The organism is Paenibacillus spongiae (genome assembly GCF_024734895.1).
GTDB lineage: Bacteria > Bacillota > Bacilli > Paenibacillales > Paenibacillaceae > Paenibacillus_Z > Paenibacillus_Z spongiae.
The window spans coordinates 5,113,767-6,036,512 of the sequence record NZ_CP091430.1 but is presented as its reverse complement, the minus strand read 5'-3'; the positions used below and the strand labels follow the sequence as shown (position 1 = coordinate 6,036,512).

Sequence of the window (922,746 nt, the reverse complement as noted above, 5' to 3'; positions counted from 1 at the left end):
GAATTACAGGGCGAATGACGTTCAGGTCGGAAACCAGACGGTTCCGGCAATGGATTTCGTCGTGACGGGAGGGGAATAAGGCCATGCTGAAGCTGCTCCGAAAAAGAAGGGAAATGCTGACGGGTTACATGTTCGTTCTCCCGTGGATGATCGGCTTTCTGCTGTTTATGGCGTATCCGATTTATTTCTCCTTGAACATGAGCTTTCATAAAGTCATTATTTCGTCCGAAGGCATCAAGAAGGACTACGTCGGATGGAACAATTTCAAGAACGCGTTTCTGACCGACCCGAAGTATACGGAAGAGCTGGTCGTCTTCATTCAATCGGTCGTTTTCATGATTCCGATTATTATCGTGTTCTCCATGCTGGTTGCGCTGCTGATTAATCAGCCAATCCGGCTGAAAGGATTTTTCCGGGCGATCTTCTTCCTCCCGGTCGTCATCACAAGCGGCCAGGTGGTCAAGGAATTGTTCTCGCAGGGGGCCGCTTCCGTTCCGATCGTGGAGCGTTACGGCATGATCGAATTTATACAAAATAATTTGGACCCCACGTGGTCGGAGCCGATCATCTCCATTATTCAGCAGCTGATCGTCATCCTTTGGTATTCGGGCGTGCAGATCTTGATTTTCCTGGCGGGCCTTCAGAAGGTGAATACCCAGGTCTACGAAGCGGCTTCCATTGACGGGGCTTCGCCTTGGGAGATCTTCTGGAAGATCACGCTGCCCAGCATCAAGCCGTTTATCCTGGTCAACATCATTTACACGACCGTCGACTTGTTCACGAATTCATTGAACGACGTCATCGAGCTCATCAAAGTGCACATGTTCCAAATCGATACGGGCTTCGGGTACGCGACATCGCTGGCATGGATTTATTTTATGGTCATTTTTGTCATTCTGCTGCTCGTCGTGGTCATCTTCGGCAGAAACGATGATTACAACCCAAGAAAGGCAGGAGGGTGATCGGCATGAAGACAGGAATCGCGCCGCTGCGGAAGGCGGTCAAAGCCGCAGACAAAACGATGATGATGAATGGCTTGAACAAGGGGAGAAAAATTCTTCTCGGCAAGCAGGGCAATGACGGCATGATATTCAAAATCGTGGTGTACGCCCTGCTGATCAGCATCGGCTTCGTCTATGTGTATCCGATTCTGTACATGATTTCGCAAAGCTTCAAAAGCTTGGAGGACTTGCTCGATCCGACCGTGATGTGGCTGCCCAAATCGCTGCATTGGGACAACTTTGTTCAGGCATGGAAGGTACTGGAGTTTCCGAAGTCGTTCGCAGCTTCGATTTTGAACTCGGTTCTGCCTGCTCTCGCCCAAACCTTATCCTGTGCCTTGGTCGGATACGGATTCGCGAGATTCAAATTTCCAGGTAAAAGTATTATGCTTGTCTTTATTTTGTTCACGTTTATCATACCGGTGCAGGTCGTGATGATTCCGCTCTTTCTGATGTTCAAAGAATACGGCATGCTCGGCTCGCCGCTTCCGTTCATCGTCCCGGCCCTGTTTGCCGGCGGAATCAAGAGCGCATTGTTCATCCTGATCTACATGCAGTTTTTCAGAACGATACCGAAATCGCTGGAAGAATCGGCCGGACTCGACGGGGCGGGAGCGGTGAAGATTTTCTTCCGCATCATGTTGCCGATTTCCGTTCCGGCGATCGTGGTCGTGTTTCTGTTCTCGCTCGTCTGGCACTGGAACGAAACGTATACGGCCTCCCTCTATCTGGGAGAAAGCATGCGGACGCTTCCGGTTATGCTGCAAACCTTCGATTTGGCTTTCTCTCAAGCCATGTCTTCCAGCAGCGCCGGACAGGAAATGGTAAATATTAATGAATCGATCAAGCTGGCCGGCACCGTTCTGATTATATTACCGCTGCTCTTGTTGTACCTGTTCGCACAGAAGTGGTTCGTCGAGGTCGTCGACAAAACCGGAATTACCGGGGAGTGATATTGCAAAAATCGTGCTAACTGTCTCATAACCGTGTTATAATTTATCAAATGATTTTCTTTATGGAAAACGAGGAGACAAGAATGACGACGATTAAAGATATCGCCAAGATGGCCGGAGTATCGATATCGACAGTGTCATACGCATTGAACAACAACAACAAGGTAAATGTGAAGACAAAAGAAAAGATATTGAAAGCCGCACGCCAATTAAATTATCAGAAGAATGGCATCGCATCCGATTTGAAAAAAAGCAGCACGCGCACGATCGCATTGATCGTAACCGATTTGGCCGGCCCGTATTATGCGGAATTGGTGAAAGGGATTCAGGAGGTTACGCTGTCCAAAGGATACGATCTGCTTGCGTGCAGCTCGGTCGGCGGGGAGACCTCCACCGCAGTCAAATTTCTGACGGAGAAGCGGGTCGACGCCGCCATCGTATTGGCTCACAACGTTAGCGAGGACGTGATTGTCCATTCGGCCCGAAAGCAGTTTCCCATCGCCCTGCTCGACAGAACGATCGACAGCGAGCATGTCGTCAGCATCGAAGTGGACAACGAAGCGGGCTCCCATATGGCTGCGGAATATTTGATCGGGCAGGGCCACCGGGACATTGCGTATATTAGCGGCATGGCCATCAGCGAGCTTATGTACAAGAGACTGAACGGCTTCGAGAAAGCGATGCAGGAGCGCGGGCTCGAAGGCTCGAAGAGGCTGCTTCAATACGGATTGTTCAATCGGGAGAGCGGTTACAGCAATACGAAGATGCTCATTGCGCAGGGCAATTTGCCAAGCGCGATCATGTATGCCAATGATGAAATGGCGATTGGCGGCATCAACGCATTCCGGGAGCACGGCATTAAAGTGCCGTCCGATGTTTCGATCATCGGGTTCGACGATATTGAACTGGCCCAATATGTCCGCCCGGCGCTGACCACGGTGATGCAGCCTAAGTATGAGAGAGGCGCTTTGGCCGCCCATCTGATCTTTCAAATGCTGGAAGGCCAGAGCATCGAACCATTCTACAATCTGCCTACTAAATTGGTGCTGCGGAATTCCGTGACGCAAAAACGCTGATTCGGCATCCGGTTCGGTCAAATCATAGGGTTTGAAAGTTATGGTAAGTTTTATTGGCATGAAGGAACGGCTGATACCGGTTAAGGTGGTGCCAGCCGTTTCTTCATAACTGAAATTCGAAACGTTTCGAAGGGAGAATTTATGCATACGAATAGATTGATAGTGACACTTCTGTTTTCCTCGACCTTTCTTGCGGCGGGCTGTTCGAACGACGCCGGAGGCGGAAGAGGGGTAGCCGCCAGCGTCGATAAAACGGTGGATGCGATGCTGGAGGAAGAAAGCCGCGCGAGCTTCGACTTCTTCTGGCTCGAAGCCAATACCGACGCCGCGAGCGACGGTTACGGCCTCATCGCCGACCGGGCGCCGGGCAACCCCGGTGTGTCGAGCGTTGCCTCGACCGGCTTCGGCTTGACCGCACTGGCCATAGGCGCCGAGCGCGGCTGGGTAGAGAAGGAAGCGGCGAGGGAACGGGCGCTCGGCACGATCGATACGCTCCTGTGGAATGCGGAGAAGGAGCACGGGTTTCTGTACCATTTTCTAAACATGCAGGACGGAACGCGGGCAAGCGGCAGCGAGGTTTCGGTTATCGATACGGCGATCGCCGTGAACGGGGCTCTAACGGCAGGCGTTTATTTCGGCGGGGAAACGATGGAGAAAGCGAAAGCGTTTGCAGATCAGGTGGAATGGCCGTGGTTCAGGGATCCGGCTGTCAATCAGTTCTACATGGGATATTCGCCTGAGAACGGCTTCAGCGGCTATTGGGATTACTACGCGGAGCAGCTAATGATGTATATCTTGGCCGCGGGGTCTAAGACGCATCCCCTAAGCGGTGACATGTTCTATGCTTTCGAGCGAAGCTCCAGAGCCTACGGGGAGGGCGAACCGTTTATCCATTCCTGGTACGGGTCGCTGTTCACGCATCAATTCTCCCACGCCTGGTTCGATTTCCGGGGCTACCAGGACCGCGAAGGCGTGGATTGGTGGGCGAACTCGGTGATCGCATCCGAGGCGAGCCGCCAGCATGCGATCGATTTGTCAGGAACATTCAAGACCTTCGGTCCTCATGCATGGGGCTTGACGGCGAGCGACGGTCCGAATGGCTATAATGGCCGCTACGGATCGCCGCCCTCCGACCGCGACGACCGGGAGCATTTCACGGACGGAACAGTGGCGCCGGCGGCCGCGCTCGGTTCCATCGTATTCACGCCCGAAGCGTCGATTGCGGCATTGAAGCATTATCGCAGCAAACCGGAGCTGTGGAGCGAATACGGCTTGGCCGACGCTTATAATGAAGCCATCACGCCGAAGTGGGTCGGCACGGATGTGATCGGTATCGACAAAGGCATTACGCTTCTGATGATCGAGAACTACCGGAGCGGTTTTGTATGGGACTTATACATGAAGAACGATTACGTGCAGGCGGGAGCAAAGGCCATCGGGCTCGTCCCGCAGACGGAAGACGTGACAGCGAATTAATCGGCAAAGGCGGGTTTGCATATGATTGAGATTATAAACAAAGAAATTCGGATAGACGGCAAGCCGCAGATGATCATGTGCGGCGAAATTCACTATTTCCGGCTGCAGCGCGACGAATGGCAGGATCGGCTGGACAAATTGAAGCTGGCCGGCTGTAACGCGGTCGCCAGCTATGTCCCTTGGCTGTGCCACGAACCGGCCTTCGGCCAGATCGATCTTCACGGGAAGACGCGTCCCGAGCTGGACTTGGCTGGCTTCATCGACCTGTGCCGGGATAACGGGCTGTACTTCTTCCTGCGGCCGGGTCCATTCATTATGGCGGAGATTAAGAACGAAGGGCTGCCGTATTGGGTGTACGAGAAGCATCCCGAAATCGTGCCGTCCGGCTGGGATGGCCAGCCGGCTACGACGCGGACCGTCGACTATCTCGCGCCGGGCTTCCTCGCCGAAGCGCGGCGGTGGTACGAGGCGGTTATGGCTGTGGCCGCGCCTCGACTGCAGCCGAATGGCGGCAATATCATCGCCATTCAGCTCGACAACGAAATCGGCATGCTGTCCTGGGTGAGCAACGTGCCCGATCTAACCGATTTCGTGCTGAATGATTTTGCGAGATGGCTCGGCAGCGCCTACGGTCCGGAAGAGCTCGCGGCCCGATACCCGTTCGCTCTGGAAGATACGGTAAGCAGGAATGCGGGAATCCGTTCGCCAGGCGAAGAATATGCGCCTGCCCTTCACCTGGATTTGGGTCATTATATGCGTAACCGGTTTGCGCGATATGTCGATGAGCTGCGCGGATATGCGGAGGAGTTCGGGGTACGGGACGTGCCGTTTGTCATCAACATTCACGGCACGGGAGGCGGCCGCGGCTTCACGTACCCGATCGGCATCAGCCAGCTGTACGAAACCTACGAGGGGAAGCCGGGGTATATCTCCGGTTCCGACATCTACTTCGGCGATCTCGACATGAACTCGTTTCAAGATTTATACCTGATCAACGGCTTCATGGACGCGATGCACGACGAGCACCAGCCGCTGACTTCCGTAGAATTCAACTGCGGTGACGGCAACTTCGGCTCGACGTTCAGCTCGCGCTACGACCCGTCGGCCGCCGACTTCAAAATGCGGATGTGCGTCGCCCAAGGCAACCGGCTCATCAACTACTATCTGCTCTCAGGCGGCCGCAACTATGTATTGGACGACAAACCGGGCGACGGCAACGACCGGATTGCCTTTACCGGGGAACGGCACGGCTTCGCGGCTCCTATCAGTCCGGAAGGAGAGCTTAATTATACGTTCCCCCGGATGGCGCGGGGCATTCAAGCGGCGATGGCCGTCGCGGACAAGCTGGCCGTCATGCGCGAGGAGCGCGATGACGTCGCATTCGCCTTCATTCCCGATTATTTCATGACGGAATACCGGTATCCGGGCAGCGCGAAGATGAAGGAGATTTATGCGAACATCGAGGCGAACCGCGCCCACGGGGGCTGGGAGACGATGGCGAGAGCGATGCTGCTCGCAGGGTACCGGTTCGGGGCCGCGGATATTCAGAACAAGCCGCTCCGTCCGGACGAAACGCCGGTGCTGGCACTGACTTCGGCGCTGTATATGGATGCGGGCGTGCAGCGGAAGCTCGCGGACTATATCCTTCAGGGCGGCGGTCTGTTTCTTTACGGTGAGCTGCCGCTGTACGATATGGAAGGCGAGTCCTGCACCGCGCTGGCGGATGCGCTCGGCCTCCGGCATATCGGGGATTTCCGCGATGCGCCTCATGTGTATCCTTCCGTCGTGACGGAAGGCTGGCTGGCTCCAAGACCGGAAGTGCGGTCGTATCATGTGCAGACATTCGAACCGAAACCGGGCGTATCTGCGGAGACGATTATGCGCCTGTACGGGAACGGGCAAGCGTGCGGCTTCGACATCCGGGCCGGCCGCGGCCGGGCAGTCGTCATTACCGCACGTTACAACTGCGACATCGGGCTGTTCCGCACCGCGCTCGAGAAGCTCGGCGCAAAGGCCGGTCTTACGCATGACTGTCCGTACCATGGCATCTTCATGACCTCGACGTCGAACGAAGCGGGAGAGAGGTTCATCCATATGTTGAATCTTGACGGGCTGGACAAGTCGTTCCGCGTTTATGAAGATGGCGTACCGCTCTTTGACGGCCGCGAGATTACGCTCGGAAGCAAAGACGGCGTCATGCTGCCTGTCGGCATAACGGCCAGCGGGATATTGATCCGCCATTCCACTTCCGAAATTACAGGAATCGCGGATGACGAAATCTCGTTCCGGCTTACGCAAGCGCAGGATTGGATCGTAGTCGATACCGCTCGCGAGATCCTGCCTTGCGACGATTATACGGTCGAGAATCATGAGGGGCTGAAGCGGATCGTATCCCGCCTGCACGCGAAGGTCGATGACCGGCTGACCGTGCGTTTTGGATCGTAGAAGGCTTGTTCGACCACTGATTGGTAAATGGCCCGCTGGGCAGGAGAATGTTCTTACGGTCGCCGTTGTTTCCGAATTTCCGGTAACAACGGCGACCGCTTGCGCTTCACCAGAATCAATCCTCTTTGCTGAGGGCTGTCTCAAAAGTCATCAACTGTATCAGTATCGGCCGGGCATAGCGTCTCCATTGCGCCCAGCCGGCCGGCGAACAATAGGGATAGCCCCCTTGTACTGCTTAATCAAAAGGAACCGTACGACGGTAAATGGATAGACGGTGTGTTCTTCCATTTACGAAGGTACGGTTTCTTTGTTTGCTCTTCCAGCGCCCGATCAACCGGCCGCCTTATGAAATCTACTTGGTTAAGTCCCAAAAACGGACTTACAGCCGCGCATCATCCTCTTGGCGCAGTCTGTAACGCCGTTTTTCGGTCTTACGGCGCCCTATCGTGTATTCCCAAGACGTGGCGTGCGCGGCTAGACATAAATTCTTGTTTAGAGCTATCTCCTGGTTACCATGGCTCGACTATGTTCATCATTTGCTGTATGCGGCTAATCGTCCAGTGCCACTTTCAGTATCCAACGCGCGATGGGGGAACACGTTATCCATCAACCAATCATTTTGATCAATCATTTTGGATGATTGGCAGGGATTGGCATCTCTATTGAAGAAACCTCTACTAGTTATAGGAAGCGGAGGAATGTACGGATGGCATCCATGGAAGTATCTCTTACCGATCTGGTATCGCTAGAAATCCACTTGGGAACGCTTCATACAATTACTAGAATGTCTAGCGGATTTAGTAATGATAACTATTTGCTTACGGCAAGCCGGGGCAAATATAGAATTCGAGTACCGCAGTATTCCAGTCATTCGGATCATCTGGCGGCGGAGCAAGCGGTTTTGAAATGGGCTTCGGAAAAAAATACGAGAGTCGTGCCTCTTCTTCACCTGGTTCCGCTGCCAAATGGTATATACGCCAGTGTGTTCCCGTTCATTGATGCCGACCCGACGTTCGATCTGCATCAGGAGCAGCTGGTGTATAGTGCCGGCAGGGCCTTAGCTGAGTTCCACAGGGCTGTTGCCGGGTATAGCGGGAAGCATCCTTGGAAGACATTGCCGGAGTCGTTCCATGCCGAGAAGGCAGACATGAATGAATTAAGGAATACGATAAATGAACAATCGGTATCGGAGTACGCGGATTTCTGGGACGCCGTGGAGAACCTATTATTCAGGATGAACAAGATCGGGAAGCAGATGAACGAGCAGCCCTATCTCTCATTGCCGCATCTTTCGTGCCATGGTGACTATGCGCCTGCCAATCTATTGACGCTTCAGGCCCAAGTCGAAGGCATGATCGATTTGGAATGCTGCCGCTGGGCACCGAGAGTGCATGATGTGTCCACCTTTTTGCAAGCTATGCAGGAGGATGAGGGCTATAAGGAGTCTATGTCCGATTGGTTCCTGAACGGGTATCGTTCCTTAATCGAGCTGTCGGAGATTGAACGGGAATGGATTCCTGCCTTTCGGATGATCCGTTCTCTAGAAGCGGCCAAACGTCATCTGAATCGAGTTATTCATGGCGAACAACAAGTACATCCAGGATTGGTGATGTACTGGGACCGTATAACTTCGAAGCTTTGAGGACAGAGGCAGACGCAGACGCAGGCAGGCTCAGATGGAGAGGCAGACATAGATACAGAACTAGCACGTGTTGTAAAAAATGCAACATTTACTCGTGATTCAGCACATAAAAGACCGTATTGTTGTATTTTATGCAACAATACGGCCATGAAAGCTTGTTTTTGCCTCGAATTGTTGTAGAACATACAACAATTCGAGGCAATCGAGGCTTCTGTCCATCCAGTGTTGTATCGCATCGCACGAAACGGTAGCCGCTTCTTGAATTATGACAATCTATATGAATAGGATTGTCTACCAGTGTACTACTGTTACGATCCCAAGAAAAAGAGACACGCATAGAGGTTGCTAGGTGATGACGTGGATGAGCGTTGAGCGTTACCCCGGCTCCACCCTAGAACAGATCGATCTTCCGCTTCAAATCCTCCCGCACCGTTACCCTCGAATCGTGCCGGATATAGTGGCAGACGTAGGATCTGCGGAAACGGTCCTTCGTTTTGTTGCGGGTGGAGGAGTGAACGAGCAGACAGTGGAAGAAGAGAAGATCCCCTTTCTCCATCACAACGGGGATTTCCGCGCTCAAATCGACGCCTTCCGTCTCCGTGGTCCAATCCGCATGCTCCAACAGATCCTTCACCTTCCCATGGCGCAGCGGTCCCAGCTTGTGGCTGCCTGGAATAACGCGAAGGCATCCGTTCTCTTCATCGTTACTCTCCATCGCGAGGGACGTAGCAATCATAGTGTTCGGCTCGTGATGAATATATTCATAGTCTTGATGCGCCGCCTGGCCTTTCGAGCCGGGTTCCTTGAAGAAGTACATGCTCTGCACGCCGACCGCCTCATCTCCCATCAATTGGGCGAGCGCCCCTCTTATAATAGGAAGCTTCAGCATTTGCAAGGAGAAGCTATCCTTCAGATGGGGATTGAAGACCCGGAACGAGAAGGTCGCTTTCTCCGCCGAATCCGGCTGATCCGGGATCTCGTTCTTGGCCATGTTATACATATGCAGATTATAAATATCGAGTAAATCATTGCTGCAAGCCTGCTTTAGAAGAAGATAGCCGTTAGAAGCGAAAAACGAGATTTGCTCTTCGTTCAACGGGGAAATACGGTCCATTGTCTCGATCATTGTGTCACACCCTTTCATAAAAATAGGAGCTTCTGCATCATCCTAGCGCTTCTGAGAGCCGCGATTCCGATCCATCCATGCGAGTAGAAGGATGGCGACGGACAGGAATAGATTGACGCCAAGCGATAAGATCAGAATAACATATTCGGCGGAATCTTTTTCCACAATAAATAGCAGCAAGACGATCAATACAATGAAAAAGACGCAAATCTTAAAGATTACTTTACGGTAGCTATGGTCCATGGCGGTACCTTCTCTACGTGATGACATGACACGATCGTCTTGCCGGAGGGAGCAAGCGACGGTGCGGTTTGCTCGCACGTCTGGCTCGCGTACAAGCATCGCGGATGAAAGGAGCAGCCGGTTGGCGGATTCGCAATACTCGGCATATCCAAGCTTTTGAGCGGCAGTTCCCGCTTCGCTTTCGCGATCCGTGGATTCGGCACCGGCACGGCGGACAGCAGCGCCTGCAGATAAGGATGCTGCGGAGCGGCAAGCACATCATGCACGCTTCCTTGCTCGACGATCTTCCCCAAGTACATGACGGCCATCCGGCCATGCTGCGCAATGTATCGGGCAGTCGCCAAATCATGCGTAATATAGATGAAGGCAATGCCGAGATTTTTATTTAGGGTAGACATTAACCGCAGGATCGCCATCCGCAGCGATACATCGATCATGGATACGGGCTCGTCGGCGACGATGAGCTTCGGCTTTAAGGAGATCGCTCTTGCCAGCAGGACCCGCTGTCTCTGACCCCCGCTCATCTGATGGGGATACTTCTCGATGTATTGCTCGGGCGGCGTCAATCCGACCGTATTCAGAAGCTCGCATACCCGGTCGTGCGCCTCTTTGCGGCTGCGGACTATTTTATGCTGAAGAATGGGATCGGATAGGGACTGAAGGATGGTGCGCATCGGGTTCAAGGCGGCATACGAATCCTGCTGGACAAGCTGCACGCTCTGACGGTACTCGGTAAATTCCGCTTTATTCATATTCCATACGTCCTTGCCTTGAAAAAGAAGCTGACCTTTGGAAGGCTTGTGCAGGCCCGTAACGACCTTGCCAAGCGTTGTCTTGCCGCAGCCGCTTTCCCCTACAAGAGCCAGTATCTCTCCAGGCTCGAAGGATAACTGGACATCGGTCATGGCAGGGATGGGGGTCGGTTTGCCAAGCATTCCTGATTTTTGTTCAAAAATCATGCTTATGTTGCGAAGTTCCAGCAAGCTGCTCAAGCCAGCATCTCTCCCTTCTCATTCAAATGACATGCAGATATACGGCCACTGCCTACTGAAATCGCCCGAGGCTCCTCCTGCTTGCAGAGATCCGTTGCAAACTCGCATCTTGGGTGAAACGCGCAGCCCGGCGGCAAGTTCAACAGATTCGGCGAAGAGCCTTTGATGGATCTATTATCGTTGACATCATCCAATATGGATGGAGCCGCTTGAATGAGTCCCGCCGTGTACGGATGCTTGGCATTCTCGAACATCTCGAACGTTTCCCCGACTTCCACAATCTTGCCGGCATACATGACGCCAATGCGGTCGGCCACTCTGGCAACGACAGAAATATCATGCGACAGAAGAAGCATCGTAATATTCATTTCCTTATGAACCTTTAATAGAATATCAAAGATGTAATCCTGCGTAATGACATCGAGCGCAGTTGTCGGTTCGTCCAGAATGACCAGCTGCGGGTCGAGCAGCAGGCTGAAGGCGATCATGACACGCTGCTTCATGCCTCCGCTCAATTCGTGCGGATATGCTTTTAGTATGCGGTCTGGCTCAAGCCGGACATAATCGAGCAGTTGTGATGCCTTCTTGATGATCTCTTCTTTACTCATTTTCTGATGAGCCAGGACGGTCTCGATCATCTGTTCCCCAATGCGCATAACAGGGTTCAATGCGTTCTGAGCAGCTTGGAATACCATCGATACGTCCGCCCAACGATGCTGGCGCATTCGATTGGCATTGTAGCGCAGCATATCCTGGCCATTGATAAAGATACTTCCGTTCTTGATGATTCCCGGCGCTGACACGATATTGAGAATAGCTGAAGCCAGCGTCGATTTGCCGCTGCCGCTTTCGCCGACCAATGCGGTCACTTTTCCCTTGGGAATATCAAGCGAGACATGATCGACAGCTCGAATTGTTCCCGAGCGAAGTTTGAACTCGATGGATAAGTCTCTAATCTCAATCAGATTGTTCTCGTTCATGGATTCTCCCTTCTACCCTCTAAGCCTAGGATTTAGTGCTTCATCGATGCCATTGGCAAAAAAGATCGAACCCAGTTGAAATAAAGCAAGACAAAGAATCGGCGAGAACAGATAAATAAAGCCCAGAGGATTGAAGATACCCCCTGTTTGAGAAACGGCAAGATTGAGCATTTGCCCCCAATTGGTCGGTGAGTAAGGGGCAAGACCCAGCATCATAATGCCTACGCTTCCTGTAATGGCACCGCGCATCGTCATAATAAAACTGATGGATAAGAAGGAGGTGATGCTCGGCATAAGCTCTTTGAAAATAATATGCGGCTTGCTCATGCCCATAACCTTGCAGATGACGATAAAATCACGTTCCTTCAGCGAAATAATTTGCGAACGGACAGCGCGCGTTAGCCCAGGCCAGCTCCAGGCGCTTAACACAAGGGCGAAGGAAACAGGGTCCCGGATCGAGAATATAGCCGCCATAATAATCAGAATCGGAAAGCTCGGGATCGTAAGAAACAAATTGGTAATCAGCATAATACCCGAATCAAGTCTTCCGCCGACAAGTCCGGAGAGTGTCCCCAGAAGAGCGCCGACAAACAAGGTGAAGAAGGCGGCAAGCAAGCCGACAAGAAGAACTTCCTTGGACCCATGCACCAATTGAATAAACGTATCTCTCCCGGCAAAATCAGTTCCAAGCCAATGCTCTAACGATGGCGATAGGTAACGATTGTTATAATCGACGGTCATATTAAGTTTGAAAATAAAAGGCCCAACCGTCGCCATCAGAATGAATATGATCAGAATGATTAAACCGATTAGTGATCTTTTGTTATGGCAGATGATTCTAAAAAAATCGATCATTCCTCGCATGTTATGATTACCCCTCTACCTTGATTCTCGGATCAAGCTTCGAATAAACCAAATCCGCAATGAGATTGGCAACGATCATCGTGACACTGAGAAACAGCATGATGCCCTGCATAACCGTATAATCTCTCGTTCTCGTCGCTTCTCCCAAAAAGTATCCGATTCCAGGGTACTGGAAAATATTCTCGATTAGCGTCGCTCCGCCAAGCATGCTGCCGAAGGTGATGGCCAGCATCGTGATCATCGGCAGCATCGCATTCTTCATGACGTACCGGTTCATGATAACCGATTCGGAAATACCTCGCGCCTTCGCTGCGATAATATAGTCCTCACCAAGTACGCTTACGGCATTGCCTTTCATCATAAGAGCCCAACCGCCGATATTCGTGATGACGAAGGTCAGGATCGGCATGGCGGCATAGTAGAGCACGCTCACAATAAAGTCGAGGTTGAAGCCAGGGGTCACAAAGGGATCGTAGGCGCCGTTAACGGGAAACCAGTTTAACCCGTATGCGAAAACAACCAACAATAGGATCGCAAAAATGAAATCCGGTATGGCTGAGGTAATAACGGTAAATAAGGAAACCGACGGCTCTAAGATAGAGTTTCTTTTCCAAGCCATTCTCACGCCCAGAAGCATCCCGATCACGAAACTGATGAAAAGAGAAATGGTTGCAACGAAAATGGTCCAAGGCATTGCGTTTGCAATAATGGAGTTTACCGTAATTTGCTGATAAACCATTGAAACGCCAAGGTTTCCTTGCAGGAGACCTGAAATATAACGAACAAACTGTTCATGCAGCGGTTCGTTCGGATTGTAATTAATCATTGCTGCGATGCGCCGGTACGCTTCTTCCAATGTAATCCCGAATTGGGTCGCATAATCGCGGGCCCATGCATCAATAGCGTTGCCCGGTGTTAAACGGAGCAGTACGAAGGTCATCACTGTGGCTAAACATACGGTAACGAAAGCCATCCCAATTCTCTTTAGCACAATAACGGGCGTCACAATCAGATCCTCCTTCAAGAAATGGGGTAGGTTACGGGCTTCACAACGATGGATACGTACACAGGATACGCAGGAACGCTGTGAAGCCCGAGCATGGTTTCATAATGGAGAATGTGCGTTAGTAACTTCGAAATCAGGGCTACTCTCTAGGCGATAATCTTCCTTCCACGAAGTACGTTATTCCCCCGAATCCGAAGTTGATTTCGGAAACAGCATCGATGTCTTCAGGTTCGGTCGGTACCGGCAGGCTGCGATTGTACTTTTCGAATTCATCTTCTCTCGGCCAGCCCTTGATCGTCTTGACATTTTCGAAATATCCGGTCGTATTCTGGAAGAAGCCTACTCCATAGGCATTTTCATTCGTAATCCATGCCAGCTTGTAGATGGCGTCCTTGCGCTCTTCTTCTTTTTGCAGATAAGGCATTCCCTTTAACGTCTTTTCAATGTCAACGACCTGCCCGTCGGGACCCGGCACTTTCATATTCAATTTCCCTTTATCCGGGCCATCCTTGAATTTGGGCAGATGAGCCATATTCCCGATGCCGCCCCAGTAGAAATTACGCAGTGAATTCCACGGGAACATGAAGCCCCAGGAAACGTCTACCCAATCGACAGACATGTGATAAGCGCCTTTGTCTTTGGTAGCATTGTTGTAATACACGCTGCCATCGACGGCTAGCAATTTGGTCGGCAGACCGAATTTGGTCATCTGTTCTGCGGCGATCTGGGCGGAGTTCACCGCTTGCAGCCATCCACCGCTCACCCCGATAATAAATTCAGGCGTCTTGCCGCTAGGGTCGGCCCAGTTGCCGTCAGCGCCCTTCTTCCAGCCCAGCTCGGTTAACAGCTCTCCTGCTTTGTCAGGGTTATACGAGAATTTCGTCATTTTCTCGCGGTTGTCCGGCGTGATCCATTTGGAAAGTTCCGATTGCGGCATCCCGGTCATCGAGACGTCTGCTTCTTGCCCATAGTAGTTGCCGACCTCACGAATCTTCGTACGGTCCAGCGCGTAGACGACGGCCTGACGGAATTTCTGATTATCGAACGGCGGTTTATCCAAATTGAATACCATCCCGATCGTCGCGGGGTCAAACATGCGGTAATGAACGAGATCCTTGTTGGTAGCCAGCATATTTTCGAGAATGTCTTTAGGCGGCGTACCGGGATATGTATCGATCTTGCCCGATTTCAGCAAAGCCAGGCCGGATGAATCGGAGCCCGGATTTTTTATGAAGATGCGATCGAATTTAATGTTTTCGGCTCTCCAATACTTCTCGTTCTTCTCCAGAATCATATCGGAGGCGGTTACTTTCTTCACGATAAAAGGACCTGTACCTACAGGCATCTTAGGTCCTGCCTTCAAGAAATCTTGCCAGTTTTTATCGATATCTTTGCGCAGCTTGTCTGAAATTTCCAAGCCGAACGGACCCTTCTTATCTGGATCGTTTGTAGGATTGGCTTGCTTTAACAATTCATCCACCTTATCGACGTACTTACCATAGAGATGATAAGGAATTGTGGCCTGTTGATCCTGCGCAAGGAACAAATTTTTCATTTCCGTAAACGGAGAGGGTTCCTGCCACTTAAATACCATTGTCGTATCGTCGGTGATCTCAATGCCGGTGAGATGTTTCGCGATTTCGACGCCGTTATTGAGCATGTAATAGCTCCAAACATCCTTACTTGTAAATGGCTTTCCGTCCTGCCAAGTTACACCCGGTCTTATTTTGATGATGGTTTCATTTCCTTTATGCTCTACCGATTCAGCCAGACGGTTATAAATTTTATCCGTTGAGCGAACGATCTGGAATAGTCCCTCGAACGTATACTGCGAAGCCTGTCCTACGCCGCCGGAAGCGAAGGGGTTCCCCTGGAACAACGGTGGTTTCGGCCAACCGCCCAAATCACGGAACACTTTAGAGTTATCCTCCGTACATCCGTTCAAAACGATGGTGAAAACCAATATAAATGGAAGCAATACGAGCTTGAATTTACGGAATCGCATCAACAATCCTCCTTTTTAATGTTCAGATTTTTGTAAAAAAAACTGATTTTGATCGAATATGGGATTGTAAGCGCTTACTTACCATACTATTAATTATATTAAATAACATTATTGGTCGTCTTTGTATATTGAGGCCCTGTTTTTGCATTCTGACGCCATGCTTTTTTCGTTATGGGGCCATGAAGCGGCCCCGATTTGTTCCAGAACTCAAGGCTGCGTGGATATTATCAAGCAATCGCAAGCCAATATCGACGTGTTGTACGAGCGGGGGAGTACAAATTGCGATCATCCGTAATCAATAAACATTTCCGGTTATAAGGGAGATAATCCCAATTGTTATCGCATTATTAAACTCACAACGAAAAAAATCGCCGAATTTGCGATTGTGTTGGCGTATTGGAAGGTAGTAAACGGTTTCATTACATGATCTTAAGTTGTAATTGATTTCGACCTTACAATACAACCTTAAAATGTGTTGTAGAACGGCAAGGCAGTCCGTCACGGGGCGACTTGATACGATTCCAATCATGAAAAAGAAGGAATAGGTGATCTCATGAAACGGCGAATGTTATTCGCAAGTCTTATTCTTGTCCTGCTGCTCACGGCATGCTCGAACGCAGGGAACGGCGGGAATGATTCCAGCGCCAAGAACGGCGGCGGAAAAGGAAAGAACGATGCCAAAGAGACGATTACAATCGCTTGGCAGCCGAATGAATCGAGCGGGGACTTGCAGGAAACGCGCGACGCGATCGGCAAGATGATCGAGGAAGCGACGGGCAAGAAGGTGGAGCACTTCACCACGACGGATTACATTATTTCGATCGAAGCGCTGACCAACGGCAGCGCGGATATTGCATACATGGGCGCGACCTCGTACGTCGAAGCCAAGAAGAAGAACGACAATCTGGTTCCGCTCGTCGTGAACTCCGGCGAATCGGGCACGCTGGACGATGCCAGCTATTATGGATGGTTAGCGGTAAGACAGGAAGACGAAGCGCAGTACAAGGAACAGGATGCGTATTCGATCAACAATATTGCCGGCAAACGGTTCTCGTTTGTTTCGAACAGCTCGACTTCGGGCTTTAAAGTGCCTTCGAATGCTATCGTATCGCATTTCTCCAAGCAAGATGCCTATAAAGACCTGACGGTCGAGGACCTGATGGAAGGCGGAAGCGGACAGTTCTTCAGCGATGTCGTATATGGCGGCTCTCATCAAGGCTCCGCAGTCAATCTGCTGACGAAGAAAGCGGATATTGCCGCATTCTGCGACACCTGCGTCGGCAACTATGTGGAGCTGGCCGAGGGTGAAGCGAATCGTCCGGGGGCGCTGTACAAGGTGATAGAGAAGGCGGAGCAGCCGTTCGACAAGCTGGCCGGCGAACAATTCCGTTTGATTACCGTTACGCCGGTGCTGAACGGACCGTTCATCGCCAATCGCGACACGATCTCGGAGGAAGACTTCAAGGCGATCGTAGACATCATGACATCGGAAGCAACGGCGAAGAACGAAAGCATCTTCCTGCCGGAGGATTCCGAGAAATCCGGCCTGTTCTGGAAGTCGGGTGACGCGAAGTTCCTTCCGGTCGAAGATGCTTGGTATAACCCGATCCGGGAGCTGTCCAACTGATGAGAGAGCATAGCCCCAAGGGGGACGCGCTGCTGCGGGTTGAAGGCAAGGCTTATCCCGTAAGAGCGATTTTATTCGATAAAGATGGGACGCTGCTGGACTTCATCGGTTTGTGGGGCAGCTGGAGCGAGCTGTTGATCCGCAACATCGCGATTCTTCTCCAGGAGCAGTACAACATTCATGCATCACCGGAATCGCTTGCGATGCTGCTCGGCATCAGCTGTGACGAAAGCGGCAAAGTGGTGGATTACGATCGGGCCGGATTGCTGTCTACCGGTACGAACTTCAAGGTAAAGACGCTGTTAGCCGAACATATTCGCGACCTGGGAGTGCCAGCCATGGATGCGGAGCGCTGCATGGAGGAATGCATTCGCCGGACGAACGGAGAGATCGAACGGCTCCGGCCGGTACAGGCCCGCTGCAGTCTTGTCGATTTCCTCGACCAATGCTCGTCCAGCAAGCTGTCGATGGCGGTTGTCACGGCCGACGACACCGAGGATGCCATCAAGCATTTGGAGTGGCTGGGCATCCGGCATTATTTCCGTGAAGTGATCGGCAGCGATGCCGTCCTTCGCGGCAAGCCGCATCCGGATCTGGTGGAATTGGCCTGCAACAGGCTGGGCGTCTCCCCTGCGGAGGCCGCCGTTATGGGCGATACCGAGCATGATATGCGGATGGGCAGGGCGGCAGGAGCCGCCGTGACCATTGCGATTCTGCCCGAGGAAAGCACGGAGGCGGACATTACCCGGGAGCGCGAGTACTACCGGAACGCGGACGCATTCATTACATCGTATGAGCAATGCCGCATTGATAACCATCTTGTCGAGGAAAGCGCAAGCAGCACTCGTTAAACAGCCATTTGGTTCAGGAGGCTTCTCATTCATGCGCGGAATTAGAAAGAAGCCTGGGCGGCGGGACAGATCGATTCGGTCGTCGGGCTTGGACTGATCCAAGGCAATGCCAATGATCAATTCGTTCCGAAAGGGATCGCTACCGCGCGGAAGCATCGCAAGTGATCTTCAATATGGTGAAATAAATTTACAGCTTGGAAGAAGGCTTCAGACCCTGTGCGAGTTGGTATTCCATACAGGGTCTGATTTTCCGCCTTTACCCGGGCAAAGGAGCATCTTATGTCGAAACTACTGGTTTTGGATAACCTTTCCAAACGTTACAATAAAGACGCCATGGCCCTGGAGAATATCAGCTTCTCCATTAAGAACGGCGAATTCGTATCCATCATCGGCCCTTCCGGAGCGGGCAAATCAACTTTGCTCCGGTGCATCAACCGCATGGTCGAGCCAAGCGGCGGCCGGATTGTGTTCGACGGCAAGGATACCTCCCGTTTGAGCCGGGGGGCGCTTCGCCAGTTCCGGTCCAAGATCGGCATGATCTTCCAGCATTACAATCTGGTTGATCGGCTAAGCGTCGCGGAGAATGTCCTGCACGGCCGGCTGGGCTACAAGAGCGCCATAGCGGGCGCATTCGGCATTTATAACGAGCAGGAGAAGCGGCAGTGCCAGCAGATTCTGCAGACGCTCGGCTTGTCGGAGCAGATGTTTAAACGCTGCGACCAGTTGAGCGGCGGACAAAAGCAGCGTGTCGGCATTGCCAGGGCGCTCATCCAGCAGCCGCGGCTGATGCTCTGCGACGAGCCGATCGCATCCCTTGATCCGAGCTCCTCGAAGGTCATTATGGACCACCTGCGGAACATCAACAAGGCAATGGGCATTACCGTTCTCGTCAATCTGCACCAGGTCGATGTGGCGATAAAGTATTCGGATACGATTATCGGGGTCAACAAAGGGAAAATCGTGTTCAATGGAACGCCGGAGGAGCTGACGACGGATCGCATTCATCATATCTACGGGTCCGATAAAGGCGAGCTGATTATGGACGAAGCGCCATCCTTCAAAGCGGGAGGTGCCGTTGTCGTATGAAATTGGATCAATTCTTTTTGCGCAAGCGGAGACGAACGTTCTTCATCGTGCTGGGCGTGCTGATGGTCGCCTGGGCGGCATCCGCCCTAACCGAGTTTAATCTTGCCAAGGGCATTCTATCGTTCCCGGAAGCGATCCAGTGGGCCGCGTCCAACTTCTATCCCGATGCCAAGGCGATGTCCAAGCTTCCGCAAATCATGTCCAAGCTGTGGGAGACGCTTATCATGTCCATCGCCGCCGCTGCCGTCGGCGCTGTCGGCGCCGTCGTGTTTGCCGTATTGGGGTCGAATACGACCAAGGTAAACGGATTTTTCAGTACGGCTGCCCGCTTTATCGCGACCTTGTTTCGGAATGTCGATGTCTCCGCTTGGGCGATGGTGCTTCTCTTTTCGTTCGGACAGAGCGGGCTGACCGGTTTTCTGGCGCTCTTGTTTGCAAGCTTCGGGTTTCTTACGCGCGCGTTCATGGAGACGATTGACGAGGTCAGCGGCAGCTCCGTAGAAGCGTTGAAGGCTTCAGGGGCCGGATATTTGTCGATCGTATGCAGGGCGGTTCTGCCGTCTGGCACGCCTCAGATGATCAGCTGGCTGCTGTACATGGTCGAGACGAACATTCGAAGCGCCACGCTGGTAGGCATCTTGACCGGAACGGGTATCGGGTTCTCGTTCGATCTGTACTATAAGAGCTTGAACTATGCTTCGGCCAGTCTGGTCGTACTCGTCATTGTGATGGCTGTTCTCGTCATCGAATTGATATCCAATGCCATTCGCAGAGTTATCGTGTAGGGGGAAATATTATGTTGCCGAACAACTCGGAAATCGCCGCCGCTCCCGTAGTATTGGAGCCGCTGCGCAGAAAGCCGTTCAATCGGGCGAACTTCGTCGTAAGCGTCACTTTGCTTGCCATCGCGGCCATTACGCTGTACGCCTTGTTCAATCTGGAAAACAAATACATCCCATTCGGCGAAGGCTTGCTCCTCATGCTAGACAACTTCCGGCTGATGTTCTTAGAGCCGCATTTCAAGCATTTCACCTTCGGGAAGGCCGTCTATTCCGCGCTTATAACGCTGGGGCTTGCCGTACTGACGACGATCCTTGGCGCCGTCATCGCCTTCGGGGTCAGCTTGCTTGCGGCCCGCAATCTAAGCGGCAATAGAATGTCCGGCTTCGTCAGGGCCGTTGTCGCGGTCATTCGGGCGGTTCCTACGATCCTGTGGGTGCTCATCTTTGCCGTTTCGTCCGGTCTGGGGAGCGTGGCGGCCGTAATCGGAATGACCTGGCATACGATCAGCTACCTAACGAAAGCTTACTCCGAGGCATTCGAGGAAATCGACAACGGCACGCTCGAAGCGTTGAAGGCAAGCGGAGCGAGCCGGATTCAAATCGTCTTTCAAGCCGTGTTTCCTTCCTCCCTGTCTTATCTGATCTCGTGGACGTTTCTGCGGCTGGAAATGAACTTTTCCAATGCCCTGGCCATGGGGGCTGCGGCGGGCGCCGGGGGTCTCGGCTACGATTTATATATGGCGGGCAGTCTGTATTACGATATCCGGGAAATCGGCGCGCTGACGTTCTTCATTCTTTTCTTTGCCATTGTGCTGGAAATCGGCTCTACTCGATTGAAGAACAGGCTGAGGAAGGGCGCATTAAACAACGGAAAACAAGGATAAGGAGAAGAGGGGGATTTGCATGTCGTTCATTGGAGAGGAACGCAAGAAGATCATTCTCGACATCTTGGAGCTGGAAGGCTTGGTGCGCACGTCCGACTTGTCCGAGAAGCTGCAGGTTTCCGGAGAGATGATCCGCCGGTATCTGGAGGAATTGGAGAAGGAGAAACGGTTGAAACGGATCTACGGCGGCGCGGTCAAGGCAGACGTCACCCGCGAGGAGTCTCCGCATCTCAACCGGGAAGTCGTGCGGGTCGAGGAGAAGAAGAAGATCGGTCTGGCGGCATCCGCCTTGATCGAGGATAATGACGTCATCTTCGTCGATGACGGCTCCACGCCGATGCAGATCGTCTACTACCTGCAGGATAAACAGAACATTACGGTTATCGTCTATTCTTTCGATTTGCTGCGCCTGATCATGGATCTCTATGGCAAGGGGCTGTTTAGCGGCCACATCTATCTGCTCGGGGGCCGGGTGCTGCCGCGGTATTCCAGGGTTGCCGGCGGGCTGGCGGAGACGATGGCCGAAAATTTCCATGTCGATAAGGCGCTCGTATCGGTCGACGGATTTACGATCGACAAGGGCCTCACGGGCTTTGATCTGGAGCGGGGCTACCTGCTGCGCAAAGTGGCGAGTACGGCCAAGCTGACCGTCGTCATGACGGACCACACGAAGTTCGGCAACAGCTGTCCCTACAAAATATTGGATCTGAAGGACATCGACGTTATCGTCACCGATGTTCCTCAGCCTTCGCAATGGATGCCCCATCTGGAGCAGCGGAATATCGCCTGGATCAATGCCATGACGGAAAAGCCGGGGAAAGGCGAGCTGTTCAGGTAGAGCGGCAGCTCATCCCACCGAGCCGTACGTGGCCGGGGCGGGGGAGGCTGCCTTTTTTGGCCTCGGGCTCAATATTCCGGCTGTTCGGCGTATTCGGACGGCGACAGCCCTGTGCTCTTCTTGAACATCCGATAGAAATAAGAGGTGTCGTAATAACCGAGATGCTCGGAAATATCCTTCACGGTCAAACTCGTACTGCGGAGCAGCTCCTTGGCTGCCGTTATACGGAGACGGTGCATATAAGCCAGCGGCGTCTGCCCGGTGGCTTCTTTGAATAGGCTGAGCGTATAGTTGGGGGAGCGCTCGATCAGCCCGGCCAGCTCCTGCAGCGAAATCCTCTCGCGGAAGCGGTCCAGAATATGCTGTTCGATCTTGCGGATGTCGTTCGCCTTACGGAGGGGGAGCGGAGCCGAGTCGAGCTCCCTGCACGCCATGCCGAGCAATTCGAGCATTATTCCGGCGCGGATCGCATCGTAGAACGGTTTCTTCTCGATGGAATGGCGATAGATGAGCATCATCTTTTCTTTGAAATACTCGAAGCTGCGGGGACGGATCAGAACGTGGCCGGGTTGCGCGAACAGCGGGAGTTCGATAAGAGGGCTGCTGGTGAATATAACCGCGTATTTCTGATGCAGCGTCATCTTGTCGTTCATCGCTTCGCGCATCGTGCCGGACGGAATGAACAGCAGGTCTCCCTTGGACGCGATGAACGCCCGGTCGTTCAGCCGGTAGAGCAGCTGTCCTTCCGTGACGAGAACGAGAATGTTGTAGGACACCTGCTGCAGCCGGTTATGCCAATTTGGAATAAAGTCGTCGCGGTGCGTATCGAGAATTTCGATCAATTTGCTCACCTCCGGGCTTCCCCGCCGAACGTCCTCGAGCTTCGGATCCGCTGTTGGACAAGCGCGGCGGGTCATTGCTATTGTACATGAAGCGATAGGGCCATGTCACATGGAATAATAGAGCGAGATCATGAATTCGTCCATCTTGTCGATAGCTGCAGCGGTTTGGAAAGTGAAAGTGATAACCTACTAGAATCGTAATATTGTACATCGCGCAAAAGAAGCCGGACTGTTTATAATGGATCTTGAGGTGATGAGAAATTGAAGCAGCCTAATATATTGTTTATCATGTCCGACGATCATGCGTCGCACGCGATGAGCTGCTACGGCAGCAAAATCAACGCGACGCCGAACATCGACCGTATCGCAACCGAAGGCATGCGGTTCGACAATTGCTTCTGCACCAACTCCATCTGTTCGCCGAGCCGGGCGGCGATATTGACCGGCAAGTACAACCATCTGAACGGCGTCAAATCGATTAACGACCATTTCGACGGCAGGCAGATGAACTATCCGAAGCTGCTGAAGGAAGTCGGCTATCAGACGGCAATCGTCGGCAAGTGGCATCTGGGCCATGGCGGCGATGCGGACCCGACCGGATTCGATTATTGGAACGTCGTGCCGGATCAGGGCGAATACCACGATCCCCAATTTATCGAGATGGGCGAGCTCAAGCGGGTCAAGGGCTATGCGACCGACTTGATTACGGACTACTCCATCGACTGGATGAACAAGCGCGACCGCGACAAGCCGTTCATGCTGATGTGCCATCATAAGGCGCCTCACCGCCCTTGGCAGCCGGCCGAGAAATACAAGGATCTCTACGCGGATATCGATATTCCGGAACCGGATACGTTCTATGACGATTATTCGAACCGTTCGCAGGCGGCCGTCGAGGCCAAGATGCGGATCGACCGGGACATGAACGACAAAGTCGATCTGAAAGGAACCCCGCCCGAAGGATTGAGCGGCCTCGAAGCGAAGAAGTGGCGGTATCAGCGCTATATCAAGGACTATTTGCGCTGCATCGCCTCCATCGACGAGAGCGTCGGCCGGCTGCTCGATTATTTGGACGCCGAGGGCGTCGCGGAGGATACGATCATCATCTATACATCCGACCAAGGCTTCTTCCTGGGCGATCACGGCTGGTTCGACAAGCGCTTCATGTACGAGGAATCGCTGCGGATGCCGTTTATCGTCCGGTACCCGCGGGCGATCAAGCCCGGTTCGCATACCGAAGCGATGACGCTGAACGTTGATTTCCCGTCTACGTTCCTCGATTATGCCGGCGCTGCGATTCCGGCGGAGATGCAGGGAAGAAGCTTGAGGACGATCTTCGGCGGCGAAACGCCAGGCGACTGGAGAACGTCGATGTACTACCGGTATTGGATGCACCTGGACGAGCACCATAACGTGTACTCGCACTACGGCATCCGGACGCACCGGTATAAGCTGATCTACTATTACGCGGAGGCGCTGGGCACCTCCGGCTCGGTCGACGAGAACCGTCCGCCGGAGTGGGAACTGTTCGATCTGGAGCGGGACCCGGCCGAAATGAACAACGTATACGCCGATCCCGGCTATGCGGAGACGATCCGGGAGCTTAAGCAAGAGCTGCGGACGCTGCAGCTGGCCGTGCTGGACGAGCCGGTCAAAGACGAAATCGCATAAGAAACGAAGGAATGACGTAAGGCGGCCCCCTTTGATGGGACCGCCTTTTCTTGCTGCTCATTAAAGAAACAATGAATGATTATTGCTCCGAATGCTCCGAATGCTCCGAATTCCAACCGCTTGAGCCCGCCTTTCGTTACTCGCCACGCACTTTCCTTAGGAGCGGTTGAAGGTTCAGCTCCCGCAGCAGGGCGATCACTTCTTTGGACCTGTTCTTGTTGAATTTTTTCAAAATGACGTTAATCTGCGATTTGATTGTCGATAGCTCGACCTGCCGATGGCGTGCAATCTCCGCTATCTTCAAGTCTTTCAAGAGAAGATCGAGAATTTCCAGTTCCGTCGGCGTCAGCTGCGCCATGATCAGCGTCGCTTGCAGCAAGCTTTCTTCGTTGCGGCGAATCCGGGAAAATTCGTTCTTGATCTTGAACGCGAACTCCGGCCTCATCTGGGCGATGCCCGCATGGGCGAGACGGATGCTGGTGACGATTTCATCGCCGGAGCGGGTCTTAAGCACGTAATCGACCGCTCCGGTCTCGAACGCGTTGAAGACGGTTTCGTCGTCCTCGTGCACGGTCAGGAAGATGATTTTCATCTGCGGCTCCGTCGTCAATATACGCTGTGCCGTAACGATCCCGTCATGCTTCGCATCCATCTCGATGTCCATCAGAATAATATCCGGCTTGACCGGAGCGCCGTCGATAAGCTGAAGAAGCTTCTTCCCGCTGGAAGCTTGGCCGATGACCTCCATGTCGTCCTCGTTCTCGACCAAGCTGCAGAAGTGCTCCCGCAGGATGCCCAGATCTTCGGCGATCATGACCCGGATCGGTTCTTGTAAGACCATCTTTATCTTCCTCCTGCTTACGACTTCAATTGATAAAGCGGAATAATGATTTTGAACGCGCTGCCTTCAGCTCGCTTCTCTACATGAATGCGGCCGTAATGGCCGAGGACGACATGTCTCGCATAGGATAGGCCGATCCCCCAGTTGCGGGTCGTGTTCTTGTTCGTATAGAACGGATCGAAGATCGTCTCCATCAGCTCCGCCGGTATGCCCGGCCCGTTGTCGACGATCTGGATCAGCACCCATTGCTCCTCCTCGTAGGCGGTGATCCGCACCGCTCCGTCCTCCCGGTCGCCCACCGCTTCCACCGCATTGACAATGACGTTGTAAAGCGCTTCCGACAGATGGCCCACGTCCGCCAGCAGCAGGCTTTCTTTCTCCGGCGGGTCGCAGGTCAGGGTCAGATGCTCGGGCACCAGCGGCAACCGTTCCAGCGTCAGCCGCAGCAGCGTTTGCATGGAGACCGGCCTGAGCTGCAGCTGACTCGATTTGAATGAATTGTACAGCTTGTCCAGCCGTTCGAGCGTGTGATTGACGATATCCTCCGCCTTGGCGAGCGATTGTCCGGCATTCCGGGCACCTTCTTCGCTTGTAGCTTGCCCGATCAGCAGTTGAATCATGATCAGCTGATTTTTGATCGCGTGCGTAAAGACGCGCGCTCCCATATTCGCCGTGTTCAGCTTGCGTTCCAGCTGCAGGTCGCTCTTGCCCATCGTTTTCTCGATCTCCGTATAGCGCCAGATGGACAGGATGCTGATCAGCGACAGGACGCCGGTCAGGCTGATGCTGGCATACCAGCCGAACAAGGTGAGAGGCGGGTTGAAGTTGGAGAAATCCGAATACAGCACATAATAGGTGCGGACGTCGAATACTTGCAGCGGCCCGAGAAAGCCCAGATAGAAATAGAACAGCATGAGCGAAAGGACGCCGAGCAGAATGTACTTGCTCTGCTTCTTTACCCACGGAATCGTCACCTTCCGGTACTTCTTGATCATCAGCAGAAGAGCGATGAGAGCGGAAGCGACGAGCCAGCCTCTCGTCAGCCAGCCGACGACATACGTCACGTTGCGGTCAATCATCCCGAGCGCCCATTTATAGATGATCGGGTCGTAGACCAGAATATTGGCCAGCGGAAGAATCGCGTTGAGCGCATAGATTTTCCACAGCTTCTTGAGAGGCCGGTAATAGAGCAGCGACACGGATAGTCCGATCAGGCTGAAAATAAAAACCGACCGGCCGACCGTAATCATGCGGCTGATCCATTCGATGCTGATCGGAAGCTGAAGCAAGAAATTGCGAACGCTGTCATGAAAGAACAGAACGATGTTCACTTTGTAATAGAACCCGCCGTATTTCGCGATAAACAGAATGAGGCCGGCCATGCTGAGAAACCAGCCGACGAGCACGAAGCCCATCCAATACGCGGACGGGTTGCGCGCTTTCGCGATAAACAAGGTGATGGCGGCCAGCATAAGCAGGAATAGCAGTATTGTCATCGGATCACCTTCTAAGGATGTTCAAAAAGCCGTCTTTTGATCACAAAGCCGAGGCAGGAGGGCTGCTTCGGCATCGAATCTTGAACTCAGCCGGGACTAAGCGTATGCTTCCGATGCCGGTTTCCTCCGGAAACCCTTAGCTGCTCACGTAACTCTTCGTTGTCGTAACTTTTTCGACAAAATTCGCCTTTATCTTATCACAGACCAAGAAGAAGGAGCCAGTCGCAATGTTTTCACGAGCATTATAAGCCTGGCGGCGGGAGACGAAAAGGTTTGAATTTAGTTCAACCTTTTGCGGTTTCGGCCCTGCCGCTATAATGAGGTCAACTCGTTAACCTTTGCTGCAGCAGGAGGTCCGCAAGAGACATTCATCTTTCGTAGGAATGAAAGCCTTTACAGCGAGTATCCCTCAAAGCATAACAACTTAGAAAGAGGTGGTCGCATGAAAAAAATGCCGAACGGGCTGCTTACAACGCTTTCCGTCGTCATCGGGATCGCGGCTTGGTATCTGCTCGCCGCCATCCCTTCCATAGGCGCGATATTGACCAATCCGACTCTGGTCGTCAAAGCCTTCATAACGGAAATCGAGAGCGGCCGCATGTGGACGAATGTCTGGGCGAGCCTGCTGAGAGTGCTCGGCGGATTCTCGCTGGGACTGGTCGTCGCCATTCCCGTCGCCTTCCTCATGGGATGGTACTCCGTGGTGCGCTCGGTCGTCGAGCCGTGGATTCAGTTCTTCCGCACGATTCCGCCGATTGCGCTCATCCCGCTCGTCATCGTCGCGCAAGGCGTCGGCGAAGGCGCCAAAATCAGCGTCATTTTCGTCGCAACCTTTCTCGTGATGGTCATTTCGATCTTCCAGGGCGTACGCAACGTCGACCCGACGCTCATCCGCGCTTCCAGAGTGCTCGGTGCGAAGGATAAGGATATTTTTCTCGAAGTCGTCGTACCCGCCTCCTTCCCGTATATTCTGGTCGGCGTGCGATTGGGGCTTGCCGCCGCCTGGACGACGCTTGTCGCAGCCGAATTGACCGGTGCCAACAAGGGGCTCGGGAACATGATTATGGAAGCCAGCTTATACTTCCGCATGGATGTTGTCATTCTCGGCATTATCGTCATCGGCGTCATTGGACTCGCAATGGATAAATTCATTCTGTTTCTGGAGAGGAGGCTGACGGGATGGCAGGAAGTACGCAGCAGCTAGAGAACGTCCCCGTTGCCGCAGGTGCGCCGAAGATCGAAATTAAAGGATTGTCCAAAGTATATAAGGGCCGCAACGGAGATGTGACCGCGCTTCAAAATACCGACCTGACGATCCGGCAGAACGAATTCGTCTGCGTGGTGGGCCCAAGCGGATGCGGCAAGACGACGCTGCTCAATATCATCGCCGGACTGGAGGATGCCACTTCGGGCTCCGTCCGGGTGGACGGCCAAGATGTTCGCGGCCCGGGAAAAGAAAGAGGCGTCGTGTTTCAGCAGTATGCGTTGTTTCCGTGGAAAACCGTGCTGAAAAATGTAGAGTTTGGATTGAAATTGCGGGGAATGGGGAAAACAGAACGCAAAGAAATCGCCGAGAAATATTTGAATCTCGTCGGATTGAAGGACTTTGCCCATGCCTATCCGAAGGAGCTGTCCGGCGGCATGAAGCAGCGCGTCGCCATCGCCAGAGCGTATGCCGTTCAGCCCGAGGTGCTGCTCATGGACGAGCCGTTCGGCGCGCTCGACGCGCAAACGAGGGCCCAGCTGCAGGAAGAATTGCTCAAGACGTGGCAAACGGAGAAGAAGACGTGCTTCTTCATCACGCACGATGTCGATGAGGCGGTCATTCTGGCGCAGAAAGTCATCATCATGAGCGCGCGTCCCGGAAGGATCAAAGAAATCGTCGATGTCGACATTCCGTATCCGAGAGACCAGTCCACCAAGCTGGACGAGCGGTTCGTGCAAATCAAGAATGAAATCTGGTCGAAGGTATACCGCGAATATTTGGAAGTCGCCAAGTAAATCCGGTGCGGCTTACGCTGACTGGCGGAGGGAACGGGCCGGCCTTGCCGACGCCAGTCGTCCCCGGTTCAACCGGATGCCGGTTAGCTTGATCCATATAGACAGAAAGCTTTACACAAAAAAGGAGGAGTCATCCATGTCACACAACTGGAAGCCCATGTTCAAATTATCCGTAATGGCCATCATCCTTAGTCTGGTTCTGGCCGCCTGTTCTTCGGGCGGGAATGATTCGACGACAGCCCCTACGCCGCAGGAGCCGTCAGCCGGCGACGGCAAGCTTTCGAAGATTAATGTCGCTTATATGCCGGATATGAACGGCGCTACCCCGATAATTATCGGCGAGGAGAAAGGGTTCTTCAAGGAAGCCGGCCTCGACGTGAATGCGGTTAAATTTCTGAGCGGCCCGCCCGAATTCCAGGCGATGGCTTCCGGCGATATCGATATTGCGTATATCGGTCCGGGCGCAACGTTCCTTGCAGCGCAAGGCAAGGGTCACATCATCAATATTGTGAGCCTCGGCAAGAGTGACATGGTGCTCGCTACGAAGAAATCCGGCGTGAAGGAATGGAAGGATCTGAAGGGGAAGACGGTCGGCGTGCCGAAAGGAACGTCCGGCGAGATGGTGCTCAATCTGGGGATCGAAAAAGGAGGGCTGAAGCCGGAGGACGTCAATATCGTCAACATGGATGTCGCCGGCGCCGTATCCGCTTATGTTGCCGGCAAAGTCGACGCGGTCGCGATCTGGTCGCCATATACATTGGAGATCGAGAAGCAGGTCGGCAAGGAGAATATCGTGAAGCTGGGTGATAACAGCGATTTCTTCCCTGAGTATGTCTTCCCGGCGAGCTGGGTCGTAAATCCGAAGTTTCTGGAAGAGAAGCCGGAGCTGGTCGAGAAGTTCATGCAGGCGATCTACAAGACGACCGATTATAAGCTGGCCAACAAGGACGAGGCCATCAAATTGACCGCCGAATACACGCAAGTGCCCGAAGAATCATTGAAGCAGCAGCTCGATTCGCTGGAATGGCTGGATAACAAACGGGTCGCCGACGCGTTCCAGGACGGGACGGCCAAGAAGTGGTACGACAATCTGCAGAAGCTGTTCGTGCAGAACGGGAAAATGACCGAAGCGGTGCCGGCCGAACAGTTCCTGAAGACCGAGCCCTTCATCAAAGCCGCAGGCAAATAATGCCTGCGAAGCATTAATAACTGCCACGCGTATCGCCAAGACCGCCGGATGGGAAATCGCCCTCCGGCGGTCTTAAGCTTGCAGCTGTTCCCGCGGGAAGAAACTAACTCCGCTCCCGGGAGACAGGGCGGGCCGTTTCTTCTTGCGCTTGCCGGTATTCGGTGGGCGCGACGCCGTATTTTCTGGAGAACGCCCTGCTGAACGAGTACAGATCGGGGTAACCGGAGGAAAGCGCGATTTCCGTAACGGAGTGCTCCGTTTCCTTGAGCAGGCGGGCCCCTTTCTCCAGCCGAAGCGACTGAATATATTGCCCCGGGGATTGCCCGATATGCCGCTTGACCATCGCCGAGAGATACGATCTGTGCAGATTGAAGCGCTCGGCGATATTGCTCACGCCGATATCTTCGGCGAAGTGTGTCTGCATGTAGCGCAGGCAGTCTTCCAGCCAGCCTTCCCCTCCTTCGGCCGCCTTGCTCAGGCGGCTCTGAAGATTGGCGAACAGGCTGTAGATCAGGCTTAAATGCCGCATCTCCATATCCGGTCCGTTAGGCGGCGCTTCGATCGTCTGCTGCAGCAAATGCAGGCCGTTCCCGTCGAGCAGGCCGCTTCCGTACGGATGTTGGGGCGATATGCCGAGGGATGCGGCCAGATCGGGCGCTTGAGGCCCGTCGAAGGCAAGCCAATGCATGCGCAGCGGACGATCGGAGGGAACGACGCCATATTCGTGAACCGTTCCGGGAAACAGGCAGAAGACGTCGCCTTTCCCCAGCGTGACCGCGCCGTCGGGGTAGCGGTAGCTTACCGAACCATCGACAACAAAATGCATACTGTAGTATTCGATTCTCCGGGGGCCTACTTGATAGTTTGGCTTGGCGCGGTTGGCGCCGGCACGAAGGATCCAGATGCCGCCCTTCTTCAAGAAATCAGAAGGGTTAAAGAGGTAATCTACGGCGTATTCATGCATATATTCTTTCATGCGAACGAAACCTCCTGTCGGCTGCCGCAGCGCCTCAACATGTGATATCACTGTACCTCATACCTAACAAATTGACAAACGAAAGCTAACGAAAGGATATTTACCGGGGCACAGCGCTTGACTATGATGAGGAGGACGAGGTGCTCATGATTGAGAGCGGGGCACGAATGAAGGGAGCCGACATGAAGAAGAGACCGAATATTTTGCTGATTACAAGCGACCAGCAGCATTGGAACACGATTGGCGCGTTCAATCCGGAGCTGCGGACGCCGAATCTGGACCGGCTGGCGCGGGAAGGCAGCACATTCAACCGGGCGTACTGCCCGAACCCGACCTGCACGCCGACGCGCGCCTCCATGATCACCGGCAAATATCCGAGCCAGCACGGGGCATGGACGCTCGGCACGAAGCTGTCGGAGAACGAGCATACGGTAGGCGAGGATTTCAAGGAAGCCGGCTACCGCACGGCGCTGGTCGGCAAGGCGCATTTTCAGCCGCTTAAGAGCACGGAAGAATATCCTTCGCTGGAATCGTATCCGATTATGCAGGATCTTGATTTCTGGCGTACGTTTCACGGTCCGTTCTATGGCTTCGACCGCGTGGAGCTGGCCCGCAACCATGCGAACGAGGCGCATGCCGGGCAGCATTACGCGATCTGGATGGAAGAGAAGGGATGCTTGAACTGGAGGGATTATTTCGTCGCGCCCACCGGCACAATGGATCCGGCGCTTCAGCACAAGTGGCCGATACCGGAGGAATACCATTACAATACTTGGATTGCGGAACGGACGAATGCGCTGATGGAGCAATACGACGCGGATGGCGAGCCGTTCTTCCTCTGGGCGAGCTTCTTCGATCCGCATCCGCCTTACTTGGCGCCCGAGCCTTGGGATACGATGTACGATCCGGACCAGCTGACGATTCCGCAGCTCGTGCCGGGCGAGCACGACCGCAACCCACCGCATTTTCGCATGACGCAGGAGGATGCGCCGGATTTCAGCGCGTATAAGGAGTCGGGATACGGCATTCACGGCTATCATTCGCATACGAATCTGCCGGATGAAGAACGCAAGCGGCTGGTCGCGACCTATTACGGCATGGTCAGCCTGATGGACAAATATATCGGCCGCATCCTCGACAAGCTGGACGAGCTGGGACTGGCCGAGGACACGATCGTCGTCTTCACGACGGACCACGGGCATTTCTTCGGCCAGCACGGCTTGCAGGCCAAGGGCGGCTTCCATTATGAAGACTTGATCAAGCTGCCGTTCATCGTCCGCAGCCCGGGCCGCGTTCCGGCCGGCTCCGTATCGCCGGCGATTCAATCGCTTGTCGATTTGGCGCCTACTTTCTTGTCGCTCTGCGGTATTCCGGTTCCGCATTCGATGACCGGGGTCGATCAAAGCGACGTATGGCAGGGGCGCAAGTCTTCGGCGCGCGATCACGCGATCTGCGAGTTTCATCACGAGCCGACATCAATACATCAAAAGACGTACGTCGACGCCCGCTACAAGATTACCGTCTATTACAATCAAACGTACGGCGAGCTGTTCGATCTGCAGGAGGATCCGCAAGAGATCGACAATCTGTGGGATCATCCGGACCATGCCGGACTGAAGAGCGGGCTGCTGCTGAAGTACATCTGGGCGGAGCTGGGCAAGGAGTCGATGTGGATGCCGCGCATCTGCCACGCTTAGCTTTCCTTCCAAATCGAAACCGATATATTCTGCAGGCATCCGGTCTGGTCGATTGATTCTGAGCCGATGTCCGGTCCGTTCCGACCGACGCGTACCTCGCGCGTGCGTCGAGGACGGAGGGGCTTCGGCTTCTTCGATTGCATAATGCATAATCGCGCAAGCGCGCCGCTTTTTCTATTGAACGGGTTTGCGGCTCCGGCATGAGGTCGACAATAAATAGCAGGGAGGAGGCGCCGCGATGCTCTTCACGGCATTAAAGCCGATGATCGTAGGGATGGGCAAGGAAGCGTTCGATGACGAGGACTGGGTCTTCGAGCCGAAGTACGACGGATGGCGCATTCTGCTGCATAAGCAAGGCGAGCGGCTCGAAGCGTATACCCGGTACGGCAGCGTCGTCACGGACAAGTTTCCCGAGCTGAGAGAGGCCGTATCGTCAATCAGGGCGCAGGAGGCGATTCTGGATTGCGAGGGGATCTGCCTGCGCGGCGGCCGTCCGGTATTCGACGACTTCGCGTTTCGGGGCAGGCTGAGCCATAGCGCTAGCATTGCCCGGGCCGTGAAGACGCATCCCGCTACATTCGTCGTCTTCGACGCGCTATATACGGACCGCGATCTTGCGCATGAACCGCTGACCGAGCGGAAGAAGCGTCTGGACGCGATCGTGGCGGATTCGGCGGCGCTGACCAAAACGATGGTCGTGGACGGGCAGGGCAAGGCGCTGTTCGCACTGACCGGGCAGACCGGGATGGAAGGCATCGTGGCGAAGCGGAAACGATCGCTCTACCGGTTCGGGACCGTTACGGCGGATTGGCTGAAAATCAAGCATTTCAAGACGATCGACGCGATCGTGCTGGGCTATCGGACCGAACCGCATTTCGCGCTGGCGCTCGGCCTTCATTTCCGGACGGTCCGGTACAAGCCTGTCGGCACAGTGGAATTCGGGTTCAAGCCCGAGGAGAAGCAAGCCTTCCTGACGCTTGCGCAGCGGCTGCACCGGGAGCGCGACAAGAAGACGCAATGGATCGAGCCGCGTCTCTGCTGCCGGATCGACTATCTGGAACGGACGGATACGCATCAATTGCGCACGACGGTGTTCCGGGGCTTCCTCCCGGACAAAAATCCGGATGATTGCAATTGGAGCTATGACTGACCGCGGCTGCCGCGGGGAGCCGGGCGGGGGGAGTACAGTCCGCATAGATCGGGCTTCCCGTCAGCTCATGCCGTTTCTATAAGGCGATGTTGACAAACCACTCAACATGTGTAAAATGAGAATTACTGGAAGGTGGTGGCATCCATGAGCGGATTTGGCGAGCTTCTCCGAGATTTGCGCAAGCAGCGTAAGGTTACCCAGCGTCAGCTTGCGGAACGTGTGGGAATTGATTTTACCTATATCAGCAAGATCGAGAGCGGCACGATGGATCCACCGGCAGAAGACAAGATTATCCGAATCGCCGAAGTGCTGCAAGCAGATCCGGAAGCGCTTATACTCGCCGCGAAGAAGGTCCCGAAGAGCTTCCAGAGGCTAATTACGGAGAATAAAGAGATCCCGGTCTTTCTTAGGAAAGCCTCCGAGCTGTCTCCCGCGCAATGGAGAAGGATCAAGGAGATCATCGACGAGGAAGGCGAGGGGGAGCCGCAATGAAAGCCTCCAGATTCATTACACGCGAGCAGATGGAAGCGTTGACGGAACAGATCCTGGAAGAGTACGGTTACGACCCGCGCGGCAAAATCATTCAACCCGTCCCGATCGAAGAGCTGGTCGAATTTCATTTCGACCTGCAGATTTGTTGGGAGACGATCGACCACTTGGATGCGGGCGGCATCGTAATGGCAGCACTTTTGCCGGATCAAAGGCAGATCATCCTGAATGAATCCCGGCGCGACCTCTTTGACAGCAAGCTGGGGACGTATCATTTTACATTGGCTCATGAACTGGGGCATTGGGTGCTTCATTCCGGCGAATCGCCGGCTATTCTGCGATTAAGAGGCGCGGAGCAGAACCGCTCCTCGAAGCCGGCGGAAGAAGTGCAGGCCGATCTGTTTGCGGGCTGTCTGCTGCTGCCTGAACCGATGCTGGTTCGCGCGGTGGATCAGCTGAAGCGAATGGGCCGTATTCATCTGTCGAATCTCTACGCGCTGGCAGATTGTTTTCAGGTGTCGATCTCCGCGCTCTCGGTTCGTTTGACACAGCTGCACCTTCTGCACATCGATTCGGCGGGTTATGTGAGTCAGCCTGCTCCTGCAGACAGGAAGGGCAGGCTCGAGCAGCTGACGCTTGATATTTGATTTTTTTTGCTACAAAAGTTGAGTTGAATATCAACACAACAAATTTTATTCCATACCAATTCGGAGGTTGATGAGAATGCCAAACCAGCAGAATCATGAGGATGACCCAATCCGTATAAGCTGTTACAACGCCGCCAGACAGCGGTACGGCGATGATGTTCCTGAAGCTGTCATTTCCCGCCTGGAGGAGGAACTGCAGCACATCGTCAGGAATGGGTTTTCCGATCCTTATATAGTTGCGGCGCGCATCGTAGACAAGGCGAATGCCGATGGATTCACGATGGCGATCCGGGGCTCGGTCGGCTCCAGCATCGTGGCTTATTTGCTTGGCATAACGGAGGTCAATCCGCTGCCTCCCCATTATCAGTGCCTTGAGTGCAGACATGTGGAGTGGGCGGCGGACGCCGTAGACAGCGGTTTTGATTTGCCGAGCGAGCTCTGCGCCAAGTGTGGGGGGAAGTTCGTAGGCGATGGGCATCGTATTCCGTATCAGACGTTCTTCGGAGCAGATGGCAATACCTCTCCGAACATCGACTTGTATACGGCTTGGGAATATGAAGAGCACGCGAACAATGAGTTGAATTATCAGATGCATAACAGCATTTGGAGGAGCGGCATTCCTGTACCTGATATCATTCCGCACAACGCGGCATCCGTCTTAAAACGAGTGCATACGCTCACGGGGATCGACCCCAGAAGCATCCCGATGAATGACCCCAAAGCATTAAGCTTATTCCGGTCAACCGACGCAATTGGCGTGACTCCGGATCAAATCAAGAGCAAGGTCGCAACATACGGTATTCCGGAAATGGGCATCGGCCCGGTGAGGGACATGCTCCAGATGACGCAGCCGTCCTCGTTCAGCGAGCTGGTCCAGATCAGCGGACTTTCGCATGGAGTCGGGACTTGGGACGGGAACGCGCGAGAGCGGATACAAGAGGGGGCCGGAACGCTCCGGACATCGATTGCCTGCAGGGATCAGCTAATGATGGACCTTATGAAATTTGGGGTTGATATGGAGACAGCCTACTCGATCACAGTGAGCAAGAGAAAAGACCTTCCGATAGCGGAATCGGTTGAAGCGATGCTGGAGAGCAAAGTCCCGGCATGGTATATGGAATCGTATCGGAAGGTTAGATACCTGTTTCCCAAATCCCATGCGGTCTCTTATGTAATCTCGGCCGTACGGTATGCGTTCTATAAGCTGCATTTTCCTATGGAATTTTATGCGGCCTATTTCTCCGTACATGGGATTGATGTAGATATGGAATTGTGCACCCGGGGAGAGAGGGACATCAGGAACAGTCCGGAGGAGGTCCGGCCCGAAGGCTATCATACCCTGCAAGGAATGGCGCCAGAGAAGGCACTGCAAGAGATGGCGCTAGAATTGGCGCTAGAAATGAACGCTAGAGGCATGCGCATCCGGAAGTCCTCGCATGCAGGCGGGAGGTATGTCGTCGAGAGTGAGCTCTACGGCACGCTTGAAATACCATTCATAGCCCGACAACAAAGTCATAGAGTCATATAGCAGGCGAACATGTGCCGGAGATGAGAGAGATGTGGGTGAATTTCGTTGCTTTCTATCATCTCCGATATTCGATTCATTCGCGATTTCTGTCGAAGGAGAGACTCTATAACCCCGAACGAATCATGTCGAAACAATTATTTGACTATTCTTTGCATAATCATGCAACCTTCGCCATTTTTCTGCGTCTAACATTTGGTAACACTATCATTTGGTCGAGGTGGATAATGAAAAGCAAGGTTGCGCTATTATTGTCTCTATTCTTTGTTTTATTCGCTGCTATACCTAGTGTCCAAGCCGCACCGGATGCTGCAATTAAGCTCTATCTCAATGGTCAAGAACTTACATCGCCCCTTCCGCCGCGCGTCATCAAGGAGACGACTATGGTGCCGATTCGGATTATTTCGGAAGGATTAGGCGCACCGGTTACCTGGGACAAGGCCAAGCAGACTGTTACGATAACCCATCTTAATACGGTTCTTGTGCTGGACATGCTCAAATCAGAGGCCTATGTGAATGACCAAGCCGAGAAGCTGGACCAACCGCCTATTGTGGAGAAGGGAACTACGCTGCTGCCCATCCGTTTTGTATCGGAGCGTCTAGGCGTAACCGTTGAATGGGATGCGTCTGCGAATTCGGTACGATTATGGAGAGATGATTCCGGCAGCGATCCGGCAGTCGATCCAGACGGAGAAATTAACCCTAATCCATCTACATATCCGGCACTACAATCCATTCAGCTAGCCAACAATCAACTGGTGATACAAGCGAATGGGAATCTTACGCCTAACGTATTTACCTTAGCGAACCCGGACCGACTGGTGATCGACCTGCCAGGCCTTACCTTTGGTGAACTGATTAGCGATCCGACTGCAGGCACCCAAGGGGAACTCGCGAATTTACCGGCTGAGAATTCTCCCGTGTTCAAGATTCGCTATGCGATGAGCGTTCCTGAGACCTCTACCATCCGTATTGTGGCCGACTTGAAACAGCCGACCAACTATCAAATCGTGAACACAGGTGATCCTAGCAATCTAACGATCAATCTGGAGTCTCATGCACCGGTAGCGCCAGGGAATGGAGCTGTACTTGTCTACCATTCTCACTATCAGGAATCATGGTTACCGGAACTGCCAGGAGTAACGAATCCGAATTTGGCTTGGAGCCCTACCAAGAATATCACCACGCTGGGTGAACGGCTTGCGATGAACCTGCAAGGCATGGGGATGGAAGCTTTTCATGCCAGGGAAGACTACCAGAAGATTTACGGAAAGAACTACAAGAACTCGCAATCCTATCAATATTCCGAGAAGACCGTCAAAGAGTACATGGCGCTACATCCTCAAATCCAATATTTAATCGATATCCATCGTGATTCCAGTTCACGGGGACCAACGACGCTCAATGTTGACGGCGTGAGTTACGCCAAGATATACTTCGTCATCGGTTTAGAGAATCCGGACTGGAAGAAGAACGATGCCTTCGCCAAACAGATTCAGGCTATGATGAATGATAGATATCCCGGCATATCCCGAGGGATCTATTACAAGGACCGGAAATCCGGCAATGGATGGTATAACCAACAGCTATCGCCGACTAGCGCGCTGATCGAAGTCGGCGGAGTAGAGAATACGATTGTCGAATCGAATCGGACGATCGATATTCTAGCCGATGTCTTAAACCAAATTCGTATTGGCAGCGGGCTAAGTGCAGAGAAGTAAATAACGACGGTATGCAAGAAGCCGCGGGTGAACGTTGTTCATTCCGCGGCTTTCTCTATCCTCTCTATCTTAGACGAACCTACCTCTTCCTTGGATATTTAATGCATAGGCAACATTTCCTTTTCTAATTGCGTCATATTAAGGAAATAATTGCAACCGAAGGCGGATGGTATGTGGGCAAACGAATCGATACAGGTCTCCGAAGATAAATAACGTCTAGTTTTCGATTCTGATCCCTGGTCACCGAAATTACCCTATACAGAGGAGATGAATGAACGATGACGGATAATGCAGGCGGCGGCGTGCGTGGTCTGCGCGCACGACCATCAGCAGGGCTGTTCCACGCCGTGCAGCATTCTTATGGAATTGACGGCTTAGAAGGTAGCATCGACCTTGGTGGATCCAATACGCTGAACCTGCTCCTTGCTGATGATCACAGCCGCTATGTAGCCCGGGTATACCGGCCATGCGTTACCGAAGCCAGGCTTAAGGATATCCAGCTCGCTCGTCAAGCGCTCCATGCGGGCGGCGTGCCATCATCGGAAGTACTCTCGGCACGGGATGGGCGGCAATGGACTGAATTCGACGGTCGACTCATTGAGGTAGAGAAATATGTAGAGAGCGATACTTGCATGAATGGATACGATGACCTAATCGCTGCCCTTCCATTACTGGGCCTTATTCATACGATTCTGCAAGGGATCCAATTTAATACGGCAGGAAGAAATCCGATCTTTGCCAACCACATTGAGCCGGACAAAGCGCTAAGCATGACCTTGCAAGGCACTGGGCGTATACGAGGTTGGAATACGTCAGCCGATTTCAGACTCGCAGACGCCGCGGATGAACTGGCTCATTTGGTCTCGGACGGTGAACAAAAGCTGATTTCGATGCTTCCACGACAAGTCGTGCACGGTGATTACTGGCATAACAACGTGTTATTCCGCAATGGCCGCGTAGTGCTCGTCACTGACTTCGACTTCATGGGCGAGCGCGCGCGAATCGATGATCTTGCACTGATCTTGTACTACTTTGGGTGTTCTAACGAACCCGTCTCGGAGAAGCGATTAGACAGATTGCGCAGTCTTACCGATTCTTATGACGAGGGCTTAGCCGAGCACTTGTCGATCACGGAGCGGTTGGCTCTCCCGCTGGCGATCGCACGGCAACCATTGTGGTCAATCGGCGGGTGGATTGCCTTGCTGGATGATGAGAAAGCTGCGCGGAGGCACGCGGCAGGTATGCTCGATGAGGTGGAATTTGCGCTGCGCATAGTACGGGAGTTGGACAAATGGCAAGCAGCGTTCACTTAGGTACTCTTCTTGGAGCATGATCGAAGAATCATTCGATTAGAATTTTTTCATGTAACCCTTCTGTAACAACATCTTCATCTTATACTAATGTTCGGCGGGTATGCTTGTACTACCCCTTTTTATTGATATATGTGTGAAACCCGCAGCTAAGGCTTGCGGGTTTCCGTGCGTTTACAGGCCGTTCATCCTGGCCATATTCGCTGAATGGAAGGTGTTTCATGACGGAAGGTGAGGTGGTATACATCGGGATTGGATAGAGCCGCCCATTCGTCGAAGCCGATTCGGGGATCGTAATAGTTGAGCAGCAGCGAAATCAGGTTTCCATGCGAGACAATGACAACATGATTATCCTCGCTGTGCAGCACTTCATTCATGACAGCAGCAGCGCGGTTCATCGCTGTGCGGCTGGACTCGCCGCCTTCATAACAAAGGTCCAGATCATCATAGGTTCTTCGCAGTCTTTCGCGCCATTCCGGATGACTCTGTCTGGATAGGAGCCGTTCTTGTAAACGATCGTCCAGCCTGACTTCGATTCCAAGCTTGCCGGCGAGCGGCGCAATGGTTTGGGTTGCCCGTTCATAAGGGCTTGAGAGGATGGATTGAATATTCCGATCGATAAGAAATTCCGCAAGCTGATCGGCCTGCTCCAAGCCGGCATCCGTTAAGGGCGCATCGGCTGATTGTCCCTCTGCCTTGCAATGCCGAACGATATACACATTTTTCACAACTCGCGATTGTGGATTCATGCCGGTGACCATTCCTCCCGCAGTTCGATTAAGTCTCTATTATACGAGATAGGAGTCTCTTATAGTTCGCTCCGCAGGAGATTTTTCCATTTGATTATATTGTTGATGGCCTGGTCTTCACCGCCCAAGTAAATATCTTCGATGGTCATGGACCACTTCCGAAGCTGTCGTCTCCTATCCTTATTAGGAATAGGATTGGATATTTTACTTATATTGGCCGTCATCTCGCGGTTCTTCTTTAGAATATAAGCTGGTTCCCAACCATGATCATAGGCCTCCTTAAACAAATGGACCAGCTTCTCATAGCCTTCTTCGGTGAAATTGGAAGGGTGTTGGATCATATAACAGGAAACAAGCCAAAAATGTAAGGCGTATAATTCCGGGTCACGATGCTCCCAAACAAGGGGGAAGCCGAACTGTTCATAGCAGGACAACCCGTCGATCGCCTTTGCTCCGCATTCAATACATCGGCCGGACTCCATAACTGTATTCTGATCGACCACGACTATACAGCCTCCTTTTACAACGAAATGGAATGGAATGCTCGATTAAAAGAAACAAGAAGCGAAGCTGGAAGGATTGATTCTGAAGATTGATTCTGAAGACTATTTCCATCATTGACCAATTCGGGAATGACCGATAAGATAAAACAAAAGCCGCCAATCCGTTAGATTCGGGCGACTTTCCTTCTGAGCTGCCGTTATTGCAGACGATAATCGTCTATTTTCTCGCCGTTTTCCCATATCTCAACGAACAGCGCATCGCAATTGTCGAAATCGGACGGAGTTAGCGAAAGTGCTTTTTCCTCGTCTTCACCTACATACACATTGTCCATTTCATCCTCGTTGAACGAGAGGACGACATACAGCTTCATACGACAGAACCTCCAGCAAGCAGATATTGTGCATTATTATAACATAGCGACAGAGCAGATGCCTCTAACAAATAGCAGCGTTCACGCTTGCAAAGTCAAAGGAGAGACGGAAGATGGGCGAATGGAATGAGCTGAACGATGAATCGCAAACCCGGTGGGATGCCAACGCGGGATATTGGGACGACTATATGGGCGCCCAGAGCAATCAGTTCCATCGCGAATTGATTAGACCCCATACCGAGCAATTGTTGAAGCCGGCAGAAGGCCAGACGATACTCGATATTGCATGCGGCAATGGGAATTTCTCCAGAAGATTAGCCGAATTGGGCGCTAATGTGGTTGCATTCGATTACAGTCCGAATATGATTGAACGGGCAATAGCGAGGTCTGCCGAATATGCGGGCCGGATCGAATATCGAGTAGCAGATGCTTCGAGCACCGCGCAGCTGCATGAGCTTGGGATCGAGCGTTTCGACAGCGCCGTCGCCAATATGGCGTTAATGGACATTGCCGATATCGCCCCATTGGTCCAATCGCTGCTAACTCTGTTGAAACCGGACGGTATCTTTGTATTCTCGATCACTCATCCTTGCTTCCAAAACGCCCGGCATGAAGAAGCTGCATGAAACCGAGGACCGGGACGGTGAGTTGATCGCCAGAAACAGCATTCAGACTTACCGGTATCAAACTCCGGAGCCATACCAGGCGATCGGGGTGAGAGGGCAGCCTGTTCCGCACTATATGTTTCACAGGCCGTTAGCCTATTACATGAGTTTATTCTTCCAATCCAGCTTTGTGCTGGATGGGCTCAAGGAACCCAGCTTCGAACGCGTAACCGAAAGCAAGGCATTCGATTGGTATGAGATTCCTCCTGTCATCATTCTGCGGTTCAGAAAACCTTCGAAAGCTTAGATAGAACCGAAGCGTACCTACGCTTAACATACCTGGCCGTACTAGCTCCTGCTCCTGAGGAAAGCCACTGAAAAGGTCCTTACAAAGAAAACAGGTATAGTCTCTTACTTTGGTGAGGGGACAATACCTGTTTCTGTTGTATATGGGAGGTATTTGGATCCGGGGAATAAGTATTGTAATGTCGCTTAAATATGGAACGAACGCATTGCGCAACGTTATGATTCGCCTGTAAAATTTGGCCTATTTATACGAAAGTTAATGATTTTATGCTGAGTGTAATAAAAATAATTGAGAAGATGTGAATTGGAGGCTGATTAAACGGATGAAGGAACGTTTGTACTATATTGACCGTTTGCGGACAGTTCTCACGATTTTAGTAATTTTTCACCATACGTCCATTACATTTGGGGGTGAAGGGAGTTGGTATTACGTTGAAGTGACCGGAGACGAATTGACGCCGACGAAAGCGATGTTAAGTTTGTTTACCGGCGTGAACCAAGCATTTTTTATGGGGTTTTTCTTTTTGATCTCGGGTTATTTTACGCCTGGCGCATACGTGAGGAAGGGGCCGATGCGATTTTTGGCGAATCGATTCATCCGTCTCGGTATTCCGCTGATCGTTTACTTGGCGGTGATCGGTCCGGGAATGGTTTACGCGCTTAATTTCGCGGATACGACATCGTTATGGTCTTTTTACAAGGAATGGGTACTTACGTTAAAACTGTTGGATTTCGGTCCGTTATGGTTTGGAGAGGCGCTGCTTTATTTTTCCATCATCTATGTTGTTTATGGGTGGATCAGGAAAGAGAGCAAAGAGAAGTCGGAAGTACGCAAGTTCCCGAGTCATACAATGATCCTGATCTCTGCGGTAGTTGTCGGGATGGCCGCATTCGTGATTCGCCTTGTTTTTCCTACGGGAACAGATGTACTCGGTTTGCAGTTTGGTTATTTCGCTTCTTATATTTTATTGTTCGTGGTTGGCATAATCGCTTATCGGAATAAATGGCTGGAGCAGCTTTCCGCCCGTATTGCGCGAAGATGGCTATGGGTGTCGCTCGCTGTTCTGCCCGCCTTGCCGATTGCAGCGATTATCGACGGGGGATCGCTGAGCGGCGGAGCCAATCCGATCGCATTCATTTATGCGTTGTGGGAGCCTTTTGTCGCGTATGGCATCATTATGGTTCTGCTCGTTTGGTTTCGGGAGCGGTTCAACCGGGCGAGCCGGTTGTTCCATTGGCTGTCCGATAACGCATTTACGGTGTACATCATTCACCCGCCGATAGTGGTGGGGATCAGTCTTATGTTGAAACAATTTGCATGGCCTGCGGGGTTGAAGTTTCTTGTGGTCGGGCTACTGGCGACGGTATGCTGTTTTGCGGCATCAGCTTTGATCCGTTTCATACCAGGCACCAGGCGTGTGTTATAAAAGACAAGAAGCAAATTGCGAGGTGCCCGATGTTCCTGCCTGGCTTGGAAGAAGCGTTTCGCGAAATCTATCCAATGGCCAAACGTTATGTTTCATTAAAAATAAGAAAAAAGCTGCCCCTGTGACAGCTCTTTCTATTTAATCATTAGCAAGCAAATCTTGTACTGCTCCGGATGTTCTCGTATCTCAACGGTCAGCTCGAAGAAATCGTCATGCCCATTTTCCCACCACATGTTAGATCATCGCTATTTAGTCGGGTTCTTCTTCCAATCTGCCGCAAATTTTTCGATTCCTTGATCCGTTAGCGGATGCTTGACTAGCTGCTCGATAACGCTAAATGGAATGGTGGCAATATGAGCGCCAGCCATAGCTACGCGGGTTACATGGTCAGGATGCCGAACGGAAGCAGCGATGATCTGGGTATCCATGTTATGAATACGGAACAGTTCCGCTATTTTGGAAACCAATTGCACGCCGTCTTCGGAGATATCGTCCAACCGTCCCAGGAAAGGGGAGACGTAGGTCGCGCCGGCACGAGCAGCCAATAAGGCTTGGTTCACCGTAAAGATTAGCGTGACGTTGGTTTTGACGCCTTTCTTGGCCAGATACCGGCAAGCCTCCAAACCGTCCAGCGTCATCGGCAGCTTGATCGTCACGTTCTTGTCTCCGCCATTGATCTTGATCAATTCTTCTGCTTGCGCGATCATCTCTTCTGCAGTTTCGGCATCGGGCGTTACTTCGGCGGAAACCGATTCAACCTCAGGAACGAGCTGTAAAATTTCCGCAATGCGATCTTCGAATTTCACGCCTTCTTTGGCCACTAGGGAAGGATTCGTTGTTACCCCGGATAAGATCCCGATTTTATAGGCTTTCTTAATATCCTCGACATTGGCTGTATCGATAAAAAATTTCATGTTTCATAACCTCCGTCTATGTTGATGTTAGTTTTTCTCGACTGCATGTCCGCCGAACTCGTTCCGGAGCGCGGCTACCACTTTGCCGGTGAATGTATCGCTTTCTAAAGACCGGTACCGCATCAACAAGGACATCGCGATAACCGGAGTCGCGGTTTGCAGATCCAATGCTTCTTCGACCGTCCATTTCCCTTCACCGGAGGAATGCATAATCCCTTTGATATCCTCCAGATTCGTATCCTTGGAGAAGGCGTGTTCCATCAGCTCCATGAGCCATGAACGGATAACGGAACCGTGATTCCATACGCGTGCCACTTTCTCATAGTCATAATCGAAATCACTCTTCTCCAGCACTTCGAAGCCTTCGCCTATGGCAGCCATCATGCCATACTCTATTCCGTTATGAACCATCTTCAGAAAATGTCCGCTTCCTGCCTTACCTGCATAGAGATAACCATTGTCCACGGCCGTATCCTGGAATATCGGCTCGACGATCTTCCAAGCTTCTGCATCCCCGCCGATCATGTAGCAAGCGCCATTGCGCGCGCCTTCCATTCCGCCGGACGTGCCCACGTCCAGAAAGCTTACGCCGATTTCACGAAGCTCGTTATGTCGGCGAATCGACTCCTTGTAGTGTGAATTGCCGGCTTCGATGACAATATCTCCTTTGGACAGCAGGGGAGAAAGCTCGCCGATAACGGAATCGACCACGTTATGCGGGACCATGATCCAAACGATTCTCGGCGGTTCCAACGCTTGTACGAGCTCCTTCAAGCTTGCTGCGCCTTCGGCGCCTTTGGTTCTCATTTCTTCTACTGCAGAGGCATTCAAATCGAAGGCGACGACCTGATGGCTGGAATCCATGAGATTTTGCCCCAGATTCAAGCCCATTTTCCCTAAACCGACTAATCCGACTTTCATTTGCTTCCCCTCCGTATGATTCAATGATTTGATTTTTTTAATTCAGAATGAACCAGATCTTTCGCCGCTTGAACCACATGTCGAACGGAAAACCCGAAATGCTCCATTACTTCGCTTCCCGGTCCGGAAGCTCCGAAGGTTTCGATCGACAAGACTTTGCCTTGCGCTCCGGCATAACGCTCCCAGCCTAGAGCAATTCCTGTTTCCATTGCGATCCGTTTGGAAACCGCAGCAGGAAGCACGGATTCCTTATATTCATCGGTTTGACGGTCGTAGAGCTCCCAGCTTGGCATGGCGACGACACGTACGGAGAGCTTGTCTTTCTCCAGCTCGGCTTTCGATTGTACGGCCAGGGATACCTCCGAACCGGTAGCGATCAGGATGAGATCCGGCTGCTTGTCCGTTTCGGCGAAAATATAAGCTCCCTTGGAAACTTGATCGATATTAGCCTTTGTATGCTCGTAAACAGGCAAGTTTTGTCGGCTAAGGACAAGTGCCACCGGCCCATCCGTTTGTTGCAAGGCGTATGCCCAAGCACTCGCGGTCTCGTTCGCATCGCTCGGACGAATAACCGTAAGTCCCGGAATGGCCCTTAAAACCGCCAGTTGCTCGATCGGCTCATGAGTAGGGCCGTCTTCGCCAACCGCAATGGAGTCATGCGTGAATAGATAGATGAGAGGCAGTTTTTGCAGAGCCGCCAGACGTATGGATGGCCGCAAGTAATCGCTAAATACGAAGAACGTGCTCACGAATGGTTTTACGCCGCCATGCAGCGCCATCCCGTTACCCGCTGCGCCCATTGCATGCTCGCGTACCCCAAAGTAAACATTCCGTCCGGAATAAGACTCAACGGCAAACTTTCGATCTCCCTTCATATCCGTCATCGTGGAGTGGGACAAATCTGCGCTGCCGCCAAACATGGACGGTACCTTTTGGACAAAATGCTGGATTGCTTCGCCGCTAGCTACCCGGGTCGATACCGCTTTTGACTCGTCAAACGTCAAGATATCCGCCGCTTCAAGCAGCACGCTGCCGTTCATGGCATCTTCGAGCTCTTTGCCCAATTCAGGATAAGCCGCTTTATAGGAGGAGAACAGCCGGTTCCATTCCGATTCATGAGCCGCTCCTTCTTTCTGCAATGCCGCAAAATGGGCTCTTACCTCATCAGGCACGAAGAAATCTTCGCTATAGCTCCAACCATAGGCCGCTTTGGTCGCTTTGGCTTCTTCGACGCCGAGAGGATTTCCATGCGCCTTATTGGTTCCCGCCACCTTCGGGCTTCCGAAACCGATGATGGTCCTGATTTCAATCAGGGTTGGCTGCTGAGAATGCAGCTTTGCCGCTTCAATCGCTTTTGTAATCTCCGAGAGGTCATTCCCGTCTTCAACCCGCAAGTACTGCCAGTTTGCCGACTCGGCTCTTTGCTTCATATTTTCCGAGAAGGAAAGGTTCAAGCCACCGTCAAGCGAGATATCGTTGGAATCATATAAAGCGATCAATTTGCCAAGTTTCATGTGGCCCGCCATGGACATGGCCTCGTAGGATACGCCCTCCATCAAGTCTCCGTCTCCAACCAACGTGTAAGTAAAGTGATCGATGACAGGGAAGCCGTCCCGGTTAAATTTCGAAGCTAGATGAGCTTCTGCCATTGCCATTCCTACCGACATTGCAATCCCTTGCCCAAGCGGACCTGTCGTAGCTTCTACGCCGTCCGTATATCCAAACTCGGGATGTCCGGGTGTGCGGCTGTTCAATTTGCGAAATTGCTTCAAATCATCGATCGTTACGTCATATCCCGTGAGATGAAGCAGGCTATACAACAAGCTGGATCCGTGGCCAGCCGACAGTACAAACCGGTCGCGATTAAACCATCGGGAATGCTTCGGGTTATGCTTCAAATGATTTGCCCACAAGGCGTAAGCCATCGGGGCGGCCCCCATTGGCAATCCCGGATGACCGGAGTTCGCGCTGTTGATGGCATCGATAGATAATGTCCGGATCGTATTAACAGCCAGCTGTTCAATGGAGTTGTTTTTCATATTCTTCTCCTTTAATGGTTTTGTTATGATCGGTCGGTTCAGAGTCCAACCACCATGTATACCCATCCGCTTCTAATAATTGATCGGAGGCTGCCGGGCCATTAGAGCCTGCGGGGTACGCTTGGAGAGGAATCCGATCTTCTTCGAAAGCATCGAGTATCGGCTGCACCCATTTCCACGAAAGCTCAACCTCATCCCAGTGCACAAAGAAAGTGGAGTCTCCACGTATGGCATCGAAAATCAACGTTTCGTAAGCCTCGGGCGCATTTTTTTCGCTATCGGAATAGTGGATGCGTATCGGTTCAAGCTTGCCGTCTTGCAAAGGATCTTTGCGGTTCAGCTGGATGAAAATCCCTTCATTCGGATTGATATCAATCACCAGAAGGTTGCGAGCCTTGGTTTGATCGCTGCTTCCGCCTAACGGCTCTTTAAATTCGACCACGATACGCGTGGACTTTTCCTTCATTCTTTTTCCGGTGCGAATATAGAAGGGAACGTCACTCCAGAAGAAATCATCAATCCACAAGCGGGCGGCAATAAAGGTATCGTTAGTCGAGAATTCGGCAACTCCCGGTTCTTGCGTATAACCCGGGACATGCTTCCCTTCGATCTCTCCCGCCGTATACTGGCCGCGAACGATATGATGCGAAATATCTTCTTTCTGCAGCAGCCGGAGCGATTCCATCACTTTTCTTTTCTTAAACCGAACTTCATGAGCATCGCATTTCTTCGGAAGCTGCATACTGAACATCATCAGGATTTGCAGCATATGATTTTGAAACATATCTCGAATAGCCCCGGCATGATCGTAATATCCGGCTCTTTCTTCTACCCCGACCGTTTCGCTTGCCGTAATTTGGACGTTGGCAATATAGTGGTTTGACCATAAAGCTTTCAGGATGGGGTTGGAGGATTCAAGAATTTCAAGGTTCTGGATCATGGGCTTTCCAAGGTAATGATCGATTCGATAAATCTCATGTTCCTCGAAGCTTGAGCTTAATTGCTCATTCAGGTACCGAGCCGATTCCAAATCGCGGCCGAAGGGCTTCTCGATAATCAGACGTTTCCAGCCGTCCGTAGAGCCCAATCCGCTCTCATTGATGTTGGAAGCAATGACGCCAAAAAACTCCGGAGCTACCGAAAGATAAAACATTCGATTCTCCCGTATATTCAATTCCTTCTCGCGCCGTTGTACAAGCTCCAGCAGCTTCCGGTAATCTTCAACATGATTCACGTCCAACGTACGATAACGAAAAGCTTGCAGGAAAGCATTCAAACGAGATGGATCATTCGCCGATCGTCTGGAAAAAGTAATTAAGGACTGCTCTACATGCTTATGAAACTCTTCATCCGATAACGTTCTTCTTCCTAATCCTATGATGGAGAACGATTCAGGAAGTTTGTGATCGATAAACAGATTGTATAAGGCAGGGTAGATTTTTCGTTTCGCCAGATCCCCTGTCGCGCCAAACAAAACAAATGATGTCGGATCCATATTCGATACCTCCAGTCGGGTTTGCCTGATAAAAGACTACGCAGGCAGCCGATTGCTCTCTAATTAGGTTACATTTAATTACCTGTTAACTTTACATGCCCAATAATAACTGCAATCCATACGTTCGTCAATACTTTTTGTCCAATTTGTGAAAACCCTTATGATATCTCTTTTTTGATAACGTTTTCTATGGTAGTATTAGTAATAAACAGGTTTTTTACGTTGTTTTCTTATTACTTATTCGGATAATAAATTATAATTAGATAACATATAGTAACCATCGTAAGAAGGAGGTCGGCACCAATGATCGAAGAAAAACACCAGCATCTTTTATGCGAGAAAGTAGAATTAGCGTATCAACTGATCGAAAAAAAATGGGTGAATTCCATTATTCATACGTTACTGGAGGAGCCCAAACGATTTAGCGAAATTCATGCGTATATTCCCGATCTCAGCAAGCGCATGCTTAACGAACGAATCAAAGAGCTGGAGGAATGCGGAATTATTATCCGTAATGTCATCACGGAACGTCCTATTCGTACCGAATATTCGTTAACCAGAAAAGGAACGGAGCTAGGGAAGGCGCTTAAAGCGGTGGAGGAGTGGGCTGAAAAGTGGTTGTAAGACGTTCTTCCAACATTAATGAGACGAGTGCAGTCTTTCTCGCATTTTGCTAAAGGATAATCCGAACTAACTACAAGCCCCTGCCCTCTACATTGCGCAGGGGTTTTCGTATTTATGCGATGTGGCCGGTTTTCTACAGCAGGTTGAGATGGTTTCCAACAAAACGAACCGCCTGAACGTTATATGCACAAGGAGGTGAACCATGAACCTGGATGAAGCTCTAGAGGCCGTCGCCGGCGGTGATGCAGGCGCGCTCAAACTGGTATACGAGGAGATGCGCTCCATCGTGTATGCCTTGGCGCTCTCGATCGTCCGGAATAAGCCGGCTGCTGAAGATATCCTGCAGGAAACCTTCGTCCGCGTCTATGAGAAGGCGGGAACCTACCGGGCAGGCTCCAATCCCAAAGCTTGGATCGTCACGATCGCCAGGAACTTGGCTTACGACGTATTAAGGCGAGAAAGCAAATCAAGGTCCGGCGAAATCCAAGAAGTCATGTGTACGGCCGGAGACTCGATCGAGCAGCGATTAGCGCTCACCGATGCTCTGTTCCAGCTCGAAGTGATGGAACGTCAGATTGTCGTCATGCACGTGGTGGCGGGGCTGAAGCATCATGAAATCAGCACGCAGCTGGGGATTCCGGCGGGAACGGTCAGATGGAAATATCGTCAGAGCTTATCGCGGCTGGCAGACATGATGGGAGGCGATCACGATGAGGAAGGAACTGCTCATGTTCGGGCTAAAAGATGAACTTACCCGCAGCGTTCCCGACGTGTGGGATGACATTCACAAGCGAATTGCGCATCATACCGCTGCAGCTCTGCTGCAGGAGCTGGACGGCATTCCTTCTCCTGAGGGAAGACTTTTCGGCGAAATGAGAGAACAAGCGAAGCAAACGATATTGGGACGGGGAGCGTGAAACAGATGCCGCAGGATGAATTTAGACTCTATTGGGAAAAGAATGAGAAGTTCAGATTACTGGAAGAGGTTGAGGCGCAATATGACGAAATAAAATGGCAGCAAGCCGTTCAATTGTATAAAGACGCATTGGAGCAGCAGCCGAATAACCCGGAATATTTGCATTCCTACGGGTATTTATTGGAGATGCGGGCCAACCGAATGCTGCGCGAAGCGGCCGGATGCTACCAGAGCGGACTGGAGAGCCCCTTGATCCAACAGCAGTATGCGTGGATGAGCGGGAAGCTTCACGCACAGCTGATCAGCGTCCGCCGGCAGCTGTCCGAGAATCATCAATCCATTGCTTTCTACAAAAAGCTGTTGACGGAGTCGCCGGACGATCCCGAAGTCTATTGCTTCTTGATCCAGTGCTATCTTAATGCGGATCAGGTGCATGAAGCAGGAAAAGTGGCGGATGCGGGATTGAAGCTGTTCCCTCAATACGGGACATTGATGTACTACCTTGGAGAAGTTGCGGCACGCGGGGGTCAGACCGAAGAAGCGCTGCGCGCTTGGGAGCAATCCGCCTTGCTCGATCAGCAGCTTATAGACGGACGATTCAGCAGAGCGTTCCTATTCGAACGGGAACAACGTCTGGCGGAGGCCGCCGAGGAGTGGAGATGCATTGTCGCGTTCATGGGGAAATACGGCTTCAATGACGATTTTCCAAGCCGCGAGCTGAAGCGGATCGAACAAGCGCTAGGGAAGTAATATGGTCGGTCAGTGATGAAGTGCACCCCTTAGAATGGACATTGGAATAACACTTGGTTAAATCCGATGTAATGAGCTGCGACACTTGCCCTAAATGATTGCCACGGTGGCAATGAATAAAGATAAATTTATGGCAACCTTATACCTCCATGTTGCAGCCTTGCTGTGCTAAACCGGGTAGAAAAAACAATATTGTAGGATCTTATCATCGTCTTAATGTGCTAGACTACCCATATAACATTTGTTAGGGGTCCATAAGAAGATGAAGACATTCACCATCATGTACATTGAGGACGATCAGGAAATTGGTTCCTGGTCCAGAGACTTTTTGATCGGGCAAGGTTATGAGGTGATCTGGAAAACTTCTGGCCATGATGCGGAGGAAGTATTAGAGCGATGCGATTTGGTCATTGTGGACATTATGCTTACGGGTCTGGACGGATTCACGGTTGGTCAACGGCTTAAACGGATCAATCCCGCCATTCCCATCCTGTTGCTTACGGCCAGAACCGCGATCGAAGATAAGCTGACAGGCTTGTCCTTTGCCGATGATTACATGACGAAGCCGTTTCATCCGGATGAGTTGGCTGCCCGAATTCAAGTGCTCCTCAGGCGCTCCGACGTTGCTGCACCGGAGCAACTTCAGATCCGTCATTTAACGATCGACCGGAAAGGACACTGTTTATGGGATTCCGAAACCGGGGAAGAGATTATTCTTACAGGTAAGCAGTTCCATATATTCATGTATTTCCTGGACCATCTGAATCAGGTCTTGACCCAGAAACAGATTTATGAGGCTGTTTGGGGCGAGCCGCATTTGAACGGAGATAAAACGTTGACCGTGCATATTCGGCATCTGCGTGAGAAGATCGAGCGCGATTCCGGTTTCCCCAAAATTATCGAGACAATCCGTGGTGTCGGATACAGGGTGCGATCATGAGAATCCGAGGATCGTTAATGAGCAAGTACCTGATCCTTATTTTGACGGCATTACTGCTGTGGCCGATTATTCCGGCGATGTTTTATTTACCGGGTTATATGCTCAGGGATCATCCGCTGCATCGTCCGGAGGAGATCACTCGTATGTGGCGGCAGGAGGCAGTCAAGCTGGACGGTGCCGGAAGGGATAGGATTCATGAGAGACTGGGTGAGTTGAACGCAGACTATCCGGATGCTGAGATGTTCTGGGTGGATCCGACGGGGAAAACGAATGCTGTCATGAACCGCCCGGAAGATATACCCGAACGGTGGACTTATATGGATGCTCTCACCTTCCGGACTCAAGACTATGTACATGAGATGTTTGCCATAACCTCTCTAATCGGAGACGATCCGAAGCAAGGGTTTATGGTGATGCGGCTCCCTGAATCCCATATCGTTACGGCGGAAATGTCGCTTTCGGGAAACAAGCTGCTTGTCCTTTTGTTTTTCATAATCTGTCTATCCTTCTTCATACTGTCCTGGCTTTTCTTCGTTCGTCTTCGCAGAAGACTGGTCAAGCTTCAATCAGCAATGAAGGTAAACGGTATAAACGAGATTCCAGATGAAGTAGTTATTAGCAAGGATGACGAGATCGGAGAGCTCGAAGGAGCATTTAACCGGATGGTCCGGGAGCTCAAGGACAGCCGCAATCGGGAGCGGGAGGAGGAGGAGCTGCGCAAGCAATTCATTTCCAATATATCTCATGATCTCCGGACGCCGCTGACTGTGATCCGGCAGCATGCCCATACCGTTCGCAAAGACCCGGCTTCTTCCCAGGGACAGGCTTCACTTTCCGTCATCGAGCATAAGCTGGATGAAGTAGGCAAGCTGATGGATAACCTTCTGTCATACACACTGCTTTCGGCGGGGAAGTATTTGCTTCGCTTGCAAACAATCGATATCGCTGAAGAAGTCAGGAACCGGGTTGCCGAGTGGTATCCGGTATTCGAGGACAAGGGCTTTGATGTACATGTCGAGCTGCCTGAGCTTCCGTTAACATGGGTTGCCGACCCGCTGTGGTTTAACCGGATTCTTGACAATGTGTTTCAGAACGTGGTGCGTCATGCTGGTTCGGGCCGGTACATCGGCATTCAAATCGTCGTTCTCAAGGGGCTGACGATGCTTGTCGTGAAAGACAAAGGTCCTGGCACCTCAAGTGATTCACCTGAGAAAGGAGCGGGGATCGGGTTGTCCATCGTATCGATGATGGCCAAGGAGATGGGCATGAACTGGAAATTGGAATCCGGCGCAAACGGAAGCCAATTGTATATATGGACGGAAAAGAAGCTTCAGTTTGAGTCATCTTAGATGAATTGCATGCAGCTTCTTTAACTGTAGATAAGGATCGGTTGATCGTAGATCGGGTTGCGGCCATTGCTGAAAACCCAACTTCCAGTTCGATTACATTATGCACAGGCCAATAGCCTGTGTTTTTTTATATTTGTAAATCAATATAGGAGCCATTCCTGTAATGAATGAATTCGAGGATGAGAGCACCTAGAGCCCTCCCGTGGAAGAATTTAACCTAAAGTTAAACTTAAGGTCACTTTACTTTTCGATAAGGGAGATAGAATGGGATATGAGGCGATGAGAACATTATAGCAGGGTATGTTGCATATGCCTGGGCGGATATGTGCCGGGTTAGCTCCTACTGTACAATTGAGCCGATCACGCCATAAGCAGATAGAGTTATCTAGGAGGTAAGTAACAAACATGCAATCTAACAATATGACAGTTTCGGCAAAGCCGGAGGCTCCGCATTGGATGAAGCTGAGTAGAATTTGTGGCTACAGCGCTGCCATAGCGGTGACTCCGTATCTACTGATTAAAGTCGCTTGGACTTTCGGTCTCTTCTTACCGACCGAGCAGATGGGTGACGCTAGCTGGCGCGCGATCAACGCAGCTACCGTAGTCCTATCTACTATCGGCATTCTGCTGGCGCTGGCTTTCAGCAGGCCGTGGGGTGCACGTCTACCCGCATGGCTGGTTGCCTTTCCCGTGTGGGTGGGCACCGGTCTGCTCGTTCCCATGCTGATCTTGGCACCGGTTCTCGGCCCGGCAGCCATGTCTCGGGATAAGGAGGCGGGCGCCGCCGACGTCTGGGTCTACGAGCAATTCTTCGTCATGGTTTCGCTGGTTGGAGTCGGCATTTGTTTGCCGATCGCCCTAGCCGGGTACGCAAAGGCACGGTGGCCGGAGGCATTCGGCGGTTCACTCGACTATAGGAAGTTGAAGGGAAATACCTGGGAGTTGCAGCATACCTTGGCCAGGCTCGTTGGAGCCGGCTGTATCCTGCTGGGTATCATCAAGGTGTTCTGGGCGGCGGGTGGCACGCTCGGCATTGATCCGGCGAGGCTGGGCGAACGCGATGTGTGGTGGCATCTGCTAACGTTGAGTTCTGGAGCATGGTCCATAGCGGGGGCGTGGGGACTGTTGGCGCTAACTTCCCGCAACGGATCTCGAAGGTTCCTGCCACCTATGGCGTCGGCATGGATTTCGTCGGGAATGCTGTTCTCTTACAATTTCTTTTCCGCCATTCGCGCGGATTCGCAGTTTTCCCCGGAGTACACGCTGCTGCGGGTGCTGACCACGGAGGCTGGTATCGTCCTGAGCGTGATGATGGGGATGATCATTCTGCTCGTGCTGCACGATCGACGACGAGCCTTGGATGAATAAAACATTAGAACTGGGCTGCCACTGGATTGATCGACAGTCTGTCTGCTCATCCGACCGTTCAGTGCTCTTATTCGCTGGCTGATTCTTGCGACCATCCGGCGGCACGCGCTTTAACGTACTGCGAACAACAAGAATCTCTGACAGGCATGGCATCAACGAAAAGTATGCGGTGTTGAAAATGTGTTGGTATGGTGATGGAGACATATTCACTGGAGGTGTATGGGTATGGATTGGCATAGTATTGCATTGACGGCGGGCGGGGCTATCGGCGGCGGCACGGCAGTAGTTCACGGAATACTGATGCAACGGCTGATAATCAGGCAGATCGATGCGGTTTTTGTGGCGGATGGACGGATATCTGCACCGATGCAAAGGCTATTGAAGTTGCTTTTACATTTCACCTCGTTCAACTGGTTACTCAGCGGGCTCGCCTTGATCGTCGCCGCCATCTGGTTCGAGCAGAGTGCAAAGCTCGCGACGGGCCTACTTGCCGGCAGTTCATTTCTTTATGGTACTGTAATATCACTTTGGGTAACTCGCCGTCTTCATCCTAGCTGGATCTTGCTGGCCGTTGCGTTCATACTGATCGTTTTGGGATTAATACCGGGAACCGACGGTTCTGTTTAAAGTAGGCGTGAGCGACCCGCGGGACGAATAAGCAGCTAGTGTTGTGAACGTTATGAGCCAGAGGGCTGATGTATTTTACTCTGAGGAAAATAGGAGTTTAAATGCCGAGATTAAGCCAGTTTCTTCAGCTCTTGGAACGAACTAAAGATAATCGAACATCATCCAAACGGCGCCGGGCTCACGGTTGATGAAGATGTGATAATTATGAGGTGATAACGATGAACGTTAAGAAAAAAAATTGGGCAGGGTATGCGGCGTTCGTATGCGGGTTGTTATATGCTCTTCCGCACTTTTGGTGGGGCCTAGGAGTTTCGTTTGGTTTCCCGGGAGATTTTGCAACGGCACCGGACGAAGCGGAGTCACGAATCATTGGCTATTGGGTTATGGGGGTGCTGGCCGTGTTTGCTTCCCTGTTCGGATTATCATTCGTTTATCAATGGGGGGAGAAACTCCCTAGATGGCTGAAGGTCATTCCTGCATGGGTCGGATGTGCTGGATTATCCGTATGGGGTTTTAGCTTCTTTGTTTTGAAGTTTCAATTTGCAATCGGACGCGTTGTGTCCGCTCCCGCTTTTGCTTTACAAGATGCAAGCCCGATGGCAGCATGGGGATATGTATGGTACTCACTGTTCCTTGGTTGGGGGATCTCGCTAGGCTTAGCTGCATATATCGAGTCAAAAGTTACAAAATCAGCAGTCATTACTAATTGACTGGGGGCATAGATGAATAGAGAACCGCCGGGCAGGCGGAGATAGCCCAGTAATGATATCTAGGTTATTAGGTATGTCCAGGGAAGCCCCCACTTCTATAAGTGGTGGGAGCATGTCACGTTCGTCTCGCTGAACTGCAATCACACCCTATGATAGACCATTACGTGAGCTTTTGCCAGGCGCACATCTCCTACATTCAAAGAGAGCTGGAGGACCTCCGGCAAAGATTCAAAAACAACGAAGGCCAGTTGAATTCCGTTATTTCCGTGATGAATCGCAACATTCAAGTGTGGAAATCCAATCCGATCTTGAAATTGTTCAAACCATGTTGAATGAACAAGGAGGATGAGCGGTGACGCAACTTTCAATGCCACCTTTCAACGTATCAAGGAATGCCGGAATGGCTTCACCGCTCCATATTCTCATTATAGGAGGGGGCATCGGCGGCTTATGTTTGGCCCAGGGGCTGAAGCAAGCCGGCATCAGTGTCGCAGTGTACGAACGCGACCGCACCCCTACAGCGCGCGAGCAGGGTTACCGCATTCACATCGATCCGACTGGCAGCCGATCGCTTCACGAATGTCTACCTCCTGTCTTATGGAACGCTTTCGTCGCTACAGCTGGCAATCCCGGCACAGGTTTCGGTTTTCTCACCGAACGGCTGCGGAAGCTCGTCATTGTTGAAGATGAGATTTTTACCGGTGGAGTGTACGATCCCGCTGAAGGCCACCATGCAGTTAGTCGGCTCACGTTGCGTCAGATTCTGCTGGCCGGCCTCGAAGATATGGTTATCTTTGACAAAGAGTTCGTCCGTTTCGAGCAATCTCCCGACGGGAAGATCACCGCCTTTTTCTCTGACGGTTCGACGGCTATTGGCGACCTTCTAATAGGAGCGGATGGCGCGAACTCCAGGGTGCGTCGTCAGTTCTTGCCTCATGCCGAACGTGTGGATACGGGGGCCGTCGGCATTGGCGGCAAACTTGAGTTGACGGACAGGACTCGAACCTGGTTACCTGACCGAATTAAGCGCGGGATGAACGTTGTACTAGGGCCCCGTCATTTCCTCTTCACCGCCGTTTTCCAACGGCGGCTCAAACAGAGCGACATTTTACTCCATCTAGGCGATGATATTAGGGCAGTTGGTTTGAATCCGGAAGAGCTCCTTCAAAACCTTGAGAACCGTGACTACATTCTCTGGGCCTTCATTACTCGTCGGGATAACCCCTTCTTCGTTTCCGATAATCTGCGCGGAGATGCCTTACAAGGTCTGGTTAACCGGATGATCAATCATTGGCATCCCGACCTGCGCAGAATCGTTACCGAAACCGATCCCTCCACAATCCAAGCGTTCCCTTTCCGAACATCGATTCCGGTAAAACCATGGAAGACGACAAATGTTACGCTGATCGGTGACGCAATTCACAGCATGACTCCGGCTGGAGGGATCGGCGCCAATACCGCACTCCGCGATGCGTGCCTTATCTGCGGGCAATTGATATCCGTCAACCGAGGAGAATCGGCGCTGCTTCCTGCAATCGAAGGCTATGAGACACAAATGCTGAAATATGGCTTTGCCGCCGTGAAGGATTCGCTTCGCAACACCAAACAAGCCATTGCCAACCAAGCAGCGCGATTGGCGGGCAAAAGCTTTTTGAAGCTTTGCGGAGTCTTGCCACCGCTTCGCCGCGCCGTCTTCAATGAAAGGTGGTCCGATCACAGCGACTTGAGTTAACGGAGGCCCGCCAACAGCTACGGAAAAGAAGTCAGCAAAATCGCGATACAGCACAAAGTTGAAAAGGGCTTTTGCCGATTGACCACAGCGGAAATTTTTTAAGGATGATCCATACTCTATTTGCGGATATAGGAAATGATCCTGCACCTATTTTTATATCCGCTATTTTTGAGGCAAGAAGCGAAGATAATAAAGTAAACCTCAATTCAATGTTCATCGAGTAATAGGAAATTATAATTGTTCATTCCACTACAAAATCCAAAGAGCCAAAAAAACAAAGCTAGAATCCCTTGAGATTCAAGGCTTTGTTTATAGTTGGCAAAGTGTTGGATTAAGTTACAAGCTGCGGCATTTTCCCCTGCCCTAAATTTCCATTTGACTGCCCTATTGATTGGATGATAGAATTGAAAAAATTTACCCAAATAAGGGCAGGGGGGATCTTCTTCATGGCAACGTATTACAATGAGCCATCACGGACGTTCAGTGAATATTTGCTCATTCCGAATTTAACGACAAAGGATTGCACACCGGCGAACGTTAGTCTGAAGACACCGTTAGTTAAGTACAAGAAAGGCGAGAAACCGGCGTATTCGCTCAACATTCCGTTCTCCTCGGCGGTCATGCAATCGGTCTCCGACGATAAGATGGCGGCAGCGCTTGCAAGATGCGGCGGCATCTCCTTCATCTTCGGCTCGCAGCCGATCGAAGAGCAGGCGAATATGATCCGCAAGGTCAAAAGCTACAAAGCAGGCTTCGTCGTCAGCCGCTCGAACCTCACCCCCGACCACACCCTCCAGGATATTTTGAACTTGAAGGAAAAGTATGCTCACTCCACCTTCGCCATCACGCACGATGGTACCGCCAATGGCAAGCTGCTGGGCATTGTGGCCAGCCGCGATTACCGGATCAGCCGCGATGCGCGGGATAAGAAAATCAGCACCTTCATGACACCGTTCGATTCGCTCGTTTATGGCAAAACCGGCATTACGCTCTCCGAAGCCAACGATCTGATCTGGGAGCATAAGCTCAACGTTCTGCCTATCGTTAACGAGGATCAATGTCTCGATTATCTCGTCTTCCGCAAAGATTATGACGCTCACAAGGAATATCCGCTTGAGCTGCTGGATGCCAACAAGAGCTACATCGTCGGCGCGGGCATTAACAGCAAGGATTACAAAGAACGCGTGCCTGCGCTCGTGGAAGCGGGCGTAGACGTGCTCGTTATCGATTCGTCGGATGGATATACCGAGTGGCAGCGCGAGACGATCGAATACGTGAAGGCGAACTTCGACGTGAAGATCGGCGCCGGCAACGTGGTCGACCGGGAAGGCTTCCTGTATCTGGTGGAAGCGGGAGCGGACTTCGTGAAGGTCGGCATCGGCGGCGGTTCCATCTGTATTACGCGGGAGCAGAAGGGGATCGGGCGCGGCCAAGCTTCGGCCGTCATCGAGGTTGCCGCGGCGCGGGAGCAATATTTTAACGAAACGGGCATCTATGTGCCGATCTGCTCGGACGGCGGCATCGTGCACGATTACCACATTACGCTCGCGCTCTCCATGGGGGCGGATTTCGTGATGATGGGGCGGTATTTTGCCCGTTTCGACGAGAGCCCGACGCGCAAGCTGAAAGTGGGCAACAACTTCGTGAAGGAATTTTGGGGCGAAGGCTCCAACCGTGCGCGCAACTGGGAGCGGTACGATACGGGCGGCAAGTCCGGCCTGCTGTTTGAAGAAGGCGTCGACTCCTATGTGCCGTATGCGGGCAGTCTGCAGGAAAACTTGGACAAGACGATCAGCAAAATCAAGTCCACCATGTGCAACTGCGGGTCCAAATCCATCGAAGAGATGCAGCGCAATGCGCGCATTACGCTTGTGTCGGCGACCAGCCTCGTCGAAGGCGGCGCCCATGACGTCATCTTGAAGGAAAGCAGCCTGTCGGGCGAATAATCGGTGAAGAAGAGGGCGCGACCGCTGCGCCCTCTTTTTTTGTTGTGGACGTTTGGGTCGCGGTATGGCGGCCGCCGCTCGTCGGACAGCGAGCCGCGGCTGTAAGGCCGAAAAAGGGCGTTCCAGCACGGCGAACCCGTGGCATGAAGAGCTGTAAGACCGTTTTAGGGCGCTAGAACGCCGGAGCGGGGTTCGTCGGCGAGCGAGCCGCAGTTGTTTTTGCTCATATTGCTTAAAGGTGGTAAAGTTTAACCATTAATAGAACTGCGGGGATAGACGCCATCACCCTAAGGGGGGCCAACATGACAAGGTTCATACTGGAGCTGTTGCGAGTTATCGTGATTTTGCTGCTCGGCGGTGCCGTACTCGACGCACTTATCAAGCATGTTTATTCATGGTTTGGAATAACGCTGGATCATAACCCGTATGTGTGGCTCGTATGGCTGGCGATCTACCTTTTCATTTATGTCTTGTATCGAAATAGTCTGCAGTTCTCGGGATGGTATAAAGGAAGCGGGAGAATCAAGCTATCCAAGCCGATGACGCTGTCTCTAGTGGGGTTGTCCGTGTTTCTGCTGATTCTTCCGCCATTATTAAACTAAAACCTGTTTCTCATTAAATATATGGACGGGGTGAAGGAGATCCATATGCAGGCAGTTGTATTAGATCTGAATGGAGTGAATCCATATGCAGGCAGTTGTATTAGATCTGGACGGGACCTTGCTGAACTCGGACAAGGAAGTATCGGATCGAAATCTGCAAGCCGTAATGAGCTGTCATCAAGCGGGGATGAAAATCATCATTGCGACCGCACGTCCTCCACGTTCCGTGAAAGCGATGCTGCCCCTCGAGATACTCGGAGTCGCCTCCTTTGTCTACTATAATGGCGCAATGGTATGCGATACGCTGGCAGGTATCGAAGAACATATTCCAATTCCGCAGCCGTCAGCGGCGAATATCATCGATTTCTGCTACAAGCATATGCCTATGTGCATCATCAGTCTGGAGGTCCGGGATCAGTGGTACTCCAACCAAGAAATCGGCGACGGCACCATCTACAATCCCCAATTTCGCCCCATGATCGTTACCTTGGACGAGCTCAAAACCTATCCTGCGACGAAGATACTTCTGACGGAATTCGAGGAGCCTGGGAAATGCGAACAGCTGCGGCTGCAATTTGGCGAAGAGACCAATATGGTCGTAACCGACCAGGGCAAACTGATTCAATTCATGAATAAATCGGTATCGAAAGCGACCGGTATCTTGAAGCTGTGCGGACATGCTGGAATACGACCCTCGCAAATCATCGTTTTCGGCGACGATCATAATGATATCGAGATGTTCCGGATGGCCGGTTATTCCGCTGCCATGTCCAATGCCGTCCCGGAATTGAAGGCAATAGCCAGCGAGGTAACGGCCTCGAACGATGAGGATGGCGTGGCGATCCTCTTGGAGCGAATACTTCGTGAGCGAATAGCCCTGTAAACGGATCAGTGACATGCTCCCACCACTTATAGAAGTGGGGGCTTCCCAGGACATACCTAATAATCTAGCTATCATTACTGGGCTATCTCCGCCTGCCCGGCGGTTCTCTATTCATCTATGTCATGCCTAGCATTCTAATCCCTTCGGCCCGTATGTTTCCGGCAGCATTTTCATCCCTCTGATGGAGCGTACCACAACCTTCACAGACCCAGACTCGATCCTTAAGTGTCAGTTTCGTGTTGATCGTGCCACACGTTCTGCAAAGTTTGCTCGAAGGATACCATTTATCGATCCGAACAAGCGGCTTACCACGTTCAGCCAGTTTATACCCAAGGAACGCCCTGAACATGCCGTTTCCGTTATCCATCGTTGCTTTTCGAAAGAGATAGGGATTGGGACATTATTTTCATGTTCAGATCTTCCACAACGACTGCATCCCAAGCTTCCGCTAGTTGCCGACTCTCTTTGTGCAGGAAATCTTTCCGCTGATTGGATACTTTCTCATGGAGACGGGCTAACCGAAGTTTTTGTTTCTTCCAGTTCGACCCACCCTTTTCCCTTCTGGAGAGGACTCTCTGTGCTCGCTTCAGCCGAACTTCCATCTGACGCAGATATCTCGGATAGTTTGCGGATGTGCCGGTGTGGTCGATATATAACGTCTTTGAACTATAATCCAGGCCCAGTACTTTTTCACGACGGGGGATCGTATGTTCGATGTCTGCCGCATACTCGGTCAGGATCGAAATGTGGTATTTTCCATTTGAATTGCGGCTGATCGTTGCCGATTTGATGACATGTCCATCCGGAATTTGCCGGTGGAGCTTGATTCGGATCATACCAAGTTTAGGGATACGGACATGCTTCCCGTCTGCTGCGATTCGAACCGTCCCCTTCTGATTATTGGTTGTGTAGCTCTGCACCGGGTTTTTCCGACTCTTGAACTTCGGATACCCCATGTGCTTGTCACGAAAGAAGTTCCGGAAGGCGGTCTTCAGGTTTAGCTCCGCATTGCACAAGGCGAGGCTGTCCACTTCTCGCAGCCAGTCGAACTCCATCTTGAACGATGCCGGTGTCCGATACCTCTGCTGCTTCAGTTGCTGCTTATCTGCTTTATAACATTCATACTTGACTTGACGTTCAGCCAACATCCGATTGTAGAGAAACCGAACACAGCCAAATGTTTTAACAATCATCGTCTCTTGCTCTGTTGTGGGATAGATTCTGAACCGATAAGCCTTATTCACGTGATCACCCCAATTCGTCGATTATACCACAAAAAAGGAATGTACGTTCGTATATTATCGACAAACAGAATACTAAAAGCACCGATTCATTCCCCACCTACACGCTCACTACGTGAGTTAGGAAGTTTAGAGGTAGGGGACTTCTCGGATTTTAGGTTAAAGCATTCACATTGGAAAATAACGCCGCAATCAAGTACACTTTGGGGTAAGGAGTGGATGCGACATGGACAAGAAAACATTTACCTTGGACGAAGCGAATGCGCTGCTGCCCCAGCTGAAGGCGGATCTCATACGGCTGCGCACCCTTGCCAAGCAGTTTGAAGAGCGGTATTTGGAGCTGGAGAAGGGCAAAGCCAGCTATAGCGGGAAATCCTTCAGTCACGCAGATGAGAAGGATCCCTTCTTCGAAGCGGAAGGGCAGCTCGACTTTATGCGGGTCGAAGCGGATCTCCTCGTGGCGAACTTCGAGCGCAAAGGGGTGCTTCTGAAGATGGTCAATCCCGGTTTAATCGACTTTCCTGCCGTGATCGACGGGGAGCATGTGCTCATTTGCTGGAAAGAAGGAGAAGAACGAATCACGCATTATCATGGCTGGCATGACGGGTTTCAAGGACGAAAGCCGCTGCCGGATGCATGAGAATATGACATAACGGGGCAAGGCCGCTGATGTAGTGGTCTTGCTCTTTAATTTTTTATCCCGACGATGACGGGGAAAATGGCTATAGCCGTTATTTCCCGGCTGCGGAAAGGTCTTTCTGCTACACTAAATAGATTGAACGAATGAAGAGCGTTATGCCTGCGCAGCGGTTTATGTTCCATTCATTCGTTTCATCTAACAGATCAGTAGAGGAGGCCTTTCGGTGGAAACGAAGCTCGAAGGCGGATTTGGATTATTGCAAGCGGATCCTGGAGCGTTCGCCGTTCATTATAGTACGTATCGCGAAAATATTTTTTTCAGGCAAAGCTGGGAGCGGCGCTTGGCCATCTTCGGGGATGACGCGCCCTGCTATTGGATTACGTTTCGGACCAAGCGAATAGGCGGCGTCTGCCTGGAGCCCAATGAGCTCTCCTCCTTCTTTCTGGAGCCGCCGTATACAGATGTATATCAGGTACTGACCGTGTTAAAGAAATACCTGGCCGAGATATCCGACAAGGGGAAATCCATTCAAGCGTACGGAATACTTCCTTATCATGCGGAAGCGTTCACGCGGGCTGGCTTTGTATTGACGGAGGCAAGACGCGTGATGATTCGACCAACGGAAATTTGTCCGCCACCGGATTGGGGCACCGCCTTTCATATCATACCCCCCACTCACGAAAAATCGGAAGAAATCGCAGTGCTCTTCCTGGAATCATATTCAGGCGAGGATCACATCGGCTATCCGGCTGATAATACGATGGATCAGCACCGATCGTATTTGACGTCCTATTTTGCCCATAACACGGCAGGAATTTTAACGGATGCTTCGCGTCTGGTGGTAGATAAGCGGAATAACAAGCTGGCGGGCGTCTGCCTGATTTCGATTTGGGAGGACCTGCCGCTCATCTCGAATATCGCGGTTCTGCCGGAATACCGGGGCAAGCAAATCGCCACCAAGCTGATCACGCATGCGCTGACGGTATTGAATCCATCGTACGAGGTGCTTCGCTTGTTCGTAACCATCGGCAATCCTGCGGAATCTCTCTACACTAATCTAGGGTTTTATTCGGGATTGGAGCAGATGACATTCGGTTGGCAGCCCGTAGAATCATAGAATCAGACTTAGTGCGGACTTAGAACGAAATTACCCGACACTCGGAGGTACGAGTGTGAGAATGACGTTGCCGATTCGCGAATCGCTTGATTTATATATGCAGAAAGCAGATCAAGGCATCTTCTCCCGTTATTTCGCAACCTATTACCCGAATATGGTTTAGACCCTCCTGGGACCAGCTGTTCGATATCGCTAGCAGGAGTCATAAGGGGTATTGGATTATGAACGGGAGCAACAGATGGGATTTCGGTCCGAGGGTCATTACTCCATATTAAGATTATCCTAAAATTTTGTCGAATAAGGCTGTCCTTAAAAGCTATAAAAGCTTGCAGGGACAGCCTTTGGCGTTCTTCCGCATGCATCGAACCCAAGCTATTCAACGAAAGAGTGAAGAAGACGTAGCTTTTCGTATGAAAAACTGATCTACAAGAAGAAAGAGGTTTATTAACTAGATACATCCATCTTTTTCGCGTATTTTTTCGGCTTTTTTTGGATTTGTTTATTGTCAGACCGCCTGCTACATTTATGGCTGATACATTTTGTATTAGGGGGGGATACGATACGTTTCTTGCTGCATATTTCATAATTATTGAAGATTGGAGTGGTTATCATCTTACGCAAGTTTCTAGCAACCATCCTCTGTACGGTGCTGCTGCTCGGGGCAAGTCTTCCCGCTGCGGGCGCGAGCGGGCTCGGCCAATGGATCTCGTGGACGGATCAAGGCGATGCCTACAAGACGTTCGGAGCAAATGCCAATATTACGATTCATACCGGCAAGATGCAGATCATCCCTCATTGCCCCGAAGGCATTGCAGATGGCATCAATTCTTGGACCGACCTCTACATCGTAGAGAGCGGAAGTCTTTCGATACTGTCCGACGGCAAGGAGCTTGAAGATGTCGGAGGCGGCGGCCCCAACGCCGTCATGGCATTGTCCAGCGGGATCTTCATCTCGGAGACGATCGGGTATACAGGGCCCGATGGTAAAATCCCCCCTGGAGAGTATGCGATTGTATTCGATGAATGCCAGGACGGCAAGTTCAACTACCTGATCGACGGCGTTATCGACCCGGCCTTCAAGGTGGAATATACGACGGGCGTCGTTCCGCCGCTTGACCTCACGGAGCTGAAGGAAGCCGCAGAGAAAGAAGCAAAGCGTTGGGAAAAGTATAAGAAGTACGCGGAAAAGCTGTTTGCCCTCCAGAAAGCCGCCGATGCCGGCAGGAATCCGAATGAAAAGTTCGTCGATTTCCTCATGAGAAGCGGCCTCCAAGACCCCCGCACAATGGCGACGCTTCAACTAGCCAACCAGGCGAAGCATTACCAAGGTATTGCCGATGATCCTCCGGATCCGGACTTCAAGCATGTCACTCCCCTCGGCGAAAGGCCGATTCTTGATTTTCAAAGCAATCATCCTCTCGATCTAGCCATGCAATCACTAGCAAACGAAGCTGCGAACGAGCAAGCCATCACCCGCCAGCTGTGGACGCTGCTTGAACGTTATCAAGGCGCGCAGGCGGCCGGCGACACGAATTGGGCGTTGACCCACGCGATGGCATTGAATGACAACATCGATCTGCTGCTCAATCAATTGCAGCGCACGAGCCAGCGCGTCTCGCAGTTTAATCAGGCACTATCTGCGGACGGAGAACCGTTGAACGACAAAGCCGCAGGGCTGGAGCAGCTGCGTACGCGAGTAGCCGCCTCCGGGTTTACGGCTGATGAAATCCAATACTTGCGCAATTTGAACATGAGCGATGCCGAGATCGACCAATTCAAGTCACAATTCATCGCCGGGGATTTCGCCTTCACGAAGCAGGAGATGCTGGCTGAAGGTTCGGGTATTGTGAGTGATAATAACGTGCTTGGTGCGACTTTGGTGACGTTCGGCTCTCACATTGTCGATGTCATTAACCAACTGCTCAACGATCCGACGGTTCGCAATGATGATCCGGTCGCGAAAGCAGGAGGGCCCTATACCGCGAATGAAGGAACCGCGGTTGCGCTGAACGGTGCCGCTTCGACCAGCACCGCCGGCATAACGGCATACGAATGGGATTTGAACGGCGACGGCGTATTCGGGGATGCTCAAGGCGCAGCGGTCTCACATACGTTCATGACGTCCTTCCAAGGTTATATCGGATTGAAGGTAACCGATGCAGCCGGCAAGCAAGCGGTTGACTATGCGAAAGCGACGATCGCAGATGTAAACCGTGCGCCTGTCATTACGGCTCAATCACCGGCCAATCGCCAAGTGGAGCAGTACATCGGGAAGGCGGAGACGTTTAGCGTATCGGCCGCGGATCCGGATAACGATCCCATATCGACGGAATGGTTCGTAGACGGCGTCTCTTCGGGCAGCGGGAGCTCGTTTACATACCGGCCGGCAGCTGCGGGAATTCATACGATTGAAGCGGTCGTGACCGACGGAAGCCTGCTGGGCGGAGCGGTACGCGTCGACTGGACAGCGAAAGTGCTCCGGTCGATGCCGGCTGCCTTGACGCTTTCGCCGCAGAGCAAGACCGTGCGGGTCGGCGCGGTACACACGCTTACAGCGGCTGTTCTTGACGATCAAGGCCTTGGCGTGGCGGGAGTGCCGGTGACCATGACGATATCCGGGGCAAATCCGGCCTCATATACGGCAGCGACCGACAACAACGGCGTTGCGGCTTTCAGTTATACCGGCACGAAGACAGGCGACGACCAAGCGATAGCCCGGGCGGCTGGACTTACTTCGCCGGCAGCCGGCGTACGTTGGACGACAGCGGATGAGACGCCGCCGGTTACGACAGCCGCGCTGACTCCTGCCGTCCCTGACGGCGTGAACGGCAATTATAAATCTCCCGTCTCGATCACATTCACGGCAGAGGATGACAGCGGAATCGAGAAAACCGAATATCGCATTGACGGCGGAGAATGGCAGACTTATCAGTCGGCGCCAATCGTCGTATCGGTCGAGGGGGCCCATACGGTTGAATACCGGAGCATCGACCTGATCGGCAACGTTGAAGCGACGAAGCAAGTTTCGTTCACCATTGCCCAGCCGAAGCAGCCGCAGGCGTTATTCTATCCGGCCGGCCCCGGGAAGAACGTCGCTTTGCTGGAAGAGCGCGCGAAGGTGGAAGCCGTATCCAGCAACTACGACAGCGGCCACAGTGCGGAAAACATGCTGAAGTTTACTTACCACAACCCTTGGGCGACACGGGTGAAGGATAATCAGTGGGTGAAAATCAGTTTGGCCGACGGCAACCCGTACCTGATCGACCGAATTCAGATCAGGCCCCGCCCGTCTTTTGCAGACCAGCGGGTAAAAGATTTCGAGGTTGCCGTCTCGACGACGACCTTGGATGATGCGGCGTTTACGACCGTCATCAAATCGGCGACCGCCAACAATGGTGATCTGCAGGAATTCAAGCTGCCAAAGCCGGTGTGGGCCAAATATATTCTATACCGGCCGCTTACCAATCATGGGAACAGCTCCGTGACTTCCACCCAGCAGTTCAAAGTGAAAACCGGTTTAATTGGCGGCCAAACGGTCACGTTCCAGAACTTGTCCACGGATGAGGATAACGACATCGTGTCCTGGAAGTGGGAATTCGGCGACAACAGTCCGATCAGCGCGGAGAAGGAGCCTACGCATACCTTCCCGGGTCCCGGAACGTATCCGGTTAAGCTGACCGTAACCGATTCCCAAGGACATACCAGCAGCTACACGCTGGAGCAGACGGTCGAACCGGCCGACTTCGAATTTATGCCTCAGAACCCGAAGGAAGGGGAAACCGTTACCTTCGTTAATACCACGGCAGGCAGCGACGATGGTTTCATAACGTCCAGCAAGTGGTTGTTCGGAGATTCATCAACGACAACGGGAATGCCTGTAACGCATAGCTACAACGATAACAAAACCTATCCCGTTACGCTGGAGACTGTGACGAAGGATGGGAACGTGCATCGGGTCACGAAGGACATCACGACAACCAACGTGCCGCCTGCCGTTAGGGTCGGGGATGGCGCGACCTTGCTTGGCGGGCAGAACTATAGGACGGGAATCCAGATCTCCGATCCAGGGGGAGCGGATAAGCATACGTGCCATTGGGACTTCGGAGACGGAACCACTTCATCCTTATGCACCTTCGATCATGCCTATCCGGTCATGGAGAAGGATGCGCCGGATAAGCAGTATGAGGCCGTCGTAACGGTGAGGGACGATGACGGCGGCGAGGCGAAAGCCAGCATGACGTTCATCACCCGCGCGGAGCAGACTCCAAGACAGATTGCGTTCTATACGTTTGACGATACGTTCGATGACTTCTCGGGCAACGGCAATCATGGGAAACCCGCGGTAGGGAATCCGACGTTCGCCGAAGGAATCGTCGGGAAAGCCGCCAAATTCGACGGAAGAAGCGGCGTTACGGTCGAAGACAGCGATTCGCTTGATTTGTCTACGAACTTCTCCTTCTCGATGTGGCTTTACAAGGAGGATGCGGGATCTGGAGGCTATGCGCCGATATTGACCAAAGGGAACACGTCCGACTATGGGCCGTATTCCTTCTTGCACGATCCTTCCGGCAAATCGCCGGGCGTGCGGCTGGTCAGCGGCGATCGTCCGGGATACACGCATCTCTTCCCCGATACGCCGGTAGGCTTCAAGGAATGGTACTTATCCACGGTTACATGGGACGGCAAGATCATCAAGTACTATATTAACGGGGAACTGCGGGCCACCAGAGAATGGGCGGGCGTATTCAAGAATACGACCGAGAAGGTGACGATCGGGTTCGATCCCCCGGGAGCAACGGAATATTTCCGCGGGTTGATGGATGATTTCCGGATATTCAACTATCCTCTGACCGAGAAAGAAATCGATGAGCTGTACGACAGGAAAAATCCGGATGTCGTGCCTCCCGTTACGACAGCCGTCTCCACATCGGCCAGCGGCCCAGATCCCGTATCCGGCTGGCATAGGTCCGACATCACGATAACGCTCACCGCCACGGACGACAGCTCCGGGGTGAAATTGACGGAATACCGGATGAACGGCAGCGAATGGAAGGCTTATACGGCGCCTGTGGTGCTGCCGCAGGACGGGGTATATACCTTCGAATACCGCAGCACCGATCAGGCCGGCAATGTCGAGAACCCCCAATCGATGGAGCTGAAGCTCGATAAATCGGCCCCGATCACGCGCTATCACTTCGATCCGATCATGGCCGTCAATAAAGCCGGAAGACCGTACATTAGCGGGTTTACGGTCACCTTGCGGGCAGAGGAGCCGGTCAGCGGGTCCGGTATAAGAGGAACGCTGTATCGGATTAACGGCGGCGCCTGGATGCCGTATACCGGTTCATTCACGGCCATGGCCGGTACTACGCATATCGTGGAATACTACAGTACCGATCAGGCAGGGAATCCGGAAGTCGTTATGAACAAAATGGACTTTGCCAAAGGCATCTTCACAGGTGCGGGATCATTCTAAAACGAAGGGAGGCGGGCAGGTGGATCACGATAAACAAGCTTGGACCAAGCCGGAGCTGCAGACCCTGGATGTCAAGCAGACGGAGTACTGGGCTTATGTATACAACCCCGAAACGAATTTCTGGGAAGAGGTTTGGATCGATGAGAGTTAGTTAAATGAACGGATGATCAAACACAACCCGCTGCGCAGGCAGAATGTTCTTCCGATCGCTGTTGTTCCCGGATTTCTTCTGAATTGACGTGAAGAGGTTGATATCCGGGAACAAAGGCGACCGCTAACGCTTCTCCAGAATCATTCTTCCTGCTCCGCTCGTTGTGACGGTCATTCGTTCATTTGTAAAGGGAGTAAGAGAATGACTACCGTTCCGAACGCATATGATTAATCGTCCGGGAATCTGGGCGCTGCCTTGCAGCAAAACACATGAGCATAACGGTATCGTGAACAGCTTGGCGATCTGTTTGCATGGAAAAGTATATATCGTAACAAATATAGAACTTGTTATATTTTACCTAGTTAATGAATTCGCTTACACGTGTAATTGGATTATGGTAAATGGAAGGGGGATGCACATTTTTTCACCACTGCCTATTGACCATATTGAAAGCGTTTACAACTTTAACAAGGAGGTACAGCTATATGAGACATCAGATGAGATTTACAAGTATGGTTTGCGTTGTAATAATGCTTGTTTCCGTCTTATTTTTCTTTAGTCCGGAAAGGGCACAAGCCGGGTTCACAAATTATATTACGCGTGATGTGGATAAATTCATGGACGGTACGACCGAGTTTCGCTTTATCGGTTCGAACGTGCCGTTTCTTGGTAGGGCATGGATGGATCCGAACGAAATCGAGGACTTGATTCGGGGTGCCAGCATATCGGGCATTAACGTCATTCGCTTGTATCCTTTCGAGGTGAAAATGACCAGCGACCCTGAAGACGCCTATCGTCATGTGATGGCCCCCGGAAACTATAACGAGAGCGCCTTTAAGCTGTTTGACAAGGTTCTTCAATTGGCGAATCAGTACAATGTGCGGCTCATTATTCCTTTCGTGGACAAATACAATTATGTTGGCGGAGTTGCCGATTGGGCGGCATTCCGCAACAAAAGCGCCGATGAATTCTGGAGCGATCCGGAAATCAAGCAGGATTTCAAAGACTTTATCAATTACGTCGTTAACCGTACCAATACTTATACGAACGTGAAGTATAAGGACGATAATGCGATTATGGCCTGGCAGCTCGGCAACGAGCTTCATTCCACCGACAGCTGGACAAGCGAAATGGCCGCTTATTTCAAAAGTCTCGATGCGAATCATCTCGTTGGCGACGGAGGATATGTACGCGCTCAGGGAATAAGACAAAATGCGTTGGATGACCCCAATATTGATTTCATTGATCCGCATATATACAGATATCACAACTACTCCGATCCGATTGCCAAAATCAACGAATGGAGAAATACGACCAAAGGGAAGAAACCGTTGATTATCGGAGAGTTCGGGGATTTCTCACCCGAAGTGACCGAGCAGCTGCTCAGCACCGTACAGAACAACGGAACTTCAGGTGCGATGTTTTGGGCCACAATGCCCCATCACAAGATGGGAGGATGGCACTGGCAGCCGGTCGGAAATTGGGCATATTTGCGTTATCCGGGATTTGCAACTGGCGATTTTGCGAACGAATCGGTTACCATTGGCTTATTGCGAAGATATGCGTATTCAATCAAAGGCTTAACCGTTCCGCCATGGCCCGCCCCGGACACACCGGTTATGTTTCCCGCGAACTCCGTAAACACACTCTCTTGGCTGGGAGCTTCGGGAGCCGCTTCATATGACGTCGAACGCTCATTTAACCGGAAGGGACCTTGGGAAACAGTAGGCGCCGGAGTGACCGACGATATTACTATACCGCGCAATTATAATTTAATCGTACCGATATTCAGCGATTTGTCGGCCAAAAAGGGTAAGATTTATTTCTACCGGGTCAGGGCCAAAAATTCAGAAGGCTTATATTCCCCTTATTCCAACGTGATCGGACCGGTTAAATCGAACGGCGCCGTCATCATCGACAATGGCGGCAGCGGTTATAGCGAGTCGGGGACATGGGGCAACAGTTCTCTTCCCGACAGCTACGGTGGAAGCTCCCGTTACAGCAGCAATGCCGGAAGTACGGCCAAATGGACGCCAGACCTTCCGAAATCGGGATACTATAACGTATATGTCAGTTATCCTGCGAATCTAAACTCGAATAAGAACGCCCTATACACAATTTATCATGGCGGCAAAACAGATACGATTTTCATCGATCAGACGACAATGGGCAGAGGCCGATGGCGTCTGATCGATACGGCCTATTTCGATGCGGGAACGGATGGCTATGTGATGTTGACGGCGAGTTCCGGCTCCAACACAAGAGCTGATGCGGTCATGTTCGAACCGGTTAGCTTCGGGGACCATTTCCAAAGCGGTAGCGCTGCAAATTGGACGGTATTAAGCGGCAATTGGAGCGTAGCGGACGACGGCACCAAAGTATTGAAGCAAACCGGAACCGGCACTGCGGAAACGGTAACAGGGACCGTTTACACCGATGCAGCGATAACTGCGGCTGTCAAAGTGTATGATAAGACCGGCCCCAAGTCTTCTTCCGGCTTGGTCGCCAGAGCAAACGCCGATTTATCCAGCATGTACACGATGCAGATCAATTACGATGCGAACAAAGTCCAGCTTTACAAAAAAGTGAACGGCAGTTGGGTCAATCTTGGAGAAGCTCACATCGAAGCCAGTCCGGGCACGTGGTATTTACTGCGGATGGAGCTGGATGGCAGCTCCATTAAAGGTTTTGTCAACGGAGTGCAAAAAATCGACGCAAACGATTTGAGCTTGACCGACGGTTATATCGGCTTGAGAACCAACGGTCAGACAGCCGTATTCGATAACGTCTTAGTTACTCCGAGATGATATAGTAAAAACCCCTAGAATGCTGAATAACAAGCATTTTAGGGGTTTCTCATAGGGGAGATTCACTCGCAATGAATTATTCTTGTTTGCCCTCGGTGTATATTTCGAAAGTTATGCCGAACTTGTCCGTTACAATACCGTAAGCAGGGCTGAAGAAAGTTTCTTGCAGCGGCATACTCACTTGACCTTTTTCCCATGCAACCTCAAATAGACTTGCATGTTTTGCCTAAATTTGAATGGCGAACAACGAATTGCTAGTCATCCGGTACCAGGCACCATTCTGGTATTGGAACTTCGTACCGCTGGACACACGCACATGTTTATCCGAATGAGTGGAATAAAGGTACGTTTTGGAGTATTTCAACTTCCCGTAGTACACCGTGTATACAACCGAGCCGTCCGCGCCCAACTGATTGATGGAGATGCCGTCTCTTGAGTACCACGACTGTTTCCACGTCTGTGAAGCGGTTTCAAAGATCGGTTTGGTTTCACCTTCCGGCGACCGGACATACAAGGCCCAATTATCTTTTTCTTTATTATACTCCTGATAGGCAATCCAGCCGTTATTGATCTGATAGGATGGTCTCGGGTTGGGAAAAAAGCCATACCAAGGATTTAGGGCTAATGTGGTAATATTGTCATCGGCGTCACGCAATCGGAGCAACCACTTGTCGCTACTGTACCTTTTAACCTGGTAGATCATGTTTTTCCCGTCCATCAAAGGCCCGCTGTAGCTTTGGTAGCCGGCAGGCAGCACATACGTCATCAACGTACCGTCGGGATGCGACTTGTAGAGGTTCGAATTATAAGTTGGATCCGTGTAAACCACGGTTCCGTCAGCCGACAGATCAAAGCGGTTCATATTTGCAAAATGCGAATTCGGTAAGGTACGGGACTGTCCCGTAGCTAAATCCAGCACTCTATTGGTAAATACCGCAAAATTCCCTTTCACATCATAAACATCCGCACGATAATTGCCATTGGCAAGCTTTTGAACGTTTCCGTCGTTCCAATAATAAACTGAATGATAAGTAGGCCATCCGCTAGGGTCTGTAATAGATAAAGTATAGACTACGCCTTCGGTGGATAACTTTGCCGAATAGATCGTATAGTCTGACCCGGTGGCATCGTAAACCTTTACTTGGCTTCCATCCGTACGGTTGTGCAACCAGAGTACCTTATCGCCGGTTTCTTTCCAAATAATTCGGCTTTCGTCAAAGCCGAGGATGGTTCCGTTGAATTCGTTAAGGAGCACCTCGGAACTCCAATCATCAGCGGCCGAGGCCTGCAACGGCGGAAGCAGAATCAGCATCAACAGCGTAAATGCCCAAACAAAAGGGATAAATCGTCGTTTCATTAGTGCACCTCACCTATAAACTTATTTTTGTTGACTATCCATCGGTATTTCGTTTTAAACTTGTTTTGATTAAATAAACACCCCCTTGTGTCGAATTCACAGAAAAACATGTTGTAGTTGAGAAGGCAGGGTCTGAAAAGAATAACATTCAGCAGAATCACCGAAAGATCGTTATCTGAGGCCCTCACGGGAATTCATCTCTTTGTTGTTTCTTTCGGTAAAATGAGTAAGGTTATTCAATTTGAATAATAATATACTACAATATATTCGTATTGAATTTTCCCTTTTGGGGGTAAATTACAAAATTAACCAAACATTTGTAATTCTTGAAAGTTTCAGGCTATGGTTATGCATTTTGTACTATTTATTAAGCTGACACGGTAACGAGTTCTAACGCTAAAAAAAACCGACCTTTCAAGATGCGAACAGGGTCGGTTATATTGTTTGATGGAAATCACTCGAATCAACTTATTATTCAACCCTGGAAAACTCCCTTTTTCCGGAAACAAACCCATCCTCGCGGGAAGGACTTAATGACATATATAAAACAAAAACTTGGACTAGAAAAACTTTTTAGAAATGTGGCAATGATCGGCGATGGAGTCAATGATGTCCCTGCACTCGCGGCTTCAACCGTTGGGATTACCGTGGTCGGAGCCGGTACGGATACGGCCCTTGAAACTGCAGATACTGCGCTGATGGCGGACGATTTTTAACAAACGATCTTTGGAGCTATTTGGCCCCCCAGCTCGTTCAGTCGGGCTGCCAAGCGAACGACCAGCTCTAAGCCGAGCAAGATCGTCCCGTCTAAGACCCGGTAGGTTCCATTGGCCAGCTTTTCCTCCTTCGCGTTCCCGAAGCCTTCAGGGAAGAAGAGATTAGGAACGGCGGCCTTTTTTTGCAACGCCTGCCGCTACGCTTGGACTCTACTACAGCCCTCCGGCAGTTCAAGGGGCTTTCGCGGCATATCCTCTCTACGTTCCGGTATTCCACGACCCCTAGACTTGCCGAGCCATCTACCCCCGCCACATCACTTTGCGCTGCGTGGGGCCTCTAGATGGCGATCGGGGGCAGCGGCATTCACCCCTGCTGCTGCAGTATTCGTTTGCCAAGCGGCAGACTGGTATGGCCGCAAAATCAATCAATGGGGGATTGAAGCAATGATAACCAATAACATTTACACCATAAAACAAGTCAAGGAGAAGGGTGCACGGTATGACCTTGATTCTAAGATAATACGTTCTCCGCGTGATGCCTACCACATCATTCAAACTGTCCTAGACCTTGAACATGAGGCTTGTGAAAAGTTCGGTATCTTGACGCTTAACACAAAAAACGCCGTCGCGGGGGTACATATTATTTCTATCGGAAATCTTAACTCCTCAATCGTGCATCCTAGAGAAATTTTCAAAGCAGCAATCCCTAAATAACGCTGCATCGATTGTATGCTTCTATAACCATCGGAGTGGGAATACGACAGCATGCCAAGAGGATATAAGCATAACTCGGCGCTTGGTCGAAGTCGGAGAACTGATGGGAATCGAAGTACTAGACCACATTATTATCGGTGAAAGCCAATTTGTTAGCTTAAAAGAGCAGGGTGTCGCCTTCTAGTGTAATCGAAGGATGGCCGGGAAACCGGCCTAACTTTCACATAAATGAAGCTTGCTGCGATAGCACTTAAGGGGGCTATTACACTACATGAGTTGAGTGCAACTTAACCGTTTGACAGCGTCGTTGATAGAATTTCTCCTCTTAGCTTGATTAGCAAGATAAGCTGATCCAGGGTATATGAATGCATAAAGAAACCTCTCCTTATTGATGGTTGGTCATGCTTCCATTCTGACAAGGAAAGGTTTCTTTTTTATTTTTGGGGATGATCAGTTAAACCATAACGAAGAAGGTCGAATGATTCTGAAGAAGCGCCAGCGTTCGCCTTTGTTTCCGGATTCCAACCATTGTCCAATTTAATCAAGGAGTCCGGAAACAACAGCGATCGGAAGAACATTCTGCCTACGTAGCGGTTTATCTACACCAAATTCTTGTCCATCGCCTTGCAGATCAGCGCGGCGAACAGGCTGTTGGACCAGGCGAACCATTCGCGGGAGAAATCTGCCGGATCGTCCGGATGGAAGCCTTCATGCATATAGCCGGTATCGGCATCCGTACTGATCAGCATCTCGATCAATGCCTTGATTTCCTCGTCATTATCAGCGGTCAGCGCCTGCATGGACAGCGCCATGTGCCATACATAGCCTCCCGGCGTGTGCGGACTCCCGATCCCCTTGGCCAGCTTGCCCTCGAAGTAGAACGGATTGTCATGACTCAGCGCAAAGCGGCGCGTATTCTGATAAATCGGATCATCTACCCCTACATACCCGATATAAGGGATCGAAATAAGCCCCGGTGTACCCGCATCGTCCATCAGGCAGTAATTGCCGTAGCCATCCGTTTCGTACGCATAAATTTGTCCGTATTTGGGATGATTGACGATTCCGTAAGCACGGATGCCGTAATCGATTTCCCGGCGCAGCTTGTCCGCCCGCTCAGCCAGATTCTTATCCTGGTAAATCGCAGTGGCAATTTCGATGATATGTCCCAGCACGACGACCGCAAACATATTGGCAGGAATGTTGTATCCGAACAGGTTGGCGTCATCGCTCGGGCGGAAGCCCGACCAGGTCATGCCGGTATAGTTGACCGGAAGCCCGCGCCCTTCGTTCTGCAGTGTTTCGGTTTCCTTCTTCGTTTGACGGATAAAATGGTACGTCGACCGCTGCTCATGACGCTGTTCGGTGATCATCACCTGCACAATGGACGTGAGCGCCTGATAGCAAGCATCGGTGAAAATATCGGTCTGCCCGGTTTCTTTCCAGTACGAATAAAGCAGCTGCACGGGAAAGCACAGGGAGTCGAGTTCATATTTGCGCTCCCACATCCATGGGTTCAAGCCGCAATCGTCGGTTTCCAGGTAATGGCGGTCGTTGGCGGTTTCATTAAAGGCGTTGGTGTAGGGATCGATGTTGATATAGAAAATCTGGCGGGCAATCAAGCCGCCGATGATGCGCTGCAAATCTTTGTCGTCCTTGGCAAACGGAATATAGTGACGGACCTGTTCGGTAGAATCGCGCAGCCACATGGCCGGAATGTCGCCCGTGAAGACGAATGTCGTTCCGTCGCCTTGCAGCTTCGTTGTCGTTTCGAGCGTGTTGGGGAAACAGTTCCGGAACAGCTGCTGCAGCTTGGGACGATGGGCAAGGCGCTGATCGGCTTCGTCCATAAATTGTTTGATGGCGTATGGAAGTGTCATGTTGAATGCCTCCTGATTGGGTTTAAACTCTCAAGGGCAGGATTGCACAAGAGCGGCAGATCCAGCAATATGTATCATTTGCAGGTGAATGCCACAGGTCAAAAACAACACATTGCACTATCAAGGCGTGAATAACCGCTCTTGTCATATCCGCCTTCCCTTGGGCGGGGGATTAGCGGGGAAGCCTTGATAATGCTGGGGTTGACGGAGACTTGCCGATGACGGAGCAGAACCTACATATTTACGGTCCCGTCGATTTTTCCTTACAATTCATTCATACCCGGCAGTATCCGGTTGTTGTAAGCGGTGACAACGAGAACGGGAGAGGAAGGAGAGAAGAGATGAAGGGAAAGGGGCAGCAAGCTGTACAGCCTACTCTTCGACCGTCAGGCGGAATCGGCAAGAAAATATGGCAAAACTGGGAACTGTATTTATTTATCGCACCCGCATTTTTGTATTTTGCCATCTTCCATTACGGACCTATGTACGGCATTCAAATCGCATTCAAAAACTTTATTCCATCTAAGGGGATCTTCGGAAGCGATTGGGTAGGCTTTCAGCATTTTGAACGGTTTTTTAACTCGCATTATTTTTGGGACTTGCTATGGAACACCTTGAGCATCAGCTTCCTTGAGCTGGCGATCGGTTTTCCGCTCCCGATCATACTGGCGCTGGCATTCAATGAAATACGGACCGGCTTCTTCAAGAAAACGGTGCAAACGATTACGTACGCGCCGCACTTTATTTCGATGGTCGTGATGGCGGGCATGATTATTACATTCCTGTCGCCGTCCACCGGGATGATCACCAGATTGATTGAGCTGTTTGGGATCGAAGCGCCGCAATTTCTGAATGAGCCGGCTTGGTTCAAAACGATCTATGTCATCTCGGGGGTGTGGCAGAACGCCGGCTGGGGGACCATTATTTATCTGGCCGCGCTGTCGGCCGTCGATCCGCAGCTGCATGAAGCGGCGATCGTGGATGGCGCAAGTCGATTCAAACGCATGCTTCATATTAATTTGCCGACCATTATTCCGACGATTACCATTTTGCTCATCCTGAATACCGGGAATATTCTGGGCGTGGGCTATGAGAAAATTTTGCTTCTGCAAAATTCACTGAATATGGAAGCCTCAGACGTCATATCCACATTCGTTTATCGTACAGGCTTGGTCAGCGCGCAGTATAGCTTCTCTACGGCAGTCGGACTGTTCAATTCGATCGTGAATGCGATTATGCTGATCACGGTGAACCAGATTGCGAAGCGTACGAGCGACAACAGCTTATGGTAAAAGGAGGGGGATGAGGCTATGGTGACGTCAGTCAGGGAGACGAAGTCGGACAAGCTGTTTCTGGCGCTAAACTATATGTTCCTGGCAGTGGCTCTCGTCGTTGTGCTGTATCCGCTGCTGTACATTGTCAGCGCCTCGATCAGCAGTCCGCAGGCTGTCAATTCCGGCGAGATGTGGCTGTTTCCGAAGGGAATTACGCTGGATGGATACAAGCTTGTATTCGACAATCCGAAAATATGGAACGGCTATATGAACACGATTATTTACACGGTGTTAGGCACGCTGCTGAATCTGGCCGTTACGCTGCCTGCAGCTTATGCGTTAAGCCGTTCGGACTTTGTCGGCCGCAATTTCTTCATGGGGATGTTCCTGGTCACGATGTTCTTCAATGGCGGCTTGATACCGACGTATCTGTTAATCAAGAACTTAAACTTGATCAACACCATGGGAGCGCTGATTCTGCCTGTGGCAGCATCTGTCTGGAACATCATTGTGGCGCGTACCTTCTTCCATTCCACGATTCCAAAGGAATTGCAGGAGGCGGCCCATATGGACGGCTGTACCAATTTCAAATTGTTTATCCGCATCGTGCTGCCTTTATCGGCGCCGATTATAGCGGTGATGGCGCTGTTCTATGGAGTAGGCCACTGGAACAGTTACTTCCCTGCTTTGATTTATTTGAACGACGAGGTGAAGTATCCCCTGCAGATGGTGCTTCGTCAAATTCTCGTTCTGCAAGAAATGTCTGCGGAAACGACGGGAGCCGCCATTAGCGGCGACATTGCGCAAGCGATGAATAACAAGGCGGAAATCGCCTCACTGGTCAAATACGCCGTCATTATCGTATCTACGCTGCCGGTCGTTATCTTGTATCCGTTCCTGCAGCGGTATTTTGTCCAGGGGGTCATGATCGGCTCCGTCAAAGGGTAACCGCCTGCGAAGGCGCTTTAGGTTCCATTCAATCGTTCCGCTACCATTAACGGTAATAGATGGAGGCAGCATGCAAGATGCCTTCGTTTGTTATAGCATTAAGATAATCGAAAAGGGAGGATTACGCATGCAACAGAGAAGAAAAGGCTTGGCACTGCTCGTATCGGCGACTATGCTGGTCGGGCTGCTGGCAGGCTGCGGCTCGTCCAACAACAACAAAGAGGGCGAGAATGCGGCGGCCGAGGTAAACAAGGAAGGGTTCCCGATCGTGAATGAGAAGATTTCATTGACGATGATGGCGCCTGACGTTGGTTTGCAAAACTGGAACAACATGGCTGTATTGCAGCAGATGGCGGAAAAATCGAATATTAAGATGGAGTTCCAGAACGCGCCGAAGGATAGCTTCGAAACGAAGAAAAACCTCGTATTTGCCAGCGGCGAATATCCGGATGTGTTCTATGCGGCCGGCCTGACGCCAGCAGAGCAAATGAACTACGGAGAGCAGGGTATCCTGATTCCGCTGGAGGATTTGATCGAGTCGCACGCGCCGAACTTTAAAAAGGTGCTGGATGAAAATCCGAATGTGCGCAAGTCGATCACGGCTCCGGACGGACATATCTACTCGCTGCCGGTTGTGGAGTTCAACCAGCCTTGGTACCGCAACCCGCTGTGGTACAATGGCGATTTTCTGAAGAAGCTGGGCGTAGACAAGCTTCCTGAAACGACGGAAGAGCTGTACGCCTTCCTGAAGAGAGTGAAGGACGAAGACGCGAACGGCAACGGCAAGGCGGATGAAATTCCGCTCTCCTCGGTCAACCTGCGCGATATCCGCACATGGCTGCTGGGCGCATACGGTGTCTATGAGGAAGAGATCTATGTAGACGATAAGGATGTCGTTCACTATACCCCTGTAGAGGAAGGATATAAACAATATCTGACCTTCCTGAACCGACTGTGGAGCGAGAATCTGCTGGATCACGAGACATTCTCCCAAACGGCCGAGCAGAAGAAAGCCAAAGCGCAAAACAATCAAGTGGCCTTATTCTCCGATTGGCATGCTTATATGACCCTTGGCGGAGAGCCAAGCATGGACGATCCGATGTTTGCGCCTGTCAAGAGCGAGATGGTAGACGCTCCCGTCATAGCCAAGAACAGAGGCGTGACGACCGGCGCATTCGCGATTTCGAGCACCAATGAATATCCGGAAGCTTCGATGCGTTGGGTGGATTACCTGTACGGCTATGAAGGCGCGACGCTCTTCAATAAAGGGCCGGAAGGCACGCTGTGGAAGTACACGGACAAAAATACGCTGACCAAGGAATATCTGCCTGTGCCAGGGGGCGGCGATCGCGAGGAATACCGCGCTACATTAACGCCTAACTACGGCATTCCGGCGCCGACGATTTCGATTCCGGAAACGTCTAAGGGGCTTCTGACGGAATTTGATGCGTGGGTCGAAAATGAATCGAAAACGAAGCTGCTGGACAAGGGGGCCAGAATCCCTTATCCGACCCTGTTCCTGACTTCAGAAGAGCAGGCGGAAGTGACGACGTTAAGCTCCGACCTGACGACTTATGTGCGTCAAATGGAAGCGAAGTTCATTACCGGCGCGGAGCCGCTTGCCAACTGGGACGGTTACTTGAATACCATTAATAAAATGGGCGGAAACCGGATGGCCGAGATTTATCAGGCCGCCTACGACCGCTGGAAAGCAAATTAATACGAGCAGACCGCACATGATGTTTGGCCCAGCTCTTACGGCTTGTGGACTCGTCCGCAGCCGAAGAGCTGTTGGTGTGCCCCCTCTGGGATAAGGATCGCTCATAGAGCGGCTGGAGGTACTTAGAAGGGCGCCCCGCGGCATCGCCCTTATGAAATTCACATGCATCTGGAGGAATAACGATGAAAATTACGAGACATCCCGACAATCCCATTGTCGTGCCGGGAGGCTATGATTGGCGCAAAGTGACGGTGTTCAATCCGGCTGTCATTATCGACAATGACAAGTTCTATATGGTTGAACGGACAGCGGAGTCGCTGACGCCCTGCAAAAACTTTCTGGGGCTGCTGGAAAGCGAGGACGGCGTTCACTTTACGCATGTCAAGGACGAGCCGATTTTGACGCCGGACATGCTGGGCTTCCCGTACGGCAGCGTACAGGACCCGCGTCTGGTCAAAATCGACGGCACGTTCTACATGAACTATGCGCTGCGCCCTTGCGCCATGAGCTATTACCCGACTGGAGCGGGCGTGCCCGAGCGGTCGATACCGAAGTATCCGGACGGATGGGGCGAGCAGGAGGGGCACTGGCTGACCCGCTCTTCCATTGTGAAATCCGATAATCTGATTGATTGGGAGTTTGTCGCCGATACGACGCCGCTGGACATTAATGACCGGGATAACATCTTATTCCCCGAGAAGATTAACGGCAAATTTGCCCTGCTGCGCCGTCCTGAGGAATATGTCGGCGAGGCTTACGGTACGGAGAAAGCGGCCATGTGGATCACGTATTCCGAGGATCTGATTCATTGGGAGGAGCCGAAGCTGCTGATTAAAGGGGAGAACCCTGCTTGGGAATCCCGCAAGATCGGCGGGTCGACGCCGCCGGTGAAGACGGATAAGGGGTGGCTGGTGCTGTATCACGGCGTGGACGATCAGGTTGTATACCGGGTAGGCGCCATGCTGCTGGATTTGGAAAATCCGGAGAAGGTCATTGCCCGAACGCATAATTTCATTATGGAGCCGGAAACGTATTACGAAAAATTCGGTTACCAGATCCCGAACGTCATCTTCCCGACCGGCAATGTCGTGAAGGACGGCCTGCTGTACATTTACTACGGTGTTACCGATACAGCCATCGCGCTGGCGACCGTGCCGCTGGACGAACTGGTAGACTATATTCTTAACGAGCCGAAATAAAGCGGCTTAAGAGGGGCAACCGGAAGGAGTACATCTGTCCGCTTGCCCTTCCGGCCGTCCTATAATCTAAGCTTCCGCGAAGCTGCCGCCGCTGCTCTGCTTGCGGTATTGGCCGGGCGTCAGGCCGGTTTCCTTCTTGAATTTGCGGATAAAGTTAGGCGCGTCGAGATAGCCGACGCTTTCAATGATGATCTGCAGCGGATCGTTGGTTGTAACGAGCAGCCGCATCGCTTTATTAACGCGCAGCTGCCAAATGTATTGCGAGAAGTTCACTTGAGTCTTCTCTTTGAAGCTACGGCTCAGATAAGAGGTGGAGACCGAGAACTTCAGCGCAATGTGCTCCAGGCTAAGCGTGTAATCGGCAAAATTCTGCTCGACGTACATGACGATATCGTCAATGAGGGAAGGCTGGCCGGTTTCGGTATTGCGCTGCACCTGTTGGCATATTCGCGAAGCGAGCGAAACCATCTTCAGCTCGAACTCTTCCAGCGTCTCGAAGGAAGTGAAGCTGTTAATGCTGCCGAATTCCTGATTCATTCTCAGATCCGCAGCCGTGCGCAGCAGCGTATTGAGCAAATCGTAGCAGATCAGCCTCAGGACGGGAACCGTCAGCTGCTCCTGCTTGATTTCCTCGATCATGCCGGCAATCATCGGCAGCGCAACCGTCTCATTGCCCTGCTTGAGGCTCTGTTCCAGCTTGAGCACGGACTTACGGGATAACCAGAAGGTTTCCTCGTTCGCCGTCTTCAGCGTATGCAGCTGCTCAAAGAACGTAATGCGCTCTTTGCTGCCGGATACCCGGTTTTCAAGCGCGGTAGACGCTTCGACGAAGGATTGGTTGACACTGGCTATGTTATTGTACAGCGTTCCGACACCGATGTGAGGGAATGCGTGCGAATGATCCATCACCATGACTTTAATCGCGTCTATGACTTGCAGGACCAATCGGTGCAGCGCTTCCGGCGGTTCTGCCGGCAAGGAGATCATAAGCGCAAACCGGTCTCGCACCGAGAACTCCACGCCGTAGACGCGGGCATTCAAGGCAGGAAATTCGACCTGGCTCAGCAGCTCCTGCAGCAGCAGTTGATCCGGGTGCTGCGCATCGTCCCCGGGAGCATCCTCCCAGGCGAGGACTGCGGAGAAGTAAGCAGCTTCGGAATCTGTACGCTCCAGGCCGCTCTCCCTGACCATGCGCTCGATTTCCGGATCATCCGGCTTCCCGTGCTTGAGCAGCAGCATCAGACACTGATTGCGGACAAACGGCTCCTGCCAATTGACTCTCGCATTGTAATCATGGATGGTCTGGCTGATCCATTCCCACTCGTTGCGGATTTTGACCGCTTCGCCGCCGGATTGCAGACTTGCGAATTCCACCAAGCTCTTGATCGGGTGGTATTGCCGCTTAGCCAGAATCATCGCTGCGACGATGCCGGTCACGACGGTGATGGCGAACACCAGCATAATCAGCGTTTGAATGTGGGCGACACGTTCAAAGAATTGATAAGTCGGCATAGTCGTCACGTAGCCCCAGCCGTTCTCGCTGGATTTGACGACAACAACCGAATTCTGTTCGCCATCCAGCTCAATGCTATGTATGCCTGGCTCCAGTCCGGACAGGGACATCAGCGATTCGCCGGACAGGCTCTTGCCGTTCGTGCTTTGGGTCAATATCTCGCCAGCGGGAGAGATCATAAAGCTGCTGCCGGCAAACCGGTTCAGGATCGAATCCATGACGCCCGTAAGCTCGGATTCCCTCAGCATATACATGACCGCTCCGTAGGGGTACGGATCGTTCGGCTTGATGGGGATCAGCAGCGTAAGCAGCCTTTCCTGACGCGAATAGACCGTTACCTCCTCCGCAGGGCGAATGAACGGCTGTTTGGCTTCATTAAGCGCTTTCAGCAGCTCGTTGCTATCCCAATTTTGGTAGCGGTACACGCGGTTGAATAGATAGCCGGCGTCTGTCATTCCCTGATAGGAAAAAATATTGTCGCTGCCGTGATAGAACAGGAACAGGTCTTCGACGATGCCGCTATAGGCGGTATAATTCGCAAGCGACGAGATGGCTTCTCTGCTGTGGTAAGGATGATTGACCATATAGGGCGTCAAATGCTCGTCGTAGGAAATTTTGCTGGCTATATCATACAGATCGGACATCAGGCCGTCGATCGTCATTTTGACCTGATTCAGCTGATTGACATTGGACTGTTCGATTTCGGACCGTAAATTGGATACGGCATTCTCATAGACAAAGATTGTAACGCCTGTAAGCGGAACCAAAAATATGACAATGTAAGATAGGGCGTATTTCAGAAGCAGTCTTGATTTGAAATGGCTCCAGTGCGTTCGGGCTTTCGCTGCAAGCGCTGTCGCCCTGCTGAATGCTGCAGGCACGAGAATCCCCCTTTATGTTGAGTAGTATCGTAATGTTAATGTAGGCATCGGAAGAACCGTATGCGACGATGAATCTATTTTGAAAAGCATCGAGATACTCTATTAAACATTATAACGTTATATTCATTTTATTACTATAATGTGTTAAGCTAATTTTGGAAAGCAATTATTGGGATCATCAGCCAATTGCTAGGTTAGGAAGGGTGAAGCAACGATGGAACTGGTATTGCGCAATGTGAAGCTGCTTGGCGGCCAGCCGGCAGACATTGTCATCAGAGACGGCATCACGGAACGAATCGCTCCCGCCGGGCAGGGGAAGGGCAGCCAATATGTGGACGGTACGGGTCTATATGCTTCAAGCGGCTGGATCGATCTGCATGTTCATGCGGATCCGGAGCTGGAACCCTATGGAGACGAGATCGATGAAATCGGCATCAGGCAAGGGGTTACCACTATTGTGGATGCGGGAAGCTGCGGGGCCGACCGGATTGGCCGGCTCTTCGTCAATGCAGGCCGTGCGCAGACGCGCGTGCTGGCTTTTCTGAATATTTCGCGGATCGGGCTGCTCCGGACTGATGAGCTGTCAAGCCTGGAATGGATTGAGGAAGCCAAGATCGGAGAGGCCGTCAGGCAATACGCGGATTTTATCGTCGGCTTGAAGGCGCGGATCAGCCGCAGCGTTGTCAAGGAGCAGGGTCTGGAGCCGCTGCGGCTGGCTCGCAGGTTCGCAGACACATACGGCCTGCCGCTGATGGTGCATATCGGATCCGGTCCGCCTGCAATCGATGAGGTGCTGCACTTGCTGCAGAAGAAGGACATCGTTACGCATTTTCTCAACGGCAAGGCCAATAATGTATTCGGGGCGGATGGGAAGCCGCTGCAGGCACTGCTCGATGCGATTGACAGAGGCGTTCATCTGGATGTCGGGCACGGGACGGCCAGCTTCTCGTTTCAGGCGGCGGAGCTGGCCAGGCAAGCGGGAATCAAGCCGCATACGATCAGCACGGATATTTACCGGGGCAACCGGCTGAACGGTCCGGTATACGGCATGTCCGACACGCTGACGAAATTTTTGCTCCTGGGGTACCCGCTTGAGGAAGTGATCGCGATGGCGACGTCCAATGCGGCAGCCTGGCTTGGCCGGCCGGAGCTGGGGCGGATTCGTGCAGGAGAGCCTGCCAATCTGACACTGTTCGCGGTAGAGAACGGAGTGAAGAAGCTAACAGATTCGGAGGGTGAGGAGCGCACCGCCGATCGCTATATTGAAGCAAAGGGAGTGGTTGTTAATGGATCATTCATTGCATGCTAAATACGGGCTCAAACGGGTCGTCAATGCAAGCGGACGGATGAGCATTCTGGGCGTATCCGCGCCAACGGACAGTGTCATGGAAGCGATGAAGCAAGGCGGACAGCAGTATGTGGAGATGGCGGAGCTTGTACGGCGTTCCGGCGAATACGTCGCGGACATTCTGGGTGCGGAAGGAGCGGTCGTCGTCAACTCTGCGTCCAGCGGGATCGCGCTTTCCGTTGCTGCCGTCGTGACGGAGGGCAATCCCCGTGTCAGCTTGCGGCTGCACCAGGAGCACGTGCTCAAGAACGAGATCATTATGCTCAAGGGGCATAATGTGCAATATGGCGCGCCCGTCGAAACAATGGTTTACCTCGGAGGAGGCTCCATCGTCGAAGTTGGCTATGCCAACGAGGGGCGCAAAGAGCATATCGAGGAAGCGATCTCCGATCGAACCGCCGCTATTCTATACGTCAAGTCCCACCATTGCGTGCAGAAAAACATGATTAGCGCCGAGGAAGCCTGGGAAGTCGCCCAGCGCCGCGGAGTGCCGCTAATCATAGATGCTGCGGCGGAGGAAGATATCCGCAAGTATGTGAAGTGCTCGGATCTGGCGATATACAGCGGGTCCAAAGCGATTGAAGGCCCTACCTCAGGCATTGTCGGCGGCAAACGCAAATATATCGACTGGCTGAACGTTCAGCTGCACGGCATCGGGCGCAGCATGAAGGTCGGCAAGGAGACGATATTCGGACTGCTGCAGGCGCTGGACGAATATATGAGCAAAGCAGATAAGAGCCAGCAGGAGAAGGCCGCGCTAGAGCCATTGCTTGCCTTGTCCGCCCTGACGGGAGTAAAGGTCAGCATCGTGCAGGACGAAGCGGGCCGTGCCATTTATCGGGGAAGAATCCACATTGACGCGGCTGCGGCGGGCATCGGGGCGCAAGCGGTGAACGATCAGCTTCGCGAAGGTGATATTGCCGTCTATACGCGCGATTACGGCGTTCGTCAAGGGTATTTCGATATTGATCCGCGCTCGCTGCAAGGAGATGACCTGCAGGTCATCGCGGGCAGAATCCAAGAGATCGTAGGAGGGGCAAACCATGTCTAGCATCTATGAACGCATGTATAAGAAGAAGGCGGCCTTAAATGTACTGACGAACTCGATCGATAACGCCAAGCAGATCTACGAGGCGGCGGAAGGCCAGGTGTTGGTAGGGGTATTGTCCAAAAATTATCCGAATGCAGCCGAAGCGGTCGAGGCCATGAAGGCGTACGGCGCCGCAATCGACGATGCGGTGTCCATCGGTTTAGGGGCGGGCGACAACCGCCAGGCGGTAGTAGTATCGGAAATTGCCAAGAGCTATGCAGGCAACCATATCAATCAGATTTTCCCGGCCGTCGGTATGACGCGCGCCAATCTGGGCGCCAAGGACAGCTGGATCAACGCTCTTGTGTCGCCGAGCGGTCAGGTCGGATACGTGAATATATCGACAGGCGTGATCAGCGCAGGCATTGCGGACAAGGCGATCGTCCCGGTCAAGGCGGCTATTGCGCTCGTACGCGATATGGGCGGCAATGCGCTGAAATATTTCCCTATGCAAGGCTTGAAGCTGGAGGAGGAATACAGGGCGGTAGCCAAGGCATGCGGTGAAGAAGGCTTTGCCTTGGAGCCGACGGGCGGCATAGATTTGGACAATTTCAAGCCGATTGTAGAAATTGCATTGCAAGCGGGCGTGCCGCAGATTATCCCGCATGTATATACCTCTATCATTGATCAGGCAACAGGCGCGACGAGGATTAAGGATGTGGAGCTGCTGCACCGCACACTGAATGCGCTAGTGGATCAATATGAGTAAAACAGCCGCATTCGGCGAAGTGATGATGCGTCTGGAAGTCCCCGGATACGGAACGCTGTCGCAGGACAATCAGTTGAAATACTCCTTTTCGGGAAGCGGGGTCAATGTCGTATCGGCATTGGCCCGCTATGGACATGAGAGCTATCTGGTTACGACGCTGCCGGACAACCCGCTCGGCGAAGCCGCGCTTGCCCATTTGCGCAAGCTTGGCATTGCGACCTCGCTGGTGAATCGGGGCGGCAAATATGTCGGCATGTATTTCTTGGAGCATGGCTTCGGCGCTCGTCCGGGCAGGGTGACGTATACGGATCGTCTGGGCAGCAGCTTCAATACGGCAGCATACGACGGTAGTCTGTTCAACAAGGCGGCGCAGCAGGTTGACCTTATGCATTTTTGCGGTATTACGCTTGCCATGAACGACAATGTGCGGGATGCGATGAAGCGGCTTGCTCGGGAAGTCAAGCGCTGCGGGGGCCAGATTGTCTTCGATTGCAATTACCGGCCTTCCTTGTGGGGCGATGATGGCTATGAGAAAGCCCGGCCGCACTACAAGGAGATGCTGGAGCTGGCGGACATCGTCCTCATGAATGAGCGGGATGCGCTTCATATTCTTGGACTGAAGACATCCGCGCAGGGGAGGGCGGATCAGTTAAAGGATGTGATACCGCAGGTGGCGAAGCAGTATCAAATCCGGACCATAGCCGGCACCCATCGGCAAATCAACGGGGACAATACGCATACGCTCACGGGATACGTATATGGGAACGATGATTTTTACTTCGCCAGAGAGCGGACCTTCTCGGTATATGACCGTGTTGGAGCGGGCGATGCCTTTGCCAGCGGCATTATACATGGCGTGCTGCAGGCGATCCCGTATCAGCAGACGGTGGAGTTTGCATCGGCTGCGGCGATACTGGCGCATACCGTGCCTGGCGATACGCCAATGGCGTCCGACGATGACGTGCTTACGGCGATGACGGATCATATAGGCGATGTGGAAAGGTAGCGTGAAAGCCGTGTCCATTACGCGGAAGAAAGGGCCATTATATCTGCAAATCAAGAAGATCATCAAGGACCGGATTATGCATGGCGTATACCCGCTGGGCAGCAATATTCCTGCTGAGCCGCAGCTGGAGCAGGAGTTTCAAGTGAGCAAAATGACGGTCCGAAACGCGATCCGCGAGCTTGCGGAGGAAGGCTACGTCGAGAAGAAGAGCGGAGTCGGGACGATTGTGCTGCGCAACACCTCGTTATCCAAGCTATCCAAGGGCAAGCGGTTTACGGAGCTTCTGGTAGAGGCGGGGCACCGGATGGAGAAGCGGCTGATCGCATCGGGCCATGTTTCATTGGAGAGCGGAACGGAACTGCATGAGCTGTTCGGCGCTTCGTGTCACCGTATGGAGCGGTTATATTTGTTGAATGATCAGCCGTATATTCATTTCATCCACTACATCACGCCGGCCATCAGCTTTCCGGACGAGCTGGCCGCGTCGGGGCAGTTGTTTGCATCGCTATACGACTGGCTGGAAGAGAAGCAAATTGCGCTGGAAAATTTCCGCGACAGCTTCCTGGTCGAAACGGCAGCGCCAGGCAGCGCCCGATTGCTGGGGATCGAGGAAGGAACTTCCGTATTGAAAAGGCTGCGGTATTCCTTCGACGGCGACGGGAATGTGATCGAATGCAGCATCGGCTATTACAACACGGCGCTGCAGCCGTATTTGGTCGATTATGATGCTTGATGGTCTTAAGGTTAAGCTGCAATCAAACAAGCCCGTGAATCCTGGATTTCACGGGCTTGTTCGCATTATAAATGCTGGACTGCCACCGGCAGGTTCTAACGGCCGGTCGGCCGGTTCACGGCATTAGACCGATTCATAAACTTCTACAATAACCGTAGAATCTACATTAGAACCGTAGAACCCACATGAGTTTGTACGGCACTCACCGGTCGAGTTTGCTGAGAAACCGAAGAAAAACGAAGTAAAGGCGATAAAAATAATCGCATTATAATGCGACTGCTCAGAGTTTCTCCGCAGAGTGTCCAATATTCGGGGGCCCGTCCGAGATGTTGTATAAAGTGCAACAATTTCCGGCCAGAAGGCATGAGATGGATCTGATTGCTGTAAAAAATACAACAATTCGGATGATTTCACGCTTCTAGAGGGTGAACTATTGCAGAAAATACAACAATTCGGATGATTTCACGCTTCTAGAGGGAGAACAATTGCAGAAAATACAACAATTCGGATGATTTCACGCTTCTAGAGGGTGAACAATTGCAGAAAATACAACAATTCGGGTGATATCACGCTTCTAGCGGGTGAACTATTGCAGAAAATACAACAATGCGGATGATTTCACGCTTCTAGCGGGTGAACAATTGCAGAAAATACAATAATTCGGATGATTTCACGCTTCTAGAGGGTGAACAATTGCAGAAAATACAACAATTCGGATGATTTCATGCTTCTAGCAGGTGAACAATTGCAAAAAATACAACAATGCGGTCGGTATCACGTTTCTAGAGGGTGAACTATTGCAGAAAATACAACAATGCGGCCATTATATATCGCTTAGCAAAGCTCTGATGTTGTCGCCGCCTGCTTGCGCTGCTTCGGCTGCGACTACTCCATAAGGTGTCCAAGATGATCAGGGGGGCTTTTTAGAATGATCGTTGTTCGGCGCGCTGGTTCACATTGCGGTCTAGTAAGTTAGCGTTCACCATTTACGGCCGTCGAAGCATCCGGTACGCCGGACATGCTAGAACCGTCGAAGCATCTGGTACGCTGGACATGCTACGGCCCCGTCGAAGCATCTGGTACGCCGGAGATGCTACGGCCGTCGAAGTATCCGGTACGCCGGACATGCTACGGCCGTCGAAGCATCCGGTACGCCGGACATGCTACGGCCGTCGAAGCATCCGGTACGCCGGACATGCTACGGCCGTCGAAGCATCCGGTACGCCGGACATGCTACGGCCGTCGAAGCATCCGGTACGCCGGACATGCTAGAACCGTCGAAGCATCCGGTACGCTGGACATGTACCCAAACTGCAAGCTTGACCAAATCGGTCCGATCAACTATCTTCTTATCGCTATGGCACAACTGAGGGGGCAAGCTGTCTATCGCCTGCTTGATTTTCCCTGAATAGCTGCCAATATTCATTCATCTGTTCGATGTTTTCTGTCTTTGCAGCAATGGGCTCTGACAAAGTATCGACTAACTTTCCTTCGATGTATGTACAATGATGATGGTAGGTCAGCTCTTCATTCAAGTGATTCATAATCAATGGGATGCTCGAAGCAATGCCCTGATTCTTAGGATTCATAATCCATTCTATCGATTTCCAGTCCAGAATGCCTTCTTCGGTCTTGATCGGTGTGCTATAGTCGATATGACCCGAAAGCTCGGCCGAATAGAGATACATCCCTCCGAAACGCTCATGATCCACCAGCCAAGAAACAAGCCCTCTATAGGTCAGCTGATACTCGGACTCTGCCAGCCGTGTTTCCTCCATGATTTCACGAACCATGGATCGTCGGGGCGACTCGCCCTGTTCTACTTTTCCGCCAACGCCATTCCAACATCCCATCCAGCTCGGAGACTCTCTGTTGAGCAGCAGGACGTTAAGGCCTTGCTTTATAAAACAAATATTGTACGTTATCATCGTTCCTCCAGAAATTACGAAAGTATAGTATCTTCACAAGCGCCTCAGAAAAACGAACTTAATAGATGGGGGACTGAGAAATAGCTCGGGTGCATCGTTAGTGAAGTATTATAAAATATTCGCAACTTCTTATCGAAACCCTTTCATTCACACGAACGGAGGCATATGCTTTGAAAATATATGCAAAACGAATCTATATTCGCAGGCTTCAGATGGATGACGCAGATCAATTGCTAGAACTGCTCATTCGGAATAAATCGTTTCTGCAGCCGCTTGAACCTCTCCGTCAAGAATCTTACTATACATTGGAATGGCAGAAAGAATCGCTTGAGAAGGTGCAGTACGATTGGGAGCATGACGTTGGATACGGATTCGGGATCTATCTTAATAACGGCAGGTTGATCGGCCGGGTTAACATAAGCAATATTTCTCGCGGGGCGTGGGAGAGCTGCACGATCGGTTATTTGCTGGATGAGCCATTGAATGGACAAGGATTCATGACGGAGGCCGTTGCTTCAGCAGTCCACTATTGCTTCAACGATGCCGGATTACATCGGGTTCAATCAGCCGTAATGCCTCATAATGCCGCTTCCATTCGGGTGCTCGAGAAGGTCGGCTTCCGATATGAAGGATTCGCCGAGTATTATCTGAAAATCAACGGGAACTGGGAGCACCATAATATTTACAGCATGACCCGTGAATACTGGAAGCCGCAGTCCCGGATTTTGAATTGAATAGAGGCTGTTGAATAGCCAACAAAAAAAACCAATAGCCTAGGCACAGCCAGCGGCTATTGGTTCACGATCTTCGATCCTATACCTGCTTCTTCAAATCGGCAATCCACCGCTCCCGCAGCTCGGCTTCCGAGCAGTGGAAGATTCCTTGAAAATCACCGGGATTTCGAATGATCTTGTTAAGCGCATCGACACCGTATTCCTTTACGATGAATTCTACCATTTTATAAGAGAATTGAAATCCTCCCGTTGTTTGCAGCTCCCAGGAGTCATCCTCCAGCTCCTCCAGCGTTGGGATTGTACCCTTGTGCACCGCTTCTCGAATGCTGTCTTTGATATAGGCTTGCGACATCTGACCGGCTTCATATCCCCCCAGCCCTTGCCGAAGCCACCTTGGCGCTTGGGGATTAATATCGGTGACGAGCCACATTGCGAATAAGTGCGTGGTTGACTTCAGTATCGATTGATACGTATGCTCGGGACCCGGATTCAAGGGAGAAACGATCTTGATCGAGTTATCTTCATAGATTCCCATGAACCAATCGGGCGCATCCGCCTCGCCGACGGCCGCGTGGAACGTAGGGAGATCGGGATACAGCTCAATAACCACTTTCTTCGTCGGCTTATGATTCAATTTGGCTATTAGGCGATTGACGCTGTTATTCAGCTCGTTGAATAAATCCTCATACACATTGGCTTGACTGTCATTCTTCACAGCATCGGAATCATTCATATTCACGATAGATACCATTTGTTGAATGGACATGATCTTCAATCCTCTCCAATTCTGCATCTCGCTTCTTAGCTTATCCAGAGAGCGGTATAACCTGTTCTTCACAGCGCTCTCGCGCATGCCGACGATTTCCGCGATTTCGGATAATGTGCAATCCACGAAGAAACGCAGCGTAATAATTTGCTGATCGAGCATGCTCAGCTTCTTGAGCGCCGCGCTTATGTCGATCCGAATTTCCAAGTTCTGCTCGAAGTCCAAGGAGACGAACCGCGAGCTCCAATCGATCCCGTCGTATAATGACTCTTGTGAACGGGACCGTCTGCGATATTCGTTTTTTAGCGTGTTGTGCGCGATGGTGTACAGCCAGGTAAAGACGCTTGAATCGCGGCGGAAGGTATGGAGGTTCTCCATGGCCTTCAAGAATACCTGCTGGGTTAAATCCTCTGCGCTGGCGGAATCCACCTTCATCATGAAATAGTTGCGGATGCGTCCGTAGTATTGCCTGACAATGGGTTCGAATGCTTTGTACTCGCCCTGGTTATCCGGATTAACAGGGGGTGATGCGTCATGAGCTCCTGACATGGATGGTACCTCCTCTTGCCTTGCCTTTTATTAGACACCTCAGGGGTGAAAAAAGCCACATTGCGAGCGCTGCCTATTTTTTATAATCTGACTTGACCAAATGCTGCGCAGTCTATATAATGTTGAGCCATATACCAGCAGGCGATGATCAAAGACATGATTTCTTAACGACGCTGTACAGAGAGAGGGGCCTAGGCTGCAAGCTCCTTCAGCAACCGCTACGGAATTACCCCTTTGTAGCCGTATCTTTGAACCGCGGCCGGCCGCGAAGTAAGGGATGCCGTCTCGTCCTCGTTACGGATGTGAATCAAAATGAGAATCCGTTCGCGTCAGAACGAGAGCGGATTGAATTAGGGTGGAACCACGAGCTAAGCGCACTCGTCCCTTGGGATGAGATGCGTTTTTTTTGTTGCTATATAAACTTTAATCACGAGAGGAATGACGATCATGGCTATGAAACTAACACTACCAGATGGCGCAGTCCGAGAGGTTGAGCATGGTACAACGATGGAGCAGCTTGCTGGATCGATCAGCTCCGGGTTGAAGAAGTCGGCGGTGGCCGGCAAAGTTAACGGTCAATTGGTTGATCTGAACCGGTCGATTGACGAGGACAGCGATGTGGAAATCATCACGGAAGGCAGCAAGGAAGGCTTGGAAGTCTATCGACACAGTACGGCTCATCTTATGGCGCAAGCGATTAAGCGGATTTACGGCGCTAAAGCCGTTAAGCTTGGCATCGGTCCCGTTATCGAAGACGGCTTCTACTATGATATCGATATTGAGAAGCCGTTGTCCACGGACGATCTCAGCGAGATCGAGAAGGAGATGGAGCGGATCGCGCAGGAGAACCTGCCGATCACCCGCCGTGTCGTTAGCCGGGAAGAAGCGATCCGGATCTTCGAAGAGCTGGAGGACCCGCTGAAGCTGGAATTGATTCGCGACTTGCCCGAGCAGTCGGTTATTACGATCTATGACCAAGGCGAGTTCTTCGATCTCTGCCGCGGCCCGCATCTGCCGTCCACAGGCCGGATCAAGGCGTTCAAGCTGCTGTCCGTAGCAGGCGCCTACTGGCGCGGAATTTCGGATAATAAGGTGCTGCAGCGTATCTACGGCACATCGTTCCCGAAGAAATCCCAGCTTGATGAGCATCTGCATCTTCTCGAGGAAGCCAAGAAGCGCGATCACCGCAAGCTGGGCAAAGAGCTCGAATTGTTCATGTTCTCGGAGGAAGCGCCGGGCATGCCGTTCTATCTGCCGAAGGGAATGGCGATCCGCACGGAGCTGGAGAACTTCTCCCGCGAGCAGCAGGCGAAACAGGATTATGATGAGGTCCGTACCCCATTTATGATGAACCAGCGGATGTGGGAGCAGTCCGGGCACTGGGATCAATACCGGGAGAATATGTACTTCACCGAGGTGGATGAAACCAAATTCGCGCTGAAACCGATGAATTGCCCGGGCCATATGCTGATATTCAAGAACAAGCTGCATTCGTACCGCGAGCTGCCGATCCGGTTATCCGAATTCGGCCAGGTGCACCGTCACGAGCTGTCGGGCGCGCTGAACGGGATGATGCGTGTGCGCACCTTCTGCCAGGACGATGCCCACATCTTCGTGCGTCCGGACCAAATCGATGACGAGATCGGCCGCGTCATCCTACTGATTGACCGGATCTATAAGGTATTCGGCTTCGAATATACAATCGAGCTGTCGACCCGTCCCGAGGACCGGATGGGTTCGGAGGAGCTGTGGGACCAAGCGGAGGGCGCGCTCCAGAACGTGCTCGACAGCCGGAATATCGAATACCGGATCAATGAAGGGGATGGCGCGTTCTACGGTCCGAAGATCGACTTCCACATTCTCGACGCGCTGAAGCGGAGCTGGCAGTGCGCAACGATCCAGCTTGACTTCCAGATGCCGGAGAAATTCGAGCTCTCCTATATCGGAGAAGACAACCAGAAGCATCGTCCGGTCGTCATCCACCGGGCGATCTACGGCTCGATCGACCGCTTTATCGGCATTCTGACCGAGCATTACAGCGGCCAATTCCCGCTCTGGCTTGCTCCGGTCCAGGTGAAGCTGCTGCCGGTGTCGGATAATTTTCTTGACTACGCATACGAGGTCAAGAAGGCGCTTGTCCGGGCGGGGATCCGGGTCGAATTGGATGAGCGCAACGAAAAGCTCGGCTACAAAATTCGTGAAGCGCAGCTGGAGAAGGTTCCTTACATGCTGGTGCTCGGCGAGAACGAGCGGACGGAGCAATCGGTCGCGGTCCGCAAGCGGGGCGAAGGCGATATCGGCACCAAGGGACTGGAAGCGTTCATTCAGCAAGTGATCGAAGAAATTCGCGGCAAACAATAAGGAATGCACGCTAATTAACGAAAGAACCGGGTGCTGCTGGCACCCGGTTCTTTCGTTAATAATGAAGCATGCGCTTGTTCGGAAGAAATGCACGCACTCGTTCAAAATAATAACAGCCCTAAACAGCGTTGTTATATTGAGGCGGGCTGAATAGAATAGCCGTCCCTCACAGTACTGCTGCCGTGCAGCGAGGTGTCAGGAACATGCGGCGGAGGAAGCGCGTCTGTCTGCTACCGTCTGCTTCTGCCCTTCGCCAGGATTAATCCCGTAACAAAAGAAATCTGCAGGGAAATTAATATCGTCATAACGATCAATAGGCCGGAATCGCCTTCCGGCTCAAGCAGCCAGGAAAGCAGAAAGAACAGAATTACCGTTATAAAGACGGAACAGCCGAAGTAGGGAACGGTATATTTTTTCATCATAACCTCCTTGGTATCATCGTATTTGCTCCAAATAGACCTTGCCAATCCACGTCAATCAAGCGCCCTTCCGATTTATCTTTCAGCTCAATTTTCACGCCATGGACCTCATACCGTCAATTAGGAAATAACAATATCTTCTATTTTCGCCTATCCTGTCTCCTTCTTGGACGAGACGTTCTCACTTTAACAGGTTGTCATAATTCTATACTTTACTTATTGGGTGGGCGCGCTTACAATAACCGTGTTGTCATTCCTAAGTCCGTTATATTGTCAGGTCTTATGATCCTACTTGAAGGTCAAGAAGGAAGCAACCTAATTATGATTTCATGCAGGAGGTTGGAGGTATGAGCAAGATTCGCATTGGTATGATTGGTACGGGAGGAATCTCGCAGTGGCATGCAAGGCAGCTGCTTGAACTGCCCGAGGTCGAGATCGCGGCGGTAGCCGATACGAGTGCTGCGACCAGAAGTTCGTTCGTCGAGAAATTTGAATTGAAGAACGTCAAGCAATTCTCCGATTATAAGGAGATGCTGGACCAAGTGGAGCTGGATGCGGTCGTTATTTGTTCCCCCCATACCCTCCATTTCCAGCAGGCGACCGATGTTCTGGAGAAAGGCTGCCATGTCTTGATCGAGAAGCCGATGACATGCTCGTCGGCCGAAGCGGAGCTGTTAATCCAGACAGCCAAGCGGGCTGGGAAGATTTTGCAAGTATCGTATCAGCGGCACTTTCAACCTGAGTTTCTATACATCCAGGATGCAATCGCCAGAGGAGAAATCGGCAAGCTGACCTCCATTACGGCTTCGCTGTACCAAGAGTGGAAGCAGGGAACGCCTGGCTCGTGGCGTCAGGACCCGGCGCTCTCCGGAGGCGGCTTCCTGATGGATTCCGGCAGCCATATCATCGACGTGCTGCTGTGGACGACGGGACTTACCCCGGTTGAAGTGAAACCGCAGCTACATATGCACGGATCGCCAGTTGAGATCGACACCTTCACCTCGATCCGATTCGCAGAGGGTGCCGTTGCAGGATTGAATCTTGTCGGTTATGCGCCTTGCTGGCATGAAACTTACGTGTTCTGCGGTGAGGATGGCGCGATATTCTATGATAACGGAAAGATCACGCTGCGCCGTCTCCGTCAAGAACCGGTCGTGCCGGAGCTTCCGAAGTCGACGACCAACCAGGACAAGAGCTTCATCGATGCGATTCTCGGTCGCCATGAGGTGCTCGTATCCGGCGAGTTCGCCTACAAGGTGGTCAAGTTCTCCGAGATGGTCTACCAGGCGGCGGGCTATGTACCGATCGAAGCCGGAAAAGAAGGTGTACAATAACCATGAATTTCAAAATAGGAATGCGCATACCGCCTAAGATGGGGGCGGAAGGGATCGGCAACGTGGCGAAATGGGCTGCGGATAACGGCTTGGACGTTCTGGATGTGCCGCGACTGACGCCTGAAGTGAAGGCGGCATGCGAAGCAGCGGGCATCGGCATCGGTTCGACCGATGTGGATTACACGGCGCAGCTGTTAAGCCGGGACGAGGGGCGCCGCAGCGATGCCATTCAAGGGCTGAAGAAGCAGATGACCGAGGTTTCCCAATTGGGCGGACGCGTATTGTTCATGTGTCTGGTACCGGAGGATCATACGCTTCCGCGCCATGAAGGCTTCGCCATATGGAAGGAGTCGTTCCCGGAGATCGTCCGCCATGCCGAGCAAACCGGCCTGTACATCGCCATTGAAGGCTGGCCGGGGCCTGCGCCGCATTATGCTACGCTGGGCTGTACGCCGGAGATGTGGAGAGCGATGTTCGAAGCGATTCCGTCCAACCATTTCGGCCTGAACTACGATCCGTCCCACTTGGTCCGTCTGGGCATTGATTACTTGCGGGCGCTGGACGAGTTCGGCGAGCGGGTCAACCACTGCCACGGCAAGGATACGGAAATTCTCCACGAAGAGCTGTACGAGAGCGGCGTTCTTTCAGCGACGTTCGGCGCGAAGTACGGATTCTCCGAAGGCTCCTGGCGGTATACGATTCCCGGACACGGCGAAGTGGAATGGGGCAAAGTAGCCGTCCGCCTGGATCGTCTCGGATACAAAGGAGCGATCGGAATCGAGCTGGAGGATCACCGTTTCTGGGGTTCTTTGGAAGCGGAGAGACAAGGAATCTTGAAAGCGACCGAGCATCTGGCGAAATATTTCAGGTAAGCGTTCCAGAAGTTTGATTACGGGTCCATACATCTGAAGCCTCAACGCAAAAATTCGGCTAAAACAGCTAATTTTTGCGTTGAGGAATGAAACAGAAGCGTACGCGGGACAATAGATCCAAATCGCGCTAATTTATTTGATTTTCCTTCATTTTTTGATTGCCAAATGACTGTCGTTTGGGTTTATAATAGATGGAGCAGTAAACAAGCTTTATGTCGAAATTTCATTTCGCAATCTTCATGATATCTATGTGATTAATTTCACTAGATTATGCGGATGCGGAATAAGAAACACCTTAATGCCAATTATCAACTAATTATTATGAACAAAGGAGCAAAGTGCAAATGTCAGAAACAACCGTTCAGAATGTAGAACTGGAAGCTTCCGTACAAGGGAGCGCGAAGTCGGATGTACTGGATCAGCTGTTGAAGCCGGAAGTACAAGAAGCTTTGACAGTATTGGTGGATCAGCTGCCTAAGCTGTCCGAGATGATGGCTCTTCTTACGAAGACCTACGACTTGGCACAGAAAGTAGCGACAGACCGTGTACTGATTCAAGACATGGTAGGCGGTATTCAAGAAGTGTACAAGCCTCTTGAAGAGAAAGTGAAAGGCTACGCATCCGCTGCGATCGAAGCGAATGACCGTGCGGATCAAAGCGATGCTACGATCGGCCTCTTCGGCATGCTGAAGCTTCTGAAGGATCCCGAGCTGCAGAAGATGCTTCGTTTCGGCCAAGCTTACCTCGATATTCTAGGCGAAAGAAAGAAATAATTCTAAAACGAAGAACGGAGGATAAACGTGAGTAAACAAATTTTGATCTTGGGTGGCGGCTACGGCGGTTTGTTGAGCGCCCTTTCGGCACGTGCACATTTTACACCAGAAGAAGCTAGCATTACGGTCATCAACCGCGTGGATTCCCACCAAATTATTACCGAGCTTCACCGCCTCGCTGCAGGCAACGTAGCTGAGAAAGCTGTTGCGTTGCCACTGCAGAAGCTGTTCAAAGGGAAAGACATTAACGTTCAAGTCGGCTCCGTTCAATCGATCGACTTGGAAGGCCGCAAGGTATCGGTTGAAGGCGGTTCGACATTCAGCTATGATTCTCTCGTTCTGGCACTTGGCAGCGAAACGAACTACTTCGGCATTCCAGGGCTTCAAGAGAACAGCTTCACGCTGAAATCCGTAGCGGACGCTAACCGTCTGTTCGCACACGTGGAAGCCCGCATTGCAGAATACAGCAAAACGAAGAACAAAGCGGACGCAACGTTCGTTATCGGCGGCGGCGGTCTTACAGGCGTTGAGCTTGTGGGTGAGCTTGCTGACGAGCTTCCAGGCATCTGCAAGAAGAACGGCGTAGATTTCGCAGACGTTTCCCTGTACCTGGTTGAAGCAATGCCAAGCATTCTGCCAATGTTCTCCCCTGACCTGATTGCTCGTGCACAGGAAAGCCTGGAGAAGCGCGGCGTTGAATTCTTGACAGGATTGCCAATTACGGAAATGAGCAAAACGACCGTCAGCCTGAAGGACGGCAGAACGATCGAAACCAACACTTGCGTTTGGACTGGCGGCGTTCAAGGCAGCTCCATCGTGGCAAACAGCGGCATCGAAGTAAACCGCGGCCGTGCAACGGTGAACGAGTTCCTGCAATCCGTATCGCATCCTGAAGTATTCCTTGCCGGCGACTGCGCTGTCGTATTCGGTCCGGAAGGCCGTCCATACCCGCCAACTGCACAATTGGCATGGCAAATGGGCGAGCTCGTCGGCGGCAACATTGCAGCTTACTTCAACGGTACGACGATGGACAAATTCGCACCGGTCTTCTCGGGTACGCTTGCTAGCTTGGGACGTAAAGACGGAATCGGCGCCATCGGCGAAAGCGGCATCGAGATGAAAGGCACGCCTGCTTCCCTGATGAAGAAAGCAAGTAATGCCCGTTATCTGTCGCACATCAACGGATTGTTCTCGCTGGCTTATTAATTAGCATTCGCAACCTATAAGCCGTACATGCAAGAAGACGCTGTTCACACTGATTCTGTGAGCAGCGTCTTTTTTGTGTTCTTTTCGGGCTTTCTGACTGGCAGCAGAAAGATCGCAGATAAGCCGCCTAAACCCTTCCAGCTTGACAAAGTCGCCCTGCCCGCGCGATAGTGAGGATAGAAGCATATGAAAGAACAGGCATGAGCGGAATTGTTATGTCGGCTATATCGCCTGGATGAGGGGGGAGCTATGTGGAGCTGTATAGTCTATTTGACCCCAAGTGGACGAGAGGCGACTTCCGGCCGAAGATTGATGCTTATTATTATAAGCAGTGGGTCGATTTCCATATGGGCTTCCATGCTCATGGGTCGATCGAAATCATGTATGTGATCGCCGGAACCTGCCGCGTCGAGACGCAGCGGCAGTCGATCCCGATGGGGAAGGGCGAGTTTATATTGCTGGATTCGGGGGTGATCCACCGGCTGGTCGTGGAGAAGGACAGCCCATGCCGTATGCTGAATGTGGAGTTTACCTTCACAGCTTGTGACGGGATCCATCCTTCGCTTGCCCAGACGGCGGCCAATAGTCCGGCGCTTCGAGCTTTGCTTGGGCGTCAGACGGACTACATCGTCATGTCCGATCCGAGCGATGTGTACCATACGCTCAAGAGTCTCGTCATGGAGCTTGATGCGGGTGTCGGCGTCGATAATGGCAGCATGGTTCATCTGCTCATCTCCCAGCTGCTCATCCGCATTGCCCGGCTTGCCGAGGACAAGCGGATCGATCATGCGAGCAGGCAGACCGACCGTTATGTGCGCAAGGCGGTTGAATACATCCATCAGCACTATGACTGCGATATTCAGGCGAAGGACATCTCCGCTGCCGTTAATTTGCATCCTGTCTATCTGCAGCGGATATTCCGGACAGGCATGAACGTCACGATGGCCGATTACTTGGCGAACGTGCGGATCGGCAAGGCGAAGATGCTGCTCGCGCAGACGGATATTCCAATTGCGGAAATCGCCGATTATGTCGGCCTGAATTCCAGGCAATATTTCAGCCTGTTATTCAAGAAGATGACCGGCGATACACCTGCGGCGTACAGAAGATCGGTGGAGACGCTTAAGCAGCGGGAGCCGAATCAAGAAGTTGTAATTGTTGACATGTTGAAATGAAAAGCGTTGCAATGTTGAAAACGCCTTCTTAGCGGGCCTGTTACAATGGGGTTAACGAACCGGCTTAAAGCCGGTCTTGCGAAGGAGGCGTTCTTTGTTATGTCGTTTAAAGTGACGTTCATCGGTGCGGGAAGCATCGGTTTTACGAGAGGGCTGCTGCGGGATCTGCTGTCCGTGCCCGAGTTTCATAACATTCAAGTCGCATTCACGGATATTAACCAGCACAACCTGGATATGGTGACGCAGCTCTGTCAGCGCGATATTAACGAGAATGGGCTGAACATCGAAATCCAGCCGACCGTCAACCGCAGGGAGGCGCTCCGGGATGCCCGCTACGTATTCTGCACCGTACGGATCGGAGGGCTGGAAGCGTTCAAGCATGATGTCGATATTCCGCTGAAGTACGGCGTCGACCAATGTGTGGGCGATACGCTGTGCGCGGGCGGAATCATGTACGGCCAGCGGGGGATTGCCGAGCTGCTGAACATCTGCAAGGACATTCGCGAGATGGCCGATCCGAACGTGCTGCTGCTCAATTATGCGAATCCGATGGCTATGATGACCTGGGCCTGCAATAAATACGGCGGCGTGCGGACGGTTGGCCTGTGCCATGGCGTACAAGGCGGACATTGGCAGATCGCAAACGCGCTCGGACTGGAGAAGAAAGAGGTTGACATCGTCTGCGCGGGCATTAACCATCAGACTTGGTATGTGCAGGTGAAGCACAAGGGCGAGGATATGACCGGCCAAATTCTGGAGGCATTCGAGCGCCATCCGGACTTCAGCAGGACAGAGAAGGTGCGTATCGACATGCTCCGCAGGTTCGGATACTATTCAACCGAATCGAATGGCCATCTGAGCGAATATGTGCCGTGGTACCGGAAGCGTCCGGACGAGATTAAGGATTGGATCGACATGGGTTCATGGATCAACGGCGAGACGGGCGGTTATTTGCGCGTTTCGACGGAAGGCCGCAGCTGGTTCGAGACCGACTTCCCCAACTGGCTGAAGGATAAGCCGATGGAATATAAGGCGGAGAACCGAAGCGAGGAGCATGGCTCCTATATCATCGAGGGCTTAGAGACGGGCCGCGTTTACCGGGGCCACTTCAATGTCGTCAATAACGGCTGCATCACGAATCTGCCGGATGATGCGATTATTGAAGCGCCGGGCTATGTCGACCGCAACGGCATCAACATGCCTCAAGTCGGCGACCTGCCGCTTGGCTGTGCGGCTGTATGCAATGTAAGCATATCGGTGCAGCGCCTGGCTGTGGAAGCGGCGGTTCACGGCGATGACACCCTTCTGCGTCAATCGATGATGATGGATCCGCTCGTCGGGGCGGTCTGCAATCCGAAAGAGATCTGGCAGATGGTCGACGAACTGCTCGTCGCGCAAGCGCCTTGGCTGCCGCAGTACGGCATGGCGATTGAAGCGGCGAAGAAGCGCCTCGAATCCGGCGAGCTGCTCCCCACTCGGGAAGGATATGTGGGCGCGGCAAGGCTGTCCATCAAGTCGGTTGAAGACATGAAGCAGGACCGCGAAGCGGCCAACAGGAACGCTGGCGAAGCAGACAAAGCGAAAGAACGGCCGGCAGCCGCGCAATAAGCATGGGCCCATTGCAGGGGGTTCGGCATGGCTCGAGCCATGTCGTCATGAGCCCTCATCGGGATTGTTTCTGCGGCGGCGGCGGGGCGGTGGAGTCCCGGACAATTAATGCCGGAGGCAGAAACAGCTTGCGCTTCTCCTGCTTCGGATCCATCATGATGGAGAGGAGCAGCCTTGCCGCTTCTTGGCCGAGCTTTAATTCTTCCTGGCTCACGCAAGTAGGCCTCACATAATGGAACTCAGACAGCTCGAAATCATCAAAGAAGATCAGCGACAGGTCTTGAGGAACTCGAATGTTCATCTCCTCGGCGACCTTTAATATTTCAAGCCCGAATCCCGGATTAATGGCGAATATCGCCGTTAATCCGGGATTTCTCGTTAAGAAGGAACGTATTTCTTCCGTCTTGGGCACCTCGATATCCAGATGGACGAGTCGATACCGGTGATCGATCGGAATCTGATGCTCGGCAAGCGATTTCTCATAACCAAGCAAGCGGTCCTCGATACTGCTCGTCCCTGTGACCGTCGTCGATACAAAGCCGATGTTGCGGTGGCCGAGCGAGATGAGGTAATCGACCGCTTCCTGAGCGCCTTTCACATTGTCCGAGCATACGAAATTCGTATCGATGCCGCGCAAATAACGGTCCATGACAACAAGCGGGAACGAATCCAGCGTCAGATGCAGAATTTCCCGGTTGTACGATTCCCCTTCGACCGGATAGATGATCATCCCCGCTACATCCCGATCAACCATATTCCGGATGACCCGTTCTTCCTTCTCCTGCGAATTACCGGTATTGCAGAACAGAAGCGGATAGCCGGCTTCCGAGAGGACACTTTCGACACCGTTTAACAATAAAGCGTTGAACTGATTATTAATAAAGGGAAGAAGCAGCGCGATAGGACGTTTAGCGGGGGAAGGGGCGGGGAGTGCATCGGCGATCATGCTCTTATCCACGGGCGATACATAGGAGCCTTTGCCTTGCAAACGATAGATGACGCCATTCTCGACCAGATCGCTCATCGCTTTCTTGACCGTGATCCGGCTTACCGAAAATTGCCGGGTAAGCTCATGCTCAGAGGGGATTCTGTCATGGGGCTTCCAATGCTGTTGTGCAATTTCCGAGAGTATGTAGGTCTTTATTTGTTCATACAACGAGGGCTGCTTATCTTCTTTTATCATCATCCAGCTCCTGCTCTCTTCGTATTGTCTTGATATATATCATCTTATCGATTGGTATGTCGATTGTAAATATTATCCTAATATACCGAGGATAGTTGAGTAAATTAAACAATTAATAAGATAAGGAGCTGTTTTAGAGTTAAATTCGATGAATAAGCAGATTAATCACTATTTTCAGAACATTAAGAACATGTACATCCGCATTTTCAGGTGATAATATCCATATCAAGTACATTACAATAAGTCATTAAAGTCATTATCGGTATGTCGTTATGTGTCAATAATATTAATCACCATACATTATTGTAATGATTTTTGTCTGAATACGTATATCGGACGCAGTTTGTGTCGGCTATCTATTCATGACCATCATCCTCTTCGGCAATTCTACTCCATGAATGAAACGCGGTTACTCACCTTATCGAATGGATAGTTTCACAATCTACTCTCTCATCCTAAAGCCTAAGGGAAGAAACTAACATCACCATCAAGGGTGGTACAAGCTATTTTTCTTGTTCCTCAACGATAATGAAAGCGGATTCTTAACGGAGATGGATCGCTCCCAGGGAGCTATTCATAGATGGATCGATTTCAAGTTAGGGGGGTTACAGAGTCCAAACGGCATCATTCTCGGTTAGCAAGGATAGAAAACTATTCTAAGGAGGATGAACATGTACAAAGGGATGAAGAGTCGGGTTTGGAAAGGTGGATTATTGTCATTAGTAGCGGTCATGCTGCTTACGGCGGTAATCGGTTGTTCGTCGAACGGCAATAACAAAGGAGGGACAGACGAAGGCGGCACAGGCGATGGAAAAGGCCAATCGGGGCCGTTCAGCTTCAGCTATGTCAGACCGACCTGGGGACCTTCGACGTATACGAAGGGAGGCGCGTACGAGAAGGAATTGTTCAAGCGGGCTAATGTCAATATCAATATCCGGATCATTCCTGTCGTTGATTACGATGCTACGATCAAGACAACGGCCGCTTCCGGCGACATGCCGGATGTCATCTGGGGCTGGGGTCCGGTAGACGCCTTCTGGAAGGAGCTTCAGGACGAGGGCGCCTTCGTCAAGATCAATGATTATCTGGATCAGTATCCGGCTGTGAAGAGTGCGGTTCCAGACGGTATCTGGGACAAGATGGCCGACGATAAAGGCGACATCTATTTCATTCCCAACTTGATCTATCCGGTAGTGCCGTTCTTCATCACCTACCGCGCCGATATATTCGAGAAATTGAATATTGCGGAACCGACGACCATCCGGGAGTTCGAGGATGCGCTGCAGAAGATTAAGGACAGCGGGCTTGGCATCGTGCCGCTGACCCACGGCAACACCGTTCCGTTCTGGGCCGGGAAAGATATCGGAACCTCGTTCGGCACGACGAGCGGATGGGCGCCGTCCAAGGAGGATCCAAGCAAGATCGTTCCGCCGGAAATGCAGGAGGAGCACCTGAACTTTAAATTTTGGCTGCAGGACTTGAAGAAGCGGGGCTTGTTCGACGAGGAAGCGGGCGTCAATCCCGACGCGTCGTTCGGCGAGACCAAATTCAAAGCCGGCCGGGCGGCCGTTATGCTGGGCGGAGGCTTGAATCAAATTACGGAACTGCGGAAGTCCGAGCCGAACGCATCGATCAAGATTATGTCTCCGCTGACCGGCCTTAACGGCGAGAAGGGCGGAACAAGGGTGGTCTTCCCGCAGGATAGAGGCTTCTATATTAATGTCAAGGCAAAGGATAAGGTTGATCAGATCTTCCAATTCCTGAACTGGTCCTTGACCGAGGGAACCGAGTTTAGAAGATACGGTATTGAAGGAAAGACGTTCACCATCGACCCGGAAGGCAGAAAGGTTCCGATTCCCGATGCCGACCGCGAGGCGGATTATAAGGCTGCTCAGATCGAGCCTTTGAGGTTTCTGGATCCGATGAGCGAGAAATTGGATTGGGAAGCCAAGGAACTGGAGTTCATCGGAATCGGTATCGCGGATCAATTCGAATATTATAAGAGCATGTTCGAGAAATATGCGGCCACGCCTTATAACGATTACAAAGATCCGACCGTAACATCGCCGACCAATGCGGAGATCGGGCCGCAAATTTGGGAGGATTATATGGCGAAGGTGGACGGCAGTATTTTGACCGATTTCAAATTGACTAAAGAAGTCTATAAGCAAGCGCGTCAAAAGTGGCTGGATGCCGGCGGACAAAAAATCATCGATGAAGTCAACGAGCTTCAATCCGATAAATCCGAACCCAATTACGTCGAATAACATTGCCGTCCCGGCGGCGGAGCAGGGCAGCTTACGGCATGCTCCGTTCCGCCCCACTGCTTCATGCAGGGGTCAGGAGAAAGGAATGATGGCATGAGTGCAAAGTCCGTCCAAGCTCCGCCCGGTATGTCCGGGCAATCGATCGGCAAGAAGCGAGTAAAGCTTCGCACGCGGATTTGGAAATCGCGATATATCTACATTCTGGTTCTGCCGACGATTATCTATTTCGCGATCTTTACGTATGCCCCTTTCTATGGAATCACGATTGCTTTCAAAGATTTCAAGATTATGTCCGGCATCATGGACAGCCCTTGGGTAGGGTTCAAGCACTTCGAGGCGATGTTTACATCGGAGAAGTTTCCGGATTTGCTGAAGAACACGATCATCATTAGCATGTACCGCCTTATATTCGGCTTCCCGGTACCCATTCTGTTCGCATTGCTCTTGAATGAAGTGAGGAGCTTCTGGTTCAAGCGTTCGATTCAGACGATCACCTATTTCCCTCACTTCCTGTCCTGGGTCGTCTTTGCCGGTATCATCTACAACTTCATCGGCCCGAGCGGCATTATCAACTTGCTGCTGTCCAATGCGGGCTTCGAGAAAATCAACATGACGACCAATGAAGATTTATTCCGGACGATCATCGTGGTGACGGCTATTCTGAAGGAATTCGGCTGGGGGGCCATCATCTATCTGGCCGCCTTGGCGGGCATCGATTCGCAGCTGTACGAAGCGGCGAAGATCGATGGAGCCGGGAAGCTAAGACAGATCTGGCACGTTACGCTGCCGGGCATCCGGCCGATTATCGCGCTTCTCTTCTGCTTGCAGCTGGCTGGCGTGCTGGATGCCGGCTTCGAGCAAATCTTTATGTTCCTGAATCCGGCGGTCTACGATGTCGGCGACATTATCGATACGTATGTCTATCGGCTGGGTATTCTGCAATCCCAGTTCGAGATGGCCACTGCCGTCGGCCTGTTTAAAGGCATCATCGGGATGATCCTCATCATTACGGCGAACACGATCATTCGCAGGATGGGGGAGAAATCGCTATGGTAGAACAGACTGCAAGCGCGGAACAGTTGAACGAGAAAGATGTGCTGACGGGTACGAATAAGCTGGATGCCAACCCGTGGTGGGCGCAAGCGATCATCTATATCATCCTGATCGGCTCCGGCCTCGTCACCTTGCTGCCGATGGTGAATGTATGGGCGATCTCGCTTAGCGAGGCACACGAGGTTTTCAAGGATCCGATGATGCTGTGGCCGAAGTCGTTTACGCTGGAATCGTACAAGTACATTTTTAACACGCAGGTTTTGTTGAAATCGTTCGGCATTACGGTATTCGTTACGGTAGTCGGCACCTTCCTCAATCTGTTGTTTACTTCAACGGGCGCTTACGGATTATCGAAGACGCATGTTCCGGGCCACAAGATCATGCTGTGGTTGATCATTATCCCGATGCTGTTCGGCGCAGGTCTGATTCCGATGTATATCCTGCTGAAGAATCTCGGCTTGCTGAACAACATTTGGGTGCTGATCCTGCCGAAGCTGGTCGCGTCGTTCAATCTGATCTTAATGCGGAACTTCTTCTGGAGCATACCGGAGAGCTTGGAGGAATCGGCGCGGATCGACGGCGCATCCGAATTCCGCGTACTGTGGAGCGTCATTCTTCCCTTGTCCAAGCCCGTTATCGCTACGGTCGGATTGTTCTACGCCGTCGGTCATTGGAATGATTATTTCTCGGGACTGTTCTTTATTAACGATAACAGCAAGTGGCCGCTGCAGATGGTCCTGCGTTCGATCGTGATCGATTTCAATATGTTGAATATGGGCACGCAGAACACGAATACATTGAATGATGCGAGCAAATTAGTCGTTCAGCCCGAGAATATCAAGGCGGCGACCATCATTTTCGCGATCGTGCCCATTCTGATCGTGTATCCGTTTCTTCAGAAATATTTTGTAAAAGGCATCATGCTTGGCTCTGTTAAAGGTTAATACCAACATTCATAGCGGTGAGGTGGGAAACACATGTTGAAGATTACGGAGTATCAAACGGCGAAGGAAGAGATTTTGGAGCATTATAAGGCATTTGGTTATGCCGTCATTCCGGATGCATTATCGCAAGAAGAATTGTCTTATTTGAATCAATTGGTCGAGAGCGAAATGGAATCCGATCCGGAGAGCTGGCATAAGCCGATGGAAGGCGCGACCGGCAACGGGAGCCTGCTCATGAAGCACCCGTTGGAGATTGATAAGTTTATCCGTCATCGCACGATGTTCCCCTTGATTCAGGAGGTGCTTCTTGGAGAAGCGCGCTTCGCCCAATTCGATTTCCGGGATATTACGATGGAGCGGGCCAGCAACAGTCAGATGGGCTTTCATCGCGATATCAGCTGGTACGGCACGGTGGGCGGCAAGATTTGGGATCCGGAAAATCCATACCTCAGCACTTATACATGCGCGATCTATTATTTGAAGGATGTCCACGATTGCTGTCCGGCCTTCTGCCTCGTCCCAAGCAGCCACGAATACGGCTCGCTGGATGAAGCGAAGGAGAAGATGGGCGACGCTTATCAGGAGATCCCGATCCGGGGCAAAGCGGGAACCGCCATTCTGTACAACATTACGACCTTCCATACGCGGAAGGGCGGCGTGGAGGGCTGCTCGCACGGCAGACGCACGATGCATAATTATCATTCGCGGGAGTCGAGCGCGCCATTGACCAACTGGGCGACCGTGCCGGAGGAGCTGGCGCTCAGCGACGACAAGGAAACCCGTCTATTCTATTCGCAATGGACGCCGAATCAGATCAAATTCGCGCGCGACAATTACAAGAAGCCGCTCCCGACCTATTATCCCTACCATATGATCAAATAACCTGGTCCGGGCATTGGCACCGTAAGCATCTACAATGAGACCGCTGAAGAAGCGGTCTCTTCTACAATCGTATAGGAGGCGTGTCTATGACGACCATCAAACGGGTGCGTATCATCCGCACCCGCCAAGATAACAGCTGGACGATCGTTAAGGTGGAGACCGACCAGCCCGGGCTGTACGGAATCGGCTCGGCGAACGACTACTTCAATCCCAGCGCGGTTATTGCCGTTATCGAGGAGCTGCTCGGACCTACGCTGATCGGACGCGACGCGGGCGCGATCGAAGATATTTGGCAGTCGATGTACCAGAGCGGGTATTGGCGCAACGGTTCAGCGCTGATGACGGCCATCGGCGCCATCGACATGGCGCTCTGGGATATTAAGGGCAAGGAAGCGGGAATGCCGGTTTACCGGCTGCTTGGCGGACCTTGCCGCTCGGCCGTGCCATGCTATGCTCACGCAAGCGGCAGGGATATTGCCGAGCTCTCGGAGGAAATCGTACGCTATCAGGAGGAAGGGTATCCCGTCGTCCGCTGCCAGCTGGGCGCATACGGCGGAGGCGGTTTCCTTCCTTCCGAGCGGGCGAAGCGGCCGACGAACGCTTGGCCGGCAGCTGCGGTCTTCGATGAGGAAGCTTACCTGGAAGCCATTCCGAATATGTTCGAGCAGCTGCGCGTCCGCTTTGGGTCGGAAGCGAAATTCACGCATGACGTTCACGAGCATTTGAGCTCGCAAGGGGCGGTTATTCTATCGAAGCGTCTGGAGCCGTACCGGCTGTTCTTTCTTGAAGACGTGCTCCCGCCGGAGCAGATCGCGTGGTTCCGTTCCATCCGCCAGCAGTGTACGACTCCGCAGGCGATGGGGGAATTGTTCACCAGTCCGCATGAATGGCTGCCGCTCATTCAGGAACGGCTGATCGACTTCATCCGCGTCCGGGTTTCCAAGGGCGGAGGCATAACGGCGTGCCGGAAAATTGCCGCTCTTGCCGAGCCTTACGGCGTTCGCACCGCATGGCAGGAGGGAGGCGACAACGACCCGGTTAATCAGGCGGCGGCGATGCATCTGGATATGGCCATCTGGAATTTCGGCATTCAGGAAGAGAATACGTTCCGTCCGGAGGAATTGGAAGCTTTCCCCGGCCATGCGGTCTTATCGGACGGCCATCTCTACGCGAATGAGCGTCCGGGACTGGGCGTCGACATCGACGAGGAGAAAGCGGCAAAGCTCGTGAATCCGGAGCTTCGGACGCGCTTCTATCACAAGCCGTATCCGATTGACCGCAAGGCGGACGGAACGATCGTCCGCCCTTGATCCTAGCAGGCCAGACAGGAATGAGAAGCGTGCTCTCCGATTCCGGTTGGAACGCAGGGCACCGTAGCTTGGAGAGGAGGACGAACAAGGTGGCGGAGCAGGCAATACAATATCATTCGGCGTGGAGCGGCATTATCGCCGACGACGCCGCGGTAAGCAAGCTCGCGAGCGGGTTTCAGTTTATTGAAGGGCCGGTATGGGATTCGCAGCGGGGACTTCTCTTCTTCAGCGATATTCCCGCCAATCGGATCTACTGCTGGAGTCCGCAAGACGGCGTGCAGCCGTTCCGCGAGCCGAGCGGCAATAGCAACGGCTTGACGCTGGACCGACATGGACGCTTGCTTGCATGCGAGCATGGCAACCGCAGAGTATCCGTGACGGAGGAGAGCGGCTCCGTCCGGACGCTCGTCGACCGGTTCGAAGGGAAGCGGCTGAACAGCCCGAACGATATCGTCGTGAAATCGGATGGCCGGGTTTATTTTACGGATCCGCCTTATGGGTTGTCCCACCCGTCCGAACAGGAGCTGCCCTATCAAGGGGTCTATCGATACCTGCCGGAGAGCGGCGCAATCGAGCTTCTCTGCGCGGAGAGGAATCATCCGAACGGACTTTGCTTCTCGCCGGATGAGCGGGTCCTGTATGTGGACGACTCATCGAGTCAGGACGTGTTTGTTTATGATGTGGCCGATGACGGCATCATACGTAATGGAAGGCTGTTTGCCCGGCTGGATTCTTCCGTCGGAGCCGGCGTTCCTGACGGCTTGAAGGTGGATGTCCGCGGCAATGTTTACGTGACAGGGCCTGGAGGCATCTGGGTGTTGGATTCTTCGGGCACCGCACTAGGCGTTATACGTATTCCGGAAGTTGCAGCCAACCTCAGCTGGGGCGGAGAGGATAATCGCACGCTCTTCATAACGGCGACGACCTCGCTATACAAGGTGGAGACGATAAATCCCGGTATCCCGTGCGGGCTGTAAGAATGATGAACATGCTCCAAGCGGAGAAGCCGTATCCGGCTCTTTGGCGTATGCCATGAAAAATCAGAACATGCGGAGGAAGCGGCATGAAGCGTATCGCGGTGACGGGCGGCAGCGGGAAGCTTGGCTTGTACGTCATAGACGAGCTGCTGCGGCACGGTTATGAAGTAACGGTTATTGACAGCAAAGCGCCGGAAGGTCGAAAGTGCAAGTATGTCCATGCACAGCTGACCGATGCCGGGGAAGCTTACGGAGCGCTGAAGGGGACGGATGCCGTAATCCATCTGGCGGCCGTACCCGGGCTCGGTCTTTACACGCATGGGCGAATCTATTTCAATAATGTCATGTCGACTTACAACATTCTGGAAGCGGCCGAAGCGCTCGGCATGCGCAAGACGGTTATCGGTTCGAGCGAATCGTCATATGGATTCTATTGGGCAACGCATCCGTTCGTACCCGATTATTTCCCGGTTGACGAAGCGCATCCGCAGAAGCCGCAGGAAACGTACGGCTTATCAAAGGTTCTCAATGAGTCGACGGCTGCCATGTTCTACCGGAATTCGGGCTTGCAGGTCGTGCCGCTGCGCTTCTCGACGATCATCTCGGAACGAGAATGGCCGGATTTGACCCGCGCCATGAAGTCCAATCCGGCTTTATTCAAGCGAAATTTATACAGCCATGTGGATGTTCGCGATGCGTCTGCTGCTTGCCGGCTGGCGCTCGAAACGGACGGATTGAGTCCTGAGGGGATGAATATCACCTCCAGCGTGACGCTATCCGATGTGGAGACGCCGGAGCTGATTGCGAGCTATTTCCCGGAAGTGACCGACATACGGGAAGAGCTCTCCGGGTTCACAGCACTTGTCAGTAACCGGCGTGCGCGGGAAGCGCTCTGCTGGGAGCCGGTTTACACCTGGCAGAACTATTAACCTAAGGAAGGCGTAACAGCTTTCCCCTCTTAGGGGGAGGAGAACTGTTACGCCCCTTTCATTATTATCACGTACTTTCATTGGATACAGCTCATGCGAGGCATCCGCGTGACTAATTCTGAAGCTGCGCTTCGGAACTCGCCGTCAATTCGTCCGCACAGAGATAAGCCGGTACCTCCAGCCGGTTCCGATTCTTACCCTCCGCTTCTCCTGTGGCTGCGACGCCGGTCGATTCTACCGGTTCCGCCAAACCAAGCTCCGCCAAGAATTCACCCACTACACGGTCATACTCCTCCCGGTTTGTACGCAGCGACTGCGCATGGTCGGCGCCTGGCATGAGATACAGCCGCTTGAAGCCCGGCTTCGCCTCATGGAGCTGAAGCGTCATCTCCATCGGTATATAGTCGTCCGCATCTCCGTGGATAAACAGAATAGGAGTATCGACCCCCGACACATCCCGGATCGGGGAGACCTGCTTGAATTTCATTCCGGTTCGCATCCAGACGAATAATCCGGCAAGCTGCATCAGCGGAACGGGAGGCATGTGAAAATCTTTTTTCAACCGGTATTTGAGCTGGGCGGTTAAGTCGGAATAAGGGCAATCTACAATATAGAAGGCCGCCCGCCGGTCGATGGCCGCATGCTGCAGCGCCGTTGCGGCGCCCATAGATTCCCCGAGCACCCCGATTTTACAGTCCGGACCGTATCGTTCAAGCGCCCAATCGATGCATGCTTTGAGATCATGCTTCTCATAGTAGCCGTATGTTGTCGAAGGGCCGCCGCTGAGACCGTGCCGGCGGTGGTCGTAAGCGAGCACATGGAAGCCTCTGCGGCGGAATATATCCATATATTTCAGCGACCCTACCAGTGAAGAAGTGACGCCGTGCACCAGCACGACGAGCTTGCCTTGATCCTGTTCGGCGGGGAAGAACCAGCCGCGCAGCCGGTATCCGAACGGCGATTCAATGCTCACCTCTTCCTTCGCCATCCGCTCAATGTCTGCTTGAACAATCGTTCCCCCGTTTGTCTCGAATTTGTAGATCTCCTCATCCTTATAGGTTCGAATATGAATGACGAACCCGGACAGCTTGTACCCTATTCCCGCCAACGCCAGCATGGATATCGTGATTGCCGAACCCAGCATGATAGTCCCCCATTTCTTATCGCGTTCTTCTGTATGCGTTAGGATACCCGGGACCGTGTTCCGTTATGAGATGAACATTCGGCAAAACTGAAGGAACGGCTGACGTATAGTAACCGGATATAAACTCCATAATAACGCTGCGGGTTTGCAATCATTCCCAGTTGTTTGGAGGAAACATGATGAAAGGTTTATCCTGGTTAGGTTCGGAGTGGGGCAAGGTCATCCGCACGCCTAAGACTGTTATTGCGCTGCTCGGAATCATGCTGGTTCCGGCTCTATATGGCGGAACGTACCTGTGGGCGTTCTGGGATCCTTATGCCCATATCGAGAAGATTCCTGTCGCCGTTGTCAACGAGGACCAGCCTGTAACTTATAAGGGCGAAACCTTTGCGATCGGCAATGATCTGGTGGAAGAGTTCAAGAAGGATCATTCGTTCGAATGGCATTTTATCGGACGGGAGGAAGCCGACCGGGGGCTGTTGAACAACAATTATTATTTCGGCATCATGATCCCGAAGGACTTCTCCAAGCGGGCGACAACATTAACCGAGAATCAGCCGACACCTCTTGAGCTCATCGTGAAGTCGAATGAAGGGCTGAATTATACGGTAGCCAAAATTGGCGAGAGCGGCGTGGAGAAAATACGCGGGCAGCTATCCGAGCAGCTAACGCGTACCTATACGGAAGCGATATTCAATAGTTTGGAACAATTGAAGGATGGCATGCAGGAGGCGAGCAAGGGAGCGGGAGACCTCCACACGGGGATGACGGAGCTTGCTTCAGGTACCGATAGGCTGCTGAGCGAGGTGAAGGGCAGGCAAGCATCGCTGAAGCAGTTGGATGAAGGGGCTGCTTCGCTTCAGCGTGCCGCCGCGCAATTGGCGAGCGGAGCCGCCAAGCTGGAAGGAGGCGTTTCGCAAGCGGCTGCTGGAATGTCAGCCTTCGGCAAAGGGCTGTCCGATGCCCGGGCCGGCGGCGATCAGCTCGCTCAAGGATTGAAGCAAATTTCTACCGGCTCGGATGGAGTGAACGCGCTGATCGCACAATTAGGCAGCGAGACCCCGGAGCTTGCGGAGAACAAAACCTATGCAGCCCTGACTGCAGCGGGAGAACAAGTTTCGGGCGGCCTTAAGAAGCTGTCGGCCAGCTTGGATAAGCTGAATAAGGGCATGGCGGATTTGACCGGCAGCTTCGGTAAGCTGGAAGCCGGGGTGAAGCAGGCCGACGACAATCTTAAGAAGCTGTCTTCTGGGGCGTCCGAGTTGAGTAAAGGCGCCGCTTCGCTGAAGAACGGCGTTCATCAACTGCGACTAGGCTGGGATACGTTAATTAGCGGCTTGGACAAGCTGGCGGCAGGTGAGAGAAAGCTTGTGGACGGCAGCAGCAAGCTCAGCAGAGCACTTGCGGATGGCGCGGAAGACTTGAAGAGTCTCCATGCGTCGCAACCGCTATATGAGATGATGGCCAATCCCGTCCGCCTCAAGGAGGAGCCGGTCACGACCATCCCCAACTACGGTACCGGGATGGCGCCCTTCTTCATCTCGATCAGCCTCTATGTAGGCGCACTTCTGCTCAGTACGGTGTTTCCGCTGCGCGAAACGGCTTCGCCGCCTCCATCGGGGTGGAGCTGGTTCCTCTCCAAATATGTCATATTGGCGATCGTCTCGCTGTTTCAAGTGATCATCCTGTGTATCGTCTTAATCGGTATTGTAGGCATTGAGCCGCGGAACACGATCGACTTCGGCTGGTTCACGCTCTTTATCAGCCTGGTATTTATGGCGGTTATTCAGCTGCTTGTAACTGTCATGGATAACGTCGGACGGTTCATTGGAATCATCTTGCTCGTGCTGCAGCTAACCGCGACGGAGGGCACCTTTCCTGTGGAACTTATCCCGGAAGGGTTGCAGGCGGTTCACAGCTTCCTGCCCATTACCTATACGGTACAGGGATTGCGGACCATTCTATCGACGGGGGAATATCAATCCCTTCGCATCGATTTAATCGCATTGCTCCTCTTCGGCATTCTATCGATTCTGCTGACGATAATCGCCTTAACGTTCGCCCGCAAGCGGATATTCGGACGCACCTCGAAGGAAGAGCAGCCGAATACCGCGTAAGAGTTGCTGCGAGCAGGGATCTTATCGCAGCTGCACGCCGATTCCAAGTGCGTCCAAGCGTTCCCAATAATCGGGGCATGTCTTGGATACGCAGCCGGGGTCGGCAATCCGGACGCCGGGAATCTTGGCTCCAATCAGGGAGAGCGCCATGGCCATTCGATGATCGTCATGCGGATCGAGAAGAGCAGGGAGCGGCTCCCCGGGGTATACCGTGAGGCCGTCCGGATGCTCATCCGTTCGAATGCCGAGCTTGGCGAGCTCGGAGCAGATTGCCTCAATACGGTCACATTCATGATGGCGGATATGAGCGGCATCCGTCAGCGTAATCGGACCGTCGGCGAACACGGCCAATGCCGCCATCGTCAACGTCTGGTCGGACCATTCTTTCATGCTCACCGTAAACCCTCCCGTAAGCTGCCCCGTACCCCGAACTTCTACGGCATTGTTCTCCACCGCAGTTGTACAGCCCATTTGTTCCAACGCCTTCAAGAGCAGCATATCCGGCTGGCGGGTATTGGCGGGAAGGCCTTCGACACGGATATACCCGTTCGTGAGGGCGGCAAGCGCCCAGAAATAGCCGCAAGTCGATACATCGGGTTCTAATGCAAAGGACCGCGCCTCATAACGGCGGGGGTGGACATAAATCGTCTGTTTATCGATGCCCATCTGGGCATCGGCCCCGAACTGACTCATGGTTGCCAGAGTCATCTCCACATAATCATGCTGCACGATCGGACCGTTAATATGAACTGTCACGGGTTCTTTCGCATAAGGGGCGGCGATCAGCAGGCCGCTGATGAATTGGCTCGATTGGTCGCCTGGCATATCAATCGTTCCGCCCCGAAGCCCTTTCCCTTCGACGGAAACCGGCAGCCGATGTCCGTTCTCCGCATACCGGATATCGGCTCCGAGCGAGGTCAGGGCACCCACAAGCGGCGCAATCGGCCGCTCACTCATTCGTTTGCTTCCTCTTAATGTCCAGTGCCCGCTTGCGGCAGCGAGTGCTCCAGGTAAGAAGCGGGCGACAGTGCCGGCTGCGCCGGCATACAGCTCCCCATGTCGGATAGGCCAAACACCGCCGCCCCCTTCGACGATTGCGCGTTCGCCGTCCATCGTAATCGAGATGCCGAGGCGGCGTAAGCTGTCGATGCACCAATACGAATCGTCGCTCTTCAGAATACCTGCCAATTCGGAGGTACCCGAAGCCAATGCGGCTATGATGAGCGCACGGTTCGTCAGGCTTTTGCTCCCGGGGACGGTTAGTTTGGCATGAACAGGGTTCGAAGCGGGAGATAGAACGGCCTCCTGACAGTCGTTATGACGGGACCACGGAGAGCGAGCCTCGTGATCCGGCTGTTGAACGGATTGAGCAGTCATAGAATCATCATCCTCTCTTATATTATCCTCATGGACGGCTGTGTCTAAATAAATTATAATGGGGATCATATCGATAAAAGAAATACTAATTACAGCTATATGCTATAGAGGTGTTCTATGTCATGCTCAATTTGGAGTGGTACCGTATCTTTCTCCATACGGCCAAGGCCGGCAATTTGACCAAGGCGGCTCAGGAGCTGTATATTACGCAGCCCTCTGTCAGTTATGCGATCAAACAATTAGAAGGCCAGTTAGGCCTTAAGCTGTTTCATCGGTTATCCAAAGGCGTCGAACTGACGGCGGAGGGCCAGGCGCTGCTCGGTTATGTGGAGCGGTCGTTGACGCTGCTTGATGCGGGTGAGCAGCGGATGGATGCCTTGAAGCGTCTCGCTGCCGGAGAGCTGCGGATAGGAGCGAGCGATTCCCTCATGAAGCATCTGCTGCTCGGGCAGCTTGACGAATACCGCACCTTGTATCCAAACGTCCGGATCCGACTCTCCCATGGCAAGACGCCGGATCTGATCGAACGGTTGAAGGATGGCTTAACGGACTGCATCATCGTCCCCATGCCGGTCGACGATCCCATGCTTGAGATTCAGCCATTGTCCGCCATCCAAGATACCTTTGTTGTAGGCGATGCTTACCGCTCATTATCGGATAAGCCGCTGACAGGCGTGGAAATCGCATCCACGCCGCTGCTGCTGCTGTCGCAGGGAAGCGGTACACGCCGGTTTCTCGAGAGGTGGTTAGCGGGACAAGGGGTAGCCGTTGAAGCGGATATCGAGCTGGGCAGCGTCGATCTGCTGGTCGAATTCGCGCGGCGGGGGTTCGGGGCGGCATTCGTCATCCGTTCGTTCGTCGCCTCGGAGCTTGAAGCGGGGGAACTGTTCGAGCTTCGGACGGCCGAGCCGATACCGCCCAGAACGATCGGCATTGCTGTGAGAAGAGGGATGCCGCTTCCGCTGGCATCCTCCCGGTTTATCGACATGCTGTCTCCGAAGCAGCTTATGTCATGACTGCCCTAAGGTCGACCATTCGTTTTTGAGACTTATAATGAAAGCAGACTGGCACCAAATCGTGACAGTCTGCTTATTCATATATACGATTAACGCTTCCGCAACAGAGGATAGGAGACGTTGGTCGGCACCTCGATCAGAATTATTCGCAATGCTGCTTCATCCGTGGCGGTCAAGATGATTTCGAGCGCATCATCGGCTCGTTGAACGATAAAATCTTTATGGTTAAAGCGTGCTGCCAGGCGCTCCTCCGACGCGTAGCCGATCGTTCCGTTGCCGCGGATCGCCAAAGCAGTCAGTGTCTTATCTTCGGCAATCGTGTGGCGGAACGTCCGGCCTGGCTCGATCGTGACGTCCCACATCTGTGCTTCCGCGACCAATTCGATTGGGGAGTCCGGCCCGAGAACGTTCTTGCTGACGTACCCGTCGCCTTGCTCGGAAGGGAATTGGTCATGCTCGAACTGGCTGTAGGTCGGCTGGCGCTGCAGCGCTTCCTTCATGGAAGGCTCGAACCATATTTGGAAGCCTTCCATATCCGGCCCGATAAAACGTTCCTCATGACTGACCCCGGAGCCCGTCTGCATCACTTGCGCACCGCCAGCGCCAATGATACTCTTCGTGCCGAGCGTATCCCCGTGCATCGCTTGACCCTGAACGACGTAGGTCATTATTTCGAAGGCTTGATGGGGGTGAAGCGGAATGTAGCCTTCCTCCTTCGATTCTGCCCATGCCCAGTAGAACAGCGGCCCGACCCGCTTGATCACGGAGCCTTCGCCCGGAAAGCCGATCGGCTTCTGCTCGGTTATCTTCCCGCCGTCAAAGGCGCCCGATGCTTGCAAGGTTGGACCATAAATTAGGGGTTGTGTCATCCTTGTTTCCTCCTCAAATGGATCATGATGGTTTAGTAAGCACATTCAGCCTCACATCTTAAATTAAAATGTCTTAAATTAAAGATAAACGAAATTGATCTTTCTGTCAAGGGATGAACGCGGTCGTCTCTCCATGTGCTCGCCCCCTGCCATGCAACGACATACCGCTCTAGGAGCTTTGCACGGTACAACACTTCCTGCTCTCACTCGCCTTATTCCCGATTCAGCCTCGAAAGGTTTTGGATGCATACGATTGCTGATTTTGATATAATCATGGCAGCTTCATATTCCCGCATGTAACTGGCGAAACGTGGAGAACCACGGTGGAGCATGCGGATGCTGCCGGTTCAAATGCCATGCATTCGGAGCAGCTGATTGCCGCTGCGGACGTTCTTAGCTGGAACGACCCATGGGCAAGCCGTACGCCTGGGCGAAGTATTTGACAAGAGGGACTCAACGTGCCTTCAGATCAAATGCTTTTTTTGTTTTCTTTCTTGCTGTTACCTAACAAAGAGAAACTGGAGGCGAAAGTATGGCTGTCCTATTGAAAGCAAAACCGCTCGCAGATGAAACAAGCGCCCGAATTGCAGCGAAGGTAAAACGGTGGCACGCACAAGGAGTCGAGCCTGCCATCGCAGCGATTCTTGTGGAAGGAGATCCGGCATCTCTATATTATGCCCAGGCTAAGCGCCGGCTGGCCGAGAAGCTGAACGTGAAGTTCGAGCTGTTAACATTCCCGCCTGACGTGCAGGAAGAGCCGCTGATTCAGACAATTGCTTCATTAAATAAGAAGGCGGATGTGCACGGCATTATGCTGGAGCTGCCTTTACCGGGCGGAATCCGGCTCGGCAGGCTGGCGGACGCAATCGATCCGCTCAAAGACGTCGACGGGATCGCTTCCGCCAACAAGCTGGCATGCATGATCGGTTCACCGGGCATTTACCCGGCGACACCGCAGTCCTGTATCCGTCTGCTTCATTATTATCAATATCCGCTGCGCGGCAAACATGTCGTCGTTATCGGCAGAGGAGAAACGGTAGGACGGCCTCTTGTCCAGCTGCTGCTGAGAGAGAACGCGACCGTAACGGTTTGTCATTCCCATACTCCCGACCTGTCGGTTCATATTCGGCAGGCGGATATTATTATAGCGGCAGCCGGGCATGCCGGTCTGATCAAGAAAGCGATGGTTCATCCCGAGCTGGTCGTCATCGATGCGGGCATCAACGCGAAAATAGACGGAAATGGGATAACCGGCGACGTTGATCCGGAAACAGCCAATGCGGTTCGTGCAATATCCCCGGTCCCCGGAGGCGTGGGTACGCTAACTACAGTCCTCTTGTTTGAAAATGTGATGCGTGCCATGGACCTGCAGGAAGCAGAGGGGAGGTTTTCTCGATGAGAATGTACGACCAGTCGATTCGTTCATTCCTGACAGAAGCAAGCTCCAGCTCACCGACGCCGGGAGGAGGAAGCGCCGCCGCTCTCTCAGCAGGCCTTGGAGCATCGATGGGCGCCATGGTCGCCAATTTGACATCAGGCCCGAAATTCGACGCCGTCCGTAATCGAATGCGCGAAATTGCCCGGGAAATGGAAGCGGCAATTGAGAGAAGCGAAGCCGTCTTACGTGCGGATATTGCGGCGTTCAGCCGGTTCATGGACGCATTGGCCCTTCCGAAAGGTACGGTAGGCGAACAAGCGCGGCGGAAGCAGGCTTTGGAGGATGCCGCTGCAGCTGCCGCGGAGGTTCCGTTATCTCTGATGCTGTTATGCCATCCATTATTGATTGTGCTGAACGAGGAAGCGGGGGCGGTGAACCGGAACGTCATATCCGATTGGGGGATTGCCGCGATTATGCTGGAGGCCGCTATGCAGTCGGCTTGGCTGACCGTCGAAATCAATTTGAAATCGATGAAGAACGAGACGGCTGCCACGCAGCTTCGCAGGCGGGGAGAAGAGCTGCTGGAACAAGGCGAAGCTATGAAGCGGGCGGTGCTGGAGCACGTACGTAAGCGGATGTAACCCGGCTGCGCAAATCGGATCCGGACAGCCTTCAATAGGAAGGCATTCGGGTCCGATTTCTGTTCTGCTATACGCTGCCTGGTTCTAGAAGATAGGGAGCGGCTCTGGCTTTAAAGGATAAAATAAAAAAATGTGTATATAATAGAAGGGATTTTTTTGCCATGCCATTCAACGATTCATGCATCCTTTCTCTTCCAAAAAGAAAGACTAAAGGTACCCTGTGACGGTCCTTTAGTCTTTGATGCTTATGGAGTGGTTTTTCCACCGTTCTCTAAACGGGCCTGTCCGCGGCGCTTTTGAATGTGCAATGGCTCAGGCACATAGTCGCCGCCTGCGAATTGATGCTTGACCAGCGTATTGAACGAATCGACCCACGGAGTGAGGGATCGTCCCATACGCGCTTCCTGAGCATACTGGACGAGTTGATTCACAAATTCCATATTGGCCGAAATGTGGACCTCTTGAACTGCAGGCGCCAGCTTGCGGATCTGAACGGCTATGGTTTGCTTCAGTTCGCTTGATATTTCATTGTGATCATTGACCGTCATGTAGGAGTTATAAGGACCGGCGAATCGCTGGTTGTTCCAGTACGGGCTGCCGGTATCAACATTATATACCCCTTCTTTGGCACCCGTATTGTTCTGTTCCTTGGCCTTGCGTCCGCCGGTTTTTCGCGTGCCCGTTGCCGTCCAATCCATCGTCATGCCCACATAAGCGTTCTTGTCAGTCAGGAACACCATTCCTGCGGCTATGCCGTTTATGTTCGATACGACCGTGGAGAGATGCGTGCTGTACTCGATCCACAGATTGTCATGCTGATTGGGATTGCTGCTCATTGCCCCGTACATACGGCCGCCAAGCATCTTGGGATCCCCTTTTTTCTTGGAGCCGTAATCGTATGTGCTGTTCTGAACGCGTTGTTCGTAATTGCAGCCTGCGAGACCGACTACTGCAATCAAAGCGAGAGCAAGCAAGCGGATGCTGGCCTTGCTGTTTATCCACTTGTTCATGATCCGTAACCCCTTCCTCTGGATTATCTATAGGATGAACGGCGGATTCTGAAATATGCATTGAAATTGGATACATAAAGAACCATGGTTTTTGCAAACAATGTAGGATAGTGATGGTGGTAAGAGACATCTTCGCGAGAAGGTCGGACAACCAATGAAATCAAGCATTTTGACAGCTTTGCGAACAATTTGTGAACTCTTCTAGGAACATTGACAAAAACCACCTTCAACTTTATATTTAATAAAGTGATTAGATTGCTTAAGTTTTGTCTTAAACAGCTAAGATTTTACGCATATCGGCCGTTTTTTTTTGTCTAAAAAACGGAAGTTGCGAAAACGTAAACAAAGTGGGGTTGATTGATGATGAATCGGTGGCACATTCTAAAACGGCTCACGCCGCTTCTTGCCGGGATGGTGTTGCTGCTGTCAGCGTGCGGACGAGCTGACCTGTCGGCACTTAGACCGCAAGGGCCGGTTGCCGAAGAACAATTCGGTTTAATGAAGCTGTCCATCACGATTATGGCTTTCGTAGTTATTGTCGTGTTTGTAATCGCGCTCTATGTAATTATTCGTTACAGACGTCGCCCAGGCGACAAATCAATCCCTGTACAGGTGGAAGGCAACCATAAGCTGGAAATCATTTGGACGGTTATTCCGATCGTCTTGCTGGTTATCCTGGGCGTACCGACCATTAAGTCTGTATTCGGGCTGGCAGAGGATTACTCCAAAGATCCTAATGCGATTCAAGTTAAAGTAACGGCACACCAATACTGGTGGGAATTCGAATATCCGAAAGAAGGCGTAAAGACGGCGCAGGAAATGATCATTCCTAATGATGCTGTCATCTCCATCGAAGCGAAGACGGCCGACGTGCTTCACTCGTTCTGGATTCCTTCACTAGCGGGCAAGATTGATACGAACCCCGGCGGGAACGTGAATAAGATGTATTTCAAAGCGCCTAAAGAAGGTGTCTATCTAGGCAAATGTGCCGAGTTATGCGGACCTTCCCATGCTTTGATGGACTTTAAAGTCAAGTCCGTAGATCGTGCTTCGTACGATCGTTGGATAGCGGCTCAGAAAGCGCCAGTGGCATTGCCGGCTGATAAACAGCTTGCCGAAACACTGACGACCAACTGCTTGTCCTGCCATGCAATCGGAGATGGAACAGGATGGGCGCCGAACTTGACAGGCATCGGAAGCCGGGGTACGGTAGCCGGCATGCTCGTGAATACGGACGATGCGAAGTATGAGAATGAAGGTACGGTTCAAGAGAACCTTGAGAGATGGCTTAAAGATCCAAACGAAGTGAAGCCAGGCAACAAAATGGGTAAAATCGAGCTGTCCGATGAAGAGATCAAATCAATCTCGAAATATTTGGCTGATCTGAAGATCGAATATTAATACAGAAAAAGGAGGTACCTACTTTGGGTCATGCACACGAGGTTAAACGGTATCGGGGCCTGATGGATTGGCTGACGACCGTTGACCATAAAAAAATCGGCATCCTATATTTGATTGCGGGCGGCTTCTTCTTCCTTATCGGAGGACTTGAAGCCATCTTGATCCGGATTCAATTATGGAGACCGCTGAATGATTTCGTTAGCGCAAGTACATTCAACGAGCTGCTGACGATGCACGGAACAACCATGATTTTCCTTGCGGCGATGCCGTTGCTCTTCGCTCTGATGAATGCGGTAGTTCCGCTGCAGATCGGCGCGCGTGACGTTGCATTCCCATTCTTGAACTCCCTTGGGTTCTGGACATTCTTCTTCGGCGGTGTGCTTCTTAACGTCAGCTGGTTCGCAGGAGGTGCACCGGATGCGGGCTGGACGTCTTACGTACCGCTTGCAAGCCCGTTGTATAGTGAAGGGAAAGGCGTAGATTATTACGTAATTGGTTTGCAGATCGCCGGCATAGGTACATTAATCGGCGGCATTAACTTCTTGGCAACGATTATCAATATGCGCGCTCCTGGCATGAGCTTCATGCGTATGCCGATGTTTACTTGGACGGTTTTCATTACATCGGCGCTCATCCTGTTCGCTTTCCCGGCACTTGCAGTCGGTCTGGTCGCACTGATGTTCGACCGTCTGTTCGAAGCCAACTTCTTTAATGTTAATAATGGCGGTAATACTGTATTGTGGGAGCATATCTTCTGGATCTTCGGACACCCTGAAGTATATATTCTCATCCTGCCGGCCTTCGGCGTCATATCTGAAGTTATCAGCACGTTCTCGCGTAAGCGGCTATTCGGTTACAGCTCCATGGTATTTGCAACCGTGTTAATCGGATTCCTGGGCTTCATGGTATGGGCGCATCACATGTTCACAGTAGGACTTGGTCCGGTTGCGAACGCGCTGTTCTCTATCGCAACGATGTTGATTGCCGTACCGACGGGTATCAAAATATTTAACTGGTTATTCACGATGTGGGGCGGTTCCATTCGCTTCACGACTGCGAACATGTTCGCAGTCGGTTTCGTGCCAACCTTCGTTATGGGTGGCGTTACCGGGGTTATGCTTGCGTCAGCTCCGGCAGACTATCAGTACCATGATACGTACTTTGTCGTCGCTCACTTCCACTATGTAATCGTGGGCGGTTTGATTCTAGGCATATTCGCAGGCCTGTTCTACTGGTGGCCGAAGATGTTCGGCCGTATGCTGAACGAGACATTAGGTAAAATTTGCTTCTGGTTATTCTTTACCGGGTTCCATCTTACGTTCTTCGTACAGCATTTCCTCGGCTTGATGGGGATGCCGCGCCGGATCTATACGTATCTGGATGGTCTCGGATTCAATAACATGAACTTGATTAGTACCGTAGGCGCTATTCTAATGGGCCTTGGCACAATCGCCTTCTTGATCAACATTGTTATTACATCGATGAAACCTAAGAATGCAGCTTATGATCCATGGGAAGACGGCCGTACGCTGGAATGGACGATTCCTTCTCCGGCTCCAGAGTACAACTTTGCTCAAACTCCGCTTGTTCGTGGTTATGACGCATTCTGGAAAGAAAAGATGGAAGGCAAGAACGCAATGACGCCGGCTGAACCGCTTGGCCCGATTCATATGCCGTCCCCATCCATTCTTCCGTTCATCATGTCAATTGGTTTGTTCATTGCCGGTTTTGGCTTAATGTACCATCAACACATTATTACTATAGCCGGTCTTGTCATTACGTTCGGATGTATGTTCACGCGCTCCGTTAAGGATGACCATGGCTTCCATATCGAGCCGGATGAACTGCATGACAAGGGGGTAAAAGCATGAGCGCACATTCACATGTAGACGGTCAACTGCCGCATGAGCCGGAGAAAGCAACTCTTGAAGGCCGTAATAAAGTGCTCGGCTTCTGGTTGTTCCTTGGCGGTGAAACGGTATTGTTCGGAACGCTGTTCTCTGCGTTTCTTGCGCTTCGCGACCAGGTTGGCGACGGAAATCCGACCTCACAAGAGTTGTTCCAGCTGCCGCTCGTAGCGGCTGCGACATTCATCTTGCTCACGTCAAGCTTAACAAGCGTATTCGCAATTCAGGCGATGCATACGAATAGAGTGAAATCCATGCTCAACTGGTTGATCCTAACCGTATTGTTGGGCGCGGGCTTCCTGGGATTGGAAATTTACGAATTCTACCACTATGTGCATGAGGGACATGGTTTCACTACAAGCGCATTCAGTTCTTCGTTCTACACGCTTGTTGGCTTCCACGGCGCTCACGTCGCGTTCGGTGTTTTCTGGATTACAATGTTAATTGTGCAAACCTTCAGAAAAGGTCTTAATACCACAACGGCGCCGAAGATTTATGTAGCCGGTATGTACTGGCACTTTATTGACGTCGTATGGGTATTCATCTTCACCGTCGTATACTTGATGGGAAAGGTGGGCTAATGGATGGCCAATCAACAATCAACAGCACAGGATCACGGCAGACCGCATAAGCATGAAGGTCCTAAGAAACACATTATCGCGTTTATCTTCTCGATCGTTCTTACCGTCATCGCATTCGCTACGGTAGCAGCAGGTGAAATAAACGTGAAATTCACGTACATGTTGCTTGTGGGAATGGCGTTACTGCAAGTATTCATTCAAATGGCGTTCTGGATGCATATGAAAGACCGTGGACATATGTTTGCCATTATTGGCATTCTATCAGGTGTATTCGTTGCTTTCACATGCGTTATTATGGCCGAGTATTGGGTTTGGTGGTAAGCAGCATGAATTGAAGAGAGGGAGGTCCTTGAGCGACCCCCTCTTTTGTTGTAAACGAATCAGCCCTGGGACAGCTTTACTCAATTAGAAATATCAGAGAAGTGCATGGAACTGCACTTTCTGATCGTTAGGAAAGGGGAGTTCCATGATGCTTGGCTTAGAATATTTCAGCTTTGAAGAGCTATGGAGCCCGTTGTTTTTCTTCTTTATGGCAGCGCTTGTGATTCTTTATTTTTACTTGATCGGCCCATGGAAAGAAAAACACGCGCCAGATGAGCCTCAAGTAACAAAGTTCCGGAAGAGTCTGTTCGTGCTGGGGATGATCTTGTTTTATCTCGCACATGGCGGCCCTCTTGATCTGCTCGGGCATATCATGTTCTCTTTTCACATGACGAATATGTCGCTCTCATACTTGATTGCGCCGCCGCTCATATTGTTAGGCGTCCCGGCGTACCTGTTTCGAGCGGTATTCGGGAAGAAGTTCTGGCGCAAGCTGAGTATTTTCATGCATCCGATCTTTACGCTTGTGGCGTTTAATATGCTCTTCTCGATTTATCATGTACCTCTCGTGCATGATTATGTGATGACGAACTTTACTGTCCACCGGCTCTACTATATTGCCCTGCTGGTTACGTCGTTCATGATGTGGTGGCAGATCGTTGAACCGGTCCGGGAATGGAGCCGGCTGGCGGATGTGAAGAAGATGGCGTACATCTTCGCGAACGGGCTGCTGCTGACACCTGCTTGTGCGCTCATCATCTTCGCGGGCGCACCGCTTTATGCAACTTATAGCGACCCTCAGGTATGGGCGCAAGCAATGGGCTATTGCGTCTCCGGTGATCCAAGCGCGCTGCTCGCAAGCTTCAACGGCCCTTCTTTCTTCAGCATGATGAAGCCGGTTGAGGATCAACAAACAGGCGGAATCATCATGAAGCTGGTACAAGAAGTGATGTATGGGGCTATTCTGGCCTACGTCTTCAAAGCTTGGTACAAACGGGAGCATGCGGACGATGAAATGCCCAATCCCGGAGCGGCAGGTCCTGCTGGAGCAAACAGCTAGTGCAGCAGAGACAAATCCATAAGTGCCAGATGAAGAGGCGGAACCTGGAGGTTCTGCCTCTTTTTCATTCACATGGGTGCGCCAGAATATGGTATTCTTAATTGCGAGTGGAAATACATGTGGCGGCAGCAATGTTTCCTGACGATTACGAATCATTGCGAGCGATTATTGCAGGACGTAAGACAAGTTCCGGGAACTCGACAAACGGTATGGGCGGTACATGTCGCCAATCTGATTACTTATTTATTGAGAGAAGGTTGTCATGTTCATGAACCATCGCATTCATCGTCCGCTCGTCATTAGCATTGGCGGAGGGACGGGCAGCGGAAAGACGACATTGACAGGACGCTTGGAAGCTGATCTTCATATGTACAATGTGAGGGTTCTCCATACGGATCGCTATTACGTTCGCCATCGTCCGAAAGGGACTGCGCCGTTCTCTGGCAAAGAATACGAGGATTTCAATCATCCGGCGGCGGTCGATCTGACCCGAATCATAGCGGATTTAACGCGGATCGCGAACGATGGCGAGACGGAGGTTGTAATGGTTGAAGGCTTCTTGGCGCTTTATTTTCCGGTACTTCGGGAATGGACCGACTTGAAGCTGTATGTGGAATGTCAATCGGATGAGAGGCTTGCGCGGCGCATCCAGCGGTTCTCGCAGGAAGGTTATAATTATGAGGAGATCGTAACGGAATATCTTGACTTTGTCCGGTATCGCCATGACGAGTTTGTGGAGCCGACCAAATGGTATGCCGATTTGATTGTGAATGGATCCGGTTCAATAGCAACAGGTTACCGGTTGCTGTTATCCATGATCCGACAAGAGCTCCGGGAACGAAAGGAACTGCGTTTGTGACAACAGAATATAGCGTTGAACTGTTGTGAGTCCTCCGTGCCAATGTGCGGAGGGCTTTTTTAGATAACCTTTAAGAATATCGGGTTGACTTCAATATCGAGGTGTGATTATACTGTATATAAAGATATACACAGTATAATGACTGGAGGATACAGAAATGACGAGCTGGCAGGGTGCTTGGCGATTGTATCAGCATGAGTTGCGCCATTCGTGGGCTGGCCTTATTTTTTCAATCTTGTTTTATGCTTATATTGCGCTTATCATATCGCCGAGTATGGGAGAGCTCTTCCAGGCAGCGGAGGACTCGGAGCAGATTTGGAAGTGGCTTATCGATTTTTTTTATCTGACGATACTGCCAAACATGGGGTTTATTATGAACCGGGTCATGTTCCGCTATTGGCATAATGATCCCTATACACGCAAGCTCGCCTATTGGCGAACGATGCCGATCGGACTCCTGTCCCTCGTTATCTCCCGGATGATTCTATTGCTAACGACTCTGCTGATCGTCGGTACGATTTTCTTTACGCTCCAATACTTTCTCGTCGGCGGATTGCGAGAGGCTATGAATCCCGGACAGTATCTTCTGTTCGCGGCTTGCTGGTGGGCGTACTCGCTTATTGCGGGCTCCTTGTACATGTTCTTCGAGCAGGCCTACAACGGCAAAGTTTACTTCATCATTTGTTTATGCTCACTGCTGATTTATTTTCCTCTTCTGATGCTATGTTGGTGGATTGGCTTTCACCCGGTGAGCGATTCGATGCAGCTGGCACAGAATAGCAATCCGATTGGAGCCATCGTCATGCTGATCGCCGGAGCAGCGGCATTCATGGCCTCCGGGCATTTCGTCAAGAACAAGCTCGGAACACGAAGCTTATTGAATTAGATTGGCTTGCTGAAGTTAATGATCGGCGTTAAGGATTATCATGTCATGAACGAAGAAGGTGTACGGGCACGGTGTGGATACCGATACAGATTAACGAGCAAAGCGCAGAGCCGCTATATCATCAAATCGAGGTTCAACTCCGTGCACTGATCGTGAGCGGACAGCTGGCAGAAGGTACGCTTCTTCCGTCCATCCGGGAGCTGGCCCAGTCGGTGAAGTGCAGTGTCATAACGATCAGGCGGGTATACCAGGATTTGGAGAATGAAGGTTTGCTGCGCACCAGGCAGGGGACCGGTACATTTGTAGCCAAGGTGGGGGACGAGATGAGAGACCTGCATCGCCGAAGTGCCGTTATTGAGGCGATTGAAGCCGCGGTTGATGCCGGGCTGCGCGTGCAATGCTCGGATGAAGAAATGATGGATATTCTGCGGGATGTTCTGCAGCAGAAACGGGCGGCCGGCAGCAACCCGGGGGGAGGCGTATAACAATATGGAGCCGATGGTTATAGAAGTACGAGGTTTGCTGCAGAAACGAAAGCATTTTCAGCTGGGGCCTGTCGATTTGCAAATTCCGCAGGGCTATGTGACGGCAATCGTCGGTCCGAACGGCTCGGGGAAGAGCTCGCTGTTTCGAATGATGCTCGACCAAGCCAAACCGGATGCAGGTGAAATTGAACTATTCGGACTGCAGGTCGGCGGCGATGATATCGCGATGAAGCAGCGGATCGGTTATGTGCCTGAGCAAGCGATTGATATCGATGATAATCTGAAGGCGGAACAGAAGGCGGCGTTCATCAGCCAATGGTATCCGAGCTGGGACCTTAACCGCTATCAGGAGCTGCTGCGGCGGTTCGAGGTGGATACGTCGCTGAAGCTTAACAAGATGTCCAAGGGAATGCGGAGGAAGTTCGATCTGGCGGTTGCGATGGCGCATAATCCGGATTTGCTGCTGCTCGACGAACCTTCTTCCGGACTCGATCCGATCGCCTGGAAGACGATGATCGACGCCATACACCGGTACATGGAACGCGGCGATCGAGCCGTGCTGATGGCATCGCATATTATCGATGAGGTGAAACGGCTGGCGGACTACATCGTTTTCATCGTCCATGGCCGGGTACTCGGAATGTTCGAGAAGGACTCGCTGCTCGAATCATGGTATTCCTATTACATCGACACGAGCGAGGGCACTGCGAATTGGAAGGCTATGCCGGGTTATCGGAGCGCTGAACCGAATGGCGGCAGCTTGTACAAAGTCATTACCAGCGAAGCGGCGGATGCGGAGAGATGGTGCGGTGAAACCGGCGTGCGGATATCAGGCAGGCAGAAGCTGGAACTGGACGACATTCTAACCGTACTAATCGAGCAGGAGAGATTACGCATTCGTTCTTAAATAGAGGAAGGAGTTCATACGATGAATCCATTGAAGGTCGAGAAAATTTTTAAGCAGTATGGCGACAAGACGGCAGTGAACGGCATCAGCTTTGAAGTGGCGGAGGGCGAAATTTACGGACTGCTCGGCGGCAACGGTGCAGGCAAGACAACAACGATGCGCATGGTGCTAGGCCTGATCTATCCGGACGGCGGTACGATTACTTATCATGGCAAGCCGTACACCGTACAGCAGCTAAAGGGGCTCGGATACCTTCCGGAAGAGCGCGGGCTGTATCCGAAGGTCAAGGTGAGTGATCAGATCCATTACTTGGCTCAGCTTCGTGGGATGTCCCGCAAGGATGCGGACCGCAGCCTGAAGCGCTGGCTGGACCGGTTCGGCGTACCGGAATATTACAACAAGAAGGTTGAAGAGCTGTCCAAGGGCAACCAGCAGAAAATTCAATTCATCGCGGCGGTCATTCATCAGCCGAAGATCATTATTATGGATGAAGCGTTCAGCGGACTCGACCCGGTCAATGTGGAGCTGCTGAAATCGACGGTCAAGGAGCTGCGTGACGGAGGAACAAGCATCTTGTTCTCGACTCACCGCATGGAGCATGTCGAGGAGCTGTGCCGCAACATCACCATTCTGCACAAGTCCAACCCGGTGCTGCAGGGCAATCTGAAGGCAATCAAGAAGCAGTTCCCGCGCGAGCGCGTCATGCTCGGCACAGGCAGTGAAGTGTCCGGTCTGGAGTCCATCCCGGGCGTAACGAAGATCATTCGTCACGAGAACGGCTACGAGTTGTTTATCGATCGCGAGGATGCAGGACGGCCGATTCTCGAGCTGGCTATGGCGCAGACGGAAATTCAGCGGTTTGAAGTGATGGAGCCGACGCTCAATGAAATCTTTATTAAAACGGTAGGTGAGAGCCATGAATAATAATTTTTGGACAGTCGTCGGGTTTACGGTCCGCAACAAATTCAAAGGAAAAGCCTTCCTGATCACGACCTTGATTATTGCAGTTATCATTAGTATCGGTATTAATCTCCCTTATATCATTTCGCAGTTCAGCAGCGGAGAAGATGAGCCGACCTCGATCGGCTATGTGGAAACGAAGGAAGACGTAACAAGCTCTACGATGTTCAATGGCGCTCGTATCGCGGCGATGCTGAACGAACATTACAGCGCGCAGGAGAAAGCGGAGCTGAAGCTCGTGCCGTTCGCGGATACAGGATCTACCGAAGGCAACGAGAAGGAGCTTAAGAAGGCGATTGTAGACGGCAAAATCGATGGCTATATTGAGTTCGAAGAAAATAAAGAAGTGGGCTTCCCGAATGTAGTTTACAAGTCGGAGAAGCTGATGGAAAGCAGTGTCACGCATTCCTTGCAAGCCGGGCTGACAGCCGTGAAGTCGAAGGGCGTATTGCAGGATGCGGGCCTGACCGAAGAGCAGACTAAGCTGTTGATGTCGCCTGTTGATATCGATTCGGTTCAGATTACGACATCCGAAGGCGCCGGCTCGATCGGCCAAGGCAAGACGCCGTCTCAGCAGGCGATGGATATGGGACTGGTCTATGTCATCATCATTCTGCTATTCATGGCCATTATGATCACCGGCCAGCTGATCGCCAGCGAGATTACAGCGGAGAAGAGCTCCCGCGTGATGGAAATTCTGATCACAAGCGTATCGCCGCTCAAGAGCATGTTCGGCAAAATCTTCGGCATGTTCATCGTCGGATTGACCCAGATTATCGCTTACGTTGCGGTTATCGTGATCAACATGATGCTGCCGCATAATGCGGAGCCGCTGGCGGAGCTGAATATCCGGTTAAGCGATATCGATCCGTTCGTGCTCGTATACGCGCTTATCTTCTATCTGGCAGGTTACTTCCTGTTTGCGACGCTGTTCGCGGCGGTTGGCTCGATCGTCAGCCGTACCGAGGATCTCGGTCAAGCGGTCCTTCCGATTACGATGGTCGCTCTCGCCGGCTTCTACATCTGTATGTTCGGCGGCCTGAACAATCCGGACTCGATGCTAATGAAAGTTTCGTCGTTCATCCCGCTCTTCTCGCCTTATGCAATGGTCGTTCGTCTGGGACTATCCGATCCGCCGCTATGGCAAGTGTGGGCATCGATTATTATTCTGCTCGTCACAATCTATGTTGCAGGCTGGATTTCCGCCCGCATCTACCGCGCAGGCGTCTTGATGTACGGCAAGCGCCCGTCCTTCAAGGAGCTGCGTAAGGCGATGAAAGCTTACAAGGCATAGGCTGCAGACTAGGCTACAGACGATTTCATTTGTGAGCAATGGTTATAAGGGATACTGTTCTTAATAATAACGGAGACTTTTTATATCGCCTTGATGAGATTAACAATTAAGCCCGCTCAGATCAAACCCTTGATCTGAGTGGGTTTTTTTTCGATAGTTGGATAATTGTAAGTTTGATCGGTTGAGCTTCGGCAGCGTGCATCACTACTGCAAAGGGGTTTAAGCGAGTATTCTCCCTTAGAATCTAGCAGAAGGCCGCTATAAGCTGAAGCTTGCAGAGGCTAATTGTCGCGTGAGAATCTCGTTTTCTTTTTCTTGAATCGATAAGGAGCTGAAGTTATAATGGGGCTAGCTGTTTACTATATAAAATATAGCATATTATGCAAAACCTAGATAAAAGCGTTGCGATACGAAGCTAGATGCAGTAAGGGGCAAGGGTATGCTTTTGATATGCAACTTTGGGAGGAGAATGCGAACTGGCGAAATAAGAATTTTCGAGTTGGTTAGGATGCTATCCCGATTGAATTGACGAAAGCAATCACTTGCATCGAAGGAGAGTGCATAAAGCATAAGAAAGGAAATCACCCAATCGGGCTGAGAATAGGAGGAGCCTATGACCATTTACCGTCACCAACGTAATTACGGATGCCGCATTCATGATCAATATACCTATTTGGGCATGCGCGTACTTGTTTTGGAGAATGAGAAGGTAAGGATCTCTCTACTTCCGGACAAAGGTACCGAAATATTCGAATTTTTGTATAAGCCAGTCGATCTGGACTTCATGTGGCTAACTGAGAACGGTGTACATAATCCGAATTCTTATTTGCCGACCTCACCCGATCCGATCTCCACGTTTATTGACTATTACGCAGGTGGGTGGCAGGAAGTTTTCCCGAATGGCGGGTCGACTAGCTCTTATTTAGGAGCCCGGTTTGGTCAGCATGGGGAAGTTGCTCATATGCCTTGGGATGTCGAGGTGTTGGAGGATTCAGCGGATCGGATTCGCGTATTGTTCCGAGTTCGGACGAAGAAGGTTCCTTTTGAATTACGCAAAACGCTGACACTGCAATCGGATTCATCGACTCTTCGCATCGAAGAAGAGCTTGAGAATTTAAGCGACCTGCCTCTGCGATTCATGTGGGGTCACCATATTGCGTTCGGCAAACCGTTCTTGGAGCCGGGCTGCAGAATTAATCTTCCAGAGGGCTTAACCGTCTTAACGGAAGAGCGAAGCTTGCAAGCTATAAATCTTGGCAGGGTGAGGCGCGGCGATGTCCATGAATGGCCTGTAGCGGCGGATGAGCAAGGTGCTGCGGTTGATTTGTCCATTCTGCCCGCACGCGATGCACGGTCGGATATTGTTTATGTAACCGGTTTCGAGAAAAGTCGGGCATGGTATGAAGTGGAAAATGGGCGAAGGGGTATGGGCATTCGCGTAGAGTGGGATGCGTCTCGGCTGCCTTACTTATGGTATTGGCAAGAGTTTGGGGAAACAAAAACTTATCCTTGGTACGGTCGGCACTATAACGTCGGGCTGGAGCCGTTTAGCGGGTACCCAACCCATGGTATCGAGAAGGCGCTTGAAAATGAATCGGCCGGCAGCATCGGTCCCAGCCAGACAATCAGCTCTTGGCTAACCGCGGCACCATACCCGCTGAATGAAAAATAAATTCGAATGAGAAAAGCGAGGTATTCAAGATGGACGCTTCCGAATTTGCAGGTAAAGTCGCCGTTGTAACCGGCGGGACCAAAGGCATCGGATTCGGTGCGGCTAGACGATTGGCGCAAGGCGGAGCATCTGTGCTAATGTGCGGCATCGATCAGATGGAATGTGATCAAGCGGCGAACAGCCTGAGAGCGGAAGGGGTTGAAGCTTCGGCATTCTGCGCGGATGTGCGGCATTCCGATCAAGTTCGTCAACTCATGGAGCAAGCTGTGATCTTATACGGCGGCATTGATATTCTGGTGAACAGCGCAGGCGTTCAGCGGTATGGGGATGTCGTGGACACGCCGGAGGAGGTGTGGGATGAGGTCATCGATACCAACCTCAAAGGGATTTTCCTCGCGTGCAAGCACGCGCTGCCCGAGATGCGCAAGCGAAGCGGCGGCAGCGTCGTGAATGTATCGTCCGTTCAAGCATTCGCTTCGCAAAAAGGGGTAGCTGCGTATACCGCCAGCAAAGGTGCGATCAATGCGATGACCCGGGCGATGGCGCTTGATCACGCAGGGGAGAACATCCGCTTTAACGCCGTTTGTCCAGCTTCAGTCGATACGCCGATGCTGCGATGGGCTGCGGATGGATTCAAAGAAGATAAGACGGTCAATCAGATGATCGATAGCTGGGGCCAAATGCATCCTCTTCACCGTGTGGCGAAGATTGAAGAGGTGGCAGAGCTTATCGCTTTTCTAGCAAGCAGCAGGGCGTCGTTCATAACCGGCGGCGAGTACAAAATCGATGGAGGAATGACCGCAGCGCTTGGCGTTCATTTACCAGAATAGAGGTGTTTATAAATGAAAATTACAGACATCAAAGCGACGACCGTCACTGTGCCGCTTGAAGCACCGCTTCGCCATAGCAATGGAGCCCACTGGGGCCGCTTTGTTCGGACGATTATCGAAGTAGAGACCGATGAAGGGATTACGGGTTACGGGGAAATGGGCGGAGGCGGAGAAAGCTCGGAGTTGGCATTCGCCGGATTGAAACGTTATCTGGTTGACCATGATCCGTTTCAACTCGAGGAGCTTCGTTATAAGATATGCAATCCGACGGCAAGCCTGTATAATAACCGGACACAACTCCACGCAGCGATTGAATTCGCTTGTCTGGATATTATGGGCAAGAAGCTGAATCAACCGGTATACAAGCTGCTCGGCGGCAAAGTCCGCGATAAGGTTCCTTTTGCCAGCTACCTCTTCTATCGACTGCCGAACGAGAAGGGGCAAGGGGAAGTGCGGACGATTGAACAGCTAATCGAGCACTGCCAAGATCTGAAAACCAAATACGGTTTTAACGTTCATAAGCTGAAAGGCGGCGTGTTCCATCCTGATTACGAGTTGGAATGTTATAAGGCGCTTGCTGCTGCGTTCCCGAAGGATAAGCTCAGGTATGATCCAAACGCTGCACTAAGTGTAGAGGAATCGATCCAGTTCGGGCAAGCGATCGAGCATCTGAACAACGACTATTACGAAGATCCGACATGGGGCTTAAATGGCATGCGCAGGGTTCGCTCGATGGTCCGTATTCCTACGGCCACGAACACCGTTGTCGTTAACTTCGAGCAGCTAGCGGCGAATATTCTGGATTTGGCGGTAGACGTTATTCTGCTGGATACGACATTCTGGGGCGGCATTCGCGCCTGCATCAAGGCTGCAGGCGTATGCGAGACGTTCCAATTGGGCGTTGCTGTCCATTCTTCGGGCGAGTTGGGAATTCAATTGGCTACGATGCTGCATCTCGGAGCTGTATTGCCTAACCTGTCGCATGCGGCAGACGCGCACTACCATCATCTGCAGGACGATATCATTGTCGGCGGCAAAATGGGTTACGAGAACGGAGCGATCAAAGTGCCGGATGGACCGGGACTTGGCATCGAGATTAACAGGGATAAGCTGGCTCAATATGCGGAGCTGTATCGCGAGCTCGGCGGTTATCCGTATGACCGCGATCCGACGAGGCCGGAATGGTTCCCGCTCGTGCCGAACGACCGTTGGGCGGATCCAAACTAACAGCGCGAGGCTGTGTTAACCACCGTTTAGTTTAAACGGTGGTTTTTTGTTTGCGCATGATTCAACATAATGCTTATAATATCAATTTCAGATATTAAATAGATAGATTGGTGCATTTTGTTCTGAAAGGTAATTAACTACAATGTCATTATTACAACTCTATCATCCAAAAGAGAGGCGGATCGACATTGAAAAACCGACGTACAATGTTTCTCCTAATGCTTGTTCTTATGTTAGCGGCAACCGCGTGTACACCGAATATGGGGGGCGGAACAGGTAGCAACCAAAGCGAAGGCAATAATGAAAGCGATACCAATACTGGCGAAACCGGGAAATCCGACAGCAAGAAGCTGACGATCTGGGTATTTGCCGATCCGCATAAACGATTTCTCGAAGCCGTTAACGAAGAATTCAAGAAGACCCACCCCGATGTCACAGTGGATGTCAACTTGATGGATGCGAATGCGATGACTGATAAGTATATGATTCTCTCCCGCTCCGGAGGAGAGGGAGGGCCCGACTTGTTCGATATGGAACAAGGTCAATTTCCGAACTTTATTCGCGGAGACGTTCCTTTCGAGCCGCTGGATCAGTATTTGGAGGTTGACGGTTTGAAAGAGGCGATGTCAAAAGGCCGGCAGGCGTTATATACAGTGAATGACAAGCAATACGGAATCGAACACGCTGCGACTGCCTCAGCGCTTTATTATCGTAAAGATATTTTCGATGAAGCGGGTATCAATGTGGCGGAACTGAAAACATGGGACGCGTTCACCGAGGCGGCAAAAAAGCTTACCGGTAAAGACAACTATATTTTTCCAGCAGACTCGGAAACGAAAACGGGTGGTGACCGCACGTACTTCGAACTGCTCATTAAGCAGGAGGGCGGTGACGTCGTGACCACTGACGGCGGGATCGGCCTTGACTCTCCGGAAGCGCTTGCGGCTCTAAAACGAATGAATGCCTGGAAGAAGGAAGGAATCATGGATAACCGGTATTTTGAGGGGCCGAGTTATTGGGATCGGTTTAAGAACGGTACATATGTCGCCGCTTTCGGGCCTGACTGGTGGGTGAATCTGCTGGTCGATAACGTGCCTGAGCTTAGCGGCAAATGGGCTGCATTGCCGATGCCGCTCGGCGGTCCGAACTCGGTGCCGACAACGGTGTGGGGCGGAACCGGAATGATGATATCCAAATTTTCCAAAAATAAAGATTTGGCGTGGGAATACCTCAAGACGGCCCAACTAACGCCGGCCATGTCGGTCAAACGATTCGAGATCATTAACTTGTTTCCGGCGCTTCTAACATCCGTCAATGAACCCGGTCTGCATGAGCCCAGCAAATATACGGAATATTTTGCAGGTCAAGACCTCGGCGAGTTGTATGGAACGCTGGTAGAGGACGCTCCGAATCAAAATCAGGCTTGGTGGCGCCCTCTTCTTACGCAAGCATGGGACAAATATCAATTCGATTACACGGAAGGCAAGCTGACGCCTGAACAATTTCTACAAAAAGTCCGGGAAGAGCTTGAACGGTTGATCGAGAAGGAGAAAAAAGCAGCGGGATAACGAAGTAACCTTTAAAAATGAGCTTATAAGGAGAGAGTCTTGCTCTTTCTTCTTCGGCTGGGGGAGTGTTCATGCCTTTTAAATCGTCCACGGGGTTAAAAATCGCGCCTTTCTTATTTATTCTGCCATTCTTTGTCCATCAGGCCGTATTCAATCTGTATCCGACGATATACGGGTTCTGGATCAGCCTCTATTCGGGGGTCTCGAAGCTGACCTTCGTATGGTTCCAAAATTATGCCTACTTGCTGCAGGACGAAAGGTTCTGGAAGTCGATGGGGAACGGCGTGAAGCTTACTTGCGGAAGCCTATTCATCGTCCTGCCCATTGCGCTTGGCGTGGCGCTGTTAATCAATCAGCCTTTTGTCGAGCGGCGGAAGGGCATGTTCGCAACCTTTTTCTTTACGCCCAACATTACGTCCGCCGTTGCCGTAGCCATCGTCTTCAGTTTTATTTATAACCGGGAAATCGGCATCCTGAATTCGTTTCTCGGACTTTTCGGAATGGAATCCATTGCATGGCTGGAGAATCCGAAGTGGACAATTCCGGCACTCATCATTATGGTGACTTGGCGGTACCTAGGCATCAATATCCTCTATTTTCTGGCCGGGCTGCAAAATATACCGTATGAGCTAATCGAAGCGGCGAAGATCGACGGAGCGAATGGCATTCAGCGGTTGTGGCATATCACGCTTCCGCTGCTGCGTCCGATCATGACCTTTATCGTGTTCCAGGCCATCATCGGCTCCTTCAGCATGTTCGCGGAAGCTTATCTGCTTGCGAACAACGGCGGAGGACCCAACGACTCGCTGTTGTTCCCGACGATGTATATGTATGAGCAAGCGTTCCGGTTCCAGAAATTCGGTTATTCGTCGGCTATCGGTTATATATTTACTTTGATTCTGCTGATCGTTGGTCTCATCCAAATCAAACTATTCCAAGAGCAAGAGAGTAGGCGGTAAAGGGGGAACTGCAATCCAATGACAGGAAGAATGTTTCACCGGTTATTCATTTATGCATGTTTGGCTTTGATGAGCTTTTTGTTTTGCGTTCCTTTCCTGTTTATGGTGGGCACCTCCTTCAAGAAGTACGACGATATCGTGAGAGAGCCGCTGAATCCGCTGCCTCTGGCGCCGACACTGGACAATTTTATTCTGTTGTTTCAGAAGCTGCCCTTCTGGACGCAGTTTTTTAACGGAATGTTCATTGCGGCATCTGTCGCCGTGTTAGCCATGGTGCTCAACGCACTAGTGGCCTTCGGGTTCTCGAGGTACGATTTTAAGTTTAAACATGTGCTTTTCACGATTGTTATCGCCACCATCCTGATTCCCGCCCAGATGACACTGGTTCCGGCGTTCGTCATGTTTCGCAATTGGGGTTGGCTGGACACTTTCTATCCGGTCATTCTGCCGGGGGCCGTTTCGGCTATCAATATTTTTCTGATTCGTCAGGTGATGGGTTCCGTTCCCAGGGAGCTGTATGAAAGCGCCCGGGTCGACGGCAGTTCGGAGCTTGGAACGTTTCTGCGCATCGCTGTCCCATTGTCCATGAGCGGAATCGGCATCGTCGGTCTGCTCAGCTTTATGGGTTCTTGGAACGATTACCTCGGACCACTCATCTTCTTGACGTCCGAGCATAAGATGACGCTAGCCGTCGGCATCACGACTATGAATAATCCCTATAAAGAGGATTACGCCTCGCCGATCACAGGCGCGTGCCTGATGGCGATTCCCGTGCTTATTCTGTTAAGCGTCGTCGGGCAAAAGTATTTCGTCAGCGGACTCTCGGCGGGCTCAGTGAAAGGGTAACGGGAATAAGCTGAAAACAAGCAATCCGTACATGCAGCCAGTGCTGATGTACGGATTGCTTGTTTCAGCGCCGCTTTCACCGAGCGGCGTAAAAAGGAAGGGGACTACAGACTGCTCCAGCTCTCTTTGCGGATTTCGCTCGGTGTTTTTCCAGTGTAAAGCTTGATCGTCCGTGAAAAATGGTAGGATGTTTTAAACCCGACCTGGTAGGCAATTTCACCGATGGTTAAACCTGTTCCCCTCAGCAAATCCAAACCCTGGCTTAACCGGTATCGCCATAAATATTGCGTAGGTGTCATGCCCTCATCCCGGCGAAACAATCGAATCAAATGCTCCGGCGTATTGTTCGTCATCGATGAGATCATTTTCAAGTTGATCGATTCGCCGTATCGTTGATGAATTTCCTCTTTAGCGATCATGACGGCGGGATGCTTCCGTCGCTCGCCGCTCATATGGATGCATTCTGTAAGAAACAGCAAAATCGCCGAGCGGCCGAGCGCTTCTTTGACGCTGCCGTATATGTCGGAATCATCCGTTTTTTGTACGGCCAGCATCAGATCGGTAAGCTGATTCATCCTATTCGAAAGGGGGATGAAGGTTGGAAGCCCTTCAAAGTACTGCTGTGCCTCTTCGCTCAGCGGTTCCGTCATAACGTCGATCCAGCGGTGCCATGTTTCCTGCTTCTCGTCGAAAGTAAAATGCTCCAGATGGCCCGGTAAAAGCAGTGCGACATGTCCGGGCGGAACCGTATGTTTGATGTCGTCTATTTTTACAATCATGGATCCGGTATGGAGCATGACCAGCTGTAAGTGCTGTTGAACCCGGGGACCGAACGTACCGCCGGGAGGATAGACGACGGAGCCCGAATCGGCGCCGCTTATAACAAAGGGCGGAATCGCTTCCGCCCTCAACCGAGTGTCCATATCCGTATCCACTTCCCGGAAGTTTCTTTTCATTGATCCTAAGAAATAGTGCTCTTAAATCGTCCCTCCTAAATGCCGCGTAACCGTTATCATTGACTGGAAGATTTGTTCGTCCGATAGCGGATTCTATCGTGGGGTCTGCTGCCGATGCCAATCATAGTACCATTTGCATCAAGATGACATGTATATCATACCATCAGTGTAGTAGATCGAAAATGATATGAAAATGTTTGCACACAATCATTTTGTGTCCGTAGTTGATAAAATCCGATATGGTGTCGTAATGACTTTTGGCAGCTTGAACATGAAAAATTGCTGAGGAAGCTCGTCCTAGTAGAATCATATGAGGGGTTCAAAACGAGGTTTTCCCTGCTTTATAATACAGGATAAGGAATATTTTAGGGGAGAAATTGCGGCATCGGTAAGATTTTGATAAAGGAAAAGGCTATCCTTTGTCGAATCAGTCGGATATGGAAATATTTACTTTATTCTTCCGCATAAGTTGAATCCATGAAAGATACATATTTCTTTCATTGTACAATGCTCACTAATCCGAGAGAGCGAGGTTCAGAGCATGAAACTGGAAAAACCTTTATTGCAGCTTGAATTCGTGCAGCTTCCGGTGCCTAATGTCATCGAAGCCGCGAAGTGGTACATCGAGCATCTTGGATTCTTATGCGACCGGATCCCTGATCCGGGCGTGGATATGTGCTTTATGGGTCTGCCGGAGGGCGGCCTCATTATCCTTAAGGAAGAGCCGGATTTGCAGATGAAGGACTTCGGACGGTTCCGCAACGAATCCGGATTTTATTTCAAAACGCGGCAGATCGAGTCGATTCGGGATTACTTGCAAAGCATTGGGGTGGAAATACATCTGTATGCCGACAACGGATTTAAGTTTCTGACGTTTAGCGATCCGTACGGCAATGTACTCGGCCTGATTGAGGATGTCAACAAATACGACGAAATGGCGGAGCAGTTCAGGCTGGGCCTTGGCCGGGATCTGAATGAGCATGAAGAGTCGCAGCTTCGCCGTTTCGGCCTGATGAAGGAATGGGAGCTGCAGGATACGATCGTCACAATGCTGGCGGAAATCAATAAGAAGAATGCTGCATCCGAATAGTATATTTCGGAATGGAATGGTTTGGGATACATATGCATGGAGCGAGCTCCCATCCAGGATAACAAGAGGTGGCTTTTTGCAGCGCATAGGAGGATTTATCTGCTTATACGAGGAGGATATTAGAATGGAAAAGCATGATCTGATATTCAATCAGCCGATTACAAGGTGGGACGAGGCGCTTCCGCTCGGTAACGGATTGACCGGGTGCTTGCTATGGGGTAACGGAGAGCCGCTCCGCTTCAGCCTCGACCGCGGCGATTTGTGGGATTTGCGCCTGGCGCCCGAGGTGCTCGACGAACGTTTCACTTATGCGGAAATGATCGAATGCGTACGGCGGGCCGATCAGGAAGGGCTGCTTAACCGGTTCGATAGCATTTACGAAAAGTATCCGTATCCAACCAAGCTGCCGGCAGGCCGGTTGGAGCTGCGGTTTGGCCAGCCTGCCGGCAGCGTCAGGAGCCGCCTTGCATTACGTGATGCATGCGCGCATGTAGAGCTTGCGTTTGCCGGCCATTCCCTCCTGGTGTCAAGCTACCTTCATGCAGTTAACGGTCTTGGCTATATCCGAATCGCCGGCGAGACTTCCGCAGAGGGCAGGCTGGACATCGTGCCGCCGGATTATGCGGGGATGCTGGAGGACGCTAGCGCGGATCCGGTGTTTCACACAAGCCTGACCCGGCTCGGTTATCCGGTCGCTGAGCAGCATGAAGAGGGTGAAGTTCGTTGGTTTTACCAGAGAACTAACCATGAGCTCGATTACGCGATTGTTATCGCGGAGCGGCAAATAGCGGATGGGGAACGTCTGGCAGTCTATGCGATTGCGTCCAACCGCGACGGTGAAGAGTGGCTGGATGAGGCAAAACGGAAAGTGACTGCCGAGCTCGACGCCGGCTTCGATGCCGCATTCCGAGATCACCTTGATTGGTGGAAACGCTACTGGGGCAAAAGCGAGGTTGCTTTACCGGACGAGGAAGCAGAGAAGCAGTGGTACTTAAACAACTATTTGTTCGCCTCCTGCTCGCGCAAAGGTGCGCCGCCGATGCCGCTGCAAGGGGTATGGACAGCCGACGAAGGGCTGCTCCCGCCATGGAAGGGCGATTACCATCATGATCTGAATACGCAGTTATGCTATTGGCACTATTTGAAGGCGAATCATCTCGAAGAAGGTGAGAGCTTCATCGATTTCCTGTGGAATTTGCGGCCGGAGGCGAAGCGGTTTGCGCAAAGCTTCTTCGATGCACCGGGCATCAACCTTCCGTCGGTTATGACGCTTAACGGCAAAGCGATGGGCGGCTGGCCGATGTACAGCCTGAGCATTACGAACCACATATGGGTATGTCAGGCGTTCGACCATTACTGGCTGTATACGGGTGACGTCGATTTTCTCCGTGACAAAGCGTATGTGTACTTCCGGGAAACGGCGGAGTGCGTGCAGCGCTGGCTGACAGAGGGGGAGGACGGAAAGCTGGGGCTGCCGGTCTCAAGCTCGCCGGAAATTCACGACAACAGGCTGTCGGCATGGTTGGATCCGGTCAGCAACTACGATTTGTCGCTGCTTATTTATTTGTTCCGCCGTTTGCAGGATATGGCGGGAAGACTTACCCTTGCCGCCGATGCCAATCGATGGGCGGATGTGCTTGCGAAGCTGCCGGAGCTCGCCGTTAACGAGCGGGACGTGCTGATGGTCAATCCGAAGGAATCGCTGACGGAAAGCCATCGGCATATGTCGCATATGATGGCCATTTATCCGCTGCGGGTGCTGGATCGGCGAGGATCGGAGCGGGACCGGAAAATCGCGGATGAGACGATCAATAATTTGGAAGTGCTCGGTAAAGGACAGTGGGTCGGTTATTCGTTCGCATGGGCTGCCGCCATGTACGCGCAACAGGGCAACGGCGAAGCGGCCGTATATCATCTGCAGCAAATGTGGAGGTACACTTGCTCGCAGAATGGGTTCCATCTGAACGGCGACTACAAGAAGGCCGGTATCTGCATGTTCCATTACCGCCCGTTTACGCTGGAGGGTAACTTCGCAGCGGTTTGCGCACTGCAGGAGATGCTGCTGCATACGGACGGCGAAACGCTACGCGCTTTTCCGGCAGTGCCCGCTGACTGGGCCGCAAAGTGCATCGAGTTCCGCGATTTCCGCGGCGAGATGGGCGTGTTCGTCTCTGCGAGAATGAGTGAGAACTTGCTCGACTTTATAGAGCTGCGTGCCGAACGCGGCGGTATCTTCCGCGTACAAAACGACTTTGCGGGAGAGCGTCTGCAGGTCCGGATCGGCGATAAGATAACGGAGCTCGTCTGCGGCTTGAGACGTACGTTCACCATCCCCCTGCAAGCAGGCGAAGCCTGTAGAATCGTTTCCTTGTAAACAAGGAGCATGAACGTCGGCCTGACAGCGCCGTTCATGCTCCTTCATATCGACTCAATGATAGGATGTATACTCATCAAACTGATTCCTAGCTTGGAGGAATTATTATCTGTCTACCTTCAACTCCCGAATGGCATGGATGGCAACGCGGATCAGTAATATGGAGCTGACGAGCACCCCGGCGTAACCGAACATGGACAAGACCGAGAACCCTTCTGCCGGCTGGGCTTCCCCCAAGTACAGCAAGCCGATGGATATGCCCCCGAAGGCCAGACCGACAAAGGCAAGCAGCAGCTGGGCGATCCACTTGGCGATGAACGACGAATTTGTCTTATCCGAGAAGAAGCCAACCTTGACGGAAAGCTCGCCTTTCTCCAGCATCGTGCCCAGATTATCGATGCGCCTTGGCAGCCGTCTAAGTACCGGAAGCAGCTCAATCAGCTCGTTCTCCGCCGTTTTACGTATATCGTCGACACTGCCGACGGGCAGAAACTCCGATAGATATTGCTTGGCGAATCGTTTGATTTCACCCAAGAGGCTGAAATCCGGATTCAATTGCAGCATCGTTCCTTCCAGCGTGATCAAGGAGCGGAATACGCCGGCGACCATCGGATAGAAGGCGAGTCCGAATTCGGAGATGATGCGGAAGAGCCCTTGGATAAACGCATCGGAATTGCCTGTTACGTTGTATGCGATCTGGACAAGCAGCTGGCTGATGGCCTGCTCCAATCCTTCCTTGTCGATCTCCTGTTTGGTCTCGGTCAGCTGCAGAAGCGAATCCATAATGACATAGGCATTCCGCTGCTCGAATCCGATTAGCAGCCTCTTCAGCGCATCCTGCTGCAAGGTACCCAGCCTGCCAACCGAACCGAAGTCCAATAAGGCCGGTGTTCCGTCCTGCATAATATATACGTTGCCAGGGTGCGGATCCGCATGAAAGATGCCCTGAAAGAAGATTTGAGCCATGACGCAATCGAATATCTCCTGTTGGATGAGCCGGCTGTCGATGCCCCGTTCCGACAACAGGGCAGCCCCTTTCTTGACGCTCACACCCTCCATATATTCCAGAACAAGAATCGATGAAGTGCTGATTTCCGGGTAGACCTTAGGCGTTCTCACCTTCGTCTTGCTGTTCTCCATCGCTGCGGATACCTGCGCTAAGTTGCGGGCTTCGATACGGAAGTCCGTCTCTTCTTTCATCGCGGCGGAGAAGCCTTTGGCCAGATCGAGAAAACCGATGCTTCTCGCCCATGCGGATCTGCGCGACGCCCAGGAGGCAAACCGGATGAGAATGTCGAGATCTCTACGCAGCAGGAATATGATATCGGGCCGAAGCAGCTTCACGACCACGTCCTTGCCGTTCTTCCGAAGCGTAGCGCGGTGGACTTGCCCGATCGATGCCGCTGCAAGAGGCTCCATATCAAAGTAGCTGAACAGCTCGTCTTTGGGCTCGGGCAGCTCTTTGGCCAATATGCTCTCGATCTGCTTAGTCGTTAACCGGGCTACGTTTTCCTGCAGATGAGAAAGCTCTTCAATAAAGACAGGGGGAAACAGATCCGAACGCGTGGAGAGCACTTGCCCGAATTTAATGAAGAAGCCGCCGCACTTCTCTAGCATTTTGCGAAGGGAGACGGCAAGCTTGCGGTCCGTGAAGGAGGTACGTCTGACGGCAAGGTTCCGGCCTACGCCATGACGAATGGCGATAAACAATACTTGAGCGTATCGGTGCTGCCTGCGCATCCAGGCCAACAACCTCGCAAGCGGGTTCCTGGATTCGGAGAGCCGGTCGCCCCGCTCGCCGAGCGGAAGGGGATCGAACATTTCAAGCAGTAGATAGAACAGCATGGAGACGATGACGATACTGATCAGCCACCACATTTCGTTTATTCCCGGACTGCTCGATGGATGATCCCGCACGTAGGTGAACCAAAATATGGCCGACGTGACCACGACGCTAAGCAGAGACGCGCCGATTTGCTTGGCATAGCTTAATCTCGTTCCTATCAACCTGCCTATAATAAAGCTCGCCAGTACAGCTAAAATCAGAAACTGATTCATCCCTATCCTCCTGCCTGAAACTCAGCTTTGAATGCTATCATTATATCATATCGCTTGTTTAATGGATTAAATTACCATTTCACGGAGATAGGCTGATATTGACAGATAATCGAAAATGGATACATAAGAACATCGAAATCTTGACTGCTTTTCAGATCACGTACTTCTATAATTTTGATTTTATCGATAAAGGGGTGAATGCGGTCTGGCAAGATATTTTGGGGAAGGAAGACGTGAAAGAGCAAATAGAAGGATTGAAGAGGCGGACGGAAGAGACTTGCTGGAATTGAATGAGAGAAACATTGCGAGAATGTCCTACATAATGAATCAGGAATAGTGATGATAAGATTCGTTAATGGCCACCGATGTTCCCGGATTTCTAGTCAAATCTGAAAAACCGGGAACAACAGCGGTCAAAAGAACCTTATGACCGTGATGCGGACCGAGAGCTGCGGCTTACTTTTTTACAATATACGTTTCATTCAAGATTTCCTTCTGAACATAGGCCTCCGGCGACAGCTCGGCATGAAGATAAGCCTGCAGATCCTCCTGCTTCAGATCGTACATGACCTCGATTTCTTTGGCGAACAGGAGGCCTTCTTGGGCAATAAGCTCGGAGAGGGCGGGCATCGGCTTGGATGTAAGCTCTTCTGTCGCAGCAAGCGTCTGCTTGAGTCCCGTTATATAGTGATCGATTGAACGGGCTCCGACGATCTTGGCTCCTTTATTCTCGGCATTGACCATAATGATGGTGGGAAAACCTCTAACACCGAGCTTCTTGGCAAGCGCGAAGTCCTGCTCCAGAAGCTCCTGGCTGGCGGGAAGAGCGGCCTCCTTCACGATGGTATCCCCATCCAACCCCATCTGATCGACGATGCCGCGAAGCACTTCTTCATCTCCGATGTTCTGATTGAAGGCGAAGACCGCTTCTCTCGCCCTGCGCAGGAAGGTAATGGCCAGCTTCTCATCCTTCCGTTGAAAGACCTTGAAGACGCGGGATGGAATATAGGAGGATTGCACCGGGTTATCCAGCCATAACGAACCGTCAATCGGCATGCGGGAATGCACGCCGACCTCTCTCCAGTGGACCGCTACATCGGCGGGCTGGCTTATGCCGTTCTTCACGTCCGCGAAGCCGTCCCAACTCTTCAACAGTCCGCCCATGACGGTATGCAAGTGAAAGTAATGACCGTATTGTTCGGCAAACTTGCGAAGCACCGGCTCCAGCGCCCAGCAGTGGGAGCAAATAGGGTCCGTGACGTAATACAGATCGATGATCTCTTGGGGGGCGTTGAGATCGATCAGCTCCATAGCCTCTTCTCCGCCAACCCCGCAAACTCCCGTTTCCAAATCGCAAATCATCTTGTTCGTCATGTCTGTCTCCTCGTTTCTGTCCGTGTTGATGTTCGGAATATCTATAACTTTATTATATTAACTATAAAAAATAAATCAAGTATGCGATTCTCCCTATGTTATAGATATTACTGACGATAATTGGTATTATATTAACGATTCTAATGGTGATGACATAATAGATTCGTAAATCGGCAAGAAACAAAGGAGATGCCGCATGAAACCGAATGTTCTATTGATTTCCGTTGACCAGATGAGGGCGGATTGCCTTCACTTCCTGGGCCATCCGGTCATTGAAACGCCGAACCTGGATGATCTGGCCCGAACTGGCGTCGCTTACACAAGCGCTTACACGGCAACGCCGTCCTGTATTCCTGCCAGAGCTGCCATTTTGACCGGTATGAGCCAGCGCAATCACGGCCGAGTCGGATACGAGGACAAGGTGCCTTGGAATTATGAGCATACGCTGCCCGGGGAGTTCGCCAAAGCCGGCTACCATACGCAATGTGTCGGCAAAATGCATGTGTACCCGACCCGCAATCTGTGCGGATTCCACAACATTGTGCTGCATGACGGCTATATGCATTACAACCGCAACCGCGCCCGTTCCACTGCGCTGGAGTGGTGGGATCAATGCGATGATTACCTGGTATGGCTGCGGGAGAAGGCGGGATCGCAGCAGGACATTATGGATCACGGCCTGGACTGCAATGCTTCGACGGTCGCCAGACCTTGGCATCTGGATGAATCGCTGCATCCAACCAACTGGGCTGTAACCCAATCCATCGATTTCTTGCGGCGGAGGGATCCGAGCAAGCCGTTCTTCTTGTGGACCTCCTTCGTCAGGCCGCATGCGCCTCTGGATCCTCCGCAGGCTTTCCTGGATCTGTACGATGGGATCGAATTGCCCGAGCCGCCGGTCGGTGAATGGGCGCGGCGGGACGATCCGGGCCGTGAGGGCCTGAATCCGACGACTGCGGGTGGAATCGTGCATGAGCGGATGCGGAAGAAAGCTCTCGCCGCGTACTATGCGCTCATTACCCATATCGACAACCAAATCGGACGCCTGCGGAACGCGCTGTTCGAATTTGGGGTAAGCCATAATACGATCATTCTGTTCACATCCGATCATGGCGACTTAATGGGCGACCATAATCTGTACAAGAAGATATTAGCCTATGAAGGCAGCGCCAAAGTACCGTTTATTCTGAATGATCCGACAGGCACTTTGGGGCTTGTACCCGGGAAACGGGTGAAGGATGTCGTAGAGCTGCGGGATATTATGCCGACCTTGCTGCAGGCCTCCGGCGTTCCGATTCCAGACTCTGTAGACGGAAGGAGCGTCGTTCCTCTGGGAGGGCGCGAAAGCCAAGCTGATTGGAGGGCGTACATCCATGGCGAGCACGCTTACGGGGGGCTTTCCTCTCATTATGTAACGGACGGTAAGCAGAAGTATATTTGGTATTCCCAGATCGGTAAGGAGCAGTTGTTCGATCTTCAGGCTGACCCTCAAGAGCGGTATAATTTGGCGGGATCGCCAGAACATGAGGAGAGGCTGGCCGACTGGAGGGAGCGGTTGATCCTGGAGCTGACGGGAAGGGAAGAAGGATATACGGACGGCGCCAGCCTGATTGTCGGGAGACCGCCGCAAGCATGTCTCCGGCATATAAGAACAACTAACGCGGACAGTGCTGCTCATTGATGGCGCAGCGTAATTCCAAGAGCGGGCTGATTTTCTGAACATGCAGTAAAAAAATGTACGGGGATTGTGATGAGGATATGGTTAAATCAGTCGATCAAGCCTCCTAAAACGAAGATTCTTAACATTTTAGGAGGTTATGAAAATGATTTTCAATCCAATTAATATGGATAACTGGGGTAGAAGAACCTATTATGAACATTATTTAAACACAGTCAGATGCACCTACAGCATGACGGCAAACATTGATATAACCCGGCTGCTTGCAGAGCTTAAAACGAAGGGGATCAAGTTGTACCCGGCGCTTATTCATATGGTCACTACAGTGGTAAACCGCCACATTGAATTTCGCACATGTCTTGATTCCGAGGGCAGGTTAGGTTATTGGGACAGCATGTCTCCTAGCTTTACGATTTTCCATGATGATGACAAGACATTTTCATCCATTTGGACCTTGTACAGCGAAGATTTTAATGAATTCTACCGTCGTTATCTTGATGATATGGAGAAATATGGAGGTATTAAACAATTTTCCGCTAAAGCCAATGAGCCGCCAAACACCTTTCCGATTTCCAGCATTCCGTGGGTGAGCTTCTCTGGCTTTAATCTGAATATTTATACCGAGGGAACCTATTTGCTGCCCATATTTACGATAGGCAAATATTTTCATCAAGACGGTCAAGTTCTGCTTCCATTGTCGGGTCAATTCCACCACGCTGTTTGCGATGGCTATCATGCCAGCCTATTGTATAACGATCTGCAATTAAGGGCGGATAACTGTAAGGAATGGTGCTGAACCTGACAGGGCAACGATAGTTAAATCATTGCAAAGGCAGGATAAGACTTTCTTTACATGCTTCTTGCTTCATACTGCATTGTCTTCGAGCATACGAACACCAACCGGTCCAATGACGACGATAAATATAAGTCGTTATTGGACTTTTTTCGTTGTAATTAAATGGAATTAGGACGCGAAGCTTCTCTCAACCACGACCGGGTGATACGCCATAGAAAACAATTTTTTTTATTGCTTTTGAGCGCTTTCTTATAAATAATGAGAAGATATGTGTTGTGAAAGCGCATAGCAAACAAGTTTCGAAGCGAGGATGGGGGTGGGATTTATCCGTACAGGGCTTAGTAAAATAAAGAGCTCGCTGTTGTTTCGCTTCGCCTTAACGCTGGCTTTTATGCTGATACCGATCATCTTGATCGGGAACTACTTCTATTCCGGGGGAAGAGAGTCGCTGCGCCGGGAAATATCCAACTCCATGGAGTCCCGGGTTGAAGCGAATATTCGTGCGATGGAGAAGGAAGTCGAACGGATTCAATTGCTGCAGTTTGAAATGATTAATGACGAGTCTCTGAACAAGCTGGCAGTCATGCCTGACTATATGAATAACTATGACAAAAGCCAGGCTCTGCTTCTGCTGCAGGATCGGTTGTTTGCACTGAAGAACAGCAGCATATATATTTCGGATGTGTCGGTTCATATTCCCTCCATCAACCGCACGCTATCCGCTATGCAGGGGACGGGAGTAATGGCAGAGGAACAATTCAATGCAACCCGCGAGCTTGCCAGCAAGAATCCGGGAGAAGCGATTTATTTCCTCGGCAATATCCCGTATATCGTGTTGGTTCATGAGGTGCGCGGTTTGTATGAAGGGGGAAATGCGCTGTATTCCATTATCGTGGAGCTCTCGCCGAATGAGCTGATCAAGTCGTTTGCCGCTCTCGAGAGCAGCGAGAACAGCGGTTCCGTTCTAAGAGATCCTAGCGGCGGGTTCATCATACGCAGCCATCATTACGAGAATCCGTATTTAGATCAGTATATCGATCAATATAAAACGGATGTGCCTCATACATTCGAGAATATCAGCAGCGTAGGAAAAGGAGAAGACCGCGTGCTCGTATCCTCCCGTTTCTCGCAATTGCTCGGTTTCTCGCTTATTCATTACGTTCCCGAGAAGCATCTGTTCAATAACCTGTACCGTTACCAGCAGTTGTTCTGGGTCTTAATAGCTGTGTTCCTCGTCTTTATTGTCGTGCTGTGGCTTTCCTTATACCGAATGATTCATCGGCCGCTGCTGGCGCTGCTGCGGGCATTCCGAAAGATGGAGAAGGGCGAGCTGGACGTGACGGTCGCCGCGAGCAGTCGCAGCGAGTTCGGTTATTTGCTCCAGGGTTTTAATAAGATGTCCCGCAATATGCGGGAATTGATCGAACAGGTCTATACGCATAAAATACTCGTTCAACGGGCGGAGCTCAAACAGCTTCAATCCCAAATCAATCCTCATTTTCTATATAACAGCTACTTTACCCTATCTAATATGATTGCGGTAGAGGATCATGATAACGCCAAGCAGTTCGCTACGCAAATGGGCAGTTATCTGCGGTATATTACCCGGAATTCCTCAGACGAGGCTCCGCTCTATGAGGAGGCCAAGCACGCTACGATTTATGCGGAAATTCAAGGACGGCGGTTCCGACTGCGCATGAAAGCTGAGTGCGGCGAAGTGCCGGTCTCTTACCGGGCGGTCATGGTGCCGCGTCTTATCCTTCAACCGCTTATCGAGAACGCATTCGAGCATGTGTTTGACCAGATGGAGGAAGGCGGGTTCCTGTCGATTACATTCGAGGAGACGGAAGATTGTCTGCTTATCCGGGTGGAAGACAACGGTCCGTTCATGGATCAGGAACGATTGGAGGGGCTGTGGGCTCTGCTAAGTACAGATGAAAGTACGATAGAAACGACGGGCCTTCTGAACATTCATCGGCGGCTGCGCATGAAATACGGAGATAAAGGCGGCATTCATCTGGAACGCAGCCTTCTAGGCGGATTGGAAGTCCGGATCGCGATATGGAAGGAGGACAAGGAATATGCTTCGATTGTTGATCGTGGATGACGAGCCCGATATAGCGGACGGTCTCCAAACGCTTCTCCAGGATCGGTTTCCGTTCGAGCTGGAATTATATAAGGCTTATTCCGGTAAGTCGGCACTCGAATGGTTGAAGCGGGGAAAGTTTGACATTGTCCTGACGGATATCCGAATGCCTGCTTTAAGCGGATTGGAGCTTCATAAGCATATACGCAGCCTGTGGCCCAGGTGCAAGGTTGTCTTTCTGACGGGACATAGCGAGTTCGATTATGTGTACGAGGCGATCCATTATGACAATACCAGCTATTTGCTGAAGACCGAAGGCCATGAGACAATCCTGGAGACGATCGGCAAGCTGATGGAGGATATAGCCGGAGAACAGCAGATTGAAGGACTTGTGGCCAAAGCCATGCAGCAGATGGAACAAACACTGCCGCTGCTGCAGAACGAGCTGTTAAGCGATTTGCTCCATGGCGAAGCATTCGATACGCAAGGCAGATCCGAGCAATTCGAGGAACTGCGTATTTCGCTCGACCCGAAGCGCCCAGTCCTTCTTATGATGGGCAAGCTGATGGGAAGGGATTCCGGGACTCGCCAGACCGGCAAGGCTCAGCTGCATGCAGGGATGCATGCAATCGAGGAGCAGTATGGTTATCCGCACCTGCATATGAAATATATATTTGTCGACAAGGATACTCTGGTCTGGTTCGTACAGCCGGCAGCCAGTCATCCGGATGAGCGATCGGAAGTGCTTGCTCCGTGGAGCGGTATTCTGTTGGCCATTCGCGAATATGCGGAGAATGCGGAGGCCGCTTGCTTGCGTTCCTTCGGTATTTCGCTATTCTGTCTGCTTGACCGGTCGCCATGCGAATGGGAAGACATTGCCGACCGCTGGGCGATGCTGCAGCATGAGTACCAGCGTCAATCCGGCGAGAGAAACGGGGTTGTTCAGGTCGCATTCGACGAGTTAGAGCTCTATCGGACGAAGATGCTCCGCAAATCCGATCTGCTTGGCGAGTATCTCGCCACTGGTCAAGCGGAAGCCTTCAATTCCGTCTGGAAGCACTTCACGGCTGAGCCTATGCGGCTGGACGCGGTTCATTCTGCGATTTCACTCGTATTTCTGCGCCATATCCACCGCTTTAATTTGCAGGATCGACTGTCGGACCGCATGGATTTGTCTGTGATCATGCAGCCTTCGGACGTTCAACTGGAGCCGGCATATTGGTTGGATTATTATGATCGGCTGGCGAGTACGATCTTCGATCTTCAGGTGCAAGATCAGGCGGAACGTTACGATCGCACAATCGATCTGGTGAAGCGTTACATTCACGATCATCTGGGAGAAGACCTCTCTTTAGTGCGATTATCCGAGGTTGTCGAGTGGAATCCCTCATATTTATCCAGAGCATTCAAGAAGGTCACAGGCACGAATGTGCTTGCCTATATCCATGAGACGAAGCTGAAGGAAGCCAAGCGGATGCTTCTTCAGCCGGACCTGAGAATTCATGAAATCAGTGCGGAGCTGGGCTTCATTTCACCGCCCCATTTTACGCGGTTTTTCAAGAAGACGAGCGGTCAAACTCCCCAGGATTACCGGTCGCTCGAAGAACGTTAATGGATTATTGGCCGCAGGGACGACCCTGAACAAAGGTAAAAAATAGATAAGCCGAAGTAAAGAAATGGCCTGTTACGCAGTCGATGGTAACGGGCTTATACTTGATTCATGCAAGTGACAGCGTTTACACACATGGGGGGATTGAACATGCACCACACGAGTCTGAAGCGATATCTTATATTCGCCGCAGCGGCTATGCTCCTCTTTATGACGGCATGCAGCAGTACGGCGAATAACAAAGACGCGACTAACAAGGCAAACAGCTTGAACAGTCAAGGAACTGGAAATACCGGAGAACAGACAGCCGCAGCCGATCCGCTTGGCAAATATGAGACTCCGATTGAAGTGACAACCGTAAGGTATCTGCCACCATCCATCAAATTCGAGAAGGGCGACAGCATTGACAGCAACATCTGGTACCGCTCCTATGAAGAGGAGCTTGGCATTAAGCTGATCAATAAATGGAGCGTTCCACAGACCCAGTGGCAGCAAAAAATGAATGTCACCATCGCATCCGGCGACATTCCGGATATTCTGTCGGTGACGGCCAATGAGCTGAAGCGTCTGGTCGACGCCGATATGGTCGAGGACATGACGGACGTGTTCGAGAAATATGCTTCGGATAAGACAAAGAAGATCATTAACAACGATGGCGGCAATGGGATGAAAGCCTCTACCTTCGAAGGCAAGCTGCTTGCGCTTCCGGGCGTCAGCTTCACGGGTACCGGAGCGCAGATGCTGTGGATCAGGCAGGATTGGCTGAAGAAGCTTAATTTGCCGGAGCCCAAGACGATGGAGGACGTATACAAAATCGCCGAGGCTTTTGCCAATCAAGATCCGGACGGCAACAACCAGAAGGACACGATCGGGCTGGGCGGAATCAACAAGGACATGAACTCCTTAATGGGCTTCTTCGAGAGCTTCCATGCGTATCCGGGCCGCTGGATCAAGGATGATTCCGGCCAGCTCGTCTCCGGTGACATACAGCCGGGACTCAAGCCGGCGCTGCAGAAGCTGCAGGAAATGTTCAAAGCAGGTCTCATCGATCCGGAGTTTGCCGTCAAGGATCAAGCGAAAGCTTACGAGCTGATTGCCTCCAACAAAGCGGGCATGTTCTACTCCGGCGAGGGTGCTGTATGGTGGCCGCTTACAGATCATTACAAGAAGGAAAAATCGGATTGGAAGCCGTATCCGCTGATTTCCTTCGATGACCAGCCAGCAAGCACATCAGGCGGCATTCCGGTCGGGAACTATTATGTCGTCCGCAAGGGCTTCGAGCATCCGGAGGCTCTCGTGAAGCTGCTTAATTTTGCGGTAGAGAAGCAGTATGGCCCGGAAGGACGTCTGGATGCTTATTGGTACGGCGGGGAAAACAAAGAAATTAATGTATCCGCATTCGCGGCCGTCATCATCAGCGATCCGCTGGAGCTGATCAATATTCACCGGGGCGTTCAAGAATCCGTCGATGCCGGGAAGTATATCGATAATCCAATTGCCGATGTTAAGCATCACTATGACCTCTACCAAATGTGGTTGTCGGGCAAGTTTGCAGACAGCAACGAGGAAGGGCAAGCCTGGTCTTCCTATAAATGGGCTGGACCCGGAGGCGGCATGAATGTCGTCAGTGACTATGTGAAGGATAACAGGTACTTGGTTGATGAATATACGGGACCGAGCACGCCGACAATGACGGCCAAGAAAAGCACGCTCGATAAGATGAAGCTGGAAATGTTCACGAAGATTATTATGGGACAGTCGGATATAAGCGCGTTCGATACGTTTATGGCCGATTGGAAGAAATTTGGCGGCGACGCGATTACCGCTGAGGTCAACGAGTGGTATAAGGCGAAGCAATAGACTTGAGAATGGAGAGGAAGCGGGTCTTAGATTTGCTCGCTTCCTTCTTTGCTCCATCCGCATAGAAAGGAATGATGACGGTGCAAGCGGCGACCGTTAAAAGTAGATCTTGGAAGAGGCGTCTCCCTCTGCATCTGATGCTGGTGCCCGGCATCGTATTGTTGATCATGTTCCATTATATCCCGATGGCCGGAATCGTCATTGCCTTCCAGAATTTCATCCCCGCCAAAGGCTTCTTCGATTCCAAGTGGGTAGGATGGGAGAACTTCGAATTGATGCTTCAAATGCCTGGGATTGGCCAGGTGTTATGGAACACGATCTATATTGCTTTTCTGAAAATCATCTTCGGTCAAATTGCACCGATTGCAGCGGCACTGCTGCTGAATGAAGTTCGGAAATCATTCATCAAGCGGTCGGTACAGACCCTAATATATTTGCCGCATTTTCTCTCATGGGTCATTCTCGGCGGGATATTGATCGATATTCTCTCTCCATCGCATGGTTTGCTCAATGAAGTGTTGGGCTGGTTCGGGATGAAGCCGTTATTTTTTCTCGGCAATGATAAGCTGTTTCCTTATGTGCTGGTCGTTACGGACGTGTGGAAGGAATTCGGGTTCGGTACGATCGTTTATCTGGCTGCGCTGACCAGCATCAATCCGACCTTGTATGAAGCAGCCGTAATGGATGGGGCTGGGAGATGGAAGCAGACGGTTCATGTGACACTGCCGGGCATGCTGCCGATCATTGTACTGCTGGCGACTTTGGGACTTGGCGGGGTGCTAAATGCGGGCTTCGACCAAGTGTTCAATTTATATAATCCGCTTGTCTATCGGACTGGGGATATTCTGGACACCTTCGTCTATCGGCTTGGTCTTATCGACGCTCAGTATGCGGTTGCGACAGCTGTCGGCCTGTTCAAATCGGTAGTCTCCTTGATTTTTGTAGGAGCATCGTATTGGCTGGCTTATCGATTAGCCGGTTACCGTATTTTCTAAGGAAAGGAAAGGCCGCAATGGACATCCATATTTCACTTGGACGGAAAATCTTTCTTGTATGCAATAATATAGTTTTGATCGCCTTGGCTGTGGTTTGTTTGCTTCCTCTCATCAACATACTTGCCATATCCTTTAGCTCCAGCTCGGCGGCAACGGCGGGTGCGGTCAAGCTGTGGCCGGTTGATTTCACGCTGAGCTCCTATAAATATGCGCTCTCCAAGCCGGAATTTCTGCAATCGCTTCTCGTCTCGATTGAGCGGGTTGTCCTGGGAACGTTCATCAGTTTGGCAGTGGTCATTATCTCGGCGTATCCGCTGTCGAAGGAGCGGACGGAGTTTCCGATGCGCACCTTCTATGTATGGTTCTTCTTTGTGACGATCCTGTTCAGCGGGGGATTAATTCCGACTTACATGGTTATACGAAACTACCATATGCTCGACACGATCTGGGCGCTCGTGCTTCCAGGCGCCGTAGCGGTGTTCAATATCGTGCTGCTGCTCAATTTCTTTCGCGGTACGCCGAAGGAAATTCAGGAGGCTGCGCTTGTGGACGGCTGTACCCATTGGAAGCTATTGTGGAAAATCATGGTTCCGATATCGATGCCCGCACTGGCGACCATTCTGCTGTTTACCTGCGTAGGTCAGTGGAACTCCTGGTTCGACGGGCTGATCTATATGAACTCGCCGACGAATTATCCGCTGCAGACCTACCTGCAGACGCTTGTAGTCAGTACGGAGCTATTCACCGCAGCTGGAAATCTGACCGCGGAAGATATGAAGGCCTTGGCAGAGGTATCCGACCGTACAACGAAAGCTTCGCAAATTTTCTTGGCCGCGCTGCCTGTGCTCGTGCTTTATCCTTTTCTGCAAAAATATTTCATGAAGGGGATCGTACTGGGCAGCGTGAAAGGCTAGTCAGTCAGACCAGCTGTACGCAAGAAGGATAACACAAACCAGATCGACCAGATCGAGAACAAGAGGTGCAATAGATGAAACTTTCATTGGATCAATATAAGCGCAAATTACGGGGATGTTGGATTGGCAAAAACGTTGGCGGCACACTCGGAGCGCCGTTCGAATGCAAACGAGGCGTGCTTGATGTATCCTACTATACGCATGATCTATCTTTAGGGGTTCTGCCTAATGACGACCTGGATCTGCAATTGGTATGGTTAAATGCGGTGGAGAAATACGGCAAGGCGGTCAACTCCAGAATCCTGGGTGAATATTGGCTGTCTTATATCACGCCGAACTGGGCGGAATACGGCGCAGGCAAAAACAACATGCGAATGGGAATCGTGCCTCCGCTCTCCGGATATGTGAACAATAAATTCCGCGACAGCAACGGAGCGTATATCCGTTCGGAGATATGGGCTTGTCTGGCCCCCGGCCATCCGGATATCGCGGTGAAATATGCTTTCGAGGATGCGGTCGTCGATCATAGCCACGAGGGCGTGTATGCCGAAGTGTTCTTCGCGGCCATCCAAAGCGCTGCTTTCGTGGAGAGCGACACGTTTACTTTAATTGAAATCGGACTCTCGTATCTTCCGGAAGATTGCGGAGCAGCGAAAGCGGTGCGGATGGTCATGGAATGCTACCGTTCAGGGCTGAACTGGCAGGAAGCGCGTATCCGGCTGCTGACAGAATTGCCGGGCAGCTTCGGCATTATCGGGATGGCTCCCGAACAGCTCACGGATGAAGTGCCCGTGGGGGATATGGGCTGGGATGCGCCAAGCAATGTCGGGATTACGATCATAGGCTGGCTGTACGGAGAAGGCGACTTCGGCAAAAGTATTTGCATCGCGAATAATTGCGGCGAAGACACGGATTGTACGGCTGCAACAGTCGGCGCCATTATGGGCATCATCGGCGAGACAGAGAGTATACCCCCGGAATGGCTGGAACCGATCGGAGACGAAATAAAGACATTATGCATCAGCTTGACCGATCAGGGCGTGAGAATTCCGAAGACGGTGACGGAGCTGACGGATCGCATCCTGAAGGTGACGCCGATTTTCCTGGGAAGCGAATATTGTGATTATGTTCATTCGGAGCGCGGGTACACGATAGAGACTAAAGAATATCAGGATCTTTATAATCATCCGGTCCGAGTGAACTGTTGGGTATATCGGGAAAAATCCGATTTGCTCAATCAAAGCCCATTCATGGTCCATTACGACTTTCAGATCTTTTCCGTCTATCTGGATTATCTGAGTGATCCATACGTGTCGGAGGCGCAGCCGAGGCGGTTCCGCCTGATCCTGGACAACCAGCTGTTCATGCAGCAGTGGTTAAACGTCAAGTGGCATTTACCCGAAGGGTGGACGTTGTCTCCCGGACAGAACATCAGCGTACCGCTGGAGCAGTACCATTGCAACGTCGGCTATACCGAGCTTTTCTTCGAGTTGACGCCTCTTGCTTTGAAGGAACCAAGGTATGATTTGATCATCGAGATTACTTCGGCCGGAAGGCCGACGAAAGGGCTTGTTCCCATCGTATTGCTGAATGTGCCGGTGGCTGCCGGAGAAACGATATCCGCTGCTGAGGATCGTTCGAAGGCGCCAGCGGCCCACATGATTCGATCCATTATTTAGGTTCAGGAGTACATGAAATTATAAAGGTTCAATAACGACAGCTTGTTGTCGTTATTGAACCTTTTTCATGATCAGCAATTCCGTCATTTTCGTATCGGATTATGGTGTCGAATAATGATAGATAATGATGAATGATAGAAAATATTATGTTAATTTGTTGAAATTGATCTAATTAAATATACATTAATAGGTAAATAGTAATATAATAACTAGAACTTTGTCGATATACTAAATTTCCAATTTAACTACCTGACTGGAGTAATGGATCAAAGATTCAAGGCAAAGTATATAGCGAGTTTTATCGTAAATATGCCAATCGACACTAGGGAATGAGAGGGATCGGCTTTTATGTGCGGATTCCATGGAAGGATAATGATGTAAAAATAACCGGAAGAATAGAATTAAAATATTGTTTTAATATACCAATTATTATAATATGTATACGTAATGGTGATAGTTTCGTATAAAGGCGGTGATTCATAGTATATTCTGCTTTTCGATGATCTTAATCCCGTTAAAGAATTCTTAAAGAGATCACATGAAGCGGTCAGAATGATGATGCAGGGAAAATGCAGGTAATGGAGGTTATTCAGTATGAAACGACATGTTAAGGTAACATCAGGAGCGCTTGCTCTGGCTCTGCTGCTTCAAATCGTGTTCAGTTCTGTAACCGCTTTCGCGGGGGCTTACGAGCCTGACTTAAAGCAATCCGGCAATGTGTTCAACGCACAGGAATTTTTCCCGAATCTTATCATTAATGATTTCAACACGGCGGCGGATGTTGCGACATGGCAGAAGGGCGCTAATACGAAATCGGTCAACTATGCGACCAGCATTCTGAACGGGCCGGGGGGCCCTTACGAAGGCGATGGTACATTGGAGCAAATACCGGAGAAAGTGAAGGTGTATCAATGGAGAACGATTTATCGCGACTTCTCCGCACCGCTTGATTTATCCGGCCAACGGTACCTCGCATTCGCAGCGAATTCCTGGGGATGGCAGCCTGTAGACTATATGTTTAAGGTGCGTCTATACAGCGGAGAGGACGTATATGAATCGGTCGCGAAGATTTCAAATGACCGTTGGAATCGCGTATTTATCGACATTTCCGGCTGGGCGCAGCGCGGTGCCGTCACGAAGATGGAGCTGTCGTTCATGCAGAACTTCGATCTGGCGGGAATCGCGCCCGGAGCGCCCGGCTATGACAGCTGGGACGGCAGGTTCCAGATCGATTACATTATTGCTACCAACACGCTGGACATGAGATTCTCGCGTGACGGGGATGCGGAAGGCTTCACCGCCAGCCAAGGCTCAGTGAACGCTTCGGGCGGCAAGGCAACCTTCGGCATCGGAGGCGCAGGCGATTACATCGAATCTCCGGTCATTCAGATCGACGCGGGTATCCGGAACGGGATGTCGGTTGCTCTGGACAATATGACTTCCGGCTCCAAGGTGAAGCTGGCCTGGATTACCGAAGAGGACCCGACATGGGACGATGCGAAGACGAAGCTGTTCGACCTTGCGCCGAACGCAAACGCGCAGACGGTCGACTTCAATATGTGGGACAAGGCGAACTGGTCGGGAACGATCAAGCAGTTCCGCATTCTGGCTCCGGCCGATAGCGGCTCGATCGTAATTGACGAAATCCGCTTCAAGAATTTCCCGCCGGCCGAGGTTCCTTATGACGGCGCCATTACAGCACAGATCAACGACAGCGGCAGCATAACAATCAACGGCTCGGTGAAGCCGGAGTATGCAGCGGAGCATAGCGAAGACGATCTTGTGCTCTTCGAGCTGCCTACTTATGCGGATGCCGGCAATCTGACAGGGCTTACGCCGCTTGCGGAGCAGGATATTGCGGCGGAATTCTCCTTTGACGTCAGCCTGAAGGACGGCAGCCATAACCGGCTCTATTCCAAGTTTGCCGTCGCGTCCCGCAACGGGGCGGGCGAGCTTAAGCTGATGGATGCGCCCCAGTATATTACGAATGCCGAGAAGCTGGCGCCAAACCGGGAGCCGTATCCGGAAGCGAAGAGCATTAAGGGGCTTCAGGTACAGATGACGGACGACGCGGAAGAGCTCGGCGTCAGCCATGCGGCTATTAACGTCTCGTACAACGGCATGCTGTATCTGGCCAACACCAATCCGGGCAATACCATTCCGTATGTGGTGGACGGCGAGACCTTCTATTTCAAGAAGGACTATGTCAGCCATCTGGATTCGCAAATCAAGAGCTTGTCCGACAACGATACGATCGTCAATTTGATTCTGCTCATGTATCGGGACTTGTCGGCGAATACGCCCAATTCGCATCTCATTCACCCCGATTCCCAGCCGGGCGGTATCGTATATGCGCTGAATACGCAGAACGAGATGGGCGTCAAATACGTCAAGGCGGTCACGACCTTCCTTGCGGATCGCTATTCGCAGCCGGATGAAGCCTATGGCCGCGCGGTCGGATTCATTGTCGGCAACGAGGTCGGGCAGAACCAGGTCTGGAACAATATGGGGCCGAAGACGGTCAACAAATATGTGCGGGAATACGCACAGACGCTGCGGCTGGTCGACACCATCGTGAAGAGCCGCTATGCGAATGCGCGGTCTTACATTTCCCTCGACCATTTCTGGAATGAAGAACTCCCTTCGGATGCGCTCTGGAAGTACGACAATAAAGTCATTGTCGATATGCTGAACAAGCTGGCGCAAGCAGAGGGCGACTTCTCTTGGAACATGGCCTTCCATCCGTATCCGGAGAATCTGTTCGATGCGAGATTCTGGAATGACCAGACGCCTACGAACGATTTCAACACGGTACGGATCACGTTTAAGAATCTGCAGGTGCTCGTGCAATACTTACAGCAGCAGGATTTTCTGTATGAAGGGAACATGCGCCGGATCATTCTGTCCGAGCAGGGCTTGAACAGCATGACGGACTCCCAGGCGGATCAGCGTATCCAGGCGGCTGCCTATGCGTACGCCTACTATAAAATCAAATTCCTCGACGGCATCGATTCGTTCATCCTGCACCGTCACGTCGACCATGAGCAGGAAGGAGGCTTGAATCTGGGGCTGTGGACAGCCGTCAAGAACAGCATTAGTTCGCCGAATGCGCACAAGCTGGTTTACGATGTGTTCAAATACATCGATACGGACAAATCGCTGGAAACTACCGATTTCGCCAAGTCGGTCATCGGGATCGCGAATTGGGAGGACGTTATCCCTGGATTCGATCCGTCGGCCCTGGCCGATCGGGATTTGCCGTCGCAAAGCGGCGTGTCCTTCATAACGGAGGCCAACAATCCTCTGCTGGTGGAGGGCTTCGAGAATGGAGCAGGCGCATGGCACGCTGCGGATAATGCAAGCTCCATCGCGGTTGCGGATCAGGATGCTTTCAAGGGCACCCGTGCGCTTAAGATCAATTTCAGCGACTACTCCGCCTTGAATTGGAAGGGAGCGGACGTGCGGTTCCCTGAGCCTGTCGACGCGGCTCAATCGCCGAATTTGACGTTCGCCATGAAGCTGCCAGGTGCGGATGCGAGCAAAACCTACTATGGCAAAGTGAAAGTATACAGCGGAAAGAACATAACGGAAGGCACGGTGCTTCTTGATCCGCAGGGCTGGAATCACATTGCATTGAATCTGGCGGATTGGAGCGGAGTAACCTCGATCGACCGGATTAAGGTATGGGTCAGCTCGCCGGTTACGCAGCCGTGGACAGGCTCGTTCCTGCTCGATGAGATCGGCTTCCATGAATCGGTTGTTGTGGACGGCACCAAAGGAAACATCGATATCGTTACGAAGCTGCTGTCGCCGGAATTGAAAGTAGGCGCGCAGGTCGAGGTGACCGTTACGAACCGCGGCAGCCAGACGCTGGATGGTGAGGTAGCCGTCTCGGGCAAAGGTCATCTTGGATTCGATTCCTCCGCTCTTCAAGTAAGCGGCATTCAAGCCGGGGAGAGCCGGAAGTTCGTGCTCACGGTTACTTCCTACACGCCTCCGTCCTCGGGAGCGATCTCGGCTGCCTTCTCCTATGGAGGCTGGACGGTCGAGAAGGTGCTGGGTACCGTCAAAGAAACGGGCGAGGGAAGCATTCCGGAGAACGAGAAGCTGCTCTTCAACTTCGAAGGGTCCACGCAAGGGTGGACGGCGAAGACGAATTTAGTCACCCCGACGGTCGTCGAATCGTTCCCGAACGGGCCGACGAAGCCGATGCTGGGCAGCTATGCGCTGAATGCCAGATCCGTCGTTGTAGCGGCTACGGCCTGGAAGACGTTCGAGGTAGCGCCGGCAACGCCGATTGATCTGAGCGCGGCCGACCAGTTCTTCTATCACATTAACTCGTATGGCGGCGTTCCTAACGCAACCTATGAGACGAAGGTTACGTTGTACAGCGGCAGCGAAAGCATCACAACAACGGTTCCGATGGGTTCGGACAAGTGGAACCGGATCAGCTTGAGCGTTGCGGATTGGGCTCATAACGCTCAGGTAACCCGCATCGAAATCTCCTTCCGGGCAGTCGGCAACAGCTTGGCGTGGAATCCGGAGATCCAGCTGGATTATATCGGATACACCAAGGCGGCTCCGAAGAAGGTCCTAAGCTTGAGGACGGAGCAGAAATATGCCGTACTGAAGCCGAATCAGCCGATCGCGATGAAGGTCTATGCACTCTATGAAGACGGCAAGGAGAAGGAAATCAGCGGCGATGCAGGCACAGTGTATCAGAGCAGCAATACCAATGTCGTAGGCGTTGCGGGGCAAGCTCTCCAGACCGGCAGCGTTGAAGGGACTTCCGTCGTAACGGTTGCCTATGGCGGCCAGCAGGCGAAATTCCTGACCGTGGTGGATAAGAGCGACCTGAAGTCGATCATTCCATCAGCCTTCAATGTGCAGCTGAAGCCGAATGCTTCGGCAACGCTTCAATTGCAGGCGGTGTTTATGGACGGCACCAGACAGGACGTAACCGATTATGCGGACTGGACGTCGAACGTGCCGAAGCTGGCTACGGTTCAAGGAAGCACGATTACGGCCGTAAAAGTAGGCAATGTCATCATCACGGTGAGATTTGCAGATAAAGCAAATTATATTATGGTCAATATCAAGTCCTGAAGCAGGTTCATCAGGAAGCGGTTGAATTATTTGTCTTTAGATAGAACGCAGCTCCTGTAAATAGAAGAAGTGTGCAGCCGAGATCGGCGTGCACACTTCTTTTTTTTCAATCGTGGATCATCGAATTCATCGGGTGGCGGGAAAAAAGGACCGGCTTGATGAGGCTACTTTAAGTTTTCCTCGCAAGGATTGGAAAGATCCTTCTCTTCAATCAGAAGCAGGAATAGATCGAGAAGCTGCTTTCGCTGCTCCGGCGATAGATTCTCAATTAACTTCTCCGCAATCTTGGCTTGCTGTTCAAGAGCCTGATTAATATTGGCTTCCGCCAATTCTGTAAGCTGAAGCAAGGTGGCCCGGCGATCCGTGGGATCGGGAATCCGGACAAGAAGGCGATCCTTCTCTAGGGCATCGACAAAATCGGTGACGGTACGGGCTGCGACTCCTAGTCTTGCCGCCAGTTCGCTCATGCGGATCTGGCCCGCTTCCGATACGATGGACAGCAGGCGAAGGCGGGGGCCCGATAATTGGAAGGGCATGTCGAGAGAAGAGATTTGCGCCGTAAATTCTCTTTGGATATATTGCGTCGCCCGGACCATGACGTGAATCACATCGATCGCTAAAGGATTGTCTGAGGGGGTGATCATAGGTTCTTGGCTCCTTTGTAAATCATGTCGGATGATTTCATTCAACCTCAAACCGGAAAGCTTAATTATCCATTATACCGGGATTGGTTCCTTAAAGCCACTTCAGGCTTCGATATGCACGTCTTTTCAGGCGATTGGCAGCAATATAAAAAAGACCGAAACCTGACTGTTGACACCCGAGAAATTAGTGTGTATCCTCAGTATTATAAATTAGTGAGTAACTTCAATATATGAATACTCATTATATTTATAGGCAGATAAACTCTAGCGGCGCCAAATAGAGTGTTAATTGCGAACGATTGAAAGGGAGGGGGAACAATAGTGAACATTCCTACGATTAAACATCCGGACAAACTGCTGCGCGTACTGGTCTTTGCCTTGATATTCTCGGTGATGAACGGCACGATGTTCAACGTTGCTCTTCCGGTTATCGGCAAGGAGTTCAGCCTCATGCCATCACAGGTGAGCTGGATCATGACCAGCTACATGGTCATCTATGCGGTCGGTTCGGTTGTCTACGGGAAGCTTGCGGATCGCTACCGTCTCAAGGATTTGCTGACCATCGGACTTCTTGTGTTCGCGGTCGGCTCGATTGTGGGTATGCTTGCTTCCGATTATTGGATGATTATTCTCGGGCGGGTGCTGCAGGCAGCGGGTGCCGCGGTTCTTCCCGCAACGGCGATGATTATTCCCGTTCGTTATTTCCCGCCGGAGAAGAGGGGCAGAGCATTGGGTACGTCCGCTGTCGGACTTGCTCTCGGCGGCGCTCTGGGACCGGTCGTTGCGGGGCTGATCGCAAGTTTCGGCAGCTGGAGGTTATTGTTCCTCTTCTCTTTGCTGTCCTTGGTCACACTGCCTTTTTTCCGCAAGTATTTGGATAACGACAGAGGGACAGCCGGACATCTCGATCTTATTGGCGGCCTATTGCTTGCCGGGACGGTCGCGTTCGTGCTGCTTGCCATTACGCAGAGCAATTGGCTGTTATTCGCGGCAGGGCTGGTTGTGCTCGTTCTCTTTATCGCCAGGATCCGCTCGGTATCCAATCCGTTCGTTCAGCCGGGTATATTTCGGAATCGAAGCTATTCGGTCGGGTTATTGATTGCATTCATTACGACGGCGATGAATTTCGGCGTAACGTTCATGACACCGCAATACTTGGCCGCATTGAACGGGTTGTCACCGGGAAGCATCGGACTCGTGCTGTTTCCGGCAGCTATCGCTTCTGCCATTATGGGCCGAAGGGGAGGCAAGCTGGCAGACGATAAGGGCAATTCCTTCCTCTTATTTACGGCGTCGTTCCTGATGCTCCTTTGCTTTGCTCTGATCTCCACCTTGATCGGAGCATCGCCTTACATCATTGCGGTTATCTTGATCGCCGGCAACGTCGGACAAACCTTCATGCAAATCACCATGTCCAACACGCTGTCGCGGACGTTAAGCAAGGACCAGGTCGGAGTCGGGATGGGATTGTTCTCGATGGTGAATTTTATCTCGGGCGCGATTTCCATGAGTTTCATCGGCAAGCTGCTGGATAACGAGCTGACCACTATTCGTCTCAACCCGCTTGTAACCAATGAGGCAGCTTATATTTACAGCAACATATTTTTAGTGATGTGCGTCCTGACGATTGCAATTGCAGGACTGTATCGCCTGCAGTTTGGAGCAGTCCTGTCCAAAGCGGCTGAGCCCAAGGCGGATAAAGGATAAACATTCGAGAGATGGAGGCAATGTCGTGGCCATTCTGACGATTATTCTTCAGAGCTTATTATTGTTCGCTTTTACATTCAGCGGATTAAGCAAGATTGCCGGTGCGAAGATGCAGGTTGAGGTATTCGATCACATCAGGCTGCCGCAATGGTTCAGAGTATTTACCGGCTTCGCTCAATTGGCGGGAGCGGCCGGATTGCTCGCGGGTTATTGGGATAAAGGCTTCCTCGCGCTTGGCGCACTATGGATCGGTTGTATTATGTTCGGCGCCGTATTATCCCATGTACGAGTAGGGGATCCATTGAAGCAGATGTTCGCTCCCTTACTATTGATGATTTTGTCGCTGACGTTAATGTTCATGTATTTATCCGATCTTTTCGAGCTTTTCTAAAAAACATTCATAAGTAATGGGAGCTAATTAACCATGAGTACCGTTCTATTTATTAAAGCTAACAATCGTCCCATTGAACAATCCGTAAGTGTGCAGCTGTATGATGCATTTTATAGAACCTATACAGAAGCGCATCCGCAGGATGCGGTCATCGAAGTGGATTTGTTCAACGAACGGCTTCCTTATTTCGACGCACAGATGTTGAATGGAATCTTCAAATCCGCGCAAGGAATGGAGCTCTCTCCTCAAGAGAGCGAGCTGCTCGGGATTGCGGACAAGCATCTGGACCGGTTCTTGAGCGCCGACAAGATCGTATTCGCGTTTCCGCTGTGGAATCTAACCGTACCTGCCGTCCTGCACACTTATATCGACTATTTGAGCCGCGCAGGAAAAACATTCCGGTATACCCCGCAAGGGCCTGTCGGTTTGGCCGGCGATAAGAAAGTGGCGCTGCTGTGCGCAAGAGGCGGCGATTACTCCCAAGAACCTGCGGCATCCGCCGAAATGGCCGTCAATTACGTCGCCAAGAATTTGCGGCTGTACGGCGTTACCGACATCACGACCGTTGTTATCGAGGGGCATAATCAGTACCCGGACAAGCGGGAGAGCCTCATCGAAGAAGGGCTTCAGAAAGCGGTTCAAGCCGCGGCTATATTCTAAATGAGAAGAGGGCAACCTAAGTGACGAAAACTTAGGCTGCCCTTTTTTTGAATGCTTCTCGATGAATCATTAGAAATCCATATGCCCCATTTTGCCGGATTGAAAATCTTGGAACGCCTCTATAATTTCTTCGCGGCTGTTCATGACGAATGGACCATGCTGGTAGATCGGTTCATCGATTGGTTCTCCGCTTAGAATGAAAACAAGCGTATCGTCGGTTTTTCCTTCAATAACGATATTGCCATCCGTATTCTCGAATAGAACAAAGTCTCCTTCATTAGCCGCCTTCGCGTTGTTGATCAAAGCCGAGCCCCGCAGCACCACGGCCGCCGTGTTGAAGCCCGACGGAAGCTTGAAGTCCGCTTTGCCTTGTGCCTTGAATGCGATGTCGAACATATGAATCGGCGTAAAGGTTTGTGCCGGACCTCGAACACCGTTGTACTCGCCTGCAATAATACGGACGGTACCGCCGTTATCCGGCAGCTCGGCTCTGCCCATCTGCTCGCTCAGCAGCTCCTGGTATTTAGGCGGGTGCATTTTGTCCGCGCGGGGCAAGTTGACCCACAATTGAATCATGTGAAACAGTCCGCCTCGTTTGGAGAATTCCCGCTCATGGTATTCTTTATGCAGCAGTCCTGATCCCGCCGTCATCCATTGCACGTCCCCTGGACCGATAATACCGTGGTTGCCATGGTTGTCGTTATGCTCGATATAGCCGTCGTATGCCAGCGTAACCGTCTCGAACCCCCGGTGCGGATGCGCTCCGACGCCTCTTACCTCCTGGCTTGGAGGGAATTTGTACGGCGCGTTGTAGTCCATTAAGATGAAGGGGCTGAACCGCTGTTGGAAGTTGTTGCCCGAAGGGAAATAGTTGGATACCCGGAACCCGTCTCCTACCATATGAAAAGGAGCGCCTCTGTAGATGCCTTGGATTTTACGTTCAGTTGTCATGTTCATGAACTCCTTTGCCTAATTGTTTTAGCAATGCAATAGCTTCTTGCTTTTGGCTGTTCGTAAGACCGCTCATCGCCTTGTGAATGCTTGCCGAGTGTGTGGGGAATATTCGCTCGAACAGCTCTCTGCCTTCGTTCGTCAATTCCGCATGGACGACCCGGCGATCCTCCGTACACGGTATCCGCCTCAGCAGGCTTTTCTGCTCAAGCTTGTCGACATTATAGGTCATCGTTCCGCTTGTAATCAGAATCTTCCCGCCGATTTGCTGGATCGGGAATTTCCCTTTATTGTACAGCACATCCATAATCCCGAACTCGGAAGCGGATAAGCCATAGCTCTTGATATCCTGGAGCGCCCGGTCGATTACGCTTTTGTACGCTTTCGACAAAACCACCATGAGCTTAAGCGATAGCTGTTCTTCATCCGTTATAGAAAGGGGTGTTTCGAAGTCGTTCTTGTTATCGGTGTCGATGGTCGGTCACCTCCTTGATATAATTCTTGAAATCAATAATCTTAAATTAAAGATAAATGATTATGTGCTGATTGTCAAGCGCTGCTCATATGGCAAGCTGGAATGTGGGCGGTAGCACAAACAAGTTAACGTTCATCTGCCGGTCTATATCGATATTCACACGGTATGTGTCGGAAAGCTAACGGACATAGGTTCCGTTAAATACAGCATTCAAGCGGTAGTGCGAACGTTGCGGACATGAGGTCCATTATGTAAGCAGAAACATCTTCTAATCTATGATTCTGAAACATATAACGGAACTGATGTCCGCAAGCGCAACAAATTTAACCTTTCTCAACGAATAGCGAATCCTATGTCCGTTACCGTAACGATAACGTAGTCGAAGCTTAGCTGGTGAGCCACGCTAAGCTGCTGCCATTACTTTACTTGTGCCAGTCGGAGAAAAGTTCTTTCCTATCCGGAAGCCGCAGGATATAATATGTTTTTGGTTGTCAATATTTTCCTGACGGAGAGGGTGGAATTCGGATGGATAACAATCTGGTGCGTGTGAGAGTGACGGGGATTTATATCGAGAATGGTGCCATTCTGTTGGTGAAGCAGCGCGTCAATTCGGAACGCAGCTGGTCGCTTCCGGGAGGGAAGCTGGAGCGGGGAGAATCGCTGGAGGACGGGATAGCCAGAGAAATGAAGGAAGAAACCGGACTCGACATGAAGGTAAGCAAGCTTCTATATGTATGCGATTTGCCGGAAGCGGATCCTTCCGTCGTTCATATTACCTTTCTGCTAGAACGGATATCAGGCCGGTTAACCATGCCGACGAATGCCCATGAGACGACCCCGATCCATGATCTCAGGATGGTGCCGGTCCGGGATCTGGCCGCTTATGGATTCTCGGATAAATTTATCGAGCTTGCAGACAGCGGCTTCCCCGGGGCGGGAAGCTATCTAGGCCATAAGCGTAATATTGGATTATAAGCGGGTCGCTAACATGTCTTACGGAATGGGATATTTGTCTGGGGTCATTGGGACTGTACTCTTTATATCTTTTTATGTTATATCGTTTTCAACGGGATAAGTTTTCCGCGCCGGAAATGGATGTTCATTAGCGTCTTGAACCCGGACAAATGGGAGGGATGTTCATGCAGGAGCTTGTTGGCCGGTGCAAGCAATGCGGCAAGGACATTTACTGCAACGATGGCTTCATTAACGGCGTTGTGCAGGAAGATCAAACGCTGTTATGCTTCGATTGCTCCGCCGATCATGAAGACGAGGAAGCTCCTTGAGTCATCGATGACTCAAGGAGCTTTTTTATTCTCCTATGGAGCGTTCACTTGGCATAATTTCACTCGTTTTGTGAATGAGACCCCTTCGTTGCTTCGAGGTAAGCGATTCGGAATACCTACATTTTTGAACGTATTCGCCTATGTTCGACACATATCGCTATCCTTTATGGTAGAGATGTGACAAAATAATCCAAGCAGAGTGGAGGGAATTTGTGAAGGAACGCAAGAAATGGATTGACGTTGCCCGCGGACTAAGCATAATTCTGGTGGTCATGGGGCATGCGGGAAACGATGTGATCAACCATTATTTAGGCTGGCTGCGTATCCCGCTGTTCTTCCTGGTTAGCGGGCTGCTGTTCAAGGGTGTGGCTGCAGATGCCTACCTGCCGTGGGCGTGGAAAAGAATCAAATTTTTCATGATTCCGTATTTCGCCTATGGAATCTGCATTGCCGTTCTCGTCGCGGTACGGCTACGGGATCCGATGTCCATTCCGAACGATATGCTGCTGCTCATCTATGGCGGTACTGTATTAGGCGGATGGTACGGAGTATTTTGGTTCATTACGTGCCTGCTGCTGGTGCATCTCCTGATGGGCTTCTTGTCCAGGTATGCGTTCAGCGTACAATGGAAAATCATCGTCGCATGTTACGCGGTGGCCCATCTGGTCAGCATGACACCCGCATCCCAATGGGACATCCCATGGAATGCCGATGTTGCGCTTATGGCCATCGTATTCTTCTTTATCGGGTACACCTACAAATCCGTTCTGCAGAACTGGCTGGAGAAAGCAACGCTATTCGTGCCCGCGGCCGTCATTTGGCTGACCGCGATTGTGCTGAATGTGACGGGTGTATGGTACTTCCGGATCGATATGAAACTCAAAGTGTACACGCAGCCGGTTCTGGATGTTCTTGTGCCGATTGCATGCGTGCTCGTGGTGCTGCAGGTATGCTACTGGATCTCCCGCTCTCCGGCAACGAACGCGTTGGCTTTCCTGGGAACAGTCACCATTACCATTATGTACTTGCACATTCCGGTTAATATCACGCTGACCTACGGACTGGGGTTAGAATATGGAACCGCGGTTTATACCGTGGCGGGTGTGCTGATTCCGCTTGCTATGGCCTGGGTCATGTCCAGATCGGCCATACTAACCCGAATATTCCTGGGACCGCAGGGCTTTGGAAGAAAGGCTCAGACTCCACCGAAACAAGCGAAAGCGGCCTAAGGGCGTAAATATGCGGCGTGTAACTGCTTGACGATGGCCGACCGTATACAGGATAAGGATAGAGCGAACCTTTAAACGTTTCTCTATCCTTCCCGAATCCGTGATCCGCTAAGGGCTGACCGGTGTTATCATCTTATGATGAAACACTGGCAGCTCTTCTTTTTTGTGGTAGGAAAGTCCTTCCCGTTTATTGTACGATAGAACAGTGACTGAAAGCCGCTAACGAACGTCGTCATCGCGTATGAACCAAAACCGGTCGGCAGAAGAGGACAACAGACCCTTCCCGGCGGGCGGTCTATGGCAGGTAAGGATGAAGGAATAACCGGGAAGCTGATCGGAAGGAGACATTCCGCATGATCATAAGAAATATGGAAGCAGCCGACTGCAGGGGAATTCTTGAGCTTGCTTCCGGATGGTGGGGAAGCGAATATTCTAGCGATATGTTCTCGAAATGGTACATCGCCCACTTCCGGGAAACCTGTCTGCTGGCCGAGGAAAACGGCAGGATGATTGGCTTCGTGATGGGATTCTTATCGCAAACGTATCCGGATGAGGCCTACATCCGAATCGTAATGGTAGATCCGGCCTATCGCGGAAAGGGCATAGGGCGGGCGCTGTATCATGCATTCTTCGAACGGGCCCTTGCCATGAAGAGGTCTGTGATTCGATGCGTTACGGCTCCATGGAAAAAAGAATCGATCGCGTTCCATACCCGGCTTGGATTCATTCTCGAGCCGCAGGATCAAGAAGTCGATGGCATTCCCGTATGTATGGATTACGACGGCCGCGGCGGCAGCCGGGTCGTATTCAAGAAGCTGCTTCATGCAGAATAACGAAAGGGCGGCTATCATAGCTCCTGATATGGTATAATAAACAGTCTCTTTCCGGTTCGATGTTCGCTCGAAAGATGCGCGGATCGCGAACCTTCAACAGATGTCGGAGGAAACGATTATGAAGCCTAGGCTGCTTGCTATAGCGGGAATGCTCTTCGCGCTGTTTACCATGGCGGGGTGTGCAAAGGGAACCGCTCATGTCACCATACATCTGGACGGGAGCATCGACGCGGCCGCGAAGATCAGCTTGGATGCGCGTGCGCAGAAGCTGGTCGGAACGAAAGTGGAGGACGCCCTTGAGAACAAGGTAAGAGAGCTGGGGTACGAGTTCAAGAAGAAGGCAACCGCGGAAGCCTTGGAATATCAAATTCAGCGGAGGTTTGCTTCCATCCATGAACTCAGGGAAGCGTTCGGCAATTGGGACGGGAGAGATCTTGTTGTGGAGAAGGAGGCCGGCTTCTTCTATACCCGATATGCGATAACAGGCCAGATCGATACGGGATTAAAGGCGGACGGGCTGTTGAAGTACATCGGGGACTTGAACGTATCGGACGGACTAGCGAGACTGTTCCTTGAGCGGCTCACGTTTGATTTGAAATTAACGCTGCCTCTGAATGTGTTCGGTGAGCATAATGCGGACGAAGCCGATGGGAGAACGCTCACGTGGCATGTTCCCCTAACGGAACCCAAGCCGGTCCAGCTTGAGGTCTACGCACCTAACGTGAAGACGGTCCTCATCGTCGGAGGCTCTGGAATTGCCATCATCGCGGCGGGTGTTTACCTCGTGATTCGAAGAATGAAAAAGAGAAAGACATCGGTCTGATTTAGGGCTGTCAGGATGAAGATCCTGGCAGCCCTATTTCATTTTTATGGATCGAAGCGGATATTTGTGGGTATATATCCATAAGTTAATGGAAGAAATTTTTAAGCGGCCGATGCGCCGCGTGCTTAATATGCTTGCTGCAAACAGGCGGACTTTGCGGGCGGCGATTTTGCAGATTTATGTCAGCTTTTTTTGAAGCGATTCTATAGAAACGGGTGATATAATAATGGCACAGACAAGTATTATTTTGCGCATTGAGCTGGACCATCGGGTCGTCAGCTTCGGCGATGTAGCGGCAACGATCGCCCGTGCGGGCGGAGACATTATTTCGATCGACGTTATACGGCCGGGCAAGGATTCCTCCGTACGCGATATTACAGTCGACGTTGCCGAAACGGCAGAAGCGAGCATTGTAGATTCCATCAAAGCGCAAGCCGGAATCAAGCTCGTGAATGTATCGGACCGGGCCTTCCTGGCTCACCTGGGCGGCAAGATCGAGGTTCAACCGAAGCTCCCGATCAAGAATCGCGATGACTTATCCCGCGTCTATACGCCTGGCGTAGCCAAAGTGTGTACCGCTATCCATGAGAATCCGATGAAAGCCTACTCCCTGACGATCAAACGAAACACGGTCGCGGTCGTAACCGACGGCACTGCCGTGCTCGGCTTGGGCGATGTCGGTCCCTATGCGGCGGCTCCCGTCATGGAAGGGAAGGCGATGCTGTTCAAGCAGCTGGCCGGCGTGGACGCATTCCCGATTTGCTTGGATACGACCGATACCGAGGAGATTATCCGCACGATCAAGGCGATCGGCCCGATCTTCGGAGGAATCAATCTGGAGGATATCAGTGCGCCGCGCTGCTTCGAGATTGAGAGCCGATTAGCGAACGAGATGGACGTTCCGGTCTTCCACGACGATCAGCACGGTACGGCCGTCGTTGTCATAGCAGGGCTGCTCAATGCGCTGAAGGTAACAGGCAAACGGGTCGAGCATGTCCGGGTCGTCGTCAACGGCATCGGCGCTGCAGGTGTTTCCATTTGCAAAATGCTGCTGAATGCCGGCGTAACCCGGCTGGTTCCCGTGGATCGTCACGGCGCGATTGTCAGAGGCGGCCAATACGAGCACCCGATGTGGCAGTGGCTGGCGGATCAGCCGCAGGTGGAGGCAGCGGCCGGCACCTTGCAGGAGGTTATCGCAGGTGCGGATGTCTTTATCGGCGTTTCGCGCGGGAAGCTAATGAAAGCCGACGATATTAAGCGGATGGCCCACGATCCGATCGTATTCGCCATGGCGAATCCCGAGCCCGAGATTTCCCCGGAAGAGGCACTGCCGCATGCCGCTGTATTCGCGACGGGCCGGAGCGATTATGCGAACCAAATCAACAATGTGCTGGTGTTTCCGGGAATATTCAGAGGCGTTCTGGACTGCCGGGCGAGAACAATTAACGAACCGATGAAGCTGGCGGCTTCCCGGGCCATTGCTAATGTGATATCCGAGAAGGAACTGAACAACTATTACATCGTACCGAGCATTTTCAACGAAATGGTGGTCGCCAATGTGCGCAGGGCCGTCATCGAAACGGCCATTCTAACCGGCGTGGCGCGCAGAACTCCGCCTGAGTTCAGCTGACCATTGTCCGGCAGGGGGAAAAGGGGAATTGTAGATGGCTATTGCCGATTCAGTATTGATAAGCGAGTTATTATTTCCGAATATTACGGAATCGCCGCATGATCTGGAGCAGCGATATCCGAAGCGGATGCTGGGGAAGGACGCGTTCGTGACGCGTTTCGCGCCGAGCCCGACAGGCTTCCTCCACATTGGGGGACTGTTCGCGGCTATGATTTCCATGCATCTGGCTAAACAATCCGGCGGTCTGTGCTATTTGCGGATCGAGGATACGGACAAGAAACGGGAGGTTGAGGGCGGGATTTCCGGCATCACGGAATCGCTGCGCGATTTCGGCATCGTCTTCGAGGAAGGCGTAACCGGAGCGGGGGAGGAGCGCGGCGAATACGGGCCGTACCGTCAGAGCCAGCGGGAAGCGATCTATCATGTGTTCGCCAAGGAGCTTGTGCGCAGAGGTCTAGCTTACCCGTGCTTCTGCACGGAATCGGAGCTGGAGGCTGCCCGCCTCCGCCAGGAAGCGCAGAAGCTTAGACCCGGCTGCTACAAGGAATGGGCCTTTCATCGCGATCTGCCATTCGCTGAAGTGAAGGAACGGATCGCATCGGGACAGTCTCATGTTCTGCGCCTGAGATCGGAAGGAAGCCATGAGCGTCATGTAACGTTTGTCGATGGCGTCAAAGGCTTGGTGACTTTATCCGAGAACGATATGGATATCGTTCTTCTGAAGTCGGATGGCATGCCGACCTATCACTTTGCCCATGTTGTCGACGATCACTTGATGCGGACGACTCACGTCATTCGCGGGGATGAGTGGCTGTCATCGGCTCCAATCCATCTGCAATTATTCGAGGCGCTGGGGTTGGAGGCCCCTATTTATTCCCATATTGCTCCGATCCTGAAGCAGGACGGCGCCTCCAAGCGGAAGCTCAGCAAGAGGAAGGATCCTGAAGCGGCCGTCAGCTATTTCAAGGCGCAGGGCTTCCCGGCCGAAGCGATACTCGAATATATGCTGGGCTTGGCGAATTGGACGTATGAAGACTGGCGAAGAGAGCATCCCCAGGAAGAGCGGTCAAGTTTTCGATTGGAATTGGACAAGATGGGGAGCAGCGGAGCGCTCTTCGACAGGGTGAAGATCGAAGATATTAGCAAGCAGGTCATTGCCCGCATGGATGCCGGCGAAGTTTACTCCCATGTCCTGGTCTGGGCCAAGGAATTCGATGCCGGGCTGGCTGGACGCTTGGAGAACGATCCTATCTACGCCAAGGCCATCCTGGCGATCGGGAGAGGGGCGGCCAATGCGCGCAAAGATATTGCGATGTGGTCCGATGTGCCCTCATATATGGAATACTTCTACGAGGAAGACTCTCCTGCCGTGGCGGCTGCGGATGTTCCGGCGTCGATCTCTCCGGAGGATGCCGATCGGCTAATCGCTGGCTATATTGGCCTATACCGTCATGACGCCGACAGAGATGAATGGTTCGCCGCTATTCAACAGCTGTCGGAGCAGCACGGCTATGCCGGCGAGATGAAGCGGTATAAGAAGGAGCCTGCCGCTTATAAAGGGCATGTGGGCGATGTCAGTCTCCTGCTGCGCTTAACGATTACGGGGCGTGCCCGAACGCCGGACTTGTACGATGTTATGCAGGTCATGGGACCTGAGCGGGTTATGTCGAGGTTGAAAGCACGCAAGGATTGGGTATAAGCTTGTCAGGAGACAAATGCAAGCCTGATCCTTAAATAATACGGTCATCGGCGGTAACGCCTATCAGTCCAATTACGAGCAAACACTTGTCGTGATTGGACTTTTTTGCTTGGCCTCATCTTAGGAGCGGACATCTAAAGCAGCGCAAATCTTTCTCGGAAGGCTGGTTTTTCCTTCGTTCTCTCCTGTGCTGCGGCCCTTCCTTCTCTTGACAAGTCCAGAATTGATTTAGACCTAAGTCCAGTAATCGACTGAACCTGAGACCATTCTTACCAACTTGCCTTCCCCGGTATACTGAGACAAAACATGCAGGGAGGCACCATGCAATGAGTGAAGAAGCGGTATTGCAGCTTCGGAATGTAACGAAGAAAATTGGCGGGCGCACGATCGTCGACAATTTGTCGCTGGATGTTCATCGGGGGGAGGTTTACGGATTTCTCGGACCGAACGGGGCTGGAAAAACGACGACGATCCGTATGATCGTCGGCCTGATCTCCATGACGAAGGGCGAAGCGCTCATCAAAGGGGTATCGGTGCGCAAGCACTTTGAGCTTGCGATGACGCATGTCGGGGCGATTGTCGAGAACCCGGAGATGTATAAATTTCTGAGCGGTTATCAGAATCTGGTCCTATGCGCGAGAAGGCATGTCGGCGTTACCAAGGAGCGGATCAACGAAGTCGTGAAGCTTGTCGGGCTGGAGAAACGCATCAATGAGAAGGTAAAACGGTATTCGCTCGGCATGAGGCAGCGGCTTGGCGTGGCGCAGGCGCTGCTTCACAGGCCGTCCGTACTGATCTTCGACGAGCCGACGAACGGGCTTGATCCGGCCGGCATACGCGAACTTCGCGATTATATACGCAATCTGGCGCAGCAGGAAGGGATCGCGGTAATCGTATCCTCGCACCTGCTGTCGGAGATGGAATTGATGTGCGACCGTGTGGCCATCATTCAAGCCGGCAAGCTTATCGATGTGAGGACCATGAGCGAATTGAAGAATGCGGTCGGCAATCAGCAGATCATTGTCGAGGTGGAGAATCCGGAGCAAACGATGGAATACCTGTCAACGGCGCTGCCTGAACTGGCGGTCTCCGTGCGTGACGGGAAACTGGAAGTTGCCGCAGGGCGAGAGCGGATACCGGAGCTGAACCGGACGCTGGTCTATGCCGACATCGACGTATACAGCATCCGGGCGGCGAATCTGTCGCTTGAGGATCAATTCTTGGAAATAACGAGGGGGGAGCAAGTTGTCTAGTCTTAGCATGCTCGTTCGCAACGAGAATACGAAAATCTATCGCCGCCCGCGCACATGGGCCATGGTCGGCATCCTCATCATGGCGCTGGCGCTTATGGCGGGACTTATGAAGTGGGACGAACCCTCCCGGGACTCCTCCGGCAATTGGAAGCAGGAGCTGGCGCAGGCCAATGAGCATACGCGGCAAAGCTTGACGGAGGAGGCTGACAGGCTCAGCCCCGATATGATAGAAGCGATGGAAGAAAACATTCTGCTCAATGAATATGCGATTGAGCATGATATTAATCCGCGCGAGAATACCATGTGGGATATCGTGAATGCATCCTCCTATATGATCATACTCGTCACGCTGCTGACGGTCGTTATCGCGGCCGATATGTTCGCGGCTGAATTCTCCTGGGGAACGATCAAGCTGCTGCTGGTCGGTCCGGCGTCCAGGACGAAGGTTCTAGTAAGTAAATATATTTCGTCGCTGTTGTTCGCTTTGTTCCTCCTTGTGCTGAATTTCATTGTGGCACTCGCACTGGGGGCAGGACTGGAAGGGTTTGACGGATTGTCGAAGCCGCTTCTTACCATCGGAGCGGATGGTGCCGTCCACGAAGGATCGATGTTGATCGACAGCCTGCAGCGTTACGGATATGCCGTCGTCCAGCTGGTCATGTATGTGACCATGGCGTTCATGATATCGGCATCCTTCCGCAGCTCCGCGATGGCAATCGCCTTCTCGCTGCTGTTCATACTGGCGGGCAATACGCTTGTCGGAATTTTGTCGAGATACGAGTGGGTCAAATATCTGATGTTCGCCAATGTCGACTTGAGCCAGTATGCAGGAGGCTCGCCGATCCGGCCGGAGATGACGCTCACATTCTCAATCGGCATCTTGGCCGCTTATTATGCGCTATTCCACTTCATTGCCTGGATCATGTTTACGAAACGGGATGTTGCGGGATAAACGAAGTTTGGATCAAGCCGGAGCATCCACCTAAATGTGGGCGAGCCGGCTTGTTCTATTTTCACCTCTCAACAAGCCAAGAACCCAACCGTTTCCGTCAGTACTGGATGTTGACAATTCAATCCAGGCAGGCGTAGCATACAGTTGATGAAGGATAGATGACGGACCGGGGAGTTCGGCGGAGACGAAGGGGTGGAGTTCTTATGTTAACGGACATACATTGTCACATTCTGGATGGCGTTGACGATGGCGCCAAGGATTTGCAGGAATCATTGGAGATGGCTAGAATCGCCTTGCGGCATGGCACGCATCACATTGTAGCGACGCCGCATTTCTTCGAGAAATGCATCATACCGCGCGACCATCTGCTGGAGAAGGTAAACCTGCTGCAGCAGGAGCTTGACCGTCAGGGGATAGCGGTCCGCATCTCTGCCGGCAATGAGGTTCGGCTGGAGAGTGCCCGTTTTATTGAGGAGCATCTGCAGAAGGAGAGCTTCTGTTACTTGAATGAAGCCGGAAGCTTCATCCTCTTGGAGCAGAGGTGGGACGGATATTGTCCGGATACGGAAGAAGTGGTGGACTGGTTCTTGAAACAAGGGACGACACCGATCATTCCTCATCCGGAGCGGCACTTCTTCTTCCGCGAAGATCCGGAATTGTTATCGCGACTCATTGCACAGGGTGCCTGGACGCAGGTTTCGGTCGATAGCCTGCTCGGTACGAACGGCAAGGAAGCGGAGATATTCGGCCGTCAGCTGGTTGAACGCAATGAGGTTCATACACTGGCTTCCGACGCGCATAATGTCGTCCGAAAGCCGAATTTATCCGAAGGCATTCGGCTTGTAAGCGAATGGGCAGGCCCGGCCCGCGTGCAGGAAATTATCGATCGGATTGACCGTGTGGCCGTTTAACATCCTCGTCATCATCAATCGTATTACAACAATTTGCAGCAACAAACAAACCAACAAACAAACAGCCTCCTCCTGCGAAGCCGCAGGGGGAGGCTGTTTGTTACTATGCTATTCGCGTTTGCGAATCAGAATCGTGAGACTGACGAGCGTGACGAAGATTGTTGCGCCCATGTCCGAGAGGATGGCGATCCATAGCGTAAGCCAGCCCGGGATCGTTAAGAGCAGCGCGATCAGCTTCAATCCAAGGGAGATCGAGATGTTGAAGCGGATGATGCGATTGACTCGCCGTGCAACGGTAACCGCTTCGGGGAGCTTGCCGAGATGATCCTGCATCAGCACGATATCGGCCGTCTCGATCGCGCTATCCGTGCCTTTGCCCATCGCAATGCCAAGCTGGGCGGAAGCGAGTGCCGGCGCATCGTTAATGCCGTCTCCGATCATCGCGACCTGACCGCGCTGGGCAAGCTCCTTGATTTTGTTCACTTTGTCTTCAGGGAGCAGATTGCTGTAGTAGTCGGTTACGCCAATGGCGGCCGCAACCTTCTCGGCAGTCTTCTTATGGTCGCCTGTGAGCATAACCGTATGCTTCATACCGGCGCGATGCAGCTCCGCAATAACGGCTTTGCTTTCTTCACGGATTTCGTCGGCAATGCCGAACATGCCGAGCACGCGTTCCTCGTCCGCAACCAGGACCAGCGTCAATCCTTCTTCCTTCAAAACAGCGATTTGCTTCTGTACGTCGGTTGGCAGGTTAAGATGGGCGACGCTATTCTCATTGCCCAGCCAATACGGAATGCCTTCGACACGGGCACGGATTCCGCTGCCGAGCACCGTTTCGATGTCGGTTGCTTCCGCAGCCTCGATCCCATGACGGCGCAGTTCCTTCATGATGGCTTGCGCAAGCGGATGGGTCGACGATTTCTCGATCGCGCCGGCTACCGTCATGAACCGCTCGTCATCATAGCTGATCGTCTTCTCGACATGAGGCTGTCCCTTAGTCAGCGTTCCCGTCTTGTCGAAGGCGAGCGTATCAATCTTGCCCAGCTGCTCCAGGAACACGCCGCCCTTAATCAATATGCCGTTGCGGGCGTTCCGCGTAATGCCGGATACGATCGCGATCGGAGACGACAGGATTAAGGCGCAAGGGCATCCGACGATGAGTACGGCCAATCCTTGATAGAGCCACTCGCTCCAATCGCCGCCCAAGAACAGAGGAGGCACGACCATAACAAGAGCAGCGATGATCATGACGAGAGGCGTGTAATATCGCGCGAACTTATTAATGAACAGCTCGGTCGGCGTCTTCGTCTCCTGCGCTTCCTCGACAAGATGCAGAATCCGCGCAAGCGAGGAATCCTCGTAAGCTTTGTCGATGCGCACCTGAAGGACGCCTTCGTTGTTCAGGCTTCCGCCGAATACCGCTTCTCCCGCGGCTTTCTCCACCGGCAGCGATTCGCCTGTAATGGCGGCTTCATTAACGGAGCTTGCTCCTTCCAGCACCGTGCCGTCCGAAGGAATCTTCTCGCCGGGTCGGACAATAACCACGTCTCCTGCCAGCAGCGATGCGACCGGCACGACCGTCTCGCGTCCATTCTCCACCTTGACGGCTTCCTTAGGCGCTACCTTCAGAAGCGACTCCATCGAGCGCCTGGCCTTCTCCATCCCCAGGCCTTCCAGAAGCTCATTCAGTCCGAATAGGATGGCGACCAGCGTCGCTTCCTTCCATTCTCTGATGGCGATAGCGCCAATAAGGGCAATGGTCATGAGGGTATCGATGTTGAACCGCAGCGCAAATAAATTTCGAAGTCCGCGCAGAAAGGTCGAGTAGCCGCTAATCGCGGTTGCGACCAAATACATGCCGATTTGAATGTTCGGATCGATAACGCCATCGGATACGATTGCAGCGAAATAAATAACGGCGGAAAGCGCCAGAAGCTTGATCATGAGTGAATTGCCATGCCCATGGCTGTGAGAATGATCATGTCCCGCGTGGTCGTGATGATGACCGTGACCATGATGATGCCCGGAATGATCATGACCGGCATGATCATGCGCATCATGTCCTGTCTGATTGTGCGCATGCGCAGGCTGAGGCCGTTCGATAAAGGCACGCTCCGACTTCAGTATGCGTTCAACTTCCTGCATCGAGACGCGTGAATCGAGCTTCAGCTTCCCGGTCGTATAGATCAGCTGGGCGCTATCGCCATGCTCGAGCTGTTGAATCTGCTTCTCCAGCTTGAGTGTACAGCTGCCGCAGGATAGTCCCTTCACTCTGTATTCGTTCATGACGCATCCTTCTTTCATCACCAATATATGAATACTTGATCATATGATAGTTCAGATGCAGCTGGCTGTCAAACCCATTTTATTTAGCGTGTACAGAGATGGTGACGATCATCCGCTCTCTATTGCTTATTGATGAATGGGTTCTTCCTATGTTACGTTTATAACAGCCACCACGAGCTCCATCACAGCTTCATTCCATTTACGTCTTCTAGGAGGTCTACTGGATGATGCCGCCTCACTATTTAAGATGCTTGTCCGTCGTGTTACTGCTGATTTGCTGCCAATTGTGGTCAGTTCATTGGACAGCGGCAGCGGCAGAAGGAGATCCATTGACGGCGGCGGATGAAGGGCTGCAGGCAGAGCCCAAGCTTCAGGCTGAAGCTGCGATTCTCATGGATGCGCGTACCGGAACGGTATTGTATGCGCATAATGCCGACAAACCATTGTATCCGGCAAGTATTACGAAGATCGTGACGGGTATCATTGCGCTTGAAACCGCCGCCGATCTGAACAGTCTGGTTACCGTCTCGAAGGAAGCCCGTCACGAGGATGGAACGCGGGTCTTTCTTGCCGAAGGCGAGCAGCAGACGCTTGAGAATCTCGTTTATGGCATGTTAGTCAACTCCGGTAATGACGCCGCAACCGCTATCGCCGAGTTTATCGACGGCACGAAGGAGAAATTCGCCGAACGGATGAACACCTTCGTACGCGATAAAGCAGGCGCCGCGCAAACAAACTTTGTCAATCCAAGCGGACTCCCCGACCCGCTGCAGGTAACGACAGCACTGGATATGGCGCATATTGCCCAATATGCGATGAAGAACGAGACCTTCCGAACCATCGTTGGAACCACGAAGCGCCCGTGGAAGGGAGCGGAATGGACATCAGAGCTTATCAACCACAATAAATTGCTTGGAACCTATGAAGGCGCTACCGGAATCAAGAACGGCTTTACCAATGCATCCGGCTTTACGCTGGTCGCTTCAGCGATGCGGGACGAGATGGAGCTGATCGGCGTTATTTTGAAAGCGCCAACAAATAATGGGATTTATGCGGATATGCGTAAACTGCTGGATTACGGCTTTGCGGGCTTCGAGCTTAAGAAGCTGTTCGATGCCGGCGAGTCCTACCCCCAGCCAGCCGAGAAGGGAGCTCCCACATTCGTTGCTTCCGAAGAAATATGGGCGGTTACACCCCGGGGCGAGCAACCGGACATAAGAGTCGAGCCTAGCGGCAGTGTGCAGGTTCAGACCTCCAAGGGGATGATTGCGGCAGGGAAGATGACCGTGATTGAACCCGGTGTTAACGACGAGCCTCTTCAGATGAGCGGCAAGCAAGTTTATGAAGAGACAGGAAACCCGATGAATCTTTGGCTAATCTTCGTTTTTATGGCTTGGCTGGTTATGAATGCATTCCTCGTATTTATTGCCTACCTCCGCTATAGAAAAAAAAGGAAATATCGTTCACCAGAATGGTAAGAACACCTTCGTGCTCCCGTCATTTTCTGTGATATAATAGCTCTCAAATAAGATGCGAGGGATAACGGTGACAATATGACTGAAAAACTGGTACAAGATGCATGCGACGATCCGTGCAGCGGGACGGAAGCCGATGTCCAAGATGTTCGCGAGAAATTAATCGGCGATGAGGCGGCTTCCGAGCTGGCCGATTTGTTCAAGGCTCTGGGCGATCCGACGCGGGTCAAGCTGATTCATGCGCTCCTTCAATCGGAGCTGTGCGTGCATGATCTGACGGTGGTTCTTGGAATGGGGCAGTCTGCCGTGTCCCATCAGCTGCGCTTCCTGCGCAATCTGCGTATCGTCAAGCGCCGCAAAGTAGGCAAGACCGTGTATTACTCCCTTGATGACGATCATGTCGAGCAGATTTTCATGCAGACCCTGCAGCATTTGAAGCATGACTGAATCAAGCAGGAGCGTCATCTTATTATGCGGACGGCGGCCGTGCCCAGTGCATGGCTATTAAGTCTGCAGGCCAAGCGAAAGAAATAAGAATGGGTAGAGGAGAGAGGTAACAGATGGGTGAAGCAAGGAAGGGACAAGCTGCGAAAGGACATGCTCCCAAGAGTTCTTCCAAGAGACCGCCGGTGAAGAAGGGGCCTAAGAATTTAATCATTTTCACGACGATATTGGTTGGATTGTTCGTCCTGCTGGTTGTATTGAACCAAGCGACGAAGGATCCGGTGACGGTGGCGCTCGACAGCACACCGGATATTACGAATCAGCCGGTGGAAGGCAGCCAGGATGCCAAGGTTACGATCGTGGAATTCGGGGATTACATGTGCCCGTCCTGCAAATTATGGGGAGAGCAGATTTATCCGAAGCTCCAGAAGGATTATATCGAGACCGGCAAAGCGAAGTTTGCCTATATAAACGTGCTGTTCCACAATGAGTCGGGAGTGGGAGCACTTGCTAGCGAGTCCGTATTGGCGCAGAATCCGGATGCCTTCTGGCCGTTCCACAAAGCGTTGTTCGACGCCCAGCCTTCAGTCAACCATGATGAACCTTGGCTGACCAAAGAGAAGGTGCTGGAAGTGGCGGGCAAGGTCCAGCCTGCAATCGATACCGATAAGATGAAGGCGGATATGGAAGCCGACGCGGCGAAGACGCAAGTCGATCTGGACGAGAAGCTCGTGAAGGATTTTAAAATCAGCTCAACGCCGACGATCATGATCAATAACGTCAAACTCGATAATCCGTTCGATTACGATGCAATCGTCAAGCTCATCGAGGAACAGCTCTAACCATTTTGAATAGCGGGGGCGCAGGATGAAATTTCGTGAATATACGTTGTACATGGCTTGGATCGTAGCTGTCGTTGCAACGCTCGGCAGTCTCTATTTTAGCGAAATACGCGGATATATTCCGTGCGAATTATGTTGGTACCAGCGCATTCTGATGTACCCTCTGTCGATCATTTTGGGGATCGCAGCGTATAATACGGAGACAAGCATTAAGAAGTATGTGCTGCCATTATCCATCTTCGGGGGTTTCATCTCGCTGTTCCATTACTTGGAGCAGAAGGTGCCGGGGTTTGCTTCGATTAAGCCTTGTACGCAAGGCGTTCCCTGCAATATCGATTATATTAACTGGCTCGGTTTTATCACCATACCGTTCCTGGCCTTGATCGCGTTCACGCTCATTACGGTGCTCATGATTTTGACAAAATCCGAAAAATGAAAGGATTCTAATAAATAATAAAGAGGAAAAACACGGAAATCCTCGAATTACTTTTCTAGAGCATGCAGGATGACACTTATGCCTAATTCTCCGGCAAGGAGAAACGGGGGACCCAATCTGGGTGAATTGATCTTCAATAGGAAGATAATAGGGACCTTCAACCGAACCCCTCAGCTAACCTCGTAGGCAACGAAGGGAGAAAGTCAGTTTGAAAAAAGCTTTCATATCGTTAGTAGCAGGGGTCATGATATTTGCAGGAGGAGGAAGTGTTTTCGCAGCACAGACTCCATTGAACGAATCCATCGATCAGGTGATCGGCACGCCTTACAAGTGGGGCGGAACGACCGAGAAGGGATTTGATTGCTCGGGATTCATCATCTATATCTTCGATCAGTTCAAGGTAGACCTCCCAAGAACGTCCAGCTCGCAAGCAGAGACGGGTACTGAAGTAAGCCAGGACGAGCTCCGCGAAGGCGATCTCGTATTCTTCAATACGAGCGGCAAAGGCGTTTCGCATGCCGGAATCTATGTAGGGGACGGCAAATTCGCCCATTCCTCCAGCAGCAAAGGGGTCGTCATTAGTAAATTGTCCGATTCCTATTACAAGGAACGTTATGTAACGGCTAGACGTGTCGTCTCCTCCGAAACGTATGCATCTGTCATGAAGAGCGAGTAGGAAGAGGATTCAACCCATAGCGACAAGGAAAGACCGGATGGCTATCCGGTCTTTTTGCCATGTCGAATGATGCAAGCAACAAGAAGCGTGAAGCCGGATGAATGATTTTGATTTTGGAGCGGTAGAGAGATATCGCCATAAAAGTAGTTTACGCAGAGCGTTAATGCGACTAGAATGCAAGTGAAGGCGCTTTCTGCAAGCGAATTGATAATTCATTGGGGGAGATTCAATGGCCATTCATTATCCGAATAAGGTGAACGTGAACGCAGCAGACTTAGAGCTTGCCATCCGGCAGGGCTGTCATCCGATGCAGCAGCAGTTCGATCCGCAGCATGACGATCTTCCGTATTTCGGCAATATGATGAGCGGGCCGGAACCGGGGAATACGCATTTTACGAATTACTCCATCTCCCATGTCCCCGGCAGGTGGCTGAACGCATTATTGAATGCGGAGGATGCTCTGGGAATTCCACTGGATGAATCGGTCATAGACAATCTTGCCCGGTGCACGTACAAGGCCTTCAGCCATCCGATGAGCATGCCTCAATTGATCGATCTGCATACCTTCGAGCCCGTGCAGACAAGTGATCTGCATAACCTGCGGGAAGCGGCTCATGCGTTGTATGCACTGATCAAATATCGAAACGATGCGCAGGCGCTCGATATTTCGAAGCGGTTTATCAAGACGGTTTCGAAGTATTTTAATTTTACTACCGGGGAATGGGAGGAAGAACGGTTTCACCTGGACACGGGAGGCAGCACGACGTTCACTTGCGGAGAGGTGCGCACATTCCCGATTTCATTCGGGAGATTTATCGGCCCTCTTGTGAAGCTGTATAAGGCATGCGGCCTGGAGGAAGCGCTGGTGCTTGCGATCCGGCTCAAGGACTATGCATTCGCAAATGTGATCAACGAGCGGGGCGATTACGATGTGCGCGTATTCGGCGACCATACGCACTCCACAACGGCGATGATCTCTTCCTTGGCGCAGCTGGGCGAGGTGTTGGGAGACCGCTCGATTCTGGACCGGGTCTCTGCTTTCATGGAGAATGGGCTGCGGGAGATCGCATTGGAATTCGGTTGGTGCATCGAAAGTTATCATCGCAAGGATCACTGGGGCGAAATCAATAATACGTCGGATATGATGGAAACCTGTCTGATTCTGGGGAAAGCGGGCTACGCAGGCTATTTCCAGCAAGCGGAACGGATTTTACGGTCACACTTTCTGCCCTCCCAGCTGCTGGACACCTGCTTCATTCCCGATTCGGACTGTCCGGATCACGATTACCGCCATAAGCTTGCCTCCCGTTCCAAAGGGGCCTTCGGCTTCCCTTGTCCTTACGGGCATGAATACGAGAAGGATTACGTCATCTCCTTCAACTGGGACATCGTGGGCGGCGGCGTCGGCGGGCTTTGCGAAGCGTATCGGGACAAGGTGACGAAGAAGGACGGATTGATCAGCATTAACTTGCATTTTGACCATAGCGATGCCGATATTGAGGTCCAAAGCCCGTACACCCATCAGGATGTGATGGAGATTCTCGTGAAACGTAAGCATCCGGTCCGGCTGCGGCTCTCGGATTGGATGGAAGCAGGCAGCATGACGATATCAACCGATAATGCGGACGCCGCGTATCTCATCTCCGATGGCTGGCTGTACTTTCATGGATTGGAGGATGGCGACCGTATACGGATCCGATTCCGAATGCCGCTCGAAACGAAGCATTATCCATTCCGGGAGGAAGCTTTCACGTTCCAGTGGCGGGGAGACGCTGTGGCAGCAGCCGATAATAAGGGTCGGAGGCTTTGTTATTTCGACGATCTTGCTGAAATCGCACAACAATAAAGGTAATAGGATGGTGGTTAGACAGATGATAAAGCATGAAGCGATTCATCACGTGAGCCTGATCGTGAGCGACATCGAACGGGCAAGGGCGTTCTATAAGGAAATACTCGGCTTGCGCGAGATACCGAGACCGCCCTTCGACTTTCCCGGCGAGTGGTTTGCCGTCGGCGAGACGGGGCAACAGCTGCACTTGATCGTACACGATGGACAAACGAAGCGAACCGGCGGCATCGACACGCGGGACGGCCATTTTGCCATCCGGGTCGGCGATTTCGACGAAACCGTCGAATGGCTGCGGCAGCATGGCATTGAGCATCGGGCTAATCGCGACAGCATTACCGGATTCGCGCAAATTTTTCTGCTTGATCCCGATCGTAATGTTATTGAACTGAATGCAGCGCGGCGCTAAGCCGCGCTTTGTTGTGCATGCCGAAGTACAAATGTAAAGTTGACGGCAGAGCCCTGCAGATAAGGGCTCTGCCGTTGTTGTTTGATGCGTCCGTTGAGTGCTAATCGGAAAGTATCATTAACATTGGCATTGCAGAACGATACGTAAGTGAGCTATGATCAGCAGGAAACCAAATAATGGCGTACAGGAGAAGTATGCTATGGGAAAAGGGAAGGTGATGCAGGATGAAGCTGCCTATGGTTGCGGCGCATACAGGCTGCGGAACGGCACCGGACAATACATACGCTTCTTTTCTGGAGGGCGTTCAGATGAAGGCGGATATCGTCGAAATCGATATTCGGGTAACTACCGACGGTACCGCAATATTGCTTCATGACGATTCGCCTTACCTAAGGGAGTACACGTTCGAGCAGCTTAACCGGCGAGAAAATCGCGCGAAGCTAGCCGCTGCCTATGAGGAGCACGAGCTTGTCCGGCTGGAAGATGTGCTCCGATACGTCCAGTCTCATACCGCGAAATTGAACCTTGATGTAAAGGATGCGTCCGGCATTGAGCCGACGATCGCTCTCGTTCAGCAGTATCAGGCGCAGGATCGCGTCTTCATCACCGGCTGTTCGGATGGCATAACGAAGCATTATCCGGATATTAAGGTTCTGATGAATACTCCCGACAGCCTGTCGCGGGAGGATGCTGCGGACTACGCTTCCTTCGCGAACCGCATTTGCAAGGAAGCTTCGAACGGCGCTTACTTCGGGCTTAATATGGCATACGGGACCTGTCATGCGGATGTGACGGAGCTGGCACGTGAGCAGAATTTGGCGGTGTGGGTGTATACGGTAAACGAGCAAGAAGAGATGATGCGCCTGATCGAGCTGGGAGTAAATGCGATTACTACGCGGCGGCCGATCCGGCTTCAAGAGGTAATCCGAGGGTGCTCCGTATAGAAATGGATTGACCGGCAGGAACAAATATATTATGATATTCACATTAAGAAAGCGCTTCCCTCTATTTTCGGTCAGCCGTTTGAAAGCGTTAACGCAATCTTCATATTTTTTTTATGGATTTTCTGGTAACGATACCATATGATTTGTGAGAGAGGAGATGAAGAGCGGTTTTGTACAGATCCGCCCCGACGTTTATGCCGATAGTTGAATTCCATCACAAGAAGGTGATCCGTCAATTATGCTAACCGGAAAACTGTGGAAACGCATTTTACTGCACCGCTATTTGTACCTGATGCTGCTGCCTTGTCTTCTGTTCTTCATCATCTTCTCCTACATCCCGATGGGGGGACTGATGCTGGCCTTCAAGGATTACAAATTCAATTTGGGGATCACAGGGAGCCCCTGGATCGGGTTTGTGTACTTCGAACGTTTTTTTAATGACTATCAGAGTATGAATCTTATTAAAAACACCTTGATCATTAGCGGAATGAAATTGTTCTTATACTTACCGTTCCCAATTATACTCGCCTTGATGTTTAATGAAATTCGCGGCAAATTCTTCAGAAATGTTGCCCAAAGCATCTCGTATTTGCCTCATTTCCTATCCTGGGTCGTCGTTGTCGGGTTAGTTCAGCGAGTGTTAGCACCGGATACGGGGCTGCTCAATGAAACCATCGCAAATATGGGCGGAGACGGAAGTACCTATTTCTTAATGGAGCCGGATTACTTCTACCAAATCATGTTTGGCAGCCATGTATGGAAATCGATTGGTTGGGACTCGATTATTTATCTGGCGGCAATATCGGGGATCAATCCCGATATGTACGAGGCGGCGCGAATGGATGGTGCCAGCAAGTGGCGTGAAATCTGGCATATTACGATCCCGTCCATCATGCCTACGATTCTCATTCTATTCATTCTATCGCTTGGAAGCATTCTATCGGCAGGCTTCGATCAGCTGTACTTGCTGCGAACGCCCGGTAACATGCATTTATCGGATATATTGGACACCTACATCATTCGTGTAGGGCTGCAGGGAGGGCAATACGGTTATGCAACCGCTGTCGGCTTGATGCAAGGACTGATCGGCTTTATTCTAGTCGTCCTGGCGAATCGGCTTTCCAGACGTATTTCAGACACCTCAGTATGGTAACGATACCATAAGCATAATGAACAGACCTTAGTGAGAGCGCTTAACTTGGCGTTATTCATAAAAACATTTGCAAAGGGGTATGTACATGGGGAAGAAAGGGTCAATTTATATCTCGGTGTTCCTTATTCTGGCGTTATTGCTTACGGCTTGCTCCAAGAACAATGAGCCGGCAAACGGTGGCAAGAATGAAAACAACGGAACCAAAACCGAGAATGCGGAAAATCCGGCTGATGACGGAAAACCCGCTACCTGGATTGCTGATCGCAAAATCAAAGGTCTCGTATTCATGGGCACCGATGATTACACAGAGGACATGAATGTGGAAATTAAGCAAAAGATCAAAGATATGACCGGCATCGAGCTCGAGCTCGAAATTATGAAAGCGGATCACTCGATCGACGGCTTGATTGCAGGGATTGCCTCGGGCGACCTGCCGGACTTTATCACCTTCTACTTAAACAACAGCGGCCGTCCGGAAATGTCGGTCATTCTGAAAGCAGCGCGTGAAGGCATGTTCACCGATTTGACGCCGCTCATTAAAGAGACGAAGGTGTTCAGCAAATACTTGCAGGACGACTACCTTCCGCTGGATACGAAATATGGCGTTATGTTTCGTCCCGAATTCAACGGTTCCAGCTATTTCATCCATATGAATGTTAATAGAGAAGGCGGAGCTACTACCCGTAAATATGTAGGAGGCCCGTTCATCCGCAAGGATATTGCGGATACGCTCAAAGTCGATCCTCGTACGATCAAGACAAGCGAGCAGCTCTATGAATTGGCGAAAAAGATTAAGGATGGCGGCTTTAAAGACACGAACGGCAACGCGGTGTATCCGATCGGTCCTTCCTACTGGGGCGGGAAAGAAGTCGGAGCCCTGTATCCAGATCTATCGTGGGGAGCCAGCGATCAGCGTATTAAGCCGGATAAAGACGGCAAATGGCTGCACGAAGCACAAACCGAGTTTGCTATGAAACGAATTGAGTTCGTGCAGAAGCTGCTGAAAGAAAAGCTCATTCATCCGGAGTTCTTCACCATTGATGAGAGCCGTGCAACGGAAGCCGCATTGAACGGAACGTCCGCGATTATCGGCGATATGCACAACTATCAAGAATTCAACAACGACATGCATTACCTCCCGATCGGCCCGCTTGATAATGCCGACTCTCCTTACCAAATGCAGGTTGATTTCAAATCCGGCTACTCCGGCTGGGCGATTCCGTCCACGACGAAAAATCCGGAGGAAATCGTGAAGTTTGCCGATTTCTTGGCCAGCCGCGAAGGTAAATTGCTGTGGCAGTATGGTATTGAAGGCCGCGACTACACGCTGGATGAGAAAGGCAATCCGAAGGTGAAGCAGGAAGTGCTGGATCTGAAAGCAAGTGATCCGAACGCAGCGAAGAAGCTTGGCTTTGCCGGTGTCGGCAATTCCTTCGGCGAGCTGCTGGGTGGAACGGATATTGACCGCATGGCCGACTTTGGCGAGATGGAATTTGGTGAATCCGTCCATCCCGAAGTGCTGGCAGGCGCGAACGGTCTCATCGAATATTTTGACTGGGACGGCAAACGCAAGGATGCCAAAATCAATGACGGTTACCCGCCGCTGTCCTTCCTTGGTGAATTTGACCGTGGCACCGAGCTTAAGACCGCTCTCGATAACTACAATGATAGCTTGACTCGCGCTTACTATACGAAGAATCTGGACGAAGCGAAGAAAGTCATGGACTCCGCTCTGAAGCAATTGCAAGCTGCAGGCCTGGACGACTACATGAAGCTTCTGGAACAGAAGAACGCGGATGAGAAAACGAGAGTGAAATATTAATTAGTTTGCGTCCATATCATTCGTTCATCGGTATGGGGAGTTTAAGTGGCCGGTTTTATTCTCATGGGTAAAACCGGCCCCTCATAAGGAGCGGGAGGGGGAGACCGGGTGGGAAATGAATTTTACAAGCTGTCAGTGGGAGAGAAGATTTTCAAGATCGTCATTTATTTGCTGATCATAGGCTTGTGCTTGTCGATTATTCTTCCTTTCATGAACATATTGGCTCTATCCTTCAATGCCGGCAAGGATGCCGAGCGGGGGGGAATCTATTTCTGGCCAAGGGCATGGTCGACGGAGAACTTCAAAGAAGTGTTCATGTCTGCGAATGTAGGAACGGCATTTGGCATTTCGATATTCCGAACCGTCGTTGGTACGGTGGCGAGCGTATTTTTGACGGCAATGGCGGCTTATGCGCTGAAAGGGAAAACATTGCCGGGCGTAAAGTTTTTTACGCTCCTTATTTTCTTCACCATGCTGTTCAGCGGGGGAATCATTCCTTATTATATGCTGCTGAAGTCGCTCAATTTGACCAATACGATATGGGTTTACGTGATCCCAAGCTTGTACAGCGCCTGGAATTTGATCATTATGCGGACGTTCTTCCAGCAGATCCATCCCAGTCTCGAGGAATCGGCTCGAATTGATGGATATAATGATTTCTCCATCTTTATGCGGATCATTATGCCGCTCAGCCGCCCGGTTGTCGCGGTGATCGCCTTATTCAATGCCGTGAGTCATTGGAATGATTGGTTCACGGGTGCATTCTACGTGCGTTCGTCCAACCTGCGGCCATTGTCCACTTTATTGCAAGAAATGCTAATGCAGGCTGAAGCGATGAGGGATACACTATCGCAGGCAGCAGGCGCAAACTATGATGCGCTGGAGAAGATCCAAGTGACAGGCAACTCGCTTAAAATGGCCACCATCGTAATCGTGGTCACCCCGATCATACTTATTTATCCATTTATACAGAAATATTTTGCCAAAGGCGTTATGATTGGATCATTGAAGGAATAATGACGGGAAAGAGGTATGTTGACGATGGAAATCAAGAACCCTTACGACAAAACGGGACAATGGCTAAGAGGGGCGTTTCATAACCATACCTCGAACAGCGACGGTTGGTTTCCGCTTGAAACGGTGTATAAAATGTACGCCGAATATGATTTTCTGGGGATATCCGACCATGATCTGATTACGAAGCACGAAGGGATGCGTCGGATCCCTACCGTTTTTGAAGCGATCGAGGTGAGCAGCAAACAGACGCACATGCTTCTCGTCAATCCGCCGCATTCGATCATGACGGATTATTCGAATGAATTTACGATAGCGAACTATCAGCGTTTGACAGATCGAACCGTGGACAATGGCGGATTTTCGGTACTTGTTCACCCGAATCGATATTTTTCTAATTACTGGAACGTCGAAGATATGCTAAAGTTGGAAAGGTACATCGGTATCGAGGTCTATAACGGAGACGGCAATCCGGAATACGATATCGCTTTCGATAAATGGGATGCTCTCTTATCCGCAGGGCGCAAGGTATGGGGATTCGGCAATGACGACTCCCATGTCTATGGGCAGGAAAAGCGGGTATGGAATATGGTGCTTGCAGCGGACAATTCGAATGAAGCGATCACGGCCGCAATCAAGGACGGCAGCTTTTATGTATCGACTGGCTTCGGGTTCGAAGCGATTCGGACAGAAGGCAGCAAAATCATTGCGGATTTCCGTTCGAATGCACTGCTGGATGGGATGTATAAATACGCTACGTTATTCGGTAAAGATGGAAGAGTGCTTAAGGAAGTTACCGGCCGATTCAAGCAAATCGAGTATGAATGCGCAGGGGATGAGGAATACGTGCGTATTTCGGTATATCTTGAGGGGGGCTTCGGGGCATTTTCCCAGCCGTTATTCATCGGTTGATTTCACTTTTGACCGAATAACAGCGAGACTAAACACGGCGGAAGAGTCGTAGAGAATGAAGGTCAGGTGATAGACATGGCGGTAAAGATCAAGGATGTTGCCAAGAGGGCGGGAGTTTCTGTAACGACCGTTTCACGCGTGCTGAACGGGGAGAAGTATGTCAAGGACGATTTGAAAGAACGAGTCAATCAGGCGATTGCGGACCTGGGCTACTCCCCCAGCCAAATTGCGCGAAGCTTGGTGCGGAAAAAAACGAACCTCATCGGCGTCATCGTACCGGATCTGACCTCCAGCTTTTATTCGACGATCTTAAGCAGCATTGAAGAGACGGCAAGCCTGAATGACTATAATCTTCTGGTGTGCAACATCATTGAAGATATCGATAAAGAATACAAGTATTTGAACGTATTCAAAGAAATGCGCGTGGAAGGCATCGTGATTATGCACGAGAAGATCAACCCTGAAATAAGAAGCTTTATTAACGCGCTGCAAATCCCGGTTATCTTCTCCAGCGTCAAGCCGGCCGACCAGAATTTCATCTCCGTCATTATCGACGATTATAAGGCGGCATATGACGCGACGGCGTATTTGATCCAATTGGGACATGAGAGAATCGGGTTCATAGGCGGCGATATGCGGGATGTTACATCCGGTCAGAACCGTTATACGGGTTACCGCAACGCTCTTTCCGATCACGGGCGCAAGGTTATTTATGAGTTAATCCGTTTCGGCGATTATAAGGTGCAGAGCGGCTATCAGCTGATGAGCGAGCTGCTCGAAGGCTTTAATCCGCCGACCGCGGTCTTTGCGGTGAGCGACGACATGGCGCTGGGCGCGATGAACTGCATTCATGACCGGGGGCTGAAGGTTCCGGATGACATCTCGGTCATCGGGTTCGACGGAAGCCAATTGACGGAGCTGGTCCGTCCGCGCCTGACCTCGATGGAGCAGCCCATTCATGAGATGGGGAAGCTGACGGTGGAGACGATCATGAAGCTGATTGCCGGAACATATCGTCCGGACGGGGATATCATCATGGAACACCGGCTCGTCATCCGCGACAGCTGCAATGCAATAGACGAACAAATAGGCCTTCCAACATAAGTAATGCGGAGAAGAGGAGAATGCTTTGAAAAAATTCGATGCAATTGTCATAGGGGATGTGAATATTGATTTAGTCGTTGTCGGCTATGACCGGCCCCCGCTGCCTGGCCAGGAAATATTCGTAGACAACATCATGACGCATCTCGGCGGGGGAGCAGCCCTGTTCAGCCTGTCCCTCGCCAAGCTCGGCTTGAAGCTTGCGTTCAACGGCATTCTCGGCGACGACTACTATGGTCGCTTCCTGATGAAGCAATTCGAGCAGTATGGTATCGATACCAGTTATATCAATTTGAGCCAGACGGCCAATACGGGAATCTCCATTGCCCTGCATCCCGAGAAGGATCGTTCATTCATTACCTATGCGGGATCGAACGCGCAGCTGAGCCTGCGGCAGCTCGATCGCAGCAGCGTTGCCGAAGGGCGCCATGTCCATCTGACCTGCTACAAGGGGAGCGCGAACCATGCGGATTACATGGAAACGGTCATGGAGCTGAAGAAGCTGGGCGTCACGCTTTCTTTCGATACCGGCTGGGACGATACCGGTGAATGGTACAGAGGTATTCTCGACTTGGCTGCGCAGATCGACGTGTTCTTCATGAATGAGACGGAAGCCATGCACTACACTCGCTGCGCAACCGTGGAGGAGGCCATCACCCATCTGGCCCGGCATGGCAAGCATGTCGTTGTGAAGCTTGGCTCTAAGGGTGCTATGGCCATTGTGGACGGCAAGCGGATTTATCATCCTGGATTCCAGGTAGAGGCGCGGGATACGACGGGAGCGGGAGATTCCTTCAACGCAGGCTATATTTATGGCTATCTGACGGGCAAAGAGCCTGCGGAGTGTCTCGTTTATGGCAATGCATGCGGAGCCTTGTCCGTCAGCGCTTATGGCGGAAGCACCGGAACGTTGGACCATGAGGCCATGCTGCGGTTTATTGCCGGACATACGGATGCTTCGGCGCTTCAAGAGGAGGCTAGAGGATGAAGAAATTAACGTTGATCGGCGGGGGCGGCGTCAGGGCCGTCCTTTTCACGAAGAGCTTGACGCTTAAGGCGGAGGAAGCGGGGATTACGGATCTGGTGCTGCATGATACGGATGAAGAGCAGCTGCACATTATCGGCCAGCTGTGCAAGATCGTTATTGCACAGAGCGGTGTTAATCTGAAGCTCCGTACAACAACCGATATCCGTTATGCGCTGTCTGGCGCGGACTATATCGTCACGACGATCCGCGTCGGCAAGGAGATGTCCCGGTATACCGACGAGCAGATTGCTTTGAACCGCGGGGTGATTGGACAAGAAACGACGGGACCGGCCGGATTCTCCATGGCCATTCGCACCATCCCTGTTCTGATGCATTATTGCGAGCTGGCCAAGGAGCTTGCACCGCAAGCGTGGATCTTCAATTTCTCGAATCCATCGGGACTCGTGACGCAGGCGCTGCGAAGCGCGGGCTACGACCGCGTGATCGGCATCTGCGACACTCCGAGCCATACGAAGCTGCGCATGGCGCAAGCGATGGGTGTTGATCCGAAGGAGTTGTACGTTGAGTTCTTCGGCCTGAACCATCTGTCTTGGGTGAGCAAGGTTATTTACAAAGGCGATAATATACTGGCTCGGCTGAAGAATGACGCGTCATTCGTCGCACAAGTGGAAGAGTTCAAGATGTTCGACATTGATCTGATGCGGACGCTCCCCTATCTTCCTAACGAATATCTCTATTATTATTACCATCGTGAACAGGCCCTCGATAATATTAACAGATCCGGCATGACCCGCGGTCAAATGATCGCACATAACAATAAGGATATGATTGCGGCGTTGAAAGAGACCGACATCGCCGGAAATCCGAATCAAGCGCTGCAAATTTATCTCTATTACACCCAGAAACGCGAAGCCTCGTATATGGCGATCGAGACGAACTCCGGTTCGAAGCAGCTAGCGCAGGAGGGGGAGCTGGAGCTTCCGAATTCGCTCGGCTATGCCGGCGTTATGCTTGATTATGTTGCATCGCTTCAGACCGGCGGGCGCAGCGACATCGTCCTCAACGTGCCCAATGCAGGAAGCATAGACGGACTTGAGGATGACGATGTCGTGGAGGTTTCATGCGTCGTTGACGGGAATGGTGCGAAGCCGGTCAAGATCGGCGAAGTGCCTGAAAATATGTACCTGCTCATGAAGACCGTGAAGCGGTTCGAGCGTCTGACCGTGGAAGCGGTGCGGCATCAATCCCGGGAATTAGCGGTTGAGGCGCTCATGGTTCACCCGCTCGTTAGTTCCTATTCGCTTGCGAAGGTTCTCGTTGACGATTATATGAAAGCATACCGCGAGCTCTTGGGAGAGTGGACATAAAGCCCTTATTGTTTTATAGCTGAATACGCAGCCTAAGTGGAACAACATAAGCCGCGTCGGCGAAGCCGGCGCGATTACCGCTGCCCTGTACTTGCGCACGTTCGTCGATTCGTCCCAGCGCTGGATGCATATCGATATGGCGGGCCTGAAGGAAGCATCCGCCGCGGAAGCGTATCCCGTTCCCGGCGCAGCGGGATATGGCGCAAGGCTGCTTGCCGTCCTGGTGGCGGAACGGGCGATGGGCTAGGGCGTTTGGTAATGAATGTACGGCCGATAGCTGCTGCTTGTGGAATTCGATAACAATCAATAAGAGCCTTCCAGTCTATGCTGGAAAGGCTCTTATATGCGTTCGCGGTTCATGCGGCCGGGCATCTGGCGGAATTCGCTCGGCGTGAGCCCGGTTTCCTTCTTAAAATTATTGCTGAAATAGTGGACGCTTGTATAGCCGAGCTGTTCGGCGACAGCTTCAATCGATTCGCCCTTCAAGAGAGCCAGCTTCGCGAGCTTGATCCGCTCGGAGATGATATATTGCTTGGGCGATATGCCCGTCTGTTCGGCAAACAGCTTGGCAAAATAACTCGGGTGGTACCCGCATAACCGCGCAAGCTCCGCTACGGACCAGTTATTCGTCGGCTGCTCCCTCATGGCCTGCAGCGCATGCTCGATCTTGCTCTCCATCTCCCCGATCGTCTGCTCCGTGACCGTTCTTATGATCGTCAGCAGCAGCTCCATAAGAAGCGCCCGCATGGCGAAGGAGGCCCCCCAGTCGTCCGGCTGCTGATAAGCCTTCACGATTCTGGCCATTATAGGCTCCACGCCGCTGCTGAGCACAAAGTGGTGCGGGATGGCGATGTCGCCGCGGCCTTCGATCGTCACGCTGTAGGGCTCGGGCGGACGATTCATCTCCGATTCCCGTACATCTTTAAGATGATAGGCCGGATGAACCGGATGTGATGAAGACGCATGCCATGCGAAGTGCAGGCTGTAAAACGTAGAATGGCGGACGCTGGTCAGAATATGCGGACTGTTGTGACCGTAGAAGACGCATTCTCCAGGCTGGACGGAATAACGGCCCGGGCCGAGCAGGAGCTGTACTTCCCCGGATAACACGTAGATGAGCTGGCAATCCGGAATAATGCGGGCCCCCCAGTATTCGCCGGGCTCGGAAGTCTGCCTAGTCGCAAAGTTTACCGTCGGCGTCAAGTCGATTAAATTCCCCATATGCATAGGCAGTCCTCCCCCGAAAGCTGCATATCTTGCAAAAGTGTAAATCGAGTTTGCGTTTATCTAAATACGCGACATGCTTTTTCGTTTATTGTGAAAGTGTTACCAAAATCTTATTCCTTCTGGAAAAGGAGTGCAAGCTAATGTTGACGCAAGCGCAGCTGGCAGAATTTGAAAAGAACGGTTTTTTGAAGGGGAGCGTCGTGTTGAACGACGATGAGGTTGAAGAGCTTCGTGAAGAGCTGGCTCTCGTTATGGAAGGCAAGACGGTGAAGAAGCCCGTATTGAATCACAACATGCTGGATGGCGGTTCGCTGTATGACGATATGAAAATGACGGTCACGGAGCGGGTTGTTCAGATTGTAAATATATGGATGGCAAGCGAAAAGTTCTATCAACATGCGGCTCACCCGATCATTACGGAAGAGATCTCGCAGCTCTGCAGCAATACCGATACGCTTCGGATATGGCATGACCAAATTCAATACAAGCCACCGGTCTCGGGCGGTCCGACGGGCTGGCATCAGGATCATCCGCTGTGGCCGATCATTCAGCCGGCCGATCTGGTCAGCGCCTGGGTAGCGCTGGACGATGCCGTCATCGAGAACGGCTGCATGTGGATGGTGCCTGGCAGCCATAAGTGGGGCGACCATCAGAAGCATCTGGCTTCTACGAAAGACTTTAAGCCTTACCACAAAAATCCGGAGCTGCTGCCGGAGGGCGCCGTTGTGGAAGCCGTTCCTTTCGAGATTAAGAAGGGGCAGGTCGGCTACCATCACTCGCTCACCTGGCATGGCAGCCCGCATAACCGTTCGGAGATGCACCGCAGAGCGATTGCCGTCCACTATATGCCGGGCCATACGCGCTATGAGCCTTCAGCGAACCATCCGATGCACCAATTTGTCAATGTAAAGCCTGGAGAACTGATGTCCGGAAGTCACTTCCCGGTCGTGTTCGGGAAGGCAATTTAAGGGCAGATAAGAAATATATCGCAACAAAGCAGCCGTAACAAGCGTCTTAATTGCTGGACATGTTTAACAAACCGGCATTAGGAGGACTTATTACGATGAAATTCGGCAAGTGGTTGGCGCAGCTCATGCTGCTGGCAGTATTCGTCGCAGCGGCAATTCCGGCGGGAGCAGGCAAGGCGGAGGCTGCCGTATCGTCGGGCTCGGCGGATATCGCCATCTATCTGGATGGGGAGAAGCTTAATAGCGACGTATCGCCTTATGTTATTCCTAAACAGTATGTAACTATGGTCCCGCTTCGCGTCATCAGCGAAGGGCTCGGAGCGGGCGTGGATTGGAATCAGCAAACGAAGACGGTGACGATCAGCAATGCCAGCACGACGATAACGATGACGACCGGACGCAGCTATGCCGTCGTTAACGGCAGCAATGTCGCCTTGGACGCATCCGTTCAGGCCAGAGCGGGCCGGACGATGGTTCCGCTGCGTTTCGTCGGAGAGCAGCTTGGCTTATTGGTGAACTGGGAACCGAAAACGAATATCATCACGCTCCTGACGGTGAACAATGTGCCGGTCAACCCGGGTACGGGCGGCGGAAGCGGGAATGGAGAAACGTTGAATGGCGTATGGGTGTCGACGGTCTACAATCTAGACTGGCCGACTGCAGGCTCATATGGCAAATCGGATCAGCAGAGGGAAGAATTTATCACACTGCTGGATGAGCTGCAGGGGATCGGTCTGAATGCCGTCTTCGTACAGGTGCGTCCTGCAGGAGATGCGCTGTATCCATCCGCGCTAGTGCCCTGGTCCAAGTTTCTGACGGGTACGCAGGGGAAGGCGCCGGATTATGATCCGCTGGCCTTCATGATCGAAGAGACGCATAAGCGCGGGATGGAGTTCCATGCATGGTTCAATCCTTTCCGCGCAAGCGTAGATGCCAAGACGGATACGCTTGCGGCCAATCATGTGTCGAAGCTCCATCCGGAGTGGATCGTGAGTTCCGGCGGCAAGCCTTATATTAATCCGGGTATCCCGGAGGCGCGGCAGCATATTATCGATACGATCATGGAGGTCGTTAACGGCTATGACATTGACGGCGTTCATCTCGACGATTATTTCTACCCCTCCAGCGGAGCCTTCCCGGACGAAGCGGCTTTCAATGCGTATAATCCGAACGGGCTGACGATCGGCGACTGGCGCCGGGATAATATCAATTCGTTCGTTCAGCAATTGGGCGAATCGATTCATTCGGTCAATCCGAACATCCGGTTCGGCATTAGCCCTTTCGGGGTGTGGCGCAACCAATCGGTCGATGCGACAGGCTCGGATACCAAGGCAGGCGTCACCGCATATGACAACATGTACGCAGACGTCCGGACATGGATTAAACAAGGCTGGATCGATTACGTGACTCCCCAAATCTATTGGAGCCTGTCATTCTCCGCGGCGCGTTACGATAAGCTGGTAGATTGGTGGGTGCAGGAGGTGCGTGGTACAGGGGTTGACCTGTATATCGGCCATTCCCCGTACAAGCTGGGAACGACGGAAGCCGGCTGGCAGTCCTCCCAGGAAATCATCAATCAGCTGATGTATAACAAGAAGTACCCGGAGATCAAAGGCGATGTATTCTTCAGCGCCAAAGATTTGCGGAGAAACCCGCTCGGCATAATAGAAGCGTTGAGGACATTCTACTTAAGCATCCTATAGAATATTCACAATATAGACAATAAAGAAGCGCGGGACTAGCCCATCAGGGAGTTCCGCGCTCTTTTATATGAATCTGAACGGGGAGAACTTGCAGAGAACGAGACTATTGTCCTTGATTATCCACCGTTAAAAATATATATTATACATAACAAATCTTGCAAGAATATGGTGAGAGAATGAGTTCAACCGATCGTATCCCCCTTTATCAAAAAATTCAAGAATATGTACGCGAGCTGATCAATTCGGAAGGACTAAAGACAGGGGACCGGATTCCTACTGAGAAGGAGCTGATGGATCGCTTCAACGTCAGCAAGATTACAGTGGTCAATGCGCTAACCGGTTTGGCTAACGAAAGGATCATTACCCGCGTTCCGGGACGCGGGAGCTTCGTCAGCGAAACGATTCCCTCGGAAGAAGAAAGCGGCGATACTCATCCGCTTGGGCTTGGCGGGCCGGTTGCAGCAGCGGCTTCTTCCTACCCAGCGGCGGATAAGCCGGAGATGTTGAAGAGCGGGGCTGTCAAGAGCGGATTAATCGGAATCGTGATGCCTTCGATCGATGATTATTTTGCCATCCGCATCATTAAGGGTATTGAGAAAGCGATGGACGAGAAGGGCTACCGGAGCATGATCCTTCTAAGCCGCAGCAAGCTGGAGAAAGAGAAGGAAGCGATCAAGACGCTTATGCGCCTTGGGGTAGAAGGCATGCTGATCTTCCCTGTAGACGAAGAGCGCTACAACGAGGAAATCTTAACCATGAAGTTAAACGGATTTCCGTTCGTGCTGATCGACCGTTACCTGCCCGGCGTCGAGACGAACTATATTGCTTCCGATGGTCGGCTGGGTACGAGCCTTGCCGTCGATCTACTATGGAATTACGGCCATCGCGAGATTGCGCTCTGCTCGGACTCCCCTCTGCAGACCGTTACGGTGCAGGAGCGAACCGAAGGCTATATACAAGCGCTTAAGGAAAAGGGCGAACTGATCAATCCCGCTCATATCATTAACGGTTTTGATTTGAGCGAGATGGATAATAACGAATCCCATCCGTTATACCGGTATATTCGCAACAGGATGGCTACGGCCTATATTGCGCTTAACGGAAGACTCGGCGTCTATATCTACCAAATGGCGGAGAAAGCGGGTCTGCGCATTCCGGAGGATCTGTCGATTGTGACCTTCGACGATCCGACGTCGATTGTAGAGGAATTCAGTATTTTTACCCACATCAAGCAGTATGAACAGGATATGGGCTATCAGGCGGCGAACAAGCTGTTCGGCGTCATCCAAGGCGGGGAAGAAGGCAAGATTAAATTCAGCAAGACGCTGATCCGGCCCGAGCTCATCGAGCGTAAGACGACCGGCCCGATCGTCCGTAAATTGTAGTATAGGAGCACAGAGAAGGGGTTGACTCAAGAGATTTGTTTTGAGCAGCCTCTTTGTTGTTTAGCTGGTTTATAGGTGAATTGTGATTGACTTCTATTTCGCTCATAATAGAACACAGGAAGCTCATCAGGAATAGAAAGGCGATGACAGGTTATGAGCAATCAGCATTTGAATCAACTTAATGGGATAAAAGCAGGCTTCATCTACGCGCATCCGGATGACGAGACGTTTATGAGCGCGGCTGTAATCCGCCGACTGGCGGACTCGGGAGGGGATCCTGTCCTTCTCGTTGCTACGCGCGGAGATGCAGGCTTTAAGAACGGAGATTATGCTCATGCTACGCGCGAGGAGCTTGGGGCAATCCGTGATCATGAGATGGCGGAAGCGGCTCAAGTGCTCGGCTTGTCTGTCGTCGAGCAGCTCGGATATCCGGATGGCAAGCTGGGCGAGGCAGATGACCGGGAGCTGATCTCCCGGATCGAAGCATTCCTGCAGAAGCATGAGGTTGAAGTCGTATTTACGTTTCCGCTGGACGGGGGCAACGGGCATCCCGATCATGTTGCGATCTCGCGCGCCGCGACAGCAGCCGTAACAGGCTTGAAGTGTCCGACCGTACACACGATGTACTACGGTTACTTCAATAAAGCCGAAGGGGGAGGACAAGCCCCTGAGTTGATTGTCGAGACGGCTCCATATTGGGATGCCAAGGCTGCGGCGCTGCGTGCGCATGATTCGCAGAAGTATTCGATCAATCACCACTTTGGCAGCCTGGATCAGCCTCGTGAGGATCGCAAATACGAAATGTTCGTCACAGGCTGGAAGCGCAGCTAGAGGCGCGCAAGGAGAAGCTAAGAGGTGAAACGGATATGCAGGAAATACAAGGGACGTTAATAACGACCGCATCGTTGCAAGAGGATTTCGTTCGGCTAGGGCTGCGACCGGGTATGACGGTGATCGTACACGCTTCGTTCAAGTCGCTTGGGCAGTGGGTGGCAGGCGGCCCGGTTGCGGTTATTCTCGCATTGGAAGAGGTGCTGGGGGAGAGTGGGACGCTCGTCATGCCGGCACATACCGGCGATTTGTCCGACCCGTCCGGATGGGCGAATCCGCCTGTTCGCGAATCGTGGTGGAAGACCATCCGCGAGCAGATGCCTGCCTTTGATCCGGATCTGACGCCGACCTACGGAATGGGAATTATTGCCGAATGCTTCCGCAAGCAGCAGGGCGTCTTCAGAAGCAGCCATCCGCAGGTATCCTTCGCCGCTTGGGGGAAGCATGCCCGCACGATTACGGACAAGCATTCACTCGCTTATTCGCTAGGAGAGCACTCCCCGCTTGCTCGTATTTATGATGTTGACGGCTGGGTGCTTCTCCTCGGCGTAGGGCATGCGAACAATACGTCGCTGCATCTTGCCGAGTATCGGGCCGGCTTCAAGTCGAAGAAGGAGCAGGTTTGCAAGGCACCGGTGCAGCAGGATGGCGTCCGGTCATGGATCGATTTCCAAGACGTGGACTTCGACTCCGACGATTTCGCCGTCCTGGGAAATGCATTCGAGCGGGAAACAGGGCTATTCCTGCGGGGCAAGGTTGCGGGGGCGGACACGCTGCTGGCCAGACAAAGAGATCTCGTAGATTATGCGGTACGGTGGCTGGAGGCTAACCGGTGACAGGTAACAGGGCAGAGCTTGGCTGAACACGGAAGAAGGCGACAGCCCTAAGTGCAAACGCGAAGAAAGCAAATAGCAGAATCGCATGAATATTTAGCATCTTTGTTCATTCAATTTAGCGCCGTAAACTCCTATACTGAGGTTAATTAAGCACGAACTCATCCTTAAATTAATAGGAGGATTCCATATGTCGAATACGTTGCGAACACTTACGGAAGAGCAGAAGCGATTGTTTGATACCGAAGGCTATGTGATTGTGAAGGGGCTGTTCTCGCAGGAGGATCTTGCCGTCATCGAGAGCACCTTCGAGGTCATGAGCGAACAGACGATTCCGGGCTATTTCGAACCGGACCTCAGCCCCTCAGGCGTCGAAGATCCGCTGAAGCGTTATCCCCGTGTTATGCACCCTCACCGCTTCAACGAAGCCGCGATGAAGTATATGCTGCACAAGCCGGTGATGGATATTCTGGAGGATCTGTTTGGCGAAGGCGTGCTGGCTGCCCAGAGCATGTTTTACTATAAGCCGCCAGGCTCACGCGGCCAGGCGCTCCATCAGGACAACTTCTATCTGCAGGTCGAGCCGGGCAACTGTATTGCTGCGTGGACGGCTGTCGATGCGGCGGATGAAGAGAACGGCGGCTTGCTGATCGTGCCGAGGACGAACGAACACGAAATCGCCTGCCCGGATCTGGCGGATGCGAATGAATCGTTCACCACGCATTACGTGAAACCGCCGAAGGACCGTAAAGCCATCCCGGCAATAATGGATAAGGGAGATGTGCTGTTCTTCAACGGCAACCTTATTCACGGCTCTTACCGCAACAAGTCGAAGGACCGGTTCCGCAGAGCCTTCATCTGCCATTATGCCAACGAATCGGCTACCCATATCTCAGGCGGCTACAAGCCTCTCTACCGGGCGGACGGAACGATTGCAGAACGGGAAGACAGCACCGGCGGCGGTCCTTGCGGCATGGAATTCGAAGTCGCATACCCGCATTAACGACGAATCATCTTATGAAGTCCAACAAGCAGCAGCTGCTGCTTGTTGGACTTTTTTTTTGGATCTTCCAGCTGGAATTCCTTCATCCCAAGGCGCCGCGCGTACGTACAAAAGCTGCACAGCTCTGTGGTTCTTCGATGCTGCCATGCAACCTTCTCCTCTTTCAATCGTCTAATGAGGTATAGGAAACGAATGGGTGGGATGGAGCGATGAGAAGTAAGTTTGCTTTTCGTTTACTGCTTGGCTTCCTGCTATTGGCCTTGACCGGTTGCGTGAATAACAATGTGCGTCCGGATGATAAGCCGGCTGCGTTTCCCGCCATCAAGGGTATCGAGTCGATACAGATTTTCGATGACAAAACGTCGGCGCGCATTGCATCTATTGATGATTCTGCCGAGATCGCCGGTATTCTGACGGAGTTAAAGACGGCCAAACCATCCTATTTCGACGATCCTGAATACGTTGGAACGCTGCTGCGTGTCGAGATGAAGGGCGAGAATAGGTCAAAAACCTATTACATCAATGACCTGCGGGAGGCGGCATCCAGCTTAAGCGGTAAGATTTATTCGGAATCCAGCGCTGAGCGGAGCGATGTATGGAGCATCTCCAGCAGCTTAATCCAGCGATTCTACGGCGTATCGCCTGATGCCTCAAGGCAGCAGGCCCCGTACTTATATATCCAACTGCATCAGGAGAGCGGCGCGATCGTCGTGGAATCCAACCGGCAGATTTCTCGTAAATCGGTTCGTGAATCTATGGAGGCTTCCCTTCGTTTGATTGAGATTGATGGCGGGCTGCCGTTCGGCTATGAAATGGATTGGAACGATGACCGCCGCCGTTTCGTGATCCGTACGAACGGGCTGGAAGCGGGCGAATCTGTACGGTTTCGGTTAGACGCCGCGCACACGACTTCAGGCGAATCATATGCAGACGATTCACAGCCGTATCGGAATACGGTTCAGCTGACTGTGCCGCCCAAGCAGAATCAGATACGTTTGATCCATGCATTAGAAGGGACGGAGCAGGTAACTTCAGCGCAGGACACGCCGCTGGTGCAGGCTGTGCAGGTTCAAGAGAAAGCAGGGACGCTGCCATATGTACTTGTCCATGGCAAGCAGGGGAGTCATTCCTTGCTTCCAATAGATGGCGGAAGTCCGTATACGATTCAAGTGAAGGAATGGCCGGACCACGGGAAACCGTATGGCAATGATTATGGCGGGGAGCTTCTGTTCTCCGACCGGTTTCACGCGGATAAGACTTATGCCGTGTATGGCAACCGCACCCTGTATGAAGTGGCCTGGAGAGCGGGCAAGGCGCGTAAGCTGTATGATTCGCCCGAGCCTGTCTACGGTGTTGCTTCATCGCCGGATGGCAAGCGCATCGGGCTTCTCGTGGCATCGGATGAATTCATGGGGCCGATGGCCGACCTCGTCGTTCTCGATACGAACGGCAAGAAGCTGAAGCGATGGCCGGATGCTGGCTTCATGTCCCATAGCGACGGCTTTCTGTTCGGTTACCTATGAGCTGGAACGATAACAGCACGGTAGCGGCTCCGCTTGTCGGCATGGGAGACATGGTCAGGGGGAAGGCGATCATCGATGTGAATAAAGGCACCGTGCGCAAGGTGAAAGACTTTGAACTGCCCGAGGCTGCCGCAGATCTTCTTCGGCGCGAGGTTGGGAATTCGGTAGAAATGATACGTATTCTGCCGCAGCCATCGCTGGAGAAGGTTCGGTACATGGCCGTACAGACGGCGGAGTACGGGATATGGCTGATCGATGCGCAGAATGATTCGGCGGATTGGGTCGGCGTCGGGTTTCTTCTCGGCTGGGCAGATGGACAAAGGCTTGCGGTCTGGGATACCGGCGAGCAGAAAGGACTGGGTGATCAGGAGCAAACCGCGCCTCCGCCTTACTTTCTGGCTCCTTAACCCCATGACGATCATGTTGCGTTGGCAGCAGCTAATGGAAAGGGTCTGGAGAAAAAGGGAAAGGAGGGGCCCCAGGACCCCTCCCTTCTCTCGTTATGCCGGCTTACGGCATGTTGCGTCCGCGCTGGCTCGTGTACAGCTTATACCATTCCTCGCGCGTAAGACGAAGCGTGGCCGCGTCCTTGCAAGCGCGAATCCGTTCCGGATTGACCGTGCCGATGACGGGCTGGATACCGGACGGATGCGTTGTCAGCCAGGCGAGCACAATGGCTTCCGGTGTCGTATCCTTCTGCTTGGCCATCTCATGGACAAGCTTGGCCGTATTCACGGTATTCTCGTCGCGGCCTTCCAAGGAGCCTCCGGAGAATACGCCTTGTGCAAGCGGCCCCCAGGACTGCAGTTGAATGTTCTCCAGCCTGCAGTATTCCAGCGTCCCTTCGGGGAATATGCTGTCGCGGGCGGCATCCTGATTGATGTGGATTCCCTGCTCGATGAAGCCGTTCTTAAGCAGGCTCAGCTCCAGCTGATTGACGATGAACGGCTCGTCGCAATAGGCCTGCAGCAGCTTGATTTGGCCTTGGCCCATATTGGATACGCCGAACCAGCGGACCTTGCCCGAGGCTTTCAAGCGGTGAACGGCACTGGCCACCTCTTCCGGATCGACCAGCGGGTCGGGACGATGCAGCAGGAGGAAATCGATGTATTCCGTGCCCAGCCGCTCCAGAATCCCGTCGACGCTGCGAAGAATGTGCGCTTCCGAGAAATCGAACCGGTGCGGGTGATCGGGACCCTCTTGAAAGCGGATGCCGCACTTGGATTGAATCAGCACCTGCTCGCGAAGCCCCGGCCGCTCCTTCAGCACCTGGCTGAATACCCGCTCCGCTTTGCCGGCGGCATAAATATCGGCATGGTCAAACATATTAATGCCGATTTCGAGGGCGGCATCGACGGCTTCATGCCCTTGTTTATAATGCTCGGCGGTAAGCGGGCTTTGATCCCAGCCGCCGCCAAGCCTCATGCATCCCAGGACGAGCTGGCTTGCGGAGATCCCGCGTTTCTGTAATGGATATGGTTTCATGAGTGCAATAAACCTCCGATAGATAGAATTAGGAAAGCAGTTTTATTATAGACGCTTCCAGCCGCATGCATAAAGTAGTGAAATATTTGATACGTAATGTGTCTATGGATAGCTACTTCCCTCTACTATAGCGGCTTGGCACGATGATAGAAGCGTTAACCGCCTGTCTCTGCGGCATAGACGTATTGTGGAGCAAACTTGACGTAGTTGTGTTACACAGGTAGGATGGAGAATGTTGTATTTTGTAGGTTGTTATTAAATTATTAGGCGGCTGGCGATCTAAAGCTGCGCTTAAGGGGTAACAATGGTAGTAGCAGGTCTATACATAGAAGAAAACATAGGAAGTTTGTTGAGGTGGTTTGATGAGTAATGAACGGCCAACGCTTGGCATTGTCGTGCCGTGCTATAACGAAGAAGCTGTAATCAGGGAGACGATCACCCAATTGAGCGGGGTCTTGAAGGCGTTGATGGAGGAAGGTCTCGTATCGCGAGCAAGCTTCCTCATGTTCGTCAACGACGGAAGCCGGGACCGCACTTGGGAGCTGATCGCGGAGAGCCAGAAATCGAATCCGCTCGTCTCCGGGCTCAAGCTTTCCGGCAATGTCGGGCATCAGAACGCGCTGCTGGCGGGCCTCATGACGGCCAAGGAGCATGCCGATTGTGTCATATCCATCGACGCCGATTTGCAGGATGACGTGAAGGCGATCCGCGAATTCGTCATCAAATATTCGGTCGAAGGCTGCGAAATTGTTTACGGGGTCCGCCAGAGCCGGAAGACGGACACCTTCTTCAAGCGTACGACTGCGCAAGGCTTCTACCGCTTCATGGAGCGGATGGGCGTGAAGGTCACGTACAACCATGCCGATTACCGGCTGATGAGCAAGCGTGCGCTTAACGAGCTGGAGCGGTTCAAGGAAGTCAACCTATTCCTCCGCGGCATCGTTCCGATGATCGGCTTCAAGACGGGAATCGTCTTCTACGACCGGCTGGACCGGTTCGCAGGGGAATCGAAATACCCGCTGCCCAAGATGCTGGCGTTCGCCTTCGAAGGCATCACCTCGCTTAGCGTACGTCCGATCCGGCTCGTGACGATGATGGGATTCGGATTATCGCTGGTCAGTTTAGCTGCGGTCATCTATGCCGTCGCGTCCAAGCTGCTGGGCAACACGGTATCCGGCTGGACATCGCTTATTTTATCCGTCTGGTTCCTCGGAGGCGTGCAGCTGCTGTCGCTGGGATTGATCGGGGAATATGTCGGTAAAATCTACAAGGAAGTCAAGCGCAGACCGCTGTACATCGTCGAGACGCTGCTTATGCCGGATACGCTGAAGCAGGCGGAGGTAGAATCAGGTCCGGCGCGCGTGCGAAGCTTGAACGTTCAGCCATGAAATGGCTCGAGCACAGCTTCGTACGCTTCGTCATCGTTGGCGTAGTGAATACGTTGATCGGCTTGTCGGTAATATTCGCCTGCTTGAATCTGGCGGGTCTGGGCTATTGGCCGTCGACGATTATCGGGAACGCTGTCGGGGCTGTGAACAGCTATGTCATGAACAAACGGTTCACGTTCCAGTCGAAAGCCAGCGTCTCCAGCACGCTTTGGCGGTTTATGCTGGTGACGGTTATTTGTTACGTTGCCGCCTATTGGATTAGCGCCCAGGCCGCACGCTGGCTGATCGCACCAGTATTTCCGCAGGCAAGCGAAGCGGCATTGAACAATGCCGCAGCACTGATTGGCAGCGGCTTGTACACGGTCATGAATTACGCAGGTCAGAAAAAAATGACGTTCGGCAAGAAGAAAGAGCGAACGATAGAGTGGGAGAGCGAGCAATGAGAAGGTTAGTCACGGTTGAATCGGCAGCCGTCGTTGCGGCGGCTTGCATTGCGATATATATATTGTTTATCGGGCCATTCATTGGCGTTGCCGATAACGGAGATTTTCTCCGTATTATGGGTACGGTCGGATTGAATTATTACGATGCGGCGGAATCGTTCGAGGACCGGTTCTTCGGGTACGCCCATGCGAACTTTGCCTATGACTCCTTCTTCCAGGGAGCCTACGTATCCACGCAGATAATTCTCGTCTTTATTGCTCGGTTCGCCGGCATGATCGCGAATAGCGACGCGTTCGATATTCGCGTGCTTGGCGCGATCTATACGTTGCTGCTGCTGGCTGCGGTATATCTGATTATTAGGCACAACAAGACGGAATCGCGCGTGACCGGCATCGTCCTTGCGGCATGCATCGTGTTCGTATTCTGCGATATCGCCTATTTGGCCTACTTCAACTCATTCTTTGGCGAACCGGTCTCCTTCGTCTTCATGCTGTTAACGTTCGGTCTGGGCTTATGGCTGACGCAGCAGGAGCGTCCGTCGAACAAAGTGCTGGTGCTCTTTTTCGTATCGGTCGTGTTTCTGTCTTTCTCCAAAATCCAGAACGCGCCTATCGGCGTCGCCTTCGCTCTGATCGGTCTTCGATATATGAGCCTCAAGCGCGATATGAAGTGGCGCAAGATCGCCATGTGGTTCTCGATCGGGATTTTCCTTACCGCCGTTATTATGTATATAACTGCTCCGAAGGATCTGAAGCATATTAACCTGTATCAGACGGTATTCTTCGGCATTCTGAACGGCTCGCCTGACGTGGAGGGGGATCTCGAGGAGCTTGGGCTGCCGGACCGGCTGTCGGTATTGGCGGGCACGAACTTTTTTCAGACCGATACCGCCATTAAACAGGACGATCCGTCATTGAAGGCGGACTTCTATGATCGCATCTCGCATACGGACGTGCTCCTGTTCTACCTGAAGCATCCCGGACGGCTGATCGATAAGATGGAATACGCGGCTTCCAACGGGATGAGCATCCGGCCGTATTATCTTGGCAATTATGAGAAGGCGGAGGGCAAGCCATCCGGTACGCTATCGATGACATACAGCACATGGAGCGAGTTCAAAAATAAATATTTGCCTAGATCTCTGCTATTTATCGTCATCTTCTACGTCCTGTACTTTGCTGCTGCGCTGTTTGAATATATGCGGCGGCCTTCGGTGCGGGAGCGAATCGCAATCGAGCTGTTCATGCTGATCGGGCTCGTCGGAATATTCGCCTTCCTCGTCCCCATACTCGGAGACGGACAGGCGGATATGGGCAAGCACCTGTTCCTGTTCAACGTAAGCTTCGATATGATGCTCGTAACGGCTGTTGTGTGGGTGGTTTATCAGCTGGCCTCTCTGAAGCGCAGCAGAAGACGGAGCTATTACTACTAAGCTAGGGCGTATCCGCGGTTTTCGCGTCGATCGTACGATTGCGGATGCTGCCGAATTTTCCTGCAAGAACCCTTTCCGCGATGGAAGAGCTCGACACTCTTTCGCCGGGGAGGGTTCTTCGTCTTTCTTTGTCCTTATTTGGGAAGAGGCGTCCGAAATTGTCGTAACATGATACAATAGAGAAACCTAACCGGCTGGCAGGGATAAGGCATAGCCTTGCGTGAATACAATTTAGAGGAAACACCTGAACGTGCGGCTGTGTGGGGCTGCAGCATACACTTGGAAATATAGAAGCAGTCGGGTTAGTAACGTAAAGGGTGCTTCCGGCTTCCAATGGATGCGCGGAACGAGGCACCGTAATGACAAGTTTGGCAGTGGAGGTAGAAGGATGGGACTATTCTCGTTTCTTAAAGGGCAATTTATCGAGGTCATCGAATGGCTGGACGATAGCGGATCGATGGTATACCGTTTTCCTGTTTACGATAATGCGATTAAGATGGGCGCCAAGCTGATCGTGCGCGAATCGCAGGCGGCCATATTCGTGAATGAAGGGCAAATCGCCGACGTATACGGTCCCGGCACCTATACGTTAAGCACTCAGAACATGCCTTTATTGACAGCTTTGAAGTCTTGGCCGCATGCGTTCAATTCGCCGTTCAAAGCGGATGTGTTCTTCGTCAGCACAGCCAACTTCACGAATTTAAAATGGGGAACGACCAATCCGGTCATCATGCGGGACGCCGAGTTCGGCATGGTCCGGCTAAGAGGCTTCGGGAGCTATTCGATACGGGTGACGGATCCCGCAGTCTTCTTAAGAGAACTATTCGGAACGAAAAGCGATTTCACAACCGATCAGATTTCCGGGTTTCTAAAGTCGATTATCGTCACCGGAATCAGCGATCTTATTAGTGAATCCCGGATTCCTGTGGCCGATCTGGCCGCTTCCTACGAAGAGCTGAGCGTTAGCGCGGCCCAGCGGCTGCAGCCTCATCTTCAGGCGATGGGACTGTCGCTCACGCTGCTGAGGATCGAGAACCTGTCGCTGCCGGAGGAAGTCGAGCGGATGATCGACCGCAAGTCGTCGATGAACATTGCCGGCAACCTGGATCAGTATATGAAATATCAAACGGCGGAGGCGATCCGAGAGGCGGCCAATAATCCGGATTCGGGCGCAGCCGGCACGGGCGCAGGTCTTGGTGCAGGAATGGCCATGGGGCAGATGATGAGCCAGATGATGAACCGGATGGCCGAGCCTCAAGCGCCGGCCGGGGATCAGCGCCATGCAGCCGGGAACGGGCAGGCAAGCAGCGGCACGGGAAGCTCGAACTCAAGCTCAGGCCCCGCCACAGGGAAAAAGTTCTGTTCCGAATGCGGCGAGCGCCTGGCGGAGAATGCGAAATTTTGCTCCAGCTGCGGCACCAAGGTGTAGCGTATGACGGTGGAAGCGACGACCAAGTCTAAGACGCCGGTCTCGTTCCCTTGCTCCGGCTGTGGCGGGCCCATGCTATTCGATTCCGGCAGCCAATCGTTGAAATGCGAGTATTGCGGCAAGGAGGATCCGATCGAGAACTCGGATCAGCTGCCCATCGAGCATGACTTCGATCTGCGGGAGACGGACGGCCCGGAGCTGACCGATTGGGGGATGCGAACGCAGACGGTCCGCTGCGAACAGTGCGGCGGGGAAAGTCTTATTCCGCAGATGGAGACCTCCGCGCGATGCGCCTTCTGCGGTTCGCCTAAGGTGCTTGTCGAGGAAGCGGCGGCCAGCATTCGGCCGGAAACGATGATTCCGTTCCAGGTTACCTTGGAACAAGCGACAGCTTCCTTCCATGCCTGGAAGAAGAAGCGCTGGTTTATCCCTAACGAGTTCAAGAGAGGGAAGATTATCTCCCGGCTGACGGGCATCTACGTTCCGTATTGGACGTACGACTCGGAGACAGCCTCCGTCTATTCGGCGGAAAGAGGCGATTACCATTACCGGAACGAAACAAGGACCCGGGTCGTGAACGGCAAAACCGAGACCTACACCGAGCGGGTTCGGTATACGGTCTGGCGAAGAGTAGGCGGGCATTACGACTATTCGTTCGACGATATTCTCATCCCGGCCTCGGTCCGGTACGACGGGGGCTTGCTGGAGGATCTCGGCAACTTCGATCTAAGGAAGCTGACGGGCTATAAACCGGAATATTTGAGCGGTTATACCGCAGAGAGGTATTCCGTTACGCGTCAGCAGGGCTGGCAGAAAGCAAGGAATAGAATCAACGAAACGCTGCGCGCTAACATCCGCGAGGAAATCGGAGGCGACGAAATTAGAAGCCTCAACATTCGCACCCAATACTATGACCGGACTTATAAACATATGCTGCTTCCGGTTTGGAACGCGAATTACACCTATCGCGCCAAGCCTTACCGTTATATGGTGAATGGACAGACTGGCCTCGTATCGGGAACCGTTCCGCGCAGTCCTTGGAAGATTACGTTCTTCGTTCTGCTGTGCGTGATCGCAGCCGCTGCGGCATTCCTCTTCTTCTCGCAGTACAATGGCTAGTTGTTGTGGAGATTAACACCTATCAGAGCTTCCAGCTTCAAAGAAGACCTCCGGTTCCACCGCCTAATGCCGGGCGATGGGACTGGAGGTCTTCCGTTTCAGTTCCGGTTATCTCGGCTCCCCTTGATCGGTCAGGATGATCGGGCCGTCTTCCGAAATCGCAATCGTATGCTCGTACTGCGCCGACCACTTGCCGTCTGCGGTTCTGGCTGTCCAGCCGTCCGCATCGATCGTCATCCTGTACGTGCCGACATTGATCATCGGCTCGATGGTGAATACCATGCCTTCCTTGAGGCGGAAGCCTTTGCCGGGTTTGCCGATATGAGGGAAGTTTGGCTCCTCGTGAAGCGATTGGCCGATTCCGTGGGCGAGCAGATCGCGCACAACGGAGAAGCCGTTCGACTCCGCATGCGTCTGGACGGCATGCATCACATCGCCGATGCGATTGCCGACCGCAGCCTGTTCGATTCCGAGGTACAGGCATTCCTTCGTCACCCGCATCAGCTTCGCGGCTTCCTCGGACAAGGTGCCTACGGCATACGTCCAACCAGAATCCCCGACCCATCCTTCATAATCGATTACAATATCGATGGTAACGAGATCGCCGTCCTGCAGCGGCGCATCGCCCGGAAATCCGTGTGCGATCACGTCATTGACCGATGCGCATGTCGCGTACTTATATCCATTGTATCCGATCGTAGTCGGATTGGCGCCCTGCTTCCGGATCCACGATTCCGTGAAAGCGTCGATCTCTCTTGTCGTTATACCCGGCCGGATCAGCTTGGCGATTTCCCGATGGCAGGCGGCAACCAGCTCTCCGGGCTTTCGCATAAGTTCAATTTCTCGCGGTGATTTTAAAATAACCATCATCAGGCCCCTTCCTTCGGTTGAAATGCTGCGAGCAGCAGGGCTATAGTTCCCTCGACATCCATCGCCATCTGATGACGGTGAATATGGAGGCCGGCGCAGCCAATGAGCGCTCCAAGAACATAATTGGCCTCATGGTCAGCGTCACGGATCGCGCTCGGTTCGTAAGAACCGCGGATCGCGGCAACAAGCGGCTCATAGAGCTCCGCATCGAAACGTTCGCTAAGCTGATCGGGCATTCGGCCGCCTCCGGGGATGGAGAGTCCGTTCTCGGCAACCGATTTATACAAGAAGAAGACAGACGGATCATGAAGCCACAGCTGAAGCAGGCGGATACAATAGCGTTCCAGCTTATCGTTAGTCGCAAGGCCCCGTTTCATACCCGGAGAGAGCTCCTCTTCCACCGCATCCTTCGCAGCTTCGAAAGCATGCCACAGCAAATCGTCGAGCAGCTCATGCTTGTTCTTGTAATAATGATAGACGGTCCCGTATCCGAGCCCGGCTTTGAGCGCAACGTCGCGAATTTCAATGGCGAGGCCGCGTTCCAGCAGCATATCGGCAGCCGCGCGAATGATCTGCAGCTTCCGCTTTTCCCGTAATGCATCGTTCTGTTCCTTGGTGCGTGGGCACATCTTCAGCAACACCTCTTTTTTAGACCTGCTCGCATGTCAATTTAAAAATACAGCATTTCATTCTTGAATGCAAATGTTCTTCGCTCATTTTCAGAAGCGGCGGTAAAAAGAGCCTGCACTTCCGGCACGGCGGAAGCTGCAAGCTCATTGTACATCATCATGGCGGTCCTCATCCTGCTTGAAAAGTTTCAATCCAACTCGTCCGTTTCGTCTTCATGGTCTGCAAGGACGCGCTTTCGGATTGATGCTCGGTTTGCAGCTGATTGACGATCGTTCGAATTCGATGTATAGCATCAAGGACTTTATCATGCGCATCGCGTATTCTTCCTTGGACGATCCAATCGGAAATCAAGCCGTCGAACCAATAATCGGCCATCTTGAGCATCGAGCTGATATCCACCTCGATGGCAATGCTGCGCTTCACATCCGCCAGCTCGTCGCGGAAATTCAAGAGCTGGTGGTTCGCATTATGGATGAACTGCTTCGCATCGTCGACATGATTATGCTTGATATGGGTGCTGACGAGGCCCCCGTTGGCCCACATATCCCATTTGCCCCAATTCTCCGCTTTCTCCAAGCTGGCCGATGCATCCTCTAACGAGCTTAATACGCGGCGTCCTGCCGTCCATGCTTCATGAAGTTCCTTCACGAGGATGGACTGATCGCCGATCTGTTCCTCCATCTCCGTCAGCGCATGGGTCGAAGAGTGGGAACTGCGGAGGAACGCTTCTCTCTCTAACAGCAATTCGTCATATTCGCGCTTGGCATTGCGGTAATGTGACAGATCGTCGCTGAAGCGCCTCAAGTCCGACTGCGTATCGGCGAGCGTTTGCTTCGCTTCCTGCAGCTTGAGCGCCGCGGATAACGCCTGCTGCCGTTCCATCTCCAACTGCTCCGTCTTGCTGCGTAGAATGGTATGAAACAGATTCGTCAATGACATCCGCGTCAGCTTATCGACGTCAGCTTGTTCGTCTTCCAGTTGAATCTCCAGCTGAATGACCTGACGCTCCAGTTCCCGCACCCGCTTCTGCAGATCCTGTATTCTTCGTTCTGCCTTCTGCAAGCGAAACAGCCGCTCCTTGGCATCGCTTAAGCGCAGGTGAAAGGAATTTGGCATTAACGACCCCTCCGTTCGATAATTTGGCTAACGAAGCTTCATTCGCCTGTAATCAAGTACGCTAAAAAGCTGGAAATGGTTGCGGTGGAGGGGGAATTTATTATCATGGCCTGCCCTTGGCGTTATTCATCCGAATGAAACCTTCGTACTTTGAAACAAATCAAAAGACCGGTCATAAGTTATAACCGGTCATGAACGGAATACAAGTTAGTAGCTTCCACGCGGGATGTTTCCCCATTTGCGTTCCCATTGATGGTATTTTTCCACTGAATCCGGGGCGATTGGGCTTCTCGCTACGAAACCCTGTGCTTTGCCGGAAAGGGTTGCATTCGGAGTAGCCTCATAACGAATGTCCATGGACCAGCGAACGGCATCCGAACGATTCGGGAGTGCGCGATGAGGCAGCAGCTGTGTGAAGCAGAGCGCATCTCCCGGATCCATCTCGACGGAGATCGGCCTCAATCTTCCCGCGTCCTCCTTGCTTAAACCGAGAAAACCCGTCTCCTCATCGTCGTGTCCGCTCAGCAATGTGTCGGTGAAGAGATCCGGCCCGACCTGCAGACAGCTGTTGTGCTCCGTTACCTTCTGCAGCGGAATCCAGATGGAGACCACATGCACATTCTCAGCATCTCGATAATACTGTGCGTCCTGATGCCATGGAGTATCCGTCCACTTCTGATCGGGAAGCTTAAGCCGACAATTGAAGATGCCGTGAGCGGACAATTCATCCGTACCCAGCAGGTCAGCTGCCAGATCCAGGAGCCGAGGATTCGCGAGAAACGAATACATATCCGGCCCGACGATATCTCGTCTTGGACTCCGCATGTACTTAGGCCTGCCGGCGGCATTCCACAATGTAACTAACCGGTGTTGAAAATCGAGATCCGGGAGCTTGTCGTCGATCAGACCCTTCTCCGCCCATTCGTTGATTAGCTCGTCTACCCAGCGGGAGATGATTGATCGGCCAAGATCGAGCAAATGCTGCGGTATGACTTGTTTGGCATGCAGATAATGATGGGAACGATAAAAATTGACGTCGGAAATGCTCAGTATACGGTTCATATACATCCCGCTTTCGTTAAGAATGAGTGATTCATATTCCAAAGTATCAAAAGGAAAGAGGGGTGAACATGACGAATAGAACACAATACTTAACCATTTGCACGGAGGATTTGCCATGATTCGAAATTTACTCAGCATCCCTGACCTTGGCGGCACGCTGCTCATTCACGGCTGTCATTATGCCTCCGTTGAAGCCGAGTGGTCCTACCGCAAGCATCATCATGCCTCATTCGAGCTGCTGCATTGCGTGGATGGGGCTGCTGTAGAATGGATCAACGGTCAAGCGGTTAAGCTATCCGCCGGTGATTGGCTGTTTCTGGGCTCGGGAGTTCTGCACAGTACCATCACGGAACCAAGCGCGCCATTTTCATATTTTACTTTACATTTTGATATGGATGATATGACGATTCGGGAGGAGCTAAGCCAGAGGGATTATATATTGATTAACCCGACACAATCCAGGCTGGCAGGGCCGTTGTGGGAAGAACTCGAGCATTTGTTGGCTGCTGGGCCGGAATTATTCGACGATTCTAAGAGGGAGGGGGCTGACCTGTCAGATCGGCTTCCTGCGGCAGCCCGCAAATTGTCTATTCAAGCTGTCATTATTCGTATGATCGTAGAACTGCTTGGAGTGATGGAGAAGTCGCAGCCGAAGCTGCGCAAGCAGGCAGCGACGACGTCAGAGCTTGAACTGGCACATGAAATTGAGAAGCGGCTTCACGCAGCCGTCTTCACATCCGACACGATTGGCAGTATTGCCCGTCAGCTCTTTATTAACCGCAACCGCTGCGGACTCGTCTTCCAGAAGGTTTACGGTATGCCGCCGCATCATTATTTGAGCCTGCTGAAGATGAAAAAGGCTAAGGAGCTCATTCTTCGCACGAATGCTTCGCTGGAGGATATAGGCGATCAATTAGGCTTCTCGTGCGCAAGCAGCTTCAGCCGTCAGTTCAGGCGTTGGACGGGGTATGCGCCTATTCAGCTGCGTAAATCAAAGCAGAATCCCGCGGCGCGGAATGCTTATGGGAGGATAGAATAACAACAATCGTTGGCAGAGATGCCAAGAATCATCTTGATCGTGATTTGAAAAGAAAGCAAACCGATCCTTTTGAAACTCAAATCAGCAATGTGCTGCAATTGTAATAGTGGACCATCCTTCCAGCATGAAATATAGAAACATGTCCGACGTGTTATCGGAAATAAGCTGCAGGTTATTGGAAGCAGCGACCAATCATAATTTGAACTGGCTAGCTCAATTTCGGTTGTATATAATTACCATATAAGAGATCGCAGGAGGAACAACGATGCCTAGAAAAAAAATCCCCCGCTAACCCCGAGGTCCGCCTCATCTCCTTGAAGAATCACACTTACTCAATAAACATTAACGAGGAGATGAAGGCGATGTGGCCCAAAATAGTAGATTGGCAGCGCCTTAAGTTTGGCGTGGAAATCGAGTTTATCGGCGGCAGACCGGAGGGCTTGGAATTGCTGCCTGATTGGATTATGTCACTGGATGAACGCCAGATTGACGAGACGGGAGCAGAGTCGGGAAGCGAGCTAAAGCCGCCTCCGATTCTGTGGGGAGACAGGGCACAGATCCGCGCTATGCTTGCCCGGCTGAGGGAACAAGGGACATCGGCCAATTGGAGCTGCGGAGTCCATGTCCACGTCGGCATGGAGCCATGGGGGGAAGATATCGTGCTTCCGCTGGTAGATGCTGCCTTGCAGTATCAGGACGCCATTCAAGCGCTCATGCAGACCAGCGCGCACCGGCGTATATTTTGTCCTCCGGTGACCCAAGAGATGAGAAGGAACTATCGATTAAATCCCGGCCCGGAAGCGCTTCGCTATCATGGGCGTCCCCAGTCTCACCGGTGCGGGATCAATCTGGCAGCTTGGTACGATATCGGCACGGTCGAGTTTCGTTATGCGAATGGTTCCCTGGACGATGATGAAGTGATCAACACGGTCGAGCTTTATTTGCGTTTTGTTGCCGCAGTCGGGGCGAACCGCAATCTGTCCAGCGACCCGCTCGGCCTGGCGAAGGACCTCGGAGCCCCCGTGAAGGGATATCCGGTGCCTACTCCAATTCCGCGCTGGTTTCAAGAACGAATTTGGCTTGAGGAAGCCATCATTCCGGCATTTGCGCCTCTTGCGGCCGAACTTGTACAGGGCGGCGAGATTCATCATGTGCTTCCGGTATCGGAGGGCATATTGATTGCCGTCGAAGACCCGGACGGGAAGCTGTTCAAATATGTTTTTCAGCCTCCTGCAGCGGATTGGAAGCTTGTTCGTCAAATCCAGTAATATGATTGCATATATTAAAGCATGGACCCTTCTGCCGCTATCGGCGGAAGGGTTCTTAAAGGAGATAACGTATGCGACCGCAACATGCAAGATTGCTTTTCCCAGGCGGAAAAACGAGAGCGTTTACAATGAGCTATGATGATGGAACCGTACAGGACCGCAGATTTGTTGAAATGCTGAATAAATATCAGTTGAAAGCGACGTTCAACCTGAACTCCGGTGCCTTCGGCAATCAGGACCGGCTGCAGATTGGCGACATTAACGTCGATCATTCGCATATCGAATCGGCTGAGGTCAAGACGCTGTTCAGCCGTCATGAGATTGCCATACATACCGTCACGCATCCGGATCTTACGAAAGTGCCGGATGAAGCCATCTTGCACGAGGTGCTTGAGGATAAGAAAGCATTGGAGGCGCTAGCAGGCTATCCGGTACGCGGGATGGCCTATCCGGGCGGAAGTTTCAGCAACCATGTCGTCGAAGCGCTAAGCGGCACCGGAGTGGCTTACTCACGTACTGTCGTTAATCACAGAGCCTTTCACTTGCCTGAGCAATTCTTAACCTGGCACCCGACATGCCATGATAATGACCCGGACCGGCCTGCCCTGACGAAGAAGTTTCTTGACCCTGAGAACCGGGAGGTCATGCTTTATTACGTATGGGGGCATAGCTTCGAGTTCGATATGTATGACAACGCTTGGGAGAAGATCGAGGCGTTCTGCGCCGAAATTAGCCGTAAGCCGGAAGTGTGGTATGCGACCAATATCGAAATCTACGACTATGTGAAAGCTGCCAATGAGCTTCGTTACACGGAACTAGGGACAGTGGTATATAATCCATCCGCACTCGACATTTATTTAGAAGCGGCTGGTGAGATGATTGTCGTAAAAGGCGGGGCAACGGTTGAATGGACTGTTGAAGCGTGACTTTCAGAAAAGCTGGAGTCAAACCGGAATTCATCTTATTGACGATTCCTCGCCTCATAAAGAGTTCTGGATAAATCGACATGTATGGGAGGATTAACCGGATGATAAAACCTGTGAAAGTAATCCTGGATACCGATATCGGACCGGATTGCGACGACGCTGCGGCGCTGTCCATCCTTCATGCCCTGGCGGATCGGGGGGAAGCGGAGATTGTCGGCGTGACCCACTGCACGTCCAGCCCTTGGGGAGCGGGCTGCATTGATGCCATTAACCGGTACCATGGCCGTCCGGATATCCCGGTCGGTACATTGAAGGAAACAGGATTCCTGGATGAAGACATCTACCGCAAATATAACCGGCATCTTGCCGAGAACTATCCGAACCGGTTCGAAGGCGGAATGGACGCGCCTGATGCGGCGGATCTGTTTCGCGAGCTGCTAGCCCAGGAAGCGGATCACAGCGTCGTTATGATCGCTATCGGTCCGCTGCGGAATTTGCTCCATCTGCTGCAGTCCGGACCTGATCGGCATTCCAGCCTCGACGGCATCGAATTGGTCGGACGCAAAGTGGAGCGTCTCGTCGTCATGGGCGGCGCGTTCCCTTCCGGCAAAGAGTGGAACTTCGAGATGTGCCCGGCTTCTGCGCAGTTTGTGGCGGAACACTGGCCGACATCCATTATGTTTAGCGGCTTCGAAATCGGGCGCGACATCCTGACCGGCGGACCGTTGTTTACGCATGCTCCGGCTGACAGTCCGGTGCGCGATGCTTATGAACGTTATCTGGGCGAGCCGGGCAGCCGGAACAGCTGGGATTTGACCGCAGTCCTATACGGTGTGCGCGGTCTCCGCGACTATTGGGAGGCGGTTACGGGCGGTTCTGTTCAAGTTGCTGCGGACGGCGAAACCATCTGGCACGATACAGCGGATAAAGGGCATAGTTATTTAGTGCAGCGAATGGATCCCGAGACAATGCGGGAACTGCTGGACGAGCTTCTGGTGAGCCGTTATGGCGATGGCGATCTTCAGAGGTGGCAGAAGTAAGGCGATTCCATTCGCAGCGCGCAGCACCCCGCGCGCGGAGTGGAGTCGCATGACGGTGGTCAACTACATGCGGCAATGACAAGTTCAGTCATGGGAAGCGTCTTGAATCGTTTCTAAGGATTCGTTCAGGTGTCATCAACCTTTAATTTTGTATGTTATACAACATTGGACGGGCAAAATGAAGATTTTTCGATTATTGTTGTATATACTGCAATAATTCTCCCCGTAAAACGGCTTATCCATGATTTCATGGCCGTATTGTTGCAGTAAGTACAACAATGCGGTCGACAGGTCTGCAGAATGAGAGAAATGTTGCACATTGTACAACACTTTCTGCACATCTTCATAGATCGCACTATTGGAAAGTAGCATGCCATAGATTGCACTAGTAAATAACATGCAAGGGTAGCAGGTATATATTATAGCCGTTGTTTCCCTAATCCCCTTAAAGGCACTCCAAATAGAAGGAACGGCTGGATAGTAAATCATAGTATCAGCGGTGTAATCTTGATAAAGGTTGCGCCGCTTTATTTATGCGGACAGGTTGATTCATTCAAGATGCAAGACGGACTGACGGACCGTAATCCGCTAAGCTTGAAATTGCACTTCATTATTTTTTAAAAAAATAATGATCTTCCGTCAAACCGATTACCGAAGCGCAGCGTTACCTCATATTGAATAGCTATTATTAGGGAGGTAAATGCTGATGAGAAGGTTTACGAGTTTATTGGTGGGAATTGTATTATGCGCTTCACTGCTGATGCCGGCGGCCGGTGTGTTCGCGGAGGAGCAAGCGAGCGGGCAGCCCGTGCAATCGGATGCACAGACGGCGGAGGAGCTGGGCCTCATGATTGGCGAAGGCGATGGCGTTACGGCGGCATACTTGGAGAAGAAATCGACCCGGATGAATGCCGCGCTCCTATCGCTACGTCTTCAAGGCAAACTGGAGGAAGCGATCGCTTACGAAGGAACGGCCAATTTCGCCGACGCGAAGCTCGTGGGCAAGAGCAATCAGGCCGTTCTGGCTTATTTGAAAAAAAATCCGCAATACGGATGGTCCGGAACGGGGAGCAACCGCTTCGATCCGCTGTCGGACATTAGCGCCCAGCAGTTCTACAAGGTGCTGCTTGAAGCGGCCGGCTATAAGTCAGGTACGGACTTTACTTTTGCAGATACGGAGAAATACGCTGCCGGCAAAGGTCTCGGTCAAGTCGCCGGCGTTTCCGTTCTGACGAATGCCCACATCGCAACAGCGATGATCGAGGCGCTGTCGGTAGAAACCGCTCACGGTCACACGTTATTCGCGATGCTGCAGCAAAGCGGCGTCATCCCAGGCTCGGCGGAGATGCCTCAGGGCGAACGGATCGGCCTTCGTACGGACGCCAAGCTGGGCACTTATTTTACCGATGGCAAAGGCCGTACGCTCTATTTCTTCACGAAGGATGCGCAGGACGTTAACGCTTGTCAAGGGGAGTGCGTCAAGAACTGGCCGCTGTTTGCCTCGGAGCAGCTGCAAATTCCGGCACAGTTGAATGCGGCCGATTTTACCATACTGACCCGTACGGACGGAACGAAGCAGTGGATGTATAAAGGATGGCCGCTCTATTATTTCGTCAAAGACAAGGCGGCCGGAGATGTGCTCGGCGAAGCGGTTAACGGCGTGTGGTTCGTTGCCAAATCCGATTATTCCGTCATGCTCGGGACGAACGGCACGCTCGGGAATTACTTGACGGACGACCAAGGAAGGACGTTATACTATTTCGATAAAGATACGCCGCAGAATAGCGCATGCAAAGGCGAATGCATCGCGAACTGGCCGGTCTACGCTCAATCTGGCGGCAGCGTCCCGTCGACGATGAAAAAGGACGATTTCGGCCGCATCACCCGTGAAGACGGCAGTGTCCAGGCGACGTATAAAGGCTATCCGCTCTATTATTTTGTCAAGGACAAAGCGCACGGCGATGTAACGGGTCAGAATGTCAATAAAGTCTGGTTCGTCATCGACCCGGCTAAGTTCACGGGCACAACAGCTGCGCAAGCGGTCAAAACTTATCGGATCGATATCAAGGAATTTTCGTTCGGTACAGAACCGTTGACCGTCGAGGCCGGTTCCGAGATCATCTTCACGAACTATGACGATATGAAGCACAATGCGGTCGCAGCGGATGGAGCTTTCGCCACCCCTCTGCTAGCCAAGGGAGAGTCCTTCACCATCAAGATCGATAAGGCAGGCACCTATGATTATTACTGCGAGCCTCACAAAAGCTTCATGACCGGCCAAATTATCGTGAAGTGAGCGTGATGTCAGGTGAAGCTTCGAGCCATTGCGTATTGGGCCGCGGTTCTGGGCGTGCTGTTCCTGATTACCGCCTGCGGTAATGGGAATGCCGGTTCACCCGCTGCGGGTAACGACCATCAAGCGGCAGGTCATGAACAAACTTCCGAAGCGCCGCCTTCCGACCCGGCAAACCAGGAGCAGAGCACAAGCGGCGAGGAGACCAAGGAATCGGCATCGGCAGAGAACGATCATGCGGATTCTGCTGATAAAGGGGAGAACGCGGATGCACAGCATCCGGTTTCCTCAGGCCATCAGGGAGAGGCGAATAGCGCCGCGGGCGGTAAGAACAACAACAATTCTGCCAAGCCGCAGGATGGCGAAGCGGCCACGAAAGACAACGGCGCCGTAAAATCGGATTCGAAGCCGGGTGCTTCGGGACAAACAGGCGGAAGCGAGGGCGATAGCGGGTCCAAGAACGTCTCCGAATCGTCCGCTACTACATCTAGCAAGGCAGGCAGCTCCGGTGATAAGGGGACTGCTCCCGCACCAAGCAAAACAGGAGGCGCCGGCAAGAAAGATACGGTTCCCGCGCCCGCGCCGAGCAAAACCGAAAGCGCTGGTAATAAAAGCACTGCGCCGAAGCCCGCTGAGCCGAACAACTCCGTCAGCAAATCCGGTACCGCATCCGAGAAGGCAGACGACCGGAAGGCTGCGAAGACGCATGTCGTCGAAATCGTGGATTTCGCCTTTTCGCCGGCGAAGCTGGAGATTGAGGCCGGCGACAGCGTCACGTTCGTGAACAAAGATGCCGTCAGTCATACGGCGACCGCAGACGACGATTCATTCGATACGGACTTATTCGGGAAGGGCGAAGAGAAGACGATTCTTTTCGAACAAAAGGGCGAGTTTGGCTATTATTGTACTCCGCATCCCGGGATGAGAGGGACGATAACGGTCAAAGCGAAGTAAAGTCAAGTCAATCTCAAGAGCAGGGCAGCCTGGACGGCTGCCCTCTCTTCACGTCCCGCAGCAGCCGCAACATTAAGGATTTCTTTTCGAATCCATAGCTGATAGGATGAATAAACGGATATCAATAAGCCGAATCTGGAGGCCACGCAACATGCAGAATCTTTCCGATCTCGAACTGATGCTGCTCGTGAAGCGGAAGCGGCAAGATGCGCTGTCCGTCCTGTACGACCGCTATGCGGCATTGGTCTACTCGTTTGCCATGAAAGCGTTGAAGGACGAGTCGGCCGCCCGGGAGATCGTTCAATCCGTATTCGTCCGGCTATGGACGACGGAAGCGGGGTACGACCCGGAGAAGGGACGGTTTACGAGCTGGTTGATTACGATAACCCGGAACATGACGGCAGACTGGCTCCGCAAGCAGCGCCGGCTTTCTGAAGGGCTCGTGCCATTCGTTCCCGAAGAGCTGGAGCGAATACCGGACGCCCATGCCGTATCTCCGGAAACGAGAGCGGAGCGCGAATCGGTGAAGGAACAAATTCGCGGCGCCTACCGCTATCTATCGAAGCAGCAAATCGAGCTGCTGGAGCATTTCTATTGGCAGGGATACAGCCTGAGCGAGCTGGCGGCCGTCTATGAAGAGCCGCTCGGCACGGTGAAGAACAGGTTACATCAAGCTTTGAAAATATTGCGCAGACATCTGGCGGTGGAAGGGGAGGGTTGGTAATGCCGAATAAGAATGCGGAAACCATATGCGATCTATGCCTGGATGTGATTTCGGGCGTATGCACGGAAGAGCAGCGGCTTGCTTTCGAGCGTCACCTCCCGGGCTGCGAAGCCTGCCAAGCCGAGATGGAGGAGCTGCGCATCGTATGGGAGGCGCTTCCCGCAGACATGGAACGGATCGAACCGCCGGAAGACCTGAAGAAGCAAGTGATGGACGCCGCTCTGGCTGCGGAATTAGCCTTGCCGGACGAGTCGGCTGCAGTCCGCAGGCGAGCAGCGGTTAGGAAGAGAATGTTCAACTCCGCAGCGGTTGTAGTGCTGTTCTTGTTTATAGCGGGCACATCGTGGAATATATGGTTGTATGGGGAAAGAGCCGGTTCTCCGGCTACGGTTGAAGAAGCGCTGAACGTGTCCGCGGCACAAATCAAGGAAGTGCTGCCGCTCAAGGCGCAGCCGGGGGCAAAAGAGGGAGCCTACGGAGTGGCCTGCGTCGTCGATAACGGCCAGACCAGGCAGTTCGTTGTCTATGTGTTCGGAGCTGCTGCCACGACCGGCGATGAAGCCTATCAAGTCTGGCTGATCAAGGATGGCAAGCGCACGAGCGCGGGCACATTCCGCGTCGGAGATGCCGACCGGGGGATCGGCGTGCTCGCGATGCCGATCGGTTCGGACCGGCTGGCATTCGATTCGATCGGGATTACTTTGGAGCCCGACGATCGTGGCGATCAGCCGCGCGGGGAAAAGAAGTTCGGTACTGCATGAGGGAAGTAGGAGGCGACAGCCCCAAGTATAGGCATCAACAAAAACAGCCCGCCGGACAACTCGCGTCCGGCGGGCTTCTTATTAGTCTTCGATTGCCGCGCGCTTCGTGTTGATGGCGCGGATGATCGCCGGATCGAACTTCGGCTTGCGGTCGTACGTGTATAGGCCGTTCACTTCCTGCTCGATATCGTACAGCTGCGTGTAGCAGAAGCCGAACATCTTCGGATGCTCGAGCAGCGCCGTCGTCAAGCCGTCGTAGCGGGCGATGAATTCCTCCTCGCTCGTAGGACGGTTCCCGTAGCCCCATGCTTTGCCATCCGTCTGGCCCGGATTCCACCAGATTCCGCCATATTCGCTGACGAAGTAAGGGAGGCCTTCGGTATACTTCTGGCGGTTCGGGAACGAGGCGTTAACTTCGCCTTCGCCGGTCCGAAGCGATTCATAGCGCGCTTTGAACGTCTCCGGATTCTGATCGTAGTCATGGACGTCGAAGATATCCGTAATGACATGGAAGTTGCCGCTCGTATCGATGACAGGACGGGTCGGATCGATCGCCTTGGTCGTTTCGTATACGATGCGCAGCACCTCGTTATCCTGACGCGAGCCAGTCCTTCCGTCGTCCCATGTCTCATTGAACGGGCACCAGCCGATTAGGCTCGGATGGTTGAAGTCCCGCTCCACCCCTTCGATCCACTCCGGCAGGAACTGCGCCAGTCCCTGGGCGTTCGAAATGTTGAGTCCCCAGTTGGCATGCTCGCCCCATACGATATAACCGAGCTGATCGGCCCAATAGAGGAAGCGCGGCTCAAACATCTTCTCGTGCAGACGCGCGCCGTTAAAGCCCACTTCCAGGGAAAGCTCGATATCCCGCTTCAGCGCTTCGTCGGTCGGTGCCGTATAGATACCGTCCGGATAGAAGCCTTGGTCGAGCACGAGACGCTGGAATACCGACTTGCCGTTAATGCGGAAAGCCATGCCGTCCAATTGAACGGAGCGGAGGCCGAAATAGGACATCGCCGTATCCACCGCTTGACCGCCCTCGGTGCTGACGAGCTGCAGCTTCAGGTCGTACAGCTCCGGAGCGCCTACCTGCCACAGATGAACCTCCGATACAGGGATCGTCACTCTTGCGGACATCGCGCCAAGACGCACAGCCGCGCTGCCTGCCGGACGGCCCTTGTAGCTGGCTTCGCATACGAGCTGCAAGCCTTTCGTCTGGCCATTCAATTTGGCTTCCAGATGAACGCACTCGTTCTCCGGATCGGGAAAGATCTTGAAGGATGAAATATAGGATTGCGGGACGCACTCCAGCCATACCGTCTGCCAGATGCCGGTCGTACGCGTATAATCGCAGCCATGGGAATGATACAGCCCGCTCTGCTTGCCGCGCGGCTGAAGACCCGAGCGCAGATCGTCCTCTGCGTATACGGTTACCGTGTTGCTTCCGGCTTGCAGCGCATCCGTAATATCGAAGGTGAAGGCGGTATATCCGCCGCGGTGCGTGCCGAATGACTTGCCGTTAACCCAAACCTCGGCATGGTAGTCGACGGCCCCGAAATGCAGCAGCACCCGCTCTCCCGCCCAATCGGCCGGGATGTCGATCGTTCTTCTGTACCAGACCGCATCCATGAAATCGGTGTTCCCGATGCCCGATAACGCGCTCTCCGGACAGAAGGGAACGATGATCGACTGACCCATGCTTGCGTCCTCCGTATGCAGTCCGCGATCCTTGCCGCTGCGTCCGTGATCGATTTCGAACTGCCATGCTCCGTTCAGGTTGAGCCACTTATCCCGGACGAACTGAGGTCTTGGATACTCAGGACGCGGGATAGACGTTGTTGTCATCGATAACCCTCCATTTATTAACTATAAAGTTAATTAAACAATCAATATAAGCCCATATTAGACTCGTTTCACATTGCTGTCAATATGGATTCATCAATTAACTTTAAAGTTAAATGAACTTCGTTCCATTCACTGCATTTTCCCGGAATTGAGCGGGCGTTTCGTTCATGAGCGTATGGAACGTCCGGGAGAAATAATGGACGGAACCGAAGCCGGTTTGTTCGGCAATCGCCGCGATCGGCAGGTCCGTCTGCATGAGCAGATCGGCCGCCTGCTGGACGCGGATACGCCGCACATAGTCGGTGAAGGACTCGTGAATGCCGGAGGAGAACATCCGGGACAGGTGACGCTCCGACATGTTGAGATAACCGGCGACTTTGCCCAGCGACAGATCGTTGTCGGATAAATTGTCGGCGATAAACAGCTTGGCCTGCTTGAGCGTGTGCGCAGAATTGCGGCGCGGCGCCGGATGCTGCCGCCGTACGGCTTCTCCGAACAGATCGGGAAACGAGAGCAGCAGCGCGGCGCTTGCCGCCGGGAGTGCGGCCGCAGGTACGGCTCCTTTATAATCCGCCAGCAGGAACAGCGACTTCCACAGCAAGGCGGAAGGCAATTCGTCACCGTCATAGACGCATACTTTCTCCGTCTTCATGAGTTCAAGAAAGGCCTTGCGGTGGTTATCGGCGCTGGCATGCTCGTCGAGCTCGAAGGCGACGAAGACAAGCTCCATGCCGGATTCGGATAGGATCTGATGGGGAATGCCGGGCCTGGAACAGAACAGGGTTCCGCTGTGAAGGGGATTGGACTTGCCGTCATCCACATAAGTGCCCTCTCCATCGAGCACATAACATATTTCGAAGAAGGAGTGCTTGTGAGGCGGATTGGAGTAATGGCATTGATGCATTCCCCAGCCATGTACGGTAAACACCGCATCGGCCGCGGCGGGCCGGAATGCGTGCCGATTGAGCCTTGAAGCGCTTTCCTGCCAGTTCATTGATGAAGACCTCCCTACCCATTTTTAACATTATGGCGTCAAAAGACAAAAAGCTGTCTTGATCGGCTAAAGACGAATAACGCCTCGAATCGCTAGAATTATAAGCAGATTGAAGTAATTCATAGTATCTACTTCCCAAGGAGGAATTAACATGATTAAAGCACAGGATGTCGATTTTTACAATGAGAACGGGTACCTGCTCGTTAAAGGGGTGTTCAACAAAGAAGAAGTCGAAGTGATGCGCACGGCAATCGACTCGATTATCGATCGCGCGGCGAAAGCAAAGATGGACGCGAACGCTCAATGGCAGGGGGACTTTCTCCCGCCGGATCAGCTGAGAAAGCTGATCCTCAAAGGCTTCCACGACGTTCAATACCATGATGCTTCCTTTACGCGCGCCGCGATTCATCCGAATATGGCAGCCGTATTGTCGCAGTTGATCGGTCCGAACGTCCAGCTCCACCACTCCAAGATGCTCGTGAAGCCGCCTGAGAACGGCGCCGCATTCCCAATGCACCAGGACCAGCCTTACTTCCCTCACGAGAAGCACACGATGCTGGCTGCCAGCATGCATCTCGACGATGCGAATGTGGAGAACGGCTGTCTGCACGTCGTTCCAGGCTCGCATAAGGAGGGGCCGATGAAGCATGTCGGCCGCCATTACCTCGATGCCAAAGAGCATCCGCTGTCCAGCGGAATTGCCTGCCCGGCTGAAGCGGGCGACGTTCTGTTCTTCAACTATTTGACGATCCACGGCTCGCCGGCGAATAAGAGCGAGCGCACCCGGCGGAACGTGCTGTTCCAATACCGCAATGCGTCGGACTTCCCAACGCTGAATACCCACATTAACTGGGGACAAGGGCTTATGGTTTGCGGCGAGAATCCGCATTTCGAACGCGCGAATCCAGGCTTTACGGTCAACAGCGTATAGTTGATTCAATCGATTAATTAATTTCCAGGTTATCGATTAGCCGCCGCTTGCTTAGGCAAGCAGCGGCTTTTTTTTTGTCATTTTCCGGCTTCCCAGCTGTCATTCTCATTGATTATTTAACCTTCGGGTTATATAATGAACGAATTAAACCGAGAGACGAGGCGTAACGATGACGTCGATAGAAGTGAATAGCGACAACCTGGCTTTCCTGGAATGTTTTTCTTCATCAACACGAATCAAGATCGTCGAATTGCTGAATATCAAGCCTATGAATATCGGAGAGCTTGCGGAGCTGCTTGGCGTTTCGTCGGCGATCGTGACCAAGCATATTCAGAAGATGGAGCATGCGGGCATCGTCGCAACCGAGAGCGCGACCGGGAAGCGCGGCATGCAGAAGGTGTGCTCGCTGCAGCTGGAGTCCGTTATTCTGCAGTTCAAAACGAATAAGCCGGTGCCGCAGAAGAGCTACATTGCATCGATTCCAATCGGGCAATTCATCGCTTGCGACATCAAGCCGACCTGCGGCATGGTATCGGAGAGCCGGATGATCGGGATGATCGACGATCCGCGGTATTTTGCCGATCCGGAGCATGTGAAGGCCAAGCATTTATGGTTCGGGAGCGGCTGGATCGAATACCGCATCCCGAATTTTCTGCTGAGCAACCAGCAGCTGAAGCGGCTCGAAATCTCGCTTGAAATCGGCTCGGAGGCGCCCGGCTACAATGAGCAATGGCCGTCGGACATTACGTTCGCCGTGAATGGGGTAGAGATCGGCACGTGGACCTGCCCGGGCGATTTTGGAAGCAGGCCGGGTATCTTCACGCCGCAGAGCTTCAATCTTGGCTCCCAGCACGGCCTGCTTAAGACCTTGTCCGTAACGGATAAAGGGACGTTCATGGACGGGGTGCAAATCTCGAATGTGACGATCGATGCCATCGGCATTACCTTCGGCAAAGAAGTTACGCTGCGAATCGTCTCTCCGGAGTCAGCGGAGAACTGCGGGGGCGTCACGCTGTATGGCCGCGGCTTCGGCAATTACGATCAAGATATCGATATCCATATGTATTATTGATCCCGCCGGTATAGGCGCGTTCATCTTCTATTCATCTTCGTGTGGTAAGCTGGCTGCAAACTAGTCATGCTGAAAGGCGAAAGCGCGATGAAACCGATTAAACTGCTGACCATTGACGACGATCCGCATGTTTGCGAGCTCATACGACTATATGCGGAGCGGGAAGGCTTCGAGGTCACCGAAGCGAACGATGGCCTGGAAGGTTTGGAGATGGCCTATGACGCGAGGCCGGATCTTGTTATTCTGGATATTATGCTGCCGGAGATGGACGGGTGGACGGTGTGCGAAGGGATCAGGAAGGACTTTGCGACGCCGATTATTATGCTCTCCGGCAAGGGAGAAAGCTACGACAAGCTGAAGGGCTTCGAGCTGGGCGTCGACGATTATGTCGTGAAGCCATTCGACTCGAAGGAGCTGATGGCCCGGATCCGGGCCGTGCTGCGCAGGACGAATCCTTCGCTGTACCATGACGAGGTCGTCCGGCTGGACGAGCTATTGTTCGACATGCGCCATCTGCAGGTGAAGGTGCAGGGGGAGAATGCCGGCTTCGCGCCGAAGGAAATCGAGCTGCTCTATTTCCTGGCAACCAACCGGAACCGCGTCTTTACCCGCCAGCAGCTGCTGGATCAGGTCTGGGGCTTCGATTACGACCGCGATCCGCGCACGGTGGACGTTCATATCAAACGGATTCGCGAGAAGCTAAGGTTCTATCAGGTGCAAGGCTCGATCGAGACGATCCGCGGCATCGGCTATAAGTTCGGCGAGGCCGAGCCATGAGCACGAAGACGATCTTCGGCAAGCTGTTCCTCAGCTTCCTGCTCATAACGTTCGTGTCGTTCGGCCTGTCGACCCTGCTGTCCTCCACGTTCTTTAAGAGCAATCTGCGTTCCTTCATCCGCGACGGCTCGGAAATGATGCAAGGCCGGGTTGTCGATCATATTAAATTCGGCTACAGCAAAGGCTGGAGCCGGGAGACGGTTATCGATTCCCTGCAATGGGGAGTCGGCGGACCGGAGCGGGCTTACCAGTTCTATGACCGGAACGGGAGACTGCTCTATACCGTCGGCAATCACGGCAAGCCGATTCCCGTGGACGGCAAGCTGGTGGAGGAAGCGCTTGCGGGATACCGCGTGCAGGAAGAGACGGTCGTCAATGACCGTCAAACGCTATTCACGGCGAGGTCGATCAAGGATGCCGGCAATCTGGAGGAAAAGGTGATCATCAGCTTTTCCTTCGAGTTCGACCGGGACGTGAACCGGTTCTTCAGGCCTTTCATGCTAAGCGTGTTTATTACGATTCCGGTTGCCGTCGCCATCTATTTCGTGCTTGGGCGGAGGCTGTCCAGGCCGCTTAAGGAGATGACCCATCGAGCGCTGATGTATGCCAAAGGCGATTTCTCCCGCAAGGTGGAAGTCCGCACGAAGGATGAGATCGGCCAGCTTGGCGAGTCGCTCAATTATATGGCGGCAGAGCTCGCTTCGCTGGAGAGCGCCCGCCGTGAATTCCTGGCGAATGTCTCGCATGATTTGCGCGCGCCGCTCACGTCCATCAATGGTTTTCTGACGGCGTTGATGGACGGTGCGATTCCGCCCGACAGGGAGAAGCATTACTTGGAAATGATGAAGGAATCGTCGGACCGGATGATGAAGCTGGTCGGCGATCTGCTGGATATGGCCCGAATCGAAGCCGGACAATTCAGCTTGGAGAAGGTCAGGTTTAATATGACCGAGCAAATTCGCAAAACCATTGCCAGAATGGAGCCGCAGTTTGTGCAGCACCACATCACGGTCGGTCTGGATGGTCCGGAGGAGGACCTGTATACGGTTGCCGACCCGGATCGAATCGACCAGGTGCTCGCCAATTTGCTGCAGAATGCGGTATTCTACTCCCCTGCGGGCAGCGAGGTGCGCGTATCGGTCAAGCAGCAGGACGGCCGCACCGAGATTTCAGTGTGCGATCACGGGATCGGAATGACGCAGAAGGAGCTGGAGCATATTTGGGACCGCTTCTATAAAGGGGACAAGGCCCGGAGCCGGAAGCTCGGAACCGGCATCGGCCTCTCGATCGTCAAGCATATCCTTGACCGGCATCATGCGTCGATCCGAATTGAGAGCGAGGTTGGCAGAGGCACCTCGTTTACGTTCACGCTTCCGTAACCTTTTCTTAATATTAATGTTAACCATTCTTAAACCCGAGGGGCTATGATAGAGAGAACCACTTTCCCTAAGGAGCACTAAGACACATGGTTAAACGGAGAAATTTTATTCTTATTGCGGGCATTATCATTCTGCTTGTTTATCTTATACAGGAGCTGCCGGACCGGCTCAAGCATGATCGAGTCAAGTACGCCAACCAGGTGAAGGAGCTCCACCCGGTCATTGCGCAGAAGAAAGAAGAGCTTGCGAAGAAGGTCAAGAAGAAAGGGATCGCCATCCTGATCACCGATGATTTCCGCAGCGCTGCGCATCAGGACGAGCTGTACAATCAAGGGCGGACAAGCGGGGGCAAGGTCGTAACGAATGCAAGAGGCGGGGAATCCTACCACAACTACGGGCTCGCAATCGACTTTGCGCTTCGGACGAAGAGCGGAGACGTCGTCTGGGACATGGACTATGACGGCAATAAGAACGGGCGGTCCGACTGGATGGAGGTCGTGGATATCGCCAAGGAGCTGGGGTTCGAGTGGGGCGGCGACTGGCCGGATTTCCCGGATTATCCGCACCTGCAGATGAGCTTCGGCTTGACGATCAGCGATTTGCAAAGAGGAGAGAAGCCTGCCTAGAGGAAGCTGCTTGAAGTAAGAAACACATTTTACCGCCAAGACGGCGTCAGCCGATCTTTCTTGCATAAATCTATCGTACCTATCAAGCCCACCGGTCGGTGGGCTTTTTGACGTACAGGTTTCTGTCGTCTGCACCACATCAGCATACGTTCACTGATCGTTCATATTGGCCTGCTATGCTAGATCCGGATAACGGTATGGAGAGGTGGACCACGAGCGTGAAGGAACGATGGATATGGAAACGCGCAGCGATGGCGGTTGTACTTGCCGCGATGCTCACCGGGTGCGGGAATGCGGGCGAAGATGCGGCGACGGAAACGGGACAAGCATCGGCAGGCGAGCCGATGGATGTAGCACAGCTTCAGCTTCCGGAACGGACGGCCGATCTGATGGGCAAGGTCGTCAGCGTAACGCCGGATTCGATCGTGCTGCAGAAATCGAAGACGCAGCCGGCGGACATGCCCGGCGGTGGAATGGGCTTCGGAGGCAGACAGCGCGGCGATGGCTCCGGCGGACGGGGCGGCTCGAACGGCGCGCCTCAGGGCGAGCGGCCTCAGCCTCCGGCAGAGGGCGTCGACGGGAGCGGCCAGCCGCAGCCTCCGGCAGAAGGCGTCGATGGGAGCGGCCAGCCGCAGCCTCCGGCAGAGGGCGTCGACGGGAGCGGCCAGCCGCAGCCTCCGGCAGAAGGCGTCGATGGGAGCGGCCAGCCGCAGCCTCCGGCAGAGGGCAGCGGCGGAAGAGGCAACCGGGGCCAAGCGGGCGGCTTCGGCGGCCAGATGGAATTTCTCGATGAACAGGTCACGGTTAAGCTGACGGCGGACACTGAACTCTTCGCCATGGCTTTTGGAGAAGGCGGGATGACGAATAACCGTGTTGAGGCTGCCGATCTTCAGAGCGGCGATATTCTGACGCTCTGGCTCGATGAGGATCAATCGACGGTTATTGCGGCATTGAAGAGAACGATACCGGAAGGGTTCAGAAAGGCGGAGAACACGCAATGAGAAAATGGTGGCTGCTTATCGTCGGTGTGCTGCTCGTTGCAGGGGCGGTATACGCGTACTTTTACTTCAAGAAGGATGAACAGCCGGCCGCTCCGCCCGTCAATACGACGCAGGTCCGGAAAGGAACGCTGGAGGTCAGCGTCAGCGGGACGGGGAGCATCCAGGTTGGGGACCGCAAGACGGTCATGGCGGGCAAGCAGGGGACGATTAAGGAGGTCAAGGTGAAGGAGAACAGCGTCGTCAAGAAAGGCGATGTCTTGGTCGTTCTCGAAGGCGAAGACACTTCGGATCAAATCAAGTCCGAAGAGGTGAATCTGGAGAAGAAGCTGCTGGAGCTGACCGACCTTCAGACCCGGTATAAAAGCGAGATCGATACAAACTCGTTATCGAGTCTGGATTTGTCAATGAAGAAGCAGAAACTCGATATCGAGCAGTCGCGGACCACGATTGCCAAGCTGAAGGAGAAGCAGGAGGAAATCACCATTACCGCTCCGATCGGCGGTACGGTCAAATCGCTGGCCGCCGCTGCGGACGACGAGCTTACGCCCCAGACGCAAATCGCGGAAATCGTGGATTACGACAATTTGCAAATCATCGTCAGCATCGATGAGCTCGACATCCCCAAGGTCAAGGCAGGGCAATCGGCGGTCATTTCGGTTGAAGCGCTGACGGGCCAGACCTTCGAAGGGAAAGTGGCGGCAATCGCGGATGAAGGAACGGCAAGCAACGGCGTTGCCACCTTCGATGTGACGATCAGCGTCAAAGCTTCCAAGGAAGTGAAGGCCGGGATGTCGGCCGAGGCGAGCATCTCGATCGAGAAGAAGGAGAATACGCTGATCCTGCCGATCGATGCCGTCCAGTCGCTTGGCAACCGGTATATCGTCCTGCTTCCGTCCAGCGCCCAGGGTGCAGGCGATACAGGCAGCACGGGAAGCGGAACCGGCGGGCAGCCAAGCGGCGGGAACGGCGGCCAAGCCGCCAGCGGCGAAGGTGCTGGCGGCGAAGGTGCGGCCAGTCAGCCGGGCGCAGAGCCTTCCGGCCAGCAAGGCGGCAGAGGCGGGCTACCGGGCGAGCAGAGCGGCGGCCAGACGGGATGGCAGCGGCAGAGGGATCAAGGCTCGGCCTCCAGAGGAGCCGGCCGCTTCGGTTCCGGAACGCCGCAGCAGATCGAGGTCGGCATTCATAATGAAGATTACATTGAAGTGCTGTCCGGATTGAAAGAAGGGGATGCGGTCATTCTGCCGACAATCGCGGCAAGCGCGGGAATGAACCAGCAGCAGGCGGGAATGCCTGGGCTTGGCGGACTCGGAGGCTTGGGCGGCGGAGGAGGATTTCCCGGCGGCGGGGGCGGCGGATTCACGGGCGGCGGACGTCAAGGAACCGCCGGCGGGCCGCCTGCCGGAGGCAGCCAAACCGGTGGCAGCCCAACCGGAGGCGGAGGAGGACGGTAGATGGACGCGAAACAAGCGAATCGTGAACCGTTAATCCGAATCGATCAGTTGTCCAAGCAGTACAAGATGGGAGGCGAGACCGTCCATGCGCTGAGCGATATATCAATCCGCATCGATCATGGCGATTTCGTCGCCATTATCGGCCCTTCGGGTTCGGGAAAGTCGACGCTGATGAATGTCATCGGCTGCCTCGATTCGCCGACGACGGGAAGCTATTGGCTCGATAACGAGGAAGTGAGCCGGCTCAAGGAGAACAAATTAGCGGAGATCCGGAATCGCAAGATCGGCTTTATCTTTCAAGGCTTTAATCTGTTAAGCAAGCTCTCTGCCTATGAGAATGTGGAGCTTCCGCTGATCTACAGAGGCGTAGCGGGCAGGCTCCGCAAGGAACAGGCCATTGAAGCGTTGAGCAAGGTCGGGCTTGCGGACCGGGTTCATCATAAGCCGAGCGAATTATCGGGCGGCCAGCAGCAGCGTGTCGCGATTGCCAGAGCGCTGGCCGGCAATCCTCCGATTCTGCTCGCGGATGAACCGACGGGCGCGCTCGATACGCGTACGGGCGTCGAAGTGATGGGGTTGATGAAGCAACTGAACAAGCAGGGGCATACGATTGTCCTCATTACGCATGATTTGTCGATATCGCAGCAGGCTGGCCGCGTCATCCGCATTCAAGACGGACGCATCAGTGAAGAAGGCGGTGAGACGCGTGAACGTCGGACAAGCCCTTAAGATGGCCGTCAAAAGCATTCTAGGCAACAAAATGAGATCCTTGCTGACCATGCTTGGCATCATTATCGGCGTTACGGCCGTCATCTCGCTTGTTTCTCTCGGACAAGGCGCGACGAAGGCGGTCACGGATCAAGTCGCCAGTCTGGGAACCAATCTGCTGACCGTCAACATTACGGGCCGCGGAGCGACGACGACGATTACCTACCAGGAGGCGGAGGAGCTGACCGATAAGGGAGGCGTGGAATATGCCGCACCTGCCAATACGCAGAACGGCAATGTGAAATTCGGCACCGCCAGCGTTAGCGTCAGCGTAATCGGGACAACGCCGGATTATATCGATGTGCGGGATTATCAGATTGCGGCGGGTCGGTTTGTTTCGCAGATCGACTTGGATTACTATCAGAAGATCGCGCTGCTTGGATCCAGCACCGCGGAGGAATTGTTCGCAGGGCAAAATCCGGTTGGACAATCCGTTCTTATCAACGGCATCCGGTACAAGGTTGTCGGATTGCTGGCGGAGAAAGGCAGCTCGCTGAGCGGCTCGAATGACGATGTGGTCATCATTCCGATTACTTCCTCCGAGCGGCTGTTTAAATCCAAGGGCGTGAGGACGATCTACGTGCAAGTCAAGGAAGCGGACCAGATGAAGACGGTCGTCTCTGAGCTGGAAGCAGGGCTCGCCAAGACCTTCCGCGGGAACACGAACAGCTACCGGGTATTCAATCAGCAGGATGTGCTGGATTCGTTCAGCAGCATATCCGCTACGCTCTCCGTTGCGCTAGGAGGCATAGCGGCCATCTCCTTGCTGGTTGGCGGGATCGGGATTATGAACATAATGCTCGTCTCTGTAACGGAGCGCACGAGGGAGATCGGCATCCGCAAAGCGATCGGAGCGAAGAAGAAGGACATCATGATCCAGTTCCTGATCGAATCCGTTGCGCTTAGCGGACTGGGCGGATTGCTTGGGGTCGGTCTGGGCATCGCGATTGCGCAGTTCGCCTCGAAGGCCTTGAACATGGGCGTGTCCCTGTCGATTCCCGTGATGATGCTCGCCTTCGGCTTCTCCGTCTTCATCGGCGTCGTATTCGGCTTGTTTCCGGCCAACAAGGCATCGAATTTGAAGCCGATCGAAGCGCTGCGGTTCGAATAATAAGGCCGATATCACAACAAATCATTCGGTCAATACAACAAAGCCACCATCTGCTGTACGAGAGCAGATGGTGGCTTTATTTTATCCGCTTGCCTGTGCAACCTTCTTCTGAACGGCCTCCTCCAGCCGCTGTTTCTTCAACAGCATCGCTGCGATGAGCAGCATCGATCCATTAATGATGAATACCCAGCGGATCGGAATCCAGCCGCCGAGCACCCCGCCGATTATCGGTCCGAGCATCGTCGCGAGCTGGGTGCCGGATTGATTCAAGCTGAAAGCGCGGCCGCGGAACGATGGATCCGTCACCTGGACGATCATCGCATTAATCGACGGATAGACGGCTGCGAAGAACAAACCGTACACGAAGCGCAGTATTCCGAATTCGACATAGTGGCCGACGAAGAACTGAAGAATGTTCCCGATCCCGCCGCCGAGCAAGCCGATAAAGAGCACATTGGAGAAGCCGAGCTTGCTGCCGGCTTTGCCCCAGCGCGGCGCGGCAATAAGTGTCGCTATTCCAACCGCCGAGAAGATAATCCCCGATTTCAGCGATGCTTCCCCCTGCTCCACGCCCAGCTTCATGACATATACCGTCAGGAGGGGTTCCAAAATCATAACGGAGAACGTACCCAGCGCCGCAACGCTTAGAATGACGACGAAGGTCCGGTTGGACAAGGCTTGCTTCAAGTCGTCGCGAATCGACGGGCGCACGGCCGAACGATTAAAATTCATCTCTTTGGCAAACAGGGTTGCAATGAGCGCAGCGACGAGCACGACGCCCCCGGAGAACAGAAACGCCTCCCGGTTTCCCCAATAGTGGCTCACCACGCCGCCGACGAGCGGACCGATAATGCCTCCCGTTGCGCCTGCGGTTGCCATAATACCTAGCGCATAGCCTGTCTTCTCCTCCGGCGTATTGGTTGCGACAAGCGCAATCGCTGCAGGCACATACCCGGCAAGCAGCCCTTGAAATATCCGCAGGAGAAGGAACAAATACGGATCATAGATAAAGAAGGTGAGGCAGTAGAGTACGGCAAGACTGAAGCCGGAGCGGATCAGCATCGGCTTCCGGCCGTACTTATCCGCGAGCGATCCCCAGAACGGGGAGATGAGCGCGCTGGCTAGAAACGTGATGCCGAACGCAAAGCCGGACCACAATTCGAGATTGCTGTTAACGCCCAGTTCCGTGTGAAGAAAGATTGGAATGAACGGAATGGAGATGGAGTAAGCGGTACTGCAGAAGAATACGCCTGTCCATAACACGATCAAATTCCGTTTCCATGAAAATCCCATGCGTATCACATCCTTATGTCGGCACAATGACGCCTGTTATAATTCATTCTTGCTGAATCGGTCCTGAACAATCGGTCATTCTATCATACACCTATTCGCTGATATTGGTAATGACCTAAGGGTCCAAGTTTAAGCCGCTTGTCTGTCCGGCATAATGAAGTTTGTAGGATAAGTTCCGCTATAAGGAAAGGATGAAGAATTGCCATGAATGTAGATTGTGCGATCGTCGGCGGAGGTATCGCCGGCCTGCAGGCGGCCATTCAACTGGGCAGATACCGGCGCAATGCGCTGGTAATCGATGCTCATGACGGGCGCTCTGTCTTGTGCCGGAGCTATAACAATTTGTTGGGATGGCCCGAAGGGGTCAGCGGTCAGGAGCTGCGGGAGCTGGGACGGAGCCAGGCGGAGAAGCTGGGCATTAAATTTATGCAGGCCCGGGTGGAGAAGGCGGAACGTTCGGGTGAGCTGTTTCAGCTGACGACGGACAGCGGGACGCGTATCCAGACAAAGCGGCTGCTGCTGGCGACAGGGATCATGGATCGTCTGCCGGAGCTGCCCGGGCTGCTGCCTTGTTTAGGGCGCAGCATCTACGTCTGTCCGGATTGCGACGGCTATGAAATATCCGGCAAGCGAACGGTCGTGCTAGGTTCAGGACAGGTTGGCGCGGAGATGGCGATTACGCTTGCTTATTGGTCGCAAGACCTTATCTATATCAACCATGAGGCCGCCGATATCGACGAGCAGCAGCGGGAGCGGCTGCAGGCGCTGGGTATCGATTATGTCCATGAAGCGGTCGCAAGCTTAATAACGGATGGGGATGAGCTTCGCGGACTCGTGCTGGACAGCGGCAGACGAATCGCGGCGGATAAAGGCTTTGTTGCGATGGGGGGCAATCAGGTCCGGTCGGAGCTGGCGCAGCAGCTGGGCGTTACTCTCCATGATAATCGGCATATATTGGCCAATCCCCGGACGAAAATGACCAACGCGATCCATGTTTGGAGCGCGGGCGACGTCGTGGCGCACTCCGAACAGGTATCCATCGCGATGGGCGACGGGGCTCAGGCGGCGATATGGATGCACAAAAGCTTGCTTGGCATACCGGTGCCAACTGGCGAACAAGAATGAAATCCTTATTTTGGGCCACACTAAGCGCACCGTAATTTACCTCTTGTTCGATGCATGAGAAGGAGAACAAATGAGCACAAAAGCAGACATCACGGATACGGATACGCCCTTGCTTCCACATCTTGACGATAATATTGCCATGATTCAGAATGCGCTCGGCTGCAGTCCGGATCTCATCGTAAAGAACTTCCAATGGGGAGATCATTGGCGGGCGGCGCTGCTCTATATCGACGGGATGGTTGACTCGGCGGTCATGCACGATACGATTATCGCGCCTGTGCTCTCCTTAAGGAATGACGGCGCGAATTTTCAGCCGCAGCCGGGCGTGAGCGCGCTGCTGGCGCTGAAAGACGATGTGCTATCTGCGGGCAATATTAATGAAGTTGAGCAGCTGATGCCGCTATTCAACGCCATGTTCTCCGGCGATGCCATTCTGCTGCTGGACGGATCGGCGACAGCGCTTCGAATCGACGTCTTCGGGATCGAGGAACGCACAGTGAGCGAGCCGATAACGCAGTCGGTCATTCGCGGCCCGATGGAAGCCTTCACGGAGAACTACCGGAAGAACGTCGTGCTGATTCGCCGCAGAATCAAGGATCCGAATTTATGGATCGAATCCAGACAAATCGGACGCGTGACGAAGACGCAGGTCGGCATCGTATATTTGCGCAATGTCGCGGAGGACAAGATCGTTCGGGAAGTGCGACAGCGCCTCGATAAGATTGATATTGACGGAATTCTGGAGAGCGGCTATATCGAAGAATTAATCCAGGATAAGACGCTGACCCCGTTCCCGACGATCAACAATACCGAGAGGCCCGATGCGGTCGCAGCTGCGCTGCTGGAAGGCAGAGTAGCCATCGTGATTGACGGCACGCCCTTCGTTCTGACGGTACCGGGCTTGTTCGTTCATTTCTTTCAATCGGTGGAGGACTACTATCAACGCGCGGATATCAGTACGCTGCTGCGGGTGATTCGGATGATCAGTTTCTTTATCGCTATGCTGGCGCCGTCCTTCTACATTGCCATTACGACGTTTCATCAGGAGATGCTGCCTACAGGGCTGTTAATCAACCTGGCAGCCCAGCGGGAAGGCGTCCCGTTCCCGGCATTCATCGAAGCGCTGATGATGGAAGTGACGTACGAAATTCTGCGCGAGGCAGGGGTCAGAATGCCGCGGACGGTCGGACAAGCCGTATCGATCGTCGGCACGCTTGTAATCGGACAGGCGGCGGTCGAAGCCGGCATCGTGTCGGCGGCCATGGTTATTATCGTGTCCATCACAGCCATCGCAAGCTATGTCATTCCAACGACCAATATGTCGATCACCATCCGGATGATCCGCTTCCTGCTCATGGGATTATCCGCTTCCTTCGGGATGTATGGCATGCTGATCGGTATCATCGCCATGGTTATCCATTTATGCACGCTTCGTTCGTTTGGCGTTCCATATATGCTGCCATTCGGACCTTTCGTGATGAAAGACCAGAAGGATACGATATTCCGGATGCCTTGGTCCAAGATGATTATGCGGCCCAGCCTGATGAATCGAGAAAATCCGCAAAGACAGCGGAAAAAGCCTGCGGTGAACAAGGGAGAGTAGTGTATGATCCGGTTCTGCTTGTCCGCAATAATAGGATTGCTCCTATGCAGCCTTCTGGCCGGGTGCTGGAATCGCCGCGAATTAAACACACTCGGTATTCAGCTGGGTGCGGCGATCGATATGAAGGACGGCGAGTATCGAGTCGCCGTTCAGGTGGTCGATCCGGCGGAGGTCGCTTCCAAATCGAAGGGAGGCTCGAAGCGAGTACCGGTAACGATGTACACCGCGACAGCACCGACGATTCTCGAAGCGTACCGCAAGCTGACGACGATAAGCCCGCGCAAAATATATGCAAGCCATATCCGTGTATTGGTATTGGGTGAGTCGCTGGCCAGAGACGGAATTGCGAATGTAATCGATCTTCTGTGGCGTGATCCGGAGCTGCGGACGGACTACTACATCATGGTCGCCAATGGGCAAGAGGCGAAGAATATCCTTCATATTTTGACCCCCTTAGAGGATATACCGGCTACGAAGCTGTACAAATCGCTGGATACTTCATCCAAAGCATGGGCGGTCACGAATGCCTTCACTATGGATAAGTTAATCGAGCAGTTGGTTTCCGAAGGAGGAAATCCGGTTTTGACCGGCATAAAGGTTATCGGCAATCAAAGGATGGGCGAGAAACAGTCTAATGTTGAGTCCATTGAACCGGCAACTCAGTTGAAGTTTACGAAGCTGGCTGTGTTTCGGAAGGACCGGTTAATCGGCTGGCTTAACGAGGAAGAAAGTAAAGGCTATAACTACATTATGGGCAATGTCAAAAGCACTGTGGGCCATATAACCTGTCCGAAGGGCGGATATCTCGACCTGGAAGGGGTCCATTACGAAACCAAAATAGAGGGGAACGTTATGAACGGAGAGCCCTTTATCAATATTAAGATGAAGACGATGTCTAATATTGCCGATGTGGAATGCAACATCGATATTGAAGATACTCATATCATTCGAAGGCTGGAGGATGAGGAGGAGAGGAGACTGACGGAGATTATGAGAAAGACCATTGTAAAGCTGCAGAAAGACTATAAGGTTGATTCGCTCGGATTTGGACAAGCCATCTATCGTTCAAACCCGAAGGCGTGGAAGAAGCTGAAACGGGATTGGGACGAGCGGTTTACCCGGTTAAAGGTGAATATTTCCGTCGATGCCCGTATTCAAGGAACGGGATCCGTGAACAATTCCATTCTTAGTGAAATCAAGGAATAGAGCGCCATGCCGGAAGTAATTCTCTTCTCCGCCTTTGTTCTGGCTGTAGGTGTTTATGAGGTGCCAAGACTCGCGCGCAAGCGTTTCAGGAGAGAAGCGGTCATCGTCTCATTCCTGCTTCTGGCCGGATTGGTCTTGGGCATCGCTGCGCTAAAACTCGTGAAGATTCCTAGTCCGCTGGGTATCTTGCAATTCATCTATCAGCCCATTAGCAGCTGGTTTTTTCAAAAATAACCGGTAGAGGGATCGTGATGACATGTGCTTGATAATGTGAAAATAAGTATCCGGCAAATGACAGCGCTAGTCATCTTCATGAGTATAGGAGACTCCATTCTCGTCCTGCCGACTATCATCGCGGCAACATCCAAACAGGATGCCTGGATATCGGCGGTGATCGGTATTGCTGCCGGTATGCTTATCGCATCGATCATATTGCTGCAGTACCGGGTTAATCCAAGTGCTAGTCAAATCGAGCTTAATTTGAAGGTGTTCGGCAAATGGATCGGTTGGCCGCTTTCCCTGCTGTTCGTGGTACATTATCTATTGATGACATCCGCAATCATTAGGGAAGTCGGCAGTTTCATGACCACCATGATGATGCCGGAAACGCCGATATGGAGCATTCAGGCGATACTCCTCCTAATCTTGGTGAGTGGTGTGAGGAGCGGCTTAGAGCCGATCGTGCGGACAGGTGAAATCTTCCTTCCGCTCTATCTATTGTTTTTCGCCGCTTTGATCATCCTCATTCTGCCGGAGACGAAGCTGGATCATCTCAAACCCTATCTCGGCGAAGGAATCATTCCCACTGTGCAGGGCTCTATTTATCTGGCCGCTTACTCCTTCTCTGAACTGATCGCTCTGGCGATGGTGCTTCCGAATGTTCGTCCGGGCAAAAACTTGACCAGGGATTTTATGCTGGCTGCGTTATTCGGCGGCTGCTCAATCCTGGCTGTAATCCTCGGAACCATTCTTGTGTTAGGTCCCTATATCACGGCACATCAGAATTACCCGGCGTATGCCCTCGCGAAGAAAATAAGCATCGGTCAGTTTTTGGAACGGGTAGAGGCCATCTTTGCGATCATGTGGATTATCTCGACTTATTTCAAATGCACCATCTATTTCTATGCATTGAATGCAGGCATTACGCAGCTGTTCAAGCTTCGGGATAACCGCTCATTGACGATCCCGCTGGGGATCCTCCTGTTTGGCACCGCCTATGCCCTATCCCCGAACGCGGTTCTTTACAACGAATCGCTCAAATTGTATTGGCCATTCTGGGACTTGACGTTCAGCATGGTTTTTCCTCTGGGGCTTATTGCCGTGTATGGGATTCGAAAACTTGCAAGGGGATAGAAGGGAGGCCGAAGGATAAGAACGGGATGCGTCGGTATAATAAGCGCGATACGAGGAAGAAGCAAGCCGCATCCGCTGCAGCTTGCTTCTTCTTGTCGATTCAGTTCGTGCCGGCTATGTATTGAGAATAACCTTTTGCCCGACTTCCAGCCCTTTGATGATTTCGACCTCGCGGTTCGTCGTCAGGCCCGTCTCGACGTCGATTTCCTTCACGCGGTCATTCTCCATGACCTGAACATAATTCCGGCCCAGATAGTTGCGCAGTCCATTCCGTGGAATGACGATGACATTGTCCCGCTTCTCCATGAAGATTTTGAAATCCGCATATTCGCCAATTTTCAGCGGAATGTTGGGCAGCGACGGGATACCGATGATAAGCGATTTGGCGTTGCGCCTGTTCACGCTTTCCACATCGCTTTTCGGTGCGGTCGTAGGTGTTTGCAATACTTTGCCCGAGTATTTTGTCTTCTTGATCGTCACTTCGACACCCATGTCTACCTTCGCGCCGACCAGCGATTTGGCTTCAGTAGCTTCATAGACCAGATCAACGTCATTCGGATCCGCTATGACCGCGACCGTTCGCAGCGCTTCGACCCCTTCTCCGGTCCGCAAGCTGTCCACATGGGTAACGATACCGTCCATAGGCGCGAACAGCAGCGCCTTGTTGTACTCCTTCTCCAAAGAGTCCAGTACCATGCGCTCGCCCTTCAGGTCGAGTTCCCGGAGCCTGATGTCGTCCGTGCTCAGCTCCGATGTGGTGGCTTCGAATAATTGAATATTCCTCTTCTCCACGTTGAGCTTCTGCAGCTTGATCCGCATCGGCAAATCGCCGGTATCGAGCTCGGCGATCGGCTGGCCGGCTTTGACAAGATCGCCGACATTAACGAATAAATTTTTGAGACGTCCTCCCGTTTCCGGGAATGAGACGGAGATGTTGCGGCCGGATGTCGCCGTTGCCGTGGAGGTAATGAACCGCTCGATATTGCCGCGCTTCACCTCGACGATTTCATACTCCTTCTGAACCTTTTGCAGAACAGGGGGCTGCAGTGAATCTTCTTCTTCGGGCAGCAGCGAACAGCCAGGCAGAAGCGATAGGACGAGTGCAGCCGACGCCACGCGCTTCATTAGCTTTCGCTTGCTTATTCGTTGAATCATCGGTACAATGTTCCTCCTCCGGGGCGGCCTATATATTCTATTAATCCTGTTTTCGGCGAAAGCCGTTTCTTCTTATTCCAAGAATAAAGGGGGACAGGAGCAGTGTCAACGTTTACATTTCCAATTATAGGGGAAATCTCCTCATCAGGCCCCATAAAATTATACTTCTATGAATGATTGTCACCTATACGTATGTATGCTAATCTTGCTTGTAGATTCTACAGCGAAGGGTGTGGGGGCATGGCAGCGGGAGCTACAACAAAGGCAGCTGCGGTTCAAACGGGCACAGTGTATGCCATCTTATTCGCGATCAGCTCGGTACATATGTTGAATGACACCATGCAAGCGATTGTAACGGCGATGTTCCCGGTCGTCCGTACATCGCTTGACCTGTCTCTCGGGCAAATTGGATGGGTGGCGTTCGCCCTGAATATGACTTCATCGGTCATGCAGCCGGTAGTCGGCTTCTTATCAGACAAGCGGCCCGCTCCGTGGATGCTGCCGTTCGGAATGGCTCTAAGCCTGATCGGGGTAGCGGGGCTTGCGTATTCGCCCGGGTTCTGGGCGCTAATGCTGGCGGTTGTATTCGTTGGGCTGGGATCGGCTATCTTTCATCCGGAAGGGTCGCGGGTCGTATATTTCGCGGCGGGCGGGCGGCGCGGCTTGGCGCAATCGATCTATCAGGTGGGAGGTAATGCAGGCAGCTCATTGGCACCGCTAATGACCATCTTCATCTTCGTGCCATTGGGCCAGTCCGGTGCGATATGGGGGACGCTGCTTGCCGCGGCGGCGATCATTATTCTGATCCGCGTCGTTCCTTGGTACCGTTCTCAGCTTGTCACACACGGCAAGCCGGTGAAACGGGCGGCGAAAGCGCCGGAGAGTGGGGATGCCAAGCAGGTGCGCCAGAATGTTGGAGTTGCTCTATTCCTGCTCATCCTGCTCGTATTTGCGAGATCGTGGTATACAACCGGAATCTCGACGTATTATCAAATCTACTTGGAAGATTTCCGGGATTTCTCGCTGCGGGCGGCGCAGGTGCCGATCTTTCTCTTCATGGCAGCAGGCGTGCTCGGCACCTTCTTGGGCGGTATTCTGGCCGACCGGTTCGGCCGGAAGCGGATGATACTGATTTCCATCGGGGGAGCGGCTCCGTTCGCGTTACTACTCCCTTATTTGCCATCATTCTTGATTTATCCCGTTATATTCTTGCTGGGCGTCATCCTGCTCTCCGGATTTTCCGTAAGCGTCGTCTACGCGCAGGAGCTTCTCCCAGGCAAGGTTGGCATGGCTTCAGGGCTCATTACCGGCTTGGCCTTCGGAATGGGGGCGATCGGGGCGGTGATCATTGGAGAAGCGGGCGATATATGGGGACTTGACCGCGTTCTGACCTGGTCGAGCTTTCTGCCGCTCCTCGGACTTCTCGCCTTTGCGCTGCCGCCGGACCGGCGGGAATGAACCTTGAGGCTATGGAGGCGAGCCGCTGCATGCATGCAGGCATTCCGATGAAATGGCTGCTTTAAGCTGTCGAGATTTATCCGACAGCTTTTTTGTGCATTTTTGGATGATATCCCTTCCCGAATGTCCGCCGCTTTTTTTGAAAGGCGCAGAATGAATGCGAATGAGCGAGCAAGACGGATATTTATAGGAATGTAAGCGCTGCTTATGCGCGATAATCGAGCGGAAAAGCCGTATTATCAGCTTCAGGTTCGCTTTACAGAGATTCGAAGCAGGAGTAAGATTCAATTCATCGAATCTTCTTGTTCTTACCATTTTCGGAGGCCTCCGAGCAGGAGAACGATTTGAAACCGATAGCAGTTATGTTTCAGTCATAGCATTAACCGTCTTTATCGCTGAGTCCTTCTGATTTCGAAGAAGGAGCGGGGGAACCAACGGCCAGCAAGCAGTACGATGCGTATTGCTGAAGCCATGGGGTGAATCTTGGAATGGGAGACTGATCCAGGTAGGGCGACTCTCGCGCCCGAATCCGTCAGCTAACCTCGTAAGCGTATAGGGAGAGGCAACATTAACACGTGCAGTCGCAGCTCGGGATGAATTTGTCTAATGGAAGAAACTAACGTCGCCCCCAGGAATGGTGCGAGCCGTTTCTTCTTGTGCCCTCTAAGGGGTACGGCAGAATTCTTCCTTGCTGTGAATCGTTGAAGCCACGGGTCATGTTCCTCATGCCCGCAGGCTTCTTTTTTCATGCTCAGAATGGGTAAAAATTGAATATTAGGGATGAATAGGGAGAATTTAAGCATGAGCGATATAGGGATGCTTGTCATGCTGGCAGCGGGATTCGCGCTAGCAGCCGGTTTTGCCAACTGGTGCGGTAAAGTGATTGAAGATGCGGGAGGGAACGAAGCATGATTGTGACGCTTATCCTTACTTTGCTTGTATTCATGTATTTGGTTTATGCACTGATTCACCCGGAGAAGTTCTAGGAGGCTGTTGATCAATGGATATCTTGCAAATCGTCATCGTCATTATTGTCCTGATGCTGCTGGTAAAGCCGCTGGGCACGTATGTCTATCATGTGTTCTCGAATGAATCGAATTGGACGGACCGCATATTCGGAGGCATGGAACGGGCGATCTATAAGCTGATCGGGCTGAAGAAGCGGGAAGGCATGACGTGGAAGATTTATGCGCTTAGCATCATCGCCACCAATGTCGTGCTTGTCGCGATCGGTTATTTACTGCTGCGGGTACAGGGCGGATTATGGCTTAACCCGAGCGGTAACGGAAATATGGAATCAACGCTTGCTTTCAATACGATTATCAGCTTTGTGACCAACACGAACCTGCAGCATTACAGCGGGGAGTCTGGCGTTACCTACCTCACCCAGATGGCCGTCATCACGATGATGATGTTCACGTCGGCAGCCACGGGATTCGCCGTTGCGGTCGCTTTCGTGCGGGGGATCACGAGCAAAGGGACGACGATCGGCAACTTTTTCGAAGACTTCGTGAAAGGGATCATGCGGATCTTCCTGCCCTTCTCGTTCATCATGACGCTCGTTCTTGTGGCGCTCCAAGTCCCGCAGACGCTAAATCCGACCCTCGTCGTTACTACGCTGCAAGGTGTTACGCAGCATATTCCGCTGGGGCCTGTAGCATCGCTGGAGACGATCAAGCATATCGGTACGAACGGCGGCGGGTTCTTCGGCGTCAACTCGGCGCACCCGTTCGAGAATCCGAATGGCATTACGAATGTGCTTGAGATTCTCATGATGTGGGCGATGCCGGCATCGTTGCCCTATATGTTCGGGCGCTTCGCACGGAATACGAAGCAGGGCTGGGTTATTTTCACCGCCATGATGGCACTCTTCCTTGTCTTCCTCTCGCTCACTTACTTCTCGGAGAAGGCGGGTAGCCCTGCGATGAACGCCATGGGCTTCGATGCATCGCAAGGTAGCATGGAAGGCAAGGAGGTGCGCTTCGGCATCGCTCAATCCGCCTTGTTCACGACGGTGACGACCGCGGCCACTACCGGCAGCGTCAATAACATGCATGATACGCTCACGCCGCTTGGCGGTATAGCCCCGCTTGCCCAGATGATGTTGAACTGCGTATTCGGAGGCAAAGGCGTCGGGCTGATCAATATGCTGATGTACGCCATGCTGGGGGTATTCATCTGCGGGCTTATGGTCGGGCGGACGCCGGAATTTCTAGGCCGCAAGATTGAACCGCGCGAGATGAAGCTTCTCGCCATTGCCATCCTGGTGCATCCGTTGATCATTCTGGCTCCGACGGCGATAGCCTTCTTGACCGACCTGGGCAGCGGCTCGATAACCAATCCGGGCTTCCATGGGATTTCTCAAGTCTTGTACGAGTACACCTCTTCGGCCGCCAATAACGGGTCCGGTTTCGAAGGACTAGCGGATAACACGCCGTTCTGGAACATTACGACCGGATTGGTCATGTTCTTCGGCCGGTACATCTCCATGATGGCTATGCTAGCCGTCGCCGGATCGTTCGTCCGCAAGACGCATGTACCGGAGACGATCGGGACATTCCGTACGGATAATGCGCTATTCACGGGGATTATTATCGGGACGGTGCTGTTGATTGGCGCACTAACATTTCTTCCGGTCATTGCGCTGGGGCCGGTTGCGGAATATTTAACGCTTCGTTAAGTGAGGGGAAGAGAAGATGAAACAACAACTGCAGCAACGTAAAAAGCTGCTGACGGGCGATATCGTCAAGCAGGCTGTAATCGATAGTATCATCAAGCTGAACCCGGCGTCCATGATCCGGAATCCGGTCATGTTCATCGTTGAAATCGGAACGTTCCTCGTGCTGCTTCTAACCCTGTTTCCAAGCTGGTTCAATGCTGAGGAACGGTTCGCGTTCAATCTGACCGTGTTCCTGATTCTGCTGGTAACCGTTCTGTTTGCGAACTTTGCCGAAGCGCTCGCCGAGGGCAGGGGGAAGGCGCAGGCGGACTCGCTGAAGAAGACGAAGCGGGAAGTGGCTGCGAACAAGCTGGTCAATGGTGAGATAACGGTCATACAAGCATCGATGCTTCGCAAAGGAGACACTGTCATCGTAGAGCAGGGAGAGATGATTCCGGGCGACGGCGAAGTGATCGAAGGGCTTGCCTCGGTTGACGAATCGGCGATTACGGGTGAATCCGCACCTGTGATTAAAGAAGCGGGAGGCGATTTCAGCTCGGTCACAGGAGGTACCCGGGTCGTCAGCGACCGTATCGTCGTTCGCATTACGAGCGATCCGGGCGAGTCGTTCATCGACCGGATGATTTCGCTCGTTGAAGGGGCGAAGCGGCAGAAGACTCCGAATGAAATCGCGTTAAATACGCTTCTTATCAGCCTGACGCTCATTTTTCTGATCGTGGTGGTCACATTGGCGCCGATCGCGAAGTATGTCGGCGTGGATTTGGAAATCCCGGTGCTGATCGCGCTGCTCGTCTGCCTGATCCCCACCACAATCGGCGGTCTCCTGTCCGCAATCGGCATTGCGGGGATGGATCGCGTGACGCAGTTCAATGTACTGGCGATGTCGGGCAAAGCGGTTGAAGCTTCCGGGGATATCAACACGATGATTCTCGATAAGACTGGCACGATTACGTACGGAAACCGGATGGCGAGCGAATTCGTGCCGGTCGGCGGCGCAGCGGCTGAAGAGATTGCGGCATGGGCGGCTATCAGCTCCTTGCAGGACGAGACGCCGGAAGGGCGCTCTGTGCTTGAGCTTATGAACAAACAAGGGTTCACGTATGACGCGGCAATCGCGGAAGGAGGCCAGTTCATCGAGTTTAAAGCCGAAACGCGCATGAGCGGCGTTGACCTAACGAGCGGTCTGTCCGTTCGCAAAGGGGCGGTCGATGCCGTGAAGCAGTGGGTCGCAGTGCAAGGCGGCAAGCTTCCAAGCGACTTGGATGCGGTAACGGAACGCATTGCCTCGGCGGGAGGCACGCCTTTGGCGGTTGCGGCGGGTAACCGGATTTATGGGCTTATTTATTTGAAGGATACGGTGAAGCCAGGAATGAAGGAACGCTTCGACGAGCTCCGCAGAATGGGCATCCGTACTATCATGTGTACGGGGGATAACCCGCTAACGGCTGCGACGATTGCCCGTGAAGCGGGCGTGGACGATTTCATCGCGGAGAGCAAGCCCGAAGACAAAATCGCCGTCATACGTAGAGAACAAGCGCAAGGCAAGCTGGTCGCCATGACAGGGGACGGGACGAATGATGCTCCGGCGCTTGCGCAGGCCGATGTGGGACTTGCGATGAACAGCGGCACGGTCGCAGCCAAGGAGGCGGCGAACATGGTCGATCTCGATTCGGATCCATCCAAGATTATCGAGGTCGTGGCCATCGGGAAACAGCTGCTCATGACTCGCGGCGCGCTGACAACGTTCAGTATTGCAAACGATGTGGCCAAATATTTTGCCATTATCCCCGCGATATTCTTGCTCGCGATTCCCGAGATGAACGTGCTGAATGTCATGCGGCTCGGTTCGCCATACTCCGCGATTCTGTCGGCGCTCCTATTCAATGCGATCATCATTCCACTGCTCATCCCGCTTGCAATGAAGGGCGTAGCGTACAAACCGATGAGCTCGGCGAAGCTGCTTAGCCGGAATTTGGTCGTCTATGGGCTCGGCGGTGTTATCGCACCGTTTGTTGGAATCAAACTAATCGACATGATCGTCCATTTGTGGGTATAACAGATAATGGAAGTCGTGCTGCACTGCATAGAGCTTGGCATGCGGTGCGGTACGATTGCCACTAGGAGGAAGGTAACAATGAAGCAAGCTGTGAATATAGAACAAGATAGCGGTGGGGCATGGAGCGGATCGGTCTGGGCGGTTGCTGTTCGGGCGAGCCTGGTGTTTATCGTATTGTGCGGTTTGGTCTATCCGCTCGTGAGTACGGGAGCGGCTCAGCTTCTGTTCCCGGATCAAGCCAATGGCAGCGTGTTGGAGGACCGGGACGGTCTGGTTGTAGGCTCCGAATTGATCGGTCAACCGTTTACCGATCCGGCATATTTTCACGGGCGTATATCGAGTATCGATTACAAGGCGGAAGGATCGGGATCGAACAACTATGGACCATCTAACGCCGATTTGATCGCAAGAGTGGAGACATCGATGGAGGCGTGGCAGAAGGCGAATCCGGACGTACCGATCGACCGCGTGCCGATTGCGCTGCTGACGAACTCCGGTTCCGGACTGGACCCGCACATTACACCGGAATCGGCGAAGGTTCAAATTCCAAGAATCAGCAAGCTGACAGGGTTAACAGCGGAGCAGCTAACCAAGCTTGTAGATGAGCATACCGAAGAACGCGATCTCGGCGTGTTCGGCGATCCGAGAGTAAATGTGCTCAAGCTGAATATGGCGCTAAAAGAATACGTGAAATAGGATGAGATTTCACGCTATGGGATGGTGGGCTGATTGGAACCTCGTGCTCGCCATCCCTAGGATTCTTTTGTCCGGTATCAAGTGGTTCGGAAGGAGGATAGTGTAGGAAAAACCTCGTATAGCAGCTTATCTCCACTATCCCGTTGGCTCAGGAATGGAATGGCGATGATCATAGGATGAAATCTATAGGGTCATTATCTCTGTGGTTCAGGAGCGTTTCGGTGGTGCAGGAGAGGCTGGGTCTGTGGCTATGTTATGTGCACCATCCCGATGGCTCAGAGGACGAAGGAGGCTGAATCTCAGCAAAAAACTTTTTTGGTCACTATCCCTGTGGTTCAGTAGGTGTCGGTGAGGTGAGGCCTCGTCCAGCAGCTTATCACCACCATCTCTTTCGTTCAGGAAGGGTGTTGAAGGAGACGAGGTTCGGTCGACGATCTACTATCGCTATTGATGCCAGGAATTCATGGGATTAGCAATGAAATAGTCATCGGGCGGGTACGCTATTGTTGCAAAAAGTGCAATATTTCTGCGTTGGAGTTGGGAAGGTACGGCTGAAGCTGTATAAAATGCAACAATTCGGATTCAAAGGCCGGCTATGAGGGTGATTCTCTGTTTATTGTTGCAAAAAGTGCAATATTTACTTGTTCTTAGAGCGATACTGATGCAATTGTTGCACAAAATGCAGTAATTCCGCGCTGTAATCGAGAAGGGGCGGGGCTGGACTTGGATCGGACATCAGGTGCGCTAATGTTGAATATCGAACCGAATTGGGGAGGTAGCGGACACCAGAGCCGTTATTCATGCGAATATCGGAGGAAATGTGGTGACTTGGTGCCAATAGCGGATCTGATGTCCGAACGGTGCGTCAATATTAGGGGTTTGTCACAAATAACGGATTCTATGTCTGTGCAATGCAGGGGTAAGTGGACTGAACTTGGAACGGACATCAGGTACGCTAATGTTGAATATCGAGCCGAATTGGGGAGGTAGCGGACACCAGAGCCGTTATTCATGCGAATATCGGAGGAAATGTGGTGACTTGGTGCCAATAGCGGATCTGATGTCCGAACGGTACGTCAATATTAGGGGTTTGTCATTAATAACGGATTCTATGTCTGTGCAATGCAGGGGTAAGTGGGCTGAACTTGGATCGGACATCAGGTGCGCTAATGTTGAATATCGAGCCGAATTGGGGAGGTAGCGGACACCAGAGCCGTTATTCTTGCGAATATCGGAGGAGATGTGGTGACTTGGTGCCAATAGCGGATCTGATGTCCGAACGGTACGTCAATATTAGGGGTTTGTCACAAATAACGGATTCTATGTCTGTGCAATGCAGGGGTAAGTGGGCTGGACTTGGAACGGACATCAGGTACGCTAATGTTGAATATCGAGCCGAATTGGGGAGGTAGCGGACACCAGAGCCGTTATTCATGCGAATATCGGAGGAAATGTGGTGACTTGGTGCCAATAGCGGATCTGATGTCCGAACGGTGCGTCAATATTAGGGGTTTGTCACAAATAACGGATGCTATCTATATAGCCCCCTAATCCACTTGGACACTTCACCCACTTCAGATACACTAATAGATAAGCAGGTGAAGGTTCATGAAGAGACGGTTTCGGTGCCCCGTTCAAGTGAAGAAGGAGTTAGTGGTTGAAGTGTTATCCGGTTATCGAACAGAAGTGGTAGCACGTCAACACGGAATGTCCCCAAAAACGCTTAGTAACTGGGTCCGGCAATACCAGGATGAGGTGGACGAACTGATGGCAAAGAAACGTGACGATGCAGAAAAACTAAAGCAAGATGCAGCCGAACTGGAGGAGCTCCAGCAACGATATGACCAAGCGATCAAGCAGCTGGGTGAGAAGGAATTAGAGCTCAGCATATTAAGAGAGCTGGTAAAAAAAGCACCCCGACTGGAGACAGCGCTAGCATGGATTGAACGAGGTCATCCCGTTCGGACGGTGCTACGAATCTGTGATGTGCCTCGCTCCACGTATTACTACCACTTGCGGCATCCTGAAAGGCGGAAGCCTGTAAGTACGGGACGTTCGATTCCGGGCTATTCGTACGATAAAACAGGAAAAGTTGTCAGCGATATTCGGATAAAGACGTATTTACGACGTCTGTTTCAAGGGCCCAACGCATCTTTTGGCTACCGGAAAATGACCGTCTTGTTGCGTCGGAGATACCGGTTGGTCATCAACAAGAAGAAAGTGTACCGGCTTTGCAAGGAACTTCACCTACTTGCTCCACAGCGAGAAACAAGCCATTCCGTACCCAAAAAGATCGCGAATAACCGGACCGTTACAGGACCAAACCAACTGTGGCAGTTGGATATTAAGTACGGGTATATCGCCGGAGTGCGCCGACACTTCTACCTTGCAAGCATCATCGATGTGTTCGACCGTGCCATTGTGGCGTACCATCGGGGTAAAACATGCAGCACAAGTGATGTCATAAGGACGGTACAAAAAGCCTTACTGAAACGCAACATACATGAGCAAGCTGACAAGCTGGTGATTCGGACGGACAATGGGCCTCAGTTCATTAGCAAAGCCTTCTATGCCTTTTGTGAGCAGGCAGGCGTTGAGCATGAGCGTATCCCGAACCAAACGCCAAATAAGAACGCGTATATTGAATCGTTCCACAGCATTTTGGAGAGGGAATGTTACCTCCGCAATTGCTTTGAACGTTACGAAGAAGCTTTTGCTGAGGTCGATCGATTCATTCGTTATTACAACAATGATCGTATTCACGGCAGTCTTAAAGACTGGCCTCCCAAAGAATACTTACGTTTGGTTACCTCCGGAGCACTAAAACCGAAAGAAATTGCGCTATGATGTAATTTCGGTAGTATGAGCGTGGTTAGTGTCCAATATTAGGGGGTTGAACCGCTATGTCCACTTGCGATGAAGGTATGTGGGCTAGAACACGGAACTGAACGCGTCAACATTCTAGTTTGAATTAGTGTCCATAAGAGTGCGAGACCTGAGTGAAAGTGGACTGATCAAAGGGGATAGTGCCCATAAGAATGTGAGACCTGAGTGAAAGTGGACTGATCCAAGGGGATAGTGTCCATAAGAATGCGAGACCTGAGTGAAAGTGGACTGATCCAAGGGGATAGTGTCCATAAGAACGCGAGACCTGAATGAAAGTGAACTGACCCAAGGGGATAGTGCCGATAAGAATGCGAGACCTTAGTGAAAGTGGACTGATCCAAGGGGATAGTGTCCACAGGAATGTGAGACCTGAGTGATAGTGAACTGACCCAAGGGGATAGTACCGATAAGAATGCGAGACCTGAGTGAAAGTGAACTGATCCAGGGGGATAGTGTCCATAAGAACGAGAAACCTATACTTCGTGAACGGAGAGTATCCTATTAACTACAGCTTTGGGGGAGGGGGATTGAATTGCAATATCGGCGAAAAACGCCCGAGGAATTGCTGTTGTCGGTATCGCGGCTGCATCGGGGGCGGTTTAAAATCTGGATTGGAGCGATGACCGGTACGGGCAAGACCTATCGCATGCTGGGAGAAGGGCAGAGCTTGAAGCAGCAGGGGATCGATGTCGTCCTATGCGCGGTATCGACACTCAGCCGGCCGGAGACGACCGCCCAGCTGGCTGATTTGGAGCGGGTAGCCAGCATTCGTTGGGAGAAGGACGGAACGGTGCAGAAGGATCTCAATTTGGATGCTCTTCTGGAGCGCAATCCCGAGCTTGTTCTTGTCGACGGGCTTGCTCACCGCAATCGCCCGGGAGCCCGGTTTCCAACCCGTCTCGACGACATCAAGCATCTATTGAACAATGGAATCGGCGTTATGGCGACGGTCAACGTATACGAGCTCGAAGGCGTGAATATATTGGCGCAAAGGCTCACGGGCATTGTTGCGGAGGAGGTCCTGCCTGCTGATACGCTGGAGCTTGCGGACGAGGTGCAGCTCGTCGATGTGCCGCCGGAGACCATGCTGCAGCGGCTGGAGGATGGGGTGATCGGGAATGGCAGCGATCGTGCCTTGTTCGCGCGCGGTAATCTTGGCGTGCTGCGCGAGCTGACGCTGCGACTGGTCGCCGAGGATGTGAACGATTCGCTTGAGAAGCATCGTGAACGGATGGGCTTGATCGGACCATCCGGAGCATCGGAGCGGATTTTGGTCTTGACGCAATATCATTGGAACGGTTCGATCCACCTTCGAAGAGGGCAGCAGATTGCCAAACGGCTGAACGGCGATCTACTGACGGTAACCTTCGTGAAGCCGGGCAAAACGTTAACGAAGCTTCAATCGGCATTCCGGAAATCATTAATGAAGCTGGCAAACAAGCTGGGGGCGGATCATGAAGAGCTTCCGCTGCGGTCGAGAAGGCGGCTTCCGGCGGATTTGCTGCGCTACGCTCTCCAGAAAGGGGTAACGCGCATCATTCTTGGACATTCCAAGCAGAACCGCTGGGAGGAACTGCTGTACGGTTCTGTTACCCAAAGGCTGCTCCGCGGCAATGAGCACATCGATTTGTTCTATATCGCGGATCGGGCCGAGTATGAGGGGGAACGGATTATGCCGGCGAGGCGCGAAGTCCGAAGCGCCAGGTCCGGATACCGGAGATTGAGCGAGGAAGAGGTGGAGGAGCAGATTGCGGCGATACGCCGCGGGCGGCTTCGCATCTATATCGGAGCTGCTCCAGGTGTCGGCAAGACCTATCGCATGCTGAAGGAAGGCAATACGCTGCTCGGCAAAGGGATCGATGCCGTCGTCGGCTTGCTCGAAACGCACGGCCGTCTCGAAACGGCACAGCAGCTCGGCAATCTGCCTGTTATTCCACGTCTTCAAACGGAATACCGGGGCGCGATGCTGGAGGAAATGGATACCGATGCCATCATCGCCCGTAATCCGGAGGTAGTTCTTGTCGATGAGCTGGCTCATACGAATGTGCCTGGAAGCAAGAACAAGAAGCGATACGAGGATGTCTTTCGTCTCCTCGATGCAGGCATTACGGTGATGACAACGGTTAACGTGCAGCATTTGGAAAGTTTGAACGATGCCGTACAGCAGCTTACAGGCGTACGCGTGCGGGAGACGGTACCCGACTGGGTTCTGCAGCAGGCCGAAGAGGTGGAGCTGATCGATGTCACGCCGCAAATGCTTCAGCAGCGAATGCGGCAGGGAAAGATCTACGGCAAGGAGAAGGTAGAGCAGGCGCTCGGCGCTTTTTTCAAAATCGGCAACCTGATTGCACTGCGTGAGCTGGCTTTGCGGGAAATCGCAGACAATGTGGACGAACGTCTCGAGGCATGGGACCGCAAGAGCGCCCTTCGGGGACCGCTGCGCCGTCAAGAGGTGATCTTCGTCTGCGTATCGGCCAGTGATCTGGCATTAAGACTCGTACGGCGCGGGTTTCGGATCGCGCACCGGCTTAAGGCGGCCTGGCATGTCGTCCATTCCGACGATGGAGCTCCAGATCCGAACGGATTGAAGGCGAAGAACCTGGAAGCGCTTCGCACACTGACAGAGCGGCTTGGCGGCCGGTTTGAAGTGATTGCGGCTTCGGAAGGAAAGGGCGTGGCGGACACGCTGCTGGCGCATTCGAGAAGCTTGAAAACCACGCAAGTGATCGTTGGTCAGAGCGGCAATCATAGCCGCAGCAGGAGACTGCTGCTGCGAATGCGGCATGATGACGTTGCGCGCCGTCTGCTGCGCAGCGCCAGACATATCGATTTGCTTGTCGTGAGCGAGGATCGTTGAAGCAAGCAAGCAACGAACAAATGGATGAACAAACGAATGACACGGCCTGGAAACCTGCAGCTATCGGATCATTATCTGATAGCCGCAAGCTTCCAGGCTTTTCTTGCTTTCAACCGGAAAATGTATATTGTCGATAAGACATAAGGCGGCTGGAAATTCATCGTTTTAATAATATGTCATATTGTATTATTATATTGACAGGTTAAGGTGGAGTGTGTAAGCTAACCTTAAATCACCTGTATTGTTTAATTAGGAAGTGTGGGCATATTATTTCATTTTTGCAGGATCTATAGCATAAATGTTCTATTGTTTTGAATGACGGGTAAAAAGGTATTGGCTTGTCCTTGGCAGAACCATTTGCAGGGCATCTTTATTACCGGTCCCTTACCGGTTTCGATTACCGCCGTGAAGGGGACGAGAGTCTGTCTTTCACAGTTCACGCGGAGGGTGGAGGGCTTCGGCTGCTTCCCTGGTCTTGAAGCAGTTGTCTGTGCAAATACGGTGGATTATTGGAGGGAGAATCGGTTATGAGTAAAGAAACAAACGGCATCGAAACGATACACGTGGTCTCGCAAACACACTGGGACCGGGAATGGTATCAGGATTTTCAAGGGTTTCGGGCTCGACTCGTGTACATGATCGACGAGTTGATCGATCATATGGAGAAGGATCCGGAATATAAGCATTTTATGATGGACGGACAGACGATCGTACTGGACGATTATTTGGAAATCCGGCCGGAGAACCGCGAGCGGCTGCAGAAGCTGATCCAAGCGGGACGTATCGATATTGGCCCGTGGTATGTCATGCCCGATGAATTTCTCGTCAGCGGGGAATCATTGATCCGCAACATTCAGAAAGGGATGAGCCAATCGCGCTCATGGGGCGTGGAGCCCATGATGTCCGGGTTTGTCGTCGATATCTTCGGCCATAACAGCCAGATGCCGCAAATTCTGCAGGGCTTCGGCATCGATAATGCCGTCTTGTTCCGGGGCTTTCACGGCGATGCCGACCCGTCCGAAATATGGTGGGAAGGCGCCGACGGCAGCCGCGTATTGGGTCTCAAGCTGGATGAGGACCGCAGCTATAGCGATTTTTATTTTGCCTTCCGCTGGCCCTTCTTTGACCGGGACGATGCCTATGAGGCGCATAAGGAAGAGCTGATCGACCGTGCCGTGGCGCATATGGCGTTCAAGAATCGGCGGACGACGACGACGGTGGGGATCGGCATGGATGGCGTCGATCATGTGGAGATTGAACCGCAGCTGCCTCTGCTCATCAAACTGTTGAACGAGACGGACCGCTTGAACGTTACCTTCATACACTCCAGCCTTGAGAAGTACCTGGAGGAGCTGCGCAGTAAGCTCGGCGAGCTGCGGGTGTATAAAGGCGAACAAAAAGCGCTGGCATATAACGGCGTCAACAACTGGGTGCCGGAGAATACATTATCCTCCCGCATTCATCTCAAACAGCACAATTATAGTTGCGAGACGCTCCTGGAAAAGTGGGCTGAGCCGCTTGGCGTCATGACATCGCTGGAGGGCCGCCCTTATTCGGCCGGTTTTCTGAATAAGGCGTGGGAGCATCTGCTGCAGAACCATCCGCATGATTCCATCTGCGGCTGCTCGATTGATCAGGTTCATCAGGATATGATCTATCGTTTCGATCAATCCCGCTTAATCAGTGAACAGATGATCAAGGAGCAAACGAGCTTTATTGTCGACCATTTGAATGAATCGGAACTGGGCGGCAACCAAGCCTTTACGGTCTTCAACAGCTCCTCCTTCGGGATCGAGGGTGTCATTGAAGTGGAGCTTCTGCTTCCTGCGGGATCCGACGCAGCCGTAGCGTTGAAGGGAATGGGCGGCACTTCCTTCCGGCTGTTCGATCATGCCCGCAATGAAGTTTCCTATCAGGTGCTCAGCATCCGTTCGGGCAGCGCCAATAAGTTCAGGCCTTACCGCGAGCTGCCGCGATTGGATATGGTCGATCGTTACCGTATTGCATTCGCCGCCAGCATCCCGGCGATGGGCTATTCCACCTATACGCTGGAAAAATATACGATTGAGCATCCTGCTCCGCTGGCCTACAGCGCTCCGAAGCTCATTGGCCCTGTTCGCCACACAGGCTCGATGCAGACCGATGAGAATACGTGGAACAACGGGCGAATCATTGTTCAAGTAGGCGCGAGCGGAACCATCGATGTGACGGATATCCGATCCGGACATACCTGCAAAGGGCTGCTGGTGTTCGAGGATGAAGGGGATATCGGGGACGGCTGGAGCCATATCGCTCCTGTCGGCAATACGAAGGTACGGTCTTCCGGACTTCAAGCGGTCATATCGACGGTAGCGGACGGCGCCTATCAATCGACAATCCGCGTGCAGCTCACGTTGAAGCTGCCCAAGGGCATAGAAGCGGGCGAGAACGGACGGAGCAGCGAGCTCGTTGACGTGCCGGTAACGACTTATATCGATCTTAAGAAGGATGATCCGGTTATTTACTGCCGCACATCGATTACGAATACAGCAAGGGACCATCGCTTGCGTCTGCTGTTTCCGGCAGGTCTGGATGCAGAGCATTATTATACGAGCACGCCGTTCGATTTCGTAAAGCGGGACGTTCGCGTTCCCGATCAATCCGACTATTTGCGCAAGCCCTTCGAGGTCGTTCCCCATAATGGCATTGTGGCGTTGGATGACGGGGAAAGGGGCTTTGCGCTCTACAGCAAAGGCTTATACGAAGTTTCGGTAAGGGATAACGCCGGGCGCACGATCGCCTTGACGTTATACCGGAGCACGCATAAGGAAGTGCTCAGCGATGGAAGTGACGGCGGTCAACTGCTGGGACAGCTGGACTTTGAGTATGCCATACGCCTATTCGCGGCGAAGAAGGATAGCCGTGCCGGCTTGTGGAAGGAGCATCAGCTTTATTCGGCAGGAATTAAGACCATCAACCGCAAGCAAGGCAAGCAGTACAGGGAGACGCCTCATCGGAGGGAAGCGGATTTACCTTTGCGTAAGTCATACCTGACTCTTGAATCGGAGGAACTTATTCTAAGTGCTTATAAGCAAGCGGATGACGGGAATGGCTATGTCGTGCGAATATTCAATATTGAAGATACAGATGGCGAAGGGGTGCTCGGCTTCGATCGTCCGCTGTTATCCGTGCAGCGGGTTAATTTAGACGACAGGCTTCTGGACGAACTGACCGTCGACGGCAGTACAGTGAAGGTGAACGTCATGTCAAAGCAAATCGTGACGCTGAAAGTGAATTTTGCATAAAGGATAGTTGACTTGGACGTTGAACGGGTAATCCGTGGGTGTGTCCAACGAACAGGATGGGAAGGCGGAAGCTAAGCCGTGGATCAAAGAACAGGTGACCTATACATCAGCCAAAGCGGCGGCGCCTGTTCAAGCCGATGGAACGCTTCAACCCGGAGAGTGGGACGGTGCCGAAGAAATTACGGTCAGCGCCCAATCGGGAGATGTCGAGCGGACCGGATGGCCAGCCGCACATTCTGATCCGGGAGGGGCATAACGGAGGCGCGGCGGAATATCCGCTTACGGAAGCAACCATTGCCTCTTCGGTTAATAACAACCATTATACCGTTGAGATCGCCATTCCTTGGGCTGAGCTGCAGATGATTCCTTTTGCGCCTGAAGAAGGGGGAACGATCGGAATGTCCGTGCTGGCCACGCATGGACCTGCCAATTGGGAGCAAATCATGTGGGTCGGCAATGGCGATGACCAGTCCAATTGGGCGGATCTGCGCTTCGGGGGAACGGGCCGTTAAAGCGATTATGAGTGCGAAATGTTGAAGCCATGCCGGGACTCCCCAGTTCCCGGCATGCTGCATAATGGAAGGGTGGCGCTATGTCGACGAAGAAAACCTATCATTTTATATCGCATACGCATTGGGACCGTGAATGGTATTTGCCGCTTGAACGATTTCGCTACCGGCTGGTCAACCTGATCGACCGGCTGCTTGCGCTGCTGGACCGCGATCCGGAGTTCCGCTATTTTCATTTGGACGGCCAGACGATCGTTCTGGAGGATTATTACGCCCTGCGGCCAAGCAATCGCGAACGCCTTGAGGCTTATATTAAGCAGGGACGGATTCTGATCGGGCCGTGGTATCAGCAGAACGATCTGTTTCTGACCAGCGGCGAATCTACCGTGCGGAACCTGTTAACCGGAATTGCCGACTCGCGCCTATTGGGCGGCGAGATGAAGGTGGGATACCTTCCCGATCACTTCGGATTAATCGGGCAGATGCCGCAGATCTTCCGGGAGGTGGGGCTGGACAACTGCGTGTTCGGCCGGGGCTACGATATCGGGAAGCATCGCCTCCCCTTCTTCCGTTGGCAGGCGCCTGACGGGTCCGCCGTCGACGGCATGCTGCTCTATTATTGGTACAACAGCGCTCAGCGGCTGCCGAGTGGAGAAGAAGAGCTCCGGAGCGTCTTTGCCGGTATGCGCGAGCGGGAGGAGGCGGTCAATCCTTCTCCGCATCATGCGATGATGAACGGCGTGGATCACCTGGAAGCCCAGTACGATCTGACAGAAGTGCTATTCAAGCTGCGCGAACAGTCGGAGGGCGAGATCGACATCGTACACAGCAGACTGACGGATTATGTTCAAGGCGTTCAAGCCTATATGCGGGATCAGCCGGAGGGTGTACTGGAGACGGTTACGGGCGAGTTGCGGGAATGCTTCGAATACAGTATTCTGGCCGGAACCTTATCCAGCCGGATTTACTTAAAGCAGGCGAATGCCCATAGTCACGATCTGGTGGAGAAGTGGATCGAGCCGCTGTCGGTATTCTGCCGGATGGCCGAACTGGATGATTATGAATCGGAGACGATCGATTACTTCTGGAAGCTGTATATGGAGAACCACCCGCACGACAGCATATGCGGCTGCAGCCAAGACATCGTGCATGATCATATGATGGACCGCTACGCGCGGTTGGAGGAATTGGCGGAGGAGATCATCGACCGTAAAATGAAAGCGGTCGCGAAGCAAGTGAGTGCCGATCGATTCGAGTTAGGCGACCAGAAGGCGGTTGTGTTCAATACCTCCCAGCTTCGCTCTTCCGCCGTCATTCGGATGCCGGTTTATTTTCTCGAGGAGGATCAGGTTGCGGATTTCGCCTTGATGGACGATGCAGGGCAAATGATCCCGTATCGCATCATCTCCGAACGACCCAGCCGGATTCAGGTGATCAGCCCCATTAATCTGCCTGGCGTCCTGAGAGTAAAGCGCGTCGACATTGAATGGCAGCCTGACGCACCGGCGCTCGGGTACGCGGCTTATCAAGTACGGCCGAATAAGAAAGGTGCCTTGGTTCGCGAGATGCCCGAGCAGACGACGCCATATCCCGTCCTGGAAAATGACCGGTTGAAAGTGGAGCTGCAGCCGGACGGCTCGTTCCATGTTCATGACAAATCGACAGGTGTCATATACAGCAATCAGGGGCGTCTTCAGGATGCCGGCGATGCCGGAGATCTCTACGTATTCAAGAACGCAGAGGGCGACACCCCCTCCGTCTGGCAAGGACCGGTATCGTTCACCGGTTTGACGCGAAACGAGCTTTACGAGGAATGCAAGTATGAATTCGTATGGGAGCTGCCCGAGAGCCTTGATCATACGAAGCGGAGAAGGTCGGCGGTTATGAAGCCGTCCCGGTTCCGGGTCATACTCCGCTTGGATCGCGGTGCATCGGAATTGAAGATGACCGTGGAGCTGGATAACCAGGTGAAGGATCATCGTCTGCGCCTCTTGTTCGCAGGTGCCGGTCCAGCGAGCGAGGTGCTCGCGGGAGGTCAGTTCGATGCGGTCGCGCGCGCATGGAACGAAGGCAGTGAGTTTCAGCGCGATGCTCACTCCCAGCCGTTCTGGAAGTGGGTTGCGTCGCTCTATGAAGAAGGTGGCATTGCTGTTTATGCCAAAGGTCTGTACGAGTACGAGATGACCGATCAAGGCCGCACGATCGGCATCACGATTCTGCGTGGCGTTGAGACGATCAACATGCGGGAGGAAGTCGGCTTGGAGGAGGATCGTCAGCCGAAGGGGCAATGTCTCGGAGCTTCTACAGTCGAGCTGTCGATTCGTCCGTTCTCGAATGAATCGAAGACACGCCTCTATCAGGAGGCGGAGCGCTTCCACCAAGGCGTCAAGACGAAGCTGCATCCGATCGATCAAGAGCGGTGGACCCGAGGAAGGGCGTGGGTGCAGGATACGGCTCATAAAGGGTTGTTCAAGGAAGAGGATCCGAATGCGAATAAGCCGGCGCTTCCGCTGCGCAGGTCGTTCCTGGAGGTGGACGGCGAGGTTATGCTGTCTGCATTGAAATGGTCCGTGGATGGCAATAACGCCGTACTGCGGATCTATAATGTCGAGAATAAGGCGTCCGTCGTTTCTATAGCAGCCGATGGCTTGGAGAGTGAAGTGATGGCTGCGAATTTGCTTGAGCAGCCGCATGCTGCGATTCCCGTGCAATCCGGCCGCTTCGAGGCGCAGGTTGAAGCGAAGAAAATTAAAACTTATCGCATGTGAACGAGGTTGAAAGTCGATCCTTATACACTGGGACCGTCCGGGAAGTCATCGCAGGATGACGCTTGGGCGGTCCTTTGTTATTCCGGGATGGCTGATTTTTTAAGTAAGGATATTGATAAAAAACAAACAAGATAATATAATGTCTATTATTATGGCAGACGAAATAAGGAGTTGTTTGGTTTTATGATATTCTCGGACTTATTCGATCGTGCTTCGCTGCATGAATTGAAGCAAGGCTTCCTATACGAAGCAGAATCAGAAAGCTATGTTTGTCTCCTATGCGGCGAATCGTTCGAAGAAGGGGTCGTGTTCCCGGCAGACGGCCGTTTTCTGGAGGCTCGTAAATATGCGGTTTATCATATTGGAGCCGTCCATGGCTCGATGCTTGAATATTATTTGTCACTGGATAAGAAGGCGACGGGGCTGACGGATCTGCAGAAGCAGCTGATCGGCGCTTTCGCCTCCGGCATGTCCGATGCAGACACAGTCCGGCTAACGGGCGGCGGCAGCGCCTCGACAATCCGCAATCACCGGTTCGCGCTGAAGGAGAAAGCGAAGCAGGCGAAGCTGTTCCTCGCCATTATCGAGATGATGGACAGCAAGGTGCCGAGCGGAGCAAAGTTCGTGCCGATCCATCGAACAGCCCCGCTGGTGGATGAACGCTATGCCTTGACGCAGGACGAGTATGCGGTGCTGCTGAACAAATATTTGCCGCTGGGACCGGATGGCCCGCTCACCAAGCTGCCGCGCAAGGAGAAGCATAAGGTTGCGCTTCTGAAGCATGTCACGGCTAAATTCAAGAAGGGCATCCGGTATAATGAGAAGGAAGTCAATGAGATTCTGATCCGCTTTCTGGACGAAGAATACGTGACGCTCCGCCGGTATTTGATCGATTACGGATTTCTGGACCGCGAGGATGACGGCAGTGCGTATTGGTTGAATGATTAGAAGACTAATCGAAGAGGAGGATTTGCACGCTATGAACAGACGAAAAGAATTACAGAACGAATTCGGCATGAAGAAACGCGCGATGGGCGTATACCAAATTATAAATCGGAATAACGGCAAGCGGTTTGTGGGCTCGTCTACTACGCTTGATTCCGTATGGAAGCGGGAGGAGTTCATGCTTCAGATGGGCACGCACATGAATAAGGCGCTGCAGGCGGAGTGGACTCAGTCCGGCGGCGTAGGCTTCGAGTTTGAAGTGCTTGCACAGCTGAAGCTGGAGGATGATATTCGTCACGACTACAAAGATATCATCCTTCCGAACGGGGCGGGACTGCGGAGTGACGTGATACAATCATACCGTAACGAGCTTAAAGCGCTGGAGGAACTCTGGCTGGAGGAGCTTCAGCCCTTCGAACCGGCAGGGTATAACCGGCGCCCCAGAGCGCGTTGATTGGAATTGAAGACCATCGCTTATGCTGGGCGGTCGTCTTCAGTCAACTATTTTAGGGAGGTAGTAGAATGTCGTCTGTATCGGCGTCACAAGGCGCGGCAGGCCAACTGCTGCGCAACCGTTTTTTTCAAACGGTTATGTTATCGAATGTATTATTACAGATCGGCATTTGGGTCCGCAACTTTGCGATTCTTATGTTTGTCACGGATAAGACGGGCAACGATCCGGTTGCCGTCTCGCTGATCTCGTTCGTCGAATTTGCTCCGATCTTTATCTTTTCCTTTATCGGAGGAACGTTCGCCGACCGCTGGCGTCCGAAACGAACGATGATCTGGTGCGATATATTGTCTTCTGTATCGGTCTTCGTCGTATTGCTTACCCTCGTATTCCAAGCGTGGGAAGCCATTTATTTCGCCACTTTGGTATCCGCGATTCTCTCCCAGTTCTCCCAGCCCTCAGTGATGAAGCTCTTCAAGCAGCATATTCCGGAGAATCAGCTGCAGACGGCGATGGCCTTCTTTCAAACTCTTGTTGCGATCATGATGGTAGGCGGGCCTGCGCTTGGCATTGCAGCATATCATCAGCTAGGCATTGAATTATCAATCTCCGTTATGGGTATCGCGTTCCTGCTCTCCGCACTCGTTCTGGTTCGTATACCGGCAGATCGGAAAGAGGAGCATGCCGGGGCTGTCAAACGTCGTGTAACGCAGGATCTGAAGGATGGGATCCGCTATGTGATGCGCAGTCAGGTGCTTCGCACATTATGCGGCACGTTCGCGCTTGCCGGCCTTGCAGTCGGTATTGTGCAGACGTTAGGGCTGTTTATCGTGACGGAGCGGCTCGGCAAGCCGAAGGAATTTTTGCAATTTATGATGATGGTTAACGGCGTGGCTATGCTTATCGGAGGGATATCGGTCATGGCCTTGGCGAAGCGGTTATCGCCGCAGAAGATGCTCGCGCTAGGCATGCTAGTGAACACCGTCTGCATGATCGGCATCGGCTTCTCGACGAACGTTACGTTAACGATGGTTCTCCAGTTCACGAACGGGCTGTTCTTCCCGGTCATCCAAGTGGCCATCAGCACGATGATGCTGCAGTGGTCCGAGGAATCCTTCGTGGGCCGGGTGAATGGCGTGGTTAGTCCGATGTTCAGCGGAATGATGGTCACGACGATCGCGACATCCGGTCTGTTAATGAAGGTGATGCCGCTCGTGACGATCTATTCAATCGCCGGATTGCTGATGTTTGCGGGAGCGCTGCTGCTCGTCCCGATCTTCAAGCATAAAGCGCCTGTCCGCGAGATGTCCGGTGCGCCAATCGCAGCAAGCGCGGGGACTCATTAAGCCTCGCGCAATGAATGGATGAAGAGCATGAAGTCGCCCTACAAGCGGGGACACCGCGGACGGCTTCATGCTCTTTTTGCGCTGTAAATAGAAGCGAGGGAACGGCGATAACCGTTTCTTCTTATGCTTTTTGGATTTATTCGGCCGAATTTCTCAACCAAAGCGCGGAGATAACCGTATAATAATAAAAGGAATTGTTTAACAAATCATCGCTTGAATATCGCATACTTAGAGGTGAAGATCGGCAGCGCACCGGCGCTGTCGTTTTAATTTAGGTTAGGAGAGATGCACGCAATGATTGTGGACAACGACATGAATACAAGTTTAATGAATGTCTCGCAGCTGGCTACGGTGATATCGCTCAGCGTGTTCTATGGCCTGCTTCTCCTGCTTTCGGCCATCGTCTACAGAAAGTCGGATAAACAGCCGGAGCCGTATCTATGGCTCAAAGTTGCGGGTTATATGCTGCTGGCTGCATTTACTTTCCGGATGAATGAGTTTCCGCTGCCCGCCGGCCTATTGATTGCCTACATGCTGCAAAGACGGGCGGCTCTTAACCGAAAGGTTAAGCAAACGGCGATCCTGCTGGGCGCGCTGCTGTTCCTTATCGGCCTTTATCCGCTTGATCAACGCATTGACCGGCTCTTCTTCCCCCGCAACGAGATCACGACCTATCTACATAAGGAATTAATCCCGGCGGAGGATGGCTTCAATATGACGGTATCGGATGGCGGGGGACAAACGTTTAATATGGTGACGGAGCGGGACGCGAAAGGCTTGGAGCTCTATGAAGCTTTGCTGGAATCAGAAGGGATTGACGAGATTGATCATGAACCTGGAGAGGCTGTCTTGTATTTGCAGCTTCATCAGGACCATGAGCAGGATAGGTTTCGCCGAATGCAGTTTGAAGTCGATCTGCAGGGGCGTTATTTGATCCTGCAAGCCGCGGGAGAAACGTATTATTTCAAGACGTCGGAGCGCTTTCAGTCGCTGTTCAAGACGGCGTTCCCGTTACCCGTCGAATAGAAGGGAACCATTCTTTTCTTGAATCGTCTACTTGTGAGAGGTGAACGACTTGCAGCAGTTCGACTATTTGAAACATGTGACCGGCGGACTAGACCGCTCTGCGGTTCTCGATGAGCTGATGCGGGAATATGGCAAGGATGTATGGAACTTTGCCTTCTTCTTAACCCGGCAGAGGGAGCTTGCGGATGACATCGCCCAGGATGTGTTCGTCAAGGTATACGAGCGACTCTACGATTTCCGGGGGCAATCGTCCGTCAAGACATGGCTGCTGGCGATCACGCGCAACAAAGCCAGGGATGCTCTTCGCTCCTCCTGGCTGCGCAAGGTGACGCTTCTTCCGGTCTGGTTCGACCGGGAAATGCATCCTTCAGCGGAACGGGAAACGATGGACAAGCTGGATATGGAGGAGGTCTGGTCCATCGTGCTTGAGCTGCCCCGCAAGCTGAGAGAAGCGCTGCTGCTTAACAGCCATTATGGGCTCTCGATGAAGGAAGCGGCAGAGCTGCTAGGGGTGTCCGAAGGCACGGTCAAATCGAGGCTTCACCGCGCGCGCGCAGCGGTGAACCGCAAATGGGCGAAGGAGACGGCTGCATGCGGGGAGGAAGAGTGGGTATGAATGGTCCGGAACAGGATTGGGAAGGGCGGCTCGCCGGCAAGCCACCGCTCACGAATGGGTTCACCTCGAAACTTGAACGTAAAGTGAGGGAACGTATTCGTATGCGATCGAATGAACGCAATGCACGAAAATCTCCGTTCCGAGCAGTGGCAGCAGTTCTGAGCATCACCCTGCTGCTTGGCGGCGGTTGGTGGTTTCGCGATGATTTGAAGCAACTGGCAGGACAAGGGGCTTCCAATGATGCTCTGGCATCGATCTTCGATGACCCTCTAGCCGGTCAAGAGGCTGTGCTGAAGGTCGGGCTTGTGGAGTATGGTGATTTTGACAATATCAAGAAACCATTCATCATTCGGCATCCTTTCGTCCAGATCGAGACGGTCTTTGCATCAGGCGAAATCCTCCAAGATCCGGATAAATATTCGGAATGGTTTGCCAAGGAGAATGCTGACCTGCTCATGCTCCCGATGCACAAGTATAGGGAGCTTGCGGCGGACGGGAAGCTGAAGGCGCTTGATACACTCATCAAGCAAAGCAATTTCGATGTGGAAGCGATTCATAAGCCGTTGATCGACCTGCTCCGCAATGCGGGCGGCGGGGAGCTGTATGGTTTGCCGGTCGAATTCCAGTCGAGCGCGTTGTTTGTCAACAAGACGCTGTTTGCCAAACATAACATCCCCCTGCCGGACGAGTCGGCGACAATGGACGATATCTTGAAGCTGGCCTCCCGGTTTGCCGGGACGGATGCCGCGGGGCTGACCACTTACGAGCGTGGCAACCCCTATGAGATCGCCCGTATCGCCGGACAATCCTCGGGCTTGAAAACGTTGGCCTTCGAGAAAGAACGGGTTACGGCTATGGTACAGACCGATGGCTGGAAACGGGTGTGGGAGCAGGTCGCGGAAGGGATCGAGGCCGGTTGGATCCAATACCCGGAGAAGATGGATATGACTAAGGGAAGCGTCTCCATGAGCGAGATCATGAAGAACGATTTGTTTGCGCAAGGGAAGGCGGCCATGTCGCTGGCAGGCAGCAATTATTACGGCTTCCTTATCGATGAAGAGGCCCGCGGGAAGAAGAAACCGGGTTTCGAATGGATGACCTCGTCCTACCGAATTGATTCCGCCGCAACGAATCAAGGAGAGTATATGGAGCCGATGTTCGTCTATGCCATGTCGTCCAGCACGAATAACGAAGATGCGGCGTGGGAGCTGCTGCAATTTACGGCCGGTCCGGAAATAGCATCGCGATTCGATCAGAGCAGCCGGTATGGAGGCAAGCTGCTTGGCCGCATGTCAGCGATGAAATCGCAGCCGAAGGAGAAATGGGCGGGCTTCTATTCGATGCAGCCGGATCCGTCGAATGCAGCGGCTGAGCTGGCACTTCAAGCCGACGCCCGATACGGCGAAGCGGCATCGCTTCTAGGGAGAGCAAGCAGTAAGCAGTTTCTGGACGTCGTTAACGGAACGAAGACGGTGGATCAAGCGCTCGCGGAGCTCCAGACGGAGCTGAATGCCTCGCTAGGCAAGCTGGGAAAGCGCGGTGAACAGCCATGATGAAGCGGCGGGGTCGCTTGGGAATTCTGCTTGCAGCTGCGGTTATGTTCCTGGTGGCGGTATTATCGGGTTGTACGAATGATGAACAGGGCGGGAACGGCAAGGAAAAGCCGCTCAAGATCGCCATCAGCTCAAAAGACTTCTATGAATTTGCCTACAAGGATTACATCGAAGCGGCATTCCCTGAACTGAAGGTACAGCTTATCGAACTGGAACCGGATTATAAAACGCAGGTTTCAGACGATGATTATATTGCTGCGATTAAGAGAGAGAAGCCGGACTTGATTCTAACTTCCAGCTGGCGATACGATATGCTTGCGGAGAGCGGGATTCTGACGGATTTATCCGTTCGGCTGACGGACAGCGGCATGAAGGAAGATGATTTTTATCCGGGCATGATCGAATGGATGAAGCGGCCGGGCGACGGCAAATTATACGGATTGGCACCTGATTTTCAAAGTGCCGTCCTGTACTATAACGCGGATTTATTTGAGCAATACAAGATCGATCCGCCGCAGGAAGGAATGACGCTGGCGGAGGTATATGAGCTCGGCAGCCGATTCGTCGATCAGGGCGGAGGGAAGGACGGTGTCGTCGGCTTCCATCAGCAATATATCAATCAGCCGCATGATATGTTAGACAGCTTCGCGAGAAGCGAGGGCATCCGGATGGTCGACTATGCGAAGGGCAAGATTACGATGGACACGCCATTATGGCGCGACAAGGTTCAGACCATCATTAAATTGTACCGGAACGGCACACTTTCCTTGAATAGAACGAAAGGCGAAGTGATTGACGACGTCGTTACGTATGGGAAGGAAGCGGCAGAGGCCGGCGATCTGTTCGGCAAAGGCAAAGCAGCCATGACGATCGTGTATTATAACGACGGAAACAGTTATCCGTTCGAGGTTGGCACGGTTACGCCGCCCGTAAGCTCATCCGACCGGGGGCGTACCAGCAGCATCTATGTTTTCGATGCGATGGCAATACCGGCTGATTCAGCCAATGCCGCGGTGGCGTGGGACGTGATCCGATTCATGACCAGCGACCATATGGCCAAAGTCAAGGCGCGTCTTGGTACAGGGATGGAAGGCTTCTCTGTCCGCCGGACTTATGTGGAATACAAGCAGGATCCGCTGATCGGGAAGCTGTTTGAGCTAATGCCTGTACAAACACCCGCGAATTCAACTGGGGACGTGGATACTCAGAAGTTCAATCCGCTCTTCCAGGAGCTAGTTAACCGGGAGGTCGAAGCTGCAGTCAGTGAAGGGAAGTCGACGGAGGATGTGATTCGCACGATTCAGAAGGATGGGCAATTGTTGCTGGATGCGGCGATTTCCATATCAAAAAAATGACGGTTCGCTCTTAACTGTTTCGCTGCCGACCTCTCTTGTGGTATAGTAAGAACAGATGAAGCCAAGCATGCAAAGGGAGCCGGTTGCCGCCGGTCTCCCTGCGCAATAGCCGCTATCAAGGGCGGTTGGCATGAACGAAGCAGCAGCATCGGAAGTAGGCCGCGTTCCTCGTTACAGGGCGGCCTACTTCTTTTTGGTTAAGCACGGTGACGAGGGTTAGGACCAGCGTCACGAGCGCAATTAGCAGCGAACTGGCACCGATCATAAGCGCCAACACGTCTTTAACCTCCACGGGCATCACCTCCCTTCAGGGAGTATTAGCCGGGCCGCCCTTGCAAGCCTTTCTATTACTCTTCCATTATACCGAACTTATGTTCGTATTGAAAGCATTCTTTAGGGACGAATTTCCTTTAGGAAATTCGTCCCTGTTTCTGTCGTTTAATATACGCCGCCTTTGATCTTGGTAAAAAATCGGCTGATGGCTTCATATGCGGCTCCGCGTACGGCAGACTGTTCGTTAAGCTCTGCGAACAGAATCCGCAGCCGTTCTCTGTGGTAGGACAGCGTTCTTGACGCTACCGCGTCCTGCAGGGCGCCGCCGATCCATGGCTTGGCACGGCTCATCCGGTTTCCGACAATAACGACGTCGGGATTGAAGACGTTGACAATATTCGCGATACCCGTGCCGAGTGCCGTCCCGATGCTGGAAAATAATTCGCGTACGCGAGTATCGCCATCCTCGGCAGCCTGGAGCAGCGCATCCAGATCCGTATAGCCAAGCGGTTCGGCCTGCTCCAGCAAGGCGTTCTCCGATGCATATAGCTCCCAACAGCCGTCATTGCCGCAGCGGCAGTGCTTCCCATTCATCTCGATCGATAAGTGTCCCAGCTCGCCGGAGAAGCCGGATGCCCCTTTATAAAGCTCTTTGTTCAGAATAATTCCGGTGCCGATTCCGATGCCGACGCTCACATAGATTTGGTGGGCGATTCCGCGCCCTGCGCCGTACTTCTGTTCGCCTTGGGCACCGGCGTTGGCTTCGTTATCGATACTGATCGGCACATCGTACCGCTGCTCTAAGGCTTGCTGCAGCTTGACCTGCGTCCAGCCGAGATTAGGGGCGAACAGAATCATGCCCTGTTCGTCGACGATGCCGGGAACGCCGACCCCGATACCGACAAGGCCGTACGGGCTGTCGGGGATCTCTTTACGCAGGCTGTCGATGCAAGCGGCAAGCTGCTCGATGACGGCCTGCTGCTCATTCGTCTTCAGAGGCAGCTCGCAGCCGGCGATAACGCCGCCTTCGAGGTCGGTCAAGACGCCGCGGATATAGTTAACCCCCAGATCGATGCCGATCGCATAGCCTGCCCGTGCATGAAAGAGCAGCAGTACGGGCTTTCGGCCGCCGCTTGATGCGCCTTGTCCGATTTCCAGGACAAGCTGGTTGTCGATGAGATCCTGCACGAGGCTGGATACCGTCGCTTTATTGAGGCCGGTTCGTTCGGATATTTGCGCTCGCGACAGAGGCGCATGCTTCAGGATCGCTTCCAGGACGATGGCTGTATTAATTTTCTTGATCATGGCGAGGTCGCCAGTGGGCTTCATTTTCATGGATGTGGATGCTCCTGTAACGTTTATGGTTACTATTGTGCTGCATGCAAGTTTATGGTTTCCAGTATAGCATATTACTTAGTTTGTTTAATAGACAAACTAAGTTAGGTCATGCTATGCTAAACCCATATAGCGTAAGGAGAGCGTTTCCATTCATTGAGGCGGTTGTTCAAGTCCGAATGGAGGACGCACTGCCACTGAACGTTCTTCAATGCGCCTATCGTTACGATAAATAAGGAGGCTATGATCGAGATGACTTATTTTACAAACATCGGCAAGATTCAGTACGAGGGCAAGGGCTCCGACAATCCGCTAGCATTCAAGCATTATAATCCGCAAGAGAAGATTCTTGGCAAGACGATGGAGGAGCATCTGCGCTTCGCCGTTGCTTATTGGCATACTTTCGTCGGCTCCGGGGCGGATCCGTTCGGTGTGGGCACGGCTGTGCGCGGCTGGGACTACGCGGATGCGATGGATCAGGCGAAAGCCCGGGTAGACGCGAATTTCGAGTTTCTCTCGAAAATCGGGATTCCTTATTATTGCTTCCATGATCGCGATATAGCGCCGGAAGGCGAGACGCTTCAAGAAACGAACCGCAATCTCGACGTGATTGCCGACCTGCTCGAGCAGAATATGAAGGCTTCCGGCGCCAAGCTGCTTTGGAATACGGCCAATATGTTCAATAACCCGCGTTTTGTGCACGGGGCAGGCACATCGTGCAACGCCGAAGTCTACGCCTATGCGGGCGCACAGCTCAAGAAATCGCTCGAAATCGGCAAACGTCTCGGTGCGGAGAATTATGTGTTCTGGGGCGGCCGGGAAGGCTACGAAACCTTGCTGAATACGGATATGGGCTTCGAGCTGGACAATTTGGCCCGCATGTTCCATATGGCCGTCGATTATGCGAAGGAAATCGGCTTCGGCGCTCAATTCCTGATCGAGCCCAAGCCGAAGGAGCCTACGAAGCATCAATATGACTTCGATGCGGCGACAACGATTGCGTTCCTTCAGAAATACGGCTTGACGGATTCCTTCAAGCTTAATTTGGAAGCCAACCACGCAACCCTTGCCGGCCATACGTTCGAGCATGAGATTCGCGTCGCGGCCATTAATGGCATGCTGGGCTCGCTGGATGCGAACCAGGGCGATCTGCTGCTGGGTTGGGATACGGACGAGTTCCCAACCGACCTGTACGCAACCACTTTGACCATGTACGAAGTGCTGAAAGCAGGCGGTATCGGCTCCGGCGGTATCAACTTCGACGCGAAGGTGCGCCGCGGATCGTTCGAGGACGAGGATTTGTTCCTCGCTCATATCGCAGGCATGGACAGCTACGCGTGGGGGCTGAAGGCTGCCGCGAAGCTGATCGAAGACAAGGTGCTGGACGGCATCGTCGACAATCGTTACCGCAGCTATAAGGAAGGCATTGGCGCCGATATCGCGGCGGGCAAAGTGACGCTGCATACGCTGGAGCAGTACGCGCTGCAGAACAAGCCGATCAAGAATGAGTCCGGCCGTCAAGAGCGTATCCGGCTGATGCTGAACGAAATCATCTACAGCGTATAGGGAGGTCCTTGAATACGATGTCCTATGTCATTGGGGTCGATCTGGGCACAAGCGCGGTGAAAGTATTGCTTCTGAACCGGGAAGGCGAAGTGCTCGCGGAAGCTTCGCGCAGCTATCCGCTCTTCCATGAGCACTCGGGCTGGAGCGAGCAGCGGCCCGACGATTGGGTTGAAGGCACGATCGAAGCGCTGCATGAATTGACGCAAGTAAGCGGTGCGGCTGCCGAAGCGGTTGAAGGAATTAGCTTCTCGGGTCAAATGCACGGCCTCGTGCTGCTTGACGGCGAAGGCATTCCGGTCCGCAACGCGATTCTGTGGAATGATACGCGGACAACGGCGGAATGCCGCGAGATTGAATCGCTGCTAGGCGATAAGCTGCTGCGTGTAACGCGGAATCCGGCGCTCGAAGGCTTCACCCTTCCCAAGATCCTTTGGGTGAAGAAGCACGAGCCGGAAGCATTCGCCCAAGCGGAGCTGTTTCTGCTGCCGAAGGATTACGTCCGCTATCGGCTGACGGGTCAGCTCCATATGGATTACTCTGACGCGGCAGGCACTCTGATGCTCGATGTGGCGGGCAAAACATGGAGTCATGATGTGCTGGCTGCATTTGGCTTGCCGCATTCATTCTGCCCGCCGCTTGTGGAGTCGCATGCCTGCGTAGGCACGCTTCTGCCGGAACAATCCTCGCGCTGCGGCTTGCCGGCCGGAACGAAAGTATTCGCCGGCGGTGCGGACAATGCTTGCGGAGCCATCGGCGCCGGTATTCTGCAGGACGGGCTGACGATGTGCAGCATCGGTACGTCCGGCGTCATCCTGTCCTATGAGCAGGGCAGCGGCCGCGACTACGAAGGCAAGGTGCACTTCTTCAACCATGGGAAGCAGGACGCGTTCTATTCGATGGGGGTTACGCTTGCGGCAGGTTATTCCTTGAGCTGGTTCAAGAACACATTCGCCAAGGACGAATCGTTCGACGATCTGCTTGCCGGGGTCGACGCTGTGCAGCCCGGCGCGAATGGACTGCTCTTCACGCCATACCTCGTCGGTGAACGAACGCCGCATGCGGATGCCGTGATCCGCGGCAGCTTCATCGGAATCGACGGCTCGCATGAACGGATTCATTTCGCCCGGGCCGTTATGGAAGGCATTACGTTCTCCCTGAATGAATCCGTCGACCTGTTCCGTGCCGCCGGAAAGACGGTAGATACGATTATTTCAATCGGTGGCGGCGCGCAGAACCCGGTTTGGCTGCAGATGCAGGCGGACATATTTAACGCGGACGTTGTCGCGCTGGAGAACGAACAGGGACCCGGACTGGGCGCCGCCATGCTGGCCGCTTACGGGTGCGGATGGTTCGGCAGCCTTGACGAATGCGCGGAGAGCTTCGTGAAGCGCTCGTCGGTCTATAAGCCGCAGTCTTCGGCAGCGGCTGCCTACGCGGGCTTATTCCGAATCTATCAGCAGGTATATACGCAGACTGCAGGCTTGAACGAATCGTTGAAGGCGTATCGGACTTAAGAGATGGAAACATAGCAGTTCATGATTATTGCCGTATACAGCGGGCGTTCTGCCCGCAGTATGCGGCTTTTATTAGTTCGTGCCAGAATTCGGGGATCGGTGCCGCTCCGGATTTCGTTGTATCGGAGTTAACGCGATCGATACGATCTACTCCCATAGTTCTTCCTACCCGTTCAAACTGATGATAAAGATATAGAGAATGTTGTAAAAAGTACATCATTACTTTGTCATTCAGGCGCTACAGGCAGTATTCTTGCAATTTCTGCAGCAATGCGGACATGAAACCGACTGGTGAGCCACTCAACGGGAGGATTTATTGCAGAATATACAACAATATCTCAATAACCAGTGTTTCTGCCCATGTATTGTTGCATTACTTACAAGATTATGAGACGTCTAACAATAACGTCCATGCTGCAGATCGTTTGAAACTAATTCCTGCCCGCAGTAGTATAGAAATAGATAACAGAGACGAAATAGCACATGGAGGGCTTACAATGGACGTACTAACCGTAGATATCCGTAAGGCGGGGTATGAGGAAGGCCGCCCTGTCATCCAGGATGTCGCCTTCAGCGTGGGCGGAGGCGAGCTGGTCGGCTTGATCGGACCGAACGGGGCTGGCAAGAGCACGACTGTAAAAGCGCTTCTTGGCTTGCTGCGTCATGTGGACGGAACGGTTACGTTCGCAGGCGAGGGCAGACGATACGCTTATGTTCCGGAACAACCCGTACTCTATGAATATATGACGTTGTGGGAGCATCTACAGCTTGCGGCCTCGGCGTTCGGTCTGGACGAACAGACCTTCCACGAGCGGGCTAATTTGCTGCTGAAACGATTCCGGATGCTGGGTGACCGCGACCGGCTGCCCACCGGCTTCTCGAAGGGCATGCAGCAGAAGATGATGCTTATTATCGGCTTCATGCTGGAGCCGGATATCTATGTGGTGGATGAGCCTTTCGTCGGTCTCGATCCCCGCGCGACCAGAGATTTTCTCGAGCTGCTGCAATCCGAGAGGCTGCGCGGCGCGGGCGTCCTCATGAGTACGCATGTGCTGGACACCGCCGAGAGAATATGCGATCGCTTCCTGCTCGTTAACGAAGGTTCGGTCGTTGCCCAAGGCTCGCTTGACGATGTGCGGCAGCAGGCTGCCTGCACCCGGGAAGCGACACTGTTCGACTGTTTCTATGCCCTTACATAAACAAATGCATAGGACACTCCACGATACCAATAGGGGGACGGGAATGGAACCAATAACAAAGCGAGCCGGAGGTGCGATCTGGACCGGCGGAAAATTGTTCCGGCGACGTCTGAGCAGGCGCTGGCTAGAGCAGTGGCGCGTATGGCGGACGGTTCTGGATTGGTCGGTGTGGATTTATATTGTCATCCCCGCTCTCTGGATCGGCGGGGGAATGTATGCAGAGCTGTGGACCGACCCTGCACCATGGATGAACCGGGTTCCCTTGTGGGCGACGCAGCTGGCGGCGCTATTAATCGTTAACACAGGTACGCTCCGTACCTTTGCGGAAGAGGCGGACGTGCTCTTCCTGCTGCAGAAACCGGATTGGAGTCGCGGTCTATTTATACGGGGCATGGCGTATACGGCTCTAGGACGCGGGATTGCAGCCGCGCTGTTCTTCGCATTCATACTGCCCATTATGGTCATCGCGCATGACCTTGCTTGGATTACGATACTGGAGATGTTCCTCTTAACGTGGCTGTGGTCCGTCATCGGCAGCCTATGGCATAACCTGTTGGAGGGCCGTTACCGCGGCTGGCGCAGAACAGCATGGAAGCTCGCGGCAATGCTGATGCTGTCCGCGACCTATATCGTTTCGGCATTGCTCTACACGCCGGAAGGCATTCATAGCGTGTGGCAGCCCGCAGCGGGGCTTATCGCGCTCGCGTTCCTGATCGCCAAGAAGCTCCGTGCACGCGATACCTTCGAGTCGGACGTTCAGCAGGAGCACCGCGCCCGGCTCGCCAGTACGGAACTGCTGCTCGGTCCGATCATGGAACGGAAGCCGAGGATCAAGATGAACAAGCCGATCGTTATGCGAAGCTCGAAGCGGATATTCCGGTCCTTCGAGCCCGCAGCGCTGCTGGCGGAGAATACGATCAAAAGCTTTCTTCGGCGCTTCTCCCAAATCCGGATATGGCTCGGCTATTTGAGTGTATCGACAACAGCCATGCTGCTGTCGCCATTATGGGTGAAGATTCTGCTGATGGTTTTGCTTCCGCTGCTCATCGCGCGGTGGGTACAGTCTTTATGCGAGAACTTCATTCAAGAACCGTTTATTGAACAGTTTAATTGGACGGACAGCATGATGAAGCAATCTGCTCAGCAGGTGAGGCTCTGGCTTGTTCTTCCCATCGCAGTCGTACTCGGGCTTGCAGGAGGAGTGCAAATGTTCGGAGTAGGGGGTCTGCTGGGCGGAGCTATAGCCGGATTGTATTGGTGGAAGGCGAATGAAGTCATGTCGGACGTTCTGATGCTGAAGCAGCGAAAGAAGGGCAAGTCGTAATGGGACAGCCCCATATTTTGCGGCGTATGCGAATTGTAGATTAGGGAACCCTAACCATAATGGAAGCATTTTACTGGAAGGGGGATGACTGCATATATGACACAGAATTCCGCACTGCTGTTCCGATTCGCCGATGACGCATCTGCCGCGCTTGCGGCGGAAACGCTGAGGGAACTAGGCTATGATCCCAGCTTTCACGGCAGCCAAGAGCTTCACATCCACTTGGAGGGGAGCGATTTGACAACCGCGCTTGAGATTGCCCAATCGCATGGGGGATCGCTTGCCAACCAGGCCTTGATCGAAGACGGTGTCATGAATGGCACGACGTACAGTCTCGACGCCATTCCAATTCCCGCCCATATGGTCAATGAAGATCTCGTTGCGCAGGAAACGGATTCGGACGCGCTTCGCAACCGTGACGACGATGCATCTGATTCCAGCGGATACCTCCTTGACGGTGGCGCATACAACCATTTCTCCGGCGATGTCAAAGCTTAGTGCCCCATCGTCATACCAAATCCCCGGTACGCTTCTTAGAGCATATCGGGGATTTTTGGCGAGGCTTGTCGATCGTTGCGTGTGTATTTGCCGTCATGATCATATGTTAAAGCTGGCGGGCTGCGCTTTTTCCTGCAAGGTAGCCTGTCGAGAAAGCGGCTGTAATGTTATAACCGCCCGTATAACCATGTATATCGAGAATTTCACCGCAGAAAAATAGACCTTGCATGAGCTTGGATTCCATTGTTTTGGGATCGATCTCCTTCAGATTAACCCCGCCGCCTGTTACGAATGCTTCTCTTAATGAAAGGGTTCCGTACGCCCGGATCGGGAAGGCCTTGATATGTTTGGCCAGCGTCATCCAACCCTGCCGGGGAATATTATCGTAGGTGAGAGCCTCGTCCAGCTCGGCAGCTTGGAGCAAAAGCGGAATAAGACGTTCCGGCACATAGCCCTTCAACACGTTTTTGATGGTCTTCTTCGATTCCGTCTTCGACAAATGCAACGTTTCCGAATAAACTTCATCCACGCTTTTATCGGGCAGGAGATCGACGGTAAGCATAATGTTCCCGGCCTCATACTGCTTTAACGCTTTGACGACGAATTGGCTGCACCGCAGCGCGGCAGGTCCGGATATGCCGAAATGCGTAAACAGCATGTCCCCTTGATGCTCGATGATCTTCTTCCCCTTGGGATTCCATACGGACAGGCCAATATCCCGGAGGGACAGGCCTTGAAGCTCCTTCGATTGAATGAAAGGCTCGTTGGATGTTATGGGAACCTCGGTCGGGAACAGCTCCGTGATCGAATGGCCGGCTTGCTCAGCCCAGACATATCCGTCGCCGGTCGAACCGGTCTGCGGAACCGATTTGCCCCCGGAGGCGATAATGACGTTCTTGCCGCTGAGTATGTCGCCTGATTTCAGACGCACGCCCGTAACGCTGCCGTCGGCGTACAGAACCTTATCGACAGGGGAGTCGACCCTGATCGCGACGCCCTGCTTGCGCACTTGATTGATCAGCGCATCGACGACGGTCTTGGCCTTGTCGGTGACGGGGAACATGCGGCCGTTGTCCTCTTCTTTCAGTGCGATGCCAAGGTTCTCGAAGAACGCGATAATATCCTTGTTGCCAAAATGCGATAGGGCGCTGTATAAAAATCTGCCGTTTCCGGGGATATGCTTGATCAGCTCGTCCAGCTCTTTATTGTTCGTTACATTGCATCTTCCGCCTCCCGAGATGCCCAGCTTGCGTCCGAGCTTATCTCCCTTATCGACAAGAATGACCCTGCCTCCGGTTTCGCTGGCGGCGATGCCGGCCATTAGGCCTGCGGAACCACCGCCGATGATGATGACATCAAATATCATAAGATTTTTACTCCTAGTCGTTCGTAATTTTTGGAAATTTTATCCTGATTATTCGGGCACATAAACGAGCCGAAAGTCTCTGGAATTCTTTGTTTATGCCCGTTTATCTTCACTCAAGGCTATTATTCATACTATCCGTCGAAGTTATGGTCTACTCTGACGAGGAAGTAAAAATATGTATTTATTTGTACCAGTTTTAGTTGTATAGTAGTGGTAAAGACAACCTATGGTGAGCTGCAGGGGGACCCAATGACGACTTTTTTTGTAGATTTTATTGTAAACGTTTTTGAGACGATTGCGCTATTTTGTCTCCTACTATCAATATTTATGTTTCCTATTCGTTCATATGGCACACAGATGCTATTTACATCCATAATTATGGCACAAACCTCTTATATTGTGCGTGAAGTTTTTCATGTGGAAAATTTAACGCCGCTCTTTATGCTCGGATGGATGATTATCCTGATCTGGCTGCTGTTCCGGGTGCATTTATTCTACGCACTGCTAATGGCGGTTACCGGTTATTTCGTTTATGTCTCCGTCCAAATGATCATTATATTTGTCATACAATGGCTGCTGGGCGTCGAGAATCTGACAACGGATTTCTACCATCAGAAGATGCTTCAAGTCATCTGTTCCGTCATTGCCGTACTTGCCTCATACATATTGTCGAAAAAAAGAATCGGTTTCTCGTTCGTGCCCGACCGCAGTTATGCGAAAGTGCCGTTAATCGGCGTGAACCGCGCGCTGCTGCAAGTCCTTATCGTATCCAGCGTTATTATCATTGCGATCGCCTACTCCGGATTCGAGGGGAAATTGAAATTTGCCGTCTCGGCAATTTCCGTCATTACGATTATATTAATCATCATCCAGCTGTCCTTGTGGAAGGAGCGTAAAGAATGATAGACGCGCTATCGGAACGTATCAGCCTCAGAATCTATGAATTGAACGATAAGAAAAACGTCAGCCAGGCCGTCATGAAATATGCGCTGGTCTCCGTTTTCACCAATACGATCACATTCATTCTTTCCTGCGTTATCGGCATTCTTGCCGGCGCTTTTGCAGAGACGTTGATTGCAATGGTATTAATCGCTTTATTGCGCACATTATCCGGCGGCTATCATCTGCAATCCGCTGTTCTCTGTATCGTTGTATCAACAGTCGTTATTACGGTTATTCCCTTTATACCCGTGAATTCTACAATGGTAATTGTGCTGACTTTGATTGCCGCCGTTCTTAATTTCATCTATGCGCCTTCCCGCCTGAGGGGGGTAACCAGATTGTCGGAGAAGGCCCTTCAGTTCAGGAAATGGCTTGCCATTGCCATCATTCTTAGTAATCTCGTAATCTCTTCTGATATAGTATCACTAGCGTGCATTGTACAAGCGATTACGTTGATTAATAAATCCAGAAGGGGGTGAAAATATGAAAACCAAATTCGCACGCGTATTGGCAACTGCACTAGGCGGTTTAGCTGTTGTTTTTGTTTCCACTGCCTGTATCTGGGTTGGACACCGTCCTGAGACTCCGGCTGAGCTATTGCAGAAGTAATCAACAAGGGCTGCCGCCCGCAAGCGGCGGCCCATTCCAACAAGGAAACGCTTTGGAGTGTAGGCTATGAAAATCCCCGTTACCCGAGACAAGAATAACGATACGCCGATCTTCATGCTGGATACGGCGGATATTCTATATATCCAAACCGATGAAGGAACCATCGTGTTTCAAACGGCGAGTGAAAGTTACTATCCTCTGGCGCCCTCTCTATCCACCTATGTGAAACATCTGGAGCAGTACGGCTTTCATAAACTTGACCGAATCAATCTCGTCAATAAGAATAAAATTGTAGCCTACGACCATGATCACGGGAAGGTTTTTTTTGAATCCGTTGACGATAAACAAGGAAAGTCGACAACAGTCGCGTTTATGCACCGAAGCAAGCTGCGACAAGACATCGAAAGATGGATCGACGAAAACATCAATAGATCGGATACATAGGGAGTCGCCGGATTATTTTCCGACGGCTTTTTTCTTCTGATGCCTATCTAATCTCGTTGTAAAAATTAGTTACCTATGTTTTAATCGGATATAATGGGAATTATTTGTCGGATATGATCGGGGGGAGATTCGTATACTTGTGTGGAAGCAGACGCTCTTGCAAGTCATTGTCGCCTTGATGCCCGTGTTCACTTTTCAGCTCTGGTACGAACGTTCAAAGACTCGAAAATATATTCCCTTCGTTTTCGGCTTTCTATGCTTTGTGGCGATGGTAGTCAGCTATGCCGCATGTTCGAATAGCGAGTACTTTCATGTGGATTATTGCTTAGTGCCGCTGCTTGTTGGATCATTGTACGGTGGTTTTTATGTAACCGTAACGCTCGTCCTTACGTATGTAGCCTTACAGCTTGTTACGGGCTATGGTGCATGGACATGGGTGGAGATTGGCGGCGTGCTGCTGATTATGCTGCCGGTTCTGCTTAAGGCAATACGACCGTTCCAACAAGCGGACCGGGAAGGCAGGCAGCGGCTTGCGCTAGGCGCGGCTGCTGTAATGATGCTTATCGAATTCGTGGTATTCTTAAGCTATCAATATGTAGAGCGGCCCGATACGACACCTTTATCTCTATACCTGTTCATGCATTCGGGCTTCTATTTCCTTACGACGTGGGTCATTGTCTTCCTCGTGGAAAATTTTAGAGAAAAACAAACGCTGCATGAGAAGTTAGAGATGATCTCGAACAATTACCGGCTTGAAGTGCAGAAGATGCAGCAATTCATCGATAAGACGCCGCTTGGCGTCCTGTTTACCGATCAACATGGAATGATTACGCATATTAATGAGATGGCCTTCACTACTTTGCAGCATTCATTATCAGGCAAAGAGCGGGATGAATTATTAGGCATGCCATATACGGTATTGAATGAAGGCATGGAGCATTCTCCGCTGAGCAAACAATTGAATCAAGCATTGAACGGGTTTCAAACTTCCTCGGAGATTATTCTGGGGCAGGGAAAGATTTATATGCAAACCGGCATTTGTGTTCGTGACATGCTGAACCAGAACATCATTGGCGCCGCTATCATATCGCATGATATCTCGGAATTGAACCGGCTGCGCGATGAAGTCGGACGTATGGAGAGACTGAGTCTCGTCGGTCAAATGGCTGCCAGCATTACGCATGAAATCCGCAATCCAATGGCTGTCATTCGCGGCTTCATTCAACTGATGCGGGAGCGGAGTCCGGAGCATCAACAGGAATATTTTCGGATTGTCATGGAGGAGCTCGACCGCGCCAATGGGATCATCAACGATTTTCTCTCGCTCGCCCAGAACCGGATCATTGAGAAGGAAAGCTGTTCTCTTCACGATATCATCCATGACCTGATGCCGCTGCTTCTGGCAGATGCGAATATGCGCGGGCAAACAATCGAGCTCAAGCTTGACGAATATATGCCGAGACTGATGTTGAATGCAAAGGAAATGAAGCAGCTTATCTTGAATCTGGCCCGGAACGGCATGGAAGCGATGGACCATACGGGCATATTGAAGATCTGCACGCAAGTTACGAGCGACCATGTTGAGCTACGGGTTATCGACGAAGGATGCGGGATACCGAAGGAACAGCTGGAACGTCTATTCGAGCCGTTCTACACAACGAAGGCGCGCGGGACCGGGCTTGGTTTGCCTTTATGTTTAAGCATCGTGGAACGGCACGGAGGCCAGATTCGGGTCGAATCCGTGGAATCAATCGGTACCGCTTTCATTGTTACATTCAATCGATATGCAGACCTATAAAAGCTAACCGAATGGGGAAGAACCTATGCCAGACATTGTTTCAATCGGGCCGTTCCGTGCGGACGGAACGCTTCTTACTGTCCTTATATCGCTGGCCGTCGGCATGGCAGCGCTGGCCATATGGATCAGGCTGGATCCTGCGTCGAGACAGGGACCTTGGATTGATATATTAATGACCGCTTCCATTATTACGCTGCTTGGTTGGAAGCTGGGATTTCTGCTGAGGGATCCCAGTTTGCTGTGGACCCGCCCATCGGCGATATTGATTATGCGGGGAAATGCCGCGGATGTGATTATCGGTTTGGCAGGGGCTGTTATTTATTTGATCGCGATGCACTTGCGCAAACGAATGTCTTGGAAGGGATTCCTGAACATGCTTCCCTTCGCCCTTCTGCCCGGATGGATCACGTGGAGCGCATTGAATGAATTTCCCTATCAGCTGATCTATGCGATCGTCTACGCCGCGGTTTTCGTATGGCTCATCATGCAGAAGGCATCGGAAGTGCCGGATGACGGAAGTACGATAAGCAGCGCACTTCTTGGTATCGGAATAGGAGGGCTGATCGCAAGCCTGTTCGCCCCGTATCCTCCCGGTTATGTACCGGGTCTGACCTTAGGCTTGACGGTTTCTCAATGGCTGTTGATCGGCACCGGCATCCTTGGCGCGGTCATACCTTATGCTTATTCGGGCAAGAAGCGCGAATGAAACGGGATAGCCTCTCCAACATGGGTACATAATAGGGTTGGAAGGGGGTGCCAGCAATGATGATGGAAGATAACCGGAATGCCGGACGCTCGAAGTCCGTTTCCAGGCCGGATGCATCGGCTGACCGCAATGGAGGCCGGAAGCCGGTAGCACCGGAATCGGCAGCATTCGATAAGAAATTGGACGGCCCGAACCGGCCTTCGACGTGAGGAGGGATTGCTGCCGTGAACTCTAAATCGACGGATGGCTCATCGGAGCAAAGCCGCAACTCGTTTGACCGCGAGCCCTTGGTGAACAAAGACGATCCGGCGCTGGATCCGTACGAAATCAATTTTCTGCCGCAATTCCAGCATGGCCGGGGTCCGCGTTCTCCGTTTGTCAACAGCAGCGGCGTCGTGATCGGGGATCATCAATACGATTCGCCGCAATCGCCGCTTAACCGCTGGACGACCGATACGGATCCGGCGGTCATGTCCGGGGACGAATGGGTCCATCCATTCAAGGATATCGGCTTCCTTCGAGACGAGAATCGGGATTATTTTGAGAAAGGCATCCCGCCGCAGCCGGGTATATTCATGCATCCGGATAAAGATGCGGCTTATGCAGCGGGACTGGATCGTCCCGAGAAGGAGCAGGGCAGCGAGCTAGAATCGTAAGGATTGCAATCGGTGTATGCGCACCGATTGTTTTTTTTGTTATGGGACGCGTACAGATTGCTTTGCTTTCACTTCTGGCGGGGGTTATAATGGGAAATAAACGACTTTACTTTGAGGGAGTGGTAATACATGTCAATGTCTTTCGAACGATATATGCTGGATACTGTACAACCTATGCGCGATGATCTGACGCGTCTGGGCGTTCAAGAGCTCCGTACGGCCGACGAGGTTGAAGCTGCGCTTCCAACGGCTAAAGGCACGGCGCTCGTTGTGATCAATTCGGTTTGCGGCTGTGCAGCCGGTCAATGCCGTCCAGGTGTCGGCAAAGCGCTGGAGCATGACGTAACGCCGGACCACCTGTTCACCGTATTTGCCGGCCAGGACAAAGAGGCGACCGCGAAAGCTCGTGAATATTTTGCTCCGTATCCGCCTTCTTCCCCATCCATTGCACTCATGAAAGATGGAGAACTCGTATACTTTATTGAACGTCATCAAATTGAGAACCGTTCGGCTGAAGCAATTGCGGCAGACCTTGCTGGAGCATTCGACCGGTTCTGCCGATAAGAGGTGATCGTATGAGCTTGCAGCAGGAAATTATTCAGCGGCTTGGCGTCAAGCCGGAGATCGATCCGGCGATAGAATGCCGCAAACGGGTTGATTTTCTTAAGGAACACGTTCGCAACTCGGGAACGACCGGGCTGCTGATCGCCATTAGCGGCGGGCTCGACAGCGCCGTTGCGACAGGCCTCTGCAAGAAAGCGACGGATGAGCTGACGGCGGAGACCGGAAAGCCTTATATGACGCTGGGCGTTTTCCAGCCTTACGGCGAGCAGGGCGATATCGCCCACAGCTACGAGGTTGCCGAGGCATTCAAGCTCGAGCACCGCGTCGAGACGAATATTCAAGAAGCGGTCGACGAGATCGCCCTTGAAGTGGAGCATGCGATGAAGGACATCGGCATCTCGCGTCACATTAGCCGTGGCGGCAAAGGCAATGTGAAGGCTCGCACCCGGATGGTGGTGCAGTATGCGCTGGCATTCGACTTGAACCTGCTTGTTGTCGGCACCGATCATGCTTCGGAGGCCATTACCGGCTTCTATACCAAATGGGGCGACGGGGCGGTCGACATTACGCCTCTGAGCACGCTTAACAAGCGGCAGGTCGGTCAGCTCGGCGCCTACCTTGGCGTGCCGCAGAGCGTGCTTGACAAGGCGCCGACAGCAGGCTTATGGGAAGGGCAGACCGACGAGAATGAGCTGGGCATTACCTATGCCGATAACAGCGATTATCTGGAAGGCAAAGTCATCAACGATGAAGCGCGGGAGAAGCTGGAGAAGCAGTATGTGAAGACACACCATAAACGCGATCCGATTCCTGGCATCTAACCGTCTGTACGGCGGCTTACTGACAACCGAGCCCCGATACAAGCGGATCTAACGGTTGCAGATGTACGTATTCAAATAAAAAATAGTGGCGGAATGCCACTATTTTTGCGTTATGGGGAGAACGACAGAGGAGGCGCTGCAGTATGATACTTGGCATCGGACATGACATAACGTCCATTGAACGAATCGATTCACTGCTTCAAGGCAAAGCGGGAGAGCGATTCAAAGCGCGTATCTTGACGGATACCGAACGGGCGGCGGCATCCGAATTGAGCGGCGGCCGTCTAGCGGAATATGTAGCCGGGCGGTTCGCGTCCAAAGAAGCCGTGTCCAAAGCGTTCGGCTGCGGAATTGGCGGCACATTAAGCTTCCATGATCTGGCCATCGTTCGAAGTTCTCTAGGCAAGCCGGAGTGTCAGCTAAGCGCGGCGGCTTGGGAGAAACTCGGGCTTGCCGAGGAGCAAACGGCTGTGCATGTCACGATTACGCATGACGGACCGCTCGCATCCGCATTCGTTGTCGTAGAGCGGCTGCGAGCCTGACGGTGACTTCGGTCACTTCTTCGAAGCCAGCCACTCCGCGAGCGCGGTTATTTCATCGGCTTCAAGCTTGGAGGCGAATTCGGGCATGGAACCTTCGCCGTCCCGGATTTGCTGGATAATTTCCTCTTCCGTCATCCGGGCGCCGACGTCCTGCAGATTAGAAGAGGCGCCCATCTTCCCCTGCAGCTCGGAACCGTGGCAGGAGACACAGTTCGCTTTATAGATTTTGACTGTCTGGGCAGGACCTTCAAGCGTATTCGATCCTCCTCCCCCGCAGCCGGTCAATAAGATCATGACGGCGCCCAGCATCAGAGGGAGTGCATTTCTTAAAATCCGACTTGGGGTATTGGATGTCATCTTCATCATTCCATATCGTTCCTTTCGTCGTCGTGCTTGCCTGATCCACAGCGGTTTGTACCCAAATAGTGGCATGTCCTTTTTATAACATACCCTTTATAATAGAGAATGGCAAAGCCGTTGAATTGATTTCTATATTGGGAGCTGCTATGAAACCTACATACAAGATGATTTTACAAAATTACTTTCATCGCTTTCAAGCGGCTGTATCTATGGCGGCGTTCTCGGAAAATCTGCCGGATTGGAATCAAGCCGAGATTCCTGATTATCACCGGTATTGGTATATTCGCAGTGGAGAAGGTTGGCTGGTAATGGATGATCAAACTTATGAAATCAAGCCTGGCCGGCTTTATGTGCTGCCTGCGGGGAGCTCACAATCCTTCGGTACGGACAGCAATACAGGAATTGAGATGTACTGGTGTCACTTTCGGGCGGCAATCGGAGACCTGGAGTTTTTACATCAGCTCAAGTTTCCGATCAGTGTTGAAATTGACGACCATAAGAACATCGAATCGATCTTTGAACGTATGATTCAATCCTATCGTTCGCAATCGTTAACGAAGGAGCTGCGATTGCGGTCGGCCATGTTGGATCTGATGGCTGCGTATTTGGATCACTGCAAATTAAACGATATAACGGGCGAAGGGATCGAGCTGGTCGAGAAGATGGACCCGGTTCTTCGCTATATCGAAGAGCATATAAGAGAGAATATCAAGGTCGATAAGCTGGCAAGCATTGCCTATCTACATCCGAACTATTTTATCGGCTTCTTCAAAAATGTGGTGGGTTGTTCGCCCATCCAATACGTGAACGGAAGACGGCTGGAGAACGCGAAGCGGCTGTTAGAGGAAACGACGGCAAGCGTGGCGGATATCGCCAAGCAGGTAGGCATGCAAAATCATTATCTGTCCCGCTTGTTCAAGCAGTACATCGGATTGACTCCAAGCCGCTACCGGCAGCTATACCGCATGTCCGCAGCGTCAAGCGGCATAAAGGAAGGAAGTGAAGAGCTTTCATGACAACAGAGGCGGCCGAATATTTCAGTCGCGAGCTGCTAGGCTGGTACCGTCAGAATAAACGGGTGCTGCCATGGCGGATGAACCGCGATCCGTACCGGATCTGGGTATCGGAGGTCATGCTGCAGCAGACGAGAGTCGATACGGTGATTCCTTATTACGAACGGTTTATGGACAAGTTTCCGACCGCTGAGGCATTGGCGGAAGCGCCGGAGGCAGAGGTGCTGAAGTGTTGGGAAGGGCTTGGCTATTATTCCCGCGCCCGTAATCTTCAAGCAGGAGCGCAGGAGGTCGTAAGCCGTCATGACGGCGTCGTACCCGACGATAAAGCGGCGGTATCTGCGCTAAGAGGCGTTGGTCCGTATACGGCAGGAGCCATCATGAGCATTGCCTTTAACCGTCCCGAGCCTGCAGTGGACGGCAATGTCATGCGCGTCTTGTCCCGTTATTTCTGCTTGGAGGATGACATTGCGAAGCCATCCACCCGCGTAAGCATCGAGAAGCTGGCTGCGTCCTTAATCCCTGAAGGCGCAGCCGGAGATTTCAACCAAGCCTTGATGGAGCTTGGCGCCCTCGTATGCACGCCCAAGTCGCCGGGCTGCCTGACCTGTCCCGTGATGGCTCATTGCGAAGGAAGGATGGCGGGCAAGGAGCATATCCTTCCGATCAAGACGAAGGCGAAGCCGCCGCGTCCGGAATTACGGCTGGCTGCCTTAGTTACCGGCACGGGATCGCATGCCGGCAAGATTCTGATCCGGCAGCGTCCGGACACCGGGCTGCTCGCGCGAATGTGGGAGCTGCCGCATATAGCGGGTCCGTCGATCGCCGCGGCAGAAGACAGTGACATGCCGAAGAAGCGCCGCCGTGCCGGGGCTAAGGCAGAGCCCGTGCCGCAGCGCGTGCGCGAGGAGCAGATGGATATCCTCTGCCGCACCTTGGCCGGCGAAGAACGTGTCCTGATTCGGCCGACAAGCTGGTGGGGCGAAGCGGAGCATGTTTTTAGCCATCTGGTCTGGGATGTTCAAGTCTACATAACGGAGTTCGGCTTTATGCTGGAAGAAGCCGCTGCGGCACAGGAGGCGTCCGCTCTTCTGGCGGATCGGGCGGCTGAAGCGCATGCGGTTTATGCATGGCAGCATGACGCAGGGAATGAACCGGCAGCAGAGGCCGCCGAAGCGGACAACCTAGCGAGCCTACCGGCCAACTACCGTTGGATTGGTCCTGAAGATATGTCAAATTACGCATTTCCTAACGTATTCTTGCGCATTTTACGCGAATATTGGGAGACGGTTGATTGATTCATACCCTTATTCGTTCTACAATAGACAGTGTTAGGTTTATAAATAGGGATGTGTAAGGGAGGATCATACGATGAGTCAGATGCTGGACCGACTGCTGCAGGAAAAGGTAGTTGCTATTTTTCGTTTTATCGAGGATCAATACGCTGACCAGGCAGCGCAAGCTTTGCTGGATGGCGGCATTACATTGATGGAAATTACGATGAATACCGAGGGCGCGACCAATATGATCGCCCGCTGGCGCGAGAAGTTCGGCGAACAGGCTTCAGTCGGAGCGGGGACGGTGCTTGATCTGGATATGGCGAAGGAAGCCGTTGCTGCCGGATCGCAATTCATGATTTCCCCGAACCTGGATGAGTCTGTCGTCGTTTATGGCTATGAGAACGGCGTTCCTGTATGGCCAGGCTGCATGACGCCAACGGAAATCGTCCGGGCCTGGAAAGCGGGAGCGGAAGCGGTGAAGGTGTTCCCGATGGGAACGCTGGGCTGGAAGTACTTGGCGGAAATCCGCGCGCCATTGGACAAAATACCGATGATGGCATCTGGCGGCGTCGATCTGGATAACATCGGCGATTATTTCAAAGCAGGCGCCAGCGCGGTAGGCATGGGCAGCAAGCTGCTCAATATGGATTGGGTGCGCAGCGGACGATTCGATCTGCTGACCGAAAGGGCAAGCAAGTTCGCAGAAGCGGCTAAATCCTTGTAAGTATCGGTTCTTAACGGCAGTACATAGAGAGGGGCGGCATAACTGTGGCAGTTTGGTTGATTTTGACGGGCGCGGCGATTGTCGCGCTTCTTCTATGGGTCATATGGACTATCGGCGCACGGAGCCAGCAGCCCCGCAAGCGGCCGAATGATAATCAACCGGACCGGCCGTTCGAGAACGTGACCTTCGAGAGCGGCGGTTCAACTCTTTGCGGGTGGCTCATTCATCCTCAGGATCGTGAACATAGCCAGCCGAATAGCGGCAATCAAGCCGACAAGCGGCCGCTTGTCGTAATTGCGCATGGCTGGGGATCGAATCGATCCCGGGTACTTCGCTATACCAAGCCGCTGCTGGGTGCCGGCTTCTCCTTATTTATGTACGATGCCCGCAGTCATGGAGAAAGCGACTCCATCTCTGCGCCATCGGCACTCATGTTCCGAGATGATATCGCGTCGGCTGTTGCTTCTGTACGCAAGTTTAAGAACGTGGACGCCGAACGGGTCGCCGTTCTCGGCCATTCGCTTGGCGGATTCGGAGCACTGCTGGCACTCGCGGATGGATTGCCTGTAAGGGCAGTGGTAACCGATTCGACACCGACGCGCTTCGAGACGATGCTAAGGGCAGAGCTAAAGCGCCACAAGCTCCCGTATTTTCCGCTTGGTCTTCTCATTCCGCCGATCTGGCTTCACCGTGCAGGTATAACGCGCAGCGAGTACGCGAAGGCGCAACTACCGGAGGCCTTAGACAGGAATGATAATGGGGCGCATATTCCCGTGCTCATGGTGCATGCTAACGGAGACGATTTCATTCCTGCAGACGATCTAAGAGAGCTGGCTAAGGAGCGTAAACTAAATACGCTGTTCGTGAAAGGCGCCGGGCACAGCTCCTCGGAGGAAGATCCGGCTTTCTGGCAGCGTGTGATTCCTTTCTTGAAGGAACATCTTCAGGTAGCGGATAAGTAAATAGCCGATTATGGATATCGAAATATAAGACCGCCTGCAGAGGCGGTCTTATTTCTTTAGGCATACTGACTGGCCCCAAAAAAGAAGCCTGCGAGAAATCTCGCAGGCTTGTTCAAGAGAGAATATATAATAAGGGGGGTCATGGGTCTATTATAGAACCCGAACATGAAAGGAATATGAAGGAAATATTACAGTTATATTACGAGATTGATAGGGACTCCATCCAAATAAAAGGAAGCCTGCGAAAAATCTCGCAGGCTACAAGAGAGAATATATAATAAAGGGGGGTCATAAGGCTATTATAGTTATTTAATATGAAAGGAATATGAAGGGAATATTACAGTTTCATTACAAAACCCTAATTTTGATTTGTAAGGTAAGAAAAGTGATGAGAGAAAATAAAGTTACATCAAATTATGTTAAGGGTACCCCTGAAGTAGTTCGAGCACGCGTCTCCGCTTACAACATAACCTATTATAATTCAGAGCCAGTGGACATAAAAAAGATGACCCCTGATGAATTCATGGGTCATCTCCTGATAGCTTATCTCGTGGTGGTTTGTTTAAACAAATAGCAATCCGGGTCAGTGTTCAGCTCTGCCGGAAGGTAAAAGAAAAAAATAAATTGAACGCGAATTAACGCTATGATATAATCGTTAGCGTCACTGACAAATTAAAATAAAGGATACGTTCGATTTTATTCCCACTTTAATTGTACATCTGGAACTTTGATTTGTCAATGCTCTTTTTTATACCGTAAATTGGAAAAAGGAGTGTGTTCAGGGAGATGGAAGCGAAGGATTGGCGGCAGGAACAGGAGCGGCAGGAACGGGTCAGGAACAAGCTGCAGGCGAGAATCGCCGAACTGGAGCCGGAGGTTGCCGGGCTGCGCGATCAGGCTACGGACATCCGCAAGCGGTTTTGGGAAGAAGTGACGATCAACACAAGCACGGCCGAGGATTTTGAAGAGACCTTTTACTCGGTTCAACAGCAATCTGCGATGCTGGCCGAACGGGAGCGCGGCCACAAACGGTTGGTGAGGCAATGGGAAGGCATGAAACGGCTGCTTCCGTCACCTTATTTTGGGCGCGTTGACTTTCAGGAGGATGGCTTGAACGCAAGCGAGCAGGTCTATATCGGCGTATCCTCCTTCATCGACAATGACGGATTGAATTTTCTGATCTATGATTGGCGTTCTCCCATCGCGAGCCTATATTACGACTATCCTCCGGGTCGAGCCTCTTATGACACGCCGGCAGGTCGGATCGAAGGGACGATGGAGCTCAAACGGCAGTTTCAGATTCAAAATGGGCGAATCCGCAACATGTTCGACGCGAGCGAAACGATTGGAGACGAATTGCTGCAGCAAGTGCTCGGCAAGGACGCGGACTCGCAAATGAAGAGTATCGTAGCCACGATCCAGAAGGAGCAGAACGCCATCATCCGCAACGACAATAGCCGGATGCTTATCGTACAGGGGGCGGCTGGCAGCGGGAAAACTTCCGCGGCCTTACAGCGTGTGGCGTACTTGCTTTACAAACACCGTCAGACGATCAGGGCCGATCAGATTGTGCTTTTCTCGCCCAATCCGATGTTTTCCAGTTATATCTCCACCGTCCTTCCGGAACTCGGCGAAGAGAATATGCAGCAAACGACGTTTCAGGAATATCTTGACTATTGGCTTGGTTCCTCATTGCGGTCGGAGGATCCCTTCGATCAGATCGAATTCACACTGACAGCACAGGGGGAGCCGGGATATGAGGCTCGCCTCCAGGGGATTGCGTACAAAACCTCCGAAGCTTTTCTGAAAGCCCTGCAGAACTACGGGAAGTGGTTGGGGCGGGAAGGTATGCGATTCAATGATGTTTGGTTTCGAGATCGCGTTCTGATTACTGCAGAGCGTATGAGCGCAAAATTGTACGACTTCGACAGTTCCCTGCCGTTGTTCAGTCGTATCGCTCTCTTGCAGGAATGGCTGTTGGATGAACTGGCTTCGCTGGAACGCGAGGAACGGAACGCGTTCTGGGTTCAGGAGGAGTTAAATTATCTCGATAACGAACAGTACGCGGAGGTTTTCGACATTCTGCACAAAGATAGGGAAGTGCTCGACCTTGCGGAGCAATACGCTGTGGTTCGCGAGCAAATGAACAATAAGCGTCGGGGAGATGAAGGCGACGTTGACTTCTCCCAGCGGGAAGAGGAACTGATCCTTCGAAGAATCGTGAAAGAAAGCTTTAAGCCGCTAAGGAAAAGCGTGAAGAACTTCTCGTTTGTAGATGCCAAAGGTATATATGGCCAATTGTTCGGCGACGAAACCTCTTATCGGGAGCAAACAAATGAGATCGCCATTCCCCCGCTTTGGCCTGAAATCTGCAAACAAACCAAGGATATGCTGAGCCGGAACGAATTGTTTCACGAGGATGCGACTCCTTATTTGTTTGTAAAAGAAATGGTCGAAGGCGTCCGAACGAACACGGAGATCCGGCATGTCTTCGTCGATGAAGGCCAGGATTATTCGGCGTTTCAATATGAATATTTTAAAAAGTTGTTTCCACGCGCCCGGATGACGGTGCTCGGCGATTTCGGGCAAGCGATCTTCATACAGGCCACAAACCTGGAAGCATCCGATTCTCCGCTGATCCGGCTTTTTGGCGAAGCCGATACAAGCCTCGTCCGCCTTGTGCGCAGCTATCGTTCAACCAGAGAGATTGTGGAATTCACGAAATCGCTGCTTCCCGGCGGGGAAGAGATCGTACCGTTCGAAAGAAGAGGCCGCAAGCCCCTTCTGATCCGATCGAACGGCGTAAAGAAGCGCGATGCACAATTACTGGAGGACATTGCCTCGCTCAGGGCCGAGGGCTTCGCTTCCATCGCCGTCATAACAAAGACTGCGGCCGAAAGCAGAGAGGTCTATGAGTCATTACGAATTCAAGGGGAAGAAGGGCTTCAGCTTATTACGAAGGAGACGAGGGACTTTGAAAAAGGAGTGATGGTCATTCCCGTGTATCTCGCCAAGGGTGTCGAGTTCGATGCAGTCCTGGTCTATGATGCTTCGCCCGAAGCTTACGGCCGGGATAACGAACGCAAGCTTCTTTATACGGCGTGTACGCGGGCGATGCACCGGCTTCATCTTTACACGACGGGCGATTGGTCGCCGTTCGTGCAGGCATTGTCTGCGAATTTTTACGAGAAAGCGCCCATATTGACGGATCGGGGGTAACCTTTGATCCTCGACCATTATTTTCATCCATACTCAGCTCGATGAGCAGAAAGCAGGGATCTATGTCAGCTCCTACGCAAACAAAACCGGTGGCCGCCGGCGGGGACGACTTCTCGCTCAAAGCCATTCTGCCGCCGCTCATGGCGATTATTGTCGGCATGATCATGGTTATTCTGGACAGCACCGTTGTTAATAATGCCATTCCGAAACTCGTTGAATACTTCGACACCGATCTGAAGACGATCCAATGGACCGTCACCGGCTATACGCTGGCCTTATCCGCCGTTATCCCGCTTGCAGGCTGGATGACCGATAAATTCGGTTCCAAGCAAATATTCATGATTACGATCGCCCTGTTCACGATCGGCTCCGTGCTATGCGGCATCGCGCAAACGCCGGAACAGCTGATCATTTATCGCATCATTCAAGGCTTGGGCGGCGGCATGATGGCCCCGATCGGGATGGCCATGGTGTTCAAGCTCGCGCCTCCAGAGCGCCGCGGATCCATCATGGGCGTACTCGGCATCCCAATGCTGATGGCGCCGGCATTCGGTCCGGTGCTATCCGGCTGGCTGGTCGATTCTGTCAGCTGGCACTGGATTTTCATCATCAATCTGCCGATCGGCATTATCGCCTTCATCCTCGGGTATAAATATTTGCCGAAATCCGACCGCCATGCGGCGCCGCATCTGGACGTCATCGGCATGTGCCTCGCGCCGATCGCCTTCTCCATGCTGGCGTACGGCGTAAGCGAAGGCGGCACCAGCTGGTCCTCCGCTTCGACGATCACGGGCTTGACCGTCGGCGGCATTGCGCTCATCCTCTTCATCTTCGTGGAACTGGCTCAGAAGCAGCCGCTGCTGGAGCTGAAAGTGTTCAAGTCGTCCGACTTTACACGCAGCATCGTCTTGACGTGGATCGTACAGCTCGCGCTGTTCGGCGCCATGCTGATCGTGCCGCTGTACCTGCAAGGCGTCATGCGCTACACCGCGCTTGAAACGGGCTGGATCCTGATGCCGCAGGCGCTATGCTCGGGAATCGCCATGCCGATCAGCGGCCGGCTGTTCGACAAGATCGGCGCGCGTCCGCTCGCCTTCGCCGGTCTTGCCGCCATATCCGTTTCTCTGTTCATCTTGTCCGGCATATCGGTGGATACTTCGCTGTGGGTTATCATCCTGTGCATCTGCATCATGGGTCTCGGCATGGGCTTCTCCATGATGCCGCTCAACACGCATGTCCTGAACTCTGCGCCTCGCCGACTGGTGAGCCGCGTCACACCGCTGACAACAGCAGCTCAGCAAGTCGTCCTCTCGTTCGCGGTCGCGGGCTTGACGGGTTATCTGACGTCGCAAATCACTTCCCACGCCGCAAGCGCGGGAGCGGACGCGAATCCGCTGAACGCCGTCGTCGCGGGTTACGGCGACACGTTCTTCCTGTCCGCGTGCATCGTGACCGCGGGCGTCGCACTGTCGCTCCTTCTGCGTAAACCGAAGCAGCAGGAAGAAGACGGAACCGCCGGCGGGGACAACCCGGACCCGGCGATGATGGTGGGTCACTGATCGCGAATCGGCTCCGATTCGCTCGTATGCAAGTAGCCTTGGCCGTTAGTCGGCCAAGGCTATTTTTTGCCGATCATGATAGTCTGTACAATACGTCTTTTACAAGGGCATGGGACTGTTTCTCGCAGGCTCGGCGCTGTGTGGCTTATCGCAGGACATGACACAGCTTGTCGTCTTCCGCGCCATCCAGGGGATCGGTGCCGGCGCGCTGATGCCGATCGGTATGACGATCATCGGCGACCTCTTCCCGGCCGAACGCACCGGCAAAATGCAGGGCCTGTTCGGCGCCGTATTCGGCTTGTCATCGGGCCGGCCGTAGTCGGATTTATCGTCGGCAATTTGGCCTGGCAATGGATTTTCTACTTCAACCTGCCGTTCGGCGTTCTCGCCGCCTCTTCATCGCTTCATCGCTGAAGGAATCGAAAGGCGAAGCGACTGGGGCGGTGCGGCCGCGCTGACGGGCGCCATTGTCTCGTTCCTACTGGCGATCGAGACGGGTTGCAGCGGCCCTTCGAAAGGCGGCTTGAAGCATTACGCTTGGGATTCGCCGCTGATTATCGGCTTGTTCGCCATCAGCATTGCGCTCCTTCTTTTGTTCCTTTGGATCGAATTCAGGGTGAGCGAGCGACATTACTTAAACGAGTTTATGACATGCATGAGATCGCGCATGAGCAGCTTGGCGAAATCAGCCTCGATCCCTTTACCTTCTCGCACTTTCGTTTGATGATAGGCAGCTTGCAGGTAGACGAGTTTCTGCCCGTTCTTCTTGCTCTGCGCATCTTCTATAAAGTGCAGCAGCAGCTTCGGCACATTCTTATCCTTGAAAGCGCCGGATGCGGCACCCGCTCGAACAAGCTCGTCCAGGTGCGTAAGATCCATCGTGACCTGAAGCTTCATCGTCTTCTCGGCTTTATTGCCGACTTTGTCCGTCGCTTCCGCCGTTACGACATGATTCCCAAGTGCCAGCTTGAATGCCGGAATAGGCTCCGACGGATTGATGATTTTGCCGTCAAGCTTGACTTCGAATTGCTTCATCCCTATCCCCGCATCCGACGCCGAGATGGCGCTCATATCGAATGCTTCATAGGTGAACCGGCTCAGCAGCTCGGGCGCCGCAATAACCGGAGACACGATATCCGAGCTGATCCGGCCTTCAGCTTCATACATGATCGGATCCGCCGCCTGGCGAATGAACCGCACGGTCGCTTCGATATCCTCCGGTCCCTGGGTTGCGTTTTTGCCGTATTGTCCAAGCAGCTTGTACTTCTCATTCGCTTGGCCGTACATGAAGCTGTTCACCGTCAACGAGTACGTTTGCGCCGGGTCTAGCGCGCTTCCGTCCGGCAGCGTGACGCGAACGACCTTGTTCGTGCTTTCATCCCATGTATACCAAGCGCCGCCAATGAAGGAATCCGGCCCATACTGCGGGCTGATCATGGCGTTCAGGATGTCGATGAACTGCGCCCCCGTCACTTCGATCCGCACCAATGTATTGCCGAATGGCTGGATGTTGAACAGCTCGCCCCATGTGATCGGACCCGCATCCAGGTTATCCCGCACACCGCCGCCGTTCATCAAGGCGAGGTCGCTGTGCATCGACCATTTCATGCCGTCTGCGATCAGATTGCCGAGCGCGATGTCGCCGATGATGCCTTTCGCCGGATAGCCTTTCGGCATCGCCAGCCCATTATTCCCGATGACCTCATTCACTTTCGGCGCCACAATCTCTTGATAATGCGTAATGAGAGCCGTAACCCCGGCATCCGGCATGACGCTGCCGTCCTGCACGACGTCGACGATCTCCGCCGACTTCTCGATAACGTCCATCGTAACCGGATCGATGACGAGATCGACGTCCGAGAAGGCGTTCCCGTATTCCCCCGATTGCACGATCAGCTTATTGTCTACGACTGCATTTACCTGCTGATGATTATGTCCGGCGAAGATAACGTCGACCGCATCGTTCACGGCAAGCGCCAGTTCCTCGATCTCGCCTTTCGCGCCTGCTCCGTCCTGTTCGCCCGGCACGTGCGCCAGCGCGACAATCGCTTCGACGCCTTGCGCTTGCAGCTCGGGTACGAATTTATTGATCGCTTCCGCCTCATCCGTGAAGCGTATATCGGCAATGCCGGTCGGCACGACGATCGATGGCGTCTCCGTCGTGACGACGCCGATGAAGCCGATCTTGACGCCGCCGATTTCCTTGATTGCATATGGCGGCAGAAGCAGCTCGCCGTTCGACTTGTACGCTACATTGGCAAGAATGAGAGGGAAGTTCATGCCGTCATAGCCGGGCGTGCCATTCGGATGCTCGCCGCCGTTCGTAAGACGAAGCAGCTCGGCCGTTCCTTCGTCGAACTCATGATTGCCGGGAGCGCCGACGTCCACGCCGATGGCTTCCAAGACCGCAATGCTCGGCTCGTCCTGCAGCAGCGCGGAAACGGGCGAGCTCGCACCGACCATATCGCCGGCGTGAACGATGAGCGTGTTTGGATTCGTCGCCTCATGCTTCTTCATATAGGCGGCCAGGTAATCTGCGCGTCCGAACTTGACGCCCGGCTGTCCGGAGACGGTGCCGGAAACATCGATTTTACCGTGGAAGTCGTTCATGCCCAGCAGCTGTACGTGAATCGGATCGCCGGGATTGCCCGCCATCGCCGTGTATCCGTTCGAGAGCGCTTCCTGCTCCGATGCGAAGAAGACGCGCGACTCCACCGGCACATCGGCCCATTTGTCCGGAGCTGCGAATCTCTTTGTTGCGAAATGGCCTGCGTAACGAAGCAGCCCTTTGCCCTGCTCGCGCGCACGGAAGACGAACGGCAGCTCCAGGAGCGGATTCGACTCGCTCCAGATGCCAAGCTTTGCCGCTTCGGCAGCCTTGACGGCATCGCCGTATTCCGTAAATTCCGCATCCGGTCCGATCGGCCACAGGAAATACGTAGCCGCATACCCTTTGGCGACCATTTCCAGATTGACGTTCATGTTGTCCGACTTGCGCACAACCTGAGCGAGCAGCCGGCCGTAATCGTCCGTCGCTTCCTTGCCGACCATCAGCTTCACCGTATCGCCAGGCTTCAGCAGCGTATTCAGGTAAGCTTTGGCCGCATTGCCGTGATCAAGCTGGTTCTGGTCCAGGTCGTTCTTGGGCGTATGGTACGTCTCCGCCGTATCGATGTTGACGAAGCGAACCTTCGTCGTGCCCAGCACCGGCGACTGCAGATGAATCGTATCCCCGTCCACAATAGCTGCAACGGTGGACTCGTATTCGCCCGCTGCATCCGGCGCAGGAGGCTGAGGGTCAAGCAGCGTCAGATCCGACGCCTTGCGCGGCAGCAGCTGGTAGCCGTCGTATTGGCTCGCTATGGCTGTGATCCGGTACCATTTGCCGGCCTGAATTGCCCCAATCGGAAGCGCCGACTCCATGACTCGAAGCGTCGTGCCTTGGAACGTCTCGTCAATCAGCGAGACGTTATAGCCGCCGCCGGCCGGGCTGGACGGCACTTGCTGCACGTAGCCGTTCAACTGTACGAGCCGGCCTTCGAGCGGCTCGCCGATGCCGCCAATCGTCGTCTCGACGGGTGCCGGAAGCTCCGCTCCCGATTGCAGCACCTCTACGCCGGCGGCCGAGGCGGGAACAATCTCGGTCAAGCCTTTGTAGGCTTCAATCTTGCCCGTCACCCGTACCCGATCGCCTTCATGCAGCTCGATCGGCGTGAAGCCGAACAAATTGATGCCGCCCGTCTCATCCTGCACGAACGTCGACAGCCTGCCGCCCCCGACCGCGGCATTGTCCGCCGTCACGACGCCTTCGACGATGACCGTCTGTCCGGGGCGCTGCTTGGCATCCGCGATCGATACAAGCTGCGGCTCGCCGGTTCCCGGTCCCGGACCGGAGAGCGTCTCGATCGCTGTCGGACTCTTTAAACCAGGTACGGCGAAGTAGGCGGTTAACGTACCCGTCACTTTGATCTTGCTGCCGATCAACTGAGGGTTGGTCTGCAGACCGTACTGCGCCCGGAATGAAGCCGGGAGCTGTACCGGCAGCAGATAAGCGGCATCTCGCTCGTCCGGCGAGTCAGCCAGTACCAGGTTGAAATCGTTGGCGAACGGAGCTGTGAAGGCATACGCATTCGTTCCCGTCGTATGCGCGACCACATACCCTTCCACAGATGCAATTCCGCTGTTGTTCGCAATCGCTTGTCCTACGGTCCAGCTTGCGCTTTCTGCATATACGCGGGTGAATTGAGGCCCGATGACGCTAGTCATTGCAAGCACGCAGACGAATAGGCATAATGCGGTTTGCTTCAATCTCTTCACTATTCTTCCTCCTTCTATCAAATCAGATTCGATGATAGAATAGGTGATCAATGTAAAGTGATTACCAGATATTTGTAAAGATTTTCTTCAGTTTTTCGCAAACAATGTCGATTGCGGTATCAAGCAGGGCGAACTGATCTGCTTGCCGGATCGGCAAGCAGCGTCTCCTTGAAGCAACATCGATGTCAGTCAAGGAAATCGCGATGGTCAGCGGCTCTTACGATGGAGCGCATCTCTCCAAATCATTCAAAGCGAGCGAAACGATGACGCCGCAGCAATATCGCGAACAAGACGCTTATCTACTAATCCAGCCCGATTGAGATCGGCTTTCGGATTGTATCAGACCGTAAACCTGCATGCCGCTTGGGGGCAGACGGGAGTTACGGTTTGTTTGCTTTTTCGATGGATTCTCGAATGCTCTGCCACCGATACGATGCTGGACGTTCCCTTCGTCGCCAATCACTTTTTATCGTAATTTTACAAAACGTGTGCGATCGTACAATACGGCGAATGGAAAGAGAACTATAATGCATACGTAAGCGATTGCTGGGCGAGTAAGACGCCCGCGACGAGTTGCTTTATTCAACACGAAGACGCCTCGGACGTTAAATAAACCTATGCCGCCCAAGGCGATTAAGGAGATGATTTAAGTGATTCGCGTAACCGTATGGAATGAAAATGTTCATGAAAAAGATAACAAAGCTGTTTTGGCTATTTATCCTGAAGGCATTCACGGACAGCTTGCCAAAGGAATTGCTCAAGAAGGCATCGAGGTGCGAACGGCTACCTTAGATCAGCCTGAACACGGATTGACCCAAGAAGTCCTTGATCATACCGATGTATTGATTTGGTGGGGCCATATAGCGCATGAGAAGGTGGAAGACGAAATTGTAGACCGCGTACACAGCAGAGTTTTACAAGGCATGGGACTCATTGTATTACACTCCGCACATTGTTCCGAAATATTCCAAAAATTGATGGGTACTTCCGGCGATTTGAAATGGAGAGAAGCGGACGAAAAGGAGCGCATCTGGGTTATCGATCCGTCGCATCCGATTGCTGCGGGACTAGGCGAGTACATAGAGCTTCCTAGTGAAGAAATGTACGGCGAGCATTTTGATATCCCTGCGCCGGACGAGCTGGTGTTCGTAAGCTGGTTCGAAGGCGGGGAAGTGTTCCGAAGCGGCTGCGCTTATCATCGCGGCCAAGGCAAAGTTTTCTACTTCCGTCCAGGTCATGAAACCTATCCGACTTACTATAACGAAGAAGTGCTGAAAGTAATCTCCAACGCGGTGAATTGGGCCGCGCAGCCTCGCGGTGCGAGCCCGGTATACGGCAATGCGAAGCCGCTTGAAGAAATCAAGGCGAAATAACGATTGATTGGGGCGAAATACAAATGAGAGAAATTAACATAGGGGTAATCGGACTTGGAGAAATGGCGCGGCATCATATCAGGCAGTTACTTCTAGTGCCGGGTGTACGTATTGCCGCGGTATGCGACATTCATTCAAAGGCGGTGCAGGAGGTGGGAGATCAGCTCGGCATCCCTGCTTCCAAACGGTATGAAGCCTACGAGTCGCTGATAGGCGATACCCAAATTGATGGTGTACTCTCGGTTACGCCGAACGATAAGCACGCAATGATTATCGAAGCGTGCATCCATGCCGGGAAACCGCTCTTTACCGAGAAGCCGTTAACGCGGACGTATGAAGAAGCGGTCCGGGTTCTTGAATTGTATCGACGAAAAAAGCCGATTCCCTGCATGGTCAATTTCTTGTGGCGCAACACCCCTGCTTTTCAATACACTAAAAAAATGATCCAGGAAGGGCGGATCGGACGCATTAACCATTTTTTCGTGCAATATCTCCAAGGATGGGGTTCGTCCGGATATCATACGCCTTTCATATGGCGGTTTGACGAAAAAATTACCGGTACCGGAACGTTAGGGGATTTGGGCTCTCATATGATCGATCTCGCACAGTACATGATCGAGGACGATATTACCGATATTCAGGCGATGCTTACGACGATCGTGCCGGAACGTCTTGACCCGGAGACAGGTGCGCTTAAGCAAGTAACCGTTGACGATTTTGCCTGTTTCAATGCGCGTTTCACCCAAGGCGCAGTCGGTGTATTCCAAACGTCACGCAATGCAATCGGAGCCGACAATCAGCATGAAATATCTTTATATGGCGAAGAAGGTTCACTGCATGTATCCCCTGCCAACAACCAGGTCGTGTGGCATCGCTTGAAGGAGGGCGGGGAAGAAACGGTAACCGAAACCATTGAGGTGCCGGCGGAGGAAGGTCTGAATCCTTGGCAGACGTTCGCCGATCTGATTCGAGGAGATGCGGCAGCAAATTATGCCACGCTGGAGGATGGGTTCACAAATCAACTTCATATGGAGGCTATCGTTCGTTCAGCCCGGAATCGTTCAATGATTGAAGTGGCTTCATTAGAATCCTATAAATAATTTTATATGTTGAAAAGCGGCCTGGAAGAAACTCGGATTCTCGTCTCAATGGGAATTCGGGTTTCTTTGTAAGGAATATCTAAGGTATCCTATTGGAAATGGCTTTGAATAGTGGGGAGGATGATCCGTGGAGGACATCGTCGGGCATGAGGTCAAGCGAACGCGGTTTAACGTTTCGAGGTGGTTGAAGTAAATGGCTGAACACCATATAACCCAAGTTGAAAGCCAAGTCCGCGAGGGAACGAAATATAACCGGAAGGCGCTCCAAGCCTATCTCTCCTTATATCCGGCGAGCGGTATCAGGTTAAACGCAGCGGTATTGGTGCTTTTTTTCCTTAACCTGTTTCTGGTGATCCCTGTGCTCAGCGTGCCGTACGTGCCGCTGTATGCTTATCTTCTGATTCCGGCGCTTATTGTCATGAACGTATGGGCTCTGGCCCTCATTATAGCTCCCCGGAAGCTGCAGCTGAATTACGTCTTGTTCCGGGGTGTGTTTGGCCTTGTCTGCTCGGCGGGATTTATGATCGTAACCCAGAAGCTTGCCTATAGCGGGCTTCGTCTGACGACTCCTTGGTATGCGCTTGTATCGTTCACTGCCTACGGATTTGCCCTTTATCACTATGCGCGGTCACATATCCGGAAGCTGGAATCTCCGCCAAAGCAGCGCCAAGACCGTACGGGCATGCCCATGGTTTCACTAACCGCGCTGACCGGGCTTGGCTATCTCCTGGCCAATCTCTCGTTAATGTTCGTAAGCGAGGAGACGGTAACGATCATTCTGATGTGCGTGTATACCATGTTAGCTTTCATTATGTTTCACTTTATCCTGGAGCTGCATCGTTATTACTGGCTAAAGCGCTCTGCCGGCAAGGCTCCGTCGAGCAGAGCGTGCAGAAAGAAGCCATGAGATCAGGTTATATATGATTCGGTCAGAATGTCAGCAGCCCTTATCGTCATAACGCATATTCAAGTCCCGCTGCAGGCGGGCGAGCGTCTCCTGATAGGCTCGATAATCGTCGCTTAGCAGGCGCATTTGCTCAACGAATCGCTGGAATGCCGAATCGGGGGTACTAACTGTTAAGCTGGATCATGCGCCTTCGGCGCGCTTGTTCGAGGTGCTGCACCGGGCCGATGAAACTGTTATCTTGCGAACTCCCAAAGTCAGGGTGTAAGCTGCTTATAGGACAACGATTCTAAATGAATTCGAGGAGCGAAATCGGAATGACAACTGTGCTTATCCGGAACGCACGTTTGATCAGCGGCCATGAGCTTGCACCGGGGTGCGTAACGGTTCGAAACGGCCGAATTGAATCGGTTCATGACGGGGATTCATGCCCCGATTCGGCCGATTTCGAAATCGATGGTCATGGACACCTCCTTATTCCCGGCATGATTGATGTGCATATTCACGGTGCCGCAGGCCATGACATGATGGATGGTACGATTCAAAGCGTAGAAACCGTTTCAAGAGAGTGCGCCAAGTCGGGCTGCACCTCATTCTTGGCAACATCCGTTTCATCGTCCTTGGATGACCTCCTCCGTATGATTTCAAGTGTCTCCCGTGTCATGGGCCATGAGCCCGGAGCGCAAATCGCAGGCATTCATATCGAAGGCCCATACTTGAACGCGAAACGTAAAGGCATGCAGAACGAACGGTATTTACGTCACCCCGACCTGGATGAAATGGATATGATCTTACAAAAATCGGGATCGCTGATTCGAATGGTCACTTTGGCGCCAGAGCTTCCAGGCGGCACTGAGATGATCGAGTACTTGAAATCCCGCGGAATTATCATATCCATTGCTCATTCAGATGCTACATACGAAGAAGCCAAGCATGCTTTTCGATGCGGCGCGAGTCATGTTACGCATTGCTTTAACGGGATGCGGCCCATCCATCACCGCGACCCCGGCTTAATTGTCGCCGCATTCGAAGAAGAGCACGTCAGCGTCCAAGCTATTGTCGACGACGTACATCTTCATCCGGCCATCGTCCGGTTGATGCATCGGGAGAAGGGAGCCGATAGAATGGTTCTTGTTACAGATGCTCTGCAAGCGATGGGGATGGGGGATGGGTTGTACCTGTTTGGCGGACATGAGGTCAGGGTTTCGCAAGGAGTGGCCACATTAACCGATGGTACGCTTGCATCAAGCACCGTGACGATGAACGAGGCATTGGCGAAGACCGTTCGCTCCGGAATATCGTTGAAAGATGCCGTGACGATGGCAACTCAAACGCCGGCGGACTTGTTGGGCCTGGTCAACAAAGGACGGATCGCTCCGGGCGCTGATGCGGACTTCGTTTTGATGAATGAAGCTTTTGAAGTGTTATTGACGGCCGTGAAAGGCAATGTCGTATACCGTCGCGCCTAATTATTAGTACGGACGAAACACCTATAACATAATGAAAATAATAGAAAGATCCGCCACGGCGGATCTTTCTGCATTATGGCTATACCTGACAGATGTATGTTGAAGCAGCTGCCCGAAGGAAGGGAGCGGCTGCATCGCTGATTGCTTGCTTAGAAGAGCATCGTGACATGCTCCCACCACTTATAGAAGTGGGGGCTTCCCAGGACATATCTAATAACCTAACCGATAAGCCTTATTCACGTGATCACCCCCATTCGTCGATTATACCAAAAAAGAAGGAATGTACGTTCGTATATTTGTCGGCAAACAGAATACTAAAAGCACCGATTCATCCCCCACCTACACGCTCACTACGTGAGTTAGGAAGTTTAGAGGTGGGGACTTCTCGGATTTTAGGTTAAAAAAGACATTACTCGACTGAAAACTGCCTGCGAAGCTGACATTTACCTGCAAAGCAGATGAATATGAGAAGAAAAAAAAGATGGGAGGCCCATGCGATCATGGGCCTCCCATCTTTTTTTGTGTAATAAACTGCACGTCATATGACCAACGAAGAACGGGTTATAGGAAAAATAAGGCTGCCGTTCAGCGGAAGAACGCAATCGAACGGCCATATGGATGATATGGCAAAACCCTCGGACCATATTCATAGCACTGTACTTGAGCATATCACTATAATTGGAAATGCAGCACAGATCTATGTTTGGCTGTAAGATAACCATTTGGCGGAGGTGTATGATGAAATTTAGAAAGTTGGCTTTACTCTTCATTTGCTTTGCAGTATTTGCTAGCGCTTCAACGGTATCGGCGGGTAACGAGTACGATGATGAGGATTACTACTATTATGAAGATGATGGTGACGGCAGTGTGGAAGAGGGCGATGACAATCGTGGAAATCCGACTCAGCTCAAAAATTTGGCGCTCGGCTTGAATTACTCGTTATCGGAGCAGCCTCATGAGATTTACCCGGACAGCGGCAAGGAACTGACGGACGGTCAGTATGGCAGCTTGGAGTTTTGGGACGGGGCTTGGCAGGGGCATCCGAGAGGAATGACGAGGCAGGTCATATTCGATCTTGGCGGACTGAAATCCATCAGCCAAATTAAATCCAATTTCTTGAACGATACGGATCCGGGCATTATGCTGCCTACCGCCGTCTCCTATTACGTATCCTCCAATGGTCAAGACTGGTCGAACTTGGATCATGTCGCCTCTCCCCGCTCGTTCTGGGAGTGGTCGGCGCCTAAATTGGAACAGTATGTATGGGACGGAGAAGTGAATGGGCTGCCGGGTAAAAACGCCAAGAAAAACGCAGATAAGGCGCTGGCCAGATATGTAAAGGTCACCTTCACGATGGAGATGTTCGTCTTTATCGATGAGATTGAAATTTGGGGTTATGACGGCAAAGTTAAGGGAGCGAAGAAGCTGCCGCCGGATCGTCCTGCGTATTTGAAAGCGGGCGAGGCAACGGGCGGCATTCATAACCTGGTGCTTATGCCCAACAGTTACTATTCCGACCAGCTCGGAGACTGGACGAAGGAAGAACTGATTCCGTATATCAGCTACGTCAATAGTGAAGGAGAGCCGCAGGACTGGTTCTATGACGGATTGCTGTTCTGTCCGAACTATGCTCCTTCCTACCGCAAATTTGGAACCGATCCGCCGGCCAACAGCAGCGATTGGATCTGGTATGCGGATAAGACGTTCGCGGCGGATGGGGATTTGCACAATTTGAACGAAGCGGTCAAGGAAGTCGGTGCGAAGCTGGGGCAGCCGGACCATAAAGTTAAAGTGGTGCTGACGATCCCGTATCCGGTGGAATCGCAGACGGACTTTGGCGACATTGACGGCGACGGCATATCCGAAAACTTCAATTCGGCCTCGATCGGCATTGATGCGGCATATAACAACAAGCTGAAAGTCATTAACTGGCATGTGAAGGACCTGCTTCAGAAGTGGGAAGATAGCGAATTTTCTCATTTGACGTTAAGCGGATTGTATTGGTTGAGTGAAAATATCGAGCCCAAAACGCCGCGTGAAAAAGAATTAATCAAGGCGACAAGCGACATCGTGCATGAAGCGGATTTGAAGTTTTTCTGGATTCCGTATTTCCAGGCCAACTCTGTCCATGAATGGAAGGAGCTCGGCTTCGATGCCGCAGCGCTGCAGCCGAACCATTTCTTCTTCTCGCACGGAGAATACCGGATTCAAGATACGGCTCAGCTTGTCCAGCAATATGGCATGGGATTCGAGATGGAGACCGATGAGGACATGAATAAGAGCTATGCCCTTCGGTCCAAGTACACCGAGTATCTGAACGGCGGGGTTAAATACGGCTATATGAAGGACGCATTCAAGGCGCATTATCAAGGGATTACCTCTTTGCTCCGTGCAGCACGCAGTAATGATCCGGAGATTCGCATGAACTATGACTGGATGTATCAATTCGTGAAAGGCACTTATACCGAGCAGCAAGGAGGACCTGCCGACGGTTCGGTCAATCTGGCAGCGGGGCTCGATTATACGACATCTTCTCCTGCCTCTGAGCATTATTCGGATGCCGGCAAGGAGCTGACGGATGGCTTCTACGCAGGAACGGACTTGTTCGATTGGAAGTGGCAAGGACATGCGGGCGGCGATCCGACGAGGGAGTTTGTGTTTGATCTCGGCGCGAAGAAGTCCATCGGCATTGTGCGTGCCGATTTCCTGGAATATGCCGATGCGGCCATCTATTATCCTGAGCGGATCTCCGTATCCGTATCGAATGATGGCGTCACGTGGACCCCGGTTGGCGAAGCGCTTTCTCGTACGGTACCGGGTACGACTCGTACGGTCGAGCCGCAAGTCTTTGCTTGGAAGGGCGACCGGGACGGGGTAATCGGCCATCCGGACGCGACCAAGGTTTACGCTCAGTATGTGAAGGTTACGGTTCCGCTGCAGCGTTTCATATTTATTGACGAGCTTGAAGTGTATGGACTGAACGAACGGACCGAAGGCGCCATAGAGCTGCCATAGACCGATTTGGAGCTGTTCCGCAAGCAGTAGGGAATAACTGCTGCGGGACAGTTTTTTTATTCAGCGACTACGTAACGGATGTGCGAATCAGCGTATCGACGTCGCCCTGCCTGGCCAGCAGAGCCGGGTGGTAGGCGATCTTCTTCATGCTATAATGACATTGCACTTTCTTTTACAAGACTGAAATCGAGGCGGTGGACAAATGTTAAATGTACTGATCGTGGATGATGAAAGGCTGGTGCGCAAAGGACTTATATCCACGATGCCGTGGGAGAAATATGACTTGCACATTGCCGGAGAAGCGGGGAATGGACGGGCTGCGCTCGATTTCATGGAGAAGCATCGGGTCGATCTTCTGTTTGTTGATTTGACCATGCCCGTGATGAGCGGCTTTGAACTCATGAAGGCCGTGCGCATGAAATATCCGATGACATGGCTCGTCGTCCTCACTTGCCATCAGGATTTTGATTATATTCAGGAGGCAATGCGCGCAGGAGCAATCGATTATGTCGTCAAAACCCAGCTGGACAAGGAACACATGGACGGCATTCTGCTTCGTATTATACAGAGGATCGAGTTCGAGCAAATGAATCAAGCGGCCAGAACGACGGTTTCCAATAACGGGACTAACGAAAGCCCCATTATATTGATTGCCGGACGAAGTCCCGCGGCGCCAGATGATGTTTACGCCATATTGCACGATGCGGGTTTTCATTCAGCGACAGCTATGGGAGACAATATATGGTCCGTGCCCTCTGCAATTCATGAAGCGGCGCTTCGGCGGTTCGTTGCCCGGACGGATGAATTCATCCTCTTGAAAGTGCATGGCAATAAACAAACTTCCGTATCGGAAATCCGACATTACATGTTTTATGAATACGAGCAGCATCGGAATGTATACGATCTGCAGCTGCCGCTGCCGGAGGATGTGCAGGCGTGGAATGCCCGCGATTTACTGGATGAATTATGGTTCTCCTACCACTGGCTCCATGACGAGAAAATTTGGGACAATCTGATCGCGTTGATCGAACGTACGAAACCGGACACCGGGCAGCTGCGGGACATGCTGCATCAATCAGTAGAGCTTTGGCGTGAGTTATTCCCTAACCGCGAATTGGACGAACGTGAAGCAGAATGGCTTTCTTCAGGATTCTGGAAGGAATACAAACGATGCGTTGGCGATCTGCGAAACCAGATTCGAAATGGAATGAAGCAGTCCGCGTATTCTGACGAAATCATCATCGCTATTATGAAAGCGCTATATTTTATGAAGAAACTGGAACATACAAGTATCAATCGAGACCTTATCGCGGCAAAAATCAATATGAGCAGCGGTTATTTCAGCGAGTGCTTCAAGGATATAACCGGAAGAACGTTTGGCGACTACATGAAAGATTTGCAAATCGACAAGGCGAAGGCGCTGCTCGAAACAACGCCGCTTCCGATTTACCGGATTGCGGAGCTGTCAGGCTACAAGGACGATAAATACTTCAGCAAAATATTTCGCGAGCGCGTTGGCATCAATCCTGCCGAATACCGGAAGACGCATGAAAGGAGCAGGCTGACTCCATGATCTTTGACTTTGATTGGTCCTCCTTAAAAACGCGGCTGGTGGTTACCCTCTTGATGAGCACATTGATTCCGCTCCTTTTGTTGGGGGCGATTTCCTATTTGGCTTTGCAAAATGTGTTTCAGCAAAAAATCGAAAATGGCATTCAAAATACGCTGTCGCAAACGCGCGTGAACCTCGAAAACACGCTCAGCAATATGGAGTACGCTTCACTGCAGCTTTCGCAGGAAGGAACCGTCGGACAAGCACTGTCCGAGCTGTTCTCGTCCCGAAGAATATTCGAACAGCTGCAGCTGACGACAGAGATTCAGCAAAACATGAATTTGGTCAACTTTACGAATCCGTATTTGGGCGTCATGCTCTATTATTTTTCCGATAAGAAGGAGTTTCGGTTTCAAAACAGGGAAATTCGCAATGATTTTGCGATCGAAAGTCTCCCCTTGTTATCCAAAACGAAGGGGGCTTCGTTTTTCGGTCCCCATCCGACAGGCTACAAATATAGTCAAAATACCGTTTTTTCCATGATCAGACCCATCGAAGTATCCGGAGTAAAGCCGCAATCGGTATATGTGTATCTGGAAACGAACCTGCTCTTATTCGAACAAATAATTAGCAAGAAACAATATGGTATGGCTGCCTCGCATGTTCTGCTAAATCAAAACGGTAAAGTCGCATACAGCGATGACCCGGATCGGTTCCCGCCCGAATCCGATTTTGCATCGCTCAAGACCGTCGGCGACTATCTGTTTAAAGAAAGCAGCGATCAAGGATGGAGCATCGTCGTTGCCATTCAAAAGAATGATTTTGAACAAGAGTTTCGCGCCTGGCTGTTGAAATACGGCAGCATCAGTTTGGCAAGCGTGGCGTTAAGCATAGCGCTTGCTCTACTGGTATGGCGAACGATGTACCGCCCGATCCGCAAAATTATGAAAGAAATCCGCCTTATCTCCGGCAATAAATTTAATTCGCAGCTTAATCTGACGCATATCCGCGAATTCGATACGGTGCTGCATGAGTTCGACCGGATGCGTTCGAGCATCAGGGAACTGTTCGCCGAAATCGAGCAAAAGGAACGCATGAAGGCACGCCTGGAAGTGGAGAAGCTGCTTCATCAGATTAATCCTCATTTCATTCATAATACGTTGAATACGATTCAATGGATTGCCCGCATGAACGGGCAGGATGAAATCGACCGGCTCGTCTCGATATTCACCCGCGTTCTTCATTACAATCTCGGCAAGGAAGGCGCAATCGTCACGCTGAATGAAGAGCTCGCGGCATTGAAGGATTATGTCGCTTTGCAGCGCATTCGATACGATTATCAATTCGATGTCCGTTACGATATCGATGCATCCCTGCTTGATCAACCGATTCCCCGGTTTATTTTGCAGCCGCTTGTTGAAAACGCTTTATATCATGGGCTTGGCGATGAAACCGGGGTCATAGAAGTGAACATTGCCACGTTGAACGGGAGTATGAATATTCAGGTGAAGGATAACGGAGCAGGGATGGCCGAAGAGGAAGTGTCGCGGCTGCTGTCGCATGGAAGCGAAGCCCGGCAAGCCGGTCTTGGCATCGGGCTGAATTATGTGCTGAGAATGATCGATGTCCATTACGGAGATTGCGGCAGCTTTCAGATTGACAGCCAAATCGGACAAGGCACGGCGATGACGCTCCGGCTCCCGATGGCCGCGCTGACAAAATGAAAACAGTAGGAATTCGGTCGGCATTGGTAAGAATGCGGTCGCTGGCGGACATCAGCGGGTGCAACCTCAGGACCGTTTTCACCCTATCTATGACCGGATTCTGTCCTTGCCGGAACAGAATGCATCATATAATCGAGATGCAAGAGAATCTATTCTAATGACAGACGAGGGGGAATCGGCAATGAAGCTGAAATTGGCCGCAATCTGTCTTGTGGTATTCATGCTTATCGCAACGGCGTGCGGCGGGGGCGACAAGGGACAAAACGGGAAAGCAAATCAGTCGGAAGGAACACAAGATACGGACAAGGCGCCGGAATTCGACAAGGATGATATGTTCGGCAAATATGCAGAGCCCATTACGTTAAGTCTGGGAAAAAGCGTCAGTACGAAAGACACCAATCTGCCTAGCGGAGATACCGTCGACAACAACGAGTTTTACCGATTTATTGAGAATAAATTGAATGTCAAAGTGACGCATGCTTGGCAAACCGAAACGGTTGACGCCTATCAGCAGAAGCTGTCCGTATCGATTGCAAGCCGGGATCTGCCGGACGCGTTCATCGTCAATGAAAAGCAGCTTAAGCATTTGGTGGAAGCCGATTTGATTGCCGACCTAACAGACATCTATCATTCTCTAGCAAGCCCGCTTGTAAAAGATTACTATGAGTCCTATGGTGACCTCGTATTGAACAGGGCTACCATTGATGGCAAACTGATGGCCCTGCCGAGTACTACTATTAGCGGACAGCATAACTTGACCTGGATCAGGCAGGATTGGCTGGAAAAACTGGAGCTGAATCCGCCGAAGACGCTCGACGATTTAATTGCTGTGGCTAAATCATTTATCGAGAACGATCCGGATGGCAACAACAAGAAGGATACGTACGGCATGACCGGAATTCCGGAATTGGGCGGAGTTGGCTATAGCACTCCGAACACTTTCGAAACGATATTCGGGGCGATTGATGCTTATAAAAGCCAGTGGTTGAAAGACAAGTCGGGCAACGTGGTCTACAGTTCGATTCTGCCGGAAATGAAAACGGCCCTGGCCAAGCTTCATGAATTATATGCGGCGGGGATCATTGACAAGGAATTCCCGGTTCGCAAAGATCCTAATGAGCTTGCCGCAGGCGGGAAACTAGGCATCGTCTTCGCACCGTGGTGGTTTCCGTACACCAATACGTTTCCCGATTCCATCAAGAATGACCCGAAAGCGGAGTGGAAGCCATATTCTGGTCCTGTAGATGCGGATGGAAAATACAATACATACGATGTGGATCCGGCCGGTTCATACCTGGTTGTCAGGAAGGGGTACAAACATCCCGAAGCGGTTATGAAAGTTCTGAATGTCGAGTACCAGGCTCTGCGTTGGCTGGATCCGGATGCAGTGGACATTTATAAAGGTTTGAACGTCAGCTGGACACTATGGCCGTTTGCCCTCCAACTGGATTACAAGGATGCCGTATATAGGTATCATATGGAATTGAAGAACGCTTGGGAGGCAAAAGATCCATCCCAAATTACGACTCAATTTGTAAAGGGATGGTATGATAATGTGGCGATAAATGCGGAGAATCCGAAAAAAAATCTCGCAGCCTGGTCCGAAGCAATGTCCCGGATGGATGGTTCGGCTGAAGCGAATCCGGCCAATTACAATGAAGTTCAAAACGTCTTTTACGGACGGACGAAAACGATGGAACAGAAATGGGCCATTCTAGAAAAAATGGAGAACGAAACGTTCCTGAAGATTGTTCTCGGTGAAGAACCGTTAGATAAATTCGATGCTTTCGTAAAGGAATGGAAAAAGCTCGGGGGCGATCAAATCACCAAAGAAGTGGAAGAAGAAGCCAAGTAATCGTTGGAAAAGACAAATAAAGATCAGGGTGGGCGCTTAGGTGTCCGCATCATACACTATTCTATTGACAGACAAGGGGAAATCAGCAATGAAGCTGAGATTGGTTGCAATCTGTCTTGTGGCATTCATGCTTCTCGCAACGGCGTGCAGCAATAATGAAAACGGACAAAGCGCGGAAGCAAATCAAACCGAAAAAACGACGGATGCGGGCAAAACGCCGGAAAGCGGCCAGAACGATCCATTCGGCAAGTATGGCGAGCCGATCACGCTGAGCCTGGGGAAGGCTGTCAGCACGAAAGATACCAATCTGCCAAACGGAGATACCGTCGACAACAACGAGTACTACCGGTTTATCGAGAAAAAGCTGAACGTTAAAGTGACGCATGCTTGGCAAACCGAAACGGTTGACGCCTACCAGCAGAAGCTGTCCGTATCGATCGCAAGCCAGGATCTGCCCGATGCTTTCATTGTTAATGAGAAACAGTTGAAGCAGCTTGTCGAAGCGGATCTGATTGCCGATTTGACAGATGTGTATGACAACTATGCATCTCCGCTAATCAAAGGCTATTACGATTCATACGGCGATCGCGTCCTAAAAAGAGCGACCTTCGATGGAAAATTAATGGCCTTCCCCAATACGCAGATTGGCGGACAGCATAATATGACCTGGATCCGGCAGGACTGGCTCGATAAACTGGGGCTGCAGCCGCCAAAAACGCTGGATGAATTGTTCGATGTGGCAAAGGCGTTTACCGAGAACGATCCGGATGACAACGGCAAACAAGATACGTACGGATTTACCGGCATCCCGACGTTGGCAGGGTGGAACTCGGTCAACGGATTCGATCCGATCTTCGGCGCGTACCATGCTTATAAAAGCCAATGGCTGAAAGACGAAGCGGGCAACGCCGTATACAGCTCCATCCTTCCGGAAATGAAAACGGCTTTAACCAAGCTGCGTGAATTGTATGCAGCGGGAATTATCGATAAAGAATTCCCGGTCCGCAAGGATTCGAATGAATTGATTGCCGGCAACAAGGTCGGCATCGTATTCGGCCCGTGGTGGATTCCGTATTCGCCGCTGCCGGATTCGGTCAAGAACGATCCGAAGGCCGAATGGAGACCGTATACCGCTCCGCTCGATGCGGACGGTAACTTCAACACCTATGACCAAAATCCGACCGGTTCGTTTCTTGTTGTGAATAAAGAATACGCTCATCCCGAAGCGGTCGCCAAAGTGCTGAATGTGGAGTACGAGGGCATTCGCAAGCTAGATCCGGAATCCAAAGAGATTTATAAGGACTTGAACGTAAGCTGGGCCATCTGGCCATTCGCGCTGCAGGTCGGCAATGAAGACGACGTCTACAGGACCCACCTGGAGCTGAAGGCGGCGTGGGAAGCGAAGGACCCGTCCAACTTGAACGACGAGCTCAAAATGTGGTACGAAAACGTGAAGAAAAACACCGAAAATCCGAAAAAGGATCTAAACGACTGGTCGAATGCCATGTCGCGCATGGACGGTTCGGCCGAAACCGATCCGGGCAAGCTTACGGTGATCCGCAATGTCTTCTTCGGGCAAACCAAAACGATGGAAATGAAATGGGCGATACTGGAAAAGATGGAGAACGAAACGTTCCTGAAGATCATTCTCGGGGAAGAGCCTGCAGATAAATTCGACTCTTTCGTAACGGAATGGAAGAAGCTTGGAGGCGACCAAATCACCAAAGAAGTGCAAGAGGAAGCCGGCAAATAGAGTCAAACCCGATTATCGGTTCAAGGAGGGCGCAAAGGTGTCTTGCACCTTGCGCCTTCTCTACTTCATGGGAGGAGCGCGGAATATGAAGGATAAGAGGACAATGCTGCAATATCATATCATGTTGTCTCCCGGGATCATATTGCTGTTTATATTCAGCATTATTCCGATGTTCGGCATCGTAATGGCGTTTCAAGATGTCGTGCCGGGAAAAAAAATCTGGAAGCAGGCATGGATCGGCTGGGACAACTTCGCATTCATGCTGCAAATTCCGGACATCAAGCAAGTGGTGATCAATACGGTTCTGATCGCTTCGATGAAAATTATAGCCGGCATCGTCGTACCGGTTGCATTCGCTCTGCTGCTGCATGAAGTGCGGCTGTCCTGGTTCAAGCGCACCGTGCAAACGATCGTATATTTGCCCCACTTTATGTCATGGGTCATATTGGCCGGCATTATGGTCAACATTCTATCGCTTGACGGCATTATCAATCAGATAGCGGGGTTATTCGGGGCAGATCCGGTCATGTTTCTGGCCAGCAATAAATGGTTTCGCCATATCATTATTTGGAGCGACGTATGGAAAGAATTCGGATTCGGCACGATCGTTTATCTGGCCGCGTTGACCGGCATCAATCCATCGTTGTACGAAGCGGCGGAGATCGATGGAGCAAACCGGCTGCATAAGCTCCGATACATCACGATACCCGGCATTATGCCGACGATCGTATTGCTGACGACATTAAGTCTCGGCAATGTGCTGAATGCAGGCTTCGATCAAATCTTCAATCTATACAATCCGCTCGTCTATTCGTCCGGCGACATTATCGACACGTATGTCTATCGCCTCGGTCTTGTCCAGATGCAATACGGCTTGGCCACTGCCGTCGGTTTGCTCAAATCGGTCGTGGCGATCATTCTGATTGCGTTGTCGTACCGATTGGCCTATAAATTCGCAAACTATCGCATTTTTTAGACGCAGGAAAGGAGGTTGGCCATGGTCAGGTCGCAAACATTATCCAGCCGTCTCACCGACGGCATCATCTTACTGGTGCTGACCGTCATTGCACTGACTTCTCTCTATCCGCTGTGGTATACGATCGCACTCTCCTTCAGCGATAAAGCCGCGGCGAACGCAGGCCAAGTAACGATATGGCCAAGCGGATTCAATTTGACGTCCTATCGGATTATTCTAGATGACGAGAAGTTCTTTCGGGCATTCGGGGTCTCGGTCAAACGGGTTGTTATCGGAGGAGCGATAAATTTCTTATTAACCGTCGTGATGGCTTATCCTTTGTCGCGCAATGCCAAACAGTTCCCCGGACGAAACCTGTACATGTGGTTTCTCGTTTTCTGCATGCTGTTTTCCGGAGGCTTGATTCCTCTATATATCACGATCACGACGCTCGGGCTGCAAAATACGATCTGGTCGCTGGTCCTTCCGGGGGCGGTACCGATTTTTAACGTTATTCTGATCATGAATTTTTTCCGCAGCTTGCCGAAGGAATTGGACGAAGCGGCCGTTGTAGACGGCGCAGGGCCGTGGTATTCGCTCTTGCGCATTTATATCCCGCTTTCCGTCCCCGCCATGGCCACCGTTACGCTGTTTAGCATCGTCGGGCATTGGAATTCATTCTTTGACGGCCTTATATATATGAGCAAACCGGAAAACTATCCGCTGCAGACCTACATCCAGCAGCTGGTCGTCAATATAACGCCGGATTTAATGAGTCAGATGTCGACGGAGCAGCTGATCGAATTGATGAAGGCCTCGAACAAAACGCTGAACGCCGCCAAACTGATGGTGGCCATGATCCCGATTCTGCTTATTTATCCGTTTTTGCAGCGTTATTTTGTTTCCGGCATTGTACTGGGATCCGTTAAAGAATAGTATAGAAGCGCGAGCAAATAAGACAATTGGAGGCAAGGTTTCATGACCGATATCAAAAGGGTTCATGTCATATTTAAGACGCATTTGGATATGGGCTTTACCGATTTGGCCAAGCATGTAATCGACCGGTATATGAAGCAATTTATACCGCAGGCGCTGGAGCTGTCCGAAAGGCTGGCTGAGGAAGATGGGAAGGCGAATTTCGTATGGACGACCGGTTCGTGGCTGATACACGAATATTTGCGTACGGCATCCCCGGATTCGCGCAGCCGCATGGAGGAAGCGATACGGCAGGGCCGGATCGCGTGGCATGGACTGCCGTTTACGACGCATTCGGAATTGATGGATGCCCGATTGTTCGAATTCGGCCTGTCCCTTTCCAGGAATCTTGACCGGCAATTCGGCAAAAAGACGATCGCGGCAAAGATGACGGACGTTCCGGGGCATACGATCGGCATCGTGCCGATTTTGGCGAGAAACGGCATTCAATATTTGCATTTGGGGGTTAATCCGGCATCCACGAAACCGAATGTGCCTGAAGTGTTCGTATGGCGCGCCGCCGACGGCTCGGAAATCATCGTGAATTATGCCGCGGATTACGGGAAGCCATTGAAAATCGAAGGGTTAGAGGATGCGCTGTATTTTGCCCATACGGGCGACAACCATGGGCCTTCCGGCATCGAGGCCGTACGAGACCTGTTTGATCGATTGCAGCTTGACTATCCGGGTGCGGAAATTGTCGCTTCCAGCCTCGATGCGTTTGCGGCGAAGCTGTTCGCGCTTAAAGACCGTCTTCCGGTGATCCGCGAGGAAATCGGCGATTCCTGGATTCACGGCGTCGGTTCCGATCCGTGGATGGTGGCGCGGTATCGGGAACTGCTGCGGTTGAGAGACGAATGGACATCATCCGGCGCGCTCCATCCGGACAGCGAGCAATATAAGCTGTTTTGCAACAGATTAATGCTCATTCCGGAGCATACGTGGGGGCTCGACGAGAAAGTATATTTGGGCGATTATAGCGCCTACGCTTCAGGTGATTTCGCGGCTGCCAGAGAAAATGATAGGGTTAATGACGCGATTATAAATAAATTTTCCTATCTGCAGCGCATAGCTAAACCGGATCGCACGTTCCTTTTCTTCGAAAGCTCATGGAAAGAACAACGCGGGTATATCGATCAAGCATTGTCCGCATTGCCTCAGGAGCTGGCGAGCGAAGCGTTGGCAGCTTTTGAACGGATGGTTCCGGATGACGCGATCGATACGGCGCAAGAAGCGGTTCAGCTTGATTGGAATACAAGGTATGAATTAGGATGGTTTCAAGCGAGTTTTAGCCCGGACGGCTCGATTCAGCAATTGGTTGATTCGAATGGAAAAGTGTGGGCGAACGCATCTCACAGGTTAGGAGTCTACCGGTATGAGACGTTCGGCAAAGAAAATTACGACCGGTTCTTCAATGAATATGTAACGGATCTGAGGCTTCATCACGGTTGGGCGGATGCCGACTTCGGCAAACCGGGAATGGAATATGCGATGCCGCGGCCGGAGCAGGCACGGTATTCTGTGACGGGAAGGACGCTGCAGCTGGAGAAGCGGAAGGAGCGCGATGTCGTTCGAATTGAACTGACCGTAGATTCAGAGGCTGTCGAGCGTTATGGAGCCCCCCGGAAGCTGATCATCATGTATGCTTTTCACAAGCGGGAACCGCTAATCGATGTTGAGCTTCATTGGACCGGCAAATCCGCTTGCCGTTTGCCGGAAGCAAGCTGGATCTCGTTTATGCCGCTCGTGGATAACCCGAATATGTGGCGAATGGATAAGCTGGGGGAGCTTATTTCGCCGCTTACCGTCGTTAAAGACGGGAACCGCAGCATGCATGCCGTAAACTCCGGGCTTTACTACGAAGGCGCTGACGGAAGCTGCGCGATCCGAACCTTGGATGCGCCTCTCGTTTGTCCGGGAGAAGGACGGCTGCTTCAGTTCGATAACACGTTTGCTTCGCTGGACGGCGGGTTCCATTTCAATCTGCACAATAACGTTTGGGGCACGAATTTCCGAATGTGGTTCGAAGACGATATGAAGTATCGCTTCCAATTGACATTGCGGTCGTTCGATAGGCAGCAGGGCTGACCGGGCAAAGAGACCCGGACGCCCGGCTTCCAAGCAATATTGAAACCTAGCAAAAATCCGAAATAGCGTCCATGAACGCCGTTTCGGATTTTTTTATTTTTGCCAACTGTTAAAATCGGCGATTGTAGAAATAGCTCCGCTATGATACATTCTGATATTATTCGCATTTTTAAGAAAGGAAGGTTGAGCATGTATAAGATGTTAGTCGTCGACGATGACCGATCCGAAAGGGAAGGAGTCAAATTTTTGACCGGACAATTTGACTGGGAACTTGAGATAGCCGAAGCGGATTCCGGCGAAGCGGCGCTGGAATACATCCGCAACCACGACAATATCGATATTTTGCTTACGGACATACGAATGAGAGAGCTTGACGGGCTGCAGCTCGCGCAACAAGTCAAAGAGCTGCTGCCGCATATCAAAATCATTTTTATGAGCGCTTACGGCGAGTTCGAATACGCTCAGAAAGCGATCGATTTGAACGTAACGCATTACATACTGAAGCCGGTGGAAATCGGCGAATTCATGCGCGTTGTTTCGAATGTCATCCGGCTGTGCGACGAAGAACAGAAAGAGAAATTGAAGAATGAAAGAATCCAAGAGATCTATTGGAAAGGAATCCGCTACGAGAAGCAGCAATTTTTATATGATCTCATTCACGGCAGGGGGATGATTGCGGAAGAGGATAACGAATCCCCGGACACGGCCATCCACTTCAGCGGGTACCGTTATTTGAGAATGGCGATGATTCATACCGGAAGCCGGTTTTTCGATAGAATCGATATCGATGTCGAGCCGGTGTTGGAGGGAATGGCTTGCGTGAAGGCCGATTTCGTAAATTTGAATGAGATGCAGAGCGTTCTATTGTACGAAGGCAGACCTGAAGAAACCAAAGAGGATCTTATTCGGACGGGTTCGTTTCTGGTCGGGTTGTTCAAAGAAAAGCATCGTACGGACGTAAGCATTGTGATCAGCGGATTGATCGAGAGCCTCAAGCAAATAGGCAGTGAGTACAACCTGATGGAAACGATGTTAGCGAATCAGTTTTTTATGGAAAAAGGGGCGGTGCTGTACACGGGAGAGGTCAAATCGGGAGACCGGGACGTTTATTCGCACACTCGCCGTATTTTACTCGATATGACGGAGTGGTTAAAGGAAATCGAGGTGGATAACGATAAAATCGTCCTTCTGATCGAGCTGCTCGAAGGCGGGAAAACAGTCTCGGAAAACTATGTGAAATATGTTTGCACGGAAGTATTGAAGTCGATCGATCGTCCGACCCAACAAAATGTAAACGAATTCATGATGGGTCTGGAAAGGATCCATAATGCTTCTTCACTCATGGAGCTCATGCAGGTTATGCGGTCGATCGCCCAGGATCTGATAGCGAGCGTTGAAAGACCCCGTGAATTGCTTCGCAGCGTGATCGAGGAAGTCGTACTGATTCTCGACCGGGAGTACAGCAGTGAAATTACGTTGGAGAGCATTGCGAAGCAGGTCTATTTGAGTCCGGGTTATTTGAGCCGATTGTTCAAGAAGTATAAGGGCAAAAGCATCGTCAAATATATGACGTCGATCCGGCTGGAAAAGGCGGGCGAGCTTCTCCTGGCGTCGAACAAGAAAATCACGGATATCGGCAAGGAAGTCGGGTATCCCAACTTTGCCTATTTCTCCGCCTTATTCAAAAATAATTACGGGAAAACGCCGTCCCAGTACAGGGAAGAACATGGCCTATGAAAAGATGGATGAACTGGACCTTCATACGTTTTAAATTGAAACAAAAGCTGTATATGTCGTATCTGATCGTGACCATCATTCCGATTATGGTGCTCGGCATTTATTCATACACGCAATCGAGACAATTGCTCAATGAACAAGCGAAGCAAAGCATCGAGAGAAACATTAGTACAGCGGAGAGCAGTATTGCCTATAAGATGGAATTGTACAATAATTTGATCCACTTGATTGTCGCCAATGGTTTGATACAAGACATAGTATCGGTTCAAAGCGGCGAAGCGGTCGAATTATCGACATTGGCCAATCAATTAAGAGAGTATTTGGATCCCTACTTCAATATGATGCTCACGTCCTATCACGGGATCGATAAGTTGACCATATATACCGAAAGCCCGCTTCCGGAATACGGCGATTATTTGCGGTCGGCCAATCGGGTATCCGATCAAAGCTGGTACAGGGATGCTCTGAGAAAATTCGGCATCCGCTGGTATTTTGACGAATCGCAGCAGGCAGCCTATGCGGTAAGCAAATTTCCGGAAACGTTCTTATCAGGCCATCATGTGTTGTATGTTCACGTGAATGTCGAAAGTATATTCATGGATGCGATGAAGCTGCTGAGCGATTACGGCCTCGTCATATCGGACTCGAACGGCGCTGCGGCGGTGACCAATGCACGCGCAGCCAGTTGGTTTTCCGAAGCTCCTGCAGAGGTTCGGGAAGAAGGCGTGACCACGATTAACGGAATCGAGTTTATGGTAATCAACAAGAAAATTCCGAAAACGGACTGGACGATCCACTGCTATGTGCCGATCGACCAGGTATCCGGAAACGCTGCCCCTATCTTGTATGCCACCTTTATCGTTATCGGTATTTGCATCGCGATTCTGCTGATTATCATTTCGCTATTCGCCAACGGGATGCTGAGGCGCATCTACCGGCTGAATCATTGGATGAAACGCGTGGAGAACGGCGGGCTTGAACTGAAGATTCAAAATTCCTCCAAAGACGAAATCGGCGAGCTGACCGACCGTTTCGGCAACATGCTGTTTCGTATTCGAGAACTGATTCAGGAGGTGCGGCAGAAAGAACTGCATAGGCTGCAAGCGCAGATGAATCCTCATTTTTTATATAACACGCTCTCGTCCATCAACTGGAAGGCGCTGCAAACCAAATCCTATGAAATAAGCCGGATCGTAACTTCGTTGTCCAAGTACTATCGCACGGCACTCAACAAAGGGGACCATTTTATATCGGTTACTAATGAACTGGAAAATGTGAAATCGTATTTGGACATTATGCTCATCACCGATAATTATGGCTTCGATGTTATGTACGATATCGACAACGACGTCAATCGGTACGATACGATTAATATGATTTTGCAACCGCTGGTGGAGAATGCGATCAAGCATGGCGTTCACCGGAAGACGGACGGCAGAGGGATGATCACTATTTCGGCTTGCCTTGTGGAAGGCTGCTTGCAATTTGCCATTACGGATAATGGGCCGGGAATGAAAGAAGAACTTGTCCAGAATGTCATGAAACTTCGCTCTGCCGGGTATGGCCTTAGGAATGTGCAAGAACGAATCGAACTGTTCTTCGGTCATGGTTACGGCATAACCGTCCGAGGTCATCGTGAGGGAGAGGAAGGAACAACGATGTTGATTACCGTACCGCTAACGGTAAAGGATGAAAGCAGATCGATCTGATTTGACAAAAAAACGATAAGAAAATCAAATAAGTGATAATGATGCCTTATGACCCCCATGCTATACTTTCCATATGAAATGAATGCGCATTCATGGATTATAGGAAGGAGACGAAAGGGATGAGCAAAACGACAGTGCTGGCCCGGCGGCCCGGATGGAACGGCCAACCGAAAACCGGGGACGCCAAATCCAAACGTCATGCGTTCAAAAAATACAGGGTACTGTTAATCATGATGATTCCTTCCGTATTGTACGTCATCATTTTCAACTATGTACCGATTTACGGGCTATTGATTGCGTTTGAAGATTTTCAAATTACGAAAGGCTTCTTCGGCAGTCCATGGGTCGGATTGGCCCATTTTGAAAAAGCGTTTCGAGATCCGGGTTTCTATCTGGTGCTAAAAAATACGGTATTGATTAGCGTATACCGCATGGTGTTCGGGTTTCCCATTCCCATCATTTTCGCGCTGCTGCTGAGTGAAGTGAAAAACGTCAAATTCAAGAAGACGGTCCAGACGGCTTCCTACCTGCCTCATTTCATTTCATGGATCATCCTGGGCGGGATTTTCATGAGCATCTTTTCACTTGAGGGGCCGGTTAACGCGATCCTTGGAATGTTCGGGGTCGATCCCAAATTATTCATGGCCGATACCAGTTATTTTCGTTCGATTCTAGTCTTCACGTCGATTCTGGCGGGATTCGGCTGGAGCTCGATCATTTATTTTGCCGCAATCACGGGCATTGATCCGCATTTGCATGAGGCTGCGGTCGTTGACGGCGCAGGCCGGATCAAGCGAATGATCTACATTACGATTCCGCTGCTCATGCCGGTCATCAGCATCATGCTCGTCTTGTCCATGTCTGGCATTCTCGATGCCGGATTCGATCAGATTTTCAACATGTACAACCCGCAAGTATATGATGTTGCCGATATTATCGACACTTATGTTTACCGAAAAGGCTTGGTCGAAATGGATTACGGTTATGCGACGGCGGTAGGCTTGTTTAAATCGGTCATCGGTCTCATCTTGATGCTGACGGCGAATGGACTTGCCAGAAGGATCGGAGGCGGTGATTATACATTATGGTAAAGACAGGGAGCAAAATCGCAGACATCTTTCTGTATGCAATCATGACGGTCGTACTGGTCATAACCTTGTATCCGTTTTGGACGCAAGTGGTCATATCGCTAGATGGCGGGGATGCCGCCAACAGTTCATTCATGCTGTTTCCGGAAAAGATCACGTTTGACAGCTACAAGCTCGCATTTGACTTCGATGCCTTATGGGTCGGCTATAAAAATACCATTATAAGGACATGCCTCGGCGTGCTGCTTAGCATATTGGCAACCGCGATCACCGCTTATCCGTTGTCGAAAAAAGATTTACCGTTAAATAAATGGATTACGCGCTTCATGTTGATCCAATTTATCATCGGAGGCGGATTGATTCCAAACTATTTGTTAATCAAGTATCTCGGGATGTACAACACCATATGGGCGCTTGTCATCCCCGGTATGATCAGTACGTTCAACGTCTTGATTATGCGCAACTTTTTCCGTTCGCTGCCGGATAGCCTGGAAGAATCGGCGATGGTGGACGGCGCGGGATATTTGAAAATTTTCTTCCGAATTATTCTTCCGTTATCCATGCCCATTATTGCCACGGAAGCGTTGTGGGTAGGAGTCGGACATTGGAATGCCTGGTTCGACGCGTTGATTTATACGAACGATGCGGATAAAGAGATGCTGCAGCTGGTGCTTAGACGAATCATTATCCAGAACAACCCGACTCAGTTCAGCGAAGTGTTAACGAAATTGCAAGAGAAGAGTCCCTATTCCGGAAGGCAGCTGCAGGCCACCGTCATCATGCTTTCGATCCTTCCGATGCTTATTGTCTATCCTTTTTTGCAGAAATATTTTGTTCAGGGAATCATGGTGGGCGCTGTTAAAGGTTGAGCATGAACGTGAAGCAATGAATAGAACCATACAATGTGAAAGGAAGAGGGATACAACGATGAATAGAAAAAAATATGGGTTATCCGCATTCATCCTCTGCATGCTGCTTGTTCTGCTGCTCAGCGGATGCGGCGGGAATTCAAATTCGGAAGCACCGAAGAATCAGGAAAACGCCCAGTCGAACGACGGGGGAGATTCGGATGGCGCAGCAGAGAAGATGAAGCTGAATTTTTGGACCTATTATCCGGAACAAACCAAAACAGACGGTTATTTCATGAACTTCCTCAAATCCAAATTCGATTTTGAGGCTGAATTCTATGTCGCATCCTCCGATACGGCGAAGGAAAAGCTGAATCTGGCCATCGCTTCCGGCGATATTCCCGATTGGTGGAAAAGTCTTAGCTTCCAGGAATACGATAAGCTGATCAAACAAGATGTCGTTGCCGAGATCAAATTGGAGGATCTGGAACAGTACGCACCCAAGTACATGGCATTTTTGAAAAAGATATTGGGAGACGATCCTTTCAAATATTTGCGCAGGGACGGTAAAATTTACGGATTGCCGGGGATTTGGGACTTGGCTCCGCATGGGAATGTTGTAGGCTTCCGCGAGGATTGGCTGAAAAAAGTCGGGATAACGAAGACGCCGGAGACGCTTGAAGAGATGGAAGAAGCGTTGAAGAGATTCCGCAATGACGATCCGGACGGAAATAACAAACAGGACACTTACGGCATTACGGGAACGGCCGGGGGAATCGGAGATTTATTCAGCTTTGTGTTCGGCGCGTATGGCGTTTATCCGGGTGCGTTTACGGAAGACAACGGCAAGATCGTGCGTGGCGACATATTGCCTGGGGCGAAAGAAGCCTTGACCGTATTAAACCGTTGGTATAGCGAAGGTTTGATCGATCCGGAATTTATCGTACACAAAGCGAACAACGTACAGGATAAATTGGTTCAGGAAAAAGCCGGAGCTGTCGGAACCTATTGGTTTGGGCTTGCTCAGGATGGCGTATTCTGCTGCAACGATATCTATGCGACCCTGCACAAGAAGAATCCGGAAGCCAGCTTTGCCATGATTCCGGGGCCTACAGGACCGGACGGAAACTTTGGCATGCTGCAGGGTAATGCGCTGTTTGGAGTCGACATTATGTTCGGCAAGCAATTGGAGAACGACCGCGATAAAATGATCAAATATCTTCAGGTATTCGAATTCACTTCCTTCGAAGTCGAATCCAAGATCGCGCAAACCTTTGGCGAAGAAGGAAAGACGTTCAAGAAGACGGCGGATGGCGAGTTCGAATATATCAAGCCGTACGATGATCAGAAGGAACGGTGGAAATACGGCTTTGACGGCGCTTATTCCGTTCCGGGGGGATGGAATGACGATTACAGCGAAGAGTTGGCGTCTTTTGCTACAAAGGATAAATCCATGCTTCCGCTGCGAAGCCAGCTGATGGAATTGGGCACGGGAAAATATGATATTCTTGGACCGATCGACAGGCCAATCTACAATGATTACAAGGAAAGACTGGATAAGATGACGATGCAAACGTTCATCGATATGATCACGGGCAAGAAACCGGTCAGCGAGTTTGACAGCTTCGTGGCGGAGTGGAACAAAATAGGCGGCGACAAGGTCATGGCAGAAGCGCAGCAAGCGTATGATCAGTTAAAACAGCAATAGAGCCACGGAAGCAGCATAAGTTGATAGGCTGGCGGCCTTCAAGCGAAGGCCGCATACATACCCTTGCTTTGACGGTTTACATTTTCATAAGCTGAGAGGAGAAGCAGATCATGGGCATATCCATACAAAACAATAAAATAGTTATTCAGAATGATTATATCTATCGGGAAATCGATATTTCGGAAGGCTTGGCGACGACTGAATATAATATTCGTCCTAATGGCAAGCAGAGGGGAGAATACTGGTACCCGGTTTTTTCATTCGAGTCGAACCTGCCTTATGAAGCTGCCATGACCATCGACGGCAAGACATATGAGGCCGGACCATGGAAGCATCGGTTGAATTGGGACAGGGAAGGGGCCTTTTACGTTGCAAACGCCGAGGTGAGCAAGGGCAGCTTCGGAGAGATTCTTCGCCTGACATGTGCGGGGCGCCACGAGGGAATACCGCCGGTCGAACTTGTCATCGAATATGAAATTGCCGACGAACTGCCTTTGTTAACGAAAAGTGTAAGCGTGCACAATGTTTCGTCTTCCCCTCTTACCGTAGATAATGTCACCGTTGACATCGTTCGATTGTTCGAAGGGAAGATCGAGCTGTCGGTATTCAGCGACTATTATTGGAATATCCAGAAGGAAGACGACTATTACGTTCCATTCTCCCGGTTCGAATTTCCGAAGCCGATCGGCATGGAGCTTATGCCGGGGCAGCATTTTGAAACCTTCAAGTGCTACGAGGCGGTTACGTCCGGCAACAAAGACGAGGCTTCGATTATTTTGCACCGGCTTTACAAGAAAATTGCGCCATGGATTACATCGCCGCAAATCAAACAAATCGTGGCCACATGCCGTTCATACGAAGAGCTCCTTGCATTCGCCGATAAAGCAGCCGAGGACGGCGTCGAATCGGTCGAGTTATTCGTAGGTCAGCTGTTTACGAATACGGGCGACTACATCCCGCGTCCGGATCTATTCCCGAATGGGGAAGAAGATTTGAAGAAGCTGGTCGATTACTATCACAGTAAAAACTTAACGGTTCTTCCTTATTGCTCAACGACGATCGCCTGGCATTCTTCCGCGATTTGCAAGCAGCATCCGGAGTGGCAGTATTTAGGCCCCGACGGAATCCGTTATTCCCCGGAAGGCCTGGGCAATATGTGCTACCAGTCGCCATGGGGCGATTATATCAGAGCGAAGCTGCTCCATCTCTTAGATCATATTGGGTTTGACGGCCTTGCCATTGACGGTCCTTATCATGGGCTTCCGTGCCAAGAGGCCGATCACAGTCACGCTAATCCGCAAAGCGTGGAGTTCATGAATTGGATGTGGGAAAAGCGCTTTTTCAAGGAAATAACGGACAGAAACAAGATGATTACCGCGCCGCAAGAAATGCAAGCCATGTTTCTGGGGTTGAGCCAGCGTCCCGGCGGTTACCGCGAGGAAGATCAGAATGTCATGGGCGGCATGCGTCTTGTTACGCAATCGCGTGCATTTGTTTACGACTCGAGGTATAAAGATCCGGCTTGCGCGACATGGACGTCCGCTAACCTGGAAACGTACCATGGTCACAGCATCGAGCCGTCCGAGGAAAACACGGCTACCTACGACCATGCGCTCGGCGGCATGTTCGGATACGGGCATAGCGGTGTATTATACGGAAAAAAGGCTTATATCGGGAATAAGACGAATACAATTTTTCAGAAATGGATTTCGTTCTATAAGAAGTATCGGGCGACGCTGGCTGGCGAAATGGTGCATCTCGCGCGTCCGAATGGTTTCGAACCGGATGCGGTGATGCATGTATCGACGGAAGCGGAAATTCCCGCCGTCCTGGTCGTGTTTAATCCGGTCAATGAAGAAAAAATGATTACGCTGGAGCTGCCGCTAAAATATGCAGGGTTTGCAGGCAGAGAAGAAGCCCTCGTCGAAACAATCGGCGCGGTGAAACTGGACTCGCGCGGTCATGGCGTCGTAACGCTGACGCTTCAACCCCATGAAATCGCTACGATGGAAATCGTCAAAAGGATGGACTGAACAGGCAGCTTGGAAGTGAATAAATGAAATGCTGCCGGTGTTAAGGAGATGAGAGAGATGTTGAGCATTTCTGCAGGAAAGTTGAGCATTCAATTGGATCATCAAGGCAGGGTAACCGGCCTGACCGATACGGCTTCCGGTATTCGATATGAATCTGCCAACCATACTATGCCGCTGCTTCGGGTTGTCGTTGACGGCCGTATCGAGATGCCGGAGCAGGCCGATTATGAAGCGGCATCCGGCATAATAACATTGAAGTTTCCTGAGTGCAGGGCGACGGTGGCGATTTTGGCCGAAGAAAAAGGGCTTTACGCGACATTCGAAGTACAATCCATTGATGGCGATGTCGATGCCGTCATCTGGGGGCCTTACGTTACGACGGTTGCCGGGTCGATCGGAGAGTCGGTCGGCGTCGTGCATAACGGATCATTCGCCCTCGGCCTGCAGGCGTTGAATATAAAAACCGTCGGGGGATGGCCTCTTGAGCTCGATAGGTTGGACTATGTTCAGCAAACGTATTCGAACAGCGGGATGCCGGACCCTGACAGCACGCAGCCTTCGGACAACAAATTCGAATATGATGCTTGCGCGGCGTGGCCGACAAGCGAAGGAAGCATGCTGCAAGCGTATGCCCGGAATCGGGCAGATGCAGCCCGGCGCCCCGCATGGAATTTGCCGGATGTCGATATCGCGCCGATCGCGGGCGGCGACGCTCGAATCGCCGGGACCAAGATCGCCTTGTTCGGCTGCGCGGTCGACCGGGTTCTCCAAACGATCGAAGCGATCGAGATCGGGGAAGGGCTGCCGCATCCGATGATCGAAGGCGAGTGGGGCAAAACGTCGCCGGCGGCGAATCAATCGTATGTCATCACCGATTTCTCCGAAGCGACGATGGCGGATGCGGTGCGGTATACGAAGATGGCCGGCTTGAACTATGTGTACCATCCCGATCCGTTCTCGCAATGGGGACATTTCACGTTGAAGCCGGGCAGCTTCCCTAATGGCGACGCTGGATTGAAAGCTTGCGCGGAGCTGGCCGAACGCGAAGGCGTGAAGGTCGGCGTTCATACGCTCTCTAACTTTACGACGCTGAACGATCCCTATGTGACGCCGGTGCCGGACGAACGGCTGCAGTTCTCAGGATCGGCGCGGGCCGTCGGCAGCGTCGGAGCGGAGGACCGGGAGATCGAGGTAAGCGACCCGCAGCCGTTCGGGGCCGGATTGTTCCGGCGTTCGGCGAAAATCGGCAGCGAGCTGATCGAATACGACGCCGTGACCGAGAGCGCGCCTTGAAGCTGCTGGACGTACGGCGCGGCGTGAATGGCACGGCTGCCGCCAAGCATGAGGCCGGCGCGGAAATCGGCCGGCTGTGGGATCACCCCTATGACGTCTTCTTTCCGAATATCGACCTGCAGGATGAATACAGCAGGCGGATCGCGGAACTGTTCCGAACGACGGGCTTGAAGCAGATTTCATTCGACGGCTTAGAGGGCTTATACGCCACCGGACATGACGGTTACGGCGTCAACCGGTTCGTCAAGATGTGCTACGATGGCTGGGGGATCATGTGATCAACGATGCGAGCATCGTCGTTCCAAACTATCTGTGGCACATATTCACGCGATTCAACTGGGGTGAGCCGTGGGGAGCGGCAACCCGCGAAGGCCAGCTCGAATGGAGGCTGAGCAACCAGCGGTATTTCGCCCGAAACTTTATCCCGCCGATGCTGGGATGGTTTCTCGTCCGGTCCGCTTCCGAACGGTTCGAGGCGACGGCGCCGGACGAAATCGAATGGGTGCTGTCGAAAGCGGCCGGATTCGGGGCGGGCTTCGCATTGGTAGCCGATACGGCGGTGCTGCGGCGAAACGGCAATATCGAGCCGTTGTTGGCGTCGGTGCGCGAATGGGAGAAGGCACGGCGGGCAGGAGCGTTTACGGCCGAGCAGCGCAAGCGGCTGCGCGAGCCGAAGGGAGACTGGCACTTGGAACCGGCCGGCGAAGGCCGTTGGAAGCTGTACCCGGTTCACATCTCGAAGCCGCTTGTCTGCCATCCTGCCGAGCTGCAGCCGGGCCAGCCAGGGGGCGCCGACTGGGTTTATTTCAACTCGTATGCCGAGCAACCGTTGAAATTCACCCTGCGCGTGGTCCCTTCGTACGGGAATGAGGACGCTTCGGTGAAACGGCCGACTTTATACACCAACGGGGTTTACATGACATTCGATACGGAACTGAAGCCGAATCAATATCTCGTGTGCGAAGGCGGTCGGACCGGCAGCATCTACGATCAAAACTGGAATATGCTGCAGACGGTGCAGGCATCGGCGGATGCGCCGATCCTTCGAAGCGGGGGGCAGCCCGTGTCGTTCAGCTGCAAATTCGAGGGGGATCCGAAGCCGTCTGTCAGCGTGAAAATATCGGCGTGGGGCGATCCGGAGACGGTGGAAGCGATGACGGGCAATCTGGAGGACAGCGTTCAATGAGTCATAGATATGCCCGAGCCAAGGAAGCGTCATAACAATTTCCTCGATGTGACATGCTGATTTGGGCTCCAGTCTGTGGCAGCATGTCGTGGCAGGCATGAGACGTGTGCTGACTATACATCTCCAAGACAAGCGGATTGTCATTGCGGCGACCGGTGTGTTACCCTCTCCTTGCCAGACAACATGAATATCGCTGAATAAATAAACGTTTAAGGAGCAAATAAGATGAAACTATTTTTTCATGGGGATGTCGCCGAGGTGGTTGCGGGTATAAGTGAGTTGGCTGCGATCTTGCGCATTGAGTTGTGCGAGTCAGGAATACCCGTAGAAGTTGTTAATAGAAAAGGTCCGCTTAAGATCTCTCTGGAGAATGGTCAGGGACGTATTGAGTTTGCCGAAAGCATTCATTTTTTTCGTGCGCTTGGGTTGTTTGTCGAGTACTCCCGTAGACAAGACCGGTTTCAGTTTAAAGAACAGCCTCGGTTCGATTTTAACGGGCCGATGCTTGATGTTTCGCGAAATGCCGTGCTGAAACGAAGTACGATCAAACAAATGATGCGCTATATGGCGCTCATGGGCCTGAACGGTCTGATGCTGTATACGGAGGATACTTACGAAGTGCCGGACAAACCGTATTTTGGCTATATGAGGGGACGCTATACCGACGGGGAACTCAAGGAGCTGGACGACTATGCGGCGCTGTTCGGCATCGAAATGGTTCCATGCATCCAAACGCTAGCGCATCTGGCTCAAGCGTTGAAGTGGTCGTTTGCCGCGAAAATAAGGGATAGCGGCGATACGCTCCTGGTTGGAGAACCGCAAACGTACGCCTTTATCGAAGAAATGATCGTAGCCGCATCGGCCCCGTTCCGTACCAAGCGGATTCACATCGGGATGGATGAAGCGTATGGCCTCGGACTGGGGCGTTATTTGACGCTTCATGGTTATCGAGAGCGTTTTGACGTTATGAACGAACATTTGGCCAGGGTGCTCGACATTACCCGAAAGCATGGTTTGAAGCCGATGATCTGGAGCGATATGCCATTCCATTTCCTCTCAAACGATCCGAACGCGTTTCATTACCCGTTGAACGTTGATTTTTCACCGGATAAGCTGGCTCAAATTCCGAATGATGTACAGTTCGTTTATTGGGATTACGGGCAGCGGGATCAGCTCGTTTATGAGCGACTGATAGAGAAGCATAAGGAGTTCGGTTCAGTGCCGGTGTTTGCGGGCGGCATTCATATCTGGGGCAGCATGAGCCCGAACAACGGAAAAACGTGGATGATCACCCATCCCGCTTTGCTCGCCTGCAAAGCTCAAGGCGTCCGGGAAGTGCTGGCCACCGCTTGGGGTGACAACGGGCAGGAAACGAACCATTTGGCCATGCTGCCGGGATTGCAGCTTTTTGCCGAGCACGGATACACGGACGAGGTCAATGACGGGAAGCTGAGGAGCCGGTTTGCCGCTTGCACGGGACTAGATCTATTCGACGAGCTCATCGCTTTGAAATACATGGATGAGACGCCCGGCGTGAGCGAAGGCAATCATTACATGGCCAATCCATCAAAGTATCTGCTATGGCAGGACGTGCTGATCGGCTTGTTTGACAAGCATGTGGAAGGAACGCCGGAGAATGAACTGCCTGACCATTACGAGAAGCTGCAAGAGAAATGGCGTGCCTGCAAGGTAAAGGCGGGATCACCGTTTGATGCCCTATTCGAGTTTTACGAGAAACTGAGTGGGGTGCTGGCTGTCAAATCGACGTTAGGTCTTGTTTTGACCCGATTGTATCGGGATGATCGCAAAGAGGAGCTCAAGGATGCCGCCCAGTCATGTTTACCGGATTTGTATCGGCGGATGGACGAGCTTCGGATTGCTCACCGGCGCATTTGGATGCTTACGAACAAACCCTTCGGTTGGGAAGTGCTGGATATTCGCTATGGGGGCATGCTTGCGAGAATTTCGACGGCAATCGATCGGCTTCTCGATTACGCGGAAGGACGCGAGGAGAGCCTTGAAGAGCTGGAAGCGGAACGTCTGTTATTCGAAGCTGAACTGCCGGAAACCCCGATTACGATTAGTGCGCCTGGCTATCTGCGTATCGCAAGCGCTTCACCGTTGTCTTAACGCGTTCATACCTATAGTGATGGCAGAATCTTGGGGAGAATCTGCGGCATCAAAGTAATCAATTATATATGGGTAGACGGGCGCCCTTCAAAAGAACTATACTGGAGAATTTTTTTGATTTCTTATTGACGAACAAATAGCATTAAAGTATGTTTTAATCGAGGCTGATTTTCCAATATGGTTCTTTTTTTGAGTGAAATGTACACGCGTTCAGTATAGGGCTAGCCTCACCGAAAGACGTCTTACTCGACGAAACAAGCGGGAGAGCTCTGCATTACCGAGTCGACAAACCCAAATTATACGAATTCATTTCTGGGAGGTTGTTAACATGAAAAAAATATTGTATGTGTACGGAGGTCCTGAATTTCACCCGACGAGAGCGGCTGGGGAACTGCTAAGCAATTTGATAGGTTCTAAGGAAGGCTATTGTCTCGAGACCACTTCCGACCTCGATATGCTGGCTCGCCTGTCCGAAGGGAAATACGCCGCCGTTGTCGTTTACACGACCGGGTTTGCTGACGAGCTGACGCCGGAGCGCGAGCGTGGGCTGCTTGATTTCATCGAGAGCGGCGGCGGATTTGTCGGCGTTCATTCCGCAGCGGACAGCTTCAGAGGCAGTCGCCGGTATATTGATATGCTGGGCTGCGAGTTTTTGACGCATCCTGACCATCACAGCTTTAAGGTAGAAATCGTGAACACCGATCATCCCATAACGACAAGGATGGAGACGTTTACGATCGCGGACGAAATGTATCATCTGCAAAGCTACGATCCATCCAAAGTGACGGTGCTTGCGGAAACGAACTGGCAGGGCAGGAAGCTGCCACTCGCGTATACCAAATCATACGGTCAAGGCCGGGTCGCCTATTTGGCGAATGGCCATGATTTAAGAGCCTGGATCCATCCGGAGTTTCAGAAAATGCTGCTGCGCGCAATCAGTTGGAGCGCCGGGGAAGAGAAACGGTCCGGAAAGATCCGCTGCGGTTTGCTCGGGTTCGGACCGACATGTAATATGGGTGCCGGGCATGCGAGCTGGATCGGTCAAACCGAAGGCATGGAAGTGGTTGCGGTTTGCGACGCTTCGCCTGACAGATTAGCGGCAGCCAAGGAGCAGCTTCCCGGTATGAAGGGGTATTTTACCAATCTTGATGATATGCTGGCTATGGATGAAGTGGATCTTGTCGTCAACATTTTGCCGCATTATCTGCATGCACCGCTGGCAATGAAATGTCTTGAAGCCGGTAAGCATGTCATCATGGAAAAGCCGTTTTGCTTAACGGTTGCCGAAGGAAAAGATTTGATTCAGAAGGCGCGGGAGCAAGGGGTCATGCTGTCCGTCTTTCATTGCCGGCGCTGGGATGACGACTATATGACGATCCGCGAGCTGCTGAACAAAAGATTAATCGGCGACGTGTTCCACATCGACTACTCGTCCGTAGGCTACCATCAGCCGGGCTTCGAGTGGCGCTCCGACAAAGCCGTCAGCGGCGGTTTGATGTACGATTGGGGCGCGCATATCATTGACTGGATTCTGAATTTGATCCCATCCGAAATGACTCAGCTGATGGGGGATTTCCAGAAAAGAGTGTGGCATGCGGTAACGAACGAAGATCACGGCAAAATCAATATCAAGTTCAAAAACGGAGTGACGGTCGATATCATGATGTCATCGATCGCAGCGGTCAACCGGCCGAAATGGCAAATTCTCGGCACCCAAGGCAGCATCGAGATGAATGCGCAGGACGAGATTTATTTGACCAGCATGGTGAACGGCGTTCGCCAGCACAGCAAGATTGAACGGATGTTCGGAGCGGATTGGAAAAAATATTATTGGAATGTCGCCGACCATTTGCTGATGGACGAGGAACTGATCGTAAAACCCGAACAAGCGCTGCGTGTCATCAGCATCTTGGAAGCCGCCTCGCAGAGCTCGGAGTTAGGCAGAAGCGTTACCCCTGAGGTGCTATAGAACATATAACAAAAATGACCGGGACCTGCGGTAGGTCCGGTCATTTTCTCATGACTTAGGGCTTTCTCAGACCTTCGAGATACCCGCATATCATATCTGAGCGCCGTCCGTCTAGTGCCTCTCCCTGTATTGGGTCGGTGTCATCCCTTCAAGAGCCAGAAACTTTTTGTTGAAATAGTTCGCATTGATATAACCCGACTCGATCGCGATACGTTTGATCGACCAATCCTTGTTCTCGATCAGCAATTGCTTCGCCAATTGCAATCTGCATAAGGTAACGAATTCCAGCGGACTAAGCTGGGTCAATTTGCGAAACAGTCTGCAGAAGTAATATTGGCTAATCTCCGCTTTCTCTGCCCATTCATCAAGTATAAAAGGAAGATGCGCTTGTTGCTGAATTTGCGGAAGCAGCTTGAGCAGCCTGTCCGCTACCTCTGTTCCTTTACTTGTTGTTAACGGGATTGCATTGCTTACAAACTCCGCAATAATTCCATAGGTTAAATAAGACAATCGGCTGTAATGAAGAGCTTCATGTTTCTCAGTTTCCGTGAGCAGAACATGATAGAGCTGTTCAAATGAGCTCATATCTTTTAGCGTCCATAAAGACGAGCGGTGAAAACCCCGATCAATCAGAAATTGCGTTAACTCAGGCCCTCCGTAAAAATGCACCCACCTCAATTCCCACGGATCATCCTTGCTGCTGTAGTACAATTGGCGCTGGTTCGGGAAATAAAGATAACAATCTCCTTTGACCAGCGCGTACTGACGGTCGTCAACATCCACGTATCCTTTCCCGTCAACAACGACATGAATGCTAAATGTATTCCACGTGCCCTTGTCGCGTCCCACAAAATGATCCGGCCACTGACTATACCATCCTACGGATTCAGGCAAGCAAAAGAATGGGTGCTCAGAGAGAACCGGAGCAAATGCATGTCTAAGCAACATCGGCGACACTCCTTAATGGGCAATATCGTTCTATAATAAACAAGATAATACAATTTATCTTTAGTTACTCTTCGAATATACTGACAATATAATTCTAAACCACTTCGAAAAGGAGGCAAATGATCATTAGTTCGATAAGGATAACGTTGTTTTTGACAGCGTTATCATTTCTGCATGATATCACGTTTTGAGCATGTTGTCTTGTGAATGACCAATTTAAACCAGGGGTGTTCCTATGAAAAAGACATTTTCCATTCTTCTGATCATGATGTTCTTAATCCTTACTGCTTGTTCCAGTACAGATGACTCAAAACAACCGTCCAGCAATACAAACGATAAAGAGCAAACAGACGACAAGGATGCCGCAACAGAAAAAGGAAATAAACCGGCCGAAGAAACGAAACCGGTTACACTTACCGTTATGCCAATTTCGGTAGGAATTAGCGAAGAAGATTTCAAGCTTCTGTTCACAGACCCCGTCAAAGCGAAGTATCCGAACATTACCGTAGAATTGTTCAAAGGTCCGGAAGGAGCGGGACTGGAAGAGCTGATCGCAGCGAAAAATACGCCGGACATGATGTTGATCTGGAACGGCGCCATGCCATCTGTGAAGCGATATGAAATGTTCCAGGACATTACTCCGTATATTGAGGTAGAAGGCGTGGATATTAATCGTTTCGAACCGGTCGTGCTGGAAACGATTCGAAACGTGTCGGATAACGGCGAGTTATACGGACTGCCTTTTGCGATGCAATTGAATGCGCTTTATTATAACAAAGAGATTTTCGATAAATTTGGCGTTTCTTATCCGACAGACGGAATGACGTGGGAGCAAGTAACGGATCTTGCCAAAAAAGTTACGGGAAAAATTGACGGTACGCAATTTAGCGGTCTAAGTCCGGAGCATCTGGAGCGGTTATCTTTCCCTCTCAGCATCGTTACGATTGATGCGAAGACGAATAAAGCCAGCATCAATAACGATCTGTGGAAGCAAGCATTCCAAACGGCGTACAATATTTACAAAATTCCGGGCAATGAGAAAGATAAGGCATGGGCATTCTTGGACAAGACAGGCGCGATGGTTGCGGCTATGAACATATTCCCTAATCTAATGCAAATGTCTGCGGAAGGGTTTACGAACTGGGATGTTGTCCAATATCCAAGCTTTCCGGGGCATGAGAATACATACGGCATGGTTGACGCGCACATTCTGACGATCAACAGCACGTCCGAACACCCGGAAGAAGCGATGAAAGCGATCAGCGTCGTCACATCCGATGAAGTTCAGAAGCTCAGCGCATCGAAGACCATGCGCGTAACGGCTCTGACAAGTCCGGAAGTTCAAAATGCTTTTGGCGCCGACAACCCTCATATGAAAGGGAAAAATATCGCCGGCGTTTTCAAAAGCAAACCTGCCCCAGCGCCAGTATTTTCTCCATTCAACGGAGACGGCATGGGAATAGCAAATCAAAAATTCGATGAATATTTGGCTGGAAAAGATCTGAACACGGCGTTGCGAGAAGCAGAAGAGGAAATTAATAAGGTGCTCGCTGAGAAGCAGCAATAAGGAATAAGGGCTGTCCGGCCCCCCGGCAGCCCTTAAAGTCCAAACAATCACAAGAGACGTTCGCATTAAAAACCGGACTGCGGCAACGAATATGCAATCCAAAGCTGTGTCGGAGGTTATCATCATGTTGAAACAATTACTTGGCTTGCTATTCAGAAATCCGCTGTTGTTGATATACCCAATCGTATTGGATGGTCTTTCATTTATCACGGGACTAATGATCGTTGGTTTTATCGGCACACCGTCATTATCCTATCGTCTTATTCTTGAGATGGGGCTTCCATCGGTTAGTTATGTCAGCAATATTCCGCAATTCGTTAATCAGCTGCAGTTTATGGGAGGGACGGTTCCGGCAAGCGCATGGATTGCCGTGCTGTCCATGCTGCTTGCCACGGTCTTTACGCAAGGCGGATATATTGCCTCCCTGCGAAATGCTGTCGAAGGGCAGCCGATTTCATTGCGACAATTTATGAGAGACGGGAAAAGCCACTGGGTCCGCTTCATCTTCATGTTTCTGATTTTTACGGCAGCAAAAACGGCTTTGACGACACTTCTGGTTGCGTTATTTAACGCCATCGGTTTATTCCTTTCCCTCGTTATATTTGTGATTCTTCGGATTAGGTATATTTATGTGGAATATTGTATCGTTATCGATCGGTTGAATGTCGATGCAGCTTTTCGGCAAAGCCGTCGCTATGTTCAAGCTTCAAGCTTCAAGACGTTGGGTCTCGTAGCCGTATTGTTCATTGCGTCGGGTACGATTAGCTTATTGCTGCACTGGGTATGGAATCCAGTTGCCGTCATGGCTGCTATACCGCTATGCGCAGTCGTTATTGGTGCAATTCAACTGGCCTTCATGCAGCAGCTATGTCAAACCAAACAAACATTTTGATTATGGTGCTATATGGGTGTATACAAAAAAGCAAGGGAGGAACATTCATTGTCGAGAATTCATTTTCATCATGTTCATAAACGTTATGGAAAATTTAAAGAATATGCGGTGAAAGATTTCAACCTGGAAGTAGAAGACCGGGAATTTCTCGTCTTTGTTGGTTCTTCAGGCTGCGGGAAGTCGACAACCTTGCGGATGCTCGCAGGATTAGAGGATATTTCGGAAGGCGAGATTTATATCGGCGATACGATCGTGAACGATATGCCGCCCAAAGACCGCGACATTTCGATGGTTTTTCAGAACTATGCGCTGTACCCGAATATGTCTGTCTTCGAAAATATTGCTTTTGGCTTGCAGATGAGAAAGATTCCAAAGCATGAAATTGATCTATCTGTCAAACGTGCAGCACGCGTGCTGGAAATTGAGAATTACCTGGATCGCAAGCCTCGGGAGCTGTCCGGCGGTCAGCGCCAGCGGGTTGCGCTTGGCAGGGCAATCGTCCGCACGCCTCAGGCGTTTCTGATGGACGAGCCCCTCTCCAACCTGGATGCGAAGCTGCGCGTGCAGATGAGGTCGGAAATTATTAGTCTTCATAAAAAAATCGGCGTCACGACGATTTATGTTACGCATGATCAGATTGAGGCGATGACGATGGGAGATCGCATCGTCGTGATGGAGAAAGGGATCGTACAGCAAGTGGATACGCCCGAGAAAGTATATAATCAACCGGCAAATCTGTTCGTTGCGAATTTTATCGGCAATCCTCCGATGAACTTTGTTCATGGAAGATTGGAAGAGCACGGCGGTGGACTCGAATTCCATACGAACCGTTTCGCATTAAAGCTAACCGAGAAACAAGCTTATACATTAAGACGCCTGAATTTGGTCGATAAAGGGATCATATTGGGTATCCGTCCGGAAAATATCAGCTTTGAAGAGATCATGTTGGAAGCGTCCCCGCATTCCATCATTAACGGAACGATGGAATTGAGCGAATTTGTCGGCTCGGACCGCTATTATCATATGAATATTGGTATGGAGAAAAATCTGGTTGCCAGGGCGCACCCCCGTTATCACTTTGATGACGGAATGAAAGCTTCCGTGGCCGTGGATATGAACAAGGCGTTGTTTTTCCATAAAGATACAGGAATATTACTAACAGAGTAATGGAGGGGCGCGAATAATGAAGAGGGGAATTCGTACAGTTCAACGATTGTTACTCCTTATCTTAGCTGTTGCCCTAATAGGTGTCCCGGTGTTATCGGATCATGCGCAAGGTGAGCCCAAAGCTGCCGATCAGGGCAGTGAAAATAGGATCATTCAAGATGTTTCGACTCGCGAGCCCTATTTCTATTCGATGGCGAACAAATGGGAACATGATAACGTTCCGGCAGGAGCCCAAGAAATCCGGATTGAAGCAAGAACTTTCAGTGCGAAGTCGGATGACGCTGAAGTTTCTGTCGGCTCCTATCAAGGTGAAGACAACGTTCTTTTATGGTCTAAGCCTAAGGGTTGGGTGGAGTATGAAGTAAATGCGGAGAAAGAGGGAATTTATGAACTGGAAACCGAATATTTCCCATATATTCCAGATGACGGAGGACACCGGCAATCGGTTATGATGAGTGTCCGGATCAATGGAGACTTCCCGTTTCGTGAAGCGCATTCCATTGCTCTGGAAAGGCAGTTTGCTGAAGCGAGACCGGAGAAATACGATGATGCCGGCAATCAGCTGCGCTCCTTGATCCGTGAGGAGACAAGCTGGAAAACGGCTTCTTTTCGCGATTCGGAAGGAGCTTACAGCCAGCCGTTGCTGTGGCATTTGAATAAAGGGAAGAATACGATTCGTATCGAAGCGATTCGTGAGCCGGTCGCCGTGAAAGCATTCCGTCTACAAGCTCCGAAAGTCTTGCCTGCCTATGATGACGTAAAAAAAACGTATCCTGACGTTTCTGCAAACGGAAACAAAGAAGTCATTGCAATCGAGGGCGAGCAGTTCAGTTATAAAAACTCATCGTCCATTCAAACGCAATACGACCGCAGTCCGCATACGAAGCCGGCATCGCTCGATCTGGTTCGTTACAATACGATTGGCGGCACGGGATGGAATAAGGGCGGTCAAGCGATAACTTGGGAATTCGAAGCGCCGAAAGACGGCGTTTACCATTTGACCTTGCGCGCAAAACAAAGCTTGCGTAAAAATATGTCCGTATTCCGCAATATTTATATCGATGGAAAAATTCCTTTTCAAGAAATGAAAAACGTTCAGTTTCCCTACAGCGGCGATTGGAAAGGGATCACCCTGGAAAATCCGGAAGGGGAGCCTTATGAATTTTATTTCACCAAAGGAAAGCATTCGATCAAGATGGAATCGACATATGAGCCTTACGTGCCGATTATCCTCCAAATCGACCAAATCTCCAAAGAGCTGCGCGATGTTGCCAGAGAGCTGCGCAATGCTACAGGAAACAGCAATGACCCTTACCGGGTGTGGAACATCGATAAAGATATACCGGGTATGAAGGAAAGGCTGGATACGCTGAAGACGCAATTTACACAATTGACGGATCAAATGCTGGCTATTAATAAGGTAACCGACAATGTGTCGCAAGCTTTTAAAACGAGCGCGAAAGATTTGGAAGATTTGCTCAAAGATCCAAACGAAATTCCATATAGTCAATTGACGATCGGTACGCTGCAAGAGAAGATCGAGACGCAGCGCAAAGATTTGATGGATACGCCGTTTCAGATCGATCGGATCTTTGTTTCAGAGCCGAAAGCGAAATTGCCCAGAATGGAATCTAACTTCTTCGAGAAGTCGTGGAATATGGTTACATCGACATTTTATTCGTTTACAAATGAAAACCAGCTCGATAAGCAATCTGACGATGAGCTGAACATCTGGATGTTCAAAGGCCGAGACTACGTTGACGAGCTGCAGCAGCTGGCCAATGAACGATTTACGCCGGAGCATGGCATTAAAGTTCGGATCAACTTGATTCAGTCTGCCGATTTGATCGTTCTTGGCAAGGCGGCGGGCATTCTGCCCGATATCGCGATTGGGGTAAACAGCGGATCGATTTTTGATTATGCATTGCGGGACGCGATTTACGATTTTTCGAAGTTCCCGGACTCCAAGCGGCTCATCGATAAATTCCATCCGGGCATCATGCAGCCTTATCGCTATGACGGAGGGATTTACGGCATTCCGGAAACCAACAACTTTAATATCATGTTCTATCGAAAAGACATCTTGCAGCAGCTTGGCTTGACCGTTCCGCAAACGTGGGATGACGTGTACAAGATGCTGCCAACGCTGCTCCAGAACGAGGCCAACTTCTATGTGCCGCCGGATAACTATTCCTTCTTTTTCTTCCAGAAGGGTGTAGAGCTGTACACGAAGGATGGACTTTCGAGCGCATTAAGCGAGCCGCAAGCATTCGAAGCGTTCAAACAATGGACGGACTTGTACAATGTCTTCGGACTGGAACGTCAAGTCAATAGTTTCTATCAACAATTCAGAGACGGCACATTGCCAATCGGGATCGGCGATTTCAACAGCTATATGCAATTGCTTGTTGCGGCGCCGGAAATTATGAACGAGTGGGCGATTGCGCCGATTCCCGGTACGAAACAATCGGACGGCACGATTGCCAGGTGGGCTGCAGGCGGAGCGCCAACGGCAAACGTTTTGTTCAACGACACGCCCGCAGAAAAACGCGAGCTCGCTTGGGAATTCATGAAATGGTATATGTCCGATGACATCCAAACCGAATTTGGTCTAAACCTGGAGCAATATCGCGGTGAGACGTTCCGCTGGAACTCGGCCAATGTTCAAGCATTCGCAAACATGCCTTGGAAGCAGGAAGATCTCGATGTCATTCTCGAACAATGGCAATGGATTAAAGAATATCCGAACGTTCCCGGCGGATATATGACCACTCGTGAGATTGGATTTGCCTGGAACAAAGTAGCCATTGATCAGCAAAATCCACGGATTGCACTGGAACAGGCGGTTAAAGAAATCAATCGTGAGATGAAACGCAAGCAGCAAGAATTTAATTATATCGATGCGGAAGGGCATGTGCTGAAAAAACTGGATTTAGAAACCATTTCAGAACCGTGGAAAGGAGTGAACCTGAATGACAGGTAATGCAACGGCCCTTTCCGAGAAGCGGAGCAGCGCTCCGGCAGTTGGAACGAAGCCAAGCATTTCGCGGCGAATCCATGGTTTGATGATAGAAATGTGGAAATACCGTCTCTCTTATGCTTTTATATTTCCTTTTATGGCGATGTTCATCATCTTTATTCTGATCCCTGTTGTTGCCGGTGTTCTGCTCAGTTTCACTTATTTTAACGCTTTCGACTTCCCGGCTTGGCGCGGATGGCTTAACTATCAGAACCTGTTCTCGCAAGATGTCGTATTTTTGCAGCATGTGCTGCCGAACTCGTTCAAATTCGCGGTATTCGTAGGTCCGGTTGGTTACCTGCTCGCCTTCTTGCTTGCTTGGCTAATCTCCCAGCTGCCCAGTACGCTGCGTACCTGGTATGCGCTTGCGATGTACGCGCCGTCGTTGTCCGCCGGTGTTGCGATGACCGTCGTATGGACGGTCATGTTTACCGGAGACCGCTCCGGTTATATTAACAGCTTCTTGCTCAAGTGGGGCATTATCGATAAGCCGGTCTATTTATTGCTCGATCAAGATTATTTGCTGAACATTATGATCGTCATCTCGATATGGTCCTCGATGGGGATTGGATTCCTGGCTATTTTGGCCGGTATTCTCAATGTGGACAAACAATTGTACGAAGCGGGTAAAATTGACGGGATATCAAGCCGTCTGCAGGAAGTATGGTATATTACGGTGCCGATGATGAAACCGCAGATGATGTTCGCAGCCATCATGGCGATCGTTCATACGATTAAATCCGGCGGCATTGGCGTTCAATTGTCCGGCAGCAACCCGACGCCGAATTATGCCGGTCAGTTATTGCTCGATCATATCGGCGACTATGGATTTATCCGGTTCGAGCTTGGTTATGCCAGTGCGATATCCATCTTCGTTCTTCTGTTGTGTTACGTGCTCAGTAAATTTTTTGGCTTTTTATTTGCGCCGAAGGAGGATGAATAATGCAGGCATCTCGTTTGATTGTGATGAAGCGAAGATTAACCGTCAAGTGGGAAGATTTCGTGCTTGCGATAAGATTGCTTGAGCGAGCGCAGATCTGGATCGCCATTTTACTGTTGCCGCTTGCAGCATTCATGCTTCTTCCGCTCGTATATCTGTTCAATCATGCGTTCAAGCCGCTGCATGAGCTGTTTCTATTCCCGCCGACTTTTATTGTCAGAGAGCCAACCACTGGCAATTTTGCGGAATTGCTTGCCTTGTCTGAATCAACCATTGTCCCGGTATCCCGGTATATATTTAACAGCATTGTAGTAACATTTCTTTCTACCATTGCAATGGTCGTCACGGGTGCGATGTGCGCTTACCCGCTGTCCAAGCATCCGTTTCCAGGATCGAAATTCGTATTGGGTCTAATCATGCTGGCTTTGCTTTTCGCAACGGAGGCGGTTGCGATCCCACGTTTTATCGTGATCCAAAGCCTTGGCATCATGAATACATACCTCGGCCACGTGCTGCCGTTAGTCGCCTTGCCGGTCGGTGTTTTTCTGTTGAAACAGTTCATGGACCAGATCCCGAACGACTTAATGGAAGCAGCCAAAATTGACGGCGCGCGAGAATTTACCATATTTATGCGTATCGTGATCCCGCTCGTCAATCCGGCAATTGCAACGATTTCCATTCTCGCTTTTCAATCCGCGTGGGGAAATACGGAGACATCAACCCTGTTCATGCAGGAAGACGCGATGAAAACGCTGCCTTTCTATATGAGCACATTAACATCCGGTCTTGCGAACTCTGTAGCCAGACAGGGAGCCGCTGCAGCTGGGGCATTGATCATGTTTATCCCGCCTCTGGTCGTATTTATCATTTCCCAGCGGAAAGTCATCGCGACGATGGCGCATTCGGGGATTAAATAAGCAGAGGAGAACGGAGGTTATGCCATGCATAAGCATCTTGGCAAATGGAAATTTTCGATTTGGCTCGTCTGTCTAATTTCCTTGACGGTATTCCCGATGGAAGCGATCGCCGATGTGCCTTATCGAACGTTTACGAAAAATAGCTACGGACGTACGATCTTGACTCAACCCGCCTATTCTCCGGCAGGCGTTCTGGCGCAGGAGATTCCAATCGCGGGCGATAAGGGCGAGGTCGAGTATACAACGCTGCAGCGGCCGCAGGATCTGTTTATTGCGCCTGGCGATGATATGTATATTGCCGATACGGACAACAATCGAATTGTTCATCTCAATGAGCAAGGCGAGCTCGTCAAGATCATCACCGTGCCTGAAAGTCCGCTGAAGCAGCCGCAAGGCGTATTTGTTGCCGAGAACGGAGATATCTATATCGCCGATACGGGAAACAAGCGGGTTGTCCAATTGAACAGCCATGGCGAATGGATCAGAGAAATCGGCCGTCCGGAATCGCGGTATGTGAATGAAGCGTTTGTTTACGAGCCGACGAATATGGTTGTCGACCAACGCGGATTTATATACGTCGTATCCAAAGGAAGCTATAACGGCATCGTCCAATTCAACCCGGAAGGCAAATTCGATAAATTTTTCGGAACGAATAAAACGGAAGTCACTCCAATGGATATCATTCGCAGACAATTTTATTCGAAGGAACAGTTAAGCCGGCAAGTTCGATTACTGCCCGTTTCGATCCGCAACATCGATATCGATGAGCGAGGCTTCATCTATACGGTTTCCGGTTCCAAAACAGAGCAAATCAAAAAAATGAACATTCGCGGAGAGAATGTATGGAAAGATATCGAGTTCAACAAAAATATGAGATCTTTCTCCGACCTGGACAAAAAGGATGACAAACTGGTTGCGGAGATTACGGACGCTTCCGTGGACAGCAACGGCAACGTGGCGATTATCGATAAATCGCGGAACATCATTTCCCAATATGATGCAAACGGAACGTTGCTGTTCTATTGGAACGGACGTTCCGTCGTTGGAAAATCGCTTGTCGGATTGACGGCGGCTCCGGTTGCGGTAGAAAGCAATTCGAAAGGTCTTCTTTATATTTTGGACGAAGCGCTTGGTCTCATCCAGGTGTATGAACCAACCGAGTTTGGCGCAGCCGTTCATGAAGCGTACAGGCTGATGCAGGAAGGGAAATATTCGGAGGCGGAGAAGCATTGGGACAACGTGCTGAAGTTGAACGCGCACTTCTCTCCAGCCTATGAAGGACTCGCGCAGGCTGCATTTTTCCGAGGCGAATATGAGCGTTCGAGGGATTTGTTTAAGCTTGCAGGCGATGGTGAAGGATACTCCGATTCATTCTGGCAAATTCGTTTGCAATGGTTCCAGGCAAACTTCTCTACATTGGCTAACAGTGTGATTATCGCGGTTATCTTGTTATGGTTCTTCGCTTTCCTGAAGAAAAAATTCAAGTTCCGCGTCATCCCGACAATGAGCAGGCTGAAACGCCAGACATGGTACCAGCAGGCGAAGCATGTGTTTTATACGTTGAAGCATCCGCTGGACGGCTTTGGCGATTTGCGTTTTCTGAGTAAAGGCGGTTATACGAGCGCCATCATCATTTTATTGTTAACGATCGGAACGATTCTTGTGAAATCGTATTATACGAGCTTTACATTCAATCCGGTTCCGGTTTATGCCAAAGGTTCGACGTCTACGCTGACGATCTTCTTGGCAACGTGGCTGTCATGGGTCATTTGCAATTATTTGATCGGTTCCATCCGGCAAGGCGAAGCACGGTTTAAGGACGTGTTCGTTGGAAGCTCCTATTCGTTAGTCCCGGTCGTATTGCTGGGGCTACCGCTGGCAGCCCTCTCGAATATGTTTACGCTTAGCGAAATGTCGATTTACGGCTCAATCGGGACAGGAATGATGTTGTGGTGCGGACTATTATTTTTCTGGAATATCCAGGCGCTGCAAAACTATGGTGTCGGAGAAGCGGTAGTCAATATTCTGCTTACGGTCCTAACGATGATTATCTTATGGGTCGTCATATTCATCTTGATCGGATTGTCGTCTGAATTTTTCAGCTTTGTTTATACCATTTATCAGGAGGTGTCGATGTGATGCGTTTGTTCCGCACCGGAAAACTGCCCATAATCGCTGTGATCGGCATCTTATCCGCATCGATGCTCAGCAGCTTCATCTATGCAAATTCCGACTCTACGGATCGGACCGCAAAGGTAAAGTCCAGCGTTCGTATAGCCTCGGCTTCCAAGCCAAGCGGAAGCTTGCCGGACGAAACCCGGTTCCAGCCCATTGCTGAAAATATGAGGCTGGAGCTTAAAGCCGACCCAACTTCCGGACACTTTACGGTAACAAGCAAACAAACAGGGGAAATATGGCGTTCCTTTCCGAACTCGGAAAATTGGCAGGATAAGCTGAATACGGATGCGTGGAAAGTTCATCTTGGCTCTCCTTTTATGTTCCGTTATTTGGAGTTCAATACACGCAAAGATTTGCTTATCGAATCGAACTTTAATGCGCAAGGTGGAACGGTCACCCAGTTTGAACCAACGGACAGCGGTTTCAAAATCCGTTACGAGATGCCGAATATCGGCTTCATTATTCCGGTAGAAGTAAAGCTCGGCGAAGATTTCGTCGAAACGAAAATATTGGCGGACGGCTTGGTTGATGAAAAGGTGTATCCGAAAGACCAGAAGGATCCGAAGGCCAGACTGGCGTCCATTCGTTTATTCCCGTTTTTGGGCGCGCAGACGTCGGACAATGAGGACGGCTTCTTGTTCATTCCGGACGGTCCGGGTGCGCTGCTCGACTTTAAAAAGCATCGTACGGGTACGCAGAACCTCTATTCGGAACGCATATATGGGGATGACTGGGCATACAGCAACCGCAACACGATGTCCGACCGCAATCCGGTTTCATTGCCGGTTTTCGGGATGAAATCGAATAAACAAGCGGTACTCGGCGTCGTTGCCGAAGGGGAAGAGTATGCAAACATTGTTGCGGCGCCTTCAGGATCGTTCAGCCAATACAACTGGGTGACGCCCGAGTACCAATACCGGTTTAAGTTTTTCCAGCCGACCGATACGAAGAAGCTTAACGGCTACTTGACTTACAGTCCGGAGATTACGAAGTCGGATCGGGCGACTCGTTATTATTTCATCGATGAGCAAAATAACCGTGAGATCGATTACGTTACGCTCGCTGAACGCTATCGTGCGCATTTGATGCAGGAATACGGGATGAAACCGCTGACGAATGCCAAGTTGAAGCTCCAGCTTCATCTGCTTGGCGGCGATACGGAAGACGGATTTTTGTGGGACTCTTATTTGCCGCTGACCACGACGGAAGAGGCCGCCAAGATCGTACAGGATTTGCTCGCGGTTGGCGTGAAGGATATGGACATTTCCTATCTCGGGTGGCAAAACGACGGCTATAGCGAATACGGCGGCGCATTCCCGGTTCCGAAAAAACTTGGCGGCAGCGACGGGATGAAGAAATTTGCCGATTATGCGCATTCAAAAGGCATTTCGGTGTACCTTGACGCATCTTCCTACACTTTTAACAGCGGCAGTAAGGATGGGTTCCGAAAAAACCGGGACGGTCTGCGCGATCTGGGCTCCTCTATTATCGAGACGAGAGATACGGTTGTCAGTCCCCGATTTATGGAGAACGTTTTTCTAGACGATTTGGAGGAAGCGAAGTCGCTTGGGATCGACGGCTACCTCCTCGGTCAAGGAATCGGAAGTGTCTTAAATACCGACTATAACGAAAGTTATGTGTCGAGCAGAGAGCAATCCAAGCAAATTCAGGCCCGGATGTTTGAGCAAACGAAAGAGGCGCTCGGCGATGTGCAAGTTGCAAAAGGCAACGAGTATACCTTGCAATTTATAAGCCATTTGGACAACCTGCCATCCACCTATTCTTATGATTTGTTTGTCGATCGCATCGTCCCTTTTGCGCAAATCGCGCTTCATGGCCTGACGACTTATTCGTTCAATTACGCCAACTTGAGCGATGACTACAGGGAGGCCTTCTTGAAAGGCATCGAATACGGCGCTGTCCCGTCTTTCGTCGTAACCTATGCTCAGTCCGAGGAATTGCTAAAATCATTAAATTTACAACAATTTTACAGCACAAATTATAGAGACTGGATTCAAGAGATGGAATCGCAATATAAGAAATACGAAGAAGCGCTCGGCGATGTGCAGGACAAGTTCATTACGGGGCATCGTGAATTGATGAGCGGGGTTTATGAAACGACATACAGCAACGGCAAACAAATTATTGTGAATTATAACAATAAGAAGGTTACGGCCGGCAGCCATGTTGTCGAGGCGAAAGATTACATCGTCAACCAGGGAGGTGCGTAACATGGCAGGAAAACGAATCCTTTCCGCCAAGACGTCCCGCAAGCTGGAAGGAACGCTGTTTATGGCGCCGTGGTTGATCGGATTTATCGCTTTCTTAGGATTTCCGCTTCTCTTCTCGCTTTATATGAGCTTTCATCAAGTTAAGATTTTGCCGAAAAGAATCGTTTACGATTTTGTCGGGTTGAAATATTATCAGGAAATTTTATTCAACAGCTCGGCTTTATACGATCAATTGATTCCTTATTTCCAAGAAGTCGTTCTCATGGTGCCGGTTATCGTTATTTTCGCCTTAATGATCGCGATCATGCTGAATCAGAAGCTGCCGGGACGATTTATATTCCGTGCGATTTTTTTCTTGCCGGTTATATTCTCTACGGGCGCCGTCTTAATGTCGTTCATGAATCAAGGCGAAGGCAACCTCGGTTTCCTCGAACGGTTTAATGTCGGCGGTTATATCGATATGTTCCTTGGGGATAATTCATGGGCAAAACCGGTGAAGCAAGTCATGAATCATTTTGTTCTGGTCTTATGGTATTCCGGCGTGCAAATTTTATTGTTTATTGCCGGACTTCAGACGATTTCGAGCTCTGCCTACGAATCTGCCCGCATTGATGGTGCAACGCCGTGGGAAGTGTTCTGGAAAATAACGCTTCCGGCGATGTCGCCGTTTATTTTGCTGAACCTGATTTATACGGTAGTGGATATGTTTACGTTCCCGTCCAACCCTGTTATTTCGCTCATCACTACGGGCAATTACGGCTATAACAGCGCGATGGCATGGATTTACTTCTTGATTATTATTGCATTCCTTGGATTCGTCATTTTGCTCTATGGCAGAATAAATCGGAAACATGCCAAAGCAAATCGAGGATAAGGAGGGAGGAAGCGGATGATGAAGGTAAATTTAGCAGCGCGCGCCAAACAAAAATGGACGACGAAACGCAGCTTGAGCAAAATTCGGTATATGGTGCTAGGCAGAGAAATCAATCAAGGTCTTATTTTTAAATTGGCATTGTATTCCGTATTAATCATAACTTCTTACATTTATATGAATCCGATTATTAAAATGCTCGTGAAGATGGTTATGAGCATCAAAGATTTGATCGATCCGACCGTGACGTGGATTCCATCTTCCATCTATTTGGGCCACGTCGCCGAAGCATGGAAGCTGCTTGATTATCCGAGGTCGCTTGCCGTCAGTTTGTTTATCGCGGTAACGGCGGCCGTGCTGCATTGCATCGCGTGCGGACTTGCGGGTTATGCGCTCGCAAGACTTGACGTTCCGTTCAAAAAAACGGTTTTTCTCCTTGTCATATCGGCATTCATCATTCCACCGCAAGTCATCATTTTGCCGACGATTATGGCGTATACGGAGCTTGGATTGAACGGGCATCTGCTGACGCTGATCTTGCCTTCCGTGTTCGGTTTCGGGGTGAAGGGTGCGTTATTTGTCATCATTTTCCGCCAGTTTTTCTTGACGCAGCCGAAGGCATTGGAAGAAGCGGCGCGTATTGACGGCGCCAATGCATTGAAGTTTTATGCCCGTGTCATGTTTCCTTTGGCCAAGCCGGCTATCCTTGTCGTGTTCTTGTTTTCATTCGTATGGACGTGGAATGATACGTATTATCCGCGAATGTTCCTTGGAGCAAGCGAGAATATGCCGTTGGCGCTGAAAATCTCCTATATCGATCGCAACTTGACGGCGTTTATTCAAGAAGGCGGGTTTCCGGAATTTTTGGCCGAACCGATCAAGATGGGCGCAAGCTTCCTTGTTATTTTGCCTCCCCTGCTGATCTACTTGTTCGCGCAGCGCTATTTTGTCGAGAGTGTTGAGCGTACCGGTCTGGTTGAATAGGAAAAGTCGTAGCTGCCACTTAACCGGGGCTTCCTCGAGGCCCCGCCGGGCTACAGACAATCTCCACGTCAGCTTACGATTCGGCAAGAATCGATGGAGCCATGCCACCCCTGCTCATTTTTTTTGGCAGCGGAGCGTTATTTCACCCGATATAGGAGGTGATGTGGTACCAGTAAGAGGGAGGAATAAGTCTGGAAAGATGGTTTGGACGAAAGAATTCATGAGGAGGGTAATCGATCGATGAAAAGAACGACGGTGGTTGCGTTAACGTTCGTTTTGACGGTATTGATTATTGCAGGATGTTCTTCTAATAATGGTTCTAATTCCAATTCCGGCAACCAGAAAGGCTTAAAGCAGGACACAAGCGAGAACGTTAGCACACAAGACGCGGATGGCGATGCAGCGAAGCCGGTACCGGCAGAGCAAGTGACAATCAAATTGTTATCGCCATTTGGGGCGGAGTTATCCGAAAAAAGATACCGGCCGATTGAGAAGATGTTACCGAACATCAAGCTGGAAATAATTGAAGGAAAGCTTGAAGAACTGCATGCTCAAAACATTGTTCCCGATATCGTTGTGACAGGGTGGGGGTTCTCACAATATGAAAAAGAGTCAAGCGAACCTCTGGATGATTTGATTAAAAAACATCAATTCGATCTAGGAGCATTGAATTCTTCATTAGTTGCATCCGAGCGGGCATCCGACAAAGAAAATAGACTGATGAGTCTGCCCAATTCGAACGATGTTGTCGTTATGTACTACAACAAGACGGTGTTTGATAAATTTGGGGTATCGTACCCGACTGATAGTATGACTTGGGACGATATGATCGATGCTGCGAAACAGATGACGGCAGAGCGGGAAGGCGTGAAATATCGCGGATTGGAAATGCGTTCGGAAATTGGTTTTGGACTGCAGCAATTTGGCGTAAACCTGACCGATCCAGCAACCGGGGATGTGTTATTTGCGAAAGATCCGCGTGTGATCAAATATTTCGAGCTATTAAAGAAAATATACAGTATTCCGGGGATGGCAGAGGACGCGGATCCTTTCGGCCCGTTTCTTGAAGGAAAAGTCGGGATGCTGCTCACCTCCGCGCAGTATATGCGTTGGGCAGTGCCGGCGGATTTAGCCGCTCGGATAGATTTTGCAGCCGCTCCCGTATGGGCCGATAATCCTGGAACGACAATGGTAAGCCGCAGCTATTCGCATAATATGATCAATAAGTACAGCGAGCATAAGGATGAGGCATTCCAGGTGCTAGCCGCATATTACTCCCCTGAAATCCAGACGATGTTGACTCGGGGCGCCGAGGAAGTAACGCCGCTCACGGATCAGGACATTCAAGCCCAATTCGGCGCGGATCTTCCGAATTTTCAAGGCAAAAATGTGAAAGCGATTTTTATGTATACGCCTGCCAAACCACCGGAAGTCATTAGCACCTGGGATGCCCACGTGAATTTGGATCAAGGCACTTTCATTACATCGGAAATGAATATACCAGAGTTCCTGCGCGTGAAGACAGAAGAAGCGCAGATCAAAATTAAGGAGGCAAAAGGCCAGCAGTAGCATGGAGAGGAGACATGGATCATGGAAGCACAGGTTCTCGTATCGCTGCTCGCAGGCTGCAGACGAAATCCGAGAATCAAGCTGATGACAAAAACACGTCAGTGCCGTCCGCCAATATAACGGAGGAAGAGCTGACGCAAAAAAGGAACTGATTGTCGATGCAACAACTGAAAGAGGCAAAAGTCATTCGAGTAACCGATTACGGCGCAAAGCCCGATTCCGGGGAGGATACCGTATCGTCCATTCGATTAGCCATTAAAGCGGCTGCCGCAGTGAATGAGCCCGTTGTTATCGAATTTCCTTATGGACGATACGATTTGTACCCGGATCATGCCGATCAGGCTCTGTGCTGCATATCGAATACGACAACGGAAGAAGAAAACCCGGACAATACGAAAACCTTCGGTCTGCTTCTGCAAGGACTGAACCACGTAACGATTGAAGGCAACGGGTCGTTATTGATGTTTCACGGAAAAATGACGTTGCTCGCCGTGATCAGCTGCAGCGACATCGAAATCCGCAACTTGAACACCGACTATGCGCATCCGACGATGGCGGAAATGACGGTTGAGGTTGTCGAAGAGCGAACGATGGACGTTCGCGTTCACCCTGACAGCCGATACGAATTGGAGCGGGATCGCCTGTTTTGGATCGGATTGGGGTGGCGGTTCACAAACGGCCTGGCGCAGCTGTACGATCCGACGAATAATTCGACGTGGCGCGTACCGAATCCGGTTTCGATCGCCATGAAGGTCGAGGAGCTTGCGCCGAACCGGCTTCGCTTACACTTTGACCGGAGGTCCGACGCCTCCGTCGGGCAGACGTTCCAAATGCGGGACGGCATTCGGGATCAGGTCGGCGCATTCGTTGCCCGAAGCAGCAATGTGATCTTCAAGCAAGTTGGCATGCATTATATGCATGGGCTTGGTATCGTCGGTCAATTCAGCGAAAATCTCGTTTTCGACCGGATGACATTGGCGCCTCGTCCCGACTCTGGACGTACGGCAGCGGCATTCGCGGACTTCCTTCATCTCTCCGGCTGCCGTGGGCGAATCACAATTCAAGACAGCTTGTTCGAGGGAGCCCATGACGATCCGATCAATGTTCACGGCACGCATTTGCGAATTATCGGTAAGCCTGCGCCGGCTCAGTTGGTTGTCCGGTTCATGCATGGCCAAACGTTCGGCTTCGAGGCGTTTTTCCCCGGTGACGAGATTGAATTCGTGCGTGAAAACTCATTGCTTGCATATGACAGCAATACCGTCAAGGAGGCCCGGTTATTGAATCCGCGGGAAATGCTGCTGACCCTGGAGCGGCCTGCGCCGGAGCATATCGAGACTAACGATGTCATTGAGAACGTTACATGGACGCCGGAGGTAGAGATTCGCGGCAATCGTTTTGCGCGCATTCCGACACGCGGCATTCTAGTAACGACGCGGAGAAAGGTGACCATTGAAAACAACGTATTCGAGCGTATGCGAATGAGCGGTATTCTTATCGCAAACGATGCGGGAAGCTGGTTCGAATCCGGCAGGGCGCAAGATGTGACGATTCGCGGCAATACGTTTCTCCAATGCGGAAGCGCCGCCGATCCCGTGATCTGGATTCATCCGGAGAACACGGACACGTCCCATGAAACGCCCGTGCATGAGCATATTGTCATTGAAGACAACACGTTCGAGACAATCGGCAATCGTGTAATGGATGCTAAGAGCACCCGCCATGTACGGTTTAGCCGAAACCGCATCGTAGTCGGCGATCAAGATCATGCCCAATCGTTCATCCGCCTTCACGCTTGCAGCGATGCGGAAATCGGCGGAAACCGCTTCGAAGGCAATGACAGCATGCCATGCGTCGAACTGCGCGGTATGCCGCGGGAAGAAGTTTCATTAATAGAAAGTCCGTCAGTAGAACTTATTGTGGTCTGACGGGACAACTTCCGGCCTTTTCTACATTGTCATCAGAGTATTTTGCGGTTAAGGGGGTGATTGCCCGGTGCCGGTATGCCGATCGTGTACGGTTGTTTTGTAAACGCTGCCTTTTTTGCCGTTGGAAGGTCATGATCCCAGCAGGTTCTCTTCAATCCATGTACAAAGGAGTATCGTTAGATGACAACTGTAAAAAGAAAAGGTTATCTAATTATTCTTATTTTTACCGTTCTCGTATCGCTTCTCGCAGGCTGCAGCCAATCCGAGGATAAAGCGGCCGACAACAACCAGGCCGAGCCGACGGTTAATACTGCCGATGAAGATCAGCCGCAAGAGTCGGAAGATCAGCAAAAACCGCAAGAAGCGCAAAAACAGGTCACCTTGACGATGATCAACTGGGCGGACGATGAATCATGGGAGAAAGATTGGAAAAAACCGGTGGAAAGCAAATTTCCGAACATCAAACTGGAACGATACAACATCATGCCAACGGAGAAGGATTTGGAGGAGCTTTTTGCCGCCAAAAAACTGCCTGATTTGTACTTTGCGCATATGGGACATAAAACAGCACTCGAAAAACAGGAAGTTTTGTATGACATGAGCGATTTAATCGAAACGCGCAATTACGACATCGACCGCTTCAATCCCGGACTGATCGATCGAGTCAAAGTCGAGTCGGGCGGGGGAATAGACTTTTTGCCTTTTATCGTTGACCGTTATGCACTGCATTACAATAAAGACATTTTCGATAAATTCGGCGTGCCTTATCCGCAAGACGGCATAACGTACAATGATATCGTCGATCTGGCCAAAAAAGTTACGGGAGAAATTGGCGGGGTCAAATATTACGGACTGCAGTGGGGATGGGACAGTTTCAATACGATGTCGCAGCATATTCCCGTGATCGATCCGGATACGAAAGAGCCGACGTTTCTAACGGATGACCGCTGGAAATCGTTCTTTGAAGTCGTGAAACAAGTGTATGAAATTCCAGGCAATTTGCCTCCTCGCGAGAAATACCGTGAATATATTTATTCCCGCTTTGTCGACGAACGCAATGTTGCGATGCTGCCGCTCTGGTTTAATGGCGGACAGCTCAGTGACGCCAAGATGAATTGGGATATGGTCAATTATCCGACTTGGGATGAGAATCCAGGGAAAGTTCCGGGCGGGCTGGCTTATTTTCTGGGGGTGACTTCGTTCAGCGAACATAAAGACGAGGCATTCCAGGTCATTGATTATTTGCTGTCCGATGAATATACGATTCAAAGATATCAAGGGAAAGATATTTCATCCTTGGTTCTGCAGTCGCCTGAGGTACGGCAGCAAATCAAGCCTGATCCGAAGTTCGAAGGCGTGAACTACGAGGCTTTGTTTAAGATGGATTTCCATCCGAATCGAACTCAGGTCGAAGAGGATCTATTCGGCAAAACCGTTATCGAACACATGGAAGATATGATTTATGACCATGTCGATATCAATACCCATTTAAGAAAATTGGACGAAATGGCTAGAACATTAATCAAGGAATTGGAAAATAGTTAAGCGGGCCGAAACATTCAAAATAGTGAGGGGATACATACTATGAAATCGATAAGAATGCTTTCATTGATCCTGATTTTATTGTTACTCACAGCATCGATTGCGGCATGTTCGGGCAAAAACTCCGAAGGGGAACAATCAACGAATAAAGAGCAAAATTCTGCTGCTGCGGATGATACTCCGAAACAGGAGGATCAAGATAAACCAGCGGCGACAGAACCGGAATCCGAGAATAAAGAGCAGATTACGCTAAAATTTATGGCGCCTTGGGGCGGGGAATTCGATGAGCGGGTGAAGCCGTTTGTCGAAGAGAAGTTCCCAAACATCAAGATCGAGCTCATCAGCAAATGGGTCGGCAAGCAGGAGTTGGAGGAAACGTTTGCCGCGAAGGAAAATCCGGATATTCTGCTGACCACCGGCGGCTTTGAAGTTCTGAAGGACATGGAGCTGCTGTATCCGCTGGATGATCTGGCGAACCAATTTAACGTTGACTTATCGGCATTCCGGCCGGGTGTGCTCGAATCGATGCGGGTGCGGGACCCTGAAGGCGAAAACCGTTTATTGGGATTTCCGATGGAAGATATTCAGGTAGCGCTTTTTTATAACAAATCGATTTTCGATAAATTCGGCGTACCTTATCCGAAGGACGGAATTACCTGGGAAGAAGTTATCGACCTGGCCAAGAAACTGACAGGAGAAAAAGACGGAGTCAAGTACCACGGGATAGCGAAAAATGGCTTATCGATGCCTTTTATGGAGCTTTCGGCAACCGGTACGGATCCGCAGACGGGTGAAGTGCTGTTCACCAAAGAGCCGAGGTTCAAGAAATACTTCGATCTGCTTGATAAGTTTCGCAGTATCTCCGGCAACTGGGATGTAGAAAAGGAAGAAGACTTGTATTTCCAGAACCAAACAACCGCAATGGCGATATTATCCATTACGAATCTAGCCGGTATGCATGGTACCAAAGGGCTCAGCTTCGATATGGTCAGAGTTCCGGGTTGGGCCGACCAGCCGGATATTACGCCAAACTACGCACCTCTTGCAGTGAGCGTTAATCCGAACAGCGAGCATTTGAAAGAGGCGTTTGAGGTGATTGCATTCCTCGCCTCCAAAGAGCATCAAACAAGGCTGCACCGCCATGGTTCGCCTTCTCCGCTTGGCGATCCGGACCTTGCTGTCCAGTTTGGCGAAGATCAAATGGCAGGCGGCAATAAGCAGTACAATTTACAAGGCGTTTATACAGGTTCAAAAGCTGATCCTGCGTACTCCCCTTTCGGTCCGGATTCCCTTTACTACGGCGAGAACTATGTGGCCGAAAAGGCTTCCGAATTCATAACGTCCAAAGAAGATGTCGTTACGTTCTTGAGAAAAATGGACGAAGATTATGCGATTAAATTGAAAGAGAAGATGAATAAAAAATAACGCTGCAGAGCTCCTTGAACACCGACAATTTACAAAGAGCATTCAGAGATAAAGGAGAGATACGCACAATGAATAGAGAGATAAAACAGCCGCTTCGGGAGCGGTTTCTGATGGATTCCGGTTGGAGATTCGCCCTGGGACACGCTTCGGACATCAAGCTCGACTTCGGTTATTGGGAAGGCAAGCCGTTTGCCAAACAAGCCGAAGGGAGAGGCGCGATTCACGTCAAATTTGACGACAGCGATTGGAGAGAAGTCTCGCTGCCGCATGATTGGGCAGTGGAGCTTGATTTTGAATATTCCGACGATAACGACATCAATTATCACGGATACAAGCCGATCGGAAGACCGAACCCGGCGACATCGATCGGGTGGTACCGCAAGCGGTTTGAGGTAGCGAAGGAAGATGAGGGGAAGAGGCTATCCATTGAGTTCGACGGTATATTTCGCGACAGCATGATATGGTTGAACGGCTATTACTTGGGACGTCATGAAAGCGGATATACCAGCTTCCGTCGCGATATTACCGACTGCGTGAAGTTCGACGGGCCGAATGTGCTTGTCGTGCGGGCCGACGCAAGCCAAGTGGAGGGATGGTTTTACGAAGGGGCAGGCATTTACCGGCATGTCTGGCTGGTCAAAACCAACCCGATGCATGTAGCGCATTGGGGAACGTACGTCGTTTCGGAAATTGGCGACGGATTTGCGGATCTGACGCTTCAAACGATGGTTGTCAACGAAGACGATCATGCGAAAGCAGTCACGATCGAATCGGCCATCTATGATGCTGACGGCCGCCGGGTTGCGACCGTTCAGTCGGAGCCAACGCCGATCGGATCGTGGAAGGTGTGCGAGTTCAATCAGCGCATTCGTTTGGAGCAGCCGTGGCTTTGGGATTTGGAGTCGCCCCATCTCTATCGACTCGTTACGACCGTCAAGGACGGCGAAGCCGAAACGGATGTTTATGTAACATCATTTGGCATTCGCAGTATTCGCTTCGATTCGGACCAAGGCTTTTTCCTAAACGGGCGGCATGTCCCGATACGAGGCGTTTGCTGCCATCAGGATCATGCCGGAGTCGGAACGGCGCTGCCCGACCGCTTGCAATTTTACAGGATCGAGAAGCTGAAGGAGCTCGGCGTTAATGCATACCGGACATCGCATCATCCGCCGACGCCGGAACTGCTCGAAGCTTGCGACCGTCTTGGGATGCTGGTCATGGACGAACACCGGCAAGTAGGCTGCGGCGAGGAATTTGAGGGTCAATTGCGCAGCCTGGTCAAACGCGACCGCAACCATCCCAGCATCATTCTTTGGTCGATCGGAAACGAAGAGAGCGGGATTCAGGATACGGAAGCCGGCGCCCGTACCGCAAGAACAATGAAACGGATCGTAAACGAGCTTGATCCGACACGTCTTGTCAGCTATGGCGGGAATAACGGCGGACAAAGCGCGGGGATTAACGGCGTTGTGGATGTGCGTGGCTGGAACTATTGGAAAATCGGCGCCAATTTGGATGAATACCACAACGATCATCCACAGACGCCCATGATCGGCAGCGAAGAAGCGAGCACGCTGTGCACGAGAGGCATCTATGAAAACGATGAAGAACGGGGATATGTCTCGTCGTATGATGAAAACTTCCCCGGCTGGGGATCCGGTGCCGAGGAATGGATGAAGTATTATGCGGAGAGGCCGTATTTGGCCGGCGCCTTCGTATGGACCGGATTCGATTACCGGGGCGAACCGCTTCCTTACCGTTGGCCGTGCATCAGCTCGCAATTCGGCATGATGGATACGTGCGGTTTTCCGAAAGACAACTACTATTATTACCAGTCTTGGTGGACCGACCGGACGGTATTGCATCTATTCCCGCATTGGAACTGGCCGGGTAAGGAAGGGCAGGACATCGACGTGCGCTGCTACAGCAATTGCGAAGAAGTAGAGCTGTTTCTCAACGGCCGCAGCCTTGGCATGAAACCAATGCAGCATCTCGGGCATCTGAGCTGGAAGGTTCCCTATGAGCCTGGCGCTCTTGTTGCCAAAGGATACAGGAATGGACAAGAGATAGCGAGCGCTGCCAGAGAAACAACAGGCGTTCCCGCCGAGCTGCGGTTATTGCCGGATCGCTCTGCCATCGATGCCGACGGCGAAGATGTATCGAGCATTGCCGTGCAAATTGTAGATGCTTTAGGCCGGGTCATCCCCACAGCTGACAATGAAGTTGTATTCACCGTAACCGGACCGGGCGTATTAATCGGTGTCGGCAATGGAAACCCGAGCAGCCATGAGCCGGATAAGTATATCGGCAGCGGCACGGTTTGGAAACGAAGAGCTTTTAACGGACTTTGCATGGCCATCGTCCAATCGACGAAGCAAGCTGGAGATCTGTGCATTACGGCTGAGTCACCCGGATTAACTGCTGCCAAAGTGACGATCCGAACAGAGCCCTGCGTATCGTACCCTTCCGTGTAGCTCGTCAAAGAACAATCATCACGCTGACGCTTCAGCCCAATGAAATCGCTGCGATGGAAATCGGCAAGCGGATGGGCTGAACGCGCAGCTTTGGAACGAATAAACGAAAAGTTGCCGGTGTAAGGAGATGAAAGAGATGTTGAACATTTCTGCGGGAAATTCGAGCATTCTATTGGATCGTCAAGGCAGGGTAACCGGTCTGGCCGATACGGCTTCCGGTAATCGATATGAATCTGCCAAGCATACTATGCCGCTGCTTCGGGTTGTCGTTGACGGCCGTATCGAGATGCCGGAACAGGCCGATTATGAAGCGGCATCCGGCATAATAACATTGAAGTTTCCTGAGTGCAGGGCGACGGTGGCGATTCTGGCCGAAGAAAAAGGGCTTTACGCGACATTCGAAGTACAATCCATTGATGGCGATGTAGATGCCGTCATCTGGGGGCCTTACGTTACGACGGTTGCCGGTTCGATCGGGGAGTCAGTCGGCGTCGTGCATAACGGATCGTTCGCCCTCGGCCTGCAGGCGTTGAATATAAAAACCGTCGGGGGGTGGCCTCTCGAGCTCGATCGAATGGAATATGTTCAGCAAACGTATTCGAACAGCGGGATGCCGGACCCTGACAGCACGCAGCCTTCGGACAACAAATTCGAGTATGATGTTTGCGCGGCGTGGCCAACAAGCGAAGGAAGCATGCTGCAGGCGTATGCCCGGAATCGGGCAGATGCAGCCCGGCGCCCCGCATGGAATTTGCCGGATGTCGATATCGCGCCGATCGCGGGCGGCGACGCTCGAATCGCCGGGACCAAGATCGCCTTGTTCGGCTGCGCGGTCGACCAGGTTCTCCAAACGATCGAAGCGATCGAGATCGGGGAAGGGCTGCCGCATCCGATGATCGAAGGCGAGTGGGGCAAAACGTCGCCGGCGGCGAATCAATCGTATGTCATCACCGATTTCTCCGAAGCGACGATGGCGGATGCGGTGCGGTATACGAAGATGGCCGGCTTGAACTATGTGTATCATCCCGATCCGTTCTCGCAATGGGGACATTTCACGTTGAAGCCTAGCAGCTTCCCTAATGGCGACGCTGGATTGAAAGCTTGCGCGGTGCTGGCCGAACGCGAAGGCGTGAAGGTCGGCGTTCATACGCTCTCTAACTTTACGACGCTGAACGATCCCTATGTGACGCCGGTGCCGGACGAACGGCTGCAGTTCTCAGGATCGGCGCGGGCCGTCGGCAGCGTCGGAGCGGAGGACCGGGAGATCGAGGTAAGCGACCCGCAGCCGTTCGGGGCCGGATTGTTCCGGCGTTCGGCGAAAATCGGCAGCGAGCTGATCGAATACGACGCCGTGACCGAGAGCGCGCCTTGGAAGCTGCTGGACGTACGGCGCGGCGTGAATGGCACGGCTGCCGCCAAGCATGAGGCCGGCGCGGAAATCGGCCGGCTGTGGGATCACCCCTATGACGTCTTCTTTCCGAATATCGACCTGCAGGATGAATACAGCAGGCGGATCGCGGAACTGTTCCGAACGACGGGCTTGAAGCAGATTTCATTCGACGGCTTAGAGGGCTTATACGCCACCGGACATGACGGTTACGGCGTCAACCGGTTCGTCAAGATGTGCTACGATGGCTGGGGCGATGATGTGATCAACGATGCGAGCATCGTCGTTCCAAACTATCTGTGGCACATATTCACGCGATTCAACTGGGGAGAGCCGTGGGGAGCGGCAACGCGCGAAGGCCAGCTCGAATGGAGGCTGAGCAACCAGCGGTATTTCGCCCGAAACTTTATCCCGCCGATGCTGGGATGGTTTCTCGTCCGGTCCGCTTCCGAACGGTTCGAGGCGACGGCGCCGGACGAAATCGAATGGGTGCTGTCGAAAGCGGCCGGATTCGGGGCGGGCTTCGCATTGGTAGCCGATACGGCGGTGCTGCGGCGAAACGGCAATATCGAGCCGTTGTTGGCGTCGGTGCGCGAATGGGAGAAGGCACGGCGGGCCGGAGCGTTTACGCCCGAGCAGCGCAAGCGGCTGCGCGAGCCGAAGGGAGACTGGCACTTGGAACCGGCCGGCGAAGGCCGTTGGAAGCTGTACCCCGTTCACATCTCGAAGCCGCTTGTCTGCCATCCTGCCGAGCTGCAGCCGGGCCAGCCAGGGGGCGCCGACTGGGTTTATTTCAACTCGTATGCCGAGCAACCGTTGAAATTCACCCTGCGGGTGGTCCCTTCGTACGGGAATGAGGACGCTTCGGTGAAACGGCCGACTTTATACACCAACGGGGTTTACATGACATTCGATACGGAACTGAAGCCGAATCAATATCTCGTGTGCGAAGGCGGTCGGACCGGCAGCATCTACGATCAAAACTGGAATCTGCTGCAGACGGTGCAGGCGTCGGCGGATGCGCCGATCCTCCGAAGCGGGGGGCAGCCCGTATCGTTCAGCTGCAAATTCGAGGGGGATCCGAAGCCGTCTGTCAGCATGAAAATATCGGCGTGGGGCGAACCGGAGACGGTGGAGGCGATGACGGGCAATCTGGAGGACAGCGTTCTATGAGTCATGCTTATGCCCGAATGAATGAAACTGGCTGTGGAATGGCGTTCCAGCTGACCCAATACGATGGGGCCAGGCCGATCCGATCGGCCATGGGCGACTGGTCGGAATCAAGCGGTGAACAGCAGCTTGTTCTGGGCGAATCGTTGTGGGATATCCGTTATTCATCGCAACCGGTCGAAGGCAATGAAGAGGCGATGGATTGCCAAGTTACGTTTAAGGTTATCAAGGGAAGCTTGAACGAAGCGAGCGTATCGGTTGGACTCAGGCTGGACCGATGGTCGCAGGAAGACTACCTGTTGATGCCTGCGGCAGCTTACAACGGCAACCGTTTTCGGGTAAGCAGTCAAGCGTATCCGCCAATGCTGACCCTCGAGGATGAGATTGGTGTCGACATTCCGACGACGATTACCGATGTGCCGAGACTCAATCGGAATGAAGGGCCGTCGAAAATCGAATTGCGGACGGGAGACTTGGCTACACCGGCCGTCGGATGCTTCTTGCATCAACAGCAGAAAGGCTTGTTTATGCTGACTTATCAGCGAACGGCGCTAGGCGATTCCGGCTTGACCGTAGAAGAAAATGACGATCGTTCGGAAGCGCTGATCTCGATTGCGGCTCCTGCGGTGAGAAACTTTACATACTCAATGTGCAATGCGGAAGAGCCCTCCGGCGATCGCGGATACGATTTTCAAGAACAGGACGAGGTGACGATCAACTTTAGGCTTTATATGTTCGATTGCCCCGGCATTCCGTCGTTGTTTGATTATTTCACGCGTATCCGGAAAGACTTGACCGGCCCTTCGGAGCATCGGCATGAAATCCCATTCTCGACTTCGTGGGACATTCTAGAGGAGAAGTATAACCGGGACAATTGGCAGGCCGTCCACGAGTTTTACCGGTCGTCGACTTCGCCGGATCCGGTGTTCGGCGAATGGCAGACAGGCTGGGTCGGCGGGGCGATCAACACGTATCCGATGCTCGCCATCGGAAGCGGATTGTCCAAAGCGCGATCGATCAGAACGTTGAATTTCATGTTCGATACGATCCAGGCGCCTTCCGGATTTTTTTACGGTATCTATTGCAAGGGAAATCGATATGGCGACGCTTTCCGCCGCCATGAAGAAACGTCGATCGTTCTGCTGCGCAAAAATGCGGATGTCCTTTACTTTATGACCAAGCAGCTGATGCTGCTGGACCAATTAGGTGAAGAGATGCCGGCCAATTGGAAAGATGGATTGATTCGGGCCTGCGATGCATTCGTTCGCTTATGGAACAAATACGGTCAATTCGGCCAGTTCATTGATCTGGACAAGGAAGAAATCCTCATTGGAGGCAGTGCCGGCGCGGCAATAGCCCCTGCAGGGCTTACATTGGCCGGCCAATATTTCAACCGTCCGGACTATATCGCTATAGCGAAGGAAGCCGGCCAATATTATTACGAGCATTTCATGAAGCAGGGCGTTACGACGGGTGCGCCAGGCGAAATATGCCAATGCCCGGACAGCGAGTCGGCATTCGCGCTGTTGGAGTCTTATGTCGTCTTGTACGAAGCGACTGGCGACCGCAAGTGGCTGGGGATGGCTGAAGAAACGGCAAAACTATGCGCGACATGGGTTGTGTCGTACGATTACGAATATGCCGAAGAAACGGAATTTCGCAAACTTGATTTGCGTTCATCCGGCGCGGTCTGGGCAAGCGTGCAAAATAAGCATGCGTCTCCGGGAATATGTACGTTTTCTGGTGTATCCTTGTTTAAGCTTTATCGTGCAACGGCAAACGAATTCTACCTGGAGCTGCTCCAAGATATCGCGCATAACCTGCCGCAATACATGTCGCGAGAGGACCGGCCGCTTCGTATATCATGGGGCGGCAATCGCAATGGAACCCAATACTCGCGGCCGGGATGGATGGGAGAGCGAGTCAATCTAAGCGATTGGGAAGGCAAGGAGAACATTGGCGAGGTCGCGGGCGGTTCTTGCTGGTGCGAAGTTTCCAACATGCTAACTTATTTGGAAGTGCCCGGCGTGTACATTCAGCCGGATACGGGGAACATTCGCGCGATCGATCATGTTGACGCAGAGGTCGTTGACAATAATAACGCAGCGATGACGGTAAAGCTGACAAACCCTACGCATTTTACGGCAAAGGTCCGAATATTCGTAGAAAATTCGCTAGAGATGAAACGGGTATTAGGCGAGAATGCATTGCTCGATCATCGACTGATAGTCATTGGGCCGTCCTCCGAGTATATATTAACGATCGATAAATAATTGCAGACTGAAAAACATCAGCTTTCCTGATTCGTCTCTGCTTGTTGGAGCGGGACGCGCAGCAGAAGCCCCCATTCGAAATCGAACGGGGGCTTCTGCTGCGATCAGCTTTCCCTATAAGCGGGTATGACGATCTTCACTGTCGTTCCGATCCCTAATCCGCTGTGCAGTGAAACCCCGAAAGCCTCTCCGAACTGCAAGCGGATTCGCTCATCGACATTTCGGATTCCGTAGCCTGCCTCAGCCCTGTCTCCGACCTCTCGCAGACGCTCTTTGCTCATGCCGATCCCGTTATCGATGATTTTGAACACGATATTGCTTCCTTCCTGTTGAGCGAGAATCCGAATATGGAGCTTATCCCCGAACATAGCATGCTCCAACGCATTCTCGACGAAGGGCTGCAGGATCAGCTTCGGCGTATCGTAGTTCAGCAGCGGAAACGGAATGTCACAGCTAACCTCCAGCCTGTCCATTTGTTTGATCTTCTGGATGTCGATATAAGCTTGAACTTGCTCTACTTCTTTGTGAATCGGAATCATCGACTTTCCCTGATTCAATGTCAGCCGATAGAAGGCGGCCAGTCCGTTTACCATCTGGTGCAGCTTCTCCGTTTCTCCGAGACGCGATAACCTGCTGATCGAGGAGAGCGTATTATATAAGAAATGCGGTTTGATTTGTGCTTGAAGCGCTTCAAGCTCGGCTTCCTTTTTGCGAAGATTGCCTACATAGACTTCTTGAATCAGTTCTTCTATGTTCTGTGCCATCTCATTGAACGCAATCGAGATTTGCGCAAATTCGTCACGGCCGGAGTAGGGAATACGTTTGGAAAATCTCCCTTCTTTAAAAGAATGGAGCGAAAACACGATCCGTTTGATATGCTTGGAAAAATAATTCGAGACCGCTGTGCTGATAACCGCTAACAGCCCGAAGCTGGCCAGGCAAATAAAGAACGTAAGATTGCGGACTTTATGGGCGCCTTTCTCCAATTCCTGAAGCGGTACGAGCACCGCCAGATTCCAATTCATTCCCTCCAGAGGCTGCTGCTCGAGCAAATAACGATCGGGATGCGTCTGCCAGTCCTCAGGGATCGGATTTTGGCTGCTTTCATAGATTCGGTTGCCCTCAGAATCGTTGACCACCCAAAATTTAGGCGTATCTTGTTCGTTTCGATTATAATCCAGGTCCCCGAATAAATCGCTCATGCTCACCGCGATGCGCATGATGCCGATCGTCGATACGGTTTGGAAATGCATCAATTTTTGTAGGAGTGAAACATTGCCGTACTTGACGTCACGATCGACCTGCCGCCATAAGGACTGTTCCTTTGCCAGCATAAATTGCAAATACCAGTTCTCGTTCACGATCCGGTCTATGCGATATAGCTCGAAACGTTTTCCGATAATCGGAGAAACGTCGCCGGGCTTCGTATAGTAGATTTCCGGCAAAGTAGAATTAAGGACGAATATGTCTAGAAGCATGTCGTTCGAAGCCAGATTCAAGACGGAGTCCAGCTTCGGTGTCAGGCTCTCTTTAGTAATTTGGTAACTCTCATATGGGCTGTATGTTTTGTGCAGCAGCTGCTGAAGCGACTGGTCGAGGTAAATCTGATTGTCCACCCGCTCAATGACCTTCATTTTCTCCATAACATTATCATGGGCCTGCTTCAGTGTGCCGACAACGTTTTGTCTGGTTTGCTCCTTCACGTACTGTACGGATGACGTATAAGCAAAATATCCGATGGCAATGATCGGGGTAATGACGAGCAGCAAGTATGACAACAACAGCTTATATCGGAATTTCATGTGACCACGCTCAACTTTTTTTTCGATAATTGCCTGGCGTTAACCCATAACTTTGCTTGAAGTGACGGCTGAAAAAGGCAAGGTTCTGATAGCCGGCCTGCGCAGCGACTTCATAGATTTTCAATTTCGGATCCTGCAGCAGCTTTCGTGCCTTTTCCATTCGTTTACTGATCAGGGCCTCGTTGAATGACACATTCATTTCTTCCCGGAACAAGTAGCCCAAATAATTGGTGGAGAATCCGAACAACCGGGCCACTTCCTGCAGCTGCAAGGGCCGATGAAGATTGTCGGTCATATAGGCATCGATTTCTCCGATCAGCTTGCGATTCGGTTTCTTTCGTTTCATATGCAAATGCTCGGATATTTCGTAAATCTTCTTGCGCAGCCATGACTTGATATCGTCTATCGTTTCGAAAATGAACAGCACATCCATATGCTTGCGCTCGATGTTCAGGAGCTCTAGCAAGTTGGTATTCAAGGTCTGCAGATAGGTTTCAATTTTGGAGATGACGTACATCGAGAAATTGTATACCGACAGCTTGTCTCCGAGCTTGCGCACCAGCTCAAACACATCCTCAAGGCAGTCGTGTATTTGTACGAGATCGTATTTTCCGGTTGCCAGAAACAGTCCATCGAACAGCTTCTCCAGATCGGATGTTTGCTGGACAATTTCTCCCTCTGACTGTTCGGCGGTAATGACGCGGCTTTTGCCGACGAACATTTTGGCAGCCAGCAGCCGCTCCGCATTACGGTACGAGAAGGGGATCACGTTGAACCCGGGGACGAGGGTGCCGAGCGCGACTGTAATCGTATGTATACCGTCTTGCTTTACGGCATCGACCAACGCCTGAAGTTCTTCTATGGGCGAGGATGATAAACCGCTCATGAACAGGGCGATTTGGTTGTCTTCGATCCTACAGAAAAGCCCAAGCCGCAATTCCCGTATATGGCTTGTGATGGAAGCGTGGATATGATGAATGACGGAAGTCTGCTGTTCGGACGAAACTTGTTTCAACACCTGCGACAGATCGTCGATCTCAATAAGGGCGATGCATCCTTGGCCTGATTGCCATTCAATGCCGTATTTATTCAGGATAGTATCAATGAACGGGGATTCGAGTGAACCTTTTATCCACGAAAGCACCATTTCATTCTGCAGCAGGGAAAGAGACTCTTCCATATGCGTTTCTTTCACGTAACGCTCCCGTTCGTAATGAAGCTGTTCTTTGACGTTCTTCAGTGCATGGATTAACTCCCGATCGTCGAAAGGCTTCAAGATATAGGAGCTTGCGTTCATTGCAATTGCTTTGCGGGCATATTGAAACTCCTCGTGGCCGCTTATAATAATGATTTTGAGCGAAGGATTCCGGCTTTTTGCCTGTTCGGCAAGCTCGAGACCGGACATAATCGGCATTTGGATATCCGTAATCAGAATATCGACGGTCTGCCGCCGTAATAATTCCAGGGCGGCAAATCCGTTATAGGCGGTTCCGGCGACCTTCATATTCAGTTCATCCCATGGAATAAGAAGCTGCATCGCTTCCAAATCCAGCGGTTCATCGTCGACAAGCAGCACGTCGTACATGGTCGTTTTCCTCCATATATAGCAGGGGAGAGTATACAATGTATACTCTCCTGAATGGCTGCACGGTTATTAACCGCCGTTCATGATTTTAATATTTTCCTGCCATTTCTTCATCCGGAAATCAAGCACTTTTTGATAGCCGGCTTTCATCATGTCATCGTTTGCTTTGTTCAAGACCGAGAGCACATCTTCATCGCTTGCGGCATAGATCATCTGGGAGAAGGCTTGATTGAAAATATCTTTTACCGTCTGCAGAACGATGCCTTCTTCCGAATCAGGCAGGGGATCGAAATTGGCGAATGCGGTGACATCCGCGCTGGTTTTCCAAGCGATGTTCACTTGTTGATTCGTGACCCAATCCTGCTTGTCTTTCGGCAGCTTCTCATTAAGAGCGGATTTGACCGAATCGACGAGCTTCACATTGCCAGCCATCCAGCCTTCGCTAATCTTCATATTCGCGAGCTCGGCTTTATCGATGTTCGTATATTTTTCGTTCAGAATCGGCGAGCCGTTATCGTCCAGCTTATCCCAGAAAAGACCGGGAGGCCCGTAAATGAACATCAAATTAGATTCGCCGGTCAACCAATCCAAGTACGCAAAGATGCTTTCCGGATCTTCCGCGTTCGTGGTAATGACCGTTTTATCAGGCCCCGTTGAATTGTACGAGTTAATTGTGATCTTGTTCTTATCGAGGCCTTCTTTGCGAATCGGCCATATAAATTCGTAGCCGCCGTTTGGATCCTCCCCGCGAAGCTTGGCATTCGGCTTGTTGGCCCAAGTCGACAGGTTCGATTCAAGTGCGATGCCGACCTTGCCGCGGTTCAGCTTCTCCACGAACTGGTCATTCTTCTGCGTGAAGACGTCCTGAGTCATCAGCTTGTCGCGGAATAACCGGCTTGCGAACAGGATAAAGTCCTTGAATGCGGGATCTTCCGTAATCGGCTTCAGTTGGTCACCGTCTTGAAACATCATATTTCTTACGAAGAATGGGGGATTGTTTTCCTTGAAAGCCGAATACAACATATAAATGGCGGCAGGATTGCCGACTTCAAGCGGTACGTAGTCGGGATACTTCTCTTTTACAAGACGCAAGTAAGCTTCGAAATCCGCAACGGTTTCCAGCTTTGGGGATCCCAAATCATTGTATACCTTGCGGTTGATGCCGTAGCCGCCGTTGCCGTTCGCCCAGTTTTCGCCAATGTACCAGACGGGAAACGTATAGATATGGCCATCCCCCGACCGGTTCATATTGAGCGTAGTTTCGCCGGCCCATTTTTTCAGATTGGGATATTTGTCGATATATTCGTCCAGTGCCACGACCTTGCCGGATTCGATCAAGCGCTCCAATTCCGGGCCGGGGCTCATCGTAATAACGTCAGGCAGATCGCCGCTTGCGAACATGGCATTGAATTTCTGCTGGGCGGCTCCATTGCCCGTCACCCATTTGACCGTGACATTCTTGTTCTCTTGAATCCACTTCGTCGTTACGGTTTCTCCCCATGGCGAAGGGTTGAACGTATCGTCGTACTCGAAGTAGGAGAACGTAAGCGGCTTTGCAGCCTCCGACGTATTCTTCGAGTTGCTGTCGCCGCTGTTTGAAGACGGCGTTCCACCGTTCGAATTGTCCCCGCAGCCTGCTGTCAGAACACTCATGCTCAGCATCAGCAAGAGCGCGCAGACTGTCCATTTCTTTTTCTTCATACGATCAAGCATCCCCTCTCAAATCATTATATAGTTTATAGCATATATGTTAAAGCCGTTTCCGGCGTTTAACGCGGCATCATTCCTTGAGCGAGCCGACCAGTACGCCCTTGACGAAATACTTCTGCACGAACGGATATACCATCATGATCGGGATCGTGGCGACCATCATCGTTGCCATCACGACGGATTGATGCGTGACAGCTTGCAAGCTGGCCTGCGCTTGCTGCGCAGTAGCGCTGATTTCTTTGGAAGGGTCTTTCTCAAGCGTTGAATTGATAACCTGGTTCAATACCACCTGAATCGGCTGCAGCTTTTCGTTCGTCAGATAAAGCGTCGCATCGAACCATGCATTCCAATGGCCGACCGCTGTGAACAAAGAAAGGGTTGCAATGACAGGACCGGATACGGGTAGCGCAATCAAGAAGAAAGTTGTCAGATGATTGCAGCCGTCGATTTTCGCCGATTCTTCCAAACCATCGGGAAGGCCTTGAAAAAACGTGCGGAATATAATCATGTTCCAGACGCTGATCATTCCGGGGATGATCATGACCCAGAACGTGTTCATCAGATGCAGGTCGCGGATTAGGAGGTAGCTGGGAATAAGACCTCCGCTGAAATACATGGTAATCACGCAAACGATCATATAAAACTTTTTTCCGATCAATTGGCGTCGCGACAGTCCGTATGCAAACATAGATGTAAACAATATCGATAGGAATGTGCCGGAGACGGTACGCGCTATCGTAATCAGGAATGCGTGCAGCATTTTGCCGTCTCGAAAGACGTAAGCGTAATTATCCCAAGTAAAGACTCGCGGCCACAACGTAATGCCTCCGGATGCCGTATCGTTGCCTTCATTAAAGGAGATTGCAAGCGAATTCAAGAACGGATACAGCGTCACGAATGCCAGCAGTGTCAGGCTGATATAGATGACGGCGTCCAATGCCCAATCCTCGTATGATCGTTTCATGTCGGTTTCACTTCCTCTTTCCAAGGCACTACCATAAGCTTGCCCTGCCAAGTTTGCGCGCGATCCAGTTAGCTGCAACAAGCAAACCGACGCTGATTACGGATTTGAACAGACCTGCTGCCGTTGCATACGAATAGCGGTAATTAATGATCCCCACCCGATAGACATACGTGTCGATAATATCGGATACGGGACGAAGGATGACGTTGATGCCCTGATTGGTCAAAAGCAGGATTTCTTCGAAGCCGGCATTGAGAATCTGACTCACGGCCAGAATCAAAAAGATCATAATAACCGGAGTGATAGAAGGAATCGTGATCGATAGGATCTGCCTGAAGCGTCCGGCGCCGTCGATCGATGCCGCTTCGTATTGATGAGGATCGACACCCGCGATGGCAGCCAAGTAGACGATGGCACCGAATCCGATTTCTTTCCATACCCCCGTAGTAACTAGAATCGCCCAGAAATATTCGGGCATGGACAGCCAACTGACCGGCTCTTGTATCAGATGGAGCTGTTTCAGCAGCATGTTAATGCTGCCATTATCGACCGAGAGCATAGAGATGACGAATCCCGAAATGATGACCCATGAAATAAAGTGCGGCAAGTAGCTAATAGTTTGGACGATCCGTTTATAGACAGCATGCTTCACTTCATTCAGCATAAGGGCGAGAATGATCGGCGCCGGAAACCCGATCAGCAGCTTCAGCAAGCTGATCACGATCGTGTTCCGCATAACCAGCCCAAATTCGGGAGCGTTGAAAAACATCCGGAAATGTTTGAAGCCGACCCAGGGGCTGTGCAGCAACCCTTTTCCCGGGTTATAGTCCTGGAATGCGGTCAGGATTCCCCACATCGGAACGTAGTGAAAAACGAAAACGACCAAAATGGCTGGGATGACCATAATTTGAATATCCCATTGTTTCAGAAACCGCATGAATAGCTTCATGATGATGAATCCTTTCCGAACGAGGGATCGTTCTTAATTATTCGGGCTTATGCAACTAATTGTATTTAGAGCGATGGTATGTTTCTAGTTAACAAATCAACGAAAAGTATCCGATATCAACGTAATTGGTTGCCCGGAGCAGAGGGAACGATTGAACGTGAATCATCATGAATGCGATGATAGTGCGGATATTCTTTCAACAGACGCCGGAGAGGATGGAAGAGGTCCATCCATTCGTTTATTCGTGAAAAACGGCTCTCACGCGATCAAGTTCATGCGATTTACCGCAGACTGATGGACAAGCTCGGGGAACTGCAGGTCAAGCCGTCGGAGCTTTCTCACCAGTTATATGAGACGTGCTGCAAATAGGAAGGAATATGGACTTTCTTGAAATGTAAGTCTAACGATAAGATTTGAATGGATCATGCTTTCGAAGCAGGCTGCCATCGGCAGCCTATTTGCTTTTTTGCACAATATTGTCAAATAAAGAGGAATGGCAAAGAACGTAGTCTTTTTGGTGCAAGTGAAGCACAAATCAAAGTCAAAGATTCTACAGGAACTTTAGTAGGGTTGGGTACGGCGGATAAGCAAGGGGATTTCTCAATAGATGTAGAAAGAGACGAATTTTATGAACTTGAAATAAGTTTTTAGAGATATCCAGCGCGTTCTCAATCTTAGCAGCGCACAGAATAACATTAAAATTCACTTAGGTTATTTGAATGTTGCTAATGGAGAATGGAGCGATCAGGTTAGTTTACAATAGTGCTACGGTAACGTATCCTCTAGGAGATATGTGCATGAATAAGTTTGTTAGACAAATAAATGACAATCGAATAGTGTAGCCGAATAGGCTGCCAAAAAAAAGTGGAAGCACCGCTTCATGCCACTAGAGTGCCTTGGAGCAGTGCTTCCTTTTTCATTCATTTATTACATAAGTCAAGAGGATATTCTTGTTGCAGAGCGAAATGGATAGAAAGTTTTAAATGTCAGTGAGCTAATTGTTGACAAAGAAGATAAGTGAAGAAGTTAAAAAGAGAACCATTTTTTCACATGTGGCCATTTGCGGCGCAACGAGTCATTCGGTTGAGACCTAAAGAAGCCAGCCTTAACCGGCTGGCTTCTTCAATGCGGTAGCCCGCCTGAAGTAACGGGCAAGTCCGAGACTTTTCACTCAAGATGAATCGGCAGAACAGGAGGAACAAATTAACGAAATGCCCGAAGGAAAAATACCATTTTTTGGAGTGGGATCAGGATCCTTTGAAGATGAATAATGGCTCTACACCACACCCTCAATATTTACATTTGTACAAAAACAAAAACCGAATTTTGTGAAGGTGTCTACGAAAAGCCACGTAACGAACTTGCCAGTTCTGTATCCGTCTAGGGCTTTACTTCACTTAAGTACATCACAGAGGAATAAATTTCTTTACAGGAACGATAGCTCAAAATATACAATGGCAACCGAACTGAAGCGCGGCTGCCAGCCGATAGACCAAATATTTCCTTTGCTTAAGTGTAGAGCTTGGCGTATAATCCGTTCAGACATCGGAGCGAGAAGCGGGGAATTGGTTATGAACAACGGGTTGGTCAACGCCATTATCGCGTATATCATGTGGGGGGTTCTCCCGCTATATTGGAAGCTGTTTAACAACGTGCCGGCAGGCGAGATTCTGTCGCATCGGGTCGTCTGGTCGTTCGTCTTCATGGGTATTCTCGTCGCCGTCCAGCGTCGTTGGGGCGACATGAAGCGGATTGCGGCTAGCCGTGCGCTCCTGCTGTCGCTCGCCGCCAGCGGACTGCTGATCGCGGCGAATTGGCTCATCTTCATCTGGGCGGTCAACAACGGCCATGTCGTCGAGACAAGTCTCGGCTATTACTTGAACCCGTTGCTGAACGTGATGCTGGCGGTCGTCTTCCTTCGCGAGAAGCCAAACCGCGGTCAATGGCTCGCGATTGCCATCGCTGGCGCCGCGGTGCTCATCATCGCCTTCGACTACGGGCGGTTCCCGTGGGTCGCGATCTCGCTGGCCACGTCGTTCAGCTTGTACGGCTTCGCGAAGAAGAAGATCGGGCAAGACGCTTCTGTAGGCTTGCTGTCGGAGACGGCTGTCGTCCTGCCCGTCGCGCTCGGTTACTGGATCTACTTGGCCGCCATGGGAAAGACGACGGCATGGACGCTGCCCGCGTTCACGTTCGTCGAGCTGCTTCTGTCCGGCGCGGTAACGGCGCTACCGTTGCTCTTCTTTGCGCGGGCGGCCGCCCGGATGTCGCTGTCCGCGCTCGGCTTCGTACAATACATCGGGCCGACGATCATGCTGTTTCTGAGTGTATTCGTATTCAAGGAATCGGTCTCACCGGTTCTGCTCTTCGGCTTCGCGCTCATCTGGACAGCGCTCGTAGTATACGCAGCGGCATCGGTTCGAGACACGAGACTCGGGAAGGCAATCTGACGGCAAAGGTGCTCCGGCTCCGCCATAACGGCCATTTCCGTTCGACTGGGCGGAAATGGCCGTTTTTCCTTTTGTGGCGTTATCTGGCGTGCCAGAACACACTACGTTGACTCTCAGTGTACAAGCTTTATCCTTCGACCAACTAAATGGACGAAGACTATACTAATACAAAGGAAATATTTTTATATTTATTAATCGTTCCGTCCACATGCCGAATATATTTAGTATAACAGTGGGGACAAGTCATGAGGACTTCATTATCTTTGAAATCGCGGCCACATTCATGGCAGTATACGCCGATGGAGCCGCTGTTATTTTTTGTTCCGTTACAAAAAATAAAGCCCCGCATATGCGAAGCTGTAAAAAAATAATTTATTTCCACGATTGCATCGATATCTTTCTAAGCAGGCCGTTTAATAGGGCTCGACGACCGGGAAGCCGATTTTCTCATTGCGTAACAGTCGTTTAGCTTTATCAGAAAGCTGATCGTACGTCTCTTGCGGAATTTGAATGCTCCCTATATGCGGCGCATTCGCTGCAGATGTATATATTAGCGCAACATTGGGTCTAGGTTGATTGGAGCGGTTCGGCGTGCCCCGATGCCACATACGATCATCCCTGATCAGTATGGATCCGGCAGGCATCAGTACTTTGATAGACTGCATATGTTCAGCAAGTTTAGATTTGCTGAAAGCATTCGGCCCATACCAGTTATCAGGGTGTAAATGCGTCCCGCCCGGCCATATTTCCATAGGTCCATTGTTTTCATTCACATCGACAAGAGGGAAGTTGACAACTAATTTAATGATAGGCAGGTTAACCGTACATCTATCGCCATACCTCGAACCCGTGTCGGCATGTACGTCTTGCGGCTTTTTCCCGCCTTGCACGGATGTATTCGTATGAAAATAGTTTAAAATACAATCATCGCCTAGAATTTGATCCACTACATCTGTAACGAATGGATGAGCAATGATCGCTTCATCATTGAAGGGCAACCTGAAAGGCAAATCGAGGCCTACATGGTTTGTGCCATTATGAAATCCAATCTCAGGATTGAATTGATGCTTTTCCATAGCAGGCTCCAATATTTCTACAAATCTGTCGTACAAGTTGTCTACTTGCGCTCTAGGCAGCACTTCTTCAAATAATACATAACCATTGGCTTTTATCAAATTAACGGCTAACTCAACTGTCTCCGGCAGCAGTTTCCCAGCAGCCATTTCTTCTGCGCTAATTCTCATTGTATTCCCCGCCATTCCTAATAAGTTATTTGTATATAACAACTGCTTCATCTTGATTTGTATATTTCATTGACGATGATGGACTTCTTCGATATAAACGCTTACATTGGAAGTCATAATCAGTGGAAAATTCAGCGCAACCGTTCCGTTCCGCTTATCATGCAGTTGCTGGATCTCCCTGAATCCTCTCCTTTTTCTGGTATGTACACGCTTTATTTTTGTGCTATATTGATCCTATCAGATCAGAAGAGGCGTTAGAATAAACAATATCGTTCGATTTTGTATATTTCATCAATAAAATTCGTAATGGTGGGAGTATATGCTGGATATTACAGGCGTCTATCATGATGTTAATCCAACGTGGAATATCGGGAAAGGCAGCGGCTGCGATACGCTTGTTTACGTCTCCGAAGGGAAGGTCGTCTTCTGGGTGAATAATGACCGCTTCGAATTGGAGAAGGGGGAAGCGCTCTATGTGCCATACGGCGTAGATCGCGCATGGTCCAGCCATCCGGAGGAATTGCATCAGAAATATACCGTTCAGTTCAACTGGGAGGACCGTTCGCGCGACAATCCCCTGCATTTTACAAAGCAAGACGCGATGATACGAATCAAGCCGCGCAATGCGCCTTACTTCGAACAACGCTTTGCAACGCTGTTCTTCCAATGGTCGGGGCAGAGGCCGTACTTCGAACTCATGTCGCAGCATATCTTTTTGGAATTGTTAACCCTAATCGCTCAAGAGCGTAAGGAGCTGCGGGCTTCTCCATCCAAAGAACGAATCGCCCGCAATATTCAGGAATACATTCTGTGCAATTTCCGGAAGAACATCACGATCGAGGAATTGGCTTCATTGGCCGAAATCACGCCGAACTACACGACCGTATTGTTCAAAGAAGTGCTCGGCAGCACCCCGATCCAATATTTGCACCAAATCCGAATCAAAACAGCCGTGAATCTTCTGGAAAATACTCAGATGACGGTGAGGGAGATCGCGGAGTACCTCGGATACTGCGACCAGGCTTATTTTAACCGTATCTTCAAAAAATGGATGGGGGCTGCTCCCAGCCACATCAGATGAGTGTTCGGCAGTCGTGCTCGGCATTGACTCATGCTCTTCGTGCGTTATTGTTTCATGGGGCAGCTGGACGGGGGGCGTGCGGTTAAGGCGGCACGTGGGCGCGTTGACACGGCGGAAACCGGATGCTACGATCTCTCTACATATAAGACGTCCACAGGGGGGGGAAATGGGAATATGAGTACAATCGCAGTCGTTCATTCATTGGAAGAGAAGCTGCTTGCCAGAATTATCGATGCAGCGCCCGGCTGGACCGTCATTGGCGGCCAAGCTTCGATGAAGGATATGGCGATTCTATCGGAGGCCGAAATTATATTCGGATGGAACTCGGCTGTCAAGGAAGCGGCTCTGCTGCCGGATTCGAAGCTGAAGTGGGTGCAGAACTGGGGAGCCGGCGTCGAACGGCTGCCGCTTGCCGAGCTTGACGGCAGAGGAATCCAAGTGACGAATGCGACGGGCGTTCATCCGAATCCGATATCCGAAACGATCTTCGCCATGCTGCTGGCGTTCACCCGCGAGCTTCATCTATCGGTGCGCAATCAGCAAATGCGCCAATGGGCGCGGCATGGAGATATGCGCGAGCTGCACGGCAGCACGATCGGCATCCTGGGCGTCGGGGCGATCGGCATGGAAACGGCCAAGGTTGCCAAGGCGTTCAATATGACGGTGCTCGGTGTCCGCAGGTCCGGCCGGCCCGAGGCGAACGTCGACCGCATGCACGAGATGAAGGAGCTGCCGGAAGTGCTGCGCCAATGCGATTACGTCGTCAACTGTTTGCCGCATACGGCGGAGACGGAGCATCTGATCGGCCGCGAAGCGTTTGACGCGATGAAGCCTTCGGCTTATTACATCAATATCGGCAGGGGAATGACGACCGATACGGAGGCGCTGCTGGACGCGCTGAAGAGCGGCAAGATCGCGGGCGCAGGCCTGGATGTGTTCGAGCAGGAGCCGCTGCCGCCGGAGCATCCGCTGTGGTCGATGGCTAACGTGATCATCACGCCGCACAATGCAGGGAGCACGCCCCAGTATATGAACCGGCTGATCGATATTTTCACCGCGAATCTGAAGCAGTATGTGCAGGGGCAGCCGTTACCTTTGAACATCGTAAAGCCGGAAGCGGGCTATTGATCGATACGTGCCAGAACGAGATGAAAGGGGGACGACCCGGAGGAATTTCATATTCCTTCGCGGGTCGTCCCCCTTTGTTGTTATCCGTTGCTTGTCGCTTTATAGCGTGACGTTCATCTCCCTGATGAACTCCATGTACGTTCAGTATCGGATAAGACAACGAAGAAGATTAGAATGTGCTCGCCTTGTGGGTATCCGGGCACCATCTTGAAGAGCGGTAGAAGCGGATCAACGTATCGACGGCTTCCGGCGTGCGAAGGCATGTCAGCGCCTCGGCGGCGTAAGCCCGGACATAACGGTCGCGGCTGGTCAAGCCTATCTCGAGCGCCCGCAGCATGATGGCAGGGTCGCCCTCCTTGCCGATGCGCAATAGGGACAATGCCGCCGTATATCCGATTTTGTTCGTAATATAATCTTGATTGCGTGAATAACTGTCTGCGCTTGGAGCTTCCCCGGACGTTTCATTGGTTACCGAGTCCTCTAACGCGCGCGCCAGAGCCGGAACGATCCGCTCTGCGGGTTGAACGATCATGCCAAGCGCTTCGATGGCATTGCGCCGAACCCATTCGCTCTCATCGTTCATCGATGCAAGCAGCGCCGGAACGGCGGAGACCGCATCCGATCCGATCATGCCCAGAACGAATGCCGCCAATGCTCTCCGTCTGTCGTTCGGATGATGAAGCGCTTCGATCAGACCTGCCGCAGCGCCGGCACCTGCCCCTTGAAGCCCGTATGCGGCGCGCATTGCGATCGGGTTGGATTCCCCCGATAACTGCGCGAGCAGCTCCTGTACGCCTTCCGGACCCATATGTCCGAGCGCATAGGAAGCATTAAGCGCAGCGGTCTCTACCGGATCGCCAAGCATTCGTCCAAGCTGCGGTACCAGTGCAGCCGCATTGGCGCCGTACCGGCCTGCATCGTCGGCCGCCTGTCCCCGGATATCGGCCGATTCCGCCATGAGCCCGTTCTCCAGCTGCTGCAATCTGGATGAATCCGCCTCTATGCCGGACGGCGCTTCCGCCCGTACGCCGCGCAGCCAATCCCACACATCGGTCCATAAATGATGATGGAGCGCCGGCGTTCCTTGCGGGACGACAAACTCGCCGTCGGTATGATTCCAGCTCGGTCGCTGCGGAGCACGCAGCCGGACAAATTGGAATTTTAACATATAACGATCCAGATCCGTCGTATTTAATGAAGCTTTATGCCACATATCGAAGTGGACCAGCACCATCGTACCCGCTTTGCCGGTCGGAAGCACCGTCTCGCCCCGGTCGCCGATAAATTTCTCGTAATATTGAGTGCCGGGCATAACGGCAGTCGGGCCCAAATCTTCAGTTATATCTTGCGTATAGTAGAAAATCATCGCCCACCACGGCCGGTGGCTGCGCATCGAGGACCAGTATCCGTCCTTATGCCAGTTCCCTCCGCCGGGAGTCTGGTTGCCCGGTTGATTGTAATGGCAGTGCCGGTGCGGATGCATATAGTAATCCGGCCCGAGGACGCTCGTCAGTGCGCCCTTCACGACCGGGGTATCGAAGAACTGTTGAATATCCGGAACGCGCGGCAGGATGTTGTTGCCCGGGTTGCCTTCCTCGTGAAGCACATTATAAATCGAATCCATGACTTGCTGGTGAAGCTGCTGCGGCAGTTCATTTTGCAGTACGACATAACCTTTCGTAATGAACTGTATCATTTGTTCATCCGTCAACAAATAACGGGAATCCACCATGTTCAGAATCGCTCCTCTTCTCTTACCAATGATAAGTAGAATATAACCATTCCGCCATGTATTTGTATTTACAGAGAGTTCATCTTTTTGTACAATCGTCGTATGAAAATTTCAAGCCTGAATCCTTACGTTTATTACGCGACCCGATACCCGTTCTCCAAAGGGCAGTCCAGCGCGCCGAGAATATGCTATGGAAGCTCCCTCTATCTGATTAGCGAGGGACATGGCGTTATTCACACATGCGGGCGAACGCATAAGACCCGGCCTGGATCGCTGGTCTATATACCGCCGGGGCAGATCCATGAATGGATTGCGGACGACCGCGATCCGATGGTTCATATTTGCTGCTATTTCGACTGGCATTTCGTCGACCGGCAGGCGCGGTTCGAGACGCCGTCCTCGATTTGTTACGATTTCCCGCAGCTGCATACCGACATGATCGGTCCTTCATTCTACTACCCGATTCCGGAACATTCGACCGTTGAACGGATCCGCGTCTGGACGGAATTGTTCGAAGGCTTCTATACGGCCAACGAATATGTGAGCGAGCGCACGATGATGCGGAACTTGAAGGTGCAGAGCCGATTCCAAGGGTTTATCGAGCATTTTTTAAGCTTTACGCTGAATGAGGCTCAAATTCCGGATCCGCGTATGGACAAGCTGCTGGAGCGATTGGATCAGGATTTGATGCGGGGCAGACCAGAGCCGTTGGAGCATTATTACGAGGATCTCAAGATATCCCGGGGTTATTTCTTCGAGCTGTTCAAGCATGCGACGGGCATGTCGCCCATTCAATATATGAATCGCTTCCGAATCAACCGGGCGAAGTACGATTTGCGGAATTCCCAGCTCAGCGTTACTGAAATTGCCGAGAAGCATGATTTTTCATCGGTCCATTATTTCTCGAGACTGTTTCATCAAATCACCGGCGCATCGCCCCTGCAATATCGGAGAGGCCAGGAATGAGCGGAGGCTGCGAATGAGTGCGATACGCTGCTTAATGTTGCACTATATGCAGCATTTTCATGGCGCCGGCCCGAAGACGGCACAATTGTTGCAGGAAATGCAACAATCTGCGCCGGAATAGGGTTGGAGGGCGAAATTGTTGCACAAAGTGCAGCAATTCGGCTGCGAAGGCCGCGAATGAGTGCGATACGCTGCTTAATGTTGCACTATATGCAGCATTTTCATGTCGCCGGCCCGAAGACGGCACAATTGTTGCAGGAAATGCAACAATCTGCGCCGGAAAAGGGGTGGAGGGCGAAATTGTTGCACAAAGTGCAGCAATTCGGCTGCGAAGGCCGCGAATGAGTGCGATACGCTGCTTAATGTTGCAAAAAATGCAGCATTTTCTTGTCGCCGGCCCGAAGACGGCACAATTGTTGCAGGAAATGCAACAATCTGCGCTGGAATAGGGCGCGAAACAAAACATCTTCTGCCAATATTCAATCCTATTAAGGAGGTTGATCTAGATGACAGCATATCGAACCATTCATGCCAATGATCCTCTAGCGGTCGCGGTAGTCGAGGCCATCCACAAGGGGGACGTAGAGACGTTGAAACGGCTGCTGCGCGAGAATCCCGAGCTGGCAACAGCATGGCTGGGCGGCGACGACTGCGACGACGGTGGAATGTTACGATCACTATTGCATGTGGTGACCGATTGGCCGGGTCATTTTCCCAACGGTGCCGCAACGGTGGCCGTCTTAGTCGAAGCGGGCGCCGATGTTAATGCCAGGTTTGTCGGTCCGCACAATGAAACTCCCCTCCACTGGGCGGCGAGCAGTGACGATGTTGAGGTGCTCGATGCACTGCTCGACGCCGGTGCCGACATCGAAGCTCTCGGCGGCGTGATCGGCGGGGGGACCCCGCTCGCAGACGCGAGAGCTTTCAGGCAGTTTAAAGCGGCCTACCGGCTCATTGAGCGCGGTGCGCAGGTTATGCTCGATGATGCGGCAACACTCGGGTTGATGGGTCGTGTCGAGAACTTCTTCGCTGAGGGCAATCCTCCAACAAAGGCGGATACCACGCGCGCATTCTGGAATGCATGCCACGGAGGGCAGCAGCGTTGTGCTGAGTATCTTCTCGGTCAAGATGCTGACCTAAACTGGATACCGGATTGGGAAGAGCTGACGCCTCTTGATGCGGCGCGCCGAAGCGAAGCCGAAGAACTGGTTCAATGGCTGCGAAGCCATGGCGCCAATTCAGCGGAAGAGTTAAGAAAGAGCGAGAGCAGCTAGCCATATGAACGCTGATAGAGCGGACAATTGTGGCAGCGGTGATGGCGAATGATGTAGTTCTTCCAGTTGGAATTGTGGAAATAGGCAGGGCGACAAACGAATTCGGCTCGAAATGGCTCACAGTCTTGTGCTGTGGGCTTTTTCTTTTTTATGGAAAGATGCCTATTCGAATTAACGCGGCGCCCGGAATAGTTCGGGGGCTGCCGTGCATACTAACAGCAGTTTCCAAGGGAATGAATGGGGAAAGGGGTGCGGCAAAGCTTGGGCAAGTTGTATAAGCAATTAGTCGAAATTCATTCGAAGTCTGCCGATTTTGTACATGTGGCCTTATCGAATCAGGAACCGCATTATTCCGTTTGCTACTATGAAACAATGGTTAACTCGCAAGTCTTAGTCCAAGATATTTTGCCGTCCATTCTTCAGTCAAAGGGGGCGAGCATAGATGAGATTTACGCTGGCCTGCCATTCGGAGATAAACAAATCGCGACCGATATCGATACGCTGTCGAAGCTGCCGATGGTCGGATGCGTCGTGCTGTCCATCCCCTCGAAGGAAGCCTGCATTGCCATTCAAGCGATGCGAACGGATTCCCGCTCCATCGAGGCTCCGGAAGTGGAATTCAGCGTTATAGGCCCTAAAGATGCTTTGGTCGAGTCGTTGGATACGAATATCTTGTTGGTCCGCAGGAGATTGCCGGTACCGCAGCTGCGGGTGACGGAGATCGAGATCGGTACGTTATCCAAAACCAGATGCGCCGTTCTCCATTTGGAAGGAATCGCGAATCCGTCGAATTTGCAGCGCATGATGAAGCGGTTATCCAGTGTGGACATCGACGTAATTACCGACAGTACGAGCCTCATACAGATGATCGTCGACAACAAGTATTCCTTGTTTCCCCAGTTCATCGAAACGGAACGTCCGGACCGGCTCGTTCACGTGCTATGTTTTGGAGGAATAGCGGTATTGGTCGACGGATCGTCACAGTCATTCACGGGTCCCGCAACGATCGGGCAATTTCTTGTCGCCTATGAAGATTATTATTTGCCATGGCACCTGGGCTCGTTTTTTCGCATCTTACGGATATTGGCGATCCTGTTCTCGATCTTTGCCACGCCTGTATACATTGCCATGCTCACGTACCATTATCACATCATTCCGACCCTTCTCATGGGGCCGATTATATCGTCTCGCATCAACCTTCCATTCCCTCCATACATGGAGGTGATTCTTATGGAACTGACGATCGAATTGCTTCGGGAAGCCGGCGCGAGGCTGCCGTCCAAAATCGGACAGACAATCGGGATCGTGGGCGGTATCGTCATCGGAACAGCCGCTGTATTGGCGGCGTTAACCAGCAATATACTCCTGACCATCGTAGCCCTTTCCGCACTGGCTTCTTTCACAGTGCCCATTTTTCATTTCAGCAACACGATCAGGGTTATTCGCTATCCATTCATTCTGGCTGCGCAAATGCTCGGTTTTGTCGGGGTAGTCGTCTGCGCCAGCTTCTTCCTTGCCCACCTGCTGCGACTAAAATCGCTCGGTACGCCTTATCTGCAGCCGTTCTATCCGATTCGCTTCGCAGATTGGGAGGATGCCGTATACCGCGTTCCTTCGTCCTATTACAGTAAAAGACCTGGCGCCTTCCGCCCTCTGAGGAAGAGCAAGAAAGCGAAAAGCGCATTACCGGACATCGATGAGTAAGGAGGAAGAGAGCTATTGCCGTCACAACACACCATACGACCGGATCAACAGATTCCTCCCTCCTCGGCTCTATATGTCGTATTCGGCACCCAGGTCGGCCTCGATTATTTGACGTTCCAGCGCAAGCTCGCGCAGGCAGTCGGACAGGATGCATGGATAGCGGTTATCCTAGCCGGACTTCTTGTACACGCGGCGATCTTCTGGATGTTCTCGTTGTTGAATCGTCAGCAAGCGGATTTGGCGACAATCAACAAACGATTGTTCGGGAGCTGGGTAGGCGCATGCTTCAACAGCTTGCTGATTGCCTATTTTTTATTGGTTTGCACCGTAAGCTTGAGACTGTATGTTGAAATCGTAAAGATATGGATATTCCCGACGATTGACGTTTGGGTCATGGAACTGATTTTATTGCTGCTGTCCTATTATATTGTCTCTGGCGGACTGCGCGTGATCGTCGGTTTCTTCATGTTCGCCCAGGTGTTTGTCCTGCTGAACGGGATCTTCTACTTCCTAAGATTCTATTATCATTCGTCGAATTTTCTCCCGGTCCTGTCCCATCCGCTCCCGGATATGGTCAAAGCGGTTGCGTTTTTAATCCCGGGCTACATGGGCGTCGAAGCGCTGCTGCTGTACTACCCTTATTTTAGCAATGGAAGGAAGGCCCAAAAGTGGACGCATTGGGCTAACGCAGCCACTCTGACCGTCTATTTGATTATTGTCGGTTTCTCGCTTATGTTCTTTAGTCTGGGGCAATTGAAGGATGAGACGTGGCCGACGCTCACGCTGTTTAAGTTCGTTGAGCTGCCGTTCATGGAGCGGGTCGAATTTATTGGCGCAACGTTCCAATTATCACGGCTAATTCCTATTCTGTCCTTGTATTTATGGACCGCAATCCAGATGACCAGGCAGCAGTTCGGAGTCGCCAAACGAAGAATGCTGCCCGTGTATATGGCTATTGTTTTTATAGGCGGTTTGATGTTCAAAGATGCGGAGCAGACGCTTGAGATTTATTCCATTGTCGGTCAAGGCGGATTTGTTCTCTTGTTCGTATACGTGCCTCTGTTGGCCCTGATGTCGAGGTGGATTCATCCGAAAGGAGCCCGGGTATGAAAGTGCGCATAGGCGTTGTCTCGCTCATGATTTGCGCGATGCTTACCGGCTGCATCGTTAAAACGGAAGTAATCGAGGACATATACATCGCATTGGCTGTAGCCGTTGACTTCGATGATTCGGACCACCGCAATGCCGGCGGCAGCGGGAGCGGACGAGCGATCCAAGTCGCCGTGAGCGTGCCGGAGTATAAAGCTAACAGGAGCGTCGACAACGTGATTTATAAAGGGAAAGGAAATAATCTGAAGGATGCTCAAAACAAAATAAACTATAAGAGCGACCAGTACTTGTCCATCAGAAAGCTGGGAGCTTTTATTATGAGTGAGGACGTTCTGCGCTCCGGCATTAAAGAGTATGTCGAGGCGCTTAGTCAAGATCCGATGCTGAGCGGCAGGCTGATTCTGGCCATGACGGAGGGAAAAGCGGCAGATGTGCTTAAATCAGAGTACCATCCTACGAATCAACCGATTGGGAGATATATCTGCTCTGTTGTAGAGAACAATATCCATACCTTTGGCCTGCCGCTTATGAATCTGCATCAATTTGTATATGAGTGGAAGGGAGCGGGAATGGATCCTGTCATGCCGATCATCAACAAATCGGAGCACATGGCTGAGATTGCGGGAATCGCCTTGATGAAGGACGCCGCGTACGTCGGGAAGCTATCGACGGATGAAATGATCGCTTACAGCTGGATGAAAAAAAATACGAGCAGCTCCTACAACATCTGGCTGCCTGAGCAGAAGCTCTCGATTCAAAACTTGAAGACACGAGTGCGTTATCAATACAAGAGGGAAGATAACCGTATCCATATCCGCATCCATTTGGACGGGGACGTGGCAGACTCCGCCCAAGGGAAGTTCTCCGAAACGGAGATCGATCAGCTGAGCGCGTCGGTAAACCGGCAGTTGGAGAAAAGATGCGAAGCGCTGATTGACAAGCTGCAAAGACTAAATACCGATCCTCTGGGCATCGGGAATTTCGTAAGAAGCCGGTCTAGGGATTGGAACGAGGAGAGCTGGAAACGGATTTATCCGAAATTGAATATGCATGTTGTCGTAGTTTCGAAACTTCGCAGATGAATGAATGCATCCGGCTTCAAAGAGATGCTCATAAAGGGCAAAGATAATATTCCTTGCTTGCTTGTGAAGGAAAGCAAGGGAATATATAGAAAGTAAACATTGCCAATGAATAGAAATTTACCGTTGGAGGTGGTGCAGCCGCAAGGCTCGAACTTATTGCACTAATAGTGAATATGATCGCTCTGCACCCATGAACAGACACGGGGGAATAAAATCACTTCATGCCGAAAGTGAGGTTCATGCAAATGCCAAAGCAGTTAATCGCGACCGCGCCTAGACAGGCCGCGCTTCGCGAGTATTCGGACAGAGAACCGGAGGCTCACGAGGTTAAAGTGCGGGTGGAATACGCTTCCCCCAAGCACGGCTCGGAATTGGCCGAATTTCGTGGAGAGAGCCCGCACATCGCTGATTATTACGACATGGAATGGAGAACATTCTTGCCGCGTGAAGGAGAGCAAACGGGCAGCTTCGGGACATGGAATCTGGGCAATCAATGGGTGGGCGTCATCACGGAGGCCGGGTCCGACGTAACGGGCTATGCGGTAGGCGATCGGGTGTGCGGCTATGGCGGCATCCGCGAGACGCATGTGGTGAATGCAATCGACAACTATTATTTGCTGAAGATGCCGGAAGGAATGAGCTGGAAGAATGCGGTTTGCTTCGATCCCGCGCAATTTGCTTTAGGCGGCATCCGGGACAGTCATCTAAGGGTAGGCGACACGGTCGCCGTTTTCGGTCTCGGCGCGCTCGGCGCGATCACCGCGCAATTGGCCAAATTGGCCGGGGCGAGCTATGTCGCCGTGATCGATCCCATCGACAGCCGCCGGGAAGCTGCCTTGCGGGTGGGAGCGGACGCCGCGTTTCACCCCTTAAGCGATGATATCGGGCTGGAGCTGAAGAAGGCGACAGGCAAACGGGGCGTAGATGTGATCATCGAAACGAGCGGGAGCGAACAAGCGCTGCAAAGCGCTCTGCGCGGGCTGGCCTATGGCGGGACGATCGCTTACATCAGCTGGGCCAGAGCGTTCAAAGGCGGACTCGATCTGGGCCGGGAGGCGCACTTCAACAATGCCAAGATCGTGTTCTCGCGGGCGTGCAGCGAGCCGAACCCGGAACATCCGAGGTGGAGCTGGAGAAGGATCGAGCAGGAATGCTGGGAACTGCTGAAAGCGAATAAAATCAATTGCGAGGAAATCATACATCCGGTCATCCCGTTCGAAGAGTCTGCTTCCGGTTATGAGGTTTACGTGGACCGGGAGCCTGACAAAAGCGTGAAGCTGGGGATAAGTCTTTTGTAAAGGAGTCTTGAGGATGGAAACGTTGAATCACATTCCGGTTGTAAGAGCGGAAATGCTGATCCGCAAGCCGGCTGAAGAGGTCTTTATGGCTTTTGTCGATCCGGCTATTACGACGAAATTCTGGTTTACCAAAAGCAGCGGGAGGCTGGAGGCAGGCAAACGTGTCCGTTGGGAATGGGAGATGTACGGCGTTTCGGATGACGTCTACGTACAGGCAATCGAGCCCAACAAACGTATACGGATTGCATCCTCGGACAATACGCAGGTCGAGTGGAACTTTACTCCCCGTGCCGATAGCGAAACGCTCGTTACGATTACTCATTCGGGGTTTACGGGCAGTGGAGATGAAATCGCAAGACAAGCCATGGACTCGACGGAAGGCTATACGATGGTGCTCTGCGGGTTAAAGGCATATTTGGAGCATAACATCCAATTGAATCTGGTAGCGGACAAAGCTCCGGACGCCCATGTGAAACGTTAAGACATTTATGACTGAGCGGTGCGGGATGTTTTTTCGCACGACAATAAAGCGCACAGGGATCACGAAAAAACCTTGATAACCGGAGTTCTCCGTTAGAATCAAGGTTTTTTTCGCAGCATAACCTAGTGAAAGAACCCATCAATTAACTTCAATGCAATTGGACAAGAATGATATATTGAGATATTGACTAATCAAAGGTTATGATTTAGTATAATAAATAATTCATTTATTTAAATATAATACAAATGAGAAGGGAAGCAGTGGGCAGATGAGAAGAGGAAGCGGATAAATTTTTTTTATTTTGAAATGAATGCGCTTTCTTGTAGTAGCTGGAAGTTGGCCATTGGAGGCAAATGAGGCTGTGAATCTAAAGCGAAGGGGGAACACGATTGAAACAAAGAATTAGCGGTGAAGGCGCACTTATCGGAGAAGCATCTGCACCTTCCAAAGGGATCACGAAATTCATGCGCAATCATAAGGATGCGGTTATAGCGACCATCATATTGGGTCCGATGCTTCTCTGGTGGGCGCTGATTTCAGGCTTTCCGACGCTGTTCGGATTCTTCTTGGGATTCTTCGAATGGGTCGGCGTAGCAAGCACTCCGAAATTTATAGGCTTCGATAATTATGTCCGATTCTTCAATGACCCCGTGTATTATATGGCATTGTGGAGAGCGGTTTGGATCGGCTTGCTCGTAACCGGGCTGACGATTATTATCGGTTTTCTGGTGGCCCTGCTGATGAACCTTCCTTTGTTCGGCAAAGGCATCTATCGGACCATGTGGTATATCCCTGTTGTAACCTCGACTGTCGCAACCACGCAAATCTTCAACATCTTCTTAGATCCTAATAACGGTGTCATTAATAACATTCTGAAGGGATTCGGCAAGGAGCCCATCATATGGCAGTATTCGGTCGGTTGGGGCGTCTTCTGGATCGTCGTGTATTCGATATGGAAAGGCATCGGCGGCTCCGCACTGATATGGCTGGCCGGCCTGCAGTCCGTCGATCCGGTTTTGTATGAGGCGGCGGATATCGACGGCGCCAACCGCTGGCAGAAATTCTGGAACGTCACGCTGCCCGGCGTCAAGCCGATTGCGACCTATATTATCATTACCGGATTGATCGGGGCCGTTCAAATCTACGAGCAGGTCATCTTCATTACAGGCGGAGGCCCTTACGGTCAGACGGAAGTTCTGGTTTACCGGATTTTACGGGATGGCTTCTTCGACTTTAATCTTGGCATGGCGGGCGCTTCTTCCGTCGTTCTGGCTGCTGTCGTGTTTGTCTTTACGGTTGCCTATTTCAGGTATGCAACCGAGAACGAACGGTCCAGCCGCAAGAAAAACGCGAGAGGAGCGCATGGAGGGTGACCAATTCCAAAGGTATAGCCAAACAATTCCGGCCGTTGAATGTTTTCGCGCATACCGTGCTGATGCTCGGCGGGCTGCTGCTGATCTATCCGATTATCTTCATGTTCATGGCGGGAATGATGTCCGCCGAAGAGTATGCCAAGACGGTGATGGGCCTGTTCCCGATTGCGAAAGAGCCGACCTTCAAAAACTTCATGGTGCTGATCGGAGGAGCCAGCGACTCCCAAGTTCAAACCTATTATGTTAACTCGATATTGCGGACGCTCTACGGTTTGTTCTGGGCGATGATCACGTCGTTTCTGGGCGGATACGTATTTGCGCGACTGCGATTCAAAGGAAGAGACACTCTGTTTCTGGTGCTGCTGGCCACGCAGATGATTCCGGGCGTCGTATCCGTCATCCCGACGTTTATCGAATTTGCTAGATGGCCCTTCGCCGGCGGAAACTATATCTTCAATGGCGGCAAGGGAATATTGGACTCCTGGTGGGTGTACTTGATCGGCGGGCCGTCCATCAACATCATGGGGACCTTCCTGGTGAAGCAATCGCTGGAGAAAGTTCCGTATGAGCTGGATGAAGCCGCCAAGATTGACGGAGCGGGAACCTTCCGAATCATTTTTCAAATCTTAATGCCGCTGCAGCTGCCCATTCTGGCCTTTATCGCCATTACGACTTCCCAGGGGATATGGAACGACTGGACGACGCCGTTCTTCTTTACGACAAGCGATAATCTGCAGACGCTCCCTGCGGCAATATCACGCATGTCGCAGCTTGCGCAGAATCCGATGGGGCTGCCGGATTATCCGCTTATGCTAACGCTCGGTTTAGGCGTTACGCTGCCCATGCTGCTTCTATTCTTCTTTTTCCAGCGGTACATCGTGCAGGGATTGGCGAATGCAGGTATAAAAGGATAATTTTATAAAAATTATATTGATCATATCAAATCTCTGAAATATAATAAAAGTAGTAATGCAATAATACATTTATACAGGAGGGGTATTGTAAATGCCAATGAATAAGCGGTTCGTATTGCCTCTGGTATTGATTCTAATCTTCGTCTTATTAACGGCTTGCGGCGGTAATGCAGTAAACACAGGAGAGGCCAAAACGCCCAACAACGCAGCGGTTGGCAGCGATTCGAACGATTCGCCGGATAATAAGGGGCAAGCCGGGAATAGCGCGGAAGTCGTCATCAATGTGAACGGCGCGGATAATGTTGCCGGCACCGGAGACGTCGACGAGCGGATCAAGGCGCGCGAAGATGAGCTTGCGAAGGCGGAAAAGGCTCCGACGAAAGACGCTTTATCCCCGGTGGAAATCGCAAAAGCGGTCAATAAAATCATGGCCGACCAAGGCTTTGATCTCAAGCAGGAGGACTGGGGCTGGTCGGAACCGCTCGTACAGAAACAGACGACGGCCTTCATCGCCAAGACGTCGCCGGACGTCCTGACGGGCGAGACGCAATCTCCGGGCTTTGCGGCGCAAGGGCTGCTTGAGCCGTTTCCGGATTGGCTCGAACAGAAGGTGCGCAACGAAATCGTAGAAGGCGCCTGGAAGCCGATGGAATACGACGGAAAAATATACGGGGTTGCCTTCCAGCCCGGCGTATCCGTCCTGTTCTGGAATAAGGATCTGTTCAAGAAAGCGGGCCTTGATCCGGAGAAGGGGCCGGAGACATGGGATGAAATGCTGGATATGGCCAAGAAAATCAACGATGCGGGCAAGGGGAAGTTCTGGGGGGCGGCGATCTATTCAGGCCCGAATAACGGCGGATACCTCCGTGGCGGCATCTATCCTCTGATCGCAGGCGGCGGATTCGTCGACGAGAGCAACAATCCGATCTTCAATGCCGAAGGGAACGTCAAGGCATTCCAATTCCTGCGCGATCTCAATCAATATGCTCCTCCGGGCGTGATGGCGAATACGGGCGAAGGCGCTTATTGGGATCCGGTTAATAAAGGTCAGGTTGGCATCTGGGCGGAAGGCCCATGGATGGTTTCGTCCTGCACGAATTTGAAGCTCGATTGCGGAATGGGCTCGCTGCCGTTATCCGACGGCGGCCAGCAAGCCAATATTACGATCGGAGCGGCGTTTGCGTCCGTATCGATTTATTCGAAGAACAAGCAGGGCGGATTCAAGTTCATCGAAGCCATGCTGAGCGACGAAGTGCAGCAAATTATAGCGGATGCCGGCGTTCGCCCGCCCGTTCTGAAGAAGATCGGAGAGAGCGATGCGTACAAAGCGGCACAGCCGGGAATCTATAAATTCTATGAAGCGATGGCCGGCAACGTCAAGGGGCTGCCTACCTTCGCCAAAGAGAATACAAGAGTTTGGCAGATTTATGGCGAAGCCTTGTCCAAATCGCTCATGACCAAAACAGATATCAAGACGATTCTGGACGATGCGCAGAAAAAGGCTGAGGCGATTTTGAAATAAGAGAGGAAATTCACCGAAAACTGGCAGTCGAATAGTCGTCATGGATGGATCGCCTGCCAGTTTATTTTTGCATCGTACAGAGCGGTCCGTAATAACAGAAGATCCCGCTAAATAACAAAGACCGAGTCACCTGGAAACAGGGTGTGACTCGGTCTTCGCGCTGTGAAGCAATCCTTATCAGCGGGGAATCGTTCTATGTCGATCTTCCCTCTACCAGCGTGACAGGAATGATAATCTGTTCAATATGCGCAGGATCGCTAATGACCTGCAAGAGCAGATCCACGGCTTTCTCGCCAAGCTGGTATTCTTGCTGTTCGATGCAGCTAAAGTATAGTCCGTTAAAGTCCTGGACGCCCGGCGAATCGAAGGAGAGAATGGCCAGATCCTCGGGAATCTTCTTCCCCAGCTGGACCGCAATATCTGCGACGAAGACGGCGGTTATGCTGGAGAAGGCAAAGACGGCCGTTAGATTCTTCTGCTCGGACAGCCATTCCCGTATAATCTCTTTGGTTGGAATTTCTTCTTTAAACGAGCTTTCGTCAATTCGGGTAAGCCAGTGGGCCGGCTCGATCTTCAGTCCTAAATGCCTTGCGGCTTCCAAGTAACCGGCGAACCGGTCCTCGGCGCTGGCCGTCTTGGATTGGGTCGTGGAGACGATGCCGATCTGACGATGCCCCTTGTTAAACAAATATTCGGTGCCCAGATATCCGCCTTGATGATTGTTCGTATAAACCGAATTCGTCTTGATCCCGGGCAAATACCGGTCGATGAGAACGAAGGGGAAACACTCCGTCTTTAAGTCTAATATCGCCTGGCTGTATGCTTCTCCGTCCACGGGGAAGATGAGCAGCCCGTCGATGCCTTGCGCGCGCAAGATGCGAATGGCTTCCTTCTCCTCTGATTGCGTAAACGAAGTGCGAATCAACAGAATCAAGTTGTGCTCCTTGCATGTTTCTTCGATCCCGCGCAGCATGTTCAATGTGAAGGCATCGCTCGTCATGGGGCCGATCAAGCCGATTTTTTTGAAGGCCGATTCTTGATCGGACGGGGCGAAGAGGGAAGGCTCCTGCGGATCGGCGACGAAGGTTCCTTTTCCTGCCGTACGATAGACAAGCCCTTCATCGACGAGCAATTTGAGCGCGCTTTTTATCGTAATCCGGCTGACGTTAAATTGTTGAACAAGATCGGCCTCCACCGGAATTTGATCGCCCGGCTTCAGCTCGCCGGATTCTATTTTATCTCGAATCATGGTTCGAATTTGCAGATACAGAGGTTGATTGCTGCTGGACATGTGGACCCCCCGACAAAATATTATATGACAATTATAACATTATTGATGCGGTATGGCTATAAAGTCAAAACTACGTCCCCAAAACCTGCAATTTAAAGCGGTGATTTTATTAGGCCAACACTGAAAATATTATTTGACATAACACAAATTAAAAGGTTATGTTATTTCATATTAAATTAAAATAAACTAGGCTAGACACCTCGCTAACTGTAAGGGATGTACGCAATAATACATACAGAACAGGAGACTGATGATGGCGATCAGAGCGCAGGAATTGACCGATTGGGAGGTCAGAGGCTTCTACCCCCATGTTCCGCATCTGGGACAAAGCATGGAAACCGGAGTCGTAATGGGAGGGGTTACCGACTGGATGACAGCAACCGTTCCGGGAGGCGTTCATTACGACTTATGGGCTGCAGGCTGGATCGAGAATCCTTACTATGGCATGAATAGCTTGAACTGCGAATGGGTGGAGAACCGGTGGTGGATGTACAAGACGGCATTTTCCTTTCAGCCGGAGGCTGGGGAGAAGGTCTATCTGAATTTGAAAGGCGTCGATTACAAGGCGCACTTCTACTTGAACAAGGAGAAGCTCGGATTCCATGAAGGCATGTTCGCTGCTGTACGGTTCGATATTACCGGCAAGCTGAAGCCGGAAGGCAACGAACTCATCGTTCTTCTGGAGCATGCGCCGGATGAGATGGGCCAGATCGGTTACACATCGAGAACATGGACCCAGAAAAGCCGCTTTACTTACAAGTGGGACTTTAGCACGCGCATGGTTCCGATCGGCCTGTGGGACGGCGTGTCCGTGGAAACGACGGGCATGGCCAGTCTGGATGAAGTCCGGCTCGAGCCTCTTCTAGAAGAAGAGAACGGACGATTAATCGCATCGGGCCGCATGACGATAGACGGAGACGCCGCAGCGGGCGGGGACCCGGTGGTTGTTGTATCCCTGTTCGATGATGAAGTCCTTGTCGATGAGTCAGAACTGGTCTGTAAACGGGAAGGGACGAATAGCTTGAATTGGAAGCTGCAGTTGAACGTTCCCGCCGTGCGCAGCTGGAATCCGAACGGGATGGGCGAGGCCGGATTATACGGCGTCCGCATTCGGATCGAGTTCGGAGGCAAGGCTTCGGATACATGGCAGGGCTTCACCGGCTTCCGCACGCTGGAATGGATCGCGAACGACGATGCGCCGGATTCCGCGCTGCCCTATACGGTTCGTTTGAATGGCCGGCGTATGTATATTAAAGGCGTTAATCTGACCCCGCTCGATATTCAATACGGGACGGTCACCCGGGATCGTTACGAGAGGATGGTCCGGCTGCTGAAGGAAGCAGGCGTCAATCTTGTGCGGGTGTGGGGCGGCGGAATCATCGAGAAGGAAGACTTCTATGATTGCTGCGACCGTGCGGGCATTCTCGTCTGGCAGGAATTCATTCAATCCAGCTCGGGAATTGATAACGTGCCGTCCAAGGATCCGCATTTTCTTGAGCTGCTCAAGGAAACGGCCGAAGCGGCTCTGCGCGTGAAGCGGAATCATGTCAGCCTTGCCTGCTGGAGCGGAGGGAATGAGCTGATGGATATAGAAGGCATGCCTTCAACCTTCGAGGATGATAATATTGAGATGCTGCGCCGTCTCGTTATGGAGCATGATCCCGGCCGTTATTTTCTTCCGACCTCCGCATCGGGGCCGAATGAATTTCTGATGATCGATCAGCCCGGCCGAAATCATGATGTGCATGGTCCGTGGAAATACGGCGGTCCCGTGGAGCACTACAATCAGTACAACCGTTCCGACAGTCTTCTGCACAGCGAATTCGGGGTGGATGGCTGCTGCAGCACAGAATCGATGGCCTGCTTTCTTCCGGAGTCCGAGCGGAAGGTCGACACGATGGAGAACAATCCGGTTTGGCGCCATCACGGGGAATGGTGGGATACGCTGGAGCGGGATACGGCCTTGTTTGGCGCGCCGGACGATCTGGAGCAGTTCGCCATGATGAGCCAATGGACGCAGGCGGAAGGCATCCGGTACGCGCTGGAGGCGAACCGGAGACGGAAGTTCCGGAACAGCGGCAGCATCGTCTGGCAGTTCAACGAGCCGTTTCCGAATGTGTCGTGCACGAGTCTCGTCGATTATTACGAACGGCCCAAGATGGCCTACTATTGGGCGCGCAAAGCTTATGCCACCAAGCATATCTCGCTGCGCTACGATAAGCTGGCCTATTCAGCCGGCGAACATTTCATGGCGGAAGTGTTCTTGCACAACAGCGGAGAAGCCGAAGCGGGAAGCTGGTCGGCGCAGCTGTTCGACGAGACGGGCCGGATGCACTGGGAGATGAACGAAAACGTACTGATGCCGGATAACGGTTGCCTGAGAATCACGGACATCCGCTGGCCGGTCTTGGATGATTCGCTCGAATGGTTTGCCGTCCGCCTGCAGCTCGGCCAGCAGGACCCGAATGTGTACGTCTTCTCGCTGCACGGGCAGCATCCGTTCGCCTGGCTTCGCCGGCTTCCGCCTGCACAGCTGGAATGGAGCTGCCGGTCGACCCGGACAGAGCGGGGTGTGGATACGCACACCTTCGAAGTGTTGAACAGCGGCAGCTCGGTGGCCTGGTATGTCAGCCCGGCGTCTTCGCATCCCGCCGCCCCGTCCGGAAGGCCGGACTGGTTCTGCCGCAATGCGCATGAAGTGCTCATGCCGTCCGAACGACGTATATTCGAAATCAGTGCCGCCGCTGGAAGCGGTATCGAACCGTCATCTTTTTCATTCATGTCTTGGAATAACAATAAACAATCTGGAGGCCGATGAGATGAGTACAACAGGGCAAGATTTGGGCCAGTTAAAGAAAGCATACGACAAGGACGGATACGCGGTATTCCGCGGCGTGCTGGACGAGGAGCTCATGCGGGAGGCGAAGGCGCATATCGAATGGCTGATCGCCAAGTACCCCGAGAAGCGGCCGGAGCAGATGTCGCATGATCTGGTCGCGAACGACCCGTTCTGGGTCCGATTGATTAGCGACGAGCGGCTGCTCGATATCGCGGAGCAGTTTATCGGACCGGATATCGCCTTGTTCGCTTCTCACTATATCAGCAAGCCTGCCTATGACGGGCAGCCGGTGCTGTGGCATCAGGACGGCAGCTATTGGCCGCTGGAGCCGATGAACGTCGTCACCTTATGGCTCGCCGTCGACGACTCCGTGCCGGAGAACGGCTGCCTGCGGGTTATACCGGGGACGCAGACGATGTCGCTGCAGGAGATGAAAAGGAATACGCAGACGGCCAACGTGCTGGAGTCCGAGGTGGACCCGGCGCTGGTTGAGGAATCCAAGGCGGTCGACCTTATTCTGAAATCCGGCGATGTGTCGGTGCATCACCCGAATATTATCCATGGCTCCGAGCCGAACCATTCGCCCATGCGGCGATGCGGCCTGACGATCCGCTACATTCCAGCCAGCACGAGGATCACCGTTCCCAACTGGTCATGCGCGTTTCTTCTCCGGGGGGAGGCCGTTCCCGGAATCAACACCTATGTGAAGAAGCCGGCATTCAAGGCGGGCGAGCACATGGCGTTCCGCGGCAGTGAGAAATGGATCTAGATCGAAGCGCCGTATTCAGGTCTCGTTATTTTTGAGTGGCATAGTTACATTTCAGTAAAGGACCTCAAGGATTTCATGTCGCGCTGCATGCCCAATGGCATTGCGACATGACTGTCTTTGAGGTTTGTTCTGTTTTCTTAACCTGACCGCTTCCTTGTCGGGCCAGTATGTCTTGTTTAACGAATTCCGCGTGAGACGCATGAATAGGTTGACATCAGGGCGCTGCGCAATACATGCGGATTTGCGAGGAGGCGAATAAACGATACGTCTCGCAGCAATAATGAGAGGATGCCGGGAAATCGGAGCCATGCATGCTCCCTTTTTCAACCTTATAGAATCTATAGGTTTAACGACGTACTCATTTCTATAAGGTCTAAGGGCAGAAACGAATTTCGCTGCCAGAGGACGACGATAGCCGTTTCTTCCTGGGAGTCGACATAAGGAGCGTGCCGGTAACGTGGCAATCAGAGCGGAGAAAATGAAGAAATGGCTTGCTATCGTCGTGATAACGGGGATCCTATTCGGATTGGCAGAAGGGCGGAGCTTTGCGGATGATAGTGAAAGCGGAGCGGGGAAGGCAGATTACGAGGCGGATCGGTATGATTTTTCATTCGTCTGGATGTCGGACACTCAATATTATTCGAAGACGTTTCACCGGTATTTCCGGGATAATGTCGCCTGGATTCGGGATAACCGCGACAAGCTGAAGATCCGATACGTCATGCATACCGGGGACATCGTGGACGAGGGTGACAAGATCGGACAATGGATAGAGGCCGACCGGAACATGAAGGTACTGGATGACACCGGCATTCCTTACGGCGTGCTGGCCGGCAACCACGATGCCGGCCGGATTAGCGGTTACGACCTTTACCGGAGAGGGTTCGGGGAAGACCGGTTTAAGCATCGGCCGACATATGGCGGTTCCTATCAGAACAATAGGGGGCACTTCGATCTCCTTTCCGCGGCCGGCCATGATTTCATTATCGTTTACATGAGCTGGAGCTTTGGAGACGCGGAGATCGCCTGGATGAACCAGGTGTTGAAGCGGTACCCGAACCGGAAGGCGATGCTGTGCTTTCATGAGTATTTGCTCGTCTCCGGCGAACGGTCACCGATCGGAGATCGCGTGTTTGAGAGCGTCGTGCTTCCCAACAAGAACGTGTTCGCCATCTTGTCCGGACACCATCATGACGCGGAGATCAAGATCGATCCGGTCGACGACGACGGCGATGGCAAAGCGGACCGCAGCGTTTATCAAATGATGGCCGATTATCAAAATGCGGTTGACGGCGGACTGGGGTATATAAGGCTCCTGCAATTCGATGCGCGGAGCGGCAAGCTTCACGTCAAGACATATTCCCCGACGCTCAACGATTACAACTATTACGATCCGATTGCATACCCGGGAAAAGATGAATTTACACTCGACCTCAATCCGGATTTGACGCCGACCGCGGCAAGCGTTACAACCGATTGATCCCAAGCGAGGCAGCACTTGGATCGGTCAGATCTTACGGACTCCCTTGAAGGCTCGGAGATCCTATATTAAATTCGAGATGCGAGCCGATGAGGCTGCGCATCTTTTTTGTGATGGGATTTATCAACTGCCAGTGCCGTCAACCTGCTTGATCTGCTTCAAAATATCTCCGCAAATCTCAACGCATTCGGAGCATATCCGCACCCCTGGACCAGCAATAATGCGCCACGCCTGTTCTGGATGCTTACCGCAAAACGAACACTGCTGCCCTGCACTCACCCGATATGTATAAGAAGGAGAAGTCACTTCCAAACCTATTCTTGTCTCGAAGCCATAATATAACGAATCAATGGAACAATTGAACAACTCGGAGAGCTTCGGCAGCAATGTTATGTCGGGTGTCGCAAGTCCAGTTTCCCATTTGGACACGGCTTGTGCTGTAATCCCAAGTAAATCTCCTAACTCCTGCTGGGTAAATCCCCGTTCAAGTCGCAGCGTTCGTATGCGTTCATTCATTTTATATGTATCCCACATAGCACTCACCCGCCTTTGCTTAGGTTCCTTTACAAACATGATCGCATAGAAGCGGATCATCGACAATATAGGCAAAGTTGAGATCTATTCAACCAACGGTTGAAAGGCAGTTATAGGTTCCGTTTCCTTACGTAAGCATGTAGAATGGAGGTAGCTTGGCGAACTTTACGATGTGGAGGTGCAATTGTGCATTTGCTAACGTATGAACAGAAGAAGTCCATGATGGATAACGGGTATATCCATATTCCAGGGGTCGTTCCGAAAATTATGGTGGATCACGCGGTACGTCACATCAATCATTCGCTTGGACAAGGGATGAATGAGAGTGATATCATCAAGTTCCGATCCCAATCCTACTGCCCGGAGCTTCAAGGCAAGCCCGTAATTTCTGACCTGTATAATAAGACGCCGGTCAAGGATCTGGTGGCGTCTCTGATCGGTGAAGGGAAAGCGCTCCCGATTAACGACGGGCAAATTGCACTGCGCTTTCCCACGATGCAGGATCCGCCGCATGCGCCTGTCGCTCACCTGGACGGAATGTATACGCCGACCAATGGCATGACGAAAGGGACCATCGGCAATTTCACGATGCTGGTTGGCGTTCTGTTAAGTCCGGTGCAGCAAGCTTATGCGGGGAATTTCACCGTTTGGCCTGGTACGCACCATCTGTATGAACAATACTTTCGCGAGCATGGGCCGGAAGCGCTCTTGAATGGCATGCCGCCGGTTGCGATGCCGCAGCCGCTCCAGACGACAGGAGAGCCGGGGGATGTGTTCCTCGTCCACTATCAGCTGGGCCATACGGCTGCGCCCAACATAGCGTCATTAACACGCTACGCGATCTTTTTCCGGGTGAAGCATGTGGATGTGCAGAAGGACTGGAAAGCTCCGATGACCGATATATGGCTCCACTGGCCAGGTATCCGCGAGATTATGGCATAATAATCGTATTGGAAGGACAGCGAAGAACCGAACGATTCGCTTTCGTTTATTCGACCTCGTAGGATAAAGAGTACGTGCAGGAACCAGATAAGGAGGAAGCAAGCATGGATCTCGGGTTAAAGGGCAAGACGGCGATTATTACCGGGGGCAGCAAAGGCATCGGTCTTGCTACTGCGCTCGTTCTTGCGTCTGAAGGGGCTCAGGTGGCTATCGTGGCTCGCAGCGTGGAGCCGCTGCAGAAGGCTGCAGAGCTGATCGCAGAGAAGACGGGGGCGGAAGCCCTGATTATCGCGGCTGATGTCACATTGGAGGAGGATGCCCGCCGCGCGGTGACGGAAACCGTAGAACGCTTCGGCGGCGTGGACATACTCGTTAACAACGCCGGGACATCGGCTGCGCGGCCTTTCGAAGAGGTGGGATCCGATGCGTGGGATGCCGATTTGGATTTGAAGCTGTACGGTGCGATTCATTTTTCGCGTTTGGTCGTCCCGCATATGCGCAAGGGCGGATCTGGCGCCATCGTCAACGTGACGGCAATCGGCGGGAAGGCGCCGGGCGCCTCTTCCTTGCCGACCTCCGTCAGCCGTGCCGCAGGATTGGCGCTGACCAAGGCGATGAGCCAAGACTTGGCCTCGGCGAACATTCGCGTGAATGCCGTCTGCATCGGGTTGATCCGGAGCGATCAGATCGAGCGGATGTGGCGGTCTAGCGCCCCCGAGCTGACATGGGAGCAATTCGAAGTCGATCCCCGGTTCGCCATCCCGCTGGGGCGGATCGGCAGGACTGAGGAAGCGGCGAAGGTCATATCGTTCCTCGTCTCGGATGCGGCCTCCTATGTGACAGGCACCTCTGTCAACATTGATGGCGGCAAGTCAACGGTACTGTAGCAGAGTGAAACGAAGAAGGCTTCTCTACTGCGAGCGATGAACGGCGGGGAAGCCTTCTTTGTGCGACAAAATATGGAAGCGCAAGTCTCTGTGAAACTTGGCTTGCTTATATTTCTAAAGGGATGAAACTCGTTCGCCGTCATAGACGGCGTTTGCCGTTTCTTCTTGGTGATTTACTGACGGCTCTCGGCGGAATGGATTACTGCAATAATCGTATGGATGATAGATAGCAATAGGGGGGGACTGGAATGAGACGGGGAATAACGGGATTCCTAGCTTCATTCGTTCTCATTGCCTTGCTGGCAGGCTGCTCTAATAATAGTAACGCGTATGGGAGTCTGGAGGCGGAAGTGGTTGAGGGCGATCTTGGCAGCAAGGCCTATATCGGCGTTCCTTACGAACGCCTTCTTTATTCCAAGACTTCGAAGACCTTTGCATGGGAAGAGGAAGAAACGGATACGGGAATCAGCAGCGATATACGGGATCGGTATGAGAAGCTAAAGAATGCGGCACCTGGCGGATATGTTGTCGGGGAGACTGCTGATGATTATTTCATATGCATTAGCGTCGAAGAGAAGTCATCGCCTAGAGAAGGGTTCGCGATCGAATCCTTATCCATACTTCAAGATCATGATCGGGAAGCTGCAGCTCTTCACGTCAAAGTAAGGCCTACCGAGGATATACATATAGCGTCCTATGAAGGCAACGTGTTTGTCACCTCTCTTGTCAGCATAGCGAAGAAGGATTTGCCCATGGATGCTCGAATGAATGAAATCACGATGACGGGCAGTTAGGTGAAACGGATATCAGGGGGATGGAATTAAAGATGGAACATGAACAATTAACGAGTCGGATCGACGAGAAAGCACTTCGTGCATGGCGCCTATCCGGATGGATTTCAACGGGGATCTATGCCCTCATTGTGCTGGCGCTGTTAATTGTAACGATAAAGTTCGATTGGCCGATATGGATTCCGGCTGCGGCGCTTGCGCTGGCTTGCCTGGGCGCCTACCTGGAAATCAATCTAATTCCGAGATTGAGGTACAAGCAGTGGAGATACGCGGTTACGGAGCATGAGATAGAGCTGCACCATGGCATCTATTTCCGTAAGCGGACGCTTATCCCGATGATACGCATTCAGCATGTCGACTCCAAGCAGGGGCCGATATTGCGGGCCTTCGGGCTGGCTACGGTGACTTTCTCCACCGCGGCGGGCAGCCATCAGATTCCGGCACTGACAGAAATCAGGGCAGACGAGGTACGGCGGCAAATCGCCCGGTTAGCGAGGATATCCGATGAAGAAATCTGAGAACGGAGTCCCAGCAGGACAGTGCCGGTTACATCCCGTTTCGCTGCTGTTCTTTATTGTCAAGACAGGGAAGGATCTGGTCTACCCCTTAATCGTCTTCTTGGTCTCAACCGTGTTCCGGGAAGGAGTCAATTGGCTGTGGGTAACAGGAGGCGCCGTGTTATTCATGCTCCTTCTTTTTTCGCTTGCTTGGTTGAATTGGTATCGCTATGTCTACGCGGTCGACGGAAGCTCCTTGTACGTCGAGCATGGCATCTGGGTGCGGAAGAAAGTATGGATATCGGGCGACCGTGTCCAGTCGGTTGATACGACGGCAGGTCTTCTTCACCGGCCGTTCGGCTTAGTAAAGCTGCAGGTGGAGACCGCGGGCGGCAAGAAGCCGGAAGCGGTTCTAACCGCGATCTCGACGGAGGAGGCGGAGCGTATCCGCGCCGTCCTTAAACTGCGTAAGCCTGGAACGGGTATGGAAGGAGCCGGTGAGGGGGGCGCGAATGAGGCCGGTACCGTCCTAGAGAAGCTTGATGAACAATCTGCGGGGGAATCCATATCGGCTGCAGGCGATGCTGCTGTGTCGAACCCGGGCATTGCTTCCTTGCAACAGCCGGTCACGAAGGCAAAGGCCGTCTTGCCAATGAAGGAATTGCTCATATACAGCTCCACATCGGGACAAATCGGGATTGCGCTGGCCGTGCTGGGAGCGGGGTTCTCCCAGCTGGACAATGTGCTTGAAAATTTCAATGTGTGGGATAAGCTGGAACACTACTTGGGCGCTGTCTGGTATGTATGGGGGACGGTCATCGTGCTCGTGCTTGCTTGGGTGATTGCCTTTATCGGGACGGTGCTGAAGGAATACGGGTTTACGCTAATCTTACAGGACGATAAGCTGATCATAGAACGAGGGCTGCTGGAGCGCAGGCAGGTGACGATCTCGCTTGACCGCATTCAAGCGATCCATCTGGTCGAGAATGTGCTGCGAAGGCCGCTGGGCCTGGTCAGTGTGCGTGTCGTTACCGCAGGATACAGCGGGGGCAAGGAAGGGCAGACCGGGCTGTTGTTCCCGATTGTACGCGCCGCGGAGCTGGACGGGTTTCTGCAGCAGTTCGCGCCGAAGTTCAACGCGCCCGATTCATGGGCGTCTCTTGAGCCGCGTGCGCTGCGCAATTATTTGCTTATCCCGGTATTGATAGCGGCTGCAATTGCCGTGATTGCGATTGTGTGGAGCCCGTATCAGCTGGGCTGGATCGCGCTGGTTCTGCCCGTCGCTGCCGGCTATTGGAGCTGGCTGTGCTTCCGGCAGGCAGGCTGGTCGGTCGCAGAGCGTCAGATTGCGATCCGGTATGGCGGTCTATCCCGGCAGCGTGCGCTTATTCCGAGGCAGCGCATTCAATGGCATGAGGTAAGGCAATCGCCGTTTCAGTCGCGGCGGGAACTGGCTACGCTGCGTGTCGCGCTCACTTCAGGAGCAGCAAGCGCAACGTTCCGCGTACGGCACGCGCCGGCCGGTGCGGCGCGTCAATTATCCGCATGGATCTCTGCGCGCAAGAGAAGCTAGAGAGAGAGATATTCAATAGGAGGCGGGCTGCATGCAAGGCTGCATGCGGTCAGCCTCCTATTTCTTTATGAACGGCCGTATTGGGACAAGGGAAGCTTGCCTAATTCGAAGTGGACTAGGTTTGGCTGCGGCGATAGGCTGCGAGCAGATCTTCGACGGGGATGCCGTCGATCGTCATCCCTTGCAGATTGCATCGCTGAATGGAGAGGCCGCTAAGATTGCTGTCGCGGATCTCGCTTTCTTGAAGATCGCAATTCTCGAACAAGAGCGGCCGCTGCCGGCTGCCTTCCACATATGCGGGATGCCCCTGCGGCGGCATGCCGATATTATGAATGTAGGCTCCGCCCAGTTGAGCGCCGTTAATCTCGAGATCGCTCAGATTGGCATCGCTGATTATGCTTGCGCTGAAGTTGGCATTGTGAATGCGCGTCCGGTGGAGGTCGACGCATTCCATCGACAAGCCGGGGAGAGATACTTCGTGAAATTTGACCTCTTCGGCACGGCAGTTCACGAATACGGAGTAGGCGAAGTTGGTATTTTCCACCCACAGCTTCTGATTGGGGCTGCGCTTATGCTTCCATTCGACCTGCTCCGATCCGGTCTTGGCCTGCTGAGCGGCGGCAGCCAGAGCTGCGTCTCCCCAGCCGTTCTCCGTGTAGAGGGCGATGATCTCCTCATCGGTAAGCGGACGGTCATAGATTCGGATGTCATCGATCGCCCCTCTGAAGAAGAAGTGAGGCTCGTCCGTCGCTTTACGTCCGATATAAAGCGGCTCATCGACATTCGGCTCGAAGCCGCCGGCCTTCTCGGACATCAGAATGCCGTTGCGGTACAGCTTGTGCATGCTGCCGTCAAATACGATAGCGTAGTGTTCCCAATGACCGGGTTTCACGGGCTCTTGGATATAAACATCGGCCGATTGGAAAAAGCGGTGCCAGGTTACCTGATCCTGTTGGGTACTGAGCTGAAACACACGCCGCTGGTGATGCCCGTCCTGCGAAACAATCGCATTGTTCCATCCTCTGAAGCTGGCGTCGCGTCCGTAACGGGCCCAGACGGAGAGCGAGAACCCGTCCCGGTTCAGCTTGGGAGCGGGTTGAATCACGATGTAGTCGTCCATTCCGTCGAATTCATAGGCGCTATCCGGATTGCCGAACCGGTCGGCGGTCGGAACCGCGCCGTGTATCTGCCCCTCGTATATACCGGAGCTGCCGGTGTCTCTGCATCCTTCCTGGAACAAGAACTCGGCGATCAGTCCATTGCGCAAGGAGTCGGTCATAGGTGTCATTACCTCCTCTATAAGGATAATAATAGAAATCTCACTCAATTATAACAAACATATGTTCGTGTGTAAATCAAATTGATGGCTGCCTCCGGCGAAGGCAGCCATCAATTTGTTACGTCGAAACGGGATTGCGTCTAAATTGAAGCACAAGCTGATTGAGCTGTTCCTGCGGCAGGAAAGGTGCCAGTCCCGGCAATATTTCCGGTGAAAGCGAAGCGGCTTCGATTCGTCCGACAGCCTGGACCAAGGCGGCTTTGTCGAGAAACGGCGCAAGTCCGATGATTTGCCAAGGCTCGGGAACGGAATCCATAGCCTGCGCGACCAGCCGGGATAATGACGAACGGTCGACGAAAGGGGCCAAAGCCTGCAGCGTTCCCCAATCCACGCTGTTTTCATCTGCGTGCAGGAGCAGCCGCTCCAGCAGATCCCGGCCAAGAAAGGGGGCGATGCCTGAGAGCTGGCTGACATCGACAGGAGTTTCAACGACTTTGTCCACCAGCTGCTCCATAGCTGATCTTCCTACGAAGGGAGCCAGCGCGTTCAATGCGGGCCAGTCCAGATCGTCTTCGATCTGCCCGATCATCGTCTCCAGCGTTTCTTGGTTTAAGAAAGGGGCCAGACTCATGATATGGTTCCATGTCATAGATTGACGCCCGGTTGAAGTCTCTTCGGCGGCGGCGGAGGATGCCGGGAGCGCGGTTGATAATGGCGAGAGAGGCCCTGCAAGCGAAGCAGCCGCATCTTCTTCAATAGGCGCTTCCGGGCTGAGTTCAAGTTCAAGCTCAAGTTCATTCAAGGGCTCCTCTGCCAGGCCCGACTGCTCGCCGTTCAACAGCTCATCGACGGTAATATCCAGCAGCTTGGCCAAGCCCGGGAGCATGCCGATATCCGGCAGCGACTCGCCGCGCTCCCACTTGGATACGGCCTGGTGGCTGACGTTTAACAGCGCAGCCAGCTCCGCTTGGGTGTAGTCCTTTATTTTTCTTTGTTCCGAAATGAAAGCACCGATTTTCCGTACATCCATAATGGCACTGCCTCCTGGGAATGGTTTTGCAAAACCGCGCGATTTGCTGCATTCAACGTAACATAGGTACAGGCTGAAGCCAATCAGCGGATGGTTGAATCGGGTTTCTCCCGCTTTAATGGATCATTCAACCTGCCGATGAAACCTTGCAGAACCTGATTCAGCTTGAGGTTTCAAGATTCGGATGAAAGATGTGCAAGTTCGGTTCCGCGAATTCAATCAGTGGATAAAATGATTGCCGATCCTGGCTGTGTTAGCCGATTCAACCAACAGTTGAATCGGCGAATGCTCGGTGCGCCAGTTAACGGGCCGGATATTTTCAAGGCAGAAGGATGCAAAAGTGAGCAAGGACTGCTCCATGTCCGGCGATACTGGGAGCAATCCCTATAATCGAGTTGTTTATACGCTAACGTTGGAGGAGGAGGAGCCGGCAAGCTCCTTGATCTTCTTCCATTCCTCCAGATGGTTCTGAAGATTCTGGATAAGCTGATCGACATCATGCTCGAAGCTTACCCGATCGGCTGGCAGAATAGCTTCATGAGTGAGCATAACCTCGGGAGATAAAGGGCTGTGAGCCGGAATAGCAGCCAGCAATCCCTTAAGCGTGCTTTCCAGGGATGAAGCGGCGGATTGCTTCGGCGCCGCCGCGGCTGCCGCCTGCTCTTGCTTCTTCTCTTTGACGGCCGCTGCCTTGGGCGCTGCTGGCTTCGCGCGTTCCGCCCGGTTCTGTTCATATACCGACCAGGTTTCCAGCAGATCGCGCCCTGATTTGTACAGCAGCTTGTCCTTCGTGCCGCTTGAAATGTCTTTATCCTTGAATAAGCGGGAGATCTTCTTCACGTCGCTTACAGGCAGCTCGTCTCTGGCTATAATCATGGCCAGCGGATCCCGGTGCTCCATCGGCAAATCTTTAATAGGGAGGAGCTGCTCCTCCGTCAGCCGGCCCTTCTTGATTTCCGTACCGCCGACAATCAGCTTCTTGACCGCCTGGCCGAACTTCAGCAGCTCGATTTTATTTTTAATATAGGCTTCCGGCTTGCCTAATTTGCTGGAGAGATATTTGGTCGAGCTGGTAAACTTCGGATCGTTCAGCAGCTTGTTGAAGGCTTCCGCCTCCTCGATCGGGGAGAAGCCTTCCCTCGTCAAGTTCTCCGCAATCTGCTCCAAATAGATGTCCAGCTCGTTCGTTACGGTGGATACGATGCATGGAATCTTGCGAAGGCCGAGCGTCTTGCAAGCCTTGTAGCGGCGGTTGCCATAAATGATCTTATATCGGCCGCCATCCATCGTCCGCACTTTGATCGGAGACAGCAAGCCGATTTCCTCAATACTTTGCATTAATTCCTGCAGAGCCTCTTCGTCAAATTGATAACGGGGCTGATCGGTATCTTCATCGATTAAATCAAGGGGTAGTTCTATCATGTCCATATGTATTCTCCTAACGTTCGATATGATCGGCAGATCGAGCGGCCGGTGGGGGACTATTCTATTATATAACACCGGCGCAAGTCATGAATATGGAGACGCCGGGCTTTCGATGGGCCATTCATGCAGTACATGCCAAATCGCAAATAACCGCTCATATGAGCGGCCTCAATTAGCTATGGAAACATCCCTTTGCAGAAAACCCAAACGGCGGTTTGGCGGAAAAATACACGATAGCGCAATCGTTTTTTAGCTTTTTACTACTGTGTAGGCTGCGCGGAAAGATTTTTAATGTCCTTCGAACCAAAGAAGAACAATGTGACAAGGATAACGACGATTATTAATTCCGAAAAATTTTCTCCATCAAAACAGGCTCCATTATTACCCCCCACACCGATCACCCTTCCTTTATTTCTCCGTTTTGCTTTTGAATGCTTGAATAATTTCGTCTATGGTCATGTCCCCGTTATCGTTTAGAAATCGTATCATTTTATCGACATTCGAATTATTCATTTTTGTCAGTGTTGTATATTTGCCAGTCAGGCTGACAATCATAGTGGCTTGTCTAAATAATTGTACAGCGTCGACTCTCAACTTTCCCGTCAAAAGGAGAGCGGCAACGATAATCTCCAAATTGTTGCCTTGAAGCGAATCGAATAGGGATCGATTATTGCTCGGTTTATTATTTTTTCTGTTCGAGGGCGTCTTCGCTTTGTTTTTATCAGATGAGGCCATGATAATCCACTCACCTCTTAGTGGCATCATATGACAGAAGGGGCGATTATGTGCTCTCCTGATAGCGAAAAGGCATCGTTGCGGGATCCGAAGTCCGGACCGGTTCAACGACACATCGAGTCCGGTAGCGGGTGAGGGTATTCAATGTTGCGGACATAGAAGACCTTAATGTTTCAAACAGAATTATTATGCGAACATTTGCGGACATTGGTTCCGTTAGCAGAGCAAAATTCTATGAATCGGAAGCGTTCTGGCACTAATAACGGCCCTCATGTCCGCAACTCTCGCAAAAGCCGCTGAAAATCAAAAATAACGGATCTGATGTCCGATCCCGGATACCTAACCATTAATGATTGGCTAGAAGCGCGGCAGCTCAAGAAAAATGCCCGAAGAAAGGGCCGCCCGTTTAATTTGCAGACGGCCCTGTATAACGGGGCTTTATAATAGAATCGCCGGATCGGTTGATCGGCCGGGGTAGAGATGAAGCTTCAAAGGCTGGACTTCTGAACGGCCGATTTATTGAAGACCAGTATCAACTGGCATCACGCGGAATCTGCGCTTGTCTCACCTGACAAGCTCAGGGGCAGCGACGACGATCCTGTTCCGGCCTTCATGCTTCGCCGTATACAGAGCTGTGTCGGCAAGCTGAAACAGCTTATCGGCATTGTCGGCGTGCAGCGGATATTCTGCGATGCCCAGAGAGACGGTTACCGGCTCGCCGCATGGACTTACGGCCCTTTCCATCGTCCTGCGGATATCCTCGGCGATCTTCAGCGTCGTTTGGCTTGCGGCCTGCGGCAGCAGAATAACGAATTCTTCTCCGCCAAACCGGCAGCAAATATCGCCGAGCCGGACACAATCGCTCATGACGCGGGCAAGATGCTTCAGAACCTCGTCCCCGGTCTGGTGCCCGAAGCGGTCATTTACCGATTTGAAGCGGTCGATGTCGAGCACGATAAGGGAGAAGGGCATACCTTGAACCAGCCACGTCCTCATCGATTCTTCCAGCATTCTGCGATTGTACAGCCCGGTCAATTGATCGGTCGCCGCGGCCAGCGAAAGGCTTGCCTTCTGCCGTTCAACGGATTCGACCGCAAGACTCATGATATGGCTGAGCTGGTTCGCCTCTTTGTTCCAATGCGGGGTGAAGTCGTTCTTCGAAACAGCATCGCCATCCGACAACCGCGCAGCCAGCGCAGACAGCTTCACGAACGGCTTAGCCAGCTTAATGGCGATGAAGATCGCCGCAGCCATCATAAGGAGGACGGGAACAAGCATGTTAAGCAGCTGCTCCCGGACAAGCAGAGTCAATTGCCGGTATACGGTCGATTCCGGCGTCTGCATGATGACGCCCCAGTTATTCTCCGCGACTGCCGAGAATCCGGCCAAATACGAGACGCCGCGGGTGTTCACGACCTGCTCCATGCCGCTTTCGCCGCGGGCCAGCTTCTGTACGACATCATTGCCGCTGACATCCTCGCCCAAGCGGGAACGGTCGGGATGGAAGATCAGGTCCCCTTGAGGGCCGACGATGTAGAAATAGGATCCCGTTTCATTGTCGGTATTCAAGCCGAATATGTCATAGATGACATTCGCTTCCTGAAGATAGATCGTTCCGCCAATGAATCCGCGGTAGCGGCCTTCCGAATCGAATACCGGCTCGGTCATGAGCACGATGAGCCGGTTGGTCGTCCCAATGTAAGGAGCCGATAGATAGGGCTGCTGCAAGGCCAGTGCGATCTTCGAAGCAGGCGTGGACAGCGTTTGCCCGGCTAAGCCGATGGATGAGGGCGATACGGTATGAATCAGCCCCGTCTCATCCGCCCAGAAAAGCGAGTTGAAATAATTGCTGCTGCCGCGGATGAGATCCAGCTCCGCTAGAATGACCGATGCCGATTTATACGTATTGGCCGACATATAAGAAGCGGTCGATTTCAAGCTCTGCTTCATCGCTTTGAATAAGGAGTTTATCGTATCGCTCATTTTTGTCGCATTGACATAATTAAGCTCGAGCGTTGTATTCATTAACGTCTTCTTCTCCGCCTGGTAGGATACGAAGATGAGTATGAAGGTCGAGAACAGGATGGAGAACGTTACCAGCAGAGGCAGCATAACCGTCAGACTGATTTTCTTTTTGTTTCTGATAGACTGGGTGCGCAGCATAAGGTGTACCTGCTTTTCATGAATTTGTCATTTCAAATTTCGACATAAAATTACAAAATCCTCTCGAAATGAACGGCCTTCATCAGAATATAACGTTCATGAAAGCAGGCTGCATGGATGCCCCGGATTCGATATGAATTTGCCTCATAGGCAATAAATTGACACGATGACGCGAAAAAGGGTATAAATGAATCAAATTTTATATCCGATGTGAGGAGTAATTTTCAATGACGAATGAAGCCGTAAACGCAATAAACGCCGATTTGCTGGACGATCTGGAATATCGGGGTCTAATCTATCAAATCACCGACCGCGACGGTCTGCTTAAGAAGCTTTCAGACGAGCGCATTGTTCTATACTGCGGCTTCGATCCGACGGCCGACAGCCTCCATATAGGCAGCCTGCTGCCGATTCTCTGCTTGCGCCGGTTCCAGATGGCCGGACATATTCCGCTTGCTCTTGTCGGCGGAGGCACGGGCCTGATCGGCGATCCGAGCGGACGTTCTACGGAGCGCTCCCTCAATACGACGGATACGGTGGCCCAGTGGACCGACAGCCTGAAGCGTCAGCTGTCCCGCTTTCTCGACTTCGAAGTGGACGAGAACCCAGCCAAGCTGGTCAGCAACTACGATTGGATTGCGCCGCTTGACGTCATTACGTTCCTGCGCGATGTGGGAAAGAACTTTACGGTCAATTACATGCTGGCGAAGGATTCCGTCGATTCGAGACTGTCGCAGGGCATCTCCTTCACCGAGTTCAGCTACATGGTTCTGCAGGCATATGACTTCCATAAGCTGCACGAAGAATACGGCTGCTCGCTGCAGATCGGCGGAAGCGATCAATGGGGCAATATTACGGCCGGTCTGGATTTAATCGGGAAGATGGGCGGAGGCCATGCCATCGGGCTGACGATGCCGCTTGTTACGAAGAGCGACGGGAAGAAGTTCGGCAAATCGGAGAGCGGCGCAATCTGGCTCGACCGCAGCAAGACGTCCGCTTACCAATTCTATCAATTCTGGATCAATACGGACGATAACGATGTCATCAAGTTTCTGAAATATTTCACCTTCTTAACCCGCGAGCAGATCGAGGAGCTGGAATCCGAGCTTAAGAACCAGCCGGAGAAGCGTGCCGCGCAGCGGGAGCTTGCCCGTGAAGTGACCAGGCTTGTCCATGGCGAGGATGCCGTCGTTAGCGCGGAAAAAATTACGCAAGCGCTGTTCTCCGGCGATGTGACGCAGTTAAGCGAAGACGAGCTTGTCGAGGCGCTGCAGGATATGCCGACGACATTGCTGGACGAACAAGAGGAGACCGGCTTGATCGATCTCCTTGTGGCCGCAGGACTTGCGCCTTCCCGCCGCCAAGCGAAGCAGGATATCGAGAGCGGAGCCGTGTATGTCAACGGCGGTAAGCAGAGCGGGATCGACTCGGTCATCAAGGCGGATCAAAGGCTGCACGGCAAGTACGTCGTCTTGCGCCGCGGCAAGAAGAATTATGCCTTGGTGCGTTACGGATCTTAGATCATCATAACGGTGCACCCCCGCGGAAGCGCGCAGGGACGAGAGACAATAGCCAGTTGTTATTCAGAGAGAAGAGCCGGTTTCCCTTCCGTAAGGGAGGCACGGCTCTTTTCTTTTTCATTCCATGCGACGGGGTGGGCGTCACCTTGGAACAAGTAAATAATTTTCCATAAATTTGGTCAAAATAGAAGCACTATCCAACAGGGGGCGAGCCTATGCGACATGTCATGCGGCGGTTCAAACAACGCTCTGAAGCCCGCATCGATCAGAATGGCGGCGGGCAAGCAGACCCACGAGGGCAGCAGGCCAAGAAACAGCCCCTTACGAACAACTTGGACCATAATGTCCGCATGCTTCAAGAATGCTACAGCCAATGTGCCGATGCTGTATTCCGCAGGTTTAAAATAGGCGGGACGTTAAGCGCCGTTCTGTTATATCTGGACGGCTTTGTGGACAAAGAGCAGATCGGCGAGTTCGTGCTCGCCCCGCTTATGCAGAGCAGCTTGTCGATTTCCGATGGCATACCGAGCTTGATCGAAGCGATGCTCCCGGTTACGGAAGTGAAGCTGTTAACGACCCTCGCCGAATGCGACGAGCATATTCTGCAAGGCAAGCCTGTTCTGCTGATCGAGGGCGAGCGGCAGGCGGTTTCCTTGGGCGTAACGAAGCTCGAGAAGCGAAACATCGAGGAGCCTCAAGCAGAGTCTATTGTCCGCGGCCCCCGCGAAGGATTCACCGAAACGCTCTCGGTCAATCTAACCTTGATTCGCCGCAAAATCCGCAGCTCCAAGCTGAAGATGCACGCACTTCACCTTGGAGATTACACAAATACGGAAGTCATTCTTTCCTATATCGAGGGAATCGCGGATCCGAAGCTTGTGGAAGAAGTGAAATCGAGAATCAACAGAATAAAGATCGACAGCGTCCTGGAAACGTCCTATATCGAAGAGCTGATCGAAGACCAGCCGTATTCGCCATTCCCTCAGTCGCTCGCTACGGAGCGGCCGGATGTGGCCGCCGCCTATCTGCTTGAAGGCAGAATTGTTCTCATCGTTGCCGGAACCCCCTTCGTGCTCATTGTTCCGATCACGTTATTCGCATTATTGCAATCACCGGGCGATTATTACGATCGATACCTCTATAGCACGCCGATACGCTGGCTGAGGTATGTGTTTCTTGGCATTTCGATGCTTCTTCCTTCGTTGTATGTGGCGATCCTGTCTTATCACCAGGAGATGCTGCCTGCCGCTCTCTACTTCAGCATCGCTTCCTCGAGAGAGGGGATTCCATTTCCGGCGATTGTCGAGGCGCTTATCATGGAGATTGCCTTCGAAGCATTGCGGGAAGCGGGCGTCAGGCTCCCGAAGCAGGTGGGATCTGCGGTTAGTATCGTCGGGGCACTCGTGATCGGCCAAGCCGCAGTCGCGGCGGGCATCGTATCGTCACCGATGGTGATGGTTGTCGCCCTTACAGGGATTGCATCCTTCATGGTGCCTTATTACGCGATCGGGTTTTCCTTTCGGCTGCTGCGGTTTCCGATCATGCTGCTGGCCGGCATGCTTGGATTGCTAGGCGTAATTATGGGGATTATCGCCATTGCCATCCATCTCTGCTCGCTGCGCTCCTTCGGCGTACCTTATATGGCGCCGCTTGCGCCCGTAGTCTCCAAGGATATGAAGGATGTGCTGGTCCGGGCCCCTTGGTGGAGGATGCTCACACGCCCCCGTATTGCAGGAAGGATGAATGAATATCGAGAAGCGGCGAACTTGAAGCCATCGCGTAAGAAGCCGGAATAGGAGGCGAAGCTAAGTGCTTGAAAAAGGAAGGATCAGTCCGCTGCAAATGGGGATGATCATGTATTCGACCGTTACGGCCACCGCGATTCTGTCGCTTCCGGCCATTACGGCCATGCATGCCGGCAGGGATATGTGGCTGTCTCCGATTTGGGGGCTGCTTAGCGGTGGAATCAGCATCTTTCTTGCGATTATGCTCGGCAAGAGGTATCCGCAAGAAACGGTCATTGAATATAGCAACCACATTCTGGGCCGTATACTCGGAAAGCTTGTCGGTCTGATCTACCTGTTGTTCTACATCCATCTGTCCAGTCTAATCCTGAAGGAATATGGTTATTTTCTTGTGAACAACTTTTACATGCGCACCCCTATCATCGTAATCATAGGCAGCTTCGCGCTGCTCTGCGCATTCAATGCCCGCGGCGGGATCGAGGTGATCGCCAGAACGGCTACTTTATTAACGCCGATTGCGTATCTCCTGCTCTTCGCTACGATCGTTCTCATCACGCCAAAGATTCAACCGCAGCAGATGCTGCCGATGTTTGAGCATGGAGCGGGGCCGTCGCTTAGGGGTTCCATCTCGGTCCAAGCATGGTACAGCGAGTTTTTTTTGCTGTCATTCCTTCTTCCTTATATGCACGACAAGCATTTGAAAGTGAAATCAAGCATGGTCGCCCTGCTAGCCGTCATGGTTACGCTTGTTCTTGTTAATATGGCATCCCTGATGTTCATGGGGAGCGAGGAATCCGGACGCAACGTCTATCCGCTGCTGGGCATAACGCGATCGATAAGCGTCGCCGGTTTTTTTCAGCATCTGGAATCGCTGGTGATGTTCTTCTGGGTGGCAGGAACCTTTATTAAATTTTCCATGTTCAGCTATGTCTCGATTATCGGGACGTCGCAATGGCTGGGGCTTCCGCGTTATCAGCCGCTGGTGATGCCGGTTGTTTTCCTGATTGTGGTGATCAGCCAATGGGGAGACCCGAGGCTTCAAGAGTTAATAAGGTTTATGGATGTGTCGCTTCCCTCTTATTTGCTTGTTCTGCAGATCGCTGTTCCTGCCGCTTTGCTGCTGATTTCGCTCGCAAGGAGGAAGATGGCCGGATGAACGGTGTTTGGCGAATATGGAAAGGAGGAGCGCTGCTGCTTAGTATAAGCCTCCTTGCTTCTCTGCTGTCCGGGTGCTGGGATCGGGTAGAGGTGAACGATTTGGCAACCATTACCGCAGTCGGTATCGATCAGAAATCAGATGATTTGATTGAGCTGTCCGTTCAAATCTTTGCCCCTTCTCAAAGCGGGGGATCCGGTTCCAGCATGGGACAAGGAGGCCAGCCGGGCCAGACTCCGGCTACGATGGTCGTCTCTGCTTCCGGCGTTAATTTTGCGGCCGCAGTGGCGAGCCTTCAAGAGAAGGTGCCCCGGCGATTATTTTGGGGCCAGAGCGAGGTGCTCGTTATCGGACAAGAGGCCGCTCGCAAAGATGTCCGCGGACATCTGGATTATATCTTTCGCGTTCCTCAAATCCGTGCCAGCACCCTTATCTATATCAGCCATAAGAAGGCGAAGGACGTTCTTGCATTAATGCCGCAGATTCGAAGAAGCTCGGCCAAAGCGCTTGAGGATTTTGAAGGGATCAAGGTGGGGCTCGCGCTGGAGCTGGGCAAGTTCATCATCATGCTTGCCCGTTCGAAAGGCAGTTCGGCCGCCCCTGCCATTGATATTCTACCGCCATCCCCAGGCCAGAAGCCAAACCAGACCCATCCGGTTCTTGTCGGCAGCGCCGTGTTCCGGGAGGGCAAGCTGGCCGGATTTGCCGATAATAATATTACCCAGGGCATTCTCTGGCTGCGGAATGAAATCAGATACTCGACCACGACCGTGAAGCCGGACGAGGAGGAAGGTTACATTTCCGTGCGCCTCATTCGAGGGAAATCGAAGATTGCCCCGTCGATTAAGAAGGACAGCTGGGAGATCACGGTCAAGGCCGATGCCGATTATCTCCTCATTCAGAACACATCCAAGCTGGATGTGTTAAGCCGGAAGGAGACCCGGAAATTGGAGGAACAGTTAAAGCGCGAGATTGAGCAGCGAATGAACGAAACGCTGCAGCTGGTTCAGAAGGAGCTGAAGGCCGATATATTCGGCTTCGGGGAGGCCTTTCACCGAAAGTATCCGAAGAGCTGGAACAAAGCGAAAAATCGTTGGAAAGAGCTTTATCCGCAAGTTAAGGTGAACTACGAGATTGCACCCCATATGGTAAGTCCGGGCAAGCGCACGCTGCCTGCCGGATGGAATGAAGACGAGGTGAAACGATGATCATCGTTAAACTGCTGGCGATCACGTGCGCAGCCGCATTCATTACTTTGGCAAACTGGCGGGGGATGAAATATTGGAAGGAGAAGGCTGCGTTCCTCATGATTACGTCGGGAGGCTGGCTGATTGCCATCCTCCTGATCTGCTTCCCGAATATGAAGGGACCGTCGGAGTGGATATCCATGATATTCAAGCCGTTGGACCTGCTGCTGCATAAGTTATAGCACGAGTGATACAGGAAGTGCCCGTGACTACTTGCGGGTACGCCACTGGGTCGGGGTAACCCCCATGAAACGTTTGAATACGGTGGCAAAATGCTGGCTGGACGGGTAGCCGAGACTGTGCGTAATGTTCGTTACGGTATCGCCCGTTTCCGTCAGCCTTCTGCAGGCTTCTTTGATGCGAAGCCGTTCGATGAAGGTAATCGGCGGCTGCCCGGTATATTCCTGGAAGGTGTGGTAGAAGTGGGACTGGCTGACGCCAACGGCATCCGCAAGCTCCTGTACGGAAGGGCGCCATTCCGGCTCACGCTTCATTCTGGCGATCAGGAGATCGAAATTCCGGAGCAGATCTTCGGCGATGGCTGCTCTGGATCCGGTCGGCTGAAATAGGTTCATCAGCAGGTCGTGGATGGCGTGCCGGACCGTCATTGATCGCACGGCCTCATTCTGCTGGTCGAGTCCCCTGCGAATTAACTTAAAGGATTCAACCGGCTTCAATCCGGTGTGGACTATCCGGGGGAGTGCGGCGAGCGATTGCTCAACCCAGCGGCTTTCCGCCGGGGTAAGCTGCAGCCATCCGTTATGATGAGGCGCCTCCAGAATCAGCCACCATAATTTGCACGGCTCGATAATATTGAAGCCGCCCCGGTGCAGCTCGCCGGGCCTCGAATGGAAGACATCCCCCGCTTGAGTCCGGTATACTTTCCCCTCCAGTTCCCAGCTCGCGATTCCGCGCTCGACAAGGACGAACTCGAAGCAGCCGTTATGGACGTGATCGTCGAGCGGAATCGCTTTACGAATGTCGTCGCATCCCATCATTACGAACTCGGGCACGAACGGTATAGGGCCGTTGTCATCGGTCGTATACGTCCAACGGGCGGTCTGTCCGCCGGCAGCCTCCTTCGAAGGGGCATTCATTCCGGGAGCGTCTTGAGCGTCCGGCAAGCTGATCATCTCCAATCGCAATATGTTTCTCTATCTATTGTATGTTTCTAATACTCTTTCGTAAACAGAGACACGTCAAGGAACGGCGTTCTGCGGTATTTTGTATGAGAGAGATGACGACAGAGGTCGTTTAGATAGGATTATTTTATTTATTTTTCGGGAGGAAAAGATCATATGAGCATACCGGCAGAGCGCCAATACAAAATTACGCCGCAGGACAAGGAAATTTTCGAAAGAGACGGCTATTGGATTAGCCCGAAGCTGATCGATGACGATCAGATTGAGCGGCTGCGCCGCGCGCATGACCGCATATGGAGCGGGGATTGGGATGGCGACGGCGAGCCGATGAATTACTTCCGCCTTCATCCGAATCCGGATGCCATACGGAAGTTCGATAACGGCTGGTGGATCAACGACGAAGTCCGCACCGTCGTTACCGATCCGTTCATCGGCGAGCTGGCGGCCGATCTGCTCGATACGAACGAAATCCGGCTTTGGCACGATCAGGTTATCTACAAGCCGGGCGTCGGCGATAAGCCGACAAGAGACGGCAATGTCGGCTGGCATCAGGATTATGGCTATTGGCAGAGCTCGGACAATTCGAACATGGTTACCGTATGGATCGCACTGCAGGATACCGATATTTCGAATGGCGCCATGATGACGATTCTGGGCTCCAACCATTGGGGACTCGTTCCGGAGAGCGACGGATTCTTCAATCAGAACATGGAAGAGTTGAAAGAGAAATATGCCGGTGACCGGGAGTGGATCGAGGAGCCGTGCATCTTGAAAGCGGGCCAGGCGAGCTTTCATCACGGTCTGACGTTCCATGGCTCCGGCGTTAACCGGACGAATGAGCCGCGCCTGTCCGTTGTTGCGCATCTGATGCCGCAGGGAACCGGCTACCGCCCGCGCGTTCAGCGGCATGAAAATGTCAGGCTGCTCGGTCCGCGTCCAGTCAAGGGTCAGCCGTTTGCAAACGAGTATTTCCCTGTTCTGTATAAGAGGTAGTGCCTCTATATGGCTCAATATAGATAGACAACAGGTTTAGCAGCTTTTAACGCCGTTTTCGAGTCAAGCATGCCCAATTCCATATTGGAATCGGGAACTATATTTGTTACTATATCTGAAAGGCCTCCTTCAACCGGAGGCCTCTATTTCTATGGGAGGGATTCACAATGCGATCGTTAAGAAAAGATGTTGGAAGCGTGCAGCGTGTTGGGGGGGAAATCTACTATGAACCATAGTTTAACCGGTTCGAAGACACAGCTGATCAACCAGCTCGTTTACTTTGACGAAGAGAAAGCCAAGTTCCTGGAACAGTATTTCAGCGATCAAAGTAAAGAGAGAGCCGGCATGGAGCGGCTGCTGACGTCCTATTGCAAGGAGCTCGAACACATCGTTTCGGACTTTAACGAAACAACGCTACACTCAACCGTTCTGATCGGAAGTCAGGTGAAGCTCCGTTATGAGGACGACGACTCCTGTGAAAGCTATACGGTCGTCTTTCCGAATGAAGCGCAGCCCGATTTGAACCGGATTTCGTTTCTCTCCCCGATCGGGAGAAAATTACTGCTGTCGAAAGTCATGCAGAGCCATGAACTCGATATTCCTTCGGGCGTCATTAAAATTAATGTTGAAGGTATTAAATATGCCCCGATATATAATGAGAATTAATGGTATTGTTTAATAGGATTGACATTGGTTTCCTGTAATGGTACCATGACTATTCATAGGCATTCCGTCATCTTGCGGGGTGCCTTGATCTATTTTTGCTGGCTTTTTACAATTAATGGATGAACGCAAAAAAGATCGGAGGATGATTGTATGATTCAAGTGAAAGAATTCGTCGACACGGATAACTCCTTTGCTGAGAACAAGGTCAATCAGTTTCTGGCAACGCTGGATGAAAGTCAAGTCGTTAATATTTGTTATGGATCGGTCATGAAGGCGACTTTGAACGGCACGGGGCAGCAGAGGAGTACGATTCTGGTCGTGTACAGAACGAGCAATTAGCTTGCTCCATCACGCAGCATGAAGGGGTGAAACCCATGACAGTCACAAAGACGCCACCGAATCAGGAGAATGAGGCCGCCGCGTCAGAAATCAGGTACAGAAGATTTTTCACGTTCCTGTCTGCCGTATCGACCGCGTTAATCATCGTATTTGTGATTTGTTATTTGTTCTACTGGCTGTTTAGACCGGCATGAATGCTTCTACCCGAAAGGCCATACACCGGAATGCCGCAGGCGCAGCCTGCGGCATTCCTTATTAATATGGATCTGCTTCGCGGCCCATGCGTTTCGATAAATCGACGGCCTGTTCCGGGTCCGTCTGCCCGCTCTTGATCTTACGGTGTCCCCCTTGCACAAGCCCCTTCTCGACCCGCCTTCCGTAATCGGCATCAGCCTCCGAGAAGTGCCGGATCATTCGTTCCTGGATTCCGCTGCTGCATACGCGCAAGGCATCGACCAGATTGGCGATCAATTCGTCCCGCTCCCAATCTTCGAAGGCGCGGTATGTCTCGCCGGCCTGCTGAAAGTCGTTCGTCCGGCCGATTGCCTGTCGGGTCAGGTCGGCATCATAGTGAGGCTTATGCTCGTTCCCCTGCCGCGCTGCCTCCTGCAAGCCTCCCAATGATGAAGGCTCGTAATTCACGTGGGGATTCTGCCCTGGCGCGCGGTCCGGACGGTACAGCATCTGGCCTCCGCTTTGATTCGTTGCGACATTCGCCTTCGGCGCATTGATCGGAAGCTGCAAATAGTTCGTCCCGACACGATATCGCTGGGTGTCCGAGTAGGAGAAGGTTCGTCCCTGCAGCAGCTTGTCGTCCGAGAAATCCAGCCCGTCGACCAGCACCCCGGTTCCGAAGGAGGCCTGCTCCACTTCCGTGAAGTAATCGTCCGGATTGCGGTTCAAGGTCATCTTCCCGACTGGCAGGAAGGGGAACTGCTCTTGCGGCCAGAGCTTGGTCGGATCCAGCGGATCGAAGCTTAGCTCGGGATGCTCGCCATCGCTCATGATTTGCACGCTTAGCTCCCATTCGGGATATTCGCCCCGCTTGATCGCTTCATAGAGGTCCAGCGTGGCATGATTGAAATTAAGTGCCTGTATTTCATTGGCTTCGCGCTGCAGCAAATTTTTGATCCCCTGCTTGATCGGCTCCCAATGATACTTGACCAGTACGGCATCGCCGTTCTGATTTACCCATTTGTATGTATTGACGCCCGACCCCTGCATCTGCCGGTAATTCGCCGGAATGCCCCAAGGGGAGAAGAGGAAGGTGATCATGTGGGTAGATTCCGGACTCATGGATACGAAATCGAAGAAGCGCTCCATATCCTGCACGTTCGTGATGGGATCCGGCTTGAACGCATGGACCATATCGGGGAACTTCAGCGGGTCCCGGATAAAAAAGATTTTGAGATTGTTCCCGACCAAGTCCCAGATGCCGTCCTCGGTATAAAATTTGATCGCGAAGCCGCGCGGATCCCGCAGCGTCTCGGGCGAATGCGTGCCGTGAATAACGGTGGAGAAGCGGGCGAAGACCGGTGTCTGTTTTCCGGCTTCCTGGAAGAGCTTGGCCCGCGTATAGGCAGAGACGGGTTCATTGCCTGCCGTTCCATAAGCCTCAAACACGCCGTGAGCACCCGCGCCGCGCGCATGAACGACGCGTTCGGGTACGCGCTCCCGGTCGAAATGCGTGATCTTCTCGATGAAATGGTAGTTTTCCAGCGTACTAGGGCCGCGGTCCCCGACGGTCCGAATGTTCTGGTTATCCGTGACAGGATGGCCCTGCCGGGTCGTCAGCGTCTGACTTGAATGCTGTTGATCTTCGTTCATCATTTCCTCGCCGCCTTTCCAAACGTTTGCTCCTTCGTATGTTGTCCGATGACCGAAAATCTTACTCTCATTCCATAAACTTGCTCGAAAGAGGATACAATCATGTGAATTCCAGCATTTTGATAAATGGCTTTATTCCGGAAGTCTCATTCGATATAATGAAGTTTAATTAGAAAAAAGTGTTCGGGAGGCAAACCGTGTATAAGTTGTTTGCAAAGTTACTATTGGTGGCTATTGTCCTTACACTGGGGATCGGCTCGGAATTCCGAGTTGTGCAGGTGCAAGCGCGATCGACGGATATGGCTCCGATGGAGCAGTTGAAGATGGATATCGCAGCCCAGCTTGCACAGCAGCAGACCGAAATTAACGTGACCTATAACGGGGATAAGTCGGAGTTGTCCAAAAGCCTTGCCGAGCTGCTCCGCCAAGCGGTATCGGCCGACGACTATATTGCTTATATTGTAGATTCCTATTTTTATACCGTACGCACCTGGGGGTTGTCCGCCAAGATCAAGCTGGCCGTAACTTACCGCGAGACGTTGGAACAATCCCGTCTGGTTGATGAACGGGTCGGTGAGGTATTATCCGGTATAGTGCAGCCGGGAATGACCGTCCGCGATAAGGTGAAGAAGATTCACGATTGGGTCGTGACGAACGTGGAATACGATCAGTCCCTCTCCAGGTATACAGCCTATGAGGCGCTGAACCTTGGGAGCGCCGTCTGCCAGGGCTATACGCTGCTCATGTACCGGATGCTCGAGAAGGCCGGCATCGAGAACCGCATCATCGAAGGCGAGGTCGACACGGGAAGCCATGTCTGGAACCTGGTGAAGCTTGACGGAAAGTGGTATCACCTGGATGCGACATGGGACGATCCCGTGCCGGATCGTGCTGGAACCGTCGGCTACAAGTATTTTTTGAAGAATGATGAACAGATGCGGAAGGATCATACATGGGTAAAAGCTTACCCGGCTTCGTACTAAGATGAGAGAAGCTGCCCTCGAAAGCGATCGGCTTTTGAGCAGCTTCTTTTTTATGCCGGCATGATGGTTGCGGGAATAGAAAACGGCAGCATGCGGCAAGCAAGGTGAGATTCCCTCGGCGCCCGATTTGTGCGAAGATGGTGGGTATGGAACCTATCATATAAGGAGTGTTCGGACAGATGAGCATGCGCATGCTATTATCGGCTGTTTTCTTTCTTACTGTATTTCTCGGCCTCAATGTCCTGATCGGCTGGAACGGTTCTTTATTCTGGGGAACCGTTCTCTCGCCGGCTTTCATGACGATTTATTGGATTGCTTATGGCCTCATCGCTTTATCCTATCTGGCGGCTATGCTGCTGCAGCGCTTCCTTCCTTATCGAATCTACACTTGGCTTAAGCTAATCGGCGCTTACGGAATGGCTCTGCTCTTCTATTCGCTAATTCTTATTCCGGCCGGTGATCTGGCGGCTTGGCTGCTTCGCCAGGCAGGTATGGATGCACGGGCATCCGTCCTGCTGGTCGGATGGTTCGTCGTCGCAATGCTTGTACTGCTTATGCTGTGGGGATCACTCAATGCCTGGCGTCCGATCGTCCGGCGATACGACATTACGATCGACAAGCAGTCCGGTCCTTACCGCGAGCTTCGCATCGCGGCCGCTTCGGACTTGCACTTGGGGACGATTGTCGGCAAGCGTCATCTGAGGCGGCTAGTCAGCGTAATCGACGGACTTCGCCCGGATGTTATTCTTCTTCCAGGAGATGTGCTCGACGACAGCATAGATCCGTTCATCCGCGAGAATATGGCCGATGTAATGAAGGAGCTGCGAGCGCCGCTCGGCGTCTATGCTTCGCTAGGCAACCATGAGTATTACGGCGGTCATATTCCCGAATATATCGAGCGTATGCGTGCGATCGGCATTGAGGTGCTGGTTGACCGCACGGTTCATGTATCCGGCAGCCTCTACATTGCCGGCCGTGCGGACAAAGCGGCCGAAGGGACCAAGGCAGGCAGGCTTCCGATCGCTTCGCTGCTCCATGACCTGGACCGCTCACAACCCGTTATCGTACTCGATCATCAACCGTACGGCTATAAGATGGCGGCCGAGGCTGGCGCCGATCTGGTGCTTTCCGGCCATACCCATCGGGGACAGATGGCTCCCAATCATTGGATTACCCGGCGGCTGTTTGATCTTGATTGGGGATATCTCCGCGTCGGCCGGCTCCATGCCATCGTTTCCTCGGGATTCGGCACATGGGGGCCTCCGGTTCGGATCGGAAGTCGCAGCGAAGTGCTGGATATTCATATTACGTTTCGAACTTCCGGTGAGGGGTAATGGAAACGGCGGTATGAAGTTTCATGGCATTCGGTTGGAACGGAATGAACGGGGCACAATGAATTTTGAAGCTGCAGGCAAATGGGATGCCGCATGACAAATGATAGGAGGAGTATGGCATGACATATCGGATCGAGAAAGATTCCATGGGTGAGATACAGGTGCCGGAGAACCGCCTTTGGGGCGCGCAAACACAGCGGAGCCTGCAAAATTTCAAAATCGGAACGGAGAAAATGCCGATCGAGCTAATCCGCGGATTCGCTTATCTGAAGAAAAGCGCCGCGCTCGCTAACGAATCGCTCGGCAAGCTTGATGCGGCGAAGGCATCCGCGATTGCGGCTGCGGCCGACGAAATATTGGACGGCCGATGGGATGGCGAATTTCCGCTTGCCGTCTGGCAGACCGGCAGCGGGACGCAGTCCAATATGAATGTGAATGAGGTGATCGCGCGGCGTGCGGGACAGCTTATGAAGGAAGCGGGCATCGAAGGCGCCATTCATCCGAATGATGATGTCAACCGTTCGCAAAGCTCGAACGACACCTTCCCCACAGCGATGCATATCGCTGCGCTCAAGAGCGTGGAAGAGCTCGTTCTGCCGGCTGTCGCGCAGCTGAAGAGGACGCTTGCCGGCAAGAGCCAAGCTTTCGCCGGCATCGTGAAGATCGGCCGCACCCATCTTCAGGATGCGACCCCTCTCACATTGGGGCAGGAGATTAGCGGATGGGTTCGCATGCTGGAGAAGGCCGAGCGGAACATCGGCAGCAGCCGCGAGGAGCTGCGCGAGCTTGCGATCGGCGGGACGGCGGTAGGGACGGGGCTCAATGCCCATCCGGAATTCGGCGACAGGGCGGCGGAGGAGATCAGCAAGCTGACGGGAATATCCTTCGTGAGCGCGCCGAACAAGTTCCATGCGCTGACGAGCCATGATGAGCTCGTATTCGTTCATGGCGCATTCAAGGCGCTTGCCGCCGACTTGATGAAGATAGCCAACGATGTGCGCTGGCTGGCCAGCGGCCCGCGCTCGGGCATCGGCGAAATCCGGATTCCGGAGAATGAGCCGGGCAGCTCCATTATGCCGGGCAAAGTGAATCCGACGCAGTCGGAAGCGCTCACGATGGTCGTTTGTCAAGTGATGGGCAACGATGCCGCAATCGGGTTTGCCGCAAGCCAAGGCAATTTCGAGCTGAACGTGTTCAAGCCGGTGATTATTCATAACTTTCTGCAATCCGCCAGGCTGCTCTCGGATGCGATCCGTTCTTTCGACGAGCACTGCGCGGCTGGCATCGAACCTAACCGCGAGACGATTCAGCGGCACCTGAACGATTCCTTAATGCTCGTGACGGCGCTCAATCCGCACATCGGTTACGAGAATGCGGCTACGATCGCGAAGACGGCGCATAAGCTGGGCATTACGCTGCGGGAAGCCGCCGTACAGAGCGGTCTCATTACGCCGGAGAAGTTCGATGAAGTCGTGCGTGCGGAGGATATGATTCACCCGAAGGCATGATTAGAAGAACCGGGCAGCAGTATAAGGAGCAGAAATGGGGAAGACGCGATGAAGAAATCAGCCATGGACATTGTTGTGCGTTCGACGGAGATCGATGTGAACGGCCATGTCAATAATGCGAAGTACCTGGAGTATTTGGAGTGGGGGCGGGAAGCCTGGTATGAGGAAGCGGGATTATACTACGATGTGTTCCTGCAGATGGGCATCCAAACCGTCACCGTCAACATTAATATCAATTACCGGAGGGAATGCCGCCAAGGGGACCGCCTTGCGATTACAACCGAACCGGAGCGGGCTGGCAGAACCAGCTATGTATTGCGGCAAGAGATTGTGAACGACCGTGGAGAACGATGCGCAGACGCGCTCGTGACATGCGTTACAATGGACTCCGAGACACGCCAAAGCACGGAGCTTCCGGACCTTCTGCGCGAGTTATTTCCAGGCAATAGAGAATGAGCGTTAGAGCAGGGAGTCTGAAGAATTGCGACAGCGAGCCAGTATGAGGCCTGCCTTATGAAGGGGCTCGTACTGGCTCGCTTGTGCTGGAGTGGACTTGCGGCGGGTGCATAACAGGATGAGGAACCGGAGGCCTGGACTGCAGCAGCCCCGGCGGTGAAACGGTCTTAGGCTGTTCTGACGAAGGAGGATTCGTTAAGGACTAGGCTGGTGTAATCGCGCAGCACGCCGATATATTCCAATTGCAGCGATTTCGATTGACAGATATCGCCCGGCGTCACGAGACCGGCCGTTTTATCCGCCAAAGCCAGGCCGTTCTTCTCGAAGACGGTGGCGACGAATTGGGAACAGAAGTAGGCATTCGACCGTTCGATTTCTTTATTAAAGACGACGCCGAACAAGCCGAGCAGGTTGTATTTGTACTTTTCCTGGTTGCGCTCATACCATTCCATCTGCTCCTGCATCTGATAATAGACGTTGGCATCGACCATGCAGCTGAAAACGGCGCACTGGGCATTGTCGAACCATTCATCGTACACATTTTCTTTGACGAATCCGCCAATGAGCGGATTGTTCGGGTTTTTGCGTCCAAAGCTGTATACTTGCTTCAAATCGCTGTCGAACGCGATGGATGCGTGATTAAGCGGAAACCGGGTCACCATACGGATCATCCTCGTAAACAGCGTTCCCGTATCGGTTAATAAAACATATATCCTTCTCTCATGTGTCATTGTATGATTCCTCCGGTACATAATATATAAAAGCCGTCCAATAATTGACTATTACCAGCATACGCCAGAGATTGCCTGCCCGACACGTACCAGAGATGGAAGCAAAACTAGACTTAGGGCCGGTCTTTTTTTTAGCGCGAGGAACACCGAATGAGGTCAATTTTTTCTATTGGATGGTTGTACAAGAAAGGAATGGAAAAAATGCTTCTCCTTACATAATAAATGAAATTTGATTCAGCGTCTTCATATTGGAATAAGTTTTTTTATGAAGGGTATGAACCAAATTTGGGTAAAATAAATCTGTTGACATAAACGAGAATATTACTTAGTATCAATAAAGTATAGTAGACAGATTGGAATTAAAGGAGATGGTCATCATGGAGAATAATCTGGTGCATGCGTTTCAGACGAACTGGATCAGCCTGCTTATCTCGATTATAGTAATCGGTTTTCTCTTCTGGCTTGCCCGGAAACGCGTCAATTTTGGTTATCGAGTCCTGCTCGCGCTCGGCATCGGGCTTATAACAGGCATTATTCTCAATGCGACGGGAACGGACGCGACAAGCATTGGCACAATCGGTTCGATTTACGTCAATTTAATCAAAATGCTCGTGATTCCGCTCGTATCCGTCTTAGTCATATCGAGCATTACCTCCATATCCAGCCTGGGGCAGCTTCGCAAGATCGGGATTAAGACGATCTCCCTCTTCCTTGTGACGACGGGGATTGCGGCTTTAATCGGGCTGCTTGTGGCGCTGGCAATCAATCCGGGCACAGGCATCGAACAGGCCGTTCCGGAAGATTTCAAGGCCCGTGAGATTCCGACCTTTTCGCAGGTGATTCTCGATCTGGTGCCTTCCAATCCGGTGAGTGATATGGCCGACGGCAAAGTCGTCCCTGTCCTCATCTTCGCGATCTTCCTGGCGATCGCGATCGTTCATCTCGCAGGGAAGAAGCCGGAGGCGGTCGAGCCGGTCAAGAAGTTCATCGACTCCTTGACGCAGGTTATGCATCAGGTTACCAAATACATCATCCGTTTGACGCCCTACGGCGTCTACGCCTTAATCGGATCCATGGCGGCCAAGTATGGCTGGGAGACGTTAAAGCCGCTCATTGCGCTTATTATAGCAACCTATGTAGCGCTGGCCCTCCATTTCATCATTACCTTCTTCGGGCTGGTGACGTTCGTCGTCAAGATCAACCCGCTGCGCTTCTTGCGCAAAGCTTATCCGACGATTGCCGTCGCATTCACAACGCGCAGCAGCTATGCGACGCTCCCTGTCAATCTGGAGGTCATTACGAAGCGGATGAAGGTATCGCCTCGTATCGCCAGCTTCGTCGCCCCTCTCGGCGCAACGATGAACATGAACGGCTGCGGCGGCGTTTGGCCGGCGGTGGTGGCGATCTTCGTCGCGCAGGTATACGGCATTTCCCTCAATATATCGGATTATATTCTGATCGTAGTCGTCAGTATGATCTCTTCGATCGGGGTAGCCGGCGTTCCTGGCCCGGCTTCGATCTCCACGACCGTCGTGCTGACGGCGCTCGGATTGCCGCTTGAAGGTCTGGGTCTTGTTCTTGCGATCGATGCCATCGTCGATATGGGCCGTACGGCTGTCAATGCTACGGGAACGACCGTTTCCGCTCTGATCGTGGGCAAGTCCGAAGGGGAATTCGACCGGGAGGCGTTCAATCGCGATGACGACGACCAAATGGAGCTCAATGCGATTTAAAGAAAGCACGGTACCGTTCTTCTAATTTGTTGCTTAAATGACACATCTTAGATTACAGGTTCTTGCAGGATCAGATGACCGCCGATTTGGCGGTCTTTTTCTTGATTCCGCCCGGTTTTCAGCAGCTTTTTCGGAGGCGCTTTTCTCCGAAAATCCGACAAGAAAGCTTTGCGTTCGAGCCATATTTCAAGTATGATGGTGAGAAAAAGAAAAATGGTCATTCAGAAGGAGCAATCATTCGCATGAATTCGAAAACTACACATTGCAAGATTGTCGACTGTACGATTCGCGACGGCGGGCTCGTGAACAACTGGGATTTCAGCGTGGAGTTCGTTCAGCATCTCTATAATACCTTGAACGAAGCTGGCGTCGATTATATGGAAATCGGATATAAAAATTCGCCAAAGCTGTTGAAAGGCGCCGAATCGGCAGGTCCATGGCGTTTTCTGGACGATGATTTTCTGCGCACGGTCATCCCTCAGAAGCTGAATACGAAGCTCTCGGCGCTGGTTGATATCGGACGTGTCGACGAGAACGACATTCTGCCCCGCGACCAAAGCATGATCGACCTGATCCGCGTCGCTTGCTATATTCAGGACGTGGAGAAGGCGCTTGAGCTGGTTCAAGTTTTCCATGACCGCGGCTACGAGACGACCATCAACATTATGGCATTGTCCAACGTCATGGACAACCAGCTGCTTGAAGCCTTTAAGCTGATCAGCGATAGCGTCGTTGACGTAGTCTACATCGTTGACTCTTACGGCAGCCTGAATCCGAACGACTTCAATTACCTGGTGGACAAGTTCAAGACGCATCTGCCGAACAAGCGCCTGGGCATCCACGCGCATAACAATATGCAGCTGGCGTTTGCCAATACGCTTCTTGCCGCCGAGAAGGGCGTCGAGCTGCTTGACGCATCCGTATACGGCATGGGACGCGCTGCAGGCAACTGCTGCACGGAGCTTCTTGCCGCTAATCTGAAGGGCACCAAGTATAACGTGCGTCCGGTGCTGGATATGATCGAGAAGTACATGATTCCGCTTCGCGAGAAGGAAGAATGGGGCTACATCATCCCGTACATGATCACGGGAATGCTGGACGAGCATCCGCGCTCGGCGATGGCGCTTCGCAACTCCGCCGACAAGGACAAGTCTGTCGATTTCTACGATAAATTGACGACGCCGGAAGTATCCCACAGCTCCTAGAAGCAGGAAGCGGTTGAACATGAGGCTGTTCCGACCGAGCAGAGCCTTGAAGAAGGCTGCTCCGCCGGGGCAGCTTTTTTTCAAAATGATATTCGTTCCCGTGATATAATACGATCGTGAATGATAACCCGGAAGAAGAGTAGCGGATAACGGGTCTTTAGTGTTTCAAGGAATGGAGGGAAGCTGGTGGCATTCTCGAAAATTACGACGCGCAAAATTTATGAGCAAATCGCGGACCAGATGAAGCAGCACATTATTGAAGGCGGGTGGAAGAGCGGCGACAAGCTTCCCTCGACGAAGGAGCTCTCGGAGCAATTTCAAGTGGGGCGTTCCACCATGCGCGAGGCGCTCAGTGCGTTGAAAGCGATGGGACTGATTGAAATCCGGCACGGTGAAGGCTGCTTTGTGAGGTCGGTCGAATCTTCGGAGATCCGGATGCCGAGCTTCGATACGCTGCTGCTAAGCCGGGAGGCGATCTTCGAGCTGATGGAGGCGCGCATTGCGCTTGAGGCATCCAATGCGGCTATCGCGTCGAATCGCCGGACGGAAGAGGATCTCGCTGCCTTCCGCAAGCTGCTGAAGTCGATGGAGGAGCGGCTTGGAGACGAAGCCTTCGGCGAAGCGTCCGATATCGAGTTTCATCGCTTGCTCGCGAAGGCTACGCATAATTCAATTATGGTCCGTCTTCTCGATACGATCTCCTCGCAGATGGAGGCCGCGATTCGCGAAGCGCGCCGCATTCAGCTGTATGGCAACAAGCAGGTGTCGCTCCAGCTTCTGGAGGAGCATACGGCCATCTACCAAGCGGTGGCGGACCGGGATCCAGCCGGAGCGGATGCAGGCATGCGCTCCCATCTCACGCATGTTGAGCAAGTGCTTCGCGCTTATCTGACCGATTCGCGATAAGAGATAATGATGCGTCTAGAGTGAAAGGCGCAGTCATGTTCATCCGGCAGTCAAAATTCACCGGAGCTTGCGTTTGCTTTCACCGCCATGTCTTAGCCTTGCTAAGAATGGCGGTTTTTTGCGATCTTCAAACCGCGGCCTCATAATAGGAAATACGGGATATCGTCTGCAGCCGCAGGCGTTTTCTCCTATCCGAGCGATGGATTGAATGTTATATCTAATTTCGTGTATTCGCTATACAATGGAGGGCGGTTCGAGTAGACTGGCATTATATAGCGATCAAGAGGTGAATGAAGGATGGATGAACGCATCATGCAAATTGTTGAACGGCTGCGAACGAGAAAGCCGCTTCAATCGTTATCGCCTAACCGGATTTGGGATGAGGCGCTCGATCAAGAAATCGCAGCAATTCGCTTGCCGAATGCCGATACTGCGGAAGCAATCGCTCTCAAGGCAGGCCTTCATCTATGGAACGATAGCCTGGACATCTCGCATTCCTATGCGCAATTAATCGAGCATGATCCAACGGGCGGATACTGGCACGGTCTGATGCACCGGATGGAACGCGACTATTCCAACGCCAAGTATTGGTTCCGCCAGGCCGGCGCGCATCCGGTTATGGACAGACTGCAGCAGCGGGCCAGCTCCTGGCTGCGCGCCGAAGCCAATCTGGAGCAGCTTCCGGAAGGGGAGATTCGGGAGATGCTGGAAGCGGTGACGAAGCAGGGCAGGTGGAATTCGGCGGCATTCACAGATGGCATTGCAAGGCAGGAGCAGAGGCGGGGATCGGATACGTCCAGACAGCTGTTAGAGGAGCTGCAGCATATGGAATTGACCGAGCTGGTTGCGTACACGCTGGATGCGGCAAAGGGCCGGTAAGAATAGGCCAAAAGCAATCTACTATATCATAAAGGCAGCACCGGTCGGCTTATGCCGCTGGAGCTGCCTTTATTCATTGTTGCGATGCGATTACTTGAAACCCGCTAGCTCGCCTTCGCCGCGGATCGCGGCTGCATGATGCTGAACGTTCGGATGCAAATATCCGGTCCCTTCGAAGGCCCGTCCGCCTGCCGTAACGGCCGTCAGCTCGACGCGAATATTCTCGCTTTCGTTAAAAGACCGCAGCAATGAGGTTTGAGTCATTCCGTCGATATCGATATACCATAACCGGGAGCCGGTATCGGTCACGATAACCAGCTGAGCACCCGAGAAAATGAGCTTGGTCGACTCATCGAATTGCCGGATGGTTAATTCCGCAAGCATATAAGTATCCACTGACGTAATGCCCTCCTTCGCTAGCTATATAAATCTGACCGGAAACGGTCTAGGATAAGTTCAGTTTCGATTGTAATAGGGCGCGGCTTGATTTGCAACTTCAGCGAAAGCGTCAGCCGGCCGCGAACGTCTGGGCTAGTGAACGGCAGCGGATGAAGTATGCATCCTCCATCGTGATCGGCTGCTGCACGAACTGTGGAGCAGGCGGAGAGCCGCTGCCCAATATCCGTACCCGGAAGAAGTTGGATTCGTTGCGGATTTGGAGAATGCGGGCGGGGTCGAGCTCGCGATACATATCGGCATCGATTAATCCTTCCCACACCGACAGCGGCAAGCCCTCGATCCATTCCTCCATGGTGCCGTGAAATTGAGGCGTACCGGCATCGAACCAGAGCACGTGATCCGCCCATGCTTCCCATTCGTTCAGCTCATGCGTCGAGACGATGATCGTCCGTCCCCGCGAATGCGAAGCAACGAACCGGGTAAAGTGAAGTCTTTCGAGGGAATCAAGCGCATTAAGCGGTTCATCCAAAAAGATGTAAGCAGGCGAGGCGATCCATGCTTGCGCAAGGGCGATTCGTTGGCGAACCCCCTGCGGAAGCGTCTTGATCTTGGACGAGCGGTAAGCGGTCAGGTGGAAGTCCTCCATGAGCCGGTCAAGCTCCTCGCTTGTGGCGCCTCCTTTAAGCTCGGACAAATAATGAAGCAGCTTGACTGTCTTCATCTGCTCGTAAAGCTCGATCCCAGTCGGCACAAAGCCGATCTGGGATCGAATGATAGGCAAATCGCGTTCCGCAGTTAATCCGTCGTATCGGATTTCCCCCTCAAGGGGGAACTGGGCCGTCGCCAGCAGCTGCAGCAGCGATGATTTCCCTGCCCCATTACGTCCAACGAGCAGGGTAATCCCCGGCTTCAGCGTAAGCCGCGGTACGGAGAGCCGGAAATCGGAACCGCCTCGGCGCCATTGAACCTTATGAAGCTCCAGCATGACTAGTTCTCTCCTTTATTTTGGGCCGCCACCTCGTGATTAAGGCAGCAGACGCGTGCCGTAGCTTCGTTTGTATGCGAGAGCCAGAAGCAGCAAGCCCGCGATGACCGCAGAGCCTTGCAGCTCGGCCAAATATCTGCTGTTCGACAGCTCCAAGGCGGGAAGAATCCGCAGCATGAGCCCGTTCCAACCGATCCAGAATGCCGCGGCGAATGTGAAGGCGAGCTTGAAGCCTTTCCACATTAGGACGTAAGCGGTAATTCCGCTCAGCAGCAGCAGCAGCGAGAGCCACTGGAGCACGAATGCAAGCATCGGGAAGGATTCGACCTTCATATTCATGTAGATCGAACCGATCATGCCGAACACAAGGTTGAGGCTGATGACAATCATCGTCCGGACGATCAGCAGCAGCGCGGGCGGGTAGGGCGTTATCGTTTCGATCATCCGCATTTCCTTATTCCAAGTGCGGAAGCTGTAGGCCAGCGAAGCGAGAAGCAGTGCCGGAAGCACAATGGAGAATATATCCCCCACGGAACGGGCGGAAACCCCTTGGCTGGTCGGCAGCAGGAGCAGCAGCATGCCGAAGATGAGAAGGCTCGCAAGCCAGTACATTCGCGAATAGGATGACAGCTGCGAACGGACTAACCGGATAATCGAAGGGCGTGCTGCCTTAACCGTATTCCGGTTGACGAACCGCTCTTCTTCGCTCGCCTGCTTCAGCTCGTCGAAGGCGGGCTGAAGCGCCCGGATTAACCGCGCCGTGTCGTAAGGCGAAACGGTTCCCGTCAGCAGCTGGGACAGTGGTGTACGCAGCTCATCTTCCAGCATTTGAAGCTCATTATCCTTTGGTACAGTCACTTCCGTCCGCCTCCTTTGGCATCCGCCGCGACGATCGTGTCGGGGTGTAGCCGTGATTTTAACTTTCGCAATCCGTTATACAAATGGGTTTTGACCGAACCGAGCGGCAAGCTGACAATGTCCGCAATATCCTGCAGCTTCAGATCCTGATAGAAGCGAAGCGTAATGATCTCCTTCTGTACATCCGGCAGCGAATCGAGCGATTGCTGCACTTCCTTGCGCGTTTCCTGCCGTTCGGCCAGCTCGACGACCGATGGGGTCGTATCGCGCTGCTCCGGAGGCTCGGCGAAGGAAGTCTGAACATTGCGGTTGTGCGCGCTCTTCCAGTAATCTCTGCACAGGTTAAGCGCGACTCGGTACAGCCAAGCCTGTACATTGTCAGGCGGCTTGCGTTCCTTCAGCTGACGGATCAGCCGAAGGAACGTCTCCTGTACGAAATCCTCGGCTCGCCCGGGATCCTTTAATTGCCTCTGCAGGAACCCATATAGCGGGGCGTTGTACCGGTGTACGAGCGCTTCGAAGCTCGCCTGATCGCCGGCGGCCATTCCTTGAAGAAGCTCCTCATCCGTCATGTTGATGTTCACCTGCCCTTTTCTTCGTTCCATACCTTGAGCCATTGCTTCCAAGTAATGACCGGGAACTTAAACCGGCCGTCATGCTCACTGAATTGAATCGGCTGGAATGGTACCGAGTATGGATCTTTAATATATAGTCCTTGATCGTAGAAGCGGAGCAGCACCCGTCTGACGAGATCCTGCTTTCCTGCCGCATACGCATTATTGATCATTTCATGCATCGTCTTGTGCAGCGGAGAAATATGATGCATGTTCAAGCGTTCATCTGCCGGTAGCGACTCCGCCAGCCAAACATAAGGAACGATGGCCTCCCGTAATTCTTGTACGATCGAATAGGTATCCGCCATCTTCTGATTCTTGTCGTCCCATTCATTGACGGGCATAGTCGTGCTGACCGTATCGCCGAACAGCAGATAGGTCATCACCTGCTGAAGCTTGTAATTGTCCAGATTGTTATGCGTCATTTCGTTAATGAACAGCGTATGGCCTTCGATAAACAAGTTATTGCCGTAGCTCCATCGCATCGTATCGTCCATTGGAAAATATACGATCTGCTTCAAGCGGTTCAGCGGCTCTCCGATCCAATCCTCGTAGAAAATCCGCTGTTCGTTTATTCTTTCCAGAAACAGCTTGCTTTCCTCCACGTTGCCGGGTGTAGTAACGATGCTGATGGGTTCTCCGTCAATGCGGACCGTTTCGAAGCTTCCCCCCAGGATGGTCAGGCCGCCTGCGGATTTCTGCGACCAGTGCCTGGAACCGGGCCCGTCATCCGGAGCAGGGGGAATGGTCGTGAATAAATCTCCGGGAAAGCCGGTCATCCTCACATCGATATCGGCCTGCATATATTGGAGCGTGTCGGTCCGGCTCATCGCGTAGCGGTAGCTCTTGTATAATAAGCTGTCGCCGCCCGGAATCGGAAACCAGCCGTTATAGCCGGGGAGGAAGACTTGGCGCCCGTCAACGAACGCACGGTAATATTGTCTGGTATATTCCCGTTCCCATTCATGCAATGTTCCGGTATAGGTAAAGACGAGCGTTCGGGTACCGCTGCCCGTTCCGAGCAGGTCGCGTTCGAAAGAGACAAGATCGCGCTTCTGCTCGAAGGGAACGGATCTGCCGTCGATGGCGAGCGACTGAACGGTCAATCGCGGGTATAGCAGGAAGGATACAACACCCTCTGCATGTTCCTTGACCTTCTTTATTCCCGGTGCGGCCGGGATGAGCGCTCCATTCTGCAGAGGCAGGTCGACCGTCGCCTTCAGGTCGAGACGATCGTCCTCGTTACGGTGCACCTCCAGTGCCAGCCGGTCGATCCGGAACATGAACGGCTCTTGCGGCTGTGCCTGCTCGGGAGGCGCCGCTGCCGCCTCGACCGCGTTTATCGTCTCGTAGCGGACTCCCCACAATCCGGCATAGGGAACGAGGGAAGCCAGTGCCGTCAGAAGAGCGGTCCACATCACCAGATTCGGAATTTGGGGGCGCAGCACCGGTCTTGAACGGGCAAGCACGGCCGCGGCGGCGGTAAGCATGAATAAGGTGAAGGCCGCGTTAATGGCAAACTTCAGCCGGAATTCCTCCGCCCGGAGCTGAAACGTCCATGCCTCATTCACTGTTCCTCCTGCTAGCTCCAGCGGGTTGAGACTGAACATGTTGGCCGGATGCCAGTTAAACACTTCGACGAGGAACATCGGGACGAACAGCGTACCGAACACCCAGCCGCAGAATGCGATGGGCAGTGAGAACCGCATCGGCATCAGGGCGCCTAGAACCATACCGAGCGCAAGGCATATGGCGAAGGAGCTCTCGTACAAGGATGTATAGATCAGAATCTGCTTTAAGGCGGATTTCCATGGTAGTGCATGCTGCCATGCCGCGATCAAATAAGCGGCTTGAATGCAAAGGGTGAACATGCTGCTGTAGACGAAGCCTGCCATCCATTTGCTGGTGATGAATACCCGGTTCGTGACGGGAAGTGCAAGGCCCCACTCGTAGGCGGTATTCAATGTATCGCGCCGCATCAGATAAACGCCGAGCAGGATAGGAACCATTGGGACGAAGATCATAAGCAAGTCATGGGCGCTCGCCGCATACAGGTTGACATCCATCGAAGCGGGAAGGCCGGTTTCTCTCGTCTCGAGTATCATCCAGGCGCCGGCGGCAAGCGGCAGCAGCAGCGGCCAGCGCAGCCGCAGCAGCAGGCGAAGCTCCATAACGGTTTGCAGCGCTAATGTGCGCATTCGGCAAGCTTGGCTTGGCGCTCGGTAATGAGCGCCAAATAGCCATCCTCCATCGACGGTTCGGCAAGCTGTGCGTAAGGCGTGGGCGGCGCGTCGGCGAGCGTCCTGCACAGTACGCCGTCTGCCGTACGCCGCGCGGCAAGCAGCCGCTCTTGAGCCATGGCGCGCCATTCCAGCTCGGAGGCTTCCCACTGCCACAGCCTTCCCTCGGCATGCCGGGCGAGCCCGCTGAGCGCACCGTTGTACCGGAGCTTACCGTCCGTTAATACAATGACGTCCTTGCAGCTCGTTTCGACATCGCCCAGGATGTGCGTCGACAATAGGATAACGCTTCTTAAAGCCGTCTCGGCGAGCAGGTTGCGAAGACGGATACGCTCCTCGGGATCGAGACCGGTCGTCGGCTCGTCCACGATGATGACGTCCGGACTGCCGACCAGCGCTTGGGCGATCCCTAGCCGCTTGACCATGCCGCTCGAATACGTGCGCGCGGGTCGATCGGCCTTGTCCTCCAGATTGACGGAGTGAAGCAATCGTTCCACTTCCCGCTCCTGCTCGGCGCGGGAGGCGCCGCTTTTCAAGCGGGCTGTATGACGGAGAAGCTCACGGGCCGTAAGCTGCGGATACATCTGGAATGTCTGCGGCACATAGCCGATGCGGCTTCGGGCCTGCAAGCCGCTGCGGACGGAAACCCCCTGGACAGTGGCTTCTCCCGTCGACGGCGCCATTAGTCCGGCCAGCAGGCGCATCAGCGTCGACTTCCCGGCGCCATTGGGCCCAAGCAGGCCGTACATCCCTCTTTCCAACCGGAAGGAGAGAGGCTCGAGCGCCCATTCTTGTTTATATTTTTTTCCTAAATTGTAGGCGGTTAACATCGGTTTTTTTCCTCCTGTGGACTAGACGAAGGGCTGCACGAAAAAGTTTTTGCAAAGCGCTGCCAAGGTGCTGGACAAAAACCGTTCATATGGTACAAACTAGGTAGTAATTAGACTTTCCTGTCATGGCGTTCCAATTCGTTCTTGCCTTATTAGATGAAGCGGAATTATCGGCACTTCTTATTTTACCACCTGACCGGGCGATTAGCGAAGGGGAATTACGGGCAGCGCAGGGGGAGGGAGGCCGCCGTACGGCAGCCGGAGTCCGGCTCTATGAAGGTGCCGGAGCCGCTGCTGCAGCCCGGCAGGAAGAGAATGGAGTGACTTGGGAATGCAGCCGCAAATTGCCATAGCGCCGCTGGGCGACAGGGCGCTGGTCGTCAGGCGCATCGGAGCGCCCGATTCTATGGACGCCCATGCAATGGCCGGCATGGCCGAACGGTTAAGAGCGGCTGAAGCGGCTTGGATAATCGATGTTGTGCCTGCAATCGATACGTTAACGGTCGTCTATGAGCCCCTTGCGGTCATGCGGCTTTCGGATAAGAGGACCCTTCCGGAAGATTCGGGCGCAGCAATTGCGCATGGCCATCGAACAAGGGGAGAACCGCCGGATACAGCGATCCGGTACGAAGTGATAACTCCATTTGCTGCGGCAGAAAGGGAAGTCCGGCAATTACTGGCAGCTGGCGCATACGATCTAGAACGGGCGCCCCGAATCGTAGAGATCCCCGTCCGTTACGGAGGCGTTGACGGTCCTGACCTGGCGGAAGCCGCCATGCGCAGCGGACTAAGCACGGAAGCGTTCATCGTGCTTCACGCTTCGGTTGAATATGAGGTGGCGATGATCGGATTTATGCCTGGCTTTCCATACTTGAAGGGGCTTCCTCCCCGGCTCGCCCAGCCTCGCCTTGCTTCGCCGAGGCGCCTCGTGCCTGCTGGTTCGGTGGGCATCGGGGGAGGCCAGACCGGTATCTATCCGCTGGAAACACCTGGAGGCTGGAGGCTGATCGGCCGAACGCAGGTGAAGCTGTTCGATCCGAATCGTGACGAGCCATCGCTGCTACGTGCCGGTGACAAGCTTCGCTTCGTGCAGACCGGCTCCGGCGATATGGGAGCGGGGGGAGGCGCATGATGACGCTCCGCGTAGAGAAACCCGGACTGCATACGACAGTCCAGGATTTAGGGCGGCCGGGATGGCGCAAGGACGGGCTTGCCGAAGGCGGCGCCATGGACCGTTATGCGCTGCGGACGGCGAATGTGCTGTTGGGCAATGATGAAGGCGCAGCCGGCCTGGAGCTGACGCTTGTCGGCCCGGTTCTTGTGGCCGGGACGGATATGGTGCTGGCGGTGTGCGGCGCTTATATGGCGCCTCAAGTCAACGGGGAAGAGCTGCCGATGTGGCGGCCCGTATGGGTATCCGCCGGCTCGCGAATCTCGTTCGGCGCGGCGTCGGATGGCTGCCGCGCCTATGTCGCGGTTGCCGGCGGCGGCATCGGGCTTAAGCCCGTGCTCGGCAGCCGCGGCACGGACACGCGTGCGGGCATCGGCGGCATCGCGGGCCGCGCGCTGCGCACGGCCGATGTGCTGCCGTGTGGCAGCTTCGAAGCGGCGCCGGCATGGCGCGCCGCAAGCTTGTGGAGCCGCCGCAATGGCTGGGCGGCTCCAGGCTGGTTCGCGCCGCCGGTCGCCTATGTCGGCGGCGCTGCGGACGGCATCGAGCTGCGCGCGATGCCGGGCGCCGAGTTCGGGCGGCTGCGCGAAGCGGCCCGAACGGCGCTCTTCCGGGAGCGGTTCCGCGTCGCTCCCGCATCGGACCGGATGGGGGTCCGCCTCGAAGGACCCCCGATGGAGCTCGCGGACGCCGCCGAGCTGCTGTCGCACGGCGTCGTCCCCGGCACGGTGCAAGTGCCGGCCGGCGGCGCGCCGATCGTGCTGGCCGCCGATTGTCAGACGACCGGCGGCTATCCGAAGGCCGCCCATGTCATAACGGCCGATCTGCCGCTGCTTGCGCAAGCGAAGCCCGGCGATGCGATCCGGTTTCGCGAAGTTTCGCTCGCGGAAGCGCAGCGGGCTTACTTCGCGGTGGAAGGGGCCGTCCGGAGGCTGAAGGCTTCGGTGCGGCTGCGCTTTACATGAACGGCTGCTGTTGCAATTAAAATACATAACGATTCAAGATAGCGGTACTCGTAATAGACGCGATAATAACATGCGGCTTGCGCCGGTACCTGAAGGGGGGGATGAAGCTGAACATGATGATAAGAGAAGGGGCTTCATTCCGGAACAGGGTAGATTTGAACTGCGATTTCGGAGAAGGCTACGGAAGCTATACGTTCGGACAGGACGAGGAGCTGCTCCGATACGTCACGTCGGTCAATATCGCCTGCGGCTTCCATGCGGGCGATCCCCGCACGATGCGCGAAGCGGTCGAGAGAGCGGCCGCTGCCGGAGCCGCGATCGGAGCCCACCCGGGGTTGCCCGACCGCCGGGGCTTCGGCCGCCGGGAGATGGCTGCCGATCCTGCCGAGGTGTATGAGGATACGCTCTACCAGATCGGCGCTCTCGGCGGATTCGTGCGCGCGGCAGGCGCGGAGCTGCGCCATATCAAACCTCATGGCGCGTTATACCATATGGCGGGCCGCAGCGAGGCTATAGCGGATGCGATCGTTCGCGCGGCGAAGGCATACGATCCGCAGCTTCGCATCTACGGCCAGAATGGCAGCCTGCTGCTCAAGGCTGCGGAGCTGCATGGGCTTAGAGCCGTGTCCGAGGTGTTCGCGGACCGCACCTATATGGCAGACGGCACGCTAACGCCGCGCAAGATGACAGGCGCCTTGATCGAGTCGCCCGAATCCGCGCTGGAACAGGCGCTGCGCATGGTAACGCAAGGCGCTGTGCGCACGCTGAATGGCGAGGTGACGACCGTGCAGGCCGATACGATTTGCCTGCATGGGGACGGACCTCACGCATCATCGTTTGCGGCGGCGATCCATCGCGGCTTGGCCGCGGCAGGCATTACGCTGCAGCGGCCCGAATGACAGGAATTGTTACGAGCTGCGATTCGCTCTACTTAAGGCAGCAGACCTTTATTGGCTTTCCTTCTGAAGGGGGGACATCATGTCACTGAACCGGGCGGACAAGAAGACACTATGGACCGCCATTATAATAATCATTAGTTTCATGCTCTTGCGAATTTTGCTGGATGGACGCTCCGTGATGATGAATAACGGACTGTACGTGCTGGTTCATTCCGGCATCGAGTACATGAGCGGCGCCGTTTGCTTCGCCGTGCTTGCGATAGCCTGTCTGTTCTACACGGAATCATTGACGGTACAGCGGCTATATACGGCCGTCATATTCATCGTTGTCGGTTTGTTCGATATGTTTCATGCGCTGACAACCGATGGGATGCCATTCTTCCGCATTGTCGGCGACACATCGCTGTCCTTGCTGTACGGGCTTACGGCCCAAGTGATCGCGGCATTCGGCTTGTTTATGATCTTCAGTACCGATGACCGTCCAATCCCGGCCAGCAGGCGGTTGCCCGCAAGCATCGCTGCGGTAGGTTTGGGCGGGCTCCTGGCAATCTCATATCTCTCATTATCCGGTTGGACCGCAGCACTCCCCGCTTTGAGCGGGAATGTGTGGCCTATATTCCGCGCTGCCGCCGAAACAACGGTGATTCTCACCTATTCGCTTACGATCGGGATCATGATATACCGGCACCGCAGCAGGCGTCCGCAGGCCCAGCTCATGATCATGCAGGCGATATTGCTATTCGTGTTTGCCAATATTCAGTTCATTCTGAGCGTCAATCCGGTTGATATGGATATGCTCCTCGGACATGTATATAAGCTGGCAGGCTATTATTATCTGATGAAAGGCATCTATTACTTAACGATTGAAGAGCCTTTCAAGAAGCAGCAGTCCATGGAAGCGAGGATGCGCAAACTGGCCGAACACGATGAGCTGACAGGCTTGTCTAACCGGCGACAATTGAACAGGAGCCTTCAGGCCGAGTTGGAACGTTCCGAAGCGGCGGGCAGCCGGTTTGCGGTTCTGCTGCTGGATATCGACCGGTTCAAGTCGATCAACGAGGCGCTTGGACATTCCTTCGGGGACGTTCTGCTGCGGACGGTTTCGGACCGGCTACGGCTGGCTGCGGCAAGACCGGATCATGTGTTCCGGCTGGGGGGCGACGAGTTTGCCGTGCTGATGCCTGACCTCGACCGGAATACGGCGGCCGATAAGATGGCGCAGCGGATTATGGGGATGATCGACAAGCCGATCATGCTGGGCGAAGCGGATTATCATATTACAATCAGCCTTGGCATTGCATTCTATCCGCAGGACGGGAATAGCGTGGACGTGCTTGTGAAAAATGCGGACACGGCGATGTATCACGCCAAGAAGAACCGCAACGAGTACCAGAGCTATAAGCCGGAGATGAATCATGAGGCATATGACCGGCTCCGTCTGGAGAGCGATTTGCGCCAAGGCTTGGAGCAGGAGCAGTTTACGCTCGCGTATCAGCCCCTGGTGAATTTATGCACGGGGAGCATCGTCGGGGTTGAAGCGCTTGTCCGTTGGCAGCACCCGCAGCGCGGCCTGCTTCCGCCGGGTGAATTCATCCCGTTAACGGAAGATAACGGCCTCATTCTGCCGCTCGGCGAATGGGTGCTCCGTGCCGCATGCCAGCAGAATAAAGCATGGCAGGATGCAGGTCTGCCGCCGATGATGATGTCGGTCAATCTGTCGATGCGGCAATTCCGCCAGCATAGACTTGCAGAACGGATCGAGAGCATCCTGGAGCAGACGGGAATGCCGCCCCAGTATTTGGAGCTGGAAATTACGGAGAGCATGACGAGCGACTCTGACATTGCCAGTGGAATATTGTCGGAATTGAAAGCAATCGGCGTACAAATCAGCATCGACGACTTCGGAACCGGGTATAGCTCACTGGGCAATCTGAAGAAGTTCCCCGTCGACAAGCTGAAGATCGACCGGTCGTTCGTGACCGATATGACGAAGGACGGAAGCGATGCGGCGATGATAACAACCATTACCTCGCTGGCCCGTCATCTGAATCTTAAAGTAACCGCCGAAGGCGTCGAGACGGACGAACAAATCCGTCTCCTGCGCGAGGGGAACTGCGAGGAAGCGCAGGGCTTCTATTTCTCCAAGCCGATCCCGGCCAATATGTTCGAAAGCTGGTACCGGCACCGCTCCCAAACCGCGTGAACGAAGGTGCAGGGAGAATGGCGTCGTTCTATCGGATGATCACAAAAAAGGACCGTCGCGTTGGAAACGCGGACGGTCTTCTTTGCGTATGTTATCGGCCCAGGCTGCTGCGGTTAACCTGAAGCTCGAGCTGAAGCGGCGCACCGGATTGCTCGGTCAGAACGGGAGTTGGAGGCTTAACGTCCATTTGGCCGGGGATATCGCTGTTGGTAATAATCTGTTCGTCCATCTGGACCGAATCGTTCCCGATGCGGCTATTCTGTGCTTCAATGACGGTATAGGTCAATCCGAAAGGCAGGAGTACAATCGTTGCCATAATAAGTCCGGCACGCTTCATGCGATGGATAGCCGATATGCCGTCATCGCGGTGAATGCGTCTGCGCTTCACGGTTTGACGGAATCCTAACAGAGCGATCACAGCCATGTAGAGGAGACCGAGGATGCTGAGTTCATTATAAACCTGGTGCTGCATCGGGTTCAGCATCTTGTACGTGTACATCATAGTGCCTACGGTCAGAGCCTGTACCGGCACGACTAGCCATGCACTGGCGGCAGCCCGGCGCTTAACCCGGCTTGCTTGCCGCAGCAGGCTTACCTCCTCTACGCGGGAAAGCTTGATCAATCTGGGAACTGTGAAACGCAAAACTGCCGCGTAAGGAAGCGCAATGAAGAGGGCGAACAGCAAGAGCTCGTTTCGGATCGATAGCCACCCGTTCGAGCTGCTGTAGATCATTAATAATAGTTCACATGCAGCCAGACTGCCGATCAATGCAATCAGGATGAGGTTCATTCTTGCCGTACTCCGCATCGATACGATCGTCTTCCGATAGGCGAGCGCCCCGGAACTATAACCGGCCTGCAGGGAGAAGAACAGGATGATGACCGCGAGCACTGTCTCCATTCCGATCAGCGCTTGAAACATAAGTAACGCCTCCGTTCCATTCAACTGTTCTCATTTTACCGAGAAATCGGGAATGGATAAATTGGCCGGAGTCCAGTTTTCATACACGACTAAAGTCGTGCATCGTTCTCAATCCTAAGAAGGGCGGGACAACGGATCATGCTTCCTGATTCACTCATCGTACCTTACACTGTCAGATGGCCGTTACACCATCATGAATGCCAGAACGATGAGGCTTTATATGGGATAGCTTGGATTCCTTCCTGACGCTCGGATTGTGCTTGCAAGCTTCATCGCCCCAATGGAGATAAATTTCCCAGTTGCCGTACTTGTTGAAGGCGCGATCGCGGGACATGCTTTCATCCGAGAGATTCGTGCGGGCTTTATCCAGCTGGTTCACCAGACTGTGAATAGCCCGTGCAAATTGTAAAGCCACCATGTGGCAGGAAAGGTCGGTTCGGACGAACGTGCTATGAAGCATGGCAAGCGGTCCGGTGAGCGCTCCTCTCAACAAGGAACGGGTTATCTCCGGAGCCGAAGCAGGAGCATCGCTGACACCGGATGAAACTTCCCGCATGACATGCATAATGTCACCGAAGATAATGGGCTGCTTCACGCAATCAGAGCCCTTGCGTTGCGTCCAGCCGCTCGTGGTGAATAAATAGCCGTCAAGCTGTTTGCCCAGCCATTCCAGCATTTCGTTATGCTCCAGGAGGTCTCCGACCTCGGCATGAGACAGGCGGCCGAACGTCTGGGTCGTCATTTGCGAAGACTGTTCTTCTTTATGCGAGTTGTAGGATAACGATCCGATGACCGCCTGATGAGACGCTGCTGAGCGGCCATGCATGAACAGGGAGCGAGAAGGGCTGGCGGCAAGCGCCTGCAAGGTCACCGAGCAGTCTGACAATTCGAGGGCGATCGACCGCCGGCCTTCGCGCAAGCCGCGGGACAGAATGGCGAGCTCATCCAGCTTCTCGTCGGCAAATGCGAATGATAAGCGTGCCAGATACGGCAGTTTATGCTCGTTTTTCACCGTAACGGGCACATGAATCAGGCTGCAGGAGGGCTGCAGGATAAGACGGTCCGCCGGAACCGACTGGAGAAGGCCTTGAAGGGCTGACCAAGCCGCAGAGAGGTCCGTCCGCCATACATTGCTTCCGTCAACGATGCCGGCGCCGAGCAATTTGTCCTTTGGAAAACCAAGCTCTGAGATTGCTTTCCTGTGTGCGCCGCCGTCATGAACGAAATCGAGACCGATCCCGTCGACCGGAAGCCGGAATAGGCGGGCAAGCAGAGGGACGGCCCCGAAATATGTCTGCAGCATCAGCTTGATACCCGCCGAATGACTTCTTAATGATTCGTATACCTCCTGCAGCAGCTTGCAGTCTTCGGGATGACTTGTCTGAGAGAGCGAAGGCTCGTCAAATTGAACCCATTCGATTCCGGCTGCTGATAATTGGGCGAGCAGCTCGATGTACACCGGTATAAACGAGCGAAGCACGGGTTCGAATTGACTGGAAGGATAGCCCTTGACAAGCTTGGCGAATGAATAAGGGCCGATAATAACAGGTCTTAGCTTCGAACGAATGGCAGCAGGCGCTTCCTGGATCAGCTCAAGCCAGTGGTTGCGGTTTAATCGAGGGGGGAAGCCCTCGCTCCATTCGGGGACGACATAATGGTAGTTCGTATGGAACCAAGGAGCCGATTCGCAAGCTGTGATTCCATCCGTACCCCGCGCCATCGCATAATAAAGCTGCAGCTCGTCATCCTGAAGCGGGGCGTACCGCTCCGGTACAAGTCCAAACGCGACGGAGTGGTCCAATACATGGTCGTATAATGAGAAATCCCCGACCGGTATGATTCCTACACCGGCCGCGGCCTGTTTATCAATATGCTGCAAACGGATCGCTTTCATCGTCCGATGCAGCTCTGCTTGGCTGATGTGGCCGGCCCAGAACCGCTCCAAAGCTTCTTTCCACTGGCAGTGCTCGCCGATTCGCGGATAACCGAGGTTAGCGACCACGCCAATATTTCCAACGGACATAGCTCTAATTCCTCCCCATACTGTTGCATGCCTTCGTTTTCACAGGACTGCGTAACCGTTATAAAAATGATATTTATAAATATACATTAATGTGAATAAAAATACAATGGGGAGAACGGAAAAGAAGCTTGAAAAACAAGCCGGACATCGATCCGATGAAAAAAGGCTGCCCCACGCCATCTAAGATGACTTGTGGGGCAGCCCGCTTTATGCTGAATATGTCAAGTTACAGATCGCCCCAGTTAAGATTGGATGCTTTGCTGTAATTGGTTACTTTCTGTTCGAAGAAATCCGTCTTCATGCCATTCATGTTGCTGAAGCTCTCCACCCATTTCATTGGATGCTCGACGACCTCCGGATAGAGGATTTCCAGGTTGAGCTTGCGGAGACGTTCATTCGATAGATACTTGATATATTGGTCGATGATGTCGTTCGTAATGCCGGCGATCTGGTTGTTGGTGATATATTGACCCCATTCGATCTCATGCTCGACGGCGGTCTTCATCATCTGGCGAAGCTCTTCAATCAGTACAGGTGTGAACAGTTCCGGATTTTCTTTGCGGATTTCACGGAAGATTCCTTGGAACAGCGCGAGATGCGTCAGCTCGTCGCGTTGGATGTACTTGATTTCAGACACGGTTCCAAGCATCTTGCCTTGACGTCCAAGCGCATAGAAGAAGCTGAAGCCGCTGTAGAAATAGATGCCTTCCAGGATGAAATTCGCCATAATCGTCTTGATCAGGTTCTGGGAAGAAGGATTGGCGATGAAGTTTTCATACAAGTCGGTAATGAACCGATTGCGCTTCAACAGGTTCTTGTCTTCGCGCCATAGGTTGTATATTTGGTCGCGGACCTCGGCCGAGCAGACGCTGTCGAGAATATAGGAATACGATTGGCTGTGTACCGCTTCTTGGAACGTATGGACAGTTAGAACGAGATTAATCTCTGGTGCCGTAATATACTCGTTGATGTTCGGCAGGTTGGCCGTTTGCAAGGAGTCCAGAAAAATCAGGAAGCTGAGTATTTTGTCGTAACTGTTGCGCTCGGAGATCGTAAGATTACGGTAGTCCTTGGCATCCTGGGCCAGCGGAATTTCTTCCGGGATCCAGAAGTTGTTCATCATGTTCCGGTACATCTTGGTGGCCCAGTCGTACTTGACGTTATTGAGCTCGATCAGGTTGGTGGTATTGCCCCCGATCATGCGGCGTTTGCCCCAGTCGCGGTCGCCGTCCTCATTAAACAGTTTTTTCTTATGCAGTTCCATTGTTGTTGCCTCCTTGGTTACTTGGTAAAGCGGGTGCCGCTTGTTCCGCCGTTACAAGAAGACTGCAGCTCATTATGAGCTGCAGCTTACGCAATCTTCAACTTCCAGGCTCTTATTGCGGCAGTAGTACACCGTCTTCAAGCCGTTTTCCCAAGCGGACATATAGAGATCCAGAAACTCCTTGGCCGTATATTCAGGCGTAATGTATAGATTGAAGGATTGCGCTTGATCGATATGGCGCTGACGGCGGCCAGCGGCTCTAATGCTCCAATTCTGGTCGATATGATGAGCTTCCTTGTAATACCAGAAGGTCTGTTCGTTCAGGCCGGGAGCTGTTTGCGGAATAACAGCGTTCTTCTTCTCTTCGACGAAGAACTTGCTGAAGATCGGATCGGTACCTGCCGTGGAGCCGGCGATCAGCGAAGTCGAGGCGGTCGGCGCGATAGCGAACATCCAAGCGTTGCGGACGCCATGCTCGGCAACGTCGCTTCTCAGCTGCTGCCACATCGGGCTGTTATACCCGCGGCGGTCAAAATACTCGCCTGTTTGCCATTCGCTGCCTTCAAACACGCGGTAGCTGCCTTTCTCCTTGGCAATTTCCATGGAGGCTTTCACCGCGCAGTAGTTGATCCACTCGTACAGCTCGTCCGCTTTGTCCAGATGGTCCTCGGACTCCCACGCGATTTGGTTCATCGCGAGCCATTGGTGATAGCCGCTCGTTCCGAGGCCGACGGCGCGGTACTTCTGGTTCGTGATTTCCGCTTGCGGAATCGGGTAATGGTTCAGGTCAATCACGTTGTCCATCATGCGCATCTGGCAGGCGACCACTTCCTGAATGTCTTCTTTCGTCCGCGTGCGGCCCAGATTGAGGGACGACAGGTTGCAGACGACATAGTCGCCGCTCTTGATTTTCGTCGTAATGATTCCGTCTTCGTGCGTTGTCGATACGTACTCGGTCGGGCTCATGTTCTGGCAAATTTCGGTGCACAGGTTGGAGCAGTATACGATGCCTTTATGCTTGTTCGGGTTCGCGCGGTTAACCGTATCGCGGTAGAAGACGAACGGCGTGCCCGTCTCGAACGAGCTTGTCAGAATACGCTTCATAATTTCGATCGCCGGAACCTCTTCACGGGACAGTGTCGGATGATTGACGCATTCTTCATAGCGGCGTTCCCATTCTTCGCCCCATGAGTCTTCGATCGCCCAGCCCATCATGGAACGGACTTCATGAGGATCGAACAGATACCAGGATTCGCGTTCTTGAACCTTCTTCATGAACAAATCCGGTATGCACACACCCGGGAAAATGTCATGCGCCTTCATCCGGTCGTCGCCGTTATTGGTCTTCAGGTTGAGGAAGTCAAGGATATCCTTGTGCCAAACGTCCAGGTAGACGGCAACGGCGCCGGAACGCACGCCCAGCTGGTCTACGGCAACGGCGGTATTATTGTAATTCTTGATCCATGGCACGACGCCGCCGGCAACGCCCTTGTATCCGCGAATATTGGAGCCGCGGCTGCGTACCTTGCCGACATAGATGCCCATTCCGCCGCCGAATTTGGACACTTGGGCGAAGCTGGAATCGACGTGGTAGATGCCCCACAGATTGTCGGGCACGGTATCGATGAAGCAGCTCGACAGCTGATGGAACGGCTTGCGTGCGTTGGCGAGCGTAGGCGTGGCGACCGTCATCTGCAGGCGGCTCAGCACGTCGTAGAACTTGCGGGCCCAACCGAGCTTGTCGTCTTCATTCATCGCCAGATGCATGGCGACGCCCATGAACAGCTCCTGCGGAAGCTCCAGCACTTCGCCGTTAAAGCCTTTAATGAGGTACCGGTCTGCCAATGTCTTCAGTCCGATGTAGTTGAACAAGTAGTCGCGTTCCGGAACGATATAGTTGCCCAGTTCGCGGATTTCTTCACGGGAGTAGTGTTCTAATATGTATTTGCCGTAGAAGCCTTTCTCGGTCAAGTACGTGATTAGAGAATAGAAATCGCCGTAACCGAAGTAGCCGTATTTGCGGTTGATTGCGGATTCTTTATATAGATCGTATACAAGAAGTTTAGCGGCCACATACTGCCAGTTCGGCTGCTCGATGCTTGTCTTCTCAACGGCCACTTGGATGAGCGTGCGTTGGATTTCCTTGGTTGTAATGTTGTTGCGGAAATATGGTAGAAGGGCTGTTTCCAGCTCAAGGGGATCGCAGTCGTCGTAACCGACGCACGAGAAATCGATAACTTTTTTTAGCTTTGAAAAGATGAGTTCTTCTTTCTGACCGTTGCGCTTAATAATATCCACGAGCGTGAGTCACTCCTTGTCGAAGGGCGTCAGTTCTATGCCCTAAATACACAATATGTTGATAACGTAAACCAAAGTTACACCAATATGTAGTGTAAGTCAAGAAAGAACATTCGACAAAACCGGTGCCCGAAGCGGCGTAAATCGGGTGTGAAAAGAGTATGAAAACTTGCTGCGACGGGAATTTACAACTAGATTACTATACTACTTTTACCGTCTCAGGGACAGTGGAAAATAGTTTCCGATTTGAAAAAAATAATCGATCGCTCCGCACGCAAAGAGACAGAAAGCGTTCAAGAAAGCAGGAAATTTTCGCTTGCCCGATGTGGTAAACTAATGCTCAGTTAGGTAATTGAGAAAGGACGTGTAATTCGATTGACCACAATATTTCCATTCCGAAGCAGGATCACGATGACGATGAGAACCGGTGCTCCTATACTAATTTTATTCGTTATGCTAGCGGCGCTGTTTCTTTCCCCGGGATATGCGTTTGCGCATGCGGAGCTGGAGCGGTCCGTACCTGAACCGAACGCGCGGCTGAGCGAAGGGCCGGCGGCAGTCGAGATTTACTTCAACGAGCCGATCGAGTCGAAGGTCGGGGCGCTGGATGTGCTGGACAACAATTCGAAGGCCGTCACCGGCGAAGCCCCGGCTGCCGGAGCGGACCGTAAATCACTCAAGCTGCCGCTGCCGAAGCTGGATGAAGGGGTATACACCGTTTCCTACAGCATCGTATCAAGTGACGGACATCCGATAAGCGGCTCCTACGTATTCATCGTCGGCAATCCGCCGGAGGCCGTAGACGCCTCCTCGTTCGATCTCCATAAGCAGTTTGGCCATGAGAGCCATGGCACCGACTCCGGATCGTTCAGTTGGAAGACCTTGATCCTCTACATTGTGAGGTTCCTCTATTACAGCGCATTGCTGCTCGCCGCAGGTGTGATGCTCTGGTCGCTGCTGTACAAGGGCGGCGCCGATGCGATGAACGCCGTTCGCAAGAAGTGGGAGCTTCAGATTATGCGGTTCCTGCTCTTGGCCGCATTGGTCTATGTGTTCATACATGCATCGGAGATGATGCTGGGCTATCCGGCAAGCGATTATGCGAAGCTGTTCGGCGAGACGTCGGTCGGGCGCGGGTGGATCGCCCTCATCGTCCTGGCTGTCGCGGGTTTTCCGATCCTAAAGCTCGGGCGGGTCGTGCGCATGATATGGGCCGCCGCTCTGCTTGGGGTGGAGAGTTGGAGCGGACATGCGGTCGTGTTCGAGCCGAAAGCCGTTACGGTCCTCTTAGATTTCGTCCACCTGGCCTCTTCTGCCGTATGGGTAGGGGGCTTGGCGCTGCTGCTCGCCTTGTGGTCCGCCGACCGCAAAGAGGCGGGAAGGTTCGCGTCTGCTTTCTCCAGGGCCGCGCTGGTTTCGATTGTGCTGCTCATCCTGACAGGTGTCGTGATGACGCTGACGTTCATGCCTTCGCTGCGCTATTTGTTCTACACGAGCTGGGGTTCCATGCTGCTGGCGAAGACCGGCGCCGTGCTGCTCGTGCTGGTCGTCGGCGCATTGCTCCGCCGCCGCGTGCGGCGAGGCGATCTGCCGAGTATGACGCTGATGCGCTTGGATCTCGGGTTGATGGCCATTATACTTGCCGTCGTGGGCATCTTTACGTACATCAGTCCGCTGCCGGGCAATACGCCGGTCGTTTATCATAAAATGGGCGAGGAGATGCATCTGACGCTGCGCATATCGCCGAACAATCCCGGGGCGGATAACAAGTTTACCGTTAAGGTATGGCTGCCTGAGCAGACCGGTGCTCCGAAGAACGTCGTGCTTCGCCTGAAATCGCAGGACCGGAAGGAGCTTGGGGCAATCGACGTTCCGCTTCAGCCGTATGAAGACGATGAGATTTCGAGCTTCGAAGGGTTTGTCAGAGCCGATTACAAGGCGGAGGGTCCCTTCATTCCGTTCGCCGGCAAGTGGAACGCTGAAATCCGCGTCATGGATCAGGAAGACAACGAGAAGGTGGAGTCGTACGAATTCCGTACGTATTAAGATTTTATGCTGCTTGGGCGGGAGTGGATATCGGTGCCGTATAATCGGATCAAATGGCTTATTCTATCGATTCCGACGATTACAATTGCACTTTGGGAATATGTCAGGCATGCGTTCTTGCTGCCCTATATCTCGATGGATCTCGGAAATCTATTGGCGCCGGTCATTGTGCTCTTGGTCACCGTCACGTTCGTCCGCATGCTGATGAGAAGGCTCGAACAAGTGCATGAGTCGCTCCAGCAGGAACGGGCGTTGAAGGCGGGACTCATGGAGCGGGAGCAGCTGGCAAGAGAGCTGCATGACGGCATATCGCAATCGTTGTTTCTGTTGTCCGTCAAGCTCGACCGGCTGGAACAGGAGACGGCCGGAGGGCAGGCTGCTAAGACGGTATCCCAATTAAGGAGCACGGTTCGGCACGTCTATGAGGATGTGCGCCAATCGATCGCCAGTCTGCGCAAGGAGCCCGCTGTGGCTGACGTTCAATGGATGCAGGCGGTGAAGCAGATGGCGGACGATCTTGCGCTGATCGGGCTCCAGGTTGAAGTGGACTGGCGCCTCCCTGATGCCGCTCTTACCAACAAGGAGAAGGTCGAGCTGCTCGCGATTATACGGGAGGCGATGTTCAATGTTCAGAAGCACGCCAGGGCCAGCCGGTTGAAGGTCCGCGCCGCAGAAGCGGAAGATGGCGGATTCCGCTGCACGGTGACCGACAACGGAACCGGTACCGAACAAGCGGAGCTTGAAGCGATGGGACGGTATGGCGTCCGTATGATGATGGACCGGGCGGCTGTTATGGGCTGGCGGCTGGTTATCGCGCCTGCTTCCGGCGAAGACGGCATGAATGGACTGATGGTCGAGGTTGCGAAGGAGGGGAAACGGAAATGAGCATGGACCAACCGGTGCGCGTGCTGCTGGCTGACGATCATCCGCATGGACGTGAAGGCATGCGCGAAATATTGAGTCAAGACCCTTCCTTTCAAATCGTCGGCGAAGCGGTGCATGGGGAACAGGCCGTGTCGCTGGCAGCGGAGCTGGGGCCGGATCTTGTGCTTATGGACATTAATATGCCGGTCATGAACGGCATGGAGGCCACCCAGCTGATCAAGTCGATCGATCCCCGGATCAAAATCGTCATGGTCACCGTGTCCGATGATATCGTGGATTTATTCGAGTCGGTCAAACGCGGAGCACAGGGCTATCTGCTCAAGAATCTGTCCCCCTCCTCATGGCTGGAATATTTGCGCGGCGTTGCGATGGACGAGGCGCCGATGTCCAAAGAGCTGGCGTTCCGGCTGCTGCAGGAATTCAGCAGCGGCAGGAGCGGCAATAACTCGAAGGTCGACGAGGGAAGCAAGAATCCATCGCCTTCAACGAAGCGGCTGCGTGCTTCCAGCGTGGCGGAAACGGCCAGGCAGGGGACGACGCCGCTGACTCAGCGCGAGCAGGAGATCTTGGAGCGGGTCGCAAACGGCGATTCCAACCGGCAAATCGCGGAGACGTTCGGCTTATCCGAGCATACGGTGAAAAACCATCTGAAAAATATTTTACAGAAGCTTCATCTCGACAATCGCGTACAGCTCACGCGCTACGCCCTGGAGAAAGGGCTATACGGCGGCAGCTGACCGACAATTTTTCTTCACATCCATAGCCCTTTCGAGTCATGTCCTCCGGTATTCGCAAGAGATATAATTTATTCTCGAAGTGAAGAACGGGGAGGCATATGTATGAAATCGATGAAAAGATGGTCCATCATCAGCATGGCAATGCTGTCGGTGCTGTTATTTGCAAGTGTGGCCAGCGCACATGTGACGGTAATGCCGAAACAAGCCGCGCAAGGCAGCTATGAAGTGTTCACGGTACGTGTACCCAGCGAGAAGGAAAACGCGACAACGAAGAGCATCAAGGTAACGGTTGCGGAAGGAGCTGCGGTGACCCGCGTCGAGCCGAAGGCCGGCTGGACGTACGAGCTGGAGAAAGGCGCTGACGGCGCGATCAAGTCCGTCACGTGGACGGCGGAGGGCGAAGGGCTTGCCCAGACGGAATTCACCGAATTCCGGATGTCCGGCAAAGTGGCGGACGATGCGAAGGATTTGGTATGGAAAGCTTATCAGACGTACAGCGATAGCGAAGTTGTGGAATGGGTCGGCGCGGACGATAATGCGAAATATCCGGCTTCCATTACAACCGTTACCGCCGGAACCGGCGAAAGCGACGGTCACGGCGCGCCGGCCGCTGCCGGCGATACCGCCAAGTCTGAAGATAACGCCGAGGGAGAAGACGGCTCGTCGATGATTCAGCTTGTGCTCTCGATTGCCGCGCTTGTCGTTTCTGCCGCCGCATTGATCGCAGCGCTCACACGGCGGAAATAAGGTATAGACGGAAAATATGCGGGAAAGAACGCCGCTTGCGGAAGCTTCATGCTTTGCGGGCGGCTTTCCTTTGCCCCAAAGACGGCGTGAGCCGTATTTTCATTATATTGATGCAGGCGGGCGGGCATTTTTCCGGTATTTGGGATCTATTGGCCTGTAATCAGCGATTATTGGCGTTTTTTTATCGAATCTTGTAGGGAACGCTTGCGTATGATATGGCATTATATATATAATTAGCTTATATGTAACGCGATGAGGGAGAAAAGTACGCAGTGCTTTCGTACAGGGATGAGACGCCGCAGATTGAGAGCGTCTTGACGAAACCAGGCTGCCGAAGTTCGCTCCTGAGCAGGCTCTTGAACTCGTAACGGCACGTCCGGGACGACTGTAGGGAGACCCGGTTACCGGCCGATATCCGGAAGCTGAAGGAATTGCATGGTAGGCACCCGTAAGCGGGAGCCGGCGATGCAGTTCGAATTAGGGTGGTACCACGGTCCTTTCGTCCCTTGCGGGGAGAAGGGCTTTTTTATTTTGTTATCGGAGGCGAAGGGAATGAAAGAGCGATTAGAGGCTTTGCGGATCGAGGCGCTGCAGGAGCTGCAGCAGGTTACGGATCCGCAGCAATTGAACGATCTGCGCGTCAAATACCTCGGTAAAAAAGGTGCTTTGACTGAAATATCGCGCGGTATGGGAGGATTAAGCGCAGAGGAGCGTCCGGTCATCGGACAGGTGGTCAATGAGGTCCGCGGAGCGATCGAGGATGTTATTGCGTCCAAGCAGGCAGCTTTCCAGCAAGCCGAAACGGAAGGCCGTCTCCGCGCGGAGACGATCGACGTTACGCTGCCGGGCAAGAAGCTGGCGGCCGGCGCCGTACATCCGCTTAATAAGGTCGTCCAGGAAATCGAAGATGTTTTTATCGGACTCGGGTACACCGTGGCGGAAGGCCCGGAAGTGGAGACCGACTATTATAACTTCGAAGCGTTGAATCTGCCCAAGGATCATCCGGCACGGGATATGCAGGATTCCTTCTATGTGACGGACGAGTTGTTGATGCGCACGCAGACATCCCCCGTCCAAGTCCGGACGATGAAAGCGATGAACGGCAAGACGCCTGTCAAAGTGATCTGTCCCGGCAAGGTATACCGGCGCGACGATGACGACGCGACGCATTCGTTCCAATTCAATCAGATCGAAGGCCTTGTCGTCGGTCCGAACATTCGGATGAGCGATTTGAAGGGGACGCTGCTGCAGTTCGTGCAGTTGATGTTCGGCCAGCAAGCGCAAATTCGCCTTCGCCCAAGCTTCTTCCCGTTCACGGAACCAAGCGCAGAGGTCGATGTTACCTGCTCCCAATGCGGCGGGCACGGCTGCCGGATGTGCAAGCAGACCGGCTGGCTGGAAATTCTGGGATGCGGCATGGTGCATCCGCGCGTTCTGGAGATGGGCGGTTACGATCCGGCTGAGGTGAGCGGCTTCGCGTTCGGCATGGGCGTCGAGCGGATCGCGTTGTTGAAATACGGCATTGACGACATCCGTCATTTTTATACGAACGATCTGCGCTTCCTGAGCCAGTTTGTCCGAATGTAAATAGGGGAGGCGAATACGATGAATGTATCCTATAAATGGTTAAGCGAATATATCGATTTGAACGGCTATGCGGGCGAAGAGCTCGCGGAGCTGATGACTAGCGGCGGGATTGAAATCGACGTCGTGGAATCCCGCAATAAGGGCGTAACCGGCGTCGTTGTCGGCCATGTATTGACGCGCGAGAAGCATCCGGATGCCGACAAGCTGTCTGTCTGTACGGTTGATGTCGGCCAGGCCGAACCGCTGCAGATCGTCTGCGGCGCGAAGAATGTAGCGGCAGGACAGCTTGTTCCGGTTGCCACTGTAGGGGCGAAGCTGCCGGGCGACTTTGCGATCAAGCGCGCGAAGCTGCGCGGTGTCGAATCCCAGGGCATGATCTGCTCGGCGAAGGAGCTGGGCCTGAACGACAAGCTGCTGCCGAAGGAGCAGCAGGAGGGCATTCTGGTGCTGCCGGAGGGGACGGAGATCGGCCGTTCGATTCTCGATGTGCTCGCCCTTGACGACGAGGTGCTTGAGCTCGATCTGACCCCGAACCGTTCAGATTGTCTGAGCATGCTGGGCGTGGCCTATGAAGTAGCGGCTTTGACGGGGCGTCAGGTGAAGCTTCCGGATAACCGCGTTAACGATGCGGCCGAGGCTGCCGGCGACCATGTGAAGGTCGTTATCGAAGCGAAGGAGCAGTGCTCCCGGTATTCGGCCCGTTACATTAAAGGCGTCCAAGTCGGACCGGCCCCGCTCTGGATGCAGAATCGGCTGATCGCCGCCGGCATACGTCCAATCAACAATGTTGTGGACATTACGAACTTCGTCATGCTGGAATACGGCCAACCGCTCCATGCCTTTGACGCGGACAAGGTTAGCGGCGGCAATATCGTCGTCCGCCTGGCAAGAGAAGGCGAGACGATTGTCACGCTCGACGATCAGGAGCGCAAGCTGGAGCCGCATAACTTGCTGATCACGGACGGCGAGAGGCCGCTTGCTCTTGCGGGCGTCATGGGGGGAGCGGATTCGGAGGTAACGGACTCGACCGTTAATATTTTGCTGGAGTCGGCCCGCTTCGAAGGAAGCACGGTACGCAAGACTTCCCGCCAGCTCGGCCTGCGTTCGGAATCCAGCACTCGCTTCGAGAAAGGCGTCGATCCTGCGCGCGTTCTTCCGGCGCTCGATCGGGCAGCCTCGCTGATGGCCGAGTATGCAAGCGGACTGGTGCTCGACGGCGTCGTGGAGGCGATCGCTTCCGCTCAGACCGAATCGGTCGTCGAGGTCTCTCTGGACAAAATCAACCGCTATCTCGGAACATCGCTATCGCGCTTGGAAGTCGAGACGATTCTGGGGCGTTTGCAATTCCCTTACGAGCTTTCGGCGAATGGGGTATTCATCGTCAATGTGCCGACGCGCCGCGGAGATATTGCCATCGATGTCGATTTGATCGAGGAAGTGGCAAGGCTGTACGGCTATGACAACATTCCGACGACGCCGATCGAAGGAGAAACGACGCCGGGAGCGCTGACGAAGCCGCAAGCGATCCGCCGCGAGCTTCGCAAGCGGTTGACGGACGCCGGGCTTCATGAAGTCATCTGCTATTCGTTCACCCATCCGGACAGGACGAAGCTGTTCCCGGCTATTACGAACGGAGCTCTGCATGTACGTCTTGCGCTGCCGATGAGCGAGGACCGCAGCGTGCTGCGCACCAGTCTGCTTCCGCAGCTGATCGAAACGGCCACGTACAATCATAATAGAAAGAATAACGACGTCAGCATCTTTGAAATCGGCACCGTATTCCACACGGAAGAACCGGAGCTGACCCGTCTGCCGACAGAGAAGCACCATCTCGCGGTATTGCTTACGGGCAGCAAGACGTCTGCCCAGTGGAACCGTAAAGCGGACCCGGTTGATTTCTACGATGCCAAAGGCGTGATGGAGACGATCGCGGACATACTGGGTCTGAGCGGACATATTTCCTATGAAGCGGCTCAACCGGAGCATATGCATCCGGGCCGGACGGCCGCCGTGGTATTGGATACGGAGAGAGGGCAGGAAACGATCGGTTATCTCGGTCAGCTGCATCCGCAAGTACAGCTGGATCATGACCTGGCCGACACGTACGTGATCGAGATCGATCTCGCTCCGCTGTACGATCAAGCCAATTTCGATATCGTCTATCGGACGCTTCCCCGTTACCCGGCGATGCAGCGCGACATTGCGGTCGTGCTTGGATCCGAGGTCGAAGCGGGCAAGCTGACGGACTCCGTACGCAAGACAGCCGGCGAACTGCTGGAATCGGTAAACGTGTTCGACGTATTCACGGGCGAGAAGCTTGGAGCAGGCAGGAAGAGCGTTGCGCTATCGCTCACTTACCGCCATTCCGAGCGTACGCTGACTGACGAAGAGGTTTCGGAACTGCATAGCCGTGTTGTTACAGAGTTGGAACAATCTTTTGCCGCAGAATTGCGCAAATAGGCAGGAGATGGCCGGAGCCGTATCGAATTAGTTCATTGCGAACCGATATCGATGCGGCTTCTTCATGTAGCCCGCTATTAATGCGCCAAACATTACGAGATAACGGGCGAATAGCGCTGAAATTAATGAGAATATGCTCATCGACTTGCATGGCCTTATTCGGATCGGTTATGCTGCGTTAAAGTAAAAAATGGGCGTAATCGGCGAATACCCGAGAACGTACCCGGTTTTCTAACATATGAAATGAATGGATAAGGACTAATTGGCGAGGAGGAGCTGCCTGTATGGATAATGCCGGACGGACACGCGTTACCGTTGATATATTTGGAAATCAATTTCGATTGTCAGGCCACTCGAATCCCGAGTACATAAAGCGGGTAGCCGCCGTGGTCGATGAAAATATGCATAAACTGGCAAAAGGATATCCCCGCTTGGATATACCGAAGCTTGCGATGCTGGCGGCCGTGCAGATGGCGGAGGATGTATTCAGGCTAAGCCGTGAGAACGAGCGGATGCACGAGACGGAAGCGCGTGCGGAAGGACTGGCTGCAGATCTTGAACGCGCCGAGCAATCGGTTGCTTCGCTGCAGAACGAGCTGGAATCTCAGCTGGCCGATGCCGTGGCGGAGCTTGATCGTCAGCGCGAAGCTTCCGAAGTGAAGCTGGCAGGATTGCAGGAGCAGAAGGACGGGGAGCTCTCCCGTCTAAAAGAGCTTCAGCAGAACGAGGTAGAGCGGCTGCAGGCCGAGCGCCAAACCGAGGTAGAGAAGCTGCAGGAAGAGCTTCGGTCGGAAGTCGAACGGCTTGAATTGGAACGCATGACCGAGGTAGAACAGCTGGAAGCCGAGCGTCAATCGCAGGTAGAGCGACTGACAGCCGAACGCCAGGCCGAGGTGGAACGGCTTCAAGCCGAGCGCAAGTCGGAGGCGGAGCGGCTGCAAGCTAAGCTGAAGTCTGAAGTAGAGCGCTTGGAAGCCGAGCGCGAATCGCAGGCAGAACGACTGACAGCCGAACATTTAACCGAGTTGGAACGGCTGCAGGCTGAGCTTCAGTCGGAAGTCGAGCGGCTTGAAATTGAACGCATGACCGAAGTTGAAAAGCTGGAAGCCGATCGTCAATCGGAGGTAGAACGGCTGACAGCGGAGCGTCGGGCTGAAGTGGAGCGCCTGCAGGCCGAACATCAGTCGGAGGCGGAGCGGCTGCAAGCTAAGCTGAAGTCTGAAGTAGAGCGCTTGGAGGCCGATCGTCAATCCGAGGTGGAGCGGCTGCAAGCCGAGCATCAGTCCCTGGTAGAACGGCTGCAGGCCGAGCTGCAAACTGAAGTCGAACGATTGACAGCCGAGCGTCAATCGGAGGTCGAACGGCTGGAAACTCAGCGCAAGACTGAAGTGGAGCAGTTGCAGACCAAGCTTCGGTCGGAAGTCGAGCGGCTGGAAGCTGAGCGTCAAGAGCAGGTGGAACGGCTCCAAGCCGACCGCCGGAACGAGGTAGAACGCCTGCAAGCCGAGCTTGAGAACGCGCAAATCGAACAGCTCATGGAGCTGGAGCGTCTGGAGGCAGAGCTGAAGCGGGAACGCGAGGCGTCGGAAGAGGCATTAGCGCATGTTCGCGCGGCATTGATGGCGGAGCTGGAGCAGCTTCGCGAATCCAGTCAAGCCGAGCTTCAGCGCGTGAACGAGGAACTGGAGCAGACGGTCATCCTCTATAATGACGAGGCTGCAGCCGCCGCAGAGAAGCTGGAGCATGTCCGCGAGGAGGCGCGTGCGCAGCTTGAACGGGCGCGGGAATCCGCACGTCTGGGGCTAGAGGGCGAACGGGAGGCCGCCCGGGCGCAATTGGAGCGTGAACGCGAGCTGGCGGCCGCTGAGCTGGCTAAGCTGCGCGAAGGTCTGGAAGCGGAGCGTGAACGCGTCCTTAAGGAACGGGAAGCCGAGCATGTACGCACGCTCGAGGAGATGCAGTTCGAGCTGCAGCTGGAGCGCGAGGTGCATACGGAATCGGCCGCTGCCGCGATTGAAGAGCTGGTGCGGCTGCGAACCGATTCGGAGGCACAGCTGGAGCAGGCGCAGAAGGCGGCGCGCGAGGGGCTGGAAAGCGAACGCCAAGCGGCGAAGGCACAGCTGGAGCAGGCGCAGAAGACAGCGCGCGAGGGGCTGGAACGCGAGCGCCAAGCGGCGAAGGCACAGCTGGAGCAGGCGCAGAAGGCAGCGCGCGAGGAGCTGGAAAGCGAGCGCCAAGCGGCGAAGGCACAGCTGGAGCAGGCGCAGAAGGCAGCGCGCGAGGAGCTGGAAAGCGAACGCGAGGCGGCCGGTGCGGAGCTGAAGCGGGTCCGTGCGGAACTGGAAGGCGAGCGAGAAACGGTAACCACCGAGCTCGACAGCGTACGTACGGAGCTTGCGGGCGAACGCGAAGCGGCCAGCCTGGAGCTGAGCAGCCTCCGCAGAGAGCTGGAGTCAGAGCGGGCGACCGCCAGCATGCAGCTGGAACGGCTGCGCACGGAATTGAAGGGTGAACGCGAAGCGGCCAGAGCCGATTTGGAACAAGCGGGCATTGAAATAAACAAGCTTCGCGAAGAACATGCCGATGAGCTGAAGCTCGTTCAAGCTGAAGCGCAGGAACAGCTGGAGCAAGCGAACAAGGACGCGCTGAATGAGCAAGCGCGTCTGCGCGAAGAACATGCGCAAGCAGGCTCCGAGGCATCGAAGGCATTGGAGCAAGCGATAGCGGCAGCCAAGCGTAAGCTGGAAGATGAGCGGGAATTGGCGGATGCCGAGCTTGCGCAGGTTAGAGCCGAGCATGTCCAACAGCTGGACCAGGCGAATGAAGCGGCGCGCAATGAGCTGGCGAAGGAACGCGAAGCAGCTGCTCGTATGCTGGCCCAGGAACAGTCGGCCGCTCAGGCCATGCTGGAGCAAGCCTTGCTGGAGAGCGAAGAGCAGGCTGACAAGCTCAAAGGTCAATTCGATAAGGAGCGGCAGTCGCTGGAGCAAGCGAAGCGAGAAGCTGCGGATGAGATTGAACGAGTGCACCGCGGGGAGCTTGAACGTCTGGCAGCCGAGTGGCAGGATGAGCGCAACGGTTTGTCCGCGCAGCTGGATCAGGCGCAGCGTGCGCAGGAAGCCGCAGCAGCAGCTATGTCTAAACGGCAGGAGGAAGCCGACAAGCAGGCGGTTGAATCCGTTGCGAGAGAAGAAGAATTGCGTGCGAGCGCCAAGCGGCTCGAGCAGGTGCTGGCCGAGAGAGAAGAAGCGGTTGCGGAGCTTCAGCGCCAGTTAGCAGAGTTGAAAGTGAAGGAAAATAGACGCAGCCAAGCGCTGCAGCAGCAGGAAAAACAATTGATGAAGCAGCGCGATCAGCTGACCGCCTCGCAGCGTCATAACGATGATGTAGAAAAGCAGGTTAGGCAGCTTACCGAGGTGCGCGACCGGCTGAAATCGGAGCTTGAGCAGCATGCTGCCCGTGAGCGGGAGCTGCGCCGCAAGCTGGACCAAGCAGACCAGCGGGTCGCGGAAGAAAACGGACGCCATGAATCTTCCCTCGCGGAAGGAAGGAAGCGGGTCGAGGAGCTGGAACATCGCGTGGCACTGGCTACCGAGCAGAGCGAGGCGATATTGGCCGAGGCGCGGCGCAGAGCACTCGAGCTTGAAGGTGAAGCTGCGGAAGCCGCCCGGTCGAATGAGAGGGTGCTGAGCGAAGCGAACGCGAAGGTGTCCCGCCTCGAGAAGGAAGCCGCAGAGGCGGCGAGAACGAGGAAGCGGCGCTGAGCGAAGCGAACGCCAAGGTGTCCCGCCTCGAGAAGGAAGCGGCAGAGGCGGCGAGGACGAGGAAGCGGCGCTGAGCGAAGCGAACGCCAAGGTGTCCCGCCTCGAGAAGGAAGCCGCAGAGGCGGCGAAGACGAGAGAAGCGGCGCTGAGCGAAGCGAACGCCAAGGTGTCCCGCCTCGAGAAGGAAGCGGCAGAGGCGGCGAGGACGAGGGAAGCGGCGCTGAGCGAAGCGAACGCCAAGGTGTCCCGCCTCGAGAAGGAAGCGGCAGAGGCGGCGAGGACGAGGGAAGCGGCGCTGAGCGAAGCAAGCGCCAAGGTGTCCCGCCTCGAGAAGGAAGCCGCGGCGGCACGCAGCGAATTCGAGACTGCACTGCAGGAAGCGGCGGTTTCGACGGAAGCGGAGAGCGAGCTGCGGGAGCAGCTCCTTATTACGGAGCAGGAGGCGGACCGGACGAGCGCCCGGGTTCAGCAGCTCACCTTGCGGCTGACGGAGTTGGAGTCGCTGCTGGTGGATTCCGACCGTGACGGCAATAAGCTGCGGCAAGCCCATGAGCGGCTGCAAATCGATCATTCCAAGCTGCAGATCGAGTATTCGAAGCTGCAAACGGAATACAACGAATGGATCGAGCTCATCGAGGAAAGCTAGCATATGCTATGAAAGAGACGCACCGCTCATTTATCGGGATATTACCCGGCAAGTGAGCGGTGCGTCGTTTTGCATATTTGCTAATAAGTTACGATCGTCCCGGTAATGCCGCCTTGAGGCAGCGTCGCCAGCCTGATAATACCCGGGTTAACGAGTGCCGGATCTTTGCCTGTTCGGTGCATCTCGCTGCGGAGGGTGCCGGGATTATACAGATTGGCCAGGATGTTATGGGATTCCTCTTCATCCGCCAGCGTCCGCGTAAACGATTCCAGCCCCGCTTTGGATGCGCTATAGGCCGCATAACCGCCAGCGCCGTTAAAGGCTAAACCCGACGTAATGTTCACGATGCGCCCGTAACGGGCTTGCCGCATGATCGGCAGGACGGCCCGCGTCATAAGAAACGGTCCGGTTAAGTTGATTGCCAGCTGCCGCTCCCATTCTTCGACCGTCAGCTCTCCGACCCGGCCCGGTTCAAATATGGCGGCATTATTAATGAGAACGTCGATCCGACGGAATTTCTCGATTGCCGCTGCGATGGACCGGTTAACCTGCTGCTCATCGGAAACATCCGTCTGGAGGGCGAATACGCTGCCTGGATGCTCCTCCGCGATGAGAGCTGCTGTCTCATCGAGCTTCGACTTGCGCCTTCCAAGAAGAACGACAGCTGCCCCCTTGCGTGCGATCTCAATCGCGGTGGCTCTCCCAAGACCCGTGCCTGCACCGCTGATTACCGCCACGCGTCCATTCATCGCACTCATTTGCGAACAGCTCCTTAAATTGAAAATGGGATGCATCCATCTTAACAAGGTGCCGAGTTCGGGGGAAGAAGGGCGGCCATAAAGGTTTTTTATGCCATTTATAAGGATTCCGCAATTAATCGGTCAGAATCGGGTAATCTCCCCGATCATTATGATAATTTATCGACTCTATCAATAATTCATATAGGAATTATAAAAACCGCTTTCTCCCAATCTAATGGGCAGAAAGCGGTTTTTATGGCCGTCTTGCTTCTATTTATTATTCAACGACAAGCTTGGCGACCATCTTGCTGTGGCCGGTTCCGCACTGGATGTTGCAGCGGAATTCATACTCGCCCGCTTCATCGATCGTAATGACCTTGGAGTCTCCATTACCCAGCTTTACATCCAGATCGGAAATTGCAATACCGTGGATTCCGCTCTCGGATTCAAGCGTCAGCTTGACAGGCTCGCCTTTCTTGATGACGTATTCGGATTTGTCGAATTCCCAGTTGGATGCCTTGATGACGACCTCTTGCGAAGCCGAACCGGTTGTTTCTACGCCAGCATCCTGCTCCGGCGACTTATCGCTATTCTTGTTGTTTGAACCGCAAGCTGCGACAACCATAACGAGCGCAGCGAGCATACAAATGAACAATGCTTTTTTCATCATAAATAATACCCTCCGATTTCCGATATCGAATAATTTTTTTGTACAACTGTTTTGTACATCTATAGTATAGCGTTAATCGGATAAAATGTAGTGTGTAACGATACGGCTCCTTTGAACATTTGATGAACAAACTGCCGATAATTGGCAGCAACAGCGAAAAACCGAGTTTCGACGGCAGGGCGGAACCTCCCGGGAAACTCGGTCTTCTGTGTGGCTTGTGCGCAATCGTCCACGCGGCTAGTCTCGGCTTTCCTGCTTTCGCCCGGCGTCATACGGCGTCGGTATAAACAAATCGACAATCCCGATCACCAGCGCCGCCAGAATCGCTCCAAGCCAAGTGACGGATACGCCGCCGACAATAAACTGTGCAATCCAGATGACGGCGGCGCTTGCGAGGAAGCCGACGATGCCTCTACCGAACGGGGTTACCCGTTTGCCGAAGATGCCCTCGATAATCCAGCCAAGAGCCGCAATTACCAAGGCCAAGAATAGTGCGCTCCAGAAGCCGCCTACGCTGAATTGGGGCACGATAAAACCGACGACCATCAGGACGATCGCGGAAACGATGAAGCGGACAATATGTCCCAGAAACTGCATTCGGAACCCTCCTATGCGTATTTGTAAAGTTTCGGGTGCAACAATTAGTGTTTCCGCTATTTCGAAAGACATGCATGGCAGCTTACGTCATGGCATACGTTGTCAGCTTCGGCTATAATAAGGAACGAGAGGGGTTGTGCTCAACTTGGATACCAAAATATTACAGACACTCGAATTTTCAAAAATCGTACATAAATTGATTCAGCATGCGGCTACATCGCTAGGCAAAGCGGCGGCGGAGGCTGTTCAGCCGAGCTCGGATCTGGAGGAAGTCAAGCTTCGCCTGCAGGCGACCGACGAGGCTTATAAGGCAGACAGGCTGAAGGGTTCAGCTCCCTTCGGCGGCGTTGTCGATATCCGTCCGGCGCTGCTGCGGTCGCGGATCGGAGGCATGCTCAATCCGTCCGAGCTGCTCGAAATTGCGGAGACCATACGAGGCTCCAGACGGGTTAAACGGCACATTATGCAGCTGCATGACGATGACCCGATTCCGCTGCTGGCGGCTCAAGCAGAGCAGCTTACGGAGCATAAAACGCTTGAAGACGCCATTTTTGACTGTATTGACGATCAAGGTACGGTCATGGACAGCGCAAGCGCCGAGCTGGCTTCGATCCGCCGCGAGCTGCGCACCGGGGAAGCGAGGGTCCGCGAGAAGCTGGAGCAGATGGTTCGCTCGTCGTCTGTTCAAAAGATGCTTCAGGATGCGATCGTCACGATTCGCGGCGATCGGTTCGTCATACCCGTTAAGCAGGAATACCGCTCTCACTTTGGCGGTATCGTACATGATCAATCGGGCTCCGGGGCTACGCTGTTCATCGAACCAGAGGCGATTGTCGCAATGAATAACAAGCTTCGCGAGCTTCGTGCGGCAGAAACCCGCGAGATAGAGAAAATACTGCACCGTCTTACTGCGCTAACGGCTGAGTATGTAGAGGATTTGCTGCTCGATCTGGACGTTCTGGGCTGGATCGATTTCGCCTTCGCAAAGGCGCGGCTTGCTCACCAGATGAAGGCGACGCTTCCAATGATGAACGACCGCGGCTTCTTAAAGCTGCGTAAAGGGCGCCATCCTCTTATTGCACCGGAACATGTGGTGCCGACGGATGTCGAGTTGGGGAACAACTATACGGCCATTATCGTTACCGGTCCGAATACGGGCGGCAAGACCGTCTCCTTGAAGACGATCGGCCTGCTCAGCTTGATGGCCATGTCCGGGATGTTCGTCCCGGCGGAGGACGGAAGCCAGCTGTGCGTGTTCGATGCGATCTATGCCGACATTGGCGATGAACAAAGTATCGAACAGAATTTAAGTACATTCTCCAGCCATCTGACGAATATTATACGAATCTTGAAGCACATGACGCCGAAGAGCCTTGTCCTGCTCGACGAGCTTGGCGCCGGCACGGATCCGGCTGAGGGCTCGGCGCTTGCAATCGCCATCCTTGAGCAGATGCACCGGCTGGGCTGCCGTATCGTTGCTACGACTCACTATAGCGAGCTTAAAGCGTATGCCTATAATCGCAAAGGTATCATTAACGCGAGCATGGAATTCGATGTTCAGACTCTTAGTCCCACATACAGGCTGCTTGTCGGCGTTCCCGGACGAAGCAATGCATTCGCGATTGCCGAACGTCTTGGGCTGCAGCGGTCCATCATTGAACATGCCCGGGGAGAAGTCAGCGAGGACGATATGAGGGTTGAGACGATGATCGCCTCGCTGGAGCAGGACCGCCTCGGCGCAGAAGCAGAGCGGCAGACTGCAGAGACGCTGCGTATCGAAATGGAGGCGCAGAATGCCCGCCATGAGGCGGAACGGCTTAAGTTTGACCAGCAGCGGGATAAACTGATCCAGCAGGCGCAGGAGGAAGCCCGTGAGACGATTGCGAAGGCGAAGCGTGAGGCGGAGCAGATCATTGCCGATCTTCGCAAGCTGGCTATGGAAGAAGGAGCCTCCGTTAAGGAGCATAAGCTGATTGAGGCAAGACGCAAGCTGGATGAAGCCGCTCCAGAGCCGCGCAAGCCTGCCAAAGCAGGGAAGGCGAAGGCGGCGAAGCCGCAGCGGATCGAGGCAGGGGATGAGGTCACGGTATACAGCTTGAACCAGCGCGGCCACGTTGTGGAGCTGAGCGGCAATGCTGCAATCGTACAACTCGGGATCATGAAGATGAAGGTCGCCCTCGACGATCTGGAGCTCGTGAAGCGTGTCGAAGCAGCGAAGACGCAGCAGCCGAAGCTTGCGGCTACACTGAAGAGAACGCGCGACGACAATGTTCGGATGGAGCTTGATCTGCGCGGCGATAACTTGGAGGAAGCGATCGTCGAGGTGGATCGTTTTCTGGACGAATCCTTTCTTGCGGGGTTAGGTCAAGTCTATATCATTCATGGGAAGGGGACCGGCATTCTCCGCCAAGGGATCAGTGACTTTCTGCGCAGGCATAAGCATGTGAAGAGCTATAGATTGGGTAATTACGGCGAAGGCGGCTCTGGCGTAACGGTTGCGGAATTAAAGTAATCTCTGGAGAGGAGAACCTTTAATGGAGCAGGAAGTCGACAAATTGTTGAGCAATCCTTATGCAGCGGCACTTGCTTATGTGTCGGTGGCTGTGCTTGCGTTAGTCCTATTTCTGTTTTTATTCGAGTTCGTGACGCGATACGAATGCTGGGAAGAAATTAAGAAAGGCAACGTAGCGGTCGCGATGGCAACCGGAGGAAAAATATTCGGAATTTGCAACATTTTCCACTTTGCCGTGAAAGCCAATGAATCGGTCTATCAGAGCATGGTGTGGGGGACGTTCGGTTTTTTCCTGCTGCTCGTCGCCTATTTTCTGTTCGAGTTTCTGACGCCGGTCTTCCGGATCGATGATGAAATCGGGCGAGATAACCGTGCAGTCGGATTAATTGCGATGGTTATTTCCGTATCGCTTTCATTCGTTATCGGGGCTGCCATAGTTTGAACACAATGAGAGGAAAGGGCGCAAAGCATGAAATATTTATGGGGAATTCTGTTTGCTCTCGCAGCTTTGTTTATTATATTAGGGGTTATTTATCTCATGTAGCAATTGGAGGAAAACGCAATGGATGAACATACGATTTGCCCATGGTGTCAGACGGAGATCGTCTGGGATGAGGAAATTGGGCCGGAGCGGTACTGTCCGCACTGCGAGAATGAGCTGTCCGGTTACCGGACGATGCAGATCGGTATCGACGATAGTGAGGATGATGAGGATGATGAGGATGAAGACGATGAGGAAGAAGTAGAGGAATCCTGGGACTCCGACCGTTCATTCGATGAATCGGCCGGTTCCTTCCTGACCCGGAGCCGCGAGCATCTGATGCTGGAGGAGACGGTAGAGCGCATACTCGACCAGCAGGTTGAGGTACCCGAATGTCCGTCCTGCAGAGAATATATGCTGGAGGTCGGAGTAGAGCATGTAACCGGTTCTCAGTTCAACCCGGCACAATCCGCCGGTCTGAACACACCGCTCCTCACCGCTCCGTTCCGAATCATTCGTTATGTTTGCCCGTCCTGCTTCTCTGTACTGGGAAAGCTGGCACAGGATGACCAAGAGCGTATGGTTCACGTGCTGACGAAGGCGTCGGACGAGAGCAGCTAAGCTAAGAAATTCGTACTGGATTCGACTGGTAACTATAGGAAAACTTCTTGTTAGCGGCATGCATCCTCCCTGTTGGGGGAATCTTACGTCAAGGCACGCAAGATTTCACAAGCAGGAGGGGGATGTAATGTGGGACAAGGCAAATATCCGGTAAAATCCGGATGGTTTACACCCTCCGCGAGAGGGAAATGGAAGCATGAAACCATCGGGAGGACGGACCGCAATCCGGATAGCCGCGTGCTGGACGGGCAATCCATACTGCTGCTGGCGGTGCAGGGCCTGCTCGGAATCGCGAATGCGCTATCGGGTACGTTCGTTCCCGTTTACTTGTGGAAGGCTAGCCAGTCGTTCGCCTTGATCGGCTGGTTTAACTTCAGCCAGTACGCTGTCAGCGGCCTTACGTTCTGGATAGCGGGCAAGTGGGTGAAGGAGCATAATAAGATGAACAGCCTTCGGCTTGGCGTAGCGCTATCGGGGGCCTTTTATTTTACCGTGCTGCTGCTGGGTAAATCGGCGGCGACCTATGCCATCCCGCTTGGCATTCTGAACGGCATCGCACTGGGCTGCTTCTGGCTGTCCTTCAACGTCGTTTATTTTGAAGTGACGGAACCGGGAAACCGGGACCGGTTCAACGGCTGGGCGGGATTTCTCGGATCAGGCGCGGGAATTCTGGCTCCTTGGATTTCGGGAACGATCATTATGCTCAATAAAGGCGAACGGGGCTACACCATTATTTTTACGATTGCGGTTATTATATTCGCGATTGCGGTTATTCTCAGCTTTTGGTTGAAGAAGAGGAAAACCGTGGGGGAATATGAATGGTTGATGGGGATCCGCCAGCTTGCGACCAAAGGCAGTCCGTGGCGGCGCATCGTTCCGTCAATCGCCGCACAAGGCGTACGCGAGAGTGTCTTCATGTTCCTGATTGGCTTGCTCGTCTTCATCGCGACGAACAATGAGCAGAAGCTTGGCAGCTTCTCGCTGATTACCTCGCTGGTTGCACTTGGCAGCTTCTTATTGATCGGCAAGCTGCTGACGCCGTCTAGACGGCGGATCGCTATGCTTATCGGGGCAGCGGCTATCGGCGTATTCGTTCTTCCGCTATTCTGGCCGATGAATTACGGCACGTTATTGGTATTCGGGATCGGTACGGCGATCTTCATGCCGCTATATACCATTCCCATGACCTCGGTCGTATTCGATATGATCGGGCAATCCGAAGAAAGCGCGAAGCAGCGCGAGGAGTTTATTGTGCTTCGAGAAGCGTCGCTGACAATAGGACGTCTTCTTGGGCTATCTTGCTATCTGATCATTCTGCCCTATGCGGACAAAACTCCGCAAGCCATACCGTGGCTGTTGTTCTCCATCGGGCTGTTTCCGTTGATCGGATGGCTGTTCATCCGGACATTCCTGGGCCGCAGCGCCCGTGAAGCTTCATAAATGTATGGCTTAAGTTGTATGGAGGAGGGGAAACAAGAATGGCACGCGTAGTCAATAATATTGCCGAATTGATTGGCGATACCCCGGTGGTTGCCTTGAAGAAACTGACGGGCGATAGCGATGCGGAGGTTCTGGTCAAGCTGGAGCGTTATAATCCGAGCGGCAGCGTCAAGGACCGGGCAGCATTCGCGCTTATAACGGATGCCGAGCAGCGAGGTCTTATCAAGCCGGGCGATACCATCATTGAGCCGACAAGCGGCAATACAGGCATCGGTCTGGCAATGAATGCCGCTGCCAGAGGATATAAGCTTATTCTCGTTCTGCCGGATAATATGACGAAAGAACGAATCGGCTTGTTGAGAGCTTACGGCGCGGAGGTCGTATTGACGCCCGCTGCCGATCGGATGCCCGGTTCAATTCGCAAAGCACAGGAGCTGCAGGCGTCGATTCCGGGCAGCTATATTCCGAACCAGTTCGAGAACCATGCGAACCCCGATATCCACCGGACGACGACGGCGCCTGAGATTATTCGTCAGACCGGAGGCCGTCTGGATGCCTTCGTTGCGACAGCAGGCACCGGCGGTACGATTACCGGAACAGGAGAGACGCTGAAGGCGGCAATTCCCGGTCTGCATATCGCGGTTGTCGAGCCGCTGGGCTCACCGGTATTATCCGGAGGCAAGCCAGGACCGCATAAGCTGGTAGGGACAAGTCCCGGCTTTGTGCCAGCCATTCTTAATACAGCTGTATATGATGAAATTGTACAGGTCTCCGACGATGACGCCCTGCAGACGATGCGAGCTCTGGCCAGAAAGGAAGGTCTGCTGCTTGGGCCGTCATCAGGAGCGGCTGTATGGACAGCGCTGCAGCTGGCACGACGTCTCGGTCAGGGACGCCGGGTATTGTGCATCGCGCCGGATAGCGGCGAACGATATCTAAGTATGGATATCTTCTAATGCAAGGCAAGATTGGACAGGGATCGGCAATCTATTAGTCGGTCCACTGTTTTAATTCTTTCTTGAGAATATTTCGCCGTTCTTGAATGTAGTTTCGGATAATTTGTGGTTCGTTCAAGAAGGTCTCGTAAGGCCATTTCCTCGTAAAATCATCGCGCACCGCTTCCCTTATCCCGCTGTAAATATCTTCGACGACCGGATCCAGCACTTGCACGGTAAAGTGGCTTGCAAGTAATTTATTCAGCAACTTTCGATATTGCTGTCTATACCGCTTGTAGGCCAGTACCCTGCGGGTCAGTTTGTTGAAGCCTTGCACGGGTACTTGATCGTTTCTGCACAATTTGCCGTATGGATTCCTTCCCCATGTTCCCTCGTAATCCCAAGGAATGATGCGATATTGCCCCGTTGGCGTATGTTCATACAGCGAATAATTCTGGTCGAAACCGTCATAATTGTCGGTCAGCACCGCGCCGGCCAGCCATTCAAGATATTGCGTCACATCCAGCCGTTTGGCCAAATAAACCCGCAAAGACTGCTTGACAGGACGGTTGATCCGCTTAATGAAATTTACGAGTCTAAGCTTGGTCGCGTTGCCTCCTTTCATTAATTGATAGCCGGAGAATAAGGAGTTCTTCGTCTGTTTGGTATCCGGGTCGATAAGACTGAAATTCGCGCTGTCATTCGTGGCATAAATGAGCGATTGGGCTGGGATTTCCCGTTTATTAAAGAAGGTGTTGTCGACAGATTCGAGCTCTAAATAGACGCCATGCGGCTGTCCGTTCCAGATCAGCCACATATGCCTCGTTTCCGGTGCAGGCACGCCGATCATATTGAAGAAACGGAATGAAAGCGCATTGCGGATCATCGACGGGTCATCGAATTCAGCATTCCAGTGCAGAATCTGATCGCCGCCATACCGGATTTCATACGATTTCTTCTGATAATTACGGGTATGTCCCCCTCTGAATCTAAGCCGAGCCTCCATTTCAACTCCATCCATTACGAGCGTTACCGGTGCGAATTGGTCACTCCAAACATCCTTCTGCAGCTCCAATAAATCGCTGGGATTAATCGTTATTGAGCGGGTAGGCAGTCCTTCATTGGACATTCGACCATCCCTCCAGGCAAAAAGTAAAGCCTATCGCAAACGATAGGCTTATCAATGATTGCTTTACTTTATGCCGATTGTGCCCATTATGTCACAGCCGTAACTCTTTTAAGAAATAGACGATGGAAGCAAAGGCTTGTTAACGACCGCGAGTACCGCGAGTACCGCGAGTACCGCGAGTACCGCGAGTGCCGCGAGTGCCGCGAGTGCCGCGAGTGCCGCGAGTGCCACGAGTGCCGCGAGTGCCGCGAGTACCGCGAGTACCGCGAGTACCGCGAGTGCCGCGAGTGCCGCGAGTGCCGCGAGTGCCGCGAGTGCCGCGAGTACCGCGAGTGCCGCGAGTGCCGCGAGTGCCGCGAGTGCCGCGAGTACCGCGAGTGCCGCGAGTGCCGCGAGTACCGCGAGTACCGCGAGTGCCGCGAGTACCGCTGACTGTTACTTCAGTTACCTCGGTTACTTCAGTCACTTCAGTTGTCTGCATTTGAATTCCTCCTTTACTAGTCATAATGCAAGCTATGTTGGAATTCTATTTACTGCTTGGGTAAGCGTGCAATCTCATATAAATAGATGTCAATCTAGTAACAATCAATTAGGGGATACATATAAATAGATTATAAATTATCTCCCATGATAGTTTACGGGGAGATAGACAATGGAGGGATGAATGCCGAGGCGAAGCTGATGAAATCTAGATTCGTGGTCGTTAAATCGTTAAGCTCCGATCGTCCTTAGTAACGAGTCTATTCTAATTATGGAGGGATAACATCTATGTATTTTCCATTCGTAAGCAACAAACCGTTCAGTGGTTTCCGTTTTAACCAATCCGCTGGTTCGACAGTAGCGAAGGGTGCTAAAAGCGCGGCTGGCAAGAAAGCAGGAGTAACGCGTGGTACAGATTGCACTCGCGGTACAAAAGGCACTCAAGGTACAAAAGGCACTCATGGTACAAAAGGCACTCATGGTACAAAAGGCACTCATGGTACAAAAGGCACTCGCGGTACAAAAGGCACTCGTGGTACAGAAGGAACTCGCGGTACGCGCGGCACACGCGGTACGTGCGGCACGGGCGGAACTCGTGGTACTCGCGGTACACATGGCACACGCGGTACGGGCGGTGCACGCGGAGCAGCAAGCGCATCCTATCTGAACAAAATGATCGGAATGGGCGTGCAAATTAACCGCGGGGGTCCGGAAGCGGTTCAAGGAACAGTAGCCGGCGTGAGCAATGGATTCTTGGTTCTGCTGTCTTCCGACAACAACAACAATAATAATAACAATAATAACAACAACAACAATAATATGAACATGAGCAACACAAACAACTCGAATACCAAACAATCCGAGAGCGATTACGTTTATATCAACCTTCGTCATGTCAAAAGCGTAACGGAAACATCGAACAAACAAGAAAGCACAGGTATCAAAGCGAACTTCTTGGCAGCCAGCAACTTCAACGGCATTCTTGGCAAACTGAACAAATCTTTCGTACAAATTAACGCCGGAGGCCCTGAGAAAGTCGAAGGATTCGTCGTCGATGCTAGCAATGACTCGCTCCTTCTTCTCGTTCAAGGCGGCAACAACAACAATAACAGCAGCCAAAACCTGGTTCGCATCCCGCTCTATCACATCAAATCGGTTAAAAAAGTAGACCAATATGCGAAGAACAACAAGAACAACAACAACAACAACAATAACAACAATAATGCCAACACATCCAGTTGGAAGAAAGTCGCCGTACGAAAAGCAGTAAAACGTGTATCCCGCCGCACAGGAAAAAAAGGCTGAGCAGCTGAGGGAATCCGCGGCACGCGCTAGAGCAAACGGGGGTTAGCGTGTTAAACCTCTCAAGCGCGTCCGTGGATTCCGGTATCTCTTCATGATCCGCTCATGGAGCAGAAATCCAGTGCTTCCCCTTCCGGCGGTTCCGATTGATAATATCCCGTTCGTGTTCTTCATAGCCCCGCATTCTCCTCCTGAATTCATGTTATCAGCTCGATTACCCGATCGAACGCTGTCACTACTAGTCGGACACTCGTGCGTCATAGTTGATCCGACTCCCTCACCAATAGAAACGGGATCCTATTCATATGACCTTTACTTTCAGGCGAGGCGGCATGTTTGATAGATATGCGTTCCTCGCCTGGCTTGTTGTTCACCTTGATTAGGAAAGCTCATTCTCGTCAGCACACGGGCCGGGTTCTTCACCGGATCCGGCCTTGGGGTGCAGGCGGGTAAAGTCGCGCATGCAACGAATAGGTAGAAAGGAGGTTCACCGTATGAAGTACCGCCATCCGTTATTAGATCAATATGTGGAGCTTAATATATCAGGCAAATCTTTGCCGATCCAAGGCAAGATGATCGACATGGGCCAAGATATTCTGGTCATTCATAACGGTTTGCAATTTCTGTACATTCCGCTCATACATCTTCAGCAATTACGCACCGTGAAGCAGGAAGGCGAGGATCTCGTAATCCCGGAATTTCCGTTTGAGCAGCAGAGCGAGCCGATCTCTTACCGCAAAATTTTAATGAACGCCAAAGGCATGTTCTCGGAATTGTATATTACCGGCAATCAGACGATTCATGGCTATTTGACCAGCGTCATGAACGACTTCTTCGTTTTCTATTCGCCTGTTTACCATACGATCATCGTATCATTGCAGCATCTTAAGTATCTGATTCCATATAATCCGAATGTAACTCCGTACACACTTTCGCCGGCCCAGTTCCCGCTTAAGCCGTCGCCAATGACGCTAGCTCGTACCTTTGACCAGCAGCTGCGCAAATTAATCGGTGAATTCGTTATTCTCGATTTGGGAGAGAATCCAAATAAAATAGGCGTGCTAAAAGGTATCGAACAGAATATGATTGAACTGTCGACCGCAGGCGGCAGCTCGGTTTTCCTGCATTTTGACCATGTGAAGACCGTCCATCTCCCTTAATAGAATTCCATCCCCGGGCTTCTTCTGCAAGGAAGGGGCTCGGATACATATTGCGAATTGTGAAGGGTACACTACTGAAGGCTCATGATTATGGAAAAAAGGAGGGGTTCGAATATGAATATGATGCAGCCCGTAACTGCCAAGGAATTGGAGTATATTGTGGATTCGGTGTCCAACGAGGATATGCTGCTGAAGCAATGCGCCGTTGCCGCAACATCCGCAACGAATCAGGCCATTAAGCAGACCTGCAGCCAAATGATCCAAATGCACCAGCAGCATATCCAGACACTTATTCAATCGATCCAGCAGCATCAATATATGGCGCCGTCACAGCCGCAAAATTGACGTCGCACTTATATAAAAGGAGGTCATAAACTTGTATCAACAACAACAATCGCAGCAGCAGCCGTCGATCCAAACGTTGCTGCCCGATCAGGATATGGCGTATGCGGTGCTAGCCGATTTGAAGAGGGTCGTCCGTGAATACGCAACGGCTGCAACCGAGTCCAGCTGTCCGCAAATTCGTCAAATGTTTACGCAATTGATGAACGACACGCTGCGTATGCAAGGCGACTTGTATAACGTTATGCAGCAGCAGAACATGTATAGCAAAGCGTCCCCGGCGCTTCGTCAAGAGGTGGACAAGCAGCTTCGTCAGCAGCAGCAGATGCAGCAGAAGGAGCAGCAGCATCTTCAGCAGATCGGCCTGGCAGGCCAGCCTATGCAGCAGCAGTTCCAAGCTTATCAGCAGCCGCAATCCCCGCAATACCAGCAATCCCAGCAATACCAACAATACCAACAATATCAATATCGGCCTCAATAACAGCCGTAATCGTACAGCAGACAATCAGCCCGTTTCTCCATCCGGAGGGCCGGGCTGATTTGTTTTTTGCAGTGAGCCAGAAGCTGAAACCACCTGAATTCCGCCCGATGCGGCTGCACTAATTCCTCCGAATAACTGAATGTCCCCTCTGGACTGGATTTATAACCATGCGCGGGCCAGCCGCTCTATTCCTGCCGGGATATCGTTCTCCTTCATTCCTCCAAAACCGAGCAGCACGGTGGAGGCAGGAGCCAGCTCAGGTTTTAAAGCATAGATCGACGTCGGGTAAACATGAACGCCGGCTTGCTTGGCGCTTCTTACGAGCTCTTCCTCGCTCATGCCGTTCTTCACTTTCATGAGCAGATGCAGACCGGAGCCGGCCCCGATAATATCGGCGCTGCTTCCGAACCGGCTGCGGATCGCAACCAGCAATGCATGATGTTTACTGCCGTAAACCTTCCTCATCCTCCTGATGTGGCGTTCGAAATCGCCGGATAGCATGAATTGTTGCAGCGTCTTTTGGAAGACGGTCGAGGCAAGCTGGTCGAAGCTGTGTTTTCGTTGCCGGAACCGCTCCAACAGCTCTGGCGTAAGGATGAGATAGCTCAGCCGCAGAGAAGGGGTCAGCGCTTTGGAGAAGGTGCCGACATATACGACCCGTCCATGATCGTCCAAGCTTTGGAGAGCCGGGATCGGTCTCCCGCCATATCTGAATTCGCCGTCATAATCGTTCTCGATCAGGTAAGCGCCGGTCTGGTTTGCCCAGTCCAGGAGCTTGGTTCTCTTGCCGATCGATAAGGTCATTCCGTATGGGAATTGATGGGAGGGTGTCACATATACGGCTTGGGCGCCGCTTGCATATACATCCTCCATGCGGATGCCGTCGCTCTCTAAGCGCAAGGGGCGCAGGCTGAAGCGGGATTGTTCGAACAGCGCCTTGACCCCGTCATTGACGGCCTCCTCCGCGGCCAGCGTCGAGACGTCGCTCTGGAGCAGCTGGAACAGCAGATCAAGCGAGTGGTACGTACCGGCTCCAATGACGATCTGTTCCGGCGAGCAGCGAATTCCGCGGCTTTGATGCAAATAAGCGCAGACCTCTGTGCGAAGCTCCCGTTCGCCTTGATAATCGCCATATAGGAGCACGCGGTTATTCTCCGGCAGAAAGCATTGGTTCAGCAGCCTTCTCCATTTGGCATAAGGGAAGCGATCCAGATCAACGGTCCCATAGCCAAAATCATAGGCGGTCCCTTCTCCGGCCAATGCATGGTAAGCGCGAGCCGGCGAAGGGAGAACGGGGCTTGATTCCGATGTTTTATTGATGGCAGGGGACAGCGCAGCATCAAGCTCGGCGGCGAACAGTCCTGATCTGGGCCTGCTGTTGACATACCCTTCGGCAAGCAGCTGTTCATAAGCCAGCGCAACCGGCGTACGGCTTACGCCAAGCCGTTCGGAAACGGTGCGGATGGAAGGAAGCTTGCAGCCCGGCGCAATCCGCCCGGCTAATATTTCATCGCGCGTGCTGCGGTAGATTTGAATATACATCGGCTCGTCGGCCGGCATGTTCGGTCTGGACGTTAGATCAGGCATCTCATATCCTCCGTATCATGTAACCGTAAACTGTCACATCAAAAAAATATAATCTGTATATTTTCATAGTGACAATTCTCGAATACGATTAGTTTAACACCCCTTCCGCTGGACGGGAAGGGCGGTAACCATTAGATGAACCGGCGGAAGAGCCGGAAGAAGGAGTATGATCTTCGATGTCGATCGTCTTGCCTCATATCGAAGCGCTAGCCACCTATGCGCTGGGCGAACAACCGCCTGAAGGCGTTCCATCCGTCAAGCTAAACCAGAACGAAAGCCCTTATCCGCCATCGCCTCGCGTGCTGCAGGCGCTTCGCGACATGAGCGAGGAGGAGCTTCGCCGTTATCCCGACGCCGCATGCGTCGAGCTGCGAAAGTCGCTATCCGCGAAGCTCGGCATCGAGGCGGAGCGGATCTTTTGCGGGAACGGATCGAGTGAAATCATTTCGCTTATTTTCAAAGTGTTTATCGGTCCGGGGGGCAGCATCGCATTGCCGGATCCTTCATTCGGGCTGTACCATACCGTGGCGGCCAGCTATCAAGCGGCAAGCAAGGCCGTTCCGACCAGGGAAGACTTCACGGTCGACGTGGACGGGCTGCTGGCAAGCGGTGCGAAGGCGATCGTACTGGTGAATCCGAATGCGCCAACCGGTCTGCTGCTCAGCTCCGGCGAGGTGGAACGGCTTGTGAGCGGATTTCCGGGCCTCGTGGTCATCGATGAAGCTTACATCGATTTTGCGGAGCCGGGCGCATCCTCGCTAGAGCTGCTATCCAAGTATTCAAATGTGATGATACTTCGAACTTTTTCTAAAGCTTATGCGCTGTGCGGCGCACGTGTCGGCTACTGCATGGCGGACCGCTCCCTGATCGAAGCGCTTGAGAAGGGACGGGATATTTATAATGTGAATGCGATCAGCCGTAAGCTGGCCGTCGCGGCAATCGAGGATGCCGGCTATGTGAACGACACGATTGCCCGGTCCAACCGGAGCCGGAGCGAGCTTACAGCACGGCTGCGGAAGATGGGCTTCGATGTGCTGCCTTCGCAGACTAATTTCGTGCTTTGCGCGCCTCCGGTACAAGAGGGAATAACGGCCAAGCATATTGAAGAGCGGCTGACCGAGGCTCATATATTCGTCCGCCATTTCGACCATCCGCGCCTTCGCGGCATGCTGCGGATTTCCATTGGCACGGAGTCCGAGATCCAGCAGCTGCTTTCGGAGCTTGTCCGGATCTTGGCGTAACCCGCCGTATTTACCGGATCGCCGGCAGATGGGGACGATCGTAAGCTTTATTTCCGCTTTGCAGGAAACTTGGATTCGTTGTAATATAGAGCTTATAAAATTATTGCGCATACTGCAAAAAATAGGCTTCGTCCTTGCGCAATAAATTTGACTTGAAGCATGTTACCGGGAGGTATTGACGATGAGTGAGCTGAAGATGAAAATACTAGAGCTGCTTAAAGAGGACGCGCGCCGCACGGCGGAGTTGATCGCAACGATGCTGGATGTGACGGCGGCCGAAGTGAAGCAGGCGATTGCGGAGATGGAGCAGGACCATGTCATCGTCAAATATGCGACCGTCGCCAATTGGAGCAAGGTAGACGACGAGAAGGTTACCGCGTTGATCGAAGTGCAAATAACGCCGGAACGCGGCCGTGGATTTGAAGGGATCGCGGAACGGATTTATTTATATCCGGAAGTGAAGTCGGTCTATTTGATGTCCGGCGCCTATGATTTGCTTGTCGAGGTGGAAGGGAAGAACTTGAAGGAAGTGGCTTCCTTCGTCTCCAACAGACTGTCTCCGATTGATGCGGTATTATCGACGAAGACGTTCTTTATTCTGAAAAAATACAAACAGGACGGCATTATATTCGAGGAGCATGAGGTTGACCAACGTCTCCCCATTTCGCCGTGAAAGGTGATGCGCGATGATTAAAGACGAAGAAAGATCAATGAACGCAACCGTCCGCCGCGCATCGATGGCTGACTATTTGGCTCCCGGCGCTCGATCGATGAAACCTTCCGGCATTCGCCGGTTTTTCGATTTGGCGGCAGGCCGCAAAGATATAATAACGCTCGGCGTAGGGGAGCCCGATTTCGTAACGCCATGGCATGTGCGTGAAGCATGCGTATACGCCCTTGAGATGGGCAAGACGCAATACACGTCGAACGCCGGCATGCCCGAGCTTCGGGAAGAGATCGGGAACTATCTGTATAACCAATTCGATGTCGCGTATGACCCGGCTCAAGAAATTCTGGTGACGGTTGGCGGCAGCGAAGCGATTGACCTTGCGCTCCGCGCGCTTATTACGCCCGGAGATGAAATTCTCGTGCCGGAGCCCTGCTATATTTCCTATTCGCCAATTACGTCGCTAAGCGGCGGTGTTCCGGTCGGGATCGAGACCTTCGCGGAGGATCACTTCAAGCTGAAGGCGGAATCGTTGAAGGCCGCCATTACACCTCGTTCGAAGGTGCTTATCGTATGTTATCCGAGCAACCCGACGGGCGGAATCATGACGTACGAAGACTGGCTGCCGATTGCCAAGGTTATCGAGGAGAATGATTTGATCGTCATCTCTGACGAGATCTATGCCGAGCTCACCTATGGCACGAAGCATGTCAGCCTGGCTTCAATGCCGGGCATGAAGGACCGGACCATTCTGGTCAGCGGCTTCTCCAAAGCGTTCGCCATGACGGGATGGCGGATGGGTTATGCATGCGCACATCCGGAACTCATAAGCGCGATGCTGAAGATTCATCAATATACCATCATGTGCGCGCCGATTATGGGTCAAGTGGCCGCGCTCGAAGCGCTCCGGAACGGGAAGGACGAGAAAGACCGTATGGTTGAAGCATACAACCAGCGGCGCAGGCTGATCGTTCACGGCTTCCGTGAGATCGGGCTGGAATGCCATGAACCGCAGGGCGCATTCTACGCGTTCCCTTCCATTAAATCGACCGGGCTCAGCTCGGAGCAATTCTCCACGCGACTGTTGAACGAAGCCAACGTGGCGGCTGTGCCTGGAGATGTGTTCGGAATGGGCGGCGAAGGCCATTTGCGGTGCTCCTACGCCACTTCCGTGAACCAATTGACGGAAGCTATTGAACGGATCGGGCGATTTGTCGATAAACTGAAAGCCGAGTAGGACGTATATATTCAGAAGCGTTATGGCTAGTTATCCATTAGCAAGCTTTTGAGCATAGGATATTGCGCAGGCACGGTATGGTTTGACTCACGTAACGAGAAGGAGGAATGACAGTGGCTTATGCGGATTATGGATTCTCGTTTCTCAGCGACCCGGGTACCATGCAAGCAAAGCAGTACACCTCATCATCCATTCGAGTTTTAGAGGACGAAATTTACACGCTGCGCAAACTAATGGAACAATCGTATCTCGAACATAAGACATTCAGCTCCGACAACGTGATCGATCTGAGCCGGAAGCTGGACGTCAAAATCAACGAATATATGAGATTTATGCGTTGGCGCAAGAGCCACGGCAGCACGATGAACGGAATCGTTTCGAGAAGTCCCTAGTAAGGGGCTTCTTTTCATGTGCAAAGCTGTTTCTATAATCCGTCGCCGGTATAAGGATATTTTCTAATAGGCTGTCCTTTGTGCTATAGTGTTCATAGAATTTGTTTGTGGAGGGATTATGTTGCAGCGTATGCCGAAGAAAACCCGCATTACTGGAATTCTACTCCTTATGTTGTTATTGTCCTCAGTTCTGAGCGCATGCGGATCAAAAGCCGATTTTACGCTATTTATGATGCCAAGAGAGTATCTGCAGGACGGCGTTACGACGAAGCTCGAAGAGAAACTGCAGAGTGCATTCGGCGAAGAGAAAAAGATCGCGGTTCACGGCACATCCATGTACAACGACCAGAAGATGATCGTAGAACTGGCTGCCGGCGGCAATGGCATTATGGTGCTGCCTAAGGAAGTGCTCGAGAACATGCTGCAGCAAGGCCCGGCTGTTCAGCTGGACGAATGGTTTAAAGCGGAGGACTATCCTGAAGGCGTCATGGAGAGTATCGTTCTGGGCGAAGATGACAAAGAGAAGAAAATAACCGGCTTGTTCGCAATCCCGGTCGAGAAGATTCCTGTGCTGCAGGAAGCCGGCTACAAGGAGAAGGATATGTTTATGTTCATCCCGGCGAATGCTCCTGATCAGGAATTGTCCGTCGAGGTATTAAAGGAGATTGTAAAACCATGAAGCTCTATACACGATCAGGAGACGGAGGCCAAACATCCGTCATTGGCGGCCGCGTCAGTAAAGACGATAACCGCGTGGAAGCATACGGCACGCTTGACGAATTGAATTCGTTTGTCGGACAAGCTGCGGCTGTCGCAGGGGCGACAGGGGAATTGGACGAGCTCGCAACTGAGCTGATTGAGATCATGCAGGAGCTGTTTGATTGCGGTTCCGATCTGGCCTTCGCCGATCCGGAGGGACGCACCTTCAAGATCACGGCCGAACCGGCGGTGCGCCTTGAAGGCTGGATCGATGCGCATGTGGAGCAAGCGCCCGAGATTACTAAATTTATATTGCCTGGCGGCAGCGAAACATCGGCCCTGCTTCATGTATGCCGGACCGTATGCCGCAGAGCGGAGCGGCGCATCGTAACGCTCTCCGGCGACATGGCAATCAACGAGGACGTTCTGAAATATGTCAACCGGCTGTCCGATTATTTCTTTGCGGCGGCCAGGTCGGCCAATGCCAAGCTAGGCGTGCCGGATACGGAATATGTGCGCAGCGCGGACGTATTCAAGAAACGGAAGTGAGCATGAAATATTATGAACCGCTTGCCGTACACGTCAAGCCCGAAGAGGATGGGATGACCGTACGGAAGGTGCTGGAACGAAATCTCGGCGTGTCCCGCAAGCTGCTCTCTCGCTTGAAGCTGACCGATGAAGGCATCACGGTCAATGGCTGTCGCGTCTATACGTCCTCGCGCGTGAAGCAGGGGGATTGCATCGAGCTTCGAATGGAGCAGGAACGATCGGACGATATTCTGCCGGAGGCTATACCGCTCGATATCGTATATGAGGACCGGGACCTGCTTATTCTCAACAAGCCGCCGGGGATCGTCGTTCATCCGACCCACGGCCACTACACGGGGACGCTTGCCAATGGCGTCGTCCATCATTGGCAGCAGCGCGGCGAGCTCGTTCGATTTCGTCCGATACACCGATTGGATCAAGACACCTCCGGCCTGCTGGCCATTGCCAAGAATCCGTACATCCATCAGCAGCTATCCGAGCAAATGCATGCGGGAGACGTATATAAGTCTTACCTCGCTTATGTGTACAACGCTCCGGTCGATGTGAAGGGGACGGTGGACGCTCCGATCGACCGGGATCCCGACTCGCCTCATGTCCGAACCGTTCTTGCGAGCGGCTATCCTTCGGTTACCCATTATGAGACCGCAGCGATTTACCGCGGCGGCGAAGCCGCCAAAGTCAAGCTGAAGCTGGAAACCGGTCGCACGCACCAGATCCGCGTCCATATGAAGCATATCGGCTGCCCGTTAATCGGCGACGGCCTGTACGGCTATGCCGGAAACCCTGCTGACGGCGGAAGCCAGGAGCTGGAAGCTGCCGTTAGCCGGCAAGCGCTGCATGCGGCTGTTCTCGGAATGACGCATCCGATCAGCCGCAAATGGCTCGAATGGGAGGCGCCGCTCCCGGAAGATCTGCGCAAGCTGGAAGCGATGCTGAAGGCAACGAACGAATAGGAGTTGTAAGGTGATGAAGAAGTCAAACCGATTGACGGTATACGAATATCCGCGCTGCGGAACCTGCCGCAGCGCAAGCAAATGGCTGAAAGCCAAAGGCTATGAGATCGAAGCGCATAACATATTTGAAACGGCTCCCCCTGCCGAGACGATTGAAGAGCTCATTGCGAAGAGCGGGCTGGATATTAAGAAGTTTTTCAATACGTCCGGCGAGGTCTATAAGGAATTGGGGCTAAAGGACAAGCTTGCCGGAATGAGCCACAGGGAGAAGGTGGAGCTGCTGGCTTCGAATGGCCGCTTAATTAGGCGGCCGATCGTCGTAGATGGCGACCGAATTACCGTTGGCTTCAAAGAAGACGAATATGACCGGGTATGGGACTAGCGGAAGCTGGCGGAACGAACGGATTGGAAGCAGGGAGGCTCATACTGTGATGACGAAACAATGGCGGGCCGATCGGCTTGGACGGCTGGGCTCGTCTATTTTTGCAGAAGTGGACGATTGGAAGCGGGAAGCGCGCCAGGGCGGGCTGGAGGTCATCGACCTAAGCATCGGAAGCCCGGATGCGCCGCCATCCGACACGATTCGCAGAACGCTTGCCGAAGCGGCGCTGCGGCCGGATTCATATGCTTACCCGGGCTCGAAAGGGAGCCCGGCTTTTCTTCATAAAGCGGCCGAATGGCTGGCTTGCCGGTTTGGCGTGCAGGTGGATCCGGAGCAGGAGTTATTGTCGCTTATGGGATCGCAGGATGGTCTGGGCCATTTGGCGTTAGCGCTCTGTAATCCGGGGGATATCGCGCTCATTCCGGATCCGGGCTACCCGGTCTACGCTGCCGGCTTGGCGGTTGCGGACGTAGAGCCATACTTCATGCCGCTGAAAGCGGAGAACCGGTTCCTGCCTGACTTTAGCCGGATTCCCGAAGAAGTGTGGCAGCGAGCGAAATTTATGCTGTTGAACTATCCCAGCAATCCCGTATCGGCTGTCGCAGATCTCGCCTTCTTCCAAGAAGCGGTCGCGGTCGCGAAACGGCACGGCGTGCTGATCGTTCACGACTTGGCCTATTCGGAGATGGCATTCGACGGATGCCGACCGCCGAGCATTCTTCAGGTGCAGGGAGCCATGGAGACTGCAGTGGAATTTCATTCGCTCTCCAAGAGCTTCAATATGGCCGGCAGCAGGATCGGTTTCCTCGCCGGCAATCGGGATGCTATAAGCGCGTTGAGAGAGCTGAAGGCCAATATCGACTACGGAATCTTCATCCCTGTTCAAGAGGCCGCAATTGCGGCACTCGATGAGGATATACGGGGCGTGAATGAGCCGGTAGCCGCACTGTACCAGCAGCGGAGGGATATCCTGCTGCAGGCGCTGAAGGCCGAAGGCTGGGACATTCCGGTTCCGAAGGCGACCATGTTTGTCTGGGCGCCGCTTCCCGTTATGGGATGGGAACTGTCGGAAGGTTGGAGTTCCCGTCGAATTTCCCGGGAAATGTTAATTCGCAAGGGCGTTGCGGTTATTCCAGGCGATGCGTTCGGTCAGGAGGGCGAAGGCTACGTGCGGATCGCTCTGGTGAAGGATGAGAAGCTGCTTATGGAAGCGGCCAGACGGATCGGCCAGTTTATCCGCGGGCAGTAGACGGCATTACGCAGCGGGCCAGTTAAGATCCTATCCATTATTTACAGGGGAGGCAACCCCTTATTTTATGGCTAAGCCGAGAACACTCACGTCAGGATCTCTGGAATCCTTCTTATTTTGTGGCAACGGTTAGCGAGCACACAGAAACCCAAATACGTGAATCCATTCAAAATGAGAAAGTGAGGTGAAATGACATGATAGTCAACAAAGCCTACAAATTCCGTATTTACCCTAGCCAAGAACAACAAACACGAATCAACAAAACAATCGGTTGTTCTCGATTTGTGTACAATCACTTTTTAAAGAAATGGAACGACACCTACAGGGAAACGGGCAAAGGCTTGTCGTACAAAGCATGTTCTGCCGAGCTACCTTCACTAAAGGCAGAATACGACTGATTAAGAGATGTAGACTCCATTGCTGTCCAGACTTCGGTGAAAAACCTTGCCGAAGCCTATACCCGATTCTTCAAGAAACAGAACGCTGCGCCACAATTCAAAGGGAAACGAAACAAAGTTCAATCGTACACCACCAAACAAACCAATGGTAACATTGCGATTAGTGGGAATAAAATCAAACTGCCTAAACTTGGTTTTGTGCGTTTTGCGAAATGTCGTGAAGTGGAGGGACGAATTGTTAACGCTACAATCAGACGTAATCCCTCTGGCACGTTTTTCGTGTCTGTACTAGCAGAAGTCGACATACAGCCGCTTCCAAAGACAGGTGCAGAAGTAGGCATTGACTTAGGGTTAAAAGATTTTGCCATTCTATCCAATGGTGAAGTGTTTGGCAATCCAAAGTTCCTGCGGACGATGGAGCAGAGACTTGCTCGTGAGCAACGTATCTTATCCAGACGTGTGAAAGGTTCTTCCAATTGGAACAAACAACGAATCAAAGTTGCTCGAATTCACGAGAAAATTGCCCATGCACGAACAGACTACTTGCAAAAGATATCAACGCATATTGTCAAAAACCACGACATCATTGCGATTGAAGATTTGCAGGTATCGAACATGATGAAGAATCATAAACTTGCCAAAGCGATCAGTGAAGTATCGTGGTACCAATTCAGAACCATGTTGGAATATAAATCCAAGTGGTACAAGCGTACCGTAGTGGCAACCGGGAAAACCTATGCGTCTTCCCAGCTCTGCTCAAACTGTGGATACCAGAACAAAGATGTGAAACAGCTAAACTTACGTGAATGGGACTGCCCAAGTTGCGGGGCACACCATGACAGGGATATGAACGCAAGTAAAAATATACTTGCCGAAGGTAAAAGACTGCTCTCTGCATAATTGCAGTAACCGTAGGAACGACGGGGATAGCCTAATCCATTAGAAACCGTTAGGTTTCCGTACTTAGGAATCTCGTCACTTTAGTGATGAGAGGTTCAAAGAAAAAATGCTATAATGAGAGAAAACAAATGGGAGCGATTACCCGTGTCTGAACTGAATAAAGAGAAGCAACCGCCGGATAGTAGGGTGCTGATTGTGGATGGAATGGCCCTATTGTTCCGTGCCTTCTATGGAACATCCTATACGGGTTATATCCGCAAAACGAAAGCAGGACTGCCTACTAACGCCGTTTACGGCTTCATTCAATACTTCTTCGATGCCATCGAGACGTTTAAACCTACCCATGTGATCTGCTGCTGGGATATGGGAAGCAGCACGTTCCGCAACGAAAGCTATCCGGAGTATAAACAAAATCGCATGGAAGCGCCTCTGGAGCTCATTCCCCAGTTCGATCTGGTGAAAGAGGTCGTAACCGAGATGGGCGTGCCCAATGTCGGATTAGCGGGCTATGAAGCGGATGACTGCATAGGAACCCTATCCGCGCAGCTGGGGACAGATGCGGATGTCTACATCCTGACAGGCGATCATGATATGCTGCAGCTCATTAACGAGCGGGTCAAGGTCGTTATTATGAAGAAAGGCCGGTCCAATTACGCGGTCTATGATTTGGAAACGCTGCTGTCCGAGAAGCAGTTAACGCCGCTCCAGGTCATCGATATGAAGGGATTCATGGGCGACACCGCGGATAACTATCCGGGCGTCAAAGGAATCGGCGAAAAAACGGCGCTCAAACTGCTTCTGGAGTATAAATCCATAGAGGGCTGCCTGGAATGTCTGGACCAGCTTCCCAAGAGCGTGAAGGCCAAGATATCGGCGAACCTGGATATGCTCCATCTATCGCGCGATCTTGCGCGAATCCGGCTTGACGTGCCTATCGCGTGCAGCCTGTCAGAATGTCTATGGGATCTGCAGCGAGAAGCAGCGGCAAGGAAGTTTGAAGAGCTCGAATTCGGCAGTTTAGTCAAGGTGCTAGGTGAAATAGAAGAAGAGATCGATCTGTTCACGCTAACCGTGAATGAAGCAGCGGCTTCGAGAGAGGAAACGTAATCCTGAATCATTTCGTCGATCTATAAGAAGAGGGGCTTTCTATCGTTAACGCAGTTGACGGTAGAAAGCCTTTTTTTGCTGCGTACGATTACGTGATTATTGATCTGCTTCAGGATCGTTTCATGTGCTTCTAAGCTTTCATTAAGGTTCGTCAATTAGAATAGGTCTGCTGATTACGCGAATAAGCCTGACTTAAAGGGGCGGACCAATTGAGAATTTTAGTGATCGAAGATGACCGTCCGCTGCTGGATGCCGTGACGACGCTGCTTAAGGAAGAAGCGTACCAGGTCGATGAGGCGGACAATGGCCCGGACGGTTTGTATTTGGCGCAGCAGCGTATCCATGATTTGATCGTACTGGACGTGATGCTTCCCGGCATGAGCGGCTTGTCCGTTCTGAGTGAGCTAAGGTCGCAGGGGGTATCGATGCCCGTCCTGCTGCTTACGGCGCGCGACAGCGTAGAGGATCGCGTGCAGGGGCTGGACGGCGGCGCAGACGATTATCTGGTCAAGCCGTTTGCGACGCCTGAGCTGCTGGCACGCATCAGAGTATTGCTGCGCCGGTTTTCTCTCGGGGCGCCGGACGGCGAGCTCCACTACGGACAGCTTACCGTAAAGTGTCCATTCATGGAGGGCTATGCGGACGGAGTGCCTTTGAAGCTTACATTAAAAGAATATGAGCTGATGGAGTACTTTCTGCTCAATCGGGAGCAGATTCTGACGAAAAATCAGCTGCTTGACCGGGTATGGGGAATCGACTCGGAAGCAGGCTTGGGGGTCGTCGACGTCTATGTCCATTATTTGCGCAAGAAATTGGCCCCTTCCGGATGCGACCGTTTTATCCATACGATTCGCGGAGTCGGTTACATGTTAAAGGAGAAAAGCTGATGTTCAATCGTATCCGAGTACAGCTGACGATCCGTAATGCTGCGGTTCTGTGCGTCATTCTGGTCACGTTAAACCTGTCCATATTTTTTATTATGAAGAAGATGCTGTTCGCCCAAATCGATCTATCCATCACGCGCTTCAGAGATCAAATGGCCGTGTCCGTTCCTGACATGTCGGCGACCGCGGGAACATCCAATATGAAAAGCGTCATCTACCGCGTCGACCAGATGGATCGCCCGATTATCCAGTTGTTCTGGACAAAGGATAATCAGATCGTTCCGATGTTGAGCAGCAGGGAGTTTAGCGATGAGCATCTGGAGCAGCTCCTGCCGAAACGGTTCGGGTCATCGCCGGAGACGGTAAAGGTAAACAACCAATATTTCCGGGTGCTGAATGTAGATAGCCCTGGCATTTCGGCGGTGAACGTCGATGGAACCTCCTATAAGATCACGACGCAGCAGCTGCTCAGCAACGTTTCCGCTGAGATTGACATGCTCCTTCAGCTGCGCAACATTCTGTTGTTCGGCGGCAGCATCGGGCTGTTTGCCGCGGTAGCAGCCGGATTTTACTTGGCGAATCGTTCTCTTATTCCGATCCGCCGCTCGCTGGAGAAGCAGCAGCAGTTCGTATCGGACGCCTCCCATGAACTGCGGACGCCGCTTGCCGTCATCCAGGCGCACACGGAGCTTCTGCTGCGGCATCCCGATCATACGATCGAGCAGGACAGCAAGCATATTTCCAATGTTCTGCAGGAAGCCCGGCGAATGAGCAAGCTGGTCGGGGGGCTGCTGACGTTGGCCAGAACCGATTCGAACCAGCTTGAGCTGGAGCGCAAGCCGGTTCAATTCGACCGGATTGTTCAGGAAAGCGTGAACAAGATGCAGATGCTGGCCGAGGTGAAGGACATTATTCTACATACCGAAATCGACTCGCCTATTCCGATGGAAGCCGATGAGGAGCGACTGCACCAGCTGCTTGTGACCGTGCTCGACAATGCGGTCAAATATACGCCGGAAGGCGGCGTTGTCCGCATTATTTGCAATAAATTGGCCCACTCTGTACAGCTCGAGGTGGAGGATACCGGAGTCGGTATCGCGCCCGACGATTTGCCGCATGTCTTCGACCGGTTCTACCGCGGCGACAAGGCCCGGACGCGGCAGGAAGGCGGAACCGGATTGGGCCTTGCCATCGCCAAATGGATCGTGGAGCGGCATGGAGGCCGGATTCGGCTAGAAAGCAAGCCGCTGATCGGAACCCGTGTTTATATTTCATTGCCGCTATAATGCGGCAGCTACCTCTATCAGACAGGACAGTTAAGGGTCTCCATCCTTGACTGTCTTTTTTATGCTCCGCTTACTGTATTTTAAGCAAACGTTCAGCTTCTCTAACCGATTTCTAAAGAATCGCCACCATACTTGGGATGAATCTATTAACCCGGAGGGTGATCGAGTGAGGAAGAATTGGATGAGGAACGTAGGGCTGCTGACATGCGCCTTCGTATTCGCGGCTGTCATGTCGGCATGTACGACGCAAGGAGGCAAAGAGGGAGCGGAAATAAGCGGCTTGGACAGGGAGGACAAGGGATCGCTGAAGGTTGCCTATTTTAACGAAGAAGCCTTCTTTATGCAGTATGGCAATGCATTTCAGGCGATGTATCCCAATATCCAGCTGGAAGTTGTCTCGACCGAATCCGTATTCAATGCTGAGGACCCGGTATCCGAAATGGAAAAGCTTCTCAAGGAACAACAGCCGGATGCGCTGTATTTAACGGAAGAGCAGTATGCCGAGTTTGCAAAGAAGGGACTATTATATGATCTGGACGCCGTCGTCAAACAGGATCAGTTCGACCTGGACAGCTTCCAGCCTTCCGTCATCGAGCTGCTCAAAGCACGGGGAGGGGGCAAGTTATACGGGCTGAGTCCGAGCTTCTCCAGTCAAGTGCTCTATTATAACAAAGATTTGTTCGACCAATACGGCATTCCTTATCCTACGGACGGCATGAGCTGGGATGAGGTCATGCAGCTGGCTGAGCGCTTCCCCGTCAAGAAAGACGGAGACGATGCCTTGTTCGGCTTGTTCCAGTCCTCCCAGACAGTGGATCCGTTCGAGCTGATCCGCACGATCGGCGAAGCGAAAGGGCTGATCTATGCGGATGCGGATGCCGGAACCGTGTCCATCGAATCGCCGGAGTGGAAGGCGATCTTCCAGTCGGTCATCGACGGTTATAAATCGGGCAGCATCTCGATGCCGGCAGCCGACAGCGGAAACATGGGAGGAGCCGTCATGATGCGCAGCATGGGAGGCAAAGGAACGATTCGAATCGGCGGAGACTCGATGCGCTTCATGTCCGGTCAGGCTGCGATGACTATCGACGGACCGATGATTATGAACCTCCTGGGCATGAATACGAAGATGGGCGCGCAAGGCGCGGTCAAGGCGGATAGCGGCTCCAGCTCCGCGATGAAGACGCTTGAGAGCCCATTCAAAGAGATTAATTGGGATGTCGTAACGCTTCCTGTCGATCCTTCCCAGCCTGACGTTGCGGGGAGTCTAAGCCTGGACAGCGTGTTCTCGATCAACGCGTCCTCCGAGAGCTTGCCCGCCGCGTGGGAGTTCGTGAAGTACGCCAATGGAGAGCAGCTGGCCAAGACAGGCTCGAAGTCATCCCCTTCGTTATCGTCGCGAACCGCATTCAAGAAAACGGAAGAGGGGAAAAACATCGACGCTTTCTATGCGCTGCAAGCCAATACGCAGCTTCTGCTCCGGACGCTGCCCGAAGGATTCACCGATTCATTCGCCGAGCTGGCATCCGGCCAGATCAAAAAGGCGGTGGAAGGAGCGCAAACCGTGGACGATGCCCTTAAGGCGATCCAAACTGGGGGGCAGGATCTCCTGACTAAAGCGAAAGTGGAAGCGGGACAAGAGTAATGGCTGAGAGGACGGAGATGCCATGCCATGAAGTGCGAAACGTGCACAGAAGCTTCTGGACCGGCGGTCAGCGGGTCGATGTATTGAGAGGGATCGAGATGTCGGTTGCATCCGGCGCCCTTACGATGCTCCGGGGACGTTCAGGCTCAGGGAAGACAACGCTCCTTAACTTGATGGGAGGTCTCGACCGGCCATCGGCGGGTGAAGTGATGTTTAAGAATCGCGCGATCCATCAATGGAGTGACAGACGGCTGACTGTCATGCGGCGGCAGGAGATCGGGTATATCTTCCAAACCTTCGCCCTGATGCCGCTGCTAACAGCCTGGGAGAATGTTGAGCTTAGCTTGCGGATGGCAGGTATTTCACGGACACAATGGAAGGACAGGGTGGCCCGGTGTCTGGAATTGGTGGGCTTGACGAAGCGGATACACCATCGCCCGTTCGAGCTGTCAGGCGGCGAACAGCAGCGTGTGGCGATTGCCAAAGCGATCGCTCACCGGCCTCTGCTCCTGCTGGCAGACGAGCCGACGGCAGAGCTTGATTCGCACATGGCGTCGCATATTATCGCGATATTTCGGGATATCGTGGAGGCAGAAGGAATTGCGATCTGCATGACCACACATGATTCTACTTTATGGGGGGCGGCAGATGTTGTCTATCAAATGGCCGATGGCCGCATCGTTACGGAATAGAAGGATGGGATCGGCATGCCGGCTGCTGGCTGCGGCGGCGAGCATATCCATCCTCGCAGGCTGTTCCCTGCTTCCGCAGGAGGAAGAATTGGAGAAGCTGCCTGCGATTCAAATCCCGAAGATATCGCAGAAGCCGGAATATTCGGTTAAGCGCGGAACCCTTGAGCTGAAAGTGAGCGGATCCGGCAAGCTGATGTCCGAGCGGGAGGAGATTCTCTATTTTACGGAAGACAATCAACGAATTACGGATGTTTACGTGAAGGCCGGGGACAAGGTGAAGAAGGGTCAGGTGCTGGCCGAGCTCGATACGGGCAATATGAAAAATCAAATCCTTCGTAAAGAGATCGAGCTGGAGAAGACCGGGCTGGATTTGAAGGAATTGCTGCGAGAAGCGTCCGGAGACAATGAAATTCTGCTCCGCAAGCAAGAGCTCGAATACAAATTGCAGAAGGAAGAACTGGCTGAATTGCAAAGTGCGCTCGCCGATTCGAAATTGACGGCTCCCTATGACGGTACGATTGTCAGTTTTACAGCCGAGAAAGGCGATATGACGAAGTCGTACGAGAAGGTCGGCCAAATCGCGGATATGGACGCTCTCGTCGTTGCGGTCCAATTCAGCTCGGGCGATCTAAAGCATATTGCCCCGGGGATGGAAACGGTAGTCGGGATCAACACGGCCGGCGACCATATGGGAAAGGTAAGAAGACTGCCTGTAAGCGGAAGCCAGCAGGAGGAAGACTCGTTAGATTCATATGCCCTGATCGATCTGAAGAAGCTGCCCGAGAGCGTCCAGCACGGTACGCCGTTATCCGCTTCCGTCATCATCGAACGACAGGAGAATGCGTTGTATATTCCAAGCGCAGCCCTTCGGAAGCAGAATGGCCGCCATTACGTGCTTGTATCCAATGCCGATGGCAGCAAGGGCGAGGTGGACGTAGAAATCGGCGTACAAACGGTCACGGATGTGGAAATCATTAAAGGGCTTAAGGAAGGCCAGAAGGTCGTGGGGAAATAATGCGGATCATCGTCTATCTTCTCCTGAAAATGTGGCAAAACCGCTGGTTTACGCTCACAACGCTGCTTGGTTTGACTGTGGCGGCGGCGTTCGCGATGAGCATACCGATGTATGCCGACGGCACGTTGAAGCGGCTTGTTGCGAAGTCTCTTCAGGAAGAGACGAAAGGACTGCCTGCAGCATCTCTCTATATCAAATATCAATCGGGAGGGATGGAAGGCACCGACTTGGACGGGCTGGGAGAGGCGGACCGCTGGATCACCGGGGAACTCCCCGGACGTATCGGATTTCCGGCTGAAGCCTTCTCAAACCGTCTCAGCCTCCCCGCTTCAACGGTACGATCTGCGCAAACAGGCGCAGGCAGCGCTTCGAGCCGTTTAGTTCGCATGGAGCTCGCCGCGCAGAGCGGCATGACGGATCGGATCGAACTGACGGAAGGGAAGCTGCCCCGGGATAGTAATCAAGGAGAAGCCATCGAAGTTCTTGTGCTGAACGAGACGCTGGCCCGGTACGGCTGGAGGATCGGCGATACGTTCTACTATGACGCCAAGAATGCGGACGGGCAGAGCAATAGGCTGACCGTGCGTATTACCGGCACGTATAAATTAAAAGACGAGACGGATCTGAACTGGGCGATCAACGGAAAAGATAAATTGGCCGATACCTTGCTCGTCAGCCACAAGTCGATGACCGATACGTTGCTCCGGGAAAAGCAACTGGTATTGGATTCGGCTGAATGGTTCTACGCATTCGATTTAGGAGACATTCGAATCAGCGATCTTGGCCCTCTCACTGGGGAGCTGCAGCGGCTCGAGATCAATCTGCACCGTATGCTGGAGAATACGAAGGTCAATTTGACGTTTATCGATATGCTGCATGAATTCAATCGCCAGAGCGTCCTGCTGCAGGCAATGCTGTTCGCCCTTGCTGCACCGGTGCTCGCGATGGTGCTGTATTTCATCACCCTTAACGCGAAGCAAGCGCTGGATCGCCAGAGAAGCGATATCTCGGTGCTGCATAGCCGGGGTGCCAGTCCGAGGCAGATCACATGGCTCTATATGATCGAAGCCGCGCTGCTTGGTGGAGCCGCTCTGCTGATCGGTCTTGTTCTGGCCTGGTTGATGGCCAAAATGATCGGATCCTCCAGCGGATTCCTCTCCTTCGTCGGCCGCAAATCGATTCCGGTCGGGTGGAATAAAGCGGTCTGGTTGTTCGGAGGCACCGCAGCTCTGCTCGCTGTGATCGCCACGACGGCGCCAATTCGCGCCTATGCCGAAGCGTCGATCGTCAAGCATACCCAGCGGCGTGCGAGAAGCGGAGGATCTCCGCTTTGGCAGCGAATGTATGTGGATGTCGCTCTGTTGGTTGCCGTCGCAGCCGGATGGTATCTGCTGGATACCGGCCAAATCTCGTCGGTTGCCCAAAGTGGGGGAACAGCGCAAATTCAACCGGTCATCTTCGTCTTCCCGGCGTTGTTCCTGTTCGCCGCGGCATTGCTATGCCTCCGGTTGTTTCCGCTGATGCTCCGTGTCTGGAATGCGTTCATGAAGAATCGTATGCCGGTAACGCTGTATATTACGTTGACGCAGCTGTCCAGGTCGGCCGCCACTTTTTACCCGCTCATGATTTTATTGATTCTTACGATCGGGCTTGGCGTCTATAATTCATCGGCTGCACGAACGATGGATGTGAATGCATCGGACCGCACGAATTATCAATATGGCAGCGACGTTGTTCTGAAGGCGGCCTGGGAAGGCGTTCAAGATGAGAATGATGAGAACAAAATCTATTATACCGAACCTTCCTTCCAAGCCTACTCGCAATTAAGTGGGGTAGAGGCGGCTGCCCGGGTCTTGAAGGCGACGGGAAAAGCGGAGGTCGGCGGCAAGCAAGCCGGCAATGGGCAGGTCGTCGGTATCGACAATGCCGAATTCGCCAAGGCGGCCTGGTTTCGCAAGGATCTGTATCCGTATCACCCCTATGAGTATCTGAATGCGCTTGGACAAGCGGAGCAAGCCGTCCTGATCTCTGCCGGATTCGCGCAGCAATATGGCTTGAAGGAAGGCGACCCGCTCCGATTAACGATTGGTTATGACAAAGCGGCGGTGGAATTAGTAGTCGTTGGAATTGTGCCCTATTGGCCGAGCCAATACCCGGACGAGTCGCCTTTCTTCGTGGTCAATCTGGACTATCTGTATCAGCAGATGGAGAAGATTCCGTATGAAGTATGGTTGAAGATGAAAGACGGCGCGAAGCTAGCGCCCGTATTGGAGACACTGGCGGGGCGCGGCATTGAAGTCGCTCAAGCGGAAGATGCCCGCGGCGAGCTGATCGAGCGGCGCAATCATCCGGCACAAGGCGGCGTCTTCGGCATTCTGAGTCTCGGGTTTCTCATATCGTTGCTTGTTTCCCTGCTGGGTTATTTGATTTTCTGGTTCTTCACCTTGTCGCGCCGGGTTGTCCAGTTCGGCATCTTGAGAGCTATGGGACTCTCCCGCGGCCAATTAACCCGGATGCTGCTGCTCGAACAGCTGTTCACGACAGGCCTGTCGGTCGCAGCGGGAATGGGGCTCGGCACGATGGCGAGCCGTTTGTTTCTGCCGTTCCTGCAGGACGGAACGCTGGAAGGGACGAGGCAGGTGCCGCCGTTTCGCATTGTGTTCGAGGCGGAGGATACGCTGAAGCTGTACGCGGCCATCGGCGTTATGCTCGCCGCCGGCGCCTGCCTGCTCATCCTGCAGCTTCGGCGTCTGCGCATTTCGCAGGCCGTTAAGCTTGGCGAAGAACGATAGCACCATGTGAAAGAGGAGGTTGAGGCACTGGATGATCCATTGCGAAGGTCTGGTGAAAATTTATAAAACCGACGATATTGAGGTCGTTGCGCTTCAAGGCTTGAATATGACCGTTGAACAAGGCGAGATGATGGCGATCATCGGCAACAGCGGGAGCGGCAAATCTACCCTGCTCAATATTCTTGGCGGTCTTGATCGGCCGTCTGCCGGCCAAGCGGTCGTCGGACCGTGGAATTTACTCAAGATGTCCAAGGAGCATCTGATCGAATATAAACGGAAAACCGTAGGTTTCATCTGGCAAAATAACGCCCGTAATTTAGTGCCCTACCTCACCGCGACTCAGAACGTAGAGCTGCCGATGCTCATAATGGGAAAAGCAGACCGGGTCTATGCCAAACAGCTGCTTGCCGCGGTTGGTTTGGAGCATCGGATGGGCAGCCGGCTGACGCAGCTTAGCGGCGGCGAGCAGCAGCGAGTCGCCATTGCGATCGCGCTCTCCAACCGCCCGTCTCTTATTCTCGCCGATGAGCCGACCGGATCGGTAGACAGCTCGACGGGAGAACAAATCCTGGATATCTTCCGTCGTCTTAACCGGGAGATGGGCGTGACGATCGTCATTGTTACGCATGATCTCTCCGTCGCGGACAAAGTCGACCGCGTTGTTGCGATCCGGGACGGGTTGACAAGCACGGAGTGGGTCAAGCGGGACATGGACACCGCTCTTGCGAATTTAGAGGATGATGAAGAATCAACGGCGACAGCAGCGGCTCCCGGTTCAAGATTCGGTGCGCGGCATGAAGAATTTGTCGTCATCGACCGTGCAGGCCGGCTGCAAATCCCTAAGACGTACTTGGATGAAATGAATGTCGCCGGCAAAGCCGTGCTCGAATTCGACGGGAAACGGGTCATCATAAGCCCCCCGGAGGACTCGACTGATTCGGCGAGTCCGATCGATGGCGGCCGGAGCAAGGAGCCTGACTAAGAATTAAACGGCCTTCGCCGCCGAGCGAACCCTTTTATTCTTATGGCATGTCGTTTGGAGAGGTTACTCGCATGCGATTTCCATTTTCAGCGTAGGCTGCATCCATTCTTTGGCCGCTCTTCACATTGCAGGGCGAAATACCGAAAATATATCGGTATAAGCATGATTACGATTGGAATGGAGATGCGCATCAATGAAGTGGAAAGCGCGAACGGCCTGCCTGGCGGCAAGCGTTTTGGCCGCATGGCTCGCAACAGCCGGATTGACAGGCTCCTGCGTTTTATTTGATAAGGGATACGCTGCCTCGGCCGAAGCAGCCGGTGCCGCTAAGGATACGGCGGTCAAGCTTGCGTATCCGTTGGCGTCGATTGAATTGCCTCTCGGAACGCGAATTCCGCTTGGGAATAAATTGACCCTGTCGGCGCCCGTCACCCTTGCCTATCAAGTCGGCAATGCGGCAGTGGCGAAAGTGAACGCGCATGGCGTCCTCATGTCGGTGAATGCCGGATCGACGGTCCTGACGGTTACGGTCGTCTCCGAAGGCTACAGCGGGCAGCTCAAGCTGCCGGTTAACGTTACGGCCTATAAACCGGTTAAGCGGGCTTTCCTGCCGGCTCTATCGGACAGGAAGCTGACGGTATCGGGGAAGACGTTCACCGTTCGAACGGTGACCATTCCGAAGGGAATGCCTGTCACGGCAGGCTTGGCTGAGCGGAGAGTCGGTGCGACTGCCCCGCTGGCCTCGATTGCTGCGGCATATCGTGCGGATGTCGCGATTAACGGGACATTCTTCGAGGCTTACGGCGGTCCGCCGGATCCCTATGGCACCGTCATTAGCGACGGAATGGCGGAACATATCGGCAATACCGGCACTGCAGTCGGGTTCCAGTGGGACGGCAGCGTTCTGATGGACAATATCCGCCTCCTGGTGGACGGAAGGACGGAAGGAAAAACGGGCAGTTCAGGCTGGTATGCCTATTTCATGAATCGGACGCCTGCTCCGGGAGCGACAGCTGCCACATTATTCACGCCGAAGCGGGGAGAACGGCTCGGATTTGCTGCAAGCAGAGCGGTTATTGTCTCCAAAGGCGTCGTCACGCGTATAGCCTCGGGTGAGAATGCCGCAATTCCGAAGGACGGCTTCGTGCTTGTCTTTCAAGGCAAGGAGCAGGGACAGGCAGCCAAGTTTCAAGTGGGATCAACCGTATCCTACAAACTGAAGATGACCGATCTGGCGGGGAATCCGGTTGATTGGAGCCAAGTGCATACCGCAATCGGGGCGGGTCCAAGGCTGGTTAAAGACGGCAAGGTTGCGTTGAACGCGGCAGCGGAGGGCTTTAGGGATGCGAAGATATTGACAGGTGCCGGCGCAAGGAGCGGCATCGCGCTTCGCAAGGACGGCTCGATCATGCTCGCGACCGTATCGGGCGCGACAATGAAACAGTGGGCGCAGCTGATGGTCGGTCTGGGCGCCCATCAAGCGATGAATCTGGATGGAGGAGCTTCATCCGGCTTATGGTTCAAAGGGAAAACGGTAACGGCGCCCGGCCGGCAGCTGAGCAATGCGCTGTTGTTCGGTGAACAGCTGAAGTGGTAGCATAGTCATCAAAGAACCGTCAGGACCTCGAATGAGGATCCATGACGGTTCTTTGATTTCACAGGTGAACAATTACGGTTCGTCCAGCGCATCCGGAATTGCGTTACCGTAACCGCTGTCGCCGGGATAACCGCGTTCCAGTCCGGCATGCAGCCCGCGGTTTTCGTAACCGAAAGGATTGGGAGATCTCTGATCGATCCGCCACGGCTTGCTCTTGCCGATCTTCTCTGATTGAAGATCGGAGCCGTAAGCCCCTTCCGGAAATTCTTCGGCCGTGAGATCGTTGCGCTGCGATTCGACTGTTGACAGGTCCGTGTAAGGCTGACGGTTTTCGGGGATAAATCCGTTCATCGTTGTCCCTCCTGCAAACGGTATTGGTTTACCGTTTCAGTGTGCCCCGATCAATCGGTAAAATTCACCGTACCGACAACGAAGGTCAGAAATTGTCCCAGCTCCATGGCTTCTTCTTCAGTAAGCTTGAACGTATATTCCAAATAACCTTCCTCTTCGAGATCGTCCGGCCCGATAATGGCGGTCCGTCCGCTCTGAAGATCCGTAACCAGCTTCTTGCCATAGAACCGGTGGGTCGACGTAACCGCAAGATCGAAGCGCGTCATCCCCGGTGTAATGAAGGTGACGAACCGGGTCGTCGTATCTTCTGTCGTATCCGACATGAAATCATAATCCGGCAGCTGCATATATATCCTCCTAAGTGTATAAATCGTTAAGAAAGCATACGCGTACGATGACAAATAAGAGCCGACTGCATATACGCTTTTGCCAAGTATCATAGCACTTGCCCGCAGAGTTGGGCAACCTGTTATATAGGTCTACTCCTGACGATTTGTTCCCCTTGTCATGGGTCTATTCCTATGCTATGATGTGAGCAATCGAATTATTGAACGTTGAGGAAGCACCTCTTAATGCCGGTAACGGCTTAAGGGGTGCTTTTTTTGTGCTTGTAGTACGAACCTCAGCCTCTCGTTCAGTCGGTCGATATGAGCAACGACAAATTTGGAGGTGTCAGGATGCAGGTTGTATTTTTGAACACATTCGAGAAAGTGACGGAGGGACATGCGGCTCAGCAAGGGCAGCAGTCTATTGGCGAGTACGAGGGGGTATGGTCTGTCGTCTGGACGGAAGTAAGCGAGACGGGAAGCCAAGAGCAATCCGTCTGGTTTGAAGGCGGCTCGTGGGAGGAGATGCTGGCCGCGTTTCGGCACGGAGCTGCAGTGAAGATGGGCGAAGGCTATTCGCCCATCATTGACGGCGCACTCGACGAACGCAGGGCGTCCGCCGGCTCAGGCAGCACGTATTCCATGATGCAATGCTTCGGCGAGATGAACTCGAATGCGGCGCTGTTCGATGCGCTTAGGGACTGGCGCAGATCCAGGGCGGTGGCCGATAAGAAGTCGGCTTATTTGGTGGCAACGAACCGTATCTTGTGGATGATTAGCGCATACGTTCCCCACACGCTGGAAGAGCTAGAGCAAATACCGGGCTGGGGCGAAGCGAAGCAGGCGAACTACGGGGAGGACTTGCTTAAGGTGACGAATGCCTTCGAGCAGCCGAGACCGTTTCCGCTTGATTGGGTCGCCGAGGCTCTCGACCCTAAGCTGTATACGCAGTGGCTGTATAAACAGAAAGAGAATAAATACAAGTCGCAGATGGACAGGCATCGAGAGAAGAGACAGCTGCTTAGCGCTATTTCGGAAGGGAAGTCGCTGGAGCAGCTGCAGGCCGAGCTCGAGCTTCCGCGCCGCGATTTGATGGAGCGGATCGAGCGGCTCGATACGGAAGGCTATGATATGGAGCCGCTCATTAAGCTTGAGCTTGAGCAGATGCCGGAAGCGGAGCAGCAGCTTGTGTGGGATGCCCTCGCAACCATCGGCGACAAGTACTTGAAGCCTGTGCTTTTTAACGTTTATGGGGAAGAATCCGTTCAAGGAAAGCCGCTTGATATGCTCTACGACCGCCTGCGTCTTATCCGTCTGCGTTACCGCCGGGCAAGACCCGATGCGGTGTAGCCACATTCTTCATTATGAATGAGATGGGCGCCTTCGTTTCGGTGGACAACGGCTGGCCGTCCATTCATTCATTCGGTCTATCTGCTCGATATTTGGCTGCTTACCCGATCCGGCCAGATTGGATCTTCATATCGGATGGCGGCTCCGCTATCGCAGGGCAGGCCGGTCTCATAGGAGAGGTTGCCGATCTCAAGGGCAGCAGCCTCCCGTAGTGAAGTCGCCCGCTGCGAGAATTTTTCGGAACTAGAGGAGGAGTCAGGCTGCTCCTCCTCTCTGAGCCATTTCAGAACAGCGGTAACGGTACGGATTCCGTCTTCCATAGCGGCATCCCATAACGTCCATACGCTGTCCGTCTTTGCTTGTTTGCCGTCTACCGGGTCAAGCCAAGGCAGTTCGGCTTCATTCAATATATCAAGAGGAGGGAGCTCGCGTTTGTAGACAAGCGGCTCGATCTGCCCAAAGGTCAGCTTGCGCCGAATGCCGGTCGGGTCGTGAAACAGCCGCTGTGCATGAATCATATCGCGGATGGACGCATCCCAATCTTCCCGCCGGACAGCGGGTGCAAGATCGTCATAGTAGACGGCGGTCACCTGCTCGAACGCATCGACGACCGTCTCCGGCAGCTTCTCGGCTTTTATATTGATTTCCCGCCATACTTCCGTTCTCCATGTCTCGATTCCGAGCAGCTTGCGCGCAATGAGCGTATCCATGATCACTTCGAATCGTTGGTGATCCCACTTGCGAAATCCGGAGCGGCTGAACACGTAGGGGTGCATATTCCGGTCCAATATATGATGAAGCAGAAATCCAAGCGTATAGACGACCGCCCGGTCCGGCGCCGATGAAGAGGCGGAGCGTCCGCAAACAGCGTCCAGCAAATCCATCATAACGTGCCCGCAATGGCGATTGTGCATCTCGCTTCCCAGCTTGTTCATGGTCTTGTCACGCTGCCAGGGAAGAAAATGACGATAGAACAGAAAATCGGGCCCTTGACAGCCCATATTGAACAAACGCCTATGTGAATCATCCGCGAGGAATGCATCTTCGCCGAGCGATTGCAGTACTTTCTGACCAAATATGAAATGGGTCCATATGTTTGGCATTCTTTCTCCTCCTTAGGACTTTCGTTCGACATAATTAGAGTTTTTTCTACATTCTATACAAGGAATAGTATACTTGTCCTAGAAAATCTAGTATAATACAAAAGAAGATTGACGGTGTAACACGAATTGAGTCGAGAAGGGGCGTTACCATAGGATGAAGGCCGAGTACATTAATCCATTCCTGGAATCCGCAAAAATTGTCATCGAACAAGTTGTTCAAATTCGGCCGTCTACCGGGCAGTTGGGCCTTAAAGACGTGAAGTTCGTTGAGAATTATATTTGGATTCAGATTGGCCTTAACGGCCAAATGAACGGAGACATTGTATTTGGTCTCAGCGAAGAGGTAGCGATCAAGATGATATCGGCCATGATGGGCGGCTTCGTAATTTCCGAAATCGACGAGATGGGCAAGAGCGCGATATCAGAGCTGGGCAATATGATCAGCGGCAATGCGAGCACGATCCTCTTCAATCAAGGAGTTCGGGTGGATATTACGCCGCCTAAGGTTCTTCATTCGGCCCAATCGGCGGGATTCGAAGCCAAGAGAGCCCTTACGATCCCGTTAATTATGGATGGAATCGGCGAGTTGGATATTCAAGTTCTAGTAGCATCGTAACATCAATAAAGCTCCCGCGGGGAGCTTTTTTTTGCATTATAGCTGCGATAGCGCCCGTTCGAGCGCTGGATGCCGGTGATTGGACGCGGTTCGCTGGAACCGGGGGCTCATCTGCCGTCCATAGGCCCGATTGACTAGCCCTGGACAGGCTCTTGGCATGCACGTCAAGTCCGGCCTGCGTTGGACGACATTGCCTATCTTTGCCTAATGCTTCCGGTTGAAGTAAACTAAAGTACAGGTGATGCAGGTGCTGCAAGGGAAAATTATATTTATAACCGGCGCGGCTAGCGGTATCGGAGCGGAGACGGCAAGACAGCTGGCTGATCGAGGCGCGATTCCGATTATAACGGGCCGCAATGAAATGAAACTGAAAGATACGGCCGCTTCCCTGAAGGGGGCATTCGGCTGCTACAAGCTGGATGTCCGGGACCAGGATGAAGTGTCTAATGTAATCGCGCGCGCGGCTTACGACTTTGGACGGATTGACGTTCTGCTTAATAATGCGGGATATGGTCTGTTCGAAGCATTCGAGGATGCGCCGCTGGAGCATTTTGCAGACATGATGGATACGAATTATATGGGGATTGTCCGCTGTACGAAGATGGTGCTGCCCATTATGCGCCATCAAGGGGGCGGACATATCGTCAATGTCGCTTCCATGGCCGGCAAGCTCAGCACAGCCAAGGCATCGGGCTATGCGGCGACGAAGCATGCGGTGCTCGGACTGACCAATGCGCTGCGAACCGAATTAAAGCCGCTCGGCATCGCGGTTTCGGCGGTCAATCCGGGACCGATTGATACACCCTTTCTGCATGCGGCCGACCCGGAAGGAAATTATGCGAAGAACGTTCGGAGTTATATGCTGAAGCCGGATAAGGTGGCGGAAGCGATCGTCCGCGTTATCGAACGGCAGACGCCGGAGGTTGATCTTCCATGGTCGGCTGGAATCGGTATCCGGCTGTATAGTATGGCGCCGCGTCTGGCTGATAAAGTGGCAGGACGCTTCCTGAATCGCAAGTAAACCACGGAATGATGAAATGAGGAGCTTTACGAAATGAATGAAACTTGGGAATCTTACGGCTTACGTCCCGAATTGGCAAATAAGCTGTATTCGAATGAAATCGTTCATCCGACGCCTGTCCAGGCAGCCGCAATACCTGCGCTGATCGGCGGACATGACGTATCGGCAAGGTCGCAAACCGGCACAGGCAAGACGCTGGCTTATTTGCTGCCGGCTCTGCAGAGCATAGATACATCTAGCCCAGGACTGCAGGTGATGATTCTGGCACCAACGCAGGAGCTGGCCATGCAGATTATGCGGGTCGCCGAAATTTACGGTGAACCGGTCGGTGTCCGTGTCCAGCAGCTAATTGGAGGCGCTTCGGTCCATCGGCAGGTGGAGAAGCTGAAGCAGCGTCCGCATCTGATTGTCGGTACGCCCGGACGCATACACGAAATTGCCGCCTCCGGCAAATTAAAATTACATCAAATTCGTCTGCTTATCGTCGATGAAGCCGACCAGGTCTTTAGTCTCGGATCGACCAAGGAGGTCGAGACGCTGCTGAAAGGGATGGTCCGCGATCGGCAAATCGCGTTCTTCTCGGCAACCAGACCGAAGCCGATGGAGGAAGTGGAGCATCGTTGGATGCGGAATCCGCAAGTCGTCGAGGTTGCTGCGGACCAGAACATACCCAGCCAGGTGGAACACTACTATCTGGTCTGCGATAAGCGCGACAAAGTGGATACTGCGAGACGGCTTATTCGTCTCCTGAACCCTGCGTCTGCGCTTCTGTTCATCAACGAGACCGATGAAATCGCCAATTATGAGGCCAAGTTCGGTTATGAGGGCTTTACCGTGGAGACGTTATACGGCGATGCGGACAAGCAAAGAAGGGCAGCTACGCTGACCCGTTTCCGCGAAGGACGCTGTCAGCTGTTATTGGCAACGGATGTCGCTGCGCGCGGGTTGGATATCGCAGACTTGCCGCTTGTCGTTCATCTGGATCCGGCAGTGGATGCCGATCATTACGTACACCGGTCGGGCCGCACCGGGCGCATGGGCAAACCCGGCACAGTCGTGTCCATCGTAACGCCGCAGCAGCTGTTCATCATGGAGAAGTTCAACAAGCAGCTGGGGATCGACCTGCGCGAGAGGGAGATGTTCCGCGGACAGCTATGGGCTCCGGAGGAGCTTCAAGCCTCCCGGCTGCAATCAAGAAACGGAGGCCGTGAGAAAAATTCATCTTCGGCGGGGAAGAAAACCCCGAACAATGGGAGCTCGGCTGCCGCTTACAGAGGCGAAGGCGCTTTGCATGTCGATGGCCGCCGCAGCGATGCCGGTGTGGAAAGCCCTGGCAATCAGACGGCCGCTTCCCCTCGGGGAAGAACGGCCGGAACGAAGCCGGCGCCTGCCGGGTTGTCCAAATCCAGGCCGGCTGCACCAGCGAAGTCGGCACGCCAGCTCCAGCGGGAGAAGAAGGATAAAGGGGCGCCGAAATGGCTGAAGGCCAAGCGCGATGGACAAGACGGGGAACAGAAATCGTAGGGTGAATCCTGCAGGCCTAAATGTCTGAATAAGGCTAGTAATGCCAAGCTATTGGCAGCTATATCGGTTAATCCGAATGAGGACGGCGACGACGCTGTCCTTTTTTCTTTTTTGCGGGTCACCCCCCTAAACCGGCAATGGGCTGCCGAAGGTTATGGGCGAAAGCAAAAATAAGCGGCACGGACCGCTATCGTAGAGGAGAGTGGCAGCACCATGAGTAAGACATTCATGAAAAAAGCGGCGATTACATCGATGGCGTTACTTACACTTGCAGGCGGTGCATCAAGCGCGTTTGCAGACGGAAAAGGCAAAGGGCATGATGACGATTGGAAGCATGAGGATAAGAAGCAATCCGAGAAAAAGAAGCAGAATGGCAAGAAAGACGATATCGACATCCATCTGCATTTCAAAGACGAGAAAGAGCTGAAGTGGGCTCTCGAGCACGTTATCCGTCTTGCTTCCAAAGGCGTGTTTAACGGTTATGACGACGGTACGTTCAAGCCTCATCAGAAAATAACGCGCATCGAAACGATTGTGTCGGCCGTTCGTTTGATGGGCTTCAAAGAGCAGGCGGAGTCGGCTGAGGAAATGGCCACAAAGCTGAACTTTAAAGATGCCGATCAGCTGAAGCGCAAGTATCCTTGGGCAGTAGGTTATGTCGCTGTCGCGCTTGAGAAGGATCTGTTCTCAGAGACCGATTCCGTGCTGCAAGCCGAGAAGCCGGCGACGCGCCTATATGCGGCAACGCTGCTGGTGAAAGCGCTCGGTCTTGAAGCTGAAGCGAAAGCGAAGATGAATACGGAGCTGAGCTTCAAAGATGCGGACAAGATCCCTGCGGGTGCTGTAGGCTATGTAGCGGTCGCGCTCGAGAAAGGGATTATTACCGGATACAGCGACAAGACGTTCCGTCCTAACCAACCGGTTACACGCGCCGAATTGGCAGCGATTCTGGACCGTACGGATGAGGAAATGCCGGATCATGACGCTCAGGCGATTACGGGCAAGCTGAAGGCGGATCCTGCAAACGGCTCCATCGTTGTCGTGAAATCGGACAAGTCCGAGGTTTCCGTTGCGCTTGACCCGAACGTATTCATTTTCCGCAACAATGTGAAAGCTCCGGTATCGGCGCTTAAAGCCGGCGATGAGGTGCTTGTCCGCACGTATCAGAACAAGGTCGTGTTCATCGAGGTGACCAAAACCGCTGAACAGGCCGGTTTTACGACGGAAGCAGGCAAGTTTATCAAGTTCACGCATAATTCCCAAGGAAAAATCGCGACGATCTCTATCACGAAGGAAGTTAACGGAGTCTCACAACCCTTTGAGTTCAATGTTTCCCCGGATGTGAAAATTGAAGGTGGAGCAATATCTCTGGATCCGGGCCAGCAAGTTGAGCTGGAGCTGGAGAACAATATCGTTACTTCTATTGAAGTAAAATAATCATGCATTAAATATCCTCCCCATCTATATTAAGGGTTCCTCCCGTCTCGGACGGGAAGGGGCCCTTATTTTATTCACGGGGCAGCCGCACCAATCGGGTCCCGCTTCCTTTTACCTTCATCACGGGTGTTAAATTTACGCATGACGCTGTTTTCGTTTCTGCCTGCTTTTTCGGTATAATGGAAGCAGATGAGGTGAGAGTGATGAATCCGGTATTAGAGGTTCGCAATTTGACGGGGGGCTACAGCCCCCGCAGACCTGTGCTGCACGGCTTGTCATTCCAAGTGGAGCCCGGCGAGATGGTCGGGTTGATCGGCTTGAATGGAGCGGGCAAAAGCACGGCAATTAAGCATATTCTGGGGCTCATGCAGGCGCATGAGGGAGAAGTCCGCGTTCAAGGTCAAACATTAGGCCAGGAACCGGGACAGTATCGCAGCGCCATCGCTTACGTACCTGAAACACCGTTGTTGTTCGACGAGCTTACCGTAGAGGAGCATCTTCACTTGACCGGCATGGCATACAATGTGGAAGAGTCCCGATATTCGGACCTTACCGCGAATCTGCTGGACGATTTCTACATGACGCCAAAGCGAAGCGCGTTCGCCGCGCATCTCTCGAAAGGGATGCGTCAGAAGGTGATGATCATGAATGCGCTGCTTGCCCGTCCGCCGCTCTATATTATCGACGAGCCGTTTCTGGGGCTGGATCCGCTTGGAATCCGGTCGCTGCTGGACAAGCTTGTCGAGGTGAAGCGGGAAGGCGCGGCGATCTTCATGAGCTCGCATATTTTGTCGACCGTCGAAACGTATTGCGACCGCTTTATCGTGCTGCATCATGGGAAGATCATTGCTCAGGGCTCGCTGAGCGATATCCGCTCGGCAGCCGGGATGCCGAGCGATAACGGCACGCTGGAGGAAGCATTCTACCGGCTTACCGCGGATGGTGGACCGCATGGGGGTTGATGCGATTTGGAGCGCAAGGGCAAAGGCGTTCTGGCGGGATTCGTCACCCTATCTGCGCTATATGGCCCAAAGCGGTGTACCGCTTGTTGCGGCCTTGCTGTTTCTTACCGGAGCAAGCTTCTACACGTCGTTTATTCACCGTGTGCCGCCCGATTTTCCGTACACGCTTGTAGGTACGCTGTTACTGCTGCCTTTCATCTGCTGGAGCCCGATGCGGACTTGGCTCAGCGAAGCGGATATCGTGTTCCTGATGCCGCGCGAGAATGAGATGGACCGATATATTAGGCGGTCATTCCGGTATAATCTAATTCCAGGCGTTATTCTGGCTTCAATCGTGTTCCTGGTTTTCTCGCTTCTATATGTGCAAGGACCGGGACTGCTGCCATGGTATCTGATGCTGGTGGTCGTCGTCTTGCTTAAGCTGCTGAATGCCGCAGGCGCCTGGCGGGATCGTCGTCTGGCCTGGACCCATGCCCGCCGCGGTATGCGCCTGCTCCGCTGGGCGGTGACGGGGGTGTGCCTGGCGGCTTGGCTGCAGACTGCGCCTTGGATGGCCGCGCTCTTGACCGCAGCAGCTGCGGCTCTTATGGTGCTGCTGTATGGTCGATTGAACAGCTACAGGTTTCCTTGGTTGACGCTCATTCGTGAAGAAACGCGGACGAAGCGGAGGTACATGGTCTTCTTCAGCGCCTTTACGGACGTTCCTTCCGAATCGGCGCAGGTGTCCGCGCGGCGGTATTTGACCTGGATCATACGGCGGCTGACTTACCGCAATGAGAATACGTTTGTCTATCTTTACGCGCATACGCTTCTGCGAACGGAGCTCGGCGGGATCGTGCTGCGGTTAACCGCGCTTGGCATGTTGTCCGGGTGGCTCGCCGCCTATTCCGGGCTCTGGTCAGGCTGGGGAACAGCGGGGGTCTACTTGTTGTTCGTGTGGCTAACCGGACTGCAGCTTAGTTCGTTGACGCAATCCCACCGGTATTCGGTATGGCGGCATGTGTATCCGCTGCCGGAGCAGTCGCGGCTGCAGGCCGTTCTGCGGGTCGACCGGGTAGCATCGCTCGTATGTGCCGCCGTATTGTGGCTGCCGCTTATTCTGCTGCTGCCACGGCAGGGATATATCGCTGCCGCAATTACGGGTGCGCTCCTAGGCGTCGTCTATATTCTATGGATGAGGCCGGGAGGGCTGAAGCGGAAATTCACTGCGGATTTGGAAGAGGATTAAGAGAGACGCCCGTCCCCATGCGAACGAATCGTTCGCGGTGGGGGACGGGCGTTTATCGTATGCGCTTCTTAGGCGGTCCGGAGACGGCGCTGCAATCGGTTAGAGGTGAGGACGCGGTAGAGCAAATAGCCGAATACATTGAACAGGAGGAAGGCCGCTACCCAGAACGGATGCCCATTCCTGCTGTGATAAGCATTCAAGCTTCCCCATATCGCAAACAGGAGCCAGTAGCCGAACAGCAGCGATAAGCCGGCCATGAAGGCGGTATCCGATAAGAGGGTAGAGGACAGCTCAATTGAGACAGACTTATCCGTACCGGGAATCTTCACGGCCGTACCGGAGCTCGGATGATAGACAAACCAGCGTTCCTTGTAGGAGAAGCCGTTGTTCTTCACGGTCTCGTCCCGATAAGAGTCGGGATACACATAGTCGATCCGGCTTACCGCTTCGCCGTTATCGATTACGGCCAGATTCGCAGCCTGAATATCCCATTTGCGATTCACCTGCTTGGCGACAGCCGCTTCCATCTCAGCTGTTATCGGGTGATCCTTATTGCCCATATGAGTATCCACCTCCGCGAAGACAGATTTTACGGACCGGTAGTGTAAAATCTCATTCCATAGCGGAACGAATGCAGTCAAGAGGGTGCCGGTTATGAGCAAAGTGATTGAGGCTACGAGCATATTGTTGGAAAATACGCGTTTAAGCTTGTTGAGTCGGGCCAATTCCTGCTCCACATCGGAAGGCTCGCCGAATCGCTCCAAGGCCAAGCGAACGGCTACCTCTTCCGGCATCCCTTCATGGAGCAGCTCCATCACGCTCGTGCGCAGGTGAATAAGCATCTCCTCCCGAAAGTCTTCCACTTCCTCGGATGTTCCCTTCATTCTGCTGCATATGCCATTCGAATACCGGATGAGCTCATTCTCGGCATAGCTGCTCAATCCATCTGTCTTCATTCCTTCTCCTCCTTCAAAAAAGCGTCTAATACGCTGCGGACATCCATCCATTCCTGCTTCTTCGCTGTCAGCTCAAGCCGCCCCTCCTCCGTGAGCTTGTAGTACTTGCGCTTCCCGCCGCCGGATTCCTCGCTGCTCCAATAGGAAGCGACCCAGCCTTTCTGTTCCAGCCTTTTCAAGGATAAGTATAAGGTCGCCTCCTTCAGCTCGAAGCTCCCGGCTGTACGTTCACGGGCGGACTTGGCCATCTCGTAGCCGTAGGAAGGACCCTTCTCAAGCAGACGAAGCAGAATGGGATCGATATAGCCCTTCAGCTTTTCTTTGTCGAACATAAATTATCAACTCCAATGACCGGACTAAAACAAGTACATTGTATAACAAGGTAAACTACTTTGTAAAGTGAGGTAGTTATGAAAAAAGCAGCCCCTCGAAAACAAAGAATCTGTTCCAAGGGGCCGCCTTCATATAGGTTATAGCGAGCATCAAGCTTTCTTCGCTTCATTGTCCAGCTCGATCCATGCTGAGGACCATGTTTCCATCGCGCGTACGACAGGTTCAAGCGCATGTCCTTTTTCTGTTAATGAGTATTCGATACGGACAGGCGTTTCCGGATATACTTCGCGGTGTACGATGCCTTCAAGCTCTAGCTCCTTCAACCGCTCCGATAAGAGTCTACCGCTTATGGGCAGTGCCGATTCCATCGTGCAGAAGCGCTGGGGACCGCTAAGCAGCTGATAAATAATCAATATGGCCCAACGTTTGCTCAGAATCTGCATGCCCTTTTCGACACGTGGACATAATGAAAACTGTTCCATCTCTTAATCACCTCGCTAACTACAGTATAGCTTATACGTCAATAACTTACAAAGATAATATAACATACTTGACGTTCTATAATTATTAATATATATTAAGTTACGAAAAGTAATTAAATAAATAGAAAGGTGGTAGAATTGATGGCTTACACGTTACATCCCGAGATCGAGCTCGGTGAGCTTCAATTAAAAGTAAGCAATCTCGAGCGGTCGCTTCGATTTTATCAGGATGTGGTGGGCTTCCAAATCAAGTCCGTTCAGCAGGGCCGTGCAGAGCTGTCGGCCGATGGCCGGCGTACGCTTCTTATTCTGGTGGAAGTGCCTGATGCTGTGATCGTGCCCAGGAGATCGATGAGCGGGCTTTATCATTTCGCCATCCTATTGCCAACCCGGCGCGATCTTGGCATAGCGCTCCGCAGACTCGTGGATTCGGGCATTCATATTGGCCAGGCGGATCATCTCGTGAGTGAAGCGCTGTACATTACCGATCCGGATCAGAACGGGATCGAGATCTATCGCGACCGTCCGCGGGAAAACTGGGAGCGCGACGCCGACGGTCATTACAAGATGACGTCCGACCCGATCGATTGGGACGGACTGCTTCAAGAAGCAAAGGACGGCAGCTCGGAGGGACTTCCTTCGGGAACATTGATCGGGCATGTTCATTTTCACGTGGGCGATTTGCGGAAGGCTAAGGCGTTTTATTGCGACCTGTTAGGGTTTGACGTTGCGGCTGATCAGATCCGGCAGATGGGTGCACTGTTTATATCTGCAGGCGGCTATCATCATCATATCGGCTTGAACATATGGGCCGGCGCCAACGCCCCGGCGGTTCCGGCGAACGGGACAGGCGTGGCCTATTATACGATTGTTGTTCCCGATCAGGGTGAATTGGATACGATCACGGACCGGTTGATGAAAGCTGACTTGGATGTCCGAGAGCGGGATGGGGCGTGGTTCGTTACGGATCCTTCGGGGATTGAAATCAGATTGAAAGTGAAGGAACGCGATATATAAGTTGAACAAATGTAGGGCATATAAACTGGTCATTCTTCCTGCTCCACTCTTCATGCCGCTCTTGCTTTACTTATAGTGTTAGAATTTAAGATTTAAACCGCATCATTCTATTATCTGATATGGGGAGAGATTTACAATGACGAAACAAATGGAAGCGGGCTTGCTTATCGTGCGCCTGGTGCTGGGCATTACTTTTTTTGTACATGGCTTGACTAAATTTCAAGACGGAATCGGCAATATTGCCGGTTGGTTTGACAGCATTGGCATTCCCGGCTTCGCAGCCTATATTGTCGCTGTCATCGAGCTGGTTGGAGGCGCGGCCATGATTGTCGGCTTCGGCACCCGCATCGTTGCTGCATTATTCGTTCTGGTCATGGCGGGAGCGATGATCAAAGTGAAATTCGCGGCAGGCTTCCTGGGCAATCCGCAAATGGCCGGCTACGAGCTGGATCTGGCGCTTATGGCGATGTCCGTACTTTTTGCATTAAGCGGCGGCCAGAAGTATTCCCTGGATCATCTGTTGTTCCGCTCGAAAGCATAAGCTGACGCACAGCCTATCGAAATAAAAAACCCCCAGAAGGCATTCAAGATGCCTTCTGGGGGTTTCGTATGCGCTAGGCGCTTATTTCGAGCCGGCAACGTCTTGCACGGCCTTGTAGATCGTATCGAAGAGCTCTTCGAGATTAGGCTCCTCAATACAGGAGAACGCGACGCGAAGGTCGGTTTCACCCAGGGCAATCGTACCGACGCCGTATTCGTCCAGCAGGCGCTGGCGGACGGTCTCCGCATCGACCGTATTCAGCTTCAGGCACATGAAGTAGCCGGAATTGAATGGATAATACGACCAGACGTCGCCATACCGGCCGCTGTCGAGCAGGTCCTTAACCCGGTTGGCGCGGGTTTTCATAATGTTAAATTTCTCAGCCTTCTGCGCTTCGAATTCAGGCGATTGCAGCGCACGCAGCACGAAGGTTTGGGACGGGTGCGGCCCGCTCGAAATCGTAGCGCGGATGATGCCGAGCGTCTTTTGCTCCAGTGCGCTGAGCATGGCGTCGGATTGACCGGCGTAGGTGATGAAGCCGACACGGAAGCCCCATACATACTCTTCTTTCGTAGCGCCGTCCACTTTGATGGCCAGCACGCGGGGGTGGACGCGGGCAAGCTTCCCAAACAGCGATTCTTGAAGCGAATCCTCGAAGAACAGGCCGAAGTAGGCATCGTCCGTTACGGCAACGACATTCACGCCGGCTTCCGCAGCATCGCGTATGGCGGCAACAATCTCATCGCCTTCCTGAGGCCCGGGCGTGTATCCCGTCGGATTGTTCGGGAAGTTAAGCAGTACAATCGCTTTGCCTTTGCCTTTCCGGGCTAGAAGCGCTTCGCGAAGACCCGCGCTGTTGAAGCGCATGTCGTCGTTGTAGAGCGGATATTCCACGACTTCGGCACCGCGGCGGATACCGAAGGTCAGTTCATAGTTTTCCCAGTTCTTGTCCGGATAGATCACAGCGTCGCCGGAATCCGCGAACAGATCGGCTACGATGCTAAGACCATGCGTCAGCGCGTTGGTGACGATCGGATTTCCATAGGAGACGCCTTCCAGAGAAGGGTTTTCCTTCAGCATCTTGGCGCGCCATGCGGCACGCAGCTCCGGTTTGCCTGCAGGAGGGGCATATTCATAAATGTCCTTCGGATTGTACGCGGACAATGTGTCTTGAATGACTTTCAGGTGCATCGGCTGTCCGTCTTCAAGGGCGATACCGATGGTGGCGTTGAATTTCTTCGCCTTCGTCTTCGCCTCTGCCGATTGGCTCAGAATGCCTACTTTCGGAAAATAAATCGCTTTGCCGAGATTGGACAGCATCGCATAGACATGTGCATTTTCTTGCTCGATGGTCGTGTTCAGCTGCTGGGCAAGTGGGTTCATAGACCTCAATCCATCCTTCCAATAATTCATTGATCTATTCGGGTTTCGAAGGGCGAAACCATGTAGGGATTATTATATCATTTATTGCGAGGAGAAGACCATGTCTTCGACGAATTATATGGATTGCGGCCGGACCTTAAGGATAGCTGCTTGCGAACGAGCAATCGGCGGTGTATGATGACAACGACAGAGACAGTGAGGAAAACAGCTGTTTCAATAGCGTTAACTTGCGATAGGAGGTATCGCTGCCATGCTTCATCTACCATCTTCATCCTATGTCCTGCTGTCGTATTTCGCCAAGATTGTCTGCGAACCGGGCTGGAAATGGCAGAAGCGCGAGAAGCCGCTGGCCAATTTCGATTTATTCTATGTGTGGAGCGGCGAAGGCAACGTGGAGCTGAACGGCGAATCCTTCTCCGTCGGGAAGGGAAGCTGCTTTCTCTTCCGGCCGGGAGACCATACAAGCGCAACGCATAATCCGCAAAAACCGCTCGTGCTGACGTATATTCATTTTGACGTTAAGGGACCGGTGGATCTTATTCCGCAGCCTTATCGGATATTGAACGATACGATCGACTTTGAACATCTGCTGTCCCGGTATGTCAGGCTGTTTCTGGTCAAGACGTACGCTGCCGAAGAGGAAGCGCAGCTGATCCTGAAGCAGCTGATCATCCATCTGCTGCGGGATGATAGCGAGAGTCCGGTGGAGCGAAAGTCCAGCAATCAGCTTACCGAAGCCATTCACGAAATCGCCAATTATATTCGCCAGAATCCCGGTAAAGCGCATCGTGTAGAAGATTTGGCGATGCGGGCGCAGCTCTCACCCCGATATTTCTCTATTAAGTTCAAGGAGCTGATCGGGCTTTCGGTTCAATCGTATATGATCCGAACCCGAATTGAACGGGCGCAGCATCTGCTCATGCATGCAGGAATGAATGTGACCGAGGTGGCCGATGCGCTGGGATACCGCGATATCTTCTTCTTCAGCCGCCAATTCAAGCAGTATACGGGCAAGAGTCCTTCAGAAATACGATAGAGCGGTTATGCGGTTGCTGAAGCATGGTGAATTGCGAAAGAGAACTCCGCCTTGCTGGCCGATTAACCGTGTTGAAGTCCGCATTGGGCAAATCCGTTATGAACGGCTTGCCCGGCGGGCTTTTTTTCAAGGAGAATCGAAAGCGGCAGCGATTGGATGGAGCATTCTGACCGGCCTGCGATACCAGCACAATGATAAATTTCCAGTTCACGGATGGTGAAGACAGATGAATTTGATTCTGGCCTATAACCGGTATTATGAAGAGCACGGCAAGAAGACTGAAGCCTTGTATCGTTCGCTGCGGGAGGAAATCGTGAGTGGGGGGCTCCCTGCCGGGACGCGGCTGCCTCCAAGCCGTAAGCTTGCGGAGATGTGCGAAGTTTCCCGCGGCGTCGTGAATCAAGTCTACGATATGCTGTATGCGGAAAGCTATGTGCGGATGGAATCCGGCAGCGGGACCTTCGCGGCTTACGATTCTGCCCAAGGATCCTCAAGGATTGGCGACCTCGGCAGACAGGCTGACATTGCAGTGTCGGAATGGGCGAAGCGTCTCATGCCGATCACATCGGCAGCGGACGAAGCTGGGACAAGAATGGCTATAGTGGAAAGTCCACCTAAACCTGGGCAAGGGATGAAAGCAATCGACTTTGAAATTACATCCCTAGCTCCCGGGCTGTTTCCCGCAGAAGAATGGAAGAAAGTGATGTATGCCGAAATAAGGGAGACGGTCAATCCTCAGGCGGGAACGGCGGCCGGAGAAGGAGAAGGCTGTCCCCCCTTAAGCGAAGCGATCGCGCGTGAGCTTATACGTGAACGAGGCATTCACGCAGATGCTTCGAGGCTCGTCCTAACCAATGGCTCGATGCAGGCCATCGCTCTGCTTGCCATGCTGCTTGTTTCGCCAGGAGACGCGGTTGTACTTGAGAACCCAACGTATCCGGGCATTGCCAGAGCAGTTCGGGCAGCAGGCGGGCATATCATCGCCGCGAAGGTTGACGACCGGGGGATCATCCCGGCGGATTGGCCGGCGAAGCTGCTATTTGTCACGCCGACGAGACAGTTTCCGACCGGGGCCGTCCTGTCCGCCGAACGCCGTAAAGCGCTACTGGAATGGGCGAATCGCAGAGGAGCCGTCATTATCGAAGACGATTACGACAGCACATTCCGCTGGGGCGGACGGCCGGTTGAGCCGTTGAAGGCGCTGGATCGCGAGGATCGGGTTGTCTATATCGGCACCTTCTCCAAGACGATGCTCGGGGAGCTCAGAATTGGCTATGCACTGCTGCCGGAAGCATTAACCGATCTGTTTCGGCGCGCCAAGCTGCTATTCGAGCCTGTACCGTCCGGACTGACCGGGCAGCGGGCGCTCGCAGCCTTTATCTCCGGAGGAGGGTATGAACGGCATATGCGCCGGATGCGCCGAATTTGCGGCCGCAGACGAATCTGTTTGCGCGAGACAGCGGGCAGAAAGCTCGAACGTTGGTTTCATTTCGCCGGAACCGACGCGGGCCTGCATATGTATGCGACCTGGCGGGGCGAACGGGCGGAATATGAACGGCTTAAATCCGCCTGTCAAGCGGCCGGCGTCAGCTGGACGGATGGCGGGCGATACTGGCTCGATAAGAATGGCGAAGCTGCTGCAAGTGCGCTATTCGGGTTTGCCCATTTGACAGAGGCTCAGATTGAGGAGGGCGTGAATCGGATCGAGAGGGCTGCTCTGCATGTGACGGGTACAGCAACGTGAACGACCAAAAGCGCCGGATACACAGCAGCATCGATTCAGGATGCTTCAGCGTATCCGGCGCTTTCTTTTGATGAATATACGTATCTTAGTTATCTTCCAACAATGTTCCGAGACGCTCTCCCATGCGCACCTTTAATCCCGGTTTCAAATCGGTACGGGGAAAGAAGGTGTCGTCTTGGGTAAGCAGTACGACGGTCGAGCCAAATTCGAAATAAGCGAGCTCGTCGCCTTTGGTCACTTTATCCGTGCGAGGCTCAACATACTTAATACTGCTTACATTCATGGCGCCCACCTTAACGACAGCCGTTTCCCCAGCCGCATGATGGATATATGTAATGAGTCGTTCGTTACGGCTTAGTACCCGCCGCATATGGCGAAGTCCGAAATCGTTGACCGGATATACTTTGCCGGGTACATGCTCGCGTTCGACAATCCTGCCTGAGACAGGCGTATGAATACGATGGTAATCGGTCGGGCTCAAGTAAAGGACGATGCAATACCCGTCTTTAAAGCTCTCGGTGCGAGGGGAGTGGTTGAGCAATTCATCCACCGTATAATCCTGTCCCTTGACGTTCAGTATCGTGCCGGCATCGATCGGACCGGCACCGGTAATAAGCGCATCAACCGGACTGACCAGCGCCGCAGCCCCATCGTCGATCGCGCGGACGCCCGCCTTAAGCCGTCTAGTGAAAAATTCATTCAATGTCTTATATTCGTCCAGCTGTTTCTCGGCTTCTTCTATGCGGATGCCGTACATGTTCGCGAATTTCGGTATAAAACGCCGGCTGGCTGAGGATTGAGCAAAGCGGCCGGTCATTCTGGAAATCCACTTTCGCGAGCTGAGCTCAGTCATCGAACGAAGCAGCCATTTGGTCATGCCTGTTGTTCACGTCCTTTCAAGATTAAAGCCATTGCGGTTCTCCGAATTAGTTTGACATATCGCGCCATTTTTATCAATAGACTTCATTTCCAGCCTTGAATCGGCCAGATGCTTATGGGGCATTCAGGGAGATCGTCCCGGCTTACGGAGAGTCCGGACCGTTAGGAAGCGGTTTTGTTTTGGAGATTCGAGGTTTGCCTTGGCTGGCCGATGCCGATGCTTTAAGTGAGGTGATGGTTACATGACGGTGTTTCTTACGGCGGGCTTGCTTCTGGGGGCCGGTTTTATGTATTGGCTGCGGGGGATCGGACGGCCCTGGCAGCTTATCGTGGATGGAGTCGGGGTGATCGCCTATATTGGCTTTACCGTAGAGATATCGCGAACCGTAATTCGCGTTCTGGCGGACGATGCGGTATTTATGACACAGGTTCATGAAGTGCTGCTCAGTACCCTGTTTCTTCTGAGCGGTGCATACATCGGAATGTATGGTCTAAGCAGGCTGTACGAGAGCGTAAGGTTCGGGCGAAAAATGTAGCGGAGCAAAGGCTCTGTTCGTGAAGCCGGTTAGGCCGATTCACCTGTTGTCCGGGGAGTAGGAGGACGCCGTTACCGAACTCGGTGAGCAGCGTATGCTGGAGATAACAAGCTTATTCAGAAAGGGTTGGTTGTCGATGGCGCGACCGAAAATCGCATTCGTCACACCGGGATCATTCCCGCTGCCTTCGCCGAACAGCAGTTCCGTGGAGCGGGTCGTAGAGAAGCTCGTGCCGCTGCTCGTTCCGGCGGTTGAGGCTTGCATCTACGGTCGAACGAGCCGCAATCTTCCCCGGAGAGGGATGTTAAAGGGTGCGGAATGCGAGCGTTATCCGGCGGTTGACAAGCTTAAATATGTGCGCGATGTCGGGCTATCCATACTTCGCAATGCGCCCGATGTGACTGAAGTGGAGAATCGGCCGCGAACCGTCCTGCGGTTGAAGCGGATGCGGCCGCAAGGGCGAATTTGGCTGCATCTGCACTCGACGACCTTTATCAGAAAGACGGCTATTCCGTCGTCCATGCTGACCCGCAGCTTTCGCCAGGCGGAGCGAATCATTGTGAACAGTGAATTCCTGCGAGATGTCGTCGCACAACGCGTGCCTAGCTGCGCGCATAAAGTCAACGTCATCTATCCTGGCGTGGATACGGATCGGTTTGTATCACAATTCTCGTTTGAGGGCGCTATTAAACGCGAACAGCTTCGATTCGCGCGCGGGTGGAACGGACGCGATGTCGTCCTGTATATGGGGCGGCTCATTCCGATGAAAGGGGTGCATCACCTGCTGCGTCTATTGCCGGAGCTTATCAAGCAGCATCCGCCTGTATTGCTTGTTATCGTCGGAGGGGCTTTCTACGGATCGCAGCGAACGACGTCTTATGTGCGCGAGCTCCATCGCATGGGTAATAGATTGATGGGACATGTGCAATTCGTACCGTATGTACCGTATTCGGAAGTGCCGGACTGGTTTCTCGGAGCGGACGTGGCCGTCGTTCCATCGAGCACTCGGGAAGCGTTCGGGCTGGTGAATGTAGAGGCGATGGCGTGCGGGCTGCCAGTCGTTGCAACGCGGGCCGGGGGGATGAAGGAAATTATTGAAGACGGAGTTACGGGTTATCTGGTCGATCCGGTTCATATCGAGACGGAAATGTCCAGCCGGATCCTCGCTCTCCTCCGCAATCGCGAGCTCAGGTCGTTAATGGGAATGTCGAGCAGGCAGCGGGTGGAGCAGCGCTTCACTTGGCATCACTCCGCAGAACGTTGGTTGGCGCTGCTGCGCGAAAGCGGGATAAAATAGCAGGCTAGTAGTCCTTGGAAAAGGTGACGGTTACAATTAAGGCTTGATTCTTAAGGCGCATATCAAGTATGATAAAAGCAATGAATACGGAATTAATTAGGACTTCACACAGGAAGCACCTGTCTGCAGGCTGAATTTCAGCTTGCATGCGGGTGCTTTTTTTGCTGCAAGGATCGTCGAAAGTTAACGGAAGGTGGTAGAATATGCTAAACGCTGGAAGAGATCATTACGATAATATATTTGTTGCTCTATAGACTGAGCGAAAGGTCGGAACACTAACCGCCGTGCAGGCAGAATATTCTTACAAGATGAAATCGGTAGAATAACGGAGACCGCTAATAACGAACGAAAAGTGATGGATTCTATTTAATAGGGGGACACGAATATGAAGAATTTGAACTGGAAGAACAAGGTGAAAGTGCTAGTGGCAATGAGTATGCTGGCATCTGCCCTAGCTGGAGTGGCTACGGCAGGAGCAGCGGCTAAATCAAAAACGAAGATCGTAAGCTCCGATATGCCGGTCAAGGTACTTTATAACGCTCGTCAGGTAGCATCCGATGTGAAGCCTAAAGTGGTGGAAGGGGCGGTATTAGTACCGATCCGGTTTATTGGGGAGAAGATTGGGAGCAAGATTACGGTAGCCAAGAACAATAAGGATATAAGTATCGAAAAGGGATTGAGTGTCGTCAATGTGACGATCAATTCAAATGTGGCCACGATCAACGGGAAGAAAGTCACGCTGAATGCTAAAGTGCTGGCGGAAAGCGGAAGAACGCTCGTGCCGCTGCAAGCGCTTAATGGATTGGGCGTGCCGGTTGAGTGGGATGCGATTACGCGGTTTGTGTGGGTGGGTAGTAAGGAGGTTCCTTTGTTGGAGGATGTGGCTCCGAAGGCTGTTTCAATTGACCAATATAAGAAACTATTTAAAGGTAATGAGATCCTGTTGAATGTTGATGGTAAGAGCAACAGGGATACTGTAACCCTTATTGATGACTCGATATTTCCATTTAAAACCTCTGATCTAAAAACATTCTATAGATATGATTTAGCTTATGACATCCTTGGCCAACAATATATTAAGGCTACCACCACTGACAAAGGAATAACGGAAACGAAAATGTTCTTTATGACTTCTGAAAAGCTGCTATATAGACAAGCGGTTGTAGAGTTGCGTGAAAATGCAACAAAAGACGTTAGGATTCACTATTTCCCTATCGTATCAATTACTGATTTAAATTACTATGATGATAAAAACTATAAAAACTTCAAGCTGAAGAACATACAAACAATATACATTCATACATCATACCCAAGTATCTTGGTATATAAGCCAAGCTGGAGGTAATAGATTGACATACCTCAATAATAAAAAATATATATCATTAATAGTTGCAATATTATTGCTGGGAGGAGTAGTTGATAATTTCCTTATTACCTCGGCTTCCTCATCAACTAATCTTGGAAGTAATGCACACATTATTCCTGTTAAGCAGAGTGGGAAACCTCCTACAAAAAGGTATGCAGTCGGGTTCATGTCATACGATATATGGAGTAACTCTTCAGGAGAATGGTCACCAAAACTCAAAGGAGCACCAGTAACTCTATCGTGGGACTACAGTTTTAGCTTTCCAGGGAGAGTAGTAAGAGATATTAATGTTAGAGCATTTAACCTAGGTGAGGACGGAACACTTTTTTCCGAATCAAGGAAAGAGGATTACAATCAATACTCAATACATATAGGTAATTCGTCAACCCCAACTGTTGTGGATGGAAGTAAATCAGGTATTGGTTCTTCTTCGATTTCATTTAAAGCCAGAATGGATGGGGTGCTCAATGCTCAGTACCCTTTAAATTTAATTACCAATCCAAACGACTATGCTCCAGGTGTACAGGGATTACGCTACTTCTTCCCCATCGTCTTCGAATTCGAACTAGACGGCTTCCTGGAAGTCAGACATTTCACAACAGACGGGGTAAATATCGATAGTGAATTCCCCAACCAATCCAAATCGATTAAGGTTGGGGATGACGTTTCAATATCTCCTGCGGCTAATTCGAAATATAAGTATTCTGGCTACAAGGAGAGCAAAGTATCTTCACCTTCTGGAGGAAGTATCCGTTCGGGAAGCCCACCGACGGTTCGTTACGACGGATCCTATGATACCTACTACCTGAACTTGTACTACGAAAAAAGTGGAGGCGGCGGTAACGCGTCTAAATTCGTAGTGAAGCACTTCAAGACCGATGGCACAAGTATAAATTCGGTGTTTCCAAATAAAGAAGAGGATCTAATTGTAGGAAAGACATACAGCGCAGCTCCGCCTTCCAACGCACAATATGTCTATAAGGGGTATCGGTCATCCAAAACGACGGCTGCCCCCGCGGGATCAACAATAAGCGGAAATCCGAGCCCGATGAATTTTACTTATAATACCAGCATGTTCCCGGCCTATACCGTCTATCTTTACTACGATCCCAAACCGCCGTCGCCGACGGATGGCGTCATTAAGGTCCGACATATGGTGAAGGCTGCTGATTTCGGATCGTACGTTCAGATGGGGCAGCAGGATGTCATCGTTTCGCCATTACCGGGGACGAAGACGGTGACTGCCGATACATCGTATGGGAAGATCATCGGCAGCCACATGTCGTATACGGCTTTTGTCAACGGGGAGTATACGGTAAACAGCAGCAGCCAGACCGCAAGTCTGAACAGCACCCGTAAAACGGCGTATGTGATGTTCTATTATCAGGGATCGACGGAAGGCGGCGGCAACCCGAATATCAGTGGCGATTTCGATGTCGTTCCGCCAAAAATCAATTACGGCGATCCGTTCAAGCTGGTACCGAAAAACATTACGGTTGAAGGCTGCACGTACCAATATCACTACTTTATGATTTCTCGTGACGGGATCGATTCATATTCCGGAAACATCTATGGGATGACGACGGATGCTTCCTATACGAAATCGAATTATCCATATGCGCTGGGCATCGGTGTACATGATGTAAAGATGAAGATCGTGACGAACTGCGGGGAAAGCGCCTGGATTGGACCGAAACCGTTGGAAGTCATCGGATCACCTGATAACCAGCCGCCTCAATTTCAGATCGGATTCGTCTATCCCTACGAGGGATTGCGGACGAAGCCTGTCCATCAAGTCGTCGTTGGTGAGGTAATGGACTTGATTTACATCGATGATCCGACCGTACCGACCCCATATGATCCGGATGGCGATACGATGTATTTCGAATACTTTGACTTTAGCGATACCGGCGAGTGGGCCAAACAGATCCCGGTCAAGTATGCTTATTCGAAGTATACGGATGGCTATCACGGCATCGTGATGGATACGGTTGGAACGTACACGGTTAAAGGGAAAATGCGGGATAAAGCAGGCGCGACCAGCATCGCAACAACCTATATCCAAGTCATGCCGCCTAATCCCGTTCCGATCATTACGGGACCATCCACTGTCGTTGAAGGCCGGCCCCTGAAAACCCCGTTCAATGCGGAAAAGAGCTACAGCCCATACGCGAACCGGACCATCAACCACGCAAGGGACCAATGGACGAACGTGAAAACGAAATACGATACGGTCGGTGATGAGATCATTACCCTGCATGTATTCGATTCGGAGGGCTTAAAGTCGCTGCAGCCTGCGACACATCGCTTGACCGTCGTACCGGATCTGGCGCCGATCCCGCAGCTGAATTTTACGACTCCATCCATCCGGACGGTGGGCACCGTCTTCGAAGATACCTCCTATTCTCCGGATGACGATAAGCTCGTGGAGCACAAGGTATCTTACCGGTATGATAGAAACAATGACAGCAGCTTTGAGGAGGAAGAAGAGGTCGAGGTTATTCTAGATAAGGATGGCGAGTTTATTCTAACGCCGAATCGTGTCGGGAAATACCAATTCACGGTGTATGTGAAGGAAGACTGGGGCCTTGAGGCAACCAAGACCTATGAATACGAAGTCGTTAATGATGGGCCAACGGTCTCGTTCGATATTTCGACCGAGAGCAAAGAACCAGTGGTCATTCCATCCATTCCGCTATATGCCAATAATATGGTAAATTTAGAAGGATGGAAGAATTATGACCTGGGAGGGGGAAAACTTAAAAGCTGGGGGGCTAATCCTTCTACTGGCGCACTTGGGCATAGTCCTTCTCAGATTGCTAATTTTGGCGATTATATCGGCCCTGGAATCAATAATATTAAATCAATAGATAAATCCTTGAGTCCGAATGATAATGTCGTTTATTTGAAGGACGGGTATTATGTAATCAACTACTATACCACATACACATCTGGAGCTAGTCAATGGTATCCTGACCGATATCAGTTATTTAAGGATAACTCAAGTGTTTGGTGGACTCCAGACAATTGGTGGAACGCGTATCGGAATAGTGAAAAAGTAGACAGGTACGATCCGATAGAAGATCGTGTATACGTTAGACGAGAAGTGTTTAATCCTTCTACCGGGTATTCAAGTTGGTATCCCTATGTTTATACGTGGAACAATTTTATATACTTGAATGCAACGAATACGGCTGCTACCGTACCAGCTGCTCAAAACGGAATAACGTCTAATAATACTCCTTTTGGTGCCGTTATTTCAGAGTATGTACCTAATAACATCACGAAACAATATAACGGGGATTGGGCTACAGGAACAAAGGGATCGCTATTAACGCAAGAAAGGGTAAGATCGCTAGCGTTATCCTCCGGTATATATGACGCCAAAATGATCCGTTATGTATCCTTCACGGCTAATGGAGCAACGGGAGGAACTACAGGCCTTTATTCTTATAATCCTGCAACAGACGATCTAAAGCTTGTCAGCACGAAGGTCCCAAGTGGTCATACACTCAACGTAACGAGAGACGGAAAACATATTTTAGCTACGAGCCCTACCTCCAGAGCCATTAAGGTGTACAGCACGGAGACAGGGGAGCTCACGTTTGATATGTCCGCCTCTAACCTAGCACTTTCTCGGGCTTATTTGGAGGATAATGTTTTCTTATTTTTCCCAGCAGGAAATGCAGCGGTTATCGCCTTTAAATTAACATCTGAAGGCACGCTGAACGAGATCTGGCGCGAAGAGAATCTGACGAACGGAATCGTGTTTGCGGGTAACTCCGATTCTCTTGGGTACACCTATTTCATCAAAGACAAGAAGATCTTCAGGATTAAGGCAGCAACAGGGAATAAGACGGCAATCTATGACTTATCGTCCGTGTGGAGAGATTCTTCAGGGACGGGAAGTGACCGAACCGAAATCAGCAGGTCGCTGAGCGTAGGCAGCGGAGCCATTTATTACGATCAGCATTACAGGAGTTACTATAATGGAAACCTGAGTTCACAAGGGAAACGGCAAGTTCTTGTCATGAGCGATGTAGACTATTCCAATCCGAAGTTAGGCACGCAGCAGCAGTTGCTGAACAGCAAAGCATTCCAAAATATTCAGTTCAATTTGAAGCTTCGGTTCAATGACTACCCTTACGATCATTTAGAGCGGTATGCAGGATTTTCGTTCCATGCGCAAGATCATCGTAACATGTACCGGGTTGAGATGAATATTAAGGGTGTTCGGCTAGTCAAGATTGAAAACGGCATTCGATCTGTCCTTGGCAGCGCTCCTTATTCGATTAATGTTAGGAACGTTTATCCGATTCGTGTTCAAGTGTTGGACGGTCATATCAAAGTGTACATCAATAATGTACCTTTAATAGACGTTGCTGACGATACATTCGAAAAAGGGCTATTCGGACCTTATTCGGATATTCCTCGAACGGAATTCTTGAACATGGTCTACTCGGATTTAACGCCAATTAGTTCATCGGCCAAACTGCAAGGCATCGCTCTTGTTGGCGAAGAAATGACCTATACGATCACGAACGACGATTTGGAGAAGGACCCGATGATCAAGGCCGCCACCAATTGGCGCTACGACCATCTGTCTCAAAAATTCATGGATGCGGGCGACGGCAAATCCGGCCGGTCCGAGCATGATGGCAACACATACCGGGAACCGGTCATGGTCATGGACAAGGTAGGCCTCTACCAAGTGAACTATGATACGAAGGACGATGCGAACCCGGATTATTTGCACCCGGCGGCCGAATTCGAATCGTACCGGAAGAAATCTAACCGCGCAGCGCGGCAGCTCATTGTCCATCGTGCGCCGATTGCGGATTTCGATCTTGGTTTCAACGCGGATTGGACGATCAAATGGACCGATCGCAGCCATGACCCCGACCGATATTTAAGCCCGACGAATTATTCGAAGGAAGAAACGGGTATCGACTATTTGGCTACGAAGGGCGTCCTTCAGAAAAAGTTCTACTACATTACGCCATCCGGCATTACAGTCGAGCAAAAACTGGTAACGCCGGAAGAGACGGGGGAATATACCGTCGGGTTGGCTGTAAAAGATGAGTACGATGCCTGGAGCCCGTATGCCGTGAAGAAGATCAATGTGACGCGGATTCCGCAGCCGGATGAGCCGCCGCAGGCAGGCTTTACCCTGAGTCATAAGCAAACGTATCGCGGCGTAGAGGTTACGATTAACTCGACCGCACGCGATAAGGAAGATGGAGCCAGAGAGAATCTTCCTCATCAATATTTCATCCGCAATTTGACGGAATTCGGATTCGAGACCATGCAGAGCGCGTCTCGGACAAGCTGGAAGAAAACGTTCCATACAATGGGGACGTTCCAGATCCGGCAAGTGGTCGAAGACAAGCTGGGCCAGAACGATGAAGCGCTTGATACTATTGAGATCGTCAATCGCATTCCTGTTGTGCAAGTGACGTATCCGACCAGTACGGACCAGCTGAACCCGGAGAAAATAACGATAACCAAGCCGGAGTTTAAATGGACGTACACGGACGGCGATAACGATGCGATGAGAAGGCATCAGGTCCGGATATACCGTTACGGCGGAATTCTGGAGCAAGAGTCCGGCATATTGAACGGCACGGCGCTAGCATGGACACCTATGGAGGATTTGCCCGAGAAGGTTAATCTCTTCGTGATGGTCCGGACCTATGACGGCTACGACTGGAGCGAGTGGAGCGATCCGAAGTTCTTCTACATCGAGACGAATCAGCCTCCGGCCGCCGAGTTCGATTGGGCGCCTAAGCCGGTATATGAAGGCGATTTGGTACAAATAACCCATCTCATTCATGATCCGGATTCGGACGAGCTGACAGTCCAATACCGGATTACGGATCCTGCAGGAGAACGGAAGATGCACGCCTCCATGTCGAACGTGCCTTATCCGACGGCTGGACCAAGCTTTAAAGGCGTCAAACCCGGTATTTATCAAGTAGAGCTCACGGTATCCGACGGCAAAGCGCCGGCCGTTATCGTTCGCAAGGATATTCGGGTCCTGCCGCTTACGGTTGCCGCCCAGGTCAAGCATACGGAATTGTGGGACGAACGCCGCAAGCAGTTCAACTTGAAGGCGAGCGGCAACGAAGAGAGTCCGAGGGGCTATCATGTCTATTGGGCAGGCGAACGCTTTCTACTATCGGCCCAGACTGCTCTCACGAATACAGCGACGAAAGCTCTGCGCGTGGAAGCTGCGATGGGCGGCTTCAATGTCAATCTCGTAAGCGACGGAGCAAGCGCCGTGAGCTGGGCGGGGGAAATGTGGGACGAGAGCTTCGAGAAGCTTCCGGACGGAGAGGTTACGTTTATCTTTACGGCTGTTTACAGCAACGGGACGGTCAAATCCGTTCCGGTAACCGTCACGATTGCAGCCAATGTTAACAGCACGGTAGGGGTACATCGGAGACAATAGGTAACAGATCGCGCGAGCAAAGGGGTTGACAGAATTTACTTGAGAGGGGTATAGTCGTACCAAGAAATCCACTAGGGGCGCCCGCATGGGCTGAGATAAGGCGAAAACTGCCTTGGTCCCTTAGAACCTGATCTGGGTTATGCCAGCGTAGGAAAGTGGGAATGTGCATGCGACACAAGAGGAGAGAGGAATACGGTTTAACGGCCGCATTCGGACTTACCTCTTGTCCGAACCGCAGCTGCTTCATCTGCGCGCGTTCGGAATTGACCGCGTCTGCTGACCGCTCCTTCGCCGGGGCGGTTTTTTTGTTGCCCTGGCGAAGGAGCGCCATCGAAGACGTGCTCAAGCGGGAGTGCCGATCGACAAGGGGGTTATGCTGAAGAGCTTCAGCTAGCCGCTTACGATCGGAATCGCGCAGCTCGCATTGCTGTCTCAATACCACAACGCCATGGCCTCCTAGGGATTTCTATCATATTCCCAGGAGGTTTTTTATTATGCCGATTCTTACTACGCCCCTGCCGGGCAGCCGCAAGGTATATGTCCAAGGAAGCCGTGCCGATCTGCGTGTGCCGATGCGTGAAATCGAACTGACGCCCAGCTCCAATAAAGGGATCGAACAGCCCAATGAAGCGGTCCGGGTCTATGATTCCAGCGGCCCTTATACGGATACATCCTATGAATCCGATGTTCGACGCGGACTTCCGGGGCTGCGACGCGCTTGGATCGATGAAAGAGGAGACGTCGAGTCTTATGAGGGCCGCGTTATACAACCGAAGGATAACGGATTTACCTCCGAGGAGTCGGCTGAAAAACGCGGAGCGGAGCAGTTCCCCGATTTAAACCGTCGTCCGCTGCGGGCCAAGCCGGGCTGCAATGTGACTCAGCTCCACTATGCACGCAAAGGCATGATAACGCCGGAGATGGAATATATTGCGATTCGCGAAGGGATGACGCCGGAATTCGTGAGGGACGAGGTGGCAGCCGGCCGTGCTATCATTCCGTCCAACATTAACCATCCGGAGAGCGAGCCGATGATTATCGGCCGTCATTTCCATGTGAAAATCAATGCCAATATCGGCAATTCTGCCGTCGCCTCCTCGATCGAAGAGGAAGTGGAGAAGATGACTTGGGCGACTCGTTGGGGCGCCGATACGATTATGGATCTATCCACCGGAAAAAACATTCACACGACGCGCGAGTGGATCGTACGCAACTCGCCGGTTCCGGTAGGAACGGTGCCCATCTATCAAGCGCTTGAGAAGGTCGACGGCAAAGCCGAGGATTTAAGCTGGGAAGTATTCCGGGATACATTGATCGAGCAGGCGGAGCAAGGCGTCGACTACTTCACGATTCATGCGGGAGTGCTGCTGCGCTACATCCCGTTGACGGCCAAGCGTCTTACGGGCATCGTCTCCCGCGGCGGTTCCATCATGGCGGCCTGGTGCCTCGCTCACCACCGAGAGAACTTCCTGTACACGCATTTCGAGGATATCTGCGAAATTATGAAACGGTATGACGTGGCATTCTCGCTCGGAGACGGCCTGCGCCCGGGCTCCATTGCCGATGCCAATGATGAGGCGCAGTTCGGCGAGCTGGATACGCTTGGCGAGCTGACGAAGATCGCCTGGAAGCATGACGTTCAGGTGATGATCGAAGGTCCGGGCCATGTGCCGATGCATCTAATCAAGGAAAACATGGACCGTCAGCTGGAGGTCTGCCAGGAAGCGCCGTTCTATACGCTAGGCCCGCTGACGACAGATATTGCCCCAGGCTACGACCATATCACTTCCGCGATCGGAGCGGCGATGATCGGCTGGTTCGGTACGGCGATGCTGTGCTACGTGACGCCGAAGGAGCATCTGGGTCTCCCGAACAAGGAAGATGTGAAGGAAGGCGTCATCACGTATAAAATTGCCGCTCATGCAGCCGATTTAGCCAAGGGCCATCCGCGTGCCCGAGTGCGTGACGATGCGCTGTCCAAAGCGCGCTTCGAATTCCGCTGGCGCGATCAGTTCCATCTCTCGCTCGATCCGGAGCGGGCGATGTCCTACCATGATGAGACACTGCCGGCTGAAGCGGCGAAATCCGCGCATTTCTGTTCCATGTGCGGTCCGAAGTTTTGCAGTATGCGCATTACGCAGGATATCCGGGATTATGCAGCGGAACACGGACTTGAAACGCAGGAAGCGATCGAAGCGGGCATGAAGGAGAAGTCGGAAGCGTTCAAAGCGGCTGGAAGCTCGATATATGCGCGATGAACACTTATCTCTGCATAAGGGTATGGCTCTGACTGAGGCAGGGACAACAGAAAATCAGACTGGTTTAGGACGAATGATTGGATTGGCGGCGACCGACTCAATCGATGAACAACCAAGCCTAAGTGACGATGCCGCATGGAGCGAACGGTATTCGAGGCAAACGAGGTTTGCCCCTATCGGAACCGCGGGTCAGAACCGGCTGCGGAAAGCATCCGTCCTTATCGTCGGCTGCGGCGCATTGGGGGCATCGCTCGCCCAGCATATGGTGCGCGCAGGCGTAGGGACGGTAAGGATCGTGGACCGCGATTATGTGGAGCCGAGCAATCTGCAGCGGCAGGTGCTCTTCGACGAGGAGGATGCGCGGTCCGCGCTGCCGAAGGCAGTTGCTGCGGCGAATAAATTGCGCCGCATCAATAGCGATGTGGCCGTCGAGCCGTATGTCGCGGACGTCACGGCGCAAAGTGCCGTGAAGCTTACCGAAGGCGTTATGCTGGTACTGGACGGGACAGATAATGTACCTACCCGTCTGGCGATGAGCGATACATGCTTTCGCCTCGGAATTCCGCTGCTGTACGGGGGGATCGCGGGATCGCATGGGATGAGCGCGACGCTCATCCCCGGTGAAACCGCCTGCTTGCGCTGCTTGATTGGCGGGACGGAGGAAGACCACTCAGGCGAGACCTGCGATACGATCGGCGTAATATCGCCGATCGTAGATTGGATCGCCGCGCTGCAAGCGGCGGAAGCGCTCAAGTGGCTGGCCGGAGCGCGGGAGGCGATTCGCCGGACGTGGCTATCTGCGGATCTGTGGCCGTTTCGACTATCCGAATCGGCGATGCCGAAGCCTTCGTCGAGCTGTCCTTGCTGCAGCACTGCAGCTATCGGATCCCCGATGAATCGCGGGGGGGATATTGACGGGCAGGCTTATCACTCGAATCATAAGGAGGATATCGTCGGGCAGGTCCAAGACCCTCTTCATGTGAAGGAGAGTGCGGCGCAGGAAAGACGATCGATTCGTGCGAAAGAGATTGCTGCGAAAGTAACGAGCGCGATTCATGCAAGCACATCGAGCGTTGAAGAACGCGCGTTAAGCGCTGCTGGAGCTAAGACAAGGGTTGGCAAGCAAGCCGAATACGAAAAGATAAATCGTCGAGATGATGCCGCCCTGCAGGCGAATGGGAATCAATCAACGGGATTGTTATCAGCAAGCGATGACCCTATTGAGAAACCCGTTCGTTCGGTTATGCTGTGCGGCCGCGATTCCGTTCAAGTTTCGATTGGCCGAACGATCGATCTCGTTAAGGCTCAGCAGCACATGGCTGCGTGCGGGATGCCGGTAACCGCTAATCCATATCTGGTTCGGGTGCAGATCCAGGAAGGCGAGCTGCTCGCATTATTTCCGGATGGACGCATCCTGGTTCAAGGCACGCAGGATACAAGAAGGGCCGAGGCGCTTTGCGAACGCTATGTTTCGGCAATTATGGCAGCAGACGTCGAGACAGCCCCGTTGAACGGTTTAAGGGGCAGGGAGGAGTAAACATGTTGGATAAAAAGTGGGCCGATTTTCGTCTTTATGTCATAACCGGCGAAAATTATCATCCAGGCAGGAGCTTGGTCACCGTCATGGAGCAAACGCTTCAGGGCGGCGCGGATATCGTGCAGCTGCGCGCGAAGGACATCCCGAAACGGGAGCTGCTGTCGCAAGCCTATGCGCTGCGTGAATTGACACGACGCTATGATGTGCCGCTTATCATCAATGATCATATCGATATCGCCCAAGCCGTCGATGCGGACGGCGTTCATCTTGGACAGGAGGACCTGCCTCTCGCCGAAGCAAGACGTATTCTGGGTTCAGATCGTATCATCGGCATTTCGACGCACAGCTTGGAGCAGGCGTTGGAAGCAGAGAGAGGCGGCGCCGACTACATTGGGGTTGGACCGGTGTTCCCTACGGGTACGAAGCCTGGCCGGCAGGCGGTTACGACCTCTTATGTACGGGAAGCTGCGCAGCGGATCCGGATCCCTTTCGTAGCAATCGGAGGCATTACGACAGACAACGTCGGCGATGTCCTGGCCGCAGGCGCGACACGGATATGCGCGGTCTCGGCTATTGTCGGCAGTGAAGATCCGGCTGAGGAGTGCAGCTCATTCCTGCATGCTATTCATACGTCGGCTCAGACGGCTGAAGGCCCGGCCGAGCTGAAGCGGATCCGGGTGAACGGACGCACGGAACAGACAGCGGCGTCCAATGTGATCGAGCTCATACAGCAGCTGGGCCTTGAGGGCAAACGTATTGTCGTCGAGCTCAACGGCTCGATTTTAGCCCGCGATGAATGGAGCAGGGCAGAGATCGAGAATGATGCGGAGCTGGAGCTGGTTCATTTTGTAGGGGGAGGTTAAACGATGATGGATTGGTATCGTGATGAAGATCCGCTCATTATTGGCGGCAAGAAGCTCTCCTCGCGCTTCTTCCTCGGCACGGGGCGGTTTCCGAGCCCGGCCGTCATGCAGATGGCGCTTGACGCTTCCGCTGCCGAGGTGATTACGTTCGCTATACGCCGCGTCAATCTGGAGTTTGCCCAAGACGATTCCATTCTGCAGCATCTCGACGATAGGGCGCTGACCTTTCTGCCGAATACGTCCGGTGCGAACAACGCCGATGAGGCGGTCCGTATCGCAAGGCTTGCCCGGGCGGCTGGGCTGGGGGACTGGATTAAAGTGGAGATTAGCGCAAGTCCTCGCACGCTTCTGCCCGATCCGCTGGAAACGTTAAGAGCTACCGAGAGACTGGCAGCAGAAGGATTTGTCGTGCTGTCCTATACATCCGACGATCCGGTAGGCTGCAAGAGACTGGAGGAAGCGGGGGCGGCTGCCGTTATGCCGGGCGGTTCGCCTATTGGCTCTGGGCTTGGCATTCTGAATCCGTATAATATCGGACTTATTGCGGAAGAGGCAGGCGTGCCGATTATCGTTGATGCAGGTATTGGCTCCCCTGCCGATGCGGCTGAGGCAATGGAACTGGGTGCATCGGGCATTCTAGTCAACACGCCTGTCGCTAAAGCGAATGATCCGGTAGCGATGGCTTACGCCATGCGCCTTGCTGTCGAGGCTGGACGGATCGCATACCGGGCTGGACGTATTCCGAAACGAAGGTATGCGTCGGCCAGCAGTGAAGAAGCCGGCGTATCCAAGCCGACCGCTTCGAGGAGCGTGTCCGCGTCGGCAGAGAAACTGACGGTGGCTTCGTTCGATAAAGCTTCGGATAAGAGTAGTCTTGGAGACGGAGGTTCCTCTTTCTTTTCGGACGCCACAGCCGAAGGGGGCGGGTGAATCATGCCTGAGCAGGTCATTGTTCTCGGAGGCGGAATCATCGGACTCTCTTGCGCATTCGAAGCCGCACAGCGCGGAGCGCACGTTACGGTCGTGGAGCCGCATGAATTCGGGGGACAGGCATCCGGGGCTGCGGCAGGCATGCTCGCTCCGTATACCGAGAATCCGGAGCAGCCCGACCCGTTCTTCCATCTGTGTGCTGCAAGCTTACGTCTATATCCGGAATGGCTGAGACATATCGAATCCATATCCGGCTTGAATGCGGAGCTGATGAACACCGGCAGCCTGACGGTCGCCATGCATGAGTCGGACCTGCTGCCGCTGCAGACGAGACTTGCATGGCAGCAAGCCTATGGACTAAGGGCTGAGCTTGTCGAGGGCTCCAGTCTGCGATTGCTCGAGCCATCGTTATCGCCGGCGGTAACGGCTGCCTTGTTCTGCCCGGATGAAAGCCATGTCTATGCTCCGCATCTCGTCCAGGCGTTGGAAGCAGCCTGCAGGAGGATGGGCGTGAAGCTGATTTCACATGCGGGAGCCATTACCCTGCCCGGCTTGAACGGCCAATACGGCGTTCAGGTGAAGACAGCCGAAGCGGGAACCTTCACGGGCGATCGGCTCGTCGTGTGCGCAGGCGCTTGGGCGTGCAAGTATGCCGAAGCCTTCGGTTTTCCGATTCCGATCCATCCGATTCGCGGTCAAATCTGCGCCTTCGACGTTCCCGTTCGCGACGTGCGTCATATGGTGTTCTCCAGCCAAGCCTATTGGGTAGGCAAAAATAACGGAACGCTTGTGTGCGGCGCGTCGGAGGATGTTGCCGGTTACGATACCTCCGTAACGGAACGCGGAATCGAACGGCTGGTCCGCTTTGGTCCCCGCCTACTGCCGTTACTGGAAGGGCTGCGCCCGATCCATAGCTGGGCCGGGTTAAGGCCGGCTACGCGCGACGGCTGGCCGCTTATCGGCCCACTGCCCGGCAGACCGGATATCATCTTGGCGGCGGGGCATTACCGGAACGGCATACTGCTTAGCCCGGTTACGGCAGCAATTGTCGCCGATCTGCTCACTGGGCGTAAGCCTGACGGGCCGATTGCGGCATTCGCTCCGGACAGATTTGCCGGAACGGCAGCGAGGAGAGGTGTTTCATGATCGGGAATCGTAGTGGGATGGAAGACCAAGTGCATCAGAGGCTTAGTCCGGACCCGGACCCGCATCCGCGGGTTTTGACCATCGCGGGATCGGATTCCGGAGGCGGCGCAGGTATTCAAGCAGACTTGAAAACATGCCAGGAGCTGGGCGTATTCGGCATGACTGCGCTAACCGCAGTAACGGCGCAAAACAGTCTCGGCGTCCATGCGATCTATCCGCTTCCGGTGGAGACCGTCGAAGCCCAGCTTATTGCGGTTCTGGACGATATGGGGGCAAGCGCGGTCAAGACCGGCATGCTGCTCGACTCCGCTATCGTCCGGATCGTAGCAAAAACGCTGGAGGAGCGCCATATACGAAGACTTGTTATAGATCCCGTACTATATGCCAAGGACGGATCGGCATTATTTCGCAGAGAGGCAACGGACTCCCTCAAGGCTGAGCTGCTGCCCATAGCCGAGATCGTTACACCGAATATACCCGAAGCCTGCGAGCTGCTGGAGATTCAGCCCGACACAATTCGTACGATAGCCGATATGGTAGAAGCTGCACGGAGTCTCTTGGACTTCGGTCCCCGATATGTGCTGCTCAAGGGCGGGCATCTGACCGGCGGCACCAACGGCAGCAGCGAATCGGACGAAGCCGTGGACGTGCTTGTCGGAGCGCCGGCAAGCGGCTTGCACGAGCCGATTCTGCTGCGTTCGCCGCGAATAGCAACGCGTCATACGCATGGAACGGGCTGCACCTTGGCCGCGGCGATCGCGGCCCTGCTGGCGCAAGGACGCGATGTGCCGTCTGCTGCCCGTGAAGCGAAGCGTTTTGTCACAGCGGCCATACAAGCGTCCGTCCCTCATGGACGGGGGATTGGTTCGCTATGGCATGCGGCTCACCGGCACATCTCAGAGCCGCTTGCGGTGGAAGAGTAAATGATACAATCGGTTGCATAAAGAAGTGAAGACGGGCTGCAGCATGGACATCCGTTAGCCAAGCAGAAGACGATACCTGTTGGAGCTGACGATACAGTAAGGATGCTGCAGCCGTCCGTACAGTTTGTACCGCATATGTGAGTCAAAGACACGGAATCTTCTGTGTCCTGTTAAAGAAATATACGCTTAATAGAATCAGCATTTACTAGAGTTTGGAAGAGAATCGGATTGAAAGCGATGAAGGGGCAGTCTCTTAGCCATTATGGATCAAGGGACTGCCCCTTCTTTTATACATCACATTGCAAAAACTTTTGCTGAACCGCAGCCGGAACCTCCTCACGGAAGAAAAACATCCGCTATGCAGGCGCGTACGAAAGTAATATTGACGCTGATAATCATTATCACTTAATATGGTCGTATAGAAACTTGCGAATTTAGACGAAACGAACAAGGAGTTGAATCACGAATGCTGCCCGATTCTTTCAAGAACTGGCAATCGCGCCCCAATCACTTTTCTTCTGTCAAGGTTCAAGCGGATCGTTCGCTCATTGCCGCATCTCTTGATCAGGGGATCTACCATATGTCCGAGCAGGGGGATTGGAGCAAGCTGTCGGAGGGATTGCCTGATCGGACGACCGTGAACCGGCTTCAGGTGATTAAAGGGCGCGTCTACGCCTGCACAAGTCAAGGACTGTATCGTCTGCATCGCAAACGTTGGCAGTATGCCGATATCAGTCAGCCCTGTTATCAATTCAAAGAAGAATGGAGATTCATATTCGTCGCCACGCAGAACGGTTTGATATACAAAGCGAAAGGCGACTGGCAGTTGTCCGCCTTTGAGAACGCCGTCGTATACGATTTCCTGTTCACTCCGCAATATTTGTACATCGCTCTCGACAAAGGCATAGCGATGTATGACCGTTTAACGGATCGCTGGGCCACATTCGAGCTGAAGGTCGGCGTTACGAGTCTGGCGGCGGAGCGAGATCGCCTTGTCGGTTCCGGCGAGAAAGGCGAACTGATCGTGAGCAATGGCCAAGGCGGATTCGAGACGATTCAATTCGGCGGCATTTTTGTATTTGCGGTAGCAACGAAAGCGCAGCACGTCTATGTTTGCACGGATAAAGGTCTATTCCGGCTCGGATCGCTGCACGGCCGAATAACGTTGTTCTCTATAAAAGCCGGGGTCCCTGTTACGGATATTGACTGGCACGGTACGGATTTATACATGGCTACACTTTCCAAAGGAATTCAAACGATGCGGGAATAGCTTTTCTTCACTTTTTGCTATAAAGGTTAACTCTCTAAGTGACCTGCCCATGGGTAAATGCATATGATACCTATGACATTTCAGGTGGAAGAAGGAGAGGGCTATGGCGAAGAGCAGGAAAGGGAAGAGCCCCAAAGGGCGAAAGCCGTTATTCTACGTAGATAATCCGAATACTTCGGAATTGAAATGGCTTGACGAAGTGAAAAGGAAGAGTGCTGGAGCGGCTCCAACAACCGGACAGACTGCATCCAAGAATGCGGGACACGTCAATGAAAAGAAAATCGTACATGTCAATGCAGCAACGCCTGCGCCTGTATTGGAGCCCGAGCAGAAGGTAGAGACGAGTAAGAATGTGCATGAACAGATTGCCAACGAGTTCCATATCCATAGGCAGATGCAATTTGAACGGGTTCGAGCTGTTCAATCAGATGCGCCGAGCGAATCCATAATCATGACGACCGGTGAGAACAGCCCGACTGTTCAACAGGCAGAAGCTGCCGCCCAAGCGGAACCAGTGGAGGCGATCATCGAAGCCGAAATCGAAGCTGAAGCTGAGGCCGAAGCCAAAATCGAAACCAACATCGAAGCCGAAGCCGAAACAGAAATTGTAGCCGAGATTAAGGCTGAAACAGAAATTGAAGTCGAGGTCGAGACTGAAACAGAAATTGAAGCCGAGGCCGAAATCGAAGCTGACACTGCAACTGAAGCTGAAAGCGAAGAGCAGTCAACAGATCGGTTAGAGCAGTTATTGAGAGCCGATCGCGCAAGCAGGGAGGAACGGGCGGTTGAGCGGCGCATACCGGATCGTCCTATCCCGTTCGTGTACACCGACGATCTTGCTGACAAATCGGTCACTTTTGAGAAAATCGCTCCAGGCGCCGTTGATACGACGAGGCTTCGCAATGGAGCGGTTGTTACGCAGACGATTGCGGACTTTGCTGTGGAAAGCATTAAAATAGCGGATCGGTCCGTAACAGGGAAGAAAATTGCCGAAGAGACCATTACGGGGGAGCACCTGGCTCGTAATGCAATCTCCGGCGCTAAAATTCGTGACCGCTCGATCACGGGAGATAAGCTGCGCGACGGCAGTGTTAGTTCGGATAAGCTTGCCGACCGGACGATTAGCGGCGATAAATTTGCGGAAAACTCGATTGAAGCAAAGCATCTGAAGCCGTTTATCATTACGACGGATCTTCTCGAGGACCAGTCGATTACGTCAAGCAAGCTGAAGAGCGGTACCATCCGTTCCGAAAATATCGCTAATGACGCCATAAACACCTCCAAGCTGGAGGACGGCTCGGTAACGCATTCCAAGCTTCGGGATCAATCGGTAACGGGCGAGAAGATCGCTCAGGGGGCAATCGATGCGGTACATTTGAAGCCAGGACTTCTGCTGGCTGAGCATGTGGCTGCGGGAGTGCTGTTGGGAAAGCATTTGGCCCCAGGCGAAATCTCCGCCGAACATTTGGAGGAAGGCGCGGTCGGAGCAAGAGAGCTGGGTCCCTCATCCGTGGGGCAGGAGGCGCTCAAGGAAGGAGCAGTCGGCTCCGCACAGCTGCAGGAAGGGGCCGTAAAAGGAAGTCATCTCGCAAGAAATGAAATCGGCACTGAGCATATAGCCGATGGAGCTATATCTTCAACCAAAATCGCGGATTCGGCCGTTTCTACGATCAAGCTGGTCGATCATGCGGTAACGTCATCAAAGATTGCCGACCAAAGCGTCAATGCATCGAAGCTGGCGGATGAATCCGTGCAGAGCAGACATTTGGGACGTTTTAGCATCGGTGCGGATAAAGTGGCCGACGGAAGCATCGTAGCAAGGCATCTCACGGCGGGGGTAATCAGCTCGGTGAATTTGACGGATCGAAGCGTGCAGACTGCTCATCTGGCAGATAACGCGGTTAACGGAAGCAAGCTTGAGGCACATGCGGTCCGGCAGGTTCACATCAGCGGAGCGTCGGTTGGAGAAAAGGAGCTTGCAGATGCGGCAGTGACGGTCGGCAAGCTGGCCGATTCGAGCGTTACAGGCAGGAAGCTGGCGGAGCTTTCGGTAGAAACAAAGCATTTGACGGACGAATCGGTCACATTTGATAAAATTGCTCCTGATGCGGTTCGAGCCTTCCATCTGTCTGCCGAATCGGTAACGGAAGAATCGATCTCGCCGGAAGCCGTCGCTACCGAGCATCTCCAGCCCGGCCTTATTCAGGCGAAGCATGTTTCGAAGGGAGCGATCGCGACAAGCGCCATTCAGGATGATGCCGTTAAGTCGCAGAAGATATCCGCGGGTGCAGTCAATGAACGCCATCTTGCCTCTGGAATCATTCAATCCCACCATATGGCCGACCATGTTGTAACCTCGCTGAAGCTCTCTCCGGAGAGCGTCTCGACGGATAAATTGACCGATGGGGCGATAACGCACGCGAAGCTCGCCGATAGCAGCGTAACAGAGAAGAAACTGGCTGTTCAATCGGTAACCAGCGAGCATCTGTCATCGTTCGCGGTGAATAGCAATCATATTGCAGAAGGGTCTGTGGATTCTTGGCATTTGAATGAAGGCATCGTGGAAGCGAAGCATCTTGCAGAAGACGCCGTGAAAGCAGAAGCGATCGCGGCAGGTGCCGTGAGCGGCGAGAAAATTGCCGATGGCGCTGTAACCGGGCGGCATCTTATGGATGAATCGGTCGGAGGCCAGCATATTCAGGTGCAATCCGTATTAGGTATTCACCTTGCTCCTGGCAGCTTGCATGAGGAGCATTTATGCGATGGTATCGTGACGCGCGAGAAGCTGGCAGATAGCAGCGTTGGCAGCGCTCAGCTTATAGCGGGCTCGGTAAGCGCTTCTGCGCTGCAGCCTGGTGCCGTCGGTGCGGAGCAAGTGGGCGAGGGTGCAATCGGGGAAATCCATCTGGGCAAAAACGCAGTCGGGTCGAAACATCTGCAGCCGGATAGCGTGAATCAAACACATCTATCCAACAGCGCAGTAAGTACCGAGCAGATCGCTGAACATGCGGTAACATCCGATAAGCTGGCACCTTTGTCAGTGAGCGGAGAGCATATCATGCTGGAGACGCTTGTCGGGAAGCATCTGAAGGCGGAGGCCATCCAAGGGTACCATATTCGCAAAGGCTCGATCACGCAAGCGCATCTTGCGAGTGAATGGTTCTCGTTCGATAAAGCGCCGGATGCCATTATACAGGGCAGCAAAGTAAAGCCAGGAACGATCGAAACAGCCCAAATCGCAAAAGGTGCGGTAACGAATGTGAAGCTGGCTGCAGGGGCGGTAAACGAGAAAGTGCTGAGCGATGGATCGGTGACGGGCGTAAAGCTGGCTGCCGGAGCGGTAAACGAGAAGACGCTGAGCGACGGAGCTGTGACGGGCGCCAAGCTGGCTGTTGGCGCGGTAGGTGAAGAAGCGCTGAGCGATGGAGCCGTGACGAGCGCGAAGCTGGCTGCAGGGGCGGTAGGCGGGAAAGCGCTGAGCGATGGATCGGTGACGAGCGCGAAGCTGGCTGCAGGGGCGGTAAACGAGAAAGCGCTGAGTGACGGATCGGTAACGAGCTCGAAGCTGATCACGGGAGCGGTAGGAAGCGATGCGCTGAGCGACGGTGCTGTGACGGGCGCCAAGCTGGCTGCCGGGGCGGTAGGCGAGAAAGCGCTGAGCGACGGAGCGGTGACGGCCGCGAAGCTGGCTGCCGGGGCGGTAGGCGAGAAAACGCTGAGTAACGGATCGGTGACGAGTGCGAAGCTGGCTGCCGGTGCGGTAAGCGAGAAAGCGCTGAGCGATGGGGCTGTAACGGGCGCCAAGCTGGCTGCCGGTGCGGTAAGCGAGAAAATGCTGAGTGACGGTTCGGTAACGGGCGCGAAGCTGGCAGCCGGTGCAGTAAGCGAGAAAACGCTGAGTGACGGTTCGGTAACGGGCGCGAAGCTGGCTGAGGGTGCGGTAAGCGAGAAAGCGCTGAGCGATGGATCGGTGACGAGCGCGAAGCTGGCAGCCGGCGCGGTAGGCAAGAAAGCGCTGGGCGATGGATCAGTAACGGGAGCGAAGCTGGCTGCGGGCGCGGTAGGCGAGTATGCGTTGAGCGACGGAGCTGTGACGGGTGCGAAGCTGGTTGTCGGCGCGGTAGGCGAGGATGCGCTGCGCGACGGCGCCGTGACGGGAGCGAAGCTGGCTATCGGCGCGGTAGGCGAGAAAGCGCTGAGCGACGGATCGGTAACGGGATCGAAGCTGGCTGCGGGTGCGGTAGGCGAAGAAGCGCTGAGCGACGAAGCCGTGACAGGCGCGAAGCTGGCTGCGGGCGCGGTAGGTGAAGAAGCGCTGAGCGACGGAGCCGTGACAGGCGCGAAGCTGGCTGCGGGCGCGGTAGGTGAAGAAGCGCTGAGCGACGGAGTGGTGACGGGATCGAAGCTGGCTGCGGGCGCGGTAGGCGAGAAAGCGCTGAGCGACGGAGCGGTGACGGGATCGAAGCTGGCTGCGGGTGCGGTAAGCGAGGATGCGCTGAGCGACGGAGCGGTGACGGGATCGAAGCTGGCTGCGGGTGCGGTAAGCGAGAAAGCGCTGAGCGACGGAGCTGTGACGGGAGCGAAACTGATCGCGGGCGCGGTAAGTGAAGAAGCGCTGAGTGACGGATCGGTGACGAGTGCGAAGCTGGCTGCGGGAGCAGTAGGCAAGAAAGCGCTGAGCGACGGATCGGTGACGAGCGCGAAGCTGGCTGCGGGTGCGGTAAGTGAGGATAAGCTGAGTGACGGAGCCGTGACGGGAGCGAAGCTAGCTGTTGGCGCGGTAGGCGAGAAAGCGCTGAGCGACGGATCGGTAACGGGAGCGAAGCTGGCTGCGGGCGCGGTAGGCGTGGATGCATTGAGTGACGGGGCGGTGACGGGAGTAAAGCTGGCTGCGGGCGCGGTAAGCGAGGAAGCGCTAAGTGACGGCGCGGTGACGAGTGCGAAGCTGGCCGCGGGTGCGGTAGGCGAGGATGTATTGAACGATGGATCAGTAACGGGCGCCAAGCTCGCTGTCGGTGCGGTAGGTGAAGAAGCGCTGAGCGATGGATCGGTAACGGGAGCGAAGCTGGCTGCGGGCGCGGTAGGTGAAGAAGCGCTGAGCGATGGATCGGTAACGAGCGCGAAGCTGGCTGCCGGAGCGGTAGGCGAGGATGCGCTGAGCGACGAGGCTGTGACGGGAGCGAAGTTGGCAGCCGGCGCGGTAGGCGAGAAAGCGCTGAGCGATGGATCGATAACGGGCACGAAGCTAGCTGCCGGAGCGGTAGGCAAGAAAGCGCTGAGCGACGGAGCTGTGACGAGCACGAAAATAGCTCCAGGCGCGGTAGGCGAGGAAGCGCTGAGCAACGGAGTTGTGACGGGTGCGAAGCTGGCTGCGGGCGCAGTAGGCGAGGATGAGCTGAGCTACGGAGCTGTGACAAGCACGAAGCTGACTATCGGCGCGGTAGGGGAGAAAGCGCTGAGTGACGGAGCTGTGACGGGAGCGAAGCTGGCTGCGGGCGCGGTAGGCGAGAAAGCGCTGAGCGATGAATCGGTAACGGGCGCAAAGCTGGCTGCGGGTGCGGTAAGCGAGAAAGCGCTGAGCGATGGCTCGGTAACGAGCACGAAACTGGCTGCGGGCGCGGTAAGTGAAGAAGCGCTGAGCGACGGAGCTGTGACGGGAGCAAAGCTGTCTGTCGGTGCGGTGGGTGAAGAAGCGCTAAGCGATGGAGCTGTGACGGGCGCGAAGCTGGCAGCGGGCGCGGTAGGCGAAGAAACGCTGAGCGATGGAGTCGTGACGGCCGCAAAGCTGTCTGTCGGTGCGGTAGGTGAAGAAGCGCTAAACGACGGTGCTGTGACGGGTACGAAGCTGGCAGCGGCCGCGGTAGGTAAAGAAGCGCTAAGCGACGGAGCTGTGACGGGCGCGAAGCTGGCAGCGGGCGCGGTAGGTGAAGAAGCGCTAAGCGACGGAGCTGTGACGGGCGCGAAGCTGGCAGCGGGCGCGGTAGGTGAAGAAGCGCTAAGCGACGGAGCTGTGACGGGCGCGAAGCTGTCTGTCGGTGCGGTAGGTGAAGAAGCGCTGAGCGACGGCTCAGTAACGAGCGCGAAGCTGGTCGCGGGATCGATAGGGACGGAAGCATTGAGCGACGGCTCGGTAACGAGCGCGAAGCTGGTCGCGGGATCGGTAGGAAGCGAAGCGCTGAGCGACGGCTCGATAACGAGCGCGAAGCTGGTCGCGGGATCGGTAGGAACGGAAGCGCTGAGCGACGGGGCCGTAACGAGCGCAAAGCTGGTCGCGGGATCGGTAGGAACAGAAGCGCTGATCGACGGGGTCGTGACGAGCGCAAAGCTGGTTAGCGGATCAGTAGGAAGTGAAGCATTGAGCGACGGCTCGGTAACGAGCGCGAAGCTGGTCGCGGGATCGGTAGGAACGGAAGCATTGAGCGACGGGGCCGTGACGAGCGCGAAACTGGTCGCCGGATCAGTAGGAAGCGAAGCATTGAGTGACGGCTCGGTAACGAGCGCGAAGCTGGTCGCCGGATCGGTAGGAACGGAAGTGCTGAGTGACGGGGCCGTGACGAGCGCGAAGCTGTTCGCTGGATCAGTAGGAAGCGAAGCGTTGAGCGACGGCTCGGTAACGAGCGCGAAGCTGGTCGCAGGATCGGTAGGAACGGAAGCGTTGAGCGACGGAGCAGTGACGAGCGCGAAGCTGGTCGCCGGATCAGTAGGAAGCGAAGCATTGAGCGACGGCTCGGTAACGAGCGCGAAGCTGGTCGCGGGATCGGTAGGAAGCGAAGCGCTGAGCGACGGTGCCGTGACGAGCGCCAAGCTGGTCGCGGGCGCGGTAGGAACGGAAGCGCTGAGTGACGGTGCCGTGACGAGCGCCAAGCTGGTCGCGGGATCGGTAGGAACGGAAGCCTTGAGTGACGGCTCGGTAACGAGCGCGAAGCTGGTCACGGGATCGGTAGGAAGCAAAGCGCTGAGCGACGGAGCCGTGACGAGCACGAAGCTGGTCGCCGGATCGGTAGGAACGGATGCGCTGAGCAACGGCTCGGTGACGAGCGCGAAGCTGGCTGCCGGAGCGGTAGGCGATGAAGCACTGAGTATCGGCTCGGTGACGAGAGCGAAGCTGGCATGGGGCGCGGTTAGTACGGGAGCGTTGAGTGACGGCTCGGTGACGAGCGCGAAGCTAGCCGCGGGTGCGGTAGGCGAAGAAGCGCTGAGTGACGGCGCGGTAACGGGAGCGAAGCTGGCTGCGGGCGCGGTTACGGCCGACAAGCTGGCTCCAGGCCTGCTGGATCAGCAGTCGCTGCAGTCCGGAGGCGTATGCGAAGTTCATTTGGCCGAAGGTGTGGTCACCGCAGGGAAAATCGCGGAAGGTGCCGTAACCGCTGATAAGATTGCGCCGGGCTCCATCACCTCAGATCATTTGGCGCCAGATGTATTGGCCGGTTCCTTCCGTACAATCAGTTTGCAGGATGGAAGCATAGATGCCGGCAAACTTGATTTTGCCCCTGTCCGCACAACGAAATCCTCTGCAATGCAGCAGTTTGGGTTGGTGCCGTACGATTTCCAAGGCCACGGCGAGCAGATCGAAGTGAGCGTATTTTTCGATGAACCGTTCGCAAATGATACGTTCGCGATTGTTGCCACCACCGATCATCCGTCCTGTTATGCAGTCATTAAGGAGAAGACTGCTGCAGGCGCCCAAATCATCATCGTCCGGACGCGGATTAGTCCAGAACCTAAAGGCATTCTCAACTGGATTGCTATCGGAACCCAGTAGCTTCTTAATTGAACCTCTTTGGCACGTGCGATAAAGCACGGACCGAAGAGGTTCTTTCTGATGACTGTGTGATGGCTCGGCAATCGAAAACCGTCTTAGCCTTGCGAATGGGGACGGCGCGAGCTTGGCGAAATCGCCTTTCCAGCCCGAGACGCGGTGTCGTCTGCCAAGGTACCATACAGTATCATACCGACTTGTCGCGCATATGCTGGTATAAGCGGGGAGGGACTTTCTTGACACAGCATATTGTAACGGAATTGATTGAACATATGTCGCATTCGCATGAACATATGGCGAATGTTCTGGAGGCCAAACGTCATGTTGCGGTGCGGATGGCGCAGATGGTGAACGCCCTGCCGGATCAACATCCAGAGTTCGGGGGGATGGGCGGATTGATGGAAAGCTCGCATGCGGTAACGAATAGCGTCGTCTCTTACTTGAACAGCATTGCAGAGCTTCAAGAAACGATTGCAGAAACGATCAAATCGATTATGAAAGAGCTTAGTGAAGAGGAAGAAGAGTAGGGCGGGGGAAAAGGGAGGAAGATGCGGCCATGAGTCGGGAGACGGCATATGCACGAATGCTGGATGCCTCCGCCAAGCTGCAGCAGAACGTGGCAATGATTCTGGAGGCGAAGGCGACCGAAGCGGAGAAGGTTCGGAACTGGCTCTGCAACCATGTTACGCCGGATGCTTATCAGGAGCAGCAAGCGCATCTGAAAGATACGCTTGGCGTACACGAGCAGTTAATTGAGGTCATCGACGGTCTGGCCAAACTTAACCAAGGAATGGCAAACGTTCTGAAAGCAGTGCTGCGTCATGATCAGGAGGATAGCAGCAGCGGATTCGGCAACATGGATTTTGGGGAACCCACCCAATGAGCCTAGTCGTAAAGGAATGGGAAGCGCGCATTGAATTGATCCGTTCCATTGCCCAAAGCCAGCAGGCGATGGCACGGATCTTAGATAGCGTAGCGGATATCTCCGAGTATTCGCCGGAAATGGCGAAGTCGGTTCGTGAGAATGTACGGTCGCTGACGGCGATGCAGCTGTCGATGACGGAGACGGTCGTCGGCATAAGGATGCGTCGCCCTCAGCAAGGAATTCCCGCCAAACCGTGGCTGTTAAAAGGCGCCGACGTATCGCCTTACCGCTGAATGAGCTGATCCCGCTCCGGTCCGACCGATATATAACGGATCGGTACGCCGATTCGCCGTTCCAGCTCAAGGACATAACGCTGTGCGCTCGGCGGCAAATCCTCGAAGCGCCTGATGTGCGAGATGGCTGTTTTCCAGCCGGGAAGGGTCTTGAATACGGGTTTTGCCTTCTCAAGGCGGGAAGACACGGGGAACCTATCGGTCACGTCGTCTTCAATATCGTAGGCGGTGCAAATCGGGATATCATCCAAATAGCCAAGTACGTCCAAGTTGGTCAGCACAGCTTCAGTTGCGCCCTGCAGCTTGCAGCCGTAAGCGGTCGCGACCGCATCGAACCAACCCATCCGACGAGGCCTGCCCGTCGTTGCCCCAAATTCGCCGGCGTCTCCGCCTCGGATCCGGAGCTCATCCGCGGCGCTGCCGGTGATTTCCGTCGTGAAAGGCCCTTCTCCCACCGCGCTTGAGTACGCTTTAATTACGGCCACAACCCGATCGATCGAGCCGGGGGGCAGCCCGGCACCGACCGAGGCGAAGCCGGCCAGCGTCGATGACGATGTGGAATAAGGATAGATGCCGTGATCCGGATCGCGAAGCGCGCCAAGCTGCCCCTCCGCCACAATCCGCTCCCCCCGTTTCAACGCTTCGTGCATCAGCGTCGTTGTATCGCATAATAACGGCTTTAGCCGCTCGGCTTGCGAGAGCAGTTCCAGGGTGATAGCTTCGGCTGAAAAGGGAGGTTTCCCATATAGATGAACAGCCAGTATATTCTTGGTTTCTAGAGCGGCTATGACCCGCTTGCACAATCGGTCTTCGTCATGCAAATCGCCTGCTTGAATGCCGAGCTTTACATATTTGTCCGCATAGAATGGCGCGATCCCCGCTTTGGTCGATCCGAATTTGCGGTCCCCGAGCCGTTCCTCTTCCCATTCGTCCAGCTGCTTGTGGTAAGGAAGTACGAGCTGAGCCCGGTCCGAGACGCGCAATATCGGCTCCGGAACGCCGCGCGTCCTCAATTCATCCAGTTCACGGAACAAGTCTTCCATATTGAGTGCCACTCCCGGTCCGATCACGTTCGTTACATTCGGATGAAATACTCCGGACGGCAGCAGGTGCAGCGCGAATTTGCCGTAATCGTTAATAATCGTATGCCCCGCATTGCTGCCGCCTTGAAAACGGACGACGTATTCCGCCTCGCCTGCGAAGACGTCGGTCATTTTACCTTTTCCCTCGTCGCCCCAATTCGCCCCGACAATCGCTGTTACGCCCATTCGTTAAGCCTCCTATTTGAAATGTGCTTCCTATTCTGATTATAATGATTGTAATAATATTAATATAATTAATGTTATTCATATCTATCATAAAGGTGGTTTATGTGGATGGCGCGCCCCGTTCAAAACTTGGAGCTGTACCGCGTCTTTTATTATACGGCCATGACCGGAAGCTTGACTAAAGCGGCGGACGAGCTGTTCATTACGCAGCCTGCCGTCACTCATTCGATCAAGCAGCTGGAGGGGCGCTTGGGCGGCAGACTGTTTTTCCGTACGCCCAAGGGGGTCAAGCTGACTCTTGAAGGTGAAGCGCTCTTTCACTATATCGATCAGGCGTACCAGTTGATCCTTAACGGGGAGCGAAAAATGGCCGAGATGCATGATCTGCTGGATGGCGAGATCCGGATCGGGGCGGGTGACACGCTTTGCAAGCATGTTCTTTTGCCCTGTCTAGGCGACTTTCACAAAGCCTATCCGGCGATAAGCTTGCATGTGACGAATCGGACGACGCCGGAGACGATGGCGTTATTGAAAGAAGGGAAGATCGATGTAGGCATCATTAATCTGCCGTTCGCGGCGGACAAGCAGGTAAACGTTGTCGAAACGATCGACCTGCACGATTGTTTCGTAGCAGGGGAGACTTACCGGGAGCCGGTGCTAGGAGCCATCTCGTGGGAGGAGCTTGCGGAACGGCCGTTAATGATGCTGGAACGCGGCAGCAACACAAGAGCTTATGTCGATGCGATCGCCGAGAAGCACGGCGTGCGGCTCAAACCGGAGGTTGAGCTTGGCAGCCTCGATCTTCTTGCCGATTTTGCCAAAGCGGGACTTGGCATCGCTTGCGTTGTTCGCGGTTTCGTGGCCCATGATATCTCCGCAGGACTGCTGCAAGAGGTGAAACTGTCGCAGCCGATACCGCCGCGGAAAGCCGGAATCGTCACCTTGAAGGACTCGCCGCTGCCCGCGGCCGCGAACCGGTTTATCCATATGCTGATTGAAGGGTTTGCCGTGAGATAGATCGGAGTTGTTGATTTATTCTGTGTTTGAGTATTTTAGGATAAATGAGCTAACATGCAGGGAGAGGAAGTTACGTGGCGGATTGGATGGGAAAAGAATTTTGGATCGACGGGCTTAAACTTATTGCCAGTAAATCGGTTATCCTGATTATTATCGTTCTGGCAACAGGGCTGGCTCTGAAATTGAGGAAGACAGCCATCAGGCGGCTGTTCGTTCTGACGCGTCTTGGCTCGAAGCAGCGGGATACGCTGGAATCGCTTCTATTGTCGTTTACGAAGTATGTGTTATTCATCGTTGCGGCGCTCATGTGTCTGAGCAACATTGGCGTTCAAGTCGGACCCATCATTGCGGGAGCGGGTGTTCTTGGGCTTGCCGTAGGCTTCGGAGCCCAAACGCTTGTCAAGGATTTTATTACAGGATTCTTTATTATATTTGAAGATCAATTCTCGGTCGGTGACTACGTCACGATCAATAACGGCCAAATTAACGGAACGGTGATGAGCGTCGGCCTGCGTGCGACGAAGATTCGTACTTGGGCGCAGCATGTGGTCGTCATTCAAAACTCGGAAATCAGAGTGAGCCAGAACTATAACCGGGAAAGAATGCGTGCAATCGTCAACGTGTCCATCCCGTTTGATACGGATCCGTCGGTGATCGAACAAGCGGTGCAAGCCATTTCCGTTCGTCTGATCGAGACGATGCCGCACCTGTTCTTGACGGATCCGGATGGCGTGCCTGTGGAGCCCCCGAAGCTGTACGGGCTTGCCGAAATGGAGAACAATCAGCTCGGCGCCAAGTATACCGTAACCTGTCTCGTCAAGGATGAGTATTATTGGACGGCCGGACGGGAGCTGCGCAAGGCGCTCGTCCAAGAACTGAGGTCGCGGGACGTTGCGATTGCATAGCCCCCGCCCAATGCTGCGGACGGCACGGAAGCAATGAATAGCTGATGTGCTTCCGCGCGTCAGTTCATTGCGGAATCGATGCGTTCATCCCCGGTTCTTTCGCCTTTGCGAACATCATTTGTCCAAACCATACCGTGATCATTTGCATACTCTGTCACTATCACTGTATGGAAGGGTTGATATGGATGGTGAAAATTTCACAAGGAGAAGGCGGGCCCGTACAATTCAGACATCGGATGGAAGGCTTGACCTCGCTGGTACAAGGACACCGACATTCGTTTGGAAACTTAACGGATTTAGTCATCCCCGAGGACGGCAGACACCGCCACACCTTTCGGGGAATCACGACCACAGCCGATGGACACCGTCACACCTATACCGGACAAACGGGTCTTAATATCGGCACCGGGCCAAACCATTTTCACAGGTTCCGCATTATGACGAATGTTGCCGATGGCCATCGCCACATCATTACCGGAAGAACTACGGGAGTCATCCGGCTTGGAACCACAGTCGGCCACAGATTGATTATTGAGAAAATCGAGAGACAGCGTGTAAAGTAAACGCTGCGGCTGCAGCAAGCGGCAAGTCCGAAAAGAAGAAGCCCCCAAGCCGTGTGGCAGGGGGCTTCTTTGCATGCAGATCATTAAAGCGCCGGGACGATTCCAAGGCTGTGCCTTATAGCAGACGAAATGGCCTTACATTGCGGCGGAATCTGTCTGGCGGTACCGCTCGAGGAAGCGGACATCGCTAAACGGATCTGTATGTTGAAGCCGCCTCGGCGGTGCTGACCTAGAGCGTCCAACGCATCAACAAGCCGGCTTCCGTCAAACCGCCGCCGAAACCGTAGAGCAGTACGAGGTCGCCTGGCTTGATTCGGCCGTCCTTCATGGCCAGATCGAGCGCGAGCGGTATGGAGGCTGCCGATGTGTTCCCATACTCAGCAATGCTTGACAGCGTCTTCTCGATGGGAATGCCTGTCTTATCGCACACGGAGTCGATAATTCGCATGTTGGCGCTATGCGGAACAAACCAATCCAAATCCGCGGCGGTATAGCCGTAACGTTGCAGAATCGCAGAAATGCCCTTAGGCAATTGACTGACCGCCCATTTATACACTTCTCTCCCGTTCTGGATGATTTTCCCGTTTGCCGTGATCGGCATCCCTAGTATGGAAGGAGATAAACTGGAGCGATAAAGCTGATGTCCGCTCTCGCCCGTAGTCGAAACATGCGACCCGAGAAAAGCACCTTCTTGAGTTCTCTCCAATAGCGCCGCACCTGCTCCATCACCAAATAAAATGCATGTCGTACGGTCGGTATAGTCGGTTACCTTAGTGAGTGTTTCCGCGCCAATGACTAATATCTTCCGATGAGCTCCTGTCAGCAGCAGGCCGTTTGCCAGCTGCAGGGCGGTGACGAATCCGGCGCATGCGGCTTGAATATCGGCTGCGCCGCACGCTTCGATGCCGAATTCGGCTTGAACTCGCGAGGACATGCTCGGGAAGAACGTATCCGGAGTCGATGTCGCGACTAGAATGAAATCCACATCCGTCAATACAGATCCGAAACGGGCTTGCATGTCGCGAACGGCGGCAAAGCACAGGTCGCTGCAAAACTCGCCTTCGGAGGCGACCCGCCGTTCGTGAATACCGGTCCGCTGGACAATCCATTCATCGCTTGTATCGACGATTCGCTCCAGATCGGCATTGCTCAAGATGCGCTGCGGCACATAAGCTCCGAAAGCCGTGATGCTGGCATGGGACAAATATTGCGGTTCCTGCATGGGGAGCAGCTCCTTTACGATTAGGTATTGGTATCAGGTATTAGTACCAGATTCTAATACCACTACATTACATCAAATTGATGATGCTGTCAAAGGCCGCTGCTATTATTTAATCGTCATGAAGCTATTCATGATGTATCTAATCTTATGGGTAGACGGGAAATCGGTTGTCAGCCAGGAGGCACGTTCCCATCCATCAAAAAACGTGCAAATCCGATCGGATTCGTATAGGTCGCTTTCCACGCCTCCGGCATATTTCCTTTTTGAAAGCTGTAGCGCAGATCTCTCCCATTGCATTCCACAAAAAGAGGATAACCGCTGTTCGTAAGGCCAATGTCGAATCCAACATCCGCAAGGTGAGCCAAATGACCGCTTAAATGCCGGGCGGCATGCAAACAGAAACGCTCAATATCGTCTCGTACCTGCTCCGCTCTCAACGCAGGATATTGCCGCAATATTTCTTCTAATCGATAGACGGTTCCACCTTGCGCTACATTGGTAATAAATGCGTTCTTGGCCGCCACCTTAACGGCGATCCCCGTCATTGTCCAATCGCCCGTATGAGAGCGCTGGACGGACACGCGAAGGTCAAACGGGCAGCCGTTATAGGTTGCGAGCGGAAGCCGCTGCTGCACAATATACTTTTCCCGGCTCAGCTTCCGCTGCAAGAATGAAGGGATCCGGTCTGCGAAACGGAGCTTTCTCCATAAACCGCGGGAACGGTACGCAAGCTGCCACCCGGCTCCGGAACGGTCCAGCTTCATGACTCCGCGGCCGATGCTGCTGTTGTCCGGTTTCAGGATGAGCGAGTCGTACAGCGACATCATTTCCTTCAGGGAGTCCGGTGTCACGGCAGCTGTACCGGGGATATGCGGCCGCAATAATTCATCTTCCATCAGCAGATTGTGGATGTGGAGTTTACCGTACCGGTTCCGGCCATTAAACACCTGAATGCCCGATTGAGCCAGCTCTTTCATTCGTTTGTTCGGGCCTGTACGGGTGTATATTGCACGGTTATGGATGACTTCCGGAATCGCCAGCTGTTGTCGGATATAGCCCCCGTATGTTTTGACATATGCGTTAACGGTACGATGCTGCAAACGAATATCCTGCAGACGGAAGAAACACGGAGTCAGTCCGTACAGGCGCCCTGCTTCTTCATAGAATCGTATCTCCTCATGCCGGGGGCGGCCGGAAGGGATTCCTTTATACACGGATGAATTGACCAGTATGCCTACAAATCGCCTTTCCAAAGCATCAACAGTCCTTCCGAAGTTTCTGTTCTTCCAATTAGACTATGAAATCATGCGTCTTCCCGGTTGGACGAATGAATGATAGGTATATTTGTCTCCCAAGGTGCAATAACCATCTCATATTTGCCGCTTCAACATAGAATAGTACAAAGGCGGGAAAGGGGATGAGGGTCCATGGGCCGAGCTAGAGAAATCACCCAAAGATTCATTCGCAGAAAATGGCGCAAGATGCAGTTTGCCGATGCATTCAAGCCGATCTTCGACGGGGAAATAACATTAAACCATCGAAATATGAAGTGCTTGAAGGATACCTACAAAAGCAGCATCTGGAAGCTTGAAATCAAAGCCGGTCACAAAAGTTTGCCCGTCGTTCTCAAAATTTCGAAGCAATTAAGAAGATCGCGTCCGGAAAGCACCGTTGAACGAAATATATACCGCAAAGCAAGAAAACTGCTGCAGCCGTTCATGCCGCAAATTTATCTGACCAAACGCAACGTCAATGGCCATGATTTATGGGTATTCATGGAATACATTGAACCTGTGCGAGGGCAGATTGAGTATAACCCGGATCACTTTAAAAAAATCATTCCAACGTTAGCAAAACTCCATGCCGCCACAAGGAACGAAAAGTTTATGCGTCATGAAAAAACGTTTGCGGATTGGCTTCCGCGATACGATTCCAAGAGCATGCATGCCGAACGAGTCCAAATGAACAAATCAACGCTCCATTATCTTGATGAAGCCATGAAGAAACCCAATCTAAAAGCAATCCTGGAGCCGTATTATACCCTTCTGAAGAAAGTGCTGAAAGATGGTCCGGAATATCTTCCAGAGGTGGTCGAGGCAGGGCTCAGTATCGTTCACGGCGATTTGCACACGGCCAATATGGCCTGTCACGATGTGAAGGAGAAGCCATGGCAGGTTAAGTTTATCGACTGGGAGGGCGCCAAGTTCGCCCCGTGCTGGTATGACCTCGTCTATCTGATCGGCGTTTTCTTGGCGTACCGGAGAGAGTGGAAGGATGAAGAAGAAGCGATAACCCGCCGCTCCGTCAGCCTGTATGCCGCCGAGATGAGGAAGCATGGCGTTGTGTTCAAGACCGACCCTATGAAGCTCTATCAGATGGCCTATTTGAAACGTATCCTGGAAAGAGGCTTATATTTGCAATTAAGCTGGGCCGTCACGGGGCAAAAAGAAGCGAAGCTGCTGAAGGTTTATTTGGAAAAAGTCAAAGTTTTGGGAAAGCAATTTGGATTATACTAGCGTCCAGAATAGCTTCATTCGTGCAGTCATGCTATAACGACAAACCCACATGCCGATTCCATCGCGTAATGCGGGTTTTTTATTGTAAGTGATAGGAGGAGAACGCTGTGAAAGTATTGATCGCAACGAAATGTGCCTATCCTCCAAGAGGCGGGGTGGGAATGTATATCAAAGAGCTGAAGAAAGGGCTTGAACAGAACGGGCATCAAGTAGACATATTAGCCAGACATAAAGATAAATACTGCATCACGAGGTCGGATCGTCAGCACCCGCTTAACAGCAAAAAGTCCGATAGAAGAGGCATCCCATACTTGCCGGCAGGCTGGGGGGGAGAACAGGTACAGAAATATGAAAAGAAAATACGAGATAAGGCCATAAAGATTTTTAATGCGGTTCAAAGTGTTGATCTGAGTCAATACCAAATCATACATGCGCAGGACATTGTATCCGCCAGTGTGTTGATGTCTTGCAAGCCCCAGTCTACACCTCTCGTTTTGACTTTGCATAGCTGCGTTACGGCCGAGTATTCCTCGGAATGGAGGATCTTATCTTCCTTCGAATCCGAAGTCATTCGACAAAGCAAATGGACAATCGTCCCTTCAAAATGGCTCATGCGCGTGTACGAAAAGTGCCGGATCCCGACTGGGAGCATGAAGGTCATTCCTAATGGAATCGATGTCCCGGTCTTTCAGAATCTAATGAACGAGAAGACAGGGCTGAAGAGCCCGCCGAACAAAACAATCATTATATGTACGGGACGGCTGTCGGAAGATAAGGGACAGCGTTATTTGCTGGACGCCTTGGCACGGGTGAAAAAGAATCGGATCGATTGGGTTTGCTGGATCGTGGGAAGCGGGAACGAAGAAAAAGATTTAAAAAAACAATCCAAACGGCTAGGGCTGAGCGGAATGGTCCAATTTTTAGGATGGCGCAGCGACATTCCCGCCCTTCTAAAACAAGCCCATATTGTAGTCATCCCGAGCCTCGAGGATAACTATCCTTATTCGTTGGTAGAAGCGCAGGCTGCTGGCAAATCGATAATCGCTTCCAGGGTTGGAGGGATTACCGAAATGGTGAAACACGGAAAGAATGGTCTTCTGGTTCCCGCAGGCGACAGCAAGAAGCTTTACAGGCAGATTAAGGTGCTATTGAAAGACCCGGATTTGCAAGAACGTTTGGGCAAAGGAGCCAAGGTTTGGGGAACGACTCATTGTTCGCTTGATACCATGATGAAACAAGTCATGGTTGTCTATAACAAGGCTTTGAAGTCAAAGTCAGAAGCGTTATTGCGGAGGAAAGGAAGTGAAGCAGGTGTTGAAGAAGATTTGCATATACCAACCTAATGTTTTTCCGCCGCTTCACTATTTTAACCGTATTATGAACAGCGATATGTGGGTAATGCTCGATGACGTTCAGATTAACAGGAAGGTGGGACAAACCCGCTTTTCGTTGAAAATCAACGGAGATAAGCATGTCAGGACTGTGCCGCTCTTAGGAGGGAATCGGATCAAAATCAATGAAGCGGCCATTACCTATCAGGAAGACTGGATCGCCAAGCTTCAAAAGACGTTTGACCATGCCTATGCACGAAGCCCTTATTTTGAAATGGTGCGATCGATAGTGTTTAATTACATTGATCTTCATCAACGGATGAATACGGGCTTTCATCTATTTTGCGAACAATTTACGATTGACATGTTGCGAATGCTAGGATGGCAAGGCAGCGTAATAAGCTCAACGGGTATGACTCGCGATTCAAGAGCGTCCGAGCGCATGGCAGAGATCGTACATGATCTGAATGGAACTCATTATGTATGTGGAGGTGAAGGATTCAGACAGTACGTTGAACTGGACCATTTCCGGCGTCGAAGCCTCTCGGTTATCGTTCAAGACTGGCGATGCCCGGAGTACCCGCAAAGCAAAGGGAAGTTTGTGCCGAATCTATCCATATTGGACCTTATTGCTAATGTAGGCCTAAACGGAGCAAAAGAATTGCTTGTTTCAGGAGGAACCGCCGGCTGGAGAGCGTACAGCTAACCGATCGTGAGAGAAGGCCGCCCGTATAGTATGTTCCTGAAATCTGGAGCCCTGATCCCATTTTATTGTCACGTTTGCGGGTTGCATCATATGATAAGGAAGGAATCTTGAGTGGAGGATTAGGATATATGGCGAATGCATACGATCCCGGCGGTTATAAGCAGGGCCGCGCAGATGGATTCAATAAGGGGAAGCAAGACGGATATAAGAAAGGGATCGAGGATGCGCAAGCTGCATCCAACAATCCGCCTCTGAATGAGATTAGTCTGAAGTGGCGGGAATTCCAATGGGCCGATAAATTTGCAGCCCAGTTTGGTGATTCCGTCACATTGAACGACCAGAGCATGGAATGCTTGAAAGAAACGGTGAAAAGCACGATCTGGAAGCTGGAGATAAAAGTAAAGCAGCAGTCCTCCCCCATCATCCTTAAAATGTTCAAGGCCCCGGTTGAAGATCAAGATCTGATTGAGTTGAACATGTACCGTAAAGCAAGCGGCATTCTGGCGGATGTGATGCCTACCATTTATTTGATTCAAGAAGGAATGAGCGGTGACGACGTCTGGGTGTTCATGGAGTATGTCCCTCAATTAAAGGGTCAGGTTATTTTCACGCCGGATCACTTTGACCGCATTATTCCTTCCTTGGCGAAGCTTCATGCCCAAACTTATAATGACGGCTTCTACAAGCACTGGGATTTGTTCGCAGATTGGCTTCCGCGTTACGATTCGGAAAAAACGTCCCTCGAACGTCAGAAGACGCACAAGGAAACGCTTGCATACTTGGATATAGCGATGGAGCGTCCGGAGATCGAGCAGCGGTTGGAATCCAGCTACGATCTGCTGCGCGGCATACTAAAAAAGAAAGGGCCGATTTATTTTCCGGAGCTCATTCAAGCAGGGAAAAGCATTATTCACAATGATCTGCAGACGCCGAATATGGGCTGCGGCAATGTGGGGGAAGCCGACTGGACGATTAAATTTATCGATTGGGAAGGCGCCCGCTTCGCTCCTTGCTGGTTTGACATGTTTAATTTAATGGGCGTGTTTTTTGCTTACCGGAAGGACTGGCGAAGTGACGAGGAATCGGTCATCCATCGCTGCTCGCATTTATATGCCGCAGAGATGCTCAAATACGGGATCCGGTTCGACGGAGATCCGGTCAGGCTATATAAAATGGCATATTTGCAGCGGGTATTGGAACGCAGCTTGTATTTGCAGCTTCACTGGGCGGTAGAAGGGCAGAAGCCGGCTTTTTTATTGGACGGTTATTTGGAGAAAATCAAGGTCTGGGGCAAGGAGCTCGGATTGCATTCATGATTAACCGGGCTCGGGCACGGAGGAGGTATGGCGAGTGAACGCAACGTTGAATTATCTTGATCGGGCAGAATCCCTGCTTTGCTCCCTTCCCACCAGAGCGCGGATTGCCGGAAGTCTGAACATCGCCGACAAGCAAATGTTCAAGATCAGAGTCGATCGAACAATGCCCTTTGAATTTATCGGTAATTTGATGCCTCCCTTCTGTGAATTATGGAAGGCCGATGTCCGTTTCGACTATTCCGATTATGATGCGGCTTTGTCCGGTCTTGGCGGAAATCATCAGGCAGATGCTTACATCATCTGGCTGGATTGGCGTATCTATTCAAAATCGATGTCGGCGCAGGAGGTCATCGATTGGCTGGGCGAACGGATCGGACAGCTGCGCGGCGTCACGGATAAACCGATCTGGGTGAATAATTGGCCCGAGTTACCGAAGGACGGAGACATGCTGTTCAGCTCCAGCGCAAGCGACCGCGGCTGGTTCCGCAAATTAAACGCTTATCTATTGGAGCTTATCGAGGGCAGCAGCGGATGCGAGCTGATTGATCTAGTCGGTTTGGCGCATCAAGGGTCGGAATCGTTCTATGATGAACGAAATGAGGAAGCGAGCAGTTATCCGTTATCCAATCAGGCCACGATTATCGTCGCCCGCCATCTTGGCGTGCATCTCCTTCCCGCTGCGTTTGCTCCCCGGCTCAAAGCGATCGCCCTGGATCTGGACGATACGCTTTATAACGGCGTCTTAGGAGAAGAAGGCGTTGATGGGGTAATCCTGACGGAGGGTCATCACCATTTGCAGAAGCTGCTGCTCCGGCTGAAACAGTCCGGAATGCTGCTTACGGTCTGCAGCCGCAACGAGGAACGGGATGTGAGAGCTTTATTTGACGGAAGAGACGATTTTCCGTTGAAGTGGAACGATTTCGCGGCCGTTTGCGCCAACTGGCAGCCCAAACCGGAAAACTTAAGCCGATTGGCTCAGCAGCTGAATATCGATCCTGGAGCTTTCTTATTTCTGGACGACAACCCGGCAGAATTGCTCAAGATGGCGGCCGCGCTGCCTGATGTCCGCCTGTTCCGCGCGAAGCGCAGCGGCATTGAAACAATGAACGGATTATGTCATTTTCCGGGGCTGTATCTGCTTCGTCCCGATGGCGAAGCCTCATCACGGACAGCCGATATTCAAGCCAATGCAATCAGAGAACAAAGCAGACAAGAGGCCGCAAGCTTTGAAGACTATTTAGAGGGCTTGAAGATGGTGGTGAGCATGTACGAGAATGAGCCTTCTCATGCCGGACGATTGTATGATTTAAGCCGAAAAACGAATCAATTCAATGTGGCTCTGCGGCGGATGACGGAAATCGAAGCAAAGGAAGCCATGGATAGCGAGCATTATTTGACGGTTACGGTCCGTCTCTCCGATCTGTTAGCCGACAGCGGGATTATCGGCGCATTCGTATGCCGGATAGAGGGGGAGAATGCGCAACTGACCGAAACGCTCTTTAGCTGCAGGGCGCTTGGACGAGAGGTCGAGACGGTATCGTTTGCTTGGGTATTGGAGAAATTGATTGCTCATGGCGTCACAAGGCTGAGCATCGATCGGACCGAAGGGCAGCGCAATGCTCCTGCCTTGGACTGGTTGAAGCGCTTTGTTCCGGATACAGCTGAGACCTGCTCCCTGCCTGACTTGTATGGCCGCGTTAAGACGGCGTGCACGAACCATCCTGCGAAGATTGAGGTGATCCAGTGAAAAGTGAATTGCGTAATCAGGTTCGGTCTATCTTATCGGAGGTACTGAACGCTGATTTGTCATCGATAGACAATCCGGCAAGGAATGAACTGGCAGCTTGGGATTCATTGAAGCATATGGAGCTCATTCTCCGCCTTGAGGAGCAATATCACATTCGCTTTTCAATCCGGGAGGTAGCGGATATTCAATGCTTGGATGATATCGTGGGGATCATAGAGGTGAAATCGTGAACCATAATATAGTCGTCGAACGCTTTGGGGTTCGATTAAGGCCCGTTACGATGGACGATGCCGATTTTATATTCCAATTAAGAAGAGCGCCGGAATTGTCCAAGTATATCGGGGAAGTCGATTCCCGGTTTTCCGTTCACCGTTCATGGCTTGATCAATACTTCGAGCGAGAGGGAGATTATTACTTCTGCATCGAGCTGCTATCGGGAAAAGCCGTCGGCACGATTTCGATTTATGATATTGCGGATAATAAAGGGAATTGGGGAAGGTGGATCATTTCGCCCAATATTCCTGCTGCACCTGCCAGCGTATGGCTTGTTTTTCATGTCGCTTTCGATATATTGGGCTTGTCCAGCGTATATTCCAATACGGTAATTGACAATGCAAGCGTCGTCTCATTTCATGATAACTGCGGATTGATTCGTACGGGAATCGAACGAGGCGGTCTCACGATCAAAGGCGTTGTCTATGATACGGTCATTCATACGGCATCCAAGGAGAACTGGCCCTTCATACAACGAAAATTAGAGAAGCCTGCAGCTATGGCAGAACGTTTGTTGCAGGAGGATTCGGATTCAGTATGATAACTGCTGTGCTGCGGTATCAATCCAGTCCTGAGAGTACCGAATGGATTATCGCTTGATACATATCAAACGATATTCACGACAAAAAAAGCACCGGTGCTTTTACCGGTGCTTTTTTTTGGTGTTTTCTTCTGCTCATATGAACTTCTTTAGTACAGCATTCACTTTCTTCGGGTTCGATTCGAAATCAGCGAAGGACAGCCATTCCTGATTTGCTGTATTTCGTTCATGCACCACAATCATATAATTTCGCTTGCGATCCGTGGTCAGGATTTCATGCTTATTCATAATGACCCCTCCATGGCCGTTTGGGGACGGGTAATATTTTCCTGCCAAATACTCGTCTCTCTTGAAGATCCAGGTATAAAAAGGAGGAGAAGGCGTCGTTACAGCCGCTATGCGATGGTTCACGCTGTCGTAAATGTATCCTGCTTGGTTGATGAGTGCACAAGTATCCGGCTGCGGTGTATAATCATGCAGCTGCTGGATAAACGATTTACGATAGGTGTCGTCGCAATCAAGACGAACCAAGTACAAATCGTCGCAGCCGAAAGAGATGTTTTCTTGAATTTCCATAGACCGCCGATAATTGGGGACAAATTGAATGTTGCTTGGGAGCGGTTCATACCTGTTCAACGTCTGAAGTACAATATTTTCGCTTATTTCCGCATAATGGATTAGGGCCGTGAAATTTTGGTTGGTCTGTTTCTTGAGGCTTTGCAGCGTATACTTCATAAAAATCGACATTCTGTATTCGATCCACGATTGCGTCAAACCTACCTGCCAATGATTATTGGGCTTGGAGCGGCTATTGAACTCGATTCCGACAATGATTGTTTTTGACATGCCTATCATCCTTTCTGCCAAAGCGGGTAAGACGTACCGCAAGCTCGAATGAAAATAAGTCATATTTGCTATACTATTCTGAAGTAGATAGTTTGGTATGGGCATCTTGAGAGAGCACTGCCGTTTCAACAATGGTCCGAGCAATCGCGGGTGGCGGGCTTGTCCCTTCCAAAACGAGAGAAACCGGCAGCTTCAGCGGACATCTGCTGCAGAATGGCACGGTTTCCTACAGCTGCAGACCTGCGCTGAGATATTAGTCGTCATACCGGAAGCTGCCGTAGTCAATGACGATAATCCGATTATCGCTCGATATGGCCAGGTTCTTGCTTCGGAGACTTCGCGCTTCAATTCCTTCCTTTAAAAACTTCTTTCTCAACCGGGGCAGCTTCTTCTCGTATTCTTCCGTCAGCTTTTCTATTCGACTGATTTTTTTCATAATAATCCACCCGTTTCCGTATTCGATAACGGGGCACAGATGCTTTCGCAATCTGCGAGAACAACGGTTATAGAGATGGAGTTCTTTCTGATTGCTGGTTAGTCCTTTTTTGGAAAGGGCAACTTTGACCACGTATCCGTTCTCGAGATCGTATACGATTCTGGTTTTCCCGCTGCCAATGACTGTATATTTCAACCGCAGCTTGTTTTTTGACTTCCTTTTCATATTCATAATCCAATGCCGGATCGATTCTAGGTCTCTATCGGATAACATTGTGCTTCGCTTCGTTTCTTCGACGATATCCGAGCTCGTTCTCCGCTTCCGTTTCACTGCGACCAACTCCTTTTTTGCTGCTTGGATAGTATATGTAGATTATGTAAATGGAGTTACCCCCATAAGTCAAAATAGGATTTGGGGAATTAAGGTAAAGGTCTAGCTCGCAGCCCTATTATTTATCAGGCTTAATAGAAGTCCAAGAATCATATAAACCAGCTGCATATACTACTAACACATAGGTTCGGTCAGGCTTGAAGCCGGATAGAGAATGATAGTTTATGCAATTGCAGATGATTGAAGTAAGGAGGGGGGCTCATGATCTCTGTCATTTGCTGTACGATAAGAGATAATATGATGGAGAATGTATTTCGGAATTATGACACGCAGAAGATGAAGAAAAAGGAGCTCATCATCATTCTGAATGAGGATAAGATGGATAGAGCCAAATGGATCCGGCGAAGTTCTCGTTCAAAGAATGTATCCGTCTATCGACTTTCGAAGAAAACTACTTTAGGGGAATGCTTGAATTTTGCGATCCATAAAGCCAAATATGATATTGTTGCCAAAATAGACGATGACGATTACTATGCTCCCCGCTATCTTTCGCAGCAAGTCAAGGCATTAAAAAATAAAAAAGCCGATGTAGTGTGCAAGAGAACCGTTTATATGTACTTTGAACAAGAAAAAAAACTTGCGATCCATCTCGATGGCGACGGGGAAAATAAATTTTTGTACCAGGCCGAGGGAGCAAAAGGGTCAACGTTCGTATTCCGTAAAAAGATACGCAGAAAAATCAAGTTTTCGCCTCTTAACATGGATGAAGATATGATATTCCTGAGGGAATGCACAAAACATCATTATAAAATTTATGCAACGGACAAGAAAAACTATGTATGCTTCAGAAGATCGGAACGTCTGCATACCTGGAGTGTGCCAAATCAATCTTTGCTGGAAGAGTCAAAGATCATTCGCAGAACCAAACATTACAAGCGTTACGTGCAATAGATCGTTTAGGAATTTCATTATGATTTAATAAGCTGCCGGACGGCACATGTCTAAATAAATCCTATTATCGGTTGCGAATAGGATTACTTAGACATGTGCCGTCGCCGTATCCGGTACGGAAGAATATACTGAGATCCATGAAGAAAGCGAAGTCACAGCATTCCTGAAGCTTTTTTTCAATGCTGACCCGTATTAATACTCGGTTAGATAAGGGGAGTAGAGCTTTGAAAATCTGCGTGATTGGGCTAGGATACATCGGATTGCCAACAGCCGTCATGTTCGCCAAATACGGCTTGCGCGTGCACGGAGTAGACGTGAATTCAGAAGTCGTTACTTCACTAATCCATAATAATCCACATATTAATGAGCCGGGCTTAAAGGAAATCGTAACGGATGTCATTCATCGCGGGCTTCTTACCGTGTCATCTGAACCGGAAGAAGCGAATGTGTTTATTATCGCTGTTCAGACCCCGATCAACCCCGATAAAACCGCTAATTTGGAATATGTGAAAATTGCCGCTGAAAATATTGTTCCCTTTTTGAAAAAAGGGGATCTGGTCATATTGGAATCAACGGTGCCGCCAAGGACGGTTGAAGATGTGCTGATCCCGACCCTTCAAAGATCGAAGCTCGAGATCGGCAGCGAGCTGTTTATCGCTTATTCGCCGGAACGCGTCTTACCAGGGAAATTATTCGAAGAGCTGGTGACCAATGACAGGATTGTAGGAGGAATCAATTTATTGTCCTCGCAGAAAACTGCAGATCTATATAAACATTTTGTGAAAGGAAACATTCATATTACGGATGCCGGGACGGCTGAAATCGTCAAGCTGATCGAAAATTCATACCGTGACATCAACATTGCATTCGCCAATGAATTAGCTCGAATCGCAGAAGTGATTGGAATCGATATTTGGCAAGCTATTAAATTGGCCAATTCTCATCCAAGGGTTCACGTTCATAACCCTGGACCCGGCGTAGGAGGACATTGTATCGCCGTCGATCCATGGTTTTTAGTCGAAAAAGCGCCCCGCGAAGCGGAGCTCATTACTCTTGCCCGATCCATTAATGATTCCACTCCCCAGCGCGTCATTCGCATGATCGAAACAGCAGTCCGTGAAATCAATCAGCCTGTCATTACATTGCTTGGCCTTGCCTTCAAGGGAAACATTGACGATATGCGGGAGAGCCCTTCCTTAGTCATTATGAATGCGTTAATTATGAAAGGATATAACGTGAAAGTATTCGATCCTCTTATTAAAACAGCTATGGAGGGAAAAGTTACCACCCTGGAGGAAGCGGCGAGAGATTCCGATTGCCTCGTGTTTTTGACCGACCACGATCAATTCAGGACGATCGATTACAGCCTAATAAAAGATTTGCTGCGCACGAAGATGGTTCTCGATATGAAGAATGTTACAGAACGTAATGAATTAACGGATTTAGGAATCACTTGCATAAAAATCGGATCATCCCAACATGAACCTCAAGGAGATCGATCGTATGTACAAAAGAATTAAACATGAAAACAAATTATGCTACGGAAAGCACCTCCTTTTGCACATGGTCGATTGCAACGACAATATCTTAAGCATTGCATTTGTTAAACAGTGGATCGGGCAGCTTGTGAACGATATCGACATGGTTGCTTTCGGCGAGTGTCATTGTTACCGTTTCGGGGAAGGCGATGAGGTCGGGTTATCGGCCGTTCAATTAATTATGACAAGCAGCATAACTTTGCATACGAATGATTCATGCAGAGAGGGGTACCTGGATGTCTTTAGTTGCAAAGATTATTCAGAAGATCAAGTTATGGATAGCATCAACAAAGCCTTCTCCCCGAGACGTCTCGAATACCAGACCGTTATTCGCGAATAACCGGTTCTACCCGGAAGAAATACCTTATCGCGAAGATGAACCAAGCGCGGCGAAATTCGAAATTGTTCATCATAACCAATACGGAGACGGAGTCGTGTCAAAAATCCGATTTCAAGCCGAACAGGTTTTGTTTCGCTTCTCCGGTAATGAACTCCCTTATCAGACGCTGTTTACGCTGCAGAAGAAACCCGGCTTATATATTGAAGATCCCTATTTTATGGGGAAGATCTTGCATTCATGCAATCCCAATGCACGAGTTGATATGGATCGGCAAGTTTTTATCGCAATCAGAGCGATCGACGCCGGCGAGTATATTACGATGGATTACGAAACAACGGAAGATATCCTGTTCAGACAATTCGTCTGCGAATGCGGCTCACCTAAATGTCGCGGTTTAATCTCCGGAAGAAGCTACCGCAGAATTTCCGAAGATTGGAGGTGATATGATGGAGAGATTAATAAAAGAATCGGATCCTATTCCCATCATTGGAATATGCGGTGCACTGCAAAGGGATCGGATACCCGCCAAAATATTCAGGGAAATGAAGCGCCGGCTGATACATTTAAGTAAGAATGTTAAGAAGAAAGCAATATTTGTCTTATTTACGCTTGAAGATTTAAATGCCGAAACGCGGCAAATGGAAGGATATCGATATGATGAATCCAATATGGAGAATTCATGGAACAAGGGGGTCTTCCCTTATCCTAATACGATCTTTGCCAGATGCGGAATACCGCTCGAGAGTGCGCGAGAGATTGAGAAGATCATCGGATTTAAAGTGTTCAACACGATAAACTTCAATAAATGGGAGGAATGGTGCGTCCTTAATACGGAACCGCAATTAGAGAAGCATTTGCCTGATACATGTCTCGTTAACGGCCCAGAAATCATTAACGATTATTTGGGCAAATATAACTGCGTTTTTCTTAAGCCGGTTATTGGAAGCACCTCTAACGGGGTTGTTCGGGCGAAGTATAGCGATAAAAGCATCGATGTTGTGTGTACGTTGAATCATGAGACGCATCGAAAAAAATTCGCGACGGCTAACGATTTGTGGCGTTGGATAAGGACGGACGTATCGAAAGCCAATTATGTGGTACAGCAAAGAATACGAACAGTCAAATGGAAGAAGAAGCTTACGGGCATACGATTGAATATGGCAAAGGATGGGTCGGGAAAGTGGGAAAACTGTCTATTAATCGGTCTGCGTGCGCTTAATGGGAGTCACATCGCATACAGCAGGGGATACGACCCGGCCGAAATCATGATCGAGATCGACAGTCTCTTGATGGAGCTTCAAAAGAAAGGGATTCATGATGCGAAACGGCTGAAAAATACCATTATTCAGCTTGGAATGGACATCTGCCATTTTTTTGATCGTTGCGGTTACCATGTAGCCGATATCGGTATTGATCTTGGGATCGATAACAAAGGGAAAATATGGATATTCGAAGTGAATAGACGTCCCTATCCATACTACAATTTTCCAGTCTATGATAAATCTATAACCGCTCCATTAGAGTACGCCGTACACCTTGCCGGTCAGTAAGTCTGAACCAACTCGTTTCTTGCGGAGCAATAATGTATAGACGGAGTGAGATGTATATGGGCCGTAGAGAAAAAAAACGAAGATCCCGAAAAAACAGCGAGATACTGCAGACGAAGTCGATTCCGGATGAGCCTTTTTTCAGAAGAAATCATCCCGAAATAAAAGTTGCTTGCATAATGGACGCCTTTAGTTACGATTGCTTTAAATACGAATGCCATTTAGAACAGCTGTGGCCTCACACATGGAAAGAGCAAATGGAGAGCATGAAGCCTGATTTCTTGTTCGTGGAATCGGCTTGGAGAGGTGCGGAAAATTCGTGGTCCAGCAAATTGACGAACCTGAATGAGAAACCGGAAAGCAAGATTTGGGAGCTAATGGAATATTGCCGCAGCAACCAGATCAGAACCGTGTTCTGGAATAAAGAGGATCCTGTGAACTACGATCTTTTTATCGATGCGGCTAAATTATTTGATACCGTCTTTACAACGGATGAGAATTGTCTTGAAAAGTACTATAGCGACCTCAATCATATGCGCGTATTTGTATTGCCGTTTGCTTCGCAACCCGCTATTCACAATCCCGTTAATGAGACATCGAACGACAAAAGCAATGTTGCGTTTGCCGGTTCCTGGTTTCAAAAATACGAAGAGCGTGTGAAGGACATGGAGATCCTCCTGAAACCGGCCATACCATATGGGCTGCAAATTTTCGATCGCATGCAAAATATTGAAAAGTACCGATATCCGGAACAATTTCTGCCCTACATCGTCGGTTCGTTGGATTATAACGAGATGGTGACGGCCTATAAGAACTATAAACTATTTCTTAACGTAAATACGGTGAAGGATAGCCCGACGATGCTCTCGAGAAGGGTATTCGAGCTCCTGGGTTCCGGAACCAATGTGATCAGCACCTATTCCTTGGGCATTGAAAATATGTTTGCAGGCATTATTCCACTTGTTCAATCGGAAGAAGAGTGCAGTCAATATATCCATCTCCTTCTCCAGAACCCCGAATTTAGTCAACGATTGAGCCTGCTGGGCATTAGGGAAATAAACAGCAAGCATTTATATAAACACCGTTTCCAATCGATTCTGAATAAGATCGGTATTGATTATAGTCAAGTTCCGCCCAGTGGAGTATCGATTATTACATGCACGAACAGACAACATAACATGGACAATATTTTCGAGAACTATGAACACCAAAAGTGGGGTAATAAGGAGCTTATCATTATCCTCAATCATGATGGCCTGAATATCAAGGAATGGAAGCAAAAAGCCGAATTGTACCCCAATGTATCGGTTTATAGAATTCCGGAGGAGAAGTCGCTTGGCGTATGCATGAACTTCGCTGTCGATAAGGCCAAGCATGACTACATTGCCAAATTTGATGACGATGATTATTATGCACCCAACTATTTGACGGATGCTATGCACGCATTTAATTACACGGATACCGACATTGTCGGTAAACACACCTATTATGCTTATGTTGAGAACCTGAAGGCACTTACCATCCGGTTTCCCGGAAATGAGAATCAATTCGGCCGTTTTCTGGCCGGACCGACACTTCTGATCAAAAAAGATGTTTTCAATATCGTCAAATGGCCTGATCAAGAAAGAGGCGGGGATACGGCATTTTTGCGGGAATGCCGTGCCAACGGGGTGAAGATGTACTCATCGGATAAATACAATTTCTGTTATCGAAGATCGAACCCCGAGAACCATACATGGAGAACCAGCAATCTGGCTTTTTTGCAAAACTGCTCGATTATGTCTTATTCCAGCGACTATAAGACGCATGTGACGGTCTGATGAACAAAGCTGCTGAACGAACAGCGTCGGCAGCTTTGTTGTGTTCGAGCATCGCGATTTATCATGTCCTTGACTGAAGGCGAACGCTTCTTTCGATTTCGATCCATGCCGTTAATGCCAGACTTTCGGGAATTTCGATGTCGTCAAAATGGATGAGCTGTCCAGGAGCAATGCGCCTCTTGACGACGGCGTTCTTCAATAAACCGATCGGAACATGGCCGATATGGTTTCGTATGTGGCAAGCTTTTCCCCGCACGTCAAAGCTTCCGATACCGTCTTCGATTTTGTCACCTGGATTGAGGGTGCGCTTGGCTATGGAAGCGACCCCGACGGCCGGAAGCACTCCATTATTCAACAGAATTCCTCCCCCGGAGAAAACCCTTCTTATGGTTTTGATAATCTCCAGATGGCATAAGTGAAAGCTCGAGGTTAACGTATAGTAGGGGCCGTCACCCAATTTAAAGTATTTCAGCGCTTCCCGCTGATTCTCGTGATGCTCTGCAACAATAAATACGCTTGCGGGGGAACGGGGAATTAGCAAATAGTCGCTGATTGGGTAACCATTCACTTTTGCTTTGTCAGCCAATACAAGAGCCCCCGTATTGATATCGTTAGAAGGGATGCCCAATAATCCGACCTCGGCTATATCGGCATTCAATCCGTTTGCAACGAGAGCTTGCTCGATTTCTATTTTTGTTCCATCCGTAAACGCGGTAACCATTCGAAGACTTATTCCATGTTTTTTGGCCCAATATTTCATATCGTTCCATTCTGGCGTATGATTCAGAAATCCTTTTACATTACCATAAACAAGCGGTTTAAAACCCATGCTCACTGCATTTTCTTTCAGGATGGCAAGGCAGCCGGGCTGATCGCCTTCGGCTTCCGTCACGAAACCTTTATTTACAAAGTAAGAGCCGGTTGTGACATGGAATTCCGCATTCATGGTTACGACGGGAAGCGAGGCCGTCAATAGTTTATGGATGACCTCGGTTCCATGGATGACATCCCCGCTGCATTCCACGATCAGGTCAGAATGCTCGATCAAATCGTCCACGTCGTTCGTTAACTTTTCTTGTCCCGGGAAATTCGGGCATTCGTGAAGTTTTCTGCGGGTTAATACTTTGCTTACTTTCAAATCGGCATGTTCGGCCAGAGCGAGAATCAAGCCTCTCGCAATAAAGCCGGTTCCTACGATTCCGATTCGCTTAGCATCCATCTGTTTTCCCCCAACTGAACAAAATAAGCGGGTGCCCCATAGCCCGCAATTGTCTTTCCTTCACGCTTGATTTGAATAAATAGGGAGAGAAGCTCATGCTTTATGCGGATGGCTTGCTCCTGAAACCTTGAATAGACTCCCATTCGGTCTAAGCCATATTCTTTTTCAATATCCAGCAATTCTCCTACTCGGGGCATGATTGGTTTGGTCTTATCTGCCTCATGACAGACAAAGATTCGCAAGGAACCGCCATGGGAGCTCAGCTGCTCCACATCAAAAAAGGGGAAATTCCATGGTTATGGCACCCTGAGGCTTAAGTCAGCAGCTTTGGCAGCAATATTGGCAGCCGGATCGATGCCTAATGACGGGATATTTTTATTCAAGAAGTACTGCAGTAAATAGCCGTCATTACTCGCGATTTCTATCACTTGAGAATGTTCGTTCAAGGAAAAACGGTAAGCTGCCATTTCGGCGTAAAGTAAGCATAATCAGAAAATATATGTTCAGGAGCCTCCAATTCTTCTAATTGAACCGGATAACATGTGCTGCAAACGTAAGCATGCAGAGGGTAAAACCGCTCCATGTTTCTTAATTGTTCGGAAGAAAGAAAAGAATTGGCCAGCGGGGACATTCCTAAGTCAGCGAAGGAATGCGTTAATGGATTTCCGCAAAAACGGCAGCTGCTCTTACTCATGAAACGAGAGCCTCCTTTGATCGAATAGGCGATATCTTCTCTACGTTATAAAGCTATTTAGTTATATTATTCCCATACGAGAATAAAGGAATGAACATTTAAACTATTTTTATAAAATGGTTTGGCGCCAGTCTAATAGATACGCGCCGTCGCAGGGAATGAAACGGAAGAATATACTGAACCAACAGGTGTGAGGCAAGAGAGAGGAAGGTAGAGAGATGCGAATATTGTTTCGGGTAGATGTTAATACCGACCGGGCATGGTCAAGGACAATGGTATCTAACCTCCAACAATGGATGCGCGAATTGAACTATGACGCTGAAGTAAAGTATACAAACGATTATCGTAACTATGATGTCGTTATATTTGGACGGTTTGCCGAAGCCAGAGATATTCTAGCAGCCAGAACTCTCTATAAGCATATTTTGATCGGAATGTTAGCCCCTATCGACGATACAAAAATAAGAAGAGAAACCATCAAGCTGTGCGATTTCCTGATTCAGTCCTCCATCGAAGGCAGAGACCATTTTATGAAGTACTGCCCGCATGTTTTTATTATGCCAAGTATTGAAAATACCTTTACAAAATATAAGAAGCATAAAAACAACTCAACCATACGCATTGCATATGTGGGCAACAAATATCACATAAGAGAATTGCATCCCCATATAACGCCTGCGCTAGAAACGTTATCGCAGGAACGAAAGATTCAATTAGTGGCGATTTCCAACTTTAATAAGCTAAGCCAATGGAAGGTCGGCCGGCCCGCCAAGATCGATATCGAATATAAGAAGTGGGATGTCGATCGCGTAGAAGACGACTTGCTATCCTGCGACATCGGGATCGTGCCGGGGCTGACACCGGGGATCAAGCTTCTCAAAGCACCTGAATTTTATGCCAAACGGACCGATTACGCTCTTCGCTTTAAAAATGAATCCAACGCAGGAAGGGCATTCGTATTTCATCAATTGGGTCTTCCGGTTATATCCGATTTTATCCCGTCCTGTTTTCATATCCTTGCAGATCCTTATTGCGGTCACTTGGCTCACTCGACCAATGGCTGGATCTATGCATTAAGAGACCTATGCTCTTCCGCAGCGAGAAGGCAGAAAATTGCAGATTATGCCTATCATGCGTTTCACAAGTACTATAACCCGCTGGACTGGACGGAAAGACTATATTCGAGCATTAAACAATTACATCAGACAAAGAAGTAGTCAGTCATTCTATATAGAAGGGAGAATACTATGATTTCCATTATAACCTGTACGATCAGAGATTCGTGCATGAACAATGTTTTCGCCAATTTCGACAATCAGAAAGTGAAAAAGAAAGAATTGATTGTTATTTTGAACCGGGACGATATGAATATCCGCCGGTGGAGAAGAAAAGCGAGACGATATAAAAATGTTCACATTTACCGGGTCGCTGAAGAGCACAACATCGGAAAATGCTTGAATTACGGTGTCGGAAAAGCGAACTTCGATATTATTGCCAAATTTGACGACGACAACTACTATGGCCCCGGTTATTTAAGAGAGGCTTTGGACGCATTTAAGAACAAGCCAAAGGCATCCGTTGTAGGCAAGTATTCCGCGTATGTCTACTTTGAAGAAACAGAGGCGCTTATGATCTATAGGGGTGGCGGAGAAAATCGGTATAAAAGAAGAGTCAAAGGAGGAACCTTCGTATTCAGACGGTCAGTATGGAACAAGATCAAATTCAATGAACAGCTCAGACAAAACAGCGACGTCGATTTCTTGAATAGATGCAGGGCGAATAAGTTTAAAATCTATTCGGTCTCCAAATACAATTATGTTTGCATACGGCGGGCGGATACAAATTCGCATACGCAAAAATTGAGCACGCAAGATTATATGGCTAAGTGCAAGCTGGTTGCATACACAAAAGACGTCCTGCCGATTATTACGAAAAAGTTATCAAGATAGAGGTGAAATGATGGAGAAATTAATGATTACTGCGGCCATAACGGGAGGGGTTACAACAAGGAAAAATAATCCGAACCTTCCGATAACGCCAAAGGAGATTGCTGATGCTGCGTATGAGTGTTGGCTTGCCGGTGCCTCAATCGCACATATTCATGCACGCGAAGATGACGGGACGCCAAGCCAGCGCGTTGAAGTCTATCAGGAAATCGTCTCTCTTATCCGGGAACGGTGCGATATTATCCTTAATTTGACTACAACTGGATGGGGACAATCGGGTCAGGAAGAAGATCGATGGAAGCCGCTCGTATGCAAACCGGAAATGGCAACCTACACGCCTGGTTCGATGAGCCGGAAAAACAGCGTCATGATCAACACCCCCGCGTTTGTCCGTAAGCTGGCAGAGAAAATGAATGAATATCGGATCAAACCGGAAATCGAAATTTTTGATTTCGGGATGATCAGCCAAGCGTTGAAGATCGCGAATGAAGGACTTCTTGCTCATCCACTTCATTTTCAGTTCGTTCTGGGGGTAGAAGGGGGAATACCGGCCTCAACCAAAAATCTCCTTCACTTGGTTGAAAGTATCCCCTCAGAAAGCACATGGTCCGTTGCGGCAGTCGGCAGGGCGCAGTTGACGATGGATATGCTGGGCATCATTCTGGGCGGGCATATTAGAACGGGCTTCGAGGATAATGTATATTTCAGCTACGGGAAATTGGCGGCAAGCAATGCGCAGTTAGTTGAAAGATTGGTTCGGTATGCTACGGATTTCGGAAGAGAAATCGCCACGCCGGCAGAAGCGAGAAAACTATTAAGTTTGGATTCTTGAAAGGATGAATCGAATGGCAATAAGCTTTAAGCTTAGCGATCTGCTCCGCTTTCTGCAGGAGATGGGAATTCCTTATGATGTGGCGGGAGATGCCGTTGAGACGGACAGGGAGATAACGGGTTTTTCTTCTATTTACGATACCAGGCCGAATACGTTGTCCTGGATGAAGTCGCAGTCTTTGGACTGGTCCGTCATCCGAGCTTCTGTCATCATTTGCTCCGCTAACGCTGAATTGCCCACTAACACGAACATGATCTTTATCGCTGTTGAACATCCGAGAAATGCTTTCGCTCTCGCTTTGCGGGCGTATTATCCTAAGCGAACGTATGCCGGAATTGCGGAAACAGCCATAATCGGAGAAAATTGCGTGATCGGCAAGCATGTTTATATCGGTCATCATGCCGTGCTCGGCAATAACGTGAAAATAGGCGGTCATACTCTTATTCACAGCGGCGTCACTATTCATGATCATGTAACAATTGGATGCCATTGTATCATTCACAGTGGAGTTGTTATTGGCACGGAAGGGTTCGGGTATGAACGGGATCCACAAGGAATCGCCTTCAAAATGCCTCATATCGGAGGAGTTATCATCGAGGATGGGGTGGAAATCGGCAGCAATTCATGCGTGGCCAGAGGCGTGCTATCGGATACGATCATTAGAAGAAATTCGAAGATCGGGAACCTGACCCATATCTCCCACAATGTATGCGTTGGAGAAAATGCGATGATCACGCATCTTGCCCATATCGGGGGCAAGTTAATTATTGGAGACGACTGTTGGATTGCGCCGGGATCCGTTTATAAGCAAGGGTTAACGATCGGGAAAGGCTCGGTTACGGGATTAGGGGCGGTCGTTATTAGAGATGTGCCGCCATTCGATACCGTTGCCGGCGTCCCGGCCAAATCTTTAAAGCAGCAATCCGGCAGTAAGGAGGGATAAGCCGTGATCTTACCGGAGCGGTTATACCATTGGCGCATTGACCCCTATACGATTATCCGTCAAGCGGAACAATCGCTTCAAGCCGATGCGATATCGATTACGACCGTGAGGGCGAAAGCCAGCGAGGGAGGTCCGGGCGATTATTATTCCAACGGCGACTATTGGTGGCCGAATACCCGAACCCAAAACGGACTTCCTTACGTCCGGCGGGACGGAAAATCGAATCCGAAGGCATTCAAAGCTCATCGTGAGATGCTTCGCCGTATGCGGACGCATGTCGCCAATTTGGCAGCCGGGTACGCCGTAACCGGCAATCGCGTCTATGCCGAAAAAGCAGCGGGGCTGCTGCGTGTTTTTTTTATAGATCCTGCTACCCGCATGAATCCGCATTTGCGGTATGCCCAAGCCATTCCGGGGGTATGCTCAGGGCGTGGAATCGGAATTATAGATACGCTGCACTTAATCGATGTGCCGCAGGCAATCGAGATGATCCGGTTGGCGGACGTACTGTCCGGCAAAGAGATGAAAGCACTGCGACTGTGGTTCGTCTGTTATTTGCGCTGGATGGTGAAGCACAGATACGGTATTCAGGAACGCGCAGAAAAGAACAATCATAGAATTTGCTGGTATGTGCAGGCGGCGGTGTTTGCCCGGTTCACCGGCAACAATCGCATACTCCAAGAGTGCCGTGAAGGCTTCCGGACCATACTGCTGCCGGAACATATGGCAAAGGACGGCAGCTTTCCACGGGAACTCGCAAGAACGAAGCCTTATGGATACTCGATCTTTACGCTGGATAATATGGTTACGCTTTGTCAGGTGTTAAGTATACCGAAAGACGACTTATGGCGGTACGAACTGCCGGATGGCCGCGGAATCCGTCGCGCGCTTCATTACATGTACCCTTATTTGGCCAATAAATCAAAATGGCCCAAAAAACGGGATGTTGAACATTGGAAAGGCTGGCCAGTACGTATGTCGTTTATGTTATTTGCCGGTCTCGCACTGAAAGATATGCGGTATATGGAGCTCTGGTCGAGTCTGAAAGCCGATCCGTCCAATCCGGAAATTCGACGGAATATGGCCATTCGTCAGCCGCTTCTGTTCATCGCGAAGGAATAAAACGCTATCTTTCCTTAACTTTGCAAGCCCAAGAAGCACTGGCGAGAGCGCCAGTGCTTTCTTCTTTTTCATTCTCTTCTCATTTAGAGCGTTCATTCAATCCTTATTTTGCTTTGACTTTATAATAATCATAAATCCATTTTTTAAGCTCTTCTCCGGTCGTGCCATAATTTGAAGCCGATACTCCATTATCTTTTTTCCCTTTTATCATGCTGTTGTTATCGCCATGTGCAAGAACCCAGGTTATGAAGGGGAAATCGATCATGACATATTGTTTGTTACGTTCCTCCAGATGTTGAATCACTCTCGTATGAGCTTTGAGCACCATATGAAAAAACTTATTCCGTACATCCTCTTTCCTGGAGGAACGAGGGAAGTCCTCGTTGGACATGTAAATAACGGCACTGCTGCCGCAGCCGATGAAGAAGCGATCTCTTCGCAGCCAAACCTCTTTATTCACTAAATTAATCATGAGCCCTCTCCGTAAAACAAACGCATCCGATCGGGGCTGTGAGCGAATATACTCCACAAATCGATAATGTACCCAATCATCGGCATCAAGGGGCATGAAATACCCCGAAAACTTGATTTTTCTTAAATATACTCCTATTGCCTTGCGTTTTCGCATTTTGTCGCCGCTGAATCCATTGGAATTTTTGGGGGGAGGGAAATCAACGGATAACCAGGTAACCCGTTTATGCTTCATTTCCTCAATTTTTGGCTTTTCGTGACCGGCAATGACGATACGGAAATTCTGGTCCGTATTTCGCAATATGGACCGGAGCGTTTTAGCCAAGTTGTCCTGAACCTTTTCCCAATCTCGGGAAACCAGTTTGCTCTTGAGAGAAATAGCAAACGCAACTTCAATCGGATGCTTCTCATTTTTTGGCGGATGCTCTGCGCCGTTGAACATATCCTCCGTTTGAAGCTGCTGTTTGATGGCAGAAACAGGCTGACTTATCTTTTTATTGTCCATCTTGAAATCCCTCCAATCTCTTCCAAGTTAACAATAACCGATTCCCTGATAGTAATAGCCGAGCGCCGTCATTAGCTTGGCGTCCAGCAAATTTCTGCCGTCGAAGACGTTAGGCTGGTTCATGCTTTGTTTGACTCGCTTCCAATCCAATAAGGGATAGCTGCTCCATTCCGTACACAGGATAACGGCATCTGCGCCTATTAGCGCTTGTTCCGGGGAAGCGCACAGCACGGCGGAGCGATTAAGATCCGACGGAAGCTTTGCAACCGGATCATGAACGCTCACGAGAGCTCCTTCGTCAAGCAGAGCTCGAATAATACGGAGGGCAGGTGCTTCCCGAATGTCATCCGTATCCGGCTTGAAGGCCAGACCCAATACAGCCGCTTTCTTTCCTTCAAAGCTTCCTAACCGCGTACGGACTTTGTCCAGCAGATGCAGATGCTGTGCCCGGTTAACGGATATGACTTGTTCTAATAATGTCAGGTTTGATCCGTGTTTATTTGCCGTTTGCAGCAAAGCGGATACATCCTTTGGAAAACAAGAGCCTCCGTATCCGATTCCAGCCTGTAGAAAACCCGGCCCGATTCTGGAATCCAGCCCAATGCCTTCCGCCACTTCTTTCACATTGATATCCAACCTGTCGCAAAGTTTGGCCAATTCATTCATGTAGGAGATTTTGGTCGCCAAAAAAGCATTCGCTGCATATTTGACCAATTCCGCCGTTCTTGGCGTTGTAATGACGACTGGACAATCCAATGAATAATACAGTGCTTGGAGAAGCTTCGATGCGTGTTCGTTATCGGCCCCGATAATGATCCGATCGGGATTCATCGCATCCGACAGCGCTTTTCCTTCACGCAGGAACTCCGGATTGGATACGACATCGAATGAATGAGGAACAAGCTGGGCGTTTCGGATCCACTCGGTCACTCTCTCCTGGGTGCCGACAGGGACCGTGCTTTTATTGACGATCAACTTATAATTGTCCATGTATCGGCCGATATCTGAAGAAACCTGCTGCACGTACCGCAGGTCGGCATTGCCGTCAGGATGGGACGGGGTTCCCACGCAGATGAAGATGACATCGGTATCCTTGACGGCCTGCTCCGTATCATTCGTGAAGCGGATTCTGCCTGATTGCAGATGCTTCTTCAACAGCTCCTCCAGTCCTTCCTCGTAGAAAGGCAGCGAACCTTGCCGGAGCAGATTCACCTTGTTCTCATCCCTATCAAGACCCGTAACGTTCCATCCCATTTCCGCCAATACAAGAGCGGTAGTCGTTCCTACATAGCCCGTTCCGATTACGACAATGTTCATTGACCTGTCACGATCCCTTCTGATTGTGAGCCCGTTAGGACGGATCGAAACCCGATAACCGTATCCTTGACGTGGTAAGGTAAATATTTCAGATGCACCTGGCTAAAAATGACGCTGTTCTCCACTCGGCATCCTTCAATACTGGTGCCTGCACCGATCGAAGCATAAGGGCCGATAATACAATTCCTTAATACGCATCCATTGCCTATTGCGACCGGAGGAATGATTCGGCAATTCTCCAATACGGATGTTTTGTTCGGCAAGACGCTTTCCATCTGTCCAAGCTTATAGCGATTGGCTTCCAGCAGCCGCTCCATCGTGCCGACATCGAAATTCCGTTTATCCGTAATATGGTAGGCTACCGGATCGCCTTGATCGATTAGCCATTGAATGGCATCCGTAATTTCATATTCGCCTCTCGACGAAGGCGGGATGGCAGCGACGGCCTTGAATATGGATGAACTGAACGCGTATGCCCCGATGACGGCCAAATTGGATCTGGGGTATTGCGGCTTTTCCTCCAATCTAACAATACGTTGACCGGCCACTTCCGCGATTCCGTAGTCTCGAGGATTGTGAACCTCTGCCAACATCAAGGCGGCGTGGTATCGCTGGGATGACACGAGCGCATTCAACTCGGAAAGAGATTCTGAAATTAAGTTGTCTCCTAGCAAAAGCAAAAAAGAATCTCCGCCTATAAAGCCGATGGCTTGTTTTATCGCATCCGATATCCCCATCGGCTCGTCCTGAAGAATATATGTGAGTTTCAGGCTCCATCTTTCACCGTTACCGATCTGTTCCTTAATGATGGCATCCTGCGACGGGTGGATGACAATGCCGATCTCGTCAATTTCTTGTTCGATCAATTTCTCGATACAAGTTTGCAGAATCGGAATATTAGCGATAGGAATGAGTGTTTTGGGATAGGAGCGGGTTAACGGATACAGTCGAGAACCTCTTCCGGCGCAAAGGATGAGCCCTTTCACATTAAATCTCCCCCTTAATGAGGTAATATAAGCTTTATTACCAATGTATGATGAGTTTCTAGATCTGGCATGGACATAGTGGCTGTTGCATTCGCCGTTTCTTCGACTACACATCACTCATATTCTAACTAAGAGGTCATGAACAGGATATTGAGAGAAGGAGAGAATGAGATGGTTTCTATTATCTGCTGTACGATGAGAAACTCTTATATGAAAAACATCTTTCAAAATTACGAAAGACAAGATTATAGAAAGAAAGAAATGATCATTGTTTTGAATAAGGATGATATGGACATCGAGGCATGGAGAACGGAAGCGAAGAAATATAAGAACGTATCCGTCTATCAAGTTTCGGAACAATTTCAATTGGGCAAGTGTTTAAATTATGGAATCAAGAAAGCCAAATTCGATATTCTTGCTAAATTCGACGATGATGATTATTATGCCACCCACTATTTGAAAGAGGCCATGGACCTGCTAAGCAGCAATCCGAAGATATCCGTTGTAGGGAAACATACTTCCTTTGTTTATTTTCAAGAACAGAAGGCCCTCATGATATATAGGGAAGGGGCGGAGCATAAGTATCGCAAACATGTCAAAGGAGGAACATTGGTTTTTAGAAGATCCGTGTGGGATCGCATCAAATTCAATGAAAAGCGCGCAAATGGCAGTGATGCGGTTTTCTTGAGAAGATGCAAAAGGGACGGTTACCGGGTTTATTCCGTTTCCAGATACAATTATGTTTGTATAAGAAGAGCGGACCTGGGAACGCATACGCAAAAAACAAGTGCAGAAAAATATATGACCAGATGTACACTCGTCTCCCAAACCAAAGACTTCATTCCGCTTATAACAAAATTTTTGTGAGTGCCGAAATCATTAAGAAAAAGGGGCTGCCCATCGTCTTGCAGGATGATGGGCAGCCCTTTTATTTAATAGTGATCGCATTCTGATTTAATGGTTGTACGGAAAGCTGCTTTTTTCTCGTGCTGAAGGATTTGAAAATTGGATTCCGAATCGTAACCGTTGATCGTCCATTCATCCGGATGAGTGAGCAGTTGAATTTTAGGGTGTTTTATTATCGTATCCTCGTCCGGGTAGCCGTATTTCCATTGATGTCTGGAATCTGCGATATATTTTATTTTCAAATCAGCCCAATCCGACTCTCTAAACTCGAAAAATAAATCATCGTAGGTATTAATCAATCCCTTGATTTTTAATTTAAGCTGCAATGCTTCTCTTGTAGGCCGATGATAGGAGAAGCGGTCAATCGGGATTTTTATCATTTTCTCCATTAACTCGACATCATGCAGAATATAGTCCTCCATTTGATTCAAGCTTTCCAGCATGCCCAAATGAACATGCAGCCCGATATGATGCCCCATCTTATGAATTTCCCTTACGGTCCGTATGCTACGCTCGGAGAACAAATTGTAAGCATCGTTGCGTATTTGAAAAAAGTAGCTGGAGCGTACGCCTAGCATCCATTCGAGAAGAGCCATTTGCAATGCTCTTTCGATGGAAAACTCAACATCATGGCGCAAGACCGTATAGCTGGTCGTTGCTTCGTTTACATCCCGAAAATCCATGTATCGGCGGGAGGCTAAGAGGTTTCGAAGGATAGAGGAATATTCCAGGAAAGAAAAAGATCGTATTTTACTCACCCTTTCATTTATATTGGAGTGTTGCTAATCTCATAGATCCGTTTATGCCAATTTATGTGGAAACAACCGTAAAGGCACAGCATTTAGCGCTGTGCAGAAATCTATTTTTCACTTTAAGCCGAAAATCGTAGATGGTATCCACTCCAAATGAAAATGAGCAACATAAGATATCATTACGATGGCTTAAATAGAATGGAAAGGTTGAGGTGAAGATAGATTATGAGTCGTGAGATAGGCGTCATTGGCCTAGGGTACGTAGGACTGCCACTGGCACTTACATTCATTCAGAAGGGATTTAGAGTAATCGGGGTGGATGCAAACAAGCAAAAAATCGATGCATTGAACGGTGAAAGAAGCTATCTGCCCGATGTTTCTGATGAAACCGTAAGAAACTCCATCACGCAGAATAAATTGACAGCTACGACGGATTACGCCCAATTATCGGAAGCGGAAGCCGTTATTTTATGTGTTCCGACTCCGCTGACCCAAGATCATACGCCCGATTTAACATATCTGCATCAGGTTGGATCGGCCTTAAGTAAACACCTTGTGCAAGGGCAGCTCATCGTGCTGGAGAGCTCGACATATCCCGGGACGACAAGAGAAGTATTGAAGCCTCTGCTTGAAATGAGCGGCCTGAAGGTCGGGGTGGATTTTTATTTAGCCTACTCTCCTGAACGAATCAATCCGGGTAATATGAATTTCACCTTGGAGACGATTCCGAAAGTCATCAGCGGGATAACGGCAGCGTGCACGAAGAGAATCGTAGAGCTGTATGCTGCGGTGTTTGCGGATGTGGTCCCGGTTTCTTCGCCGGAAGCCGCCGAACTGACGAAATTGCTGGAGAATACCTATCGTTTCGTGAATATTTCATTAATAAACGAATTTGCCATGCTATGCGAAAAACTGAAGATTGACGTTTGGGAAGTCATTACAGCTGCGAAAACAAAACCATACGGCTTTTCGGCCTTTTATCCCGGGCCGGGAATCGGAGGACATTGCATTCCCGTAGATCCGCTTTATTTGCAGTGGAGTGCAAACCGCATCGGATCGAATAGCAAATTTATCGAATATGCCCATGATATCAATAGCTCAATGCCGGCCTATATTGTAGATCGGATAAAAGATAGTATCGGAGATACCGTCCTCGCAGGGAAATCGATCTTGGTCATCGGCGTGACCTATAAACGAAATATCGATGACGTACGCGAATCAAGCGCGCTGACACTGATGAATTTGTTTGCTCAAGAAGGGGCGGTGCTCTCGTATCATGATCCGTATGTTCCGGAGATTACGGTTAACGGATATCCGTTGAAGGGTGAGGAACTGAACGAAAGGATATTGTCGGATGCAGATTGCGTTATTATCGCTACCGATCATTCGCAGCTGCCGATCCCATTCATTCTTGACCATGCACCTCTGGTGTATGACACGCGAGGGGTGACCAGAAGCTTCAATGGCAAAGGCCGGATTGTGCGCTTGGGAACCGGTATGCTTGATGATGCGGGCGGATAATGCGGTATATCTATTAAAATGTGTGAATCTACCAAGTCACATGGCTTATCACAACTAGATTCGGTTTTATATATTATAGTACAAGCGCGAAGGGAGGAGAGTTCCATGAGCAAAAGGGAAAATAGAAAACACGAAAATAAAAAACGTGAAGACAAAAAGCAGGGAGACAAAAAACACGAATATAACCTAAAAGAAGAAATAGAAAAAGAAGTAAGAAAGCAGCTGAAATACATCGTCTTGAAAGTGAACGTGGTCTGCAAACCCGAAATCAATGTCGTCAACGATACACAAAGAGAGGTTGCGATAGGCAAAACCGGCGTGGCCGCCGGCGCGCTCCCGGATGTTGCCGTAGCTCACGAAAACAGTTCTTCTGCAGCCGGCTATAACCCCGATGCAGCCAATGTCGGCGATGACGGAACGGCACAAGCTGCGGATCCTAATTCTGCGCAGGCCTTGAAGAATGCTCAGTCCTTGCCATCTGCATCTAACCAAGCATCCGAATCCGGCCGCGGAGATCTAAATCAAGCCATATTCTAATCGATCTGGGGCTGTTTAGGGGCAGCCCCTTCTATGCTTTGCGCATTTTTCGCTAATAAATGTGCAAATCTACCAATTAATGAGCCTTTCCAAATCATTTTGAGTTTCATATATTACATTATCTCTATGAAAGGAGGTATGTGAGATGAGTAAGAAAATGCATAAGAAGCAATGTTGTCCGAGCGTCAATGTCGTGACGAATAACAGAGAAGAAGTGGCAATCGGTAAAATTGGCGTAGCCGCCGGATTTCTTCCAGATGTGGCCGTAGCCATCGATAGAAGTTCTGCAGCCGCCGGCTTTAAACCCGATTCCGCCAATGTCGGCGATGATGGAACGGCACAAGCTGCGGATCCGTATTCTGCACAAGCATTAAAGGATGCGCAATCTTTTCCTGATAACTCTCTTCAAGCATCTGAATCCGGTCGCGGGGATCAACTCATAACCTAGAGAACTATCCTATCAAATTATGAAAGGAGGGACCTGGCATGCGTATGAAAAAGCATGGTATGCGTAAGAAAAAACATACCGAGCAACACGATGATTGCTGCTGCCCGGACATCAATGTCGTGACCAACAACAAGGATGAAGTGGCAATCGGTGATATTGGTGTAGGCGCTGGCGATTATCCGGATGTGGCCGTAGCCAAGCATAGAAGTTCTGCAGCGGCCGGCTATAAACCCGATTCAGCCAATGTCGGTGATGATGGAACGGCACAAGCTGCGGATTACCAATCTGCGCAATCATTAAAGAATGCACAATCTGCGCCTCTCGACTCTATCCAAGCTTCTGAATCTGGTCGCGGAGATCAAAGTATATTCTAAGAGAGTTACCTTCTATTATAGGGATCCAGACTGTCGAACGAGTCTCGACAGTCTGATTTTTTTATCATGGTTTCCAGAACGGAAGAACATTGACAGCGCAGTGCCTGTTTAACGCATCTTTTCGTCAATCTTTAAGGAAGAGGGGCTGCCCGTCGTCATCTAAGATGACTTATGGGACAGCCCCTCTCACGATTGGAATGCCTTTGTGAAACTTTTACAGCTACCGGCCGACTTGGCCGCGAATTTCCCCATTCGGATTTTGAATGGTATGCACATTGACATAAGCGTTGCCGCTTTCGAACTCGCGGACGAGGTCGCGGATCGTCCTTCCTTGAAGAGGACCGATAAGATCTTGGTTGGTCAGGACACCTCGCACGACTCCCCGTCTAACGGAAATGCCGAATTTGGACGGACCGAACAAGAAGGCGACGATAGGACCGTTCTGCCCTCTTCTTCCAAGATGAATATGCCCTGCGGTCACGCGGTTAATATTTCGGACAATAAGAAGGAAGCTTAGCTGGGTACCGTTGTTAATAAGCCGGAAAGCGGCATTTCCTGTCGCGATCGTCCTTACGGGAGGCACCTCGTTACGGCCGTTTAAGACGGCTCTGAAAATTCGGATAGGTCTCCACTCCTTTTCATAGTGATGATTTAGTATATTCATAGATTTCCGAAGAGGTATGTTTACCGGCCTACGCATTACAGCCTTGTAAGTCCTGCAAACAGCGTTAATTTCGCCTTCAGGTACGAATGCCGTTACGGTTAAACTACCTATACATAGAATGAGGGTAACAGTCTTCTTATAACGAAATAGGCAGGTGAGGTACATGCCGAGACGAAGTGCTGCTAGCCCCGGAAACATCGTAAAGGCCCGCCGGAATTCCTTCACGATCAGAAACGCGGAATTTCCCAAGGTGTCCGTCATCATCCCTGCTATGAATGAAAGGAAGACCATTGCGGCCGTAATTCGTCAAGCCTACCGGGTACATCCCGAGACGGAGGTTATCGTAGTTGCCAATGGTTCCACGGACGGTACGGCTGAGATCGCTCAGCGAATCGGCGCCAAAGTGATCCGCTTTGCTCATCCGCTGGGTCATGATGTAGGTCGAAGTATTGGCGCCAAGGAGGCAAAGGGTGAAATCCTGCTGTTTACGGATGCCGATATTGTCATACCGACCCGGGATTTCATTCCCTTAACGAAAGCCGTTGAGGGAGGCGTTGACGTGGCTTTAAACAAATATTTGGGACCGACCGCCAAGCAGCACGTCCATAGCGTCGTGCTTGCCAAGCATTCCTTGAATATTCTCGTTTCGAATCCCGATCTGAAGGGCGCGTCCCTGACAACCATTCCGCATGCGATCAACCGCAAAGCGAGGGAGGTCATCGGCCCGGACAATTTGGCGGTCCCTCCTAAAGCCCAGGCCATAGCCATCTTTCAAGGATTGAAAGTTCGCGGCGTCCATTATGTGGATGTAGGGAGAAGAAATCCGAGAAGAGGCCGGACAAAAGGGAATGATCCGCTTGAAAAGCTGATTGTTGGCGACCACTTGGAAGCGCTGGACTGGTACGTCTCGAAAACCGGGATGCGGGGAAGCCGGCAGGACCTCAATCGAATTAGAGAGAGCGTGCGGTGATGATGGAATGGTAAACAGAAGGCCGACACGAAGCAGGAGAACCGCAGCCAGCCCCCCATTAAGAAGGAAACCAACACCAACCAGACAAAAATCAATTCCAATAAGAAGAAATAGGAACAATTTAGGAGCCCGGAAATTCAAGAGGCCCTTAACTTCCCCAGGATCGGCCAACTATTGGAGAGAGCGGGCTTATACGGCGGGTTATCTGGCCGCAACGGCGGAAGATCCGCCATTAACGGAAGAGAAGTCAAATCCGGTAGAAAACAATCTGCATCATAAAGTGAATGCACGCTGGCACCAATGGTATCAATCCGTTAAACGATTGCCGTGGCCCCTATATCACGCAGCCGCAGCCAGGTTTGCGGAAGGATACCGTAAGCATGCGGGAGGTTACTTCGGAAATCGCCTGCTGGTTCCGACGACCAAGAAGGTTGCGGCGATCGTTACGGTCATGAATGAAAAGGATACGATTCTAAGCGTTATTGAGCAGCTTCACCGGCTGCCGCTGCATGAAATTATTTTCATCGTGAACGGATCGACCGATGAAACCTTCGAGATGATCCGAAACCAATCCCGGGCCATCATTGTCCATTATCGTCATGCTTTGGGTCATGATGTTGGCAGAGCGATAGGGGCTAAGCTGTCCGAATCCGAAATCCTGCTTTTTCTTGACGGAGATTTCCCGGTATTTGCGGAGCATCTCGTCCCTTTCATCGATGCCATTGAACGGGGTGTGGATATTGCCTTAAACAATATTTCCCCCTATATCGGACTATTCTCCGGCAGAGATGATGTAACCAAGGTCAAGGAATTCATCAACCGGTCGATGGCCAGGGCAGATCTCGAATCGAATTCACTTACTGCGGTCCCCCATGCGATGAGGAAACAAGCGGCACAATTAATCGGGTACGCCAATTTAGCGGTCCCTCCGAAAGCGCAAGTCATCGCAATTGACAAAGGATTGCAAATAAGCTCGCCGGCTAGCGTGGACGTCATTACACCCAATCGGCTTCGGGCGCGAAATGTCGGGCAGAACAATGCCGTGTCCGAGTTGATCATCGGAGATCACATCGAAGCTTTGAAAACGGCGTTGGACTTGAAAGGATCGCGGTTATCGTTCGCGGATCGGATCAGACAGCGGCCATTAACCCGGCACTAGAAGGGGAGCGGTATGAAAAAAACGAGCATTATTATTCCGACATGCAATGGAAGGGAATTGCTCAAGGATTGTGTATATTCGATTAAGCGGCATACGGATCAACCCTATGAAATTATAGTCGTTGATAATGGCTCAACCGACGGAACAGCCGATATTTGCCGGCAGGAGGGGATTACCTTCATTTCGCTTGCGAGCAATATCGGCTTTCCCGCTGCTTGCAATATGGGACTGAAAATCGCTTCCGGCGACAACCTTCTATTACTGAATAACGACGTCATCGTTTCCCGCAACTGGTTAAGCAACATGCTGAATTGTCTTCATAGCCGACCGGATATCGGCATCGTCGGACCGTTCACAAACTATGCAAGCGGCAGACAGCAGATCGATATGCCCTATACGAATCTGGAGGAGATGTCCAGCAGGCTGAATGATCCGAACGCCGAAAAGTGGATCCGGGTGGATCGCATCGTCGGGTTATGCTTTCTATTTACACGTGAGTTAATGGAGCATATCGGAATGCTGGACGAACGGTTTTCTCCCGGTCATTTTGAAGACGACGATTACTGTTACCGGGCGCGGAATGTGGGATATCAATTAAGAATCGCAGGGGATGTTTTCATTTTTCATCATGGCAGTGCCAGTTTTGGCCGGCAGGATGAGAGTAAGGTGAAGCAGCTCATAGAGACCAACCGCCAAAAATTTATGGATAAATGGGGCGTCGACCCGGCCAACTATATTTAGGCGAGATAGCCCGATAACATCCTCTTTAAGCTGAATATGGTACGGAAAGGAAGGGTTATATGAAGGGTGTCATACTGGCTGGAGGTACAGGAAGCCGTCTGTATCCGTTAACCAAAATAATAAACAAACATCTGCTTCCTGTCGGAAATGTTCCTATGATCTGCCACGGCATTGAGAAATTCCGGGATGCGGGCATTGAAGAAATTCTCATCGTCATTGGCAAGCATTCTGCAGGATTATTTACCGAGCTGCTAGGCAGCGGTAAGGAATGGGGGGTCCGCATCACCTATAAAATTCAGGAAGAAGCCGGCGGAATCGCGCAAGCTTTATCGCTTGCCGAACCTATCATGAAGACAGGCGAAAGATTCGTTGTTCTTCTAGGCGACAATTTATTCGAGGATTCCTTAACGCCCTATGTCCAGGCTTTTCATAGACAGACGGAAGGCGCCCGGGTACTTCTGAAGAAAGTTCACGACCCGACGAGATACGGGGTTCCGATATTGAAGGACGATCGCATTGAATCGATTGAGGAGAAACCGGCTCAACCGAAATCCGATTACTGCGTAACGGGTATCTACATGTATGATTCCGGTGTGTTCGATGTGATTCGAGCGATTAAGCCCTCCACGCGCGGCGAGCTGGAAATTACCGATGTGAACAATGTTTATTCAGCCAAGGGGCAGCTCGCCTACGACATTCTGGACGGCTGGTGGACCGATGCGGGCACCTTCCATTCTCTTTATCAAGCCTGCGGCCGGGTTTTGAATGAGGAATGAACAATATTTTACCGAATAGAGCCCGATCGCTCCCAATAGCTCATATTCAGCCAGCAAAGCGGCTTCCGATTTGCTGGCCCATTCCTATTATGAGACGAATGAATTCGGAGGCCTGACAGATGCGAACTAGCGAACAAACTTCGCAAGAGCAGGAAGTATTCTTAACCGAAGAAATAGCAAGCAAAAATGGGCGTGATGCCGGTTTTCGGCAGGGACGAAATGACGGATACCGATTGGGATACTGTGATGCCGCCCTGCGCGGACTGCCCGTGGCTTCTGAGCCCATTCGAGATATAAAGATCCTCTATGTCACAGCGGGCATCGGTGTTCCTTATCCGGCGCTGGACCAGGCTGTGATTGACGCACTGGAGGGACTGATCTCAGGTTTATCGGTCGCCACCCCTTCGGACGATGTTGTCGCAATCGCCAAAAAAGTTCAGCCGGACCTGGTGCTCGTTCTTAACGGAGTGGTATTGCCTGCAGACAAAGTCAAACAACTGCGGCAAAGCGGATTTAAAACAGCTGTCTGGTTTACCGACGATCCCTATTATACGGACTGGACCATTTCGATCGCGCCCCGATACGATTATGTGTTTACGCTTGAACTCAACTGTCTGTCATTTTACCGTAAGTTAGGCTGTCAGCATGTTTATTATCTTCCGTTCGCAGTCAATCCCAAAGTATTTCATCCGAAGCATGTGCCTACTTCTTATCAATCCGACATCTGTTTTATTGGAACGGCTTTTTGGAACCGGGTCGAGTTGATCGATCGCCTAGCCCCGATTCTGATGGATAGAAGAGTTGTAATCGCTGGATGGTGGTGGGATCGGCTGAAAAGCTATTCCCAGCTGTCCGATAAAATCAAACTCGGCGATTGGATGACTCCTATGGATACGGCCAGCTACTATAATGGAGCGAAAATTGTAATCAATCTTCATCGTTCCATTCATGATGATACGATCAATGCAAACACCAGAAAAATAGAGGCTCTTTCCGTCAATCCGCGAACGTTTGAAATCTCCGGCTGCGCCACGCTGCAGCTGTCCGATATTCGTCAGGATATAAACAATATATACACCCCTGATAAGGAAATCGTCACGTACGCTTCTCACGACGAACTGATTGATAAGATTGATTATTATTTGAGTCATGAGGAAGAGAGGCAAGAAGTGGCCTTGAGCGGGATGATGAGAACGAGACGGGAACATACCTACCATACAAGATTGAACACGATGCTGAGCATCATTTTCCCATGATTGTCCTTCTTAAAATGGATGGCTGTACCTGTTTCTTAACGTATTGTAAAGAATATAGTGATTTTATGAGTTAGTGGGGTGATTATCATACGGCGGCGACGCATTCATAGGCGAGTATCCTCAAAAAGGAGGTCATCGCCCAAGAAGCCGCTTGGCCAAGATGCTTGCATGCAGAAAGTGATGGCACAAGCGGCTGCTTCCTATAATCAAGGTTATGATGCCGGTTATGACGATGCCTTGATCAAATCGATGCAAACGGTGCAACCCGTGCAACCCGTACAGCCCTTGAAATCCGTGCAGCAGGTACCCGTTGAAGACCGGATTAGAAGTTTCGATAAAGATTACAAGAAAGGGGTCTATGACGGAGGAGATGGTATCGTGGACGCGATTCTTCCCGAACTGGATATTCTTCCCGATATTTCCGTGCGTCAAATTATTGAAGCCGGTGTGGAGATGATGCGTTCCCAGACCTATAAACTTCTCGGCGCACCGGAAGTTGCCGGGGAAATAACGAATGCTTTGAAAAGAAAATCGCCGTTGTCGGTTATTCGCCTGGGGGATGGCGAGTTGTTGACGTTAGCGCAGGAAGTGGTCATGAAGGGGGAGCAGGTACGGAAGGAAGGCCATTTTCTGAATTATGCCGGCATACGGCTGCCGGATCTTGCAGCAAGAGACCAGCTGGTTCGAGCGGTAAGAAAGGCAGATATCGTAGGCATACCCAAATTAAGATTGCCTAACTTTCAACCCCTTGCCTTTGCCGTATTCAAAGCGCACGGCATTGATTACCGGCAATTGCGGCTGACTTTATCGACAATCAACTATGCCCTGCATTTGGAAGGGTTTCTGCGAGGGATACTCGCAAATTCCCGTGTGCTGGTTGTAGGCAATTCAGCCCCTGGTCTTTCACATGCACTTTCACTCGGCGGCCTTCATGTAATCGGGACGGTTGCTCCCGTTGAAGGTATGCCTGATATCCCGAGAGTGATGGAGGAAATTGCGGCTCTCGATTTCGACATTGCGCTTGTCGGGGCGGGTATTCCTGCTGTTATTATCGTGCAGCGCATTGCTTCCGAGCTTGGAAAAGTCGCGTTCGACTTCGGGCATTTGGCCGATTCCATCGTGAAAGGGGAATCCGTCTTATGAACAAGGCGGCGAAGCGAAGCGACGGGTTTAACGACGGATTCTCCATAGGCTATAACAAGGGGTACGAGGATGGCTTTCGTCGCGGGAAAGACGCGGGGGCTGCCAGCTATGAGACTCTCTTCGAAGGTACGAGTATTATTATTCCGACCTACAATCAGCTTCGTTATGTAAAAGAATGCATAGAAAGCATTGCCAGGTACACCTCCGAGCCCTATGAACTGATTGTGATCGACAACGCTTCTGATGACGGCACGTCGGCGTATTTGAAATCAGCGGGTGGAGGACTCCGCTTTCAGATTAATAACGAAAATAAAGGCTTTGCGGGGGCGGTAAACCAGGGACTTATGCTGGCGAGGGGAACGACATTGATGATCTTGAACAACGATTCGGTCGTAACCCCCGACTGGCTCTCCAACTTGCTGACATGTCTGCACAGCAATCCGCACTACGGAATTGTCGGGCCAGTGACGAATTACATCAGCGGGGATCAGCTCATTGAAACGAGCTATTCGAATATAGAAGAAATGCAGCAATTCTCGCGAACGTTCAATCGATCCGATGCGAGCCGGTGGGTCGTAACAGGAAGGCTGACCGGATTCTGTATGCTGTTTAGGCGAGAGGATTTCAGACGACTGGGTTATTTTGACGAAGGATTTGAGATCGGCAACTGTGAAGATGACGATTACGGATTGCGTGCCCGGCTGCTGGGCATGCAGCTTGTAATCGCAAAGGATACGTTTATTCATCATTACGGCAGTGTGAGCATGAAATCGTTGAATGGCAGGTTTGATCAGGTGTATAAGAAGAATCTTGCGTTTTACGCCAATAAATGGGCCGATCCACATATGATGCTGTCTCTGGCATGGCAGCGAACGATGAACGGCATAACGCTTCGAACGATTGACTCCTATCCAACATGCGTGATCGTGCAAGGTGCCGGTACAACGTCCTATTGGGTGGAGAACGGCATTCGATCCCCGATCGTCGGCACCGTTGATGTTCAAGCGATCCGGGTTTCCCAGATCGATCTGCGCAATTGGCAGCTTGGCGAAGCCATTATGGCGGAGGAAGTCATGAATCGGATGCACGTATTGTACCGGTCTTCGACGGAGAGCCCGGATGTCGAAGGCAGGCTTGTAAGGCTGCAAGACGGCGCTGTCTATCAGCGCAAAGGGGGAAAGCTGCATCGGTTTATGAACCGGCAGACAATAGCTGCTTGGAAGCTTGATTATTATGAACCGCTGATTCTCCACCAGCTCAAGGTGCAGCATGGCGAGGAGGGGCCTCCTATTATCTCTCCTCCGCTATTGAAGGCTGACAATATATAAAAACTTTTAGGAGGGCGCAAAGATGATCAAACGCAGATCGAGTGGAAAGCCGGTAAAAGGCAGAGGGCCAATAAGAAAAACCGGGAAGAGAACAGCCGTAAGAACAACTGCAAGCAAAGGGAAGAGACGGGTAAGGAGAACGGCCTTGAGAACGCCGGTCAAAAAAACCGGCTCCTATAATCAATCGTATGATGCAGGATTCGATTCCGCATACAATGAAGGGTTCAACGTTGGCTACGCAGAGGGAATGGCAGCCGGCCATCAAGATGCATATAAGGGAGATTGATACGCAATGGCGCTGAGAAAAAAACTAAGGTCCGTGAAGAGCAGAAAGCGTCCGGCAGTTCGTCTGAGCGCTTTCCAGCAGGGTCGTATCACCGGCTTTCAACGGGGCAGAGAGGATGGTTTCGCGCAAGGACGCGCAAACGCCGCGAAGAAATCCGCAACCGCCGTCGCCGTACCCGAACATCCGGCTGCGGAGGTTCTCGTTATCACGGCCGGGTTCATTCCTTCGCTAGAGATCGGTGTTATTCAACCCTTAAGCGCCCTGAAAAATCGCGAGAATTTACGATTCGACGTGAAGCAGGAAGATCAAGTCAGCCATGAAATGATCGAGGCTGCGGACACGGTCATATTTGTGCGCAATGTCGAACCTGCCGCCTATGCGCTGCTGGAACTGGCAAAGCGGCTCGGAAAACGGACCGTTTATGTCATCGATGATAATTTCTTGGAAATTCAGCCGACCACGGCGGTCGGCCAGTATTATTCCGATCCGGTCCTCAGAGAGACATTCATCAAGTTTTTGAGAAACGTGCACATCGTTAAAGTGGATGCTCAAGAGCTTGGCGCCTATATTCAAGAACGGTTTAATCGGAATGTCGTTTATTTCCCGGCCAGCGTCGATTTTGAGTGGCTTGATGAACAGAGCAGGCGCGTCAAGGATGACGAACAAATCGTAATCGGTTATGAAGGGGGCGCCAAAGAGGAGGATTTCGTCCCCGTGACGGCAGCCCTGAGCAAGATTCTTGATTACTATGGGGGATTTGTCCGGCTGGAGTTTTTCGGTTACGTCCCTGCCTCCTTGGCCGACCATCCGAGCGTTAGATTTGAAGAGGGAGGCATGGAGTACAAAGACTTCTTAAAGAAGCTGAATCGATGCAATTGGGATATTGGGCTTGCGCCGCTTGGCGACAATACGTTCAACAAAGGGAAGACCAATAACAAGCTTCGTGAATACGGAGCATGCCGAATACCCGGTATCTATTCCAATTCTCCCGTCTATGCTCCCTGGGTCAACCAAGGCGAAACGGGATATCTTGTCCCGCATACCGAGAAAGGCTGGTTTGAAGGAATCAAGGACATGATTGAGAATCCGGCAATGCGGATCCGTATCAGGGAGAATGCGGAAGCAGCGGCAAGGCAGCACTTCTCGTTAACCACGTGCATAGAAAACTGGAAGAAGTTTATTTTTAAATTGTAGGATGGGGGGTGAAGCGGCTTATGGGCAGAAGAGGGGATATGAACGTACTCATCATTGGCTCCGACAAAATCGCATCGTATAAGATCGGCATAGAGCAGCCATTTCGCCACCTGGAAAAATTAGGGGTATGCAGGTTTGACGTCAGGTCCGATGATGATGTGCATATATCAAGACTTGCCGCTTCGGATGTCGTCATCTTTTTTCGCACGGTTCAACCCGAAGCGTATAAATGTCTGGAGTTAGCCCGCGAGATGGGGAAAAAAACGGTGTATGTGATCGACGACCACTTCTTGGCCATGTCTCCGGCAACTGAGATGGGAAGATACTATCAGGAATCGTCGAAAAGAAAAACGTATGTCAAGTTTCTAAAAAACGCGCATATCGTCAAAGTCGCCTCCGGATTTTTTGGCAAACATCTCGAGACGCATTTTAATCCGAATAAAGTGGTTAATTTCCCGGGCAGTGTTGATTTTTCCTTGATTTCCGGTTTGCAGAAGGACAGAAAGAACGAGGATAAAATCGTAATCGGATATGAAGGCGGCAGGAAGCCGGCTGCCTTTGATCCGGTTACGAATGCGCTGAGGGGAATCATTCGAACATACGGAGAAAAAATCAGAATCGAGTTCTTCGGGTATGTTCCCGAAGGACTCGAAGGCAAGCCGCAAGTGTCATTTATCCAGCATGATTCCGATTATAGAAGCTTTCTGAAACGGCTTTACCGTTCGAAGTGGGACATCGGCCTGGCTCCTCTAGAGAATTCGCTGCTGCACGATTGCAAAACCAATAATAAATTCCGCGAATACTCCGCATGCCGGATACCGGGCATCTATTCCTCCTCTCCGGCCTATAAGGATTGGGTCAAGAACAAAGAAAACGGGATTCTAGTCTCGGATTCGAGAGATGATTGGTATGAAGCAATGGTCGAGCTGATCGAAAAGCCGGAGCTAAGACAGACCATTAGCGATAACGCGGAAAGGTCGGCATGGGAAAATTTCTCTGTGGATGTTTGTGCGGATCGATGGCGTACGCAAATCTTGATGTCGGAATAAATTTTGTGATAAAGAAAGGTGATTTCACTTGGAACATAAACTGATTCCTGTTCTTCAGCCAAGTATCGGTCAAGAGGAAATCGATGCGGTGACGGAGGTTCTGCGTTCCGGATGGCTTGGTCTCGGACCCAAGACCGAGCAATTCGAACAACAATTTGCCGGTTTTGCCGGAAGCCGTTTCGCGGTTGCGCTCAATTCCGGAACGGCTGCGCTTCATTTGGCGCTGGAAATACTGGGAATCGGACCGGGAGACGAAGTTATCGTACCCTCAATGACCTTCATTTCGACCGTCCACGCGGTCAGTTATGTGGGTGCAACGCCGGTATTTGCAGATATTGAACATGATTCGATGAATATATCGGTAGCTGACATCGAACGCAAAATAACGGATCGAACGAAAGCAATCATCGTCGTTCATATGGGCGGCCATCCCTGCGACATGGATGCGGTGCATGAATTGGCACTCTCGAAGGGAATCAAAGTGGTAGAAGACGCCGCGCATGCCTGCGGTGCGGAATATAAAGGCAAGCGGATCGGGTCGATCAGCGACTTGACCTGCTTCAGCTTCCATGCGGTCAAAAACTTGACCAGCGGCGAAGGCGGAGGGATCACTTGCAATGCGGAGTGGATGAACCGAAAGCTGCGCGAGAAACGATGGGTCGGTATTTCCCGGGATACTTGGATGCGGTCATCGCATGAAAAAGTGTATGCATGGCAGTATTTTGTCGACGATATCGGCTACAAATACCATATGAACGATTTACAAGCGGCGATCGGCCTTGTTCAACTAAACAAGCTTGATCAATTAAATGCTAGGCGCAGAGAAATTGCGGAACGTTATCAAGCCGAGCTAAAAGATTTGGATTGGATAAAGCTGCCGAAGGAAAAGCCGTATGCCCGGAGTGCATGGCATCTGTTCCAAATTCAGTTCAACGAAGACAGTCTAAGGGATCGAATGATTGCTCACCTGCAAGAACATAATATTGCCTCCGGAGTCCACTACTATCCCTGCCATCTTCATCCGTGCTACCTTCATTTAAAAGCGATAGTCCCCCTTTCCTCCGAAATATGGAAGAGAATTCTTACCCTGCCGATTCATCCGAATGTAACGGAAGAAGACCTCGATCGGATCATTAGCCGCATCAGAGAGTTCAAGCCATGAAGAAGCTAATGATACTGGGTGCGGGCATCTCTCAGCTGCCATTGATCAAAACAGCGAAACGAATGGGGTTATATGTCATTGTTATCAGCCGCCAGGGCAACTACCCGGGATTTGCTTTGGCGGATAAAGTCTATTATGAAGATACAACAAATGCGGATAGTATCGTGGAAATCGCCAAGCTCGAACAAATTGACGGCATATGTACGACCGGTACGGATGTGGCTGTCAAAGCGATCGGTAAAGTGGCGGATACCCTTGGCATCAGCGGAATCAGTTACGAGTCTGCCAAGCTTTCATCCAATAAATGGGAAATGAAACAGGCTTTTATGGAATACGGCGTAAGAACGGCTAAGTTTTTAAAGGTTAACAATAAAGAGGAGGCCCATAACGCTTTCAAATCGTTATCGCCCCCTCTTATCTTTAAAGCGGCAGACAGCGGAGCCAGCAAGGGGATTGTGAAAGTAACGGATGCCGCACAAATCGATTACGCCTTCACTCAAGTCAAGAAGGAAACCAAACTGGACTTTTTTATCATTGAGGAATTCGTCGAAGGTACTGAGTTTGGGGCGCAAGCATTTGTATATAACAACCAAATTCAATTTATAATGCCGCATGGCGATCTCATGTTTTATGGAGATGCCGGGGTGCCGGTCGGTCACTATGTGCCGTACCATTCATCGGACAAAATCGAAGAGGATATTCGTTTGCAGTTAGAGCAAAGCGTTCGCGCATTGCGGTTAAATAACTGTGCGATAAACGCGGATTTTATTATAAAAGATAACCGGGTATATGTTCTTGAAATCGGCGGCAGAGCGGGAGCGACATGTTTACCTGAACTCGTATCCACCTTCTTCGGATTTGATTATTATGAGCAGATTGTTAGAGCCGCTCTTCATATGAATCCCGATTTCCGCATTCATAGTGCTCAGCCTTGTGCATGTGCGCTAATCATTTCGGATCAAGACGGGGAGATCGTGAGCCTAGAGAATGGAAATGTACCTCATGAGGACATCATTCAAGTATCGTTCGATTATGAAATAGGCGATCATATCCGCAAATTCAGGGTTGGTACGGACCGGATCGGGCAGATCGTCGTCAAAGGCCGCAGTTTGGAAGGAACGATGAAGCGATTAGAGGAAGTCGAAGGAAATATAACAATCACATTAAGGCAGCCGTAGCGAAGCCGCGGCTGCCGGAATATTGCAAGCATAGCCTCTCCGTGAACGGTCAACGATAAGAGCGGGCCCTTTATTCGACATTATGGCCCGACGAAACGGAGGATGGCAGATGCATCGCAAATGGGTAGTGCTTATAGCCGGAGCTATGCTCGGGACCATGTTGACGGGCTGTATGGAGAAGACAGGTGATCTTGGAAACCAGAACATTCGTCAAAATAAAGTTCGCTATGATATGAATGGCAATCGGATCATGACGAAGCGATTCGCGAACGACCAAAAGAATGAGATGAACCGCCTGGACGGCCGCAGGCTGAACAGCAATAACATTGTCGGCTTGCATCGCAATTACCGTCTGGAGATGAGCGAGGAGGCTTCGAACCGCATCTCTTCTCTGAAGGGCGTCGGCAATGCTTACGTCATGCTGACTGACAATAATGCTTATGTCGCCGTATCGCACGATGACGATAAGTCCGGTAAAACAGACGGATCGGCAAAAAGCGCAAGTCCGATGGCAAGGTCGCTATCCCGGACGGACCAAAGCTACTTGCCTAAAGGAATGACCGGAGTGGGCCGCACCGGACGGACGGAAACTTCATTGGATTATGACATGCTCGGCACAAGGATGGATGCGACGAGGAGCTTCGACGATACGAAAATCCATACGAACCGTTCCCACAACCGGTCATACTCGCCAAGAGGCGCCGGAACAATGATGAAACCTTCTTCGGCAAGTCGGATGAATGCAATGGGTACGAACGAGTCTAAGATAACCGGCGCATTAAAGGAGCGTATTGCGAAGGAAGTCAAGACGCTGGCTCCGCAAATCGACAACGTCTATGTATCGGCTAATCCGGATTTCGTATCTCGAATGACCGCTTACATGGAGGATGTCCGCCTTGGCCATCCGATTCAAGGCTATATCGTCGAATTCAATGCGATGGTTGATCGTATATTTCCCGCCAATCCGATCATTACGAAATAATAACCAATAAGAAGCCGGTTGTCGTACATGTAATGCGATGACCGGTTTTTGTCAGAGTATGCCCTTGAAACCTTCATGTTATGCTAGTCCGTGACAAGCGAAGAGCAGAATTGGCTGAGGCTGACGCCCATATTATTCTTGAACATCCGTCCGAAAGTATGCACATCGGAATATCCGATTGACCGTGCAATTTCGCCTATGGACATATTGGTTTGGACAGCCAGTTCCTTGGCCCTCTCGATCCGAACCCGGGTCAAGTATTCGAACGGCGTCATCCCGAACGCTTTGCGAAATTTCACGATAATATAGTTGCGGCTCAGACCGGACAGCTGTTCCAGCTCCTTGTGCCGGATTTCCCGGTCATAATGATTGGCGATATGGTTGCGGATCAGCACCATCTTCGTCTTGATTTTGTGCTGGCCTTCCGTTGTGGTTTCCCGCTCTTGCTTGCAGCGCGACAATTCGCCGAATAATTGCATGAGCAAGCCTTGGCATGAGGTATGATGCGTAAGACCGGGCTGATGATAATGAGCAATCAACTGCGAGAGCAGCTTCTCGATATTATGACCCGCGAAATTGCCCAGATAACGGTCTTCTCCAATAAGCTCTTCAACCGGATAGGCGCTTTCCCCGAAGTGAAACAGAATGGATATACATATGTAAGGCTCGCCGGGGCTTGTTCTTACTTCGTGAAGCTGCATCGGCATATGATAAATCAGATCCCCCTTGCGGGTAATAATCGTCCGGCCTTCGATTTCATATTCCGCATACCCGTCGACAACATACTGAAACTGGTAGCTGTTCAGCATCCGCGGCTGAATTCCCCAGTTATCCGGTGCGTGAAAAAGATGAGCGAGTGTAATGTAAGGAGGAAAGTAATATTTCCCGGCAGCATGCTCAGGCAATGTATAGTAGTACACCGGCGGTTTATCCATTTGTCAATCCATCCCTTCAATTGAAATGACAACGCTGTCTTTCTCTGAATTCTATTATGTTTGATTGGTGTGATATCGGCAACATAATTGTTACTTTAAACTAAATACGTGAGCTATTGTTTCTCCTATACTTACAAAGAGAAGGAAACGTAACATGCGAGAGGAGCGATATGCATTGACGAAGCTGAGCAATACCGAGCTAATTGTGGCCGATGCCCGTCTTCAACCTTGTATTACGGAGGAAGAGGCCCAGTTTTTTCTGGATAACGGATTTCTGGTTATTCGTAATGTCCTCGTAGGCGAGGAGCTGGAGTTGGTTCAGTCGGAGATGACGACCCTTTATGACAAAGGGATGGCCGGCATGCCCGATGATCCCGATTACAGGTATGGTAAGGGTGTGAAATCGGGCCAGAATACGCTGCATCGCATTGAATACGTCATCGATAAGAGCGATCCGATGAAAGTGATGCTCGGGCATCCCTATATTCTGCGGTCGGTAGAAAAGCTGCAAGGATCAAACCTCATTCCTACCTGGGATTCCATGGTGTTGAAGGCGCCGAATGAAGGAATGATCGTTCCTTGGCATCGTGATGCAGCTGTGCCGGAAGGGTGCACGGATCCGCATCCGATCTTCAACGTGGACTTCTATCTGGACGAAGCCGACCTGCAAACCTGCCTCTGGGTCATACCGCGCAGCCATCTGTGGTCGCAGGAGGAAGCGAAGGAGCGCTGCAGCCGCCCTGGATTCGAGACAGAGGATGCCATTCCGGTTCCTATGCAGCCTGGCGATGTTATTTTACACAATATTGAGGTGCTGCACGGTTCTCCATCGGGAGATGGCAATCCGCTTCGCCGTACCGTCTATTATGAATTCCGTCCAGGTGAAATCGAAGCGGAGTTTGGCCCGCACACGCTGGAATATCTCTCTCTCAAACAGAATATGCTGCTCGATTGCATAGAGCGCCGCAAGCAGGCGCCATATGCGCAGAATGAAACTCCGTTTGCTTATAATCCGACTGGCGGCTTCGCCATACGTCAACCGAAGCAGGTGCAGCAATACCGTTACGCGCATGAAACTTATTGGCGGCGTTAATAACTCGATAAATAGGGCTTTCTCCGGTCAGTGAAGACCGGGGGGAGCCCTTTTTTTTTCACAGGGAAAGGGGGCGGACAGGCATCCAATTACAACCGATGCTCGATTCATATAGTGAAAGGAATGAATCTTTTAAATAGGAGGAGAGCGGGCATGGGAATAAGAAGACTCAGATCCCTCAGCGGAAGGAAGAAGGCTGTCACTGCTCAGAGGCGGGATGTTATTATTCAAGGACTAAGAATCACCTCCAGACGTACGATGCCGCTATATCGGCGGATCGTTCGCGACCGTAACTACGCAGCTCAGCTTGTACAGGCCGTCCAAGCGTTAAGTCTGGAACGGGTTGAAACGATCATCCGGATGGAGGTTCCCGGAGCGATGGTTAGCGTTGGAGCCGGTTTCGATGCTTGTTTGGATTTCGATAATGGAGATCGGGAGTTTTGCGTAGGGATCTTTCGTCCGGGAGAACGTATTCATACTGCACAAATTCGTTTGGTATCGCGTATCATGCTGCCTCTTCTCCGCAAGATGGCGAATAGCCGCCAGTTCACCGCCAAGGTTACGGATACGATAATCAGGCGGCAGCCCGCTGCTCTGCTCCGGCTCGTCCGATCGGCCGTGAATCCGGCACGCGTTATTGCGACGCCTATCGATGATTTCGGTTTTGTGTGCGTAGTCAAGCTGCCCAGCGGCGCCAGGTATAACTTTGTCGTGACGATTCTTCTTTAGAATTATAGGGATAAGCTCAAACCCTATCCCTTTGGAGAAGATGCTGTGCCCATTTTTGTTGGAAGCCGCACCACTGCAAATGCCCCTTCATACTATAATTTGACTGTATCCCTTAACCTTGTTAAACCATAAAAACCCGAGCAAGGAGGGGTGACAAATCTTGAAGGGAAGCGACCAGAAGAGCAAGTTTTTATTGACCCATCGTGAGCGCGAGGTATTCGAACTGTTGGTACAGGATAAAACAACCAGGGATATCGCACAACAACTGTTCATCAGTGAAAAGACCGTACGCAACCATATCTCCAACGTGATGCAGAAACTTAATGTCAAAGGTCGTTCGCAAGCAGTTGTCGAGCTGATCAAGCTTGGGGAGTTAAAAATCTAATGTTGCTGTGATACCTGCATGGGCACCTTCATTAACGCTGATTCATCAGCGCAAGCCTTCTTTTTTCCTACTTTACGAAATGTGGGAGAGAGAAGGCTTTTTAATGTTTATTATAGTGGCGAAAAAACACCAGCCCGCATTGCTGCGGGCCGGAATCGCCAATCGTAATACGTTTATCTGCCGCCAAGCTGCTGCTCGGCAATTTGGATGAGGCGCCGGGTAATGTTACCCCCGATCTGCCCCATCTCGCGGGTTTGCATATTCCCGTAGTATCCGTCTGCCGGCAGATGGATGCCAAGCTGCTGCGCCACTTCATACTTCAATTGATCCATTGCCATGCGGGCTTGCGGAACGACGAGCTGATTGTTTCGAGCCATTGTTCTCACCTCCTGATACTGGAAATATTATGTGGAACAATCAGGAGGTCTATGCATCACTTACCGGAATTCATGAACGAAATGAAGTGATACAATGGATAGACAGTGGATAAGATACGGAGGAAACGGCTATGTTTATTTCACCGATGCTCCTTGAAGAACAAGAGGAGCCCTTTGACGATGACCGTTATCTGTTTGAACCGAAGATAGACGGGCATCGGATGATCGTATCGCTCATGAACGGCAAGGTTCAGATGTATACGAAGCATAATAACATTTGCACCGGGCAGTATCCGGAGCTGTTTCATGTGCCGGTTAAGCCAGGCTGCGACGTCGTTCTGGATGGAGAGGTCGGATACATGAATCCGGACACGGGGCTGTTTGAGTTCGATACGCTCCTGGAGCGCTTCAAGCAGCGCAAAGGACCCAAAATTCTCGAAGGCCGGCTGAAGTGGCCCGTCCGATATTTCGTCTTTGACATTCTGCATGCCGATGGAGCGGATGTCCGCGGTTTGCCTTTCGTTGAACGGATGGCGCTGCTCGACGACATACTTACAGAGAACGAATACTATAAGAAGATCATACGTGTAAACGGCCGGGGCAAAGTGTTGTTCGAAGCGATCCAACAGTTAAACCTTGAAGGGATCGTAGCTAAGCGGAAGGACAGTCTCTATGCAAGCGGACAAACGGCCGGATGGATGAAAATCATGAACTACCAGTACGAGAACGTACCGATAGTCGGTTATCGGAAGAAGCATTTCGCCCTGCTGGGGCAAGTCACGGACCAGCCTGAAGGCAGAATTGAACTGGCCATGCCGGCCGTTCTTCGCAGATCATTCCATAGCACCGCCAAAGGTATGATAACCGGTGAAGACCGAAACTATATTTACATGGAACCGCAAATTCGAGCTTGCATCCGTTATCGCAGCAAGAATAAGAATGGTCTGCCGCGGGCGCCGGAGTTTGTCGATTTAATTATAAAGGCAGAATGATTGCGTGAGCGGGTTCCATATAAAAACAGCCGCACCTCGGTGGCACAGCTGTCATTCTATAATTATGCTATTACGATAGAATCGCTGGATAATAGCTTCATGACTTCATCAAAGTGCTTACCGGAAAACGTGCAATTTTTGGAGCCTGTGTGAGTAGGCCATTCAAAATAAGCCTTCTTGGTTCGTGAATCCAGACAGACAATCTTGTCTATATTGACGGCATTATTACGATCGACCAACTTGAAGAAATACCCGCTGTTGTTAAGCGATTCGATGAAATATTTTAACGTACTCATGGTGTAATATTTCTTGTTCATCGTATGGATTATTATTCGATTAATTAAATTGTCGTACTCGAAAAAGATGATGTCATGAATATTTACAAGTCCAAAGCCTAGTTTCCCGTCGATATCGAGTGTGACAGACAATTGTTTACATTGCTGCATCCCTGATCAACCCCTGAGCTTTGATTACTTAAGCAATTCTTCTGGCGTCTCTGGTTGATGAATATAGCCCCAGCTTGCAGTGCTTACAACTAAGATCGCAGCCGAAGCAAGGACTGTTGCAATTAAGCTATAAACTCGTTTCGCCATCTTTTCACCTCCTTATTCGAATTAATGTTAATGCTTGTACCAGAAAAGTCGAAGCCAGTACCGAGCTGCCGACCATAAAACTAACCGCAATCATAGCAAGTGAAATCAGTTTCAAGAATGGAAAGTATTTCTTGGGAATCCGGGTCTGCGCATCAATACGGGAAGGCGCGAAGACCAGGGCTAAAATAAGCGCCATGATGTTGAAAACGAATGTTATCGTACTGTTGAATTCTGCAAAGGAGAGCAGCGTAATCCCTGCCGTCGAAACGACGATGCACATCATTCCCGATTTCAAATGGTAGCCGCCGGAAACCTGACGAAGCAAAGCAAATGCGGTCAATGCGATGACAGCGTTCCGGATTTGTCCTGTTAGGAGCGCGATCCCAAGCGATAGCCCGATAATAAAAATAATGTTTAAAATAAATGAAATCGAATATTGCAATACAGCTACGCTGGCCTGATGCTCGGGCACCTTCGACTTAATCCCTGCCGCGATTCTGTGGGACAGTGCATTAATCAATCTGTCGCGCTTCCTTTCGTATAGAATAGAACAAGAAAATAATCAGAGTCAGAAGGAAACCAAACAAATTAGCGTACACGTCTTGGAAATACATCATCAGAAGCAAGGCCAAAATAAATACAATGATCAAGATCATAACAAAGACTTGTTCGCCTTTAAATCGCAGTCTCTCGAAATTGAATGTAAATCCGAATCCCTTCCTGTATACTGCCCAACCGATGAATGTGCCGATAACCCCAGTTAGACATTGAACGATATAACCTTTAACCGGATCAGCTTGTATTTTCGCAAGGCTAAAGGAGAAGGATATGATAAACGTCTGCAGCATCATATAGATACTGTATCCGACAACCGTCATAAACATGGATTGTAGAATCGGAATTCGTACGATGATTTTGAAAAATAAAATCGTGATCAAAATGTTTATGGTGGGGGCTGAATACGACATCGAAGCTAATTCTGCCCGGGTCAGGTAGTTTTGTAAATTGATCAGTTCGATAATAATGAGCGAATGCCATATAAACCGCGTGAAGTTGTACCGAAATATGTAAAGAGCTAATGCGTATACGGAAAGTCCCTCAATCGTCGAGAAAAGCATAAACCATATGAAATTCATTACTCACCATCCCGCTTGTCCATTATGAGTGAGGTAGCGAGTTTATTCTTTCTCGCGCCGCCATTCATCTATCTTTGCTTTGTATTCCACGATATCTCGCTCAAGCCATAACGGCCTGCTGCCGACGTATAAGGCGGGTTCAGGGAAGAATTTCGTCTTTTGCTTATGGTGCATATTTCGAACATCGATGCCGAGCAGCTCCGCTACCTTGGCGGATCCCGATAATTCCGGCAGCTTCTTGCCCGCAAGCTCCTGATGCAGCTCCTCGACCTTATGGACTAATTCGAGTATCCGTATCCCGACGTCTCCCCCCAGTTCCTCGGCTAATGTAGTATATTCCTTCAATGATAAGTTCAAATGATCCATCACCTGCCTGCATAGTTCGCTGTATAAAATATACGATTTTGTCATATATTCCACAAGAGTTTTTCATATATTTATGTAAAAAGCAAAAGACCCACGTTAATGGGTCTTCTACACCAGTCAACCGCCGTCAATTAACAGCAGCCTTTACCAATGCCGCCAATATTGCCGAAACCTAAACAGCTGCAAGCGACAATCACCAATAGAATGAAAAGTACCAGGATCGAACCTGTGCTTGTGAATGCTCCTCCAACGAAACCGGACATTTTTCCGTACACCTCCTTACGTGACGAGTACCCTGTAAGTTATGCGTGATAATTACCTTATGATTGGGTGTTTGTTACGTCGGAGGGATATTTTAACGGCGCAATCCGCCTTGCAGACGGCATAAAAAAGGACCCGCATCGCTGCGGGTCAGGTAACCATTAATTGTGATCATGTTCGATTGTTGAGTCATAGATAACCCGATTTCCTTTGCCTTCTTCTTGCTCCGTATATGCAATCAATACGATGTTGCTGCCCGTGGCATTGGACAGGTCGCTTTCAAGCTGCTGAAGCCGGGTAACGGCATCCGGCGTGAGCGTGGCTGTTCTGTATTCCATCCGTTCACCTCCATAGCGGTATTAGTGAAGCGATTACTTCTGCTCGTCATCATCGCCAAAAAGCAACGATTTCTGAATATTGTTCATGATCTGCTCTATAATAGGCTCAATCAATTCCGTTGACGAAATATCTTTATGCCCGGGGTCGGGAATAACGTGGATAACGTCAGGCCCATAGGCTGTTTCATCACGATTGCTCTTGTTGTTATCGCTCATTAAATCCATCAGCTTCCTTCCATGCTCAACGATGAAATAATCTTAAGGCAAGGTTGCTCGGCCAGACCTGTTCTTATGTAGGATTCCCTGATCTTCCGCGGGATAAACATCCGTCAGACAGGCGAAACCGGTTTCAAATTCCGGCTATCCCCTTGCTTACTTATCATGTACAATGAAGTGAGTCAGAACCACTAATGATTCGGAGGCTCTATGAGTAAATTTCTGCTATTTGGTTTGCTGTGGGCATTGCTTGGAAATCCATTTCTCGCTATTCTCGTACTGCTTGTTATTCTCTATATCCTCGACCGGCGCTTCATCGGTCTTACGCCCAGCTTTATTAAGCCGCTGCGGAGGCGGACGGCTATCCGCCGGCTGCGGCAGCAGGTATTGATGAATCCAAGCGATGTGCCGGGCAAGCATGAGCTGGCGAGATTGCTGATCGAGCGCAAACGCTACGCGGAAGCGAAGTCAATCCTTATGCCGCTGCAGGACGCACTCGAGAACTCGGCAGAGTTCTGGGACGATCTCGGCGCATGTCTGGTCCATCTCGATAAACCGGAGGTTGCTGAGGCAGCGATCAATAACGCATTGTCGATTAATCCGAGAGTGAAATATGGCGCTCCGTACTTGAGGCTGGCCTCTCTATATGCTAAGACCGATCCGCAGAAGGCGATCAAGCATCTCGATGCGTTTCGCGCGATCCAAACCTCTTCCTGCGAAGCGTACTATAAGCTTGCGCAAATTTATAAGCAGCTTGGCCGCCTTGATGATGAGAAGCAAGCACTGGCAGATTGCGGCGCGGTGTACCGTATGCTGCCCAAGTATAAGAGACGGCAAGAGCGCAAATGGGCGGTCCTTGCACGGCTCCGCAGGGTTTGACCTTCATAAGCAATGAATCGATTCGTATTTCTCTGTAAGAGACTCATGATAGCTAACTAGAAATTCGTCCCTACATTTATCTCAGTACGTTTGAATAGAATCTGCCGCGTACCAACAACGGACAAACAGGAGAGTCTCATGATAATGCGTCGCAACGTCTGGCTGCTGGCTATTGTGTTAATCGCCGTTCTGCTTGGCGCCAATAACACCGTTTATTATTTTACGACCAAACAATCATTGGAGGAAAACCTCCGGCATGAATTGCAATCGATTGCAAAGCAGATCGAAATTTCCATCGAGCTTTCCAGACAAGGTTCAGAGAAATTTCAGGAGCAAATCGGACGGGAGCTTCGGGCGGTCTCCATAGCCGCGCAATATGCTCTGGATCCTGACGTCGAGAAGGTGACCAAGGAGCAGTTAACCGAGCTGAGCATGAAGCTGGATGTGCTTCATATTACGCTTCTAAAAAGGACGATCGACAACATTGTCCTGTACAAATCATCCGATCCGAAGCAGATCGGCTTCAAGACGAATACCTGGGATCCTTGGTACCAGGCGTTTAATGAATTATTCGACACGCATAACGTCACGATCGACTGGGGACAGAGTCTGGAGAACTTTTGGACAGGGCCCTTCGAGTTTGCGCAAACCGAGACGAGTAAAATCCGCAAGTGGGGCTATTACTACGACGGTTCGACCAATTATATTATCGATCCATACATCAGCTATGAAGACCGGCAGATGGAATATGACAAGCAGACTGGAGTCGGCATGATCATCGCCAAGACGCTTCTTGAGAACAGCCAACTGCTCGAGATCACCGGCATCAATCCGAGCACGTTCCCGCTCGGCGAACAGACAACGGTGACCCAGAGGGGCGATAAACTTGCTCATATGACACAGCAGCCTATTGTATACGGTTCCTATCTGTACAAGCATGCCGACGACCAGAAGCTGGTCCAGAAGGCCATTCAATCGAACCAATCCATAACCGTTAACACAACCATTAACAACAAGCATGTTCTCAAGCTGTACATCCCTGTGTCTGTCGACAAATCGACAAGCATGCTGGATGAGAACGGCGAACCGATCAACCGGTACGTCTTAACGTTGGTAGCGGATTATAAGACGATCCAGAATTCGCTGGACAAGCAATTTTCCAATATTGCACTTATCATGCTTGTTGTCACGGTATTAAGTCTTGTCATCGTTTACCTGATCGCTTCTTCCTACCGTAGAGCGCAGGATAAATTGGTGCGGAGAACGCAGGAGACGTATGTCGAAGAAATTAACGGGTTGTTCCGGGCCATACGGGAACAGCGACACGATTTTATGAACCATGTGCAGACGATCCATGCGCTAGCGGAATTGAACAAGACAGACGAGCTGAAGTCGTATACAAGCGAGCTGACCGGAGAAATCCGCCAGTTGAACGACATCATTAATATCGGCAATCCCGCCATAGCTGCGCTCATCCGCTCCAAAATTTCACAAGCGGAATCGCTGAAGATTAAGCTGGAAACCTCGTTTGCGGATATGAGCAATCTGGCTCTCGGGATCAAGTCGCTTGATTTAACCCGCGTACTGGGCAATTTGATCGATAACGCCTTCGATGAAGTGATGAATTATCCCGAGGAACGTCGGCTCATCTCAATTAAAGGGAGTCAGACGAATGGATATATGGAGTTTGAGGTAAGCAACACATGCGATGACGCCGGCAAGCTGGACGGGAAGCCCCTCTTCGAAAGCGGCTATAGCATGAAGGGAGCTACCCATTCCGGACTTGGACTTTCGATCGTGAAGTCGATCGTCGACAAGTATAAGGGCTCTGTCCGAATCGTTCTGAATGAACCGAATAAGGTGACGTTCATCATTCGCATTTCGGACTAGCTGAAGCATCATGTGCAATGATTTTCTTTTGTGTATACTGAAATTATGTTTGCCATTATTTGCAATCATCGAAGGGGGATGCAAGGGCCATGCCAGACATGTTGGTTAAGTTATATGAGCTTCCGGAGGATGAATCGGCTGCGAAATATGCCCAGCGCACGGGGGTTATGGTACGGAGGGCGATCGGACCGGAGCTTCGGACAATCGCGAAGTGGGTAGAATCGCATTTCGGCCAAGGCTGGAGAAGCGAGTGCGAGGTTGCCATTTCGCGCCAGCCGGCTTCCTGCTTCATTGCCGTTAAGGATGGGGAGCTGCTCGGGTTCGCTTGTTATGATGCGACTTGCAAGGGCTTCTTCGGCCCGACGGGCGTGGATGCACAGGCACGCGGACTTGGCATCGGCAAACGGCTCTTCCTGGAGACGCTGCGTGCCATGCGGGAGGACGGATACGGGTATGCCATCATCGGCGGCGCGGGTCCGACAGAATTTTATGCGAAGACGGCGGGAGCGACGATTATAGAAGGCTCCGTGCCGGGGATCTACGCGGGCATGCTGAAGGTTAACGATTAGATGCGATGGCTCTTTGCTTAGGGACGCTTCGTCCGAGCAGAGAGCTTTTATTTTTGATATAATAAAAAGAATGTTTATACGCATGATTGGGGGGGACGGAGATGGACACTTACTTTCGGCTCAAGGATGGGCTTCGCAAAACCATGGAGCAGCAGCTGCTCGTGACGATCCCCCTGCCGCTGCTGGAACGCGGATGGGATTATTACCGCCGTGAAAAGGTACTCTCCGTTCAAGTGATGGACGGTTCGTCGATCTACGGTACCGTGCGGGATTCCGAAATCTATGCCGTAACGCTTGATGCGGATGAATTCGGGTTTAGCACTTGTACCTGTTCAAGCAGCAGTCACTGCATGCATATGGCTGCCGTATATTATGCGTATTGCGACTATGCTGGAGAAAGCGCCGACGAAGTGCATAATCGGTTCTTATATGGAGGAGATCTTGCTACCGTAGAAAAGTCGGCTTCCGGACAAGACGCGCATGCTGACGGCTCGCCGCTGGAGGAGAAACCGGATCGTTGGTTGACGGAGATGGACCGGCAGCACGGGGAGGTTTGGCGGCAGTGCCGACATTCGCTTCATCCCCTGCAGGCCGTATTATCCGCAATCAAAGGGACATCCAAGGATTGGAACAGCGACGTCAAACGGCTGCATTGGATGCATGCCGTGTTGTTCGTCGTCGACCAGGCGGAGAAAGCGTATGCCGCAACGGACAGTTACAGCCGTTATTATTATGAGATGGCATTTGCCCGCATGACCGAACCGTGGGTATCTCACTATCAGGAGATGGCAGCCGAGCTGTCGCCCGGGCAAATGACGGATATCGAGAATGCCGCCGTCGACAGTCTCGTCGGTTTATTTCATGGGCGGGATATGGATCGGGAGCAGCAGCTTCATCGCTGGGAATCGCTATATTTTTCCCTCTGGACGAAGCTTGTAACGGTGCCGCAGCGCCGCCTGGCTGAGGAAAGCTGGCTGAAGGAGGCGAATGAAGCCGGAAGGTCGGCCTTCTTCTATCCGATGGCTCTGGCTTTCCTGGCTTTCATCGACCTACGGGACGAGGAGGCGGTAGCGCTGCTGCGGGATACGGCCTTCAACCGGACCTCTCTGCTGGCGTGCGATTGTGCGATGCAGCGGCTCGGGGAAGGCGATTGGAAGCGGCTTGAAAGCTGGATGGGCTTTATTCATAGCGGCCTCAAGATCGAGCGGAAATCACGCTCCTTCGGCCCGTTTCTATCGATGTGCCGGTTAGCCGATGAGCGGCAGCCGGACAATCCGCAATGGCAGCGTTATTTGATTTCGTTCTTGCCGCATTCGTATTCGGCCTTGACCGAGCATTGGCTGGGGCGTCAGCAATACGAACAGTGGGCGGATTTGCAGATGCTGATCGGCATTGACCCGGGCGAGCTTGACGTGCAGGTGCTGCGCGAGCTGTCCAAGGCCGCTCCGCATGTCCTCATGCCCTTGTATCATCAGGCGATCGACGCCGCAATCCGCAGCCGCAACCGGCAGGGCTACAAATCGGCCGTGAAGCTGATGAAGAAGCTTGAACGGCTGTATAAGGCGGAGAATCAGCAGGAGCGGTGGAGCCGCTACATTGACGGAATCGTAAGTAAGCACCAGCGGCTGCGGGCGCTGCAGGAAGAGCTGTGGAGGGGAAAAATCATCACATGAGAGGCTACACAGGCGCGGAAATCATGTATGTGGACGGCTATTGGAAAGATGGCGAGGGAATTGTCCTGACCGTCAGGCACGCGGCAGGATTGACGCAGCGGCTGAAGGCGCTTCTGTTTGCCTGGCATGCCCCGTCCTGGTACGGCTCTGACATCGAGGAGCGCGAGAGCGGGCGGGGCAAGGAAGTGGAGATGATTCTCCCTCCCTTGCTCGCGCTCGATTACTTGACTTCCCCGGAGCCGGTTCGATTGCTCCGTGTTGAATGGGGCGAGCGGCTGCTCAAGCTGATGGAGTTCGCTCATCTGGTCCGGCATGTTCTGCGCAGCGGCTGGTTTATACCGGATTGGGCCAGATGGTCGGAGGAAACGAGGGTATGGAAGATCGAGCTGCCCGCTGCGGAGCACGAATGGATTGACCGCTATGAACGGCTGCTGGCTTCACTGGATGAGAACGACCGCGGCGTCAGACGATGGCTGAGCCAGATCGTCGAGTCGCTGATCGACGGCGATCCCAAGGTCGCCGCCGCATGGGGGGAAACCTCATCGCTTGCCGGAGCGGCATCCCTTTACATGAAAGCCGCGGATGAAGATGACTGGCTCGTATCCATCGGGTTGAAGCAAGACGATGTTCCTTTCCGGCTGGGTCTCCAATTAATCGAGCCGGATCACGAAGCGGGCTGGCGTCTTCGTCCCGCCGTGCAGGACCGGGCGGAAGGCGGCAGATGGGTTACGCTGGAGCCGGCTATTGCCGGACGGCATGAAGAGGACAGAACGCAGCCCCGCTGGCGGCTTCCCGCCGGGGTGCCGGAGACGTGGCTTCCTTACTTCGCTGAACGAATGCGTAAGGAAGAAGCCAAATGGATGTCGGCTCTGCCGGACTGGACACAGCCTAACGGGGCTGAACATGCGGATTCATCTCCGCAGCAGACCGTGTTTCGGACGGAGCTGACTGACGGTCAGGCGTATGCCTTTCTTGAGGAGGCGGGTCCGCGTCTGCTTGAAGCCGGCTGCACCGTGCTCCTGCCCGGATGGTGGGAGGCGGTACGGAGCCGCAGGCTGCGGCTGCGGGCGAAGGTGAAATCCTCGGTTGGTTCAACCGAGCAGCCGACATTCGGCCTGCAGCAGATCGTCGATTTCGATTGGAAGCTGGCGGTGGGCAATATCGATCTGAGCGAGGCGGAATTCATGAAGCTCGCGGAAGATAACCGTCGGCTGCTGCAAATTGGCGGCGAATGGGTGCATCTGGACCCGGACGATGTGGACCGGATCCGCAGATGGCTCAAGAAGAACGGCGGCAAGCACGGATTCACGATTCGCGACGTGCTGGAGATGCACCTGCGGGGAACGGCTGACCTGGAGGCGGAGCGGGAAGACAGGGAAGCGCTCGAAGCCGAAGTGGAGCTCAATGAGCATTTGACCGCTTGGCTGGGTAAGCTGAACGAGACATCGGAGCTGCCGCTCGTCGACAAGCCGGCGGCGTTCCATGGCGAGCTGCGGCCATATCAGCTGCAGGGCGTCTCCTGGCTCGCTTTCCTGCGGCAGTTCGGTCTCGGGGGTTGCTTGGCGGATGATATGGGGCTTGGCAAGACCATTCAATTTACCGCCTACTTGCAGCATGTGATCGAACGGGGCGGCGGACTGGGGCCGTCGCTGCTCATTTGTCCGACATCGGTTATCGGCAACTGGGAGAAGGAGCTGGAGCGATTCGCTCCCTCGCTTCGTGTCCATGTGCACTACGGACCGCGCCGGGCGAGCGGAGAAGCATTCACTAACGCGGCTCAGGAGGCGGATTTGGTCATTACCTCTTATGCGCTGGCACCGCTTGACGAAGAAGCGCTGAGCGCTGTCCGTTGGGATGTCGTCTGTCTGGACGAAGCGCAGAACATCAAGAATTACTATACCAAGCAGTCTGCTGCGATCCGGAGATTTCACGCCAATCACCGGATCGCGCTGACCGGCACCCCGATGGAGAACCGGCTGACGGAGCTGTGGTCGATCTATGATTTTATTAATCCCGGCTATCTGGGGAGCTTAAACGAGTTCCGTCAAGCGGTCATACAGCCGATCGAGCGCGAGCGTGACGAGACGCTTATTGCGGAGCTGCAGCGCTGGGTAAAGCCGTTCATGCTGCGCCGGGTGAAGAAGGATCCTTCGATTCAGCTTGCATTGCCGGAGAAGAATGAAATGCACACCTACCTGTCGCTTACAGTCGAGCAAGGTGCGCTGTACGAGAATATCGTGTCCGATCTGCTGGGACAGCTGGAGCAGGCGGGTACCATGCAGCGCCGCGGCCTCATTCTCTCCACGCTGACCCGGTTGAAGCAGGTCTGCGACCATCCTACCTTGTTGCTCAAGGAGGATGGGGATACGACAGCCGCGCCTTGGGACCCGGAACGTTCGAACAAGGTCGTGCGCCTGCTTGAGATGGTGGAGGAGATAGCCGCCGAAGGCGAACGCTGCCTCATCTTTACGCAGTATGTCGATATGGGCGAAGCGTTGAAGCGGCTGCTGGAAGAGCGGATCGGCATGGCTGTTCCGTATTTGCACGGCGGCGTGCCCAAGCAGAAGCGCGATGCCATGATCGAGAGCTTCCAGAACGAAGCCGAGCCTGGCTGTGCATTCGTACTCTCGCTTAAGGCGGGCGGCACCGGGCTTAACCTGACGGCGGCGAATCACGTCATCCACTTCGACCGTTGGTGGAACCCGGCGGTGGAGAATCAGGCGACGGACCGGGCGTTCCGGATTGGCCAGACCCGGAATGTACAGGTGCATAAGTATGTTACCCTCGGCACGTTGGAGGAGCGCATCAACGATATGATTACCCGCAAGCAGATGTTAAACGAACAGGTTGTCGGTCAATCGGAGAACTGGATTACGGAGCTATCCACGGATGAGCTGCGAGAATTGTTCACGCTGCGCAAGCAGAGGCTGAAGGGCTAATATGTTCGCAATGTGAGGGGAGAATGAGTCATGGCGGAGCATGAACGGCTTGATGATCAAGCGGATACCGATCCGGGCGGATCGGCCGAGCGGGGCTCTTCGGAGCCTCGGAAGGAACAACCGGTCGGTCCTTCGGACGCCGCGGCGCATTGGCAGGCATTCTATCGCTCGATTCGCGATGCCGTTAATGGGTTAAGGGAATAAACCAACCATGGATAGATAATGAAAAAAGCCTCTCCTTTGTTGTCGGCTGGCCGCGCTGCCGTACCAACAACGAGAGGCTTTTTATGTTCTAATGCTAGCCGTTTTTTGGGGATAGAGCATGCAGTACCCGCATTCTGATCGTCCCGACAATAAGCAGCAGCAGAGGCATAATCAGACCGTAAGACGAGGCGTAGAAAAGCCAGATTTCTTTGTTGAATTCACCGGACACCTGTACGTTCGGAAAGATGATAAGCGAGAGGGCGACCATGATCATGCCGAGTGGTGAAACGAGCGGCCGGTAATCGTTCAGTTTAAACAGATTGGCGAATACGGCAACGGAAACGTAAAAATACATGACCGCCCGGAAAAAAGTCGTGATGATCCATAGAAAAGCGAGCACGGCTTCGATCCGGGTCAGAAAGTTCCCGATTGTTATCATCTTGGCAAGCGAATAGCTGGGCGCCGTATTCAATGCCATGAGCTCCGGCCCGAGAACAAGCGTAGTCAGCAGGATCCCGATAATGAGAACGATCCCGCCCGCCAGCGTACCGATATAGAACGCTTTGCCGGCCGCTTTGCTCCGGTTAACCGCCGGATATATCATCAGAAATATTACAGGAGACAGCGAGAACACGCTCATATAAAACAGAGCGCCGCGAAAAACCGGCTTGGCGCCTTCCTCCAGCATGGGCGTCAAATTCTTCATGTCCACTTGGGGCAATATGCACAGAATCAGAACGACAGTCAGAATTGTGAACGGAACGACCAAGATTTCCGCGGACCGGACAATCGGTTCGATGCCCAGCCGTACGGCCATCAGGATAATCAAGGTAAACAGGATATTGAAAGCGGTAAGCGGAGTTTCGGGCATCCAGAACGTTTTGACAAAATTGCCGACATAATAAACGACCTGTGCCGCAGTCGAATAAGCCCACAGAAAAAACGTGAAGTTGACCGCTTTGCCAAGCCATTTGCCGAATATCTTTTCATTGAGCTGATCAAGGGTTAGCTCAGGATATAATTGACCGACTTTGATATATAGCCATACAAGGGCAAGCCCGAAAACGGTGCCGATCAACGCGGCAAGCCACGCATCTTGCTTCGCAAATTCCGTTAGCGGCCCCGGAGTATGGAGAATAACCGTGCCGACGGAATACAGAAAGACGAGAATCATAAATTGTCGGGCAGAAATGTTCGGCGTTCCTTTCACGGATTCACCTCCTTGTAATCATGAATGGGGAAGCATCCAGAGGCGCAAGGCTTACTTAAACGCCATCTCCAGCATATTGCTGAACGGCCGATAAAGAGCCGAAATCCAGTCCACCGGATTCGGTATATCCGCGTTCAAGCTTAAGGCTATGCTTAGAGCTGAACCAAAAAGGAGCAGCATCGAGAATGCCCAAAGCTCCTTCTTGCGCTTGTGTTTCACCAGGGAGGGGACTTCGAGCATGACGATTGCGGCGGTGGCGAGAAGGATTAAGAAGACGGCCAGCATGTGATCTACTCCTTCAACTGCTTTATCAGCGGATTCGTGATCGTCCCTATACGCCGGATTTTGACGTCGACTTCGATTCGGACGGGAAGCTTCGCGAAACGACTGTCCCAATCCAGCTTGGCTTTTCTCCAGAAGGCCGGGTTCGCCCGCCGGACGGCTTCACCGAAGCCGAAAATATCCGTTTCCAGCTTCTGTGCTTTGGCGACCGCAGCCTCGCTGTGCCGCTTCAATATGGCTGCCGTTCGCTTCTCCAAATCGGCGAACGTATCCGCCTTGGAGAGATCGATCTGGCATTCGACGTCCGAAACGTCGGCTTCGGTGCGGATGACTGCGCGGCCTTCCGGCTCCCCGCCAACAACCTTGCCCGTGAGTTTCGTTTTGGACGACACAATATCGACGGCCAGCTTTCCGCCTTCCGGACAAGCCATCTCGACGGCCGTTCGGTGCAATTTATCCGTCAGGTCGCTGTATCCCTTGCTCTCCGTCTCATTCAACCATCCGACCAGCTTATCGTCCTTGAATACGCCCAAACCCCTAACCTGAAGGACGGCTCCGGGTATAATCGATTCGACGTTTTCCTTCCTTAGGCCCAGTTCCTTATCGCCGGCGACGCGGATGCCGGTCAATACCGGATTGTCTCCTTTTCTCAGCAAATCTTCAGTCAATTCGTTGAGCTGAACGGCGATAATCGGCGACCATTCTTTCTCCGCTACTTCGAGGGAATGGAAGAGTTTGTTGGCCGGAATTTTCTCGAGCGGAGACATATATCCCAAGATTTCTTTGGCTGCCATTTCCCTTGCTATCGCGATGTAGAAATCCGAGCGGAATTCATGGTCCCGCGATAAATAATCGAGCGTCCTGCCGATGCCTTGCCTGGCCAATGATTCGGACAGGACAAGAATCCGAATATGGGAAAAATAAGTTTTTCTCGGCGTTACCGTCGTCAACCGCCGAATGGCTTCCGCGATCGTATTTCCTTTCGAAGAATACAGCGTCACGGGTGAATATCCGCTGGTTCCCCCTCTCTTAACGGCTACTTCCCCGGGATTTACGACTTGGACGGAAACCTCGTATTGCTTGCCGGCTTTGTCGATTCCGATTGCAAGCACAATCCCGAGATCGTTCAGCTCCTTGCGACTCCAGCAGCCGGTCAGGATTACGAAACATGCAAGGATGCCGATCAACGCTGCAAATCGATGTTTCATGGTCACGAGCACCTGCCTTGTCACGACCGCTGCTTTGGTTTGACGGGCGGCCCCGTGTCTTCTCGAATCACGTTATTTTGATTAATCAGCCGGGGACGGGAAAATAATGCCCAATGGGGCAGACGGATGAGCGCATCTTTCTGATCGGAAGGGATCAAAGGCGCGAAAGGACTCATGTAAGGAATTCCGAACGTACGCAGACTGCTCAAATGCAGGACGAGCGCAATCAGCCCGATAATGATGCCGAACAAACCGAATGTCGCTGCAACCACCATTAACGGAAAACGAAGCATTCGGATGGAATTGACCAGACTGTAGGACGGAAACGCCAAGCTGCAAATGGCTGTAACGGATACGACGATGACCATAGCCGCCGAAACGACGCCCGCTTCTACCGCCGCCTGCCCGATAACCAGCGTTCCGACGATGGAGACGGCAGGACCGACCACCCGCGGCATTCGCAGTCCGGCTTCCCGCAAGATTTCGAAGGCGATCTCCATCATGAGCGCTTCGATGAATGCGGGGAACGGAATGCCTTCCCGTTGGGCCGCCAGACTTAACAGCAGCGCAGTCGGAAGCATTTCCTGATGATAAGTCGTGATCGCGACGTACAGCGACGGGGCAAGCAAGGCGATAAAGATGCCGATGTACCGAAGGATCCGGACAAGGCTGGAGATATCCGCACGGTGATAGTAGTCTTCCGAAGCGTGCAGGAATGAGACCAGCAGTGCCGGAACGACAAGCACGAACGGGGTGCCGTCCACAAGGATGGCGACCTTTCCTTCCAGGAGCTCCGCTGCGATGACGTCCGGCCGTTCGGAATTATATACGGTAGGGAACGGCGAATAGGGCTCATCCTGAATCAATTCCTCGATATAGCCGCTTTCAAGTATGCCGTCGATCTTGATCCGGTCAAGCCGCTTGCGCACTTCTTCAATGATGCCGTCATTGGCGAGCCCCTTGATATACATGATGCCTATGTCCGTTTTGGTCATCCGTCCGACCGGCTTCGTCTCCAGCCACAGATTCGGATTTTTGATTTTTCGCCGGATCAGCGCCGTATTCGTGCGGAGCGTTTCCGTGAAAGCTTCCTGCGGCCCGCGAATGACGGATTCGCTGACAGGCTCGCTGACGGCGCGGTCCTTCCAGCCCGGCGCCTCGACCGCGATGCCATGCGCCAGGCCATCCAGCAAAATGACGATATTAGCGGTCAGCACGGCATCGTACAAGCGTTCGAAATCGGCGATATCTCGTATATTGGCGCTCACAAGGAGCGATTCCTTCAGTGCTTGAATGATGTCCTGCGAACGTTCATCGTCATTCTGCGGATGAAATCTTTGCAGCAGCGACTCTATAATAAATTCATTGACGATCTTGTCGTCTACCAGTCCGTCAGCAAAGATAATAGCTGCCAGCCGACCGCCGCCGATACGGAGTTCCCGAATGACAATATCCGTACTGTTTCCGAACGTTTCTCTGATTTGCCCGAGATTATTCAATAGACTCGTATGTAAACTAGCCGCCATTTCCCACTCTCTCCCAAACGTATATCTTTGGATCTAATATGACCATATTGATTCGTAAATAAACGTTGAAGGAAAGTGAAGAGAGTAGAGTGGAACTGATGACCGGATCAGTAAAAATACAGCGGGAGGCCGATCGGAGGGGTTAAGGCTAGAAGGACTTCCCGGACGGGATTGAGAAGTCCTTCTAGCCTTGCTATTTCGGAAACCGGATTAGCATTTGTTGCCTTTCTTGCTGCTTGCTTTCATCGGCTTCGTGCCCGACTCGTCGGCAAGCTTGTCCCCGAATTGGTCGAGCCGATCAGGGCTTGCCGCAGGTCCGTCATTGTCCGGCTTGCTGTTTCTTCCTGCCATGGTTATCACCTCCGCCGTTCATAACATGAGCGCCGGAGGGGAATTTCATACGCGGTGACAAGAAGGCGGCAGCGTGCAGCTATACCTTGCGTAACCAACTAAACTTAAAGTGAGTACTTAACAGACCGGAGGAAATCATCTATTCTATAAGGTGTATTCTGGCAGATAAATTTCTGGGACAAGGAGTGGGATTGAATATGAAATTTACGTACTTGGGACGTTCGGGATTAAAGGTCAGCCGGCTTTGCCTCGGCACAATGAACTTTGGCGTAGATACGGACGAGCAGGAATCCTACCGGATTATGGATGCGGCGCTGGACGCCGGCATTAACTTTTTCGATACCGCTAACATCTATGGATGGGGCGAGAACGCAGGGCGCACGGAGGAGATTATCGGACGCTGGTTCGCCCAGGGAGGCGGCCGCCGCGAGCGTACGGTCCTCGCGACGAAGTTCTACGGCGATATGCATGACCCGCAGGATGGACCGAACCGGGACGGCGGGCTTTCCGTTTATAAATTGAGAAGACATCTGGAAGGCTCCCTGAAACGGCTTCAGACCGACCATATCGAGCTGTACCAGATGCATCACGTTGATCGCAATGTAGGCTGGGATGAGCTGTGGGGAGGCTTTCAAACGGCAGTCGCGCAAGGGAAGATCGGCTATGTCGGCTCCAGCAACTTTGCCGGCTGGGACCTTGCCGTCGCTCAGGGCGAAGCCAAGGCGCGGGGAATACAAGGGCTCGTCTCGGAGCAGCACAAATATAATCTGATGTGCCGGCTGCCTGAGCTTGAAGTGCTGCCTGCTGCACAGAATCTCGGCATCGGCGTCATCCCTTGGAGCCCGCTGGACGGCGGACTGCTGGCAGGCAACGCGACTCGCGGCGGAGCAGGCAAACGCAGCGGCGATATGAAGCGTGTAGAGCGTCACCGGGCTCAGCTGGAAGCATTCGGGGCGCTCTGCGACGACCTCGGCGAACGCGAGGATACGGTTGCTCTGGCATGGCTGCTCGCCAATCCGGCGGTCACCGCGCCGATTATCGGAGTCCGTACGCTGGAGCAGTTCGAGCGTTCGCTGCGTGCTGTCGAGCTGGAGCTCGACGAATCCGCGATGAAACGCCTGGATGAGATTTTCCCCGGCCCGGGCGGGGAAGCGCCGCGCGCTTACGCGTGGTAATGTAACGTAAGCAACGACATAGTAGAACAGCCTCCATGGTCCGGTTAACCGGCTGTGGAGGCTGTTTTTTTCGTAATGCGGCTCCTGATCCCCTCAATCGTTCTCCGATAGCTCGTCCAATGTTTTACTGAAGCTTGGCGCCATGTGCTCGAGGAACCAGTCCACCTCGGGGATGGCGAGGCGGGCAAGAGTATCTTCGGTTTGTTTCTTGGCCACGGCGAATTCCCGATTGCCGGACGATAGCTCCGACAGACACTTGATGTAGGCATCCAGCAAGTCGGCGGCTTTGAGCATCTTGAGCAAATCATGTTCATCATCGCTCGATGTCGGCACAGCGGCGTCTTCTGCAAGCCCCGCAAAACCCTCGCGATCCGACTGTTCGGCAGCCGCCGACAGATCCGATTCCCCTCGGTGCTCAGCTGCTTGAGCGCGATTGCGGCGATGCTTAGCGGCGGGACCGAGCACAAGGGACTCGTAAGAAGGCTGCAGCGTGCCCGGCACCATATCGAGCAGCCGTTCGGCGGCCAGCGCTTCGATCTCGCGGAAATTCGTGAGCATCTTCGGGTTATGATGCTTGACGGGAGTGGGAATGTCTCCCGTGAATACTTCGGTCGCGTCGTGGAATAGCGCCATCGTCGCCGCTCTGTCCGCATTCAGCGACCGTCCGAATATGCGGTTGCCGATTTCGCACAGCATATGTGCCAGCAGCGCGACATGGTAGGAATGCTCCGCGACGTTCTCGCGTGTCGTGTTGCGCATGAGGCTCCAGCGTTCGATGTAACGCAGCCGGTACATATAAGCGATAAAGTGGCTGTCCAATAGAAAGGCTCCTTTCAAACAAGCGAAGAGATTTATAGGCTAAGAGATGCCGCAATAGGCCGGATTACCGAGGCAAATACCGCAGCAGCGGCGATATATGCGGCTTTTATTGCAAGTCCAGCAATGAATAAGCTTTACGTCAGCGCTTGTCTGACCTTGTTAGGAGGAAGAAACCTCCTTTGCCGCAAAGGACGGCAAAAGCCGTTCTTCCAAGCTTTACAAAGGTTATACCAAACCGATGGTATATGCTATTATATTATATAGTTAAACTAGAAATGCGACTAGAGAGAGGAGTCAGCTGGACCCATGCAGCAGTTTGAACAAAGCGTCTATAACCTTATTGTCGAAACGTCCACCAATCTTCCGGGGGATGTACGCAAGACGATTCAAGCGGCCAAGGAGGCGGAAGACCGCGCAACGCGTGCAGGCCTGTCGCTTTCGACGATCGCTACCAATATTGAGATGGCGGAGAATAATGTCTCCCCGATCTGTCAAGATACCGGTATGCCAACCTTTATCGTCCATACGCCGGTAGGTGCCAACCAAATCGTGATGAAGCAGCAGATTCGCAATGCGATCGCGCGCGCGACGAAGGACGGCAAGCTGCGGACGAACTCCGTCGACTCGCTGACGGGGGCGAATACAGGGGATAATCTCGGACCCGGCACGCCGGTCATTCATTTTGAACAATGGGAGAAGGATGACGTAGACGTCCGCTTGATCCTGAAGGGCGGCGGCTGCGAGAATAAGAACATTCAGTACAGCCTGCCGACCGAGCTCGAAGGGCTTGGCAAGGCGGGCCGCGATCTGGACGGGATCCGCAAATGTATCCTGCATGCCGTATACCAGGCACAAGGACAAGGCTGCAGCGCCGGTTTTATCGGGGTGGGCATAGGCGGCGACCGTACGACGGGCTATGAGCTGGCCAAGCAGCAGCTGTTCCGCCACGTCGACGATGTGAACCCGATTCCGGAGCTCGCGCAGCTGGAGGATTACGTTCTCGACAATGCGAACAAGCTCGGCATCGGGACGATGGGCTTCGGCGGACAAGTGACGCTGCTCGGCTGCAAAGTAGGCGTCATGAACCGTCTGCCGGCGAGCTACTTCGTATCGGTGGCGTATAACTGCTGGGCATACCGCCGTCAAGGCGTCCTGCTCAATGCGGAAACAGGCGAAATTAAAGAGTGGATCTACCCGAATGGTTCAGATACACCGATGAAATCGTCCGCAGCGGATGCCGCAGCCGATGCGGTTACAGGCCAAGAGGAGCGCCGGGAGGTTGTGCTCCAAACGCCGATCACGGAAGAGCAGGTACGCAGCCTGAAAGTAGGCGACATCGTCATCATTAACGGCGAGATGCACACAGGCCGCGACGCCCTGCATAAGCACTTGATGGATCATGATGCGCCAATCGATCTGAATGGAGCCGTTATTTACCATTGCGGTCCGGTTATGCTCAAAGATGAGCAGGGCTGGCAGGTGAAGGCGGCCGGACCGACCACCAGTATTCGCGAGGAGCCTTATCAAGGCGATATCATCAAGAAATTCGGCATCCGCGCGGTGATCGGCAAAGGCGGCATGGGCGCGAAGACACTGGCCGCTCTTCAAGAGCATGGAGCGGTATACTTGAACGCGATCGGCGGAGCGGCGCAATATTACGCGCAATGCTTCAAGAACGTAAACAGCGTCGATTTCATGGAATTCGGCATTCCGGAAGCAATGTGGCATCTGGAGACCGAAGGCTTCGCAGCCATCGTCACGATGGACGCGCACGGCAACAGCCTGCACGCCGAAGTCGAGCAGGACTCGTTTGCCAAGCTCGCACAATTCAAAGAACCGGTATTCAAATAGACTACCCTCTGCTTAGCCGGGCTCTAACGACGTCAGCATCGGCAGCTCTTTGCCGCAGCTGACGCCGCAGGCGGGTGAGCGTCAGCGCTCGATCGCGGACAGCCTGATTGACAGAAGCGAAGCAAGAGAAGAAAAAGAGGGATGCGTTACGCGCAGTTTCGGATTGGCCTTCAACAGAAGGTTTGAACAATGGATGTTTCTTATTATCCCTGGATCCCTTGTCCTGGGATTTATTTTTTCATCGCATCTATCGCGGTTCGTGCCCGCTGTTCCGTATTTATTCGCTTATGTCACGTTGACGATGGCGATCGGCTGCGGTGTGCGCCAATTAGGGACGGTGCTGCGGCGGCCGGGCATCATGCTGCGGACCTTTATCCTTACGCATGTGCTATCGCCTCTGGTCGCGTATGGTCTAAGCTCGCTGCTGTTCGGCGCGGACTCTCCCTACGTCGTCGGCTTTGTCCTGTTTACCATCATTCCGCTCGGGGTTTCGACCGTCCTGTGGGTAGGCATGTCCGGCGGCAGCGTTCCGTTAATGCTGGCGATGGTTGTCATCGATTCCGCCCTTAGTCCCTTGGTCGTGCCGGCTGGAATTCATCTGCTGTTCCATACGGACGTACAGGCGGATACGATGCAGATGATGACCGATTTGCTCGTTATCATCGTGCTGCCGACGGCCGTCGGCGTGCTGCTCTTTGAGCTGTCCAAGGGACGGATTCAGCAGGCGGTTCAACCAGTCGCCGCGCCGCTGTCGAAGCTGTGTTTCGTCGCCGTCGTCGTACTGAACGCATCGGCTATTGCGCCTCAAGCGGCAGCCTTGAAGAGCGACCTGATCCGCATCGTGCCGCTTGCGGTCCTTATGGTCGGCATTTGCTACGCGATCGGATTCATAGGTGCGCTTCCATATAAGAACGCTGAGATTATAACGACTGTTTCATATGCCTCCGGAATGCGCAATATATCACTAGGCATTGTGCTTGCAATGGGTTACTTCAGCCCGCTGGCCGCCGTCCCGGTCGTATTGTCGATTCTGATTCAGCAGCCGCTCGCGACGCTGCATCATTATGTTTTACACAAACTTAACAATCGAAAGACTGGCGCGCACGGTTAGGGACAGGTACGATTAGGGACAAGTGACATGCTGGAGGACGAGGAACATGAACAGTTTTCGAATGCGGCTGACCATGATTATGATTGTCATGGTCGGATCATCAGTGCTGGCCGCCGGGCTGCTGATGGGCAAGACGTTCAAGGATAACCATATCGAAGCGCTCCAGGATAATATGGTGCGCGAGATGAACATTATTCTTAGACAGATGGAGTGGCGGCATGGCGAACCCGATACGTTGTACAATTATTATACGGAGCAAGCCAAACAGCTCAAGCAAATTACGGATGCCAGGGTTACGTTCATAGACGGGAACGGCACGGTTCTTGGCGATTCGGACCATGATCCGCGGACGATGGATAATCATTCCGACCGGACCGAAGTGCAGGAAGCGAAGAAAAGCGGTGTCGGCCGGACAATCCGGCATAGCGATACATTGGACCAGAATCTCTTATACGTAGCTAAGCGAGTAGACCCCGATAATCCGGATTCGGATATGATCCGGCTTGCGCTCAGCTTGAAGACAGTGGATCGAAGCGTGCAGCATATTTGGGCCGTGTTGATCATCGGCTTATTGATTCTATTCGTCATAGCTGCTCTGGTCAGTTACCGGATCGCCCGGGGGCTGACGCGCCCGCTGGAGAAGATAACGGAAGTCGCCAAGCGCATTAAGAACATGGAATATCAGGCACGCGTGACGTTCAAGAACAAAGACGAGATCGGCGAGCTCGGCCTTGCGATCAATGCGATGGCAGACAGTTTGCAGGTGCAGATGTCCCGCATTAACCAGAACGAGAATCATCTCGAAAGCGTCCTCGACAACATGATTGACGGGATCGTGATGATCGACCGTACGGGGCGGATCGTCTTATTGAACCGGTTCGCCGAAGAGGTGCTCGGCATTGCTGCGCAGGAGCTTGTTGGCCGCCATTTCGCGGAAGCGAAGCAGCAGTTCGAGCTGACGCAAATCATCCAGGACGGACTGGAAAGGAAGGAACGCCTCAGGGAAGAGATGACCTTCTACTTTCCGGAGGAGCGGCTGCTCGACCTGAACCTGGTTCCGATCTTCGAGGACAATGAAGAATTCAACGGGGTGCTGCTCGTTCTCCAGGACGTCTCGGCCATACGCCGGCTGGAGCGGATGCGGAGCGAATTCGTGGCTAATGTTTCCCATGAGCTGAAGACGCCGCTTGCGGCGGTTAAGGGCTTCGCGGAGACGCTTCTCGGCGGTGCGGTTAACGATCCGGAGACGACGCGCTCCTTCCTGCAGATCATTTATGACGAGAGCGACAGGCTAAACCGTCTAATCGGCGATATATTGGAGCTGTCCAAGATCGAGTCACGGCGCATTCCGCTGCAATTCTCGCCTATCGAGCTGCCGGGCTTCATTGCGAAGATCGTGGAGCTCATGGCTTCGGAAGCCGCGCGCAAGCATATCACGCTGATCATGAACGTGGAGGAAGGGCTCTTCGTCGAAGCGGATGAGGATCGGCTCAGGCAAATCGTGATGAACCTGCTCGCCAACGGCATCAGCTATACCGCCAATGGAGGCCGGGTTACGATCATGGTTGAGCCTGTTATGACGGACCATATGCTAGATCAAGCGGATGCGGATTACGATCATATCCGAATCAGCATCTCCGACACCGGCATCGGCATTCCGAAGAAGGATTTGCCTCGGATATTCGAACGGTTCTACCGGGTGGACAAAGCGCGTTCGCGAGGTTCAGGCGGCACTGGTCTGGGACTGTCGATCGTCAAACATTTGGTCGAGCTGCATAAGGGTACCATCATGGTAGAGAGTCAAGTCGGCATCGGTTCGACCTTTACCATCGAATTGCCCGTTGTGCAGGAGTAAAGCCAGGACGGGCGGGGTACAAAAAGGTTTACCCGCCCTGATTAAAAATGTTATGATTACTTTTGTTAAGGCTAAGTAATGTGCTTAAGGAACAAGCTAGGAAGCTGGGGGTTCTCATGTCGCAAAGAGTGCTAGTCATAGAAGACGAACCGACGCTGGCCAGGCTGCTCTCCTACAACCTTACGCAGGAGGGGTACGATACGACAGTCATCGACCACGGCTCGGAAGGGTTGCAGGTAGCGCTGCAGCGGACATTCGATTTAATTATTCTGGATATTATGCTGCCGGGAATGAACGGGTTTGAAATATTATCAAGGCTGCGTCAAAGCGGCAACCGTACACCGGTTGTCGTGTTGACCGCCCGTAACGCGGAAGAGGAAGTCGTGCAAGGACTGCGCCGGGGAGCGGACGATTATATCACCAAGCCGTTCGGCGTCGCAGAGCTTCTCGCAAGGGTGTCGGCCGTTCTCCGCCGGACCAATAACGAGGAAGGCAAAGTGCCTGAAACGACCGAGAAGGTCATTACGGCCGGGGATCTGTCCATCTATCCGGAGAAGTACGAGGTTATTCTCAACGGGGAGACGGTGCCGCTTCGTCCGAAGGAATTCGAGGTGCTGCTGTATCTGGTTCAACGGCCCGGCATGGTCATTACGCGGGACGATCTCATGAACGTCGTATGGGGCTTCGATTACATCGGCGGCCAGCGTACGGTGGATGTCCATGTCAGCTCGCTGCGCAAGAAATTAGAACTCGGCCAGCAATCGGTTCAGATTGAATCGATCCGCGGGGTCGGCTACAAGCTCGTTATGCCAAAAAAGCTCGGAGCTCCGAAGTAATATCGGTGAACCGGGCTTTTTCGTTGCGTTACATGAAGTTCGGCCTGTGTCTGCCGGTCAGCCCGCGCAGATTAGCAGTGGCTGATGCCTGCCATGATCTGCATAACTGGGGTCGTGCGTTATTGACGCCCCCAGGCCAGCATCCGTTTTTGAAACTGCTTCGGGGAGCAGTCGTTATATTTCTTGAACATTTTATAGAAATGGGCCATGTTGGGCATGCCGATATGGTCGCCCACGGCTGACACACTCATATCCTTCGTGAGCAGAATGCGCTCCGCCCATTTGATTTTGCGGTAATTGACATATTCCGTGAAGGATAATCCGATCGCCTTCTTGAAGAACTTAACGAAATAGTAATAGCTCATATTGGCCAGCTTGCACACTTCCTCGACCTGAATGCGGTCGGTCAAGTGATTCTCGACATAATCGAGAACGGCCCGCAGCCGCGCACGATCGAAATCTTCGCCCTCCATCAGCACTTTCTTCGTATCGTTCCGGATAATAAGCAGGAGAAGCCTCTTGATGATCATGTTTACGGCAAGCTCGTAGCCGATCTGCTTGAAGGTGACTTCCTTGAAGATCGCCCTGATGCAGTCGGCGGCCTCCAGCCGGGCATGCTCGTTCTCGCGAAAGATGTAGTTCGCCAGGCTGAGCGGCGATTTCTCCTCGGAGAAGTAGCGCATATAAGGCATCGTGCTATGGTCGAAAAATTGCTCCAAATCAAATTGCAGCACAATATAATTCATCGGCAATCCGAGGCTCCGGTCACGGTGGAGCTGCTTGGCGCCAATAATGGCGATATCGCCCGCGTTCAACCGATGCACTTCATCCTCGATATATACGTCGAGCATACCATCATTGACCAGAAGAAGCTCAAGCTCGCGATGGTAGTGCCAATTGATGAAAAAGTCATGATTGCGCTGCGATTGAAAGACTTTAAGGGACAAAAGAGGGTTTTCATAAGCGACCTTCTCATTATAAAATTCCACGCTACCACCTCTCAACTTGACAAAATCACATAAAAGCTTCGCCATTCCGAACCTAGTAATTCATCTATCGTTTCAACTATACTTATTCTAGTGCATTGCGCACAGTCATTCAATGTAATATTACGACGATCTAACCGATTCGATATGGAGGTAGAAGGAAATCATGTCTAAAGTACGTATTGGTATCATCGGCTGCGGCGGCATCGCCAATGGCAAGCATATGCCTAGCCTCTCCAAAGTGAAAGAAGCCGAAATGGTGGCGTTCTGCGATATCGTCGTTGAGCGTGCAGAAGAAGCAAAAGAGAAATACGGTAATTCCGATGCAAAAGTATATAGCGATTACAAAGAACTTCTGAAGGATTCTTCCATCCAAGTCATTCACGTTTGTACGCCGAACGACTCCCATGCAGAGATTGCGATCGCTGCAATGGAAGCGGACAAGCATGTACTTTGCGAGAAGCCTATGGCTAAGACTGCAGCAGACGCTCGCCGTATGCTGGAAGTTTCGAAGAAGACCGGCAAGAAGCTCAGCATTGGCTACAACAACCGTTTCCGTACGGACAGCCGCGCACTGAAGCAAGTTTGCGAGTCGGGCGAGCTGGGTGAAGTATACTTCGCCAAAGCACACGCAATTCGCCGCCGTGCGGTTCCGACTTGGGGCGTATTCTTGGACGAAGAGAAACAAGGCGGAGGTCCGCTTATCGATATCGGTACGCACGCGCTTGACCTTGTTCTTTGGATGATGGACAACTACAAGCCGAAGGTCGTTCTTGGCCGCGCTTACCACAAGCTGTCGCAAACCGAGAACGCTGCGAACGCATGGGGTCCATGGGATCCAAAGAAATTCACCGTTGAAGATTCCGCTTTCGCCATGATTACGATGGAGAACGGCGCATCGGTCGTGCTTGAGTCGAGCTGGGCGCTGAACACGCTTGAAGTTGACGAAGCGAAAGTTACCCTCTGCGGTACTAAAGCTGGCGCAGACATGAAGAGCGGTCTCAGAATTAACGGCGAAGAAAACAGCCGTCTGTATGTGAAGGACATTGAGCTGAACAGCGGCGGCGTGGCGTTCTATGAAGGCGCAAGCGACGATCCTGCCGAGCTGGAAGCGCGCGCTTGGATCGATGCCGTACTGAACGACAAAGAGCTGATTGTAAAGCCGGAGCAAGCGCTCGTTGTTTCCGAAATTCTGGAAGCGATCTACGAGTCTTCCCAAACAGGCAAAGCCATCTACTTCGACTAATTGGCTGCACGAGCATAAAACAAGAAGGCGTCTCCCGTATTCACGGGAGGCGCCTTTCTCGCTTTATTACGCCAGTTTTCGCTTATTCATGATTCCGGAATCCGGCTCCATTGGAGGTGGATTCGTTGTAGATCTCAGCAAACGATTTGATCTTGTCATGCGGTTTTCGGTTTTGCTTGCGGCTTTTCCATGCGCTTTGGCGCCGGCCTTGGGAAGATGTCATCGTATGAGCGCTCCTTTCAATCATGACAGCTGCAAAGGGGAGGGAATGGCTTGTTCCCTCCTCATTAGATTGGGCGCATTCCGGCCGAAACATACGAAGGCGGGAGTGGTTGAATAATCCTTACATCTTCTTGGTCTTCGGTTTGCGCGCTCCCCACCAGAATAAACTGCCCACCGCAGCAGCATAAACGAGGAACGGAGCAATGAATATGCTAAAGTTGTCCATTTGCGTACCTCCTAATCAATGATTTTCCCGTTTGCCCTGGACGTAATTGGCGTCAAATAAGAACAGCCTCATGAGCAAATACAGAGAAGGGATGAGCAGCATCAAACCAAGGACAAATACGGATATGAGCCCGATCGCCATCGGTTCGCTGGTGAAGTTATCGTAGATCGTCAAATACGGATACAGAATGTATGGCAAGTGTCCGGCACCGTAGCCATAGAAGGCGAAGCCGAACTGCAGCATAACGAATACGAACGACAAGCCGAGCCGCTTCTTCGTCCATACCAGATAGACCGCAACCAGGAAGCAAATGAACGAAGCGACGAACATCCAGGCAAGGTCCAGCATCCGCTGAAAGTGCTCCGGATTATGACTGGAGATGGCGAAGAAGACGAGAAGACTGCTCAGGATTGTCGGTGCGCTCCAAGCTAGCGCGTATTTGCGCACGACCTCGAATGCGTTCACGTCTTTGGCCCGGGCGGCGTAATAAGTCAAGAACATCGCCGATATATAAAGCACGCTGACGATCGCAAGCAGAACGACGGTCCACGAATAGGAGCTGGCGAACAGCTTCTCGAACAGGAAGGTTACTTTGCCGCTGCTGTCAACTTCAATATATCCGCCCTCTGAAATGGTCAGCACCGTCGACAGTGAGGCGGGGATAAGAAGTCCGCTGGCACCGTACAGAAACATATAGGCAGGCTTGCTTCGGGTTCCGTAGCTGTTGAAGGCGTAATACGCACCCCGGATGGCAAGCAGGATAATGGCAATGCTGCCTGGAATGAGCAATGCGGTACCGAAGTAATAGGCGGTATCCGGAAAGAAACCGACGATCCCGACGAAGAAGAAGACGAGAAAGACGTTCGTTACTTCCCAGACAGGGGATAAGTAACGTTCGATAATGTTGTGAATCAGGTGACGCTTGCCGGTAATCGAGCTGTAGAAGCTGAAGAAGCCGGCGCCGAAGTCGATGGACGCAATGATCAAATAGCCAAAGAGGAAGGTCCACAGAACCGTTATACCCAATACTTCGTAGCTCATTTATCTTCCCCTCCCGGGATCAGTCTATCCGCCATCTCAGCTTCTGCCGTATTGCTGCGGAACATACGGATGAGAACGCGCACGACGGTAATGGCAAGGACGATATACAGCAGTGCGAACAGAATAAGCATCGTGTCAACGTGAGTCGATACCGTCGCGCCCTCCGATGTTCGCATGATGCCGCGCAGGATCCATGGCTGGCGTCCAACCTCGGAGAAGATCCACCCATGCTCGATGGTCAACACTGCGAGCGGCGCAGCAACGATTATAGAGCGCAGCATCCATTTGGACGTATAAGCCTTGTTTCGATTGCGCCACAGAAGAATCATGAAGACGGCTGCGATAAGCGTCATGATCGCGACGAATGCCATTTTTGAATCGAACAAGTAATGAATCCATAATGGCGGATGCTCATCCTCGGGAATATCATTGAGCCCGATCACGACCGCGTTTGGATTGCCATGGGCCAGGATGCTGAGCGCGAACGGGATTTTCAAGCCATATTTGATCTCGTTATCTTCGGTCAGAATCCCTCCAAAAATAAGCGGAGCTTGCGCGGTCGTTTCAAAATGCCATTCGATGGCGGCCAGCTTCTCCGGTTGGTATTTGGCCAAGTATTTACCGGACAAGTCGCCGATCATGGCGCTGGCGATAATGAACACGAAGGCTGAGACCATGGTCAGTTTCAGCGCTTTCTTGTAATAGACGTGATTGCGTCCCTTCAGAAGCGACCAGGCGGCGATAGCGGCCAGTATGAAGGCGCAGGTGAGATATGCGGTAACAAGCACATGTGTCACCTTCGTCGGCATAGCAGGACTGAGCATTGCGCCGAACGGAGAAATATCGACGATTTTGCCACCCTCAACCGTAACGCCGACCGGCGCATTCATAAATGCATTCACGATGGTGATGAAGAAAGCCGACCCCGACGAACCGATGACGACCGGTATAAGCAGCCAGAAGTGAACCATCCGGTTCTTGAACCGGTCCCACGTATAGAGGTAGATTCCTAAAAATATCGCTTCGAAGAAAAAGGCGAACGTCTCCATAAATAGCGGAAGCGCGATCGATTGCCCGGCAACGCGCATGAAGCTGGGCCAGAGCAAGCTGAGCTGCAGACCGATTGCCGTTCCGGTAACGACACCGACGGCGACCGTTATGACGAAGCCGCGCGCCCAGCGGCGGGCCAACAGCAAGTAATGCGGATCATCCCGTTTGATTCCGATCCATTCGGCTAAAGCGATCATGAGCGGAACACCGACACCGATGGTGGCAAAAATAATATGAAATCCGAGTGTAAGCGACGTGAGTATCCGACTGTAGAATACCGGGTCGTAACCACTTAACAGCATGCGAATCCCCTCCTGCATCAAAAAGTATCATCGTAATTCGCGATTAAAATAAATAACGTGACAAGGACATGAGCATAATAATGGCAACGCCGATACATAAGTAAATGAGGCGCTTCTCCTGCTTACTCCCTCGGCTCTCCTTCGGCTGCTCCATGAAATCATCCCTTTCTGCATGTCATTTGGAAGTCAACACCTTCGATTAGCTATAGTATAACCACAATCTGTGATTTATTTCACAAAGATTGTGACAACAGGTTGAATAAACAATGGCGAAGTATTGAAACGTTTCCTGTGTACCGTATCTATGATCGCTATGAACGCACCTTTACATTTCAAAGCAATGGAGGGAACGGAACGATAAAGAATCGCTTGAAGATGTGACCTTTAAGGACATTGTGCTTTACCGTACCCGTCTGGCACAGCAAGCCGTTCTAAAGATGCTCAGAAAAAAGAATGCCAACCCATCGGCAGGCAAGGCCGGTAGGTTGGCAATCTTTTTTTAGAGGCAGAGACGCCTAATTCGTAATCTCCGCTGCGAAATATTGCTGAAGCTCGTTCATTTTTCTCGTATCGTCCAGCGGCAATTTGTCTTTGAGGTAGTGGGTGACGACAAGCTCCCATTGCGGGACGATCTTCTGCGCGCGCATAGCCCGTACCGCCTGCTTCACCATCCGGCGCTCCTTCGCATTCGAGTAAACGTCCTTGAATTGCTGCTTAAGGTTGAAATCGAGCTGATCGAATATCGCTTTGAAGACCTCAGAAGTCATTCGTGCATCGTCGAGCGCCCGGTGCGCGGAGCCCTCCGGCGTGATTTCCAGATCGGCCAGAGCCGCTTCGACGCTGACGTCATTCGTAATTTTTTTGTAGCGCAGAAATCCCTTCAATAAATCGAAATAGGAGGCCGACATCCAGTATGCGTCGTTCAATTGATGCATTCGCGTGTCGTATATGATCCGTTTCAAGTCCTCGCCGCCCCATGTGACAAGCAAGAAGGATTCGCTTCGATCCAGCCAGCGGACGAAATCGCCGATAACCTTGCGGAACCCTGAAGCTTTATCAATGGATTCTTGAGGAATTCCGGTTTTTTTCTTAATAAAATCATTCAGTTTAGCAAAATAGACCGGTTTGATCAAAGCCGAGAATTCATCGACCTGCTCCAGCGCGGCATTCAATCGGACAGCCCCGATCTCGATGACCTCCATCGGTTTATCGCTGGCAAATTTACGTCCGTTGAATTCAATATCCAGTATGATATAGTCTGTCATGAAAAGCCTCCACTCGTACAATTACCTCTCATTGTAGTATAGCTTGAGCATCATGTAAAATGTTCACGCATCCATAAAGGTGGAAATGTTGGGAATCCAAATGAAAGCCGTTTCAAAAAACGCCGGATTTCAAAGGCAATCAGCCGTAGAATCACGCAAATGCGGTTTTTTCGTTCAAAATGAACTTCGGGCGGCGAATAAGCTTCCTACCCCTATGTTACAATGTTGCCAATACGGCGATTGGTAAATTCAGGGGAGGCCATCTCGATGCAGCCAGGCATACGATTAAGATCCGTTTTTGCAAGAAGAACCAGCTCTTCGGTATCGCCTGATCTTCGATTGGGAAAGGAAGCGCGGATCTCGCTCGTTATTCACGGCTGCTTTCAATTCGGCGCCTCCATGTCAGCGCTGTTCCTCAATCTGTATTTGTGGCGACTGACACAAAATTTGACGGTCAACGGCCTCTATTACATTCTTCTCTATGCCTCCGTCCCGGGGACATTCGTGCTGGGTGGATGGATCTCGAAGCGGAAGGACCGGATGGTCACCTATAGGATCGGAATTCTGCTGATCGCGTTATTCTATCTGATGGTGGTCATTATGCAGGAGAAGGTCGTGAATTATTACGTCCTGTTCGCGATCTTCAACGGACTCTCATCCGGCTTGTATTGGTCCGGCTTCCTGGTTCTGCAATACGATGTTTCGACCGATACGAACCGCATCCGGTATTTGGCCATCAATATGATTGTCTTTAACTTCGCCGGTCTGGTCGGGCCGGCTCTGGCAGGCTACGTCATCCAGCGCAGCAGCGGGCTGCAGGGATATATCTTCATCTTCATCTTGGCGTTCTTGATGTTCCTCATCGCGGCGGTCGTCAGCTTCCGGATCCGTACCGTCGATACCCATCATCGGGCATATCATCTCAACTTAATGGGACTCGTCATGCGCAAGAACAGGCGTTGGTTTAAAGGACTGATCGCCTTTTTCGTGCTGGGCTTGTTTCAGGGCGTCATGCTGTTCCTGCCGGGCATCCTGCTCTACGGGGCGGTAGGCCGGGAAGATTGGGTCGGCTATCTGGGCGTCTTCTTCTCCGCGCTAACGGTCGCCACCGGCTATGTCATCTCCCGCAAAGCCCGGCAGGAGAACGTGAGAAAATATATGCTGGCCTCGTCGACCGGAACCTTGCTCGGCGCGTCCTTCCTCCTTATAGAAGTTCAATTGTGGTCGGTCCTGATTTTCATGATCTTATTCTCGATATGCAACCCGCTTGCCATCAATACGCTGACCTCGTACTATTACCGGCTGATGGGGACGCTTCCGCTCAAGGGGCAGCTGCGGGAAGAGTCGGTGGCCATGAGAGAGGTGTTCTTGAACACAGGGCGCGTGATTTCCATTGCATCGCTCATTATACTCTCGCAAGATCTGCAGTCCTATTGGCTGCCGGTGGTCCTGGTCGGATCGGCAGCGCTCCAATATACGCTGCTTGCGCTTATGAAGGAACAGGCGCAAGCTCCGCGATAACGCCGTTTGAATCTAATCCTTTCCTTCGCCCGCATCGTTATAGGGATGTGAATTCCGGGTGCGGGGGCGGAACACTCCGCCTGCGCAGCAGCCGTGTTCAAGCTTGGGTTTGCTCTGCAAAAAGGGCATTGGGATCGTGACAAATATTGCTCCTGTCAGGACCTTGGCATTAAGGTTAAAATAAAATTGGCAGGTTGGCGGATTGCGAGAAAGGTGAAGCGGATGGACGGGAAGAAGAAAATATTAATCGTCGAAGACGACATCAATATTTCGAAAATTATAAAAATGAATCTGACGATCGTGAACTATGAAACGACGGAAGCGTACGACGGGCTTGAGGCGCTTGACGCCATTAAGAACGGGAATTTCGATTTGATCTTGCTCGATGTCATGATTCCGAGGCTGGACGGATTTGCGCTTATGGAGCGAATACGTTCCACCGGTATACCGGTCATCTTCTTGACAGCGAAGAACTCGGTGTTCGATAAAGTGAACGGGCTCAGGCTGGGGGCGGACGATTATATGGTGAAGCCCTTCGAAGCCATTGAGCTTCTGGCGCGGATCGAAACCGTGCTCAGAAGGTACGGCAAGGAGGAGACGATCATAGCCTTCAAAGCGGTAACCGTCCGCCTGGACAAGAGAGAGGTCACGGTTAACGAGATTCCCGTCGAGCTGACGCCCAAGGAGTATGAGCTGCTGGTCGTCCTGCTGAAGAACAAGAATATCGCGCTCACCCGGGAGCAATTTCTGGACAAGGTATGGGGCGGCGATTATTACGGGGAAACGAGAACCGTCGACATGCACATCAAATCGTTAAGGAAGAAACTTCAGCTGCAGGATTCGATCAAGACCATCTATAAGATCGGTTATAGGCTGGAGGAGTAGCCGATGAAATTCTGGCAGAAGATTTATCTGTTCTCCATCCTTTCCTTCGTCCTTATTTTTAATGCCGCCTCCATTATGGTTATCGAACGCAATCACAGCAAGATGCTCCAGCAGGAAATCAATCATACGCTGAGCGCCAACATGAGTGTGAATTCGAGCGTTAACGCCATCATTCCGATCCTGCGTATATACGATTCCATCGATTATGAGAAGACGGTGCTGACGAATATCGCCAAGGAGTTCGTCGATAAGAATCGGGATTCCAGCATTTATCTGGAGATCATGAACGCCAAGAAGAAAACCGTCTACAGCAATACGGATTTTGCCATGCCATCCGAACGCAAGGAGCTGGTTGATCTTCAAGCGGGCGAAATCAAATATATCCTGCGCGATATCGGAAGCCGGACGCTGCTGTTTACGACGAATCTAACGGATATTAACCGTAATCCATATATTTTTACGTACATCAAGGATGTGACGCCGGTCTATGCGGAACGGACGGAGCAATACCGTTTCTTCGCGAAGGTGGACTTGGGCGCTTGCCTGTTTTTTATGATCGTCATGTTTTTTATTAGCAAGGGGCTGACGAAGCCGATCGATCAGATGGTGAAAACGGCGAAAGTGATTGCGAAGGGGAATTTCTCGGAACGGGTGCAGCTGAAATCGAAGGACGAGATCGGTGTGCTGGCGGCTAATTTTAACGAGATGGCCGCGGTGGTGGAGGACAAGATCAACATCTTGGAGCGCAACAACAGCGAGAAGCAGCGCTTTATCAATAACATTACGCATGAGCTCAAGACGCCTCTGACCTCGATCATCGGCTATGCAAATTATTTGCGGGTGACCAAGTACGATGGAGATACGTTCCTGGACGGGCTGAACGTCATCTACAGCGAGGGCAAGCGACTGGAAGCTCTATCAGCCAAGCTCATGGATTTAATTGTCCTCCATGAGGATCAATTCGTTATGAAACGCGAGAATCTAACCGGCATCATTCTCGAAATCGAGCCATCGCTGGCCATGAAAGCCAGAGAGAAGCAGATTCAGATTCGCCTGGAATGCGAGGATTGCTATCTGATGCTCGAGAGGGATCTCGTTAAGATCCTTATATTTAATCTGGTGGACAATGCAGTAAAGGCCTCCCCCAGCCATGGAAGCATTACGATTCGAACCTATGTGCATGAAGGAACATGCCGCTTGGAAGTGATCGATCAGGGAACCGGCATTCCGAAGGAGCATCTGGACAAAATCTTCGAGCCTTTCTATATGGCCGACAAAGCCAGAACAAGGAGCAGCAATGGAGCGGGGCTGGGCTTGTCGATCTGTCAAAGCATAGCCGGCATTCATCACGCCGCCATCGAAGTGGAAAGCGAAGCCGGGTTAGGGACGGCCATGACGGTTGTGTTCACAGAGGCGGTTGTTCAGCGGGAGGTGGGCGAATGGCAATCTTACGGATAGGCGGCATTATGATGGCGGCTTGTCTTCTTTTGACCGGCTGCAGCAGCTTTTACACGAGTATAGCCAAGGACACGGTTATGGTGAAAAAAATAAATCAGGAAGCGCAGCCGGCCGAAGTGGAGTATAACGGGGTGCTGTCGGAAGACACGTTACGATCGTTAAGCGTCAGCGCGGTCAACAGCCATTACGGGCATAATTTGTCTCTGGAGGATGTCCAGTTCGAAGGATTCGCCATGGATCAGGCCCAGATCAAACAACTGCTGGCCCGTGACGGGAGACAGTACAAAACCGATCAAAGCTTTCTCGTCGAATACAAAACGCAGCTCGCCAAAGTATCCAAAGGAATCTATATTCTATCGGTCATGAACAAATATAATGCCACGGATCTCTATAATGTCGTCATGAATGCGGCGGACGGCGACGTCATCGGGATTTCCAAAGTCGATTTCGTCAAAACGGCAGTCAAGGATAAGGGATCGCGGGCGCTTCGACTTGACGAGCTGGCTATCATTGCGGAACCGTTTATCGCGAATATGGACGGCTATGAGCCGGACGGTCTGGAGCTGGACGATACCTCGCTTTACATGATCGGGGAAAAGACGGAATTGCGTTATAAGGCCAAAGGAACCGATGATATCGTCTTAAGCCTGTTAATCGATTTGGAAACGCGGAAAGTTACCGGTTTCTATAAGGACATCATGACGGCGCTGCAAGATATCGTGAACAAGTATGCGTACCGCATAGTGGATTAATCTTTTACAACTCCATTACAACTCCATCTAACTTCTTATATGTGCCGGTATTAAACTGGGATTCGTAGGTTTACGACACAGGATAAGGAGCGGCAATAGATGGATAAAACCAGAAGGATGCTGATCGTCGGTCTGGCGGCTTTAACCGTCGGAACGACAGCCTGCGGCGGTTCGGCGGACAAGCCCGCGGATCATGAAGGGCAGCAGAATGGATCTGCGCAAGACCGGAACAAACCGAATCCCGCGAAGACGAAGGCCGTTCCGACGGGTGAAGGGGAAGGAAGCGCCGGCGATGCCTCGATCCAGGTATTCGTGAATAAACGGTATGAGCTGGCCGAGGATTATGCCCCCACTGATCTGGTCGATGTCGAGGTGCCGACCGTTCTTCGAAACCCGGAGGTCAATCAGCTCAGAGAAGAGGCTGCCGAGGCGCTCAAGCTGATGTTCGGCAAGGCCGGAGAAGCCGGTTATAAGCTCTATGCCCGTTCGGGCTATAGATCCTATAAAACGCAAGAAGCGCTGTTCGACCGTTACGCTGCCCGGGAGGGAGAAACGGCTGCAAGCCGATTCAGCGCGAGAGCGGGGCAAAGCGAGCATCAGACGGGTCTGGCCATGGACATTACGAGCGACAGCGTAGATTTGCAGTTATCGGAGAATTTCGGGGAGACGCCGGAAGGCAGATGGGTGAGCGGCAACGCCCACAACTTCGGATTCATTATCAGGTATCCCAAGGATAAAGAAGAGATAACGGGCTACATGTACGAGCCATGGCACCTTCGGTACTTGGGTGCCGATATGGCGGCGAAGGTATACGAGAGCGGATTGACTTTGGAAGAATACCGGAATGCAGGGGACGCATCATGAAGCGGGCCGGCCGGGTGAATAGAAGATCGGCTGCCGCGGTTCTACTTGCGTCTGTTCTTGCTGCCGCTGTCGGAATTGCGGCGGTTGTATTCGTTATCTTGCCCAATCAAGAGAAAGCTGGAACGTCCACGGGCGGCGTCATCAAGCCCGGACATCTTCCGCCTGTCATGGATCGCGAATCCTATATCGACATCAAGCTCGCGGCCGCAGGCGACATTATGTTCCATAATGCCCAGCTGGCGAGCGGATACGATGCCAAGACGAATACCTATCGTTTCAATTCGGTGTTCGATGCCGTGAAGCCGATCATTAGCGCTGCCGATCTGGCGATTGCGAATTTCGAAACGACGACCGCCGGCCCGGATACGCAGAAGTACAGCGGATACCCCCGCTTCAACTCGCCCGACGAGGTGCTCGACGCCATCAAATATGCGGGCTTCGATATCCTGTCAACCGCCAATAACCACAGTCTGGATACGGGAAGGGCGGGCTTGATCCGGACGGTGCAGATGATCCGGCAGCGCGGACTGGATACCGTCGGCACGTATGAGAAGCGGCCCGATACGAGGGTGCTGATGAAGAACGTGAAGGGCATTAAGCTCGCGTTCATGTCCTATACGGAGAGCGCCAACGGGCTGGAGGGCTCCCTCACGCCCGAGGAGCTGGACACGATGATCAATATGGCGGATGAACTTAAGATGAAGGAAGATATTCAATACGCGAAGGATCAGGGGGCGGACGTCATCATTGCCTTCCTGCATTGGGGGAATGAATACGAGCGCACGCCGTCCAAGAAGCAGGAGCAGCTGGCCAAGCTGCTGGCGAAAGCGGGCGTCGATATTATTTTGGGAAGCCACCCTCACGTTATTCAGCGATCCGAACAGCTCGGCGGCAGAAGCAATAATGCGTTTGTCATCTATTCCATGGGCAATTTTATTTCCAATCAGCGCTATGAAACGTTGAACAATGCGTATACCGAGGATGGCGTCATTGTCCTGTTCGACATCCAGAAGAACAAAACGACGAATCAGACGAGGATCATTAATATCGATTATGTGCCGACCTGGGTATACAGAGATATGGAGGACGGGAAGCAGGCGTACACGTATCAAATTCTTCCTATCCTGAATTACATGGACAGCAAGCACATCTCGAATGAATTCAAAGCGCGGATGCAGCGTTCCTATAAAGATACGATCATGCAGCTGGAAGAGGTTCCGCCGGCATATAAAACCGCCGCAGGCATTGAACCCGAGCGGAGCTCGTCCACCGGATCGGAAGGAGTTTATGATGAGAAGAAATAGAGGTTCCCTACGAGCTGTTATCTTCATGCTGGGTGCCCTTCTATTAGTAGGGGGAGCCTTGATGAAATATAATCAATCGCAAGCGATGCAGCCGGCGCAGGAGTCCAAGCGGTCCGGGAATGATACTGCGGCGGCGGTCGCCAAGACTGCTGCCGACAGCAAACCGAATAACGCCTACAAGATCGTGATCGATCCGGGACACGGAGGCAATGATCCGGGAGCGGGCGGCGTGAGCGGGAAAGAAGAGAAGGAATATACGCTTGCCCTGTCTCAAGAGGTCTATGAGCTGCTCCAGCAGGAACCGATGTTCGAACCGTATATGACGCGTGACGGGGATACGTTCATGGAACTGGACGATCGGGCGAAATATGGCAACGATCTCGATGCGGACGCATTCCTCTCGATTCACGGCAATACGTACACGGATTCGAGCATAACCGGCACGGAATCCTATTATTATTCGGATAACAGCCGGCTGCTCGCGAATACGATTCACAAGGAGCTTGTGGAGGCGACAGGTTTTACAGACCGGGGCGTGAAGAAGGAGGCTTGGCGTGTACTGACGCAAAGCGAGAAGCCGGCTATTCTGATGGAGGTCGGTTTCCTCACCAACAAGGAGGAAGAAGCGAAGATGCTCGATCCTGCTTCGCGGAGCCGTGTGGCTCAGGCGATCGTGGAAGGTTTGAAGCAATATTTTCAGGAAACGGGCGGTCAATAAGCTGCCGCTGGCGATAGTCTCACCGGGTGATTGTATTCCCATGGAACAAATGGGGTACTATCATCAGGTGGGGCTTTTTTTGGCCGCAGTTCATTTCAGATCAGGGAGATGGTATCCGCTTGGAGCTGTTTAGTCTGGAATTATGGACGGCGCTGCTGTCGATTGTCGTCATCGATCTTGTGCTTGCTGGGGACAATGCGATCGTGATCGGCATGGCCGCACGCAGCATTCCCAAGGAAGATCAGAAGAAAGTCATTCTTTTGGGGATGGCTGGCGCTGTCGTCATTCGAGTTCTGGCTACGCTAGGGGTCGTATACTTACTGAAGATACCGGGGCTGCTTATTATCGGAGGCCTTCTTCTCATTTGGATCGCCATCAAACTCGTTGCGGAGGATAAGGAGCAGCTCCACGTTACGGCTGGCCATAACATAGGGGCGGCTGTCCGGACGATCATCATAGCGGATGCCGCAATGGGGCTGGATAATGTACTGGCTGTGGCGGGTGCGGCACAGGGTCATCTTCTGCTCGTTATCGTGGGGCTGATGATTTCGGTGCCGGTCGTCGTGTGGGGAAGCACCGTCGTGCTCAGGCTTATCGAAAGATTCCCCTGGATCATTATTCTCGGCTCCGCCGTATTGGGGTGGACGGCATCCAAGATGTTCGTGAGTGAAGCCATACTGGCTCCATTCTTCCGTAATCCTGTTCTGAAATACGGCTTCGAAGTGCTGATCGTCGCCTTCGTCGTCGTTGTTGGACTGCGGAAGAAGAGCAAGGCTAATGCTGCGCATACTCCATAAACCAACAAGGGGCTGACCCATAAGACCCGCTTATGGGCTAGCCCCTTATTCCATCCATCCCTTTTCCTTCGTGCGGGTAATGGCTTCAATCCGATTCTTCACGCCAAGTTTGTCCAGCATGCCGGAAATATAGTTGCGTACCGTGCCGTTCGTCAGATACAGCGCTTCGGCGATTTCCTTCGTTGTCTTGCCGTCGGCGACCAGCGACAAGACTTCGATTTCCCGCTCATTGAGCGGATTCTCCTCGTTATAGGCATCGGCAACGAGCTCGGGAGCGAAGATGCGTTTGCCGGCCATGACACTGCGGATGCAGCTCGCTAATTCTTCGCTGGGGCTGTCCTTCAGCAAATAGGCGCTGACGCCGGCCTTCAGAGCGCGCTCGAAATAGCCGGAACGGGCGAACGTGGTCAGAATCATGACTTTGCAGCTCATCCCGCGGATTTCTTCGGCGACGTCCAATCCGCTTTTGCCGGGCATCTCGATATCCATAACGCATATATCGGGCTCCAGCTTCTTGATGAGCTCATGCGCTTCGTCGCCGTTGCTTGCCTTGCCCACGACGACAAAGTCATCCTCCAAATCCAGCAGGGAGCCGAGAGCGCCCAGCAGCATCCGCTGATCCTCCGCGATTACGATTCGAATCATACACTATCACCCGCTTCCTTCTGCTTATTCACCCGGGGTACCCGGATCGTAACGATCGTACCTTTCTGCGAGGTCAAGCTAACCGTGCCATTGATGAATTCCAGCCGCTCGCGCATCCCCTGCAGCCCGTTTCCGGATGGAATATGTGCTGGAATGCCGATGCCGTTATCGCGTATGCGTATGAGCGTATCCGTCGGAGATTGCTCGATCAGCATATCGCAAGCGGTAGCTTGACTATGTTTCACGATGTTCGTGACGGTTTCTTTCACGCACATGCTCAGGACATGCTGGATGAACGGCGGGACATCCGCAAGCCTGACGTCGCCGCTGTATTGAAAATCAATGTGAGCGGCCTCCAGCATCTGCCGGGCATGGACGATTTCATCCGCAACCTTGACGCCGCGCATCTTGGATACGAGCTGGCGGACCTCCTTCAGAGCGGTTCTCGCCGTTAAGTTCACGTCTTTCATTTCGTTTCTGGCCTGATCCGGGTTCTTGTGCACGAGTCTTCCCGCCAGATCGCTCTTAAGGCCGATTAAAGACAGCTTCTGTCCGAGCGTATCGTGAAGATCGCGGGATATCCGCTGCCGCTCTTCCTGGATGACAAGCTCGGCGATTCGTTTATTCGCGTATTCCAGCTTTTCCTGCAGCTCGCCACGCCTAATCTGTGTATAAGTATTCACCGGCAGCAGGATGGATCCGATCAAGCATAGAATGATGAACGGAAACTGATTGATGAAAACGCCATTCTGCGTAATGAAGCTGTAGTTGATGGTAATGAAGACGCAGGTCAGATGAATGGCGTACAGAACGAAGAAGTGGACGCGCATGCGGATATTCCCGATGAAGTAGGCGATGAAGAAAGCCAGATACACATAATCGTACAGCAGCGTCATCACGGCGGAGATTCCGATCTGGACGAACGTCCATACATATAATAACGTACGGTTGGTCGTTTGGGAAAGCTGGCTTGCGATGACAAAGGCGATCATCAGGACGATTCCGATCCAGATCCGGTTGAAGGAAGAGTATTGAAAGATAAAGTAGAAAGGCAGTATATACAGCAGTGCCCAAATATAAGGGATAATTCCTGTTCCCTTGGGCAGTACGCGGAACCATCTCGATTTCATAGGTGCCTCCAATACCAAAATCATCCGCTTCGTAACCAGTCTTGAGCGGCTACGCGGCGGATGATGCGTCAGAATTAATCTGTATAATAGGAAAAACCGATAGCGCTTGGGCCGGTATGCGAGCTGATGACAGGCGTCGTCAGCTTGATCCACGTTGACGTATAACCTGAAGCCTTCTCGATTTCATGCTTCAGCTCTTCCGCCAAGGACGGGTTATCCGCGTGCGAGATGCCGACTCCGCGAATCGTTCTTCCGCTTGTTTCTTCTTCAAAGCGGCCGATCAGCTTCTTAATCAGCTGTGAGCGGGTCCTTACCTTATAGACCGGCGTGTAGACCCCGTCCTGCAGCATGGCGATCGGCTTAATATTCAATATCGAACCAAGCAGCTCCTGACCTCGTCCGATCCGTCCCCCCTTGGCCAGATGCTCCAAGCTATCCACCACGACAAAGAGTGACGTCTGCTGAATGATCTTGGCCAGGCGATCCTTGATTTCCGCTATGGTTGCGCCCTGGCTGGCCATCTGTGCGGCTTCAATGACTTGAAAGCCAAGCGCCTGCGACATCATCCGGGAGTCGAATGTCTCCACGTTGGCGGCGGACATGGCAGCCGCCGATGAAGCTGTTGCGTAGGTGCCGCTCATATCGCCCGTCATATGAATGGACAGAATGGCATCTCCGTTCTCGCCGAGCCTGTCGTACGTTTCGAGGAACGTTCCGATGCTTGGCTGCGAGGTAAGCGGCAGCTTCTTGGAAGCTTTCATTTTGTTAATAAAGGACAGCGTTGAAATATCGCTGCTTTCCGTGAAGGTCTCTTCATTCAGCGTAACTTGCAAAGGGATAACCGTAATGTTGTATTGGTCGATGATGAATGGAGACAGCTCTGCAGTCGTGTCGGTAACGATTCTTATCGTAATGACCCACACCTCCCCTTGGTACATTTTAAGGCAGGGCTCGTCTGCGAGACAGTAGCAAATGTTAAGTCTTCCACATGACAATTGTCATATGGAAGACGGAGCTCATGCAGATTATGGAACCGGGTTCGAATTTCGAAGCTTGATGAAGCGGTACACGTTCGTAACGACGATCTTGGTAACCGCATAGGTCGGAACGGCAAGCAGCAAGCCGACCGGTCCTGTAAGCGTGCCGACGACCAGAAGGAGAAGGATGATCGTTAGCGGGTGAATCTCCAGCGTCTTGCCCATGATTTGCGGCGAGACGAGGTTGCTTTCGATCTGTTGGGCTACGATGGTGACAATCAGCACCTTCACCACCATACCAGGCGAGTCCCCCATTGCAATGAGCACGGCCGGTGCGGCGGCGATGAAGGCGCCCACGTAAGGAATAACGTTCGTCATCATGGCGGCAAGGGCCAGTAGCACCGCATAGTTGAGTCCGATAATCAAATAGCCGATAAGCAGCAGCACGCCGACGCAGATCGCAACGGTTATTTGTCCGCGGACATAAAGACTGATCGTTTCATCCATCTCGGATAACAGCTTCCGGCCGTCCTTCCGGTTCTTCTCCGGCAGGAGCTTCACAAGCCCTCCGGACATCTTCTCGCCGTCCTTAAGCACGTAGAAGAGGATGAACGGAACGACGACCGCGAGCAGGACCAGATTGGTCACGAAGCCGATGACATACGTAATGTTGGTGCCAAGCAGGTCGACCAGAATCATGGCAAATTCGGAAGCCTTGGCAGTGAGCTGTTGGAGATTCAGATCGAAGTTCTCCAGCAATTTGTTAAACCATTCGCTGCCGGCAAGCTGGTTGACTTTGGAGATCGCCGTCTGGAGAAGCGACGGCAAGCTCGCGGCCAGATCGTTGAATTGGCGCTTGATCATCGGATACACGAAGATGAACAGCAGCGCAAGCAGACAGGTAATCGCCAGGTAGACGGTGAGAATGGCGAGCGTTCGCGGTACGCGCTTGCGGGTCAGCAGCTGGACGATCGGGCGCAGCAAATAATAGCCTATGCCCGCGATCAGCAGCGGGGCAAACAGCGTCTGGAACATGACGGCCAGAGGATGAAAAATAAAATTAATTTTTACTCCGACCCAAATAATGAGGAAAATCAGTAAAATTCCGTACCCGAAACGAAAAAATTTGGAGTTAGGCACATGTAACCTCCAGTCTGCTTCAAAATATTATTACCCGGTAGAGCTCGTACTACCCTATAATACCATGTTCTGAGCGTCAATTCACGGCTGACCGTCAGGAGGCTGCTGCGTCATGCTGCGGTACTTGCCGGGTGTCGTTCCCGTCATTCTCTTGAAGAGAGTGAGGAAGGACGTCTCGCTCTTGTAACCTACCCGTTCTGCAATGTCCCTCAGCGGCAGCCCGGTAGTTTGCAAGTAGCGCTTGGCAACCTCCATGCGGCATTGGATAAGATATTGGATCGGGCTGATTCCGACCTCGTCCTTGAACAGGTGGGCAAGGTGATATTCGTTGACGTACGTCAATTTGGCTAATGTCGCCAGAGTGATGTCCGTATAATAGTTTTCCTCCATATACCGCTTTGCGGTCGGGACGGCTGCATGGGAAGGCCTCTTATCTGGTACGGGGGCGGGAGGGTAGTAGACTAGCCGGGCAAGGCGGGCAAAGAGGATGCCGAGCATATGCGTGGCTATCGACTGCGCCTCCGGATACCTCTGCCTGTATTCCGCCAGTATATCCTGTATCCATTGTCTGAGCGGCAGATAGTGCTCCTTCAATTCGATGATCGGAGGCCTCCCGGGATCGAGAAAATAATCGGCGGGAAGCCCACGGAGCTGCAGTTCGTTGAATGCAAGAAACAGAGCCTTGAAGGGATGGCGAATGGAACGTTCCTCATGCCATACCCCTCGGTGATAGAAGAGCATCGTCCCGGCCTTGGCCTTGTACGTGCGGCCGTCAATTCCGAATGCCCCTTCGCCTTCGATAATCAAGAGCAGCTCGCTGTTGCTGTCATGTCTATGAAGGGGGAAGACGAACGGGTCGTCGTCCGTCTTCTCGATGGCGAAGCCGTCTATGAAGACGGGCGGGCTCAAAAACAGCGAATCTCCTTCCATTTCCTTCACCCCTCGCAAGATTCGATAATAGAAACACAAGATCGCTTATTGTTGGCTGGACGGATAATCATTAAATTTAGTGTAGGAAGCGCTTTACGCTTCTAGCTATAACCTTATCGTACGTCAGGCCAATTTTCAAGAAACGATAATGACATGAGCTCTAGGAGGTAACGTTGTGCTTCAGTTTAATAAACGGTTGTTGGCAGATGAGAAGTACGAGGCTTGCGCAGTCTTTGACGTGAACGGCGACGGGATCCCGGATATTGTAAGCGGTGCCTATTGGTATGAAGGGCCGGATTACAGCCGTCGCCATCCGGTCTGCGAGGTGGAGCCGGTGGATGGGTATCATGACGACTTCAGCGACTATCCGATGGATGTCGACGGGGACGGCCGTCTGGATATCATTACGGGCGCATGGTGGGGAAAGACGCTGAGATGGCGCAAGAACCCCGGCGTCACGGGCGAAGAGTGGCAGACGTATGACATTGACGAATGCGGCAGCATCGAGACGATTCGTTATCTGGATATCGACGGATGCGGCGTGCCGGAGATCTTCCCGAATACGCCGGGCGAGCCGCAAGCGTTCTATAAGCTGGTTCGCGACGATCAAGGCCGCGGGACCGGACAATTTCTGAAGTTCGTTATCGGTGAAGGCGCAAGCGGGCACGGCATGGGGTTTGCCGACATTAACGGCGATGGCCGCATGGATATCGTGCTGCATGACGGCTGGCTGGAGCAGCCGGAGGATCCGTTCCAAACGCCATGGACGTTCCATCGCGAGTTCTCGCTTGGTTCGGCCAGCGTACCGGTTATCGGCTATGACGTGAACGGGGACGGTCTGGTTGACTTGATTGTCGGGCAAGCCCATGACTACGGTCTGCATTGGTATGAGCAGCAGCGCGCGGCAGACGGCAGCAGGACCTGGATCAAGCATGAGATCGACATGAGCGGCTCGCAGGTGCATGATCTATGGCTTGTGGATATCGACCTTGACGGCGAGCCCGAGCTTATTACGGGCAAGCGGTACCGCGCCCATAACGACGGCGATCCCGGAGCGCATGATCCGGTCGGTCTTTACTATTATAAAGTGAATGGCGGCCGTTTCGACAAGCATGTGATCGATTACGGTCCTGCGGGCGTGGCATCGGGTGCGGGCATATATTTCTGGGTGCAGGATTTAACCGGCAACGGTTATCCGGATATCGTGGCACCGGGCAAGGATGGACTGTATTTATTCGAAAACTTGGGGCCGGAGGGATTAGAGTCATGAGTAAATTGCGTATTGGTTTTGTTGGCGTTGGCGGAATGGGGCAAATGGCGCATCTGTCGAACTACGCCGTTCTTAAGGATCAATGTGAAGTCGTGGCACTCGCGGAGCCGCGCCCGCAGATGGCGCAATTGATCGCGCAGCGCTACGGCGTGCCGGAAGTATACGAGAATCATCTGCAGCTGATCGAGAAGGCGAAGGTAGACGCGATTGTGGCGCCTCAGCCATACCGCCACCATCCGGTGCTGATCTCGGATATATTGCGCGCCGGCATTCCGGTATTGACGGAGAAGCCGCTGTGCCTGACCGTCGAAGCGGGCGAAGAGCTTGTGCGGATCGGGGAGGAGAAGGGCGTTCTTCATATGATCGGGTATCATAAACGTTCGGATCCCGCGATGGAATATGCGAAGAAGCGCGTGGATGAATGGAAAGCCAGCGGCGCATGCGGCAAGATGCGCTACATTCGCGTCACGATGCCGCCCGGCGATTGGGTGGGCGGTGCGGATATGCCGCTCGGCACCAGCGAGCCGTATCCGGCGATCACGCTCGAAGGAGGTCCTGCGGATTATACCGACGAGCAGACCCGGATGCTGGATTCCTTCGTAAATTACTACATTCATCAAGTGAACGCCATCCGTTTCTTCCTTGGCGAGTCTTATCGTTTGACATTCGGGGACCGCGCAGGCGTTCTGCTCGTCGGAGAGAGCGACAGCGGCGTCACCGTGACGCTGGAGATGGCACCTTACAGTACATCGGCCGAATGGCATGAGCAGGTACTGGTCGCGTTCGAGCAGGGCTACGTGAAGGTAGAGCTTCCGCCGCCGCTTGCGCGGCAGCGCGCCGGAGAGGTAACCGTTCTTATGGACAACGGGAAAGACGAAGCGCAGCATATCCGCCCCGTCATGCCTAACGTGTCGGCGATGCGCAATCAAGCGGTCAATTTCCTGGCGGCTGTCCGCGGGGAGCGTCCTGCTCCTTGCGCGGCTAAGGAAGCTCTGGAAGATTTGAAGCTGGCCAAGGACTACATCGACTTTATGATTCGGAACCGATGAAACGAAAATAATCGTAACGGAGGTCGTACCCATGCGGAAAATAGCCATTATCGGTGCAGGCAGCGTTGTCTTTTGCAAAACGTTAATGTTGGACATTATGGCCACCCCGGCGCTCGCAGAAACGGAATTCGTGCTGATGGCGCCATCTACAACCAAGACGTCGCAGGTTAAAGCTTTTGCCGATAAAGTGATTGCCGAGAACGGATTGAAGTCGAAGGTGTCGGTTACTACCGACCGCAGGGAAGCGCTGCGGGACGCCAATTATGTCATTTGCTCTTTTCAGGTAGGAGGCGTGTCGGCCTTCGAGCTCGATTATACGATTCCGAAGAAGTACGGTGTCGACCAATGTATTGGGGATACGCTCGGACCAGGCGGCGTATTCCGTGCGCTTCGCAGCATTCCTGTCATTCTCGATACCGCGAAGGATATGGAGGAGTTGTGCCCGAATGCGACCCTGCTCAACTACGTGAATCCCATGGCGATGATCTGCTGGGCGCTGGGCGAGACGAACGTTAAGTTCGTCGGTCTGTGTCACGGGGTACAGACGACGCTTGACCTCATTTCCGGCTATGTCGGCATTCCTAAGCAGGAAATTGATTATGTATCCGCAGGCATTAACCATATGGGCTGGTTTACGAAGCTGTCGCATGAAGGCAAGGACCTGTATCCGCTGCTTCGCGATAAATTCGAAGAACCGGAATTTTATGTGAACGAGAAGGTGCGCGGGGAAGTGTTCCGGCACTTCGGATATTTTATGACCGAGTCGACAGGCCACTTGTCCGAATACGTGCCCTGGTTCCGGAAGAATCAGAAGGCGCTCGACCTGTATTGCGACGAGCCTTCCTTCGGCGGTGAATCCGGCGCGTATTACAAATGGTGCACCTATGTTGCAGACAAGTACCGCGAGCAGGATGTTCTGGCCGATGAGCCGACCGCATTGCCGCCGCGCAGCGTCGAATACTGCGCGTATATCATCGAAGCGCTGGAGACCGGGAAGACATTCAAATTTAACGGCAATATCCGCAACGACGGCATGATCACGAATTTGCCGGACGAGTGCTGCGCCGAAGGCCCGATATTCGCCGACCGGACCGGCCTGAACCGGACGATCGTCGGTGATCTGCCGCCGCAGTGCGCGGCGCTCAACATGACGAATATCAATGTCCAGCGGTTAACGGTTCTGGCGGCGAAGAGCGGCGATCCGGAGACGGTCGTGCAGGCTATTGCGCTCGATCCGCTCACTTCATCCGTCCTCACGCTGAAGGAAATCCGCGACATGGTGACGGAGATGCTGGAAGCCGAGCGGGAATGGCTGCCGCAATTCGCGGGCAAGCTGCCGCGGCCGACCCCGACCATCACGATTCCGGCGGATGTTGAGCGGGCTGAAGTGCCGATTGATCCGGCGCTGGCGATCTTCTCGCGTTTCGGCGATTTGGCGAAGTAGGCTCCAGAAGAAACGACTTATGCCGTACTTGGACGGCGAGGTTAGTCTCTTCTCGGGACCTGATAGAAATTGTTCATGCGAAAAAGGCTCTCAGCGGGTAATTTCTTTCCCGCATGAGAGCCTTATTCTGGTCGTATGGCAGGTAACGGACGGCTTAATCCTGCAGCATCAGCAGCCCGATAAACTCATCCTCCGTCAGCTTCCCGAAGTAACGGGTCAGGTCCACGTTCGCGATCGCTTGGCGAAGCGCAGCCTCTTCATAGCGGGTCCCGATTAACAGCTGCTCCAGCTCGTCCACGTCGTGTGCGCCGAAGTAATCGCCGAACAGCCGAATTCCGGCGATCCGGCCATCCTCCACATCGAGGCGGGCATCAATGATGCCTGAAGCAAATTTGCGGATGTTCTGAATGTTGCACTTCGGCGAACGGCCGTAGTTCCAGTCCCAGCTGCGGTACCGCTCCTCGGCCAGCTTGCCGACATCGGCCCATTCCGCTTCTGACAGCTTATACTGCGGTACAACGTCCGGTTCGCAATTGAACAGCTCGCGCAGCAGCGCCGTACGGAATTGCTCGGTTGTCATCGATTGCGTTAGAAATTCCGAAATATTCGCCACGCGTCCCCGTACCGACTTCGTTCCCTTGGACTCGATCTTGATCGGCTTAACCTTCAGTGCGGAAGCGACGTTCTCCATAGCCGAATCGAACAAGAGGGTCCCATGGCTGAACATGCGGCCCTTGGTGGCGAATTGGGCGTTGCCGGAAATCTTCCGGTCGCCGACTTGAATGTCGTTGCGTCCCGTCAGCTCGGCATGAACGCCGAGCTTGCCCAGGGCATCGATAACGGGCTGCGTAAACTTGGCGAAATTGTGGAAGGAGTTGCCGTCATCCTTGGTGATGAAGCTGAAGTTCAAATTGCCGAGATCGTGATATACCGCACCGCCTCCGGACAGCCGGCGCACGACATGAAGCTTGTGGTCGCGGACATAATCCGTGTTGATCTCCTCGATCGTGTTCTGATTTTTGCCGATAATGATGGATGGTTCATTGATATAGAACAGCAAATAGCTGTCGCCGGTCAGCAGGTTGCGCAGGATATACTCTTCCAGAGCCAGGTTGAGGGCGGGATCCGTGTTTCCGCGATTATCGATAAATAGCATAGTGTCTACCTCCGTAGGGCGTTCTTCATAAATCCATTACAACAAGAGTTAGAGGCAAAGTCAAATGCCCTTTTTGGAGCAGGAGATGACCGCTCCTTATCGAACGTAAGAAATATACAGAGCATCATTAGCATCTTGGAGGTATTCGGATGAGCAGAACCATGTTTCACAGGCTTAAGGGGAACAGCAGAGGCTGTCTCGCCTTCGAGCCGCTTTTTCTTATTCCGTACAGCATGTATACGACCTATGCCACCATCTATATGGTTGAACTAGGCTTGAACGAAACGGCCATTGGCTGGATTGCGACGATCGGCTTGATCGTGCAGGTGCTTTCTTCATTTATTAGCGGTTATTTGACGGATCGTATGGGGAGAAAATATGCCCTGCTCTATTTTGATTTATTGAGCTGGTCGGTAGCTACGCTGCTGTGGATGGTCACTCAGAACGTCTGGCTGTTCGTTATTGCGGCAATCGTAAACGGGTTCCAACGGATACCGCATACCGCGTTCTACTGCCTGCTGGTGGAGGACACGGAGCCTTCGGTAAGAACGTACGTCTTTACGCTCCTTCAATTTATCGGTGTCGTAGGCGGGCTGTTCGCTCCGCTCGGCGGATTGCTGGTGCACCATTTTTCCCTGGTCCCCGGGGTTAGGATGATGTACGGCCTTGCATTCGTATGTATGACACTGCAATTTATAGGTCGCCATATGACGACGCGCGAAACGGATATCGGCAAGCGCAAAATGCGCGAATCCCGCGAGCTCGGGTTGAAGGAAAGCTTAAACGAGTATATGAACGCGATCAAGAATGTGCTAACGAACCGGCCTCTTCTTCTTATTTTTGGGGTGTACATGCTGTTTAATTTTCAAATGACGATGAAGGGAACGTATCTGTCCTTATATTTGGCTGATTATTTGCATATCGACAGCGATCTGATTTCGTTGTTTCCGGCGGTTTCCTCCGTCGTTATGCTGCTGACCATGTGGCTGATTATGCCCCGCATACCGGAACGGCTCGTGCAGTCGGCGATGAACGGCGGCTTCGTTCTCTCCGTTATATCCACGGTCATGCTCGTCGTCATCCCGGCGGAAAACCTGTTGTGGGTTGGCATCAGCACGATCATGGCGGCGGTAGGCATGATGATCAGCTCGCCGTATTTGGAAGCGCAGGTGGCCAATGCCATCGACGACAATCAACGGGCCAAGATCTTCTCGATTCTGTCCGTGCTCGTCATTCTCTGTATATCTCCGGCCGGTATCATAGGCGGATGGACATACCAGATCGATCCCCGGATTCCCTTCCTGCTCGTTGCGGCCGCGTTCGGCCTGAGCATCGTGCTGCTGCTTATGCATCGCGGGAATGCGCATACAGCTTCAGTAGAGGAATGATACATGACGGTCATAACAGGTTAGATTACAGCTGGCCGACCGGTTTGGCTGTCGTCCAATCTCGATAAGGGCTGCTGCTTGACAAGGGAAAAGGGGTGAAGGAAGTTTGCATTACGGTCTTGCCGGGAAGGAGCGGCCCATGTATAATCGGGATAAGGTTTATTATTAGGAAACTGGTTTATTATAATAAACCATCACTGGAGGTTAGCATCTGCCATGGCGGACAAACCGAAATATTGGGTGCCTGCGCTGGAGAAGGCCCATCTTGTCCTTCGCGTTCTGGCGGAGGAGCCCGGGAAATACAAGCTGATCGAGCTGTCCCGCATGCTGGATTTTAACAAGAGCTCCATGTTCTCGCTGCTGCAAACCATGGAATCGCTTCAATGGGTCATCCGGGAGGTTAGCGGTTCCTACGCCGTCGGTCCGGTACTGTCGGATTTCGGTTATTCCTACATGCAGCGCTTCGATGTGAAGGAGCAGTTCCGTCAGGAAGCGGCAATAACCCGGGACCGGCTGGGGGAAACCGTGCAATTGGCCAAATTGTCGGGAGCGGATGTCTTTTACCTGGAGAAGGTGGAAGCGCCGTCGCCTGTCCGTCTCGTATCGGAGCCCGGTATGCGTTTTCCCGCTTATGCGACGGCACTCGGCAAGGCGATGCTGGCCTACGAACCGGAAGATCGATTGCAGCGGATATTCGCCGATGTGGAGTTCAAACCGCTGACGGCGCATACGGTACCGGATGTCGAGGGACTGCAGCGATCGTTAATTGCGGTTAGGGAGCAGGGTTATGCGGTCGATATGCAGGAAGCGGTAATGGGGTTTAATTGCATTGCGGCACCGGTATTGAACCGGCGGGGCGAAGCGGTCTACGCTGTAAGCTGCTCGATGCCCGTACATTGCTGGAAGGATAAAGCCGATGCGGCCAAGCGCGAAATATGCGAGCTGGCTGAGCGGCTTTCCAACTAATAGATCTCAAGACGAGGAGTGAAAGAAGATGAGATTGCAAGGCAAAGTAATTCTGATTACCGGAGCAGCATCAGGCATCGGCAGGAGCAGCGCGATATTATTCGCTTCGGAAGGGGCGAAAGTAATCGTTAACGATTTGTCGGAGGAGAAAGGCGAAGAGACGGCAGCGGAAATTCGTGCAGCCGGCGGGGAAGCGGTGTACATGAAAGCCGACGTAACTGATCCTGCATCCGTCAGTCCGATGGTGGACGAGATCCTGAAGCAATTCGGGCATATCGATGTCCTGTTCAACAATGCGGGGATTAGCGGCGTCGGGGCGCTTCATGAGATTGAGCCGGATATGTGGGACCGCGTTGTAAACGTTAACATTCGCGGCGTCTATGTCCCGAGCAAATATGTCCTGCCGCATATGATGGAGCGCAAGTCGGGCTCGATCATTAACATGTCGTCCTGCATCGCCGAGATCGGGCTGGGCAAGCGTGCCGTGTATGCTGCGACCAAGGGCGCGGTTCTGTCGCTGACCAAGTCGATGCAGGTCGATTACGCGCCTTATAATATCCGGGTCAATGCGCTGCTGCCGGGAACCATTCTGACGCCGTTCGTCGAAAAGTATCTTCGCGAATCCTACGATAATCCGGAGGAAGCATACGAAGGGCTGAAGAAGCGCCAGCTTAGCGGCGATTTGGGCCGTCCCGAGGATGTGGCCAAGGCGGCGCTGTTCCTCGCCTCGGACGAGTCGAAATTCATGATGGGCTCGCCGCTCTACATCGATGGCGGCGTGACGTCCGGCAAGAACGCTTAAGCGGCCGTCCGGTCAAGCGCGTCAGGCAATCAACAAACGAAGCGTAAGCTTACGAAGCAAGTTTTGCTCGAATTCGCTCTATTGGAGCGAAGAACTCACAAAACGAAGCGTATGCTTACGAAGCAAGTTTTGCTTGAATTCGCTCTATTGGAGCGAAGAACTCACAAAACGAAGCGTATGCTTACGAAGCAAGTTTTGCTTGAATTCGCTCTATTGGAGCGAAGAACTCACAAAACGAAGCGTATGCTTACGAAGCAAGTTTTGCTTGAATTCGCTCTATTGGAGCGAAGAACTCACAAAACGAAGCTTATGCTTACGAAGCAAGTTTTGCTTGAATTCGCTCTATTGGAGCGAAGAACTCACAAAACTTTTAGGAGGCTATCATACCATGAAACTCGTAACCGTTATGCAGGATGGAAAGCCCGCATTGGGCGTAAAGACGGAAGCCGGCATTATCGATATTGCTGCAGCATTGGCGGTGCAGCCTGCCGGCGGACAAGTGCCTCAGGATGTTATGGCCGTCATTGAAGGCGGCAGCGAAGCGGTTGCCGCTCTGCAAGCTTATGTAGACGGTTTGCCTGCGGGCGATGCCGCTTATGTGCTTGACGAAGAAGCGGTTGAATGGGGGCCTTGCGTCACACGCCCGAACAAGATCATCTGCGTCGGACTCAACTACCGCAAGCATGCCGAAGAAACGAATGCGCCGATTCCTGAATATCCGATCCTGTTCAATAAATTCAATAACACGCTCACCGGCCACAAGAAAGATATCGCCGTTCCGAAGGTAACCGAGAAGCTCGATTATGAAGCTGAGCTCGTTATCGTAATCGGCAAGCGCGCCAAATATGTGCCGCAGGAGCAAGCGCTGGATCATGTCTTCGGCTATGCCGCCGTTAACGACTTGTCTGCGCGCGACCTGCAGCTGCGCACGCAGCAATGGCTGCTAGGCAAAACCTGCGACGATTTCAGCCCTCTCGGCCCCTACCTGGTCACTGCGGATGAAGTCGGCAACCCGAACGATCTTGTGATCAAGTCGATCGTGAACGGTGAAGTCCGTCAGAACTCCAATACTGCGGATATGATTTTCAAGTGCGACGAAATTGTCAGCTACATCTCGCAGCACATGACACTTGCGCCCGGAGATATTATTCTGACCGGCACGCCGGAAGGCGTCGTTATGGGCTATCCGCCGGAAAAACAAGTGTATGTGAAGCCAGGCGACGTCGTAACGATCGAGATCGAGAAGCTGGGAAGCCTTACCAACCGTTTCGTTGAAGAAGCTTAAGGAATTCTTTAGCTGAATAAACCCACATATGGCCTCTTTGTCCGTTGATGACAAGGGGGCCTTCTTTACATTGCAGGTGCTGAATCGTTACGGACACAAGATCCGCTAATCGTCGAATTTAGGTCATTATGAGCTAGTTGCGGACATCAGATCCGTTATTCTCATAAGGAACATCGATTTCGCTGCGTGTTCCGCCAAATAAGGGCTCTCAGGTCTGCAACACTCGCAAAAACCCCCGAAACGACACAATAGCGGAACCTATGTCCGTTAGCCCGTTCAAGCCGCCCTGCCGACTGCGGAGGCGGAGCCATCGTGCGAAATACTCACCGGCGGTTAGAGATAGCCGTCGGCAGCGGATTTTGCTGTGGCGAGGTTCTCATCGGCTGCATTCGTAATGCTGTCTCGATAAACGCCGGGCGAGATGCCGTAATACTGCTTGAATACTTTATGGAAATACGAATATTCGCCGAAGCCGCAGTTTTCAGCGATCTGATGGAGCGTCATGGACGTATACTTCATCCGTTCGAGCGCAGCGGATAAACGGACTCCGGTCGCATAGGCCATCATGGACTGGCCGACATGCTGCTTGAATAGATGGACGGAACGGGACGTGCTTAGGCCGGCATACTTCGCGGCATCCTCGATTTTGAACCGGCTCGTCGCATTCTCCTCGATATATCGTTTCATCCGCAGCACGGCAAATGGGGGACGGGCACTCGGCGCTTGTGCTTCCGTCACGGCCCGTTCCAAGTATAAGCATATCGTTCGAAGCAAATAATCGATGAGCTCACGATCCTCCCCTCCCGGCTGGCGCCGTTTCTCGGCAATGAGATGCCGCCACAAGCCTAACAGCTTCTCATCCGGATCGATATGTGCGAGCGACGGCTTTGAGGAGCGCGTCCACCAGCTATCGATCCACTCCCCTTCGCAAAGAATGTAATAATCGCCGCTGGCAATCGAGGCTTCTCCCCCTTTGTGCCTGTGCTCCTGCACATGCAGCTCATAGGTCGATCCCCGCTCCAGCAGCAGCAAATCGCCGGGCCGGAGCGCGACTCGACGCCCTTGAATGACCGCTTCACTGTGACCTTCGGTTTGGAGGCGGAACAGATAGGAGTGAAGACCATTGTTGTGCTGATCGTCAAACCGTTGGGTATGATAAGAATAGCCGCAGGAGAGAACGGTGGATTCGGATTTCATGTTCTTGACCCCTTGCTAGAAAATGATAGTCAAATATTCGATGTTATCATTATATCGTTTATGTTCGTTTTAAGCCATTTCGTAGTAAGATGTAGTCAAATCAGCAATAGGGAAGGGTTTGTCCCAGGAATGAACCCGGCGCCCGGCCTGGCTTTACCATTACGTTTAAAGGAGTGTCTGATCCGATGAGAAAAATGGGTATTGGCCTGCAATTATTCACGCTGCGGAATGAGACTGCTGCCGATTTTGCCGGCACGCTGCGGAAAGTTGCGGAGCTTGGCTATGAAGGCGTGGAATTTGCAGGGTATGGTGGACTATCGACGGCTGAGATGAAGGAGCTCCTGAAGGAGACCGGGCTGAAGGCCGTCGGGAGTCATGTCGGAATGGATCGTCTTCGCGAGGATCTGCAGGGAGAAATCGACTACCTGAAAGCGATTGGCGGGCGTTATATCATTTGTCCGTGGTTGCCGGAATCCGAGCGCGGGCAGGTGGAAGATTGGAAGAAGCATATCGAATTCTGGATCGAAACCGGAGCTGAAGTCCGCAAGCAGGGGCTGCAGTTTGCGTATCATAACCATGATTTTGAATTCCATCTTCAGATGGATGGCGAGTACGTATTCGATGCGATTTACTCCGCTTCTGCGCCGGAAGATATTCAGGTCGAGATGGACGTCTGCTGGGTTCAGTTTGCCGGGCAGGATCCGCTTGCGTACATTCGCAAGTATGCCGGCCGTCTGCCGCTTCTCCACTTGAAGGATTTCACCAAAGACGAGCAGGGCAATATGGTGACGCTTGAGCTTGGACAAGGCGATGTTCCGCTGAAGGAAGTCATTGCGGCAGCTTCGGAAGCGAATGTGGAGTGGTTTCTTGTCGAGCAGGACAACTGCCAGAATCCGCCGCTCGAAAGTATTGCTAACAGCCTGAACTGGGTGAAAGAGAACTATTTATCCCAATTATAAGAGACTTGCAGCATAATGACGGCAAGTCGACGTACTGTCCCGACACGCACGCGCTGGTTATTACTCATCCATAACATGTATGTTATTTAACAGGAGGACGAATTCTAATGTCAAAAGTTAAAGTGGCAGTCATCGGCTGCGGTTCGATTTCAAGGTTTCGCCATGTACCGGAATATGCGGATCATCCGAACGTAGAGCTCGTTGCATTCGTCGATCTTGTGCCTGAACGGGCGCAGCTGTTTGCCGACAAATACGGTGCGAAAGCTTATACCGATTATAAAGAAATGCTGAAAATCGAGAAGCCTGACGCAGTAAGCGTCAACCTGCCTAACGTACTGCATGCGCCTGTTTCCATCGATGTAGCCAATGCCGGAGCCCATGTTCTGGTCGAGAAGCCGATGGCTACAACGACAGAAGAAGGTCTGGCCATGATCGAAGCCGCGAAGAAAAACAACGTGTTCCTGATGGTCGGCCATAATCAGCGCCTGATGCCTCCTCACGTGAAGGCGAAGGAAATCCTGGAAACCGGAGCGCTTGGAAAAGTGCTTACGTTCCGTACTTCTTTCGGACATCCGGGACCTGAAGGCTGGAGCGTAGACGGACGCAACAGCTGGTTCTTCAACAAGGAAGAAGCCATTATGGGCGCTATGGGCGATCTGGGCGTTCACAAGTCCGATCTGATCCGGTACCTGCTCAGCGACGAAGTGTCGGAAGTAGGAGCTTTCATTGGAACGCAGCATAAAGAAGGTACGGAAGTCGACGATAACGCAACCTGCTTGCTCCGGATGAAGAGCGGTGCCATCGGTTCGCTTGTTGCCAGCTGGACGTACTACAAAGGCGAAGACAACAGCACGGTGCTGTGGTGCGAGAACGGCGTCATGAAAATCGGTACGCATCCGGACGATCAAGTCATTGTCGAGCTGCGTAACGGCACGGTGGAAAAGTACAAAGTAGGCGCAATTTCAACGAACGACAAGCAGGAGACCAGCGGCGTTATCGATGCCTTCATCGATTCCATCGTATCGGGCAATCCGCCAAGCATCTCCGGCGAAGAAGGATTGAAATCCCTGCAGGTCATTTTGGCCGCTTTCGAATCCCAAGCTACCGGACAAATCATTAAACTGTAAGCAAGCGGATACGCTGTTTGCAGCCAATAAGCCACCTCAAGAGTGTGTAATACGCTCTTGAGGTGGTTTTTTATCTATTTTCGGCTGATTAATGACATAATGAGAATGTAATGTGTATTATATAAAGATATATTGCGCAATAAATAATTAAGTAGTACAATTTTTCTAGCTAAGAGAGATCAAAAGAGAGATTGGGAGTGTGGTTCGTCATGGAACGCGAGTTGTCGCTGGAAATTGTACGGGTGACGGAGGCTGCGGCATTGGCTTCCGCGCCATGGATGGGACGCGGGGACAAGAATGAGGCGGATGGGGCGGCTACTTCGGCCATGCGTCTCATGTTTGACACGGTTTCGATTCAGGGAACAGTCGTCATCGGGGAAGGCGAGATGGACGAGGCGCCAATGCTTTATATTGGGGAGAAAGTCGGCGGAGGCGACGGTCCGGAGGTCGACGTGGCCGTCGATCCTTTGGAAGGAACGGAAATTGTCGCGAAAGGGTTGAACAATGCGCTGTCGGTCATCGCAGTGGCTCCTAAGGGCCAGCTGCTGCATGCTCCGGACATGTATATGGAGAAGCTTGCCGTAGGTCCGGCCCTCCGCGGTCTGCTAAGCATTACCGACTCGCCTGAAGTGACGATCGCAAAGGCTGCAAAGGCGCTGGACAAAAACATATCGGATCTGACGGTCGTACTGCTGGATCGGGAACGCCATACCCAGCTGATTCAAACCTTGCGCAATATCGGGGTAAGAATCAAGCTCTTGTCCGATGGCGATGTTGTCGGCGCAATCGCTCCTTCTTTCCCTGAGACAGGCATTGATCTGTATATGGGCTCCGGCGGCGCTCCGGAAGGCGTATTGGCTGCGGCGGCGCTGAAATGCCTTGGCGGCGAGCTCCAGGGCAGACTCATGCCGGCGGATGAGACGGAATTTGCCCGCTGCGTGGAGATGGGGTTGTCCGATCCCCGGAAGGTATTGGTGATGGACGATATGGTCGGAACAAGCGATGTTATTTTTGCCGCAACGGGCATAACGCCCGGCGAATTTCTCAGCGGCGTCCGCTATTTGCCGGATCAGCGCGTGGAGACGCACTCGATCGTTATGCGCGCGAAGACGCAAACCGTTAGGCATGTGCATGCAACGCATTATTTGCCGAATAAATCTTATTTGTTCCGGAACGCCGGCGCACTTGTCTAGAGCGGTGGTTTCCGATTAAACTTAAGATTGACAACGATTGGAATGGAGTGGATCGACATCGAACTGACCGCGCGTCAACTTGACATCGTAAAACTTGTCAAAGCGCATGCGCCAATAACGGGGGACCAGATTGCCGAGATGCTCGGCCTGAGTCGGGCGACAATCCGATCGGACTTGTCGCTCTTGGTCATGCTGCATATGTTAAGCGCCAAACCGAAGGTCGGCTATTTTCCCGGTGAATTGCATAAGGCAGAAGCTTCTGCTCCCAATTGGATGAGCATATCCGTTAAGCAGGTGCAGGGAATGCCTGTCATCGTGACGGGGTCTCTCTCCGTGCATGAGGCGGTTGTGACGTTGTTTCTTGAGAATGCGGAGACGCTGACGGTCATTGACGATCAGAAACGTTTCTTAGGTATCGTCACCGCCAAGGACATGCTGAAGCTGACGCTGGGCAATTCGCAGGCGGGCTCGATGCCGGTTGGAATGGTTATGTCGCGCCTGCCGGACATGGCTGCGGTAGGTCCGGAAGACCTCGTAGAGACGGTCGTACGTATTATGCTAGCGCATGGTCTTGACGGCGTGCCCGTGCTGTCGCCGGAACGTGAAGTCGTCGGTTGGGTTGGAAAGACGACGATTCTACGGCGGTTATTGGAAGCGGCGGACGAGATTCATGAATAGGGGGAAGCCGGGATTGGGACTGATCAATAATCAGAATCAGCACATATATGTTTGCTCGGATGCCGTTGGCGAGACGGCCGAAGCTGTCGTCAAGGCAGCGATGAGGCAGTTTGCGTTCAATCAAGTGAAGCTGAAGCGTTACGGGCATATTAAACATGAGGATGAAATTATCGCCATCGTGGACGAGGCGGCCCGGACCGGCGGATTCATCGCCTTTACACTGGTACAGCCGGAGCTCTGCGAGATGATGAAGGAAGAAGCCATTCGACGCGGCGTGCGTGCGGTCGATGTGATGGGGCCGATGATGCAGGCGTTTGTCGACACCTTCAATGATTCGCCGAAGCAGCAGCCCGGTTTGCTGCATACGCTGGACGACGCCTATTTTCGCAAAATCGATGCCATGGAGTTTGCGGTCAAATATGACGACGGCAAAGATATGCGCGGGCTGCAGCTGGCCCAGGTCGTCCTGATCGGCGTTTCCCGTACGTCCAAGACGCCCATATGCATCTACATGGCGCATAAGGGCGTCCGCGCCGCCAATCTGCCGCTCGTGCCGGAGATGAACGTGCCCTCCGAGCTGAAGGTGAGGCCGGATGGCTTAATCGTGGGACTTACGATGGATCCGGAGAAGCTCGCCTCCATCCGGTCCGAGCGTCTTATAGCGATGGGGCTTCCGCCTGGCTCCCGTTACGCATCGGTAGAACGGATCGAGGAAGAGATCGTGTTTGCCCAGAGTGTTATGAAGAAGCTTGGATGTGAAGTTATCGACGTTACGAACAAAGCGGTGGAAGAAACGGCCGGGCTGATTTTATCCCGAATTCCGGAGAGCATTGCCTCCACTTCTTCATAGGGAGCCGCAATATCGGTTCGCAGCATATCGGCTTGAGTCCTTCCGATGAGGATAGACGACTCAAGATTTAAGAGGTCAGCCGGATTCGATCGGGCTGGCCTCTTCCTATGTTGGCGGCAGCTGGGCGGGCCCGGAGCCGTTGCGGCTAATTTTGCGGTAGGCGCCAGGAGCGGTGTTTACCGCTTTTTTGAATGCCTTCGAGAAGTGGTGAATGTCTGCAAATCCGCAGTAGGCTGCGATTTCGTCGATTCCGATATCGGTTGTCTTAAGCAGCTCCCGGGCGTGGCGTATTCTCAAATCGAGCACATATTGATGAGGCGGCACGCCGAACTCTTCTTTGAATTTCGCGCTGAACCGGGATGGCGACAAATTCGCTCTGCGAGCCATCTCCTGGATTGTCAGCGGTTCGGACAGGTTGAAGGAGAAGAAGGAGGTAATCCAATTGAGCGGCTGCGGCGCCGCCCGCTCGGCTTTGGTAAGATCGGTGTGGTCTTCCAATATGTCGAGCAGAATTTCCGTGGCCAGCGTTTGCGCGCGCAGCTGCATAATGGTATCGCGGTGCTGCCAGCTCTCGACCATCGCGAACAGCTTGTCGCGGAGCACGATGGGCCGCTTCGGTTTTAAACGGACCGGTATATCGATTCCTTGCTGATCATTTAATCTCGGCTGCAGCAGATGGGAATAGCCGCTCAGATCGGTTTGTCCGGCCCGTGTCGGGAAGCTGCTCTCCCGCTCGGGATTATAGAAGAAGTCCAGATGGGCGAACGGAGTGATCGAATTCGTCCGGCCCTCCAGGTAGGTGAGACTGTTTGGTTGAATAAGACAAATGTCGCCGCTCTTCAGCGGAAACGTGGTCCCGTCCACGCGAAAAAAGCATTCGCCCTCCTGGATATAGACGAGCAGGTAGTCCAACAGCCGCCGTTCGGGCATGTTCCATGGCTTGCGTATGGCGAAGTCGCTTTCGCGAATGAATGGAACGATTGGAGATTTGGCAATCAGCTCGGATAAATAGATGGGTAGCAGCCCCTTCATTTCATATTCTTTGAATCAGTATAGTTGTTTTTGACAAAAGAATGAAGCGGACGCGTAACAAAGAAAACAGGGAAGCAATAGCGATCGGATGAACATGCTGCCTGCGCAGCGGGCTAGGTTCATATCAGTCGGAATCCAAATATCTCTTCCGAATTGGTATATTTTGATTGAAATTACGGATGATTCGAAGTAATATGAACCTATATATACCAATATGAACCTATAAGGAGATGTTCTGCTGATGGATATCCGCTATGCCTCCCATCCGAACGAAGTGAAGAGCTTCGATACGCCTAGGCTTCGCCAGGAATTTCTGATGGAATCATTATTCGTTCCGAATGAATTGAAGCTTACTTATACCCATGTGGACCGGTTCATCGTCGGGGGCGCTCTGCCGATTGGCCGGCCTGTGCAGCTGGAGGCGGACAAGAAGGAGATGGGGGCCGACTTTTTTCTTGAGCGACGCGAGATCGGCATCATTAATGTCGGCGGGCAGGGCACGGTGACGGTAGACGGAACGGCTTACAGCATGGGCTCCAAGGACGGCCTGTATATCGGACTCGGTGCACGGGAAGTAATCTTCTCAAGCGAAAACGCCGGCGAACCGGCGAAATTCTATTTGAACTCGGCCCCCGCCCACCGAACGTATCCAACGGTAAAGATCGCCATCAGCGAAGCATCCCCCAATCATCTGGGCAGCATCTCCAATTCCAATGAACGGACGATCTACCGTTACATTCATGCGGGAGGCGTACAGAGCTGTCAGCTCGTAATGGGCATGACGCTGCTGAAACCGGGCAATATGTGGAATACGATGCCTTGCCACACGCATAACCGCCGATCTGAAATTTATTTCTACTTTGATATGCAGGATGACGGCGTTATCTTCCATTACATGGGTGAGCCGCAGGAGACGCGGCATCTCGTCGTGCGCAATGAGCAGGCGGTTATCTCGCCGAGCTGGTCGATTCATAGCGGCGTAGGGACGGGCAGTTATACGTTTATTTGGGGAATGGCGGGCGAGAATCAAACGTTCGAAGATATGGACGCAGTCTCCATGAAGGATTTAAGATAAAGAAAATACGCTGCAGAAACGGATGATTCGATGAACCCGCTCCGAAGATATGAGATCATAATGGAAATGCTGCTCGAGCGCAAGGAAGTGACGGTGAACGAGCTGAGTGACCGTCTGGCCGTTACGGGCAAGACGATTCGCGAGGATTTGGCGAAGCTGGAAGAGAAGGGGCTGCTCCTGCGCGTACATGGCGGCGCGATGCTGGCCCATGGCGAGCAGCTTGGCCTCCTGTCAGCCAAAGGTCCGGCTCTGACGCGCCAGGCCGAGAAAGCGGAAGCCGCCGAACGCGCCCTCAACTATATCGAGCCCGGCGACATTATCGCGCTCGATGGCGGAAGCACGACGCTTGAGATCGCGCGCCGTCTCGATAATATGCCGCTGACGGTCGTTACCAACGATCTGAATATCATTAGCGAGCTAGTTCGCAGGGATGAGATTCGTCTGGTCGTGCCCGGAGGCAGCCGGGTCCGCAACATGCTTGCAGGTCCCGAGGCTCCCTCGTATATTCGGACGCTGAATATTAAGAAGGCGTTCATTTCCTCCACCGGCGTTCATCTGCAGCACGGGTTTACGATCTATACGAACGATCTGATCGCCTATAAGCGGGCTATTATTGAATCGAGCGCGACCGTTTACGCCGTCGTCGATCATTATAAATTCGGCCAATCGGCGCTTCGTACGTTCGCCGGGCTAACCGAGGCGGCTCGAATTATTACGGACAGCGGATGCGATCCCGAGGCGGCTGCTGCGTTTCGGGCGGCCGGAATCGAAGTGGAATATTGAAGAAAAGGTGCGATGACGATGCAATTATTCGATCTTACAGGCAAGCGCGCGCTAGTCACCGGTGCTTCCGGAGGTCTTGGACAGGCGATGGCGGTCGGACTGGCTGAGGCCGGAGCCGACATTATCGCCGTATCTTCTTCGGAGAGCAGGGAGACGGTCGATCAGATACGGTCTCTCGGCAGAGAAGCGCATTTCATTGCGGCCGATCTAAGCAAGGAAGAGCTGCTGGAAGGCGTCGTATCGGAAGCGCTCCGTCTATCCGGCGGCATCGACATTCTGATTAATAACGCGGGAATCATCCGCCGCATGCCCGCCGCGGATCACAAGCGTCAGGATTGGCATGACGTTATGGCGCTCAATTTGGATGCGGTCTTCTTCCTCTGTCAGCTGGTGGGCAGCCATATGCTGCAGCGCGGAAACGGCAAGATCATTAACATTGCCTCCATGCTTAGTTATCAAGGCGGCATTAATGTCCCGGGGTATACGGCCAGCAAGCATGGAATAGCCGGTATTACGAAGGCGCTGGCCAATGAATGGGCAGGAAGCGGAATCCACATCAACGCGATTGCGCCAGGCTACATGACGACGAATAATACGGCTCCAATCATAGCCGACGAGAAGCGTTACAACTCCATTACCGAGCGTATTCCTGCCGGACGTTGGGGAAAGCCGGACGATCTGAAGGGACCGGCCATATTCCTGGCTTCCTCTGCATCCGACTATATGAACGGTCATGTACTCTGCGTAGACGGCGGTTGGATGGCTAGATAGAGCTGTATTCAACAGCGTTACGCGGGCTGCCTAGAAGCTGGGGCAGCTTTTTTTAATGCAGCAGGGAGCCTTTGCCAACTTATCGACAATGCGCTATAGTATGTTTGATACAGGTTGAATTGAGGTGGCCTTGAGAAGCAATGTTAGTGTACCAGAATATATCCGTAATCATAATCGTTCTCAACCTTATTCTTGCCGCGACGGTCATCTTCCTGGAGCGGCGCAATGTTGGCGTCACCTGGGCGTGGCTCATGATTCTGCTCTTTATCCCGGTTGTCGGGTTTGCGCTCTACCTGCTGTTCGGGCAAAATTTGAGCAAGGTGAAGCTGTATAAGATCAGCAAGAAGACCAGCCGGGATATTAAAGCCATCGTGGAAGGCCAGCGCAAAGCGTACCTTCATAACGAAATTACGTTCAAGGATCCCGCGATTATTCCCTACCGCGATTTGATCTACATGAACTTAACGAGCGGTCCTGCTTTGTATACGCAGGATAACGATGTCCATATCTATACGGACGGCAACGACAAGTTCGAGGATCTTCTGAAGTCGATCGCCGATGCCAAGGAACATATCCATCTCATGTATTATATTGTGCGTGATGATGCGATAGGCCGGAGACTCATTCAAGCCTTGACGGCCAAAGCCGAACAAGGCGTCGAGGTACGGTTCCTATACGACGCCATCGGAAGCTGGCATCTGCGCAGCAGCTACTTCACCCCGCTCCTGCATGCGGGAGGAAAGGTCGCAGCCTTCTTCCCGTTGAAAATCCTCTATCTGAACATTCGCGTCAACTACCGGAATCATCGGAAGCTCGCCATTATTGACGGAGAGACAGGATATATCGGCGGTTTCAACGTCGGTGACGAGTACCTCGGTCTTGACAAGCGGTACGGCTATTGGCGGGATACGCATCTTCGGATTCGCGGAAGCGCCGTCCTGCAGATGCAGGGGCTTTTCTATCTGGATTGGAATTTGGCTTCCGATGCGCCGCTCCCCGAGACACTTGACTATTTTCCAATCGGCCCGGCACATGGGGATGTCGGGGTTCAAATCGTCTCAAGCGGGCCGAACGAGTCCGAGGAACAGATTAAGAATGCGTTTATCAAAATGATTCATTCGGCTAAACGAAGCATCTGCATTCAAACGCCTTATTTCATTCCCGACGAAAGCGTGCTCACGGCGCTGCGGCTGGCCGCATTGTCCGGCGTGGAGGTCAATCTGATGATGCCGAGCAAGCCGGATCACAAGATGGTCTACTGGGCATCATTCTCCTATTTGGGCGATCTGCTGGAAGCGGGCGGAAGATGTCTGCTCTATGAAAGAGGCTTTCTTCATGCCAAGTCGATTGTGGTGGACGGAAAGATCGGTTCCGTAGGTACGGCGAATTGCGACATACGAAGCTTCAAGCTGAACTTTGAGGCGAACGCGATCATCTATGACAGCAAGACGGCGGATCAGCTCCAGCAGATTTTCGATATGGACCGAATATACTGCCGGGAGCTTACGTTAACGGAGTACAGCGCAAGGTCGCGCACGCAGAAGATCAAGGAGTCCGTCACACGCCTCTTGTCGCCGATCCTGTAGTATCGCGGCAGAATCGATTGCGCGTCGCACTGCAGGATGCTCGAATTGCATAGAAGACCGCTGGACGAGCAGATCCGGCGGTTTTTTATTTTGTATGCAACTTTTAAAAAAACCAAAAAAAGCGTTTACAAGAAATTATGCATTTTATATTATATATAATATATGATTGGTAAGAAGAGGTCCTCCTGGATAAACAATTTGTTGTCGGTTGTAAGAAAGAAAGGCTGTTTCCCGTCCATTCGTTCGATCTGCAATTGTAATTATCATTAGAAATAGAGGTTGATTGATGGTGAAAGCGACGAAGCCGCATCTGCTGACAAAGCAAAGTATAAGCGGAGATCTGGTGGAGCTGATTAAGAATCAAATTCTGGAGGGTGAATTAAATCCCGGCGACCGGATCGTGGAGACGAAGCTGGCCAAGGATTACGGCATCAGTCAGACGCCGGTCCGCGAGGCGATTCGTCAATTGTCGGGCGAGGGCATTATCGTGATCGTTCCGAATAGAGGGCCACAGGTTCGCGAATTGCGTATGAAGGATGTCTTCGAAATCTATTCGCTGAGGGCGGTTTATGAAGGATTGGCGATCCGGCTGGCCGTCATGAAGGCGACGGATGACGATGTTCGGGCGCTGCAGAGCTTCTATGAACAGATGAAAGCGAAGGTTCACGACGATTCGGTTTCATCTTTGCTTCCCGATTCTCTGCACATCCACCAAACGATTATCGAGCTCTCCTCGCACGAGCGGCTCATTGCGATGTACAGAACGATTTCCTTCCAGATCTCGCTCGTCAATCGTATTCTGGGCAGCGCTTCAACGAAGGAGAAGGAGGCCTGGCAGCACCTCGAGCTGATCGAGGCGTTAAGCAAGCGGGATCCGGATGAAGCGGAGAATGTGATGCGAAGCCATATTTACCGCTCCTATTGCGAATTTGCCGACATGAGGAAAGCGACTGATCCCGAATTTGATAATCGCGCCTGGTTCTAGTACAGGCGAGTGGATTCCAAAGCGAGGAGTGGACGTATTTGGAAGCGTTATTGAGTAAGAGTCTCTTTGCCGATTTGGATACGAGCACGTGGTTCTACAGCGGTGCGGAGACCCCTCCATTGAAAGGGGTCCATGCGGCGGTCGACGATTACTTGAAGCTTAGAAGCGACGGGCCGGGAGGCCGGGATCATAACAGCCTTATCGAAGCCTCATGCAAGGCGAACATCGCCAGGCTGCTCGGGGGTAAACCGGAGAACATCGGCTTTCTGTCGAACTCGTCGGAGATTATTTCCATGATTGCCGGCTCGATTGAGTTCCGGCCAGGCGATAATGTCGTGATCAATAACCTGGAGTTTCCTTCCGGCGTTCTGCCGTGGCTGATGCTGAAGGAACGGGGAGTCGAGGTGCGGGTCGTCCCTCACCGGAACTGGCAAATTGCTCCGGATGATATCCTGGCCGAGGTGGACAGCCGCACCCGGCTGGTCATGGCGAGCCACGTCAGCTACCTGTCCGGGGCGAGGCTCGATTACCGCTCCCTGTACGAATGCCTGAAGCATACGGATACGCTGCTGCTGCTGGACGCCACGCAATCGCTGGGTGCCGTTTCCGTTGACATGAATGCCTCCGACTTCGTGGTATGCAGCTCGTATAAGTGGCTGCTGGGGTTGCACGGCCTCGGGATTCTCGCCGTGAATCCTGCCCGGTTGTCAGGCTTTATTCCCCGCACCATCGGCTGGCGGAGCGTTGCGGATATGTTCAGTCCTCAGCGCTATAACCAATACGAATTATTCGCGGACAGCCGGCGGTTCGAGACCGGATACCCGAGCTACCCTACCGTATATGCGCTTGAATTCTCGACGGGACTCCTCTTACAGGCGGGCATCGACCGCGTTGAGGAGCATATTTTGCAGCTTGGAAGCGAGCTAACCGGCAGGCTCATGGAGAAGGGCTATGAGGTTATGACTCCGCATGAACCTAAGCACCGCGCGGGCAATATTTGCGTCGTATCCGGCCAAGGCGCCGAAATCGCGGAGATGCTCCGGAAGGAGCGTATCTATTTGTGGGGGGGCGACGGCAGATTTCGCGTATCGATTCATGCGTTCAACGACAGCGGCGATATCGAACGCTTGCTGCGCTATATATAAACCGGCACGTAAATGACCGGACATTCTCAGGCGCTATTGGAAGCGCGAACAAAGTATGAAATGTACCGCTATCTATGCAGGTATCATCAGGGCAGCAGCGAATATTATGAGGCAAATCACCACTTGACTGCTTGCAGTCAAGAATGTCGATTATATCTGAGCCATATGAAAGGTTGGATGAGGATGAGCTTAAGAATCGGATTTATTGGAGTAGGCGGCATCGCCTCGCTTCATATCGAAAGCTTGAAGCGGATCGATGAAGCGGAGATCGTATCGGTCTACGATGTGAGCCCGGAGAATGCGGCCAATGCTGCGGAGCGCACCGGGGCGCAGGTCATGGACAGCGCGGAGGATGTTCTGGATCCGGGCCGGATCGATGCCGTGTACATCTGCACGCCGCAGTTCGCCAGAGGCAATCTGGAGGAGCTCGCGGCCAAGCGGGGCATTCATCTGTTCGTAGAGAAGCCGCTCGGATTGAATGTAGAAGAGGTGCTTCAGAAGGAGAAGGCGATTCTCGAATCGGGCATTATTCATTCGGTAGGCTACTGCCTTCGTTATCTGGATACGGTCCAGCAGGCCAAGGCCTACTTGAACGGACGCCAGGCGCATTTGATCCAGGCTTATCGGTTCGGCGGCTCTCATCCGGCACGCTGGTGGCATCAGCTGGATATGTCCGGCGGGCATCTGGTGGATGCCGTCACGCATCAGGTGGACATGATCCGTTATCTGGCCGGCGAATTCCAAGAGATCGAAGCCAAATTCGGGCGCGTGTCCTTCGACCGGCAGCAAGCTCAAGGAACCATCTACGACGCGGGAGCGATTACGTTCTCGATGGAAGGGGGGACGATCGGCAGCATCACGGAATCATGTCTGTCGGTTCACCATTCCTCCTCCGATGTCAAATTGTTCGGTCCCGATTTCTTCGTCCATCTGAGCAACAACGGCTTCACCTTAACCATTGTGGACGAGAATCAGAATGAGACCGTAACGTCTGCGGTGGAACCTTATTTCGAGCAATCCAAAGCGTTTATCGATGCCATTATCCGCCATACGCAGGAGCCGGTCTTAAGCAGCTACAGCGACGCCGCACGGACGCTCGCCGTAACGCTCGCCGCCAACCGGTCGTCTGTCGAGCACACCGCTTTGCAGCTCTAATGGGATCCATGATGAAATAAGGCCTCCGGCCAGATCAGAGGGAGTGAATCGTCGATGAGAAAAGAAATTATTAAAACCGATAAAGCGCCGGTACCAAGCGGTAAATATTCGCAAGCGGTCAAGCTTGGCGACATGGTCTATGTGGCGGGCACCTGCCCGTTCGATCTCGAAACCGGGGCGGTGCTGCATCCGGGGGATATCGGCAAGCAGACGCATGTCGTTCTGACGTATATCGAGGAAATATTGCGGGCTGCAGGAACGTCGCTGGAGCATGTCGTTAAAGTGACTTCGTTTATTGATGAATTGGATGATTTCGGGATCTATAACGAAGTGTACGGGACGTTCTTCAAGGAGGAGCCGCCTGCCCGGAGCACCTTCGAAATCGTCAAATTTCCGCGCGGCATGCGCGTGGAAATCGAGTGCATCGCCTATATTCCATCATGATCCGGCTTCACGAAGGCATCTTCATGGTTGGCAGCGGCAAGCATGGCGCCCAGCTTACCCATTCCATCGATTGCAATGTCTTCGTATTGGATGGAGGCGGAGGGGAATTCGCGCTGATCGATGCCGGAGGAGGCGTGGAACCGGAGCGGATCGTGGCGAATATGGAGCGGATCGGCATTGAGCCCGGTCAGATCCGGTATTTGCTCCTGACGCACGCTCATGGCGATCATGCCGCAGGAGCCGCTTTTTTTCATGAGCGGTACGGGATGCAGGTCATTGCGTCCAAGGAAGCTGCGCCGTGGATTGAGAACGCGGACAGGGAGAAGATCAGCTTGAATGCTGCGGTCAGAGCCGGCGTTTATCCGGCTGATTATGAATTCAGAGCTTGTCCGGTGGAGCGGCAAGTTTCCGAGTATGACGAGATCGTCATTGGGAGCACCGTGCTGCGCGTGCTCGATACGCCAGGGCATGCACGAGGGCATATCGGATTCATGATGGAGCGAGGCGGGAGGAGGCTGCTGTTCGGCGGCGATTCTGTTTTTGCCGGAGGGAAGGTCGTAATCCAGAACATATGGGACTGCAGCATACAGGATTATGCGGCGACGGTCGCCAAACTGCAGCAGCTGCGCATCGACAGCTTATTTCCGGGGCATGGGGTATTCCTCGCCGATGAGGCCTGGAAGCATATCGACTTGGCTCACGGGTATTTCGAACGGCTGGAAATTCCTCCGAATTTGTAATCATCGCAAACGAAGCCCACTGAAAAGGAGCGCGTACAGATGAACAAAGCAAGAGTCGGAATCATCGGCTTGGGCAGATGGGGGATGTGCCATCTTGAAGCCTATAGCTCACTTGCGCAAGCGGAAGTCGTGGCCGTCTGCGACAGCTCGGAGGAGCGTCTGGAGATAGCCGGCAGGGAATACGGAATCGAGCATCGTTACTTGAATGCCGATGAATTGCTGCAGCGGGACGACCTCGATCTGATCAGCGTGGTGACGATTGAACACGCCCATCTGGATCCGACCGTGAAAGCGCTTCGATCCGGGAAGCATGTTCTGGTAGAGAAGCCGGTCGCGATAGACCCTGGTGAAGCCAGAGCGATGCAGGCGGCTGCGGCGGAGAGCGGCCGGCTGCTCATTCCCGGGCATCTGCTGCGCTTTGACCCCCGTTATGCGGCGATTAAGGCAGCAATCGGGACGGAACGGATCGGCCGGCCGGTCAGCATGTACATGAAGCGTGCCCGCGAACAGTTTCTCTTCGAGACGTTCCAGCGTACGCACACCGTATACGAGCTGATGATTCACGACTTGGATCTGGCCATCTGGTACGCCGGGAGCCGCGTCAAGAGCGTCAGAGCCTACGGAAGAAGCGTATCCGGAGCTGCAGCTCCCGAAGTGCTGTGGGCGAACCTGGAGTTCGAGAACGGCACGCTTGCTGTGCTGCACAGCAATTGGATGACGCCTAACGCGGCGGGCATTGAGATTGCGGATGCGATCGAGGTCATCGGCACGCATGGAACCGCGCAATTCGAGACAAGCAATACCGGCCTGCAATTTTGGAGCAGCGCCGGAAGATTCTCGCCGGATATGAATATCCACACGACGCTGCATGGACAATCCATCGGGAGCTTGCGCGAGCAGCTGACCTACATATGCCGCTGCATCGCACGGGGCGAATCGCCGGACGTCGTGTCGTTTGCCGATGCCGTTCATGGCATCGAAGTCGCCGACGCGATCGCAGCTTCCTGCGCGTCAGGACGCGATATCGTGCTGAGCGCGCAGCCCCCTGCATCTTAGCGATTCGCAAGCGCGCGTAATATCAGGCTATGGATTCGAATCGATAACGGCCGATGCCAGGAGCGGGCTCTGATCCTTATCGGCCGCAATGGAGGCTTTACGGAATGGTACTCGAACTGCAAACGGAGCAAGGGCGCCCGGCCCTGTCTTTTCCGCACTTTCCGACACGCATGCAGGCCGTCATATGGCGCAATTGGGGAATGGTCCCGCCGTCGCGGATCGCCGATGTGATGAAGGCGACGGAAGAGGAAATCGTTGAAGCTGCCGCCGGGCTGGGGCTTGGCGAATCGCAGGTTAAGGATGCCAAGTGGCTTGAGCGGGGGTATATCACAATCATTCGGGCCAATTGGCATTTGCTGCCATATGAGCAGCTTCTTCAGCTGCTTGGATGGACGGAGGAGAAGCTGGCTTTCACGTTGAAAGAGGATGACTTTCTATGGATCAAGCTGGGAAGCAGCAAGCCTTGGGCCGAGCCGGTGATTTACAGGCCGCTGACTCCTGAGGAACGGGCTCAGACGGCTTATATAAGCGAAATAGTTTCTGAATATGGTTCTGCCTCCCAGGAGGGCGCTGCCGGATCGGAAGCTGCCGAGCGGCCGTTCGATTTTCTGCATCGTTATAAGAAAGAAACGGCACGCCGCAGCAAACCGGAACGGATGCCGGAGCTAGGCGGAATTCAGATGGATATCCCTTGGACGATTGTAATTCCTGACGATCATCCGATTCTGGAATCGATGGTTGAACGATTCGTCTTGAGGCATGAGTCGGCCTGGGGGGCGAAGTGGAGAATTCATGTCTCTTCTGCCTCCTCCTCTCCGCCGGATCCAGAAGGCGCTGTTCTTGAGATCGTCATCGATGAAGGAGGAACGGTTGCCGCCGACGAGACCCATACGATTTCGGCTGCGGATCGGGCAATTACCATTCACGCTGGCGCCGAACCTGGCATCATGCGGGGTCTGCAATGGCTGGAGCAGCAGATGCGCAAACGCGGCGCCCCCTATGTGTTGAAAGGCGAATTCAGGCGCGCGCCCAGAATGCAGTTCCGCTACATTTACTCGTACAGCGCCGTATATGGCGATCCGCTCCTTGAGCCGGAATTGAATCCGTTTCCGGATGATCTGCTTGAGCGCCTCTCGGATGCAGGCATTAATGGCGTCTGGCTGCAGAGTGTCCTGTACAGCCTTGTCCCGTGGGAGGATGCGCCGGAATTATCGGCCGGCTGGGAGAGACGGCTCGCCAGTCTGCGCGCACTCGTAGAACGGGCGGCACGCTTCGGAATCGGCGTCTACTTGTACTGCAACGAGCCGAGATCCATGCCGCTGTCCTTCTATGAAAGCCAGCCCGATTGGAAGGGACATATCGAAGACGGCCATGCGTCGATGTGCACCTCAAGCCCGGGTGTTCTGGAACTGCTGCGGAATGGGGTTTCACGGCTATTCCGCGAGGTTCCTGGCCTTGCCGGTATGTTCACGATAACAATGTCGGAGAACTTGACGAATTGTTACTCCAGAGCGCCCGGAGGTCTGACGAATTGTCCCCGCTGCAGCAAGAGAACCCGAAGCGACGTAGTCGCAGAAGTGAACCGTGTCATCGCGGAAGGAGCGCATCGCGCGCAGCCGTCGGCACGCATTATTTGTTGGGCTTGGGGGTGGGCGTATGAGGATATTCCATCGATTATCGAACAGCTGCCCGAGAACGTTACGGTCATGTGCAACAGCGAAGAGGCCATTCCGACGAATGTCGGCGGCGTGAAGGGAGAGGTTATCGACTATTCCATATCGGTCGTCGGTCCGGGCGAGAAGGCGCTGCGAAGCTGGCGGCTGGCGCAATCGCGGGGTCTGCGGACAGCGGCCAAGGTACAGTTCAACAATACGTGGGAGTGCTCCGCCGTGCCGTTTCTGCCCGTCTTTCAGCTTATTGAGGAGCACCTGGGCCGTCTGAACGAGTCGGGCGTCTCGGGATTAATGCTGAGCTGGACGCTGGGCGGATATCCGTCGATCAATTTGGAGATGGCTTCCGAATATTATTGGGAATCGGATTCGGAATCGAAGGCCGGAATCGAAGAGCTGCTGGCCGGCAAATTCGGCCGCAGAGCCGGGAAGGCGATCGCGGAAGCTTCCGATGCGTTCAGCAGCGCGTTCCGCGAGTTTCCGTTCGGCATCAATACCGTCTATTTTGCACCGCAAAATTACGGTCCTGCCAATCTGCTGTACATGCAGCCAACCGGCTACGCGGCGACGATGATCGGCTGTCCCTACGACGATCTGCCAGCATGGAGAAGCTTCTACCCGGAGGCCGTCTTTGCGAAGCAGTTCAAGAAGCTGTCCAGCGGATGGAAGAAGGGGCTTCATCGGCTGGAACGGGCCAGAAAGAATCTTCTGCCCGGCACGGAGCGGGAATTCGATGATCTGATGAATGCGGCTTCGGCGGCTTATCTGCATTTTAGAAGCACCTATTCCCAAATCACCTTCGTCATAAGCCGGAACCGCTATCTTAAGGCGAGAAGGCCGGGCACCCGGCTTGAGGCCGGAAGGAAGCTGATGGCGATCGCCCAAGAGGAAGCCGATCACGCCATGCAGCTGATGGAGCTGTTGAAGCGGGATTCAAGAATCGGGTTCGAAGCAAGCAATCATTATTATTACACCGTTCAGGATTTGATCGAGAAGCGGCTGAACTGCCGCCATATCACGAACCAGCTGCAGCAGGCGGCCATTGAAGCCGCCGCAGACGAATATAGCGGTTATGGGCAAGGCGCCATACGGAAGGGGAATAAACATGAACGCATTGGTATGGGTAGCGAATGAGACGATGCAGTGGGAGCCGCGGCCGGATCCGGTTCCGCTGCCAAGCGAAGTATTAATTCAAGTAAAGGCAGTTGGCATATGCGGGTCCGAAATCGAAGGGTATTTGGGACATAACAGCCTTCGGATTCCCCCATTGGTTATGGGACATGAATTTTGCGGAGAAATCGTCGGTATGGGATCCGAAGTATCCGGCTTGCGGGCCGGTCAGAAGGTCGTCGTCAATCCGCTTCTCTTCTGCGGACAATGCCGTTCCTGCATGAAGGGACTGACTCAGCTGTGCGAAAAGCGCAATATTATCGGCATTCACCGGTCAGGCGCATTCGGCGAGCTGGTATCCGTTCCGGCGCAGGCCGTCGTCCCTGTTCCGGACTCGATAAGCCCGTTCCGGGCCGCGCTGTCCGAGCCGCTGGCCTGCTCGCTTCGCGCGACGAAACGGGCGATGGCGGGACATTCCTTGCCGAATGTCCTTGTGTTCGGCGCCGGAGGAATCGGACTATTGTGCGCCATGTCTGCCCGAATATTGGGTGCCTCCAAGATCGCGATCGTCGACCGCAATCCGGATCGACTGGCCATGACGAAGCGTCTCGCGCTTGGCGAGGTTATCAATTCGGCAGCGGAGGATATCCGTTCGAAGGCCTTAGAGCTGTTCGGGGGCGAGGGCGTAGACGTCGTTATTGATGCGGCCGGGTTCCAGGATACGCGGGATACGGCGGTTCGGCTGTTGAATTCGGGCGGCACGCTTATGAATATCGGCCTCGGCATCGACGATACGTCGCTGCCGATGAACCATCTGACACGGCAAGAAATCACGATCCTCGGTTCGTTCTGTTACACCCGCGAGGATTTCAGCGATGCGGTGGCGCTGCTTGTTAGCGGACGAGTCACGGAGGAAGGCTGGACGGAAATCAGGCCGCTGTCCGAAGGCGGCAATGCCTTCGCGGAGCTTGTATCCGGCCGCGTTCATCATGGAAAGATCATTCTGGATCCTGCCTTGTAAGCGTGCAGAGGGGGACGGGACGTTGACCGACTGCCGTCATCCAGCGCAACGCCGCGCCCTGGTTACTGTGCGAGGTTGTGACAAGCTCCGCTTCCACTTTATCAAGGATACGAATGAACGCGGTTATTTGAACCCATCAGCCCGGAAGCGATTCCGGGTTTTTCGTCTTTGGCGGATATCCCGTCAAGGATGCGGATAAGGTGAGGCTCCATGCTTTGCCGGATACAACGGATTTCATGGCTTATGTGCTATAATGTTGGCAGTGAACATATAAGCGATAAGAGAATGAAACGGGATGGTGTACTTATGCAACCTCGCATACAAGCTTTGTATGAATATATGAACGACCAATCGATGGACGCGCTGCTGGTCACGCTGCCGGCCCATATCTTCTATTTGACAGGATTTCGGAGCGAACCGCATGAGCGTTTTCTTGGCCTTGTTCTGGTGAAGGGGGAATCGCCGTTCCTGCTCGTTCCTGCGATCGATCTGGAAGCGGCACAGGCGGCGGCCAATCATATTCCTCATATCCATACGCACTCGGATACCGATAATCCGTACGAAGTGCTAAGCAAGCTGCTGCCCCGCACAATAGGTAAGTTCGGGCTCGAGAAGAGCCACCTGACGGTGAGCCGCTTCGAAGCGCTTACGGCTGCCTGCGGCGCGCGGGAATACGCCGATATTGACGAGGCGCTGCGAGCAATGCGCGTCATTAAGTCGACCGAAGAAATAATCGTTATGCGAAGAGCGGTGCGGATGATCGAAGATGTGCTGCAAGCCGGGATCGCACACGTACGACCGGGCGTCAGCGAGCTGGATCTGGTCGCGGAGCTGGATTACCGGATGAAGAAGCTGGGCGCCGACGGTCCTTCGTTCGACACGATGGTGCTGGCAGGCGAGAAATCGGCACTGCCGCATGGCATACCGGGCGACCGGAAAGTGCAGAACGGGGAACTGCTTCTATTCGATCTTGGCGTTTATCTGGATGGATATGCTTCGGATATTACGCGAACGTTCGCAGTCGGCGATATTGACGATAAGCTGAAGGATATTTATGAGACGGTGCTTGCCGCTAACCGGAAGGCAATTGAAGCGGTGCGTCCGGGCGTGACGCTCGCAAGCTTGGACCGCGCTGCACGGGATACGATCGCATCCAGAGGCTATGGCGAATACTTCATGCATCGGCTTGGCCATGGGCTTGGACTCGATGTGCATGAATATCCGTCCGTACATGGACAGAATGAGGAACGGCTTGCAGCAGGCATGGCGTTCACCATTGAACCGGGCGTCTATGTGGCAGGACTGGGCGGTGTGCGTATCGAGGATGATGTGATCGTAACCGAGGACGGCGTTGAAGTGCTGACGTCTTTCCCGAAAGAGCTTACCGTGATTGGTTAGCGATATATCGACTGAGCAAGAGCAGCCTTTCAAACGCGGAGGGATCTTATGGACAGTTGGTTCGGTATTCATACTGAGGCTGTGTTCAAGGCTTATTCGCCTTCCCACATTGCCGTTCTTGCCGGCTTCGCAGGATTGATCATCCTGCTGTATCTTTCCCGTCAATGGCTTCGCCGGGGACGTAGAAGCCGGTATGGCCGATATGTCCTGGCTGCGGTTCTTGTTCTCTCCGAAGCCGCTCTTAATCTCTGGTATATGGCCAATGACGTTTATAGTCCAAAAGATACGCTGCCGCTTGAGTTATGCAGCATATCCTTGTACCTATGCATCTTCATGCTGCTGTTCAGAAGCCGGATCGCCTTTCAAATCGCATACTTTGCGGGAATTGGCGGAGCGATTCAGGCACTTCTGACGCCAGCGCTATATTATGGGTATCCGCATTTTCGGTTTATTGAATTTTTCGCAGCCCATATTGCCATCATTCTGGCTGTCCTCTACATGGTGTGGGTGGAAGGGTTCCGTCCAACGTGGAAATCGATCCTTCTGACGATGTGCTTTCTGAATGTGCTGCTCGTTATCGTCTCGCTCATTAATTTTATCACCGGCGGGAACTACATGTTTCTGGCGAGAAAACCGGATACGGCGTCTCTTCTGGATATTCTTGGACCTTATCCCTGGTATTTGCTGTCGCTTGAGGCCGTTGCATTGGTCCTCTTTCTTATTCTATATGCGCCTTTTGCCGCTTCGCCCCGGAATAAGGGCAAGCATGCGGATCGGCGCAGTGTTAAGGATATGGGCGAATAGATGCTCCTGCGCAGGCCCGCAGCCGTTCTTTCTAACGAGAGAGCGGCTGTTTTTATTGGCTGAATCGATTTGCCGAGATTACGGGCAGACGACACTTTTTTGATATGCAAAAGCGAAAATGTTGTATATCATTTCATGTCCAACTTGAACTATAATGAGGCCAAATCTAGGAAAGCAGGTGCATCAGAAGTGAGTAAGAAACTACGTTGGGGAGTAATCGGCTGTGCCGGTATTGCGGTAGGCTCCGTAATTCCGGGCATCAAACAATCCGAAACAGGCGAGGTAACCGCCATTGCCAGCCGCGGTCTGGAGAAAGCGCAGCAGACGGCGGCTAAACTCGATATTCCCAAAGCCTATGGAAGCTATGAAGAGATTCTACAGGATTCCGATATTGATGCTATATATATCCCGCTGCCGAACCATCTGCATATGGAATGGAGCATTCGTGCGATGGAAGCGGGCAAGCACGTCCTCTGCGAGAAGCCGATCGCGCTTAACGCGGCAGAGGCGCAGAAGATGGCGGATGTCAGCAAGAAAGCAGGCGTACATCTGGCAGAAGCGTTCATGTACCGGTTCCATCCGCGCTATGACCGCATAAAGGAAATTATCCAGTCTGGGGAGATTGGCGAGCTTCGCGGCATTCATAGTACATTCACGTTCAACAATGCGGGTGACAGCAAGAATGTGCGCTATCGCAAGGAATGGGGCGGCGGTTCGATCTATGATGTCGGCTGCTATCCGCTCTCCGCGGCTCGCCTGCTGCTGGACGCCGAGCCTGAAGCGGCAACCGTGCATGCCCTGTTGTCTCCGGAGCATGACTACGTCGATATGATGGCATCGGGTGTGGTTGAGTTTCCGGGAAGCGTCGCGCTTACGTTCGATTGCGGGATGTGGGCGGCGTTCCGCAATACGCTGGAGGTGCTCGGTACGGAAGGACGGATTGAAGTGCCTTCGGCCTTTATCGGCGACGCGAGCTTTGTTGTCCATACGAGGGACGGCAGGCGGGAAGAGCAGCAGCCGGCACTGAATCAATATGCGCTGCAAGCGGATAACTTTGCCCGTGTCGTATGGGGCGAGCAGCCAGCAAGGTTCGCGCCGGAGGATGCAGTGGCCAATATGAGAATCATCGACGCTTGTTTGGAATCAGCCGAAACGCGTAAACGCGTTGAACTATAGAAGGGGGACAACAGAAGATGAAGACGATTGATTTGCCAGGGTTGAAGCAGGGCGTATCCCGCCTGATCATGGGGTCGGATTATTTCTCTCCGGACGTGTACGAGCTGGTATGTACGAATATGGATGCGTTTACGGCAATCGGGGGCAACACGGTCGATAGCGGGTTTATCTACGGCGGAGGCAAGAGCGAGCAGGCGATCGGCATGTGGATGGAAGACCGGAAGAACCGCGACCGCTTCAATGTCTGGACGAAAGGCGCTCATCCCGACCATAACGGCTCCCGCATGTCCAAGGCAGCCATCGAGGAAGAGCTGAAGATCAGTTTGGAACGGCTTCGTACGGATTATATCGACGTCTACGCGCTCCATCGCGATGATGTGAATGTACCGGTCGGCGCGATTCTGGAATGGCTGAACGAGCATGTGGAAGCGGGCCGGATTCTTGCCTTCGGCGGATCCAACTGGTCCACGGAGCGTCTTGAAGAATCGAACCGCTATGCAGCCGAGCATGGTCTGCGGGGCTTCGACTTCAGCAGTCCCAACCTGAGCCTTGCCAAAGCGAAAGAGCCTTACTGGGCCGATTGCGTGAGTGTGGATGATGTGGCGCTTGCTTGGCACGAGCGTTCAGGGCTGCCGATCTTCTCCTGGTCCTCGCAAGCCCGCGGATTCTTCACCGGCCGCTTCACGCCGGACGATCACTCCGACGCCGATTTGGTACGCGTGTTCTACAATGACGCCAACTGGGAGCGTTATTACCGCGCCGAGAAATTGGGTAAAGAGAAGGGTGCTTCAACGATTCAGATCGCGCTTGCCTATGTGCTCAATCAGTCGTTCCCGACAGCGGCCATTATCGGCCCGCGGAATGAAGCCGAGATGAAGTCTTGTCTAGAAGCGACGCATATTCAACTGTCCCAGGAGGAAATACGATGGCTGGATCTGAGAACGCCTTAATCGAGCTTTGGCCTGAAGGAGCTCCATTTGCAGAAGGAGCGGGCGACGAGGACCGTCCGGCGATTACGCCCTACTTGGCCCAGTCGGGCGGTCCCGGAGCGGTAATCGTCTGTCCCGGAGGCGGCTACGGCATGCGGGCGGATCATGAAGGAGAACCGATCGCAAAGTGGCTGAACCGTCTTGGGATCCATGCATTCGTGCTGCGCTATCGCGTGGAGCCCTACCGGTTCCCAAGTGCGCTGACGGATGTTCAACGGGCGATCCGGTATGTCCGTCATCGCGCAGAGGAGTGGGGAATCGATCCGGGCAAAGTGGGCGTGCTCGGGTTCTCCGCAGGCGGCCATCTGTGTGCGACCGTGGGAACCCATTACGATCTGGGGCTGCCGAATGCAGCCGACCCGATCGACCGGCAATCCTGCCGTCCGGATCTGATGGCCCTCTGTTATCCGGTCATTACGATGCAGCCGCCATATACGCATCAAGGCTCGGTGCACAACCTGCTCGGACCCGCTCCGGAGGAGCGGATGATCAAGCTGCTCAGCAACGAGCTGCAGGTGACGGCGGATACGCCGCCGGCATTTCTATGGCATACGTCGGACGATGAAGCCGTGCCGGTCGAGAACTGTCTCCTCTTTGCCTCCGCGCTGCGGAAGTCTGGCGTTCCGTTCGATCTTCACGTGTACGAGAAAGGTCAGCATGGTCTCGGACTGGCCGAGCATGACGAGCATGTTGCCAATTGGACAACCGTTTGCGGCTTGTGGCTGAAGCGCTACGGCTTCGCCGGTTAGAAGCGGCTTATGGCGGCATACGGCTTGGCTCGATAAGCGAGCGGCGATGTGCAAGGTGTCCCTAGGTACTCCAAATACGCGGCGCGATAACTGCCTGACGGCGGTCGGCCGACTGCATGTCAACGGCTGCACGGTTCAATGTTGAACTGTGCAGCCGTTTGTCGTATTGGGACCCGCTGCGTCCCTCGGTAACGGACAACTGATGCCGGCTTTCCTTGGGCACGGGCGTGAAGCAGACAACGCTAGCCGACCCGTTCATGCGCGGATCGGCTGGTTCCGCGCTGTAAGGCCCAAAAACAGCGTTACAGGCAAAGGGCGAGGGAAGAAGCAGGCTGTAAGTCCGTTTTAGGGCGTTACAGCGGATCGAAATCACGGGGAAGCGAGCGTAAACGGGCCACAAGCGTCAGCCAAGCCCTTCAGATCGCCCGCCAACCAACACTCATCCCCCTCAGACCCTCTTGCGAATTTCGGAAGGTGTGGCGGCTTTCATCTTTTTAAAGATCCGGCCGAAGTAGGTCATGTTGGAGAAGCCGACATTGCCCGCGATTTCCGTCACCGGCAGATCGGTTTCCAGCAGCAGCCGCTCGGCTTCATTGATCCGCAGCAGATGCAAATATTCGATCAGCGTCTTGCCGGTCACCTGTTTAAATACCCGGCAGAAGTGATTGGGGCTTACATTCACCATCCGTGCCGCTTCACTTACGCTGAATGAGTCCATATACCGGCTGCGAAGCACATGCAGCAGCTGCGAGAGATCATGGCCTCTGTGAACGCGCGAACCGGACGTGTTCGCATACTGCTTCGCATAGCGGAAGAACAAGCCGAACACCCGGAGAAGCTCGGCTTTCACGAGAAGCTCGTAACCGGGGGCCTTCCGTTCAAACTCCGACAACAGACGGGAGAACGATTCATTGATTTGTTCGATGAACGGATCCGTCTTCTTCATCGTCCTCGGCCATTTCAACCGCTGCTGCAGATAAGGCAGAAAATAATGATGCTCCGTAATATCCAGGCCGCTTCCGCGTACGAGCGCTTCATTGAACACGATGCAGACCAGCTCCGTGTCCGGCTCAAGGCTCGTGGCGCCGTGCAGCTGCTTGGAGTTGACGAATGCAAGCTCCCCTTGATGTAGCTGCTCGTAATCCGCATCAATTTGAATACGGGTCCTGCCGGACTTGACGAAAATCCATTCCATGTGATCATGCCAGTGCAAATGAATGCCGCCAACGAAAAAAACGTTAATCGGAAACGCCTGATCGGGGATGAACGTATTTTCCTTCAATGGACTGACCGTCATCTCTTGTCCTTTCGTATCATACAATTCTATCGCGGTTATTCCTGATTGTACGTTAGTAAACGTAAACATAGGATCTGAATCGTAAGATTGTATGAATAAGTCGTAATTTTGATTCTAGTATACATGTTACCTGTTTTATACGATAGAGTGAATAGCTCGGCAGGTGCTTCATGCCTAATCGGGCATGTTCCAGCCGGGCTTAGAATGGAAGGGAGCATGCATATGAATAAACATCGCATCATCGTTGCCGGCTGCGGGTCGATGTCGAACGTCTGGCTAGACTACGCAGCGCAGCGGGAAAATGCAGAGATCGTTGGACTTGTCGATATATTCGAGGAAAGCGCCATAGCAATGGCCGAAAGAAGGGGACTGCAGGTCCCTACGTTTACGGAGCTGCAGAAAGCGATTGAAGAGACGAATGCCAACCTTGTGTTCGACGTGACCGTTCCGGCCAGCCATAAGCAAATCGTAACGACCGCGCTGGAAGCCGGCTGCAATGTATTCGGCGAGAAGCCGATGGCGGAATCGCTTCAGGATGCCCGGGAGATCGTCAGAACGGCAGAGCAGAGCGGCAAGCGATATTCGGTAATGCAGAATCGCCGTTATTTGAAACGGATTCGCCCGCTTCGCGACTTTCTGGCTTCCGGAACGATCGGAACGATCGGCTCGGTACATGCCGATTTTTTCATAGGCGCTCATTTCGGCGGGTTTCGCGACATCATGGATAGCCCGCTCATCGTCGATATGGCGATCCATACCTTCGATCAAGCCCGGTTCATCAGCGGCGCCGATCCGGTATCGGTCTATTGCCACGAGTTTAATCCCCCGGGGTCCTGGTACAAAGGGAATGCATCCGCTGTCTGCATCTTCGAAATGAGCGACGGCTCCGTATTTACGTACAGGGGTTCCTGGTGTGCGGAAGGACTGAATACAACGTGGGAAGCGGATTGGCGCATCAATGGCAGCCAAGGCTCGGTCATGTGGGATGGGGCTAACGAGCCGATATGCGAGGTTGTGGATGACAGCAAGACGCCGGAGTTTATTCGCGCGATGAAGAAGATGAAGGTGACCGATGTCTGGGATGGACGGGAAGGGCATTACGGCTGTCTGGACGAAATGTTTGCCGCGCTTGAATCGGGAAGACCGGCAGAGACCGATTGCACGGACAACATCCAAAGCGTCGCAATGGTATTCGGTGCTGTGGAAAGCGCCAGAACAGGCCGGAAAGTGATGCTGTAAGCACGATAAGAAAAGAGCGTGGACCGCTCGCATGTGCTTGTGTCCGCGCTCTTTTCGCTTCATATGACACCGCTCGTTACAGTAAATCCATAATCGGGCGTACGATCGGCAGAAGGAAAATATTTTTCAAGGCTGCCTGCCATACGTTCAAGCTCTTGGCCGGTTCAATGCGAACCGTCTCAAATTCGTCATACGTAATCGAATCGGTATAAAATCCATAAGTGCCTTGGCGTAAATAATCATGCATCTTGTTCGTATCGTTAATCGTATGGACATAGGTTTTGACGCCGGCCCGTTTCAACTGCTTCAAAAAATAAGACTTCGCAAGCGTCTCCGGCATCGTTACCGCATCGATGCGGGAGTTGTCCTTCACGAAGGAGAGCACCTGCTTCTGAGTGTCCGGTGACATATACAGCGTATAAATATACGAAGGGAACTGGAACATCGCGTCTACCTGATGATACATGTTTTGGTTGTAAACCTGGGGAATCACCCTCTGCAGCAGGGAGAGATCCTCGCCGGCTGCCGTTATCATCGCTTGGAACTGCTTCTCGACAAGCTTCGAATCCATGTCTTTCGTGTCGGTAATAAAATAGACGTCTGGATATTTCTTCAATAGCCCTAACAGTTCTTCGAAATCGAGAATCTGGTACGACTTATGCACCTTGAGCGATTTGATCGCCTCGCGCGTCAACGGCTTGCCCTCCAAGCCTTCGGGCGGCGCCTCTTGCTCGAACCGCTTGTACAGATAGGGCTCCCAATCATGGCGGGATATTAAATAGTTGTCGGACGTCAGCTGCAGGTCGACCTCGAACAAGCGGTGTCCCTTCCCGTAATTCAGCTCGAAAGCCTCCAGCGTATTCGTATACGTATAGGAATCGATTTCTCCGAGTCCGTGTGCCACGAGCTCATAATTCGTCCATTCGGGCGCAGGGTCGCCATCTGTCGGATCCAGGGTTAGCGTGAACAGCAAGGACACGGAAATTAACAATTTCAAAAACATAAGGTTCCTCCGGCATCGCGTATTGCTTCTAAAAAAACCTGTATAGGCAAACGAAGCTATCTTCTCTATTGTCCTCTTTATATGATAATCTAATAGTATGAAAAAATGGAAGTAGGAGATGACAAAGTGAGACAATTTTCTGCTTATGAAGGTACATATCAGGGTGAAAAGGCCATTTGGCTGACGGCAGGTTCCTATGAAGCGGCTATTTTGCCTGAAATTGGCGGCAATCTTATCGCATTCCGCGACGTGGAGAATGGCTATCGTTTTCTGCATGAGCCAACGGAAGAGGAAATGCCTTCCTTCAAAGCCAGACCGATTATTCATGGCATTCCGGTGCTGTTCCCGCCTAACCGCTATGAAGACGGGAAATTTCCGTGGAAAGGAAAGACGTATCAATTCCCGGTGAACGAGCCGGACAGGGGAAACCACCTTCATGGATTCGTGTCCGATACGCCGTGGAAAGTGGAAGAGTTTGGCCATACGAATACCGGCAGCTATGTAACCGTTTCACTGACCGTGAATGAAGAGCACGCCGTTTACGCTTATTTACCGCATCTTTTTACCCTAAGGCTGACTTATACGCTAAGCGCCGACGGCCTGTCCCAGCGCGTATTCGTCCGGAATAACGGGCAGGACGAGATGCCATGTCTGCTGGCCTTCCATACTTCGGTTAACGCGCCGTTTGCACCGAACGGATCGGCGAAGGATTACCGCGTCAAGCTGACGATCGGGCAGCGCTGGGAGATGAGCGAGCGCATGCTGCCTACGGGCAAGCATCAGCCTCTTAAAGCGGAGGAAGAGCTGCTTCGGGGAGAAGGGGTTTATCCGTTCTTTGAAGAGATGGATAATCATTACACAGCTGTCACCCAGAACGGCCGGAACCGGATGGAGCTGACCGATACCGAGCTGGGCATTACGCTCGTTTATGACGTGGGAACCTCCTACAAGCAGTGGATGATCTGGAACAATTTTGCGACTGAGGGCTTCTTCTGTCCGGAACCGCAAATCAATCTGGTCAATGCTCCGAATACAGCTCAACCGGCTGAGGAAGCTGGATTGTTCAGCTTGGCGCCGGGCGAGATCTGGGAGGAGACGGCCCGCTTCTATGTAAAGTAAGGTTAGTCACGTATCGTATCTATTCGGCCTTTGACATTTATTGTCAGAGGTCTTATTCAATTGCAGCGGACCGGGAAACTTTGTGTGAGTGATGATTTGTAAAATTTTTACGAGCTAATTCATAAAGCAGCGATTATAATAAACTGAACCATTGTAATATAAATGAAAGAAATTTGTGGTAATTCGGTTTAATAATTGACGGATTAATTTTATAATGATACAAACACAGTTTATTCCCTGTTTATTGTGGGAAGGCCGGGAATAAGGCTTATAGAGGGAAAGCGAGGAGACGCCGGTATGACATCAAAAGAAAAACCCAGCTATATAACCGAGTCACATGAACTGTGTAAAAAAAATAATATACAAGCGGATGTCATGCCTATGTTTAATCAATTCTCCTCCGAGGAGCTGCAATCCAAGCTGGCCAAGTACGAGGAAATACTGGCCGTTACACAATATTTCATGGACAAGCTGTTGGAATCCATACCCGAACATATGCCTCTGCTGGTAGCGGTATGCGACCGCGATGCGACCATCCTGCAGATCGCCGGTGACGAGAACATCAAGAGCATGATGGACGAGGTCGGTTTCAAGGTCGGCGTAGGGTTTTCGGAAGAGATTACAGGGACGAATGTCGTCAGCTTGTCGCTGCGTCACCGGTCCCCGATTCAACTGATCGGCGAGGATCATTATCACGATATTTTTCACGGATCATCCTGTTATTCCGTTCCGTTCAAGTATTCCGAAGATGAGCGGATTATCGGATCGATCGCCATCATGACCACGGTGCACCAGCATAATCCGCTGTTCATCTGCATGCTGCAGACGACGGTGGATTCGATAGAACGCGAGCTCATGCTAAGGAGACAGAATAAGCGGCTCCACATCTTCAATCAAATCATCATGGAAACGAAGAAGAATGCCGCCATCCTGACGGACATGGACGGGATCATTACGGAGCTGAACGGTCCCGCTGCCACGAATTTCGGTCTTAGCCGCTTGGAATTGATCGGCCATTCTGCGTACCGCCTCCCCTATCTGGGTCATTACTTTCAAGAAGTTCTTCGCTCGGGCATGCGTTATGAAGATGTGGAAGTTCGCCTCGAGGATTACAATCTTGTGGGCTTGTTCGATGCCAACCCCATCGTAGACGAGAGCGGCTGTGTCATCGGCGCCTTCGGCCAATTCCGGGATATAACCGAGCGATACGAAGCGGAAGCGAAAATCAACTATATGGCGTATCATGACGAGCTGACATCGCTGCCGAACAGGCGAATGTTCATCCATGCGGCACAAGCCGAGATGGGCCACAGCGGGCGGGCGTCTAATGATCAGCTGGCGATTGTTTTTCTGGATATGGACCGCTTCAAGGTCGTGAATGACTCGCTGGGGCATACGGAAGGCGACCGTCTGCTGAAGCAGGTGGCGGCAAGGCTGAAATCTTCGATTCCGGATCAAGATGTCGTCGCACGAATGGGCGGCGACGAGTTTATGTTCTTGCTTAAGGGATTGAAGGACGAGGAAGAGATGCTGGGTATCGCAGATGGCATTCTGAAGTCGTTCGACAAGCCGTTCATCGTAGGCGGGAGCGACTTCCACGTGTCGGCCAGCCTGGGAATTGCGGTCTACCCGGCCCATGGGGAAGATATCGAAACGCTGATGATTCATGCGGACAGCGCGATGTACCAGGCCAAATCGAGCGGCAAGAACAAGATTACCGTATTCCATCCGCATATGCGGAATTTGACGAACGAGCAGCTTGCGCTGGAGACGGCGATGCGCAAGGCGCTTGAGTCGGATCAGTTCACGCTTCATTATCAGCCTCAGATTCAAATAAAGACCGGAAAGCTTATCGGCATTGAAGCATTGCTTCGATGGAACAGTCCGACGATGGGCGCTATACCGCCAAGCCGGTTTATCCCCGTTGCCGAGGAGACGGGACTCATTCTCCCTCTGGGCGAATGGGTGCTTAAGGAAGCCTGCCGCCAGAACAAAGCCTGGCAGGACGAAGGGTATCCGCCGGTCCGCGTCTCTATTAATCTATCGGCCGTTCAATTCATGAAGAATGATATGATCGATGCGATTAATAACATCCTGTCGGAAACGAAGCTGGATCCGAAGTACTTGGAGCTGGAAATCACGGAGACGATGACGATGGATGTGGCCAAGACCGTCGAGACCTTGAAGCAGCTTCGCGAGCTTGGCGTTCAGATCGCCATGGACGACTTCGGGACGGGCTACAGCTCGCTTAATCATCTCAAACGGTTCGGGCTGCACCGGTTAAAAATCGATCAGTCGTTCGTACGCGATATCATGACGGACAGCAACGATGCGGATATCGTCGGATCGATCATCTTAATGGCGCATCGTCTCGGATTGCTCGTCATTGCGGAAGGGGTCGAAAGCAAAGAGCAATTCGAGTTTTTACAGGCGCATCAATGCGATGAAGTGCAGGGCTTCTATTTCAGCAAACCGTTGCCGCCCGAGGAAGTGGTATTGCTGTTCTGACAGGTTGGTCATACGGCATGTTTTTTTCACGATGCGATTCTTAAAAACAGAGAGGAGTTGTCCCCGTGGAGAGTGTCGCAGCCTTGCTGGCTAAGCATTTTAAGAAATGGAATGTATCCCATATGTTCGGCGTTCCCGGAAAAGCAATTCTGCCGATCATCCAGGCAGCCGATCAGTTGGGCATTGAATTTGTACTGAGCGGCCACGAAGGGGCAGCCGGATTCGAAGCCGCCGGCTACGCCTGGGGGAGAAAGACGCTGGGGGTGTGTCTCGGCACATCCGGTCCGGGAGGAACGAATCTTGTAACCGCGGCTGCGCAGGCGAAAGCTTCCAACCTGCCGATTCTCATTATTACGGGTCATCCAACCATGGCAGGGACGGGAGTCGGGCTGGGTCAGGATGCATCGGCCTTCGGGACGGATATTGTAAAAGTGCTTGAGCCCGTTACCAAATTCAGCATGCGGCTGGAGAGAGCGGAGCTGCTGGAAATCTATTTGAGGCATGCGCTGGACAGCGCCTTTATCGGCGTGAGGGGGCCAGTGCACTTGTCCATACCGTTCGATGTATTCATGGAACGCATTCCTTCATTCGATATCGATATACCGCAAGCCCCGCTGATGTGGTCGAATAATTTGGAGGAAGTCGTCCAAGCGATCGAAGCGGCGGAGCGGCCGGTCATTCTCGCCGGCAAAGGCGTACATAGCGCACATGCTTATGCAGAGCTGCAGGAGGTTGCCGAGCGGTGGGACATCCCGGTCATGACGACCACCAGCGCTAAGGGGACGTTCCCGACCGGTCATCGGCTCTCGCTGGGCGGGCTCGGTCTCGGGGGAACGCCGCATGCCGACAAGTACCTGGAGGATGGCGTCGATCTGATGCTGGTGCTCGGCACCAAGCTTAGCGATATGACGCTATCGGGCTTCAATATGAAGACCATGCTGCCAGGCGCCGTCATCCAGTTCGATTACGATCCGATGTTCATCGGCAAAACCTTCACCTGCCCGACTCTGTCTGTGTTGGGCGACATCAAGGCGAATTTAAGGGGAATGCTCAACCGGCCGGTGAATGAGCAGCGGCAGGAGCAGACGCCTTTATCCGTACGCGTTCCCTATGTGGCTCCCTCCGATTCCAAGGGGCCTTTTATCGCAACCGGCGATGCCATTCGAGCTCTGCAGTCTGAGCTGCCGAGGGATACGGTCCTGTTCGGAGACTGCGGAAGCCATACGTTCTATGCGATTCGTGATTATTCCATCTATGAAGCGGGCACCTTCATCTTCGATAGTCTGTTCGGTGCTATGGGCCATGCGATCGGATATGCGGTAGGCGCGAAGCTGGCAAGGCCCGAGCTGCCGATCGTATGCTTGACCGGCGACGGCTGCATGCTTATGCACGGCACCGAAATTTCTACGGCCGTCAATTATAATGCGCCGCTGATCTTCGTGGTAATTAACAATGGGCGGCTGGACATGGTGGAGAAAGGGATGGTCAAGTATTTGGGAAAGGCGATCGGTGCCGTCTACAAGAAACCGATTGACGCCGCGATGTTCGGAGAGGCGCTCGGCGCGCGCGGATACCGCTGCTATACGGCCGAGGACATCCGCCAAGCGGTGAAGGAAGCGTTAAACTGCTCTTATCCATCTGTAATCGATATCATTGTAGACCCGCTGGAGACGCCTCCAACGATGAAACGATAAGGAGGAATCATCCATGCAGCATGAGAAGGAAGAAAGCCGGATGCAGGCGCACCGGCACCGTAAAGGGCTTGAAGTATTGGACGATATGATGGGTGCAAACGGTCAGATGGCGTATGAGCAGATGCGGAAGCTCCATCCCGATTTCGCCGAAATCTTAATCGGCCTGTTCGGCGATTTCTACTCCCGTCCCGTTCTGGACAAGAAGCAGAAGGCGCTGGTGACCTTAACGACGCTGATTACGCAGGGCGCGCTGCCACAGCTGCGGCTGCATACGAATACGGCATTGAATGCAGGGCTGACTGCGGATGAAATAACCGAAGCCGCCATTCAGTGCATCCCTTACGTCGGTTTCCCGACCGTCACGAATGCGCTTCAGGTCATGCAGGAAGTCATTCATTCACGCTCTATGAGCGAATAATACGGCGATTTACTGCGTACCCCTTAGAATGACGGCGGAATTTCTGGTATCCGATGTCGCTTCTAAGGGGTTGTTTATGCGTTCTATTGGGGCTAAGCTGTTAGTAGATGGAAATATATCGTTGCAGGCGGGAAAGTTGTTTATACTTGAATGTCAAAAACGGGAAGTGATTGCGCGTTGAAGTCACAGAGACTGCTTGTCGATTATTTAAGAGCAAACTGGCATTTTTATGCGCTGGCCGTCGGGTCAACGATGGTAGCGAACGTGATTCAGTCGTATTACCCGAGGCTGATCGGCAGCTTTACCGACCAGCTTCAGCTGGAACAATTGACGAAAGGACTGATAGTTGATTACAGTCTGCTGCTGCTTGGTGTCGGAATAGGCTTCGGACTGCTTGCCGGAGTTGGCCAGTATCTGATCATGCGTCTTGGCAGAAGGTTCGAATATTACACCCGGAACCGGCTGTTCGATCATTTTACCACACTGGGGGAGAGCTATTATTCCAAGCATGGCGTAGGCAAGCTGCTCAGTTACGTGATGAACGACGTCACGGCTGTCCGGGAATCGATCTCGGCCGGCGTGAACCAGACCGCCAATGCTACGATGCTCATTATATCCTCGCTCGTCATGATGCTGATCAGCTCCATTCCACCCTTGTTGATTGCCGTCTGCATGCTGCCGCTGATTGCAATCCCATTCATCGTTATTCGAATCGGACCGGTCATCAAGCAGCGGTCGCGTACCGTCCAAGAGTCGCTCGGACAGATGACCGAATCGGCGGAGGAACAGTTCGGCGGGATCCGGGTTACGAAGAAGTTCGCCGTAGAGCCGATCATGAGGCGGCGGTTCGGCGAAACGGTGGACCGGATTCGCGACAACCAGCTCAGCTTAGTACGGATATCCTCATTGTTTCAGGCCATCATCCCTTTTCTTGGCGCGATATCCGTTATCGTCACGTTGGCTTTCGGCGGTTATTTGGCGATACAGGGGCAGCTGTCGATCGGACAATTTGTAGCGCTTACATTGTATGTCCGAATGATGGTAGGCCCTCTGCAGCAAATTGGAAACGTCATCAATACGATGCAGCGGTCGAGGGCGTCCATGGAACGTCTTAACAACCTGCTGGGCATGAAAGGCGAGATCCAGGAATCGGAGCTTGCGAAAGCCGTTGCCTTGGACAGCACCGGTATTCGTATCCGACACCTCTCGTTCACTTATCCCGGCGCATCGAAGGAAACGCTTCATGATCTCAACCTGGATATTGCGCCTGGCAGCACGATCGGCATCATTGGCAAGACCGGCAGCGGTAAGACGACGCTCGTGAAGCTGCTGCTTCGTGTTTACGATCCGCCGTCCGATACCGTTCTGTTCGGCCATACGGATATCCGTGAGATGACGCTGGAGAGCTTGCGCAATCAGATCGGTTACGTACCCCAGGACGGCTTTCTGTTCAGTACGACGATACGGGATAATATCTCGTTTTTCCGCAGGGACTCTTCGATGGACAAAGTCGAGCGAGCGGCCAAGCAGGCGCAGATATACGGAAGTATTGTATCGTTCCCGGAGAAATTCGAGACGAAGCTCGGCGAGCGGGGGATAACGTTATCGGGCGGCCAGCGTCAACGGACGAGTTTGGCGAGGGGGCTCATTAAGAATGCGCCGATTCTCATTCTGGACGACAGCGTCAGTGCTGTCGACGCCGTGACGGAGACGAGCATCATCGAGACCATCCGCAAAGAACGCCGCGGCAAGACAACACTGCTGATTGCGCACCGCATCAGCGCCCTTAAGCATGCCGACGAGATCATCGTGCTAGATGAGGGGCGGATCGTCCAGCGTGGAACACATGGCGAGCTGCTCGCCGTTCCGGGGATCTACCGGACGCTCCATTCCATACAAGAGGAGGGGAGCTCATATGCCGAAGGGGGACGCTAGACCGGAATCGGGATCCGGCGACAATCCGGCGCCCGGAAGAGCCGGGAACAATCAAGCTAAGGAAGACGGGAGAGCAAGTGTTATAGGGAAGGATCGGGCGGCCGGTAAGAAGAGCAGGAAAGGTCAAGCAAAGGACGACCCGGGCATAGGTTCGAATCCGAACGTGAAGGACGGAGCCGCATTCAGAATCCTCGCCGGGTATGCCAAGCCGCATCGACTCACCTTCTTCTGGGTGGTATGCTGCGCCGTAATCGCGATAGCCGCCGATTTATTGCAGCCGTATTTAATGAAAATCGCGATCGACGACAATTTGATGGTCGGGAAGAACGATTTTGGCACCATACTTGGCATTAGCGGGATCTTTCTCTTCCTTTCCGTCACCGGCCTGCTGTTCAGCTATTTGCAAAACAATCTGCTGCAGTATGCCGGGCAGAGCATTGTCGCGCGAATACGCAAAGAATTATTTGAGCATATTTCAAAGCTGTCGATGTCTTATTTTGACCGCGTTCCTACAGGCAGCCTGATTACGCATGTATCGAGCGATACCGAGACGGTGAGCCAATTTTTTACCCAGGTGCTGTTAAGCGTGGTGCGCGATGGGTTGACGCTTATTTTTATTATCGTGCTTATGTTCCACCTGGATGCGACGCTGGCCTTATACTGTATGATTCTGCTCCCGATTATCGCCATCATAGCGATCAGCTTCCGCACGTATATGCGTAAGACGTACCAGCTCTCCCGTACGCAGCTGTCCCGGCTTGTCGCTTTCGTTGCCGAGAACTTGGCCGGTATGAACCTGATCCAAGTGTTCCATCAGGAGAAGGAGCAGCAGGAGCAGTTTACGAACCGGAACAGCTCCTATTTTCGCGCCAATCTGCGGGAAATACGGACGAACGTCCTGTTTAACCGTTCATTCGATATGCTTGGCAATATGTCCGTCGCCTTCGTTACTTGGCTGGGGGGCATGGCGGTTTTCAATAAAAATATGGAGTTCGGCGTCTTGTATGCGTTCATAACGTATATTCGCTTATTCTTCCAGCCGATAAATGCCATCACTCAGCAGTGGAACACGCTCCAATCGACGAATGTATCCGTGCAGCGGATTTGGTCGATCTTCTCGGTCGTTCCGGAAATACAGAATAGTGACGAGCCGCAGTCCATAAGCTTGCCCGAGATTAAGGGGCGCATCGATTTCAACCGCGTGACCTTCGGCTACGAAGCGAATATGCCGATTATTAAAGATCTCGACCTGCACATCCGGCCGGGGGAGATGATCGGTGTCGTCGGCACGACCGGGGCGGGCAAGAGCACGATGATCAGCCTGCTGTGCCGGTTCTACGATGTTCAGGCCGGAAGCGTTCTCATCGATGGATGCGACATTCGCGATATGGAGCAGTCCGATCTGCAGCGTCTCATTGGACTCGTTCAGCAGGAGCCTTATTTGTACTCGGGGAGCATTATCGACAATGTACGTTTGTTCGACGAATCCATTCCGAGGGAGGAAGTGATCCGCGCCTGCAAATTCGTCGGAGCGGATCCGCTCGTCCAGCGGATGAAGGACGGTTACGATACCCTGTTATCCGAGCGTGGAAGCGGTTTGTCGGCGGGGGAGAGGCAGCTGATCTCGTTCGCGAGAATTATCGTATTCAAGCCCAAGGTGCTTATACTCGACGAAGCGACCGCCAACCTCGACTCGCAAACCGAGCAGCTGATCCAATCGGCGCTGCACGTGGTGTCCGAAGGGCGGACGACGCTCGTCATTGCGCACCGGCTGTCGACGATCATGCAGGCCGACCGCATTCTTGTCATGCGTCATGGTGAAGTCGTCGAGGAGGGCACGCACCGGCAGCTGCTCAATCAGCATGGCTATTATGAGCAGCTGTATCTGCACTCGCAAGGCAAGGTCAATTACGGCGCTTGATGGGTGAGGGCTGGGAGTCCGAGACACCTAAGGGGCCTGGGAGCTCAAGAAACCTAGTGAGCTTAAGGAGAGCCCAAGGAGCCCAGGGAACCTAGGGAACCCAGGGAACGAGGAACCGAGGAACCCAGGAGCCTAGGAGCCCAGGAGCCCAGGAACCCGGGAACCAAGGATCCCAAGGAACCCAAGGAACCCAGGGAGCTCGAGGATCCTAGGGAGCCCAGGAACCCAGGAACCCAGGAACCCAGGAACCCAGGGAACCCAGGCACCCAGGGGACCTAGGGAACCCAGGAGCCCAAAGAACCAAAGATCCCAAAGATCCCAAGGCAACCCTAAGACCCGAAACTAAGGAGGCTATGCGCTTAAGGGAGTTAAGGATGCTTTGGTTTAACGCCTTTCTTGTAGGCGGCGGGTGTCAGGCCGGCGATCTTCTTGAACATCCGATGAAAATGCGGGAGGCTCTCGAAGCCGCAACGCTCAGCTACGATGGCAATGCTGTCATCGGATTCGAGAAGCAGCTCTTTGGCGCGGATAATGCGTTTGGTCGTCACATACTCGGTTACATTCATGCCGGTCAGCTGCTTGAAGACGCGGGAGAAATGGGCGGGCGTGACGCTGGCATGCCGTGATAGCGAAGCAAGACTCAGGTTGCCGTCGAGCTGGCTATCCATTTCTGCAAGCAGCTGCTTCATCCAGCGGGGCCCGATAGTCGACTCGGAGAGCCGCGGCTCTTCATCAGGCGCAACCAAGCGGGTTATCCGCAGAAGTATCTGCTGGACATGAAGCAGTACAGCGTGGCGGTAGCCCGGATGGGCTTCCGCCATTTCCCTGTGTATCGTATCTATATCTGACTCCAACAGCTGCCGCTCCAATATCGGAGTTTCGATTTTATAAGTTTTGCTCCGCTTGGCATGCTCGAAGCATCCGATTAAGGAAAACGCGTCGCCCAGATACGTATTCTGCAAGAGAACGGGACCGAAGAATATCGCAGTGGATGTGATTGGCTGAACATAGTCAGGGAAAGCGCGGTGGATCGTGTTGCCCGGGATGAGAAATACATTGCCCGGTTCCATGTCGTAGAACGTTTGATCGATGAAAAAAGTACCTTTGCCCCCATAAACGTACACTAGCTCGTACCAGTCGTGGAGATGATCGGGAAGCTCGCTTTGCGAGCTTTTGGTGTCTTTATAGACGAATGCGAATGGAAAGGGCGAATTCGCTTCGAAATGCTTGCGTAACGGATTCATAGGGATAACACTCCAATGTAAAATGAATCGAGTAAAGTTAGGTTTCACTCCCGTGCGCCTGTCGTTGAAACCAGAAACTGCTGAACTTCGGACCAGCGCCCGATTGAATGCCATGTGCTCGGCTTCGGACGGAGGCGGTAACACCGAAAAACGGCGTTACAGCAGGGCAAAGCGCAGAGTGTGCGCACTGTTAGTTCCTTTTTGGGACTTACACAGCCACTCAGTACGTGTCCCGCTGCGCCTACCATTCGAGAATATCAAAATCGGTTACAAATGTGCAAGGATAGGCTATTTTATTATTTGATATTGTTGATACAATACAAGTAAAAGAATTTTACGCAAGAGAGGAAGTATGCGATCATGCTTATCGGAATTTCGAAATTAATATCGCCTGAGTTATTAAAAACGCTGATGGAAATGGGACACGGGGATGAAATCGTGCTTGGGGATGCGAATTTCCCGGCTGCGAGCATGGCGCAAAGGTTGATTCGCGCCGACGGCCATTCGGGGCCGGAGCTGTTGGAGGCCATCTTGAAGCTCTTCCCGCTCGACATCTATGTCGATCGTCCTGCAGCGCTCATGGAAGTCGTTCCCGGCGATCAGGTGGAAACCCCGATATGGAAGCAATACGAGGATATTATTGAGAAGCATTCATCGATCAAAGAGCCCTTCGAGTTTGTCGAGCGCTTCGCATTCTATGAGCGGGCCAAGCAAGCTTATGCGATTGTCGCCACAGGGGAAAGCGCGCTGTACGCCAACATCATCTTGAAAAAAGGCGTTATTAAGGAGTAGATCACGATGCGTATCGATGCCCATCAACATTATTGGAAGCTAGGCCGCGGCGATTACAATTGGCTGTCGCCGAATTCGGGCGTTCTGTACCGGGACTATCTGCCAGAGGAGCTGCTCCCGCATGTGCGGGAGCACCAGCTCGACGGCACGATTCTCGTACAAGCCGCGGCAACGCTTGAAGAGACCGAATACATGCTGTCGCTGAGCGATACGAACGATTCGATTCTCGGCGTTGTCGGCTGGCTCGACCTTCATGATCCGGCTTATCGCGACCACTTCGAGAAATTTAGCCGTCATCCGAAATTCGCCGGCTTTCGCGTCATGATTCAAGACATGCCCGATGCCCATGAAGTATTGGAGCCCGATGTCGTCGAGGCGCTTACCTACTTCGCCGGGAAGGACGTCCCCGTTGATCTGCTTCTCGTTTCCCATCAGTTGGACGTGGTCGTCGAGCTGCTGGAGCGGGTACCCGGACTGCGCGGCGTCATCGACCATATTGCCAAACCAAGAATTGCCGATGGCATTCTCGAGCCTTGGATGAGTCAGATGAGCGCCATCGCGAAGCATCCGAACATCTACTGCAAGCTATCCGGCATGGTGACCGAGGCTGATCATACGTCATGGAAGCCTCAAGATTTTTCGGCATATATCCGGCCCATCCTCGATATGTTCGGCCCAGAGCGCGTAATGTTCGGCAGCGATTGGCCGGTATGCCTGTTGGCGGCAAGCTATGATCAAGTGGTGGATATTCTGGAGCAGGCGCTGCCGGATTCGCTGTCAGCGGAGGATCGGGCCAAGCTGTTCGGGCTGAATGCGAAGAAGTTTTACAAACTATAGCCTCCATTCCGGGGCCGAAGAGAGGTAGACATTGATGCAGCGCGACGATTCCCGGCCGCTACTGAATCCGAATGTCATAACGGAAGAACAGCGGCATCTGTTCGAGTCGATGAAGGCAAGTCCGGTAACGGTTCTGCAAGTCGGTGAAGGAAACTTTCTGCGCGGTTTTGTCGATTGGATGCTGCATGAATGCCGCAAGCAGGGGCTGTTTGCCGGCAGCGTAGCGGTAACGCAGCCTCGGCCAGCGGGAGCGCCGAAGATCGAAGCGCTCCGCAAGCAGGAAGGTATGTATACGCTAGTTACCCGTGGTTTAGAGAAGGGAGAGCGTGTGGAGCGGCAGGAGCTGATCTCCGTGTTCGCCGAAGCATTCGATCCTTATTCGGATTGGGAACGTTTTCTGAAGCTGGCGGAATCCCCCGACCTGCAGACGATTGTATCGAATACGACGGAAGCAGGACTGGCCTACCGGGCGGAAGATCTTGTGGAAGGCGTTCCCGTTGCTTCTTTTCCAGGCAAAATAACGCTTCTGCTCTACCGCCGCTTCGTTGCATTCGATGGGGCGGAGAACCGGGGGCTCATCCTGCTCCCCTGCGAGCTGCTGGAGCGAAACGGCGATGAGCTTCGCCGCTGCGTGCTGCAATACAGCGAGGATTGGGGACTGCCGGAGTCGTTCCGTCAGTGGGTAATCCGCTCCAACCGCTTTCTCAATTCGCTTGTGGATCGCATCGTGACCGGTTATCCGGAGGAGGGAGCCGAGGCTTGGTTCGCCGAATGGGGCTACCGCGATGCGCTGCTCAATACGGCTGAGCCCTATCATTTCTGGGCGATTGAAGCGGAGCCGGAGCTCGATGAGCTTCTTCCCTTCCGCCAAGCGGGACTTAACGTTCATTGGGTGGAGGACTTAAAGCCTTATCAACTGCGAAAAGTAAGGATCTTGAACGGGGCGCACACGCTGATGACGCCAATCGGGATTCTGCTCGGACTGGAGCAGGTGCGCGAGGTTATGGAGCATAAGGAGCTGGGCGGCTTCGTGCGCCAAACCGTGGAGAGCGATATTATACCAGCCGTTTCGCTGCCTGCGGGGGAACTGAAGGAGTTTGCCGCAGAGGTGTTCGAACGGTTCGGCAATCCGTTCATTCGCCACAAGCTATCGGATATTGCCATGAACAGCATCAGCAAGTTCAAAGTACGGCTGCTGCCCTCGATTCTTTACTATATCGATCATGGTGAGCGTGTGCCGGATCGGTTGTTGAAGGGCTTCGCGGCGCTGCTTCGGTATTACAAAACCGACAAGCTGGCAGACGGCAGCTTCGAAGGCAGGACGCTGACAGGCAAGCGGTATACCGTCAGGGATGACGCCGCTTTAGCCGAAGCGCTTAGCAGCGCATGGTCGTCTGCCGAGGAAGATAATAGCGGCTTATCTGTGCAACATCGGACAGCACAGCGGCTGCTGGCATGTACCTTCGTTTGGGATCGGGATTTGTCGGCCGTGGAAGGCCTTGCGGAAGCGATCGGCATTCAATTCGATCAACTGGAGGAACGGTATGAATAATTGGATCCGTCTGCATGAGAAGGACCATGTCGTCATCGCGCTTCCAGCGAAGCGATTCTTGAGAAGATCGTCAAGCTGATCAACGATTTCAATCAATATTTTATCCGCCACAACCAAGAGATCTATGAGAATCCTTCACCGGGCAACAAAGACGGGGGTATCAGCACGCTGGAGGAGAAATCGCTCGGCTGCTCTCAGAAGGGCGGGCATGCGGTCGTGACTGATGTTGTCACTTAATCGTGACTGATGTTGTCGCTTACGGGGAACGGGTAACCAAGGGAGGATTAAGCCTGCTCGAAGCGCCCGGCAATGATCTCGTTTCCGTTACGGCGCTCGCGGCTGCCGGCGCGCATATCGTATTGTTCACGACCGGGAGAGGAACACCGTTCGGGGGACCCGTGCCAACGGTGAAGATATCGACCAACAGCGAGCTGGCCGGCCGCAAGAAAAATTGGATCGACTTTAACGCGGGACAGTTAATCGAGGGCAAGCCGATGCAGGCGTTAACGGATGAATTGTGGGAGCAAATTATACGGTATGCTTCCGGTGAGGAAGAGACGAGGAACGAGCGTAACGGGTTCAGGGAAATTGCCATTTTCAAAGATGGCGGTATCTTGCAAGGCATGATAACTACTAATAAGCTTGCATAACAGGATGTTGTGCATATAGACACTGTCACGTTGGATCGGAAGGAGCCTGTAAACGCATGAAAGCCATTATCTGCGAGCAGATTGAACGCTTCGCCATGACTGAACTGGAAGAACCGCCTGCGCCGAAAGCAGGAGAAGCGGTTGTTCGCATACGCCGTATCGGTGTATGCGGCACGGATCTCCATGCTTACAGGGGCAATCAGCCGTTCTTCACGTATCCGCGCATCCTGGGCCATGAACTGGCCGGCATCGTCGAAGCCGTCGGCGATCAAGTGACCGCCCTCCGCGAAGGGGATCAGGTCAGCGTCATCCCTTATATGGAATGCGGCCATTGTATCGCTTGCCGCAACGGGAAGACCAATTGCTGTACCGATATGCAAGTTCTTGGCGTTCATATTGATGGAGGTATGCGTGAGCGGATGACGCTCCCGGCGGATCATCTGATACGGACCGAAGGCCTGACTCTCGATCAGTCGGCCATTCTGGAGCCGCTGAGCATTGGCGCCCATGCGGTTCGCAGGTCGGAGCTGCGCAAGGGAGAGACCGTGCTGGTAATCGGCGGAGGTCCGATCGGTCTCGGCGTGATGGCATTGGCCAAGCGCCAGGGAGCGCGGGTGATTGCGATGGATGTCAACGACGACCGTCTCGCATTCTGCCGGGAATGGGCAATGGTCGACGAAACGGTGAATGCGCGGCAGGAACCTGCCCTGCGGCTTGCCGAATTGACGAACGGCGAATTCCCGACGGTCGTATTCGATGCGACAGGCAGCGTTCATTCGATGAACGATTCGTTCGGCATGGTGGCGCATGGGGGCAAGCTCGTCTTCGTCGGACTGGTGAAGGCGGACATTACGTTCCATGATCCGGAGTTTCACAAGCGGGAGCTCACGCTGCTGGCAAGCCGGAATGCGACGATAACGGATTTTAACGCGGTGATGGCGGCCGTCCGGGACGGCAGTATCGACGCTACCCGATATATTACACACCGCGCGGCCTTCGCCGAGATGATCGGTCAATTCGAGGGCTGGATGCAGCCGGGTGCCGGCGTCATCAAAGCGATGGTAGAGTTATAGCCGGTCCATGCAAGGGCATGAATGAGAGGAGATGACGGTAATGACCGCCTTTTTTATTCTGACGGATCTCGAAGGGCCGGCAGGCATCGATAGCTTCACGCAAACCCGTCCCGATGACGGCTTCCCGGAACGGGTGGAAGCGGCCAGGGCGCTTCTGACCCGTGAGGTCAATGCTTGCATAGAAGGAATTCGGTCGGTTTATCCCGACTGCCGGATCGATGTTTGGGACGGACACGGTCCTGGAGGGCTGATTGCGGACGGCTTGATCGGCGGCACCTATTTACGGGAAGGGCAGCCCTATAAGAAGCTGGAAGGCTACACGGCGCTTCTGTTTGTAGGCCAGCATGCCATGGCCGGCACCATCAACGGTCCGTTATGCCATACGTATTCTTCGAAGACGGTTTCCTACTACAAGCTGAATGGCACCTTTATCGGAGAGTTTGGCGCAAGAGCCCTTATCGCGGGTACACAGGGCGTACCGACGATCTTCTTGTCGGGCGACGATAAAGCTGCCTTGGAAGCGCGGATGTTCGTGCCGGATATCGAGACGGCTGTCGTGAAGACGGGACATGGTGTGGAGGCGGCGGACCATCTATCCGCGGAAGAAGCTTGCCGTAGAATAAAGGATGGATCCGCCAAGGCGGTTCGGCGGACAGCGGAGTTCATGCCTTTCACCGGTATCGCGGCACCGTATGTGCTCGAAATCGGCTATTTGAACCCGCTGCAAGGGAATGGGGAGTCGGATGATCCACGGGTCGAGCGTATTAATGACCGTACCGTTCGCATATCCAGCAACGATCTCCTGTCGCTCCCGATCTAGCGGGTAACAGTCCACTGCCGCCGGGCGGCCGATATTTCTTTGCATCGGCATCTTTAGCCGATATTTCAACCGTGCAACACGGAATGAATCGGCTTCATAAATCGAAAGAAGCCTCCACAGTCACTGTCCAAGTGAATTTGGAGGCTTCGTATTCATTCTCGTACCATTTGTATTATTCAACCATCCGTGTTTGAACATAACCGAGCAGGATAAAGAAGCCTAGCACGGCGAGGGGGATTATCGCCTCTGCATTCGGATTGTCAATAAAGCTGGCCAGAACCATAAGAGTACCGATGACTAAATTGTATCCTCCTACTAGCTGTGCCAGTTTATCTTTATCCTTCACCCGATGCTGGTTAAACCCGGCTAACAGGCCGACCTTCTTCTTGACCCCGATCAAATAACCCAATACAAGAAAGACAATTCCAAGCAAGAGCATATGTGGACTCATGCGTACCCCCCCTCATGATGTCTTTAAGCTGCTACCCACGATATAATGATATAATAACTTCGACCATATTTTTTCGGAATATTCAGATCATATACTGCAATTGTATGCCGTCCCGCAAAAGTTTGCAATGAAGATCCTTCCAGTCCCGTAAGGGTCTCAATGGTTCCGACCGCGAGCGACATCAAGACAAAAGACTTGACATCCCCATAGGGGGTTTTTAATATTGGAATGTGAGGTGATCTATTGTGGCAAACCATGAAGAATTAAACGAAGCCGAGGATTCTTGTTGTTCTACGGATCATCATAGAAAAAGCCATCACTCGGACAAAACGAAGAGCAATCTGATTTCCCGTTTGAACCGGATCGAAGGTCAGATTCGCGGCGTCAAAGGCATGATCGAGAAGGACACTTATTGTGACGACGTATTGAACCAGATTGCGGCGATTCAATCCGCCTTGAATGGCGTGGGCAAGCTTCTGCTCGAAGGGCACATGAGAAGCTGTGTGGTCGAACGGATCCAGGCCGGGGAGAATGAAGTCATCGAGGAGCTGCTGGTTACCGTAAATAAATTAATGAAATAATAACAGGAATGAGGCCGAATGCGATGGCCTTTCTTTTTTACCTTATTATATACCCTATAGGGGTATTGAGGGGGCTTTGTGGAAGAGATGAAAACGATTCTTGTAGTGGATGATGAAGAGAAGATCCGCGATGTGGTCGTATCTTACCTGAAGAAGGACGGATTTCGGACGACAGAAGCAGCGACGGGGAACGAGGCTATGCATGTGCTTCAGAATCAAGCGATCGATCTCGTCATCCTGGATCTCATGCTTCCGGATATGGAAGGGGAGCTTGTCTGCCAGCAGATCCGCCGGATCAATTCGGTTCCGATTCTAATGTTGACGGCCAAAGCATCGGAGAACAACCGGATCAAAGGGTTATCGATCGGTGCGGATGATTATTTGACTAAGCCATTTGATCCGCGTGAGGTCGTTGCCCGTGTAAGGGCGATACTGCGCCGGACGGATGACGGTCATTTGCTTGCCGACCGGTTGTCGTTCAACGGCGGCCATCTGGAAATCGATTCCTTGAAGCAGCTGGTCTTCTCTCATGGCGAACCGATCCACCTGACTCCGAACGAATACAAGCTGCTTCTGGCATTGGCGAAATACCCGCAGCGGCAGTTTCCGCGCGAGGAATTGGTGGAAAAGGTGCTGGGCTACGAATTCGACGGCGATATCCGGACCATCGATCAGCATGTGAAGAATATCCGTCTTAAAATTGAAGCCGATCCGAAGAATCCCCAATATATCGTGACGGTTTACGGCTCCGGATACCGGTTCGCAGGCGGTTCAAAATGAATAAACGTCTGCATGTACGCCTAGCCTTCATCATTATCGGTACAGCGGTTTGTATCTTATTAATCTCGACCATAAGCGTCATATTGGCGACGCATTACCACATCTCCATGTTTCTTGATCAAGCCGCAGATATGAACCATGCCATGTCGCAGTTGGATCATCATCTGGAGCAGGCGCTTGTTCAATCGATCATTTGGATGTTCGCGGGGTCGATCATCCTTGCCATTCTCATCGGAATTTTCGTTGCGAAACGAATATCGAAGCCGCTCGTTGACATGAAGCAGGTCGCGGAGCAGATGTCGAGCGGTCAGCTGGACGTCAGAGTATCCATAGGCGGAACGGACGAGCTGGCTGAATTGGGCGCTTCGCTGAATGAGCTGGCCGAACAGCTGCATCGGCAAGAGCAGCTTCGGATCACGATGACCGAAGATATCGCCCATGAGCTGCGAACGCCGCTCGCTACATTAAAGAGCCATATGCGGGCTTTCGAAGACGGCATCTGGGAACCGACGCCTGAACGGCTCCACTCCTGTTATGAGGAAATCGAGCGGCTCACCGGAATGGTGGCCGAGCTGGAGGATCTGACTCATATGGAGTCGCCGGCGTTTCAACTGGTACGGCAGGAAGAGCAGCTTGTATCGATGATTGAGCAAGGGATAGGTCTGCTATCCGCGGCTTATCTTGAGAAGCAGGTTGAGCTTTCATATAAGTGCAGCCCGGACATCCGGATCATAGCGGATCGTAATCGAATCATTCAGATCCTGGTCAATCTGCTTGCCAACGCGTTAAAATATACGCCCGTCAACGGCAGGGTGAGCATTGAAGCCGTAAAGGAGCATAATGCTGTGCACATCACCGTCCAGGATACGGGCAGCGGCATCGACGAAGAGGATTTGCCGCATATTTTCAACCGGTTCTACCGGGGGGATAAGTCGCGGAATCGGAGTACGGGCGGCAGCGGCCTCGGGTTAACCATAGTAAAGAAGCTGGTCGATGCACATGGAGGCCGAATTTGGGCTGAACGCCGGCAAGGGACTGTATTTCATATCCAGCTTCCGAAGCAAGAGGCTTAATTTTTGCGAATCGAGCCATTATCTTCATAGGATCTTCAAAAGTGGTGTTTATATTGATCGTAAGCTGGCTATCGTATGACTAGGCTTCAAAGGCAGCTAATGAATCATATGGCTGCAGCCGGTCTGCTGCACCATGTATAGGAGGTCTTGTCATGATAAAGCTGATGAAAGCGGGGATTATCTCTGTTGCAGCGGCGCTTGCAATAACGGGATGTACGAGCAGTAACGATACCGAACAAAGCGAATCCGGGGCCGCAGCAACCGTAGAAGGCTCATGGATCGGATCGAAGAATACGACGCGGATCAATACAAGCGATCCGGCGACGGCGGCTGTTATCGTTTCGCAAAGCCTCTGGATGGCGACGAGCGATGATAACCGGCCCGGCGGTGTCATATTAGCGAATCCTGACGATTGGCAATCGACGCTCGCAAGCGCGGATTTGATCCATCATCCGAACAACGGTCCTGTTTTATTCGTGAATAAAGACGGGATCCCCGAGGTGACTTTGAATGAGCTGAAACGGTTAAAGCCGACGGGCGTTGACATGAATGACGGCATTCAGGCTATTCTGGTGGGTGATCTGGATGAGAAGGTGGAGGTCGAGATAAAAGGGCTCGGGCTGAAAACCGATCACATAAAAGGGGATAACCCGGCGGCAGCGGCACAAGCCATCGACGCGTATTATACGAAGGTCGCGAAGGAGAACCCGGCTTCGGTCATCGTCGGTTCGATGGAAAGCGAGGCATATACGCTGCCGGCAGTGAACTGGATTGCTCACATGCCGGAGCCGCTGTTATATGTCAAAAAGGATGAAATACCCGTCGAGACCGTCGAGGCCTTAAAGACACGCGGCGGGAAAGCCAACATCTATATTCTGGGTCCGGAATCGGTCATTTCCGTTAACGTAGAGGAGCAACTGGGTCAATACGGAAAGGCCGTCCGCATTGCCGGGAAGGATCCTTATGAGAACGCCGTTGCATTCGCGCAGTATAAAGATCCGGTTACCGGATTTGGCTGGGGGATCACAACACCGGGGCATAACTTCTCATTCGTAAGCGAGGATACGCATGCTCTGGCACTGGCGGCGGCACCGTTCTCACATCTGGGCAAGCATGCCCCGCTGTTATTGACGGAAGAAGATCAAATGCCTGAGAGCCTGCGCAATTACGTCATGTCGATCCAACCGAAATATAAGATGTCCCCAACAGAAGGCCCCTATAATCATGCCTGGATAACGGGAGGGCGTGATGCGATCAGCATCGCGGCGCAAGGGGAGATCGATTCGATGCTGGAAATCGTATCCGAATCAGGAACAGGCCATGGCAGTCATGGCGGCGGCGGCAGCACCGATGCGGAAACAGAGCCGGTTCCGGGCGAAGAAGGCGGACACGACATGTCCGACATGCCGGGGATGAATCATTAACGCATCGTTTTGGCATCACGAACCAGAACAAGAGTTGGATCGATAGAAAACGATAAAGGAAGCCATCCTCCTGCAGCACAGGGGGATTTTTTATTGTTGCTAAGGGGCAGCCGCACTAGGTGGTGCATTCCCTCAAATAATATGAATTAACAATATTTACATAATAGATTGATTGTCGCTTTACAAATGATGCCTATAATCAGCGTTGTACATAACACGAGTCATGTGGGAGGGAAGCAGTCCGGTGTCATACCGCCGGGCGAACGGCAGCAGACAGATAGATAGAGATGAAGGATGAGAGAAGCTTTCTTGATTGAACCAAAAGCCACCGAAAGAAAGGACGACCTAACATGTCAATGAAGAAAACGGTCATGCTCTCCGTGCTTGCAGCGGCAATAAGCACGTCGGCAGCCGGTGCTGTTTCTGCGGCATCTGCCACTTACACGCAAGCACAGCCCGTCACGCTGTTCATCAACGAGACGGCTGCCTCTGTACGCGCATTGAGCTATAACGGTGCGACATTGCTTTCCGTACGCGATACTGGCACTGCAGCCGGCGCCCGGTTCGAAGTAAGTCAAAACCGTATACTTGTGCATTTCGATGGCCGTACGATCGAGCTGGCCCCATCCTCGGCTACGGTTATCGTGGACGGCGAGATGCTGCAGCTTAACACTCCGGTCGTCAATGTGAAGAACAGCCTGTACATGGACCTTGCCGACATTGTGGCGGTACTGGGCGTTGAACGGACAGTCGACAGCCAGGGACAAGTGTGGATTGATGCTGCCAATCGGCTGCAGGACGTGGAGCATCCGGTTTGGCTGAGCAGCGGTACGCTGCTTGTCAGCCAGCTGACAGACGAAGGCCGAATCGATTATACGCTCGATGCGAAGTCAGGCGCATACGCTGAGGTGCTTCGTTCCAGCGGCACTTCGAATTTGACGGTTGCTCCCGGAGGCAATAAAGCGGCATACACGGATGAGAACGGCGCGGTATTCGTTATAGATCTCGCGACCAAGGCTTCCTCGCAGGTGTCGGGCGACAGCTCCATTAAGCCGGAGCTTGTATGGTCGGTAGACGGCTCAGCGATTTACTTCCTGCAAGGCGATAAGGGCAGCGTGATTGCCAAGCTCAATCTAGCCGACGGGAAAATCTCGAAAGTGCTGGAGGACAAGGTCGATTATAAAGCGAACCTGACCGTCTCGGCCGACGGCAAAACATTCGCTTATACCGTTACCAAGCCGGGCTCTGTCAAAGCTGATGGCAGCAAACCGGTGGAGTCGGATGACGTCGCGATCGACATGACGGGTACGGAGCCGCAAGTGTATCTGTTTGATTCCTCCGTTAAGGACGCGAAGGCTGTACAGCTGACTTCTTCGACGGATGACAAAATATTTGCAGGTCTGTCGGCAGACGGGGGAAAGGCGTTCTATATCAGCATCGTTGAGGATAAACCGTCAGCGCTCGTATCCGTTGACAAGGATAAGACCGTCACGACGCTTGTCGGCGACAAAGACGTGCTGCAGGCTACGCTGCTTGGCGATAAGCTGATTGCGCTAACCGCCGAATCGAATGGCCAAGCCATCTATGAAGTGGATGCCGCATCCGGCTCGGCGAAGCTTCTCCATATCGTATCTGACGATGTCAGCGAAGTGATTGCAGCTGCCGGAGCGCCGACCGCAATCGTGCAGAATGGTGAAGTGCTGATTGACAACGATGGACAATGGAAGAAATTGACGAAATAATCCCAATAGATCGAGAGGAGCTATATAAACGATGATGAAAAGAAAATGGTTCAAGCATACGATGATTACAGTCCTGGCCGTAGCGGTTGCGTTCGGAAGCGTATCCGCTGCCAGTGCGGCAAGCAAGCTTAGCGGCAAGATTGTCATTAATGGTTCTTCCGCGCTGCTCCCGCTTACGCTGCAAGCGGCGAACGAGTTCAAGAAGCTGAATCCGAAGGTGAAAATTTCCGCATCGGCAGCAGGCTCCGTTACGGGACCGCAATCCGTGCGCAAAGGCATCGCAGATATCGGCGCATGCGATTGGGACGCTTCGATGGACGTGCCCGGTTTCAAGGCATTCGAAGGCCAAGTCGCCAACAAAGTTGCCGTGATTCCGTTTGCGGCGGTCGTGAATAAGGGCGTCAAAGCGACCAACCTGACGACAAAGCAGCTGCAGGGCATTTTCTCCGGCAAAATCACGAACTGGAAAGAGGTTGGCGGAGATGATGCGGAGATCGTCGTCGTTAACCGGGCATTCGGTTCCGGCACCCGCGTCAATTTTCAAATGAAGGCGTTGGACGGCGTTAATTTTATGAGCAAGGGCGACAACTACAAAGAGGTCAAATCGAGCGGCGACATGAAAACCGCGATCGAGACGACGCCGAACTCCATTGGCTACATCGATCTGGTGTACGTCACGGACAAGATGCGTGCGCTCAACATTAACAGCTACGCGCCGACCGAAGCGAACATTATTAACGGCAAGTATGACGTATGGGCATACGGCTACTACATGACGAAGGGCAAGCCTACCGGCGCGGTCAAAGCGTTCATTGAATACGTGCAAAGCAAGGAGTTCCAGAACGGCTCCCTGAAGAAGCTTAAGTTTATTCCGATCTCTGCGATGAAGAAATAATAAGGCTTGTGAAAGAAGCCAGCTTCGGCAGAGGTGCGAGGCTGGCTTCTTCGTTAAGGCGCAGAGATTCACAAAAGGCGGACATAGGATGCGTTATTCGTCCATTTTTGGGCCTATTTAAAACGGAATCGGACACTAGTTCCGTTATACGCATGAAATCCATCCATTTGGGGGCGTTTTATTCAAATAACGGCTCTCAGGTCCGTAACACACGCAAAACCTCCCATGAATGTTTCCATAACGGAACTCATGTCCGCTAGCCTGTTAGCAATGCGAGGTTGAATAACAGTAGGCTTTACGTTGAAAACAAAGCCTATATTTACAACGTAAGTTTTGCTCCAGTTTTACTCCTTCGGAAGCAACCTGTTCACAAAACTAAGACTATGCTTACGAAGCAAGTTTTGTTGAGGAGTATAGCTTTAGGGAAGCGCCACAAAACTAAGTGAATGCTTACGAAGTAAGTTTTGTTCGATTTCGCTCCTGCGGAGGCGAGGAACTCACAAAACTAAGCCTATGCTTACGAAGCGAGTTTTGTTGCGATGTAAGACTGTAAGCCAAGCTCCACAAAACTTTTAGGAGGAATCATCATGCTGGACCTTAAGGCATCCAGCGGCGGAGCGGCAGCCGGCGAGCTGGGCAGAAGCCTGCATACCCGCTCTGACCGATCATTCAATCGCAGGACCCGATTGTCCTTCTATAATCGCACGTTCAAGCTAATCTGCATCGTGAGTGCCATATTCGTCTGCTTGATCCTGTTCTCCATCTTGTTCCTCATGGGGAGAACGGGGATGCTGACGTTCAATGAGGTATCGGTCGCCGAGTTCTTCTTGTCCACGGAGTGGGTACCGGAGAATGAACAATATGGCGCATTGGTCTTTATCTTCGGTACCTTCGCCCTGACGGCTCTGACGATGCTTATTTCGGTTCCGATCTCCGTGCTTGTGGCTGTATTTCTGGCAGAGATGTCGCCGCAATGGCTGAAGACGCTTCTTCGTCCAGTGCTTGATTTGCTTGTAGGTATCCCTTCCGTCGTATATGGATTTCTGGGCATGACGATTCTGATCCCCATGCTGCGCGATATGACGGGCACGAATATTGGAGACGGTCTACTTGCTGCGGCCATTGTCCTGACCATCATGGTGCTGCCGACGATAAGCCGAATTAGCGATGATGCGATTACAGCCGTTCCGAAGAAATACCGGGACGCATCCTATGCGCTTGGCGCATCCCGGTTTCAGACGATTGCCAAGGTTGTCCTCCCGGCAGCGCGCAGCGGCATCATGTATGCCGGCATTCTGGGGATGGCTCGCGCAATCGGCGAGACGATGGCGGTCGTGATGGTCATCGGAAATACGCCGCAGCTGGGAAGCGGACTGTTCCAGCCGACGGCCGTGCTAACAAGCAATATTGTCATGCAGATTGCCAATGTGCCGTTCGACTCTACATGGAATTATGCCCTGTATCTGATGGGCTTTCTGCTGCTCATGATTTCGCTGCTCATGATCGTCGTGATTCGAATGATTCAACGAAAGGGTGCTGCATCATGAGTGCTGATTCGAAGCCGGCTGTCAGCCCTTTCCAAGCGAGAAAAGGCTGGAGCCAAAGGAGCAACCAGCTCTTCACGGTGATCGTCTGGGGCATCGGGATCTGTACGATCCTCTTCATCTGCGCGCTGCTCTTTCTTATTCTGCAGAAAGGGCTGCCGAAGCTTGAACTGAGCTTTCTGCATGGCTTACCGAGTGAAATCGACCCCGGAGGCGGGATCGGGCCGATGCTGTTCAATTCCTTCTATGTCCTCATCATCTCGCTCCTCATTTCCATACCGCTGGGGATGTCGGCCGGGATCTACCTGGCGGAATTCGCCCCGAACAATAAATTTATCGGTTTCGTCCGGATTTGCGTGGAAGGTCTGGCCTCCGTACCTTCTATCATCTTCGGACTGTTCGGTATCGCAATCTTCGTCGAAGCCTTCGAAGTGGGCTTGACGATTCTGGGCGGCGCAGTCAGTCTGGCGTTCCTCAATCTCCCCGTCCTGACAAGGGTGACGGAAGAGGCGATCCGCGCCGTGCCAAGCGAGATGAAGAATGCGTCCTTCGCTCTGGGCGCAACGCATCTGCAGACGATCCGCCGCGTGCTCATTCCCGTAGCGCTGAACGGCATCATTACCGGTATTTGCCTCGTTGCCGGGAGAGCGTTCGGGGAGAGTGCGGTTATTATTCTTACAGCCGGAGTATCGACATCCGGCGAAATGTGGGATTTCAGCCTCTTCTCGCCGGGCGCGACGCTCGCCGTTCACCTATGGTATGTCCAATCGGAGGCGATCGTTCCGGACGCCTCGGAGATTGCCGATAAAGCAGCGGCCGTTCTCGTATTCGTCGTTCTGCTCATTAATGTGCTGTTCAGACTGCCGCTCTACCTGAATGCCCGCAAAACGCGTTAATGGCATGCCAACAACGGACGCAGCAGTTTCAGGTCCGTTCCGGTTAACAATCTGTTAACCGGAACGGATTTTTTACGTTACAACCGTGACTATCCATGAATCATGACCGATTTTCACACTCCATTTACATAGGGATATTTTTCCGTTAATGCTAAAGTCCTATAGTGGAGCCATAGAGTCAGAATCATGAAGGGGGAGCATGCCATGACGATGTCGGCTGTCTTCATCAGCGATCTCGAACAGGTTGTTCATACGGAAGGTGTTCAGAGGAGAAAACAGGCATCTTTGCACGATTTTATGAGACCGGCGTACACGGTTCATCCTTCTTCAACATGCAGGGGAGTTATTCATACATTCAATTCGATGACCGATTGTGAATGCGTCGTTGTTTGCGCGGAGGATGAGAGGCCTATCGGTCTGGTCATGAAGTCCCGGTTGTCACGGCTTCAGACGCATCGCTATGGCCAGGAGCTTTATTACGACCGTTCCATTGTAAAGCTGATGGACAGCGAGCCGCTTGTGGCAGAGCAGTCCATCATGGAGACGGAACTCATTGAGCGCGCTCTGGGACGGGAAGAGAAGACGCTGTATGATTGCGTTATCCTCACGCAGGATGGACGTACAGCGGGTATACTGACGGTGGCCGATCTGCTCAAGCTTTCGCGGATGATGCAGCAGGAAAGTCTGCAATCTCAAATGCGTACGGTAACCGGCGCGGATGAAATGATGCGGGACATCGATAAGTCCGTGAACGAAGTGCATGAAGCAGCCAAGCTTGGCGAGCGGATGTCCGAAACGATGGTCGATCTGACGCTCAAAGGGAAACAGGAGCTGGACAGCGCCAAATCCGTGTTTCTTCGCCTGTCGGACAAGACGACGCATCAGGTGCGGCAGATCGGGGAGCTTCAGCAGCGGGCGGATTCCATCGACCGCATATCGAAGCTGATTCATGAGCTAGCGGAGCAGAGCAGCTTGCTCGCTTTTAACGCCGCGATCGAAGCTGCGCGTGCGGGGGAGCATGGCAGGGGGTTCGCCGTGGTAGCCGATGAAATAAGGAAACTGTCGGCGCAGACGAAGCAGGCTGCGGGTGAGATCAACAGCCTCATCCGATCCATATCGGAAGCGGTGCAGCATACGGTTGAGCTTGTCGAGGAAGGCCAAAGCGATGCGATCGCGAGCGAGATGTCGGTGAATGCCGCCTCAGGCGCCTTCGAGCAGCTGTTTCACGCGGCCGGGAGCAACCGCAAGAGTGCCGCTCAGATCGGGAGCTTAGCCGATCATGCCTACCGGAAATCCGCACGGGTACTGACGGATATGAAGCAGCTTATGAGCGAGATGCAGACTGCTGCAGCGGCCGATAGAAAATGAAGCAAGAAAAATGAGCGGGAACGAACCGTGATGCATGAAGAGATTGACAAGGGACAGGCTGCCGGCGGCAGCCTATTCCTTGTTGATGGATACCGGTGGATTCCCGGCAAACAATAAGGTTTGATACCATCCAGGCTCTTCGATCCGTTAAACCTGTATGTGATGGAAATAATAGTTACTTATATCTTGACAGATGTATCGATAACGATTATCATTCTCCTTGAGTAACAATGAGAATGATAATCAATGAAAGATAGGTGAGGGATTATTTCGCGACTAACTACAAATCAACTATCTCTATCATATGGCAGCCGGCAAATTGTACAGGGGTTGAATCTGCATATTCCGGACGGACAAATTACAGCGCTTGTGGGCGCTAATGGATCCGGAAAGTCTACCATTCTGAAATCGATGGCCCGTATTCTTAGTCCGGTACAAGGCGGCGTCTATTTGGACGGGAAGCTGATTCATCGTCAGCCGACCAAAGAGGTTGCCAAGCAGCTGGCGATACTTCCGCAGAATCCGACGTCGCCCGAGGGGCTGACCGTCCGCGAGCTGGTCTCATATGGTCGATTTCCTCATCAGAAGGGGTTTGGCAATCTATCGCTTGAAGACAATCAGATGGTAGATTGGGCGCTTCTCGCAACCGGCATGTCGGGATTCGGCGACCGTTCCATCGACGAGCTGTCCGGCGGACAGCGTCAGCGCGCCTGGATTGCGATGGCCGTCGCCCAAGGGACGGACTTGCTGCTGCTTGACGAGCCGACGACCTTCCTTGATATGGCGCATCAGATGGAAGTCATGACGCTGCTTGAGAAACTTAATCAAGAGCAGAAGCGAACGATAGTTATGGTTCTGCACGATTTGAATCATGCGGCTCGATTTGCTCACCATCTCATCGCTCTTAAGAGCGGGGTTGTCCTTTATGAAGGGAAACCGGAAGAAGTCGTAACCAGTCAGATGCTCCGCGATGTATTTAATATCGATGCGGATGTAATCCCGGATCCTAGGCATGGTGCGCCTCTGTGTCTCCCCTATGGTTTGGCTGAACAATCAGGGGAACTGGAACATGGTTTACGACCGGAAGCCGATCCTTCGATGGACGGCAGTCTGGAGAAAGTCAAAGTAGTGGTATAAATCTATGACTGCAGCAAATATTTTTAATAACGAGGGGAACCAGAGAAATGAAAAGATCCTTATTCATCGGTATCTTAGCACTGATAATGGTCATTATATCAGGCTGCGGGTCTGCTAATAACGGGAATGCGAATGCCCCGAAGAATGGTGACTCTGCGGGCACGAATACGGCTTCGGGAGAGAAGCCCGCGGAGCAGCCCATCACGATCAAGCATAACAAAGGCGAGACCGTGCTGGATAAGCCGGCCGAGCGGGTTGTCGTGCTTGAATGGCTGTTTACGGAAAGCGTCATTGCGCTTGGCGTTCAGCCCGTAGGTAATGCGGATAATGCTGAATATGCCAAATGGGTTACGCAGGAAGCGGCTTTAGACGCCGATGTTCAGGATGTCGGGCTGCGTTGGGAGCCCAATCTGGAAACGATTGCCGCGTTGAAGCCAGACCTCATTATTTCCAATACTGACAATAACGCCGCCATTTATGACCAACTGAAAGCTATTGCTCCGACGATTGAATTCAATCCTTATCCGAATGAAGGCGACGCCTATACCGGAATGGAAGAGATCTTCAACTCCATCGCACTCGCTATGGGCAAGACGGCTGAAGCTGAGAAAGTCTGGAAGGACTTGGATCAATATTATGAGGAGGCCAAGACGAAGCTTGCCGCTGCAGGCAAGGCGGATCTGAATTATGTCGCTACACAAGCGTTCACGTATCAGAACGCGGTCACACTGCGCATGTTCACCGATACGTCGACCGTATCTCAAACATTAGCTCGGATCGGGCTAAAGAATGATTGGAAATCGGATAAATTCGAGAAGTACGGGTTTACGAATTCGACAATTGAAGCATTGCCTGCAGTAACGGACTCCAGCTTTATCTATATTGTTCAAGCTAACGATAATGTGTTTGGCGAGCCGGTTAAAGATAACAAGGTATGGAACGGGCTGAACTTCGTGAAGGAAAAGCGTACCTATCCGATTGACGGCAGTACGTGGACGTTCGGCGGGCCGCTATCCTCCAAAACGATTGTTGAACGTGTTGTAGCCGCCCTGACAGAATGATGAAGACACCTGCGCATGCATTATGGAGAATTATTGGGGTATACGGGGGCGGCATTGCCGCCCTTATTGTTCTGTTCTTTCTTAGTCTGTGCTTCGGAGAGGCGAAGATATCGCTGCAGACGGTCATGGATGCGCTGCTGCACAGACAAGACTTACCCGGACACAACATTGTCTGGGATATGCGAATGCCAAGAACCGTGCTTGGCTTGTTGGCCGGTGCAGGCTTGGCCGTCGCGGGAGCGCTGCTGCAGACGATAACGAAAAATCCGCTTGCATCTACGGATACGCTCGGCATTAACTCGGGTGCGTACTTCATGGTTGTGCTCGGCACGGCATTCTTCCCGTCGGTTCTCTCGGCTTCGCCGCTTGTATTCGCGGCTCTAGGCGGGGCGTTGGCTGCCATGATTGCCTATATTCTGGGCGGCGGACGAGCGGCAAGTCCCATTCGTCTGGCTCTTGCAGGGATCATAGTATCGCTGGTCATTGAATCATTCACGCGAGCGATTCACATCTTCAAGGCGACAGAAACGCAAAATTTGTTCTTATGGGGCGCCGGCAGCCTGGTGCAGGTCGATTGGAGCGGCGTAAACTACGCGCTGCCGTGGGTAGCCGGCATTGTGTTGCTTGCAATTCTCCTTGGAAGGTCGTTCGATGTTCTCGATTTGGATGAAGCAACGGCCCGTTCGCTAGGCCAGAAGGTCGACGTGACCCGGTTTATAGGGCTTGCGCTGGCTGTGCTCGTAGCAGCTGTTGTGGTGAGCGTTGTCGGGCCGATCGGCTTTGTCGGATTGGTTGCACCGCATCTGATTCGGCTGGTCGGATTACGTAAGCATAGGTGGTTAATTCCAGGTGCCGCGTTGTGGGGCGCGGTACTCCTTACGACGGCGGATGTATTATCCAGAGTTGTCAGGAGCAGCGTGGGGGAAATGCCGATCGGCGCCGTCATGGCTATCATTGGCGCACCCTGGCTTGTCTGGCTCGTCCTGCGGAAGATGAAGGGAATATCCGGTTCCGGTCTACAGATGTCGATGAATGTAGGCGGCCGACCTTCTAAAATAAACTTCGTTCGACTAACGATATTCTCGTTCATTCTGGTTGTCTCTCTCATACTGATCAGCATGACAATGGGAGGAACCGCCATTCCGCTGAAACATCTGCTTGCCAGTCTGTTCGGGTCAGACGGCGGATCGTCCTATTCCGTGCTGTTAAACTTACGTTTGCCACGGACGTTCGTTGCTGCAGGGGCCGGTATCGCACTAGCGGTGAGCGGGGTATTGATTCAAGCTGCGGTGCGGAATCCGCTTGCCGATGCATCGATAATCGGAGTCACCTCTGGAGCGGGCTTTGGTGCTATGCTCATCTTGATTGCGTGGCCCCAGGTACCCGTCAGCGTTATGCCGATCGCGGCAATGATCGGGGGAGCGGCTGCTGCCGCGTGCGTCTTTCTATTTGCTTGGCACAAGAAACTGAATCCTTCCGTGTTGATTTTATTGGGGATCGCGGTATCTGCTTTCGGTTCGGCGGGTATTCAGGCTCTGATCGTCAGAGGCTCATTGTGGGGCAGTTCGGGTTATATATGGCTGACTGGTTCTACGTATGGGCGGACATGGGAACAATTCAAGCTCATTTCCTTATTTCTTCTTGTGCTGCTCCCGATCGCATGGTACCTTGGCCGCCGCTTCGATTTACTGGCATTCGGGGATGAGAGTTCAACAGGGATGGGGTTGGCGGTACGAAACACAAGATTAGCCTCCATGATTGTCGGCGTCCTGCTTGCCGCCGGAGCCGTGTCCGTGGTCGGAACGGTCGGGTTTCTCGGCTTAATCGTGCCCCATGCGGTGCGCATCCTGATCGGACATAATACAAGACAGTCCATCATTCTGTCGAGCCTGTTCGGGGCTTTGCTGCTGGTGCTGACGGATGCTATCGGACGCACGGTGCTCGCGCCGATTGAAATTCCTTCAGGCATGCTGATCACCTTGATCGGGGCTCCGTATTTCTTATTTCTGATGGTTCGGACGTTCAAGCGCAAAGTGTCTTCATAGATGGATCGGAAACCGATTGCTGCTGCAGTCGGTTTTTTGCTGTGGATAGCTAATGATTCGGCAGCCCCGACACGATGAGAAATTATCTTAAAAAATATCTAAAATTTGGGTTTAGTAGGATTGATGTGCTAGAATAATAGAATTGGAAAATATTACTTAGAATTGGAAATGGAGTGGGTGGTTTGAAAGGCTTTAGCTTCAAACGCATGGCAATGATGGGTGCGTTGACACTGTCGGTTGTATTGTCGGGCTGCAGTTTCTCAGGCGGCGGTTCACAGAACGAAGAGACAACATTGCCGCTAAAGGTGATGTATTACGATGAAAGGTCATTTTATAGCCAGCTGGGCATGGTCTATTCCGCGCTCCATCCCGAAGTGGATATTACAGTCGTCAGTCAGCAGCAAACGGGTGCTTATGATCCGCAGAAAGACTGGAAGGCCGAATTCGATAAATTCATTGAGGAGCAGCAGCCGGATGTGCTCATGCTTTCAACGGAGCAATTGACCAAATATGCGGAGGACGGCAAGCTGCTTGAACTGGATCTGTTAACGGAAAATAAAGACTATAACAAGGAAACGCTAATTCCCGGCCTCCTCGACTATATGAAGGAGATTGGCGGAGGGAAAATATACGGTCTTCCGTCAAGCTTCTACAGTCAGGCCATTTTCTATAATAAAGATTTGTTTGATAAATATAGCATACCTCTTCCAGAGGATCGGATGAGCTGGGACAAGCTGTTTGAATTGGCGCAGCGGTTCCCGACTGACGGGGGAAAGGATAATCGGGTCTATGGGCTCAGCCTTGGCTATAATGGCGAGCTTTTTCAATTGGGTACCATGATCGGTGCTTCTCAGAACCTGAGCATGGTTAACGCATCGAGCAAGCAGGTCACGATAAATACGTCCGCATGGAAAAATGTTTTTCAGAATGCCATGAAGGGATTGAAATCCGGAGCTCTTCACACCGAGGATCCGAATGGCATGAGCGGCTCGAATCAATCTTATGAGGATTATCTCTTGCGCGATCCTTTCATATCCGGGAAAGTAGCAATGAAGCTCGAAAGCGCCTATTTTATGGATCAATTAAAGGAAGCGCAGACGAGAGTGAAGGACAAGGCCATCCAGAACTGGGATATCGTCACCGTTCCTGTCAATCCGGAAATTCCGGATACGAGCCCGAATATGTCGTTCAACCAAATATTTGCCATTAACGCAAAATCGGTCAATGCCGAAGCGGCCAAAGATTTTATCAGCTATGTGACAAGCGAGGAATATGCGAGAGTCGTTTCGAAAGTTCAAAATGGCGGTTTTCCGGTCCGAACGAATTATATTAAAGACGATGAAAATCACAATATGCAAGCTTTCTACAGTCTAAAACCGGCGGAATCCTCCCTCTATAAAGATTACGAGAAGCTGCCGCAAGACTTCTTCATGCAGTTTATGAGTATTGCCCAGGAAGAGCTTAAGAGCGCATTCGATGATAAGAAGTCGCTTGATGAGGCGCTTGCGCTGCTGCAGACCCGAGGTCAGCAAGTCATGGATCAAGAGCAGGCCAAAGAAAAGAATAAGCCGAAAGAGGCTTCATCGTCATCGTCATCCTCAACCTCGGCGACGACAACTACAACAACGAGCGCAAAGTAGAGGGAATTAGTTAGAAGGAATACGAGAGCAACAGGCTGCCGATCGAATCGGCAGCCTATTTGGCTTAGAAGCGCGCACCACAGCCGTGATTGCTCCTATAGGTAATTGCTATGGTTTAGGTCCGGCTCTTTGAGCGGATCCCGTCTCTCTCGTACGAATTGAATTTATGGCGCGTAGTTTATGACCATTTTGGAAACCTGCTTCTCCCATGAATCCGATCCGGACAGCTCTACCTTCAGGTATTGTGTACCGGCGGGCAATGCGCTTAGAGGCATATATGTTTTCCTGTACCATTGGCCTAAGGTATAGACACCCGGTGTACTGACATGGATGACCTGCGTCCAGTTCACATTGTCAGGAGACGTGTAGAACGCGACACCATCCCAAACACTGGCATGATATAAGGTCGCCGTAAAGTTGGTCATATTCTGGAGGTTATAAACAAAGCTTCCTGTTGTTCCGGTTGTCCGTTTGACCCGCGAGCTGTCGTTATTGAAGTATAAGAAGCTGTTGGATGAATCGAAAGCCAGGTTGTCCGTATGCGAGCTTGTTTTGGACCAATTGTTCAGATCGTCTGTTAACGTTTGCCCGACAGGGTCGGCCGCAGAACCATTCTCCCCGATAAAGGTCACAACGCTCTTAGGCGCAATAACCGTCTTGAACTTGCCGCCGGTGAGCGGGATATTCGGTCCTAACGCCATATTCAGGTCGCTGTTGGTAATGTAGGGAGTTAGTTTCCCGGCTGTAAATCCGCTTGGCAGGAAATTAACTTCTGCCGTAGTATCGCTGTCATTGACTGCAACAATCGTGAATTTCCCTGTAGTCGGGTCTTTATACGCCGAAGTATATACACCTGATTGAGGATTGTCGGCAGCGCCTATTCGGACATAGCCAGGTTTAATAAACTTGCTGAAGCTGCCGAATGCGTAATATCTCTTCGTCAATTGAAAGGTATTCGTGTCTTTGTATACGTTGATCAATCCTTCATCGTTACTGCCTGGAATCGCTCCCGTCCAGTACAGCCAGGCATTGACGTTGGCCTTCGTCATGAAATCATGAATTTGTCTGGCGAATTTCAGCCCGGATGTCATTCCCGGATCGTAGGAATCCACCTTCGATACTTCGGTCATCCATACTTTTTTTCCTTTGGAGGCCGCCGTGGCGAATGGAGCAGTCGGCAGCTCGGCATTCACGACCGGAACGGGATAGTTATGACCGGCAACGATATCGATCCGTTCTGCCGAAGCCGGGTCATTGAGCGCATCCTTCACCAGATCCTCCGACCACCACGATGACTCGCCGGCTATGACTTTCGTATCTTGTACGCCTTGGTCAATCATGGCCTGCTTCAAATAGTCTCTCAGAAATACTTGGATGTTCGTCGAATTCCATTCGCTGGAATTCCAGGGGAGGAAGGTCATGGAGTTGGGTTCGTTCGTTAAGGAAACCGCGTAAAGGTCGATTCCGAACTACAGATCGTATTCCTTAATAAACGTAGACATGAGGTTTGCAAAATCACCGTAATTTTCGGACTTGAGGAATCCGCCATTGGTTGTGGAGCTGTTCGTTTTCATCCAGGCCGGGGGGCTCCAGCTGGTCGCGATAATCTTGTCAACGCCTCTGGCTTTGGCTTGCTGCATGACCCACACCTGGTCAGGTCTGGCATTAAAATCGTACGTCCCGGGCGCTGGATTAAAATCCGGGAAAATCTCGCCTCTAAGAATAGATGCTCCAATGCCTGTTTCTTGCGTGAACAGCAGGTCCATGACTTGGCTTCGTACAGGCTCCGATAAATCATAAATCGCATCTGACCAGGCTGCTTGCGATACCCCAAACCCATCAATCTCTTGTTTCATGTCGTTCCAGTTTACAGTGACATCCGATGCCGCATTGGCCGTAAGAGGCAGCGAAACCACCGTCATCAGCATTACGCTCAACGCGACACTAACACTTACCAGCCTTTTCCACATGGTTCGAATCATACAAAACCACCTTCCATAGGATGTCGGGACTTTGGCATGTTCACCGTGTTAACTGACAGAAAGTATGGATTTACCCGCGATACCGCGGCCTGAGGAAAGATGCAGATCACTCCCTTCAAATGGTAAATATCGTCATTCAGGAGGATTGTAATTGGATTTTGTTTGGGTGTCCATGGATACAGCATCGTAATATCCGTCCATTCGTTGTTTTTCTATGGATTTGATATCATGTATGGAAGGTCCTCCAAATAAAAGGGGATTAAGGCATATTTGGCGAAGTTAAATCGTTACATGATTACCATCGTTGGGAGGAAGTCCATGGAGGTACAAAGTATTCCATATCGGCGCTTATTCAATCTGCGCATCAATGGCGGGAGGCTTGAAAGCTCTGAACAAGTCGTAAAGCAGCTGGGCGCCATGCAGGCACAGGATTATCATCAAGCTCTCTGGGCTGTCGGCCTGCGGCTGCAGTCATCAACGATCGCGGATGTCGAGCAAGCCATTGCGGACCGCAAAATCGTGCAGACTTGGCCGATGCGCGGTACGATTCATATGGTGCCGCCGGAGGTTGTGAGATGGATGCTGGAGCTCTCGGCTTCGCGTATTCTCGCGCAGGATAAGCGGAGGCAGGAGCAATTGGAGCTCAATCAGGCGATTATGGAACAAGCTGGCCAAATAATCCATGATGCCCTGCAGGGGGACAAGCAGCTATCCCGTCCCCTTCTCATGGAATTGCTGGAGGGTGAAGGGATTAGCACGAAGAATCAGCGGGGCTATCACATTCTCTGGTATCTCGCTCAGACCGGACATATCTGTCAGGGGCCGAGGGAAGGCAAGCAGCAGACCTTCGTATTGCTGGATGAGTGGGTTCCTCCAAGCCGGAAGCTATCCAGGGATGAAGCGTTGGCTGCACTAGCGGAGAGATATTTTACGAGTCACGGCCCTGCAACCGTACATGATTTTGCCTGGTGGGCTGGTCTTACCCTAACGGATGCGAGGCAGGGGATTGAAGCTGTACAATCCAAGCTGGTATCGGAAACCGTGGATAATCAGATATACTGGGAAGCCAATCATGTTCGCACAGAGTTTGCCGATGCTGCATCGGCCGTCTATTTGCTTCCGGGATTCGATGAGCATCTGCTCGGCTATAAGGACAGAAGCGCGGTGCTGCGGACGGAATATTCACAGGCAATCGTCCCGGGGAATAACGGGGTATTCATGCCGACGGTCGTCATCGATGGCCAAGTAGCGGGCAAATGGAAGCGAACCTTGAAGAAGAAAGGGATCGATATCGACATTATGCTATTTACCCCGCAGGAGGACCGGAAAGCGGACATTCTGGAGAGAGCTCGGCAATATTGCGCGTTTATGGGCCTTCCATTGGGGGAAGTAACTTTTCAAGCGATGGAGTAATTTCATCTGTTTGACGAGACTTCAGCCGGCGTTCGGAAGATAAGCAGCCTGCGTAATATCGGCAGGCTGCTGTCGCCACAGGTTCAAGGGCATACGTGCACCGCAAGTAGACACCCTTGAAGGCGGTGCCAATCATTGGCGCATGTATCGCTCATGCTCCGCTGGCGGACCAGTGCGTTGGGCGCGTAAGCGACGATGGAAACTTGGTTCCGGCGTCGCCCTTCGCAGCGTTAAGCTGGGCTTGGGTGAGAAAGATCGAGCCGGTGAGGTCTGCGCCCCTGATGTCGGCATCGCGGAAATCGGCGCCAATGAGATCAGCCGCTCTCATGTCTGCGCCTCTGAGGTCAGCGGCGATCAGGTATGCCCCTCTCAAGTTGGCGCACCGAAGATCGGCTCCTCTGAGCTTGGCCCCGATGAGGTCGGCTCCGCGCCCATAGGATTTCTGGCGTCCGGAAGGCCCCTTCTGCTGCCTGCGCGCTTCGGTCCGAACGAGCTCGCTGGTCCGGAGGAGAAGCGCGTTCACCTCTGACCGGTGTGCCGCGACGTTCAGCTCCATGAGCGCATCGGGACTAAGGTCGGTGAGGCGTTCCGTCTCGTTGAGTGCGATCCGGAGGTCATCGTGGATCGGACGAGCCGGCTGCAGCGTCAGCGCTTCGGTCAAATACCAGAGGAGCTCATGGAGCTGCTGCATGACCGGGAACACTTCAAACATTTGTTTGGCGGTGTCTGGGGCTTGCCGCCAGTCGCGTCCGCCGTATGTGACCTGGGAAAGCTGCTGACCCGCGCCGAAGCAGTCATACACCGTACAGCCCCGGAAGCCCTGCTGCCTGAGGCTGGTGTGAACGCCGCAGCGGAAGTCCGTTTGCAGGCTGGGGCAGGCCTGCCCGGCAGCTTTGTCGGTGGCAAAATCAGAAGAAGCCGCAAAGGGCAGCGCGACACAGCATAGGCCGAAGCAATTCTCGCAATCAGCGCTAAGGCGCTTTCTATCAGGGGAAGATCCTGTATATTCATGATTCATAGACAATCACGTGGCCTCTCTATTTTGTGTGCTCCCTTAGGGGAGGATATAGGATGCTCTATATATTAGTACATGAATGTTTTATTCGTCAATTTTTGTTCGAAACGGTTGGCATTGTAAAAAGCAGCCAACGTGGGCGTTCTGCGTTCCTATATTGTTACTGCAATAGAAGTGAAGGAAAGAACTTCGACTGTGTCTTGTGCGGCACGATCCCTTGCGGACATACAGTCCTCTATTTTGCGTGAAACCCGACTTTTATTAGGTGTTGCGGACCCTGAGTCCGCTATTCTTCGCACATGCGGGGGATAGGGGCCGTTTCGCAGCCAATAAAGGACTGAGGGTCCGCAAGTGCAACAAAAAGGGGCGACAAGGCGAAATAGCGGACTCATGGTCCGTAACAATCGATACGTTCACCAATGCGGGTCGCTGCTGACCATCACATGCAAGTTTGCTGTTCGGCCATGCGAAACTTTCATCCAACTTATATAGAAGTCGGAGCGAGCAGAGCAGGACTGAACAGGCAAAAACCTTGATGATACCGATATTGTTGCACATTCTGCATAAATATCCCCTGCATAGCGGCTAATCCATGATTTCATAACCAGATTGCTGTACAAAGTACAACAACTCGGCTAATAGGGGCCAAATGATGATGTCATGCTGCATATTTTACAACATCAGCATCCATGCGTCTGCATCGATCGCACGATAAAAAAATAGCATGCAAGGAAATCCGGCAACAACTTCTTAAGAACTTCTGCCTGTGCGCATGCTGCGTTTGGCTCAACTTATATAGAAGCAAAATCAGTTCGTGTTATATTGATTAAAATAATCGTCTGGAGGCGACACGCATGAAGGATGAAGTCTATCGGTATAATCACGCTCGTTGGGAAGCGTTAGCACAAGCGAATGCCTTATTCACACGTCCCAAGCTTGATCTGGATAAGGAAACGGCACGGGCTTATTTGAATTTGGACCGGTTCGGCATAACGTCCGACTTAACGGGCCAACATGTTCTATGCTTGGCCAGCGGCGGCGGACAGCAGTCGGCTGCGTTTGCTCTGCTGGGGGCTATTGTCACGGTCTATGATATTTCTCCATCCCAATTAGAACGTGATCAGGCTGCAGCCGACCATTATGGAACGGCAATTCGAATCGTTCAAGGGGATATGCGCGATCTATCATGTTTCGGGGACGATTCATTCGATATCGTGTGGCACCCGTATTCCCTTACCTTCGTACCCGATTCGCGGGTGGTGTTTCATGAAGTGTCCCGCATTATGAAGGAAGGCGGGCTGTATCATCTAATGTGCGCCAATCCGTTCTTCTCCGGATTGACTCACGCGGATTGGAACGGGGAGGGATATACGTTAAAGCAGCCTTACGTAGACGAAGCGACAACATCATATCCCGACCAAGAGTGGGTCTATGACCGGTCGCAATCCGATGAAATACAAGCGCCGAGAGAGTATAGGCAGACGCTGAGCAGAATAATGAACGGTCTGATCCAAGAAGGCTTTCTGCTTGCCTACTTTTCAGAGGTTAAAAGCAACGACCCCGCGCCGGTACCCGGCAGTTGGGGACATTTTGCCGATATAGCGCCGCCTTGGCTTGAATTTATTTGGACCTATAATCCGAATTTCCTTAGAACGTCTATGAACAGGTAGAGAGGGTAGCAGCTAAGGCTGTCGATGATTCGTCTACTATAGGAAGCGATTATTGAACAGCCTGGAGGATAAACATGAGAAAACAACTCCGAAATAAGGTTATTGTCCTATCCATATTCTTAGCCTGCTGCATACCTTTTCTCTTCTTATGGTTGTGGTATTGTCTCATGAATTCGCTGTAACTTCTATAGACGCAGTCCGTCGTTACTTTATCCGAGGGTGAGGAATGCCAATGAGAAACGAACAAGAAATGCTCGATTTGATCCTGAATGCGGCCCGTAGGGATGACCGGATTCGGGCGGTCTACATGAACGGTTCAAGAACCAATTCCAACGCGCCTAGGGATCTGTTCCAGGATTACGATGTTGTTTATGTCGTGACGGAAACGGCCTCATTCATTCAAGATGAGGGATGGGTGAGCGTGTTTGGAGATTTGCTGATAATCCAAGAGCCCGATAAGAACGATCGGCTCATCGGCATCGATCGCGATTTCGACCGGTCATATGCTTATCTGATGCTGTTTACGGACGGTATTCGTATCGATCTTCATATCGAAACGAAGGAATCGATGCTCGTGGGGTATGTGAGCGACAAGCTTACGCGACCGCTGCTGGATAAGGACAACTGTCTGCCGCTCATTCCTGCTCCCGCGGATAAGGACTACTGGGTTAAAGAGCCGACAGAAGCGCATTTCATGAGCTGCTGCAACGAATTTTGGTGGTGTCTGCAAAATGTCGCCAAAGGCATATGGCGCGACGAGCTGCCGTATGCCAAGCAAATGTTCGAACAGCCCGTGAGGGCTGCGCTCGATGAGATGGTATCGTGGTGGATCGGGACGAAGCATGACTTCCGGATTTCGACGGGAAAGATGGGGAAGTACTTCAAGCGATATCTCCCGGAATCGCATTGGAACCAGTATAAAGCAACCTATTCCGACGGCAGCTACGAACACATGTGGAACGCTATATTTGTCGCTTGCGAACTGTTTCGGACACTGGCGAACGACGTTGCCGCGTATGGCGGGTTTACTTATCACGTTCAAGAGGATGTCAATATGACGAACTATCTGAAACAGGTAAGAAGCTTGCCAGCGGATGCGAAGGGAATCTGGTAAGGAGGCGATCATGGCGGATAACCATTTGTTTCTGTTTGGCGGGGGAGCTCCGTTCAATGAGAGCCTGGGTCAAAAGTTCGCGTCGTTATCTTCATCCGTTTCAAGCAAGGTTGCTGTGCTGTTCATGAAATGAGGTGTTGAGATGAGCCAGTTATTTACAGGGAAAATCCATTTTGCATGCATTCCATCTTATGATGAAATGACAGATATTTCTTATTTTTTATTAGAAAAAGCAATTATAAACAGGATCGGCTTAAATCTTAATTATGTCTTAACAGTACATGCATTACATAAATACCCTTTGCGAGATTATTTGAAGGATGGATATATCCCTTTTGAAATCGTAGACGCGCCATGGGTTGCCGAATGCCGAAAAATAATTGAAGGCGTATGGTATGCTGATAAAACTTTTAGAATAGCATGTGTTGATCAATCTCGTCTGCCAAGTATTCAAAATTTTTTTGAGGAAATTATCGGGCATGAAATGATTTCGCATATCATGTTCGAATTGGAAGACCTTCATAATATGCCGGCAGATTTTTATGAATTTGAAATAAAGGCGAATCAATTCTGCCAAATTATAATCAATACACCGAATCACAACAATTCTATGCCAATATTAAGGTTGAAAATCATTAAATAACATACACAATAGATGGGTCTCAGGAAAACATATCTTTCAAGTTTGAAATCCTATGAATAGAATATGCGCTAGAAGGGCTGCCGGCAGGCGGCTCTTTTTCGTTGTATGCCCAGCATGGGCGTCATCTCTTTGGTGAAAGTCAGGAATGGGGGCTGGAGAGGCCTGCCATTAGCCAAGGGCAAAGGGGCCGTCGCATGGTGAGATCTGAGGAAAGCTGGAGGAAAACACAAGGTAGTGAGAGAGGTCGGGGGCTAGCCGCCCCCTCCTACTCGATCAGGAATGCTTATGATGGACGCGTTATTTTTTATCGGCCGGAATGGTAGTCGCGATCGTACGGGATTTCACGTCCACGACGGAGATCGAGAGATCCCGGTTAAGGACATAGGCATCCGTACCATCATGATTGAAGACGATCGCTTGCCGAGGTTCTAAGAACCCGCCGATGGTATCGATCACGCGGTTATCGGAGACGTCGATCACGTCGATGGCATTATCCGTCTTGCTGCTGGCGAAAAGCAGCTGGCCGTCGGGTGAAAGAGCTGCGCCGTAGGGTTCGCGCCCAACCTTTATCTCATCGATGATCTTGCCTTGAGAGATATCCACCACGGATATGCTGTCGCGGCCGCTATTTGCGGCATATAAGATGCCGTTTTCGGTTACGGAGATCCCGCGGATCATGGAAAACCCCGTAATTTCACGGACGATGCTCTTCGTGGCGGCATCCACCACGGATACTTTGTCCCCCTTGAAGTTCGTAACGAATACTGACTGTCCGTCGGGAGACACGACAATCCCCTGCCGCGGCTGGGCGAATCCGGTAATGACCGATATCGGCTTGCGTTTCTCAAGATCGACGATCGTTACGGAGCTGTGCGCCTGGTTGTTCACGTATAGCGTTCGACCATCAGGGCTGACGGCTGTACCGAACGCACCCGGACCGACCACGACTTCATCCTGCAGGGTCAGGTTTTTCGCATTGTAGAAGCGAAGGGTGCCGAGCGTGCTGTCCGATACGACAAATGTTGAGCCGCCGTCAACGAACACGACGTTCCTCGGGGAAACAAAGCCGCCGATCTCCTTGCGCAAAACGCCTTTGGCGAGGTCATAGATACGGATCGATTGTACGCGGCTATCCGATACAACCGCAATCTGCTCATCCGGGCTTACGGCCAGGGAATTGTTGACGATGCTGCCGTCGAAGCTCTCCGTTTCCGTATTTTTTGTTGGCGAAGTCACGGCCCAACCGACGGGAGCTCCCGGGTTCGGATGAGTTAACGTGTTACCGTGAATTTCGGGAAGGACACTGTTCAATACAAATGTTCCATCCGGTTGAATATTGTAGTATTTGCTGTTGGAGGTAATTGCAGGCGATGTATAGCGAAACAAAACAGGTTTGTTAAATTTGCCGATCCGTTCACCGGTGGTCAGATCGGTAACCTTGAAGGCAAAATTCATCAGAACGGTTTCGCCTTCGGGTGCTTTCGCTTGAAAATCATTCAAACTTCCCTCCAAGACTTGAAACTTCACTTTGTTTGTGAACGTCCCTTCTGGAATTACGATCCGTACATGGTCGTATTTGAGCGTAGCCGCTTTTCCCGCGTCAATCGTTTGTTCCGCGACGACGTCAGGAAATCCGGCGGATTGAAAATCCGGAACGGCGGCGAAAGCGGCCGAAGCAAACAGTGAAAGCATCAGAACCGCCAATAAACTTGTCAGGGTAAATCGCTTCATAAAATGATCCTCTCCTTGTAAAGTAAGTTGATGTTATGTGCATCTAAGATAACGAATGGTTTGTCCAAACGGTTCGATGATTTTTATTTTTTATCGATCTTTGACGGTGAAACAATAATTAACGTTGTATGCACATCTATGGAGCAGGGGGCCTCGGTCACCTTCTTTTTTTGTATTTCGCCAGTTCAAAACAGCAGCGAGGCTGTTCGGATGGCAAAATGACCCAGGCCGGGGGACGGGGATGAGCTGTAACCAGCTGTTAGAACTAGCGCGGCGGTTTCCCGCTGGTGGCAGGGAGGTCTAAAGGGGCAACCCGATCTTACAGCTTGTTCATTGTTGCAAAGGTTGACGCCATCCAGCTAAAGGATAATAATGGTAATGGTAGACTTGGCACTCGACTACATAGAGTGCTAAAGCTCTGAAGGGATGTGATTGATTTGTTGAAGACGAAATTAATCTGTATCGAAGGCATTCCCGGCTCGGGAAAGTCTTCGACGGCACAATACATATCACGCAAGCTTGGCGAGCTCGGCTATAAGCACAAATGGTGGTATGAAGAAGAATTGGGGCACCCGGTTTATGTCTATACCGACGCGGCTTCGGCGATGCAGACCGTCACTGATTTGACCGGCGGAAATTATCGCGATGTGATTAGGAGAGCGCTTGAGCGGTGGGAGCGGTTTGCCGAACTGGCCGCTGAGTCGGATGAAATCATTATCGTCGACGGTTGTTTGCTTGGATATTTGACCTGGAGCCTGTTTCCGAATAATGTTCCCGAAGCAGAGATCACGGACTACGTAATGGAAGTTGAACGAATCATCAGGATATTGAACCCGTGTCTGATCTATTTCTATCAAGACGATCTTCGTGCCGCTATGAGCAAAATTATTGCGAGAAGGGGCAGCGGCGCAGAGAAGCATATGCTGGAGCGGGTTTCACAGTCCCAATACGGAATATCCCGCGGATTAGCCGGGTTCGAGGGTATGGTCGCGTATTGGCAGAATTATCGTGTCATCATGGATCGTCTATACGACCTGCTGCAGCTTCCAAAGCTTCGTATTGAGAACCACATGGGAGACTGGCCGGCCTATTATCGTCGGATTCATGCGTTTCTCGGGATCGAAGCAGGAGAAGACGCTTGTGATTCAATGGCAGATCTGGAGAAATACGCGGGAAGTTATTCATACACCGACTCGGCTGGCTGCGATCAAGTCTGTTCGGTTCAATGGGAAGCGGGTAAGCTGATCGTGGATGGGCTGCCGCAGGTATGGACAAGAACGGCACTGCTGCCAAATAAGAATGCTATTGATTTTGATGTGGCTTCATTGCCTTTCAAAATCCGATTTCTACTCAATCCCGTTTACGCTCACATGCAGCTGCACATGACGGGGCCCGCTCTATTAGACGGAAGCGGGGATTGTATGGCTGCACGAATTAACACGGGCTAATTCGGATGATGAATAGGGTGCTAATGACGGGCACGAAACTTGTTCTTTTCATATATAGCAAAAATTGATATTTTAGGAAGAAGAAAGAACATTGCGTTGAGGGAGGTAAAGGATAGGTGAGACGACGAATAGCCGTGGTCATGATCTTGCTGGTCGCTTGTATGTCGGGGGCGAGTTCTCTGTCCGCGGCAGGCGTAAAGATCGTCATTGATGGAAGGGAGCTATTACTGCCGGCCCCGCCAATACAAATCAATGGAGTGACGATGGTCCCGTTTCGCAGCTTGTTTGAGAGCTTAGGGCTCAACGTCGTTTGGGAGGCGAAAGCGAAGCGGATAACGGGTAAATCGGCGGATGTGACGGTGGCAGTGAAGCTGGGAAGCCTGGAAGCGCAGGTTAATGGCAAAGCCGCCAAGCTTCTCGCCGCACCAATTACGCAAGGCAGCCTCACCTATATTCCGCTCCGCTTCGTTAGTGAAGCTCTGTCCCGTGACGTGCGCTGGGACCCGCTTACCGGCGTGATTATGATAGGGGCGAAGAAGGCAGCTGCTGCTCCCGTTTCGAACAGCACGAACCAGCATCCTGCTGCCGGGGAAGGAAAGCAAACCGATCATGTAACCGGGAAGGTGCTGGACCCTGGGGGTTCTCCGGTTGCCGGCGCGATGGTAATCGTCAGCTATGCAGATTTGGAGCTGGAAGGCGCGTTTGAAGGAAAGACCGATTCAGATGGTCGGTATGCGGTGAGCGGGTTTGAATCGGGTGAAGATTTAATCGTTCGTGCCGAGCCTCCGCAAGGCAATACCGTATATTCCGACTCATCGCTGATCTCAATAACGTACGCCGATATGACCCGAGACGTCGAACTTATGCTTCGCAAGGTGGATGTAGAAGGAAGTGTGACCGACGAAGCAGGCAGACCGGTTCCCGATCAGCCCTTATATGTTTTCGAAGGGGAAGAGAAGACACCTAATCTCATGTACAGGACGGATGCGAACGGGAAGTTCCATATTGGCGGCCTGCTGAAAGGGAAGACCTATCGCCTCTCTCTCATTGATGAAGAATTCCGTTATAACTTGAAGCCATCGTATACATTTACCTACCAGGAAGTTGACCCTCAGCCGCAGCTCGTGATGAAACGCACCTATGCGATTGTGCTGGCCGTGGATCAGGATGGCAAGCCGATCAGCAGCGATCCTTATTCGATCCGAATTCGCGATCAGCAGCGACGGGAGCTGGAGTCGGCTGCGTACAGCGTGAAACATCAAGCTCCCATAATTGAGGGGTTCAAAGCCGGAGAGCGGTACGAAGCTCAACTATACTTCGTGGAGAGTAATGCCAAGTATGAGCAGGCCGCTCCGTATTCCTTCACGTTCGATCCGTCCAGCAAGGAACCGATCCGGGTACCGGTCACCTTGAGAGACCCCGTTCAGTTCACCGATTCGATTGTCGATGAAGACGGGAAGCCTGTAGCGAATGCCCGGGTCCGATTTTATGATCAAGTCAGCCAGGAGGAAAAGCTATTTTACAGTGATAGCAGCGGGAAAGTGGATATACGCGGACTTACAGCCGGTAAGGAATATTTTCAAGTTGTCGATCCAGCGTCATGGTTATCTCATGAAGATCAGCCATACGTTTCAGGCAATAGTGCAAAATTTATATACACGGAAGAGGTAACCCGTTTACCGGCACGAACACTGTATCACATACAATTGAAAGTCATGACGGTTAAACAGAACGGAGAACCGGTAACCAATACAACGGTGTTTATCGAGGACAGTCATGGGAACTTGTCTTTTGCAGCGCATGTGGGCGGAGGTTACCATCCTGTCGGAAGATTAACGGAAGGGCAGACCTATACGCTTACGGCTGTCTATCGCATTAACGCAGCAGATGCCAATCCCAAACCCGATTTGACGCTTATTAATCAACAGCCCGATCCTGTCACATTCGTCTATAAACCGGGCATGGAGCCGATCGTGCTGAAGTTCAAGGTATGAGGCTTGCAGTAATGGGAGGAGGTTGGCCATGAGCCAGCCTCCTATTCTAGTATTGAGGAGGATCCAGCTCGTTGATGAGCGAATAGCGTCCGGATGTCGGACAGCAGGATCCGCTTGGCCAATACGATTGCTCGGGCAGAACCGTCTGGCCAGCGGGCAGTACATGGACGGAGAAGTCGCTGTTGTCATGCATCATTACAGCAAATATGACCTGCTGGTATATAAAAAGTCATTCGTTGATATTCCTGCAGCCCACAGCCATATAGGTTTCGAGGATCATTGAAAGAACTGAAAATGATGAGTCATGGGCGGGATTGAAAACAGGAGATTTAACATTCCCTTAACAATTCGCGCGTACGCGTTTAACATACGGCCGTTACGATAACGAGTATGAGATGGAGTCGTACAAAGTCTTTGTTATTGGAGGAGAACGCCCATGCCCGCACAAGTAAAGACGAAATCGTTGATTGAAATTGATAAATTGAATTTATATTACGGCACATTCCACGCGCTCAAGAACGTTTCGATGGAGATTCCGGAGAAAGCGATCACCGCTTTTATCGGACCGTCAGGCTGCGGCAAGTCGACCCTGCTTCGTACGCTCAACCGGATGAATGATATGATACCGGGAACGAGAATCGAAGGGAAAATCGCGATTAGCGGTGCCGACATCTACTCGAAGGACGTCGATGTAGAGACATTGCGGAAGAAGGTAGGCATGGTGTTCCAGCAGCCGAATCCTTTTCCCAAATCCATTTACGATAATATCGCCTATGGACCGCGCCTGCACGGCATTCGGAGCAAGCAGAAGCTGGATGAAATCGTGGAGACAAGCCTGCGGTCTGCCGTACTGTGGGATGAAGTGAAGGATTATTTGAAACGTTCGGCATTAAGCCTGTCCGGCGGTCAGCAGCAGCGGCTCTGCATTGCTCGCGCGATTGCGGTCGAGCCCGACATTCTGTTAATGGACGAAGCAACCTCGGCACTCGACCCGATTTCCACCTTAAAAATCGAGGAGCTGGCGCAGGAGCTGAAGGATCGTTATACGATCGTTATGGTCACGCATAACATGCACCAGGCCGCGCGGGTTTCGAACCAGACGGTGTTCTTCCTGAACGGGGAAGTGGTGGAATACGCGGATACGGAGAAGCTGTTCTCCAACCCGCGCGACCAGCGGACAGAAGATTACATTAGCGGCCGTTTCGGTTAATACAATATATTAATAAGCAGATCATACAACGTTTAGGGGGAAAAGCGATGATGATGACGATGCGTAAGGAATTCGATCAAGGGCTCAGCGAATTGAAGAACCTGATTGTGGAGATGGGCAATCGGGTCGAGAAAGCCATCGCCGATGCCATGCAGGCGCTGCAGCAGCTGGATACGGCTGAGGCGAAACGTATTATCAACGAAGACCGGGAGCTGAACCGGATCGAAGAGAAGATTACCGATATCGGTTCGCGTCTTATCGCAACGCAGCAGCCGGTTGCCAAGGATCTTCGCCGAATTCTGGTTGCGTTCAAAATTGCAAGCGACCTCGAACGGATGGGCGATCTTGCGGTTGACGTGGCTAAGGTCGTGCTCCGTCTGGACGGCCAGACGCTCATCAAACCGCTGATCGATCTGCCGCGCATGGGTGAAATCGTGCAGACGATGACCTATGAATCGATTCAATCGTTCATGCAGGAGAACGTTGATCTCGCGTACAAGATGGCGAAAGACGATGATCTCGTCGATGCCTTGTACAGCCAGATCATCCGCGAGCTGTTCACGGTTATGCTGGAGAACCCGACCACGATTTCGCAAGCGAACCAGCTCAGCTTCGTTGGCCGTTATATCGAACGGTTCGCCGACCATGCGACCAATATCGGCGAAAGCGTCGTTTATCTCGTGACCGGCACGCGCCCGGATTTGAATAGTTAGTTCTGGATCTTGCTGAGTTTGTGGAAACGAACTAGACCAGGTATAGAAACAGGTAACCACAGGAGAAGCATCCTTCTGAGGGTTATCTGTTTTTTATTGCGCCGCGGGATGATCCGGACGGGATCAATCAATTATGGCTCACTGGCTGCTGAGTGGTCAATTTAAACGCCAGTTGGTCGAGGTAACGTCGGAAAAGGGACTTACAGCGTATCGCCACGCGGAAATGAAGCTGCAAGTCCGTTTGTGGGTCTTACAGCCAGAAAAAACGGAGATTGATCGGCCATTTGGTCGAGTTAACGTCGGAAAGGGACTTACAGCGTGTCGCCACGCGGAAATGAAGCTGCAAGTCCGTTTGTGGGTCTTACAGCAGTAAGCAGTAGCGCAAAAGCAAAGTAGAGCGCCCCCTGATTATCCCCAAAGTTTCCATGTGTCCTGGCAGGGCGGCAGTAAATATTAACGGATGAAAAATGTGCCATTATGCCTAACTAGCCAGCTGATAAAACCAACCGCCAAACCAACCGCCAAACCAACCATAAACACAGTCCATCCTTGGGATTTGCCAATTATCGCGGCACCATGCTTGAGGCTGAAAGCGGCGCTATGAGTGCTGTTGCCGCAAAGCAGGCAATTCCTGATTAGTTAGTCTGACGCTGTACGCCAGGAGTCCTACGCCAATTGGCCGGATGAGCCCTTATATCAGCTTCTATTTATAAGCATTCCCCGCTTGCTGCTGAAGCATGCCGACCATTCGGCCGGCGAGCTGAGGGGACCATCCGCTGCTGAGCCACGAGGCATACATCCGGTAGTAGACCGGTGAGCCTGGAAGCGGGATCGAGACGATCCCAGCAGCCGTCTCGCTGACGCAGCGGGAAGGGATAACGGTTAAGCACGATCCCGTCCGCACGGCGGAGATGACATGCTCGATCCGGTCCGTTGTCCATCTGACGGACAGGGTCATCCGCTCGGCAGCTTCCCAGGCGGTGACAGCCTCTTTGAGCGATGAATCCTCCAGCAGGACGAACGGCAATTGTGCCAGCCGATAGGTGGAAAGCGAGGATAAATTAGCGGTGCCTGCGAGCGGATGCACTGCTGGTAAAAGCAGCATCAGCGGATCTTCGACGAGAAGAACGTTATTGCCTGCGGATAAACCGGACGATCGGCTGGTCAAGATCAAGTCGGCGCCTCCTTCCAGGAGCAGCTGATGCAGTCTGTCGTTATCGCCTGTCAGCAGCGAGAGCTGAATATCGGCAAGCTCCGAAGCGGCCGTGAGCCATGATCCCCGGAGGAATGCGGCATTGGCGGTTTCGTTGCAGCCGATAACATATTTATGGAGTCCGTTTCTCTGCAGCTCTTTCATTCGCGCCTCGGCCTCGGCATAGAGACGGTCGATCTGCTCGGCGTAATGATGGAGAAGTCTGCCGGCTTCGGTCAACATGACTTTACCGGTTTTCATTTCAAATAGAGGAGTGCCCCATTCCTCTTCCATCTTGCGCATATGGAAGCTGATCGTAGGCTGCTTGACGCCTAGCTCCTCAGCGACGGCCGTGACTTTCTTGAAGCGTTCCAGCAGGACAATCAACCGTATTTTTAACAAATTCATAATAGAGTCATTCTCCCATTGTTCTTATATAGAGTTTATTTATAATTTTACGACTAACCATACAAGAAATCTATGCATTTTTATTATTCCGTTAACACTTAGAAAATATCAGATTAATAACGAAGACCTACAATAAGTTTGTTCAAACAAATAACCGTTCGAAACGGGAGGAGAAACCAGAAGCATGAAAAAGATGTTGTTAGTCGTAGTAGCATTGATGTTGACGATCGGGTTGGCGGCTTGTGGTTCCAAAGACAATGGCACGAACAACAAAGGAACGAACGAAGGGGCTCAGACAAATAATAGTCAAGGCAGCGGCAACACTGGCGGGGAAGAGCTCTCCGGCTCCATTCTTGCAGTCGGCTCGACTGCGCTTCAACCATTGGTAGATCAAGCTTCGAAGAAGTTTATGGAAGAGCACAAGAACGTTAACATTCTCGTGCAAGGCGGCGGAAGCGGCACTGGCCTGACGCAAGTATCTGACGGCCAAGCGCAAATCGGCAACTCGGATATTTTCGCGGAAGAGAAGTTTGTCGATGCTGACGCTCCAAAAGCGAAGGAGCTCGTCGATCATCAAGTAGCGGTTGTGGCGATGGCAACTGTCGTGAATAAAGATGTCGCTGTGGACAACCTAACGAAGGATCAACTGGTACAGATTTTCACAGGTAAAGTGACGAACTGGAAAGAAGTTGGCGGCCAAGACGAGAAAATTACGATCGTTAACCGTCCTGCAAGCTCCGGTACGCGCAAAACGTTCGAGAAGTATGCACTAGGCACGAAGACGGAAGACCTGCAAGGCTCGATCCAAGAGGATTCCTCAGGTACGGTTAAGAAGCTTGTCTCCGAAACTCCGGGTGCAATTGGTTACCTTGCGTTCTCTTACCTCGACGATTCGGTGAAGACCGTGAAATATGAAGGCGTAGAAGCAAAAGAAGAAACGGTTATCGACGGCAGCTACCCTGTCTGGGCTTACCAGCACATGTACACGAAGGGCGAGCCGGATGCCGCTATGAAAGCATTCCTTGAGTTCATGGTATCCGACACGGTTCAGAACGGCGATGTCGTAGAGCTGGGATACATTCCAGTCAACAAAATGCAAGTGAAGCGCGATGTTGACGGCAATGTAACGAAATAATCCGTATATATGCAATAGTCAAGCCTGAGAGGTGAACGCTGATTCGCCTCTCCTTGGCTTTGAGAAGGAGGGGGCCATATGGATCAATGGGCTGTCAAACAAGATGGCAACAATAAACAGAGTCTCACTAGAAAACCAAGTAAGCAGCACATCCGAGAAGAATGGGTCGGACGTATTTTCACGACACTTTGTATCCTCTTTCTTATCGTAACCATCGTTGCGATGGTTTATTTCGTCGCGTCTCGCGGCTTAAGCACCTTTTTCAAGAATGGCGTCAGCATCGGAGATTTGCTCACTGGACTGAAGTGGGCTCCGGAAGGGGAACCCGCCTTATTCGGCGCACTGCCGTTCATCTTCGGTTCTTTCAGCACATCTTTGCTCGCCGCGCTAATTGCCGCGCCGCTTGGCTGCTGCGCCGCTATCTTCATGACGCAGATTATGCCGGGAGCGGGAAGACGTTACATGCAGCCTGTCATTGAGCTGCTGGCGGGTATTCCGTCGGTTGTTTACGGTTTTGTCGGGCTCAGCGTAATCGTTCCGATGCTTCGCAATATTTTTCCGGGACAAGGGATTGGCATTGCAGCCGGTTCGCTTGTTCTGTCGGTCATGATTTTGCCGACGATTACGACGATTGCCACGGATGCGCTGGCATCACTCCCCAGCGGCCTGAAAGAAGGGTCGTTCGCGCTTGGCGCGACTCGCTGGCAGACGATCTACCGCATTGTTATCCCGACGACATTGCCTGCGCTGTTGACAGGTGTCGTGCTCGGGATGTCCCGCGCATTCGGCGAAGCGCTCGCCGTGCAGATGGTGATCGGTAACGCGCCGCATATCCCTAGGTCGTTGTTCGAATCGGCTTCAACGCTAACGAGCGTTATTACGCTCAGCATGGGCAACACCATTACGGGCTCTGCCCACAATAACGCTTTGTGGTCGCTTGCGCTGATCCTGCTCATGATGACCTTCGTCTTCGTATTTATCGTCCGCTTTCTGGAAAGGAGAAATAAACGATGAGCGCCAAAACCGTAAACCGTATAGCAACTGCCGTTATTGTTTTAGTCGCCGCGTTCATCGTCCTGCTGCTCGCCGGATTATTGGGCTATATTATTGTGCGCGGGTTCGGGCATATCAGCTGGGACTTTCTGACTTCCGCACCGGAAACGATCAAGGCCGGCGGGGGAATCGGACCGCAGTTGTTCAACTCGCTCTTCCTCCTGGTCCTCACGATGATCATTACCGTCCCGCTGGGATTGGGTGCCGGCATCTACATGAGCCAGTACGCGAAGCCGGGGCGCCTGACGGATTCCATCCGCCTGGTTGTCGAGGTTCTGTCCTCGTTCCCTTCCATTGTCGTGGGCTTGTTCGGTTTGCTCGTCTTCGTCAATTTGTTGGGCTTTGGCTTCTCGCTGTTCTCCGGCGCGCTGGCATTGACCGTATTTAACCTGCCGCTTATGGTGCGGATTACGGAGCAGGCGCTCGCAGGCGTACCGCGGGAGCAGAAGGAAGCTTCCCTGGCACTGGGATTGTCCCGTTGGAAGACGATCACATCGGTCATGCTGCCGATCGCGGTGCCTGCTATCGTGACGGGCACGATCCTGGCTTCGGGCCGCGTATTCGGCGAAGCGGCCGCGCTGCTCTTCACAGCCGGTATGAGCTCGCCAAGGCTGGACTTCACGGATTGGAATCCGTTTAGCCCGTTCTCGCCGCTCAATCCGTTCCGTCCGGCAGAGACGCTGGCCGTTCATATTTGGAAGGTCAACAGCGAAGGGCTTGCCCCTGACGCTGCGGAAATCGCCGCAGGAGCTTCCGCCGTGCTCATCATCATGGTGCTGCTCTTCAATTTCACGGCACGCTGGTTCGGCAGAGCGCTGTATCGTAAATTTACCGCTACCAAATAAACCGTAGGAGGAATGTTCACATGCAGAATGCAGGCTTATCCGTCAAAAACTTGAGCGTCTTCTACGGGGAGAAGGAAGCGGTCAAAGGCGTTTCACTCGAATTTTCGCCCCGCCAGGTTACAGCGCTAATCGGTCCTTCAGGATGCGGGAAATCGACGTTTCTGCGCAGCTTGAACCGGATGAACGATACGATCGGCGGAGTCAAGACCAAAGGCGAGATCTGGATCGACGGCCAGAACATCAACGACCCGGGCGTCGATGTCGTGCTGCTTCGCCAGCAGATCGGGATGGTATGGCAGCGGCCCAATCCGTTTCACAAATCGATCTATGAGAACATCGCTTTCGGTCCGCGTTATCACGGTATCCGAAACAAGCGCGAGCTTGACGGAATTGTCGAGGATTGCTTGCGCAGAGCGGCGCTCTGGGAGGAAACGAAGGACCGGCTGCACAAATCGGCGCTCGCGCTGTCCGGCGGACAGCAGCAGCGGCTGTGCATCGCGCGTTCGATCGCCGTCAAGCCGAAAATTATTCTGATGGACGAACCGGCCTCTGCGCTCGATCCCGTATCGACGGCGAAGATTGAGGAGCTGATCGCGGAGCTGAAGAAGGAATACTGCATCATCATCGTGACGCATAACATGCACCAAGCAGCTCGTATTTCGGACCGGACGGCATTCTTCTATATGGGGAAATTGATCGAGACGGGCGAAACCGATCAGATTTTCACGAATCCGGCGGAAAAATCGACCGACGATTATATTTCAGGCCGATTCGGATAAATGGATTTTCGAACGGTTACCCTCGCATACAGGAGCAATTGAAGCCATAAACGAACAGCTACGAATCGACCTGCAGAATGCGGGTCTTTCTTATGTTTGCAGGAAAGTTAATATCCGCTTAACACTCGTGCAACGTTCTTAACACAAAGAATAAGTACAATGGAGCTATTCCATATAGGAAAGTTGTACCAAAGAAAGGCGCGCCGGGCTGTATTCCGATCATGGGCTCAACTTCAACTTGTATCGAAAAATCCTGCGAAGAGGGATTCCACTTGGACGAAATCGGATTTGGATTGCTGGACCGCAATATGCTGCATGTATTGACGGAGCGGGGACATAAGAACGGAATTGGAGTTATTGCCGTTCAGGTGCATGCCGGACATGCTGAAGCCCGTGAACGGCTTCAAAACTGGTCCGATGAGCAGAACGATATTATATGGCGGTATAGAATCGATCATGAATATTACTACTTCTTGCAGGGCGGCAAGTCCGCCCAGAAGTTAGCGCTTCGTCTGGAGGCGGCAGCGGCCCTGCTGCAAAAAAATCTTAACGGTTCGTCTGCCTTGACTGCGAGGGATCGTGTTCAGGGGCATCAGAAGCGGTTACCGCACCATATCGGCTTCGCGAAGGCGATCCCGTTAGGTATGGGAGCTGCAGCTGAAGCGAGGATCTATAAAGCGATCAAAGAAGCGTTATTGAGTACCGCCCGCCCAGAGCGGAGCGGGGAGCGGGTAATGGAGCCGTTGTTATGGGCAGCCCCGGCGGCAGAACAAAGCACAGCCGACTGGTCCTCGACGTATCCGATGGGAAATCTGGCCAGGGATATTCCGGTCTTCGACACCCAGAAGCTGGTCTCCGATGCAGCCAAGCTATTCGAGTCCAACCATCTTATTCAAGGGGCGGCCGTCGTGAAGAACGGGGCGCCTGTCGGGCTTGTCATGAAGGAGAACATGCATCAGCTGCTTGCGGGGCAATTCGGGCTGCCTCTGTATTGGAGCCGCCCCATTCATAAAATTATGGATGACAATCCGCTTATCGTGGATGAAGGGCTCCCTGTGGAACAGGTATCGCAGCTTGCGATGTCCCGGGATATTTCCCGCTTGTATGATATCGTTCTTATAACGAGGGGCAACAAGCTGCTCGGTGCCGCATCGATCCGTTCCATTCTGGAATGCATCACCAGCCTTCGAACCGAGGAAGCGCGTACGGCGAACCCCTTGACCGGACTCCCCGGCAATGGAGTCATCCGGCGTGAGATGCAGCGGTATATCGACAGGGGCCAACCCTTCTCGATTATTTATGCGGATTTGGATTATTTCAAATGGTTTAACGATTGCTTCGGCTTCAGTCAAGGTGATGAACTCATTCGATATATGGCGGATCTGCTTCAAGAAAGCGTTCGACGGTTGTCAGGGAGTGAAGGCAGCTTCGTCGGCCATATCGGCGGGGATGATTTTATCGTTCTGACTGCTGCCGGAGATCCGCGGGCGCTATGCGCTTCGATTATCGAACGTTTCGAGGATGGCGTTCAAGCGTTCTATGGCGATACGGAAGTGTCTGGTGTAACCGACCGGAGCGGAAGCCGAATCGAGCAGCGCGGCATTGGCGTCTCGCTATCGCTGCTTCGATGGAACGGTGAACAGCCGGTTAGTCCTGATGCGATCTCCCAGGCTGCCGCACGCTTGAAGAAGCAGGCTAAGGCCGTGAAAGGGAGTGCGTGGGTGACCGGTGATTTGTTGGACAAGCAGGATAGAGAGGAACGAATGCAAACGTGAGAGGACGATACAGCGTCAGAAAATACAGCAAACGTTCCGGGCAAGTCGGGCCGACAGGCATTATTTATGTAGCATGGCATGGCAGGGGAAAGGAGCGCGAGGACGTTAAATCCGCCATCGATGCTCATTGGAGGCATTTCGTGCAAGAGGCGATCGCCAAGCAGCGGAACGCTGGCGTAGGCCATTTGCGCAGCGTATGGATGAAGGACGATCTATACATATGCCTGCAGCTCCCCTATGAGGGAGCCGAGGTTCTGGAGGAGCAGCTGCTGGAGCTTGGCAGCCGATTCAAGGATGACTGGGAGCGGCGGTTTATGCAGACCGCGCTTGGCGGCTGGATCGAAGAGCTGCGACTTCATACGGGCATCTCCATCGTGGAGCGGTTATTGCCTGGCCGTTACGATGAATTATGGTACGAAGGAATAAAGCGGGCGATTATTCATGGCCAGTCGCCCTCGGCCCCCGAACGGAGCATGCGGATAAAGGCGTTCAACCATCTTATTCAAAGCAGGCTAATTTATCCGGTCTATCAGCCGATAATCTCTCTCCGGAATGAAACGGTGTATGGTTATGAAGCTCTGCTGCGCTGCCCGGACAACCGCTGGTTTGCCGGTCCGCAGCCGCTGTTCGCTTTCGCAGCCGAGGAAGGCATGCTCTATACGCTCGATCGCCTCGCGAGGGAACGCGCCATTGAAGAAAGCACCGGTCTGGCCGACGGCCAAAAGCTGTTTATTAACATCACATCGCAAATTATTGACGATCCTTCCTTCACCCCCGGTCAAACACGCAGCCTGCTTGAGCAGTTCGGCTTATCTCCGCATCATGTCGTATTCGAGCTTACGGAACGCAGCTCGATCGAGGATTTCGGCGCAGCGAAGAAGATACTGGATCATTACCGCAACCAAGGCTATCAAATCGCTATCGACGATGCAGGGGCCGGCTATTCGTCTCTTCAGTCGATTGTGGAGCTGCAGCCGGATTTAATTAAAATCGATCGCTCGCTTATCCGGGGTATCCATCTCGATCCGATGAAGGAGCATATTGTGCAGCATTTTACGGAGCTGGCGGCCAAGATGGGCATATCGATCGTGGCGGAAGGGATCGAGGAGGAAGAGGAGCTTGCCCAGATCCGGTCCATGGGGATCGCGTATGCGCAAGGCTATTTGCTGGGAAAACCGCAGGCGAGCATCGGACGCAACGATTCTACTTCTGCCTAGTAAAGAACCGGGTGGATACCGGTCATGTTAATCGGAGCTGATCAGCTAATAAAGATAGTAACTGCGTTGGGAGCAAGCGGTCATTGGACGGTGATGCTCTTTTTTTGTCTGTTTAATCACTTAAAATATGGAATTTAGTGAAAAATAAACCTCTTGCTTATGGATTCCTTTTACTTCGCTGCCCGACTGGATTATGATAGTTAATAGCAAATAACGAGGTGAGGTGCACCCGTATGGACAAATGGATGTTGATTGACGGAAATAGCATTATCTATCGCGCGTTCTTTGCCATGCCGCCGCTGACGAATTCCGCAGGGCTGCATACGAACGCGGTTTATGGCTTTACAACGATGCTCTTGAAGCTGCTTGAAGAAGAGAAGCCGACGCATGTGCTCGTTGCATTCGATGCGGGCAAGGTCACGTTCCGGCACGAAGGCTACACGGAATACAAGGGCGGCAGGCAGAAGACTCCGCCGGAGCTGTCCGAGCAGTTTCCGGTCCTGAAGGAGCTGCTGCAGTCATTCAGCATTGCGCAGTTCGAGCTGGCCGGCTACGAAGCCGACGATATTATCGGCACGCTGACGAGAATGGCGGATGAGCAGGGCGTGGAGACGATTGTCGTCTCCGGCGACAAGGACATGCTCCAGCTCGCCTCCGAGCAGGTGACGATCGCGCTGACCCGCAAGGGCGTAAGTGAAGTTGACCGCTATGATCCGGCGGAAATTCAAGAGAAATACGGTCTCACGCCGCTTCAGATCATTGACCTGAAAGGTCTGATGGGCGACGCTTCCGACAACATTCCGGGTATTCCGGGCGTCGGCGAGAAGACGGCGCTCAAGCTTCTTCACGAATTCGAGTCCGTCGAAGGGGTATTGGCGAATACGAATGAATTGAAAGGGAAGATGAAGGAGAAGGTCGAGGCTCATAAGGATGATGCCCTCATGAGCAAGAGGCTTGCTACGATCTATCGCGAGGTTCCGCTAGAGAACCAGACGGACGAGCTGGCCTACGGCGGGTATGACAAAGCGGCGCTCGCCCAATCCTTCCGCAAGCTGGAATTCCGATCGTTAATCGATCGGCTTGAGCTGCCCGAAGCCGGAGAGGCTGACGGAGCGGAAGCTGTGGCGGCCGCGACGTATGAAATTATCCGAGTTGATTCGGACACCGACGTCAGCTCGCTGAAGGCATTTCTTGCCCAATCCGAGAGCGTCTATATCGAAGCCTATGGTGAGAATCCGCACCAATCACAGCTGCTTGGACTTGCCGTGGCAGCGGGCGAACAAGTATATGTCATCGACTGCGATACGCTGGAAAGCCCGGTTGGACAACCTGTTCGCGATTGGCTTGCGGACGACAAGGCTCCTAAGTACGGTTATGATTTGCACAAAGCGGAGCTTGCTCTTTCGTGGCATCATATCACATTCTGTGGAACGGCGTTCGACGTTCAATTGGCGGCCTATTTGCTCGACCCGACCGAGACGAATCAAACCTTGAATTTCTTGGCAGCGAAATACGGCATTCCCGCGATTGCTTCGGATGAAGCCGTATATGGCAGAGGCGCAAAGTTCAAGGTTCCGGATTTCGAAGAGGTTGCCCGCCATCTTGCCGCCAAGGCGGATACGGTACGAAGGCTAGTACCGCTGCAGCAGGGCGATCTTGAGAAAACCGATATGACCAAGCTGTATTATGAGCTGGAGCAGCCGTTGTCGATCGTGCTGGCCAGAATGGAGAAGCGGGGCATCCGGGTAAATGCGCAGACGCTGGAGGAGCTTGGCAGCGAGCTGGAGCATAAATTAGTCAGCTATATGAGCGACATCTATCAGCATGCAGGGATGGAATTCAATATTAACTCGCCGAAGCAGCTGGGCGAGGTGCTGTTCGAGCGTCTTGGACTGCCGGTGATCAAGAAGACGAAGACCGGATATTCGACAGACGCCGAGGTGCTGGAGAAGCTGGAGCCGTATCATGAGATCGTAAGGCTCATTCTTTATTATCGTCAGCTGTCCAAGCTTCAATCGACTTACGTGGAAGGACTCTTGAAGGAAATTAGGCGGGATACCGGGAAGGTGCACACGTATTACCGTCAGACGATTGCCGCCACGGGTCGTCTATCCAGCCAATTCCCGAATCTGCAGAACATTCCGATCCGTCTGGAAGAAGGTCGGCGCATTCGCAAAGCCTTCGTCCCGTCCGAGCCGGATTGGCTCATTCTCGGCGCCGACTATTCGCAGATCGAGCTGCGCGTGCTCGCCCAGATTTCAGGCGACGAGAACCTGAAGGAAGCGTTTGTCCATGATATGGACATTCATACGAAGACGGCGATGGACGTGTTCGGCGTGAGTGCGGACGCGGTTGACGCGAACATGCGCCGCCAGGCGAAGGCGGTCAATTTCGGCATCGTGTACGGAATCAGCGACTTCGGCCTTTCGAACAATTTGAACATCACGCGTAAGGATGCCGCTCGATTCATTGAGCAATATTTCGAGGCGTTCAAAGGGGTGCGTGCCTACATGGACAATATCGTCATGGATGCGCGGCGCGACGGTTATGTCACGACTCTGCTGGAGCGGCGCCGTTACTTGCCGGAGATCAAGGCCTCGAACTTCAATCTGCGCTCCTTCGCCGAGCGTACGGCGATGAATACGCCGATTCAAGGGACCGCCGCCGATATTATCAAACTGGCTATGGTGCGGATGGACGAGGAGCTGCGCAAGCGGAATTTGCGCAGCCGGATGCTGCTGCAGGTACACGATGAATTGGTCTTCGAGGTTCCGCCGGATGAGCTGGAAACGATGAAGACGCTCGTTCCTGAAGTGATGGAGAGCGCGCTGGCGCTTGACGTGCCGCTGAAAGTCGATGTTAATTACGGTATCAATTGGTATGAGACCAAGTAGGGCATCCCGGCATGCAATCGGTTATAATGGGAAGTGCTGCGGCCGTCCAATGACTTGGCCGCGGCGGGGAGGTAGACAACAATGCCGGAATTGCCGGAGGTAGAAACGGTTCGGCGGACGCTGAATCAATTGGTGGCGGGCAAGACCGTCGAGGGCGTTACTATCACGCTTCCGCGTATTCTGCAGCGGCCGGCGGAGCCGGAACAATTCGCTGACATGCTGGTCGGGCAGACCTTGCAGACCATCGAGAGACGCGGGAAATTTCTAAGGTTTATATTTGACGGGCTCGTCATGGTATCCCATCTTCGGATGGAAGGACGCTACGGCGTCTACGAGAAGGGTGATCCGGTTGAGCTTCATACGCATGTCATCTTCCACTTTGACGATGGAACGGAGCTGCGGTACAAGGATGTACGCCAATTCGGTACGATGCATCTGTTCGAGCCTGGCGACGAGCTGCTGATGCCGCCGCTGAACAAGCTGGGGATCGAACCGCTGGACGACTCCTTCACGTTAAAATCGTTTATGAAGATCTTATCGCACCGTACGACTAAAATTAAACCGCTGCTGCTCAATCAGGAATATGTGGTGGGGCTTGGCAATATCTATGTTGATGAATCTTTATTTACAGCCGGTATCCATCCGGAGCAAACGGCCGATTCTCTGAAGCGCAGCGACTGGAAGCGATTGTATGACGCGGTGAGAGCAACACTGACGCGCGCCGTCGAAACCGGCGGTTCCTCTATTAAATCGTATGTGGACGGACAGGGCGAGATGGGCATGTTCCAGGACGAGCTGCTTGTCTACGGACGCAAGAACGAACCGTGCAGCAGATGCGGCCAGTCTATCGAGAAAACCGTCGTCGGAGGCCGGGGCACGCATATCTGTACGAAGTGCCAGCCGCTGCGCAAACCAAAAGCGTCAAGTCTTCGGTCATAAATAGATGCACGAATAGGGTATGAACGCATATGATGAACCATTCATGGGCGAATGCACATTGTTTCCAAGCTTGAAGCTCAGGTACGCTCAGTACAGCGGGGTTCTTGATTGGAAACATGTCGTTTACGGCCTTCATGGGAGGGACATCGGTTGCTAGCACATGTTGCATCCTTGCTGCTGCTCGCGTTTGCTGTCAGCATGGACGGATTTGGAGTTGGTGTGACCTATGGCTTGCGCCGCATACGGATACCTGTCGTATCGGTCGTCATCATTTCGCTATGCTCGGGATTTGTCGTCTGGTTGTCCATGCAGGTAGGCAGCTTGCTTGCCGGCTACATGTCGCCGGATATCGCAAGGTGGATCGGGGCTTGCTTGCTGATCCTGATCGGCGGCTGGGCGTTGTGGCAGCACTGGCGCAGACGCAAGGAGATGGCCGCGAATGCTGGTGAAGAAATGGGGGAAGCTGATAACGGCACTCGATCCGACAGTGGAGGGAATGACCGGCTAACGGCAACAACGATCCTCATTCTGGAGTTGAAGCGGCTCGGTCTGGTTATACAGATCTTAAGGACACCGCAAATTGCGGATGTGGACCGTTCGGGCATTATTTCGGCTTCAGAGGCCGTATTGCTCGGGTTCGCGCTGTCGCTGGACAGCTTCGGAGCCGGACTTGGCGCTGCGATGATCGGCTTCTCCCCGCTGTTGACCGCACTGGTCATCTCCACGGCGAGCGGATTGTTCTTGCTTGGCGGAATGAGACTGGGCTTCCGATTCTCGGGATGGAGCACGATGCAGGCGCTGTCGGTTCTGCCGGGCATTATGCTGGTAGTAATGGGAATAATGAAATTGCTTTAGAGCAAGCAGAGGTGAACGTATGAAACTCGGATTAACGGGCGGTATCGCCAGCGGCAAAAGTACAGTGTCCGCCATGCTCGTCAAGCTGGGTGCGAAGCTCGTCGACGCCGATCAGGTCGCCAGGGAAGTGGTCCTTCCCGGCGAACCGGCGCTCGGGCGGATTGTCGCACGGTTCGGACAAGCTGTATTGAATGAGGATGGAACGTTGAACAGGAGCAAGCTGGGAAGCCTTGTCTTTACGCCGGATAAACAGAAGCTGAAGGATCTGGAGTCGATCCTGCATCCAGCGATCCGGGCTCGCATGCAGGAGAGAATGGACGCCTATCTGCAGGAGGATCCCAACCTGCTTGTCATTGCGGACATTCCGCTTCTATACGAAACCGGACAAGCCGAGCTGTATGATGCCGTAATGGTGGTCTACGTTCCGGCGGAGATGCAGCTGCAGCGATTGATGGAACGGGAAGGGCTCACGGAGGAACAAGCCTCGCTGCGCATAGGGCTCCAGATGGACATCGAAGAGAAGAAGCGTCTGGCCACATACGTGATCGACAACAGCGGCTCACTTGAAGCTACCGAACGCCAGGTCCGGCAATTTTGGCAGGAACATGATTTTTCATGAAGAAATTTCGGCGCAAGAGAGTCTTTCTCGTACTGGTACTCGCTCTATTGGTCGTGCTGTTCTTTAATTCGGAGTGGATCAGCCGCTGGATGTATCCGATCCATTACAAGGACGATATCCGAATCAGCGCGGACAATTATAAGCTGGAGCCGCAATTGCTTGCCGCGGTTATCCGTACGGAGACGAATTACGAGCCCGGCAAGGAGTCGAAGAAGGGTGCCGTCGGAATCATGCAGATCATGCCCGATACGGCGGACTGGATCGTCGAGAAGAGCGGATTTGACGGCGTGACGAGGGACAGCCTTAAGCATCGGGCCGATCTTGGCATCGAGATGGGCGCATGGTATCTAAATTGGCTGAATAAGCAGTTTAAAGGGAACCAGGTGGCTGTCATTGCCGCTTATAATGCCGGTCCCGGCGCGGTTAAGCGTTGGATGACGGAGGGCAAATGGGACGGGGAATTGAGTACGATAAGCGATATTCCATATGGAGAAACGCGGCACTACGTGCAGCGCGTCCATTATTATTATAAGAAATACAAGAAGCTTTATCCCGAATTTTAGCAATGGCTTACATAATTTACGCGGCATCGCCAGCAATTTGTTGCTGGCGGTTTTTTTTTATGGAATGCAGCGCGGCTATGAACAGTACACCCTGATGGCGCAAGCTCAATGCTCTTCAAATTGCTGTTACTGCAACCTTTATCCGCCTATATCGTTTATTATTGGAGGGTGAATATTTGCAGCGATATGCAAAGGCTATAGAAGAGGGTGTTTGCGGTGAAGAGGATATTCATCTCGTTCATGCTGGTGCTGTTTCTTACCGCGTGCCAGAGCAAATTTAACGAGGGGGACTGGCAGAACGAACCGGATATGAGATATGGCATGGTGAACGATTTTATAAACAAGCATGAGCCTATAGGATTGACCGAGCAAGAGGTCGTTGATTTATTAGGGGAGCCTGAGCAGAGGCTGGAAGATCCCGTGGTTCAGTATGTTTATTATTTGGGCCGTGCAGGCATGGGCGTGGATGACAGTTTGTTCGTTCTGAAATTCGATGAGGATGAAAAATTGGAAAGTCATCAAGTAACCCACGATTAGTCCATCTGTAATGTGGGGCAAATATCGTCTTGAAGTCAGTCGCAGCAGGAGATTATAGACTCTTTTGTATTTTTACGGACGGGTTTTGTGGTATAATGAAATTGATGTGTGCATGTGCCCACCTTCTTATGGGGTAAAAAGAGAAGAAGCCCCGGTCAACCGCCTATGAAGGCGTCTGATCGAAGCTTCCGTTATTAAGCCTCATTATCTTTGTCCTGCTAGGGACTGTTCAGCGATTTGTACCAGTTTACGAGTAATGTAGCCCCCAAGGGATCCTGCATCACGCGTAGCCATGTTCCCGTAATATCCGTCTTGCGGGATAGCAATACCAAGCTCTTGCGCTACCTCATATTTCATTTGGTCAAGCGCTGCATTGGCTTGCGGTACAACCAATTGGTTGCTGCTGCGGTTTTGTGCCATTGTCGTTCACCTCCTCGCGGTTTGTAACAGTATTATGTGCGAAAGCGTGAGTTTCATAACAGGAAAAGGTTAGAAAATGTTACCGGTTTGAATAGCGCTGCAACATCGGCGTTATAATGGGTTTATTATTGAATTTGGTTACTTCGATCTGATGGAGGTTCTTACAAGCATGAAATGTCCGTATTGTGATTATTCCGGAACAAAGGTGCTTGATTCACGGCCCGCAAACGAGAATAAATCGATCCGCCGCCGCCGTGAATGCGAAAAATGCAGCCGCCGGTTCACAACCTTTGAAATGATCGAAGAAACGCCGTTGATTGTGATCAAGAAGGGTGGAAGCCGGGAAGAATTCAGCCGTGACAAGATTCTGCGCGGTCTTATCCGGGCTTGCGAGAAGCGCCCCGTACCGGTCGAACAGCTTGAGGTTATTGTGTCCGAAGTGGAGAAAGAATTGCGGACTACGGCATTAGCCGAGGTGGAAAGCCGCGATATAGGCGAAATCGTCATGCAGCAACTGTATCCGGTGGATGAAGTTGCATACGTTCGATTCGCATCGGTCTACCGTCAATTTCGTGATATTGATATGTTCATGAAGGAGCTTAATTCCTTATTGTCCAAAGATTCGCTCGCCAGCCCAAAAAAAGATTGACAGCTATTGCAGTCCCATGATATGATCTATCTTGTCGTTACAAATCTTGGGGCCTTAGCTCAGCTGGGAGAGCGCATCGCTGGCAGCGATGAGGTCAGGGGTTCGATCCCCCTAGGCTCCACCAAAAAACGTAAATCAAACCACTTCATTTAGGAAGTGGTTTTTCTTTTTGGTGGTTAGACTAGGGGGAGATGAACCCCTATGGGTTCGCCCGCGCGCAGGGAGTGGGTGTGAAGCTTCGCAGAGTAATCATCAAACGGACGAGCACGGCGTCTGAATCTACCGCCGCGATCTGCTTCGTTGAAATACATCTGTGAACATTTCATCAGGATTCATACATCACATAATGGATCAGCGAGTTCTGCGAGCTGTATCCCCCTAGGCTCCACCAAAATAAACAAATCAACCACGTTCATTGAACGTGGTTTTCTGTTTATTTGGTGGACAGCCTAGGGGAGAGAACCGCTACGGGTTCGCCCGCGCGGACGGATCACTTCCGTGAAATACTGCGAACGGAGGAGCACGGCGATCAGGATCTACCGCTAAAAGTCCTCGTCGAATAGCTTCGTCAGCATATAATCAAGATTCGGACATCCATAATGGATCAGCGAGTTCTGCGAGCTATATCCCCCCAGGCTCCACCAAACCTGTTCAGTTAACGCTGAGAAGCCGTTTTTTCTGACCAGCTGTTCACATCGTCCATACGTTGGCGCACATACGAATTCGTTTCAAAAACTTTTTTACGCCCAATTTTCTTGACATTGGAGTCAACTCTAATGTTATTCTGAATTCATGGAAAAACTTTATTCTATACAAGAGGTTTCGCGGATACTTGGGATGCCGAAGGATACGCTTCGGTATTATGACCGGATTGGGGTCGTCTCGCCGTCTCGGGAAGGCAATGGGTACCGAAGGTATTCGAAGGACGACCTCATGGATTTGATGAATATTCAGATCATGCAGTATGCGGACTTTTCTCTTGACGAAATCAGGGGGAAATTTGGTTTCCGTAAGATGAAAAATATCGACTCCGCTTACTGCGAAGAGGTTGCTGCGTTCCTCGATGCCAAGAACGCAGAAACGCGCAAGAAGATTGCCCATCTGGAAAAGGTCAGTCGGCTGCTCGGCATAGCAGCCGAAACGTTAAGGGATTTTAATAATGAAAGTGACCAACGGTTGGCAGAATTCGTCCGCGAGATTTACAAGGATATCCGAACGAATGAACCGGGAATTTGTAAGGAGGGTTGCGATGAACATCAAGGTTAGGAATTTTTATTATCTGATTGCAGGCGTTCTTGCGATATTGTTTGCCGCCACGCACGCATGGAACGGGCAATACGCTGTGCTGCCGACGCTCGACATTAGGGCGATATCCATGGATACCCAGACGGTATTCACGTATGTTTGGCACATTATCACGGCGGAAAACCTGGTCTTCGGCATCGCATTCATTTTCATGTCATTCCAAAGTGAGCGATCGAAGATCCGGTTTGCCGCATGGATGATCGCGGCGATCCTGATCGTCCGACTGATGGTTATTCTTGGCGTAACGGCATTGCTTGACGTTTCGGCGCTTACGGACACGTTTATAGATTCGATTGCCATTGTAATCTATGTCGCCTTCATCCTACTGGGCACAAGAATGAAGAAAAACCAGTCCAGTGGTCAGCAGGCACAGTAACAGAGATGTCCGACTTGTCTTCTAACTCTGCATAGCGAAAGCTAATTCCCCCTAGGTTCCAACAAACATTCCTCTACTTTTTTCCATAGAACTCGACGACTCTGAAATTCAAAAAATGGTAAAATCTTATTTGACACGAGACAGATCTGTCTGTATCATAATAAGCAAAAGAGACAGATCTGTCTCTTTTGCTTTGAAGAAACATCTTGGCTGTCGTCAATCAGCTATGGGTGTCAAGAAATGGAGTGTGATCGACTTATGGCGTAATCGGCTTTAGACATTTAATCCTTACGAAAATTGAGGTGTCTAACCATGAATCGAAAATTACACGCAGAAGAAAGCGTGAAGGATGGGAGAATGATTCGTTATATTTTGTTAGCGAATGGTTTTTCTACGGGGGCATTTGGGCTCATTTTGATCTTCTTCTCCCATTTCGTGGCAACCTTGACTGGCCTGGATCATTCATCTGCGCTAGTCGAAGTGGGGATTTTTCTTGTCGTTTTTGTAGCCTTTGTTTTTTGGACGGTTAAACTGAAATTCATTCCACCTAGGTATGTACTTATCTATTCTGTGGTGGACTTTCTCTGGGTAATTGGGAGCGTTTATCTGATTGCGTCGGATGGAACCTCGTTTATAATGACATATCTGGGAATATGGGCTGTTAGTCTTGTGGCACTCGTAGTTGGCGTATTTGCCATATTTGAGTTTAAATATTGGTGGGTAAACAGGTCACTGAAGAGAGCCTAAGATTGATTTTGTTGTAAATAGGTGGAATAAATATGATCTTCAAACGGAGGAGAATAGCGTCTGAATCTACCGCAGCGATCTGCTTCATCGAAATATATCGGTCAAGGCTTAATCAGGATTCATACATCTCTTGATGGGACAGCAAAGCATTGAGCTGATCCCCCTAGGCTCCCGTAAGCGGCGCCGCGCGTCTGATCAATGCGAGCGTCTATTCGACGACAATAAAAACAGTCGCAGAGTACCGGCGGTCATGCCGGTGCCCTGCGACTGTTTGGCTCGTATCGGATCGAGAAACTTCGTTCATTGGGCTTCCTCATCGGCTGAGGGACCGTAGATGCCCGGCACCGGAATATCGAGAAGCCGCAAGTATACCCCGAGCTGCGCCCGGTGGTGGACCATGTGGCTTAATCCGAAGGTGCGGAGCGCGATCGCCCGCGGCTCGCGGAGGATGATATGGTTGCCGTGGCGCAACGTCCATTCCTCGCCGAGGATTTTCTCGTCACATTCGGCGAGCAGCTTTTCAAACTTGCCGACGTTCGCGTCGAACTCCTCCAGAACGTCAGCGCGTTTTTCCAAAGGCTCCCTCCGCAGCGGCACGGTCGAAAGATCGAACTCCGGATACTGAAAAATCGCGATTTGCCAGTTCAGCAGGTTGATCAGGTGCGTGGCCAGCCCGCCGAGCGTCATCGATTTCTCGTGCGGCTTCCACGACATATGCTCCTCGGGCAAGCGTTCCAGAATGCGGCGCGTAGTGGAAAGTTCATGCGTTGCGTCGCCAACGATCAGTTGTTTGACCATAAATTCCTCTCCTCCCATATGGTTTAGCATACTGTAAATTGGAATACATTACAATTTATCACGCTCTTGGCGCCATGCATCAAGATGTTTTTGCACCTCTGCACGTACTTTCTCCAGTCCTGCTTTATGCAGTTCATCATTAAATTTGGGCAGGAAGGTGTCGATATCGACACTGCCGGTCATGAGCAGGGGATAGTATTTATGCCATACATTTTCGATTTTCTCGAATTCATCATTCATCATGGACAGGTCAGGGTTAAACCCGAGTACTTTCGATTTCACGACTTTGGCGTTATACGTACGGAATTGCTCCCATTTATCAAGAGGATCGGGAAAATCACCGCCCAGCGTATTTAAGATGAACCAATTGCCTTGCGTGAATTGAACCCCCGCATAATTGGGAGCTTTATTCCTTAATCGATTCCCCTGCGCATCAATAAGAACAACCTGGCCGTTGTGATCCAAGTCATAATGAATCCCTTCAATCCCGTAGTTGAATAGATTGCGCAATTCGGAATCGGTATTCAATAAATTTAGAAAGGCGATGCATTCTTCCGGATGCTTCGTGTTTGCGTTCACCGCCATCATCCCGCCAAGCACGGACACATTCGTCGCGACTTCGGGCGTGACGGGATGGGCGACTATCTTATAGCCCAGATCTTTGCTCCAGACGCTCTCGGACAGCGGTCCGCCGCTTGCGGATTTCCAGAATACCTTCGAATCCAGCTGCAGCGCTCCCGGTTCGCGCAATGCCGCATCTTGATTAATGAAGCCCAGCTGATAGTAACGCCGGAGCGTTGTTAAGATTTGCCTGGCTTCAGCGGTTTCGAAAATATTGACGACGGATGCGGTTGGATCCAGCGATTGGATTGCTAAAGGTATTTTATTGTTCGTAATGTATTCATAGCCGTACATAGCGAAGAAATTGTGAGAGTCCTTGTTCAGCTCCATGGGAATGTAATCCGGCTCATTCTTCTGTATCATCCGCAGCAGAGGCTCCAGCGACTCCAACGTGTTGTATTTGGAGATATCGATGTTATACTTCTTAATCAATGCTTCCGGATAGATCCAATTTTCAAGCACGGCCAATTCCTTGTTCGTCGGAATGCCATATATGCTTCCGTCGTTAAGCTTCGCGCCTTCCCAGAAGACGGGGTTAATCGCATCATACATCGCTTTACCTTGATTCGTTAAATAATCATTGAGCTTCAGCCAGGCGCCGCGTTTGGCATTCGTAATAAAGTTAGGCGCAAAGGCGATATCAAACGAGGTGTCCGACGATATCATCGTATTCAGGCGGTTCTCGTACTCTTCCCAGCCGATCTTGATATAGGTGATCGTAATTCCAATTTTCCGCAGAAGAAGCTCATTGATCTTGTTATTGACAAGCTGAAGATCCTTATCCGGATCGCCTATCGTATAATAAATGAGGTTTACAGGCGAATCGTCGCGGGAATCGGGAACGTTCGTATTCTGATTCGTGCATCCGGTAAGCTGTATAAGGAGCAGCAGGACAAGGCCGACAATAGAGCGGCTATATTTATTCATGACATCGATCTCCCCGACAGGTTAACTTTTTTCGCGTAAATCGGAGGGTGACTTCCCGTAATAATTTTGAAAATGGGTGTAAAAATAGTTGAGGTTATTATATCCTACCGCACCGGCAATCCATTGGATCTTCTCATTGGTCGATAAAATGAACTCTTTTGCGCGCTGCATGCGATAAATCATCAAATACTCGGACAGCTTCATCTTGGTTTCTTTGATAAATAGTTGCCCGAGGTAGGTGCTGTTCATTTGCAAACGTTCGGCGACCGATTTCAGGGTGATGTTCTGGGCATATTCGGTCGTAACCATGAGCAGAATGCGCCGCACTAATTTGGACAGCGTATCATGGGGGACGCCGAGTACGGGGTCCATTTGGAGCGGAACCGCATGCGGATTTCCTATTGTCCCATGGAGTTCCTTAACGATGATATTCTCGACGACCTTCTGCAGCTTTTCGCGTTCCACGGGCTTTAGCAGATAATCCTTCACTCCGCAGCGAATCGCTTGCTGGGCATAGTGGAAATCGCTGTAACCGCTCATAATGATATACTTGGTCGGAAGATTGGCTTCATTGAGTCTTTGAATCGCATCGTATCCGCGGTTTTTTCCGATGCATACATCGAAGATGGCGATATCGGGCAATAGCTGTATGGCTCTAGATACCGCCGCGTCTGCGGAACTGCAGGTTTCGATGTGTTCGAACCCGTAGCTTTTCCAATCCAGAATGCGCTTCATTCCTTCTAGAATTTGCGGCTCGTCATCAACGATCAGGAGCTTGTACATCTCGAATCACCTCTTTTGAAATCTGTACCGAAATTTTAACGCCGGCTTCGTCATTGTTATCGATGCTTATGGAGAGGCCTTCCTGATAATAATACTTTAGCCGATTATAGACGTTATATAAGCCGATACTCTTCGTGTTCGCGCCGTAATTGCTCGACAAGGTCGTGCGAATATCGTCCAGCCGGTCGTCCTCGATGGTAATTCCATTGTCAATAAATTCCAATTTATAGAAATCAAGGTCTTCCCAGCCCGTAACGATAAAGAGGTTAAATTCTTTCTCGATTGAAAATCCGTGAACGAAGAAGTTCTCCGCTAACGTTTGCATCCAAAACTTTATGGTAGGAAGCGCCATGACGGATTCCGAAACGTCGATTTGATAATAGAAATGATCCGGGTATTTAAACTCCATAATTTTAAGGTATTTTTGCAGCAGCTCCAGTTCGCTTCCGATGGTAATGATATTGTCCTTCTGGACAATCTCGCGATATAACGCGCCTAAAGTGGCAATGGCATCGGCCGTATGCGCATCCTGATTCACCAGCGCCGTAGACCGAATAACCTCTAATGTATTATAGAGAAAATGAGGATTGATCTGATGCTGCAGCGCTTTCATTTCAGCTTCCTGCTGTTTCAGCTTGAGCACAAATTCATTGTGAATATGCCGGTCAAGCTGGCGGATCATATCGTCGACTTCACGCGCGATCATGCCGTATTCATTACGCCGATAGCGTGCAGGCTTATTCGGGGTAAAGTCGGCGGTTTTCACTCGTTTAATGGACTGGATGATCCGGTGCAGGAAACGGGCATCGTCCCGCAGATTATAAACCACGAGCAGTAATACGCTTACAATAGCCGTTAAGATAACGAAGAACAGCATGAATAGCACGGAGCTTTGCTGACGTATCAAGGTACCCAGATCGATGGTGCTTACAAACTTATAATTAAATTTCGATGATGAAAAAGTATCGTAGAAAATCGGTGCCAGCGAGTCGTCAAATATTAATCCATGGCTATCCTTATTGGCAATGGCTCGCTGAACAATCTTCATATTGCCGTTACCGATGAGAAAGATATCTCCAGATGCATTAACGGCGGCTGCTTTATCGAGCTGATAATTGCTGACACTGCTGAAAATTCGCTCACTGCTGACCAGAAAGCGAATTTCGCCGGATCCCTCGGAGCGCTGAAACAATTTCTTGCGGTAGACGAAACCTTTTTGAAGGCTTTCCTGGAAGATTTCATCCTCGTTGGACAGGCCGAATTGATAGCTTGGGATGCCTTTATTATCAAATAGGATAACATTGCCGTTATGCTCGGAATGAACGCTGACTTGCGTAATATCGCCCTGTGCCCAGTTATACAGGTACGTTTTTACGTCTTCCGGGAAGGAGAGAAGCTCCTGCTCGGAATAAGGGTTGTTCAACAGCCGATTCGTCAGATATTGGCCGACGGTAGGACTCATAAAATACTGCGTATCCTTCATTAGAGCCTGATTGGAATAAATGCGCTGGATATAAGCTTCGATGCGATCCGTATCGTTTTGGAAATTGTTCTCTATGCGGGAAAAAGCATTGGCCGCTTCGATGCGGGCGTTGCCTAGCGATTGATTGATGACGATTGCGCTCGTCAGCACATGTAACGTAAATCCGATTAATACAATGAAGATGAGATAGGCCCAAAACTTATTCCGATAAATAATGATACGCAAAAAAGTCGTCATTCGGCACCTCAACACAAATAGGTGGTAAATATTGTATAGCAATGGACGAAATCGATTACTCTAATCCATTTTGCCCATAGGATGCAAAAAGTATATGGCATAGTAATTAAACTATACCATATACTTTTCGTGTCGTGAGGCTTATTTGAAGTAATTATCGATTTGTTCTTGTGCCTTTTGCATAATGGTATCCATACCTGCGTTTTTCATTTCCGAAATCATTTTTGGTACAATCTTTTCAGGGTCGGAGGCGCCTGTAATCAATTCGTATTTGTATTTGTCCAATACAGCGGTACAGTTTGCAACTTCGGTTTGGATATCGGTAACGTCAAGGGCGAAGCCGAGAATCGTCGAAGCGGTAGCTTCTTCATTCAATTTCTTCACTTGCTCCCACTGATCTTCAGGCGCGCCTTTCGTTACGGCCATATTGAAGAATGTACCTTGCGTGTAGGCAGCCAACGGCCATGTATCCGTAACGCGCTCAACAACCCGATCGCCGTCTACGCTTTTGAAGTCCACGTCCTGCTCGCCAAATGCAAGCATGTTACGCAGCTTTGAATCGGTGTTCACCAATTGCAGGTATTTCAGAGCTTCTTTTTTGTATTTCGAATTCGCCGAGATCGCGTTCAAGGAACCTTGGATTGTACTTGTCGTGTAGATAGGTCCCAATGTTTTGTTCATCACATATTTCTCTACGTTGGCATTGATCTGCCAACCGACTTCAGCACCCGGGAAAGCTTGTGCGGCAAAGAACGGTCTGTATTTCTCGCCTTCGACTTTAGTTGGCGCATCCGGGTTAATAATGCCGGCCTTATACCATTTGTGCAGCATTTTTAAATTGGCCATAACATCCGGCTGTTCGAATACCGATACAACTTTGCGAGACGGATCATCCGTTTTCACGCCAATTGGCGCGAAGCCTAATGTCATATCGTCGTAGTCGTTGAAGAGGCCATTGACGCCTTCGTTTTGAGTAAGATTTAAAGGATAGAAGTTCTTGCCTTCGCCGGCTTTCATATCCATAAACGGTTTGTCCAAGTCTTGCAGCGTCTTAATGTTCTGGAAGTCGATATTGTACTTCTGTACGAGCTTATCATCATAAACCCAGTACTGCGAAAGGGAAGAGTCTTTGTAAGTTGGAACGGAATAGAACTTACCATTAATCTTAGTACCGTTCCATACTTGTTCTGGAATTAAGCTGTACAATTCAGGAGCTTCAGTTTGAATCAAATCGGTAATGTCGGCAAAAGCGCCCATAGCTACCTGCTTGCTGTATTTCCCGTTATTCGTGAACATGATGTCGAAAGGTTCGCCTGTGTTGACAATCGTGTTCATCTTGGTATCCCATTCGCCCCAGCTAGCGACTTTGATATCCACTTTTACGCCGATTTTTTCTGCGGTATATTCATTCATCTTGTCAATAGCTTGACTAAAGTTTTTTGGAAGCGGAGTGCCCCCGATTAGCCACCATACCAAGGTTGGCACTTCTTTGTCAGCCGGCTTTTCCCCGTTTGTTTTTGCATCCGTGTTCGTGTTCGCGGAGCCGTTCGTCGACGAGCCGGAGTTGTTGGAACCGCTGCAGGCGGCCAAGACGGATGCCATTAAGGCGATAATGCAAAGTGCGGATAAAAGCTTAAAAGATCTTTTCACCTAAATTCCCCCTATAGTAGTATGTTTGTTTTGCGCCATTGCACAAGCTGTGCAATGGCATATCATAAACCAGGCTGAATCTGGCTTACTTCGTAATCAGCCTTTCACTGCGCCTACCGTAAGTCCGGAAATAAAGTATCTCTGGAAGAATGGATAAGCACAAGCAACGGGCAGGACGATGAGAATCGCAACGGCCATACGAGCCGATTCCTTAGGCATGGTTGCTACAAGTTCTGCGGCGCTAATACCTATGGTCGAAGCATTTCTGGCAAGCGCGTCGGCATTGGTCATTAGGTTGTTAAGTAATGCCTGTAAGGAGTACAGATTCGGGTTATCGATATACAGCATGGATTGGAACCAGTCATTCCAGTAGTTGAAGCAAAGGAATAATCCAATCGTTGCAAGAACCGGTAATGAAATAGGCAGAATGATGGAGAAGAAGATTCGAAATTGACTCGCTCCATCAATCTCGGCTGATTCAATCAGACCATCAGGAATGGTACTTCTGAAAAAAGTTTTGCAAATGATTACATTAAAGGATGAGACCGCAAGCGGTAAAATAAGTGCCCAAATGCTGTCTTTTAATCCTAGTAAATTGGTGTTAATAAAGTAGCTGGAAACGAGACCGCCGTTGAAAATCATCGGAATAAAAACGATCCAGGTCAGGAAATTTTTATGCCTATAAGTTGGACGCGAGATCACATAGCCCATCGAGGTCGTTAGCAGAACGCCTATTGCAGTTCCAACAGCTGTTACGAGTACGGATACACCCAGAGCACGTAAAATGATCGTTCCTTGCTTGGCAATAAAACCGTATGCTTCCAGCGATAAAATCGGAGGGAGGATACTATAGCCCGTTTCTCGAATGTAGGATTCATGCGTCAGTGATATGGATAATACGACAATCACGGGGATGACGCAGGCAAGTGCGACTAGAATGAAAATCAAGTTAATTAAAATATTGACGCCGGTACTCGTTCGATTGAATTTCTCAAGTCCGGACTCATAGGTTTTTGCTGCCATTCGCACACCCCCTAAATCATTGCACTATCAGAGTCAATTTTTTTGACAATCCAATTGGCCGTTAGAATTGTAATACAACCAAGTACAGATTGGACAAATGCAGCAGCAGACGCCATTCCTACTGTAGCAGTTTTCAACTGTTTGAATACTAATACGTCAATCGTTGTGGCCACCTCAAACAAGGAGTTTGAATCGCGAGTGACCTGATAAAATAGTCCGAAGTCGGTGTAGAATATGCGTCCTACGGATAGGATGAACATCATGACGATGACAAGCTTAAGCAGTGGGATCGTAATGAAGCGGATTTGCTGCCAGATGGAAGCGCCATCAATTACAGCAGCTTCGTAGTAGGTACTGTCGATACCTGTAATGGTTGCCAAATAAATAATCATGCCATAACCAATACTCTTCCAAATATTCAAGAGAACAAGAATATAAGGCCAATACTGCGGTTCCATATACCAGTTTATTGATTCGACTCCGAAGTTGCCCAAAAACTGATTAAGAATCCCTTTGTCGAAGCTGAAGAATGCCCAGCCTACCGCGGAGACGACGACCCATGACAGGAAGTAAGGGAGAAACATCATCGTTTGGTATACTTTCCCTGCTTTGCGATTATGAAGGAGTCCAATCATAATGGCGAACATCACGGGCAGTACAATGCCGAGAATAATAAAGATGATGTTGTAGCCGATTGTATTGCGGATAATAATCCAGGCATCATTGGATTTGAATAAAAATTCAAAATTTTTAAAGCCGACCCATGGGCTATTAAACACATTGCTAAGGAAGCCCCCGCTAATTTTAAAGTTTTTAAAAGCGATAATAATACCGAACATGGGCAAGAAACAGAATAGGATATACCAAATGGTTGTTGGTATGGCCAGGAGAGTTAACTCAATATCTTGCTTTCTCCACTGAAAGCGCTTTGATTTTTTGAGTTGCTCTGATTTTGCGCTCATCGTATTAACTCCTTCTTTTGTTGTATGAGTCCCCTTTTTCGTAACCGCTTACAAGATATATTGTATAAAAGAAGATGGACTGTCTTCTAGTTAACAAACCTAATTTCTTAGTCAAGAAACGTTAGATTTCAGATAAATTGTCGTTTAGTGTCGCTTGCAACAACGGCTTCCGTCGAATTATGTCTTGCTGGAGAAGCGGGCATGTGCGAGCTGTATCCCCCTAGGCTGGCACGTTCTCAGCGCTAGCTAAGGGCTTACGGACACAGGATCCGCTATTTTGTGAATTTTGGCATTGCAGGGATGGTTGCGGACGTCAGATCCTCTATTGCTAACAAAACGGCGTTATTGAAGAAGCTCAAGCCCAAATAAGGGCTCACAGGTCCGCATCACACCGAAAACACAACTAAATTCAAAAAATAACGGAACTCATGTCCGATAAGTATGCTAAGCTCCAGGCTAGTTCCATGTTAACCCGCAGGACCAAGAAAACCATGCCCTGGGGCTATTTGCCTTACTGATTCTTGGCCGAGAAGGATTGTGCAGCTGCGGAAAGGTAATAGGAGAGTCCGGTTTGCTGATCTTCCTTCGCCTGCTCACTGTCTGTTTCTAATGTGTTTATTCTTGTAATAGACCAGCACGAAACCCGCTCCTGCAGCCGACAATAGTATTCCTCCCGCCAAACCCAATGCTCTTGGCGATAGCACTTCCAAACTGATACCGGACAGAAACATGGCGGCTCCCATGATCGTATTTTGAAGCGTTGCCAGCATGCCGAAAAAACGCCCTTGAAAGCGGTGGGGAACGACATTCATAAGCATCGTCCGATTGCAGTCATTCCCTATCGCCGTGCAGCATGCGGTGAGAGTCATGAAAATAACGGCCATTCCAAAATTGCCCGCTTGGCTAATGAATATGTTCAAGATTCCATCCAGCAAAAATGCGAATATGCAGGCGGCTTCCATTCGATTCGAGAACTTCCCGGTCAATCCCGAACCCAATAGTAGCCCCATCCAAGAGCCCCGTACAATACGCCTATGCCGATTTCACCTCTGTGAAACACCCCAAAGGCGTACACGCTGATCAGAATATTAAAGATGCCGCTGCCAATGGGCCATAGGGCGAAGATAAGGTGCATGGCCCGAATGAACGCGGATTCCGAGATCAGCAATCGCAGTTCTTTCATGCTTCCCGAGCGGGAACTTCCCATCTCCTGTTCGGGTACATCGGCGGTTAATCGGCGATCACCGGTGAGCTGGGCAAGCAGCAGGGCGGAGACCAGAAACGATAGCGCGTTCAAAATAAAGGTGGCATGTACTCCTACCGCGGCAGCAATTACTCCGCCTGTAACCGACCCCGCGATCAGTACGATCCCGAGCATCGCTTGTTCAAGACCGTTCACCGTCAAAAGGTACCCGAACAGCAGGTAAGGAATCAGCCGAATGGCAAATGTAATTCCTACCGCCAAACCGGAACCGGTTACCGATAGCAGCAAACCGAGTACAGCCACTTGACTGAATCGATCCCCCATACCGTTGATCAATCCTGCCCCAAACAACCGGCGTATTGTTTCTCGCGGTTGAATACGATGAAATAATTCATGCTAACAGCCTCCTATCGCATTCGAAGGTCATCTAATTAGATATATATCGAATAATATAGCCAAAAAAAAAGCAGCAATAGATTTGACGCTAACCACCGCCTCTGTATGTAGGTTGGCTTTCCTTTCCCTCGCATTTCCGTCTGGCGCAGTTAATCGCGATATTTTGAGTGGGGATGTTTTGAAATTAGATAAACGTCTAATTAGATGGTCGTATTATTCCACATGAACGGTTCGTTTGTCTATTTAAAAGAATGAGGGCAAAGAAGATAATGGATATAATAATCTACGGTCTCGAAGTATAATACAGGGAACGGTGATTACATAACATTGATTAAAATAAATGATACGAACTAAATAAGTGAGGTAACAATGATATGAAACTGCATGTAAAATGGTTTATCTATGCAGGCATCACATGGACATTGCTTTTTGCATTCATGAGTTTCTACTGGGCTGCCGGCGGAATGATCGGGGTTAAATCATTGGGCGGACAAATCTATCGGATGGCGCTGGAGCGAGACGAAGGCTTTCTTCCAATCGTTTGGGCAACAGGGGTTGTCAAATTAGGAGGGGTGCTTCTTTTATTAGGTTTGATTAGAAGCAGAGCGAATACAAAATTAAGAAGATGGTTATCGTTTATTTGTATTTCAGCTGGAATCTTTATGATTTTGTATGGAGCGGGGAATATCATTACCATATCCCTGGCCGCGATGAACATATTGGATTTTGATTTGGAAGCTTATGCGATAAAATGGAGACTTCTGTTTTGGGAGCCATTCTGGATCGTTGGCGGAATCTTTTATACACTGGCTGGATTTAGCAAAAAATGATCGTTTGTCCAGGGAGGCAATTTCCCCGCAAAAAAAAAGGGGTATACAAAATTTGGAACCTGGAATATAATCTAATTAATAATGAATGAATGGTTCATTCACTTCTATGCGAGGAGTTGTTATATAATGGAGCTGAATCATTCGAAGTCGACAGTCAGAGGGAAAAACGTCATCATTACGGGTGCAACAAGCGGCATTGGGTTCGCCGCCGCGAAGGAGCTCGCCAAACGAGGCGCAAATTTGGGAATCGTGGCACGCAATCGGGAGAAAGCGAATGAAGTGAAGAGCCAATTGAAAGCCATTGCGGGGGAGAATGCCGTAGTGGACGTGTTTCTGGCGGATATGGCTTCTCTGCCTTCTGTCCGTCAAGCAGCGGCAGACATTCTTGAGAAGTGGCCTAAAATCGACATTCTAATTAATAACGCCGGAGCCATGTATATGACTCGGAAGATGACTGCTGGCGGTGTGGAGATGACCTGGGCGGTTAATCATCTGTCCCCCTTCCTGTTTACGAACCTGCTTCTCGACCGGTTGAAAGAGAGCGGCCATGCCCGCGTAATCACGACCGCTTCTCACGGTCACAAGATGGCGGGGAAGGGGATCCGGTTTGACGATCTGAGCGCGAAGGGACATTATAGTTTTCCGCAAAGCCTGTTTGGCGGAGCTACTCGCCGCTACGGGGAAACTAAGCTCGCCAACATCATGTTTACGGCTGAATTAGGCAGGAGATTGGAAGGAACCGGAGTCAAGGCTTCTTGCTACGATCCCGGCTTGGTAGCGACCAATTTTAACCAGGACAACGGAATGTTAGCGCGTCTGACTATGGCGGTGATGAAGCGGTTCTCCCGTACCCCCGAGAAGGGGGCGGAAACACTGGTATGGCTGGCGGACTCCGACGAAATGAACGTTTCTAACGGGCGGTACTACAGAGATATGCAGCGTACAATTCCGTCAGTGCCTGCTCAGAATGAAGATGCTGCAAAGCGTTTATGGACGATAAGCGAGGAGCAGACCCGGCAGTAGATTTAACAAAAACATTGAGAGAGAGAGTGAACAAACATTGGACCGAGTCATGAAGTCAATTGAATCCTCTACCGACGAGCGCAAAGACCAAATAAAGAGAGCGGCCCTTAAAGTGTTTGCCAAACACGGAATTGACGGAACGAAGATGAGCGCGATCGCAGCCGAAGCCGGAATCAGCCAAGGTCTGTCTTACCGCTATTTCAGCTCCAAAGAAGAGATATTCACGATCCTGGTTCAAGAAGCGTTGGAAGAAGCGCATGCTGCGGTTCGGAATGTCGTTCATCTACCCGGGTCGCCGCGGGAACAATTTAGAGCCTTTACCCTCATCATGCTGGATGAAAGCCATAAAGAATATTTTTTGCTGCTTCAGCATGCGAATGCATCGAAGGAGGTACCCGAACAGGCCAAACAACTTTTGGAACGATATTCGTCGAATGATATGTTCGAACATCTTGTTCCTATCCTCAAGAAGGGACAGCAGTTAGGTGAATTTTCTGAAGGCGATCCCCATCGTCTATTGTTTCTATATTTCTCCGTTATAACGGGCCTCATGCTGCAGGACATCTCGAAGGATGATATCAATTGGCATCAAGAGGTGGATGTCTTACTGAGAATATTAACAAAAGCAAAAGAAATGGAAATCCGCCGTTAAAGGCTTCACATAGGGTATTGATTGTACGTTTTACTTATTTTATAATGAGTAAAACCTCACTCAAAAAAGGACTGTATTTATGCCTCGTACCAAAGAACAGTTTGAAGCAATGCGTAAAGAAACAAGAGAGAAAATACAATCAGCGGCTATGCAATTGTTCGTTAAGAAAGGATTCGGTTCCGCCAATGTTCAGGAAATTGCCGATCTAGCCGGAATCAGCATCGGGCTTTTGTATCGTCATTACAAAACAAAAGAGGATTTGTTTCTTGAATTGGTGGAGTATGCGCTAGCAGGCATGGGCAAGATTGTTGAGCTTTTCGAGTCGGATGACTCACCCAAAGAGCTAATCAATCAGTTTGTCAATGAAGTTTACAACGACATGGTGTCAGGTGAAGAACTTGCAAATTTGTTGATTCTTATGAAGCAATTTGTTTCAAGAGGCGAAGCAGATTGGAATCAAAATAAAGTCGCCCGGCAAAATGACAGGTTGCTAAAAGCCACTGTCAAGCTTATTAATAAGGGACAGGAACTAGGCGAATTCCGATCAGGAGATTCGTTCGAAATGGCCCTATTTTTCTTTTCGGCGGTTCAGGGGTTGGCTGAGATGAAAGTCATATTACAAAACAACTTTGTCATGCCTTCTCCAGTTATCCTCACAGCTTTCCTATATAAGGAAGGGGAATGATACATGTTTACAGTGATCAGAGCGGATAAAACGGAACTGGATGTGAGGTCGCAAATGTCTGAAATTTTTGCAGACGGCTTTACTCAGTGGCTTGGCTTTTTCTCCAAAGATAAAAACACAATCGCCAAAGCTTTTGCCCATATGTTTGTTTTGGATCAATTCTATGTTGCCATAACAGGCAATAAGGTTGCAGGAATGGCTGCGTGTACGGATGGTACAGCTCTGTCGGTAAGACTCAATAAGAAACAGTTGAGAAAATACTTGGGCTTTTTTAAGGGGAGCCTTGCCGGATTTATATTAAAGAGAGAATTTGAAAAGCTTTTGGAAAATCCTTTTCGTGAAAAATGCTCGATCGAGTTTGTCGGAACAGCACTCGAATATAGAGGGCAAGGTGCGGCTACACAGATTATAGGCTATTTAGTTGAAAGTACATCTTACAAAGAATATTTAATTGAAGAAGTTGCCGACACGAATATTCCCGCAATTCGACTATATACAAAATTGGGATTTGAGGAATACAAACGGAAACCTATTCCCGCAAAAATGGCCAAGAAAAATGGGTTAAATCATCTGGTGTCGTTGAAATATGTGAAATGGCAATGACGAGTATAAGCGAACAGGAGGGCGATTATGAAAATAGCGCAATTAGAAGCAGGCGGGAGAAACATTGCCGTCGTGAGCAGCAGTGAGATATTGATTGGGGATGTGCAGTCGGCCTTGGATCTTATAGCAAACGTACAATATGAAACAGGCAGCGATCGGATCGTAATAAACAAATCGATGATAAGCGATAGTTTTTTCGATTTGAAAACACGCCTTGCAGGCGAAATCCTTCAGAAGTTCGTCAATTATCGCGTGAAGATTGCCATTGTGGGGAATTTCTCTGTGTATACGAGCCAAAGTCTTCAAGATTTCATCTATGAATGCAACAGAGGAAACGATATCTTTTTCTTGCCGACGGAACAACAAGCGATTGAGAAGCTGACCATGTTGAAGTAGCAGATGGAACGGGAGGAAGATAGGTGTCTAAAGCACGGCATAATCATGCTGAGTATCCCATGGTGCAAATTCCAGCAGGTGAAATTCAATTAAGGGACGATCGAATAAAGACTGCGTGGACGGTAGAGGTGAATTCTTTTTGGCTTGCGCCGGTTCCTGTTACGCGAGCGTTATACTTCTCGATCATGCAAAAGACAGCTGGATCGAATGGCCTTCCTCAAGCTCCGGTCGTGGATGTCTCTTGGAATGATGCGATCTCCTTTTGTAATTTGCTATCTCAGCACTCAGGTCTAAAGGAATGTTACGCCGTAAGCGATGATGGTGAGCGTATTGTCTGTAACTGGGGAGCGGACGGCTATCGTCTTCCTACAGAAGCGGAATGGCAGTATGCGTGCAAGGCAGGAACCACCGGCTATCGATACGGCGAGCTTGATACGATCGCTTGGTATCATGAAAACTCTGAGGGCATGGTACATGAGGTAGGGACAAAGCTGCCGAATTCGTGGGGACTCTACGATATGTTAGGAAATGTGTGGGAGTGGTGCTGGGATCTATACGATGTCCGAGTATACGGCTCCTACAGAGTTTTCCGCGGTGGAAGCTGGGCGGAGGAGGCTAGGGGCTGTGGAGCGACGTGCCGCCGCCGCAGTCACCCTACGTTTAAGATTGATGATCTCGGCTTTCGTCTTGCAAGGTCCCTATGAGGTAGAGATAGAAGGCATGAGTGGCGAGGATCATTAGGTGCGCATCACTGGCTGCGATGAGGTCGGGGGTTCGTTTCCCCTAGGCTCCTTATTTAATCTTTGAAAAGCCTTGGTATAAGGCTTTTTTTGTTTTTAGCGGTAAGTACTGATATGCAGCCTATAATTCCGTCAGTGCCTGCTATGCGGGAGATAAGCGAGGAACAGATCGGGCAATTGATTTTTAAATATATAAAGATGTGTTACATTAAGGAATATGATTTTAAAGAGCCAGGGGGTCAAGTAGAGTTGAAGCGGAGCATTACATTGCGTTTTTTTGTGCCGTATGCGGCTATATTGCTGATATCACTCGGCATAGGACTTTATTTTCAGCAGCAAACCTTTGATACGATGGAGCGGCAATTAATCAATGAAAACTTCCGTGTGCTGGATCAAAGCAAACGTGTGCTGGATCAGCGCTTTGAAGAAGTGAAAATGATCATTCAGCAAATTGAAAGCGATACCAAAATTAAATATTTGGCATTCGAGAAAAATCCCCTACAAGGAAACAGCATGTTTGATGTTTATGTCACTCAAAAAAACCTGTATGACTTTAAGTTATACAATAATTTTATAAGCGATTACTATATTTTATATCAAAACAGCGAATTGGTGATTGGGCCGAATGTCGTTTCAAGCTTTTCCTATTTTTTTGAAGACCTATTGCCGCATCAGCAAATCGAATATCAAGAGTGGATCGAAAAATATGTGAAGGCATTTCATAATTATACCTATATCCCGATGATGCAATCCAATGAAGATGAACACCAAACGATGCTTACGCTTGTTCATTCATTAGGAATGCCGTACCGTCATTACGGGGCGGTCCTGCTGCTCATTGATGATAAAGCCATACGTCAAATGCTGTATTCTCTCGATACATCCTATGGAGGATGGGCTTTCATTACCGATGCTGAAGGACGAATGATTGCGTCATCTGCAGAGGCGCCCGAACAACTGCCGGCACTACTGTCTATGAATGGAGAAAGAGGAACAGAGAATCTGCAATTAGCGAATGATAACATGCTAGTGACGTATATGACTTCAAATACGAACGGCTGGAAATATGTTGTCGTACAGCCCAAAGCATTAGTTATGGCCAAGATGTATGATTTACAAAAAGTAATCTGGATAAGCTTTGTTATCGCGCTGTTATTTGGTTTGATCGTCGCGATATTGCTGGCCTATCGGACGAGTCAGCCGATCCGTCAGCTATGGTTCGCGTTGAGCGGGAAAATCGAAGAAGGCGCAGAGACTCGGGATATGTTCGGACAGATGCAAAATACGGTTTCTACGATTATACATAATAATGAGGTTCTGCAAGATAAGGTGGACAAGCAGCAACCGCTGCTCAGGTTTAATTTACTCCATCGTTTATTGCAGGGTGGCATTTCAACGGAGCAAGAGATTCGGACGCAGATGGAGCATTATCATTGCGTGTTGCCCGGGGACGCGTTTGCGGTGGCAGTCATCGATTTGAATGCGATGGATTATGTGCCGGATGAAACCATGCTTCATGATATAGAGGTTAAACGTATTTTTGCGAAAGAGGCGCTGGAACAATATTTTGCCGGAAAAGCCTTATGGCATGATATTAGCGAGGATAAAATGGCGGTCATGATGGTCATGCAGCCGGAGACGGCGCAGAATGTTCATAAGCTGCATATGGCGATGCGCCAATCCGGCGTCAGCCAAATCATCTCGGTTGGACGTACCTATCACAAGCTGACGGAGCTTGTCCATTCGTTTGCCGAAGCGAATGAAGCTCTTGAATGGAATAAGAGGCAACGAAATCAAATATCGGTTATGTATTATGAAATGATGCCGCCGCATGTTGCTTATCATTACCCGGCAGAGCTGCAGCTGCGTCTGATGAATTTTGTGCGGGACGGCAGCACACAGGAGTTGAACAACTTGCTGGCGCAGCTGCATAAGGAAAACATGCAGCAGCGAACGCTGTCCATTTCAATGATGAAGTTCTTCTTGCTGGAATTGCAGGGTACCATGATTAAGCTAGGCGATCTAATGGACGTACAAGCACCCTTGGAAAAGGGCTTAAAAACATATGAGCTGGAGCAGCTGGCATCGGTGTCTGAATTGGAGCGATTCTATCGGCAATTGGCGGAACAACTGTCCGCAATGTGTGAGCAAATCCATGCTCGTAAGGCCAATCGGCATACCGAACTTATTGAGGAAGTGTGCAACTATTTGCAGGAGGCATACTGCCGTTCCGAGATGAGTCTTTCGCATGTCGCGGATCGGTTTAATATTTCTGATGTTTATTTATCCCAGTTGTTCAAAGAATACAAAAACGATAATTTTTTTAGTTATGTGGAACAGCTGCGTATGGAAAAAGCAAAAGGATTGCTGACAGACAAAACGTTTGCCATTCAGGAAATCGCAGAGACAATTGGTTATCAATCGGCGAATACTTTCGGACGTGCTTTCAAGCGGCTTTACGGCATGTCCCCGAGTGCATATCGCAATCTGAATTGAAAAAAGCAGGGCGGTACAGATTTGCTGTACCGCTTTTTTTAAAGATTGCACGGGTTTTAATTATTGCAGATTTACGAATTTATGTAAGCGCATTAGTATTTGTCCCAGCAGATGCGTGAGCTTCTGCGTCAATCATAGGGAGGTCGATTCGAATGAAACGAATGAACCGGTTAGGATTGTTGGTCTTGTTATTATGTTTCATGATTGTAAACGCTTGCAGCAATGCCGGATCGGGACAAGGGGAACAGAAAAAAGAGGATGATGTGGAGCTGCAGGTGTCCGCCCCCGGCCAGTTTCCAATTGTCAATGAGAAAGTAACGTTGAAAGTACTGGTACCTTCTAATTCACTGGTAGAGAACTTTGAAACGAATGAATTCACCAAATGGATGGAAGAGAAAACAAATGTACATGTTGAATGGGAAGTCATGCCGGCAGACAGCGCGCAGGAAAAGCTTAATCTGATCCTCTCTAGCGGAGAGCTGCCGGATGTCATTATGGACAGCCCCGTTACGCTGGCGCAATTGATGGTGTACGGCAATCAAGGCATGTTTCTGCCGCTTAACGATTTGATCGATAAGCATGGGTACGAAATCAAAAAAGTGTTTGAAAAAATGCCGATTGTTAAAGAAACGATTACTACGCCGGACGGCTATATTTATGCCCTGCCTCAGGTGAACGAATGTTATCACTGTACAATGTCCCAAAAAATGTGGGTATATAAACCATGGCTGGATAAGCTGCAAATCGATGTTCCGCAAACGACGGAGCAATTTTACGAAATGTTGAAAGCGTTTAAAGAAAAAGATCCGAACGGCAACGGCAAGCCAGATGAAATTTCGCTCGCCGGTGCGCCGAAAACATGGTTTGGAGCGGTAGACGGCTTCCTGATGAACCCATTTATTTATTCCGATAAATACGTGGCGAACGGCAAGATTGAAATTCCATACAATAAACCGGCATTCAAGGAAGGCTTGAAGTATATGCACAAGCTTTATGCCGAAGGATTGATTGCACCGGAATCGTTCACGCAAAACGGGGATCAGCTGACGAAGCTCGGAGAAAACCCGGATACGCCAATCTTAGGCGCGGTTCCGGGAGGCTGCATGATCTGTAGTTTCACAACACGCGGTAAAGATTATGTAACCATCCCGGCGCTGCAAGGTCCGGAAGGCAAACGCACATCCTTGTATATGCCTTCACCTGTTACTCGCCCCACGGAGTTTATCATTACCAATCAAGCCAAGCACCCGGAGGTTGCTCTCAAATGGGCGGATGCGATGTTCAGTGAGGAAGTTACGTTTCGCTCTACAAATGGTATACCTGATAAAGATTGGCGCTGGGCAAAGGATGGAGAGATTGGGATCAATGGCAAACCTGCCCGATGGACTATACTTTACAAATATGGAAATATTCAGAACGATGATTGGAAGGGGACCGGGCCGTCTTTTCAAGACAATGATTTTCGTTTGAGCATGAGCGTTGAACCTGGAGATATTGAACAGGTGTTATTTGCCGAAACGAACAAAAACTATGAACCTTATATACCGAAAATCAGCGAAGTCGTCCCCACGCTTTTCTTCTCGGAGGCGCAATCGGCCGAATTGGCCGAGCTGGAAAAGACAATTACAAATTATGTGGATGAGATGAAGGCTAAATTTATTACCGGAAAAGCTGACCTCGAGAAAGAGTGGGATTCCTACGTCCAAACGTTAGATAAACTTAATGTAAAACGTTATTTGGAAATCTATCAAGAGGCTTTCGACGCGAAAAAATAAAGGGTAAGGGAGGCGCAAGCCTCCCTCTATCATCAAGGAGGAAGAACGTTGAAGTCTCTATGGAGAAGGACATTCAACAATTGGGAGCTATACGCGTTGTTTGCTTTGCCGCTGCTCTATATCATCGTTTTTCAATATATCCCGATTTACGGCATACAAATTGCTTTTAAGCAATTTTCTCCGGTAAAAGGCATCACTGGAAGCCCATGGATCGGTTTTGATCATTTTATCCGTTTTTTTGAATCCTATGAATTTTGGCGGGTAATGAAAAATACGCTGGAGCTCAGCTTATATCATTTGATTGCGGGCTTTCCCTTTCCAATTCTATTGGCGCTAAGTTTGAATTATGTGATGAACCAGCGCTTCAAGAAGTTCGTGCAGATGGTCACCTACGCGCCGCACTTTATTTCAGCCGTCGTTATGGTCGGCATTATGCTGGTAGCGCTGGAGCCGCGTGGTCCCATCAACGCGCTGCTGCAAGCCGTAGGAATCACTCCCGTTCATTTCATGGCTGAGGCCTCTTGGTTTAAATCCATCTATGTATGGTCGGATATTTGGCAGAATATCGGTTATAGCTGCATCATTTATTTGGCAGCATTATCGGGTGTCAGCCCATCGCTGCATGAAGCAGCAGTGATGGACGGCGCTAGCAAGCTGCGCCGCATTTGGCATATCGACTTGCCCGGGATTATGCCGGTGGCCATTATTTTACTTATATTGAGCATGGGGAGTATCCTTAATGCCGGATTTGAAAAAGTGCTGCTGATGCAGACTCCTCTGAATATGGAATCCGCCGAAGTTATCGATACGTATGTCTACAAAGTAGGGTTAGTATCCGCATTGCCCAATTATTCATATGCTGCGGCGATTGGGCTGTTTAAATCCGTTGTTGCGTTTATATTGCTCATTACGGTTAACTATACGGCCAAAAGAATCGGGAATGAAAGTTTGTGGTAAAGGGTGATAGGGATGGAACATGCAATAAAAGAATCTCGTGGAGATCGTCTATTTACGATCATCAATTATTCGGTGTTATCGTTGCTTCTGGCAACGGTTTTATTTCCGCTGCTGCATGTGTTGAGCGCATCCTTCAGCTCGCCTCAAGCCATTATTTCCGGCAGGGTTTGGTTATTCCCTGTTGATTTTAGCTTGGAGGGCTACAAAACCGTTTTTAATTACGGTCTTGTCTGGTCGGGATACGCCAATTCCTTATTCTATGCTGTTGTGGGTACAACGATTAATGTGATTTTAACGATTATGGCCGCTTATCCGCTTTCCCGCAAAGATTTTATGGGCCGTCAATTTTTTATGTTTCTGTTTGTTTTTACGATGCTCTTTAACGGCGGACTCATTCCGACGTATTTGTTAGTGAAGCAGTTGGGTATGCTTGATACCCGGTGGGCAATGATAATTCCTGGCGCGCTGGCCGTATTTAATGTAATCATCACCCGCACCTATTTCCGGACGACGATTTCCGACGAGCTGCTGGAGGCTGCGCAAATCGACGGCTGCCGCAACTTGCGTTTTCTATGGAAAATTGTTGTGCCGCTATCAGGGCCGATTATTGCGGTCATGGCCTTGTTTTATGCCGTCGGTCATTGGAATTCTTATTTCGGAGCCTTAATCTATTTGCGGGATCAAGGGCTATACCCTCTGCAGCTTATATTGAAAAACTTACTGGTCCAGAATGAATTCGACCCCACGATGATGGGCGATGTGGAGCAGATGGCTCAGAAAGCATACCTGACCCAGTTGTTGAAATATTCTTTAATCGTAGTCGCTTCCTTACCCGTTCTCATCATATATCCGTTTGTTCAGAAACATTTTGTGAAGGGAGTTATGATCGGTTCTTTGAAGGAGTAGTGAACACTATCGATTAAGGATTCGGGAGAGGGGTCGGTCAAGTTTGAGTAGAAGGAGAATTTAAAACTAGCTCGATGATTAGAGCGGGACGCAGGCTGCCTAAAGCCTCGCGTCTCGCTTTATTTACCTTCACGGTCTTCTACTTGTCTTCTCGCTTTACCCTTTAAACGCGAATGACCAAATCGACCAGAATGCAGAGATACGCCGATAGGGCTGCCCTTCACGGCTTGTTCCCCATCGACTTCGTTTCCGTGACAGAGTGGCGGATGTTTCCGCCGTTATAACCGAGGTCGCGGGAAATGAGCGCGGCCGTCTGTTTGACCTCTTCGCCGATGACCATGAATTTCACAGCCGGCAAATCCTTGCTCAAAGCCGTGATGCTAAGGGAAGCGACGATATTGCCGGTATAATTGCGAATCGGAGCCCCGATGCAGCGAACGCCCTCCTCGAATTCCTCGTCTTCGATGGCGAAGCCATTCTCCCGCACAAACTGAACTTCCTCCAAAAACTTCTCGATGGAACGGATGCTTTTGCCGGTGGAGGCATCCATGGCGTCAGGTAACAGTGACCTGATGTCGTCATCGGATAAACCTGCAGCCAATGCCTTGCCTACGCTTGATTGGTGTAATGGCTGGCTTTGGCCGATCATGGTTGCGAATCTGACGAAGCCGCTACCTTCCACTTTATCGCAATATACCGGTTTGTCCCCGATCAGCACGGCTAAGTGGCACGTATACGGCTTTTCCTCAACTAACCGCTCTAAGTGCGGGCGGGCGATTTGGACCATATCCATGGAGTCGAAATACCGGTTTCCCCAGCGCAGGACACCGGGGCCTAGGCGGTATTTGCCTTCTGGCGTTTTGCGGATGATCTCATGCTGCTCTAATGTGTTGAGGATGACAAAGGTGGTTGTCTTGGGAAGCTTCAGCTGCGAGTGCAAATCACTAATGGAGAGCTCACTTGCGGCCAATGCGTTGAGAATGGCAATGGCCTTCTCTAAAGCCGGGACGGAATACTCTTTCGTGCCTTGCGCCATCCGTATACCTCCATATATGAGAAATTAGTATTCGCCTGATCGGATAATTGCATATTGGGGCTATGGGTATTCATTATACGGAACGGTGTTTAGAAATATGACTGGTGGGTGGGAAACATCATATAGAATAAATCGCTTTCAAGCTCAATAGGATGAAATGGGATCTGAATATTGAACGCATGACATGCATTGTCATATCCACTACCACTTCATAGGGGGAAGGAAAATGGCCATAAAAGTCGGTATCGTAGGCGCGAGGGGGCTTAGTACGCTCCAAGGATTCAAAAGCTTGCCGGATACGGAAGTGGTGGCGCTTTGCGATTTGGACGGAGACTATTGTAGGGAGACCGCCGCCAAACACGGCATACCGCGTACTTATCGCATTTATGAAGACATGCTGGCTTCGGATATCGATGCGGTGGTCGTTGCAACGCCGATGCAGCTGCATGTGCCCCAAACGATATTGGCCCTGCAATCGGGCAAACATGTGTTGAGCGAGGTAACCGCCGGTGTCTCCATGGACGAATTATGGTGGCTGAAAGAAACCGTGGAATCAACGGGAAGCGTCTATATGATGGCGGAAAACTATTGCTATATCCCGCAAAACCAACTGATCTTGAGCATGGTGAAACAGGGGCTGTTCGGCGAGGTGTATTTCGGCGAAGGCGAGTATCTGCACGATATCCGAAGTCTTGCGTTCCGCCACAACCGCAGTGGAGCGGCGGAAGGCACGAAGGCGACCTGGCGCAATTACTGGCAGCTTGGCAAACGCGGCGCCTTTTATCCGACTCACAGCCTTGGGCCCGTGATGCAATGGTTCGAGGGGGATCGTATTCGTTCCGTTTCCTGTTATGGAACCGGTTGGCATACGGATAACCGTTTTCGCCAGGAAGACACCTCGATTACGCTGTGCCAGATGGAGAGCGGGAAGCTGATCAAGCTGCGAATCGATTGCATTTCCAAGCGCCCGCATAATATGAGCTACTATACGCTCCAAGGAACGAAGGGCTGCTTCGAAGCGCCTCGTGGACTCGGAGACCAGCATAAAGTATGGTTTGAATCCGACAGCGAGCATCCGGATCATGCCAAGTGGCGGCCGTTGAGCGATTATAATGCGTATTTGCCTGAGCGGTACAAGAACGTAACGGAAGAGCAGAAGGCAGCAGGACACTGGGGAGGTGATTTCTTCATCGTTGAGGATTTCGTCCATGCGGTTAAGGGGCTGCAAAAGCCTGCGATCGACGTATACGATGCTTGCGAATGGACGGCAGTAGCGCTGCTCTCCGAGCTATCCGCGATGAACGGCGGGAAGAGCATGGAGATGCCGGATTTCCGGAAAGCCTCCTCCTACGCCGAGCAGATTACCCGGATATAACGCCCTTTGCACGGGGAAAGATGATGATCAGAAATGGAGGTTTTGGGCGTGACTGTACTCAAAAAGGTAACGGCTATTGCCGCCGGCGTTCTACTGTTAGTGGTCACAGCTTGTTCCGGCGGATCGGACACCGGTAATGCGGGTCAAAAACCCGGGGATTCCTCTTCTCAAGAGCTGTACACGATTAAAGTGTTGTCCTCCGCAGCCAATCCCATCGTGAAGAAGAGTGACGAAACACCGATCGGTAAGGTGATAAAGGATAAATTCAATATCGTTTTTGAACTCATTCCTTACACCGGCAATTATCGGGATAAGTTGAACATGATGCTCGCTTCGGGCGATTATCCGGAAATTTTGCGGGTGGAACGACAAGATTTGGTGATGAAATATATAAGCGCAGGGGCGGCATTGCCATTAGACGATTTTGTGGAAAATTCAACTTATTTCAAGGACTCCTTCCAGGAGCTGATCTCTTACTGGAGGATGCCGGCCAATGACGGCAAGCTGTACAAGTGGGAGATGGCTGTTCCGCAGGACGTCAACAATTTTTGCGAATGCAATGACATTGCCGTTCGAATCGACGTGTTGAAGGAGCAGGGCTATCCGAAGCTGCTCAGCACCGATTCTTATATTGCGTTTCTCAAGAAGGCGATTGCGGCGCAACCGACGACCAACGGGAAGAAGACGCTCGGCGTCGTGGCGCCATTCGCCGAATCATGGGGAATGGCGGGCATTCTGCCTATTCTTTATGAGAAAGGCGACAAATATATCGCGATCGGCAACGAGGGCGTTGTCTTTAACATCAAGGAACAAAAATTCGAAGACATGCTCCTTAACCCGTACACGAAAGAGTCGATACAATTCTTCAATAAGCTGTACCAGGAAGGGCTGCTAGACAATGAAAGCTTTACGGATACGTACAATCAAGTATTGGAGAAGATCAAATCCGGTCAAGCGCTTGCTTTCTACTATACCATGTGGGCCAAGGATGTTGTGAACAATACGCTGGAGAAAGCCGGACATCCGGAACTGGAGTATGTCCAGCTGCCCATTCAAACGAATACCATGGTCGAAGAGGGCCAGAAGAAAAATTTGCGTTTGGAAACCGTCCGTCCATTCGATTCGATCATGATTACGAAAGAAGCGAAAGATCCCAAGCGGATATTTGAACTGGTGGACTGGATTTCCTCGGAGGAAGGACAGCTTCTTCTTCAGTCCGGCATAGAAGGGATGCACTACAAGAAAGTGGACGGCAAACGGGTCCTTACCGACGAGTTCAAGAAGGGATATAAGGAAGACGTCGATTATATGGCGAAGCAGGGCTTCGGTTTCTTCAACATCCTCGGATTCAAGGCTGCCTCGGCCAAAGACGGTCAACCGTATAGTTTGCTAAGCGATATCAATGTTCACGATGAATTTACTTTGACCGCACCGGTAGCCGAAACCTACAAAGCCATGGGCTGGGAGAACTCGAGGGATTGGTATTTGAAGAATGGCGTTCCGGCTCCGACCGGCCTGGCAAGCGGCGTGATTATCGATCCGGCCAGTCCGGAAGGATTGACTTCTCAGAAGATGGTGGAGCTTCGGATCAAAAGCTCGGCTAATCTGATCCGGTCCAAATCGGATGCGGAATTCGAAGCAAACTGGCAAGCAGTAATTGAACAATATCAAGCTCTCAACCCGCAGAAGGTTGTCGATAAGTACAATGAGCTTCTAAAGGAGCAGCTGGAAATTGTGAAAAAGTTTAAGAATTAATTCATCGCGGGGAGTTTATGAGGACCTATCGTAAATTCCCTTTTTTTCTCGATTCCCATGTACCGGAAGGGAGGACCTGGAGCCATGCAGGCGGCGGAGCAGCCGGCCATGGAAGCCGCGGTGAAACTGCAAAGCAATCGTCATAAGCGGCTAAAAAAGGCGTATCGGCAAAAGTATTTATTTCTTATGATCATGCCGGCGATTATTTTAATTTTCGTATTTCACTATATCCCGTTAGCCGGTTGGCTGATCGCTTTTAAAAATTACCAAATTGGCATCAGCTTATGGAAGGTACCGTGGGCGGGGCTCGATTATTTCAAGATGTTTTTCTTGGAAAGCGCCGATTATATCTACTTGATTCGCAATACCTTGGTCATGAACATATCGGTTATTGTCTTGAATCTTACGGTAGCGATGATCTTCGCAATTCTTCTGAATGAGGTGCGTCATTCCTGGTTCAAGAAGATCATTCAAACGGTCTCCTTCTTTCCCTTTTTCGTATCGTGGGTCATTGTATATGCGATTATTCACGCTCTGATGGCGGAATCGACCGGAGCAATCAACGTTACGCTGATCAAGCATGGGATTATTGAGCAGGGCATTAATGTCCTGGGGGATAAAGCTTATTCCTGGGTGCTCATCATCTTTGTGATGGGGTGGAAGTATTTGGGGTACAACGGGGTGATTTACCTCGCCTCGATCGCGTCAATCCCATCGGAGCAGTACGAAGCGGCGGCAATTGACGGAGCCGGACGGTTCGGGAAAATTTGGTACATCACCATTCCAAATTTAATGCCGACGCTTATCATTCTGCTTATCATGAATGTCGGTTGGGTGCTGAATTCCGATTTTGAGCTGTTCTATCTGTTCACGAATCCGACCAACTGGGAGACAATGGAAGTCTTAGATATGTATATATACAAATTTGGCTTGACGCTTGGCAATTTCCCTTATGCGACTGCGGTCGGGATCATTAAAACGATCATTAGCCTGCTTCTGGTTATCGGCGCCAACGCACTTTCCAAGAAGGTGACGAACAAATCGCTGCTCTAGTGAGGAGGGCGGATATGGGGAAGAGAACCCTTATCGACTGGCATTTCGAGATCGCGAATTACCTGCTGCTTACGGTGATCGGCATTATGATGTTTTTTCCGTTTCTGTATATCGCCAGCTATTCGTTAAGCGAGCCGAGCAAGCTGCCGCAAGGGCTGATTATGCTCCCGGCGGGTTTTACGGTTGAGGCGTATATTAGAGCGTTCCAGGACCCGGCTGTTTTTCGCAGCATTCTTATTTCCGTTGGCAGGACGGTGCTTGGTCCCGCGCTGATGATTTTCGTTACCTCTATGGCCGCGTACTGTCTAACAAGGAACGATTTTCTGGGCGTGCGGTTTTGGAGAAAATTTTTCGTTTTTACGATGTATTTTTCAAGCGGGCTCATTCCTTTGTATGTGTTGATTGTTCAGCTTCATTTGTCGAAGTCCTTTTACGTATATATCATCCCTACGGCCATCAGCGTATTCAGCATGATATTAATCAAAACGTACATCGAAAGCTTGCCGGACTCTTTGGAAGAAGCGGCCGTCGTTGATGGAGCGAACGATCTTACGGTATTCTGGCGCGTTATATTCCCGCTATGTTTGCCGGTTATTGCCGCAATGGTGCTGTTCTCGGCGGTTGGGCAGTGGAACAATTTTATGGATACGCAGCTGTACAACGCCATGAATCCCGAATTGTTCACCCTGCAATATGTGCTATACCAGACCCTATCGAATGCGAATAACGCCAGTCTTATGCAGTCGTCGGCAGCGAATCCGACCGCCAATACGGTAACGCCCGAAGGGCTCAAGATGGCGATCACGATGATTACGGTTTTACCGGTTATGATGATTTATCCGTTCCTGCAAAGGTATTTTATTAAGGGGATGCTTGTCGGGTCGATCAAGGGCTGAACAGATTTCATGAAGTGCTAGCATGGGAGGCGGATGGCCATGTCACGTAATGTGCAAATATACGAGGAATCGAAGAAATATACGCCAGGCGGCGTTCATACTTCTATACGCAGCGTCGATCCTTTCCCTGTATTCGTAAAAGCGCAGGGTGCCTATATCTATGATGCGGACGGCAGGAAATATATCGATTATCAGGCGGCCTTCGGCCCGTTCATACTCGGGCATAATCATCCATACGTCAATGCAAAGGTCATTGAAGCGATCGGCAGGACGGATCTGTACGGGGTCGGCTGTACCGATTTGGAAGTGGAATGCGCACGCCTCATCTGCAAGCATGTCCCCTCCTCCGAGCAGGTGCTCTTCTGCAACTCGGGATCGGAAGCGACTTACCATGCAATCCGGTTGTCCCGAGCCGTTACGGGGCGGAAGAAGCTGATCAAATTTCAAGGCTGCTACCATGGCTGGCACGATTATGCAGCACGCAACATGTTAAGCGCGTGGGAAATGATCGGCAAACGCGACCCCGGTTCTGCAGGCATGCTTGACGAGGCTGTCGATCATACGCTGGTTTGTACGTTCAACGATTTGGACGATGTCGAGCGGACCTTCCGGGAGAACAAGGGGGAGATCGCCGCCCTGATCGTCGAGCCGATTCCCCATAATATAGGCTGCGTGCTACCCCAGCCGGGCTTCCTTCAAGGATTGCGGGAGCTTTGTTCGGCTAACGGAACGCTGCTGATCTTCGACGAAGTCATAACGGGCTTTCGCCATGACATCGGCGGATTTCAGCTGGTGGCCGGCGTAACCCCCGATTTGACAACGATGGGCAAAGCGATGGCCAACGGTTACCCGATCGCCGCAATCGCCGGAAGGAAGCCTTATATGGAGCGGTTCAATACGAATCCGGGCGGTGACGTCTGGTTCGCAGGAACATACAACGGGCATGCCGTCGGCACGGCCGCATCCATTGCAACCATTGAGCTGATGGAGAATGAGCCGGTGCATGAACGGATCTTCCGATTGGGGGATCGGATGCGCGCCGGAATCCGCGAGATCCATGAACGGTTAGGCATCAAGGCGTTCGTAGCCGGCTTCGGTTCGGTCTGGACGACGTATTTCATGGACTTTGAACCGAAGCATTACGGCGATTTACAGCATAACGATGCCTCGATGTATCTCAGCTACCGCCGCAAACTGAATGAGAATGGAATCTTCAAGCTGCCGATGAATTTGAAACGCAATCATATCGGGTACAGCCATACCGACGAGGATATCGACGTTACGCTGGAGATCATCGAATCCGTTTTGAAGGAGCTTCGTTCATAGAATAGGGAGGATGCGCGATGGGATTAAGTAAAGAGCAGCTGGAACAGTTTCAAGAAAACGGATTTTTAGTCATCGGTCCGCTCCTGACAGAGGACGAACTGGCTGCTCTGCGCAGCAGGATCGATGCGCTGGCCTCGGGGGAAGATCCGTTGTCGGCGCGAGTCGGGATCCGGCTGGAGGCCGATGCAGAGAAGTTGAAGCAGGAATCCAAGCTAAATAAGGTGTGGCAGATTATGGATGCCTCTTCTTACGATGAAACCATAGCCAGGCATGCCCGCAATCCCCAAATACTCGATATTGTCGAGCAATTGCTCGGCACATCGGATATCAAGCTGTTCGGAGACCAAACCCTGATGAAGCCGGCGCATCACGGTTCGCCTGTTTCCTGGCATCAGGATTCCGGGTATTGGACGCAGATCAGTCCTCCCGCACTCGTTAACTGCTGGACGGCGCTTGACGATGCGACGATCGAGAACGGCTGCGTTCGTTACGTCCCCGGCTCGCATAAGCGCGGGGTTCTGGAGCATCACAGGGAGAATGACGGATTTCTGCATGTGCGCGACTTTGACCCGAATCAAGCGGTTCCGGCGGAAGTTCCTGCCGGGTGGTGCGCTTTTCACCACAGCTGCACGATCCACAGCAGCGGTCCCAACTTGTCCCCGAACCGTCGGCGCGGGCTGGTAACCTCCTATATGCGAGCAGATTCAGAGTGGGTAGGGGCAATCGGGAGGAAAGCGTTTCCCCTGGTCCGCGGAAGGGAATACGAGGGAAGAGTTTGAGATAGCTTTATTGTTATAAAAAAAAAGAAATGCAAGTCCACGGTTTATTACTGATCGTGGATTTTTTTTATAGCCAATTATTTATCTCAGTATTCTGCTCCCGCCATACAAAACGTCTGGTGGAACCAGTGGAATCCTGATTGCGTATATGTATTTACTTTACTTTGTGCATATATTTAGGTAGACTAACTAATAGTTAAACTAATTAATAGGTGATCTAATTAATGGGATAAGAATCGGAGGGAGGCAAACCATGGATCAGGAGAACAGTCAAGGCAAACGTCTGATTGAAGTTATGGCCCAAATAAGACGTGTGTCGTCTAAGCATCAAATGGATGACATTATTCCCCACCGCGAATTTCATGTACTGGAAATTATCAATAGCCGAATGCAGTGCAGAAGCTCCGATGAACAGGAGCAGCTTGCTCCTCCAGGTATTAAAGTATCTGAATTGAGCGAGATCTTGCACATTACGATGCCTTCCGTCTCGCAGATGATCAATGGTTTAGAGGAGAAAGGTTATGTGAAGCGTGTCACGACTAAAAATGACCGGCGTGTTGTATATTTAACGCTCGATGTTGAAGGCGAGGCCGCATTAAAGAAAGCCAAGAATGCTTTCTTATCCTATACCAATGAACTTGTAGCTCGGCTTGGACATGAGGAAACGGAGCAGTTTATCACCCTATGCACGCGCCTTTACGAGATTATCGGCGACATGAAGAGCCGTCAATCCTAATCATGCCAATCCGAATAAGCTCATCTGATCATCAATTTCGATCTTTACTTCACGATTAGAAAGGAAAGGAACATGTCATGGTTAAACTCGCAAAATATTTGAAGCCCTTCATGGTAATGCTCATTGTATCGATTGCTTTATTGTTTGGGCAAGCGATGGCGGATCTGAATCTGCCGAATTACATGTCCGACATTGTCAACAAGGGTATTCAGCAAAGCGGTATTGAAAGTGCAGTACCTGAAGCGATCAGCGAGGACGGCTTCAGGCTGATGACCTCCTTAATGAAGGAGCAGGACAAAGCGATTGTCGAGCAGCATTACTCGCTGATCAAAGCAGGGGATGAGAATTATCTCGATAAGTATCCCTTGCTGGAAAGTCACAATGTATACCTTTTAAAGGATGCGGACAATAGCAGCATGGACGAATTGAATCCGATCTTCGGTAGAGCCGCTTCAACCTTCATCGAAGTTTCGAAGCAGTTGGCGGCCTCTTCAAGCGATCAAGCTGCACCTGCTAAAAAGATGGATATGTCCAATATAGATTTCAAAGAGCTGTACGCTTTGACACCAGTGGTCCAGCAGCTTCCTGCCGAGAAGCTGGATGAGGCAATCGCAGCTGCTAATCTGATGGATCCTGCCATGCAGGTTCAGACGGGAACAGCTTTCGTGAAGCTATTGTATGGCGAACTGGGCATGGATGTAGGCAAGATTCAGAGCAAGTATATTATGAATACAGGATTCATCATGCTTCTGATCGCCTTAGGTGGAGCTATCGCAACGATTGGTGTCGGATATCTATCTGCGCGAGTTGCAGCTGGAGTGGCCAAGAAGCTTCGTCGTGATGTGTTCAGTAAGATTGAAAGCTTCTCGAGCAATGAGTTTGATAAGTTCTCGACTTCATCTCTTATTACGCGTACGACAAACGATATTACGCAGGTTCAGACACTCATTGTCATGGGTATCCGTATCTTGTTCTACGCTCCGATCTTAGGGGTAGGCGGCGTCATCATGGTACTGAGGGAGAATAGCTCCATGACCTGGATTATCGGCTTGGCAGTTGCCTTGCTCATTATGTTAATCGGGGTTGTATTCTATGTCGCGATGCCAAAGTTCAAGATCATGCAGAAGCTCATTGATAAATTAAATCTCGTTTCGAGAGAAAATTTGAGCGGACTTATGGTTGTACGTGCATTCAGCACACAGGAATTTGAGAAGAAACGTTTTGACCATGCCAACCAAGATTTGACGAAAACGAACTTATTCGTAAGCCGCGTCATGGTGTTCATGATGCCGGTTATGATGCTTATCATGAACCTTATTACTTTGCTGATTGTATGGGTCGGTGCTAAGCAGATCGCTGTATCTGCGATGCAAGTAGGGGATATGATGGCGTTTATGCAATATGCCATGCAAATCATTATGTCATTCTTAATGATCTCGATGATGTTCATTATGGTACCGCGTGCTTCGGTATCTGCGCAGCGTATCGCAGAAGTGCTGTCAACGAAGTCTTCTATTGAAGATCCTGCTCAGACGAAGCCGTTTAAGTCCGACATGTCAGGCATTGTTGAGTTTCGAGATGTCAGCTTTCATTATCAGGATGCGCCGGAGGATGTGCTGACCAATATTACATTCACTGCGAAGCCTGGGGAAACAACAGCATTTATCGGTTCTACAGGTTCAGGTAAATCCACGCTGATTAACTTGATTCCTCGCTTCTATGATGTCACGTCAGGTGAAATTATAGTCAACGGTGTTAATGTAAAAGATGTCACACAGCATGATCTGCACGATCAGATTGGTTATGTGGCTCAGAAGGGTGTGCTGATGTCAGGCACGATTGCAAGCAATCTGCGCTATGGTAAGAAAGAAGCTTCCGATGAGGAAGTGCATCTGGCTGCTGAAATTGCTCAAGCCACAGACTTCATTCTCAAGGATGAGGACGGCTTTGAGAAGAAGATATCAGAAGGCGGCGCGAATGTGTCCGGCGGTCAGAAGCAGCGTTTATCGATTGCACGTGCACTTGTGAAGAAGGCTCCAATCTATATCTTTGATGACAGCTTCTCCGCGCTTGACTATAAGACCGATACTGCGCTCAGGCAGGCTTTGAAGAAATATACAGGAGATAGCACCGTTCTTATCGTCGCGCAGCGCGTTAGTACGATTCGCCATGCGGAACAAATCATTGTATTGAATGAAGGTAAGATTGTCGGAAGCGGTACGCATGAAGAACTGCTTCAGAGCTGCCCGACATACCTGGAGATTGCTTCATCCCAGCTTTCGAAGGAGGAATTGCAATGAGTGAGAAAGCCTCCAAGTTTAGAAAACCGAAGAACGGCGGGCCGATGGGCGGCGGACCGGGCGGGCCGGGGATGATGATGCCTGGCGAGAAGGCGAAGGACTTTAAAGGAACCTTTAAGAAGCTGATTTCTTACTTGGGTCAATATAAGGTTGCGGTAACACTCGTCATCGTCTTTGCTATCGGATCTACGATATTCAATATACTAGGACCTAAGATACTCGGTGAAGCGACAACCAAAGTATTCGAAGGCGTCATGAATATGATCTCGGGTACAGGTGACGGCATTGACTTTGGATATGTAAGTCAGATTATGCTCATCTTAGTTATTCTCTACATCATCAGTGCACTGTTTGCTTACATTCAAGGTTATATCATGTCTAATGTCGCGATGAAGGTGACTTATAATCTGAGACGCGATATCTCGAAGAAGATTCATAAGCTGCCATTGAAGTATTTTGATAAACGTAATTACGGTGAAGTGTTGTCGCATATCACGAATGACGTCGATGCGATCAGCCAGAGCTTGAATCAAAGCTTGACTCAGATCATTACCTCGGTTACAAGCATAATCGGGATCATGATCATGATGTTCACGATCAGCTGGCAGATGACGTTAGTCGCGCTCTGCGTGCTGCCGATGTCCTTTATCTTCATTATGCTGGTCGTGAAGAAGTCGCAGAAGCACTTTGTTGCCCAGCAAGAATCTCTCGGACATGTCAATGGACATATTGAAGAGATGTATGGCAGCCATACGGTGATGAAGGCGTTCAATGGGGAGGAAGAGTCGCTCAAGAAGTTTGATGTGCATAATGAGAAGCTGTATAGCTCCGCCTGGAAGTCGCAATTCCTATCGGGAATGATGATGCCGATTATGAGCTTTATCGGCAATCTAGGGTACGTAGCGATCTGTATTCTCGGTGGATACTTGGCTGTGAATGGCCGAATCTCTGTCGGTGATATCCAAGCCTTCATCCAATATATGCGCCAGTTTACGCAGCCGATTGCACAGGTTGCGAACATCTCAAACGTTCTGCAGCAGACAGTAGCGGCTGCTGAGCGCGTATTCGAATTCTTGGCTGAAGAGGAAGAGCCTGCAGATTCGGCAACGCCGGCAGATCCTTCGCGTGTGAAAGGTGCCGTTCGATTTGAAAATGTTCATTTTGGATACGATCCGGAGAAGCCCGTTATTAATAACTTTACAGCAAGCGTTCAACCTGGACAGAAGGTCGCTATCGTTGGACCTACAGGTGCCGGCAAGTCTACGATCATTAAGCTGTTAATGCGCTTCTACGATATTCAAGAGGGTTCAATCATGATCGATGGCACCGACATTCGCGACTTCGCTCGCAACGACTTGCGGTCGATGTTCGGAATGGTGCTGCAGGATACTTGGTTGTATAACAATACCATTAAGGAGAATATCCGCTACGGAAAGCTTGAAGCAACCGATGAAGAGCTCTACGCAGCGGCTAAGGCTGCTCAGGTTGATCACTTCATTCGGACGCTGCCTGACGGCTATGACATGGTGCTTAACGAAGAAGCAAGCAATGTGTCGCAAGGCCAGAAACAGCTGCTTACGATCGCACGTGCGATCTTGTCCAATCCGCAGATTCTGATCTTGGATGAAGCGACCAGCTCGGTTGACACCCGTACCGAGATTCTGATCCAGAAAGCGATGGCGAATCTGATGAAGGGACGCACGAGCTTCGTGATTGCTCATCGTCTGTCAACGATTCGCGATGCCGACCTCATCTTTGTGATGAAGGATGGCGATATTATCGAGCAAGGCACGCATGATGAGCTGTTAGAACAAGGAGGCTTCTACGAAAGCCTGTACAACAGCCAGTTCAGTGAGGGCGAGGAAGAAGCGAGTTAATGTAGTGGAAATTGCATAAAATGAAACGTAAGAGCCTGAGGAATGAAGGGAATCCCTTTTTCCTCAGGCTCTTACGTTCTGTATCAACTTACGCTCGGCTTAATCGGGGGTTCAATGATTCAACGCATGCTCTCTTTCCTTGTTGAAGGCAACGAAAACAGCGAACAGCAGGAGGATGATTCCCGTGAAGGAGAACCCTTCGATGATGTTGAAGGGCAGCCAGCCCAATACGGAAGATCCGGCTACGACACCCAGAGAGAAGAAGGCGTAGAAATAACCGTAAGCTTTTCCGCGCAGCTCTGCAGGCGTGGCCTTGATCAGCATCGTATTGATCGAGGGGAACAAGAAGGCAAAGCCTACGCCATACAAGCCTAAAACAATGTAAAGCGTTAATGTCGTCGTCGATTGGCTAATGACCAGCTGACTTAAACCCATCAAACCAATTCCGATGGCCATCGTTCTTGAAGGGGCAACCCGATCGAATATGCGATTCGTAGGTAGCACGAATATGAGAACGGCAATGATCCCGAAGGTGCTCATCAAGGTGCCGCTTAATCTCGAATCATAGCCAAGTGTCTGAACATGCAATGGCAGCAAATACGCGATCGCGCCTTGTGAGAACATCAAGAAGAAGGCGCCGCCGTAAGCCTTTATTACACCTGCATTGAAGAGCAGGCTTGATGAATGAACGACTGCAGCGTCCTTCTCTTTCTTCGCAATCTTATACTTGCCAAGAAAAACGGCTGACAGGAAGGCAAGCAGCAGCCCCATAATAGCGACGCATGTAAAGACGAAGGGTACGGAGGTCTTGCTTGCCATAATTCCGCTGAAAGCAGGCCCGATAATAGCGGCTAGTCCTACGAATGTACCGGTAAAGGCGACTTTCTTCCCTTGCTGCTCGTTCGTCGTCGTATTCGCAGAGAATGTGAAAGCGGCTGGAACGATCAACCCGGCGACAAACCCATGCAGGATTCGCACGGCGATCAGGAATGCGGGCTGATCGACGAAATGATACAGCAGCAGAGCGATGCTGGTCAGAAGCAATCCTGCCATGAGAATTTTGAAAGGCCCGATCTTGTCGGTCATAATGCCGGATAAAATATTGCCCAGCGTATTGGATAACGAATACAGCCCGATGACAAAGCCTACAATAAACGAGCTGGCGCCGACGGAAGTCGCAAAGGTACTCATGACCGGCAGCTGCGAGAATAAATCGAAGAACGAAAAAAACACGATGCTGTACACGAGCAGGGCATGGCTAACAGGCTTAACGCTATAGCTGGCTTGCGCCTTCTTTAGTTTCCTATCCAGCAAGAAGTTGCCCAAAGGTATGAAAGCTGCGAGCAGCGCGGCAGCCGACCACAGCAGGTTCCACCTGACTCGTATTGCTGCATATAGAATCGCTGCAGCATATAGACAGAAAATCCCCCCGTGAATGCTTCCTACAATCGTTACGGCTTGCTCGATTCCCCAAATATATTTCAAGGGCATTGCAATACCTAGTAATACCAACAACGAAATACCGTCTAACAGTCCTGTAATACGTAAAATGTAGATTGGATGTAACCGCACTTGATAAGCTCCTATTTCATATTTTGATCTTATTATTCTATTTTAACATTTTATAAGGGAAGTAAAATGGACGAATTGTGATCGAAATGAGAGGGTTATTACCGAATTGCGCTCAATAGCTGGAGAGAGCCGGCTTTCGGATCCGCGGCAATATAATTAAAAGTAATCGATTTTGAAATATTTCTTATAGATAAATATCAAAGAATTCATTGCGCCTTGCATAAGACTGCGTTAGTATAAATACAGATTAATCAAAGTAATATGGTCGGATTTTAGAGATTGATGCGGGGTGGATGTAGTTGCAACTTCAAGTGACGAATAGTCCGTTTACGACGGAACAAGCGGAGTTAATCAATAAGCTGCTTCCGACTTTGACGGAAGCCCAAGTGAATTGGCTGGGCGGTTATTTAACTTTTTATCGTGCGGGGAACTTTAGCGCCGCTTCATCGGAACTGGCGGCAAGCCAAGTCTTGGAGGCGCCTGCTGCGGCAGTCGTGCCTCAAGGCCCGCGCGAAGCGACGATTTTGTTCGGTTCGCAGACCGGCAATGCGCAGAGACTGGCAGGACGTCTGGCAGACACACTGAAGAGCCAAGGCTTCGAGGTTACGCTATCTGCAATGAACAAGTATAAAACGAACAATCTAAAGAAAGCCGGTTATCTGTTTATTCTCGTCAGTACGCATGGCGAGGGCGATCCGCCGGATAATGCAATGACGTTTTATGAATTTCTGCATAGCAAGCGTGCGCCGAAGCTGGATGGAACGAAGTTCTCTGTACTTGCGCTGGGCGATACATCGTATGAGTTTTTCTGCAAAACAGGCCAAGATTTCGATACCAAGCTCGTCGAGCTAGGTGCGGAGCGGATTGCGGAGCGCGTCGATTGCGATGTTGATTTTGAGGAGTCTGCCGCTGGCTGGATAGCAGCTGTCAACGGCGCAGTAAGCGCGGCTGATACATCGGCAGCCCCATTAGGCGTACCGGGAGCTGCCTCTATACCGGCATCTGCTGCAGGTGAGTCGGAGTACTCGCGGACGAATCCGTTTATGGCGGAGGTGCTGGATAATCTGAATTTGAACGGCAGGGGCTCGGACCGGGAAACGCGTCATCTGGAGCTGTCGCTTGAAGGTTCGGGTCTGACGTATGCGCCTGGCGATTCGGTTGGCGTATATCCGCAGAACGACCCGTCTTTGGTCGACGATATTATCTCGTTCATGAAGTGGAATCCGGAGGAGGCGGTCGTAACCGGCAAAGCAGGCGGAACTTCTTCGCTGCATGCGGCGCTGCTTCACCATTATGAAATTACCGTCTTGACCAAGCCTCTGCTTGAAAAAGCGGTTGCCTTCTCAGGAAGCGGCAAGCTGGCTGAACTGGTGAAACCGGAAAATAAAGAAGACTTGAGAGCCTATATGGACGGACGCGATCTGCTTGATCTGCTTCGTGATTATTCGCCATGGACGCTTACAACCGGAGACGTTGCGACTCTGCTCCGCAAGCTGCCGCCGCGGTTATATTCCATTGCGAGCAGCTTGAACGCCCATCCGGAGGAAGTGCATCTGACGATCCGGAAAGTGGAGTACGAGGCCCATGGCCGCGACCGTAAAGGCGTATGCTCGGTGTACACATCCGAACGGATTGAGCCGGGCGATAAGCTTCCGATCTTCATCCAGCAGAATCCGAACTTCAAGCCGCCGGTTGACCCGGATACGCCGGTCATCATGGTGGGACCAGGCACAGGCGTTGCGCCGTACCGGGCTTTCCTTGAGGATCGCGAGGAGCAAGGCGCAGCGGGGAAAACATGGCTTTTCTACGGCGACAGGCACTTCGTGACCGACTTCCTGTATCAGACCGACTGGCAGCGCATGCTGAAGGACGGCGTATTGTCGAAGCTGGACGTAGCGTTCTCCCGGGATACGGACGAGAAGGTGTATGTGCAGCACCGGATGCTGGAACATGGCGAAGAGCTGTACAAGTGGCTGGAGAATGGCGCACATGTGTATGTCTGCGGCGACGAGAAGCATATGGCGCATGACGTGCAAGCTGCGTTGCTCGCGATAATCGGCCAATACGCCGGCATATCCCCGGAAGCGGCAGCCGCGTATTTGTCTGAGCTGCAGGAGCAAGGACGTTACCAACGCGATGTATACTAAGCGCCTTGAGCTAGAGCGCATATTTCAATAGATGTAACAAGCATGGACCCATCTTGCGGTCAAAGGAGCGAACAGCAATGGCCAATAAACTTAAGGTAGAGCCGATCGGCGGACCGCCGAGTGACGTGGAACATTTGAAGAAAGAAAGCAACTATTTGCGCGGATCGTTGACTGAATCGCTAGCGAACCGGGTTACGGGCGGATTGCCCGATCTGGACAACCGGCTTCTAAAATTCCACGGCAGCTATATGCAGGATGATCGCGACTACCGCATCGAGCGTGAGAAGCAAAAGCTGGAACCGTACTATCAGTTTATGCTTCGTGTCGTTACGCCGGGCGGCGTAGCGACACCGGCGCAATGGCTCGTTATGGATGAAATGGCCGGCAAATACGGCACGGGCAGCCTTCGCGTGACGACCCGGCAGGCATTCCAGCTGCATGGCGTACTGAAATGGAATTTGAAAAAAACCATTCAAGAAATCAATGAAACCTTGCTTACGACGTTGGCCGCATGCGGCGACGTTAGCCGCAACGTCATGTGCAATCCGAATCCTTACCAATCCGATATTCATAGCGAGGTCTGGTATTGGGCGCAGCAGCTGACGACGCATCTGGCGCCTAAGACACCTGCGTACCATGAAATTTGGCTGGATGGCGAGAAGGTCGTGGACAGTCTGGAGCAAGACGGCGCGGCTGTCGAGGTGGAGCCGATTTACGGTCCGGTATACTTGCCGCGGAAGTTTAAGATTGGCATTGCGGTGCCGCCATCGAACGACGTTGACATTTATTCGCAGGATCTTGGCTATATTGCTATCGTGGAAGACGACAAGCTTGTCGGCTTTAACGTCGTCGTCGGCGGCGGCATGGGCATGACGCACGGCGATCCGGCTACGTATCCGCAGCTTGCCCGCGTCATCGGCTTCGTTACGCCGGACCGCGTTCTGGACGTAGCGGAGAAGACCGTAACGATCCAGCGCGATTACGGCAACCGCTCCGTACGGAAGAACGCCCGTTTCAAATATACGATAGACCGGCACGGCTTGGAATGGTTCGTGGACGAGCTGCATGACCGCTTGGGCTGGGAACTGGAGCCTGCTCGCGAGTTCAAGTTCGAGCATACCGGCGACCGATACGGCTGGATTAAAGGCAAGGACGGCAAATGGAATTTGACGCTGTACGTTCAAAGCGGTCGCATCGCGGATGTGGAAGGGTATAAGCTGAGAACGGCGCTGCGTGAAATTGCGAAGATTCATACGGGAGATTTCCGTCTTACGGCCAACCAGAACTTAATGATTGCCAACGTGAACAGCCAGAAGAAGACGAAGATAGCTGCTTTGCTGAAGGAATACGGCATTGCGGAAGACTCGCAGCATTCGGCCCTGCGCCGAAGCGCTTTGTCCTGCGTGGCGCTGCCGACATGCGGTCTTGCGATGGCCGAGGCGGAACGTTATTTGCCGACGTTGATCGATAAGCTGGAGCCGATTCTCGAGGAAGCCGGCCTTCGCGATGAAGAGATCAATATCCGCATGACGGGCTGCCCGAACGGCTGCGCGCGCCCGGCCTTAGGTGAAATTGCCTTCATCGGCAAATCGCCTGGCAAGTACAACATGTACATGGGAGCCGGTTTCTCCGGCGACCGCCTGAGCAAGCTGTACCGCGAAAACATCGGCGAAGAGGAAATCATCGACACGCTTAAGCCGATCATTAACCGGTATGCGGCCGAGCGTGACAAAGGCGAGCATTTCGGAGATTATGTCATCCGCGCAGGCTATGTGAAGCCTGTGACGGACGGCATGAACTTTCACGATTAATAGATTGGATTCCACAAGATGGCGGTGCGGAGGTTACTCCTGCACCGCCATCTTGAATTTGCGTTTAACAGCTGGCTATAGAGCCCTCTACCCCTCGATTTGCTTATCTCCGCCGACCCGTACACGCTCTCATCCGCCTGGAGACCGATTGATAAACCGTTCTTCGGTTGGTTATTCGGTTACCCGGAATTCTTTACAATGCAAGAAGGAACGCTAGCAGCCGAGCCGGGATGAACCGCGGCGGTATCGAGATGCGATACACGGGCATAATCCATTGTTTATATTCCGTTTATAAAGGTTAGCTATCATCTCCCTATAAGCTGTTCAGAAGGAGGAGCTGCAATGGATAATATAGTGCGAAGGGCAGTGTCGGAGAGTAACGAATGGGCCGTTGAAGCCCGTGGACTCGTGAAAACGTTTGGCGGCAATCGTGCGGTGGATGGCGTATATTTGAATGTGCGCGCCGGAACGATCTTCGGCGTGCTCGGCCCGAATGGGGCAGGCAAGACCACCACGATCCGAATGTTGGCGACTTTGCTTCGGCCGGACGCGGGCTCGGCTCGAATCTTCGGATACGATGTGATGAAGGAGTCGAACATTGTCCGCCAATTGATCGGAGTGACCGGTCAATACGCATCGGTCGATGAGTCGCTTAGCGCGACGGAGAACCTGATCATCTTCTCCCGGCTGCTCGGGCTGGGACGCGCGGAGGCGCGGCGCAAAGCGGAGGAGCTGCTCGAGGAATTCGGTTTGACGGAGGCCGCAAGGCGGCCGCTGAAGAATTTCTCAGGCGGGATGCGCCGCCGGCTGGATTTGGCCGCGAGCCTCATTGCGCAGCCGCCGCTTATTTTCCTGGACGAACCGACTACCGGGCTGGACCCGCGCACGCGCGCACAGATGTGGGATACGATCCGCAGACTGGTGAATACGGGGTCAACCGTACTGTTAACGACGCAGTATCTCGATGAGGCCGATCAATTGGCCGACCGGGTCGCGGTTATCGATCGCGGCCATGTCGTCGCCGAGGGGACCGTAGATGAACTGAAAGCGTCAGTCGGTACTTCTTCGCTGCATCTGAGAGTCCAAAATCCGCTGGACATCGAGGAGGCCCGGCAGACGATCGAGCAGGTGCTCAAGGCCCAGTCTAACGTGACGTCGGAAGCCGGCAAGATTACGGCGCCGATGGCGAACGCCGACCGGGTGACCGACCTGCTTATCGCCCTCCGCGCAGCGGGGATTCACTTGGCCGAGATCAGCGTGCAGAAACCGACGCTTGACGAAGTCTTTCTAACCATCACCGGCCATGGCGTGGAGGAGAACGCGTCGTCAGCGTCCCAAGCAGAGGAGGCAAGCGCATGAGAACCGCTCCAATGAAGCCGGGTGCCGATCTTCAATTGAAGAACTACACGAGCTTCGACCAATCGGTACGCAACTCGTTCACGATGGCCTATCGGGGGCTGCTGAAGATTCGGCGCACACCCGAGCAGTTGTTCGATGTCACGTTCCAGCCCATCATCTTCACCCTGATGTTTACTTATATTTTCGGCGGGGCCATCTCCGGCGACGTACAGAGCTATTTGCCTGTCATCATCCCAGGCATCCTCGTGCAAACCGTGATCACGACCTCGATCGTCACCGGCGTTCAGCTGCGCGAGGATATGGATAAAGGGGTGTTTGACCGGTTCAAGTCGCTTCCTATCGCGCGTATCGCACCGCTTGCGGGAGCCCTGTTGGCTGATACCGTCCGTTATACCATAGCGACTGTGCTCACTTTTACCATGGGCTATATAATGGGCTATCGGCCCGACGGAGGCCTTGCTTATGTTGCCATCGCCGCGGTTCTTGTCATTGTCTGCTCCTGGGCAGTCAGCTGGATCTTCGCCTTCTTCGGCGTCATTGCGCGTACCGCCGCGAGCGTACAAGGGATATCGATGATCGTGCTGTTTCCGCTCACGTTTCTATCCAACGCGTTCGTGCCGGTCAAGACCATGCCCGATTGGCTTCAGTGGTTTGTCAATATCAATCCGATCTCGCACCTCGTAACGGCCGTCCGGGATCTTGCCAACTCGGGAACCGTAGGTTGGGATCTCTCGATTTCTCTTATCGGCGCTGCCGTCATTGTGGCGATCTTTGCCCCACTTACGGTACGTGCCTATATGCGCCGGACGTAATGCGAGAGGCTGTATACGAATCTATTGATTTTGCATAGCGCCTTATAATTATAAGACAGGCTGACCGGAATGATCCGGTGCCTGTCTTTTATGCATTTTACCGACATTCGTCCAGCAGGACATACGGGGGCAGCAGATATTTCGGCGTCCTTATTCAGAAGAGACTCGCCAAACTAGTGAACCAATCGCAAGGTTATGACAATATAGAGGTGAATGGCCATTCAGAAAGGAGCAGCTACTTGGATATCGAAGAGTTGAGCGATCTAATCAAGCAGCATGGCAAAGCGATCTACGGATTCTGCTATAAGCTTGCAGGAAATAAGGCGGATACGGATGATCTCTATCAGGAAACGTTCCTGAAAGCAATGGAAGTGCGGCACAAAATGGACGCGAACCAAAACCCCAAAGGATTTCTTATTTCCATTGCCATACAGTTGCGCAAAAACAAACGCCGGAAATTTGCCTGGAGGCAAAGGATTGCTCCCGTAGCTGAGCTCAACGAGGCTGTGGACAAGGCCTGCCGTCCTTGCGGGGAAGCGACGCCGGAGGATGCCGTGCTGTCCCATGAGCTACGCGGCATATTACAAGCTGCGGCAGACAGGCTGGGCGATAAGCTGAAGATTCCGCTCTATATGCACTATACGGCTGAAATGTCCGTCGATGAGATCGCGTCGGCGCTGAATATTCCGCCCGGTACGGTCAAAAGCAGGCTTTACCAAGCCCGAAAGGCTATGAAAAAGACATTGGAGGTCGAGTCCCCATGAATGATTCGCAGGAGTGGGACAAATTGCTCAAGCAAGCCCTTGCTGCAGCAGAGGAACCCGAAGAGCAATTGAATTCGAGCATCATTAATCGATATAAGGAGAGAAATCGAATGAAGCGCGTTACTCGAAAGCGGTTTTCCATAGGCGTGCTGGTTGCGGTATTAACGCTGGTCATGTCCATAACGGCTGTTGCGGCAACGCAGCTGTTCAGCTCCAAGCAGGTTGCCGAGCATCTGGGCGATCAGGTTCTGGCCAAAGCGTTCGAAAGCAAGGGCGCCATCGAAATCAATCAAACGGTGGCCTCCGGCGACTTCAACTTTACTTTGCATGGCATCGTCTCGGGAGCGGGGCTATCGGGGCTGAACAGCTCCGCGCAGGATATCAACCCCGACAGGACCTATGCCGTCGTATCGATCGCCAAGCAGAATGGCAGCCCTATGCCGGACACTCAAGACCCGGAATACGGCAAGGAGCCATTCTTCGTATCCCCGTTTATTAAAGGCCAGAAGCCGTGGCAGGTCAACATCATGACGATGAACGGCGGTTACAGCGAGATGGTGCTGGACGGGATCATGTACAGGCTGATTGAATGCGACGGAATCGAAATGTTCGCCGACCGCGGGGTGTATCTGGCGGTGAGCAGCGGAAGCTCGTTCTACAGCAGCGAGGCGTTCGCTTATAACGAAAGCACGGGAGAAGTAAGCGCCAGAACGGATTACAAAGGGACCTCGATACTGTTCGATCTGCCACTGGATAAGGCGAAAGCCGACCCTGCCAAGGCCGAGGCCTATTTGCAGGAGCTGTTGAAGGAACCTTCCGAAGGCGAAGCGGCTGATCAGGCGGTCTCTGACGAAGAAACGGCAATGATGAAAAGGAGCGAAGAATTGAAGAAATTGATACCCGATGGCAAGGTGATCCCCGAATCCGTCAAGGAAGTGACCTATGACGACAAGGGCAACATCAACTACGATTATGACGGCTTTAGCATAATGATTGCGCCGGACCAATTGTTTGCCGAAGGTCAGACAGGCCTTTCGGAATTCATGCAAGTCAGCGAAGACGATTTCACCGCGAAGGCGCTGCAATTTTCCCGGGATGACAAAGGTGTCATTACGGGCAGAGTTATAGTTTTGAAATAAGTCGAACCCGGCAGAAGCGGAAGATGCTTTTGCCGGGTTTCTCATGAGCTGGATCGCTCCCGGATTCGTATCTTTCATCCGATAGCCCGTTACTTCAAGAGCGGCTTGATCTTCGGAAACACCTTCAATGCCGTCTTGTAGAACACATCCTCGTGATATTCCGGCGGAATCAGCTCCTGTACGAACTGGATATACGGCTTCACCGGAGCGAGCGGCCAGTCGGTTCCGAACAGAAACTTGTCATAGTGATCGCAATAGGCGATCGCGTGGCGCAGATGGGCGAAGAAGAGCGGGGAGTCCTTCAGCCGCTGGCAATTGGCTGCGTCGCCTACCATTAGACCGGAGAGATCGGCAAACATGTTCCGGTTCTTATAAACGACCTCCGCACCATCCAGCACCCACGGATCGCCGAAATGCGCCATCATGAAGTTAACCTCCCGGTGCTTCACCGCAACCTCGTCCAGCGTGAGCGGATGGGAGTACTTTAACAGCCCGCGCTCCGAATATGTATCGCCGGTGTGAAAGACAACAGGAACCTGAAATTTGGCAGCCAGCTCATAGACCGGATCATAGACGTTATCGTAAGCATAGAAGGGATAATAGCCCAGATAGATTTTGAGCCCGACCACATTAGGCTTCTGCAGGTCATCTGCCAGCCGTGCCACCGCAGCATCATCCAACTTGAACGGATTGATTCCCAGGCAGTAGACGAGCTGCGGCGGCAGCTCCTCCGTAAGGTCAAGGCCCATCGGAGTGACGGCCTCCGCATCGGGAAAGCCGTCCGGCTGTGTTTCCGCCAAACCCATGCCGATCCCCAGCACCACGCCATTCTCGGCATATTCTCTTAAGATGCCTGCGGCAGAGTAATCGACCCGCGACTTTTCCGCCGCTGTCCGCTTGAATTCCTCGATCCGGGATAAATGCATGTGCGCATCAATGATTTTCATCCTGAGTCCTCCTTTGGCTGGTAAACCGTATCGCCCGCAAGGCAGACAAGGACTCGGACGGAATCGGCTCGTCTGCAAACAGGAAGAAGACGGGTGAAGTAAAGGTCATGCTGTTGTTGGGCAGGTGCAATTCGCGTTCGAACGTGACGACGGCCACTTCTTTGTTGGAATAGGCATACGGCACTGCCGTATCCAGATCCGTAACGATCTGCATCTGATCTTTCCGGGCAGCTGAGCCTGCCCGATAAATAGAGGCTTCGGTAACGGACAGCTCGCCTTGAGCCAGCTTGTAGCGCAGCTCTCCATTCGTTCCGACAGTTTTTAGCCATACCTCCTCGCCGGCATCCCCAGTTTGCAGAAAGATGTCGGTCGACCAGTTCTTGCCGGCAAAATACGTTCCGGTATTCTGCACGATCTCTACCGTGTGACAGAGAACAGGCACCCCCGGCAGAAGCAAGTAATACTGATGGCACGTCAGACCGCGATACTTTTCCTGCTTGTTGACACGGTAGCTCAGCTTGATTCCCTGCCAGACATTCTGACGGTTATCTACTAGTTCGACGAATGAGGCCGACCGCTCCTCCTTGACCAGCGAAAAAGCGCTCAGTTCAGCAATTTGGTTGCCCATTCCGCCTGCCCACGGATTCCACCATGATTTGGGCTGCCGATTGGGGAAGGAGCTGGCAAGCCACTCCTGGCCATGGCTTGTTAGCGAGTAGAGCGTCGGATAAAAATCCGGAGCTGCCTTGATCCGCAATCGGCCGTTGTCGGCGATATAGACCTGCTGTCCTTCTTCCTCCGAAAGCTCCCGTGTAACCTTTCCTTGTCCGATTGGGAAAACGGCGCTGAGCAAACGCGTCTCATGCGCTGCAAAAAGTCCGTCTACCTGCAAGAGTTCATATGATCTTTCCGGCGTGATGAAGGAGAAGCGTGATTCCGTCTCTTCCTCTTCCTCCATATGGTGGCGTGCACGTTCAGAAGAAGGGTCGTTCTTCAGGGAGGCAGTCAATTCACCATCCAGATACTGCTGTTTGTGCTCTTGCACCTGTACGTTAATTTCCCCGCTGCCGACAAACGGATTATGCCCGTTAGCGATCAGCTCCAGATCAGCTGACAGGGACAAGTCCGCCGCCGGGATGGCTTCTCTCCGGGCAAACGCACGGAATGACTTCCAGTCGTTATAACTCCCCAGCGTAAGGTAGATGGGGCCGAACGTTGTTTTGCCGTGCGGTTCAAGTACGCCGAAACTGGTTTCCAGTGCTATATACCAGGATTGGATCTCGATACGGTACTCCTCAGGCCAGCACATGCCCCAAGGAGCTGTTTTATCCCGTGAGAACAGCCAGTTTTCACTGAACAGCTCACCATCCCAATAGTCCAAATCGCTGCCGCAGGAGGCCGGCACTTCGACATAACGGCCTTGATATGGCAAAATGGGGCGCTGAAGGTTATGTGCAACGCCTTGGCTAAGCCAGAGCTCGGCAGCCGTCTTGTCGGCAGAGAGGTTCTCGGCTTCGTATCCGTGCTCCACCGTGCCATCTCCGAATAGGAGCGTCTTTCCGGTGAGCGCGATCGGAGGGTATTCACCGGAGCGGTAGGCGACGCGGATCCCGATCGCCCCTCTTTCCGCGATAAATTCAACCTGCTCGGCGCGTTTCTTGGAGAATTCGCTAGAATAAGGTTTGCCGATCTTAGGATAGATGAGCGTGGTCGGATTCCCGCTTGTTCCACATGTAACCTTGATCTCATTATCGTCCTTGTTCAAATAGAGCTTGTGGCGGCCATGGTGTACCTGCCAGTTCTGTTCCGTTTCCCCGGACAGCATTGCGCCAAATCCTGTAAAGGCTGCACCGATCTTTTTGGCAAAGGAGACAGAGCCTCCATCCGCAAGCTTCGCCTCCATCTGCACATTGGCTTCATAAAAGCCGTGTTCATGCAGGACAGCGCCAAGCGGAAGCGAGATCCGTTCTTTGCCGCGCAGCCGGAGCGTGTGGTGCTGCTCATGGAGCTGAAGAAATGAAGGCGAGGGCAGTTCGAATGAAAATTCCGCTTCTTCCGCAAAGTTGTTCTCCACATCCAGATAAAATTCCGCTTTCTGACCCGGGTAAGTGACGCCGGGCACATGCAGGGCGAGGGAGGCGGGAAACTTGGGCAGAACCCCTACCTGGAAAATCGCGGCTTTACCGTTAATAAGAAGGTGGGTGCAGACACGGGGATGCGTGCGCCAGACGCTCTGTTCTTCCGCAATTTCATCGACGAAAAAAGCTGCCGACAGCGTCGTTTCACCCGTAACCTCCAGCTCCTGCTCATAATCGAAGCGGATCGTTCCGTCAGATGCCCCCTTCAAGGCGACCTGCAGCGGCTTGCCCGATTTGTTGACGATCCGGTAATGAATCCGGTACTCCCGGCCAAAGACCAGCTCCAGCTTCTCCGCCTCGGCGGACAGCAGATAATCCTCTGTCTCGATGAGGCGCATGCCTCTGCCGCGCCGCTCAAACTCCACGCGCAAGCTCCTGTCCCCTTTGGCCCAGGAGTAGGTGAAATAATCGAAGCCGTTCTCCTTCCGTCCGTCGGGCTCGACCGCAATCTCCCGCGTGGAGTCCCGATACCAGTCCAGCTCCTCAAAATAGTGCGCGATCGCCTCCGTACGGAGCACAGTAGGGATCATGTTCATCAGATGGGTGGAATCGTCCCGGTCTTCCCAGAAGAAGCCGAATTTTTTATACAACGGAACAGCCTTCGTATTTCCTGCCCAAGTATAAAGATCAAGCCGCGGCCAGCCAAGCTGGATCGTCTGCTCCAGCACGCGCGCAAGCAGCATGCGGCCCACTTTTTTGCCGTGATACTCAGGCCGCACATTGAGCAGCGGAATGTAGAGGGCGCCCGTGTCCTCCCGATATTCGCTCAGGCTGCAATAGCCGACTGCCAAGTCACGATCCATTGCCAGGTAGACCGCGAGAGCATCGGAGCTTGCTTCTTCCTGACGGATCTGCTCGGCTGTCGTAATTGAGCTTCCGCCTCCCCAGCTGTCCCGGCTTCCGTTCCACATATCGGCGACTGCCGCGGCCAGCTCGGGGCGGTAAGGGACGATTGAGATAGATTCCATGTTTGCGTGCACCTCGATTTCGCTGTAAATTTTTGTATCTTCATGATAGTACGTCCGGCATGCAGGATTGTTTCAGGCGCTGACTCATTGGAGCAGAGTTCTACTATTTCAGGTTCTTTAACATTATTTTATGTCAGTATATCGATGTATAAAAATGGAAAATCGGCGGGTTCTATTCATTTCGGCTTCTCCTCCAGAAGCTTTGGCTGCTCCAAGAGGTAAGCTTTACCGCGGCTCATTACTTGAGACAACCCGTCACTGTATGATGGGCTTATAAAAATTGACACACATATTAGGCAATGCTAATATAATTCATATTAGTAATCACTGATGTGACGGAGGTCGCTCTTAATGGGGAAAGCAAGTGTAGAAGTAAAAGCCAAATTCATTCGCGGATTCAGTGATAAAACAAGGCTGCAAATACTCGAAAGCATCAAGAGGGCAGAAAAAACGGTATCGCAAATTGTGGAAGAGTTGAATGGGAATCAATCCAATATATCCCAGCATTTAGCCTGCCTAAAAGGCTGCGGCATTATTGTAAGCCGTCAGGAGGGGAAATTTATCTATTACAGCTTGAGAAACGAACAGATCGCACAGCTGCTGGATATGATGGAAGCCGTTTTCACTCAGGTCGAGGAAGAGGTCGCCGCCTGTGAAAAGAATGACGAGCTGGACTGCTGCTCCAATCGCTAAGGGAGGGAATTCCCAGGATGAGCCAAGATAAGGATCACGATTCTTGCTGTTCCGACCAAGGCTGTGCCTCAAGCCGGCAACCCAAGTTTAAGAAGGAGCTTACTCTTCTTCACGTAACCGCGGCTCCGTCGCCGGTCAAAGATGCCTGCTGCACGAATGAATCGAAATGCAAGCATGAATCCGGACCGGAAGAGAGCCATGACACGATTGAGGAGGCAGCAGGACACAAGGGTGACTTCATCGTTTATGGGATGGACTGCTCGGCCTGTGCAGCTACGATCGAAAAGGCCGTGAGGCAAACGGAAAGTATTGCCCAAGTTCAAGTGAACTACAGTACGGGCAAAATGAAGGTCGTTGCCGAGGAAGCTGCAGCGCTCGATAAGCTGTCCGCAACGGTCGAGAAGCTCGGATATTCGTTGGAAAGAGTCCAGCCGAAAGGAAACACCCGAACCTATGCCATCGAAGGAATGGATTGCGGCACCTGTGCGTTAACGATAGAGAATCATCTGAAGACGCATTCGGCCGTCAAGCAGGTTAACGTCCATTTTGCCTCTGGGACAATGACCATCGAACACGATAATCCCGTCGAAGAGATTATCAAGGAAGTGTCCAAAGCCGGATATAAAGCGTCCTTGGTATCGAACAGACGGACCGGCGAAGCGAAGAAAGATAAGACGGGAACCAATGCCGTTGCGATATCGGGTTTCTTGCTGCTCTGTGGTTTCCTCGGCTCCTATACCGGGGTTTCGCAGACGTTGATAAACCTGCTCTATGGCATCTCCATCGTAATCGGCGGATATAGGCCTGCCAGAAGCGCCTATTATGCTGTGAAAAGCAAGTCGTTAGACATGAATGTGCTGATGACAGCAGCTGTGATCGGCGCCGCGGCGATTGGTGAATGGTTTGAGGGTGCGACCGTTGTGTGGCTGTTTGCCTTAGGCAATATACTTCAAGCGCGATCGATCGAGAAGACCCGAAATTCCATTCGCAGCCTGATCGATCTTGCTCCTCCAGAAGCTTTTGTCAAGGGTGGCCGGCAGCTTGTAAGAAAGCCCGTCGAGGATATTTCGGTCGGCGAAATCATTGTCGTTAAACCAGGCGATAAGATCCCTCTAGACGGAACCGTGATCAACGGCGAATCGAGCGTTAACCAAGCCCCGATAACAGGGGAGTCCATTCCGGTCGATATGCATGTTGGCGATACCGTCTATGCAGGAACCATCAACGAGCATGGATCACTGGAGGTCGCCGTCACAAAATTAGTCGAAGACACGACGATTTCCAGAATTATTCATCTTGTTGAAGAAGCGCAGGAACAAAAAGCGCCGACAGAGGCTTTTGTCGATAAATTTGCCCGGATTTATACGCCGATTGTATTCCTTCTTGCGCTGGTCGTTATGGTGTTGCCGCCGCTCTTAGGTTATGGGAACTGGGGGGAATGGTTCTACAAGGGGCTGGAATTACTGGTTATAGCCTGCCCCTGTGCGTTGGTCATTTCCACACCTGTGGCCATTGTGTCCGCAATCGGCAATGCGGCTAAGAATGGCGTTCTGATCAAAGGCGGCGCCTTTCTCGAAGTGGCTGGACGGATAACAGCGATTGCCTTCGACAAGACCGGAACATTAACCGAGGGAAAGCCGAAGGTTTCACAAGTGTTTGCGACGGGGACGACCCAAGAGGAGCTGCTGTCCATCGCTTACGCCTTGGAGGAGTATTCCACACACCCGATTGCCAAGGCCGTAGTCGAATTTGCCAAGGAAAACGAAATCTCCCCCGCGCATGGCGATAAATTCAGAAATCGGGTGGGCAAAGGGGTCGTAGCAAGGATTGGGGGCCAAGAATATTTCGCCGGAAACCTCAAATTGTTCCTCGAGCTCCACACCCCTCTTGGAGAACTCGAATCTCAGGTTCGTACACTCCAGAAAGAAGGGAATACGATTGTTATCGTCGGCACTGCGGACCGGATACTCGGCGTGATCGCCGTGGCGGACCGCGTCCGCAAGTCTTCGGTTCAAGCTCTCGGCGACCTTCAACGTGCCGGAATCCATCAATTGGTCATGTTAACGGGCGATAACGAAGGCACCGCGCAGAAGGTCGCGTTACAGACGGGTGTAACCCGCTATTTTGCCGAATTGCTGCCTGAGAATAAAGTGGCTGCGATTAAGCAGCTGCAGGATGAGGGGCACTACGTTGCCATGGTCGGGGATGGAATCAACGATGCTCCTGCCATTGCAACCGCCAATCTAGGTGTCGCAATGGGCGGGGCCGGTACGGACACGGCAATGGAAACGGCTGATATTGTGCTTATGGCGGACAATTTGGAGAAGCTGCCCCACACGGTTAAGCTTAGCCGTAAAGCGATCCGCATTATTAAACAGAACATTTGGTTTTCACTGATCATTAAGGCAGCGGCCTTCATCCTTATCTTCCCTGAACTGCTCACGTTATGGATCGCCGTCATAAGCGATACAGGGGCTGCATTAATCGTCATACTGAACAGTATGCGATTACTGAAGACCAAGAACTAGCAACAGGAAAAAGAAAAGGCGGCTGCAGCTTGGGACTTCACAAAGTATCGGGCTGCCGCTGCCTATCCGGACAGCGCTCCGCCTTGACCCGCTAATTCGTTGAACAACCCTGTAAAAATAATGGTTTACAAAATTAAGGGGTTATCATATATTTGATGCATAAAGTTGCCCGCAGGAAACATTATGTCCGAAGGAAAACTTTTTTTTAACGAAAAATTTGCATAGGGACAACATAGTTGGACTTACACAAAAATAGGAGGATTGCCGATGTCTCAAGAAAAGAATATTTCAAGGCGCAGTTTTTTAAAAGCTGGCGCGGCAGGAGCATTTGCTATATTTGGCGGCTCATGGTTAAGTTCCTTTACGTCAGCTCAAAAGTCCCTGCAAACAATGGATAAACATCAGCTCCATGAAGAAATGAAGCACGGATTCGTCCCAAGTTCCGAAAAGACAAAAGGCTATCAAATGGCTTGGGATGCGTTAACGAAATTCGATTATGGAAAAGTCAGCACTTTAGCTGATGGCCGGACGTTGAGGGAATACGAAATCACGGCTGCCGAAACGAACATCGAAATTTCCAAAGGAATTACATTCCCGGGATGGACGTATAACAATACGATTCCGGGACCTACCGTTCGTTGTACGGAAGGGGACGTGATTCGAGTCCATTTCCGCAATACCACGAGTCATCCGCATTCGATACATTTTCATGGCATTCATCCTACCAATATGGACGGGTTGGAAGCGATCCCGCCAGGCGGCGAATTCGTGTACGAGTTTGAAGCAAAACCGGCCGGAATGCACGTATACCATTGCCATGTAGCGCCGCTTGCACGTCATATCCATAAAGGCCTGTACGGGAATTTTATCATCGATCCGATAAAACCGAGGGCGAAAGCTACCGAATTCAATATGGTGATGAACGGCTTCGATTTGGATTTGGATGGTGAAAATGAAGTTTATACGGTCAACGGTTATGCATTTGCTTACATGCAGGAGCCAATTAAAGTGAAAGTTGGAGAGTTGGTCCGAATTTATTTAAGCAATATGACGGAATTCGATCTCATTAACTCCTTTCACCTGCACGCTAACTTTTTTAACTATTTTGCAACAGGCGCGGATCCGGAAGCACGACCGAATTATACCGATACCATTATGCAGTGCCAAGGCGAGCGCGGCATTCTGGAAATTGTCTTTCCGGCACCCGGTAAATATATGTTCCATGCTCATCAGAGCGAATTTGCCGAGTTAGGCTGGATGGGGTTCTTTGCAGCCGAATAAGAGAGGGGGGACAACAACGATGCAGAAGTATCGAATGATATTCTGGGGCATTTTACCGATTATTTTATTAACGGCCATCATAGTATGGATTGTAAATAACGGAACAGGGGTAAGCAATAATCCCGCAGCTCCGATTGAAGTCCTGAATATTGAGAAAATAAAGCTCGATGAAAATGGCTTCGAGGTCAAAGTGTTGAATTCGGGCCCGGAAGAAGTGACCATTGCCCAAGTAGTGGTCGATGATTCTTTCTGGAACGCTGAATTTGCACCTAGCGATACATTGCAGCGATTTGAAACCGGAACGATCAATATTCCATATCCTTGGGTATACGGAGATCCGCATGAAATTAAATTAATTACGTCAAGCGGATTGATTTTTTCAGGAGAAGTTGCCGTAGCAACCGATACGCCGAAAGCGAGTCCGGAATTGTTCTGGCAGTATGCGTTAATCGGCTTTTATGTAGGAATCGTACCTGTTGGCTTAGGTTTGTTGTGGTACCCGTTCTTGCGTAGATTCACTACAAAAGGAATGCACGCCATACTGGCCCTAACGGTCGGATTGTTGTTCTTCCTAGCTGTCGATACCATAGAGGAAGGGTTGGAAATGGCCGCAGGAGCCCCCGGAGTTTTTCAAGGTACCGGATTGGTCTGGATGGGGGCGTTATTAAGCTTTTTGTTTTTGGTGGCCATTGACCAGTCCAATGACAAAAAAATATCAAGAGCCTCAGCCCAAGGGAAGAGCTTGTCGTACAAAATTGCTGCGGGGATCGGATTGCACAACTTTGGCGAAGGGTTGGCCATCGGAGCTGCTTTCGCGTCAGGCGAAGCAGCGCTTGGCACATTCCTTGTTATCGGATTTACGCTGCATAATATTACGGAGGGAGTTGGAATCGCATCGCCCTTGTTGAAGGAACGTCCGACTTGGAAAACGTTTGTCTCGTTAGCGGCCATTGCCGGCGGTCCCGCGATATTAGGAACGTGGGTGGGCGGTTTCATTTTTAATGATACGCTGGCTGCGTTGTTCTTCGGTATTGGTGCGGGAGCGATTCTGCAAGTCATCTATGCCATATCGAAAATGATAGTAAAACAATCTTCCGATAAAGGATTGTCGCCTGTTTCATGGATCAATTTCGGCGGTTTGACGATGGGGATTTTGTTGATGTATGTCACAGCGCTGTTGGTTAATTTCTAGGAGGAAGAGGAGGGAACATTCCATATGCCAATGAATATCGGTGTCTCGGGAGTGGTTCTTATTTTGTTAGTTGCCTTGTTCATATTTGGGCCTTCCAAGCTGCCGCAATTGGGAAGGGCCATTGGTACGACGATCAAGGAGTTTCGACACGGAACGAAGGAGTTGATGAATGAGCCTCATAAAGAAGCCAATAAAGAATACACTAAAGGCTAGTTCAGCACTCCGACGGATGCCGGACGTCAACGGAACGGATTTCTGCGACGCCAGAAAATAGAACCACATTATCCTCCATCTCCATAGTCAGATGACGGTTCGACAACCATAACCCAAGCGAGCGCATGTGAGGCGAATAAGAGGTCAAGGGTTTAATCCCCCTTGGCCTCTTCCTTTATTGACGGTGAAAGACGCCGGTAATTATAATTTAAGCATGACCATTCCAATATTATCCACAAAAATCCATATCCCCCTGCAACGGTCGAAGAGCGTCCTCCGCCCCCGGCTGACCGGGCGGCTGAACGAAGGTCTTCACCGCAGACTGACCGTCGTCTCCGCCGCTGCCGGCTTCGGCAAAACGACGCTTGTCAGCGGCTGGGCCGCCAGCTGCGGACGGCCCGTCGCGTGGCTGTCGATGGACGAAGGGGATAATGATGCAGCCCGATTTATGACTTACCTTTGCGCTGCTTTGCAGAAGGCAGGCGCGAATACGAATGAAGGCTTGATTCGAGTGCTGCAAGCGCCTCAGCCGCCCCCGGCCGAGTCGATTATTACGGCTCTGGCCAATGAAATCAGCGGCGCCCCGGGCCATTTCGTACTCGTCCTTGACGATTACCACGTCATTACCGCAGAACCCGTTAACAATGCCATCGCCTTGCTGCTCGAGCGCATGCCGCCGCAGCTGCACCTGGTTATCGCCACCCGCGAGGATCCGCGGCTGCCCTTGGCTAAGCTGCGCGTCAGGGACCAATTGACTGAAGTACGCACCCAAGACCTGCGCTTTACCGCCTCCGAGTCGGCTGAATTTCTAGACCGGGTTATGGGGCTCAGCCTGACTTCGGCCAACATCGCCCTATTGGAATCCCGCACGGAAGGCTGGATTGCCGGCCTGCAATTAGCCGCGCTGACGATGCAGGGGCATCCGGATCCCGCAAACGTCCTTCGTTCTTTCACCGGCAGCCATCGTTTCGTGCTGGACTATTTGGTGGAAGAAGTGCTGCAGCGGCAATCCGCAGACATTCAGGCTTTCTTGCTGCGCACATCGATCCTTGACCGGATGTGCGGCCCGCTATGCGATGCCGTGCATCCGAGGGAAGCAGGGGAACAACTCATTACCAACGCTTCCGGGCAAGAAACGCTGGCCGATCTCGAGCGCGCTAATCTGTTCATCGTTCCGTTGGACCACGAGCGGCGCTGGTACCGCTATCACCATCTCTTCGCCGAGTTGCTGCGGCAGCGGCTCCGCCAGAGCATCGCATCATCAGCAGGGAATGAGGAGCGGTTCATATCTGAATTGCATATTCATGCCAGTCGGTGGTACGAAGACAACGGCCATTTGCTTGAAGCTTTTCACCATGCCGCTGCCGCCGATGATGTTGAACGCGCCGCTCGCCTGCTGGATGGAGACGGAATGCCCTTGCTCTTTCGCGGTGCGGTAACCCCTGTCATGAATTGGCTCGACTCGCTGCCAAGGAAGGAACTGGATGTTAGACCCTCGTTATGGGTGATGTTTGCCTCCGCGCTGTTGATGGCGGGCCGAATGAACGGTGTTGAACCTAAGCTGCAAGCTGCCGAGAAAGCTCTACAAGATGCCGCGCAAGACGAGAAGACCCGCGATCTTATCGGTCATATTGCCTCTATACGCGCCACGATGGCCGTCAGCAGGCATCAAGCGAACGCGATCATGACCGAGTCGCGTCGTGCGCTGGAATATTTGCATCCCGACAATCTGCCTGTCCGCACAGCCACGGCCTGGACGCTGGGATATGCCTACCAGCTCCAAGGAGATCGTGCCGCAGCTGTTGAAGCTTACACGGAAGCGTTATCGGGAAGTCAGAAGATCGGGCATACCATGATTGCCATCATGGCTGCACTCGGTCTTGGGAACATGCAGGAAGCGGGTAACCGGCTTCATGAGGCGGCCGAGACTTATCGCGGCGTTCTGAAACTGGCCGGCGATCCGCCGCTTCCGGCTGCTTGCGAAGCGCACCTGGGATTAGCCCGCATCTTCTACGAATGGAACGACCTGGATGCCGCTTGGCGGCATGGACAGCAGTCCGTTCAACTGGCGCGGCTGCTGGAGAGCTTGGACCGAGCCGTTGCAGGCGAGGCGTTTCTCGCTAAGCTGATGCTTGCTCGGGGAGAGGGCAGTGGAGCGGCTGCTGCAATAGCGAATGCCGAACAATCCGCCCGCCGGCAGCATTTTCAGAATCAGATGCCTCACATTGCCGCCGTTCAAGCGCAAGTGCTGCTTCAACAGGGCGATCCGGCAGCTGCCGCTCGTTTTGCTGAAAAGCATGAGCTCCATGCCAGTCTGGCCCGGTCACTTCTGATGCAGGGAAATACATCCGAAGCATTGTCGGTGCTCGAACCATTGCTCGGATTGACGGAGGCCAAGGAGCATGCGGATGAAATGCTCAAGGTCATGGCTCTGCTGGCGGCTGTTCTGCATGCGCATGGCGAACGGGCCAGGGCGGCGGAAATGCTGCGGGACGCTTTGACGATGGGCGAGCCAGGCGGATTCACTCGTACCTTTGTCGACGAAGGTGTTCCGATGTACTTATTATTGCGTGAAGCGGCTGCTCATGGAATGCTGCATGACTATCCGGGTCAGCTGCTTGCCGCATTTGAAGCCGGGGGAATGACGCGTGAATTTATGAAGGAGCGGCATCCGGCCAAGTCCGACAATGCGCTGATCGAGCCGCTGAGCGCGCGGGAGCTGGAGGTGCTGCGCCTCATTGCCCAGGGACTCTCGAATCGAGAGATCGGCGAGAGGCTGTTCATCGCGCTGACGACGGTCAAAGGGCATAATCGGACGATCTTTGACAAGCTGCAGGTAAAACGGCGTACGGAAGCCGTCGCGCGAGCCCGCAAGCTGGGTCTGCTGTGAGGCATATCCTAGCAGCAAGCATGCTCAAGTTGAGCCCTCACAGCTAACCCGACCCAGCAGCTACCCAGCCCAGCCCGTCGCTAAGCCAAGCCGTAACGCCCTTTTTCGGCGTTACAGCCGCACACGGCCGAGCTCCGCGCGCCGTAGATTAGCTGTAAGTCCATTTTTCGGCCTTACAGCTGCCGTCCCGGCGTGACGCCAAGCTGTAACGCCCTTTTTCGGCGTTACAGCCGTGTTAGTCAGACCATTTTCCAAAACCGTACTTTAGTATCTACAAGTCAATACCGAGCTGCCGTTATACTTATTGCAAATTTGAGGTATGGAGGCAGCGTCATGAAAGCAATTGTATGCCCCAAATACGGTTCACCGGATGTTCTGGAGCTGAGAGAGGTAGTAAAGCCTGTTCCCAGGGATAATGAGATTTTGATAAAAGTTCATGCGACAACCGTAACGTCGGGAGACTGCAGAGTGCTGGGCTTTCAAAGTCCCTTCTTGTTATGGATCCCCATGCGGTTGTTCTTAGGCCTTACCAAGCCAAGACAGCCTATTCTGGGCGTTGAGCTGGCCGGGGAAGTCGAAGCCATCGGGCAAAGCGTAAAGCGATTCAAGAAAGGCGACCAAGTGTATGCGCTGAACGGGATGCGCTTTGGCGCTCATGCCCAGTACGCATGTCTGCCCGAAGACGGAGTTGTAGCCCTTAAACCGGCGAATGCCACCTATGAAGAAGCGGCTGCCGTTCCATTCGGGGGGACGACGGCGCTGCATTTTCTCCGCAGGGGAAAGATCCGCAGCGGTCAAAAGGTGCTGATCTACGGAGCCTCCGGTGCGACAGGAACTTCCGCGGTACAGCTTGCGAAGCATTTCGGGACGGAAGTTACCGGGGTATGCAGCACCGCGAATCTCGAATGGGTAAAATCCTTGGGAGCCGATAAGCTCATCGATTATACGAAGGAAGATTTTGCGAGTACAGGCGAGCGCTACGATATCATCTTCGATGCCGTCGGTAAAATCTCAAAATCCGTATGCGAGAATGCGCTGGCGCCGAGCGGAACCTACCTGACCGTAGAGGGACAGGGAATCGCGAAGGTACGAGCGGAAGATCTAATTCTTCTCAAGGAGCTTATGGAGACGGGGAGGATAAAAGCGGTCATCGACCGGCGCTATCCGCTGCATCAAATTCCCGAAGCCTACAGATATGTGGCAACAGGTAGAAAAAAAGGAAATGTCGTCATCACAGTCGAACATGATAACTGAATCACATCGCCACAGTCTGGAACGGAGGGTGAACATATGGATCATGAACGTAACTGGGCCGGAAATTACAAGTATAACGCCGCGGAATTGCATGTTCCCGGCAGCGTGGAGCAGGTACAAGAAATCGTGGCGCGCGGCAAGCGTATGAAGGTGCTGGGCACGCGGCACTCGTTTAATGGGATCGCCGATACCGAAGAGTGCCATATCTCGCTTCAGAAGCTCAACCGGATCATCGAATTGGACCGAGCGAACCGGAAGGTGACGGTTGAAGGCGGAATCCGGTATGGGGAACTGTGCCAATACCTCCATAACAACGGCTTCGCGCTGCACAACTTGGCGTCGCTGCCGCACATTACAGTAGCAGGCGCATGCGCGACGGCTACGCATGGTTCCGGCGATTCGAACGGCAGCCTCGCCACGGCGGTCCATTCCCTGGAAATCGTGAAGGCGGACGGGGAGGCCGTTATGTTATCCCGCGGTGATCAAGAAGGGGATTTTGCCGGGGCGGTCGTTGGGCTCGGGGGATTGGTCGTCGTAACGAAGGTCACGCTGGACGTGGTCCCGGCCTTCCAGATGAGCCAGGAAGTTTACGAGCATGTGCCTCTGACGACGCTTAACGAACAGTTTGACCATATTTTCTCCGGAGCTTACAGCGTCAGTCTGTTCACGGATTGGAAGGAAGCCGCGTTCAATCAAGTGTGGGTCAAGAGGAAAATAAGCGAGCACGGCTCCAGTCAGGCGGAACCGCATTATTACGGCGCGGCGCGGGCAACCTCACGGCTGCACCCGGTACCGGGGATTACGGCGGAAAGCTGCAACGAGCAATTGGGCATCCCCGGTCCATGGCATGAGCGGATGCCGCACTTTCGCATGGATTTCGTTCCAAGCGCCGGCGAGGAGCTGCAAAGCGAATATTTCGTGGCGCGACAGGATGCCTATTCTGCACTATGCGCTATTGATAGCGTAAGGGAATTCATATGGCCGCATCTTCATATTTCCGAGGTTCGCACGATTGCCGCGGATGAACTGTGGATGAGCCCCTTCTACAAGCAGGAGTCGGTTGCCATTCATTTTACGTGGAAAGCGAATTGGGAGGCCGTATCGCAAGTGCTTCCGGTCATCGAGGAGCGGCTTGAGCCGTTCCGTGCCCGCCCGCATTGGGGCAAGCTGTTCGCCATGACGCCTGCGCGTCTGCAATTGCTGTACGAGAAGCTGCCCGACTTCCGGAATTTGGTCCTTCGCTGCGACCCTCAGGGAAAATTCCGCAATGCCTTCTTGAATACGTATATTATGGAAAACGGATGATAAATCCAAAATTTCGAATCTCTCTGGGCTTCTCCGGATCAAATTGACGTATAGGGAAAAATGTCCTGCAGAAAAAACTGCAGGACATTTTTCATTTGGGTGAAGGATCCGGCATGCTATGGTATCAGAAAGCTCGAGAGTATCTGAAGCACCACTTCTGCATTCGGCATATGGTCTTCGCCCGCAAGCTTCCTGTATGCGGCGTTTGGAATTGCTTGGCTCAATTGGTTCGCGACCTCGTGCATAGAGGGAGGACTTTCTTCGCCGACAATAATCAGCGAAGGTACGGCAAGTCGCGAGGCCCGTGCAACAGGCGGGAAATCGTTGGCCAACATCGTGTCGTAGGCTAGCGTTGGAGCGAGCGCCGCCATAGTCGCCCACTGAGGGGAATGCCGCATGCCGGCAACCGCTTCCTCAGGAATTCCAATTCCTTGCAAGAATAGGCTTATCGCCTCGGCGTTCTTACCGTTATCGAGCAATTGATGCAGCCCTTGACGCAGCACAATGAATTCTTCTTGGTCTGCCGTATCACTGGCATAGGCGGGGTCATACATGACCAGCTTGCTCACTTTGCCGCCCAGCCGCATGGCGGCTTCAAGCGCAAGAATGGCGCCCGAGGAATGTCCGTATACATAAGCTGTCCCCCCTGCTTCGTCAATGATGGCTTCAATGTCTTCCAATTCGCGCTCAATGGCGTACGGCTGTGTGTCACCGCTGTCGCCGCGCCCGCGTCGGTCGTAATTGTAGACGGTGAATTGCTCTGCAAATACGTTGGCATCATGCATAACCGGTTCAAATGTGCGGAAACAGGTGGCTCCCGTTATGAAAATAAGGGCAGGTCCGCTGCCATAGACATCATAAGCCAATATTGTGCCGTCTTTGGATCGGGTTGTTTTCATGATTATCCACCTTCTTTGTCATCGTTCAAACTTCTATTCTCCGAGACTGCCATCCGTTAATCTAGGGGGTTGTTACAAGCTTATTGTATCTTAGCTGCACCAGCTTCGTTTCTTACAGATTGCTATATCGAATCATTTTTCGTCCGATCCGCTGCTTCCATGCAGGCTAGTAGAGAAAACAAAAAGAGACCCGCGAAGGAGTCTCTTATAATAAGGAATTCGAACGAGGGCGCCTATCGAAGATGTTCAAAAGACAAATAGAAGCGGGCGCCGTTCTTATGGTTGACATGCCGCATCTGCTGCTAGATCGCCACAGGCTGCCCGCTTTGCACGGATTTGTAGCCGGCCAAAGCGACTTCGGCCGAACGGAGGCCGTCCGTTCCGGTGATCGGTACGGGCTTGCCCGAAAGCAGGGCGTCCACGAACCCTTTCACCATGTAATGGTCCATATTGTCGCCCCAGAAGCTCCAGGCGCCTTTACCCGCCGCGTCGCTGTATACCTCGTTGCTCTGCGCGAACGAATCGATGTACAGCTGGCCTTTCGTTCCGATGATTTCCATCGTCACGTCGCCCCAGGTCGGGAACGATTTCGGCCGCGACCAGCTCGTATCCAGCACCCCGAAGACGCCATTGGCGAACCGGACATGAATCATGCCGGCATCGTCCACCTTGAGCTCTTCATGGAACAGCGTCGCCGCGTAGGCATATACCTCCGTCACTTTCGACCCAGTGAACCAGTTCATCAAATCCATCACATGAACGGTGTGATCCAGCAGAGCGCCGCCGCCGGACAAGTGCGGCTCGACGAACCACTGTCCCGGCATCGAGCCGCGATTCGTCCCTTTGATCGCAACGATATCGCCGATCTCGCCGGCGTCGACCGCTTTCTTCGCGTTCACGACGGCTGCCAGATAGCGGCAGGGAAACGCGGTCATCAGTTGGACGCCGCTTGCCCGGCACGCCTCAATCATCCGCTCCATCTCTTCCACGGAGAGGCCGAGCGGCTTCTCGCAGATGACGTGCTTGCCCGCCGCCGCCGCCGCGATGACATGCTCCGCATGCTTCGCGTTCTCCGAGCAGATGGCTACGGCGTCGATATCCGTCTTCAGCAGCTCGCGGTAATCGTCGTATAGCGGAATTCCATGCGCAGAACCGACTGCTTCCACGCGGCTTCTGACTTCGTCGGCGATGCCGGCGATTTCGACTTCGGGCAGCGCCAGGAAGGAGTTCAGATACGAATATGCGTGCCCGTGAGCGAAGCTGATCAAGCCTACCTTCAATGTCTTCATACCGATTCCGCCTTCCGAGTGTCTTGTCCGATCATGACGGCCTTGCCGGTTCGGGCCGATTCTGCCGCCGCCAGGGCGATTTCCAGCGCCTTGTACGCGTCCTCCGCCGTAACGACCGCTTCCCGTCCCTCACGGATACAATCGATAAAGTCAAGCAGCTCGGTATAGTACGGGCTTTCGTAGCCCGGGCTCTGAGGGACCTCGACAAACGGGCCGCCGCTTGCCGAAGCTTCCGTCTTGCGGATCTGCAGCGACGCGGAGCGCGAGCTGTCGGTGCGGATGACGCCGCCGTTTCCGGCCAAATCCGCCGCCGTCGTGAACGGCCCCGGGTAACCCCAATGCGCCTTCAGATTGGCGACCGCTCCGCTCTCGAATACAAGCGTCGCCGTTGCATAGTCCAGCTCGCGGCTGGTCGCGCGCTGGCTGTATACCGAACGGACTTCGCCGCCAGCCCAGCGGATGAAGTCGATATCGTGAATCATCAGATCGAGAATGACGCCGCCGCTGCATTCCTCGTCGAAGTACCAGGCGCGCACGTTGCCGGGATGTCCGCCTATCCGGCTCGTATGGGCTACGCCAAGCCGGCCGATCGTGCCATCCGCAAGCTGATGTTTCATTTGCGCATATTCAGGGAAGTAACGGACGACATGTCCGACGAACAAGCGGACGCCGTTATTCCGGCAAGTATCGATCATCTCTCTGGCATCCGCCAGATTGAGCGCAATCGGTTTCTCGGAGATGACATGCTTGCCAGCCTCCGCCGCTTCGATAGAGAACTGTTTATGCAAATAGCTCGGGACCGCGATGCTGACGACTTCGCAGCCGCTTTGTTCGAGCATGTCGCGGTAAGACACATAGGCTGGGGCGCCGATTCGATCCGCGGTGCGCCGCACCTGTTCCTCATCGATATCGCATACCCCGACTACCGTAACGCCGGGCATCTCGGCATAGCAGCTTGCATGCACGTTGCCGAGTCCTCCGCAGCCGACAATGGCTACTTTCATCTGTATTCCCTCTTTTCCGATTATTGTATAATGGTCCTAACCAATACAATATCGTCCGGCAGCGAGCGGTAGTATGACGGGATTTGCCGATTTACTATCCAAATTTGTTCCGCGATCGGTAATATCATTTTTACGGGAGCAGCGCATGAACATTTACGAAGAGCCCATTCATTACCAGAATCCGCTTCTGCATATCAAAGTGTGGGAGTTTACATCGAAGGCGGCGCCATCAGCCAAACCTCCGGCGGATTGGGCATGGCATTACCATAAGGAGGTGGAATTCCTCTTCATCAAGTCCGGCATTCACGGCATGCATACGCTCAATCGCAGCTATGTCCTGAATCCCGGCGACGTGATGGTGATCGGGGCCTCCCAGCCGCATTGGGGCAATAAGCTGAGCGAGGATGATCTGGTCTACATCGTGCTGCATGTCGATTTGCAGCCTTATTTCGATCCGCCGATGCTGATGTACTACCCCCATTTCTCCGAGGTAAAGAGCCCGCTTGAGGCGCTGAACGACTTGTTTCGGGAGAACGATGCCATGCGGGAAGAGGTGGCCGGCTTCATCGTCCGCGTGCATGAGGAGATCATGGGGCGCAAGAAAGGCTATGAAATCGCAGCGAGCATTTATATCCGCCATATTTTGCTGTCGATGCTCCGGGGGGATAAGAAGGAGATTCTCCAGGCAAACGATCCGGAGAGCGCGATAATATTGCGGCCGATTATGGAGTATGTGGAACGCCATCTGCACGAAAGAATTCCATTGGAAGAAGTCAGCAGGCAGGCGAAAATGAGCTATTTTTACTTTTCCAAGTTTTTTAAGAAAACGACAGGGCTTACGTTCACGGAATACATAAACCGGAAAAGGATTTTTCGTGCCGAGCAGCTGCTGCTGACGACCGACCTGACTATTACGGACATCGCCGAATCGGTCGGCATCGAGAACATGGCGCATTTCTATGAACTGTTCAAACGCTATACCGGCTGCACGCCGAAGCAGTTTCTATTAAAAATGCTCGCCGACGGTGAAAGATGAGGAGTAGGGAACCGGGTTATGGTGTAAAGCTCTGCATGGCATGACAGTGAACGAAAAGGTAGAAGCTACGGGGAGTTTGCCTGGAGGCAGCTCCATTTTTTATTGAAGCTATGACGATCTAACGATCTAACTATCCTTCGCTTCGGCAGCATGAGAGAATGCACAGGAAAAAAATAACTCCCTCTTCATGTGAATATAGACCGGCAGTCTCTATTCCAACTGTTCCCATTCTTGTAAACTGCAGTTATAGATAGTGGCCTAATCATATCATGAGAGAGGTAATGGCCGCGGCGGAAATTAAGCCACAGGGCATCGCCAGCCCCGCGGAGGCTGCGGCTGTCCTGTTCCGGATCATGGATGGCGGTCAAGCGCCACCGTACATCTATATTATGAGAGGACGTGAACGCCATGAAGGCAAGCTGGTATGCCCCTGCGGGCGAATATTGCAAAGACCATACCATCATTGAGCGGGATGGCCGCTATCATCTGTTCAGCATCAGCGGCACGGAGGGAACTTCATGGTATTATTCGGACAGCGAGAGCAGGCTGAGCCACAGCGTATCGGACAATCTACGCGACTGGACGTTCGTGGGGCACGTGCTGTCTGCGCGCGGAGAGATGCCAGCCTTTCCGGAGCTGGACATCGAGGCTCCCTGGCGCGAGGATAAGGTATGGGCGCCTCACTGCATCGAAGCGGACGGCAAGTACTGGATGTTCTACACCGGCGTTGAGCATCATGTCATTACGCCGGATTCGTATACCTCGCCTCATGGCTATCACGTGCAGCGCATCTGCCTGGCGACCTCGACCGATCTTGTCCATTGGGAGCATCGTTCCGAGCCGGTCTTCGTCGAGACGTCGGCCATGACCTCGCATCCCGGCGCTGCGCTGCGCGATCCGATGGTGCTGCGCGACGAAGCGGGCGGCCGCTGGATCATGTACGTGACGATGTACACGGAGGACTTCCGCAATGCGGTTGGCGCCTTGTTGTCGGACGACTTGCTCCATTGGTCGTTCGACCGGTTCGTGTACATCGAGCCGCTTGGCAGCGACATCATTACCGAATCGCCGTTCGTTACCGAGCATGGCGGAAACTATTATTTGTTCGTCAACAAAGGCTATGCGGTCGCGGACAATCCGCTCGGGCCCTTCTCGGCATGCATCGCCTACGAAGGCGAGCAGGACGGCTGGGGCGCCGGGGAGAACTTCGTCGTTGGCGGGAAGCTGCGGCGCAGCATCCTCGGCGGTGAGGGCAGAATCGTCGAGCAAGGCGAGCCGTACGGAGGGCAAATCGCGGTGTTCGATCTCGAATGGACCGGCACCGGCTTCCGTTACGCGCCTTTGTCGCTGTAGCCGTCTATCCATAGGAAGAACCCGCCCCAAGTTGTGTATAAACGCAACCGAAGGCGGGTTTTTAATTGTGATCTATTCCAGCTTTATCAAAGAGACGTCGTCGATGTAACCTTCTCGCCAGGGTTGAAGCTCCACAAGGTGATGCGTAAACGATACTCGAAGGCATTAAGTCCGAATCAAGACCGGTCGGCTGGATGAAAGGCAGATGGGCAAAACTCGATTTACACCATCGAGTTCAAGCCTGAGTACAGCGGCGTGCAAGCCAATCATCTGCGGGTAAGTCTAACGCTCGAGGCTGCATAGATGAAAAACCCTTGAATATCAAGGGTTTTTCATTTTACTCTCGATAGGATTCCTCATAAATAGGTCCGTATAGATCTGCAGAATGTCTTACTGGAGTCGTCTTGCGCGTTCCCGGCGCAGCAGATAGACGAAATAAGGAGCGCCGATGATAGCGGTCATGACGCCGACGGGCACCTCCCGCGGGATTATAATAATGCGTCCAAGGAAATCGCCGAGCAGCATCAAATCGGCCCCGATCAGCGCCGCGAGGGGAATCAGCCATTGATGTTTCGCTCCAACTATTCTTCGAGCCATATGAGGAGCTATTAGTCCAACGAAGCCGATTGCACCCACTGCCGATACGGAGATTCCAGCTAAGGCGACGGCCGTTGACAGCAGCCAGAAACGCTGGCGGACGATATGCAAGCCAAGTGAGGCACTCGTTTCATTCCCAAGCTGGAATACATTCAGTGTGTTAGAGCGGACCCAGACGACCGGCAGCAGCAGGACGATCCAGGGCAGGAGGGAGTAGACCTCTCTCCATCCCCGCCCCCACAAGCTGCCCGATAGCCATAATAGCGCCGCATTAATGTTCGTTGGATGCGTAACGATCAAATATTGCGTGCCTGCCTGGAGGACGGCGCCAATCGCAACGCCTACGAGTGCAAGTGAAGCGGGAGACAAGGTCAGTCTCCGGCTGAGCAGCAGCAGAATCAGGAATGCCCCGACAGCTCCGGCGAAAGCGGCTATAGGAATTGTGTAAGCAGGCGCCATGGGGAACAGGAAGATGACGGCGGAAGCAACCAATCCAGCTCCCTTGGTAATGCCGATGACGTCGGGACTGGCGAGCGGGTTGCGAACAATGGTTTGTAGAATAACGCCTGCGACCGCCAGTCCGAATCCGGCCAGAATCCCTGCGAAAATACGCGGCAGCCGAACTTCGTGAACGATAAAATAAGTCGAGCTGCTCGAATCCCATAGGCTGGTTCCGATATCGCGTAAGGGAATGGAGACGGATCCTACGCTTAAGGATGCCGTCGCTAATACGAGCATGATAACGAATGCTGAGATAAGAGTAATTCCTTTTCTCATCGGTTAGACCGTCCCTTTCTGCGGGCCAAATAGATGAAGAACGGTCCGCCGATGACCGAGGTGACAATGCCGACGGGAGATTCGAAAGGAAAGGCGATGGCCCGGCTAATTAAATCGGAATAGACCAGCAGGACGCCTCCTAATAAGCCTGTCATCGGCACAAGCACTGTCAGCTTGCCGCCGACCAGAGCGCGGGCAATATGCGGCACGATCAAGCAGATGAAGCCGATAGGGCCGCAGATCGAGACGGCCGATCCAGCCAATACGATGACCAACACTATTCCGGCCGCTCTCACGATGGACACCCGCTGGCCCAGTCCCGATGCGACTTCATCGTCCAATAGCAGCAGCCGGAAGGAAGGCATCATGAAGCCAAGGAGCAGCAGCCCGCCGATGAAGAAGGGCAAGATCGCCTGGACCTCCGGCCAGCCTGCTTGACTAACGGAGCCGACTAACCAGAACATCATGCTTTCGGTCGAGTATTGATTAAGTATGATGATGCCTTCGGTTAACGAAGACAGCAAGAAATGAACCGCAATGCCGCCCAGCGCCAGGCGGACATACTGCTTATTTCCCGTTCCTCCTAGAGACCAGACGAGCAGCGCACCGGCAGCGGCACCGACAAAGGCGAGCAGCATGGAGCCGTACAGCGACAAATTGGCGAACGCCACCAGGCCGAACACAACCGCCAGTGAAGCCCCGGCATTGATGCCGAATATATGCGGCGAGGCGAGCGGATTTTTGGTCGTAAGCTGTGTCAGAAGTCCGGCAAGCGCAAGCTGAATGCCGACGATACAGGTCGCCAGCGTACGCGGCAGCCGCAGCGTCTGGATATATAAGTGGACCTTGTCATGGGCGCGATAAGCTAATGCGTCGAACAAGGTTGACCAGGATACTTGAGCCTGCCCCCACTTTAGACTGAACAAGATGCCGGCTATAAGTGCGATGCACGATGCAGAAAACAGGAAGAGCAGAGACCCTGTCCGGTTCTGCTTCTCCAGTGGCATGTAATCGGCCATGCTTATTTTTCTCCAAGCTGATTAACGATATCTTCGGCTATTTTCTCCGACCCGAGCATGCCGCGTGACAGTGCCCAGTTGCGTCTTTCTACCTTGTATACGTTATTGTTTGCTACGGCATCGATTTTTTGCCATAACGGATTTGTTTCCCATTGATTGACGATCGTGACTTCTTCCGTCGGCATCAGGAACAACGCTTGCGGGTTCGTCTCCACAAGCTGCTCCAGCGTCAGCTGCGGATAAGACTCGTCGTGCTTGACGGGATCGGCGAATCCGAGCTCTGCCAGAACAGAGCCGGTATAGGAATGATCCGAGTGGCCGAAGAAGCCTTTGGGATTGACTACAGCCGGAAGTACAGTAAGGTTGTTGCTCTTAATTTTACTCTTGGCTTCAGCCATCTTGGCTTCGTGCTCTTGAAGACGTTTCTTGCCTTCCTCTTCTTTGCCGACGGCTTTGGCTATGATCGCATAGTTTTTGAGCATTTGATCGTAATCCGCTTGGAAGTCATCCAGAACGAGAACCGGCGCGATGGCCTGCATCTGCGTTATCGCATTCTTGTGCTTATTGATATCGGCAATGATCAAGTCCGGTTTCAGGGAGCTGACCAGCTCGATGTTCGGCTCATAGCGGGAGCCTACGGAAGTGTAATCCGTCAATTGGCTTTTAACCGAATCCATGAACAGCTCCGGGCTGTCGTCATCGGCGATCCCCACGGGCTGCACGCCTAAGGTGACGAGCATATCGGTAAAGCTGAAATCCATCGTAATGATGCGCGATGGCGTCTTTGGCAGCGTTACGGTCCCCTGTGCATCCGTGACGGTAATTTCACCTTCTGAAGGAGCGGCGGACGGTTGGTTCGCATTGTTATTCGATGCTTGATTAGTGCTGGCAGCCTGTCCGCAAGCAGCTAAGCTAAGCGTAAAGACGAGCAGTAGTGCGGTCCGGAGAGCGCGGTTGATCCAGTGATGCATAATGGGTTCCTCCTGATAATAATAATTATTCTCAACCCATTTTAGCGTGAGACCTCCCTGTAAACCATGTCTAATATCATGATCGGGCATGTTATATTTTTAGATTTTGGATGAGCTTTTTTGATATTCGGTAGGCGAGCAGCCAACCTCTTGTTTGAAAATGCGGCTGAAATGAAAGTAATCGGCGAATCCGACCCGCTGCGATATTTCGTTGGCCTTCAAATGCGTTTGCAGCAGCATCTGCTTGGCTTTATCGATCCGGATCCGGCGCAGATAACGGGTCATGGTTTCACCGGTATGCTTTTTGAAGCGAACAGCATAATGTCCTACGCTCATATCGGCCCGTTTCGCGAGCATGGGAAGCGTCAGCTTAAGCATGTAATGCTCGTTCATATAGGAGAGCGACTCTTCCATAGATAGTTCAGATGACTTCTCATCCTGTACCAAATAGGTTTCATAGAGAAAGATAAACAGAATGCGCTCCATGATTAGGCGCTTGCGGAATTGCTGAGCCGCTTCTTCGTCTTCGGAGCGGGTATCGATGTCATGAATCGTACGGATTAACTCGTCCAGCATATATTTGATCTTAATTTCGCTCAGCGTGCGCAGCGGGCCGCGGAGCGTCCACTCGCTATTCGCCGGCAGTATGCGGTAAGTGATGACGATATACTCGGCTTCCTTCGTTTTGGGGATCTGGATCGTATGAGGGCCGCAGTCCGGGTGACAGGCATACCCTTGTATTAATACGGCAGGCTTCTGCTCACGGGATGAAATCGTAACATGTCCGCGGAGTACAACAATTAGCACGTGTCGGTCAGGGGTGCTGTCGATGGTTCGGGATATGCGGCTGGTTTCGATCTGTTCGAAGACGGGGATCGCGTCGACGAGCTGTTGAAAAGACATGGTCCTAACCCTTTCTTGTCATTGGATACTATTGATATTGACATAACCGGTCCGTCTTTTACAAGTCGAATCTGCTGTATGGAACAACGGCGATCGGAAGAACATTCTGTCTGAGCACCGGAACGGAACATGTTCATAATAGCCGCAGATGCCATGAAGGGTTATACCCAAGCCTAGACTTGACTATCGGAGGGCTTTTACATATATTTTAGTAAGTAAAATATGCAAGCCTTAAAATAAGGGGGCTGTCCTGTGGTGAAAACCAACGCCGATTATGTGGATATTCAGGCCATGATGGTGGAGATGCGTCTGGTGCAGCAGAAATCGAAAGCATTCGTCGATCGATTGACAAGTAACGACGTGCTGTCTCAGAATCATATTATGCTGCTGATGGACTTGAAACTGAACGGGAACATGCGGATTACGGATATATCCGAGCGTTTCTTCATTACGGCCGGCGCAGCGACTTCGATGTGCGATAAGCTGGAAGATCAGCAGCTGGTATGCAGAATCCGGACGAAGGAAGACCGGAGAGTCGTGCTAATCGGTTTAACCGAGGCCGGTGAAAAGAAAGTGAGTGAAATCTTCTCTAGAATTCCGGAAGATAAGCTGCGGAAGATCGCCGATGTATTCAGGCAAGTGAATGTTTTGATGGATCAAATTATCGATTGACGAGAAGCTGTCCCGCATATATCGCGTGGCGGCTTTTTATTTTTCAATCTTTCATTCCGCTTGACAGTCCTTAACTTGTGGGATTATATTAACTGTAATGTATTTTAACGATTAAAATATATTATTACTAAAATATAAGTAGGGGTGCTTATGAAGCAATCCGCTAAGGAAACAGCTGATCTAATTAAGGTTAATGGCGTTGGCACCTATCAAAGCGATGTTCAAGCCCAGAAGGTGCGTATCGCCGGACATGGAAGATTTGAAGGCGGCATCCGAACAGACTGCTTCAAGAGCTCGGGATCATGCCGGGTGAAAGGTCATATGGCCGCTGCGCAGATGTCGAGTATCGGGCACGGGCATTTTAATTCCATTATTGCAGATCGAATTCAATCTACCGGTTCATTCTTGGCCAATGAATCGGTGAACGCGGAATCGTTTCTGGCGAAGGGCATTGTGACGATCGGAGATACGCTGACAGCAGGCGAGGTCCGAATCAGGCTGCTTGGTTTAACTTCGATCCAACATATCGTCGCAGAGAGAACGGTCGATATACGTGCAGACCGGCTGTCTATCTTGAGCTGGCTTCATCTTGGGAGGAGAAGAGGGAGATGCTCCAGCTTGAAGGGACGCTGGATTGAGGTGAATCATCTGGAGGCACAGCTTATTGTCGGCGAGGAGATCCGGATCGGAGCGGGCTGCACAATCGAAGAAGTGCGCTATTCGAACAATCTTGTCATCGATCCCGATTCACGCGTCGAACGAATTGTGAAGATTACGACGAATTCAGGTGACGATAGGAGGCGTCGTTAGTTAGCTGCACCATACCCAACAAGGCGAACCTTCGTGTTCGCCTTGTTGGCGTTCTAACCGGGCCAGCTCCATTAATGCGGTGTATAATTACATGCTGCCCATGTTCATGCCCATTTGCTTTCTTTCATACTTCTTGTACAGCAGCACGGAAGTGAACAAGAACAAGCAAGTGACCAGCGAACCGAGCGGTAAATTCCGCGCGATCTCCTCTGGGAAAATGAATGGAAGCAGCGGGAAGGCATAGATTGCCGGGATCCGGATTCCTACAAGCAGTGAAAGACCGAGCATCAAGAGCATGTCCAGCAGCGTTATCAAAATCCAGGAGTCCATCGAAAAATACAATAAGGTTCCGATTGTCGCGGATAGGGTTAGCACAAGCCCTTGCTTGAAAGCCATCTTCCCGTTATACATCGGCTTATGAAGCGACTCGTATACGACAACTAGAATAGGCGGGATAACGGAAAATTGCGGATAGCCCGCCAACCAACATACGCCAACCCAGATGAATGTGAGCGCTAAGAACACAAGCATATATTTATAAGGAATCTTCACTGTCCTCTCGAGCCCTTTATTCAAGCTGAATGCGACAACGCCAAGCATCAGAATGAGCGTGAGAATGAGCACGATCAGCACAAACGACCAGTGGGAGGTATTGATCACGAGCGGTAACAACCCCGTTGCAATCGACGGTGCCAAGTTCGACCGAAGGATCCGCAGGATCAGCATCATGATGATTAAGGCGAGAAGGACCTTACCGATATAAGCAATCGGCAATTGATTGATTAAGAAGCCGCTCAAAGCCGTTAAAGTAGGAGCGATCGTGATCATCGACGGCCGCCTGATCCACCCGGCTTCCCGGTATGCCCACATGGCAATGGCCATGGCTGCGATTTCCGGCAGTATTATCTCGTTATCTTTGAACAACACCGAAGCCGTTGTCATGCCGACAATAAAGGTGATGGCAATAAAATAAGAAATCATGGTTTCTTTCTTTGAAAGCGAAGACTTCACTCCGAGTACACCCCCAGCTGCTTGATTTGCATAGAATGTCCCTTGCCCACGATGGCATCCGTATAGCTCGAAACCGAGTGCTCATTGGCGCGAATACAGGAACAACGTTAAATATATCGATTTTTCATAGCGACTTCAACGGCTCCGGCCATTCGTTCTGATTTCGTCATAAATGCCTGTTTTCTATTCGGCAAGGGGTCCGATTCGACAGTGGCTGTTCACAAGTTTAGTATGCGCACTTCCTGGGGGATTGCGCTCATGAATACCGATAAATGGTATACTGGTATCGGTTTAGCCGTTCATTGCGCAGATAATCGATGCGCATAAACGTGATCTCGAAGAAAGGATGACATTTTTCAATTGGAGGTTGCAAAAAGGATGAAGGATAAAATCGTTCTTATTACCGGGGCGAACTCGGGGATTGGCAAAGCAGCCGCTCTCAAATTTGCGACAGAAGGATACCGCGTCATCATGGCTTGCCGCAATATGGAGATCAGTCAAGCTGCCCATAAAGAAATCATCCAGGCTTCGAACAATACGAATGTACATCTAATGAAGGTGGATGTTTCGTCATTCGATTCCATACGCACCTTCTGCTCGGAGGTTGAAGCTCAATTTCCGCGTGTAGACATCTTGATCCATAATGCCGCTTACTTAAATCATGGCGAGAAAGAATATAAGCTGAGCCCCGAGCATATCGAATTGTCCTTTGCCACGAATGTATTCGGGCCATGTCTCATGACTCATCTATTAGCAGACCACCTCGAGAAATCGCAGGACCCGAGAATTCTGAACGCTTGCACGACCAATATTAAAAATTTCTTCGATCCGAAACGAAAAATCGAGTTCGATAACTTGCGCGGCGAATTCAAGGCAACGCGGCGTTACAGCGCATACAAGATGTACGGAGACTCGAAAATGGCCTTTTTGATCTTAACCTTCCAGATGGCGGAGCAATTGAAGAGCCGGGGAATTAAAGTCAACGCTCTCCAAATCAACCGCGTGAAGCTATCCAAAGACACGATCAACAAAATGAATTCGTTCTGGAAAGTGCTTGCGATGGCTCAAAATATAACCAATCCCTTGCCCTCCGGCATGGCGGATATTTACTATTCTATTTGCACGTCGGATGAATTCCGCGATGTTACAGGACAGTTAATCAACCATAAGCGCGAGATCGTCCAGCCTTCCGCCAGCGAGCAAGGCTTCGCGCAGTTCAAGAACATATTCGGTTCGGGAACCTACCCCCAATATGCGCTCGATCGCGATAATGCGGATATAATATGGCATTTGAGCAACGAGCTCGTCTATTTGGCTGGTCCATAGGATGGATAACGCATCAGAACGGATAAAGACTGCCCGAGGGCAGCCTTTTTTCGTTATTGCTTATCTATTCAAGATCAATTAAAGTGCAGGCTCTTCGACCGTAATGGCTTCCGGTATTTGCAGCGCTTCGCGTCGTTCGATAAATAAGGACCGCTCGTCGAAGCCATGCGTTTGAATCCATTTCTGCCGCTTTGCCTCAGCCTCGGCCTCGGTTTTGAAGTAACCGGCTTCCACGAAGTAGGTGCCTTCCTTGTCTTTCATCGTGCGGAGTCCCTCCGCACCAAACAGCATTTCTTCATAGATGCCTTGCGATTCTCCGTAAGGCGAGGATGCCGTCCGCACCGAATAGACAGGGGGCTGGCCGGCATGGGATTCACCTGGCTTGAGCGTAAGCACCACTTGGGCCGGCTCCTTATATTCTTGCACTTCGTAAGCGACATTATCCTTGAAGATCACATTGAACCGGATGAGCGAATCGTCCAAAGAAATGATCTCATAGGCGTCTTCGACCCATTCGCTATTCTTCAGCGCGGCCAAGTCCTGTTCAGCCGAGAATTTACGTGCGCCGCCGATGGCAAAGCTCATCATATTCGGATATTCGCTGTATTTGACGCTGAACGAGTTCGCGATCTGCTGCGGCTGATTATTTTGTTGAAAATGAATGACAATCTGCTCCTGGCCTTCTTTCTTGTGCAGCGAGATCACGTTGACATCGGTACTATCCGTAATTGCGCCGCCTCCTGCGGTGCCTTTGTTAAATTGCAGCGTCCGTACCAAGGTGCCGAGTCCGGGTATTTGCTCCAGGCTGCTCGCTAGAGCGGGCATCGTATTGATGCTGACGGTAAACAAGACGAATAGGCCCGCCGCACTGACGCCTACCCACTTTACCCAGCGGTTCGCACGCCTTGGCTTCTTGCGCTGCCGTTCCATTCTGCCTTTCTGAATAGCCGCTTCGGTAACCGCAGCAAGCTCATCGGGGATTTCGATTTCTTCATAGGCTTTCTTTAAGGACTCGATTCGGTTATTCATCGTCTTCTCCCTTCTTCAGATCGATGTTCAGCTTGGCCAAAGCCCGGTAGACGATCGATTTCACTGTACTTAGCGGCAAGTCGAGAATATCGGCGACTTCCTGTAAGGGCAAATCTTCGAAATATCTCAGGACGATAACGGTTTTCGCCTTTTCGTCCAGACTGTCCAGCGCCTGATGCAGATCGATATGTTCTTCGGCTCGCTCCGGAACATAGCCGACTTCGTAATCGTTATCGATATAAACCGTCTTTTTCGCCTTGCGAATAAATTCAAGCGCGTAATTGACGGCAATTTTGGTCAGCCATGTATTGAAGTATTGCGCCTCCCGCACTTTATGAACGGAAATCAACGCGCGATAGACCGTTTCCTGCACGATTTCGAGTGCGTCGTCCTTGTTTCGCACATAGGTGAATGCGATCCGGTAGAGCCGTTCCCGACGTGCTGCGATCAGCTGGGAGAAGCTGTCGTCGTCTCCGGCTATCGCTTTTTTCACCAGTTCGATATCATCCACTATAACGCCCCCGAATTATTACATATTTTTCTAGTCCTCACGTTATATTCTCACGAATAGTTCCAACTATTCATTCCATTATATACAATAGCAATGCCGTCCCCAGTGAAAAAAGAAGCGGCGTTTCGTAACGCCGCCATGGTCCTTAGGAAAGCTTAATCGTCCATTTATCGACAGCTTCGCCGCTTTCCATATCGATGGAGAAGAGGTCCAGCGTAAGCGGCTGCGGCTGGTTGACGGACAGTTTATTGGTTGGAACCATTATCGTCTGCTTCACTTGACCCCACTCCGGAGCGCCGATCGATGCCGTGCCGAAGCCGGAGGCAATTTCTTTCTTGCCTTGCTTGACGGTGTAATTATAGGTGCCTTCATGCAATCTCGCTTCGCCTTTTACCGTATATTCAACCGCTACGGGAGCGACCGTCATCTTGCGGAAAACTTCATTGCCCTTCGATTTGCCGGTTTTATTTAACGATAGCGGCATTTTGACGGTACGGACTTGTTTGCCGCTTTCTTGGTCGATCTCATACAGCTCGATCGTGAGCGGAGCGTAGGCGGACAGCTTGTTGACCGGGATGGCGATCATTTGCTTCACCTTGCCCCATTCCGGTCCCCCCATCGAGGCGGTGCCGAAGCCGGAGGCAATTTCCTTCTTGCCTTGTTTCACGCTGTAGTTATACGTACCTTCGAACACGCTTGCTTCGCCCTTGATTTCGAACAGCAGGCTTGTCTTCTCTGCTTTGATGTTACGGAAAGAATCGTTGACGGCTTTTTCCGCTTCAGGCTGTTTCGTTACCGGCGGTTTGACCTGATGATGGTTCTCTTGCTTCATGATTTCTTTGGCATGTGCGACGCTGAAATTATCGATGGAAATGGACGTAAATCCGAAGAGTGCCGTTCCTGCAATGACCGATGCTACGATTGTGCTAATTGTAACTTTATTCATAATGAAATAATCTCCTTTGTGACTGTGCGCCGTATTTTGTTTGTAGTGACCATGGTTTGTGATGCGCTTCATGAAGTTTACATAGGTTAGATGAGTGAGCGGGGCAAAAAGACGCAAGGAAATAAAATCCATTTTTGCGAGGGGATTTCGGCAAGCCTTGGGGCGGGAGCGGGAGTGAGTGAACAAGGTACAATGCGGCAATGCGGAGGGGACTAAATTATGGTAATATAGGCGGTATCGACGCTTTTATTAACGCAAGTCTTTGAGGGAAATCAACAAAAGCCGGTGTCCCTGCGAATACTTGGATAGCTGGCAGGATAGACGAAGGGAGGATGAATATGGGGCATGATCAAAGCGGCATCAAGACGCCGGAAGGGATCAGAATGCTTGAACAGGTACGCGGCATTTGTCAATCATTGCCCGAAGTTACCGAACTGATTGACGGCCACGGACATACGACGTTCAAAGTGAAGGATAAGTCGTTCATCATCATGAGCGATTACGGCATTACGTTCAAGTCTGACCTGGAAAGCCAAGAAATACTTGTGCAGCAGGAACAATTTAGCAAAGCCGCCTATATCGGTCATCGGGGCTGGGTTTCGACGCGGCAGCCTCAAGACTGGGAAGAAATGAAGGTGCTGCTGAAAGAAGCTTATTTGCATGCCGCGCCCAAACGGCTCAAGCAGCAGCTGATGCAATAGCACGACATGGAATGAAAGGGAGGAGAAATTCATTATGAAAATCATTGTACGCCCGCTTGATCAAATCGCCGCTCTTGTCGCAGATGATGTGCAAGCGCTTCTGGCAAGCAAACCGGATGCCGTTCTCGGCATGACGACAGGCACGACGCCGCTCACCACCGGCATCTTCCAGGAGCTGATCTGCAGGGAAGCCCAGGGGCAGTTAAGCTTTGCATCGACCGCATTTATTAATCCGGATGAACAGATCGGCATCGGGCCGGATCATGAACAGAGTTATTACCAGTACATGAAACGGCATATGCTGGATGAACTTCGGACGCAGCCGAAGGAGTGGCATATTCCGATCGGTACGGCGGCCGATCCGATCGCCGAATGCGAAGCGATCGAAGCTGCCATCGCCAGGCTGGGCGGCGTCGACTGGCAGCTGCTCGGCATCGGGATAAACGGACATATTTGCTTTATCGAACCGGCACCGTCGCTTCCGGCCAAGTGCTTCGTCACGCCGATCGCCGAAGTAAACCGGGAGCTGTATGCCAAAGATTACGGCAGCCTGGCAGATGTTCCTACACATGCCATCACCTACGGCTGGGGAACTGTACTGGCGGCGCGTGAGCTATGCCTTGTCGCCTGCGGTCAACATAAAGCAGACATAGTGGCACGCGCACTGACGGGTAATGTTACGCCGGAGCTGCCCGCCACCATTGTGCAGATTCATCCGAATGCAACCATCATTCTCGATCCCGAAGCGGCCTCCAAGCTGGATATGGAGCTGCTGCGCAGCTAAGTGTACGAGCTGTTCGCCTACAGCAGCATGTTCTCGATTATTCAGCCCTCATCCCGATATAATGGCGCGATCCGGTCAATCCGGTTCGTCCATATGCCGCCGGTATAATCATCCGGCAGCCGTTCTATATCTTCAGGCGTATCGAATCCGCTGGAAAAATCGCTGCCATCACCGCCAACGACGATCACATGGGTGCCCGCTTTTTCCATCCGGTTAAGGAAACGGTCCGGCCATCCCCACAACAAAGGCGCGATTTTCTCGGGAATGTGCAGCTCCGTATTATGGCATGCTGCGGGTACGTATCCCGTCCAGCCGCCGGCTAAATAAGGAATCAGACAGCTTTTCATGGTCGCCATGGACATAACCCGGATTCCGGGCAATTCCGATTGCAAGGCTGCAATAGGTTCATCGCCCCCATATACGGCCAGCTGCTTCAAGCGTTCCTCCGGCAGGCGGGAGAGAAATTGTGCCAGCTGTTCTCCCTCGCCGCTGTCGTTGCTTTTGATATGAATGAGAAAAGACTGTTCCGGGAGATGGGCGAGGACTTCGTCCAGCGCGGGCATCAGACCGATTCCTTTGCCGCGAAACGGGTAGGTTTGTCCGTTGTCTGCCGTATATCCGTAGCCGATATCGATATTCTTCAATTCAGCCATCGTATAGTCGATTGTCTTGCCTGTAACATTCGTTCGGCAGTCGAGCGTCCAATCGTGAAACACGGCGAATTGCCCGTCTTTCGTCGGTTTGATGTCCAATTCAACGATATCCGCACCGGCCTGAAACGCCGCTTGCATGGATGGGATCGTGTTCTCCAGGTAAGGATGCTCCGGCTCGTAGATCCGCTCTGCCGTACAGGTATCATTGGTGATGCCCTCCATGGTGAAGGTTTGCGCCAGTCCCCGATGGGCCAGAAGGAGCGGTTCTCCGCCGCGCGGCTTCGTAAGAAGAGAGCTATTGTTCAAATAGATGAAAACAATCAGCACGGCGAGACCGAACACGAATTTGCTCTTGAATATCCGTTTCCATCTATTCATCCGAAATTCCCTCCCAAACCAGCTCCAGCTTCTGCTGCAGAGCTTGATAAATTTCCTCCTCTACGCGGCTCGAGAAGAAGGCATCTTACGGAATAGGACACGTCTGCGGCTTTCTAACCGCTATCGGCCAAAATGCCGCTTCAGCAGCTCACTGAAGCTTCCGACGCCGTGGCTCTCTTTCGTCATCGTTCCATCCTCCCACTTCGTGAAGGAGCTGTCCGTTAAGGTAATGCTTCCTCTGTCCGTCAGCTTGGTAATTAAGGGTCCTTTGTTGAAGGACGATTGCGGGTGCTGGATAATAATCCGCTGGACGTCGTTCAATTCTGCCATGTCGGCAATCGGCCGGTTGGAATCGAAGGCATAGCCGATCCGCCAATCGTCATGCTTATGCTTCAGCTTCATTTCGAATATATGATCGCCCTGCTCGCCGTTCAACCTGCTGACCCGGAATTCGCCGTTGCTGGATGTAACCGTCTCGCCTGTCAGGGGAACGGGCTTTAACGGCAAATTTCCTCCGAAGCCGGTATCGATCAGATACCTTTGCCCGTTCCAGTGGAGAAGGAGCGTGACATGGGTTCTCCCAAGCGCAACATAAGATTGCGCCTCATAGTTGAAGACGATTCCGCGGGTCAGAACGGCGTCGAAGCCGTTGTCGATCAAGAAGAGATAGAGCAGCGGGTTTAGCTCGTAGCAAAGTCCCCCTTCTTGGCGGGCAAGCAGATTGTCCGCTAAATTCTCCGCCGAGATGTCACCGGCCCGCTTGCCCATAATGCGTAAATTTTCAAAGGGGAACGCTGCAGCCGTCAAAGCAAGGATGTGATCCAGCCGTTCGAACGTCAGCGTTTCGTCATGCGGAAATCCGATTCGATTGCGATATCGCGCATTAACTTCACTCATAATCCTGCCTCCTAAACGATTTTCTTATCTTCATAAAACTTCTGCCGATCCGGATGGAACGTACGCGGTGCGGGTACTGTACGTTTGAAACGGCTTGTTCCGATCACGCCCATAATAATCAACAACGACCCGATTACAGCATAGACCGTAACCTCTTCCTGTAGAAACATCGCTCCTGCCGCGATCGAGACGACCGTCGACAGATTGGAGAATACGCTCATGTTCGAGGCTTCGATTTTGGATAATGCATAGTTGGACATGAGCGCGGTCAAGAGCGAGGACAATACGCTCAGGTAGAGAATCGATACGATAAAGCTGCTGCTGGCGAGCGGCTCAAATAAGGTATCCAGCGTTCCTGCTGTCGCATGGTCCGTGAGCGATATGACGAGAAAGGTGACGAAGCCGATACCCAGAGTCATATAGCTGATTTCCGCTGGGCTGAAGGTCTTGAGGAGCGACCGGGCCAAGACGCTGTATCCCGCGAAGGCGAGGCAGGACAAGAACAGCAGAATCAATCCCGTCATGTTCGATACCGCAATCCCGCTCCCTTTCATCGCGAAGATGAACACAACGCCGAATACGGAGAGAAAGATCGACAGCATCTGCAGGCGGGTCGTTACCTCCTTTAAGAATACATAGGCCAACAGCATCGTCAAGACCGGCGTGAAAGCATACAGGATGCCTCCCTCGGACGAGCTGGCGCTCTGCAGGCCAAACGTTTGGAACGTGAAGAATCCAAGCGGATACATCGTCGCGAGCAATAGCGCCTTGAATAGCGGTTTGCCTCGGTAGTTCAATTTTACTCGGCCGAACATAACCGGGATCGAAATAACGGCGAACGAAACGGCAAAACGGTACATCAGTGTATCCATTGGCCGGGCGTGTTCAAGCGCCATCTTGGTAAATAAAAACGAGAATCCGACGATTACCGCATTGAGCACGGCTGCAAAGTAGGCCAGCTTCAATTCATTCCGGTTTGTCATGGTTTCTCCTCCCTTACAATAGAGTGGATCACGCTTCGAAGCATGGTTCCTATAATTGAAAGGATAGGGCGAAATCATGATCTGGACAATAGCGAATGAAGCGAACTGTATCGATACAGTTCACGAATCATATATAATGATTTAGATAAGACAAGGAGACGAGAAGGGGAACGGCATGAAAAAATATGTAGCGATTCTATCCGATTTGGAGATGAGGATTCTGGAAGGACAATACGGTCCAGGCCGGAAGCTGCCCTCCGTTCGCAGCGCTGCGGAGTCGTACGGATGCAGCATCAGCACCGTCACCCGGGCGTATGGTGAATTGGAGAGACGCCATGTCATCTATTCGATCCCGCAAAGCGGCTATTACGTCGTCGGCAAATCGGAAGACGGCGCATCTGACACGCCTTGCAGAATGATCGATTTTTCTTCGGTGCTGCCCGATGCCGATGTGTTTCCATATTTGGATTTTCAGCATTGCCTGAACAAGGCGATCGATACGTATAAGCATCAATTGTTCACGTATGGGAATTGGAAGGGGCTGGAGAAGCTCCGCCATACGCTTGTTTCCCATCTGGCAGACGATCAAGTGTTCACCGGCGCGGACCGGATTGTCATGACTTCAGGCGCGCATCAGGCGTTGGAGCTATTGGCAAGGATGCCGTTCCCGAATGGGAAGCAGGCCGTCTTGGTGGAGCAGCCAGGCTATGATATCTATTTGCGGTTTCTGGAGGCCGAGGGCATTCCGGTAAGCGGAATCGCTCGTTCGACGGCAGGGATCGATTTAGTGGAGTTGGAGAGGAAGTTCAAGGACGGCGGCATTAAGTTTTTCTATACCATGTCGAGATACCACAACCCGCTGGGCACCTCGTACAGCACGGAAGAGAGGAAAGCGATTGCCGGTCTGGCTAGCAAATACGATGTGTATATCGTGGAGGACGATTACATGGCCGATCTGGGCGAGGAGCGGAGCTTCGATCCCATCCATGCCTACAATCGGACTTCTCATGTCATCTATTTGAAAAGCTTCTCCAAGATCATCTTTCCGGGCTTGCGGCTGGGCGCCGCCGTTCTGCCGGAACGATTGCTGGAAACGTATCACGCCTACAAATTAGTCAGCGACGCCTCGCTGTTGTCCCAGGCGGCTCTTGAGGTCTACATCAAGAACGGCATGTACGAGCGGCATAAGCGCAAAATAATCCGTCAATACACGGAGAGGATTCAAGCTTTGAATGAAGCCGTAGAGCGATATAACGCGGCGGGCGTCATTGAGGTGCCGGACATTCGCTCCGGGATCTATGTGCCGTTCAAGCTGCCGCTAACGGTTAATCTGGAGCAGCTGACGAAGCGGCTTGCATCGAGAAAGATCAGCGTTATGTCCAGCAAACGGTTTTATTTGGCGGATTACTTGAAGCGGGATAAGTTTCTGCGGATCAGCATTTCGCAGGCTCAGCCGGAGCAAATCGACGAGGGGGTCAAGGCGATTATTGAGGAAGTAAGGCGGGAAAGCAGGTAGATTATGTGGGCTTGGACGTGGGAACTTGCTGGAGCTGCTGGAACTGCTGAACCCCATCATGACGATGGGGTGTTCGCGTCCGCTGTTTCGCGAAGCTTCTTAAGCCAGCTTCGAGCCGAGCCGTTGTACTTTATCCAGCCATTTGGTACGCTGCTCCTCTGACGAAGGCTTGACCGGGCCGATCTCCGTCACGCGTACAGGCTTGATCCCGCAGAAATTCAGGATGTTGCTCTTCATGACGCGATGTCCCGCATGTTTGTAAATCCACCGGTTGTACCAGGGCGGAGTATCCATCGTGACGATGAGATGGGCGGATTTGCCGGTCAACAACTTATCCCATAGCGGGGAATTCTCGCGGTATTTGTATGCAAAGCCGGACAGGAAGACGCGGTCAACGAACCCTTTCAGGATAGCCGGCATCGCCCCCCACCAGTTTGGATAGACGAACACCAGGTGATCCGCCCAACGGATCAGCTGCTGCGCCTCGATCAGATCCGGCTCCAGCTCCGTTCTCTTGCGGTAACCGTATTTTAAGTTCGGATCGAACTGAATTTGGCTTAAATCGATTCTGCGAATTTGGGCCCGGCTGCCGGTAGCCCCTTCGATATAAGCGTCGGACAAGGCCGCGCAGTAGCTCTGCGGATCGGGATGTCCGGTAATGACAACGATTTTGGTATGGTTCATCTCCATGCTCCTCCTTGGATTCCTGCAGTCGCGGAATCATGTTCTTTATCCTTCATAAGTGCTTGCGATATAATATCTTGTTGTAGACTATAATCAGCATAGACGGATTCCTTCGTTTATTGAATGATCAATCGCGCCAAAATCATGCGGAATCGCGCAAGGAGGGGGATTAAGCTTGAACAATCAAGGAGTTGCCATCTCCATGGTCTATCCGATCATGAAGACGATCGTCCACAAGGGATACGATACGGAACAATTTTGCCGCTTCGCCTCGTTCGATGCCCGCCTGCTGCAGGACGTGGATGCCCGCATTGAGCTGGAGGAATTGGAACGGCTCATGCTCGCGGCCGCAAACTTCACAAAGGACGAGCATTTTGGATTATATCAAGGGAAGATGATGGAGTTTGTCGATATGGGCATTCCCGGTTATGTCATGATGCATTCCCGCACCGTTGCCGATGCGCTTGAAGCATATCAGAGATATAACGTCATCTTATATAGCGGATTCCATCTGGATTGGGAGGTACGGGGGAACGATGTTTACATCCGGATGTCCGTACAGCCGGACGGACGGATGTCCCGCCATTGCGTGGAGGATATGGCGAGCTCGGTATACCGGTTGATCGGCAAGCTTAGCAATCGGCACTTTGCCCTGCATGAGGTCACGTTTGCGCATGCCGCGCCGGCCGATACAAGTCCGTACATGCCTGTATTCGGGACAATGCCCCGGTTCGGAGAAACGGACAACGCGATGTGCATGAGCAAGGACGTGCTTGACAACCCGGTGCTGTATTCCGATCCCCGGCTGCTGGGCATATTCGAGACGATTGCGCAGGAAACGAGTGCCGGGCTGACGAATGGCGGCACGTTTGCGGAGCGGGTCGTTCAGTGGATGAAATCCTGCATGCCGTCCTATTTTCCAACCTTGCAGCAAACGGCCGAATCCTTCGGAATAAGCACGCGAACGCTTCAGAACAAACTGAAGCAGGATGCCACTTCCTTCAATGATTTGACGGCCCGCGTACGCAAGGATTTAGCCGTAGGCTACTTGAGGAAAGGGGATTACTCGGTCGGCGATATCGCTTACGCGCTGCATTTTTCGGAGCCAAGTGCTTTTCAGAGCGCGTTCAAGAAGTGGACGGGGCTAACGCCGGGACAGTATCGGACACAAGCAAGGGAAGAGCGTTCGTCCGATATCGTCTCGTAAGGCGGGCGTGCATACACGCCAAGGAATTATGATGGAGGTACCGTGCGCCCTCCGTGCCTTATCAATAGCTGCAGGTATGATGACGTTACGATGTGATCCGCTTATCCGGTACCGCAATCGTCACGACTAGAAGGAAGAAGGTGATGCAATGCGAATGTATCTGCCTGTTCAACCCCCCTTACTTGCGCGCGGTCGGTTGGATGCCAATTACCGGTATCGGGAGTTTAAGCCAAGCAGAGTACTGGAACCTTTCGTTGCTTGCTATTGGACACTAAACTATCATGCATCGGATACATTTCATCTGCACCGTATCATCCCGGATGGATGCGTAGATATTATTTTCGATTTACGGTCGCCATCCTTAATCAATGGAGCTTTTGTCGTGGGATTGATGACACAATATGAAGCGACGAGCTTGTCGGCAAGCCGCTCTTTGTTCGGCATTCGTTTATTCTCAGACTCTGCGCGTCATGTTACTGCATATGCTGTGTCGGAGTTCATCGACCGGAAGGTGTTGCTTGATGATCTATGGGGGCAGGAAGCATCATTGATCACGGAGCGAGTATGTACCGCCGGGGATGTTTCCGACAGGATCGAGCGTGTTGAATCGAAATTGGTTGACTGCATTCGGTCAAATGAATGCATAGCCGATCATCTGCTGCGGCAGAGTATGCAATACATGTATGCTAGCCGAGGGACGATATCGATTCCTGCTCTAGCGGATAAGCTGAGCTATAGTGAAAGAACGATAAGGCGAACATTCCAACAGGAGCTTGGTATCAGTCCGAAGGAGCTTTCAAGCATCATTCGTTTTCAGAATCTGCTGCGGGAGCTAAATGGCGGCACGCGGTCCCGGCTGACGGATCTTGCCTTGAAATACGGTTACTATGATCAGTCCCACTTTATCCGACACTTTAAGCGCTATTATGGACTGGCTCCCAAACAAGTCATCGAATAAGCTCCGCGTTGCAAATACATGTCCGTTTTTTACAATTATTCATGGTTGAAATAAGCGATCCTTACATTAAGGCAGCAATACTATGAATCATGGAGGCGTGAACGTATGATGAAGCCGCGAATAACCGTCCTTACTCTGGGCGTGGATGATTTGGAGAGATCGTTGGCCTTTTATCGAGATGGACTGGGGCTGCCGACGGAAGGGATCGTTGGCACGGAATTCGAGCACGGTGCGGTCGCCTTCTTCGACTTGCAGCACGGCGTGAAGCTGGCCATCTGGAATCGCAAAGATCTTGCCCACGAGACCAAGGTCCCTCTGGGCGCGACAAGTTCAACCGAAATCACGATTGGCCATAATGTTAGCAGCAAGGACGAAGTCGATCGGGTCATGGAGCTTGCGCGAATAGCGGGAGGAACGATAACGGATCCGGCTCATGATGCTTTCTGGGGCGGGTATTCCGGTCATTTCATGGATCCGGACGGACACCTGTGGGAAGTGGTCTGGAATCCTGCTTGGGCAATCGAAGAGTAGTATATTGCACATAACACGCCGAGGAGGCGTGTTTCTTTTTTGTTCAGAATGATCGTTTTCACGTTACGCTGCTTATCCGGGCGGAGAAGCTAATTAGCCGCTCGAGATGATCGGGACAAGCGGACTTTGCAGCCTATACAGGTTCCGTATCTACGATTTCGCATCAAGGGAGTGTCCATCGGTTCCCGGTCGATTTGGAATTTCGCATGTGCTATACTGTTTATCATATAAACAATTTCACTCGAAGGATCGGCGCGGATATAGAATCGACGGGCCGGATTCGTGAGATACAAGGGGAGAATGCAAGGCATGCAGAATGACGACCGATTGGATGAAGTTATAAATGACTTGCCCCATGGCGTGGCACTGAGCTGGGGGTTCGTCAAGCAGTCCACAAGAGGGCCTAAGGGCGAGCTGAGCATCAAACAAATCGTCGATGCAGCGATCGCGATCGCCGACAAGGACGGACTTTCGGCTGTTTCGATGAACCGGGTTGCCCAATCGTTGGGCTATTCCACCATGTCCCTCTACAGGTATATCACCGGCAAGGAAGACCTGCTCATCCTCATGCAGGATGCGGCGTGCGATATTCCGATACCGCCGGATAACCCTGACGCGGATTGGCGTGAAAACATGCGGGAATATGTACAGGCTACCATTCAAGTCTTTCGGAAGCATCCGTGGATGGGCGACATCCCGATTCCCAGTATTCCGACGACGCCGAACAATCTTCAAGTTATCGACTGGGCGCTCCGGTTCATGCGTGATTTTCCGCTCAATGATTATGAGAAAATGTCGATCATCCTGCTGTTAAGCAGCTACGCGAGATCGTCGGGGATCATTCAGCGGGACATGGACCGCGCCGTTCAGTCGGGCACAAGCCCCGAAACCTTCAGCGGGTTTTATTATACCGCCGCGCTGAAGCGGCTCGTCAAGCCGGAACGCTTTCCGGACCTGCATCCGGTCGTCGCTTCCGGCGCATACACCGGGGAGAATGAGAGCGACAATACGGTCGGCAACGACTTCGATTTCGGTCTGGAGCGAATACTGGACGGCATCGCTTCTTACCTCGAACGCAAGGAGACGCCTTAACCCGGGTGAGAATGGATACCCATCGGGTACAGAAAAGAACCTTCAGTTCCACGAATATCGTGGATTGAAGGTTTTTTTTGCACGACTTATTTAGGGAACGTTAGCTTCATGCAACGCCGGTGAACCCATCTCCTTCACCTGCGAGCGGCTTTGCGGCGGAATGCCCACACGCACAACACAATGGATAGGAGGAGGATAGCCAGGCACCACAAGGAGGCGATCCATGCGCTGTGCTGAATCGGGGTGCCGGTAAGCAGTCCGCGGATGGTTTCGATAACCGGAGTAATGGGCTGATGATCCGCGACTCCCCGTAACCAGACCGGCATGGTGCCCGTCGGGACGAAGGCGCTGGAGAGGTAAGGAAGGAAGAGCAGCGCGAATCCATACCCGCTCGCTGCCGCAGGACTTCCGCTGAGCAGCCCGATCGCTGCGAATAACCAGGTGAAGGTGAGAATAAATAGGGTAATGACGCCTAACGCCCCGAGCCATTCCCAGCCATTGGCGGAAGGCCGGAATCCGATGAGCATCGCGGCGCCGATCACGATGCCGGTTGCCAGCAGGTTGCGGGCGAGGCTGGCGGCTACATGCCCGGTTATAACGCTCAGGCTGTGTATCGGCATGGTCCGGAACCGGTCGATGATGCCATTCGTCATGTCCTCGGCAACGCTCACGGCGGTTGACGACGATCCGAATCCGGCACATAACAGAATGATGCCCGGCACGACGTAATTCACGTAATTGCCGACGGGGTCGATCGCGCCGCCGAATACGTAGGTGAACAACAATAACAGCATGATCGGGAGCATAATGGCCATGAGGAGAGCTTCGGGGTTGCGCATGCTAAGACGAATGGCGCGGCCGATGAAGACGGCATTCGTGGTAACGAAGGATGCGGACTTAACCGGATATTGCGGATTTGTCATGACGGGATTCCTCCAATTGTCGGGATGTCAAAGCCAGGAACACGTCATCCATACTAGGCTTGCGAATGCTCATGCGCGTATGACCGGGGAGTGAAGATATAAGTTCGTTAAGGGTCTGTCTGATATCGCGGATGCTGCCGCTTGTCGGGACGACCCGGATGATTTCCTCGTTCTCGTCGCGCAGTTCGATCACCTCGCCGCCAATGCGCGATTTCAATTCTTCGGCGGTACCGGTCGCCTGAACGCGGCCGCCCGCAATGACTGCGATCATATCGGCCAGTTGATCCGCCTCTTCCAAGTACTGCGTCGTCAGGAATACCGTTATTCCGCGTTCCTTCAGCTTCAAGATGATATCCCATAACGCCCGCCGGCTCGACGTATCGAGACCTGTCGTCGGCTCATCCAGGAACAGAACCGGCCGGTCGATCACCAGGCTGATGGCGAGATCCAGCCGTCGGCGCATACCGCCCGAGTAGGTCTTAACCCGCTTGTTCGCCGCCGATGTCAGGTCAAAATGATCGAGCAGATCGAGGGTCCTAACGCGGGATTCCAAAGCCGTAAGCCCCGATAGCCTGCAAAGCATCCGCAAATTCTCTTCGCCGGTGAGCATCTCGTCGACAGCCGCGAATTGTCCTGTGAGGCTGATCGACCGCTTCACATCAAGCTGATCAGCCGCGACATCGTAACCGGCGACTTTGACCGATCCCTCGTCCGCGGCAACAAGCGTGGTCAGAATATGAATCAGCGTCGTCTTTCCGGCCGCGTTGGGACCGAGCAGCGCATAGATCGTACCCGCCGGAACTTGAAGATCGATGCCGTCAAGCACAACCTGATTGCCGAATTTCTTGCGCAAGCCTTTAATCTCAATGGCCCATCTGCTCATAGAGAAACTCCTTTCGAATTCAAATAACTGTGGATGTTGTAAACAGTATATAACGTATGTAGTAAATTCGCAATACGAAATGTTTGCAGTAGAGACGCTTCTAAATAAACGGCCAGGAAGCTGTGCCAGACGCCGTCCGCTTGTTGCGCAAACAAATCGTCAGCGGAACAACGAGTGAATATGCGGAAAAGAGACGGGCAAGCGCCCGCCTCTATCTGGATGTCATCCTCGCGAATCAAATCTCTATGCGATGCCTACAACGGCTGGCTTATTCCGGATACGATGCAGGACATAACGAGCTCGGCGGGAACAATTGGACCGCAGCTCCCAGTGCGGTGTGTCGTTGCAAGACGGCGGTCGACCACATTTGATTAATAGATAACGGACATTGGTTCCGTTAATGATGCATTCAAAGAAATTTTCTGCATGTTGCGGACCTGAGTGCCGTTATTTGGCTCAAACTAGACTGAATCAATGGACCCGAGTGCAAATAGCGTATCTGACGGTTCAACCCCCTAATATTGGACACTAACCACGCTCATACTACCGAAATTACATCATAGCGCAATTTCTTTCGGTTTTAGTGCTCCGGAGGTAACCAAACGTAAGTATTCTTTGGGAGGCCAGTCTTTAAGACTGCCGTGAATACGATCATTGTTGTAATAACGAATGAATCGATCGACCTCAGCAAAAGCTTCTTCGTAACGTTCAAAGCAATTGCGGAGGTAACATTCCCTCTCCAAAATGCTGTGGAACGATTCAATATACGCGTTCTTATTTGGCGTTTGGTTCGGGATACGCTCATGCTCAACGCCTGCCTGCTCACAAAAGGCATAGAAGGCTTTGCTAATGAACTGAGGCCCATTGTCCGTCCGAATCACCAGCTTGTCAGCTTGCTCATGTATGTTGCGTTTCAGTAAGGCTTTTTGTACCGTCCTTATGACATCACTTGTGCTGCATGTTTTGCCCCGATGGTACGCCACAATGGCACGGTCGAACACATCGATGATGCTTGCAAGGTAGAAGTGTCGGCGCACTCCGGCGATATACCCGTACTTAATATCCAACTGCCACAGTTGGTTTGGTCCTGTAACGGTCCGGTTATTCGCGATCTTTTTGGGTACGGAATGGCTTGTTTCTCGCTGTGGAGCAAGTAGGTGAAGTTCCTTGCAAAGCCGGTACACTTTCTTCTTGTTGATGACCAACCGGTATCTCCGACGCAACAAGACGGTCATTTTCCGGTAGCCAAAAGATGCGTTGGGCCCTTGAAACAGACGTCGTAAATACGTCTTTATCCGAATATCGCTGACAACTTTTCCTGTTTTATCGTACGAATAGCCCGGAATCGAACGTCCCGTACTTACAGGCTTCCGCCTTTCAGGATGCCGCAAGTGGTAGTAATACGTGGAGCGAGGCACATCACAGATTCGTAGCACCGTCCGAACGGGATGACCTCGTTCAATCCATGCTAGCGCTGTCTCCAGTCGGGGTGCTTTTTTTACCAGCTCTCTTAATATGCTGAGCTCTAATTCCTTCTCACCCAGCTGCTTGATCGCTTGGTCATATCGTTGCTGGAGCTCCTCCAGTTCGGCTGCATCTTGCTTTAGTTTTTCTGCATCGTCACGTTTCTTTGCCATCAGTTCGTCCACCTCATCCTGGTATTGCCGGACCCAGTTACTAAGCGTTTTTGGGGACATTCCGTGTTGACGTGCTACCACTTCTGTTCGATAACCGGATAACACTTCAACCACTAACTCCTTCTTCACTTGAACGGGGCACCGAAACCGTCTCTTCATGAACCTTCACCTGCTTATCTATTAGTGTATCTGAAGTGGGTGAAGTGTCCAAGTGGATTAGGGGGCTATATAGCTGATGTCCGCAACATTAGTAAAATCAGCCGAAATTCTGCAATAACGAATGCTATGTCCGTAACGTACGCGGTCGGTCCATGAGAGCAGTTTATTTGCGAAATAACCGCCTCAGGCGGCGCAAAAACGGTTCAGTAATATGTGTGCAAAGCCGCCTTAGCGCTCAAAGCATTACGTAAATAAATTAGTACAATGCCGCCTTAGTGCTCAAAGCATTACATAAATAAATTAGTACAATGCCGCCTTAGCGCTCAAAGCATTACATAAATAAATTAGTACAATGCCGTCTTAGCGGAGAAATTTCATTACAATGATACGTGCAAGGCCAACTCAGGCTATTCAACCATTCAAAACAGTAAAGTGATATAATTTGTGTTTTACCGCCTTAGACTGCTCAATTCTGCACAATATGAGAACGTGAATCACATGCTGCTCAAACAGTCGAAGCTACAGACACAACTTATAGGTTCGAGAGCGTTGTTGTCCGCTTGCTGCCTTCAAAATTTGAAGTTCTACCAGCTTATGCAAGATACGCCTTGCATGCCGGTCGCTTACTCTGAGGTGATGGGCGAGCTCCGAGGGAGTGAATGGCCGGAGTATGCGTCTTGCTAGTCTTACGGTTTCGGCTTCCAAACACGTTAGTTGCGAAGGGACATCGGACGCAACGAACTTCCCGATAAAAGCAAGGATAAGCTGCTGGCATTGTTGAGGTTCATCAGTAATAGAAGGGTAAGCGATAGGCAAGAATATCCAGCCATCCAGCGTTAACAGGCAATGCCGTCTGCACAGATCCTTAAAGCGTCTCACATCAAGATCTCTAGCGTGAGCGCCATATCCCTGAATCTCTATTCCTCCTTTTGCGTTTCCTGGCATGTAGGCCAGATCCAGATACCGGTAGCCATTGTTGAAGTCGCGCACTTCCCATTCCGGCAACAAATGGTTGAAATGACCGACAGCGGGAAACCATACTAAACGCAAAAATTCCGCCGTTCCGTGCCCAAGCCCTTTTATCAGCAATTCTCGTCTCCTGTGGTTTTTCTCGGCTTCTATATTAGCCTGCATCCATTCCTCATACATCTGTTCGAATTGCGACACGATAACCACCTCTCCTCCTCTGCAATATAAAACGCCGCCCCATGCAATCCATCCCATCAAAGGAAAGATTGTATGAAAGCGGCGTGTTCTTCACGACCAATATTCGAGATACGGTTATAATTGTGTTTCCGGGCAATGTGACAGATCTACAAATCAACTCTACGTGCTCCATGCCTGCAATGTCAATACAATAATTAGGCAGAACCGACTATAGTAAACATCGATGAGGATATAGTTACGGTAGTATGAGTGTGGCTAGTGTCCAAATTTAGAGGGTTGAACCGAATTTGATGAATAAATGTGGCCGCTGCAGCTGCCATTACAGAAGTGGCATGCCAGCAGACTGGTGCAGTCGGCATCGGCGTTTGTTTGTTCAGTTGAGCAATACGACCTGTGTGATAACGGACATCAGATCCGCTATGTGTGGCAATTTCGCCCAATATTTATTATTACGGACATTGGTTCCGCTATTGCTTCGGTTCATGGCAAATGATTACGCCATCATCTCGAATAACGAATCGTATGTCCGCAAGCCGGCTTAGAAGAGGGCAGATTGGACTATAGCGGCTCTCATGTCCGTAAGCAAGATGGAGGTAGAAGCTTCAGAGTTAAGGACACTGCGTCGTAGATCTAGAGAGGATCTTCGTAACCGTAAATGCTACCAAGTTTGAGGTGACAAGCAGGATGCCGTCAACATCAGCGACAGTTTTGAGGTGACAAGCAGGATGCCGTGAGCATCAGCGACAGGACGAAAACTATGATACGTTCTTGCTGGAAGCCGACGAGATGACCGGACCTTGGAAGTTAGCGCAGTATTGGGGAAATTTCGGGCCTGTGGCCTATTTCGTTAACTGCCTTCCAAATTCATCAGCGATGATGGCAGTACCGCTTGGCTCTGCTACTCAGGTAACTGGGATGAGAAGCATCGTTCTGAGAGCCCGTGGCGCTTGTGAAGGGAATGAAAAGCCAGCAATAACATTTAGCACCAAGCGTTAAAGTGAACCCTTTAGCTCGATGATTGGAAATAATCTAGGGTGATCCGATGGATGCTAAGGGGTGCATTTTTAGCTGCGCCGACGGTGATTAATGTTATGAAGTATTTTGTGTAACCTGCTATAATGGAAAACGTTACAAATAAAACGAATCATTGAGGTGAAGGAATGACAGAAAACGTAAATTCGCATCAACCGACTATACACGGTTATCATGCGAAGGACATCAAGAATTGGAGCCCGGAAACGGACCCGCACGCCAAATATTTGCGCTCTCGTGTTCCGCTGGCGAAACGGATTACTCCGTTTGCGGCAACACAGGCCAATCCGGGGTTAAGCTCGAAGCCGCAAGTTATGAACTTAGCCCCTGATTACAACAACATGAAGACCGGGTATAAATACAATGATACGTTTTGCTGCAATCTGCTGAAATTTTGGCAATATACCGATTTTTACGGCTCGTGGCACGGTGTGCCGGTAACCGGTTCCGATATTGATTCTCCGGACTACGGCGTCATTAATATTCCGAATCCGGCCTATACCGACGCGGCCCACCGCAACGGCGTATTGAGCCTTGGATGCTGGTTCTGGCCAAGGGAAGTTCAGTTCTCGGACTTGCTCGAGCAGCTGGCGGACGGTTCTTTCCCGGTGGCGGATAAAATGATCGAGATGGCCGAATATTTTGGCTTTGACGGCTATTTCTTCAATCAGGAAGCGGCGGTTTCGCCGGAGGATGCCTCGAAGCTGCTCGAGATGGTCAAATATTTGCGCAAAAAAGCGCCGGCTCATTTTCATATTCAATGGTATGACGCGATGCTGCCCGATGGATCGTTAAAATATCAAAATCAATTTAACGCAAAAAACTCGCCTTGGATGATCGATAACGGCGAACCCGGCATTCATAGCATGTTTGTCAATTATGCATGGAACGAGAAGAGAATTAACGATTCCGTCGAATTCGCCAAAAGCCTAGGACTTGATCCGTATCAGGTGCTGTTTCCAGGGACGGAAAATTATAAATACGCTTACAATCCTCCCTACGATACAAGAGCGATTTTCCCGGAAGGCGCCGAGCCGCGAACGAGCTGGGCTTTATTCGGCACCGATTTTACTTGGGACCGATATTCGAACAAGTTCGATCCGGACGATCAGGAAGCGGTGCATAAGCGGGAAAGACTGTACTGGTCGGGCCCAACGGAAGATCCGACCGACCGCATTGGGCGGACATTGTATGAACCGTACCCGGATCCGTTTCACGAAGTCGATCCTTGGGAGTACCGGAAGTGGGACGGCGTCGCGCATTACATTCCGGAACGCTCGGTAATCGGCGGATACCCGTTCGTTACCCGGTTCAATACAGGCCACGGGAGAGCTTTTTTCGTAGAAGGCCAAGTTTCCAGCGCGAAGGAATGGAATAACGCCGGAATCCAGGATATTTTGCCAAGCTGGCAGTGGTGGGTTCGAAGCGGCGGCTCCGAAGCGCCTCTTAACGTTTCGTATGACTACAGCGTTGCCTATAACGGTGGCTCTTCATTGAAAGTTTCGGGTACGCTCGGTCCGGATAATACGACGGAAGTGAGATTGTTCAAAACAAAACTTTCCGTATCGCCGGAAGTGGGCTTGTCCGTAACGTATCGAACGGCCGCGGCTGCCGCAACGTCGAAATTAAAGGTTGGACTTCTGTTCGAAGACGATCCATCCGATTTCGTCTGGCTGGAAATCGGCGGCGGCACAAACGCAGCATGGAGCAAGAGAACGGTTAGTCTGGAAGCCTACTCGGGTAGAACGATCGCCGCGATTGGTCTCGGATTCGAGTCAACTGCGAAATCATCCGAGCATGCCTTCTATATCGGCGAGCTGGCTCTGAACGATGCGCCTGCGTCAAGACCTGCCGCGCCAACGGGCTTCCGGGTGGACCAGGCTTATTTCAACGACAACAAAGCGGAATTATTTTTGTCATGGGATTTTGCTTCGTCCGGCGTCTGGTATTACGAGATTAACCGGTTGAAATCCGATGGCGGCAAAGAGGTTATCGGGAGAATATACGATGAAGTGTATTATGTGAAGGGACTGGAACAAGTCGGCGGCGAGCCAACGGCTGAGCTTGAGCTGACGGCGGTTGGCTTCGACGGTACGGCGAGCGATCCAGCACACGCGCAAATCAATTTTTGTTAATAGAATGGGGGCTGTCCCGGAAGGTCTTCGTCAGACCCAAAGGATAACCCCTGTTTCGGTAGTTTAATTGTATCGATGATCGCACTAAAGTACTGTTATCGTTACCTGCTCAAACGAATAATCCGGCTTGCACGTGGTATTCGAGTTACGGTTTTCCGCAGATGCCATAGAAGAACATCTGAACCATCCCTTCCAGGAAGTTATCCATATCCCCGCTTTGCGCAGCCATTTCCAGGATCGTATCATACTGATTCATATAGAGTTGAATGAACGCCAGGACGTTCTCGGCGGATACGTTCTTTGCAATTTCGCCGCTCATTTTTCCTTCTTCAATGATTCGAACGGTCCAAGGGATCGTTTTCTCCTTATATAGCTTTTCGACATAACGGGCTAATTCATGATCCTCGATCATGAGCTCCTTGATCACACCGGGGCGCAGCTCTCTGTAGGCTTCTTTCTCCATGAAAATAATATGCTCGATCTTATCCTTCAACGAATGGTTCCCGTTCATATACTCCTCGAAGTCGCGAATGGCTTTATCCACGAAGTTCACGAACACTTCCCGAAGAAGGGCCTCTTTGCTGCCGAAATAGTTATAGATCGTCACCTGTGAAACGTTAGCCCTCTTGGAAATATCTGCGATCCGGATCCGCTTGGGTTCCAGCGTCTGGAGCATCTCCATGGTGGCCTTCATGATTTTTTCTTTTATCCGATTGGCTCTTCTCTCGAATCCATTCATCCCGGTTCACCCTAACTCCATTTCTTTTGGCACCGCTCAGCTACTAGCGCGCGTTGTGGCGTCGCATGACGGTTGACTATTATGGATTTAATGAAATAATTCCATAAATATATTTCATAAAATCCGTTGACGAAACGGTCGCTCAGGAATATTATAGCATATATGAAATATGTTAATAAGAATATTTCATTTCTTTATTATTGGAGGTGGGGTCGTTATGATAGCCGTTGAGCAATTGACGAAGACATTTTCGAACGGGAAAGGAATATTCGACGTATCGTTCGCAGTGAAGGAAGGCGAAGTATACGGCTTTTTGGGACCGAATGGAGCGGGGAAGTCGACGACGATCAGACATATTATGGGCTTCATGAAGCCGGATAAAGGACATGTGAAGGTGAACGGGCTGGACACGTGGAAGGAGCAGGGGAAGGTTCAATCGCATATGGGCTACCTGCCTGGCGAAATCGCTTTTATCGAAGGAATGACGGGGAAGTCGTTTCTCGATTTCATGGCTCGCATGCAGGGGGTGAAGGACCTGTCCATGCGCACCCGCCTCATTGACCGCCTGCAGTTCGACGTTCATACGCCTATCCGAAAAATGTCCAAGGGCATGAAGCAGAAGGTCGCGATCACAGCCGCGTTCATGCATGATCCTGCCGTCATTATTCTGGATGAACCGACGTCAGGACTCGATCCGCTCATGCAGAAGGTGTTTATTGAAATTGTACTGGAGGAGAAGGCGCGGGGGAAGACGTTCCTCATGTCCTCCCACAGCTTCCCGGAGATCGAGAGAACTTGCGACCGGGCGGCGATTATCAAGGACGGCGCCATCATGGCCATCAAGGATATTCACGAGCTTCAGTCCATGCAGCGCAAGCTGTTCGAAGTGATCTTCGTCCATCATGCGGATGCGGCATCATTTATGAATTCGGGTCTGTCTATCGATTCACACGACGGGAACCGGGTAAGGGTGGCCATCCAGGGCGATTATGATCGTTTCGTGGAAGAGGCGGCAAAATACAAGGTACGCAGCATCGACGTTTTCACCCAGAATCTGGAGGATGTCTTTATGAATTACTATGATAAGAAGGGGACGACGCCATGAATGCCACTTTATATAAGCAGATGCTCAAAGTGAACATAAAGGGCTTTATGAATTATTCATTCGGTTCTGCGTTCTACATTCTGCTCATGTTCTGGTTGTATCCCGGTATCGCCAGCAAAACGGAAGCCATCGACGAGCTTGTCCAAGCGATGCCGAAAGGAATAGGGAAGGCATTCGGACTAAACGGGTTCGGCAGTGCGGAGGCGTTCATCTCAGGGGAATATTACGGACTCATTCTGGTTCTCATCCTGTCGATCGTATGTGTCCAGTTATCGACGCAGCTTATGGCAAAACTAGTGGATCAGGGCTCCATGGCTTATTTATTGTCCACCAAGGCGACAAGGGGGCGTGTCGCTTTTACGCAGGCGGCCGTGTTGGTTACGGGACTGTTCCTGATCATGGCGATTACGACCATCGCCGGTTTTGCCGGAAACGCATGGTTTCTGGGGGCTGAGTATGCGCTTGATACTTCTACCTTTATTCGGATGAATGCCGCGGCCTTCTTGCTCTTCTTTGCTGTCGGAGGAATCTCCTTTCTGGTGTCCTCGCTTTCCAATGACGAGAAGAAGGCGTTTGGCATTTCCGGAATGATCGCATTTGGTTTCTTCAGTTTGGATCTGCTGGGCAAACTCAGTGAAAGCGTCGATTGGATCCGAAACCTCTCCATCTATTCGCTGTATCAGCCTGGCGAAATTATTAACGGGGAAGATCTCTTGCTGTCTTTCATCCTGCTGGCCCTGATCGGACTGATCTCGTTCAGCCTGGCCATTCTGCTATTCCGCAAACGGGATCTGCCCTTATAACAGCAGCTGCGTCCGGATTATCTGGGATAATAGGAATATCCCGGATATTTAACGACAGGCCACTTCTCCTTCCTGAGCGAGCCCATCAGTTCGGGGGAGGCATGGAGATTATGACGGACCAGGTCCTTCGGCGTGAGCGCCATCCATTGATTCAATGATATATCGGCGAAACGGTCGCTCTTGAACATCTCCAGAAACCATAGTGTTTGATTGCCTGTGTTCTGCACGTAATGGCCAAAGGCATATGGAACATAACCGACGTCTCCCGCACGGTAATCGAATGTGCGCGCAGCTCCGTTGCCGCCAAACACCGTCATCCGGCCTTGTCCGGTAAGGTAATACTGCCATTCGTCATTATTCGGATGCCAGTGAAGCTCTCTCATTGCGCCGGGCTCGATCGCCACCAGTGCAGCTGCAACTGTTTTTGAAATCGGGAAATTGGAGGAATCCGCGATTCGTACGCATCCTCCGGGCGTTTGTATGGGCGATTGGGCCAATAGACGATGCTTGAAGCTGAGCGGGACGGTTCCGTAAGGGGAGTCGACCTTCTGACTTTCAAGCGATCCCGGGACTTCGGACTGAAAAATATAGACCTGTTCGGCGGGAATGGTATCGAACGCATTCGCGGGCACGCCGAAATTGGCGGACAGGACGTCCTTCGGGGTGTGTGCGAACCAATCCGAGATCGACAGCGTATTTAAATCCGAGAATTTACCGTCATCAAACACGAGCAGAAATTCGCAGCCTTCCGCTAGGCCTTGAATGGAATGCGGCAGTCCTGCCGGAAAGTACCAGAGATCGCCCTGATGGATATCGGCGATGAAATTCCGTCCATCTTGGTCTACAGCTGTAATCCGTGCGCTGCCCCAGATCATATAAGCCCATTCGGCCTGCTGGTGCCAGTGCAGCTCCCGGACGCCGCCAGGGGTCAGGCTCATATTAACGCCGGCAAGCGTAGTCGCAATCGGCAATTCCCGGACCGTAATTTCACGGGACCAGCCGCCGTGATTCAGCTGCATATGCGTGTCGGAGAAGGAGAATTTGAGATTCGGAATCAAGCCGGAATCCGTAACGGGCGGAACCAGCATATCGGGATTTTCCCTGTCCCGCATAATATCCCTCGGGCCGTAATCAGGCGCTCCGGTACCATCGCTTCGGATCGGCTGCGGAACCTGATTGGGCTTGTGATGTGAATTGTCCATAGCATACCTCCCATGATGAAGAGCACAACTATGTTTATGTACTCCGGCTTGGTTATTATGAGGAGGATTTAATTCCCTTTCGACCGTATGAAGGGAAAGATTAAGGGGCTGCTTAATAGCCATATTGGCTAGCGGGCAGCCCCAGTTCGTTGGTGGGTTCCTGGCACACGCCTCAATCCCCGCACACACCCGCGCAGCGTATTACTGGCGCACATCCATCATTGAACGGTAGCCATCTACCAAATATCATTGGAGTACCATATTTTGGTATAATGATGGTGATCTGCCCGGATAGGAATAATAGGCTGCTCAGCGCCTCGTCGGTACTGTTAACAATTGTAGGATCATCGCAATCGAGAAGAAATCGGCTCCCCGTAAATTTGTTAACATGAAACATAAGGAAACCATCAACCACTCCCGGAGTAAAGGAGAAAATAATTAATGTCCAAGGAATTATGGCTTAACCTCCCGGTTAAAGACGTCAAGAAGTCCAAAGAGTTCTACACCCGTATCGGATTTTCCTTGAACCCTCAGCATCCTAATACTGATGAGGCGGTCAGCTTGATCGTAGGGGATAACAAGGTCGTCGTGATGCTGTTTCCGGAATCTACGTTCAAGGGTTTTACACGAAATGAAATCGCAGATACGAAGCAGGCAACCGAGGTGTTAATATCAATCGGTGCGGACAGCCGGGAAGAAGTCGAAGAATTGGCGAAGAAGGCCGCTGAAGCCGGAGGCACAGTTTTCTGCGAGCCGGAAGGACAAGGCTGGATGTACAGCGCAGGGTTCGCCGATTTGGACGGGCATCGGTGGAATGTGCTGTATATGGATATGAGCCAGATGGCCTAAGTCGAATGCTGGTGGAACAGATGTTAAAAGAGACCATCTTAGGATGGTCTCTTCGTGTATGGTCTAAGTCATAACTAACGTGATGCGGAGGCCATCAGTAAAGGCGGACGAACCGAGTAAAGCTACCAGAAACGGTGTGGCTCAAGGGACCCGGGGGCTGCAATCTTTTGGAGTCACTATCTTACGATGCTGACAATTTGATTGCGGCCGCCTCTTTTGGCTTGATATAAAGCTTGGTCCACGGATTGAAACAATTCATTAAGAAGAGGTCGGTTTCTTATGGAATGATCCATCGTGAACGTATGTATGGATAGCAGTCCTATGCTTATCGTTATCGATAACGAAGGGGATCCGTTGCGGACGGTCATTTCATTCGACTCGACTCTGGATTTGATTCGTTCGGCTACAATGCTTGCCTGAGCTGGGGTCGTATTCGGCAAGTAGATGATAAATTCTTCTCCGCCATAGCGAGCCAAAATGTCTGTCTTCCGCAGCGAGTGTTTGATCGTATCCACCGTATTGCACAGTACTTCATCGCCAACCAAATGACCGTAATTGTCATTGACTAATTTGAAATAATCGATATCGAACAGTAGGATCGCAAACGGTATGTGGTAACCCATATTTTTGATCACTTCACGCTCTAACCTCTGTGTCAAGTAAAGTCGATTATAACAACCGGTCAAAATGTCGGTGACCGCCATTTCTTCGAGTTTTTGATTGGTTTGAAAAAGTTCGTTCTTAATCTCTCTTAAAGCTTGGTTGCGATTCTGCAGGATATCGTTCTGGACGCTCGTCTCATCGATGAGACGGCGAAGCTCGCTCATATCCTGAAACGTTATGATTCGTCCAACCTTCGTACCGCCAACCATGATCGGAGAGGCATGGATACGGATACGTGAACCAACATATTCCGGATAGGTAACTTCTATTTCTGTCATCTCCAGCGGACGATTTTGGTAAGCTTGAATGAATAATTCCGTTGCGCGGGCATATTTATCGCCTTCTTCTCGAGGGAGAATGGCTGCGATCTCAAAATGGTCACCTGCATGCAAGGCAACATTGGGGGGAAGCGAGTATTGATTGACTTCAATAACGGTATCACGATCATCAAGTACTACAATTCCAAGCGCTACCGTGTTGATGACATCCTTATGAGCGATCTTCACAATATCGAATGCCTTATCACGAGTAATGGCAATGACAAAAAATACAGCAGAAACCAGAATGCCAAGCGATGTCAGCCCCGGTATGTCAGGCAGAGACTGGGGATAAACAACATAGAGGAAGATATCGGATAAAGTGAACACCGTCATCACCAGCATCCCTTTGAGCACCTGCATGACTTGTTTTTGCAGACGTGATGCCTTGTGGGATACTAAGGTTAGAAACATGATATATAGCGATACGAGAACATAACCGATTAAGATCGCAATAATAAACCAGAACAGCGGTCCGTAGTCTCTCTGGATGTAACCGCCCTGTAGAGGCTGAACGAACATGCCGTTCGGATTTATGATCACGGTGAACGCTGCCAATAAAGCCGGAACATACATCGCCAAAGCACGCTTTCTTCGTACGAACGAAGACCTACCCGTTAGGAATAGCGTGAAGAGCAGCCAGCCAACGGCGAACAGCGACATATCTACAAATGCTAGCTTTACATAAAATAACTGAACCGTGGCGTTATTTGTTGCTTTTATGGCAAATTGGCAGAATGGCCACAGCATCATGGAAAAGTGGAAGGCTAAATAAGCTTTATGCAGGTTCGTGATGGTAACAGAAAGAAATACATAAGCAAATAGAGCAAACAACAAGACAAACAACAAGAAGTCGTTCCATGCCATAAGACCCAGCGTACAGCACCTCCAGCGTGATCGTAATTCATTGGTATATTATGGGTGGGTCAACAGCATTACATTAATTACTAATATATAAGCAGATAGAAAATAAAACAACCTCATTAGTGCTGGGATTGCCTGCCCAACGCCAGCCCGGCTCCGGCCTGTCTTCACTAATTTCACTGTTCTTCGACCGCCGTACCGCGAACCAAACAGGGAGAAGCCGTTAGGTATCCGTTAAAAAACGAAGGTACAGCCGCCAGCGGCTGTACCTTCGTATGGTTAAGGAACTAATGATGCTTAGTTAGAATCGGCTATCTTCTCAATTACCTGGCTGTGTGCTTGCGACCAGATCGTTCTTGTCCGCTTGCCGCCACTTGCGCTTCAGCATCTCGATGAACAGCCCGCCCACAACGGAACGGTTACGGAAACCAATACACTTCCCGCTTACGGTATCGTACCAGTCTGTAACCGGTATCCTGCTTGGCGATTCGTGAAGGAACGTCCAGACCTTATCGATGAGCGCGGAAAACTTGTCAGGCGATTCGGTCAGCGAAGCCGCCCATAAGATCCAGTCAATCTTCGTATATGTTTCCCGGCTGTCCAGCGGCACGCCGAATCGGTTCTGCAATGCGATGTAGCGCTCGACCTCCTGCTCCTTCAGCTCTTGAGGGAACAGGTTCACGCCAAGCAAGCTGTCCCAAACCATATTGTACTTCAAGCTCCATGTGCCAGGCTTGTCAAAGGTCAGCTTCGTCTTCATGCTTAACCCGCTGTCCGTATCGTCGCTGGAATCGAGCGCTTTGTCCATCCACTGGCTCGCAAGCGCTGCGGCCGATTCGCCGTATCGGGCTTGCTCGGCGGTCCGGCCGGTTTGTCCGCACAGCTGCGCATACGCGGCGATGCCGACAATGGCTTTGACCGACAGGTTGGCGTTATGGGCCAAATGTCCGGCAAAGTCGTCGGTGCAAAGCTGATTCTCCGGATCGAGCCCGTGCTGCAGCAAATAATCGGCCCACTGCGACAGAAGCGCCCAATGCTCCTCCGCGAACGAGGCGCTGCCTTCGGCTGCGGCCACGGCGGCCGCCATGACGAGCATGTTGCCGCATTCTTCGATCGGCATCTGGAACTCAAGCTTATTCTCGCCATATACTTGACCGTTCGCCTTCGGGTATTGTCCGACGTCATGCGGCGCAAATTCGAACTTCCAATCTGCCGAAGCGGCATACCGGAAAATCGGGCGCATCATGCCTTTGACGAATTCGGGATTGTAGAGCAGGTATAGCGGCACCGACGGATAGCTGACGTCGACCGTGCCGATGCAGCCGTTGCTGAAGTTCTCCTTGGAGAGGAACAGGATGCCGTCGTCCTCGTCCTCCACGAGCTTATGCGCGGCGATCGATTGCCGGTAAGCCAACGCGAGTATGTCGGCGTAACGTTCGCCGCCGCTCGCTTGAGCTTCGCGGACGAGCGATTCGTCGAACGCGGTACAGCGCGCTTTCACCTCGGCATAGCCACGGATCGCCTCCGCGACCGTCTGCTCGATCGTTGCGCCGTTTCGGCGCCAATAGGCTGGGAGCGAGCGGCCGAAATATTCGATTGCGGCAATGTCGTCGTAGGCGAGCGCGACCAAGCAGCTCTTCGGCTCGATGCCGACGGCACCGAGCTCGATCGCCGCTGCGATAGCCGGATATCCGTCGCTGACGGCGCGCGGCATGGCCAGGCTGGTCTCGTCGGCGATTGCGCCACTAGCGGCAAACTGCCTGCGCAGCTCCTCGGCGCTGCCGATTGCGGTCGATACGGAAGCATAGCCGCCGCCGTTTGCCGCCAAGTACAGATATCCCCAATCGATGCGCGTATCGTCGCCGGTCTTGCCAAGCACCGGCTGCTGCTCGCTGCCGATATAAGGCATATCGGCTGCCCCTTCCAGCGGAAGCGGCTGGCGGCCCCAAACGACGGACTGATCCGGCGTATCGATGGCCCATTCGCCGGTGGCATCCCAATAGAGGATGACGTTATGATCGGCGCCGTCGATCGAACGGACGTCGACGGAAGCGTACGTTACAGGCCGTGACAGCAGTTCAAGATCGTCAAGCAGCAGCGGCGTCGTAAAATCGACCGTCAACCGGATGCCGCCGCCTTCAAACGTAAATAACGTCGATGTCGGGCGAACGTTCAAATCGGTCTGCAGTAAAGCGGGAGGCTCCTCAATGGTCCGGGCCGCATCCGCTTGCTCTTCGGTTGCAGCTGTATCTTCACCCGCACCGGCTGTGCCCATAAACCGCCATACGGTTCCATCTATGGATAAGAGTCCGGTCATCGCATGCCGTTTGCCGGTCCAATGGCGGGTGACGTCGTCCGTCAATTTGTCGGCCATCGACCAGACATTGAAATAAGGATCTACCGTTACGAGCGGAATAGCAGGAGGTCGCAGTTTCATTCAGACATTTCTCCTTTGATTAACTTTTAGATTAAATAGATAGGTTTGATTACGTAATAAACACAACTTTACTATAGGTCGTCCACGTATATAAGTCAATAATAAAGTTCACTATTTAACTTTAATGTTACCTAATGAGTTTGGTGGGCTAGTTTCCTGCTATACGTCAATTGACGGATCCTACACATGGCATGTCAGAAAAGCAATTCATAAGAAACCAATATTTCTTTTATATGTTATACTTCTGTCCGGATGAGGAAGCGGCGGTTCGCAATGATCCGCTGGCTCTACTGACATCATGGTATGTATTCTATTACTCTATATAGAAAGATCATTATTCATCCGCGGCGGATATTTATTATTCTATCTGTGACGGTTGTTGAAAGTAATCGATGTGAAAGGAGCTGCAGTTATGACGGCGAAGAAGACTGCGAAGCTGTCCGGCCATGAACAAGTCATTGATTTTTTGAACAATCTGGAGCATCCCCTTAAGGATGAAATCGAGGAAGTTCGAAAAATCATACTAGGGGCGAATGAAGAACTTTGTGAGCATATCAAATGGAAAGCGCCGAGTTTCTGTTACGACAATGAAGACCGGATAACGTTCAATTTGCATGGGAAAGGGTATTTCCTGCTTATTTTTCATTGCGGAGCGAAGGCAAAGGAACATGCAGGCGAGGCGCGTCTGTTAGAAGATCCAACAGGACTGCTGGACTGGGTTGCCAAAGATAGGGCTACAGTGAAATTTACCGATATGAACGATGTAGAAGCGAAGAGAGAGAAGCTCGCCGTAATAATCACGAAGTGGCTGGAGGTCACGAGCCCGTAATAACAACGCTTCCGGCTGGCATGCGGTGAATGCATCCCAGTCGGTCAAGTGAATCCATTGCAAAATAATATTCAACTAAATGGTTGACAATTAGAAAAAGACCCTTATACTTAACCATATGGCTGAATATTAGATCGAGGTGTATAATGACTAGATATGCATTCATAAAGGCTCAGATTGTACACCGCTCTAGTGAACTTCATACCAATAATGGAGGGATAATGGAATGGGAAACACGAATCAGAAGATCAATGCATTCTTGTTATTCAAAGGTCAGGCGGAAGAGGCGATGAAGTTCTATACATCGGTATTCGATGAATCGGAGATTAATCATGTGCTCCATCAGGAAGACGGTTCTGTCCTTCATGCCACGTTTACTTTGAAAGGACAGACGTTCATGTGCATCGACAGCATGCCGAATCATCCATTTACGTTCACGCCGGCGATATCGTTATTCGTCACCTGCGACAGCGCGGAAGAAATCGACCGGGTATATGAAACGTTATGTCAAGGGGGCAAAGTTCTTATGCCGATGAACTCGACGCCCGTTAGCGAGAGGTTTGGTTGGGTAGAAGATAAGTTCGGCGTATCCTGGCAGCTGAATCTCGCCAAATAAGTGCCGGGTCACCGCTTGTACCGCCGCTTCTTCTTGCAAGTATGCAAAAACTGCCGAGATCGTCATTGCTCGGCAGTTTTTTATTTGCCAGCATAGCTCCCACGTGCTGCTTGTTTGTATCACATAGCCCAGGACGATCGATTGCTGGATGTTTAACATCGTCTCTCATGCCCGCCTGAAGCCGGTTTGGATCACGTGAAGCACTCATGTTCCGACTCTCTTTATCGTATATGGTCATGATTTAACGCCTTTCGCCCCATTTGTCGGATCATAAGTAGCTGCCTAGAACTTTAAGCGGTTGTTCTTAATAGAATGATATGAGTCGCAAAAAGCAAGGAGGAATGATCAGTTGGAGAGAAGAAAAAGAGTGTTAAAGAGGAGTTTGGCATCCCGCAGTAGTGTGCAGCGGCACGTACATGAATTCGAAGGCAGCACTCAACTGGCCGAACAAGGCGCTGACCGGCATAACCATCGCTTCGCGGGCGTTACGGGGCAAGCGATCCGGTCAGGGAATAGCCATGTCCATGAAATTGTTCTGTCCAATACAGATTTTCTAGATCACTTTCATCAACTGAGAAGGATTAGAACGGGGCCTGCCGTTCCTGTCGGAAACGGCAAACACGTCCATTTTATAAATAGCCAAACGACATTAGTCGACGGCCATTTGCACCGTTTCAAATTCGCAACTTTGATTCAGGCGCCTCTTGTTAATTAAATGAAGGAAGAAGCAACCTGTTCATTAGAGATTAAACATCGGTCTCGTGCAGGATGACTCTCATATTGCCGAATGTTCATCGATAATAATGGCAGCAATAATTTTTCTTGCGAATATGCTTCTATAACTGCCCGGCACCTCTGCGATGCCGGGTTTGCTATGCGTGTTAGCAGCGGCTCTGCTGATGGTTTGACAACGGTCTTGAATTCGTTTTAACTTAAGCTTAATAGGATCGAGTTGAAGCAGCACGAAGCAGTACGTCCGTAAGCCACTCTGCATGCAGGAGTACATATATTCGCCACATCTATTACGAAGAGACAGGAGTAACTCAATTGTATCGCAATTTAGAAGAATGTATCGTCGACTTGGAAAAGAACGGGCATCTGGTTCGCATTCGGGAAGAAGTGGACCCCTATCTGGAAATGGCCGCGATTCACTTGAAGGTGTATGAGGCCGGAGGTCCGGCATTGTTGTTCGAGAACGTTAAGGGCTCCAAGTTCCGGGCGGTATCCAACCTGTTCGGCACGATCGAGCGCAGCAAGTTTATATTCCGCGCTACATGGGACGCGGTCCAGAACGTAATGGCCGTACGCAACGACCCGATGAAGGCATTGAAGAATCCGCTTAAGAATATCGGAAACGGCTTGACGGCATGGAAGGCGCTTCCCGTCAAGAAATCGGGGCGCCCACCGGTTGCCGCCCAGGAAATTCAAATCTCGGATCTTCCGCTTATTCAAAGCTGGCCCATGGACGGCGGGGCTTTCGTCACGCTGCCGCAGGTGTATACGGAGGATCCGGACAAGCCGGGCATCATGAACTCCAATTTGGGGATGTACCGCGTTCAGCTTAGCGGGAATGAGTATGAGTTGAACAAAGAAATCGGCTTGCACTATCAGATCCACCGGGGGATCGGCGTCCATCAGGATAAATCGAATAAGAAAGGTCTTCCGCTTAAAGTGAGTTGCTTCGTTGGCGGGCCGCCGGCTCACACCTTAGCTGCCGTCATGCCATTGCCGGAGGGTCTGAGCGAGATGACCGTCGCAGGCATGCTGGCGGGCCGCCGTTTCCGCTACGGCTATACCGACGGATTCTGCATTAGCCATGATGCCGATTTTGTCATTACCGGCGAAATTCATCCGGGCGAGACCAAGCCCGAGGGGCCGTTCGGGGACCATCTCGGCTATTATAGCCTGACTCATCCGTTTCCGCTCATGAAGGTGCATAAAGTATACGCGAGGCCCAATGCGATATGGCCGTTTACAGTCGTGGGCCGGCCGCCGCAGGAGGATACCGCATTCGGCGAGCTTATCCATGAGTTGACGGGCGATGCGATCAAACAGGAAATTCCCGGCGTCAAGGAAGTGCATGCCGTAGATGCCGCGGGCGTGCATCCGCTGCTGTTCGCGATTGGAAGCGAGCGATATACCCCTTATCAGGAGGTCAAACGCCCGGCAGAGCTGCTCACGATCGCCAACCGGATTCTGGGCACGGGACAGCTGAGCTTGGCGAAGTACGTGTTCATTACGGCCGAAGAGAAGCGCCCGCTCGATACGCATGATGTGGTGGATTTCTTATCCTATATATTGGAACGGATCGATCTTCAGCGCGATATTCATTTCTATACCAATACGACCATTGATACGCTGGATTACTCCGGCACCGGATTAAACAGCGGCAGCAAAGCGGTCTTCGCCGCTTACGGCGACAAGAAAAGGGAGCTGTGCACCGGTGTGCCCGACATGCTGCAGGACATACGGGGCTTCGAGAACGCGCGTCTCATCATGCCGGGGATCGTCGCCATACAAGGTCCAGCCTTTGCGGATTACGAAGGAGCGAAGCAGCAATTGCGGCAGCTGTGCGGCGCTATTGAAGAGAAGGGCTCGCTTCCTTCCTGCCCGATGATCATCTTGTGCGATGACAGCATGTTTATGAGCGCGGCGATCAACAATTTTCTATGGGCGACGTTCACGCGCAGCAATCCTTCCCATGATATCTACGGCGTGAACAGCCGCTATGAGAATAAGCATTGGGCTTGCGATACGGTCATTATCGATGCCCGCATCAAGCCGCATCAAGCGCCGCCTTTAATCCCGGATCCGACGGTTGCGAAGAACATCGAACGGTTATTTGTCAAAGGAGCCAGTCTGGGCGGTCTTAAGAATCTGTAGGTTAGCTGAAGCAAAAAAAGCTGGTCCAAGAGGATCAGCTTTTTGCTTTTTCCGTTTTTGGAAACAGGAAATAGGTGACGGTGATAATAAGGTCGATGCCCAGTACGACAGACCACAGCTTCAGAATGGCGGATAAGCTTTCTGTCCGGGCGGGATCTTGGATGAAATAAATGAGTGCAGCCAATAGTCCGGCGCCGATGAGGTAGGCGAGGACATGCTTCAACCAGCCTTTCAAATAATGCTTGGCATAGTCGAGCCCGTATCTCTTCACCGGTGCGGGGCCTTGCTTCATGATGTAATACTGAAAGCGTTCGTCCGCCCATTGAATCATACTCTTGCCGAAAGCGAGCGATACCCCGATGTAAACCGCCGCAATTCCGTGAGCCTTCGTGGACACAGCCCCGCTCAGCAGATCATAACCTGCAAAGATTAATAAAGCCAGATCGATGACCGGCACCAGGCACAGCAAGAAGTATCCGAGCTTATCTTTCTTGAATACGTATCGCACCACCAAGCCTAATAAGATCACACACCAAAAAGCAATTTCACACGCGACGATCATCCAAGCGACAAGACTCAATGAAGCACCTCTTTTTTAATATAAATGTAACCGACGGTAATAAAATGATCAAGATTTCCATCATCATGTCATTGGAAGCATCCGTTAAGCGTACCTTCCAAGCGAGCGAAAATCACGAATAGCCCCGCGCATTCCAGGCTCTGCGGCCTGATGAGAATGAGCGGGGCATTATTTGCGAATCGGGCTTCCTTCACATCGCCCTTTAACGGTAACCCCATCCATTGCCGATGACCGGCATCTGGTGCTGCGGCCGGTCCGGATGTTGATACGTCGTGGAACCGTACGGCTGGCTGAAGTAGGCGTGATTCGGATACGGGGATCGGGCCGACCCTTTGTCTTGAACCTGCTGCGCGTGGCAATCGTTGGGCGGTCCGATGACTACCGTCTGTGTAATAGGAGCGAGCGTCTCTTTTACTTGTGCCTCATTGAGGCAATACGTATGGGCAAAAACGCTTGCCGGCGTGAGCCGCAGCAGGTCGGACCCGCCGATGAACTCCGGAACCGGAGCGTCGAATATGGCCAGCAGATGCGTGTTGTCGACGGATGCAATTTCATAATGCCACCAGCCTTGCGGCACATTGGCGACTTGGCCCGGCTGGATCGGGAAATTGAGCAGCTCCTTCGTAAAGGGATTAACAATGGAGACTACGGCCGAGCCGGAAATACAGTAGACCAATTCAGTTGCGTTCTGATGGATATGCGGCTCGACGACATTGCCCGTACTCAGGAAAATATCCAGCAGCGAGACGTTGCCCAATGTGTTGAGCTGATTGATGGAGAGTCCATTAATATAATTCCTCGCATCTTTTTTGAAAAAAAGGTTGTTGCTTAAGTCGTACGTAAACTGAATGGTTGGTGAAGTATAATCCAAATATGAAACCGCCACGTTACACCCTGCCTTTCATTGCATAATAGGCTGTTGACCCATGGGGTATCATATGTCGCTATGATCCGGTAAGTGAATTTCGAAATGCATCCGCTTGCTATTGTACAATGACCACTTCCGGCTCAGGAATAAAACCATAATGCCGATGTATGGCTTCCGAAACGGTATCCTTCAAATAAAGAATATCGGATGCTGTTGCGCGGTTAAGATTTAATATCATGTTGCCATGGTAAGGGGAAATAACGGCCCCGCCGCGGGAGGTTCCTTTTAAGTTTAGCTTGTCGACCAGAGCGCCGATCGAAGCGCCCGCATTGTAATTATTTTTAAAGAATGAGCCGCAGGAACGATACTCAAAATGCCTGTTTCCCGTACGGTATCGGTCGATATTCCGCATGGGAGCGGGGATGGCGAATTGCTTATTCTGAAGCTCCTGTATTTCATAGGTAAAGAAACGATAAAACATAGACAGGGATGACAGTTTGCCATTCAATAGCTTATATTTCCTTATGATCTCGCTCATTCCGCCCTGAATCGGTTCATCATATTCTGAAATCGGGATTTCGGCCCCGATAATAATCCATGGTTTATGTTGAAAGATAGAATGTTTATATGAAAATTGGCAGTCTTCAGCCCGGATGGTCTGCAGAGATAACGTCGGGTCGGATAAATCAACATAATGGACGGTCTCAATCTTGCTGCCCATTTGATCGTCGAGGTACTTGGCATTCATATAAATACCCGCCCCCAAACATCCAGGCAGCAGGTAAGTAAATTGAAACTGGGACGTGCCCGAAGTCAAGCCTGCGAGGGACAGCATCGAAAGAGGCATGCCGGATGAAACAAACCACTTGGTACCGTTAATTCTAAAGTCGGCAAAATTTTTTAGCGAAACATATAAAGTTCCCCGTTTGGGCTGCTCCGGAAAGAGGACATTAGTCCCCATCCCGAAAACAAAAAACTCCATCCCGTACGTTCGGCATACATCGAGGATCGTCAAAAGTTGTTCCACCGTTTCCGGCATAGCGTAATAATCCGCGTCTCCTCCGATTCCATAGGAACTATGTTCCGATAACGATACCTGCCGCAAACAAAGTTTATTAAAAACATCATAACGATTGTTCATCGTGCTTCCTCTCCAAAAACCATCCCGGTACATACGACATCCGCCTCAGCCAATACGAATACCCGGATGCAGAAAATAGGGGTCGGCACTCTTAACTGTCTTAAATATGCCGGCGATGTTGGATGAATGTCGTAATATCTCTAATAGGTAACAGAGCTATTCAGCCGAGATGGTTCTTTTATCTCTATATTTTATACAATTATGTATATAAAATTATGAGCCAATGAGATCGTCCTTGTCAATCCGTGCCAAGGGTTGTGGAATCACTTCCATTATTTTCATAACTGGCGTCAGTTGCGTAAACGAATTTGACCGTGTTAGAATATAGAACGAACGTTCAGTATAAATTATAAGGTGGTAAGTCGAGGGTTAAACTATGGCTAAGCAACATGTTATCCAAGATTTGAATAATCAGTCAGTCAGTAAAGTTTTTCTTCGTTATCTGATCCCTTCTATGCTGGGGATGCTGCTGGTCGCGATCAACATTGTCATTGACGGTGTAATGGTCGGAAACAAATTAGGTTCTACCGCCCTGGCCGGGTTAAATATAGCGAGTCCTGTTTATACGATATTTGTCGCCATGTCGATCTGGATCGGAGTAGGCGGAGCAACGAAATATTCGCAAGCGATGGGAGCGGGCGAACGCAGCAAGGCGCAGACGGTCTTCTCGTATTCCGTCACGATAATTATCGCGGCATCGCTTGTGATCGGCATGACCGCGTTTTTGTTTCGGGATTCGCTTGTATATGCGCTTGGCGCGAATGCGGAGACACATCCTTATGCGTCCGCATATATGAATGTCATGCTGCTGTTCGGCTTCGTCTTCACGGTAGAGAATGCGCTTAGCATATTCGTTCGCAATGACGGTAATCCGACTCTCTCTATGGCCGCTCAGATCACCTTCGCCCTTTCTAATATTGTGATCAACTACTTTATCTTGTATGTATTTGAGCTGGGGGTTGACGCGGTGGCCTTCGGTACGATCTTGGCTGCCTCTCTGGGGCTGCTGGTCTTACTAACGCATTTTCTTAAAAGAACGAATAACTTGAGGTTCAAGCGGTTCAAATGGGACCGGGCCTTATTGTTTGCAATCCTGATCATCGGATTCCCAAGCCTTCTTGCCGAGGTCGGCATATCGGTGTTCACGCTGTCCCATAATATCGCACTGGAGCGGATTGCAGGGACTGACGGCGTTGCCGCTTTCTCTGTCGTAAACTATATCCACAGCGTCATTCTGTTAACGTTCTTGGGAATGGGATCGGCGATCCAACCGTTGATCAGTTATTACCACGGCGGAGGGCAGGAGCTGCGCAAGCGGCAGACGATTCGGATTGCCGTCAAGACCGCGATTGGAGCGGGAGCCAGCTTGCTGCTCCTCGTGCAATTGGCCGCTCTGCCGATCGTCGGCTTATTCGGGAACTTCAGCAGCAGCGTAACCGGGCACGCGGAATACGGGATTCGCATTTTCGTCATTGCGTATCTGTTTATGGGAATCAATTTCGTCATGATGACTTATTTTCAATCCATCGGCAGCATTAAGATGGCGACTTGGATCACGGCGGCCCGGGAGATGATTCTTATGCTCGCATTTATCATCGTCCTGCCGGCGTTTATCGGAATAACCGGGGTATGGATTGCGGTTCCTTTGTCGGAATGTATCGTCATGATCACGATTATTGTTTATTATAGAAAGCATATGATGTCAATAAATACGCTGAATAGGGGCGGTACCGGAATTGGACAAAGCGCAGATGAATAAAAAACAGCTGCAGACCCTGCAAACGAAAAAGAAGGTCGCTGAAGCGGCCAGACAGTTATTCGGCCAGAAGGGCTATGCGGCGACTTCCATCGAAGATATTGTTGCCGCTACCGGCAGCAGCAAAGGGAATATCTATTACCATTTTCAAAGCAAGGAAGGGCTGTTCCTGTATCTGCTCGACGAGTGGGACCGGGAATGGAACGAGCAGTGGTTCGAGAAGGAACATTTGTATACGACTATAGAGGAGAAAATGACAGGGTTCGCGGAGCATCTCGTTGCCAACGATCTCAATCATCCGCTGACCAAAGCGATGGACGAATTCTTAACAAGCGAATGGGATCGGAGCGATATTAAGGAAGTGGTCGCCGGCTATTACGCCGAGCATATTCAATTTAACCAAAGCATGCTGCAGCAAGCGATGGACGCCGGGGAACTGAAGCCGGATGATGCGGGGATGCTCGCGTTTATTCTGGAGGGACTCCTGGTGGGACTCGGCGAAATGTGCAAGCGGCAAACCAATCCTTCCGCGACGATCGATATTTACCGCAAAGCGTTCGACGTATTTCTCCATGGGTCGAAGCGTTCGAAGTGAGCGGACAAGCTGGATCGATTCAGGCGAAAAAACGGTAGAGATGCCGTTTTTTTGTTTTGTTGATTGCGCTCGGTTTTTGACGGCGCATACATATTAAATAGTCCCTAACGATGCATCCAACACAAATGAAAATGAATATATACTTACAAAATATAAGTAACTATGGTATTATTTTCGTATGCCTAAATTACCCAGCGAGAAGTCACAAGGAGAGATGCTGAATGAACACCTTTACGGAGCTCGTTAAATCCAGAAGGTCTGCCAACAAGTTCAAGACAGAGGTAACGATCAGCCGGCACGAGCTGGACGAGATGTTCTCGCTTGTCAAGTTCGCTCCGTCCGCTTTCAATTTGCAGCATGCGCATTACCTGGCCGTCACGAACAAGGATTTGAAGGAACAGGTCTATGAAGCGGCAAACAAGCAGTATAAAGTATTGACCAGCTCGGCTGCGATTGTCGTGCTCGGAGACCTGGAGGCTTATCATAATATCGGACCGATTAATGAGGGCCTCTTAAACCTCGGCATCATCGATCAGCAGGAATTCGATGAAACCGTCAGCAGCGTGCATGCGATGTATGAAGACAGGGGAGACCTCTTCAAGCGGGATGAGGCGATCCGCAATGCAAGTCTGTCGGCCATGCTGTTCATGCTGATTGCCAAGGATAAAGGCTGGGACACCTGTCCGATGATCGGATTCGATCCGGATCAATTGCGGAAGGCGCTCAACATTCCCGATCGTTATGTTCCGGCTATGCTGATAACATTGGGCGCCGAAGATACGAGCAGACAAAGACCCCGCGGCTATCGCAAGCCGAACGGGGAGTTTGTCACCTACGACCGTTTCTAAGCAGTCAGGATGATCCGTCTGCGCGTCTTCTGAAAGCCCCGTACGCGCCTTTGGCGAAAGCGGCAGCCAGGATGGCCATATAGACATAGAACAGTTGATAAGGCAGAGAGAGCATCCAATTATATACCAGCACGAACCGCTCCCGGTTATAAATATTTTCAACTCTCATGAAATCGGTCATCGGCAAGTTCTTGATCAGCCATGGGACCGACAGGTCCGATGTATTGCGCACGAAGAAAGGCAGGACGAATACGATTCCCGCGATAAAGAATACGGTCAGGTAGGATTGGCTTCTGGCGGACACGAACAAGATGAACAGCCCAAAGACGAGACAGCCCAGCCAATTGGTCAAGGCTTGCACCAGCGCATACTGCCAGATTAGCAGCTCGTAGGGAGAATTAGCATATCGATTCAGCTTCTGCAGCGGCCAATCCCAGCCGGTCCAGCCGGCAAACCATACGTTAACCGCAGCATTTAGAATCAAGCATCCGACGACGACGAACGTTACGATTAACAGAGAGGCCGTAATCTTCGCCTTCATTAATTTGCTTCTGCCGTGCTTTGAACTGAGCAGCAGCGCTTCCGTGTTCGACTGGTATTCTTGCGTAATGCAGGCAGGCAGCGCGACTAAGAGAATCACGCCCTCCATTACGGCTCCGAAGGAATAGGGGAAGAGCGTCATACTTTCCCAAGCGATCGAAACGTTCCAGCGGTAATAGGAATAGGTTAGGAGTATATAAGCGGCTCCAAATACCAGCCCGATTATAATCGCCCATTTGTTATGAACGATTTTGCTGATTTCCATACGAATTAACGTGAGCAAGTCACTTCACCTGCCGTCTTCGTACACTGAACATAAGGAGAAGTCCAGCTGCGGAGATGAAGCCGGCCATCATGAACAGAATGCTGCGGCTATATAAGACGGGAATCCCCAGCACGTTCGTGAATAGGCTGGCATCCAGCTGTTCGAGCTGTATAAACTCCATATAACGGAACAGCTTCAGCACCAGCAAGGTTACCTGCTCGGACGGAATCTGAACAAACATGACGACAACCGGCAGCATGAATACCACGCCGCCTATGAAAGCGGGGATGATCGGATAGCGGGAAAGTGACGATATCAGCATTACGAACAATCCTAGCGTGATACAGCCGGCTATGGCGTATAGCTGCTGCTGAAGATAAAACAGTCCGATCGAGCCGTCAAAGCCGGTATCGGCATATAAGCTATATAGATTGACCAAATCGGCGTTCCAGCCGGCCCATCCGTAGAAATAGCCATTAAGCATAAATACGATCGAACTGAACAAGATGACAACGGCAGCACAGTATATAGCGGAAGCGGCTATTTTGGCATATACGATTTTTCTGCGTCCATGCCGGCTGCTGAAGATCAGACTGTCCATTCGGGAAGCGTACTCCCCGCTGAACAGATTCGATAGCCCTAGAATCGTGAGCGCCGCGGCAAAATAATATCCGACTTCATTCATATAGCGGAGAATGCTTCTCCATCCTTCTTGGTTCATGATGAACGAAGGAGAACCGACAACTTCTCTTATTTCGAACTCCCGAAGCAATTCTCTTTGCTTATACTCGGCAGCTCCGCCGCTGCTTTCGATCTCCTGAGACTGCTCTTCCAACCACTGCAGCTGCTGGCGATTTATGTCCTGTCTCTGAATAACGTTCCTTATATCAAGCGCAACTCTGGATTGAGCCTGAAGCGATGGATCGATCGGCTCGGTTTGTTCCAGCTTCTCGGATTCCTGTTGATATCGCGCCCAGATGTGGTCCGCCCAAGCGGCTTTCTCTTCGGTCAGCTCGCCGCCGTACTGATCATACGCCGCCTTCAGCGCCTGTAGTTCCCGGCCATACCCGATCGATTCAAAGAAATGAAAGCCATACAGCATAATGAAGACGGCAAATGCGATATAAATAACCTTCTGTGAACATATTTTACGAAGCTCCAGTTGGATCAATCGCATGCTCATGCCTCCGATTCCGGGGAATCCCCAAAATAGTACAAATAGATATCCTCAAGCCGGGGAGGCTGGAGCGACGCCAACCCTGGCGGCGTTTGCTCGGCAATCACTCTGGCTTCGATCTCCTGTCCCCTGCGCTGTAAATTGCCGATAATGTAACGGCCTGCAAGCACGGGCAGCTCGCTTGCCGGTGCCGTAACATGCCAGACCTTGCCGCTTAATTCCTGCAGAATCGTCTCCGGCGCCTCTTTCTTGACCAGCCTGCCGTTTCGAAGCAGAAGCACTTCCTTCGCGATATATTCAATGTCAGAGATGATATGGGTCGAGAGAAGGACGATGCGTTCCCCCGATATGTCCGACAGCAGGTTGCGGAAGCGCACGCGTTCCTTCGGATCAAGCCCGGCCGTCGGCTCGTCCAGAATTAATATCTTCGGATTATTGAGCAGCGCCTGGGCAATGCCGAGCCTTCTCTTCATACCGCCGGAGAGCTTCCCGATTTTGTGATGCTTCTGTTCCTGCAGGTGAACGGACTGGAGAAGCTCGTCGATTCTAATGTCCGCTTCGCGTTTGTTCAACCCTTTGAGCGAAGCCATATACTGCAGAAACCGGCAGGCTGTAAAATAGCTGTAAAATCCGCAGTCCTGCGGAAGGTAGCCGATCAGATCGCGGTAGCGGTCGTCCAGCCGGCGTATATCCTCGCCGTTCACGGCAATTCCCCCGCGCGAGGGCTTCAAGACATCGGCCAGCATGCGCATCAGCGTTGTCTTGCCGGCTCCATTCGGACCGATCAAGCCGTAGACGCCCGGCGTCAGCTCGCAGGTGATGTCATCGACGGCTATTCTTCCTTTGTATGTCCGGGTTACGTTCTCAAGCGTTAGTTTCACATTCATACATTCCTTCCATTACGCTGGATTTGTATAGCAAGCGGTATAGCTGCATCACGATCAGCATGGCCCCGAGCATAATGAGCAAGAGGTAGATTGCGGCAGGCATGGTCAGTATACGGCGCATAAGAGAAGGATTGATGATGACGATCAGGCAGAAGGAGAACCATATTGCGATCATGAACGAGACAGCGGTGCTTCCGCGCAAACGAATCGCCGCGAGAAGCGAGAGCCCGCTTATGACCGAGAAGGGCGTCATCCACAGCAAGGTGATATCCATCACATCCATCTGTTCCGTTATCCGGATGAACCATAGGGAGCAGAGCGAGTTCAATGCGATATTATAAACGCCGATGATCAATATCTTCGCGAGCATGACGCTGGCCGCATTGAACGTGCAGGACATCTCCAATTCCAGCATCCGCTGGTCGCGGCTGCGGAATATGTCCACCAGCCCGAGAATAAACGGCATCGGGGCAAGGGTGAATAATGCAAATTCGGGAGTGAGTTTGGACTCGAGCCCGATCATCATGAAGCCTGCCAGATAAAGAACGGTGCTCATGAGCCAGTAGAAGGGACTCATCAAGGTTACTTCTGATGCGGCAAGCCGCAGCAGCCGTTTCAATCGTTCCCCCAATCCCCGCTGCTCGCCGGCCGACGCATGCATGTGGAGCCTTAGCGCTTCGACGGTACGGTCAATCTCGGCAGAATCAGGGTACTCGACCTCGTACTGAAGCAAGAAATCGTGAATGTCGTTCAGATCCTCTTCCGTCACCGTATCAGAACGGTCATCTTGCATTCTTTTTCTTGTCATGGTTAACACCTCTTTCCATTATCGCTTTCAGCTTGGACAAGCCTTGATTGATTCTGGACTTTACGGTTGGCTCGCCAACCGAGGTCAGATCCGCAATGTCTTTTATTTTCAAATCCTGATAGAATCGCAGAATAATCGTTTCCCGCTGGTAATCCGGCAGTTCCATAACGGCCGATTTGACCGAGTCGCTCTCTATCCTCGAATCGATAATATCGACTTGATGATAGCTGGAATCCGCCGTCTCTTCCGTCCATTCATTGGATAATTGCCTGGCTTTATAGCTCCGGCTGCGGTAATAGTCCCGGCAGGTGTTCAACGCGATTTTCAGCAGCCAATGCTTGAAGCTCTCTTCCTGCGAAAGGTTGTCGATATGGCGGACCATCTTGATAAACGTTTCCTGCGTCAAGTCGTACGAGGTATGATAATCGCCTGAATAGCGGTACAGATAAGCAAACACGGATTTGTAATGGCGTTTCACGAGTATTTCCATCGCGATTTGATTTCCTTGCCGCAGCTCTCTTATGAGCTCTTCATCGCTTTGCAACGCGTTCACCTCACTTCAATTCATAAAGACGAGCGGATGCGATGAAAAGGATTTATTCAAATAAATAAAAAAAGCGAAGATCGGCAAATAACTTGGACAGCTCCGACATAAAATTGCTACGGAGGCTGTGCGGCAAACGTGATATAGTATAGTTAATGACAACATATGGAATCGACAACGCGTCTTCATTTCAAAATAAAAGGAGGAATAAAATTGAGTAATCTCAAGTCACAGAACTATGGAAACCATAAGAAGTTTGCGCCATTGTACCATTTTTTCCTGATGCCTCTCTCCCTTGTCATCTTTATTGCAGCTATCGTTCACTTGTTTCGGGAGGAGTTCGGCTACTCGGCGCTCTTAATTACCGGTATTTCACTCTGCATTATCGTACTGACGTTGATTGTCCGGATATTTGCGACCCAATTGCAGGATCGCTTGATTCAGCATGAGGAGAACTTCCGGCACATGCAACTAACCGGCAAACCGCTCGATCCGCGACTTAGCGTGAAGCAGATCGTTGCGCTGCGGTTCGCGGGGGATACCGAGTTCCCTGCATTATGCAAGAAGGCCGCGGAATCCGGCATGCAGCCCGCCGCGATCAAGCAATCGGTCACGCAATGGAGAGCGGATTATCACCGGGTATGAGTGTAGAGGATTAGAAGCCGCATAGCAGAAATGAAGCGAGCCGCCAGGCAGGATGCCAGGCGGCTTGTTTTTTGTAAGGGGCAAGCGGAAATATATAGACATGATGAAATTCTATTAAATTCTGCCCGTACTTCAATAGTAAAGAGGGGCTGAGGGGAGCAATGCCGCGGTACTATGAAATATTGGTACTTTTTGGATGGTAAATATTATTCCATAATGATGGAGTGTTGCAACCACAAGAAATCATTATTTGGAGGGTTTTATGATGAAAACATGGAAAGGTCTATTGTTAACGTTTATGCTTGCCGCTTTTACCCTGCTCGCTGCTGTTCCTGCTATGTCGGTCTCTGCGCGGATGTCGGAAGATCCGGTCGATGGCGGCGGTTATGGTGGAGGAACAGGAGGAAGCATTGGCGGGAGTACTTCATCTTCATCTACTGTCCAAACCATTCCTTCTTTAACCGCAGAGTCTGCCTGGCAAAGCTCCAATGGCGGACGTTACATGTATACACGGGCCACGCTGCAGCGCTCGGGGGCACTTGCCGGCCAGCTTGATGTCGTGACCCGAACGAAAAACAACGTCAAATTAACCGGATTTACCGGAGGCGTCTTCCTTCTGCTGCGGACGGCGGACGGAGCCGTCATCGGCGTAACCGATCAACAAAAATTCGGCGTGGACGGACAATGGATCGGCCGTTATGATCGGACGGATTACTGGTCCTGGTCCTTCGATCCGCAAGTCGCAGCAGCTACAGCCTATATCGAAATCATTCAACAGCATTCTGCGAAAGATCTGGATGATCAGCTGGCCTACTGGCAAAGTACGGTATGCGGCAACTTAGACCGCCTAGGCTTGCCTAAACCCCCTTATGGCTGTGGCTAATCAAACAAACGGCCATCCCAATTTTCATCAAGTACCGAGCTATCGAAGCTCGGTACTTTGCTTCTCTCTTTCAAGTGCCTGCATGAATAGCAAGAACGAGCTCTTAGATGCAGGAATGGGGAACAGACGGTGAAGCTCAAGAATAAGATGGATCATTCCATTTTCAAGGGGGGCCAGATTTGAAGGATTATCAAATCATCTGGAGGGGTCCGGTATTAGATGCTACGGGATATGGGACGGCTAGCAGAGAGTATATTTTAGCGCTGGATCGCCTTGGCTTCGACGTCAAAATCGAAGGCTACTCCTGGGGATATCCTTTCAAGGGGATGAACAAGAACATGAAAAGAAGGCTGCGCCAACTCATTGATAAGCCTTATGCAGCCAATAAGCGCAGCGTATTGATTATTCATTCTCCCGCGGGGTCCATCCGTCCTAAAAAAGATAGAAAAAAGCATGATTTTATGATCATCAACACGGTCTGGGAAACCACGAAGCTTCCTAATCAATGGGTCCCGATCATGAATGATTTTGATGCGGTGTGTGTGCCCTGCACGCAGAATATAGAAGCCATGAAAAACAGCGGCATTCGAATTCCCATGTTTCTGGTGCCGCATGGGTCCGAACCGAATAAGTATAAGCCGGACAACAAGAAATTCCGATTAAAGGAGGCGAAAGGGAAGTTTGTTTTTCTGTCCATATTTGACTTTCAGCACCGAAAAAATCCGGAAGCCTTATTAAAGGCTTATTGGGAAGAATTTTCTTGTGAAGACAATGTCATCTTGGTGATGAAAACGTATGGGGACAGAAGCGGAAGACAAAGAAAAAAAATAAACGAATTGAAGAAGAAACTAGGGATTGGAAGCAAAGCGGCACCCTTATATCTCATTCATGAAATCATAGATGAAACCAAACTAAAAGGACTTTATACACTGGGCAATGCGTTTGTACTTCCTTCCAGAGGGGAGGGAGTAGGGCTGCCCTATATCGAAGCATTATCAAGCGGTATTCCCGTCATCGCTACCGGTTGGGGAGGACAGATGGATTTCTTGAATAAAAGAAATGCTTTCTTGGTCAAATATAAACTGCGTCATCCAGGAATCAGTATGAATAACAAGAACGCCCTGGCACCCCTTTATCGTGAATCATTTGATGAAAAGGGGCAGCTATGGGCTGAAGCGGATATGAAGGATTTAAAAAAACAAATGAGATATGCCTATAACAACCCCGCTATTTGCAAACGGAAAGGGCGGCAAGGCCGGAAGGACATGCTTGAATTATCTTGGGAAAAAGCAGGCGCTGCCTTGAAACAGGCCATAGAAAAAGTGGTCCATTAGTTATTTTAGAATATGTTCAATTTCTGTCTTCATGCTCTTGGCAATTTTGGGCCAGGTATAATGTGCGTTGATATACTTTTGTCCGGCTGAAGAGATCGCCTTCAACCGTTTTCGGTCTTGGCTATATTTGTTCAGCTTTTTCGCAAAATCTTTTTTTTCCGCATTCACATAATGCTTCTTGTCGATTAAATTCAAGCCTCTGATTCCGAATGAAGTAGAGAAGAGGGGGATTCCCGATGACAAAAATTCAAGTGTTTTTAAATTAACGCCCGCACCCTTAAACATAGGATTAATAGCCAGGTCGGCATCTGTAAATAGTTTTATCTTTTGTTTGTGAGTTACTTTTCCTAACAAATGGACATTGGATTTTTTTATGTTTTTAAAGGGTTTGCAGCAGCTCCCGGCAATCATAAATTGAATCGTTGGACACTTGTCCGCCAGATGATGAATGATACATTCAACAGCTTCGATATTGGGGGGATAGTTCGCTCCAATAAACAAGGCTCTAGGATTTGCATGGGATGTTTTTTTGTTTATTATGATGTCTTTTGGATGGATACCGTTAGGTGCCAGTTTTACTTTATTGGGAGCTGCATCATACATGACACTGAAGCTGGCCCTTTCGATCTCGGATGTCGCAAACACCAAATCGGCGCATTCGATTAATTTCTTCTCCAGGTAATAAACGGTTTGAAGATATATTCTTGATGTACCGTCTTTCCAAATTTGGTTTGCCAATACATATTCGTGGTTGTGGCTATTATAAATTCTCGGCTTATTATCCAAACCTAAATAACGGTCATATCCAAGCAAATAAGGGGATTCGTGAATAATCAGATCGCTCGTCATATATAGAAGATCAAATTGTTTTTTATAAGATGTCGGGTGTTGCGAAAGCATCATATTTACGATCAATTCATGTTCATAAATCGATTTGCCGTTAAACAGCTTTTGTTTGATTTCCTTGTGCAAAGGGTCCCGATTCACTCGGTATTCCCTAAAATTAGGCGAATACGTAATCATTTCTCCCCTTTGTCTCTGCGTCTGGGACAATAATGTAGTGTCATAGTACCGCGAAAGCTCATGATAAACATGATAATATCTTAAAGTCCCCCCGCTTGTCGGAGGAAAAACGGTGGGGAAAAGGTTGAGGACCAGTATTTTTTTCATCTTGTTCCCACCACCCTTTGAAAAACCTTAAGGGTTTGAACGGCATTCCTTTCCCATGAGAACATTTTTGTCCGGGCCCTGCCTTTTCGTATTAACAGCTTTCGAGTATCGGGATGAAGCGCTTGCTGCATTTTTAAGGCAATATCTTCAGGTTTTTGAGGATCGAAGAACAAAGCGGCATCGCCAACGATTTCAGGAATGCTTCCTGCTTTAGAGCAAATAATGGGGGTTTGGGTATTCATCGCCTCGACTAAAGGGAAGCCAAATCCTTCAAAAAGAGAAGGAAAGACAAGAAAGCCGGCATTAAAATAAAGAAAAGGCATATCTTTGGGTGGAATATAGCCTAGGATCTTCACCTGTTTTTTTAAATCATGATCATTCAGAAATCGTACAAGGGTCCGGTAAGTCTTATTTTTGGGGTTGATATAACCCGTAAGAACAAGAGGAATTTTAATTTGGTGTCTGTCCCTAAGAATCAAGAGCGCTTTGAGAAGATTGAGATGGTTCTTGTGGGGGTTATAGCTTGCGGGATAGAATGCGTAATCGTCGGGCAAGTTGTATTTGGCTTTAATAGTTGCGCTGCGCTCATCGTGCCTTCGTTTATGGAAAAGATCTGATGCGTCAGGATAGATCGCATGAATTTTCTTTGCAGGAATGTGAAGATGTTCGGCAATCCCTTTTTTTGAAAACTTGGATACCGTAAGTACAGCCTGAATGCAGGGAGAAAATTTTTTATAGTACCGATTATTGGCTTCAAGTCCACCGTGAACGTATTCCGGGAATGAGGTATGGAGAACATCATGAATGGTAACGACGGTAGGAACCGGAACATGGGGGAGATACGATCTATGCAGAGGGCAGAACCATAGATCCACCCGGTGCTGGCGTATGGCTTTATACACGGCAGATGGATTGTCTAACCCTTTCTTGAGAATAACTTTCTTTATTTTTTCATGATCATCAGGAAATACGTCTTTGTGTCCATTAGTCAGAAAAAGGAAAATCTTTAATTTATCTCTTCTTTTAGCTAAATGAGCGATTAGATTTTTCAAGTATTGTTCAACGCCTCCGAACTTATCCTGTGAAAGATTCAAGAGGTTTACTCCGATTCGCATGGATGCCGCCCCCCAACTATCTATTATTGAGGATAATAGGTTTGTAATCTTTTGTTTTACAAACGGTAACCGAATGCTTCAAAAGGCGCTTATTGGTAACATTCCAGGTATGATGCCGAGGGCTGGATTTACGAATGCATACATAATCGTTCTTGTCTGTGGAGTAAATTCTAAAGTTCTCCTTTCTGCATTTTTTGACAAATAAAGTATCTTCGCCGCGATTTATTTTAGGGAATTTTATTTTGTTAAAAATCTTTTTTTTAAAAATCAAAGTGGCACCCTTAAGCCCCCTTCTTACGCGCTCTCTTTCATAGCCGGGAGAATATACGGCAAGGAGTTCCTTATTTTCAAAGTACATGTAAATCGACTTTTTTCCTATCAAATCAGCCTCTTTTCTTTTCATAAATTTCATCGAATTGATGAGATAACCGGGTGCATAGTAATCGTCATCGTCAAATTTTGCGATATAATCGTACTTTGCTTTTTTGATTCCATAATTCAAGCATTCACCCAGCGTTAACTTTTCCGGCAATTGATAGACGGAAACATGTTGCGAACGCTTCGCTCTTTCTACCCATTCACTTAAATTCATATCATCTTTGTTTAAGATAAGAATCAATTCTTTCTCCTTCCATTGTTGATGGTCATAATTGTTAAAAACATTATTCATAAGGCGCTGCCGCATCGTACAGCATAGGATCGAAATCATGAAGAAACCTCCTTAATCGGCTTAAACCGAAAGCAAAGCTGGAGGCCGACGCAATAATGGCCCCTGTTATTGCTTTTCCCGCATCATGAAGCACCTCGGCTAGAATCCTTCACAATAACATATGACGCATGACTCCTACTGGATTGGGTATTGAACGAGTAAATAGATTTGGCATCCCGTCCAGTTGTAATTGCGATGTATTGACAATGTAATTACGTGGAGTTATTATTCATTTATACAACGAGTTCAGGAGGTTATCGGAGTGGATACAAATTTGCAAATTCGCATTTCCAAGGATCTGAAGGAGAGCTTCCAGCATGCGGCAAAGGAAAACAATAAAGATGCCTCGTCCCTGGTGAGAGATTGGATTATTCAGTATGTGGCTGAGCATGAACGGGCGAATGAAAATACGGCAGTCGATCTGTATCGGGCTGGATACGAACTGCAGCAGGAGTTTGGAGGAAGAGAGAAGGTCAACAAGGAGTTAGTGAAGCAGCTTCAGGAATTTGCGCTGACGAACCAGAAGGAATTTACGCATCTGATCCTGTCCACCTACCTGGATCTGGACCTGACGGTTCCAGCGATTGTATCCAAAACATCCAACGGGTATGCCTTCTCCCAAATGTTTTTGTTGGGGTTAATCGGGGAAAAACCTAAGGAAGGATTCTAGTTAACCGGTAGCGGTCTCCTTTGTTCCCGGATTTCAACCTATCATTCTGATTTGGAGAAATCCGGGAACAGCTGCAATCGGAAGAACGTTTCTGCCTGAGCAGCAAGCTGTGTTAGAAGCAGCGGTTCAACTTCCTTTGTCGGTCTTATTTGATCGATCCCATGGATTGAATTTTGACGTCTGTTTTAACGTTCACTTCCGCTTCCGAGAAAACCTCGCCCCAGCGATCCTGAACTTTAAGCCAGTGGGGGTACTCATAGGCTCTGGCATATAGGCCGAATCCAATCGGATCGATTTTGGCGGTTTGGAATTTCTTGATCAATTGCATAAATTGTTGTTGCAGCTCGCTCTGAATTTCTTTCTCCAATTGCGGGGCTTTATATTTAACGTCATAGGGAAAGAGGCGTTCGTTCATCGCGATTCTCAACTTAACCTTCATATCGAATTTAAACTTGTCCTCCTTGTAGTCCGTTTTTGTCTTGACCGAAATGGTCAGAGGCGTAAAGCTCAGCATATTTTCATGAAAAATCCCCTTGCCCGGCTGGTCGGGAAGACCGATCGTAATCGTAAACACGCCGCCCTTTTCCTTTTGCAAGAGTCGCATCAATTTGGTTTCATCCGTCTTGATCTTCAGCTTGTATTTACCGGAATTGTCCAACAGTGCCGTGCCTGACACCTGAATCGTGCCGTCTTTCTTAAGCTCCGTCAGGTTGGGCGTTACTCCTTTCTCCATAAATTGACGATGAAGCTCTTGAAGCGTTGTCAGTACGCCTATATTTCGTTCCTCGGAGGTATCGATCAGCTTTGCCAAATAGATGGGGAGACGGGGTTTGTCCTTGGGATTGAACGTGACGATTTCCGAAACGGGACCGTCAACAAGAGCGATGCGGGATACGACCGTATTCTTGCCGTCTCTGTACATCGTATCGACCAGCGAGAACCAATCCTTGTGCTGAAGAAGACGCTTGCCTAGAAGCAGTACTTGAAGCTTGCCGCGGCTCGTTAGCGCGGTTACCGTGGCATCGAATTTTTCCCTTGACTCCCGAAGGGTGTCGGCAAAGACAACCGTTTTCTCTTCCTTCTCTTTCGCTTCTACGTTAAAGACCGGACTGGAGGACGAAAAAACAAGACGGTTCTCTTCATCGAGGTCAATGCCAACCAATAAGGTAAGCGAAATGTCCTCGATATTGATTTGATCCGCGCAGCCCGATAGGAGCGAAAGAGATAGCAGCATACTAATGAAAGAGATGCGTTTCATTGGGGATCCCTCCTTCGAAGTCGATCATAAATACGGGAATACAGGAGCAGAAACCAAGGCAATATGTAGGCAAAGCCTATTCCGAATTTACTTATGAGCTGCTGCGACTGCTGAAGCTGATTCCAGGATGGATGAAGCGCGACGGTAAGCGCGACAATCAGCAGAAAGAGGATGACGGCAAACGGCGCAGGACCTTCTTTTCCAAACAAATGACCGGTACTAAAGACCGCTCCGAACGTCATAGAGAGCCATGTCGTCGAAACGACAAACAGATAAAAAACCAGATAGATCATGTCGAATCGTTCGAGAAACCGCAATTCGATCACCTTCAGCAGGCTTAACAGCGGTTGATTATAGTTTGTGATATCGTCAGGGCTGTAAAAAGCAAAGCAAATCAGCGTGACTCCGAGATAATAGATGAGGGTCAACGTATTGGCAATGACGACTCCGCGAACGGCGAGCTGTTTTTTTTGCAAAAAAGGGTACAAAAAATAGACGATTTCAAAGCCGAAAAAAGAAAAAGCGGTTTCTTCCACTCCTTGAACGATCGGTCTCCACCCGTCTTTGAACAGCGGCAGCAAATGAATCCAGTGACTGTCTTTCAGGACGATCAGAAGAGTGAATGGCATCCATAACGTCATATAAAAGACAAGCTCGCTGTACCGGCCCAATATACGCAAACCGCTGCGGGCGACTAAATAGCCGGGGACAATCAATAAGATCATCACGACATAGTCGGAAGTCTGCGGCAAAAACCAGTGCTTGACGTATAGAACCCCAGAGGTAAGGACGGACCAGACGCCAAAGGCAAAATACAAAATAACCGGAATGAGGAGAGCCTTTCCGATAAATTTGCCGAACAGGCGAATCAATAGATCCGCCAACGTATCGTTCGGGAACTTCTTGAAAATTTGCACGATCGCAATGCTTGCGGCCACTGCGAAGCCCCAGCCGAGGAGCAGGGACATCCAGCCGTCCGTCCCCGCTTTCTCGGCCAAATTCTTGGGCAGAGAGAAGACCCCCGTTCCGATCTGAGTTCCGTGGATAATAAGAATAAACTGCATGTAAGTTATTTCGTTGAATGCATATTTTTTCATTGCTGATCCCTTTCCGGCGGGCCTTGCCTTGCGGATTGCACCGCTCTTGCGCTCTGGGGCCGCTTGTTCATCTTCCACAGCGGAAATCGGATGAATACATCCTTCATATCGGCAAAGCGCCATGGCGCTAACGGGCTGCCATACGGCGTGCCTAACGATTCAAGCGAAACGAAATGCGCAACCAAGGCCATCGCCCCGCATACCATTCCCACAATGCCGAACATCGAAGCAAGCAGCATCATCGGAAACCGCAGAAGCCGTATAGACGCACCGATATCATAGTTGGGGAAAATAAACGACGCTATGGCGGTCGAGGCTACCACGATGACCATAATGTTGCTGACGATCCCTGCTTGAACAGCCGCTTGTCCGATAATGATCCCGCCCACGATCCCGATCGTCTGGCCGATCGGCGTTGGCAGGCGGATTCCGGCTTCGCGCATCATTTCAAGCGTTAATTCCATCAGAATGGCTTCCAAAATCGGGGGAAACGGAACGCGGGTTCTCGTCTCGGCAATCGATATGAGAAGCTGCAGCGGAATCACTTCGTAATTGAACGAGATAAGCGAAATGTACGCAGCCGGCAGGAATAAAGCGATGAACAAGGCTAAGAACCGGAGAATCCGGATAAAAGAAGCGATCAGCCAGCGGCTGCCGTAATCGTCGACGCTTTGGAAGAAGGACACGAAGTTTACCGGCGCGATCAGCACGCTTGGCGACCGGTCCACGACGACAACGATCCTCCCTTGAAGGATATGAGAGGCTGCGGAATCCGGCCTTTCTGACAATATGAACTGCGGAAAAGGCGAATAAGGATTATCCTCGATGAATTCCGCCAGCTCGCCGGTATTTAAGATGGCATCGACGTCGATCTGCGCAATTCGCGTCTCCAGCTCCTTAAGAACTTCCGGATGGGCGACATCGGCCAAGTAGAGGACCGATACCTTTGATTTGCCGCGCTCGCCGATAGTGAATTCTTTTATTTTCAATTCCCGGCTTTGAATATACCGGCGAATTAACGCGATATTCTGGTAGCCTGATTCGACGAAGCCTTGATGCCCGCCCCGAAGGGCCGGCTCGATCTTGGTGTCTTCAACGGCTCGCTGCGGCCAGCCTTTCGTAGCGAAGATATAGGCTTTCGGATGACCGTCAATGAATAGAACGCTGTCCCCATGCAGAATGGCATCGTCGATGCTGCTCCACATCACGCCCGCCCGGCATTCCCCGACGCTTACCGCATTCAATATAAATTGCTGCTCCGAAGCGCCATGAATCAGTTCCCGCAGAATATGTTCTTGGATGGTTTGCTTATCGGCCAAGCCATCCAAGTATACAAGCGCCGCGGAAGCTCCGGAATGAACGATTTGAAAATGGCGGAAGACCAAGTCGGGAGCCAGACTAAACGACTGCTTCAGGCGATTGAGATTAGCGGATAATTCACGGTTTATCGGCGCCTTCTCCGTTATGTCTGCCTGGTTCGGCGCCTTCCGGTACTTGGAATTCCGGTTTCCCGTCAGTAACTTTATAAGCCAGAGCATGAACGAACCATCCTATCTTGATGAGTTGTATTTCGTGCATTGGATATATGTTGAATTCACCAATCAATTTAAGGATTAACATAAAGCAATCTATAGATACATGCTAGTGCGGACAGCGGCCGGAGGGGACGAATGATCGGGAGAGAGGGGGAATAGTAAATATAACAGCAAGCCTAGCAGCGGCAGCGCGCAGCTCCCAAGGTAGCGCGTTGCGCTGCATGACGGCGGTCGGTCGACCGCATGCGGAAGCGGTAGATGCGGTAGAATCTGCGGGGAATTTCCCAAAAAAACGGGATGCGGAAAAACCCTTCCTTGGCTGGCGGTGACTCGCACTGCCTTATGGAACCAAGGAAAGGTAGCCGGCGGTTGAAATTGAATATCTCTCTGAACAATGGCGACCGGTCTGTTCAAGAGCTCAAGCGGGTATCCGGATAAATTCCAGTGTGAAGCTAATTCATTCGCGAAAGCAAGCGGCCCTAACTGCCTGGCAATGCTGCTCTAAGCGGCCCTTGCAGATTTTCGCACCGCGCGCAGCTTCCAGCGCGCGGTGGTTCACCGCATGTCGGCGGTTGGTCGACCCCATGCGAATGTGTTGTACAACTTACAACAATTTTGCATTATTCTGCTCCATCGGGCCGAATTATTGTACGTTATACAACAATCTGGATATGATTTCGTGAAATAGTCTTTATAGTGGAGAGATTGTTGTAGAAAATACAACAATATTGGTGCTGCAACCGCTTCAGCCCGTGCAAAGTTGCAGAATATACAACAATAATCGTTTCGTGACGTATACCGTATTCCTGTCGGCGTCATGTTAGGGCGCTATGGCGGAGAAGGGCGAATCGTTCAGAAGAAGCGTCAGCGCCTGCCATTGCTGCCGGATATCAACCGCGGGAGGAAGACATTAGCCTGAGCAGTTCTTCTGCAGCATTAAGCGCCGCTTTCCGTCGTGATTAGCGTAATTTTCCTCGTTTGAAGGATGTCGACAAATACCGGAGAAGGTGTCCGGTCGGTTACGACAGTCGATATAGGACTGAAATCGGATATTTGGAACAGCGTTTCCGAATGGTCGAATTTGCTGTGATCCACGATCACGATCGGTTCTCTGGTCGAGTTAATCATCGCCTTGCGGATTGCGGCTTCGTCCGCCGTTAAATCCCTCAGCCCCTCCACGATGATGCCTTTGGGCGAGATGAACGTTTTGGACGTCTTCAGATTGCTGATGAAGGCTTCTCCCAGCGGTCCGTTGAACGAATTGGTAGACGGATTATATAGACCCGGGATGGCATACAGCCGGATTCCGGGAGCAAGCTTCAATTGGTTAATGATCGGCAAGGAGTTCGTAATGACCGTGATATTCAGCTCCGGATTCAACTGGGAAGCCAGAATGATGCTCGTCGCGCTCGAATCGAGAAATATCGTATCGCCTGGCACGATCAGCTCGGCTGCTTTCTTGGTGATCGCAAGCTTCGCCTCAAGCAGCGGGGTGTCGGGCAGAACCGATTCCGCTTGCGGAGGCGTCTTCTCGATGATGGCAGCGCCTCCATGAAGCCGTTCAATCTTCTCTTCACTCTCCAGAAAGTCGAGATCGCTGCGCAGGGTTACCTCCGAAACGTGAAAGACCTCTTTCAGCTCCGATATCTTTACGGTTTTCCTATCGAAAATAAACTGATAAATTTCCTGCCGTCTCTGGTACGTTTTCATACGGACACCTCTTTTACTTATTGAAAGCAATAGCTAGCTGTGAACAACCGGGGGTTCTCCGACTGTCATTTTCATATTGTAGCATAAGCTGGAAAATAAATAAATAAATTCGAAAGATAAAGCCAAATGGAACCTTCGAAAAAAAATATATAAACGGAATTTCGAAAACAATATTTACGAAAATCGGTTTTATTGCTATTATCTTTAGTGTGGATTACCAAAACCATCCTTTTAAAAGAAAATGTACCTTTCGATTTGTTTTATTTTCGAAAGTTTAACGGAAGAGGTGACGAGATGGGGTAATGGAGGATTACTTGAAGGCGATTGTATCGCAGCTGCACCAAATCGAGCGGACACAAAGCGGTGCAATGGAGAAGACGGCAGCCCTGTTGGCCCAGACGATTAGCCGCAAAAACTCGGTCTATATCTTCGGCTGCTCCCATTCCAGTATTATGGCTCAAGAAATGTTCTATCGGGCCGGCGGCTTCGCCTTGATCAATCCGATCTTTGCTCCGGGGCTGACGCTGGAAACTCCGCCTGTCACACGTACGACGAGATTCGAGCGAATTGCCGGCGTCGCGGAAGCCGTATTGCGCGAATCGCCCATTACATCCGGAGATACGCTCATTATATGCTCCATATCCGGCCGTAATATCGTTCCGGTTGAGATGGCCGAATATGCGAGAGAGAACGGTATCTCTACGGTGGCGGTCACCAGCGTCGCCTATGCCGAATCCGTAGAGAGCAGACATCCGAGCGGAAAGAAGCTGCACGAGCTGGCCGACCTCGTATTAGATTGCTGCTCGGTGCCCGGAGACGCCGTCCTGGACATTGAAGGTCTGCCTGTCAAGACGGCTGCAACATCGACGATCACGAGCATCGCCATGCTTCATCCGGTCATGGCCAGAACGATCGAGCTGTTGATCGAAGCCGGTCATGCCGCACCTGTGTTCCTGAGCGCGAATGTCGATCAAGGAGACCGGCATAACGCCAGATTGCTAAGCGAATACCGGGATCAGATTCATTATTTGTGAAGCGTGTAGCCAAGCCATTACATTCGTAAACAGAAGGGTTGATCCATACTATGTTAGCTAACGAACTCTTAGTTGTATACCGACAGTTAATTGATTCCATCGAACAGGAACAGCTGCAGATGATCAACAGGGTTGCCGAGCTCGCTGCGCAATCGGTAGCGGCCGGCGGCTCCGTATACATTCATGACCGCGGCCATCTGCTGAACTACGAATTGTTCCACCGATCGGGAGGCTTGGCATTGCTCAAACATCTGAACATGTCCCCCGTTACCGGCGAAGGCGTGCAGGGGGAACTGGATGCGGCTGCTGCTACGATTCCTGCGTCACCGATTCGCAAGGGAGATATCCTTATTCTCGGCTCCGTCTCCGGACGCGCGGCCTCCGTCGTCGAGCTGGCACGGCAAGCGCGGGATCACGGTATCGTAACCGTTGCGCTCACCGCGGTCGACTACACCTCGCAGACGCCGTCGCTGCATCCGAGCGGGAAACGGCTGTTCGAGGTCTGCGAGCACGTTCTGGACATCATGACGCTTAAGGGCGATGCGGCATTGGAAGCGGAAGGGATGGAGGAGAAGATATTGCCGACTTCCGGCGTAACCTCGGCAGTGGTCAGCTGGTGCTTCATCGCGCAGCTTATCGAGAGTTTGCTGGCGAAGGGCATTGCGCCGTCGGTGTACCGGAGTGTCAGCATGCCGGGCGGAATGGAACAGATCGAGGCGACGAATAAGCGGTTCCAAGAACTGGGGTACTAATTGGGGGTATTGCATTGTCGCAGATCATGATGAGTATCGAGAGCGGAGGCAGCAAGACGATATGCCTGCTTCAAACTCAGGATGGCCAATTGCTGGGCTGGGGACTCGGAGGACCTACCCATCATCTGCCTGATGAGCAAGCTGCTCAATCCTTCGAACAAGCCGTAACGATGGCTATGGACAGCAGCGGTCTAGCAGGTTCCCAAATTTCGCTTGTTTCTTATTCGCAGCTCGGCAAATATGAAGCGCTGCTGTCAGCGCTAGCACAGAGGGAAGTGGCAGCCGCCAAATTATATTTGGACGATCCGACGGTAGCGCTGGTCGGGGCGCTGTGCAGCGAATGGGGTGTTGTCGCATTGAGCGGTACCGGATCGTTCGCCTATGGCAGAAACCGGCAAGGCGAAACAATGCTGGTCGGCGGATTAGGGGATATTCTCGGTGATGATGGAAGCGGTTACGAGATCGGGCTATGCGGACTGCGTGCGGCACTCCGGCACTTGGAGGGCTGGGAAGAGGAGACGATGCTTGCGGCGGAGATTTGCAGGGAATGGGGGATAACCGAGTTTCCCCGTGAAGCCCCGTACATGAATCCCGCCTCTCGTACAATCGCGAACCAAGCGTTTCAATTTATGCCTGACCGTTACCGCCATATGATTGCGAATCTCTGCCGGGTCGTCGCCAGATGCGCCCGCATGGGCGATCCCATCTCGATTGCGATTATTCAACAAGCCGGCCGGAAGCTTGCCTGTCAGGTAACGGCCGTGTGCGACCGGATGGATATGGGCAACGAGCCCATTCCAATCGGGTACGCGGGCGGCTCCTGGCGGATCGGCGAGCTGCTGCTGGATTCGTTTAGCGAAACGCTGGAGCATAGGATGAAGAAAAGCTACCGCTTGATTCCGCAATCGCTGGAACCGGTGTTTGGCGTGTTTCTGGGCACATTGCGTCATATGGACGTATCGTGGGACGGGGAACTGATATCGCGCTTAAAGCGCGATAACGATTTCGTTAAGCAAGCCATAACGGCATAAGCTGACGATTAGGCGATCAATATGTGTTGGAGGCTCGTGGACTATGGGGAATGTCAAATTTCATCATGTGTATAAATACTACAAAGGTGAGCCTGTCCCATCGGTTAATGACTTCCATCTGGACGTTGCCGACGGCGAATTTCTGGTGCTGGTCGGACCTTCCGGCTGCGGAAAGTCGACGACGCTCCGAATGTTGGCGGGACTTGAAGAGGTGTCGAAGGGAGACATCTACATCGATGGGAAGTTCACGAATTTCGTCTCCCCGAAGGATCGGGATATTGCCATGGTATTCCAAAACTATGCCTTATACCCGAATTTATCGGTTTACGAGAATATGGCGCTTGGCTTGCAGCTGCGCAAGGTAGCGAAGCATGAGATCGAGCTGAGGGTGAACCGATCTGCGAAGATGCTGGAAATCTCCCATCTGCTGAGCAAGAAGCCAAACCAGCTCTCAGGCGGCCAGAAGCAGAGGGTCGCGTTAGGGAGAGCGCTCGTTCGCGAGCCGAAAGCGTTCCTGATGGATGAACCGCTGTCCAATCTGGATGCAAAGCTGCGGACGCAGACGCGGACGGAAATCATCAAGATGCATAGTCAGCTGCAGACGACATTCGTCTACGTGACGCATGATCAGACGGAAGCGATGACGATGGGAACGCGGATCGTGGTCATGAAGGACGGCAAGATTCAGCAGGTAGCTCCACCGCAGCAATTGTACGACGAGCCACGCAATCTCTTCGTAGCCGGATTTATAGGCACGCCTCAGATGAATTTCCTGCACGGGGCGGTCGCTTCGCAGGACGGCGTCTATTATTTCGAGACCAAGCGTCTCAAGCTCCGCATTCCCGAATTCTATTATCCCCGCTTCGAATCGTCAGGAGCGAACCTGAGGCAGATCGTGCTCGGACTCCGGCCGGAGCATGTCGTATGCGAGAATGATGCATCCGAAGGGTGGGCGGATTGGCAGATCGGCGCGTCGGTGGACATGAAGGAGCCGATGGGCTCCGATACGTATCTATACGCGAAGGTGGGCGAAGAGACGCTGATTGCCCGGACGGAGGCGCATACGCCGATAAGAGTAGGCGACTCGATCAAGCTGGCGCTGCAAATGGACAAAGCTCATTTCTTCGACTGGGAGAACGGCGATTCGCTGCGCGTTCCGGGGGAACGGGCATGAAGAGGCGGCTGACGCGCAGAGGCTTGATAGCTATTATATGGGGCGCCGTGCTGTTAGGCATCGGATTGTTGCTATTCGGACGCGGATGGCTGCAGGACGAAGAAGCTTTTATAACGATTGATGTAAGCGCTATCCCGATGAATTCGGCTGCCACTGATCACGAAGCGCCTCTGTCCTATATTCAATGGCTGAAGAGCGATTCCATCACGGAGCTGAAGCAAATTCCGGCAGACGATAGTGCGGTGTCCATTCAGGCTTACGACTACGCTGCGGTATCGGCGGATGCGGTCATTCGGCGTGTTGAAGACGAAGAGCGGAGCGAGCCGGTCATCGAATGGGAGAATGCTTCGGGCTGGCTGGAATGGGAAATCGATGTGTCTCAGGATGGACTCTATGAGCTGTTCGTCGATTACGCTCCACTGAAGGGCAGCTTCGCTTCGATCGTGCGGGGTATTCAGATTGATGGAGCGTACCCGTTCGATGAAGCGGAGCGCATCGTGCTCGACCGCTCTTGGAAGGATGGCAAGACGCCGTACGACAAGAATCAGATCGGCAATGAAATTCGTCCGGTGCAGCAGGAAATCGCCGGATGGCGGACCAGGCAGGCTGCCGATTATGGCGTGTCCTCGGAGCCGTTATTATGGCCGCTCACGAAAGGGCGCCATACGATCCGGATGACCGGAGGAAGAGAACCGGTGGCGATCCATGCCTTAACATTCGCCGCATCGAAGCCAATACCGTCATATGCGGATTACCGGAAGACCTATGAAGGATTGGCCGGAGGGCAGGATCCGAAGTGGTTTGAGCTGTTCGAGGCGGAGCGGTTCGCCGCGAAGTCCGCGATCGGCATCCAAACGCAGAGCGTTGCCGAGCCGTACGCATCTCCAGACCCGAAGGGGCGGCTCGTCTATAACACGCTGGGCGGAGACCGGTGGCAGACGGCGGGCGAATGGGTGGAGTGGGACATTGCGGTGCCGGAAGACGGCCTGTACGCCATCGACCTCAAATATCTTCAAGGTTATAACGGCAAGGCGAATGCTTACCGGACCCTTACGATTGACGGGGCTGTGCCCTTCCGTGAGATGCTCCATTATTCCTTGAAAGCCAACGACAATCTGGAAATCGGGACGATCGCGGACCCAGACGGACAGCCCTACCGCTTCTACCTCACGAAGGGTACGCACAGGCTTCGGCTTATCGCCGACGCCAGTACGGTCAAGCCGGCCGTCATCGCACTGCAGCAGAAGGTGAAGGAGATCGCTGCCATTGACCGGGATATCCGCATCATCACCGGCAATTACGGCATGGGTTCATCGATGAACCTCGACACGGGACGCACGTGGGAAATCAAGACCTATGATCCGGATATCGATACGAAGCTTGCACGGATTATTGAAGACTTGAAGAAGATCCGCGATTACGTTAACGGTTTGAACCAGCATGTGACCGATCCGACGACGGCCATCAGCTCGGCAGTCCATAATTTGGAAGAGCTGTTGGACGATGTGAATGAAATTCCTAATAAAGTGCAGCTGCTATCGGACATTCAAGCGAGCCTGGGCACATGGATGAAGCCGATGGAGAGTCAAGCCCTTCAGCTCGATTACATCGTCGTTCGTTCTCCGGAGGCCAAGCCGGGCTTGAAGGAGCCGGGTACATGGGACCGAATTCGCTACAGCACAGTAAACTTTGGGCGCACCTTTTTCCAGACCTATGACTTGAAAGACGTGAACGAAGAGGACGCGATCACCGTCTGGGTGCAGCGGGGCAGAGACTACGTCGACCTGCTCCAGAAGCAGATCGAGCAGGACTTTACCCCGAGTACAGGGATTAAAGTGAACGTTAACCTGATGCCGAATCCGAATGTGCTGATGCTCGGCAATGCGGCTGGCGATCAGCCTGACGTCGCGCTTGGCGTAGGCATGGAGATGCCCGTTGATTTCGCCATGCGCGGAGCTTCGGCGGACTTGACCCGGTTCGATGGATTCGCCGAGGTCGAGCAGCGGTTTAATCCCGGCGTCATGCGGTCTTACAAATTCGACGGCGGCACGTATGCCTTGCCCGAGACACAATCGTTCATGGCTTTGTTCTATCGCACGGATGTGCTGGAGCAGCTGAACCTGACGCCTCCCGATACATGGGAAGACGTCATGCGGATGCTTCCGACGCTGCAGGATAACGGCAAGACGTTCTTCTATCCGGCCAAAGAGTTCGCGATGCCCTTCTATCAGCATGGCACGGAGTTCTATACGCCCGACGGGATGAATGCGAAGCTGAATGACAACCCATCCATCACGGCATTCAAGCAGTGGACCGATTGGTTCAGCAAGTACGATCTGCCCAAAGATGTGCCGGCGTTCTTCAACCACTTCCGCTTCGGCGATATTCCAATCGGAATAGCGGATTTCAATACGTATATCCAGCTGCAGGTTGCGGCACCGGAGATTATGGGACGATGGAAGATGGCGCCTCTGCCGGGAATTAAACAGCCTGACGGATCGGTGGCACGCTGGTCCATGCAGCCGACCCAGTCTGCGATGATCATGAAGAACAGCGAGAATCAGGAGCGGGCATGGACGTTCCTGCAGTGGTGGACATCTGCCGGTGTGCAGGCTCAATACGCCAATGATATTGAATCGTTCGCGGGAATCGAATACCGATGGAATACCGCCAATATCGAAGCGATGAAGCTGCTGCCATGGCCCTCCGAAGATTTGGCCGTCCTGACGGAACAGTCCCGCTGGGCCAAAAATATGCCTTATGTGCCCGGATATTACTTTCTGGGGCGCGAAATGGACTTCGCCTGGAACAATACGGTTATTAGCCGTATGGCGCCGCAGGAGGCGCTGGAGAAATCGGCGGTCTCGCTGCAGCGGGAGATGGTCCGCAAGCAGGAGGAGCTGGGCTTCGGCCCGGAGACGGATATGCATGTTCCGCCGCATAACAAACCATACGAGGGGAGTGCGCCATGAAGCAATTAAATACGGAGCTTACTGCCGAAGGGGGAGCCGTTCCCGGCGGCATCGCGATGCGTCCGGCACCTGGCGAACCGGCCGCTCCCCGGGCGCTGCGAAGATTGCGGCAGTTCTTCCGGGAGTGCTGGCGGGACCGGATGTCATATCTCTTTCTGGCCCCTTTCATGCTTGCATTCTCATGCTTTATTCTCATTCCGGTGTTCATGGCCGCTCTGCTGAGCGTAACGTCGTTTAACGGCTTCGCCTTCCCGAAGTTTATCGGGGTGAACAACTTCATTGCGCTATTAACGCAGGATATTATCTTCATGAAATACACGCTGCCGAATACGTTCAAATTCGCGATTATCGTCGGTCCGGGCGGATATATTCTTTCCTTTATATTCGCATGGCTGATCCACCAGCTGCCGAAGGGGCTGCGCGATTATTTCACGCTGGCCTTGTATGCCCCGTCCATGGCGGGCGGCGTTGCTCTGTCCGTCATATGGATCGCTGCATTCAGCGGAGACAGGGTCGGATATTTGAACAATATTCTGTTAAAGTTCGGCATGATTGAATCGCCGCAGCTGTGGCTGCAGGATCCCAAATATTTAATGACCATTATGATCGTCGTGACGCTGTGGTCGAGCATGGGGGTCGGCTTCCTCGCCATGCTTGGCGGACTGCAGACGGTTAACACCGAGTTATATGAAGCCGGACGAATCGACGGCATTAAGAACAGGCTCCAGGAAGTGTACTACATTACGGTTCCGTCCATGAAGCCGCAGATGCTGTTCAGCGCCGTCATGGCGATCGTCGGCACGCTCAAGGCCGGGTCCATCTCTACACAGCTTACGGGACTGCAGATTACCCCCGGCTATTCCGGACATCTCATGACGAACCATATCGACGACTACGCGTTCCTGCGATATGAATGGGGCTACGCCTCGGCTGTTTCCGTCGTCCTGCTGCTTATCTCGTTCTTGATCATGCGATTCTGTTACCGGCTGTTTGCGGTGAAAGAGGGGGAGTGACAATGGGAAACCTTGCATCAGAACGTATCGGCACAACCGTTGAGGCTCTCCCGTACCCCAAGCGTCTGACGGGCCGGTTACGGCGCTTGCGCAAGCAGGTCTCTTGGTTTCAGGTTACGCTCATCGTGTTTCTTACCGGCATTGGATTGTTCATGCTGCTGCCGATCATCTTTCTATTTAATAATGCGTTCAAACCGCTCAACGAGCTGTTTCTGTTTCCGCCCACGATTTGGGTTAAGGCACCGACGATGCGCAATTTCGAACGGCTGTTTCTTCATTCGGCAGCGGGCGTCGTGCCGTTCACAAGATATTTGTTCAACAGCGTCATCGTTGTGGCGCTCACGCTCGTCAGTGTCATTCTTGCGAGTACGATGGCCGGCTATGTGCTTGCCAAGCATCGGTTTCATTTCAAGACGCTTGTCATGTCACTGATCATGATTTCGCTCATGTTCGCACCGGAGACGGTTTCGATTCCGCGCTACATTATTGTCAGCGGGCTCGGCATGACGAACACGTATTTTGCCCATATCCTGCCTTTTATCGCGTCGCCTGTGGCGGTGTTTCTCATGAAGCAGTTCATTGACCAGGTTCCCGACGCGCTGATTGAAGCAGCCAAGCTGGACGGTGCAGGGGATATGTTCATCTTCACCCGCATCATTATTCCACTTATCGCACCGGCGGTTGCGACGATTTCCATCATTACGTTCCAGGCGGTGTACCTGGATATCGAAGGCTCTTCCTTGTATACGCAGAAGGAAACGATGAAGACCCTTGCGTATTACGTGTCGAGTTTGACGGCCAATCTGCAGAACAGCGTGGCCGGACAAAGCATTGCGGCTGCATGCGCGCTGCTGATGTTTATCCCGAACCTGGTCATGTTCCTGCTGTTCCAGCGGAAGATGATCCAAACGATGCTGCATTCGGGTGTGAAATAACGTGGGGGGAAGAGAGAGGATGAGGCTAAGATACCGGTATAATCGTCCGTTCCCCATCGCGCTGCTGCTGATCGGCATCCTTGGCTTGTTCTTTCCGGGCGCCGCATCAGCCAAATTGCCGTATAACACCTGGTTTAACGATCAGCAGACAGGGCGGATGATTACGACGCAGCCGTTGTATGTCCCGGATACCATCATCGGCTGGGACGGCTTCGAGATCCCCTTGTCCGCGCCAAGCGATCTGTACATAACGGAGAACAACCGCGTGTACGTGGCCGATACGGGCAACAACCGGATCGTCGAGCTGGATGGGGAAGGCAAGTTTGTGCGCGAAATCGGGGATGCCGACGGAGATGGCAGGTTGAACCAGCCGCTTGGGGTATTCGTGACGAAAGACGATACGGTCTATGTGGCGGATACCGGGAATAACCGGATCGCGGTATTCGACAAAGACGGCAGGTTCGAGCGGGCTTACGGCAAGCCGGAATCGCCGCTTATACCGCAGGAATACTTCTTCGTTCCGAGCAAGATTATTGTAGATATCCGTGGCGTCATGTACATCGTCGTGAAGGATTCCTATCAAGGGCTGATGCGGTTAGACGAGAACGGTAAGTTCACGGGCTTCTTCGGGGCGAACAAGACGCAGCTCTCGTGGCTTGACCGTATGAAGCGGGCCGTATTGAACAAGAATCAGCTGAGCAAGGAAATCGCCAAGCGGCCGGGTTCCATTGAGAATGTGGCGCTTACGGGCGACGGCTTTCTTGTGACGGCAAGCTCCGGCTTAAGCGACGGACAATTAAAGAGGCTGAATGCCGGCGGGACGGATGCGTTTCAGAACAAGAGGTTTAACGAGTTTCAGCTCTCGGATGCCGCAGTCGACCGGAATAACTTTCTGTATGGCGTTAATCGCGAGCACGGGGAAATATCGATCTACGATCCGCAGGGAAGCGTGCTGTTCTATTTCGGCGATACGGATAAAACGGTCCATCAGCTCGGCATTCTCAGCTATCCGTCCTCGCTGGCGGTCAGCGGCGACAATAAGCTGTGGGTAGCGGACAGCGCAGCGAATACGATCCAAGTATTCAAGCGTACCGCATTCGGCGAAGCGTTCCTCACGGCGGCGAAGCTCTATTACGAAGGCCGTTATGCGGAAAGCAAGCCTTATTGGGAAGAGGTCGCCAAGCAGAACGGAATGATTAACCTGACCTTTGAAGGTCTTGGCAAGATATCGCTGCATGACAAACAATATGAGACAGCGATGGCTCAATTCGAAGACGCCTATAATGCGGCTGGTTATTCCGAAGCATTCTGGAGCCTGCGTTTCGCCTGGATCAAGCAGTACTTTCTATACGCCGTGGTCGTGTTGGCGCTGGCATTATGGGGCGGACGGCTGCTGCAGCGCAGGATGGCCGTATACGCGCAGGGCCGGTCATGGCCGCCGCTTACGGTCCGGTACGGGCGAGAATTGAGGGATGCGATCTATACCATGTTCCATCCGTACGAAGGCTTCTACCGATTGAAGGAACGGAAGATCTCTTGGGTCGTTCTGGCTCTTATTGTCGTGCTTGCCGGCGGAATCAGACTGATCTCAGTCTATGGAATGGGCTTTATCTTCCATCCCTATGATCTCAGCCGGGTGAACCTGGCGATGTCGATGGCGACGCTGTTTGCGCCTTGGGCGACCTGGATCGCAGCGAACTATCTGGTCAGCGCCGTGAAGGGCGGAGAAGGGCGGCTGCGCGAGGTGCTTCAGGCGAGCGCATTCGCGCTTGTGCCCTACATCGTGCTTATGATACCCGTCATCCTGTTCTCTCATATCGTCGTTCTGGAAGAGCGGATTCTCGTGGATTCCATCGAACAAATCTACTGGATATGGATGATGGCGATGTTCTTCATCATGACGCAGGTCATTCATAACTTCGATTTTCTGGAAACGGTGAAGAATGTGCTGATTACCATATTTACCATTGCGGTCATCTGGATTTTCATCGTCATCATCGCGGGGCTCGGCTACAACCTGTTCGACTTCGCGTACCAGATTTTCCGGGAGGTGACCTAAAGGTGCCCAAAGTAGAATTGCCGCAAGGATCTGCTGGCGCAGGGCGGCACAGCAGGACCGGCCGGCTGTGGCCGCAGGGCAAGCGGGGCAGGATCATCGTGCTGGCAGCAGGCGTGTGTGCCGCTGTATTGATCGTCACGGCGATTGCTGTTGCGAGCCGGCCGTCGTTACCCGCCCTATCGGAGATGGAGATTCAGATGCCGGAGCGGACCTTCTTCCCGGTTTATCAGGATGCGGCCTGGAGTCCGGGCCCCGCGGATGCGCTGGGCTTCGCCGAAGCGGCCGACAATGGGAAGTTCACGCTGCTGGTCGAGCCGGGCACGGGTCAAATCGCCGTGCGCGACCGCAGCAGCGGGTATTTGTGGCGGAGCAATCCGCCTGCAGACCAGCTGGAGACAGAAACGGTGAAGGGTCTGCAGCTGTCGAACCTGCAATCGCCCTTTATTCTGGAATACGTCACGACGGGGAATACGCAGCGCAGTATGACAAACGCGCTTGAGCCAAAGCCGGGCATTCGCTACGACACGTTCAATAAGGGGCTTCAGGCGTCATATGCCTATCCGGAGCTGCAGCTTTCCTTCGTTATTCAATACGAGCTGACGGACAGCGGACTTGAAGTAAGCATTCCAACCCAGGGCATTGAAGAACAAGGAGAGAACCGGCTGTTGGCGCTCAATGTGCTGCCGTTCTTCGGAGCCGTATCCGCAGCGGAGGACGAGGGCTACATGTTCGTGCCGGACGGTCCGGGAGGCTTGATCCGCTTCGATAAGAAACGGCTTGCGGGCGGCGTCCGGTATGATTATCCCATCTACGGCGACGAAATCGCCAATGCCAAGGCGCCGTCGGTTCCCCGCGAGCAGATCGGTTACCCGGTGTTCGGTCTGAAGCGGGGGGATCATGCCTACGCCGCCATTGTAAAGGAAGGCAAATATACGACATGGGTCAAAGCGATGCCGGCGGGTATTGTGTCGGGCTATCACGCGGTAAGCGCGAACTTCGTGTACCGTGAGGAGTACCCGCGGAGAGTGAGCCGTCTCGGTGCGCCGATCAACACGATGCAGAAGGATAGAGTCAACCGCGACCGCCGAGTCGAATATCGACTGTTATCCGGCGATGAGGCGAATTACGCCGGGATGGCGCATGCGTACCGCAGCTATCTGGAAGAGTCCGGCATGCTCGGCAAGCCGCTTGAAGCGGTCGAGCACGTACCGCTGCAGCTGGCCGTCCTCGGGGGCGCCGCGAAGGATACGTCCGGCGGCCTGCGCTACGTGCCGATGACAACGTTCAAGCAAGCAGAGGGGATGGTGGAGGAGCTCGCTGCAAGCGGAGTGCAGAAGCTGAGGCTCATCTATAACGGCTGGCAGCAGGACGGATATGTCGAATCCGATAACCGGTTTCCGGTCGAAGCGGAGCTCGGGGGAGAAAGCGGGGCCGCCCGTCTGATCCAAGCGGTGCACGACAAGGGAGGCGAGATGTGGTTTGCCGATAACATCGCGGTCATGCACCCCGATCAAGCGGATGTTTCCGCGAAGACCGAAGGCATGCGAGGAGTCGACGGTACCGTAGTCTTTAACCGGAAAGGGCAATTTATGCTTAATCCGCAGACTTCCGTACGGGCCGCCAAGAATACAGTCGACCGGTTCGCGGCATTGGGCGCGGATGGCTTGCTGGTCGATGGGCCCGGCAAAACCGTGTTCCGCGATTACAACAGCGGGCAGGCGGTAGAACGGGAAGATACCGCTCATCTGTATCAATCGTTTCTGGGGTACGTGCAGGAACGATTCCCGCTCGCCGGTACGGTCCAAGGCAATGATTATGCGCTGCGGAACATCGATTTGATTATCGAACTGCCGACGAACTCCAGCTACGATGTCATCATCGACGAGACGGTGCCGTTCTACCCGATTGCCGTCCACGGCTCCGTCGCGTATACGGCGGCACCCGGCAATTTGCGCCAGATGAGCGATGAAGAGCTGCTGCGCGCGATCGAATATGGAGCGGTTCCCTATTACATCCTGACGGACGCGCCGAGCCGCCGATTGATCGGCACGAGCTATGACAACAAGCTCTATAGCAGCGAATTTGCAGTCTGGAAAGACCGGGTGGCGGAGGAATACAAGAAATTCGACCAGTTGGCCCATGTCTACAACCAGCGCATACGCGGTCATCGGAAGCTCAATGATTATGTTTTTGTTACGACATATGAGGATGGCACGGAAGTAACGGTGGATTACAAAGCCAATCGGTTCGATGTGGCGAAGGGGGCGGCAAGATGAACACGGATTCAGGCAATGTCGTGAAGTCTGGCGGCATATCGATGCATTCGGCCGAGACCTCGCCCCTTAGCGGCGGCAGCCGGATGGACGACAAGCAGCGCCGCAGACGCTATTTTCTATACCGCTGGAAAGATTATGGCGTCGGATATTTGTTTATGCTCCCATGGATGATCGGGTTCGCGGTGCTTGTTGCGTTTCCCGTCGGCTGGTCGCTATTCAACAGCTTCAACAAAGTGCGCATTACGCCGGAAGGCTTCAAGTTCGAATGGGTCGGCATCGACAATTACAGAAGAGCGTTCGTCGAAGACAATATTTATTCAATCCAGCTCATTACCTATTTTCAAGAAATGCTGCTGATGATTCCACTGATTCTGATCTTCTCGTTCTTCGTATCGCTGCTGTTGAACCAGAAGTTTCCCGGGCGCACATTGGTGCGGGCGGTCTTCTTCCTGCCGGTCATATTCGCCACCGGCCAGGTGCTGACGGAGCTGTTCGTCCAAGGCGCAGGCAAGCTCCCGTTCATCGAGCAGTACAATCTGGAAGGGCTTGTGAGGGAAAATGTCGGTCCGCGAATTGCCGAACCGATGCTGGCCGTATTGAGCAAGGCGGTTATTATTCTGTGGTATTCCGGGGTGCAGATTCTGATCTTCATCGCCGGGTTCCAGACGATTCCGAGAACCATCTACGAAGCTGTCCGGATCGACGGGGCATCGCCGTGGGAGAGCTTCTGGAAAATTACGCTGCCCGCGATGGTGCCGTTTATCGGGTTGAATGCGGTGTTTACGATCGTCGATCTGTTCACTTTTCCGTTCAATCCGGTAATGGATCATGTCCGGGCCAATATGTTCAAGCCGGCCACCGGCTACGGTTACGCAAGCGCCCTGGCATGGATTTATTTCGCCATCATCATCGCGCTGCTTGCCATCGTTCTCTGGATTACGTACCGGGCGGCCAAGGGAAGGAGGGAGATGCGGTGAAGGGCGACGGATTAGCAGCAAGGGCCAATGAGGCCATTAGCCGGCTGAAGCAGGACTCCGGGCATGTTCTCGGCAGCCGCAAAGCGCAGCAAGTGAGGAAAATGCTGGTCGGCCAGCATGTCAATGACGGCTGGATCGCCAAGATCGTCATTCTGCTGCTGCTGGCGGTCATCGGATTTCTGTACTTGCAGCCCGTATTTTATATGATATCGACGATGCTGAAGACGGTCAGCGATTTGATCGATCCGGTTGTGCAATGGATTCCGCGTACGGTCAACTGGCAGAATCTCAGCGATGCCTGGCGAGGCTTGCGTTATCCGGAGGCGTTTGCGAACACGCTGACAATCGCGCTCGTCTGCTCGGTGGCGCAGGTCTGCTCCTGTGCCGTTACCGGCTATGCGTTGGCACGGCTTAAGTTTCCGGGTCGGAATCTCGCATTCTTTCTCATTATCGTTACGTTTCTCATTCCGCCGCAGATTACGATGATTCCGCTGTATGCGATCTACGGCAAGCTCGGCTGGCTGAATACGCCGCTGGTCTTCTTCATTCCTGCCATATTCGCGCAAGGCTTGCGGGGGGCCTTGTTCATCATCATCTTCCGGCAGTTCTTCCTCACGCAGCCGAAGGCTCTGGAGGAAGCGGCCAAGATCGACGGGGCTTCGTCCTTCCGGTTGTTCTTCCGCATCATGCTGCCTCTGGCGCGTTCGGCATGTCTGGTTGTCTTTCTCTTTTCTTTTATCTGGTACTGGAATATGTACTACGAGCCGTCGATGTTTCTGGGCAAGGATTTCCTGCCCTTATCGCTGAGGCTGAATTTGATGCAGGAGGAGCTGATGGGAAACACGGCGATTAATTTTAACGCGGGCTTCGGCAAGGATCCCATATCCGAAGGGCCGAAGATGGCTGCTGCTTTCCTCATCATCATGCCGCCGTTAATCGTGTACATGATTACCCAGCGCTGGTTCACGGAAGGGATTGAGCGGACCGGCTTGGTTGAATAACGATGCGGAAGTGCGTGTTATGAAAGGGGGTGACCGTCTTCGCATTAGCGTGAGCGGGCAAGGGGGCGCACGGCAGCTTTCACGACGGCTTTCTTAAATGAACGGGAGAAATTATTCGATGGAGGTCTATCCGATGAAGAGAAAAGGTTATATATCAGCGGTTCTAGCCATTATGCTCTTATTCACGCTTGCTCTGTCCGCTTGCTCGAAGAATGAATCGAACGGCAGCGAAACGAAGAATCAGGGGGGAGCGGAGAAAAGCGGTAATACATCCACGAATAACGGGACGAACGATACGCCGCAGGATGTGCCGGACGAGAAGAAAGAACCGGTTACCTTGAAGCTGCTGACGTGGTATGTCGGACAGTATCAGCAGGAATTCGATCTGTTTCACAAGAAATATCCATGGATTACGATTGAACCGCTCGTCGTAGGCGGTGACGATGCCATGATGGAGAAGCAGGCGGCATTGGTGGCCAGCGGCGATTCGGCGGACTTGACCTGGATTCAAGGCTTGAGCACATGGACGAACGAAGGCTTGCTGGAAGACTTGACGCCATACATCGAGGTCGACAAGACGATCCAGGAAGCGAAAGTATCCCCAGGGTTTCTTGATGCATTCAAAACCGGTGAAGAGCGTTTCGCGATTCCATTCTCCAAAATCGCCGAATGGATTATCGTCAACAAGGATTTGTTGAAGAAAAAGGGCATGGAGATGCCGGCCAACGATTGGACCTATGACGATTTGTTGGAGATGGCGAAGAAAGCGACGGATCCGGCAGCCGGGGAATACGGGATCGCGTATGACGCTCTGTTCTCGCAGCAGTTCAAATGGGCGATGGCGGTTGCCAACGGCAGTGCGGAGAACCTATACTTCCTGAACGGCGATTTGACGCAGAGCGTGGCGCATACGCCTGCCGTATTGAACGATATGCGCTGGATCATGGAATTGACGACCAAGTGGAATGTCATTCCGACTGCCGATGAAGCGGCAAAGATGGGCTGGGACCTGAACAACAGCTTCTTGACGGGCAAAGCGCTGTTCACGCTCGGTGCGGACTGGGTGCTGCCGGGCTTGAAGACGGAAGCCAAGTTCGAATGGGATGTTCTCCCGATGCCGAAGGGCAAATCGAAGCAAGTCACGACGCAGATCCTTGGCCCGATCGGCATATTGAAAGCGTCCAAGCATAAGGAAGAAGCGTTCAAGTGGCTCAGCTTCCAATTCGAGCTCGAAGCGCAAAAGTGGATGATCGAGAACGGTTCGAATACGTATGTCGAGCATCCGGATCTGGAGAAGTATATCGACGAGGTCGAGATGTGGAAAGGCAAGAATACCGAAGCGATCAAAATATCCACCAAGATGTGCTGTGACCTTCCGGGGGCCAATGTTCCTGACTTTACCGAGTACTTATCCACGGTAGACAATGCGCTCACCGATATGTTCCGGACCGGTAATGGCGACGTGAACGGCATTATCCCTGCGGTCGAAGCGTGGAACAAGAAGACGCTGGTATCCCGTAAGCTGTTGGGATGGTAAGCGTAACAAAAAGGGATGGAATGGAAGAATGAGTGAAGAAGCGGGAGATCAGGCATTGCAGCCTGACTCCCGCTTTGTTTGTTCTAAGGGCGCTTCTTCTTAGCAGATTAAAATCTATCGTATATGTAGTATCCTCCGGATATGGCGATTATGGCGATGTATGCCGAGTCGAACCTGAAGGCCGAGGATTCATTTTTCTAGCCTGTTCCGGATCACATTAGCACCTGATCTTATGATGCGACGTTCATGGCCGGCAACGAGATGATAAACCTTTATCTGGCGATAGTTTGGCAGATGGTTTCGAGGACGGTTCGTACATCGTTTCGTTGACAATGGTGTACAAAGTGCAAAAATAGCTTCATAAATCCGTGTCTGAGGCTGAATTGTTGTACTTTATACATCATCAAGGCCAGAAAAGCACGTGCTAGCATCTCGATTGGAGGTATTGTTGCAGAATCTACAACAATACCTGTATCGGAGCGCCTTTTTCCTGCTTAGAATTGTACAATATGCAAGATTATGAAGCCGAAACCTACTCATGTCAGCATGTGTCACCCTCCGCATGTTGTTCATATAGCTGTTGGTTCTCGGCCAGAGGGAATGAGGTCCCCGATCAAAAGGAATATAACGATTCGTGTCGAATACTACGAGTATTATGTCAAAAAGAACACTTGTTTGTATGACGCTAACATTTTTACTCGTATTGGTAGGTATTCGGGTGTTATGGATCTATCTCCAGCTCCCGTCGGAACCGATCCCCATCGTCCGGGGGGTAATGGATCTCCGCGGATCAAAATTGGATTCAGATAGCATCATCGCATTAGATGGTGAATGGGAATTTTATCCAAACAAGCTCATTATGAAAGAAGCGGTTGGTAAGGAAGCAGCCGGCGAGGCTCCCGTGTCGATCCAAGTTCCGGGCAATTGGGGAAAGACGCTCTCTCCGGACACCGGGTCCAATTACGGCTATGGCTCCTATCGGCTGCGCATTCTCCTTGATCCGGAGGATGAGCGGTTGTTCCGCATCCGCCTGAAGGGAGTCGCTACGTCATCCGAGCTTTACGTAAACGGACGTCTGTTGGAGGGCTCTGGCAAACCGGCTGAATCGAAGCAGGGATTTAAGGACGGCAATTCGCTTTATTCCGTTGCATTCAATCCTGACAACGGTACGATCGATGTCGTGATACAAGCGGCTAATTATTCTGACAGAAGTACCGGCGGAATCTCCTATTCCATCAAGTTCGGGACCGAAGCTGCCGTTTCCGGGGAAATGCGCTTTAATTTCGCGATGGAGTTCTTGGTAACCGTCGTGCTGGGGCTGCATGTCATATATGCGCTGCTCATTTATTTATTCGGCGCGCGAGAGAAGGTGCTCCTGACCTTCGCGGCGCTCGTGTTCAGCGCCATGCTGATGGTGCTTACGGACGATGACAGACTGCTGCAGCAATGGTTATCCCTGAGCCGGGATACGACGATCAGGTTGCAGATCATGTCATTGGGCGGCATTGCCTTATTTCTGCTCAAATTCGGCCGGGGGCTTCTGCCTGACTATATGCCGCATAGAGCTTACCGGCCGATGCAAGTATTGAATACGGCGGCTATTGCTTTCGCAGTCGTTCTTCCGGTCACGATTTTGTTGCCAGCTATGCTCATCAATTTTATGATGCTGCTCATGTCGATCGTGATCTTCCTGATCGTTACGATACGTCTGATCAAGTCGGGCAGCAAGGATGCCGTATTTCTGATGTTGGGCACGATTGCGATCATCCTAAGCGGTATTGGCGGATTGCTTAAGAATACCGGCTGGTATGTTGCGGAGTTTTACCCGATTGACTTGACCGTCGCGTTTCTGGCTTCTTCATCCTTCTGGTTCAGGCGGTATAACTCTTCCGCCGCTCTGACGGCGCATCTGTCGGAGAAGCTTCAGGAGGAAGTGAAGCGAAAGGATGATTTTCTGGCGAACGTATCCCACGAATTGCGTAACCCGCTGCATGGTATTCTGAACATCACTCAGACGGTCTTGGAAACCGAGAAGAGCGTCCTAGGAGAGCGGAACACCCGGAATCTGGAGCTTATTGTAACTGTCGGGCGGCGGATGTCGTTTATGCTTAATGATCTGCTGGATCTGACGCTGCTTAAGGAAAAGGGGATTCGTCTGAAAGAGAAGCCGGTTCAGATTCAAACGGTTGCGGCAGGCGTTATCGATATGCTGCGTTTCATGACGGAAGGCAAGCAGATCCGGTTCGACAATCAAATACCGAAGACATTCCCTATGGTGATCGCCGACGAGAGCCGGCTTATCCAAATTCTGTTCAATCTACTGCATAACGCCGTCAAGTTCACGAATGAAGGCGTCATCACGGTCAGGGCTCAGGCGGAAGGCGGGCAAGCGATGATTCACGTCGTCGATACCGGTGTCGGGATGGACGTCGAGCAGCAGAGCAAAGTATTCGAGCCTTACGAGCAGGGAGAAACCGGAATAACGGCGATCAGCGGCGGAATCGGGCTTGGCCTGAGCATCTGCAAGCAGCTTGTAGAGCTGCATGGGGGAGTGATCCAGGTGAGCTCGGTCCGCGGCCAAGGCTCCTCCTTCACGTTCTCGTTGAGTTTGGCCGGCGCAGCCTATTCAGCCTATTCAGCCGTGCCGGAAAATCCGCCGATGGGATGGCTGACCGATGTCTCCAGCGATTCGGAAGCGGCCGTTTCCATTCCGCCGGAGGGGCTTGATGAAGCAATCGCCAAGCCTCATGCCAAGGCAGATGGCGAAGGGCCGATCGTCTTGATCATCGACGACGATTCCGTCAACCGGATTGTGATGGAGAACATTCTGGCCGCGGATGGCTGCAGAGTCATTACGGCCGGCAGCGGCAGGGAGGCGCTGTCCGTCCTGGATTCGAGAGAATGGGATATGATCATTGCCGATGTTATGATGCCTGCTATGTCGGGCTATGAGCTTACGCGGCTCATCCGGGACCGGTTTACGATTGCAGAGCTTCCCGTCCTGCTATTGACGGCCCGAAGCCGCCCGGAGGACCTGCAGGCGGGCTTCCTATGCGGCGCTAACGATTACGTGACGAAACCGGTGGATGCAGCTGAATTACGCATGCGGGTATGGGCATTGACCGAGCTGAAATATTCGGTCCGCGACCGGCTGCGCTTGGAGGCCGCATGGCTGCAGGCGCAAATTAAGCCCCACTTCCTGTTCAATACGTTAAATTCCATTGCCGCTTTAGGCGATTTTGACACAACCCGGATGAGGAGCCTGCTTGAAGCGTTCGGGAATTATTTGAAGGCCAGCTTCGATTTCCGCAATTCCGAGCGTCTAGTCCCGCTCGAGCAGGAGCTTGCTCTTGTTCGTTCCTATCTGCACATCGAGAAAGAGCGGTTCGAGGACCGCATTCAGGTGCGCTTTGAGGTTGACGAGGGCTTGGTGCAAGGGCTGTACATCCCGCCGCTGACGATCCAGACCCTGGTGGAGAATGCGGTCAGGCATGGGATTCTAAGGCGGTCTCAGGGCGGCGAGATCGTTATTCGGATAACGAGGTGCCCGGAAGGCGCGGATGTGGCGATTATCGATAACGGTGTCGGAATGGACAAGTTAACGGTGGCGAAGCTGCTAGAAGGGAGTCCGAAGCCGGGCTCAGGGATCGGACTGCGCAATACGGACAGAAGGCTGAAGCAAATTTACGGCAAAGGATTGCACATACGAAGCCGGTTGGAAGAAGGGACGACCGTTGCTTTCCGATTACGGGAAGCGATCGTCCAATCAAGCTCTGATGCGATGTAAAGGAGATGAAGGAATGAACGCGTTACTGCTCGATGACGAGCCGCTTGCGCTTAGAAGCTTGGAGCATCAGTTGAAACGGTTCGAAGACGTGAAGATCATTGGCACGTTTTCTCTGCCGGTTCAAGCGGTATCGGCAGCTGAGGAACTGCAGCCGGACGTTGCTTTTGTCGATATCGACATGCCGGAGATGAACGGGATTCAAGTTGCGGAGAAGCTGCAAATGATTCATGAGTCGATCGCGATCGTATTCGTCACGGCTTATGAGGAATATGCCGTGAAAGCATTTGAATTGAACGCCGTCGACTATGTATTGAAGCCGGTGCAGCCGCATCGTCTCGAGCAGACGGTTGCCAGGCTTCAGCAGGAGACGATGAATCGCCGTGCTTCGGTCATGAAAGAGGCGGAGGAACCGGAGCCCGCTGTCCGCGTGCAATGCGCAGGGACGATGAACGTCTTCGGGCATGACGGGGAGCCGCTGTCCTGGCGAACCTCCAAGTCCCGCGAATTATTCGCCTATCTGGTGTACAAGCGCGGACAGCCGGTCCGGAAGGAGGTGCTGCTCGAGCTGTTATGGCCGGACTCTGACGAGAAGAAGGGCTTTACCCATATGTACACGACGATTTACAGACTCCGCAAAACATTCGAGTCGGCCTCCTTGAACATCAAGCTTCTCAACAGCGGGGACGGCTATTGGCTGAGCACGGAGGGGCTTCAAGTCGATATGCAGGAGTGGGAGGAAGCGATCGGCAAGCTCCCGCCTCTGTCGGTTGAATCAGCGGATGACTACCATCGGCTGCTGGACGACTATCCGGGCGATTATTTGAACGAGCAAGACTACATATGGACGCATGGTGAACGTCAGCGCCTGCGAAGCTTATGTTATCGGCAAGGGATGCAGCTGTGCCGCTTCTGGGCAAGCGAAGGCCAAGGCGACAAGGCGGTTGACATGTACGAGGGACTGCAGCGGCAGTACCCGCATTCGGAGGAAATATACGAAGCTCTTATTGAGCATTATGTGAATGAAGACCATCATTCGCTGGCTCAACAGCAATATGAGCTTCTCTCCGGCATGATGCGCCGAGAATATGATTCCGAGCCATCAGAAACGGCAAAACGGTTATTTAATAGCATTCGTCCGCTAGTGGATTAATACATAAGAGCCTGAAGCAGCAATACGCTGCCCGGCTCTTTTTTTATTTCACCGGAAAAAGTCATGGATTGTCGATTTTGGTCAGATTTTGGACATGTTGCAATGCTAGGATGGATTGAAGATTGTATTTAACAATATGGAATGTAAGAATCGGAGGTTATTAAAGAACGATGAAGAAGTTAAGTTTGGTTGTAGTGGGAATGCTGTTCCTGCTGCAGAGCATGAGCGGCTTTACCGGGTTGAATGTCGCCGACGCGGCGTCCAACAACGGGGTCATCGAGGAAAACATTCTGACAAGCGCATCTATGGAGGTGACCAAGAAGGATGGCAGCAAGGTGCCATTGGATCAGCCGATTGCAATCGAAGACGGCATGGTCGTCAAGCTGAATTATGAATGGGCGTTTCCGAATAGTCACGGATACGTAGGCGGCGATACATTCACCTTCTATCTTCCGGAGCAGTTCAAGATTGTCGGCCCTGATATTACGGGTGTTCTGACCGACGCGTCGATCGGTACATTCATAGCCTCTGCAGCCGATAACAAAGTCGTCATGACCTTTGCGCCGGATGTCGACGCAGACGCGGTAGGCGGCACAATGACCTTCGAGACGAAGTGGAACATGGATAAGATCAAAGAAACGACCACGGTTGTGGAACTTGCCGAGATTAACAATAAAGTGGTCAAGGTTCCGCTTAAATTCATTCCCAATGTAAGCAAGACGATTGAAAAGTCGGGTATTCCCGACAAAAGCAAAAATGCTAAAAACATCAACTGGACGATCGATGCGAACAAGAAGCTCGACAAGATCAAAGATGCGGTCGTTACGGATGAAATTCCTGCAGGAATGGAGTTGAACCCCGGTTCGATTCACATTTTCCCGCTGAAGGTAAATTTGGCAGGCAATGTTTCCGTTGATCCGGCTGCTGTCGAGCTTGTTTTGAATACCGATTACAAGGTGGAGAAGACAGGAGACAATAACGATAAAGACTTTAAAATTACGTTCCTGAACGAGATCGACTCCGCTTACCGCATTGAGTATTCGACGAAGCTGACGGATCGGCTGGAGAAGTTTGATAATACGGCCGTATTAAGCGGCGAAGGCATTACGCCCGTAGATGCCACAGCTTCCGTCGATGTCTCTTATGGCAAGCTGTTGGACAAAGAATCCGCCTATGACCGGAGTTCTCAAACCATTACGTGGACGATCAAGTACAATTACGGCGAGATGGACATTCCTCAAGCGGATGCCAAGCTGACGGATTTGTTCAATGACAGTCAAGCCTTAGTACCAGGAACTCTGCATGTTTATAATGTTACGGTTGACGGTAACGGTAACGGCACCCGAGGCAGCGAGGTTCAGAATTATACAGATACTCCGATCCCGGCCAAGGATGGGAAGGCTGGATTTGAACTTCAATTCAATTCGGCCATCAATACCGCATACGAGATCGAGTACAAGACACAGCCGACAGGTCCCGTATATGCCAATGAGAAAATAACGAACACGGTTTCGACGAAGGGGACCGATCCCGTTCCGAAGGACCGGTGGATTTTCCAGCAGTTCGGAATCAAGTCCTTGGATGCGGACTATATCAGCAAAACGATAAAATGGAATATTCAGATCAACGGCAATAACAAGCCGATGACAGATTTGAAGATTGCGGATACGTTCACAGGCGGCAAGCTGGAGCTGATCCCTAATACGCTGTCTGTTGTTGGACTGGATCCATCGAAGTACGACATCATTTATCCAGAGTCTTCACCTGGCGTCCACGATTACACGAAGGGCTTCAGCATTCATCTGAAGGAGCCTGTAACGACGGCGTTCAATATTACGTACGAGACGAAATTCTACAGCACGGATTGGGATTTCGGTACGCTGCAAGCATCTAAGAATACAGCTGTAATAACTTGGGAGGATGCGGACGGCAAGCCGCACAGCGTTACAGCCGGATCGGATTTCGATCCAAAGGGGCAAGCCAAGCTCAACGGATTCAAGAACGGATCTTATAATCCGGTAACGAAGAAGGTTACGTGGAAGGTTGGCTTTAACTACAACGGCAAAACGGTCAGCAACGCTGAACTGATCGATCCGCTGCTTGCCGGTCAATCATTCGTAGACGGATCGTTGAAATTGTTTGACATGAGCATTAAGAAGGACGGGGGGTTCCAGATTGCCAGCACCCCTATTCCAGATGACGGAACGATTTATACGCACTCCGTCGATGGAGATAACAAGCTGCATGTGAAGTTTAATCAAACGATCGACAAGCCTTACTATGTCACGTTCGAAACGATATTGGATAATACGATTATCGCGGATAAAGTAGAAAATACGGCATATCTGCATGAGGGAATCGATAAAGTTACCGAAGGCTTGTACGCATCGGTTGCGATTCCCCACGGTACCGAGTATGTAACGAAGGGCGGCAAGCAGAACGGGGGCGACATTGATTGGACGATTACGATCAATCAAGGTCAATCCCATGTTACGAATGCCAAAATTATCGATGAATCCAGCGATGGGCAAATCATCAAAGAAGATTCGTTCCATCTATATCAAGCGATTGTTGACGGGAACGGCGGAGTGACGAAGGACGTAAGCAAAGAGCTGGTCCAAGGAACGGATTATACCGTTGCCGTAACGAAGGCAGCCGGCGGCGGACAAACCTTCGAACTTTCTTTCAAGAATCCGATCAGCACCGCTTACATCTTGGAATACAAATCTACGATTGCCGCGGACGACGGGGATGAGTTAAGCAACGCAGTCACGTTCGCGGGCACGGGCGTAAACGTAACCGATTTGAGCTCGGAGAAGACCATCGTAGTCGGCAAATCGTCCGGGTCGGGTACAGGCAGCGGATTGAGAGGCAGCCTGTCCATCCTTAAGGTTGATGAGAAGAACACAGTCGTAACGCTTCCTGGTGCCGTATTCCAATTAGATCGCAAGCTATCGAATGGGACGATTGTACCGGGCAGCCAGCAGACGACCGATGCGGACGGCAAAGCCGATTTCACAAATCTCAGATACGGCACTTACATCTTGAAGGAGATCAAAGCTCCTGCAGGATACGAGTTGAATGCAGCTGATCTTGAAGTTACGATTAATTCGGCGAACGCGCTCGAAACGATAACGAACAAGAAGCTGCCGGATCCGCCGGTTAATCCGACTCCTCCGCCAGTATTTCCTTGGCCGCCGGTAGTAGATCCAGGCGAGCCGACGGAACCGGAAGAAGAAGTTGATCCGGAAACGCCAACAGAGCCGGGAGAGGAAGAAACGCCTCCGACCAAGCCTGGAGAGCCGACAGATCCGTCAGAGCCGGGCAAACCGGGAACTCCGACAGATACGACTAACCCGAGCAAACCGGGGACGAACGTCAAGCCGGGTACTTCGCCCGAGGACTTGTATGAAGTTGATACGGATCGTAATCCGCTTGGAGGCCTGGACGGAGGCCCGAAAGGAAAACCATCCAGCAGTGGGCTCACAACCTTGCCGAAGACCGGAGAAGACAGCAGCCTGCCGTATCAATTTGCGGGTCTTGGCATTATTATTCTGGGAGCATTCATGCTCATCAGAAGAAGAATGAACGGCAAGACGCAATAATAGCGATCCAATGGGGCGGGGCCTGATGCAAGCGCGTCAGGCCTCGCCAATCATCGCGAAATTATTGCATGAATAGATAGACAGTAGTCTAGCAGTCATGTATATTGAACATAGAATCCAGTGATTATGTCGTAGATAAAGCCACACGATAACGGCAAACCTGTCGAAAGGCAGGGACGCAAAGCTACAGGGCCTTCCCGGAATGGATGGCAGCCAGCTACCGAATGTTCAGGCTTTTTTTGTTTGTTCCGATGAAACAAGTACGATAACGGCAAACCTGCCGAAAGGCAGGGACGCAAAGCTACAGGGCCTTCCCGAATGGATGGCAGCCAGCTACCGAAAGGAGTTTTATCCGATGAGAAAATTGTCGTTTATGATAATGGTAGTTATTATTCTGACAGCAGCTATAATTCCGAGTGCGTCTGCCGCTGAGGCGGAAGACGAACGGCTTGACCTGTCCAAGCTGGATAAGGGAGCGATCGGAATTCGTTATGATGCCCCTGCGGGCAAGGTGACGAAAGCCGTCATTACGAAGGGTGCAAATTCATACACTTACTCATTGGATAAGGCGAAAGCAACGAAGCCGATATGGCTCCCTCTCCAAATGGGCAATGGGGCATACAGCGTTGTCATTTTGGAGAATGTGACGAAGACGAAATACCGGGCGGTCTTGTCCAAGTCGGTTACGGTCAAAGTGCCGAACGGAGCGGATATCTACTTGCACTCGATCCAGCATGTAAACTGGATGGATGCAAAGAAAACCGCCGCCAAAGCAAAGGAACTGACCCGCAACAGCAAGACGGATGAAGAAAAGGCTAAGGCCATCTACCAATACATCATTAGCAATGTGAAATATGACTTCGTGCTGGCCAAGAAGCTGACCGACTCGGCTTATATACCGGACATTGACGCAACGCTCGCAGCAAGCAAAGGGGTATGCTACAATTTCGCCTCCTTATATGCCGCGATGCTCCGCAGCGAAGGCATACCGGCCAAGCTTGTGATGGGAACAACCAGCCAGGTTGACGGCTACCATGCCTGGAATGAAGTCTATTTGAACGGAAAATGGGTTCTGGTGGATACGACGGTCGATACCGGTTTGAAAAAATCCGAAAAACCGTTCACCTTCGCAAAATCCGCCAAAGATTATAAAGTGGAAAAGACCTATTGATCTGCTGCAGATACCAAAAAACTGCCGGGCATTCGCTCCGGCAGTTTTATTATTTTGGAAGAATTCAGCTCTCCAGGGAGGCTTGTACAATCAGCCTGTGAGTCGGGTTCTTCAGCGGCTCGCACGTAATCAGCGTAACGATCGACTCCTTGTCGCTGCTTGCCAGAACCGATAAGTCGGTCGGTTCCACGATCGAAATTTTGTTCACATTATAAGTCAATTGCTTATCGTTCGTTTGAATCGTAATTTTATCGCCAATCTCAAGCTCGTTCAACCGGTTGAATAAACGGCCCTTGGTTCTGGCTCGATGAGCCGCTATGGCGGCATTGCCGGTTTGACCGATTGGATTCGTCTCCGTCATATGGGCGGCTGCATATCGTAAGTTTGCCTGAGAGGCCCCTTCCAGGATCGGCAGCTTGAGATCGATCTTATCGATCTCTATAAGTCCAATGGCGTTATCGTCCAGATCTTGAGCAGGTTTCTTCACGGTCTCGGGAGCCGGCTGAGGTTCCGGGTTGTTGGCGGTTTGCGTTAACAATTGGGATAGCTTCTCGTATTCGGCTTGAATCGGACTGTTCGCAGCACCGGCCGGTTTCAAATCGGGAGCATGCTCCAGTTCGCTTAGAAGACGGCCTTCCTGCCAATTGTAATAGTATTCCCTGGCAGTAGGAAACAGCAGGATAATCGCTCCGGTTATGATCAAGACAACGGGCAATATTCTGTTTCTAGTCATGATTGTCTCACTCCATATAGGTATGAATAGTCTTTTCCTTCATTATAGAGGAAGAAACTATCCAAATACTGAGCAAAGCAAGCGTTAGTATGAACACTTCATAACAATCAGGTATCCTAGCGTTATACCGGCAAGCGGATTACTTGGGGTAAGCGCTGTTATCTTATGTGTTAAATTGTAAATAAAACTGCAAAATTATAGTATAATTACCGGATGCAAGTTTTTGCAGTTACGAGATGGCAGACATCTTCAAGCCGCATGGCATTGAGCCGGCTTACGACAGCTTGCGCGTACAATTGTAGACGGAGGTATCAGAATGAAGCGAATTGCAATCGATATGGACGAGGTTATTGCCGATTTTATTCCGAAGCATCTGGGCAGGTTTAACGGGACGTACAACGAGAATATTACAATCGAAGAATTAAGGGGCTATTATCTGGAGGATTTGCGGCCGCAACTGAAGGAGGAAATTTGGAGCTGGCAGACGGAGCCTGCTTACTTCCGCGACCTGCCTGTCATGAAGGACAGCCAGGAAGTGATCAAGGCGCTGAGCGAGCGCTATGAAATATTCATTACGACCGCAGCGATGTATATCCCCGCATCCTTTACGGCTAAGTATGAATGGCTGAAAGAGCACTTCAGTTTCTTGAATGACATGAACTTTGTTTTTTGCGGCGACAAGAGCATCATTCAAGCGGACTATCTCATCGATGATCATGCGCACCATTTCAAACGTTTTGCCGGCCAAGGCATTCTGTATACGTCGCCGCGTAATTGTCACGAAACCGGTTATGTCCGGGTGAACAACTGGAGAGAGGTAGAGGACTATTTCTTGCGGTAATTGTGATTGCCTCCCGAGGGCTTCCCGAATGACGGGAGGCTCTTTTTTTATGACGATGGAGTACGCCGTCTTCTCCAATTTTTCCGGTACTCGGTAGGCGAGCATTGCTCGATGCGCAGGAAGGAATGCAGGAAAGCATTATAGCTGGGAAAGCCGCTTCGCTCCGCAATGTCCGAGACGGAATCGTCGGTAAGCAGCAGAAGGCGTTTGGCATGGTGAACCCGCTTCTGCAGCAGATATTCCTTAGGCGTACTCCCGTAACAGGTTTTGAATTGACGGATAAAGTGGTATAAGCTCAAGTTTACATGCTCAGCCGCTTCGCGAATGCCGTGAATGCCGAGATAGCGGGCATCGATAAATTCGCGGGCAGCTTCCATCGACTGCGGCTTGACGACCGCGCCTCCTATATGAGCAGCCAAGGAGAGCGTGCGCACCAGCAGCTCGTAGAGGCGTGAAGAGAACATAATTTCATCGCCGCCCTCCCGCATAAGCTCGATAATCGCAGTCAATTGACGAAAGACAACATCCGACCCGCCGCTCCCGCGGTCCGCCTCCAGGAGAACCATCGGCGCATTCGTGAACCGTCTCCACAGCGTTTCGGTATCCAAGCCTTCAAATACGACATAATACGTGCGGAAGGGCTCTTCCGGATGGGCGCTGTACGCATGCGGAAAGCGCATGTCATGCAGCAGGCAATCGCCTGCACCCAAATCGAACCACTCGCTTCCTTGCCGGAAGCGGCCCCGGCCTTCCTCGACGAGCAGAAGCTCGTAAGCGGGAAAATGCTCGCGGGCAAAATGAAACGCCGGTTCTGACACGTCATAGCCGGCCAATATCGGATAAAACAGATGCATCCGCGCGAATTCAGGCGGGGTGGCGACAAGTTCAAATGAGTTCAAGCTCCAATCACCTCCTCAATCGTACCGCTTCCTACATTATGACAGGAACGATGGCGGTAAACAAACAGATGAAAGGGACGATGGCCAAGCGTCACGCTTCGCGCCATAAGTCCCTTCATCATGAAGTATGGAGGTCGTGCTGCATCGGGCAGAGTCCGGGTTTCGGCTGTCATGACGATTGCATCGAAAAGCCGCGGCCTGCTGCGCATCATGGCAGCGGCCGCGGCTTCTTCAGCGCCGATCCCGTTCGCTTCGTCCTCTACTTCTTCTTGGTTTTACGGTAGTCGGTGGGCGAGCGGCGTTCGATCTGGTGGAAAGCGTGCAAGAAAGAATTGTAGTTATTAAAGCCCGACAGGGCCGCGATCTCCGTGACGGACCGATTCGTCAGCAGCAGCAGCTGCTTGGCGTGATTGACGCGTTTGAGCAATACGTATTCTTTCGGCGTGCGGCCGAAATAACGCTTGAACTGGCGGATGAAATGGTAGAAGCTTAAATTGACTCCTTTCGCCGCATCTTCCATTTTTTCGACGGTCAAATAGTGCTCGTTCAAGAACCGTTGGGCGGCTGTCATCGCATCCGGCTTGACTAGATCGGCCTGCTGGCTGTCTCCTTGCGATTGATGGAGACATTGCACCATTAATTGATAGATTAAGCAAGAAATTTGGAGCTCGGTTCCATCGGGATCGCGATCATCATTCCGCATCGCAGTCAAGATGCGATCTACGATCTCCGTGAGGGCACTCAGCGGTACTGGCCTGAACAGCACATATGGAGCGGCTAAATTGTCCGGCCAAAGCTTATCCAGCAGGTGCCCGTCAAAAACGAGGTAAGTCATTTGGAAAGGATCGTCGGGATCGGCTTTGTAAGCATGCGGATAGCGCATATTATGCAGCAGGCAGTCGCCGGCTGTGAGCCCCAGCCATTCCCGGCCGTGGCGGTACCAGCCCTTCCCCGAGGTAATAATCAGCGCTTCATAGGCCGGGTAATAGGCCCGTTCGAAGTGAAATCGTTCATCTGGAACGGAATATCCGCCGATCAGCGCATAAAAATATTTGGATCTGGCAAAATCGCTTGGCGATGCGACGTAATCGAACCCATTCTCCGTCATTGTCAGCCGGACCTCCGGAAATTTATTCGATTCCCATTCCCTTCATCATATCTCTGTCTCTTTGCAAGCCGTCTCCTATACAGTTTGCCGAACCTCAGCCAATTCCTCCTCGGCATATTCCGGGATTTCCTGCCAGCCGTCGAATTTGCCGAGCAGCTGCTGAATATAGAAGGGGCCGTGCTCCCGCAGATATTGACACCTGTCTCCTATAAAGTTCTGCGGCCTCTGTTTGCAGAACGACTGCTGGTAGTTGAAGTATAACGCCCGTCTTTCTTCAGTCGGATGCAGGTTCGGCAGGGCGGCGTGCCATAGTTGACCGGAAAAGATGACGCAATCGCCCGCTTCGGCCATCACTTCCGCCTGGCCTGGAAGCATATCCATCGTGTAATGAGGAGGGACTTTACCGGACTTATGGCTGCCGGGAAGCACGAGCAGCGGTCCTTTCTCCATCGTCAAGTCATCCAGATAATAGGCGCAGTTAATCGATATGGGGAAATACCATTGCGGCGGAAGCGGCTCCGGATACGGGTGGCTGTCCAGATGCCAGCCCACCGGCATTCCCTTGCCCGGTTTGACCCGTGTGGCATTGACGCTTTCCATCTGGACCTTAGGCCCCATCAAGGCCCGAATCAGATCAAATACCTGCTGCTGGACGAGCAGAGGGGTGAAAATATCATGCTTGTCGATAATGTCGGATATTTCTCTCGTTTGCACATCCTCCGAAATTTCAACGACCGCGTCAATGAGACGCTTTATGCGATCCGGCTCCAGGACCCCCTTCATGATGTAATACCCGTCTCTATTGAACGCCTCCACCTGTTGGTATAATAGATCTTTCATCGGCTGACACACTCCTCTTCATCACAAATGAGTCTATTTTCTTCATGGATCGATGACTACTCTTCGAATGCCTTCGGATCGCTCATCCAGGGAAGCATGCCAAGCAGCATCTGGCGCATCCGGGTCGAAGCTTTCGCCTGAAGCGCTTCGGATGGCTCATACCCCGGCCAGGTTCGAAGAAACATCGGCGCATAGTTGTAAATGACTGATCTTCGAGTGCGGCTCGAGAAATTGTTCAAAGCCGAATGGTATGTGCTGCCGTGGAAGGCGACCGCTGTTCCGGCTTTCACGTTCATCCGCACATGTCCAGGCATGTCCTCCGGCTCGCCCACCTTCGGCAGCTGATCGTTCCTCATCTTATGGCTTCCGGGCAGAAAGGAGAGGCAGCCGCCGTCATAGGGGACATCTGCCAGGAAATAAAACACCTTCACCATGAACGGAATCCGGGTTCCATTAACATATAGGTCGTTCCCCGTATCCCGGTGCCAGGAGGTATGGGCCTTCTGCTGCGGATATTTTAGCAATCCGTCGTTATCGATCATGACGAAAGCGTCACCGAGCAGATCGCGCAAGGTCTTCATCATGCGTGGATGCTCCATCAATTCCACGAACAGGTCGTCATATTCGATGATGGCGCTTACTTGATCCACGTTGGCAAGCTGGGCATGTTCGGAATTATAACTGCCCCTTTCTTTCCAAAGCTTCACGACGCTGTCCAGACCATCGTCATATTTTTTGATCTCTTCGGCAGTAAGAAAGTTTTCCATGACCAGAAACCCGTCGCGTTCCCAGCTCAGATATTGTTCATCGGTCAAAGCATGAAGCTTCATTCCGGGCTCCTCCTCTTTTTCCTGATACTCCCATTATATTGCCGCATCACCGGGCTACCAACCCGATTCATTGCTTTAAACCCTCAATAAATTGCTCATTGAGGCCAAATGCCATGCTTTTTTTGTCGACAAATATACGGAAAAGAAAATACAAAAAAATAAAATTTGTATACAAAAAAGCTATTGACGGCTGTAAATTTAACCCATAGAATGAAGCCGAAGCCAACCGGAAAGGGAGATTAGCGTAAATGGTTCCAAAGCCTTCGGACAAACGTACTCTGCAGCAGACCATAACCCATCGCATACGAAAAAAGATTTTATCGGGCCATTTGACGGCGAATTCTCACTTGAACGAGGCCAACGTGGCGGAAATGCTTGGTGTCAGCCGCAGTCCGGTAAGGGAAGCGATCAAAACGCTGGAAAGCGAAGGTTTGTTGAAGACACTCTCCACCGGTCGTACGATCGTTATCGGATTTACCCCCAAAGACTTGGCAGATTTGTATGAACTGCGATTCGATCTGGAATGGAAATCGATGCAGGCTCTTCACAAGAGAGGCATTCTGACCGTCGAACAATGGATCGAAATCGAAAAGGTGCTGCAATTGATGGAGCAATGCACCGATTATCACGGAAGTTATATTTATCTGGATACGATGTTTCACCGGAAGGTGGTCGAGGCCGCGAGCAACCGTCCGCTGTTCCGGATTTGGAGCACGATGATCCAGACGATTACGGCTCTTCAGGAAATCACCAATGAACAGATCGATCAGCCGGGCATGAATGAATTGACTCAGATGCATCGCGACATCTTTCAGTCCATTAGGGGAGGCGAGGCCAAGACGACCAAAGCGCTGCTGCATAAGCATATCCAGGCAGGCGTTGATATTGTAACCCGAGTGTTGGAAGAAAGTATCGCCAGAAACATCGAGACGGACTGGTTGGTGGATTTTCGTTGACGGCTTATCTATAATTGTAAGCGTTAACATCGAGGTATTCGAAGGAGGAGAAGCCTTATGATTATCGATGTCCATACGCATATCGGGCACGACGAGGTATTTGACGAGCTGTTCACAGTTGATCAGCAGCTAAGCAATCACGAACAGTTCGGCATCGATATCTCCATCGTGCAGCCGGCTGCGTGCCACTTCCTGGATAAGGTGAAGAAGCAGCATGATCATATCGCGGAGCTGTCTGTGAAGTATCCCGGCAAATTTTATGGCATGGCCAACCCGAATCCTCATCTTCCGGAGGATCAATACCGGCGTGAGCTGGAGCGGTGCGTGAAGGAGCTGGGATTTATCGGCGTCAAAATCCATACCGCAGCCCATGCGGTCAACCCGATGGGGGAGGACGCCAAGAAAGTGTACGAAGCCGCGAAGGAGCTTGGCATTCCTGTCATGCTTCATACCGGGGCGGGCATTCCTTGGGCGAACCCCAGTCTCGTCATTCCTGTCGCATTGGCCTATCCCGAGGTGAAGTTCGTATTGGCCCATACCGGCATGATGGTCAGCTCTGCGGAGGTGCCGGTTATATTGCAGCTTTGTCCGAACGTGTATACGGATATTACTTGGTCCGGCGGATTCATGTTCGCGCATTGGATTCCGCAATTCGGCCACCGGTTTATGTTCGGCTCGGACCAACCCTCGAACGCCGGCACCGAGCTGGCGAAGGTTCGCACCAGCGGCATTGAGCCGGAGGCTCAGGAATATATCCTGCATAAGACCGCTCTGCAGGTCTATGACCGGATCCTTGTCGGCAGAGCGTAACCGTTCTTTCCCCGCCCCCAGTTTCAAATAAATAACGCTTGTTCAGCCGGTCCGGCTGCTCAGGCGTTTTTTGTTGTTGAAGAATTTAACCCCATTCTAATGACTCATTAAGGTTGGCTTAAGATAAGGATTATATATTCTAAAAAAGGAAATTACTTCTTTTTCTTGCGGGAGGCGTTCATGATGAACGAAAACAAGGGCGGCTTCATGGAGTATGATAAAGAAGTCAAGAAGGAAAACTCGGACGAGCATCAATCCCGGATTCAACCGCAGAGGCTTACTTACTTTTATGATTCCAGAAGCAGGAGGTTCTTTCGGAGCCGATCCGGTGTTCATCCGTTCGACAATTCCATTCCCTCGAGAAGGAATAAGCGCGTCATCCTTATAACGATTATCGCATGTCTGCTTGGAGGTGTTGCCGGCGCATTGCTAATGCTTTCTTTAGACATCAACCCTTTTGCATCCGATAATGATAACTCTCATGACATATATACTACCGGTTCACTAGATCGTTATCCATTTCATACAGCTTCTTTGACTGCTGGCGAGACGAATACTCTTTCACCCGCTGCCCGCATATGGAATGCATCGGTAGATTGCTAGGATCAATTTGCGTTAAATTCGGGTGCGCAAGGAATTGGTTATTCAATATAGACGAGCGTATTTGTACCCATGGCAGGTTACCTGAAAGAGTGGAGCTCTTTTCCCTCATCCGATATTGGGCTTGCAGCGCCCTAATGCACAAGGCAGCCGCAATAGCAGAAAAGATATAGTGAACGAAAGCAGTCTGGACTCGAATGAGGACAGGCTGTTTTTTGATTTTTGGTTGAATGACCTGAAGAGCAACTTTTGTTGTATACTTCCAAATTCACACGAAATTCATATCATTTCCCATATATTGTGTGTAATGGACAATGAGGAGGAGGGTGCTAATATCCTATAGAGTTTCTACATAGAAACAAAAAATGTAAGCGCATTAAATTGTTGTCGAAATCCTTTGTTTCCTCTTGATTCCAATTCTTAGAAAAAATGAATGAATTGCTAAAGGAGGTCATTATGGTGAATAGACATCCCTTGCGAATACTATTGTTGATATTGCTGTCCATTGTGACGATTACAGGCTGCAGTTCCAATTCGAATTCCGGTTCCGAATCCCCTCCAGCCGGTGAAGGTGAACAGCAGAATGAAGAAGAAGCGCCAGTAAAGGACAAAGAAAGCTTCGTGGCGGATATCAAACTGCTGCGTACTTGGGGAAGCGACGAACAGTTCAAGCTGTTACTCGAGGATTTCAATAAGGAGTATCCGAATATTAAAGTTGAAGTGCTGCCTCAGCCTTATAACGAGCTTCCTGCATTAATCGCCGCAGGCACGATTCCCGATGTTGTGGGCATGGTCGGAACCATGCCGGAGTGGGTAGAGAACGGCGTGTTGGAGGATTTGTCCAGTTATATTGAAGTGGATCCGGACGTTAATCCGGATACGTTCCATGAAGTTGCGTATACGCGTTCCGTAACCCCGGATGGGAAAGTGTGGGCTCTCCCTTGGCAGGTCGATCCTAACTTTGCGATTATGTATAACACCACAATTCTGGATGAGTTTGGGATAACCGAAATTCCGGATTTGAATTCATTATCCGCATTTGGCGATTTTCTGCGCAAGTTCTGGGTCGTCCGGGACGGCAAGCAAGAGATGGCGACGTTCTCGCCTCACGAAACCTACGGTGCGGTCAACAGCGTGCAAACATGGGCTTACCTCAATGGGGCTACGACGAAGACATTCTATGATCCGGAGACGCGCAAAGTCAACTTTAATGATCCGCTGATCGTCGAAGCGCTGGAGTGGATCGTTCAGTTCAAGCGTGACAATGTGGATGATGAACGCCGGGGGCAGGTACAAGCTTCGCTTCCAGAAGGCACGAGCTGGTTTCAAGCGGGCAAATCGGCCATGAATCTGCAGACGGCAGGAGAGCTGCGGCTCAATTACGAGATGAATCCGGATGAAATCGGAATTATCTCCATGCCTCAGAAAGCCGTCTGGATCGGAGGCTGGAGCTTTGCTCTGACCGCCGGCGGGAAGAATAAAGAAGCGGCATGGGAGTTTTTGAAATGGATGTGCGCAACGAATGAAGGAGCGGAATCCAACCTGAAGCATCTGACTGCCATTTCCGGAAAAAAGGAAAATCCTTATCTGGATGAACAGGCGAAGACCGATCCGGTCTATGCGGCCTTTAAAGAGGTGCTGGGCAATGCGCAGCAAGGTCATTTGTGGACCGCGATCCCGGTCGAATGGGCACCCGAGTTCGATACTAAATACGCTGAAGTGATGAACGGAACCCTGGAGCCGAAAGCTTTCCTGGATCACATGACGAAATATATTCAAGCTTTAGTCGATGAGAGGTACAGCCGTTAACGTCGACGCGTTTATAAGGAGGTCATTTTATGAACAGACATCCCTTACGAATCTTCATGTTGTTGTTTGTGTCTATTGTTACGATTGCAGGCTGTAGTACTTCCGAAGCCCCCACAGTCAATGAAGAACAGGTAGAACAGGTAGAACAGGAAGAGACAGCAGCACCTGTAAAGGACAAAGAAAGCTTCGTTGCCGATATCAAACTGCTCTGGTCATCTGACGATCGGTTCAAGCCGTTGATCGAGGATTTCAATAAGGAGTATCCGAACATTAAGGTCGAACTTTTGCCGCAGCATTATAGTGAACTGCCCGCCTTAATCGCGGCTGGTACGATTCCCGATGTAGTAGGCCTGGTCGGAACGATGCCGGAGTGGGTGGAGAACGGCGTGTTAGAGGAATTGTCCGAATATATTGAAGTGGATCCTGACGTTAATCCGGATACATTCTATGAAGCCGCTTATATTCGATCCGTAACTTCGGACGGGAAGGTATGGGCCCTGCCTTGGCAGGTCGATCCTAACTTTGCCTTCATGTACAACACCAAGATCCTGGATGAGTATGGGATTACAGAAATACCTGATTTGAATTCTTTGTCCGCATTCGGCGATTTTCTGCGCAGCTTCTGGGTAGTCCGAGACGGCAAGCAAGAGATGTCGACGTTCACGCCTCAGAACGTCTATGGAACTGTCAACGCCTTGCAAACATGGGCTTACCTCAATGGGGCTACGACCAAAACGTTCTACGATCCGGAGACCCGCAAGGTCAGCTTTAATGATCCTTTGATCGTTGAAACGCTGGAGTGGATCGTTAAGTTCAAGCGAGATAATATTGATGATGAACGCCTGCAGCAGGTTCAGGCATCGCTGCCGGAAGGAACGGGCTGGTTCCAAGCGGGCAAATCGGCCATATATCTGCAAACAGCAGCAGATCTGCGGAATAATTACAATTTGAATCCGGATGAAATCGGGATCATCTCCATGCCTGAGAAATCTACCTGGATCGGAGGTCATAGCTTTGCTCTGACGGCCGGCGGGAAGAATAAAGAAGCGGCTTGGGAGTTCTTGAAATGGATTTGCGCTACGAACGAGGGGGCGGAATCCAACCTGAAGCATTTGAATCTGATTTCGGGGAAAAAAGAAAACCCTTATATGGATGAGCAGGCAAAGACCGACCCTGTCTATGCGGTCTTTAAAGAAGTGCTCGCCAATGCGAAGCATGATCATTTGTGGACATGGATCCCGGTCGAATGGCAAACCGAGTTCGATAAAAAATATGGTGATGTCATGAACGGCAGCCTGGAGCCGAAAGCTTTCCTGGATCACATGACGAAATATATTCAAGCTTTAGTCGATGAGAGGTACAGCCGTTAGCGAGGGCAGCAGTTGCCCTGCTTTCGAACATATGGAAGCAAAATGATAAATAGCCATGCGGTTCAGCTGCTGAACCTGCATGGCTATTCGTTGTTCAGAGACATGTCGCCAAGGGGATGAACATACGTTCAAGTCCCTCTTGGGGACGCTCTTGCTCTGGCGAAGGCTGGGCATATGTAAGACCTCTTAAGCGGTCTCTAGCAGTTCGACGATGAAGATGCTGGTTTTAATGGTTGATTTGTTGCGGTCGAGCTTAACGAATATCCATTCATTCGTTCTGTCGATAATCGTACCTCTGCCATGGAGGGTCTCAACGCGTGTTTGATTCAAGATGACTTTAAACGGATATTGTGATGACTGACTTCGAAGTATCTTTCGCGGCATGCATATCATCCTTTACAACAACTTTATCTTGCAGAAATATCGTAACATAGCGCTGTCTGCCTGAGATGTGCAATAAATCACAGACAATCGGGCTAGCTGGAGCTTCGGGAGGGATACTCATAGACATGTTGAAACAGGCATGCGACAATAAGTACGCGGATATCGTACGCATGAAAGCGATTTTGTACCGATGAGTTTACATAAAATCGACTATCCGCTATCCGCCGCAATCGAACGCTGCAGGAGGCACAGTAGGAATGAAATGGGGAAAGCTGCCTAACCGATTGTTGAACGAGAATGAAGCGCTCATGCATCCCGCCTGTTATACGGTCAATCAGACCTATCCGCTGCACTGGCATGAATTTTACGAATTGGAATTTATCGTTGAGGGCGAGGGAGAGCATCTGCTGAACGGTCAGTCCTATCCGCTGGCCAAGGGGTATCTCTTTCTTGTGACGCCATCCGATTTTCATGAAATCATTCCGGTAAAGGATAAAGCGCTGAAGCTATATAATGTGAAATTTTCGGAAGAGACGCTTGGCGCCTCCTTGCGCAATCTGCTGTTCGTCAATCGTGAATGCTTCATGGCGCGCTTCGAGGGGACGGAATTCGACCGGATGAATGACGAGTTCGCCCGTCTGATCGAAGAATCGGCGAATAAGGGAATCGGATCCGAGCTTCTGATGAGAGGCGGGCTGGAACGAATTTTAATCGATCTGCTGCGGGCGGTTACGAACGGGCGGCAGGAGCGGGCCGGCACCAAGATCGACAGCTCCATCCAGGAAGCCTTGATCTATATTCATCATCACTACCGGGAGCCCTTGACGCTGGAGAAGGTGTCCGCCCAGTCCGGATTGTCTCCTAACTATTTCAGCGAATGCTTTCATAAAGCGACCGGCAGCTCCTTCCGCAGCTATATGCAATCCTTGCGCTTACGCGCGGCGATAGCGCTTGTAAGCAGCTCCGAGATATCTGTCACCGAAATTTGCTACAATTGCGGGTTCAATTCCTACACGCATTTTATCCGGGCGTTCAAGCAGAAATACGGAATGGCGCCCAACGCGTATCGTAAATCAATGCCGAATAAGAACTAGCTTTGGACGAGCGGTTTGGCAGATATCAGGCAAAGCTTAACGGCTTGACGATAAGAAGGATTTATTGAGCGGACGGCGAAAGAGAATGAGCATAAGAGAGGAGGCAATCGATGAATAAGAAACCGATTAAGGGAACCGACCTGCAAAGCTCGATACTCTGCCTGGGCGGAAGCGGGCTGGGAAGCACCCTAACCATGGATCAATCCTTCTATCTCATGGACGCGTACGCAGACCGGGGCGGCAATTTGATCGATACCGCACAGGTATACGCCAATTGGCTGCCTGTCGAAGCAAGCATCAGCGAGAAAACGATCGGCTCCTGGATGAAGGCCAGGAAGAACCGCCATGCCATGATTGTCACGACGAAGGGAGGGCATCCGCTGCTGGAGTCGATGGATACACCGCGGCTGTCTCCTGCCGATATTGCGCTCGACATTGAAGGCAGCCTGCGCCATCTGCAGGTGGATACGATCGATATGTATATCCTTCACCGGGACGATGCAAGCCAGCCTGCCGGAGCTATTATGGAAGCGCTTCATGAGCAGAGGCAGGCGGGAAATATCCGCTATTTCGGCTGCTCCAACTGGACGGCGCGGCGAATGGAGGAAGCGCAGCGCTATGCAGATGAGCGGGGGATCCAAGGCTTCACCAGCAACCAAGTGATGTGGAGCTTGGCCGAAGCGGATTCGTCTAAATTCGCCGATCCCACGATGGTGGCGATGAATGAGGCAATGAAGCAGTATCACTTGAAGACCTCCATGTGCGCCATGCCTTATTCCGCGCAGGCCCAAGGCTTGTTCACCAAGTGGGATACCGGTGCATACGGCGCAGACGATGAAAGGATTAGCCCCACTTATCGTTCGGCGGCGAATTGGGAGCGTTATGAGCGGGCGAAGAAGCTGGCTTCCGAGCTATCCTGCTCCGTGACTCAAGTGGCGCTCCGCTATTTGATCGACCAGCCCTTTACCACACTGCCGATCGTGGGCTGCAGAACGCCGGAACAGCTGCAGGAAAGTCTATCCGCCGAGGACATCCGGCTGACGCCGGAGCAATTGGCATATTTGGATGGCAGCGCTTGAATGCCTTAGCATGAATCACCATAGCCATTCCAGGCCGCGAAGAGATTCGCGGCTTTTGGTCGTACGGATTCGGCGAAGTCCGATCGTATGCAGCGCTGTGCCTGCAGCTGATTCAGCTGTTGAATTGACACCAGTGATGAACGATGTTATCTTTATCGCAATCATTTGTTGGAATTTTGGAATAGGTTGGGGATAATCGGATTACGACTGCCGTACTCTTCCTAGCAAGGAGGATAACGTTTTGCCGACATTAAAAGATATCGCTGACCGGGTTGGTGTCTCCATCTCGACGGTATCGCGCGCATTGAGCGACGACACGCGGCGGCCTGTGAGCGATGAGACAAAACGCAGAATTCTGAGCGTTGCCGCCGAGCTGGGATACAAGCTGGACGGGATAGGGCGAGTAGCTGCGGATAGAGCGATTGACGATCAGAAACAGATTGCGTGTATCGTTCCCCAGTCCTTAATGGACAATCATCCATACTTCTCGCAGGTTCTGGAAGGCTTCTATTGGAAGCTGAAGGAGCTTGGACAGCCCGCTGCTATCGTGCGTACCTTTGAAGAGGTGAAGGATGCGGCGAAGCTCGGCGACATGCTGCGGGAATCTGGCGTGAAGGGCGTGCTGGCCATCAGCTGGTATGATAACGAATTATTCGAGCTGATGAAGAAGGAAGGGGTCGTCCTGCTTGGCGTAAGCTTCAATGATGATTCCGTATCCGCGCCGGTCGTCGACGTTGACCGGATTTCCGCTGCCAGGGCAGTCGTCCGTCACCTGAGGGAGCAGGGGCATACGCGAATCGGCTATATTGGAGGACCTGCTTTCTTCAAGATTATGGAGAACGAAGAGCGGTATATCGGCTATCAATTCGCGATGCTTCAGGCCAGTCTGACCATTAACCCGGACTGGGTGATCGATACGAACTGGAACGTTGACGCAAGCTACAACAAGATGACCGAGCTGCTGACGAGCAAGCCGAAGTCCGAATGGCCGACTGCGATCTTTTGTGCAAGCGATATGCTGGCGATTCCCGCCATGCGGGCTGCTCTGGAGAAGGAATGCCGTATTCCGGAGGATATTGCCTTCGTAGGCATGGATAATATTGCTGTCGCGCAATATACGTCTCCGCCGCTAACTTCGGTTCATGTACCTCGGTTTGAAGTGGGCAGTATTGCGGCAAAAACGATCGTGGATCACTTGGACGGCCATTATCCGATACCGCCCAAAATCCTGCTGCCCTGCACATTGGTTGCGAGAGAATCATCCGCATTTAAGCGAAGCACGTAACCACATTATGGGTACGCTGCCGGAGGAGCAGGGATCATACTTATTAGCCCGAAGGCGGGTAAAACTCGCCATCGGGCTTTTTGTCCTATCATTCAACGTTCGAAGTGCGCTTGGGCCCTACTTGATAGGAGGCTCGATGACAAATCCCCCAGTCCATCAGGACGATAGTTCAAGAATAGCGCATCTGATGTCCGTTATGATTTATACTAATATCCGCTTTATCAAACCAATTAGCGCCGCATTACCCCGTCAACCGGTTCTCACTATATTTGGAGCCAAATAAACCAAAAAGATGATTAATTTTAGCCGATATTCATTCTATCATCTGTGATTTTGGATAAAGAACTATTCAATATGCCTGTATGTATGATAGTATTATGCTTGAAATTGGTTGAATATTATCGATTTTGGCGTTATCCAAATAACCGATCATATTTTGGATGAAACGATTATTGATTTGGATAGCAAAATCTCTGAGGTAGATCAGACGAAGACTATGACGTATTTGGAATGAGAAGGAGACGGTTTCGATGAGTCAATTGACCGCTGTATTGATTGGAGCGGGAGCCAGGGGTGCTGGGAGTTACGCTCCGTATGCGCTAGATTTCCCGCATGAATTGAAGCTGATTGCGGTAGCAGAGACTGACCCGGTGCGTCGTGAGCGTACCGCGGAGGCGCACTCTATCCCGCCTGAGCGCTGTTACGCGTCATGGGAAGAACTGTTGGCTGAGCCGCAGCTGGCGGATATTGCAATCATATGTACACAAGACCGCATGCATTATGAGCCGACCCTGCTAGCCTTGAATAAGAAATATCACGTTATGCTGGAGAAGCCGATGTCGCCGGATCCGAAAGAATGTCTGGATATGGAGCAGGCGGCCAAGGACAACAACCGTTTATTGACCATCTGTCATGTGCTTCGGTATACGCCCTTCTGGACGGCGATCAAGCGTATGATTACGGAAGGGCGAATCGGCGAGGTGGTCTCTATCCAGCTTAACGAGAACGTCGGCTATTGGCATATCGCCCACAGCTTCGTCCGCGGCAACTGGAACAATTCGGACAAATCCAGCCCGATGATACTAGCGAAGTCCTGCCATGATATGGACGTCTTGTCCTGGCTGATGGACAAGTCATGCACCCGTGTGAGCTCCTTCGGCTCTTTGATGCATTTCAATGAGGAGCATGCGCCGGAAGACTCAACCGACCGCTGCCTGGATTGCGCGGTAGAGGCAACCTGTCCGTATTCGGCGCCTCGCTTCTATCTCAGCGATGAGTTTAAGGGCTGGGCTAGACACTTCTCGCCTGATCTGACCAAATCGAATATTATCAAGGGCCTCCGCGAGACGGACTATGGCCGATGCGTATACCGCAGCGATAATAACGTCGTCGATCATCAAGTTGTAAACATGGAGTTTGAAGGGGGAGCAACGGCGATGTTCAGCATGTGCGGATTCACATTCGAGCAGGAACGGCGGATTCAAATCATGGGAACGAGCGGTGAGCTTCGGGCGGAAGGGGATACGATTACGCTGTATGACTTTTTGACCCATCAGAAAACCGAGCTGACCATTCCGCCTCAAGTAACCGGACATGGCGGGGGAGATGCAGGTATTGTCCGCAGCTTCTTGAAGGAGGTCCGGAATTATAACGGGCAAGATAGCTTGACCTCGGCGACCGCGTCGGTCCGCAGCCACTTAATGGCCTTCGCTGCGGAGGAATCGCGCTTGAATGGCGGGAAGGTCATCGTATTGTCGGATTACGCAGAGGCGTTAACGGCAGCGAAATAGCTTCCACCACGGTTAAATGACAGAATATCGTTATTATCAGTGTTTATCTCTCTTAATAAAGCATGACAAAGAAGCGCCTTTCCCAATGCCGGCACGGCAAGAGGGAGAGGCGCTTTCTCCAAGTCTTCCTTCGACGGTAATGAACGACATGGGGCCGGAAGAACATTCGCCCGCGAGACGTAGCCGCGTGGTTGAACAGATGGAGTAGTTCAAGCCTCTTATGTAGACAGTAGCAATAACAACCTCCGGTCAAAGACCGGAGGTTGTTTGTTTCGAGTTTTTATGGAAGCACATTGCCTGCAGCGCGGAAGATGCCATACCATTCTTCGCGCGTTAGTTGAATCTCGCTTGCTTTGCAGCAGTCTTTCAATCGTTCGATATTCATCGTACCGGTAACCGGCTGCATATGGGCAGGGTGGCGCAGCAGCCATGCCATAGCAATGGTCGTGTTGCTCACTTCGTATTTCTCCGCGATTTCATCGATCTTCTGATTCAAATCCGGGAACTTGTCGTTGCCAAGAAATACGCCTTCGAAGAATCCGTATTGGAATGGCGACCACGGCTGAATGGTGATATCGTTCAGTCTGCAGTAATCCAATATGCTTCCGTCGCGGTTCACCGCGGAAGCATTCTCCATATTGACATTAAAACCACTGGAGATCATGGTGGCATTGGTGATGCTCAGCTGCAGCTGATTTGCAACGATCGGCTGCTTTACCGACTTCTTCAGCAGTTGGATTTGCATCGGATTCTGATTGGATACGCCGAAATGGCGTACTTTACCCGAGCTCTCGAGCTGATCGAAAGCCGCCGCCACTTCCTCCGGTTCTACCAATGTATCCGGACGGTGCAAGAGCAGAATATCGAGATAATCGGTTTTTAGACGCTTCAAAATTTTGTCCACCGACTCTAGAATGTGCTCCTTGGAAAAGTCGAACATTCCACTGCGAATGCCGCACTTGGATTGAAGGATGATCTTCTCCCTTATGTCATCATTCATATGTATGGCATCTGCGAAGATTTCCTCGCATGCTCCGCCGCCATAAATATCGGCATGGTCGAAGAAATTCGCGCCTTCTTCCAGCGCAGTCTGAACAAATTGCTCAGCCTGGACCTTGTCCAATGAATTAATACGCATGCAGCCGACTGCAATAACGGGTACCTCTAAGGCACTGCTTCCAAGCTTAATCGTTCTCACCCGCGTATTCCTCCTCGCATCGATCATTAATAGTAGCTTATTCATTGTGACACACCGGAACGGAGCTTTCAATATATAAACGCCAATCAGAAGAAGCGTTGTGTCGTGAAGGGGCAATACTTCCATAGGTAGAAAGTTGAATATTCATGTATACTACCTATACAAAGTAAAAACAGGAGAGACTGCGCTTGAGAGAAACGTCTCAAGGAGACTGTCCTTTTTTCTCTATAGAAGGAGCGGTTAAGGATATGAAATTGCTGGAAGAACGTATACGCCAAGAAGGATTGATTCTGTCCGATACGGTGCTCAAAGTGGATTCATTCTTGAATCATCAGGTGGACACGAAGCTGGCGCTTGCGATTGGGCGGGAATTCGCGCGTCTATTTGCCGGCGAGCCCATTACCAAAGTGCTTACGATCGAGGCAAGCGGCATTCAGTTTGCCATGGCGGCGGGGATTGCGCTTGATGTTCCGTTTGTTTATGCAAAGAAGAAGAAAGCCGTTACGCTCACGGAGAAGCTGTATTCGGCACCGGTGCATTCGTTCACCCGTCAGGAGACCTATCAAGTGAGCATCTCCCAGAAATATTTGGGTCCGGGCGACAAAGTGCTGATCGTGGATGATTTTCTGGCAACGGGGGCGGCACTTGTGGGACTGGTCGATATCGTAAATGAAGCGGGAGCAGAGCTGGTGGGTGTCGGCTGCGTCATCGAGAAGAGCTTCCAGGAAGGCCGCAGCCTGCTGGAGCAGAAGGGCGTTCGCGTTCATTCGCTAGCCCGAATCGCCTCTATGTCTCCGGGTGAGATCCACTTTGTAGAAGACATTCCCTTGATCCGGTGAATCGAAGAGACGATATTGCATAATGGAACAGCAGATTCCCCTGGGCACGTGAGTGATGACTGCGGAACAGACGAAACCGCCTTGTAGCGGCATGCTTGCGGACATAGAACCTTTTATGATCTAATTTATCGCAAGGCTGTGGTATAGGAAAATACAAGCGGTTGTGTGATCGGACAATTAGGATTGATGAATGAACAATTGAACGTGGTTAAAGAAGGAGCCGATTCCATGTGGAACCGGCTCCTTCTTCTTCATAGGATGGACATCTTATTCGCCTATTGGCGCTAATATCTCTCTCTTGTACTGCTCGATCGCTGCATCCGTATCGATCGTATAGCCGCATTCAAGGCCGACGAAACCGTTGAAGCCGGTATCCTTGATAGCGCGGAGGATGTTGACGTAATTGAGCTCGCCCGTCCCGGGCTGCTTGCGGCCCGGATTGTCCGCAATGTGATAATGGTTAATGCGCTCGATGTAACCGGTTGCATTACGGATCACGTTGCCTTCCGTAATTTGCTGATGATAGACGTCGAAGACGAGTTTGACGTTCGGGCTGCCGACTTGATCGATCACATCGACCGATTCGTCGGAGCGCTGGAGGAAATGCCCGTGATGGTCGACAAGCCCGTTGAGCGGCTCGACCTCCAGCACGATGCCTGCTTCCTCGAACAACGGGGCGCAGCGCTTGAGCGTTTCCACCATGACGCTTCTTTGCGTATCGCGCGGAATACCGTCAATGACGTTGCCGGTCTGAGAGATGACGGAACGGACATTCAGAATTTTACATGCTTCAATCGTCTCGCGGATTCCTTCCAGATACGCGTCGCGCAGCGATTCGTCGACGAGGCTGATGAATCTGGTGCAGGTCGCGCTGATGCCGACGCCGATGCGTTCCTGCTCCTTCGCTACCTTGTTCAAATCCTCCAGGTTCCACCAGGCGTAATATTCCAATCCGTGAAATCCATGCTCCTTGATTTTCTCCAGATGGTAGAAGATATCCTGGTTCGGGTAAGCCCCGATGCATAAGGAATATTTCATATGCTCGTTATCCTCCTTATCAAATGCTAACCTAACGTAACCGGTTGGCCGGAAATGGCCGATTCATTGGCCGCGATTGTAACGTCATGCGTCTTAAGGGCATCCTCGTAATCGGACAAGATGCGTGAGGAGTCGCCTGTGCGCAGGGCGTAGATGAACGCTTCGTCTTCGACGAAATAAGGATTTGCCACGTTCGGGTGCGTCTTCGTTCCTTCCGGAGTCAGCTCGCGGAGCGCATCGCTGCGAAGCTCCAGCACGCCTTTGTTCGTATAGATGTCGAGTCCGACATGATGCCCGATTGGGAGCAGGCATGTATTGGAGATCGTGGCGATCATGCCGTTAGCCATCTTCATCGTGACAGAACCAACATCGGCAACATCGGTGCCTTCCACCTGTTTGTCCATCACCTGAAGGGAGTACGCGGCATAAACTTCACGCACCTCTCCGCACGTATAGCGAAGCAAGTCCACAATATGCGTAGTCTGTTCCACGAATTGTCCGCCGGAGCCGTTCTGAACTCTCCACCACGGAACCATCGGCATGCCGCCCATCCAATAGCCGAGGGACATTCCGGGCTTGCTGTCGGCCAGCAGCTGCTTGGCCATGCTTGAGGATTCGTTATAACGCCAGTGATAGCCTACAGAGGTAATGAGCTTCTTGTCTTTGACCGCTTGATTGATGGCATTCGGGATGTTCCGGTCTATGCCAAGGGGCTTCTCGACGAGGAATGGTATTCCCCGTTCGACTAATTTATGCTCGGCATCGCCGTGAGCCATTGGAGGAACACATACGTATACGCCGTCCAGCTGATTGCTGTCCAGCATCTCATCCAGATTGGAGTAGGCCTTCGCTCCATTATGCTCGGATGCCGCTTTCTGTGCGCGTTGAATATCCACATCGCAGAATGCTTGTAACGAGATCCCATCCATTTGCATCAAGTTCTTCAGGTGATGATTCGCAATACCGCCAGTTCCGACAAATCCAAGCTTTACTGTCATGCGCTTCTCCACTCCAATCGGAAGGATATAATATAATTCAACTTTCGCTCCTATTGTAGTTCAAGTACTATGGGAATAAAATATAATATATTACATATGTGGTATAAGAAAATGAAACTAGAGGTGAGGTATGAGCACATCGTACGGCAGACATTTTGTTTCCACGGAATGGGATAAGCGCCTGCCGCTTCATCTGACCAGCATCGGCTATTCGGAGCATCAGAATGTCATCGTCAGAGAGAGCGGCTATCATACGTTTCACTGGCTGCATACGGTGGAAGGATGCGGAGAGTTTACGGTTAACGGACGAGCCGTCAAACTGTATCCAAATCAGGGGATTCTGCTCAAGCCGAACGTCCCTCACAGCTACCATGCCGAGACGGAGAGATGGTCGGTATGGTTCGTGACCTTCGACGGCGCACTGGCCAATCCCATCACCGCTTCCCTGGATCTGCAGCATATGCAGCCGCTGAGCTGGGAGACGGGCTGTCCGCTATCGGACATCCATGAGCATTACAGTGAAAAAATTCGCTACAGCTTCGATCTATCCGGCGTGAACGGATCGCTGGAGGTGTATGATTTCTTATCGCAGCTGAAGCGCTTCGGGCAATCCAGCGGGCAGCAGTCGCTGTCCAAGGGGCATGAGAGGCTGACGCCGATTTACCTATTGATCGAGGAGGAATTCGGGGACCCGGAGCTGGGGCTTGCCCGGATGGCGGAAACGCTTGGGGTCAGCCCCCAATATTTGAACACCTTGTTTCGCAAGAGCTGGGGCATGAGTCCTTATCAATATTTGGTTCAATTCCGCATTCAGAAATCGAAGGAACTGCTGTTGTCGGAGCAGGGCAGGACGGTCAAGGGAATCTCGGCCGCTGTCGGCTTTCAAGACGACAGCCACTTCGTCCATACCTTCCGCAAGCTTGCCGGAATGACTCCGGTTCAA

At 51.9% G+C, this 922,746-nt stretch carries 792 protein-coding genes, 1 tRNA gene, 7 pseudogenes and 5 riboswitches (2 of these 805 running past the window's edge); of the genes and pseudogenes, 592 read left to right on the top strand and 208 right to left on the bottom strand.

Features of this window, described 5'->3' with window-relative positions:
• From L1F29_RS27220 to L1F29_RS27190, 7 genes are all read left to right on the top strand, one after another.
• A protein-coding gene (locus L1F29_RS27220) for a DUF5696 domain-containing protein (protein ID WP_258385164.1) crosses the window boundary here: on the top strand, window positions 1-79 show its final stretch. The gene continues 2,231 nt to the left of window position 1, outside the view; only the last 79 of its 2,310 coding nucleotides appear in the window; its start codon lies beyond the left edge, outside the window; its stop codon occupies window positions 77-79.
• Between the two features lie 4 nt (window positions 80-83).
• Window positions 84-962 carry a carbohydrate ABC transporter permease gene (locus tag L1F29_RS27215; protein ID WP_258385163.1) on the top strand — a complete coding sequence of 293 codons (879 nt, stop codon included), beginning with the start codon at window positions 84-86 and terminating at the stop codon, window positions 960-962.
• A 5-nt stretch (window positions 963-967) separates the two neighbouring features.
• Window positions 968-1,954, top strand: coding sequence for a carbohydrate ABC transporter permease (locus tag L1F29_RS27210; RefSeq protein ID WP_258385162.1), 987 nt, complete (start codon window positions 968-970; stop codon window positions 1,952-1,954).
• Between the two features lie 83 nt (window positions 1,955-2,037).
• Window positions 2,038-3,030, top strand: a complete 993-nt coding sequence (locus tag L1F29_RS27205; RefSeq protein WP_258385161.1) for a LacI family DNA-binding transcriptional regulator — start codon at window positions 2,038-2,040, stop codon at window positions 3,028-3,030.
• 141 nt (window positions 3,031-3,171) lie between these two features.
• Window positions 3,172-4,506 carry a glucoamylase family protein gene (locus L1F29_RS27200; RefSeq protein WP_258385160.1) on the top strand — a complete coding sequence of 445 codons (1,335 nt, stop codon included), beginning with the start codon at window positions 3,172-3,174 and terminating at the stop codon, window positions 4,504-4,506.
• A gap of 21 nt (window positions 4,507-4,527) precedes the next feature.
• Window positions 4,528-6,951: a beta-galactosidase gene (locus L1F29_RS27195; RefSeq protein WP_258385159.1), complete on the top strand. Its 2,424-nt coding sequence runs from the start codon at window positions 4,528-4,530 to the stop codon at window positions 6,949-6,951.
• A 706-nt stretch (window positions 6,952-7,657) separates the two neighbouring features.
• Window positions 7,658-8,593 (top strand): phosphotransferase enzyme family protein, encoded by a 936-nt coding sequence (locus L1F29_RS27190; RefSeq protein ID WP_258385158.1) that lies wholly within the window; start codon window positions 7,658-7,660, stop codon window positions 8,591-8,593.
• Between the two features lie 391 nt (window positions 8,594-8,984).
• On the opposite strand, the gene L1F29_RS27185 is transcribed toward L1F29_RS27190, so the two are convergent.
• The 7 genes from L1F29_RS27185 to L1F29_RS27155 form a co-directional block, all read right to left on the bottom strand.
• Window positions 8,985-9,719 carry a phytanoyl-CoA dioxygenase family protein gene (locus L1F29_RS27185; protein ID WP_258385157.1) on the bottom strand — a complete coding sequence of 245 codons (735 nt, stop codon included), beginning with the start codon at window positions 9,717-9,719 and terminating at the stop codon, window positions 8,985-8,987.
• A gap of 42 nt (window positions 9,720-9,761) precedes the next feature.
• Window positions 9,762-9,962 carry a hypothetical protein gene (locus tag L1F29_RS27180; protein ID WP_258385156.1) on the bottom strand — a complete coding sequence of 67 codons (201 nt, stop codon included), beginning with the start codon at window positions 9,960-9,962 and terminating at the stop codon, window positions 9,762-9,764.
• Window positions 9,938-10,954: an ABC transporter ATP-binding protein gene (locus L1F29_RS27175; RefSeq protein ID WP_258385155.1), complete on the bottom strand. Its 1,017-nt coding sequence runs from the start codon at window positions 10,952-10,954 to the stop codon at window positions 9,938-9,940. Before L1F29_RS27175 ends, L1F29_RS27180 begins: the two co-directional genes overlap by 25 nt.
• Window positions 10,951-11,934 (bottom strand): ABC transporter ATP-binding protein, encoded by a 984-nt coding sequence (locus L1F29_RS27170; protein ID WP_258385154.1) that lies wholly within the window; start codon window positions 11,932-11,934, stop codon window positions 10,951-10,953. Before L1F29_RS27170 ends, L1F29_RS27175 begins: the two co-directional genes overlap by 4 nt.
• Before the next feature lie 12 nt (window positions 11,935-11,946).
• A complete protein-coding gene (locus L1F29_RS27165; protein WP_258385153.1) occupies window positions 11,947-12,798 on the bottom strand; it encodes an ABC transporter permease in 852 nt (283 codons plus the stop codon).
• Between the two features lie 7 nt (window positions 12,799-12,805).
• A complete protein-coding gene (locus tag L1F29_RS27160; RefSeq protein ID WP_258385152.1) occupies window positions 12,806-13,804 on the bottom strand; it encodes an ABC transporter permease in 999 nt (332 codons plus the stop codon).
• Between the two features lie 139 nt (window positions 13,805-13,943).
• Complete coding sequence (locus tag L1F29_RS27155) at window positions 13,944-15,809, bottom strand: ABC transporter substrate-binding protein (RefSeq protein ID WP_258385151.1); 1,866 nt, start codon at window positions 15,807-15,809, stop codon at window positions 13,944-13,946.
• Between the two features lie 553 nt (window positions 15,810-16,362).
• On the opposite strand from L1F29_RS27155, the gene phnD reads away from it, so the two are divergent.
• The 6 genes from phnD to L1F29_RS27125 all read left to right on the top strand — a co-directional run bounded on the left by phnD (window position 16,363) and on the right by L1F29_RS27125 (window position 21,877).
• Complete coding sequence (gene phnD, locus L1F29_RS27150; protein WP_258385150.1) at window positions 16,363-17,436, top strand: phosphate/phosphite/phosphonate ABC transporter substrate-binding protein; 1,074 nt, start codon at window positions 16,363-16,365, stop codon at window positions 17,434-17,436.
• A complete protein-coding gene (locus tag L1F29_RS27145) occupies window positions 17,436-18,287 on the top strand; it encodes an HAD family hydrolase (protein ID WP_258385149.1) in 852 nt (283 codons plus the stop codon). The genes phnD and L1F29_RS27145 overlap by 1 nt, the downstream gene beginning before the upstream one ends.
• A 279-nt stretch (window positions 18,288-18,566) precedes the next feature.
• The gene (phnC, locus tag L1F29_RS27140) at window positions 18,567-19,373 is read left to right on the top strand and encodes a phosphonate ABC transporter ATP-binding protein (protein ID WP_258385148.1); all 807 of its coding nucleotides are present in this window, start codon (window positions 18,567-18,569) and stop codon (window positions 19,371-19,373) included.
• Window positions 19,370-20,158 carry an ABC transporter permease subunit gene (locus L1F29_RS27135; RefSeq protein WP_258385147.1) on the top strand — a complete coding sequence of 263 codons (789 nt, stop codon included), beginning with the start codon at window positions 19,370-19,372 and terminating at the stop codon, window positions 20,156-20,158. The genes phnC and L1F29_RS27135 overlap by 4 nt, the downstream gene beginning before the upstream one ends.
• An 11-nt stretch (window positions 20,159-20,169) precedes the next feature.
• On the top strand, window positions 20,170-21,039 hold the full coding sequence (locus tag L1F29_RS27130; RefSeq protein WP_258385146.1) for a PhnE/PtxC family ABC transporter permease: 870 nt from the start codon (window positions 20,170-20,172) through the stop codon (window positions 21,037-21,039).
• Window positions 21,040-21,058: 19 nt separating this feature from the next.
• Window positions 21,059-21,877, top strand: coding sequence for a DeoR/GlpR family DNA-binding transcription regulator (locus L1F29_RS27125; protein ID WP_258385145.1), 819 nt, complete (start codon window positions 21,059-21,061; stop codon window positions 21,875-21,877).
• A gap of 68 nt (window positions 21,878-21,945) precedes the next feature.
• Here the strand turns inward: L1F29_RS27125 and L1F29_RS27120 are convergent, their stop codons facing one another.
• Complete coding sequence (locus L1F29_RS27120) at window positions 21,946-22,728, bottom strand: AraC family transcriptional regulator (RefSeq protein ID WP_258385144.1); 783 nt, start codon at window positions 22,726-22,728, stop codon at window positions 21,946-21,948.
• A 252-nt stretch (window positions 22,729-22,980) separates the two neighbouring features.
• Here L1F29_RS27120 and L1F29_RS27115 point away from each other — a divergent pair, with 252 nt between their 5' ends.
• Complete coding sequence (locus L1F29_RS27115) at window positions 22,981-24,390, top strand: sulfatase family protein (RefSeq protein WP_258385143.1); 1,410 nt, start codon at window positions 22,981-22,983, stop codon at window positions 24,388-24,390.
• Between the two features lie 136 nt (window positions 24,391-24,526).
• Here L1F29_RS27115 and L1F29_RS27110 read toward each other — a convergent pair whose 3' ends face one another.
• Window positions 24,527-25,231 carry a response regulator gene (locus L1F29_RS27110; RefSeq protein WP_258385142.1) on the bottom strand — a complete coding sequence of 235 codons (705 nt, stop codon included), beginning with the start codon at window positions 25,229-25,231 and terminating at the stop codon, window positions 24,527-24,529.
• Window positions 25,232-25,248: 17 nt separating this feature from the next.
• Window positions 25,249-26,727: an ATP-binding protein gene (locus L1F29_RS27105; protein WP_258385141.1), complete on the bottom strand. Its 1,479-nt coding sequence runs from the start codon at window positions 26,725-26,727 to the stop codon at window positions 25,249-25,251.
• A 442-nt stretch (window positions 26,728-27,169) separates the two neighbouring features.
• Between L1F29_RS27105 and L1F29_RS27100 the strand changes: the two genes are divergently transcribed.
• The 3 genes from L1F29_RS27100 to L1F29_RS27090 all read left to right on the top strand — a co-directional run bounded on the left by L1F29_RS27100 (window position 27,170) and on the right by L1F29_RS27090 (window position 29,917).
• Window positions 27,170-27,931: an ABC transporter permease gene (locus L1F29_RS27100; protein WP_258385140.1), complete on the top strand. Its 762-nt coding sequence runs from the start codon at window positions 27,170-27,172 to the stop codon at window positions 27,929-27,931.
• The gene (locus tag L1F29_RS27095; protein WP_258385139.1) at window positions 27,907-28,728 is read left to right on the top strand and encodes an ABC transporter ATP-binding protein; all 822 of its coding nucleotides are present in this window, start codon (window positions 27,907-27,909) and stop codon (window positions 28,726-28,728) included. The genes L1F29_RS27100 and L1F29_RS27095 overlap by 25 nt, the downstream gene beginning before the upstream one ends.
• A gap of 136 nt (window positions 28,729-28,864) precedes the next feature.
• Window positions 28,865-29,917, top strand: coding sequence for an ABC transporter substrate-binding protein (locus L1F29_RS27090; protein ID WP_258385138.1), 1,053 nt, complete (start codon window positions 28,865-28,867; stop codon window positions 29,915-29,917).
• A gap of 103 nt (window positions 29,918-30,020) precedes the next feature.
• Here L1F29_RS27090 and L1F29_RS27085 read toward each other — a convergent pair whose 3' ends face one another.
• Window positions 30,021-30,893: a helix-turn-helix domain-containing protein gene (locus L1F29_RS27085; protein WP_258385137.1), complete on the bottom strand. Its 873-nt coding sequence runs from the start codon at window positions 30,891-30,893 to the stop codon at window positions 30,021-30,023.
• 182 nt (window positions 30,894-31,075) lie between these two features.
• Here L1F29_RS27085 and L1F29_RS27080 point away from each other — a divergent pair, with 182 nt between their 5' ends.
• The 7 genes from L1F29_RS27080 to L1F29_RS27050 all read left to right on the top strand — a co-directional run bounded on the left by L1F29_RS27080 (window position 31,076) and on the right by L1F29_RS27050 (window position 39,435).
• On the top strand, window positions 31,076-32,590 hold the full coding sequence (locus L1F29_RS27080) for a sulfatase family protein (RefSeq protein ID WP_258389820.1): 1,515 nt from the start codon (window positions 31,076-31,078) through the stop codon (window positions 32,588-32,590).
• A 238-nt stretch (window positions 32,591-32,828) separates the two neighbouring features.
• Window positions 32,829-33,740 carry an ATP-dependent DNA ligase gene (locus tag L1F29_RS27075; protein WP_258385136.1) on the top strand — a complete coding sequence of 304 codons (912 nt, stop codon included), beginning with the start codon at window positions 32,829-32,831 and terminating at the stop codon, window positions 33,738-33,740.
• Between the two features lie 144 nt (window positions 33,741-33,884).
• Complete coding sequence (locus tag L1F29_RS27070) at window positions 33,885-34,232, top strand: helix-turn-helix domain-containing protein (RefSeq protein ID WP_258385135.1); 348 nt, start codon at window positions 33,885-33,887, stop codon at window positions 34,230-34,232.
• Window positions 34,229-34,876: an ImmA/IrrE family metallo-endopeptidase gene (locus L1F29_RS27065; RefSeq protein ID WP_258385134.1), complete on the top strand. Its 648-nt coding sequence runs from the start codon at window positions 34,229-34,231 to the stop codon at window positions 34,874-34,876. The genes L1F29_RS27070 and L1F29_RS27065 overlap by 4 nt, the downstream gene beginning before the upstream one ends.
• A gap of 76 nt (window positions 34,877-34,952) precedes the next feature.
• Complete coding sequence (locus tag L1F29_RS27060) at window positions 34,953-36,404, top strand: PolC-type DNA polymerase III family protein (RefSeq protein ID WP_258385133.1); 1,452 nt, start codon at window positions 34,953-34,955, stop codon at window positions 36,402-36,404.
• A gap of 224 nt (window positions 36,405-36,628) precedes the next feature.
• Complete coding sequence (gene spoIIP, locus L1F29_RS27055) at window positions 36,629-38,122, top strand: stage II sporulation protein P (RefSeq protein WP_258385132.1); 1,494 nt, start codon at window positions 36,629-36,631, stop codon at window positions 38,120-38,122.
• Between the two features lie 278 nt (window positions 38,123-38,400).
• A complete protein-coding gene (locus L1F29_RS27050) occupies window positions 38,401-39,435 on the top strand; it encodes a phosphotransferase enzyme family protein (RefSeq protein WP_258385131.1) in 1,035 nt (344 codons plus the stop codon).
• 182 nt (window positions 39,436-39,617) lie between these two features.
• Here the strand turns inward: L1F29_RS27050 and L1F29_RS27045 are convergent, their stop codons facing one another.
• The 3 genes from L1F29_RS27045 to L1F29_RS27035 all read right to left on the bottom strand — a co-directional run bounded on the left by L1F29_RS27045 (window position 39,618) and on the right by L1F29_RS27035 (window position 41,055).
• Window positions 39,618-40,160, bottom strand: coding sequence for a histidine phosphatase family protein (locus L1F29_RS27045; RefSeq protein ID WP_258389819.1), 543 nt, complete (start codon window positions 40,158-40,160; stop codon window positions 39,618-39,620).
• 80 nt (window positions 40,161-40,240) lie between these two features.
• Window positions 40,241-40,684: a DUF5946 family protein gene (locus tag L1F29_RS27040; protein ID WP_258385130.1), complete on the bottom strand. Its 444-nt coding sequence runs from the start codon at window positions 40,682-40,684 to the stop codon at window positions 40,241-40,243.
• Window positions 40,685-40,881: 197 nt separating this feature from the next.
• Window positions 40,882-41,055: a hypothetical protein gene (locus tag L1F29_RS27035; RefSeq protein ID WP_258385129.1), complete on the bottom strand. Its 174-nt coding sequence runs from the start codon at window positions 41,053-41,055 to the stop codon at window positions 40,882-40,884.
• A 113-nt stretch (window positions 41,056-41,168) separates the two neighbouring features.
• On the opposite strand from L1F29_RS27035, the gene L1F29_RS27030 reads away from it, so the two are divergent.
• The 3 genes from L1F29_RS27030 (at window position 41,169) to L1F29_RS27020 (ending at window position 43,393) form a co-directional block, all read left to right on the top strand.
• Window positions 41,169-41,681, top strand: a complete 513-nt coding sequence (locus tag L1F29_RS27030; RefSeq protein WP_258385128.1) for a class I SAM-dependent methyltransferase — start codon at window positions 41,169-41,171, stop codon at window positions 41,679-41,681.
• A complete protein-coding gene (locus L1F29_RS27025) occupies window positions 41,665-41,967 on the top strand; it encodes a hypothetical protein (RefSeq protein ID WP_258385127.1) in 303 nt (100 codons plus the stop codon). Before L1F29_RS27030 ends, L1F29_RS27025 begins: the two co-directional genes overlap by 17 nt.
• Window positions 41,968-42,289: 322 nt before the next feature.
• On the top strand, window positions 42,290-43,393 hold the full coding sequence (locus L1F29_RS27020) for an acyltransferase family protein (protein ID WP_258385126.1): 1,104 nt from the start codon (window positions 42,290-42,292) through the stop codon (window positions 43,391-43,393).
• A 245-nt stretch (window positions 43,394-43,638) separates the two neighbouring features.
• Here L1F29_RS27020 and fsa read toward each other — a convergent pair whose 3' ends face one another.
• The 4 genes from fsa to zwf are packed head-to-tail and all read right to left on the bottom strand — an operon-like array spanning window position 43,639 to window position 48,762.
• Entirely contained in the window at window positions 43,639-44,307 is a 669-nt protein-coding gene (gene fsa / locus L1F29_RS27015; protein ID WP_258385125.1) for a fructose-6-phosphate aldolase, read from the bottom strand.
• Window positions 44,308-44,334: 27 nt separating this feature from the next.
• Window positions 44,335-45,228 carry a phosphogluconate dehydrogenase (NAD(+)-dependent, decarboxylating) gene (gnd, locus tag L1F29_RS27010; RefSeq protein WP_258385124.1) on the bottom strand — a complete coding sequence of 298 codons (894 nt, stop codon included), beginning with the start codon at window positions 45,226-45,228 and terminating at the stop codon, window positions 44,335-44,337.
• 20 nt (window positions 45,229-45,248) lie between these two features.
• On the bottom strand, window positions 45,249-47,267 hold the full coding sequence (gene tkt / locus L1F29_RS27005; protein ID WP_258385123.1) for a transketolase: 2,019 nt from the start codon (window positions 47,265-47,267) through the stop codon (window positions 45,249-45,251).
• Window positions 47,248-48,762, bottom strand: coding sequence for a glucose-6-phosphate dehydrogenase (zwf, locus tag L1F29_RS27000; RefSeq protein ID WP_258385122.1), 1,515 nt, complete (start codon window positions 48,760-48,762; stop codon window positions 47,248-47,250). The genes tkt and zwf overlap by 20 nt, the downstream gene beginning before the upstream one ends.
• Before the next feature lie 303 nt (window positions 48,763-49,065).
• On the opposite strand from zwf, the gene L1F29_RS26995 reads away from it, so the two are divergent.
• From L1F29_RS26995 to L1F29_RS26935, 13 genes are all read left to right on the top strand, one after another.
• Window positions 49,066-49,386, top strand: coding sequence for a winged helix-turn-helix transcriptional regulator (locus L1F29_RS26995; RefSeq protein ID WP_258385121.1), 321 nt, complete (start codon window positions 49,066-49,068; stop codon window positions 49,384-49,386).
• A 202-nt stretch (window positions 49,387-49,588) separates the two neighbouring features.
• The gene (locus L1F29_RS26990; protein WP_258385120.1) at window positions 49,589-50,134 is read left to right on the top strand and encodes an RNA polymerase sigma factor; all 546 of its coding nucleotides are present in this window, start codon (window positions 49,589-49,591) and stop codon (window positions 50,132-50,134) included.
• Window positions 50,097-50,303 carry a hypothetical protein gene (locus tag L1F29_RS26985; RefSeq protein ID WP_258385119.1) on the top strand — a complete coding sequence of 69 codons (207 nt, stop codon included), beginning with the start codon at window positions 50,097-50,099 and terminating at the stop codon, window positions 50,301-50,303. The genes L1F29_RS26990 and L1F29_RS26985 overlap by 38 nt, the downstream gene beginning before the upstream one ends.
• Before the next feature lie 5 nt (window positions 50,304-50,308).
• On the top strand, window positions 50,309-51,052 hold the full coding sequence (locus L1F29_RS26980) for a tetratricopeptide repeat protein (RefSeq protein ID WP_258389818.1): 744 nt from the start codon (window positions 50,309-50,311) through the stop codon (window positions 51,050-51,052).
• 262 nt (window positions 51,053-51,314) lie between these two features.
• Window positions 51,315-51,992: a response regulator transcription factor gene (locus tag L1F29_RS26975; RefSeq protein WP_258385118.1), complete on the top strand. Its 678-nt coding sequence runs from the start codon at window positions 51,315-51,317 to the stop codon at window positions 51,990-51,992.
• A 17-nt stretch (window positions 51,993-52,009) separates the two neighbouring features.
• Window positions 52,010-53,341 carry a HAMP domain-containing sensor histidine kinase gene (locus L1F29_RS26970; RefSeq protein WP_258385117.1) on the top strand — a complete coding sequence of 444 codons (1,332 nt, stop codon included), beginning with the start codon at window positions 52,010-52,012 and terminating at the stop codon, window positions 53,339-53,341.
• A 420-nt stretch (window positions 53,342-53,761) separates the two neighbouring features.
• Window positions 53,762-54,709 (top strand): hypothetical protein, encoded by a 948-nt coding sequence (locus tag L1F29_RS26965; RefSeq protein WP_258389817.1) that lies wholly within the window; start codon window positions 53,762-53,764, stop codon window positions 54,707-54,709.
• A gap of 225 nt (window positions 54,710-54,934) precedes the next feature.
• Window positions 54,935-55,336 carry a hypothetical protein gene (locus L1F29_RS26960; protein WP_258385116.1) on the top strand — a complete coding sequence of 134 codons (402 nt, stop codon included), beginning with the start codon at window positions 54,935-54,937 and terminating at the stop codon, window positions 55,334-55,336.
• Window positions 55,337-55,554: 218 nt separating this feature from the next.
• The gene (locus L1F29_RS26955) at window positions 55,555-56,046 is read left to right on the top strand and encodes a DUF3995 domain-containing protein (protein ID WP_258385115.1); all 492 of its coding nucleotides are present in this window, start codon (window positions 55,555-55,557) and stop codon (window positions 56,044-56,046) included.
• A gap of 352 nt (window positions 56,047-56,398) precedes the next feature.
• Entirely contained in the window at window positions 56,399-57,778 is a 1,380-nt protein-coding gene (locus L1F29_RS26950; RefSeq protein ID WP_258385114.1) for an FAD-dependent oxidoreductase, read from the top strand.
• A gap of 446 nt (window positions 57,779-58,224) precedes the next feature.
• The gene (locus tag L1F29_RS26945; RefSeq protein WP_258385113.1) at window positions 58,225-59,724 is read left to right on the top strand and encodes an IMP dehydrogenase; all 1,500 of its coding nucleotides are present in this window, start codon (window positions 58,225-58,227) and stop codon (window positions 59,722-59,724) included.
• A 302-nt stretch (window positions 59,725-60,026) separates the two neighbouring features.
• A complete protein-coding gene (locus L1F29_RS26940) occupies window positions 60,027-60,326 on the top strand; it encodes a hypothetical protein (RefSeq protein ID WP_258385112.1) in 300 nt (99 codons plus the stop codon).
• An 85-nt stretch (window positions 60,327-60,411) separates the two neighbouring features.
• Window positions 60,412-61,209, top strand: coding sequence for a Cof-type HAD-IIB family hydrolase (locus L1F29_RS26935; RefSeq protein WP_258385111.1), 798 nt, complete (start codon window positions 60,412-60,414; stop codon window positions 61,207-61,209).
• Between the two features lie 115 nt (window positions 61,210-61,324).
• Here L1F29_RS26935 and L1F29_RS26930 read toward each other — a convergent pair.
• Window positions 61,325-62,402 (bottom strand): annotated as a pseudogene (locus L1F29_RS26930) (RNA-guided endonuclease TnpB family protein).
• Between the two features lie 274 nt (window positions 62,403-62,676).
• Between L1F29_RS26930 and L1F29_RS26925 the strand changes: the two are divergent.
• From L1F29_RS26925 to L1F29_RS26905, 5 genes are all read left to right on the top strand, one after another.
• The gene (locus L1F29_RS26925) at window positions 62,677-63,090 is read left to right on the top strand and encodes a DUF2203 domain-containing protein (RefSeq protein WP_258385110.1); all 414 of its coding nucleotides are present in this window, start codon (window positions 62,677-62,679) and stop codon (window positions 63,088-63,090) included.
• Between the two features lie 223 nt (window positions 63,091-63,313).
• Entirely contained in the window at window positions 63,314-64,207 is an 894-nt protein-coding gene (locus tag L1F29_RS26920) for a GNAT family N-acetyltransferase (protein WP_258385109.1), read from the top strand.
• A gap of 601 nt (window positions 64,208-64,808) precedes the next feature.
• On the top strand, window positions 64,809-69,683 hold the full coding sequence (locus tag L1F29_RS26915) for an OmpL47-type beta-barrel domain-containing protein (RefSeq protein ID WP_258385108.1): 4,875 nt from the start codon (window positions 64,809-64,811) through the stop codon (window positions 69,681-69,683).
• A 19-nt stretch (window positions 69,684-69,702) separates the two neighbouring features.
• Window positions 69,703-69,834 (top strand): hypothetical protein, encoded by a 132-nt coding sequence (locus tag L1F29_RS26910; protein WP_258385107.1) that lies wholly within the window; start codon window positions 69,703-69,705, stop codon window positions 69,832-69,834.
• A gap of 485 nt (window positions 69,835-70,319) precedes the next feature.
• Complete coding sequence (locus L1F29_RS26905; RefSeq protein ID WP_258385106.1) at window positions 70,320-72,641, top strand: golvesin C-terminal-like domain-containing protein; 2,322 nt, start codon at window positions 70,320-70,322, stop codon at window positions 72,639-72,641.
• Window positions 72,642-72,717: 76 nt separating this feature from the next.
• Here the strand turns inward: L1F29_RS26905 and L1F29_RS26900 are convergent.
• Both L1F29_RS26900 and L1F29_RS26895 read right to left on the bottom strand, forming a co-directional pair.
• A pseudogene (locus L1F29_RS26900) lies at window positions 72,718-72,831 on the bottom strand (VOC family protein); the annotation flags it as partial.
• Between the two features lie 36 nt (window positions 72,832-72,867).
• A complete protein-coding gene (locus L1F29_RS26895) occupies window positions 72,868-73,998 on the bottom strand; it encodes a hypothetical protein (RefSeq protein WP_258385105.1) in 1,131 nt (376 codons plus the stop codon).
• A gap of 524 nt (window positions 73,999-74,522) precedes the next feature.
• Between L1F29_RS26895 and L1F29_RS26890 the strand changes: the two are divergent.
• Window positions 74,523-74,708: pseudogene (locus L1F29_RS26890) on the top strand (hypothetical protein); the annotation flags it as partial.
• Window positions 74,709-74,710: 2 nt separating this feature from the next.
• Here the strand turns inward: L1F29_RS26890 and L1F29_RS26885 are convergent.
• Complete coding sequence (locus tag L1F29_RS26885; RefSeq protein ID WP_258385104.1) at window positions 74,711-74,902, bottom strand: hypothetical protein; 192 nt, start codon at window positions 74,900-74,902, stop codon at window positions 74,711-74,713.
• 256 nt (window positions 74,903-75,158) lie between these two features.
• On the opposite strand from L1F29_RS26885, the gene L1F29_RS26880 reads away from it, so the two are divergent.
• Together L1F29_RS26880 and L1F29_RS26875 are read left to right on the top strand one after the other, a co-directional pair.
• The gene (locus L1F29_RS26880) at window positions 75,159-75,428 is read left to right on the top strand and encodes a JAB domain-containing protein (RefSeq protein WP_258385103.1); all 270 of its coding nucleotides are present in this window, start codon (window positions 75,159-75,161) and stop codon (window positions 75,426-75,428) included.
• A complete protein-coding gene (locus L1F29_RS26875) occupies window positions 75,352-75,612 on the top strand; it encodes a JAB domain-containing protein (protein WP_309252425.1) in 261 nt (86 codons plus the stop codon). The genes L1F29_RS26880 and L1F29_RS26875 overlap by 77 nt, the downstream gene beginning before the upstream one ends.
• Window positions 75,613-76,027: 415 nt before the next feature.
• Here the strand turns inward: L1F29_RS26875 and L1F29_RS26870 are convergent, their stop codons facing one another.
• Complete coding sequence (locus L1F29_RS26870) at window positions 76,028-77,308, bottom strand: glycoside hydrolase family 125 protein (protein ID WP_258385102.1); 1,281 nt, start codon at window positions 77,306-77,308, stop codon at window positions 76,028-76,030.
• A gap of 341 nt (window positions 77,309-77,649) precedes the next feature.
• Here L1F29_RS26870 and L1F29_RS26865 point away from each other — a divergent pair, with 341 nt between their 5' ends.
• From L1F29_RS26865 to L1F29_RS26850, 4 genes are all read left to right on the top strand, one after another.
• The gene (locus L1F29_RS26865) at window positions 77,650-78,600 is read left to right on the top strand and encodes an ABC transporter permease (RefSeq protein ID WP_258389815.1); all 951 of its coding nucleotides are present in this window, start codon (window positions 77,650-77,652) and stop codon (window positions 78,598-78,600) included.
• Window positions 78,601-78,618: 18 nt separating this feature from the next.
• A complete protein-coding gene (locus L1F29_RS26860) occupies window positions 78,619-79,530 on the top strand; it encodes a carbohydrate ABC transporter permease (protein ID WP_258385101.1) in 912 nt (303 codons plus the stop codon).
• Between the two features lie 127 nt (window positions 79,531-79,657).
• Window positions 79,658-81,250, top strand: coding sequence for an extracellular solute-binding protein (locus L1F29_RS26855; protein ID WP_258385100.1), 1,593 nt, complete (start codon window positions 79,658-79,660; stop codon window positions 81,248-81,250).
• A gap of 182 nt (window positions 81,251-81,432) precedes the next feature.
• Window positions 81,433-82,449: a glycoside hydrolase family 130 protein gene (locus L1F29_RS26850; protein WP_258385099.1), complete on the top strand. Its 1,017-nt coding sequence runs from the start codon at window positions 81,433-81,435 to the stop codon at window positions 82,447-82,449.
• Window positions 82,450-82,515: 66 nt separating this feature from the next.
• On the opposite strand, the gene L1F29_RS26845 is transcribed toward L1F29_RS26850, so the two are convergent.
• Window positions 82,516-84,843, bottom strand: a complete 2,328-nt coding sequence (locus L1F29_RS26845) for an AraC family transcriptional regulator (RefSeq protein ID WP_258385098.1) — start codon at window positions 84,841-84,843, stop codon at window positions 82,516-82,518.
• Window positions 84,844-85,057: 214 nt separating this feature from the next.
• Here L1F29_RS26845 and L1F29_RS26840 point away from each other — a divergent pair, with 214 nt between their 5' ends.
• From L1F29_RS26840 to L1F29_RS26815, 6 genes are all read left to right on the top strand, one after another.
• Window positions 85,058-86,152, top strand: a complete 1,095-nt coding sequence (locus L1F29_RS26840; protein ID WP_258385097.1) for an amidohydrolase/deacetylase family metallohydrolase — start codon at window positions 85,058-85,060, stop codon at window positions 86,150-86,152.
• The gene (locus tag L1F29_RS26835; RefSeq protein WP_258385096.1) at window positions 86,130-87,242 is read left to right on the top strand and encodes a DgaE family pyridoxal phosphate-dependent ammonia lyase; all 1,113 of its coding nucleotides are present in this window, start codon (window positions 86,130-86,132) and stop codon (window positions 87,240-87,242) included. The genes L1F29_RS26840 and L1F29_RS26835 overlap by 23 nt, the downstream gene beginning before the upstream one ends.
• Window positions 87,235-87,990, top strand: a complete 756-nt coding sequence (gene dagF, locus L1F29_RS26830) for a 2-dehydro-3-deoxy-phosphogluconate aldolase (RefSeq protein WP_258385095.1) — start codon at window positions 87,235-87,237, stop codon at window positions 87,988-87,990. Before L1F29_RS26835 ends, dagF begins: the two co-directional genes overlap by 8 nt.
• Entirely contained in the window at window positions 87,983-88,996 is a 1,014-nt protein-coding gene (locus tag L1F29_RS26825; protein ID WP_258385094.1) for a sugar kinase, read from the top strand. Before dagF ends, L1F29_RS26825 begins: the two co-directional genes overlap by 8 nt.
• Window positions 88,983-89,729 (top strand): GntR family transcriptional regulator, encoded by a 747-nt coding sequence (locus tag L1F29_RS26820; protein ID WP_258385093.1) that lies wholly within the window; start codon window positions 88,983-88,985, stop codon window positions 89,727-89,729. Before L1F29_RS26825 ends, L1F29_RS26820 begins: the two co-directional genes overlap by 14 nt.
• Window positions 89,730-90,747: 1,018 nt before the next feature.
• Window positions 90,748-91,137 carry a hypothetical protein gene (locus tag L1F29_RS26815; RefSeq protein ID WP_258385092.1) on the top strand — a complete coding sequence of 130 codons (390 nt, stop codon included), beginning with the start codon at window positions 90,748-90,750 and terminating at the stop codon, window positions 91,135-91,137.
• Here L1F29_RS26815 and L1F29_RS26810 read toward each other — a convergent pair.
• Window positions 91,085-91,657 (bottom strand): NUDIX hydrolase, encoded by a 573-nt coding sequence (locus L1F29_RS26810; RefSeq protein WP_258385091.1) that lies wholly within the window; start codon window positions 91,655-91,657, stop codon window positions 91,085-91,087. The genes L1F29_RS26815 and L1F29_RS26810 overlap by 53 nt on opposite strands.
• A 170-nt stretch (window positions 91,658-91,827) precedes the next feature.
• On the opposite strand from L1F29_RS26810, the gene L1F29_RS26805 reads away from it, so the two are divergent.
• Window positions 91,828-92,391, top strand: coding sequence for a GNAT family N-acetyltransferase (locus L1F29_RS26805; protein ID WP_258385090.1), 564 nt, complete (start codon window positions 91,828-91,830; stop codon window positions 92,389-92,391).
• Window positions 92,392-92,470: 79 nt separating this feature from the next.
• On the opposite strand, the gene L1F29_RS26800 is transcribed toward L1F29_RS26805, so the two are convergent.
• Window positions 92,471-93,706 (bottom strand): RNA polymerase sigma factor, encoded by a 1,236-nt coding sequence (locus L1F29_RS26800; RefSeq protein ID WP_258385089.1) that lies wholly within the window; start codon window positions 93,704-93,706, stop codon window positions 92,471-92,473.
• Between the two features lie 447 nt (window positions 93,707-94,153).
• On the opposite strand from L1F29_RS26800, the gene thrS reads away from it, so the two are divergent.
• Entirely contained in the window at window positions 94,154-96,067 is a 1,914-nt protein-coding gene (gene thrS / locus L1F29_RS26795) for a threonine--tRNA ligase (protein ID WP_258385088.1), read from the top strand.
• Window positions 96,068-96,297: 230 nt separating this feature from the next.
• Here the strand turns inward: thrS and L1F29_RS26790 are convergent, their stop codons facing one another.
• Entirely contained in the window at window positions 96,298-96,489 is a 192-nt protein-coding gene (locus L1F29_RS26790; protein WP_258385087.1) for a hypothetical protein, read from the bottom strand.
• A gap of 344 nt (window positions 96,490-96,833) precedes the next feature.
• Here L1F29_RS26790 and L1F29_RS26785 point away from each other — a divergent pair, with 344 nt between their 5' ends.
• The 6 genes from L1F29_RS26785 (at window position 96,834) to L1F29_RS26760 (ending at window position 103,454) form a co-directional block, all read left to right on the top strand.
• Window positions 96,834-97,820: a Gfo/Idh/MocA family protein gene (locus L1F29_RS26785; RefSeq protein ID WP_258385086.1), complete on the top strand. Its 987-nt coding sequence runs from the start codon at window positions 96,834-96,836 to the stop codon at window positions 97,818-97,820.
• Window positions 97,821-97,822: 2 nt separating this feature from the next.
• Window positions 97,823-98,692, top strand: coding sequence for a sugar phosphate isomerase/epimerase family protein (locus L1F29_RS26780; RefSeq protein ID WP_258385085.1), 870 nt, complete (start codon window positions 97,823-97,825; stop codon window positions 98,690-98,692).
• 344 nt (window positions 98,693-99,036) lie between these two features.
• Window positions 99,037-99,465, top strand: a complete 429-nt coding sequence (locus L1F29_RS26775; RefSeq protein WP_258385084.1) for a DUF1641 domain-containing protein — start codon at window positions 99,037-99,039, stop codon at window positions 99,463-99,465.
• Between the two features lie 27 nt (window positions 99,466-99,492).
• Window positions 99,493-100,671, top strand: coding sequence for an NAD(P)/FAD-dependent oxidoreductase (locus L1F29_RS26770; RefSeq protein WP_258385083.1), 1,179 nt, complete (start codon window positions 99,493-99,495; stop codon window positions 100,669-100,671).
• A gap of 251 nt (window positions 100,672-100,922) precedes the next feature.
• Window positions 100,923-101,846, top strand: coding sequence for a helix-turn-helix domain-containing protein (locus L1F29_RS26765; protein ID WP_258385082.1), 924 nt, complete (start codon window positions 100,923-100,925; stop codon window positions 101,844-101,846).
• A 99-nt stretch (window positions 101,847-101,945) separates the two neighbouring features.
• Window positions 101,946-103,454: an alpha-glucosidase/alpha-galactosidase gene (locus tag L1F29_RS26760; RefSeq protein ID WP_258385081.1), complete on the top strand. Its 1,509-nt coding sequence runs from the start codon at window positions 101,946-101,948 to the stop codon at window positions 103,452-103,454.
• 55 nt (window positions 103,455-103,509) lie between these two features.
• On the opposite strand, the gene L1F29_RS26755 is transcribed toward L1F29_RS26760, so the two are convergent.
• Complete coding sequence (locus L1F29_RS26755) at window positions 103,510-104,637, bottom strand: GntR family transcriptional regulator (protein ID WP_258385080.1); 1,128 nt, start codon at window positions 104,635-104,637, stop codon at window positions 103,510-103,512.
• 671 nt (window positions 104,638-105,308) lie between these two features.
• Here L1F29_RS26755 and L1F29_RS26750 point away from each other — a divergent pair.
• The 7 genes from L1F29_RS26750 to L1F29_RS26720 all read left to right on the top strand — a co-directional run bounded on the left by L1F29_RS26750 (window position 105,309) and on the right by L1F29_RS26720 (window position 112,999).
• Window positions 105,309-106,904 (top strand): extracellular solute-binding protein, encoded by a 1,596-nt coding sequence (locus L1F29_RS26750; RefSeq protein WP_258385079.1) that lies wholly within the window; start codon window positions 105,309-105,311, stop codon window positions 106,902-106,904.
• Between the two features lie 93 nt (window positions 106,905-106,997).
• Window positions 106,998-107,960 carry an ABC transporter permease gene (locus L1F29_RS26745; protein ID WP_258385078.1) on the top strand — a complete coding sequence of 321 codons (963 nt, stop codon included), beginning with the start codon at window positions 106,998-107,000 and terminating at the stop codon, window positions 107,958-107,960.
• Window positions 107,954-108,901 carry a carbohydrate ABC transporter permease gene (locus tag L1F29_RS26740; RefSeq protein WP_258385077.1) on the top strand — a complete coding sequence of 316 codons (948 nt, stop codon included), beginning with the start codon at window positions 107,954-107,956 and terminating at the stop codon, window positions 108,899-108,901. The genes L1F29_RS26745 and L1F29_RS26740 overlap by 7 nt, the downstream gene beginning before the upstream one ends.
• A 33-nt stretch (window positions 108,902-108,934) precedes the next feature.
• Window positions 108,935-109,783 carry a phytanoyl-CoA dioxygenase family protein gene (locus L1F29_RS26735; RefSeq protein ID WP_258385076.1) on the top strand — a complete coding sequence of 283 codons (849 nt, stop codon included), beginning with the start codon at window positions 108,935-108,937 and terminating at the stop codon, window positions 109,781-109,783.
• A gap of 86 nt (window positions 109,784-109,869) precedes the next feature.
• On the top strand, window positions 109,870-111,093 hold the full coding sequence (locus tag L1F29_RS26730; RefSeq protein WP_258385075.1) for an enolase C-terminal domain-like protein: 1,224 nt from the start codon (window positions 109,870-109,872) through the stop codon (window positions 111,091-111,093).
• An 89-nt stretch (window positions 111,094-111,182) separates the two neighbouring features.
• Window positions 111,183-112,070: an SMP-30/gluconolactonase/LRE family protein gene (locus tag L1F29_RS26725; protein WP_258385074.1), complete on the top strand. Its 888-nt coding sequence runs from the start codon at window positions 111,183-111,185 to the stop codon at window positions 112,068-112,070.
• Window positions 112,071-112,156: 86 nt separating this feature from the next.
• Complete coding sequence (locus tag L1F29_RS26720; protein ID WP_258385073.1) at window positions 112,157-112,999, top strand: NAD-dependent epimerase/dehydratase family protein; 843 nt, start codon at window positions 112,157-112,159, stop codon at window positions 112,997-112,999.
• Window positions 113,000-113,111: 112 nt separating this feature from the next.
• Here the strand turns inward: L1F29_RS26720 and L1F29_RS26715 are convergent, their stop codons facing one another.
• On the bottom strand, window positions 113,112-114,143 hold the full coding sequence (locus tag L1F29_RS26715) for an alpha/beta hydrolase (protein ID WP_258385072.1): 1,032 nt from the start codon (window positions 114,141-114,143) through the stop codon (window positions 113,112-113,114).
• Window positions 114,144-114,319: 176 nt separating this feature from the next.
• On the opposite strand from L1F29_RS26715, the gene L1F29_RS26710 reads away from it, so the two are divergent.
• Window positions 114,320-116,260, top strand: a complete 1,941-nt coding sequence (locus L1F29_RS26710; RefSeq protein WP_258385071.1) for a YhgE/Pip domain-containing protein — start codon at window positions 114,320-114,322, stop codon at window positions 116,258-116,260.
• A 21-nt stretch (window positions 116,261-116,281) separates the two neighbouring features.
• On the opposite strand, the gene aroA is transcribed toward L1F29_RS26710, so the two are convergent.
• The gene (aroA, locus tag L1F29_RS26705; RefSeq protein WP_258385070.1) at window positions 116,282-117,637 is read right to left on the bottom strand and encodes a 3-phosphoshikimate 1-carboxyvinyltransferase; all 1,356 of its coding nucleotides are present in this window, start codon (window positions 117,635-117,637) and stop codon (window positions 116,282-116,284) included.
• Window positions 117,638-117,759: 122 nt separating this feature from the next.
• Between aroA and L1F29_RS26700 the strand changes: the two genes are divergently transcribed.
• Window positions 117,760-118,653, top strand: coding sequence for a LysR family transcriptional regulator (locus L1F29_RS26700; RefSeq protein WP_258385069.1), 894 nt, complete (start codon window positions 117,760-117,762; stop codon window positions 118,651-118,653).
• A gap of 89 nt (window positions 118,654-118,742) precedes the next feature.
• On the opposite strand, the gene L1F29_RS26695 is transcribed toward L1F29_RS26700, so the two are convergent.
• Complete coding sequence (locus L1F29_RS26695) at window positions 118,743-119,522, bottom strand: pirin family protein (RefSeq protein ID WP_258385068.1); 780 nt, start codon at window positions 119,520-119,522, stop codon at window positions 118,743-118,745.
• Between the two features lie 532 nt (window positions 119,523-120,054).
• On the opposite strand from L1F29_RS26695, the gene L1F29_RS26690 reads away from it, so the two are divergent.
• Together L1F29_RS26690 and L1F29_RS26685 are read left to right on the top strand one after the other, a co-directional pair.
• Window positions 120,055-120,921 (top strand): bifunctional 5,10-methylenetetrahydrofolate dehydrogenase/5,10-methenyltetrahydrofolate cyclohydrolase, encoded by an 867-nt coding sequence (locus L1F29_RS26690; RefSeq protein ID WP_258385067.1) that lies wholly within the window; start codon window positions 120,055-120,057, stop codon window positions 120,919-120,921.
• Window positions 120,918-121,541, top strand: coding sequence for a cyclodeaminase/cyclohydrolase family protein (locus L1F29_RS26685; RefSeq protein ID WP_258385066.1), 624 nt, complete (start codon window positions 120,918-120,920; stop codon window positions 121,539-121,541). The genes L1F29_RS26690 and L1F29_RS26685 overlap by 4 nt, the downstream gene beginning before the upstream one ends.
• 245 nt (window positions 121,542-121,786) lie before the next feature.
• Here the strand turns inward: L1F29_RS26685 and L1F29_RS26680 are convergent, their stop codons facing one another.
• Window positions 121,787-122,551 carry a hypothetical protein gene (locus L1F29_RS26680; RefSeq protein WP_258385065.1) on the bottom strand — a complete coding sequence of 255 codons (765 nt, stop codon included), beginning with the start codon at window positions 122,549-122,551 and terminating at the stop codon, window positions 121,787-121,789.
• Between the two features lie 360 nt (window positions 122,552-122,911).
• Here L1F29_RS26680 and coxB point away from each other — a divergent pair, with 360 nt between their 5' ends.
• From coxB to L1F29_RS26595, 17 genes are all read left to right on the top strand, one after another.
• Complete coding sequence (gene coxB, locus L1F29_RS26675; protein WP_258385064.1) at window positions 122,912-123,952, top strand: cytochrome c oxidase subunit II; 1,041 nt, start codon at window positions 122,912-122,914, stop codon at window positions 123,950-123,952.
• Window positions 123,953-124,014: 62 nt separating this feature from the next.
• Window positions 124,015-125,823, top strand: a complete 1,809-nt coding sequence (gene ctaD / locus L1F29_RS26670) for a cytochrome c oxidase subunit I (protein ID WP_258389814.1) — start codon at window positions 124,015-124,017, stop codon at window positions 125,821-125,823.
• The gene (locus tag L1F29_RS26665; RefSeq protein ID WP_258385063.1) at window positions 125,820-126,440 is read left to right on the top strand and encodes a cytochrome (ubi)quinol oxidase subunit III; all 621 of its coding nucleotides are present in this window, start codon (window positions 125,820-125,822) and stop codon (window positions 126,438-126,440) included. The genes ctaD and L1F29_RS26665 overlap by 4 nt, the downstream gene beginning before the upstream one ends.
• 3 nt (window positions 126,441-126,443) lie before the next feature.
• Window positions 126,444-126,761 (top strand): cytochrome C oxidase subunit IV family protein, encoded by a 318-nt coding sequence (locus L1F29_RS26660; protein ID WP_258385062.1) that lies wholly within the window; start codon window positions 126,444-126,446, stop codon window positions 126,759-126,761.
• Window positions 126,762-126,909: 148 nt separating this feature from the next.
• A complete protein-coding gene (ctaG, locus tag L1F29_RS26655) occupies window positions 126,910-127,821 on the top strand; it encodes a cytochrome c oxidase assembly factor CtaG (RefSeq protein ID WP_258389813.1) in 912 nt (303 codons plus the stop codon).
• 268 nt (window positions 127,822-128,089) lie between these two features.
• Window positions 128,090-128,680, top strand: a complete 591-nt coding sequence (locus tag L1F29_RS26650; RefSeq protein ID WP_258385061.1) for a uridine kinase family protein — start codon at window positions 128,090-128,092, stop codon at window positions 128,678-128,680.
• A 157-nt stretch (window positions 128,681-128,837) separates the two neighbouring features.
• Window positions 128,838-129,566 (top strand): hypothetical protein, encoded by a 729-nt coding sequence (locus L1F29_RS26645; RefSeq protein ID WP_258385060.1) that lies wholly within the window; start codon window positions 128,838-128,840, stop codon window positions 129,564-129,566.
• A 71-nt stretch (window positions 129,567-129,637) separates the two neighbouring features.
• On the top strand, window positions 129,638-130,051 hold the full coding sequence (locus L1F29_RS26640) for a GntR family transcriptional regulator (RefSeq protein WP_258385059.1): 414 nt from the start codon (window positions 129,638-129,640) through the stop codon (window positions 130,049-130,051).
• Between the two features lie 4 nt (window positions 130,052-130,055).
• A complete protein-coding gene (locus L1F29_RS26635; RefSeq protein ID WP_258385058.1) occupies window positions 130,056-130,958 on the top strand; it encodes an ABC transporter ATP-binding protein in 903 nt (300 codons plus the stop codon).
• A 21-nt stretch (window positions 130,959-130,979) separates the two neighbouring features.
• Window positions 130,980-131,882, top strand: coding sequence for an ABC transporter ATP-binding protein (locus tag L1F29_RS26630; protein WP_258385057.1), 903 nt, complete (start codon window positions 130,980-130,982; stop codon window positions 131,880-131,882).
• Complete coding sequence (locus L1F29_RS26625; RefSeq protein WP_258385056.1) at window positions 131,875-133,212, top strand: ABC transporter permease; 1,338 nt, start codon at window positions 131,875-131,877, stop codon at window positions 133,210-133,212. Before L1F29_RS26630 ends, L1F29_RS26625 begins: the two co-directional genes overlap by 8 nt.
• A gap of 613 nt (window positions 133,213-133,825) precedes the next feature.
• A complete protein-coding gene (locus L1F29_RS26620) occupies window positions 133,826-134,884 on the top strand; it encodes an aldose 1-epimerase (RefSeq protein ID WP_258385055.1) in 1,059 nt (352 codons plus the stop codon).
• A 29-nt stretch (window positions 134,885-134,913) separates the two neighbouring features.
• A complete protein-coding gene (locus L1F29_RS26615) occupies window positions 134,914-135,714 on the top strand; it encodes an SDR family NAD(P)-dependent oxidoreductase (RefSeq protein WP_258385054.1) in 801 nt (266 codons plus the stop codon).
• Window positions 135,715-135,726: 12 nt separating this feature from the next.
• The gene (locus tag L1F29_RS26610; RefSeq protein WP_258385053.1) at window positions 135,727-136,941 is read left to right on the top strand and encodes an enolase C-terminal domain-like protein; all 1,215 of its coding nucleotides are present in this window, start codon (window positions 135,727-135,729) and stop codon (window positions 136,939-136,941) included.
• A 188-nt stretch (window positions 136,942-137,129) separates the two neighbouring features.
• Window positions 137,130-138,509 carry an ABC transporter substrate-binding protein gene (locus L1F29_RS26605; protein ID WP_258385052.1) on the top strand — a complete coding sequence of 460 codons (1,380 nt, stop codon included), beginning with the start codon at window positions 137,130-137,132 and terminating at the stop codon, window positions 138,507-138,509.
• A gap of 71 nt (window positions 138,510-138,580) precedes the next feature.
• Window positions 138,581-139,468, top strand: a complete 888-nt coding sequence (locus tag L1F29_RS26600; RefSeq protein WP_258385051.1) for a carbohydrate ABC transporter permease — start codon at window positions 138,581-138,583, stop codon at window positions 139,466-139,468.
• Between the two features lie 18 nt (window positions 139,469-139,486).
• Window positions 139,487-140,314 (top strand): carbohydrate ABC transporter permease, encoded by an 828-nt coding sequence (locus L1F29_RS26595; RefSeq protein WP_258385050.1) that lies wholly within the window; start codon window positions 139,487-139,489, stop codon window positions 140,312-140,314.
• Between the two features lie 104 nt (window positions 140,315-140,418).
• On the opposite strand, the gene L1F29_RS26590 is transcribed toward L1F29_RS26595, so the two are convergent.
• Window positions 140,419-141,237: a helix-turn-helix transcriptional regulator gene (locus L1F29_RS26590; protein WP_258385049.1), complete on the bottom strand. Its 819-nt coding sequence runs from the start codon at window positions 141,235-141,237 to the stop codon at window positions 140,419-140,421.
• A 574-nt stretch (window positions 141,238-141,811) separates the two neighbouring features.
• Between L1F29_RS26590 and L1F29_RS26585 the strand changes: the two genes are divergently transcribed.
• Together L1F29_RS26585 and L1F29_RS26580 are read left to right on the top strand one after the other, a co-directional pair.
• Entirely contained in the window at window positions 141,812-142,360 is a 549-nt protein-coding gene (locus L1F29_RS26585; RefSeq protein WP_258385048.1) for a VOC family protein, read from the top strand.
• A gap of 124 nt (window positions 142,361-142,484) precedes the next feature.
• Window positions 142,485-144,734, top strand: a complete 2,250-nt coding sequence (locus tag L1F29_RS26580) for a glycosyl hydrolase family 95 catalytic domain-containing protein (protein ID WP_258385047.1) — start codon at window positions 142,485-142,487, stop codon at window positions 144,732-144,734.
• A gap of 105 nt (window positions 144,735-144,839) precedes the next feature.
• Here the strand turns inward: L1F29_RS26580 and L1F29_RS26575 are convergent, their stop codons facing one another.
• On the bottom strand, window positions 144,840-146,792 hold the full coding sequence (locus L1F29_RS26575; RefSeq protein WP_258385046.1) for an ABC1 kinase family protein: 1,953 nt from the start codon (window positions 146,790-146,792) through the stop codon (window positions 144,840-144,842).
• A gap of 98 nt (window positions 146,793-146,890) precedes the next feature.
• On the opposite strand from L1F29_RS26575, the gene L1F29_RS26570 reads away from it, so the two are divergent.
• Window positions 146,891-147,082, top strand: coding sequence for a hypothetical protein (locus tag L1F29_RS26570; protein ID WP_258385045.1), 192 nt, complete (start codon window positions 146,891-146,893; stop codon window positions 147,080-147,082).
• Window positions 147,083-147,248: 166 nt separating this feature from the next.
• On the opposite strand, the gene L1F29_RS26565 is transcribed toward L1F29_RS26570, so the two are convergent.
• Window positions 147,249-148,166, bottom strand: coding sequence for a DsbA family protein (locus L1F29_RS26565; protein WP_258385044.1), 918 nt, complete (start codon window positions 148,164-148,166; stop codon window positions 147,249-147,251).
• A 196-nt stretch (window positions 148,167-148,362) separates the two neighbouring features.
• Here L1F29_RS26565 and L1F29_RS26560 point away from each other — a divergent pair, with 196 nt between their 5' ends.
• The 9 genes from L1F29_RS26560 (at window position 148,363) to L1F29_RS26520 (ending at window position 164,889) form a co-directional block, all read left to right on the top strand.
• Entirely contained in the window at window positions 148,363-149,847 is a 1,485-nt protein-coding gene (locus tag L1F29_RS26560) for an arylsulfatase (protein ID WP_258385043.1), read from the top strand.
• Window positions 149,848-149,989: 142 nt separating this feature from the next.
• Entirely contained in the window at window positions 149,990-150,640 is a 651-nt protein-coding gene (catA, locus tag L1F29_RS26555) for a type A chloramphenicol O-acetyltransferase (RefSeq protein ID WP_258385042.1), read from the top strand.
• 316 nt (window positions 150,641-150,956) lie between these two features.
• Window positions 150,957-152,747 (top strand): sensor histidine kinase, encoded by a 1,791-nt coding sequence (locus tag L1F29_RS26550; RefSeq protein WP_258385041.1) that lies wholly within the window; start codon window positions 150,957-150,959, stop codon window positions 152,745-152,747.
• Window positions 152,722-154,338: a response regulator gene (locus tag L1F29_RS26545; RefSeq protein ID WP_258385040.1), complete on the top strand. Its 1,617-nt coding sequence runs from the start codon at window positions 152,722-152,724 to the stop codon at window positions 154,336-154,338. The genes L1F29_RS26550 and L1F29_RS26545 overlap by 26 nt, the downstream gene beginning before the upstream one ends.
• 147 nt (window positions 154,339-154,485) lie before the next feature.
• A complete protein-coding gene (locus tag L1F29_RS26540; RefSeq protein ID WP_258385039.1) occupies window positions 154,486-156,195 on the top strand; it encodes an extracellular solute-binding protein in 1,710 nt (569 codons plus the stop codon).
• A 71-nt stretch (window positions 156,196-156,266) separates the two neighbouring features.
• Window positions 156,267-157,190 carry an ABC transporter permease gene (locus tag L1F29_RS26535; protein WP_258385038.1) on the top strand — a complete coding sequence of 308 codons (924 nt, stop codon included), beginning with the start codon at window positions 156,267-156,269 and terminating at the stop codon, window positions 157,188-157,190.
• 17 nt (window positions 157,191-157,207) lie between these two features.
• Entirely contained in the window at window positions 157,208-158,104 is an 897-nt protein-coding gene (locus L1F29_RS26530; RefSeq protein WP_258385037.1) for a carbohydrate ABC transporter permease, read from the top strand.
• A 74-nt stretch (window positions 158,105-158,178) separates the two neighbouring features.
• Window positions 158,179-159,783 (top strand): ADP-ribosylglycohydrolase family protein, encoded by a 1,605-nt coding sequence (locus tag L1F29_RS26525; RefSeq protein ID WP_258385036.1) that lies wholly within the window; start codon window positions 158,179-158,181, stop codon window positions 159,781-159,783.
• Between the two features lie 594 nt (window positions 159,784-160,377).
• Window positions 160,378-164,889, top strand: a complete 4,512-nt coding sequence (locus L1F29_RS26520) for a DUF5722 domain-containing protein (protein ID WP_258385035.1) — start codon at window positions 160,378-160,380, stop codon at window positions 164,887-164,889.
• A 164-nt stretch (window positions 164,890-165,053) separates the two neighbouring features.
• On the opposite strand, the gene L1F29_RS26515 is transcribed toward L1F29_RS26520, so the two are convergent.
• On the bottom strand, window positions 165,054-165,533 hold the full coding sequence (locus tag L1F29_RS26515; RefSeq protein WP_258385034.1) for a MarR family winged helix-turn-helix transcriptional regulator: 480 nt from the start codon (window positions 165,531-165,533) through the stop codon (window positions 165,054-165,056).
• Between the two features lie 318 nt (window positions 165,534-165,851).
• Here L1F29_RS26515 and L1F29_RS26510 point away from each other — a divergent pair, with 318 nt between their 5' ends.
• From L1F29_RS26510 to L1F29_RS26500, 3 genes are read left to right on the top strand one after another with little or no spacing between them, the layout of a single operon-like run.
• The gene (locus tag L1F29_RS26510; protein ID WP_373876566.1) at window positions 165,852-167,240 is read left to right on the top strand and encodes an MFS transporter; all 1,389 of its coding nucleotides are present in this window, start codon (window positions 165,852-165,854) and stop codon (window positions 167,238-167,240) included.
• 25 nt (window positions 167,241-167,265) lie between these two features.
• Window positions 167,266-167,631 (top strand): DoxX family protein, encoded by a 366-nt coding sequence (locus L1F29_RS26505; protein ID WP_258385032.1) that lies wholly within the window; start codon window positions 167,266-167,268, stop codon window positions 167,629-167,631.
• 33 nt (window positions 167,632-167,664) lie between these two features.
• Window positions 167,665-168,291 (top strand): FMN-dependent NADH-azoreductase, encoded by a 627-nt coding sequence (locus L1F29_RS26500; RefSeq protein WP_258385031.1) that lies wholly within the window; start codon window positions 167,665-167,667, stop codon window positions 168,289-168,291.
• A gap of 69 nt (window positions 168,292-168,360) precedes the next feature.
• Here L1F29_RS26500 and L1F29_RS26495 read toward each other — a convergent pair whose 3' ends face one another.
• Window positions 168,361-169,242, bottom strand: a complete 882-nt coding sequence (locus L1F29_RS26495) for a pirin family protein (protein WP_258385030.1) — start codon at window positions 169,240-169,242, stop codon at window positions 168,361-168,363.
• A complete protein-coding gene (locus L1F29_RS26490) occupies window positions 169,232-169,642 on the bottom strand; it encodes a MarR family winged helix-turn-helix transcriptional regulator (RefSeq protein WP_258385029.1) in 411 nt (136 codons plus the stop codon). The genes L1F29_RS26495 and L1F29_RS26490 overlap by 11 nt, the downstream gene beginning before the upstream one ends.
• A 600-nt stretch (window positions 169,643-170,242) precedes the next feature.
• On the opposite strand from L1F29_RS26490, the gene L1F29_RS26485 reads away from it, so the two are divergent.
• From L1F29_RS26485 to L1F29_RS26440, 10 genes are all read left to right on the top strand, one after another.
• Complete coding sequence (locus L1F29_RS26485) at window positions 170,243-170,692, top strand: NUDIX domain-containing protein (protein WP_258385028.1); 450 nt, start codon at window positions 170,243-170,245, stop codon at window positions 170,690-170,692.
• Between the two features lie 164 nt (window positions 170,693-170,856).
• The gene (locus L1F29_RS26480; protein ID WP_258385027.1) at window positions 170,857-171,000 is read left to right on the top strand and encodes a hypothetical protein; all 144 of its coding nucleotides are present in this window, start codon (window positions 170,857-170,859) and stop codon (window positions 170,998-171,000) included.
• A 212-nt stretch (window positions 171,001-171,212) separates the two neighbouring features.
• Entirely contained in the window at window positions 171,213-172,229 is a 1,017-nt protein-coding gene (locus tag L1F29_RS26475) for an acyltransferase family protein (protein WP_258385026.1), read from the top strand.
• Between the two features lie 353 nt (window positions 172,230-172,582).
• Window positions 172,583-173,062 carry a GNAT family N-acetyltransferase gene (locus L1F29_RS26470; protein WP_258385025.1) on the top strand — a complete coding sequence of 160 codons (480 nt, stop codon included), beginning with the start codon at window positions 172,583-172,585 and terminating at the stop codon, window positions 173,060-173,062.
• 118 nt (window positions 173,063-173,180) lie between these two features.
• Window positions 173,181-173,885: a hypothetical protein gene (locus L1F29_RS26465; RefSeq protein WP_258385024.1), complete on the top strand. Its 705-nt coding sequence runs from the start codon at window positions 173,181-173,183 to the stop codon at window positions 173,883-173,885.
• A 226-nt stretch (window positions 173,886-174,111) separates the two neighbouring features.
• Window positions 174,112-175,515, top strand: coding sequence for an NAD-dependent malic enzyme (locus tag L1F29_RS26460; protein WP_258385023.1), 1,404 nt, complete (start codon window positions 174,112-174,114; stop codon window positions 175,513-175,515).
• A gap of 34 nt (window positions 175,516-175,549) precedes the next feature.
• Complete coding sequence (gltX, locus tag L1F29_RS26455; protein WP_258385022.1) at window positions 175,550-177,214, top strand: glutamate--tRNA ligase; 1,665 nt, start codon at window positions 175,550-175,552, stop codon at window positions 177,212-177,214.
• A 326-nt stretch (window positions 177,215-177,540) separates the two neighbouring features.
• A complete protein-coding gene (locus L1F29_RS26450; RefSeq protein WP_258385021.1) occupies window positions 177,541-178,467 on the top strand; it encodes an ABC transporter ATP-binding protein in 927 nt (308 codons plus the stop codon).
• A complete protein-coding gene (locus L1F29_RS26445; RefSeq protein ID WP_258385020.1) occupies window positions 178,460-179,419 on the top strand; it encodes an ABC transporter permease in 960 nt (319 codons plus the stop codon). The genes L1F29_RS26450 and L1F29_RS26445 overlap by 8 nt, the downstream gene beginning before the upstream one ends.
• A 203-nt stretch (window positions 179,420-179,622) precedes the next feature.
• Window positions 179,623-180,330, top strand: coding sequence for a tyrosine-protein phosphatase (locus tag L1F29_RS26440; RefSeq protein ID WP_258385019.1), 708 nt, complete (start codon window positions 179,623-179,625; stop codon window positions 180,328-180,330).
• 108 nt (window positions 180,331-180,438) lie between these two features.
• Here L1F29_RS26440 and L1F29_RS26435 read toward each other — a convergent pair whose 3' ends face one another.
• Window positions 180,439-182,616, bottom strand: coding sequence for a heavy metal translocating P-type ATPase (locus L1F29_RS26435; RefSeq protein WP_258385018.1), 2,178 nt, complete (start codon window positions 182,614-182,616; stop codon window positions 180,439-180,441).
• A 224-nt stretch (window positions 182,617-182,840) separates the two neighbouring features.
• Between L1F29_RS26435 and L1F29_RS26430 the strand changes: the two genes are divergently transcribed.
• The 16 genes from L1F29_RS26430 (at window position 182,841) to L1F29_RS26355 (ending at window position 198,292) form a co-directional block, all read left to right on the top strand.
• On the top strand, window positions 182,841-184,094 hold the full coding sequence (locus L1F29_RS26430) for a D-alanyl-D-alanine carboxypeptidase family protein (RefSeq protein WP_258385017.1): 1,254 nt from the start codon (window positions 182,841-182,843) through the stop codon (window positions 184,092-184,094).
• Window positions 184,095-184,169: 75 nt separating this feature from the next.
• Entirely contained in the window at window positions 184,170-184,538 is a 369-nt protein-coding gene (locus tag L1F29_RS26425) for an ArsR/SmtB family transcription factor (RefSeq protein WP_258385016.1), read from the top strand.
• 113 nt (window positions 184,539-184,651) lie between these two features.
• Window positions 184,652-185,377, top strand: coding sequence for a DsbA family protein (locus L1F29_RS26420; RefSeq protein ID WP_258385015.1), 726 nt, complete (start codon window positions 184,652-184,654; stop codon window positions 185,375-185,377).
• A 25-nt stretch (window positions 185,378-185,402) separates the two neighbouring features.
• Window positions 185,403-185,813: a disulfide oxidoreductase gene (locus L1F29_RS26415; RefSeq protein WP_258385014.1), complete on the top strand. Its 411-nt coding sequence runs from the start codon at window positions 185,403-185,405 to the stop codon at window positions 185,811-185,813.
• Window positions 185,814-185,882: 69 nt separating this feature from the next.
• Window positions 185,883-186,017, top strand: a riboswitch (cyclic di-AMP (ydaO/yuaA leader).
• 4 nt (window positions 186,018-186,021) lie between these two features.
• Window positions 186,022-186,489 (top strand): C40 family peptidase, encoded by a 468-nt coding sequence (locus tag L1F29_RS26410; protein WP_258385013.1) that lies wholly within the window; start codon window positions 186,022-186,024, stop codon window positions 186,487-186,489.
• A gap of 229 nt (window positions 186,490-186,718) precedes the next feature.
• On the top strand, window positions 186,719-188,335 hold the full coding sequence (locus tag L1F29_RS26405; RefSeq protein WP_258385012.1) for a hypothetical protein: 1,617 nt from the start codon (window positions 186,719-186,721) through the stop codon (window positions 188,333-188,335).
• A 25-nt stretch (window positions 188,336-188,360) separates the two neighbouring features.
• Window positions 188,361-188,744, top strand: coding sequence for a VOC family protein (locus L1F29_RS26400; protein WP_258385011.1), 384 nt, complete (start codon window positions 188,361-188,363; stop codon window positions 188,742-188,744).
• Between the two features lie 224 nt (window positions 188,745-188,968).
• Window positions 188,969-189,688: a glycerophosphodiester phosphodiesterase gene (locus tag L1F29_RS26395; protein ID WP_258385010.1), complete on the top strand. Its 720-nt coding sequence runs from the start codon at window positions 188,969-188,971 to the stop codon at window positions 189,686-189,688.
• 238 nt (window positions 189,689-189,926) lie between these two features.
• Window positions 189,927-190,841, top strand: coding sequence for an ABC transporter permease (locus L1F29_RS26390; RefSeq protein WP_258385009.1), 915 nt, complete (start codon window positions 189,927-189,929; stop codon window positions 190,839-190,841).
• A gap of 85 nt (window positions 190,842-190,926) precedes the next feature.
• Window positions 190,927-192,663 carry an extracellular solute-binding protein gene (locus L1F29_RS26385; RefSeq protein WP_258385008.1) on the top strand — a complete coding sequence of 579 codons (1,737 nt, stop codon included), beginning with the start codon at window positions 190,927-190,929 and terminating at the stop codon, window positions 192,661-192,663.
• 108 nt (window positions 192,664-192,771) lie between these two features.
• Window positions 192,772-193,680 carry a carbohydrate ABC transporter permease gene (locus tag L1F29_RS26380; RefSeq protein ID WP_258385007.1) on the top strand — a complete coding sequence of 303 codons (909 nt, stop codon included), beginning with the start codon at window positions 192,772-192,774 and terminating at the stop codon, window positions 193,678-193,680.
• Window positions 193,681-193,704: 24 nt separating this feature from the next.
• Window positions 193,705-194,589 carry a CehA/McbA family metallohydrolase domain-containing protein gene (locus L1F29_RS26375; protein WP_258385006.1) on the top strand — a complete coding sequence of 295 codons (885 nt, stop codon included), beginning with the start codon at window positions 193,705-193,707 and terminating at the stop codon, window positions 194,587-194,589.
• Window positions 194,590-194,664: 75 nt separating this feature from the next.
• The gene (locus tag L1F29_RS26370; RefSeq protein ID WP_258385005.1) at window positions 194,665-195,693 is read left to right on the top strand and encodes a LacI family DNA-binding transcriptional regulator; all 1,029 of its coding nucleotides are present in this window, start codon (window positions 194,665-194,667) and stop codon (window positions 195,691-195,693) included.
• Window positions 195,694-195,718: 25 nt separating this feature from the next.
• Entirely contained in the window at window positions 195,719-196,678 is a 960-nt protein-coding gene (locus L1F29_RS26365; protein WP_258385004.1) for a carbohydrate kinase family protein, read from the top strand.
• Window positions 196,675-198,045, top strand: a complete 1,371-nt coding sequence (locus L1F29_RS26360) for a family 4 glycosyl hydrolase (RefSeq protein WP_258385003.1) — start codon at window positions 196,675-196,677, stop codon at window positions 198,043-198,045. Before L1F29_RS26365 ends, L1F29_RS26360 begins: the two co-directional genes overlap by 4 nt.
• 91 nt (window positions 198,046-198,136) lie before the next feature.
• Window positions 198,137-198,292: a hypothetical protein gene (locus L1F29_RS26355; RefSeq protein WP_258385002.1), complete on the top strand. Its 156-nt coding sequence runs from the start codon at window positions 198,137-198,139 to the stop codon at window positions 198,290-198,292.
• 92 nt (window positions 198,293-198,384) lie between these two features.
• Here the strand turns inward: L1F29_RS26355 and L1F29_RS26350 are convergent, their stop codons facing one another.
• Complete coding sequence (locus L1F29_RS26350; RefSeq protein ID WP_258385001.1) at window positions 198,385-199,272, bottom strand: helix-turn-helix transcriptional regulator; 888 nt, start codon at window positions 199,270-199,272, stop codon at window positions 198,385-198,387.
• 140 nt (window positions 199,273-199,412) lie between these two features.
• On the opposite strand from L1F29_RS26350, the gene L1F29_RS26345 reads away from it, so the two are divergent.
• From L1F29_RS26345 to L1F29_RS26310, 8 genes are all read left to right on the top strand, one after another.
• Window positions 199,413-200,240, top strand: a complete 828-nt coding sequence (locus tag L1F29_RS26345) for a phytanoyl-CoA dioxygenase family protein (RefSeq protein WP_258385000.1) — start codon at window positions 199,413-199,415, stop codon at window positions 200,238-200,240.
• Between the two features lie 95 nt (window positions 200,241-200,335).
• Window positions 200,336-201,943 carry a family 10 glycosylhydrolase gene (locus tag L1F29_RS26340; RefSeq protein WP_258384999.1) on the top strand — a complete coding sequence of 536 codons (1,608 nt, stop codon included), beginning with the start codon at window positions 200,336-200,338 and terminating at the stop codon, window positions 201,941-201,943.
• Between the two features lie 176 nt (window positions 201,944-202,119).
• Window positions 202,120-203,328, top strand: a complete 1,209-nt coding sequence (locus L1F29_RS26335) for a GntR family transcriptional regulator (protein WP_258384998.1) — start codon at window positions 202,120-202,122, stop codon at window positions 203,326-203,328.
• Window positions 203,329-203,481: 153 nt separating this feature from the next.
• On the top strand, window positions 203,482-204,159 hold the full coding sequence (locus tag L1F29_RS26330; RefSeq protein WP_258384997.1) for a PIG-L deacetylase family protein: 678 nt from the start codon (window positions 203,482-203,484) through the stop codon (window positions 204,157-204,159).
• 35 nt (window positions 204,160-204,194) lie between these two features.
• Window positions 204,195-204,995: an AAC(3) family N-acetyltransferase gene (locus L1F29_RS26325; protein WP_258384996.1), complete on the top strand. Its 801-nt coding sequence runs from the start codon at window positions 204,195-204,197 to the stop codon at window positions 204,993-204,995.
• A 187-nt stretch (window positions 204,996-205,182) separates the two neighbouring features.
• The gene (locus L1F29_RS26320; protein ID WP_258384995.1) at window positions 205,183-205,995 is read left to right on the top strand and encodes a phytanoyl-CoA dioxygenase family protein; all 813 of its coding nucleotides are present in this window, start codon (window positions 205,183-205,185) and stop codon (window positions 205,993-205,995) included.
• Window positions 205,996-206,204: 209 nt separating this feature from the next.
• Window positions 206,205-207,518 (top strand): hypothetical protein, encoded by a 1,314-nt coding sequence (locus L1F29_RS26315; RefSeq protein WP_258384994.1) that lies wholly within the window; start codon window positions 206,205-206,207, stop codon window positions 207,516-207,518.
• Window positions 207,515-207,925, top strand: a complete 411-nt coding sequence (locus L1F29_RS26310) for a hypothetical protein (protein ID WP_258384993.1) — start codon at window positions 207,515-207,517, stop codon at window positions 207,923-207,925. Before L1F29_RS26315 ends, L1F29_RS26310 begins: the two co-directional genes overlap by 4 nt.
• 103 nt (window positions 207,926-208,028) lie before the next feature.
• Here the strand turns inward: L1F29_RS26310 and L1F29_RS26305 are convergent, their stop codons facing one another.
• A complete protein-coding gene (locus L1F29_RS26305; RefSeq protein ID WP_258384992.1) occupies window positions 208,029-209,003 on the bottom strand; it encodes an aldo/keto reductase in 975 nt (324 codons plus the stop codon).
• Between the two features lie 362 nt (window positions 209,004-209,365).
• Between L1F29_RS26305 and L1F29_RS26300 the strand changes: the two genes are divergently transcribed.
• The 5 genes from L1F29_RS26300 to L1F29_RS26280 all read left to right on the top strand — a co-directional run bounded on the left by L1F29_RS26300 (window position 209,366) and on the right by L1F29_RS26280 (window position 214,815).
• Window positions 209,366-210,391, top strand: coding sequence for a glycosyltransferase family 2 protein (locus L1F29_RS26300; protein WP_258384991.1), 1,026 nt, complete (start codon window positions 209,366-209,368; stop codon window positions 210,389-210,391).
• Window positions 210,388-210,834, top strand: a complete 447-nt coding sequence (locus tag L1F29_RS26295; RefSeq protein ID WP_258384990.1) for a GtrA family protein — start codon at window positions 210,388-210,390, stop codon at window positions 210,832-210,834. The genes L1F29_RS26300 and L1F29_RS26295 overlap by 4 nt, the downstream gene beginning before the upstream one ends.
• Window positions 210,831-212,267, top strand: coding sequence for a glycan biosynthesis hexose transferase WsfD (wsfD, locus tag L1F29_RS26290; protein ID WP_258384989.1), 1,437 nt, complete (start codon window positions 210,831-210,833; stop codon window positions 212,265-212,267). Before L1F29_RS26295 ends, wsfD begins: the two co-directional genes overlap by 4 nt.
• Before the next feature lie 388 nt (window positions 212,268-212,655).
• Window positions 212,656-213,696: an SPFH domain-containing protein gene (locus tag L1F29_RS26285; protein WP_258384988.1), complete on the top strand. Its 1,041-nt coding sequence runs from the start codon at window positions 212,656-212,658 to the stop codon at window positions 213,694-213,696.
• Window positions 213,697-213,699: 3 nt separating this feature from the next.
• Window positions 213,700-214,815 (top strand): TFIIB-type zinc ribbon-containing protein, encoded by a 1,116-nt coding sequence (locus L1F29_RS26280; RefSeq protein WP_258384987.1) that lies wholly within the window; start codon window positions 213,700-213,702, stop codon window positions 214,813-214,815.
• A 108-nt stretch (window positions 214,816-214,923) separates the two neighbouring features.
• Here the strand turns inward: L1F29_RS26280 and map are convergent, their stop codons facing one another.
• From map to L1F29_RS26260, 4 genes are all read right to left on the bottom strand, one after another.
• Window positions 214,924-215,682, bottom strand: coding sequence for a type I methionyl aminopeptidase (map, locus tag L1F29_RS26275; RefSeq protein WP_258389812.1), 759 nt, complete (start codon window positions 215,680-215,682; stop codon window positions 214,924-214,926).
• Window positions 215,683-215,684: 2 nt separating this feature from the next.
• Window positions 215,685-216,314 carry a TetR/AcrR family transcriptional regulator gene (locus L1F29_RS26270; RefSeq protein WP_258384986.1) on the bottom strand — a complete coding sequence of 210 codons (630 nt, stop codon included), beginning with the start codon at window positions 216,312-216,314 and terminating at the stop codon, window positions 215,685-215,687.
• Window positions 216,315-216,483: 169 nt separating this feature from the next.
• Window positions 216,484-217,431 carry a hypothetical protein gene (locus L1F29_RS26265; protein ID WP_258384985.1) on the bottom strand — a complete coding sequence of 316 codons (948 nt, stop codon included), beginning with the start codon at window positions 217,429-217,431 and terminating at the stop codon, window positions 216,484-216,486.
• A 207-nt stretch (window positions 217,432-217,638) separates the two neighbouring features.
• Window positions 217,639-218,493 (bottom strand): phytanoyl-CoA dioxygenase family protein, encoded by an 855-nt coding sequence (locus L1F29_RS26260; RefSeq protein WP_258384984.1) that lies wholly within the window; start codon window positions 218,491-218,493, stop codon window positions 217,639-217,641.
• 115 nt (window positions 218,494-218,608) lie between these two features.
• Here L1F29_RS26260 and L1F29_RS26255 point away from each other — a divergent pair, with 115 nt between their 5' ends.
• The 8 genes from L1F29_RS26255 (at window position 218,609) to L1F29_RS26220 (ending at window position 227,498) form a co-directional block, all read left to right on the top strand.
• Window positions 218,609-219,532 carry a helix-turn-helix domain-containing protein gene (locus tag L1F29_RS26255; protein ID WP_258384983.1) on the top strand — a complete coding sequence of 308 codons (924 nt, stop codon included), beginning with the start codon at window positions 218,609-218,611 and terminating at the stop codon, window positions 219,530-219,532.
• 362 nt (window positions 219,533-219,894) lie between these two features.
• On the top strand, window positions 219,895-220,800 hold the full coding sequence (locus L1F29_RS26250) for an amidoligase family protein (protein ID WP_258384982.1): 906 nt from the start codon (window positions 219,895-219,897) through the stop codon (window positions 220,798-220,800).
• Between the two features lie 128 nt (window positions 220,801-220,928).
• Window positions 220,929-221,726, top strand: a complete 798-nt coding sequence (locus L1F29_RS26245) for a polysaccharide deacetylase family protein (RefSeq protein WP_258384981.1) — start codon at window positions 220,929-220,931, stop codon at window positions 221,724-221,726.
• A 101-nt stretch (window positions 221,727-221,827) separates the two neighbouring features.
• Complete coding sequence (locus L1F29_RS26240; RefSeq protein WP_258384980.1) at window positions 221,828-222,766, top strand: nucleoside hydrolase; 939 nt, start codon at window positions 221,828-221,830, stop codon at window positions 222,764-222,766.
• 706 nt (window positions 222,767-223,472) lie between these two features.
• On the top strand, window positions 223,473-225,062 hold the full coding sequence (locus tag L1F29_RS26235) for a plastocyanin/azurin family copper-binding protein (RefSeq protein WP_258384979.1): 1,590 nt from the start codon (window positions 223,473-223,475) through the stop codon (window positions 225,060-225,062).
• A 12-nt stretch (window positions 225,063-225,074) separates the two neighbouring features.
• Window positions 225,075-226,013, top strand: coding sequence for a cupredoxin domain-containing protein (locus L1F29_RS26230; protein WP_258384978.1), 939 nt, complete (start codon window positions 225,075-225,077; stop codon window positions 226,011-226,013).
• Window positions 226,014-226,164: 151 nt separating this feature from the next.
• Window positions 226,165-226,737, top strand: coding sequence for an RNA polymerase sigma factor (locus L1F29_RS26225; protein ID WP_258384977.1), 573 nt, complete (start codon window positions 226,165-226,167; stop codon window positions 226,735-226,737).
• Window positions 226,737-227,498 (top strand): anti-sigma factor, encoded by a 762-nt coding sequence (locus tag L1F29_RS26220; RefSeq protein WP_258384976.1) that lies wholly within the window; start codon window positions 226,737-226,739, stop codon window positions 227,496-227,498. The genes L1F29_RS26225 and L1F29_RS26220 overlap by 1 nt, the downstream gene beginning before the upstream one ends.
• A gap of 81 nt (window positions 227,499-227,579) precedes the next feature.
• Here L1F29_RS26220 and L1F29_RS26215 read toward each other — a convergent pair whose 3' ends face one another.
• Window positions 227,580-229,343, bottom strand: coding sequence for a glycoside hydrolase family 2 protein (locus L1F29_RS26215; RefSeq protein WP_258384975.1), 1,764 nt, complete (start codon window positions 229,341-229,343; stop codon window positions 227,580-227,582).
• Window positions 229,344-229,452: 109 nt separating this feature from the next.
• Window positions 229,453-230,337, bottom strand: coding sequence for an AraC family transcriptional regulator (locus L1F29_RS26210; protein ID WP_258384974.1), 885 nt, complete (start codon window positions 230,335-230,337; stop codon window positions 229,453-229,455).
• A gap of 151 nt (window positions 230,338-230,488) precedes the next feature.
• On the opposite strand from L1F29_RS26210, the gene L1F29_RS26205 reads away from it, so the two are divergent.
• The 9 genes from L1F29_RS26205 to L1F29_RS26165 all read left to right on the top strand — a co-directional run bounded on the left by L1F29_RS26205 (window position 230,489) and on the right by L1F29_RS26165 (window position 239,453).
• Window positions 230,489-231,268 carry a phytanoyl-CoA dioxygenase family protein gene (locus tag L1F29_RS26205; protein ID WP_258384973.1) on the top strand — a complete coding sequence of 260 codons (780 nt, stop codon included), beginning with the start codon at window positions 230,489-230,491 and terminating at the stop codon, window positions 231,266-231,268.
• A gap of 169 nt (window positions 231,269-231,437) precedes the next feature.
• Window positions 231,438-232,340, top strand: coding sequence for an ArsR/SmtB family transcription factor (locus tag L1F29_RS26200; RefSeq protein ID WP_258384972.1), 903 nt, complete (start codon window positions 231,438-231,440; stop codon window positions 232,338-232,340).
• Window positions 232,341-232,427: 87 nt separating this feature from the next.
• Window positions 232,428-233,117, top strand: coding sequence for a response regulator transcription factor (locus L1F29_RS26195; RefSeq protein WP_258384971.1), 690 nt, complete (start codon window positions 232,428-232,430; stop codon window positions 233,115-233,117).
• A complete protein-coding gene (locus L1F29_RS26190) occupies window positions 233,114-234,496 on the top strand; it encodes a sensor histidine kinase (protein ID WP_258384970.1) in 1,383 nt (460 codons plus the stop codon). Before L1F29_RS26195 ends, L1F29_RS26190 begins: the two co-directional genes overlap by 4 nt.
• Before the next feature lie 86 nt (window positions 234,497-234,582).
• A complete protein-coding gene (locus tag L1F29_RS26185; RefSeq protein ID WP_309252343.1) occupies window positions 234,583-235,122 on the top strand; it encodes a M15 family metallopeptidase in 540 nt (179 codons plus the stop codon).
• Between the two features lie 218 nt (window positions 235,123-235,340).
• Window positions 235,341-236,123 (top strand): hypothetical protein, encoded by a 783-nt coding sequence (locus tag L1F29_RS26180; protein ID WP_258384969.1) that lies wholly within the window; start codon window positions 235,341-235,343, stop codon window positions 236,121-236,123.
• Complete coding sequence (locus tag L1F29_RS26175) at window positions 236,120-237,574, top strand: efflux RND transporter periplasmic adaptor subunit (protein WP_258384968.1); 1,455 nt, start codon at window positions 236,120-236,122, stop codon at window positions 237,572-237,574. The genes L1F29_RS26180 and L1F29_RS26175 overlap by 4 nt, the downstream gene beginning before the upstream one ends.
• Window positions 237,575-238,303: an ABC transporter ATP-binding protein gene (locus L1F29_RS26170; protein WP_258384967.1), complete on the top strand. Its 729-nt coding sequence runs from the start codon at window positions 237,575-237,577 to the stop codon at window positions 238,301-238,303.
• Window positions 238,281-239,453, top strand: coding sequence for an ABC transporter permease (locus L1F29_RS26165; RefSeq protein ID WP_258384966.1), 1,173 nt, complete (start codon window positions 238,281-238,283; stop codon window positions 239,451-239,453). The genes L1F29_RS26170 and L1F29_RS26165 overlap by 23 nt, the downstream gene beginning before the upstream one ends.
• A gap of 81 nt (window positions 239,454-239,534) precedes the next feature.
• Here the strand turns inward: L1F29_RS26165 and L1F29_RS26160 are convergent, their stop codons facing one another.
• On the bottom strand, window positions 239,535-240,746 hold the full coding sequence (locus tag L1F29_RS26160) for an MFS transporter (RefSeq protein ID WP_258384965.1): 1,212 nt from the start codon (window positions 240,744-240,746) through the stop codon (window positions 239,535-239,537).
• 204 nt (window positions 240,747-240,950) lie between these two features.
• Here L1F29_RS26160 and L1F29_RS26155 point away from each other — a divergent pair, with 204 nt between their 5' ends.
• The 5 genes from L1F29_RS26155 (at window position 240,951) to L1F29_RS26135 (ending at window position 246,033) form a co-directional block, all read left to right on the top strand.
• A complete protein-coding gene (locus L1F29_RS26155) occupies window positions 240,951-241,871 on the top strand; it encodes an NAD(P)/FAD-dependent oxidoreductase (RefSeq protein WP_258384964.1) in 921 nt (306 codons plus the stop codon).
• A gap of 70 nt (window positions 241,872-241,941) precedes the next feature.
• Window positions 241,942-243,474, top strand: coding sequence for a spore germination protein (locus L1F29_RS26150; protein ID WP_258384963.1), 1,533 nt, complete (start codon window positions 241,942-241,944; stop codon window positions 243,472-243,474).
• A 3-nt stretch (window positions 243,475-243,477) separates the two neighbouring features.
• Window positions 243,478-244,680, top strand: coding sequence for a Ger(x)C family spore germination protein (locus L1F29_RS26145; RefSeq protein ID WP_258384962.1), 1,203 nt, complete (start codon window positions 243,478-243,480; stop codon window positions 244,678-244,680).
• Between the two features lie 6 nt (window positions 244,681-244,686).
• The gene (locus tag L1F29_RS26140; protein ID WP_258384961.1) at window positions 244,687-244,914 is read left to right on the top strand and encodes a hypothetical protein; all 228 of its coding nucleotides are present in this window, start codon (window positions 244,687-244,689) and stop codon (window positions 244,912-244,914) included.
• A gap of 24 nt (window positions 244,915-244,938) precedes the next feature.
• Entirely contained in the window at window positions 244,939-246,033 is a 1,095-nt protein-coding gene (locus L1F29_RS26135) for a GerAB/ArcD/ProY family transporter (protein ID WP_258384960.1), read from the top strand.
• Between the two features lie 114 nt (window positions 246,034-246,147).
• Here the strand turns inward: L1F29_RS26135 and L1F29_RS26130 are convergent, their stop codons facing one another.
• A complete protein-coding gene (locus L1F29_RS26130; RefSeq protein WP_258384959.1) occupies window positions 246,148-247,188 on the bottom strand; it encodes an efflux RND transporter periplasmic adaptor subunit in 1,041 nt (346 codons plus the stop codon).
• A gap of 240 nt (window positions 247,189-247,428) precedes the next feature.
• Between L1F29_RS26130 and L1F29_RS26125 the strand changes: the two genes are divergently transcribed.
• The 17 genes from L1F29_RS26125 to L1F29_RS26050 all read left to right on the top strand — a co-directional run bounded on the left by L1F29_RS26125 (window position 247,429) and on the right by L1F29_RS26050 (window position 273,674).
• Window positions 247,429-248,646, top strand: a complete 1,218-nt coding sequence (locus L1F29_RS26125; RefSeq protein ID WP_258384958.1) for an MFS transporter — start codon at window positions 247,429-247,431, stop codon at window positions 248,644-248,646.
• A gap of 383 nt (window positions 248,647-249,029) precedes the next feature.
• Window positions 249,030-249,213: riboswitch (cyclic di-AMP (ydaO/yuaA leader) on the top strand.
• A 341-nt stretch (window positions 249,214-249,554) separates the two neighbouring features.
• Window positions 249,555-249,632: a K(+)-transporting ATPase subunit F gene (gene kdpF / locus L1F29_RS34525; RefSeq protein WP_373876565.1), complete on the top strand. Its 78-nt coding sequence runs from the start codon at window positions 249,555-249,557 to the stop codon at window positions 249,630-249,632.
• Between the two features lie 14 nt (window positions 249,633-249,646).
• The gene (gene kdpA, locus L1F29_RS26120; protein ID WP_258384957.1) at window positions 249,647-251,326 is read left to right on the top strand and encodes a potassium-transporting ATPase subunit KdpA; all 1,680 of its coding nucleotides are present in this window, start codon (window positions 249,647-249,649) and stop codon (window positions 251,324-251,326) included.
• A gap of 16 nt (window positions 251,327-251,342) precedes the next feature.
• Window positions 251,343-253,382, top strand: coding sequence for a potassium-transporting ATPase subunit KdpB (kdpB, locus tag L1F29_RS26115; protein WP_258384956.1), 2,040 nt, complete (start codon window positions 251,343-251,345; stop codon window positions 253,380-253,382).
• A 78-nt stretch (window positions 253,383-253,460) separates the two neighbouring features.
• Window positions 253,461-254,078 carry a potassium-transporting ATPase subunit KdpC gene (gene kdpC / locus L1F29_RS26110; RefSeq protein ID WP_258384955.1) on the top strand — a complete coding sequence of 206 codons (618 nt, stop codon included), beginning with the start codon at window positions 253,461-253,463 and terminating at the stop codon, window positions 254,076-254,078.
• 1,608 nt (window positions 254,079-255,686) lie between these two features.
• Window positions 255,687-256,925 (top strand): IS3 family transposase, encoded by a 1,239-nt coding sequence (locus L1F29_RS26105; protein ID WP_258384490.1) that lies wholly within the window; start codon window positions 255,687-255,689, stop codon window positions 256,923-256,925.
• A gap of 571 nt (window positions 256,926-257,496) precedes the next feature.
• Window positions 257,497-259,821 carry a universal stress protein gene (locus L1F29_RS26100; RefSeq protein ID WP_258384954.1) on the top strand — a complete coding sequence of 775 codons (2,325 nt, stop codon included), beginning with the start codon at window positions 257,497-257,499 and terminating at the stop codon, window positions 259,819-259,821.
• A 527-nt stretch (window positions 259,822-260,348) separates the two neighbouring features.
• On the top strand, window positions 260,349-263,105 hold the full coding sequence (locus tag L1F29_RS26095) for an alpha-mannosidase (RefSeq protein WP_258384953.1): 2,757 nt from the start codon (window positions 260,349-260,351) through the stop codon (window positions 263,103-263,105).
• Between the two features lie 167 nt (window positions 263,106-263,272).
• Window positions 263,273-263,617, top strand: coding sequence for a DOMON domain-containing protein (locus L1F29_RS26090; protein ID WP_258384952.1), 345 nt, complete (start codon window positions 263,273-263,275; stop codon window positions 263,615-263,617).
• Window positions 263,618-263,697: 80 nt separating this feature from the next.
• Window positions 263,698-266,382, top strand: coding sequence for a glycoside hydrolase family 38 N-terminal domain-containing protein (locus L1F29_RS26085; RefSeq protein ID WP_258384951.1), 2,685 nt, complete (start codon window positions 263,698-263,700; stop codon window positions 266,380-266,382).
• 183 nt (window positions 266,383-266,565) lie between these two features.
• Window positions 266,566-267,330 (top strand): DUF2087 domain-containing protein, encoded by a 765-nt coding sequence (locus L1F29_RS26080; protein WP_258384950.1) that lies wholly within the window; start codon window positions 266,566-266,568, stop codon window positions 267,328-267,330.
• A 31-nt stretch (window positions 267,331-267,361) separates the two neighbouring features.
• Window positions 267,362-267,781 carry a GIY-YIG nuclease family protein gene (locus tag L1F29_RS26075; RefSeq protein WP_258384949.1) on the top strand — a complete coding sequence of 140 codons (420 nt, stop codon included), beginning with the start codon at window positions 267,362-267,364 and terminating at the stop codon, window positions 267,779-267,781.
• A 68-nt stretch (window positions 267,782-267,849) separates the two neighbouring features.
• Entirely contained in the window at window positions 267,850-269,124 is a 1,275-nt protein-coding gene (locus L1F29_RS26070; RefSeq protein WP_258384948.1) for an MFS transporter, read from the top strand.
• Between the two features lie 294 nt (window positions 269,125-269,418).
• Window positions 269,419-270,150, top strand: coding sequence for a hypothetical protein (locus L1F29_RS26065; RefSeq protein WP_258384947.1), 732 nt, complete (start codon window positions 269,419-269,421; stop codon window positions 270,148-270,150).
• 40 nt (window positions 270,151-270,190) lie between these two features.
• The gene (locus L1F29_RS26060; RefSeq protein WP_373876434.1) at window positions 270,191-270,766 is read left to right on the top strand and encodes an RNA polymerase sigma factor; all 576 of its coding nucleotides are present in this window, start codon (window positions 270,191-270,193) and stop codon (window positions 270,764-270,766) included.
• Window positions 270,763-272,319 carry an ABC transporter substrate-binding protein gene (locus L1F29_RS26055; RefSeq protein ID WP_258384946.1) on the top strand — a complete coding sequence of 519 codons (1,557 nt, stop codon included), beginning with the start codon at window positions 270,763-270,765 and terminating at the stop codon, window positions 272,317-272,319. Before L1F29_RS26060 ends, L1F29_RS26055 begins: the two co-directional genes overlap by 4 nt.
• Window positions 272,316-273,674 (top strand): ABC transporter substrate-binding protein, encoded by a 1,359-nt coding sequence (locus L1F29_RS26050; RefSeq protein WP_258384945.1) that lies wholly within the window; start codon window positions 272,316-272,318, stop codon window positions 273,672-273,674. Before L1F29_RS26055 ends, L1F29_RS26050 begins: the two co-directional genes overlap by 4 nt.
• A 115-nt stretch (window positions 273,675-273,789) precedes the next feature.
• Here the strand turns inward: L1F29_RS26050 and L1F29_RS26045 are convergent, their stop codons facing one another.
• Together L1F29_RS26045 and L1F29_RS26040 are read right to left on the bottom strand one after the other, a co-directional pair.
• On the bottom strand, window positions 273,790-273,966 hold the full coding sequence (locus tag L1F29_RS26045) for a putative holin-like toxin (RefSeq protein ID WP_258384944.1): 177 nt from the start codon (window positions 273,964-273,966) through the stop codon (window positions 273,790-273,792).
• 146 nt (window positions 273,967-274,112) lie between these two features.
• Window positions 274,113-275,282: an ROK family transcriptional regulator gene (locus tag L1F29_RS26040; protein ID WP_258384943.1), complete on the bottom strand. Its 1,170-nt coding sequence runs from the start codon at window positions 275,280-275,282 to the stop codon at window positions 274,113-274,115.
• A gap of 252 nt (window positions 275,283-275,534) precedes the next feature.
• Between L1F29_RS26040 and xylA the strand changes: the two genes are divergently transcribed.
• From xylA to L1F29_RS26015, 5 genes are all read left to right on the top strand, one after another.
• Complete coding sequence (gene xylA / locus L1F29_RS26035) at window positions 275,535-276,848, top strand: xylose isomerase (protein WP_258384942.1); 1,314 nt, start codon at window positions 275,535-275,537, stop codon at window positions 276,846-276,848.
• Window positions 276,849-276,865: 17 nt separating this feature from the next.
• The gene (xylB, locus tag L1F29_RS26030) at window positions 276,866-278,362 is read left to right on the top strand and encodes a xylulokinase (RefSeq protein ID WP_258384941.1); all 1,497 of its coding nucleotides are present in this window, start codon (window positions 276,866-276,868) and stop codon (window positions 278,360-278,362) included.
• Between the two features lie 497 nt (window positions 278,363-278,859).
• A complete protein-coding gene (locus L1F29_RS26025) occupies window positions 278,860-279,561 on the top strand; it encodes an ABC transporter ATP-binding protein (protein ID WP_258384940.1) in 702 nt (233 codons plus the stop codon).
• A gap of 43 nt (window positions 279,562-279,604) precedes the next feature.
• Window positions 279,605-280,885 (top strand): ABC transporter permease, encoded by a 1,281-nt coding sequence (locus L1F29_RS26020; RefSeq protein WP_258384939.1) that lies wholly within the window; start codon window positions 279,605-279,607, stop codon window positions 280,883-280,885.
• A gap of 96 nt (window positions 280,886-280,981) precedes the next feature.
• Window positions 280,982-281,383, top strand: a complete 402-nt coding sequence (locus L1F29_RS26015) for a hypothetical protein (RefSeq protein WP_258384938.1) — start codon at window positions 280,982-280,984, stop codon at window positions 281,381-281,383.
• 106 nt (window positions 281,384-281,489) lie between these two features.
• Here the strand turns inward: L1F29_RS26015 and L1F29_RS26010 are convergent, their stop codons facing one another.
• Complete coding sequence (locus tag L1F29_RS26010; protein WP_258384937.1) at window positions 281,490-282,749, bottom strand: BaiN/RdsA family NAD(P)/FAD-dependent oxidoreductase; 1,260 nt, start codon at window positions 282,747-282,749, stop codon at window positions 281,490-281,492.
• A gap of 417 nt (window positions 282,750-283,166) precedes the next feature.
• On the opposite strand from L1F29_RS26010, the gene L1F29_RS26005 reads away from it, so the two are divergent.
• The 11 genes from L1F29_RS26005 to acpS all read left to right on the top strand — a co-directional run bounded on the left by L1F29_RS26005 (window position 283,167) and on the right by acpS (window position 289,831).
• Window positions 283,167-283,652, top strand: coding sequence for a hypothetical protein (locus L1F29_RS26005; protein ID WP_258384936.1), 486 nt, complete (start codon window positions 283,167-283,169; stop codon window positions 283,650-283,652).
• Entirely contained in the window at window positions 283,649-284,170 is a 522-nt protein-coding gene (locus tag L1F29_RS26000; protein ID WP_258384935.1) for an accessory gene regulator B family protein, read from the top strand. The genes L1F29_RS26005 and L1F29_RS26000 overlap by 4 nt, the downstream gene beginning before the upstream one ends.
• A 4-nt stretch (window positions 284,171-284,174) precedes the next feature.
• A complete protein-coding gene (locus L1F29_RS34520) occupies window positions 284,175-284,300 on the top strand; it encodes a cyclic lactone autoinducer peptide (RefSeq protein ID WP_373876433.1) in 126 nt (41 codons plus the stop codon).
• Between the two features lie 66 nt (window positions 284,301-284,366).
• Window positions 284,367-284,744 carry a LytTR family transcriptional regulator DNA-binding domain-containing protein gene (locus L1F29_RS25995; RefSeq protein WP_258384934.1) on the top strand — a complete coding sequence of 126 codons (378 nt, stop codon included), beginning with the start codon at window positions 284,367-284,369 and terminating at the stop codon, window positions 284,742-284,744.
• Window positions 284,745-284,883: 139 nt separating this feature from the next.
• Entirely contained in the window at window positions 284,884-286,542 is a 1,659-nt protein-coding gene (locus L1F29_RS25990) for a two-component system sensor histidine kinase NtrB (protein WP_258384933.1), read from the top strand.
• A 25-nt stretch (window positions 286,543-286,567) separates the two neighbouring features.
• Window positions 286,568-287,248 carry a hypothetical protein gene (locus L1F29_RS25985; RefSeq protein WP_258384932.1) on the top strand — a complete coding sequence of 227 codons (681 nt, stop codon included), beginning with the start codon at window positions 286,568-286,570 and terminating at the stop codon, window positions 287,246-287,248.
• Between the two features lie 56 nt (window positions 287,249-287,304).
• Entirely contained in the window at window positions 287,305-287,457 is a 153-nt protein-coding gene (locus tag L1F29_RS25980; protein ID WP_258384931.1) for a hypothetical protein, read from the top strand.
• Window positions 287,458-287,472: 15 nt separating this feature from the next.
• Complete coding sequence (locus L1F29_RS25975) at window positions 287,473-287,904, top strand: DUF3905 domain-containing protein (RefSeq protein WP_373876432.1); 432 nt, start codon at window positions 287,473-287,475, stop codon at window positions 287,902-287,904.
• Between the two features lie 129 nt (window positions 287,905-288,033).
• Entirely contained in the window at window positions 288,034-288,468 is a 435-nt protein-coding gene (locus tag L1F29_RS25970; protein ID WP_258384930.1) for a BrxA/BrxB family bacilliredoxin, read from the top strand.
• Window positions 288,469-288,479: 11 nt separating this feature from the next.
• Window positions 288,480-289,289 (top strand): NAD(+) synthase, encoded by an 810-nt coding sequence (gene nadE, locus L1F29_RS25965; protein ID WP_258384929.1) that lies wholly within the window; start codon window positions 288,480-288,482, stop codon window positions 289,287-289,289.
• 143 nt (window positions 289,290-289,432) lie between these two features.
• The gene (gene acpS, locus L1F29_RS25960; RefSeq protein ID WP_258384928.1) at window positions 289,433-289,831 is read left to right on the top strand and encodes a holo-ACP synthase; all 399 of its coding nucleotides are present in this window, start codon (window positions 289,433-289,435) and stop codon (window positions 289,829-289,831) included.
• Between the two features lie 12 nt (window positions 289,832-289,843).
• On the opposite strand, the gene L1F29_RS25955 is transcribed toward acpS, so the two are convergent.
• A complete protein-coding gene (locus L1F29_RS25955) occupies window positions 289,844-290,197 on the bottom strand; it encodes a c-type cytochrome (protein ID WP_258384927.1) in 354 nt (117 codons plus the stop codon).
• 140 nt (window positions 290,198-290,337) lie between these two features.
• Between L1F29_RS25955 and L1F29_RS25950 the strand changes: the two genes are divergently transcribed.
• From L1F29_RS25950 to L1F29_RS25920, 7 genes are all read left to right on the top strand, one after another.
• Window positions 290,338-291,207: an AraC family transcriptional regulator gene (locus tag L1F29_RS25950; protein ID WP_258384926.1), complete on the top strand. Its 870-nt coding sequence runs from the start codon at window positions 290,338-290,340 to the stop codon at window positions 291,205-291,207.
• Window positions 291,204-292,502: an A/G-specific adenine glycosylase gene (gene mutY, locus L1F29_RS25945; RefSeq protein ID WP_258384925.1), complete on the top strand. Its 1,299-nt coding sequence runs from the start codon at window positions 291,204-291,206 to the stop codon at window positions 292,500-292,502. The genes L1F29_RS25950 and mutY overlap by 4 nt, the downstream gene beginning before the upstream one ends.
• A gap of 73 nt (window positions 292,503-292,575) precedes the next feature.
• Window positions 292,576-293,208 carry a bifunctional 4-hydroxy-2-oxoglutarate aldolase/2-dehydro-3-deoxy-phosphogluconate aldolase gene (locus L1F29_RS25940; protein ID WP_258384924.1) on the top strand — a complete coding sequence of 211 codons (633 nt, stop codon included), beginning with the start codon at window positions 292,576-292,578 and terminating at the stop codon, window positions 293,206-293,208.
• A gap of 44 nt (window positions 293,209-293,252) precedes the next feature.
• Window positions 293,253-294,170 carry an alpha/beta hydrolase gene (locus tag L1F29_RS25935; protein ID WP_258384923.1) on the top strand — a complete coding sequence of 306 codons (918 nt, stop codon included), beginning with the start codon at window positions 293,253-293,255 and terminating at the stop codon, window positions 294,168-294,170.
• A gap of 786 nt (window positions 294,171-294,956) precedes the next feature.
• Window positions 294,957-297,389 carry an RNA polymerase recycling motor HelD gene (gene helD, locus L1F29_RS25930; protein ID WP_258384922.1) on the top strand — a complete coding sequence of 811 codons (2,433 nt, stop codon included), beginning with the start codon at window positions 294,957-294,959 and terminating at the stop codon, window positions 297,387-297,389.
• A 62-nt stretch (window positions 297,390-297,451) separates the two neighbouring features.
• Window positions 297,452-298,948, top strand: a complete 1,497-nt coding sequence (locus tag L1F29_RS25925) for an MDR family MFS transporter (RefSeq protein ID WP_258384921.1) — start codon at window positions 297,452-297,454, stop codon at window positions 298,946-298,948.
• A gap of 157 nt (window positions 298,949-299,105) precedes the next feature.
• Window positions 299,106-299,267: an MFS transporter gene (locus L1F29_RS25920; RefSeq protein ID WP_258384920.1), complete on the top strand. Its 162-nt coding sequence runs from the start codon at window positions 299,106-299,108 to the stop codon at window positions 299,265-299,267.
• Between the two features lie 311 nt (window positions 299,268-299,578).
• Here L1F29_RS25920 and L1F29_RS25915 read toward each other — a convergent pair whose 3' ends face one another.
• On the bottom strand, window positions 299,579-303,265 hold the full coding sequence (locus L1F29_RS25915) for a DUF6359 domain-containing protein (protein ID WP_258384919.1): 3,687 nt from the start codon (window positions 303,263-303,265) through the stop codon (window positions 299,579-299,581).
• Between the two features lie 182 nt (window positions 303,266-303,447).
• On the opposite strand from L1F29_RS25915, the gene L1F29_RS25910 reads away from it, so the two are divergent.
• The 24 genes from L1F29_RS25910 to L1F29_RS25795 all read left to right on the top strand — a co-directional run bounded on the left by L1F29_RS25910 (window position 303,448) and on the right by L1F29_RS25795 (window position 337,729).
• On the top strand, window positions 303,448-303,585 hold the full coding sequence (locus L1F29_RS25910) for a helix-turn-helix domain-containing protein (RefSeq protein WP_258384918.1): 138 nt from the start codon (window positions 303,448-303,450) through the stop codon (window positions 303,583-303,585).
• Window positions 303,586-303,915: 330 nt separating this feature from the next.
• A complete protein-coding gene (locus tag L1F29_RS25905) occupies window positions 303,916-304,638 on the top strand; it encodes a ThuA domain-containing protein (protein WP_258384917.1) in 723 nt (240 codons plus the stop codon).
• A gap of 23 nt (window positions 304,639-304,661) precedes the next feature.
• Window positions 304,662-305,738, top strand: a complete 1,077-nt coding sequence (locus L1F29_RS25900; RefSeq protein ID WP_258384916.1) for a Gfo/Idh/MocA family protein — start codon at window positions 304,662-304,664, stop codon at window positions 305,736-305,738.
• Between the two features lie 193 nt (window positions 305,739-305,931).
• Window positions 305,932-306,645, top strand: coding sequence for a hypothetical protein (locus L1F29_RS25895; RefSeq protein ID WP_258384915.1), 714 nt, complete (start codon window positions 305,932-305,934; stop codon window positions 306,643-306,645).
• 314 nt (window positions 306,646-306,959) lie between these two features.
• Window positions 306,960-308,111 carry an N-acetylglucosamine-6-phosphate deacetylase gene (gene nagA, locus L1F29_RS25890; protein WP_258384914.1) on the top strand — a complete coding sequence of 384 codons (1,152 nt, stop codon included), beginning with the start codon at window positions 306,960-306,962 and terminating at the stop codon, window positions 308,109-308,111.
• Window positions 308,112-308,849: 738 nt separating this feature from the next.
• Complete coding sequence (locus L1F29_RS25885; RefSeq protein WP_258384913.1) at window positions 308,850-311,126, top strand: DUF4855 domain-containing protein; 2,277 nt, start codon at window positions 308,850-308,852, stop codon at window positions 311,124-311,126.
• Window positions 311,127-311,328: 202 nt separating this feature from the next.
• A complete protein-coding gene (locus L1F29_RS25880; protein ID WP_258384912.1) occupies window positions 311,329-312,699 on the top strand; it encodes a response regulator transcription factor in 1,371 nt (456 codons plus the stop codon).
• Complete coding sequence (locus tag L1F29_RS25875) at window positions 312,696-314,402, top strand: cache domain-containing sensor histidine kinase (RefSeq protein ID WP_258384911.1); 1,707 nt, start codon at window positions 312,696-312,698, stop codon at window positions 314,400-314,402. The genes L1F29_RS25880 and L1F29_RS25875 overlap by 4 nt, the downstream gene beginning before the upstream one ends.
• A gap of 181 nt (window positions 314,403-314,583) precedes the next feature.
• Window positions 314,584-316,257, top strand: coding sequence for an extracellular solute-binding protein (locus tag L1F29_RS25870; RefSeq protein ID WP_258384910.1), 1,674 nt, complete (start codon window positions 314,584-314,586; stop codon window positions 316,255-316,257).
• Between the two features lie 88 nt (window positions 316,258-316,345).
• Entirely contained in the window at window positions 316,346-318,010 is a 1,665-nt protein-coding gene (locus tag L1F29_RS25865; RefSeq protein WP_258384909.1) for an extracellular solute-binding protein, read from the top strand.
• 85 nt (window positions 318,011-318,095) lie between these two features.
• Window positions 318,096-318,986, top strand: a complete 891-nt coding sequence (locus L1F29_RS25860) for an ABC transporter permease (RefSeq protein ID WP_258384908.1) — start codon at window positions 318,096-318,098, stop codon at window positions 318,984-318,986.
• Between the two features lie 21 nt (window positions 318,987-319,007).
• The gene (locus L1F29_RS25855; protein ID WP_258384907.1) at window positions 319,008-319,901 is read left to right on the top strand and encodes a carbohydrate ABC transporter permease; all 894 of its coding nucleotides are present in this window, start codon (window positions 319,008-319,010) and stop codon (window positions 319,899-319,901) included.
• A gap of 42 nt (window positions 319,902-319,943) precedes the next feature.
• The gene (locus L1F29_RS25850; protein ID WP_258384906.1) at window positions 319,944-322,028 is read left to right on the top strand and encodes a DUF5054 domain-containing protein; all 2,085 of its coding nucleotides are present in this window, start codon (window positions 319,944-319,946) and stop codon (window positions 322,026-322,028) included.
• 189 nt (window positions 322,029-322,217) lie between these two features.
• The gene (locus L1F29_RS25845) at window positions 322,218-323,765 is read left to right on the top strand and encodes a response regulator (RefSeq protein ID WP_258384905.1); all 1,548 of its coding nucleotides are present in this window, start codon (window positions 322,218-322,220) and stop codon (window positions 323,763-323,765) included.
• Window positions 323,762-325,474, top strand: a complete 1,713-nt coding sequence (locus L1F29_RS25840) for a sensor histidine kinase (RefSeq protein WP_258384904.1) — start codon at window positions 323,762-323,764, stop codon at window positions 325,472-325,474. The genes L1F29_RS25845 and L1F29_RS25840 overlap by 4 nt, the downstream gene beginning before the upstream one ends.
• 119 nt (window positions 325,475-325,593) lie before the next feature.
• Window positions 325,594-326,565: an ABC transporter permease gene (locus L1F29_RS25835; RefSeq protein WP_258384903.1), complete on the top strand. Its 972-nt coding sequence runs from the start codon at window positions 325,594-325,596 to the stop codon at window positions 326,563-326,565.
• Window positions 326,559-327,431 (top strand): carbohydrate ABC transporter permease, encoded by an 873-nt coding sequence (locus tag L1F29_RS25830; RefSeq protein ID WP_258384902.1) that lies wholly within the window; start codon window positions 326,559-326,561, stop codon window positions 327,429-327,431. Before L1F29_RS25835 ends, L1F29_RS25830 begins: the two co-directional genes overlap by 7 nt.
• A gap of 58 nt (window positions 327,432-327,489) precedes the next feature.
• Entirely contained in the window at window positions 327,490-329,118 is a 1,629-nt protein-coding gene (locus tag L1F29_RS25825; protein WP_258384901.1) for an extracellular solute-binding protein, read from the top strand.
• 110 nt (window positions 329,119-329,228) lie between these two features.
• Window positions 329,229-331,151, top strand: a complete 1,923-nt coding sequence (locus L1F29_RS25820) for an alpha-galactosidase (RefSeq protein ID WP_258384900.1) — start codon at window positions 329,229-329,231, stop codon at window positions 331,149-331,151.
• 57 nt (window positions 331,152-331,208) lie between these two features.
• Window positions 331,209-332,444, top strand: a complete 1,236-nt coding sequence (locus L1F29_RS25815) for a hypothetical protein (RefSeq protein ID WP_258384899.1) — start codon at window positions 331,209-331,211, stop codon at window positions 332,442-332,444.
• The gene (locus tag L1F29_RS25810; protein ID WP_258384898.1) at window positions 332,441-332,722 is read left to right on the top strand and encodes a hypothetical protein; all 282 of its coding nucleotides are present in this window, start codon (window positions 332,441-332,443) and stop codon (window positions 332,720-332,722) included. The genes L1F29_RS25815 and L1F29_RS25810 overlap by 4 nt, the downstream gene beginning before the upstream one ends.
• Complete coding sequence (locus L1F29_RS25805; protein WP_258384897.1) at window positions 332,719-333,630, top strand: hypothetical protein; 912 nt, start codon at window positions 332,719-332,721, stop codon at window positions 333,628-333,630. Before L1F29_RS25810 ends, L1F29_RS25805 begins: the two co-directional genes overlap by 4 nt.
• A gap of 225 nt (window positions 333,631-333,855) precedes the next feature.
• Complete coding sequence (locus L1F29_RS25800) at window positions 333,856-335,760, top strand: beta-N-acetylhexosaminidase (protein ID WP_258384896.1); 1,905 nt, start codon at window positions 333,856-333,858, stop codon at window positions 335,758-335,760.
• A 328-nt stretch (window positions 335,761-336,088) separates the two neighbouring features.
• The gene (locus tag L1F29_RS25795) at window positions 336,089-337,729 is read left to right on the top strand and encodes a ThuA domain-containing protein (protein ID WP_258384895.1); all 1,641 of its coding nucleotides are present in this window, start codon (window positions 336,089-336,091) and stop codon (window positions 337,727-337,729) included.
• A gap of 111 nt (window positions 337,730-337,840) precedes the next feature.
• Here the strand turns inward: L1F29_RS25795 and L1F29_RS25790 are convergent, their stop codons facing one another.
• Window positions 337,841-338,677: an AraC family transcriptional regulator gene (locus tag L1F29_RS25790; protein WP_258384894.1), complete on the bottom strand. Its 837-nt coding sequence runs from the start codon at window positions 338,675-338,677 to the stop codon at window positions 337,841-337,843.
• Window positions 338,678-338,912: 235 nt separating this feature from the next.
• Here L1F29_RS25790 and L1F29_RS25785 point away from each other — a divergent pair, with 235 nt between their 5' ends.
• The 17 genes from L1F29_RS25785 to L1F29_RS25705 all read left to right on the top strand — a co-directional run bounded on the left by L1F29_RS25785 (window position 338,913) and on the right by L1F29_RS25705 (window position 367,211).
• A complete protein-coding gene (locus L1F29_RS25785; RefSeq protein WP_258384893.1) occupies window positions 338,913-340,244 on the top strand; it encodes an ABC transporter substrate-binding protein in 1,332 nt (443 codons plus the stop codon).
• Window positions 340,245-340,368: 124 nt separating this feature from the next.
• Window positions 340,369-341,136 carry a hypothetical protein gene (locus L1F29_RS25780; protein ID WP_258384892.1) on the top strand — a complete coding sequence of 256 codons (768 nt, stop codon included), beginning with the start codon at window positions 340,369-340,371 and terminating at the stop codon, window positions 341,134-341,136.
• 48 nt (window positions 341,137-341,184) lie between these two features.
• Entirely contained in the window at window positions 341,185-342,303 is a 1,119-nt protein-coding gene (locus L1F29_RS25775; RefSeq protein WP_309252342.1) for an ABC transporter ATP-binding protein, read from the top strand.
• 88 nt (window positions 342,304-342,391) lie between these two features.
• The gene (locus L1F29_RS25770) at window positions 342,392-345,286 is read left to right on the top strand and encodes an extracellular solute-binding protein (RefSeq protein ID WP_258384891.1); all 2,895 of its coding nucleotides are present in this window, start codon (window positions 342,392-342,394) and stop codon (window positions 345,284-345,286) included.
• A complete protein-coding gene (locus L1F29_RS25765) occupies window positions 345,276-346,265 on the top strand; it encodes a carbohydrate ABC transporter permease (protein ID WP_258384890.1) in 990 nt (329 codons plus the stop codon). Before L1F29_RS25770 ends, L1F29_RS25765 begins: the two co-directional genes overlap by 11 nt.
• Window positions 346,265-347,179, top strand: a complete 915-nt coding sequence (locus L1F29_RS25760; RefSeq protein ID WP_258384889.1) for a carbohydrate ABC transporter permease — start codon at window positions 346,265-346,267, stop codon at window positions 347,177-347,179. The genes L1F29_RS25765 and L1F29_RS25760 overlap by 1 nt, the downstream gene beginning before the upstream one ends.
• A gap of 24 nt (window positions 347,180-347,203) precedes the next feature.
• Entirely contained in the window at window positions 347,204-349,318 is a 2,115-nt protein-coding gene (locus tag L1F29_RS25755) for a YIP1 family protein (protein ID WP_258384888.1), read from the top strand.
• Complete coding sequence (locus L1F29_RS25750) at window positions 349,318-351,588, top strand: DUF5696 domain-containing protein (RefSeq protein WP_258389808.1); 2,271 nt, start codon at window positions 349,318-349,320, stop codon at window positions 351,586-351,588. The genes L1F29_RS25755 and L1F29_RS25750 overlap by 1 nt, the downstream gene beginning before the upstream one ends.
• 1 nt (window position 351,589) lies before the next feature.
• Window positions 351,590-352,462: a carbohydrate ABC transporter permease gene (locus L1F29_RS25745; RefSeq protein WP_258384887.1), complete on the top strand. Its 873-nt coding sequence runs from the start codon at window positions 351,590-351,592 to the stop codon at window positions 352,460-352,462.
• A gap of 15 nt (window positions 352,463-352,477) precedes the next feature.
• On the top strand, window positions 352,478-353,443 hold the full coding sequence (locus L1F29_RS25740; protein ID WP_258384886.1) for a carbohydrate ABC transporter permease: 966 nt from the start codon (window positions 352,478-352,480) through the stop codon (window positions 353,441-353,443).
• Window positions 353,444-353,647: 204 nt separating this feature from the next.
• Window positions 353,648-355,012, top strand: a complete 1,365-nt coding sequence (locus L1F29_RS25735; RefSeq protein WP_258384885.1) for an ABC transporter substrate-binding protein — start codon at window positions 353,648-353,650, stop codon at window positions 355,010-355,012.
• Window positions 355,013-355,170: 158 nt separating this feature from the next.
• The gene (locus L1F29_RS25730) at window positions 355,171-356,940 is read left to right on the top strand and encodes a right-handed parallel beta-helix repeat-containing protein (protein WP_258384884.1); all 1,770 of its coding nucleotides are present in this window, start codon (window positions 355,171-355,173) and stop codon (window positions 356,938-356,940) included.
• A gap of 180 nt (window positions 356,941-357,120) precedes the next feature.
• Window positions 357,121-358,485: an ABC transporter substrate-binding protein gene (locus L1F29_RS25725; protein WP_258384883.1), complete on the top strand. Its 1,365-nt coding sequence runs from the start codon at window positions 357,121-357,123 to the stop codon at window positions 358,483-358,485.
• Between the two features lie 39 nt (window positions 358,486-358,524).
• Window positions 358,525-359,907, top strand: coding sequence for an ABC transporter substrate-binding protein (locus L1F29_RS25720; RefSeq protein ID WP_258384882.1), 1,383 nt, complete (start codon window positions 358,525-358,527; stop codon window positions 359,905-359,907).
• Between the two features lie 68 nt (window positions 359,908-359,975).
• A complete protein-coding gene (gene galA / locus L1F29_RS25715; protein ID WP_258384881.1) occupies window positions 359,976-362,381 on the top strand; it encodes a beta-galactosidase GalA in 2,406 nt (801 codons plus the stop codon).
• Window positions 362,382-362,517: 136 nt separating this feature from the next.
• Window positions 362,518-364,941 carry a hypothetical protein gene (locus tag L1F29_RS25710; protein WP_258384880.1) on the top strand — a complete coding sequence of 808 codons (2,424 nt, stop codon included), beginning with the start codon at window positions 362,518-362,520 and terminating at the stop codon, window positions 364,939-364,941.
• Window positions 364,938-367,211 carry a glycoside hydrolase family protein gene (locus L1F29_RS25705; protein WP_258384879.1) on the top strand — a complete coding sequence of 758 codons (2,274 nt, stop codon included), beginning with the start codon at window positions 364,938-364,940 and terminating at the stop codon, window positions 367,209-367,211. The genes L1F29_RS25710 and L1F29_RS25705 overlap by 4 nt, the downstream gene beginning before the upstream one ends.
• Window positions 367,212-367,315: 104 nt before the next feature.
• Here the strand turns inward: L1F29_RS25705 and L1F29_RS25700 are convergent, their stop codons facing one another.
• The 5 genes from L1F29_RS25700 to L1F29_RS25680 form a co-directional block, all read right to left on the bottom strand.
• Entirely contained in the window at window positions 367,316-369,013 is a 1,698-nt protein-coding gene (locus tag L1F29_RS25700) for a sensor histidine kinase (RefSeq protein WP_258384878.1), read from the bottom strand.
• Window positions 369,014-369,023: 10 nt separating this feature from the next.
• Window positions 369,024-370,598 carry a response regulator gene (locus L1F29_RS25695; protein ID WP_258384877.1) on the bottom strand — a complete coding sequence of 525 codons (1,575 nt, stop codon included), beginning with the start codon at window positions 370,596-370,598 and terminating at the stop codon, window positions 369,024-369,026.
• Between the two features lie 69 nt (window positions 370,599-370,667).
• Window positions 370,668-372,299 (bottom strand): extracellular solute-binding protein, encoded by a 1,632-nt coding sequence (locus L1F29_RS25690; protein WP_258384876.1) that lies wholly within the window; start codon window positions 372,297-372,299, stop codon window positions 370,668-370,670.
• Between the two features lie 79 nt (window positions 372,300-372,378).
• Window positions 372,379-373,272 (bottom strand): carbohydrate ABC transporter permease, encoded by an 894-nt coding sequence (locus tag L1F29_RS25685; RefSeq protein ID WP_258384875.1) that lies wholly within the window; start codon window positions 373,270-373,272, stop codon window positions 372,379-372,381.
• 28 nt (window positions 373,273-373,300) lie between these two features.
• Window positions 373,301-374,221: an ABC transporter permease gene (locus tag L1F29_RS25680; protein WP_258384874.1), complete on the bottom strand. Its 921-nt coding sequence runs from the start codon at window positions 374,219-374,221 to the stop codon at window positions 373,301-373,303.
• A gap of 417 nt (window positions 374,222-374,638) precedes the next feature.
• Here L1F29_RS25680 and L1F29_RS25675 point away from each other — a divergent pair, with 417 nt between their 5' ends.
• Both L1F29_RS25675 and rarD read left to right on the top strand, forming a co-directional pair.
• A complete protein-coding gene (locus L1F29_RS25675; RefSeq protein WP_258384873.1) occupies window positions 374,639-374,872 on the top strand; it encodes an Ig-like domain-containing protein in 234 nt (77 codons plus the stop codon).
• Between the two features lie 920 nt (window positions 374,873-375,792).
• Window positions 375,793-376,671 (top strand): EamA family transporter RarD, encoded by an 879-nt coding sequence (gene rarD, locus L1F29_RS25670; protein ID WP_258384872.1) that lies wholly within the window; start codon window positions 375,793-375,795, stop codon window positions 376,669-376,671.
• Between the two features lie 413 nt (window positions 376,672-377,084).
• On the opposite strand, the gene L1F29_RS25665 is transcribed toward rarD, so the two are convergent.
• Window positions 377,085-377,915, bottom strand: a complete 831-nt coding sequence (locus L1F29_RS25665) for a phytanoyl-CoA dioxygenase family protein (RefSeq protein WP_258384871.1) — start codon at window positions 377,913-377,915, stop codon at window positions 377,085-377,087.
• A 319-nt stretch (window positions 377,916-378,234) separates the two neighbouring features.
• On the opposite strand from L1F29_RS25665, the gene L1F29_RS25660 reads away from it, so the two are divergent.
• On the top strand, window positions 378,235-378,996 hold the full coding sequence (locus L1F29_RS25660; protein WP_258384870.1) for an AraC family transcriptional regulator: 762 nt from the start codon (window positions 378,235-378,237) through the stop codon (window positions 378,994-378,996).
• Between the two features lie 174 nt (window positions 378,997-379,170).
• Entirely contained in the window at window positions 379,171-380,124 is a 954-nt protein-coding gene (locus L1F29_RS25655) for a D-2-hydroxyacid dehydrogenase (RefSeq protein ID WP_258384869.1), read from the top strand.
• A 169-nt stretch (window positions 380,125-380,293) separates the two neighbouring features.
• Here the strand turns inward: L1F29_RS25655 and L1F29_RS25650 are convergent, their stop codons facing one another.
• A complete protein-coding gene (locus L1F29_RS25650; protein WP_258384868.1) occupies window positions 380,294-381,856 on the bottom strand; it encodes a HEAT repeat domain-containing protein in 1,563 nt (520 codons plus the stop codon).
• Between the two features lie 87 nt (window positions 381,857-381,943).
• Here L1F29_RS25650 and L1F29_RS25645 point away from each other — a divergent pair, with 87 nt between their 5' ends.
• The 10 genes from L1F29_RS25645 to L1F29_RS25600 all read left to right on the top strand — a co-directional run bounded on the left by L1F29_RS25645 (window position 381,944) and on the right by L1F29_RS25600 (window position 393,580).
• Window positions 381,944-382,822, top strand: coding sequence for a helix-turn-helix domain-containing protein (locus tag L1F29_RS25645; RefSeq protein ID WP_258384867.1), 879 nt, complete (start codon window positions 381,944-381,946; stop codon window positions 382,820-382,822).
• A gap of 506 nt (window positions 382,823-383,328) precedes the next feature.
• On the top strand, window positions 383,329-384,096 hold the full coding sequence (locus tag L1F29_RS25640; protein WP_258384866.1) for an ankyrin repeat domain-containing protein: 768 nt from the start codon (window positions 383,329-383,331) through the stop codon (window positions 384,094-384,096).
• Between the two features lie 261 nt (window positions 384,097-384,357).
• Window positions 384,358-385,800, top strand: coding sequence for a spore germination protein (locus L1F29_RS25635; protein WP_258384865.1), 1,443 nt, complete (start codon window positions 384,358-384,360; stop codon window positions 385,798-385,800).
• Window positions 385,801-385,815: 15 nt separating this feature from the next.
• Window positions 385,816-386,910 carry a GerAB/ArcD/ProY family transporter gene (locus tag L1F29_RS25630; protein WP_258384864.1) on the top strand — a complete coding sequence of 365 codons (1,095 nt, stop codon included), beginning with the start codon at window positions 385,816-385,818 and terminating at the stop codon, window positions 386,908-386,910.
• Window positions 386,907-387,992: a Ger(x)C family spore germination protein gene (locus L1F29_RS25625; protein WP_258384863.1), complete on the top strand. Its 1,086-nt coding sequence runs from the start codon at window positions 386,907-386,909 to the stop codon at window positions 387,990-387,992. Before L1F29_RS25630 ends, L1F29_RS25625 begins: the two co-directional genes overlap by 4 nt.
• Window positions 387,993-388,237: 245 nt before the next feature.
• Complete coding sequence (locus L1F29_RS25620; protein WP_258384862.1) at window positions 388,238-389,290, top strand: zinc-binding dehydrogenase; 1,053 nt, start codon at window positions 388,238-388,240, stop codon at window positions 389,288-389,290.
• A 13-nt stretch (window positions 389,291-389,303) separates the two neighbouring features.
• Window positions 389,304-389,771, top strand: a complete 468-nt coding sequence (locus tag L1F29_RS25615) for an SRPBCC family protein (protein ID WP_258384861.1) — start codon at window positions 389,304-389,306, stop codon at window positions 389,769-389,771.
• A gap of 389 nt (window positions 389,772-390,160) precedes the next feature.
• A complete protein-coding gene (locus L1F29_RS25610) occupies window positions 390,161-391,144 on the top strand; it encodes a carbohydrate ABC transporter permease (RefSeq protein ID WP_258384860.1) in 984 nt (327 codons plus the stop codon).
• A complete protein-coding gene (locus L1F29_RS25605) occupies window positions 391,141-392,058 on the top strand; it encodes a carbohydrate ABC transporter permease (protein ID WP_258384859.1) in 918 nt (305 codons plus the stop codon). Before L1F29_RS25610 ends, L1F29_RS25605 begins: the two co-directional genes overlap by 4 nt.
• Before the next feature lie 91 nt (window positions 392,059-392,149).
• Window positions 392,150-393,580: an extracellular solute-binding protein gene (locus L1F29_RS25600; protein WP_258384858.1), complete on the top strand. Its 1,431-nt coding sequence runs from the start codon at window positions 392,150-392,152 to the stop codon at window positions 393,578-393,580.
• 193 nt (window positions 393,581-393,773) lie between these two features.
• On the opposite strand, the gene L1F29_RS25595 is transcribed toward L1F29_RS25600, so the two are convergent.
• Window positions 393,774-394,871, bottom strand: a complete 1,098-nt coding sequence (locus tag L1F29_RS25595) for a GntR family transcriptional regulator (RefSeq protein WP_258384857.1) — start codon at window positions 394,869-394,871, stop codon at window positions 393,774-393,776.
• Window positions 394,872-395,124: 253 nt separating this feature from the next.
• On the opposite strand from L1F29_RS25595, the gene L1F29_RS25590 reads away from it, so the two are divergent.
• The 3 genes from L1F29_RS25590 (at window position 395,125) to L1F29_RS25580 (ending at window position 399,959) form a co-directional block, all read left to right on the top strand.
• A complete protein-coding gene (locus L1F29_RS25590) occupies window positions 395,125-397,689 on the top strand; it encodes a glycoside hydrolase family 2 protein (RefSeq protein WP_258384856.1) in 2,565 nt (854 codons plus the stop codon).
• 1 nt (window position 397,690) lies between these two features.
• The gene (locus L1F29_RS25585) at window positions 397,691-398,479 is read left to right on the top strand and encodes a phytanoyl-CoA dioxygenase family protein (protein WP_258384855.1); all 789 of its coding nucleotides are present in this window, start codon (window positions 397,691-397,693) and stop codon (window positions 398,477-398,479) included.
• Window positions 398,480-398,936: 457 nt separating this feature from the next.
• Window positions 398,937-399,959 (top strand): metallophosphoesterase, encoded by a 1,023-nt coding sequence (locus L1F29_RS25580; RefSeq protein ID WP_258384854.1) that lies wholly within the window; start codon window positions 398,937-398,939, stop codon window positions 399,957-399,959.
• A gap of 123 nt (window positions 399,960-400,082) precedes the next feature.
• Here the strand turns inward: L1F29_RS25580 and L1F29_RS25575 are convergent, their stop codons facing one another.
• Entirely contained in the window at window positions 400,083-400,493 is a 411-nt protein-coding gene (locus tag L1F29_RS25575; RefSeq protein ID WP_258384853.1) for a helix-turn-helix domain-containing protein, read from the bottom strand.
• Window positions 400,494-400,679: 186 nt separating this feature from the next.
• On the opposite strand from L1F29_RS25575, the gene L1F29_RS25570 reads away from it, so the two are divergent.
• The 5 genes from L1F29_RS25570 (at window position 400,680) to L1F29_RS25550 (ending at window position 405,183) form a co-directional block, all read left to right on the top strand.
• Window positions 400,680-401,435, top strand: a complete 756-nt coding sequence (locus tag L1F29_RS25570; protein WP_258384852.1) for a phytanoyl-CoA dioxygenase family protein — start codon at window positions 400,680-400,682, stop codon at window positions 401,433-401,435.
• A 104-nt stretch (window positions 401,436-401,539) separates the two neighbouring features.
• Window positions 401,540-402,322 (top strand): SDR family NAD(P)-dependent oxidoreductase, encoded by a 783-nt coding sequence (locus L1F29_RS25565; protein ID WP_258384851.1) that lies wholly within the window; start codon window positions 401,540-401,542, stop codon window positions 402,320-402,322.
• 248 nt (window positions 402,323-402,570) lie between these two features.
• Window positions 402,571-403,116, top strand: a complete 546-nt coding sequence (locus tag L1F29_RS25560; RefSeq protein WP_258384850.1) for a hypothetical protein — start codon at window positions 402,571-402,573, stop codon at window positions 403,114-403,116.
• Between the two features lie 32 nt (window positions 403,117-403,148).
• Entirely contained in the window at window positions 403,149-403,631 is a 483-nt protein-coding gene (locus L1F29_RS25555) for a PH domain-containing protein (protein ID WP_258384849.1), read from the top strand.
• Window positions 403,618-405,183: a PH domain-containing protein gene (locus L1F29_RS25550; RefSeq protein ID WP_258384848.1), complete on the top strand. Its 1,566-nt coding sequence runs from the start codon at window positions 403,618-403,620 to the stop codon at window positions 405,181-405,183. The genes L1F29_RS25555 and L1F29_RS25550 overlap by 14 nt, the downstream gene beginning before the upstream one ends.
• 115 nt (window positions 405,184-405,298) lie before the next feature.
• On the opposite strand, the gene L1F29_RS25545 is transcribed toward L1F29_RS25550, so the two are convergent.
• The 4 genes from L1F29_RS25545 to L1F29_RS25530 form a co-directional block, all read right to left on the bottom strand.
• Complete coding sequence (locus L1F29_RS25545; RefSeq protein ID WP_258384847.1) at window positions 405,299-406,462, bottom strand: LamG-like jellyroll fold domain-containing protein; 1,164 nt, start codon at window positions 406,460-406,462, stop codon at window positions 405,299-405,301.
• Window positions 406,463-406,580: 118 nt separating this feature from the next.
• Complete coding sequence (locus L1F29_RS25540) at window positions 406,581-407,492, bottom strand: helix-turn-helix domain-containing protein (protein WP_258384846.1); 912 nt, start codon at window positions 407,490-407,492, stop codon at window positions 406,581-406,583.
• 399 nt (window positions 407,493-407,891) lie between these two features.
• Window positions 407,892-408,914: a ParB/RepB/Spo0J family partition protein gene (locus L1F29_RS25535; protein ID WP_258384845.1), complete on the bottom strand. Its 1,023-nt coding sequence runs from the start codon at window positions 408,912-408,914 to the stop codon at window positions 407,892-407,894.
• A gap of 1,302 nt (window positions 408,915-410,216) precedes the next feature.
• On the bottom strand, window positions 410,217-411,815 hold the full coding sequence (locus tag L1F29_RS25530) for a sensor domain-containing diguanylate cyclase (protein ID WP_258384844.1): 1,599 nt from the start codon (window positions 411,813-411,815) through the stop codon (window positions 410,217-410,219).
• A gap of 227 nt (window positions 411,816-412,042) precedes the next feature.
• Here L1F29_RS25530 and tyrS point away from each other — a divergent pair, with 227 nt between their 5' ends.
• From tyrS to L1F29_RS25505, 5 genes are all read left to right on the top strand, one after another.
• Window positions 412,043-413,335: a tyrosine--tRNA ligase gene (tyrS, locus tag L1F29_RS25525; RefSeq protein WP_258384843.1), complete on the top strand. Its 1,293-nt coding sequence runs from the start codon at window positions 412,043-412,045 to the stop codon at window positions 413,333-413,335.
• A 215-nt stretch (window positions 413,336-413,550) separates the two neighbouring features.
• Complete coding sequence (locus L1F29_RS25520; protein WP_258384842.1) at window positions 413,551-415,131, top strand: spore germination protein; 1,581 nt, start codon at window positions 413,551-413,553, stop codon at window positions 415,129-415,131.
• Between the two features lie 13 nt (window positions 415,132-415,144).
• Window positions 415,145-416,236 carry a GerAB/ArcD/ProY family transporter gene (locus tag L1F29_RS25515; protein WP_258384841.1) on the top strand — a complete coding sequence of 364 codons (1,092 nt, stop codon included), beginning with the start codon at window positions 415,145-415,147 and terminating at the stop codon, window positions 416,234-416,236.
• Complete coding sequence (locus tag L1F29_RS25510) at window positions 416,233-417,444, top strand: Ger(x)C family spore germination protein (protein WP_258384840.1); 1,212 nt, start codon at window positions 416,233-416,235, stop codon at window positions 417,442-417,444. The genes L1F29_RS25515 and L1F29_RS25510 overlap by 4 nt, the downstream gene beginning before the upstream one ends.
• Window positions 417,441-417,665: a hypothetical protein gene (locus L1F29_RS25505; protein ID WP_258384839.1), complete on the top strand. Its 225-nt coding sequence runs from the start codon at window positions 417,441-417,443 to the stop codon at window positions 417,663-417,665. Before L1F29_RS25510 ends, L1F29_RS25505 begins: the two co-directional genes overlap by 4 nt.
• Before the next feature lie 27 nt (window positions 417,666-417,692).
• On the opposite strand, the gene L1F29_RS25500 is transcribed toward L1F29_RS25505, so the two are convergent.
• The gene (locus L1F29_RS25500; protein WP_258384838.1) at window positions 417,693-418,607 is read right to left on the bottom strand and encodes an AraC family transcriptional regulator; all 915 of its coding nucleotides are present in this window, start codon (window positions 418,605-418,607) and stop codon (window positions 417,693-417,695) included.
• A gap of 174 nt (window positions 418,608-418,781) precedes the next feature.
• Between L1F29_RS25500 and L1F29_RS25495 the strand changes: the two genes are divergently transcribed.
• The 4 genes from L1F29_RS25495 (at window position 418,782) to L1F29_RS25480 (ending at window position 420,817) form a co-directional block, all read left to right on the top strand.
• The gene (locus L1F29_RS25495) at window positions 418,782-419,618 is read left to right on the top strand and encodes a phytanoyl-CoA dioxygenase family protein (protein WP_258384837.1); all 837 of its coding nucleotides are present in this window, start codon (window positions 418,782-418,784) and stop codon (window positions 419,616-419,618) included.
• Window positions 419,619-419,843: 225 nt separating this feature from the next.
• Window positions 419,844-420,284, top strand: a complete 441-nt coding sequence (locus L1F29_RS25490; RefSeq protein ID WP_258384836.1) for a GreA/GreB family elongation factor — start codon at window positions 419,844-419,846, stop codon at window positions 420,282-420,284.
• Between the two features lie 150 nt (window positions 420,285-420,434).
• Window positions 420,435-420,623, top strand: a complete 189-nt coding sequence (locus tag L1F29_RS25485; protein WP_258384835.1) for a sporulation protein Cse60 — start codon at window positions 420,435-420,437, stop codon at window positions 420,621-420,623.
• A gap of 35 nt (window positions 420,624-420,658) precedes the next feature.
• Complete coding sequence (locus tag L1F29_RS25480; RefSeq protein ID WP_258384834.1) at window positions 420,659-420,817, top strand: hypothetical protein; 159 nt, start codon at window positions 420,659-420,661, stop codon at window positions 420,815-420,817.
• A gap of 61 nt (window positions 420,818-420,878) precedes the next feature.
• On the opposite strand, the gene L1F29_RS25475 is transcribed toward L1F29_RS25480, so the two are convergent.
• Window positions 420,879-422,453: a catalase gene (locus L1F29_RS25475; protein ID WP_258384833.1), complete on the bottom strand. Its 1,575-nt coding sequence runs from the start codon at window positions 422,451-422,453 to the stop codon at window positions 420,879-420,881.
• 194 nt (window positions 422,454-422,647) lie between these two features.
• On the opposite strand from L1F29_RS25475, the gene L1F29_RS25470 reads away from it, so the two are divergent.
• From L1F29_RS25470 to L1F29_RS25455, 4 genes are all read left to right on the top strand, one after another.
• Entirely contained in the window at window positions 422,648-423,433 is a 786-nt protein-coding gene (locus L1F29_RS25470) for a transglutaminase domain-containing protein (RefSeq protein WP_258384832.1), read from the top strand.
• 179 nt (window positions 423,434-423,612) lie between these two features.
• Window positions 423,613-424,767, top strand: coding sequence for a metallophosphoesterase (locus L1F29_RS25465; protein ID WP_258384831.1), 1,155 nt, complete (start codon window positions 423,613-423,615; stop codon window positions 424,765-424,767).
• A 119-nt stretch (window positions 424,768-424,886) separates the two neighbouring features.
• Window positions 424,887-426,275, top strand: coding sequence for a class II fumarate hydratase (fumC, locus tag L1F29_RS25460; RefSeq protein WP_258384830.1), 1,389 nt, complete (start codon window positions 424,887-424,889; stop codon window positions 426,273-426,275).
• A gap of 48 nt (window positions 426,276-426,323) precedes the next feature.
• Window positions 426,324-426,731, top strand: coding sequence for an acyl-CoA thioesterase (locus L1F29_RS25455; protein ID WP_258384829.1), 408 nt, complete (start codon window positions 426,324-426,326; stop codon window positions 426,729-426,731).
• A 167-nt stretch (window positions 426,732-426,898) separates the two neighbouring features.
• Here the strand turns inward: L1F29_RS25455 and L1F29_RS25450 are convergent, their stop codons facing one another.
• Window positions 426,899-427,462, bottom strand: a complete 564-nt coding sequence (locus tag L1F29_RS25450) for a C40 family peptidase (protein WP_258384828.1) — start codon at window positions 427,460-427,462, stop codon at window positions 426,899-426,901.
• A 377-nt stretch (window positions 427,463-427,839) separates the two neighbouring features.
• On the opposite strand from L1F29_RS25450, the gene L1F29_RS25445 reads away from it, so the two are divergent.
• The 4 genes from L1F29_RS25445 (at window position 427,840) to L1F29_RS25430 (ending at window position 432,185) form a co-directional block, all read left to right on the top strand.
• Window positions 427,840-429,195: a dicarboxylate/amino acid:cation symporter gene (locus L1F29_RS25445; RefSeq protein ID WP_258384827.1), complete on the top strand. Its 1,356-nt coding sequence runs from the start codon at window positions 427,840-427,842 to the stop codon at window positions 429,193-429,195.
• 242 nt (window positions 429,196-429,437) lie between these two features.
• On the top strand, window positions 429,438-430,400 hold the full coding sequence (locus L1F29_RS25440; protein ID WP_258384826.1) for an aldolase catalytic domain-containing protein: 963 nt from the start codon (window positions 429,438-429,440) through the stop codon (window positions 430,398-430,400).
• Window positions 430,401-430,586: 186 nt separating this feature from the next.
• Entirely contained in the window at window positions 430,587-431,306 is a 720-nt protein-coding gene (locus tag L1F29_RS25435) for a FadR/GntR family transcriptional regulator (protein ID WP_258384825.1), read from the top strand.
• Window positions 431,307-431,603: 297 nt separating this feature from the next.
• On the top strand, window positions 431,604-432,185 hold the full coding sequence (locus tag L1F29_RS25430; protein ID WP_258384824.1) for a hypothetical protein: 582 nt from the start codon (window positions 431,604-431,606) through the stop codon (window positions 432,183-432,185).
• 90 nt (window positions 432,186-432,275) lie between these two features.
• Here the strand turns inward: L1F29_RS25430 and L1F29_RS25425 are convergent, their stop codons facing one another.
• The 6 genes from L1F29_RS25425 to L1F29_RS25400 all read right to left on the bottom strand — a co-directional run bounded on the left by L1F29_RS25425 (window position 432,276) and on the right by L1F29_RS25400 (window position 438,111).
• The gene (locus L1F29_RS25425) at window positions 432,276-432,581 is read right to left on the bottom strand and encodes a hypothetical protein (RefSeq protein ID WP_258384823.1); all 306 of its coding nucleotides are present in this window, start codon (window positions 432,579-432,581) and stop codon (window positions 432,276-432,278) included.
• Between the two features lie 112 nt (window positions 432,582-432,693).
• Complete coding sequence (locus L1F29_RS25420; protein WP_258384822.1) at window positions 432,694-433,569, bottom strand: ATP-binding cassette domain-containing protein; 876 nt, start codon at window positions 433,567-433,569, stop codon at window positions 432,694-432,696.
• A gap of 39 nt (window positions 433,570-433,608) precedes the next feature.
• Window positions 433,609-434,427: a hypothetical protein gene (locus L1F29_RS25415; RefSeq protein WP_258384821.1), complete on the bottom strand. Its 819-nt coding sequence runs from the start codon at window positions 434,425-434,427 to the stop codon at window positions 433,609-433,611.
• Window positions 434,424-435,032 (bottom strand): RNA polymerase sigma factor, encoded by a 609-nt coding sequence (locus L1F29_RS25410; protein WP_258384820.1) that lies wholly within the window; start codon window positions 435,030-435,032, stop codon window positions 434,424-434,426. Before L1F29_RS25410 ends, L1F29_RS25415 begins: the two co-directional genes overlap by 4 nt.
• Window positions 435,008-437,239, bottom strand: a complete 2,232-nt coding sequence (locus tag L1F29_RS25405; RefSeq protein WP_258384819.1) for an ABC-2 transporter permease family protein — start codon at window positions 437,237-437,239, stop codon at window positions 435,008-435,010. The genes L1F29_RS25410 and L1F29_RS25405 overlap by 25 nt, the downstream gene beginning before the upstream one ends.
• Window positions 437,227-438,111: an ATP-binding cassette domain-containing protein gene (locus tag L1F29_RS25400; protein ID WP_258384818.1), complete on the bottom strand. Its 885-nt coding sequence runs from the start codon at window positions 438,109-438,111 to the stop codon at window positions 437,227-437,229. Before L1F29_RS25400 ends, L1F29_RS25405 begins: the two co-directional genes overlap by 13 nt.
• 125 nt (window positions 438,112-438,236) lie before the next feature.
• Between L1F29_RS25400 and L1F29_RS25395 the strand changes: the two genes are divergently transcribed.
• From L1F29_RS25395 to L1F29_RS25375, 5 genes are all read left to right on the top strand, one after another.
• Window positions 438,237-438,464 (top strand): hypothetical protein, encoded by a 228-nt coding sequence (locus tag L1F29_RS25395; protein ID WP_258384817.1) that lies wholly within the window; start codon window positions 438,237-438,239, stop codon window positions 438,462-438,464.
• Complete coding sequence (gene pxpB / locus L1F29_RS25390; protein WP_258384816.1) at window positions 438,443-439,243, top strand: 5-oxoprolinase subunit PxpB; 801 nt, start codon at window positions 438,443-438,445, stop codon at window positions 439,241-439,243. Before L1F29_RS25395 ends, pxpB begins: the two co-directional genes overlap by 22 nt.
• The gene (locus L1F29_RS25385) at window positions 439,240-440,247 is read left to right on the top strand and encodes a 5-oxoprolinase subunit C family protein (RefSeq protein ID WP_258384815.1); all 1,008 of its coding nucleotides are present in this window, start codon (window positions 439,240-439,242) and stop codon (window positions 440,245-440,247) included. Before pxpB ends, L1F29_RS25385 begins: the two co-directional genes overlap by 4 nt.
• A 101-nt stretch (window positions 440,248-440,348) precedes the next feature.
• Window positions 440,349-441,146: a LamB/YcsF family protein gene (locus L1F29_RS25380; protein WP_258384814.1), complete on the top strand. Its 798-nt coding sequence runs from the start codon at window positions 440,349-440,351 to the stop codon at window positions 441,144-441,146.
• Between the two features lie 79 nt (window positions 441,147-441,225).
• Complete coding sequence (locus L1F29_RS25375; protein WP_258384813.1) at window positions 441,226-443,349, top strand: putative bifunctional diguanylate cyclase/phosphodiesterase; 2,124 nt, start codon at window positions 441,226-441,228, stop codon at window positions 443,347-443,349.
• Between the two features lie 91 nt (window positions 443,350-443,440).
• Here L1F29_RS25375 and L1F29_RS25370 read toward each other — a convergent pair whose 3' ends face one another.
• From L1F29_RS25370 to L1F29_RS25355, 4 genes are all read right to left on the bottom strand, one after another.
• Window positions 443,441-444,271: a hypothetical protein gene (locus tag L1F29_RS25370; RefSeq protein ID WP_258384812.1), complete on the bottom strand. Its 831-nt coding sequence runs from the start codon at window positions 444,269-444,271 to the stop codon at window positions 443,441-443,443.
• Between the two features lie 172 nt (window positions 444,272-444,443).
• Window positions 444,444-446,294, bottom strand: a complete 1,851-nt coding sequence (locus tag L1F29_RS25365; RefSeq protein WP_258384811.1) for a hypothetical protein — start codon at window positions 446,292-446,294, stop codon at window positions 444,444-444,446.
• 226 nt (window positions 446,295-446,520) lie between these two features.
• Window positions 446,521-447,558 (bottom strand): ribonucleotide-diphosphate reductase subunit beta, encoded by a 1,038-nt coding sequence (locus tag L1F29_RS25360; RefSeq protein WP_258384810.1) that lies wholly within the window; start codon window positions 447,556-447,558, stop codon window positions 446,521-446,523.
• A gap of 72 nt (window positions 447,559-447,630) precedes the next feature.
• On the bottom strand, window positions 447,631-449,856 hold the full coding sequence (locus L1F29_RS25355) for a ribonucleoside-diphosphate reductase subunit alpha (protein ID WP_258384809.1): 2,226 nt from the start codon (window positions 449,854-449,856) through the stop codon (window positions 447,631-447,633).
• A gap of 411 nt (window positions 449,857-450,267) precedes the next feature.
• On the opposite strand from L1F29_RS25355, the gene L1F29_RS25350 reads away from it, so the two are divergent.
• From L1F29_RS25350 to L1F29_RS25315, 8 genes are all read left to right on the top strand, one after another.
• The gene (locus tag L1F29_RS25350; RefSeq protein WP_258384808.1) at window positions 450,268-451,902 is read left to right on the top strand and encodes a copper resistance CopC/CopD family protein; all 1,635 of its coding nucleotides are present in this window, start codon (window positions 450,268-450,270) and stop codon (window positions 451,900-451,902) included.
• A gap of 33 nt (window positions 451,903-451,935) precedes the next feature.
• Window positions 451,936-452,787, top strand: coding sequence for a sensor histidine kinase (locus tag L1F29_RS25345; protein WP_258384807.1), 852 nt, complete (start codon window positions 451,936-451,938; stop codon window positions 452,785-452,787).
• A 2-nt stretch (window positions 452,788-452,789) separates the two neighbouring features.
• Window positions 452,790-453,524, top strand: a complete 735-nt coding sequence (locus L1F29_RS25340) for a response regulator (RefSeq protein WP_373876564.1) — start codon at window positions 452,790-452,792, stop codon at window positions 453,522-453,524.
• Window positions 453,525-453,626: 102 nt separating this feature from the next.
• Window positions 453,627-454,271 (top strand): YcnI family copper-binding membrane protein, encoded by a 645-nt coding sequence (locus L1F29_RS25335; protein WP_309252341.1) that lies wholly within the window; start codon window positions 453,627-453,629, stop codon window positions 454,269-454,271.
• A gap of 552 nt (window positions 454,272-454,823) precedes the next feature.
• The gene (gene pheS, locus L1F29_RS25330; protein ID WP_258384805.1) at window positions 454,824-455,858 is read left to right on the top strand and encodes a phenylalanine--tRNA ligase subunit alpha; all 1,035 of its coding nucleotides are present in this window, start codon (window positions 454,824-454,826) and stop codon (window positions 455,856-455,858) included.
• Between the two features lie 18 nt (window positions 455,859-455,876).
• On the top strand, window positions 455,877-458,318 hold the full coding sequence (pheT, locus tag L1F29_RS25325; protein ID WP_258384804.1) for a phenylalanine--tRNA ligase subunit beta: 2,442 nt from the start codon (window positions 455,877-455,879) through the stop codon (window positions 458,316-458,318).
• 284 nt (window positions 458,319-458,602) lie between these two features.
• Entirely contained in the window at window positions 458,603-462,082 is a 3,480-nt protein-coding gene (locus tag L1F29_RS25320; RefSeq protein WP_258384803.1) for a hypothetical protein, read from the top strand.
• Between the two features lie 91 nt (window positions 462,083-462,173).
• On the top strand, window positions 462,174-462,728 hold the full coding sequence (locus L1F29_RS25315; RefSeq protein WP_258384802.1) for a hypothetical protein: 555 nt from the start codon (window positions 462,174-462,176) through the stop codon (window positions 462,726-462,728).
• 80 nt (window positions 462,729-462,808) lie between these two features.
• Here the strand turns inward: L1F29_RS25315 and L1F29_RS25310 are convergent, their stop codons facing one another.
• The 3 genes from L1F29_RS25310 to L1F29_RS25300 all read right to left on the bottom strand — a co-directional run bounded on the left by L1F29_RS25310 (window position 462,809) and on the right by L1F29_RS25300 (window position 464,735).
• Window positions 462,809-463,486 carry an SDR family NAD(P)-dependent oxidoreductase gene (locus tag L1F29_RS25310; RefSeq protein WP_258384801.1) on the bottom strand — a complete coding sequence of 226 codons (678 nt, stop codon included), beginning with the start codon at window positions 463,484-463,486 and terminating at the stop codon, window positions 462,809-462,811.
• 259 nt (window positions 463,487-463,745) lie between these two features.
• Window positions 463,746-464,138 (bottom strand): cupredoxin domain-containing protein, encoded by a 393-nt coding sequence (locus tag L1F29_RS25305; protein WP_258384800.1) that lies wholly within the window; start codon window positions 464,136-464,138, stop codon window positions 463,746-463,748.
• 237 nt (window positions 464,139-464,375) lie between these two features.
• Entirely contained in the window at window positions 464,376-464,735 is a 360-nt protein-coding gene (locus tag L1F29_RS25300) for a phage holin family protein (RefSeq protein ID WP_258384799.1), read from the bottom strand.
• Between the two features lie 145 nt (window positions 464,736-464,880).
• Here L1F29_RS25300 and L1F29_RS25295 point away from each other — a divergent pair, with 145 nt between their 5' ends.
• The 5 genes from L1F29_RS25295 to cysK all read left to right on the top strand — a co-directional run bounded on the left by L1F29_RS25295 (window position 464,881) and on the right by cysK (window position 470,745).
• Window positions 464,881-467,247 (top strand): endonuclease MutS2, encoded by a 2,367-nt coding sequence (locus L1F29_RS25295; protein ID WP_258384798.1) that lies wholly within the window; start codon window positions 464,881-464,883, stop codon window positions 467,245-467,247.
• A 22-nt stretch (window positions 467,248-467,269) separates the two neighbouring features.
• Complete coding sequence (locus L1F29_RS25290) at window positions 467,270-467,689, top strand: DUF350 domain-containing protein (protein WP_258384797.1); 420 nt, start codon at window positions 467,270-467,272, stop codon at window positions 467,687-467,689.
• Window positions 467,690-467,809: 120 nt separating this feature from the next.
• Window positions 467,810-468,349: a hypothetical protein gene (locus tag L1F29_RS25285; protein WP_258384796.1), complete on the top strand. Its 540-nt coding sequence runs from the start codon at window positions 467,810-467,812 to the stop codon at window positions 468,347-468,349.
• 129 nt (window positions 468,350-468,478) lie between these two features.
• Complete coding sequence (locus L1F29_RS25280) at window positions 468,479-469,789, top strand: MFS transporter (RefSeq protein WP_258384795.1); 1,311 nt, start codon at window positions 468,479-468,481, stop codon at window positions 469,787-469,789.
• 38 nt (window positions 469,790-469,827) lie between these two features.
• Entirely contained in the window at window positions 469,828-470,745 is a 918-nt protein-coding gene (gene cysK, locus L1F29_RS25275; protein WP_258384794.1) for a cysteine synthase A, read from the top strand.
• Window positions 470,746-470,779: 34 nt separating this feature from the next.
• Here cysK and L1F29_RS25270 read toward each other — a convergent pair whose 3' ends face one another.
• On the bottom strand, window positions 470,780-471,853 hold the full coding sequence (locus tag L1F29_RS25270) for a CotH kinase family protein (RefSeq protein ID WP_258384793.1): 1,074 nt from the start codon (window positions 471,851-471,853) through the stop codon (window positions 470,780-470,782).
• A gap of 139 nt (window positions 471,854-471,992) precedes the next feature.
• Window positions 471,993-472,334, bottom strand: coding sequence for a hypothetical protein (locus L1F29_RS25265; RefSeq protein WP_258384792.1), 342 nt, complete (start codon window positions 472,332-472,334; stop codon window positions 471,993-471,995).
• A gap of 287 nt (window positions 472,335-472,621) precedes the next feature.
• Here L1F29_RS25265 and L1F29_RS25260 point away from each other — a divergent pair, with 287 nt between their 5' ends.
• From L1F29_RS25260 to L1F29_RS25245, 4 genes are all read left to right on the top strand, one after another.
• Window positions 472,622-473,638 (top strand): hypothetical protein, encoded by a 1,017-nt coding sequence (locus L1F29_RS25260; RefSeq protein WP_258384791.1) that lies wholly within the window; start codon window positions 472,622-472,624, stop codon window positions 473,636-473,638.
• 491 nt (window positions 473,639-474,129) lie between these two features.
• Complete coding sequence (locus L1F29_RS25255; protein ID WP_258384790.1) at window positions 474,130-474,795, top strand: YwrJ family protein; 666 nt, start codon at window positions 474,130-474,132, stop codon at window positions 474,793-474,795.
• A 120-nt stretch (window positions 474,796-474,915) separates the two neighbouring features.
• The gene (locus L1F29_RS25250; RefSeq protein WP_258389806.1) at window positions 474,916-475,140 is read left to right on the top strand and encodes a hypothetical protein; all 225 of its coding nucleotides are present in this window, start codon (window positions 474,916-474,918) and stop codon (window positions 475,138-475,140) included.
• A 31-nt stretch (window positions 475,141-475,171) separates the two neighbouring features.
• Window positions 475,172-475,618, top strand: coding sequence for a spore coat protein (locus L1F29_RS25245; RefSeq protein ID WP_258384789.1), 447 nt, complete (start codon window positions 475,172-475,174; stop codon window positions 475,616-475,618).
• A 159-nt stretch (window positions 475,619-475,777) separates the two neighbouring features.
• Here the strand turns inward: L1F29_RS25245 and pdxR (L1F29_RS25240) are convergent, their stop codons facing one another.
• Window positions 475,778-477,205, bottom strand: a complete 1,428-nt coding sequence (pdxR, locus tag L1F29_RS25240) for a MocR-like pyridoxine biosynthesis transcription factor PdxR (RefSeq protein WP_258384788.1) — start codon at window positions 477,203-477,205, stop codon at window positions 475,778-475,780.
• Between the two features lie 176 nt (window positions 477,206-477,381).
• Here pdxR (L1F29_RS25240) and hisC point away from each other — a divergent pair, with 176 nt between their 5' ends.
• The 20 genes and pseudogenes from hisC (at window position 477,382) to L1F29_RS25140 (ending at window position 497,872) form a co-directional block, all read left to right on the top strand.
• The gene (hisC, locus tag L1F29_RS25235; RefSeq protein WP_258384787.1) at window positions 477,382-478,446 is read left to right on the top strand and encodes a histidinol-phosphate transaminase; all 1,065 of its coding nucleotides are present in this window, start codon (window positions 477,382-477,384) and stop codon (window positions 478,444-478,446) included.
• Between the two features lie 181 nt (window positions 478,447-478,627).
• On the top strand, window positions 478,628-479,119 hold the full coding sequence (locus tag L1F29_RS25230; RefSeq protein WP_258384786.1) for an Lrp/AsnC family transcriptional regulator: 492 nt from the start codon (window positions 478,628-478,630) through the stop codon (window positions 479,117-479,119).
• A gap of 13 nt (window positions 479,120-479,132) precedes the next feature.
• Window positions 479,133-480,350: an aminotransferase class I/II-fold pyridoxal phosphate-dependent enzyme gene (locus tag L1F29_RS25225; protein WP_309252340.1), complete on the top strand. Its 1,218-nt coding sequence runs from the start codon at window positions 479,133-479,135 to the stop codon at window positions 480,348-480,350.
• A 113-nt stretch (window positions 480,351-480,463) separates the two neighbouring features.
• A complete protein-coding gene (locus L1F29_RS25220) occupies window positions 480,464-480,742 on the top strand; it encodes an aspartyl-phosphate phosphatase Spo0E family protein (protein WP_258384785.1) in 279 nt (92 codons plus the stop codon).
• A gap of 118 nt (window positions 480,743-480,860) precedes the next feature.
• Complete coding sequence (locus L1F29_RS25215; RefSeq protein ID WP_258384784.1) at window positions 480,861-481,421, top strand: type 2 periplasmic-binding domain-containing protein; 561 nt, start codon at window positions 480,861-480,863, stop codon at window positions 481,419-481,421.
• Complete coding sequence (locus L1F29_RS25210) at window positions 481,418-481,990, top strand: cob(I)yrinic acid a,c-diamide adenosyltransferase (RefSeq protein WP_258384783.1); 573 nt, start codon at window positions 481,418-481,420, stop codon at window positions 481,988-481,990. Before L1F29_RS25215 ends, L1F29_RS25210 begins: the two co-directional genes overlap by 4 nt.
• A gap of 2 nt (window positions 481,991-481,992) precedes the next feature.
• A complete protein-coding gene (locus L1F29_RS25205; RefSeq protein WP_258384782.1) occupies window positions 481,993-482,943 on the top strand; it encodes an RluA family pseudouridine synthase in 951 nt (316 codons plus the stop codon).
• Window positions 482,944-482,956: 13 nt separating this feature from the next.
• Window positions 482,957-483,325, top strand: a complete 369-nt coding sequence (locus L1F29_RS25200; protein ID WP_258384781.1) for an arsenate reductase family protein — start codon at window positions 482,957-482,959, stop codon at window positions 483,323-483,325.
• 49 nt (window positions 483,326-483,374) lie between these two features.
• Entirely contained in the window at window positions 483,375-484,574 is a 1,200-nt protein-coding gene (locus L1F29_RS25195; protein WP_258389804.1) for an aminotransferase class I/II-fold pyridoxal phosphate-dependent enzyme, read from the top strand.
• Window positions 484,575-484,669: 95 nt separating this feature from the next.
• Window positions 484,670-484,762 (top strand): annotated as a pseudogene (locus L1F29_RS34605) (IS200/IS605 family transposase); the annotation flags it as partial.
• Between the two features lie 6 nt (window positions 484,763-484,768).
• Window positions 484,769-485,872, top strand: a pseudogene (gene tnpB / locus L1F29_RS25185) (IS200/IS605 family element RNA-guided endonuclease TnpB).
• Window positions 485,873-486,076: 204 nt separating this feature from the next.
• Window positions 486,077-486,979, top strand: a complete 903-nt coding sequence (locus L1F29_RS25180; RefSeq protein ID WP_258389803.1) for a 5'-3' exonuclease — start codon at window positions 486,077-486,079, stop codon at window positions 486,977-486,979.
• Window positions 486,980-487,188: 209 nt separating this feature from the next.
• The gene (locus tag L1F29_RS25175; protein ID WP_258384780.1) at window positions 487,189-487,866 is read left to right on the top strand and encodes a response regulator transcription factor; all 678 of its coding nucleotides are present in this window, start codon (window positions 487,189-487,191) and stop codon (window positions 487,864-487,866) included.
• Window positions 487,866-489,149 carry a sensor histidine kinase gene (locus L1F29_RS25170; protein WP_258384779.1) on the top strand — a complete coding sequence of 428 codons (1,284 nt, stop codon included), beginning with the start codon at window positions 487,866-487,868 and terminating at the stop codon, window positions 489,147-489,149. Before L1F29_RS25175 ends, L1F29_RS25170 begins: the two co-directional genes overlap by 1 nt.
• Window positions 489,150-489,315: 166 nt before the next feature.
• Window positions 489,316-490,794 (top strand): ABC transporter substrate-binding protein, encoded by a 1,479-nt coding sequence (locus tag L1F29_RS25165; RefSeq protein WP_258384778.1) that lies wholly within the window; start codon window positions 489,316-489,318, stop codon window positions 490,792-490,794.
• A complete protein-coding gene (locus L1F29_RS25160; protein ID WP_258384777.1) occupies window positions 490,794-491,486 on the top strand; it encodes an ABC transporter ATP-binding protein in 693 nt (230 codons plus the stop codon). The genes L1F29_RS25165 and L1F29_RS25160 overlap by 1 nt, the downstream gene beginning before the upstream one ends.
• Entirely contained in the window at window positions 491,443-492,501 is a 1,059-nt protein-coding gene (locus L1F29_RS25155; RefSeq protein WP_258384776.1) for an efflux RND transporter periplasmic adaptor subunit, read from the top strand. Before L1F29_RS25160 ends, L1F29_RS25155 begins: the two co-directional genes overlap by 44 nt.
• Window positions 492,501-495,293: an ABC transporter permease gene (locus tag L1F29_RS25150; protein ID WP_258384775.1), complete on the top strand. Its 2,793-nt coding sequence runs from the start codon at window positions 492,501-492,503 to the stop codon at window positions 495,291-495,293. Before L1F29_RS25155 ends, L1F29_RS25150 begins: the two co-directional genes overlap by 1 nt.
• Before the next feature lie 31 nt (window positions 495,294-495,324).
• The gene (locus L1F29_RS25145; protein WP_258384774.1) at window positions 495,325-496,275 is read left to right on the top strand and encodes an ABC transporter ATP-binding protein; all 951 of its coding nucleotides are present in this window, start codon (window positions 495,325-495,327) and stop codon (window positions 496,273-496,275) included.
• 193 nt (window positions 496,276-496,468) lie between these two features.
• A complete protein-coding gene (locus tag L1F29_RS25140; RefSeq protein WP_258384773.1) occupies window positions 496,469-497,872 on the top strand; it encodes a phosphodiester glycosidase family protein in 1,404 nt (467 codons plus the stop codon).
• Window positions 497,873-497,944: 72 nt separating this feature from the next.
• On the opposite strand, the gene L1F29_RS25135 is transcribed toward L1F29_RS25140, so the two are convergent.
• Window positions 497,945-498,223, bottom strand: a complete 279-nt coding sequence (locus tag L1F29_RS25135; protein WP_258384772.1) for a hypothetical protein — start codon at window positions 498,221-498,223, stop codon at window positions 497,945-497,947.
• Window positions 498,224-498,273: 50 nt separating this feature from the next.
• Window positions 498,274-498,570 carry a DUF3055 domain-containing protein gene (locus tag L1F29_RS25130; RefSeq protein ID WP_258384771.1) on the bottom strand — a complete coding sequence of 99 codons (297 nt, stop codon included), beginning with the start codon at window positions 498,568-498,570 and terminating at the stop codon, window positions 498,274-498,276.
• Between the two features lie 330 nt (window positions 498,571-498,900).
• Between L1F29_RS25130 and L1F29_RS25125 the strand changes: the two genes are divergently transcribed.
• Window positions 498,901-499,899 (top strand): HRDC domain-containing protein, encoded by a 999-nt coding sequence (locus L1F29_RS25125; protein WP_258384770.1) that lies wholly within the window; start codon window positions 498,901-498,903, stop codon window positions 499,897-499,899.
• Window positions 499,900-499,976: 77 nt separating this feature from the next.
• Here L1F29_RS25125 and L1F29_RS25120 read toward each other — a convergent pair whose 3' ends face one another.
• Entirely contained in the window at window positions 499,977-501,002 is a 1,026-nt protein-coding gene (locus tag L1F29_RS25120; protein WP_258384769.1) for a zinc dependent phospholipase C family protein, read from the bottom strand.
• Window positions 501,003-501,156: 154 nt separating this feature from the next.
• Here L1F29_RS25120 and L1F29_RS25115 point away from each other — a divergent pair, with 154 nt between their 5' ends.
• The 6 genes from L1F29_RS25115 to L1F29_RS25090 all read left to right on the top strand — a co-directional run bounded on the left by L1F29_RS25115 (window position 501,157) and on the right by L1F29_RS25090 (window position 507,790).
• Window positions 501,157-501,618 carry a chemotaxis protein CheX gene (locus L1F29_RS25115; protein WP_258384768.1) on the top strand — a complete coding sequence of 154 codons (462 nt, stop codon included), beginning with the start codon at window positions 501,157-501,159 and terminating at the stop codon, window positions 501,616-501,618.
• Window positions 501,619-501,859: 241 nt separating this feature from the next.
• Window positions 501,860-502,639 carry an SDR family NAD(P)-dependent oxidoreductase gene (locus tag L1F29_RS25110; protein ID WP_258384767.1) on the top strand — a complete coding sequence of 260 codons (780 nt, stop codon included), beginning with the start codon at window positions 501,860-501,862 and terminating at the stop codon, window positions 502,637-502,639.
• 33 nt (window positions 502,640-502,672) lie between these two features.
• Window positions 502,673-504,163 carry a DEAD/DEAH box helicase gene (locus L1F29_RS25105; protein WP_258384766.1) on the top strand — a complete coding sequence of 497 codons (1,491 nt, stop codon included), beginning with the start codon at window positions 502,673-502,675 and terminating at the stop codon, window positions 504,161-504,163.
• Between the two features lie 213 nt (window positions 504,164-504,376).
• Entirely contained in the window at window positions 504,377-505,600 is a 1,224-nt protein-coding gene (locus tag L1F29_RS25100; RefSeq protein ID WP_258384765.1) for an S-layer homology domain-containing protein, read from the top strand.
• Window positions 505,601-505,803: 203 nt separating this feature from the next.
• Window positions 505,804-506,562: an ABC transporter ATP-binding protein gene (locus tag L1F29_RS25095; protein ID WP_258384764.1), complete on the top strand. Its 759-nt coding sequence runs from the start codon at window positions 505,804-505,806 to the stop codon at window positions 506,560-506,562.
• Window positions 506,552-507,790, top strand: a complete 1,239-nt coding sequence (locus tag L1F29_RS25090) for an ABC transporter permease (RefSeq protein WP_258384763.1) — start codon at window positions 506,552-506,554, stop codon at window positions 507,788-507,790. The genes L1F29_RS25095 and L1F29_RS25090 overlap by 11 nt, the downstream gene beginning before the upstream one ends.
• A gap of 68 nt (window positions 507,791-507,858) precedes the next feature.
• Here L1F29_RS25090 and L1F29_RS25085 read toward each other — a convergent pair whose 3' ends face one another.
• The 3 genes from L1F29_RS25085 to L1F29_RS25075 form a co-directional block, all read right to left on the bottom strand.
• Window positions 507,859-508,746, bottom strand: coding sequence for a permease prefix domain 1-containing protein (locus tag L1F29_RS25085; protein ID WP_258384762.1), 888 nt, complete (start codon window positions 508,744-508,746; stop codon window positions 507,859-507,861).
• Entirely contained in the window at window positions 508,743-509,078 is a 336-nt protein-coding gene (locus tag L1F29_RS25080) for a PadR family transcriptional regulator (RefSeq protein WP_258384761.1), read from the bottom strand. Before L1F29_RS25080 ends, L1F29_RS25085 begins: the two co-directional genes overlap by 4 nt.
• A gap of 150 nt (window positions 509,079-509,228) precedes the next feature.
• Window positions 509,229-509,561, bottom strand: coding sequence for a winged helix-turn-helix transcriptional regulator (locus L1F29_RS25075; RefSeq protein ID WP_258384760.1), 333 nt, complete (start codon window positions 509,559-509,561; stop codon window positions 509,229-509,231).
• A gap of 141 nt (window positions 509,562-509,702) precedes the next feature.
• Here L1F29_RS25075 and L1F29_RS25070 point away from each other — a divergent pair, with 141 nt between their 5' ends.
• Complete coding sequence (locus L1F29_RS25070) at window positions 509,703-510,578, top strand: VOC family protein (protein ID WP_258384759.1); 876 nt, start codon at window positions 509,703-509,705, stop codon at window positions 510,576-510,578.
• 136 nt (window positions 510,579-510,714) lie between these two features.
• Complete coding sequence (locus L1F29_RS25065) at window positions 510,715-511,119, top strand: DoxX family protein (RefSeq protein WP_258384758.1); 405 nt, start codon at window positions 510,715-510,717, stop codon at window positions 511,117-511,119.
• A gap of 81 nt (window positions 511,120-511,200) precedes the next feature.
• Here the strand turns inward: L1F29_RS25065 and L1F29_RS25060 are convergent, their stop codons facing one another.
• On the bottom strand, window positions 511,201-512,502 hold the full coding sequence (locus tag L1F29_RS25060) for an aminotransferase class I/II-fold pyridoxal phosphate-dependent enzyme (RefSeq protein WP_258384757.1): 1,302 nt from the start codon (window positions 512,500-512,502) through the stop codon (window positions 511,201-511,203).
• Between the two features lie 250 nt (window positions 512,503-512,752).
• On the opposite strand from L1F29_RS25060, the gene L1F29_RS25055 reads away from it, so the two are divergent.
• Both L1F29_RS25055 and pdxR (L1F29_RS25050) read left to right on the top strand, forming a co-directional pair.
• Window positions 512,753-513,538: a helix-turn-helix domain-containing protein gene (locus L1F29_RS25055; protein ID WP_258384756.1), complete on the top strand. Its 786-nt coding sequence runs from the start codon at window positions 512,753-512,755 to the stop codon at window positions 513,536-513,538.
• 226 nt (window positions 513,539-513,764) lie between these two features.
• Window positions 513,765-515,282: a MocR-like pyridoxine biosynthesis transcription factor PdxR gene (gene pdxR / locus L1F29_RS25050; RefSeq protein ID WP_258384755.1), complete on the top strand. Its 1,518-nt coding sequence runs from the start codon at window positions 513,765-513,767 to the stop codon at window positions 515,280-515,282.
• Between the two features lie 85 nt (window positions 515,283-515,367).
• On the opposite strand, the gene asd is transcribed toward pdxR (L1F29_RS25050), so the two are convergent.
• A complete protein-coding gene (gene asd, locus L1F29_RS25045) occupies window positions 515,368-516,159 on the bottom strand; it encodes an archaetidylserine decarboxylase (RefSeq protein ID WP_258384754.1) in 792 nt (263 codons plus the stop codon).
• 244 nt (window positions 516,160-516,403) lie between these two features.
• Here asd and L1F29_RS25040 point away from each other — a divergent pair, with 244 nt between their 5' ends.
• From L1F29_RS25040 to L1F29_RS24965, 15 genes and pseudogenes are all read left to right on the top strand, one after another.
• A complete protein-coding gene (locus tag L1F29_RS25040) occupies window positions 516,404-516,697 on the top strand; it encodes a hypothetical protein (RefSeq protein WP_258384753.1) in 294 nt (97 codons plus the stop codon).
• Between the two features lie 136 nt (window positions 516,698-516,833).
• A complete protein-coding gene (locus L1F29_RS25035; RefSeq protein WP_258384752.1) occupies window positions 516,834-517,994 on the top strand; it encodes a glycosyltransferase family 4 protein in 1,161 nt (386 codons plus the stop codon).
• A gap of 385 nt (window positions 517,995-518,379) precedes the next feature.
• Window positions 518,380-519,339 carry a copper amine oxidase N-terminal domain-containing protein gene (locus L1F29_RS25030; RefSeq protein WP_258384751.1) on the top strand — a complete coding sequence of 320 codons (960 nt, stop codon included), beginning with the start codon at window positions 518,380-518,382 and terminating at the stop codon, window positions 519,337-519,339.
• Between the two features lie 1,069 nt (window positions 519,340-520,408).
• The gene (locus tag L1F29_RS25025; protein ID WP_258384750.1) at window positions 520,409-525,811 is read left to right on the top strand and encodes a glycoside hydrolase family 78 protein; all 5,403 of its coding nucleotides are present in this window, start codon (window positions 520,409-520,411) and stop codon (window positions 525,809-525,811) included.
• Between the two features lie 63 nt (window positions 525,812-525,874).
• Window positions 525,875-525,982: riboswitch (TPP riboswitch) on the top strand.
• A gap of 323 nt (window positions 525,983-526,305) precedes the next feature.
• Entirely contained in the window at window positions 526,306-528,069 is a 1,764-nt protein-coding gene (gene thiC / locus L1F29_RS25020; protein ID WP_258384749.1) for a phosphomethylpyrimidine synthase ThiC, read from the top strand.
• A gap of 82 nt (window positions 528,070-528,151) precedes the next feature.
• Window positions 528,152-529,606, top strand: coding sequence for a ThiF family adenylyltransferase (locus tag L1F29_RS25015; RefSeq protein ID WP_258384748.1), 1,455 nt, complete (start codon window positions 528,152-528,154; stop codon window positions 529,604-529,606).
• 2 nt (window positions 529,607-529,608) lie between these two features.
• A complete protein-coding gene (gene thiE, locus L1F29_RS25010; protein ID WP_309252339.1) occupies window positions 529,609-530,469 on the top strand; it encodes a thiamine phosphate synthase in 861 nt (286 codons plus the stop codon).
• A 6-nt stretch (window positions 530,470-530,475) separates the two neighbouring features.
• Window positions 530,476-531,243 (top strand): annotated as a pseudogene (locus L1F29_RS25000) (thiazole synthase); the annotation flags it as partial.
• 159 nt (window positions 531,244-531,402) lie between these two features.
• Window positions 531,403-532,545: a glycine oxidase ThiO gene (gene thiO, locus L1F29_RS24995; protein WP_258384747.1), complete on the top strand. Its 1,143-nt coding sequence runs from the start codon at window positions 531,403-531,405 to the stop codon at window positions 532,543-532,545.
• A gap of 17 nt (window positions 532,546-532,562) precedes the next feature.
• Window positions 532,563-533,468 carry a bifunctional hydroxymethylpyrimidine kinase/phosphomethylpyrimidine kinase gene (gene thiD, locus L1F29_RS24990; RefSeq protein WP_258389801.1) on the top strand — a complete coding sequence of 302 codons (906 nt, stop codon included), beginning with the start codon at window positions 532,563-532,565 and terminating at the stop codon, window positions 533,466-533,468.
• Between the two features lie 466 nt (window positions 533,469-533,934).
• Window positions 533,935-534,738: a hypothetical protein gene (locus L1F29_RS24985; RefSeq protein ID WP_258384746.1), complete on the top strand. Its 804-nt coding sequence runs from the start codon at window positions 533,935-533,937 to the stop codon at window positions 534,736-534,738.
• Between the two features lie 103 nt (window positions 534,739-534,841).
• Window positions 534,842-542,500 (top strand): WIAG-tail domain, encoded by a 7,659-nt coding sequence (locus L1F29_RS24980; RefSeq protein WP_258384745.1) that lies wholly within the window; start codon window positions 534,842-534,844, stop codon window positions 542,498-542,500.
• A gap of 233 nt (window positions 542,501-542,733) precedes the next feature.
• Window positions 542,734-543,024, top strand: coding sequence for a nucleoside-diphosphate sugar epimerase (locus L1F29_RS24975; RefSeq protein WP_258384744.1), 291 nt, complete (start codon window positions 542,734-542,736; stop codon window positions 543,022-543,024).
• Between the two features lie 29 nt (window positions 543,025-543,053).
• The gene (locus tag L1F29_RS24970; protein ID WP_258384743.1) at window positions 543,054-543,380 is read left to right on the top strand and encodes an alpha-helical endospore appendage domain-containing protein; all 327 of its coding nucleotides are present in this window, start codon (window positions 543,054-543,056) and stop codon (window positions 543,378-543,380) included.
• A complete protein-coding gene (locus tag L1F29_RS24965; protein WP_258384742.1) occupies window positions 543,377-543,655 on the top strand; it encodes a hypothetical protein in 279 nt (92 codons plus the stop codon). Before L1F29_RS24970 ends, L1F29_RS24965 begins: the two co-directional genes overlap by 4 nt.
• On the opposite strand, the gene L1F29_RS24960 is transcribed toward L1F29_RS24965, so the two are convergent.
• The gene (locus L1F29_RS24960) at window positions 543,646-544,923 is read right to left on the bottom strand and encodes an adenylosuccinate synthase (protein WP_258384741.1); all 1,278 of its coding nucleotides are present in this window, start codon (window positions 544,921-544,923) and stop codon (window positions 543,646-543,648) included. The genes L1F29_RS24965 and L1F29_RS24960 overlap by 10 nt on opposite strands.
• A 108-nt stretch (window positions 544,924-545,031) precedes the next feature.
• Between L1F29_RS24960 and L1F29_RS24955 the strand changes: the two genes are divergently transcribed.
• The 3 genes from L1F29_RS24955 (at window position 545,032) to L1F29_RS24945 (ending at window position 547,408) form a co-directional block, all read left to right on the top strand.
• A complete protein-coding gene (locus tag L1F29_RS24955) occupies window positions 545,032-545,940 on the top strand; it encodes a LysR family transcriptional regulator (RefSeq protein ID WP_258384740.1) in 909 nt (302 codons plus the stop codon).
• 74 nt (window positions 545,941-546,014) lie between these two features.
• Entirely contained in the window at window positions 546,015-546,845 is an 831-nt protein-coding gene (locus tag L1F29_RS24950) for a mechanosensitive ion channel family protein (RefSeq protein WP_258384739.1), read from the top strand.
• 185 nt (window positions 546,846-547,030) lie between these two features.
• Window positions 547,031-547,408, top strand: coding sequence for a YmaF family protein (locus L1F29_RS24945; RefSeq protein ID WP_258384738.1), 378 nt, complete (start codon window positions 547,031-547,033; stop codon window positions 547,406-547,408).
• Between the two features lie 229 nt (window positions 547,409-547,637).
• Here L1F29_RS24945 and L1F29_RS24940 read toward each other — a convergent pair whose 3' ends face one another.
• Window positions 547,638-548,630: a ketoacyl-ACP synthase III gene (locus L1F29_RS24940; RefSeq protein WP_309252337.1), complete on the bottom strand. Its 993-nt coding sequence runs from the start codon at window positions 548,628-548,630 to the stop codon at window positions 547,638-547,640.
• A gap of 170 nt (window positions 548,631-548,800) precedes the next feature.
• A complete protein-coding gene (locus L1F29_RS24935) occupies window positions 548,801-549,883 on the bottom strand; it encodes a YheC/YheD family endospore coat-associated protein (protein WP_258384737.1) in 1,083 nt (360 codons plus the stop codon).
• 174 nt (window positions 549,884-550,057) lie between these two features.
• Here L1F29_RS24935 and L1F29_RS24930 point away from each other — a divergent pair, with 174 nt between their 5' ends.
• The 7 genes from L1F29_RS24930 (at window position 550,058) to L1F29_RS24900 (ending at window position 557,060) form a co-directional block, all read left to right on the top strand.
• Complete coding sequence (locus L1F29_RS24930) at window positions 550,058-551,146, top strand: phosphotransferase (RefSeq protein ID WP_258384736.1); 1,089 nt, start codon at window positions 550,058-550,060, stop codon at window positions 551,144-551,146.
• 161 nt (window positions 551,147-551,307) lie between these two features.
• Window positions 551,308-552,489 carry a glycosyltransferase family 4 protein gene (locus L1F29_RS34250; protein ID WP_309252424.1) on the top strand — a complete coding sequence of 394 codons (1,182 nt, stop codon included), beginning with the start codon at window positions 551,308-551,310 and terminating at the stop codon, window positions 552,487-552,489.
• Window positions 552,449-553,183 (top strand): WbqC family protein, encoded by a 735-nt coding sequence (locus tag L1F29_RS24920; RefSeq protein WP_258384735.1) that lies wholly within the window; start codon window positions 552,449-552,451, stop codon window positions 553,181-553,183. The genes L1F29_RS34250 and L1F29_RS24920 overlap by 41 nt, the downstream gene beginning before the upstream one ends.
• Before the next feature lie 128 nt (window positions 553,184-553,311).
• A complete protein-coding gene (locus L1F29_RS24915) occupies window positions 553,312-554,499 on the top strand; it encodes a phosphotransferase (RefSeq protein WP_258384734.1) in 1,188 nt (395 codons plus the stop codon).
• A 34-nt stretch (window positions 554,500-554,533) separates the two neighbouring features.
• The gene (locus L1F29_RS24910) at window positions 554,534-556,246 is read left to right on the top strand and encodes an HAD-IIIC family phosphatase (RefSeq protein WP_258384733.1); all 1,713 of its coding nucleotides are present in this window, start codon (window positions 554,534-554,536) and stop codon (window positions 556,244-556,246) included.
• A complete protein-coding gene (locus L1F29_RS24905) occupies window positions 556,243-556,476 on the top strand; it encodes an acyl carrier protein (protein WP_258384732.1) in 234 nt (77 codons plus the stop codon). The genes L1F29_RS24910 and L1F29_RS24905 overlap by 4 nt, the downstream gene beginning before the upstream one ends.
• Window positions 556,473-557,060, top strand: coding sequence for a GNAT family N-acetyltransferase (locus L1F29_RS24900; RefSeq protein ID WP_258384731.1), 588 nt, complete (start codon window positions 556,473-556,475; stop codon window positions 557,058-557,060). Before L1F29_RS24905 ends, L1F29_RS24900 begins: the two co-directional genes overlap by 4 nt.
• A 135-nt stretch (window positions 557,061-557,195) precedes the next feature.
• On the opposite strand, the gene L1F29_RS24895 is transcribed toward L1F29_RS24900, so the two are convergent.
• Both L1F29_RS24895 and L1F29_RS24890 read right to left on the bottom strand, forming a co-directional pair.
• Complete coding sequence (locus tag L1F29_RS24895) at window positions 557,196-557,906, bottom strand: glycosyltransferase (protein ID WP_258384730.1); 711 nt, start codon at window positions 557,904-557,906, stop codon at window positions 557,196-557,198.
• Window positions 557,907-558,159: 253 nt separating this feature from the next.
• Window positions 558,160-558,672 carry a hypothetical protein gene (locus L1F29_RS24890; protein ID WP_258384729.1) on the bottom strand — a complete coding sequence of 171 codons (513 nt, stop codon included), beginning with the start codon at window positions 558,670-558,672 and terminating at the stop codon, window positions 558,160-558,162.
• Window positions 558,673-558,933: 261 nt separating this feature from the next.
• Between L1F29_RS24890 and L1F29_RS24885 the strand changes: the two genes are divergently transcribed.
• The 6 genes from L1F29_RS24885 to L1F29_RS24860 all read left to right on the top strand — a co-directional run bounded on the left by L1F29_RS24885 (window position 558,934) and on the right by L1F29_RS24860 (window position 564,868).
• Complete coding sequence (locus tag L1F29_RS24885; protein ID WP_258384728.1) at window positions 558,934-559,623, top strand: glycosyltransferase family 2 protein; 690 nt, start codon at window positions 558,934-558,936, stop codon at window positions 559,621-559,623.
• Window positions 559,624-559,802: 179 nt separating this feature from the next.
• Window positions 559,803-561,143, top strand: coding sequence for a nucleotide sugar dehydrogenase (locus L1F29_RS24880; RefSeq protein WP_258384727.1), 1,341 nt, complete (start codon window positions 559,803-559,805; stop codon window positions 561,141-561,143).
• Window positions 561,103-561,501 (top strand): S-adenosylmethionine decarboxylase, encoded by a 399-nt coding sequence (locus L1F29_RS24875; RefSeq protein ID WP_309252336.1) that lies wholly within the window; start codon window positions 561,103-561,105, stop codon window positions 561,499-561,501. The genes L1F29_RS24880 and L1F29_RS24875 overlap by 41 nt, the downstream gene beginning before the upstream one ends.
• Window positions 561,398-561,943, top strand: a complete 546-nt coding sequence (locus L1F29_RS24870; protein WP_258384726.1) for an SET domain-containing protein-lysine N-methyltransferase — start codon at window positions 561,398-561,400, stop codon at window positions 561,941-561,943. The genes L1F29_RS24875 and L1F29_RS24870 overlap by 104 nt, the downstream gene beginning before the upstream one ends.
• Window positions 561,944-562,169: 226 nt before the next feature.
• Window positions 562,170-563,051: a YheC/YheD family protein gene (locus L1F29_RS24865; protein WP_258384725.1), complete on the top strand. Its 882-nt coding sequence runs from the start codon at window positions 562,170-562,172 to the stop codon at window positions 563,049-563,051.
• A gap of 263 nt (window positions 563,052-563,314) precedes the next feature.
• Window positions 563,315-564,868 (top strand): glycosyltransferase family protein, encoded by a 1,554-nt coding sequence (locus L1F29_RS24860; protein ID WP_258384724.1) that lies wholly within the window; start codon window positions 563,315-563,317, stop codon window positions 564,866-564,868.
• Between the two features lie 61 nt (window positions 564,869-564,929).
• On the opposite strand, the gene L1F29_RS24855 is transcribed toward L1F29_RS24860, so the two are convergent.
• From L1F29_RS24855 to L1F29_RS24850, 3 genes are all read right to left on the bottom strand, one after another.
• A complete protein-coding gene (locus L1F29_RS24855; RefSeq protein ID WP_258384723.1) occupies window positions 564,930-566,087 on the bottom strand; it encodes an NAD(P)-dependent oxidoreductase in 1,158 nt (385 codons plus the stop codon).
• Entirely contained in the window at window positions 566,060-566,284 is a 225-nt protein-coding gene (locus tag L1F29_RS34515) for a Rossmann-fold NAD(P)-binding domain-containing protein (protein ID WP_373876563.1), read from the bottom strand. The genes L1F29_RS24855 and L1F29_RS34515 overlap by 28 nt, the downstream gene beginning before the upstream one ends.
• 245 nt (window positions 566,285-566,529) lie before the next feature.
• Entirely contained in the window at window positions 566,530-566,781 is a 252-nt protein-coding gene (locus L1F29_RS24850; RefSeq protein WP_258384722.1) for a class I SAM-dependent methyltransferase, read from the bottom strand.
• 218 nt (window positions 566,782-566,999) lie between these two features.
• Between L1F29_RS24850 and L1F29_RS24845 the strand changes: the two genes are divergently transcribed.
• The 5 genes from L1F29_RS24845 to L1F29_RS24825 all read left to right on the top strand — a co-directional run bounded on the left by L1F29_RS24845 (window position 567,000) and on the right by L1F29_RS24825 (window position 571,624).
• Entirely contained in the window at window positions 567,000-567,998 is a 999-nt protein-coding gene (locus L1F29_RS24845; RefSeq protein WP_258384721.1) for a hypothetical protein, read from the top strand.
• A 69-nt stretch (window positions 567,999-568,067) separates the two neighbouring features.
• Window positions 568,068-568,730, top strand: coding sequence for a glycosyltransferase family 2 protein (locus tag L1F29_RS24840; protein ID WP_258384720.1), 663 nt, complete (start codon window positions 568,068-568,070; stop codon window positions 568,728-568,730).
• A gap of 10 nt (window positions 568,731-568,740) precedes the next feature.
• On the top strand, window positions 568,741-569,559 hold the full coding sequence (locus L1F29_RS24835) for a beta-keto acid cleavage family enzyme (RefSeq protein ID WP_258384719.1): 819 nt from the start codon (window positions 568,741-568,743) through the stop codon (window positions 569,557-569,559).
• A gap of 13 nt (window positions 569,560-569,572) precedes the next feature.
• Window positions 569,573-570,502, top strand: coding sequence for a DapH/DapD/GlmU-related protein (locus L1F29_RS24830; protein ID WP_258384718.1), 930 nt, complete (start codon window positions 569,573-569,575; stop codon window positions 570,500-570,502).
• A gap of 3 nt (window positions 570,503-570,505) precedes the next feature.
• On the top strand, window positions 570,506-571,624 hold the full coding sequence (locus tag L1F29_RS24825; protein ID WP_258384717.1) for an alginate lyase family protein: 1,119 nt from the start codon (window positions 570,506-570,508) through the stop codon (window positions 571,622-571,624).
• 103 nt (window positions 571,625-571,727) lie between these two features.
• Here L1F29_RS24825 and L1F29_RS24820 read toward each other — a convergent pair whose 3' ends face one another.
• Genes L1F29_RS24820 through L1F29_RS24810 form a run of 3 tightly spaced genes read right to left on the bottom strand, consistent with a single transcriptional unit; the run spans window position 571,728 to window position 574,903 of the window.
• On the bottom strand, window positions 571,728-572,600 hold the full coding sequence (locus L1F29_RS24820) for a glycosyltransferase family A protein (RefSeq protein WP_258384716.1): 873 nt from the start codon (window positions 572,598-572,600) through the stop codon (window positions 571,728-571,730).
• 27 nt (window positions 572,601-572,627) lie between these two features.
• Window positions 572,628-573,917, bottom strand: coding sequence for a UDP-glucose dehydrogenase family protein (locus L1F29_RS24815; RefSeq protein ID WP_258384715.1), 1,290 nt, complete (start codon window positions 573,915-573,917; stop codon window positions 572,628-572,630).
• Window positions 573,914-574,903: a sugar phosphate nucleotidyltransferase gene (locus L1F29_RS24810; RefSeq protein ID WP_258384714.1), complete on the bottom strand. Its 990-nt coding sequence runs from the start codon at window positions 574,901-574,903 to the stop codon at window positions 573,914-573,916. The genes L1F29_RS24815 and L1F29_RS24810 overlap by 4 nt, the downstream gene beginning before the upstream one ends.
• 171 nt (window positions 574,904-575,074) lie before the next feature.
• Here L1F29_RS24810 and L1F29_RS24805 point away from each other — a divergent pair, with 171 nt between their 5' ends.
• Window positions 575,075-575,770 carry a glycosyltransferase family 2 protein gene (locus L1F29_RS24805; RefSeq protein ID WP_258384713.1) on the top strand — a complete coding sequence of 232 codons (696 nt, stop codon included), beginning with the start codon at window positions 575,075-575,077 and terminating at the stop codon, window positions 575,768-575,770.
• Window positions 575,771-575,835: 65 nt separating this feature from the next.
• Here L1F29_RS24805 and L1F29_RS24800 read toward each other — a convergent pair whose 3' ends face one another.
• Entirely contained in the window at window positions 575,836-576,405 is a 570-nt protein-coding gene (locus L1F29_RS24800; RefSeq protein WP_258384712.1) for a hypothetical protein, read from the bottom strand.
• Between the two features lie 381 nt (window positions 576,406-576,786).
• Between L1F29_RS24800 and L1F29_RS24795 the strand changes: the two genes are divergently transcribed.
• From L1F29_RS24795 to L1F29_RS24780, 4 genes are all read left to right on the top strand, one after another.
• On the top strand, window positions 576,787-578,082 hold the full coding sequence (locus L1F29_RS24795; protein WP_258384711.1) for a nucleotide sugar dehydrogenase: 1,296 nt from the start codon (window positions 576,787-576,789) through the stop codon (window positions 578,080-578,082).
• Window positions 578,083-578,187: 105 nt separating this feature from the next.
• The gene (locus L1F29_RS24790; protein WP_258384710.1) at window positions 578,188-578,619 is read left to right on the top strand and encodes a hypothetical protein; all 432 of its coding nucleotides are present in this window, start codon (window positions 578,188-578,190) and stop codon (window positions 578,617-578,619) included.
• Between the two features lie 145 nt (window positions 578,620-578,764).
• Entirely contained in the window at window positions 578,765-579,067 is a 303-nt protein-coding gene (locus L1F29_RS24785; RefSeq protein ID WP_258384709.1) for a hypothetical protein, read from the top strand.
• Between the two features lie 38 nt (window positions 579,068-579,105).
• Window positions 579,106-579,441, top strand: coding sequence for a hypothetical protein (locus L1F29_RS24780; RefSeq protein ID WP_258384708.1), 336 nt, complete (start codon window positions 579,106-579,108; stop codon window positions 579,439-579,441).
• 220 nt (window positions 579,442-579,661) lie between these two features.
• On the opposite strand, the gene L1F29_RS24775 is transcribed toward L1F29_RS24780, so the two are convergent.
• A complete protein-coding gene (locus L1F29_RS24775) occupies window positions 579,662-580,057 on the bottom strand; it encodes a CHRD domain-containing protein (protein ID WP_258389797.1) in 396 nt (131 codons plus the stop codon).
• Window positions 580,058-580,268: 211 nt separating this feature from the next.
• Between L1F29_RS24775 and L1F29_RS24770 the strand changes: the two genes are divergently transcribed.
• The 13 genes from L1F29_RS24770 (at window position 580,269) to L1F29_RS24705 (ending at window position 593,329) form a co-directional block, all read left to right on the top strand.
• Window positions 580,269-581,075: a glycosyltransferase family 2 protein gene (locus tag L1F29_RS24770; protein WP_258384707.1), complete on the top strand. Its 807-nt coding sequence runs from the start codon at window positions 580,269-580,271 to the stop codon at window positions 581,073-581,075.
• Between the two features lie 7 nt (window positions 581,076-581,082).
• Complete coding sequence (locus tag L1F29_RS24765; protein ID WP_258384706.1) at window positions 581,083-582,234, top strand: glycosyltransferase family 2 protein; 1,152 nt, start codon at window positions 581,083-581,085, stop codon at window positions 582,232-582,234.
• 12 nt (window positions 582,235-582,246) lie between these two features.
• Window positions 582,247-582,975, top strand: coding sequence for a glycosyltransferase family 2 protein (locus L1F29_RS24760; protein ID WP_258384705.1), 729 nt, complete (start codon window positions 582,247-582,249; stop codon window positions 582,973-582,975).
• A gap of 59 nt (window positions 582,976-583,034) precedes the next feature.
• Window positions 583,035-583,751: a sugar phosphate nucleotidyltransferase gene (locus tag L1F29_RS24755; RefSeq protein ID WP_258384704.1), complete on the top strand. Its 717-nt coding sequence runs from the start codon at window positions 583,035-583,037 to the stop codon at window positions 583,749-583,751.
• 119 nt (window positions 583,752-583,870) lie between these two features.
• Window positions 583,871-585,007, top strand: a complete 1,137-nt coding sequence (locus L1F29_RS24745; RefSeq protein ID WP_258384703.1) for a CgeB family protein — start codon at window positions 583,871-583,873, stop codon at window positions 585,005-585,007.
• 168 nt (window positions 585,008-585,175) lie between these two features.
• A complete protein-coding gene (locus L1F29_RS24740; RefSeq protein ID WP_258384702.1) occupies window positions 585,176-586,150 on the top strand; it encodes a GT-D fold domain-containing protein in 975 nt (324 codons plus the stop codon).
• Window positions 586,147-587,478, top strand: coding sequence for a glycosyltransferase family 2 protein (locus L1F29_RS24735; protein WP_258384701.1), 1,332 nt, complete (start codon window positions 586,147-586,149; stop codon window positions 587,476-587,478). Before L1F29_RS24740 ends, L1F29_RS24735 begins: the two co-directional genes overlap by 4 nt.
• Before the next feature lie 22 nt (window positions 587,479-587,500).
• Window positions 587,501-587,764 carry a FliH/SctL family protein gene (locus L1F29_RS24730; RefSeq protein WP_258384700.1) on the top strand — a complete coding sequence of 88 codons (264 nt, stop codon included), beginning with the start codon at window positions 587,501-587,503 and terminating at the stop codon, window positions 587,762-587,764.
• A gap of 6 nt (window positions 587,765-587,770) precedes the next feature.
• On the top strand, window positions 587,771-588,958 hold the full coding sequence (locus L1F29_RS24725) for a glycosyltransferase family protein (protein WP_258384699.1): 1,188 nt from the start codon (window positions 587,771-587,773) through the stop codon (window positions 588,956-588,958).
• Window positions 588,959-588,978: 20 nt separating this feature from the next.
• Window positions 588,979-590,007 (top strand): glycosyltransferase family protein, encoded by a 1,029-nt coding sequence (locus L1F29_RS24720; RefSeq protein ID WP_258384698.1) that lies wholly within the window; start codon window positions 588,979-588,981, stop codon window positions 590,005-590,007.
• 28 nt (window positions 590,008-590,035) lie between these two features.
• A complete protein-coding gene (locus tag L1F29_RS24715) occupies window positions 590,036-591,169 on the top strand; it encodes a DegT/DnrJ/EryC1/StrS family aminotransferase (RefSeq protein WP_258384697.1) in 1,134 nt (377 codons plus the stop codon).
• Window positions 591,166-592,347 carry an ATP-grasp domain-containing protein gene (locus L1F29_RS24710; protein WP_258384696.1) on the top strand — a complete coding sequence of 394 codons (1,182 nt, stop codon included), beginning with the start codon at window positions 591,166-591,168 and terminating at the stop codon, window positions 592,345-592,347. Before L1F29_RS24715 ends, L1F29_RS24710 begins: the two co-directional genes overlap by 4 nt.
• A 109-nt stretch (window positions 592,348-592,456) precedes the next feature.
• A complete protein-coding gene (locus L1F29_RS24705; protein WP_258384695.1) occupies window positions 592,457-593,329 on the top strand; it encodes a YhcN/YlaJ family sporulation lipoprotein in 873 nt (290 codons plus the stop codon).
• Window positions 593,330-593,412: 83 nt separating this feature from the next.
• Here L1F29_RS24705 and L1F29_RS24700 read toward each other — a convergent pair whose 3' ends face one another.
• The gene (locus L1F29_RS24700) at window positions 593,413-594,264 is read right to left on the bottom strand and encodes a helix-turn-helix transcriptional regulator (protein WP_258384694.1); all 852 of its coding nucleotides are present in this window, start codon (window positions 594,262-594,264) and stop codon (window positions 593,413-593,415) included.
• Between the two features lie 154 nt (window positions 594,265-594,418).
• On the opposite strand from L1F29_RS24700, the gene L1F29_RS24695 reads away from it, so the two are divergent.
• From L1F29_RS24695 to L1F29_RS24685, 3 genes are all read left to right on the top strand, one after another.
• A complete protein-coding gene (locus L1F29_RS24695; protein WP_258384693.1) occupies window positions 594,419-595,357 on the top strand; it encodes a phytanoyl-CoA dioxygenase family protein in 939 nt (312 codons plus the stop codon).
• Between the two features lie 153 nt (window positions 595,358-595,510).
• Window positions 595,511-596,086 (top strand): hypothetical protein, encoded by a 576-nt coding sequence (locus L1F29_RS24690; RefSeq protein ID WP_258384692.1) that lies wholly within the window; start codon window positions 595,511-595,513, stop codon window positions 596,084-596,086.
• Window positions 596,087-596,246: 160 nt separating this feature from the next.
• Window positions 596,247-596,471: a helix-turn-helix domain-containing protein gene (locus L1F29_RS24685; RefSeq protein ID WP_204819491.1), complete on the top strand. Its 225-nt coding sequence runs from the start codon at window positions 596,247-596,249 to the stop codon at window positions 596,469-596,471.
• A 173-nt stretch (window positions 596,472-596,644) separates the two neighbouring features.
• On the opposite strand, the gene L1F29_RS24680 is transcribed toward L1F29_RS24685, so the two are convergent.
• On the bottom strand, window positions 596,645-596,848 hold the full coding sequence (locus L1F29_RS24680) for an alpha/beta-type small acid-soluble spore protein (protein ID WP_258384691.1): 204 nt from the start codon (window positions 596,846-596,848) through the stop codon (window positions 596,645-596,647).
• Window positions 596,849-596,979: 131 nt separating this feature from the next.
• Here L1F29_RS24680 and L1F29_RS24675 point away from each other — a divergent pair, with 131 nt between their 5' ends.
• Entirely contained in the window at window positions 596,980-597,840 is an 861-nt protein-coding gene (locus L1F29_RS24675; protein WP_258384690.1) for an ATP-dependent DNA ligase, read from the top strand.
• A 62-nt stretch (window positions 597,841-597,902) separates the two neighbouring features.
• On the opposite strand, the gene L1F29_RS34510 is transcribed toward L1F29_RS24675, so the two are convergent.
• The 7 genes from L1F29_RS34510 to L1F29_RS24645 all read right to left on the bottom strand — a co-directional run bounded on the left by L1F29_RS34510 (window position 597,903) and on the right by L1F29_RS24645 (window position 600,759).
• On the bottom strand, window positions 597,903-598,286 hold the full coding sequence (locus L1F29_RS34510; protein WP_373876431.1) for a LytTR family DNA-binding domain-containing protein: 384 nt from the start codon (window positions 598,284-598,286) through the stop codon (window positions 597,903-597,905).
• A 24-nt stretch (window positions 598,287-598,310) separates the two neighbouring features.
• On the bottom strand, window positions 598,311-598,433 hold the full coding sequence (locus L1F29_RS24670) for a cyclic lactone autoinducer peptide (RefSeq protein ID WP_258384689.1): 123 nt from the start codon (window positions 598,431-598,433) through the stop codon (window positions 598,311-598,313).
• 4 nt (window positions 598,434-598,437) lie between these two features.
• Entirely contained in the window at window positions 598,438-598,953 is a 516-nt protein-coding gene (locus L1F29_RS24665; protein WP_258384688.1) for an accessory gene regulator ArgB-like protein, read from the bottom strand.
• The gene (locus tag L1F29_RS24660) at window positions 598,946-599,569 is read right to left on the bottom strand and encodes a hypothetical protein (protein ID WP_258384687.1); all 624 of its coding nucleotides are present in this window, start codon (window positions 599,567-599,569) and stop codon (window positions 598,946-598,948) included. The genes L1F29_RS24665 and L1F29_RS24660 overlap by 8 nt, the downstream gene beginning before the upstream one ends.
• Before the next feature lie 42 nt (window positions 599,570-599,611).
• Window positions 599,612-599,926 carry a hypothetical protein gene (locus L1F29_RS24655; protein WP_258384686.1) on the bottom strand — a complete coding sequence of 105 codons (315 nt, stop codon included), beginning with the start codon at window positions 599,924-599,926 and terminating at the stop codon, window positions 599,612-599,614.
• A 431-nt stretch (window positions 599,927-600,357) separates the two neighbouring features.
• Complete coding sequence (locus L1F29_RS24650; RefSeq protein ID WP_258384685.1) at window positions 600,358-600,534, bottom strand: hypothetical protein; 177 nt, start codon at window positions 600,532-600,534, stop codon at window positions 600,358-600,360.
• A gap of 33 nt (window positions 600,535-600,567) precedes the next feature.
• Complete coding sequence (locus L1F29_RS24645; protein ID WP_258384684.1) at window positions 600,568-600,759, bottom strand: hypothetical protein; 192 nt, start codon at window positions 600,757-600,759, stop codon at window positions 600,568-600,570.
• 201 nt (window positions 600,760-600,960) lie between these two features.
• Here L1F29_RS24645 and L1F29_RS24640 point away from each other — a divergent pair, with 201 nt between their 5' ends.
• From L1F29_RS24640 to L1F29_RS24615, 6 genes are all read left to right on the top strand, one after another.
• The gene (locus tag L1F29_RS24640) at window positions 600,961-601,629 is read left to right on the top strand and encodes a hypothetical protein (protein WP_258384683.1); all 669 of its coding nucleotides are present in this window, start codon (window positions 600,961-600,963) and stop codon (window positions 601,627-601,629) included.
• A gap of 144 nt (window positions 601,630-601,773) precedes the next feature.
• Window positions 601,774-603,519, top strand: coding sequence for a sensor histidine kinase (locus tag L1F29_RS24635; RefSeq protein WP_258384682.1), 1,746 nt, complete (start codon window positions 601,774-601,776; stop codon window positions 603,517-603,519).
• Between the two features lie 89 nt (window positions 603,520-603,608).
• The gene (locus L1F29_RS24630) at window positions 603,609-604,088 is read left to right on the top strand and encodes a GNAT family N-acetyltransferase (RefSeq protein ID WP_258384681.1); all 480 of its coding nucleotides are present in this window, start codon (window positions 603,609-603,611) and stop codon (window positions 604,086-604,088) included.
• A gap of 101 nt (window positions 604,089-604,189) precedes the next feature.
• Window positions 604,190-605,761 carry a hypothetical protein gene (locus tag L1F29_RS24625; RefSeq protein WP_258384680.1) on the top strand — a complete coding sequence of 524 codons (1,572 nt, stop codon included), beginning with the start codon at window positions 604,190-604,192 and terminating at the stop codon, window positions 605,759-605,761.
• On the top strand, window positions 605,758-608,700 hold the full coding sequence (locus tag L1F29_RS24620; RefSeq protein ID WP_258384679.1) for a DEAD/DEAH box helicase: 2,943 nt from the start codon (window positions 605,758-605,760) through the stop codon (window positions 608,698-608,700). Before L1F29_RS24625 ends, L1F29_RS24620 begins: the two co-directional genes overlap by 4 nt.
• A gap of 30 nt (window positions 608,701-608,730) precedes the next feature.
• Complete coding sequence (locus L1F29_RS24615; protein WP_258384678.1) at window positions 608,731-608,904, top strand: hypothetical protein; 174 nt, start codon at window positions 608,731-608,733, stop codon at window positions 608,902-608,904.
• A 94-nt stretch (window positions 608,905-608,998) separates the two neighbouring features.
• Here the strand turns inward: L1F29_RS24615 and L1F29_RS24610 are convergent, their stop codons facing one another.
• The 5 genes from L1F29_RS24610 to L1F29_RS24590 form a co-directional block, all read right to left on the bottom strand.
• A complete protein-coding gene (locus L1F29_RS24610) occupies window positions 608,999-610,114 on the bottom strand; it encodes a GerAB/ArcD/ProY family transporter (protein ID WP_258384677.1) in 1,116 nt (371 codons plus the stop codon).
• 51 nt (window positions 610,115-610,165) lie between these two features.
• A complete protein-coding gene (locus L1F29_RS24605) occupies window positions 610,166-610,399 on the bottom strand; it encodes a hypothetical protein (RefSeq protein WP_258384676.1) in 234 nt (77 codons plus the stop codon).
• Window positions 610,400-610,404: 5 nt separating this feature from the next.
• Window positions 610,405-611,604 (bottom strand): Ger(x)C family spore germination protein, encoded by a 1,200-nt coding sequence (locus L1F29_RS24600; RefSeq protein WP_258384675.1) that lies wholly within the window; start codon window positions 611,602-611,604, stop codon window positions 610,405-610,407.
• Window positions 611,605-611,624: 20 nt separating this feature from the next.
• The gene (locus tag L1F29_RS24595; RefSeq protein ID WP_258384674.1) at window positions 611,625-613,130 is read right to left on the bottom strand and encodes a spore germination protein; all 1,506 of its coding nucleotides are present in this window, start codon (window positions 613,128-613,130) and stop codon (window positions 611,625-611,627) included.
• Between the two features lie 210 nt (window positions 613,131-613,340).
• On the bottom strand, window positions 613,341-613,481 hold the full coding sequence (locus tag L1F29_RS24590) for a hypothetical protein (protein WP_258384673.1): 141 nt from the start codon (window positions 613,479-613,481) through the stop codon (window positions 613,341-613,343).
• Between the two features lie 197 nt (window positions 613,482-613,678).
• Between L1F29_RS24590 and L1F29_RS24585 the strand changes: the two genes are divergently transcribed.
• Window positions 613,679-614,656, top strand: a complete 978-nt coding sequence (locus tag L1F29_RS24585) for an aldo/keto reductase (protein ID WP_258384672.1) — start codon at window positions 613,679-613,681, stop codon at window positions 614,654-614,656.
• Window positions 614,657-614,749: 93 nt separating this feature from the next.
• Here the strand turns inward: L1F29_RS24585 and yfbR are convergent, their stop codons facing one another.
• Window positions 614,750-615,475 (bottom strand): 5'-deoxynucleotidase, encoded by a 726-nt coding sequence (gene yfbR, locus L1F29_RS24580; protein WP_258384671.1) that lies wholly within the window; start codon window positions 615,473-615,475, stop codon window positions 614,750-614,752.
• Between the two features lie 306 nt (window positions 615,476-615,781).
• Here yfbR and L1F29_RS24575 point away from each other — a divergent pair, with 306 nt between their 5' ends.
• From L1F29_RS24575 to L1F29_RS24560, 4 genes are all read left to right on the top strand, one after another.
• Window positions 615,782-617,326: a fumarate hydratase gene (locus L1F29_RS24575; protein WP_258384670.1), complete on the top strand. Its 1,545-nt coding sequence runs from the start codon at window positions 615,782-615,784 to the stop codon at window positions 617,324-617,326.
• Between the two features lie 49 nt (window positions 617,327-617,375).
• The gene (locus tag L1F29_RS24570) at window positions 617,376-618,437 is read left to right on the top strand and encodes a bile acid:sodium symporter family protein (RefSeq protein WP_309252335.1); all 1,062 of its coding nucleotides are present in this window, start codon (window positions 617,376-617,378) and stop codon (window positions 618,435-618,437) included.
• Between the two features lie 46 nt (window positions 618,438-618,483).
• On the top strand, window positions 618,484-620,292 hold the full coding sequence (pnpS, locus tag L1F29_RS24565; protein ID WP_258384669.1) for a two-component system histidine kinase PnpS: 1,809 nt from the start codon (window positions 618,484-618,486) through the stop codon (window positions 620,290-620,292).
• A 116-nt stretch (window positions 620,293-620,408) separates the two neighbouring features.
• Window positions 620,409-621,128, top strand: coding sequence for a response regulator transcription factor (locus L1F29_RS24560; protein ID WP_258384668.1), 720 nt, complete (start codon window positions 620,409-620,411; stop codon window positions 621,126-621,128).
• Window positions 621,129-621,247: 119 nt separating this feature from the next.
• Here the strand turns inward: L1F29_RS24560 and L1F29_RS24555 are convergent, their stop codons facing one another.
• The gene (locus L1F29_RS24555; protein ID WP_258384667.1) at window positions 621,248-622,117 is read right to left on the bottom strand and encodes an AraC family transcriptional regulator; all 870 of its coding nucleotides are present in this window, start codon (window positions 622,115-622,117) and stop codon (window positions 621,248-621,250) included.
• Window positions 622,118-622,280: 163 nt separating this feature from the next.
• On the opposite strand from L1F29_RS24555, the gene L1F29_RS24550 reads away from it, so the two are divergent.
• Entirely contained in the window at window positions 622,281-623,360 is a 1,080-nt protein-coding gene (locus L1F29_RS24550) for a Gfo/Idh/MocA family protein (RefSeq protein ID WP_258384666.1), read from the top strand.
• Window positions 623,361-623,442: 82 nt separating this feature from the next.
• Here the strand turns inward: L1F29_RS24550 and L1F29_RS24545 are convergent, their stop codons facing one another.
• The 5 genes from L1F29_RS24545 to L1F29_RS24530 form a co-directional block, all read right to left on the bottom strand.
• Entirely contained in the window at window positions 623,443-623,583 is a 141-nt protein-coding gene (locus L1F29_RS24545) for a DUF6254 family protein (protein ID WP_258384665.1), read from the bottom strand.
• A 120-nt stretch (window positions 623,584-623,703) separates the two neighbouring features.
• Entirely contained in the window at window positions 623,704-623,808 is a 105-nt protein-coding gene (gene cydS / locus L1F29_RS34505; RefSeq protein ID WP_373876430.1) for a cytochrome bd oxidase small subunit CydS family protein, read from the bottom strand.
• A gap of 15 nt (window positions 623,809-623,823) precedes the next feature.
• A complete protein-coding gene (locus L1F29_RS24540; protein WP_258384664.1) occupies window positions 623,824-624,849 on the bottom strand; it encodes a cytochrome d ubiquinol oxidase subunit II in 1,026 nt (341 codons plus the stop codon).
• Window positions 624,846-626,201 (bottom strand): cytochrome ubiquinol oxidase subunit I, encoded by a 1,356-nt coding sequence (locus L1F29_RS24535; RefSeq protein ID WP_258384663.1) that lies wholly within the window; start codon window positions 626,199-626,201, stop codon window positions 624,846-624,848. Before L1F29_RS24535 ends, L1F29_RS24540 begins: the two co-directional genes overlap by 4 nt.
• A gap of 515 nt (window positions 626,202-626,716) precedes the next feature.
• On the bottom strand, window positions 626,717-627,466 hold the full coding sequence (locus tag L1F29_RS24530) for a 3'-5' exonuclease (protein WP_258384662.1): 750 nt from the start codon (window positions 627,464-627,466) through the stop codon (window positions 626,717-626,719).
• Between the two features lie 267 nt (window positions 627,467-627,733).
• Here L1F29_RS24530 and L1F29_RS24525 point away from each other — a divergent pair, with 267 nt between their 5' ends.
• The 8 genes from L1F29_RS24525 to L1F29_RS24490 all read left to right on the top strand — a co-directional run bounded on the left by L1F29_RS24525 (window position 627,734) and on the right by L1F29_RS24490 (window position 635,765).
• Entirely contained in the window at window positions 627,734-628,987 is a 1,254-nt protein-coding gene (locus L1F29_RS24525; protein WP_258384661.1) for an MFS transporter, read from the top strand.
• A 222-nt stretch (window positions 628,988-629,209) separates the two neighbouring features.
• Complete coding sequence (locus tag L1F29_RS24520; RefSeq protein ID WP_258389795.1) at window positions 629,210-629,872, top strand: response regulator transcription factor; 663 nt, start codon at window positions 629,210-629,212, stop codon at window positions 629,870-629,872.
• Between the two features lie 3 nt (window positions 629,873-629,875).
• Window positions 629,876-631,330 carry a sensor histidine kinase gene (locus L1F29_RS24515; RefSeq protein WP_258384660.1) on the top strand — a complete coding sequence of 485 codons (1,455 nt, stop codon included), beginning with the start codon at window positions 629,876-629,878 and terminating at the stop codon, window positions 631,328-631,330.
• Window positions 631,312-632,082, top strand: coding sequence for a hypothetical protein (locus L1F29_RS24510; RefSeq protein ID WP_258384659.1), 771 nt, complete (start codon window positions 631,312-631,314; stop codon window positions 632,080-632,082). Before L1F29_RS24515 ends, L1F29_RS24510 begins: the two co-directional genes overlap by 19 nt.
• A gap of 99 nt (window positions 632,083-632,181) precedes the next feature.
• A complete protein-coding gene (locus L1F29_RS24505) occupies window positions 632,182-632,946 on the top strand; it encodes a M15 family metallopeptidase (protein ID WP_258384658.1) in 765 nt (254 codons plus the stop codon).
• Entirely contained in the window at window positions 632,943-634,250 is a 1,308-nt protein-coding gene (locus L1F29_RS24500) for a CapA family protein (RefSeq protein ID WP_258384657.1), read from the top strand. The genes L1F29_RS24505 and L1F29_RS24500 overlap by 4 nt, the downstream gene beginning before the upstream one ends.
• A 61-nt stretch (window positions 634,251-634,311) precedes the next feature.
• Window positions 634,312-634,968: an N-acetylmuramoyl-L-alanine amidase family protein gene (locus L1F29_RS24495; protein WP_258384656.1), complete on the top strand. Its 657-nt coding sequence runs from the start codon at window positions 634,312-634,314 to the stop codon at window positions 634,966-634,968.
• 119 nt (window positions 634,969-635,087) lie between these two features.
• Entirely contained in the window at window positions 635,088-635,765 is a 678-nt protein-coding gene (locus L1F29_RS24490; protein ID WP_258384655.1) for a TerC family protein, read from the top strand.
• A gap of 45 nt (window positions 635,766-635,810) precedes the next feature.
• On the opposite strand, the gene L1F29_RS24485 is transcribed toward L1F29_RS24490, so the two are convergent.
• The 5 genes from L1F29_RS24485 to L1F29_RS24465 all read right to left on the bottom strand — a co-directional run bounded on the left by L1F29_RS24485 (window position 635,811) and on the right by L1F29_RS24465 (window position 640,587).
• Complete coding sequence (locus L1F29_RS24485) at window positions 635,811-636,410, bottom strand: response regulator transcription factor (protein ID WP_258384654.1); 600 nt, start codon at window positions 636,408-636,410, stop codon at window positions 635,811-635,813.
• Complete coding sequence (locus L1F29_RS24480; RefSeq protein ID WP_258384653.1) at window positions 636,407-637,540, bottom strand: sensor histidine kinase; 1,134 nt, start codon at window positions 637,538-637,540, stop codon at window positions 636,407-636,409. Before L1F29_RS24480 ends, L1F29_RS24485 begins: the two co-directional genes overlap by 4 nt.
• A 74-nt stretch (window positions 637,541-637,614) precedes the next feature.
• Complete coding sequence (gene fakB / locus L1F29_RS24475) at window positions 637,615-638,478, bottom strand: DegV family protein (protein ID WP_258384652.1); 864 nt, start codon at window positions 638,476-638,478, stop codon at window positions 637,615-637,617.
• A gap of 87 nt (window positions 638,479-638,565) precedes the next feature.
• Complete coding sequence (locus tag L1F29_RS24470) at window positions 638,566-639,657, bottom strand: AI-2E family transporter (RefSeq protein ID WP_258384651.1); 1,092 nt, start codon at window positions 639,655-639,657, stop codon at window positions 638,566-638,568.
• Window positions 639,658-639,738: 81 nt separating this feature from the next.
• A complete protein-coding gene (locus L1F29_RS24465) occupies window positions 639,739-640,587 on the bottom strand; it encodes a helix-turn-helix transcriptional regulator (RefSeq protein ID WP_258384650.1) in 849 nt (282 codons plus the stop codon).
• Window positions 640,588-640,762: 175 nt separating this feature from the next.
• Between L1F29_RS24465 and L1F29_RS24460 the strand changes: the two genes are divergently transcribed.
• From L1F29_RS24460 to melA, 3 genes are read left to right on the top strand one after another with little or no spacing between them, the layout of a single operon-like run.
• Window positions 640,763-641,857 carry an FG-GAP repeat domain-containing protein gene (locus tag L1F29_RS24460; RefSeq protein WP_258384649.1) on the top strand — a complete coding sequence of 365 codons (1,095 nt, stop codon included), beginning with the start codon at window positions 640,763-640,765 and terminating at the stop codon, window positions 641,855-641,857.
• Window positions 641,854-642,906 carry a Gfo/Idh/MocA family protein gene (locus tag L1F29_RS24455; RefSeq protein WP_258384648.1) on the top strand — a complete coding sequence of 351 codons (1,053 nt, stop codon included), beginning with the start codon at window positions 641,854-641,856 and terminating at the stop codon, window positions 642,904-642,906. Before L1F29_RS24460 ends, L1F29_RS24455 begins: the two co-directional genes overlap by 4 nt.
• Window positions 642,907-642,937: 31 nt before the next feature.
• Window positions 642,938-644,350 (top strand): alpha-galactosidase, encoded by a 1,413-nt coding sequence (gene melA, locus L1F29_RS24450; protein ID WP_258384647.1) that lies wholly within the window; start codon window positions 642,938-642,940, stop codon window positions 644,348-644,350.
• 154 nt (window positions 644,351-644,504) lie between these two features.
• Here the strand turns inward: melA and lplA are convergent, their stop codons facing one another.
• Window positions 644,505-645,506 (bottom strand): lipoate--protein ligase, encoded by a 1,002-nt coding sequence (gene lplA, locus L1F29_RS24445; RefSeq protein ID WP_258384646.1) that lies wholly within the window; start codon window positions 645,504-645,506, stop codon window positions 644,505-644,507.
• Window positions 645,507-645,655: 149 nt separating this feature from the next.
• Here lplA and L1F29_RS24440 point away from each other — a divergent pair, with 149 nt between their 5' ends.
• The 4 genes from L1F29_RS24440 (at window position 645,656) to L1F29_RS24425 (ending at window position 649,947) form a co-directional block, all read left to right on the top strand.
• The gene (locus tag L1F29_RS24440) at window positions 645,656-646,894 is read left to right on the top strand and encodes an MFS transporter (RefSeq protein ID WP_258384645.1); all 1,239 of its coding nucleotides are present in this window, start codon (window positions 645,656-645,658) and stop codon (window positions 646,892-646,894) included.
• A gap of 216 nt (window positions 646,895-647,110) precedes the next feature.
• The gene (locus L1F29_RS24435; protein ID WP_258384644.1) at window positions 647,111-647,860 is read left to right on the top strand and encodes an IclR family transcriptional regulator; all 750 of its coding nucleotides are present in this window, start codon (window positions 647,111-647,113) and stop codon (window positions 647,858-647,860) included.
• A gap of 28 nt (window positions 647,861-647,888) precedes the next feature.
• Complete coding sequence (locus tag L1F29_RS24430; protein WP_258384643.1) at window positions 647,889-648,662, top strand: SDR family NAD(P)-dependent oxidoreductase; 774 nt, start codon at window positions 647,889-647,891, stop codon at window positions 648,660-648,662.
• 388 nt (window positions 648,663-649,050) lie between these two features.
• On the top strand, window positions 649,051-649,947 hold the full coding sequence (locus L1F29_RS24425) for a fumarylacetoacetate hydrolase family protein (RefSeq protein ID WP_258384642.1): 897 nt from the start codon (window positions 649,051-649,053) through the stop codon (window positions 649,945-649,947).
• A gap of 333 nt (window positions 649,948-650,280) precedes the next feature.
• On the opposite strand, the gene L1F29_RS24420 is transcribed toward L1F29_RS24425, so the two are convergent.
• Window positions 650,281-651,144, bottom strand: a complete 864-nt coding sequence (locus L1F29_RS24420; RefSeq protein WP_258384641.1) for a helix-turn-helix transcriptional regulator — start codon at window positions 651,142-651,144, stop codon at window positions 650,281-650,283.
• A gap of 185 nt (window positions 651,145-651,329) precedes the next feature.
• On the opposite strand from L1F29_RS24420, the gene L1F29_RS24415 reads away from it, so the two are divergent.
• The 5 genes from L1F29_RS24415 to L1F29_RS24395 all read left to right on the top strand — a co-directional run bounded on the left by L1F29_RS24415 (window position 651,330) and on the right by L1F29_RS24395 (window position 655,951).
• Window positions 651,330-652,103 (top strand): sugar phosphate isomerase/epimerase family protein, encoded by a 774-nt coding sequence (locus tag L1F29_RS24415; protein WP_258384640.1) that lies wholly within the window; start codon window positions 651,330-651,332, stop codon window positions 652,101-652,103.
• 107 nt (window positions 652,104-652,210) lie between these two features.
• Entirely contained in the window at window positions 652,211-653,230 is a 1,020-nt protein-coding gene (locus tag L1F29_RS24410; RefSeq protein ID WP_258384639.1) for a Gfo/Idh/MocA family protein, read from the top strand.
• Window positions 653,231-653,439: 209 nt separating this feature from the next.
• Window positions 653,440-654,423: a class II fructose-bisphosphatase gene (gene glpX / locus L1F29_RS24405; protein WP_258384638.1), complete on the top strand. Its 984-nt coding sequence runs from the start codon at window positions 653,440-653,442 to the stop codon at window positions 654,421-654,423.
• Between the two features lie 27 nt (window positions 654,424-654,450).
• Window positions 654,451-655,101, top strand: coding sequence for a CBS domain-containing protein (locus tag L1F29_RS24400; protein WP_258384637.1), 651 nt, complete (start codon window positions 654,451-654,453; stop codon window positions 655,099-655,101).
• 19 nt (window positions 655,102-655,120) lie between these two features.
• A complete protein-coding gene (locus L1F29_RS24395) occupies window positions 655,121-655,951 on the top strand; it encodes a pyruvate, water dikinase regulatory protein (RefSeq protein ID WP_373876562.1) in 831 nt (276 codons plus the stop codon).
• Window positions 655,952-656,056: 105 nt separating this feature from the next.
• On the opposite strand, the gene L1F29_RS24390 is transcribed toward L1F29_RS24395, so the two are convergent.
• Window positions 656,057-656,983, bottom strand: coding sequence for an AraC family transcriptional regulator (locus tag L1F29_RS24390; protein WP_258384636.1), 927 nt, complete (start codon window positions 656,981-656,983; stop codon window positions 656,057-656,059).
• Between the two features lie 241 nt (window positions 656,984-657,224).
• Between L1F29_RS24390 and kduI the strand changes: the two genes are divergently transcribed.
• The 17 genes from kduI to L1F29_RS24305 all read left to right on the top strand — a co-directional run bounded on the left by kduI (window position 657,225) and on the right by L1F29_RS24305 (window position 675,640).
• Entirely contained in the window at window positions 657,225-658,058 is an 834-nt protein-coding gene (kduI, locus tag L1F29_RS24385; RefSeq protein ID WP_258384635.1) for a 5-dehydro-4-deoxy-D-glucuronate isomerase, read from the top strand.
• A gap of 30 nt (window positions 658,059-658,088) precedes the next feature.
• Window positions 658,089-658,841, top strand: coding sequence for a DeoR/GlpR family DNA-binding transcription regulator (locus L1F29_RS24380; protein ID WP_258384634.1), 753 nt, complete (start codon window positions 658,089-658,091; stop codon window positions 658,839-658,841).
• Window positions 658,842-658,859: 18 nt separating this feature from the next.
• Entirely contained in the window at window positions 658,860-659,612 is a 753-nt protein-coding gene (kduD, locus tag L1F29_RS24375) for a 2-dehydro-3-deoxy-D-gluconate 5-dehydrogenase KduD (RefSeq protein WP_258384633.1), read from the top strand.
• Between the two features lie 140 nt (window positions 659,613-659,752).
• The gene (cls, locus tag L1F29_RS24370) at window positions 659,753-661,198 is read left to right on the top strand and encodes a cardiolipin synthase (protein WP_258384632.1); all 1,446 of its coding nucleotides are present in this window, start codon (window positions 659,753-659,755) and stop codon (window positions 661,196-661,198) included.
• Between the two features lie 286 nt (window positions 661,199-661,484).
• Window positions 661,485-662,183, top strand: coding sequence for a GntR family transcriptional regulator (locus L1F29_RS24365; RefSeq protein WP_258384631.1), 699 nt, complete (start codon window positions 661,485-661,487; stop codon window positions 662,181-662,183).
• 38 nt (window positions 662,184-662,221) lie between these two features.
• Window positions 662,222-663,328, top strand: coding sequence for an aminotransferase class V-fold PLP-dependent enzyme (locus tag L1F29_RS24360; protein WP_258384630.1), 1,107 nt, complete (start codon window positions 662,222-662,224; stop codon window positions 663,326-663,328).
• Window positions 663,329-663,511: 183 nt separating this feature from the next.
• Window positions 663,512-664,483: a Gfo/Idh/MocA family protein gene (locus L1F29_RS24355; RefSeq protein ID WP_258384629.1), complete on the top strand. Its 972-nt coding sequence runs from the start codon at window positions 663,512-663,514 to the stop codon at window positions 664,481-664,483.
• A 54-nt stretch (window positions 664,484-664,537) separates the two neighbouring features.
• Window positions 664,538-664,927 carry a RidA family protein gene (locus L1F29_RS24350; protein ID WP_258384628.1) on the top strand — a complete coding sequence of 130 codons (390 nt, stop codon included), beginning with the start codon at window positions 664,538-664,540 and terminating at the stop codon, window positions 664,925-664,927.
• Window positions 664,903-665,667 (top strand): MBL fold metallo-hydrolase, encoded by a 765-nt coding sequence (locus L1F29_RS24345; protein ID WP_258384627.1) that lies wholly within the window; start codon window positions 664,903-664,905, stop codon window positions 665,665-665,667. Before L1F29_RS24350 ends, L1F29_RS24345 begins: the two co-directional genes overlap by 25 nt.
• 39 nt (window positions 665,668-665,706) lie before the next feature.
• Window positions 665,707-666,723 carry a Gfo/Idh/MocA family protein gene (locus L1F29_RS24340; protein ID WP_258384626.1) on the top strand — a complete coding sequence of 339 codons (1,017 nt, stop codon included), beginning with the start codon at window positions 665,707-665,709 and terminating at the stop codon, window positions 666,721-666,723.
• Between the two features lie 104 nt (window positions 666,724-666,827).
• The gene (locus L1F29_RS24335; RefSeq protein ID WP_258384625.1) at window positions 666,828-669,527 is read left to right on the top strand and encodes a hypothetical protein; all 2,700 of its coding nucleotides are present in this window, start codon (window positions 666,828-666,830) and stop codon (window positions 669,525-669,527) included.
• Window positions 669,499-670,524 (top strand): zinc-dependent alcohol dehydrogenase, encoded by a 1,026-nt coding sequence (locus L1F29_RS24330; protein WP_258384624.1) that lies wholly within the window; start codon window positions 669,499-669,501, stop codon window positions 670,522-670,524. Before L1F29_RS24335 ends, L1F29_RS24330 begins: the two co-directional genes overlap by 29 nt.
• Before the next feature lie 306 nt (window positions 670,525-670,830).
• Window positions 670,831-671,922, top strand: a complete 1,092-nt coding sequence (locus L1F29_RS24325) for a M24 family metallopeptidase (protein WP_258384623.1) — start codon at window positions 670,831-670,833, stop codon at window positions 671,920-671,922.
• A 48-nt stretch (window positions 671,923-671,970) separates the two neighbouring features.
• On the top strand, window positions 671,971-672,726 hold the full coding sequence (locus tag L1F29_RS24320; RefSeq protein ID WP_258384622.1) for a YwaF family protein: 756 nt from the start codon (window positions 671,971-671,973) through the stop codon (window positions 672,724-672,726).
• A gap of 189 nt (window positions 672,727-672,915) precedes the next feature.
• Window positions 672,916-673,902: a Gfo/Idh/MocA family protein gene (locus L1F29_RS24315; RefSeq protein WP_258384621.1), complete on the top strand. Its 987-nt coding sequence runs from the start codon at window positions 672,916-672,918 to the stop codon at window positions 673,900-673,902.
• Between the two features lie 17 nt (window positions 673,903-673,919).
• Complete coding sequence (locus tag L1F29_RS24310; protein WP_258384620.1) at window positions 673,920-674,852, top strand: aldo/keto reductase; 933 nt, start codon at window positions 673,920-673,922, stop codon at window positions 674,850-674,852.
• Complete coding sequence (locus tag L1F29_RS24305; RefSeq protein ID WP_258384619.1) at window positions 674,828-675,640, top strand: alpha/beta hydrolase; 813 nt, start codon at window positions 674,828-674,830, stop codon at window positions 675,638-675,640. Before L1F29_RS24310 ends, L1F29_RS24305 begins: the two co-directional genes overlap by 25 nt.
• Before the next feature lie 61 nt (window positions 675,641-675,701).
• Here L1F29_RS24305 and L1F29_RS24300 read toward each other — a convergent pair whose 3' ends face one another.
• Together L1F29_RS24300 and L1F29_RS24295 are read right to left on the bottom strand one after the other, a co-directional pair.
• Complete coding sequence (locus L1F29_RS24300; protein WP_258384618.1) at window positions 675,702-675,899, bottom strand: hypothetical protein; 198 nt, start codon at window positions 675,897-675,899, stop codon at window positions 675,702-675,704.
• A 189-nt stretch (window positions 675,900-676,088) separates the two neighbouring features.
• Window positions 676,089-676,961, bottom strand: coding sequence for an AraC family transcriptional regulator (locus L1F29_RS24295; RefSeq protein WP_258384617.1), 873 nt, complete (start codon window positions 676,959-676,961; stop codon window positions 676,089-676,091).
• A gap of 198 nt (window positions 676,962-677,159) precedes the next feature.
• Here L1F29_RS24295 and L1F29_RS24290 point away from each other — a divergent pair, with 198 nt between their 5' ends.
• Window positions 677,160-678,176, top strand: a complete 1,017-nt coding sequence (locus L1F29_RS24290) for a Gfo/Idh/MocA family protein (protein ID WP_258384616.1) — start codon at window positions 677,160-677,162, stop codon at window positions 678,174-678,176.
• Window positions 678,177-678,252: 76 nt separating this feature from the next.
• On the opposite strand, the gene L1F29_RS24285 is transcribed toward L1F29_RS24290, so the two are convergent.
• A complete protein-coding gene (locus tag L1F29_RS24285) occupies window positions 678,253-679,179 on the bottom strand; it encodes a phosphatidylinositol-specific phospholipase C/glycerophosphodiester phosphodiesterase family protein (RefSeq protein WP_258384615.1) in 927 nt (308 codons plus the stop codon).
• Window positions 679,180-679,305: 126 nt separating this feature from the next.
• Between L1F29_RS24285 and L1F29_RS24280 the strand changes: the two genes are divergently transcribed.
• The 6 genes from L1F29_RS24280 (at window position 679,306) to L1F29_RS24255 (ending at window position 688,774) form a co-directional block, all read left to right on the top strand.
• The gene (locus L1F29_RS24280; RefSeq protein WP_258384614.1) at window positions 679,306-680,298 is read left to right on the top strand and encodes an aldose 1-epimerase; all 993 of its coding nucleotides are present in this window, start codon (window positions 679,306-679,308) and stop codon (window positions 680,296-680,298) included.
• Between the two features lie 381 nt (window positions 680,299-680,679).
• The gene (locus L1F29_RS24275; protein ID WP_258384613.1) at window positions 680,680-682,806 is read left to right on the top strand and encodes an EAL domain-containing protein; all 2,127 of its coding nucleotides are present in this window, start codon (window positions 680,680-680,682) and stop codon (window positions 682,804-682,806) included.
• A gap of 65 nt (window positions 682,807-682,871) precedes the next feature.
• Window positions 682,872-684,500, top strand: a complete 1,629-nt coding sequence (locus tag L1F29_RS24270; RefSeq protein ID WP_258384612.1) for a thiamine pyrophosphate-binding protein — start codon at window positions 682,872-682,874, stop codon at window positions 684,498-684,500.
• A gap of 13 nt (window positions 684,501-684,513) precedes the next feature.
• Window positions 684,514-684,918 (top strand): carboxymuconolactone decarboxylase family protein, encoded by a 405-nt coding sequence (locus tag L1F29_RS24265; RefSeq protein ID WP_258384611.1) that lies wholly within the window; start codon window positions 684,514-684,516, stop codon window positions 684,916-684,918.
• A gap of 177 nt (window positions 684,919-685,095) precedes the next feature.
• Window positions 685,096-686,853 (top strand): ABC transporter ATP-binding protein, encoded by a 1,758-nt coding sequence (locus tag L1F29_RS24260; protein ID WP_258384610.1) that lies wholly within the window; start codon window positions 685,096-685,098, stop codon window positions 686,851-686,853.
• Window positions 686,834-688,774 (top strand): ABC transporter ATP-binding protein, encoded by a 1,941-nt coding sequence (locus L1F29_RS24255; RefSeq protein ID WP_258384609.1) that lies wholly within the window; start codon window positions 686,834-686,836, stop codon window positions 688,772-688,774. The genes L1F29_RS24260 and L1F29_RS24255 overlap by 20 nt, the downstream gene beginning before the upstream one ends.
• Window positions 688,775-689,142: 368 nt before the next feature.
• On the opposite strand, the gene L1F29_RS24250 is transcribed toward L1F29_RS24255, so the two are convergent.
• Window positions 689,143-690,018: an AraC family transcriptional regulator gene (locus tag L1F29_RS24250; RefSeq protein ID WP_258384608.1), complete on the bottom strand. Its 876-nt coding sequence runs from the start codon at window positions 690,016-690,018 to the stop codon at window positions 689,143-689,145.
• A 360-nt stretch (window positions 690,019-690,378) separates the two neighbouring features.
• Between L1F29_RS24250 and fucU the strand changes: the two genes are divergently transcribed.
• From fucU to L1F29_RS24220, 6 genes and pseudogenes are all read left to right on the top strand, one after another.
• On the top strand, window positions 690,379-690,810 hold the full coding sequence (gene fucU / locus L1F29_RS24245; RefSeq protein ID WP_258384607.1) for an L-fucose mutarotase: 432 nt from the start codon (window positions 690,379-690,381) through the stop codon (window positions 690,808-690,810).
• A gap of 6 nt (window positions 690,811-690,816) precedes the next feature.
• Window positions 690,817-691,647 carry an amidohydrolase family protein gene (locus L1F29_RS24240; RefSeq protein ID WP_258384606.1) on the top strand — a complete coding sequence of 277 codons (831 nt, stop codon included), beginning with the start codon at window positions 690,817-690,819 and terminating at the stop codon, window positions 691,645-691,647.
• 34 nt (window positions 691,648-691,681) lie between these two features.
• Window positions 691,682-693,199: a tagaturonate reductase gene (locus L1F29_RS24235; protein WP_258384605.1), complete on the top strand. Its 1,518-nt coding sequence runs from the start codon at window positions 691,682-691,684 to the stop codon at window positions 693,197-693,199.
• 36 nt (window positions 693,200-693,235) lie between these two features.
• Window positions 693,236-693,849 (top strand): annotated as a pseudogene (locus tag L1F29_RS24230) (altronate dehydratase); the annotation flags it as partial.
• 56 nt (window positions 693,850-693,905) lie between these two features.
• Window positions 693,906-694,922 (top strand): zinc-binding alcohol dehydrogenase family protein, encoded by a 1,017-nt coding sequence (locus L1F29_RS24225; protein WP_258384604.1) that lies wholly within the window; start codon window positions 693,906-693,908, stop codon window positions 694,920-694,922.
• A 40-nt stretch (window positions 694,923-694,962) separates the two neighbouring features.
• Window positions 694,963-695,742, top strand: a complete 780-nt coding sequence (locus L1F29_RS24220) for a M55 family metallopeptidase (RefSeq protein ID WP_258384603.1) — start codon at window positions 694,963-694,965, stop codon at window positions 695,740-695,742.
• A 172-nt stretch (window positions 695,743-695,914) separates the two neighbouring features.
• On the opposite strand, the gene L1F29_RS24215 is transcribed toward L1F29_RS24220, so the two are convergent.
• Window positions 695,915-696,193: a DUF3784 domain-containing protein gene (locus L1F29_RS24215; RefSeq protein WP_258384602.1), complete on the bottom strand. Its 279-nt coding sequence runs from the start codon at window positions 696,191-696,193 to the stop codon at window positions 695,915-695,917.
• Window positions 696,194-696,435: 242 nt separating this feature from the next.
• Here L1F29_RS24215 and L1F29_RS24210 point away from each other — a divergent pair, with 242 nt between their 5' ends.
• The 13 genes from L1F29_RS24210 to L1F29_RS24150 all read left to right on the top strand — a co-directional run bounded on the left by L1F29_RS24210 (window position 696,436) and on the right by L1F29_RS24150 (window position 712,379).
• On the top strand, window positions 696,436-696,774 hold the full coding sequence (locus L1F29_RS24210) for a metal-sensitive transcriptional regulator (RefSeq protein WP_373876561.1): 339 nt from the start codon (window positions 696,436-696,438) through the stop codon (window positions 696,772-696,774).
• Between the two features lie 87 nt (window positions 696,775-696,861).
• Window positions 696,862-697,554 (top strand): response regulator, encoded by a 693-nt coding sequence (locus L1F29_RS24205; protein WP_258384601.1) that lies wholly within the window; start codon window positions 696,862-696,864, stop codon window positions 697,552-697,554.
• The gene (locus L1F29_RS24200; RefSeq protein ID WP_258384600.1) at window positions 697,551-698,627 is read left to right on the top strand and encodes a sensor histidine kinase; all 1,077 of its coding nucleotides are present in this window, start codon (window positions 697,551-697,553) and stop codon (window positions 698,625-698,627) included. Before L1F29_RS24205 ends, L1F29_RS24200 begins: the two co-directional genes overlap by 4 nt.
• Window positions 698,628-698,779: 152 nt before the next feature.
• Window positions 698,780-700,051, top strand: a complete 1,272-nt coding sequence (locus L1F29_RS24195; protein ID WP_258384599.1) for a cell wall-binding repeat-containing protein — start codon at window positions 698,780-698,782, stop codon at window positions 700,049-700,051.
• A gap of 350 nt (window positions 700,052-700,401) precedes the next feature.
• On the top strand, window positions 700,402-701,793 hold the full coding sequence (locus tag L1F29_RS24190) for a stalk domain-containing protein (RefSeq protein WP_258384598.1): 1,392 nt from the start codon (window positions 700,402-700,404) through the stop codon (window positions 701,791-701,793).
• Window positions 701,794-701,827: 34 nt separating this feature from the next.
• Complete coding sequence (locus tag L1F29_RS24185; RefSeq protein WP_373876560.1) at window positions 701,828-702,688, top strand: phosphate ABC transporter substrate-binding protein; 861 nt, start codon at window positions 701,828-701,830, stop codon at window positions 702,686-702,688.
• 587 nt (window positions 702,689-703,275) lie between these two features.
• Window positions 703,276-704,235 (top strand): phosphate ABC transporter permease subunit PstC, encoded by a 960-nt coding sequence (gene pstC / locus L1F29_RS24180; RefSeq protein WP_258384597.1) that lies wholly within the window; start codon window positions 703,276-703,278, stop codon window positions 704,233-704,235.
• Entirely contained in the window at window positions 704,232-705,128 is an 897-nt protein-coding gene (gene pstA, locus L1F29_RS24175; RefSeq protein WP_258384596.1) for a phosphate ABC transporter permease PstA, read from the top strand. Before pstC (L1F29_RS24180) ends, pstA (L1F29_RS24175) begins: the two co-directional genes overlap by 4 nt.
• 204 nt (window positions 705,129-705,332) lie before the next feature.
• On the top strand, window positions 705,333-706,496 hold the full coding sequence (locus L1F29_RS24170) for a methyl-accepting chemotaxis protein (protein WP_258384595.1): 1,164 nt from the start codon (window positions 705,333-705,335) through the stop codon (window positions 706,494-706,496).
• Between the two features lie 267 nt (window positions 706,497-706,763).
• Complete coding sequence (locus L1F29_RS24165) at window positions 706,764-707,633, top strand: ABC transporter ATP-binding protein (protein WP_258389791.1); 870 nt, start codon at window positions 706,764-706,766, stop codon at window positions 707,631-707,633.
• 47 nt (window positions 707,634-707,680) lie between these two features.
• Window positions 707,681-708,694 (top strand): ABC transporter substrate-binding protein, encoded by a 1,014-nt coding sequence (locus L1F29_RS24160; RefSeq protein WP_258384594.1) that lies wholly within the window; start codon window positions 707,681-707,683, stop codon window positions 708,692-708,694.
• Complete coding sequence (locus L1F29_RS24155) at window positions 708,691-710,739, top strand: iron ABC transporter permease (protein WP_258384593.1); 2,049 nt, start codon at window positions 708,691-708,693, stop codon at window positions 710,737-710,739. The genes L1F29_RS24160 and L1F29_RS24155 overlap by 4 nt, the downstream gene beginning before the upstream one ends.
• Before the next feature lie 182 nt (window positions 710,740-710,921).
• A complete protein-coding gene (locus L1F29_RS24150) occupies window positions 710,922-712,379 on the top strand; it encodes an ABC transporter substrate-binding protein (protein WP_258384592.1) in 1,458 nt (485 codons plus the stop codon).
• A 164-nt stretch (window positions 712,380-712,543) separates the two neighbouring features.
• On the opposite strand, the gene L1F29_RS24145 is transcribed toward L1F29_RS24150, so the two are convergent.
• Together L1F29_RS24145 and L1F29_RS24140 are read right to left on the bottom strand one after the other, a co-directional pair.
• Window positions 712,544-713,800 (bottom strand): glycoside hydrolase, encoded by a 1,257-nt coding sequence (locus tag L1F29_RS24145; protein ID WP_258384591.1) that lies wholly within the window; start codon window positions 713,798-713,800, stop codon window positions 712,544-712,546.
• A gap of 48 nt (window positions 713,801-713,848) precedes the next feature.
• Complete coding sequence (locus L1F29_RS24140; protein ID WP_258384590.1) at window positions 713,849-714,361, bottom strand: glycoside hydrolase; 513 nt, start codon at window positions 714,359-714,361, stop codon at window positions 713,849-713,851.
• 318 nt (window positions 714,362-714,679) lie between these two features.
• On the opposite strand from L1F29_RS24140, the gene L1F29_RS24135 reads away from it, so the two are divergent.
• Window positions 714,680-715,774 carry a winged helix DNA-binding domain-containing protein gene (locus tag L1F29_RS24135; RefSeq protein ID WP_258384589.1) on the top strand — a complete coding sequence of 365 codons (1,095 nt, stop codon included), beginning with the start codon at window positions 714,680-714,682 and terminating at the stop codon, window positions 715,772-715,774.
• 151 nt (window positions 715,775-715,925) lie between these two features.
• Here L1F29_RS24135 and L1F29_RS24130 read toward each other — a convergent pair whose 3' ends face one another.
• Complete coding sequence (locus L1F29_RS24130) at window positions 715,926-716,792, bottom strand: pentapeptide repeat-containing protein (protein WP_258389790.1); 867 nt, start codon at window positions 716,790-716,792, stop codon at window positions 715,926-715,928.
• Window positions 716,793-717,643: 851 nt separating this feature from the next.
• Here L1F29_RS24130 and L1F29_RS24125 point away from each other — a divergent pair.
• From L1F29_RS24125 to L1F29_RS24110, 4 genes are all read left to right on the top strand, one after another.
• Complete coding sequence (locus tag L1F29_RS24125; protein WP_258384588.1) at window positions 717,644-718,459, top strand: class I SAM-dependent methyltransferase; 816 nt, start codon at window positions 717,644-717,646, stop codon at window positions 718,457-718,459.
• A gap of 232 nt (window positions 718,460-718,691) precedes the next feature.
• A complete protein-coding gene (locus tag L1F29_RS24120) occupies window positions 718,692-719,573 on the top strand; it encodes an aminoglycoside 6-adenylyltransferase (RefSeq protein WP_258384587.1) in 882 nt (293 codons plus the stop codon).
• A 10-nt stretch (window positions 719,574-719,583) separates the two neighbouring features.
• Window positions 719,584-719,706, top strand: coding sequence for a hypothetical protein (locus L1F29_RS24115; RefSeq protein WP_258384586.1), 123 nt, complete (start codon window positions 719,584-719,586; stop codon window positions 719,704-719,706).
• 9 nt (window positions 719,707-719,715) lie between these two features.
• Window positions 719,716-720,216, top strand: coding sequence for a hypothetical protein (locus tag L1F29_RS24110; RefSeq protein WP_258384585.1), 501 nt, complete (start codon window positions 719,716-719,718; stop codon window positions 720,214-720,216).
• 297 nt (window positions 720,217-720,513) lie between these two features.
• On the opposite strand, the gene L1F29_RS24105 is transcribed toward L1F29_RS24110, so the two are convergent.
• A complete protein-coding gene (locus tag L1F29_RS24105) occupies window positions 720,514-721,947 on the bottom strand; it encodes a beta-propeller fold lactonase family protein (protein ID WP_258384584.1) in 1,434 nt (477 codons plus the stop codon).
• A 440-nt stretch (window positions 721,948-722,387) separates the two neighbouring features.
• Between L1F29_RS24105 and L1F29_RS24100 the strand changes: the two genes are divergently transcribed.
• The 5 genes from L1F29_RS24100 to phoU all read left to right on the top strand — a co-directional run bounded on the left by L1F29_RS24100 (window position 722,388) and on the right by phoU (window position 727,312).
• Complete coding sequence (locus L1F29_RS24100) at window positions 722,388-723,395, top strand: AAA family ATPase (protein ID WP_258384583.1); 1,008 nt, start codon at window positions 722,388-722,390, stop codon at window positions 723,393-723,395.
• 116 nt (window positions 723,396-723,511) lie between these two features.
• A complete protein-coding gene (locus L1F29_RS24095) occupies window positions 723,512-725,389 on the top strand; it encodes a stalk domain-containing protein (protein ID WP_258384582.1) in 1,878 nt (625 codons plus the stop codon).
• Window positions 725,390-725,417: 28 nt separating this feature from the next.
• A complete protein-coding gene (locus L1F29_RS24090) occupies window positions 725,418-725,672 on the top strand; it encodes a hypothetical protein (RefSeq protein WP_258384581.1) in 255 nt (84 codons plus the stop codon).
• A gap of 153 nt (window positions 725,673-725,825) precedes the next feature.
• Window positions 725,826-726,599: a phosphate ABC transporter ATP-binding protein PstB gene (pstB, locus tag L1F29_RS24085; protein ID WP_258384580.1), complete on the top strand. Its 774-nt coding sequence runs from the start codon at window positions 725,826-725,828 to the stop codon at window positions 726,597-726,599.
• A 53-nt stretch (window positions 726,600-726,652) separates the two neighbouring features.
• Window positions 726,653-727,312, top strand: a complete 660-nt coding sequence (gene phoU / locus L1F29_RS24080; RefSeq protein ID WP_258389789.1) for a phosphate signaling complex protein PhoU — start codon at window positions 726,653-726,655, stop codon at window positions 727,310-727,312.
• A 703-nt stretch (window positions 727,313-728,015) separates the two neighbouring features.
• Here the strand turns inward: phoU and L1F29_RS24075 are convergent.
• Entirely contained in the window at window positions 728,016-728,912 is an 897-nt protein-coding gene (locus L1F29_RS24075; protein WP_258384579.1) for a LysR family transcriptional regulator, read from the bottom strand.
• A gap of 184 nt (window positions 728,913-729,096) precedes the next feature.
• On the opposite strand from L1F29_RS24075, the gene L1F29_RS24070 reads away from it, so the two are divergent.
• From L1F29_RS24070 to L1F29_RS24015, 12 genes are all read left to right on the top strand, one after another.
• Window positions 729,097-730,047 (top strand): phosphate ABC transporter substrate-binding protein PstS family protein, encoded by a 951-nt coding sequence (locus L1F29_RS24070; RefSeq protein ID WP_258384578.1) that lies wholly within the window; start codon window positions 729,097-729,099, stop codon window positions 730,045-730,047.
• A 78-nt stretch (window positions 730,048-730,125) separates the two neighbouring features.
• Complete coding sequence (pstC, locus tag L1F29_RS24065) at window positions 730,126-731,061, top strand: phosphate ABC transporter permease subunit PstC (RefSeq protein ID WP_258384577.1); 936 nt, start codon at window positions 730,126-730,128, stop codon at window positions 731,059-731,061.
• Window positions 731,058-731,945 (top strand): phosphate ABC transporter permease PstA, encoded by an 888-nt coding sequence (pstA, locus tag L1F29_RS24060; RefSeq protein WP_258384576.1) that lies wholly within the window; start codon window positions 731,058-731,060, stop codon window positions 731,943-731,945. Before pstC (L1F29_RS24065) ends, pstA (L1F29_RS24060) begins: the two co-directional genes overlap by 4 nt.
• A 20-nt stretch (window positions 731,946-731,965) precedes the next feature.
• Window positions 731,966-732,724, top strand: a complete 759-nt coding sequence (gene pstB, locus L1F29_RS24055; protein WP_258384575.1) for a phosphate ABC transporter ATP-binding protein PstB — start codon at window positions 731,966-731,968, stop codon at window positions 732,722-732,724.
• 272 nt (window positions 732,725-732,996) lie between these two features.
• Window positions 732,997-734,499, top strand: coding sequence for a GGDEF domain-containing protein (locus L1F29_RS24050; protein WP_258384574.1), 1,503 nt, complete (start codon window positions 732,997-732,999; stop codon window positions 734,497-734,499).
• Window positions 734,496-735,716 carry an EAL domain-containing protein gene (locus L1F29_RS24045; RefSeq protein ID WP_258384573.1) on the top strand — a complete coding sequence of 407 codons (1,221 nt, stop codon included), beginning with the start codon at window positions 734,496-734,498 and terminating at the stop codon, window positions 735,714-735,716. The genes L1F29_RS24050 and L1F29_RS24045 overlap by 4 nt, the downstream gene beginning before the upstream one ends.
• A gap of 233 nt (window positions 735,717-735,949) precedes the next feature.
• On the top strand, window positions 735,950-738,610 hold the full coding sequence (polA, locus tag L1F29_RS24040) for a DNA polymerase I (RefSeq protein WP_258384572.1): 2,661 nt from the start codon (window positions 735,950-735,952) through the stop codon (window positions 738,608-738,610).
• Between the two features lie 81 nt (window positions 738,611-738,691).
• Window positions 738,692-739,549 (top strand): DNA-formamidopyrimidine glycosylase, encoded by an 858-nt coding sequence (mutM, locus tag L1F29_RS24035; protein ID WP_258384571.1) that lies wholly within the window; start codon window positions 738,692-738,694, stop codon window positions 739,547-739,549.
• 150 nt (window positions 739,550-739,699) lie between these two features.
• Window positions 739,700-740,404 carry a sporulation membrane protein YtaF gene (gene ytaF / locus L1F29_RS24030; protein ID WP_258384570.1) on the top strand — a complete coding sequence of 235 codons (705 nt, stop codon included), beginning with the start codon at window positions 739,700-739,702 and terminating at the stop codon, window positions 740,402-740,404.
• A 19-nt stretch (window positions 740,405-740,423) separates the two neighbouring features.
• Window positions 740,424-741,023, top strand: coding sequence for a dephospho-CoA kinase (gene coaE, locus L1F29_RS24025; RefSeq protein ID WP_258384569.1), 600 nt, complete (start codon window positions 740,424-740,426; stop codon window positions 741,021-741,023).
• On the top strand, window positions 741,020-741,586 hold the full coding sequence (locus L1F29_RS24020; RefSeq protein WP_258384568.1) for a lytic transglycosylase domain-containing protein: 567 nt from the start codon (window positions 741,020-741,022) through the stop codon (window positions 741,584-741,586). Before coaE ends, L1F29_RS24020 begins: the two co-directional genes overlap by 4 nt.
• Before the next feature lie 216 nt (window positions 741,587-741,802).
• Complete coding sequence (locus L1F29_RS24015; protein ID WP_258384567.1) at window positions 741,803-742,123, top strand: hypothetical protein; 321 nt, start codon at window positions 741,803-741,805, stop codon at window positions 742,121-742,123.
• A gap of 204 nt (window positions 742,124-742,327) precedes the next feature.
• Here L1F29_RS24015 and L1F29_RS24010 read toward each other — a convergent pair whose 3' ends face one another.
• On the bottom strand, window positions 742,328-742,543 hold the full coding sequence (locus L1F29_RS24010; RefSeq protein ID WP_258384566.1) for an alpha/beta-type small acid-soluble spore protein: 216 nt from the start codon (window positions 742,541-742,543) through the stop codon (window positions 742,328-742,330).
• A 169-nt stretch (window positions 742,544-742,712) separates the two neighbouring features.
• Between L1F29_RS24010 and nrdR the strand changes: the two genes are divergently transcribed.
• The 5 genes from nrdR to L1F29_RS23985 all read left to right on the top strand — a co-directional run bounded on the left by nrdR (window position 742,713) and on the right by L1F29_RS23985 (window position 745,620).
• Window positions 742,713-743,192: a transcriptional regulator NrdR gene (nrdR, locus tag L1F29_RS24005; protein ID WP_258384565.1), complete on the top strand. Its 480-nt coding sequence runs from the start codon at window positions 742,713-742,715 to the stop codon at window positions 743,190-743,192.
• 48 nt (window positions 743,193-743,240) lie between these two features.
• Window positions 743,241-743,316, top strand: a tRNA-Ala gene (locus tag L1F29_RS24000).
• A 668-nt stretch (window positions 743,317-743,984) separates the two neighbouring features.
• Entirely contained in the window at window positions 743,985-744,458 is a 474-nt protein-coding gene (locus L1F29_RS23995) for a MerR family transcriptional regulator (protein WP_309252333.1), read from the top strand.
• Complete coding sequence (locus L1F29_RS23990) at window positions 744,442-744,873, top strand: hypothetical protein (RefSeq protein WP_258384563.1); 432 nt, start codon at window positions 744,442-744,444, stop codon at window positions 744,871-744,873. The genes L1F29_RS23995 and L1F29_RS23990 overlap by 17 nt, the downstream gene beginning before the upstream one ends.
• 312 nt (window positions 744,874-745,185) lie before the next feature.
• A complete protein-coding gene (locus tag L1F29_RS23985) occupies window positions 745,186-745,620 on the top strand; it encodes a hypothetical protein (RefSeq protein ID WP_258384562.1) in 435 nt (144 codons plus the stop codon).
• Between the two features lie 300 nt (window positions 745,621-745,920).
• On the opposite strand, the gene L1F29_RS23980 is transcribed toward L1F29_RS23985, so the two are convergent.
• From L1F29_RS23980 to L1F29_RS23940, 9 genes are all read right to left on the bottom strand, one after another.
• Complete coding sequence (locus tag L1F29_RS23980; protein WP_258384561.1) at window positions 745,921-746,418, bottom strand: DinB family protein; 498 nt, start codon at window positions 746,416-746,418, stop codon at window positions 745,921-745,923.
• 48 nt (window positions 746,419-746,466) lie between these two features.
• A complete protein-coding gene (locus L1F29_RS23975; RefSeq protein ID WP_258384560.1) occupies window positions 746,467-747,966 on the bottom strand; it encodes an ABC transporter substrate-binding protein in 1,500 nt (499 codons plus the stop codon).
• Window positions 747,967-747,987: 21 nt separating this feature from the next.
• Window positions 747,988-748,749, bottom strand: coding sequence for a response regulator transcription factor (locus tag L1F29_RS23970; protein WP_258384559.1), 762 nt, complete (start codon window positions 748,747-748,749; stop codon window positions 747,988-747,990).
• Window positions 748,727-750,469 carry a sensor histidine kinase gene (locus L1F29_RS23965; protein ID WP_258384558.1) on the bottom strand — a complete coding sequence of 581 codons (1,743 nt, stop codon included), beginning with the start codon at window positions 750,467-750,469 and terminating at the stop codon, window positions 748,727-748,729. The genes L1F29_RS23970 and L1F29_RS23965 overlap by 23 nt, the downstream gene beginning before the upstream one ends.
• A 141-nt stretch (window positions 750,470-750,610) precedes the next feature.
• Complete coding sequence (locus L1F29_RS23960) at window positions 750,611-752,119, bottom strand: ABC transporter substrate-binding protein (protein WP_258384557.1); 1,509 nt, start codon at window positions 752,117-752,119, stop codon at window positions 750,611-750,613.
• A gap of 96 nt (window positions 752,120-752,215) precedes the next feature.
• Complete coding sequence (locus L1F29_RS23955; RefSeq protein WP_258384556.1) at window positions 752,216-753,142, bottom strand: carbohydrate ABC transporter permease; 927 nt, start codon at window positions 753,140-753,142, stop codon at window positions 752,216-752,218.
• Between the two features lie 11 nt (window positions 753,143-753,153).
• Entirely contained in the window at window positions 753,154-754,104 is a 951-nt protein-coding gene (locus tag L1F29_RS23950) for an ABC transporter permease (protein WP_258384555.1), read from the bottom strand.
• A gap of 593 nt (window positions 754,105-754,697) precedes the next feature.
• On the bottom strand, window positions 754,698-755,114 hold the full coding sequence (locus tag L1F29_RS23945; protein ID WP_258384554.1) for an MFS transporter: 417 nt from the start codon (window positions 755,112-755,114) through the stop codon (window positions 754,698-754,700).
• Window positions 755,087-755,632 carry an MFS transporter gene (locus L1F29_RS23940; protein WP_258384553.1) on the bottom strand — a complete coding sequence of 182 codons (546 nt, stop codon included), beginning with the start codon at window positions 755,630-755,632 and terminating at the stop codon, window positions 755,087-755,089. The genes L1F29_RS23945 and L1F29_RS23940 overlap by 28 nt, the downstream gene beginning before the upstream one ends.
• A gap of 446 nt (window positions 755,633-756,078) precedes the next feature.
• Between L1F29_RS23940 and L1F29_RS23935 the strand changes: the two genes are divergently transcribed.
• The 11 genes from L1F29_RS23935 to L1F29_RS23885 all read left to right on the top strand — a co-directional run bounded on the left by L1F29_RS23935 (window position 756,079) and on the right by L1F29_RS23885 (window position 766,767).
• Complete coding sequence (locus tag L1F29_RS23935) at window positions 756,079-756,534, top strand: DUF3995 domain-containing protein (protein WP_258384552.1); 456 nt, start codon at window positions 756,079-756,081, stop codon at window positions 756,532-756,534.
• A 126-nt stretch (window positions 756,535-756,660) separates the two neighbouring features.
• A complete protein-coding gene (locus tag L1F29_RS23930; protein ID WP_373876429.1) occupies window positions 756,661-757,557 on the top strand; it encodes an SDR family oxidoreductase in 897 nt (298 codons plus the stop codon).
• A gap of 49 nt (window positions 757,558-757,606) precedes the next feature.
• Window positions 757,607-758,209: a TetR/AcrR family transcriptional regulator gene (locus tag L1F29_RS23925; protein WP_258384551.1), complete on the top strand. Its 603-nt coding sequence runs from the start codon at window positions 757,607-757,609 to the stop codon at window positions 758,207-758,209.
• A gap of 79 nt (window positions 758,210-758,288) precedes the next feature.
• Window positions 758,289-758,894: a TetR/AcrR family transcriptional regulator gene (locus L1F29_RS23920; protein ID WP_258384550.1), complete on the top strand. Its 606-nt coding sequence runs from the start codon at window positions 758,289-758,291 to the stop codon at window positions 758,892-758,894.
• A gap of 3 nt (window positions 758,895-758,897) precedes the next feature.
• Window positions 758,898-759,497, top strand: coding sequence for a GNAT family N-acetyltransferase (locus tag L1F29_RS23915; protein WP_258384549.1), 600 nt, complete (start codon window positions 758,898-758,900; stop codon window positions 759,495-759,497).
• A 27-nt stretch (window positions 759,498-759,524) separates the two neighbouring features.
• Window positions 759,525-759,893 carry a DUF4180 domain-containing protein gene (locus L1F29_RS23910; RefSeq protein ID WP_258384548.1) on the top strand — a complete coding sequence of 123 codons (369 nt, stop codon included), beginning with the start codon at window positions 759,525-759,527 and terminating at the stop codon, window positions 759,891-759,893.
• Between the two features lie 59 nt (window positions 759,894-759,952).
• A complete protein-coding gene (locus tag L1F29_RS23905; RefSeq protein WP_258389787.1) occupies window positions 759,953-760,597 on the top strand; it encodes a formylglycine-generating enzyme family protein in 645 nt (214 codons plus the stop codon).
• A 126-nt stretch (window positions 760,598-760,723) separates the two neighbouring features.
• The gene (locus L1F29_RS23900; protein ID WP_258384547.1) at window positions 760,724-763,129 is read left to right on the top strand and encodes a helix-turn-helix domain-containing protein; all 2,406 of its coding nucleotides are present in this window, start codon (window positions 760,724-760,726) and stop codon (window positions 763,127-763,129) included.
• A 152-nt stretch (window positions 763,130-763,281) separates the two neighbouring features.
• Entirely contained in the window at window positions 763,282-764,904 is a 1,623-nt protein-coding gene (locus L1F29_RS23895) for an ABC transporter substrate-binding protein (RefSeq protein WP_258384546.1), read from the top strand.
• A gap of 48 nt (window positions 764,905-764,952) precedes the next feature.
• The gene (locus L1F29_RS23890) at window positions 764,953-765,861 is read left to right on the top strand and encodes an ABC transporter permease (RefSeq protein ID WP_258384545.1); all 909 of its coding nucleotides are present in this window, start codon (window positions 764,953-764,955) and stop codon (window positions 765,859-765,861) included.
• Between the two features lie 12 nt (window positions 765,862-765,873).
• Window positions 765,874-766,767 (top strand): carbohydrate ABC transporter permease, encoded by an 894-nt coding sequence (locus L1F29_RS23885; RefSeq protein WP_258384544.1) that lies wholly within the window; start codon window positions 765,874-765,876, stop codon window positions 766,765-766,767.
• A 220-nt stretch (window positions 766,768-766,987) separates the two neighbouring features.
• Here L1F29_RS23885 and L1F29_RS23880 read toward each other — a convergent pair whose 3' ends face one another.
• Window positions 766,988-767,803 (bottom strand): IclR family transcriptional regulator, encoded by an 816-nt coding sequence (locus L1F29_RS23880; protein WP_258384543.1) that lies wholly within the window; start codon window positions 767,801-767,803, stop codon window positions 766,988-766,990.
• A gap of 226 nt (window positions 767,804-768,029) precedes the next feature.
• On the opposite strand from L1F29_RS23880, the gene L1F29_RS23875 reads away from it, so the two are divergent.
• The 9 genes from L1F29_RS23875 (at window position 768,030) to L1F29_RS23835 (ending at window position 779,900) form a co-directional block, all read left to right on the top strand.
• Window positions 768,030-769,178 (top strand): Gfo/Idh/MocA family protein, encoded by a 1,149-nt coding sequence (locus tag L1F29_RS23875; protein ID WP_258384542.1) that lies wholly within the window; start codon window positions 768,030-768,032, stop codon window positions 769,176-769,178.
• Window positions 769,179-769,226: 48 nt separating this feature from the next.
• Window positions 769,227-770,933, top strand: coding sequence for an extracellular solute-binding protein (locus L1F29_RS23870; RefSeq protein WP_258384541.1), 1,707 nt, complete (start codon window positions 769,227-769,229; stop codon window positions 770,931-770,933).
• A gap of 84 nt (window positions 770,934-771,017) precedes the next feature.
• Entirely contained in the window at window positions 771,018-771,986 is a 969-nt protein-coding gene (locus L1F29_RS23865; protein WP_258384540.1) for an ABC transporter permease, read from the top strand.
• A 14-nt stretch (window positions 771,987-772,000) separates the two neighbouring features.
• A complete protein-coding gene (locus tag L1F29_RS23860; RefSeq protein WP_258384539.1) occupies window positions 772,001-772,882 on the top strand; it encodes a carbohydrate ABC transporter permease in 882 nt (293 codons plus the stop codon).
• 39 nt (window positions 772,883-772,921) lie between these two features.
• Window positions 772,922-774,208 (top strand): aspartate aminotransferase family protein, encoded by a 1,287-nt coding sequence (locus L1F29_RS23855; RefSeq protein WP_258384538.1) that lies wholly within the window; start codon window positions 772,922-772,924, stop codon window positions 774,206-774,208.
• Window positions 774,209-774,225: 17 nt separating this feature from the next.
• Window positions 774,226-774,987 carry a phytanoyl-CoA dioxygenase family protein gene (locus L1F29_RS23850; RefSeq protein WP_258384537.1) on the top strand — a complete coding sequence of 254 codons (762 nt, stop codon included), beginning with the start codon at window positions 774,226-774,228 and terminating at the stop codon, window positions 774,985-774,987.
• A 253-nt stretch (window positions 774,988-775,240) separates the two neighbouring features.
• Window positions 775,241-775,723: a MarR family winged helix-turn-helix transcriptional regulator gene (locus L1F29_RS23845; RefSeq protein WP_258384536.1), complete on the top strand. Its 483-nt coding sequence runs from the start codon at window positions 775,241-775,243 to the stop codon at window positions 775,721-775,723.
• A 77-nt stretch (window positions 775,724-775,800) separates the two neighbouring features.
• Window positions 775,801-778,023, top strand: a complete 2,223-nt coding sequence (locus L1F29_RS23840) for an ABC transporter ATP-binding protein (protein WP_258384535.1) — start codon at window positions 775,801-775,803, stop codon at window positions 778,021-778,023.
• On the top strand, window positions 778,020-779,900 hold the full coding sequence (locus L1F29_RS23835) for an ABC transporter ATP-binding protein (protein WP_258384534.1): 1,881 nt from the start codon (window positions 778,020-778,022) through the stop codon (window positions 779,898-779,900). Before L1F29_RS23840 ends, L1F29_RS23835 begins: the two co-directional genes overlap by 4 nt.
• A 111-nt stretch (window positions 779,901-780,011) precedes the next feature.
• On the opposite strand, the gene L1F29_RS23830 is transcribed toward L1F29_RS23835, so the two are convergent.
• Window positions 780,012-781,472, bottom strand: a complete 1,461-nt coding sequence (locus L1F29_RS23830; RefSeq protein WP_258384533.1) for an MFS transporter — start codon at window positions 781,470-781,472, stop codon at window positions 780,012-780,014.
• A gap of 299 nt (window positions 781,473-781,771) precedes the next feature.
• Between L1F29_RS23830 and L1F29_RS23825 the strand changes: the two genes are divergently transcribed.
• From L1F29_RS23825 to L1F29_RS23800, 6 genes are all read left to right on the top strand, one after another.
• Window positions 781,772-783,619, top strand: a complete 1,848-nt coding sequence (locus tag L1F29_RS23825) for an assimilatory sulfite reductase (NADPH) flavoprotein subunit (protein WP_258384532.1) — start codon at window positions 781,772-781,774, stop codon at window positions 783,617-783,619.
• Window positions 783,620-783,696: 77 nt separating this feature from the next.
• Window positions 783,697-785,430, top strand: a complete 1,734-nt coding sequence (gene cysI / locus L1F29_RS23820) for an assimilatory sulfite reductase (NADPH) hemoprotein subunit (RefSeq protein WP_258384531.1) — start codon at window positions 783,697-783,699, stop codon at window positions 785,428-785,430.
• Window positions 785,431-785,772: 342 nt separating this feature from the next.
• Window positions 785,773-786,789 carry an ATP-binding cassette domain-containing protein gene (locus L1F29_RS23815; protein WP_258384530.1) on the top strand — a complete coding sequence of 339 codons (1,017 nt, stop codon included), beginning with the start codon at window positions 785,773-785,775 and terminating at the stop codon, window positions 786,787-786,789.
• Window positions 786,786-787,601 (top strand): ABC transporter permease, encoded by an 816-nt coding sequence (locus L1F29_RS23810; protein WP_258384529.1) that lies wholly within the window; start codon window positions 786,786-786,788, stop codon window positions 787,599-787,601. The genes L1F29_RS23815 and L1F29_RS23810 overlap by 4 nt, the downstream gene beginning before the upstream one ends.
• Before the next feature lie 239 nt (window positions 787,602-787,840).
• A complete protein-coding gene (locus L1F29_RS23805; RefSeq protein ID WP_258384528.1) occupies window positions 787,841-788,365 on the top strand; it encodes an RNA polymerase sigma factor in 525 nt (174 codons plus the stop codon).
• Complete coding sequence (locus L1F29_RS23800; protein WP_258384527.1) at window positions 788,362-789,504, top strand: hypothetical protein; 1,143 nt, start codon at window positions 788,362-788,364, stop codon at window positions 789,502-789,504. Before L1F29_RS23805 ends, L1F29_RS23800 begins: the two co-directional genes overlap by 4 nt.
• A gap of 89 nt (window positions 789,505-789,593) precedes the next feature.
• Here L1F29_RS23800 and L1F29_RS23795 read toward each other — a convergent pair whose 3' ends face one another.
• Both L1F29_RS23795 and L1F29_RS23790 read right to left on the bottom strand, forming a co-directional pair.
• Window positions 789,594-790,451 (bottom strand): amidohydrolase family protein, encoded by an 858-nt coding sequence (locus L1F29_RS23795; RefSeq protein WP_258384526.1) that lies wholly within the window; start codon window positions 790,449-790,451, stop codon window positions 789,594-789,596.
• The gene (locus L1F29_RS23790) at window positions 790,438-793,557 is read right to left on the bottom strand and encodes a GNAT family N-acetyltransferase (RefSeq protein WP_258384525.1); all 3,120 of its coding nucleotides are present in this window, start codon (window positions 793,555-793,557) and stop codon (window positions 790,438-790,440) included. The genes L1F29_RS23795 and L1F29_RS23790 overlap by 14 nt, the downstream gene beginning before the upstream one ends.
• 351 nt (window positions 793,558-793,908) lie before the next feature.
• Between L1F29_RS23790 and L1F29_RS23785 the strand changes: the two genes are divergently transcribed.
• From L1F29_RS23785 to L1F29_RS23750, 8 genes are all read left to right on the top strand, one after another.
• Window positions 793,909-794,250, top strand: coding sequence for an ArsR/SmtB family transcription factor (locus L1F29_RS23785; protein ID WP_258384524.1), 342 nt, complete (start codon window positions 793,909-793,911; stop codon window positions 794,248-794,250).
• Between the two features lie 17 nt (window positions 794,251-794,267).
• Entirely contained in the window at window positions 794,268-796,778 is a 2,511-nt protein-coding gene (locus L1F29_RS23780; protein ID WP_258384523.1) for a heavy metal translocating P-type ATPase, read from the top strand.
• A 267-nt stretch (window positions 796,779-797,045) separates the two neighbouring features.
• Entirely contained in the window at window positions 797,046-798,059 is a 1,014-nt protein-coding gene (locus tag L1F29_RS23775; protein ID WP_258384522.1) for a multicopper oxidase domain-containing protein, read from the top strand.
• Between the two features lie 19 nt (window positions 798,060-798,078).
• Window positions 798,079-799,251, top strand: coding sequence for a ZIP family metal transporter (locus L1F29_RS23770; protein ID WP_258384521.1), 1,173 nt, complete (start codon window positions 798,079-798,081; stop codon window positions 799,249-799,251).
• Between the two features lie 24 nt (window positions 799,252-799,275).
• On the top strand, window positions 799,276-799,464 hold the full coding sequence (locus L1F29_RS23765) for a twin-arginine translocase TatA/TatE family subunit (protein ID WP_258384520.1): 189 nt from the start codon (window positions 799,276-799,278) through the stop codon (window positions 799,462-799,464).
• Window positions 799,465-799,591: 127 nt separating this feature from the next.
• Window positions 799,592-802,354 (top strand): winged helix-turn-helix domain-containing protein, encoded by a 2,763-nt coding sequence (locus L1F29_RS23760; RefSeq protein ID WP_507765246.1) that lies wholly within the window; start codon window positions 799,592-799,594, stop codon window positions 802,352-802,354.
• A gap of 333 nt (window positions 802,355-802,687) precedes the next feature.
• Window positions 802,688-803,608, top strand: coding sequence for an NAD(P)-dependent alcohol dehydrogenase (locus tag L1F29_RS23755; RefSeq protein WP_258384519.1), 921 nt, complete (start codon window positions 802,688-802,690; stop codon window positions 803,606-803,608).
• A gap of 36 nt (window positions 803,609-803,644) precedes the next feature.
• A complete protein-coding gene (locus L1F29_RS23750; protein ID WP_258384518.1) occupies window positions 803,645-804,913 on the top strand; it encodes an FAD-binding protein in 1,269 nt (422 codons plus the stop codon).
• Window positions 804,914-805,029: 116 nt separating this feature from the next.
• Here the strand turns inward: L1F29_RS23750 and L1F29_RS23745 are convergent, their stop codons facing one another.
• The 3 genes from L1F29_RS23745 to L1F29_RS23735 form a co-directional block, all read right to left on the bottom strand.
• Window positions 805,030-805,812, bottom strand: coding sequence for an alpha/beta fold hydrolase (locus tag L1F29_RS23745; RefSeq protein WP_258384517.1), 783 nt, complete (start codon window positions 805,810-805,812; stop codon window positions 805,030-805,032).
• A 302-nt stretch (window positions 805,813-806,114) separates the two neighbouring features.
• The gene (locus L1F29_RS23740; RefSeq protein ID WP_258384516.1) at window positions 806,115-807,101 is read right to left on the bottom strand and encodes a Gfo/Idh/MocA family protein; all 987 of its coding nucleotides are present in this window, start codon (window positions 807,099-807,101) and stop codon (window positions 806,115-806,117) included.
• Window positions 807,098-808,105 (bottom strand): Gfo/Idh/MocA family protein, encoded by a 1,008-nt coding sequence (locus tag L1F29_RS23735; protein WP_258384515.1) that lies wholly within the window; start codon window positions 808,103-808,105, stop codon window positions 807,098-807,100. Before L1F29_RS23735 ends, L1F29_RS23740 begins: the two co-directional genes overlap by 4 nt.
• Before the next feature lie 145 nt (window positions 808,106-808,250).
• Here L1F29_RS23735 and L1F29_RS23730 point away from each other — a divergent pair, with 145 nt between their 5' ends.
• Together L1F29_RS23730 and L1F29_RS23725 are read left to right on the top strand one after the other, a co-directional pair.
• The gene (locus L1F29_RS23730; protein WP_258384514.1) at window positions 808,251-809,141 is read left to right on the top strand and encodes a helix-turn-helix transcriptional regulator; all 891 of its coding nucleotides are present in this window, start codon (window positions 808,251-808,253) and stop codon (window positions 809,139-809,141) included.
• Between the two features lie 408 nt (window positions 809,142-809,549).
• On the top strand, window positions 809,550-810,494 hold the full coding sequence (locus tag L1F29_RS23725; RefSeq protein WP_258384513.1) for a family 43 glycosylhydrolase: 945 nt from the start codon (window positions 809,550-809,552) through the stop codon (window positions 810,492-810,494).
• A 390-nt stretch (window positions 810,495-810,884) separates the two neighbouring features.
• Here the strand turns inward: L1F29_RS23725 and L1F29_RS23720 are convergent, their stop codons facing one another.
• From L1F29_RS23720 to L1F29_RS23705, 4 genes are all read right to left on the bottom strand, one after another.
• Window positions 810,885-811,868 (bottom strand): FecCD family ABC transporter permease, encoded by a 984-nt coding sequence (locus L1F29_RS23720; protein WP_258384512.1) that lies wholly within the window; start codon window positions 811,866-811,868, stop codon window positions 810,885-810,887.
• A complete protein-coding gene (locus L1F29_RS23715) occupies window positions 811,865-812,887 on the bottom strand; it encodes a FecCD family ABC transporter permease (RefSeq protein WP_258384511.1) in 1,023 nt (340 codons plus the stop codon). The genes L1F29_RS23720 and L1F29_RS23715 overlap by 4 nt, the downstream gene beginning before the upstream one ends.
• Window positions 812,888-812,889: 2 nt before the next feature.
• Window positions 812,890-813,858, bottom strand: coding sequence for an ABC transporter substrate-binding protein (locus L1F29_RS23710; protein WP_258384510.1), 969 nt, complete (start codon window positions 813,856-813,858; stop codon window positions 812,890-812,892).
• Between the two features lie 99 nt (window positions 813,859-813,957).
• On the bottom strand, window positions 813,958-814,761 hold the full coding sequence (locus L1F29_RS23705; protein WP_258384509.1) for an AraC family transcriptional regulator: 804 nt from the start codon (window positions 814,759-814,761) through the stop codon (window positions 813,958-813,960).
• A gap of 252 nt (window positions 814,762-815,013) precedes the next feature.
• Here L1F29_RS23705 and L1F29_RS23700 point away from each other — a divergent pair, with 252 nt between their 5' ends.
• Window positions 815,014-815,433 carry a MarR family winged helix-turn-helix transcriptional regulator gene (locus tag L1F29_RS23700; protein ID WP_258384508.1) on the top strand — a complete coding sequence of 140 codons (420 nt, stop codon included), beginning with the start codon at window positions 815,014-815,016 and terminating at the stop codon, window positions 815,431-815,433.
• Window positions 815,434-815,583: 150 nt separating this feature from the next.
• Complete coding sequence (locus L1F29_RS23695; RefSeq protein ID WP_258384507.1) at window positions 815,584-816,243, top strand: hypothetical protein; 660 nt, start codon at window positions 815,584-815,586, stop codon at window positions 816,241-816,243.
• Between the two features lie 87 nt (window positions 816,244-816,330).
• Here the strand turns inward: L1F29_RS23695 and L1F29_RS23690 are convergent, their stop codons facing one another.
• Entirely contained in the window at window positions 816,331-817,254 is a 924-nt protein-coding gene (locus L1F29_RS23690; RefSeq protein ID WP_258384506.1) for a hypothetical protein, read from the bottom strand.
• Between the two features lie 378 nt (window positions 817,255-817,632).
• Here L1F29_RS23690 and L1F29_RS23685 point away from each other — a divergent pair, with 378 nt between their 5' ends.
• Window positions 817,633-818,580, top strand: a complete 948-nt coding sequence (locus L1F29_RS23685; RefSeq protein WP_258384505.1) for an SDR family NAD(P)-dependent oxidoreductase — start codon at window positions 817,633-817,635, stop codon at window positions 818,578-818,580.
• A 78-nt stretch (window positions 818,581-818,658) separates the two neighbouring features.
• Here the strand turns inward: L1F29_RS23685 and L1F29_RS23680 are convergent, their stop codons facing one another.
• The 3 genes from L1F29_RS23680 to L1F29_RS23670 all read right to left on the bottom strand — a co-directional run bounded on the left by L1F29_RS23680 (window position 818,659) and on the right by L1F29_RS23670 (window position 821,066).
• Window positions 818,659-819,609: a DUF4179 domain-containing protein gene (locus L1F29_RS23680; protein ID WP_258384504.1), complete on the bottom strand. Its 951-nt coding sequence runs from the start codon at window positions 819,607-819,609 to the stop codon at window positions 818,659-818,661.
• On the bottom strand, window positions 819,602-820,120 hold the full coding sequence (locus L1F29_RS23675) for a sigma-70 family RNA polymerase sigma factor (protein ID WP_258384503.1): 519 nt from the start codon (window positions 820,118-820,120) through the stop codon (window positions 819,602-819,604). The genes L1F29_RS23680 and L1F29_RS23675 overlap by 8 nt, the downstream gene beginning before the upstream one ends.
• A 145-nt stretch (window positions 820,121-820,265) precedes the next feature.
• Window positions 820,266-821,066 carry a Gmad2 immunoglobulin-like domain-containing protein gene (locus L1F29_RS23670; RefSeq protein ID WP_258384502.1) on the bottom strand — a complete coding sequence of 267 codons (801 nt, stop codon included), beginning with the start codon at window positions 821,064-821,066 and terminating at the stop codon, window positions 820,266-820,268.
• Window positions 821,067-821,404: 338 nt separating this feature from the next.
• Here L1F29_RS23670 and L1F29_RS23665 point away from each other — a divergent pair, with 338 nt between their 5' ends.
• Together L1F29_RS23665 and L1F29_RS23660 are read left to right on the top strand one after the other, a co-directional pair.
• Entirely contained in the window at window positions 821,405-821,767 is a 363-nt protein-coding gene (locus L1F29_RS23665; RefSeq protein WP_258384501.1) for an MmcQ/YjbR family DNA-binding protein, read from the top strand.
• 34 nt (window positions 821,768-821,801) lie between these two features.
• Window positions 821,802-822,551 carry a glucosamine-6-phosphate deaminase gene (locus tag L1F29_RS23660; protein ID WP_258384500.1) on the top strand — a complete coding sequence of 250 codons (750 nt, stop codon included), beginning with the start codon at window positions 821,802-821,804 and terminating at the stop codon, window positions 822,549-822,551.
• 41 nt (window positions 822,552-822,592) lie between these two features.
• On the opposite strand, the gene L1F29_RS23655 is transcribed toward L1F29_RS23660, so the two are convergent.
• From L1F29_RS23655 to L1F29_RS23645, 3 genes are all read right to left on the bottom strand, one after another.
• Complete coding sequence (locus tag L1F29_RS23655; RefSeq protein ID WP_258384499.1) at window positions 822,593-823,582, bottom strand: glycerophosphodiester phosphodiesterase family protein; 990 nt, start codon at window positions 823,580-823,582, stop codon at window positions 822,593-822,595.
• 120 nt (window positions 823,583-823,702) lie between these two features.
• Window positions 823,703-824,479 (bottom strand): arylamine N-acetyltransferase family protein, encoded by a 777-nt coding sequence (locus L1F29_RS23650; protein WP_258384498.1) that lies wholly within the window; start codon window positions 824,477-824,479, stop codon window positions 823,703-823,705.
• 11 nt (window positions 824,480-824,490) lie between these two features.
• On the bottom strand, window positions 824,491-825,462 hold the full coding sequence (locus L1F29_RS23645) for a DMT family transporter (RefSeq protein ID WP_258384497.1): 972 nt from the start codon (window positions 825,460-825,462) through the stop codon (window positions 824,491-824,493).
• A 175-nt stretch (window positions 825,463-825,637) separates the two neighbouring features.
• Here L1F29_RS23645 and L1F29_RS23640 point away from each other — a divergent pair, with 175 nt between their 5' ends.
• Window positions 825,638-826,978, top strand: a complete 1,341-nt coding sequence (locus tag L1F29_RS23640; RefSeq protein ID WP_258384496.1) for an aminotransferase-like domain-containing protein — start codon at window positions 825,638-825,640, stop codon at window positions 826,976-826,978.
• A gap of 99 nt (window positions 826,979-827,077) precedes the next feature.
• Here L1F29_RS23640 and L1F29_RS23635 read toward each other — a convergent pair whose 3' ends face one another.
• Window positions 827,078-827,662: an NAD(P)H-dependent oxidoreductase gene (locus tag L1F29_RS23635; protein WP_258384495.1), complete on the bottom strand. Its 585-nt coding sequence runs from the start codon at window positions 827,660-827,662 to the stop codon at window positions 827,078-827,080.
• A 175-nt stretch (window positions 827,663-827,837) separates the two neighbouring features.
• Between L1F29_RS23635 and L1F29_RS23630 the strand changes: the two genes are divergently transcribed.
• From L1F29_RS23630 to L1F29_RS23615, 4 genes are all read left to right on the top strand, one after another.
• Window positions 827,838-828,869, top strand: a complete 1,032-nt coding sequence (locus L1F29_RS23630; protein ID WP_258384494.1) for an AraC family transcriptional regulator — start codon at window positions 827,838-827,840, stop codon at window positions 828,867-828,869.
• Window positions 828,870-829,017: 148 nt separating this feature from the next.
• A complete protein-coding gene (locus L1F29_RS23625) occupies window positions 829,018-829,827 on the top strand; it encodes an AraC family transcriptional regulator (protein WP_309252332.1) in 810 nt (269 codons plus the stop codon).
• 108 nt (window positions 829,828-829,935) lie between these two features.
• Complete coding sequence (locus tag L1F29_RS23620) at window positions 829,936-830,358, top strand: VOC family protein (RefSeq protein WP_258389784.1); 423 nt, start codon at window positions 829,936-829,938, stop codon at window positions 830,356-830,358.
• A gap of 309 nt (window positions 830,359-830,667) precedes the next feature.
• Entirely contained in the window at window positions 830,668-831,450 is a 783-nt protein-coding gene (locus tag L1F29_RS23615) for a TetR/AcrR family transcriptional regulator (RefSeq protein ID WP_258384493.1), read from the top strand.
• A 134-nt stretch (window positions 831,451-831,584) separates the two neighbouring features.
• Here L1F29_RS23615 and L1F29_RS23610 read toward each other — a convergent pair whose 3' ends face one another.
• The 4 genes from L1F29_RS23610 to L1F29_RS23595 form a co-directional block, all read right to left on the bottom strand.
• The gene (locus tag L1F29_RS23610; RefSeq protein ID WP_258384492.1) at window positions 831,585-832,373 is read right to left on the bottom strand and encodes an ABC transporter permease; all 789 of its coding nucleotides are present in this window, start codon (window positions 832,371-832,373) and stop codon (window positions 831,585-831,587) included.
• A complete protein-coding gene (locus tag L1F29_RS23605; RefSeq protein WP_258384491.1) occupies window positions 832,348-833,256 on the bottom strand; it encodes an ATP-binding cassette domain-containing protein in 909 nt (302 codons plus the stop codon). The genes L1F29_RS23610 and L1F29_RS23605 overlap by 26 nt, the downstream gene beginning before the upstream one ends.
• A gap of 557 nt (window positions 833,257-833,813) precedes the next feature.
• Window positions 833,814-835,052, bottom strand: coding sequence for an IS3 family transposase (locus tag L1F29_RS23600; protein ID WP_258384490.1), 1,239 nt, complete (start codon window positions 835,050-835,052; stop codon window positions 833,814-833,816).
• A gap of 519 nt (window positions 835,053-835,571) precedes the next feature.
• Window positions 835,572-836,219, bottom strand: a complete 648-nt coding sequence (locus tag L1F29_RS23595; RefSeq protein ID WP_258384489.1) for a transcriptional regulator — start codon at window positions 836,217-836,219, stop codon at window positions 835,572-835,574.
• Between the two features lie 1,160 nt (window positions 836,220-837,379).
• Here L1F29_RS23595 and L1F29_RS23590 point away from each other — a divergent pair.
• A complete protein-coding gene (locus L1F29_RS23590; protein WP_258384488.1) occupies window positions 837,380-839,386 on the top strand; it encodes an endo-beta-N-acetylglucosaminidase in 2,007 nt (668 codons plus the stop codon).
• A gap of 145 nt (window positions 839,387-839,531) precedes the next feature.
• Here the strand turns inward: L1F29_RS23590 and L1F29_RS23585 are convergent, their stop codons facing one another.
• Window positions 839,532-840,125: a TetR/AcrR family transcriptional regulator gene (locus L1F29_RS23585; RefSeq protein WP_258384487.1), complete on the bottom strand. Its 594-nt coding sequence runs from the start codon at window positions 840,123-840,125 to the stop codon at window positions 839,532-839,534.
• 217 nt (window positions 840,126-840,342) lie between these two features.
• Here L1F29_RS23585 and L1F29_RS23580 point away from each other — a divergent pair, with 217 nt between their 5' ends.
• A complete protein-coding gene (locus L1F29_RS23580) occupies window positions 840,343-841,230 on the top strand; it encodes an ABC transporter ATP-binding protein (RefSeq protein ID WP_258384486.1) in 888 nt (295 codons plus the stop codon).
• Window positions 841,227-842,033 (top strand): ABC-2 transporter permease, encoded by an 807-nt coding sequence (locus L1F29_RS23575; protein WP_258384485.1) that lies wholly within the window; start codon window positions 841,227-841,229, stop codon window positions 842,031-842,033. Before L1F29_RS23580 ends, L1F29_RS23575 begins: the two co-directional genes overlap by 4 nt.
• A gap of 17 nt (window positions 842,034-842,050) precedes the next feature.
• Here the strand turns inward: L1F29_RS23575 and L1F29_RS23570 are convergent, their stop codons facing one another.
• Window positions 842,051-843,235, bottom strand: coding sequence for an oxalate decarboxylase family bicupin (locus tag L1F29_RS23570; RefSeq protein WP_258384484.1), 1,185 nt, complete (start codon window positions 843,233-843,235; stop codon window positions 842,051-842,053).
• Between the two features lie 441 nt (window positions 843,236-843,676).
• On the opposite strand from L1F29_RS23570, the gene L1F29_RS23565 reads away from it, so the two are divergent.
• The gene (locus L1F29_RS23565; protein ID WP_258384483.1) at window positions 843,677-844,084 is read left to right on the top strand and encodes a VOC family protein; all 408 of its coding nucleotides are present in this window, start codon (window positions 843,677-843,679) and stop codon (window positions 844,082-844,084) included.
• Between the two features lie 176 nt (window positions 844,085-844,260).
• Here the strand turns inward: L1F29_RS23565 and L1F29_RS23560 are convergent, their stop codons facing one another.
• Both L1F29_RS23560 and L1F29_RS23555 read right to left on the bottom strand, forming a co-directional pair.
• Window positions 844,261-845,931: a histidine kinase N-terminal 7TM domain-containing diguanylate cyclase gene (locus L1F29_RS23560; protein ID WP_258384482.1), complete on the bottom strand. Its 1,671-nt coding sequence runs from the start codon at window positions 845,929-845,931 to the stop codon at window positions 844,261-844,263.
• Window positions 845,932-846,247: 316 nt separating this feature from the next.
• Window positions 846,248-848,365 (bottom strand): glutaminase family protein, encoded by a 2,118-nt coding sequence (locus tag L1F29_RS23555; protein WP_258384481.1) that lies wholly within the window; start codon window positions 848,363-848,365, stop codon window positions 846,248-846,250.
• A 412-nt stretch (window positions 848,366-848,777) separates the two neighbouring features.
• On the opposite strand from L1F29_RS23555, the gene L1F29_RS23550 reads away from it, so the two are divergent.
• From L1F29_RS23550 to L1F29_RS23535, 4 genes are all read left to right on the top strand, one after another.
• On the top strand, window positions 848,778-849,194 hold the full coding sequence (locus L1F29_RS23550) for a DUF1801 domain-containing protein (protein WP_258384480.1): 417 nt from the start codon (window positions 848,778-848,780) through the stop codon (window positions 849,192-849,194).
• 226 nt (window positions 849,195-849,420) lie between these two features.
• Entirely contained in the window at window positions 849,421-849,810 is a 390-nt protein-coding gene (locus L1F29_RS23545) for a VOC family protein (RefSeq protein WP_258384479.1), read from the top strand.
• A gap of 349 nt (window positions 849,811-850,159) precedes the next feature.
• The gene (locus L1F29_RS23540) at window positions 850,160-850,525 is read left to right on the top strand and encodes a YmaF family protein (protein WP_258384478.1); all 366 of its coding nucleotides are present in this window, start codon (window positions 850,160-850,162) and stop codon (window positions 850,523-850,525) included.
• 332 nt (window positions 850,526-850,857) lie between these two features.
• Window positions 850,858-852,693 carry a UbiD family decarboxylase gene (locus tag L1F29_RS23535; RefSeq protein WP_258384477.1) on the top strand — a complete coding sequence of 612 codons (1,836 nt, stop codon included), beginning with the start codon at window positions 850,858-850,860 and terminating at the stop codon, window positions 852,691-852,693.
• A gap of 34 nt (window positions 852,694-852,727) precedes the next feature.
• Here the strand turns inward: L1F29_RS23535 and L1F29_RS23530 are convergent, their stop codons facing one another.
• The 3 genes from L1F29_RS23530 to L1F29_RS23520 all read right to left on the bottom strand — a co-directional run bounded on the left by L1F29_RS23530 (window position 852,728) and on the right by L1F29_RS23520 (window position 855,282).
• The gene (locus tag L1F29_RS23530; RefSeq protein WP_258384476.1) at window positions 852,728-853,273 is read right to left on the bottom strand and encodes a hypothetical protein; all 546 of its coding nucleotides are present in this window, start codon (window positions 853,271-853,273) and stop codon (window positions 852,728-852,730) included.
• Between the two features lie 202 nt (window positions 853,274-853,475).
• Window positions 853,476-854,159, bottom strand: a complete 684-nt coding sequence (locus L1F29_RS23525; protein WP_258384475.1) for a cupin domain-containing protein — start codon at window positions 854,157-854,159, stop codon at window positions 853,476-853,478.
• Between the two features lie 97 nt (window positions 854,160-854,256).
• Complete coding sequence (locus L1F29_RS23520; protein WP_258384474.1) at window positions 854,257-855,282, bottom strand: UDP-N-acetylmuramate dehydrogenase; 1,026 nt, start codon at window positions 855,280-855,282, stop codon at window positions 854,257-854,259.
• A 376-nt stretch (window positions 855,283-855,658) separates the two neighbouring features.
• Between L1F29_RS23520 and L1F29_RS23515 the strand changes: the two genes are divergently transcribed.
• The 3 genes from L1F29_RS23515 (at window position 855,659) to L1F29_RS23505 (ending at window position 858,481) form a co-directional block, all read left to right on the top strand.
• Entirely contained in the window at window positions 855,659-857,041 is a 1,383-nt protein-coding gene (locus L1F29_RS23515) for an MATE family efflux transporter (RefSeq protein WP_258384473.1), read from the top strand.
• Window positions 857,034-857,633: a TetR/AcrR family transcriptional regulator gene (locus L1F29_RS23510; protein WP_258384472.1), complete on the top strand. Its 600-nt coding sequence runs from the start codon at window positions 857,034-857,036 to the stop codon at window positions 857,631-857,633. Before L1F29_RS23515 ends, L1F29_RS23510 begins: the two co-directional genes overlap by 8 nt.
• Window positions 857,634-857,854: 221 nt before the next feature.
• A complete protein-coding gene (locus tag L1F29_RS23505; RefSeq protein WP_258384471.1) occupies window positions 857,855-858,481 on the top strand; it encodes a nitroreductase family protein in 627 nt (208 codons plus the stop codon).
• A gap of 4 nt (window positions 858,482-858,485) precedes the next feature.
• Here the strand turns inward: L1F29_RS23505 and L1F29_RS23500 are convergent, their stop codons facing one another.
• The 5 genes from L1F29_RS23500 to L1F29_RS23480 are packed head-to-tail and all read right to left on the bottom strand — an operon-like array spanning window position 858,486 to window position 862,702.
• On the bottom strand, window positions 858,486-859,304 hold the full coding sequence (locus tag L1F29_RS23500; RefSeq protein WP_258384470.1) for an ABC transporter permease: 819 nt from the start codon (window positions 859,302-859,304) through the stop codon (window positions 858,486-858,488).
• A gap of 1 nt (window position 859,305) precedes the next feature.
• Window positions 859,306-860,463, bottom strand: a complete 1,158-nt coding sequence (locus L1F29_RS23495) for an ABC transporter permease (protein ID WP_258384469.1) — start codon at window positions 860,461-860,463, stop codon at window positions 859,306-859,308.
• 2 nt (window positions 860,464-860,465) lie between these two features.
• Entirely contained in the window at window positions 860,466-861,350 is an 885-nt protein-coding gene (locus L1F29_RS23490) for an ABC transporter ATP-binding protein (protein WP_309252331.1), read from the bottom strand.
• On the bottom strand, window positions 861,328-862,158 hold the full coding sequence (locus L1F29_RS23485) for a hypothetical protein (RefSeq protein ID WP_258384468.1): 831 nt from the start codon (window positions 862,156-862,158) through the stop codon (window positions 861,328-861,330). Before L1F29_RS23485 ends, L1F29_RS23490 begins: the two co-directional genes overlap by 23 nt.
• Window positions 862,133-862,702 carry an RNA polymerase sigma factor gene (locus L1F29_RS23480; protein WP_373876428.1) on the bottom strand — a complete coding sequence of 190 codons (570 nt, stop codon included), beginning with the start codon at window positions 862,700-862,702 and terminating at the stop codon, window positions 862,133-862,135. Before L1F29_RS23480 ends, L1F29_RS23485 begins: the two co-directional genes overlap by 26 nt.
• Before the next feature lie 213 nt (window positions 862,703-862,915).
• On the opposite strand from L1F29_RS23480, the gene L1F29_RS23475 reads away from it, so the two are divergent.
• The 3 genes from L1F29_RS23475 (at window position 862,916) to L1F29_RS23465 (ending at window position 865,564) form a co-directional block, all read left to right on the top strand.
• On the top strand, window positions 862,916-863,347 hold the full coding sequence (locus L1F29_RS23475) for a DUF6526 family protein (protein ID WP_258384466.1): 432 nt from the start codon (window positions 862,916-862,918) through the stop codon (window positions 863,345-863,347).
• A gap of 265 nt (window positions 863,348-863,612) precedes the next feature.
• The gene (locus tag L1F29_RS23470) at window positions 863,613-864,230 is read left to right on the top strand and encodes a hypothetical protein (protein WP_258384465.1); all 618 of its coding nucleotides are present in this window, start codon (window positions 863,613-863,615) and stop codon (window positions 864,228-864,230) included.
• A gap of 179 nt (window positions 864,231-864,409) precedes the next feature.
• On the top strand, window positions 864,410-865,564 hold the full coding sequence (locus L1F29_RS23465) for a glycosyltransferase (RefSeq protein ID WP_258384464.1): 1,155 nt from the start codon (window positions 864,410-864,412) through the stop codon (window positions 865,562-865,564).
• On the opposite strand, the gene L1F29_RS23460 is transcribed toward L1F29_RS23465, so the two are convergent.
• Genes L1F29_RS23460 through L1F29_RS23450 form a run of 3 tightly spaced genes read right to left on the bottom strand, consistent with a single transcriptional unit; the run spans window position 865,565 to window position 868,558 of the window.
• Window positions 865,565-866,734 carry a glycosyltransferase family 4 protein gene (locus L1F29_RS23460; RefSeq protein WP_258384463.1) on the bottom strand — a complete coding sequence of 390 codons (1,170 nt, stop codon included), beginning with the start codon at window positions 866,732-866,734 and terminating at the stop codon, window positions 865,565-865,567.
• Window positions 866,731-867,849, bottom strand: a complete 1,119-nt coding sequence (locus tag L1F29_RS23455; RefSeq protein WP_258384462.1) for a glycosyltransferase family 4 protein — start codon at window positions 867,847-867,849, stop codon at window positions 866,731-866,733. The genes L1F29_RS23460 and L1F29_RS23455 overlap by 4 nt, the downstream gene beginning before the upstream one ends.
• A gap of 16 nt (window positions 867,850-867,865) precedes the next feature.
• Entirely contained in the window at window positions 867,866-868,558 is a 693-nt protein-coding gene (locus L1F29_RS23450; protein WP_258384461.1) for a glycosyltransferase family 2 protein, read from the bottom strand.
• A gap of 262 nt (window positions 868,559-868,820) precedes the next feature.
• Here L1F29_RS23450 and L1F29_RS23445 point away from each other — a divergent pair, with 262 nt between their 5' ends.
• A complete protein-coding gene (locus tag L1F29_RS23445; RefSeq protein WP_258384460.1) occupies window positions 868,821-869,228 on the top strand; it encodes a hypothetical protein in 408 nt (135 codons plus the stop codon).
• Window positions 869,229-869,373: 145 nt separating this feature from the next.
• Here L1F29_RS23445 and L1F29_RS23440 read toward each other — a convergent pair whose 3' ends face one another.
• The 4 genes from L1F29_RS23440 to L1F29_RS23425 form a co-directional block, all read right to left on the bottom strand.
• Window positions 869,374-870,486: a Ger(x)C family spore germination protein gene (locus tag L1F29_RS23440; protein WP_258384459.1), complete on the bottom strand. Its 1,113-nt coding sequence runs from the start codon at window positions 870,484-870,486 to the stop codon at window positions 869,374-869,376.
• On the bottom strand, window positions 870,483-871,583 hold the full coding sequence (locus L1F29_RS23435; RefSeq protein ID WP_258384458.1) for a GerAB/ArcD/ProY family transporter: 1,101 nt from the start codon (window positions 871,581-871,583) through the stop codon (window positions 870,483-870,485). The genes L1F29_RS23440 and L1F29_RS23435 overlap by 4 nt, the downstream gene beginning before the upstream one ends.
• Window positions 871,580-873,121, bottom strand: a complete 1,542-nt coding sequence (locus L1F29_RS23430; RefSeq protein WP_258384457.1) for a spore germination protein — start codon at window positions 873,119-873,121, stop codon at window positions 871,580-871,582. The genes L1F29_RS23435 and L1F29_RS23430 overlap by 4 nt, the downstream gene beginning before the upstream one ends.
• 933 nt (window positions 873,122-874,054) lie before the next feature.
• Entirely contained in the window at window positions 874,055-874,828 is a 774-nt protein-coding gene (locus L1F29_RS23425) for a DeoR/GlpR family DNA-binding transcription regulator (RefSeq protein ID WP_258384456.1), read from the bottom strand.
• 302 nt (window positions 874,829-875,130) lie between these two features.
• Between L1F29_RS23425 and L1F29_RS23420 the strand changes: the two genes are divergently transcribed.
• From L1F29_RS23420 to L1F29_RS23345, 16 genes are all read left to right on the top strand, one after another.
• Complete coding sequence (locus L1F29_RS23420; protein ID WP_258384455.1) at window positions 875,131-875,862, top strand: sugar isomerase domain-containing protein; 732 nt, start codon at window positions 875,131-875,133, stop codon at window positions 875,860-875,862.
• A 50-nt stretch (window positions 875,863-875,912) separates the two neighbouring features.
• Entirely contained in the window at window positions 875,913-876,614 is a 702-nt protein-coding gene (locus L1F29_RS23415) for a sugar isomerase domain-containing protein (RefSeq protein WP_258384454.1), read from the top strand.
• 14 nt (window positions 876,615-876,628) lie between these two features.
• Entirely contained in the window at window positions 876,629-877,645 is a 1,017-nt protein-coding gene (locus L1F29_RS23410; RefSeq protein WP_258384453.1) for an N-acetylglucosamine kinase, read from the top strand.
• A gap of 43 nt (window positions 877,646-877,688) precedes the next feature.
• The gene (locus tag L1F29_RS23405) at window positions 877,689-878,819 is read left to right on the top strand and encodes an ABC transporter ATP-binding protein (protein ID WP_258384452.1); all 1,131 of its coding nucleotides are present in this window, start codon (window positions 877,689-877,691) and stop codon (window positions 878,817-878,819) included.
• Window positions 878,816-881,791: an extracellular solute-binding protein gene (locus L1F29_RS23400; RefSeq protein ID WP_258384451.1), complete on the top strand. Its 2,976-nt coding sequence runs from the start codon at window positions 878,816-878,818 to the stop codon at window positions 881,789-881,791. Before L1F29_RS23405 ends, L1F29_RS23400 begins: the two co-directional genes overlap by 4 nt.
• A gap of 56 nt (window positions 881,792-881,847) precedes the next feature.
• Window positions 881,848-882,804 (top strand): carbohydrate ABC transporter permease, encoded by a 957-nt coding sequence (locus L1F29_RS23395; protein ID WP_373876559.1) that lies wholly within the window; start codon window positions 881,848-881,850, stop codon window positions 882,802-882,804.
• Window positions 882,805-882,806: 2 nt separating this feature from the next.
• Complete coding sequence (locus L1F29_RS23390; RefSeq protein ID WP_258384449.1) at window positions 882,807-883,739, top strand: carbohydrate ABC transporter permease; 933 nt, start codon at window positions 882,807-882,809, stop codon at window positions 883,737-883,739.
• Window positions 883,740-883,758: 19 nt separating this feature from the next.
• Window positions 883,759-885,798, top strand: coding sequence for a YIP1 family protein (locus L1F29_RS23385; RefSeq protein WP_258384448.1), 2,040 nt, complete (start codon window positions 883,759-883,761; stop codon window positions 885,796-885,798).
• A gap of 2 nt (window positions 885,799-885,800) precedes the next feature.
• A complete protein-coding gene (locus tag L1F29_RS23380; RefSeq protein ID WP_258384447.1) occupies window positions 885,801-888,074 on the top strand; it encodes a DUF5696 domain-containing protein in 2,274 nt (757 codons plus the stop codon).
• Window positions 888,071-889,051 (top strand): carbohydrate ABC transporter permease, encoded by a 981-nt coding sequence (locus L1F29_RS23375; RefSeq protein WP_258384446.1) that lies wholly within the window; start codon window positions 888,071-888,073, stop codon window positions 889,049-889,051. The genes L1F29_RS23380 and L1F29_RS23375 overlap by 4 nt, the downstream gene beginning before the upstream one ends.
• Window positions 889,048-890,052, top strand: a complete 1,005-nt coding sequence (locus tag L1F29_RS23370) for a carbohydrate ABC transporter permease (RefSeq protein ID WP_258384445.1) — start codon at window positions 889,048-889,050, stop codon at window positions 890,050-890,052. Before L1F29_RS23375 ends, L1F29_RS23370 begins: the two co-directional genes overlap by 4 nt.
• Window positions 890,053-890,185: 133 nt before the next feature.
• Entirely contained in the window at window positions 890,186-891,589 is a 1,404-nt protein-coding gene (locus L1F29_RS23365) for an extracellular solute-binding protein (RefSeq protein ID WP_258384444.1), read from the top strand.
• Window positions 891,590-892,385: 796 nt separating this feature from the next.
• On the top strand, window positions 892,386-895,376 hold the full coding sequence (locus tag L1F29_RS23360; protein ID WP_258384443.1) for a hybrid sensor histidine kinase/response regulator: 2,991 nt from the start codon (window positions 892,386-892,388) through the stop codon (window positions 895,374-895,376).
• A 13-nt stretch (window positions 895,377-895,389) separates the two neighbouring features.
• Window positions 895,390-896,526: a response regulator gene (locus L1F29_RS23355; RefSeq protein WP_258384442.1), complete on the top strand. Its 1,137-nt coding sequence runs from the start codon at window positions 895,390-895,392 to the stop codon at window positions 896,524-896,526.
• A gap of 170 nt (window positions 896,527-896,696) precedes the next feature.
• Window positions 896,697-900,131 carry an LPXTG cell wall anchor domain-containing protein gene (locus tag L1F29_RS23350; RefSeq protein ID WP_258384441.1) on the top strand — a complete coding sequence of 1,145 codons (3,435 nt, stop codon included), beginning with the start codon at window positions 896,697-896,699 and terminating at the stop codon, window positions 900,129-900,131.
• Window positions 900,132-900,274: 143 nt separating this feature from the next.
• Window positions 900,275-900,356, top strand: a riboswitch (cyclic di-GMP riboswitch).
• Between the two features lie 35 nt (window positions 900,357-900,391).
• Window positions 900,392-900,472: riboswitch (cyclic di-GMP riboswitch) on the top strand.
• A 14-nt stretch (window positions 900,473-900,486) separates the two neighbouring features.
• Window positions 900,487-901,302, top strand: coding sequence for a transglutaminase-like domain-containing protein (locus tag L1F29_RS23345; protein WP_258384440.1), 816 nt, complete (start codon window positions 900,487-900,489; stop codon window positions 901,300-901,302).
• Between the two features lie 64 nt (window positions 901,303-901,366).
• On the opposite strand, the gene L1F29_RS23340 is transcribed toward L1F29_RS23345, so the two are convergent.
• A complete protein-coding gene (locus tag L1F29_RS23340) occupies window positions 901,367-902,035 on the bottom strand; it encodes a class D sortase (protein ID WP_258384439.1) in 669 nt (222 codons plus the stop codon).
• Window positions 902,036-902,351: 316 nt separating this feature from the next.
• Between L1F29_RS23340 and L1F29_RS23335 the strand changes: the two genes are divergently transcribed.
• A complete protein-coding gene (locus tag L1F29_RS23335; protein ID WP_258384438.1) occupies window positions 902,352-902,876 on the top strand; it encodes a 5' nucleotidase, NT5C type in 525 nt (174 codons plus the stop codon).
• Between the two features lie 47 nt (window positions 902,877-902,923).
• On the opposite strand, the gene L1F29_RS23330 is transcribed toward L1F29_RS23335, so the two are convergent.
• A complete protein-coding gene (locus L1F29_RS23330) occupies window positions 902,924-903,775 on the bottom strand; it encodes an AraC family transcriptional regulator (RefSeq protein WP_258384437.1) in 852 nt (283 codons plus the stop codon).
• Between L1F29_RS23330 and L1F29_RS23325 the strand changes: the two genes are divergently transcribed.
• Window positions 903,766-904,059: a hypothetical protein gene (locus tag L1F29_RS23325; RefSeq protein ID WP_258384436.1), complete on the top strand. Its 294-nt coding sequence runs from the start codon at window positions 903,766-903,768 to the stop codon at window positions 904,057-904,059. The genes L1F29_RS23330 and L1F29_RS23325 overlap by 10 nt on opposite strands.
• On the opposite strand, the gene L1F29_RS23320 is transcribed toward L1F29_RS23325, so the two are convergent.
• From L1F29_RS23320 to L1F29_RS23310, 3 genes are all read right to left on the bottom strand, one after another.
• Entirely contained in the window at window positions 904,035-904,883 is an 849-nt protein-coding gene (locus tag L1F29_RS23320; RefSeq protein WP_258384435.1) for an AraC family transcriptional regulator, read from the bottom strand. The two genes, L1F29_RS23325 and L1F29_RS23320, sit on opposite strands and share 25 nt — an antisense overlap.
• Before the next feature lie 75 nt (window positions 904,884-904,958).
• Window positions 904,959-905,723 (bottom strand): phytanoyl-CoA dioxygenase family protein, encoded by a 765-nt coding sequence (locus tag L1F29_RS23315; protein WP_258384434.1) that lies wholly within the window; start codon window positions 905,721-905,723, stop codon window positions 904,959-904,961.
• 56 nt (window positions 905,724-905,779) lie between these two features.
• Window positions 905,780-906,553, bottom strand: a complete 774-nt coding sequence (locus L1F29_RS23310) for a phytanoyl-CoA dioxygenase family protein (protein WP_258384433.1) — start codon at window positions 906,551-906,553, stop codon at window positions 905,780-905,782.
• A 248-nt stretch (window positions 906,554-906,801) separates the two neighbouring features.
• Here L1F29_RS23310 and L1F29_RS23305 point away from each other — a divergent pair, with 248 nt between their 5' ends.
• The 4 genes from L1F29_RS23305 (at window position 906,802) to L1F29_RS23290 (ending at window position 912,098) form a co-directional block, all read left to right on the top strand.
• Window positions 906,802-907,509, top strand: a complete 708-nt coding sequence (locus L1F29_RS23305; protein WP_258384432.1) for a GntR family transcriptional regulator — start codon at window positions 906,802-906,804, stop codon at window positions 907,507-907,509.
• A 57-nt stretch (window positions 907,510-907,566) separates the two neighbouring features.
• Window positions 907,567-908,319, top strand: coding sequence for an amidohydrolase family protein (locus L1F29_RS23300; protein WP_258384431.1), 753 nt, complete (start codon window positions 907,567-907,569; stop codon window positions 908,317-908,319).
• A gap of 1,056 nt (window positions 908,320-909,375) precedes the next feature.
• On the top strand, window positions 909,376-910,728 hold the full coding sequence (locus L1F29_RS23295) for an extracellular solute-binding protein (protein WP_258384430.1): 1,353 nt from the start codon (window positions 909,376-909,378) through the stop codon (window positions 910,726-910,728).
• Between the two features lie 29 nt (window positions 910,729-910,757).
• Window positions 910,758-912,098, top strand: a complete 1,341-nt coding sequence (locus tag L1F29_RS23290) for an extracellular solute-binding protein (RefSeq protein ID WP_258384429.1) — start codon at window positions 910,758-910,760, stop codon at window positions 912,096-912,098.
• Between the two features lie 186 nt (window positions 912,099-912,284).
• Here L1F29_RS23290 and L1F29_RS23285 read toward each other — a convergent pair whose 3' ends face one another.
• The gene (locus tag L1F29_RS23285) at window positions 912,285-912,482 is read right to left on the bottom strand and encodes a hypothetical protein (RefSeq protein WP_258384428.1); all 198 of its coding nucleotides are present in this window, start codon (window positions 912,480-912,482) and stop codon (window positions 912,285-912,287) included.
• A gap of 257 nt (window positions 912,483-912,739) precedes the next feature.
• On the opposite strand from L1F29_RS23285, the gene L1F29_RS23280 reads away from it, so the two are divergent.
• From L1F29_RS23280 to L1F29_RS23265, 4 genes are all read left to right on the top strand, one after another.
• On the top strand, window positions 912,740-913,576 hold the full coding sequence (locus tag L1F29_RS23280; RefSeq protein ID WP_258384427.1) for an AraC family transcriptional regulator: 837 nt from the start codon (window positions 912,740-912,742) through the stop codon (window positions 913,574-913,576).
• A 110-nt stretch (window positions 913,577-913,686) separates the two neighbouring features.
• A complete protein-coding gene (locus tag L1F29_RS23275) occupies window positions 913,687-914,655 on the top strand; it encodes an aldo/keto reductase (RefSeq protein WP_258384426.1) in 969 nt (322 codons plus the stop codon).
• A 241-nt stretch (window positions 914,656-914,896) separates the two neighbouring features.
• Entirely contained in the window at window positions 914,897-915,940 is a 1,044-nt protein-coding gene (locus L1F29_RS23270) for a LacI family DNA-binding transcriptional regulator (protein WP_258384425.1), read from the top strand.
• A gap of 530 nt (window positions 915,941-916,470) precedes the next feature.
• A complete protein-coding gene (locus tag L1F29_RS23265; RefSeq protein ID WP_258384424.1) occupies window positions 916,471-917,730 on the top strand; it encodes a Gfo/Idh/MocA family protein in 1,260 nt (419 codons plus the stop codon).
• A gap of 280 nt (window positions 917,731-918,010) precedes the next feature.
• Here L1F29_RS23265 and L1F29_RS23260 read toward each other — a convergent pair whose 3' ends face one another.
• Window positions 918,011-918,928 carry an aldo/keto reductase gene (locus tag L1F29_RS23260; RefSeq protein ID WP_258384423.1) on the bottom strand — a complete coding sequence of 306 codons (918 nt, stop codon included), beginning with the start codon at window positions 918,926-918,928 and terminating at the stop codon, window positions 918,011-918,013.
• Between the two features lie 248 nt (window positions 918,929-919,176).
• Between L1F29_RS23260 and L1F29_RS23255 the strand changes: the two genes are divergently transcribed.
• Window positions 919,177-919,767, top strand: a complete 591-nt coding sequence (locus tag L1F29_RS23255; protein WP_258384422.1) for a xanthine phosphoribosyltransferase — start codon at window positions 919,177-919,179, stop codon at window positions 919,765-919,767.
• Window positions 919,768-920,034: 267 nt separating this feature from the next.
• On the opposite strand, the gene L1F29_RS23250 is transcribed toward L1F29_RS23255, so the two are convergent.
• Both L1F29_RS23250 and L1F29_RS23245 read right to left on the bottom strand, forming a co-directional pair.
• Entirely contained in the window at window positions 920,035-920,805 is a 771-nt protein-coding gene (locus tag L1F29_RS23250) for a TIM barrel protein (RefSeq protein ID WP_258384421.1), read from the bottom strand.
• Between the two features lie 26 nt (window positions 920,806-920,831).
• The gene (locus L1F29_RS23245; RefSeq protein ID WP_258384420.1) at window positions 920,832-921,803 is read right to left on the bottom strand and encodes a Gfo/Idh/MocA family protein; all 972 of its coding nucleotides are present in this window, start codon (window positions 921,801-921,803) and stop codon (window positions 920,832-920,834) included.
• A gap of 130 nt (window positions 921,804-921,933) precedes the next feature.
• Between L1F29_RS23245 and L1F29_RS23240 the strand changes: the two genes are divergently transcribed.
• A protein-coding gene (locus tag L1F29_RS23240; RefSeq protein ID WP_258384419.1) for an AraC family transcriptional regulator crosses the window boundary here: on the top strand, window positions 921,934-922,746 show its 5' portion. It continues 42 nt past the right edge of the window; 813 of the gene's 855 nt are visible here — the first part of the coding sequence; it begins with the start codon at window positions 921,934-921,936; its stop codon lies off the right edge, out of view.

Excerpts from the sequence above, each read along its gene's own strand:
- L1F29_RS27215 (WP_258385163.1), top strand. The coding sequence starts at position 84 with ATGCTGAAGCTGCTCCGAAAAAGAAGGGAAATGCTGACGGGTTACATG.
- L1F29_RS27210 (WP_258385162.1), top strand. The coding sequence starts at position 968 with ATGAAGACAGGAATCGCGCCGCTGCGGAAGGCGGTCAAAGCCGCAGAC.
- L1F29_RS27205 (WP_258385161.1), top strand. The coding sequence starts at position 2,038 with ATGACGACGATTAAAGATATCGCCAAGATGGCCGGAGTATCGATATCG.
- L1F29_RS27200 (WP_258385160.1), top strand. The coding sequence starts at position 3,172 with ATGCATACGAATAGATTGATAGTGACACTTCTGTTTTCCTCGACCTTT.
- L1F29_RS27195 (WP_258385159.1), top strand. The coding sequence starts at position 4,528 with ATGATTGAGATTATAAACAAAGAAATTCGGATAGACGGCAAGCCGCAG.
- L1F29_RS27190 (WP_258385158.1), top strand. The coding sequence starts at position 7,658 with ATGGCATCCATGGAAGTATCTCTTACCGATCTGGTATCGCTAGAAATC.
- L1F29_RS27185 (WP_258385157.1), bottom strand. The coding sequence starts at position 9,719 with ATGATCGAGACAATGGACCGTATTTCCCCGTTGAACGAAGAGCAAATC.
- L1F29_RS27180 (WP_258385156.1), bottom strand. The coding sequence starts at position 9,962 with ATGGACCATAGCTACCGTAAAGTAATCTTTAAGATTTGCGTCTTTTTC.
- L1F29_RS27170 (WP_258385154.1), bottom strand. The coding sequence starts at position 11,934 with ATGAACGAGAACAATCTGATTGAGATTAGAGACTTATCCATCGAGTTC.
- L1F29_RS27165 (WP_258385153.1), bottom strand. The coding sequence starts at position 12,798 with ATGCGAGGAATGATCGATTTTTTTAGAATCATCTGCCATAACAAAAGA.
- L1F29_RS27155 (WP_258385151.1), bottom strand. The coding sequence starts at position 15,809 with ATGCGATTCCGTAAATTCAAGCTCGTATTGCTTCCATTTATATTGGTT.
- phnD (WP_258385150.1), top strand. The coding sequence starts at position 16,363 with ATGAAACGGCGAATGTTATTCGCAAGTCTTATTCTTGTCCTGCTGCTC.
- L1F29_RS27145 (WP_258385149.1), top strand. The coding sequence starts at position 17,436 with ATGAGAGAGCATAGCCCCAAGGGGGACGCGCTGCTGCGGGTTGAAGGC.
- phnC (WP_258385148.1), top strand. The coding sequence starts at position 18,567 with ATGTCGAAACTACTGGTTTTGGATAACCTTTCCAAACGTTACAATAAA.
- L1F29_RS27135 (WP_258385147.1), top strand. The coding sequence starts at position 19,370 with ATGAAATTGGATCAATTCTTTTTGCGCAAGCGGAGACGAACGTTCTTC.
- L1F29_RS27130 (WP_258385146.1), top strand. The coding sequence starts at position 20,170 with ATGTTGCCGAACAACTCGGAAATCGCCGCCGCTCCCGTAGTATTGGAG.
- L1F29_RS27125 (WP_258385145.1), top strand. The coding sequence starts at position 21,059 with ATGTCGTTCATTGGAGAGGAACGCAAGAAGATCATTCTCGACATCTTG.
- L1F29_RS27110 (WP_258385142.1), bottom strand. The coding sequence starts at position 25,231 with ATGGTCTTACAAGAACCGATCCGGGTCATGATCGCCGAAGATCTGGGC.
- L1F29_RS27105 (WP_258385141.1), bottom strand. The coding sequence starts at position 26,727 with ATGACAATACTGCTATTCCTGCTTATGCTGGCCGCCATCACCTTGTTT.
- L1F29_RS27100 (WP_258385140.1), top strand. The coding sequence starts at position 27,170 with ATGAAAAAAATGCCGAACGGGCTGCTTACAACGCTTTCCGTCGTCATC.
- L1F29_RS27095 (WP_258385139.1), top strand. The coding sequence starts at position 27,907 with ATGGCAGGAAGTACGCAGCAGCTAGAGAACGTCCCCGTTGCCGCAGGT.
- L1F29_RS27090 (WP_258385138.1), top strand. The coding sequence starts at position 28,865 with ATGTCACACAACTGGAAGCCCATGTTCAAATTATCCGTAATGGCCATC.
- L1F29_RS27085 (WP_258385137.1), bottom strand. The coding sequence starts at position 30,893 with ATGAAAGAATATATGCATGAATACGCCGTAGATTACCTCTTTAACCCT.
- L1F29_RS27080 (WP_258389820.1), top strand. The coding sequence starts at position 31,076 with ATGAAGAAGAGACCGAATATTTTGCTGATTACAAGCGACCAGCAGCAT.
- L1F29_RS27075 (WP_258385136.1), top strand. The coding sequence starts at position 32,829 with ATGCTCTTCACGGCATTAAAGCCGATGATCGTAGGGATGGGCAAGGAA.
- L1F29_RS27070 (WP_258385135.1), top strand. The coding sequence starts at position 33,885 with ATGAGCGGATTTGGCGAGCTTCTCCGAGATTTGCGCAAGCAGCGTAAG.
- L1F29_RS27065 (WP_258385134.1), top strand. The coding sequence starts at position 34,229 with ATGAAAGCCTCCAGATTCATTACACGCGAGCAGATGGAAGCGTTGACG.
- L1F29_RS27060 (WP_258385133.1), top strand. The coding sequence starts at position 34,953 with ATGCCAAACCAGCAGAATCATGAGGATGACCCAATCCGTATAAGCTGT.
- spoIIP (WP_258385132.1), top strand. The coding sequence starts at position 36,629 with ATGAAAAGCAAGGTTGCGCTATTATTGTCTCTATTCTTTGTTTTATTC.
- L1F29_RS27050 (WP_258385131.1), top strand. The coding sequence starts at position 38,401 with ATGACGGATAATGCAGGCGGCGGCGTGCGTGGTCTGCGCGCACGACCA.
- L1F29_RS27035 (WP_258385129.1), bottom strand. The coding sequence starts at position 41,055 with ATGAAGCTGTATGTCGTCCTCTCGTTCAACGAGGATGAAATGGACAAT.
- L1F29_RS27030 (WP_258385128.1), top strand. The coding sequence starts at position 41,169 with ATGGGCGAATGGAATGAGCTGAACGATGAATCGCAAACCCGGTGGGAT.
- L1F29_RS27025 (WP_258385127.1), top strand. The coding sequence starts at position 41,665 with ATGAAGAAGCTGCATGAAACCGAGGACCGGGACGGTGAGTTGATCGCC.
- L1F29_RS27020 (WP_258385126.1), top strand. The coding sequence starts at position 42,290 with ATGAAGGAACGTTTGTACTATATTGACCGTTTGCGGACAGTTCTCACG.
- fsa (WP_258385125.1), bottom strand. The coding sequence starts at position 44,307 with ATGAAATTTTTTATCGATACAGCCAATGTCGAGGATATTAAGAAAGCC.
- gnd (WP_258385124.1), bottom strand. The coding sequence starts at position 45,228 with ATGAAAGTCGGATTAGTCGGTTTAGGGAAAATGGGCTTGAATCTGGGG.
- tkt (WP_258385123.1), bottom strand. The coding sequence starts at position 47,267 with ATGAAAAACAACTCCATTGAACAGCTGGCTGTTAATACGATCCGGACA.
- zwf (WP_258385122.1), bottom strand. The coding sequence starts at position 48,762 with ATGGATCCGACATCATTTGTTTTGTTTGGCGCGACAGGGGATCTGGCG.
- L1F29_RS26995 (WP_258385121.1), top strand. The coding sequence starts at position 49,066 with ATGATCGAAGAAAAACACCAGCATCTTTTATGCGAGAAAGTAGAATTA.
- L1F29_RS26990 (WP_258385120.1), top strand. The coding sequence starts at position 49,589 with ATGAACCTGGATGAAGCTCTAGAGGCCGTCGCCGGCGGTGATGCAGGC.
- L1F29_RS26985 (WP_258385119.1), top strand. The coding sequence starts at position 50,097 with ATGAGGAAGGAACTGCTCATGTTCGGGCTAAAAGATGAACTTACCCGC.
- L1F29_RS26980 (WP_258389818.1), top strand. The coding sequence starts at position 50,309 with ATGCCGCAGGATGAATTTAGACTCTATTGGGAAAAGAATGAGAAGTTC.
- L1F29_RS26975 (WP_258385118.1), top strand. The coding sequence starts at position 51,315 with ATGAAGACATTCACCATCATGTACATTGAGGACGATCAGGAAATTGGT.
- L1F29_RS26970 (WP_258385117.1), top strand. The coding sequence starts at position 52,010 with ATGAGCAAGTACCTGATCCTTATTTTGACGGCATTACTGCTGTGGCCG.
- L1F29_RS26965 (WP_258389817.1), top strand. The coding sequence starts at position 53,762 with ATGACAGTTTCGGCAAAGCCGGAGGCTCCGCATTGGATGAAGCTGAGT.
- L1F29_RS26960 (WP_258385116.1), top strand. The coding sequence starts at position 54,935 with ATGGATTGGCATAGTATTGCATTGACGGCGGGCGGGGCTATCGGCGGC.
- L1F29_RS26955 (WP_258385115.1), top strand. The coding sequence starts at position 55,555 with ATGAACGTTAAGAAAAAAAATTGGGCAGGGTATGCGGCGTTCGTATGC.
- L1F29_RS26945 (WP_258385113.1), top strand. The coding sequence starts at position 58,225 with ATGGCAACGTATTACAATGAGCCATCACGGACGTTCAGTGAATATTTG.
- L1F29_RS26940 (WP_258385112.1), top strand. The coding sequence starts at position 60,027 with ATGACAAGGTTCATACTGGAGCTGTTGCGAGTTATCGTGATTTTGCTG.
- L1F29_RS26935 (WP_258385111.1), top strand. The coding sequence starts at position 60,412 with ATGCAGGCAGTTGTATTAGATCTGGACGGGACCTTGCTGAACTCGGAC.
- L1F29_RS26925 (WP_258385110.1), top strand. The coding sequence starts at position 62,677 with ATGGACAAGAAAACATTTACCTTGGACGAAGCGAATGCGCTGCTGCCC.
- L1F29_RS26905 (WP_258385106.1), top strand. The coding sequence starts at position 70,320 with ATGAGACATCAGATGAGATTTACAAGTATGGTTTGCGTTGTAATAATG.
- L1F29_RS26895 (WP_258385105.1), bottom strand. The coding sequence starts at position 73,998 with ATGAAACGACGATTTATCCCTTTTGTTTGGGCATTTACGCTGTTGATG.
- L1F29_RS26880 (WP_258385103.1), top strand. The coding sequence starts at position 75,159 with ATGATAACCAATAACATTTACACCATAAAACAAGTCAAGGAGAAGGGT.
- L1F29_RS26870 (WP_258385102.1), bottom strand. The coding sequence starts at position 77,308 with ATGACACTTCCATACGCCATCAAACAATTTATGGACGAAGCCGATCAG.
- L1F29_RS26865 (WP_258389815.1), top strand. The coding sequence starts at position 77,650 with ATGAAGGGAAAGGGGCAGCAAGCTGTACAGCCTACTCTTCGACCGTCA.
- L1F29_RS26860 (WP_258385101.1), top strand. The coding sequence starts at position 78,619 with ATGGTGACGTCAGTCAGGGAGACGAAGTCGGACAAGCTGTTTCTGGCG.
- L1F29_RS26855 (WP_258385100.1), top strand. The coding sequence starts at position 79,658 with ATGCAACAGAGAAGAAAAGGCTTGGCACTGCTCGTATCGGCGACTATG.
- L1F29_RS26850 (WP_258385099.1), top strand. The coding sequence starts at position 81,433 with ATGAAAATTACGAGACATCCCGACAATCCCATTGTCGTGCCGGGAGGC.
- L1F29_RS26840 (WP_258385097.1), top strand. The coding sequence starts at position 85,058 with ATGGAACTGGTATTGCGCAATGTGAAGCTGCTTGGCGGCCAGCCGGCA.
- L1F29_RS26835 (WP_258385096.1), top strand. The coding sequence starts at position 86,130 with ATGGATCATTCATTGCATGCTAAATACGGGCTCAAACGGGTCGTCAAT.
- dagF (WP_258385095.1), top strand. The coding sequence starts at position 87,235 with ATGTCTAGCATCTATGAACGCATGTATAAGAAGAAGGCGGCCTTAAAT.
- L1F29_RS26825 (WP_258385094.1), top strand. The coding sequence starts at position 87,983 with ATGAGTAAAACAGCCGCATTCGGCGAAGTGATGATGCGTCTGGAAGTC.
- L1F29_RS26820 (WP_258385093.1), top strand. The coding sequence starts at position 88,983 with ATGTGGAAAGGTAGCGTGAAAGCCGTGTCCATTACGCGGAAGAAAGGG.
- L1F29_RS26815 (WP_258385092.1), top strand. The coding sequence starts at position 90,748 with ATGCTAGAACCGTCGAAGCATCTGGTACGCTGGACATGCTACGGCCCC.
- L1F29_RS26810 (WP_258385091.1), bottom strand. The coding sequence starts at position 91,657 with ATGATAACGTACAATATTTGTTTTATAAAGCAAGGCCTTAACGTCCTG.
- L1F29_RS26800 (WP_258385089.1), bottom strand. The coding sequence starts at position 93,706 with ATGTCAGGAGCTCATGACGCATCACCCCCTGTTAATCCGGATAACCAG.
- thrS (WP_258385088.1), top strand. The coding sequence starts at position 94,154 with ATGGCTATGAAACTAACACTACCAGATGGCGCAGTCCGAGAGGTTGAG.
- L1F29_RS26790 (WP_258385087.1), bottom strand. The coding sequence starts at position 96,489 with ATGATGAAAAAATATACCGTTCCCTACTTCGGCTGTTCCGTCTTTATA.
- L1F29_RS26785 (WP_258385086.1), top strand. The coding sequence starts at position 96,834 with ATGAGCAAGATTCGCATTGGTATGATTGGTACGGGAGGAATCTCGCAG.
- L1F29_RS26780 (WP_258385085.1), top strand. The coding sequence starts at position 97,823 with ATGAATTTCAAAATAGGAATGCGCATACCGCCTAAGATGGGGGCGGAA.
- L1F29_RS26775 (WP_258385084.1), top strand. The coding sequence starts at position 99,037 with ATGTCAGAAACAACCGTTCAGAATGTAGAACTGGAAGCTTCCGTACAA.
- L1F29_RS26760 (WP_258385081.1), top strand. The coding sequence starts at position 101,946 with ATGTCGTTTAAAGTGACGTTCATCGGTGCGGGAAGCATCGGTTTTACG.
- L1F29_RS26755 (WP_258385080.1), bottom strand. The coding sequence starts at position 104,637 with ATGATAAAAGAAGATAAGCAGCCCTCGTTGTATGAACAAATAAAGACC.
- L1F29_RS26750 (WP_258385079.1), top strand. The coding sequence starts at position 105,309 with ATGTACAAAGGGATGAAGAGTCGGGTTTGGAAAGGTGGATTATTGTCA.
- L1F29_RS26745 (WP_258385078.1), top strand. The coding sequence starts at position 106,998 with ATGAGTGCAAAGTCCGTCCAAGCTCCGCCCGGTATGTCCGGGCAATCG.
- L1F29_RS26740 (WP_258385077.1), top strand. The coding sequence starts at position 107,954 with ATGGTAGAACAGACTGCAAGCGCGGAACAGTTGAACGAGAAAGATGTG.
- L1F29_RS26735 (WP_258385076.1), top strand. The coding sequence starts at position 108,935 with ATGTTGAAGATTACGGAGTATCAAACGGCGAAGGAAGAGATTTTGGAG.
- L1F29_RS26730 (WP_258385075.1), top strand. The coding sequence starts at position 109,870 with ATGACGACCATCAAACGGGTGCGTATCATCCGCACCCGCCAAGATAAC.
- L1F29_RS26720 (WP_258385073.1), top strand. The coding sequence starts at position 112,157 with ATGAAGCGTATCGCGGTGACGGGCGGCAGCGGGAAGCTTGGCTTGTAC.
- L1F29_RS26715 (WP_258385072.1), bottom strand. The coding sequence starts at position 114,143 with ATGCTGGGTTCGGCAATCACGATATCCATGCTGGCGTTGGCGGGAATA.
- L1F29_RS26710 (WP_258385071.1), top strand. The coding sequence starts at position 114,320 with ATGATGAAAGGTTTATCCTGGTTAGGTTCGGAGTGGGGCAAGGTCATC.
- aroA (WP_258385070.1), bottom strand. The coding sequence starts at position 117,637 with ATGACTGCTCAATCCGTTCAACAGCCGGATCACGAGGCTCGCTCTCCG.
- L1F29_RS26700 (WP_258385069.1), top strand. The coding sequence starts at position 117,760 with ATGCTCAATTTGGAGTGGTACCGTATCTTTCTCCATACGGCCAAGGCC.
- L1F29_RS26695 (WP_258385068.1), bottom strand. The coding sequence starts at position 119,522 with ATGACACAACCCCTAATTTATGGTCCAACCTTGCAAGCATCGGGCGCC.
- L1F29_RS26690 (WP_258385067.1), top strand. The coding sequence starts at position 120,055 with ATGGCTGTCCTATTGAAAGCAAAACCGCTCGCAGATGAAACAAGCGCC.
- L1F29_RS26685 (WP_258385066.1), top strand. The coding sequence starts at position 120,918 with ATGAGAATGTACGACCAGTCGATTCGTTCATTCCTGACAGAAGCAAGC.
- L1F29_RS26680 (WP_258385065.1), bottom strand. The coding sequence starts at position 122,551 with ATGAACAAGTGGATAAACAGCAAGGCCAGCATCCGCTTGCTTGCTCTC.
- coxB (WP_258385064.1), top strand. The coding sequence starts at position 122,912 with ATGATGAATCGGTGGCACATTCTAAAACGGCTCACGCCGCTTCTTGCC.
- ctaD (WP_258389814.1), top strand. The coding sequence starts at position 124,015 with ATGGATTGGCTGACGACCGTTGACCATAAAAAAATCGGCATCCTATAT.
- L1F29_RS26665 (WP_258385063.1), top strand. The coding sequence starts at position 125,820 with ATGAGCGCACATTCACATGTAGACGGTCAACTGCCGCATGAGCCGGAG.
- L1F29_RS26660 (WP_258385062.1), top strand. The coding sequence starts at position 126,444 with ATGGCCAATCAACAATCAACAGCACAGGATCACGGCAGACCGCATAAG.
- ctaG (WP_258389813.1), top strand. The coding sequence starts at position 126,910 with ATGCTTGGCTTAGAATATTTCAGCTTTGAAGAGCTATGGAGCCCGTTG.
- L1F29_RS26650 (WP_258385061.1), top strand. The coding sequence starts at position 128,090 with ATGAACCATCGCATTCATCGTCCGCTCGTCATTAGCATTGGCGGAGGG.
- L1F29_RS26645 (WP_258385060.1), top strand. The coding sequence starts at position 128,838 with ATGACGAGCTGGCAGGGTGCTTGGCGATTGTATCAGCATGAGTTGCGC.
- L1F29_RS26635 (WP_258385058.1), top strand. The coding sequence starts at position 130,056 with ATGGAGCCGATGGTTATAGAAGTACGAGGTTTGCTGCAGAAACGAAAG.
- L1F29_RS26630 (WP_258385057.1), top strand. The coding sequence starts at position 130,980 with ATGAATCCATTGAAGGTCGAGAAAATTTTTAAGCAGTATGGCGACAAG.
- L1F29_RS26625 (WP_258385056.1), top strand. The coding sequence starts at position 131,875 with ATGAATAATAATTTTTGGACAGTCGTCGGGTTTACGGTCCGCAACAAA.
- L1F29_RS26620 (WP_258385055.1), top strand. The coding sequence starts at position 133,826 with ATGACCATTTACCGTCACCAACGTAATTACGGATGCCGCATTCATGAT.
- L1F29_RS26615 (WP_258385054.1), top strand. The coding sequence starts at position 134,914 with ATGGACGCTTCCGAATTTGCAGGTAAAGTCGCCGTTGTAACCGGCGGG.
- L1F29_RS26610 (WP_258385053.1), top strand. The coding sequence starts at position 135,727 with ATGAAAATTACAGACATCAAAGCGACGACCGTCACTGTGCCGCTTGAA.
- L1F29_RS26600 (WP_258385051.1), top strand. The coding sequence starts at position 138,581 with ATGCCTTTTAAATCGTCCACGGGGTTAAAAATCGCGCCTTTCTTATTT.
- L1F29_RS26595 (WP_258385050.1), top strand. The coding sequence starts at position 139,487 with ATGACAGGAAGAATGTTTCACCGGTTATTCATTTATGCATGTTTGGCT.
- L1F29_RS26590 (WP_258385049.1), bottom strand. The coding sequence starts at position 141,237 with ATGGACACTCGGTTGAGGGCGGAAGCGATTCCGCCCTTTGTTATAAGC.
- L1F29_RS26585 (WP_258385048.1), top strand. The coding sequence starts at position 141,812 with ATGAAACTGGAAAAACCTTTATTGCAGCTTGAATTCGTGCAGCTTCCG.
- L1F29_RS26580 (WP_258385047.1), top strand. The coding sequence starts at position 142,485 with ATGGAAAAGCATGATCTGATATTCAATCAGCCGATTACAAGGTGGGAC.
- L1F29_RS26575 (WP_258385046.1), bottom strand. The coding sequence starts at position 146,792 with ATGAATCAGTTTCTGATTTTAGCTGTACTGGCGAGCTTTATTATAGGC.
- L1F29_RS26565 (WP_258385044.1), bottom strand. The coding sequence starts at position 148,166 with ATGACGAACAAGATGATTTGCGATTTGGAAACGGGAGTTTGCGGGGTT.
- L1F29_RS26560 (WP_258385043.1), top strand. The coding sequence starts at position 148,363 with ATGAAACCGAATGTTCTATTGATTTCCGTTGACCAGATGAGGGCGGAT.
- catA (WP_258385042.1), top strand. The coding sequence starts at position 149,990 with ATGATTTTCAATCCAATTAATATGGATAACTGGGGTAGAAGAACCTAT.
- L1F29_RS26545 (WP_258385040.1), top strand. The coding sequence starts at position 152,722 with ATGCTTCGATTGTTGATCGTGGATGACGAGCCCGATATAGCGGACGGT.
- L1F29_RS26540 (WP_258385039.1), top strand. The coding sequence starts at position 154,486 with ATGCACCACACGAGTCTGAAGCGATATCTTATATTCGCCGCAGCGGCT.
- L1F29_RS26535 (WP_258385038.1), top strand. The coding sequence starts at position 156,267 with ATGATGACGGTGCAAGCGGCGACCGTTAAAAGTAGATCTTGGAAGAGG.
- L1F29_RS26530 (WP_258385037.1), top strand. The coding sequence starts at position 157,208 with ATGGACATCCATATTTCACTTGGACGGAAAATCTTTCTTGTATGCAAT.
- L1F29_RS26525 (WP_258385036.1), top strand. The coding sequence starts at position 158,179 with ATGAAACTTTCATTGGATCAATATAAGCGCAAATTACGGGGATGTTGG.
- L1F29_RS26520 (WP_258385035.1), top strand. The coding sequence starts at position 160,378 with ATGAAACGACATGTTAAGGTAACATCAGGAGCGCTTGCTCTGGCTCTG.
- L1F29_RS26515 (WP_258385034.1), bottom strand. The coding sequence starts at position 165,533 with ATGATCACCCCCTCAGACAATCCTTTAGCGATCGATGTGATTCACGTC.
- L1F29_RS26500 (WP_258385031.1), top strand. The coding sequence starts at position 167,665 with ATGAGTACCGTTCTATTTATTAAAGCTAACAATCGTCCCATTGAACAA.
- L1F29_RS26495 (WP_258385030.1), bottom strand. The coding sequence starts at position 169,242 with ATGACAACTGAACGTAAAATCCAAGGCATCTACAGAGGCGCTCCTTTT.
- L1F29_RS26490 (WP_258385029.1), bottom strand. The coding sequence starts at position 169,642 with ATGGTGGTTTTGTCGAAAGCGTACAAAAGCGTAATCGACCGGGCGCTC.
- L1F29_RS26485 (WP_258385028.1), top strand. The coding sequence starts at position 170,243 with ATGGATAACAATCTGGTGCGTGTGAGAGTGACGGGGATTTATATCGAG.
- L1F29_RS26480 (WP_258385027.1), top strand. The coding sequence starts at position 170,857 with ATGCAGGAGCTTGTTGGCCGGTGCAAGCAATGCGGCAAGGACATTTAC.
- L1F29_RS26470 (WP_258385025.1), top strand. The coding sequence starts at position 172,583 with ATGATCATAAGAAATATGGAAGCAGCCGACTGCAGGGGAATTCTTGAG.
- L1F29_RS26465 (WP_258385024.1), top strand. The coding sequence starts at position 173,181 with ATGAAGCCTAGGCTGCTTGCTATAGCGGGAATGCTCTTCGCGCTGTTT.
- L1F29_RS26460 (WP_258385023.1), top strand. The coding sequence starts at position 174,112 with ATGGCACAGACAAGTATTATTTTGCGCATTGAGCTGGACCATCGGGTC.
- gltX (WP_258385022.1), top strand. The coding sequence starts at position 175,550 with ATGGCTATTGCCGATTCAGTATTGATAAGCGAGTTATTATTTCCGAAT.
- L1F29_RS26450 (WP_258385021.1), top strand. The coding sequence starts at position 177,541 with ATGAGTGAAGAAGCGGTATTGCAGCTTCGGAATGTAACGAAGAAAATT.
- L1F29_RS26440 (WP_258385019.1), top strand. The coding sequence starts at position 179,623 with ATGTTAACGGACATACATTGTCACATTCTGGATGGCGTTGACGATGGC.
- L1F29_RS26435 (WP_258385018.1), bottom strand. The coding sequence starts at position 182,616 with ATGAACGAATACAGAGTGAAGGGACTATCCTGCGGCAGCTGTACACTC.
- L1F29_RS26430 (WP_258385017.1), top strand. The coding sequence starts at position 182,841 with ATGATGCCGCCTCACTATTTAAGATGCTTGTCCGTCGTGTTACTGCTG.
- L1F29_RS26425 (WP_258385016.1), top strand. The coding sequence starts at position 184,170 with ATGACTGAAAAACTGGTACAAGATGCATGCGACGATCCGTGCAGCGGG.
- L1F29_RS26420 (WP_258385015.1), top strand. The coding sequence starts at position 184,652 with ATGGGTGAAGCAAGGAAGGGACAAGCTGCGAAAGGACATGCTCCCAAG.
- L1F29_RS26415 (WP_258385014.1), top strand. The coding sequence starts at position 185,403 with ATGAAATTTCGTGAATATACGTTGTACATGGCTTGGATCGTAGCTGTC.
- L1F29_RS26405 (WP_258385012.1), top strand. The coding sequence starts at position 186,719 with ATGGCCATTCATTATCCGAATAAGGTGAACGTGAACGCAGCAGACTTA.
- L1F29_RS26400 (WP_258385011.1), top strand. The coding sequence starts at position 188,361 with ATGATAAAGCATGAAGCGATTCATCACGTGAGCCTGATCGTGAGCGAC.
- L1F29_RS26395 (WP_258385010.1), top strand. The coding sequence starts at position 188,969 with ATGAAGCTGCCTATGGTTGCGGCGCATACAGGCTGCGGAACGGCACCG.
- L1F29_RS26390 (WP_258385009.1), top strand. The coding sequence starts at position 189,927 with ATGCTAACCGGAAAACTGTGGAAACGCATTTTACTGCACCGCTATTTG.
- L1F29_RS26385 (WP_258385008.1), top strand. The coding sequence starts at position 190,927 with ATGGGGAAGAAAGGGTCAATTTATATCTCGGTGTTCCTTATTCTGGCG.
- L1F29_RS26375 (WP_258385006.1), top strand. The coding sequence starts at position 193,705 with ATGGAAATCAAGAACCCTTACGACAAAACGGGACAATGGCTAAGAGGG.
- L1F29_RS26370 (WP_258385005.1), top strand. The coding sequence starts at position 194,665 with ATGGCGGTAAAGATCAAGGATGTTGCCAAGAGGGCGGGAGTTTCTGTA.
- L1F29_RS26360 (WP_258385003.1), top strand. The coding sequence starts at position 196,675 with ATGAAGAAATTAACGTTGATCGGCGGGGGCGGCGTCAGGGCCGTCCTT.
- L1F29_RS26350 (WP_258385001.1), bottom strand. The coding sequence starts at position 199,272 with ATGCATATGGGGAATTTAATCGACTTGACGCCGACGGTAAACTTTGCG.
- L1F29_RS26345 (WP_258385000.1), top strand. The coding sequence starts at position 199,413 with ATGTTGACGCAAGCGCAGCTGGCAGAATTTGAAAAGAACGGTTTTTTG.
- L1F29_RS26340 (WP_258384999.1), top strand. The coding sequence starts at position 200,336 with ATGAAATTCGGCAAGTGGTTGGCGCAGCTCATGCTGCTGGCAGTATTC.
- L1F29_RS26335 (WP_258384998.1), top strand. The coding sequence starts at position 202,120 with ATGAGTTCAACCGATCGTATCCCCCTTTATCAAAAAATTCAAGAATAT.
- L1F29_RS26330 (WP_258384997.1), top strand. The coding sequence starts at position 203,482 with ATGAGCAATCAGCATTTGAATCAACTTAATGGGATAAAAGCAGGCTTC.
- L1F29_RS26325 (WP_258384996.1), top strand. The coding sequence starts at position 204,195 with ATGCAGGAAATACAAGGGACGTTAATAACGACCGCATCGTTGCAAGAG.
- L1F29_RS26320 (WP_258384995.1), top strand. The coding sequence starts at position 205,183 with ATGTCGAATACGTTGCGAACACTTACGGAAGAGCAGAAGCGATTGTTT.
- L1F29_RS26315 (WP_258384994.1), top strand. The coding sequence starts at position 206,205 with ATGAGAAGTAAGTTTGCTTTTCGTTTACTGCTTGGCTTCCTGCTATTG.
- L1F29_RS26310 (WP_258384993.1), top strand. The coding sequence starts at position 207,515 with ATGAGCTGGAACGATAACAGCACGGTAGCGGCTCCGCTTGTCGGCATG.
- L1F29_RS26305 (WP_258384992.1), bottom strand. The coding sequence starts at position 209,003 with ATGAAACCATATCCATTACAGAAACGCGGGATCTCCGCAAGCCAGCTC.
- L1F29_RS26300 (WP_258384991.1), top strand. The coding sequence starts at position 209,366 with ATGAGTAATGAACGGCCAACGCTTGGCATTGTCGTGCCGTGCTATAAC.
- L1F29_RS26295 (WP_258384990.1), top strand. The coding sequence starts at position 210,388 with ATGAAATGGCTCGAGCACAGCTTCGTACGCTTCGTCATCGTTGGCGTA.
- wsfD (WP_258384989.1), top strand. The coding sequence starts at position 210,831 with ATGAGAAGGTTAGTCACGGTTGAATCGGCAGCCGTCGTTGCGGCGGCT.
- L1F29_RS26285 (WP_258384988.1), top strand. The coding sequence starts at position 212,656 with ATGGGACTATTCTCGTTTCTTAAAGGGCAATTTATCGAGGTCATCGAA.
- L1F29_RS26280 (WP_258384987.1), top strand. The coding sequence starts at position 213,700 with ATGACGGTGGAAGCGACGACCAAGTCTAAGACGCCGGTCTCGTTCCCT.
- map (WP_258389812.1), bottom strand. The coding sequence starts at position 215,682 with ATGGTTATTTTAAAATCACCGCGAGAAATTGAACTTATGCGAAAGCCC.
- L1F29_RS26270 (WP_258384986.1), bottom strand. The coding sequence starts at position 216,314 with ATGTGCCCACGCACCAAGGAACAGAACGATGCATTACGGGAAAAGCGG.
- L1F29_RS26265 (WP_258384985.1), bottom strand. The coding sequence starts at position 217,431 with ATGCCAAATTCCTTTCACCTGCGCTTAAGCGATGCCAAGGAGCGGCTG.
- L1F29_RS26260 (WP_258384984.1), bottom strand. The coding sequence starts at position 218,493 with ATGAACCGTATACTGAGCATTTCCGACGTCAATTTTTATCGTTCCCAT.
- L1F29_RS26255 (WP_258384983.1), top strand. The coding sequence starts at position 218,609 with ATGATTCGAAATTTACTCAGCATCCCTGACCTTGGCGGCACGCTGCTC.
- L1F29_RS26250 (WP_258384982.1), top strand. The coding sequence starts at position 219,895 with ATGTGGCCCAAAATAGTAGATTGGCAGCGCCTTAAGTTTGGCGTGGAA.
- L1F29_RS26245 (WP_258384981.1), top strand. The coding sequence starts at position 220,929 with ATGAGCTATGATGATGGAACCGTACAGGACCGCAGATTTGTTGAAATG.
- L1F29_RS26240 (WP_258384980.1), top strand. The coding sequence starts at position 221,828 with ATGATAAAACCTGTGAAAGTAATCCTGGATACCGATATCGGACCGGAT.
- L1F29_RS26235 (WP_258384979.1), top strand. The coding sequence starts at position 223,473 with ATGAGAAGGTTTACGAGTTTATTGGTGGGAATTGTATTATGCGCTTCA.
- L1F29_RS26225 (WP_258384977.1), top strand. The coding sequence starts at position 226,165 with ATGCAGAATCTTTCCGATCTCGAACTGATGCTGCTCGTGAAGCGGAAG.
- L1F29_RS26220 (WP_258384976.1), top strand. The coding sequence starts at position 226,737 with ATGCCGAATAAGAATGCGGAAACCATATGCGATCTATGCCTGGATGTG.
- L1F29_RS26215 (WP_258384975.1), bottom strand. The coding sequence starts at position 229,343 with ATGACAACAACGTCTATCCCGCGTCCTGAGTATCCAAGACCTCAGTTC.
- L1F29_RS26210 (WP_258384974.1), bottom strand. The coding sequence starts at position 230,337 with ATGAACTGGCAGGAAAGCGCTTCAAGGCTCAATCGGCACGCATTCCGG.
- L1F29_RS26205 (WP_258384973.1), top strand. The coding sequence starts at position 230,489 with ATGATTAAAGCACAGGATGTCGATTTTTACAATGAGAACGGGTACCTG.
- L1F29_RS26200 (WP_258384972.1), top strand. The coding sequence starts at position 231,438 with ATGACGTCGATAGAAGTGAATAGCGACAACCTGGCTTTCCTGGAATGT.
- L1F29_RS26195 (WP_258384971.1), top strand. The coding sequence starts at position 232,428 with ATGAAACCGATTAAACTGCTGACCATTGACGACGATCCGCATGTTTGC.
- L1F29_RS26190 (WP_258384970.1), top strand. The coding sequence starts at position 233,114 with ATGAGCACGAAGACGATCTTCGGCAAGCTGTTCCTCAGCTTCCTGCTC.
- L1F29_RS26185 (WP_309252343.1), top strand. The coding sequence starts at position 234,583 with ATGGTTAAACGGAGAAATTTTATTCTTATTGCGGGCATTATCATTCTG.
- L1F29_RS26175 (WP_258384968.1), top strand. The coding sequence starts at position 236,120 with ATGAGAAAATGGTGGCTGCTTATCGTCGGTGTGCTGCTCGTTGCAGGG.
- L1F29_RS26170 (WP_258384967.1), top strand. The coding sequence starts at position 237,575 with ATGGACGCGAAACAAGCGAATCGTGAACCGTTAATCCGAATCGATCAG.
- L1F29_RS26160 (WP_258384965.1), bottom strand. The coding sequence starts at position 240,746 with ATGGGATTTTCATGGAAACGGAATTTGATCGTGTTATGGACAGGCGTA.
- L1F29_RS26155 (WP_258384964.1), top strand. The coding sequence starts at position 240,951 with ATGAATGTAGATTGTGCGATCGTCGGCGGAGGTATCGCCGGCCTGCAG.
- L1F29_RS26150 (WP_258384963.1), top strand. The coding sequence starts at position 241,942 with ATGAGCACAAAAGCAGACATCACGGATACGGATACGCCCTTGCTTCCA.
- L1F29_RS26145 (WP_258384962.1), top strand. The coding sequence starts at position 243,478 with ATGATCCGGTTCTGCTTGTCCGCAATAATAGGATTGCTCCTATGCAGC.
- L1F29_RS26140 (WP_258384961.1), top strand. The coding sequence starts at position 244,687 with ATGCCGGAAGTAATTCTCTTCTCCGCCTTTGTTCTGGCTGTAGGTGTT.
- L1F29_RS26130 (WP_258384959.1), bottom strand. The coding sequence starts at position 247,188 with ATGATTCAACGAATAAGCAAGCGAAAGCTAATGAAGCGCGTGGCGTCG.
- L1F29_RS26125 (WP_258384958.1), top strand. The coding sequence starts at position 247,429 with ATGGCAGCGGGAGCTACAACAAAGGCAGCTGCGGTTCAAACGGGCACA.
- kdpF (WP_373876565.1), top strand. The coding sequence starts at position 249,555 with ATGATTGTGACGCTTATCCTTACTTTGCTTGTATTCATGTATTTGGTT.
- kdpA (WP_258384957.1), top strand. The coding sequence starts at position 249,647 with ATGGATATCTTGCAAATCGTCATCGTCATTATTGTCCTGATGCTGCTG.
- kdpB (WP_258384956.1), top strand. The coding sequence starts at position 251,343 with ATGAAACAACAACTGCAGCAACGTAAAAAGCTGCTGACGGGCGATATC.
- kdpC (WP_258384955.1), top strand. The coding sequence starts at position 253,461 with ATGAAGCAAGCTGTGAATATAGAACAAGATAGCGGTGGGGCATGGAGC.
- L1F29_RS26105 (WP_258384490.1), top strand. The coding sequence starts at position 255,687 with ATGAAGAGACGGTTTCGGTGCCCCGTTCAAGTGAAGAAGGAGTTAGTG.
- L1F29_RS26095 (WP_258384953.1), top strand. The coding sequence starts at position 260,349 with ATGAGTAAAGAAACAAACGGCATCGAAACGATACACGTGGTCTCGCAA.
- L1F29_RS26085 (WP_258384951.1), top strand. The coding sequence starts at position 263,698 with ATGTCGACGAAGAAAACCTATCATTTTATATCGCATACGCATTGGGAC.
- L1F29_RS26080 (WP_258384950.1), top strand. The coding sequence starts at position 266,566 with ATGATATTCTCGGACTTATTCGATCGTGCTTCGCTGCATGAATTGAAG.
- L1F29_RS26075 (WP_258384949.1), top strand. The coding sequence starts at position 267,362 with ATGAACAGACGAAAAGAATTACAGAACGAATTCGGCATGAAGAAACGC.
- L1F29_RS26070 (WP_258384948.1), top strand. The coding sequence starts at position 267,850 with ATGTCGTCTGTATCGGCGTCACAAGGCGCGGCAGGCCAACTGCTGCGC.
- L1F29_RS26065 (WP_258384947.1), top strand. The coding sequence starts at position 269,419 with ATGATTGTGGACAACGACATGAATACAAGTTTAATGAATGTCTCGCAG.
- L1F29_RS26055 (WP_258384946.1), top strand. The coding sequence starts at position 270,763 with ATGAATGGTCCGGAACAGGATTGGGAAGGGCGGCTCGCCGGCAAGCCA.
- L1F29_RS26050 (WP_258384945.1), top strand. The coding sequence starts at position 272,316 with ATGATGAAGCGGCGGGGTCGCTTGGGAATTCTGCTTGCAGCTGCGGTT.
- L1F29_RS26040 (WP_258384943.1), bottom strand. The coding sequence starts at position 275,282 with ATGAAAATGAAGCCCACTGGCGACCTCGCCATGATCAAGAAAATTAAT.
- xylA (WP_258384942.1), top strand. The coding sequence starts at position 275,535 with ATGACTTATTTTACAAACATCGGCAAGATTCAGTACGAGGGCAAGGGC.
- xylB (WP_258384941.1), top strand. The coding sequence starts at position 276,866 with ATGTCCTATGTCATTGGGGTCGATCTGGGCACAAGCGCGGTGAAAGTA.
- L1F29_RS26025 (WP_258384940.1), top strand. The coding sequence starts at position 278,860 with ATGGACGTACTAACCGTAGATATCCGTAAGGCGGGGTATGAGGAAGGC.
- L1F29_RS26020 (WP_258384939.1), top strand. The coding sequence starts at position 279,605 with ATGGAACCAATAACAAAGCGAGCCGGAGGTGCGATCTGGACCGGCGGA.
- L1F29_RS26015 (WP_258384938.1), top strand. The coding sequence starts at position 280,982 with ATGACACAGAATTCCGCACTGCTGTTCCGATTCGCCGATGACGCATCT.
- L1F29_RS26010 (WP_258384937.1), bottom strand. The coding sequence starts at position 282,749 with ATGATATTTGATGTCATCATCATCGGCGGTGGTTCCGCAGGCCTAATG.
- L1F29_RS26000 (WP_258384935.1), top strand. The coding sequence starts at position 283,649 with ATGATAGACGCGCTATCGGAACGTATCAGCCTCAGAATCTATGAATTG.
- L1F29_RS34520 (WP_373876433.1), top strand. The coding sequence starts at position 284,175 with ATGAAAACCAAATTCGCACGCGTATTGGCAACTGCACTAGGCGGTTTA.
- L1F29_RS25995 (WP_258384934.1), top strand. The coding sequence starts at position 284,367 with ATGAAAATCCCCGTTACCCGAGACAAGAATAACGATACGCCGATCTTC.
- L1F29_RS25985 (WP_258384932.1), top strand. The coding sequence starts at position 286,568 with ATGCCAGACATTGTTTCAATCGGGCCGTTCCGTGCGGACGGAACGCTT.
- L1F29_RS25980 (WP_258384931.1), top strand. The coding sequence starts at position 287,305 with ATGATGATGGAAGATAACCGGAATGCCGGACGCTCGAAGTCCGTTTCC.
- L1F29_RS25970 (WP_258384930.1), top strand. The coding sequence starts at position 288,034 with ATGTCAATGTCTTTCGAACGATATATGCTGGATACTGTACAACCTATG.
- nadE (WP_258384929.1), top strand. The coding sequence starts at position 288,480 with ATGAGCTTGCAGCAGGAAATTATTCAGCGGCTTGGCGTCAAGCCGGAG.
- acpS (WP_258384928.1), top strand. The coding sequence starts at position 289,433 with ATGATACTTGGCATCGGACATGACATAACGTCCATTGAACGAATCGAT.
- L1F29_RS25955 (WP_258384927.1), bottom strand. The coding sequence starts at position 290,197 with ATGATGAAGATGACATCCAATACCCCAAGTCGGATTTTAAGAAATGCA.
- L1F29_RS25950 (WP_258384926.1), top strand. The coding sequence starts at position 290,338 with ATGAAACCTACATACAAGATGATTTTACAAAATTACTTTCATCGCTTT.
- mutY (WP_258384925.1), top strand. The coding sequence starts at position 291,204 with ATGACAACAGAGGCGGCCGAATATTTCAGTCGCGAGCTGCTAGGCTGG.
- L1F29_RS25940 (WP_258384924.1), top strand. The coding sequence starts at position 292,576 with ATGAGTCAGATGCTGGACCGACTGCTGCAGGAAAAGGTAGTTGCTATT.
- helD (WP_258384922.1), top strand. The coding sequence starts at position 294,957 with ATGGAAGCGAAGGATTGGCGGCAGGAACAGGAGCGGCAGGAACGGGTC.
- L1F29_RS25925 (WP_258384921.1), top strand. The coding sequence starts at position 297,452 with ATGTCAGCTCCTACGCAAACAAAACCGGTGGCCGCCGGCGGGGACGAC.
- L1F29_RS25920 (WP_258384920.1), top strand. The coding sequence starts at position 299,106 with ATGACACAGCTTGTCGTCTTCCGCGCCATCCAGGGGATCGGTGCCGGC.
- L1F29_RS25910 (WP_258384918.1), top strand. The coding sequence starts at position 303,448 with ATGTCAGTCAAGGAAATCGCGATGGTCAGCGGCTCTTACGATGGAGCG.
- L1F29_RS25900 (WP_258384916.1), top strand. The coding sequence starts at position 304,662 with ATGAGAGAAATTAACATAGGGGTAATCGGACTTGGAGAAATGGCGCGG.
- L1F29_RS25895 (WP_258384915.1), top strand. The coding sequence starts at position 305,932 with ATGGCTGAACACCATATAACCCAAGTTGAAAGCCAAGTCCGCGAGGGA.
- nagA (WP_258384914.1), top strand. The coding sequence starts at position 306,960 with ATGACAACTGTGCTTATCCGGAACGCACGTTTGATCAGCGGCCATGAG.
- L1F29_RS25885 (WP_258384913.1), top strand. The coding sequence starts at position 308,850 with ATGAAATTTAGAAAGTTGGCTTTACTCTTCATTTGCTTTGCAGTATTT.
- L1F29_RS25880 (WP_258384912.1), top strand. The coding sequence starts at position 311,329 with ATGTTAAATGTACTGATCGTGGATGATGAAAGGCTGGTGCGCAAAGGA.
- L1F29_RS25875 (WP_258384911.1), top strand. The coding sequence starts at position 312,696 with ATGATCTTTGACTTTGATTGGTCCTCCTTAAAAACGCGGCTGGTGGTT.
- L1F29_RS25870 (WP_258384910.1), top strand. The coding sequence starts at position 314,584 with ATGAAGCTGAAATTGGCCGCAATCTGTCTTGTGGTATTCATGCTTATC.
- L1F29_RS25865 (WP_258384909.1), top strand. The coding sequence starts at position 316,346 with ATGAAGCTGAGATTGGTTGCAATCTGTCTTGTGGCATTCATGCTTCTC.
- L1F29_RS25860 (WP_258384908.1), top strand. The coding sequence starts at position 318,096 with ATGAAGGATAAGAGGACAATGCTGCAATATCATATCATGTTGTCTCCC.
- L1F29_RS25855 (WP_258384907.1), top strand. The coding sequence starts at position 319,008 with ATGGTCAGGTCGCAAACATTATCCAGCCGTCTCACCGACGGCATCATC.
- L1F29_RS25850 (WP_258384906.1), top strand. The coding sequence starts at position 319,944 with ATGACCGATATCAAAAGGGTTCATGTCATATTTAAGACGCATTTGGAT.
- L1F29_RS25845 (WP_258384905.1), top strand. The coding sequence starts at position 322,218 with ATGTATAAGATGTTAGTCGTCGACGATGACCGATCCGAAAGGGAAGGA.
- L1F29_RS25840 (WP_258384904.1), top strand. The coding sequence starts at position 323,762 with ATGAAAAGATGGATGAACTGGACCTTCATACGTTTTAAATTGAAACAA.
- L1F29_RS25835 (WP_258384903.1), top strand. The coding sequence starts at position 325,594 with ATGAGCAAAACGACAGTGCTGGCCCGGCGGCCCGGATGGAACGGCCAA.
- L1F29_RS25830 (WP_258384902.1), top strand. The coding sequence starts at position 326,559 with ATGGTAAAGACAGGGAGCAAAATCGCAGACATCTTTCTGTATGCAATC.
- L1F29_RS25825 (WP_258384901.1), top strand. The coding sequence starts at position 327,490 with ATGAATAGAAAAAAATATGGGTTATCCGCATTCATCCTCTGCATGCTG.
- L1F29_RS25820 (WP_258384900.1), top strand. The coding sequence starts at position 329,229 with ATGGGCATATCCATACAAAACAATAAAATAGTTATTCAGAATGATTAT.
- L1F29_RS25815 (WP_258384899.1), top strand. The coding sequence starts at position 331,209 with ATGTTGAGCATTTCTGCAGGAAAGTTGAGCATTCAATTGGATCATCAA.
- L1F29_RS25800 (WP_258384896.1), top strand. The coding sequence starts at position 333,856 with ATGAAACTATTTTTTCATGGGGATGTCGCCGAGGTGGTTGCGGGTATA.
- L1F29_RS25795 (WP_258384895.1), top strand. The coding sequence starts at position 336,089 with ATGAAAAAAATATTGTATGTGTACGGAGGTCCTGAATTTCACCCGACG.
- L1F29_RS25790 (WP_258384894.1), bottom strand. The coding sequence starts at position 338,677 with ATGTTGCTTAGACATGCATTTGCTCCGGTTCTCTCTGAGCACCCATTC.
- L1F29_RS25785 (WP_258384893.1), top strand. The coding sequence starts at position 338,913 with ATGAAAAAGACATTTTCCATTCTTCTGATCATGATGTTCTTAATCCTT.
- L1F29_RS25780 (WP_258384892.1), top strand. The coding sequence starts at position 340,369 with ATGTTGAAACAATTACTTGGCTTGCTATTCAGAAATCCGCTGTTGTTG.
- L1F29_RS25765 (WP_258384890.1), top strand. The coding sequence starts at position 345,276 with ATGACAGGTAATGCAACGGCCCTTTCCGAGAAGCGGAGCAGCGCTCCG.
- L1F29_RS25760 (WP_258384889.1), top strand. The coding sequence starts at position 346,265 with ATGCAGGCATCTCGTTTGATTGTGATGAAGCGAAGATTAACCGTCAAG.
- L1F29_RS25755 (WP_258384888.1), top strand. The coding sequence starts at position 347,204 with ATGCATAAGCATCTTGGCAAATGGAAATTTTCGATTTGGCTCGTCTGT.
- L1F29_RS25750 (WP_258389808.1), top strand. The coding sequence starts at position 349,318 with ATGCGTTTGTTCCGCACCGGAAAACTGCCCATAATCGCTGTGATCGGC.
- L1F29_RS25745 (WP_258384887.1), top strand. The coding sequence starts at position 351,590 with ATGGCAGGAAAACGAATCCTTTCCGCCAAGACGTCCCGCAAGCTGGAA.
- L1F29_RS25740 (WP_258384886.1), top strand. The coding sequence starts at position 352,478 with ATGATGAAGGTAAATTTAGCAGCGCGCGCCAAACAAAAATGGACGACG.
- L1F29_RS25730 (WP_258384884.1), top strand. The coding sequence starts at position 355,171 with ATGCAACAACTGAAAGAGGCAAAAGTCATTCGAGTAACCGATTACGGC.
- L1F29_RS25725 (WP_258384883.1), top strand. The coding sequence starts at position 357,121 with ATGACAACTGTAAAAAGAAAAGGTTATCTAATTATTCTTATTTTTACC.
- L1F29_RS25720 (WP_258384882.1), top strand. The coding sequence starts at position 358,525 with ATGAAATCGATAAGAATGCTTTCATTGATCCTGATTTTATTGTTACTC.
- galA (WP_258384881.1), top strand. The coding sequence starts at position 359,976 with ATGAATAGAGAGATAAAACAGCCGCTTCGGGAGCGGTTTCTGATGGAT.
- L1F29_RS25710 (WP_258384880.1), top strand. The coding sequence starts at position 362,518 with ATGTTGAACATTTCTGCGGGAAATTCGAGCATTCTATTGGATCGTCAA.
- L1F29_RS25705 (WP_258384879.1), top strand. The coding sequence starts at position 364,938 with ATGAGTCATGCTTATGCCCGAATGAATGAAACTGGCTGTGGAATGGCG.
- L1F29_RS25700 (WP_258384878.1), bottom strand. The coding sequence starts at position 369,013 with ATGAAATTCCGATATAAGCTGTTGTTGTCATACTTGCTGCTCGTCATT.
- L1F29_RS25695 (WP_258384877.1), bottom strand. The coding sequence starts at position 370,598 with ATGTACGACGTGCTGCTTGTCGACGATGAACCGCTGGATTTGGAAGCG.
- L1F29_RS25690 (WP_258384876.1), bottom strand. The coding sequence starts at position 372,299 with ATGAAGAAAAAGAAATGGACAGTCTGCGCGCTCTTGCTGATGCTGAGC.
- L1F29_RS25685 (WP_258384875.1), bottom strand. The coding sequence starts at position 373,272 with ATGAAACGATCATACGAGGATTGGGCATTGGACGCCGTCATCTATATC.
- L1F29_RS25680 (WP_258384874.1), bottom strand. The coding sequence starts at position 374,221 with ATGAAGCTATTCATGCGGTTTCTGAAACAATGGGATATTCAAATTATG.
- L1F29_RS25675 (WP_258384873.1), top strand. The coding sequence starts at position 374,639 with ATGGATCATGCTTTCGAAGCAGGCTGCCATCGGCAGCCTATTTGCTTT.
- rarD (WP_258384872.1), top strand. The coding sequence starts at position 375,793 with ATGAACAACGGGTTGGTCAACGCCATTATCGCGTATATCATGTGGGGG.
- L1F29_RS25665 (WP_258384871.1), bottom strand. The coding sequence starts at position 377,915 with ATGAGAATTAGCGCAGAAGAAATGGCTGCTGGGAAACTGCTGCCGGAG.
- L1F29_RS25660 (WP_258384870.1), top strand. The coding sequence starts at position 378,235 with ATGCTGGATATTACAGGCGTCTATCATGATGTTAATCCAACGTGGAAT.
- L1F29_RS25655 (WP_258384869.1), top strand. The coding sequence starts at position 379,171 with ATGAGTACAATCGCAGTCGTTCATTCATTGGAAGAGAAGCTGCTTGCC.
- L1F29_RS25650 (WP_258384868.1), bottom strand. The coding sequence starts at position 381,856 with ATGGTGGATTCCCGTTATTTGTTGACGGATGAACAAATGATACAGTTC.
- L1F29_RS25640 (WP_258384866.1), top strand. The coding sequence starts at position 383,329 with ATGACAGCATATCGAACCATTCATGCCAATGATCCTCTAGCGGTCGCG.
- L1F29_RS25625 (WP_258384863.1), top strand. The coding sequence starts at position 386,907 with ATGAAAGTGCGCATAGGCGTTGTCTCGCTCATGATTTGCGCGATGCTT.
- L1F29_RS25620 (WP_258384862.1), top strand. The coding sequence starts at position 388,238 with ATGCCAAAGCAGTTAATCGCGACCGCGCCTAGACAGGCCGCGCTTCGC.
- L1F29_RS25615 (WP_258384861.1), top strand. The coding sequence starts at position 389,304 with ATGGAAACGTTGAATCACATTCCGGTTGTAAGAGCGGAAATGCTGATC.
- L1F29_RS25600 (WP_258384858.1), top strand. The coding sequence starts at position 392,150 with ATGCCAATGAATAAGCGGTTCGTATTGCCTCTGGTATTGATTCTAATC.
- L1F29_RS25595 (WP_258384857.1), bottom strand. The coding sequence starts at position 394,871 with ATGTCCAGCAGCAATCAACCTCTGTATCTGCAAATTCGAACCATGATT.
- L1F29_RS25590 (WP_258384856.1), top strand. The coding sequence starts at position 395,125 with ATGGCGATCAGAGCGCAGGAATTGACCGATTGGGAGGTCAGAGGCTTC.
- L1F29_RS25585 (WP_258384855.1), top strand. The coding sequence starts at position 397,691 with ATGAGTACAACAGGGCAAGATTTGGGCCAGTTAAAGAAAGCATACGAC.
- L1F29_RS25575 (WP_258384853.1), bottom strand. The coding sequence starts at position 400,493 with ATGTGGGATACATATAAAATGAATGAACGCATACGAACGCTGCGACTT.
- L1F29_RS25565 (WP_258384851.1), top strand. The coding sequence starts at position 401,540 with ATGGATCTCGGGTTAAAGGGCAAGACGGCGATTATTACCGGGGGCAGC.
- L1F29_RS25560 (WP_258384850.1), top strand. The coding sequence starts at position 402,571 with ATGAGACGGGGAATAACGGGATTCCTAGCTTCATTCGTTCTCATTGCC.
- L1F29_RS25555 (WP_258384849.1), top strand. The coding sequence starts at position 403,149 with ATGGAACATGAACAATTAACGAGTCGGATCGACGAGAAAGCACTTCGT.
- L1F29_RS25550 (WP_258384848.1), top strand. The coding sequence starts at position 403,618 with ATGAAGAAATCTGAGAACGGAGTCCCAGCAGGACAGTGCCGGTTACAT.
- L1F29_RS25545 (WP_258384847.1), bottom strand. The coding sequence starts at position 406,462 with ATGACCGACTCCTTGCGCAATGGACTGATCGCCGAGTTCTTGTTCCAG.
- L1F29_RS25540 (WP_258384846.1), bottom strand. The coding sequence starts at position 407,492 with ATGGATGTACGGAAAATCGGTGCTTTCATTTCGGAACAAAGAAAAATA.
- L1F29_RS25535 (WP_258384845.1), bottom strand. The coding sequence starts at position 408,914 with ATGATAGAACTACCCCTTGATTTAATCGATGAAGATACCGATCAGCCC.
- L1F29_RS25530 (WP_258384844.1), bottom strand. The coding sequence starts at position 411,815 with ATGCTGCGCACCCAGTCTATCAGAAACAAAAAGAAAATCAGTCTGACG.
- tyrS (WP_258384843.1), top strand. The coding sequence starts at position 412,043 with ATGACGAATGAAGCCGTAAACGCAATAAACGCCGATTTGCTGGACGAT.
- L1F29_RS25520 (WP_258384842.1), top strand. The coding sequence starts at position 413,551 with ATGCGACATGTCATGCGGCGGTTCAAACAACGCTCTGAAGCCCGCATC.
- L1F29_RS25510 (WP_258384840.1), top strand. The coding sequence starts at position 416,233 with ATGAACGGTGTTTGGCGAATATGGAAAGGAGGAGCGCTGCTGCTTAGT.
- L1F29_RS25505 (WP_258384839.1), top strand. The coding sequence starts at position 417,441 with ATGATCATCGTTAAACTGCTGGCGATCACGTGCGCAGCCGCATTCATT.
- L1F29_RS25495 (WP_258384837.1), top strand. The coding sequence starts at position 418,782 with ATGAGCATACCGGCAGAGCGCCAATACAAAATTACGCCGCAGGACAAG.
- L1F29_RS25490 (WP_258384836.1), top strand. The coding sequence starts at position 419,844 with ATGAACCATAGTTTAACCGGTTCGAAGACACAGCTGATCAACCAGCTC.
- L1F29_RS25485 (WP_258384835.1), top strand. The coding sequence starts at position 420,435 with ATGATTCAAGTGAAAGAATTCGTCGACACGGATAACTCCTTTGCTGAG.
- L1F29_RS25480 (WP_258384834.1), top strand. The coding sequence starts at position 420,659 with ATGACAGTCACAAAGACGCCACCGAATCAGGAGAATGAGGCCGCCGCG.
- L1F29_RS25475 (WP_258384833.1), bottom strand. The coding sequence starts at position 422,453 with ATGATGAACGAAGATCAACAGCATTCAAGTCAGACGCTGACGACCCGG.
- L1F29_RS25465 (WP_258384831.1), top strand. The coding sequence starts at position 423,613 with ATGAGCATGCGCATGCTATTATCGGCTGTTTTCTTTCTTACTGTATTT.
- fumC (WP_258384830.1), top strand. The coding sequence starts at position 424,887 with ATGACATATCGGATCGAGAAAGATTCCATGGGTGAGATACAGGTGCCG.
- L1F29_RS25455 (WP_258384829.1), top strand. The coding sequence starts at position 426,324 with ATGAAGAAATCAGCCATGGACATTGTTGTGCGTTCGACGGAGATCGAT.
- L1F29_RS25450 (WP_258384828.1), bottom strand. The coding sequence starts at position 427,462 with ATGACACATGAGAGAAGGATATATGTTTTATTAACCGATACGGGAACG.
- L1F29_RS25445 (WP_258384827.1), top strand. The coding sequence starts at position 427,840 with ATGGAGAATAATCTGGTGCATGCGTTTCAGACGAACTGGATCAGCCTG.
- L1F29_RS25440 (WP_258384826.1), top strand. The coding sequence starts at position 429,438 with ATGAATTCGAAAACTACACATTGCAAGATTGTCGACTGTACGATTCGC.
- L1F29_RS25430 (WP_258384824.1), top strand. The coding sequence starts at position 431,604 with ATGGATGAACGCATCATGCAAATTGTTGAACGGCTGCGAACGAGAAAG.
- L1F29_RS25420 (WP_258384822.1), bottom strand. The coding sequence starts at position 433,569 with ATGCTGGAGCTTCATAAGGTTCAATGGCGCCGAGGCGGTTCCGATTTC.
- L1F29_RS25410 (WP_258384820.1), bottom strand. The coding sequence starts at position 435,032 with ATGGAACGAAGAAAAGGGCAGGTGAACATCAACATGACGGATGAGGAG.
- L1F29_RS25405 (WP_258384819.1), bottom strand. The coding sequence starts at position 437,239 with ATGCGCACATTAGCGCTGCAAACCGTTATGGAGCTTCGCCTGCTGCTG.
- L1F29_RS25400 (WP_258384818.1), bottom strand. The coding sequence starts at position 438,111 with ATGTTAACCGCCTACAATTTAGGAAAAAAATATAAACAAGAATGGGCG.
- L1F29_RS25395 (WP_258384817.1), top strand. The coding sequence starts at position 438,237 with ATGGCGTTCCAATTCGTTCTTGCCTTATTAGATGAAGCGGAATTATCG.
- pxpB (WP_258384816.1), top strand. The coding sequence starts at position 438,443 with ATGCAGCCGCAAATTGCCATAGCGCCGCTGGGCGACAGGGCGCTGGTC.
- L1F29_RS25385 (WP_258384815.1), top strand. The coding sequence starts at position 439,240 with ATGATGACGCTCCGCGTAGAGAAACCCGGACTGCATACGACAGTCCAG.
- L1F29_RS25380 (WP_258384814.1), top strand. The coding sequence starts at position 440,349 with ATGAAGCTGAACATGATGATAAGAGAAGGGGCTTCATTCCGGAACAGG.
- L1F29_RS25375 (WP_258384813.1), top strand. The coding sequence starts at position 441,226 with ATGTCACTGAACCGGGCGGACAAGAAGACACTATGGACCGCCATTATA.
- L1F29_RS25370 (WP_258384812.1), bottom strand. The coding sequence starts at position 444,271 with ATGTTTCAAGCGCTGATCGGAATGGAGACAGTGCTCGCGGTCATCATC.
- L1F29_RS25365 (WP_258384811.1), bottom strand. The coding sequence starts at position 446,294 with ATGTCCGTTGGAAATATTGGCGTGGTCGCTAACCTCGGTTATCCGCGA.
- L1F29_RS25360 (WP_258384810.1), bottom strand. The coding sequence starts at position 447,558 with ATGGAACTGCATAAGAAAAAACTGTTTAATGAGGACGGCGACCGCGAC.
- L1F29_RS25350 (WP_258384808.1), top strand. The coding sequence starts at position 450,268 with ATGACGATGAGAACCGGTGCTCCTATACTAATTTTATTCGTTATGCTA.
- L1F29_RS25340 (WP_373876564.1), top strand. The coding sequence starts at position 452,790 with ATGGACCAACCGGTGCGCGTGCTGCTGGCTGACGATCATCCGCATGGA.
- L1F29_RS25335 (WP_309252341.1), top strand. The coding sequence starts at position 453,627 with ATGAAATCGATGAAAAGATGGTCCATCATCAGCATGGCAATGCTGTCG.
- pheS (WP_258384805.1), top strand. The coding sequence starts at position 454,824 with ATGAAAGAGCGATTAGAGGCTTTGCGGATCGAGGCGCTGCAGGAGCTG.
- pheT (WP_258384804.1), top strand. The coding sequence starts at position 455,877 with ATGAATGTATCCTATAAATGGTTAAGCGAATATATCGATTTGAACGGC.
- L1F29_RS25320 (WP_258384803.1), top strand. The coding sequence starts at position 458,603 with ATGGATAATGCCGGACGGACACGCGTTACCGTTGATATATTTGGAAAT.
- L1F29_RS25310 (WP_258384801.1), bottom strand. The coding sequence starts at position 463,486 with ATGAGTGCGATGAATGGACGCGTGGCGGTAATCAGCGGTGCAGGCACG.
- L1F29_RS25305 (WP_258384800.1), bottom strand. The coding sequence starts at position 464,138 with ATGATGAAAAAAGCATTGTTCATTTGTATGCTCGCTGCGCTCGTTATG.
- L1F29_RS25300 (WP_258384799.1), bottom strand. The coding sequence starts at position 464,735 with ATGCAGTTTCTGGGACATATTGTCCGCTTCATCGTTTCCGCGATCGTC.
- L1F29_RS25290 (WP_258384797.1), top strand. The coding sequence starts at position 467,270 with ATGGAGCAGGAAGTCGACAAATTGTTGAGCAATCCTTATGCAGCGGCA.
- L1F29_RS25285 (WP_258384796.1), top strand. The coding sequence starts at position 467,810 with ATGGATGAACATACGATTTGCCCATGGTGTCAGACGGAGATCGTCTGG.
- cysK (WP_258384794.1), top strand. The coding sequence starts at position 469,828 with ATGGCACGCGTAGTCAATAATATTGCCGAATTGATTGGCGATACCCCG.
- L1F29_RS25270 (WP_258384793.1), bottom strand. The coding sequence starts at position 471,853 with ATGTCCAATGAAGGACTGCCTACCCGCTCAATAACGATTAATCCCAGC.
- L1F29_RS25265 (WP_258384792.1), bottom strand. The coding sequence starts at position 472,334 with ATGCAGACAACTGAAGTGACTGAAGTAACCGAGGTAACTGAAGTAACA.
- L1F29_RS25260 (WP_258384791.1), top strand. The coding sequence starts at position 472,622 with ATGTATTTTCCATTCGTAAGCAACAAACCGTTCAGTGGTTTCCGTTTT.
- L1F29_RS25255 (WP_258384790.1), top strand. The coding sequence starts at position 474,130 with ATGAAGTACCGCCATCCGTTATTAGATCAATATGTGGAGCTTAATATA.
- L1F29_RS25250 (WP_258389806.1), top strand. The coding sequence starts at position 474,916 with ATGATGCAGCCCGTAACTGCCAAGGAATTGGAGTATATTGTGGATTCG.
- pdxR (WP_258384788.1), bottom strand. The coding sequence starts at position 477,205 with ATGCCTGATCTAACGTCCAGACCGAACATGCCGGCCGACGAGCCGATG.
- hisC (WP_258384787.1), top strand. The coding sequence starts at position 477,382 with ATGTCGATCGTCTTGCCTCATATCGAAGCGCTAGCCACCTATGCGCTG.
- L1F29_RS25230 (WP_258384786.1), top strand. The coding sequence starts at position 478,628 with ATGAGTGAGCTGAAGATGAAAATACTAGAGCTGCTTAAAGAGGACGCG.
- L1F29_RS25225 (WP_309252340.1), top strand. The coding sequence starts at position 479,133 with ATGATTAAAGACGAAGAAAGATCAATGAACGCAACCGTCCGCCGCGCA.
- L1F29_RS25215 (WP_258384784.1), top strand. The coding sequence starts at position 480,861 with ATGTTGCAGCGTATGCCGAAGAAAACCCGCATTACTGGAATTCTACTC.
- L1F29_RS25210 (WP_258384783.1), top strand. The coding sequence starts at position 481,418 with ATGAAGCTCTATACACGATCAGGAGACGGAGGCCAAACATCCGTCATT.
- L1F29_RS25205 (WP_258384782.1), top strand. The coding sequence starts at position 481,993 with ATGAAATATTATGAACCGCTTGCCGTACACGTCAAGCCCGAAGAGGAT.
- L1F29_RS25200 (WP_258384781.1), top strand. The coding sequence starts at position 482,957 with ATGAAGAAGTCAAACCGATTGACGGTATACGAATATCCGCGCTGCGGA.
- L1F29_RS25195 (WP_258389804.1), top strand. The coding sequence starts at position 483,375 with ATGACGAAACAATGGCGGGCCGATCGGCTTGGACGGCTGGGCTCGTCT.
- L1F29_RS25180 (WP_258389803.1), top strand. The coding sequence starts at position 486,077 with ATGGCCCTATTGTTCCGTGCCTTCTATGGAACATCCTATACGGGTTAT.
- L1F29_RS25170 (WP_258384779.1), top strand. The coding sequence starts at position 487,866 with ATGTTCAATCGTATCCGAGTACAGCTGACGATCCGTAATGCTGCGGTT.
- L1F29_RS25160 (WP_258384777.1), top strand. The coding sequence starts at position 490,794 with ATGGCTGAGAGGACGGAGATGCCATGCCATGAAGTGCGAAACGTGCAC.
- L1F29_RS25155 (WP_258384776.1), top strand. The coding sequence starts at position 491,443 with ATGTTGTCTATCAAATGGCCGATGGCCGCATCGTTACGGAATAGAAGG.
- L1F29_RS25150 (WP_258384775.1), top strand. The coding sequence starts at position 492,501 with ATGCGGATCATCGTCTATCTTCTCCTGAAAATGTGGCAAAACCGCTGG.
- L1F29_RS25145 (WP_258384774.1), top strand. The coding sequence starts at position 495,325 with ATGATCCATTGCGAAGGTCTGGTGAAAATTTATAAAACCGACGATATT.
- L1F29_RS25140 (WP_258384773.1), top strand. The coding sequence starts at position 496,469 with ATGAAGTGGAAAGCGCGAACGGCCTGCCTGGCGGCAAGCGTTTTGGCC.
- L1F29_RS25135 (WP_258384772.1), bottom strand. The coding sequence starts at position 498,223 with ATGAACGGATTTATCCCCGAAAACCGTCAGCCTTACACGGACCTGTCA.
- L1F29_RS25130 (WP_258384771.1), bottom strand. The coding sequence starts at position 498,570 with ATGCAGCTGCCGGATTATGATTTCATGTCGGATACGACAGAAGATACG.
- L1F29_RS25125 (WP_258384770.1), top strand. The coding sequence starts at position 498,901 with ATGCAGGTTGTATTTTTGAACACATTCGAGAAAGTGACGGAGGGACAT.
- L1F29_RS25120 (WP_258384769.1), bottom strand. The coding sequence starts at position 501,002 with ATGCCAAACATATGGACCCATTTCATATTTGGTCAGAAAGTACTGCAA.
- L1F29_RS25115 (WP_258384768.1), top strand. The coding sequence starts at position 501,157 with ATGAAGGCCGAGTACATTAATCCATTCCTGGAATCCGCAAAAATTGTC.
- L1F29_RS25110 (WP_258384767.1), top strand. The coding sequence starts at position 501,860 with ATGCAGGTGCTGCAAGGGAAAATTATATTTATAACCGGCGCGGCTAGC.
- L1F29_RS25105 (WP_258384766.1), top strand. The coding sequence starts at position 502,673 with ATGAATGAAACTTGGGAATCTTACGGCTTACGTCCCGAATTGGCAAAT.
- L1F29_RS25100 (WP_258384765.1), top strand. The coding sequence starts at position 504,377 with ATGAGTAAGACATTCATGAAAAAAGCGGCGATTACATCGATGGCGTTA.
- L1F29_RS25095 (WP_258384764.1), top strand. The coding sequence starts at position 505,804 with ATGAATCCGGTATTAGAGGTTCGCAATTTGACGGGGGGCTACAGCCCC.
- L1F29_RS25090 (WP_258384763.1), top strand. The coding sequence starts at position 506,552 with ATGGGGGTTGATGCGATTTGGAGCGCAAGGGCAAAGGCGTTCTGGCGG.
- L1F29_RS25085 (WP_258384762.1), bottom strand. The coding sequence starts at position 508,746 with ATGAAGACAGATGGATTGAGCAGCTATGCCGAGAATGAGCTCATCCGG.
- L1F29_RS25080 (WP_258384761.1), bottom strand. The coding sequence starts at position 509,078 with ATGTTCGACAAAGAAAAGCTGAAGGGCTATATCGATCCCATTCTGCTT.
- L1F29_RS25075 (WP_258384760.1), bottom strand. The coding sequence starts at position 509,561 with ATGGAACAGTTTTCATTATGTCCACGTGTCGAAAAGGGCATGCAGATT.
- L1F29_RS25070 (WP_258384759.1), top strand. The coding sequence starts at position 509,703 with ATGGCTTACACGTTACATCCCGAGATCGAGCTCGGTGAGCTTCAATTA.
- L1F29_RS25065 (WP_258384758.1), top strand. The coding sequence starts at position 510,715 with ATGACGAAACAAATGGAAGCGGGCTTGCTTATCGTGCGCCTGGTGCTG.
- L1F29_RS25060 (WP_258384757.1), bottom strand. The coding sequence starts at position 512,502 with ATGAACCCACTTGCCCAGCAGCTGAACACGACCATCGAGCAAGAAAAT.
- L1F29_RS25055 (WP_258384756.1), top strand. The coding sequence starts at position 512,753 with ATGCTTCATCTACCATCTTCATCCTATGTCCTGCTGTCGTATTTCGCC.
- pdxR (WP_258384755.1), top strand. The coding sequence starts at position 513,765 with ATGAATTTGATTCTGGCCTATAACCGGTATTATGAAGAGCACGGCAAG.
- asd (WP_258384754.1), bottom strand. The coding sequence starts at position 516,159 with ATGACCAAATGGCTGCTTCGTTCGATGACTGAGCTCAGCTCGCGAAAG.
- L1F29_RS25040 (WP_258384753.1), top strand. The coding sequence starts at position 516,404 with ATGACGGTGTTTCTTACGGCGGGCTTGCTTCTGGGGGCCGGTTTTATG.
- L1F29_RS25035 (WP_258384752.1), top strand. The coding sequence starts at position 516,834 with ATGGCGCGACCGAAAATCGCATTCGTCACACCGGGATCATTCCCGCTG.
- L1F29_RS25030 (WP_258384751.1), top strand. The coding sequence starts at position 518,380 with ATGAAGAATTTGAACTGGAAGAACAAGGTGAAAGTGCTAGTGGCAATG.
- L1F29_RS25025 (WP_258384750.1), top strand. The coding sequence starts at position 520,409 with ATGAATTTTACTTATAATACCAGCATGTTCCCGGCCTATACCGTCTAT.
- thiC (WP_258384749.1), top strand. The coding sequence starts at position 526,306 with ATGCCGATTCTTACTACGCCCCTGCCGGGCAGCCGCAAGGTATATGTC.
- thiE (WP_309252339.1), top strand. The coding sequence starts at position 529,609 with ATGTTGGATAAAAAGTGGGCCGATTTTCGTCTTTATGTCATAACCGGC.
- thiO (WP_258384747.1), top strand. The coding sequence starts at position 531,403 with ATGCCTGAGCAGGTCATTGTTCTCGGAGGCGGAATCATCGGACTCTCT.
- thiD (WP_258389801.1), top strand. The coding sequence starts at position 532,563 with ATGGAAGACCAAGTGCATCAGAGGCTTAGTCCGGACCCGGACCCGCAT.
- L1F29_RS24985 (WP_258384746.1), top strand. The coding sequence starts at position 533,935 with ATGCTGCCCGATTCTTTCAAGAACTGGCAATCGCGCCCCAATCACTTT.
- L1F29_RS24980 (WP_258384745.1), top strand. The coding sequence starts at position 534,842 with ATGGCGAAGAGCAGGAAAGGGAAGAGCCCCAAAGGGCGAAAGCCGTTA.
- L1F29_RS24970 (WP_258384743.1), top strand. The coding sequence starts at position 543,054 with ATGAGTCGGGAGACGGCATATGCACGAATGCTGGATGCCTCCGCCAAG.
- L1F29_RS24965 (WP_258384742.1), top strand. The coding sequence starts at position 543,377 with ATGAGCCTAGTCGTAAAGGAATGGGAAGCGCGCATTGAATTGATCCGT.
- L1F29_RS24960 (WP_258384741.1), bottom strand. The coding sequence starts at position 544,923 with ATGGGCGTAACAGCGATTGTCGGGGCGAATTGGGGCGACGAGGGAAAA.
- L1F29_RS24955 (WP_258384740.1), top strand. The coding sequence starts at position 545,032 with ATGGCGCGCCCCGTTCAAAACTTGGAGCTGTACCGCGTCTTTTATTAT.
- L1F29_RS24945 (WP_258384738.1), top strand. The coding sequence starts at position 547,031 with ATGGTGAAAATTTCACAAGGAGAAGGCGGGCCCGTACAATTCAGACAT.
- L1F29_RS24940 (WP_309252337.1), bottom strand. The coding sequence starts at position 548,630 with ATGCAGGAACCGCAATATTTGTCCCATGCCAGCATCACGGCTTTCGGA.
- L1F29_RS24930 (WP_258384736.1), top strand. The coding sequence starts at position 550,058 with ATGGGCCGAGCTAGAGAAATCACCCAAAGATTCATTCGCAGAAAATGG.
- L1F29_RS34250 (WP_309252424.1), top strand. The coding sequence starts at position 551,308 with ATGTATATCAAAGAGCTGAAGAAAGGGCTTGAACAGAACGGGCATCAA.
- L1F29_RS24915 (WP_258384734.1), top strand. The coding sequence starts at position 553,312 with ATGGCGAATGCATACGATCCCGGCGGTTATAAGCAGGGCCGCGCAGAT.
- L1F29_RS24895 (WP_258384730.1), bottom strand. The coding sequence starts at position 557,906 with ATGTCAAAAACAATCATTGTCGGAATCGAGTTCAATAGCCGCTCCAAG.
- L1F29_RS24885 (WP_258384728.1), top strand. The coding sequence starts at position 558,934 with ATGATCTCTGTCATTTGCTGTACGATAAGAGATAATATGATGGAGAAT.
- L1F29_RS24880 (WP_258384727.1), top strand. The coding sequence starts at position 559,803 with ATGCTGACCCGTATTAATACTCGGTTAGATAAGGGGAGTAGAGCTTTG.
- L1F29_RS24875 (WP_309252336.1), top strand. The coding sequence starts at position 561,103 with ATGAACCTCAAGGAGATCGATCGTATGTACAAAAGAATTAAACATGAA.
- L1F29_RS24870 (WP_258384726.1), top strand. The coding sequence starts at position 561,398 with ATGTCTTTAGTTGCAAAGATTATTCAGAAGATCAAGTTATGGATAGCA.
- L1F29_RS24865 (WP_258384725.1), top strand. The coding sequence starts at position 562,170 with ATGGAGAATTCATGGAACAAGGGGGTCTTCCCTTATCCTAATACGATC.
- L1F29_RS24860 (WP_258384724.1), top strand. The coding sequence starts at position 563,315 with ATGAAGCCTGATTTCTTGTTCGTGGAATCGGCTTGGAGAGGTGCGGAA.
- L1F29_RS24855 (WP_258384723.1), bottom strand. The coding sequence starts at position 566,087 with ATGGATGCTAAGCGAATCGGAATCGTAGGAACCGGCTTTATTGCGAGA.
- L1F29_RS34515 (WP_373876563.1), bottom strand. The coding sequence starts at position 566,284 with ATGCCCCGAGTAGGAGAATTGCTGGATATTGAAAAAGAATATGGCTTA.
- L1F29_RS24850 (WP_258384722.1), bottom strand. The coding sequence starts at position 566,781 with ATGAGTAAGAGCAGCTGCCGTTTTTGCGGAAATCCATTAACGCATTCC.
- L1F29_RS24845 (WP_258384721.1), top strand. The coding sequence starts at position 567,000 with ATGCGAATATTGTTTCGGGTAGATGTTAATACCGACCGGGCATGGTCA.
- L1F29_RS24840 (WP_258384720.1), top strand. The coding sequence starts at position 568,068 with ATGAACAATGTTTTCGCCAATTTCGACAATCAGAAAGTGAAAAAGAAA.
- L1F29_RS24835 (WP_258384719.1), top strand. The coding sequence starts at position 568,741 with ATGGAGAAATTAATGATTACTGCGGCCATAACGGGAGGGGTTACAACA.
- L1F29_RS24830 (WP_258384718.1), top strand. The coding sequence starts at position 569,573 with ATGGCAATAAGCTTTAAGCTTAGCGATCTGCTCCGCTTTCTGCAGGAG.
- L1F29_RS24820 (WP_258384716.1), bottom strand. The coding sequence starts at position 572,600 with ATGGACAATAAAAAGATAAGTCAGCCTGTTTCTGCCATCAAACAGCAG.
- L1F29_RS24815 (WP_258384715.1), bottom strand. The coding sequence starts at position 573,917 with ATGAACATTGTCGTAATCGGAACGGGCTATGTAGGAACGACTACCGCT.
- L1F29_RS24805 (WP_258384713.1), top strand. The coding sequence starts at position 575,075 with ATGGTTTCTATTATCTGCTGTACGATGAGAAACTCTTATATGAAAAAC.
- L1F29_RS24800 (WP_258384712.1), bottom strand. The coding sequence starts at position 576,405 with ATGGCTCTTCTCGAATGGATGCTAGGCGTACGCTCCAGCTACTTTTTT.
- L1F29_RS24795 (WP_258384711.1), top strand. The coding sequence starts at position 576,787 with ATGAGTCGTGAGATAGGCGTCATTGGCCTAGGGTACGTAGGACTGCCA.
- L1F29_RS24790 (WP_258384710.1), top strand. The coding sequence starts at position 578,188 with ATGAGCAAAAGGGAAAATAGAAAACACGAAAATAAAAAACGTGAAGAC.
- L1F29_RS24785 (WP_258384709.1), top strand. The coding sequence starts at position 578,765 with ATGAGTAAGAAAATGCATAAGAAGCAATGTTGTCCGAGCGTCAATGTC.
- L1F29_RS24780 (WP_258384708.1), top strand. The coding sequence starts at position 579,106 with ATGCGTATGAAAAAGCATGGTATGCGTAAGAAAAAACATACCGAGCAA.
- L1F29_RS24770 (WP_258384707.1), top strand. The coding sequence starts at position 580,269 with ATGCCGAGACGAAGTGCTGCTAGCCCCGGAAACATCGTAAAGGCCCGC.
- L1F29_RS24765 (WP_258384706.1), top strand. The coding sequence starts at position 581,083 with ATGGTAAACAGAAGGCCGACACGAAGCAGGAGAACCGCAGCCAGCCCC.
- L1F29_RS24760 (WP_258384705.1), top strand. The coding sequence starts at position 582,247 with ATGAAAAAAACGAGCATTATTATTCCGACATGCAATGGAAGGGAATTG.
- L1F29_RS24755 (WP_258384704.1), top strand. The coding sequence starts at position 583,035 with ATGAAGGGTGTCATACTGGCTGGAGGTACAGGAAGCCGTCTGTATCCG.
- L1F29_RS24745 (WP_258384703.1), top strand. The coding sequence starts at position 583,871 with ATGCGAACTAGCGAACAAACTTCGCAAGAGCAGGAAGTATTCTTAACC.
- L1F29_RS24740 (WP_258384702.1), top strand. The coding sequence starts at position 585,176 with ATGCAGAAAGTGATGGCACAAGCGGCTGCTTCCTATAATCAAGGTTAT.
- L1F29_RS24735 (WP_258384701.1), top strand. The coding sequence starts at position 586,147 with ATGAACAAGGCGGCGAAGCGAAGCGACGGGTTTAACGACGGATTCTCC.
- L1F29_RS24730 (WP_258384700.1), top strand. The coding sequence starts at position 587,501 with ATGATCAAACGCAGATCGAGTGGAAAGCCGGTAAAAGGCAGAGGGCCA.
- L1F29_RS24725 (WP_258384699.1), top strand. The coding sequence starts at position 587,771 with ATGGCGCTGAGAAAAAAACTAAGGTCCGTGAAGAGCAGAAAGCGTCCG.
- L1F29_RS24720 (WP_258384698.1), top strand. The coding sequence starts at position 588,979 with ATGGGCAGAAGAGGGGATATGAACGTACTCATCATTGGCTCCGACAAA.
- L1F29_RS24710 (WP_258384696.1), top strand. The coding sequence starts at position 591,166 with ATGAAGAAGCTAATGATACTGGGTGCGGGCATCTCTCAGCTGCCATTG.
- L1F29_RS24705 (WP_258384695.1), top strand. The coding sequence starts at position 592,457 with ATGCATCGCAAATGGGTAGTGCTTATAGCCGGAGCTATGCTCGGGACC.
- L1F29_RS24700 (WP_258384694.1), bottom strand. The coding sequence starts at position 594,264 with ATGGATAAACCGCCGGTGTACTACTATACATTGCCTGAGCATGCTGCC.
- L1F29_RS24695 (WP_258384693.1), top strand. The coding sequence starts at position 594,419 with ATGCGAGAGGAGCGATATGCATTGACGAAGCTGAGCAATACCGAGCTA.
- L1F29_RS24690 (WP_258384692.1), top strand. The coding sequence starts at position 595,511 with ATGGGAATAAGAAGACTCAGATCCCTCAGCGGAAGGAAGAAGGCTGTC.
- L1F29_RS24680 (WP_258384691.1), bottom strand. The coding sequence starts at position 596,848 with ATGGCTCGAAACAATCAGCTCGTCGTTCCGCAAGCCCGCATGGCAATG.
- L1F29_RS24675 (WP_258384690.1), top strand. The coding sequence starts at position 596,980 with ATGTTTATTTCACCGATGCTCCTTGAAGAACAAGAGGAGCCCTTTGAC.
- L1F29_RS34510 (WP_373876431.1), bottom strand. The coding sequence starts at position 598,286 with ATGCAGCAATGTAAACAATTGTCTGTCACACTCGATATCGACGGGAAA.
- L1F29_RS24670 (WP_258384689.1), bottom strand. The coding sequence starts at position 598,433 with ATGGCGAAACGAGTTTATAGCTTAATTGCAACAGTCCTTGCTTCGGCT.
- L1F29_RS24660 (WP_258384687.1), bottom strand. The coding sequence starts at position 599,569 with ATGAATTTCATATGGTTTATGCTTTTCTCGACGATTGAGGGACTTTCC.
- L1F29_RS24650 (WP_258384685.1), bottom strand. The coding sequence starts at position 600,534 with ATGGAATACAGAACAGCCACGCTCACGCCGGATGCCGTTACCCGGCTT.
- L1F29_RS24645 (WP_258384684.1), bottom strand. The coding sequence starts at position 600,759 with ATGGATTTAATGAGCGATAACAACAAGAGCAATCGTGATGAAACAGCC.
- L1F29_RS24640 (WP_258384683.1), top strand. The coding sequence starts at position 600,961 with ATGAGTAAATTTCTGCTATTTGGTTTGCTGTGGGCATTGCTTGGAAAT.
- L1F29_RS24635 (WP_258384682.1), top strand. The coding sequence starts at position 601,774 with ATGCGTCGCAACGTCTGGCTGCTGGCTATTGTGTTAATCGCCGTTCTG.
- L1F29_RS24630 (WP_258384681.1), top strand. The coding sequence starts at position 603,609 with ATGCCAGACATGTTGGTTAAGTTATATGAGCTTCCGGAGGATGAATCG.
- L1F29_RS24625 (WP_258384680.1), top strand. The coding sequence starts at position 604,190 with ATGGACACTTACTTTCGGCTCAAGGATGGGCTTCGCAAAACCATGGAG.
- L1F29_RS24620 (WP_258384679.1), top strand. The coding sequence starts at position 605,758 with ATGAGAGGCTACACAGGCGCGGAAATCATGTATGTGGACGGCTATTGG.
- L1F29_RS24615 (WP_258384678.1), top strand. The coding sequence starts at position 608,731 with ATGGCGGAGCATGAACGGCTTGATGATCAAGCGGATACCGATCCGGGC.
- L1F29_RS24605 (WP_258384676.1), bottom strand. The coding sequence starts at position 610,399 with ATGCTGGCCGTCTTCTTAATCCTTCTCGCCACCGCCGCAATCGTCATG.
- L1F29_RS24600 (WP_258384675.1), bottom strand. The coding sequence starts at position 611,604 with ATGAAACATCGATTTGCAGCGTTGATCGGCATCCTTGCATGTTTCGTA.
- L1F29_RS24595 (WP_258384674.1), bottom strand. The coding sequence starts at position 613,130 with ATGGCGGCTAGTTTACATACGAGTCTATTGAATAATCTCGGGCAAATC.
- L1F29_RS24590 (WP_258384673.1), bottom strand. The coding sequence starts at position 613,481 with ATGGCAGGAAGAAACAGCAAGCCGGACAATGACGGACCTGCGGCAAGC.
- L1F29_RS24585 (WP_258384672.1), top strand. The coding sequence starts at position 613,679 with ATGAAATTTACGTACTTGGGACGTTCGGGATTAAAGGTCAGCCGGCTT.
- L1F29_RS24575 (WP_258384670.1), top strand. The coding sequence starts at position 615,782 with ATGCAGCAGTTTGAACAAAGCGTCTATAACCTTATTGTCGAAACGTCC.
- pnpS (WP_258384669.1), top strand. The coding sequence starts at position 618,484 with ATGAACAGTTTTCGAATGCGGCTGACCATGATTATGATTGTCATGGTC.
- L1F29_RS24560 (WP_258384668.1), top strand. The coding sequence starts at position 620,409 with ATGTCGCAAAGAGTGCTAGTCATAGAAGACGAACCGACGCTGGCCAGG.
- L1F29_RS24550 (WP_258384666.1), top strand. The coding sequence starts at position 622,281 with ATGTCTAAAGTACGTATTGGTATCATCGGCTGCGGCGGCATCGCCAAT.
- L1F29_RS24545 (WP_258384665.1), bottom strand. The coding sequence starts at position 623,583 with ATGACATCTTCCCAAGGCCGGCGCCAAAGCGCATGGAAAAGCCGCAAG.
- cydS (WP_373876430.1), bottom strand. The coding sequence starts at position 623,808 with ATGGACAACTTTAGCATATTCATTGCTCCGTTCCTCGTTTATGCTGCT.
- L1F29_RS24540 (WP_258384664.1), bottom strand. The coding sequence starts at position 624,849 with ATGAGCTACGAAGTATTGGGTATAACGGTTCTGTGGACCTTCCTCTTT.
- L1F29_RS24535 (WP_258384663.1), bottom strand. The coding sequence starts at position 626,201 with ATGCTGTTAAGTGGTTACGACCCGGTATTCTACAGTCGGATACTCACG.
- L1F29_RS24530 (WP_258384662.1), bottom strand. The coding sequence starts at position 627,466 with ATGACAGACTATATCATACTGGATATTGAATTCAACGGACGTAAATTT.
- L1F29_RS24525 (WP_258384661.1), top strand. The coding sequence starts at position 627,734 with ATGCAGCCAGGCATACGATTAAGATCCGTTTTTGCAAGAAGAACCAGC.
- L1F29_RS24520 (WP_258389795.1), top strand. The coding sequence starts at position 629,210 with ATGGACGGGAAGAAGAAAATATTAATCGTCGAAGACGACATCAATATT.
- L1F29_RS24515 (WP_258384660.1), top strand. The coding sequence starts at position 629,876 with ATGAAATTCTGGCAGAAGATTTATCTGTTCTCCATCCTTTCCTTCGTC.
- L1F29_RS24510 (WP_258384659.1), top strand. The coding sequence starts at position 631,312 with ATGGCAATCTTACGGATAGGCGGCATTATGATGGCGGCTTGTCTTCTT.
- L1F29_RS24505 (WP_258384658.1), top strand. The coding sequence starts at position 632,182 with ATGGATAAAACCAGAAGGATGCTGATCGTCGGTCTGGCGGCTTTAACC.
- L1F29_RS24500 (WP_258384657.1), top strand. The coding sequence starts at position 632,943 with ATGAAGCGGGCCGGCCGGGTGAATAGAAGATCGGCTGCCGCGGTTCTA.
- L1F29_RS24495 (WP_258384656.1), top strand. The coding sequence starts at position 634,312 with ATGAAATATAATCAATCGCAAGCGATGCAGCCGGCGCAGGAGTCCAAG.
- L1F29_RS24485 (WP_258384654.1), bottom strand. The coding sequence starts at position 636,410 with ATGATTCGAATCGTAATCGCGGAGGATCAGCGGATGCTGCTGGGCGCT.
- L1F29_RS24480 (WP_258384653.1), bottom strand. The coding sequence starts at position 637,540 with ATGAAATCGAGATGGTTCCGCGTACTGCCCAAGGGAACAGGAATTATC.
- fakB (WP_258384652.1), bottom strand. The coding sequence starts at position 638,478 with ATGTACCAAGGGGAGGTGTGGGTCATTACGATAAGAATCGTTACCGAC.
- L1F29_RS24465 (WP_258384650.1), bottom strand. The coding sequence starts at position 640,587 with ATGGAAGGAGATTCGCTGTTTTTGAGCCCGCCCGTCTTCATAGACGGC.
- L1F29_RS24455 (WP_258384648.1), top strand. The coding sequence starts at position 641,854 with ATGAGTAAATTGCGTATTGGTTTTGTTGGCGTTGGCGGAATGGGGCAA.
- melA (WP_258384647.1), top strand. The coding sequence starts at position 642,938 with ATGCGGAAAATAGCCATTATCGGTGCAGGCAGCGTTGTCTTTTGCAAA.
- lplA (WP_258384646.1), bottom strand. The coding sequence starts at position 645,506 with ATGCTATTTATCGATAATCGCGGAAACACGGATCCCGCCCTCAACCTG.
- L1F29_RS24440 (WP_258384645.1), top strand. The coding sequence starts at position 645,656 with ATGAGCAGAACCATGTTTCACAGGCTTAAGGGGAACAGCAGAGGCTGT.
- L1F29_RS24435 (WP_258384644.1), top strand. The coding sequence starts at position 647,111 with ATGGCGGACAAACCGAAATATTGGGTGCCTGCGCTGGAGAAGGCCCAT.
- L1F29_RS24430 (WP_258384643.1), top strand. The coding sequence starts at position 647,889 with ATGAGATTGCAAGGCAAAGTAATTCTGATTACCGGAGCAGCATCAGGC.
- L1F29_RS24425 (WP_258384642.1), top strand. The coding sequence starts at position 649,051 with ATGAAACTCGTAACCGTTATGCAGGATGGAAAGCCCGCATTGGGCGTA.
- L1F29_RS24420 (WP_258384641.1), bottom strand. The coding sequence starts at position 651,144 with ATGAAATCCGAATCCACCGTTCTCTCCTGCGGCTATTCTTATCATACC.
- L1F29_RS24415 (WP_258384640.1), top strand. The coding sequence starts at position 651,330 with ATGAGAAAAATGGGTATTGGCCTGCAATTATTCACGCTGCGGAATGAG.
- L1F29_RS24410 (WP_258384639.1), top strand. The coding sequence starts at position 652,211 with ATGTCAAAAGTTAAAGTGGCAGTCATCGGCTGCGGTTCGATTTCAAGG.
- glpX (WP_258384638.1), top strand. The coding sequence starts at position 653,440 with ATGGAACGCGAGTTGTCGCTGGAAATTGTACGGGTGACGGAGGCTGCG.
- L1F29_RS24390 (WP_258384636.1), bottom strand. The coding sequence starts at position 656,983 with ATGAAGGGGCTGCTACCCATCTATTTATCCGAGCTGATTGCCAAATCT.
- kduI (WP_258384635.1), top strand. The coding sequence starts at position 657,225 with ATGGATATCCGCTATGCCTCCCATCCGAACGAAGTGAAGAGCTTCGAT.
- L1F29_RS24380 (WP_258384634.1), top strand. The coding sequence starts at position 658,089 with ATGAACCCGCTCCGAAGATATGAGATCATAATGGAAATGCTGCTCGAG.
- kduD (WP_258384633.1), top strand. The coding sequence starts at position 658,860 with ATGCAATTATTCGATCTTACAGGCAAGCGCGCGCTAGTCACCGGTGCT.
- cls (WP_258384632.1), top strand. The coding sequence starts at position 659,753 with ATGTTAGTGTACCAGAATATATCCGTAATCATAATCGTTCTCAACCTT.
- L1F29_RS24365 (WP_258384631.1), top strand. The coding sequence starts at position 661,485 with ATGGTGAAAGCGACGAAGCCGCATCTGCTGACAAAGCAAAGTATAAGC.
- L1F29_RS24355 (WP_258384629.1), top strand. The coding sequence starts at position 663,512 with ATGAGCTTAAGAATCGGATTTATTGGAGTAGGCGGCATCGCCTCGCTT.
- L1F29_RS24350 (WP_258384628.1), top strand. The coding sequence starts at position 664,538 with ATGAGAAAAGAAATTATTAAAACCGATAAAGCGCCGGTACCAAGCGGT.
- L1F29_RS24340 (WP_258384626.1), top strand. The coding sequence starts at position 665,707 with ATGAACAAAGCAAGAGTCGGAATCATCGGCTTGGGCAGATGGGGGATG.
- L1F29_RS24335 (WP_258384625.1), top strand. The coding sequence starts at position 666,828 with ATGGTACTCGAACTGCAAACGGAGCAAGGGCGCCCGGCCCTGTCTTTT.
- L1F29_RS24330 (WP_258384624.1), top strand. The coding sequence starts at position 669,499 with ATGAACGCATTGGTATGGGTAGCGAATGAGACGATGCAGTGGGAGCCG.
- L1F29_RS24325 (WP_258384623.1), top strand. The coding sequence starts at position 670,831 with ATGCAACCTCGCATACAAGCTTTGTATGAATATATGAACGACCAATCG.
- L1F29_RS24320 (WP_258384622.1), top strand. The coding sequence starts at position 671,971 with ATGGACAGTTGGTTCGGTATTCATACTGAGGCTGTGTTCAAGGCTTAT.
- L1F29_RS24310 (WP_258384620.1), top strand. The coding sequence starts at position 673,920 with ATGAAGACGATTGATTTGCCAGGGTTGAAGCAGGGCGTATCCCGCCTG.
- L1F29_RS24305 (WP_258384619.1), top strand. The coding sequence starts at position 674,828 with ATGGCTGGATCTGAGAACGCCTTAATCGAGCTTTGGCCTGAAGGAGCT.
- L1F29_RS24300 (WP_258384618.1), bottom strand. The coding sequence starts at position 675,899 with ATGAACGGGTCGGCTAGCGTTGTCTGCTTCACGCCCGTGCCCAAGGAA.
- L1F29_RS24290 (WP_258384616.1), top strand. The coding sequence starts at position 677,160 with ATGAATAAACATCGCATCATCGTTGCCGGCTGCGGGTCGATGTCGAAC.
- L1F29_RS24285 (WP_258384615.1), bottom strand. The coding sequence starts at position 679,179 with ATGTTTTTGAAATTGTTAATTTCCGTGTCCTTGCTGTTCACGCTAACC.
- L1F29_RS24275 (WP_258384613.1), top strand. The coding sequence starts at position 680,680 with ATGTTTAATCAATTCTCCTCCGAGGAGCTGCAATCCAAGCTGGCCAAG.
- L1F29_RS24265 (WP_258384611.1), top strand. The coding sequence starts at position 684,514 with ATGCAGCATGAGAAGGAAGAAAGCCGGATGCAGGCGCACCGGCACCGT.
- L1F29_RS24255 (WP_258384609.1), top strand. The coding sequence starts at position 686,834 with ATGCCGAAGGGGGACGCTAGACCGGAATCGGGATCCGGCGACAATCCG.
- L1F29_RS24250 (WP_258384608.1), bottom strand. The coding sequence starts at position 690,018 with ATGAATCCGTTACGCAAGCATTTCGAAGCGAATTCGCCCTTTCCATTC.
- fucU (WP_258384607.1), top strand. The coding sequence starts at position 690,379 with ATGCTTATCGGAATTTCGAAATTAATATCGCCTGAGTTATTAAAAACG.
- L1F29_RS24240 (WP_258384606.1), top strand. The coding sequence starts at position 690,817 with ATGCGTATCGATGCCCATCAACATTATTGGAAGCTAGGCCGCGGCGAT.
- L1F29_RS24235 (WP_258384605.1), top strand. The coding sequence starts at position 691,682 with ATGCAGCGCGACGATTCCCGGCCGCTACTGAATCCGAATGTCATAACG.
- L1F29_RS24225 (WP_258384604.1), top strand. The coding sequence starts at position 693,906 with ATGAAAGCCATTATCTGCGAGCAGATTGAACGCTTCGCCATGACTGAA.
- L1F29_RS24220 (WP_258384603.1), top strand. The coding sequence starts at position 694,963 with ATGACCGCCTTTTTTATTCTGACGGATCTCGAAGGGCCGGCAGGCATC.
- L1F29_RS24215 (WP_258384602.1), bottom strand. The coding sequence starts at position 696,193 with ATGAGTCCACATATGCTCTTGCTTGGAATTGTCTTTCTTGTATTGGGT.
- L1F29_RS24205 (WP_258384601.1), top strand. The coding sequence starts at position 696,862 with ATGAAAACGATTCTTGTAGTGGATGATGAAGAGAAGATCCGCGATGTG.
- L1F29_RS24200 (WP_258384600.1), top strand. The coding sequence starts at position 697,551 with ATGAATAAACGTCTGCATGTACGCCTAGCCTTCATCATTATCGGTACA.
- L1F29_RS24195 (WP_258384599.1), top strand. The coding sequence starts at position 698,780 with ATGATAAAGCTGATGAAAGCGGGGATTATCTCTGTTGCAGCGGCGCTT.
- L1F29_RS24190 (WP_258384598.1), top strand. The coding sequence starts at position 700,402 with ATGTCAATGAAGAAAACGGTCATGCTCTCCGTGCTTGCAGCGGCAATA.
- L1F29_RS24185 (WP_373876560.1), top strand. The coding sequence starts at position 701,828 with ATGAAAAGAAAATGGTTCAAGCATACGATGATTACAGTCCTGGCCGTA.
- pstC (WP_258384597.1), top strand. The coding sequence starts at position 703,276 with ATGCTGGACCTTAAGGCATCCAGCGGCGGAGCGGCAGCCGGCGAGCTG.
- pstA (WP_258384596.1), top strand. The coding sequence starts at position 704,232 with ATGAGTGCTGATTCGAAGCCGGCTGTCAGCCCTTTCCAAGCGAGAAAA.
- L1F29_RS24170 (WP_258384595.1), top strand. The coding sequence starts at position 705,333 with ATGACGATGTCGGCTGTCTTCATCAGCGATCTCGAACAGGTTGTTCAT.
- L1F29_RS24160 (WP_258384594.1), top strand. The coding sequence starts at position 707,681 with ATGAAAAGATCCTTATTCATCGGTATCTTAGCACTGATAATGGTCATT.
- L1F29_RS24155 (WP_258384593.1), top strand. The coding sequence starts at position 708,691 with ATGATGAAGACACCTGCGCATGCATTATGGAGAATTATTGGGGTATAC.
- L1F29_RS24145 (WP_258384591.1), bottom strand. The coding sequence starts at position 713,800 with ATGACCTTCCTCCCCTGGAATTCCAGCGAATGGAATTCGACGAACATC.
- L1F29_RS24140 (WP_258384590.1), bottom strand. The coding sequence starts at position 714,361 with ATGATTCGAACCATGTGGAAAAGGCTGGTAAGTGTTAGTGTCGCGTTG.
- L1F29_RS24135 (WP_258384589.1), top strand. The coding sequence starts at position 714,680 with ATGGAGGTACAAAGTATTCCATATCGGCGCTTATTCAATCTGCGCATC.
- L1F29_RS24130 (WP_258389790.1), bottom strand. The coding sequence starts at position 716,792 with ATGAATCATGAATATACAGGATCTTCCCCTGATAGAAAGCGCCTTAGC.
- L1F29_RS24125 (WP_258384588.1), top strand. The coding sequence starts at position 717,644 with ATGAAGGATGAAGTCTATCGGTATAATCACGCTCGTTGGGAAGCGTTA.
- L1F29_RS24120 (WP_258384587.1), top strand. The coding sequence starts at position 718,692 with ATGAGAAACGAACAAGAAATGCTCGATTTGATCCTGAATGCGGCCCGT.
- L1F29_RS24115 (WP_258384586.1), top strand. The coding sequence starts at position 719,584 with ATGGCGGATAACCATTTGTTTCTGTTTGGCGGGGGAGCTCCGTTCAAT.
- L1F29_RS24110 (WP_258384585.1), top strand. The coding sequence starts at position 719,716 with ATGAGCCAGTTATTTACAGGGAAAATCCATTTTGCATGCATTCCATCT.
- L1F29_RS24105 (WP_258384584.1), bottom strand. The coding sequence starts at position 721,947 with ATGAAGCGATTTACCCTGACAAGTTTATTGGCGGTTCTGATGCTTTCA.
- L1F29_RS24090 (WP_258384581.1), top strand. The coding sequence starts at position 725,418 with ATGAGCCAGCCTCCTATTCTAGTATTGAGGAGGATCCAGCTCGTTGAT.
- pstB (WP_258384580.1), top strand. The coding sequence starts at position 725,826 with ATGCCCGCACAAGTAAAGACGAAATCGTTGATTGAAATTGATAAATTG.
- phoU (WP_258389789.1), top strand. The coding sequence starts at position 726,653 with ATGACGATGCGTAAGGAATTCGATCAAGGGCTCAGCGAATTGAAGAAC.
- L1F29_RS24075 (WP_258384579.1), bottom strand. The coding sequence starts at position 728,912 with ATGAATTTGTTAAAAATACGGTTGATTGTCCTGCTGGAACGCTTCAAG.
- L1F29_RS24070 (WP_258384578.1), top strand. The coding sequence starts at position 729,097 with ATGAAAAAGATGTTGTTAGTCGTAGTAGCATTGATGTTGACGATCGGG.
- pstC (WP_258384577.1), top strand. The coding sequence starts at position 730,126 with ATGGATCAATGGGCTGTCAAACAAGATGGCAACAATAAACAGAGTCTC.
- pstA (WP_258384576.1), top strand. The coding sequence starts at position 731,058 with ATGAGCGCCAAAACCGTAAACCGTATAGCAACTGCCGTTATTGTTTTA.
- pstB (WP_258384575.1), top strand. The coding sequence starts at position 731,966 with ATGCAGAATGCAGGCTTATCCGTCAAAAACTTGAGCGTCTTCTACGGG.
- polA (WP_258384572.1), top strand. The coding sequence starts at position 735,950 with ATGGACAAATGGATGTTGATTGACGGAAATAGCATTATCTATCGCGCG.
- mutM (WP_258384571.1), top strand. The coding sequence starts at position 738,692 with ATGCCGGAATTGCCGGAGGTAGAAACGGTTCGGCGGACGCTGAATCAA.
- coaE (WP_258384569.1), top strand. The coding sequence starts at position 740,424 with ATGAAACTCGGATTAACGGGCGGTATCGCCAGCGGCAAAAGTACAGTG.
- L1F29_RS24020 (WP_258384568.1), top strand. The coding sequence starts at position 741,020 with ATGAAGAAATTTCGGCGCAAGAGAGTCTTTCTCGTACTGGTACTCGCT.
- L1F29_RS24010 (WP_258384566.1), bottom strand. The coding sequence starts at position 742,543 with ATGGCACAAAACCGCAGCAGCAACCAATTGGTTGTACCGCAAGCCAAT.
- nrdR (WP_258384565.1), top strand. The coding sequence starts at position 742,713 with ATGAAATGTCCGTATTGTGATTATTCCGGAACAAAGGTGCTTGATTCA.
- L1F29_RS23995 (WP_309252333.1), top strand. The coding sequence starts at position 743,985 with ATGGAAAAACTTTATTCTATACAAGAGGTTTCGCGGATACTTGGGATG.
- L1F29_RS23990 (WP_258384563.1), top strand. The coding sequence starts at position 744,442 with ATGAACATCAAGGTTAGGAATTTTTATTATCTGATTGCAGGCGTTCTT.
- L1F29_RS23985 (WP_258384562.1), top strand. The coding sequence starts at position 745,186 with ATGAATCGAAAATTACACGCAGAAGAAAGCGTGAAGGATGGGAGAATG.
- L1F29_RS23980 (WP_258384561.1), bottom strand. The coding sequence starts at position 746,418 with ATGGTCAAACAACTGATCGTTGGCGACGCAACGCATGAACTTTCCACT.
- L1F29_RS23975 (WP_258384560.1), bottom strand. The coding sequence starts at position 747,966 with ATGAATAAATATAGCCGCTCTATTGTCGGCCTTGTCCTGCTGCTCCTT.
- L1F29_RS23970 (WP_258384559.1), bottom strand. The coding sequence starts at position 748,749 with ATGTACAAGCTCCTGATCGTTGATGACGAGCCGCAAATTCTAGAAGGA.
- L1F29_RS23965 (WP_258384558.1), bottom strand. The coding sequence starts at position 750,469 with ATGACGACTTTTTTGCGTATCATTATTTATCGGAATAAGTTTTGGGCC.
- L1F29_RS23955 (WP_258384556.1), bottom strand. The coding sequence starts at position 753,142 with ATGGCAGCAAAAACCTATGAGTCCGGACTTGAGAAATTCAATCGAACG.
- L1F29_RS23950 (WP_258384555.1), bottom strand. The coding sequence starts at position 754,104 with ATGAGCGCAAAATCAGAGCAACTCAAAAAATCAAAGCGCTTTCAGTGG.
- L1F29_RS23945 (WP_258384554.1), bottom strand. The coding sequence starts at position 755,114 with ATGGGGCTACTATTGGGTTCGGGATTGACCGGGAAGTTCTCGAATCGA.
- L1F29_RS23940 (WP_258384553.1), bottom strand. The coding sequence starts at position 755,632 with ATGGGGGATCGATTCAGTCAAGTGGCTGTACTCGGTTTGCTGCTATCG.
- L1F29_RS23935 (WP_258384552.1), top strand. The coding sequence starts at position 756,079 with ATGAAACTGCATGTAAAATGGTTTATCTATGCAGGCATCACATGGACA.
- L1F29_RS23930 (WP_373876429.1), top strand. The coding sequence starts at position 756,661 with ATGGAGCTGAATCATTCGAAGTCGACAGTCAGAGGGAAAAACGTCATC.
- L1F29_RS23925 (WP_258384551.1), top strand. The coding sequence starts at position 757,607 with ATGAAGTCAATTGAATCCTCTACCGACGAGCGCAAAGACCAAATAAAG.
- L1F29_RS23920 (WP_258384550.1), top strand. The coding sequence starts at position 758,289 with ATGCCTCGTACCAAAGAACAGTTTGAAGCAATGCGTAAAGAAACAAGA.
- L1F29_RS23915 (WP_258384549.1), top strand. The coding sequence starts at position 758,898 with ATGTTTACAGTGATCAGAGCGGATAAAACGGAACTGGATGTGAGGTCG.
- L1F29_RS23910 (WP_258384548.1), top strand. The coding sequence starts at position 759,525 with ATGAAAATAGCGCAATTAGAAGCAGGCGGGAGAAACATTGCCGTCGTG.
- L1F29_RS23905 (WP_258389787.1), top strand. The coding sequence starts at position 759,953 with ATGGTGCAAATTCCAGCAGGTGAAATTCAATTAAGGGACGATCGAATA.
- L1F29_RS23895 (WP_258384546.1), top strand. The coding sequence starts at position 763,282 with ATGAAACGAATGAACCGGTTAGGATTGTTGGTCTTGTTATTATGTTTC.
- L1F29_RS23885 (WP_258384544.1), top strand. The coding sequence starts at position 765,874 with ATGGAACATGCAATAAAAGAATCTCGTGGAGATCGTCTATTTACGATC.
- L1F29_RS23880 (WP_258384543.1), bottom strand. The coding sequence starts at position 767,803 with ATGGCGCAAGGCACGAAAGAGTATTCCGTCCCGGCTTTAGAGAAGGCC.
- L1F29_RS23875 (WP_258384542.1), top strand. The coding sequence starts at position 768,030 with ATGGCCATAAAAGTCGGTATCGTAGGCGCGAGGGGGCTTAGTACGCTC.
- L1F29_RS23865 (WP_258384540.1), top strand. The coding sequence starts at position 771,018 with ATGCAGGCGGCGGAGCAGCCGGCCATGGAAGCCGCGGTGAAACTGCAA.
- L1F29_RS23860 (WP_258384539.1), top strand. The coding sequence starts at position 772,001 with ATGGGGAAGAGAACCCTTATCGACTGGCATTTCGAGATCGCGAATTAC.
- L1F29_RS23855 (WP_258384538.1), top strand. The coding sequence starts at position 772,922 with ATGTCACGTAATGTGCAAATATACGAGGAATCGAAGAAATATACGCCA.
- L1F29_RS23850 (WP_258384537.1), top strand. The coding sequence starts at position 774,226 with ATGGGATTAAGTAAAGAGCAGCTGGAACAGTTTCAAGAAAACGGATTT.
- L1F29_RS23845 (WP_258384536.1), top strand. The coding sequence starts at position 775,241 with ATGGATCAGGAGAACAGTCAAGGCAAACGTCTGATTGAAGTTATGGCC.
- L1F29_RS23840 (WP_258384535.1), top strand. The coding sequence starts at position 775,801 with ATGGTTAAACTCGCAAAATATTTGAAGCCCTTCATGGTAATGCTCATT.
- L1F29_RS23835 (WP_258384534.1), top strand. The coding sequence starts at position 778,020 with ATGAGTGAGAAAGCCTCCAAGTTTAGAAAACCGAAGAACGGCGGGCCG.
- cysI (WP_258384531.1), top strand. The coding sequence starts at position 783,697 with ATGGCCAATAAACTTAAGGTAGAGCCGATCGGCGGACCGCCGAGTGAC.
- L1F29_RS23815 (WP_258384530.1), top strand. The coding sequence starts at position 785,773 with ATGGATAATATAGTGCGAAGGGCAGTGTCGGAGAGTAACGAATGGGCC.
- L1F29_RS23810 (WP_258384529.1), top strand. The coding sequence starts at position 786,786 with ATGAGAACCGCTCCAATGAAGCCGGGTGCCGATCTTCAATTGAAGAAC.
- L1F29_RS23800 (WP_258384527.1), top strand. The coding sequence starts at position 788,362 with ATGAATGATTCGCAGGAGTGGGACAAATTGCTCAAGCAAGCCCTTGCT.
- L1F29_RS23795 (WP_258384526.1), bottom strand. The coding sequence starts at position 790,451 with ATGAAAATCATTGATGCGCACATGCATTTATCCCGGATCGAGGAATTC.
- L1F29_RS23790 (WP_258384525.1), bottom strand. The coding sequence starts at position 793,557 with ATGGAATCTATCTCAATCGTCCCTTACCGCCCCGAGCTGGCCGCGGCA.
- L1F29_RS23785 (WP_258384524.1), top strand. The coding sequence starts at position 793,909 with ATGGGGAAAGCAAGTGTAGAAGTAAAAGCCAAATTCATTCGCGGATTC.
- L1F29_RS23780 (WP_258384523.1), top strand. The coding sequence starts at position 794,268 with ATGAGCCAAGATAAGGATCACGATTCTTGCTGTTCCGACCAAGGCTGT.
- L1F29_RS23775 (WP_258384522.1), top strand. The coding sequence starts at position 797,046 with ATGTCTCAAGAAAAGAATATTTCAAGGCGCAGTTTTTTAAAAGCTGGC.
- L1F29_RS23770 (WP_258384521.1), top strand. The coding sequence starts at position 798,079 with ATGCAGAAGTATCGAATGATATTCTGGGGCATTTTACCGATTATTTTA.
- L1F29_RS23765 (WP_258384520.1), top strand. The coding sequence starts at position 799,276 with ATGCCAATGAATATCGGTGTCTCGGGAGTGGTTCTTATTTTGTTAGTT.
- L1F29_RS23755 (WP_258384519.1), top strand. The coding sequence starts at position 802,688 with ATGAAAGCAATTGTATGCCCCAAATACGGTTCACCGGATGTTCTGGAG.
- L1F29_RS23750 (WP_258384518.1), top strand. The coding sequence starts at position 803,645 with ATGGATCATGAACGTAACTGGGCCGGAAATTACAAGTATAACGCCGCG.
- L1F29_RS23745 (WP_258384517.1), bottom strand. The coding sequence starts at position 805,812 with ATGAAAACAACCCGATCCAAAGACGGCACAATATTGGCTTATGATGTC.
- L1F29_RS23740 (WP_258384516.1), bottom strand. The coding sequence starts at position 807,101 with ATGAAGACATTGAAGGTAGGCTTGATCAGCTTCGCTCACGGGCACGCA.
- L1F29_RS23735 (WP_258384515.1), bottom strand. The coding sequence starts at position 808,105 with ATGAAAGTAGCCATTGTCGGCTGCGGAGGACTCGGCAACGTGCATGCA.
- L1F29_RS23730 (WP_258384514.1), top strand. The coding sequence starts at position 808,251 with ATGAACATTTACGAAGAGCCCATTCATTACCAGAATCCGCTTCTGCAT.
- L1F29_RS23725 (WP_258384513.1), top strand. The coding sequence starts at position 809,550 with ATGAAGGCAAGCTGGTATGCCCCTGCGGGCGAATATTGCAAAGACCAT.
- L1F29_RS23720 (WP_258384512.1), bottom strand. The coding sequence starts at position 811,868 with ATGAGAAAAGGAATTACTCTTATCTCAGCATTCGTTATCATGCTCGTA.
- L1F29_RS23715 (WP_258384511.1), bottom strand. The coding sequence starts at position 812,887 with ATGGCCGATTACATGCCACTGGAGAAGCAGAACCGGACAGGGTCTCTG.
- L1F29_RS23710 (WP_258384510.1), bottom strand. The coding sequence starts at position 813,858 with ATGCATCACTGGATCAACCGCGCTCTCCGGACCGCACTACTGCTCGTC.
- L1F29_RS23705 (WP_258384509.1), bottom strand. The coding sequence starts at position 814,761 with ATGTCTTTTCAACAGCTCGTCGACGCGATCCCCGTCTTCGAACAGATC.
- L1F29_RS23695 (WP_258384507.1), top strand. The coding sequence starts at position 815,584 with ATGAAGCAATCCGCTAAGGAAACAGCTGATCTAATTAAGGTTAATGGC.
- L1F29_RS23685 (WP_258384505.1), top strand. The coding sequence starts at position 817,633 with ATGAAGGATAAAATCGTTCTTATTACCGGGGCGAACTCGGGGATTGGC.
- L1F29_RS23680 (WP_258384504.1), bottom strand. The coding sequence starts at position 819,609 with ATGAATAACCGAATCGAGTCCTTAAAGAAAGCCTATGAAGAAATCGAA.
- L1F29_RS23670 (WP_258384502.1), bottom strand. The coding sequence starts at position 821,066 with ATGAATAAAGTTACAATTAGCACAATCGTAGCATCGGTCATTGCAGGA.
- L1F29_RS23665 (WP_258384501.1), top strand. The coding sequence starts at position 821,405 with ATGGGGCATGATCAAAGCGGCATCAAGACGCCGGAAGGGATCAGAATG.
- L1F29_RS23660 (WP_258384500.1), top strand. The coding sequence starts at position 821,802 with ATGAAAATCATTGTACGCCCGCTTGATCAAATCGCCGCTCTTGTCGCA.
- L1F29_RS23655 (WP_258384499.1), bottom strand. The coding sequence starts at position 823,582 with ATGAATAGATGGAAACGGATATTCAAGAGCAAATTCGTGTTCGGTCTC.
- L1F29_RS23650 (WP_258384498.1), bottom strand. The coding sequence starts at position 824,479 with ATGAGTGAAGTTAATGCGCGATATCGCAATCGAATCGGATTTCCGCAT.
- L1F29_RS23645 (WP_258384497.1), bottom strand. The coding sequence starts at position 825,462 with ATGACAAACCGGAATGAATTGAAGCTGGCCTACTTTGCAGCCGTGCTC.
- L1F29_RS23640 (WP_258384496.1), top strand. The coding sequence starts at position 825,638 with ATGAAAAAATATGTAGCGATTCTATCCGATTTGGAGATGAGGATTCTG.
- L1F29_RS23635 (WP_258384495.1), bottom strand. The coding sequence starts at position 827,662 with ATGAACCATACCAAAATCGTTGTCATTACCGGACATCCCGATCCGCAG.
- L1F29_RS23625 (WP_309252332.1), top strand. The coding sequence starts at position 829,018 with ATGCGAATGTATCTGCCTGTTCAACCCCCCTTACTTGCGCGCGGTCGG.
- L1F29_RS23620 (WP_258389784.1), top strand. The coding sequence starts at position 829,936 with ATGAAGCCGCGAATAACCGTCCTTACTCTGGGCGTGGATGATTTGGAG.
- L1F29_RS23615 (WP_258384493.1), top strand. The coding sequence starts at position 830,668 with ATGCAGAATGACGACCGATTGGATGAAGTTATAAATGACTTGCCCCAT.
- L1F29_RS23610 (WP_258384492.1), bottom strand. The coding sequence starts at position 832,373 with ATGACAAATCCGCAATATCCGGTTAAGTCCGCATCCTTCGTTACCACG.
- L1F29_RS23605 (WP_258384491.1), bottom strand. The coding sequence starts at position 833,256 with ATGAGCAGATGGGCCATTGAGATTAAAGGCTTGCGCAAGAAATTCGGC.
- L1F29_RS23600 (WP_258384490.1), bottom strand. The coding sequence starts at position 835,052 with ATGAAGAGACGGTTTCGGTGCCCCGTTCAAGTGAAGAAGGAGTTAGTG.
- L1F29_RS23590 (WP_258384488.1), top strand. The coding sequence starts at position 837,380 with ATGACAGAAAACGTAAATTCGCATCAACCGACTATACACGGTTATCAT.
- L1F29_RS23585 (WP_258384487.1), bottom strand. The coding sequence starts at position 840,125 with ATGAATGGATTCGAGAGAAGAGCCAATCGGATAAAAGAAAAAATCATG.
- L1F29_RS23580 (WP_258384486.1), top strand. The coding sequence starts at position 840,343 with ATGATAGCCGTTGAGCAATTGACGAAGACATTTTCGAACGGGAAAGGA.
- L1F29_RS23575 (WP_258384485.1), top strand. The coding sequence starts at position 841,227 with ATGAATGCCACTTTATATAAGCAGATGCTCAAAGTGAACATAAAGGGC.
- L1F29_RS23570 (WP_258384484.1), bottom strand. The coding sequence starts at position 843,235 with ATGGACAATTCACATCACAAGCCCAATCAGGTTCCGCAGCCGATCCGA.
- L1F29_RS23565 (WP_258384483.1), top strand. The coding sequence starts at position 843,677 with ATGTCCAAGGAATTATGGCTTAACCTCCCGGTTAAAGACGTCAAGAAG.
- L1F29_RS23560 (WP_258384482.1), bottom strand. The coding sequence starts at position 845,931 with ATGGCATGGAACGACTTCTTGTTGTTTGTCTTGTTGTTTGCTCTATTT.
- L1F29_RS23555 (WP_258384481.1), bottom strand. The coding sequence starts at position 848,365 with ATGAAACTGCGACCTCCTGCTATTCCGCTCGTAACGGTAGATCCTTAT.
- L1F29_RS23550 (WP_258384480.1), top strand. The coding sequence starts at position 848,778 with ATGACGGCGAAGAAGACTGCGAAGCTGTCCGGCCATGAACAAGTCATT.
- L1F29_RS23545 (WP_258384479.1), top strand. The coding sequence starts at position 849,421 with ATGGGAAACACGAATCAGAAGATCAATGCATTCTTGTTATTCAAAGGT.
- L1F29_RS23520 (WP_258384474.1), bottom strand. The coding sequence starts at position 855,282 with ATGAACAATCGTTATGATGTTTTTAATAAACTTTGTTTGCGGCAGGTA.
- L1F29_RS23515 (WP_258384473.1), top strand. The coding sequence starts at position 855,659 with ATGGCTAAGCAACATGTTATCCAAGATTTGAATAATCAGTCAGTCAGT.
- L1F29_RS23510 (WP_258384472.1), top strand. The coding sequence starts at position 857,034 with ATGAATAAAAAACAGCTGCAGACCCTGCAAACGAAAAAGAAGGTCGCT.
- L1F29_RS23505 (WP_258384471.1), top strand. The coding sequence starts at position 857,855 with ATGAACACCTTTACGGAGCTCGTTAAATCCAGAAGGTCTGCCAACAAG.
- L1F29_RS23495 (WP_258384469.1), bottom strand. The coding sequence starts at position 860,463 with ATGCGATTGATCCAACTGGAGCTTCGTAAAATATGTTCACAGAAGGTT.
- L1F29_RS23490 (WP_309252331.1), bottom strand. The coding sequence starts at position 861,350 with ATGAATGTGAAACTAACGCTTGAGAACGTAACCCGGACATACAAAGGA.
- L1F29_RS23485 (WP_258384468.1), bottom strand. The coding sequence starts at position 862,158 with ATGACAAGAAAAAGAATGCAAGATGACCGTTCTGATACGGTGACGGAA.
- L1F29_RS23470 (WP_258384465.1), top strand. The coding sequence starts at position 863,613 with ATGAAAACATGGAAAGGTCTATTGTTAACGTTTATGCTTGCCGCTTTT.
- L1F29_RS23460 (WP_258384463.1), bottom strand. The coding sequence starts at position 866,734 with ATGAAAAAAATACTGGTCCTCAACCTTTTCCCCACCGTTTTTCCTCCG.
- L1F29_RS23455 (WP_258384462.1), bottom strand. The coding sequence starts at position 867,849 with ATGCGAATCGGAGTAAACCTCTTGAATCTTTCACAGGATAAGTTCGGA.
- L1F29_RS23450 (WP_258384461.1), bottom strand. The coding sequence starts at position 868,558 with ATGATTTCGATCCTATGCTGTACGATGCGGCAGCGCCTTATGAATAAT.
- L1F29_RS23440 (WP_258384459.1), bottom strand. The coding sequence starts at position 870,486 with ATGAAACGCATCTCTTTCATTAGTATGCTGCTATCTCTTTCGCTCCTA.
- L1F29_RS23435 (WP_258384458.1), bottom strand. The coding sequence starts at position 871,583 with ATGAAAAAATATGCATTCAACGAAATAACTTACATGCAGTTTATTCTT.
- L1F29_RS23430 (WP_258384457.1), bottom strand. The coding sequence starts at position 873,121 with ATGCTCTGGCTTATAAAGTTACTGACGGGAAACCGGAATTCCAAGTAC.
- L1F29_RS23425 (WP_258384456.1), bottom strand. The coding sequence starts at position 874,828 with ATGAAAACGTACCAGAGACGGCAGGAAATTTATCAGTTTATTTTCGAT.
- L1F29_RS23420 (WP_258384455.1), top strand. The coding sequence starts at position 875,131 with ATGGAGGATTACTTGAAGGCGATTGTATCGCAGCTGCACCAAATCGAG.
- L1F29_RS23415 (WP_258384454.1), top strand. The coding sequence starts at position 875,913 with ATGTTAGCTAACGAACTCTTAGTTGTATACCGACAGTTAATTGATTCC.
- L1F29_RS23405 (WP_258384452.1), top strand. The coding sequence starts at position 877,689 with ATGGGGAATGTCAAATTTCATCATGTGTATAAATACTACAAAGGTGAG.
- L1F29_RS23400 (WP_258384451.1), top strand. The coding sequence starts at position 878,816 with ATGAAGAGGCGGCTGACGCGCAGAGGCTTGATAGCTATTATATGGGGC.
- L1F29_RS23395 (WP_373876559.1), top strand. The coding sequence starts at position 881,848 with ATGCGTCCGGCACCTGGCGAACCGGCCGCTCCCCGGGCGCTGCGAAGA.
- L1F29_RS23390 (WP_258384449.1), top strand. The coding sequence starts at position 882,807 with ATGGGAAACCTTGCATCAGAACGTATCGGCACAACCGTTGAGGCTCTC.
- L1F29_RS23385 (WP_258384448.1), top strand. The coding sequence starts at position 883,759 with ATGAGGCTAAGATACCGGTATAATCGTCCGTTCCCCATCGCGCTGCTG.
- L1F29_RS23375 (WP_258384446.1), top strand. The coding sequence starts at position 888,071 with ATGAACACGGATTCAGGCAATGTCGTGAAGTCTGGCGGCATATCGATG.
- L1F29_RS23365 (WP_258384444.1), top strand. The coding sequence starts at position 890,186 with ATGAAGAGAAAAGGTTATATATCAGCGGTTCTAGCCATTATGCTCTTA.
- L1F29_RS23355 (WP_258384442.1), top strand. The coding sequence starts at position 895,390 with ATGAACGCGTTACTGCTCGATGACGAGCCGCTTGCGCTTAGAAGCTTG.
- L1F29_RS23350 (WP_258384441.1), top strand. The coding sequence starts at position 896,697 with ATGAAGAAGTTAAGTTTGGTTGTAGTGGGAATGCTGTTCCTGCTGCAG.
- L1F29_RS23345 (WP_258384440.1), top strand. The coding sequence starts at position 900,487 with ATGAGAAAATTGTCGTTTATGATAATGGTAGTTATTATTCTGACAGCA.
- L1F29_RS23340 (WP_258384439.1), bottom strand. The coding sequence starts at position 902,035 with ATGACTAGAAACAGAATATTGCCCGTTGTCTTGATCATAACCGGAGCG.
- L1F29_RS23335 (WP_258384438.1), top strand. The coding sequence starts at position 902,352 with ATGAAGCGAATTGCAATCGATATGGACGAGGTTATTGCCGATTTTATT.
- L1F29_RS23325 (WP_258384436.1), top strand. The coding sequence starts at position 903,766 with ATGAGTTCAAGCTCCAATCACCTCCTCAATCGTACCGCTTCCTACATT.
- L1F29_RS23320 (WP_258384435.1), bottom strand. The coding sequence starts at position 904,883 with ATGACGGAGAATGGGTTCGATTACGTCGCATCGCCAAGCGATTTTGCC.
- L1F29_RS23315 (WP_258384434.1), bottom strand. The coding sequence starts at position 905,723 with ATGAAAGATCTATTATACCAACAGGTGGAGGCGTTCAATAGAGACGGG.
- L1F29_RS23310 (WP_258384433.1), bottom strand. The coding sequence starts at position 906,553 with ATGAAGCTTCATGCTTTGACCGATGAACAATATCTGAGCTGGGAACGC.
- L1F29_RS23305 (WP_258384432.1), top strand. The coding sequence starts at position 906,802 with ATGGTTCCAAAGCCTTCGGACAAACGTACTCTGCAGCAGACCATAACC.
- L1F29_RS23300 (WP_258384431.1), top strand. The coding sequence starts at position 907,567 with ATGATTATCGATGTCCATACGCATATCGGGCACGACGAGGTATTTGAC.
- L1F29_RS23295 (WP_258384430.1), top strand. The coding sequence starts at position 909,376 with ATGGTGAATAGACATCCCTTGCGAATACTATTGTTGATATTGCTGTCC.
- L1F29_RS23290 (WP_258384429.1), top strand. The coding sequence starts at position 910,758 with ATGAACAGACATCCCTTACGAATCTTCATGTTGTTGTTTGTGTCTATT.
- L1F29_RS23285 (WP_258384428.1), bottom strand. The coding sequence starts at position 912,482 with ATGCCGCGAAAGATACTTCGAAGTCAGTCATCACAATATCCGTTTAAA.
- L1F29_RS23280 (WP_258384427.1), top strand. The coding sequence starts at position 912,740 with ATGAAATGGGGAAAGCTGCCTAACCGATTGTTGAACGAGAATGAAGCG.
- L1F29_RS23275 (WP_258384426.1), top strand. The coding sequence starts at position 913,687 with ATGAATAAGAAACCGATTAAGGGAACCGACCTGCAAAGCTCGATACTC.
- L1F29_RS23265 (WP_258384424.1), top strand. The coding sequence starts at position 916,471 with ATGAGTCAATTGACCGCTGTATTGATTGGAGCGGGAGCCAGGGGTGCT.
- L1F29_RS23255 (WP_258384422.1), top strand. The coding sequence starts at position 919,177 with ATGAAATTGCTGGAAGAACGTATACGCCAAGAAGGATTGATTCTGTCC.
- L1F29_RS23250 (WP_258384421.1), bottom strand. The coding sequence starts at position 920,805 with ATGAAATATTCCTTATGCATCGGGGCTTACCCGAACCAGGATATCTTC.
- L1F29_RS23245 (WP_258384420.1), bottom strand. The coding sequence starts at position 921,803 with ATGACAGTAAAGCTTGGATTTGTCGGAACTGGCGGTATTGCGAATCAT.